This is a genomic window from Cellulomonas sp. H30R-01, from assembly GCF_010119915.1.
Lineage (GTDB): Bacteria > Actinomycetota > Actinomycetes > Actinomycetales > Cellulomonadaceae > Cellulomonas > Cellulomonas algicola.
In genome coordinates, this window is the sequence record NZ_CP048210.1 from 3,501,793 (window position 1) to 4,424,538 (window position 922,746).

807 protein-coding genes, 6 tRNA genes, 2 pseudogenes and 4 riboswitches (2 of these 819 cut by a window edge) are annotated in these 922,746 nt (G+C 74.5%); of the genes and pseudogenes, 443 read left to right on the forward strand and 372 right to left on the reverse strand.

From position 1 onward, the window contains the following. Together GXP71_RS15665 and GXP71_RS15670 are read left to right on the forward strand one after the other, a co-directional pair. Positions 1 to 306 carry the 3' portion of a winged helix-turn-helix transcriptional regulator gene (locus GXP71_RS15665; RefSeq protein WP_370520944.1) on the forward strand. The gene continues 78 nt to the left of window position 1, outside the view, so 306 of the gene's 384 nt are visible here — the last part of the coding sequence; its start codon lies beyond the left edge, outside the window; the stop codon is at positions 304 to 306. Between the two features lie 181 nt (positions 307 to 487). Continuing rightward, positions 488 to 1,171: a Pr6Pr family membrane protein gene (locus GXP71_RS15670; RefSeq protein WP_162353402.1), complete on the forward strand. Its 684-nt coding sequence runs from the start codon at positions 488 to 490 to the stop codon at positions 1,169 to 1,171. Positions 1,172 to 1,256: 85 nt separating this feature from the next. Here the strand turns inward: GXP71_RS15670 and GXP71_RS15675 are convergent, their stop codons facing one another. Continuing rightward, positions 1,257 to 1,682, reverse strand: coding sequence for a VOC family protein (locus GXP71_RS15675; protein ID WP_162353403.1), 426 nt, complete (start codon positions 1,680 to 1,682; stop codon positions 1,257 to 1,259). Positions 1,683 to 1,913: 231 nt separating this feature from the next. Between GXP71_RS15675 and GXP71_RS15680 the strand changes: the two genes are divergently transcribed. The 5 genes from GXP71_RS15680 (at position 1,914) to GXP71_RS15700 (ending at position 8,837) form a co-directional block, all read left to right on the forward strand. Then, on the forward strand, positions 1,914 to 2,417 hold the full coding sequence (locus GXP71_RS15680) for a septum formation family protein (RefSeq protein ID WP_124344515.1): 504 nt from the start codon (positions 1,914 to 1,916) through the stop codon (positions 2,415 to 2,417). A 100-nt stretch (positions 2,418 to 2,517) separates the two neighbouring features. Next, the gene (locus GXP71_RS15685; protein ID WP_162353404.1) at positions 2,518 to 4,749 is read left to right on the forward strand and encodes a thioredoxin domain-containing protein; all 2,232 of its coding nucleotides are present in this window, start codon (positions 2,518 to 2,520) and stop codon (positions 4,747 to 4,749) included. A 173-nt stretch (positions 4,750 to 4,922) separates the two neighbouring features. After that, positions 4,923 to 5,894 carry an FKBP-type peptidyl-prolyl cis-trans isomerase gene (locus tag GXP71_RS15690; RefSeq protein WP_162353405.1) on the forward strand — a complete coding sequence of 324 codons (972 nt, stop codon included), beginning with the start codon at positions 4,923 to 4,925 and terminating at the stop codon, positions 5,892 to 5,894. Positions 5,895 to 6,110: 216 nt separating this feature from the next. Then, complete coding sequence (locus GXP71_RS15695) at positions 6,111 to 8,165, forward strand: elongation factor G (RefSeq protein ID WP_162353406.1); 2,055 nt, start codon at positions 6,111 to 6,113, stop codon at positions 8,163 to 8,165. Between the two features lie 51 nt (positions 8,166 to 8,216). Further along, complete coding sequence (locus tag GXP71_RS15700; RefSeq protein ID WP_162353407.1) at positions 8,217 to 8,837, forward strand: L-threonylcarbamoyladenylate synthase; 621 nt, start codon at positions 8,217 to 8,219, stop codon at positions 8,835 to 8,837. A gap of 88 nt (positions 8,838 to 8,925) precedes the next feature. Here the strand turns inward: GXP71_RS15700 and GXP71_RS15705 are convergent, their stop codons facing one another. Further along, positions 8,926 to 9,144, reverse strand: coding sequence for a hypothetical protein (locus GXP71_RS15705; RefSeq protein ID WP_162353408.1), 219 nt, complete (start codon positions 9,142 to 9,144; stop codon positions 8,926 to 8,928). Between the two features lie 134 nt (positions 9,145 to 9,278). Here GXP71_RS15705 and GXP71_RS15710 point away from each other — a divergent pair, with 134 nt between their 5' ends. The 5 genes from GXP71_RS15710 to GXP71_RS15730 all read left to right on the forward strand — a co-directional run bounded on the left by GXP71_RS15710 (position 9,279) and on the right by GXP71_RS15730 (position 12,985). Continuing rightward, the gene (locus tag GXP71_RS15710) at positions 9,279 to 9,818 is read left to right on the forward strand and encodes a TIGR00725 family protein (protein WP_162353409.1); all 540 of its coding nucleotides are present in this window, start codon (positions 9,279 to 9,281) and stop codon (positions 9,816 to 9,818) included. Further along, complete coding sequence (locus GXP71_RS15715; protein WP_202924266.1) at positions 9,815 to 10,588, forward strand: uracil-DNA glycosylase; 774 nt, start codon at positions 9,815 to 9,817, stop codon at positions 10,586 to 10,588. Before GXP71_RS15710 ends, GXP71_RS15715 begins: the two co-directional genes overlap by 4 nt. 140 nt (positions 10,589 to 10,728) lie before the next feature. Continuing rightward, the gene (locus GXP71_RS15720) at positions 10,729 to 11,655 is read left to right on the forward strand and encodes a 1,4-beta-xylanase (protein ID WP_162354399.1); all 927 of its coding nucleotides are present in this window, start codon (positions 10,729 to 10,731) and stop codon (positions 11,653 to 11,655) included. A 69-nt stretch (positions 11,656 to 11,724) separates the two neighbouring features. Continuing rightward, positions 11,725 to 11,955 carry a hypothetical protein gene (locus GXP71_RS15725; RefSeq protein ID WP_162353410.1) on the forward strand — a complete coding sequence of 77 codons (231 nt, stop codon included), beginning with the start codon at positions 11,725 to 11,727 and terminating at the stop codon, positions 11,953 to 11,955. A gap of 70 nt (positions 11,956 to 12,025) precedes the next feature. Further along, on the forward strand, positions 12,026 to 12,985 hold the full coding sequence (locus tag GXP71_RS15730; protein ID WP_162353411.1) for an LLM class flavin-dependent oxidoreductase: 960 nt from the start codon (positions 12,026 to 12,028) through the stop codon (positions 12,983 to 12,985). A 77-nt stretch (positions 12,986 to 13,062) separates the two neighbouring features. Here GXP71_RS15730 and GXP71_RS15735 read toward each other — a convergent pair whose 3' ends face one another. Next, positions 13,063 to 14,397, reverse strand: coding sequence for an alpha/beta fold hydrolase (locus GXP71_RS15735; RefSeq protein ID WP_238402452.1), 1,335 nt, complete (start codon positions 14,395 to 14,397; stop codon positions 13,063 to 13,065). A 75-nt stretch (positions 14,398 to 14,472) separates the two neighbouring features. After that, entirely contained in the window at positions 14,473 to 14,652 is a 180-nt protein-coding gene (locus GXP71_RS15740) for a DUF1918 domain-containing protein (RefSeq protein ID WP_162353412.1), read from the reverse strand. 139 nt (positions 14,653 to 14,791) lie between these two features. Between GXP71_RS15740 and GXP71_RS15745 the strand changes: the two genes are divergently transcribed. Further along, positions 14,792 to 14,977 carry an antitoxin gene (locus tag GXP71_RS15745; protein WP_162353413.1) on the forward strand — a complete coding sequence of 62 codons (186 nt, stop codon included), beginning with the start codon at positions 14,792 to 14,794 and terminating at the stop codon, positions 14,975 to 14,977. Positions 14,978 to 15,205: 228 nt separating this feature from the next. Next, complete coding sequence (locus GXP71_RS15750) at positions 15,206 to 15,646, forward strand: nitroreductase family deazaflavin-dependent oxidoreductase (protein WP_162353414.1); 441 nt, start codon at positions 15,206 to 15,208, stop codon at positions 15,644 to 15,646. 155 nt (positions 15,647 to 15,801) lie between these two features. Here the strand turns inward: GXP71_RS15750 and GXP71_RS15755 are convergent, their stop codons facing one another. From GXP71_RS15755 to GXP71_RS15770, 4 genes are all read right to left on the reverse strand, one after another. Continuing rightward, a complete protein-coding gene (locus GXP71_RS15755; protein ID WP_162353415.1) occupies positions 15,802 to 16,539 on the reverse strand; it encodes an MIP/aquaporin family protein in 738 nt (245 codons plus the stop codon). Between the two features lie 74 nt (positions 16,540 to 16,613). Beyond that, positions 16,614 to 18,119, reverse strand: a complete 1,506-nt coding sequence (locus tag GXP71_RS15760; RefSeq protein WP_162353416.1) for an amino acid permease — start codon at positions 18,117 to 18,119, stop codon at positions 16,614 to 16,616. A gap of 127 nt (positions 18,120 to 18,246) precedes the next feature. After that, entirely contained in the window at positions 18,247 to 18,651 is a 405-nt protein-coding gene (locus tag GXP71_RS15765; RefSeq protein WP_202924267.1) for a DUF2809 domain-containing protein, read from the reverse strand. Positions 18,652 to 18,848: 197 nt separating this feature from the next. Next, positions 18,849 to 19,247 carry a MerR family transcriptional regulator gene (locus GXP71_RS15770; protein WP_162353417.1) on the reverse strand — a complete coding sequence of 133 codons (399 nt, stop codon included), beginning with the start codon at positions 19,245 to 19,247 and terminating at the stop codon, positions 18,849 to 18,851. 446 nt (positions 19,248 to 19,693) lie between these two features. Between GXP71_RS15770 and GXP71_RS15775 the strand changes: the two genes are divergently transcribed. Continuing rightward, complete coding sequence (locus GXP71_RS15775) at positions 19,694 to 20,344, forward strand: HNH endonuclease family protein (protein WP_238402453.1); 651 nt, start codon at positions 19,694 to 19,696, stop codon at positions 20,342 to 20,344. A gap of 29 nt (positions 20,345 to 20,373) precedes the next feature. Here the strand turns inward: GXP71_RS15775 and GXP71_RS15780 are convergent, their stop codons facing one another. The 8 genes from GXP71_RS15780 to GXP71_RS15815 form a co-directional block, all read right to left on the reverse strand. Beyond that, positions 20,374 to 21,102 carry a M50 family metallopeptidase gene (locus GXP71_RS15780; RefSeq protein ID WP_162353419.1) on the reverse strand — a complete coding sequence of 243 codons (729 nt, stop codon included), beginning with the start codon at positions 21,100 to 21,102 and terminating at the stop codon, positions 20,374 to 20,376. Between the two features lie 62 nt (positions 21,103 to 21,164). Further along, positions 21,165 to 21,857, reverse strand: a complete 693-nt coding sequence (locus GXP71_RS15785) for a DUF2993 domain-containing protein (protein ID WP_162353420.1) — start codon at positions 21,855 to 21,857, stop codon at positions 21,165 to 21,167. A gap of 161 nt (positions 21,858 to 22,018) precedes the next feature. Further along, positions 22,019 to 22,435, reverse strand: a complete 417-nt coding sequence (locus GXP71_RS15790; protein WP_162353421.1) for a hypothetical protein — start codon at positions 22,433 to 22,435, stop codon at positions 22,019 to 22,021. 279 nt (positions 22,436 to 22,714) lie between these two features. Beyond that, positions 22,715 to 25,882: an AAA family ATPase gene (locus GXP71_RS15795; protein WP_162353422.1), complete on the reverse strand. Its 3,168-nt coding sequence runs from the start codon at positions 25,880 to 25,882 to the stop codon at positions 22,715 to 22,717. Beyond that, positions 25,882 to 27,069, reverse strand: a complete 1,188-nt coding sequence (locus tag GXP71_RS15800; RefSeq protein WP_162353423.1) for an exonuclease SbcCD subunit D — start codon at positions 27,067 to 27,069, stop codon at positions 25,882 to 25,884. Before GXP71_RS15800 ends, GXP71_RS15795 begins: the two co-directional genes overlap by 1 nt. Positions 27,070 to 27,185: 116 nt before the next feature. Further along, positions 27,186 to 27,542 carry an STAS domain-containing protein gene (locus GXP71_RS15805; protein WP_162353424.1) on the reverse strand — a complete coding sequence of 119 codons (357 nt, stop codon included), beginning with the start codon at positions 27,540 to 27,542 and terminating at the stop codon, positions 27,186 to 27,188. Positions 27,543 to 27,790: 248 nt separating this feature from the next. After that, positions 27,791 to 28,342, reverse strand: coding sequence for an aminoacyl-tRNA deacylase (locus GXP71_RS15810; RefSeq protein ID WP_162353425.1), 552 nt, complete (start codon positions 28,340 to 28,342; stop codon positions 27,791 to 27,793). After that, positions 28,339 to 29,970: an ABC-F family ATP-binding cassette domain-containing protein gene (locus GXP71_RS15815; RefSeq protein ID WP_162353426.1), complete on the reverse strand. Its 1,632-nt coding sequence runs from the start codon at positions 29,968 to 29,970 to the stop codon at positions 28,339 to 28,341. The genes GXP71_RS15810 and GXP71_RS15815 overlap by 4 nt, the downstream gene beginning before the upstream one ends. A gap of 261 nt (positions 29,971 to 30,231) precedes the next feature. Between GXP71_RS15815 and GXP71_RS15820 the strand changes: the two genes are divergently transcribed. Together GXP71_RS15820 and hrpA are read left to right on the forward strand one after the other, a co-directional pair. After that, positions 30,232 to 30,936 (forward strand): DUF1361 domain-containing protein, encoded by a 705-nt coding sequence (locus GXP71_RS15820; protein ID WP_162353427.1) that lies wholly within the window; start codon positions 30,232 to 30,234, stop codon positions 30,934 to 30,936. Between the two features lie 40 nt (positions 30,937 to 30,976). Beyond that, positions 30,977 to 35,563, forward strand: coding sequence for an ATP-dependent RNA helicase HrpA (gene hrpA, locus GXP71_RS15825; protein WP_162353428.1), 4,587 nt, complete (start codon positions 30,977 to 30,979; stop codon positions 35,561 to 35,563). Between the two features lie 64 nt (positions 35,564 to 35,627). Here the strand turns inward: hrpA and GXP71_RS15830 are convergent, their stop codons facing one another. Both GXP71_RS15830 and GXP71_RS15835 read right to left on the reverse strand, forming a co-directional pair. Beyond that, positions 35,628 to 36,428, reverse strand: coding sequence for an ABC transporter permease (locus GXP71_RS15830; RefSeq protein WP_162353429.1), 801 nt, complete (start codon positions 36,426 to 36,428; stop codon positions 35,628 to 35,630). Further along, positions 36,425 to 37,402, reverse strand: a complete 978-nt coding sequence (locus GXP71_RS15835; protein WP_162353430.1) for an ATP-binding cassette domain-containing protein — start codon at positions 37,400 to 37,402, stop codon at positions 36,425 to 36,427. Before GXP71_RS15835 ends, GXP71_RS15830 begins: the two co-directional genes overlap by 4 nt. An 83-nt stretch (positions 37,403 to 37,485) precedes the next feature. On the opposite strand from GXP71_RS15835, the gene GXP71_RS15840 reads away from it, so the two are divergent. The 6 genes from GXP71_RS15840 (at position 37,486) to GXP71_RS15865 (ending at position 45,245) form a co-directional block, all read left to right on the forward strand. Beyond that, entirely contained in the window at positions 37,486 to 38,790 is a 1,305-nt protein-coding gene (locus GXP71_RS15840) for a TetR family transcriptional regulator (RefSeq protein ID WP_162353431.1), read from the forward strand. Between the two features lie 175 nt (positions 38,791 to 38,965). After that, a complete protein-coding gene (locus GXP71_RS15845) occupies positions 38,966 to 39,523 on the forward strand; it encodes a DNA-3-methyladenine glycosylase I (RefSeq protein ID WP_162354402.1) in 558 nt (185 codons plus the stop codon). Between the two features lie 247 nt (positions 39,524 to 39,770). After that, positions 39,771 to 39,986 (forward strand): hypothetical protein, encoded by a 216-nt coding sequence (locus tag GXP71_RS15850; protein WP_162353432.1) that lies wholly within the window; start codon positions 39,771 to 39,773, stop codon positions 39,984 to 39,986. 245 nt (positions 39,987 to 40,231) lie between these two features. Beyond that, a riboswitch (SAM riboswitch) is annotated at positions 40,232 to 40,327 on the forward strand. 67 nt (positions 40,328 to 40,394) lie between these two features. Further along, the gene (locus GXP71_RS15855; protein WP_370520945.1) at positions 40,395 to 41,528 is read left to right on the forward strand and encodes a methylenetetrahydrofolate reductase; all 1,134 of its coding nucleotides are present in this window, start codon (positions 40,395 to 40,397) and stop codon (positions 41,526 to 41,528) included. Next, complete coding sequence (gene metE / locus GXP71_RS15860) at positions 41,525 to 43,846, forward strand: 5-methyltetrahydropteroyltriglutamate--homocysteine S-methyltransferase (protein WP_162353433.1); 2,322 nt, start codon at positions 41,525 to 41,527, stop codon at positions 43,844 to 43,846. Before GXP71_RS15855 ends, metE begins: the two co-directional genes overlap by 4 nt. A 139-nt stretch (positions 43,847 to 43,985) precedes the next feature. Further along, positions 43,986 to 45,245, forward strand: coding sequence for a MalY/PatB family protein (locus tag GXP71_RS15865; protein ID WP_238402454.1), 1,260 nt, complete (start codon positions 43,986 to 43,988; stop codon positions 45,243 to 45,245). A gap of 692 nt (positions 45,246 to 45,937) precedes the next feature. Here GXP71_RS15865 and GXP71_RS15870 read toward each other — a convergent pair. The 7 genes from GXP71_RS15870 to GXP71_RS15900 form a co-directional block, all read right to left on the reverse strand. After that, entirely contained in the window at positions 45,938 to 46,363 is a 426-nt protein-coding gene (locus tag GXP71_RS15870) for a (deoxy)nucleoside triphosphate pyrophosphohydrolase (RefSeq protein ID WP_162353434.1), read from the reverse strand. A 99-nt stretch (positions 46,364 to 46,462) separates the two neighbouring features. Continuing rightward, on the reverse strand, positions 46,463 to 46,696 hold the full coding sequence (locus GXP71_RS15875; RefSeq protein WP_124342576.1) for a LuxR C-terminal-related transcriptional regulator: 234 nt from the start codon (positions 46,694 to 46,696) through the stop codon (positions 46,463 to 46,465). A 289-nt stretch (positions 46,697 to 46,985) separates the two neighbouring features. After that, positions 46,986 to 47,357 carry a glycine cleavage system protein GcvH gene (gene gcvH / locus GXP71_RS15880; RefSeq protein WP_162353435.1) on the reverse strand — a complete coding sequence of 124 codons (372 nt, stop codon included), beginning with the start codon at positions 47,355 to 47,357 and terminating at the stop codon, positions 46,986 to 46,988. Between the two features lie 88 nt (positions 47,358 to 47,445). Then, positions 47,446 to 48,597 carry a glycine cleavage system aminomethyltransferase GcvT gene (gene gcvT, locus GXP71_RS15885; RefSeq protein ID WP_202924268.1) on the reverse strand — a complete coding sequence of 384 codons (1,152 nt, stop codon included), beginning with the start codon at positions 48,595 to 48,597 and terminating at the stop codon, positions 47,446 to 47,448. A 77-nt stretch (positions 48,598 to 48,674) separates the two neighbouring features. Continuing rightward, positions 48,675 to 51,731: an aminomethyl-transferring glycine dehydrogenase gene (gcvP, locus tag GXP71_RS15890; RefSeq protein ID WP_370520946.1), complete on the reverse strand. Its 3,057-nt coding sequence runs from the start codon at positions 51,729 to 51,731 to the stop codon at positions 48,675 to 48,677. 192 nt (positions 51,732 to 51,923) lie between these two features. Continuing rightward, a riboswitch (glycine riboswitch) is annotated at positions 51,924 to 52,019 on the reverse strand. A 10-nt stretch (positions 52,020 to 52,029) separates the two neighbouring features. Further along, complete coding sequence (locus tag GXP71_RS15895) at positions 52,030 to 52,608, reverse strand: GNAT family N-acetyltransferase (protein WP_238402455.1); 579 nt, start codon at positions 52,606 to 52,608, stop codon at positions 52,030 to 52,032. Between the two features lie 120 nt (positions 52,609 to 52,728). Continuing rightward, positions 52,729 to 52,965 carry a hypothetical protein gene (locus GXP71_RS15900; RefSeq protein ID WP_162353437.1) on the reverse strand — a complete coding sequence of 79 codons (237 nt, stop codon included), beginning with the start codon at positions 52,963 to 52,965 and terminating at the stop codon, positions 52,729 to 52,731. Between the two features lie 124 nt (positions 52,966 to 53,089). On the opposite strand from GXP71_RS15900, the gene GXP71_RS15905 reads away from it, so the two are divergent. From GXP71_RS15905 to GXP71_RS15925, 5 genes are all read left to right on the forward strand, one after another. Beyond that, positions 53,090 to 53,590, forward strand: coding sequence for a molybdenum cofactor biosynthesis protein B (locus GXP71_RS15905; protein WP_162353438.1), 501 nt, complete (start codon positions 53,090 to 53,092; stop codon positions 53,588 to 53,590). Continuing rightward, entirely contained in the window at positions 53,587 to 54,009 is a 423-nt protein-coding gene (locus GXP71_RS15910; RefSeq protein ID WP_162353439.1) for a molybdenum cofactor biosynthesis protein MoaE, read from the forward strand. The genes GXP71_RS15905 and GXP71_RS15910 overlap by 4 nt, the downstream gene beginning before the upstream one ends. Before the next feature lie 11 nt (positions 54,010 to 54,020). Beyond that, a complete protein-coding gene (gene moaA, locus GXP71_RS15915) occupies positions 54,021 to 55,133 on the forward strand; it encodes a GTP 3',8-cyclase MoaA (RefSeq protein ID WP_238402456.1) in 1,113 nt (370 codons plus the stop codon). An 82-nt stretch (positions 55,134 to 55,215) separates the two neighbouring features. Continuing rightward, positions 55,216 to 55,458 (forward strand): CopG family transcriptional regulator, encoded by a 243-nt coding sequence (locus GXP71_RS15920; protein WP_162353441.1) that lies wholly within the window; start codon positions 55,216 to 55,218, stop codon positions 55,456 to 55,458. Next, on the forward strand, positions 55,455 to 55,838 hold the full coding sequence (locus tag GXP71_RS15925; RefSeq protein WP_162353442.1) for a type II toxin-antitoxin system death-on-curing family toxin: 384 nt from the start codon (positions 55,455 to 55,457) through the stop codon (positions 55,836 to 55,838). The genes GXP71_RS15920 and GXP71_RS15925 overlap by 4 nt, the downstream gene beginning before the upstream one ends. A gap of 107 nt (positions 55,839 to 55,945) precedes the next feature. On the opposite strand, the gene GXP71_RS15930 is transcribed toward GXP71_RS15925, so the two are convergent. Next, entirely contained in the window at positions 55,946 to 56,392 is a 447-nt protein-coding gene (locus GXP71_RS15930) for an SRPBCC family protein (protein WP_162353443.1), read from the reverse strand. 182 nt (positions 56,393 to 56,574) lie between these two features. Continuing rightward, positions 56,575 to 57,456: a helix-turn-helix transcriptional regulator gene (locus tag GXP71_RS15935; RefSeq protein WP_162353444.1), complete on the reverse strand. Its 882-nt coding sequence runs from the start codon at positions 57,454 to 57,456 to the stop codon at positions 56,575 to 56,577. A 112-nt stretch (positions 57,457 to 57,568) separates the two neighbouring features. On the opposite strand from GXP71_RS15935, the gene GXP71_RS15940 reads away from it, so the two are divergent. Further along, entirely contained in the window at positions 57,569 to 58,276 is a 708-nt protein-coding gene (locus GXP71_RS15940) for an SDR family NAD(P)-dependent oxidoreductase (protein WP_124344670.1), read from the forward strand. 37 nt (positions 58,277 to 58,313) lie between these two features. Here the strand turns inward: GXP71_RS15940 and GXP71_RS15945 are convergent, their stop codons facing one another. From GXP71_RS15945 to GXP71_RS15990, 10 genes are all read right to left on the reverse strand, one after another. Further along, the gene (locus tag GXP71_RS15945; protein WP_370520947.1) at positions 58,314 to 58,661 is read right to left on the reverse strand and encodes a MoaD/ThiS family protein; all 348 of its coding nucleotides are present in this window, start codon (positions 58,659 to 58,661) and stop codon (positions 58,314 to 58,316) included. Then, on the reverse strand, positions 58,658 to 58,933 hold the full coding sequence (locus GXP71_RS15950) for a DUF6457 domain-containing protein (RefSeq protein WP_162353445.1): 276 nt from the start codon (positions 58,931 to 58,933) through the stop codon (positions 58,658 to 58,660). The genes GXP71_RS15945 and GXP71_RS15950 overlap by 4 nt, the downstream gene beginning before the upstream one ends. Continuing rightward, positions 58,930 to 59,652, reverse strand: a complete 723-nt coding sequence (locus GXP71_RS15955; protein WP_162353446.1) for a molybdenum cofactor guanylyltransferase — start codon at positions 59,650 to 59,652, stop codon at positions 58,930 to 58,932. Before GXP71_RS15955 ends, GXP71_RS15950 begins: the two co-directional genes overlap by 4 nt. Then, complete coding sequence (moaC, locus tag GXP71_RS15960; protein ID WP_162353447.1) at positions 59,649 to 60,125, reverse strand: cyclic pyranopterin monophosphate synthase MoaC; 477 nt, start codon at positions 60,123 to 60,125, stop codon at positions 59,649 to 59,651. The genes GXP71_RS15955 and moaC overlap by 4 nt, the downstream gene beginning before the upstream one ends. Beyond that, positions 60,122 to 61,441, reverse strand: coding sequence for a gephyrin-like molybdotransferase Glp (gene glp / locus GXP71_RS15965; protein ID WP_162353448.1), 1,320 nt, complete (start codon positions 61,439 to 61,441; stop codon positions 60,122 to 60,124). The genes moaC and glp overlap by 4 nt, the downstream gene beginning before the upstream one ends. Positions 61,442 to 61,535: 94 nt before the next feature. After that, complete coding sequence (locus GXP71_RS15970; protein WP_162353449.1) at positions 61,536 to 61,964, reverse strand: hypothetical protein; 429 nt, start codon at positions 61,962 to 61,964, stop codon at positions 61,536 to 61,538. Further along, positions 61,961 to 63,154 (reverse strand): ThiF family adenylyltransferase, encoded by a 1,194-nt coding sequence (locus GXP71_RS15975; RefSeq protein WP_162353450.1) that lies wholly within the window; start codon positions 63,152 to 63,154, stop codon positions 61,961 to 61,963. The genes GXP71_RS15970 and GXP71_RS15975 overlap by 4 nt, the downstream gene beginning before the upstream one ends. A gap of 178 nt (positions 63,155 to 63,332) precedes the next feature. Further along, the gene (locus tag GXP71_RS15980; RefSeq protein WP_162353451.1) at positions 63,333 to 64,715 is read right to left on the reverse strand and encodes a family 43 glycosylhydrolase; all 1,383 of its coding nucleotides are present in this window, start codon (positions 64,713 to 64,715) and stop codon (positions 63,333 to 63,335) included. Between the two features lie 205 nt (positions 64,716 to 64,920). Continuing rightward, entirely contained in the window at positions 64,921 to 65,295 is a 375-nt protein-coding gene (locus GXP71_RS15985; protein ID WP_162353452.1) for a zf-TFIIB domain-containing protein, read from the reverse strand. A 70-nt stretch (positions 65,296 to 65,365) separates the two neighbouring features. Continuing rightward, positions 65,366 to 66,532: a pyridoxal phosphate-dependent aminotransferase gene (locus tag GXP71_RS15990; RefSeq protein ID WP_162353453.1), complete on the reverse strand. Its 1,167-nt coding sequence runs from the start codon at positions 66,530 to 66,532 to the stop codon at positions 65,366 to 65,368. Positions 66,533 to 66,646: 114 nt separating this feature from the next. On the opposite strand from GXP71_RS15990, the gene GXP71_RS15995 reads away from it, so the two are divergent. Further along, the gene (locus GXP71_RS15995; protein WP_162353454.1) at positions 66,647 to 67,642 is read left to right on the forward strand and encodes a magnesium and cobalt transport protein CorA; all 996 of its coding nucleotides are present in this window, start codon (positions 66,647 to 66,649) and stop codon (positions 67,640 to 67,642) included. Between the two features lie 64 nt (positions 67,643 to 67,706). On the opposite strand, the gene GXP71_RS16000 is transcribed toward GXP71_RS15995, so the two are convergent. From GXP71_RS16000 to GXP71_RS16010, 3 genes are all read right to left on the reverse strand, one after another. Beyond that, the gene (locus GXP71_RS16000; protein WP_162354407.1) at positions 67,707 to 68,225 is read right to left on the reverse strand and encodes a low molecular weight protein-tyrosine-phosphatase; all 519 of its coding nucleotides are present in this window, start codon (positions 68,223 to 68,225) and stop codon (positions 67,707 to 67,709) included. A gap of 61 nt (positions 68,226 to 68,286) precedes the next feature. Further along, positions 68,287 to 69,309: a PQQ-binding-like beta-propeller repeat protein gene (locus GXP71_RS16005; RefSeq protein WP_162353455.1), complete on the reverse strand. Its 1,023-nt coding sequence runs from the start codon at positions 69,307 to 69,309 to the stop codon at positions 68,287 to 68,289. Between the two features lie 11 nt (positions 69,310 to 69,320). Then, positions 69,321 to 72,317 carry a hypothetical protein gene (locus GXP71_RS16010; protein ID WP_162350972.1) on the reverse strand — a complete coding sequence of 999 codons (2,997 nt, stop codon included), beginning with the start codon at positions 72,315 to 72,317 and terminating at the stop codon, positions 69,321 to 69,323. A 201-nt stretch (positions 72,318 to 72,518) separates the two neighbouring features. On the opposite strand from GXP71_RS16010, the gene GXP71_RS20430 reads away from it, so the two are divergent. Next, positions 72,519 to 72,701 carry a DUF418 domain-containing protein gene (locus GXP71_RS20430; RefSeq protein WP_238402458.1) on the forward strand — a complete coding sequence of 61 codons (183 nt, stop codon included), beginning with the start codon at positions 72,519 to 72,521 and terminating at the stop codon, positions 72,699 to 72,701. A 154-nt stretch (positions 72,702 to 72,855) separates the two neighbouring features. Here the strand turns inward: GXP71_RS20430 and GXP71_RS16020 are convergent, their stop codons facing one another. After that, a complete protein-coding gene (locus GXP71_RS16020; RefSeq protein ID WP_162353456.1) occupies positions 72,856 to 73,161 on the reverse strand; it encodes a DUF1905 domain-containing protein in 306 nt (101 codons plus the stop codon). 531 nt (positions 73,162 to 73,692) lie between these two features. Between GXP71_RS16020 and GXP71_RS16025 the strand changes: the two genes are divergently transcribed. The 3 genes from GXP71_RS16025 to GXP71_RS16035 all read left to right on the forward strand — a co-directional run bounded on the left by GXP71_RS16025 (position 73,693) and on the right by GXP71_RS16035 (position 76,565). Beyond that, positions 73,693 to 74,385, forward strand: a complete 693-nt coding sequence (locus GXP71_RS16025) for a PadR family transcriptional regulator (protein ID WP_124342734.1) — start codon at positions 73,693 to 73,695, stop codon at positions 74,383 to 74,385. Positions 74,386 to 74,589: 204 nt separating this feature from the next. Continuing rightward, the gene (locus GXP71_RS16030; protein WP_162353457.1) at positions 74,590 to 75,744 is read left to right on the forward strand and encodes an ABC transporter ATP-binding protein; all 1,155 of its coding nucleotides are present in this window, start codon (positions 74,590 to 74,592) and stop codon (positions 75,742 to 75,744) included. Next, the gene (locus tag GXP71_RS16035; protein WP_162353458.1) at positions 75,741 to 76,565 is read left to right on the forward strand and encodes an ABC transporter permease; all 825 of its coding nucleotides are present in this window, start codon (positions 75,741 to 75,743) and stop codon (positions 76,563 to 76,565) included. The genes GXP71_RS16030 and GXP71_RS16035 overlap by 4 nt, the downstream gene beginning before the upstream one ends. Positions 76,566 to 76,938: 373 nt before the next feature. Here GXP71_RS16035 and GXP71_RS16040 read toward each other — a convergent pair whose 3' ends face one another. The 18 genes from GXP71_RS16040 to GXP71_RS16125 form a co-directional block, all read right to left on the reverse strand. Beyond that, positions 76,939 to 77,598, reverse strand: coding sequence for a hypothetical protein (locus GXP71_RS16040; protein ID WP_162353459.1), 660 nt, complete (start codon positions 77,596 to 77,598; stop codon positions 76,939 to 76,941). A gap of 3 nt (positions 77,599 to 77,601) precedes the next feature. After that, positions 77,602 to 77,988, reverse strand: a complete 387-nt coding sequence (locus tag GXP71_RS16045) for a hypothetical protein (RefSeq protein WP_124342731.1) — start codon at positions 77,986 to 77,988, stop codon at positions 77,602 to 77,604. Continuing rightward, a complete protein-coding gene (eccCa, locus tag GXP71_RS16050; protein WP_162353460.1) occupies positions 77,978 to 81,928 on the reverse strand; it encodes a type VII secretion protein EccCa in 3,951 nt (1,316 codons plus the stop codon). The genes GXP71_RS16045 and eccCa overlap by 11 nt, the downstream gene beginning before the upstream one ends. After that, positions 81,925 to 82,908, reverse strand: a complete 984-nt coding sequence (locus GXP71_RS16055) for a hypothetical protein (RefSeq protein WP_162353461.1) — start codon at positions 82,906 to 82,908, stop codon at positions 81,925 to 81,927. Before GXP71_RS16055 ends, eccCa begins: the two co-directional genes overlap by 4 nt. Further along, positions 82,908 to 84,224 carry an EsaB/YukD family protein gene (locus GXP71_RS16060; RefSeq protein WP_162353462.1) on the reverse strand — a complete coding sequence of 439 codons (1,317 nt, stop codon included), beginning with the start codon at positions 84,222 to 84,224 and terminating at the stop codon, positions 82,908 to 82,910. Before GXP71_RS16060 ends, GXP71_RS16055 begins: the two co-directional genes overlap by 1 nt. Then, entirely contained in the window at positions 84,221 to 84,454 is a 234-nt protein-coding gene (locus GXP71_RS16065) for a hypothetical protein (RefSeq protein ID WP_202924270.1), read from the reverse strand. The genes GXP71_RS16060 and GXP71_RS16065 overlap by 4 nt, the downstream gene beginning before the upstream one ends. 4 nt (positions 84,455 to 84,458) lie before the next feature. Further along, a complete protein-coding gene (locus tag GXP71_RS16070; protein WP_162353463.1) occupies positions 84,459 to 85,529 on the reverse strand; it encodes a DUF6177 family protein in 1,071 nt (356 codons plus the stop codon). After that, complete coding sequence (locus tag GXP71_RS16075) at positions 85,526 to 86,998, reverse strand: FHA domain-containing protein (protein ID WP_162353464.1); 1,473 nt, start codon at positions 86,996 to 86,998, stop codon at positions 85,526 to 85,528. The genes GXP71_RS16070 and GXP71_RS16075 overlap by 4 nt, the downstream gene beginning before the upstream one ends. A gap of 313 nt (positions 86,999 to 87,311) precedes the next feature. Further along, positions 87,312 to 88,220 (reverse strand): hypothetical protein, encoded by a 909-nt coding sequence (locus GXP71_RS16080; protein WP_162353465.1) that lies wholly within the window; start codon positions 88,218 to 88,220, stop codon positions 87,312 to 87,314. 229 nt (positions 88,221 to 88,449) lie between these two features. Then, a complete protein-coding gene (locus tag GXP71_RS16085) occupies positions 88,450 to 89,898 on the reverse strand; it encodes a hypothetical protein (RefSeq protein WP_162353466.1) in 1,449 nt (482 codons plus the stop codon). 35 nt (positions 89,899 to 89,933) lie between these two features. Next, positions 89,934 to 90,365 (reverse strand): hypothetical protein, encoded by a 432-nt coding sequence (locus GXP71_RS16090; protein WP_162353467.1) that lies wholly within the window; start codon positions 90,363 to 90,365, stop codon positions 89,934 to 89,936. Next, the gene (locus GXP71_RS16095; RefSeq protein ID WP_162353468.1) at positions 90,362 to 90,814 is read right to left on the reverse strand and encodes a hypothetical protein; all 453 of its coding nucleotides are present in this window, start codon (positions 90,812 to 90,814) and stop codon (positions 90,362 to 90,364) included. Before GXP71_RS16095 ends, GXP71_RS16090 begins: the two co-directional genes overlap by 4 nt. Continuing rightward, positions 90,811 to 93,555 carry a hypothetical protein gene (locus GXP71_RS16100; protein WP_162353469.1) on the reverse strand — a complete coding sequence of 915 codons (2,745 nt, stop codon included), beginning with the start codon at positions 93,553 to 93,555 and terminating at the stop codon, positions 90,811 to 90,813. The genes GXP71_RS16095 and GXP71_RS16100 overlap by 4 nt, the downstream gene beginning before the upstream one ends. Continuing rightward, positions 93,552 to 93,899 carry a DUF6507 family protein gene (locus tag GXP71_RS16105; protein WP_124343917.1) on the reverse strand — a complete coding sequence of 116 codons (348 nt, stop codon included), beginning with the start codon at positions 93,897 to 93,899 and terminating at the stop codon, positions 93,552 to 93,554. Before GXP71_RS16105 ends, GXP71_RS16100 begins: the two co-directional genes overlap by 4 nt. A gap of 4 nt (positions 93,900 to 93,903) precedes the next feature. Then, entirely contained in the window at positions 93,904 to 94,218 is a 315-nt protein-coding gene (locus tag GXP71_RS16110; protein WP_162353470.1) for a pore-forming ESAT-6 family protein, read from the reverse strand. An 11-nt stretch (positions 94,219 to 94,229) separates the two neighbouring features. Next, positions 94,230 to 94,556 (reverse strand): hypothetical protein, encoded by a 327-nt coding sequence (locus GXP71_RS16115; RefSeq protein ID WP_202924271.1) that lies wholly within the window; start codon positions 94,554 to 94,556, stop codon positions 94,230 to 94,232. A 293-nt stretch (positions 94,557 to 94,849) separates the two neighbouring features. After that, positions 94,850 to 95,614, reverse strand: a complete 765-nt coding sequence (gene map / locus GXP71_RS16120) for a type I methionyl aminopeptidase (RefSeq protein WP_162353472.1) — start codon at positions 95,612 to 95,614, stop codon at positions 94,850 to 94,852. A gap of 448 nt (positions 95,615 to 96,062) precedes the next feature. Then, positions 96,063 to 100,202, reverse strand: a complete 4,140-nt coding sequence (locus GXP71_RS16125) for a CHAT domain-containing protein (RefSeq protein ID WP_162353473.1) — start codon at positions 100,200 to 100,202, stop codon at positions 96,063 to 96,065. A 290-nt stretch (positions 100,203 to 100,492) separates the two neighbouring features. Between GXP71_RS16125 and GXP71_RS16130 the strand changes: the two genes are divergently transcribed. After that, the gene (locus GXP71_RS16130; RefSeq protein ID WP_162353474.1) at positions 100,493 to 100,660 is read left to right on the forward strand and encodes a hypothetical protein; all 168 of its coding nucleotides are present in this window, start codon (positions 100,493 to 100,495) and stop codon (positions 100,658 to 100,660) included. 91 nt (positions 100,661 to 100,751) lie between these two features. Here GXP71_RS16130 and GXP71_RS16135 read toward each other — a convergent pair whose 3' ends face one another. After that, positions 100,752 to 101,210, reverse strand: a complete 459-nt coding sequence (locus tag GXP71_RS16135) for a GatB/YqeY domain-containing protein (protein WP_162353475.1) — start codon at positions 101,208 to 101,210, stop codon at positions 100,752 to 100,754. 165 nt (positions 101,211 to 101,375) lie between these two features. Here GXP71_RS16135 and GXP71_RS16140 point away from each other — a divergent pair, with 165 nt between their 5' ends. Then, the gene (locus GXP71_RS16140; RefSeq protein ID WP_162353476.1) at positions 101,376 to 101,900 is read left to right on the forward strand and encodes a hypothetical protein; all 525 of its coding nucleotides are present in this window, start codon (positions 101,376 to 101,378) and stop codon (positions 101,898 to 101,900) included. A 234-nt stretch (positions 101,901 to 102,134) separates the two neighbouring features. Then, positions 102,135 to 102,851, forward strand: a complete 717-nt coding sequence (locus GXP71_RS16145; RefSeq protein WP_162354408.1) for a GTP pyrophosphokinase family protein — start codon at positions 102,135 to 102,137, stop codon at positions 102,849 to 102,851. Positions 102,852 to 102,853: 2 nt separating this feature from the next. Here GXP71_RS16145 and GXP71_RS16150 read toward each other — a convergent pair whose 3' ends face one another. Together GXP71_RS16150 and GXP71_RS16155 are read right to left on the reverse strand one after the other, a co-directional pair. Then, on the reverse strand, positions 102,854 to 104,011 hold the full coding sequence (locus GXP71_RS16150; RefSeq protein ID WP_162353477.1) for a thermonuclease family protein: 1,158 nt from the start codon (positions 104,009 to 104,011) through the stop codon (positions 102,854 to 102,856). Positions 104,012 to 104,074: 63 nt separating this feature from the next. Then, positions 104,075 to 104,743 (reverse strand): class II aldolase/adducin family protein, encoded by a 669-nt coding sequence (locus GXP71_RS16155; protein ID WP_162353478.1) that lies wholly within the window; start codon positions 104,741 to 104,743, stop codon positions 104,075 to 104,077. Positions 104,744 to 104,870: 127 nt separating this feature from the next. Here GXP71_RS16155 and GXP71_RS16160 point away from each other — a divergent pair, with 127 nt between their 5' ends. The 4 genes from GXP71_RS16160 to nirD all read left to right on the forward strand — a co-directional run bounded on the left by GXP71_RS16160 (position 104,871) and on the right by nirD (position 108,733). Next, positions 104,871 to 105,119, forward strand: a complete 249-nt coding sequence (locus tag GXP71_RS16160; RefSeq protein WP_162353479.1) for a hypothetical protein — start codon at positions 104,871 to 104,873, stop codon at positions 105,117 to 105,119. A 50-nt stretch (positions 105,120 to 105,169) separates the two neighbouring features. Continuing rightward, a complete protein-coding gene (locus tag GXP71_RS16165) occupies positions 105,170 to 105,595 on the forward strand; it encodes a hypothetical protein (RefSeq protein WP_162353480.1) in 426 nt (141 codons plus the stop codon). 193 nt (positions 105,596 to 105,788) lie between these two features. After that, entirely contained in the window at positions 105,789 to 108,380 is a 2,592-nt protein-coding gene (gene nirB, locus GXP71_RS16170) for a nitrite reductase large subunit NirB (protein ID WP_162353481.1), read from the forward strand. After that, entirely contained in the window at positions 108,377 to 108,733 is a 357-nt protein-coding gene (nirD, locus tag GXP71_RS16175) for a nitrite reductase small subunit NirD (protein ID WP_162353482.1), read from the forward strand. Before nirB ends, nirD begins: the two co-directional genes overlap by 4 nt. Before the next feature lie 22 nt (positions 108,734 to 108,755). Here the strand turns inward: nirD and GXP71_RS16180 are convergent, their stop codons facing one another. The 4 genes from GXP71_RS16180 to fdhD all read right to left on the reverse strand — a co-directional run bounded on the left by GXP71_RS16180 (position 108,756) and on the right by fdhD (position 113,103). Continuing rightward, positions 108,756 to 109,313, reverse strand: coding sequence for a DUF6036 family nucleotidyltransferase (locus tag GXP71_RS16180; RefSeq protein ID WP_162353483.1), 558 nt, complete (start codon positions 109,311 to 109,313; stop codon positions 108,756 to 108,758). Further along, positions 109,310 to 109,810 carry a helix-turn-helix domain-containing protein gene (locus GXP71_RS16185; RefSeq protein WP_124342234.1) on the reverse strand — a complete coding sequence of 167 codons (501 nt, stop codon included), beginning with the start codon at positions 109,808 to 109,810 and terminating at the stop codon, positions 109,310 to 109,312. Before GXP71_RS16185 ends, GXP71_RS16180 begins: the two co-directional genes overlap by 4 nt. Positions 109,811 to 109,891: 81 nt before the next feature. After that, on the reverse strand, positions 109,892 to 112,195 hold the full coding sequence (locus GXP71_RS16190) for an FdhF/YdeP family oxidoreductase (protein WP_162353484.1): 2,304 nt from the start codon (positions 112,193 to 112,195) through the stop codon (positions 109,892 to 109,894). Next, positions 112,192 to 113,103: a formate dehydrogenase accessory sulfurtransferase FdhD gene (gene fdhD / locus GXP71_RS16195; protein WP_162353485.1), complete on the reverse strand. Its 912-nt coding sequence runs from the start codon at positions 113,101 to 113,103 to the stop codon at positions 112,192 to 112,194. Before fdhD ends, GXP71_RS16190 begins: the two co-directional genes overlap by 4 nt. A gap of 85 nt (positions 113,104 to 113,188) precedes the next feature. Between fdhD and GXP71_RS16200 the strand changes: the two genes are divergently transcribed. Further along, positions 113,189 to 113,389 (forward strand): hypothetical protein, encoded by a 201-nt coding sequence (locus GXP71_RS16200; protein ID WP_124342231.1) that lies wholly within the window; start codon positions 113,189 to 113,191, stop codon positions 113,387 to 113,389. After that, positions 113,386 to 113,706, forward strand: coding sequence for a type II toxin-antitoxin system PemK/MazF family toxin (locus tag GXP71_RS16205; protein ID WP_162353486.1), 321 nt, complete (start codon positions 113,386 to 113,388; stop codon positions 113,704 to 113,706). The genes GXP71_RS16200 and GXP71_RS16205 overlap by 4 nt, the downstream gene beginning before the upstream one ends. A gap of 62 nt (positions 113,707 to 113,768) precedes the next feature. Here the strand turns inward: GXP71_RS16205 and GXP71_RS16210 are convergent, their stop codons facing one another. Genes GXP71_RS16210 through GXP71_RS16220 form a run of 3 tightly spaced genes read right to left on the reverse strand, consistent with a single transcriptional unit; the run spans position 113,769 to position 119,064 of the window. Continuing rightward, positions 113,769 to 116,675, reverse strand: coding sequence for a hypothetical protein (locus GXP71_RS16210; protein WP_162353487.1), 2,907 nt, complete (start codon positions 116,673 to 116,675; stop codon positions 113,769 to 113,771). Continuing rightward, a complete protein-coding gene (locus GXP71_RS16215) occupies positions 116,672 to 118,570 on the reverse strand; it encodes an HSP90 family protein (protein ID WP_202924272.1) in 1,899 nt (632 codons plus the stop codon). Before GXP71_RS16215 ends, GXP71_RS16210 begins: the two co-directional genes overlap by 4 nt. Before the next feature lie 59 nt (positions 118,571 to 118,629). Continuing rightward, entirely contained in the window at positions 118,630 to 119,064 is a 435-nt protein-coding gene (locus GXP71_RS16220; RefSeq protein ID WP_238402460.1) for a hypothetical protein, read from the reverse strand. 66 nt (positions 119,065 to 119,130) lie between these two features. Here GXP71_RS16220 and GXP71_RS16225 point away from each other — a divergent pair, with 66 nt between their 5' ends. The 4 genes from GXP71_RS16225 (at position 119,131) to GXP71_RS16240 (ending at position 122,296) form a co-directional block, all read left to right on the forward strand. Next, positions 119,131 to 119,748 carry an AIM24 family protein gene (locus GXP71_RS16225; protein ID WP_124342867.1) on the forward strand — a complete coding sequence of 206 codons (618 nt, stop codon included), beginning with the start codon at positions 119,131 to 119,133 and terminating at the stop codon, positions 119,746 to 119,748. Positions 119,749 to 119,761: 13 nt separating this feature from the next. Then, on the forward strand, positions 119,762 to 120,403 hold the full coding sequence (locus GXP71_RS16230; RefSeq protein WP_124342866.1) for an AIM24 family protein: 642 nt from the start codon (positions 119,762 to 119,764) through the stop codon (positions 120,401 to 120,403). Next, positions 120,403 to 121,158 (forward strand): AIM24 family protein, encoded by a 756-nt coding sequence (locus tag GXP71_RS16235; protein ID WP_162353488.1) that lies wholly within the window; start codon positions 120,403 to 120,405, stop codon positions 121,156 to 121,158. Before GXP71_RS16230 ends, GXP71_RS16235 begins: the two co-directional genes overlap by 1 nt. A 160-nt stretch (positions 121,159 to 121,318) precedes the next feature. Further along, entirely contained in the window at positions 121,319 to 122,296 is a 978-nt protein-coding gene (locus tag GXP71_RS16240) for a LacI family DNA-binding transcriptional regulator (RefSeq protein ID WP_238402461.1), read from the forward strand. Between the two features lie 137 nt (positions 122,297 to 122,433). On the opposite strand, the gene GXP71_RS16245 is transcribed toward GXP71_RS16240, so the two are convergent. The 4 genes from GXP71_RS16245 to GXP71_RS16260 all read right to left on the reverse strand — a co-directional run bounded on the left by GXP71_RS16245 (position 122,434) and on the right by GXP71_RS16260 (position 129,934). Then, entirely contained in the window at positions 122,434 to 125,793 is a 3,360-nt protein-coding gene (locus tag GXP71_RS16245; protein ID WP_162353490.1) for a glycosyl hydrolase, read from the reverse strand. A gap of 469 nt (positions 125,794 to 126,262) precedes the next feature. Continuing rightward, complete coding sequence (locus GXP71_RS16250; RefSeq protein ID WP_162353491.1) at positions 126,263 to 127,498, reverse strand: alpha-amylase family protein; 1,236 nt, start codon at positions 127,496 to 127,498, stop codon at positions 126,263 to 126,265. Next, positions 127,495 to 128,172, reverse strand: a complete 678-nt coding sequence (locus GXP71_RS16255; protein WP_162353492.1) for a hypothetical protein — start codon at positions 128,170 to 128,172, stop codon at positions 127,495 to 127,497. The genes GXP71_RS16250 and GXP71_RS16255 overlap by 4 nt, the downstream gene beginning before the upstream one ends. Before the next feature lie 211 nt (positions 128,173 to 128,383). Continuing rightward, a complete protein-coding gene (locus tag GXP71_RS16260; protein ID WP_238402462.1) occupies positions 128,384 to 129,934 on the reverse strand; it encodes a pectate lyase in 1,551 nt (516 codons plus the stop codon). Positions 129,935 to 130,268: 334 nt separating this feature from the next. Between GXP71_RS16260 and GXP71_RS16265 the strand changes: the two genes are divergently transcribed. Then, positions 130,269 to 131,333, forward strand: coding sequence for an LLM class flavin-dependent oxidoreductase (locus GXP71_RS16265; RefSeq protein WP_162353494.1), 1,065 nt, complete (start codon positions 130,269 to 130,271; stop codon positions 131,331 to 131,333). 70 nt (positions 131,334 to 131,403) lie between these two features. Here GXP71_RS16265 and GXP71_RS16270 read toward each other — a convergent pair whose 3' ends face one another. Then, positions 131,404 to 132,642: a hypothetical protein gene (locus GXP71_RS16270; protein WP_162353495.1), complete on the reverse strand. Its 1,239-nt coding sequence runs from the start codon at positions 132,640 to 132,642 to the stop codon at positions 131,404 to 131,406. A gap of 365 nt (positions 132,643 to 133,007) precedes the next feature. Between GXP71_RS16270 and GXP71_RS16275 the strand changes: the two genes are divergently transcribed. Both GXP71_RS16275 and GXP71_RS16280 read left to right on the forward strand, forming a co-directional pair. Beyond that, the gene (locus tag GXP71_RS16275; RefSeq protein WP_162353496.1) at positions 133,008 to 133,682 is read left to right on the forward strand and encodes a hypothetical protein; all 675 of its coding nucleotides are present in this window, start codon (positions 133,008 to 133,010) and stop codon (positions 133,680 to 133,682) included. Position 133,683: 1 nt separating this feature from the next. Next, positions 133,684 to 135,888 carry a hypothetical protein gene (locus tag GXP71_RS16280; RefSeq protein WP_162353497.1) on the forward strand — a complete coding sequence of 735 codons (2,205 nt, stop codon included), beginning with the start codon at positions 133,684 to 133,686 and terminating at the stop codon, positions 135,886 to 135,888. A gap of 157 nt (positions 135,889 to 136,045) precedes the next feature. On the opposite strand, the gene map (GXP71_RS16285) is transcribed toward GXP71_RS16280, so the two are convergent. Further along, positions 136,046 to 136,816 carry a type I methionyl aminopeptidase gene (gene map / locus GXP71_RS16285; protein ID WP_162353498.1) on the reverse strand — a complete coding sequence of 257 codons (771 nt, stop codon included), beginning with the start codon at positions 136,814 to 136,816 and terminating at the stop codon, positions 136,046 to 136,048. A gap of 67 nt (positions 136,817 to 136,883) precedes the next feature. Between map (GXP71_RS16285) and GXP71_RS16290 the strand changes: the two genes are divergently transcribed. The 3 genes from GXP71_RS16290 to GXP71_RS16300 all read left to right on the forward strand — a co-directional run bounded on the left by GXP71_RS16290 (position 136,884) and on the right by GXP71_RS16300 (position 140,726). Continuing rightward, positions 136,884 to 137,180 carry a helix-turn-helix domain-containing protein gene (locus GXP71_RS16290; protein WP_162353499.1) on the forward strand — a complete coding sequence of 99 codons (297 nt, stop codon included), beginning with the start codon at positions 136,884 to 136,886 and terminating at the stop codon, positions 137,178 to 137,180. Between the two features lie 66 nt (positions 137,181 to 137,246). After that, on the forward strand, positions 137,247 to 137,774 hold the full coding sequence (locus tag GXP71_RS16295; RefSeq protein ID WP_162353500.1) for a VanZ family protein: 528 nt from the start codon (positions 137,247 to 137,249) through the stop codon (positions 137,772 to 137,774). Between the two features lie 90 nt (positions 137,775 to 137,864). Further along, positions 137,865 to 140,726: a helix-turn-helix transcriptional regulator gene (locus GXP71_RS16300; protein WP_162353501.1), complete on the forward strand. Its 2,862-nt coding sequence runs from the start codon at positions 137,865 to 137,867 to the stop codon at positions 140,724 to 140,726. Between the two features lie 2 nt (positions 140,727 to 140,728). Here GXP71_RS16300 and GXP71_RS16305 read toward each other — a convergent pair whose 3' ends face one another. Beyond that, positions 140,729 to 141,613: an alpha/beta hydrolase gene (locus GXP71_RS16305; RefSeq protein ID WP_162353502.1), complete on the reverse strand. Its 885-nt coding sequence runs from the start codon at positions 141,611 to 141,613 to the stop codon at positions 140,729 to 140,731. A 65-nt stretch (positions 141,614 to 141,678) separates the two neighbouring features. Further along, positions 141,679 to 142,080, reverse strand: a complete 402-nt coding sequence (locus GXP71_RS16310) for a hypothetical protein (RefSeq protein ID WP_162353503.1) — start codon at positions 142,078 to 142,080, stop codon at positions 141,679 to 141,681. Between the two features lie 283 nt (positions 142,081 to 142,363). On the opposite strand from GXP71_RS16310, the gene GXP71_RS16315 reads away from it, so the two are divergent. Both GXP71_RS16315 and GXP71_RS16320 read left to right on the forward strand, forming a co-directional pair. Beyond that, complete coding sequence (locus tag GXP71_RS16315; RefSeq protein ID WP_162353504.1) at positions 142,364 to 145,105, forward strand: glycoside hydrolase family 9 protein; 2,742 nt, start codon at positions 142,364 to 142,366, stop codon at positions 145,103 to 145,105. A gap of 194 nt (positions 145,106 to 145,299) precedes the next feature. After that, a complete protein-coding gene (locus tag GXP71_RS16320) occupies positions 145,300 to 145,653 on the forward strand; it encodes a hypothetical protein (protein WP_162353505.1) in 354 nt (117 codons plus the stop codon). Positions 145,654 to 145,730: 77 nt separating this feature from the next. Here GXP71_RS16320 and GXP71_RS16325 read toward each other — a convergent pair whose 3' ends face one another. Continuing rightward, positions 145,731 to 145,931 carry a hypothetical protein gene (locus GXP71_RS16325; RefSeq protein WP_202924273.1) on the reverse strand — a complete coding sequence of 67 codons (201 nt, stop codon included), beginning with the start codon at positions 145,929 to 145,931 and terminating at the stop codon, positions 145,731 to 145,733. 76 nt (positions 145,932 to 146,007) lie between these two features. On the opposite strand from GXP71_RS16325, the gene GXP71_RS16330 reads away from it, so the two are divergent. After that, positions 146,008 to 146,514 (forward strand): SRPBCC domain-containing protein, encoded by a 507-nt coding sequence (locus GXP71_RS16330; protein WP_162353506.1) that lies wholly within the window; start codon positions 146,008 to 146,010, stop codon positions 146,512 to 146,514. Positions 146,515 to 146,588: 74 nt separating this feature from the next. Here the strand turns inward: GXP71_RS16330 and GXP71_RS16335 are convergent, their stop codons facing one another. The 3 genes from GXP71_RS16335 to GXP71_RS16345 are packed head-to-tail and all read right to left on the reverse strand — an operon-like array spanning position 146,589 to position 148,671. Continuing rightward, the gene (locus tag GXP71_RS16335; RefSeq protein ID WP_162353507.1) at positions 146,589 to 146,951 is read right to left on the reverse strand and encodes a hypothetical protein; all 363 of its coding nucleotides are present in this window, start codon (positions 146,949 to 146,951) and stop codon (positions 146,589 to 146,591) included. Positions 146,952 to 146,962: 11 nt separating this feature from the next. Beyond that, the gene (locus tag GXP71_RS16340; protein WP_162353508.1) at positions 146,963 to 148,378 is read right to left on the reverse strand and encodes a hypothetical protein; all 1,416 of its coding nucleotides are present in this window, start codon (positions 148,376 to 148,378) and stop codon (positions 146,963 to 146,965) included. Next, the gene (locus GXP71_RS16345; protein WP_162353509.1) at positions 148,375 to 148,671 is read right to left on the reverse strand and encodes a hypothetical protein; all 297 of its coding nucleotides are present in this window, start codon (positions 148,669 to 148,671) and stop codon (positions 148,375 to 148,377) included. Before GXP71_RS16345 ends, GXP71_RS16340 begins: the two co-directional genes overlap by 4 nt. A gap of 176 nt (positions 148,672 to 148,847) precedes the next feature. On the opposite strand from GXP71_RS16345, the gene GXP71_RS16350 reads away from it, so the two are divergent. From GXP71_RS16350 to GXP71_RS16360, 3 genes are all read left to right on the forward strand, one after another. Further along, complete coding sequence (locus tag GXP71_RS16350; RefSeq protein WP_162353510.1) at positions 148,848 to 149,378, forward strand: hypothetical protein; 531 nt, start codon at positions 148,848 to 148,850, stop codon at positions 149,376 to 149,378. Positions 149,379 to 149,480: 102 nt separating this feature from the next. Further along, the gene (locus GXP71_RS16355) at positions 149,481 to 150,773 is read left to right on the forward strand and encodes a hypothetical protein (protein WP_162353511.1); all 1,293 of its coding nucleotides are present in this window, start codon (positions 149,481 to 149,483) and stop codon (positions 150,771 to 150,773) included. After that, entirely contained in the window at positions 150,774 to 151,838 is a 1,065-nt protein-coding gene (locus GXP71_RS16360) for an LPXTG cell wall anchor domain-containing protein (protein ID WP_162353512.1), read from the forward strand. A 207-nt stretch (positions 151,839 to 152,045) separates the two neighbouring features. Here the strand turns inward: GXP71_RS16360 and GXP71_RS16365 are convergent. Continuing rightward, positions 152,046 to 152,128 (reverse strand) — tRNA-Leu (locus GXP71_RS16365). Between the two features lie 256 nt (positions 152,129 to 152,384). Here GXP71_RS16365 and GXP71_RS16370 point away from each other — a divergent pair. Genes GXP71_RS16370 through pknB form a run of 7 tightly spaced genes read left to right on the forward strand, consistent with a single transcriptional unit; the run spans position 152,385 to position 161,305 of the window. Next, positions 152,385 to 153,092 (forward strand): DUF3662 and FHA domain-containing protein, encoded by a 708-nt coding sequence (locus tag GXP71_RS16370; RefSeq protein ID WP_162353513.1) that lies wholly within the window; start codon positions 152,385 to 152,387, stop codon positions 153,090 to 153,092. Positions 153,093 to 153,101: 9 nt separating this feature from the next. Beyond that, the gene (locus tag GXP71_RS16375; protein ID WP_162353514.1) at positions 153,102 to 153,656 is read left to right on the forward strand and encodes an FHA domain-containing protein; all 555 of its coding nucleotides are present in this window, start codon (positions 153,102 to 153,104) and stop codon (positions 153,654 to 153,656) included. A 4-nt stretch (positions 153,657 to 153,660) separates the two neighbouring features. Continuing rightward, entirely contained in the window at positions 153,661 to 155,070 is a 1,410-nt protein-coding gene (locus GXP71_RS16380; protein ID WP_162353515.1) for a PP2C family serine/threonine-protein phosphatase, read from the forward strand. 10 nt (positions 155,071 to 155,080) lie between these two features. Beyond that, positions 155,081 to 156,565 carry an FtsW/RodA/SpoVE family cell cycle protein gene (locus GXP71_RS16385; RefSeq protein ID WP_238402463.1) on the forward strand — a complete coding sequence of 495 codons (1,485 nt, stop codon included), beginning with the start codon at positions 155,081 to 155,083 and terminating at the stop codon, positions 156,563 to 156,565. Then, positions 156,562 to 158,010, forward strand: coding sequence for a penicillin-binding protein 2 (locus GXP71_RS16390; RefSeq protein WP_162353516.1), 1,449 nt, complete (start codon positions 156,562 to 156,564; stop codon positions 158,008 to 158,010). Before GXP71_RS16385 ends, GXP71_RS16390 begins: the two co-directional genes overlap by 4 nt. Further along, positions 158,007 to 159,296, forward strand: a complete 1,290-nt coding sequence (locus GXP71_RS16395) for a serine/threonine-protein kinase (RefSeq protein ID WP_162353517.1) — start codon at positions 158,007 to 158,009, stop codon at positions 159,294 to 159,296. The genes GXP71_RS16390 and GXP71_RS16395 overlap by 4 nt, the downstream gene beginning before the upstream one ends. Next, positions 159,296 to 161,305 (forward strand): Stk1 family PASTA domain-containing Ser/Thr kinase, encoded by a 2,010-nt coding sequence (gene pknB / locus GXP71_RS16400; RefSeq protein WP_162353518.1) that lies wholly within the window; start codon positions 159,296 to 159,298, stop codon positions 161,303 to 161,305. The genes GXP71_RS16395 and pknB overlap by 1 nt, the downstream gene beginning before the upstream one ends. 130 nt (positions 161,306 to 161,435) lie before the next feature. On the opposite strand, the gene GXP71_RS16405 is transcribed toward pknB, so the two are convergent. From GXP71_RS16405 to GXP71_RS16415, 4 genes are all read right to left on the reverse strand, one after another. Further along, the gene (locus GXP71_RS16405) at positions 161,436 to 162,059 is read right to left on the reverse strand and encodes an aminodeoxychorismate/anthranilate synthase component II (protein WP_124342781.1); all 624 of its coding nucleotides are present in this window, start codon (positions 162,057 to 162,059) and stop codon (positions 161,436 to 161,438) included. Between the two features lies 1 nt (position 162,060). Further along, positions 162,061 to 162,219 (reverse strand): hypothetical protein, encoded by a 159-nt coding sequence (locus GXP71_RS20185; protein ID WP_168676678.1) that lies wholly within the window; start codon positions 162,217 to 162,219, stop codon positions 162,061 to 162,063. Between the two features lie 37 nt (positions 162,220 to 162,256). Further along, positions 162,257 to 162,991 carry a class E sortase gene (locus GXP71_RS16410; protein ID WP_238402464.1) on the reverse strand — a complete coding sequence of 245 codons (735 nt, stop codon included), beginning with the start codon at positions 162,989 to 162,991 and terminating at the stop codon, positions 162,257 to 162,259. Between the two features lie 91 nt (positions 162,992 to 163,082). After that, positions 163,083 to 163,925 (reverse strand): DUF881 domain-containing protein, encoded by an 843-nt coding sequence (locus GXP71_RS16415; protein ID WP_162353520.1) that lies wholly within the window; start codon positions 163,923 to 163,925, stop codon positions 163,083 to 163,085. 179 nt (positions 163,926 to 164,104) lie between these two features. On the opposite strand from GXP71_RS16415, the gene GXP71_RS16420 reads away from it, so the two are divergent. Beyond that, entirely contained in the window at positions 164,105 to 164,353 is a 249-nt protein-coding gene (locus tag GXP71_RS16420) for a cell division protein CrgA (RefSeq protein WP_124342778.1), read from the forward strand. Positions 164,354 to 164,746: 393 nt separating this feature from the next. Here the strand turns inward: GXP71_RS16420 and GXP71_RS16425 are convergent, their stop codons facing one another. Next, positions 164,747 to 165,568, reverse strand: coding sequence for a rhomboid family intramembrane serine protease (locus GXP71_RS16425; protein WP_238402465.1), 822 nt, complete (start codon positions 165,566 to 165,568; stop codon positions 164,747 to 164,749). A gap of 72 nt (positions 165,569 to 165,640) precedes the next feature. Further along, complete coding sequence (locus GXP71_RS16430; RefSeq protein WP_162353521.1) at positions 165,641 to 166,180, reverse strand: peptidylprolyl isomerase; 540 nt, start codon at positions 166,178 to 166,180, stop codon at positions 165,641 to 165,643. 85 nt (positions 166,181 to 166,265) lie between these two features. Between GXP71_RS16430 and GXP71_RS16435 the strand changes: the two genes are divergently transcribed. Further along, positions 166,266 to 167,315: a hypothetical protein gene (locus tag GXP71_RS16435; protein ID WP_238402466.1), complete on the forward strand. Its 1,050-nt coding sequence runs from the start codon at positions 166,266 to 166,268 to the stop codon at positions 167,313 to 167,315. A gap of 238 nt (positions 167,316 to 167,553) precedes the next feature. After that, on the forward strand, positions 167,554 to 170,718 hold the full coding sequence (locus GXP71_RS16440; RefSeq protein WP_162353522.1) for a glycoside hydrolase family 9 protein: 3,165 nt from the start codon (positions 167,554 to 167,556) through the stop codon (positions 170,716 to 170,718). A gap of 203 nt (positions 170,719 to 170,921) precedes the next feature. Here GXP71_RS16440 and GXP71_RS16445 read toward each other — a convergent pair whose 3' ends face one another. Genes GXP71_RS16445 through GXP71_RS16455 form a run of 3 tightly spaced genes read right to left on the reverse strand, consistent with a single transcriptional unit; the run spans position 170,922 to position 173,526 of the window. Then, positions 170,922 to 171,755: an ABC transporter permease gene (locus GXP71_RS16445; protein ID WP_162353523.1), complete on the reverse strand. Its 834-nt coding sequence runs from the start codon at positions 171,753 to 171,755 to the stop codon at positions 170,922 to 170,924. Then, a complete protein-coding gene (locus tag GXP71_RS16450; protein ID WP_162353524.1) occupies positions 171,752 to 172,606 on the reverse strand; it encodes an ABC transporter permease in 855 nt (284 codons plus the stop codon). The genes GXP71_RS16445 and GXP71_RS16450 overlap by 4 nt, the downstream gene beginning before the upstream one ends. Beyond that, positions 172,603 to 173,526: an ABC transporter ATP-binding protein gene (locus GXP71_RS16455; protein ID WP_124342772.1), complete on the reverse strand. Its 924-nt coding sequence runs from the start codon at positions 173,524 to 173,526 to the stop codon at positions 172,603 to 172,605. Before GXP71_RS16455 ends, GXP71_RS16450 begins: the two co-directional genes overlap by 4 nt. A 164-nt stretch (positions 173,527 to 173,690) precedes the next feature. Here GXP71_RS16455 and GXP71_RS16460 point away from each other — a divergent pair, with 164 nt between their 5' ends. The 5 genes from GXP71_RS16460 (at position 173,691) to GXP71_RS16480 (ending at position 177,778) form a co-directional block, all read left to right on the forward strand. Beyond that, on the forward strand, positions 173,691 to 174,254 hold the full coding sequence (locus GXP71_RS16460; protein ID WP_162353525.1) for a hypothetical protein: 564 nt from the start codon (positions 173,691 to 173,693) through the stop codon (positions 174,252 to 174,254). Between the two features lie 50 nt (positions 174,255 to 174,304). Further along, positions 174,305 to 174,985, forward strand: coding sequence for a GNAT family N-acetyltransferase (locus GXP71_RS16465; RefSeq protein ID WP_162353526.1), 681 nt, complete (start codon positions 174,305 to 174,307; stop codon positions 174,983 to 174,985). 130 nt (positions 174,986 to 175,115) lie between these two features. Then, positions 175,116 to 176,336 (forward strand): hypothetical protein, encoded by a 1,221-nt coding sequence (locus GXP71_RS16470; protein ID WP_162353527.1) that lies wholly within the window; start codon positions 175,116 to 175,118, stop codon positions 176,334 to 176,336. A 25-nt stretch (positions 176,337 to 176,361) separates the two neighbouring features. Then, on the forward strand, positions 176,362 to 177,243 hold the full coding sequence (locus GXP71_RS16475) for a hypothetical protein (RefSeq protein WP_162353528.1): 882 nt from the start codon (positions 176,362 to 176,364) through the stop codon (positions 177,241 to 177,243). A gap of 133 nt (positions 177,244 to 177,376) precedes the next feature. Then, the gene (locus tag GXP71_RS16480; RefSeq protein WP_162353529.1) at positions 177,377 to 177,778 is read left to right on the forward strand and encodes an SRPBCC family protein; all 402 of its coding nucleotides are present in this window, start codon (positions 177,377 to 177,379) and stop codon (positions 177,776 to 177,778) included. A gap of 74 nt (positions 177,779 to 177,852) precedes the next feature. Here GXP71_RS16480 and GXP71_RS16485 read toward each other — a convergent pair whose 3' ends face one another. Then, positions 177,853 to 178,254 carry a very short patch repair endonuclease gene (locus GXP71_RS16485; RefSeq protein ID WP_162353530.1) on the reverse strand — a complete coding sequence of 134 codons (402 nt, stop codon included), beginning with the start codon at positions 178,252 to 178,254 and terminating at the stop codon, positions 177,853 to 177,855. 90 nt (positions 178,255 to 178,344) lie between these two features. Next, positions 178,345 to 179,808, reverse strand: coding sequence for a DNA cytosine methyltransferase (locus GXP71_RS16490; protein WP_162353531.1), 1,464 nt, complete (start codon positions 179,806 to 179,808; stop codon positions 178,345 to 178,347). A 235-nt stretch (positions 179,809 to 180,043) separates the two neighbouring features. On the opposite strand from GXP71_RS16490, the gene GXP71_RS16495 reads away from it, so the two are divergent. Then, positions 180,044 to 181,246: a hypothetical protein gene (locus GXP71_RS16495; RefSeq protein ID WP_238402467.1), complete on the forward strand. Its 1,203-nt coding sequence runs from the start codon at positions 180,044 to 180,046 to the stop codon at positions 181,244 to 181,246. 48 nt (positions 181,247 to 181,294) lie between these two features. Here GXP71_RS16495 and GXP71_RS16500 read toward each other — a convergent pair. The 11 genes from GXP71_RS16500 to dnaA all read right to left on the reverse strand — a co-directional run bounded on the left by GXP71_RS16500 (position 181,295) and on the right by dnaA (position 194,373). After that, a tRNA-Ala gene (locus tag GXP71_RS16500) sits at positions 181,295 to 181,367 on the reverse strand. Positions 181,368 to 181,407: 40 nt separating this feature from the next. Continuing rightward, positions 181,408 to 181,527 carry a DLW-39 family protein gene (locus GXP71_RS20440; RefSeq protein WP_210728157.1) on the reverse strand — a complete coding sequence of 40 codons (120 nt, stop codon included), beginning with the start codon at positions 181,525 to 181,527 and terminating at the stop codon, positions 181,408 to 181,410. Positions 181,528 to 181,549: 22 nt separating this feature from the next. Next, positions 181,550 to 181,623: transfer RNA gene (locus GXP71_RS16505), tRNA-Ile, on the reverse strand. Between the two features lie 111 nt (positions 181,624 to 181,734). Beyond that, complete coding sequence (locus tag GXP71_RS16510; RefSeq protein ID WP_162353533.1) at positions 181,735 to 182,658, reverse strand: DUF3566 domain-containing protein; 924 nt, start codon at positions 182,656 to 182,658, stop codon at positions 181,735 to 181,737. Then, positions 182,655 to 185,267 carry a DNA gyrase subunit A gene (gyrA, locus tag GXP71_RS16515; protein WP_162353534.1) on the reverse strand — a complete coding sequence of 871 codons (2,613 nt, stop codon included), beginning with the start codon at positions 185,265 to 185,267 and terminating at the stop codon, positions 182,655 to 182,657. The genes GXP71_RS16510 and gyrA overlap by 4 nt, the downstream gene beginning before the upstream one ends. An 80-nt stretch (positions 185,268 to 185,347) precedes the next feature. Then, positions 185,348 to 187,396 (reverse strand): DNA topoisomerase (ATP-hydrolyzing) subunit B, encoded by a 2,049-nt coding sequence (gene gyrB, locus GXP71_RS16520; protein ID WP_162353535.1) that lies wholly within the window; start codon positions 187,394 to 187,396, stop codon positions 185,348 to 185,350. Positions 187,397 to 187,641: 245 nt separating this feature from the next. Further along, positions 187,642 to 188,235, reverse strand: coding sequence for a DUF721 domain-containing protein (locus tag GXP71_RS16525; RefSeq protein WP_162353536.1), 594 nt, complete (start codon positions 188,233 to 188,235; stop codon positions 187,642 to 187,644). Then, the gene (recF, locus tag GXP71_RS16530) at positions 188,225 to 189,694 is read right to left on the reverse strand and encodes a DNA replication/repair protein RecF (protein WP_162353537.1); all 1,470 of its coding nucleotides are present in this window, start codon (positions 189,692 to 189,694) and stop codon (positions 188,225 to 188,227) included. Before recF ends, GXP71_RS16525 begins: the two co-directional genes overlap by 11 nt. Before the next feature lie 157 nt (positions 189,695 to 189,851). Continuing rightward, positions 189,852 to 190,799 (reverse strand): phosphogluconate dehydrogenase (NAD(+)-dependent, decarboxylating), encoded by a 948-nt coding sequence (gene gnd, locus GXP71_RS16535; RefSeq protein ID WP_162353538.1) that lies wholly within the window; start codon positions 190,797 to 190,799, stop codon positions 189,852 to 189,854. 110 nt (positions 190,800 to 190,909) lie between these two features. Beyond that, positions 190,910 to 192,040: a DNA polymerase III subunit beta gene (gene dnaN, locus GXP71_RS16540; RefSeq protein ID WP_162353539.1), complete on the reverse strand. Its 1,131-nt coding sequence runs from the start codon at positions 192,038 to 192,040 to the stop codon at positions 190,910 to 190,912. Between the two features lie 803 nt (positions 192,041 to 192,843). Beyond that, complete coding sequence (gene dnaA, locus GXP71_RS16545; RefSeq protein WP_162353540.1) at positions 192,844 to 194,373, reverse strand: chromosomal replication initiator protein DnaA; 1,530 nt, start codon at positions 194,371 to 194,373, stop codon at positions 192,844 to 192,846. A 478-nt stretch (positions 194,374 to 194,851) separates the two neighbouring features. Between dnaA and rpmH the strand changes: the two genes are divergently transcribed. The 8 genes from rpmH (at position 194,852) to GXP71_RS16585 (ending at position 207,415) form a co-directional block, all read left to right on the forward strand. Continuing rightward, on the forward strand, positions 194,852 to 194,989 hold the full coding sequence (gene rpmH / locus GXP71_RS16550; RefSeq protein ID WP_013885212.1) for a 50S ribosomal protein L34: 138 nt from the start codon (positions 194,852 to 194,854) through the stop codon (positions 194,987 to 194,989). A gap of 11 nt (positions 194,990 to 195,000) precedes the next feature. Next, positions 195,001 to 195,369, forward strand: a complete 369-nt coding sequence (rnpA, locus tag GXP71_RS16555; RefSeq protein WP_162353541.1) for a ribonuclease P protein component — start codon at positions 195,001 to 195,003, stop codon at positions 195,367 to 195,369. 7 nt (positions 195,370 to 195,376) lie between these two features. Further along, a complete protein-coding gene (gene yidD, locus GXP71_RS16560; RefSeq protein WP_162353542.1) occupies positions 195,377 to 195,688 on the forward strand; it encodes a membrane protein insertion efficiency factor YidD in 312 nt (103 codons plus the stop codon). 21 nt (positions 195,689 to 195,709) lie between these two features. After that, on the forward strand, positions 195,710 to 197,002 hold the full coding sequence (gene yidC, locus GXP71_RS16565) for a membrane protein insertase YidC (RefSeq protein WP_202924274.1): 1,293 nt from the start codon (positions 195,710 to 195,712) through the stop codon (positions 197,000 to 197,002). Between the two features lie 52 nt (positions 197,003 to 197,054). Continuing rightward, positions 197,055 to 197,567, forward strand: coding sequence for a R3H domain-containing nucleic acid-binding protein (locus GXP71_RS16570; protein ID WP_162353543.1), 513 nt, complete (start codon positions 197,055 to 197,057; stop codon positions 197,565 to 197,567). Between the two features lie 5,684 nt (positions 197,568 to 203,251). Beyond that, positions 203,252 to 204,004 (forward strand): 16S rRNA (guanine(527)-N(7))-methyltransferase RsmG, encoded by a 753-nt coding sequence (rsmG, locus tag GXP71_RS16575; RefSeq protein WP_370520948.1) that lies wholly within the window; start codon positions 203,252 to 203,254, stop codon positions 204,002 to 204,004. After that, on the forward strand, positions 203,994 to 206,141 hold the full coding sequence (locus GXP71_RS20570) for an AAA family ATPase (protein WP_304515693.1): 2,148 nt from the start codon (positions 203,994 to 203,996) through the stop codon (positions 206,139 to 206,141). The genes rsmG and GXP71_RS20570 overlap by 11 nt, the downstream gene beginning before the upstream one ends. Then, positions 206,138 to 207,415, forward strand: a complete 1,278-nt coding sequence (locus GXP71_RS16585) for a ParB/RepB/Spo0J family partition protein (RefSeq protein ID WP_162353544.1) — start codon at positions 206,138 to 206,140, stop codon at positions 207,413 to 207,415. Before GXP71_RS20570 ends, GXP71_RS16585 begins: the two co-directional genes overlap by 4 nt. Positions 207,416 to 207,478: 63 nt before the next feature. Here GXP71_RS16585 and GXP71_RS16590 read toward each other — a convergent pair whose 3' ends face one another. The 8 genes from GXP71_RS16590 to GXP71_RS16625 all read right to left on the reverse strand — a co-directional run bounded on the left by GXP71_RS16590 (position 207,479) and on the right by GXP71_RS16625 (position 218,923). Then, on the reverse strand, positions 207,479 to 208,426 hold the full coding sequence (locus GXP71_RS16590; protein WP_162353545.1) for a D-alanine--D-alanine ligase: 948 nt from the start codon (positions 208,424 to 208,426) through the stop codon (positions 207,479 to 207,481). A 610-nt stretch (positions 208,427 to 209,036) separates the two neighbouring features. Further along, positions 209,037 to 210,389 (reverse strand): PLP-dependent aminotransferase family protein, encoded by a 1,353-nt coding sequence (locus GXP71_RS16595; RefSeq protein WP_162353546.1) that lies wholly within the window; start codon positions 210,387 to 210,389, stop codon positions 209,037 to 209,039. 157 nt (positions 210,390 to 210,546) lie between these two features. Next, on the reverse strand, positions 210,547 to 210,879 hold the full coding sequence (trxA, locus tag GXP71_RS16600; RefSeq protein WP_162353547.1) for a thioredoxin: 333 nt from the start codon (positions 210,877 to 210,879) through the stop codon (positions 210,547 to 210,549). Beyond that, positions 210,879 to 211,889 carry a thioredoxin-disulfide reductase gene (trxB, locus tag GXP71_RS16605; protein WP_162353548.1) on the reverse strand — a complete coding sequence of 337 codons (1,011 nt, stop codon included), beginning with the start codon at positions 211,887 to 211,889 and terminating at the stop codon, positions 210,879 to 210,881. Before trxB ends, trxA begins: the two co-directional genes overlap by 1 nt. A 140-nt stretch (positions 211,890 to 212,029) precedes the next feature. Continuing rightward, on the reverse strand, positions 212,030 to 214,153 hold the full coding sequence (locus tag GXP71_RS16610) for a protein kinase family protein (protein ID WP_162353549.1): 2,124 nt from the start codon (positions 214,151 to 214,153) through the stop codon (positions 212,030 to 212,032). 248 nt (positions 214,154 to 214,401) lie between these two features. Then, a complete protein-coding gene (gene murJ / locus GXP71_RS16615; protein WP_162353550.1) occupies positions 214,402 to 216,033 on the reverse strand; it encodes a murein biosynthesis integral membrane protein MurJ in 1,632 nt (543 codons plus the stop codon). Then, positions 216,030 to 218,372: a DUF6049 family protein gene (locus tag GXP71_RS16620; protein ID WP_162353551.1), complete on the reverse strand. Its 2,343-nt coding sequence runs from the start codon at positions 218,370 to 218,372 to the stop codon at positions 216,030 to 216,032. Before GXP71_RS16620 ends, murJ begins: the two co-directional genes overlap by 4 nt. After that, positions 218,369 to 218,923: an NUDIX hydrolase gene (locus GXP71_RS16625; RefSeq protein WP_124344210.1), complete on the reverse strand. Its 555-nt coding sequence runs from the start codon at positions 218,921 to 218,923 to the stop codon at positions 218,369 to 218,371. The genes GXP71_RS16620 and GXP71_RS16625 overlap by 4 nt, the downstream gene beginning before the upstream one ends. Positions 218,924 to 219,020: 97 nt before the next feature. Between GXP71_RS16625 and GXP71_RS16630 the strand changes: the two genes are divergently transcribed. Next, positions 219,021 to 220,544 carry a CCA tRNA nucleotidyltransferase gene (locus GXP71_RS16630; RefSeq protein ID WP_162353552.1) on the forward strand — a complete coding sequence of 508 codons (1,524 nt, stop codon included), beginning with the start codon at positions 219,021 to 219,023 and terminating at the stop codon, positions 220,542 to 220,544. A gap of 87 nt (positions 220,545 to 220,631) precedes the next feature. Here GXP71_RS16630 and GXP71_RS16635 read toward each other — a convergent pair whose 3' ends face one another. Continuing rightward, positions 220,632 to 222,293: a SpoIIE family protein phosphatase gene (locus tag GXP71_RS16635; protein ID WP_162353553.1), complete on the reverse strand. Its 1,662-nt coding sequence runs from the start codon at positions 222,291 to 222,293 to the stop codon at positions 220,632 to 220,634. Next, complete coding sequence (locus GXP71_RS16640; RefSeq protein ID WP_162353554.1) at positions 222,290 to 223,651, reverse strand: MFS transporter; 1,362 nt, start codon at positions 223,649 to 223,651, stop codon at positions 222,290 to 222,292. The genes GXP71_RS16635 and GXP71_RS16640 overlap by 4 nt, the downstream gene beginning before the upstream one ends. 229 nt (positions 223,652 to 223,880) lie before the next feature. On the opposite strand from GXP71_RS16640, the gene GXP71_RS16645 reads away from it, so the two are divergent. Together GXP71_RS16645 and GXP71_RS16650 are read left to right on the forward strand one after the other, a co-directional pair. Then, positions 223,881 to 225,113, forward strand: coding sequence for an inorganic phosphate transporter (locus GXP71_RS16645; protein WP_162353555.1), 1,233 nt, complete (start codon positions 223,881 to 223,883; stop codon positions 225,111 to 225,113). Positions 225,114 to 225,130: 17 nt separating this feature from the next. Further along, entirely contained in the window at positions 225,131 to 225,370 is a 240-nt protein-coding gene (locus GXP71_RS16650; protein WP_162353556.1) for a hypothetical protein, read from the forward strand. 142 nt (positions 225,371 to 225,512) lie between these two features. On the opposite strand, the gene GXP71_RS16655 is transcribed toward GXP71_RS16650, so the two are convergent. The 3 genes from GXP71_RS16655 to GXP71_RS16665 form a co-directional block, all read right to left on the reverse strand. After that, complete coding sequence (locus tag GXP71_RS16655; RefSeq protein ID WP_162353557.1) at positions 225,513 to 226,022, reverse strand: hypothetical protein; 510 nt, start codon at positions 226,020 to 226,022, stop codon at positions 225,513 to 225,515. 787 nt (positions 226,023 to 226,809) lie between these two features. Then, entirely contained in the window at positions 226,810 to 227,901 is a 1,092-nt protein-coding gene (locus GXP71_RS16660) for an inositol-3-phosphate synthase (protein WP_162353558.1), read from the reverse strand. After that, positions 227,898 to 228,554, reverse strand: a complete 657-nt coding sequence (locus GXP71_RS16665; RefSeq protein WP_162353559.1) for a PadR family transcriptional regulator — start codon at positions 228,552 to 228,554, stop codon at positions 227,898 to 227,900. Before GXP71_RS16665 ends, GXP71_RS16660 begins: the two co-directional genes overlap by 4 nt. A 549-nt stretch (positions 228,555 to 229,103) precedes the next feature. Here GXP71_RS16665 and GXP71_RS16670 point away from each other — a divergent pair. The 5 genes from GXP71_RS16670 (at position 229,104) to rplI (ending at position 233,341) form a co-directional block, all read left to right on the forward strand. Then, a complete protein-coding gene (locus GXP71_RS16670) occupies positions 229,104 to 231,458 on the forward strand; it encodes a transglycosylase domain-containing protein (RefSeq protein ID WP_238402468.1) in 2,355 nt (784 codons plus the stop codon). Between the two features lie 195 nt (positions 231,459 to 231,653). After that, positions 231,654 to 231,947, forward strand: a complete 294-nt coding sequence (rpsF, locus tag GXP71_RS16675) for a 30S ribosomal protein S6 (RefSeq protein ID WP_013772912.1) — start codon at positions 231,654 to 231,656, stop codon at positions 231,945 to 231,947. Positions 231,948 to 232,031: 84 nt separating this feature from the next. Next, positions 232,032 to 232,562, forward strand: a complete 531-nt coding sequence (locus tag GXP71_RS16680; RefSeq protein WP_162353561.1) for a single-stranded DNA-binding protein — start codon at positions 232,032 to 232,034, stop codon at positions 232,560 to 232,562. A 77-nt stretch (positions 232,563 to 232,639) separates the two neighbouring features. Beyond that, positions 232,640 to 232,876: a 30S ribosomal protein S18 gene (gene rpsR / locus GXP71_RS16685; protein ID WP_124343319.1), complete on the forward strand. Its 237-nt coding sequence runs from the start codon at positions 232,640 to 232,642 to the stop codon at positions 232,874 to 232,876. A gap of 15 nt (positions 232,877 to 232,891) precedes the next feature. After that, complete coding sequence (gene rplI / locus GXP71_RS16690) at positions 232,892 to 233,341, forward strand: 50S ribosomal protein L9 (protein ID WP_124343318.1); 450 nt, start codon at positions 232,892 to 232,894, stop codon at positions 233,339 to 233,341. Positions 233,342 to 233,403: 62 nt separating this feature from the next. Here rplI and GXP71_RS16695 read toward each other — a convergent pair whose 3' ends face one another. After that, positions 233,404 to 233,880 (reverse strand): peptidoglycan-binding domain-containing protein, encoded by a 477-nt coding sequence (locus GXP71_RS16695; RefSeq protein ID WP_162353562.1) that lies wholly within the window; start codon positions 233,878 to 233,880, stop codon positions 233,404 to 233,406. A 59-nt stretch (positions 233,881 to 233,939) separates the two neighbouring features. Then, complete coding sequence (locus tag GXP71_RS16700) at positions 233,940 to 234,428, reverse strand: peptidoglycan-binding protein (protein ID WP_162353563.1); 489 nt, start codon at positions 234,426 to 234,428, stop codon at positions 233,940 to 233,942. Positions 234,429 to 234,940: 512 nt separating this feature from the next. On the opposite strand from GXP71_RS16700, the gene GXP71_RS16705 reads away from it, so the two are divergent. Then, positions 234,941 to 235,573, forward strand: coding sequence for a ClpP family protease (locus tag GXP71_RS16705; protein ID WP_162353564.1), 633 nt, complete (start codon positions 234,941 to 234,943; stop codon positions 235,571 to 235,573). Next, positions 235,573 to 236,193: a ClpP family protease gene (locus GXP71_RS16710; RefSeq protein WP_162353565.1), complete on the forward strand. Its 621-nt coding sequence runs from the start codon at positions 235,573 to 235,575 to the stop codon at positions 236,191 to 236,193. The genes GXP71_RS16705 and GXP71_RS16710 overlap by 1 nt, the downstream gene beginning before the upstream one ends. A gap of 178 nt (positions 236,194 to 236,371) precedes the next feature. On the opposite strand, the gene GXP71_RS16715 is transcribed toward GXP71_RS16710, so the two are convergent. Both GXP71_RS16715 and GXP71_RS16720 read right to left on the reverse strand, forming a co-directional pair. Further along, positions 236,372 to 236,854, reverse strand: coding sequence for a helix-turn-helix domain-containing protein (locus GXP71_RS16715; RefSeq protein ID WP_162353566.1), 483 nt, complete (start codon positions 236,852 to 236,854; stop codon positions 236,372 to 236,374). Between the two features lie 140 nt (positions 236,855 to 236,994). Next, positions 236,995 to 237,558: a TIGR03086 family metal-binding protein gene (locus tag GXP71_RS16720; protein WP_162353567.1), complete on the reverse strand. Its 564-nt coding sequence runs from the start codon at positions 237,556 to 237,558 to the stop codon at positions 236,995 to 236,997. A gap of 37 nt (positions 237,559 to 237,595) precedes the next feature. Between GXP71_RS16720 and GXP71_RS16725 the strand changes: the two genes are divergently transcribed. Beyond that, positions 237,596 to 238,501 (forward strand): AraC family transcriptional regulator, encoded by a 906-nt coding sequence (locus GXP71_RS16725; protein WP_162353568.1) that lies wholly within the window; start codon positions 237,596 to 237,598, stop codon positions 238,499 to 238,501. Positions 238,502 to 238,520: 19 nt separating this feature from the next. On the opposite strand, the gene GXP71_RS16730 is transcribed toward GXP71_RS16725, so the two are convergent. After that, entirely contained in the window at positions 238,521 to 239,882 is a 1,362-nt protein-coding gene (locus GXP71_RS16730; protein WP_162353569.1) for an MATE family efflux transporter, read from the reverse strand. Between the two features lie 277 nt (positions 239,883 to 240,159). On the opposite strand from GXP71_RS16730, the gene GXP71_RS16735 reads away from it, so the two are divergent. The 6 genes from GXP71_RS16735 (at position 240,160) to GXP71_RS16760 (ending at position 249,945) form a co-directional block, all read left to right on the forward strand. After that, positions 240,160 to 242,817 carry a replicative DNA helicase gene (locus GXP71_RS16735; RefSeq protein WP_162353570.1) on the forward strand — a complete coding sequence of 886 codons (2,658 nt, stop codon included), beginning with the start codon at positions 240,160 to 240,162 and terminating at the stop codon, positions 242,815 to 242,817. A gap of 110 nt (positions 242,818 to 242,927) precedes the next feature. Then, positions 242,928 to 243,125, forward strand: coding sequence for a DUF2945 domain-containing protein (locus GXP71_RS16740; RefSeq protein ID WP_162353571.1), 198 nt, complete (start codon positions 242,928 to 242,930; stop codon positions 243,123 to 243,125). A 172-nt stretch (positions 243,126 to 243,297) separates the two neighbouring features. Further along, on the forward strand, positions 243,298 to 244,017 hold the full coding sequence (locus tag GXP71_RS16745) for a DinB family protein (protein WP_162353572.1): 720 nt from the start codon (positions 243,298 to 243,300) through the stop codon (positions 244,015 to 244,017). Between the two features lie 347 nt (positions 244,018 to 244,364). Continuing rightward, a complete protein-coding gene (locus tag GXP71_RS16750) occupies positions 244,365 to 246,911 on the forward strand; it encodes a beta-L-arabinofuranosidase domain-containing protein (protein ID WP_202924275.1) in 2,547 nt (848 codons plus the stop codon). A gap of 34 nt (positions 246,912 to 246,945) precedes the next feature. After that, entirely contained in the window at positions 246,946 to 249,357 is a 2,412-nt protein-coding gene (locus GXP71_RS16755; RefSeq protein WP_162353574.1) for a ricin-type beta-trefoil lectin domain protein, read from the forward strand. A 48-nt stretch (positions 249,358 to 249,405) separates the two neighbouring features. Further along, positions 249,406 to 249,945 (forward strand): hypothetical protein, encoded by a 540-nt coding sequence (locus tag GXP71_RS16760; RefSeq protein ID WP_162353575.1) that lies wholly within the window; start codon positions 249,406 to 249,408, stop codon positions 249,943 to 249,945. A gap of 135 nt (positions 249,946 to 250,080) precedes the next feature. Here GXP71_RS16760 and GXP71_RS16765 read toward each other — a convergent pair whose 3' ends face one another. After that, positions 250,081 to 252,510: a non-reducing end alpha-L-arabinofuranosidase family hydrolase gene (locus GXP71_RS16765; RefSeq protein WP_162353576.1), complete on the reverse strand. Its 2,430-nt coding sequence runs from the start codon at positions 252,508 to 252,510 to the stop codon at positions 250,081 to 250,083. 497 nt (positions 252,511 to 253,007) lie between these two features. On the opposite strand from GXP71_RS16765, the gene GXP71_RS16770 reads away from it, so the two are divergent. After that, a complete protein-coding gene (locus GXP71_RS16770) occupies positions 253,008 to 253,796 on the forward strand; it encodes a glycoside hydrolase family 16 protein (RefSeq protein ID WP_162353577.1) in 789 nt (262 codons plus the stop codon). Between the two features lie 36 nt (positions 253,797 to 253,832). On the opposite strand, the gene GXP71_RS16775 is transcribed toward GXP71_RS16770, so the two are convergent. After that, complete coding sequence (locus tag GXP71_RS16775) at positions 253,833 to 254,915, reverse strand: LacI family DNA-binding transcriptional regulator (protein ID WP_162353578.1); 1,083 nt, start codon at positions 254,913 to 254,915, stop codon at positions 253,833 to 253,835. Between the two features lie 200 nt (positions 254,916 to 255,115). Between GXP71_RS16775 and GXP71_RS16780 the strand changes: the two genes are divergently transcribed. After that, positions 255,116 to 256,777 carry a glycoside hydrolase family 6 protein gene (locus tag GXP71_RS16780; protein ID WP_162353579.1) on the forward strand — a complete coding sequence of 554 codons (1,662 nt, stop codon included), beginning with the start codon at positions 255,116 to 255,118 and terminating at the stop codon, positions 256,775 to 256,777. A gap of 163 nt (positions 256,778 to 256,940) precedes the next feature. Next, positions 256,941 to 257,558 carry a LysE family transporter gene (locus tag GXP71_RS16785; protein WP_162353580.1) on the forward strand — a complete coding sequence of 206 codons (618 nt, stop codon included), beginning with the start codon at positions 256,941 to 256,943 and terminating at the stop codon, positions 257,556 to 257,558. Positions 257,559 to 257,612: 54 nt separating this feature from the next. On the opposite strand, the gene GXP71_RS16790 is transcribed toward GXP71_RS16785, so the two are convergent. From GXP71_RS16790 to GXP71_RS16800, 3 genes are all read right to left on the reverse strand, one after another. Further along, positions 257,613 to 258,395 carry a DinB family protein gene (locus GXP71_RS16790; RefSeq protein WP_162353581.1) on the reverse strand — a complete coding sequence of 261 codons (783 nt, stop codon included), beginning with the start codon at positions 258,393 to 258,395 and terminating at the stop codon, positions 257,613 to 257,615. 58 nt (positions 258,396 to 258,453) lie between these two features. Beyond that, positions 258,454 to 259,740 carry an enolase C-terminal domain-like protein gene (locus GXP71_RS16795; protein WP_162353582.1) on the reverse strand — a complete coding sequence of 429 codons (1,287 nt, stop codon included), beginning with the start codon at positions 259,738 to 259,740 and terminating at the stop codon, positions 258,454 to 258,456. Between the two features lie 142 nt (positions 259,741 to 259,882). Beyond that, complete coding sequence (locus GXP71_RS16800) at positions 259,883 to 260,980, reverse strand: ornithine cyclodeaminase (RefSeq protein WP_162353583.1); 1,098 nt, start codon at positions 260,978 to 260,980, stop codon at positions 259,883 to 259,885. A 220-nt stretch (positions 260,981 to 261,200) separates the two neighbouring features. Here GXP71_RS16800 and GXP71_RS16805 point away from each other — a divergent pair, with 220 nt between their 5' ends. The 6 genes from GXP71_RS16805 (at position 261,201) to aroA (ending at position 268,818) form a co-directional block, all read left to right on the forward strand. Further along, positions 261,201 to 262,559: a glycerate kinase gene (locus GXP71_RS16805; RefSeq protein ID WP_162353584.1), complete on the forward strand. Its 1,359-nt coding sequence runs from the start codon at positions 261,201 to 261,203 to the stop codon at positions 262,557 to 262,559. Beyond that, positions 262,556 to 263,737 carry an acetyl-CoA carboxylase biotin carboxylase subunit family protein gene (locus tag GXP71_RS16810; protein ID WP_162353585.1) on the forward strand — a complete coding sequence of 394 codons (1,182 nt, stop codon included), beginning with the start codon at positions 262,556 to 262,558 and terminating at the stop codon, positions 263,735 to 263,737. The genes GXP71_RS16805 and GXP71_RS16810 overlap by 4 nt, the downstream gene beginning before the upstream one ends. Beyond that, positions 263,734 to 264,978, forward strand: coding sequence for an ATP-grasp domain-containing protein (locus GXP71_RS16815; protein ID WP_162353586.1), 1,245 nt, complete (start codon positions 263,734 to 263,736; stop codon positions 264,976 to 264,978). Before GXP71_RS16810 ends, GXP71_RS16815 begins: the two co-directional genes overlap by 4 nt. Further along, the gene (locus tag GXP71_RS16820; protein WP_162353587.1) at positions 264,975 to 266,246 is read left to right on the forward strand and encodes an MFS transporter; all 1,272 of its coding nucleotides are present in this window, start codon (positions 264,975 to 264,977) and stop codon (positions 266,244 to 266,246) included. The genes GXP71_RS16815 and GXP71_RS16820 overlap by 4 nt, the downstream gene beginning before the upstream one ends. Next, entirely contained in the window at positions 266,234 to 267,478 is a 1,245-nt protein-coding gene (locus tag GXP71_RS16825) for an ATP-grasp domain-containing protein (RefSeq protein WP_162353588.1), read from the forward strand. The genes GXP71_RS16820 and GXP71_RS16825 overlap by 13 nt, the downstream gene beginning before the upstream one ends. A 98-nt stretch (positions 267,479 to 267,576) precedes the next feature. Continuing rightward, positions 267,577 to 268,818, forward strand: a complete 1,242-nt coding sequence (gene aroA, locus GXP71_RS16830) for a 3-phosphoshikimate 1-carboxyvinyltransferase (protein WP_162353589.1) — start codon at positions 267,577 to 267,579, stop codon at positions 268,816 to 268,818. Between the two features lie 19 nt (positions 268,819 to 268,837). On the opposite strand, the gene GXP71_RS16835 is transcribed toward aroA, so the two are convergent. Both GXP71_RS16835 and GXP71_RS16840 read right to left on the reverse strand, forming a co-directional pair. Then, the gene (locus tag GXP71_RS16835) at positions 268,838 to 269,407 is read right to left on the reverse strand and encodes a histidine phosphatase family protein (RefSeq protein WP_162353590.1); all 570 of its coding nucleotides are present in this window, start codon (positions 269,405 to 269,407) and stop codon (positions 268,838 to 268,840) included. 107 nt (positions 269,408 to 269,514) lie between these two features. Next, positions 269,515 to 270,018: a pyridoxamine 5'-phosphate oxidase family protein gene (locus GXP71_RS16840; RefSeq protein ID WP_162353591.1), complete on the reverse strand. Its 504-nt coding sequence runs from the start codon at positions 270,016 to 270,018 to the stop codon at positions 269,515 to 269,517. A 208-nt stretch (positions 270,019 to 270,226) separates the two neighbouring features. Here GXP71_RS16840 and GXP71_RS16845 point away from each other — a divergent pair, with 208 nt between their 5' ends. Together GXP71_RS16845 and GXP71_RS20190 are read left to right on the forward strand one after the other, a co-directional pair. Then, a complete protein-coding gene (locus GXP71_RS16845) occupies positions 270,227 to 271,123 on the forward strand; it encodes an SDR family oxidoreductase (RefSeq protein ID WP_162353592.1) in 897 nt (298 codons plus the stop codon). Between the two features lie 261 nt (positions 271,124 to 271,384). Further along, complete coding sequence (locus GXP71_RS20190; protein ID WP_238402469.1) at positions 271,385 to 272,035, forward strand: transglycosylase SLT domain-containing protein; 651 nt, start codon at positions 271,385 to 271,387, stop codon at positions 272,033 to 272,035. Positions 272,036 to 272,184: 149 nt separating this feature from the next. On the opposite strand, the gene hutI is transcribed toward GXP71_RS20190, so the two are convergent. Genes hutI through hutH form a run of 5 tightly spaced genes read right to left on the reverse strand, consistent with a single transcriptional unit; the run spans position 272,185 to position 279,335 of the window. Then, on the reverse strand, positions 272,185 to 273,351 hold the full coding sequence (hutI, locus tag GXP71_RS16855; protein WP_162353593.1) for an imidazolonepropionase: 1,167 nt from the start codon (positions 273,349 to 273,351) through the stop codon (positions 272,185 to 272,187). Further along, on the reverse strand, positions 273,348 to 274,691 hold the full coding sequence (locus GXP71_RS16860) for a formimidoylglutamate deiminase (protein WP_162353594.1): 1,344 nt from the start codon (positions 274,689 to 274,691) through the stop codon (positions 273,348 to 273,350). The genes hutI and GXP71_RS16860 overlap by 4 nt, the downstream gene beginning before the upstream one ends. Beyond that, a complete protein-coding gene (locus GXP71_RS16865) occupies positions 274,688 to 275,935 on the reverse strand; it encodes an allantoate amidohydrolase (protein WP_162353595.1) in 1,248 nt (415 codons plus the stop codon). Before GXP71_RS16865 ends, GXP71_RS16860 begins: the two co-directional genes overlap by 4 nt. After that, positions 275,932 to 277,596 carry a urocanate hydratase gene (gene hutU / locus GXP71_RS16870; protein WP_162353596.1) on the reverse strand — a complete coding sequence of 555 codons (1,665 nt, stop codon included), beginning with the start codon at positions 277,594 to 277,596 and terminating at the stop codon, positions 275,932 to 275,934. The genes GXP71_RS16865 and hutU overlap by 4 nt, the downstream gene beginning before the upstream one ends. After that, positions 277,593 to 279,335, reverse strand: coding sequence for a histidine ammonia-lyase (hutH, locus tag GXP71_RS16875; protein WP_162353597.1), 1,743 nt, complete (start codon positions 279,333 to 279,335; stop codon positions 277,593 to 277,595). The genes hutU and hutH overlap by 4 nt, the downstream gene beginning before the upstream one ends. Positions 279,336 to 279,431: 96 nt before the next feature. On the opposite strand from hutH, the gene GXP71_RS16880 reads away from it, so the two are divergent. The 6 genes from GXP71_RS16880 to GXP71_RS16905 all read left to right on the forward strand — a co-directional run bounded on the left by GXP71_RS16880 (position 279,432) and on the right by GXP71_RS16905 (position 286,146). After that, positions 279,432 to 280,196 (forward strand): IclR family transcriptional regulator, encoded by a 765-nt coding sequence (locus GXP71_RS16880; protein WP_162353598.1) that lies wholly within the window; start codon positions 279,432 to 279,434, stop codon positions 280,194 to 280,196. Positions 280,197 to 280,258: 62 nt separating this feature from the next. Beyond that, entirely contained in the window at positions 280,259 to 281,323 is a 1,065-nt protein-coding gene (locus GXP71_RS16885) for a serine hydrolase (RefSeq protein ID WP_162353599.1), read from the forward strand. Between the two features lie 182 nt (positions 281,324 to 281,505). Then, positions 281,506 to 282,840, forward strand: a complete 1,335-nt coding sequence (locus GXP71_RS16890; protein WP_162353600.1) for a glycoside hydrolase family 3 protein — start codon at positions 281,506 to 281,508, stop codon at positions 282,838 to 282,840. A 99-nt stretch (positions 282,841 to 282,939) separates the two neighbouring features. Then, complete coding sequence (locus GXP71_RS16895; protein WP_162353601.1) at positions 282,940 to 283,305, forward strand: RidA family protein; 366 nt, start codon at positions 282,940 to 282,942, stop codon at positions 283,303 to 283,305. A 108-nt stretch (positions 283,306 to 283,413) separates the two neighbouring features. Next, positions 283,414 to 284,436 (forward strand): LacI family DNA-binding transcriptional regulator, encoded by a 1,023-nt coding sequence (locus GXP71_RS16900; protein ID WP_238402470.1) that lies wholly within the window; start codon positions 283,414 to 283,416, stop codon positions 284,434 to 284,436. Positions 284,437 to 284,733: 297 nt separating this feature from the next. Then, a complete protein-coding gene (locus GXP71_RS16905) occupies positions 284,734 to 286,146 on the forward strand; it encodes an endo-1,4-beta-xylanase (RefSeq protein ID WP_162353602.1) in 1,413 nt (470 codons plus the stop codon). A 157-nt stretch (positions 286,147 to 286,303) separates the two neighbouring features. Here the strand turns inward: GXP71_RS16905 and GXP71_RS16910 are convergent, their stop codons facing one another. After that, positions 286,304 to 286,570 carry a hypothetical protein gene (locus GXP71_RS16910; RefSeq protein WP_162353603.1) on the reverse strand — a complete coding sequence of 89 codons (267 nt, stop codon included), beginning with the start codon at positions 286,568 to 286,570 and terminating at the stop codon, positions 286,304 to 286,306. A gap of 213 nt (positions 286,571 to 286,783) precedes the next feature. On the opposite strand from GXP71_RS16910, the gene GXP71_RS16915 reads away from it, so the two are divergent. The 4 genes from GXP71_RS16915 (at position 286,784) to GXP71_RS16930 (ending at position 289,214) form a co-directional block, all read left to right on the forward strand. After that, a complete protein-coding gene (locus GXP71_RS16915; RefSeq protein WP_162353604.1) occupies positions 286,784 to 287,545 on the forward strand; it encodes a family 16 glycosylhydrolase in 762 nt (253 codons plus the stop codon). 46 nt (positions 287,546 to 287,591) lie between these two features. After that, on the forward strand, positions 287,592 to 287,903 hold the full coding sequence (locus GXP71_RS16920; protein WP_162353605.1) for a DUF5808 domain-containing protein: 312 nt from the start codon (positions 287,592 to 287,594) through the stop codon (positions 287,901 to 287,903). Between the two features lie 95 nt (positions 287,904 to 287,998). Beyond that, positions 287,999 to 288,961 (forward strand): SPFH domain-containing protein, encoded by a 963-nt coding sequence (locus tag GXP71_RS16925; RefSeq protein WP_162353606.1) that lies wholly within the window; start codon positions 287,999 to 288,001, stop codon positions 288,959 to 288,961. Positions 288,962 to 288,968: 7 nt separating this feature from the next. After that, positions 288,969 to 289,214 (forward strand): hypothetical protein, encoded by a 246-nt coding sequence (locus GXP71_RS16930; protein ID WP_162353607.1) that lies wholly within the window; start codon positions 288,969 to 288,971, stop codon positions 289,212 to 289,214. A 34-nt stretch (positions 289,215 to 289,248) separates the two neighbouring features. On the opposite strand, the gene GXP71_RS16935 is transcribed toward GXP71_RS16930, so the two are convergent. Both GXP71_RS16935 and GXP71_RS16940 read right to left on the reverse strand, forming a co-directional pair. After that, positions 289,249 to 289,758 carry a GNAT family N-acetyltransferase gene (locus tag GXP71_RS16935; protein WP_162353608.1) on the reverse strand — a complete coding sequence of 170 codons (510 nt, stop codon included), beginning with the start codon at positions 289,756 to 289,758 and terminating at the stop codon, positions 289,249 to 289,251. After that, positions 289,755 to 290,018, reverse strand: coding sequence for a DUF1778 domain-containing protein (locus GXP71_RS16940; protein WP_162353609.1), 264 nt, complete (start codon positions 290,016 to 290,018; stop codon positions 289,755 to 289,757). Before GXP71_RS16940 ends, GXP71_RS16935 begins: the two co-directional genes overlap by 4 nt. Positions 290,019 to 290,129: 111 nt before the next feature. Here GXP71_RS16940 and GXP71_RS16945 point away from each other — a divergent pair, with 111 nt between their 5' ends. From GXP71_RS16945 to GXP71_RS16960, 4 genes are all read left to right on the forward strand, one after another. Continuing rightward, complete coding sequence (locus GXP71_RS16945; RefSeq protein WP_162353610.1) at positions 290,130 to 290,930, forward strand: phosphatase PAP2 family protein; 801 nt, start codon at positions 290,130 to 290,132, stop codon at positions 290,928 to 290,930. Positions 290,931 to 290,982: 52 nt separating this feature from the next. After that, complete coding sequence (gene helR / locus GXP71_RS16950) at positions 290,983 to 293,121, forward strand: RNA polymerase recycling motor ATPase HelR (protein WP_162353611.1); 2,139 nt, start codon at positions 290,983 to 290,985, stop codon at positions 293,119 to 293,121. Positions 293,122 to 293,301: 180 nt separating this feature from the next. Further along, complete coding sequence (locus GXP71_RS16955; RefSeq protein WP_162353612.1) at positions 293,302 to 300,684, forward strand: DNRLRE domain-containing protein; 7,383 nt, start codon at positions 293,302 to 293,304, stop codon at positions 300,682 to 300,684. Continuing rightward, on the forward strand, positions 300,684 to 301,130 hold the full coding sequence (locus GXP71_RS16960; RefSeq protein WP_162353613.1) for a hypothetical protein: 447 nt from the start codon (positions 300,684 to 300,686) through the stop codon (positions 301,128 to 301,130). Before GXP71_RS16955 ends, GXP71_RS16960 begins: the two co-directional genes overlap by 1 nt. A gap of 153 nt (positions 301,131 to 301,283) precedes the next feature. Here the strand turns inward: GXP71_RS16960 and GXP71_RS16965 are convergent, their stop codons facing one another. Together GXP71_RS16965 and GXP71_RS20685 are read right to left on the reverse strand one after the other, a co-directional pair. Beyond that, positions 301,284 to 301,736 (reverse strand): DUF4913 domain-containing protein, encoded by a 453-nt coding sequence (locus GXP71_RS16965; protein WP_162353614.1) that lies wholly within the window; start codon positions 301,734 to 301,736, stop codon positions 301,284 to 301,286. Beyond that, positions 301,733 to 302,882, reverse strand: a pseudogene (locus GXP71_RS20685) (type IV secretory system conjugative DNA transfer family protein); the annotation flags it as partial. The pseudogene GXP71_RS20685 and the gene GXP71_RS16965, both read right to left, overlap by 4 nt. Before the next feature lie 179 nt (positions 302,883 to 303,061). On the opposite strand from GXP71_RS20685, the gene GXP71_RS16975 reads away from it, so the two are divergent. Next, positions 303,062 to 303,343 (forward strand): isoamylase early set domain-containing protein, encoded by a 282-nt coding sequence (locus tag GXP71_RS16975; protein WP_162353615.1) that lies wholly within the window; start codon positions 303,062 to 303,064, stop codon positions 303,341 to 303,343. 168 nt (positions 303,344 to 303,511) lie between these two features. Further along, positions 303,512 to 303,991: a nitroreductase/quinone reductase family protein gene (locus GXP71_RS16980; RefSeq protein ID WP_124341464.1), complete on the forward strand. Its 480-nt coding sequence runs from the start codon at positions 303,512 to 303,514 to the stop codon at positions 303,989 to 303,991. An 86-nt stretch (positions 303,992 to 304,077) separates the two neighbouring features. Here GXP71_RS16980 and GXP71_RS16985 read toward each other — a convergent pair whose 3' ends face one another. Beyond that, positions 304,078 to 304,533, reverse strand: coding sequence for a hypothetical protein (locus GXP71_RS16985; RefSeq protein WP_162353616.1), 456 nt, complete (start codon positions 304,531 to 304,533; stop codon positions 304,078 to 304,080). Between the two features lie 529 nt (positions 304,534 to 305,062). On the opposite strand from GXP71_RS16985, the gene GXP71_RS16990 reads away from it, so the two are divergent. Then, on the forward strand, positions 305,063 to 308,917 hold the full coding sequence (locus GXP71_RS16990; RefSeq protein ID WP_162353617.1) for a tetratricopeptide repeat protein: 3,855 nt from the start codon (positions 305,063 to 305,065) through the stop codon (positions 308,915 to 308,917). A 27-nt stretch (positions 308,918 to 308,944) separates the two neighbouring features. Here the strand turns inward: GXP71_RS16990 and GXP71_RS16995 are convergent, their stop codons facing one another. Continuing rightward, the gene (locus tag GXP71_RS16995) at positions 308,945 to 309,661 is read right to left on the reverse strand and encodes a TetR/AcrR family transcriptional regulator C-terminal domain-containing protein (RefSeq protein WP_162353618.1); all 717 of its coding nucleotides are present in this window, start codon (positions 309,659 to 309,661) and stop codon (positions 308,945 to 308,947) included. A 101-nt stretch (positions 309,662 to 309,762) separates the two neighbouring features. On the opposite strand from GXP71_RS16995, the gene GXP71_RS17000 reads away from it, so the two are divergent. Further along, positions 309,763 to 310,206, forward strand: coding sequence for a DUF6326 family protein (locus tag GXP71_RS17000; protein ID WP_162353619.1), 444 nt, complete (start codon positions 309,763 to 309,765; stop codon positions 310,204 to 310,206). A gap of 11 nt (positions 310,207 to 310,217) precedes the next feature. Here the strand turns inward: GXP71_RS17000 and GXP71_RS17005 are convergent, their stop codons facing one another. After that, on the reverse strand, positions 310,218 to 310,571 hold the full coding sequence (locus GXP71_RS17005; RefSeq protein ID WP_162353620.1) for a hypothetical protein: 354 nt from the start codon (positions 310,569 to 310,571) through the stop codon (positions 310,218 to 310,220). 136 nt (positions 310,572 to 310,707) lie between these two features. On the opposite strand from GXP71_RS17005, the gene GXP71_RS17010 reads away from it, so the two are divergent. Beyond that, positions 310,708 to 311,169, forward strand: a complete 462-nt coding sequence (locus GXP71_RS17010; RefSeq protein ID WP_162353621.1) for a GyrI-like domain-containing protein — start codon at positions 310,708 to 310,710, stop codon at positions 311,167 to 311,169. A 92-nt stretch (positions 311,170 to 311,261) separates the two neighbouring features. On the opposite strand, the gene GXP71_RS17015 is transcribed toward GXP71_RS17010, so the two are convergent. Next, on the reverse strand, positions 311,262 to 312,098 hold the full coding sequence (locus tag GXP71_RS17015; protein ID WP_162353622.1) for an aldo/keto reductase: 837 nt from the start codon (positions 312,096 to 312,098) through the stop codon (positions 311,262 to 311,264). Positions 312,099 to 312,311: 213 nt separating this feature from the next. Here GXP71_RS17015 and GXP71_RS17020 point away from each other — a divergent pair, with 213 nt between their 5' ends. From GXP71_RS17020 to GXP71_RS17030, 3 genes are all read left to right on the forward strand, one after another. Beyond that, the gene (locus GXP71_RS17020) at positions 312,312 to 312,890 is read left to right on the forward strand and encodes a dienelactone hydrolase family protein (RefSeq protein ID WP_162353623.1); all 579 of its coding nucleotides are present in this window, start codon (positions 312,312 to 312,314) and stop codon (positions 312,888 to 312,890) included. A 145-nt stretch (positions 312,891 to 313,035) separates the two neighbouring features. After that, positions 313,036 to 313,500: a hypothetical protein gene (locus GXP71_RS17025; protein ID WP_162353624.1), complete on the forward strand. Its 465-nt coding sequence runs from the start codon at positions 313,036 to 313,038 to the stop codon at positions 313,498 to 313,500. A gap of 74 nt (positions 313,501 to 313,574) precedes the next feature. After that, positions 313,575 to 314,150 (forward strand): type 1 glutamine amidotransferase domain-containing protein, encoded by a 576-nt coding sequence (locus GXP71_RS17030; protein ID WP_162353625.1) that lies wholly within the window; start codon positions 313,575 to 313,577, stop codon positions 314,148 to 314,150. Between the two features lie 183 nt (positions 314,151 to 314,333). Here the strand turns inward: GXP71_RS17030 and GXP71_RS17035 are convergent, their stop codons facing one another. The 3 genes from GXP71_RS17035 to GXP71_RS17045 all read right to left on the reverse strand — a co-directional run bounded on the left by GXP71_RS17035 (position 314,334) and on the right by GXP71_RS17045 (position 317,370). After that, positions 314,334 to 315,170, reverse strand: a complete 837-nt coding sequence (locus GXP71_RS17035) for a tryptophan-rich sensory protein (protein ID WP_162353626.1) — start codon at positions 315,168 to 315,170, stop codon at positions 314,334 to 314,336. A 114-nt stretch (positions 315,171 to 315,284) separates the two neighbouring features. Further along, a complete protein-coding gene (locus GXP71_RS17040; protein ID WP_162353627.1) occupies positions 315,285 to 316,268 on the reverse strand; it encodes a hypothetical protein in 984 nt (327 codons plus the stop codon). A gap of 154 nt (positions 316,269 to 316,422) precedes the next feature. Further along, positions 316,423 to 317,370: a YafY family protein gene (locus tag GXP71_RS17045; protein ID WP_162353628.1), complete on the reverse strand. Its 948-nt coding sequence runs from the start codon at positions 317,368 to 317,370 to the stop codon at positions 316,423 to 316,425. A gap of 53 nt (positions 317,371 to 317,423) precedes the next feature. Here GXP71_RS17045 and GXP71_RS17050 point away from each other — a divergent pair, with 53 nt between their 5' ends. The 3 genes from GXP71_RS17050 to GXP71_RS20450 all read left to right on the forward strand — a co-directional run bounded on the left by GXP71_RS17050 (position 317,424) and on the right by GXP71_RS20450 (position 319,530). Further along, positions 317,424 to 317,984 carry a DUF664 domain-containing protein gene (locus GXP71_RS17050; protein WP_162353629.1) on the forward strand — a complete coding sequence of 187 codons (561 nt, stop codon included), beginning with the start codon at positions 317,424 to 317,426 and terminating at the stop codon, positions 317,982 to 317,984. 82 nt (positions 317,985 to 318,066) lie between these two features. Further along, on the forward strand, positions 318,067 to 318,606 hold the full coding sequence (locus GXP71_RS17055) for a DinB family protein (protein ID WP_162353630.1): 540 nt from the start codon (positions 318,067 to 318,069) through the stop codon (positions 318,604 to 318,606). Positions 318,607 to 318,663: 57 nt separating this feature from the next. Then, entirely contained in the window at positions 318,664 to 319,530 is an 867-nt protein-coding gene (locus tag GXP71_RS20450; protein WP_238402472.1) for a GNAT family N-acetyltransferase, read from the forward strand. 303 nt (positions 319,531 to 319,833) lie between these two features. On the opposite strand, the gene GXP71_RS17065 is transcribed toward GXP71_RS20450, so the two are convergent. After that, the gene (locus tag GXP71_RS17065; RefSeq protein WP_162353631.1) at positions 319,834 to 321,684 is read right to left on the reverse strand and encodes a phosphoenolpyruvate carboxykinase (GTP); all 1,851 of its coding nucleotides are present in this window, start codon (positions 321,682 to 321,684) and stop codon (positions 319,834 to 319,836) included. Between the two features lie 123 nt (positions 321,685 to 321,807). Between GXP71_RS17065 and GXP71_RS17070 the strand changes: the two genes are divergently transcribed. Further along, positions 321,808 to 323,268, forward strand: coding sequence for an XRE family transcriptional regulator (locus tag GXP71_RS17070; RefSeq protein ID WP_162353632.1), 1,461 nt, complete (start codon positions 321,808 to 321,810; stop codon positions 323,266 to 323,268). Positions 323,269 to 323,310: 42 nt separating this feature from the next. On the opposite strand, the gene GXP71_RS17075 is transcribed toward GXP71_RS17070, so the two are convergent. Then, a complete protein-coding gene (locus tag GXP71_RS17075; protein ID WP_238402473.1) occupies positions 323,311 to 324,561 on the reverse strand; it encodes an LCP family protein in 1,251 nt (416 codons plus the stop codon). Positions 324,562 to 324,695: 134 nt separating this feature from the next. Next, positions 324,696 to 325,613, reverse strand: a complete 918-nt coding sequence (locus tag GXP71_RS17080; protein WP_162353633.1) for a cation diffusion facilitator family transporter — start codon at positions 325,611 to 325,613, stop codon at positions 324,696 to 324,698. Positions 325,614 to 325,770: 157 nt separating this feature from the next. Here GXP71_RS17080 and GXP71_RS17085 point away from each other — a divergent pair, with 157 nt between their 5' ends. Next, positions 325,771 to 326,058: a DUF4287 domain-containing protein gene (locus GXP71_RS17085; RefSeq protein WP_124344002.1), complete on the forward strand. Its 288-nt coding sequence runs from the start codon at positions 325,771 to 325,773 to the stop codon at positions 326,056 to 326,058. 222 nt (positions 326,059 to 326,280) lie between these two features. Here the strand turns inward: GXP71_RS17085 and GXP71_RS17090 are convergent, their stop codons facing one another. Beyond that, on the reverse strand, positions 326,281 to 327,846 hold the full coding sequence (locus tag GXP71_RS17090; RefSeq protein WP_162353634.1) for a M20/M25/M40 family metallo-hydrolase: 1,566 nt from the start codon (positions 327,844 to 327,846) through the stop codon (positions 326,281 to 326,283). 159 nt (positions 327,847 to 328,005) lie between these two features. Here GXP71_RS17090 and GXP71_RS17095 point away from each other — a divergent pair, with 159 nt between their 5' ends. Beyond that, a complete protein-coding gene (locus GXP71_RS17095; RefSeq protein WP_162353635.1) occupies positions 328,006 to 328,638 on the forward strand; it encodes a trimeric intracellular cation channel family protein in 633 nt (210 codons plus the stop codon). Positions 328,639 to 328,647: 9 nt separating this feature from the next. After that, positions 328,648 to 329,889 (forward strand): amidohydrolase, encoded by a 1,242-nt coding sequence (locus tag GXP71_RS17100; RefSeq protein ID WP_202924277.1) that lies wholly within the window; start codon positions 328,648 to 328,650, stop codon positions 329,887 to 329,889. A gap of 16 nt (positions 329,890 to 329,905) precedes the next feature. Here the strand turns inward: GXP71_RS17100 and GXP71_RS17105 are convergent, their stop codons facing one another. Next, positions 329,906 to 330,385: a MerR family transcriptional regulator gene (locus tag GXP71_RS17105; RefSeq protein ID WP_370520949.1), complete on the reverse strand. Its 480-nt coding sequence runs from the start codon at positions 330,383 to 330,385 to the stop codon at positions 329,906 to 329,908. Between GXP71_RS17105 and GXP71_RS17110 the strand changes: the two genes are divergently transcribed. From GXP71_RS17110 to GXP71_RS17120, 3 genes are all read left to right on the forward strand, one after another. Further along, positions 330,384 to 331,664 carry an MFS transporter gene (locus GXP71_RS17110; protein WP_238402474.1) on the forward strand — a complete coding sequence of 427 codons (1,281 nt, stop codon included), beginning with the start codon at positions 330,384 to 330,386 and terminating at the stop codon, positions 331,662 to 331,664. The two genes, GXP71_RS17105 and GXP71_RS17110, sit on opposite strands and share 2 nt — an antisense overlap. A 41-nt stretch (positions 331,665 to 331,705) precedes the next feature. Beyond that, the gene (locus tag GXP71_RS17115; protein WP_162353637.1) at positions 331,706 to 332,152 is read left to right on the forward strand and encodes a YciI family protein; all 447 of its coding nucleotides are present in this window, start codon (positions 331,706 to 331,708) and stop codon (positions 332,150 to 332,152) included. A gap of 65 nt (positions 332,153 to 332,217) precedes the next feature. Next, complete coding sequence (locus tag GXP71_RS17120; RefSeq protein WP_238402475.1) at positions 332,218 to 333,372, forward strand: RNA polymerase sigma factor; 1,155 nt, start codon at positions 332,218 to 332,220, stop codon at positions 333,370 to 333,372. A gap of 139 nt (positions 333,373 to 333,511) precedes the next feature. Here the strand turns inward: GXP71_RS17120 and GXP71_RS17125 are convergent, their stop codons facing one another. Then, entirely contained in the window at positions 333,512 to 334,363 is an 852-nt protein-coding gene (locus GXP71_RS17125) for an alpha/beta fold hydrolase (protein ID WP_162353638.1), read from the reverse strand. 188 nt (positions 334,364 to 334,551) lie between these two features. Here GXP71_RS17125 and GXP71_RS17130 point away from each other — a divergent pair, with 188 nt between their 5' ends. Next, complete coding sequence (locus tag GXP71_RS17130; protein WP_162353639.1) at positions 334,552 to 334,734, forward strand: antitoxin; 183 nt, start codon at positions 334,552 to 334,554, stop codon at positions 334,732 to 334,734. A gap of 121 nt (positions 334,735 to 334,855) precedes the next feature. On the opposite strand, the gene GXP71_RS17135 is transcribed toward GXP71_RS17130, so the two are convergent. Then, entirely contained in the window at positions 334,856 to 335,638 is a 783-nt protein-coding gene (locus tag GXP71_RS17135; RefSeq protein ID WP_162353640.1) for a metallophosphoesterase, read from the reverse strand. An 82-nt stretch (positions 335,639 to 335,720) separates the two neighbouring features. Between GXP71_RS17135 and GXP71_RS17140 the strand changes: the two genes are divergently transcribed. Further along, entirely contained in the window at positions 335,721 to 336,971 is a 1,251-nt protein-coding gene (locus GXP71_RS17140; RefSeq protein WP_162353641.1) for a cytochrome P450, read from the forward strand. A gap of 123 nt (positions 336,972 to 337,094) precedes the next feature. Further along, positions 337,095 to 337,853, forward strand: coding sequence for an FAD-dependent thymidylate synthase (gene thyX, locus GXP71_RS17145; RefSeq protein WP_162354421.1), 759 nt, complete (start codon positions 337,095 to 337,097; stop codon positions 337,851 to 337,853). Positions 337,854 to 337,918: 65 nt separating this feature from the next. Here the strand turns inward: thyX and GXP71_RS17150 are convergent, their stop codons facing one another. Both GXP71_RS17150 and GXP71_RS17155 read right to left on the reverse strand, forming a co-directional pair. Further along, positions 337,919 to 338,164, reverse strand: coding sequence for a PspC domain-containing protein (locus GXP71_RS17150; protein WP_235843524.1), 246 nt, complete (start codon positions 338,162 to 338,164; stop codon positions 337,919 to 337,921). Positions 338,165 to 338,497: 333 nt separating this feature from the next. Beyond that, positions 338,498 to 340,777: a glycoside hydrolase family 3 N-terminal domain-containing protein gene (locus GXP71_RS17155; RefSeq protein ID WP_162353642.1), complete on the reverse strand. Its 2,280-nt coding sequence runs from the start codon at positions 340,775 to 340,777 to the stop codon at positions 338,498 to 338,500. 233 nt (positions 340,778 to 341,010) lie between these two features. Between GXP71_RS17155 and GXP71_RS17160 the strand changes: the two genes are divergently transcribed. Both GXP71_RS17160 and GXP71_RS17165 read left to right on the forward strand, forming a co-directional pair. Next, complete coding sequence (locus tag GXP71_RS17160; protein ID WP_162353643.1) at positions 341,011 to 341,430, forward strand: VOC family protein; 420 nt, start codon at positions 341,011 to 341,013, stop codon at positions 341,428 to 341,430. A 28-nt stretch (positions 341,431 to 341,458) separates the two neighbouring features. After that, positions 341,459 to 342,658 (forward strand): winged helix DNA-binding domain-containing protein, encoded by a 1,200-nt coding sequence (locus tag GXP71_RS17165; RefSeq protein ID WP_162353644.1) that lies wholly within the window; start codon positions 341,459 to 341,461, stop codon positions 342,656 to 342,658. A gap of 38 nt (positions 342,659 to 342,696) precedes the next feature. On the opposite strand, the gene GXP71_RS17170 is transcribed toward GXP71_RS17165, so the two are convergent. The 4 genes from GXP71_RS17170 to GXP71_RS17185 form a co-directional block, all read right to left on the reverse strand. Beyond that, positions 342,697 to 344,136, reverse strand: a complete 1,440-nt coding sequence (locus GXP71_RS17170) for a PQQ-binding-like beta-propeller repeat protein (protein ID WP_162353645.1) — start codon at positions 344,134 to 344,136, stop codon at positions 342,697 to 342,699. A 49-nt stretch (positions 344,137 to 344,185) separates the two neighbouring features. Continuing rightward, positions 344,186 to 345,670 carry a PQQ-binding-like beta-propeller repeat protein gene (locus tag GXP71_RS17175; protein WP_162353646.1) on the reverse strand — a complete coding sequence of 495 codons (1,485 nt, stop codon included), beginning with the start codon at positions 345,668 to 345,670 and terminating at the stop codon, positions 344,186 to 344,188. A gap of 41 nt (positions 345,671 to 345,711) precedes the next feature. Then, on the reverse strand, positions 345,712 to 346,527 hold the full coding sequence (locus tag GXP71_RS17180; protein ID WP_162353647.1) for an alpha/beta hydrolase: 816 nt from the start codon (positions 346,525 to 346,527) through the stop codon (positions 345,712 to 345,714). Positions 346,528 to 346,758: 231 nt separating this feature from the next. Next, complete coding sequence (locus GXP71_RS17185; RefSeq protein ID WP_162353648.1) at positions 346,759 to 348,378, reverse strand: RecQ family ATP-dependent DNA helicase; 1,620 nt, start codon at positions 348,376 to 348,378, stop codon at positions 346,759 to 346,761. A gap of 212 nt (positions 348,379 to 348,590) precedes the next feature. On the opposite strand from GXP71_RS17185, the gene GXP71_RS17190 reads away from it, so the two are divergent. Continuing rightward, complete coding sequence (locus tag GXP71_RS17190; RefSeq protein ID WP_162353649.1) at positions 348,591 to 349,229, forward strand: GyrI-like domain-containing protein; 639 nt, start codon at positions 348,591 to 348,593, stop codon at positions 349,227 to 349,229. A 51-nt stretch (positions 349,230 to 349,280) separates the two neighbouring features. On the opposite strand, the gene GXP71_RS17195 is transcribed toward GXP71_RS17190, so the two are convergent. After that, entirely contained in the window at positions 349,281 to 350,645 is a 1,365-nt protein-coding gene (locus tag GXP71_RS17195; protein WP_162353650.1) for an MFS transporter, read from the reverse strand. 122 nt (positions 350,646 to 350,767) lie between these two features. On the opposite strand from GXP71_RS17195, the gene GXP71_RS17200 reads away from it, so the two are divergent. The 6 genes from GXP71_RS17200 to GXP71_RS17225 all read left to right on the forward strand — a co-directional run bounded on the left by GXP71_RS17200 (position 350,768) and on the right by GXP71_RS17225 (position 356,767). Beyond that, entirely contained in the window at positions 350,768 to 351,607 is an 840-nt protein-coding gene (locus GXP71_RS17200) for an LLM class flavin-dependent oxidoreductase (protein ID WP_162353651.1), read from the forward strand. Next, entirely contained in the window at positions 351,604 to 352,401 is a 798-nt protein-coding gene (locus GXP71_RS17205; protein ID WP_162353652.1) for a rhomboid family intramembrane serine protease, read from the forward strand. The genes GXP71_RS17200 and GXP71_RS17205 overlap by 4 nt, the downstream gene beginning before the upstream one ends. A 52-nt stretch (positions 352,402 to 352,453) precedes the next feature. After that, the gene (locus GXP71_RS17210; protein ID WP_162353653.1) at positions 352,454 to 352,885 is read left to right on the forward strand and encodes a YciI family protein; all 432 of its coding nucleotides are present in this window, start codon (positions 352,454 to 352,456) and stop codon (positions 352,883 to 352,885) included. 39 nt (positions 352,886 to 352,924) lie between these two features. After that, positions 352,925 to 354,241, forward strand: a complete 1,317-nt coding sequence (locus GXP71_RS17215; RefSeq protein ID WP_162353654.1) for an RNA polymerase sigma factor — start codon at positions 352,925 to 352,927, stop codon at positions 354,239 to 354,241. Positions 354,242 to 354,692: 451 nt separating this feature from the next. Continuing rightward, positions 354,693 to 355,286, forward strand: coding sequence for a VanZ family protein (locus tag GXP71_RS17220; protein ID WP_162353655.1), 594 nt, complete (start codon positions 354,693 to 354,695; stop codon positions 355,284 to 355,286). A 524-nt stretch (positions 355,287 to 355,810) separates the two neighbouring features. Further along, positions 355,811 to 356,767 carry a hypothetical protein gene (locus tag GXP71_RS17225; protein ID WP_162353656.1) on the forward strand — a complete coding sequence of 319 codons (957 nt, stop codon included), beginning with the start codon at positions 355,811 to 355,813 and terminating at the stop codon, positions 356,765 to 356,767. Positions 356,768 to 357,312: 545 nt separating this feature from the next. Here the strand turns inward: GXP71_RS17225 and GXP71_RS17230 are convergent. The 3 genes from GXP71_RS17230 to GXP71_RS17240 all read right to left on the reverse strand — a co-directional run bounded on the left by GXP71_RS17230 (position 357,313) and on the right by GXP71_RS17240 (position 361,110). Beyond that, a complete protein-coding gene (locus GXP71_RS17230; RefSeq protein WP_238402476.1) occupies positions 357,313 to 358,506 on the reverse strand; it encodes an FAD/NAD(P)-binding oxidoreductase in 1,194 nt (397 codons plus the stop codon). 195 nt (positions 358,507 to 358,701) lie between these two features. Beyond that, positions 358,702 to 359,976, reverse strand: a complete 1,275-nt coding sequence (locus GXP71_RS17235; protein ID WP_162353658.1) for a hypothetical protein — start codon at positions 359,974 to 359,976, stop codon at positions 358,702 to 358,704. 135 nt (positions 359,977 to 360,111) lie between these two features. Next, a complete protein-coding gene (locus GXP71_RS17240; RefSeq protein WP_162353659.1) occupies positions 360,112 to 361,110 on the reverse strand; it encodes a hypothetical protein in 999 nt (332 codons plus the stop codon). Positions 361,111 to 361,499: 389 nt separating this feature from the next. Between GXP71_RS17240 and GXP71_RS17245 the strand changes: the two genes are divergently transcribed. After that, positions 361,500 to 364,250, forward strand: coding sequence for a BTAD domain-containing putative transcriptional regulator (locus GXP71_RS17245; protein WP_238402477.1), 2,751 nt, complete (start codon positions 361,500 to 361,502; stop codon positions 364,248 to 364,250). On the opposite strand, the gene GXP71_RS17250 is transcribed toward GXP71_RS17245, so the two are convergent. The 17 genes from GXP71_RS17250 to GXP71_RS17325 form a co-directional block, all read right to left on the reverse strand. Next, positions 364,177 to 365,907: a zinc ribbon domain-containing protein gene (locus tag GXP71_RS17250; RefSeq protein ID WP_162353661.1), complete on the reverse strand. Its 1,731-nt coding sequence runs from the start codon at positions 365,905 to 365,907 to the stop codon at positions 364,177 to 364,179. The two genes, GXP71_RS17245 and GXP71_RS17250, sit on opposite strands and share 74 nt — an antisense overlap. After that, positions 365,904 to 366,461 (reverse strand): phage tail protein, encoded by a 558-nt coding sequence (locus GXP71_RS17255; RefSeq protein ID WP_162353662.1) that lies wholly within the window; start codon positions 366,459 to 366,461, stop codon positions 365,904 to 365,906. The genes GXP71_RS17250 and GXP71_RS17255 overlap by 4 nt, the downstream gene beginning before the upstream one ends. Beyond that, positions 366,461 to 368,404 (reverse strand): putative baseplate assembly protein, encoded by a 1,944-nt coding sequence (locus tag GXP71_RS17260; RefSeq protein ID WP_162353663.1) that lies wholly within the window; start codon positions 368,402 to 368,404, stop codon positions 366,461 to 366,463. The genes GXP71_RS17255 and GXP71_RS17260 overlap by 1 nt, the downstream gene beginning before the upstream one ends. 1 nt (position 368,405) lies before the next feature. Further along, positions 368,406 to 368,855: a GPW/gp25 family protein gene (locus GXP71_RS17265; protein ID WP_162353664.1), complete on the reverse strand. Its 450-nt coding sequence runs from the start codon at positions 368,853 to 368,855 to the stop codon at positions 368,406 to 368,408. Between the two features lie 11 nt (positions 368,856 to 368,866). Then, entirely contained in the window at positions 368,867 to 370,735 is a 1,869-nt protein-coding gene (locus GXP71_RS17270) for a VgrG-related protein (RefSeq protein ID WP_162353665.1), read from the reverse strand. Further along, complete coding sequence (locus tag GXP71_RS17275) at positions 370,722 to 371,588, reverse strand: LysM peptidoglycan-binding domain-containing protein (protein ID WP_162353666.1); 867 nt, start codon at positions 371,586 to 371,588, stop codon at positions 370,722 to 370,724. The genes GXP71_RS17270 and GXP71_RS17275 overlap by 14 nt, the downstream gene beginning before the upstream one ends. 1 nt (position 371,589) lies before the next feature. After that, the gene (locus GXP71_RS17280) at positions 371,590 to 372,021 is read right to left on the reverse strand and encodes a phage tail protein (RefSeq protein WP_124342847.1); all 432 of its coding nucleotides are present in this window, start codon (positions 372,019 to 372,021) and stop codon (positions 371,590 to 371,592) included. Between the two features lie 49 nt (positions 372,022 to 372,070). Next, the gene (locus GXP71_RS17285) at positions 372,071 to 375,526 is read right to left on the reverse strand and encodes a hypothetical protein (protein WP_162353667.1); all 3,456 of its coding nucleotides are present in this window, start codon (positions 375,524 to 375,526) and stop codon (positions 372,071 to 372,073) included. Between the two features lies 1 nt (position 375,527). Next, positions 375,528 to 375,686 (reverse strand): DUF6760 family protein, encoded by a 159-nt coding sequence (locus tag GXP71_RS20195; RefSeq protein WP_202924278.1) that lies wholly within the window; start codon positions 375,684 to 375,686, stop codon positions 375,528 to 375,530. After that, the gene (locus GXP71_RS17290) at positions 375,683 to 376,144 is read right to left on the reverse strand and encodes a hypothetical protein (protein WP_162353668.1); all 462 of its coding nucleotides are present in this window, start codon (positions 376,142 to 376,144) and stop codon (positions 375,683 to 375,685) included. Before GXP71_RS17290 ends, GXP71_RS20195 begins: the two co-directional genes overlap by 4 nt. Next, positions 376,144 to 376,593, reverse strand: a complete 450-nt coding sequence (locus tag GXP71_RS17295; protein WP_162353669.1) for a phage tail protein — start codon at positions 376,591 to 376,593, stop codon at positions 376,144 to 376,146. The genes GXP71_RS17290 and GXP71_RS17295 overlap by 1 nt, the downstream gene beginning before the upstream one ends. A gap of 31 nt (positions 376,594 to 376,624) precedes the next feature. Continuing rightward, positions 376,625 to 378,199 (reverse strand): phage tail sheath subtilisin-like domain-containing protein, encoded by a 1,575-nt coding sequence (locus GXP71_RS17300; RefSeq protein ID WP_162353670.1) that lies wholly within the window; start codon positions 378,197 to 378,199, stop codon positions 376,625 to 376,627. A 140-nt stretch (positions 378,200 to 378,339) separates the two neighbouring features. Continuing rightward, complete coding sequence (locus GXP71_RS17305) at positions 378,340 to 379,074, reverse strand: DUF4157 domain-containing protein (RefSeq protein ID WP_162353671.1); 735 nt, start codon at positions 379,072 to 379,074, stop codon at positions 378,340 to 378,342. Positions 379,075 to 379,207: 133 nt separating this feature from the next. Further along, positions 379,208 to 381,367, reverse strand: coding sequence for an ATP-binding protein (locus GXP71_RS17310; RefSeq protein ID WP_238402478.1), 2,160 nt, complete (start codon positions 381,365 to 381,367; stop codon positions 379,208 to 379,210). After that, positions 381,364 to 382,080, reverse strand: coding sequence for a DUF4255 domain-containing protein (locus GXP71_RS17315; protein WP_162353672.1), 717 nt, complete (start codon positions 382,078 to 382,080; stop codon positions 381,364 to 381,366). Before GXP71_RS17315 ends, GXP71_RS17310 begins: the two co-directional genes overlap by 4 nt. Positions 382,081 to 382,084: 4 nt before the next feature. Then, a complete protein-coding gene (locus GXP71_RS17320) occupies positions 382,085 to 385,492 on the reverse strand; it encodes a DUF11 domain-containing protein (RefSeq protein WP_162353673.1) in 3,408 nt (1,135 codons plus the stop codon). Positions 385,493 to 385,609: 117 nt separating this feature from the next. After that, on the reverse strand, positions 385,610 to 386,233 hold the full coding sequence (locus GXP71_RS17325) for a response regulator transcription factor (RefSeq protein WP_124341081.1): 624 nt from the start codon (positions 386,231 to 386,233) through the stop codon (positions 385,610 to 385,612). 166 nt (positions 386,234 to 386,399) lie between these two features. Here GXP71_RS17325 and GXP71_RS17330 point away from each other — a divergent pair, with 166 nt between their 5' ends. The 4 genes from GXP71_RS17330 to GXP71_RS17345 all read left to right on the forward strand — a co-directional run bounded on the left by GXP71_RS17330 (position 386,400) and on the right by GXP71_RS17345 (position 391,643). Continuing rightward, the gene (locus tag GXP71_RS17330; protein WP_162353674.1) at positions 386,400 to 387,728 is read left to right on the forward strand and encodes a hypothetical protein; all 1,329 of its coding nucleotides are present in this window, start codon (positions 386,400 to 386,402) and stop codon (positions 387,726 to 387,728) included. A 109-nt stretch (positions 387,729 to 387,837) separates the two neighbouring features. Then, positions 387,838 to 388,155 carry a PAAR domain-containing protein gene (locus GXP71_RS17335; RefSeq protein WP_202924279.1) on the forward strand — a complete coding sequence of 106 codons (318 nt, stop codon included), beginning with the start codon at positions 387,838 to 387,840 and terminating at the stop codon, positions 388,153 to 388,155. Between the two features lie 266 nt (positions 388,156 to 388,421). Next, a complete protein-coding gene (locus GXP71_RS17340; RefSeq protein ID WP_162353675.1) occupies positions 388,422 to 390,932 on the forward strand; it encodes a PQQ-dependent sugar dehydrogenase in 2,511 nt (836 codons plus the stop codon). Positions 390,933 to 391,049: 117 nt separating this feature from the next. Next, the gene (locus GXP71_RS17345) at positions 391,050 to 391,643 is read left to right on the forward strand and encodes a hypothetical protein (protein ID WP_162353676.1); all 594 of its coding nucleotides are present in this window, start codon (positions 391,050 to 391,052) and stop codon (positions 391,641 to 391,643) included. A 62-nt stretch (positions 391,644 to 391,705) separates the two neighbouring features. On the opposite strand, the gene GXP71_RS17350 is transcribed toward GXP71_RS17345, so the two are convergent. Further along, entirely contained in the window at positions 391,706 to 392,272 is a 567-nt protein-coding gene (locus tag GXP71_RS17350; RefSeq protein ID WP_162353677.1) for a manganese efflux pump MntP family protein, read from the reverse strand. 205 nt (positions 392,273 to 392,477) lie between these two features. Here GXP71_RS17350 and GXP71_RS17355 point away from each other — a divergent pair, with 205 nt between their 5' ends. From GXP71_RS17355 to GXP71_RS17390, 8 genes are all read left to right on the forward strand, one after another. Continuing rightward, a complete protein-coding gene (locus GXP71_RS17355; RefSeq protein ID WP_162353678.1) occupies positions 392,478 to 392,837 on the forward strand; it encodes a metalloregulator ArsR/SmtB family transcription factor in 360 nt (119 codons plus the stop codon). Beyond that, positions 392,834 to 394,069, forward strand: a complete 1,236-nt coding sequence (locus tag GXP71_RS17360; protein ID WP_162353679.1) for an MFS transporter — start codon at positions 392,834 to 392,836, stop codon at positions 394,067 to 394,069. Before GXP71_RS17355 ends, GXP71_RS17360 begins: the two co-directional genes overlap by 4 nt. 183 nt (positions 394,070 to 394,252) lie before the next feature. Continuing rightward, positions 394,253 to 395,167 carry an SDR family NAD(P)-dependent oxidoreductase gene (locus tag GXP71_RS17365; RefSeq protein WP_162353680.1) on the forward strand — a complete coding sequence of 305 codons (915 nt, stop codon included), beginning with the start codon at positions 394,253 to 394,255 and terminating at the stop codon, positions 395,165 to 395,167. 362 nt (positions 395,168 to 395,529) lie between these two features. Next, positions 395,530 to 397,569: a penicillin-binding transpeptidase domain-containing protein gene (locus tag GXP71_RS17370; protein ID WP_162353681.1), complete on the forward strand. Its 2,040-nt coding sequence runs from the start codon at positions 395,530 to 395,532 to the stop codon at positions 397,567 to 397,569. Between the two features lie 55 nt (positions 397,570 to 397,624). Further along, positions 397,625 to 398,575: an LLM class flavin-dependent oxidoreductase gene (locus GXP71_RS17375; protein WP_162353682.1), complete on the forward strand. Its 951-nt coding sequence runs from the start codon at positions 397,625 to 397,627 to the stop codon at positions 398,573 to 398,575. 204 nt (positions 398,576 to 398,779) lie between these two features. Further along, entirely contained in the window at positions 398,780 to 399,745 is a 966-nt protein-coding gene (locus GXP71_RS17380; protein ID WP_162353683.1) for an aldo/keto reductase, read from the forward strand. Beyond that, entirely contained in the window at positions 399,742 to 400,398 is a 657-nt protein-coding gene (locus GXP71_RS17385; protein ID WP_124343004.1) for a hypothetical protein, read from the forward strand. Before GXP71_RS17380 ends, GXP71_RS17385 begins: the two co-directional genes overlap by 4 nt. A gap of 79 nt (positions 400,399 to 400,477) precedes the next feature. Next, positions 400,478 to 401,344 carry an NAD(P)-dependent oxidoreductase gene (locus tag GXP71_RS17390; protein WP_162353684.1) on the forward strand — a complete coding sequence of 289 codons (867 nt, stop codon included), beginning with the start codon at positions 400,478 to 400,480 and terminating at the stop codon, positions 401,342 to 401,344. Positions 401,345 to 401,348: 4 nt separating this feature from the next. Here the strand turns inward: GXP71_RS17390 and GXP71_RS17395 are convergent, their stop codons facing one another. Beyond that, positions 401,349 to 402,581 carry a DUF418 domain-containing protein gene (locus GXP71_RS17395; RefSeq protein ID WP_162353685.1) on the reverse strand — a complete coding sequence of 411 codons (1,233 nt, stop codon included), beginning with the start codon at positions 402,579 to 402,581 and terminating at the stop codon, positions 401,349 to 401,351. Between the two features lie 342 nt (positions 402,582 to 402,923). Between GXP71_RS17395 and GXP71_RS17400 the strand changes: the two genes are divergently transcribed. After that, positions 402,924 to 404,168: a semialdehyde dehydrogenase gene (locus tag GXP71_RS17400; RefSeq protein WP_238402479.1), complete on the forward strand. Its 1,245-nt coding sequence runs from the start codon at positions 402,924 to 402,926 to the stop codon at positions 404,166 to 404,168. Further along, positions 404,165 to 405,424, forward strand: coding sequence for an NAD(P)/FAD-dependent oxidoreductase (locus GXP71_RS17405; protein WP_162353686.1), 1,260 nt, complete (start codon positions 404,165 to 404,167; stop codon positions 405,422 to 405,424). Before GXP71_RS17400 ends, GXP71_RS17405 begins: the two co-directional genes overlap by 4 nt. Before the next feature lie 357 nt (positions 405,425 to 405,781). On the opposite strand, the gene GXP71_RS17410 is transcribed toward GXP71_RS17405, so the two are convergent. The 4 genes from GXP71_RS17410 to GXP71_RS17425 form a co-directional block, all read right to left on the reverse strand. Then, a complete protein-coding gene (locus tag GXP71_RS17410) occupies positions 405,782 to 406,360 on the reverse strand; it encodes a TerD family protein (protein WP_162353687.1) in 579 nt (192 codons plus the stop codon). Positions 406,361 to 406,395: 35 nt separating this feature from the next. Continuing rightward, on the reverse strand, positions 406,396 to 407,550 hold the full coding sequence (locus GXP71_RS17415; protein ID WP_162353688.1) for a DUF475 domain-containing protein: 1,155 nt from the start codon (positions 407,548 to 407,550) through the stop codon (positions 406,396 to 406,398). Positions 407,551 to 407,636: 86 nt separating this feature from the next. Further along, positions 407,637 to 408,218 (reverse strand): TerD family protein, encoded by a 582-nt coding sequence (locus tag GXP71_RS17420; protein ID WP_370521019.1) that lies wholly within the window; start codon positions 408,216 to 408,218, stop codon positions 407,637 to 407,639. Further along, positions 408,215 to 408,790, reverse strand: coding sequence for a TerD family protein (locus GXP71_RS17425; protein WP_124344309.1), 576 nt, complete (start codon positions 408,788 to 408,790; stop codon positions 408,215 to 408,217). Before GXP71_RS17425 ends, GXP71_RS17420 begins: the two co-directional genes overlap by 4 nt. Positions 408,791 to 409,027: 237 nt before the next feature. On the opposite strand from GXP71_RS17425, the gene GXP71_RS17430 reads away from it, so the two are divergent. The 11 genes from GXP71_RS17430 to GXP71_RS17480 all read left to right on the forward strand — a co-directional run bounded on the left by GXP71_RS17430 (position 409,028) and on the right by GXP71_RS17480 (position 420,677). Then, entirely contained in the window at positions 409,028 to 410,242 is a 1,215-nt protein-coding gene (locus GXP71_RS17430) for a toxic anion resistance protein (protein ID WP_124344310.1), read from the forward strand. Then, positions 410,226 to 410,753, forward strand: a complete 528-nt coding sequence (locus GXP71_RS17435; protein WP_162353689.1) for a hypothetical protein — start codon at positions 410,226 to 410,228, stop codon at positions 410,751 to 410,753. Before GXP71_RS17430 ends, GXP71_RS17435 begins: the two co-directional genes overlap by 17 nt. Before the next feature lie 11 nt (positions 410,754 to 410,764). After that, on the forward strand, positions 410,765 to 411,334 hold the full coding sequence (locus GXP71_RS17440; protein ID WP_162353690.1) for a TerD family protein: 570 nt from the start codon (positions 410,765 to 410,767) through the stop codon (positions 411,332 to 411,334). A 215-nt stretch (positions 411,335 to 411,549) separates the two neighbouring features. Then, on the forward strand, positions 411,550 to 412,452 hold the full coding sequence (locus GXP71_RS17445) for a hypothetical protein (RefSeq protein ID WP_162353691.1): 903 nt from the start codon (positions 411,550 to 411,552) through the stop codon (positions 412,450 to 412,452). Positions 412,453 to 412,837: 385 nt separating this feature from the next. Further along, positions 412,838 to 414,007: an HpcH/HpaI aldolase/citrate lyase family protein gene (locus GXP71_RS17450; protein WP_162353692.1), complete on the forward strand. Its 1,170-nt coding sequence runs from the start codon at positions 412,838 to 412,840 to the stop codon at positions 414,005 to 414,007. Then, positions 414,004 to 416,928 carry a phosphoribosyltransferase gene (locus GXP71_RS17455; RefSeq protein WP_162353693.1) on the forward strand — a complete coding sequence of 975 codons (2,925 nt, stop codon included), beginning with the start codon at positions 414,004 to 414,006 and terminating at the stop codon, positions 416,926 to 416,928. Before GXP71_RS17450 ends, GXP71_RS17455 begins: the two co-directional genes overlap by 4 nt. Continuing rightward, on the forward strand, positions 416,925 to 417,812 hold the full coding sequence (locus tag GXP71_RS17460; protein WP_238402480.1) for an HAD family hydrolase: 888 nt from the start codon (positions 416,925 to 416,927) through the stop codon (positions 417,810 to 417,812). The genes GXP71_RS17455 and GXP71_RS17460 overlap by 4 nt, the downstream gene beginning before the upstream one ends. After that, the gene (locus GXP71_RS17465) at positions 417,809 to 418,405 is read left to right on the forward strand and encodes a 1-acyl-sn-glycerol-3-phosphate acyltransferase (protein WP_162353694.1); all 597 of its coding nucleotides are present in this window, start codon (positions 417,809 to 417,811) and stop codon (positions 418,403 to 418,405) included. The genes GXP71_RS17460 and GXP71_RS17465 overlap by 4 nt, the downstream gene beginning before the upstream one ends. A gap of 229 nt (positions 418,406 to 418,634) precedes the next feature. Next, positions 418,635 to 419,690, forward strand: a complete 1,056-nt coding sequence (locus GXP71_RS17470; RefSeq protein ID WP_162353695.1) for an RDD family protein — start codon at positions 418,635 to 418,637, stop codon at positions 419,688 to 419,690. Positions 419,691 to 419,785: 95 nt separating this feature from the next. Then, positions 419,786 to 420,304, forward strand: coding sequence for a GyrI-like domain-containing protein (locus tag GXP71_RS17475; protein WP_162353696.1), 519 nt, complete (start codon positions 419,786 to 419,788; stop codon positions 420,302 to 420,304). A gap of 132 nt (positions 420,305 to 420,436) precedes the next feature. Continuing rightward, a riboswitch (cyclic di-GMP riboswitch) is annotated at positions 420,437 to 420,511 on the forward strand. Positions 420,512 to 420,527: 16 nt separating this feature from the next. Beyond that, complete coding sequence (locus GXP71_RS17480) at positions 420,528 to 420,677, forward strand: hypothetical protein (protein WP_160142783.1); 150 nt, start codon at positions 420,528 to 420,530, stop codon at positions 420,675 to 420,677. A gap of 180 nt (positions 420,678 to 420,857) precedes the next feature. On the opposite strand, the gene GXP71_RS17485 is transcribed toward GXP71_RS17480, so the two are convergent. Continuing rightward, positions 420,858 to 423,431 carry a lysylphosphatidylglycerol synthase transmembrane domain-containing protein gene (locus GXP71_RS17485; protein WP_162353697.1) on the reverse strand — a complete coding sequence of 858 codons (2,574 nt, stop codon included), beginning with the start codon at positions 423,429 to 423,431 and terminating at the stop codon, positions 420,858 to 420,860. A gap of 196 nt (positions 423,432 to 423,627) precedes the next feature. On the opposite strand from GXP71_RS17485, the gene GXP71_RS17490 reads away from it, so the two are divergent. After that, complete coding sequence (locus GXP71_RS17490; RefSeq protein ID WP_162353698.1) at positions 423,628 to 424,215, forward strand: HdeD family acid-resistance protein; 588 nt, start codon at positions 423,628 to 423,630, stop codon at positions 424,213 to 424,215. A 33-nt stretch (positions 424,216 to 424,248) separates the two neighbouring features. On the opposite strand, the gene GXP71_RS17495 is transcribed toward GXP71_RS17490, so the two are convergent. Beyond that, positions 424,249 to 425,136, reverse strand: coding sequence for a CPBP family intramembrane glutamic endopeptidase (locus GXP71_RS17495; RefSeq protein ID WP_162353699.1), 888 nt, complete (start codon positions 425,134 to 425,136; stop codon positions 424,249 to 424,251). 157 nt (positions 425,137 to 425,293) lie between these two features. Further along, positions 425,294 to 425,647 carry a hypothetical protein gene (locus GXP71_RS17500; protein ID WP_162353700.1) on the reverse strand — a complete coding sequence of 118 codons (354 nt, stop codon included), beginning with the start codon at positions 425,645 to 425,647 and terminating at the stop codon, positions 425,294 to 425,296. 254 nt (positions 425,648 to 425,901) lie between these two features. On the opposite strand from GXP71_RS17500, the gene GXP71_RS17505 reads away from it, so the two are divergent. From GXP71_RS17505 to GXP71_RS17520, 4 genes are read left to right on the forward strand one after another with little or no spacing between them, the layout of a single operon-like run. Continuing rightward, positions 425,902 to 426,588: a hypothetical protein gene (locus GXP71_RS17505; protein ID WP_202924280.1), complete on the forward strand. Its 687-nt coding sequence runs from the start codon at positions 425,902 to 425,904 to the stop codon at positions 426,586 to 426,588. Then, the gene (locus GXP71_RS17510) at positions 426,581 to 426,883 is read left to right on the forward strand and encodes a transcriptional regulator (RefSeq protein WP_162353701.1); all 303 of its coding nucleotides are present in this window, start codon (positions 426,581 to 426,583) and stop codon (positions 426,881 to 426,883) included. Before GXP71_RS17505 ends, GXP71_RS17510 begins: the two co-directional genes overlap by 8 nt. Beyond that, the gene (locus GXP71_RS17515) at positions 426,880 to 427,845 is read left to right on the forward strand and encodes an ABC transporter ATP-binding protein (protein ID WP_162353702.1); all 966 of its coding nucleotides are present in this window, start codon (positions 426,880 to 426,882) and stop codon (positions 427,843 to 427,845) included. The genes GXP71_RS17510 and GXP71_RS17515 overlap by 4 nt, the downstream gene beginning before the upstream one ends. Further along, complete coding sequence (locus GXP71_RS17520; RefSeq protein WP_162353703.1) at positions 427,842 to 428,633, forward strand: ABC transporter permease; 792 nt, start codon at positions 427,842 to 427,844, stop codon at positions 428,631 to 428,633. Before GXP71_RS17515 ends, GXP71_RS17520 begins: the two co-directional genes overlap by 4 nt. Positions 428,634 to 428,689: 56 nt before the next feature. Here the strand turns inward: GXP71_RS17520 and GXP71_RS17525 are convergent, their stop codons facing one another. The 3 genes from GXP71_RS17525 to GXP71_RS17535 are packed head-to-tail and all read right to left on the reverse strand — an operon-like array spanning position 428,690 to position 431,939. Further along, positions 428,690 to 431,371 (reverse strand): cation-translocating P-type ATPase, encoded by a 2,682-nt coding sequence (locus GXP71_RS17525; RefSeq protein ID WP_162353704.1) that lies wholly within the window; start codon positions 431,369 to 431,371, stop codon positions 428,690 to 428,692. Further along, entirely contained in the window at positions 431,368 to 431,601 is a 234-nt protein-coding gene (locus GXP71_RS17530; protein WP_162353705.1) for a heavy-metal-associated domain-containing protein, read from the reverse strand. The genes GXP71_RS17525 and GXP71_RS17530 overlap by 4 nt, the downstream gene beginning before the upstream one ends. A 32-nt stretch (positions 431,602 to 431,633) precedes the next feature. Beyond that, a complete protein-coding gene (locus GXP71_RS17535) occupies positions 431,634 to 431,939 on the reverse strand; it encodes a metal-sensitive transcriptional regulator (RefSeq protein WP_210728618.1) in 306 nt (101 codons plus the stop codon). A gap of 157 nt (positions 431,940 to 432,096) precedes the next feature. Between GXP71_RS17535 and GXP71_RS17540 the strand changes: the two genes are divergently transcribed. From GXP71_RS17540 to GXP71_RS17580, 9 genes are all read left to right on the forward strand, one after another. After that, positions 432,097 to 433,149, forward strand: coding sequence for a sulfate ABC transporter substrate-binding protein (locus GXP71_RS17540; protein WP_162353706.1), 1,053 nt, complete (start codon positions 432,097 to 432,099; stop codon positions 433,147 to 433,149). A gap of 5 nt (positions 433,150 to 433,154) precedes the next feature. Beyond that, positions 433,155 to 434,018, forward strand: coding sequence for a sulfate ABC transporter permease subunit CysT (gene cysT / locus GXP71_RS17545; RefSeq protein WP_162353707.1), 864 nt, complete (start codon positions 433,155 to 433,157; stop codon positions 434,016 to 434,018). Continuing rightward, on the forward strand, positions 434,011 to 434,925 hold the full coding sequence (locus GXP71_RS17550; protein WP_238402481.1) for a sulfate ABC transporter permease subunit: 915 nt from the start codon (positions 434,011 to 434,013) through the stop codon (positions 434,923 to 434,925). Before cysT ends, GXP71_RS17550 begins: the two co-directional genes overlap by 8 nt. Next, positions 434,922 to 435,923: a sulfate/molybdate ABC transporter ATP-binding protein gene (locus GXP71_RS17555; RefSeq protein ID WP_162353708.1), complete on the forward strand. Its 1,002-nt coding sequence runs from the start codon at positions 434,922 to 434,924 to the stop codon at positions 435,921 to 435,923. Before GXP71_RS17550 ends, GXP71_RS17555 begins: the two co-directional genes overlap by 4 nt. A gap of 59 nt (positions 435,924 to 435,982) precedes the next feature. Then, on the forward strand, positions 435,983 to 436,393 hold the full coding sequence (locus tag GXP71_RS17560; protein WP_162353709.1) for an Rrf2 family transcriptional regulator: 411 nt from the start codon (positions 435,983 to 435,985) through the stop codon (positions 436,391 to 436,393). A gap of 76 nt (positions 436,394 to 436,469) precedes the next feature. After that, positions 436,470 to 436,928, forward strand: coding sequence for an Rrf2 family transcriptional regulator (locus GXP71_RS17565; RefSeq protein ID WP_162353710.1), 459 nt, complete (start codon positions 436,470 to 436,472; stop codon positions 436,926 to 436,928). Positions 436,929 to 437,026: 98 nt separating this feature from the next. Next, positions 437,027 to 437,968 (forward strand): sulfite exporter TauE/SafE family protein, encoded by a 942-nt coding sequence (locus GXP71_RS17570; protein ID WP_162353711.1) that lies wholly within the window; start codon positions 437,027 to 437,029, stop codon positions 437,966 to 437,968. 216 nt (positions 437,969 to 438,184) lie between these two features. After that, on the forward strand, positions 438,185 to 438,583 hold the full coding sequence (locus GXP71_RS17575) for a hypothetical protein (RefSeq protein ID WP_162353712.1): 399 nt from the start codon (positions 438,185 to 438,187) through the stop codon (positions 438,581 to 438,583). A gap of 313 nt (positions 438,584 to 438,896) precedes the next feature. Then, complete coding sequence (locus tag GXP71_RS17580) at positions 438,897 to 440,510, forward strand: methyl-accepting chemotaxis protein (protein WP_162353713.1); 1,614 nt, start codon at positions 438,897 to 438,899, stop codon at positions 440,508 to 440,510. 217 nt (positions 440,511 to 440,727) lie between these two features. Here the strand turns inward: GXP71_RS17580 and hemL are convergent, their stop codons facing one another. The 6 genes from hemL to hemE form a co-directional block, all read right to left on the reverse strand. Then, the gene (gene hemL / locus GXP71_RS17585) at positions 440,728 to 442,083 is read right to left on the reverse strand and encodes a glutamate-1-semialdehyde 2,1-aminomutase (RefSeq protein ID WP_162353714.1); all 1,356 of its coding nucleotides are present in this window, start codon (positions 442,081 to 442,083) and stop codon (positions 440,728 to 440,730) included. Further along, positions 442,080 to 443,018: a porphobilinogen synthase gene (gene hemB, locus GXP71_RS17590; protein ID WP_370521020.1), complete on the reverse strand. Its 939-nt coding sequence runs from the start codon at positions 443,016 to 443,018 to the stop codon at positions 442,080 to 442,082. The genes hemL and hemB overlap by 4 nt, the downstream gene beginning before the upstream one ends. Before the next feature lie 59 nt (positions 443,019 to 443,077). Continuing rightward, positions 443,078 to 444,127 carry a uroporphyrinogen-III synthase gene (locus GXP71_RS17595; RefSeq protein ID WP_162353716.1) on the reverse strand — a complete coding sequence of 350 codons (1,050 nt, stop codon included), beginning with the start codon at positions 444,125 to 444,127 and terminating at the stop codon, positions 443,078 to 443,080. Then, positions 444,124 to 445,101, reverse strand: a complete 978-nt coding sequence (gene hemC / locus GXP71_RS17600; RefSeq protein WP_162353717.1) for a hydroxymethylbilane synthase — start codon at positions 445,099 to 445,101, stop codon at positions 444,124 to 444,126. Before hemC ends, GXP71_RS17595 begins: the two co-directional genes overlap by 4 nt. Positions 445,102 to 445,426: 325 nt before the next feature. Next, positions 445,427 to 446,962, reverse strand: a complete 1,536-nt coding sequence (locus GXP71_RS17605) for an NAD(P)/FAD-dependent oxidoreductase (RefSeq protein WP_162353718.1) — start codon at positions 446,960 to 446,962, stop codon at positions 445,427 to 445,429. Then, entirely contained in the window at positions 446,959 to 448,023 is a 1,065-nt protein-coding gene (gene hemE / locus GXP71_RS17610) for a uroporphyrinogen decarboxylase (RefSeq protein WP_162353719.1), read from the reverse strand. The genes GXP71_RS17605 and hemE overlap by 4 nt, the downstream gene beginning before the upstream one ends. A 45-nt stretch (positions 448,024 to 448,068) precedes the next feature. On the opposite strand from hemE, the gene GXP71_RS17615 reads away from it, so the two are divergent. Then, complete coding sequence (locus tag GXP71_RS17615) at positions 448,069 to 449,370, forward strand: glutamyl-tRNA reductase (protein WP_202924281.1); 1,302 nt, start codon at positions 448,069 to 448,071, stop codon at positions 449,368 to 449,370. Positions 449,371 to 449,680: 310 nt separating this feature from the next. Here the strand turns inward: GXP71_RS17615 and GXP71_RS17620 are convergent, their stop codons facing one another. Both GXP71_RS17620 and purB read right to left on the reverse strand, forming a co-directional pair. Continuing rightward, positions 449,681 to 450,532 carry a hypothetical protein gene (locus GXP71_RS17620; RefSeq protein WP_238402763.1) on the reverse strand — a complete coding sequence of 284 codons (852 nt, stop codon included), beginning with the start codon at positions 450,530 to 450,532 and terminating at the stop codon, positions 449,681 to 449,683. Positions 450,533 to 450,975: 443 nt separating this feature from the next. Next, positions 450,976 to 452,433: an adenylosuccinate lyase gene (gene purB, locus GXP71_RS17625; protein WP_162353721.1), complete on the reverse strand. Its 1,458-nt coding sequence runs from the start codon at positions 452,431 to 452,433 to the stop codon at positions 450,976 to 450,978. A 242-nt stretch (positions 452,434 to 452,675) separates the two neighbouring features. Between purB and GXP71_RS17630 the strand changes: the two genes are divergently transcribed. Further along, positions 452,676 to 453,512, forward strand: coding sequence for a hypothetical protein (locus GXP71_RS17630; protein WP_162353722.1), 837 nt, complete (start codon positions 452,676 to 452,678; stop codon positions 453,510 to 453,512). A 102-nt stretch (positions 453,513 to 453,614) separates the two neighbouring features. On the opposite strand, the gene GXP71_RS17635 is transcribed toward GXP71_RS17630, so the two are convergent. Then, the gene (locus GXP71_RS17635) at positions 453,615 to 454,580 is read right to left on the reverse strand and encodes a DMT family transporter (RefSeq protein ID WP_202924282.1); all 966 of its coding nucleotides are present in this window, start codon (positions 454,578 to 454,580) and stop codon (positions 453,615 to 453,617) included. A gap of 271 nt (positions 454,581 to 454,851) precedes the next feature. Between GXP71_RS17635 and GXP71_RS17640 the strand changes: the two genes are divergently transcribed. Together GXP71_RS17640 and GXP71_RS17645 are read left to right on the forward strand one after the other, a co-directional pair. Beyond that, positions 454,852 to 455,106: a hypothetical protein gene (locus GXP71_RS17640; RefSeq protein ID WP_162353723.1), complete on the forward strand. Its 255-nt coding sequence runs from the start codon at positions 454,852 to 454,854 to the stop codon at positions 455,104 to 455,106. Beyond that, positions 455,103 to 456,650 carry a hypothetical protein gene (locus tag GXP71_RS17645; protein WP_162353724.1) on the forward strand — a complete coding sequence of 516 codons (1,548 nt, stop codon included), beginning with the start codon at positions 455,103 to 455,105 and terminating at the stop codon, positions 456,648 to 456,650. The genes GXP71_RS17640 and GXP71_RS17645 overlap by 4 nt, the downstream gene beginning before the upstream one ends. 37 nt (positions 456,651 to 456,687) lie before the next feature. Here the strand turns inward: GXP71_RS17645 and GXP71_RS17650 are convergent, their stop codons facing one another. Next, positions 456,688 to 457,068 (reverse strand): phage holin family protein, encoded by a 381-nt coding sequence (locus GXP71_RS17650; protein WP_124342429.1) that lies wholly within the window; start codon positions 457,066 to 457,068, stop codon positions 456,688 to 456,690. Between the two features lie 313 nt (positions 457,069 to 457,381). Here GXP71_RS17650 and GXP71_RS17655 point away from each other — a divergent pair, with 313 nt between their 5' ends. Then, complete coding sequence (locus GXP71_RS17655) at positions 457,382 to 457,789, forward strand: DUF6318 family protein (RefSeq protein WP_162353725.1); 408 nt, start codon at positions 457,382 to 457,384, stop codon at positions 457,787 to 457,789. A gap of 331 nt (positions 457,790 to 458,120) precedes the next feature. Here GXP71_RS17655 and hisC read toward each other — a convergent pair whose 3' ends face one another. Both hisC and GXP71_RS17665 read right to left on the reverse strand, forming a co-directional pair. Continuing rightward, the gene (hisC, locus tag GXP71_RS17660) at positions 458,121 to 459,188 is read right to left on the reverse strand and encodes a histidinol-phosphate transaminase (protein WP_162353726.1); all 1,068 of its coding nucleotides are present in this window, start codon (positions 459,186 to 459,188) and stop codon (positions 458,121 to 458,123) included. A 187-nt stretch (positions 459,189 to 459,375) separates the two neighbouring features. Beyond that, complete coding sequence (locus GXP71_RS17665; protein WP_162353727.1) at positions 459,376 to 459,927, reverse strand: hypothetical protein; 552 nt, start codon at positions 459,925 to 459,927, stop codon at positions 459,376 to 459,378. A gap of 240 nt (positions 459,928 to 460,167) precedes the next feature. On the opposite strand from GXP71_RS17665, the gene pdhA reads away from it, so the two are divergent. The 3 genes from pdhA to GXP71_RS17680 all read left to right on the forward strand — a co-directional run bounded on the left by pdhA (position 460,168) and on the right by GXP71_RS17680 (position 464,217). Next, positions 460,168 to 461,328 carry a pyruvate dehydrogenase (acetyl-transferring) E1 component subunit alpha gene (gene pdhA / locus GXP71_RS17670; protein ID WP_162353728.1) on the forward strand — a complete coding sequence of 387 codons (1,161 nt, stop codon included), beginning with the start codon at positions 460,168 to 460,170 and terminating at the stop codon, positions 461,326 to 461,328. Continuing rightward, positions 461,325 to 462,356, forward strand: a complete 1,032-nt coding sequence (locus GXP71_RS17675; protein ID WP_162353729.1) for an alpha-ketoacid dehydrogenase subunit beta — start codon at positions 461,325 to 461,327, stop codon at positions 462,354 to 462,356. The genes pdhA and GXP71_RS17675 overlap by 4 nt, the downstream gene beginning before the upstream one ends. Positions 462,357 to 462,453: 97 nt before the next feature. After that, entirely contained in the window at positions 462,454 to 464,217 is a 1,764-nt protein-coding gene (locus GXP71_RS17680) for a dihydrolipoamide acetyltransferase family protein (RefSeq protein ID WP_162353730.1), read from the forward strand. 104 nt (positions 464,218 to 464,321) lie between these two features. On the opposite strand, the gene GXP71_RS17685 is transcribed toward GXP71_RS17680, so the two are convergent. From GXP71_RS17685 to GXP71_RS17695, 3 genes are all read right to left on the reverse strand, one after another. Next, a complete protein-coding gene (locus GXP71_RS17685) occupies positions 464,322 to 464,765 on the reverse strand; it encodes a hypothetical protein (RefSeq protein WP_162353731.1) in 444 nt (147 codons plus the stop codon). A 5-nt stretch (positions 464,766 to 464,770) separates the two neighbouring features. After that, positions 464,771 to 465,286 (reverse strand): ubiquinol-cytochrome c reductase iron-sulfur subunit, encoded by a 516-nt coding sequence (locus tag GXP71_RS17690; protein WP_162353732.1) that lies wholly within the window; start codon positions 465,284 to 465,286, stop codon positions 464,771 to 464,773. 62 nt (positions 465,287 to 465,348) lie between these two features. Continuing rightward, positions 465,349 to 467,175, reverse strand: coding sequence for an MDR family MFS transporter (locus tag GXP71_RS17695; protein WP_162353733.1), 1,827 nt, complete (start codon positions 467,173 to 467,175; stop codon positions 465,349 to 465,351). Between the two features lie 391 nt (positions 467,176 to 467,566). Between GXP71_RS17695 and GXP71_RS17700 the strand changes: the two genes are divergently transcribed. The 8 genes from GXP71_RS17700 (at position 467,567) to GXP71_RS20455 (ending at position 479,162) form a co-directional block, all read left to right on the forward strand. Next, entirely contained in the window at positions 467,567 to 468,295 is a 729-nt protein-coding gene (locus GXP71_RS17700; protein ID WP_162353734.1) for a hypothetical protein, read from the forward strand. Between the two features lie 165 nt (positions 468,296 to 468,460). Beyond that, positions 468,461 to 469,378, forward strand: coding sequence for a YcnI family protein (locus GXP71_RS17705; RefSeq protein ID WP_162353735.1), 918 nt, complete (start codon positions 468,461 to 468,463; stop codon positions 469,376 to 469,378). 8 nt (positions 469,379 to 469,386) lie between these two features. Next, positions 469,387 to 470,181 carry a copper resistance CopC family protein gene (locus tag GXP71_RS17710; RefSeq protein ID WP_162353736.1) on the forward strand — a complete coding sequence of 265 codons (795 nt, stop codon included), beginning with the start codon at positions 469,387 to 469,389 and terminating at the stop codon, positions 470,179 to 470,181. 23 nt (positions 470,182 to 470,204) lie between these two features. After that, on the forward strand, positions 470,205 to 472,640 hold the full coding sequence (locus GXP71_RS17715; RefSeq protein ID WP_238402483.1) for a cytochrome c oxidase assembly protein: 2,436 nt from the start codon (positions 470,205 to 470,207) through the stop codon (positions 472,638 to 472,640). A 255-nt stretch (positions 472,641 to 472,895) separates the two neighbouring features. Further along, positions 472,896 to 474,986 carry a PhoX family phosphatase gene (locus tag GXP71_RS17720; RefSeq protein WP_162353737.1) on the forward strand — a complete coding sequence of 697 codons (2,091 nt, stop codon included), beginning with the start codon at positions 472,896 to 472,898 and terminating at the stop codon, positions 474,984 to 474,986. Positions 474,987 to 475,257: 271 nt separating this feature from the next. Next, a complete protein-coding gene (locus GXP71_RS17725) occupies positions 475,258 to 476,373 on the forward strand; it encodes a type IV toxin-antitoxin system AbiEi family antitoxin domain-containing protein (RefSeq protein WP_162353738.1) in 1,116 nt (371 codons plus the stop codon). An 87-nt stretch (positions 476,374 to 476,460) separates the two neighbouring features. Then, positions 476,461 to 478,665, forward strand: coding sequence for a S9 family peptidase (locus GXP71_RS17730; protein ID WP_162353739.1), 2,205 nt, complete (start codon positions 476,461 to 476,463; stop codon positions 478,663 to 478,665). A gap of 164 nt (positions 478,666 to 478,829) precedes the next feature. Next, positions 478,830 to 479,162: a DUF6458 family protein gene (locus GXP71_RS20455; protein ID WP_238402484.1), complete on the forward strand. Its 333-nt coding sequence runs from the start codon at positions 478,830 to 478,832 to the stop codon at positions 479,160 to 479,162. 218 nt (positions 479,163 to 479,380) lie between these two features. Here GXP71_RS20455 and GXP71_RS17740 read toward each other — a convergent pair whose 3' ends face one another. After that, the gene (locus tag GXP71_RS17740) at positions 479,381 to 480,094 is read right to left on the reverse strand and encodes an alpha/beta fold hydrolase (protein WP_162353740.1); all 714 of its coding nucleotides are present in this window, start codon (positions 480,092 to 480,094) and stop codon (positions 479,381 to 479,383) included. 91 nt (positions 480,095 to 480,185) lie between these two features. Between GXP71_RS17740 and GXP71_RS17745 the strand changes: the two genes are divergently transcribed. Beyond that, positions 480,186 to 481,163: a YafY family protein gene (locus GXP71_RS17745; protein WP_238402485.1), complete on the forward strand. Its 978-nt coding sequence runs from the start codon at positions 480,186 to 480,188 to the stop codon at positions 481,161 to 481,163. 72 nt (positions 481,164 to 481,235) lie between these two features. On the opposite strand, the gene GXP71_RS17750 is transcribed toward GXP71_RS17745, so the two are convergent. Further along, positions 481,236 to 485,390 carry an immunoglobulin domain-containing protein gene (locus GXP71_RS17750; protein WP_162353741.1) on the reverse strand — a complete coding sequence of 1,385 codons (4,155 nt, stop codon included), beginning with the start codon at positions 485,388 to 485,390 and terminating at the stop codon, positions 481,236 to 481,238. Between the two features lie 235 nt (positions 485,391 to 485,625). Between GXP71_RS17750 and GXP71_RS17755 the strand changes: the two genes are divergently transcribed. From GXP71_RS17755 to GXP71_RS17790, 8 genes are all read left to right on the forward strand, one after another. Further along, complete coding sequence (locus tag GXP71_RS17755) at positions 485,626 to 486,018, forward strand: hypothetical protein (protein WP_162353742.1); 393 nt, start codon at positions 485,626 to 485,628, stop codon at positions 486,016 to 486,018. A 23-nt stretch (positions 486,019 to 486,041) separates the two neighbouring features. Further along, positions 486,042 to 486,530 (forward strand): GNAT family N-acetyltransferase, encoded by a 489-nt coding sequence (locus GXP71_RS17760; RefSeq protein WP_162353743.1) that lies wholly within the window; start codon positions 486,042 to 486,044, stop codon positions 486,528 to 486,530. After that, positions 486,527 to 486,937, forward strand: a complete 411-nt coding sequence (locus GXP71_RS17765) for a hypothetical protein (protein ID WP_162353744.1) — start codon at positions 486,527 to 486,529, stop codon at positions 486,935 to 486,937. The genes GXP71_RS17760 and GXP71_RS17765 overlap by 4 nt, the downstream gene beginning before the upstream one ends. Continuing rightward, on the forward strand, positions 486,937 to 487,461 hold the full coding sequence (locus tag GXP71_RS17770) for a phage tail protein (protein WP_162353745.1): 525 nt from the start codon (positions 486,937 to 486,939) through the stop codon (positions 487,459 to 487,461). Before GXP71_RS17765 ends, GXP71_RS17770 begins: the two co-directional genes overlap by 1 nt. A gap of 9 nt (positions 487,462 to 487,470) precedes the next feature. Then, a complete protein-coding gene (locus GXP71_RS17775) occupies positions 487,471 to 487,965 on the forward strand; it encodes a phage tail protein (RefSeq protein ID WP_162353746.1) in 495 nt (164 codons plus the stop codon). 3 nt (positions 487,966 to 487,968) lie between these two features. Then, positions 487,969 to 488,505: a phage tail protein gene (locus tag GXP71_RS17780; RefSeq protein WP_162353747.1), complete on the forward strand. Its 537-nt coding sequence runs from the start codon at positions 487,969 to 487,971 to the stop codon at positions 488,503 to 488,505. A 162-nt stretch (positions 488,506 to 488,667) separates the two neighbouring features. Then, positions 488,668 to 489,678 (forward strand): hypothetical protein, encoded by a 1,011-nt coding sequence (locus tag GXP71_RS17785; protein WP_162353748.1) that lies wholly within the window; start codon positions 488,668 to 488,670, stop codon positions 489,676 to 489,678. A 54-nt stretch (positions 489,679 to 489,732) separates the two neighbouring features. Beyond that, the gene (locus GXP71_RS17790) at positions 489,733 to 489,951 is read left to right on the forward strand and encodes a hypothetical protein (RefSeq protein WP_124343756.1); all 219 of its coding nucleotides are present in this window, start codon (positions 489,733 to 489,735) and stop codon (positions 489,949 to 489,951) included. A 169-nt stretch (positions 489,952 to 490,120) separates the two neighbouring features. Here GXP71_RS17790 and GXP71_RS17795 read toward each other — a convergent pair whose 3' ends face one another. After that, positions 490,121 to 491,467 (reverse strand): lytic polysaccharide monooxygenase, encoded by a 1,347-nt coding sequence (locus tag GXP71_RS17795; protein ID WP_162353749.1) that lies wholly within the window; start codon positions 491,465 to 491,467, stop codon positions 490,121 to 490,123. 329 nt (positions 491,468 to 491,796) lie between these two features. Here GXP71_RS17795 and GXP71_RS17800 point away from each other — a divergent pair, with 329 nt between their 5' ends. Beyond that, the gene (locus tag GXP71_RS17800) at positions 491,797 to 493,233 is read left to right on the forward strand and encodes a diguanylate cyclase (RefSeq protein ID WP_162353750.1); all 1,437 of its coding nucleotides are present in this window, start codon (positions 491,797 to 491,799) and stop codon (positions 493,231 to 493,233) included. Between the two features lie 19 nt (positions 493,234 to 493,252). Here GXP71_RS17800 and GXP71_RS17805 read toward each other — a convergent pair whose 3' ends face one another. From GXP71_RS17805 to GXP71_RS17815, 3 genes are all read right to left on the reverse strand, one after another. Next, positions 493,253 to 495,166, reverse strand: coding sequence for an NHL domain-containing thioredoxin family protein (locus tag GXP71_RS17805; RefSeq protein ID WP_162353751.1), 1,914 nt, complete (start codon positions 495,164 to 495,166; stop codon positions 493,253 to 493,255). 68 nt (positions 495,167 to 495,234) lie between these two features. Next, complete coding sequence (locus GXP71_RS17810; protein WP_162353752.1) at positions 495,235 to 495,399, reverse strand: hypothetical protein; 165 nt, start codon at positions 495,397 to 495,399, stop codon at positions 495,235 to 495,237. A gap of 262 nt (positions 495,400 to 495,661) precedes the next feature. Continuing rightward, entirely contained in the window at positions 495,662 to 496,738 is a 1,077-nt protein-coding gene (locus tag GXP71_RS17815) for a lytic polysaccharide monooxygenase (protein WP_162353753.1), read from the reverse strand. Between the two features lie 242 nt (positions 496,739 to 496,980). Here GXP71_RS17815 and GXP71_RS17820 point away from each other — a divergent pair, with 242 nt between their 5' ends. Both GXP71_RS17820 and GXP71_RS17825 read left to right on the forward strand, forming a co-directional pair. Beyond that, complete coding sequence (locus tag GXP71_RS17820) at positions 496,981 to 497,802, forward strand: patatin-like phospholipase family protein (RefSeq protein ID WP_162353754.1); 822 nt, start codon at positions 496,981 to 496,983, stop codon at positions 497,800 to 497,802. Further along, the gene (locus GXP71_RS17825) at positions 497,799 to 498,941 is read left to right on the forward strand and encodes a 1-acyl-sn-glycerol-3-phosphate acyltransferase (RefSeq protein ID WP_238402486.1); all 1,143 of its coding nucleotides are present in this window, start codon (positions 497,799 to 497,801) and stop codon (positions 498,939 to 498,941) included. The genes GXP71_RS17820 and GXP71_RS17825 overlap by 4 nt, the downstream gene beginning before the upstream one ends. A 25-nt stretch (positions 498,942 to 498,966) precedes the next feature. On the opposite strand, the gene GXP71_RS17830 is transcribed toward GXP71_RS17825, so the two are convergent. The 3 genes from GXP71_RS17830 to GXP71_RS17840 form a co-directional block, all read right to left on the reverse strand. Further along, positions 498,967 to 500,064: a methyltransferase gene (locus GXP71_RS17830; protein WP_238402487.1), complete on the reverse strand. Its 1,098-nt coding sequence runs from the start codon at positions 500,062 to 500,064 to the stop codon at positions 498,967 to 498,969. Positions 500,065 to 500,452: 388 nt separating this feature from the next. Then, complete coding sequence (locus GXP71_RS17835; RefSeq protein ID WP_124342853.1) at positions 500,453 to 501,058, reverse strand: TetR/AcrR family transcriptional regulator; 606 nt, start codon at positions 501,056 to 501,058, stop codon at positions 500,453 to 500,455. 53 nt (positions 501,059 to 501,111) lie between these two features. Then, entirely contained in the window at positions 501,112 to 503,160 is a 2,049-nt protein-coding gene (locus GXP71_RS17840; protein WP_162353755.1) for a hypothetical protein, read from the reverse strand. 294 nt (positions 503,161 to 503,454) lie between these two features. Between GXP71_RS17840 and GXP71_RS17845 the strand changes: the two genes are divergently transcribed. The 5 genes from GXP71_RS17845 (at position 503,455) to GXP71_RS17865 (ending at position 509,030) form a co-directional block, all read left to right on the forward strand. Next, a complete protein-coding gene (locus tag GXP71_RS17845) occupies positions 503,455 to 504,738 on the forward strand; it encodes a transcriptional regulator (RefSeq protein WP_162353756.1) in 1,284 nt (427 codons plus the stop codon). 313 nt (positions 504,739 to 505,051) lie between these two features. Then, positions 505,052 to 506,575 carry an aldehyde dehydrogenase family protein gene (locus GXP71_RS17850; RefSeq protein WP_162353757.1) on the forward strand — a complete coding sequence of 508 codons (1,524 nt, stop codon included), beginning with the start codon at positions 505,052 to 505,054 and terminating at the stop codon, positions 506,573 to 506,575. A gap of 141 nt (positions 506,576 to 506,716) precedes the next feature. Next, positions 506,717 to 507,106: a DUF779 domain-containing protein gene (locus GXP71_RS17855; RefSeq protein WP_162353758.1), complete on the forward strand. Its 390-nt coding sequence runs from the start codon at positions 506,717 to 506,719 to the stop codon at positions 507,104 to 507,106. Positions 507,107 to 507,250: 144 nt separating this feature from the next. Then, complete coding sequence (locus tag GXP71_RS17860; RefSeq protein ID WP_162353759.1) at positions 507,251 to 507,814, forward strand: DinB family protein; 564 nt, start codon at positions 507,251 to 507,253, stop codon at positions 507,812 to 507,814. Positions 507,815 to 508,058: 244 nt separating this feature from the next. Then, entirely contained in the window at positions 508,059 to 509,030 is a 972-nt protein-coding gene (locus GXP71_RS17865; RefSeq protein ID WP_162353760.1) for a hypothetical protein, read from the forward strand. Between the two features lie 178 nt (positions 509,031 to 509,208). On the opposite strand, the gene GXP71_RS17870 is transcribed toward GXP71_RS17865, so the two are convergent. From GXP71_RS17870 to GXP71_RS17890, 5 genes are all read right to left on the reverse strand, one after another. Then, the gene (locus tag GXP71_RS17870) at positions 509,209 to 510,126 is read right to left on the reverse strand and encodes a transglutaminase family protein (protein WP_162353761.1); all 918 of its coding nucleotides are present in this window, start codon (positions 510,124 to 510,126) and stop codon (positions 509,209 to 509,211) included. Continuing rightward, positions 510,123 to 512,930 carry a circularly permuted type 2 ATP-grasp protein gene (locus tag GXP71_RS17875; RefSeq protein ID WP_162353762.1) on the reverse strand — a complete coding sequence of 936 codons (2,808 nt, stop codon included), beginning with the start codon at positions 512,928 to 512,930 and terminating at the stop codon, positions 510,123 to 510,125. The genes GXP71_RS17870 and GXP71_RS17875 overlap by 4 nt, the downstream gene beginning before the upstream one ends. A 305-nt stretch (positions 512,931 to 513,235) precedes the next feature. Further along, on the reverse strand, positions 513,236 to 515,206 hold the full coding sequence (locus tag GXP71_RS17880) for a glycoside hydrolase family 15 protein (RefSeq protein WP_162353763.1): 1,971 nt from the start codon (positions 515,204 to 515,206) through the stop codon (positions 513,236 to 513,238). Between the two features lie 124 nt (positions 515,207 to 515,330). After that, positions 515,331 to 516,713: an aminotransferase class V-fold PLP-dependent enzyme gene (locus tag GXP71_RS17885; RefSeq protein ID WP_162354429.1), complete on the reverse strand. Its 1,383-nt coding sequence runs from the start codon at positions 516,711 to 516,713 to the stop codon at positions 515,331 to 515,333. A 205-nt stretch (positions 516,714 to 516,918) separates the two neighbouring features. Beyond that, on the reverse strand, positions 516,919 to 518,712 hold the full coding sequence (locus GXP71_RS17890) for an alpha/beta hydrolase (protein ID WP_162353764.1): 1,794 nt from the start codon (positions 518,710 to 518,712) through the stop codon (positions 516,919 to 516,921). 276 nt (positions 518,713 to 518,988) lie between these two features. Between GXP71_RS17890 and GXP71_RS17895 the strand changes: the two genes are divergently transcribed. After that, positions 518,989 to 519,354, forward strand: coding sequence for a nuclear transport factor 2 family protein (locus GXP71_RS17895; protein ID WP_162353765.1), 366 nt, complete (start codon positions 518,989 to 518,991; stop codon positions 519,352 to 519,354). 71 nt (positions 519,355 to 519,425) lie between these two features. On the opposite strand, the gene GXP71_RS17900 is transcribed toward GXP71_RS17895, so the two are convergent. Further along, positions 519,426 to 519,499: transfer RNA gene (locus tag GXP71_RS17900), tRNA-Gly, on the reverse strand. A 179-nt stretch (positions 519,500 to 519,678) separates the two neighbouring features. Here GXP71_RS17900 and GXP71_RS17905 point away from each other — a divergent pair. Then, positions 519,679 to 520,281: an N-acetyltransferase gene (locus tag GXP71_RS17905; protein ID WP_162353766.1), complete on the forward strand. Its 603-nt coding sequence runs from the start codon at positions 519,679 to 519,681 to the stop codon at positions 520,279 to 520,281. Positions 520,282 to 520,297: 16 nt separating this feature from the next. On the opposite strand, the gene GXP71_RS17910 is transcribed toward GXP71_RS17905, so the two are convergent. The 5 genes from GXP71_RS17910 to GXP71_RS17930 form a co-directional block, all read right to left on the reverse strand. Beyond that, positions 520,298 to 524,455: a S8 family serine peptidase gene (locus GXP71_RS17910; RefSeq protein WP_162353767.1), complete on the reverse strand. Its 4,158-nt coding sequence runs from the start codon at positions 524,453 to 524,455 to the stop codon at positions 520,298 to 520,300. Positions 524,456 to 524,639: 184 nt separating this feature from the next. Continuing rightward, entirely contained in the window at positions 524,640 to 528,839 is a 4,200-nt protein-coding gene (locus GXP71_RS17915; RefSeq protein ID WP_162353768.1) for a S8 family serine peptidase, read from the reverse strand. Positions 528,840 to 529,000: 161 nt separating this feature from the next. Further along, positions 529,001 to 532,228, reverse strand: coding sequence for a S8 family serine peptidase (locus GXP71_RS17920; protein WP_162353769.1), 3,228 nt, complete (start codon positions 532,226 to 532,228; stop codon positions 529,001 to 529,003). Between the two features lie 444 nt (positions 532,229 to 532,672). Then, positions 532,673 to 533,650: an aldose epimerase gene (locus GXP71_RS17925; RefSeq protein ID WP_162353770.1), complete on the reverse strand. Its 978-nt coding sequence runs from the start codon at positions 533,648 to 533,650 to the stop codon at positions 532,673 to 532,675. Between the two features lie 28 nt (positions 533,651 to 533,678). Next, entirely contained in the window at positions 533,679 to 536,147 is a 2,469-nt protein-coding gene (locus GXP71_RS17930) for a GH36-type glycosyl hydrolase domain-containing protein (RefSeq protein ID WP_162353771.1), read from the reverse strand. A gap of 261 nt (positions 536,148 to 536,408) precedes the next feature. Between GXP71_RS17930 and dcd the strand changes: the two genes are divergently transcribed. The 4 genes from dcd to GXP71_RS17950 all read left to right on the forward strand — a co-directional run bounded on the left by dcd (position 536,409) and on the right by GXP71_RS17950 (position 539,229). After that, the gene (gene dcd / locus GXP71_RS17935; protein WP_162353772.1) at positions 536,409 to 536,984 is read left to right on the forward strand and encodes a dCTP deaminase; all 576 of its coding nucleotides are present in this window, start codon (positions 536,409 to 536,411) and stop codon (positions 536,982 to 536,984) included. Positions 536,985 to 536,988: 4 nt separating this feature from the next. Continuing rightward, positions 536,989 to 538,131, forward strand: a complete 1,143-nt coding sequence (locus GXP71_RS17940) for a hypothetical protein (protein ID WP_162353773.1) — start codon at positions 536,989 to 536,991, stop codon at positions 538,129 to 538,131. Beyond that, positions 538,128 to 538,688 (forward strand): NUDIX hydrolase, encoded by a 561-nt coding sequence (locus GXP71_RS17945; protein ID WP_162353774.1) that lies wholly within the window; start codon positions 538,128 to 538,130, stop codon positions 538,686 to 538,688. Before GXP71_RS17940 ends, GXP71_RS17945 begins: the two co-directional genes overlap by 4 nt. A 73-nt stretch (positions 538,689 to 538,761) precedes the next feature. Then, positions 538,762 to 539,229 carry a hypothetical protein gene (locus GXP71_RS17950; RefSeq protein ID WP_124341906.1) on the forward strand — a complete coding sequence of 156 codons (468 nt, stop codon included), beginning with the start codon at positions 538,762 to 538,764 and terminating at the stop codon, positions 539,227 to 539,229. Between the two features lie 4 nt (positions 539,230 to 539,233). On the opposite strand, the gene GXP71_RS17955 is transcribed toward GXP71_RS17950, so the two are convergent. After that, entirely contained in the window at positions 539,234 to 541,162 is a 1,929-nt protein-coding gene (locus GXP71_RS17955; RefSeq protein WP_162353775.1) for an ABC transporter ATP-binding protein, read from the reverse strand. A gap of 110 nt (positions 541,163 to 541,272) precedes the next feature. Between GXP71_RS17955 and GXP71_RS17960 the strand changes: the two genes are divergently transcribed. Next, positions 541,273 to 541,749: a MarR family winged helix-turn-helix transcriptional regulator gene (locus tag GXP71_RS17960; protein WP_162353776.1), complete on the forward strand. Its 477-nt coding sequence runs from the start codon at positions 541,273 to 541,275 to the stop codon at positions 541,747 to 541,749. A 147-nt stretch (positions 541,750 to 541,896) separates the two neighbouring features. Here GXP71_RS17960 and GXP71_RS17965 read toward each other — a convergent pair whose 3' ends face one another. Continuing rightward, complete coding sequence (locus GXP71_RS17965) at positions 541,897 to 543,213, reverse strand: serine hydrolase (RefSeq protein ID WP_162353777.1); 1,317 nt, start codon at positions 543,211 to 543,213, stop codon at positions 541,897 to 541,899. A 466-nt stretch (positions 543,214 to 543,679) separates the two neighbouring features. On the opposite strand from GXP71_RS17965, the gene GXP71_RS17970 reads away from it, so the two are divergent. Continuing rightward, positions 543,680 to 544,480: an SDR family oxidoreductase gene (locus GXP71_RS17970; protein ID WP_238402488.1), complete on the forward strand. Its 801-nt coding sequence runs from the start codon at positions 543,680 to 543,682 to the stop codon at positions 544,478 to 544,480. A gap of 195 nt (positions 544,481 to 544,675) precedes the next feature. Here the strand turns inward: GXP71_RS17970 and GXP71_RS17975 are convergent, their stop codons facing one another. Continuing rightward, positions 544,676 to 547,051 (reverse strand): (Fe-S)-binding protein, encoded by a 2,376-nt coding sequence (locus tag GXP71_RS17975; protein ID WP_162353779.1) that lies wholly within the window; start codon positions 547,049 to 547,051, stop codon positions 544,676 to 544,678. Positions 547,052 to 547,226: 175 nt separating this feature from the next. Here GXP71_RS17975 and GXP71_RS17980 point away from each other — a divergent pair, with 175 nt between their 5' ends. From GXP71_RS17980 to GXP71_RS18010, 7 genes are read left to right on the forward strand one after another with little or no spacing between them, the layout of a single operon-like run. Continuing rightward, positions 547,227 to 550,277 carry a Na+/H+ antiporter subunit A gene (locus GXP71_RS17980; RefSeq protein ID WP_162353780.1) on the forward strand — a complete coding sequence of 1,017 codons (3,051 nt, stop codon included), beginning with the start codon at positions 547,227 to 547,229 and terminating at the stop codon, positions 550,275 to 550,277. Positions 550,278 to 550,282: 5 nt separating this feature from the next. After that, positions 550,283 to 550,792, forward strand: coding sequence for a Na(+)/H(+) antiporter subunit C (locus GXP71_RS17985; protein ID WP_162353781.1), 510 nt, complete (start codon positions 550,283 to 550,285; stop codon positions 550,790 to 550,792). After that, on the forward strand, positions 550,789 to 552,462 hold the full coding sequence (locus tag GXP71_RS17990) for a Na+/H+ antiporter subunit D (RefSeq protein ID WP_238402489.1): 1,674 nt from the start codon (positions 550,789 to 550,791) through the stop codon (positions 552,460 to 552,462). The genes GXP71_RS17985 and GXP71_RS17990 overlap by 4 nt, the downstream gene beginning before the upstream one ends. Beyond that, positions 552,459 to 553,004, forward strand: a complete 546-nt coding sequence (locus GXP71_RS17995; protein ID WP_162353782.1) for a Na+/H+ antiporter subunit E — start codon at positions 552,459 to 552,461, stop codon at positions 553,002 to 553,004. Before GXP71_RS17990 ends, GXP71_RS17995 begins: the two co-directional genes overlap by 4 nt. After that, a complete protein-coding gene (locus GXP71_RS18000; protein WP_238402490.1) occupies positions 553,001 to 553,408 on the forward strand; it encodes a monovalent cation/H+ antiporter complex subunit F in 408 nt (135 codons plus the stop codon). Before GXP71_RS17995 ends, GXP71_RS18000 begins: the two co-directional genes overlap by 4 nt. Further along, on the forward strand, positions 553,405 to 553,827 hold the full coding sequence (gene mnhG, locus GXP71_RS18005) for a monovalent cation/H(+) antiporter subunit G (protein ID WP_162353783.1): 423 nt from the start codon (positions 553,405 to 553,407) through the stop codon (positions 553,825 to 553,827). The genes GXP71_RS18000 and mnhG overlap by 4 nt, the downstream gene beginning before the upstream one ends. 55 nt (positions 553,828 to 553,882) lie before the next feature. After that, positions 553,883 to 555,388: an NAD(P)/FAD-dependent oxidoreductase gene (locus tag GXP71_RS18010; protein WP_162353784.1), complete on the forward strand. Its 1,506-nt coding sequence runs from the start codon at positions 553,883 to 553,885 to the stop codon at positions 555,386 to 555,388. A 91-nt stretch (positions 555,389 to 555,479) separates the two neighbouring features. On the opposite strand, the gene GXP71_RS18015 is transcribed toward GXP71_RS18010, so the two are convergent. Beyond that, positions 555,480 to 555,752, reverse strand: coding sequence for a DUF4235 domain-containing protein (locus tag GXP71_RS18015; protein ID WP_124342899.1), 273 nt, complete (start codon positions 555,750 to 555,752; stop codon positions 555,480 to 555,482). Between the two features lie 91 nt (positions 555,753 to 555,843). Next, positions 555,844 to 555,973, forward strand: a riboswitch (TPP riboswitch). A 90-nt stretch (positions 555,974 to 556,063) separates the two neighbouring features. Between GXP71_RS18015 and GXP71_RS18020 the strand changes: the two genes are divergently transcribed. The 4 genes from GXP71_RS18020 (at position 556,064) to GXP71_RS18035 (ending at position 560,971) form a co-directional block, all read left to right on the forward strand. Next, a complete protein-coding gene (locus tag GXP71_RS18020; protein ID WP_162353785.1) occupies positions 556,064 to 557,155 on the forward strand; it encodes a thiamine ABC transporter substrate binding subunit in 1,092 nt (363 codons plus the stop codon). 5 nt (positions 557,156 to 557,160) lie between these two features. Then, positions 557,161 to 558,909: an iron ABC transporter permease gene (locus tag GXP71_RS18025; protein ID WP_162353786.1), complete on the forward strand. Its 1,749-nt coding sequence runs from the start codon at positions 557,161 to 557,163 to the stop codon at positions 558,907 to 558,909. After that, entirely contained in the window at positions 558,906 to 560,072 is a 1,167-nt protein-coding gene (locus GXP71_RS18030) for an ABC transporter ATP-binding protein (RefSeq protein ID WP_162353787.1), read from the forward strand. The genes GXP71_RS18025 and GXP71_RS18030 overlap by 4 nt, the downstream gene beginning before the upstream one ends. 131 nt (positions 560,073 to 560,203) lie before the next feature. After that, entirely contained in the window at positions 560,204 to 560,971 is a 768-nt protein-coding gene (locus GXP71_RS18035) for a hypothetical protein (RefSeq protein ID WP_162353788.1), read from the forward strand. Positions 560,972 to 561,011: 40 nt separating this feature from the next. Here GXP71_RS18035 and GXP71_RS18040 read toward each other — a convergent pair whose 3' ends face one another. Continuing rightward, complete coding sequence (locus tag GXP71_RS18040) at positions 561,012 to 562,100, reverse strand: GNAT family N-acetyltransferase (protein ID WP_162353789.1); 1,089 nt, start codon at positions 562,098 to 562,100, stop codon at positions 561,012 to 561,014. Between the two features lie 148 nt (positions 562,101 to 562,248). Between GXP71_RS18040 and GXP71_RS18045 the strand changes: the two genes are divergently transcribed. After that, entirely contained in the window at positions 562,249 to 562,866 is a 618-nt protein-coding gene (locus tag GXP71_RS18045; RefSeq protein ID WP_162353790.1) for a YgjV family protein, read from the forward strand. A gap of 74 nt (positions 562,867 to 562,940) precedes the next feature. Beyond that, positions 562,941 to 564,206, forward strand: coding sequence for an Nramp family divalent metal transporter (locus GXP71_RS18050; protein WP_162353791.1), 1,266 nt, complete (start codon positions 562,941 to 562,943; stop codon positions 564,204 to 564,206). A gap of 305 nt (positions 564,207 to 564,511) precedes the next feature. Here the strand turns inward: GXP71_RS18050 and GXP71_RS18055 are convergent, their stop codons facing one another. From GXP71_RS18055 to GXP71_RS18065, 3 genes are all read right to left on the reverse strand, one after another. Continuing rightward, entirely contained in the window at positions 564,512 to 565,942 is a 1,431-nt protein-coding gene (locus GXP71_RS18055) for an RNA polymerase sigma factor (RefSeq protein WP_162353792.1), read from the reverse strand. Next, positions 565,939 to 566,496, reverse strand: a complete 558-nt coding sequence (locus tag GXP71_RS18060; RefSeq protein WP_162353793.1) for a hypothetical protein — start codon at positions 566,494 to 566,496, stop codon at positions 565,939 to 565,941. Before GXP71_RS18060 ends, GXP71_RS18055 begins: the two co-directional genes overlap by 4 nt. 144 nt (positions 566,497 to 566,640) lie before the next feature. After that, positions 566,641 to 567,003 carry a YciI family protein gene (locus GXP71_RS18065; protein WP_162353794.1) on the reverse strand — a complete coding sequence of 121 codons (363 nt, stop codon included), beginning with the start codon at positions 567,001 to 567,003 and terminating at the stop codon, positions 566,641 to 566,643. Between the two features lie 167 nt (positions 567,004 to 567,170). On the opposite strand from GXP71_RS18065, the gene GXP71_RS18070 reads away from it, so the two are divergent. From GXP71_RS18070 to GXP71_RS18095, 6 genes are all read left to right on the forward strand, one after another. Next, a complete protein-coding gene (locus tag GXP71_RS18070) occupies positions 567,171 to 567,506 on the forward strand; it encodes a helix-turn-helix transcriptional regulator (protein WP_124341560.1) in 336 nt (111 codons plus the stop codon). After that, entirely contained in the window at positions 567,503 to 567,886 is a 384-nt protein-coding gene (locus GXP71_RS18075; protein ID WP_225916119.1) for a VOC family protein, read from the forward strand. Before GXP71_RS18070 ends, GXP71_RS18075 begins: the two co-directional genes overlap by 4 nt. A gap of 293 nt (positions 567,887 to 568,179) precedes the next feature. Next, positions 568,180 to 570,414 carry a cellulose binding domain-containing protein gene (locus GXP71_RS18080; protein WP_162353795.1) on the forward strand — a complete coding sequence of 745 codons (2,235 nt, stop codon included), beginning with the start codon at positions 568,180 to 568,182 and terminating at the stop codon, positions 570,412 to 570,414. 134 nt (positions 570,415 to 570,548) lie between these two features. Further along, positions 570,549 to 571,181, forward strand: a complete 633-nt coding sequence (locus tag GXP71_RS18085) for a TetR/AcrR family transcriptional regulator (RefSeq protein ID WP_162353796.1) — start codon at positions 570,549 to 570,551, stop codon at positions 571,179 to 571,181. A 141-nt stretch (positions 571,182 to 571,322) separates the two neighbouring features. Next, positions 571,323 to 572,159 (forward strand): alpha/beta fold hydrolase, encoded by an 837-nt coding sequence (locus GXP71_RS18090; protein WP_162353797.1) that lies wholly within the window; start codon positions 571,323 to 571,325, stop codon positions 572,157 to 572,159. A 328-nt stretch (positions 572,160 to 572,487) separates the two neighbouring features. Then, a complete protein-coding gene (locus tag GXP71_RS18095) occupies positions 572,488 to 572,946 on the forward strand; it encodes a pyridoxamine 5'-phosphate oxidase family protein (protein ID WP_162353798.1) in 459 nt (152 codons plus the stop codon). Between the two features lie 29 nt (positions 572,947 to 572,975). On the opposite strand, the gene GXP71_RS18100 is transcribed toward GXP71_RS18095, so the two are convergent. Further along, the gene (locus GXP71_RS18100) at positions 572,976 to 574,472 is read right to left on the reverse strand and encodes an NAD(P)/FAD-dependent oxidoreductase (protein WP_162353799.1); all 1,497 of its coding nucleotides are present in this window, start codon (positions 574,470 to 574,472) and stop codon (positions 572,976 to 572,978) included. A 507-nt stretch (positions 574,473 to 574,979) separates the two neighbouring features. Here GXP71_RS18100 and GXP71_RS18105 point away from each other — a divergent pair. Both GXP71_RS18105 and GXP71_RS18110 read left to right on the forward strand, forming a co-directional pair. Continuing rightward, on the forward strand, positions 574,980 to 576,098 hold the full coding sequence (locus GXP71_RS18105) for a ThiF family adenylyltransferase (protein WP_162353800.1): 1,119 nt from the start codon (positions 574,980 to 574,982) through the stop codon (positions 576,096 to 576,098). A gap of 8 nt (positions 576,099 to 576,106) precedes the next feature. Then, entirely contained in the window at positions 576,107 to 577,408 is a 1,302-nt protein-coding gene (locus GXP71_RS18110; protein WP_162353801.1) for a hypothetical protein, read from the forward strand. Here GXP71_RS18110 and GXP71_RS18115 read toward each other — a convergent pair. Together GXP71_RS18115 and GXP71_RS18120 are read right to left on the reverse strand one after the other, a co-directional pair. Further along, positions 577,344 to 578,591 (reverse strand): MFS transporter, encoded by a 1,248-nt coding sequence (locus GXP71_RS18115; protein WP_370520950.1) that lies wholly within the window; start codon positions 578,589 to 578,591, stop codon positions 577,344 to 577,346. The genes GXP71_RS18110 and GXP71_RS18115 overlap by 65 nt on opposite strands. A 151-nt stretch (positions 578,592 to 578,742) precedes the next feature. After that, positions 578,743 to 579,108, reverse strand: coding sequence for a hypothetical protein (locus tag GXP71_RS18120; RefSeq protein ID WP_124341569.1), 366 nt, complete (start codon positions 579,106 to 579,108; stop codon positions 578,743 to 578,745). Between the two features lie 263 nt (positions 579,109 to 579,371). Between GXP71_RS18120 and GXP71_RS18125 the strand changes: the two genes are divergently transcribed. Then, a complete protein-coding gene (locus GXP71_RS18125) occupies positions 579,372 to 579,602 on the forward strand; it encodes a chemotaxis protein CheW (protein WP_162353802.1) in 231 nt (76 codons plus the stop codon). Positions 579,603 to 579,677: 75 nt separating this feature from the next. Continuing rightward, the gene (locus GXP71_RS18130; RefSeq protein ID WP_162353803.1) at positions 579,678 to 580,382 is read left to right on the forward strand and encodes a hypothetical protein; all 705 of its coding nucleotides are present in this window, start codon (positions 579,678 to 579,680) and stop codon (positions 580,380 to 580,382) included. 117 nt (positions 580,383 to 580,499) lie between these two features. On the opposite strand, the gene GXP71_RS18135 is transcribed toward GXP71_RS18130, so the two are convergent. The 8 genes from GXP71_RS18135 to GXP71_RS18170 form a co-directional block, all read right to left on the reverse strand. Then, a complete protein-coding gene (locus GXP71_RS18135) occupies positions 580,500 to 582,416 on the reverse strand; it encodes a M3 family metallopeptidase (protein ID WP_162353804.1) in 1,917 nt (638 codons plus the stop codon). Between the two features lie 63 nt (positions 582,417 to 582,479). Then, complete coding sequence (locus GXP71_RS18140) at positions 582,480 to 583,235, reverse strand: VOC family protein (RefSeq protein WP_162353805.1); 756 nt, start codon at positions 583,233 to 583,235, stop codon at positions 582,480 to 582,482. A 58-nt stretch (positions 583,236 to 583,293) separates the two neighbouring features. Beyond that, entirely contained in the window at positions 583,294 to 584,748 is a 1,455-nt protein-coding gene (locus GXP71_RS18145; RefSeq protein WP_162353806.1) for a lipase maturation factor family protein, read from the reverse strand. 122 nt (positions 584,749 to 584,870) lie between these two features. Next, positions 584,871 to 585,386 (reverse strand): DUF4870 domain-containing protein, encoded by a 516-nt coding sequence (locus tag GXP71_RS18150; protein ID WP_162353807.1) that lies wholly within the window; start codon positions 585,384 to 585,386, stop codon positions 584,871 to 584,873. Positions 585,387 to 585,637: 251 nt separating this feature from the next. Then, entirely contained in the window at positions 585,638 to 588,223 is a 2,586-nt protein-coding gene (locus GXP71_RS18155) for an MMPL family transporter (RefSeq protein WP_162353808.1), read from the reverse strand. A gap of 105 nt (positions 588,224 to 588,328) precedes the next feature. Beyond that, the gene (locus tag GXP71_RS18160) at positions 588,329 to 588,973 is read right to left on the reverse strand and encodes a TetR/AcrR family transcriptional regulator (RefSeq protein WP_238402491.1); all 645 of its coding nucleotides are present in this window, start codon (positions 588,971 to 588,973) and stop codon (positions 588,329 to 588,331) included. Positions 588,974 to 589,027: 54 nt separating this feature from the next. Next, the gene (locus GXP71_RS18165) at positions 589,028 to 589,717 is read right to left on the reverse strand and encodes a GNAT family N-acetyltransferase (RefSeq protein ID WP_162353809.1); all 690 of its coding nucleotides are present in this window, start codon (positions 589,715 to 589,717) and stop codon (positions 589,028 to 589,030) included. Further along, entirely contained in the window at positions 589,714 to 590,397 is a 684-nt protein-coding gene (locus GXP71_RS18170; protein ID WP_162353810.1) for an HAD-IA family hydrolase, read from the reverse strand. The genes GXP71_RS18165 and GXP71_RS18170 overlap by 4 nt, the downstream gene beginning before the upstream one ends. A gap of 134 nt (positions 590,398 to 590,531) precedes the next feature. On the opposite strand from GXP71_RS18170, the gene GXP71_RS18175 reads away from it, so the two are divergent. Continuing rightward, positions 590,532 to 591,722, forward strand: a complete 1,191-nt coding sequence (locus GXP71_RS18175; RefSeq protein ID WP_162353811.1) for an amidohydrolase — start codon at positions 590,532 to 590,534, stop codon at positions 591,720 to 591,722. A gap of 68 nt (positions 591,723 to 591,790) precedes the next feature. On the opposite strand, the gene GXP71_RS18180 is transcribed toward GXP71_RS18175, so the two are convergent. The 3 genes from GXP71_RS18180 to GXP71_RS18190 all read right to left on the reverse strand — a co-directional run bounded on the left by GXP71_RS18180 (position 591,791) and on the right by GXP71_RS18190 (position 593,045). Next, entirely contained in the window at positions 591,791 to 592,195 is a 405-nt protein-coding gene (locus tag GXP71_RS18180) for a pyridoxamine 5'-phosphate oxidase family protein (protein WP_162353812.1), read from the reverse strand. 86 nt (positions 592,196 to 592,281) lie between these two features. Continuing rightward, positions 592,282 to 592,656, reverse strand: a complete 375-nt coding sequence (locus GXP71_RS18185; RefSeq protein ID WP_162353813.1) for a DUF2255 family protein — start codon at positions 592,654 to 592,656, stop codon at positions 592,282 to 592,284. Next, positions 592,653 to 593,045, reverse strand: coding sequence for a cupin domain-containing protein (locus GXP71_RS18190; RefSeq protein WP_124342879.1), 393 nt, complete (start codon positions 593,043 to 593,045; stop codon positions 592,653 to 592,655). Before GXP71_RS18190 ends, GXP71_RS18185 begins: the two co-directional genes overlap by 4 nt. Positions 593,046 to 593,186: 141 nt before the next feature. On the opposite strand from GXP71_RS18190, the gene GXP71_RS18195 reads away from it, so the two are divergent. Beyond that, complete coding sequence (locus GXP71_RS18195) at positions 593,187 to 594,173, forward strand: aldo/keto reductase (RefSeq protein ID WP_162353814.1); 987 nt, start codon at positions 593,187 to 593,189, stop codon at positions 594,171 to 594,173. A gap of 90 nt (positions 594,174 to 594,263) precedes the next feature. Here GXP71_RS18195 and GXP71_RS18200 read toward each other — a convergent pair whose 3' ends face one another. From GXP71_RS18200 to GXP71_RS18215, 4 genes are all read right to left on the reverse strand, one after another. Then, complete coding sequence (locus tag GXP71_RS18200) at positions 594,264 to 595,067, reverse strand: methyltransferase domain-containing protein (protein ID WP_162353815.1); 804 nt, start codon at positions 595,065 to 595,067, stop codon at positions 594,264 to 594,266. Between the two features lie 86 nt (positions 595,068 to 595,153). Then, entirely contained in the window at positions 595,154 to 595,384 is a 231-nt protein-coding gene (locus tag GXP71_RS18205; protein WP_162353816.1) for a hypothetical protein, read from the reverse strand. Between the two features lie 203 nt (positions 595,385 to 595,587). Further along, a complete protein-coding gene (locus tag GXP71_RS18210) occupies positions 595,588 to 595,764 on the reverse strand; it encodes a heme biosynthesis protein HemY (protein ID WP_162353817.1) in 177 nt (58 codons plus the stop codon). 62 nt (positions 595,765 to 595,826) lie between these two features. Next, on the reverse strand, positions 595,827 to 596,702 hold the full coding sequence (locus tag GXP71_RS18215) for a serine aminopeptidase domain-containing protein (protein WP_162353818.1): 876 nt from the start codon (positions 596,700 to 596,702) through the stop codon (positions 595,827 to 595,829). Between the two features lie 244 nt (positions 596,703 to 596,946). Here GXP71_RS18215 and GXP71_RS18220 point away from each other — a divergent pair, with 244 nt between their 5' ends. Next, positions 596,947 to 598,545 (forward strand): AbgT family transporter, encoded by a 1,599-nt coding sequence (locus GXP71_RS18220; protein ID WP_238402492.1) that lies wholly within the window; start codon positions 596,947 to 596,949, stop codon positions 598,543 to 598,545. Positions 598,546 to 598,564: 19 nt separating this feature from the next. Here GXP71_RS18220 and GXP71_RS18225 read toward each other — a convergent pair whose 3' ends face one another. The 3 genes from GXP71_RS18225 to GXP71_RS18235 are packed head-to-tail and all read right to left on the reverse strand — an operon-like array spanning position 598,565 to position 602,942. Further along, a complete protein-coding gene (locus GXP71_RS18225) occupies positions 598,565 to 599,590 on the reverse strand; it encodes a cation transporter (protein ID WP_162353819.1) in 1,026 nt (341 codons plus the stop codon). Continuing rightward, positions 599,587 to 601,089 (reverse strand): leucyl aminopeptidase, encoded by a 1,503-nt coding sequence (locus GXP71_RS18230; RefSeq protein ID WP_162353820.1) that lies wholly within the window; start codon positions 601,087 to 601,089, stop codon positions 599,587 to 599,589. The genes GXP71_RS18225 and GXP71_RS18230 overlap by 4 nt, the downstream gene beginning before the upstream one ends. Before the next feature lie 53 nt (positions 601,090 to 601,142). Beyond that, on the reverse strand, positions 601,143 to 602,942 hold the full coding sequence (locus GXP71_RS18235) for an SLC13 family permease (protein WP_162353821.1): 1,800 nt from the start codon (positions 602,940 to 602,942) through the stop codon (positions 601,143 to 601,145). Between the two features lie 76 nt (positions 602,943 to 603,018). On the opposite strand from GXP71_RS18235, the gene GXP71_RS18240 reads away from it, so the two are divergent. Further along, positions 603,019 to 603,405, forward strand: coding sequence for an META domain-containing protein (locus GXP71_RS18240; RefSeq protein WP_162353822.1), 387 nt, complete (start codon positions 603,019 to 603,021; stop codon positions 603,403 to 603,405). Between the two features lie 111 nt (positions 603,406 to 603,516). Here the strand turns inward: GXP71_RS18240 and GXP71_RS18245 are convergent, their stop codons facing one another. Continuing rightward, positions 603,517 to 604,839: an MFS transporter gene (locus GXP71_RS18245; protein ID WP_162353823.1), complete on the reverse strand. Its 1,323-nt coding sequence runs from the start codon at positions 604,837 to 604,839 to the stop codon at positions 603,517 to 603,519. Between the two features lie 103 nt (positions 604,840 to 604,942). Between GXP71_RS18245 and GXP71_RS18250 the strand changes: the two genes are divergently transcribed. Together GXP71_RS18250 and GXP71_RS18255 are read left to right on the forward strand one after the other, a co-directional pair. Further along, positions 604,943 to 605,698, forward strand: coding sequence for a class I SAM-dependent methyltransferase (locus tag GXP71_RS18250; protein WP_162353824.1), 756 nt, complete (start codon positions 604,943 to 604,945; stop codon positions 605,696 to 605,698). A 211-nt stretch (positions 605,699 to 605,909) separates the two neighbouring features. Beyond that, complete coding sequence (locus GXP71_RS18255; protein ID WP_162353825.1) at positions 605,910 to 606,473, forward strand: YqgE/AlgH family protein; 564 nt, start codon at positions 605,910 to 605,912, stop codon at positions 606,471 to 606,473. Positions 606,474 to 606,515: 42 nt separating this feature from the next. Here GXP71_RS18255 and GXP71_RS18260 read toward each other — a convergent pair whose 3' ends face one another. Then, positions 606,516 to 606,896: a VOC family protein gene (locus GXP71_RS18260; protein ID WP_162353826.1), complete on the reverse strand. Its 381-nt coding sequence runs from the start codon at positions 606,894 to 606,896 to the stop codon at positions 606,516 to 606,518. Positions 606,897 to 607,279: 383 nt separating this feature from the next. On the opposite strand from GXP71_RS18260, the gene GXP71_RS18265 reads away from it, so the two are divergent. Then, positions 607,280 to 607,957 carry an SPFH domain-containing protein gene (locus GXP71_RS18265; protein ID WP_162353827.1) on the forward strand — a complete coding sequence of 226 codons (678 nt, stop codon included), beginning with the start codon at positions 607,280 to 607,282 and terminating at the stop codon, positions 607,955 to 607,957. Between the two features lie 76 nt (positions 607,958 to 608,033). Here GXP71_RS18265 and GXP71_RS18270 read toward each other — a convergent pair whose 3' ends face one another. The 3 genes from GXP71_RS18270 to GXP71_RS20575 form a co-directional block, all read right to left on the reverse strand. Continuing rightward, entirely contained in the window at positions 608,034 to 608,279 is a 246-nt protein-coding gene (locus GXP71_RS18270) for a helix-turn-helix transcriptional regulator (RefSeq protein WP_162353828.1), read from the reverse strand. Then, positions 608,279 to 608,776 (reverse strand): DUF2975 domain-containing protein, encoded by a 498-nt coding sequence (locus GXP71_RS18275; RefSeq protein WP_162353829.1) that lies wholly within the window; start codon positions 608,774 to 608,776, stop codon positions 608,279 to 608,281. The genes GXP71_RS18270 and GXP71_RS18275 overlap by 1 nt, the downstream gene beginning before the upstream one ends. A 214-nt stretch (positions 608,777 to 608,990) precedes the next feature. Beyond that, complete coding sequence (locus GXP71_RS20575; RefSeq protein WP_162353830.1) at positions 608,991 to 610,976, reverse strand: glycoside hydrolase family 11 protein; 1,986 nt, start codon at positions 610,974 to 610,976, stop codon at positions 608,991 to 608,993. Between the two features lie 433 nt (positions 610,977 to 611,409). On the opposite strand from GXP71_RS20575, the gene GXP71_RS18285 reads away from it, so the two are divergent. After that, a complete protein-coding gene (locus GXP71_RS18285; protein WP_162353831.1) occupies positions 611,410 to 612,252 on the forward strand; it encodes a class II glutamine amidotransferase in 843 nt (280 codons plus the stop codon). 121 nt (positions 612,253 to 612,373) lie between these two features. On the opposite strand, the gene GXP71_RS18290 is transcribed toward GXP71_RS18285, so the two are convergent. From GXP71_RS18290 to GXP71_RS18320, 7 genes are all read right to left on the reverse strand, one after another. After that, positions 612,374 to 613,012, reverse strand: coding sequence for a hypothetical protein (locus tag GXP71_RS18290; RefSeq protein WP_162353832.1), 639 nt, complete (start codon positions 613,010 to 613,012; stop codon positions 612,374 to 612,376). A gap of 131 nt (positions 613,013 to 613,143) precedes the next feature. Further along, the gene (locus tag GXP71_RS18295) at positions 613,144 to 614,217 is read right to left on the reverse strand and encodes a zinc-dependent alcohol dehydrogenase family protein (RefSeq protein ID WP_162353833.1); all 1,074 of its coding nucleotides are present in this window, start codon (positions 614,215 to 614,217) and stop codon (positions 613,144 to 613,146) included. A 148-nt stretch (positions 614,218 to 614,365) separates the two neighbouring features. After that, positions 614,366 to 615,619 carry an MFS transporter gene (locus GXP71_RS18300; protein WP_162353834.1) on the reverse strand — a complete coding sequence of 418 codons (1,254 nt, stop codon included), beginning with the start codon at positions 615,617 to 615,619 and terminating at the stop codon, positions 614,366 to 614,368. Positions 615,620 to 615,788: 169 nt separating this feature from the next. Next, a complete protein-coding gene (locus GXP71_RS18305) occupies positions 615,789 to 616,244 on the reverse strand; it encodes a hypothetical protein (RefSeq protein WP_124341157.1) in 456 nt (151 codons plus the stop codon). Between the two features lie 274 nt (positions 616,245 to 616,518). Then, a complete protein-coding gene (locus tag GXP71_RS18310) occupies positions 616,519 to 617,148 on the reverse strand; it encodes a DinB family protein (RefSeq protein WP_124341156.1) in 630 nt (209 codons plus the stop codon). Positions 617,149 to 617,287: 139 nt separating this feature from the next. Next, positions 617,288 to 617,518, reverse strand: coding sequence for a YbdD/YjiX family protein (locus GXP71_RS18315; RefSeq protein ID WP_162353835.1), 231 nt, complete (start codon positions 617,516 to 617,518; stop codon positions 617,288 to 617,290). Further along, positions 617,515 to 619,767: a carbon starvation CstA family protein gene (locus GXP71_RS18320; RefSeq protein ID WP_162353836.1), complete on the reverse strand. Its 2,253-nt coding sequence runs from the start codon at positions 619,765 to 619,767 to the stop codon at positions 617,515 to 617,517. Before GXP71_RS18320 ends, GXP71_RS18315 begins: the two co-directional genes overlap by 4 nt. 127 nt (positions 619,768 to 619,894) lie before the next feature. Here GXP71_RS18320 and GXP71_RS18325 point away from each other — a divergent pair, with 127 nt between their 5' ends. Next, a complete protein-coding gene (locus GXP71_RS18325) occupies positions 619,895 to 620,323 on the forward strand; it encodes a DUF6314 family protein (protein ID WP_162353837.1) in 429 nt (142 codons plus the stop codon). A gap of 86 nt (positions 620,324 to 620,409) precedes the next feature. After that, positions 620,410 to 620,697, forward strand: coding sequence for a membrane protein insertion efficiency factor YidD (gene yidD / locus GXP71_RS18330; RefSeq protein WP_162353838.1), 288 nt, complete (start codon positions 620,410 to 620,412; stop codon positions 620,695 to 620,697). Positions 620,698 to 620,768: 71 nt separating this feature from the next. On the opposite strand, the gene GXP71_RS18335 is transcribed toward yidD (GXP71_RS18330), so the two are convergent. From GXP71_RS18335 to GXP71_RS18350, 4 genes are all read right to left on the reverse strand, one after another. Further along, the gene (locus GXP71_RS18335; protein WP_162353839.1) at positions 620,769 to 624,116 is read right to left on the reverse strand and encodes a discoidin domain-containing protein; all 3,348 of its coding nucleotides are present in this window, start codon (positions 624,114 to 624,116) and stop codon (positions 620,769 to 620,771) included. A gap of 408 nt (positions 624,117 to 624,524) precedes the next feature. Then, positions 624,525 to 625,766, reverse strand: a complete 1,242-nt coding sequence (locus GXP71_RS18340; protein WP_162353840.1) for an MFS transporter — start codon at positions 625,764 to 625,766, stop codon at positions 624,525 to 624,527. Between the two features lie 111 nt (positions 625,767 to 625,877). Beyond that, positions 625,878 to 627,314 (reverse strand): cellulase family glycosylhydrolase, encoded by a 1,437-nt coding sequence (locus tag GXP71_RS18345; RefSeq protein ID WP_162353841.1) that lies wholly within the window; start codon positions 627,312 to 627,314, stop codon positions 625,878 to 625,880. Between the two features lie 132 nt (positions 627,315 to 627,446). After that, positions 627,447 to 628,922 carry a calcium-binding protein gene (locus tag GXP71_RS18350; protein ID WP_162353842.1) on the reverse strand — a complete coding sequence of 492 codons (1,476 nt, stop codon included), beginning with the start codon at positions 628,920 to 628,922 and terminating at the stop codon, positions 627,447 to 627,449. 131 nt (positions 628,923 to 629,053) lie between these two features. On the opposite strand from GXP71_RS18350, the gene GXP71_RS18355 reads away from it, so the two are divergent. Next, entirely contained in the window at positions 629,054 to 629,473 is a 420-nt protein-coding gene (locus GXP71_RS18355) for a PPOX class F420-dependent oxidoreductase (RefSeq protein ID WP_162353843.1), read from the forward strand. A gap of 18 nt (positions 629,474 to 629,491) precedes the next feature. Here GXP71_RS18355 and GXP71_RS18360 read toward each other — a convergent pair whose 3' ends face one another. The 5 genes from GXP71_RS18360 to GXP71_RS18380 form a co-directional block, all read right to left on the reverse strand. Then, positions 629,492 to 629,935, reverse strand: coding sequence for an SRPBCC domain-containing protein (locus tag GXP71_RS18360; protein WP_124341731.1), 444 nt, complete (start codon positions 629,933 to 629,935; stop codon positions 629,492 to 629,494). Between the two features lie 29 nt (positions 629,936 to 629,964). Next, positions 629,965 to 630,303, reverse strand: coding sequence for a metalloregulator ArsR/SmtB family transcription factor (locus tag GXP71_RS18365; protein WP_162353844.1), 339 nt, complete (start codon positions 630,301 to 630,303; stop codon positions 629,965 to 629,967). Next, positions 630,300 to 630,761, reverse strand: a complete 462-nt coding sequence (locus GXP71_RS18370) for an SRPBCC domain-containing protein (protein WP_162353845.1) — start codon at positions 630,759 to 630,761, stop codon at positions 630,300 to 630,302. The genes GXP71_RS18365 and GXP71_RS18370 overlap by 4 nt, the downstream gene beginning before the upstream one ends. A 150-nt stretch (positions 630,762 to 630,911) precedes the next feature. Beyond that, a complete protein-coding gene (locus GXP71_RS18375) occupies positions 630,912 to 631,529 on the reverse strand; it encodes a sugar O-acetyltransferase (RefSeq protein ID WP_238402493.1) in 618 nt (205 codons plus the stop codon). Continuing rightward, positions 631,526 to 632,404, reverse strand: coding sequence for a helix-turn-helix transcriptional regulator (locus GXP71_RS18380; protein WP_124341724.1), 879 nt, complete (start codon positions 632,402 to 632,404; stop codon positions 631,526 to 631,528). Before GXP71_RS18380 ends, GXP71_RS18375 begins: the two co-directional genes overlap by 4 nt. Before the next feature lie 142 nt (positions 632,405 to 632,546). Between GXP71_RS18380 and GXP71_RS18385 the strand changes: the two genes are divergently transcribed. Further along, complete coding sequence (locus GXP71_RS18385) at positions 632,547 to 633,566, forward strand: zinc-dependent alcohol dehydrogenase family protein (protein ID WP_162353846.1); 1,020 nt, start codon at positions 632,547 to 632,549, stop codon at positions 633,564 to 633,566. Between the two features lie 189 nt (positions 633,567 to 633,755). Here the strand turns inward: GXP71_RS18385 and GXP71_RS18390 are convergent, their stop codons facing one another. From GXP71_RS18390 to GXP71_RS18400, 3 genes are read right to left on the reverse strand one after another with little or no spacing between them, the layout of a single operon-like run. Then, positions 633,756 to 634,247: a GXWXG domain-containing protein gene (locus tag GXP71_RS18390; RefSeq protein WP_162353847.1), complete on the reverse strand. Its 492-nt coding sequence runs from the start codon at positions 634,245 to 634,247 to the stop codon at positions 633,756 to 633,758. Continuing rightward, the gene (locus GXP71_RS18395; RefSeq protein WP_162353848.1) at positions 634,244 to 634,867 is read right to left on the reverse strand and encodes a GNAT family N-acetyltransferase; all 624 of its coding nucleotides are present in this window, start codon (positions 634,865 to 634,867) and stop codon (positions 634,244 to 634,246) included. Before GXP71_RS18395 ends, GXP71_RS18390 begins: the two co-directional genes overlap by 4 nt. A 13-nt stretch (positions 634,868 to 634,880) precedes the next feature. Then, the gene (locus GXP71_RS18400) at positions 634,881 to 635,465 is read right to left on the reverse strand and encodes a TetR/AcrR family transcriptional regulator (RefSeq protein WP_162353849.1); all 585 of its coding nucleotides are present in this window, start codon (positions 635,463 to 635,465) and stop codon (positions 634,881 to 634,883) included. Positions 635,466 to 635,597: 132 nt separating this feature from the next. On the opposite strand from GXP71_RS18400, the gene GXP71_RS18405 reads away from it, so the two are divergent. Beyond that, the gene (locus GXP71_RS18405; protein ID WP_162353850.1) at positions 635,598 to 636,434 is read left to right on the forward strand and encodes an alpha/beta fold hydrolase; all 837 of its coding nucleotides are present in this window, start codon (positions 635,598 to 635,600) and stop codon (positions 636,432 to 636,434) included. A gap of 114 nt (positions 636,435 to 636,548) precedes the next feature. Here GXP71_RS18405 and GXP71_RS18410 read toward each other — a convergent pair whose 3' ends face one another. Further along, positions 636,549 to 637,790: a cellulose binding domain-containing protein gene (locus GXP71_RS18410; protein WP_162353851.1), complete on the reverse strand. Its 1,242-nt coding sequence runs from the start codon at positions 637,788 to 637,790 to the stop codon at positions 636,549 to 636,551. Positions 637,791 to 638,210: 420 nt separating this feature from the next. Then, entirely contained in the window at positions 638,211 to 638,900 is a 690-nt protein-coding gene (locus GXP71_RS18415; RefSeq protein WP_162353852.1) for an NAD(P)H-dependent oxidoreductase, read from the reverse strand. Between the two features lie 112 nt (positions 638,901 to 639,012). On the opposite strand from GXP71_RS18415, the gene GXP71_RS18420 reads away from it, so the two are divergent. Together GXP71_RS18420 and GXP71_RS18425 are read left to right on the forward strand one after the other, a co-directional pair. Beyond that, a complete protein-coding gene (locus GXP71_RS18420) occupies positions 639,013 to 639,615 on the forward strand; it encodes a sugar O-acetyltransferase (protein ID WP_162353853.1) in 603 nt (200 codons plus the stop codon). Beyond that, entirely contained in the window at positions 639,612 to 640,178 is a 567-nt protein-coding gene (locus GXP71_RS18425; RefSeq protein ID WP_162353854.1) for a TetR/AcrR family transcriptional regulator, read from the forward strand. The genes GXP71_RS18420 and GXP71_RS18425 overlap by 4 nt, the downstream gene beginning before the upstream one ends. 84 nt (positions 640,179 to 640,262) lie before the next feature. Here GXP71_RS18425 and GXP71_RS18430 read toward each other — a convergent pair whose 3' ends face one another. The 5 genes from GXP71_RS18430 to GXP71_RS18450 all read right to left on the reverse strand — a co-directional run bounded on the left by GXP71_RS18430 (position 640,263) and on the right by GXP71_RS18450 (position 644,099). Then, the gene (locus tag GXP71_RS18430) at positions 640,263 to 641,336 is read right to left on the reverse strand and encodes an epoxide hydrolase family protein (protein WP_162353855.1); all 1,074 of its coding nucleotides are present in this window, start codon (positions 641,334 to 641,336) and stop codon (positions 640,263 to 640,265) included. Between the two features lie 70 nt (positions 641,337 to 641,406). Further along, a complete protein-coding gene (locus GXP71_RS18435; RefSeq protein ID WP_162353856.1) occupies positions 641,407 to 642,048 on the reverse strand; it encodes a helix-turn-helix domain-containing protein in 642 nt (213 codons plus the stop codon). Between the two features lie 5 nt (positions 642,049 to 642,053). Next, complete coding sequence (locus GXP71_RS18440; protein ID WP_162353857.1) at positions 642,054 to 642,488, reverse strand: VOC family protein; 435 nt, start codon at positions 642,486 to 642,488, stop codon at positions 642,054 to 642,056. A gap of 271 nt (positions 642,489 to 642,759) precedes the next feature. Further along, a complete protein-coding gene (locus GXP71_RS18445) occupies positions 642,760 to 643,275 on the reverse strand; it encodes a GNAT family N-acetyltransferase (RefSeq protein ID WP_162353858.1) in 516 nt (171 codons plus the stop codon). Further along, positions 643,272 to 644,099: a nucleotidyltransferase family protein gene (locus GXP71_RS18450; protein ID WP_162353859.1), complete on the reverse strand. Its 828-nt coding sequence runs from the start codon at positions 644,097 to 644,099 to the stop codon at positions 643,272 to 643,274. The genes GXP71_RS18445 and GXP71_RS18450 overlap by 4 nt, the downstream gene beginning before the upstream one ends. Before the next feature lie 77 nt (positions 644,100 to 644,176). Between GXP71_RS18450 and GXP71_RS18455 the strand changes: the two genes are divergently transcribed. Then, complete coding sequence (locus GXP71_RS18455) at positions 644,177 to 644,848, forward strand: helix-turn-helix domain-containing protein (protein WP_162353860.1); 672 nt, start codon at positions 644,177 to 644,179, stop codon at positions 644,846 to 644,848. Continuing rightward, entirely contained in the window at positions 644,845 to 645,399 is a 555-nt protein-coding gene (locus GXP71_RS18460) for a DUF6036 family nucleotidyltransferase (RefSeq protein ID WP_162353861.1), read from the forward strand. The genes GXP71_RS18455 and GXP71_RS18460 overlap by 4 nt, the downstream gene beginning before the upstream one ends. 36 nt (positions 645,400 to 645,435) lie before the next feature. On the opposite strand, the gene GXP71_RS18465 is transcribed toward GXP71_RS18460, so the two are convergent. After that, entirely contained in the window at positions 645,436 to 645,954 is a 519-nt protein-coding gene (locus GXP71_RS18465) for a hypothetical protein (RefSeq protein WP_162353862.1), read from the reverse strand. A 209-nt stretch (positions 645,955 to 646,163) separates the two neighbouring features. On the opposite strand from GXP71_RS18465, the gene GXP71_RS18470 reads away from it, so the two are divergent. The 3 genes from GXP71_RS18470 (at position 646,164) to GXP71_RS18480 (ending at position 648,403) form a co-directional block, all read left to right on the forward strand. Further along, positions 646,164 to 646,886: an alpha/beta hydrolase gene (locus GXP71_RS18470; protein WP_162353863.1), complete on the forward strand. Its 723-nt coding sequence runs from the start codon at positions 646,164 to 646,166 to the stop codon at positions 646,884 to 646,886. Positions 646,887 to 647,036: 150 nt separating this feature from the next. Next, positions 647,037 to 647,906 (forward strand): AraC family transcriptional regulator, encoded by an 870-nt coding sequence (locus tag GXP71_RS18475; RefSeq protein WP_162353864.1) that lies wholly within the window; start codon positions 647,037 to 647,039, stop codon positions 647,904 to 647,906. A gap of 89 nt (positions 647,907 to 647,995) precedes the next feature. Beyond that, positions 647,996 to 648,403, forward strand: a complete 408-nt coding sequence (locus GXP71_RS18480; protein ID WP_162353865.1) for a nitroreductase family deazaflavin-dependent oxidoreductase — start codon at positions 647,996 to 647,998, stop codon at positions 648,401 to 648,403. A 22-nt stretch (positions 648,404 to 648,425) separates the two neighbouring features. On the opposite strand, the gene GXP71_RS18485 is transcribed toward GXP71_RS18480, so the two are convergent. Then, entirely contained in the window at positions 648,426 to 649,736 is a 1,311-nt protein-coding gene (locus GXP71_RS18485; RefSeq protein WP_162353866.1) for a cellulose binding domain-containing protein, read from the reverse strand. A 232-nt stretch (positions 649,737 to 649,968) separates the two neighbouring features. On the opposite strand from GXP71_RS18485, the gene GXP71_RS18490 reads away from it, so the two are divergent. Both GXP71_RS18490 and GXP71_RS18495 read left to right on the forward strand, forming a co-directional pair. Continuing rightward, positions 649,969 to 650,889 carry a S1C family serine protease gene (locus GXP71_RS18490; RefSeq protein ID WP_162353867.1) on the forward strand — a complete coding sequence of 307 codons (921 nt, stop codon included), beginning with the start codon at positions 649,969 to 649,971 and terminating at the stop codon, positions 650,887 to 650,889. 65 nt (positions 650,890 to 650,954) lie between these two features. Continuing rightward, positions 650,955 to 651,548, forward strand: coding sequence for a DinB family protein (locus tag GXP71_RS18495; protein WP_162353868.1), 594 nt, complete (start codon positions 650,955 to 650,957; stop codon positions 651,546 to 651,548). Here the strand turns inward: GXP71_RS18495 and GXP71_RS18500 are convergent, their stop codons facing one another. Together GXP71_RS18500 and GXP71_RS18505 are read right to left on the reverse strand one after the other, a co-directional pair. Then, complete coding sequence (locus GXP71_RS18500) at positions 651,549 to 652,346, reverse strand: SRPBCC domain-containing protein (protein ID WP_162353869.1); 798 nt, start codon at positions 652,344 to 652,346, stop codon at positions 651,549 to 651,551. Then, a complete protein-coding gene (locus GXP71_RS18505) occupies positions 652,343 to 652,942 on the reverse strand; it encodes a helix-turn-helix domain-containing protein (RefSeq protein WP_162353870.1) in 600 nt (199 codons plus the stop codon). Before GXP71_RS18505 ends, GXP71_RS18500 begins: the two co-directional genes overlap by 4 nt. A 64-nt stretch (positions 652,943 to 653,006) precedes the next feature. Here GXP71_RS18505 and GXP71_RS18510 point away from each other — a divergent pair, with 64 nt between their 5' ends. Further along, positions 653,007 to 653,573, forward strand: a complete 567-nt coding sequence (locus GXP71_RS18510) for a dihydrofolate reductase family protein (protein WP_162353871.1) — start codon at positions 653,007 to 653,009, stop codon at positions 653,571 to 653,573. Between the two features lie 52 nt (positions 653,574 to 653,625). Beyond that, positions 653,626 to 654,435 carry an SGNH/GDSL hydrolase family protein gene (locus GXP71_RS18515; RefSeq protein ID WP_162353872.1) on the forward strand — a complete coding sequence of 270 codons (810 nt, stop codon included), beginning with the start codon at positions 653,626 to 653,628 and terminating at the stop codon, positions 654,433 to 654,435. 102 nt (positions 654,436 to 654,537) lie between these two features. Here GXP71_RS18515 and GXP71_RS18520 read toward each other — a convergent pair whose 3' ends face one another. The 4 genes from GXP71_RS18520 to GXP71_RS18535 form a co-directional block, all read right to left on the reverse strand. Further along, on the reverse strand, positions 654,538 to 655,485 hold the full coding sequence (locus tag GXP71_RS18520; protein WP_162353873.1) for a hypothetical protein: 948 nt from the start codon (positions 655,483 to 655,485) through the stop codon (positions 654,538 to 654,540). A 54-nt stretch (positions 655,486 to 655,539) separates the two neighbouring features. Then, positions 655,540 to 657,288: a TerD family protein gene (locus GXP71_RS18525; protein WP_162353874.1), complete on the reverse strand. Its 1,749-nt coding sequence runs from the start codon at positions 657,286 to 657,288 to the stop codon at positions 655,540 to 655,542. Beyond that, the gene (locus tag GXP71_RS18530) at positions 657,285 to 658,556 is read right to left on the reverse strand and encodes a TerD family protein (protein ID WP_162353875.1); all 1,272 of its coding nucleotides are present in this window, start codon (positions 658,554 to 658,556) and stop codon (positions 657,285 to 657,287) included. Before GXP71_RS18530 ends, GXP71_RS18525 begins: the two co-directional genes overlap by 4 nt. A 168-nt stretch (positions 658,557 to 658,724) precedes the next feature. After that, positions 658,725 to 659,909: a VOC family protein gene (locus GXP71_RS18535; RefSeq protein WP_162353876.1), complete on the reverse strand. Its 1,185-nt coding sequence runs from the start codon at positions 659,907 to 659,909 to the stop codon at positions 658,725 to 658,727. A gap of 146 nt (positions 659,910 to 660,055) precedes the next feature. Here GXP71_RS18535 and GXP71_RS18540 point away from each other — a divergent pair, with 146 nt between their 5' ends. The 8 genes from GXP71_RS18540 to GXP71_RS18575 all read left to right on the forward strand — a co-directional run bounded on the left by GXP71_RS18540 (position 660,056) and on the right by GXP71_RS18575 (position 667,405). Next, positions 660,056 to 661,243: an NAD(P)/FAD-dependent oxidoreductase gene (locus GXP71_RS18540; protein WP_162353877.1), complete on the forward strand. Its 1,188-nt coding sequence runs from the start codon at positions 660,056 to 660,058 to the stop codon at positions 661,241 to 661,243. Beyond that, entirely contained in the window at positions 661,240 to 662,163 is a 924-nt protein-coding gene (locus GXP71_RS18545; RefSeq protein WP_162353878.1) for an RNA polymerase sigma-70 factor, read from the forward strand. Before GXP71_RS18540 ends, GXP71_RS18545 begins: the two co-directional genes overlap by 4 nt. A 110-nt stretch (positions 662,164 to 662,273) precedes the next feature. Next, complete coding sequence (locus GXP71_RS18550) at positions 662,274 to 662,579, forward strand: DUF427 domain-containing protein (protein WP_162353879.1); 306 nt, start codon at positions 662,274 to 662,276, stop codon at positions 662,577 to 662,579. Positions 662,580 to 662,748: 169 nt separating this feature from the next. Then, positions 662,749 to 663,492: an ABC transporter ATP-binding protein gene (locus GXP71_RS18555; protein WP_162353880.1), complete on the forward strand. Its 744-nt coding sequence runs from the start codon at positions 662,749 to 662,751 to the stop codon at positions 663,490 to 663,492. Beyond that, the gene (locus tag GXP71_RS18560; protein WP_162353881.1) at positions 663,489 to 664,370 is read left to right on the forward strand and encodes a hypothetical protein; all 882 of its coding nucleotides are present in this window, start codon (positions 663,489 to 663,491) and stop codon (positions 664,368 to 664,370) included. Before GXP71_RS18555 ends, GXP71_RS18560 begins: the two co-directional genes overlap by 4 nt. Then, a complete protein-coding gene (locus GXP71_RS18565) occupies positions 664,367 to 665,203 on the forward strand; it encodes a hypothetical protein (RefSeq protein ID WP_162353882.1) in 837 nt (278 codons plus the stop codon). Before GXP71_RS18560 ends, GXP71_RS18565 begins: the two co-directional genes overlap by 4 nt. A 136-nt stretch (positions 665,204 to 665,339) precedes the next feature. Then, positions 665,340 to 666,722: a histidine kinase gene (locus GXP71_RS18570; protein WP_238402494.1), complete on the forward strand. Its 1,383-nt coding sequence runs from the start codon at positions 665,340 to 665,342 to the stop codon at positions 666,720 to 666,722. Then, on the forward strand, positions 666,719 to 667,405 hold the full coding sequence (locus GXP71_RS18575) for a response regulator transcription factor (protein ID WP_162353884.1): 687 nt from the start codon (positions 666,719 to 666,721) through the stop codon (positions 667,403 to 667,405). The genes GXP71_RS18570 and GXP71_RS18575 overlap by 4 nt, the downstream gene beginning before the upstream one ends. A gap of 144 nt (positions 667,406 to 667,549) precedes the next feature. Here the strand turns inward: GXP71_RS18575 and GXP71_RS18580 are convergent, their stop codons facing one another. Next, a complete protein-coding gene (locus GXP71_RS18580; RefSeq protein WP_162353885.1) occupies positions 667,550 to 668,497 on the reverse strand; it encodes a YafY family protein in 948 nt (315 codons plus the stop codon). Positions 668,498 to 668,559: 62 nt separating this feature from the next. Here GXP71_RS18580 and GXP71_RS18585 point away from each other — a divergent pair, with 62 nt between their 5' ends. From GXP71_RS18585 to GXP71_RS18595, 3 genes are all read left to right on the forward strand, one after another. Then, the gene (locus GXP71_RS18585) at positions 668,560 to 669,525 is read left to right on the forward strand and encodes an alpha/beta fold hydrolase (protein WP_162353886.1); all 966 of its coding nucleotides are present in this window, start codon (positions 668,560 to 668,562) and stop codon (positions 669,523 to 669,525) included. Positions 669,526 to 669,604: 79 nt separating this feature from the next. Beyond that, positions 669,605 to 670,378 carry a phosphotransferase family protein gene (locus tag GXP71_RS18590; RefSeq protein WP_162353887.1) on the forward strand — a complete coding sequence of 258 codons (774 nt, stop codon included), beginning with the start codon at positions 669,605 to 669,607 and terminating at the stop codon, positions 670,376 to 670,378. Positions 670,379 to 670,449: 71 nt separating this feature from the next. Next, positions 670,450 to 671,079: an ATP-binding protein gene (locus GXP71_RS18595; protein ID WP_162353888.1), complete on the forward strand. Its 630-nt coding sequence runs from the start codon at positions 670,450 to 670,452 to the stop codon at positions 671,077 to 671,079. Here the strand turns inward: GXP71_RS18595 and GXP71_RS18600 are convergent. The 6 genes from GXP71_RS18600 to GXP71_RS18625 all read right to left on the reverse strand — a co-directional run bounded on the left by GXP71_RS18600 (position 671,076) and on the right by GXP71_RS18625 (position 676,200). Next, positions 671,076 to 671,648: a hypothetical protein gene (locus GXP71_RS18600; protein ID WP_162353889.1), complete on the reverse strand. Its 573-nt coding sequence runs from the start codon at positions 671,646 to 671,648 to the stop codon at positions 671,076 to 671,078. The genes GXP71_RS18595 and GXP71_RS18600 overlap by 4 nt on opposite strands. 103 nt (positions 671,649 to 671,751) lie before the next feature. Continuing rightward, positions 671,752 to 672,660, reverse strand: coding sequence for a methyltransferase domain-containing protein (locus tag GXP71_RS18605; RefSeq protein WP_162353890.1), 909 nt, complete (start codon positions 672,658 to 672,660; stop codon positions 671,752 to 671,754). A gap of 85 nt (positions 672,661 to 672,745) precedes the next feature. Further along, positions 672,746 to 674,347 carry a cellulase family glycosylhydrolase gene (locus GXP71_RS18610; RefSeq protein WP_162353891.1) on the reverse strand — a complete coding sequence of 534 codons (1,602 nt, stop codon included), beginning with the start codon at positions 674,345 to 674,347 and terminating at the stop codon, positions 672,746 to 672,748. A gap of 135 nt (positions 674,348 to 674,482) precedes the next feature. After that, a complete protein-coding gene (locus GXP71_RS18615) occupies positions 674,483 to 675,244 on the reverse strand; it encodes a class I SAM-dependent methyltransferase (RefSeq protein WP_162353892.1) in 762 nt (253 codons plus the stop codon). A gap of 44 nt (positions 675,245 to 675,288) precedes the next feature. Beyond that, positions 675,289 to 675,648 carry a VOC family protein gene (locus tag GXP71_RS18620; RefSeq protein ID WP_162353893.1) on the reverse strand — a complete coding sequence of 120 codons (360 nt, stop codon included), beginning with the start codon at positions 675,646 to 675,648 and terminating at the stop codon, positions 675,289 to 675,291. A 75-nt stretch (positions 675,649 to 675,723) separates the two neighbouring features. Then, a complete protein-coding gene (locus GXP71_RS18625) occupies positions 675,724 to 676,200 on the reverse strand; it encodes an SRPBCC family protein (protein WP_162353894.1) in 477 nt (158 codons plus the stop codon). Positions 676,201 to 676,216: 16 nt separating this feature from the next. On the opposite strand from GXP71_RS18625, the gene GXP71_RS18630 reads away from it, so the two are divergent. Next, positions 676,217 to 676,555 carry a helix-turn-helix transcriptional regulator gene (locus GXP71_RS18630; protein ID WP_202924286.1) on the forward strand — a complete coding sequence of 113 codons (339 nt, stop codon included), beginning with the start codon at positions 676,217 to 676,219 and terminating at the stop codon, positions 676,553 to 676,555. 54 nt (positions 676,556 to 676,609) lie between these two features. On the opposite strand, the gene GXP71_RS18635 is transcribed toward GXP71_RS18630, so the two are convergent. Further along, complete coding sequence (locus tag GXP71_RS18635; RefSeq protein WP_162353896.1) at positions 676,610 to 677,401, reverse strand: SDR family NAD(P)-dependent oxidoreductase; 792 nt, start codon at positions 677,399 to 677,401, stop codon at positions 676,610 to 676,612. 117 nt (positions 677,402 to 677,518) lie between these two features. Here GXP71_RS18635 and GXP71_RS18640 point away from each other — a divergent pair, with 117 nt between their 5' ends. From GXP71_RS18640 to GXP71_RS18650, 3 genes are all read left to right on the forward strand, one after another. Then, entirely contained in the window at positions 677,519 to 678,046 is a 528-nt protein-coding gene (locus GXP71_RS18640; protein WP_162353897.1) for a MarR family winged helix-turn-helix transcriptional regulator, read from the forward strand. Positions 678,047 to 678,135: 89 nt separating this feature from the next. Then, positions 678,136 to 679,095 (forward strand): cold-shock protein, encoded by a 960-nt coding sequence (locus GXP71_RS18645; protein WP_162353898.1) that lies wholly within the window; start codon positions 678,136 to 678,138, stop codon positions 679,093 to 679,095. 132 nt (positions 679,096 to 679,227) lie between these two features. Beyond that, entirely contained in the window at positions 679,228 to 679,590 is a 363-nt protein-coding gene (locus tag GXP71_RS18650; protein ID WP_124341300.1) for a DUF2568 domain-containing protein, read from the forward strand. Between the two features lie 32 nt (positions 679,591 to 679,622). Here the strand turns inward: GXP71_RS18650 and GXP71_RS18655 are convergent, their stop codons facing one another. The 3 genes from GXP71_RS18655 to GXP71_RS18665 all read right to left on the reverse strand — a co-directional run bounded on the left by GXP71_RS18655 (position 679,623) and on the right by GXP71_RS18665 (position 682,479). Further along, positions 679,623 to 680,507 (reverse strand): hypothetical protein, encoded by an 885-nt coding sequence (locus GXP71_RS18655; protein ID WP_160142798.1) that lies wholly within the window; start codon positions 680,505 to 680,507, stop codon positions 679,623 to 679,625. 128 nt (positions 680,508 to 680,635) lie between these two features. Beyond that, on the reverse strand, positions 680,636 to 681,256 hold the full coding sequence (locus GXP71_RS18660) for a histidine phosphatase family protein (protein WP_238402495.1): 621 nt from the start codon (positions 681,254 to 681,256) through the stop codon (positions 680,636 to 680,638). Beyond that, complete coding sequence (locus GXP71_RS18665; protein ID WP_162353899.1) at positions 681,253 to 682,479, reverse strand: PEP/pyruvate-binding domain-containing protein; 1,227 nt, start codon at positions 682,477 to 682,479, stop codon at positions 681,253 to 681,255. Before GXP71_RS18665 ends, GXP71_RS18660 begins: the two co-directional genes overlap by 4 nt. A 68-nt stretch (positions 682,480 to 682,547) precedes the next feature. On the opposite strand from GXP71_RS18665, the gene GXP71_RS18670 reads away from it, so the two are divergent. From GXP71_RS18670 to GXP71_RS18680, 3 genes are read left to right on the forward strand one after another with little or no spacing between them, the layout of a single operon-like run. Continuing rightward, positions 682,548 to 682,937, forward strand: a complete 390-nt coding sequence (locus GXP71_RS18670) for a DNA-binding protein (RefSeq protein ID WP_162353900.1) — start codon at positions 682,548 to 682,550, stop codon at positions 682,935 to 682,937. Beyond that, a complete protein-coding gene (locus GXP71_RS18675; RefSeq protein WP_162353901.1) occupies positions 682,934 to 683,569 on the forward strand; it encodes a transcriptional regulator in 636 nt (211 codons plus the stop codon). The genes GXP71_RS18670 and GXP71_RS18675 overlap by 4 nt, the downstream gene beginning before the upstream one ends. A 35-nt stretch (positions 683,570 to 683,604) precedes the next feature. Next, on the forward strand, positions 683,605 to 684,183 hold the full coding sequence (locus GXP71_RS18680; RefSeq protein WP_162353902.1) for a GNAT family N-acetyltransferase: 579 nt from the start codon (positions 683,605 to 683,607) through the stop codon (positions 684,181 to 684,183). Positions 684,184 to 684,283: 100 nt separating this feature from the next. On the opposite strand, the gene GXP71_RS18685 is transcribed toward GXP71_RS18680, so the two are convergent. Continuing rightward, the gene (locus GXP71_RS18685) at positions 684,284 to 685,900 is read right to left on the reverse strand and encodes a glycoside hydrolase family 27 protein (protein ID WP_238402496.1); all 1,617 of its coding nucleotides are present in this window, start codon (positions 685,898 to 685,900) and stop codon (positions 684,284 to 684,286) included. Between the two features lie 359 nt (positions 685,901 to 686,259). Between GXP71_RS18685 and GXP71_RS18690 the strand changes: the two genes are divergently transcribed. Then, entirely contained in the window at positions 686,260 to 686,817 is a 558-nt protein-coding gene (locus GXP71_RS18690; RefSeq protein WP_162353904.1) for a hypothetical protein, read from the forward strand. Between the two features lie 163 nt (positions 686,818 to 686,980). Here GXP71_RS18690 and GXP71_RS18695 read toward each other — a convergent pair whose 3' ends face one another. From GXP71_RS18695 to GXP71_RS18710, 4 genes are all read right to left on the reverse strand, one after another. Then, positions 686,981 to 687,364: a hypothetical protein gene (locus GXP71_RS18695; protein WP_162353905.1), complete on the reverse strand. Its 384-nt coding sequence runs from the start codon at positions 687,362 to 687,364 to the stop codon at positions 686,981 to 686,983. Between the two features lie 112 nt (positions 687,365 to 687,476). Then, positions 687,477 to 688,280, reverse strand: a complete 804-nt coding sequence (locus GXP71_RS18700; RefSeq protein WP_162353906.1) for a hypothetical protein — start codon at positions 688,278 to 688,280, stop codon at positions 687,477 to 687,479. Beyond that, on the reverse strand, positions 688,252 to 688,686 hold the full coding sequence (locus GXP71_RS18705) for a hypothetical protein (RefSeq protein ID WP_162353907.1): 435 nt from the start codon (positions 688,684 to 688,686) through the stop codon (positions 688,252 to 688,254). Before GXP71_RS18705 ends, GXP71_RS18700 begins: the two co-directional genes overlap by 29 nt. 96 nt (positions 688,687 to 688,782) lie before the next feature. After that, positions 688,783 to 689,958, reverse strand: coding sequence for an RICIN domain-containing protein (locus GXP71_RS18710; protein ID WP_162353908.1), 1,176 nt, complete (start codon positions 689,956 to 689,958; stop codon positions 688,783 to 688,785). Positions 689,959 to 690,282: 324 nt separating this feature from the next. Between GXP71_RS18710 and GXP71_RS18715 the strand changes: the two genes are divergently transcribed. Beyond that, positions 690,283 to 691,956: a cellulose binding domain-containing protein gene (locus tag GXP71_RS18715; protein WP_238402497.1), complete on the forward strand. Its 1,674-nt coding sequence runs from the start codon at positions 690,283 to 690,285 to the stop codon at positions 691,954 to 691,956. A 337-nt stretch (positions 691,957 to 692,293) separates the two neighbouring features. Here GXP71_RS18715 and GXP71_RS18720 read toward each other — a convergent pair whose 3' ends face one another. Together GXP71_RS18720 and GXP71_RS18725 are read right to left on the reverse strand one after the other, a co-directional pair. After that, positions 692,294 to 693,184, reverse strand: a complete 891-nt coding sequence (locus GXP71_RS18720) for a hypothetical protein (protein WP_162353910.1) — start codon at positions 693,182 to 693,184, stop codon at positions 692,294 to 692,296. A 93-nt stretch (positions 693,185 to 693,277) separates the two neighbouring features. Beyond that, positions 693,278 to 694,159: an alpha/beta fold hydrolase gene (locus GXP71_RS18725; RefSeq protein ID WP_162353911.1), complete on the reverse strand. Its 882-nt coding sequence runs from the start codon at positions 694,157 to 694,159 to the stop codon at positions 693,278 to 693,280. 89 nt (positions 694,160 to 694,248) lie between these two features. Between GXP71_RS18725 and GXP71_RS18730 the strand changes: the two genes are divergently transcribed. From GXP71_RS18730 to GXP71_RS18765, 8 genes are all read left to right on the forward strand, one after another. Next, on the forward strand, positions 694,249 to 694,731 hold the full coding sequence (locus GXP71_RS18730) for a MarR family winged helix-turn-helix transcriptional regulator (protein ID WP_162353912.1): 483 nt from the start codon (positions 694,249 to 694,251) through the stop codon (positions 694,729 to 694,731). A gap of 132 nt (positions 694,732 to 694,863) precedes the next feature. Then, positions 694,864 to 695,223, forward strand: coding sequence for a nuclear transport factor 2 family protein (locus tag GXP71_RS18735; RefSeq protein WP_162353913.1), 360 nt, complete (start codon positions 694,864 to 694,866; stop codon positions 695,221 to 695,223). A 52-nt stretch (positions 695,224 to 695,275) separates the two neighbouring features. Beyond that, complete coding sequence (locus GXP71_RS18740; RefSeq protein WP_162353914.1) at positions 695,276 to 695,791, forward strand: GNAT family N-acetyltransferase; 516 nt, start codon at positions 695,276 to 695,278, stop codon at positions 695,789 to 695,791. A 225-nt stretch (positions 695,792 to 696,016) separates the two neighbouring features. After that, complete coding sequence (gene dnaK / locus GXP71_RS18745) at positions 696,017 to 697,882, forward strand: molecular chaperone DnaK (RefSeq protein WP_162353915.1); 1,866 nt, start codon at positions 696,017 to 696,019, stop codon at positions 697,880 to 697,882. Beyond that, a complete protein-coding gene (locus GXP71_RS18750; protein ID WP_162353916.1) occupies positions 697,879 to 698,523 on the forward strand; it encodes a nucleotide exchange factor GrpE in 645 nt (214 codons plus the stop codon). The genes dnaK and GXP71_RS18750 overlap by 4 nt, the downstream gene beginning before the upstream one ends. Positions 698,524 to 698,551: 28 nt before the next feature. Beyond that, on the forward strand, positions 698,552 to 699,544 hold the full coding sequence (locus GXP71_RS18755) for a DnaJ C-terminal domain-containing protein (RefSeq protein WP_124343178.1): 993 nt from the start codon (positions 698,552 to 698,554) through the stop codon (positions 699,542 to 699,544). Positions 699,545 to 699,640: 96 nt separating this feature from the next. Continuing rightward, positions 699,641 to 700,054 carry a heat shock protein transcriptional repressor HspR gene (locus GXP71_RS18760; RefSeq protein ID WP_202924287.1) on the forward strand — a complete coding sequence of 138 codons (414 nt, stop codon included), beginning with the start codon at positions 699,641 to 699,643 and terminating at the stop codon, positions 700,052 to 700,054. Positions 700,055 to 700,169: 115 nt separating this feature from the next. Further along, complete coding sequence (locus tag GXP71_RS18765; protein WP_162353918.1) at positions 700,170 to 701,627, forward strand: L-fuculokinase; 1,458 nt, start codon at positions 700,170 to 700,172, stop codon at positions 701,625 to 701,627. 86 nt (positions 701,628 to 701,713) lie between these two features. On the opposite strand, the gene GXP71_RS18770 is transcribed toward GXP71_RS18765, so the two are convergent. The 4 genes from GXP71_RS18770 to GXP71_RS18785 all read right to left on the reverse strand — a co-directional run bounded on the left by GXP71_RS18770 (position 701,714) and on the right by GXP71_RS18785 (position 705,799). Continuing rightward, positions 701,714 to 702,520, reverse strand: a complete 807-nt coding sequence (locus GXP71_RS18770; protein ID WP_162353919.1) for a hypothetical protein — start codon at positions 702,518 to 702,520, stop codon at positions 701,714 to 701,716. Between the two features lie 106 nt (positions 702,521 to 702,626). Further along, positions 702,627 to 704,306 (reverse strand): cell wall metabolism sensor histidine kinase WalK, encoded by a 1,680-nt coding sequence (locus GXP71_RS18775; protein WP_304515695.1) that lies wholly within the window; start codon positions 704,304 to 704,306, stop codon positions 702,627 to 702,629. Then, positions 704,303 to 705,037, reverse strand: coding sequence for a response regulator transcription factor (locus GXP71_RS18780; protein ID WP_162353920.1), 735 nt, complete (start codon positions 705,035 to 705,037; stop codon positions 704,303 to 704,305). The genes GXP71_RS18775 and GXP71_RS18780 overlap by 4 nt, the downstream gene beginning before the upstream one ends. A gap of 87 nt (positions 705,038 to 705,124) precedes the next feature. Beyond that, a complete protein-coding gene (locus GXP71_RS18785) occupies positions 705,125 to 705,799 on the reverse strand; it encodes a TetR/AcrR family transcriptional regulator (RefSeq protein WP_162353921.1) in 675 nt (224 codons plus the stop codon). Between the two features lie 90 nt (positions 705,800 to 705,889). Between GXP71_RS18785 and GXP71_RS18790 the strand changes: the two genes are divergently transcribed. From GXP71_RS18790 to GXP71_RS18825, 8 genes are all read left to right on the forward strand, one after another. Further along, the gene (locus GXP71_RS18790; protein ID WP_162353922.1) at positions 705,890 to 708,415 is read left to right on the forward strand and encodes a beta-glucosidase; all 2,526 of its coding nucleotides are present in this window, start codon (positions 705,890 to 705,892) and stop codon (positions 708,413 to 708,415) included. 84 nt (positions 708,416 to 708,499) lie between these two features. After that, positions 708,500 to 710,152 carry an ABC transporter substrate-binding protein gene (locus tag GXP71_RS18795; protein ID WP_238402499.1) on the forward strand — a complete coding sequence of 551 codons (1,653 nt, stop codon included), beginning with the start codon at positions 708,500 to 708,502 and terminating at the stop codon, positions 710,150 to 710,152. A gap of 92 nt (positions 710,153 to 710,244) precedes the next feature. Next, positions 710,245 to 711,402 (forward strand): ABC transporter ATP-binding protein, encoded by a 1,158-nt coding sequence (locus GXP71_RS18800; protein ID WP_162353924.1) that lies wholly within the window; start codon positions 710,245 to 710,247, stop codon positions 711,400 to 711,402. Further along, positions 711,399 to 712,379 (forward strand): ABC transporter permease, encoded by a 981-nt coding sequence (locus GXP71_RS18805; RefSeq protein ID WP_124343170.1) that lies wholly within the window; start codon positions 711,399 to 711,401, stop codon positions 712,377 to 712,379. The genes GXP71_RS18800 and GXP71_RS18805 overlap by 4 nt, the downstream gene beginning before the upstream one ends. A 1-nt stretch (position 712,380) precedes the next feature. Further along, positions 712,381 to 713,376, forward strand: a complete 996-nt coding sequence (locus GXP71_RS18810; RefSeq protein ID WP_162353925.1) for an ABC transporter permease — start codon at positions 712,381 to 712,383, stop codon at positions 713,374 to 713,376. Further along, a complete protein-coding gene (locus GXP71_RS18815) occupies positions 713,373 to 714,461 on the forward strand; it encodes an ABC transporter ATP-binding protein (RefSeq protein WP_162353926.1) in 1,089 nt (362 codons plus the stop codon). The genes GXP71_RS18810 and GXP71_RS18815 overlap by 4 nt, the downstream gene beginning before the upstream one ends. 313 nt (positions 714,462 to 714,774) lie before the next feature. Next, positions 714,775 to 715,026: an Arc family DNA-binding protein gene (locus tag GXP71_RS18820; RefSeq protein WP_162353927.1), complete on the forward strand. Its 252-nt coding sequence runs from the start codon at positions 714,775 to 714,777 to the stop codon at positions 715,024 to 715,026. A gap of 110 nt (positions 715,027 to 715,136) precedes the next feature. Further along, a complete protein-coding gene (locus GXP71_RS18825) occupies positions 715,137 to 715,904 on the forward strand; it encodes a hypothetical protein (RefSeq protein WP_162353928.1) in 768 nt (255 codons plus the stop codon). A gap of 61 nt (positions 715,905 to 715,965) precedes the next feature. Here GXP71_RS18825 and GXP71_RS18830 read toward each other — a convergent pair whose 3' ends face one another. After that, complete coding sequence (locus GXP71_RS18830; protein WP_162353929.1) at positions 715,966 to 717,177, reverse strand: RNA polymerase sigma factor; 1,212 nt, start codon at positions 717,175 to 717,177, stop codon at positions 715,966 to 715,968. 107 nt (positions 717,178 to 717,284) lie between these two features. Then, positions 717,285 to 717,650, reverse strand: coding sequence for a YciI family protein (locus GXP71_RS18835; protein WP_162353930.1), 366 nt, complete (start codon positions 717,648 to 717,650; stop codon positions 717,285 to 717,287). Between the two features lie 152 nt (positions 717,651 to 717,802). Here GXP71_RS18835 and GXP71_RS18840 point away from each other — a divergent pair, with 152 nt between their 5' ends. The 11 genes from GXP71_RS18840 to GXP71_RS18890 all read left to right on the forward strand — a co-directional run bounded on the left by GXP71_RS18840 (position 717,803) and on the right by GXP71_RS18890 (position 729,023). Further along, positions 717,803 to 718,468, forward strand: a complete 666-nt coding sequence (locus tag GXP71_RS18840) for a dihydrofolate reductase family protein (RefSeq protein WP_162353931.1) — start codon at positions 717,803 to 717,805, stop codon at positions 718,466 to 718,468. A gap of 63 nt (positions 718,469 to 718,531) precedes the next feature. Further along, positions 718,532 to 719,314 carry a hypothetical protein gene (locus GXP71_RS18845; RefSeq protein WP_162353932.1) on the forward strand — a complete coding sequence of 261 codons (783 nt, stop codon included), beginning with the start codon at positions 718,532 to 718,534 and terminating at the stop codon, positions 719,312 to 719,314. A gap of 155 nt (positions 719,315 to 719,469) precedes the next feature. Next, positions 719,470 to 719,850 (forward strand): hypothetical protein, encoded by a 381-nt coding sequence (locus tag GXP71_RS18850; RefSeq protein ID WP_162353933.1) that lies wholly within the window; start codon positions 719,470 to 719,472, stop codon positions 719,848 to 719,850. 87 nt (positions 719,851 to 719,937) lie between these two features. After that, a complete protein-coding gene (locus GXP71_RS18855) occupies positions 719,938 to 720,888 on the forward strand; it encodes a phosphatase PAP2 family protein (RefSeq protein ID WP_238402500.1) in 951 nt (316 codons plus the stop codon). A gap of 79 nt (positions 720,889 to 720,967) precedes the next feature. Then, positions 720,968 to 723,718 carry a type I DNA topoisomerase gene (gene topA, locus GXP71_RS18860; RefSeq protein WP_162353935.1) on the forward strand — a complete coding sequence of 917 codons (2,751 nt, stop codon included), beginning with the start codon at positions 720,968 to 720,970 and terminating at the stop codon, positions 723,716 to 723,718. Between the two features lie 65 nt (positions 723,719 to 723,783). Next, on the forward strand, positions 723,784 to 724,788 hold the full coding sequence (locus GXP71_RS18865; RefSeq protein ID WP_162353936.1) for a Gfo/Idh/MocA family protein: 1,005 nt from the start codon (positions 723,784 to 723,786) through the stop codon (positions 724,786 to 724,788). 35 nt (positions 724,789 to 724,823) lie between these two features. Further along, entirely contained in the window at positions 724,824 to 725,522 is a 699-nt protein-coding gene (gene tmk, locus GXP71_RS18870; RefSeq protein WP_162353937.1) for a dTMP kinase, read from the forward strand. Beyond that, positions 725,519 to 726,655, forward strand: coding sequence for a DNA polymerase III subunit delta' (locus GXP71_RS18875; RefSeq protein WP_162353938.1), 1,137 nt, complete (start codon positions 725,519 to 725,521; stop codon positions 726,653 to 726,655). Before tmk ends, GXP71_RS18875 begins: the two co-directional genes overlap by 4 nt. Before the next feature lie 41 nt (positions 726,656 to 726,696). Beyond that, the gene (locus GXP71_RS18880) at positions 726,697 to 727,254 is read left to right on the forward strand and encodes a dihydrofolate reductase family protein (RefSeq protein ID WP_238402501.1); all 558 of its coding nucleotides are present in this window, start codon (positions 726,697 to 726,699) and stop codon (positions 727,252 to 727,254) included. A gap of 36 nt (positions 727,255 to 727,290) precedes the next feature. Continuing rightward, entirely contained in the window at positions 727,291 to 728,868 is a 1,578-nt protein-coding gene (locus GXP71_RS18885) for an alpha/beta hydrolase (RefSeq protein ID WP_238402502.1), read from the forward strand. Positions 728,869 to 728,947: 79 nt separating this feature from the next. Continuing rightward, positions 728,948 to 729,023: transfer RNA gene (locus GXP71_RS18890), tRNA-Thr, on the forward strand. A 69-nt stretch (positions 729,024 to 729,092) separates the two neighbouring features. Here the strand turns inward: GXP71_RS18890 and GXP71_RS18895 are convergent. The 7 genes from GXP71_RS18895 to GXP71_RS18925 form a co-directional block, all read right to left on the reverse strand. Continuing rightward, on the reverse strand, positions 729,093 to 730,334 hold the full coding sequence (locus tag GXP71_RS18895; protein ID WP_162353939.1) for a YibE/F family protein: 1,242 nt from the start codon (positions 730,332 to 730,334) through the stop codon (positions 729,093 to 729,095). Beyond that, positions 730,331 to 731,683 carry a YibE/F family protein gene (locus GXP71_RS18900; RefSeq protein WP_162353940.1) on the reverse strand — a complete coding sequence of 451 codons (1,353 nt, stop codon included), beginning with the start codon at positions 731,681 to 731,683 and terminating at the stop codon, positions 730,331 to 730,333. Before GXP71_RS18900 ends, GXP71_RS18895 begins: the two co-directional genes overlap by 4 nt. A gap of 520 nt (positions 731,684 to 732,203) precedes the next feature. Continuing rightward, complete coding sequence (locus tag GXP71_RS18905) at positions 732,204 to 732,641, reverse strand: hypothetical protein (protein ID WP_162353941.1); 438 nt, start codon at positions 732,639 to 732,641, stop codon at positions 732,204 to 732,206. Positions 732,642 to 732,681: 40 nt separating this feature from the next. Continuing rightward, positions 732,682 to 733,320 (reverse strand): hypothetical protein, encoded by a 639-nt coding sequence (locus GXP71_RS18910; protein ID WP_162353942.1) that lies wholly within the window; start codon positions 733,318 to 733,320, stop codon positions 732,682 to 732,684. Next, a complete protein-coding gene (locus GXP71_RS18915; RefSeq protein WP_162353943.1) occupies positions 733,317 to 733,601 on the reverse strand; it encodes a hypothetical protein in 285 nt (94 codons plus the stop codon). Before GXP71_RS18915 ends, GXP71_RS18910 begins: the two co-directional genes overlap by 4 nt. 9 nt (positions 733,602 to 733,610) lie before the next feature. Beyond that, on the reverse strand, positions 733,611 to 735,056 hold the full coding sequence (locus GXP71_RS18920; RefSeq protein WP_162353944.1) for a hypothetical protein: 1,446 nt from the start codon (positions 735,054 to 735,056) through the stop codon (positions 733,611 to 733,613). Next, complete coding sequence (locus GXP71_RS18925) at positions 735,053 to 735,880, reverse strand: hypothetical protein (protein WP_162353945.1); 828 nt, start codon at positions 735,878 to 735,880, stop codon at positions 735,053 to 735,055. Before GXP71_RS18925 ends, GXP71_RS18920 begins: the two co-directional genes overlap by 4 nt. A gap of 198 nt (positions 735,881 to 736,078) precedes the next feature. Between GXP71_RS18925 and GXP71_RS18930 the strand changes: the two genes are divergently transcribed. Both GXP71_RS18930 and GXP71_RS18935 read left to right on the forward strand, forming a co-directional pair. Then, positions 736,079 to 736,678 (forward strand): hypothetical protein, encoded by a 600-nt coding sequence (locus GXP71_RS18930; RefSeq protein ID WP_162353946.1) that lies wholly within the window; start codon positions 736,079 to 736,081, stop codon positions 736,676 to 736,678. Then, positions 736,672 to 737,694 (forward strand): hypothetical protein, encoded by a 1,023-nt coding sequence (locus GXP71_RS18935; RefSeq protein ID WP_162353947.1) that lies wholly within the window; start codon positions 736,672 to 736,674, stop codon positions 737,692 to 737,694. The genes GXP71_RS18930 and GXP71_RS18935 overlap by 7 nt, the downstream gene beginning before the upstream one ends. 174 nt (positions 737,695 to 737,868) lie before the next feature. On the opposite strand, the gene GXP71_RS18940 is transcribed toward GXP71_RS18935, so the two are convergent. Next, positions 737,869 to 738,843, reverse strand: a complete 975-nt coding sequence (locus tag GXP71_RS18940) for an FHA domain-containing protein (RefSeq protein ID WP_162353948.1) — start codon at positions 738,841 to 738,843, stop codon at positions 737,869 to 737,871. 336 nt (positions 738,844 to 739,179) lie between these two features. On the opposite strand from GXP71_RS18940, the gene GXP71_RS18945 reads away from it, so the two are divergent. The 13 genes from GXP71_RS18945 (at position 739,180) to GXP71_RS19005 (ending at position 753,774) form a co-directional block, all read left to right on the forward strand. Further along, positions 739,180 to 739,830, forward strand: a complete 651-nt coding sequence (locus tag GXP71_RS18945; RefSeq protein WP_162353949.1) for an SAF domain-containing protein — start codon at positions 739,180 to 739,182, stop codon at positions 739,828 to 739,830. A gap of 2 nt (positions 739,831 to 739,832) precedes the next feature. Then, a complete protein-coding gene (locus GXP71_RS18950) occupies positions 739,833 to 740,615 on the forward strand; it encodes a hypothetical protein (RefSeq protein ID WP_162353950.1) in 783 nt (260 codons plus the stop codon). A 10-nt stretch (positions 740,616 to 740,625) separates the two neighbouring features. Further along, positions 740,626 to 741,936, forward strand: a complete 1,311-nt coding sequence (locus GXP71_RS18955; protein WP_162353951.1) for a CpaF family protein — start codon at positions 740,626 to 740,628, stop codon at positions 741,934 to 741,936. Continuing rightward, positions 741,936 to 742,832, forward strand: coding sequence for a type II secretion system F family protein (locus tag GXP71_RS18960; RefSeq protein ID WP_202924288.1), 897 nt, complete (start codon positions 741,936 to 741,938; stop codon positions 742,830 to 742,832). The genes GXP71_RS18955 and GXP71_RS18960 overlap by 1 nt, the downstream gene beginning before the upstream one ends. After that, entirely contained in the window at positions 742,829 to 743,749 is a 921-nt protein-coding gene (locus GXP71_RS18965) for a type II secretion system F family protein (protein WP_162353952.1), read from the forward strand. The genes GXP71_RS18960 and GXP71_RS18965 overlap by 4 nt, the downstream gene beginning before the upstream one ends. A gap of 70 nt (positions 743,750 to 743,819) precedes the next feature. After that, positions 743,820 to 744,044, forward strand: coding sequence for a hypothetical protein (locus tag GXP71_RS18970; RefSeq protein ID WP_225916109.1), 225 nt, complete (start codon positions 743,820 to 743,822; stop codon positions 744,042 to 744,044). Then, positions 744,041 to 744,481 carry a TadE/TadG family type IV pilus assembly protein gene (locus GXP71_RS18975; protein WP_238402503.1) on the forward strand — a complete coding sequence of 147 codons (441 nt, stop codon included), beginning with the start codon at positions 744,041 to 744,043 and terminating at the stop codon, positions 744,479 to 744,481. The genes GXP71_RS18970 and GXP71_RS18975 overlap by 4 nt, the downstream gene beginning before the upstream one ends. Before the next feature lie 32 nt (positions 744,482 to 744,513). Continuing rightward, complete coding sequence (locus GXP71_RS18980) at positions 744,514 to 744,924, forward strand: TadE/TadG family type IV pilus assembly protein (RefSeq protein WP_202924289.1); 411 nt, start codon at positions 744,514 to 744,516, stop codon at positions 744,922 to 744,924. Then, positions 744,921 to 745,379: a pilus assembly protein TadG-related protein gene (locus GXP71_RS18985; protein WP_162353953.1), complete on the forward strand. Its 459-nt coding sequence runs from the start codon at positions 744,921 to 744,923 to the stop codon at positions 745,377 to 745,379. The genes GXP71_RS18980 and GXP71_RS18985 overlap by 4 nt, the downstream gene beginning before the upstream one ends. Next, the gene (locus tag GXP71_RS18990) at positions 745,376 to 748,189 is read left to right on the forward strand and encodes a hypothetical protein (RefSeq protein ID WP_162353954.1); all 2,814 of its coding nucleotides are present in this window, start codon (positions 745,376 to 745,378) and stop codon (positions 748,187 to 748,189) included. The genes GXP71_RS18985 and GXP71_RS18990 overlap by 4 nt, the downstream gene beginning before the upstream one ends. 95 nt (positions 748,190 to 748,284) lie before the next feature. Then, positions 748,285 to 748,557, forward strand: a complete 273-nt coding sequence (locus GXP71_RS18995) for a WXG100 family type VII secretion target (RefSeq protein ID WP_160142877.1) — start codon at positions 748,285 to 748,287, stop codon at positions 748,555 to 748,557. A 79-nt stretch (positions 748,558 to 748,636) separates the two neighbouring features. Continuing rightward, the gene (locus tag GXP71_RS19000) at positions 748,637 to 753,250 is read left to right on the forward strand and encodes an FtsK/SpoIIIE domain-containing protein (protein WP_162353955.1); all 4,614 of its coding nucleotides are present in this window, start codon (positions 748,637 to 748,639) and stop codon (positions 753,248 to 753,250) included. Between the two features lie 236 nt (positions 753,251 to 753,486). Beyond that, entirely contained in the window at positions 753,487 to 753,774 is a 288-nt protein-coding gene (locus tag GXP71_RS19005; RefSeq protein ID WP_124342891.1) for a hypothetical protein, read from the forward strand. Positions 753,775 to 753,867: 93 nt separating this feature from the next. Here the strand turns inward: GXP71_RS19005 and GXP71_RS19010 are convergent, their stop codons facing one another. Together GXP71_RS19010 and GXP71_RS19015 are read right to left on the reverse strand one after the other, a co-directional pair. Continuing rightward, positions 753,868 to 755,046, reverse strand: coding sequence for an RtcB family protein (locus GXP71_RS19010; protein ID WP_162353956.1), 1,179 nt, complete (start codon positions 755,044 to 755,046; stop codon positions 753,868 to 753,870). Positions 755,047 to 755,194: 148 nt separating this feature from the next. Then, the gene (locus GXP71_RS19015; protein ID WP_162353957.1) at positions 755,195 to 756,202 is read right to left on the reverse strand and encodes a DUF3806 domain-containing protein; all 1,008 of its coding nucleotides are present in this window, start codon (positions 756,200 to 756,202) and stop codon (positions 755,195 to 755,197) included. A 213-nt stretch (positions 756,203 to 756,415) separates the two neighbouring features. On the opposite strand from GXP71_RS19015, the gene GXP71_RS19020 reads away from it, so the two are divergent. Continuing rightward, the gene (locus tag GXP71_RS19020) at positions 756,416 to 757,411 is read left to right on the forward strand and encodes a D-alanyl-D-alanine carboxypeptidase family protein (RefSeq protein ID WP_238402505.1); all 996 of its coding nucleotides are present in this window, start codon (positions 756,416 to 756,418) and stop codon (positions 757,409 to 757,411) included. Positions 757,412 to 757,519: 108 nt separating this feature from the next. Here GXP71_RS19020 and GXP71_RS19025 read toward each other — a convergent pair whose 3' ends face one another. From GXP71_RS19025 to GXP71_RS19045, 5 genes are all read right to left on the reverse strand, one after another. After that, positions 757,520 to 759,019, reverse strand: coding sequence for an MFS transporter (locus GXP71_RS19025; RefSeq protein ID WP_238402506.1), 1,500 nt, complete (start codon positions 759,017 to 759,019; stop codon positions 757,520 to 757,522). Next, positions 759,003 to 760,073 carry a non-homologous end-joining DNA ligase gene (gene ligD, locus GXP71_RS19030; protein WP_162353958.1) on the reverse strand — a complete coding sequence of 357 codons (1,071 nt, stop codon included), beginning with the start codon at positions 760,071 to 760,073 and terminating at the stop codon, positions 759,003 to 759,005. Before ligD ends, GXP71_RS19025 begins: the two co-directional genes overlap by 17 nt. A gap of 84 nt (positions 760,074 to 760,157) precedes the next feature. Further along, complete coding sequence (locus GXP71_RS19035) at positions 760,158 to 760,715, reverse strand: AAA family ATPase (RefSeq protein ID WP_162353959.1); 558 nt, start codon at positions 760,713 to 760,715, stop codon at positions 760,158 to 760,160. 31 nt (positions 760,716 to 760,746) lie between these two features. Further along, positions 760,747 to 763,647, reverse strand: coding sequence for a helix-turn-helix transcriptional regulator (locus tag GXP71_RS20580; protein ID WP_162353960.1), 2,901 nt, complete (start codon positions 763,645 to 763,647; stop codon positions 760,747 to 760,749). Then, positions 763,644 to 763,853 carry a hypothetical protein gene (locus GXP71_RS19045; protein ID WP_162353961.1) on the reverse strand — a complete coding sequence of 70 codons (210 nt, stop codon included), beginning with the start codon at positions 763,851 to 763,853 and terminating at the stop codon, positions 763,644 to 763,646. Before GXP71_RS19045 ends, GXP71_RS20580 begins: the two co-directional genes overlap by 4 nt. Positions 763,854 to 764,098: 245 nt before the next feature. Between GXP71_RS19045 and GXP71_RS19050 the strand changes: the two genes are divergently transcribed. The 7 genes from GXP71_RS19050 (at position 764,099) to GXP71_RS19080 (ending at position 770,548) form a co-directional block, all read left to right on the forward strand. Further along, positions 764,099 to 764,653, forward strand: a complete 555-nt coding sequence (locus GXP71_RS19050) for an RNA 2'-phosphotransferase (RefSeq protein WP_162353962.1) — start codon at positions 764,099 to 764,101, stop codon at positions 764,651 to 764,653. 53 nt (positions 764,654 to 764,706) lie between these two features. After that, the gene (locus GXP71_RS19055; protein WP_162353963.1) at positions 764,707 to 765,072 is read left to right on the forward strand and encodes a VOC family protein; all 366 of its coding nucleotides are present in this window, start codon (positions 764,707 to 764,709) and stop codon (positions 765,070 to 765,072) included. A gap of 194 nt (positions 765,073 to 765,266) precedes the next feature. Continuing rightward, positions 765,267 to 765,710 carry an ATP-binding protein gene (locus tag GXP71_RS19060; protein ID WP_162353964.1) on the forward strand — a complete coding sequence of 148 codons (444 nt, stop codon included), beginning with the start codon at positions 765,267 to 765,269 and terminating at the stop codon, positions 765,708 to 765,710. Positions 765,711 to 765,818: 108 nt separating this feature from the next. Next, positions 765,819 to 767,309: a chromosome partitioning protein gene (locus tag GXP71_RS19065; protein WP_238402508.1), complete on the forward strand. Its 1,491-nt coding sequence runs from the start codon at positions 765,819 to 765,821 to the stop codon at positions 767,307 to 767,309. An 86-nt stretch (positions 767,310 to 767,395) separates the two neighbouring features. Then, a complete protein-coding gene (locus GXP71_RS19070) occupies positions 767,396 to 767,962 on the forward strand; it encodes a hypothetical protein (RefSeq protein ID WP_162353965.1) in 567 nt (188 codons plus the stop codon). A gap of 92 nt (positions 767,963 to 768,054) precedes the next feature. Further along, positions 768,055 to 768,681 (forward strand): RNA polymerase sigma factor, encoded by a 627-nt coding sequence (locus tag GXP71_RS19075; protein WP_202924290.1) that lies wholly within the window; start codon positions 768,055 to 768,057, stop codon positions 768,679 to 768,681. Positions 768,682 to 769,039: 358 nt separating this feature from the next. Then, complete coding sequence (locus tag GXP71_RS19080) at positions 769,040 to 770,548, forward strand: hypothetical protein (protein WP_162353966.1); 1,509 nt, start codon at positions 769,040 to 769,042, stop codon at positions 770,546 to 770,548. Between the two features lie 204 nt (positions 770,549 to 770,752). On the opposite strand, the gene GXP71_RS19085 is transcribed toward GXP71_RS19080, so the two are convergent. After that, positions 770,753 to 772,798 carry a beta-galactosidase gene (locus GXP71_RS19085; protein ID WP_162353967.1) on the reverse strand — a complete coding sequence of 682 codons (2,046 nt, stop codon included), beginning with the start codon at positions 772,796 to 772,798 and terminating at the stop codon, positions 770,753 to 770,755. Between the two features lie 228 nt (positions 772,799 to 773,026). Between GXP71_RS19085 and GXP71_RS19090 the strand changes: the two genes are divergently transcribed. The 7 genes from GXP71_RS19090 (at position 773,027) to GXP71_RS19120 (ending at position 780,115) form a co-directional block, all read left to right on the forward strand. Next, positions 773,027 to 774,352: an ABC transporter substrate-binding protein gene (locus GXP71_RS19090; protein WP_162353968.1), complete on the forward strand. Its 1,326-nt coding sequence runs from the start codon at positions 773,027 to 773,029 to the stop codon at positions 774,350 to 774,352. Between the two features lie 121 nt (positions 774,353 to 774,473). Beyond that, positions 774,474 to 775,439: a carbohydrate ABC transporter permease gene (locus tag GXP71_RS19095; RefSeq protein WP_162353969.1), complete on the forward strand. Its 966-nt coding sequence runs from the start codon at positions 774,474 to 774,476 to the stop codon at positions 775,437 to 775,439. Next, positions 775,436 to 776,335, forward strand: coding sequence for a carbohydrate ABC transporter permease (locus GXP71_RS19100; protein WP_370520952.1), 900 nt, complete (start codon positions 775,436 to 775,438; stop codon positions 776,333 to 776,335). Before GXP71_RS19095 ends, GXP71_RS19100 begins: the two co-directional genes overlap by 4 nt. A 31-nt stretch (positions 776,336 to 776,366) precedes the next feature. After that, positions 776,367 to 777,398 carry a LacI family DNA-binding transcriptional regulator gene (locus GXP71_RS19105; protein ID WP_162353970.1) on the forward strand — a complete coding sequence of 344 codons (1,032 nt, stop codon included), beginning with the start codon at positions 776,367 to 776,369 and terminating at the stop codon, positions 777,396 to 777,398. Between the two features lie 130 nt (positions 777,399 to 777,528). Next, entirely contained in the window at positions 777,529 to 778,116 is a 588-nt protein-coding gene (locus GXP71_RS19110) for a DUF4203 domain-containing protein (protein WP_162353971.1), read from the forward strand. A 96-nt stretch (positions 778,117 to 778,212) separates the two neighbouring features. Then, positions 778,213 to 779,166, forward strand: a complete 954-nt coding sequence (locus GXP71_RS19115; protein WP_162353972.1) for a 5'-3' exonuclease — start codon at positions 778,213 to 778,215, stop codon at positions 779,164 to 779,166. Positions 779,167 to 779,473: 307 nt separating this feature from the next. Beyond that, positions 779,474 to 780,115 (forward strand): DoxX family membrane protein, encoded by a 642-nt coding sequence (locus GXP71_RS19120; protein ID WP_202924291.1) that lies wholly within the window; start codon positions 779,474 to 779,476, stop codon positions 780,113 to 780,115. 88 nt (positions 780,116 to 780,203) lie between these two features. Here GXP71_RS19120 and GXP71_RS19125 read toward each other — a convergent pair whose 3' ends face one another. Beyond that, on the reverse strand, positions 780,204 to 780,725 hold the full coding sequence (locus tag GXP71_RS19125) for a hypothetical protein (RefSeq protein ID WP_162353973.1): 522 nt from the start codon (positions 780,723 to 780,725) through the stop codon (positions 780,204 to 780,206). 80 nt (positions 780,726 to 780,805) lie between these two features. On the opposite strand from GXP71_RS19125, the gene GXP71_RS19130 reads away from it, so the two are divergent. Next, positions 780,806 to 781,432 carry a ribonuclease H gene (locus GXP71_RS19130; RefSeq protein WP_162353974.1) on the forward strand — a complete coding sequence of 209 codons (627 nt, stop codon included), beginning with the start codon at positions 780,806 to 780,808 and terminating at the stop codon, positions 781,430 to 781,432. A gap of 118 nt (positions 781,433 to 781,550) precedes the next feature. Here GXP71_RS19130 and GXP71_RS19135 read toward each other — a convergent pair whose 3' ends face one another. The 4 genes from GXP71_RS19135 to GXP71_RS19150 form a co-directional block, all read right to left on the reverse strand. Then, complete coding sequence (locus GXP71_RS19135; RefSeq protein WP_162353975.1) at positions 781,551 to 782,057, reverse strand: DUF3806 domain-containing protein; 507 nt, start codon at positions 782,055 to 782,057, stop codon at positions 781,551 to 781,553. A 200-nt stretch (positions 782,058 to 782,257) separates the two neighbouring features. Further along, a complete protein-coding gene (locus GXP71_RS20585; protein WP_162353976.1) occupies positions 782,258 to 786,409 on the reverse strand; it encodes a S8 family serine peptidase in 4,152 nt (1,383 codons plus the stop codon). A 201-nt stretch (positions 786,410 to 786,610) separates the two neighbouring features. Further along, positions 786,611 to 787,201, reverse strand: coding sequence for a protein-L-isoaspartate O-methyltransferase (locus GXP71_RS19145; RefSeq protein WP_162353977.1), 591 nt, complete (start codon positions 787,199 to 787,201; stop codon positions 786,611 to 786,613). Between the two features lie 76 nt (positions 787,202 to 787,277). Beyond that, the gene (locus tag GXP71_RS19150) at positions 787,278 to 787,883 is read right to left on the reverse strand and encodes a hypothetical protein (protein ID WP_162353978.1); all 606 of its coding nucleotides are present in this window, start codon (positions 787,881 to 787,883) and stop codon (positions 787,278 to 787,280) included. Between the two features lie 460 nt (positions 787,884 to 788,343). Here GXP71_RS19150 and GXP71_RS19155 point away from each other — a divergent pair, with 460 nt between their 5' ends. From GXP71_RS19155 to GXP71_RS19170, 4 genes are all read left to right on the forward strand, one after another. Next, positions 788,344 to 789,573 (forward strand): D-alanyl-D-alanine carboxypeptidase family protein, encoded by a 1,230-nt coding sequence (locus GXP71_RS19155; RefSeq protein WP_162353979.1) that lies wholly within the window; start codon positions 788,344 to 788,346, stop codon positions 789,571 to 789,573. Between the two features lie 112 nt (positions 789,574 to 789,685). After that, positions 789,686 to 790,867 carry an AAA family ATPase gene (locus tag GXP71_RS19160; RefSeq protein ID WP_162353980.1) on the forward strand — a complete coding sequence of 394 codons (1,182 nt, stop codon included), beginning with the start codon at positions 789,686 to 789,688 and terminating at the stop codon, positions 790,865 to 790,867. Positions 790,868 to 790,979: 112 nt separating this feature from the next. Further along, positions 790,980 to 791,417: an OsmC family protein gene (locus GXP71_RS19165; RefSeq protein WP_162353981.1), complete on the forward strand. Its 438-nt coding sequence runs from the start codon at positions 790,980 to 790,982 to the stop codon at positions 791,415 to 791,417. A gap of 75 nt (positions 791,418 to 791,492) precedes the next feature. Beyond that, a complete protein-coding gene (locus GXP71_RS19170) occupies positions 791,493 to 794,453 on the forward strand; it encodes an FAD-binding and (Fe-S)-binding domain-containing protein (RefSeq protein WP_162353982.1) in 2,961 nt (986 codons plus the stop codon). A gap of 18 nt (positions 794,454 to 794,471) precedes the next feature. Here GXP71_RS19170 and GXP71_RS19175 read toward each other — a convergent pair whose 3' ends face one another. Further along, complete coding sequence (locus GXP71_RS19175; protein ID WP_162353983.1) at positions 794,472 to 794,936, reverse strand: DUF6174 domain-containing protein; 465 nt, start codon at positions 794,934 to 794,936, stop codon at positions 794,472 to 794,474. A gap of 84 nt (positions 794,937 to 795,020) precedes the next feature. Between GXP71_RS19175 and GXP71_RS19180 the strand changes: the two genes are divergently transcribed. Beyond that, positions 795,021 to 795,317 (forward strand): MTH1187 family thiamine-binding protein, encoded by a 297-nt coding sequence (locus GXP71_RS19180; protein WP_162353984.1) that lies wholly within the window; start codon positions 795,021 to 795,023, stop codon positions 795,315 to 795,317. A gap of 266 nt (positions 795,318 to 795,583) precedes the next feature. Further along, a complete protein-coding gene (locus GXP71_RS19185; RefSeq protein WP_162353985.1) occupies positions 795,584 to 797,230 on the forward strand; it encodes a hypothetical protein in 1,647 nt (548 codons plus the stop codon). Positions 797,231 to 797,316: 86 nt separating this feature from the next. Here the strand turns inward: GXP71_RS19185 and GXP71_RS19190 are convergent, their stop codons facing one another. Both GXP71_RS19190 and GXP71_RS19195 read right to left on the reverse strand, forming a co-directional pair. Continuing rightward, a complete protein-coding gene (locus GXP71_RS19190; RefSeq protein WP_162353986.1) occupies positions 797,317 to 798,282 on the reverse strand; it encodes an alpha/beta hydrolase in 966 nt (321 codons plus the stop codon). 15 nt (positions 798,283 to 798,297) lie between these two features. After that, complete coding sequence (locus tag GXP71_RS19195) at positions 798,298 to 799,245, reverse strand: zinc-binding dehydrogenase (RefSeq protein ID WP_162353987.1); 948 nt, start codon at positions 799,243 to 799,245, stop codon at positions 798,298 to 798,300. A gap of 196 nt (positions 799,246 to 799,441) precedes the next feature. On the opposite strand from GXP71_RS19195, the gene GXP71_RS19200 reads away from it, so the two are divergent. Further along, on the forward strand, positions 799,442 to 800,146 hold the full coding sequence (locus tag GXP71_RS19200) for a DUF5995 family protein (protein WP_162353988.1): 705 nt from the start codon (positions 799,442 to 799,444) through the stop codon (positions 800,144 to 800,146). Positions 800,147 to 800,260: 114 nt separating this feature from the next. On the opposite strand, the gene GXP71_RS19205 is transcribed toward GXP71_RS19200, so the two are convergent. The 3 genes from GXP71_RS19205 to GXP71_RS19215 form a co-directional block, all read right to left on the reverse strand. Then, positions 800,261 to 800,986: a maleylpyruvate isomerase N-terminal domain-containing protein gene (locus GXP71_RS19205; RefSeq protein WP_162353989.1), complete on the reverse strand. Its 726-nt coding sequence runs from the start codon at positions 800,984 to 800,986 to the stop codon at positions 800,261 to 800,263. A gap of 191 nt (positions 800,987 to 801,177) precedes the next feature. Next, positions 801,178 to 802,395 carry a homoserine O-acetyltransferase gene (locus GXP71_RS19210; protein WP_162353990.1) on the reverse strand — a complete coding sequence of 406 codons (1,218 nt, stop codon included), beginning with the start codon at positions 802,393 to 802,395 and terminating at the stop codon, positions 801,178 to 801,180. Between the two features lie 137 nt (positions 802,396 to 802,532). Then, the gene (locus GXP71_RS19215; protein WP_162353991.1) at positions 802,533 to 803,852 is read right to left on the reverse strand and encodes a bifunctional o-acetylhomoserine/o-acetylserine sulfhydrylase; all 1,320 of its coding nucleotides are present in this window, start codon (positions 803,850 to 803,852) and stop codon (positions 802,533 to 802,535) included. 452 nt (positions 803,853 to 804,304) lie between these two features. Here GXP71_RS19215 and GXP71_RS19220 point away from each other — a divergent pair, with 452 nt between their 5' ends. Beyond that, positions 804,305 to 805,834, forward strand: coding sequence for an NlpC/P60 family protein (locus GXP71_RS19220; RefSeq protein ID WP_238402510.1), 1,530 nt, complete (start codon positions 804,305 to 804,307; stop codon positions 805,832 to 805,834). A gap of 148 nt (positions 805,835 to 805,982) precedes the next feature. Here GXP71_RS19220 and GXP71_RS19225 read toward each other — a convergent pair whose 3' ends face one another. Then, complete coding sequence (locus GXP71_RS19225) at positions 805,983 to 806,480, reverse strand: inorganic diphosphatase (protein WP_162353993.1); 498 nt, start codon at positions 806,478 to 806,480, stop codon at positions 805,983 to 805,985. Positions 806,481 to 806,654: 174 nt separating this feature from the next. Between GXP71_RS19225 and dacB the strand changes: the two genes are divergently transcribed. The 21 genes from dacB (at position 806,655) to GXP71_RS19330 (ending at position 836,433) form a co-directional block, all read left to right on the forward strand. Continuing rightward, a complete protein-coding gene (gene dacB, locus GXP71_RS19230; RefSeq protein ID WP_162353994.1) occupies positions 806,655 to 808,064 on the forward strand; it encodes a D-alanyl-D-alanine carboxypeptidase/D-alanyl-D-alanine-endopeptidase in 1,410 nt (469 codons plus the stop codon). Positions 808,065 to 808,146: 82 nt separating this feature from the next. After that, entirely contained in the window at positions 808,147 to 809,223 is a 1,077-nt protein-coding gene (locus GXP71_RS19235) for a zinc-dependent metalloprotease (protein ID WP_162353995.1), read from the forward strand. Positions 809,224 to 809,416: 193 nt separating this feature from the next. Continuing rightward, on the forward strand, positions 809,417 to 810,568 hold the full coding sequence (tilS, locus tag GXP71_RS19240) for a tRNA lysidine(34) synthetase TilS (protein ID WP_162353996.1): 1,152 nt from the start codon (positions 809,417 to 809,419) through the stop codon (positions 810,566 to 810,568). 2 nt (positions 810,569 to 810,570) lie between these two features. Beyond that, the gene (hpt, locus tag GXP71_RS19245; protein WP_124344580.1) at positions 810,571 to 811,122 is read left to right on the forward strand and encodes a hypoxanthine phosphoribosyltransferase; all 552 of its coding nucleotides are present in this window, start codon (positions 810,571 to 810,573) and stop codon (positions 811,120 to 811,122) included. 131 nt (positions 811,123 to 811,253) lie between these two features. Next, on the forward strand, positions 811,254 to 813,308 hold the full coding sequence (ftsH, locus tag GXP71_RS19250; RefSeq protein ID WP_124344579.1) for an ATP-dependent zinc metalloprotease FtsH: 2,055 nt from the start codon (positions 811,254 to 811,256) through the stop codon (positions 813,306 to 813,308). A 25-nt stretch (positions 813,309 to 813,333) separates the two neighbouring features. Beyond that, complete coding sequence (gene folE / locus GXP71_RS19255; protein ID WP_162354448.1) at positions 813,334 to 813,933, forward strand: GTP cyclohydrolase I FolE; 600 nt, start codon at positions 813,334 to 813,336, stop codon at positions 813,931 to 813,933. Between the two features lie 33 nt (positions 813,934 to 813,966). Further along, on the forward strand, positions 813,967 to 814,998 hold the full coding sequence (gene folP / locus GXP71_RS19260; RefSeq protein WP_370520954.1) for a dihydropteroate synthase: 1,032 nt from the start codon (positions 813,967 to 813,969) through the stop codon (positions 814,996 to 814,998). After that, positions 814,995 to 816,656 carry a 2-amino-4-hydroxy-6-hydroxymethyldihydropteridine diphosphokinase gene (folK, locus tag GXP71_RS19265; protein WP_162353997.1) on the forward strand — a complete coding sequence of 554 codons (1,662 nt, stop codon included), beginning with the start codon at positions 814,995 to 814,997 and terminating at the stop codon, positions 816,654 to 816,656. Before folP ends, folK begins: the two co-directional genes overlap by 4 nt. Further along, positions 816,656 to 817,141 carry a DUF3180 domain-containing protein gene (locus GXP71_RS19270; protein WP_162354450.1) on the forward strand — a complete coding sequence of 162 codons (486 nt, stop codon included), beginning with the start codon at positions 816,656 to 816,658 and terminating at the stop codon, positions 817,139 to 817,141. The genes folK and GXP71_RS19270 overlap by 1 nt, the downstream gene beginning before the upstream one ends. A 49-nt stretch (positions 817,142 to 817,190) precedes the next feature. Continuing rightward, positions 817,191 to 817,703, forward strand: coding sequence for a PH domain-containing protein (locus tag GXP71_RS19275; RefSeq protein ID WP_162353998.1), 513 nt, complete (start codon positions 817,191 to 817,193; stop codon positions 817,701 to 817,703). A gap of 38 nt (positions 817,704 to 817,741) precedes the next feature. Then, positions 817,742 to 819,349, forward strand: coding sequence for a PH domain-containing protein (locus tag GXP71_RS19280; protein WP_238402511.1), 1,608 nt, complete (start codon positions 817,742 to 817,744; stop codon positions 819,347 to 819,349). Beyond that, positions 819,346 to 820,431, forward strand: coding sequence for a Rossmann-like and DUF2520 domain-containing protein (locus GXP71_RS19285; protein ID WP_162354000.1), 1,086 nt, complete (start codon positions 819,346 to 819,348; stop codon positions 820,429 to 820,431). The genes GXP71_RS19280 and GXP71_RS19285 overlap by 4 nt, the downstream gene beginning before the upstream one ends. Next, entirely contained in the window at positions 820,428 to 821,390 is a 963-nt protein-coding gene (gene panC, locus GXP71_RS19290; protein ID WP_162354001.1) for a pantoate--beta-alanine ligase, read from the forward strand. Before GXP71_RS19285 ends, panC begins: the two co-directional genes overlap by 4 nt. Beyond that, the gene (panD, locus tag GXP71_RS19295) at positions 821,387 to 821,881 is read left to right on the forward strand and encodes an aspartate 1-decarboxylase (RefSeq protein ID WP_162354002.1); all 495 of its coding nucleotides are present in this window, start codon (positions 821,387 to 821,389) and stop codon (positions 821,879 to 821,881) included. Before panC ends, panD begins: the two co-directional genes overlap by 4 nt. Next, complete coding sequence (locus tag GXP71_RS19300; protein ID WP_238402513.1) at positions 821,878 to 823,650, forward strand: L-aspartate oxidase; 1,773 nt, start codon at positions 821,878 to 821,880, stop codon at positions 823,648 to 823,650. Before panD ends, GXP71_RS19300 begins: the two co-directional genes overlap by 4 nt. A 345-nt stretch (positions 823,651 to 823,995) precedes the next feature. Continuing rightward, positions 823,996 to 828,039 carry an endo-1,4-beta-xylanase gene (locus tag GXP71_RS19305; protein ID WP_162354003.1) on the forward strand — a complete coding sequence of 1,348 codons (4,044 nt, stop codon included), beginning with the start codon at positions 823,996 to 823,998 and terminating at the stop codon, positions 828,037 to 828,039. Between the two features lie 171 nt (positions 828,040 to 828,210). Beyond that, positions 828,211 to 829,098: a carboxylating nicotinate-nucleotide diphosphorylase gene (gene nadC, locus GXP71_RS19310; RefSeq protein WP_162354004.1), complete on the forward strand. Its 888-nt coding sequence runs from the start codon at positions 828,211 to 828,213 to the stop codon at positions 829,096 to 829,098. A 157-nt stretch (positions 829,099 to 829,255) separates the two neighbouring features. Beyond that, positions 829,256 to 830,794 carry a lysine--tRNA ligase gene (gene lysS / locus GXP71_RS19315; protein ID WP_162354005.1) on the forward strand — a complete coding sequence of 513 codons (1,539 nt, stop codon included), beginning with the start codon at positions 829,256 to 829,258 and terminating at the stop codon, positions 830,792 to 830,794. Positions 830,795 to 830,797: 3 nt separating this feature from the next. Beyond that, positions 830,798 to 831,007 carry a hypothetical protein gene (locus tag GXP71_RS19320; RefSeq protein ID WP_162354006.1) on the forward strand — a complete coding sequence of 70 codons (210 nt, stop codon included), beginning with the start codon at positions 830,798 to 830,800 and terminating at the stop codon, positions 831,005 to 831,007. Between the two features lie 66 nt (positions 831,008 to 831,073). Further along, positions 831,074 to 831,418, forward strand: a complete 345-nt coding sequence (locus tag GXP71_RS19325) for an Lsr2 family protein (RefSeq protein WP_124343194.1) — start codon at positions 831,074 to 831,076, stop codon at positions 831,416 to 831,418. A gap of 230 nt (positions 831,419 to 831,648) precedes the next feature. Beyond that, positions 831,649 to 836,433, forward strand: a complete 4,785-nt coding sequence (locus GXP71_RS19330; protein ID WP_162354007.1) for an endo-1,4-beta-xylanase — start codon at positions 831,649 to 831,651, stop codon at positions 836,431 to 836,433. 135 nt (positions 836,434 to 836,568) lie between these two features. On the opposite strand, the gene xylB is transcribed toward GXP71_RS19330, so the two are convergent. Further along, positions 836,569 to 838,017, reverse strand: coding sequence for a xylulokinase (gene xylB / locus GXP71_RS19335; RefSeq protein ID WP_162354008.1), 1,449 nt, complete (start codon positions 838,015 to 838,017; stop codon positions 836,569 to 836,571). 180 nt (positions 838,018 to 838,197) lie between these two features. Continuing rightward, a complete protein-coding gene (xylA, locus tag GXP71_RS19340; RefSeq protein ID WP_124342035.1) occupies positions 838,198 to 839,385 on the reverse strand; it encodes a xylose isomerase in 1,188 nt (395 codons plus the stop codon). Between the two features lie 101 nt (positions 839,386 to 839,486). Here xylA and GXP71_RS19345 point away from each other — a divergent pair, with 101 nt between their 5' ends. The 5 genes from GXP71_RS19345 (at position 839,487) to GXP71_RS19365 (ending at position 849,843) form a co-directional block, all read left to right on the forward strand. Beyond that, positions 839,487 to 840,719 carry an ROK family protein gene (locus GXP71_RS19345; RefSeq protein WP_202924292.1) on the forward strand — a complete coding sequence of 411 codons (1,233 nt, stop codon included), beginning with the start codon at positions 839,487 to 839,489 and terminating at the stop codon, positions 840,717 to 840,719. A 152-nt stretch (positions 840,720 to 840,871) separates the two neighbouring features. After that, the gene (locus GXP71_RS19350; RefSeq protein ID WP_162354010.1) at positions 840,872 to 841,927 is read left to right on the forward strand and encodes a beta-propeller fold lactonase family protein; all 1,056 of its coding nucleotides are present in this window, start codon (positions 840,872 to 840,874) and stop codon (positions 841,925 to 841,927) included. Between the two features lie 338 nt (positions 841,928 to 842,265). After that, positions 842,266 to 847,449 (forward strand): glycoside hydrolase family 3 N-terminal domain-containing protein, encoded by a 5,184-nt coding sequence (locus GXP71_RS19355; RefSeq protein WP_162354011.1) that lies wholly within the window; start codon positions 842,266 to 842,268, stop codon positions 847,447 to 847,449. Between the two features lie 227 nt (positions 847,450 to 847,676). Next, positions 847,677 to 849,017, forward strand: coding sequence for a glycosyltransferase (locus GXP71_RS19360; RefSeq protein WP_370520955.1), 1,341 nt, complete (start codon positions 847,677 to 847,679; stop codon positions 849,015 to 849,017). 85 nt (positions 849,018 to 849,102) lie between these two features. After that, positions 849,103 to 849,843, forward strand: coding sequence for a phosphoglyceromutase (locus tag GXP71_RS19365; RefSeq protein WP_162354013.1), 741 nt, complete (start codon positions 849,103 to 849,105; stop codon positions 849,841 to 849,843). A gap of 119 nt (positions 849,844 to 849,962) precedes the next feature. Here the strand turns inward: GXP71_RS19365 and phoU are convergent, their stop codons facing one another. Next, entirely contained in the window at positions 849,963 to 850,628 is a 666-nt protein-coding gene (phoU, locus tag GXP71_RS19370) for a phosphate signaling complex protein PhoU (RefSeq protein WP_162354014.1), read from the reverse strand. A gap of 160 nt (positions 850,629 to 850,788) precedes the next feature. Here phoU and GXP71_RS19375 point away from each other — a divergent pair, with 160 nt between their 5' ends. Further along, positions 850,789 to 853,272 carry a LuxR C-terminal-related transcriptional regulator gene (locus GXP71_RS19375; protein WP_162354015.1) on the forward strand — a complete coding sequence of 828 codons (2,484 nt, stop codon included), beginning with the start codon at positions 850,789 to 850,791 and terminating at the stop codon, positions 853,270 to 853,272. Between the two features lie 101 nt (positions 853,273 to 853,373). Here the strand turns inward: GXP71_RS19375 and GXP71_RS19380 are convergent, their stop codons facing one another. Next, positions 853,374 to 853,595: a hypothetical protein gene (locus tag GXP71_RS19380; protein WP_162354016.1), complete on the reverse strand. Its 222-nt coding sequence runs from the start codon at positions 853,593 to 853,595 to the stop codon at positions 853,374 to 853,376. A gap of 200 nt (positions 853,596 to 853,795) precedes the next feature. Between GXP71_RS19380 and GXP71_RS19385 the strand changes: the two genes are divergently transcribed. From GXP71_RS19385 to pstB, 8 genes are all read left to right on the forward strand, one after another. After that, entirely contained in the window at positions 853,796 to 854,197 is a 402-nt protein-coding gene (locus GXP71_RS19385; protein WP_162354017.1) for a hypothetical protein, read from the forward strand. A gap of 30 nt (positions 854,198 to 854,227) precedes the next feature. After that, positions 854,228 to 854,710: a DUF1269 domain-containing protein gene (locus tag GXP71_RS19390; RefSeq protein ID WP_162354018.1), complete on the forward strand. Its 483-nt coding sequence runs from the start codon at positions 854,228 to 854,230 to the stop codon at positions 854,708 to 854,710. A gap of 139 nt (positions 854,711 to 854,849) precedes the next feature. Further along, positions 854,850 to 856,052 carry a cell wall metabolism sensor histidine kinase WalK gene (locus GXP71_RS19395; RefSeq protein WP_162354019.1) on the forward strand — a complete coding sequence of 401 codons (1,203 nt, stop codon included), beginning with the start codon at positions 854,850 to 854,852 and terminating at the stop codon, positions 856,050 to 856,052. Beyond that, complete coding sequence (locus GXP71_RS19400) at positions 856,049 to 856,765, forward strand: response regulator transcription factor (RefSeq protein ID WP_124341662.1); 717 nt, start codon at positions 856,049 to 856,051, stop codon at positions 856,763 to 856,765. The genes GXP71_RS19395 and GXP71_RS19400 overlap by 4 nt, the downstream gene beginning before the upstream one ends. A 261-nt stretch (positions 856,766 to 857,026) precedes the next feature. After that, positions 857,027 to 858,139, forward strand: a complete 1,113-nt coding sequence (locus tag GXP71_RS19405; RefSeq protein ID WP_162354020.1) for a phosphate ABC transporter substrate-binding protein PstS — start codon at positions 857,027 to 857,029, stop codon at positions 858,137 to 858,139. A 99-nt stretch (positions 858,140 to 858,238) separates the two neighbouring features. Next, complete coding sequence (gene pstC / locus GXP71_RS19410) at positions 858,239 to 859,258, forward strand: phosphate ABC transporter permease subunit PstC (protein WP_162354021.1); 1,020 nt, start codon at positions 858,239 to 858,241, stop codon at positions 859,256 to 859,258. Then, a complete protein-coding gene (pstA, locus tag GXP71_RS19415) occupies positions 859,258 to 860,217 on the forward strand; it encodes a phosphate ABC transporter permease PstA (protein WP_162354022.1) in 960 nt (319 codons plus the stop codon). The genes pstC and pstA overlap by 1 nt, the downstream gene beginning before the upstream one ends. A gap of 9 nt (positions 860,218 to 860,226) precedes the next feature. Continuing rightward, a complete protein-coding gene (gene pstB, locus GXP71_RS19420) occupies positions 860,227 to 861,006 on the forward strand; it encodes a phosphate ABC transporter ATP-binding protein PstB (protein WP_162354023.1) in 780 nt (259 codons plus the stop codon). A 197-nt stretch (positions 861,007 to 861,203) separates the two neighbouring features. On the opposite strand, the gene GXP71_RS19425 is transcribed toward pstB, so the two are convergent. Then, positions 861,204 to 861,785 (reverse strand): hypothetical protein, encoded by a 582-nt coding sequence (locus GXP71_RS19425; protein ID WP_162354024.1) that lies wholly within the window; start codon positions 861,783 to 861,785, stop codon positions 861,204 to 861,206. A 346-nt stretch (positions 861,786 to 862,131) separates the two neighbouring features. Between GXP71_RS19425 and GXP71_RS19430 the strand changes: the two genes are divergently transcribed. From GXP71_RS19430 to ispF, 3 genes are read left to right on the forward strand one after another with little or no spacing between them, the layout of a single operon-like run. Continuing rightward, positions 862,132 to 862,614 (forward strand): CarD family transcriptional regulator, encoded by a 483-nt coding sequence (locus GXP71_RS19430; protein ID WP_013769765.1) that lies wholly within the window; start codon positions 862,132 to 862,134, stop codon positions 862,612 to 862,614. A gap of 46 nt (positions 862,615 to 862,660) precedes the next feature. After that, a complete protein-coding gene (locus GXP71_RS19435) occupies positions 862,661 to 863,563 on the forward strand; it encodes a 2-C-methyl-D-erythritol 4-phosphate cytidylyltransferase (RefSeq protein WP_162354025.1) in 903 nt (300 codons plus the stop codon). Further along, on the forward strand, positions 863,560 to 864,057 hold the full coding sequence (gene ispF, locus GXP71_RS19440; RefSeq protein WP_162354026.1) for a 2-C-methyl-D-erythritol 2,4-cyclodiphosphate synthase: 498 nt from the start codon (positions 863,560 to 863,562) through the stop codon (positions 864,055 to 864,057). Before GXP71_RS19435 ends, ispF begins: the two co-directional genes overlap by 4 nt. 209 nt (positions 864,058 to 864,266) lie before the next feature. Here the strand turns inward: ispF and GXP71_RS19445 are convergent. Then, positions 864,267 to 865,082, reverse strand: a pseudogene (locus tag GXP71_RS19445) (EamA family transporter); the annotation flags it as partial. Between the two features lie 85 nt (positions 865,083 to 865,167). On the opposite strand from GXP71_RS19445, the gene GXP71_RS19450 reads away from it, so the two are divergent. Together GXP71_RS19450 and GXP71_RS19455 are read left to right on the forward strand one after the other, a co-directional pair. Further along, positions 865,168 to 866,079, forward strand: a complete 912-nt coding sequence (locus GXP71_RS19450; RefSeq protein WP_162354027.1) for a LysR family transcriptional regulator — start codon at positions 865,168 to 865,170, stop codon at positions 866,077 to 866,079. Positions 866,080 to 866,191: 112 nt separating this feature from the next. Next, positions 866,192 to 866,380, forward strand: coding sequence for a hypothetical protein (locus tag GXP71_RS19455; protein WP_162354028.1), 189 nt, complete (start codon positions 866,192 to 866,194; stop codon positions 866,378 to 866,380). Between the two features lie 76 nt (positions 866,381 to 866,456). Here the strand turns inward: GXP71_RS19455 and GXP71_RS19460 are convergent, their stop codons facing one another. Both GXP71_RS19460 and GXP71_RS19465 read right to left on the reverse strand, forming a co-directional pair. Beyond that, positions 866,457 to 867,407: an NADP-dependent oxidoreductase gene (locus tag GXP71_RS19460; RefSeq protein WP_162354029.1), complete on the reverse strand. Its 951-nt coding sequence runs from the start codon at positions 867,405 to 867,407 to the stop codon at positions 866,457 to 866,459. 121 nt (positions 867,408 to 867,528) lie between these two features. Then, positions 867,529 to 868,896 (reverse strand): D-arabinono-1,4-lactone oxidase, encoded by a 1,368-nt coding sequence (locus tag GXP71_RS19465; protein ID WP_162354030.1) that lies wholly within the window; start codon positions 868,894 to 868,896, stop codon positions 867,529 to 867,531. A 164-nt stretch (positions 868,897 to 869,060) separates the two neighbouring features. Here GXP71_RS19465 and GXP71_RS19470 point away from each other — a divergent pair, with 164 nt between their 5' ends. From GXP71_RS19470 to GXP71_RS19495, 6 genes are all read left to right on the forward strand, one after another. After that, positions 869,061 to 869,732 (forward strand): TetR/AcrR family transcriptional regulator, encoded by a 672-nt coding sequence (locus GXP71_RS19470; RefSeq protein ID WP_162354031.1) that lies wholly within the window; start codon positions 869,061 to 869,063, stop codon positions 869,730 to 869,732. Further along, positions 869,729 to 871,027: an MFS transporter gene (locus GXP71_RS19475; protein ID WP_162354032.1), complete on the forward strand. Its 1,299-nt coding sequence runs from the start codon at positions 869,729 to 869,731 to the stop codon at positions 871,025 to 871,027. The genes GXP71_RS19470 and GXP71_RS19475 overlap by 4 nt, the downstream gene beginning before the upstream one ends. 59 nt (positions 871,028 to 871,086) lie before the next feature. Then, on the forward strand, positions 871,087 to 872,280 hold the full coding sequence (locus GXP71_RS19480; RefSeq protein WP_162354451.1) for an alanine racemase: 1,194 nt from the start codon (positions 871,087 to 871,089) through the stop codon (positions 872,278 to 872,280). Positions 872,281 to 872,436: 156 nt separating this feature from the next. Further along, a complete protein-coding gene (gene cysS / locus GXP71_RS19485; protein WP_162354033.1) occupies positions 872,437 to 873,861 on the forward strand; it encodes a cysteine--tRNA ligase in 1,425 nt (474 codons plus the stop codon). A 95-nt stretch (positions 873,862 to 873,956) separates the two neighbouring features. Further along, complete coding sequence (rlmB, locus tag GXP71_RS19490; RefSeq protein WP_162354034.1) at positions 873,957 to 874,961, forward strand: 23S rRNA (guanosine(2251)-2'-O)-methyltransferase RlmB; 1,005 nt, start codon at positions 873,957 to 873,959, stop codon at positions 874,959 to 874,961. Between the two features lie 125 nt (positions 874,962 to 875,086). Further along, positions 875,087 to 876,436 carry an ATP-binding protein gene (locus GXP71_RS19495; protein ID WP_162354035.1) on the forward strand — a complete coding sequence of 450 codons (1,350 nt, stop codon included), beginning with the start codon at positions 875,087 to 875,089 and terminating at the stop codon, positions 876,434 to 876,436. Positions 876,437 to 876,511: 75 nt separating this feature from the next. On the opposite strand, the gene GXP71_RS19500 is transcribed toward GXP71_RS19495, so the two are convergent. The 5 genes from GXP71_RS19500 to GXP71_RS19520 all read right to left on the reverse strand — a co-directional run bounded on the left by GXP71_RS19500 (position 876,512) and on the right by GXP71_RS19520 (position 883,350). Further along, entirely contained in the window at positions 876,512 to 877,798 is a 1,287-nt protein-coding gene (locus GXP71_RS19500; RefSeq protein WP_162354036.1) for a DUF4032 domain-containing protein, read from the reverse strand. 194 nt (positions 877,799 to 877,992) lie between these two features. Further along, positions 877,993 to 879,120: an ABC transporter ATP-binding protein gene (locus tag GXP71_RS19505; protein ID WP_162354037.1), complete on the reverse strand. Its 1,128-nt coding sequence runs from the start codon at positions 879,118 to 879,120 to the stop codon at positions 877,993 to 877,995. A 220-nt stretch (positions 879,121 to 879,340) separates the two neighbouring features. Beyond that, positions 879,341 to 880,999 (reverse strand): PQQ-binding-like beta-propeller repeat protein, encoded by a 1,659-nt coding sequence (locus GXP71_RS19510; RefSeq protein ID WP_162354038.1) that lies wholly within the window; start codon positions 880,997 to 880,999, stop codon positions 879,341 to 879,343. A 133-nt stretch (positions 881,000 to 881,132) separates the two neighbouring features. Further along, positions 881,133 to 881,930: a trehalose-phosphatase gene (gene otsB / locus GXP71_RS19515; protein ID WP_162354039.1), complete on the reverse strand. Its 798-nt coding sequence runs from the start codon at positions 881,928 to 881,930 to the stop codon at positions 881,133 to 881,135. Further along, positions 881,923 to 883,350 (reverse strand): trehalose-6-phosphate synthase, encoded by a 1,428-nt coding sequence (locus GXP71_RS19520; RefSeq protein WP_124341642.1) that lies wholly within the window; start codon positions 883,348 to 883,350, stop codon positions 881,923 to 881,925. Before GXP71_RS19520 ends, otsB begins: the two co-directional genes overlap by 8 nt. Before the next feature lie 153 nt (positions 883,351 to 883,503). On the opposite strand from GXP71_RS19520, the gene GXP71_RS19525 reads away from it, so the two are divergent. The 5 genes from GXP71_RS19525 (at position 883,504) to GXP71_RS19545 (ending at position 887,756) form a co-directional block, all read left to right on the forward strand. After that, positions 883,504 to 885,309: a serine/threonine-protein kinase gene (locus tag GXP71_RS19525; RefSeq protein WP_162354040.1), complete on the forward strand. Its 1,806-nt coding sequence runs from the start codon at positions 883,504 to 883,506 to the stop codon at positions 885,307 to 885,309. A gap of 74 nt (positions 885,310 to 885,383) precedes the next feature. Further along, positions 885,384 to 885,878, forward strand: a complete 495-nt coding sequence (locus tag GXP71_RS19530) for a hypothetical protein (protein ID WP_162354041.1) — start codon at positions 885,384 to 885,386, stop codon at positions 885,876 to 885,878. 42 nt (positions 885,879 to 885,920) lie between these two features. After that, a complete protein-coding gene (locus GXP71_RS19535) occupies positions 885,921 to 886,844 on the forward strand; it encodes a DsbA family protein (protein WP_162354042.1) in 924 nt (307 codons plus the stop codon). 138 nt (positions 886,845 to 886,982) lie between these two features. After that, positions 886,983 to 887,059, forward strand: a tRNA-Thr gene (locus tag GXP71_RS19540). A 109-nt stretch (positions 887,060 to 887,168) separates the two neighbouring features. After that, positions 887,169 to 887,756, forward strand: a complete 588-nt coding sequence (locus tag GXP71_RS19545; RefSeq protein WP_162354043.1) for an NADPH-dependent FMN reductase — start codon at positions 887,169 to 887,171, stop codon at positions 887,754 to 887,756. Positions 887,757 to 887,807: 51 nt separating this feature from the next. On the opposite strand, the gene GXP71_RS19550 is transcribed toward GXP71_RS19545, so the two are convergent. From GXP71_RS19550 to GXP71_RS19560, 3 genes are all read right to left on the reverse strand, one after another. Continuing rightward, positions 887,808 to 888,854, reverse strand: coding sequence for a LacI family DNA-binding transcriptional regulator (locus GXP71_RS19550; protein ID WP_238402515.1), 1,047 nt, complete (start codon positions 888,852 to 888,854; stop codon positions 887,808 to 887,810). A gap of 125 nt (positions 888,855 to 888,979) precedes the next feature. Further along, positions 888,980 to 889,207: a hypothetical protein gene (locus tag GXP71_RS19555; protein WP_162354045.1), complete on the reverse strand. Its 228-nt coding sequence runs from the start codon at positions 889,205 to 889,207 to the stop codon at positions 888,980 to 888,982. A gap of 126 nt (positions 889,208 to 889,333) precedes the next feature. Continuing rightward, on the reverse strand, positions 889,334 to 890,002 hold the full coding sequence (locus GXP71_RS19560) for a response regulator transcription factor (RefSeq protein WP_124341635.1): 669 nt from the start codon (positions 890,000 to 890,002) through the stop codon (positions 889,334 to 889,336). A 117-nt stretch (positions 890,003 to 890,119) separates the two neighbouring features. Here GXP71_RS19560 and GXP71_RS19565 point away from each other — a divergent pair, with 117 nt between their 5' ends. The 4 genes from GXP71_RS19565 to GXP71_RS19580 all read left to right on the forward strand — a co-directional run bounded on the left by GXP71_RS19565 (position 890,120) and on the right by GXP71_RS19580 (position 893,747). After that, positions 890,120 to 891,328, forward strand: a complete 1,209-nt coding sequence (locus GXP71_RS19565) for a sensor histidine kinase (protein ID WP_162354046.1) — start codon at positions 890,120 to 890,122, stop codon at positions 891,326 to 891,328. Positions 891,329 to 891,554: 226 nt separating this feature from the next. Continuing rightward, a complete protein-coding gene (locus GXP71_RS19570) occupies positions 891,555 to 891,980 on the forward strand; it encodes a hypothetical protein (RefSeq protein WP_162354047.1) in 426 nt (141 codons plus the stop codon). A 5-nt stretch (positions 891,981 to 891,985) separates the two neighbouring features. After that, positions 891,986 to 892,624 (forward strand): signal peptidase I, encoded by a 639-nt coding sequence (locus GXP71_RS19575; protein ID WP_162354048.1) that lies wholly within the window; start codon positions 891,986 to 891,988, stop codon positions 892,622 to 892,624. Positions 892,625 to 892,628: 4 nt separating this feature from the next. Further along, positions 892,629 to 893,747 (forward strand): hypothetical protein, encoded by a 1,119-nt coding sequence (locus tag GXP71_RS19580; protein ID WP_162354049.1) that lies wholly within the window; start codon positions 892,629 to 892,631, stop codon positions 893,745 to 893,747. 21 nt (positions 893,748 to 893,768) lie between these two features. On the opposite strand, the gene GXP71_RS19585 is transcribed toward GXP71_RS19580, so the two are convergent. Then, positions 893,769 to 894,581, reverse strand: a complete 813-nt coding sequence (locus tag GXP71_RS19585) for an SGNH/GDSL hydrolase family protein (RefSeq protein ID WP_162354452.1) — start codon at positions 894,579 to 894,581, stop codon at positions 893,769 to 893,771. 187 nt (positions 894,582 to 894,768) lie between these two features. On the opposite strand from GXP71_RS19585, the gene GXP71_RS19590 reads away from it, so the two are divergent. From GXP71_RS19590 to GXP71_RS19605, 4 genes are read left to right on the forward strand one after another with little or no spacing between them, the layout of a single operon-like run. Beyond that, positions 894,769 to 895,200 (forward strand): hypothetical protein, encoded by a 432-nt coding sequence (locus GXP71_RS19590; RefSeq protein ID WP_162354050.1) that lies wholly within the window; start codon positions 894,769 to 894,771, stop codon positions 895,198 to 895,200. A 25-nt stretch (positions 895,201 to 895,225) separates the two neighbouring features. Continuing rightward, positions 895,226 to 895,780, forward strand: a complete 555-nt coding sequence (locus GXP71_RS19595; RefSeq protein WP_162354051.1) for a signal peptidase I — start codon at positions 895,226 to 895,228, stop codon at positions 895,778 to 895,780. Continuing rightward, positions 895,764 to 896,186, forward strand: a complete 423-nt coding sequence (locus tag GXP71_RS19600) for a hypothetical protein (RefSeq protein WP_162354052.1) — start codon at positions 895,764 to 895,766, stop codon at positions 896,184 to 896,186. The genes GXP71_RS19595 and GXP71_RS19600 overlap by 17 nt, the downstream gene beginning before the upstream one ends. Further along, positions 896,183 to 896,992 (forward strand): hypothetical protein, encoded by an 810-nt coding sequence (locus GXP71_RS19605; protein WP_162354053.1) that lies wholly within the window; start codon positions 896,183 to 896,185, stop codon positions 896,990 to 896,992. The genes GXP71_RS19600 and GXP71_RS19605 overlap by 4 nt, the downstream gene beginning before the upstream one ends. Before the next feature lie 68 nt (positions 896,993 to 897,060). Here GXP71_RS19605 and GXP71_RS19610 read toward each other — a convergent pair whose 3' ends face one another. Then, complete coding sequence (locus GXP71_RS19610; protein ID WP_162354054.1) at positions 897,061 to 897,738, reverse strand: uracil-DNA glycosylase; 678 nt, start codon at positions 897,736 to 897,738, stop codon at positions 897,061 to 897,063. Between the two features lie 123 nt (positions 897,739 to 897,861). Here GXP71_RS19610 and GXP71_RS19615 point away from each other — a divergent pair, with 123 nt between their 5' ends. The 3 genes from GXP71_RS19615 to GXP71_RS19625 all read left to right on the forward strand — a co-directional run bounded on the left by GXP71_RS19615 (position 897,862) and on the right by GXP71_RS19625 (position 899,133). Continuing rightward, positions 897,862 to 898,173: a DUF3263 domain-containing protein gene (locus GXP71_RS19615; RefSeq protein WP_124343644.1), complete on the forward strand. Its 312-nt coding sequence runs from the start codon at positions 897,862 to 897,864 to the stop codon at positions 898,171 to 898,173. Between the two features lie 29 nt (positions 898,174 to 898,202). Next, on the forward strand, positions 898,203 to 898,808 hold the full coding sequence (locus tag GXP71_RS19620; protein WP_162354055.1) for a LytR C-terminal domain-containing protein: 606 nt from the start codon (positions 898,203 to 898,205) through the stop codon (positions 898,806 to 898,808). Between the two features lie 121 nt (positions 898,809 to 898,929). After that, complete coding sequence (locus GXP71_RS19625) at positions 898,930 to 899,133, forward strand: cold-shock protein (RefSeq protein WP_013769803.1); 204 nt, start codon at positions 898,930 to 898,932, stop codon at positions 899,131 to 899,133. Between the two features lie 179 nt (positions 899,134 to 899,312). Here GXP71_RS19625 and GXP71_RS19630 read toward each other — a convergent pair whose 3' ends face one another. Beyond that, positions 899,313 to 900,743: a glycoside hydrolase family 15 gene (locus GXP71_RS19630; protein WP_202924293.1), complete on the reverse strand. Its 1,431-nt coding sequence runs from the start codon at positions 900,741 to 900,743 to the stop codon at positions 899,313 to 899,315. A 560-nt stretch (positions 900,744 to 901,303) separates the two neighbouring features. Here GXP71_RS19630 and groL point away from each other — a divergent pair. The 3 genes from groL (at position 901,304) to GXP71_RS19645 (ending at position 904,526) form a co-directional block, all read left to right on the forward strand. Further along, a complete protein-coding gene (gene groL, locus GXP71_RS19635; RefSeq protein WP_162354056.1) occupies positions 901,304 to 902,929 on the forward strand; it encodes a chaperonin GroEL in 1,626 nt (541 codons plus the stop codon). Between the two features lie 196 nt (positions 902,930 to 903,125). Continuing rightward, on the forward strand, positions 903,126 to 903,839 hold the full coding sequence (locus GXP71_RS19640; protein ID WP_202924294.1) for a hypothetical protein: 714 nt from the start codon (positions 903,126 to 903,128) through the stop codon (positions 903,837 to 903,839). 15 nt (positions 903,840 to 903,854) lie between these two features. Further along, on the forward strand, positions 903,855 to 904,526 hold the full coding sequence (locus GXP71_RS19645) for an SIMPL domain-containing protein (RefSeq protein ID WP_162354057.1): 672 nt from the start codon (positions 903,855 to 903,857) through the stop codon (positions 904,524 to 904,526). Between the two features lie 40 nt (positions 904,527 to 904,566). Here GXP71_RS19645 and GXP71_RS19650 read toward each other — a convergent pair whose 3' ends face one another. Then, entirely contained in the window at positions 904,567 to 905,589 is a 1,023-nt protein-coding gene (locus GXP71_RS19650) for a S66 peptidase family protein (RefSeq protein ID WP_162354058.1), read from the reverse strand. A gap of 152 nt (positions 905,590 to 905,741) precedes the next feature. Between GXP71_RS19650 and GXP71_RS19655 the strand changes: the two genes are divergently transcribed. Then, on the forward strand, positions 905,742 to 905,993 hold the full coding sequence (locus GXP71_RS19655; protein ID WP_162354059.1) for a hypothetical protein: 252 nt from the start codon (positions 905,742 to 905,744) through the stop codon (positions 905,991 to 905,993). A 40-nt stretch (positions 905,994 to 906,033) separates the two neighbouring features. On the opposite strand, the gene GXP71_RS19660 is transcribed toward GXP71_RS19655, so the two are convergent. After that, positions 906,034 to 907,260 carry a pyridoxal phosphate-dependent aminotransferase gene (locus tag GXP71_RS19660; RefSeq protein ID WP_162354060.1) on the reverse strand — a complete coding sequence of 409 codons (1,227 nt, stop codon included), beginning with the start codon at positions 907,258 to 907,260 and terminating at the stop codon, positions 906,034 to 906,036. Between the two features lie 239 nt (positions 907,261 to 907,499). Between GXP71_RS19660 and urtA the strand changes: the two genes are divergently transcribed. The 8 genes from urtA (at position 907,500) to atzF (ending at position 919,632) form a co-directional block, all read left to right on the forward strand. Continuing rightward, a complete protein-coding gene (gene urtA / locus GXP71_RS19665; protein ID WP_162354061.1) occupies positions 907,500 to 908,762 on the forward strand; it encodes an urea ABC transporter substrate-binding protein in 1,263 nt (420 codons plus the stop codon). Positions 908,763 to 908,853: 91 nt separating this feature from the next. Beyond that, entirely contained in the window at positions 908,854 to 909,738 is an 885-nt protein-coding gene (urtB, locus tag GXP71_RS19670) for an urea ABC transporter permease subunit UrtB (protein ID WP_162354062.1), read from the forward strand. Beyond that, complete coding sequence (gene urtC / locus GXP71_RS19675; RefSeq protein WP_162354063.1) at positions 909,735 to 910,898, forward strand: urea ABC transporter permease subunit UrtC; 1,164 nt, start codon at positions 909,735 to 909,737, stop codon at positions 910,896 to 910,898. The genes urtB and urtC overlap by 4 nt, the downstream gene beginning before the upstream one ends. Next, entirely contained in the window at positions 910,895 to 911,956 is a 1,062-nt protein-coding gene (gene urtD / locus GXP71_RS19680; protein ID WP_238402516.1) for an urea ABC transporter ATP-binding protein UrtD, read from the forward strand. The genes urtC and urtD overlap by 4 nt, the downstream gene beginning before the upstream one ends. Continuing rightward, the gene (gene urtE / locus GXP71_RS19685) at positions 911,956 to 912,651 is read left to right on the forward strand and encodes an urea ABC transporter ATP-binding subunit UrtE (protein WP_162354064.1); all 696 of its coding nucleotides are present in this window, start codon (positions 911,956 to 911,958) and stop codon (positions 912,649 to 912,651) included. The genes urtD and urtE overlap by 1 nt, the downstream gene beginning before the upstream one ends. Positions 912,652 to 912,817: 166 nt before the next feature. Further along, complete coding sequence (locus tag GXP71_RS19690) at positions 912,818 to 913,588, forward strand: GntR family transcriptional regulator (RefSeq protein ID WP_162354065.1); 771 nt, start codon at positions 912,818 to 912,820, stop codon at positions 913,586 to 913,588. 303 nt (positions 913,589 to 913,891) lie between these two features. Continuing rightward, on the forward strand, positions 913,892 to 917,539 hold the full coding sequence (uca, locus tag GXP71_RS19695; RefSeq protein WP_162354066.1) for an urea carboxylase: 3,648 nt from the start codon (positions 913,892 to 913,894) through the stop codon (positions 917,537 to 917,539). 143 nt (positions 917,540 to 917,682) lie between these two features. After that, positions 917,683 to 919,632 carry an allophanate hydrolase gene (atzF, locus tag GXP71_RS19700; protein ID WP_238402517.1) on the forward strand — a complete coding sequence of 650 codons (1,950 nt, stop codon included), beginning with the start codon at positions 917,683 to 917,685 and terminating at the stop codon, positions 919,630 to 919,632. Positions 919,633 to 919,657: 25 nt separating this feature from the next. Here the strand turns inward: atzF and GXP71_RS19705 are convergent, their stop codons facing one another. The 4 genes from GXP71_RS19705 to GXP71_RS19720 form a co-directional block, all read right to left on the reverse strand. Then, the gene (locus GXP71_RS19705) at positions 919,658 to 919,936 is read right to left on the reverse strand and encodes a DUF4031 domain-containing protein (RefSeq protein WP_162354067.1); all 279 of its coding nucleotides are present in this window, start codon (positions 919,934 to 919,936) and stop codon (positions 919,658 to 919,660) included. Positions 919,937 to 920,044: 108 nt separating this feature from the next. Next, on the reverse strand, positions 920,045 to 920,335 hold the full coding sequence (locus GXP71_RS19710) for a WXG100 family type VII secretion target (RefSeq protein ID WP_124341363.1): 291 nt from the start codon (positions 920,333 to 920,335) through the stop codon (positions 920,045 to 920,047). A 271-nt stretch (positions 920,336 to 920,606) separates the two neighbouring features. Continuing rightward, on the reverse strand, positions 920,607 to 921,398 hold the full coding sequence (locus GXP71_RS19715) for a hypothetical protein (protein WP_162354068.1): 792 nt from the start codon (positions 921,396 to 921,398) through the stop codon (positions 920,607 to 920,609). Positions 921,399 to 921,401: 3 nt separating this feature from the next. Continuing rightward, a protein-coding gene (locus GXP71_RS19720; RefSeq protein ID WP_162354069.1) for a cell wall metabolism sensor histidine kinase WalK crosses the window boundary here: on the reverse strand, positions 921,402 to 922,746 show its 3' portion. 224 nt of this gene lie beyond the right edge of the window; the window shows 1,345 of its 1,569 coding nt (coding positions 225-1,569); its start codon lies off the right edge, out of view; its stop codon occupies positions 921,402 to 921,404.

The following is a 922,746-nucleotide window of genomic DNA, read 5'->3' on the forward strand; positions in this document are numbered from 1 at the left end:
GTCCTGCTCGACCACGTGACGAGCAAGTGGGGCGTCCTGCTGCTGGTCGCGCTGTCGGAGCGGTCGATGCGGTGGGGCGAGCTGCGTCGGGTCGTCGAGGGGATCAGCGAGAAGATGCTCGCCCAGACGCTGCGGACCCTCGAGGCCGACGGGCTCGTGCACCGCGAGGTCACGGGCACCGTCCCGCCGCGCGTCGACTACTCCCTCACCCCGCTCGGCGACGAGCTCGTCGCGCGCCTGCTGCCGCTCATGGCGTGGGTCGCCGACCACGCCGACGCGATCGTCGGGGATGCCGCGACGCGCTGACGCCCTCGCTGCACGACCGCCCCGCACGACGGCCCCGCACGACCGCCCGACGGCTGCGCAGCGAGCCCGCGCCGCACGACCCGCGTCGTCACGTCACCGGCGCGGTGGGTGCGGCGCTCCCGGTCGAGGTGCGAAGGTTCCGTCCACAGCAACGCCGCTGTCGTCGAAAGGGCCCCGCACCATGTCCGTCTCCGCCGTCAACGTCCCGGTCGCGCTCGTGCGGTTCGCGATCGCCACGCTGGCGCTCGTCGGGACCCACGAGATCTGGCTCGACGGCGACCTCGACGGGCTCGTCTACTTCACCAACCAGTCGGGCCTGATGCTCGCGGTCGTGATGGTCTGGGCGGGTCTCGCGTCGCTGCTCGGTCGCCCGCAGCCGCCCGCGTGGCTCAAGGGCGGCGTCACGCTGTTCCTCGCGATCACGGGCCTGATCTCGTACTTCGTGCTGGCACCGGAGGCCGCCGACGCCCCGGCGGTCGCGTTCGGGCTGACGTCGGGCACCATCGAGCACGAGATCACGCCGATCGCGGCGTTCCTCGACTTCGTGCTGCTCGACGCGCACCGCCGGCTGCGGCTCCGGCACGCCGCGTACTGGCTCGGCTGGTTGCTCGCGTACTGCGCGTTCGCGACGGTCCGCGGGCTGGTCTGGGACCTCGGCTACCCGTACGGCTTCATCGACCTCGACGAGCTCGGCTGGGGCGGGCTCGCGCTCAACGTCGCGATCTACGGCGTGGGGTTCTCCGTGCTCGGTCTCGCGCTGGTCGGGATCGACCGCGTGCTGCCGCCGCGCGCGCTCCTGGGCCGGCCGGCCCCCGACCGGCCCCGCGCCACGTCCGACGCCGCCGACGCGCCGGTCCACGCCTGACGGGACGACGCGCCGCCCGCCCGGCATCCCGGGCAGGCGGCGACGAGCGTGGACGGGCCTCGACGGGCGTCGGACGAGGGACGCGTCAGGCCTCCGCCCCCGCACCCGACCCGGAGATGTTGACGAGCCATGTCGTGCCGAACCTGTCGACGACCATGCCGAAGGCGTCGCCCCACGGTGCGACGGTGAGCGGCTCGAGGACGGTCCCGCCGTCGGCGAGCGCGTCGTACCAGCCGCGCAGCTTCGCGTCGTCGTCGCCGCTCAGCGACACGGAGATCGTGGAGCCCGACGCGAGGTCCATGCGGGGCGGCACGTCGGCGGCCATGAGCGTGAGGTCGGGCGTCGTGAGCTGGCTGTGCATGACGAGGTCCGCCTCGGCCGGGTCCTGCGCAGCACCGAGGTCGGCGAACGTGCTGACGTTGAGCTCGCCCCCGAAGACGGACTGGTAGAACTCCATCACCTCGCGGGTACCCGTGCGGAAGTTGAGGTACGGGTTCAGGATCACGGCCATGGGGGCCTCCTCGTCGATCCGGTGCGGACGCGCCCATCGTGGACCCGACCACCGACACGTCGGTAGGCCCGGCGAGCGACGTCGCGGTGAACGGCGGACCTGCGGTTCCGTCGAGTGGTTGTGAAGCGGGTCACACAGCCCACGCACAGGTTCGCGCCCGTGGTTGGATGCCGCGTCGCCAGTCCGGGCCCCTGCCCCTGGCTCCCGTCTGCCCCCCGGAATCGAGTACCCGTGTCCCCCACCCGGCGCGTCGCGACGTCCGTCGCCGCCCCCGCCCTCCTGCTCCTCGCGCTGTCCGGCTGCGCGCTCCTCGGCCCCGAGGACGCACCGCGCGAGTCCCCCGGCGGCCAGATCACCGAGTCGGCCGACGCCGACGTGTTCTCCGTGCAGGTCGGCGACTGCATCAACGCGAGCGCGATGGAGGACGACACCGAGATGGAGTCGCTCCCGGTGGTCCCCTGCGCCGACCCGCACGACGGCGAGATCATCGCCCAGACCGAGCTGCCCGAGGGCGACTTCCCCGGCGACGACGCGCTCGTGGCGCAGGGCGAGGAGTTCTGCGCCGCCGAGTTCGAGACGTTCGTCGGCATCCCCTACGACGACTCGGCGCTGTACGTCTGGCCGCTGACGCCGTCGCAGGGCGGCTGGGAGACGGTCGACGACCGCGTCATCCAGTGCGTCCTCGACACGGACGGCGAGCTCGTCACCGGCACCCTCAAGGGCGCCGCGCGCTGATCGCCCGACGCCGCGCGGGTCCCACCGCCCGCGCGGCGTCGCCGCTCCGCGCGTAGCGTCGGACGCTCCCGGGGAGCCGGACGCCCCGGAGGGGAGCGTCATGACGAACCGCCTGACCGCCAGCACGAGCCCGTACCTGAGGCAGCACGCGGACAACCCCGTCGACTGGTGGGAGTGGGGCGACGACGCCTTCGCGGAGGCCCGTCGTCGCGACGTCCCGCTGCTCGTGTCCGTCGGGTACGCCGCGTGCCACTGGTGCCACGTGATGGCGCACGAGTCCTTCGAGGACGACGCGACCGCCGCGTTCATGAACGCGCACTTCGTCAACGTGAAGGTGGACCGCGAGGAGCGGCCCGACGTCGACGCGGTCTACATGGCCGCGACGCAGGCGCTCACCGGTCAGGGCGGCTGGCCGATGACGGTGTTCACGACGCCCGAGGGCACCCCGTTCTTCTGCGGCACGTACTTCCCGCCGCGGCCCGTGCACGGCGTCCCGTCGTTCCCCGAGGTGCTCGCCGGGATCGCGGCCGCCTGGCAGACGCGTCGCGACGAGGTCGACGCGACCGCCACGACGATCCGCGACGCGTTCGCCGCCCCCCGGTCGGGCCCGGCACCCGACGCGACGGCTCCGCACGTGAACGGCGACCCGCGGGCGACCGTCGACCACGGCGCGCCACTCGTCGCCGCCCCCGCGACGGTTGTCGACGACGCGCTCCTCGACCGGGCGCTCGGCCGCCTCCTCGTGTCCCAGGACCGCGTGCACGGCGGGTTCGGCGGCGCGCCCAAGTTCCCGCCCTCGACGGTCCTCGAGTGGCTGCTGCGCCGGCACGCGCGCACCGGCGACGCCCGCACGCTGGAGGTGGCGGAGCACACGCTCGAGGCGATGGCCCGCGGCGGGATCCACGACCAGCTCGGCGGCGGGTTCGCGCGGTACGCGGTCGACGCCACGTGGACGGTCCCGCACTTCGAGAAGATGCTCTACGACAACGCGCTGCTGCTGCGCGTCTACGCGCACTGGTGGCGCAGCACGGGCTCACCGCTCGCGCACCGCGTCGTCACCGGGACGGCGGACTGGCTGCTCCGCGACCTGCGGACCGCCGAGGGCGGCTTCGCGTCGTCGCTCGACGCCGACACCGAGGGCACCGAGGGCGCCACGTACGTGTGGACGCCCGCCGAGCTGCGCGCGGTGCTCGGCGACGACGACGCCGCGTGGGCGGCCGCGCTCCTGGACGTCACGGACGCCGGCACGTTCGAGCACGGCACGTCCGTCCCGACGCTGCGCACGGACCCCGACGACGAGGACCGCGCCGCCTCGGTCCGCGCCCGCCTGCTCGCGCACCGGGCGACCCGCGCGCAGCCCGGCCGTGACGACAAGGTCGTGTCCGCCTGGAACGGTCTGGCGGTCGCCGCGCTCGCCGAGGCGGGCGCGCTCCTCGACCGTCCCGACTGGGTCGACGCCGCGGTCGCCGCCGCGACGCTGCTCGTCGACCGGCACGTCCGCCCCGACCGCAGCGCGTCCGACGCGACGACGTCCGGGAGCGTGCCGACCGACCACGAGCCGGCGGACGTCCCCCTCCGGCTGGTCCGCGCCTCGCGGGACGGCATCGCCGGTGCGGCGGCGGGCGTGCTCGAGGACTACGCGGACGTCGCCGAGGGCCTGCTCGCGCTCGCGGCGGTCACGGGCGACGGGCGCTGGGTGCGGCACGCGGGCGGCCTGCTCCGTACGGTGCTCGACCGCTTCCCCGACGGGGACGGCGGCTTCTACGACACCGCGGACGACGAGACCGACCCGGTGCTGGCCCGCCTGCGCCGCCCGCACGACCCGGCGGACGGCCCCACGCCGTCGGGCCAGGCGGCCGCCGCGGGGGCGCTGCTCACGTATGCGGCGCTCACGGGGTCGACGCGCCACCGGGAGGCCGCGGAGCGCGCACTCGCCGAGCCGCTGCGCATCGCCGTCCAGCACCCGCGGGCGGCGGGGTGGGCGCTCGCGGTCGCGGAGGCGCTGCTCGACGGCCCGCGCGAGGTCGCGGTCGTCGGCCGGGCCGACGACGACGGGACACGCGCGCTGCACCGCGTCGCGCTGCGCTCCCCGGCACCGGGTCTGGTCGTCGCGGTCGGGCCACCCGCCGCGCCGCCCGACGCACGGCCGGCCGACGGCGGCACGAGCGCCCCCGCGGGTGCCGGTGCGCCGGACCTGGACCTCGTCGTCCCGCTGCTGCGCGACCGCCCGCTCGTCGACGGCCGCCCCGCCGCGTACGTCTGCCGCGGCTTCGTCTGCGACCGGCCGACGACCTCACCCGAGGACCTGGCCGCCGTGCTCGGCACGCGCTGACCCGTGCAGGTGACGACCGGCGCGGCACGTCCGCGCGGCGGACCCGAGCCACGACGACGCCGTGGGTGAAGGGTTTCGGACGGTCGCCCTCAGCGGACGTCCAGGAAAGTCGCGTACCGTGCCGGGGTCCGCCGCCTGACCCCGGGCGGGACCCGAAACGACGGAGGACCCTCGTGCGTCGCACGACCACCGCTCGCGCCGTCGTCGCCACGGCGACCGCGCTCGTCCTGTCCCTCTCGCTGGCCGCGTGCAGCGGCGACGGCGGTTCCGACGACTCGCCGTCGGCCGACGCGTCGGCGTCCGCGAACGCCGCGGTCGCCGCCGACAAGGCCGCGCTCGCCAAGGTGAAGATCGAGGGCGAGGCGGGCAAGGAGCCGACCGTGACGCTCCCGAGCACGCCGTTCAACGTGACGACGTTCGTCGCGCACCTCGTCGAGGACGGCGACGGCGACGAGCTGACGGACGGGCAGATCATGTCCATCCAGATGCTCATGCTCAACGGCACGGACGGCTCGACGATGGGCTCGACGTACGACACGGACACCCCGCAGCGCATCAAGGTCGGCCAGACCAGCATCGCGGAGCTCGACACCGAGCTGGAGGGCGCGCACGTCGGCGCCCGCGTGCTCGTCGCGCTGTCGTCGGGCGAGAACAACACGCAGGTGTACGCGATGGAGGTCGTCGACGCGGTCGACGGTGCCGACCCCGCGAGCCTGCCGACGCGTGCCGAGGGTGCGGCCGTCGCACCGGCCGCCGGCCTGCCGGCCGTGACGCTGGGCGAGGACGGCGCACCGTCGATCGCCCCCGTCGCCGGCGCGGCCCCGACGACCCTCGTCACGCAGCCGCTCATCACGGGCACGGGCAAGGTCGTCGAGGAGGGCGACTTCGTCACCGTCAAGTACACGGGCTGGCTGTGGGACGGCACGCAGTTCGACTCGGCGTGGGAGAAGGGCGAGCCCTTCGAGTTCCAGGCCGGCGCCGGCGCGGTCATCCAGGGCTGGGACACGGGCGTGCAGGGGCAGCCGGTCGGCAGCCAGGTCCTGCTCGTCGTCCCGCCGGACCAGGGCTACGGCGCCCAGGAGCAGGGCTCGATCCCGGCGAACTCGACGCTCGTCTTCGTGGTCGACATCCTCGACGCGCGCTGACGCACGCCGGACCCGACGGCCCGGGACGCCCCTCCTCGCGAGGGTGCGTCCCGGGCCGTCGCCGTCCCCGCCAGGCCTGCGCCGGAGCCGCGTCCGCACGGGGCACGCGGCCGTCGCGGGCACCAGGGCCTCTCGTCCTGCCGCGCCCGCGCCGGTCTGGCTAGTGTGGTCGCACGTGCCCCCGGGGAACCGCCGGGAGGCGGCCGGGAGACGACGATGGACCAGGCAACGACGCCGAGGATCCGCACGGTGGCCCTGCTGGGCGCCGCCGGCGCGGGCAAGACGACGCTCGTCGAGGAGCTCCTCCACCAGGCCGGGGTGCTGACCCGGCCCGGGCGCGTGGAGGACGGCTCGACGGTGAGCGACCACGAGCCCGAGGAGGTCGCCCGCGGCATCTCCCTGGGGCTGGGCGTGGCGCCGTTCCGATGGCGCGCCCCCGACGGCGACTACGACGTGACGCTGCTCGACACCCCCGGGTCGCCGGACTTCGTGGGCGCGTGCGACGCCGCGGTGTCGGCCGCGGACCTCGCGCTCGTCGTGGTCAGCGCGGTCGACGGCGTGCAGGCGGGCACCCACGCGGCGTGGCGCACGGCGTCGGACGCGGGCCTCCCCGTGATCGTCGTCGTGACGAAGGAGGACAAGGCGCGCGCGGACTTCCGGCACGTCGTCGCCGACCTGCGCGCGGCGTTCGGTGACGGGTTCGTGCCGCTCGAGCTGCCGCTGGGCGAGGAGTCCGCGTTCACGGGCGTCGCCGACGTGCTCACCGAGGAGGGCCTCGCGTACGACGCCGACGGCCACCACCACAGCGAGCCGCTGCCGGCCGACGTCGTGGACGAGGAGCACCGCCTGCACGACGAGGTGACGGAGGAGATCGTCGCGCACGACGACGAGCAGCTGGAGCGCTACCTGTCGGGCGACGTACCGAGCGCCGCCGAGCTGGAGCGGACGCTCGCGCACGAGGTCAGGGACCGGGAGGCATTCCCGGTCCTCGTCGTCTCGGGGGTCACCGGGGTCGGCGTGGACCGGCTCGCGGACCTGCTGTGCGAGCTCGCTCCGTCCCCCGCGGACCGCACGTCGCGCGTGCTCGCGGGCGACACGGTCGTCGAGGTCGCGGCCGACCCCGACGGCCCCCTGCTGGTGCACGCCTTCCGCACGCTCGCCGACCCGTTCGTCGGGCAGGTGACGCTGCTGCGCGTGCTGTCCGGGACGCTGCGCCCCGGCGACAGGCTCGTCAACACGACGACCCGGACCGAGGAGCGCATCCCCGGGCTCTTCCGGCTGCGCGGCAAGGAGCACGTGCCGGTCGACACCGTCCCGGCGGGGCACGTCGCGGCCGTCGCGAAGCTCACGGGCACGCCGTCGGGGTCGCTCCTCGCGGACCGCACCGGCCCGGGCGCCTCCATGACGGCCGTCCCGCCCCGCACCCGCCCGCCGGTGTACGCGCTCGCACTCGAGCCGCTCACGCAGTCCGACGACGACCGGCTGTCCGCCGCGCTGACCCGGCTCGTCGCCGAGGACACCACGCTGACGGTCGACCGCAGCACCGACCGGACGATCCTGCGCGGCCTCGGCGACACCCACCTCGCCGTCGCCCTGGAGCGCCTGGCCCGCGTCTTCGGCGTGCACGTGCGCACGTCGCCCGTGCCCGTCGGCTACCGCGAGACGATCCGCAAGCCCGTCGAGGCCGAGGGCAAGGTCAAGAAGCAGTCCGGCGGCCACGGGCAGTACGCCGTCGTGCAGCTGCGCGTCTCGCCCGCGCCGCACGGGTCGGGGTTCGAGTTCGTCGACAAGGTCGTCGGCGGGGCGATCCCGCGCGGCTACCTGCCCGCGGTGCAGAAGGGCGTCGTCGAGGCCATGGAGCACGGCGGCCCGCACGGCTATCCCGTCGTGGACCTGCGCGTCGAGGTGTACGACGGCAAGTCGCACTCGGTCGACTCGTCCGACATGGCGTTCCGCACCGCCGCCGCGACCGGTGTGCGCGAGGCGCTCGCCGCCGCCGGGACCGTGGTGCTCGAGCCGATCTGCCACGTGTCGGTCGTCGTCCCCACGGCCGCGCAGGGCGACGTCATGAGCGACCTGTCGTCGCGGCGCGGCAGGATCACCGCGACGGCGTCGCTCGACGACGGGACGGTCCGGATCGAGGCGTCCGTGCCCGAGGCCGAGCTCTCCCGGTACGCGCTCGACCTGCGCTCGCTCACGGGCGGCCGCGCCGAGCTGACCGTGACCCCCGACCGTTTCGAGGTCTGCCCCGACCACCTCGTGCCCGCCTGACGCACCCGTCCGACCGGCGACGTCGCGGCCGCCGGGCCTACGCTCGGGCGCATGGCCCGCTACTTCGACGTCCACCCGCAGGACCCCCAGCCCCGGGCGATCGCGCAGGTCGTCGACCTGCTCCGGGGCGGCGGCCTCGTCGTCTACCCCACCGACTCCTGCTACGCGCTGGGCTGCCGGGTCGGCGACCAGGAGGGCGCCGAGCGGATCCGCCGCATCCGCCACCTCGACGACCGGCACCACTTCACGCTCGTCTGCGCGGAGTTCGCGCAGCTCGGGCAGCTCGTGCACCTCGACAACGCGGCCTTCCGTGCGATCAAGGCGGCCACGCCCGGGCCGTACACGTTCATCCTCAAGGCCACGCCCGAGGTGCCGCGTCGGCTCGCGCACCCGAAGAAGCGGTCCGTCGGCGTGCGCATCCCCGACAACCGCGTCGCGCAGGCCATCGTCCGCGAGCTCGGCGAGCCGCTGCTGTCGTCGACACTGCTGCTCCCCGGCCAGGACGAGCCGCTCACCGACGGCTGGCAGATCAAGGAGGAGCTCGACCACGTCGTCGACGCCGTCGTGGACGCGGGCGACTGCGGCACCGTCCCGACGACCGTCGTCGACTGGACCGAGGACGCGCCCGAGGTCGTCCGCGTCGGTGCGGGCGACGCGTCGCGCTTCGCCTGAGCGCCGCCGGTCGCCCTTCGCCGACCGGCGGCGGTCTGCGGCGGGCGGTCTTCTGTCGGCGGTCGGCGGAGGGCTGACGCCCCTCGGCTCAGTCGGTGACGTCGACCGTCGAGCGCCCCGACCAGACCGCGCCGAACGGCAGCAGCACCCACGGCTGCGACGTCGACGGCGGCAGCACGCTGTGCAGCCACTCCGCGTCGGACGCGTCCGCCGGGGCACTGCCCGTCCCGGGACACGTGGGGCAGCCGCAGTAGCAGCCGACCCGGCCCGCCGGCTCGTCGGACGAACCCGTGACGGCTCGCTCCATGTCTCGCCTCCTTCGACGTGCCGGAAGGATGCGGGGTGGTCGCGCTGCCAGGAAAGCCTCCCAGGTCACGAACTGGTCCCGATCCGGTCGCGGTGTGGTCCGATGGGGGGACGGGCGGACGTGCGGGAGGTGCGATGGGCGGCGGGCACGTCGGCGTCGTGGGGCCGGGCGAGGCGTCGGGGGTCGACCTGGACGTCGCCGAGGAGGTCGGCCGCGGTCTGGCCGCACGCGGCCACGTCGTGCTGTGCGGCGGGCTCGGCGGCGTCATGGGGGCGGTCTCGCGGGGCGCGCACGACGCGGGCGGCACGGTCGTCGGGCTGCTGCCGGGCGCCGACCGCGGCGCCGGGAACCGGTGGCTCACCGTCGCGCTCCCGACCGGGCTGGGCGAGGTCCGCAACGCGCTGCTCGTGCGCGCGAGCGACGTCGTCGTGAGCGTCGGCGGGTCCTGGGGCACGCTGAGCGAGGTCGCGCTCGCCGTCCGGACGGGCGTGCCGGTCGTCGCCGTCGGCGGCTGGGTCGTCCGCGCGGCCGACGGCCACGAGCCGGCACCACCGCCGGGCGTCACCGCGGAGCGTCTGACCGGCGGGACGTCGGCCCGGCCCGCGGTGCACCACGTCCCCGACGCGCGCGCCGCGCTCGAGGCCGTCGACGCCCTGCTCGGCGGTCACCGGTGACCGGCGCGACCGACGCCGTGCCGGACGACGCACGCCGCCCGCTCGTCGCGCGGGACGCCGCGACCCTCGACGACCTCGACGCGCTGGTCGTCGGGTGCCGCGCGTGCCCGCGGCTCGTCGCGTGGCGCGAGGAGGTCGCGGAGGTCAAGCGCGCGGCCTTCCGCGACGAGACCTACTGGGCACGGCCGGTGCCGGGTTTCGGCGACCCGCGGGCGAGCGTGCTCGTCGTGGGCCTGGCGCCTGCCGCGCACGGCGCGAACCGCACGGGCCGGATGTTCACGGGCGACCGCTCGGGGGACTTCCTGTTCGCGTCGATGCACCGGACGGGGTTCGCGTCGCAGGCGCTGTCGGTCCGTGCGGACGACGGCCTGACGCTCACCGGGGTCCGGGTGACGGCGCCCGTGCGGTGCGCACCTCCCGCGAACGCACCGACGCCTGCCGAGCGCCGGACGTGCGGGCCGTACCTGGCGCGCGAGATCGAGCTCGTCGACGCGGCCGTCATGGTCGTCCTCGGCGGGTTCGGCTGGCAGGCGGTGCTCACGACCCTCGCGGAGCAGGGCTGGGACGTGCCCCGTCCGCGGCCGGCCTTCGGGCACGGCGTCGAGGTGCGGCTGCGACGGACGGGCACCGGACGCGGGCGGACCGCGCTGACGCTCCTCGGCTGCTTCCACGTCAGCCAGCAGAACACCTTCACGGGCCGGCTCACGCCCGCGATGCTCGACGCGGTGCTCGAGCGGGCACGCACCCTCGCCGCCCGCCACGACGCGTGAGGCGGCGTGCCTCGGGCACCGCTCGGTACTAAGTTCGGTGGACTGAATAAGTCGTCTACGCTGTCCGCGACGCCGCGACGGAGCGGGGTCGGACAGGAGGCGACGTGAGCGAGCAGATCCCCGGCGGGTACGTCGCCGGCATGACCTGGGGCTGGACCGGCGTCCGTGGCACCTGGGACGGCCCGGCGGCCGAACGGTCCATGGACCTCATGGTCGAGCGCCTCGGCGTCACCTGGACCGCGATCACGTTCGCCGCCTACCAGGACACGGCGCAGTCCGTCGACGTCCGGTGGACCGCGGAGCCCACCGTCAGCGACGACGAGGTCCGGTGGGCGATCCGCGCCGCCAAGGCGCGCGGGCTGCGCGTCGTCCTCAAGCCCGTCGTCAACGTCGCGGACGGCACCTGGCGCGCGCACGTCAACTTCTTCGACCACGACGTGCCGTGCGAGCCGACGTGGTCGCAGTGGTTCGCGTCCTACACGGCCTACGTCGTCCACCACGCGCGGATCGCCGCCGAGGAGGGCGCCGAGATGCTCTGCATCGGCTGCGAGATGGTCCAGACCGACCGCCGGGCCGACGAGTGGCGCGCGCTGATCGCCGCCGTCCGCGAGGTGTACCCGGGCCTCGTCACGTACAACTGCGACAAGTACCAGGAGGACCGCGTCACCTGGTGGGACGCCGTCGACGTCATCTCCTCGTCCGGCTACTACCCCGTCGACGACTGGGAGAACCAGCTCGACCGCATCGAGCCCGTCGTCGAGAGGTCCGGCAAGCCGTTCTTCTTCATGGAGGCCGGCTGCCCCAGCCGCGAGGGGTCGCCCGCGCTGCCGAACGACTGGTCCCTGCCCGGGGCACCGTCGCAGGAGGCGCAGGTCGCCTGGTACGAGGCCGCCTTCACGGCGAGCGCCCGCCGCCCCTGGGTCCAGGGCTTCATGCTGTGGGACTGGCCCGCGTCCCTGTACGACGAGGCGGACGCTGCCGCCGACGACGACTACTGCGTGTACGGCAAGGCCGCCGAGGCCACCGTCCGCGAGGCGTACGCGGAGCGCACGACGGCGCGCCTCTGACGACGCCGGGCGGGTGGTGGGCGACGATTCCGCTGGCCACCGGCCCGGATCCCCTCCACGCTGGCCGACATGGAGACGGCACCGGCGCAGGGCGAGGAAGCACGCGAGCGCGGGACGCGACCTGCGGGCGCCGACCACGCCCGCGACACCCCGCACCCCGCGGCCGACCCGTCGAGCCCGTCGAGCCTGTCGAGCCCGTCGGCGACCGCCCACGACGGCACCGCACCCGCGTCCACGGGGTCCCGGCCGCGACCGGAGGGCATCCCCGCCGGACCCCGCTGGTGGCGCTGGTGGGGCTGACGCCGCCCGCCTCGCGGGACGCGCCCGCCGGCGGACGACGGCACGGAGCACCTCGTCGTACCGTGCGCACGTGACGCCGCGCCTCGAGCTCTCGTTCCTCACCTTCGTCCCCTACGACGACCCCGCCGACGCCGGCCGGTCGCTGCGCGACGCGGTCGACCTGTTCCGGTTCGCCGAGGAGCTCGGCTACGACGTCGGCTGGGTGCGCGTCCGGCACCTCGAACGGTTCCTGTCGTCGCCGTTCCCCCTGTTCTCGGCGATCGCCGAGCGCACCACCCGGCTGCGGTTCGGCACGGCCGTCCTGCCGATGCGGTACGCGGACCCGGTGTCCGTCGCGGAGGACGCCGCGACGGTCGACCTGCTGTCGGGCGGGCGGCTCGAGCTCGGCGTCGCGGGCGGGATCAAGCCGGCGGCCACGATCCTCGACGGCGTGTACGGCGCCGGCGAGCGCTCGTTCGACGACGAGTCGCAGGACCGGATCGCCCGTCTGCGCGCGGCGCTGCGCGGCGAGCCCGTGGCCGTCGCGCCGTCGTCGGGCTTCCGGATCGCCGAGCCCGGCACGCCCCTGACCGTCACGCCGCACAGCCCGGGCCTCGCCGACCGCGTCTGGTACGGCCCCGGCTCACGTGCGACGGCCGTGCGGACCGCGGAGCAGGGCATGGACCTGCTCGTCTCGACGCTCAACACCGAGGACGACGGGCGCTCCTTCGAGGAGGGCCAGCGCGACCAGATCCTCGCCTACAAGGACGCGTTCGACGTGCCGGGCCGGACGCCACGCGTCGTCGCAGGCCGCATCGTGCTGCCGAGCGTCACGCCCGCCGACGACGACCTCGTCGCGGAGTACGTCGCCTGGTACGCGGGTCGCTTCGACTCGCGCGGGCGCCCGCACCCCGGGACCGGCTTCGGCGTGTTCTCGCCGACGCACACGGCCCGGCCGACGCGGTCGTCGAGAGCCTGCGGGCCGACGTCGCGCTGCGTGAGGCCACCGGCCTCGACGTGGTCCTGCCCGCGAACGCGTCGCACGCGATGAGCCGCCGCATCCTCGAGAACGTCGCGACCTCCGTCGCCCCCCACCTCGGCTGGACGCCCGTGCGCTGACCGCGTCGCTCAGCGGCCCGTGACCGACCAGACGCCGTCCACGAGGTCGACGAGGCGCGGCAGGATCGCGTCACCCGCGACGCGCAGCCCGTCGTGCAGGTGCTCGTTCGTGATCCACACCTGCACGTTCCCGACGACGTCCGCGGTGCGCAGCGCCAGGTCCAGGTCGACGTACGGGTCGTCGTAGTACTGCACCGCCGCGACGGGCACGTCGTTCGACGCGAGCCGGTCGAGGTCGTACAGCTCGGGCCAGTCCGTCCGCTCGGCGAGCAGGTGCGCGGCCGCCTCGAACGGGCGCAGCGCCGCCTGCTGCGCGTACATCCACGGGTACATCGCCTCGCCCGTGAGCAGCAGCGGGCGCGCCGACGACGCGAACGAGGACCGCCGGTCGTGCTCGGCGGCCGCCGCCCACCCGCCCGTGCGCTCGCCCTGGTGGTAGATGACCTCCTGCAGCACCGCGTACAGCGGGTTCGTCTCGAAGCCCGTGCGCGCCGCGACCTCGGCGAGGAACGGCACCGACGGCTCGCCGGTCGCGTCGTCGAGCGCCGTGTCGAGGAGCCAGTGCAGGCCGCTGATCCCTGTGCTCATCCCGAGCGACATCCCGAGGGTCTGCAGCCGCTCGGGCGTGAGGACGTCGCCGCCGGGCAGCACCACGTCCCCGGCGGCGGTCCGGTCCGCGAGCGCGCCGAGCAGGGCCACGTCGTCGGGGTGCTGACGTGCGAGCTCGCGGTTGCGCGCCTCCTGCCGGTCGAACGTGTGCCGGTAGACCGTCTCGGCGTCCACCGTCAGCGGCGGAAGGCCACCCGTCACGTAGCACCTGGTCAGCGCCTCGGGGTGCCGCGACAGGTACGTCATGGTGAGGAACCCGCCGTAGGACTGCCCGAGCGTCGCCCACCGCCTCCCGCCGAAGACGGTCGCACGCAGGTGCTCGGCGTCCGCGACGATCGCGTCGCCGCGGAAGCACGCGAGGTAGTCGGCGACGGTCGCCGCGTCCGCGCCCGACGCGGTCATCCGCTGGACCGTGCGGGCGTCGACCCGCGACGACCGGCCCGTCCCACGCTGGTCCAGCAGCACGACGCGGTGCTTCTCGAGCGCCTTCGCGAGCCAGCCGCCCTGCGCCGGCCGCGGCCCCATCCCGCCCGGGCCGCCCTGCAGGAAGAGCAGCAGCGGCAGGTCCTCCGCAGCACGACGCGGGTCGACGACCTCGCGCGCGAACACCTCGATCTCCCCGAACCGCGCCGGGTCCGCACGGTCGACCGGGACGCGCACCCGGTGGTCGCGCACGACGAACCCCGTCATGCGGTACCCGTCGTCCTGCCCGTCGCCGCCCGGCCGCTCACCCATGCGCGTCAGCGTAGGGGCCCGCGCTCGCCGCCGGTCGACCGCCCACCACCGTCGGCGCCCGGCGCCCGGCGCGGCTCAGGCCCGTGCCTCGACGGACACGTCCGGACCCGGGAAGACCAGGCTCTCGTGCCCGTCGTCGAACTTCACCAGGTACGGCCCGTCGGAGCCGCGCGCCTCCATGACCGTCCCGCGGCGATCCGTCGTCCCGACCGTCCGGCCGTGGACGACCACCGTGTCACCCACCTCAGCGTGCATCGTCGCTCACCTCGACACCCAGGCTAGACACCGGCGCCCCCGCTCACCACGTCTCCCGACAGGCGGGCCCGTCGCGGGCCACGCAGACTGACGGGTGCCGGGGCGATCCGGCGACCCCCACGAGCCGGCAGGAGACGACATGGGCATCGACGACCTGGTCAGCAAGGCGAAGGGCGCCCTCCAGGGCCACGAGGAGCAGGCGAAGGACGCGCTCGACCGCGCCGCCGGCGTCGTGAAGTCGCGCACGGACGACGGCACCGACGCGAAGGTCGACGAGGTCGTCGAGAAGGCCAAGGACTTCCTCGACGAGCAGAAGAAGCACTGACGGGCACCCGCCTGCGGTCGGGCGGACGACGCCTGGGCGCACCACGACAGCGCCGTCGGTACGGACGTCTCGGCCGCCCCGCCACGGTCGACCGTGCGCAGCGGGAATGACACCACAAGACCGATGGCGCACCACGACAGCGCCATCGGTACGGACGTCTCGGCCGCCCCGCCACGGTCGACCGCCCGCAGCGGGAATGGCACCACGAGACCGAAGGTTGCGAACGACATGCCTCTGACCGGTGAGTACGCACCCAGCACGTCCGAGTGGGCCCGCAAGCAGGCCGAGCTCTTCGAGGCCACCGACGGCCGCGAGGGCAACACGCTGCAGGGCAAGCCCGTCATCGTCCTGACCTCGGTCGGGGCGACGAGCGGCAAGCTCCGCAAGAACGCGCTCATGCGCGTCGAGCACGAGGGTCGGTACGCGGTCGTCGCGTCGAAGGGCGGCACCCCCGAGAACCCCGCGTGGTACCACAACCTCGTCGCGCACCCCCACGTCGAGCTGCAGGACGGTGCCGTGAAGCGCGACTACGAGGCGCACGAGGCGACGGGGGCCGAGCGCGACGAGTGGTGGGCGCGGGCGACCGCCGTGTGGCCGGCGTACGACGACTACCAGAAGAAGACGGACCGCCAGATCCCGCTCTTCGTCCTCACGCCGATCGAGCCCTGACCCGCCGCCGACCGGCACCCGGGCCGGCTACGAACGCACCCCGCGTCTCAGCCGGCCCGATGCTGGTCTGCTGCCGGGCGCGCGCGTGGTCCCGGTCCCGGTCCCGTGCTTGGCTGCGGCCGGCGCGGGTCGCCGTGACGTGCGGGCCGTGCGCGTCAGCCGAGGAGGAGCTTCCAGCCGCCGACGCCGAGCAGCCCGCCGACGATCGGCGCAGCGACGGGCACCCAGGAGTACCGCCAGTCCGAGCCGCCCTTGTGCCGCAGCGGCAGCAGCGCGTGCACGATGCGCGGTCCGAGGTCACGCGCCGGGTTGAGCGCGGGTCCGGTCGGACCGCCGAGCCCGGCGACGAGGCCCCAGACGAGGAAGCCGATGACGACGTGCGCGAGCCCCGGCTCGGTCGTCGTGAGCGGCGAGTGGACGATCCCGAGCGCGCACGAGAACAGGATCACGGACCCGAGCAGCTCGTTGGCGAACCCGTTGAGCCGGGACCGTGCGGCGTTGACCGTCGAGAACGTCGCGAGGATGTCGTCGGGGTCGGTCGTCGCGTCGTAGTACGGCTTGTGCGTGACGACGATGGCCAGCTGGCCGGCCATGGCGCCGAGCATCTGCGCGGCGATGTAGTACGGCACGTTGGACCACGGGAACAGGCCCCACGCGGCGAGCCCCAGCGTGAACGCCGGGTTGATGTGGTTGCCGCTGATCCCGCCGAACATGACGGCGGGGATCATCACGCCGAACCCGTACCCCATCGCGATGAGCGACCACCCGCCGCGGTAGCCCTTCGACCCCTTGAGGTGGACGTTCGCGACGGTGCCGTTGCCCAGGATGATGAGGATGGCGGTGCCGATGAACTCGCACGTCACGCGGATCCAGAGCGCGTAGGACGGGTCCATCGTGTGCGTCTCCTCTGCGGGCTCGCTCGTCGCACGCACCGGGCTGCGGCGCGGTCGTCATGTCGTCGGGTGGGTCAGGGCGTCCGGACGGTCGCGGGCTCGTCGCTCTGCTCGCGCCCGGCCACGGAGTGCCGGTAGGAGTACACCGCATAGATGACGATCCCGACGACCAGCCACACCGCGAACCGCACCCAGGTCAGCGCGGTCAGGTTGAGCATGAGCCAGATGCAGGCGACGCCCGCGAAGATCGGCAGCGCCGGGGACCACGGCACCGTGAAACCGCGAGCCAGGTCGGGGCGACGCCTGCGCAGGATCGGGACGCCGAAGCTGACGAGCACGAACGCCGACAGCGTCCCGATGTTGATCATCTCCTCGAGGAGCTCGACGTCGGACAGGCCCGCGATGAGCGCGACGACGATGCCGGCGCCGATCTGCAGGCGGGCGGGCGTCCGGAACCGCGGGGACGTGCGGGACATGCCGCGGGGCAGCAGCCCGTCGCGGCTCATCGCGAACACGACGCGCGTCAGGCCGAGCAGCAGCACCATGAGCACCGACGTGAGCCCGACGAGGATGCCGACGCTGATGATCCGGCCCGCCCAGTCCGCACCGACGAGCACGAACGCCGTCGTGAGGGACGGCGAGTCCGACTCGGCGAGGTCGGTGTAGGAGACCATCCCGGTGACCACGATCGTCACGAGGATGTAGAGGACGGTCACGACCGCGAGGCCGCCGAGGATGCCCCGCGGGATCGTGCGCTGCGGCTCGTGCGCCTCCTCCGCTGTCGTCGCGACGACGTCGAAGCCGATGAACGCGAAGAACACGAGAGCGGCGCCGGACAGGATGCCCATCACGCCGTACATCGAGGGGTCCATGCCGAGCAGGAACGCGGTGAGCGGCTGCTCCAGGGACGTCGCGCCCTCCGCCGGCTGCGACGGCGGGACGAACGGGGTGTAGTTGGCGGCGTCGACGTAGAAGAAGCCCGCGACGATGACGAACACCGTGATGCCGACCTTGATGATCGTGAACACGCTGTTCACGCGGGCGCTGAGCTTCGTGCCGATCGCGAGCAGCGTCGTGAAGATCGCCACGATGACGACGGGACCCCACTCGACGTCGACGGGTCCCACCTGCAGCGTCGTCGGCACGTCGATGCCGAACAGCCCGAACGCGTCGGACAGGTAGACGCCCCAGAACTTCGCGATCACCGCCGCGGCCAGCAGCATCTCGAGGATCAGGTCCCAGCCGATGATCCACGCGACGAACTCACCCATCGACGCGTACGAGAACGTGTACGCCGACCCCGCGACGGGGAGGGTCGACGCGAACTCGGCGTAGCACATGATGGCGAGCGCGCAGACGATCGAGGCGATGACGAACGACAGGATGACCGCGGGGCCTGCGTAGTTCGCGGCCGCCGTCGCCCCGACGGAGAAGATGCCCGCACCCACTGCGACGGCCACGCCCATGACCGCGAGGTCCCACGCGGAGAGGCTCCGCTTGAGATGGCGGTCCGGGTCCTCCGCGGAGGCGAGCGAGTCCTCTACGGACTTGCGTCGGAAGATGCTCGTCGACGTCGCCATCTCAGCCCCTTCGCCGGCGTGCCCTGACGTGGGACAGCATGCCGGGGATGCGTGTGCTCGGCACCCCGGGCACAGCCGGCCGGTGGACACCGACACGTGCGTCCAGGGCTGTGGACGGCTCAGTGTGTCAGCGTGCCGGACGCCCCTCCCGGGACCTGCGCACCATGCGGAGCGTCGACGCGTCGACCAGCGTCGCGAAGCCCGCACCCAGCGCGTACGCGAGCAGGTCGACCGGCACGAACGTCGTCCCCACGACGAACCGGCTCACCGGCACGGCCTGCACCAGCGCGGCGGGCCCACCCGTCAGCTGCGCGAGCTCGACCACCGCGCAGACGGCCGTCGCGACCGCACCCGCCTGCCACGGCGCGAGCCGGGGTGCCACGAGCAGCACGAGCAGGTAGACGAGCGCCGCGTACAGAGCGTCGCCCGCCGGGTCGGCGACCGGGCCGGTCGCCCGCGTCGCGACGAGGAGCCCGGCGACGACGACCACGGCAGCGACGAGGAGCAGGGCGCGGCGCGGTCGGGCAGGCACGCGCACACCCTAGGCAGGACCGGCCGGGGCGCGACCGCCGAACGCGTGGAGGCGCCGTGCAGGTCGGACGGGCGATCGGCGGACGCGCGAGCGGCCTGTCCCACCGGCCGAGGACAGCCGGTCCCGGACCCAGGCCGACGCGAGCGGGCCCCGTCGCCGCTCGCACCGGGTGAGGTGTGCCCTGGACGGCGCGGAGGTCACGCGGACGTGCAGGTGTCCGACGTCCCCTCGTAGACGGCGATCTTGCCCTCGATCGCGAGCAGGTGCGTCGCGACCTCGTCGAGCTGAGCACGAACCCGGTCCCGGTGCGCCCGCAGGAGCGCGAGCCGCTCGTCCTCGTTGCCCTCGCCTGCCCGCACCAGGTCGGCGTACAGCCGGATCTCGCGCACCGGCATGCCCGTGGCCCGCAGCTTCGTGACGAGCCGGATCCACCCGAGGTCCTGCTCGGTGTACCGGCGGTGGCCCGACGCGGCCCGGTCGACGCTGTCGAGCAGCAGCCCGTCGCGCTCGTAGTAGCGCAGCGTGTGGGCCGTGAGGCCCGTGGCCTCCGCGGCCTCGGCGATGCTCAGGCTCACGCGCTCCGCGACGACGCTCATGGGTCCGATGGTGGCGCTTCGAGCGCACTCGAAGTCAAGACCACCACCCGTCTCGGTGCTGAACCGTCCACACGCGCTGCGCCGACCCGCCCTCGACCCGACCGGCCACAGCCCGCACAGTCGACGCGCCGTCCGCCCGCTCAGCCGACCCGCCCTCGACTGAACTGCCGCCAGCCCGCGCAGCCGACCTGACCACAGCCCTCTCACGAGGTGTCGCGTCCACGGCTGGCGACGGCGACCGACCCTGCGGGCCGGGTGCGGGCGAGGCTGCCGCCATGACCACGCGCGCCCACGGGCACCTCACCTGCCCTCCGGCGGGACGGCACCACCCGGCCCCGGGTCCTCGCGCTCGGACCAGTGCGGATGCGCGGGCGGTGGGCGGCCTCGTCGGGCCGCACGTCCGGGCGGTGCGTCGACACCTGCGCGCGCGTCGGACGTCGGTCTGCGTGCTGGTCCTGTGCGTCACGCTCGGGACGAGCATCCCGGCGTGGACGCAGGCGCGCTCGTCGGCGCGCTACCCCGTGCACCCCGACGACCTCACGGTCGCGCGTGCCGCGCTCGCGATGCTCGACGTGCGTGGACCGCCGCCGGCCGACCCGTACGACCGTGACGCGTTCGGGCAGGCGTGGGCCGACGTCGACCGCAACGGCTGCGACACCCGCAACGACGTCCTGCGCCGCGATCTCGCCGACGTCGTGACCAAGCCCGGCACGCGGGACTGCGTCGTGCTCAGCGGGGCCCTCGACGACCCGTACACCGGACGTCGGGTCGCGTTCGTGCGCGGTGCAGCGTCCGGCGACGTGCAGATCGACCACGTCGTCGCGCTCGGCGACGCGTGGGCCGCCGGTGCGGCCGGCTGGTCGGACATCGCACGGACCGCGTTCGCGAACGACCCGGCCAACCTGCTCGCCGTCGACGGCGAGACCAACCAGGACAAGGGCGCCGCCGACGCGTCGCAGTGGCTGCCGCCGAACACGGGGTACCGCTGCGCGTACGCCGTGCGGCAGGTGCTCGTGAAGTCCGCGTACCGCCTGTCCGTCACCCGCGACGAGCGACGAGCCCTCGCCCACGCTCTCGACGGGTGCGCGACGACGTGACCAGACCACGTCAGGCGCTGGCCGGGGCCTCAGGCGAGCTGGAGGCCGATCAGCCACGCACCGCCGAGCGCGAGGCACGCGAGGCAGACGAGGAGGAGGACGCCGACCCAGAAGAGTCCCGGCAGGTGCGTCAGGCGGCCCAGCATCCCGGCGTCGGAGACGTCGGAGCCACCGCGACGCCGGACGCGCCGCCGCCCGGACTGCATCTCGAGCACGGCACGCGGCGCACCGAGGAGGAAGAACCAGGTGACGAGGTAGGCGAACGTCGACTGCACGGCGGCCGAGCCGCACACCGTCACGCCGACGAGCACCGCCGCGCTGACGAGCACGGACCACAGGCCGTACCAGTTGCGGATCTGGACGAGCACGAGCGCGACGACGACCACGAGCAGCCAGAGCAGCGCGACGGCGTAGCCCTCCGACAGCAACCACGCCGCACCGAGCCCGAGCAGCGCCGGTGCGGGGTAGCCGGCCGCCGCTGTGGCCACCATGCCGGGACCGCGGGGCTTGCCGACCGACACCGTCAGGCCGGACGTGTCGGAGTGCACCCGGATCCCGGACAGGCGCCGTCCGACGAGGACGGCGACGGCCGCGTGACCGGCCTCGTGGACGATCGTGAGCGCGTGCCGCGTGAGGTGCCAGAGCCGCGGCACGACGAGGGCCAGCAGCACGACGGCGGCGGTGACGACCACGACGGCCGTGTCCGGCACGGGCAGCGGTGTGGTGACCGACTGCCACGTCTCGTTCCACCAGTCCACGGCTCTCCTCGGCGTCCCGCCCGCAGCGTGTCCGCAGGCAGGGGGACCCTACCGGCGCCGCCTCAGGGCTGGGCGGTGAGCGTGACGTCCTCACCCGTGGCGGTGACGCGTGCGCCGTCGGGGACGACCTGCACGCTCGACAGCACGAGCCCCTCGGGCAGGCCGGTCACCGGGACCTCGAGCCCGCGGAGCCGGGACGCGACGCGCTCCGGCAAGTCGTCGACCGTGATCGTCAGCCCGCCGAGCGACATCTGCCCGACGTCGACGAGCAGGCGGCCGCTCTCGACGCGCGGTTCGAGCGCCGCGGACAGCGCGACGCCGAGCACCTCGCCCGACGCGACCAGGGAGTCGCCGTCGACGGCGACCGTGACGTCGAGCTCCGTCTGCTCGGCGACGACCTGCTCGATGGTCGCGGTCGGCAGTGTCGCGGTGATCGAGCCCGTCGCGACCGTGTAGGGCTCGGACGTGCTCACTCCTTGCGCGTCGAACGTCACGTCGGTCGCGGTGAGACCGCCGTCGAGCGTCACGCCGTCGACGCTGCCGGTCACGTGGTCGAGCGAGCCGGCGAGCACCTGGGTGAGGAACGGGAACCCGTCGATCGCGACGGTCGGGGTCCCGCTGACGTCGAGGTTCGCCTGGACCGACTCGGCGGCACGGCGCTCGGCCGTCGACGCCGCGACCCGGTCCGCGACGACGACCCCGGCGGCGAGCACGACGACCGTCGACACGACGACGGCGACCGCGCGCCCGCTCATCGGCCCGCCCCGGCCATGAGGACCGGCGCGGCCCCGTCAGACGCCGCGTGCGCGACGGGCGCAGGCGCAGGGCTCGGGTCGGGGGCGGATGCGGGCTCGGTCCGGGTGCGCACGCGCCCACCGTAGGGGCCCTGACCTCGGTGCACATCCGCAGCGCGTGCTCACCACGTCCAGCCGCGTGCGGCGAGCTCGACCTCCTCGCGGAACCGTTCGGCCGGGTCGCCCTTGGGTCGGGGGATCACCTCCACGCCCGCGAGCCTGCACGCCTCGGCGAGCAGCTGGTCGTACGCGAGCTGGGACGCGATGATCCGCTCCGCGCGCGCGAACGTGTGCGGGTCGAGCTCGAGCTCGCGCACGTGGTCCGCGACGGCGCCGAGCCGCTCCTGGACGCGCAGCGCGTCGAACGGGTCGGGCGGGACGGGGCGTGGCGGGCGCAGCCGGTGGGCCCAGCCTTCGAGGCGGTCGGCGAGCACGACGCGCCAGCGCGGCGGCTCGTCGGCGCCGGGGAGGAGCGACCACAGGGCGCTGAAGACGAGCGCCGGCACGAAGAGCACTGCGGCCAGCAATACCCACGACATCGTGAGGTCCTTCGTCGACTGCTTTCCCCCAGGCTAGGTCGCGCATGTGACGCACGCCACAGGTTCAGGCGAACCGCCGGACACGCGTCGCGGCGACCTGCCGGACACGCCACGTGGCGACCTGCCGGCCCCCTGCGAGCCGCGAACCGGGCCGTGTCGTCCTGAGGCACGTGCGGTCGGCCTCCGCGCCGTGCACGTCCGGCCGTCACGGAAGCGGGCCGACGGAGCCGCCCGCCCGCCCGCCCGCCACTCTCGGCAGGCCGTCCCGCGCGGCGCAGGTCAGCCGGCGCGGACCGTGAGGGTGCTCGGGCCGTGAGGGGTCGGCCGGACCTCGATGCGGTCGGGGATCGCCTGCTTGAGCGTCTCGACGTGCGACACCACGCCGACGACCCGCCCGCCGGCACGCAGCCGGCCGAGCTCGGCGAGCACCTGGTCGAGCGTGTGCGGGTCGAGCGTGCCGAACCCCTCGTCGACGAACAGGGTGCCGAGGTCGATCCCGCCCGCCTCGGCGCTCACCACGTCGGCGAGACCGAGCGCGAGGCACAGCGACACGTAGAAGGTCTCGCCGCCCGACAGGGTGCGCGGGTCGCGCGGGTGGCCGGTCCGGTGGTCGACGACGCGCATCGACAGGCCGGTGCGGCGCGTGCTGACGTCCTCCTTGACGTCGCTGCGCACGAGCTCGTACCGCCCGTCGGACATGCCGAGCAGACGGTCGTTCGCGGCCGCGACGACGTCCTCGAACCGGCGGGCCAGGACGTAGGTCGCGAGCGACAGGGCCTGCGCGTTGTCGCCGCCGGTGCCGCCGGCGACCGCGGCGAGCCGGGCGATCGGCGCGTGCTCGGCGGTCCGCTCGACGAGCACGCGCGCGGCGGCGGCGACCGCGGCGGTGGCCGCCTCGACGGCGTCCGCCCGGTCCCGTGCGCTGCGCGCCTCGCCGGCGGCGGCCTCGTGGTCGAGCCGGGCCGCCCGCTCGACCTCGCGGGCGGCCGCGAGGTCGACCACGAGGTCGTCGGGCAGGTCCGCGAGCGCCTCCTCCGACAGGCCCGCATGCACGCGTGCCACCGCGGCGAGGTACGCCTCGACGGTCGACGTCAGCTCGTCGAGCACCGCGGGCTCCAGGAGGGCGTCCCGGGCCTCGTCGGCGTCCGCGAACCCGTGCTCGGCGAGCGCGTCGGCGAGCTCGGTGCGGCGCACCGCGTCGTCGGTGTGCGCGCGCTCGACGGCGACGAGTGCGTCGGCGAGCGAGCCTGCGGCCGCGGCCCGGCCCCGGAGCGCGGCGTGCCGGGCGGCGACCGTCGGGTGATCGGCGCGCCCTTCGACCACGTCGGCCTCGGCGGCGTCGAGCTGCTGCACGAGCGCCTCGACGCGCACCTCGGCGCCGGCGAGCGCGGTGACCGCCTGCTGCCGCTGCTCGGTCCGGCGGGTGGTCGCGGCGTCGTGCGCCTCGACCTCGCGCACGAGGCGTTCGGCCGTCGTGACCGCTGCACGGGCGGCGGCGAGCGACTCGTGGGCTGCCGCGAGCCGCGTCGCGACGTCCTCGGCTGTGGCGCCGTCGACCTGCCGGACCAGGGCCGCGACCTGCTCGGCGCACCGGGCGACCTCCGCCTCGGCGGTCCGCACGTCCCGCTCGGCGGCGACGCGTGCGTCCTCGGCCCGCTGCACCGTGTCGGCCGTGACGTGGTCGACCCCGAGCGGGGCCTTGCTGGGGTGCTCGACGGCGCCGCACACGGGGCACGCGTGCCCGTCGGTGAGCGCCGACGCGAGCTCACCGGCCAGGCCGGCGATCCGTGCGGTCCGCAGCGTGGCCTCGTCCTGGACGGCCGCCGCGGCCGTGCGCGCCGTGACGGCCAGGTGCCGTTCGGCCGCCGCATGCCGGTCGGTGGCGTCGTCGAGGGCGACGAGCGCGGCGGCGACCTGCGCGAGCGCCTCGACCGCAGCGGTCCGCTCGGGCACGCACGCAGCCAGGTCCGCAGCGGTGCGGTGCGCGTCGACGAGCACGGTCCGCTCGTCCGGACGCGCGGCCAGCCAGCCATCGTGCACGGCGATCTCGGCGCGCAGGTCGTCGACCGTCGCGCGCGCCGCGCGCACCTCCTGCCGCCGGCCCTCGAGCCCGGCCTCGACGGCCACCAGCCGCTCGACGGCCGCCGCCTGCCCGACGGACTCCTCGCGCTCCGCGTCGAGCAGCCGACGCCGGTCGACCGTCGGCGGCACGGGCTCGACCGTGAGGTCGTCGAAGAGCGTCGGCTGCGCCACGCCCGGCAGCGGCGACCCGTCGAGATCCGCGCCGTCGAGATCCGTCCCGTCGGGTGCGGACCGCCGCGCGAGCTCGGCGAGGTCGGACGGTGCCGCGTCGACGGCGGCGTCGAGCGCCTTCTCGGCCGACTCCAGGGCCACGCGCGCGTCGTCGGACCGGCGGAGCAGCGGCCGCACGGCCTGCGCGGCGCGCGCGGTCGTCAGACGGGCCTGGGCGTCGCGGTGCACGGGTGCGGCCTCGTCGAGGGCGGCCCGCTCGGCGCGGAGCGTGTCGCGGCGGCGCAGGAGGTGGTCGGTGCGGGTCGCCTCGTCGAGCGCCGTGCGCGCGTCGGCACGCCGCTGCCCGGCGGACGACGCCCTGGCCTCGGCGACGACCGCCGCCTCGGTCACGGTGGCCGTGAGGGCCCCGACGACGCCGCCCACCGCGTCGACCGTGCCCGTGGCGACGGCCTGGTCGAGCTCGAGCCGCAGCGCGTCGGCCGCGTCGCTGTCGAGCCGCGCCGCGCCCACGAGGTGCGCTGCGGCGGTCGTGAGGGCGGCGCGCGCGGTCGTCACGGCCTCGGCCGACTCGCGCCGCAGCTCGACGAGCCGCCTGCCGATCCGGTCGTACACCTCGGTGCCGAAGATCTTCTGCAGGAGGCCGCGGCGCTGCTCGGGGTCGGCGCGCAGGAACCGCGCGAACTCGCCCTGCGGCAGCACGATGGTCTGCACGAACTGCGTGCGGTCGAGCCCGACCACGCGCTGCAGCTCGGCACCGGCCTCGTCGAGCCGTGTCGACAGCACCTCGCCGGTCGGGACGTCGTCGAGGTCGCCGCTGCCGTCGTCGTCGGGCGCGAGCCGCCACAGGGTGATGGACGGCTGCTGCCGCACGGTCCCGGTGCCGCGCTTCTTGGCACGGTCGTAGCCGGGGCTGCGCCGCACCCGGTAGACGCCCGACGCGACCTCGAAGGTCAGGTCGACGACCGTCGGGACGTCGTCGGCGGCGTAGGCGGAGCGGAGCCGGTCGTCGCTCGCGTCGGCGGACGCGACCTTGCCGTACAGCGCGAACACCACGGCGTCGATCAGGGTCGACTTGCCCGACCCGGTCGGGCCGTCGAGCAGGAACAGCCCCGACGCGGCGAGTGCGGCGAAGTCGACGGTGTGCCGGCCCGCGAACGGCCCGAGGGCCTGCACGGTGAGCGTGCGCAGCTGCATCAGGCGCTCCGCTCCGCGGCCAGCACGTCCTCGTAGGCCCGGCGCAGCACGTCGATCTCGACGTCCGTGGCGTCGGCGCCCGTGACGTGCCGGACGAACTGCGCGGCGACGTCGACCGGGTCGTGCGCCGCGGTCACGAGCGTCGCGCCCGTCGTCCGGGCCTGCTCGGGGGCGCGGTGCTGGACGACCAGCGCGTGCGGGAACCGCTGCGTGACGCGCCGGTAGAGGTCCGCCGGGCGCTGCGCGTCGGTCACCGTGACGCGGACCCAGTCGTCGACGTGCGGCTCGCCTGCGACGCCGAGCAGGTCGTCGAGCGTGCCCGTGACCTCGGCGAGCCGGCGCGCGACGGGCGCGGGCACGAGCTCGACGGACGGCTGCTCGCCGGAGAGGTCGACCAGCGCGGTCGACTTGGTGTGCCGCAGCTCGGAGAACGAGTACGCGAGCGGCGACCCGGAGTACCGCAGCGTGGTGCCGTCGGGACCCGCGACCCGCTGCGGGCCGTGCAGGTGGCCGAGCGCCACGTAGTCCACGCCGGCGAAGGCACCCGCCGGGACGTGCTCGACGCCGCCGACCGCGAGGTCACGCTCGGACTCGCTGGCCACGCCCCCCACGACGAACGCGTGCGCCGCGACGACGCTGCGCACCCGCCGCCCGCGTCCGGCCGACCGGCGGGCGTCGACGTCGGCCCGCACCCGGCGCATCGCGGCGCCCACCACGGCCTCGTGCGACCGCGCCGGCACGCGTCGCTCACCGTCAGGGCCGTCCTCGGCGAGAGCACCGCGCACGGTGTCCGGGTCGAGGTAGGGCAGGCCGTAGACGAGCAGGTCGCCGTCGTCGGAGCCGAGCGCGACGGGCTCGTGCAGACCGGCGACGCGGGTGCGCAGCCGGACGCGCTCGCGCATGAGCGCCGACCCGAAGCCGAGGCGGGTCGCGGAGTCGTGGTTGCCGGACGTGACGACGACGGTCGTGTGCTCCGACAGCCGGGCGAGCGTGTCGGACAGCAGGCTCACGGCCTCCACGGGCGGGATCGCGCGGTCGTACACGTCGCCCGCGACGACGACGGCCGCGACGGGCTCGGTGCGCACGACCTCGACCAGGTGGTCGAGGTACGCCGCCTGGTGGTCGAGGAGGTCGACCCCGTGCAGCGTCCGACCGAGGTGCCAGTCGGAGGTGTGCAGGATCCGCATGCCGAGGACGCTAACCGCCGCGTCCGACACGACGGCCCAGGCGGTCCGGAGCGTCGTGGACGTCCGCGTGTGATCCCGGGCTGTGGACGGCTCGCGCCCGCCGCGAGACCGACGGGTCAGGCGGGCTCGGGCACCACGAGGGACGGCTCGGCCGCGAACTCGTCGCCCATGCCGATCATCTCGAGCACGTCGCGCAGCACGCGGTGCGGGTCCTGCAGCGTCACGGGGATCCCGGCCTCGCGGGCCGCGAGGTGCAGCTGGAGGACGAACGCGATGCCGGACGAGTCGATGAACGTGGCGTGCGTGGTGTCGACCACGACGGGGTCACCGCTGATGAGGGCGCGGGCCATGGTCGCGCTCGCCTCGTCGCGCAGCGCGGCGTCGACCTCACCGACGAGGACGACGACCGTGCGGCCGTCCTGCTCGTCGACCCGGATCGTCCCGGCGGCGGCGGTGTGGTCGATCAGCTCCATGGCTCCTCACTCCTGCACGTCCGGACCAGGGGGCCCGGCGGCCTGACGACGGTATCGGCCATCGCCGACGCCGCCACTCGAGAGCCCCAACGGCCGCCGGTCGAGATGCGTTCCCCGCGCGCCGCGTCCGTCCCGCGGTGTTCGTCAAGGATCGACCGCTCGACACGTCAGGTCAAGGGAGAGTCGGACGCCTGTACAGAAACAGTCAAAGATCGACACAAGACGATCCCGAGCCGGTCAACGCGCGGTCAGCCCTCCGGCTCGGTGACGTCCGCCACGGTCGCGTCGAGCGCGCGCACCAGGTCCGCCCCGTCGACCGTCGCGGCGACGCCGTGCGCACCCGCCCCGATCGACACCGCCCGGTCCGGGACGCGCGAGTCGGCGACCACGGGCCAGGCCGTCAGCGAGCCGAAGGGCGTGATCGTGCCGCGCTCGTACCCGGTCACGTCGCGTGCCGTCGCCGCGTCGGGCATCGAGAGCCGGCTGACGCCCAGCAGGGCGCGCAGCCTGGGCCACGAGATGGTCCGGTCGCCGGGCACGAGGACGAAGAGGAAGTCGTCGTCCCCGCGCCGCACGACGATCGTCTTGACGATGTCGGCGGGCTCGACGCCGCGGGCCGCGGCAGCCTCGGCGAGCGACCGCACGGGACCGTGCCGGGTGATCGCGTACCCGATGCCGGACGCCTCGAGCGCCGCCGCCGAGCGCCGCTCCCCGTCGGACACCTCGCGCGCCTCGGGCACCTCGGGCGTCGCACCCGCGGCCGCGCCGTGGACGTCCCCGGACCCGGCCGTCTCGTTCATCCGGCCACTGTAGGGGCGTCGGCCCCGTGCACACGTCCGTCCTGCACGACGAGGTGCGTCCCCGTCCAGCGCCGCCGCAGCCACCGGTCGTGCGTCGCGACGACGACCGCCCCGGGCGACACCTCGAGCGCGTCGACGAGCTCGTCGGCGAGCCGGACCGACACGTGGTTGGTCGGCTCGTCGAGCAGCAGCACCCCGGGCGTCCGGGCCACGAGCAGCGCCAGCACGACGCGTCGACGCTGCCCGACCGACAGCTCCCGCAGCGGGCGGTCGACGTCGCGCGGCGCGACGAGCCCCAGGTCGACGAGCCGCACCGGCGAGGGCAGGTCGGCCGTCACGGCGTCGAACAGGGCCCGGGGCGTGCGCGCGTCGTCGGCGAGACCCACGTCCTGCTCGAGCAGCGCGACCTCGACCCCACGGGCCCGCTGCACCGACCCGCGAGACGGAGCGAGGTCACCGGCGAGCAGGTGCAGGAGCGTCGACTTCCCGGCGCCGTTGGGGCCGCTCACCAGCACCTTGGCCCCCGCCGCGAGGTCCAGCGACGGGACGACGAGGCGCCCCGGCACCTCGGCGTCGCGCACCTGCAGCACGAGCCCGCCCGCCGCACCGGACCAGGACGCCGGCACCGCGAACCGCAGCGGCGGCGGAGGCTTGCGGACGTGGTCGCGCGTGAGCTCGTCGAGCCGCCGCTGCGCGTCGCGGACCCGCCGTGACACCTGCTGCTCGACGCGCGCGCCCTGCGCGTCGTAGTCCATCTTGAAGTTGTTGCCGAGCTCGCGGCCGTACCCGACCTGCCGGGCGGTGACCCGCACCGAGTGCCGCAGCCGCACCAGCTCCTCGCGCTCGTTCTTCCACCGCTCCTCCCAGCGTGCGCGCTCGACGCGCTTGGCCGCGAGGTAGTCCGTGAACGTGCCGCCGTACCGCGTCGGGCCGTCGAGCGACGGGTCGAGGTCGAGGATCTCGGTGCACGTCTCGTCGAGGAACACGCGGTCGTGGCTCGTCAGCACCACCGCGCCGGGCAGCGCGCGCAGCGCACCCGCGAGGTACTCGGCGGCCGCGTCGTCGAGGTGGTTGGTCGGCTCGTCGAGGAGCACGGCCGCGGGGCTGCGGACCAGCAGCGCCGCGAGCGCCAGCCGCGACCGCTGCCCACCGGACATCCGCGCGGTCGGCCGGTCCGGGTCGACGTCCGCCAGACCGAGCCCGACGAGGGCCAGCTCGGCCCGCCGGTCGGCGTCCCACACCCCCGCGAGCTCGGCGGCGAGGAGCGCCGCGGCGTACGTGTCGTCGGCACCGGGGACGTCGTCCGCGAGCGCCGACGACGTTCGTTCGAGCGTCTGCTCGACGGCACGCACGTCGGCGAGCGCGGCGGCCATGACGTCGGCGACGGTGTCCGTCGCGGCGAACGTCGGCTCCTGCGTGAGCAGCTCGAGCGCGGCGGGGCGTGTCACGTCGCCGCTGTCGGGCGGCTCGACGCCTGCGAGCAGGCGCAGCAGCGTGGACTTGCCGATGCCGTTCTCCCCGACGACGCCGAGGCGGTGGCCGGGGTCGACGTCGAGGTCGACGCCGGACAGCACGGGGCGCCCGTCGTAGGAACGGGTCAGGGCACGGGCACGGAGGACTGGGTTCATGCGATCACCACCGGGGTGCGCCGACGTCGTGGCAGCACGACGGGCGCGGGAGTCGGGAGAGGGACTCGGCGCGGTGGTCAGATCAGCACCCGGGAACGGTAGGCAGGGTCGCCGCGGTCGCGCCACCGCATTTCCGCTCGCGCGTCCGGGAGGCGACGGCGACGCGGCCAGCGCACGCGACGCACCGCGCGTCCGTCCGGTGGCCTCACCAGGCGTGACGCACGACCATGGCGCCATGCCGACCACGTCCGGACGTCGCCCGTGATCGCGAGCCTGCTGCTGGGCGTGCTCCTCATGAACACGCTCGCGCTCGGGCTCGTCGTGGCCCGCGGCCCGGTGTTCGGCACGCGCGTGTACCGGCCGATGCTGCTCAACCTCGGGCTGTCCGCGGCGCCGCTGCTGGTCCTCCTGCTGTCGTACGCGCTGATCTTCCTGCTCGCGGTGGGGGTGCCGCGCACGGTCGTCCTCTCGATGGTCGGGCTGCTGCTGGTCGTCTGGCTGCTGCTGCTGCCCAACGCGGGCTACCTCGTCACCGAGCTCAACCTCAGCCACCGGCGCGACGACGACGGGGTGCCGATGTGGTTCGACGTCGTCCTCGTCATCTCGCTCGCGATGGCCGGCGTGCTCAACACGGTGCTCAACGTGCTGCTGGTGCAGCTGGAGTTCGCGATCACGCGGCACGGCGACACCGCGGCGTCCCTGCTCGCGGGCGACACGCTCGTGCTCGTCCCCGTGGTCCTGCTGCTCGTGTCGTTCGGCATGTACCTGGGCCGGCACCTGCGCCTCAACAGCTGGGACGTCGCCCGGCCGTGGCGGGTCGTGAGCAAGACGGTCACGCACCTGCGCGAGCCGCGTGCGGCGGGTCAGGCGACCGCGTTCACGCTGCTGTACGCCCTGTTCTTCGCCGTCATGTACGTCGCCGTCGCGGGTCCCGTCATCCAGGCGCTGGTGCTGCTCGAGCAATGAGCGCGCGGTCCGCGCGGAGCACCTGGGAGAATCGTGCGTCGTGACCACCAGCGAGCCGTCGACCGGGCGCCCTTCCGGCCCGCGCCGGCGCAGGGGTCGCAGCGGTGGGCGCGGTCGGCGCCCTGACGAGGCGCGGCGTCCCGACGAGGCCCGGCAGCCGGGCCAGCGTGCGCGGGGTGGTGGGCACCAGCAGGACCGGCGACGTGACGACGAGCGCGCGCAGGCGCGTCGGGCACGTGCCGCGGCGGTCCGCGAGCAGGTCGTCGTCCCGCCGATCGTCTACCCCGAGGCCCTGCCGGTCAGCGCGCGCCGCGACGAGATCGCCGCCGCGATCCGTGACCACCAGGTCGTCGTCGTCGCGGGCGAGACGGGGTCCGGCAAGACGACCCAGCTGCCGAAGATCGCGCTCGACCTGGGCCGGGGGCGCGCGGGGCAGATCGGGCACACGCAGCCCCGTCGGATCGCGGCCCGGTCGGTCGCGGAGCGCATCGCCGAGGAGGTCGGCACGCCGCTCGGCGAGCTCGTCGGCTACCAGGTGCGGTTCACGGACACGTCGTCCGAGGAGACGCTCGTCAAGGTCATGACGGACGGCATCCTGCTCGCGCAGATCCAGCGCGACCCGATGCTGTGGGCGTACGACACGCTCATCATCGACGAGGCGCACGAGCGCTCGCTCAACATCGACTTCATCCTCGGCTACCTCACGCGGCTGCTGCCGCAGCGGCCGGACCTCAAGGTCGTCATCACGTCGGCGACGATCGACTCGGCCCGCTTCGCGCAGCACTTCGCCGGCCCGCCGACGGCCGAGCACCCGGCCGGTGTGCCCGCGCCCGTCGTGGAGGTCAGCGGCCGCACGTACCCCGTGGAGATCCGGTACCGGCCCCTGTCGCCGGACGTCGAGGCACCCGCGGAGGACGCCGGACGCCGCGCGCGGGCCAGGGCCACCGAGGACCGCGACCTCATGACCGCGATCACCGAGGCGGTCGACGAGCTGTCCGCCGAGGGGCCCGGCGACATCCTCGTGTTCCTGTCGGGCGAGCGGGAGATCCGGGACGCGGAGGACGCGCTGCGCACGTCGCTCGGCGCCCGCGTCACCGATCCGCGCCACCCGCAGGCGGTCGAGCTCCTGCCGCTCTACAGCCGCCTGTCGGCCGCCGAGCAGCACCGCGTCTTCGAGCAGCACGCGTCCCGCCGCGTCGTGCTCTCCACGAACGTCGCCGAGACGTCGCTGACCGTCCCGGGCGTCCGGTACGTCGTCGACCCGGGCACCGCGCGCATCTCGCGCTGGTCGAAGGCGACCAAGGTGCAGCGGCTGCCGATCGAGCCCGTCTCGCAGGCGTCGGCCAACCAGCGGTCCGGGCGGTGCGGGCGTGTGGCCGACGGCATCGCGATCCGGTTGTACTCCGAGGACGACTTCGCGTCGCGGCCGATGTACACCGAGCCCGAGATCCTGCGCACGTCGCTCGCCTCGGTGATCCTGCAGATGATCGCGGTGGGCGTCGCCGCGTCGCCCGACGACGTGACCGACTTCCCGTTCGTGGACCCGCCGGACGTGCGCGCCGTGCGCGACGGCGTGCAGCTGCTGACGGAGCTCGGGGCGCTGGAGACGGTCGCGGTCGCCGCCGCCGACGGGTCCGGGCGGACCACGAACGTCACGCGGCTCACCGACACCGGCCGGGCCCTCGCGCAGCTGCCGATGGACCCGCGGCTCGCGCGCATGATCGTCGAGGGCGGCCGTCGGGGCGTCGCGCGCGAGGTCATGGTGATCGCCGCGGCCCTGTCGATCCAGGACCCGCGCGAGCGTCCCGCCGAGGAGCGCGACCGCGCCGACCAGCTGCACGGCCGATTCGCCGACCCGACGTCCGACCTGCTGGCCTACCTCAACCTCTGGCAGTACCTCCGCGAGCAGCAGCGCGAGCTGTCGGGCAACGCGTTCCGGCGGCTGTGCCGGTCCGAGCACCTCAACTACCTGCGCATCCGCGAGTGGCAGGACGTCGTGACGCAGCTGCGCGAGCTCGCGAAGCCGCTGGGGATCCACGTGTCACCGCTGCGACCGGGCTCGTCGTCATCCCGTCCGACCGCGGCCCCCGCCGTCGAGGGCGCGACCTCCGCTCGGGACGGCGACAGCGATGTGTCCGGGCCCGGCGGAAGTCGCGGTCCCGACGACACGGCCCGCGGGGCGCTGCGGCTCGAGTGGGACGCCGACCGCATCCACGTGAGCATCCTGTCCGGGCTGCTCTCGCACATCGGCATGCAGGAGGCGACCGAGGTCGCCGCCCCGGCGCGCGGGGCCGGCACGGGCGGACGCGGACGGCGGCCCGACCGGCGGGCGCGCAACGAGTACCTCGGCGCGCGCGGGGCACGGTTCGCGCTCTTCCCCGGGTCGGGGCTCGCGAAGCGGCCGCCGTCGTGGGTCATGGCCGCCGAGCTCGTCGAGACGTCCCGCCTGTGGGGGCGCGACGCGGCGCGCATCCAGCCCGAGTGGGCCGAGGAGGTCGGCGCGCACCTGGTGAAGCGCACCTACTCGGAGCCCGCGTGGTCGTCGAAGCAGGGTGCGGCGACCGCGTCGGAGAAGGTCCTGCTGTACGGCGTGCCGATCGTCGCGCAGCGCCGCGTCCTGTACGCCAAGGTCGACCCCGAGCACGCGCGCGAGCTGTTCGTGCGGCACGCGCTCGTGCAGGGCGAGTGGACGACGCACCACCAGTTCTTCCACGAGAACCGCCGCCTGCTCGCGGAGGCCGAGGGTCTGGAGGCGCGGGCCCGGCGCCGCGACCTGGTCGTCGACGACGACGTCCTGTTCGCCTTCTACGACGAGCGCGTCCCGTCCGACGTCGTCTCCGCGCGGCACTTCGACCAGTGGTGGAAGGGCGCCCGACGACGCGACCCCGACCTGCTGACGTTCACGCGCGAGCTGCTCGTCGCCGACGACGCCGACGCCATCGACGAGTCCGCGTTCCCGTCCCGCTGGCCGCAGGGCGACCTGCGCCTGCCGCTGACCTACCAGTTCCAGCCCGGCACCGAGGCCGACGGCGTCACGGTGCACATCCCGATCACCGCCCTGGCGCGCCTGACGCCCGACGGGTTCGACTGGATGGTGCCCGGGCTGCGCGAGGAGCTCGTCACCGCGACCATCCGCTCCCTGCCCAAGCCCGTCCGCGTGCAGCTCGTCCCCGCACCCGACGTCGCACGGTCCGTCGAGGCGTGGCTGCGCGAGCACACCGCGTCGTGGGAGGACACCGTCCGGGCCGGCGACGCGGCACCGTCGTTCCGCGAGCTGTTCCGGCAGGCCGTCCGGGCGGTGCGCGACGTCGACGTGCCCGACGACGCGTTCGACGACGAGAAGCTGCCGCCGCACCTGCGCATGACGTTCCGCGTCGTCGGGGACCGCGGGGGCGTCGTCGACGAGGGCAAGGACCTGCTGGTCCTGCAGCGGCGGCTCGCGTCGCGTACGCAGGAGGCGGTCGACGCGGCCGTCCGGACCGCCGTGCGGGCGGCGATGGAGGAGGCGCGAGCTGCTGCCGTCGGGCCGGGTGGCGGTGGGTCGGCTCCCGGAGGGCAGGTCGGGTCGGGTGGCGCGGCCGATGGCCGCGGGAAGACCGGCGATGACGGACGCACCGGGGCGGTCGGCGCTGCGGCCGCGCCGGGTGCCGGTGCCGGTCCCGGTCGGGGCGCGGTGCCGACGCCCGGCGCACCCGGCTCGTCGGCGCCCGCTGCCGCACCCGTCTCGCTCGAGCGCTCCGGACTGCGCACGTGGCCCGACGACCTGCCGGGGGGGCGGCTCCCCGAGGTCCTGGAGGCGTCCGCGGCGGGAGTCACCGTGCGGGCGTTCCCCGTGCTCGTCGACGAGACGACGTCGGTCGCCGTGCGGACGCTCGCCGACGCGGCGGCCGTCCCGTCGACGGCCCGACGCGGCCTGCGCCGCCTGCTGCTGCTCGACGTCGGGCTGGCGAGCGGCCGGATCACGTCCCGGTGGACCGGGACGCAGGCGCTCACGCTCGCCGCGAGCCCGTACCCGAGCACGGACGCGCTGGTCACCGACGTGCAGCTCGCGGCGATCGACCGGCTCATGACCGCGCACCTGGGCGACCGCACGCCCGCCGACGTGCGCGACGCCGACGCCTACGCCGCGCTGCGGACCGCCGTCCGCGACCGTCTGGAGGACGCCGTTCACGCGGTCGTCACCGACCTGGTCGCGGTGCTCGGCGCGTGGCGCGAGCTCGAGGGCGACCTGCGCGCGTCGGCGAGCCTCGCGCTGCTGGCCACCGTGCAGGACGTGCGCGAGCAGTCCGCCGACCTGGTGCACGCCGGGTTCGTCGCCGAGGTCGGCGCGGTCCGGCTGCCGCAGCTGACCCGCTACCTGCGCGCCGCGAGGCACCGGCTCGCGAAGGCCGGCGACAACCCGCAGCGCGACGGCGACCTCGCGTGGCAGGTCCACGACCTCGAGGACCTCTACGACGCGGCGGTGACGAGGGCGCGCGCGGGTTCTCCGGACGCGGCCCGGGACGCCGCGCTCGACGAGGTCCGCTGGTTGCTGCAGGAGCTCCGCGTCAGCCTGTTCGCGCAGCAGCTCGGCACGCCGGTCCCGGTCTCCCCGACCCGCATCCGCAAGGCCCTCGCGGCCCTCTGACGTCGGGTCCCTCCTCTGCGCGACGCGCCGGGGCCCGGGTCGCGGGCTCGTGGACGGGAGGACGTCAGCGGCGGCGGGCGAAGAGCAGGCCCGCAGCCGTCCGGGCGACCAGGAAGATGCCGACGCACCACGCGGCCGCCGACACCCACGTCGACGTCGCCAGCGGCAGGCCGAGGAGCAGGCCGCGCATCGTGTCCGTCACCGGCGTCACCGGGTTCCACGCGGCGATCGCCTCGAGCACCGACGGCATCGACTCCGGCGGGACGAACGCGCTCGACACGTACGGCAGGAACAGGATGAAGAACGTGAAGCCGCTGGCCGCCTCCGGCCCGGACGACATGATGCCCACCGCGACGCCGACCCACGTCAGCGCGAGGACGAACAGCGCGACCATCCCGAGCGCACCGAGCCAGTCGAGCAGCGTCGCGTCCGGCGTGAAGCCGACGAGGAACGCGGCACCGACGACGAGCGCGGTCGACACGGCGTTGCGGACCATGCTCGCGACGACGTGGCCGGTCACGACGCCCGTCGCGCGGATCGGCATCGAGCGGAAGCGGTCGATGATGCCGTTCGTCATGTCGGACGCCATGTCGACCGCGGTGTTCGCGGCCCCGTACCCCGCGGTCAGCAGGACGATGCCCGGCACGACGAAGTCGACGTAGCGGCCGGTCGGGTCGATCGCCCCGCCGAACACGTACGTGAACATCAGCAGGAGCATCACGGGCAGCATCACCGAGATCAGCAGCGTGTCGAGCTGCCGGGTCGTGCGGCGCAGCGTCCGGCCGATCAGCGCGGTCGTGTCCCGGACGGTCTGGCCCGCACCCGGGCGGACCGTCGTGGGTGCGGGGGCGAGCAGGGCGGTCATCGGGTCTCCCGGGGGTGCGGGCCGGCAGCGGCGAGCGCGTCGGCGGACGGGCGGGTGCGGTCCTCGGTGCTGCCCGCGCCGGTGGTGCAGCGGGCGTCGGCGGTGTCCGCGGGCTTGCCGGTCAGGCTGAGGAACACGTCGTCGAGCGTGGGCTCGCGGACCTGCCACGCGGCGACGTCGAGCGGGCGGGCGGACACGTCGCCGAGGATCCGGTGCACGTCGGCGACCGACCCGTCGGTGGGCACGCGCTGGACCGTGCCGTCGCGCAGCACGAGCTCGACGTGCGCCGACCCGACCGTGCGCTTGAGCTCGGTGGCGGTGCCCTGCGCGATGACGCGGCCGTGGTCGACGACGACGATCCGGTCGGCGAGGCGGTCGGCCTCCTCGAGGTACTGCGTGGTGAGCAGGAGCGTCGCGCCCGCGTCGACGACGTCACGGATGACGTCCCACAGGTCGCCGCGGCTGCGCGGGTCGAGGCCGGTGGTCGGCTCGTCGAGGAACACGACCTGGGGACGGCTCAGCAGGCTGACGGCGAGGTCGAGCCGCCGCCGCATGCCGCCCGAGTACGTCTTGACCAGGCGTCCCGCGGCGTCGGTGAGGTCGAACAGCTCGAGCATGTCGCGCGAGCGCGTGCGCGCCTCGCGGCCGCTGAGGTGCGCCAGCCGGGCCATCAGGTGCAGGTTCTCCGCGCCTGTCAGCAGCTCGTCGACCGCGGCGTACTGGCCGGTGAGGCTGATGGCGGCGCGGACGGCCGCGGGGTCGCGGACGACGTCGGCGCCGGCCACCGTCGCGGTGCCGCCGTCGGGTCGCAGGAGCGTCGACAGGATGCGGACGGTCGTCGTCTTGCCCGCGCCGTTGGGCCCGAGCAGGGCGAGGACCTCGCCGCGGTGGACGTCGAGGTCGACGCCGTCGAGGACGGTGAGGTCGCCGTAGGACTTGCGCAGTCCGCGGGCGACGACGATCGGTGCGGTCATCGCGTGGCCTCCTTCTGTGTACGTCGTAAACTGTGTGTGTATGTCATACACACTTATAGGATCGGGCGTCAAGGAGGTACGACGTGGACGAGGAAGCGAACCCGCACCCGGACGGCACCGAGGCGGGCGACGACCGGGCCGCCGAGGTCGCACGGCGCGAGGCGGACGACGCGCGCAAGGAGGCCGAGGCGCTGCGCCGCGACCGCGAGAAGGCGGGGCGCGCTGCCGCCAAGGAGGCCGACCGCGCACGTCGGGACCGCGAGAAGGCCGACCGTGAGGCCGCCAAGGACGCCGAGCGCGCCCGCAAGGAGGCCGACCGTCGCCGCCGCGACGACGAGAAGGCCGAGCGCGACCGCGTCAAGGCGCTCGAGCAGTCCGAGGCCGCCCGCGCCCGAGCCCTGCAGGACGTCGAGCGCGAGCGGGCCCGCCGCGAGACCGAGGCCCGCCGCGAGGCCGAGCGCGCTCAGGCCGAGCGCGAGCGCGCCGCCCGTGACGCCGCACGCGAGGCCGGCCGGGCGCTCCGTGAGGCCGAGAAGGCTGCGCGCGACGCCGCCCTCGCGCAGCAGCGCGCCGCTCGCGAGGCCGAGAAGGCGCGCCGCGAGGCCGCCCGGGCCGGGACCGCGCCCGCCACCACGACGGTCGACGCGTCCGCGCTCCCGCCCGACCTGGCCGTCCTGTGGCGCTCCCCCGAGCCACCCCGGCGCGGCCCCCGGCCGAGCCTCACGCTCGACCAGATCGCCGACGCCGCCATCGCGCTGGCGGACGCGGAGGGCATCGGGGCGGTGTCGATGGCGCGGCTCGCGGAGTCGCTCGGGTTCACGACCATGTCGCTCTACCGCTACGTGGCGTCGAAGGACGAGGTCGTCAGCCTCATGTCCGACCGCGCGAGCGGCCGGCCACCCGCCGTGGGGCGCGAGGTCGGCGACTGGCGCGCGCGCATCGAGCTGCTCGTGTCGATCCAGCAGCCGGTCCTGTTCTCGCACCCGTGGCTCGCGCAGACGGGCACCGTCCTGCACGCGGTCGGGCCCAACCGGCTCGCCTGGATGGAGGCGATGGTCGCGGCCCTCGAGGACACGCCGCTCGACGAGGCGACCAAGGTCACGGCCGTCGGCACGATCGCGAGCCACCAGCTGGACGAGCTGCGGCTGTTCGCCTCGTGGACCGACCGGGAGCGGGCCGTGCAGGAGGCGACGTCGCGGTCCTACGACATGGACGGGATGCTGCTGGCCGTCGCGACGCCCGACGAGCACCCCGCGCTCGTCCGGGCCGCGAGCGCGGGAGCCTTCGGTGCCGCGATGGAGGACGGCCCGGTCTCGTTCGGCACGACCCTGCTGCTCGACGGCATCGCGGCGCTCATCGCACGGGCGGAGGGTCGCACGGGATCGTGACTCTCACGCCCGCCGCGAGCCGTCCACAGCCCGCGTCGGCGCACCGGCACCGCCAGCCGTCGACGCCCGCCCGCGCGGTGTCGGCGTCCCGCGCCAGACTGGCGCCGTGCCCACGCAGACCCCCGACGCCGCCGCGACGCCCGACGTCCCCGCCGCCACCCCGGCACGCCCGCTCGTGACGGGCCGGTGCTTCGGCGACGGCGACCCCCTCTACGAGCAGTACCACGACGAGGAGTGGGGGCACCCGGTCCACGGGGAGCACGCGCTCTTCGAGCGGCTGGCCCTCGAGGGGTTCCAGTCGGGGCTCGCCTGGATCACGATCCTGCGCAAGCGTCCCGCCTTCCGCGCGGCCTTCGCCGACTTCGACCCCGAGGTCGTGGCCGGGTTCGGCGACGGCGACGTCGCACGCCTCATGGCCGACGCCGGCATCGTGCGGAACCGCGCGAAGATCGAGGCGACGATCGCCAACGCCCGTGCGCTGCGGGACCTGCACGCGCAGGGACGCACGCTCGACGAGGTCCTGTGGTCCCATGCACCCGACCGCGCCGACCACGTCCGGCCCGCGACCTGGACGGACGTGCCGGCCGTGACCCCGGAGTCACGCGCGCTCGCGCGCGAGCTCAAGTCGCTCGGCTTCCGGTTCGTCGGACCCACGACCGCCTATGCCGCGATGCAGGCGTGCGGGCTGGTCGACGACCACCTCGCGACGTGCCCGTCGGTGACGGTGCCCTGACGCGCGCCTGCTCCGCCGCCCACGGTGCCGCCGCGCGGAGCACGACGGCCGACGTCCGACGAACCCGGGCGGCCGCGGACCACCGCGTCCGACGAACCCGGGCGGCCGCGGACCACCGCAGCCGACGCACCCTGGTGGCGGTCGACGACCGCTCCGCGCGGCGCCCACGGGAGGCTGCTGCTCCCGTCGAGTGACGCCTCGGCGCGCACCTCCGACCCTCTTTCGGGTGGAGGTTAGGATGCCCGGCATGACGGACACGACGGACCCCGACGGGCGGCTCGACGCCGTGCGCGGGGCCGCCGCCGCGATGTCCACCCCCTCGGACGTCGACGCCGAGGTGCTGGCCGCCGTCCAGGACGGCCTGCTCGGTGTCGTGGCCGGGTCGCCGACCTCGTGGTTCGACGTCCCGACGCAGCGCAGCCGGCTCCGGCCCGGCCACCTGACCCCGCGCCGCCGCCGCTGATCCGAGGGGTGGACCGGACGCCCTCCGGTTCTGCCGTCGTCATCCCGCGTCGCCGGGCACGGTCCGCCACCGCGCGTGATCGACCGTCGGTGCGTCGACGCCGCGACGCCAGGGAGGAGGCCAGCGAGTCCGACGGCTCTCGACCGCGACGTTCCCACCTCGACGGACCGCTTGCCGCGCGGACGCTGGCGTCTCACCGGTCGAGCAACGTTGCCCACCATGTGGTCGGCGGTCTAGCATCTCGACAACCATCCAGAGCGGCCGAGAGACCTGGCTCGACGACGCCGCAGCAACCCCCCTCCTGGCGAGGGTGTGGGTGCTTCCGCCAGGGTCGATGGAGTGAACGATGCCGCAGCACCCCGCGTGCCCCCGCGACCCCCGCGCGGGCCGACCGACGCCGGTCGTCCGGTGAGCGTCCCCGTCGTGGACGCGCTGCCGGGCACGGTCGACCAGACCGGCACCGTCGCCGACACCACCCCGCGTCGGACGACCGGCCCGCACGTGGCGCCCGACCGCCCGCTCGCCGCGATCGACCGGCCGACGGTGTCGTTCGAGCTCTTCCCGCCGCGCAACCCCGACGCCGCACCGCGGCTCTGGGAGACGATCCAGCGGCTCGGCGAGGCGCACCCCGACTTCGTGTCGGTCACGTACGGCGCCTCGGGCCGCACCCGCGTCACGACCCGCGCGCTCGTCAGCCGGCTCCTGCGCGAGACGTCGCTCAACCCCATCGCGCACCTCACCTGCGTCGGCACGTCGCGCGACGAGATCACGGCCATCGTCGAGGAGTTCCTCGACGAGGGTGCGCGTTCGTTCCTCGCGCTCCGCGGCGACCCGCCCGCGGGGCAGGACGACTGGCAGCCGCACCCGGACGGCGTGAACACCGCGAGCGAGCTCGTCGCGCTGCTGCGCGAGATCGAGTCGCGCCGGTGCGCGGGCAGCCCGTCGCAGGCCGTGCGCGCCCGGGTCCGGCCCCTGTCGGTCGCCGTCGCGGCGTTCCCCCGCGGCAACGCGGCGACGGGCGGCACGCGCGCCCAGGACGTCGCGTCGCTGCTCGCGAAGCAGGAGGCCGGCGCGGACTTCGCGATCACGCAGGTGTTCTTCGACGCCGAGTCGTACCTCGGGCTCGTCGCCGAGGCGCGCGACGCGGGCGTCACCATCCCGATCATCCCGGGCATCATCCCCAGCACGGACCCCGCACGGCTGCTGCGCGTGCAGGACCTCACGGGTGTGCCCGTCCCGCGCGACCTGCTCGACCTGCTCGGGTCCGCGGACGACGACCTCGAGCGGCACCGTCGCGGCATCCGCGCCGGCGTCGACCTCGTCCAGGGCGTGCTGGACGGCGGCGCCCCGGGCGTCCACCTCTACACGTTCAACCAGCACCACGCCGCGCTCGACCTGCTCGAAGGAGCGGGTCTGGACGGCGGGGCCCGCACCGGCCGCAGCGCCGTACCCGTCACGGCCCCCACCGCGACGACCCCCGGCACACCCGGACCGACCACGACGGCACCCGACCCGACCCACGAGGGACAGACACCGCGATGACCACCACCCCCACGTTCCCCGCCGGCTCCGTCCTGGGCTACCCCCGGATCGGTCCCCGTCGCGAGCTCAAGAAGGCGATCGAGGCGTTCTGGGCCGGCCGCTCCTCCGCCGACGAGGTCGAGGCCGTCGCCGCCGACCTGCGCCGCCGCACCCGCACCCGCCTGGCCGAGCTCGGCCTGCGCACCGACGTGCCCGCGATCCCCAGCGCGTTCTCGTTCTACGACCACGTGCTCGACGCCGCGACCGTGCTCGGCGCGATCCCGCCGCGCTTCGCCGACCTGGTCGACGCCGACGGCCGTCTGGACCTCGCGGGCTACTCGACGGTCGCGCGCGGCCGCGGCGACGACCTGCCGCTCGAGATGACCAAGTGGTTCGACTCGAACTACCACTACCTGGTCCCCGAGATCGGCCCGGACACCGAGTTCCGCTACGCGAGCGACCGCCCGGTCCGCGAGTTCGCCGAGGCGCTGGCCGAGGGCGTGCTCACCCGCCCGGTCATCGTCGGCCCGGTGACGTTCCTCGCGCTCGCCAAGGCCGCCGAGGGTTCGCCGGACGACTTCGCGCCGATCGACCGCCTCGCCGACGTGCTGCCGGTCTACGCCGCGCTGCTGCGCGACCTCGCCGCCGCCGGCGCGACGTGGGTCCAGCTCGACGAGCCCGCGCTCGTGTCCGACTCGATCGACGTGCCCGTCGAGCGCCTGCTCGCGTCGGTCACCGAGGCGTACGGCGCGCTCACCGCGGTCGAGGGCCGCCCGGCGCTGTTCGTCGCCGCGCCGTACGGCGACCTGCGCGACGCGCTCGGCGTGCTCGCGGCGACCGACGTCGAGGCCATCGGCGTCGACCTGGTCCGCGGCCCCGCCCCGACGCAGGCCGTTCCCGGCCTCGAGTCGAAGACGCTCGTCGCGGGCGTGATCGACGGCCACAACATCTGGCGCGCGGACCTCGACGCCAAGCTCCAGGTGCTCGAGCAGCTCGAGAACCTCGGCGCGGGCGCCGTCACGGTCGGCACGTCGACGTCGCTGTTCCACGTGCCCCACGACGTGCAGGACGAGCCCACGCTCGACCCGACGCTGAAGTCGTGGCTCGCGTTCGCCGACCAGAAGGTCGTCGAGGTCGTCACGCTCGCCGAGGGCCTGACCGAGGGCCGCGAGGCGATCCACGAGCAGCTGCTCGCCGCGTCCGACGCCGTCGCGTCGCGCAAGACCGCCCCCGGCGTGGTCCGCCCCGAGGTGCGCGAACGTGTCGCCGCCCTCGGCGAGGACGCGTTCAACCGCGGCGACTTCGAGAGCCGCAAGGCCGCGCAGGCCGCGCGCTTCGACCTGCCGCCGCTGCCCACGACCACGATCGGCTCGTTCCCGCAGACGCCGGAGATCCGCAAGGCGCGCGCCGCGTTCGGCAAGGGCGAGCTCACCGCCGAGCAGTACGAGGACGAGATGAAGGCGGAGATCCGCCGCGTCGTCGAGCTGCAGGAGAAGATCGGCCTCGACGTCCTCGTGCACGGCGAGCCCGAGCGCAACGACATGGTCCAGTACTTCGCGGAGAACCTCGACGGGTTCGCCGTGACGCAGAACGGCTGGGTCCAGTCCTACGGCTCGCGCTGCACGCGTCCGTCGATCCTCTGGGGCGACGTGTCCCGCCCGGCGCCCATCACGGTCGCGTGGACGTCGTACACGCAGTCGCTCACGGAGAAGCCCGTCAAGGGCATGCTCACCGGGCCGGTGACGATCCTCGCGTGGTCGTTCGTCCGCGACGACCAGCCGCTCGGCGACACCGCCAACCAGGTCGGCCTCGCGCTGCGCGACGAGATCGCCGACCTCGAGGCCGCCGGGATCGGCATCATCCAGGTCGACGAGCCCGCGCTGCGCGAGCTCCTGCCGCTGCGCGCGGAGGACCACGCGGCGTACCTCGACTGGTCGGTCCGCTCGTTCCGCCTCTCGACGGCGGGCGTGCGCGAGGACACGCAGATCCACACGCACCTCTGCTACAGCGAGTTCGGCCAGATCATGGGCGCGATCGACGGCCTCGACGCCGACGTCACGTCCATCGAGGCGGCCCGCTCGAAGATGGAGATCCTCGGCGACATCGCCGCGGCGGGCTACCCGCGCGCCGTCGGCCCGGGCGTCTACGACATCCACTCGCCGCGCGTGCCGAGCGAGGGCGAGGTCGAGGAGCTCCTCACCGAGGCGGTCAAGGCGATCGCGCTCGACCAGCTCTGGGTGAACCCCGACTGCGGCCTCAAGACCCGCCGCTACGAGGAGGTCACCCCGTCGCTCGAGCACATCCTGCAGGCGACGCGGGCGGTCCGCGCGACGCTCTGACGCCGCACACGCCCTGACGGGCGCACCGCACCACCGGAGGGCCGGGTCCACCACGGACCCGGCCCTCCGCCGTCCCCAGCCGATCGCCCCAGCACCGGCTCGTCGGCCCGTTCCGGGTGACCCGACGTAAGGTCGGCGCGTGGACGCGGACGTGGCCGACGGGACGACGATCTTCGACTCCGTGCCGCTCGACGCGCTGCGGCGCCGGACGAGCCAGAAGTGGCGCCGCTACCCGGCCGACGTGCTGCCGATGTACGTCGCGGAGATGGACGTCCCGCAGCCCGAGGCCGTCGTGCGCGCCGTGTCGGACGCGATGCGCGCCGGCGACACCGGGTACGTGCACGGGCCCGACTACGCCGAGGCCCTCGCCGGCTTCGCCGCCGCCCGGTACGGCTGGGACGTGCCTGTCGCGGACTGCCGGCTCGTGCCGGACGTCATGCTGGGCATCGTCGAGATGCTGCGGCTCGTCACCGACCCCGGCGACGCCGTCGTGATCAACCCGCCGGTGTACCCGCCGTTCGTGCAGTTCGTCGAGCACGCCGACCGACGCCCGCTGCCGGCCCCCCTCGGCCCGGACGGTCGCCTCGACCTCGACGCGCTCGACGCCGCGTTCGCCGTTGCCACGTCGGGCGGCCGTCGCGCCGCGTACCTGCTGTGCCACCCGCACAACCCGACGGGCACCCTGCACACGGCCGCCGAGCTCGCGGCCGTCGGCGAGCTCGCCGGGCGGTACGGCGTCCGGGTCGTCGCGGACGAGATCCACGCGCCGCTCGTCATGGGCCGCAGCACGCAGACGACCGACCGTGCCGGCGCCCGGGACGCCGCGACCGGCAACCCCGACGGCGGCGACACCGGCCAGGAGGGCGCGTCGTCGCGGTTCGTCCCGACGACGACGGTGATCCCGTCGGCGATCGCGCTGCACTCGGCGTCGAAGGCGTTCAACCTCGCCGCGCTCAAGGCCGCGGTCGCCGTCCCGGGACCGGACGCGAGCGCCGACCTCGCGAGCCTGCCGGAGATCGTGCTGCACGGCGTCAGCCACCTGGGCGCGGTCGCCCACACGACGGCGCTCCGCGACTGCGGAGACTGGCTGGACCGGGTCCTCGACGGTCTGCGCCACAACCAGCGGCTGCTGTCCGCGCTGCTGGCGACGCACCTGCCCGCGGCCCGCTGGACACCGCCCGACGCGACGTACTTCGCGTGGCTCGACCTGCGCGACGTCCCCGCGGTCCGCGACGGCGCCGACCCTGCACGTCTCGCGCTCGAGCGCGGTCGCCTCGCGCTCAACCCCGGGCCCACGTTCGGCGCGCCCGAGGGCGTCGGCTTCGCGCGTCTCAACCTGGCGGCGTCGACGGCGACGCTCAGCGAGGGTGTACGGCGCCTGGCAGCGGCCCTGGGCTGACGTCCCGCCGACGCGGTCGGACGAGCCCGCCGGGCGGTCCAGCCGAGTCGTCGACGAGCCGCCCTGAGGCGTCGACGAGCCGGTCGAACCGGTCCGGTCGGGGTGTCGACGAGCCCGTCGAACCGGCCGGCCGGGGAGTCGACGAGCCCGTCGAATCCGGTCCGCGCGGCGAAGCCCCGACGGGCGGCCCGGTCGGGGCAGCGACGCGCCGACGACCCTTGCGCCGAACGGGCGAATCTGCCGCGGGACGCACGGACACAGCGCGCGAATCGCGACATAGGTCCTGGCCAGGACGCCCTGCGGGCAGGTGTCCAGGTCACGGTCGGGTTGCGCCGCTCAAGTGGACGCCCGTCCTGCCGATGCTGACGACTGAAGACCCCGTGCCGGTCCAGACGGCGACGAGGTCCGGGCACGACGACGAGCCTGGCGAGGAGGCCGACATGAAGAGGTGCGACGAGTGCACGTCCCCGGTGGCGGAGTGCAGCCACTGCGAGGGTCAGGGTCGCAAGCGGTGGAAGGGCGAGTGCACGTTCTGCCGGGGCACCGGAATGATCTGCTCGGGCAACAGCAACCACCGCTGGTGAGCTGACGGCCCGCGGAGCGGGCCGGCGCACGGTCCCGCCGCCGTCGATGCCGGCCCTCCGCGGGCCGTCTCATGCCCGGGTGCGGCAGCGATCGCCGGGGTGGACACGTCAGACGCGGTCGCGGACCAGTGCGACGAGGGCGTCGACGATGGGGACGTCCGCGTCGAGCCACGGGACGTCGTGCCACTGACCGGCGGGCAGCCAGCGGAGCTCGTCGTGCTCGACGAGCGGCTCGGGGACGCCGTCGACGACCTCCGCGAGCCAGAGGCGCATCACGTACCGGTCGGTGAGGGGCCAGACGCCGTCGTCCGGACCCACGACCTCGTCGCCGAGAGCGACACGGACGCCGAGCTCTTCCCGGAGCTCACGGTGGAGCGCGGTCTCGGGGGTCTCCCCGGCGTCGACCTTGCCGCCGGGGAACTCCCATCGACCTGCGAGGCTCGCCGGCGTCGCGCGACGTGCGGAGAGCAGGACCCGCGGCTCGTCCAGGTCGTCGACCACGGCGGCCGCGACGACGAGCACGGGTGACGTCATGCGAGGAGTCTGCCAGTCCCGGTGGCGACTCGGACGTGGCGACCGGCTGCCGTGCGGCGGCCCGGGTGACCGGGCCGCCGGGAAGTCGGCTTCGTCAGATCAGCGGATGCCGTGCGCGACGGCCCACGCGACCGCCTCGGCGCGCGTGGAGACGCCGATCTTGCGGTAGACGCTGCGGACCTGGGACTTGACGGTGTTGCGCGTCACGAACAGACGGGTGGCGATCTCCTCGAGCGTCACGTCCTCGCCGAGCTCGCCGAGGACCACCCGCTCGCGACGCGTCAGCGCCTCGGTGACGGTCCCGACCGTCTCGCTCGTCTCCAACATGCTCATCGTGTCCTCCGGTTGTGCTGCATGGATGCCGACTTCTCCGGCTCCGCCTGAGGCGGCGTACCGGATGAGAGGCGACAACCAGGGCGTCATGACGCCACTTTCACCAACTCGTTTTCGCGAAGCGCTGCGTACCGGTCTCGCTGCCACCCACAATGAACGCCGGGGGGCGATGCTGATACACCCGGGTTGCAGGAGACCGCGCGGTTCACCCGTTCGGCCGATGGTGTCGGGTCCGTAACGTCCGATATACGGATCAGCGCAGCAGTTGGTTCACTCCCGGAGGCGACCGTCAGCCGGCGGCGTGCGCCTCGTACTCCTCGGCGGTGAGCAGCGGGCCCGTCTCGGTGACGTCGACCTTGAGCAGCCAGCCCCGGCCGAAGGGGTCGGAGTTGACGAGCGACGGGTCGTCGACCGCGTCCTGGTTGACCTCGGCGACGGTGCCGGAGACCGGCGAGAAGAGCTCGGACACGGACTTCGTCGACTCGATCTCGCCGACGACCGCGCCGGCGGTGATCGTCTCACCCACGGCCGGGAGCTCGAGGTAGACGATGTCGCCGAGCGCCTCGGCTGCGGTGGACGTGATGCCGACGGTCGCGGGGGCGCCGTCCTGGAGCCACTCGTGCTCGAGCGTGTAGTGCAGGTGCGTGGGCAGGTCGGTCATGGCGTCTCCAGGTGGGTCCGGGCCGGGCTCGTCGAGGACGGGTGTCGTCGGGTCGGGTCTCGCCGGGACGGGCCCCGACGAGACGGCGTCATCGAGGACGACGGTAGAAGGGCAGGGCCACCACGCGCACGGGTTCGGCGCGTCCGCGCACGTCGACGGCGAGCTCCGTGCCGGGTGCGCTGACCTCCGGGGTCACGTAGGCCATCGCGACGGGGTGCCCCAGGGTGGGCGACGGGGCGCCCGACGTGACGGTCCCGACGTGCGGGGCGTCCGGCGCCGACGACGCGAGCACCGGGTACCCGTGCCGGGCGGCGCGACGGCCGAGCCCTTGCAGCCCGACGAGCACGCGCGCGGGCTCGGAGTCGTGGCGAGCGGCGAGCGCGGCACGTCCCACGAAGTCGAGCGGCTTGCCGTCGGCGCCGGTCTTGTCGAGCCGGACGACGCGGCCGAGGCCGGCGTCGTAGGGCGTCGTCGTGCGGTCGAGCTCGTTGCCGTAGAGCGGCATCCCGGCCTCGAGGCGGAGGCTGTCGCGCGCGGAGAGGCCCGCGGGGACGAGCCCGAGCGGCTCGCCGGCGGCGAGGAGTGCGCGCCACACGGCGGGGGCGTCGGCAGCGTCGACGAACAGCTCGAAGCCGTCCTCGCCGGTGTAACCGGTGCGGGCGACGAGCGCGGACAGGCCCGCGACGGTCGCGGGGACCGCGGCGTAGTACTTGAGCGCGCGCACCGCGTCGACGTCGGACGCCTCGGTCACCGACGCGACGATCTCCTCCGCGCGCGGGCCCTGGACCGCGACGAGCGCGGTGCGCAGGGAGGCGTCGTCGAGGGTCGCGTCGAAGCCGGCGAGCCGCTCGACCAGCGCCGCGCGGACGACGTCGACGTTCGACGCGTTCGCGACGACGACGAACCTCTCGGGCGCCAGCCGGTAGACGACGAGGTCGTCCAGGACCGCGCCGTGCTCGTCGACGATCATCGTGTAGCGCGCGCGACCGTCGGCGAGCGCCGACAGGTGGCCGACGAGGGCCGTGTCGAGCGCGGCGCCCGCCTGCGGGCCGGTGATCTCGAGCTCGCCCATGTGCGACAGGTCGAACAGCCCCGCGGCGGTGCGGACCGCGGTGTGCTCGGCGATGTCGGACGAGTACCGCAGCGGCATCTGCCACCCGGCGAAGGACGTGAGCGCGGCGCCGAGGGCGACGTGCTCGTCGTGCAGCGGGGACAGGGTGTCCGCCGTCGGGTCGCTCACGGTCGCTCCGTTCGTCGGGTCCGGCTCGGTCGCGGCCGTCGCGGCCGTCGGCGTCGTCGGGGTGGGCTCGGGCGTGCTCACTCGGCGAACGCCTCGACCGGCGGGCACGAGCAGATCAGGTTGCGGTCGCCGTGCGCGCCGTCGATGCGGCGGACCGGCGGCCAGTACTTGTTCTCGCCGAGCGACGCGACCGGGTAGGCCGCGAGCCGGCGCGGGTACGGCTTGTCCCAGTCGTCGGACGTCACGGCTGCCGCGGTGTGCGGGGCGCCCCGCAGGGGCGACTCCTCGACGGCCCAGCGACCGTCGGCGACGGCGTCGATCTCCGCACGGATCGCGACGAGCGCCTCGACGAACCGGTCGAGCTCGGCGAGGTCCTCGCTCTCGGTCGGCTCGACCATGAGCGTGCCCGCCACGGGGAACGACAGCGTCGGCGCGTGGAACCCGTAGTCCATGAGCCGCTTCGCGACGTCCTCCGCGGTCACGCCCGTCTGCTTCGTGATGTCGCGCAGGTCGAGGATGCACTCGTGCGCGACGAGCCCGTTCGGGCCCGTGTAGAGCACGGGGAAGTGCGGCGCGAGACGCGTGGCCAGGTAGTTCGCGGCCAGCACCGCGGTCTCCGTCGCGGCGCGCAGGCCGTCGGGGCCCATGAGCGCGACGTACGCCCACGAGATCGGCAGGATGCCCGCCGAGCCCCACGGGGCTGCGGACACCGGGGCGACGCTGCTCGCGACGCCTGTGGTCTCGCCGCCGCGGGGCGGGGTCGGGTCGCCCGGCAGGAACGGTGCGAGGTGCGCCGCGACCGCGACCGGCCCGACACCGGGACCGCCGCCGCCGTGCGGGATGCAGAACGTCTTGTGCAGGTTGAGGTGGCTCACGTCGCCGCCGATCTCGCCCGGCCGCGCGAGCCCGACGAGCGCGTTGAGGTTCGCGCCGTCGATGTACACCTGGCCACCCGCGTCGTGCACGAGGTCGCACACCGTCCGGACGCCCTCCTCGTAGACGCCGTGCGTCGAGGGGTACGTGATCATGATCGCCGCGACCTGGGGGCCGTGCTGGTCGAGCTTCGCGCGCAGGTCGTCGAGGTCGATCGACCCGTCGGGCGCGGTCGCGACGACCACGACGCGCAGGCCCGCGAGCGCCGCCGAGGCCGCGTTCGTGCCGTGCGCGGAGGCCGGGATGAGGCAGATGTCGCGCTCCTCGCCGCGGCTGCGGTGGTAGGCGTGGATCGCGAGCAGGCCTGCGAACTCGCCCTGCGAGCCGCCGTTGGGCTGGACGGACACCGCCGCGTAGCCGGTGATCTCGGCGAGCCAGTCCTGCAGCTCGGTGACGAGCTCGGCGTAGCCCTGCGTCTGGTCGGCGGGGGCGAAGGGGTGGATCGACGCGAACTCGGGCCAGGAGATCGCCTCCATCTCGACCGTCGCGTTGAGCTTCATGGTGCAGGAGCCCAGCGGGATCATCGTCCGGTCGAGCGCGAGGTCCTTGTCGGACAGGCGTCGCAGGTAGCGCAGCATCGCGGTCTCGGAGCGGTGCAGGTGGAAGACGGGGTGCTGCAGGTACGGCGTCGTGCGGCGCAGCGTGTCCGGCAGGGCGTCGGACGGGCCGTCGAGGTCGCCCGCGCCGACGAAGCCGAACGCGAACGTGCCGTCGTCGTCCGCCTCGAGACGCGTCGTGCCGGCCTGCGCGAACGCGAGGACGACCGCGAGGACGTGCTCGGGGCGTGTCCGCTCGTCGCAGGTGACCTGCACGTGGTCCGCGTCGGGCGCCCACAGGTTGACGCCGAGGTCCGCCGCGGCCGCGACGACGTCCGCCGCGCGACCCGGCACGACCGCGCGCACGGTGTCGAAGTACGTCGCGTGCTCGACGGTCACGCCGACCTCGGTGAGGACCGTCGCGACCGACCGGGCGTGCCCGTGCACGCGCAGCGCGATCGCCCGCAGGCCGTCGGGGCCGTGGTAGACCGCGTACATCGACGCGACGATCGCGAGCAGCGCCTGCGCGGTGCAGATGTTGCTCGTCGCCTTCTCGCGGCGGATGTGCTGCTCACGCGTCTGCAGCGCGAGGCGGTAGGCGCGCGCGCCGTCCGCGTCGATGCTGACCCCGACGAGGCGTCCGGGCAGCGAGCGCTCCAGGCCGGTGCGGACCGCCATGAACGCGGCGTGCGGACCGCCGCCGAACAGCGGGACGCCGAACCGCTGCGCCGACCCGACCGCGATGTCCGCCCCGAGCTCGCCGGGCGTCGTCACGAGCGTGAGGGCCAGCAGGTCGGACGCGACCGTCACGAGCGCGCCGCGCTCCTTCGCCTGCGCGATCACCGGCCGCAGGTCGCGCACCGCACCCGACGCGCCGACCTGCTGCACGACGACCCCGAGCAGCGTCCCCTCGACCTCGGGCAGCCCCTCGGACAGGTCGGCGACGACGACCGGCAGGCCGATCGCCTCGGCGCGCCCGACCGTCACGGCCAGCGACTGGCCGAACAGGTCCGCGTCGAGCACGACCGTGCCCGGCTTGTTGCGCTGCCCGCGCCACATGAGCGCGACGGCCTCGGCCACGGCGGTCGCCTCGTCGAGCAGCGACGCGTTCGCGATGTCCAGGCCCGTGAGGTCCGTGACCATCGTCTGGAAGTTGAGCAGCGTCTCCAGGCGGCCCTGCGAGATCTCCGGCTGGTACGGCGTGTACGCGGTGTACCAGGCGGGCGACTCCAGCACGTTCCGGCGGATCACCGGCGGCGTCACGGTGTCGTAGTAGCCCTGGCCGATCATCGACGTGAGCACGCGGTTGCGGCCGGCGATGCTCCGCAGCGCGTCGAGGACGTCCTCCTCGCTGCGCGCCGCCGGCAGGTCCAGCTCACGGCCCGTCCGGATCGAGGCAGGCACCGCGGCGTCGATCAGCGCGTCGACCGTCGGGTAGCCGACCGTCGACAGCATGCGCAGCGTCTCCTCGCCGCGCGGGCCGATGTGCCGGTCGGCGAAGCCCTCGGCGGCGGGCGTGTGCTCGACGGCCGTCAGGTTGACCGCGGCGGTGTGGCTCTCGGCCGCGGGGCCGGCGTGGGGGACGTCGGCGTCGGGCTGCACGGGCGGGACGGCGAGGGTGCCGGCACGGGCGACGACGTCGTGCAACGAGCTGAGGTCGGTCACGGGCTGCTCCGGGGGTCGTCCGGCGGGCGCGCCGGGACGGGCGTGTGGGCTCCCCGCTCTGTCATCCGCGCGCCGGGGCGTGCGACCTGAGAGTTTTGCCGGTCCGCCATGGCCGCTACGGGCCCGGGGCGCGCCGACTTGCACCGTCGGTGGGTCGGTCCCCGCGAGAGGTCGACCACTTTCCAGAGTTGCCTCGCCGTCGCGGTACAGGGGCCTGAGAGATTCCCGGGGAGGGTTGCTCCTTCGGCGTCCGGCTCGTGGTGTCCGGAGCTCTCCCGCGTCGGTTCGAGCAGCGTGTTCAGTTGTCGCGTTGCCGGGCCAGCCTACCCGCGGTCGCCTGCCCGCCGCTGACCGCCGGTCGGGCGATGCGGTACAGCACGTGCCGCTCGAGCCGGTGCCCGTGCGGGACCGACGGGTGGTCGAAGTCGTCGGCGGGGTCGCGTGTCATGCCGATGCGCCGCATCACGGCCTGCGAGCGGACGTTCAGCACGGCCGTGAACGAGACGATCTCGTCCAGACCCGCCTCGTCGAAGCCGACACGGAGCGCCTCGCGGGCGGCCTCCGACGCGTACCCGTGCCCCCACGCCCAGCGCGGCAGCCGCCAGCCGACCTCGACCAGGTCCCGGTTCCACGACGGGCGGCTCAGCCCCGTGAAGCCCGCGAACGTGCCGTCGACCTCCAGCGCCCACAGGCCCCAGCCGTTCTGCTCCAGGCCCGCCTGCGCGCGCGTCGCGAGCGCGTCGCTCTGCTCGCGGGTCAGCGGCGCCGGGAAGTGCTCCATGACCTCCGGGTCCGCGTTCATCCGCGCGAACGGCTCGAGGTCCGCCTCGGTCCACTGCCGCATGACGAGTCGCCCGGTCCGCCGCTCGAGTCCCACCCGGGCACCGTAGGACGCGCCCCGCCCGTCGGGCGACCAGACGCCGGCGCCCGGGTCGCGCGCACCGTCGTGCGTGCCTCGCAGCTCTCGGCGCGCGCCGCGGTGCATGCGTCGCAGCCCTCAGTGCGCCCGGTCGGCGCGTCGGCGGTCGAGCGGCGCGAGGGCACGCCGGCGTCGGCGGCGCACGGAGTCGACCACCAGCCACACCGTGCCCACGACCGCGAGCACCGCCGCCACGGCGATCACCGTCGACCCCCGCGTCGCGGCGCGCAGCAGCGCGAGCCCGACCACGACCACGACAGCCGCGTTCAGCAGGAGCCGCCGTTTCCGTCGCCACGTCGGGGCCTGTGTGCGCATCGGGGCTCTTCCGGGGGTCGCTCGTCGGGGTCGCGCCCATGCTGGCACGGCTGTCGCGGTCCGCACGGTTTTCCACGGTGCGGGCACCGGAGGCAGATCCAGGGGGCGTCGTTAGGCTGACGCGGTGACCACGGGACACCCGGACGAGCGGCGTGCGGTGGTCGTCGTCGTGTCCGACCGGTCGGCCGCCGGGACGCGCGAGGACCGGTCGGGGCCGGTGGCGCACGAGCTTCTGGTCGAGGCCGGCTTCGCGGTCGGTGAGGTCGTCGTCGTGCCGGACGGCGCACTCCCGGTGCAGCACGCGATCGAGGCGGCTGTGCGCAACGGTGCGCGGCTCGTCGTGACCTCCGGCGGGACCGGCGTCGGGCCGCGCGACCGGACGCCCGAGGGGACGCGCGCGGTGCTCGACCGCGAGCTCCCCGGGATCGCCGAGCTGCTGCGGCGGGAGTCGGCGCGGACCGTGCCGACGGCTGTCCTGTCCCGCGGGCTCGCGGGCGTGACCGCCGACGGCGTCGTCGTCGTCAACCTGCCCGGCTCCCCTGGAGGCGTCCGGGACAACCTCGCGACGCTGCTGCCGCTGCTCGACCACCTGCTCGACCAGGTCGCGGGGGGTGACCACGCATGACCGTGCTGGCGCGCATCGACGACCGTCCGCTTGACCTGCTGTTTCACGTGGAACATGTGAGCAGCGCGCGGGCGGGGGCGGTCGCGACGTTCGTCGGGCTGGTGCGCGACCACGACCCGTCGGTGGACGGGAAGGTCGTGGCACTGGAGTACAGCGCGCACCCCGACGCGGCGGCGGTGCTGACGCGGCTCGCCGAGCGGGCGGCGGCGCACGACGACGTGCTCGGGCTCGCGGTGAGCCACCGCGTCGGGCGGCTCGAGGTCGGGGAGGCGGCGATCGTGTGCGCCGTCGCGACCGCGCACCGCGCCGAGGCGTTCGCGGTGTGCCGGGCGCTCGTCGAGACGGTCAAGGCCGAGCTGCCGGTCTGGAAGCGCGAGGTCCTCGCGGACGGGTCGCACGTGTGGGTGGGGATGACATGACGGACCTGCCGATGCCGACAGTGCGGTCCTCGGTGCCCGACGGTGACGTTCACGCGCCGTCGCAGGACGACGTTCCTCACGAGCGCGCGCCCCTGGAGCACGCGCCCCAGGCCGACAGCCGTGTCGAGGGCCCGCTGGTCGACCGGTTCGGGCGCCCGCACCACGACCTGCGCATCTCGCTGACCGACCGGTGCTCGCTGCGGTGCACGTACTGCATGCCCGCCGAGGGCGTCCCGTGGCTGGCGCGCTCGACCATGCTCAGCACCGACGAGATCGTGCGGGTCGCGCGCGTCGGTGTCGAGATGGGTATCACCGAGATCCGGCTGACGGGCGGCGAGCCGCTGCTGCGGGTCGACGTCGTCGACGTCGTCCGGCGGCTGACCGCGCTCACCGGCCCGCACGGCAGCCCCGAGGTGTCGCTCACGACCAACGCGCTCCGCCTCCCCGCGCTCGCGTCGCCGCTGCGGGACGCGGGGCTGTCGCGAGTGAACGTCAGCCTCGACACGCTCGACCGCGGCAAGTTCATCGAGCTGACCCGGCGCGACAAGCTGGTCGAGACGCTCGCCGGCCTCGCCGCCGCCGACGCCGCCGGGCTGCACCCCGTGAAGATCAACGCCGTCGCGATGCGCGGGGTCAACGACGACGAGGTCGTCGCGCTCACCCGGTTCGCCGTGGACCGCGGGTACCAGATGCGGTTCATCGAGCAGATGCCGCTCGACGGCGGGCACACGTGGGACCGCACGCAGATGGTCACCCAAAAGGAGATCCTCGACCGGCTGACCTCGGCGTTCACGCTCACCGAGGTACCCGGCCGCGGGGCCGCGCCGGCCGAGCTCTGGTACGTCGACGGCGGCCCGCAGACGGTCGGCGTCATCGCGTCCGTCACCGCGCCCTTCTGCGCGGCGTGCGACCGGCTTCGGCTCACCGCCGACGGGCAGCTGCGCGCGTGCCTCTTCGCGCAGGACGAGGTCGACGTGCGGGCGGTGGTGCGGGACGAGGCGCTCGACGACGAGGCCGTCGCCGACGCGTTCCGGCGCTGCCTCGCGGGCAAGAAGGCGGGGCACGGCATCGGAGAGCCGACGTTCCGGCAGCCCGACCGTCCGATGAGCGCGATCGGCGGCTGATCCGAGACGCCTGGTGTCTCGCGGGTATCACCGCATAAGGTGGTGTCTCACAGATACCTGAGGCGATTCGAGGAGTGCTCCCATGGCCATGACGCTGCGGCTCGACCCGGCTGACGAGGACCTGCTGCGCGCTGTCGCCGAGCGCGAGAAGCGGACCATGACGGACGTCGTCGCCATCGCCGTCCGGGAGCACGCCGCCCGGCTGGACGCGGCCGACGAGGACGCGTCTCTCGCCGCCCGCGCGGCGCGGCGGTCGGCGGCGGCCCGGGCGATCCGCGACTCGATCGCGGAGAACGCCGAGGCGCTCGACCTGCTGTCGCGATGACGACGTTCACGTACGTCGACATGGAGGACGCGCTCGACTTCTGCGAGCTGTTGGGCCTCTACATCCGCGACGAGGGCGCCCTCGCATCCGCCCTGGCGCGGCCGGCGGCCGTCGTGTGGGGCGTCGAGGCCTATGAAGGGCTCCACCTCAAGGGGGCCGCCCTCCTCGACGCCCTCAACCGATCGCACCCTCTCCTCGACGGCAACAAGCGGCTCTCCTGGACGATGACCGACGTGCTGTACCGGCTCGACGGCTCTCGGCTCGTCGCCGACCCACGCGAGGTCGACCGGTTCGTCCGTACCGTCGGCGGCGACGAGCACCTCCCGCTCGAGGACGTCGCCGCGTGGCTCGAGGCGCACGCGCGGCCGCTCGACGACTGACGGCCCACGTGCACGCCGGTCTTCGCGGCTCCGCGACGGCCCAGCCGCCACATGACGACGCCCGGCCACCCCACGCGGAGGACCGGGCGTCGTCGTGCGTCAGGCGGTCAGACGTCGCCGCGCCAGGCGCCCGTCTCGGTGCCGCGGTTCTCGATGAACTCCTTGAACCGCTTGAGGTCGGCCTTGACCTGCAGGTCGTCCGCGCCGACGGCGGCACCGGCCTTCTCGACGAGCGAGTCCGGCTCCCACCGGGTCTCGACGTGCACGCGGGTGGTGCCCGCGTCGACGGCCTCGAACGTCACGACGCCCTCGTGGGTCGGGCCGTCGACGCTGCGCCACGCGACGCGCTGGTCCGGGTGCTGGTCGGTGATCTGCGCGTCGAACTCGCGCTCGACGCCGCCGATCGAGGTCCGCCAGTGGGTGAGCGTGTCCGTCACCTGGCGCACCTCCTCGACGCCACCCATGAAGTGCGGGAACTCCTCGAACTGCGTCCACTGGTCGTAGGCGGTGCTGATCGGGACGGCCACATCGATGGTCTGGTCGATCGTCGGCATGCCGTGCTCCCTTCGCTCGGGACGGGGTTGTCGGGCCACGCTAGGTCGGCTCCGACGGGGTCGCGCGGCGAGCGCGGATCCTGTCGCCCGTTCCGGTGGAGCACCGTCCCTCGGCGTGCGGACCGTGCCGACGCGGCGCACCCTTGGCCCCCCGACGAGCCCGCACGGCCCGTCCCGCGGGCTCAGCCCTGGGTCGTCGCCCGCGTCTCCGCCGGGGTCATCGACTGCGTCCCGATGACGCGGAGCAGGGCCAGCGCGTCGGCGGCGGGGCTCCCGGCCGGCGCCGAGTAGACGATGATCGCCTGGTCGCTGTCGGGCACGTGCAGCGCGTCGCAGTCGAGCGTCACGCGCCCGACCGTCGGGTGGTCCACGGACTTGCGGTGGCTGCGCCACACGCTCGCGCCGCCCTCCTGCCACATCCGCTCGAAGTCGGGGCTCTCCCGCCGGAGCTCGGCGACGAGCTCGTTCAGGCGGGCGTCCTTCGGGTACCGGGCGGCCGCCGTCCGCAGCGCCGCGACGGCCTGGGCCGCGGTCGCCTCGCGCTCGTCGTGCGACATCGCGACGCGGGTCCGCGGGCCGTACGGCGTCGTCCCGAGGAACCGGATCCGGTTCACGTTGCGCTCCCGCTCCGGCACCGACGACCAGTCGCCGAGCAACGCCGACGCCATCGCGTTCCACGCGAGCACGTCGCCGCGCGCGTCGAGCAGGAGCACCGGCAGGTCGACGAGCCGGTCCATCAGGCGCTGCACGCTGGGCCGCACGACGTCGTCGACCGTCCCCGGCAGCGGCGGCGGCGAGCCCGCCAGGTGGAAGAGCTCCGCACGCTCGTCGTCGTCGAGCCGCAGCGCCCGGGCCAGCGCGCGCAGCACCTGCGCCGACGGGCGGGGGCCGCGACCCTGCTCGAGCCGCACGACGTAGTCGACGCTCACGCCCGCGAGCAGCGCGACCTCCTCACGCCGCAGACCCCCGACCCGGCGACGCTCGCCCGCCGGGAGCCCGACGTCCTGCGGCGACAGGCGCCCCCGCGCACGTCGCAGCACCTGGGCCAGCTCCCCGCGATCCATGCGCCCAGGATCCACCCGCACGGCGGCGCGCGGGTGGCGTCAGCATGGGACCGCCGGTCCCAGGGTGCGCACGCCCTGGAGCCCGCGCGTGCCGCGGCGGAGGGTCGACGGCATGGACACCACCATCGCCCTCGTCACGGGGGCCACCCAGGGAATCGGGCGGGAGACCGCCCGCCGACTCGTCGCGCTCGGCTGGACCGTGTGGGTCGGTGCGCGCGACCTCGACGCCGGCGAGCGGGTCGCCGGCGAGCTCGGCGGCGACGCACGGGCCGTGCGGCTCGACGTCACCGACGACGCCTCCGTCGCCGACGCCGTGCGCGTCGTCGACACCACGCACGGGCGCCTCGACGTGCTCGTCAACAACGCCGGCGTCAGCGGGCGCCTCGTCGGGCCGCGGGACACCCCGCCGGCCGACTTCCTGCCCGTCTACGGCGTCAACGTGCTCGGGCCCGTGCGGGTCACGCACGCGTTCCTGCCGCTGCTCGACCGGTCCGCGCAGCCGCGCGTCGTCATGGTGTCGAGCGGGCTCGGCTCGTTCGGCGTGACCACGGACCCGGCACGCTTCGAGTCGACCATCGCCGGGCTCGCGTACCCGTCGTCGAAGGCCGCGCTCAACATGATCACGAGCCAGTACGCGAAGGTGCTCGACGGGTACCAGGTGCTCGCCGTCGACCCCGGCTACACCGCGACCGGCCTCAACGGGCACCAGGGGTTCCAGACGGTCGAGCAGGGCGCCGAGGCCGTCGTCGCGGCCGCGACCGTCGGTCCGGACGCGCCGTCCGGGACGTTCCACGACCGGGCGGGCGCGCTGCCCTGGTGAGGCGTCGACCCGCCCGGTGTGCGACCTGCCGGGCGGGTCAGCCGCCCGCGAAGGGCGGCAGGACGTCGAGCGTCACACCCGCGCGGACCTCGTCGTCGCGCTCGACACGCGTGCCGTCGGCGAGCAGCGCGCAGCGGCTCAGCACCGCCGCGAGGTCGGGGTGGCGACGCGTCAGCTCGGCGACCACCAGGGCCGCGGTACCCGCGGGGACCGTCTCGGTGTCGACGCCGGCCGCCTCCGCCGCGGCGGCGAAGTAGCGCACCGACACCGCCCCGACCGCGGTCGTCACGGGCGCGCCGGCCGTGCCTGCCGTCCCGGGTGCCGTGTCGCTCGCGTCGGTCACGGCTGACGTCGTGGCGGTCGCGCCGCGCGGGGGCGTCGTCACGGGAGCACGTTCTCGTCCGACGCCCACGCGAGCGCGGCGCGACGGGCGGTCGCGAGGACGTCCTCGCCGGACCGGCCGGAGGCGATCGCCAGGCCCGCGACCAGCATCGTCACCGGGACGGCGGGCCGCGCGACCGAGTGCGCGACGTCCGTCGCGACGTCGAGGATGCGCTCGATGTCGACGAGCCCGGGGTCGACGCCGAGCTCGGCGGCGACGTGCTCCACCCAGGCGGGCAGGTCCGCGCCGGGCGCCCTGCGGGGGTCTGTGCTCACGGTGTCCTCCGATCGTCGTCAGGGTCGATGGTGCCACCGGACAGGCGGACGTCGAGGCGCCGCACGTCGTCCCACGTGTCCGCGTCCGCGGCGGCGTCGTCGGGGTCGGGCACGTCGACGAGCCGCAGCCCGGCGACCAGGCTCCGCACCGACGCGTCGCGCGGGCCGTCCGGGAGCGCGTCGAGCGCGGCGTCGAGCGCGGACCGGCGGTAGGCGGCGACGAGGTGCTGCGGCGACCCGTCGGCGCCGACCAGCCGCGCGCCGTCCGCCTCGGGGTCCACGAGCGCCGCGGCGACCAGCGCGGGCACCACGCGGCCGGCGCCGGGGACGTCGCAGGCCAGGACCACGACGAGGGCGTCCTCGTCGACGGGCACGGCGTCATCGGCGACCGGTGGCTGAGTGCTCGGCGGCGCGGCGTGCTCGGAGGGGACGTCGCCGGCGAGCGGGAGTCGCGGGATCGCGGTCGTGGACGCGGGCAGAGCCGCGAGACCCGCGGCGAGACCGGCGACCGGCCCGCCGAACGCGGGCGACTCCTGGACGGTCGGGACGCCCGGGCGCGCGACCGAGGGCGGACCGACGACGACGACCGTCCGGGCGTCCGCGACCGCCGCGAGCGCGTGGTCGACCAGCGCACGACCTGCGACGACGACCGACCCCTTGTCGGCACCGCCGAGCCGCTGCGCGCGACCGCCCGCGAGGACGACCGCGTCGAACGTCACGGCTCGCGCCGCCAGTCGCCGGACTTGCCGCCGGTCTTCGCCTCGAGCCGGACGTCGGCGATCGACACGGACTTGTCGAGGCCCTTGACCATGTCGACGACCGCGAGCGCGGTCACCGAGACGGCTGTGAGCGCCTCCATCTCGACCCCCGTGCGGTCGGCGGTCCGCACGGTCGCCTCGATCGCGACGCCGTCGTCCTCCACGCGCAGGTCGACCACGACGCCGTGCACGCCGATGACGTGCGCGAGCGGCAGCAGCTCGGCCGTGCGCTTGGCGGCGGCGATCCCGGCGACGCGCGCGACCGCGAGCACGTCGCCCTTCGGGACAGTGCCGTCGCGCAGCGCGGCGACGACGTCCGGCCCGCAGACGACGCGACCCGTCGCGGTCGCGGCGCGGACCGTCGGCTGCTTGTGCGTGACGTCGACCATCCGGGCGTGGCCCGCGGCGTCGAGGTGGGTGAACGGCTGCGTCATGGGGCGACTCTCAGGACGGTGACGAGGTCGCCGGCGGCGACCGTGGTGTCGGGCGGGACGATCGCGAGGCCCTCGGCGAGGGCCAGGCGGGCGACGAGGTGCGACCCGGAGCCGCCCGCGGTGGCGCGGACGACGTGCGGGGGCGTCGGGGAGGCAGGAACGGCGTGGGACCCGTCCTGCACCGCGACCGCGACGTCGCGGTCGTCGGACGCGCTCGCGTCGGCGGGCCTCGTGTGCGGGGCGACGAAGCGCACCGGCATGACCTGCGCGCGGCCGGGCGGGGTGCGCCAGCCGTCGTCGACCACGGCGGTCGTCGTCGGGCGCTCCACGTCGGCCAGACCGCGCATCCGCAGCAGCGCGGGTCGCACGAACAGCTCGAACGACACGAACGAGCTCACGGGGTTGCCGGGCAGCGCGAACACGGGCGTCCCGCCCGGCAGACGCCCGAGGCCCTGCGGCTTGCCCGGCTGCACCGCGACGGGCACGAAGACGACGTCGGGCTCGTCGAGCAGCGCCGCCTTGACCACGTCGAACGCGCCCACGCTGACCCCGCCCGACGTGACGATCGCGTCGACGCCGCCGTCGAGCCCGTGCAGCAGGTCACGCAGCGCGTCGGGGTCGTCGCCGACGGGCCCGAGCCGCATCGCCTCGCCGCCCGCCTCGCGGACCGCGGCGGCGAGGAGCCACGAGTTCGAGTCAGGGATCTGCCCGTGGGCGAGCGTCGTGCCGGGCGTGACGAGCTCGTCGCCCGTGCTGATCACCGCGACGCGTGGCCGCCGGTGCACCGCGACCTGCGCGACGCCGACCGACGCGACCGCCGCGACGTGCGCCGGGCCGAGCAGCGTGCCCGCGGCGACGACCAGGTCGCCGGGTACCGCGTCCTCGCCCGTGCGCCGGACGTGCTGGCCGGCGGCCTTCGACGCCCTGACCTCGACGGTCGTCGTGCCCGCGTCCGTGTCCTCGACCGGGACGACCGTGTCCGCACCCGGGGGGACGGGAGCGCCCGTCATGATCCGCGCGGCGGTGCCCGGCTCGACCGACGGCCGCCCCGAGGATCCCGCAGGAAGGTCGGCGACGACCCGCAGCGTCACGGGCGACGTGTCGGACGCGTCGCGCACGTCGTCGGCACGGACCGCGTAGCCGTCCATCGCGGAGTTGTCCCAGCGCGGCAGCGGCTCGTCGGTCCGCACGTCCTGCGCGAGCACGTGCCCGAGCGCGTCGGCGAGCCCGACGACGGCGGTCGGCAGCGGCGTGGCGAGCGTGAGGGCGGCCGCCCGGTGCTCGTCCAGGGTGCGCATCGCGGTGGTCGTCGGCACCCCCCGATCCTGCCACCCGCCGGTCAGGAGGCGCGGGCACGGACCACCGGGAGAAACGCACCTGCCGCCTCACCCGACGCTCTGCGTCCCTGCGTCAGACCTCGAACCAGTGCGAGCCGTCAGCTCCGTGCCGCAGGACGCGCTCCACCACGCGCCAGGCGTCCCGCGGGGCCGTCGCGAAGACGCCCTCGAACTCGGCCGTCGAGTCGAGGACCGGGACGCGGACGACGTCGTCGGACGCACGCGATCGGTCACCGACGAGCAGGAGGCAGGACGAGGGGTCCGGGAAGAGGTGGACGACGGCGACGTGCTCGTCGAACCCGATCGCCACCAGCGGGTGCCCATCCCCGGCCGGACCGACCTCCAGGTACCCGCCCCCGTCGGCGAGCAGCTCGGCGAAGCGCTGCGCGACGACAGACCACACCGACTCACGCGACACGCCGGCGCCGTGCCCGGCTCGTCCGGGGAAGGCCGTCCAGACGACGGCGATCTCCTCGCCGGACGGTCCGTCCGCGACCCTCACGAGCGGGTGGTGAGCCAGGCGAGGACGCCGCCCTCGACATTGACCGCGTCGACGCCGGACGCGCGGAGCGCGCGGGCGGCGACCATCGAACGGGCGCCGACCTGGCAGACGACGAGGACGGGCCGGTCGCGGGGCAGGTCCGTGACGCCGGAGCCGTCGAGGATGCGTCCGAGCGGGACGTGCGTGGCGCCGGGGACGGCGACCACCTCGAGCTCCGCCGCCTCACGCACGTCGACGAGCACGGTCGACGGGTCGGCGGCGAGGCGGGCGACGAGCTCGGCGGCCGTCACGGTCGGGACGTCGTCGTCGCGCCGCCGCGGACCACCGGTCGTCGGCGCGGACGACGCGGTGGGGCTCGACGAGAGAGGCACCCCCGCGGACGGTGCGGGCAGCAGCTCGTCCGCGACGCGGCGCGGGGACGGGACGAGCGGGACCTCCGACCAGCGGCCGCGGAGGGCGTCGACGACGAGGACGCGGCCGAGCATCGGCTCGCCGAGGCCGGTGACGAGCTTGACGGCCTCGGTCGCCATGACGGACCCGACCTGGCCGCACAGCGCCCCGAGCACGCCGGCCTCGGCGCAGGACGGGACGGTGTCCGGCGGCGGCGGGGACGGGAACAGGTCGCGGAGCTGCACGGCGGGGACGCCCGAGCCGGCGGGCGGGCGGCCCCAGAACACGGTCGTCTGGGCGTCGTACCGCAGGACCGACCCCCACACCTCGGGCAGCCCGAGCCGCACGCACGCGTCGTTGACGAGGTAGCGGGTCGGGAAGTTGTCGGTGCCGTCGACGACGAGGTCGTAGCCGCGCAGGACGTCGTCGACGTTCTCCTCGTCGAGCCGCAGGGCGTGGACGACGACCCGCACGTCGGGGTCGAGGTCCGCGATCGCGTCGCGTGCGCTCTCGACCTTGGGGCGGCCCACGTCGGCCGTGCCGTGGACGACCTGGCGCTGGAGGTTGGTGACGTCGACGACGTCGTCGTCGACCACGCCGATCGTGCCGACGCCCGCCGCCGCGAGGTACTGGAGCACGGGTGCCCCGAGCCCGCCCGCGCCGACGACGAGGACGCGCGCGTTCCGCAGCCGACGCTGGCCGTCGACGCCGAGACCGGGCAGCAGCAGATGGCGGGACCCGCGGGCCACCTGGGCGGCGGTCAGGGGCGGGCCGGGCTCGACGAGCGGGGGCACGTGCACGTCGACCAACCTACGTCGGCGTGCGACGTCCGGGCCGTCGCACGACCGTCGATCTCGCGGCGCGGGACGTTCCGGCCCGCAGGCACAGGCGCGGCCGCCGACGAGGTGACCACGACCACGTCGACCGCCGCGTCCGTCGTCCGGGCGTCGCTCCCCGTGGCGCCCGGGGTCGGCGTCCTCAGCGCACGTAGGGCCAGCCCGCGGCGTCCCAGCCGAGCAGGTTGATGCCCAGCCGGGAGTCCCCCGCGTCGGTGTACCAGTGGTAGAAGAGCACGTCACCGTCGCCGTCGCGCAGCGTCGCGCTGTGTCCGGGGCCGTGCACCGACCCGTGCCCGGCGAGGATCTCCGTGCCGCCGCCGCTCGTCATCGCGACGCCCGCGCGGTCGACGTACGGACCGGTGATCGACGTCGAGCGGCCCACCGCGACCCGGTAGGTGCTCTGCGCGCCCCGGCAGCACGCGTCGAACGACACGAACAGGTAGTAGTAGCCGTCGCGGTAGAGGATGTCCGGCGCCTCGATGCCCGCGCTGCGCGTCGCGAGCGAGTGGATCGCGGTGCCGGACCGCAGGCCCGTGGACGGGTCGATCGCGATCAGCTTGATCCCGGACCAGAACGACCCGAGGCTCAGCCACGGCCGCCCCTGGGCGTCGATGACGAGGTCAGGGTCGATCGCGTTGTAGCCGCTGCTGCTCGTCGTGCTGAGGACCAGGCCGCGGTTGGTCCACGTCCCGGCGTCACCGGTGGGGCTCGTCGCGAGGTAGATCCCGGAGTTCTGGCTGCCGAACGTCGACGCCGAGTAGTACAGCCAGTACTGCCCGTTCCGGTACGACAGGTCGGGCGCCCACAGGTCGCCGGTCGTGTGCGCCGCGGTCCACGGGGTGCCGTTCGGGAAGGCGGCACCGGCGTCGGTCCAGGCGGTGCGGTCGCGGGACGTCGTGAGCGGGATGCCGCGGCCCGTCGTGGCGACCAGGTACGAGCCGTCGGGGCGCTTGACGACGGTCGGGTCGTGCGCCCAGCTCGCACCCGTGACGACGCCGGGGTTCGGGTAGGTCGTGCCGCCGCCGGACACGCTCGTCCACCGCTGGTTGTCGCGGCCGTTGCACGTCCACAGCGAGACTGCCGTGCCGTTGGCGGTGCGGTTGCTCGTGACGTCGACGCACAGGCCGGACTGCTGGGCGCGCAGCGAACCGTTCGCGCCCCAGGCGAACTTCTGGTTGGCGCCGCCGGTGCAGGTCCACGAGACGAGGGCGGTGCCGGCGGTCGTGCCCCAGTCGAGGGCGTCGAGGCAGCGCGTGCCGTCGAACGTGCGGAGCTCGCCCGCGGACGTCAGCGTCCAGCCCTGCCCGGGGACACCGTTGCAGTCCCAGATCTGGATCGCCGCGCCGGGGGTCGTGCTGTTGCCGGCGACGTCGAGGCACCGTCCTGATGCGGCCGACCGGAGCGCGGGCGCCGCGGCCTGCGCCGGCAAGGCGGCCACGAGACCGCCACCGAGGAGCGCGACCGAAGCGGCGAGCGACAGGAGGCGGCGTGCGCGCGCACGACGCCGGAGGGAGAAGGGCATGGAGGTCCTTCCGCGGGTGGGAGTCAGCTAGCGATGTGATCGCTAACGTCCCGGCCCACGGCGGGCCTCACAAGCAGGTGAATCGCTTCATCGGCGTCCTGTTCTCCAACGATGCACGCGCCTTCGGCGTGGTCGTCCCCGGACGGGGACCGCCCGCCCCGGCTCGGCGCGCACGCCGGCCGGGACGCAGCAGGGCCGAGTCGCCTCAGAAGTCGAAGAGGTCCTCCAACCAGGAGTCCTTCTTCTTCTTGCGGTAGCGCGGGTCGCCCGAGTACCGGGGATCGCCGCCGGAGCGCGGGTCGTAGCCGCGACGGTCGTCGTACCCCCGACGGTCGTCGTAGCCGCCGCGGTCGTCGTAGCGGCGCTCGTCGTAGGGCGCCCGGGGGTCGGCGGGCGGGCGCGGGTCGGCCGGACGGGCACCCCCGACGCCGAGGCCCGGGTCGGGCGCGGCGGCGCGCTCGAGGATCTTGTCGAGCTCACCGCGGTCCAGCCAGATGCCGCGGCACGTCGGGCAGTAGTCGATCTCCACCCCCTGCCGCTCGGACATCACGAGCTCGGCCTGGTCGACGGGGCAGCGCATGGTCGGTCCTCCCGGGTTCGGCGGTCGACGGGTCAACGTGCGGCCCGTCCCGATCGTGCCCGCGCGTGCGTCAGGCCGCGAGCGTCGCCTGCCACCGCACGATGCGGTCCACGGCCTCGCGCACCACGTCCGGCGACGACGCGAACGACAGCCGCACGAACCGGTGCCCGTCGACGGGGTCGAAGTCGGTGCCGGGCGTCAGCGCCACGCCGGCCTCGTCGAGCAGCCGCGCGCACCACGTGACCGAGTCGAGGCCGGTCGAGGACACGTCGGCGTACAGGTAGAACGCGCCGTCGGCGGGAGCGACGTGCGTCCAGCCGAGCTCGGGCAGGCGCTCGAGCAGCAAGGTCCGCGACGCGGCGTACCGCTCGACGTTGGCCCGCGCGGCCGCGTACCCGTCGGGGCTGAACGCGGCGACACCGGCGTGCTGCGCGAGCGCGGGCGGGCACAGCGCGACGTTCCCCGCGAGCGCGTCGACGGGTGCGACGAGGTCGTCGGGCAGGACCAGCCAGCCGAGCCGCCAGCCCGTCATCGCCCAGTACTTCGAGAACGAGTTCACGACGACCGCGCCCGTGTCGAGGTACTGCGCCGCGGTCGCGACCTGCGCGTCGGCGTCGTAGGTGATGCCGTGGTAGATCTCGTCGCTCACCAGCCGCACGCCGTGCTCCGCGCACCACGCGGCGAGGTCCGCGAGCGCCGACGCCCCGACCATCGTGCCCGTCGGGTTGGCGGGACTCGCGACGACGAGCCCGTCGAGCGGGCCGGCCGCCTCCAGGTGCGCGACCGTCGGCTGGAACCGCGACGCCGGCCCGCACGGCAGCTCGACGACCTCGCAGCCCAGTGCGCGCAGGATGTTCGCGTACGCGGGGTACCCGGGGCGGGCGAGCGCGACGCGGTCGCCGACGTCGAACGCCGCGAGGAACGCGAGCATGAAGCCGCCCGACGAGCCCGTCGTGACCGCGATGCGCGCGGGGTCGACGTCGACGCCGTACCAGGTGCGGTAGTGCGTGGCGATCGCCGCGCGCAGGCCCGGGGCGCCGAGCGCCTCGGTGTAGCCGAGGTCGCCGCTGGTCAGGAGCTCGACGGCGCGCTGCCGCACGACCTCCGACGCACCCGTCGACGGCTCGCCCGCGCACAGGTTGAGCACGTCGACCCCCGCGGCGCGGCGCGCGTTCGCGGCAGCGAGGATCTCCATGACGGCGAACGGCGGCACGTGCGCACGGGATGCGACCTTCACCCGCCCTATCCTGCCGTGCGGCCCACCCGGCCGCGGCGCCACCGACGCCGCCCGGACGCCCGTGGGCGGACGCACCGGGTCGACGGGCCCGGGCGACGAGAGGAGCATCAGAAGGTGATCGTCGACTGCGCGCTCTACACCCGCGGGGTCCGGCAGCACCGGCTCGACGACGTGTTCGCCGCCGCGCAGGAGGCGGAGCACGAGGACGGCTTCGTGTGGATCGGCCTCGTCGACCCGTCGGCGGACGAGTTCGACGCCCTCGCCGAGGGGTTCTCGCTGCCCGAGCTCGCGATCGAGGACGCGATCCGCGCGCACCAGCGGCCCAAGCTCGAGCGGTACGGCGACCTCACGTTCGCCATCGTCAAGCCCGTCCGGTACGTCGACCACGCCGAGGTCGTCGACGTCAGCGAGCTCGCCGTGTTCGTGGGGCACCGGTTCGTCGTCGTCGTCCGGCACGGCGACTCGCGCATCCCGTCGCGCGCGCGCCAGACGCTCGAGGGGGACGCGGAGACGATGGCGCTCGGCCCGTGGGCCGTCCTGCACCGGCTGCTCGACCTCACCGTCGACCAGTACCTGGAGGTCGCGCGGGCCGTCGACGTCGACCTCGACGAGATCGAGGACCAGGTGTTCGGGTCCGTGCCCGGCGAGGACCACGCCGAGCGGATCTACCGGCTGAAGTCCGAGGTGCAGCAGTTCCGGCGGGCCGTGGTGCCGCTCGTCGGGCCCGTGCACCGGCTCGCGTCGGGCCAGGTCCCGGGCATCCCCGGCGACCTCCAGGAGTACTTCCGCGACGTCGAGGACCACACGCTGCGCGTCGCCGACTCGATCGAGGCCGCCGACACCCTGCTGACCGGGGTGCTCCAGGCGGACCTCGCGCAGGTCACCGTCGCGCAGTCACGCGTGAGCGTCCAGCAGAACGCCGACATGCGGAAGATCTCCGCGTGGGCGGCGATCGGGCTCGTGCCGACCGCCATCGCGGGCATCTACGGCATGAACGTGCGGAACCTGCCGATCGCCGACACCGCGTTCGGCTTCTGGGCGGTGCTCGTCGTCATCGCCGGGTCGTGCGTCCTGCTGCACCGCGCGTTCCGCCGCAACCGCTGGCTGTAGCGCCCAGTGCTCCGGACGGCCGCGACGGTCGGGCGAGGGACCGGCGGTCGCGGAGGGCGGCGCGTCAGGCCGTCGGGGCCCCGTCGCGGGCGGCGAGCGCCGCGCGCACGTGCGCGACGACCCCGTCGGCCGCCGCCTCGACCTCGGCGAGGCACGTCTCGAAGTTCTCCGGCCCCCCGTACCAGGGGTCGTCGACGTCGAGCACGTGCTCGGGCTGACCGGGCGCGACGACCGGCGCGGCCGGGTCGAACGCGCGGTACATGACGACGCGGTCCGCGACGTCCCCCGACCCGGCGAGGCGCCGCAGGGCCCGCGCGTGCTGCGCGGTCATCGCGAGCACGAGGTCCCGGGCCGGCAGGTCGGTCGCGCGGACCTGCCGCGCACGGTGCCCCTCCCCGACCGGGTAGCCGTGGGCGGCGAGCACGTCGCGCGCCCGGCGGTCGACCGGGCGGCCGTGCTCCTCGTCGCTGATGCCGCTCGAGTCGACGACGACCTGGTCGCCCAGGCCGGCGGCGTCGAGGCGGTCGCGGAGCACGATCTCCGCCATGGGCGAGCGGCAGATGTTGCCGGTGCAGACGGTCATCACGCGGTACGGCTCGGTCACCGCACCATCCTGCCGCACCCTGCCCCGAGCACCGCGGTGCTCAGGGCACCGCGGCGGCGACCAGGCCGTCGTCCCGCAGCAGGTGGACGGCACCGTCGCCGACGTGCGGCGGCGCGCACGCGCGGGCGCCCGTGTCGAGGACCTGACCGTCCCGCGCGTCGAGCACCACGACCCCGGCGCCGGTCGTCACGACGACGACGCCCGCCGCGCCGCTGACGTCGAACACCGGGCCGTCGCCGACCGGTGCCTCCCAGACGACCTCACCGGTCCGGACCGCGAACGCCACGACCCGCGCCCCTCCGTCGCCAGGTCCCCCACGGCCCGCGACGACCACGTCGCCGGCGAGCGCCGCGCAGTCCGCCGACACCGGCGCCGACCAGCGCGCCTCGAGGCCGACCGGGTCGAGCACACGCAGGACGTGACCGCCACCGGCCGCGGCGCACACCGTCGCGACCGCGTCGCCGGACGCCTCGAGCGGCCACACGTCGTCGTCGGCGCGTGCCGTGCAGCGCCCCGTCGCGACGTCGACCTCGAACAGGCCGGGGGTCGCCGCGCCGAAACGGTGCATCGCGAGCAGCCGGCCCGGGCCGAGCGTGACGAGCCCGAGCGGGAGCCACGGGAGCGGCAGCGTCGCGACGTCCGGCGCACCCGCGGAGGCGCCCGCACCGGCGCCCGCGTCGAGGGCGAGCAGCAGCGCGTGGCCGGTGGGGGTGGCGCCCGTGACGAGCAGCCGCTCACCCTCGACGACCGCGCACGACGTCGCGTCGAGCACCGGCAGGACGCGGTGCCACGCGGCGTACCCGTCCTCGACACCCACGACCTCGGTCAGCCCGTCCTCGACGTGCGCCACGTCCGTGACGAGGCCGCGCGGGGTCGGCAGGAACCAGCGTCCGTCGTCCGACGGGTGGTGCAGGTCGACGGCCCACCGGGCGTCGCCGGTCACGGCGTCGACCGCCGCCACCGTCCCCCCGGCCCGCACCGTGACCGTGCGGTCGCGGAGCAGCGGCCGGTGCCGCGGCAGGTAGAACCCCGCGCCGACCTCCGCGTGCCACAGCGTCCGCACGTGCGCCCTCCTCACGGCACCGGGACGAACGTGCCGTCGGCCGCGAACCGGCCGAGCTGCACGCGCCCGTTGCTGGACAGGATGCCCGCGCCGTAGTCGAACGTCAGCGCGGCCGAGTTCTGGATCGACGACGGCGCGAGCGTGACGCCGTCCCCGATCGGGATGCCCTCGATGAGCGTGTGCAGACGGTCGTGCAGCAGCGGCTCGATGTCGACGAGCCGGCGGTGGTCGCCGCCGAGGTAGAGCGGGATGAGGTGGTGCAGGTCGCCCGACGCCGGGGCGCCCGACGCCGTCTCGAACGCGAGCCTGTAGTTGTACGCGCGCAGCTGGTCGGTGCCGCGCACGACGACGATCTCGTGCGCGAGGAGGGCGTCGACGGACTGCGTCGCCTCGACGAGCGGGTCCGGGTGGGTCCGCAGCGCCTCGGCGAGGATCTGCCGCAGCTCGTACTGCTGCGCCCCGGTGACGACCTCCTGCAGCCGGCGGCGGGTGGTCGCGACACCGCGCAGCGGCACGACGGTCGCGTCGGCGAATCGGCCCACGAGCGCCGCGAACCCGCGCTTGAGGTCGTCGCTCCACGACGCGACGAGCGCCGCACCCTCTTCGCGCCGCGACAGCGCACCCGTCGCGATCTTCCACCCTGACCCCTCGCGCACGAGGGTGAGCGCCGGCTCCTTCGAGTCGGCGAACCGGGTGAGCAGGAACGGCGGGTCCCCCGCCGGGTTGCGCCGGTAGTAGTACGCCGACGGGTCCTTCACGAGCGCGTTGCCCTCGAGCGGCGGGACCGCGCCGGACCGGATCGCGTTGCGCGTCTCCTCGCCCGCGGCGGCGACGAACCCCGAGCCCTTCTCGGCGGCCATGCGCTCGACCGCGGCGGAGTGCTCGACGAGCTCCGACTCGAGGAACCGGACCTCGCGGCGCAGCACGTCCTCCTCGGCGGTGCCGATGGCGCGCCCGAGCGCGGACCGCCGCGCCGCGATGATGTCGGGCAGCTTCATGACCTCGAAGAACGACTCGTACGCCTGCGAGCCCGCGGTGAACGGGTTGACGCCCGGCGCGGGGAAGCCGGCGAGCGAGCGCACCTTGTCGACGAGCTCGCGGATCTTGCCGACGAGCCCGTCGTAGCGGCGCACCATGGTGACGACCTGCCCGTGCGCGAGGATCTCGCCGACCGTCGCCTCCGCGCCGACGACCATCCCCTGCACGGACACGCGTCCCGCGTCGTCGACCAGGATGTCCACCCGGATCTCGCGCGGCGCCAGCGACGCGTTGACCTCGATGGTCGTGCCGACGCGTCGCGACAGCCCGGGCCGCAGCGCCTCCGTGAGCACCTCGCCCGCGTCGGCGATGCCCGCGGCGCGGCGCAGGTCCGCGGCGAGCCGCTGGTCGCCCTTCGCGAGCGCGGTGACGCCCACCTCGAGCGTGCCGTTGGCGGCCTTCACCGCCTTGAGCGCGGTCACGACCTGCGCGGCGTCGGCGACGACACCCACCCACGCGACGACGAGCCAGCCCCAGGACCGCGCCTCCTCGGGCGACAGCAGCGACTGCGCCGGGTCGAGGTCGGTGTTCGACGCCGCGTGCTCGGCGAAGAACGCCTCCGTCTGGGAGATCGCGTCCGCGACCCCGAGGCCGAACGCGCCCGCCGCGAGCGCGACGCCGACCGGCCCGGTCGCGAACGCCGCGCCGATGCCGAACGCGAGCGTGAACAGCGTCAGGACCGTCTCGGCGATCGACGTCTGGTTCGCCGCGACGAGGTTCTCGACCTGCTTGCGCGCCTCGGGGTCGGAGATGCCGAGGCCGGCGATCGTCGAGTCGACGACCGAGCGGATCTTCCACAGGTTGACCGACCCGTCGTGGATGTTGTTGCGGGTCGTGTCGATGTCCTCGAGGACCTGCAGCGCGTCCGCGCCGAGCTGCGCGTTCTGCTCCTCGGGGCTCAGCCTGGCGAACGCCGTGGCGTCGACCCGGGCGAGCGCCGGGTACCGCGCGAGGACCACCCGACGACGGGCCTGCAGCGCCTGGAAGCGCTGGTGGTTCGCCTGGAACTCGGCGTACGACTCCTGCGTGCCGCTCGGGAGCGTCTTCGGGATCGCGGCGATCTCGGCGTCGATGCCCGCGAGGTACTCCGCGGTGCTCCGCATCGTCTGGATCTCCGCCTGCGAGACCGTGCCGGACGCGAACCGACGGTCCACGTCGCGCTGGACCCGCACCCGCGCGGACGCGAGGACCGCGAGCGCGTTGTCGCGCATCGCCGCGCCGAACGCGAGCTCCAGCACCGCGGGCTTCGTGAGGTCGAGGCCCTGCTTGTAGCCCGCGAACGGGTCCGTCGACGCGGTGCCCGCACCCGGCATGAGCGCCTGGTCCGCCATGCGCGTCTTCGCGTCGTCCTTCGTGGTGAACTGCGTCGGCCGCAGCTCGGCGCCGTCCTCCGTGACGATCACCTGCGCGTCCGTGTCGAACCGCACGGCCGTCCACGGCTTCTCCGGGAACCACAGGACGTTCGCGAGCGTGAACGCGCTCAGCAGCGTCTCGCCGCTCGCGTGGTAGGCGACGTACCTGCCGTTCTCCAGGAAGACGGCGCCCGCCGTCCCCGCGGACTTGATCGCCGCCGTCGCCGCGGCCAGCGACTCGTACTGGCCGGGCGTCCAGCCGACGGGCGTGATCGACGCGGGCACGGCGTCGATCGGCGTGACGTGGTGCGCGATCGGCACGGCCCCGACGACGTCGTGCGTCGTGACCGCCGAGTCGGTCCAGCCGGTCCACGTCGCGATGCGCGCGAAGCGGTGCTGCGGCTCCGCTGGGGCCGCGAGCGGGGTCCCTGCACCCGCGGCCGGCGGGGCGGCCGGTGGTGCCGCGGGCGGTGCGGCGGGCACCTGCTGGCGCTGGAGCGTCGGGGCGCCCGCCTCGACGAGGCCGGTCACCGCGTGGTTGCCCGCGAGCGCCTGGAGCGAGAGCAGCGCCTGCGGGGGCGCGCCCGCGGCCGGGGCGACGGTCGGCGTCCGGGGCACGCCGGACGCCCCGTGCGGCGACGTGACGGGCGTCGGCGGCCGTCGGGGTGGCGCGGGGCCGACGTCCGGGGCGGGACGCGCCTGCCTGGCCATGGTCCAGCAGACGCAGAGACCACGCGTACGCGGGACGGCCGTCGGCGCGGGACCGCGGGCAGCGTGCGGTGCCCGATCGGGCGGGGCCTGCCACGTCGCGGGGCCCGGGTGGGCCGACGGGGCCGGCACGGGCTGGTCACCGCCGTCACGGCCGTCGTCGCGCGGTCGCTCACGTGCTGCCTGCTGCAGTCCCTGCTCTTCGCGCCGCTCCTGAGCGACTGGGGGTTCGGCCTCGGCGGCCACCTCTCGACCACCCAGGCGGGCTCCTCGCCGTCGCCGTCTGGCTCGTGACCGTCGGCGTCGCCGTCGCCCTGCAGCGCGCCGGCCGGCAGGGCCCGTTCGAGGTCGCGCTGCGGCGGGTCGCCTGCGGTCGGGCCTGATCAGGGGTGACGCGCGCGACCACCTGCGGGTCGTCGTGCCCGCCGCCGCCCGGCGTCGGTCCGGCTCAGCGGCGACCGGCGCGGTCGACGTCGACCGTCAGGCGGATCGTCACGACGTCGCCGAGCTCGATGCGCTCGGCCGCACGCACCGCGTCGCGCAGCGGCACGAGGTAGCCGCCCTGCCTGGGGAACAGCGACGTCGTCCAGTGCGTCCCGCCGACGTCCACCGCGACCGGGATGACGCCCCAGCCGTAGCTGACCAGCGACGACGCGGCCCGCAGCTCACCCGCCTCCGGCTCCGGCACCGCGACGAAGTGGAAGGGCGCCGGACCCTTCCACCAGAACACCTCGCCGTCGAACTCGAGCTCCACGCGCCCATCCTGCCGAGGTGCGGACCGTCGGCCACCGGAACGGGCGGACGTGCGGTGGAGCGCGGCAGGCCCCGAGCGGGACGCGGTCGGCGGTGCGACGGGCCGGCATCGCGACGGGCTGATGACGCACAGGCCGGTGCCGAGACGACGACGGGTGGCCGTCCAGAGATCCTGGCGGCGCCCCGTGCGGCGTGAGCCCCCGTGCGGCGTGCGCCCCCGTGCGGCGTGCGCCCCGTGCGACGTGCGCCCCGTGCGGCGTGCGCCCCGTGCGGCGTGCGCCCCGTGGGGCGGATCCCGGAGCGTCGACGCCCCGGGCCACCGGCGACCCGGGTCTGGTGACCGGTGGACGGTCCGCTGCGGTCACCAGCGCCGGGTCGCCGGGCGGTCCATGCCCCGGCCTGCGGCCTCGTCGACGGATCAGTGCGGGCGCGATGCCGTCGGGGGTTGAGACGCGATATAGACGCGATATACTCTAGGGCGAGCATTCGGCGGCGAGTAGGTCGCGCGGGCGACCGGCGGGAGGTGGGCGAGATGGCAGGGCGGGGGCGGAGCAACCCGTTGGCGCTGGCCGTGCTCACGCTGCTCTGGGAGCGGCCCATGCACCCGTACGAGATGTCGATGACCCTGCGCGAGCGCCGCAAGGACGAGACCGTGCGTCTCAACTTCGGCTCGCTGTACTCGGTCGTCGAGGGGCTGGAGAAGCGTGGCCTCATCGAGGCCGCGTCGACCGAGCGGGAGGGCAACCGCCCGACGCGCACCGTCTACCGGATCACCGACGCCGGCGCGACGGAGGCCGTCGACTGGCTGAGCGACCTCGTGCGCACGCCCGTCAAGGAGTTCCCGCAGTTCGAGGCCGCGCTGTCGTTCCTCCCGCTGCTCGCGCCCGACGACGTCGCCCGGCTGCTGCGCATGCGTGCCGCGTCGGTGCGCACGACGCTCACGTCGCTCGAGACGACGGTCGACGAGGCCCGTCGGCAAGGGCTCCCCCGGATCTTCGCGCTCGAGGCCGAGTACGAGATCGGGCTGCTGCGTGCCGAGCTCGACTTCGTCGTGGGGCTCGAGGCGTCGATCTCCGACGGCACGCTCGAGCACGTCGACATGTGGCGGTCGCTGCACGCGCGGACCAACGCCGCAGGCCGCATCGACCCGGACGAGCTCGCGGAGGCGGTCGCCGACGCGCTGTCGCCGTTCCTGTCGGGACAGGAGGGCCCACCCGACCGCTGACGGGCGAGGGCGGCCGTCGCGCCGCCGTCGCCACCACGACCCCCGGGGAACCGTCCCCGGGAACGAGGTCGGCCCAGGTGCTGGCACACCCGGGCCGACCGACGACGAACCGACCGAGCCCTGCCGCGAGGCGGGACACCTGTGCGATCCGCTGCACCGACCAGCATAGGTGGCGTCCCGGTCCGACCGAGAAGGAGCACCACCATGCCCATCCGCCCACCGGCGGTGGAGGCGGTCGACCTGGTCAAGACGTACCCCGGCGGCCGTGGCCGCCCGGACGTCCGCGCCCTCGACGGCCTCACGCTCACCGTCCCCGCCGGGACCGTCCACGGGCTGCTCGGCCCGAACGGCGCCGGCAAGTCCACCACCACGAAGATCCTCACGACGCTGTCGCGCGCGACGAGCGGCACGGCCCGCGTCGTCGGGCAGGACGTCGTGGTCGACGCCGACGCGGTCCGCCGCAGCATCGGCTACGTCTCGCAGGGCACGGGCGCCGACCCGCTCCTGACGCCGCGCGAGAACCTCGTCATGGCCGCACGGCTGCGCGGCGCGACGCGGTCCGCCGCGTCCGACCGTGCCACCGCGCTCGTCGACCGGTTCGGCCTCGGAGACGCGGGCGACCGCCGCACGGGTGGCCTGTCAGGCGGGACGCGGCGCAAGCTCGACGTCGCGCTCGGCCTGGTCGACGCTCCGCGCGTGCTGTTCCTCGACGAGCCGACGACGGGCCTCGACCCCGAGGCGCGCGCGTCGATGTGGGACGAGATCCGCCGCCTGGCCGGCGAGGACGCGCTCACCGTCCTCCTCACGACGCACTACCTGGAGGAGGCCGACCGGCTCGCCGACGGGCTCAGCATCGTCGACCGCGGGCGTGTCGTCGTCGCCGGGACGCCCGACGAGCTCAAGGCGACGCTCGTCGGCGACACCCTGACGGTCGACCTCGTCGAGCCCGACGCCGACGCGGTGCGCCACGCGGTCGCCGGCGTGCTCGCGGACGTCGTCGTGCACGTCGAGGGCCCGACGGGCCGGCTCGTCGCCCGCACCCCGGACGGTCCGGCGGTCGTCGGCGCGACCATCGCCGCGCTGCAGGCGGCGGGCATCCGGCACGGCGCCGTCGCGGTCTCCCGGCCGACGCTCGACGACGTCTACCTCCGCTACGCGGGCCGCTCGTGGTCGGACTCGTCGCCGGCCCGCCCGACGGGCTCGTCGACCGACCGCTCGGCGTCGGCTGCGCCGACCCGCACGACCTCCGGCGCGTCGGGCGGTCGCTCGGCGTCCGGCTCGTCAGCCGGCCCGGCCGGGCGCGACACGGACGGGGCCTCCGCCGCCGACGGGCGCGACGCGCGGGAAGTGACCCGATGACCGCCACGCTCACCCCGACGCGCACCGTCGCCACCGTGGCCCGCCGCGCGTCCTGGTTCGCGCAGACCCGCGAGGTGTGCCGACGCTGGGTCGTCGACACCGTCCGGCAGCCGTGGGGCCTGGGCGTCTCGGTGCTGCAGCCGCTCGTGTGGATCGTGCTCTTCGGCAACGTCTTCGAGTCCGTCGCGACCGTGCCCGGGTTCGGCGCCGACGACTACCTGACGTTCCTGGTGCCCGGCATCCTCATGATGACGGTCCTGTACTCGGGCGCCTGGGCGGGCACCGGCTTCATCGACGACATCCGCAGCGGTGTCATGGACCGCCTGCTCACGTCGCCCGTGCACCGGTCCGCGCTCGTCGTCGGGCAGCTCGTGCAGCAGCTGCTGCTCACGGCCGTGCAGGGCGTCATCGTCCTCGCGATCGCGTGGGCGGCCGGCGCCCGGTTCGACGGCGGCGTCGTCGGGCTGGCCGTCGCGCTCGGGGCGTCCCTGCTGCTCGCGGCGTCGTTCTGCTCGCTGTCCGCGGCCGTCGCGCTGCTGGCCCGGGACCAGACGGCGCTCATCGGCATCTCGACGACGATCGTCCTGCCCGCGACGTTCGTCTCGACGGCCCTCATGCCGCCCGCCCTGCTGCCCGCGTGGGTCGAGTCGGCCGCGCGGTTCAACCCGCTCACCTGGGCGACCGAGGTCGCGCGGACCGCGATGTCGACCGACGTCGACTGGACCCTGATCGGCACCCGCTCCGCCCTCCTGGCGGTCCTGGCGGTCGTCGTGGCGGCCTGGTCGGTGGCCGCGATGCGCGCGTACCAGCGCTCGCTCTGACTGACGGCCGGGCTCGGCGCCGCTCGGCCCCGTGAGCCCACGACCCCGTCATGGAGACCCGACACTCCGTCGGAACGGTCCCCGTGACGGGGTCGTGGCGCGCATGCCGCGGCGAGAGCCGGGCCGCGCGCGGACGGAGCGGTCCCCCCGACGGACCCCCGGCCGCGACCCGGTCATGGTGACCGGAAGGCACCGCCGGAGCGGTTCTCATGACCGGGTCGCCCGCGCCGGCGCACGGACGACCGGACGAGTCCGGTGGGCGACCCGCGCCGGCGCACGGACGACCGGACGAGGCCGGTGGGCGACCCGCGTCGTCGCCCGTCCGGCGGTCGCGAGTGCGGCCCGCGCGGGTGCGGCCCTCACGAGCGGGACGTCAGGAGGCGACGGCCGCCAGGACGTGGGCCGAGAGGACTCCCGCGGCGGCGAGCGGACGCGGGTCAGGGCCGGGCAGGGCGCCACCCGCACCGAGGTGCCGGGAGAACGGGACGACGACGAGCGGCACGGCGAGCCCGACGCGGGCGGCGGCGTCGGCGACGGCACGCGTGCCGGGCGCGGCACCGGTGGTCGCGACGGCGGTGACGACGACGCGCGCCAGGTCGTCGGGCCCGCGGGCACCGACGCGCTCGACCGCGCGAGCGGCGTCGACGATCCCGCCCGCATTCGCGCGGCACACGACGACGAGGACGCGCGACGCCCCGGGCTCCGACTCGGCGACGACCGCGGCGTGCGGCCCCCGGTCGTGCACGACGACGGGCGCGGTCGCGGGCACGTCACCGTCGACGCGCGCGACGACCCGCCCGCCCCCGAGCCCTCCGCCGCCGACGACGGCGGCGTGCGACGCGAGCCCGACGGCTCCCGGGTGCGCGAGCGCGAGGACGGACCACACGAGCCCGGCGACGGTCGACGTCCCGACGCCGCCACCGACGCCCGCGACGTGCACGGCACCGGTCGCGGGCAGCGGCCGGCCGAGCGCGGTGAGCACGGTCTCGGGCAGCCCGGCGAGCGCGGCCGGCGGCGGTGCGACGAACGACACGGGCTACTCGCCGTCCTGCACGACGCACACGCCGCCGAGGCGCGCGGCCATCTCCTGCACGACGGCGATCCCGGTCCGGCCCAGGTCGCCCCAGGGCGCGACGGCCTCGACCCACCAGACCGGCTGCCCGGCGCCGAGCCACGACGGCAGCGCCGTGAGGGTCGGCAGGAGGCGACGGACCTCGGCGACGTTGTCGACGCGCAGCGGCTGCATGATGCTCACGACGCCCGCACCCTGCGACGGGTCGGCGGGGTCGACACGCACGACCTGGTGCACGGCGCCGTCGTGCAGCGTGCGCAGCCCGAGGTCGGGGTCGACGGCGGCACCGGCCTCGACGAGGACGCGCGCGTCGGGCGCGGTGGGGCTGAGGACGACGAGCTCACGGGGCACCGGGCACCTCCTGCGACGTGGCGACCTGGACGAGCGTGGGCCGTTCGCCGCGGCGCAGCCACTTGCCGCGTCCGGGCGGGAGCAGCTCCGCGTACTGGCCGGGGAAGACCTGCCCCTCGGACCGTTCGCCGGCCATGAGGAACCCGCTGCCGCCGGTGTCGCGGACGGCCTGCAGGACCGGGTCGTAGAGCGCGCGGGACGCGCCGGCGACGGGCCGGGTGAGGAGCACGTGCAGCCGCAGGTCGCGCGCGGCGGGCAGGTGCTCGAGCAGGGGGCGCAGGGGGTCGGTGCCGCCGGACGCGAGGATGTCGTAGTCGTCGACCACGACGACGATCCGCGGGCCGCCGGACGGGCCGTCGCCGGTGCGCTTCGCGAGCTCGGCGGCGACGGCCGTCGACAGCTGCAGCGCGAGCGGCGCACTCGTCGCGCGACCGCCGAGGTAGTCCTCGGGGCAGACGTCGGCGAGCCCGCCGCGCGGGTCGAACACGGCGACGACGAGCTCGTCGGGCGTGGACCGGTCGACCAGCCCCTCGACGACGGTGCGCAGCAGCGTCGTCTTGCCGCAGCGCGGGTCGCCGAAGACGAGCAGGTGCTGGTCGCGCGAGACGAGGTCGAGCAGCGCGGGCGACATGGTGTCCTGCCGCAGGCCGAACGGGACGAGGTCGGGCTCGTCGAGCGGGTCGGGCAGGGACGAGAGCTCGAGCACCTCGGGAAGCTCGCGGATCTTCGGCGCGGCCGCCGCGCCACCCCAGCGGCGACGGGCTTCGTCGGCCAGCGCGTCGAGCCCGGCACCGACGGTCGCGACGTCGCCGTCGAGCGCCGCGGTGTCGGGCAGCGGCAGGGCGACCTGCGCGAACAGGCCGTCGTCGGTGAGGGCGCGGCCCGGCTGGTCGGCGCGCAGCGTCGCGGCGAGCTTGCGCCCGACCGTCGAGTCGCCGGGGTCGTTGAGCCGGAGCTCGACGCGCGTGCCGACGAGCGGCTGGCTCTGCATGCGCACCTCGTTCCAGCGCGCCATGGTCATGACGACGTGGATGCCGAAGCCGCTGCCGCGCGACAGCAGCGCGGTGAACGTCTCGTCGAGCTCCTCGAAGTCGCCGCGCACCGCACCGACGCCGTCGACGAGCAGGACGACGTCGGCGGTCGCGAGCTCCGGGACCTGCCCGGCGGCGTGCCGGGCGCGCAGCAGCGCGAGCGAGTCGATGCCGTGCTCGGCGAACACCTTCTCGCGGTGCGCGAGCATGCCGTGCAGCTCCTCGAGCAGCCGGCGCAGCCGGTCGCGGCTGGAGCGCGTCGCGACGCCGCCGACGTGCGGGAACGCCTCGAGCCGGCTGAGCCCGCCGCCCGCGAGGTCCATGCCGTAGACGGCGACCTGGCGCGGGTCGTGCGTGAGGGCGAGCCCGGCGGCGATCGTCCAGAGCACGGTCGTCCGCCCGGACTGCGGGGCGCCGATGATCGCCACGTGGCCGCCCGCGCGCGTGAGATCGAGGCGCCACGTCTCCTGCCGCTGCTTCGCGGGGTCGTCGCGCACACCGACCGGCACGGTGAGGTGCGGTGGCCGCTGCTCGCCGACCAGCCCGCCGAGCGCGACGCGTGCGGGTAGCGGCGGCAGCCAGACGGGCGTCGTGGCGTCGGCGGCGGACGCGAGCTGCTCGACGACGACGTCGACCATCGACGCGCCGACGGACGGCCGCACGAGCTCGACCTCACCGGGTGCGCCGTCACCGAGGCCGTTCGCCGCGAGGACGCCGTGGTGCACGGGCACGAGCAGCGGCCGGCGCGTCTCGTCGGTCACCTCGGGCTCGGGCACGTCGTCGGTCGGCAGCGGCCCGGACACATAGCCCGCGCGGAATCGCTGGTAGACCGTCGTGTCGACCTTGAGGTACCCGTACCCGGGCACCGCCGGCAGGTGGAACGCGTCGGGAGTGTCGAGCACGACCGAGCTCTCGGCCTCGGAGAACGTGCGCAGGCCGATCCGGTACGACAGGTACGTCTCGAGCCCGCGCAGGCGGCCCGACTCGATGCGCTGGCTCGACAGCAGCAGGTGCATGCCGATGGACCGTCCGATGCGCCCGATCGTCAGCAGCAGGTCGACGAAGTCGGGGTCGGCCGTGAGCAGCTCGCCGAACTCGTCGATGACGAGCAGCAGGTGCGGCAGCGGCGGCAGGTCCGGCCTGGTCGTCGCGCGCATCTCGCGGTAGTGCGTGATCGACGGCGACGAGCCCGCGTCGCGCAGCACCTGCTGACGACGGACGACCTCCCCGGCGATGCTCGCGCGCGCCCGCTCGGTGAGGCCGGCGTCGTCGGCGAGGTTGTCGATGATGCCCGCGACGTGCGGCAGGTCCGCGAACGGCGCGAACGCGGCACCGCCCTTGTAGTCGACGAGGATCATCGCGAGGTCGTCGGGCGGGTGCGTGATCGCGAGCGCCGCGACCAGGGTCCGCAGCATCTCGGACTTGCCGGACCCGGTCGCGCCGACGCACAGCCCGTGCGGTCCCATGCCGAGCTGCGCCGACTCCTTGAGGTCCAGCAGCAGCGGCGTGCCCGTGTCGTCGACGCCGACGGGGACGCGCAGGAAGTCGCGCGACGAGCGCGGTGCCCACGTGCGGCGCAGGTCGATGCGGCGGACGTCCTCGACGCCCAGCAGCGCGTCGGTGCCGATCGCGGCGGCCTCGCCGGCCTCCGCGCTGTCCTCCCACGACAGGCGCAGCGGCGTGAGCGCGCGCGTCAGGCCCGACGCGAGGGGCACGGGGACGTCGTCGACGGTCGCGCGCACCGGGACGGCGTCGGGGTCACGCAGGTCCTCGACGACGACCGAGCCGTCCGCGTCCACCGTCAGCCGGACCGCGGTGTCCGACGGCTCGTGCCGCCGGTCCTCGACGAGGTGCACGACCGTCACGCCCAGGTCCGCGGGCCGCAGCGCCGCGTCGACCGCGGGGAGCACCTGCGCCACGTCGCCGTGGTCGTCGGACAGCACGAGCAGGCGCGCGGCGAACGCGGCACCGTCGCCCATGCCGCCGCCGCGCCGTGCCCGGGCCGCCGCCTGCGCGCGGTCGACGAGCGTCGGCCCGACGACGCGGACGAGCCCTGCGAGGTCGCCTGCGACCCGGCGCGCCGCGACAGGACCGTCGAAGAGCGTGTCGTCCACGACGTGCGGCACCGCACCGAGCCAGGCCCAGTCGCCGGCCCGTGCCGCCGGGAACGCCGCCGCGACCTGCAGGTCGTCCGGCGCGTGCAGCGCGACGGCCTGCGTGACGAGCGCCCGCACGACGGCCAGCCCCGCGTCGCGCGGACCGACGACCGCGACCTCGCCCGCACGGTCGAGCCGCACCGTCACGGGCATCTGCGGCACGCGCGCGTGACGGGTCGCGACGGTGCGCGCCTCGGCCGCCATCGCGGGGTCGAACGGCTGCGTGGGGTTCGGGTCCTCCGGGACGACGAGCGAGAACCACGGCCGGTCCCCGACGCCGACGCGGAGGTCCAGGAAGTCGGGGTCGGTGCGCCGCCGCTCCCAGCGCCGCTCCGGGTCGCGCACGACGTCGACCAGCGCGACCGGGTCCGGGTGCACCGTGAGGGCCGTGCTGCGCGCGTCGTCCTCGGCGTCCGCCAGATCGGCGCGGAGCTCCTCCAGGTAGTCGAGGTACCGCTCGCGCTGCAGCCGCCGCGTCCGGGCCGCCGTCCCGCGGCTGCTCAGGGCCATGCCCACGCCGCCGACCAGCGCGACGACGAGCACCATGATCCCGACCAGCACGAACAGCGGGTTGCCGCGCAGCACCAGCATCATCGTCATCGAGCCGACCGCACCGACCACGGGCAGCAGCGACTGCAGTCCCGCGCCGCCCGTGGCGTCGTTCGTCTGCGGCGGCGACGCGACGGGCACGTCCGGCGGCTGCTCGAGCGGCCGGACCATGCGCGCGGGGCGGTGGACGAGGAGGCGCGTCATGCGACCTGCCCGTCGGCGAGCGCGGACGACGGGTCGCACGCGCGGGCCAGCAGGTGCGACGCGAGCCCGGACCACGCGGCCTTGACGGCCGTGCCCGCGACGAGGTCGCCGCGACCGAGCATCGTGTCGTGCGGTACCGCGACGACGCTGACGGGCAGGCCGTCGAGCGCGTCCCGCGCGACCGCGTCCGTCCGTCCGGCGGTGCCGCCGACGTCGACGAGCACGAGCACGACGGCCGGAGCACGCCACCCGCCGTCGACGGGCTCGGCATCGCGCGACGCGAGCCCGGCCGCGGATCCACCGACGCCGGACGCGCCACCGTGCGCGGCCGGGCCACCGTCGGCGCCGAGCCGACCCGGTGCGAAGCCGTCGTGCGCCCCGGTGACCAGCCGTGCCGCCAGGACGGCCCCGCGCTCGGCCGGTCCGCGGTCGGCGCGCGCGACGACGGCGACCACGTGGTGGTCGCCGGCCACGACGCCGAGGTCGACCGCCGACCGCACGCCCCAGTCGGTGAGGACGACGTCGAAGAAGCGCCCGACGGGGTCGACGGCCTCCCGCCACGCGCGCGGGCCCGGCGGCCACGGCGAGGACGCCGTCCCGTCCCCGAGCACGCGGAGGCCGCCACGACCGACGGGCAGCGCGGCGCGCGCGTCGGCGCCACGCGCGAGGCCCGCCGTCGCGCCGCGCGCGACCGTCCACGGCAGCGGCTCGGGCGCTCGGGTCGCCGCGACGAGGGCGGCCGCACCCGCGGCGGCGTCGACCGTGAGCACGGCGGCCGGCCGGCGCTGCGCCAGCGCGGTCGCGGCTCCTGCGAGCGTGGTCGTCGCACCCGCGCCGCCGTCGGCCTGCACGACGGCGACGCGTCGACTGGTCGAGACGGCGCGGCGCAGGCCCTGGTCGGCCTCCTCGAGCGTCCGCGCGAGACCGGTCGACCCCCCGAAGGTCAGCCGAGCGACCTCCCGCAGCCGTGCACCGGCCATCAGAACGTCCCGAGCAGGTCGGCGTAGAGGCCGAGCACCCCGAGCAGCGTGGGCAGCATCGCGAGCACGCCGAGCAGCTCGGCGAGGTCGCCGATCCGCCGCCAGCGCGCGCGCTGCTGACCCGACGGGTCGAAGCCCGCGACGGCGGCCGCGACCACGGCGAGCGCGAGCGCCCCACCGGCTGCGGCGGCGGGCTCGCCGCCGCCCCACGGACCGAGCACGCCGACGAGCAGCGGCACGACGACCGCCGCCCACAGCAGCGCGACCTGCGGCCGCAGCGGGAGGCTGCGCGTCCGCAGCGCCAGCACGGCGAGCGCGACGACGGCGAGGACGGTCGCGCCGGTGTCGCGGGAGGCGATGAGCGCCGCGCACGACGTCGCCGCTGCGACGGTCACCGCGACGGTGCTCCAGGTCAGGCCCGCGTACGCGTCCCCCAGCGCCACGCGCACGGCGGGACGGCGCGGGGGTGTGCCGTCGAGCGCGGCGTCGTCGAGGCCCGTCAGCCCTGACGTCGTCATCGCCCACCAGGGCAGCAGGCCGCACGCGATCACGGCGACGACGGCCACGACCGCGTCCGCGCGCACCTCGGGCAGGAGCGCACCGAGCACGAGCTGCAGGGTCGTCAGGACGATGCCCGCGACGGCGCCGACGGCGGCGCCCCGGTCGGACCGGCCGATCCCGGCACCTGCACCGAGCGCGACCCACGCGAGCAGCGACCCCGCCGTCGCGGCCTCCGCGAGCGCCACGTCACCCGTCGCGAGGAGCAGCGCCGCGAAGGGGACCCCCGCACCGACCACCGCCGCGGTGAGGACCAGGCCGGCGTACCGGCGGCCCGCCCGTCCCAGACCGGCCGCGATCACGGCGAGCACGAGCGCGAGGACCGCGACCCCGGCAGCGCCCACGACGGGCTGCTCGACGAGCGGCACCGCGACGATCGTCGTCGCCGTCGCGAGGCCGACGCCGACCGCCGCGAGCACGCGCCGCGACGACGCCGACCACCGGTCGGTCCGTACGCGCAGCTCCTCCGCGGCCGCGTCGGTCACGTCGGCGACCTCTGCGGGCGGCGGGGCCGCTGCGGCGCGGACGACGCGCAGCACCTCGCCGTCCAGCAGTCCCTGCGACGCGGGGTCGAGCGCGAGGTCGACCTGGTCGCCGGTGACCCGGACCAGCGCGACGGCCTGCGGCGCGAGCCGCGGCGACTCGCCGAGCAGCTCGAGCAGCTGCGGGAGCATCGCAGCCACGCCCTCGTCGGACGGCACGACCACCTCGGCGCGACGCTCCGTGCCGACCAGCGTCAGCCGGGTGAAGGTGCTCACGGTGTCGTTCCGATCGTCGACTGCGGGCTCGCCGGGCCACCGCGCAGCGACCCGCTGTTCGCCTGGACGAACGAGTACCCCGCGCAGCCCGCGCACGCGAGGGCCGCCACGACGACGCTCCCGACGAACCGTCGCACGTTGTCGTTGGTGGTCCGCCGGTCGCGCAGGTCGCCGTGCAGGAACGCGGCGCGCAGCCGCGCGCGGTGCACGCGCACGGACTCCAGCAGCACGGCATCAGGGTCGCGGGCCATCGAGCACCCCCTCCCACGGTCCGCGCGGCGCACCGAGCGCCTCCCGGACCCGGTCGTGGCCGATCGCCCGCAGCACCTCGTCGAAGGCCTGCCAGCCGTCGCGCTCGAGCGTGCCCAGCGGGAAGTAGAGGCCGGGGACGCGCGGCCGCCCGACGACGCGTGCGCCGAGGGTCCGCACGAGGTCGTCGACCGGCAGACCGAGGTCGCGGACGCCGGGCGGGCCCACGAGCATCCCGAGGGGCACGGGCGGCGCCTCGAGGACGGACGGGAACGTGAGGTCGCGGCGGCCCTGCCGGCCCATGACGAGGCCGAACAGCGGCATGCTGCGCGTCGCGAGCCGCTCGAACGTGCCCGGGAGCGCGTCGATCGCGGCGCGCGCCTGCGGGCTGCCCGGTGCGCCGACCCCGACGACGAGCTGCGTCGTCTCCTCCAGGCCGTGCTCGGTGCGGGTCGTGCGGATGGTGCCGACCAGCGGCCGCTCGGGCGTCCCCGCCACGACGACCGTCGTCTCCTCCGGCATCCGCTTCCGCGCGAGCTCGGTCAGCCGCGCTCGGTCCCACGCGACGACGGCGGGCTCGTGCGCACCCCAGCCGCTCGGTGCCGCACCCGTCAGGTCCTCGGCGAACAGCTCGGCCGTGCCGCCGAGCTGCGTGTCGACGGTCGCGCGGTGCCGCACGGCCTGCGACACGACGAGCTGCACCGACTGCGGCGCGACGGGGCGCAGGAACCGGACCGCGACGTCCTCCGCCGCGGTGATCGGCCCGCGCGTCGCGATCTCGCCGACCGACGACAGCCGCCGCCCGTCGGACCCGTCGCGCAGCGTGCCGTCGATCCCGCGCACGACCCACGCGCCGCCCGAGTCCCGCAGCGCCTCCCGCATCGGGTACGACAGCCGCGTCACCTCGTCGCTCACGAGCGCGACGCGCCGCCCGTCGGCGCGCGCACGCACCAGCAGGTCGGCGCGCGTCTCGCTGAGGTACGCGACCTCGGCGCGCGTCTCCGTCACCAGGACCTCGCCCGCGCGCGCGTCCAGCGCCGGGTGCGGAACCGTCATGCCGTCGCCTCCACGCGGAACACGCGCTCCCCGAGCCGCAGCTGGGAGCCCACCGGGGCCTCTTCCTCCGTCGCCGTGCCGAGGCGCAGCGGCTGCGCACCCGGGCGCACCAGCGCCGTGCCGTTCGTGGACCCGCGGTCGGCGACCCACAGCGTCGCACCGTCCCAGCGGACCGACGCGTGCGTCTTCGACACCGACCGGGTCATGTCGATCATCGGGACCAGCCCGGCGACGACCTCGCCGGGCCGCGGCTCGGGGTTGCGCCCGATCAGCGTCAGGCCGGTGACGAGCAGCCGCTCGCCGTCGTCCGCGACGAGCACGATCCCGTGCGCCGCGCCCGTCGGCCGACCCGCCGCGCCGCCCGCTCCGACCACCGGCACGGCTGCCGACTGGGGCGCCGTCGACCCGGACGGGCCCGCGGGTCCGCCGGCCCGGCCCGGGGCACCGTGCGTGCCGCCGGACGCAGGCTCGCTCCCGCGCGTCGGGGTCCAGCCCGCCGAGGACCCGGCGTGGCCGGCGTCGTCGAGCGCGCGCACGGGCGGGAGGACGACGCCCGCCGCCGCACCGCCCGCGGTCGGGGCACCGCGACCGGGCGTGCCGGTCGAGACGGTGGGGAACGCGCCCGACGGCGGGTGCGCGACGCGAGGCGTCGGCGACGACGCCTGCGCACCGGGAGCTCCGGACGGGTCCGTGGACGCGGCGGCGAGTCGTGCGGCTCGCCGACCGCCGGCCGCCGGAGCCGCCTGGGCGCCGGCCTCGCCGGTGTCCGCCGACGCGGCTGCCGCCGTCGAGGCCCACGGGTTCGCGGCACCGGACAGGGCCGCCCCGGACGACGTCGCAGGCGCCGCGCCCGGAGCAGCGGGAGCACCGGACCAGCCGTCACCCGTGCGCGGCGCGACGCCGTAGCCCGCGGCGGTGCCGTACCGGGTGTCGTCCGCGGCGGGTGCGACGCCGTATCTCGGGCCGGCCGTGCCGGTCGTGGCGGGCGACGTCGCGGCGCCGGCACCACGGGCACCGGCCGCTGTGGCCGACCCCGCCCCTGCGTCGCCGGCAGCGACGGTGCCGCCCGCAGCAGGTGCCGGGCGCAGCCGACCGATCGCCTCACGCGTCCCGACGGTCGCCCGTCGCGCGGTGTCGACGCCGCCGCGCACGTCGAGCACCACACCGTCGCGGAGCCACGTCGCGAGTCCGGTCCCGCGCCCGGGGGCCATCCCCGAGGCGCCGTCGACGAGCCGCAGCCCGAGCGCGGCGAGCCCCGGCGTCCGCCCGGTCCGCCCGAGCACGACGAGCAGCACCACGACGACGGCGACCGCGAGCACGGCACCGAGGGCGACGAGCGCCCGGCCGGCGGACGACGTGCCGACGGCACCGGCGACGGCCGGTGCGAGCGCGACGAGCACGAGGAGGACGTCGATCACGAGGCCGACGACGACGGAGGCGGTCGGGGCGCGACGCGCGCCCTCCAGCACCGCGAGAGGCTCACGACGCCCGCGCAGGACCGCCGACCCGCACCGCGGGCAGGTCGCCGCACCGGCGGGAAGGGATGCCGCGCAGACGCCGCACCAGGCCACGACGGGGTCGCCCACGGCCCGCGTCACCCCCTCGGTCGGACCTGGGTCACAGCCAGGTGCCGCAACCGCTCTGCGAGCGCCGATCCTGGCACGTTTCGGCCGGTCGGGCGACCAGCGGAGCGCTCCACCGGCCGACCACCACCCCGTCGGCCCAGGTCAGCACGGACGGATGCCTCGTTCATCGATGTTCGACCACGCCGGGCGGCGATCGTCAGGACCAGCCCTGCGGGATGAGCTGCGTGGGGACGACGTCGACGACGTTCTCCGTCGGGACGACGACCTCGTACGCGGCGGCGTCGACCTTCACGAGACGCAGCCCCTCGGCGAGGTCGGCGTCGTGCCCCGTGTAGAACGCCCGCGACACCGTGCCGCCGTTCTCCGCGGGCCACTGGTCGACGAGCCGCACCTCGAGCCCGTTCCACCGGCCGCTGACGTGCAGCTCGAACCGCTCGCCGAGCTCCGTGAGCGGCACCTCGCGGCGCCACCGACCGATCGCCGTGCGGGTGAACCCGAGCTCCGCGCGCGGCTCGACCTCGAGCGCGAGCACCGCGCGGTCGTCCAGCACGTCGGCGGACAGGTGCCCGCCGTTCCACTCGACCAGGTGCCCCACGAACCGCGAGATGCGCGGGTCGCGAGGGGTCCCGACGGTCGCGACGTCCGACGTCCACCCGTGCCCGACGTCCACGTAGCGCCCGATCACCGTCGACGAGCCGTCCCGGCCGATCCGCACGAGCTCCGAGCCCGCGGGGATGCGCGTGTGCTCGAGCCACGACAGCGGCACGACGTGGTCGGCCACGGCGACGAAGCCCAGCCCGGTGAACGGAGGCCGGTCGACGAACGGCCCGCCCGTGAGCTCGCGCGTCCGCTGGTCCGTGCCGCCCGTCGCGTTGACGACCCGCATGGTCGGCCCGGCCGGGAACCGCAGCACGTCGACGTGCTCCATGTCCGGCCTGAACGGAGCCCCCGGGAACGCCAGCCCGTGCGCCTCGAAGATCGCCGCCGGCGTCGTCGCCCACGCGACGTCCCCCGCCCGCACGACGAACCCCGCGACCCGGTCGTACCCGGACTCCAGGTACGCCGCGCTCATCTGCGGGGTGACGGCCTTCTGCATGACGGTCACGAGGAACTGCTCCTTCGACTCGGCTCCAGACGCTCCGGCGAGTATGTCCCACGCGCGCCGACCCGGCCGCCCGCCATCCACAGCCCCACCCGGTCGGCAGCGGCGGGACGCGTCGCGACGCGTCGTCCGCGAGCGCCGGGTCGCGCGTGCGGGCGACGGGCCCCGCGATGGCCGTCGTCCGCCGCGGGGCGCCCCTCGCCCTGGGCCGCGCCACCGTCGCCGCGTCGGCTCACGACCCGGGACGCGAGGCGTCGCGGACGAGGTCGAGGGCCGAACGCCGGAACGCGTCCCCGACGGGGTGGCGCGCGACGTCGAGACCCGGGTCGACGCCACGCCGCGCGACGACCCGCGCCGCGGCGGCGCGCACCTCCGACGCGCGGACGCACACGGCGGCGACCGCCCCGGCGTACCGGCCGTCACCCCGGCCGACGGCGCGCACGAGGCAGACCGTCTTCGAGACGGCGACGAGCGCATCGGCACGGCCACCCTTCCGAGCGGCCCGCCACTCGACGTCCTGCCACTCGTCCGCGGGCCCGTCGCTCGTCTCCACGACACGTTGCTGCAGCGCCGCCAGCGCACGCTTCAACGGGTCCAGCAGCGCGACCGCGGTCTCGTCGTCGATCACCGGCGCGGCGTCCGCGATCGAGGCCGCCGTCTCGTGCAGCCCGGCCGCGGCCACCCATGTCGCGGTCGCGACGCGCAGCGTCCAGTCGAGCCTCCGGTACCCGCAGGCGGCGTCCGCGGCCCGGTCCGCGGCGCGCAGGCGGGGCAGCGCCCGGACCAGCGCGGCGACCCCGTCGGCGTCCGCGCTCCGGTAGACGGCCGCCACGAGGTCGCGGAGCTCGCGGTGCCCGGCGCCTCCGTCGCTCACCCATGCGGCCAACTCGGCGGGCCGGGCGCCCGGAGGCAGCCGCGGCGACGGCCCCGACGACGGAGCCGCCCGGACCGGTGCCGTCGGGACCGGCGCGGGTCGCACCTCCTCCGCGACGAGGCTCAGCTCGTCGAGCGCCACGACCTCGGTGGACCCGTCCGCGAGCGACACCAGCGCCGCGTCGCCCTCGACGACGGCGATCGCGACGCGGTGCCCGCGCCAGGACGCCGTCGTCGTCACCGTCTCCATGCCGCGGACCTCGGACAGCGCCACCAGCCGGTCGCCACTGAGCCCCGTCGCGGGACCGGCTCCGGGGTCGCCCGTCACACCGAACCCGACCGGCAGCAGCCCTTCCCACGGCTCGCCGCACGGCAGCACCTCGTCGCCGACGCGCGCGTACATCCCGACCCGGGTCGCCTCCGGCCGTGCGCCGGCCACCCAGCGCGGCCGGCACCGCAGGACGTCCCGCTGGCGCTCCTCGACGTCGGTCAGCTCGTCCGGGTCGACGACGGCGAGCCACGTCCCGTCGGCGAGCCGCCGCGCACCCTCGGGCCCCACGCCCCGACCGGTGATCACCGCCCCGTCCGGTCGGACCGCCTCGACGTCAGCCGCCGCACCGCGCCACCGTGCGGTGGTGGTGACGTGGAGGACGCGTTCGACGGCGAGCCGCTCGTGCGCCGTGACCACCCTCTGGGTGTCGTCCTCTCCACCGGAGGACACCGAGCGGACACGCGCCGCGAACGGCGCCTCGCACGGGTGCTCCACGCCCCCGACGACCACGTAGTACCCGACCCGCACGTCAGCCATCCTCGCGCGCGTCCACGGTCAGGTCCTGCACCGCCTCACGGGAGCGGGAGCTCAGTCGTCACCGAGACCACGTCGCGCAGCTCGTCGACCGGCACGACCGCCGACCACGAGCCTCGGTCCAGCACCACGCGCGGGTCGTCCGGCTCACGGTACGTCTGGCTCCAGAGCGAGGCCCGCTCACCCCGGACGGCCTCGACCCGCACCTCGTGCCCGAGCCACGTCGCGTACGTCCTCACCTGGAAGAGACGTGACAGGTCGGCGCGGGGCATGACGTGTACCCACGACATGCGGTCCCGCCGCAGCTCGAACCCCGCGGGCGCCTCGGGACCGTGGACGACGAGCTCGACCAGCGGACCTGGGAGCCGGGGTGTGCACGCGTACACGACGCCGTCGAGCTCCGCGTAGCCCCCGCTGCGGACCGGCTCCGGACAGCCGCCGTGCTCGGTCGCAGACGCACGGGTGCTCACGAGCGGGGGGAGTCGGGCCTGCCCTCGGCGTAGGCCGCGAGGTCACGCTCGTGCTCGATCTCCCGTGCGTCGCGGAGCTCGTCCACCGGCAGGGTGCCCTGCCACTCGCGGTCGTACGTGTTGTGGACCAGGTACGCGGGATGCCCGTCCGGCACGTCGTCGTACGGCCCGCCTCCCGGCGGTTGCACGACCTGGACGCGACCGTTCCGAGGCGGCATGTACACCCGCAGCGCATAGCCGACCGCGTCGCGCGCCCACGTCTCGACCTCGTAGATCCGCTCGACGTCGGCCCACCTCACGTCGCGAGTCCACCCGTAGCGCTCGTCCCACTCGAACCCGTCGGGGCGGTCGTCGCGCGACGGGACGACGAGCATGACTCCGTCGCTGCCGCGGCTGAACGACGCCTCGTACGCGGCACCTCCGACGACGGCGTACTTGCCCGCCCTCATACGACGGGGATCCACTTCGCGCCGTTGAAGACGGCGACGGGACGCTGCGTGCCGTCGGGCATGATCTGCCACATCTCCGCCGGCTGGTGCAGGTCGTAGCGGACGCCCGGGGTGTACGACACCTCGGGCGCGTAGTCCCAGCCGGCGCCGGCGAAGCCGTTGCCGCGGTACGGGTTGAGGATGTCGACCGCGCGCTCGACGCTCGTGACGTCCGCGCCCTGGCTCTTCGCGTAGTCCACCCACGCGTCGGCACGCGCGGCCTCGTCCACGTGGGACGTGATGCTGTCGAACACGGAGCGGCCCGAGCCGTCGGGCGCTGCCGTGTACATCGCCTCGCGGACGAGCTCGAGCGGGTCGCGGGCGATGGGCGGTAGGACGGTCGCTCCGGTCGCGTCCGTGATGTCGCCGGCGGTGTAGCGGACCGCGAACATCGACTGGTTCGCACCGAACGTGCTGCCGTCGTAGTCGAGCCCCAGGCGCTGGAAGATCGCCTTCGTGTCCCACCCGGCGACGTCGGCCGCACGCGCGACGAAGCCGGACATGGTGGTCGCCGGGTAGACGGTCTTCCCCGAGGCGGTGACGCCGTCCACGACGTGCTGGACGTCCGGCTCCGCGAACAGCTTGAAGTGCGAGTCGCCGATCGTCGCCGCCGCGACCTCCGGCGGGATGACCTTCTGCATGATGTCGTCGACGACGACAGGGGGCATGGCGTCGCGGATCTGCAGCAGCGTCGTGAGCGACTCGCGCGACAGCATGTGGATGGGCTTCGCGACGAGCCCGTTGAACTCGCCGCGGCTCATGCCGCGGTCGGCCAGCTCGCGCTCGAGGACGTTCTCCCACGAGTCGGCGCCGGCGAGCATGTCGTCGCCGAGGACCAGCGTGTGCTCCACCCCGTTGCCGTCGACTGCCTTCGTGCCGACCGCCACGGGAGTCGAGCCCGCGTCGCCGCCGGGGGTACCGGTGTCACCGTCGGGCTTGCCCGACCCGTCCGGCGAGCCGGCTCCGTCGGGCGTGCCCGACCCGTCGGGCGTGCCGGATCCGTTCGGCGTCCCGTCACCGGCACCGTCGGGCGTGCCCGACCCGTTCGGCGTGCCGTCACCGGCACCGTCGGGCTTGCCCGAACCGTTCGGCGTGCCGTCACCGGCACCGTCGGGCTTGCCCGACCCGTTCGGCGTGCCGTCACCGGCGCCGCCCGACGACCCGTCGCCGCCACCGTGCGCGGGCGGCAGGTCGTCACCGGGACCGCGGGGCGGTCCGCCGGGCCCGCGTCCTCCGCCACCGCCGGCGTCCGTCGCGGGCTCGTGCGAGCCGCCGGTCGGCGCGTCGGTGCCGCCCGTCATGCTGCCCGGAGGACGCGTGGTGCCGCCGTCGAGCAGGTCGTCGCCGCCCGAGCCGGTGCCGCCGGGGGTGTCGTGCACGGGGTTGCCGTCGGTGCCGACGAGCTGGTGCTCGGGGACCTTGACGGGCTCGGGCACGTCGGCGCCCGTGGTGTCGCCCACGTCGACGCGGTCGGGGTCGCGGACGGGGATGTTCGAGCCGAGGTCGTCGCCGAGGTTGGTCGGGACGTCGTCGAGCGTGGTGCCGACGTCGGCGACGTCGACGTCGATCGCCTTGCCCAGGTCGTCGACCATCTTCATGTTGGTCAGCAGGTCGCCGAGCTTGGGCAGCGCGCCGACGCCCTTGAGGCCCAGCGAGATGGGGTCGACGAACTCGAGGACGCGCGCACCCTTGCTGAGCCACGACGAGACGCGTGCGGCCTTCCCCGCGGCGCCGGCCGCCGTGGCCGCGCCCTTCGAGCCGGACACCGCCGCACCGGCGGGGATGAAGATCGTGGCGACGTTGAAGATCGCGCCGCCCGCGGCACGCCCGGGGTCGTCCTCCCAGGTGTCCCACGAGATGAGGCCCTTGCCGAGCCCGAGCCACGCGTTGCCGGCGTTGCCCCAGGACCACTCGCCGTCGGCGTAGCCGATGAGCCCGCCCATGCCGACCCAGGTGGTCTTCATGGTGTCCCACGACCAGGACCAGTCCTTGATGCCGACGAGCTGGCCGAGGCCCACGACGGTGCCCCACAGGCCGTCGACGACGACGCCGTCCCACACGAACCGCTTGACCTGCACGGCCGCGGACTTCGGGCAGTGGTCCTTGCGCTCGACCTCCGACCCCCACGGCATGGCCGCGTCGGTCGGGAGGGAGTCGAGGCCGTAGCCGAGCGGGTCGTCCTCGCCCGTCATCGCGTGCCACGGCTCGGCGCCGTAGAGCGCGCGGATCGCGTTGGCGCAGGTCCGCTCGGCCTCCCAGAGCTTGACCTGCTCCGCGTTGACGCGGGACACGAGCGCGGTGTTCTCGTCGACCAGGTCCTGGTCGTACTCCCACTCGGCGTTGGACGCGATCTTGCTGCGGAACGCGTACGCGTCGCTCTTGATCGTCGCCAGCGACGCCTTGATGGGGCGGATGGCCTCCGCGTACGTCTTGAGCGCCGCCGCGACCTTCTCGACGTCGTCGCCGAACTGGCGCGACTTGGTCTCGACGGGGTCCATGACGACGAACAGCGTGCTCGCCTCGGGCGCCTCGTAGTGCCCGGCCAGCCCGCGCCACTTGTTGAGCGCGTCGGCGCCGTGCTCGCGCACGGAGGCCCCCTGCGCCGACAGCCCGTCCGCGGCGGCGATGACGCCGTCAGGGTCGAGGTCGGCGCCGGGGATGGCGTACGGGTTGATGCCCGAGGCGTAGCACTGGTCGGTCACGGAGTCGGCACCTGGAAGGTCGGGGCGTTCGCACCGGTGCACGACGCCGCGGCGGACTGCTGCTGGGCTGCCATCGTCTCGTCCCCCTCGAGGTACCACCGCGTCGCCGCGGCAGCGCCACCGACGGACGCGTTGATGCGGTTGCCGATCGCCTCGAGCGTCGGCTTGTGGTGCTCGAAGAACCCGGCGATGGCGTCGCCGATGATCGGGGAGTTACCCGCCGTCACCGCGGACTCGGCCTTGCCCGGCATGGCCTGGACGACGCTCGACAGCAGCCCGGCGACGGTCCCCACCTTGGTGAGGACGTCCTGGACCCCTGCCGGTTCGATGTGCCACTTCGTCACGGCGTCAGCCGATCGCGTCGACGGCCGCCTTGGCCTTCTTCAGCGTGTCCTGCGCCGTGGCGTCGTTCTTCTCGAGCGCGCCGCGGAGCGTGCGGATGATGGTGCGGACCTCGCCGGCGACCCGGTTCCAGCGGGCCTCCTTGGCGGCGTACTCCTCCGAGACGCCCGACGCCTGGTAGTCGGCCATGGCCGTCTTGACGTCGCGGTCACGCGCGTCGATGAGCGCCTCGAGGCGCTGCGCGACGGCGTTGAAGTTCTCCTGCGCGGTCGTGGACGCGCCCAGGTCGAAGTCCCGACGGTCGATGCTGTTGCCGCTCATCGCTCTCCCCCTCAGCCCTTCGCCGAACCGAAGCGCGCCGCGTCGAAGGCGGACCCGCCCTGCGCGGCCTGCGTCTCGTCGGCCATCTGCAGGTCGCCCTCGCCGAACGACTTGTCCATGCCGCCGATGCCCTGGAGCACCGAGGCGAGGGCGCCGTTGAGGTCGACCGCGATGCGGTCGGTCTCGCCCTTGAACTTGTCGAACGCCGCACGACCGGCGCCGTTGAACTTGCCCTGCAGCGGCTCGGCGGCCGCCGCCAGCTGACGCACCAGCGCGCCGAGGTCCTCGTTCGACGACGACGTCTTCTTCGTCAGCGTCGAGAGGACGTCGGATCCCATCGCGAACTTCACATCAACCCCCTCGCGGTTCGGCGTCCCAGGGCAGGACGACCCGAGCATCCTGCCAGGAACCGGACGGATCCGCGTTCCCCTCGTCCACAGGACAGGCCGGAACCACACGTACGGGTGCCTCGGGCACGTGTGGCGACGAGTGCCTCACGCACCTGAGTAGCACGGACCACCGACAGGGCGCAGCCGGGGACGCCCCGATTCACCCGCGTCGAGCGTGCAGCGGGCGGCCGGCACGAGCCCTGAGCGGTCGGCGCGCCGGCCCCGCCTGCGGGGGCGTCCGGTCAGTCGCGCGCCGTGAGGACGACCGTGCCCTCGGGGGTCAGGGCCACCGTGTGCTCCGCGTGCGCCGCGAGCGACCCGTCCGCGGTGCGGATCGTCCAGCCGTCGTCGTCGATGACGTAGTCGTCGCCGCCCGCCATGAACCACGGCTCGATCGCCACGACGAGACCGGCCTTGAGCCGCACCCCGGTGCCCTCCCGGCCGAGGTTCGCGACGTGCGGCTCCTCGTGCATCGTCCGCCCGACGCCGTGCCCGCCGAAGTCGGCGTTGATGCCGTAGCCGGCGGCACGCCCGATGCGGCCGATCGCCGCGGAGACGTCGCCCATGCGCGCCCCGACCCGCGCGGCCGCGATGCCCGCGTCGAGCGCCCGCTCGGTCGTCTCGATGAGGCGCTGCGCCTCGGGCGTCTGGGTGCCGAGCTGGAACGTGAGCGCCGAGTCGCACACCCAGCCCTCGACCTGCGCCGCGAAGTCGATGCTCAGGACGTCGCCGTCCTCCAGGACCTGCGCGGACGGCAGGCCGTGCAGCGCGGCGTCGTTGACCGACGTGCACAGCACGCCGGGGTACGGGATGGCGCCGAACGACGGGTGGTAGCCGAGGTAGACGGACTGCGCGCCCGCGTCGTCGATCATGCGGTGCGCGTGCGCGTCGAGGTCGAGGAGCGTCATCCCGGGCCGCGCGACGTCGCGCAGCGACTGCAGGACTCCGGCGACGAACCGGCCGGCCGGCCGCATCGCCTCGATCTGGGCGGGGTTCTTGAGGGCCACGGGACCACCTTGTCATGCCGTCGCCGCAGCGCCGGACCGGGGCCGGACCACGGCCGGACGGTCGCCGCACCACCCGGCGAGGGCGGACGAGCAGCACCGTCGCGAGACGGCCGGGCAGAGCCGACGCCCCACCCGAGGGAGGAAGGTGTCCGGGCAGGGGACAGCCCGTGGGCCGGACCTGGACGGTCCTGCCGCGGCGGACGAGGTCGCGGCTCCCACGGGCTGCGGTGACTGCCGGGTATTCGCTCGCCGCCCCTCGCCGTCCGACGGCGGGAAGCAACGGGCGGACGTGCAGTCCGTCCCGAGCTGTTCGGGCGACTAGCGGACAGTCACCTCACGCGTCCTGGAAGACTTCATGTTCCGGACCACCTCCTTCCCGTGTGCTGTCGACGCTACGTCGCGTCCGCGCGACCGCCAACTCATTTCGCCGCCCGCGAAGCGCGACGGCTCACGACGTCCACGCCGCGAGCTCCCAGTCGTCCTCGCGCAGCGCGCGCACCCCGGCGGAGCCGAAGCGTCGCGACCACTCGCGCCCGGTCCGGCAGTCGAGGAACCCGGCGAACATCTCGGTCACGACCCGGTCGCGCACCCGCGGTGACGTGACGCACCCGTGGACCGCGGCGTTGTACATGCCGAGCAGCTCGAGGTGCTCGCGGCTGTCGGCGGGGTCTGCGGCCCCGAAGACCGCGTCGAGCACGTCGCGACGCCCGGCGCGCAGGAGCCACGTGCGGGTGCGCATCGGGTGCAGGCCGGCCATGAGGGCGAGGGACGGCACGGCCGCGTCGAGCGGCAGCGTGCCGGCGCGGTCGAGGCGCTCGAACGTCCCGAGGACGGCGTCGGGGTGGTAGAGGCCGACGGCGCCGAGCCCGCGCAGGCAGCAGGACCGCCAGCCGGGGTCGGCGTCGGGGCGCAGCCACTCGTCGAGCACGTCGAGCGACGTGCCGGTCCCCGCGCACGCGAGGCCGAGCGGCACGAAGACGAGGTGCCGGCCGCCGAGCGGGCCGGCCGCGGCGTGCTCGTCGTGCGGGCGGGCGGTGACCAGCCGCGTGAGGCGGTCGAGCCGCGGCACCCACGACGCGGGCGTGCGGTCCGGCGCGACGACGGCGTGCGCGACCAGGAGAGCGCGCTGCGTGCGGGCGTCGGCGCCGTCGGCCAGCGCGGTGACGAGCGCGTCGGTCCCGGTGGGGTCCGCGAGGCCGTGCACGGCGACGACCAGCGCGGCGAGCACGCGGAACATGGTCGTGTCGGACGCCAGCAGCGCGCGGAGGTCCGGCGTCAGGGTGCCCACGTCGGCGTGCGGGTCGAGGCCCGCGAGCACGCGTCGTGCGGCCGGCGCCTCGGGACGGTCACCGCCCAGCTCGACCGGTCCGTCGGGCCGGCCCGGCGGGGTGAACAGGAGCAGCACACGACGGGCGATGCGGCGCGCGACGACACCCTCGACGACGAGCCGCTGCACGAGCGGGCCCCACGGGCGCAGCACCCCGATCCGGTCGACCAGGACGTGCCGCCACAGCCGGCTCGTCGCGTCGACGACCGCGGGGTCGGCGCACCCGTTGACGTAGTTGGTCACGGTGACCTGGGAGAAGAAGGTGACGAGCGGCCACGTGCTGCGGCGCGGCGGGAAGACGTGCAGCCGCCCGACGACCCTGTCGAGCACGTCGCCGATGAGCCGCTGCGGGTCCGACGTGCCGTTGGAGTACAGCGCGAACGCGGCGGCCACGGCGTGCGCGTCGGTGCTGTCGGGGTCGGTCACGACGCCCGCGTACACGTCGGCCTGCGCGGCGGCGGGCAGCAGGCACGTCGCGTGCAGGGCGATGCGCTGGAGCTCGGGCGCGTCGTGCACGGCGACCCGGACCAGGAAGGCGGTCGCGGCGGCGGGTGACCGCTCCGCGTAGGTCGAGAGGACGTCGAACACGGCCCCGCGCAGCAGCGGCACGTCGGACGTCCCGAGGAACCGGACGACGCGCTCGACGGCGCCGGTGTCGCCCGCGCGCAGGTGGAGCGCGACGAGGTCGCGGTAGGGCAGACCGAGCAGCAGCGGGTCGTGCACCGAGGCGGTGAGGGCGCCGACCCAGTCGGGTTCCAGCGCACGGTCGCCGAGCGCGCGCCGCGCGTCGAGCCGCACCTCGCGCCGGGGATCCGGCCCCGCGGGTGCCGGAGGCGCGACCCCGTCGTCGTGCGGCAGCTCGAGCAGGTGCCCGGGCGCGTGCACGAGCGGGTACGACGCGCCGACGTCGTCGGGATGCGCGAGGTCCGTCGCCGTCAGCGCCACCGCGCCGCCCACGACCCGACGGTGCGCGGCCGCCTCGTCGACCCGCAGCAGGTTCGGCCCGCCCGACGGCAGCGTGGCCGCGCGGAGCGTCGCGACGAGCGACGAGTGCGCGAGCCGGCAGCCGTCGGCGTCGGTCACGACGAGGCCGCCGAGGCCGTCGACGAGCGCCGCGACCCGCGGGAGCGTCGAGCCGAGCCACCGGACGAGCGCCGGCAGCGGCACGGGCCCGCGGGCGACCGCGAGGTGGGCGAGCAGCGGCTCGAGCGCCGCCGCCCACTGGTCGCGCCACGTCGGCCCGAACGACTGCTCGAGCGTCGCGCGCAGGTGCCGCTCCGACGACGCGTCGACGTCGCGCGGGAGCTCGAGGTCCTCGAGCGCCACGTCGGGACGCGCGAGCAGCTCGTCGGCCGCGTTGCGCGCGACCAGGAAGTTCCCGCCGGCCCGGGCGACGAGCGCGGCGACCTCGTCGTCCCCGCGCCCGCTCCCGTCGAGGCGACGACGCAGGTAGCCCGTGAGGTCCGCGTCGACGAGCGCGCGCCGGTGCGGGCTCGCGAGGTCCAGACGCGCGGCGGAGACCGCGTCGAGCGCGGTCGCGACGGCAGGGTCGGTGCCCGCGACGAGCACGCGCACACCGGGCACGGCGGCCAGGCGCAGGACGGGGTCGAGACCGTCGTGGTCGAGCCCGTCCACGAGCACGCGCACGGTGGTCCCCTGCGGCGCGACCGTCAGCGCAGCGCGCAGCGGCTGCCCGACGAGGACCGCGAACAGCTCCTCGGGCGGCAGGTGCGCGAGCCCGTACGGGCCGGCGGCGTCGGCACGGACCGGCTGCCAGCCCGGCACGGTCGTCGCGAGCTGCTCGGCCAGGGAGCGCACCACGGACCGCGGGTCGACGCCCGCGCCCCCGCCGCCCGGCGGGCTCACGTGCACCGCGCTCCAGCGGCTGCGCACCGACTCCAGCAGGTCGACGGGTGCGTCGGGCTCGGCGGGGGTCGTACCCGCACCGGCGAGCCATCCGGCCAGGACCGACGTGCCCGAGCCGACGTCGCCCGTGACCAGGAGGGCCGTCGACGGGCTGTCCATCCACGCGGCGACCTCGCGCACCGCCCACCAGCGCGGCTGCAGCACGTCCGGGACGACCCCCGTGGGCACGCGGTCCCGGGGCGGCACCGCGGCGACAGGCGTCCCGGGCGACGCGGCGGGCGGGACGAAGACGCGCGGCGACGTGCGCGTGTAGAGGACGGGCGTGACCCACTCCGGCCCGCGCAGCAGCGCACGTCGGGCCGCGGTGACCGCCTGCTCGACGAGCGCACCGGCAGCCAGCCGCTCGTACAGCGCCGCCGCCGCGGCGTGCGCCGACCGGTCCGTCACCGGGTACTGCATCGCGACCGCGACGGGCACGCCCGCACGCACGAGCTGGTGCGCCGACCCGGCCTTCGGCTCCTGCGTGCTGACCTCGCCCGTGCTGCACCCGTTGAGGACGGCCACCCGCAGGTGCGGTGCGGCCAGCAGGTGGTCGGCGAGCGTGCGGGCGTCGAGCACGTCCGCGGTGCCGTCGTCAGCCGTGAGCGCGAGGACCCCGCCGCGCGCGTCCGCACCGCCGTGCCCGACGACGTGCAGCACGTGCCAGCGGTCGTCGAGCGTGCGCCGCAGCGCGTCGAGCGTCGGGGGGGCGAGCCGGTGCAGCTCGACCCGGTCCCCCAGCGGCGCGAGGGCCTCGCGGAGCGCGTCGACCTCGCGGTCCACGTCGAGCGGGGGCAGGTCGCTCGGCGACGCGGCGACGACGAGCACGCGCAGCGTCCCGTCGAGCGGTGCGGGGTCGGCCGGGGTGGACGCGTCGGGGTAGCGGACGACGAAGACGCCGTCGGTGTGCACGAGGTACGTCGATCCGTGCAGCAGCAGCTCCCACGGCAGCGCCGCGACGTCGGGGGCGTCGTCGAGCTGGAGCCGGACCCGGACGGCGCCGCCGTCCCGCCCCGCGCGGTCGCGCGCCGTGACGAGGAGGTCGCGTGCGTCGTCCGCGAACACCGCGTCGAACAGCGCGCGGCCCAGCGTCTCCGTCCGCTCGGTGAGGGCACGGGCGGCGTCGGCGTCGGGACGGGTGCGGCCGCGGGCGTCCGCGAGCGCGTCGGCGAACGCGGTCACGTCGGCCGCGACCGGAGGCGTGAAGGGGCGGGTGGTCGACGTGCCGAACGCGTCGCAGGACACGACTGCGAGGTACGTGTCGCCGTCGGGGACGACGCGGACGTCCACGTCGACGACGGCGCGGTCGGCCCCCGGCGGCGCACCCGCCGGCGGGTCGTCCAGGCTCGTCGTCATCGCGTGCCCCCCAGCCGCCACCCCTGGCGCGGGCGTCGACGACGCCGGCGCGACGTCGCGGACCGCCGCCGGGCGTCCCGACCGCGTCGCGCGACGCAGCGAGCGTACGGCCGGGACCACCGCGGATGGGTGGTTCTGCGGTGATTTCGCCCGGTATCCGGAGCGTTGGACACGTCTCCTTCCCTTCACATCGGCCACGGGGCGGCCGATGGTCCGGGTATGTTGCCGGACGCACGCCGTCACTGGACGGGCGCCCAGAACGTCTCGCAGAGGGCACGCAGGAGGACGACATGAACCCGCACGACAACGTCGCGCCGCGCGCGACCGCGCAGAACCTGACGCACGCGTTCACGGACCCGAACCCGTTCCTGTCCGAGGACCGCACGATCCTCGTCAGCGGCCGCGCGACGGCCATGCAGCGCGGGCTCAACACGGAGCCGGAGCGCACCGAGGACTGAGCCCGGGGGTACCCGAGCACGACGAAGGCCCGGCCAGGAGGGGATCCCTCCACGGCCGGGCCTCGTCGTCTGCGGCGGGCGTCGCCCCCGGTCAGCCCGCGAGCGCCGCGCGGACCAGGGCGGACAGCTTCTTGCCGTCGGCGCTGAGCCCGGCGCGGGCCGTCGCCTCCTTCATCACGGCACCCATGTCGCGGAGGCTGCCGGCCCCGGTGGCGGCGACGACGTCGTGGACGAGCGCGGCGAGCTCGTCGTCCGACAGCTGCTGCGGCAGGTACTCCTCGACGACGTCGGCCTCGGCGGACTCGTTGGCGGCCCGCTCGTCGGCGCCCGCGGTCGTGTAGATCTCGGCGCTCTCCCGACGCTTCTTCACCTCGCGGGCCAGCACGCGCAGCACGTCGTCCTCGGTCAGGTCCTTCTCGACGGGACCGGCCTTGGCCTCGGCGCGCACCGCGGCGACGAGCTGGCGGAGCGTGCCGGTGCGGAACGAGTCCCGCGCCTTCATGGCGGTCGTGAGGTCGGAGGTCAGGCGGTCGAGGGTCGGGGTGCTCATGCGGCCATCCTCCTCTGCGGCGGCCGGGCGCGGCGATCCGAATCACCGCTCCGGGATGCGGGCGCGCGCGCGCCGACCTCACCTCGCGGAGGCTCCGCGCGCGACGACGCACGCCGCGCCCACCGCGCACGGTCGCCGTCGAGCACGTCGACGAGGGGGACCGCCATGACCGTCCGACGCAGCACCCGACGTCTCGCCGCAGGGCTCCTGGCCGCGGCGCTGGTCGTCGCCGCCCCGGCCGCCGCGGTCGCGCACGGCGGCGGTCACGGCGGTGGTCACGGGCCCGGAGGCGGGCACGGGCACGACCGGCCGGCGAGCTATCTGCTCGACCCCGTCGGCCCGGCGTCCGACGACGTCTACCCCGAGGGCGTCGCGGTGCACGGCGACGACTTCTCCGTGGGCAGCACGACCGACGGCACGGTCTACCGCGGCGACCTCGACGACCCGACGGCGACGCCGTTCCTGGCCGGTGGCGCCGACGGCCGCACGTCCGCGGTGGGCATGAAGACGGACGGGCGGACGCTGGTCGTCGCGGGCGGGTCCACCGGTCGCGTGCTCGCGTACGACGTCCGGACGCGCGTGCTCGTCGGCTCGTGGCTGGTCGCGCCGACCGGTGCGCCGACGTTCGTCAACGACGTCGCGATCAGCCCGCGCGGCGACGTCTCGTCGGGCGGTCGCTGCTGGTCGTGAACAGCCAGTTCGGCGAGCGCGCCGCAGGTGAGGCACCGGGCCCGTTCACGGTTTCGCGGGTGCCCGCGCCGTCGCGCCGGACGCGCCGGACGCGGCGGAGATGCCGGTACCCGCACCCCGGACCTCCGGCCCGGAGGGGCCTGCGGGGCCGCGACGTACCGTGGATGGGTGACCGAGACAGCACCCGTCGGCCCCGACCACCCCGTGCCCGACCCCGCCGAGATCCGCGCCCTCATGACGGACCTGCGGCGCCTCGTGCTCACGTACAAGTTCGGGATCGACGAGGTCATGACGAAGCTCTCGATCCTGCGCGAGGACTTCCGGCACATGCGCGACTACAACCCCGTCGAGCACGTCGGGTCCCGGCTGAAGTCGTTCGAGTCGATCCTCGCGAAGTGCCGCCGCAAGGGCATCCCGCTCACGCCCGACGCGATCCGCGAGCAGATGTTCGACGTCGCCGGCGTGCGCGTGACCTGCTCGTTCGTCTCGGACATCTACCGCGTGCGCGACATGCTCGTCGGTCAGGCGGACCTCACGCTGCTCGAGGAGCGCGACTACATCGCGCACCCCAAGCCCAACGGTTACCAGTCGCTGCACCTCATCCTGCAGGTGCCCGTGTTCCTCTCCGACCGCGTCGAGGACGTCGTCGTCGAGGTCCAGCTGCGCACCATCGCGATGGACTTCTGGGCGAGCCTCGAGCACAAGATCTTCTACAAGTACCACCGGCAGGTGCCGCAGCACCTCATGGACTCCCTGCGCCTGGCGGCCGACGTCGCCGCGTCGCTCGACGCGTCGATGGAGCGGATCCACGACGAGGTGAAGGCCATGGCGGCCGACGACGACGCGACTCGCGCGGACTCGGACCCCCTCGGACCCGAGGAGGCGATCCTGCGCGGCTTCTGGCGCACCGCCGAGGCCGCGGAGGCGGACCGCCAGCGCCTCGACGGCTGAGGTCAGCCGATCGGCAGCTTCGTGGTGCAGTCGATCTTCGTGTAGCGGCGACCCTTCGAGTCGATCGACGTCCCCGCCGGTCCGTAGGCGCGGCACCCGGTGTACGTGTCGACCGTGCCGCCGCCGGACCCCCCGGTCCCTCCGCTCGTCGAGCCGCTCGTCGAGCCGCTCGTCGAGCCGCCGGAGGACTGCGACTTCTGCGCCCGGCGGGCCGCCTCGGCCTGACGGGCCGCCTCCGCCTGGCGCGCCGCCTCCGCCAGGCGCGCCGCCTCCGCCAGGCGCGCCTCCTCGGCCAGACGGGCCGCCTCGGCCTCGGCAGCCAGCCTCGCTGCCTCCTCTGCGGCCAGTCGCTCGGCCTCGATCCGCTGCTCCTCGGCGTGGCGGATCGCGTCCACCTCGCGCATCGCCTTCTGCGCCGCGTCGCGTGCCTCCGCGGCGCGGGTCCGCCACGCCGCGCGGTCCTCGTCGTCGTACCCGCGCCACGTCGAGTCACCGCCGGCGTCCAGCGCGTCGACGAGCACGCTCGCCACGCCGACCGCGGCGAGGAGCGCCGTCCGGTGGCGGTCGATCTCCTCCAGCCCCACGCCGACGCCGAGACCGGCGGCCGCTGTGACCGCGTCCTGCTGGGCAAGCTCGGCGGCGGCGACCTCGGCGGGCAGCGTGCACTCGACGTCGGCCGAGTAGAGGCCGCGTCCGGCCTCCCGCGCCTCGTCCTCGGCCGCGCGCACGTCGGGGTAGAACGTGTCGTTCGGCTCGAACACGACGGCGTGACCGAGTCCCTGTCGGGCGATCTCCGCGTTCACGAGGAGGTCGTCGACGAAGACCCCGGCGAGGAGACGCTCGTACCGGTCCGTCGGCTCGACGTCGAGCTCGAGTCGCACCTCCGTGCCCGCGGGCAGCAACGTCCGCAGCAACTCGGCGGACTCCGGCCCGAGGCACTCGACCTCGGAGTCGGGGTCCACGGACTCGGGGGCGTCGACGTTGAGCAGCCGCACCCTGACCTCGTCGTCGCCGCGCCGCACGTCGACGGTGTCACCGTCGACGACCCGGACGACGGTCGCGACGGGCGGTTCCTCGCACGCGACGAGAGCGCCGGCGACGGTCGCCGCGCCGACGACGGCGGCCGCGAGACGGAGGGCCGGGTTCTGCAGTCTGGGCACCCCAGGGCATCGGCGTGCCCGGCGGGCGCCTGGAGTGTCGACCCCGTCACAGCCCGCTGCGGGTCACGGGAGGCGTGCGCCCTCCGGGACCGCGATGGCGTCGTAGGCGAGGACGTGCGGGGTGCCGACGCGGCTCGCGTGGAACAGGACCTCGGCGTTCTCCTCGACCGCGACGGCGACCTTGAAGGCGAGCTTCAGGGAGGCGCCGACCGCGAGCAGCCCGTGGTTCGCCCAGACGACCGCGTCGACGTCGTCGCCCATGAGAGCCGCGCTGCGCTCCCCGAAGGCGGCGCACGTCGAGAACTCGAACGGCATGACCGGCACGGGCCCCTTGGCGTACAGGACCATGTTGAGCAGGACGGGGTCGATCGTCCGGCCGAGCGCGCCGAGGACGTTCACGAACGTCGACTCGGTGTGCACGATCGCCTGGACGTCGGGCCGGCGACGGTAGTGCGCGAGGTGGACCGGGAGCTCGGTCGACGGGAGCAGGTCGCCCTCCACCACCGTGCCGTCGATGTCGACGACGAGCATGTCGTCGGGGCGCATGGCGTCGTAGCGGATGTCGGACGGCGTGATGACGATGCCCTCGAAGCCGTCGTCGCCGTGCACGCGGACGCTGATGTTGCCCTGGGTGTTGAAGTTGAGGCCCGCCTGCACCGACTCGCGGCAGTAGTACAGGATCTCCTCGCGCAGCGCCTGGTCGGCCCTGGACCGCGTTCCCGTGCGGGTCATCGTCGTCTCGCCTTCGCGCCTCGTCTTGAAACCTTTCAAGCCGACTTTCCCAGTCCGGCGTCACCCGTCTGCAGGACGAATGTCCTGAACCCGCGCGCGGCAGGCGCCGGTGCGCTAGAAACACCGCGTGCTCACCATCGCGGCCGCTGCCGCTGCCGCTGCCGCCTCACCCGACCCCGGGTTCCCACCGGGCGCCGTCGCGCTCGTCGTGGTGTTCGTCGTCGTCGCGATCCTGATCTCGCTCATCCCGCGACGCGACGGCGGCACGCGCCGGTCCGGCCAGGACTCGCACCGCTCGTCCGTACATGCCGGGGGCGGCGACGACGGGTGGTCGGGAGGCTTCGACGGAGGCGGCTCGGACGGTGGCGGGGACTAGCCCCGGCCGCATCCCGGGTTCGCCGCCCGTCGGCTCCTAGGCTCGGCAACATGCTCCTGCCCGAGCCCGCCGACATGTACGTCCTCCTGGTGCGGACGGACTACTCCGACGAGTCCGCGTGGCTGGTGGCTCTGAAGGCCGCGACGGCGGCGTACGACGTCGGGGACTTCGAGCGCGGCGGCGCCTGCCTGCAGCCGGTCCAGCGTCCCGAGCTGGCCGGCCTGACCCCGGACGACCTGGTGCTGCTGCCTCGCGACGGCTACATCTCCGTGCTCGCCGTCGCGGACGCCCGCACGATGCATGACCAGACCGTCCTGTTCGTCGACCTGAACGAGTACAACGATCAGATCGGGCGCACCTTCCGAGCGGTGCCCGAGGAGGTCGAGCCGATCACCACGAACCTCGCGCTGGGGAACATGGACTTCTTCGAGTTCGCCGACTCGACCCCACCGGACGGCGTCTTCCGCGGCTTCTAGCGCGGGCCCGTACGTCGACGGACGTCTGAGCACGGGTCCGCGTGGGCGGGGTGGCGACGAGACGCACGAGCTCGTTCTCTCACCGGGGCCGTCGGCGGTGTGAGGTTGCGTGGGTCCAAGGGCCCGTCGCGGGCCTCGGACGTGCACGGATGCTGGTCGCAGCACCGTTCGTCCCCCACAGGAGTCCACTCCGATGCGCACCTCTCCTCCGCCCGCACTCGGCCGGGTCGTCGTCGTCGGCGCCGGCATGGTGGCCCACCGCCTCGTCGCCGGCCTGCTCGACCGGGCGCCCGCCGGCGGCTGGCACGTCACCGTCGTCGGCGACGAGCCGTGGGCCCCGTACGACCGGGTCCACCTGTCCGAGCTGATCACGGCGGACCGCACGCCAGCCGACCTCGCGCTCGAGCCCGGCGTGTGGGAGGACCCGCGCGCGTCGCTCATCACGGGCGACGCCGTCGACAAGCTCGACCGCGACGCGCAGACCGTGACGACCCGCTCCGGCGTGGTGCTGCCCTACGACCAGCTCGTCCTCGCGACCGGGTCGTGGGCGTGGACGCCGCGCACCGAGGGCACGGACCTGCCGGGCGTGTTCCGCTACCGGACGCTGACCGACCTCGACGAGCTCCGTGAGTGGGTCGCGGACCGGTCCGCGGTGCTCGGGCGGCCGCTGCGCGGCGCGGTCGTCGGCGGCGGCGTCCTCGGTCTGGAGGCTGCGGCGGCGCTGCAGCACCTCGGCGCGAGCGCGACCGTCGTCGAGTTCGCGGACCACCTGATGAACGTCCAGCTCGACGCGGGCGGTGGCGAGGCGCTGCGGGTGCTCGTCGACGGGCTCGGCATCGACGTCCGCACCACGACCGGCTGCACGGGTCTCGCGGCGGCGGACGACGGCGCGGTCGCGACCATGCGGCTGTCGACCGACGACGAGATCCCCGCCGACGTCGTCGTCTTCTCGACCGGCGTGCGGCCCCGCGACCGGCTCGCGCGTGAGTCGGGCCTCGCGATCGGCGAGCGCGGCGGCGTCGTCGTCGGCGCGTCGTGCCGCACGTCCGACCCGGCGATCTGGGCGATCGGCGAGTGCGCGTCGTTCGAGGGCGAGTGCACCGGCCTCGTCGCCCCGGGCAACGCGATGGCCGACGTCGTGGTCGACCGGCTGCTCGGCGGCCCGCGCCTCTACACGCCCGCTCCCGAGGGCACGAAGCTCAAGGGCGTCGGGATCGACGCGGCGTCGTTCGGCGACGTGCTGGCCCTGACACCGGGCGCGCTCGAGGTCACGTTCACCGACCCCGTCGCGAAGACCTACCGCAAGCTCGTCGTGTCCGACGACGCGCGCACGCTGCTCGGTGGTGTGTTCGTCGGCGACGCGGCGCTCTACCCCCAGCTGCGGCCGATGCTCGGGCGCCCGCTCGGTGCCGACCCGTCCGCGTTCCTCGCGCCCGAGGGCGGCGCGCCCGACACCGGTGCGGACCTGCCCGACGACGTCGTCGTCTGCTCGTGCACCAACGTCACCGCGGGGACGGTCCGCGAGGCCGTCACCGAGCACGGCTGCACGACGGTCGGCGAGGTCAAGGCGTGCACCAAGGCCGGCACGGTGTGCGGCTCGTGCGTCCCCGTCGTCACCAAGATCGTCAACGCGCAGCTCGAGGCGTCGGGCATCGAGGTCTCGCGGGCCATGTGCGAGCACTTCGCGATGCCCCGCGCAGACCTGTACGCGCTCGTCGCGGCGGGTGCGGCCCGCACGTTCTCCGAGATCGTCGCGGCGCACGGCACCGGCCGCGGCTGCGCCGTCTGCAAGCCGGTCGTCGCGTCGATCCTGTCCTCGCTGCGCGCCGGGCACGTGCTGGAGCGCGAGCACGCCGGGCTCCAGGACACCAACGACCACGTCATGGCGAACCTGCAGAAGGACGGCACCTACTCGGTCATCCCGCGCGTCCCGGGCGGCGAGATCACGCCGGAGAAGCTGGTGGCTCTCGGCGAGGTGGCGGCGGAGTTCGGCCTCTACACGCGCATCACGGGCGCGCAGCGGATCGGCATGTTCGGGGCCCGCATCGACCAGCTCCCGGCGATCTGGCAGCGGCTCATCGACGCCGGGTTCGAGTCCGGGCAGGCGTACGGCAAGTCGCTCCGCGCCGTGAAGTCCTGCGTCGGGTCGGCGTGGTGCCGGTTCGGCGTCCGCGACTCCGTGAGCATGGGCATCCTGCTGGAGAACCGGTACCGCGGGCTCCGGACGCCGCACAAGTTCAAGGTCGGCGTCTCCGGGTGCGCGCGCGAGTGCGCCGAGGCACGCGGCAAGGACGTGGGCGTCATCGCGACTGCGGGCGGCTGGAACGTCTACGTCGGCGGCAACGGCGGGGCCACCCCGCGGCACGCCGACCTGCTCGCGGAGGACCTCACCGACGACGCGCTCGTCGCGGTCATCGACCGGTTCCTCGCGCTCTACGTCCGCCGCGGCGACCGGCTCCAGCGGACCGCGCCGTTCGTCGCCGAGTACCCCGGCGGCATCGAGGCGCTGCGGGCTGTCGTCGTCGACGACAGCGAGGGCATCGCCGCCGACCTCGAGGCCGACGTCGCCGCGCACGTCGACGACTACCGCGACGAGTGGGCCGCCGCCCTGGAGGACCCCGACAAGCTCGACCGGTTCACCGCGTTCGTCAACGCCCCCGACGCGCACGACCCCGACCTCGCGTACACGCCGCTGCGCGGGCAGGTCCGCCCCGCCGAGCCCGGCGAGGTCGCGCACCACGACCCGCGCGTCGCGCGCACGCTCACCCTGGAGGTGACCCGGTGACCGCCATCGCCCTCAGCACCGACGTCTGCGCGCTCGACGCGCTCGTCCCCGAGCGCGGGGCCGCCGCCCTCGTCGACGGCGTGCAGGTCGCGCTGTTCCGTCTCGCCGACGACACCGTCCTCGCCGTGCAGAACCGCGACCCCTTCGCGGCGGCCAACGTCGTCGCGCGCGGCATCGTCGGGTCGGTCGGCGACACCCCGACCGTCACCTCGCCCATGCACAAGCAGGTCTGGGACCTGCGCACCGGCGAGTGCCTGGACACCGGCGGCAAGACGCCGAAGGACGTGACGCCTGACCTGACGACCTGGGCGGTCGACGTCCGCGAGGGCCGGGTGGTCGTCGCGCCGCGATGACCAGGGCTGACAGTTGCGGTGATCACCCGCTCGCCTGAAGTCGCGCGGTGACCGCCTCGACCCACGCCCGGAGCCGACGCGCGTGCGGTCCCGGGACATCGGCGAGGTCCAGGCGTTCCAGCACGACCGGCGGGTCCAGGAGCCCGGCGCGGAGCAGCGCGTGCACGAAGTCCAGGTCCTTCTCGCGGAACGCAGCGAGCTTGGACACGGCCAGGTCGTGCCGTTCGAGGCACAGTGCACGTCCTGGTGCCGACGACAGCGACTCCCATCGCACCAACCGGTCCTGCCACCCGACAGGCAGCACGATGAGGCCGTCGATCTCGACCCCTTGGGCGTAGTACCCGTACATCTGGTGGAAGCCCGAGTCCTCGCCGATGGCACCGTCGACGGCCAGAGCCTTCTTGGCGGCGTCCACGCCGAGGAACGCGACGTCGGCCTCGATCGAGCCGACCGCTTCGTCCGGCAGGTCGTCCTCGTCGAACGACCCCAGGATCGACTGCGACCCGACGATGACGATGTCGGGCGTGCTCGTGATCGTGGACGCGGCTCGGAGGATGTGCGCGAGGTCGGAGCGCTTCATCGGGCTGCGTCCAGAGCGGCGAGGCGTTCGTCCTCGGTCAGGACACCAGCGAACGGCGAGTTCTGCCGGAGCTCGCGCGAGCGCTGCGACGGCGACGTGAGCGCCAGCAGGAGGTCGTCGAAGGGGCCGTCCAGGAGCTGCTGCCACTGCGCCAACCACTGCGCTGGGCGGCCGCGTGTGTGCCTGGTCCGCATGTGCGCGAGGTTCTCCCTGGCGAGCTCGACGAGCTCAGGATGAAGGACGAGCTTCCCGGCGGTCGCGAATGCCAGGTAGAGCGACCGGCGCTGGTCGGCGGACAGTCGCTGGGTCGAGTACCGCAGCCTGTCCACGTCGGACCGGCGCACTCGTCGGTGGGCGCCCGACATCTCGTACGGCAGGTCGCCGCGCTCGGTCAGGTTCACGACGTGCTGCCGCGACGCGCCCAGCAGACGAGCGACCTCTCCGGTCGTGAGGAGCTCATCCACCTCACCCCAGGAGGCATCCGACGCCGTACGCATGGACCAACGCTAGAGCCACAAACACCAGAAACACAACGCATGAACGCGGCGCTTGCGTTTTTGGTGTCTACGCCTGCGCGGTCAGCGGTCGGTCGCCCGGCGCTCCAGGCGGACGACGATCGCCTTCGAGACCGGGGTGTTGCTGTCGAGCGCGGTGCTCGCGAGCGGGACCAGGACGTTCGCCTCGGGGAAGTACGCCGCCGCGCAGCCACGCGATGTCGGGTAGGCGACCACGCGAAGGTTCGGCAGGACGCGGTCGGGCTCGCCGGGCCACTCGCTGTGCACGTCGACACGGTCGCCGTCGGCCAGGCCCAGGTCGTCGAGGTCATCCGGGTTCACCAGCACGACGTCACGCCCCCGACGGATGCCGCGGTAGCGGTCGTCGAGGCCGTACATCGTGGTGTTGAACTGGTCGTGCGCGCGGACGGTCTGGAGGATCAGCCGGCCCGGCGGGCACTCGACGGGCACGAGGTCGTTGACGGTGATGTGCGCCTTGCCGCTCGGCGTCGGGAACGTGCGCGAGTCGCGCGGCCCGTGCGGGAGGACGAACCCGTCCTTGTGGCGGACGCGGGCGTTGAAGTCCTCGAAGCCCGGCACGACGCGCGCGATGGAGTCGCGGATCGTGTCGTAGTCGCGCTCGAAGCCCGCCCAGTCGACGGGACCGTCGTCGCCCAGCACCGCGCGGGCGAGGCGCGTGACGATCGAGATCTCCGAGAGCAGCAGCGGCGACACCGGCGGGAGCGGGCCGTGCGTCGCGTGGACCGCGCACACCGAGTCCTCGACGGACACGAACTGCGGGCCGGTCTCCTGCAGGTCGAGGTCCGTGCGGCCCAGCGTCGGGAGGATGAGCGCCTCGGTGCCCGTGACGACGTGCGAGCGGTTGAGCTTGGTCGACACCTGCACGGTCAGGTCGGTGCCGCGCACCGCCGCCTCGGCCGCGCGGGTGTCGGAGATCGCGCCGACGAAGTTGCCGCCGAGCGAGAACCACACCTTGACGTCGCCGCGCTGCATCGCCTCGACGCACGCGACCGAGTCCAGCCCGTGCCGGCGCGGCGGCTCGAACGCGAACTCGGCGGCCAGCGCGTCGAGGAACGCGTCCGGCGGCCGCTCCCAGATGCCCATCGTCCGGTCGCCCTGCACGTTGCTGTGCCCGCGGATCGGCGACGCACCGGCGCCGGGCTTCCCGATGTTCCCCCGCAGCAGCAGGAGGTTGATGATCTCCTTGATGGTGTCGACGCCCTTGCGGTGCTGCGTGAGCCCCATCGCCCACGTGACGATGACGCGGTTCGCCGCGAGGTAGCGGTCGGCGAGCTCGTCCATCTCCGCGACCGTGAGGCCCGTGGCCGTGAGGACCTCCTGCTCGTCGAGGTCCGCGAGGTGCCGACCGAGGTCGTCGAGGCCCAGCGTGTGCGCGTCGAGGAACGCGTGGTCGAGCACCGTGCCGGGCGCGCGGTCCTCCGCCTCCAGCACGCGCTTCGAGACCCACTGGAGCAGCGCCATGTCGCCGCCGCTGCGGATCTGCAGGAACTGGTCGGCGATGTCGGTGCCGCGGCCGACGGCCCCGCGCAGCGTCTGCGGGTTCCGGAACCGCTTGAGCGACGCCTCGGGCAGCGGGTTGACCGCCACGACCGTCGCGCCGTGCCGCTTGGCGTCCTCGAGCGCGGTGAGCATGCGCGGGTGGTTCGTGCCCGGGTTCTGTCCCATGACGACGATGAGGTCGGCCTGCGCGAAGTCGGCGTACGTGACCGTCGACTTGCCGATCCCGATCGTCGCGCCCAACGCCGAACCCGTGGACTCGTGGCACATGTTCGAGCAGTCGGGCAGGTTGTTCGTGCCGAACGCCCGGACGAAGAGCTGGTAGACGAACGCCGTCTCGTTCGCGGCGCGGCCGCTCGTGTAGAACGCCGCCTGGTCGGGCGAGTCGAGGCCGCGCAGCCGGTCCGCGACGATCCGGAACGCGTCCTCCCACGTCACGGGCACGTAGTGGTCGCTGCCGGCCGGCTTGTGGACAGGCTCGACGAGCCGCCCCTGCGACCCCAGCCAGTACTCCGAGCGGTCGGCCAGGTCCGTCAGCGAGTGCTCCGCCCAGAACGACGTCGGGACGGTCAGCTGCGTCGCCTCCCAGCTCACCGCGCGCGCGCCGTTCTCGCAGAACTCCGCCATGCCGCGGTGGTCCGGGTCCGGCCACGCGCAGCTCATGCAGTCGAAGCCGTCCTTCTGGTTGAGCTTCGTGAGCAGCCGCAGGGCGCGGGCCGCGCCCATCTCCCCGACCGCGTACGACATCGCGTTCGACACCGACGGCAGGCCCACGGCCCACGACGCGGGCGCGTGCACCTCCGTCGAGGGCGCGGCGGCTGCGTCGACGAGGGGCGGTCGACGCGTCATCGGGCGGCCGCCTCGACGGGCTGCGGCCGGACGGGGGCGGGGAGGGCGTCGGCCGACGACGGCGGGGCGGCGGTCGACGGCGCGACCACCCGCTCCGCACCCGCGTAGGCGACCATCGACGGCCCGCGCAGGAACCCGACGAGCGTCATCCCCGCCGACCGCGCGAGGTCCACGGCGAGCGACGACGGCGCCGACACCGCCGCGAGGAACGGGATGCCCGCCATCCACGCCTTCTGCGTGAGCTCGAACGACGCGCGCCCCGACACCATCAGCACCGTCCCGCGCAGCGGCAGCCGGCCCGCGGCCAGCGCCCAGCCGACGACCTTGTCGACCGCGTTGTGCCGCCCGACGTCCTCGCGCAGCACGAGCAGCTCGCCGGTGCGCCCGTCGAACAGTGCCGCCGCGTGCAGGCCGCCCGTCTTCGCGAACACGTCCTGCTGCTCGCGGAGCCGGTCGGGGAACGTCGCGAGCAGCGCGGGCGGGACGACGAGGTCGTCGCCGTCGACGGTCCAGCACGAGTGCGTCCGGACGGCGTCGATGCTCGACTTCCCGCACAGCCCGCACGCCGACGTGCTGACGAACGCACGCTCCAGACCGGCGTCCGGTGCGGGCACGCCATGGCCGAGCGTCACGTCGAGGACGTTGTACGTGTTCTCGCCGTCGACGGTCGCACCCGCGCAGTACCGGGCCGCGGCGACGTGCTCCCGACGCGAGACGACGCCCTCCGACACCAGGAACCCCTGCGCGAGCTCGACGTCGTGGCCGGGCGTGCGCATCGTGACGACGAGCGACCGACCGCCGACGCGGATCTCGAGCGGCTCCTCGGCGGCGAGCAGGTCCTCGACGTGCCGCGGCGGGCCGTCGACGGTGATCCGGGTGACCCGGGTGCGGACCGCGATCCTCGACATCACCCCATCATCGCGCCGCCGAGCGAGCAGCCTCCACGATCTCGTTCCCGCGAACCTCTGTTGCACAGATGTGTAACATCGAAGCATGAGCAAGACGATCGGCTTCCGGCCCGGCCCCGCCGAGCTCGACGTGCTCGCGCGGGCCGCAGAGCACGGCACCTCGACCAGCGACGCGATCAAGCGCGGCCTCGCCCTCCTCGACCGCGAGATGTGGTGGCAGGGTGCCCGTGACGACATGGAGCGCCTGGCCGACGAGGACCTGACGACCGAACCCGACGCCTGGTGATCCGCGGCGCGGTGTACCGCGTCGACCTCGGTGCGGCGCGCGGTCACGAGCAGGGCGGTCGCCGCTACGGCGTCGTGCTCGCGCCCGCCACAGGTGTGGCCTGGTCGGTCGTCGTCGTGGTCCCGACCAGCACTCGGGCGCAGCCAGCTCGCTTCCGTCCGCAGCTCGAGCTCGCCGGTCAGACGACCGTGCTGCTCGTCGACCAGCTGCGGGCGGTCGACGTCGACCACATCCACGGAGACCCCGTCGACTATCTCGGACCCGACGAGCTCGCCGAGCTGGAGCACACCGTCAGCCGCTATCTCGGCCTCGACTGACGTTCGCGCCAACGCCGCGGGCACGGCGCTCCCTGCAGCCCGCGGGCCTCGCCCCGACGTCGTCAGACGTCCGCGACCAGGCGGTCCCACAGCGCCTGCGCCTCGGCCGGACGGCCGGACTCGTCGAGCCAGCTCGCCGCGGTGCCGGCGGCCGAGTGCACGAGCGACGTCTCCCCGGCGGCGCGGGCGCGCAGCGCGGCGGACTCGAGCGCGGCGACGCCGTCGTCCGGGCGGGGAGTGTGCAGCAGCAGCCGGCCGCGCAGAATCTCGGCGTCGATCGCCTCGACGCGCCCGCCGACCTCGTCCCACCGCGCGGGCAGCCCCTCGACGGCCGCGAGCGCGTCGTCGACGAGGCCCGCCGACGCGAGCACCCGGCTGCGCATCCCGGCGAGCACGACGTCCTCCCACGCGAAGTCCCAGCCCTGCCATGCCGCCGCCGCGTCCGGGTCGGCCAGCGTGCGGGCGTGGGCCGCCGCGTTGCACCGGGCGGCGTCGTCGACGTCGCGCAGGGCCGCGTCGACCCCGTCCGCGTCGAACCGCGCCGCGACGCGCTCCCGGCGCACGACCTGCGCGAACGCGTCCTGACCGGCACGCTCCGCGAGGTCGAGCGCATGCGCGTACAGGCGGGTCGCCTCGACGGCGTCGTCGTCCTCCACGAGCCCGGCGAGGCGCGCGACGACGGCCGCGGCGCCCGGGTCGGGCTCGGCGCCGGGCTCGGCGGGGCCGCTCGCGAGGTCGACGGCCTCCCGGGCGAGCGCGACGGCGCGGTCCTGCTCGCCGAGCGCGGCGGACAGGCGTGACGTGAGGTCGAGCAGCTGGGCGCGCAGGTGGCGGCGCAGCGCGCGGTGCTGCCGCGACACGGCGGCGTCGGGGTAGACGAGCCCGAGCGCGGCCTCAGCGACCTCGACCGCCTCGAGCTCGCGGCCGCGCGACGCCATGAGCTGGGCCGCGAGCGTGCTCTGCTCGATCGCGAGGTCCGGACGCTCGACCTCGCGCGCGGCCGCGGCGACGGCGAGCGCGAGCGCCTCCGCGCGGTCGGGCTGACCCGTCCCGGCGAGCACGTGCGCGCGGCGCGCCTCGACCTGGAGCAGCACCTCGGGGGCGCCGGCGACGCGCGCGACCCGGGCGCCCTCGTCGAAGTGCGCGTGCGCCGCGTCGAGGTCGCCCTCCTGCGCGCTCGCGACGGCCCGCTCGGCGGCGACCTGCGCGCGCAGCATCGGCTCGTCGCCGTCGTCGAGCAGGTCGAGCGCGCTCTGCAGCACCGCCGCACGGTCGGGGCCGAACGGTGTGACGTCGAGCAGCACGCGCGCCGCGACCGACCGGTCCTCGGCGGACGCCGGGCGGGCCTCGACGAGGATCGCGTAGGCGTCGGTGTGGAGCTCGCGTGCCTGCTCCTCGAGCGCCTCGGCGGCGACCCGCGACCGGACGCGGGCGCGCTGCACGGGGGTGCCGTGCGCGTCGACGGCCGCGACCACGGCGGCCACGTCGACCGGGCGACCCGCGTGCAGGTCGGCCAGGACCTCGACGAGCACCGCCTCGGCCTCGTCGCCGAGCGTGCGGTAGAGCTCCGCGGCGCTCGTCGCGAGGGACAGGTCGGGGTGCGAGGACGGTGCCCAGAGCGCGAACGCGTCGAGATCGGCCGCGGCGCGGACGGCGACCGGGTCGGTGCGGTCGAGGGCGTCGAGCTCACCGTCTCGGCGGCCCTTCCAGTGCGCCACGAGACGCGTCCACGTCGGCGTCGACGCACGGCGGCGCGCGAGGATCACGAGCTCCGCGAGCGCGGGCAGGTCGAGGCCGCCCGGGTCGACGCCGAACGTCGGGTCGAGCGGGGTGCGGACCACGTCGAGGCGCGCGACCGTCTCGGCCGGTGCCGTGACGGGGCCGAGCGGGAGGTGCGGCAGGTCGGGCGCCTCGACCCAGGCCCGCACGCGGTCGCCGACGGCGGTCGTGCCGTTGCGCTCGTCGAACGCGCGCGCGAGCGACCACGTCTGCTCCTCGACGCGGACCAGCAGGTCGGCGGCGCGCTCGGGCGGCCGACCGCCACCGCGGACCGTCGCGTCGCCGTCACCGGCCGCGACGACCGCGTGCAGCAACCGCGTCGCCGCGGCGGCGAGCTCCATCCCCGCGTAGGGCGACGACGGGTGCTCGAGCGCGTGCCGCTGCTCGCCGAGCACCTCGAGCCCGCGCGTGAGGTTGCCGGTGCGCGCGAGCACGTGCAGGTGCCGCGCGACCGAGGCCGTGTCCGCGGGGTTCGACCGGCTCGCCCGGAACGCGGTGCGGTGCAGCGTCGCCGCGCGGTCGTGGTCCCCGACGACGACGAGCGACGTCAGGGCCTCGCCGATCGCGACCTGCGGCTGCTCGCTGCACCCCACGTCGCCGTCGACCACGGGCGCGAGCTCGGCGAGCACGTCCGCGTGCCGGCCCAGCTCGGCGAGGTGCGCGATGCGCGCCGACGGCTCGCAGCCCTCGCAGTCCGACAGGTGCGTGCGCGGGGCGCGCACCCACGCGTCGAACTCCGCCTCGGCCGCGGCTTCACCGTCGACGTGCGCGCGCAGCACGTAGGCGCAGCCGAGCACGGGGGCGAGCCCCTCGCCGGCCTCCGCGTACCGCCGCCGCATGCCGTCGAGCACCTCCTGGAGCTGCGCGAGCGGCACCTGCGGGTGGTCGACGAGCCACGTGACCATCCACTTGTGCAGCCAGAGGACCTCCCAGCGCTGCTCGTCCGTCATCCAGCCGGGGGCGGCGTCGTACTGCTGCAGCACGTAGACGAACGGCGCGAACATGCGGTGCCGGTCGTTGGCGTGGTGCAGCGACGACACGTACGCCAGGCGCGCGCGGAACCGCAGGTCGGCGTCGCCCTGCGCGTCGGCGACCTGGACGAGCTCCGTCGCGACGTCGGGCTTCGCGTTCGGCGGCGTCTGCGCGAGCCGCTGGAACAGCTCCTCGACCTCGGCGCGCGTCACGGTCATCGGGTCGTCCCCTCGGGGTCGGTGGCGGGGGTCTCGGTGGCGGGAGTCGCCGTCGCGACCGCGCGGTCCAGCAGGGCGTTGAACGAGCGGTCGAGCAGGGCCGAGTCGGCGGGGCGCAGGCGTCGCGGCGCGGCGAGCAGGGCGCGGCCGTACAGCGTCTCGGCGGCGAGGCCGCGCAGCGTCGCGTCGTCGAGCGCGAGGACGCGCCGGACCGTCGGGTTGGCGTCGTTGAGCAGCAGGCGCGGGCGGTCGCTCCCGCCGTCGTCGAACGCCCCCAGCAGCGCACCCCACGCGTCGTCGACCTCGGCGGCCACGGCCCGGACCTCGCGCCGGTCCTGCGCCGCGTCGTCCTCGACGAGCAGCGCCGGGAGCGTCGCGGGTGCGTACGAGCGCAGCTCGACGTCCACCTGGACGGCGTCGAGCACCGCCCGGACCTCGTCGAGCGCCGACGCGACCTCACGCGCGCGCTCCTCCCCGACGAACCGCACGTGCCCCTCGACGTCCGTCGGCGTCACGCGCTCCACGACCGCGTCCGGCCGGACGTCGACCAGCCGGTGCACGAGCGCGAGGTCGAACGTGTACCCGCCGTTGACGACCGCGACACCCTGCGCGGCGAGCACCGCACCGACCTGCCGGAAGTCGTCGATCGACTGCGTGACGCGCACGACGTCCGTCGTGGCCAGCAGCTCGGGCAGCGTCGTGACGCCCTGGTTCGTCTCGAACGGCAGCAGCGGCAGGACGATCCGCAGCAGCTCGTCGTCGTGCAGCGCGAGCGCCTTCACCGCGGTGTCGTGCAGCGACAGGAACTCGCGGAGGCGGTGCGGCTGCGTCGCCGCGAGCCGCACGAGCCACGCGCGGACCTGCTCGCCGATCGACGTGCGGACGTGCTCCAGCAGGTCGTCGTCGACGAGCCCTTCGCGGTCCGCCGTCGGGCGCAGCAGCTCCGCGTCGACCGCGCACCGCACGAAGAACGCCCACTCGGGCACGAGGTCCGGCACCTGGTCCGACAGCAGCATGCCCTTGAGGTGGACGCGGTGGCGCCCGTGCCGCGCGCTCGACGAGCGCTGGCCGGCGATCACGGCGACCCCGTCGAGCCCGGCCTCCGGCACGCGGATCGGCAGCACGTGGAACGGCGTCCCGCCGAGCTCGGACTCCGCGAGCCGCACGCACGCGTCGCGGCGCCGCTCGGGGTCGGACTCGCGCCACGGCGGGGTCCGGTCGCTCACCTCGACGTCGCCGTCGGGCGTGCGGACGACCACGCGGTGCGGCAGGTACGCGCCGTAGTGCCGGGCCAGCTCGACGACGCTCGCGCTGCTCAGCAGGTGCTCCGACCCGCGGCGCGGTGCCAGGGCCACGCACGTGCCCGGTCCGGCGGCGAGCCAGTCGGCACGCTCGTCGTCCGCCTGCTCACGCCCCGCCCACGGCTGCAGCCGGTACGTCCCGTCGGCCTCCCCGACCCACCGCACCGGCGGCTCGTCGCCCCGGTCGCCGCGGCGGGACACGACCTCGATCGCGTCCGTGACCATGAAGCACGACAGCAGCCCGATCCCGAACCGCCCGAGCAGGTCGGACCGCGCCAGCCCGAGCTCGTCGCGCTTGCTCGACCGGCCGATCGTCGCGAGGAACGTCCGCACGTCGTCCTCGTCGAGCCCGACGCCCGAGTCCATCGCGTGCAGGCGGCCGTCGTCGGACACGTCGGCCGGGACCAGGAGCAGCGCCGGACGGTCGTCGCGCGCACCGCGCACCGTCACCGCGTCGACAGCGTTCTGGACGACCTCGCGCACGTACACGCGCGGGCCGGAGTAGAGGTGGTGGCTCAGGAGCTCGACGACGCCGCGCAGGTCGACCTGGAAGGCGCTCTGCATCGTCGTCCCGCTCGTCCCGTCGTCAGGCACCCGTGCACTGTAGGTGCCAACCCCCGCCCCCGGTGCCGGTTCTCCGGGGCAGGACGCCCTCAGGCGAAGTCGAGCGTCTCGACCCGCCGGCCGGTCACCTGCGCGATCAGGTCGAAGTCCGTGTCGACCGCGAGCACCGTGAGGCCCAGCTTCTCCGCCGTCGCCGCCACCAGAAGGTCAGGGACGGAGGCTGATCGGTGCTCGCCGCGCTCGGCGAGAAGGATCTGCACCTCGACCGCCCGCGCCTCGATCCCGGGCGTGAGGTGCCGCGTGACGACGGTGATGCGGAGCAGACCGCGTTCCAGCCGCGACTGCCAGAGATGGCGAGCGACACCGGCGTGGCCGCGACGCATCGATGTCGCGCCGTCGGGGCGTCGTCGCGTCGTCGCGTCGGCAGCGGTTCCCCCGAGTCGGGGAATCACCTGCTCTCCCGGCCCGAACACGGCGCGGGCGTCGCACCGCACGGTTAGGCTCCCCGGAGTCCTGACGCCCACCGCCCCCGGACGTGGCGTCGACCTCCGCCCGCGCGCTCCCGCGCGTGCCCGTCAGACAGGGGAACCGTGGCCGTCCTCACCGCGGACAAGCGCGTCCTGCACGCCGACCTCCAGGGCGACTCCGTCCGGGCCGCGTCCGGCTCGATGGTCGCCTACACCGGCAAGGTCGAGTTCAAGTCGGCCGGCATGGGCGGCGGCGGCGGGTTCCGCGCCGCGCTCAAGCAGCGGGTCGCCGGCGAGTCGATCTCGCTCATGACGTGCAGCGGCGCGGGCCGCGTCTACCTCGCGCAGGACGCGATGGACGTGACCGTCGTGCAGCTGCAGAACGACCGGCTGACCGTCGAGTCCGACCACATCCTCGCGGTCACCGACGGGCTCCAGCTCGACGTGCAGTTCGCCGGCCTCCGGGGCATGACGAGCGGGCAGGGCCTCGCGACGACGACCGTCACCGGCACCGGCCAGGTCGCGATCATGTCCGAGGGCCCGCTGATCGCCCTCGCCGTCACACCCGGCGAGCCGCTCGTCGTCGACCCCGACGTCTACGTCGCGGGCACCGGCCAGACGCAGATGAGCCTCGTGTCGGGCGTCTCGTGGCGATCGGTCATCGGCGAGGACGGGGGCGAGCCGTTCTCCCTGCGGTTCGAGGGCAACGGCACCGTCTACATCCAGCCGGCCGAGCGCTGAGAGGGCGACGACGATGGCGTTCGAGAAGGTCAACAGCAAGGTCGTCCGCATCCCCGTGACGACGCAGAACCCGGTGCTCGCGCGGCGTGGCGCGATGCTCGGGTACGAGGGCAACGTGTCGTTCCGCCCGATCAGCGGCCAGGGGCAGGGCGTCGGCGGGTTCGTCGGGGCCGCGATGTCCGGCGAGTCCAACCCGATGATGGCGACCGAGGGCAACGGCTCCGTCCTGTACGGGTTCCGCGGCCTGCACGTGACGGTCGTCGACCTCACGGGCGACTCGCTCACGGTCGAGGCGGACCGGCTGCTCGCGCACGACGCGAACCTCCAGACGAGCGTCGAGTTCATCGGCCAGGGCGGCATCCGTTCTGCGGTCCGCGGCGCCATGACGGGGCAGGGCCTGTTCACCACGCGCATCTCCGGGCACGGGTCGGTCGCGCTGCTGTCGCACGGCGGCACGTTCCCGCTGCAGCTCACCGGGGACGTCGTCGGCGTCGACCCGCAGGCGTACGTCGGCCACACCGGCGCCCTGAACGTCGACCTCAAGGCCAGCGTCGGCCTGCGCGACCTCGTCGGCCGCGGCTCCGGCGAGGCGTTCCAGCTCCACGTGTCGGGCCACGGCACGGTCTACGTCCAGGCGTCCGAGGAGAAGTTCTGATGATCAGCGGCATCGACACGGCGGTCTACGACGCCCGGACGCTCCCGTCGAACGACAACGTCAACCCGTACGCGTTCGCGATCGACCTCAACGGTGAGTGGTTCACGTCCAAGGGCGCGATGATCGCGTACTACGGCAACATCGACTTCTCCGCCGTCAGCGCGTACGCGTCGCGCGCGGCGTGGGTCGCCGCCCGGTTCTCGTCGCCGCTCTACGCGCAGGAGTGGGTCGTCGCCTCCGGTCACGGCAAGCTCGTCATCGGCGACCGCGGGAACGACATCAACTCGTACGACCTCGCCGACGGCAACCTCACGATCAAGCAGACCAACCTGCTGGCCTTCGAGACGGCCCTGGAGCTCAAGCAGTCGATCGTGCCCGGCTTCGTCACGCTGATCGGCACGGGCAAGTTCCTCGCGTCGTCGAACGGCCCGGTCATCTTCGTCGAGCCGCCGTTCCGCGCCGACCCCGAGGCGCTGCTCGGCTGGGCCGACTGCCCGTCGCCCAGCCACCACTACGACTACAACTGGATGGCGCACTCGCTCGTCGCGGGCGTCCAGATGATGTTCGGCCGCGAGTCCGGCGAGGAGCGGCAGTTCGACTTCACCGGCAAGGGCACGGTGCTGCTCCAGTCGTCGGAGGTCCAGCGGCACGACCCCGCGCTCCTGCGGATCGTCGAGGCGCAGACCCAGATGCTCGACGCCCACTCCGCCGGCCAGCTCGGCCACAAGCTCGTCGCCCGCTCGCAGCAGTCCTGACGCCCGCTGCGGCGGTGCGTGCGCCTGTCCACGCGGCGCCCGGACGGGCGTCGTTGCGCCGCGCGCGCGTTCTTCGACGACGCGCGGTCTCCGCGCGGGTGCGCGGGTCTAGGGTGGGCGGCGCAGTCCGGCCAGGTTGAGGAGGAAGACCGTGCCGCGCGTGACCAGTGCCGACGTGGCCCGGGAGAGCGGCGTCTCGCGCACCACGGTGAGCTACGTGCTCAACGCCAAGGACGGCGTCGTCATCACCGACGCGACCCGGCAGCGCGTCCTCGACGCGGCGGCCCGCCTCGGCTACACGCCGTCGGCGGCTGCCCGGACCCTGCGCTCGGGCCGGTCGGACCTCGTGCTCGTGGTGCTCCCGGACTGGACCGTCGGGCCCGTCATCGACACGCTCATCGACCACCTCACCACGACGCTCGCCGACCACGGCCTGTCCGTCCTCGTGCACAGCGGACGCGGCAAGGGCTCGCTCGCCGACCTGTGGCGCGCGGTGACGCCGTGCGCGGTGCTGGGCCTCGCGCCGTTCGCCGACGAGGACACCTACGCGATGCGTCGGGCCGGCATCCCCGTGGTCGGCACCGCGCTCGACGAGGACCCGCACCCCGAGATCTTCTCCGTGCCGCAGACGAACATCGGCGCGCTCCAGGTCGACCACCTCGTGGAGCGCGGGCACCGGGAGCTCGCCTACGCCGCTCCCGCCGACGACCGGCTGTCCGCGTTCGCCGACCGGCGACTCGCGGGCGTCCAGGCCGCGTGCCAGGACCACGGGCTTCCAGCGCCGCGCGTCGCGGCCGTGGGGCTGGACGTGGAGTCCGCGACAGCGGCCGTGCACGCGTGGCGGTCCGGCGACGAGCCCGTGACCGCGGTCGCCGCGTACAACGACGAGGTCGCGCTGGCGGTGCTCGCCGGGCTGCGCGCCGAAGGGCTGCGCGTGCCCGCCGACGTCGCCGTGATCGGCGTCGACGACATCCCGACCGCCAAGCTCGCGGCACCCCCGCTGACCACGATCTGGCAGGCCATCGACGCGCAGGCGTCCTACCTGGCCGCGTCCGTGCTGGCGGCCCTCGACCCGGCGGTCCGGCCGCCGTCCCAGACGAGCGACGTCTTCCACGTCGTCGCGCGCGAGTCGACCTGAGCCCGGCCGTCAAGGTCGCGGTCGCGTCGTCGCGTCCCGGCCGGACGTCCCCACGGAGCGACTGCGCGCCGTCCTGACACGACGAGGGCGCACCCGCCGGTGTGGAGCCCGGTGGGTGCGCCCTGTCGTCGGTCGGCCTACTGGAACGTGAACCAGTTGACGTTGACGAAGTCGGCCGGCTGACCGGACTCGAACGTCAGGTAGACCGTGTGGGTGCCGGTCACGCCCGCGATGTTCGTCGGGACCGTCTTCCACGTCTGCCAGCCGCCCGTGCTGCCGATCGCGAAGCTGCCGACCGGCTGGGCGGTGGGGCTGTCGAGCCGCACGACGACGAGCCCGCTGACCCCGGCCGCCGCCCCGGACGCGACGCGTGCGCTGAACTGCGTGCGGGCCGTGGTGCCGAAGCGGACGTTGTCGAAGCGCAGGTGGTCGCCGTTGCCGATCCAGGCGACGTTGAGGCCGCCGTCGGTGTCGGACGTCGCCTCGGTGGAGGTGCCCGACTGGCCGTTGAACGCCTCCGCCTGGATGCGGGACGTCGCGTCGACGCCCGTGCCCGTGCCGGCCGACGTCGTGACGGACACCGAGCCGCTGGTCGCGGACCGGTTGCCGGCGGCGTCGTACGCCCGGACCGCGAACGTGTAGGCCGTGGACGCGGACAGGCCGGACGCGGTGTAGGACGTGCCGGACGTCGAGCCGACGACCGTGCCGTTCCGCAGCACCTCGTACCCGGTCACCCCGACGTTGTCGGTCGACGCGGACCACGCCAGGGTCGTCGACGACGAGGTCGTGCCCGACGCGGCGAGACCGCCCGGCGTGGACGGTGCCGTGGTGTCGCTCCCGGTGCCGGACGGCGTGGAGACGCTGACCGACGTGCTGGAGGACGACCGGTTGCCGGCCGCGTCGTACGCCCGGACCGCGAACGAGTACGTCGTGCCGGCGGACAGCCCGGACGCCGTGTACGTCGTGCCGGACGTCGAGCCGACGACGGTCCCGTTGCGCAGCACCTCGTAGCCGGTGACCGCGACGTTGTCGGTCGAGGCCGACCACGAGAGCGAGGTCGAGGACGACGTCGTGCCGGATGCGCTCAGCCCCGACGGGGTCGAGGGCGCCGTGGTGTCGCCGCCCGTCGAGCCACCCGTGGTCGACGCGACGGACCGCGCCGGCACGGACAGCGTGACGCCGTTGGAGAACGTCACGGTGATCGCCGAGCTGCCCATGTTGGCGGCCTGGTAGGTGCGCGTGCCGTTCTTGACGAAGACCGCGTGCAGCGGGGTGTTCGCCGTGACGGACCGGTCGACGGTGCCGAGCACGGACAGGTTCTTCAGCCAGTAGAACGTGTGCGCCCGGGACTCACCCTCCTCGACGGTGTACGAGCCGGCCTGGGACCGGAACTCGGACAGCGCGGTGGGGGCGTCGGCCAGGGCCTGGAACTCCCAGATGATGTCCTGCCACACCGTCGCCTTGCCGCCGTTGTTGCGTTCGAGCTCGGTGAGGTTCCGGCCGATGTACGACGGGTTGTAGCCGAGGTAGAGGTGGCCCGCGGTGCTGGGCAGCAGGTTGATGCCCTGGATCATCTCGGGCTCGGCGGAGAACCACGTCGAGTACGCGCCGCCGTCGCCCCACACCATGCCGACCGTGGAGTGCCCGAAGGAGGCCGGGAACGCCTCGTCGTCGGTGTCGAACCAGTAGTTCTCGATGGCCGACGCCTGCGTCGTGTAGAGGTAGATGCCGAGGTCACGGACGGTCTTGTTGCCCGTCGCCTGGCCCCACTGGATGAGCCCGCTGGCGAAGTTCATGCCCTCGGACGACGACTCCTGGTTGTTGCCCGCACCGAACGCGCCGTGCCCGGAGGCCCAGTCGTGGCCGGCGTAGATGTCGAAGTCGCGCAGGAACGGGAACCGGGTGTCGGTGCGGTCCCAGTTGGCGGCGTCCTTGATGACGGTGTTGACCATGCCGCCGTACGCGGAGTCCGCGGCCCACGACGGGTCGAACTGCGCGACGTTCGCGGCCGCGACCACGTAGTACCCGTAGTGGAAGTGGTGGTCGTTGAGGTCGGTGTCCGAGCCGTACGACGCGGGGTAGCCGATGAGCGTGCCCCACGACGGGTTGTACCAGAACGCCCGCTGCGTCTCGCCGGAGGACGCCGTCATCCAGTCGGTGAGGCGCGTCTTCACCGACGCGAGCAGCTTGTCGCGCGCGGTGGTGTTGCCGGTGAGGTTCGCGATCTGGATGACCTGCGCGGCCCGGCCGAAGGCCTTGCCCGTCCAGTAGGTGTCCTCGCCGAAGCCCGCGAACGGGTCGGTCGCAGCCACCTGGTCGACGTAGCCGTTCAGCTGCGTCGCGTCGGCCGAGCCGGGCGTGAAGCCCGTGGCGGCGAGCTGCGGGAGCACGCCGTTGAACGCGGTGACCGTCTGGAACTGGGACGAGCCGAGGACGACACGCATCGGGCCGCGCGGCGAGACGTACGCGTAGCTGCTGGGCGTGACGCCCGAGAGCTGGTCGCGCTGGTGCGGGTAGAGCGCGTAGACGGTGCCCGTCGCCGACCCCTGCTTGGCGGTCGTGGTGAACGCGTAGGTCGCCGTCATGCGCGCGGTCGACTCGTCGTACGACCACGACACCTTGGTGCCCGTGACGTGGTTGTGCGCGTAGGTCGCGTAGGCGTTGAGCGCGGCGACCTTGTCCGACGTGCTGCTGCCCGACGCCGTCGGGAGGACCGCGACGGAGAAGAAGTCCTTGCCGTTCAGCGACGAGCTGATCGACGTCCCCGAGATGTTCCACGTGGAACCAGAGGGTGCGAACGCCGCGTAGTCGTGACCGTTGACCGTGAAGCCGAGCGCCGCGTTGGTGTTGCTCCACACGGTCGGGGTGCCGGTCGTCGTCAGGGTCGCGTTGCCGCCGGTCTTGGTCGCGTAGACGAACGGCAGGCCGTGCCCGAACGTCGTGCGCAGGCTGCTCGAGCCGTTCGTCCAGAGCTCGCTGACGGTCCAGTCGGAGTAGCCGTCGACCTTGCCGTCCGACGACAGGCCCGCGACGCCGAGGCGGAAGTCCTCGGCGTACGAGTAGTGGTACTCGCTCACGCCCGTCGACGTGCCGGAGACGCTCGGCGTCGTCGCGTAGCTCACGCCCAGACCGTTCGTGAACGCCTTGAACGTCAGCGGGTGGGCCACGAGGTTCTCGGAGATCGCGTTGCAGTCGAACTTGCGCCACAGCAGCGACGTCCACCAGTCGTTCGTCGGGATCGCCCCGGCCGGGAAGCTCGACGTGACGTGCGCACGCGGGTTGGTGACCGGGGTGCCGTTGCACTCCGTGGGCACCGCACCGCCGCTCGGCGTCCCCTCGGCGTAGCTGCCGGAGCCCACCGCGACGGCGGCGGCGCGCGGGACGGGCAGGAACAGCGCCTGGACGAGGTACGCCACCAGGGCGCCGACCACGATCATCGCCACGAGGGCGCGCCGGTCGACGGCTCGCGCCCTCACCGGCAGGGGATGGGATGACATCCGACGGTCTCCGTTCTCGGGTCGGGTGCCGCGCGGCTGTCGTCGTCGACGCGTCGTGCGGCACCGGGGGCGGCGCGGGCGTCGGGGGACGTGCGCGCCGGGACGTGCTGGTCTCACCGGCGTCGCGAGACGCGGCGCCGGTGCGGGGCGGGTGCCGGTCGTCGGCGCGGTGGCGCCGCGACGTCCCTGTCGCAGCGCGGACCGTGCCTCGTGGCCGGCGTGGTGCGGGCGGCTCGTGACCGCCGTGGTGCAGTCCGTCGCCGGCGCAGGGCCTCGTCTCTGAGGCCTGGTCACGGTCGTTGACTCGTGTCACCGGCGTTGAGCGTCAAGGCTGGTGGCGACGCCGGACAAAGTCAAGCGGAAGGAGAAAGTCGTCCCCGGACGAGGGACACCGCCCGCACCCGCCCCGCGCACGCGCGTCACCCGCACGTACGCGTGCGACGGCGTCGGGACCGCCCGGGCAACCCGGTCAGGCGCGGTACTCGAACAGCACCGTCCCGGCGTCGTCACGCACGACCGCCCGGTGACCGTCGGTCACGTCGAGCTCGACGTGCAGCGCCTCGTCGCCCGCGCGCGCCGTGTAGACGTACCGCGTGTTGGTCAGCGACGTCGCCGCCGTCGTCGCCCGGACCAGCCACGGGTGCCGACGACGCAGCCCGATCAGCTCCTGGTGCCGCCGGAACGTGTCGGCGCCCCACGCCGCGAGGTCGCTCGGCGACCCCGGCATCGACGGGCGCACGTCGTCGTCGCCGCCCAGCCGCTCCTCCTTGACGCCCGTGTACCCCTGCTCGTCGCCGTAGTAGACGGACGGCACGCCCCCGACGGTCATGAGGACGACGAGCGCCAGCACGGCACCCTCCGGCCCGACGGTCGACGCGATGCGGCTGACGTCGTGGTTCCCCACGAACGTGCTGGTCAGCACGCTGTCCAGGATCTCCGCGTGCCGCTGCAGCGCCCAGTCGAGCTCGAAGAAGTTGCCGTCGACGAGGCTGCTCCAGATCGCCTTCCACAGCTCGTACTGCGTCACCGAGTCGAACGTCGCCGCCTGGGCGATCGCGGCGTAGTCGCCGTGGATGACCTCGCCGACGAACCACGCGTCGGGGTGCGCCTCGCGCACCCGCGGCAGCACCTGCGCCCAGAACTCCGTCGGCACCGCGTACGCCGCGTCGAGCCGCCAGCCGTCGATCCCGCGGTCGAGCCACGTCGTCATCACCTGGACGACGAGGTCCACGACTTGCGGCGACGCGTGGTTCAGCGCGACGAGCGACCCGTGCCCCTCGAAGTCGCCGAGCCGCGGGTGCGCCGGGTCGGACCAGTCGACACGCAGCACATCGGCGAGCGGGCCGTCAGGACCTCCGTCGAGCACCTCGCGCACCCACGGGTGACCGGCGCCGACGTGGTTGAACACGCCGTCGAGCACGACGCGCAGCCCGCGGTCACGGCACGCCGCGACGAGGTGGTCGAGGTCCGCCTCGTCGCCCAGACGCGGGTCGATCCGGAAGTGGTCGAGCGTGTCGTACCCGTGCGACTCCGACGCGAACACCGGCCCGAGCAGCAGCCCCGACGTGCCGAGCTCGACCGCGTAGTCGAGCCACGCCTCGAGGTGCCGCAGCCGGTGCGCCGCGTCGTGCTCGGTCCGGATCGGCGCCCCCGTGAACCCCAGCGGGTAGACGTGCCACCAGATGCAGTGCTCGACCCAGCTCATGCCCCTCCTCGGCCCACGGCTCCCGACGGTCCGACCGTACGTGCCCGTGCGCGCAGCGCCCACCAGACGACACCGCCCGCCGTCAGGCCCAGCCCGAGCAGGCCGAGGACGATCGTGAGGAACACGCCCCCGATCGTGCCGAACACGCCCAGCAGGAACGACGACGTCCGCTGCCCCTCCGCAACCACCGCGAGCGCACCGTCGCTCGGCGATCCCGGGACGACGACCGTGTGCTGACCCGGCGTCGCGACGGTGAACGCCGCCACGTTGGACGCCCGACGGTCGCCGCGCTGCGCGTTGATGCTGACGCCCGGGGCGTCGTCGACCTCCACCGGCGACCCGTCGGGCCCGACGACCCGCACGTCCGCGTCGAGGCCCGTGTGGGCGTCGACGTCGTCGACCACGAGGAACACGTCGTAGCGCCCGGGCGCGAGGTCCACGTCGACCGCGCCCGGCACGTCGGTCCATGCCACCGCCGAGGGTCCCGCCTCGCCCTGCGCGTCGATCACGCCGAGCGGCAGCAGCGACAGGAACGTGCGCACGACCACGACCGCGGCGACCATCGTGGCGACGAGCAGCAGCGCGCCGGCCGACGTCAGGACGACAGGGCCGACGAGCGAGCGGCGCGGCGTCGTGGAGGTCGGCGGGGCGGGCGGCGGGTACGAGGCGTCCACGGTCGCTGGACGTTACTCCGCCCCGCTCCGCGGCGGAGCGGACGCGCGCGACGGGTCGCACGGTCCGCGAGGCGACCGGGTCACGACGAGGCGGAGCCCCGAGGGTCCTCGTGCAGGACTACTCGGGGCTCCGCCCTGGTCGACCGGGCTGTCGTCCACCCGGTCCGTGGGCCGCTCACGCGGCCGTCGGTGCCGCCGGTCGAGCGGCGGGTCAGCCGGCGAACGTCTGGAGCTCGGCGATGCGCGGCGTGCCCGACGCGCTGACGATCTCCAGGGTCACCTTCTTGAGCGACGTCGACGAGAACGAGACGACGCCGGGTGCGCCGCTGCCGGACGCGAGGGTCGAGCCGTTGTCGCCGTTGAGGACCTTCCACGAGGTGATCGAGCCGCCGCCGGACGCCTGGACGACGTTGATCTTCGAGATCGTCTTCGCCGAGCCCCACTTCACCGAGATCTTCCCGGTGGAGCCGGAGGGCGACCAGTACGTGCTGGTCGAGCCGTCGATGACGTTGCCGTAGCTCGTGCCCGACGCCTTGCTCGACCCGTCGGCGCCTGCGCCGATGCTGAGGTTGGTGCCGCTCGGCGAGGTCGGGTTGGACGTGGGCGTCGGGTTCGACGTCTGCGTCGGCGTCGGGTTCGAGGTCTGCGTCGGCGTCGGGTTCGGGGTCGTCGGCGTGCAGGAGCCGTTCGACGTCTTCAGGCCCTTGTTGGCGCCGGCGGTGGCGACGACGAGGTTCGGGACGCACGACGCGCCGTCGAGGCTGTAGGAGTAGGGCACGGAGACCGTGGTGGTCGAGGCCATGCTGGGGCCGGCCGGGTAGGTGTCGGAGCCGGTCGAGGACCAGGTCACGTTGTCGAGGATGTTGCCGGCGGTCTGCCAGGTTCCCCGCTCGGACGTGTAGAACGTGCCGAGCACGTCCTTCGAGTCCTCGAAGTAGTTGTTCTCGACCTTGGCCTTGGCACCGGCGCGGGAGTTGATCCCGGACTCGTGCAGGTTGACGTAGTAGTTGTTGTAGATGTGGGCCACGCCGCCGCGCAGGAGCGGGGTGCGCGAGTCGATGTTCGAGTACAGGTTGTGGTGGAACGTGATGTTGCCGCTTCCGGTGTCGGTCTCGCTCGACCCGATGAGGCCGCCGCGGCCGGAGTTCCGCAGGATGCTGTAGGACAGCGTCACGTTCTCGACGTCGTTCTTGAGGTCGAAGAGGCCGTCGTAGCCCTCGGACTCGCCGCCCGACGCCTCGAGCGTCACGTGGTCGACCCAGACGTTGCGGACGGTGCTCTCCATGCCGATGGCGTCGCCGCCGTTGGACGTGGGCGAGCCCGACTTCTTGACGTTCTTGACCGTCACGTTCTGGATGATGATGTTGCTCGAGTCCCGGATGTGGATCCCGATCTGGTCGAACGTGGCGCCGCCGCCCACGCCTTCGAGCGTCACGTTGCTGATGCCCTTGAGCTCGATGACTCCCGAGGCGGTGCTGCACCCGCTGCCGGACACCTGCGACGTGTTGCCGACGGTGATCGTGCCCTCGACCTGGATGGTGATCGGGGTCGTCTTGCTGGAGCGGCTGCACAGCGCCTGGTGGATCGCGGTCCCCGTGGTGGCCTTGACGGTCGTGCCGCCCGCGCCACCGGTCGTGCCGCCGTTGGTCGCCGCGAAGCCGTTCGCGGAACCCGTGACCGCGACCGCGCCGGGGGCGGCCAGGGCGGTCAGGCCGATCGTGGCAGCCAGGGCCGTCGTGGCTCCTGCTGCGAGGAGTCGCACTGCGACTGGTCGGTTCATCGTTGCCTCTCACCTCGTCGTCGAAGGGGCAGTGCCGTGGTGCGTCCCGCGCGCCGTCGAGGGCGCTGCGCCGCGTCGTCGCGGGTTCTGCAGACGTCACCCACCGTGTGAGTAACCGGTTTCTCGATCGTAGGACAGCGGTTTCCGCAGACTCAACGGCTAAACGTTTCGCGACGTGAAAAGGCTCTTGACCTGCAGCGATGCGAGCCCGGGCGAGCACCTCCGCACGCTTCTCACCACGCGGGACGTCCCGACGGACCCCTGGACACGCCATCAGACGCGGGGGACAGTGCGCGCTCCCGACAGGAGGTCACCGATGAGCGCCGAGTTCCTCTGGTACATCCCCAACCAGGTCGCACCGGGTCACCGCGGCGAGCCCGTGTCCGCACGCCACAACAGCCTGGACACGCTCACCGAGCAGGCCGTCGCGCTCGAGCAGCACGGCTGGAGGGGCGCACTGCTCGGCACCGGCTGGGGACGGCCCGACACCTTCACGGTCGCCGCCGCGCTCGCCGCCCGCACCACCACGTTCGAGCCGCTGATCGCCATCCGCCCCGGCTACTGGCGCCCCGCACAGCTCGCGTCGGCCGCCGCGACCCTCGACCACCTCACGGGCGGCCGCGTGCGCGTCAACGTCGTCTCCGGCAAGGACGACCTCGCCGCGTACGGCGACGCGGACGGCGACCAGGCCGACCGGTACGCCCGTACGCGCGAGTTCCTCCAGCTCGTCCGACGGCTCTGGACGCAGGAGCACGTCGACTTCCGCGGCGAGCACTTCCAGGTCACCGGGTCGACGGTCCAGCCCCGCATCGAGCCGCGCGGCGACCGGCGGCACCCCACCTTGTACTTCGGCGGTGCGTCCGAGGCCGCCGAGCGGGTCGCCGCCACCGAGGCCGACGTCCAGCTGTTCTGGGGCGAGCCGCTCGCGGGGGTCGAGGAGCGCATCGACCGCCTCCGGACCCTCGAGCAGCGGCTCGGTCGCGCGCACCCGCCGCTGCAGTTCGGGCTGCGCGTCACGACGTTCGTCCGCGACACCACGGAGGAGGCCTGGGCGGACGCCGAGGCGAAGGTCGCCGAGCTCGCCCGCACGCGCGGCACCGCACCCGTCGACCGGCACCGCGGCACCGCCGTCGGCCAGCAGCGCCTGCTGGACCTCGCCGCTCGGGGCGACGTGCTCGACGACCACCTCTACACGGCTCCCGGGCGGTTCGGTGGCGGCGGCGCAGGGACGACGTGGCTCGTCGGGTCCGCCGAGGACGTCGCGAAGTCCTTGCGCCGCTACCAGGACCTGGGCGTCACGCACTTCGTCCTCTCCGACACCCCGTACCTCCGCGAGATCCGCCGCCAGGGCGACCAGCTGCTCCCGCTGCTGCGCGACTGACCGGCGGCGCCGCTGCGGGGCCGACCGGCACGCCGTCGGGGATCCTCCAGCGCACCGGCACGCCGTCGTCCTAGGCCACGGGAAGTCGCCCCACCACGAGTCGGTGAGCGGGGTTCGCGGCGTCGCCGGCGGCCGTCACCAGCAGGCTGAGCCCGGCGACGAGAGGGGCGCTCAGCCGGTGGCGGACGGCGGGGTCGACCGTCGACCTCGGGTCGGCGTCCCACTCGTCACGGGCACGGAGACGCACCGCCTCGGCACCGAGCGTGTACGGCCGGTCGGCGGAGGGGATCCGTCGCCGGTGCAGCTCGTGGGAGTCCACCCGCAGCGCCGCGACGGTGAACAGCTCCGGCTTCCCAGCCTTCTCGAGCCAACGGCCGTAGCCGAGATGCCGCCAGTCGACCACGTCGTCGCGACGGAGCCCGGTCTCCTCCTCCAGCTCGCGAAGCGCACCGTGCGCGGCGATCGTCGCGAGGTCGGACGCCCCGGCCGCACCGGCGTCGGCGGGTTCGAGGGACCCCGAGCCGCTCGGTGCGAGCAACCCGCCGCTCGACTCGTTGTGGGCGGACTGCGAGACGACGACCAGCCGACCGTCGGTCGTGAGCGCGAGCACCGACGTCCCGATCGCGTTCAGCAGCCAGCTCTCGCCGTGGTCGCGCAGGCGCCCTCGTCGGTCGACGAACAGCGAGCGCCCGAATCCGCTCTCGAGCCGGCCGGACACCAGGACGTCCTTGGTCGCGAAGATGTCGCTCCCCAGGTGGTCCCAGTACCGCGCGGGGACGAGGTTCCACGTGGTCGTGGGCAGGGTGGGCCCGGTGCCGACGTCGGTCCCGAGCCCCAGGAGATGGCCGTTGTACGTCGCACCGCGCGAGACGCGGCGCCGACAGAACGCGGCCCCGTAGCCGCGGAGCTCACGCGGCAGGACGTAGCCCGTGGGGCTGAGCCTGGCCACCACGGTGCCGCGGGCGATCGCGGCCGCCGCGACGGAGTCGAGCACCACGTGTCCCGCCCCCGTGTCGACCACCCGGAACCGGTCAGAGCCACGGAGGGAGGCGGCGACGTCCTGGAAGTCGTCGACCCGGTCGACGAACTGCACCGAGGCCAGCCGTGCGGCGTGCGCGCGCACCTCCAGCACCAGCAGGACGAGCGAGACGAGCGCGAGCGACCAGTTGAGCCACGCGGGCGTCGCTCGGTAGAGGCCGATGACACCGGCCGCCGCGAGCACGACGCTCAGGACGATCCACCGGGTCTGGACGAGGAAGGCCCCCAGCCGCCATGCGGTGGTGAGGACCCACCGGCGGACGACGGTCATGAACGACGCCGGAGGCCGCACGCGGGGGTCACGCGGCCCAGCGTAGGGCGCCGGCTGCCCGCTCCGACGACGCCGCTCTCCGCGGACCGCCCGAGTCGTCCGTCCGTGGTCCCGGCCGCTGTGCTTCACGCACCGAAGATCACGGCGACATAACGATGTACCTGGTACCGCGCCGATTTACCTAGTACCGCGTGGCTCAGGTGCTGGCCCGACTGCTAGACAGTCGCTCGGTTGCGCCCGAGGGCCCGCTCGACGACCACCGTCAACGGTGACGGTGCAGGTAGCGGGCCCGTCGGGCCACCGTGTCCCCGCACCACCGCCCCGGGCGCACCCCGGCGGCGGTCACCACGACGAGGTGGTCAAGCATGAGGCGTCACATCCTGGCGGGCCTCGCCCTCGCGGTCCTCGCGGCCGCGATCGTCCTGTTCTCCGGCCCCGACCTCCAGGGCGTCACCCTGCTCGGCGCCGCGCTCGGCGGGGCGCTCGGGCTCGTGCCCGACCGGTCCCCAGGCGCGCGCGCCGGCGCGTTCGCCGTCGGGTTCCTCGCCGCGTGGCTCGGTTACGCGCTGCGCGCCGCCGCGCTGCCCGACTCCGCCGCCGGACGGGCCGTCGCCGTGCTCGTCGTCCTCGCGATCTGCCTGGCCGTCGCCGGGGCGACGCGCGGGCGCCTCCCCCTGTGGGCGGCGCTGCTCGGCACCGCCGCCATGGCCGGCGCGTACGAGGCCACCTACGCCGCGGACCCCTCGGCGTTCGTCGCGTCGTCCGCCGCCACCGCGACGTCGATCCTCCTCGCGGCCGGTGCCGGGTTCGTCGCGACGTCGCTCCTGGGTGTCGTCGTCGAGCAGGACCGCGCGCAGGAGCGCGCCGACGCGCCCGCCGACGGGTCCTCCCCGGCGCCCGCCGTCACCACCGCGGCCGAGCCCGTCGGAGGCTACGAGGCCGCCGGCACCCACGCGCCGGCCCGCCCGTACGCCAGCCCCGACCCCGCCCGCCGCGGCGCGCCCGCCACCCGTCCGTTCGACCCGCAGCCGGAGGCCTGACGTGCGCCGCTCCACCACCACCGCGGCGGCCGCCGCCGTCGTGCTCATCCCGCTCCTCGTCGGCACGGCCGGGTCCCCCGCGCTCGCCGCGGGCTCGGGCTCCGGCTCCGGCTCGGGCTCGGGCTCCGGCGACGTGACCGTCACCAACACCGAGACCGTGCAGGCCCGTCTGTCCGCGACCGGCGCGCTCCAGGAGGCCCGCGTCTACGACCAGCTCGCGTTCACCGGCCACGGCAGCGCGACCGTCGAGAACCCCGTGTCGACCAAGGGCCTGCGGAACCTCGACGGCTTCGGCGGCTATCGCGTCGTCGACGGGCGTCTCGTCGCGACGGTCGACGTCGACGGCGAGCGCCGCGCGCGCACCGTCAGCACCTACGACCGCGACCTGCCCCTCACGGTCGAGGTCGAGTACACGCTCGACGGCGAGCCCGTGCAGCCCGGCGCCGTCGTCGGCCGCTCCGGCACCCTCGGCGTCCACTACACCGTCACCAACACGACCGGGAAGACGCAGGACGTCACCTACGACGACGGCACCGGCACCGAGGCCACCGCCTCCGCCGAGACCGTCGTGCCGATGATCGGCCAGCTCGTCACCGTCCTGCCGTCGACGTTCACGGACGTGCGGTCCGACGAGGCGGGCCTCGCCGGCGACGGCCGTGGCGGCACGCGCCTGCAGTTCCAGATGACGCTCTTCCCGCCCATCGGCTCCGCGACCGCCGAGTTCGGCTACACCGCGCAGGTCCGCGGCGCCGTCGTCCCGCCGGCGACCCTCACGTCGATGCCCGTCTCCCCGCTCGACTACCCGTCGTTCAAGGGCGGCGCGGAGAGCTACCGCTCGGGCGCTCAGAAGGGAGTCGACCTCACCGCGGGCGCGACGCAGATCGACGACTCCGTCCTCCAGCTCCACGACGGCGCCGCGCAGCTCCTCGCAGGCCTCCTCCAGCTCCGCGACGGCGCCGCCGACCTGTCGGCCGGCCTCAACGACTCGGCCGCCCCGGGCGCCGCGCGGCTCGCTGCGGGTGCCGAGCAGCTCGACCAAGGGCTCGCGCAGGCTCGCGCCAAGGCTCCACAGCTCCTCGACGGCCTCGCGCAGGTCGACTCAGGGCTCGCGCTCGTGGACGCCGGACTCGTCAAGATGTACGGCGAGATCGGCGCGCTGGACCAGGACCCGAAGGTGAAGGAGCTCCAGGCAGGGATCACCAAGCTCCGGACGGCGGCGGCGACACTCACCGGCGCGGTCCACCAGGTCCGTACGGGAGTCGCGGGCGCCGCCACGAGCGCGACGAAGCTCTCCTCGGGTGCCGTCGCCCTCGGCGGGCAGCTGCAGGACGCGGTGACAGGGCTCGGAGGACTGCGAGCCGGCATGAACCCAGCGTTGCTCCCGCAGTACGACTACGTCGTCGCCCAGCTCTCCGCGGGCGTCCCCGTCCTCACCGACACGACGAACCCCGCGACCATCGCCGGTGGGGCCTCGGCGCTCGCCAGCGGGCTCGCGACAGCCGCGGGCACGCTCGCCATGATCGAGTGCGGGCTCGACAGCACGTCGATCCCCGGCACCTGCGACACGAGCCGGCCGGACGTCGTCCACGGTCTTGCCGCGGTCGACGCCGGTGTCAGCCAGCTGATCTCGGGCGTCATCACGAAGGTCCGGGCAGGCGTCGGCGACGCCGACGACACCCGAGCCGACAACACCCTGCGGGGCGGCGTCCACTCGCTCCAGGCGGGCATGGACCAGCTCAGCGCCGGCGGGGGGACTCTCGCCTCGGGTCTCGCGCAGCTCGGCGCGGGGGCGAGCCGCCTCGACGACGGTGCCGACGAGCTCTCCGCTGGTATCGCGCGCGCCGCCGAGGGGTCACGCGCGCTGTCAGACGGACTCGGCTCCGCCTCCGAGGGCGCGCCGAAGCTCGTCGACGGGACGCAGCAGCTGTCCGACGAGGGCACGTCGCAGGTCGTCGCGAGCGGCCAGGCCACGGCGGAGGACTTCGGGGTGAAGTACGCGGTGCTCGCCGCGGGTGCGGAGCGCGCCCAGGCCGAGGGCATGGCGTACGGCGCCCCGGACGGGGCGGTCGGCGCGACGGCGTACTCGATCGAGATCGCCGGGGTCGACGGCGCGGGGGCGACGAACCTCGGCCGCCTGGTCGCCGCAATCGCGCTGTTCGCCGCGGGTATCGGCGTGGCCACGCTGGCCCGGCGTCGGATGTCCTGACCCTGCTCAGGGCACGAGAGGCGTGCGGCCCCGCTCGGGGTCGTGCGCCTCTCGGCGTCTCCGGGTCCGTCGCTGCGTCGCGATCGGCACGTCGGCGCGCAGGGTCGAACGAGACCGGGCCGTGAGGGTCCCGGCGGCCACGAGCGACGCGGTCGGGCTAGCGGGGCCGCGTGAGGACCTCCGCGCCGTCGTCGGTGATCGCGACGGTGTGCTCGGAGTGCGCGGTGCGGCACCCCGACGCGCTGCGCAGCGTCCAGCCGTCGGGGTCGGTGACGAGCTCGTCGGTGTCGGCCATGACCCACGGCTCGAGCGCGAGGAGCAGGCCGGGGCGCAGCGTGTACCCGCGGCCGGGCCGGCCGGTGTTCGGGACGTGCGGGTCCTGGTGCATGGTCGTCCCGACGCCGTGCCCGCCGAACTCGGTGTTGACGGGGTAGCCGGCGCCGGTGAGGACGGTGCCGATCGCGTGCGAGACGTCGCCGAGCCGCACGCCGGGCCCGACGGCGGCGATCGCAGTGGCCAGGGCGCGCTCGGTCGCGTCGATGAGCGCGACGTCCTCGGCGCGCACGGCGGAGCCGACGACGAAGCTGAGCGCCGAGTCGGCGACCACTCCCCCGAGCGACACGGCCAGGTCCAGCGTCAGGAGGTCGCCGTCCGCGAGCGCGTAGTCGTGCGGGAGGCCGTGCAGGACGGCGTCGTTGACGGACGTGCAGATGTAGTGGCCGAACGGGCCGCGCCCGAACGACGGCGCGTAGTCGACGTAGCAGGACTCGGCGCCCGCGTCGGCGATCATGCGCTGCGCCCAGCGGTCGATGTCGAGGAGGTTGGTGCCGACGGTCGCGCGTCCGCGGAGCGTCTGGAGGATCTCGGCGACGAGCGCGCCGGTGTCGCGGGCGCGCCGCACCTCGGTGGGCGACAGGATCTCGATCATCGGGCCATGCCTTCCGCGGTACGGATAACTATCCCGGCAACACTATCCCGGTATTAGTATCGGTCGCATGGTCCGCCTGCCGCTGACGCCCGACGAGGTCGCCCGAGGACAGCGCCTCGGCGCGCTGCTGCGCCGTGCGCGGGCCGACAGGTCGATCCTCACCGTCGCGCTCGACGCCGGCATCTCCCCCGAGACGCTGCGCAAGATCGAGTCCGGCCGCGTCGCCACCCCTGCGTTCCCGACGATCGCCGCGATCGCCGAGGTCCTGGGCCTCTCGCTCGACGCCGTGTGGGACGCGGTCAAGGACCCCGCGGACGCGCTCGACCGCACGTCGCCCGGCGGCGGCGCGCGCCTCGCGTCGTAGCCCGTCGCCCGGCCCGCCGGAAACCCCTCCCCAGCCCTGTCGTCCGCCCCCGGAGCCCTTGCCCTCGTGATCTCCACCCTGCTCGTCGCCCACCCGTGGTTCGGCCCGACGGTGCTCGCCGTCCTCGTGGTCGCCGGCCCGCTGCTCGGCTGGTGGCTCCTCGGCCGCCCGCCGCGCCTGTCGTGGATCCTCTGCGGCGTCTCGCTCGTCCCCGTCGCGCTGCTCACGCTCGTCCCGACGCAGCGCGAGGTGTTCGAGCGCTGCGCGGTCGGCTGGGTGCTCCCGACGTTCGGCCGGGTCGAGCTCCTGGCCAACGTCCTGCTGTTCGTCCCGCCGGTGCTGCTCGCGGGGATCGCGAGCCGTCGTCCGTGGCTCGCCCTCGCGGGAGGCGTCCTCGCGTCGGCGACGATCGAGACGGCCCAGGCGCTCCTGCCCGTCCTCGGGCGGTCGTGCGACACGAACGACTGGCTGTCGAACTCGATCGGCGCGCTGGTCGGCGCGGTGCTCGCCGTCGTCGCGACCCGGCTCGTGCGGCGCCCCGACGACGTCGGACCGACGGTCGACGCCGAGGACACCACACCCGTCGCGCCGTAGCCGTCTGCCGGTCGACGTCGTCCAGGCCGCTCGACCGCCCCCGCCGACCGGCCTCGTCGGCCGCGTCCGACCCCGGAGTACGGTGACTTCGTGAGCACCGGGCTGCTCGACCGCGACCGCGAGCTGGCCACGCTGACCCGGCACCTCACCTCGATCCGGGCCGGTGCGGGCCGGGTGGTCGTCGTCGAGGGTCCGGCCGGGATCGGCAAGTCCAGCCTGCTGGCGGCCGTCACCCGCGCCGCTTCCGCGGACGGCTTCGTGACGTGCTCGGCGCGCGGCGGACCGCTCGAGTGCGACGCCGTCTGGGGCATCGCCCGTCAGATCTTCGAGCCGGTCCGCAGGCGCGACGACTGGGCGGACCTGACGACCGGCGCGGCGGCACTGGCCGGTCCTGCGCTCGCGCTGGCCGCACCCGAGCCCGCGCCCGGCGCCGACGCGATGCACGCGGCGGTGCACGGGCTGGTCTGGCTCGCCAGCAACCTCGCCGAGCGCCAGCCGGTGCTCCTCGTGGTCGACGACGCCCACTGGGCGGACGCGTCCTCCCTGCGCTGGCTCGCCACGCTGTCGCGTCGGCTCGTCGACCTCCCGGTCGGGGTGCTGTGCGCGGTCCGCTCCGGCGAGCCGGCCCCGTCGGCCGACCTCCTGGCCGAGCTCCTGGCCGCGGCGCCCGACCCGACCGTGCGGCTGCGTCCCCTGAGCCTCGCCGCCGTGGAGGACATCGTCGTGGGCTCGCTGCCGGACGCGGAGCCGGCGTTCGTCGAGGCCTGCCACGCCGCGTGCGCGGGCAACCCGTTCCTGCTGGGCGTGCTGGTCGCCCAGGTGCAGGCCGAGGGCATCGCCCCGACGCGCGCGTCGGCCGAACGGCTCGACCTGGTCGGGGCCGACCAGGCGGCGCGGAGCGTCGTCCGGCAGCTCGGGCGCCTGCCCGCCGGCGCCGAGCGGCTGGCCGGAGCGCTGACGGTGCTGGGTCGGGACGCCCCCGTGCGGCACGCCGCCGTGCTCGCGGGGTGCTCGCCCGCAGAGGCTGCCGCGCTCGCCGACGCGATGCGCGCCGCCGGGCTCGTGCGCGGCGAGCACGAGCTCACGCTGGCGCACCCGCTGATCGCGTCGTCGCTCGCCGCGCACCTGGGGCACGGGGAGCGCGCACGGCTGCACCGGCAGGCCGCCGACCTGCTGGCCGGTGAGGCGGCCGAGCCCGAGCGGGTGGCGCTGCACCTGCTCCGCACCGACCCCGCGGCCGACGCCGCGGTGGTGCGCACGCTGCGGGCCGCGGCTGCGGGTGCGGGCGCGCGCGGCGCACCGGAGAGCGCGGCGGCGTACCTGCGTCGCGCGCTCGTCGAGCCCCCGGCGGACCGGGAGACCTCCGCCGCGGTGCACCTCGAGCTCGGCCTCGCGCAGGCGGCGCGGTGGCAGCCCGACGCGCCGGCCCTGCTGCGCACGGCGGTCGCGCTCGCCGACTCGTCGGACGCGCGGGTCGCGGCGGCGCTGCGGGGAGCTCGCGCGCTGGGGATCGCGGGGATGTTCGAGGAGGCCGTGGACCTGGCGCGGAGAGGGCTCGCGGGCGCGGGCGCCGCACCGGACCGCGCCGTCCCGGGCGCCGCCGAGGAGCGTGAGCGCCTGGAGCAGGAGCTGGTCATGGACGCCGCGATGCAGGCCGGCACCCACGCCGAGGCCGTCCGACGGCTGCGCGCCGCGCCGTCGGACCCGTTGCTGCCGGGTCTGGCCGCCGTGAACGCGGCGATGGGCGCCACCTGGGCCGGGCTCCCGGCGACGACGGTGAGCCGGCTGCTCGCGCCCGCGCTGGTCCGTGACGTGCTCCGCACCGAGATGGACTCCCTGCTCCCGACCGCCGCGGCCGTCGTCCTCATCGGCATCGACGAGCTCGACGCCTCCGTCGCCTGGTCGACGGCGCTGATCGACGTGGCGCGTCCGCGGGGGTGGCTGCTCGCCCTCACCCAAGGCTGTCTCCGACGGTCGATGGCACTGGTGCGCGCCGGCCGGATCCGCGACGCCGAGCCCGACGCCCGCCTGCTGTTCGGGGTCATCCAGGGCAACACCCCGCCCGCGGCGTTCACGTGGGCGCTGCACACGCTCGTCGACGTCCTCACCGAGGCGGACCGCCTCGACGAAGCCGAGACCGTGCTGCTGGAGACGGGCCACTGCGGGGCGCCGCCGCTCGGGGCCATGGGCTCGCCGTTGCTGCTGCAGAGCCGCGCGCGCCTGCGGCTCGCGCAGGGGCGCTTCGAGGAGGCCTACGCCGACACGGAGGAGGCCCGCACCCGCTGCGAGGAGCTGACGGTGCAGCACCCGGTCCTCGCGTCGTGGCGGGTGACGCAGGTCGAGGCCCTCGTCGCGCTCGGTGACCGGCGGCGGGCCGAGGCGGTCGCCCGCGAGCAGCTCCGGCTGGCCGACGTGCTCGGCACGCCCGCGGCCCGCGCCACCGGCAGGCGGACCCTCGCCCAGACGATCGACGGCCCGGCACGCGTGCCGCTGCTCGCGCAGGCGACGGACCTCGCCGCGTCCTCCCCCGCGCGGCTCGAGCACGTCCGCTGCCTCGTCGACCTCGGGGCAGCGCTCCGCCGGTCGAACCGACGGGGCGACGCGCGGTTCCCGCTGCGCGGGGCTCTCGACCTCGCCGACCAGCACGGGATGACGCTGCTGGCCGGGCGTGCCCGCGACGAGCTGCACGCCAGCGGCGCGCGTCCACGACGACCGGCGACGACCGGACCCGGCTCGCTCACCCCGGCGGAGCACCGCGTCGTGACCCTCGCGAGCCAGGGGGTCACCAACCGTGACATCGCCGGCCAGCTCTACGTCACCCGGCGCACGGTGGAGACGCACCTGACGCACGCCTTCCAGAAGCTCGGCGTCCGCAGCCGCGCCGAGCTCCCCGGCGCCCTCGGTGGGCCGCACCTCGCGCGGCCGGGACGGGCCGGTGCGGCCGCGCGCTGACGTCAGGTGTGGGCCAGGAAGAACGCGACGACCTGCTGCCGGAAGTCGCTCGTGAGGACGTGCGACCCGTACAGCTCGTCGACCTGGCGCTGCGCCTCGGCCTGGAAGTCCGCCGTGAAGGACGGCCCGGGCGACACGACGGCCCAGCTGATCGCGCTCGCAGGCCCGACCGGGACCGAGCACGCGTCGAGCTGTGCGCCCGCCCGGAGGTCCGCGACCGCGTCGGCCGAGTCGGCGGGGCTCACGCTCGAGGTCGGGTCGCTGATGCGCTCGAAGGCCTCGGGCAGCAGTCCGGCCGGCTCGTTGACGTAGAGCTCCCAGTCGACCCCGCTCGCCGCGACGGCGGCCCAGTTCGCGACCAGCCCTGCGTCCGTGGGCGGGATGCGCTGGTCGTTCCGGCCCACGACCCACAGCGTCGGGGGCGGCAGGACGACCGTGCTCGAGAACGTGCTCGCGACGCCCCGGACGTTGAACAGCGCGAGCGCCCGGGCGGGCGTGAACAGGGTCGCGAGGCTCGCGAACGCGCCCCCCGAGGAGAAGCCGAGGTAGTAGACGTCCGACCCGGCGAACCCGAGGAGGGAGATCAGCGCGTCCACGTTGACGAGGTCCTGGTTCGTCACGGGGTCGGCCGTCATGTCGTAGTCGCCGCTCGGGCCGGCGCTGTCCAGCGCCGCGACCGCGTAGCCCGCGTCGACGAGCGCCTCGACCTGCAGCCGGTTCTCCATCAGCCGGAACCAGACGCTCCCGCCGCCTCCGCCGTCGAAGAGCACGACCAGCCCGATCGCACCCGCCGGGACGTGGTGCCGCACGGTCGCCCCGTTGACGTTGGTCACGGCGAGCGTCCAGGTGAAGCTCGGTGGTGCGTTGTCCTCTCTGTGCCAGCACATGGTCGACCTCGTTCGCGTCTGGTGTCGGGCGTGCGGATGGGCGGAGGCGGACGGGAACCGGGCGGTCACCCCGCCGAGGTCAGGACCTCGATGTCGGACAGCTCGTCGTCCGTGAAGATCGGCGGCAGCGGGCTGTGCACGCGGACGTTGACCATGATCTCGTCGGCGTCGCCGACGGGGTCCTCGCCGAGGACCGAGCGGGCGACGGTGTGACGCTCGACGACGTTCCGGAAGACCTGGTCCGTGTCACCCTCGGTGACCTCGAACCGGTGCCGGGGGAACTCGGTGAGCGTCGACCCCTTGATCCCGCCGTCGGAGCCGTGCGCGGTCGTGTGCGCGTGGAAGTTGAGCCCGAGGGCCGCCAGGTGCCGGTCGATGGCCGTGAACGTCGCGTCGTACTCGACGCGCAGCGTGACCTGGCCCTCGGACTCGCTCAGGGTCAGGTTGGGGTTGGTGATGCTGGGCATGATCCGTCTCCCGGTGTGCCTGCCGAGGCGCTGGTCGCCTCCGTCGGCACGAGCCTTCGCCCCCTGGCGGTGCCGCACATCGTGGTGGGCACCACGAAGATCCGTGACGTGGCCCCCGCACGGGAATCGGCCCGTGACGGCCTAATCGATTCCGCTGTCGGAGCGCCCCTGACCGGATCCGGGCGCGCCCTAGCGTGGACGGAGCGTGCCTGCGACGACCGCCTGGCCGGCCGGTTCCTCGCGGGTGACCGCCCACCCGACGTCCGTCCAACGAAGGACCGCCATGTCACGGAACACCCACCCCCGAGGGCCGCGCCGGGCCCGCGTCGCCGCCGTCGCGGTCGCCGCCGCGCTGGCCGTGTGCGGCGTCGTCGCCCCGCAGGCGGCGTTCGCCGCCCCCGACCCGGGTTCGCAGGTCAAGGTCAACCAGGTCGCCTACGTCCCGGGCGTCGCCAAGGTCGCGACGCTCGTCAGCACGTCGACGTCGCCGGTCGCGTGGACGCTCCGCAACGCCGCGGGGACGACCGTCGCATCCGGTCAGTCGACCGTCCGGGGCGCGGACGCGCTCTCCGGTGACTCGACGCACCTCATCGACTTCTCGGCTTTCGACACCCCGGGCGCGGGCTACGTCCTGTCCGCGGGCGGCGCGAGCAGCCTGCCCTTCGACATCTCCGCGGACCCCGTCAAGAAGCTCCGCTACGACGCGCTCGCGTTCTTCTACCACCAGCGCAGCGGCATCGCGATCGAGTCGCAGTACGTCGGCGGCACGTACGCGCGGGCTGCCGGGCACCTGGGCGTCGCGCCGAACCAGGGCGACACGAGCGTGCCGTGCCGGCAGTCGTGCGGGTACAGCCTCGACGTGCGCGGCGGCTGGTACGACGCCGGTGACCAGGGGAAGTACGTCGTGAACGGCGGCATCGCCACGTGGCAGCTGCAGAACGCGTACGAGCGGACGCTCCACGTCGCGGGCGCCGACGCCACGGCGCTCGCCGACGGCACGATGGCGATCCCCGAGCGCGCCAACGGCGCCCCGGACGTGCTGGACGAGGCGCGCTGGGAGGTCGAGTTCCTGCTCCGCATGCAGGTGCCGGCGGGCCGCACGGACGCCGGGATGGTGCACCACAAGATCCACGACGAGAACTGGACCGCGCTGCCGACGATCCCCGCGCGGGACAGCCAGCGCCGGCTCCTGTCCCCGGTGAGCACCGCGGCGACGCTCAACATGGCCGCGGTGGCCGCGCAGGCGTCACGGCTGTGGAAGACGATCGACCCGACGTTCTCCGCGAAGGCCCTCGCGGCGGCGCAGACCGCGTACGCGGCGGCCAAGGCCAACCCGAACCGGCTCGCCTCGAGCACCGACGGGACGGGCGGGGGCGCGTACAGCGACAGCTCGGTGACCGACGAGTTCTACTGGGCCGCCGCCGAGCTCTACGCGACGACCGGCTCCGACACCTACCGCGCCGACGTCACCGGCTCGTCGCTGTACAAGGGCGGCAGCTTCGCGCAGCGCGGGTACGACTGGGGCTGGACCGGCGGGCTCGGCGACACCACGCTCGCGCTGGTCCCGACGGGTCTTCCCGCCGCCGACGTCGCCGCGACCCGCGCCGCGATCGTGTCGTTCGCCGACGCCGCGCTCGCCCGTGCGAACGCCCAGGCGTACCCCGCGCCGAACAACGCCGGGTCCGTCTACTACTGGGGCTCGAACGGCCAGGTCGCCAACAACGCGAACGCGCTCGCGCTGGCCTACGACTTCACCGGCCAGGCGAAGTACCGGACGGGCGTCTACGCGGCCCTCGACTACTTCCAGGGTCGCAACCCCCTGAACCAGTCGTACATCGCGGGCTACGGCGAGCGCGCCGTGCAGAACGTGCACCACCGGTTCTGGGCGCACCAGGCCGACGCGTCGCTGCCGATCGCGCCGCCGGGGTCGTTCTCGGGCGGCCCGAACAGCGAGCTGCAGGACCCGATCGCCGCGGCCCAGCTCGGCGGCTGCGCGGCCCAGAAGTGCTTCGTCGACCACATCGAGGCGTACTCGGTGAACGAGGTCGCGATCAACTGGAACTCGGCGCTGGCCTGGCTCGCGAGCTGGGCGGCCGAGCACGCGGGCAGCACGCCGGCCGTCGACACCACGCCGCCGACTGTGCCCGGCACGCCGACCGCGAACGCCGTCACGGACACGTCGGTGACGCTCACCTGGACCGCGTCGAGCGACCCCGAGAGCGGGATCGCCGGGTACGACGTGATCCGCGTCGCTGGCGACGCGCTGCAGGTCGTGGCGTCGACGACGACGACCTCGGCGACGGTGACGGGCCTGACGCCGAGCACCTCGTACACGTTCGTCGTCCGCGCCCGCAACAACGCCCGGCTGTCCTCCGACTCGTCGCCGGTCACCGTGCGGACCACCGGCTCCACGACCGACCTGCCGCCCAGCACGCCGGGCCTCCCGGTCGCGTCGGCGATCACGCAGACGGGGGCCACGCTCACGTGGCCGGCGTCGACCGACGACAAGGGCGTCACGGGCTACGACGTCCTGCGCGCGCAGGACGGCACCGTCGTGGCGACGTCGAGCACCCCGTCGGTCACGCTCACCGGCCTCGCGCCGGGGACGGACCACGTGCTGACGGTCCGGGCCAAGGACACCGCCGGGCAGCTCTCCGCGCTGTCGCCCAGCGTCACCTTCCGGACGCTCCCCGAGGTCACCACCCCGCCGCCGGGCGCGTGCCGCGTCTCCTACACGGCGAACTCGTGGGGCACCGGCTTCACCGCGTCGATCACGGTCACCAACACCTCGACGTCGCCGTGGTCGTCGTGGCAGCTGGGCTTCACCTTCCCGGGCGACCAGAAGGTCACGCAGGGCTGGAGCGCGACCTACAGCCAGTCGGGGTCGACCGTGTCGGTCACCAACGCGCCGTGGAACGGCTCCGTGCCGGCCGGGGGCTCGACGAGCATCGGCTTCAACGGCTCGTACAGCGGCACGAACACCGCCCCGACGGCGTTCACCGTCAACGGGACGCCCTGCACCTGACGCGCACGGGTCGCGCGCCGTGAACGGCGCGACCTCCCGCGGTGCGACGACGGCCGCCGGTCCACGTGACCGGCGGCCGTCCGCACGTCCAGCCCCCTGGTCGGACCGGGAGGGTTGCTCACGCTGGAGACCGCCTGGTAGGTCACCGACGACGGCTGTCGTCTGACCCCGATCATCCCCGTGGGAGGAAGATGATGGCGTCGCCCCTCACCGCACCGACCGCGCTCGAGCTCGCCGAGCTCGGGCTGGACGCTCAGGTCGGTGACGAGCCGTGGGTCCGCACGGTGACCTTCGACGCCGCGGGCGTCGCGTCCGTCGAGCTGACGTGGGACGAGATCGCCGGATCGGTGCACGTCGTCTGGAGCGACGCCGCGGGCACCGTGATCGTCGAGATCACCCGGGAATCGGTCGACACCGTGTCCGTGTCGTCGCACCACGACGGCTTTCTCGTGGCGATCGCCTGCTCGAGCGAGCAGCTGGGCGGCGCACTCACGGTGTCCGTCACGTCCACCGGCGTCCAGATCAAGGACACCCTGCTCCGACGCTGACGGGCTGCGGTCGCGGGCCGCCCCTGCGTCTGACGCGCGACTGTGCCACGACGGCGTGCTGATCCCGCGGCTGACGGTCAGATCCGGGTGCCGGGGTCGGTCCCGTCCTCGGTCGCGGGCAGGGTCCCGGTGGGCGGCACGTCCGTGACGACGACCTCCACGTCCTCCTCGACGACGGGCGTGACCGCGACGTCCTCGGTGAAGACGGGCGTCACGTCGTCGTACTCGGTGACGACGACGTCGTCGGTCGAGCCGCTCGTCCGCGTCGCAGCGGCCACCGCGGCGCCGGCCGGTGAGTCCTCGCGGCGCTGCGGGTCCGTACTCCACGACCGTCGGACCCAGGAGGAGGACGCCATGCCCGAGACCCAGCAGACCCACGACGTCGTCGCCGCGCGGACGGTCCCGGTGGACCCGCGCGACGCGTGGCGCGTGTGGACCGAGCCCGGCCTGGTCCGCCAGTGGTGGTGCCCGGGCCCGTTCACCTGTCCCGTCGCCGTGCTCGACGTCCGCGAGGGCGGCACGTCGCTGCTCGGGATGCGCGCACCCGCGGAGATCGGCGGCGCGACGACGTACACCGCGTGGACGTACACGCTGGTCGACGAGCCGCACGAGCTGCGCTACGACCTGCGGTTCGTCGACGCCGACGGGCACCACGTCGGCCCGGCCGCCTCCGGCCTCGACGGCGTCCCCGATCCCGTCCCGCACGTCGTGACGTTCGAGACCGCCGACGACGGGACGCGGATCACCGTGACCGAGCGCGGCTACGCGACCGAGGCGTCACGCGACCTGTCGGCCGCCGGCCTCGAGGCGTGCCTCGACAAGGTCGCCGCCCTCACGCGCGTGATGGCCTCGAGCCGCTGACACGCGACAGACGGGCCGCTGACCTCCGACGGACGTTGGTCCCTGCGGCTCGGGCGCCGTTCTGCCTGTCGGGCTCAGAGCGAGATCGTCGTCGGGTCCAGCTGCTCCGCGGCCCAGAGGACCGACTCGTTGTCCAGGACCCACACAGGCCCCGCGGCGGCGGCCGAGATCGCACGGACGACGTCGACGAACAGCACCTCGGACCGGCACTCGACGGGAAGACCGTGCACCTGCGTCATCTGCGGGACGTCCTCGACGCCGTCGGCCGGGGTGAAGGGCTGCTCGCGGAAGTCGTCGCCCGGGTACTCGTCGCGGAAGAGCGTCAGCAGGAAGCCGTCCGGCCCCCGGAGCTGGGCCGTGTCCTCGACCGCGGTCCCGCCCCGACCGACGATCACGTCGCGGGCCACCTCGAACAGGCCCGCGTCCTCGCTCAGCACGAGCGCACCCTTCACCGCATCTCTCCCACCATGGCGACGAGCTCGTCGAGCGACCGCGCGATCGGGATGCCCTGCCTCGCGGCGGCCTGCCACGCCCCGTCGGGCATGTCCGGGGCGAACCCGATCGTCCGGCGGCCTGTCGTCTGCTCGGTCTTGAGGATCTGGCCGGTCAGCCCTCGCGCGTTGCCCTCCTTGACCTGGACGACGATATCGCCCAGGTCGACGTCCACCTCGCGCGAGAGCCCGTTGCTCATCGGCACGAGGTTGTTGATGTCCCGGACCTGTCCCGGGAACGCGGCCTCGATCGCGTTGGCGGCGTCGGCGACGAACGGGTCGGACGACGTGAACGGGGCGCGGGGCCGCGTCGGCGCCGGGCGGGAGAAGAGGTCGTCGAGCGCCGAACGCCACGACGCCGGGAGGTGCCGCAGGGTCTTCTGCAGGATCTTCCCGACGGCGCCGGCACCCAGCAGCGACGTCACGGCGAGGGCGAGCTCGAGGCTGCCCTGCTGGACGAGCTGCTGCCCGTCGATCGTGCCCTCGCCCCAGTCGGCCGCCACGTCGAGGAAGTCACCGACGGACACGAGGGTGAAGCCGACGCCGACGACCTTGAGCCCGAAGGACAGTCCCGCGACGACACCCGCGGCTCCGGCCGGGACGGCGCCGACCCCGAAGCCGAACACGCCGCCGATCGCGGCCCCGCCCATGCCGCCGATGATCGCGAGCGCGATCGTGAGCACCGCCCCGACGGCCACCACGACCCACCCGACGACCCGGCACACCGAGGCGAGGACGCGGAACACCGCGACGTGATCCCCGATGAAGTCGCGCAGCCCGTCCAGGTTCTCGTCGATCCAGCCGCCGAGATCGCCGCTGGTCCGGTCCCACCAGTCAGCGACCTGCCCACCCGCGTCCAGCACGCCGTCCCAGGCGTCGGTGGCGACGTCGGCGAACCGGTCGACACCGTCCGACACCGCCCCCGACAGGTCGTCCCAGCGGTCGCCGAACCAGTCGTCGATCCCGCGGGACCTCTCGGTGTCGCGCTCGTCGGCCTCCTGCTCCTCGACGGGTGCCGCGCTCCACGTCAGGGCCGATCCCCCGCCGGCGAGCGCGGTCTGGGTGAACGGGCTGGCGGGGACGAACGGGTCCGGGTCGTCGACCACCGGCAGGGTCGCGCCGAAGGCGCCGTCGTAGCGCATCGCCGCCAGGTCCCGTGCGCGCGCGACGTACGGGTCGAGCGTGCCCAGCACGTGCGTCCCGAGACGATCCGCCATGGTCTGCGCCTCGTCCATCGCCCCGGTCGGCACACCCAGCGCGACCATCCGGTGCCGCAACGGCCCGACCGTGTCGCGCACCGCGTCGCGGGTCGCCGCCACGTCCGAGCGGACCCCGGACAGCGCCTCCGGGCAGACCTCGACGAGACGCGTCACGCCACGCCCTCCGCGTCCTCGCGTGCCCGCCCCAGGGCGCGCTCGGCGTGCGCGAGCTCGTCCGCCACGGCCTCCTCGATCCGGACCAGCGTCCGCGGGAGCGCGGCGGCGGCCGGCGCGAGCTCGTCGCGGTGCAGCCGGTCGGCCGCCGTCCCCGTCCAGGTGCCGGCCGACCCGACGGCCTCGGCGGCGCGGTGCAGGGACGGGACGCCCTCGCGCGCCTCGCGCACCTGTCGCAGCAGCAGGCGCAGGTCGTCGACGCGGCCCTGCGCCCGGGTCAGCTCGTCGGTCACGTCGTCACCCCCTGCGCGTCGCGGGTCGATTCGTATGGGATCGTCCGGGTGTGCACCCTAGCGTCGAGCGCACCTCCCCGGGACCCGGCCTGCCGGGCGTCCCCTCACGGCCCCCCTTCGGCTTCGGTGTGACCGCGCCCGAGGGCTGGCACGCCCTGCGAGGAGACGCGCCGTCGATGCGCGACGACCTCGTCGGCCTCGTCGCACGGACTCCCCTGTGGGCGGCGCTCGACGAGCGTCGTCGCCGCGGCGCGGCCGCGGTGCTGGTGTCGGTGGCCCGGGCCAGCGCGGGCAGCGGTGCTGTGGTGACGCTGCTGCGTCTGGGCTCGGCGGGGGACGTGACCTCCGAGCCCGAGGTCAGCACGATCTCCCTGACGTGGCTCCGCACCGCCCCGCTGCGGGCGGACCTCACCCTGGCGCGGCTCGTCGTGCAGAGCGACGAGCGCGTGGACACCGGCATCGGGCCCGGCCTGGTCGCGCGCCGCGTCGAGCGCACCGTGACGGGCGCTCTCAGCTCGACGTCGCAGGTCGCCGCCCCCGTGCCCGGCAGCATCTGGCTCGCCGTGGTCACCGGCACGACGTCCGCACCGCAGTACGCGGACGACCTGCACGACGCCGTCGTCGCCTTCGCGGCCGGCCTACGCGTCGACCGGCCCCCGGCCTCCAACGCGGCGGCGCGCACCACGGCCGCCGTCGACGCCCGCTGACGTCGGGTCGAGCGGGAGCGGTCCCAGTAGCTCCTTGACCGTTCTGAGTGGTTTGCGACAGCCTGGCGGGGTTTGCGTCGTCGCTGGTCTCAGGGGGCCCAGATGGACGTGCCACGAAGCAACCTCCCGCGCCCGGACCGGCGCCGTGACCGGCTCCGAGGCCTGCTCGGTCTTGCCGCCGGGCTCGCGCTCGCCGTCACGGTCGTGCTCGTCCCGGTCGGCGAGGTGGAGGCCGCACCCCGCTTCGACATCCAGTGCGACGAGCTGATCGACGGCATCGACGGCATCGCGGGCGACGACGGCCTGCCCGGCGGGAAGAACGTGCCGGCGGGGCACAAGGAGAAGATCCCGGACTACACGTACGAGAACCCCGCCGAGGCGTACCGGAACCGTGCGGCGCCGACCGGTGCGGAGCTCGACGCGCTGCAGGGCGACTACAAGGGCTTCCCCGCCGGGTCCGAGGACCACATGCTCCGGCGCTGGAAGGAGTACACGACCAGCGGCGGCGAGTGGGAGTGGGAGCGCTGGCGCAACACGTACATCCCGAACATGGCGAACGACTCGCGGGGCGACGGGTTCCACCGCAACGTCGGGCGGCGCCTGAAGCTCGGCGGCCCGGACTGGATGTGCGAGGACACGCAGCTCGCGAAGGAGAAGAACCTCGGGTACGACCGCCGGTACGACTCCGTGAACCGCAACCGGCAGGTCGCCTACGAGCTCAAGTCCGGTGGATCGCCGCTCAAGCTCGACCAGCTGCGGGCCGACCAGGCGCTCATGCGCGGGTCGGGCTGGAAGGTGTACTACGTCTTCAGCCAGGAGCCGCTGCCCGGGCAGGTCCGGCTGATGAACCAGCACGGCGTGCGGTACGTCGTGCTGGAGTCCACCGCACGCCTGCAGAACCCGGCGGCGAACCCGGGCAACAGCTCGATGAACCCCGACCCGAACAGGCCGACCGGCGGCGCCGCCAAGGACCTCGCCCAGCGCTCGGGCCGGACCGCCGCCGACGCGCGCGAGGCACGGCGCCTCGCGGACGACTTCGCGAACGACCAGCGCCGCCAGGGCTTCGGTCCGCGGCGTCCGGGCGGCATCGACTGGACGTCGCTCGAGCTGCACTACGTGTCGGACAACCCGCAGACCAAGGACTTCGGGTACGCCTTCTCCGCCGCCGAGCTGCCGGACGACGGCGAGGCCGAGCCCGGGTACGGGGGCGAGGCCGCGCTCGACCTGTCCTCGGACGCGCTGTTCACCTGGCTGTCCCTCGACCAGAGCCAGTTCTGGGTCAACCTCAACCCGGACACGCCGGAGTCGATCATCGACCCGCAGTTCGCGACCACCGACGCCGGGCGCGTGCTGCTGCAGGCGGACCTGCGGTTCAAGGAGACGCAGAACGCCTAAATGGACCCGGCGACGGAGCACGGCAAGGCGTTCTGGGACTCCATGGAGCGCACCTCCGACGGCCTGATCTGCCACGGGTCGTACCGGATGTGGGTCGAGCCCAAGCCCGCGACCGTCCGCGAGGACGGCGACCAGCTGTACATCCTCGACGCGCCCCTGGCGGCCCGGTACGAGCCGATGGACATCGACTGGCGCCCCCCGGGCCAGGTCGAGGACCTCTGCGAGGACGCGCCGCAGGACGTCGTGGACCGCAACACGCAGCGGATCGCCGACACGTTCGCGCCGCTGCTCGAGCAGCGGGTGAACACCGCCCCGGAGTACGCGGACCTGCGTCGCGTGTACACGTCCCGGGTGGCCGCCCAGTGGTTGACGGAGCGCGACGCCGAGCGCCCGGGCGCGTTCCACGACGTGATCGGCTCCGGTGACGTCTCGGCCTGGCCGGCGCGCACGGCGTGGGACCCGCAGGACGTCTTCGACGAGTACCTCGAGCAGCTGAGCACGCCGCTCTTCCGGTACGAGTGGACGTTCGGGGAGATGGAGTACTGGATGGACATCGTCGGCGGTGTCACGCTCCCGGACACGCCGCGTGAGGCGATGCCCGCGGAGCAGTTCCAGCAGGCGCACCCGACCCTGCCGGCGACCGTGCAGTCCTCCCTCTACGACGCGGTGAGCGTGCCTCTCGCCGCCCAGGCCGCCCAGGCCGGCGACGCCGTCGGCACCTTCGCCGAGGGCGCGGAGAGCATGGCGTGGCTGGGCGGTGGTCCGATCGTCCAGATCGCCCCCGAGCCGACCGACCCGCCGGGCCCCGGCCCGGTCGACCCGCCAGGGCCCGTGCCCGCGAACCCGCCGGGTTCCGGCGCCGGCGCACAGGCTCCCGCCGACCCCGCCGGTCCGTCGGGAGGCTCCGGCAGCCGCACGGTCGCCCAGCGCACCGGCGCCGCCTGGGGCGGGAGGCTGCCCGCGACGGGCTTCTCCGAGCCGTGGATGTTCCCGACCGCACTCGGCCTGATCGTGGTCGGCGGGGCGCTCGTCCTGCTGCGGCGCCGGGCGCGCACGTCTCCCTGAGGCAGGACGACGCGGGCCAGGACGCGCCCGGTCACCGTCGATCCCGCAGCCCGGAGCCCCGTCGAGCCGCTCGGCGGGGCTCCTCGCTGCCCGACGACCGGCCCCGACCCGCCGCAAGACCCCACGAACGCGAGAACTCCCGGCCAGGAACCCTGACCGGGAGTCTCGGTACTGCTCGGGCGGTTCCTTCGGGAACCACCACATCTGTGCGCGAGGGGGGATTTGAACCCCCACGCCCTTTCGGACACTGGCACCTGAAGCCAGCGCGTCTGCCGTTCCGCCACTCGCGCGCGCCGGAGAACATTAGCACGGCGCCGGGGTGGTTCCCGACTCGCCCCGATGACGTGCGAGGACGCCCGCGCGGGCGCCCCCGACACGCTCGGACGCACCCCGCGACGCACCACCGCACGGGACCTCCCCCGAGTCCTCCCACGACAACACCCGCCTCACCCGGCCGTGGCGGGCGCGGCACGGATACCATCAACGTCCAGGACGGCCACCGACCATCGGCGCCGCCACGGCACAGCACGGGTAAGGGAGGTGGGCGTGGGCTTCCTCGACAAGTTCGAGAACGGCGTGGAGCGCGTCGTGAACAACGCTTTCGCCAAGGCCTTCCGCAGCGAGCTGAAGCCGGTGGAGCTCGCGAGCGCGCTGCGCCGGGAGCTGGACGACCGTGCGGCGGTCGTGGGACGCGACCGCACGGTGGTGCCGAACGAGTTCACGATCGAGCTCGCGTCTGCCGACTACGACCATGTGGAGGAGTGGGGCGCGGAGGCGATGGCGGACGAGTTCGCCGCGACCGTGACCGAGCACGCCGCGAGCCAGCGGTACGCGTTCGTCGGGCCGGTGACGGTGTCGTTCGGCGAGGACGCGGACCTCGAGACGGGTCGGTTCCGGGTGCACAGCGCGACGGTGCGCGGCGCGGTCGCGCCGGCTGCGGCGACGGCGCCGACGTCGCGCCACCCGCTGCTGATCGTGGACGACCAGCGTTACATCCTCACGGGCCCGGTGACGGTCATCGGCCGCGGCTCGGAGGCGGACATCATCGTGGACGACCCGGGCGTCTCGCGCCGCCACCTGGAGATCCGGGTGACGCCGGACGGCGTGATCGCGTCCGACATGGGCTCGACGAACGGCCTGTACGTGGAGGGGCACCACGTCCCGGCGGCGACGCTGGTCGACGGCAACACCCTCATGATCGGCCGCACCCGGATCCTGTTCTGGACGGGCGGCGAGCCGGACCTGGACGAGTGACGCCGGCGCATGAGTGAGCTGACGATCACCCTGCTGCGGCTGGGGTACCTCGCACTGCTGTGGGTCCTGGTGCTGTCGGCGATCGGCGTGCTGCGCCGCGACCTGTACGGCACGCGCATCACGGACCGTCGCCGGGCCAACCGAGCGGCGTCGGCCGCGCCGGCCCGTCCGCAGCCCGTCGACGCGGCCGCAGTCGCCCCCACCCCCGCGGCGGCCCCCGCCCCGGCCGCGTCCGCCCCCGTCCGCACCCCGCGTGCGGCGCGCAGCGGCTCGGGCCCGCGCAAGCTGGTCGTGACGGAGGGTCCGCTGCGCGGCACGATCGTCCCGCTCGGGTCGGCGCCGGTGCTCATCGGCCGCGCGCCGTCGTGCACGCTGGTCCTGGACGACGACTACTCCTCCTCGCGTCACGCGCGCGTCTTCCCGCAGGACGGCCAGTGGTTCGTGGAGGACCTCGGCTCGACGAACGGGACGTTCCTGGCCGACCAGCGCGTCGACGGACCGATCCCCCTGCCGACCGGTACACCGGTCCGCGTGGGACAGAGCGTGCTCGAGCTGCAGAGGTAACCCGGTGACCGTCGCCCTCAGGTATGCGGCGCGCTCGGACGTCGGGCTCGTGCGCACGAACAACCAGGACTCCGCCTACGCGGGTCCGCACCTCCTCATGGTCGCGGACGGCATGGGCGGGCACGCGGGCGGCGACGTGGCGTCGTCGGTCGCGGTCGCGGCGTTCGCGCCGCTCGACGGGGAGTCGCACGGTCCGGACGACGCGCTGGACCAGCTCGAGGCGGCACTGGAGTCGGCGCGCGACGACCTGCTGGCGCGCGTCGACGCGGACCCGGACCTGGCGGGCATGGGCACGACGGTCATCGCGATCCTGCGCGCGGGCAACAAGCTCGCGATGGTGCACCTGGGTGACTCGCGGGGGTACCTGTTCCGGGACGGCGTGCTGACGCAGGTCACGACGGACCACACGTTCGTGCAGCACCTGGTGGACATCGGCCGGATCACGCCGGAGGAGGCCGAGCACCACCCGCAGCGGTCGGTCGTGATGCGCGTGCTGGGCGACTTCGACGCGGAGGTCACGCCCGACCTGTCGGTCCGGGAGGCGCGTCCGGGCGACCGCTGGCTGCTGTGCTCGGACGGCCTGTCGGGCTTCGTCAGCGCGGACACGATCGAGGAGACGCTGCGCACGATCGCGGACGTCGACGCGTGCGCGGACCGGCTGGTGCAGCTCGCGCTGCGCGCGGGCGGCGGCGACAACGTGACCGTGGTGCTGGCGGACGTCATCGAGCTCGACGACGTCGCGGACGGTGCGGGCCCGACGACGGCCGCGACGGTCGTGGGGGCGGCGGCGACGACCCGCAACAACCCGACGTCGGCGGCGGACGGACCGGCGGCGCGCGCGGCGTCGCTCACGCAGTCGGCGGCGCGGCAGAAGACGTCGCAGGACCCCGCGGACGACGAGGACGACGACCCGGCCGACCTGCCCGCGGTCCCCGTCACGGTGAGCGCGGTGGGCGACGAGGACGAGGACGACGACGAGCCCGTCGGGCGTCGCCGCCTGCGCCCGGGGCTCGTGTGGACCTTCGCGGGTCTCCTGACGGCCGCGGTGCTGGTGCTCGGCTACCTGTGGACGCAGACGCAGTACTACGTCGCGGACCAGGACGGTGAGGTCGTGATCCTCCGCGGCCTGCCGCAGACCCTCGGCCCGGTCGCGCTGTCGACGGTCGTCGAGCGGTCGGGCACGTCGATGGACGACCTCGGCTCCGCCTACCTGCGCGGACGCGTCGAGCAGACGATCCACGCGACGTCCCTGGAGGACGCGCGCGACCTGGTCCGGATGCTCGAGCAGGACGCCGAGGAGCAGGCCGACGAGCCGACCCGGACGCCCACGCCGACGGCGACCCCGCTCCTGCCGGCCCCGCAGCCGACCACGGCTCCTGCGGTCGACCCTGCTGCCGGGGTGACCAGCCCGTGAGGTGGACGTGATGGCGACCGTGCAGCCGCACCAGGTGCGGGCGGGGCGCGGCGTCGAGCTCGGCCTGCTCGTGCTGGCCCTCGCGATCGCCGTGGCCGGCTACGCCCTCGTGGGCCTCGGCATCGACGGCAGCGTGCCCGCGGACGTCATCGGGTACGCGGCGGGCCTGACGGGCCTCGCGGTGGCGCTGCACCTGGTGCTGCGGTGGCGCGCGCCGTACGCGGACCCGGTGATCCTGCCGGTCGCGGTCGCGCTCAACGGCGTCGGCCTGGCGATGATCTACCGGATCGACATCGCGTACGAGGCGCGCGACAAGGCCGCCGGGTTCGCCGAGCGGCAGCTCGGCTGGACCGCGATCTCCGTGGTGCTGGCCGCGCTCGTGCTCGTGCTGCTGCGGGACCACCGGACGCTGCGCCGCTACACGTACACGGCGATGATCGTCGCGCTCGGCCTCGTGGTGCTCCCGCTGGTGCCCGGCATCGGGCAGTCGATCAACGGCGCGCAGATCTGGGTGCGCGTCGGCGGCGTCGGCATGCAGCCCGCGGAGTTCGCCAAGATCGCGCTGGCCGTGTTCTTCGCCGGCTACCTGGTGACGCACCGCGACACGCTCGCGCTGGCGGGTCCGAAGGTGCTGGGCCTGCAGCTCCCGCGGCCCCGCGACCTGGGCCCGATCCTCATCGTGTGGGGCGTCTCGCTCGCGGTCCTCGTCCTGGAGCGTGACCTCGGCACGTCCCTGCTGCTCTTCGGCCTGTTCGTCGCGATGCTCTACATCGCGACCGAGCGGCTCAGCTGGGTCGTCATCGGCCTCCTGCTGTTCGTGGGCGGCGCGCTCGTCGCCGCGACCGCGTTCCCGCACGTCGGGGCCCGTTTCGACGCGTGGCTGCACCCGTTCGACCAGGAGGTCTTCGACCGGTTCCCGGGCGGCTCCGGGCAGCTCGTGCGCGGCTTGTTCGGGCTCGCGAACGGCGGCCTGTTCGGCACGGGCTGGGGTTCGGGCCGGCCTGACCTGGTCCCGTACGCCGAGTCGGACTTCATCGTCGCGTCGCTCGGCGAGGAGCTCGGCCTCACGGGCCTCCTCGCGCTGCTGCTCTGCTACACGATCCTCACCGAGCGCGGCATGCGGACCGCGATCGGCGTGCGCGACGGGTTCGGCAAGCTGCTCGCGGGCGGCCTCGCGTTCGTCGTCGCCTTCCAGACGTTCGTCGTCGTCGGCGGCGTGACGCGCCTGATCCCGCTGACCGGCCTGACGACGCCGTTCCTCGCGTACGGCGGCTCGTCGCTCGTCGCGAACTGGGTCATCGTCGCGCTGCTGCTGCGGATCTCCGACGAGGCCCGCCGGCCCGCACCCGTCGTGCGCGCGGTCCTGACGCCCGAGGTCGGCACCCCGGTCGCGTCCGCGGCGCGGGCGAACGGCGGCAGCGTCGGCAGCGGCGGCGGCACCGCCGGACCGACGGGCGGCGACCAGCCCACCGAGCGGATCGAGGGGCTCTCGTGAACACTCCCCTGCGCCGCCTCGCCACCGTGGTCCTCGTCATGTTCGTCGTGCTCATGGGCGGCACGACGTGGGTGCAGTACGTCCAGGCGGACTCGCTCAACAACGACCCGCGCAACGTCCGCACGCTGTACCGCGAGTTCGGCAACGCGCGCGGCCCGATCGTCGTCGCGGGCGAGGCGGTCGCGTCGTCCGCGCCCGTCGACGACGCGTTCGGCTACCAGCGCTCGTACACGGGCGGCGACCTGTGGTCCGCGGTCACCGGCTTCTACTCGGTGGTGAACGGCCGCACCGAGCTCGAGCTCGCGGCGAACGACGCGCTCACCGGCCGCGGCGACCAGCTGTTCTTCACGCGCGTGCGCGACGTGCTCACCGGCCGCCGGCCCGAGGGCGCGGCGGTCGAGACGACGCTGCTCCCGGCCGCGCAGCAGGCGGCACGCGACGGGCTCGGCGACCAGGAGGGCGCGGTCGTCGCGATCGAGCCGTCGACAGGCAAGATCCTCGCGCTCGTCTCGACGCCCGGCTTCGACCCGAACCTGCTCGCGACGCACGACACGAAGGCCGCAGGCGAGGCGTTCTCCGCGCTGTCGACGGCCGAGGGCAACCCGCTGCGGTCGAACGCGACCAAGGAGGTCTACCCGCCCGGGTCGACGTTCAAGCTGGTCACCGCCGCAGCGGCCCTCGAGAGCGGCTCGTACACGCCCCAGTCGCCGCTGCCCGCGCCGGTCGAGCTCGACCTGCCGCAGACCACCGCGACGGTCGGCAACTTCGGCGGCGGTGGCTGCGGCGCCGACCCCATCACGCTCGCGGACGCGCTGCGCGTCTCGTGCAACACCTCGTTCGCGCAGCTCGGCCTCGACCTCGGCGACGACGCGATCCGCACGCAGGCCGAGCGGTTCGGCTTCAACGAAGGGCTCACCATCCCCACGGTCGTCGTGCCGTCCGTCTTCCCCGACGACCTGGACGCGCCCGTGACGGCGGGCTCGGCGATCGGCCAGCGCGACGTCCGCGCGACGCCCATCCAGATGGCGATGGTGTCGGCCGCGATCGCCAACGAGGGCCGGCTCATGCAGCCGTACCTCGTCCAGACGGTGCGGTCGGCCGACCTGCACACCGTCGACGAGACGGAGCCGAAGCTGCTGTCGACCGCCGTGTCGCCCGGGACCGCCGCCGCGCTGCGCGACATGATGGTCGGTGTGGTCGCCGACGGGTCGGGCACCGCCGCGCAGATCCCGGGGGTGCAGGTCGCCGGGAAGACCGGCACGGCCCAGACCGGCGACGACCAGGCGCCGCACGCGTGGTTCACCGCGTTCGCGCCCGCCGACGCGCCCCGCGTGGCCGTCGCGGTGATCGTCGAGCACGGCGGCAGCGCCGGCAACGAGGCGACCGGCGGCCGCGTCGCCGCGCCCATCGCGAAGGCCGTGATCCAGGCGGTGCTGGGATCGTGAGGACGGCAGCAGGCGTGGCCCTCGACGGCCGGTACCGGCTCATCAAGCCGATCGCGACCGGCGGCATGGGCGAGGTGTGGGAGGCGCACGACGACGCCCTCGCGCGTCCCGTCGCGGTCAAGGTCCTCAAGGAGGAGTTCGCGGGCGACCCCGGCTTCCTCGAGCGGTTCCGCACGGAGGCGCGCAACTCGGCGTCGCTGCACCACCCGTCGATCGCGCAGCTGTTCGACTACGGCGAGCAGGACGGCTCCGCGTTCCTCGTGATGGAGCTGGTCGTCGGCGAGCCGCTGTCCGACCTGCTCGAGCGCGAGCCGGTGCTGACCCCACGGCGGCTGCTGCCGATCCTCGCCCAGACGGCGCGCGCCCTGCACGCGGCCCACACGGCGGGCGTCGTGCACCGCGACGTCAAGCCGGGCAACATCCTGCTGGGCCGCGGCGGCCGCGTGAAGATCACCGACTTCGGCGTCTCGCTGGCGCAGAACCAGATCACGATGACCGCGACCGGCATGGTCATGGGCACCGCGCAGTACCTGTCCCCCGAGCAGGCCGTCGGCAAGGCCGCGACGCCGCTGTCCGACCTGTACTCGCTGGGAGTCGTCGCGTACGAGGCGCTCGTCGGCCACCGCCCGTTCACGGGCCCGACCGCGGTCGACATCGCGGTCGCGCACGTCAACAACGCGGTCCCGCCGCTGCCGTCGAGCGTCGACAAGCCCCTCGCCGCGCTCGTCATGCGTCTGCTGTCCAAGGACCCGGCCCAGCGCCCGCAGTCGGGCGAGGAGCTCGCCGGGCTGTTCGACAAGCTGGTACCGCGCACGCCGCCGAGCGGCATCCCGGTGCTGGTCTCGAAGATCTCGCGCCCGGCCGACACGTTCGCGACCGCGGTGACGACGGCACGCGGCACGTCCGACGCGCCGCCGCCGACGTACCCACCGCGCCGCACCCGCCGCGACGAGCCGCGCGCGCGCGTCTCCGGCACCCCGCGGCACGTGAACGTCGCCGCGCTGCGCACCAGCGGGCCGCGCCTGGGCCGCTTCTCGCGGTTCCGGTGGCCGCTGCTCGCGCTCGTGCTCCTCCTGGTCGCGCTGCTCGGCGCGGCCCTCGCCAACGGCCTGACCAGGGCCGCACCCCTCGACGGACCGCCCGGGGCCGTCGTCGCGCACAGCACGTCCCCACGCGACGACGGCAGTCAGTACCCTCGTCGCGGCAGTCCCGATGGGATGATCTCGGTGGACGGGCGCGGTCACGACTCCGCGCGCCCGCTGACGACGGAAGTGAAGGACGCCTAGTGGTGGACGACGGATCCCGGATCCTCGGCGGACGGTACGAGGTCGGCGAGCTCATCGGGCGCGGTGGCATGGCCGAGGTGCACATCGGCCACGACACCCGTCTCGGCCGCACGGTCGCGATCAAGATCCTGCGCTCCGACCTCGCGCGCGACCCCTCGTTCCAGAACCGGTTCCGGCGCGAGGCGCAGGCCGCCGCGGCCCTGAACCACCCGGCGATCGTCGCGGTCTACGACACCGGCGAGGACGTCTACACGGAGCCGACCGGCGTCGTCGCGCACGTGCCGTTCATCGTCATGGAGTACGTCGAGGGTCACACGGTGCGCGGCATCCTGCGCGACGGGCACGCGGTGCCCATCGAGGAGGCCGTCGAGATCACCGCCGGCGTGCTGTCGGCGCTCGAGTACTCGCACCACGCGGGCATCGTGCACCGCGACATCAAGCCCGCGAACGTCATGCTCACGCCGACCGGCGCGGTCAAGGTCATGGACTTCGGCATCGCCCGCGCCGTGGCCGACTCCGCCGCGACCATGACGCAGACGCAGGCCGTCATCGGCACCGCGCAGTACCTGTCGCCCGAGCAGGCGCGCGGCGAGCAGGTGGACGCGCGCTCCGACCTGTACTCGACGGGCTGCCTGCTGTTCGAGCTGCTCACGGGCCGCCCGCCCTTCACCGGCGACTCCCCCGTCGCGGTCGCCTACCAGCACGTCCGCGAGACGGCGCCCACACCGTCGCAGTTCGCGTCCGACGTCCCCGAGGCCCTCGACCGGATCACCGCGAAGGCGCTCGCGAAGGAGCGCGACGCCCGCTACTCGACGGCCGCGGAGTTCCGCGCCGACCTCGAGGCCGTGCTGCGCGGTGGCGTGGTCAACGCGCCTGCGGTGGGCGTCATCGCCGCGGGGGCCGCCGTGGCCGCCGCCGACGCGACCCAGGTCATGGCGCCCCCCGCGGTCGCGGCGACGCAGGCCATGGCGCCGACCTCGCCGTGGGCGCAGACCGGTCTGCAGCCGACGACGCCCGCCGGCCTCCCCGAGGACGACGAGGACCAGCGCCGCAAGCCGTGGCTCATGTGGGTGCTCATCGGCATCGCCGTGCTCGCCGTCGCCGGGATCATCGCGCTCCTCGTCGCGAACTCGCGGGACAACGCTCCCGAGGAGCTCACCGTCCCGAACGTCGTCGGCATGACGCGCGACGAGGCCAAGGCGGCGATCGAGGACGCGGAGCTGCAGTTCACGCCCGCGGAGGAGCCGTCCGACACGGTGCCCGAGGGCGAGGCCATCAAGTCCGACCCCGCGGCCGACACCCCCGTCGAGAAGCTCGACAACGTGACCGTCACGTTCTCCACCGGCCCCGCGACCACCACCGTCCCGACGGGCCTGGCCGGCATGACGGAGCAGGAGGCCGTCGCCGCGATCGAGGCCGCCGGGCTCACGGTCGACCCGAACCGCACCTCGGAGGACGACCCGAAGCAGCCCAAGGGCCGTGTCACCCGCACCGTGCCCGCCGAGGGCGAGTCGGCGTCGTCCGGGAGCCCGGTGAAGCTGTTCGTCTCGTCCGGCAACGTGCAGGTGCCCGACCTGGCCGGCAAGACGCGGGCCGAGGCCGAGCAGCTGCTCAACGACGCGTCGCTCAACGCGAACTCGCGCGAGCGGGAGACCAACGAGTTCCCGCCGGACACCGTGATCTCCCAGGACAAGCCCGCGAACTCGCTGGTCCCGCAGGACACGACGATCAACATCGAGATCGCCATCGCTCCCGAGAACCCCGTGGTGCCCGACAACCTGGTCGGGATGAGCTACGACCAAGCCGTCCAGGCGCTCGCGCAGGCCGGTCTGACGAACGTGCGGCGCGTCGACGAGCAGTCGGAGTCGCCCGTCAACCAGGTCATCCGCGTCGAGCCCGACGGCGGGTCCGAGGTCGAGCCGGGGCAGCAGATCGACCTGCACGTCTCGAAGGGCCCGGGCGGCGGGGGCAACAACAACGGTCAGCCGACACAGACGCCCAAGCCGTAGCGCCAGACGGGGAAGGCCCCGCTCGTCCCTCCGGGACAGGCGGGGCCTTCGTCGTGCGGGGTGCGGGTTCGGGCGCGGACTGGGAGCGCGAGGTGGGGCGCCCGCCGCGTCGACGGCTGACGAACGGGCGTCAGAGGCGGACGAGCGGGTGCAGCCCCTCCGACCGCGCGACGGCCTCGTCGTCGCCGCAGACGGCCAGCCAGTTGGCCAGCAGCCGGTGGCCGCCCTCGGTGAGCACGGACTCGGGGTGGAACTGCACCCCGTGCAGCGGGAGCGTGCGGTGCTGCAGGCCCATGATGATGCCGTGCGTGGTCGCGGTGACCTCGAGGTCGTCGGACACGGTCCCGTCGACGACCGCGAGCGAGTGGTAGCGGGTCGCGGTGAACGGCGTCGGCAGGCCGACGAGGACGCCCTCGCCGTGGTGCTCGACCTCGCTCGTCTTGCCGTGCATGAGCTCGGGGGCGTGCGTGACGGTCCCCCCGAACACCTCACCGAGCGCCTGGTGGCCGAGGCACACGCCGAGCATGGGCGTGCCCGTCTCGGCGCAGTCGCGGATCACCTGCATGCTCTGGCCGGCCTCGGCAGGCGTGCCGGGCCCGGGGGACACGAGGACACCGTCGAAGTCCTCGCGCTCGGACAGCGGCGGGACGGCGTCGTTGCGCACGACCACGGTCTCCGCACCGAGCTGGTTGAGGTAGCCGACGATCGTGTAGACGAACGAGTCGTAGTTGTCGATCACCAGGATCCGGGTCACGTCACTCCCCCACGGTGGTCTCGTTGAACGGCATGAACGGCGCGACCGCCGGGAACACCCACAGGAAGCACGCGGCGAGCACGAGGAACGCGGCGACCGCCAGGATCAGCGCCCGGACGACGGACGGACCCGGCAGGTGCCGCCAGAGCCACCCGTACATCATCGGCCTCCTGTCACGTGGTTTCGCCGCGCGCCCATCATGCGGCCGGCAGCAGCTCGGCGGGAGTCCCGTCCGTCACGGGCGCCCAGTAGTCGAACGTGCCGTGCACGATGAACCGTTCCCGCGCGGAGAACATCGGGTGGCACGTCGTGAGCGTGATGAACCGCTCGGTGGGCGTGGCACCCGGGTCGCCGGGGACGGGCGCGATGACGTCGACCTGCGACGGCATGACGATCTCCGTCGACGTGACGCGGTAGACGTACCAGGTGTCGGACGTGCGGACGACGATCGGGTCGCCCACCTGCAGCTCCGCGACGCGGTTGAACGGCTTCGCGTAGGTGGTGCGGTGGCCCGCGAGCGCGAAGTTGCCCACGCCGCCCGGCATCGCGGTGCCCTCGTAGTGCCCGACGCCGAGCACGTCGAGCACGGTCGCCCGGTCGGTGCCCTGGCTGACGGGCCGCTCGGGCTCGCCCGCCCACCGCGGGACCTGGATCGTCGCGAAGGTCGTCGCGTGCGGCGGCTCGTCCAGGACGGGCGGCTCGTCGCGTCGCGGCTCGGCGACGAGCGGACCGGTCTCGGTGGCGCTGGGCTCGGGGGTCGGCGCGACCTGCCAGTCGAGGTCGCGGACGATCTCGGCCTGCGCGCGGTTGCCCTCGACGTCGGTCCACCACAACTGCCAGGCGAGGAACGCGAACAGCAGGACGCCGAGCGTGATGAGCACCTCGCCGACGACGCCGACGGCCGTATAGGCGCGCCGCCGGGCGGGGCTCACCCCGCGTCGGGGCCGGGTGCTGCGCCGCGTGCGTGCGGGCTGGTCGGAGGGCGGGGGTCCGTCGGGTGCGGCGGTCGCCGTGGCCGCCGGGTCAGTCATCGTCGCCCCCCGGGCCCGGGGCGGTCGTGCTGCGGGTCTGCGCGGTCGCGCGGGCCTCGTCCTTCGCGGCCTCCTCGGCGGCCTCGAGGCCGGGCAGGATCTCGACGCCGTCGGGGACGCGGGCGTACTCGAGCTCGGTCGCACCCGAGTAGGCGGGCATCTCCATCGCGTCGGACTGGTTCACGGACCAGCCGAGTCCGACGGCCTTGACGTCGCGCAGGTACAGCCCCACGGCGGGGGACGCGGCGAGGCCGTCGCGCAGGTCGGACGGGTCGCCGATGGCCTCGATGACGTAGGGCGGCGAGTACACGCGGCCGTGCAGCTTGAGCACGTTGCCGACGCACCAGAACGCGCTCGTCGAGATCACCCGCTGCCCCTGGAGCGTCATCGCCTCGGCACCGCCCGCCCAGAGGGCGTTCATGACGTTCTGGATGTCCTGCTGGTGCACGAGCAGCAGGTCCTGGTCGACGCCCTCGCGTGCAGGCGCGTCCTCGAGCTGCACCGTGATCCCGGGACCGGTGACGGGTGTGGCGCCGCCCTCGACGACGTAGCCCGCGCCGGGCTCCCCCGGCTGGGTGCTCGCGTCGGCGCTGCCGTCCTCGGCGAGCGCGTTCACCTCGGTCCGCAGGTCGTCGACCTCGCTCGACAGCCGCGCGACGCGGTCGTTCTGCACGCTCGCGAGGCCGGCGAGGTCCTGCGGGTGCCGCTCCCCCTCGTTGGCCTGCGCGAACCGCGCGTTGGCCGCGAACAGCGCGCCCGACAGCGCCAGCACGACGGCGACCGAGAGCGTCCCGCGCGCGAGGAGACGCCGCGCACGGTGGGAGTGCTCGGTCACGGTCGTCCTCTCGAGAGGGTCGGGCGCGGGGCTGGTGCCCACTACGCTAGGTCACGTTGCGTGGCGCCCGTGACGGTGCGTGACGTCCACGCCACATCGTTGTCGCACGGTGACACCCCGTCGCCGTCCGTTCGCGTGACGCCCCGCGTCACGTACCGCCGCTGGACAGGAGCCCGGACGTGCCTGAGTCGAGGTCGCGCAAGAAGGCCGCGTACATCCCGCCGCCCGAGAAGTCGGCCGGCCCCAAGCCGAACCCGCCGTGGTTCGTCCCCGTGATGCTCGGGCTGATGCTCGTCGGTCTCGTGTGGATCGTGATCACGTACCTGACGGGCTCGGACTACCCGATCCCCGGCATCGGCCAGTGGAACCTGGCGGTGGGCTTCACGCTCATCATCGCGGGCTTCGGGATGACGACGCGCTGGCGCTGAGGCGGCGCCGAGGACTGGACGGCGGGGTGGGTCGACGACGACCTGCTCCGCCGTCGTCGTTCCCCCGGACACCGAGGGGCGTCGTGGCGGGCGCACCTCGTCCGCTGGCAGGGATTCCCTGACCGGGCACGGCTCGACGACGCGCCCCCGAGGCGATGTCAGACCCGTCTCGTAGCATCCTCACAGGCCGTCCTGACGAACGATCCAGGGCCGTCGGGGCCGTCCCCAAGGTTGCTCACAGCTGTGGAACTACAGCCGTGTAGTTATGCACAGGGTTGTGCACCGCTGGGGACAGAGGCGGCGTTCGCCCAGGTCAACAGGCTGTGGACAGAGCGGCCGTCGTACACGGGTGACGCGCGCCACCTGGGGACGAGTCGGACGAGCCGACCAGGGTCAGACGAGCCCGACCGCCGCGTACGCGAGCCACGCGGCTCCCACCAGCACGGACGCGACGACGACCGGCGCCACGACCGCGACCTGCCGGCGGCGCGCCACCGGGGCGTAGGCGTAGGCGGCGCCGAGGGCCAGGCCCGTGAACAGGCCGCCCAGGTGCGCGGGCCACGAGATGCCGGACACCACGAAGCCGACGACGACGTTGAGCCCGATGACGACGAGGATGCCGCGCACGTCGCCGCCGAGCCGTCGCATCACGACGAGCACCGCGCCGAACAGGCCGAAGATCGCGCCCGACGCCCCGAGCACGCCGACGTGCCAGGCGTCGAGCGCGTCGGCGAGCAGCACGACGGCCACGGACCCGCCGAGCGCGCTCATCAGGTAGAGGGTGACGAACCGGGCCCGACCGAGCGCCTGCTCGAGGTACGGGCCGATCATCCACAGCGCGAGCATGTTGACGGCGAGGTGCACGACGCCGCCGGGGGAGTGCAGGAACGCCGCGGAGAGGAACCGCCACGGCTCTGCCTCGAGCGTCGCGACCGGCAGCCCGAACGCGTCGGGCAGCACGGGGACGAACAGCCACCGGGCCGTCCACCCGGGGACGACCTGCTGGAGCACGAAGCTCACGACGCACAGGCCGATGATCGTGAACGTGACGACCGGGCGACCCTCGCGCCGCCGGCCACCGAGCGCGGTCCGCACCGGGCGCGCACCGCGCGACGCCTCGGCGACGCAGTCCACGCACTGCACGCCGACCGCGGCCGGGCGCTGGCAGTCCGGGCACACGGGCCGGCCGCACCGCTGGCAGCGTACGTACGACACCCGCTCGGGGTGTCGCGGGCAGACCGGCGGTGCGGCCGCGTCCGGCGTGGGGTTCTCGGAGATGGGGACCGCTCAGTCCTCGATCGAGACCGACTGCAGGACGATGTCCTGGACAGGGCGGTCACCGGGGCGCGTCGGCGCGGTGGCGATCGCGTCGACCACGGCGCGGCTCTCGTCGTCGGCGACCTTGCCGAAGATCGTGTGCTTGCCGTTGAGCCACGTCGTCGGCGCGACGGAGATGAAGAACTGCGAGCCGTTGGTGCCGCCGACCTTGCCCGTCGTGGGGTCCATGCGCTTGCCGGCGTTCGCCATCGCGAGCAGGTAGGGCTCGGAGAACGCGAGCTCGGGGTGGATCTCGTCGTCGAACGTGTAGCCCGGGCCGCCGCGGCCGGTACCGAGCGGGTCGCCGCCCTGGATCATGAAGCCGTCGATCACGCGGTGGAAGACGAGGTTCGAGTAGAGCGCGTCGGTGCGCTGCTCACCGGTCGCGGGGTCGGTCCACGGCTTGGTGCCGTTCGCCAGGCCGACGAAGTTCTCGACGGTGCGCGGCGCGTGGTTCGGGAACAGCTCGATCCGGATGTCACCGGCGGACGTGTGCAGGGTCGCGAACATGGCCACAGTCTCGCACGCAGCACCGACGACGGGAGAGGCGGACGGGTGCTCCGTCGCGCTGCCGGACTGCATCTCAGCAGGTCCGGTGGCAGAGTGGGACTCCAGTGCCGCCGACCAGCGCGGATGGGTCATGCCCCACCCGCCCGCACAGCAGCCGGGAGTGACGATGGGCTTCAGCAAGAGCCGCACGACGATCGACGTCGACACGGAGCAGGTGAAGGAGCAGGCCGCCGAGCTGGCCGCCACGCTCGCCGACAAGGCGGCGCAGGCCAAGATCGCGGCCGCGATCGGCGCCAAGGGGGCCGCCTCGAAGGCGTCCGACGCCGCGGTGCACGCGAAGGAGTGGACGACGCCACGTGTCGAGGCGTTCGTCGAGTGGCTCCTGCCGCGCGTCGAGCACGCGTACAAGGAGAGCCTCATCGCTGCAGCGCCGAAGGTCGAGCAGGCCGCCGCGAAGGCGTCGCCCGCGATCGACACGGCGCACGACAAGCTCGTCGACGACCTGCTGCCGCGCCTCGTCGCCGCGATGAACGAGGCCGCCGTCAAGGCCGGCGCCGCCGTCGAGAAGGCCGCGGACGTCTCCTCGGACACGAGCAAGAAGGCTGCCAAGCGGGCGGCGAAGGCCGCCGCCGCCGCTGCCGCAGCCGCCGCGGCTGCCGAGAGGGAGCGCAAGCACACCGGCGCGAAGGTGTTCTGGGTCGTCGCGGGCGTCGCGGCGGTGGGTGCGGCGGCGGTCGCGTGGAGCCGGTCGCGGTCGCAGGTCGACCCGTGGGCCGAGCCGTGGGAGCCGTCCGACTCGCTCGGCGGCTCGACGCACGACTTCAAGTCGCGCGCGCAGGAGGCTCGCCACGACCTGACGGACAAGGTCGGCGACGCCGCGGACGCCGTGGGGGAGGCCGCCGGGGCGGCGGTCGCCAAGGGCCGTGACGCGACGCGCAAGGCCGCAGAGAAGGTCGCCGAGGCGCGCGAGGACCTGACCGAGAAGGTCACCGAGGCGAAGGACGGCGCGACGGAGGCCGCGAAGCGCGTGCGTCGCACCGCGCCGAAGACGGTCGACGCCGGTTCCGCCGAGCCGACCCCGGACCCGGTCGTCAACCCGACGACGGACGACCAGAAGGACACGCCCCCGGCCTGACCCGGGTCCCCGGCCACGAGCCGGGCTGCAGGTTCCCACGCCCTCCGCCGGCCTCGAGCCCGGGGGGCGTGGTGCTGCCCGGACGCAGGCGTCGTGCCAGGTCGGCGGCACCGAATCGTTTAGGCCGTTGACCGGCGGAGCGCCCGGTTTGGACGATGCGCCCCAGGCGCGTCGTGCCGGAGCGACAGCGGTCAGCACGGGACGCCCTCCACCACTCCCGTGCCCGGAAGAGGACCCCATGCTCGGCCATGCCACGGCGCCACGCGCGCCCCGATCCCGCGGTCGCACCGCGACGGCGGGAGCCTCCGCCCTCGCCGTCGCCGCCGGACTGCTCGTCGCCCCGCTCGCGACCTCCGCGAGCGCCGCCCCCGCGTACAACTACGCCGAGGCGCTCCAGAAGTCGATGTTCTTCTACCAGGCGCAGCGCTCCGGCGACCTGCCCGACAACTTCCCCGTCTCGTGGCGCGGCGACTCCGGCCTCACCGACGGCGCCGACGTCGGCAAGGACCTCACCGGCGGCTGGTACGACGCCGGCGACCACGTGAAGTTCGGGCTGCCGATGGCGTTCAGCGCGACGATGCTCGCGTGGGGCGCGATCGACAGCCCCGGCGGGTACACGAAGTCCGGCCAGCTCGACGAGCTCAAGGACAACCTGCGCTTCGTCAACGACTACTTCGTCAAGGCGCACACCGCCCCGAACGAGCTGTACGTGCAGGTCGGCGACGGCGAGGCGGACCACAAGTGGTGGGGACCCGCCGAGGTCATGACGATGGCCCGCCCGTCGTACAAGGTGTCGGCGTCCTGCCCGGGCTCCGACGTCGCCGCCGAGACCGCGGCCTCGCTCGCGTCCGCGTCGATCCTGTTCAAGGGCGACGACCCGACGTACGCCGCGACGCTGATCTCGCACGCGAAGCAGCTCTATTCCTTCGCTGACCAGTACCGCGGCAGCTACTCCGACTGCGTCACCGCCGCCTCGGCGTACTACAAGTCGTGGTCCGGCTACCAGGACGAGCTCGTCTGGGGCGCCTACTGGCTCTACAAGGCGACGGGTGACGCGTCGTACCTGAGCAAGGCGGAGACGGAGTACGACAAGCTCGGCACCGAGAACCAGAGCACCACGAAGTCCTACAAGTGGACCGTGGCGTGGGACAACAAGCAGTTCGGCATGTACGCGCTGCTCGCGATGGAGACCGGCAAGCAGAAGTACGTCGAGGACGCGAACCGCTGGCTCGACTACTGGACCGTCGGCGTCAACGGCCAGAAGGTGCCGTACTCGCCCGGCGGCATGGCCGTCCTCGACTCGTGGGGTGCGCTGCGGTACGCCGCCAACACGTCGTTCGTCGCGCTCGTCTACTCCGACTGGCTCACCGACGCGACGCGCAAGGCGCGGTACCACGACTTCGGCGTGCGCCAGATCAACTACGCGCTCGGCGACAACCCGCGCAAGTCGTCGTACGTCGTCGGCTTCGGCACCAACCCGCCGACCATGCCGCACCACCGCACCGCGCACGGGTCGTGGCTCGACTCGATCACCACGCCCGCCGCATCACGCCACGTGCTGTACGGCGCGCTCGTCGGCGGGCCCGGCTCGCCCAACGACGCGTACACCGACTCGCGGCAGGACTACGTCGCCAACGAGGTCGCGACCGACTACAACGCGGGCTTCACGAGCGCGCTCGCGCGGCTCGTCGACGAGTACGGCGGCACCGCGCTCGCGTCGTTCCCGACGCGTGAGGCGCCCGACGGCGACGAGATCTTCGTCGAGGCGATGCTCAACCAGCCTCCCGGCACCACGTACACCGAGATCAAGGGCATGATCCGCAACCAGTCGGCGTTCCCGGCCCGCTCGCTCAAGAACGGCAAGATCCGCTACTGGTTCACGACCGACGGCTTCGCCGCGTCGGACGTCACGCTGTCGTCGAACTACTCGGAGTGCGGCGCGCAGTCCGGCAAGGGCGTCAGCGCCGGCGGGAACCTCGGCTACGTCGAGCTGTCCTGCGTCGGCCAGAACATCCACCCCGGCGGCCAGTCGCAGCACCGCCGGGAGATCCAGTTCCGGCTCACCGGCCCGACGGGCTGGAACGCGGCGAACGACCCGTCGTTCGCGGGTCTCGGCTCGACGGCCCTCGCGAAGACGGCCGCGATCACGCTCTACGACGGCTCGACGCTGATCTGGGGCAAGGAGCCGACCGGCACCACGACCGACACGACCGCACCGACCGTGCCGGGCACCCCCGTCGCGTCGGGCATCACGACCGTCGGCGCGTCGCTCACCTGGGCGGCGTCGACCGACGCCGGGTCGGGCGTCGCCGGGTACGAGCTGTACCGGGTCCAGGGGTCGACGCAGACGCTCGTCGGGACCACCACCGCGGCGGCCTACATCCTGCGTGACCTCACGCCGGGCACGTCCTACTCCTACGTCGTGAAGGCGAAGGACGTCGCCGGCAACGTGTCCGCCGCGTCCGCCGCGGTCACGTTCACCACCGAGACGCAGGGCACGACCGAGCCGCCGACCACGCCGGGCACGCCCGTCGCGTCCGCGGTCACCTCGACCGGTGCGACCCTCACGTGGGCCGCGTCGACCGGCACCCCGGCGGTCGCCGGCTACGACGTCCTGCGCGTCCAGGGCACCACCGCGACCGTCGTCGCGCAGACCACCGGGACGACGCACACGCTCACCGGCCTGACGCCCGGCACCGCGTACACCTACGCCGTGCGGGCGAAGAACACCGCGGGCGACGTCTCCGCGGTCTCCGCCTCGGTGACGTTCACGACGACCGCACCGCCGGTCGACACCACCGCGCCGACCGTCCCCGGGACGCCCGTCGCGTCGAACGTCAGCACGACGGGCGCCACGCTCACGTGGACCGCGTCGACCGACACCGGCGGAAGCGGCCTGTCGGGCTACGAGGTGCTGCGCGTCAGCGGGACGACGCAGACGCTCGTCGCGTCGCCGACCACCGCGTCGGTCGCCCTCACCGGTCTGGCGCCCGCCACCGCGTACACCTACGTGGTCCGGGCCAAGGACGGGGCCGGCAACACGTCCGCGGTGTCCGCGGCCGTCACCTTCACGACGCTGCCCACGTCGACGACCGCCTCGTGCAAGGTCGCGTACACGGCGAACTCGTGGAACACCGGCTTCACCGGCGCGGTGAAGCTCACCAACACGGGCACGAAGCCCCTGACCTGGACCCTCGGGTTCACCTTCCCCTCTGGCCAGCAGGTCACGCAGGGCTGGAGCGCCACGTGGTCGCAGACCGGGACGACGGTCACCGCGACGGGCGCGTCGTGGAACGCCACGCTCCAGCCTGGTCAGAGCGTCGACATCGGGTTCAACGGCTCCCACACCGGGACCAACACCGACCCGACGTCGTTCACCGTGAACGGTGAGGTCTGCGGCTGACCCGCTGACCTCAGGGCGACCGCCACGGTCGACGGGCCCCGGCGCACCTCGCGTGCACCGGGGCCCGTTCGTCGTCCCGGACGGGCGCGGCACCGTCGAGCGCGTGCGACTTCGGCGCAAGAGTGCGACATCGATGTCTCCCTCTCGCGCGGGATGTCGCGCTCGCGCCGATGTCGCGGTCTCGTCGTCGCCTCGGGAGGACCTCAGTCGAGGAAGAGGGCGCGCAGGCGGGTCGTCGTGAACGCGACGCCCAGGACGACCATGCCGACGAAGTACGCGACGTGCCCCCACATGGCGGGGGAGAGCTCCCCGGTCGTCAGGCCGCGGACCAGCTCGACGCCGTGCCACAGGGGGAGCGCCTTGATGAACCACTGCACGGCCTCGGGGTACACGGTCAGCGGGTAGAACGTGGCCGAGAACAGGAACATCGGGAGCATCACGAAGTTGATCCAGTCCATCTGCTGGAAGGTCTTCATGTAGCTCGTGACGGCCATCCCGACCGACGCGAAGCCGAACGCGATGAGCAGGAGCGCAGGCAACGACAGGAACGCGGTCCAGGCGAGGTTCAGGCCCATGACCTGCATGACCGTGAGAAACCCGAGCGCGTAGACACCGCCCCGCAGAAGCGCGTAGGAGATCTCGCCGAGGGCGACGTCGAGCGGCCCGATCGACGTCGCGAGCATCGCGTCGTAGATCTTGCCGAAGTGCATCTTGAAGAAGACGTTCCACGTCGAGTCGTACACGGCGCCGTTCATCGCGGACACCGCGAGGAGCGCGGGCGCGACGAATGCGGCGTAGGAGATCGTCTCGCCGGACTCCATCGTGACGTCGCCGACGAACGTGCCGAGCCCGTACCCCATCGCGAGCAGGTAGAACACGGGTTCGAAGAAGCCCGACAGCACGATGACCCAGTTGCCGGACCGGGTCGCCCGCAGCCCGCGCTCGACGACGGCGCCGGCGTTGCCGGAGTACAGCGCGCGGACGCCCCCGCGCGAGCGCCGACGCTCCGCGGGACGGGTGGTCGCGGTCGTCGTCATCCCCGCAGCCTCCGCGTGAAGATCCGGCCCGCGACGACGCCGCCCACACCGGCCATGACCAGCAGGATCGCGAGGTGCACGCCGACGGGCCACGAGCCGGGCGCGGAGCCGTAGCTGAGCGCCCGGCCGATCTCGGACGCGTGCCACACGGGCGAGATCCACCCGATCCACTGGAACGCGAGCGGCACCGAGTCGAGGGGGTAGAACGTGCCGGAGAACAGGAACATCGGCGTGAACACGAAGCGCTGGATGAGCGCGAACTGGCCGCGGTCGTCCTCGATCGACGCCGAGTACGCCATGACCGGCAGGCCGAACGCGAGCCCGCCCAGGATGCCGACCAGCGGGATCAGCAGGCCGGACACCGGGTCGCCCACCGCCCCGAACGCGACCATGAGCGCGTAGTACACCACCACCGTGAACAGCATCCGGCCGGCGCACGCCACGACCACGCCGGTCGCGAGCTGGGGCGGCGACACCGGCGACGCGTTGGGCGCGTAGTACAGCCGCCGCCACTTGAACCCCGACATCACGGCGTAGGTGAACTCGTCCATCGCGACGCCCACCGCGGCGGTGACCAGCAGCGCGGGCGCCACGAACGTCACGTAGTCGATCGGGCCGTCCGGGCCCTCGGCGACGGACACGTCGAGGAACGCGGCGAGGCCGAGCCCGATGCCGAGCAGGTAGAGCAGCGGCTGCCCGACTCCGCTCGCCACGATCGTCCAGCCGTACGCCTTCATGCTGCGCAGCTGCGCCTCGGCGACGTACCACCAGCCGAACCGGCGGGGCAGGACGCCCGCGTCCAGCGCGCGCTGCGCCGCGGGCGTCGGCGTCGGGGCGCTCGTGGTCGTCATTCGATGAGGCTCCGCCCCGTGAGGCGGAGGAACACGTCCTCCAGGCTGGACCGGCGGACCAGGCTCGTCGTCGGCTCGAGCCCCAGGGCGAGCACCTTCTCGACGACCGCCTCGCCGTCGTCGGCGTACAGCAGCACGCGGTCGGGCAGGACCTCGATGCGCTCGGTGACGCCGCCCATGCGCTCGGCGGCCTCGGCGTTGCGGCTCGACCCGAACCGCAGCTCGACGACCTCGCGCGTCGAGTACTCGCGGATCAGGTCGGCCGGGCTGCCCTCCGCCATGATCCGGCCGTGGTCGACGACGACCAGCCGGTCGCAGAGCTGCTCGGCCTCGTCCATGTAGTGCGTCGTGACGACCAGCGTCGTGCCGCGCTCCTTGAGCCGGAACAGCCGGTCCCACAGCACGTGCCGCGCCTGCGGGTCGAGGCCCGTCGTCGGCTCGTCGAGCATGAGGATGCGCGGCTCGTTGATGAGCGCGCGGGCGATCGTCAGGCGCCGCTTCATGCCACCCGACAGGTTGTCGGTCTTGACCTTCGCCTTCTCGGTGAGCTGCGCGAACTCGAGCAGCTCGTCGGCACGCTCGGCGCACACGCGGCGGGGGAGGCCGAAGTAGCGGCCGTAGACGAGCAGGTTGTCGCGGACGGTCAGCTCGGTGTCGAGGTTGTCCTCCTGCGGGACGACGCCGAGCTGCGACCGGATCTCCGGCCCGTGCGTGTCGGGGTCGAGGTCGAGGACGTGCAGGTCGCCGCCGGACCGCGTCGACACCGCGCCGACCATGCGCATCGTCGTCGACTTGCCTGCGCCGTTCGGGCCGAGGAGCCCGAAGGACTCGCCCGACGCGACCTCGAAGTCGATGCCGGCGACGGCGGTGAGGTCGCCGAAGGTCTTGGTGAGGCCACGGGCGGCGATGACAGGTGTCACAGCGGACCAACCTAGACGTCCGGACCCACACAGTCGACGGCAAACCTGACCGGTCGGTAACCGGATCGCGCGGGACGCGCCCGCCCCGCGTCGGCCGAGGCTGCGGCACCGTCGCGGGCCGGTGGTCCCGCAGGACGGCCGCGGCGGGGGAGTACGGTCCGCGCATGCTGCTCGCCGACCTGCAGGCCCGCGTCCGGATCGCGTTGACGAACACGCTCGTCGACCAGTGGACCCTGTTCGCGCCGTCGTCGGGCACCAGCCGGCCGAGCCCGCGCACCATCTCGTTCCACCTCGGCTGGGCGCTGCGCGGAACGATCGAGAGCACGTGGGACGTCGACGCCGAGTACGACCGGTCCGGCATGGTCCTGGAGTCGTCGGTGCGCCTCGACGAGGGCACGGCCCGCGCCCCGCACCTCATCGTGCACCGTCGCGGCCGCCTCGGCCCGGAGCACAACCTGCTGCTCGTCGAGCTCTCCGCCGACGCCGCCGACAGCCCGGGCGCGCTCGACCTGGGCACCGCGCAGGCGATCCAGCGCCGCTTCGGCTACCGGTACGGCGTCCTGCTCGACCTGCGGCTCGCCGAGCACGGCACCACTGCACGCGTCGCGCCGCACTGGCAGTGGACGACGCTCGACGATGGCCCCGTCACCCCGCACGCCGAACCCGTCTACCCCGACGACGTGCTCGCCGCCATCACCGACCGCGCGCGTGGCGGCGACGCGTGGTGACCGGCGGAAACGGGTTGCCGTCCGACCGGCCGGCGGACACCCTGACGGGCATGACGGCCCCCTTCGTCGACCTCTGGCCCCTCGCCGGCGTCCGCGTCACCAGCGGTGACCTCGAGCTCCGCTACCTCGACGACGACCTGCTCGCCGACCTCGCACGCCTCGCCGGCGACGGCGTCCACGGCCCCGACCTCATGCCGTTCTCCGTGCCGTGGACGCAGGGCACGCCTGCCGAGGTCGCGCGCAACGTCCTCACCTACCAGTGGGGCAACCGCGCCTCGTTCGGCGTGGACGACTGGCGCATCGAGCTCGGCGTCGTCCGCGACGGCGAGGTGCTCGGCATCCAGGGCGCCTACGCGAAGCACTACCCGCTGCTGCGGACCGCCGAGACGGGCTCGTGGCTCGGCCTGCGCCACCAGGGCGCAGGTGTCGGCACCCGGATGCGGCTCATGATCCTGCACCTGCTCTTCGACGGCCTCGGCGCGGAGCGCTGCACGACCGGTGCGTTCGCCGACAACGCGCGCTCGCTCGGCGTGACGCGTCGGCTCGGCTATGCCGACAACGGCGAGGACCCGATGGTGCGCGACGGCCAGGCGGCGCTCAACCGGCGCTTCGTCATGACCCGCGCACAGTGGGAGGCGCGACCCGAGTCGATGCGACCTCCCGTCACGCTCGTCGGCGTCGCGGCGCTGCGCGGCGAGCTGCTCCCCGCGCCCCCCGCTGTCGGCGACTGACCGAGCCCTTTCGGGCAGCGACGGGTGCCCGATCGGCGGGCGGCACCCCTGTTGCGAGGGCAGCGAGCCCGTCGGCACGCTGGACGCATCCTCCGCGCGTCGACGCGCGCAGCGACCAAGGAGGCCGGTCATGACGCAGAGCCGCGCCCACCGCCCGCACGGCGGCCCGCTCGACCACGACGTCACCGACACCTCCGTGCGCGGTTCCGCCGCGCGTGCCCCGGGCCCGGGTGCGACGACTCCTGCGGCGCTCGTGTCGCCGGTCGTCACCACCGGCCCCGCCCCCACCCGTCGTGCTGTCACGGCGTTGCAGCGCTCCGCGGGCAACCGCGCCGTCGCAGGACTGCTCGGCAGGTCACGGCCGCCCACCGACCGGCCCGAGGGCCAGCCCGTCGACCACGGGCACGACGACCGCGAACGCACCGGCCAGCAGCACGTCGACCGCCGACGCGACGACCTCCGTCGTGCCGCCCGTCCCGACGACGGCCGCCCCGACCGGCGCGGCCCTGCTCGCGCGACCCCGCCGCAGCGGTTCAGCACCACCGACAGCGCCGTCGCGAACGTCGCGTCCGTCTTCGGCGCGACCGCGCGCGGAGGAGCAGCATCCGTGATGGGCGCCGTCACCTTCGACTCGAGCGCGTTCAGCGCCGCGGTCGCCCGGCCCCTGGCCGTCACCAAGACCGGCACCGACCTCGACCTGTCCTCCGCCACCTACACGGCGAGCGGCACGGTGCGGGCGTCCGGGCCGGCCGCGCGCGTCGGCCAGTACGAGATCGGCTTCCTGCAGACGGTGTACGAGTCGTCGCGGAACTTCTACTACGAACCCACCGGCCACAGCCCGGGTCTGCTGGCGCGCATCGCCCCGACGATCTTCGGCGAGCGGACCAAGGTGTCCGACACCTGCAGCACGCTGCCCGTCCGCGACGGCGACGCGGGCTTCCGCCCTTGGTACGGACCCGAGACGGTGCTCGCCTTCAGCGCGACCGACCCCGCCACGCAGAACACGTCGATGCAGGACACCCCCTCCACCAACCAGCCGTGGACCGTCGGGTCCGGCACGACGACGCAGCACCTCGTGCGGACCGACGGTCGCGACCGGTTCCGCAGCTGGCTCGCGGTCAAGGACACGTCCTCGACGACCGCGATCATGCTCAACTACGCCGACTGGCTCGTGGACTACGGCACGACCGTCGCGTTCAACTCCGCCTCGCCCGCCGCGAGTGTCGTCACGCCGACCGCCACGTCCGGTGCGAGGGTGACCGGGACGGGCGACAGCACCGGCGGCCAGTGGCCGCTGCACAACGACCCCGTCGCCAACGACGTCGCGACCAACGTCCAGTCGAGCTGGTGAGGTCGCGCGACCGGGAGGTGGGCGCATGAGCAGGCGGTCCGCGGGGCCACGACGCACACCCGCCGCGCGTTCCTGGCTCGACGCCGTCGAGTCCGCGTCCGCGGCCTTCGTCGGCACGGCCCACCTGGTCGACGAGCGGCCCGTACCCGCCGACGAGACCCCCTTCCGCGGCGACGGCTTCGCGCTGGACGTCGAGGTCGTCCCCGACCAGCCGGTGTTCGGCGCAGCCCCTGACGCACCTCTCGCGGTCGACCTCGTCACCGCCCGGCCGCCCGACCGCCGCGAACCGCCCGGCGCCCCCCGGTTCCCGCCCGACACCCTGCGCGAGGTCCCGTACGCCGACCAGGCGCTCCCCGGTGCCGACGACCCGGTGCTCGTGGTCGCCACCGACCCGCTCGTCGTGCGCGGGCTGCTGCTCCCCGACGACGGCCTCCCTGCGGCGGTCGCCACGATCCGTCGCTGGATCGACGAGCGTGCCGACGACGCCACCGTCCTCCGGGACGTCGCCACCACCACCTCGCCCGTCACCGTGACGGCCGGGTTCGAGCTGCTCCTGCGCACCACCCGCGACGTCGCGGGCCTCACCGAACGGTTCCTCCGCCTGCCGAACCTCACCGGCGGCGCCGTCCGGGGGATCGTCGCGCTGCTGCACGCCCGCCCGCTCACCGACCCGGAGACCGTCGACGTCGCGACCCGGCTGCTCGGCGCCCTCGCCGACACGCACGACCCCGAGGCGCTCGTCGCCTACCTCGGCTGGTTCGACGCGCACCGCGGGCGCTACGGCGACGACGTGGCCGTCCGCGTCCGGGTCCAGGTGGCGCGCGTGATCGACCGGACGTTCGACAGGCCCGACGGCGACGCCTGGCACCAGGAGGTCGCCCGCTACGCCGAGCAGTTCAGCACCTGACCCGCGCGCCGCCCTCCCTCCGCGAGAGCACCTCGTCCGCCGCGGAGGCCGGCCGTGCGCCTACCCTGCGGCGAGGTCGTCCGCCGTCCGTCGTCCGCCCGCGACTGTCCCCGCCTCGTGCCACGATCTCCGCATGACGACGAGGACGCGCCACCTCAGCGTGCACATCGACCGGCCGATGCCCGAGGTCTACGCGTTCGCGTCCGACCCGGAGAACCTGCCGCGATGGGCGCCCGGACTCGGGTCGGGCGTCGTGCACCAGGACGGGGAGTGGTACGTCGAGACCGGCGAGGGCCGCGCCCGCGTCCGGTTCGCTCCCCGAAACCCCTTCGGCGTGCTCGACCACGAGGTGCTGACCCCGTCGGGCGACACCGTCCACGTGCCGCTGCGCGCGATCCCCGACGGCGACGACGCGTGCGACGTCGTCTTCACCCTCCGCCCGACGCCCGGCATGACCGACGCCGAGCTCGACCGCGACGAGTCCCTGGTCCGCACCGACCTCACCCTGCTCAAGCAGCTCGTCGAGAGCCGATAGCCGGACACCCGCCGCAAGCCCGGCGGGGACGTCGAACACCTCGACCAGGGTCGATCCCACGCCGACCGCGTGCGTCAGACCTCGATCGCTCGACGAAGACGAGCGAGAGCGTGTCGAAGCGCTGCCTCGACGCGATCGGCCGCTGCGTCCGGTGCCTCGTGCTCCCAGACCCGCACAACCGTCCAGCCGTGCTCGTCCAGCAGGCGATCGGTGTCCTTGTCGCGGGCGTGGTTCGCGGCAAGCTTGGTGGTCCACCACTCACTGTTGGCCCGCGGCCTGGTTCCGTGATCAGGGCACCCGTGCCAGAAGCAGCCATCCACGAAGACAGCGACCCTCGCCCGCGTGAACGCGACGTCGATCGTGCGGCGTCGCTGGCCGGGAACGGCGAACGCGACCCGGTACCGCATCCCGCGCCGGTGCAGCTCGTGCCTCAGTGCAAGCTCAGCCGAGGTGTCGCGACGCTTAGCCGTGCTCATCCTCCGTGACACCTCGGCTGAGGACGAGCCCGGGTGTGCGGGCACGCGCTGGGGGACAGGAGGTGAGAACTCCACGACTTGCGCTGCCCGTCAGACGGCGACTGCCCGGAGCATCGAGTCGGCGTAGCGTCGCTGGCCAGCCTCGACGACGCGCTCGAGACGCTCGTCGGGGCTCGACGGTGCTTCCTCGACGATGGCCCTGTAAAGGTCACGGCCCTGACGGGTCGTCTGGAGGATCGCCCTGTCGCGCTCGGCGTGCGCCCGGAGCATGTTCCACACCGCACCGATGTTCACGCCGTTGCCCAGCTGCTTGTACGTCGCCGCGTCGGTCTGGACCCCGAAGTCGAAGTTGTCCGGGAACCCCTGGAGGCGTGCGGCCTCCTTCGTCGACAGCCGTCGGCGATGCTGGCCGATGATCGAGGTCTGCGTGATCGCCACGAGCGCGGGCAGGTGCGTCGGCCGCTTGGCGCGGATACCCGACGGTCGCAGCTGGAGGACGCAGTCCCACAGCGTCTCGGTCTGCTGAGCCTGCCACTCGAGCTTCCTCCGTGACGCGGGGAACGACGCGACGTCGTGGCGCTCGAGCCACCGGTCGAGCTGCGCCTTGTAGCGCGTGTAGAACCAGGCGTTCTTGACGAGGAAGGCCTGCTTCCAGGCGGGGACGTCCTCCCACCGGTCGGGGAGGTCGACCTGGTGTCGGTACGGCATCCGTGCAGCACCGGCAGCCCACGCCTCGAGCTCTTCCGACTTGATCCAGCGGTCGACCCAGATCGGGAAGCCGGGCAGCGTCGCCTCCCGCTGCGTGTCGGTGTGCGCGGCGCGGACGACGGGCCACATGGTCGTCACGAAGTCGTTCCAGGCGTCGATCCACTCCACCTCGTCGGGAGTGAGGGCTGTCCCTGGCACGACGCGGTCGTCGAGCGGGAGGTCGGCGGAGAGATCCCACTCCTCGCCTCCACGGAGAGAGACATGCTCCAGCGGCGGCCTCGCGACCACGCCGTCGAGGACGCCGTCCGGGTCGTAGGTCGCCGTGATGAACACGCGCTCACGAACCTGAGGACGTCCGCCTCGCTCCAACGGCAGCAGGTGCGGCGAGAAGACTGCGGGCTTCTCCGAGACTCGATAGCCCTCAGCACGGAGGGTCTGGATGATCACGTCCCACTCGTGCTTGTGCCGCGGGCCGGCCAGGTTCCGGACGTTCTCCAGCATGACGATCGTCGGGTGGTGCGCCTGGATGATCTTGAGGATGTTCCAGTAGAGCGTGCCCCGCGTCTCTTCCATGCCACGCTGCGCGCCCGACTTCGAGAACGGCTGGCACGGGAAGCCTGCGGCCAGGACGTCGTGCGGAGGGACGTTCATGGTGACGTCGTTCGCGTCCTTCGTGATGTCTCCGAGCGGAGAGTGGCCCCAGTTGCGCTCGTAGACCCTGGACGCGGCGGGGTCGATCTCGACGGAGTAGACGCACTCGCCCCCGAAGGCCTCCAGCGCCGCAGCGAAGCCCCCGATGCCGGCGAACAGGTCGATGTACCTGAACGCCGCACTCGCCGTGCTCATCCGATCTCCATCCTCGAAGCTTGACAGCTCGGACACCCGGCGCGCAACTCGGCGCGCGGCCCAAGCTCGGACAGCTTAGCTTGCCCGTCCGACATCCGGCGCGAGACGAGCTCGGCCAGCCGAGGCTGGCGTCGGCGCGTCGCTTGCTAGCGTCTGTCCGCAGGTCAGGCATCGTCGTGGTGCACGGGCACCGGATGCGTGCCAGGACAGGCTGGGAGGCGTCATGGGGTCCGTCGTGGTCGACCAGATCGGGCGGGACGGAGAGCTGATCCACGACGTCGACACGAGACTCTCGAACGGCCGCAAGGACGATCTCCTCCTGACCGCTCTGCCGGGCGCCGTCGTCGAGACGTTCGCCGGAGAACGCGTCGTCAGGTACCGCGACCAGATCATCCTGAAGAAGCAGATCACTCATCTCGGCAACCCCTGGCCCGCGTTCAAGAAGCGCATCCAGATCCCGAAGCGCTGGCTCACCGTGGAGGCGCGCGCTCGGGCTGAGGGTCTCGTCGTGCGGTTCGTCGGGATCTACAACTACCGCGACGTCACGATCTTCGTCGACTTCGACCCGAGCACCTACGTGCTCCGCAAGGCGAACAACTCGGCCGCGCATGTGGCGACCAACGACCTGCACCAGGCACAGGTCGTCGGTCAGTTCTCCCGCGTCGACCGTAACGGGAACCACCTGACGAGCGTCCGGGACGACGAGCTGAGCCGCTACCTGCTCGGTGGGGTCGCCCCGGAGGACCCGAGGCTCGAGGTCTTCAGGAGGTTCAACGCGGAGCTGCTGGACGGGTGCGAGATCGCGGCGCTCGAGGCGGTGCAGGACATGCACGCCGCGGGATGGCCGGACCGGTTCCAGGCGGAGTGGCCAGGCTTCTATCTCGAGTACCGCTTCGACGCCTTCGTACGGGCAGGCTCGATGCTGCACCTCGTCGAGTTCCAGAAAGACAAGCGGAGAGGACGGTACGACTTCGACCTCGTCTTCCGCAGCCGACTCTCGGTCGACTACTACGGCGACCTGAAGGCGTCCGACATCGTCAAGCATGAGTCGCCCGGGAACGACGCGGACGACATCAGGCGGTGCGTCGAGGAGTACGGGCGGTTCTGGTACGTCATCTACGAGCACACGACCAAGCACTCTCGGGACAACGGCGATGTCGCGACGATCGCCTGGAACGAGTGGCGGCGGTCGGTGGGGCACAAGGGTCGCAAGGAGTTCGACCCGCTCTCCTACGCGCGCAAGTTCAAGGAGTCGGTGAGGTTCCAGCGCATGATGATTTTGGAGGTCAACGCGGCGAACTTCGAGGTGGTCCTCGGAAGCTTCCGGCAGGGGCAGCAGCCCGACGGTGCTGAGCGCGCGCTGAAGGTCATGATCAACAAGAGGTACATCGACAACTTCTTGATCTACACCGAACCGGAGCCAATCCGTCTGGTCTGAGGACGACGAAAGGCCGCCGACACGTGTCGGCGGCCCTTCGTTCGCGTGTGGAGCCAAGGGGACTCGAACCCCTAACCCCCTGCTTGCAAAGCAGGTGCGCTACCAATTGCGCCATGGCCCCCGGTGCCGCCCGGGGGGCGGCGATCACGTGGGGGAGGCGGTCACTCGAAGGTGTCGGTGACCTCGGACCAGAGGTCCCGCTCGTCCTGGTCCTGCTGGTACTTCTGCCAGAGGACGTAACCGACGGCGGCGACCGCCACCACGAGCAGGAGCTTCTTCATCGGATCCCCCACGGGTCGGGAGTGGGCCTAACAGGACTTGAACCTGTGACCTCTTCCTTATCAGGGAAGCGCTCTAACCGTCTGAGCTATAGGCCCGTGTCGCTTCCGCACGTGCGAACACGTGCGCTGCGCGCCGGACGAGACTACCCCAGCCGAGGTGTCCCGCCCAAACCGGCTCCCGCGGCAGCGGTCAGCCGGTGGTGGAGGTCACTCGTCGGTCATGGTGACGTGCACGCCGCCGACGAGCGCCGCCACGATGTTGTAGAGGAACGCGCCGATGGTCGACAGCGCGGTCAGCAGGAAGACGTCGATGACGGCGATGAGGGTCGCACCCGAGACCACCCGCCGGAACTCGACGTACTGGAGGATGTTGATCGAGCTCTCCTCGCCCGTGATCTGCTTCACGAGGTTGTTGGCCTCGGTGAACACGTGCAGACCGTCCAGCGTCAGCCAGATCACGGCCGCCGCGACGACGATCATGATCCCGATCGCGACGGACAGCAGGAACGACAGCTTCATGACCGACCACGGGTCGATCCGGGACACCGCGAGCCGCACGCGGCGCGGGCCGCCGACCGTCGGGATGCGGCCCGTCGCGGGCCGGACCTGCGAGGTCGCGCCGGTCGCGGGAGGGCGGGTCGACGTGCGCGCCGCCGTCGGGGACGTGGCGGCCGCGGGGGCCGGTGCCGGACTGCTCATGGTCGGGTCCTCGGTACGGGGTCGGGTGACCGAGGCGAACGCGGCGCTGGTCGCGCCGGCCGCCTTCTTGAACCACACGGTCGCGGTGTCGACCGCCACCATGAGGGGCGAGGGCTGCTCGCCCTCGTCGGACGCTGAGGCGGCCGTCGACGCGGACGTGCGGGGAGGGACCCCTGCCGACGCACGGTACGGGGGCTCGTCGCGCTTCGGGGTCGACACGCCGTCGGTCTCGCTGCTCGGCTTCTCGTCGGCCGGCGCGGGCCTGACGGCCTTCGGCGCCGACGACGCGGACTCCGTGCGGCTGCGGCCGTTGCGTGCCGCCGTGGGCGACTTCGCGGTCGACTTCGCACCCGACGACGTCCCCGGACGTGCCGTGGTCGGGGTCGTCGGCCGCAGGCGCGGCGGGATCGAGGGCGGAGTGGAGTCGGTCATGCGTCCTCCGAGGACTGGTCGGCGACGGCCTGCTCACCGGTCGCGTCGTCCGCGCCGGGGGCCCCCGAGGCGTCCGGTTCGTCGGATCCCTGGCCGTTCTCGCCGCCCACGGTACCGGCATCCTCACCGAGGTGTCGCTCAGTGTTACGGGCGACGGCGATGATCCGGTCGCCCGCGTCGGGCTTCGCGAAGATCACACCCTGCGTGGTGCGGCCGGTCGCGTTCACCTCGCTCGTCGCGGAGCGCACGATCTTGCCGCGCTCCATGATGACGAGCACCTCGTCGTCGGTGTCGGTCACGAGCGCGCCGACCAGGTCGCCGTTCGCCTCGGGCAGGTTGGCCACCTTGATGCCGAGGCCGCCACGTCCCTGCTGCCGGTAGTTCTCGACCGTGAGGGCGGTGCGCTTCGCGATGCCGCCCTCGGTCACCGTGAAGAGGAAGGCGTCCTCGCGGACGACGTCCATCGCGAGCAGCTCGTCGTCGTCGCGGAACTTCATGCCGGTGACGCCGGACGTCGCACGACCCATGGGGCGCAGCGCCTCGTCGGACGCGGTGAACCGCACCGACTGGCCCTTGCGGGACACGAGGATCAGGTCCTGGTCGGAGTTGACGAGGCGCGCGGCGACGAGCTCGTCGGGCCTGCCCTCGTCGTCCTCGCGGAGGTTGATCGCGATGACGCCGCCCGAACGGTTCGAGTCGTACTCCGTCAGACGTGTCTTCTTCACGAGGCCGCGCTGCGTCGCCAGCACCAGGTGCTCGGCCTGCTCGTAGTTGCGCACGTCGAGGACCTGCGCGATCGTCTCGCCCGGCTGGAACGCCAGCAGGTTCGCGACGTGCTGACCCTTCGCGTCACGGCCGCCCTCGGGCAGCTCGTACGCCTTCGCGCGGTAGACGCGGCCGAGGTTCGTGAAGAACAGCAGCCAGTGGTGCGTCGTCGTGACGAAGAAGTGGTCGACGATGTCGTCCTCGCGCAGCTGCGCGCCACGCACGCCCTTGCCGCCACGACGCTGCGCCCGGTAGTTGTCGCTCCGTGTCCGCTTGGCGTAGCCGCCGCGAGTGATGGTGACGACCATCTCCTCCTCGGCGATGAGGTCCTCGACGGACACCTCGCCGTCGAAGGGGAGGATCGTCGTGCGCCGCTCGTCGCCGTACTTGTCGACGATCGCCTTGAGCTCGGAGCTCACGATGTCGCGCTGGCGCTGCTCGGAGTCGAGGATCGCGTTGAACTCCACGATCTGCGCCTCGAGCTTCGCGTGCTCCTCCATGATCTCCTGGCGCTGCAGCGCCGCGAGCCGACGCAGCTGGAGGTTGAGGATGGCCTGCGCCTGCTGCTCGTCGATGTCGAGCAGCTCGATCAGGCCGGCCCGCGCCTGGTCGGCGTCGGGGGAGCGGCGGATGAGCGCGATGACCTCGTCCAGCGCGTCCAGCGCCTTGAGGTACCCGCGGTAGAGGTGGATGGCCTCCTCGGCCTTGCGCAGCCGGTACCGGGTGCGCCGCTGGATGACCTCGAGCTGGTGCGTCGTCCAGTGCCGCACGAACGCGTCGATACTGAGCGTGCGCGGGACGCCGTCGACGAGCGCGAGCATGTTCGCGCCGAACGTGTCCTGCAGCTGCGTGTGCTTGTAGAGGTTGTTGAGCACGACCTTCGCGACGGCGTCGCGCTTGAGCACGATCACCAGGCGCTGGCCGGTGCGGCCCGACGTCTCGTCGCGGATGTCGGCGATGCCCGAGACCCGGTTCTCCTTGACGAGGTCCGCGATCTTCTTCGCGAGCGTGTCGGGGTTCACCTGGTACGGCAGCTCGGTGACGACCAGGCAGATGCGGCCCTGGATCTCCTCGACGTTCACGACCGCGCGCATCGTGATCGAGCCGCGGCCCGTCCGGTACGCCTCGTCGATGCCGCGGTGACCGAGGATCGTCGCGCCCGTCGGGAAGTCCGGGCCCTTGATCCGCAGCAGCAGCGCCGCGAGGAGCTCCTCCTTCGTCGCCTCGGGGTGCTCGAGGTACCACTGGACGCCGTCGGCGACCTCGCGCAGGTTGTGCGGCGGGATGTTCGTCGCCATGCCGACCGCGATGCCCGCCGAGCCGTTGACCAGCAGGTTCGGGAACCGGCTGGGCAGGACGAGCGGCTCCTGCGTGCGGCCGTCGTAGTTGTCGCCGAAGTCGACCGTGTCCTCGTCGATGTCCCGCACCATCTCCATCGAGAGGGGGGCCATCTTGCACTCGGTGTACCGCGGCGCGGCGGCCGGGTCGTCACCGGGGGAGCCGAAGTTCCCCTGGCCGGCGACCAGCGGGTACCGCAGCGACCAGTCCTGCACCAGACGGACCAGCGCGTCGTAGATCGCCGAGTCGCCGTGCGGGTGGTACTTGCCCATGACGTCGCCGACGACGCGGCTGCACTTCGAGAACTGGCGGTCCGGGCGGTAGCCGCCGTCGTACATCGCGTACAGCACGCGACGGTGCACCGGCTTCAGGCCGTCGCGCACGTCGGGCAGCGCGCGGCCCACGATGACGGACATCGCGTAGTCGAGGTACGACCGCTGCATCTCGAGCTGGAGGTCGACCTGCTCGATGCGGCCGTGCTCGATCTGGTCCGGGGTCTCGGTCACGGGGTTCCTTCTGTCGTGCGGCGGGGGAGGACGTGGGGGCGGGCGCGCTGCCTCGTGGCGGCCGGCGCGGCGCGGCTCCGTCAGATGTCGAGGAAGCGCACGTCCTTCGCGTTCCGCTGGATGAACGAGCGGCGGGACTCGACGTCCTCACCCATGAGGACCGAGAAGATCTCGTCCGCCGCGGCGGCCTCGTCGAGGGAGACCTGCAGCAGCGTGCGGTGCTCGGGCGACATCGTGGTCTCCCAGAGCTCCTGGTAATCCATCTCGCCGAGACCCTTGTAGCGCTGGATCGCGTTCTCCTTGGGCAGCCGCTTGCCGCCCTCCAGGCCGTCCTTCACGTACGCGTCGCGCTCACGGTCGGAGTACACGTAGTCGTGGTCCGCGTTCGACCACTTGATCCGGTACAGCGGGGGCTGCGCCAGGTAGACGTGCCCCTGCGTGATGAGCTCCGGCATGTAGCGGAACAGCAGCGTGAGCAGCAGGGTCCGGATGTGCTGGCCGTCGACGTCCGCGTCGGCCATCAGCACGATCTTGTGGTACCGCAGCTTGGCGAGGTCGAAGTCCTCGCCGATGCCCGTCCCGAACGCCGTGATGAGGGCCTGGACCTCCTGGTTGCCCAGCGCGCGGTCGAGGCGCGCGCGCTCGACGTTGAGGATCTTGCCGCGGATCGGGAGGATCGCCTGCGTCCGCGGGTTGCGACCGCGCACGGCGGAACCGCCGGCGCTGTCGCCCTCGACGATGAAGACCTCGCACTCCTCCGGCCGGTTGCTCTGGCAGTCCTTGAGCTTGCCGGGCATGCCCCCCGACTCCAGCAGGCCCTTGCGGCGCGTCGCCTCACGGGCCTTGCGGGCCGCCATGCGCGCGGCGGCCGCCTGGATCGACTTGCGGATGACGTCGCGCGCCTCGTTCGGGTGCGAGTCCAGCCAGTCGCCCAGCCGCTCGTTCACGACCTTCTGCACGAACGTCTTCGCCTCGGTGTTGCCGAGCTTCGTCTTCGTCTGGCCCTCGAACTGCGGCTCGCCGAGCTTGACGGAGATGACGGCCGTGAGGCCCTCGCGGATGTCGTCACCCGTGAGGTTCTCGTCCTTCTCCTTGATGATGTTCTTGTCGCGGGCGTACCGGTTGATCAGCGACGTCATCGCCGCCCGGAAGCCCTCCTCGTGCGTGCCGCCCTCGGTGGTCGAGATCGTGTTCGCGAACGTGTGCACCGACTCCGAGTACGCGCTCGTCCACTGCAGCGCGATGTCGACCGAGATGCGGCGCTCGGTGTCCTCCGACGTGATCTCGATGACGTCCGGGTGGACGAGCTCGACCTTCTTCGCCGCGTTGAGGTGCGCGACGTAGTCCACGAGGCCGCCGTCGTACTTGTAGGTGACCGTGCGGTGCTGCGGCGCGTCGACGGGCTGGTCCTCGTCCTGCGCCGGCTCGGCGTCCGTGACCTCGTCCTCGGTGCCGGTGTGCTGCGGCCGCTCGTCGGTGAGCGTGATCTTCAGGCCCTTGTTGAGGAACGCCGTCTGCTGGAAGCGCGAGCGCAGCGTCTCGAAGTCGTAGTCGACCGTCTCGAAGATCGTCGAGTCGGCCCAGAACGTCTGGCTCGTGCCCGTGTCGGTCGTCGCCTCGCCCTGGCGGATCGGACCCGTCGGCTTGCCGCCGTCCTCGAAGTCCATCTCCCACGCGTAGCCGTCGCGCTTCACGACGGACTCGACACGGCTGCTCAGCGCGTTGACGACCGAGATGCCCACGCCGTGCAGACCGCCCGAGACCGCGTACCCGCTGCCGCCGAACTTGCCGCCCGCGTGCAGGATCGTCATGACGACCTCGAGCGTCGGCTTGCCCTCGGTGGGGTGCAGCTCGACCGGGATGCCGCGGCCGTTGTCGACGACGCGCACGCCGCCGTCGGCCAGCAGCGTCACCTCGATCGCGTCGCAGTACCCCGCGAGCGCCTCGTCGACCGAGTTGTCGACCACCTCGTAGACCAGGTGGTGCAGTCCGCGGGCACCGGTCGAGCCGATGTACATGCCGGGCCGCTTGCGGACAGCCTCGAGCCCTTCGAGGACCGTGATCGCGCTGGCGTCGTACCCGCCGGCGCCGTTCGGGCTGCTGGGCGGGGTCGTGCTCTCGTCGGCCACGGGCGGATGTACTCCTCAAGCTCTCACACGCGACAGAGCGCCCCGCCAAGGACCTCGGAGGGCGGATCACCCCAGGAGACTGGAGTTCTCGGCTCTGGTACCGGCGCAAGCGCGCCAGAATTGACGTTCACAGTCTACCTGGACCCCGGCCCGTTACCCCTCGTGTCGACGTCGGCGGGGGAGGGAAGTTCTGGCAGGTTCCGTGACGACGCACGTGCGGGCGCTCCGCGACGGTCGTCGGCGCGTCAGCCGTACGTGTCCCGCGGTCCTCTCCCGGCCACGCGTCGCTTGCCCCGGCCGAACCCCGGACCCGACGGCCCGAGCACCGTGATCTCCGACACGACGCCCTCGCCCAGCTCCTCCGCGAACCGGCGCAGCATCGTCGGCACCGCCCACGTCAGGTTCGTCGCCCAGCTCGTCGAGCTCGCCTGCACGGTCAGCACGCCCGCCTCGAGCGACACGTACGTGCAGTGCTCGGCGACCTGCGGCCCGACGAGGTCCGCCCACCGGTGCTGCACCGTGCCCGACACGAGCCCGGACCCCCAGCCGAACTGCCCCACGAGCGCCCCGAGCGTGTCCGCCACCGCCTGCGGGTCGCGCGCCCCCGGCCCCGCCGTTCCCGGGTTCACGTCGAGCAGCGCCCGCCTGCGAGGGGCGTCCCCCGGGCGGATGCCCTTCGCACGGGCCGCCTCCTTCGCCCGGTTCAACGCCGCCACCGCGACCTGCCGCTCCGGGACGAGGTCCACGACCTGCCGCAACGGGGCGCCGTCCGTCGGGGCGCGGCGGACCGGGGGGAGCAGGGCGTCGTCGGCCTGGTCGTCGCCGCGGTCAGAGGACACGGGCCACCTCACCACCCATGACGTCCACACGCGCGCCCGCGAGCGGCTCCGGCACGTCCTCCGCCACGGCCGCCGTCACCAGGACCTGGCGTGCGGGGGCGACCAGCTCGGCCAGCCGCTCCCGACGACGCGCGTCCAGCTCGGCGAACACGTCGTCGAGGATCAGCACCGGCTCGCCGTCGGGCCCCCAGTCCGCGCCGCGACCGAGCCAGTCCGTCGTCGGCTCCTCGACGGCCGTGCCCGGACGCCCGGCCGGCGTCGCCGGTTCACGGTCGCCCGTGGGCGCCGCGCCGGGGACGCCGTCCGGCGTTGCGCCGGGGGTCGACCCCATGGCGACCGCGTCCTGCGTGGCGGCCGCCGTCGACGCCACGGCGGCGGGCGTCGCGACGGCGGCGGGCGTCGCGACGGCGGGCGCTGCCGGCACGCCGTCGGTCAGGAGCGTGTACGACGCGAGCCGCAGCGCCAGCGCGTACGACCACGACTCCCCGTGGCTCGCGTACCCCTTCGCGGGAAGACCGCCGAGCGTCAGGACGAGGTCGTCGCGGTGCGGCCCGACCAGGCACACCCCCCGCTCGACCTCCTTCGTCCGCAGCCGACCCATCGCCTCGAGCAGCTGCGCCTCGACCAGGCTCGTCGTCGCGGGCACGTCCGACGCGACCGGCGTGGCCGCGTCCGGCCCGCCCGACGCTGCCGTGCCGTCGCCCGACCGACCGCGCCCCTCGTCGGCGAGCGCCGCGTCCAGGCTCGCACGGTAGGTGACGACCGCCTCGCCCTGACCGGCGCTGACCTGCGCGTACGACGCCGCGACGTGCGGGGCGAGCGCCGCGACGAGCGCGCGTCGGGCGACCACGAGCTCCGCGCCCGTCTGCGCGAGCTTCGCGTCCCACACGTCGAGCGTCCGCAGGTCCGCCGTGCCGCGTCCCCCCCGCATCGCCGAGCCCGCCGTCTTCAGCAGCGCCGACCGCTGCCGCAGCACCCGCTCGTAGTCCTGCACCGTGCCCGCGAACCGGGGCACGAGCTGCACGAGCAGGTCGTCGAGGAACCGTCGCCGACCGTCCGGGTCGCCCTTCACCAGGGACAGGTCCTCCGGCGCGAACAGCACCGTGCGCAGGATCCCGAGGATGTCGCGTGCCCGGCCCGGGGAACCGCCGTTGACCCGGGCCCGGTTGGCCTTGCCCGGCGTGACCTCGACCTCGACCAGCGTCGCGCGCGGGTGCCCCGGCTCGAGATCGCGCACGACACGGGTCCGCACGACCGCGCGGCTCGCACCCGAGCGGACGAGCGCTGCGTCCGACGGCACCCGGTGGCTGCCGAGCGTCGCGACGTACCCGATCGCCTCGACCAGGTTCGTCTTGCCCTGCCCGTTCGGCCCGACGAGCGCGGTGATGCCCGCGTCGAGGGGGAGCTCGACCTGCGCGTAGGAGCGGAAGTCGGTGAGCGACAGGTGGGCGACGTACATCAGGTCTCTTCGTCGTGGTGAGGCGGGTCAGGCGCCGCCGGGCACCGGCGGCACCGCGGGGCGCCGGAGCCGGGCTGGCTCGCGCGCGGCGAGCGGCGCGGGTCGGAGGGCTGGTCGCGCTCGCTCGCCGAGCACGCCGAGCGGGCGGGGCCCGTCGTCAGGCGTGCGGGGGGACAGCGGCGTCGGGGACCGGGGTGGTGTCGCTGATCGGACCCGTCGTGCCGGCGGGCTTCACGGCGTGCCCGCCGAACTGCTGGCGCAGCGCGGCGACGGCCTTCATCGCGGGCGACTCCTCCTGCCGGGACGCGAACCGCGCGAACAGCGCCGCGGAGATGACCGGAGCCGGCACCGCGAGGTCGATCGCCTCGTCGACCGTCCACCGGCCCTCGCCCGAGTCCTCGACCCAGTCGTCGATCTCGCCGAACGACGGGTCGGCCTCGAGCGCCTCGACCAGCAGGTCCAGCAGCCAGGACCGCACGACCGTGCCCCGGCGCCACGCCTTGACCGTGCCGTGCACGTCCGTGACCAGGTCCTTCGCGGCCAGGAGCTCGTAGCCCTCCGCGTAGGCCTGCATGAGGCCGTACTCGATGCCGTTGTGCACCATCTTCGCGAAGTGGCCGGCGCCGATCGCACCGGCGTGCACGAACCCCTCTTCGCGCGGGCCCTCGGGCCGGAGCGCGTCGAAGACCGGGAGCACGCGCGCGACCAGGTCCGCGTCGCCGCCGACCATGAGGCCGTAGCCGTTCTTGAGTCCCCACACGCCGCCCGAGACGCCGACGTCGAGGAAGCCGACACCGTTCTCGGCGAGCAGGTCCGCGTGCGGCTGGTCGTCCTGGTAGTAGGAGTTGCCGCCGTCGATGACCACGTCGCCGCTGGTCAGCAGGCCGCCGAGGTCGCGGATGACCGCGTCGGTGATCGCACCGGACGGCACCATGACCCAGACCACACGCTCACCCGCGGGCAGCGCGTCGACCAGCGCCTCGAGCGAGGGCACGTCCGTCACGTCAGGGTTGCGGTCGTACCCCGTGACCTCGATGCCCGCGGCGCGGATGCGTTCCCGCATGTTCGCGCCCATCTTGCCCAGACCGACCAGACCGATGTGCATGACCCCTCGCCTCTCCCGGTGTCCCGGACCTCGCCGACCGGCGTCCACCGGTCACTCTGCCGCACCGTCCCGCGGTCCGCTCCTGCGGCCGCCGGGTCGACGGCGACGCGTCAGCTCGCGAACCGGATCGGGACGAGCAGGTAGCGGTACTCCTGCTTGTCGTCGCCGTCCAGCGACTCCTGCCCCGTGAACTCGACCGGCTTGTTCGGGTGCGTGAACGACAGCCGTACGAACGTCGTGTCGAGCGCACCGAGGCCGTCGAGCAGGAACTGCGGGTTGAACGCGACCGTGATGTCGTCCCCGACGAGGGTCGCCTCGAGCGCCTCGGACGCCTGCGCGTCGTCGCCCTGCCCCGCGTCGAGCACGACCTGTCCCTGCGAGAACGCCAGCCGGATCGGGGTGTTGCGCTCCGCGACGAGCGCGACACGCTTCGCGGCCTCGGCGAGCGCGTGCGTCGACACGATCGCGTGGATCGGGGTCTCGTCGGGGAACAGGCGGCGCACGGCGGGGTAGTCGCCGTCGACGAGCAGGCTCGTCGTCTGCCGGCCCCCGGCCTCGAAGCCGATGAGGTCCACGCCGGCGCCCGTCGACAGCGCGACGGTGACAGAGCCGGCGCTGCCCAGCGACTTCGCGGCGTCGGAGAGGGTGCGGGCGCGCACCAGCGCGACCGTCGACATGTCGGGCGACGCCGGCTTCCACGTGAGCTCGCGGAGCGCGAGACGGTAACGGTCCGTCGCGAGGAGCGTGACCTTCTCGCCCTCGATCTCGACGCGCACGCCCGTGAGGAGCGGCAGGGTGTCGTCGCGGCTCGCGGCGACCGAGACCTGCGCGACCGCGTGCGTGAGCTCGTCGCCGTCGACCGTGCCGGCCGTGGCCGGCATCGACGGCAGGTTCGGGTAGTCCTCGACGGGCATCGTGAGGAGCGTGAAGCGGCTCGCGCCGCAGGTGACGACGACCTTGGTGCCGTCGAGGACGACGTCGACGGGCTTGTCGGGCAGCGCGCGCGAGATCTCCGCGAGCAGACGTCCGGAGACCAGGACCGTGCCCGGCTCGGAGACGTCGGCCGGGATCTGCGAACGTGCCGAGACCTCGTAGTCGAAGCTCGACAGCTGGATCGTGCCGGTCGTGTCGGCCTCGATGCGGACACCCGCGAGCACGGGGACCGGCGGGCGGGTGGGCAGGCTGCGAGCCGTCCACGTGACCGCGTCGGCGAGGACGTCACGGTCGACCCGGAACCTCATGTGTCACCTCTTCGTCGTTCGAGTGCTGCCCGGGGCGTCGTCGCACGGTTCCGGCGTGGGGCGCTCGTGCGTCGACGCCGGTGGGCCCTCGTGAGCGCACTGGTCGCACGCACGACACGGCCTGTCCGTGGCATCACGCGAACACTACGCGAGAGGTCCGACGCTCGGTACAGGTCCGAGGAGCGTGTGGACGACAGGTTCTCCAGCAGTGCAGCGCCCGGGCGGCGTCGATCGTGCCGATCGGCGTCCCGGCCCGCCGCCGTCAGCCATCGGCGGTGTGTGGATCATCAGCAGAGAGAAGTCTCGTCGTCGTCATCGGTCGTGTGCATGGTGTGGATCTCGGCCGTCCGTGCAGGTCAGGTCGCCGAGGGCGTGTGGACGTGCTGTGGGCGGCGCGCCGGTGACCCGGTGGACGCTCGTGGACGTCCCGGAGAGGCCCTCGCGGCATCCACGGACGAGTGCCGGGTCCTCCACAGTGCAGAGGCGTGTCGTCCACCGTCGTCCACAGGTGTGTGCACAGGTGTGAACATTCGTCCCATGCATGTTTCATCCGGAACGTGAGGGTTGCGGTCAAGGCTCTCGCATCGATTCGACGATGAGACTTGTCTCATCGCTGATGACGTCGAGCGCGCACCGGGTGGCGCGTCGGCGGCGCGAAGCTGCAGTTCAGAGTGCTTTTCTGCGCGGTGCTCGCGCGCGCTGATCCGAACGGGTGAACAGCGTCACAAACATCCCCAGCCACCTGTGGAAACTGTGGACAACCGTGAGGACGGATCCGCCACGAACCGGACAGGAAGGGCGGATCAGCCCCGGCTCTGCTGCTTGATCCGGTTCGTGAGCTCGGTCACCTGGTTGTAGATCGACCGGCGCTCGGCCATGAGCTCGCGGATCTTGCGGTTCGCGTGCATGACCGTCGTGTGGTCACGACCGCCGAACGCCTGGCCGATCTTCGGCAGGGACAGGTCGGTGAGCTCGCGGCACAGGTACATCGCGATCTGCCGAGCCGTGACGAGCACCCGCGAGCGGCTCGAGCCGCACAGGTCGTCGATCGAGAGCCCGAAGTACGCAGCCGTCTGGCCGATCACCTGCGTCGCCGTGATCTCCGCGGTCTGCTCGTCCGTGATGAGGTCCTTGAGGACGATCTCCGCGAGCGACAGGTCGACCTGCTGACGGTTGAGGTTCGCGAAGGCGGTCACGCGGATCAGCGCACCCTCGAGCTCACGGATGTTGGTCGAGATCTTGCTCGCGATGTACTCGAGGACGTCCGGCGGCGCCTGGAGCCGCTCGCTGCCGGCCTTCTTGCGGAGGATCGCGATGCGCGTCTCGAGGTCCGGCGGCTGGACGTCGGTGATGAGGCCCCACTCGAACCGTGACCGCATGCGGTCCTCGAAGCCGTTCAGCTGCTTCGGCGGCAGGTCGGACGTGATCACGACCTGCTTGTTCGCGTTGTGCAGCGTGTTGAACGTGTGGAAGAACTCCTCCATCGTCTGTTCCTTGCCCTGCAGGAACTGGATGTCGTCGATGAGGAGCACGTCGACCTCGCGGTAGCGGCGCTGGAACGCGCCCGCCTTGCCCTCGGAGATCGAGTTGATGAAGTCGTTCGTGAACTCCTCCGAGTTCACGTACCGCACGCGCACGCTTGGGTACAGGTTGTAGGCGTAGTGCCCGATCGCGTGCAGCAGGTGCGTCTTGCCCAGACCGGAGTCGCCGTAGATGAAGAGCGGGTTGTACGCCTTGGCCGGCGCCTCGGCGACGGCGACCGCCGCCGCGTGAGCGAAGCGGTTCGACGAGCCGATGACGAACGTCTCGAACTGGTACTTGGGGTTGAGGCGCGCGGGTTCCGACGCCTGCTTGCGGCCCGCCGGCAGCGGGCGGTGGTCGATCGCGGACCGGCCGGGACCGGCGCCGTCGTCGTCCTGCCCGCCGTGCACGACGCTCAGGTCCGGGCGGTCGGGCCGGTCGGAGGCCTCGTCCGACCCGTCCTCACGGTGCGGTGACGCGTCGTTGCGGTCGAGCGGAGCCGGGGGAGCGGGAGGGACGACGCGCAGGGACGGGGTGGTGTCGCTCGCGAGCTCCGGGTCGACCGTGATCGCGAAGCGGGCCTCGCGGTCGAGGGCGTCCGACAGGGCGTCCGTGACCTCCGACCGCACGCGCGTCTCGAGGTAGTCCTTCGTCAGGTCGTTGCCGACGGCCAGCAGCAACGTGCCGTCGAGGAGCCCGAGCGGACGCGCGAGCCGGACGAAGGCGATCTGCCGCGGCGTGATGTCGGGGCTCGCCTCGAGGGTCGCGACGACGTGACCCCAGACCCGGGCGAGCTCTTCGTCCTGTGACAACGTCCTACCTCAGCTGATCGATCGTGGAGTGGTCGAGTCTCGCACGGCCCCCGTTGTCCACATACTTGTCCACACCTGTGCGCGGTCGCCTCGCACCCGTCCTGACGGCACGACGCCGGGCCGTGGTGCGCCGACGGCGGCCCGTCGCGGACGACCTCTCCACACGGGATGGTCCACGACGTCCACAGGCACGGCGACGACGAACGATGCTAGCCCCCGACGACGCGCCGGGGGAGGCGTCCTGCCGGGTGACCTCACCAGCTGTCCAGGTAGGCTCCCGGCAGGCGGACGTGGCGCTCCGGCCCATTTGACCGGCCGCGACGACGCGGCGTACCGTTGTCCAGCCTTCCTGATGGCTCCTGCTGGCGCGCCCTGACGCCACACGCCGCGTGCGTGTCCTTGGAGCAGTCGAGCTCGGCAGACAGACCAGGTCACGCGCCCACGCGCGGGGCCCAACCCGGATGTAGTGGAGACTCTCGTGAGCAAGCGCACGTTCCAGCCGAACAACCGGCGCCGCGCCAAGACGCATGGCTTCCGTCTGCGCATGCGCACCCGCGCGGGTCGCGCGATCCTCGCGGCCCGTCGCCGCAAGGGTCGCTCCGAGCTCTCGGCCTGACGCCAGCGCCGGTGCTGCCCGCAGCGCACCGGATGCGCCGCGCTGCCGACTTCGAGCAGGCGGTGCGCCGTGGTGCGCGCAGCGGCCGGGACACCCTCGTGGTGCACCTGACGACCAAGACCGACCCAGGACCCGACGGTCCCGTGGTCGGTCTTGTCGTGTCCAAGGCCGTGGGCACGGCGGTCCGCCGCAACCTCGTCAAGCGACGGCTGCGCGAGCTCGTGCGGGGCCACCTCGACACGCTTCCCGCCGACGCGGGACTCGTCGTCCGGGCGCTCCCGCCCGCAGCGACCGCCGACTACGCGCGGCTGGGGGCCGACCTCGACTCCGCTCTCGCCACCGCGACGCGGCGCCTCACGCGTCGCCCGGCCCAGGCGTAGCCGCCCCATGACCTGGCGATCCGTGGTGCGTGGTGCCGTGCGCCTGCCGGCCCAGCTCGTGCTGCTCCTCCTGCGCGGGTACCAGCGGTTCATCTCGCCGATGACACCGCCCACCTGCCGCTTCTACCCGTCGTGCTCGCAGTACGCCGTCATCGCCGTCACGCGTCACGGGCTGCTCTACGGCTCGTGGCTCGCCGCGCGCCGGCTGCTGCGGTGCCACCCCTGGAACCCCGGGGGCGTCGACGACGTTCCACCGGCGCGTCCTCCGCACCACCACCGTCTTCACCGTCACCCTGACGTGGCTCCGTCCACGCACTGATCCCCTCCGAGGAGCCCCCGGATGTCGTGGTTCGACGGACTGCTCAGTCCCATCATGACCGTCGTGGCCTGGATCATGGTCCAGTTCCACGCCCTGTTCACGACGCTCGGGCTCGACCCCGAGAGCGGCGCTGCATGGGGCCTGTCGATCGTCGGTCTCGTGATCGTGATCCGGATCCTGCTGATCCCGCTGTTCTTCAAGCAGATCAAGGCGTCGCGCGGCATGCAGCTGCTCGCGCCCGAGATGCAGGCGATCCAGAAGAAGTACAAGGGGAAGACCGACCCCGCGTCCCGTGAGGCCATGAGCCGCGAGACGATGGAGCTCTACCGCAAGCACGGCACGAACCCGTTCGCGTCCTGCCTGCCGATCCTGCTCCAGTCGCCGATCTTCTTCGCCCTGTTCCGGGTGCTCATCGAGCTGCCGCGCATCGCCGCCGGCACCTACGACCCCATCGGCCCCATGACGCCCGAGCTCGCCGCTCAGGCCGAGGCCGCCACCATCTTCGGCGCCCCGCTGTCCGGCACGTTCATGACCGCCGGCGACAACTGGCACATCCGCGTCGTGACCGTCGTCCTCATCATCGCGATGTCCGCGACCACGTTCCTCACGCAGCGCCAGCTGACCATGAAGAACATGCCGCCCGCCGCCCTGCAGGGCCCGATGGCGCAGCAGCAGAAGGTGCTCCTGTATGTCCTGCCGCTGATCTTCGCCTTCTCCGGCGTCAACTTCCCCATCGGTGTCCTCATCTACTGGACCACCACCAACCTGTGGTCGATGGGCCAGCAGTTCTACACTATCCGCCGCATGCCGGCACCGGGCTCCGAGGCCGAGCGCCTGATGAAGGAGCGCAAGGCCCGGCGCGCCGCCGCCCGCGGCATCACGCTCGAGGAGCCGACCACCTCGACCGCCGTCATCGAGGAGAAGCCGCGCGGCCAGCGTCAGCAGCCCAAGCGGAAGGACCGGGCCAAGGGAGTCGCCGGCGCCCCGGGCTCTGCCGCAGGATCCGGCACGGAGAGCGGCGACGCGGCAGCGCCGACGTCGAGCTCCGTCACCGCCAGCGGGGCGACCACCCCCGCGGGCGGTCCGAGCGCCAAGGGCGCGGCACCCAAGGGTGGCCAGCCGAAGGGCGGCGCACCCAAGGCCGGTCCCGCCAAGTCCGGCGGTGCGAAGCCCGGCACGGGCAAGACCGGCCCTGCCAAGTCCGGTGGAAGCAAGCCCGGCAGCGGCGGTGCCTCTCGCACCCAGCCCTCTCGCGACGCGCAGGGCGGTGCGGGCGGCGACGGTGCCGGCCCCGACAGCCCGACGCGGTCGTAGAACCCGTCCACCCACGTCAGCCGACAATCCTGTCGACGATCGGAGAGACCTCATGAGCCCGAGCTCGCCCGACGAAGCGGTCGAGTCCACCAGCACCAAGCGCCTCGAGGAAGAGGGCGAGATCGCCGCGGACTACCTCGAGGAGCTCCTCGACATCGCCGACCTCGACGGTGACATCGACATCGACATCGACCACGGTCGCGCCGCTGTCGAGATCGTCTCCGAGGACCCGGAAGACCGTTCGCTGCGTCGCCTCGCCGGCCGCGACGGGGAGGTGCTCGACGCCCTGCAGGAGCTGACACGCCTCGCCGTGCAGACGAAGACGGGGGAGCGCAGCCGCCTCATGCTCGACGTCGCGGGGTTCCGTGCGGCTCGGCGCACCGAGCTCGTGGGCGTCGCGGAGGACGCGATCGCCCGCGTCAAGACGTCGGGGGCGCCCGTCGCACTCACGGCGATGAACCCGTTCGAGCGGAAGGTCGTCCACGACGCCGTCGCCGCTGCAGGGCTGTCGAGCGACTCGGAGGGCGTCGAGCCCGATCGGCACGTGGTGATCCGCCCGGCCTGATCCGGGGAGATCGTCCACAGGGCGGGGTGACTTCGGTCGCCCCGCCTTTGTCGTCTCCGATGTGGTCCCGGGGCGACTTGCCACGACCGAGGGCACTCACGCCAGTGCAGTCCCGCGTGGAAGCGGGGACGATCACGAGGATGACGCGGCTACCCTCGCCGCGGACGCCGGACGCCGGACGCCGGACGCCGGACGCCGGACGCCGGACGCCGGACGCCGGACGCCGGACGCCGGACGCCGGACGCCGGACGCCGGACGCCGGACGCCGGACGCCGGACGCCGGACGCCGGACGCCGGACGGCAACGACGACGGACGACGGATTACCGACCACTGCGCCAGGCCGCCGCCGTCATCCCCTCGGCGACCGGCGCCAACGAGCCGTGAGTGTGCGCGTTTCACGTGAAACACGGGACGAGCCGACTGGAGGTGCGGTCGAAGGTCGCTCTGTCGACGGACTTGCGTCTGCGAAGCGCTTGTTGGCTAGTCGCAACCCGGGTGGCCGGTAGGCGAGTGGGAGGCGGGTCGCTGACTGTGTCGGCGCGTCTCGCGACGAACGTTTCACGCTTCGTAGCTGTTTCACGTGAAACAGGACTGGTTGGGCGTCGCTGACATCTCGCCCGAGGGCTATGCCCATAGCGAGTCGAGGCCTGTTTGGCGGTCACTCTGCCGACGAATGGCTCGCGCGAGGTTGCCGGTCGTTCCGGTGGAGGGGGACACCACTGCGTCCGGTGCCTCGAACTGTGCGCGATGGTGGCGGCAGCGCTCGTCGGCTCACGCTCAACATCCCAGCGGCCCACCCATGTGCCACTGGCCGCTGCAGGCTCGAGATCGCAAGACGTCTGGACCGTGATCAGGGACGTCCTCCGATCCGGTTCCGATACCCGACCGCCGCGTCGCGGACCGCACGCAGGCGTGGGGTGGCATCCCTGACGAACAGGCAGCGCTCTGATGCGGATCTCCGTTCGATCCGGATGTCAGTCGGCTGACTTGTTGTGTGCCGGCCCGGGCGCGCTCAGCTGACCGGTGGAGCGGAGTTGCGCCGGGCCGATTGCGTTGTGCTTACGGGTGAGGGCCGCGACGAGTTCGTAGGTTCGCGGGGGATTCGCTGGCGGGTGGGCTTCGGATGTCAGGTGGGGCCGACGGGCTTGGTCCTGCTGTGAGGCCCTCCTCAACCGCACTCGCTGGAGCCCCGGGGCGGCCCCCGGCTCGATAGACACCTCGACGCGGTGGCTGCGGGTGAGCAGCCTTCGCTTGCCGCCGGCTGCAAACAGATGGACGCAGTGTTCTTCAGGCGGGTCATATGCCATCAAGAGGTCAAATCCCGGACGTGGAGAGGTTGTCGGCGGGCGCGCGCACGCCGCAGGGGTGGGCATTGGGCGAACTGGATCAAGTCTGCAGACTTGTGCTCTCAGCGTCGGCGCAGCTCGGGTACGCGGTGAGGTTCGGCCTTCCCATCGCCGCGTGAGGGCGTGGTGGCGCGGGACCGTCAAGCATCAGCAATCGCGCGGAGCGTCGAGTCGACGCGTTTCACGTGACGGCGGGCGGGTGGCTCGCGCGTTGGTGAGCGGCGAGCGGTAAGGAGCAGGCCCGCGACGAGCCCGCCGAGGCCGCCGCCTGCGGGCGGCTGGCGTCGAGCGGTAAGCAGTGAGCTTCTGTTGCGAAGGGGTCGAACTGACGACGTGTCGTTTCGCAGGAAGCGTTGACACGCGCTGCGAGCCTCGCCGGATGGGAGCCATGTCGGCACCGAGTCGTCTGACAAGCGGAAGTGCGGCGTCGTTCCCATCACGGACGTCGTGGCCACGTCCACTCGGCGCGGGGCAAGAGACAGCGTCTCGGCTACGAACCGGAGACGCTCACCGGACGACAGACGTTCGTTCGCTCAGGCGGTTGATCACCGACACGGAGCGTCGACCCACGTGCGGGCTTGCGCGAAGAGACCCCGCGGGACATCTCTTCACAGCGGAGGCTTCCCGAGCCGCCATCGACGTGACACGTCCGGCTGAGGATGAGCTGCAGGGACTGGAGGAGAACGTCTGAAGGCGAGTAGCACGCGCGCATCACGTCATCAGCAATTCTCGCCCAACAACAGACACTCTGTGCCGGGCCGGCGGAGTAGATGGACTCCGCAGGGGCAGGCGGGGCGTCCGGCAGGGCGGACCAGATCGCCGCAGGACCCCCCGACTGCGTTGCCGGCCCGGGCGGTGCGCCGCCACGATGGGAAAGCCGCTGCACAAGCCGGTGCGCGTCGATCGACGCCGGTCACCGTGCGCGGTGCCCGCAGCTGAACGCCCCATGCGCTGGTGGACGCCTTGCCTCCTGGCGCCTCGCTCCAGCGCGAGTCGAGTGTGAGCAGAGGCCGACGGGCAATGCAGCGCGGGAGGTCCGCGTGTGAGGGCTGCGCGGGTCCGATGTTCCCCGAGGGTGATGCTCCGAGAAGTCGACGGACCACTCACTCGTCATGAGTTCGCCCGGGCGGCGGGCGTCCGCCCACGTCGGGTTGAACACCGGGCGCGTCGGTCGAGAGGGCGAGCATTCCGGGCGTAAGCGTCCCGCCCACCCGGGCTTGCCCGGGACCATGACCGTCTCGCTCCGCAGGCGAACGGCTGTTTCACGTGAAACGGTGCGCGGTGTCGCTGCCAGGCGGACTGATCCGCCGTCAGTTGTGAGACGCACGGTCCGGGCGCCGCTGACGCGGCGGAGCTATGTGGGCGCCGTCCATCCGGCGGGAGCGTCCAACCAGGCTTCGATCTCATGACGATCGGTGTTGAACCGTGCCAGCGGCGCGGCGCAGTGTGGCGCGCGGCAGGCGGGTCACGCCGCGCGCCGCGCGGGAGCGTCGGTCGGGTACGCGAGGCGCGCACACCGGGGGAGCCCAGAGTCGTGCCACAGAGGCCCCTGCACGAGTCGGTCGACAAGGTGCGTGCAGGCCACGCACCGAGCGCAGCAACAGACGTCAAGGCACACTCGCGCGCCGCGCAGCACGTGTCGCCCACGGGGTCGGGCGAGCGATTGCGTTCCGAACGGCTTGAGGTTTGGCGGCGTGTGAGACGCGGCGGGTGAAGAACCCAGCGGAGACGCAGTCGCTCTCAGGCCTCTTATGGTGCGGGCGGCCACGGAGCGCTGATCTCGAGTACGTGGGACCGCTCGAGTTTCACGTGAAACACGCCCCGCCCCGCGGGCCGTTGCACGCGCCACCCGCGGACGTACCGTTGTCGCTCGGCCGCGCGTTGGTTTCACGTGAAACAGACGGCGAGCGGGCGGGCATAAGCTGCACGGGTTGCGGAGGCCGTCTGGAGGCAGGGCATGAGCGCCGAAACGGCGCGAGCCCGCGCCGACCGGATGGCAGGCTCCCGGTACCGCGTGACGCGCTCCGGGGCGAGTCGGCCACGGTCCCGAGCCGGCGTCGTCCCCGCGCGCCAGTGGCAGCCGACCGGCAGTCGCCGGTCAGCTGCAACGAACGCCGCGGTCCTTGAGTCACTGCCGCGAGTACCGAATCTCGTGCCAAGCACCGAGCAGCGAGCCGCTCGGAGCCGGGCACTGCGCACCGGGTTCCAGCGGCCAGCGTGGCACCGAGCGCCGAGCGCCGAGCGCCGAGTGCCGAGTGCCGAGTGCCGAGTGCCGAGTGCTGAGTGCCGGGTGCCGGGTGTCGGGTGTCGAACTGCCGAGCACCAAGCACCGAGCACTGAGCACCGAGCACCGCGCACCGAGCGCCGAGCGCTGAGCACTGAGCACCGAGCACTGAGCACCGAGCACCGCGCACCGAGCGCCGAGCGCTGAGCACTGAGCACTGAGCACCGAGCGCCGAGCACCCCGGGCGCCCGAGCACTGAGCATCGAGCACCCGAGCACCCCCGGCACCCGGGCACCGAGCACCCCGGGCACCCGAGCACCGAGCACCCGGGCACCCGAGCACCCCCGGCACCCGGGCACCGAGCACCCCGGGCACCCGAGCACCCGAGCACCGAGCACCCGAGCACCCGGGCACCGAGCACCCGAGCACCCGAGCACCGAGCACCCGAGCACCCGGGCACCCGGGCACCCGAGCACCCGGGCACCCGAGCACCCGGGCACCCGAGCACCCGGGCACCCGGGCACCCGGGCACCCGAGCACCGAGCACCGAGCACCGAGCACCCGGGCTCCGGGCAGCGAACTCCGCCCGCATGCACGCAGCAGGCCGACATAGGTGCGGAGTCAAGGCTGGGCAACGGAGGACGAGGAGTCGCGCGGCCTTGGGGCGGGCAGAGCGGGGTCCAGGCCGTGGGAAGGAGCAGCGGACCAGGCGCCCAGGCGGAGTCAGAGGCCGGGGGAGGTGGCTTGCGGATCGGACAGCTGGAGCGCGTGACCGGGAGAAGGGGACGGAGACCGGGCCGGGTGGGGAGTCGGGGACCAGACGTGGAGACGAGGAAGAGGAGCGCGGGGGAGCAGCGGACCGGAGGGCGGAGCGAACCGAAGCCGCAGGGAGCGGGGGAGCGGTCGACCAGGAGGCTGATGGCGAACCTGGCCTGGAGGTCGGGCAGGACGGGGAAACAGCGAGTCGGCCGGGCGCACTAGAACCGTGGTCCAGGAATGTCGAGGAGGAGGCGACCGGGAGGCAGCAGTGCGGTGGACCAGGAGCTGGGGCTCCAACGGGAGGCAGGCCACGAGACGACGGGGGAGCAGGCAGCAAGAGGAGGCACGGCCCCGCGCGGTTGGAGCGCTCACGGGCAGTGAGGCCGAAAGCAGCGATCGGAGAACTGGGTGCCGATGGCAGAGAGCAGCTGGCTGGCAGGTTGACCCACCGGGCGTGGGCGGCCCAGGAAGCGCGAAGGTGAAGCGATCGTCCACACAAGCTCGGGGTCCCGCGGAGCGGCAGCCGAGCGCACGAACTGCGGAGCAGCGGTCGAGCTACGACCGCCGACGTCGTGGGGCGAGTTGCGGGGGCCGCACCGCTTCATACGCACGGCGCATGACGCACCGACTGCCGTCCAACGACCACGCGTCGTCGGCGCCGTGCGTCGCGTCCTCAGCGCAGGCGCGCGAGGCCAGGCTTGTGCACTGAAGGTCCGCGCCGAGCGCCGGGGACCGCGCGCCGAGCGCCGAGTGCCGGGGACCGAGCGCCGAGCGCCGAGCGCCGAGCGCCGAGCGCCGAGCGCCGAGCGCCGAGCGCCGAGCGCCAAGCGCCAAGCGCCAAGCCGACCGCCGATGACCGCGCGCAGAGCACCATCGAGCGCCGAGCGCCGAGCGCCGAGCGCCGAGCGCCGGGCATCGGGCATCGGGCATCGGGCCCAGGGCTCGGCGTGCGTTCACTCAGCCTCCGACCCCGGGCGCCGGCACCCGGCGGAGCGGTCCGGACGGCGCGACGGCCGGTGAGAACCCAGGCGGCGTTCGATGCCAGACGTGCGGGTGTCCGGATGCCTGAGCGGTGGGGTAGTGACCGGTCGTGCGGGCCCGCGAGCCACCGGACGCTTGGTCGAGGAACCGGAAAGGTGTCGCCACCTCGTCGATCGATGGATCGCAGGGTCCGTGAGGCTTCACGAGCGTGCGGAGACGACGGCGGCGGCCGGCGTGCGGCACAGGGGCCAGGGTCGACATCGGCGTGTCGGGCGGGATGTCGGCGATGGGTGCGCGACCCGCCTGTGGATGGGCCAGAAGGGCGCCGGACCGCACGGTACGGTGGGTCGTCGCCGCGGCCCACGGGCGGCGCGTGTGGAGGTTCACCACGCACACCGTGCGCACGCGGGGCGCCACACAGAGCGTTGTTTCACGTGAAACGGGGGACGTAGTGACGGGTGAGGCCCCCGACGTGACAGGCGCTGGTGATCCCCTGACGGGCGACCCGGCGGTGACCGAGTTCTTCGGGGCGGCGTGGCCTGCGGTCGCGGGATTCCACTCGATGCTCGTCGACGAGGGTGTGCTCCGCGGCTTGGTCGGACCCCGCGAAGTCACGCGGTTGTGGTCTCGACACCTCCTGAACTCCGCAGCAGTCGTGCCGTTCCTACCGGAGCAGGGGCGGATCATCGATCTCGGCAGCGGCGCCGGCCTGCCGGGGATCGTGGTGGCCGCGATGCGGCCCGAGTGCGAGGTCGTGCTCCTGGAGCCGATGGAGCGTCGTACCGACTGGCTGACCGAGGTCGCCGCGCAGCTGCACCTCGAGAACGTCGTCATCGAGCGGAACAGGGCACAGGACGTCCACGGCCGACTCGTCGGCGATGCGGTCACGGCGCGCGCAGTCGCCTCGCTCGACAAGCTCTACCGCATGGCACTTCCTCTCCTACGCCCAGGCGGAGTCCTCGTCGCGCTCAAGGGCGACAAGGCTGAGCAGGAAGTGCAAGACGCCAAGCACGTCGGGAAGAAGTGGGGTGCGGGCGTTGCCGAGGTGGCCTTGGCGTCGACGATCGCGGGAGTCGAGCCCACTCGAGTCGTCCGAGTCGTACGGGAGGTGGCAGGTGTTCGGTAGGAAGAAGCGCAAGGCGGAGCCGGTGTCGGCGGAGCCGAACCTGATGCCGGCGCCGACACCGTTCGGCGCCGCATCGGGCGGAGGCGACCCTGAGGCGCCCGTCTGGACGCCGGCCGGCGACGCGACGACCGAGCTGAGCGCCCCACCGAGGGGGAGCGGCGCGACGTCTGGTAGCGATGTCGACTCGCCAGTGACTCTCGGAAGCGCGTGGGCGAGCGTGGAGCCCTCCCCGGGTGGAACAGGCGGTCCGGCCGTCGCGCACGGGTTGCCGTCGCCGACCGCGGACAGCGGGTTCGGAGACGTTTCACGTGGAACGACGACGGACGCGCCGACGGCTCCGGATGAGGTCGACCTCGCCCTCCGCCCGAACTGGTCACTGGCACCCGACGGCGAGCGCAGCGGGGATTCGTCGGAGGCGCGCCACGACGTGCTGCAGGCCGATGCGAGGTCGGCATCGTCGGCTCCCGAGTGGCGCGCGACCTCCGACGACGGCGCGCCGCTCATCCCGTCCGAGCCAACGACGGCGCCTCCCGCGGACAGTCAGCCGGTCGGAGCCGCGCGTGCGAGCGAGGAGCCTCAAGACGCCTCACTCGTTTCACGTGAAACGGCGACGTCGAACGTCGAGGGCAGCGTCCGAATCTTCCACGAGACGGTGTCAGCACCGAACGCCTCTCACGCGGGCGCCGACGCGACGACGGAAAGCACCCCTTCGACGGTCACGGGGGTTGACGGTGATGGGGGAGAATCTGTCGACAACCCTGCTGCGCCCGATGCGGCTGGCACCGCCGCTCAGTCGTCCGCCGGTCTCGAGCTCGCCCCGGAACTCGTGGCGCCTGGAGCGGAGAGCGATGCGCGGGCGGACGGGGTTGAGGAGGCCATCACCCCGAGCGGTCTCGACGACCGCGCCGCGGCGCCCGATGAGGACGACGAACTGCACGTGAACCCTGAACACTCGCCGCTGTCTGCCGGCGGCGACCCTGTCCCTCTCCACGTCGACAGCGACGAGCACCGACGCGCCGCTCTCGTGAACAGCCTCCCGCAGGCGGATCACGAGACCCCGCTGATGGCCGAGCTCCAGCTGGACGCCCGCCGTCGGATCGAGCTCCGCGGTCGCCGCTTCCCGCGCCCGTCAGCGACGCGCGTGATCACTGTCGCGAACCAGAAGGGCGGCGTCGGCAAGACGACCACCACGGTCAATCTCGCGGCTGCGCTGGCCCAGGCCGGCCTCAACGTGCTGGTGCTCGACAACGACCCGCAGGGGAACGCGTCTACCGCCCTGGGCATCGACCACCGGGCCGGCACCCCGTCGATCTACGAGGTGCTGGTCGACGGCGCCCCGATCGAGGAGGCCGTGCAGGAGAGCCCTGACGTCCCCCACCTGTGGTGCCTGCCCGCCACGATCGACCTGTCGGGCGCGGAGATCGAGCTGGTCTCGATGGTCGCGAGGGAGACGCGGCTGCGGAACGCCCTGGACCGATACCTGGAGTGGCGCGCAGCGCAGGGACTCGAGCCGATCGACTACGTCTTCGTCGACTGCCCACCGAGCCTGGGGCTGCTGACGGTCAACGCGTTCGTGGTCGCACGTGAGGTCCTCATCCCCATCCAGTGCGAGTACTACGCGCTCGAAGGGCTCAGCCAGCTGCTCAAGTCGATCCAGCTGATCCAGGCCCACCTCAACCCCGACCTCCACGTCTCGACGATCCTGCTCACCATGTATGACGCCCGGACCAATCTCGCGCAGCAGGTCGCGGAGGAGGTGCGAACGCACTTCCCGGATCGCACGCTGCGGACCACGGTCCCGCGGTCGGTCAGGATCTCGGAGGCGCCGAGCTACGGCCAGACGGTGATGACCTACGACGCAGGCTCCTCGGGCGCGTTGGCGTACCTCGAGGCGGCGCGTGAGATCGCCGAGCGGGGCGCTGCCACGGCCGACGGATCCACCGACGGCGCGGACGGTGTGGCGTCGGCGAGCGTGGCCGCCGAGTCCGTCACGCACGGACACGGTGCGAACGCGAACGCCTCAACCGACCAGCACACCGCGGTCGACCCGCACACTGCCGCGCCGACCGCCGTCGCCGCGACCCACGAGCAGCACCACGGCGAGCCTGTCATGGCCGCACATCAGGAGGACCAGTGAGCGAGAAGCGACGCGGGCTCGGCCGGGGCCTCGGGGCACTCATCCCGACAGGACTGGACGGCCAGCGGCCATCGGGTGAGCGTCCGGTCGACGTCTTCTTCCCCGACGCGAGGCGGGACAACGGTGGCGCGACGGACGCGGGCGAGGGCGCACCCGCTCCGTCGACGGAGCAGCACGCCTCCGATGGCGCCGCCGCCGCGAGCGGATCGGACGGCACCGCGGCTCGTGGCGACAGCGTGCCGACCAACGGCACGACGACGGTTGCTGCGGTCGTCCAGGACGCGACCACGACCGAGTCCTCGCGCGACGGCGTCGACGGCTCGGTGAGCGTCGGCGCGGCACCGACGTCGGCGGACGCTGCCGCCGACGCCGGGCCGGGTGCGGGCGACAAGGCCGGCTCGAACGGCACGTCGACGCACGCGGTGCCGGACACGGACCCCGACGGACTCGTGCCGGTCCCCGGCGCCCGCTTCGCCGAGCTGCCGGTCGGCGCGATCCGTCCCAACCCGCGCCAGCCTCGCACCGTCTTCGACGAGGAGGCGCTGGAGGAGCTGGTCGGCTCGATCCGCGAGATCGGCGTGCTCCAGCCCGTCGTCGTCCGCGCCGTCGGCGACAGTTACGAGCTGATCATGGGGGAGCGCCGCTGGCGCGCGACTCAGGCAGCCGGGCTCGACACGATCCCGGCGATCGTGCGGGACACCGAGGACTCTGACCTGCTGCGCGACGCGCTGCTGGAGAACCTGCACCGGGCCCAGCTGAACCCGCTCGAGGAGGCGGCGGCGTACCAGCAGCTGCTGGACGACTTCGGCTGCACGCACGAGGAGCTCGCGACCCGGATCCACCGGTCGCGGCCGCAGATCTCGAACACGCTCCGTCTGCTCAAGCTGCCGCCGCTCGTGCAGCGCCGGGTCGCCGCCGGCGTGCTGTCGGCGGGCCACGCTCGCGCTCTGCTCGGTCTGAGCGACGGCGCGGCGATCGAGCGACTCGCGCAGCGCATCGTCGCCGAAGGACTCTCGGTGCGCGCGGTCGAGGAGATCGTCTCGCTCGGCGTCGACGGCGCGCCCCCGACGCGTCGCGCTGCGCCGCGAGCGGGGGACCGCAACGCGGCGCTCGACGACCTCGCCGCGCGCCTGTCGGACCGTTTCGACACGAGGGTCAAGGTGGCGCTCGGAAAGACGCGCGGTCGGCTCACGGTCGAGTTCGCGTCGGTGCAGGACCTCAACCGCATCCTGGAAAGCCTGGCGCCCGAGGACCCGGGTCTGTTGAAGAGCTGACCCGTCAGTTCGACTGAACCGGGACGAAAGGGGCGCGGACCTGCGGGTTCGCGCCCCTTCGCGCTAGGTCAGAGAGGCAAGCACGAGCGATCGGTACAAGTCTCCTAGATTGTGCCCTGCACCCTCGGCTGCCTGCGGTAGAAGCGAGGTCTCGGTCATCCCGGGGGCCACGTTGACCTCGAGGAACCACGCCCGCCCTTCGACGTCGACGATGAGGTCCGTCCGCGACAGGCGCGTGAGCCCGAGCGCCCGGTGCGCGGTCACCGCCGCCTCGCGGACGGCGGTCGCCGACTCGTCGTCGAGCCGGGCAGGGGTGAAGTACTCGACCCGCCCCGGGTTGTAGCGCGCGTCGTAGTCGTACGCCCCGTCGGTCACGATCTCGACGGGAGGGAGAGCGAAGGGACCGTCACCGGTGTCGACGACGCTGACCGCGACCTCCGTCCCGACGACGGCTCGCTCGATGAGTGCGGTGTCGCTGTAGGAGAAGCAGTCGACCATCGCGCGCGGCAGGTCGTCGGCGGACGTCACGAGATTCACGCCGAGCGCCGACCCGCCGCGCGACGGCTTCACGACGAGCGGCAGCCCCAGCCGCGCCACGACGGTGTCGAGGACGCGCCCCGCCCCGAGCTCACGGAAGAGCGACTGCGGCAGCGTGACGAACTCGGGGGTCGCGAGGCCGGCCCGGGCGACGATGGTCTTCGCGATCGGCTTGCTCCAGGCGACGCGGCTCGCGCGCGGGCCGGTACCGAGAAGCCGCAGACCGAGCAGCTGGACCACGTCCCGCACGGACCCGTCCTCACCGGAGGCACCGTGGAGGAGCGGCCACACGAGGTCGGGCCGGAGCTCGCTGAGCGCGGGGACGAGATCGGAGTCGACGTCGTGGATCGACACCTCGATGCCGGCCGACCGCAGAGCCTCGGCGACGCGCCGCCCTGAGCGCAGGGACACGTCGCGCTCGTGCGAGAGGCCGCCCGCGAGAACGGCGACGCGTGGCGAAGGCGGGATGGTCACGGCGTGGTTCCTCCGAGAGCGCGAGGCGGTACGGGTCGAGGACGACGGTGGCACACGGCGCGGCGGTGAGAGCTCCGACGTGTGCGGTCCGCCGGGGTTCTGGAGGAGACCGGACCTTGCGACCGACGCTCGCGGGGTTCGGCCGACGTCGAGTGCACGCCGGAGACCGCGGACGCCGAACGAAGTCCCGGTGCGGGGAGGCGTCGGGCGGAGGTGCGACGCGCGGTGTCGGGGTCCACCGGCACCGCGGCCGTCGGGACTTGAGAGCCCGCCGCGGCAGGACCGACAGCCGGTGCGAGGAGGTACCGGGTGCAGGCGAGAGACGCGGTACCGGGTTCAACCAGCACCGCGGCCGGCAGGACTCGAGAGGCAGCCGAGGCAGAACCGACAGGCGGTGCGAGGACATACCGGGCGCAGGCGCGACGCGCGGTTCCGGGTTCAACCAGCACGGCGGACGTCGAGGGGAGACGAGAGGCCGCGGACGCCGGACCGACGACCGGCGGGAGGAGTCGTCGGTCGTCGGCGCGACGCGCGACGCGGGGGGCGACGAGCACGACGAACGTCCGGCGAGCGGTCAGCGAGGCACTCACGGCGGTACGGACATGCGAGGTCAGGCGACGTCAGGACCGGGGGACTGCACACTGTCGGATCCGCCGCCGGCGCTGGTGCCGAAGAGCTCGACGAGCTCGCGCTCCCCGGCGACGACGCCCGCGAGCCGCCGCACGCCCTCGCGGATGCGCTCCGGCGTCGGGTAGCAGAACGAGAGCCTCATGTGGTCGGCGCCCGAGCCGTCGAAGTAGAACGCGGTGCCCGGCACGTACGCGACGCGGGCGGTGACGGCCCGGGGGAGCATGTCCTTGGCGTCGAGGCCGTCGGGCAGCCTGACCCAGGTGTAGAAGCCGCCGTCGGGGACGTTCCACGACGCCTCGGGCAGGTGCTCGGCGAGCGCGGACACCATGGCGTCGCGTCGCTCCCGGTACTGCTCGCGGTACACCTTGATCTGGCCGCGCCAGTCCGCCGTGGACAGGTAGGTCGAGATCGCGAGCTGCGACGCGTTCGACGGGCAGAGGATCGCCGACTCGGAGGCGAGGACGAGCTTCTCCCGGACGGCGTGCGGGGCGACGACCCAACCGACGCGGTAGCCGGGCGCGAAGGTCTTGGAGAAGGACCCGAGGTAGACGACGCCGTCGGCGTCCAGCGAGCGGATGGCGGCGCGCGGTTCGCTGTCGAAGCCGAGGAGCCCGTACGGGTTGTCCTCGACGACGAGGACTCCGTATCGCCGCGCGATCTCGAGGACACGCGGTCGGCGCTCGGCGGACAGCGAGACACCCGCGGGGTTGTGGAAGTTCGGCACCGTGTAGAGGAGCTTGACGGTGCGACCGGCGGCGGCGAGCGACGCCAGAGTCGACTCGAGCGCGTCCGGGTCGAGCCCGTCGGCGTCGATCGGGACGTGCACGACGCCCGCCTGGTACGCGCGGAAGACGCCGAGCGCGCCCACGTAGGAGGGGGCCTCGGCGACGACGACGTCGCCCGGGTCGACGAAGATCCTGGTCACGAGGTCGAGCGCCTGCTGGGACCCCGTGGTCACGACGACGTCGTCGGGGTGGGCGTCGATCCCTTCGAGCCGCATGACGTCGAGGATCTGCTCGCGGAGCGTCTCGTCGCCCTGGCCGGAGCCGTACTGCAGCGCCTGGAGGCCGCGCGTCGCGACGACGCGGGCGGCGAGCTCGGCGAGGTCGTCGAGGGGGAGGCCCTCGAGGAACGGCATGCCGCCCGCGAGCGAGACGACCTCGGGCCGGTTCGCGACGGCGAAGAGGGCGCGGATCTCGGAGGCGCGCATGCCGTGCGTGCGCTCGGCGTACGCCGAGAGCCAGGGGTCGAGGCGCGTGCCGGTTCCCGCCGCGGCGGAGGACGTGGGGTGGCCGCCCGACGTCTCGCGCGGGGGCCCAGGCTGCGTGGTCATCCTGGCAGTGTCGCACGTCACGACGCCGTGCCCGCGCAGCATGCGTGCGGCGAGACGTGCGGAGTGGTGCCGATCGGGCGCCGGCCGGTGGTGTGGCAGACGGACGGGCCGCCGTCCCTGGCGGGGGAACGACGGCCCGTGCGCCGTGCGGCGGATGTCAGGCTGCGGTGAGGACGTCCTCGATCTCGCCGGCGTAGAACGCCTTGGGGCGGGCGCCGATGACGGACTTCACGAGCTCGCCGCCGACGTACACGTTGAGCGTGGGGATCGACACGATCCCGTAGTCGCCGGTGACCTGGGGGTTCTCGTCGGCGTTGACCTTGACGATCTTGACGCGCCCGTCGTACTGCGCGGCGAGCTCGTCGAGGACGGGCGCGACCATGCGGCACGGGCCGCACCAGGGCGCCCAGAAGTCGACGATGACCGGGATGGGGGACTCGAGGACCTCGGACTGGAAGGTGTCGTCGGTGACGGCGGTGAGGGTGCTCATCAGGCCTCCTGGACGAGGACGGGCGCGACGGTCGTGGGCACCGGGTCGACGACGTCGTGCGCGGTGTCGCCGAGCGCGGCGAGGTAGTGCTGCGCGTCGAGCGCGGCGGCGCAGCCGGAGCCGGCCGCGGTGATCGCCTGGCGGTAGGTGTGGTCGACGACGTCACCGGCGGCGAAGACGCCGGGGATGTTGGTCAGGGTCGAGCGACCCTGCACCGAGACGTAGCCGTTGTCGTCGAGGTCGACCTGCCCGACGAGCAGGTCGGTGCGCGGCACGTGGCCGATCGCGACGAACACGCCGGTGGCGGGGTGCTCGCGGGTCTCGCCGGTGACCGTGTCGCGCAGGGTCACGCCGGTGACCTTGTCCTCGCCGTGGATGGCGACGACCTCGGAGTTCCACGCGAACTCGATCTTCGGGTCGGCCGCGGCGCGGTCGGCCATGATCTTGGACGCGCGGAGCTGGTCGCGGCGGTGCACGAGGGTGACGCGCTTGCCGAACCGGGTGAGGAAGGTGGCCTCCTCGACAGCGGAGTCACCGCCGCCGACGACGATGATCTCCTGGTCGCGGAAGAAGAACCCGTCGCAGGTCGCGCACCAGGAGACGCCGCGTCCGGAGAGGCGCTTCTCGTCGTCGAGGCCGAGCTCGCGGTACGCCGAGCCGGTGGAGAGGATGACGGCGCGCGCGGCGAACGTCTCTCCGCCGGAGACGGTGACCGTCTTGACGTCGCCCTCGAGCGACAGGGACACGGCGTCGTCCCACAGCACCTCGGCGCCGAACTTCTCGGCCTGCTTCTGCAGGGCGTCCATGAGCTCGGGGCCCTGGATGCCGTCGGGGAAGCCGGGGAAGTTCTCGACCTCGGTGGTGTTCATGAGCGCGCCACCGGCGGTGACGGAGCCGGCGACGACGAGAGGCGCGAGGCCCGCGCGGGCCGCGTAGATCGCGGCGGTGTAGCCGGCGGGGCCCGATCCGACGATGACGAGGTCGCGCACGGTGCTGGGCTGGTCGCTCACGTGAGTCCTTGGGGTACGGCGGGCCGGCGGGGTGCCGGCTGCGGGCTGTTCGCTCAACCGATCGTAGGCCGGATCTGTTCCAGTCCGGACCGCCGGGACACGTGGCGCCGGGCGGCTCCGCGCGTCCCGTGGCCTCAGGGTCAGCCGAGCGACATCTCGTTGAGCTCGAGGCGGAAGCCGCCGTCGGCAGCGGTCGGGAGCTGGGTGATCCACACGACGACGGTCGACGTCTCGACGGGGTCGAACTCGAAGACCGTGTCGGGGCCGACGGGCCCGGACGCGAGGACGGTGCCACCGCCGGGGTCGGCCGCGGTGGTGTTCCGGATCTCGACGTTCCCCCCGGTGCCGTTGACGTGCAGCGTCACCTTCGACAGCGTCGAGGGGGCCTGGAGGTTGACGACGTAGCCGACGGCGTTCTTGAAGCCGGCGAAGTCGTCGCGCTTGTACGTCTGGGTGTACCAGAACGTCGACGGGTCGCCGTCGTAGGCGCGCGCGACGGCCTCCTCGTGCTCCCCGTCGGAGTCGGACGGGTCGAACGACGTGGTCGACGCGATCACGGGGGCGGCAGCGGCGGGCGCCTCACCTGCGGGCGTCTCACCGGGCTGCTCGGCGGGCTGCTCCGGTGCCGCGGACTCGGCGGGCTGCTCCTGCGTCTGGTCGTCGGGCTGCGCCCCGGTGTCCCCGGGGTCCAGCGACGAGAAGAGCGCACGGAAGGCCAGCACGACGCCGATGACCACGGCGACCGCGACGACGGCGAGCACGAGCTTGGTGGGGTCGAAGCGGCGGCGCTCGGGGGCGTCGGGCTCGCCCCAGCCGAGCTCGTCGAAGGACTCGAGGCCGTCGTCGGGGGGAAGCACCGGGGGCAGCCCGGAGGAGCCGTCGGTGCGGTACGCGGACGTCGGTCGACGCACGGGTGCGGCGCCGTACGTTCCGGCCGGGCCGCTCGGGTCGCCGGGGGGCGGCGGGACGTGCGCGACGGGAGCTCGGGGCACCGACGCGGCCGCGGGCGACACGGGTGCGCCGTGGGACGCGAACGCACCGGGTGCTGCGGTGGGCGGTGCGACGGCCGTCGGGGGACCCCCCGCGGGGAGGACGCTCGTCGTCCCGACGGCGTCCGCCCCGGACTGGGCACCGGCACCGGCACCGGCACCGGCAAACGCTGCCGTGGGGGTACCGCCGACGAGATCGGGCGCGATCGGCACGGTGGGGTCGACGTACTCGGGCGGACCACCGGCGGCGGCCCCGGCACCCGGACCCGCCGCGGAGAACGCGCTGGACCGCGACGGCGCCGCGGGCGGCGGCGTGCCGGGTCGGTTGGCGCCCGGCGGCGGCGAGTCGAACGCGCTCCGGACCGACTGACGCTGCACGCGCACGGGCTCGGTGTCCTGCGAGACGATGTCGGCGAGCGTCGGCTCGGTCGCGGCCGCGACGGCACCGCCGAGCACGGCGGTCGCGTCGGGGACGCCCGCGACGGCGCGGATCTCCCCCCACGGCTCGAGCTCGCGCACGAGCTCACCGGGGCTGTGCGGGCCGTCGTCGTGCGGGCCGAGGGTCACGGCGCACAGGGTGTCGAGGTCTGCGGGGATGCCGGCGACGAGGTCGGACGGCGGGACGGGCCGCGCGCCGAGGAGCGGGGCCTCGGGCAGCGGGTCGCCGGCACCGGGACGGTCGCCCGCGGGCCAGAGGCCGGTGAGGGCGGCGTACAGCAGCCGGACGAGCCCCACGGTGTCGGAGCGCGTGGTGGCACGGGCGTCGCCGCCGGCCGTGCCGAGGAGCGCGGCGTCGATCGCGAGCCCGCCGAGCAGCACGCGGCCGTCGGAGTTGACGTGCAGGACGGAGGGGCGCAGCGCGAGGTGGTGCACACCGCGGCGACGGGCGACCTCGAGCGCGGACGCGGCCTCGCCGATGACGGCCCGCGCCTGGTCCGGGGTGAGGGGTGCCCGCGCGACGAGCTGGGCGAGCGACGGGCCGGTGACCTGCTCGGAGACGACGTAGCCGACGCCCTCGTGCGTGCCGACGTCGAGCACGCGGACCAGGCGGGCGTCGGTCACGAGCGCGGCGCGACGGGCGGCGTCGAGGGCGGGTGCGACGGCACCGGCCTCGAGGACCCGGACGCGCACCGGGCGGTCGAGGATCTGGTCCGTGGCCTGCCACGCGGTGGCGCCGTCGAGGTCGGAGGGTGCGGGCGCGACGATGCGGTAGCGGCCCGCCAGCACGGTGCCTCGTCCGACCTCGCTCACCAGCACCTCCTCCGGGTTCGTCACGTCAGTCCACCTCCGCCGACCCTACGGGGCGGGCGACGCGGAGGTCACCTGCATGGTAGACGGCGGCCCTGGACAGCACGGCAGACGGGCATGGTATCCGGACGGACCAGGACAGGTGGGGACGGGTCGGGCGACGTGGGGCGGCCTGGGGACGGCGGTCGAGCGACGCGGGCTGTGGACGGCTCGCTCGCGCACCGACGGATCGCGGCCCGCGCGAACGGACCGTTCGGCGTCGACCCGCGGGTCCGTCAGCCCCGGCCGGGCCGGAGCCGCGCGAGGACGGGCCGCAGCAGCCCGTCGAGCTCCTCGACCCGCAGCAGGCGCAGCGCGCCGACGTACGCGACACCGCCCAGCCCACCGGCGACGACGCACACGACGACGGACCCGAGCAGGCCGTCGGGGAGCCCGAGGGACAGGACGCGCGTCGCGAGCCACGCGACGAGCGCCGCGGGGAGGACGGCGACGAGCGCACGCACGTGCACGCGCACGATCCGCCCGCCGTCGACGCGGCCGAGCCGGCGCCGCAGGTGCCAGATCGCCGCGACGGCGCCGACGGCATAGGACACGCTCATCGCGAGGCCCGCGGACGCGGTCCACCACGACGGCGGCGCGAGGACCATGCCGAGCAGCGTGCCGACGACCACGACCGCGGCCATCGCGACCTGGATGGGCACCATGCCGCGCGCGTCCTCGTACGCGTAGTAGACGCGCTGCGCCATCGACCACGCACCGAACGCGGGCAGGCCGACGACCATCGCCTGCACGACGCGCGTGGTGGCGTCGACGGCGTCAGCGGGCGCGTTGACCGCGATGATGTCGGTGACCGGCCGGGCGAGGACCAGCAGGAGCCCGGCGGCGGCGACCGTGAACAGCCCGACGACGCGGACGCCGTAGGAGAAGGTCGACCGCACGCCGTCGACGTCCTGGTCGTGCGCCTGCCCGGACAGCCGCGTGAACAGGGCGGTCGCGAGCGACACGGTCACGAGCGAGTGCGGCAGCATGAAGATGCTGAACGCGACGTCGTAGGCGTTGTTCGACGCGACGGTCGTGGCCTCGGCCTCGCTGGGGGCACGGGAGACGATGCGCGACACGACGAGGTTCCCGAGCAGGCCGATGCCGAGCCCGGCGAGCGTCCACGTCGCGACCTGGCCGGCACGGCCGAGGCCCGAGCCGCGCAGGCCCCAGCGGAACCGGTAGCGGACACCCGCGCGACGCAGCGAGGGCACGAGCACGACGGCCTGGGTGACGACGCCGAGCGTCGAGATGCCCGCGAGGAGCGCGACCTGACCGGTGGTCCACGACGACGCGGCCGAGACGCCGCTCGTCTCGGGGCTGCCGAACACGACGACGAACGCGACGAAGCCGCCGATCGCGACGAGGTTGTTGACGACGGGCGCCCACATGTAGGGGCCGAACGAGCCGCGCGCGTTGAGCACCTGCCCGAGCAGCGCGTACACGCCGTAGAAGAACAGCTGCGGGATGCACCAGTACGCGAACGTCGTCGCGAGCGCCATCTGGTCGGGTGCCGCGTCGGCGTAGAGGTGCACGAGGAGCGGGGCGGCGAACGTGAGGACGACGGTCGCGACGGCGAGGACGACGAACCCGAGGGTCAGCAGGCGGTCGACGTACTCCTGGCCGGCGTCACGCTTGTAGGCGCGCACGACCTGCGGCACGAGGACGGCGTTGAGGACGCCGCCGGCGAGCAGCATGAACAGGATGTTGGGCAGCTTGTTCGCGACGGAGAACGCGTCGGCGGCCTCGCCGGTGACGCCGATCGCGGCGATCAGCACCATCATCCGCAGCAGCCCGGTGGCCCGGGACACGGCGGTGCCCGACGCCATGAGCGCCGCGCCGCGTCCGATGCTGCCGGGGCCGGTCATGAGGGGTCCTCTCGTCGGGGTGGTGCGGGTGGCGTCCCGACGGGCGGGGCGTCCCGGCCGTCGCGGCCGTGCCCGCCGCCACCGTCGCCGCCGCCGTCGTCCGCGGCACCGCCGGTGTCCGCGACACCGCCGAGCACGCCGAGCGCGGTGGGCGCGTCCGACTCGGTCTCGAGGCGGGCGCCGCGCCGTGCGCTCTGGCCGCGGCGCACCGTGCGCACGATGCCGAGGACGAGGCCGACGAGCAGCAGCACACCGACGACGACCGTGCCGACGTCCTCGATGGTCGGCTGCACGCGGGCGCTGAACTCGACGGGTGCGGACACGGGGGCGCCGTCGACGGTCTCGAGGTGCGCGAGCACGCGGACCTCGCAGTTGGCGTGCGCGACGAACCGGACGACGACGCTGCGCTCGTCGCGCGCGTCGACCTCGACCGGCTCGACGGGCTGCGCCTCGAGGCACGGCTTGCCCGGGGCGACGACGAGCTGCACGGTCACGGGCACCGCGAGCGCGTTGCGGACGGTCATCCGGGCGTCGGTCGACGACCCGAAGATGTTCGCGGTCGGCGGCTGGACGATCGTCAGCCCGCTGGTGCGCGCGTCGAGGTCCGCGACCACGGCGGCGACGAGCGCGTCGCGTCCGGTGCGGTCGGCACGCCACGCGACGGACAGCGGGGCCAGCACCTCCTGGTCGACGCCGGTCAGCAGCGCCTCGGGCTCGGACGTGACCTCGGCGAACGCGAGGGTGCGCTCGCGGGCCGCGGCCAGGACCTGCACCTGCGCGGGCGGCATCTCCGCGGCGTCGGACGCCGAGTCGGACGCCGACGTGCGGGTCTGGGCCATGCCGTCGAGCAGCGACGACACGGGCCGCAGCCGGACCCAGGGTGCGTCCTCGAGGGCGCGCAGGAGCGTGGTCGTGTAGGCGACGTCGGGGATCCACTCGCGGTCGGGGGCGAGGAGCACGTCGGGCGGGTCGGACTCCTGCCGGGTCGCGACCGCGAGCTCGGCGAGGGTGCGCTGCACGGCCGTCGCGGGCGACGCGTCGGGCTCGACGCTGCGCGGGTCGGTGAGCAGGTGCGTGAGCACGGCGTCGGGCGCGAGCGCGGCGACCGTCGTGCCGGCCGTGCGGACCTGCGTGCGGGCCGCGGTGGCGTCCTCGTCGTCGTCGGGGTCGCGGGTGGGCAGGACGAACGCGGCGGCACCCGCGTTCGTGGCGAGGCCGATCGTCGCCTCGTCCGGGGTCCGGGTGCCGGTGCCCCACAGCACGACGGGGACGTCGCCGGTCCCGCTCTGCTCGGCCCAGCTGCGTGCGGCGGCTCCGGCCGCGGCGGCGAGGTCGGGGCGGCCGCCGTGCGCGACGGCGGCGACGTCGGGGTCGGACCAGGGCAGGGACAGCACGTCGCGCTCCGCGAGCACCTGCGTCACCTGGTGCGACCACTGCCGGGCGCGCGGTCCCGCGAGGGCCGACTGCGCGAGGAGCGCCGGGTCGACGACGGCGCTGACCGCGGGGGCCTCGCCGAGGAGGCGCGCGAGCTGGGCGAGGCGCTCGCCGGTCGCGGTCGCCTCCTCGAGCCGCGCGACGGACGACGGGTCGGGCGGGCTGACGGCAGCCGCAGGGCTGCTCGACGGGCTCGGGACGGCGTCGGCGTCGCCCGTGTCGGTCTCCGGGCCGGTGGCACCGTCGGTCGCGGCGCCGCCGGCCGGCTGGTCGGCCCCGGCGTCGGTGCCGGGAAGGGCGGGGGCGAGGGGCGGCCCGACGACGGGGACGGCGACGGAGACGTCGGTCGCGGGGACGTCGTCGGACGGGAGCCACAGCAGGAACGTGCGCTGCTGCCCGACGACGCGGCTGCCGGCGCGGGCGTCGACCGTGAGACCGCGCGGTCCCCACACGTCGGCGCCGTCGGCGAGCCGGATGTCCGCGGCCGGCACGGTGAGCTCGACCTGGACGCTCGCCCCGGGCTCGAGCGGGCCCTCGATCCCGGCGACGGCGTCGGTGCTGCGGGACGACAGCCCGCCGGACACCCACGCCTCGAGGTCGGCGCGGGTGTGCGGACGGACGCGGCTGATCCGCAGGACGGCGGACGGCGAGGCGACGGCCTCGGCGCCGTCGTTGCGGATGGTCGCGGTGACCGTCAGGTCCTCGCCCGGCCGCAGCACCTCGGGTGTCACGCGCGTGACCTGCACGGACACGGGCCAGGTGGCGGTCGGGCTGGGGGAGGGGGTGCTGGTCGCCCCTGCGGGCGGCACGACCGCGAGCGTCCCGAGGCACAGCACGGCGAGCGCGGCGACGAGCAGGACGACGGCCGCGCGGTGGACCTGGCCGCGGCGCAGGGCCGCGCTCATGCCTCGCCGACGAGCACGACGAGGGCCGCCTCGGCGAGACGCCGTTCGTTCGGGTACGCGAGCCGGTCGTGCAGGTCGGTCACGGCGACCCACGCCGCGTCCTCGGCCTCGCCGTCCGGGTCGCCCTCGACCGTGAGGGTGCCGCCGACGGCGCCGAGCAGGAAGTGGTGGACGACCTTGTGCACGCGGCGGTCGTCGCCCGAGAACCAGTAGTCGATGACGCCGAGCCGCCGCAGCACCTGCCCGGTGATGCCCGTCTCCTCGGCGATCTCGCGGACCGCGGCCTGCTCGGGTGTCTCGGTGCCTTCGAGGTGGCCCTTGGGCAGGCACCACTCGAGCCGGCCGGCGCGGTTGCGGCGCGCGATGACCGCGGCCTGGTAGACGCCGTCGCGCTGCTGGACGACGATCCCGCCCGCGGACGTCTCGTCGACGACGGGCAGGGGGGTCGGGGCCGGCCGCACCACGGCGTGCCGGGGGTCGATCCGCAGCGCGTGCCCACCGGGCGGCGCGGGCACACCCCCGGGCACGGAGGGCTGCGCCGGGCTCGACATGCGGCCACTGTAACGACTCGCCGGGAGCGTCCGGTTCCGCGGCGGCCGCCCGGCTGCGTGCCGCACGACCACGACCGCGTCTGGCAGGCTTGGACGAGTGCCCTCCCTGGACCCGACCGGCGCCGCGACCGGCGTGAGCACCACCGACCCCTCCGCCGCCCTCGCGGCGCTGCGCCGCCGTGCGCTCGGCGTGCTCGCCGGGCTGTCGGGCGACGCGATCGAGCTCGGTGAGCTGTTCCGGGCGGCAGGCCACGAGCTCGCGCTGGTCGGCGGCCCGGTCCGGGACGCGTTCCTCGGCCGGCTGAGCGCGGACCTCGACTTCACGACGTCGGCGACGCCGGACGAGACCGAGGCGATCCTCGCGCGGTGGGGTGACGCGCACTGGGACATCGGCCGCGAGTTCGGCACGATCGGCGCGCGCCGCATGCCGGGCGGCCGCCGGGGCAGCACCCGCGACGTGGTCGTCGAGGTCACGACGTACCGCACCGACGCGTACGACCCGTCGTCGCGCAAGCCCGAGGTCGTCTTCGGCGACTCGCTCGAGGGCGACCTGTCGCGCCGCGACTTCACCGTCAACGCGATGGCGGTGCGCCTGCCGGACCTCACGTTCGTCGACCCGTTCGACGGTCTCGCGGACCTCGCGCGCGGAGTGCTGCGCACCCCGGTCGACCCGCGGCAGTCGTTCGACGACGACCCGCTGCGGATGCTCCGCGCCGCGCGGTTCGCGGCCCAGCTCGGGTTCGCGGTCGACCCGGCTGCGCTCGCGGCCGTCACCGACATGGCCGAGCGGCTCACGATCGTGTCGGCCGAGCGGGTCCGCGACGAGCTGTCGAAGCTGCTGCTGTCCGCGCAGCCGCGCGCGGGTCTCGAGGTGCTGGTCGAGACGGGGCTCGCGGACCACGTGCTGCCCGAGCTGTCCGCGCTGCGCCTGGAGATCGACGAGCACCACCGGCACAAGGACGTCTACGAGCACTCCCTCACGGTGCTCGACAAGGCGATCGCGCTCGAGACCGGCCCCGACGGCGCCGTCCCGGGGCCGGACCTGGTGCTGCGGCTCGCGGCGCTCCTGCACGACATCGGCAAGCCGCGCACGCGCCGCTTCGAGCAGGGCGGCGGGGTGAGCTTCCACCACCACGAGGTGGTGGGCGCGAAGATGGTCGCGAAGCGCCTCAAGGAGCTGCGGTTCGACAAGGCGACCGTGCAGGCCGTCGCGCGTCTCACCGAGCTGCACCTGCGCTTCCACGGGTACGGCGAGGGCGGGTGGACCGACTCCGCGGTCCGCCGGTACGTGACCGACGCCGGCCCGCTGCTCGAGCGCCTGCACCGGCTGACCCGGTCCGACTGCACGACGCGCAACCAGCGCAAGGCGGCTCGCTTGTCCGCGGCCTACGACGACCTGGAGCAGCGCATCGCGACGCTGCGCGAGCAGGAGGAGCTCGCGTCGATCCGCCCGGACCTGGACGGCACGCAGATCATGGAGATCCTCGGCATCGGCCCGGGCCGTGACGTCGGCGCCGCGTACAAGCACCTGCTGGAGCTGCGCATGGACCGGGGTCCGCTCGGCGAGGACACGGCACGCGCGGAGCTGCTCGCGTGGTGGGGGGCCCGCACGGCGGGCTGACGCCGACCGCGGCCTGCTGCTCGGTGCGCGGACCGTGCGCCCGTGGCGGCGGCGGACGGCCTCACCGGACCGCGCTGCGGCGTCGCGTCAGGCGCGGCGCACGACGAGGAGGCACACGTCGTCCTCCTGCTGCGCCCCGACGAGCGCGCCGACGAGCGCATCGCGGACCCCGGCCGCGTCGGTGCCGTCGGGGACGGCGGCGAGGGCCGACTCGAGCGCGGCGAGCCCGTCGGCCAGCGCCCGGTCGCGCCGCTCGACGAGGCCGTCGGTGTAGAGGACGAGCGTCGCGCCCTCCGGCACCTCGACGCTCGCGTCGGGCACCGACGGCAGGCCGGGCAGCCCGACGGGCGTGCGCAGCGAGCCGTCGAGCCGCTGCACCCGGCCGCCCGGCAGCCGGAGCATCGGCGGCGGGTGCCCGGCGCGCGCGTAGTCGAGCCGCACGTCGCCCGCGCCGTCGGTCGTCCAGCGCGCGTACACGCACGTCGCGATGTCCGCGAGGTCGAGCCCGCGCACGACGCCGTCGATCCGGTCGAGCACCGCACCCGGTGCGGAGCCCTCCCACGCGTACGACCGCAGCAGCGACCGCAGCTGACCCATCGCCGCGGCGGCGCGCAGGTCGTGCCCGACGACGTCGCCGACCGCGAGGCCGACGGTCCCGCCCGCGAGGGGCAGCACGTCGAACCAGTCGCCGCCGACCTCCGCGAGACGGCTCGACGGCAGGTACGACGCGGCGACGTCGAGCCCGGGCACGCGCGGGATCTCCGGCAGGAGGCTGTGCTGGAGCGTGAGGGCCGCGCTGCGCTGCGCGAGGAAGAGCCGCACGTTCTCGAGCGCGAGACCCGCGCGCCGGCCGAGGTGCGCGGCGGTGAGGACGGTGTCGGGCGTGAAGCCGTCGGTCTTCTCGTGCACCAGGCACAGCACGCCGAGGACGCGCTCGCGGGCGCGCAGCGGCACGACCATCGCGCTGCCGAGCCCGAGGCGCTGCAGGAGCGCGAGCTGGGCGGCGGTCGTCCGGGCGGGGAGCGAGCCGACGTCGACGGGGAACGGCTCCGCCACGTAGCCGGGCGGGCTCGCGAGGGCCTCCAGGGTGCGCGGCGAGCGCTGGAGCCAGCTCACGTCCTGCGCGCCCAGGCTGTCGGCGAGCGCGACGTCCGCCGCGCTGCCCGCGACGACGTGCACGTGCTCGAACCGGCCACGCTCGTCGGTGACCGCGACGAAGCCCCAGGTCGCGAGCGGCGGGATCGCCACGTCGGCCAGCGCGTCGACCGCGTCGTTGTAGTCGAGGTGCAGCGCGAGCTCGTCGCTCACGCGGGCGAGCAGGTCGAGGCGAGCCGCGGACCGGTCGTCGCCGAGTCCCCCCTGCTCGGCCTCGACGCGTGCCGTGACGTCGGTCTGCACGGCGACGCGCCGCACCACGGCACCCGTGCTGTCGTGGACCGGCATGATGACGAGCTGGTTCCAGAACGGGGTGCCGTCGCGCCGGTAGTTGAGGAGCAGCGCCCCGGCCGTCCGGCCCTCGTCGATCGCGGTGCGGAGCTCGCCGAGCGCGGCCGGGTCGGTGCCCGTGCCCTGCAGGAACCGGCAGTTGCGCCCCAGCACCTCGGACGCGGGGTGCCCGGTCAGCTGCTCGAACGCGGGGTTGACCCAGATCAGCGGGTCGTCGGGCTGCGTCGGGTCGCTGATGCACGCCGCGACCTCGCCGTCGATGAGCGCGAGGCGCAGGGCCTCCTCGGGGGTCAGGTCGATCATGAGCCCGTCACCTCCCGGGACGTCGGAGCGGCGGACGGGCGGCCGGGACCCGGTGCGGGGTCGTCCGTCCGGCCGGTGCGGCCGACGACGCGCGTCGTCGCGGCGCCGTAGAGCAGAGCGCCCGCAACGTACCCGACGGCGAGGACGACGAACAGACCGCGCGACCAGCCGGTGTCCGGCAGCGTCACCGCGCCGAGCGCGGCGGCACCCACGAAGGCGGCGTTGTAGAGGACGTCGTAGAGCGCGAACGCCCGTCCGCGGAACGCGTCGTCGGTGTCCCGCTGGACGATCGTGTCGACCGCGATCTTCGCGCCCTGCGCGGCGAGCCCCAGCGCGGCCGCGCCCACGAGCACGGCAGGGCGCGCGACGGTCACCGCGAGCAGGCCCTGGCTCAGCGCCGCGAGCCCGAGGCACAGCACGATCCAGGTGTGCGGGCCGGTGCGCGGCGACAGCACGGGCGTGAGGACGACGGCGAGCGCGAAGCCGACGGCGGAGGCACCCAGCACGGTGGCGAACGTCGTGAGGCCGGCGCCCGCGTCGGCGGGGTCCGACAGCAGGTTCCGCGAGATGAGGATGCTCGCGATGAAGGTGACGCCGTACAGGAACCGGTGCGTCGCCATGATGCCCAGCGCGTAGGCGGGCGTCCGACGTTCGACGAGGTGCCGCGCACCCGCGACGAGCCCGCGCGCGAGCGTGCCGAGCGCGTGGCGCAGCTCCGTGGCGTCGGCCCGCTCGACCGGACCGAGCTGGTCGCGGCCCAGCCGCGTCGCGAGCGCGGCGGCGGTGCCCATGACGGCGGCGGCCAGGGCGAGCGCGGCGGCGTCCTTCACGCGGCCCGCGGGGAGCACCAGCCCGAGCACCAGACCGACGCCCCCGCCGACGCCCGCGGCCGCCGCGCCCAGCGTGGGCGTCAACGAGTTCGCGGTGAGCAGCAGAGGGCCGTCGACGACCCGCGGGAGCGACGCGGACAGCGCGGACAGCAGGAAGCGGTTGATCGACAGGTTCACCAGCGCCAGGACGTACACCGCCGGGGAGACGCCGTCGGTCGCCATGAGCACCGCGATCGTCACCGTGAGGACGACGCGCACCAGGTTGCCGTAGAGCAGCACCTGCCGGCGGCGCCACCGGTCGAGCAGCACGCCCGCCCACGGGCCGACGATCGTGAACGGCAGCAGGAGCACGGCGAAGGCCGCCGCGACGCCCGTCGCCGTGCTCGCGTTCTCGGGGGAGAAGAAGAACAGCGTCGCCAGACCGACCTGGAACATGCCGTCGGCGGTCTGGCTGACGAGGCGCACGGCGAACAGCCTGCGGAAGCCCTCGAGCGGCCACAGCGCCCGGAGGTCGGCGATCACCTGCACGCCGCCATCCTCGCACCCGCGCCGGACAACGGGCCCTGGGCGGCGTCGCGCGTGCGTCCCCTCCGGTCGCCCGGGGCACCGCGCGCCCCCGTCGAGGGCGTGCGCCGAGGTGACATCCACCACAGCCGCCACCGAAACGCATGAACTTCAGGCCGCCGAAGATGAACGCTCGGTGAACTGGGACCATTTCCGCCCCGAGCACCCCTCGCGACCCTGCACGCTCTACACCGTGGACGGGACCCTCATCCTCGCGCTCGTCGTCGCGGCAGCCCTCGCGTTCGACTTCACCAACGGCTTCCACGACACCGGCAACGCGATGGCCGCGTCCATCGCCACCGGGGCGCTCAAGCCCCGCGTCGCCGTGCTCCTGTCGGCCGCGCTCAACATGGTCGGCGCGTTCCTCTCGCTCGCGGTCGCCGCGACCATCGCCAAGGGCATCGTCGACCAGGGCGTCGTGACGCTCCCCCTGGTCGTCGGCGCGCTCGCGGGCGCCATCGTGTGGAACGTCGTCACCTGGTACCTCGGGCTGCCGTCGTCGTCGTCGCACGCGCTCGTCGGCGCGCTCGTCGGCGCCACGCTCGCTGCCGTCGGCACGGGCGGCGTCGTGTGGTCGGGCCTCGTCCAGAAGGTCGTCGTCCCCGCGCTCCTCGCCCCCGTCATCGCGGGCACCGTCGCCGCCCTGTCGACCGCGCTCGTCTACCGCATCACCCGCCGCGTCCCCGTCGACGCGCGTGACAAGCAGCTCCGCTGGGGTCAGATGGCGTCGGCGTCGATGGTGTCGCTCGCGCACGGCACCAACGACGCGCAGAAGAGCATGGGCATCATCCTGCTCGCGCTCGTCGCCGGGGGAGCGGTGCCCGCCGGGTCCGACGTGCCGATGTGGGTCGTCGTGTCGTGCGCCCTCGCGATGGCCGCCGGCACCGCGCTCGGCGGGTGGCGCGTCATCCGCACGCTCGGCAAGGGCCTCACCGACATCCAGGTGCCGCAGGGCATGGCGTCCGACACGTCGTCCGCGTCCGTCATCCTCGTGTCCAGCGCCTTCGGTTTCCCGCTGTCGACCACGCAGGTCGCGACCGGCTCGATCCTCGGCTCCGGCGTCGGGCGCCGCGAGAAGGTCCGCTGGGCCGTCGCCGGGCGCATGGGCGTCGCCTGGCTCGTCACGCTGCCCGCCGCGGCCGCGTTCGGCGCGCTCGCCGTCGGCCTCGAGCACGTCGTCGACGGCGACGCCGGCATCCCCGTCGTCCTCGGCGTCGTCGCGGCCGTCTGCGCGGTCATCTGGTGGCTGTCGCGCCGCGCGGCCGTCGACGCGCACAACGTCACCGCCGACTGGGACGGTGCCGCGACCTCCGGTGCGCCGGTGCCCGCGGGTGCCGGTGCCGGGTCCGGGTCCGCCGCTCCTGCGTCCGCCAGGTCCGCGAGCGACGACGTCGTCCCGCCCGCCCCGACGCCCGTCGTCGTCTGAGCGCCCAGGAGCACCCCGTGATCGTCACCGTCCTCACCGTCCTCGGCCTCAGCCTCGTCTTCGGCGTCGGCATCCCGGCCCTCGTCTCCGTCGCGGCCCGCGTCGCCGCTCCCGCAGTCACCGGTCCCGACGGCGCGGCCGTCCCCGTCGGCGGCAACCGCACCGCACGCCTCGGCGTCGCCGTCGCGGTGCTCGTCCTCGTCGCCGCCGTCGTCGCGTTCGCCGTCTGGCTCGTCGCCACAGGCGGCACGAAGTAGCTCCCGGGCGGATGCGTCGCGTCCACGTCGACCGCGTTGCTCGCGGTCGAGCGCCTGGACGGGGTCGGCTTCGCGTGGAAGGTGCGTCGCGCCAGACGCGACAGACGTTCCACACGAGGGTGCAGCGTGGCCGTCGCGCGGGTCATGGCGCCACTGTGCAGTCGCGTCCGCAGCGGCGGGGGTGCCCCTGCCAGCCGCGCGCCGTGAGCGCGGCCGCGACCTGAGCCGCCGTCCGGCACGGCTGCGCGACGACGTGTCGCCACCGGTACCGGAGCGTCAGCTCCGAGCGTTCGACGGCGACGGCGTTGTCGCGCCACACGTCGTCGTCGGTGCGACCGTGCGGATGCGCGAGCTGCCCGTCGAGCTCGACGCGCACCCCGAGCGCGACGTGCACGCGGTCCGCCCGGATCCACCGGCCACCCACCCGATCCCGCCGCTGCGCCGTCGCGGACGGCAGGCCGTGCGCCCGCTCGACGTCCCGCAGGTATCGGTGCTCGAGCGGCGACTCGACGCCCTGGTCGAGCAGCCCATCCGTCCCGAGCATCCCGACGAGCAGCGCACGGTGCCGCAACGCACGACGCTCCTCCGCGTGCAGCAGCACGACGCCCGGGCGCACGCCGGCGCGGACGACCTCGCAGACCAGACCCACCACGTCGTCGGCGGTCGCGAGGCCCTCGACGAGGTCGAGAACAGTGACCTCGTGACGACGGCCCGCAGCCGGCCCGACGCGAACGGCATGGAGCGCCGCCGGTGCACGACCAGCCCCGGCTGCGACGCCACCCGGCGGCCGGCCGGGATGCTCACGTGGAGCGTCCGGCCGGGCTCCGGCAGGATCTTGTGCACGAAGGCGGCCGACCGGTGGGACAGCGCCGCACCGGGGCCCGCGTACACGAGGGCGGCGCGAGCCTGCTGCCGCCACGTCAGGGGTCCGGGGTGGACGACGAGGACCCCGGGGAACGCGCGGGTCCACTCGCCGGAGGCGACCCGGCGGCTCATCACCGAGCGGCTCACGCCCCAGCGGGCCAGGTCCGCGGCCGTCGCGACGAGGTCGTCGCGTGCGAGAGTCGCGTGCGAGGCCGCGTCGACCTCGCCGGGGAGCCGGACCGGCGTTGCCAGTCGCGCCGACGGCGGCGCCGGGTGTGACGGCCGACCGGCTCGTGCCGGGGTACGCGAGGCGCGGATGACCATGCCGTCAGCATGCCGACGCTCCCGCGACGGCGTGGGCACCCTGTGGACGACGCTCGGCGCTCACCGGCGCGCGCGGCGTCCGCCCACGCCACGCGCCCGTGGCGTGGAAGGTGCGTTGCGTCTGGCGCGACACACCTTCCACACCAGACGGATCGCGCTCGTATCTGCTGTCGCGCTGGCCTTGCGCTCCGCTACGGCCGAGAGGGCCGGTGCTGACGCACCGACCCTCTCGACCTACGCTGCGACTCAGGTCAGCGCTCGACCTCACCGCGGATGAAGGACTCGAGCTGGGCGCGGCCCTGCGTGTCCTCCATCTGCACCGGCGGCGACTTCATGAAGTACGTCGACGCGGACAGGATCGGGCCACCGACGCCGCGGTCCTTGGCGATCTTTGCGGCGCGCAGGGCGTCGATGATGATGCCGGCCGAGTTCGGGGAGTCCCAGACCTCGAGCTTGTACTCGAGGTTCAGGGGCACCTCGCCGAACGCACGACCCTCGAGGCGGACGTACGCCCACTTGCGGTCGTCGAGCCACGCGACGTAGTCCGACGGGCCGATGTGGACGTTGCGGTCCTCCTTCTTGCCACCGAGCGGGCCGGTGAGGTTGGAGGTGACGGCCTGCGTCTTCGAGACCTTCTTGGACTCCAGGCGCTCGCGCTCGAGCATGTTCTTGAAGTCCATGTTGCCGCCGACGTTCAGCTGGTAGGTGCGGTCCAGCACGACGCCGCGGTCCTCGAACAGCTTCGCGAGGACGCGGTGCGTGATGGTCGCGCCGACCTGCGACTTGATGTCGTCGCCGACGATCGGGACGCCGGCGGCCTCGAACTTCGCGGCCCACTCGGGGTCGGACGCGATGAAGACGGGGAGGGCGTTGACGAACGCGACGTTCGCGTCGATCGCGGCCTGCGCGTAGAACTTCGCGGCGGCCTCCGACCCGACGGGCAGGTAGCAGATGAGGACGTCGACGCGGGCCTCGCGCAGGGCGGCGACGATGTCGACCGGCTCCGCGTCGGACTCCTCGATGGTCTGCGAGTAGTACTTGCCCAGGCCGTCGAGCGTGTGACCGCGCTGGACGGTCACACCGAGCGGCGGGACGTCGGCGATCTTGATGGTGTTGTTCTCGGAGGCGACGATCGCCTCGGACAGGTCGAAGCCGACCTTCTTCGCGTCGACGTCGAAGGCCGCGACGAACTCGATGTCACGCACGTGGTAGTCACCGAACTGCACGTGCATGAGACCCGGCACGGTGCCGTTCGGGTCGGCGTCGGCGTAGTAGTGCACGCCCTGGACCAGCGACGCGGCGCAGTTGCCGACGCCGACGATGGCGACGCGGATGGAGGTCATCCTCGCTCCTTCTCGGTGGTGTTCGCCGTGTCGACGGAGTCGGACGGCACAGCGGTGGTGTCGGCTCCGGCCGGGCGGCCGGTGCCTGCGGTACGCGCGCGACGGTGGCCGCGCTCGTTGTCGATGAGCCCGTCGAGCCAGCGGACCTCTCGCTCGACCTGTTCGAGGCCGTGCCGCTGGAGCTCGAGCGTGTACTCGTCCATGCGCTCGCGGGTGCGGGCGAAGGACTGTCGGACCGTCTCGAGCCGTTCGGTCAGGCGGGTGCGCCTGCCCTCGAGGATCCGGAGCCTGGTCTCGGCGTCGGTCTGCGCGAAGAACGCGAACCGGACGTCGAAGTTCTCGTCCTCCCAGGCGGACGGCCCGGACGACGCGAGCACCTGCTGGAGGTGCTCCTTGCCGTCGGCCGTGAGCTGGTAGACGATCCGCGCGCGCTTGCTGCCGACGCCGTGGGCGGCGCCGGGGGCGGACTCGGTGCCGACGATCCAGCCGCGGTCGACGAGCGACTTGAGGCAGGGGTACAGCGAGCCGTAGGACAGCGCGCGGAACGACCCGAGCACGAGGTTGAGCCGCTTGCGCAGCTCGTACCCGTGCATGGGGGACTCGTGGAGGAGCCCGAGGATGGCGGGCTCGAGCACGTCGGAACGACCACGCACGGCGCTACCTCCCCAGGGCTTGGTACGGTCCGGGGCGCGTGAGGCGCACCGGACGAGCAGGACGACGTCCGGACCGCTTCGTCGAGGCGGGTGTCCGTCGATGTATCAACTCGATACATCCGGAGAGTATGTCGACGCGATGCCTCCGGACAAGTCGTGCGCGCCACGGCGCCGCTCGAGGCGCGTCGGGACGCCTTCGGTGGCGCGTCAGGACGCGGCGTCACCTGCGGCGTCGTGACCCAGGCCACACAGGAAGAGCCCGACGCGGGGGAGCGCGGGGCACCCCGTGCCGATCGTGTGAAGGGTCCGCCGGGAGGGCCCTCCCATCCCTGGGCGGACACAGCGCGTGCCCCCATACTGGGCTCCGCGGTAGACGTGCGTCCGGATCCGGCCGACCCCCTGGCCTTCCGGGACGACGTCCCGCGGACCAGTCGTCGTCAGGAAGGCACCGCCTTGGCAGGCACGAACCGGCGCGCCGCGCCCGCACGGTCGCGGCGCGGTACGCGCACCCGTCCGGCGTCCAGCGCCGCCGCCTCGACCACGGGCGCCGTGGGCGTCGAACCCCGCAAGCGGAAGTTCTTCGACTACCCGCGCTCGGGCTACACGGGCCTGCACCGCTGGCTCCCGTCGTGGCGCTTCGTGCTCGGGTCGTTCGTGACCCTCGTGTTCCTCATGCTCGGCGGCGCGGTCGCGGCGTACAGCAGCGTGACGATCCCGGACCCCAACGCCGACAACACGGCCCAGACGACGACCGTCTACTTCGCCCCCGAGAGCGCCGACCAGCCGCACGGCGAGGTCATGGGCACGTTCGCGGTCCAGAAGCGCACGATCGTCGAGCTCGCGACCCTCCCCGAGTACGTCGGCAAGGCGGTCATCGCCGCGGAGGACAAGACGTTCGAGACGAACTCCGGCGTCGACCCCGTCGGCATGGCGCGCGCGTTCGTCAACAACGTCCGCGGCGGCAAGACGCAGGGTGGCTCGACGCTGACGCAGCAGTACGTCGAGCGGTACTACTTCTCGACGACGACCGACTACGTCGGCAAGGCGCGCGAGGCGCTGCTCGCGATCAAGCTCGCGCGGACCGAGGACAAGAGCAAGATCCTCGAGCGCTACCTCAACACCATCTACTTCGGCCGTGACTCGTACGGCATCGAGGCCGCCGCCCAGTCGTACTTCGGCAAGGGCGCGAAGGACCTCAGCGTGTCCGAGGCCGCGGTGCTCGCGGGCATCATCCCGTCGCCCAACAACTGGGACCCGGCGGTCAGCCCCGAGAAGGCGGAGGCCCGCTGGAACTACGTGCTCGACAACATGGTCGACATCGGCGCGCTGCCGGCGGCCGAGCGCGCGGCGCTCGTCTTCCCGTCCGACACGCTGATCCCCGAGCAGCCGTCGCAGTCGAAGATGGGCCCGAACGGCCTGCTCCTGCAGATGGTCAAGAAGGAGCTCGGCGGTGCGCCGCTCAAAATGTCCGAGGACGACATCAACCGCGCCGGCATGAGCGTCGTGACGACGATCCGCAAGCCGCTGCAGGACATGGCGGTCGCGACGGCCGACGGCTTCCGGGCGGGCACGCTCGAGGGGCAGGACGGCGCGGTGCCGGCCGAGCGGACCAAGTACTCGATCACGTCGGTCGACCCGCAGACGGGCGGGATCGTCGCGCTCTACGGCGGCCCGAACAACGAGCTCGACCAGCGCAACCACGCCACCTACGAGAACGTGCAGGGCGCCTCGACGTTCAAGCCGTTCACGCTCGTCGCGGCGCTCGAGAACGGCATCTCGCTGAACACGACCTACAACGGCCGCTCGGGGCAGAAGTTCCCGGAGTGGGAAGGTGGCACGAAGCCGGTCGGCAACTTCGACAACGAGAACTTCGGCAACATCGACCTGGTCACGGCCACGGCGAAGTCTGTCAACACCGTCTTCGCGCAGCTGAACATCCAGGTCGGGCCGGACAAGACCGCGGACGTGGCGACGCGTGCGGGCGTCCCGGGCGTCAACCCGCAGAACCTCTCGAACGTGCTCGGCACGGACGCGATCCACCCCGTCGACCTGGCCGGCGCGTACGCGACGTTCGCGAACCAGGGCGTGAAGTTCCCCGTCCACGTGGTCGCGACGGTCACGAACCCGGACGGGACCACCGCGTACCAGGCGCCCAGCGAGGGTGAGCGCGTCTTCCAGGCCGACGTCATGGCGGACGCGACGTACGCGATGGAGCAGGTCGTGCAGCAGGGCTCCGGCCGCACGTGGATCAAGCCACTGGGACGCCCGATCGCCGGGAAGACCGGCACCACGAACGACAACAAGGCGGCGTGGTTCGTCGGCTTCACCCCCGACCTCGCGACGGCCGTGGCGATCTCGCAGAAGGCCGAGGACCAGTCCGACGAGTCCATCACGGGCTTCGGCGGCGTCAAGCACGTGACCGGAAGCACGTGGCCCGCCTTCGTGTGGCAGTCCTACATGAAGCAGGCGTTCACGCTCCCGCCGTACTCCGAGGTCAAGCAGTTCCCGCCGCGCGCCAACGTCGGCAAGAAGCCGACCGCGACGCCGACGGTGGAGGCCACGCCGACGGAGGCGCCGACGGAGGCGCCGGCGGAGCCGCAGGTCGTCGACGTGCCGAACGTCGAGGGCAAGCTCGAGGCGGACGCGACGGCGACCATCGACGCGCTGGGTCTCGTCGTGGTCGTCCAGAAGGAGTCGTCCGACACCGTCACGACCGGCCGCGTGATCCGCGCCGACCCCCGCGGTGGTCAGGTGCCCGTCGGCAGCACGGTGACGATCGTCGTCTCGACCGGACCGAAGCCGCAGGCGACGCAGCCACCGCCGACCCAGCAGCCCACGCCCCAGCCGACGCAGCCCGCCAACGCGGGCGGCAACAACGGCGGGGGTGGAGGCAACGGCGGCTGACGCCGCTCCCGCACGTCCGGGCCTGCCGGCCCGTCGTCGACCCGCGATTTCGGCGGTCGGCGGCGGGCCGGTAGGCTTGGCCCTTGCTGTGCCTGTGCCCGGCGGCCGCAGATCGGCCCGTCGAGCACGCGCAGCGACGCACAGAACCCTCCTGTCACGGAACGACCGTGACCGCTGAGACCAGAGGAGGTGGGTATGAGCCTGCGTCAGTACGAGATCATGATCATCCTCGACCCCGAGATCGAGGAGCGCACCGTCGCCCCGTCGCTCGACAAGTACCTGTCGGTCGTCAAGACCGACGGTGGCACCGTCGACAAGGTGGACATCTGGGGCCGTCGTCGCCTCGCGTACGACATCAAGAAGAAGTCCGAGGGCATCTACGCCGTCGTCGACTTCACCGCGGAGCCCGCGACCGCCAAGGAGCTCGACCGCCAGCTCGGCCTCAACGAGGTCGTCCTGCGGACCAAGGTGCTGCGCGCCGACGCGTGAGTGTCGGTCGCCGCGCGTACCGTGCGGAACCGACGTGCGGTCCCCAGGGCCGTTTCCGACTGATCGAACGAGCGAGGAGCTGGCATGGCTGGTGAGACCACCATCACGGTGATCGGGAACCTCACGGGGGATCCCGAGCTCCGCTTCACCCCGTCGGGTGCGGCGGTGGCGAACTTCACCGTCGCGTCGACGCCGCGCACGTTCGACCGCCAGAGCAACGAGTGGAAGGACGGCGACACGCTGTTCCTCCGCTGCTCGATCTGGCGGGAGGCGGCCGAGTCGGTCGCCGAGTCGCTCACCAAGGGCACCCGCGTCATCGTCACCGGCCGGCTCGTGCAGCGCTCCTACGAGACCCGTGAGGGCGAGAAGCGCACCGTGTACGAGCTGCAGGTCGACGAGGTCGGCCCCTCGCTCCGCTACGCCACGGCCAAGGTCACCCGGACCCAGCGTTCGGGTGGCGGCGGCTTCAGCGGTGGCGGCGGCGGTGGCGGCGGCTACTCCGGTGGCGGCGGTGGCTACGGCGGCGGTGGCGGCGGCGGCCAGCAGGACGACCCGTGGGCGACGCCCGCGGGTGGTTCCGGTGGCGGCGGCTACTCCGACGAGCCCCCGTTCTGACCGGCGGGTCCCCAACCCCCAGACATCCCATCCCCGGGTCCGGCAAAGCCCGGGGCTCCGAACGAAGGAGCACCACGATGGCCAAGGCCGTTGTTCGCAAGCCCAAGAAGAAGCAGAACCCCCTCAAGGCCGCCAAGATCGAGACGGTCGACTACAAGGACACCGCCCTGCTGCGGAAGTTCATCTCCGACCGCGGGAAGATCCGCGCGCGTCGCGTGACGGGCGTGTCCGTGCAGGAGCAGCGCGCGATCGCGCGTGCCGTCAAGAACGCCCGCGAGATGGCCCTGCTGCCGTACTCGTCGTCGGCCCGCTGAGAAAGGAGACCTGACATGGCGAAGATCATCCTGACCCACGAGGTCACCGGTCTCGGTGCCCCCGGCGACGTCGTCGAGGTGAAGGACGGGTACGCCCGCAACTACCTCATCCCGCGCAACCTGGCCACGCCGTGGACCAAGGGTGCCGAGAAGGACGTCACCGCGATCCGCAAGGCCCGCAAGGCCCGTGAGATCGCGACGCTCGACGACGCGAAGGCCGTCCGCGACTCGCTCGAGTCGAAGGCCGTCGTCATCACCGCCAAGGCGGGCGACTCGGGTCGCCTGTTCGGTGCCGTCACGACCGCCGAGATCGCGGACGCGGTCAAGGCGTCGGGCGCCCCGGCGATCGACAAGCGCAAGGTCGAGATCGGCCAGCCGATCAAGGCGACCGGTGAGTACAAGGTGTCCGTCCGCCTGCACGCGGACGTCGCCGCCAAGGTGACCGTCAAGGTCGTCGCCGGCTGACACCCGCTCCCGCACGACGAAGCCCCCGGACCCGACGGTCCGGGGGCTTCGTCGTGCGTGCCTCAGTAGTGCATCACGTCGTGCTGGGGGAAGTACGGGTCGCCGGCGCAGTAGGCCACGGGGCCGAAGTAGCCCCGGAAGAAGTTGATGTGGTCACGCGTCTCGTTGCCGTACAGGCCGTCGACCTGGATGCCGAGCTGCGCCTGGACGTTCTTCAGGGCGGCTATCGTCTTGTCGCCGTAGTAGCCGTCGGCGCTGATGTTCTGGCCGTAGCAGATGACGAGCGACCGCTGCAGCAGCAGGACGCCCGGGCTGTACCCCATGTTCTTGTACATCCGGCAGTCGGTCATGTGCCCGCCCTCGGGGATGTAGGGGTTGTTCCTCGAGGGCACGCGGTGGTTGTCGAACCCCGCGAGGCCGAACGTCGAGTTGCACGGGTCGTTGGACGTGGCGGAGCTGGGACCCGCGGGGCCGACGACGGCGACCACGGCGAGGGCCGCGACGACGAGCAGGGAGCGCGCGCGAGACAGCTTCGGCATGCGGGAGAACTCCTTCAGGGTCGGGGGTCGGCGGGCGGCGCGTGCCGGGTCGCCGGACGTCAGTTCTGGCCGTCGTTGATGTCGTTGTTCGGGTAGTACGGCTGCTTGGCGCAGTTCGCGACCGGTCCGAAGTAGCCCATGAAGAACCGCAGGCTGTCGCGGGACTGGTTGCCGTACATGCCGTCGGCCGAGATGCCGAGGCTCGCCTGCACGGTGCGCAGCCCGGCGGCGGTCGCCGGGCCGAACGAGCTGTCGATCGCGACCGACGTCTGGCCGTAGCAGATGCGCAGCGACTGCTGCAGCGCCTTGACGCCCTGTCCCGTGATGTTGGCGCCCGCCTTCATGTAGCAGTCGGTGTAGTGGCCGCCGATCGGCACGTAGGGGCCGCCGTTGGCCGGCACCTTGACCTCCGTGCTCGACAGCGTCCCCCAGGCGGTGGTGCAGATCCGACCGCTGGTCGCGGTGGCGGAGCCCGCCGGCACGACGATCGCGGCGACGACGAGCGCGAGGGCTGCGGCGAAGGAGCCGATGCGGGTGGTGTGCGGCATGCGGAGCATCTCCGATCTGTGGCTCCGGCGGGCGCCGTCGGCCACGTGGCAGGCCACAAACTATGACAAGCGCACCTCGTCCGGGGCCGGTTTGGGCCACCGGATCTGCGAGACGAGCGACTGTGCGGTGGTGCGCATTCCGGAGCGAGCGGCTCTGAACTGCGGCGACGGCCCGTCCGGGTGCCCCGACGCGCGTCGGGCTGAGCACACCGTGCGAGTCATAATCACTTGCACGCGGTGGGTACGGACGTGTCACTCGCACGCGTCCGGTCAGCGGTGAGCGAGCGTCGAGCGGGTGGGCGGGTGCGCAGGTGCGGGCACCGGCGCGGGTGGGTCTTCGGTGTCGGCGAGCGTCGTACGAGCGTGGGCAGGGGAGGGCGACGGGGAGCGCGGCGGTCGTCCGCACGAGCGTCTGCCCTGCGCGGATCCGCCCACGGCAGACGTGGGGCCGACGCGGGCGGTCGCGGTGGCAGCGTCGAGCGCATCGTCCCGCCGCCCGAGAGGACCTCACCGTGACCGACACCGTCCCGACCACCGCCCGCACGGCGGCCCCGCCGACCCGCCCGTTCGACGACGACCTCGCGACCCGGCTCCTGCACCAGCGCATCGTCGTGCTGGGGCGGGAGGTCGACGACGCCGTCGCCAACCGGGTCTGCGCGCAGCTGCTCCTGCTGTCCGCGGAGGACCCGCGCCGCGACATCGCGCTCTACATCAACTCGCCCGGCGGCTCGGTCAGCGCGGCGCTCGCGATGTACGACACCATGCGGCTCATCCCGAACGACGTCGCGACCCTCGCGATGGGGCTCGCCGCGTCGGCGGCGCAGTTCCTGCTCAGCGCCGGGACGCCCGGCAAGCGGTTCGCGCTGCGGCACGCCCGCGTGCTCATGCACCAGCCGTCGGGCGGGATCGGCGGGACCGCCGTCGACATCGCGATCCAGGCGCAGAACATGGCGCACGTGAAGCGCACCATGCAGGGCCTCATCGCCGAGCACACCGGCCAGACCGTCGAGACCATCGAGCGTGACTCCGACCGCGACCGGTGGTTCACCGCGGCCGAGGCGCTCGAGTACGGGTTCGTCGACAAGGTCGTCGAGCACCTCGACGACGTGCGCCCCGACGGTGCGCTGCGGAAGGCGGGGCTCTGATGGCCGGCCAGTACACGATCCCGTACGTCGTGGAGCAGCGGCCGACGGGGGAGCGCGCGTCCGACGTGTTCTCGCGGCTGCTGTCCGACCGGATCGTCTTCCTCGGCACCGAGATCGACGACGGTGTCGCGAACGTCGTCATCGCACAGCTGCTGCACCTGCAGTCGGACAGCGCCGAGCTGCCCATCCACGTCTACGTGAACTCGCCGGGCGGGTCCCTCACGGCGCTGCTGGCGGTGTACGACACCATGCAGTACGTCCGGCCGCCCGTCGCGACGTTCTGCCTCGGGCAGGCGGCCTCCGCGGCCGCGGTGCTGCTCGCCGCCGGGACGCCCGGGCAGCGGCACGTCCTCGAGCACGCGCGCGTGCTGCTGCACCAGCCGTCCGGGGGAGCCGAGGGGACCGCCGCCGACCTGGAGATCCAGGCCGCCGAGATCCAGCGGCAACGCGCGCAGGTCGAGCAGATCCTGTCCCGGCACACGGGTCAACCCGTCGAGCGGCTGCGCCGGGACACCGACCGCGACCTCATCCTCACCGCCGAGCAGGCCGTCGAGTACGGGCTCGCGGACCGGGTCGTCACGACCCTCAAGGAGGTGCCGGCCGCGCTGCCCGCCGCGTGACCGCGCGTGCGGTCGGGGCCGTCAGGGGACCCGGCCGCACGCCCGGCTGCCGTCGCGGGCACGCAGGCGAGCGCGATCTGGCGCGGTCGGCGCACGACACCCACCCTCGGCGCGCGGCCCGGTGTGCGGCGGGTGATCGGAGGCGACGGAGCCGGGTGGTGCCGGGCCCGTCGCGGGCTCAGGCCGCCAGGAGGACGGCGTCGGTCGTCGTGGTGCCGCGTCCCGGGCCTGAGGTGCGGGCGTGCAGGTCCACGACGACGGGCCGCGTCGCGTCCGCGGCCTCCGGGTAGCGCGAGGATCGCCGGGGGTCGGCCAGGTCGACGACGACGCGGCCCTCCGCGCGCGCGAGCTCCGCGTGCGCCGCGCCGACGAGGTCCACGAGCCGCATCCCCAGGGCGCGGCACACCGCGACGAGGACCTCGGACGACGCCTCCTTCCGACCGCGCTCGATCTCCGACAGGTAGGCGACCGAGACGCGGGCGTCGACGGCCACGTCGCGCAGCGTGCGGCCCTGGTCCTCGCGACGCTCGCGGAGGATCGCGCCGACGAGCCGCCGGAGCAGGGGCTCGACCCGGTGCTCGACGACGTGGCCGTTCGGCCCGGCACCGCCGGCCGAGGGGTGCGCGACCCGGTGCGGTCGGGCCGTCAGCTCGTGCGTCATGGGGGCTCCCGTCGTCGTCGCGCCTGTCCGCCACGCTAGACCCGGGTCGCCGACCGCAGGGACGGTGCGGTGTCTGCCCTGAGCGGACAGGCACGAGCGGGCTGGAGGGGAGGTCCGTCGGTGACCGTCGGATCAGGAGCTCAGACGGCGACCGTCGCCCGCCGACCGAGCGCCGCGAGAGCCCGCGTCTGCCGGTCCGCGTCGGGGGCGACCTCGACGGCCGGCCCGCACACGCCGCTCGAGTAGAGCATGTCGCCCATCGCCGCGACCATGCCCTCGATCACGTCGAGGTCGGCGTCGTCGAACGCGTAGGCGCGGCCGTCGGCGGCGGTGACGTCCCAGCGGTGGGCGATCATGTCGAACCCGTAGAACATGTCCAGCGTCGCGCCGACCGTCGTCGTGGACCCGAGGCTGTCGTACTCGCGCTCGACGAAGCCCGGTCGGGCGAGCACGGCGCGGACCTCAGCGGCGTGGGTGCGCCACGCGGCGGCCGGGTCGGCCAGGTCGGGGCGCGGTCCGAGGTCGGCGCCGTGCGTCGTGAGGAAGTCGCGCTGGGTGTCGACGAGGTGGGCGACGACGTCGCGTCCCGTCCACCCCGCGCAGGCGGAGGGGGCGTCCCAGGACGACGGGGCGATCGCGTCGAGGGTCGCCTGCATGCCGTCGGCGTGGCGGGCGTACGTCTGCAGGGTCGGGTTGTCGGTCATGGCTGCGACGCTAGGCGGCGAGGGGAGGGGTGGCTTGATGAAACCCGACAGCGCGGCGGGCGGTGCTGAACGGCCTCCGGCTCGTGCGGTCGGCGGCGCGGCCGTCGACGAGGTCGAGCGTGCGCATCTCGTCGACCCGGCGGACCGGTCGTTCCGCATCGGACGGTGGGCGCCCGAGCCCGACCTCGCGGACCTCGTGCGGCGGTACTGGGTGCCGACGTGGGACGTGCCCGGGGGTGGGTCGGCCGTGCAGCAGGTGCTGCAGTACCCCGTCTGCCTGATCGTGGTCGCGGACGCGTACGCGCGTTTCTACGGCGTCGCGCCCGGGCTCTCGACGACGACGCTCACCGGCAGCGGGTGGGCGGTGGGCGTGCTGCTCCAGCCGGCCGCGGGCGCGCTGCTGACCGGTGGGACGGTCGCGACGTGGACCGGTCGGCACGGTGACCTCGCGCCGGCGCTGGCGACGACGACCGCTCCGGCCGACGCGGAGGCGCTGGTCGCGCGCGTGCGCGCGGAGATGACGCCCGACCCGGCGGACGAGTCGCGGCAGCGCGCGGCCACGGATCTGGTCGGGGACTTCCTCCGGCGGTGGCTGCCCGTGGACGACGAGGGTCGGCAGGTCAACGCGATCGTCGACGCCGTCGAGCACGATCCCGAGCTGCTGCGCGTCGCCCAGCTGTGCGACCGGTTCGGCATGACGGAGCGGTCGTTGCAGCGGCTGACGCGGCGACGGCTGGGGCTGTCGCCGAAGTGGCTGGTGCAGCGGCGTCGGCTGCACGAGGCGGCGGGCCTGCTGCGCGCGGGCGGGACGACGGTCGCCGAGGTCGCCGCGCGGCTCGGGTACGCCGACGAGCCGCACCTGTCCCGCGACTTCCGCCGCGTCACGGGCATGACGCCGGGCGCGTTCGCCTCCCGGTACGCGGAGGAGTCGACAGGCGCCTGACGCGCGGCGCGTCGTGGGCCTAGGCGCCCGTCACCATCCACGCGGTGCCGCGGGCGCGCCATCCGGTCGTGAGGGCCCTGGCGAGCATGAACACGCCGGCGAACGCGGCCCACAGCCACGCGAGCCCGGCGACGCCCTCGGGCGCCCACGCGCGCACGGCCAGTGCCACCGGGACGTAGGCGACGAGCGTGAGGACGCCCGCCCAGGCGAGGAACCGCCCGTCGCCCGCGCCGATCAGGACGCCGTCGAGCACGAACACCCACCCGGCCATCGGCATGGTGACGGCCGCGATGACGAGGGCCACGACGGCGGCGCGCTGCACGTCGGGGTCCGTCGTGAAGGCCCGGACGTAGAGCCAGGACGCGCCGCCGAGAACCAGCCCGAGGACGGCGCCCGCGCCGACGCCCCACTGCAGCGTGCGGCGCAGGAGCGCGCGGGTGCGGGGGACGTCGGCGGCGCCGAGGGCGTGACCGACGAGGGCCTGCGCGGCGATCGCGAGGGCGTCGAGGGCGAACGCGGCGAGCCCCCAGACGGCGTTGACGACCTGGTGCGCGGCGAGGGCGGTCGCGCCGAGCGCGGTCGCGACCCAGACGGTCAGCAGGATCGCGGCGCGCAGCGTGACCGTCCGGACCAGCAGCGGTGCGCCGGCGCGGGCGTTCGCCCACAGGCCGGCCGCGTGCGGGTTCAGGCGCGTGCCGGCGGCTCGGGCGCCGCGGACGACGACGCCCCCGAGGACGGCGCCCATGGCGAGCTGGGTGAGCGCGGTGCCGAACCCGGACCCCGCGATCCCGAGGTGCGCGCCGTAGACGAGGACCACGTTGAGGACCGCGTTCACGACGGCGCCGGCGGTGGCGACGACGAGCGGTGTGCGCGTGTCCTGGAGGCCGCGGAGCGCACCCGTCGACGCGAGCACCAGGAGCATGCCCGGCAGGCCGGGGGCGGACCAGCGCAGGTAGACGACGGCCTGGTGCGCGGTGTCGCCGGTCGCGCCGAGCGCGCCGATCACCCAGGGGGCCGTCAGCCACGTGAGCGCGCCGAGCGCGACGCCGAGGCCCAGCGCGAGCCACATGCCGTCGACGCCGACCTGCAGCGCACCGCCGCGGTCGCCCGCACCGAGCCGTCGCGCGACGGCCGCCGTGGTGGCATACGCGAGGAAGACGCACAGGCCGACCACCGTGACGAGCACGGTCGACGCCAGTGCGAGACCGGCGAGGGACGCCGTCCCCAGGTGGCCGACGACCGCGGAGTCGACGAGGACGAAGAGCGGCTCCGCGACGAGCGCACCGAGCGCCGGGACGGCGAGGGACAGAATCTGCCGGTCGACGGCGGACGTGTGATGTCCGTCAGATGAAATCTCGTCCAACCTTTCTCGCATCCACATGCCGTGCACAGCGTCAGGGCCGGTCAGCGGTTCGTGAGGACTCTTTCATCCACCGTATCCACAGGACTGTCCACGGACTGTGCACAAGCGGGTCCGCCGCCGTCCACAGGAGACCTCACAGGGTTGTCCACAGGCCCGTTTGGAACCCCGCTCGGACCGTCCTAACCTCACGGGCGAGGCAGGACCGGACGCGAGTGCGGTGCGAGCGTGCGGGGTTGTCGGTGGCCCCTGCTAGAACAGATGTTCGACGGTAACGGACGACGGGGATGGGCGGCCAGTGACGATCGAGGAGCTCGAGTACGGGGCGCCCCCGGACTCCGGTCGCGGCAACGGCGGCTTCGACCGCACCCCGCCGCAGGACCTCGACGCTGAGCGTTCCGTGCTCGGCGGCATGATGATCTCCAAGGACGCCATCGCCGACGTCATCGAGCAGATCAAGGGCACGGACTTCTACCGCCCCGCGCACGAGGCGATCTACGACGCGATCCTCGACCTCTACGGCCGCGGCGAGCCCGCCGACGCCATCACGGTCTCCGACGAGCTCACCAAGCGCGGCGACATCGGCCGCATCGGCGGCGCGCCCTACCTGCACACGCTCATCGCGTCCGTCCCCACCGCCGCGAACGCCGGCTACTACGCGCGGATCGTGCGCGAGCGCGCCATCCTCCGCAAGCTCGTCGAGGCCGGCACGCGCATCGTCCAGCTCGGCTACGGCACCGACGGTGGCGACGTCGACGAGATCGTCAACAACGCGCAGGCCGAGGTCTACGCCGTCACCGAGCGGCGCGCGTCGGAGGACTACCTGCCGCTGGGCGAGATCATCGGCGGCACGGTCGACGAGATCGAGGCCGCGGGTCATCGCGGCGAGGGCATGATCGGCGTCCCGACGGGATTCTCCGACCTCGACCGCCTGACGAATGGATTGCACCCGGGGCAGATGATCGTTGTTGCAGCGAGGCCTGCAATTGGAAAGTCAACCCTGGGAATCGACATCGTGCGGTCGGCGTCGATCAAGCACGGGATGACGTCCGTCGTGTTCTCGCTCGAGATGAGCCGCAACGAGATCACGATGCGTCTGCTGTCCGCCGAGGCCCGCGTGCACCTGCAGAAGATGCGCACGGGTCAGATGGGCGAGGACGACTGGGCGAAGGTCGCCGCGACCATGGGCAAGATCTCCGAGGCGCCGCTGTTCATCGACGACTCGCCCAACATGTCGCTCATGGAGATCCGTGCGAAGTCGCGGCGGCTCAAGCAGCGGCACGACCTCAAGCTCGTCATCATCGACTACCTCCAGCTGATGACCTCGGGAAAGCGCGTCGAGTCGCGTCAGCAGGAGGTCTCGGAGTTCTCGCGAGCGCTCAAGCTGCTGGCGAAGGAGCTTGAGGTCCCCGTCATCGCCATCTCGCAGCTGAACCGTGGTCCCGAGCAGCGCACGGACAAGAAGCCGCAGATGAGCGACCTCCGCGAGTCCGGCTGTCTGACGGAGGACACGCGGATCCTGCGCGCGGACACCGGTGCGGAGACGACGCTCGGCGAGCTCTACGCGCTCGGCGCCAAGGACGTGCCGGTGTGGGCGCTCGACGAGCGGCTGCAGTACGTCCGTCGTCACATGACGCACGTCTTCCCGACCGGCGTGAAGCCCGTCTACCGGCTGCGGCTCGCCTCCGGCAAGGAGGTCACCGCGACCGCGAACCATCCGTTCCTCACGTACGAGGGCTGGACGCCGCTCGGCGAGCTCGAGGTCGGATCGCGGCTCGGGGTCCCGCGGCACGTGCCCGGCCCGGAGCAGCGGGCGGCGTGGGACGATCGCAAGGTCGTGATGCTCGCGCACCTGCTCGGCGACGGATCGTTCGTGAAGCGGCAGCCGGTCCGGTACGCGTCCGTCGACGAGGCAAACCTGTCGGCGGTCTCCGACGCCGCGACGGCGTTCGGCATCACGCCGATCCGCGACGACTACACGGCTGCCCGCGTCACGACCCTCCGTCTGCCGGCGCCCTCCCGACTGGCCCGCGGCAAGCGGAGCCCCATCGCTGAGTGGCTCGACGACTTCGGTCTGTTCGGCGCGCGCAGCCACGAGAAGTTCGTGCCGAACGCGGTGTTCCACCTGCCGAAGGAGCAGATTGCGCTCTTCCTGCGTCACATCTGGGCGACCGACGGCTCCGTGACGGTCAACGCGAACGGCCAGGGCGGGCGGATCTACTACGCGTCCACGTCGCGTCGGCTCGTCGACGACCTGTCCCGTTTGCTGCTGCGCTTCGGCATCTCGACCCGCATCCGCAGGGCGACGCCGAAGGCCGGATACCGCGACGGGTACACGCTCGACGTCTCCGGCAGCGACGACCAGCGGAGGTTCCTGCAGGAGATCGGCGTCCATGGTGCACGTGGGCTCCAGGCCGAGCGACTGCTCGAGATCGTCCGCGCCAAGACGGGCAACCCGAACGTCGACACCGTCCCGAGGCAGGTGTGGGACGACGTGCGAGAGCTTCTCGTGGAGAACGGCATGACGCACCGCGAGCCCGCGGCTGCCCTGGGCACGCAGTTCTGCGGCTCGACCATGTGGAAGCACGCGCCGTCGCGGCAGCGACTCGGCCGGATCGCCGAAGTCCTCGGGAGCGAGGACCTGGAGATCATGGCCGTCAACGACCTGCTGTGGGACGAGGTCGTCGCCATCGAGCCGATGGGGGAGCAGCCGGTCTTCGACGCGACCGTCCTCGGCACTCACAACTTCGTCGCCAACGGCATCGCCGTCCACAACAGCATCGAGCAGGATGCCGACATGGTGATCCTGCTGCACCGCGAGGACGCCTACGAGAAGGAGTCGCCGCGCGCGGGCGAGGCCGACCTGATCGTCGCCAAGCACCGAAACGGCCCGACCGACACCATCACGGTCGCCTTCCAGGGGCACTACTCGCGGTTCGTCGACATGCAGGCCTGAGCATCGGCGATCGTCGAGATGCTGCCGACTCTGAAAATGCGAGCACCACACGCGAGAGACGGCTCCCGACAAACCGCTTGGTAGAGCCGGTGAACCAGCGAGGAGGCAGGATGCGAGCGGGTCAGAAGGTCCACTGGAACACCTCGCAGGGCCGCACGACGGGGACGACGGTCGAGCGTCGGACATCCGACTTCACGTTCGACGGGCAGCAGTTCCGGGCCTCCGACGACGAGCCGTTCTGGATCGTCGAGTCCGATAAGTCCGGCGCTCGCGCGGCGCACAAGGAATCAAGCCTCACGCCTGCGTGAGAGTTTGGTCTCCACCCCCTGGCGACATTCCCTGGAGTCCAGGAGAACGCTTCCCCTGCCCGGGACGGTGGGTCACCCACCTGGACGTCGTCGCCGGCGCCCTCGTGCTGCTCGTCCTCCCACGGCTCCTGTCGTGGCTGGCATGTCGGTGTGCGGACCTAGTGTGCGGAGCATGACGCGGTACGTCGACGAGGATCTGCGCGGTGCGGAGTTCCGGGAGTGCGATCTGACCGGGGCACGCCTGGTCGGCGTCGTCATGCAGGATGCCGTGATCGACGGGCTCGTCACCAACCTCGTGGTGAACGGTGTCGACGTCACCGAGTACGTCGAGGCGGAGCTCGACCGGCGTCATCCGGTCCGGGTGCTCATCCGCTCCGAGGACCCGGCCGATCTGCGCGAGGCAGCGCGTCAGCTCCGTGCCGGCTGGGCCGCCACGATCGAGCGAATCCGCCGCACGCCCGGCATCGAGCGCCGCAGCGTGAACGACGAGTGGTCGGCGGTGCAGACGCTGCGCCACCTGGTCTTCGTCCACGACTCGTGGTTCCGCCGCTGCTGCCTGGGCTCGACGGAGCAGTTCACGCCGATGGGCATCGGGCCGACCGTCGAGCCCTACCGTGGGGCGCACGGGCTCGACCTCTCGCTCGATCCGTCGCTCGACGAGATCGTGAGCGTGCGTGACGCCCAGGCCGCCGAGCTCGAGGCCTGGCTCGACGAGGTCACCGCTGTGCAGCTCGCAGCGCGAGCGCCGGTGCCCGACGACGACGTCTGGCCGCCGTACGCCCGGGGTGGCTCGGTGCGGCAGTGCCTCGGAACGGTGCTCAACGAGACCTTCGAGCACCACCGCTTCTGCGTCCGCGACCTCGACCTGATCGAGGTGCAGGACGCTGAGTAGCGGCCTGGCGACGACAAGGCAGGGCCTCGCCGATCAGCGCTGAACCGTCGACTGAACCGTTTCGCTCTCCGGACCCGGTGCAATTGTGAGCGTTAACATCGCCGCTCCGCGCCGATTCGATGGAGAATCCGATGACACGTCAGCAGTCTGCGACCCCAGCATCCGCCCAGGTCAGCCGTCGTACGGTCCTGGCTGGTGCCGCACTCGCCGGAGCGGTCACGGCGATCGGTCCGTCCCTGTTCAGCGCGGCCCCAGCGGTCGCCGTCGTGCCGCCCGCCCGGGGGGAGGTCGGTGTCGGCGCCTCGGAGTTCTCGCTCGATCAGGTCCGCCTCACGGCGAGCCGGTGGATGGACAACCAGAACCGCACGCTCGCGTACCTGCGGTTCGTCGACGTCGACCGGCTGCTGTACAACTTCCGCGCCAACCACGGCCTGTCGACCGCGGGCGCGGCCCCGCTCGGCGGGTGGGAGGCACCGAGCTTCCCGTTCCGCTCCCACAGCCAGGGCCACTTCCTCTCGGCGTGGGCGCAGGCGTGGGCGTCGCTCGGCGACACCGTGTGCCGGGACAAGGCCTCGTACATGGTGGCCGAGCTCGCCAAGTGCCAGGCCAACAACGGCGCCAAGGGCTTCGCCGCCGGCTACCTCGCGGGCTTCCCGGAGTCGGACTTCTCGGTCGCCGAGACGGGCACCGGCAACGGGAACGTGCCGTACTACGCGCTGCACAAGACCCTGGCCGGGCTCCTCGACGTCTGGCGCTACCTGGAGAGCACGCAGGCCCGGGACGTGCTGCTGAGGCTCGCCGCCTGGGTCGACACGCGGACGGTCAGGCTCAGCACCGCACAGATGCAGACGACCCTGCGGGTCGAGTTCGGCGGCATGAACGCGGTCCTGACGGACCTGCACTTCATGACGAACGACGCACGCTGGCTGACGGTCGCGCGACGGTTCGACCACGCCGCGGTCTTCGACCCGCTGGCCGCCAGCACCGACCGCCTCGACGGCCTGCACGCCAACACGCAGGTGCCGAAGTGGATCGGCGCGGCCCGCGAGTACAAGGCGACGGGCACGACCAGGTACCGCGACATCGCCCGCAACGCGTGGGCGTTCACCGTGGGCGCGCACACCTACGCGATCGGGGGGAACAGCCAGGCGGAGCACTTCCGGGCGCCGAACGCGATCTCGACCTACCTGCGCAACGACACCTGCGAGCAGTGCAACACGTACAACATGCTCAAGCTGACGCGCGAGCTCTGGATGATGGAGCCGGACAAGGCCTCGTACTTCGACTTCTACGAGCGGGCTCTCCTCAACCACCTGATCGGTGCGCAGGACCCGACCAGCGGGCACGGGCACATCACCTACTTCACGCCGCTGCAGCCCGGCGGCCGTAAGGGCGTCGGACCGGCCTGGGGCGGCGGCACGTGGAGCACCGACTACGCGAGCTTCTGGTGCTGCCAGGGGACCGGCATCGAGACGAACACCAAGCTGGCCGACTCCGTGTACTTCCGGACGGGCACCACGCTGACGGTCAACCTGTTCGTGCCGTCGGTGCTGACGTGGGCGGAGCGGGGGATCACCGTCACGCAGACGACGACGTACCCCGCGAGCGACACCACGACGCTCACGGTCACCGGCTCCGTCTCCGGCTCGTGGACGATGCGCGTGCGCATCCCCTCGTGGGCGACGGGCGCGACGGTCGCCGTGAACGGCGCCGTCCAGGCGATCCCGACGACGCCCGGCACGTACGCGAGCCTCACCCGGTCGTGGGCGTCGGGTGACACGGTGACGGTCCGCCTGCCGATGGCGGTCCGGGTCGAACCCACCAACGACAACCCCGCGGTGGCCGCGATCCTCTACGGGCCCGTCGTCCTCGCCGGGAGCTACGGCAGCGCGTCGCTGTCCGGCCCGCCGGTGCCCGTGACGTCGTCGATCACGCGTACCAGCACGACGGCGCTCGCGTTCTCGGCCCAGGCGAACGGGTCCACCGTGAACCTCGTCCCGTTCTACGAGGCGCACGGCTTCAACTACACCGTGTACTGGTCGACCAACGGCTCCGCCGCGGGCACCACCGGGGCGTTCCGTCTGGCGAACGCGGCGAGCGGGCTCGTCCTCGGCATCCAGAACGCCTCGACGGCCGACGGTGCCACGGCCCTCGTCTGGGACGACAGCGGTACGGCCGACCACGACTGGGGCCTGGTCGTCTCGGGCTCCGCCCTCAAGCTGCGCTGCGCGAACGGCGGGAAGGTCCTCGGCGTCCGGGACATGTCGACGGCCGACGGCGCCCAGGTCGTCCAGTGGGGCGACACGGGAACGGCCGACCACCTGTGGACCGTGCTCGACAACGGCGACGGCACCCACCGCGTCCGCAACAACCACACCGGCAAGCTGCTCGGCACGGCGGGCGGGTCGACGGCGCGTGGCGCGGCGGTCGTGATGGACCCCGACAACGGCTCGGCCGACAACCGGTGGCGGTTCGTCCCGTCGGGGGCTCGCCGGATCCTCAACGTGCACACCGGCCTGGTGCTCGGCGTCCGGGACATGTCCACGGCGGATGGTGCGGCGGTGATCCAGTGGGGCGACACCGGCACCGCGGACCACCTGTGGACCGCCGTCGTGGGGAGCAACGGCTACGTCCGGCTGCGCAACCAGCACACCGGGAAGGTCCTGGCCGTCGAGGGTGGCGGCACGGGCAACGGCACCCGCGCGGTGCAGGCGACCGACACCGGGGCGAGCAGCCAGCAGTGGCGGCTGCGGTACTCCGCGGGCGACACCTTCCGCATCCAGGCAGCCGGCGGGCGCGTCCTGGGCGTCACCGACATGTCGACGACGGTGGGCGCCCAGGCGCTCGTCTGGGACGACAACGGCACGAACGACCACCTCTGGCGCTTCGTCTGAGGTCTGGGCACGGTCGAACCCGAGGGGGAGAGCCATGGTCGGATCCACCACGCACAGCACGGCCGCGAAGGCGCGCCGAGCGGTGCTCGCACTGGTCACGGCGATCGTCGCCGCCAGCGCCGGCGTCCTGGTCGCAGCCCCACCGGCCTCGGCCGACGCGTCGATCACCATCGACGGCTCGTCGGGCGGCCGGGTCTTCGACGGCGTCGGCGCGATCAGCGGGGGAGGGGGCAACAGCCGGCTGCTCATCGACTACCCCGAGCCGCAGCGGAGCCAGATCCTCGACTACCTGTTCAGGCCCGGCTACGGCGCTGCGGTGCAGCTGCTCAAGCTCGAGATCGGCGGCGACACCAACACGACGTCGGGCGCCGAGCCGAGCCACGAGCACACGCGCGGCGTCGTCGACTGCAGACGCGGGTACCAGTGGTGGCTGGCCGAGCAGGCCGAGGCACGCAACCCCGGGATCAAGCTGGTCGGGCTGGCCTGGGGAGCCCCGGGCTGGATCGGCTCGACCTTCTTCACCGACGACGCCATCACCTACCTGACCGACTGGCTCGGATGCGCCCGGTTCCACGGGCTGACCATCGACTACCTCGGCGGATGGAACGAGAAGGGGTTCAACGCCACCTGGTACAAGAACCTGCGTGCGGCCCTCGACGCCCGCGGCTACGGCTCGGTGAAGATCGTCGCGTCCGACGACTTCGGCTGGGCCGCCGCCGACCAGGCGCTGCGCGACCCGTCCATCGCGCAGGCCGTGGCGGTCTTCGGCTCGCACTACGTGTGCGGGTACCGCAGCGCGCAGACCAGCTGCCCGAGCTCCTCCAACGCCGTCGCCACCGGCAAGCCGCTGTGGGCGAGCGAGAACGGGTCCGACGACTTCAACCTGGGTGCCGAGGCGGTGGCGCGCGGCATCAACCGTGGATACATCGACGGCCGGATGACGGCGTACATGAACTGGCCGATCATCGCGGCCCTCACCCCGAACCTGCCGTGGCCGACCATGGGCGTCGCGACCGCGCCGCAGCCGTGGTCCGGGTACTACTCGATCGGCAAGAACGCCTGGGTGATGGCGCAGACCACGCAGTTCGCGGCGCCGGGGTGGCGGTACCTCGACGCGTCCAGCGGGTACATCGGCGGCAACCGCGGCAACGGCAGCTACGTCTCGCTGCGGTCGCCCACGGGGAGCGACTACAGCGCGGTCGTCGAGACGATGGACGCCTCCAGCGCTCAGACCCTCACCTTCACGGTGGCCGGCGGCCTGTCCCAGGGGACCGTCCACGTCTGGTCCACCGACGTGAGGTCCAACAGCCCCACCGACCACTTCGTCCGGCAGGCCGATCTCACGCCGTCCGGCGGCCGCTTCTCGCTGACCGTCCAGCCCGGCCGCGTCTACTCCCTCACCACCACGACCGGTCAGGGCAAGGGCTCCGCCACCAGCCCCGCTCGTGGCAACCTCGCCCTGCCCTACAGCGACACCTACGACGGCTACGCCCTCGCGAGCGAGGCCAGGTACCTCATGGACCAGGAGGGGTCGTTCGAGATCGTCGCCTGCGGGGGCGGCCGGACCGGCCGGTGCGTCCGGCAGATGTCCGAGCAGGCGCCGATCAAGTGGACGTCCCAGGGTGCTGAGCCGTACACGCTCCTGGGCGACACGAGCTGGACGAACTACACGGTCTCGTCCGACGTGCTGCTGGAGAAGAGCGGGTACGCCCAGCTGATCGGCCGCGCGGCGTCGTACCAGTTCCAGGCGCCGGCGAACCTCACCGCGTACTACCTGCGGGTGGACACCGGCGGGGCGTGGTCGATCCGGCGCAACGACACCAGCGGGAACGTGCGGACCCTCGCCAGCGGGAGCGTCGCGGCGCTCGGCACGGGGCGCTGGCACGGTCTGGCGCTGACGTTCAGCGGCGGCACCATCACGGCGGCCGTCGACGGTACGACCGTGGGCACGGTCACCGACTACACGTCGGGCGCCGGTCAGGTCGGGTACGCGACCGGTCAGGGCGTCACCGCGCAGTTCGACAACCTCACCATCACGCCCGGCACCGGGACCGGTGGATCGAGCGGCGTGCTGCGCGGGGTCGGCTCCGGGCGCTGCCTGGACGTCCCGGGCGCCAGCCAGACCGACGGCACCGTCCCCGCGCTGTGGGACTGCAACGGCGGCAGCAACCAGCAGTGGACCGCGACCGCCAACAACCAGCTCGTGGTCTACGGCAACAAGTGCCTGGACGTGCCGGGGCACGCCACGGCGCCAGGCACCCGGGTCACCATCTGGACGTGCAACGGCGGCGCCAACCAGCAGTGGCGGCTCAACCCCGACGGCACCGTCGTCGGCGTGGAGTCGGGGCTGTGCCTCGACGTGACCGGTGCGGCCACCGCCAGCGGGAGCCCGGTCGCCATCTGGACCTGCACCGGCGGCAGCAACCAGCGGTGGAGTCGCAGCTGATCTCGAGCCGAGGGGCCGAGTGTCACCGGCCGGGCCTACGGTCCGATCATGGTCGGGGTCACCAGGACGCGGGCCGCGTTCGACGGCGAGCAGCTCATCCACGCGCTGGACGACGAACGGACCGCGCGCGGGTTGACGTGGACGAGGCTCGCCGTCGAGCTCTGGGAGCAGACCGCCGTGCTCAACGCCCGGCTGGGCGGGGACGCGCTGTGCCCGGGTGCGCTCTACCGCACCTCCCTGCGGGGGACGATGTCGTGCCAGTACGCGCTGCCGCTCCTGCGATGGCTCGGCCGACCGCCCGAGGACTTCCTCGTCGGTGAGAGGGCGGATGTCGGCGATGCCCGGCTCCCCGAGGCCGGGCCCGACCGGCAGCTGCGCTGGGACCTCGCAGAGCTGCACGCCGCGGTCGACGCGCGCCGCCGGAACCGGGAGCTCACCTGGGCAGCCGTGGGCGTCGAGCTCCACTGCACGCCCAACCGGCTCACCAACCTCAAGACGGCGCGGCTCGCGGACATGGGGCTGGTCATGCAGATCACCCAGTGGCTCGGAGAACCCGCAGCCCGCTACATCCACGCCACCGACTGGTAGCGAGTCGCTCACGGGCCACGGAGACGGGGAGGGTGGGCTCGATCGGATCGAGCCCACCCTCGTCGGCTCCCACGGTCGTGGGTGCGCCGTTCCGTGCCCGTCAGTGACTCCGGGCGGGACCCCGCACGCCGGCTGTCACCGCTGGAGGGTCAGGAGGCCCGGGCGGTAGGGGAGGTTGTTGTAGTCGGGGTTCTGGTTGGGGTCACGACCCTGGTAGAGCAGCTGCAGGTTGCACGGGTCGATCGTCTTGGTCTGGTCGGGGTTGGACCGGACCAGGTCACCGTGGCTGATGTCGTTGGTCCACGTCGCGCCGCTGTTGGCCTTGCCCGCAAACGGGTTGCTCTCGGTGGCCGCCTGCGGTGTCCACGTGCCCGACAGGCTGGAGGACGTGAACGAGCGGAAGTACCGCCCGCGCGAGCCCATCGCCTCGACGAGCATCAGGTACTGGTTCTGACCGGCGACCTTGTAGACCTCCACGCCCTCGAACAGGTTGGCCTGGGTGTCGCTCATGATCGTCGTGTAGTTCGAGCCGAAGCTGCCCGGGAAGTTCCCGATCGGCATGCTCGCCCGGTAGATGTTCCCGTTGTCGCCGGCGAAGAACAGGTACATGTTCTGCCCGTCGGCGATGAGCGTCTGGTCGATCGGACCGGTCCCGGAGTTGGAGATGCTGCCCGTGAACAGCGGCTGCGGCGACGACCACGAGTTCACGTTCGTCGGGTCGGTCGAGGTCCGGTAGATGAACGGCCACTGGCCCCACTGGTACGCCAGCACCCAGATGTTCTTGGGCGCGAAGTAGAACAGGGTGGGGGCGACCGTGCCCGACGGGAGCGCGTTCTGGCTCGCGGAGGCCATGTCCGACCAGTTCGTGAACGGGCTGAACGCCATCGAGCCGTAGCTGCCGTTCTCGACCTTCGTCGCGTAGACGAGGTGCTTGCCGTTGTGGACGACGTTCGTGAAGTCCTTGAGCGACGTCCAGCCGGACCGCGGCTGGGCGAGGGGGCCCGAGGAGGTCCACCGGTAGGTCGACGGCAGCGAGCACGTCGGGGTGCTGGTCGGCGTGGGGGTCGGGGTCGGCGTCGGGCTGGTGGTCGGCGTGGGGCTGGTGGTCGGCGTGGGGGTCGGCGTCGGGGTGGGTGCGACGCCCCCGTCGCACACGGTCCCGTTCAGGCTGAAGCTCGTCGGCGACGGGTTGCTGCCGCTGTACGCGCCGTTGAACCCGAACTCGACCGTGCCGCCTGCGGGGATCTGCGGGTTGTAGCCGACGTTCTTGGCCGTGACCTGGTTGCCGCTCTGCGTGGCGGTCGTGCTCCACGCCTGAGTGATCGTCTGGTTGCCGGGGAACGCCCAGGTGAGCGTCCAGCCGTTGATCGCCGAGCCGAGGTTGGTGATCTTGACGCTGGCGGTGAAGCCGGTGCTCCACGAGTTCGCGGTGTAGCTGACCGAGCATCCGGTGCCGGGGTTCGACGTCGGGGTGGGTGTCGGCGTCTGCGTCGGTGTCTGCGTGGGTGTCGGCGTCTGCGTCTGCGTCGGCGTCGGGCTCGGCGTGGCCGAGTTCAGCGTGTCGAGCACGGAGGTGTACGCGGCCTTCTTGTTGCCCGAGCCGTCGAACAGCAGCGGCGTGCCGCCCGAGCGCCAGGAGTCGGTGTCGCGCACGCCCCACACGGTGATGCCGGTGCACCGGGCGACGTTCAGGCAGGCCTGCACGACCCGCTGGTAGTTCTGCGCCTGCGAGGAGCCCGAGCCCTCGATGTCGAGCTCGGTGATCTGCACGTCGACACCCAGGTTGGCGAAGTTCTGCAGCGTGGTCTGGTAGTTGCTCGGCACCGGGCTCTGGGCGTTGAAGTGCGACTGGAACCCGACGCAGTCGATCGGCACCCCACGCGACTTGAAGTCGCGGACCATGTTGTAGACGCCCTGGGTCTTGGCGTGCGACCAGTCGTCGGTGTTGTAGTCGTTGTAGCAGAGCTTCGCGTTCGGGTCGGCGGCCCGGGCGGCACGGAACGCCGCCTCGATCCAGTCGTTGCCGGTGCGCTGCAGGTTGGAGTCACGACGCGCACCCGAGGAGCCGTCGGCGTAGGCCTCGTTGACGACGTCCCAGGCGTAGATCTTGCCCTTGTAGTAGGACGCGACCTGGGTGACGTGGTTGAGCATCGCGTTGCGCAGGTCGGTGCCGGACATGTTCTGCATCCAGCCCGGCTGCTGGGAGTGCCACGCCAGGGCGTGCCCGCGGACCCGCTTGCCGTTGCTCTGCGCCCAGTTCAGGATCCGGTCGCCGTTGGTGTAGTTGAACTGGCCACGGTTGGGCTCCGTGGCGTCCATCTTCATCTCGTTCTCGGCCGTGATCATGTCGAACTCACGGTTCGCGATCGTCTGGTAGGTGCTGTCGTTCAGCCGGCCGGCGGCGATCGCGGTGCCGAAGTAGCGGCCGCTCTGCGCGGCTGCCGCACCGAGCGTGCTCGCCGCGGCCTGTGCGGGCATGGCCGCGGCGAGGCCCGCGGCGGCCACCGCCAGGGTCAAGGACGCGGCGACGACTGCGCGTCGCCCTCGTCGTGGTGTGGTCGTCATGGAACACCTCTCTCGGAGCACCCACGGGACAGGCCGGGGGCTGTCGGCGCTGAGCCGGTGGACGGACGACGCCGTCTGCCCACCGGGCCGCGGTCGCCCGGCGTGGTCACCCGGCGACTGACGATGTGAGCGGTCACATTCGCACCACGGCACGTGGACGAACCAGAGGCGAATCGTTTTGGGACTGGATCGACCTTCTCCATGACGCCCGGGTCCCGAGCCCGCCTGTGCCCGGGGCCGCAGCCCGTCCCGCACCCAGGAGCTTCCACTCCTCGGCGACACGGGTGGCCGCCGGTGCTGTCACTCCGACGGCACCTTGACGCGGCTTCCGGGGACGGCCAGCATGAGCGACTGGAACCGGTTCCACTGATTTCCAGTCTGCCCAGGTCGGCCCCGCTGCGCACCGCCGCGCTGCGGACCACTGCCTGCACCGCTGAGCGACCGAGCCCGGCCTGACGCCGGGACGACACGAACGACGAGTACCGATGGAGGTACACATGCGATCAACGACGACGCATCGACACCGTCCCGCGCTGCGCCGACGGCTCATGGTCACGGCGTTCCTGGTGGCCCTCGTGGCCGCCCCGGCGCTCGCGACGCCCGCGCAGGCCGCGATCGGCGGCAGCTTCGTCGACAACCTCGACGGATTCGCCACCTCGCGGTGGCACAAGGCCAACGGCTACAGCAACGGCGGGATGTTCAACAGCGGCTGGCGTGCGGACCACGTCTGGCACAGCGGCGGCGTCATGGGGATCAACCTCGACAACTACGGCTGCCCGAGCGGCTGTTCCGGCAAGCCGTACGCCTCCGGCGAGTACCGCTCGAACGACATGTACTCGTACGGGCGCTACGAGGTCCGCATGAAGGCCGCGAGGGGCGGTTCGGGGACCGTCACCTCGTTCTTCACCTACACCGGTCCGAGCGACGGCCAGCCGTGGGACGAGATCGACATCGAGATTCTCGGCAAGAACACCTGGCAGATGCAGACCAACTACTACACGAACGGTGTGGGCGGGCACGAGAAGCTGATCGACCTCGGCTTCGACGCCGCCGCCGGCTATCACACCTACGCGTTCGAGTGGTGGAACGGGGGCACCATCAACTGGTTCGTCGACGGCCGCCTCGTCCACCAGGAGAACGGTTCGCGCGGGAAGCTCCCCACCCACCCGGGTCGCATCATGATGAACCTGTGGCCGGGCACCGGGGTCGACAGCTGGCTCGGCCCCTTCTCCTACAACGGGCAGCGCCAGGCGACGTACGACTGGGTCAAGTACACCCGGTACTGACCAGCACCGATGCGCTCGAGGTGCCCGGCGTGACGATCAGGTCGCGCCGGGCGCCGAGCCGCGGACGACGAGGTGCGTGGGCAGGAGGATCGGGGTCGGCGAGTCACCGTCGATCAGACGGACGAGCATGGTGGCCATCTCCTGGCCGAGCCCGCGGATCGGCTGGCTGACGGTCGTGAGCGCCGGATCGGTGTGCCGGGCGATCTCCAGGTCGTCGAAGCCGACCACCGCGACGTCCTCCGGCACCCGTCGGCCCGCGTCCTTGAGCGCACGCAGCGCCCCCGACGCCATGTTGTCCGACGCGGCGAACACGCCGTCGACGTCCGGGTGCGCGGCCAGGAGCCGCGTCATCGCCTCCGCGCCGCCCTCGTAGGTGAAGTCGGCGTGCTCGACCCAGTCCGTGGGCAGCCGCTCCGCCGCCATGACGTCGGCGAAACCCTGCCGGCGGGCGACCGACGCGTGCAGGTCCATGGGCCCGGCGATGGTGGCGACGCGCCGACGTCCCGACCTCAGCAGGTGCTCGGCGGCGAGGCGCCCGCCCCCGCGGTTGTCGACGTCGACGTACCACCGGGCGTCCGCGTCGAGCGGACGGCCCCCGAGCACCACCGGCAGGTCGGTCGCGGCCGCGACCCGGCCCAGCGGGTCGTCCCGCCGCAGGCCCATGAGCATCACCCCGTCGGACTGGCGCGACCGCAGCAGCCGCTCGAGTCGCGCCCGCCCCCGGGACGAGGACGTGAGCATGAGGGTGAGGTCGAGCTCCGACCTCTCGAGCGCTGCCGCCACACCGACGAGCACCTGGGAGAAGAACGGGTCCCCGAACAGCGTCGGGTCGTCGTCGGAGACCGCGAGCACCACCGACCCGACCGTCCTCGTCGCGAGGGCGCGCGCCGTCGGGTTGGGGACGTAGCCGAGCTCGCTGGCCGCACGCGCGACCGCCTCGCGCTTCACCGCGCTCACGTTGCGGGTGTTGTTCATCGCCCGTGACGCCACCGATCGCGAGACCCCGGCCCGGAGGGCGACCTCGTCGAGGGTCGGGATCTTGCGGGTCCGCACCGCGTCGGCCCGAGGCGACCCCTCGCCCTGGCCGTTCCCGGCACCGGCCGCGGTGGGGTCTGCCATGCGACGAACCCTACCGGCGAGGTTCCCCGCGCCGGACGGTCCGTGCCGAGCCGGCCGGGCCGCTGCGCGGGACGCGGCGTGCAGGTCGCGGTCGGCCGCCGTTGACGTTTCGTCCCGCGATGGGAACAATGACTGGAAATTTGTGGAAGCGGTCCCACTCTGGGTCCCACCAGCACGGTCGACGACGACTGAGGAGAGCTATGCCTCGCACCCGCGCCCCGATGTGGCGCACCGCCCTGACGGCGTCCGCGACGCTCGCGGTCACGCTGACGACGCTCGCGCCCGTCCACGCAGCCGGGCCCGCCCGCCCGGGCCCGACGGGCGCCGCGCCTGCGCCCACCGCGACGGCGACGTCCGCGCCCCCGTCGGGTGCGGAGTTCTACACCAACCCGCACAGCACGACCCTGGAGGCCGCCCAGAAGCTCACCGGGCAGGCGCGTGCGGACGCGCAGCTGCTCGGCAGCGTCCCGTCGGCGGACTGGTTCACCGGCGGGACGCCGCAGGAGGTCGAGGCCGAGGTCGACCGTCTGGTCACCGCCGCCGCGGCCGCCCACCAGGAGCCCGTGCTCGCGGCGTACAACCTCCCGTTCCGGGACTGCGCGCAGTACTCGTCGGGCGGCGCCGCCGACACGGCCGCGTACAACGCCTGGATCGACGGCTTCGCCGCCGGCATCGGCGACCGGTCCGCGACCGTGATCCTCGAGCCCGACGGCCTCGGGATCATCCCGCACTACACGAGCCTCGACGGCACGGCCGACTGGTGCCAGCCGGCCGAGGCCGACCCGGCGACCGCCGCGGCCAACCGCTACGAGCAGCTCAACCACGCGGTCGACGCCCTCGCGGCGCTGCCGGACGTCAAGGTGTACCTCGACGGCACGTCGTCGGCCTGGTTGACCGTCGGCGAGATCAGCGACCGCCTCGTCAAGGCCGGCGTGCAGCGGGCCACCGGGTTCTTCCTCAACGCGTCGAACTACCAGTTCACCGAGAACGGCACGGCCTACGGGACCTGGGTCTCGTCGTGCATCGCCTACGCCACCGAGGTCGTCGTCGGCGACTACGCGAGCTGCGGCAACCAGTGGTGGAACGGCGGGCCGGCCAACGACTGGCAGGGCGTGGCGATGTCGCAGTACGGCCGCTGGTCGTCGACCGCGACCGACCCGGCGCTGAACACCGCGGGGATCGAGTCGCGCTACGCGTCGATCCTCGGTGACGTCGAACCGACCACGACCTTCGTGATCGACACGAGCCGCAACGCGCTGGGGCCGTGGCAGTACCCGCCGGACGTCTACCCGGCGCACGAGGACTGGTGCAACCCGCCCGACCGCGGCCTCGGCGTCCGTCCGACGACGCAGACCGGCAACCCGCTGGTCGACGCCTACCTGTGGATCAAGGTGCCCGGCGAGTCCGACGGCCAGTGCTTCCGTGGCACGCCCGGCCCGCTCGACCCGGCGCGTGGCATGGCGGACCCGGCCGCCGGTCAGTGGTTCACGCAGCAGGCGCGCGAGCTCATCTCCCTCGCCGTCCCCGAGCTGGAGCCGCTCACCTGCCACGTCAAGGTCCACGGCACCGCGGTCGGCGGTCCGAAGCACCGCGGCTTCGTCGCTGCGCTCACGGTCGAGAACCGCGGGACCGAGCGACTCAACCCCTGGCGGCTGTCCTGGGAGTTCGAGGGCGACCAGCGGGTGAAGACGGTCACGGGCGGCACGTTCGTACAGCGGGGCAGCGCCGTCACCGTGACGGCACCGCGAGGGCGGGCAGCGGTCCTGGCGCCGGGGAAGAAGGCGACCGTGGTGGTCAGCGGTACCGGCGACGCCCAGGCGCCGCTGCAGTTCCGGCTCAACGGCCAGGCCTGCACCTCCTAGCGGTCTCCCGCACGCGAGAGGGGCCGGGTTCCCTGCACCCGGCCCCTCTCGTGCCGTCCGCGTCGCGCACGTCGCGGCGCGGGACGGACGTCCGCAGCGTGCGTGCCCGGCCGGGACCGGTGGCAGGAGATGATCTGCAAATGGTCGTCCGGGTGCTCGCGTCATGAGCCTGTCGCTGTGGTTCGCGCTCGTGGGCGCGTGCCTCGTCATCTCGCTCACGCCCGGCGCCGGTGCGATCAACACGATGGCGAACTCGCTGGGCTCGGGCTGGGCGCGCTCGATCTGGGGGATCCTCGGCCAGCAGGCCGCCCTGGTGCTGCACGTCGCGATCGTCGCCGCGGGCGTCGGGGCCCTCGTCAGCCGCTCGCACACGGCGTTCGAGATCATCCGGTACGTCGGGGCCGCGTACCTCGTGTACCTCGGCGTGCGGCAGCTCCGCGCACGGCCGACAGCGGACGACGCCGGGACCGAGCGCGTCGTCGAGGGCGTCTGGCCGATGTTCCGCCGCGGATTGCTCGTGAACCTCACCAACCCGAAGGCGATCGTCTTCTTCCTCGCGTTCGTCCCGCAGTTCGTGCGCCCCGACCGGCCGCTCGTGCCGCAGTACGGCGTGCTGGTCGCGACGGTCGTCGTGGTGGACGTGCTGGTCATGTGGTGCGTCTTCGCACCGGCAGCGCGGGGGCTGGCGCGGGTCGTCGCGCGCGAGGACGGCCGGCGTGTCATCAACCGGGTCTTCGGCGGGCTGTTCGTCGGCGTCGGGGTGCTGCTCGCCACGGTGTGACGGGCCGCGCGTCGCCCGCAGGTTCTCGGCGAGTGTCAGTGCGGGTCAGGCCCGTCAGGCGCGGGTCGCGATCGTCGCGAGGTCGCGCGTGGCGTACCGGTGGTGCTGCCACTCCTCCTCGAAGATCACGCCGAGGCACTGCCGCACGGTGACCGTGGGCTCGTCCGCGCCGCCGTCGCCCCACGGGTCGTGACCGGCGTCCCGCTCGAGCTCGTCGTCCGTGAGACCCGCGAGGTACGCGCGGACCTGCGCGACCCGGTCGGCTCGTGCGCCGACGGCCTCGTCGAGCGTCACGGGCGTGCCGAGCGGGACGAGCCCGTACCGGTCCTCGAGCCCCTGCGCCTGCCAGAAGAGCAGGCCGAGCGGGTGGAACGGCTGCTCGCGGCGCAGGATCGCGAGGTTGAGCCACGCGTCGGTCGCGAGCACGAGGTGCCGGACCGTCTCGGTGAAGGACCACTCCCCGTCGACCGAGACGTCGACCGTGCCGGGCGGCAACGTGCGGGCGCGGGCGATCGTCGTGTCCCACACGGCGACGAGCGCCTCGTAGCCCGCGCGGAGCTCGTCGGGCGTGCGGGCTCGGAGCGCCGCACGTTCCGGGTGCCGGCGGTCGAGCTCGGCGACCAGCAGGGGGGCGACCTCGACGCCCCAGATGGTCAGGCCGTCGATCTCCCCGTCGATCTCGGCGTCCGTCAGCTCGACGCCGCGCATGCGGACGCCTTGGAGACCGACGTCGCGGAACTCGGCGCCGCCCATGCGGTCGCGGACGAACTGCGCGCCCCGCAGGTCCTGGTGCTGGAACCGGCTGCCCCGCCGGTCCTCGAACTCGATGTCGACCATGACGCCGAACGTACGCCGCAGGTCGGACATCCCGGCGGGGCGCCCGGGGCCGGGGCCGTCAGCGCAGCGCGGCGCGGGAGCGCCGGAGCGCGCCCAGGTCGGCGAGGCGCGCGGACGGCACCGCGTCAGCGGCCCGCAGCAGGAAGTTCAGCTTCTCGATCCGCTCGCCCGACCGCGGGGCGCCGTTCTTCTGGAAGGGCACCTGCAGCCCGAGGGAGAGGTCCATGACGATGTCGTCGACGACACCGCCCGAGCGGCCGGACGGCACGGTGACGAGCCCGTGCCGGGAGGCCAGGTCGAACGTGTCGAGCGCCTCGGTGATCGTGCCGACCTGGTTGGGCTTGAGCAGGAAGCCGTCCACCGCGTCGAGCGCGACCGCGCGCTCGAGCCGGGCGACGTCGGTGACGACGAGGTCGTCGCCGAGCACGAGCGTGGCGCCGAGCGTCCGCTTCGCCTCGACGAAGCCGTCCCAGTCGTTCTCGTCGAGCAGGTCCTCGACGAACAGCAGCCCGAAGTCGTCGACCAGGTCACGCGTCGTCTCGATGAGCTCGTCCCGCCGGACGCGGCGGCCGTCGAGCTCGTAGGTGTCGTCCACCGGGTCGTACATCTCACTGGACGCGCAGTCGAGCGCGAACGTCACGAGGTCCGCCATGCCGCACTCGTCGGCGGCCTCGCGCATCAGCTCGAGGACGACGCGCGGGTCCGACGACGGTGCGCGGTACCCGTAGGACGGAGCGACCCCGGCGGGTGCGTCGGTCCAGCGCTCGATCACGGCCGCGAGCCGCTCGAAGACGACGACGCCGATCTCGACCGCCTCCGCCACGGTCGTGGCGCCCGACGGGACGAGGATGAACTCGTTGAACGCCTGCACCAGACGTCCGGAGCGACCGCCGTTGACGATGTTGAAGGTGGGGACGGGCAGCGTGGTCAGCGGGCCGCGCGCGAGGTGCTCGTACACGGGCCGGCCGGCGGCCGCGGCAGCCGCGCGCAGGCACGCGATCGAGGTCGAGTAGAGGGCGTTGCCGCCCAGGCGCGCCTTGCGCTCGCTGCCGTCGAGCTCGAGCATCACCGTGTCGATCGCGCGTTGCTCGGCGACGTCCCGGCCGACGAGCGCGGGTCCGATGACCCGGGTCACGTTCTCGGCGGCACGGTGCACGCCCCGTCCCCCGTAGTGCTCCGGGTCCCCGTCGCGTAGGACGACCGCCTCGTGCATGCCCACGGACTGGCCCGTGGGTGCCGCCCCCCGACCGCGGTGGCCGGTGTCGGTGACGACGTCGACCTCGAGGATCGGTCGACCCAGGCAGTCGAGGACCTGGCGGGCGGAGACGGACGCGATCGCGGGCACGGAGTTCCTCCAGAGGTGGTGACGGACGGCACGGGCCCACGCAGGGCGGTGCCAGGGCAGCGCGTGGTCGCGACGGTCGCGGGCGCGGGTGGTGCCGGGACGACGGCGGCGTGCGCGCGGCCCCGGGCGGGTCGTCAGGCCGTCAGCCCCACAGGTCGAGCGGCGTGCCGGTGCCGGACGCGCGGGCGCGGGTCCACGCCTCGTGACCGACCGCGACGTCGAGGACGGCCATCCCGCTGGCGACCACGACGCGGCGCCCGCGGTCGTCGGGCATGGGCACGGACCCGCTCACCAGGCCGGGGAGGTCGGTGAGGTCCGCGAGCGGCGCGACCTCGCCGCGTGCCGCGAGGCGGTAGAGCGGGCCGCCGATCTGGCCCGAGAGGCGGCGCTCCGGGTCGGGTGCGACCGACGCCTCCCGGACGTACTCCTCGTGCAGCCCGACGTGGTCGAGCACGACGGTGCTCGTGCGCCACAGGTCGTCGTCCCCGGTCAGCGGCCCGGACAGCAGGATCGTCGCGGTTGGGGAGAACGCCGCGGCCGGGAGGTGCAGCGGGTGGCTGCGCGACGCGGCCACCGACACCACGTCGGCGCCGTCGACGCACTGCGCGGCGCTCGTGCAGACCACCACGGTCGTCCCGGTGAGCGCGGGGTCGTGCGCGAGGTTGCGTGCCTGCGCCTCGACGACGTCGAAGAACCGCACCTCACGCACGAGGGGCAGCCGGTGCAGGAGCGCGACGAGCGCCGCGCGGCCGATCACCCCGCAGCCGACGACCGCGAGCGTGCGGGCCTCGGGGGCGAGGTGCTGCGCCGCGACGGCCGGCACGGCCCCCGTACGTGCCGCGCTGATCGCGTTGGCCGACATGAGGCACAGGGGCTCGCCGGTGCTCTTGTCGTTGAGCATCAGCGTGAGGACGGAGCGGGGGAGGCCTGCCGCGGCGTTCGCGTGGTTCGACCCGTACCACTTGTTGCCGCACACGTCGAAGCGTCCGCCGAGGTACGCGGGCATCGTGACGAAGCGCCGGTCCGGTCCGGCCAGCGGCATCCCGGGGAACGGCGAGGACTCGGGGAAGTCGAGCCCGAGCCCGTGGCTGTCGCCGTGCGGCCCGCCCATCAGGTAGTCGCCCCGTGCGAGGAGGTGGAAGACCTCCTCACACAGGGCGGTGACCTGAGCGGGCGCCGTGACGCCGGTCGACACGACCTCGCGCTCGGACAGGTGCAGGTACGCCGTGGTGGCGGTCATCGGTCCCCCTCGTGGCAGGGTGGCGGCCCCCTCGGCACTCCACCGGTGTCGCCGCGGGACAGCCCCGACCAAGGGTTGCCGCGGGCGACGGCGGAGGAACGTAGCACGGCCATCAGGCGAACTTTTCGGTGGTCCACACCGGTCTGGACGCCTTTGGACGGCCTTGTCGGGCTCGGCTATGGTCCTCAGCCGGCCGACCGGACAGGGGGTGGAGGCCACCATGACGACGACCCTCGAGGGTGCCGTCGGACGGGTGCTGGACTCGCGCACGGCGGTCCGCTCGCTCGTCGCGGCAGGGCTCGACGCGGCCGACCCGCGCGCGGCGACGGCCCGCCACCTGCGGCTCGACGGCCACGTGCTCACCGTCGGCGGACGCCGGCTGGACCTGGCCCGGTGCGACCGGGTGCTCGTCGTGGGCGCCGGCAAGGCGACCGCGCGGCTGGTCGCGGGCATCGAGGACGTCCTCGGCGACGCCGTGACCGACGGGCTCGTCGTCCTGCGCCCCGCCGACGCGCACGTCGGGCTGCGCCGCGTGCGCACCGTGGTCGCCGACCACCCGGTGCCGTCGGGCGCGAGCGAGACCGCGGCGCGCGCCCTGCTGGCGCTCGCGGCGACCGTCGGCCGCCGGGACCTGGTGCTCGGAGCGTTCACCGGCGGGAGCTCCGCGCTCGTCAGCGCCCCGCCGCCGGGCGTGACCGCCGCCGCGAAGCAGCACCTGCACCGGCTCCTGCTCGCGTCGGGGGCGCGCATCCAGGACGTGAACGCGGTGCGCAAGTCGGTGTCCGCGATCAAGGGCGGGCGCCTGCTCGCGGCGGGTGCCGCGGCGACCTGGGTCAACCTCACGGTGTCGGACGTCGTCGGGGACGACCCGGCCTACCTCACGGACCCGACCTACCCGGATCCTGACGGGCCCGCCGTCGCACGGCACGTGCTGGACCGCCTGGGGCTGTGGGACGCGGTCGACCCGTCCGTGCGCCGGCACCTCGCGGCGGCGCCCGAGCCGCCCGACCTGTCCGCCACCGACCTCACGACGGTCACCGTCACGTCGGGCGAGGACGCGCTGCGCGCGATGGTCCGCCGAGCGCACGAGCTCGGCCTCGAGCCCGTCACGCTCGACCCGCTCGAGGGCGAGGCGACGCAGGTCGGGGCACGGCTCGCGACGGCCGCCGCGGACCACGCGCGCGCCGCCGCGGCGAGCGGGCGGCCCGTGGTGCTGCTGGCTGCCGGGGGCGAGACGACCGTCTCGCTCGGCGGGGTCACGATGACCGCGGGCACCGGTGGTCCCAACCAGGAGGCCGCGCTCGCGTTCGCGCGGGCGTTGCCGGTGGGCGCCGACGTCGTCGCCGCTTTCGTGGACTCCGACGGTTTCGACGGCCCGACCGAGCACGCAGGCGCGCTCGTCGACGCGGGCACGGTGGACCGCGCGTCCCAGGGCGGGCACGACGTCGACGCCGCGCTCGCGGACCACGCGTCGACGGCCGTCCTGCGCACAGCGGGAGACCTGCTGACGACCGGCGCGACCGGGACGAACGTGAACGACCTCGTCGTCGTCGTGTGCGGCGCCGGGAGCCTCGCATGAGCGCGCGCGTCCTGCTCCTGGGCTGGAAGGAGCCCGTGCTGCGCGAGCTCGTGGCGCGCGGCGCCGACGTCACCTGCGTCGTCGAGCCCGCGCGGGACGTGGCGCTGCCCGGCGTGAGGGTCGTCCGGTGCGGCGCGCCCGCCGACGCCGCCGCGGTCGTGTCGGCGCTGGTGCGGGACGGCGTGGCGTGGGACGACCGCACGCACGTGCTCTCCGCCAAGGAGTTCCCGCTCGTCACCGCCGCGGTCCTCGCCCGTGCGGCCGGTGCGTCCGGGATGCCCGTCGAGACGGCCGTCCGCCTGCGCGACAAGGTGGCGCAGAAGCGCGCCGTGTCGGCGGCCGGGGTGCCCACGGCCGACACCCGGCTGCTGCACGACGCGGACGACCTGCGGTCGCTCGACCTCTCCGCACCCGTCGTGGTCAAGCCGGTGTCGGGGGGCGGCTCGCACGACACGTTCGTGCTCCGGGCGGACGACGAGGCGGCGCTCGAGCGCGCGGCGGCGCTCACCCGTGCGGCTCCGCCCGTGCTGGTGGAGTCGTACGTCGACGGGCGCGAGCTGCACGTCGACGGCGTGGTCCGGGACGGCGCCGTCACGCTGCTGACGGTGTCGCGCTACCTCGACAACCTCATCCGCGTCGGCGACGGGGGTGCGGTCGGCAGCGTCATCCAGCCGCCGCACCGCGCACCCGGCCTCTACCGCGACGCCGAGCAGCTGACGACGGCGGTGCTCCGCGCGATCGGGCACGCCGACGGCATCTTCCACCTCGAGGCGTTCGAGACGCCCGACGGGCTGGTCTTCGGCGAGTGCGCCGGGCGGGCGGGCGGGGGCGGGATCGCGCGCGCCTTCCGCGAGTCGACGGGGGTGGACCTGCACGTCGCGTGGGTCGACGCGGCGCTGGGTGCCCCGGCTGCGACAGGCGTCGCACCGGCGGACGAGGCCGTCGGCCAGCTGCGGCTCGTCCCGGGACCGGACGCACGCGAGCTGTTCTCGACGCAGGACGCCCTGGCCCTCGGGGGGGTGGTGTGGGCGGACGTCGCGGGCGCGCCGAGCCGGGACCCGCGCAGCGGCTCCGACGTGGCCGCCGGCTGGCTGGTCGCGCGGGAGGCCGACCCGGGTGCGCTCGGGGACCGCCTCCGGGACCTCGCGTCCTGGTTCGCCGCCGGGAGGGCGTCGTGACGGGCGAGGTCCTCGTCCTCGGCTGGAAGCCCGGGCTCGGACAGGTGCTCGCACGGGCAGGCGTCCCCGCACTCGTCGTCGTCGGCCCGGACGACGCGGGCCGTGCCTGCGGTCCCGGTGAGCATCCCGCCGACCTGCTCGTCGTCGACGCGCCCGGCGACCCGGCGGCCGTGCTCGCCGCTCTGAGGCGACGGCGGCCCCGCCGGAGCCTCGCGGGCGTGGCAGCGCTCAGCGAGCGCGCCGTGCTCCCGGCCGCCTTCCTGCGCGCGGCGCTCGACCTGCCCGGCCTGCGGCCGGCGGAGGCGGTGGCGTGCCGGGACAAGGCGGTCCAGAAGCAGGTGGTCCGCGCCGCCGGCCTGCCCGTCGCGCGCGCGGTCGCGGTCGAGGCGGCGGAGCTCGCGGACCCGTCCGGGGTGGAACGGGCCGCGGAGGCCTGCGGCGGGCTGCCCGTCGTGGTCAAGCCCGTGGACGGCGTCGGCGCCGGCAGCACGACGGTCGCGCGGACCGTCGCGGAGCTGCACGCCGCCGTGCGCGACGTGCACCGCGCAGCCGGCGGCCCTGCGCTGGTCGAGGAGCTCGTCGTGGGCCGCGAGCACCACGTCGACGGGTGGACCGAGGACGGCGAGCTTCGTCTGGCGTCCGTGTCCCGCTACGGCACGAACGTGCTCGCGGTCCGTGACGGTGCGGTGCTGCGCTCGACGCTCGTCGACGACACCGACCCCGCGCACGCCGCGGCCCGCGACCTCGCGGCGCGCGCGGTCGCCGCGCTCGCGCTCACCCGGTCGGTGTTCCACCTCGAGCTGTTCGTCCGGCCCGACGGCGGCGCGGTGTTCTCCGAGTGCGGCGCGCGGCCGGGCGGCGGGTTCATCCCGCACACGGTGGCGGCACGCTGGGGCACGGACCTGCGGGAGGTCGCCGTTCGGCTCGCCTCGGGCCGGCCGGTCGACCGTCCCGCACCGGTCTCGACCGACGCGTACGGGTTCACCTTCCTGTCGGCGGCGCCCGGGCGGATCGTCGCGCGGCCCGCGGACGACGACGTCGCGGCGCTCCCCGGCGTCCGCGCGGTGCACCTGCCGTACGGCGTCGGCGACACCGTCCCCGACGGGGCGCTGTCCTCGGGCCGTCGCCTCGGCCTCGCCCTCGTCGGCGGGCGCGACGACGCGGAGCTCGAGCGCAGGCTCGACGCGACGGTGGCGTTCGTGCACGCCCGCACCCGGGTCACGACCGAGGTCGGCCGGTGACCGCCCTCGCGGCCGCCGACGCCGACCGCGCGTCTGCCGCGGACCGCCGGGTCCGGCCGCTCGTCCTCGCCGCCGGACTGGACTCGGTGGGCACGGGAGTCTTCGCGGCGTCGGCCACCGTGTTCTTCGTCTCGACGGGTGTCGTGACCGCGGCCCAGGCGGCGACGGCGGCGACGGTCGCGGGTGTGGTCGCGCTGCTCGTGCAGGCGGCGTCGACGCGCGCCGTCGCCCGCGTCGACGTGCCGCTCGCATACGCGGTCGTGAGCGTCGTGCGCTGCCTGGCGTACCTCGGGTTCGTCCTCGTGGACGACCCGCCGGCCTACGTCGCCCTGCTGCTCGTCGGGGTGTGCAGCGACCGGGCGGCGTCGCCGCTGTTCCAGCTGCTCGTGGCGCAGGCCGTTCCGGACGACCGCCGGGTCACGGCGATGGCCCGCGTGCGCAGCGTGCGCAACGTCGGTCTGGCGGTGGGCTTCGGTCTGGCGGCCGCGACCCTCGCGCTCGGCCCGACGGCCGTCCGGGCGTCGTTCGTCCTCAACGCCGTGTCGTTCCTGGGGCTGGCCGGCGTCGCGCTGCGGCTGCGGCGGGCCGCGACCGTCACCGGGGCGCCCGTCGCGGAACCCGCGTCGTCGGTACCCCCGCACGCGAGCCCTGGCGTGCGCAGCCCGTGGCGCGACCGCCGCTACGTGGCGCTGACCGTCGGCAACGCGGTGCTGTCCCTGCACGACGCGCTGCTGTTCATCGGCATCCCGCTGTGGCTCGTCGAACGCACCGACCTCGAGCTGAGCCTCGTGCCCCTGACGCTCGTCCTCAACGCCGTCCTGACGGTCGCGGCGCAGGCGGTGATCGCGCGGGCGCTGGCGCGCGGCCGTCCCGTCGCGTCGCTCGTCCTGCCCGCGGCGGTGCTGCTCGTGGGCGCGTGCGCCGCGATGGCGTTCGTCACCACCGGTACACCGGAGGCGCTCGCCGTCGGGCTGCTCGCGGTGGCCGTCGTCGCCCTCAGCATCGCGGAGAACCTGCAGGCCGTCGCCGGGTGGGAGCTGTCCTTCGTGCTCGTCCCGGAGGGGGGCCGCGCGCGCTACGTCGCCGCGTTCAACGTCGGCGTCAGCGCACAGAAGGCGCTCGGGCCCGGCGCGGTGACCTCCGCGCTCCTCATCGCCGGCACGGCGGGGTGGGCGGCGCTCGCCGTCGCGTTCGCCGGTGCCGCCCTCGTCCTGCGTGCGGCCGCCCGGCCCCGCCCCGACGTCCAGGAGACGACGTGCACGTCCTGATCCTCGGCCACGGCCGGCACATGCCCGCGACGCTGCGCGCGCTCGACCCGTCGACGACCGTGTCCGTGCTCTGCGAGATCGCGGCGGTGCCGCGTGTGCGCGACCTCGCCCAGGTCAGCCGGCTCGTGGGCGTCACGGCCGGGGCCCCGGTCGACGAGTGGGTGGAGCTGGCGCGCGGGGTGCACAACGCCGCGCCCGTCGACGTGGTCGCGGCGTTCGGGGAGTGGCTCCAGGACGTCGCGGCGGCCGTGGGGGAGGCGCTCGGCGCCCGGTCGCACGCGCCGTCGACGGTGCGGGACGTGCACGACAAGACCCGCACGCGCGCGGTGCTCGCCGCCGCGGGCCTCGACGACGTCCGGAGGGGGGCGGTCACGCGCGTCGATCAGGCCCAGGACGTGGTGGCCTCGGTCGGGACGCCGTGCATCGTCAAGCCGGGGGACGGCGTGGGCAGCCGCGGTGTCACGCTCGTCGAGCGGCCCGCCGACGCCGCGCGCGCGTTCCTCGCGGCGACGGGCGGTCGACCTGACGCGGTCGACGCCCCCGTGGTCGTCGAGGAGTACCTGGTCGGGCCGCAGTTCTCGGTGGACATGGTGGGCCACGGCGGTGAGCACCGGGTGCTCGGCGTGGTCCGCAAGTACTCGGACCCCGCGTCGTTCGTCGAGCTCGGCCACGTCGCGCCCGCGCCGGTCGCGCCGGACGACCGGGACGCGCTCGCCCGGGCGGCCGTCGCGGCGGTGACCGCGCTCGGGGTGACGGAGGGCGCCACGCACACCGAGCTGGTGCTGACGGCACGGGGCGCGCGGATCATCGAGACGCACCTGCGGCTCGGCGGCGACGACATCCCGCGTCTGGTCGAGGACACGACGGGCGTCGTCCCCGAGCGCGAGGCGGCGCGGTCCGTCCTGCGGCTCGGGCCTGAGTCCGCCCCGGTCACAGACCCGCGCGGCGCGGCGTCCGCGATCTGGTTCGTCCCGGCCCGGGTCGCCGGCCGGCTCGTCGAGCTCCGCGGCCTCGACGCGGCACGGGCGGCCGACGGGGTGGTCGCGGTCGACGTGCTCCGGGCCACGGGAGCCGACGTCCGGCCGCTCGCGGAGTCGAGCGACCGTGTCGCGTCGGTGCGCGCCGTCGGGCCGGACCCGCGCACGGCCCTCGAGCGCGCGCGGGTCGCGGCGGCGCTCGTCCGTGTCGTCGTGGAGCAGGACGCCCCGGCGGCGCTCGACGCCCTGGTCTGACAGCCGGCCGGCCGGCCGGTGGCCGCGTCGTCGGACGTCCGGTCCGCACTCCGGTCGACGGCCGCCGCCGCTGTGCCCGGTGGCTACAGTCGCGGCCCATGGCCGTCGTCACCGTCCCCGGTTCGAAGTCCGTGACCGCGCGCGCGCTCCTGCTCGCCGCGGCGGCGGACGGCCGCACCACGCTCGTCGACCCGTTGCGGTCCGACGACACCGAGGCGTTCGTCCTCGGCCTGCGCGCGCTGGGCTATACGGTCGCCGACGCGGGGCGCGAGTGGACGGTCGACGGGCGGCCCGCGGGTCCCGCCGTGCCGACCGCCGAGGTGTTCTGCCGTGACGGTGCGACGACCGCGCGGTTCCTGCCGGCGCTCGCGGCGACGGGGCACGGCACGTTCGCGTTCGACGCGTCGGACCAGATGCGACGCCGGCCGATGGCGCCGCTGACGCACGCGCTGCGTTCGCTCGGCGTCGGTCTGACCTTCCGCGGGGAGCCGGACCACCACCCGTTCGACGTCGTGGCGGACGGGGTCGACGGCGGCCGGATCCGGCTGGACGCCGGGACGTCGTCGCAGTTCCTCACCGCGCTGCTGCTCGTCGCGCCCCTGTTCCGCGACGGCCTGACGATCGAGGTCGAGGACCTCGTGTCGGTCCCCTACGTGGGGATCACGCTCGCGATGATGCGGGCGTTCGGGGTCGACGTCGCCGTCGACGGCGCGTCGTACGCGGTCCCGCCGGCGACGTACCGCGCGCACACGTACGCGGTGGAGCCGGACGCGTCCTCGGCGAGCTACTTCTTCGCGGCCGCGGCGGTGCTGGGCCGCACCGTGACCGTCCCCGGGCTGGGGCCGGACGCGCTGCAGGGGGACCTGGGCTTCGTCCGGGTGCTCGAGCAGATGGGTGCCGAGGTGCGCCAGACGGCGTCGTCGACGACCGTCGTGGGCGGCCGCCTGCGCGGCGTGACCGTCAACATGCGCGACATCTCCGACACGATGCCCACGCTCGCGGCGATCGCGCCGTTCGCGGACGGCCCGACGACCATCGTCGACGTGGCGAACACGCGCGTGAAGGAGTGCGACCGGCTCGAGGCGTGCGCGCAGAACCTCGCGCGGCTCGGGATCGAGGTGGAGACCGGCCCCGACTGGATCCGAGTCCACCCGGGCACGCCGACGGCGGGTCAGGTCGAGACGTTCCGCGACCACCGCATCGCGATGGCCTTCAGCATCACCGGCCTGCGGACGCCCGGGATCACGCTCGACGACCCGGCCTGCGTGAAGAAGACCTTCCCCACGTTCCACGACGTCCTCGCCGAGACCGTGGCCGGGCTGGCGCGCGAGGCGGGCTGACGGTCGGACCGTCAGACCGTCAGACCGTCACGAGGCCGAACTCGACGAGCCCGCGCAGGTCCGTGCGGGCGTCCCAGTCGAAGACGTGGACCGACCCGTTGTGGATCGGCACGTCGAGCGTGTCCGCGACGCCCGGGGCGACCCCGGTGACGACCGCGCGGATGACGGCACCGTGCGTGGTCACGGCGACCGACGCGTCGGCCGGGACCTGATGGCTGAGGTCGTCGAGCGCGGCGAGGGCCCGAGCCCGCAAGTCCTCGACGGGCTCGAGACCGGGCACGGGCTGACCCGGGGGGAAGGTGCGTGCGACCTCGGCGGGCGTCAGGCCCTCCTTGGCGCCGTAGCACCGCTCGACGAGGCGCTCGTCGAGGGCGGGAGCGGGCAGGTGCAGCACGCGGGCGACGATCTCACCGGTCCGGCGGGCGCGCGCGAGCGGGGACGAGACGACGGCGTCGACCCCCGTCAGGAGGCGCGCGGCGGCCTCTGCCTGCGCGAGACCGGTCGCGTTGAGCGGGATGTCGGTGCGGCCCTGGAGGCGCCGCTCGCGGTTCCAGTCCGTCTCGCCGTGGCGCACGAGGAAGACCCGCACCGCCCCCCCTCTCGCCCCGGCCCGTCGTCGACGCGCCGGGGCGAGTGTGGTCGATCCGCCGGCACCGCACCCGGACCGCCACGATCCGGACACGCCCCTCGGTCGGCTCAGAGGTGGACGGTCTCGTTCTCGCCGCCGTCGTAGCGCTCGCCGGTGAGCTTCGACTTCACGAGGCTGAGGGCGGTCGTCAGCTTGTTGCCGGGCGCGTCCCAGTACTCGGCCGTCTCGCCGTGCACGACCAGCAGCACGAGCCCGGGGGTCTCGGGACCGTCGGGGAACCACGCCTCGGCGACGGGGTTCCACAGCTCACGGGCCTTCGCGACGTCACGGACTACCTCCGCGGTCCCGGACACCGAGACCCACGACGTGCCGCCGACGAACGCGGCGTTCACCGGGCTGCCGTGCGCGATCTCGTCGACCTTGTGGCTGTCCGCGTCGGCGAAGAACCACAGGTCGCCGCTGAACTCGGCCTCCTGGATCCCCATCGGGCGGCTCACCAGGCGGCCGTCCGCGGCGACCGTCGTGAGCATCGAGACCTTGGAGTCGCGGATGAGCTCCGTGACCTTGGCGATGTCGTCGTCGACCCGGGCGGTGTCGTCGTCGTGCGTCATGCCGTGCTCCTCCGTCGTGGGAAGCGTCGCGCGTGCGCCGCCCGGCCACGGTAGGTCCGGTCGGGTGCAGTCGCACGACGGGGGTGCCGCGGGCCCGAGCCGCGGCCGGACGGCCCGGTCCGATAACGATGTCGAAGCCGTTAGGGTCGAACGCCAGGACCACCGCCGCCCCCGCCGCCGGGGTCCCGCACCCGTGAAGGAGAAGACGATGTCGTCCGACCAGCTCACGTTCGACAACCCCGTCGAGCGCCACGCGCACATCAAGCCGCACGCGTCGTGGCAGCCGCTCCCCGGCCTCGACGCCGAGCTCGACCCCCAGGCCGACCACGGCGAGACGACGTACCGCGGCACGGGCCGTCTGCCGGGACGCAAGGCGCTCATCACGGGCGGCGACTCGGGCATCGGCGCGGCCGTCGCGATCGCGTTCGCCCGCGAGGGCGCCGACGTCGCGCTGAGCTACCTGCCCGAGGAGCAGGTCGACGCCGAGGCGATCGCGGAGGTCGTGCGGGCGGAGGGACGGACGTGCGTGCTGCTGCCGGGCGACATCCGCGACCGCGAGTTCTGCCGCACGATGGTCGCCGACGCGGTGGCCGGGCTCGGCGGGCTCGACATCCTCGTGAACAACGCGGCCCACCAGGTCTACCACCCGTCGTTCGACGAGCTCGACGAGGCGGACCTGGACCGCACGATCCAGACCAACCTGTACGCGATGTTCTGGATCACGCGCGACGCGCTGCCGCACCTGCCGCCGGGCGCCACGATCATCAACAGCACGTCGGTGCAGGGCTACAACCCGTCGCCGATGATCATCAACTACGCGTCGACGAAGTTCGCGATCATCGGCTTCACCAAGGCGCTCGCGGCCGACCTGGCGCCGCGCGGCATCCGCGTCAACGCCGTCGCGCCCGGTCCCGTCTGGACGCCGTTGCAGGTCAGCGACGGGCAGCCGGCCGAGAAGCTGGACGGGTTCGGCGAGTCGTCGTGGCTGGGCCGGACCAGCCAGCCCGTCGAGCAGGCACCCGCCTACGTCTTCCTCGCGTCGCCGGAGTCGAGCTTCGTCGTGGGCGAGGTCATCAACGTCAACGGCGGGGCGAACGTCCCCTGACGGCGGCGCACACCCCCGGGGTCCCCGGGGCGCCGAGGTCGCGTCAACCTCACGGCGGGTGCTCATGTGCGGCGCGCGACGTGCCGATCTGGTGAGTGCGTCCGACGACCACGGACCGGGCACCCGCTGCCCGACGTGAGGAGCCCGCCCGCCATGACCGCGTCACCGAAGCGCCATCGGCACCGCGCCGAGCCCGCGCCGCGCCGCCTACCCGCGTGGTGCCGGTCGCGCGCCGTCGCACCGCTCGTGAGCGTCGGCATCGTGACAGTCGCGGTCCTCACCAGCGCGAGCGCGAGCTCACGCGGGCCCGCGGTGGGCGCCGAGCCGCCGCACGACGTGCTGTCCGCCGCGCGGCTCGCGCCCGTCGCCGACGCCGTGACCGCCCCCGCCGACGCGTCGTGGACGGCTCCCGACGCCGAGGCGTCATGGCTCGCACCCGCCATCCGCGCGGAGGTCGACCGCATCGCCGCCGAGAAGGCCGAGGCCGAGCGGCTCGCCGCGGAGGCCGCCGCCGCGGCCGCCGCGCAGGCGGAGCACGAGGCCGCCGTCGCGAAGGCGGCGCGCGACAAGGCGGCCCGTCGGGGTTCGGCCGGGTCGACGCCGGTCCTCCCGTCGCGCACGCCCGTCGGCGAGGTCAAGCAGTACGCGGCGTCGCTGGTCGGGGCGGACCAGTTCGGCTGTCTCGAGGCGCTCTGGCAGCGCGAGTCCGGCTGGAACCCGGCGGCGACGAACCGGTCGTCGGGCGCGTTCGGGATCCCGCAGGCGCTGCCCGCCACCAAGATGGCGTCGGCCGGCGCGGACTGGCAGACGAACCCGATGACGCAGGTCCGGTGGGGCGTCTCCTACATCCACGGGCGGTACGGCTCGCCGTGCGGGGCGTGGGCGCACTCGGAGTCGCACGGCTGGTACTGAGGGGTACGGCTGGCGCCGAGCCGGATCAGAACCGAGCAGGACGCGTGCTGAGCGGCACGGGTGCTGAGCAGGACGGGTGCTGAGCGGGACGGTCCGAGGCGCGGCGTCCGGCGACCGTGCGGTGCCGGTCGCGACTCGCGCGGTGCGCGTCAGTCGAGCGTGAGCGCGCGGGCGAGCGGCACACCCGGGCGGTAGGCCAGGTGCGCGACCGACGGCGCGTCGACGACGCACAGGTCGGCGCGCGCCCCCACGCGCAGGTGGCCCACGTCGTCGCGACGCAGCGCGCGGGCACCCCCGAGCGTCGCCGCACGGACCGCCTGCTCGACGGTCATCCGCAGGTGCGCCACGCCGAGCGCGACCATGAGCGGCATCGACGTCGAGAAGCAGGTCCCGGGGTTGCAGTCGGTCGCGAGCGCGACCTCGACGCCCGCGTCGAGCAGCCGCCGGGCGTCCGGGTAGGGCGAGCGGGTCGACAGCTCGACACCCGGCAGCAGGGTGACGACGGGCCCGCCGTGCCGGGCGGCGTCGGCCAGCGCCGTGACGTCGGCGTCGTCGAGGTACGTGGCGTGGTCGACGCTCGCGGCACCGACCTCGACGGCCAGACGCGCACCCGGTCCGGGGCGCAGCTGGTTGCCGTGCACGCGCAGTCCGAGACCGGCGCCCGCGGCCGCGGTGAGGACGGCGTGCGCCTCGTCGCGGTCGAACGCGAGCGGCGTGCCGGGTTCGCAGAAGACGTCGGCCCACCGGGCGTGCGGCGCGCAGGCGGTGAGCATCGGACCGGTCACGAGCGCGAGGTACTCGCCCCGGTCGACGCCGGGCGGCACGACGTGGGCGCCGAGGAACGTCGCCTCTGTCGTGACCTCGCGCGCGAGCCGGAGCAGGCGCTCCTCGTGCGCGACGTCGAGGCCGTAGCCGCTCTTGACCTCGAGCGTCGTGGTGCCCTGCGCGCGGGCCTCGGCGACGAGACCGGCGAGGCGGGTGCGGAGCTCGTCGTCCGTGGCGGCCCGGGTCGCGGCGACGGTGCGGGCGATCCCGCCGCCGGTGTAGCGGGCGCCGGCCATGCGGTGCGCGAACTCGTCGGCGCGGTCGCCCGCGAAGACCAGGTGCGTGTGGGAGTCGACGAAGCCGGGGAGCACGGCGCGGCCGTCGACGTCCGTGCGACGGTCCGCGTCGGGTGCGGACGACGCCGGGCCGACCCAGGCGACGCGCCCGTCGTCGACGACGAGCGCCGCGTCGGGCAGGACGCCCAGCGGGCCGGTGAACCGCTCGTCGTGGGTCACGAGCTGCGCGATGCCGGTGACGAGGTGTGACGTCATCGGGCCTCCTCCGCCTCGCGCCAGGCGGCCGCGACCGCCCGGGTGAGCAGCGCGCCGACGTCGCCGAGGACGTGCCGCCCGCCATCGACGCGGACCGCGCCCCCGACCACCACCGTGTCGACGTCCGCGCTCCCGGCGACGAGGACGAGCTGCGTCGGGTCGGCACCCGCCGTCCGCGGGGTGTCGGTGCGGACGGCGACGAGGTCCGCGGGTGCACCGACGGCGAGGCGGCCGCCCGTGGGGTCGCCGAGCGCGGCGTGACCGCCGGACGTGAGCAGGTCGACGAGTGACGACGGGTCGAGCACGCCGCGCGACTCCCGGGCGACGCGCTCGTGCAGCTCGACGTCCCGGGCCTCGGCGAGCAGGTCGGTGCGGACGTGCTGGTCGGAGCCGACGGACAGGCGGCACCCGGCCGCGCGGAGGGCTGCGCCGGGGGCCAGGCCGTCGCCGAGGTCCCGCTCGGTCGACGGGCACAGGCAGGCGCCGACGGCCGCTGCACCGAGGAGCGCGACATCGGCCGGGGAGACGTGGACCGCGTGGACGACGGTCGTCGACGGGCCCAGCGCACCCGCGTCGGCGAGCGTCCGCGCGGGTGTGGTGCCGTACGCGGCGAGGCACTCGTCGTTCTCCGCGCGCTGCTCGGACAGGTGGACGTGCAGCGGTCGGCCGCTCCTGCGCGCGTGCGCGGCGACGGCGGCGATCGCGTCGCGGGGGACCGCGCGGACCGAGTGGACGGCCGCGCCCACCGTGAGCGTGTCGTCGGGACGGAGCGCGTCGACGCGGGCCGCCCAGGCGTCGACGTCGGCGTCGCCGAACCGCAGCTGCGGGCCGTCGAGCGGACGGCCGAACCCGCCCGTGAGGTAGGCGGTGTCGAGCAGCGTGACGCGCAGTCCCGCCTCGCGCGCTGCCGTGCGCAGCGCCTCGGCCATGACGTTGGGGTCGTCGTACGGCGTCCCGCCGGGCGCGTGGTGGAGGTAGTGGAGCTCGCCGACCGCCGTGACGCCGGCCAGCACCATCTCCGCGTAGGCGGCGCGCGCGAGGTCGAGGTAGGTGTCCGGGGTCAGGGTCGCCGCCAGCGCGTACATGCGGTCGCGCCACGTCCAGAAGGTGCCGCCGTCGCCATGAGTCCGACCGCGCAGCGCGCGGTGGAACGCGTGCGAGTGCGCGTTCGCGAACCCCGGCAGGACGATGCCGGGGAGCTGGTGGTCGCCGGCCGCTGCCGGGACGCCGACGTCGACGACCGCGATCCGGCCGGACCGCGTCGTGATCCGGACGTCCTGCGCGAGTCCGTCGGGGAGCCACGCCCGCGCGGCCCAGAACGTCGGCGGCGACGTGCTCACGGGCGGTCCTGCGCGAGCAGGTGCTCGAGCGTCGTGGCGAGCGCGTCGACCCCCGCGAGGCAGTCGGCCTCGTCGGCGTCCTCCGCCGGCGCGTGCGAGACGCCCGTCGGGTTGCGGACGAACAGCATCGTGGTCGGGACGCCCGCCGCGGCGAGGATCCCGGCGTCGTGGCCCGCGCCCGTCCCGAGCACCGGCGCACGCGCGTCGGACCGGGCACCGCCGGTCGAGCCGGACGGCCCGGTGCCCCTCGCGCCCACCACGGTCGCGACCTCGTCGGCCAGGTCGGCGTCGAACCACGTGACGGGCGTCCACGACTCCTCCGCCGGCGCCCAGGACGTGAGCGCCGCGAGCACCGCCCGGACGCGTGCCTCGTCCTCGGCGCGGACGTCGAGCCACGCGGTGACCTGCGACGGGATCGCGTTGACGCCGTTCGGCTCGACCCGGACCTTCCCGACGGTCGCGAGAGCGCCGGCCTCGACGGCCGCCGTCCGCACGTGCTGGACGAAGGCTGCCAGGCCGAGCATCGGGTCCCGACGGTCTGCGAGCGGGGTGGTCCCCGCGTGGTTCGCCTCGCCGCGGAGCTCGACCCGCCAACGGCCGTGCGGCCAGATCATGCGCCCGACGCCGACGGCCGCCCCGCTGTGGACGAGCCCGCGCCCCTGCTCGACGTGCAGCTCGACGAACGCGCCGACGCGCGCGAGCGCCTCGGGGTCAGGCCCGACAGTCGACGGGTCCCGCCCGGCCGCGCGCAGGGCGTCGGCCATCGTCGTGCCGTCGGCGTCGCGCAGCGTGCGGGCACGGTCCGCGTCGAGGACCCCGGTGATCAGCCGGGACCCGGCGCACGCGACGCCGAACCGGGCGCCCTCCTCGTCGACGAAGCACGCGATCCCGAGCGGGCGCGCGGGTGGGGCGCCGCGCGACCGCAGCACGTCCAGCGCCGCGAACGCGCTGACGACCCCGAGCGGCCCGTCGAACGCGCCGCCGCCGGGCACGGAGTCGAGGTGGCTGCCCGTGACGACGCCGGGTGTCGCGTCGGGGTCGCCCCACCACGCCCACTGGTTGCCGGCGCGGTCGACGACGAGGTCGAGCCCGCGCGCAGCGGCCTCCCCGGCGAACCACTCGCGCAGGGTGTGGTCGTCGCGCGTCCACGCGAACCGGTGGTAGCCGCGCCCGTCGCCTGCCCGACCGACCGGCGCGAGATCCGCCCACGCTCGCCGGAAGGTGGCCGCCCCGACGTCGCTCATGCGTCGTGCTCCCGCATCGGGACGCGGATGCCGTGCGCGTCCGCGACCTCGTCGGCGCGCGCGTACCCGGCGTCGACATGCCGGATGACGCCCATGGCGGGGTCGTTGGACAGGACCCGCGCGAGCTTGCGGGCGGCGAGGTCGGTCCCGTCGGCGACCGACACCTGCCCCGCGTGGATCGACCGGCCCATCCCGACGCCGCCACCGTGGTGCAGCGACACCCACGTCGCCCCGGATGACGCGGCGACGAGCGCGTTGAGCAGCGGCCAGTCGGCGATCGCGTCGGACCCGTCGGCCATGGCCTCGGTCTCGCGGTACGGCGACGCGACCGAACCGGCGTCGAGGTGGTCGCGCCCGATGACGACCGGCGCGGCGACGCCGCCCGACGCGACGAGCTCGTTGAACCGCAGCCCCGCCCGGTCGCGCTCGCCGTGCCCCAGCCAGCAGATCCGCGCGGGCAGCCCCTGGAATGCCACGCGCTCCTGCGCGGCGCGGATCCAGCGGTGCAGGTGGTCGTCGTCCGGGAACAGGTCGAGGACGGCCGCGTCGGTGGTCGCGATGTCGCGCGGGTCGCCGGACAGCGCCGCCCAGCGGAACGGGCCCTTGCCCTCGGCGAACAGCGGCCGGATGTACGCGGGCACGAACCCGGGGACGTCGAACGCGCGGTCGTAGCCGCCGCGACGAGCCTCGTCCCGGATCGAGTTGCCGTAGTCGAACACCTCGGCGCCCGCGTCGAGGAAGCCGACCATCGCCTCGACGTGCCGGGCCATGGACTCGCGCGCGCGGTCGGTGAGCTCGTCGGGCTTGGCGGCGGCGTAGTCGGCCCACTCGTCCAGCGCGACCCCGACGGGCAGGTAGGCGAGCGGGTCGTGCGCCGACGTCTGGTCCGTCACGACGTCCACCTCGACGCCGCGTCGCAGCAGCGCGGGCAGCACCTCCGCGCAGTTCCCGACGACGCCCACCGAGAGCGCCGTCCGGGACCGCTTCGCGGCCAGGACCAGCGACAACGCCTCGTCGAGCGAGCCGGCGACGCGGTCGAGGTAGCGGTCGTGCACCCGCCGCGCCAGGCGTGACCCGTCCACGTCGACGATGAGGCACGCACCCCCGTTGAGCGTCACCGCGAGCGGCTGCGCGCCGCCCATCCCGCCGCACCCGCCCGTCACGGTGAGCGTCCCCGCGAGCGTCCCGCCGAAACGCTGCGCGGCGACCGCGGCCAGCGTCTCGTACGTGCCCTGGAGGATCCCCTGCGTGCCGATGTAGATCCACGACCCGGCCGTCATCTGCCCGTACATCGTGAGGCCGAGGTGCTCGAGCCGGCGGAACTCCGGCCACGTCGCCCAGTCCCCGACGAGGTTCGAGTTCGCGATGAGCACGCGCGGCGCCCACTCGTGCGTCGTCAGCACGCCGACGGGCTTGCCGGACTGGACGAGCAGCGTCTCGTCGTCGCCCAGCGTCGTGAGCGTGCGGACGATCGCGTCGTACGCGTCCCACGACCGCGCGGCCCGCCCGGTGCCGCCGTAGACGACGAGGTCGTCGGGACGCTCGGCGACCTCCGGGTCGAGGTTGTTCATGAGCATCCGCAGCGGCGCCTCGGTCTGCCACGAGCGGGCCGTGAGCGTCGTGCCGCGCGGGGCGCGGACGGGTCGGGGTCCGGCGGTCATGCGCGCTCCTCGGGAGTCGTGAGGCGTGGGGTGGGCGCCGACGACGCCCCGTCGGCCGCGGCCAGGACCTCGCCGGACGCGACGAGGGTCGCGACCGTCTCGAGGTCGGGCGCGAGGTACGCGTCGGGCCCCGGACCGGCGACACCGCGCGCACGCAGCAGGTCGCGGACGGCGCCGGTCGCGGCGGCGGGTGCGAGCGGCGCGCGCAGGTCGAGGGCCCGGGTCGCGGTGAGCACCTCGATCGCGAGCACCCGCCCGAGCGCGTCGACGGCCCGCCGGAGCTTGCGCGCCGCGTGCCAGCCCATCGACACGTGGTCCTCCTGCATCGCCGACGACGGGATCGAGTCGACGCTGGCCGGCACCGCGAGGCGCTTGAGCTCGCTGACCAGCCCCGCCGCGGTGTACTGCGCGATCATGAGGCCCGAGTCGACGCCCGGGTCGTGCGCGAGGAACGCGGGCAGGCCGTGGTTGCGGGCGACGTCGAGGAACCGGTCGGTGCGCCGCTCGGACATGCTCGCGACGTCGGCGACGGCGATCGCGAGGAAGTCGAGCACGTACGCGATCGGTGCGCCGTGGAAGTTGCCGTTGGACTCGACGCGTCCGTCGACGGTGACGACGGGGTTGTCGACGGCGGCGGCGAGCTCGCGCTCCGCGACCGTCCGGGCGTGCGCGACGGTGTCCCGCGCGGCGCCGTGCACCTGCGGCGCGCACCGCAGCGAGTACGCGTCCTGCACGCGCGTGCAGCCCGGCCCGCGGTGGCTGGCCATGATCCCCGACCCGCGCAGGAGCGCCCGCAGGTGGGCCGCCGACGCCGCCTGACCGGGGTGCGGGCGGAGCGCCTGGAGGTCGTCGGCGAAGACGGCGTCGGTCCCGAGCAGGCTCTCGACGCTGAGCGCGGCGGCGACGTCGGCCGTCGCGAGCAGCCGGTCGAGGTCGTGCAGCGCGAGCACGAGCTGCCCGAGCATCCCGTCGGTCCCGTTGACGAGCGCGAGGCCCTCCTTCTCGGCGAGGACGACGGGTGCCAGGCCGGCCTGCGCGAGCGCGTCGGTCGCGGGCACGAGCGTCCCCGACGCGTCCCGGACGTCGCCCTCGCCCAGGAGCGCGAGCGCGCAGTGCGCGAGCGGCGCGAGGTCGCCCGAGCAGCCGAGCGAGCCGAACTCCCGCACGACGGGTGTGATCCCGGCGTCGAGCATCGCCGCGTACGCCTGCGCGGTCGACGGGCGGACCCCCGTGCGACCCGTCGCGAGCGTCGACAGCCGCAGCAGCATCAGCGCACGGACCACCTCGCGCTCGACCTCCGGCCCGGTGCCGGCCGCGTGCGACCGGATGAGGCTGCGCTGCAGGTCGGCGCGCCGGTCGGCAGGGATCCACCGCGTCGCCAGCGCCCCGAACCCCGTGGAGACGCCGTAGTGCGGCTGCGTGTCGTCGGCGAGCGCGTCGACCACCGCCCGGCCGGCGGCGATGGCGTCGAGCGCCTCGGCCGCGAGGGTGACCCCGGCCCTGCCCCGGGCGACGGCGACGACGTCCTCGGCGGACACCGGCCCGACGCCGACGACGACCGTGCGTCGACCGGGCCCGGCCGCCGGCACGCTGCGGCGCTCGTCGGCCCGGCCGGTGGCCGACGTCGACGCTGCGGACGGCCCTGGCGGCGCGGTCGGCCTGGACGGAGCGGCCGGCCCCGCCGGTCCCGCGCTCACGGCCGACGCCGGGTCCGGCGACGGCTCGACGGTCGTGCTCATGCGCCCATGACACCGCCGCGCCCGCCCCCGGGTCGCCGGTCCGGCAGGCGATACCGTCTGGGATACCAGACGACGTGCGAGCGGAGGTGGGCGGCCGTGCCGAGCTCCGACGTCCCCGCCGCCGACGCGACGCTGCGCATCCTGCGGCACCTGGCGCGCACCGGCCCGATGCCCGCCGCGGCCCTCGCGCACGCGGTCGGGCTGCCGCGCTCGACGACGTACCACCTGCTCACGGTGCTGCGCGAGCACGGGTTCGTCGCGCACCTGCCGGAGGAGCGCCGGTACGGGCTCGGCCTCGGCGCGTTCGAGCTGGGCTCGGCGTACTCGCGGCAGGCGCCCCTCGCGCGCGCGGCCCGCCCGGTGCTCGCGCGTCTCGTCGACCAGGTGGGGGAGAGCGCGCACCTCGCGGTCCTGCACGGGCGTGAGGTGCTGTACGTCGTCGAGGAGCGCGCGGCCCGCCGACCCGCGCTCGTGACCGACGTCGGCGTCCGGCTCCCCGCGCACCTCACCGCGAGCGGCCGCGCGATGCTCGCGGACCTGCCCCGCCCGCAGGTGCGCGCGCTCTTCCCGGACCGCACCGCGTTCGTCGACCGCACGGGCCTCGGGCCGAGCCGTCCGGCCGAGCTGCGCGACGTCCTCGTCGCGGTCCGCCGCCGCGGCTGGGCCTCGGAGGACGGCGACGTCACGCCCGGCTTCGCGTCCGTCGGCGTCGCGGTCCACGACCACACCGGACACCCCATCGCGGGCCTCGCGGTGACCTTCGCGCGCACCGACGCCGACGACGCGACCGCCGAGCAGCTCGCCCGCGCCGCGCAGCGCGCCGCCGCCGACCTGAGCCGTCGCGTGGGCGGCACGGCGTGACCACGGACGAGGGTTCGCACCGTCGAACGGCTGACCTGCGGACCGGTCCGTAGGCTCCTGGGATGGGTGACGTGCACGCGGTGTCGACGACGGAGCTGGACGCGCTGGTCGACGAGGCGCTCGATCAGGACGGTCCGCGCGAGGCGGCGGGCGTCGTCCGGGTCCGCGTCGACGGCGAGGTGCTCCTCGAACGCGTGTGGGGCGTCGTCGACCGGCGCTGGGCGCGACCGCTCACGCCCGACGACCGGATGCCGATGGCGTCGGGCAGCAAGGGGTTCACGGCGCTCGCGGTCCTGACCCTGGTCGCCGACGGGAAGCTGAGCCTCACGACGACCGCGCGCGACCTGCTCGGCGACGACCTGCCGGCGATCCCCGACGACGTCACGCTCGAGCACCTGCTGTCGCACACGTCGGGCCTCTCGGACGTGATCGACGACGACGCCGACGAGGACGCGTACCTGCTGGACGTGCCGGTGCACACGCTCGTCTCGCCCGAGGACTACCTGCCGGTCCTGGCACGGGTCGTCCCGGAGCACCCCCCGGGCGGTCCGCTCGAGTACCGCAACGCCGCGTTCGTGCTGCTGTCGCTGCTGGCGCAGCGCGCGTCGGGCGTCCCGTTCCACGACCTCGTCCGGCAGCGCGTGCTGCGCCCGGCCGGCATGTCGCGCACCGACTTCCTGCGCTCCGACGAGCTCCCCGCCGACGCGGCGATCGGGTACGTGCGCGTGGGCGACGCGTGGCGCTCGCACGTGCTGCACCTGCCGGTGGTCGCGGGCGGTGACGGCGGCGCGTACACGACCGCCGCGGACATGGAGCGGTTCTGGGACGCGCTGCTCGGCGGCCGGATCCTGCCGCCGGACCTGCTCGCGCAGGCGACCACGCCGCACGCCACGACGCACGGCGGCGAGTACGCCTACGGGCTCGGTCTGTGGCTCCCGCCCGAGGCGCCCGGCGTCGTGCAGCTCGAGGGGGAGGACGCGGGCGTCTCGTTCTGGTCGGCGCACCGCCCGGCCCGTGCGGGTGCCGGACCGGAGGCGACCGTCACGGTCGCCGGGACGACGGCGCGCGCGGCGTGGCCGGTCGCCCGTGCCGTGGGGGACCGCCTGCGCCTGACGACCGCCGGCTGAGGGACGACGGCCGGGCCTCGCGGCCCGCTCGCTCCGGGAGGGGATGAGGGACGGCGCCCCGACCGCAGCCCGCTCGGTCCAGGAGGGGACGCGCTCGGCGGCGCGCCTCGTCGTCACCCGGTCGGCGCACCGGCGACCGTGCCAGGGTGCCGAGAGCGGCGGGCCGACCTAACCTGCCGCGCGTGAGTCAGCCAGCGCCCCCCGACGTCCCCGCGCAGCCGGAGCGGTCCGCGCCGCGGCACGGGCGGCCCGCGCGCCGGTTCGGCCGGGCCCGCAGCGCGGTGCTCGTCGTCGCCGCTCTGCTCACCGTCGGTGCGGGCACGGTCGCGGCGAGCACCGACGACGGGGCCCAGGACGCGGCGACGCTGCGCGCGGCCGACTCCGGCACCGCGGAGCCGCAGCCGACGACCCCGCGACCGTCGGCCTCGCCGACCCCGACGTGCACCCCCGCGCCCGTCGCGCAGCAGGCGGCCGCGGTGCTCGTGGTCGGCCTCCCGGGTGTGACACGGCCGGACGACCCGCTGGCGGCCGAGGTCGCGGGTCTGAGCGTCGGCGGGTTCTTCCTCTCGGAGAGCAACGTCGTCTCGACGCGTCAGGTGACCGCGCTGACGCAAGGGCTCCGTGCGCAGGCGGGCCGGCCGGTCGTCGTCGCGACCGACGAGGAGTCGGGCCGCGTCGCGCTCATGCGCGAGCTCGTCGGCGCAGGTCCGTCCCCGCGGCGGATGGCCGCGCGCGAGACCCCCGAGGAGGTCCGGGCGCGCGCCGCCGAGACGGGGACCGTGCTCGCGCAGGTGGGGGTCGACGTCGACCTGGCCCCGGTGCTCGACCTCGACGACGGCCCGGCGGGCGGCGTGATCGGCGACCGGTCGTTCAGCGCCGACCCGACGACCGCGGCCGACTACGGGCTCGCGTACGCGACGGGCCTGGCCGACGCCGGTGTGACGCCGACCGTCAAGCACTTCCCGGGGCACGGCCGCTCGACGGTCGACTCGCACACCGCGTCGTCGCTCGTCGAGGCGACGCTCGACGACCTGACCGCGACGGACCTGGTGCCGTTCCAGCGCGCGATCGACGCGGGTGCGCCCGTCGTGATGATGAACCACCTCGAGTACGCCGTGCTCGACCCGGACCTGCCCGCGTCGTTGAGCCCGCGCGCGTACGCGCTGCTGCGCGACCTGGGGTTCCGCGGCGTCGCGATCACCGACTCGGTCGGGATGGGTGCGGTGAACACGCGCTGGGACTTCCCCGAGGCGGCGGTCATGGCCGTCGCGGCGGGTGCCGACGCGGTGCTCGCGACCGACGGCGCGCAGGCGGTGCGGATGCGCGACGCCCTGGTCGACGCGGTCGCGTCGGGACGCCTCCCGGAGGACCGTCTCGCGGAGGCCGCCGCCCGGGTGACGGCGCTCGCGGGCGGCGACCCTCGCCTGATGTCGTGCCGCGACGTGACGATGCCGACGCTCGAGCCGGCGACGGTCGCCGGGTCGCCGTCGGCAGCCCCCGCGACGCCCCCGGGCTGAGGCGTCGACGGCGCTGCGTCGCGTCGCAGGCGGCGGGTCGTCGGGCGGCGTGTGTGACCAGCGCGGACGCTGTCGGTGGTCGGTCGTACGGTCGGCGTCGTGATCACCCGCTTCCCGACGCACGTCGGCGACCCCACCTGCGCGAGCGCGGTCCGCGCCGGCGGCTTCCTGTTCCTCGCGCACCACGCGGGCGGCTTCGACCGTCGGGAGTACGCGGCGCAGACCCGGGCGACGCTGCACAGCCTCGGCGAGACGCTCGCGACGGCGGGTGCGGGCTTCGAGGACGTCGTCCAGGTGACCCTGTGGCTGCGCGAGCTCACCGACGAGACGCGCGAGGCATGGGACGTGTTCGCCGAGTTCTTCGGCGACCAGCCGCCCGCGCGCATGACGGCGACGACCGACTTCTTCGACCCGGCGTGCCTCGTCATGGTCGACGCGGTCGCGTACGTGGGGGATCGCGGGTAGCGAGAGGTCGCGGCCGCCGAGGGGGCGGGGAGCTGCTCGGGTAGATTGCGGCTGCCCGCGCCCGCGCCGTCCCGGTCCGCGCCGCGGCCGGGTCCCGGACGGGAGGGGATGGCTGTGCCGACGATGGCGGACGTCGCGCGCCGCGCCGGCGTGTCCGCGAAGACCGTCTCGAACGTGCTGAGCGGCTACCCCTACATCCGCGAGTCGACGCGTGAGCGTGTGATGGCCGCGGTCGACGAGCTCGGGTACGAGATCAACGTGACGGCGCGGATCTTCCGCTCGGGCCGCACGGGCGTCGTGGGGCTGGCCGTCCCGGAGCTGGGCCAGCCGTACTTCGGCGAGCTCGCCGACGAGATCCTCGAGGCCGCCCGCCGCCGCGGCCTGCACGTGCTGATCCAGCCGACGGGCTTCACGCGTGAGGGCGAGCTCGCGGCGCTGCGCGAGCCGCGGCGCAAGCTGGTCGACGGCCTGCTGTTCAGCCCGGCGGCGCTCGAGCAGGCCGACGCGCACCTGCTCGACGACCTCGGCTACCCGCTGGTCCTGCTCGGCGAGCAGATGTTCTCGACCAAGGTCGACCACGTGACGATGCAGAACGTCGAGGGTGCGCGCGCGGCGACCGACCTGCTGCTCGACGCCGGGCGCCGGCAGATCGCGGTGATCGGCATGCTGCACTCGCCGACCGCGGGGTCCTCGAACCTGCGCTTCACCGGCTACCGGGAGGCGCTCGCGGCGCGAGGGATCACGGTCGACCCGCGGCTGCTCGGCTGGGCGGACGACGGCTGGCACCGGGGGAACGGTGCGCGCGCGATGGCGGACGTGCTCGACTCGGGAGTCGAGGTCGACGGTGTCGTGGCGTTCAACGACGCGCTCGCGCTGGGGGCGATGTACGCGCTGCAGGTGCGCGGCCGGTCGATCCCGGACGACGTGGCCGTCGTGGGGTTCGACGACATCGAGGACGCGCAGTATTCGATGCCCGCGCTGACGACGGTCGACCCGGGTCGACGGGACATCGCCGACGTCGCCGTCGCGCTGCTGCACGAGCGTCTGACCGGCGCGGCCCCTGCGGAGCCCGTGCTGCGCGTCGCGGACATGCGGATCATCGAGCGCGGGAGCACCCCGACCCGCCGCTGACGCGCGGAACCGTCGGCCCATGTTGCGGGCCGTCCCGCCGAAAGCCGACGGGCGGCGAGCCGATAGTTGCGGTCGCGATGCGTGGAATCGATCCCATTGGCCTGGCCGGATCGCAACCAATCACGCGTTCAGGTGCCCATCTACACCGGTGAAGTCACCCGATGGTGTGCTGAAACGCTTCGTTCCGGGTTTCGCAACTTTCCGTACCGGTCAAGCGCGTTGACCGCCAGTTTCGACGCGACGAAGGTGACGTGCCGGCTCCCGTTGGAGCCACCGACCACCACCAAGGAGGGTTCGATGACGACCCCACGCCCGACGCACCGGCGAGGCCGTCTCGCCGCCGCCGCCGGCTGTCTGGCCGCCGCTGCGCTGGCCGTGACGATCGCCGTCCCGGCCGCCGCCGCCGGCAGCACGCTGCAGGCCGCCGCCGGCGAGACCAATCGCTACTTCGGCACCGCCATCGCCGCGAACAAGCTGAGCGACGGCACGTACACGAACATCGCGAACCGCGAGTTCAACATGATCACGGCCGAGAACGAGATGAAGATGGACGCCACGGAGCCCAACCGTGGCCAGTTCAGCTACTCCAACGGCGACCGCATCGTGAACTGGGCCCGCCAGAACGGCAAGCAGGTCCGCGGCCACGCGCTGGCCTGGCACTCGCAGCAGCCCGGCTGGATGCAGAACCTGTCCGGCACCGACCTGCGCAACGCGATGCTCAACCACGTCACCCAGGTCGCGTCCTACTACAAGGGCAAGATCTACGCCTGGGACGTCGTCAACGAGGCCTACGCGGACGGCTCGTCCGGCGGCCGCCGCGACTCGAACCTGCAGCGCACCGGCAACGACTGGATCGAGGCCGCGTTCCGCGCCGCCCGCGCCGCCGACCCGAACGCGAAGCTCTGCTACAACGACTACAACACCGACAACTGGTCGCACGCCAAGACGCAGGGCGTCTACAACATGGTCCGCGACTTCAAGTCGCGCGGCGTCCCGATCGACTGCGTCGGCTTCCAGGCGCACTTCAACTCGGGCAACCCGGTGCCGTCCAACTACGACGTGACCCTGCGCAACTTCGCCGCCCTCGGCGTCGACGTGCAGATCACCGAGCTCGACATCGAGGGCTCGGGCTCCTCGCAGGCGCAGCAGTACCAGGGCGTCGTGCAGGCCTGCCTCTCGGTCGCGCGCTGCACCGGCATCACCGTCTGGGGCGTCCGTGACTCCGACTCGTGGCGCGCCTCGGGCACGCCGCTGCTCTTCGACGGCTCCGGCAACAAGAAGGCCGCCTACACGAGCGTCCTCAACCAGCTGAACGCGGGCGGGACGACCAACCCCAACCCCAACCCGACGACGCCCACGCCGACGGACCCGAACCCGACGCCCACGCCGACGAACCCGGGCGGCAGCACCCCGAGCTGCACGGCGACGTACTCCGAGGGCCAGAAGTGGAACGACCGCTTCAACGGCACGGTGACCATCCGCGCCAACACCAACATCAGCAGCTGGCAGTCCACGGTGACCGTGCGCTCGCCGCAGAAGATCATCGCGACCTGGAACGGCTCCCCGACGTGGGACTCGTCCGGCAACGTCATGACGATGCGTCCGAGCGGCAGCGGTGCGCTGTCGGCCGGCCAGACGACCTCGTTCGGCTTCACCGTCCAGCACGGTGGCAACTGGACGTGGCCCAGCATCACCTGCTCGGCGTCCTGACCCTCTGAGGTCTTCCCCCCGCGACGGGCGCGGCACCGCGAGGTGTCGCGCCCGTCGCGTCGTCCCGACGAACCCGACGCGAGCGGCGCACTGCCGAACCGAGCAGGGTTCGACGGCCTGGCAGCGTGTGACCGGCGAAGGCCGGCGTGGCTGCCCGTCAGGGCCCGATCGGGACGTCCATGACGGCGCCGCCGGTGACCGCCTGGGCGGCGAGAGCGTCGGCGACGGCGATCGCAAGGACGGTGGTCAGGGACGCTCGTGGTTGGGCGGTGACGGCATGGCCGGCGAGTCTGCTGGCGGAGAAGACGGAGTGAATCGGTAGGCCGCTGGGGCCGAAAGTCGAGAGGTCGTGGTTGAGCAGGTCGTGGTGGACCGGGAAGTGCGGCACCCAGTAGGCATGCGCGCTGCCGTCCGGATGGGCCACTGCTCCGGGAAGCCACTTGATCTCGTCGGCGGGGCCGATCAGGGCGTCATAGATCTCTCGGACCCGCGGACCGACGAGCCGAACGCCGTCCGCCGTGCAGCACGGTCGACGTCCTCCCTCGCCTCCGACCGCGAGCAGGCGTCTCGGCCCGGTTGCGGTGGCGTGTCGCGGCGTCGACGATCGGCGCGCACGACCGGCGAGCGAGGAGGCGGGATGGCGCGCGTCGACGACGGACGGGTCGTGTGGGCCGACGAGTTCGCCGGGCCGGCGGGGGCGCCGCCCGACCCGCGGGTGTGGCGGCACGAGACGGGTGCGGGCGGATGGGGCGACGAGCAGCTGCAGCGGTACACCGCGTCGACGCGGAACGCGCGCCTGACCGGGGACGGCAGGCTCGCGATCACCGCACGGCGCGAGGCGGACGGTGGCGTCACGTCGGCGCGGCTCACGACGCTCGGGCGGCTGACCGTGCGGCGGGGTCGCGTCGAGGCGCGGATCCGGCAGCCGCGGGGCGCGGGGACGTGGTCGGCGTTCTGGATGCTCGGCGACGACCTCGAGGACGTGGGCTGGCCGGCGTGCGGGGAGATCGACGTCATGGAGCACGTCGGTGCCGAGCCGCGCACGGTGCACGGGACGGTCCACGGCCCGGGCTACGCAGGCATCGGCGGGGGAGTGGGCGGGTCGCGCGAGGCGTCCGCGCCGCTGGCCGACGGCTTCCACGTCTACGCGGTGACGTGGACCGACGACGCGGTCGTCTGGGACCTCGACGGCACCGAGTACCACCGGGTGACGCCCGACGACGTGCCCGGGTCGTGGCCGTTCCGGCACGGGTTCCACCTGCTGCTCAACCTGGCGGTCGGGGGCCGGTGGCCGGGGAACGACGTCGACGAGCCGGACCTGCCCGCGACGATGCTCGTGGACCACGTCCGCGTGCTCGACCTCGCGTCGGGCGGCGCCGAGGTGACCCTTCACCGCTGACGACGGCGGGTGGATCATGGGCTCACCACGACTCAGGAGGCGCAGCGTGTCCCACGACGAAGCCGCCCGGCGGCGGCCCGACCTGCAAGGCATCCTCCGGCTGATCTCGTTGGCCCTCGCGGTCACGGCGGTCGTCAAGGAGCTCCGCACCCCGGCCGACCAGCGCGAGTGGAACGGCAAGGTCATCGGGTTCGTGCCGTACGAGTTCCGCATGCCGACGGTCGAGCGGTTCAAGGAGCGCGTCTGGGACCCGGACGCGGAGCACCTGATCGGTCCGAAGGTGTTCGGCGTGGGGTGGACGGTCAACATGGGCAAGGTGTTCGGGCTGCTGCGCAGCAGGCTCTCGTCCGACGACTGACGCGGCCACGGTCGGCATTCCCCGCTCCTCGCTAATGTGATATCACATTAGGTGTCGCGCGCCGACGGTGCGCCGGACCCGAGGAGCTGAGCACCATGCCCGACCCGACCACGCCCCCGCAGGACTCCGTCGGCGGCGACCCCAGCGGCCGTCCTGTCGGCCACGCCGGGGCGCGCGTCGAGGTGGTGGAACGCCCCGCACCGTCCGGCGGCACCGCCGTCGCGCTGCTGGTCCTGCTCGCGTTCTTCGGGCTCATCGCGCTCGGCATCGTCCTGATCGCGCTCGCCGACGCCGACGACGCCCCCGGCCTGGGCGCCCTCGGCGTGCTCCTGCTCGTCGTGTCGCTGTTCGTCCCGTCGGGCGTCACCGTCATCAGCCCGGGGCAGACCAAGGTCGTGCAGCTGTTCGGCCGCTACCTCGGCACGATCCGCCGCACGGGCCTCGTCGCGACCGTGCCGCTGACCACCAAGAAGAAGGTCTCCGTCCGGGTCCGGAACTTCGAGACGAGCGAGCTCAAGGTCAACGACGCCGACGGCAACCCCGTCAACATCGCGTGCATCGTCGTCTGGCAGGTCACCGACACCGCGCGCGCGACGTTCGCCGTCGAGGACTACGAGGGCTTCGTCAAGGTCCAGTCGGAGTCCGCGCTGCGGCACGTCGCAATGTCGCACCCCTACGACGACGCCGACGCGGGCGAGCGGTCGCTGCGCGGCGCGACCGACCTCGTGTCGGGTGAGATCGCCTCCGAGGTCGCGGCGCGCGTCGTCATCGCCGGTGTCGAGGTCATCGAGGCGCGCATCTCCAACCTCGCGTACGCGCCCGAGATCGCGCAGGCGATGCTCCAGCGTCAGCAGGCCGGCGCGATCATCGCCGCCCGCGAGCGCATCGTCGAGGGTGCCGTCTCCATGGTCGAGGACGCGCTCGGACGCCTCGAGCGCGACGGGATCGTGTCCCTCGACGACGAGCGCCGCGCCGCCATGGTGTCGAACCTGCTCGTCGTCCTGTGCGGCGAGAGCCGCGCGACGCCCGTCGTCAACGCGGGCACGCTCTACTCGTGAGCCTCCGGTGACCCCCGGCGAGAGCAGCACCGAGCCCGCCGGCGCCACGCCCCCGCGGCGTGAGCGCCGGCAGGTGCTGCTCCGCCTGGACCCGGCGACGCACGACGCGCTCGCGCGGTGGGCCGCCGACGACCTGCGCAGCCTCAACGCCCAGGTCGACCTGATCCTGCGCCGTGCGCTGGCCGACGCGGGCCGCCTGCCGCGCGACGCGACACCGGTCCGCCGCCCCGGCCGTCCCGCCCGCGACGACTAGGACGCGTCCCCCGTGGGGCGGGCAGCACGGTGCTCTACTCGTCGAAGCCGATCGCGGCGCGGACGGCCGCGATCTTGGCGTACATGCGCGTCGATCCCTGGACTCGCTGAAAGTCGTGCCGTGCGTAGAACGCTGCGGCGACCTCATCGATCGGGTCCACAACCACGAGACGTCCGCCGCTGTACTGCGAGGCGCCGCAGACCTTCCACAAGGCGTCGATGAGCAGCTGCGAGCCCAGGCCCTGCCCGTGCAGAGACTTGTCCAGGGCGAGCCGGCCGATCAGGTAGGCCGGGATCACGGCGTTCCCGCCGGCCAGGCCCGAGGTGACGTCGGTTCGGGCGACCTGGGTCGGCGACATCGAGTGGTAGGCCACCACACGCGGGTTGTGGAACTCCGTCCACACGAACGTGCGGGTCACGTCCTGCGCCTGTGCTCGCAGCGCGTGCTGCTTCAGCCAGCGGTTCAGAGTCTCGACACCGCAGTCGAACGCGCCAAGGTCGTCGTCGGTCGTGAGCCAGTGCGAGTAGTACGCGTCCTCGCTCAACCCCTGAACCTCCGCGGCGCGGCCGCGGCACGGGCGAGGTTCGGCATCGGGTTCGCTCGGTCGATCGCCTCGATCATCGCGTCGAACTGAACCGCCGGCATGAGCGTCACGTCCGCGCGGGCCACGACAGCCTCCGCGCGATCGACTGCCGCCGCGATGATGAACTGCGACGTCGAGGCGCGCGACAGCTCGGCAGCACGACGGATCAGCTCACCGGTGGTCTCGTCGGTGCGCACCTCGATGCGGTCAGTCTTCGGCACGGGTCGCTCCTCACGGGTTGGTCCTCCAGCGTACGCCGTACATGTGCCGTACAACAGCCGGGTCCATTGGACGTCTGTCGCGGACGTCCCCACCGCTGGCAGGATCGCCGCGTGGCCGGCGGACCTGCGCAGCCAGGACGGTCGACGGGACGCCCGAGGGTCTTCGTCGAGCTCGTCGTCGTGCTCGGTGCATTCACGGTGTTCACGTGGGTGCACGCGCACGTCGCGCGGGACGTCGCCGCCGCCACGGCGCACGCGCTCGCGCTGCAGGACGTCGAGCGGACGCTGGGGATCGACGTCGCGCTCGCGACGAACCGGTGGCTGGTCGCGCAGCCGACGTGGGTCGAGGTCGCCGCCGTCTACGTCTACCGGTCGTACTACCTCGTGCTGCTCGGCGTCCTGGTGTGGGTGTTCGTGCGCCACCCCGAGGTGTACCTGCGGGCGCGGCGGACCCTGCTGGCGATGATGCTGCTGGTGCTGCCCGTGTACTGGGCGGTCCCGATGTCGCCGCCGCGGTTCGCGCTCGCGGGCGTCGTCGACGTCGTGCGGCGGTACGACCCGCTCGGCGACCGCAGCGCACCGACCGCCGGCTCCTCGTACACGGCGATGCCGAGCATGCACGTCGGGTTCTCGGCGTGGTGCGCGTACGCGGTGTGGCTCGCGCTGCGGACCTCGCACCCGCGCGTCGCGTGGGCGGCGTGGCTGTTCCCGCTGGCGATGACGGGTGTCGTGCTCACGACGGGCAACCACTACGTGCTCGACGTCGTCGGGACCGCGGTGCTGCTCGCGGCGTCGATCGGCGCCGCGACGCTCTGGGGGCGAGCCGTCGAGCGGCGCCCGCGCCCGCGCGAGCGCGTGGACGCCCCCGGACACGACGACGGCGGGGACATCCCCGCCACTCTCAACGTATAGAGCACCGGGGGTCTTGCGGCAAGACCCCCCTCGCGGCGAAGAATCGCCGACCGTGACCTCGCAGACGACCAGCGCGTTCCACCTCGCCGACTCCCTCGCGGCCAAGGCCGACCCGGCCCTCGTCGCCGCCGACGAGGAGTTCTTCGCCGCGCTCGCGGCCACCCTCGAGCACCAGCGCGCCGACGTGGCGGCCCGCCTGGACGAGGCGCGTCGCGCACCGGGCGGGCACGGCACGGCGGCCCTCGAGCGTGACCAGGAGATCCACCGCCTGTCGGGTCGGCTGCGAGTGCTCCAGCGGTTCGGCCTCGACCTGTGCCTGGGCCGCGTCGTCCCGGCCGACGGCGGCGAGCCGGCCTACGTCGGGCGGCTGGGTGTGACCGACGCGGACGGCCGCCGCCTGCTGGTCGACTGGCGGTCCCCGGTCGCGGAGCCGTTCTTCGGCGCGACGCACGGCAACCCGATGGGCGTCGTCAGCCGGCGGCGGTACCGATGGACGGCCGGGCGCGTCACCGACTTCTGGGACGAGGTGTTCACGACCGACGGGCTTTCGGCGAACGCGGCGCTCGACGACCAGTCGGCGTTCGTCGCGAGCCTCGGCGCGGACCGGTCGGCGCGCATGCGGGACGTGCTCGGCACGATCGCGGCGGACCAGGACGCGATCGTGCGCGCGGGCTCGCAGGGGACGCTCGTCGTCGACGGCGGACCGGGGACGGGCAAGACCGTCGTCGCGCTGCACCGCACCGCGTACCTGCTCTACCACGACCCGCGGCTCGGGCACCGGCGCGGCGGCGTGCTGTTCGTCGGGCCGCACCAGCCGTACCTGGACTACGTGTCCGACGTGCTGCCGAGCCTGGGCGAGGAGGGCGTGCGGACGTGCACGCTCGCGGACCTGGTGCCGGAGGGGGCGACGGCCGTCGACGAGGGCGACCCGGAGGTCGCACGGCTCAAGGCGTCGGCCGCGATGGTGCGAGCGATCGAGCCGGCCGTCCGGTTCTCCGAGCGGCCGCCGACCGCGCCCATGACCGTCGAGACGCCGTGGGCCGACGTCCGGCTCAGCGCGACCGACTGGGCCGAGGCGTTCGACGCCCCCGAGCCCGGCACCCCGCACAACGAGGCGCGCGCGCAGGTGTGGGACGCGCTGCTCGAGATCCTCGTCGACAAGCACGACGACGACGTGCCCACCGACCAGCTGCGCCGCGCGCTGCTGCGCGACCGCGACCTGGCACGCGCCGTGAACCGCGCGTGGCCGCTGCTCGACGCGCCCGACCTCGTCGCCGACCTGTGGTCGGTGCCCGCCTACCTGCGGCTGTGCGCACCCTGGCTCACGCCCGACGAGGTGCGCCTGCTCCAGCGTGACGACCCGCGCGCGTGGACGACGTCCGACCTGCCGCTGCTCGACGCCGCCCGCGCGCGACTCGGCGACCCCGACGCACCCGCGCGGCGACGCCGCCGGGAGGCCGACCTCGCCGTCGAGCAGCAGCAGCGGCAGCGCGTCGTCGACGAGCTCATCGCCGCCGACGACAGCGAGCTGCTGCTCATGTCGATGCTCAAGGGCCAGGACCTGCGCGACGCGCTCGTCGACCCCGCCGGTGACGACGGGCCCACCGACCCGCTCGCCGGGCCGTTCGCGCACGTCGTCGTCGACGAGGCGCAGGAGCTCACCGACGCGCAGTGGCAGATGCTGCTCGCGCGCTGCCCGTCGCGCAGCCTCACCGTCGTCGGCGACCGCGCGCAGGCCCGGCACGGCTTCGCGGAGTCGTGGCAGGAGCGGCTCGCCCGCGTCGGCCTGACCCGCGTCGAGACGGCGTCGCTCACGCTCAACTACCGCACGCCCGAGGAGGTCATGACCGAGGCCGAGCCCGTGATCCGTGCCGCGCTGCCCGACGCCAACGTGCCGACGTCGGTGCGACGGACCGGTGTGCCCGTGCAGCACGGGCGCCGGGCCGACCTCGCGAGCGTCGTCGAGGAGTGGCTCGCGTCGCACGGCGGCGTCGCGTGCGTCGTCGGCGACCCGACCTTCCCCGAGGGCGACCGGGTGCGGTCGCTCGCACCCGTCCTCACGAAGGGCCTCGAGTTCGACCTCGTCGTGCTCGTCGAGCCCGAGTCGTTGGGCGACGGGGTCGAGGGAGCGGTCGACCGCTACGTCGCGATGACCCGCGCGACCCAGCGCCTCGTGGTGCTCACGTCCTAGCGGTGCCGGTCCAAACCTACGCGTCGTCGTCGCGCGTCGCCTGTCCCTGGCGCCAGCCGGTGCCGCCGAGTCGGATGTGAGGCGCGGCTGTCAATTCCGCCATCAGGGCGACAAGTGACTGAAGTCAGTGTGGTGAGCACGGACAGTCGCTAGGTTCCCCCTGCCTCGTCGCACGATCGGGTGACGGTCGACGGCGACCGTGCGGGTCGGCCGGGTACCGGCCGCTGGCGGGGCGAGGTCTCGTTGGGCGTTCTGCATCGTTCGTTCGGGGTCCCTTCCCGGTGGCGGCTGTTCGTGCCGGTGTCAGCGATGCTGTGCGCGGTCGGAGTGGCAGCATCCGGCGTCCCGGCTGCTGCTGAGCCGCGGGCGGACGTGTCAGCGGTCGGCCAAGCGTCGACCGACGTCGCCGCAGAGGCATCGACCGAGCCGTTGACGGCGCCGGATGTGGCCTCGGCTCGGACGATTGCGCGGCTGGAAGGCCGTCCGGTCGAGGTGCTGGGCGAGCGCACGGAGTTCGGGTCGGTCTTCGTCCTGCCGGACGGGACGATGGCGACCGGTCAGGGTTCGGGGCCGGTGTGGGTGCGTCAGGGCGGCGACGGCACGGCCGCCGAGGACTGGGCTCCGGTCGACCTGTCCCTGTCGGTCGGCGAGGACGGCCTGGTGCGACCGGCCGCGCACACCGGTGATCTGACCTTCGCTGGTGCGTCGGCCGCGGTGGACGGAACGGTCGACTTGGTGTCGGCGACCGATCCGCAGACCGGCATCACCACGCGCGTGGGCTGGGATGGCGCCCTTCCCGAACCCACGATCGAGGGTCGTCGCGCCGTCTACGCCGATGTGCGTCCGGGCGTCGATCTGGTGCTTGAGGCGACGGCGACGGGCTTCGAGCAGTTCTTCGTGCTGGACGAGCGCCCGCCGGCGGGCGAGGCGCCCGACTTCCCGATGACCGTCACGACCGACGGTGCGGAGCTCGCGACGCAGCCCGACGGTGGACTCGCGATCGTGGACGCCGGGACGGTGCTCGCGAATGCGCCGGCGCCGCTGATGTGGGATGCGGAGTCCGATCAGGGGCGCGCCTATCCGGTGACGGAGACCCGCCCAGCGGAGGACGTGGACGCGCCGCGTCTGTCGCCGATGCCGGCGTGGGTGCTCAGCGACGACCACGGGGAGTCGGCCACGGACGCCGAGGCGCTCGAGCGGGCGGAGCCCACGGCCGAGTCTCGAGCTGCTGATGCCGTGGTGGGTGACGGTGCCGTGGACCTGTCGGCGGGCAGCGTCGAGGTGGCACGCGAGGTCGAGCACACCGCACCGAACGTGGCCGAGGTCAGCCTGACGCCTCAGGAGGAGTTCCTGCAGGACCCGTCGACGACGTATCCCGTCGTCGTCGACCCGGACATCAACTTCGCGTGGGGCTTCGACACCTACGTCCTGTCCGGTTATTCCGACCCTCGGTCGGGGCGCACCGATCTGCAGATCGGCACCTATGACGGCGGCGCGCACGTGGCGCGCTCCTATCTGCACTTCCCGGTCGCCCCGCTGGCGGGCAAAAGCATCATCTCGGCGCGCCTGGAGCTGGCGAACTGGCACTCGTGGTCGTGCCAGGCCCGCAATTGGCAGGTGTGGAACGTCTATCCCGCCAACACCGCAACGACCTGGGCGAACCAGCCGGGCTGGGCGACCCACTACGCGACGAGCGCGGACACGCACGGGAACTCCGCCGCTTGTCCGGCGGACTGGTCGAACGCCAGCATCACGAGCTTCGCGCAGCTGTGGGCCAGCACGAACGAGACCGAGGGACACGTCGGCCTGCGCGCCGAGAACGAGTCCGACAACTACGGGTGGAAGAAGTTCTACTCCGCCGACAACGGCGCCTACGTCCCGACGATCTGGGTCACGTACGCCAACTCCGCACCGACCGCGCCCGACAGCCTGCGGATCTCCGGGTCGCCGGACGCCACCTTCAACGGTTCGTGGACCTCGACGAAGACCCCGCGCCTGTCGGCGGTCCTGCGCGACCCCGACGGTGAACTGGTCGACGGCAACTTCTACATCTACGACGCGGATCACGGCAACGCTCTGGTCCTGGCCAAGGCGTCGGGTTTCGTCCCCAGCGGTAGCGCCGCGACGTACGACGTCCCGGCCGGGTACCTGAAGGAAGCCACGACCTACTTCTTCCAGGTCCGCGGCAGCGACTGGAAGATCGAAGGCCCCCCGTCTGCCGGCTTCTGGTTCCATGTCGACACGATCGCGCCGGGCACCCCGACGGTCACCTCGACCGCGTTCCCCAACTCCACCGAGTGGAAGGGCAAGCCGGGCGACGCGGCGGAGTTCACCATCGCGATGCCTGCGGTGGACTACTCGCTGGTCGGATACCGGTGGGGGCTGGACAAGGCACCTGACCCGGCCCAGCAGGTCGCCGCCACTCCCGGCACCGCTCCGACGTTGACGGTTACGCCGAAGGACGCCGGACGTCACGTCCTGCAGGTCCAGACCGTCGACCGGGCCGGCAACGTCTCCGGCGTCGTGAAGTACGTCTTCCGGGTCGGCGAAGCCGGCATCGTCTCGCCGGACGACGCCACCCGCGTCGTGCGTCAGGTCCGCCTCGCCGTGGAGGGCAAGCCCGAGCTGCAGTACGTCAGCTTCCAGTGGCGCAACGGCCCCGACGCCACGGCGATCAAGGACATTCCGAAGGAGAACCTGCGCACGGCGTCCGGTGTGGAGTGGCCTTCGCCTTGGCAGCCCTTGCCGACCGGCGCGACACCGACCACGACATGGGACGTCGCCGCCGAACTCGGCTATCGCGGCGGGCCGGCGCAGGTGCGCGCCATGCTCTCGACCTCTGCCAACGGGTCGAACCCCACGCCGACGCAGTGGATCACCGTGATCGTGGATCCCGACGCCGACGGCGCCGCCAGCACGACCATCGGCCCCGGGTCGGTGAACCTGCTCACCGGTGACCACACACTGTCGGTGACGGACGCAGAGGAGTTCGGCCTGTCACTGGTACGCACCAACTCCTCGCGTGACATCGACAGCGGCTACCAGCTCCAGGCCAACGGGCTGACCAAGGAGCAGCAGGAAGCCAGCACCCTGACCGGGAACTCCGGCACCGCGATCCTCACCATCGACACCGGCCGGTTCCACTCCGGCACGACCTCCTACAAGGTCACCCCGCCCGGCGGTAACACCGACTCCTACACCGGCGTCGGCGGGAACTTGGGCACTGGTCTGCGTGCCGGTCTGCGCCCAGGACGCACCTACCGGATCAGCGCGTGGATCTACGTCCCCGAGAGCACCGGGCTCAGCCCCAACCACCCCGACCGCGGCCTGAAGATCGTCGCGTTCAGCAAGACCGCCACCAGCGGGTACACCGAGCAGCGCAGCGCGGCCGCGACCGTGGCCGGCGCATGGCAGCAGCTCACGATGGACTACACCGTCCCTGACGGTGCGGTCGAAGCGTTCGTCCGGCTCTACAACGGGTTCTCCGACCAGAGCAAGGTCGTCTACTACGACGACGTGTTCGTCCAGGAGCTGTGGTCCCCGTTCGGTCCCGAGTGGTCGATGGGCACCGTCGACGGCGCCTCGGGATCGGCGTACACGCGGATCTCCAAGCCGTACGACGACGTCGCGGCCGTCGAGGTCACCGGCGGGGGCGACATCTGGTTCACCGAAGGCGCGACCGGCACCTGGTGGCCGCAGCCCGGCGCTGAAGCCCTCTCGCTCACCCAAACCTCCGCCACGTCCTGGAAGCTGACCGAGCTCGACGGGACCGTCACGCTGTTCTCCCGGCCCGGCACCACGGGCGACTTCCTCGTGCAGTCCTCCACGCCCCCCGGTGCACCGGGTGCGGCACGGCCGGTCTATGACGTTGGCTCGGTGCCAGGTGTGTCCCGACTGTCCCGCCTCATCGCGCCGATCGAGCCTGGCGTCGACGGGTGGTTCGACGGTAAGGAAGGCAACCTCCAAGCGTGCACCTCGCCCACTCCCGTCCGCGGCTGCGAGGTCATGGAGCTGGACTACGCCACCACCACCACCGCCGTCGGTTCCGCCGTCGGCAGCTACACCGGTCGTGTGTCGACCGTGTCGGTGTGGACGTGGAACGGCACCGCGATGGTCAAGGTCCCCGTGGCGTCCTACGCCTACAACGCCAAGGGACAGCTGCTCCAGGTGCACGACCCGCGCATCGTTGCTGCCGGCGGCCAGGCGCAGGTCACCGTCTACGAGTACGACAGCGACGGCCGCCTGTGGAAGGTCCGAGCGGGCGGCGAGCAGCACCCCTACATCTACGGCTACGGGCCGGGCGGGAAGACCAAGACCGGCAACGGCGACTGGATCGACCCCGCCCCGGGCCGCCTGCTCACCGTCACCCACGCCTACCTGGAGCCCGGCACCCAGAACACCGTCGGGCCCGACAGCAGCACCACCACCGTCAAGTACGCAGTGCCTCTCACGGTGACCGCAGGCGGCCCCTACAACCTGGACCCGACGGCGATCGCAGCCTGGGCGCAGTACGACGGTCCGACCGACGCCACCGCGGTCTTCGACCCGCTGACGACGTTCGCGCCAGGTCAGACCCCGACGTCCGCGGAGTACCGCAAGGCGACGGTGTCCTACCTCAACGCCTCGGGCCTCGAGGTGAACAGCGCAGCTCCCGCCGCGAAGGACGGCCCCGCGGAAGGGTTCATCGACACCGCCGAGTACGACGCCCGCGGCAACGTCGTGCGCACCCTGGACGCCACCAACCGGCTGCTCGCCCTGCGCAAGCTCCCCGGAGCCAACGAGGCGCTGATGGCATGGGGCCTGGACTACATGACTGATTCGAGGGATCTCGCCCAGGCGCTCGACTCGCGCACCACCTACAGCGAAGACGGCCTCGACGTCATCTCCACCCTCGGGCCCGTGCAGCGCCTGGCCGTCGCCAACGACCTGGGTGACGTGCGGCCGCTGCGTGCACGTACCCGCAATGCCTACGACCAGGGCAGCCCGGGCGGTGTCTTCCACCTCCTGACCACCACCACGACCGACGGGGTCGACCTGACGACCGGGCAGGCGTTCGACCCGATCGTCACCACCAACGCCTACACCCCCATCGACGGGGCGCCCGCTACCGGTCCCACCTCGGGGTGGGTGCACAAGCAGCCCAGCGCGGTCACTGTCGACGCAGGGCAGCCGACCGCGTTGACGTCCACCGTCGTCTACGACGCCCGTGGACGCGCGATCCGCTCATCCAAGCCGGGCTCGAACGGGTCCGACGCCGGCACCACGGTGGCCGTCTTCTACACCGCCGGTGCCAACCCCGACGACGTCGACTGCGGAAACCGTCCGGAGTGGGCAGGCCAGCCGTGCGTGACCCGCGCCGGCGGCCCCGTCACCGGACACGACCCCGCCCGCATGTCGACCGAGCTGCCGGTCAAGCGGGTTACCGGGTACAACCAGTTCGGCTCGCCGACCACCGTGAGCGAGACAGTCGGGAGCGGCGCCGCCAAGGTCGAGCGCACCTCGACCACGGCCTACGACCCCGCCGACCGTGTCAAGAGCGTCACCCTCACCGCGACCGGGCCGGGTGCCGGGCAGGCGCTGCCGACCACGTCCACCGACTACGACCCGGTCACCGGGGACGTCACCGCGAACTGGTACACGGACGCCGGCGGCAACAGGGTCTCCGTCACCAAGCAGTACGACGCCCTAGGCCGGCTCACGAAGTACACCGACGCCACCGGCGCATGGACCACCACCACCTACGACCGGCTCGGGCAGCCGTACACCGTCACGGACTACGCCCAGGACGGATCGACCGTCGGCTCACGCACCTACCGCTACGACCGGTCCATCGAACCGCGCGGGTTCGTCACGCTCATTGACGACTCCGTCGCTGGCCAGATCGTCCCGACCTGGGGACCGGACGGCCAGCTCGAGTCCCAGACCATGCCCGGCGGTGTCAAGCTCACCATCGGGTACGACACCGCCCGGGTACCCACGTCGCGCACGTACACCCGCGCCTCGGACGGCGTGGTGATCGCTGCGGACTCGGTGGTGGAGAACCACCGCGGGCAGTGGATCAGCCACACCACGACCGACGTCGGTGTGCAGACCTATGCCTACGACCGGCTCGGGCGCCTGACCGACACGACCCAGACCAGCGGCGGCATGTGCACGGCCCGCAAGTACGGGTTCGACAACCACACCAACCGCACCTCGCTCACCACCGCCACCGGCACCACCGGCGCGCCGTGCCCCACCACCAGCGGCATCCCGGCGACCGTCACCTCGACCTACGACAGCGCCGACCGCCTCGTGTCCACCACCGGCACCACCGGCGACAAGTGGACCTACGACCGGCTCGGGCGGATCACCGCGATGCCCACCGCGGACGGCTCGAAGGTCGCCAGCACCGGGTACTTCGTCAACGACCTGGTCGCCAGCCAGGAGGTGCCCGGCGTCGAACGCACGACGTGGACGCTGGACCCCCTGCAGCGGTTCAGCGGCCAGAACACCTTCGCGTGGGTGAACAACGCCTGGGCGAACTCGACCGAGTCCGTTAACCACTACGACGGCGACGGCGACGAGCCCTCCTGGATCGCCGAGGACATCACTCAGCCCGACAAGATCTCCCGGTACATCGAAGGGGCCGACGGCAACGTCGCAGTCCAGACAGGCAAAACCGGCGACAAGGTCCTACAGCTGGTCGACCTGCACGGCGACATCACCGCCACCCTCGACATCCCCGACGGGCAAACCGCGGCAAGCACCACCACGCTGCGGCGCACGGTCTTCGACGAGTTCGGCGTGCCCCAGCCCATGACGTCGGGGTCGACCTCGAACGCTCCCCCGGCCCGGTACGGGTGGCTCGGCGCCGCGCAGCGCTCCGCCGACACGCCTACCGGGGTGATCTTGATGGGCGTGCGGCTGTACGCACCCGCCCTCGGCCGCTTCCTGCAGGTCGACCCCGTCGCCGGCGGATCAGTCAACGCCTACGACTACTGCAACGCCGACCCCGTCAACTGCACCGACCTCGGAGGCACGTTCGCCTGGAAGGGCCTCCTCAAGGCTGTCGCGGTCGTCGCAGACATCTCTTCGAGCTTTATCCCGGGTCCCGTCGGGGCCGCTGTAGGGGGCCTCGCGGCTGGTGCCTACCTCCTGACCGGTGACCGCGAGGCTGCCAAGATGGCCGCAATCGGCGCCGCTGCGACTCTCGTCGGCCTCGGGGTCGTGGCCGGAGGAGTGAAGGCTGCACGACTGGTGCGCCAGGGGCAGGTTGTAGCGCGCGCTCTTCCAAAGATTCAACGGGCGGCCGCCGTGGTATCCACGCGCGTCAAAACCGCCGCACAGGAGGTGGCCCACTCTGCGCGCTCCGTCGCATCGATCCATGCGCCGTTCAAGAGTCCTGCCACCATCGGCGTGCGATACGTTAGTTCAAAATTTGGAAGCCTTCGCTATCTCAAACTCGATAAGGCTGACGACATTCGGCCATATGTTCATTGGGTCCGAGGAAAGATCCAGCAAAAGAGTGGGCGCCATATAGCGCTTCAGCATTATCGATGGTGGGGGAAGAAGGTTCACTGATGGGGGCGTACATTGTCCACCCTTCACTGCCGGCGTTTGCGGCCCTGATGGGGCCCAATGGTCTCGTGGCACCACTGAGCGAATCCACTTTGGATACACGCTGGGTGAGCCTAGACGAGGAAGCGCAGGTTGAGCGGTTACGCGCAGTATGGGCCTCGCTGCTGCGGTGGGCGGTAGGCCAGGGCGCCGATCGCGCCATTCTTCGCGTTACCTTAGGCGATGCACGCGCGCGTGAGTGGTTGAATTCAATCGGCGTCAAGTCAGATGGGAGACTTGGCCCATTAGAGCCGGCGCTTCTGGCCGACACGCTGCTCGACGCTTTTCCGCTTTCGCTCGAAAGTGAACTCTTCAACGGCACAACAAAAGTTGCCGAAGTGTACGGTTCGTGGGACGGCATGATTGCGTACACGCGGCCTGGAGAGGGCCCACCGAAGCTCGGCGACTGATCGCCCCCAACAGCCCGAATCGATCGCAGTTCGTGCGCTGCCCTTGCGCTCGACCGGCGGGCTCGTCAATCCCAGCATGCGGGCCGACGCCAGCCGGGGCGAAGCCCGGCGCAACAGTCAACGCATGCTCCGCAGCTAAGCCTGCCAAGAGGGTCACCGGTCGTCAGTGAAGAGGCCTTGCGGCGGGGGGATGTACGGCAGTGGCTCGCCTCGCTTGCAGGTGTTCATGGCGCCGTCGATGGCGTCGGCGAACGGGCCGTCGGGGTCCATGAGGATGGTCATGTGGTGGTCGGCATGGTCGCGCCACCACACGCTCATGCCCAGGCTCGCATCGAGGCGCAGGTGCTCCCACGCCCGCCACAGGGCCTCGAGGCGGATGAGCGCTTCGTCGTAGCGCCACCACTCCCCTGCCCAGACCCGGTGGCGGCCGTCGATGCGGCGGCGGTAGACGTGGCGGAGGTACTCGCGCACGAACTCGTCCACCGAGCCGTAGTACAGGCTGGCCCTGGTCGGCGAGGCGCTGTCGACGCGCGCGACTACGTCGTCGACGTCGATCGGTTCGGCCTCGATGCCGTCTTGCTCGTCGTCGGTGCCCCAGTCCGTCATGGTGCTTCCCTGGTCTCACCTGCCGCGACGGTCTCGAGCTCGGCCTGTGCCTCGTCGATGGTGAGCGCGGCCTGCGGGTCGTGCGCGGCGATCGACGCGCGCACGGCGGCTGCGTGCGGGCCGGTCATCCAGGGCTGCGTGCGGATCAGGGTCGGGCGTGAGCCGGACGCGAGGACGACGGCGCGGCCTTTGGGTATGGCGGCGAGGTCAGCGACGTCGAGGATGCGTTCGCGGTGCAGCTGTTGGGAAACGGTGCGATGTCCGCGACCGCTCGAGGTCGAGGAGGCCAGGCGGTCGTAGTCGCCGATCATGCGTGAGAGGTCGTCGAGGAAGTGTGCGTCGCTGACGCCACCGCCGTAGACCTTGACGTTCGCGGCGGACCACAGCTTCTTCATGCCGTGCTCGCCCCATACCTCGACGCCCTGCGACCAGGACTGCAGGATCGTCATGAGGACGATGCCCCGCGAGCCGTAGTGGCTGTAGAGGTTGGGCAGCTCGCGCCAGCGGCAGACGTTGGCGGCCTCGTCGAGGACGCCGAGCAGCGGCGTGGTGAGCCGCCCGCCGGGTGAGCGTGCGGCGAGCTCCTCGGCGGCCTCGACGACGGCCACGGTGAGCGCGGTGACGAGGGGCTCGGCGGTGCCGCGGCCTTCCTTGGACAGCGAGTGGAGGGCGGCGCCGTGGCCGCGCACGAACTCGTGTGGGTCGGACCGCGGGCGCCGGTCGGCCTGCCCTTGCGGGGTGACCCAGGCGGCGACCTGCTGGTTCGTCCGCCACGTGTAGACGATGGTGATCGGGCGCCGTCGAGCGCGGCCGCGAGCAGCAGGGCGGCGAGCAGGTCCTGGCCGGCTGCGTCGAAGTGGGCGGCGGTGCGCGCGCGGGGGTCGCGCGAGCTCGCGGCGAAGTGTTCAGCCAGGCGGGCGGCGCCGACCTCGTCAGTGACGTAGATCAGCGGGTGCACCAGCAGGTGGGTTCCTCGAGCGAGAGCGCCTGCGGTTCGAAAACCTACGCACCGGTCCGTGCTGCGCCCGCACGTCACGGATGGCCTCGACGACGTCACGCTTGTTCGGGATCACCAGTACCGAGCCGGTCGCGTGAGGATCGCCGGCACGGCGCGGCTGTGGCCTTGCCGGTGCGAGGTCCCCAGATGTCGAGGTGAAGCCCTGAAGGCCTCGCCGCAGCGCCGGCGACCGGGTGAAGCCGGCCTCGCGGACGCTTGTCGTCGCGACGTCACCTGGTGCTAACCCGGCAGCGGTGCTCCGCGAAACATGGGCGCGCCACGATGCGCGCGTCAGGGTCGCCCGTCCGAGGGAAAGAGTGGTCCGCCCGTGCTCAAGAAGTCCCGTTCCGCCGCGTCCGCCACCTGCACGCTCACGTTCGCGCTCCCGACGGCGACGCTCGACGGTCCGGTCAGCGTCGTCGGCTCGTTCAACGGCTGGACACCGGGGCTGCACCCGCTGAAGAAGCGGTCGAACGGCACGTCGAGCGCGTCCGTCAAGGTCCCGGTCGGCTCGACGGTGACGTTCCGGTACCTCGGCGAGCACGGTCGGTGGTTCGACGACGCGGACGTCGACCAGGTCACGTCCGAGGGCGGCGTCGTCCTCACCTGACCGCCCGGGCGGCCGAGCCGCCTGCCTGCCCACGCGCGCGCGTCCGCCTGGTGCGGGACCGCGCTACCGATCCGGACGCAACGGGTGTTCCCGGGCACCGGGCCGCGTCGGTAGCGTGCGACCTGCGGGCCGGCGCCGGACCGCGGACGCCCGGACCGGGGAGCGGCCATGGACGAGACGGCAGGTCAGGTCGACGAGGCGCGCAGCCCCCGGCTGCCGCCGCGGTGGTTCGTCCGCACCGCCTGGGTGGTGCACCGCGCGATGTACCGGGTGACCGGCGGTCGGCGCGGGCTCTGGCGTCCGCGCCCAGACCGGTGGGGGACGCTCGTGCTGCGCACGACGGGTCGGCGGACCGGGCAGGAGCGCGAGGCCATCGTCGCGTACATGGAGGACGGGCCGAACCTGGTCACGCTCGCGATGAACGGCTGGGCCGCGCCCGAGCCGGCGTGGTGGCTCAACCTGCAGGCGCACCCCGAGGCGACGGTCGTCCTGAAGGACGGGCCGCGGGCGGTGCGGGCGCGGGCGGCCGCGGGTGCCGAGCGCGAGCGGCTGTGGTCGGAGTACCGCAAGCTCGGCAAGGACCTCGACGGCTTCGCGACGCGCCGCCCGACCGAGACCGCGGTCGTGGTCCTGGAGCCGCGCGGCTGAGCGCCCCGGCGAGGGCGCCGTCGGCGCCGTCGGCTGTCAGCGGCTGCCGGGCGCGGTGGGTCGGTGCGCGCAGGCCGTCGCGGCCGTCAGCCGCAGTAGTCGCAGACGCCCGTGGCCGGGAGGGTCATCGAGCACGTCGGGCAGATCGGTGCGACCCGCTCGGGCGCAGCGCTGCTGGCCCGCGTCGTCGTGCGGGGCGTCGACGTGCGCGTCGTGGACCGGGGCGCGCGCGCCGGCCGGGCGGCGGCCACGGGGGCACGGGTCGCGACGGCGGGCTCGGTGACGTCGAACCCGCGCTTGCGCAGGACGGCGGTCGCGGCGTCGACGGCGACCTCGTCGGCGATCCCGAGGCGGCCCGTCGCGTACCGGTGGGCGACGCCGACGATCGCGCGCGGCTCGTAGACGCGCCCCTCGTGCAGCAGGGCGTAGCCGTCGTCGGGCGTGAACCCGTAGACGCCGAGGAAGTCGTCGCGACCGCGGGAGTCGTGCTCCCCGATCGCCTGGAGGATGTGCTGACGCGTCACGGCGGAGAACGTGGCCACGGTCCGAGCCTACGTCGCCCGGCGGGGTCCCCCGATCGCCGTAGCAGTCCCGGCCGGGGCGCGGGTGAAATCACGGGCGGACGATCCGGGACGGACCGGTCCCGACGCGCCGCTCCGTGCGCGTCGGGACGTCGGGTGCCCGCGGTCCGGATGTCCCGTCCTGTCGGAGTCGTCCTCCGGGGGCTTGACGCGCGCCGGGCCGCCATGGCGGGGTGCGGGCGGCGGGACCGCGTCGACGGCCGGGGTCCGCACCTGCGGCGATGTCCTCGCGGCAGCGCGCCGCCCACCCGCACACCGGGGCGTGACACGCGTGCGCAACGCTGTGACCAGCGACGACGCGCGCCACGGCCGTCTCCGGCACGACGTGTCGGGCGCCCGTCCAGAAGCGCGCGCCCTGGGCAACCGTCGCGCGGCTGTGGCGTGGCACACTCGGCCGACGCGGCGACGGGGCGATGGCCGCACCACCACCCCGACCGCCGTGACACGCGCACGTTGCCGCCTGCCACGGGTGGCGCGAAGGAGTCCGGGGATGGTCGACGTCGAGGTCGCCGCACAGCGTGACGAGCCGGTCACGCCGTCGGCCGAGCCTGCCCTCGACCAGGTCGCCACCGACGCGCCGGACGCCCCGCACGTCCCCCTCGCACGCGTCGTGCGGATCGAGTCCGACGACGGCAACGCGGTCGCCGCGGGCTACCTGATCACGCCGCGCCTCGTGCTCACCGCGCGCCGCGTGCTGGGCCGGAACCTGCCCGTCGCGCGCCTGCGCCCGCCGTCGGGCGGCGTGACACCCGAGTGGCTGAGCAAGCAGAACCTGCCGGTCCGGCTGCGCGTCCGCGCGCTCGGCGACGCGGGCGGCACGCGGCTGCGCTCGGCCGCGCTGATCTGGACGCACCCGCAGGCCGAGATCGCGCTGCTGCTGTGCACCGACGACGAGCCGCTCGTGCCGTCGTCGGACGGGTTCACGACCGCGTGGTCGGAGCCCGACGAGGCGACCGAGTGCCTCGTGGTCGGCTTCGCCGCGGGCCGCGCGGTGGCACCCGTCGCACCTGTCGCCCCGGACGCCGACGGCACCGACGGCACCGACGTCAACGGCGGCACCGGTGGTGCCGGCACCGCCGACGGCAGCTCGCTCGCGAGCGAGCTCGGCATCGTCGTCCGGCCCGGGGCCCGCGCCCGTGCGCGCGGCTGGTCGGTCGAGCTCGCGACCGCACCCCCCGGAGGCCCGCCGGGAGGCTCCTGGGCGGGGCACGCGGGCGGCGCGCTCGTGGCCGAGGACCTCCTGGTCGGGGTCCTGCTGAGCGACCCACGGCCCGACCAGCCCAACGCGCCCGCGCTCCAGGTCGTCCCGGCCCGCAAGTTCGCCGACCATGCCGACATCGCGGGCTGGGTCGCCGCCGACGCCGGCCCGGGCCGCTGGACGCAGTCGACCGCGACACCCGGACAGCTGCGCCGCCGCCGCGAGCAGGACGCGCGCGCCGACGTCAGCTGGCCCGTCTGCGTCGGGCACCCCCCGGCGCACGCGCCGGACCACCCCGTGCGCACCGAGCTCCCGGCCGCCCTGACCGACGAGGACGGCGGCCTCGCCGTCGGCACGACGACCCTGCTCGCCGGCCCGCCCGGGTACGGCGCGACGGCCGCCGCGGGCGCGCACGCGCACGCCATGTGGGACGCGGGCGCGGTCGACCTGCTGGTCTGGGTCCCCGGGTCGACGCGCGACGGGATCCTCACGACGTTCGCGGCGGCGGACCGCGTCGTGCACCCGACGACGTCGAGCGGTGCCGACGAGTCGGCGGCCGCGGCGTTCCTGGCGTGGCTGGTGTCGACGCGGCGGCGGTGGCTGGTGGTGCTCGACGGCGTCCCCGACCCGAGCCTGCTGACGGACCTGTGGCCGCGCGGCACGACCGGTCAGGTCGTCCTGACGAGCGAGAGCAACAACGTGCTGCCGCGCTCGGGCGGACGGGCCGTGGCGGTCGACCGGCTGTCGAGCGACGAGGCGGGCGCACTCGTCGCGACGGTCGCGCCCGACGCGTCCGCGGAGCACGTCGAGCGCCTCGTCGACGACCTGGGCCGCGTGCCGCTCGCGCTCACGCACGCCGTCGGCGACCTGCGCGTCGCGGGCGGCACGGTCGAGGACTACGTCGAGCGTCTCGCCGAGCGCCGCCGCGCGTTGCAGCTGCCCGACGACGGCGGCGCCGACGTCCCGGCGTCCGTGCTCGCCACGGGCACGCTCGCGGTCGACGACGCCGACGCGCTCGAGCCGTTCGGCGTCGCGCAGCTCGTCCTCGTGCTCGTGAGCGTCCTCGGCCCGACCTTCCCCGTCGAGCTGCTCGCGACGTCGTCGGCGGTCGCGGGCATCGACGACCTGGTCCGCCCGCGCACCTGGCGGCGGCGGTGGACGTCGTCGGCCGCGGCCGTGACCCCCGAGGAGCTGCACCAGGGCCTGCTGAACCTGTGCGCGGTCGGGCTCGCTGCGCTCGTCGACGGGTCGGCGGACGACGCGACGCTCGCGCACGTGCACCCGCTCGTCCAGCAGGTCGCGCGCGACCACCTCGACGAGGGCACGGTCGACACCGTGCTGCGGGCGGTCGCCGACGCGCTGCTCGAGGCGTGGCCCGCGGACGACGGCCTCGGTCACGCCGCGCTGACCGCGCACGTGTTCCGCCGGTGCGCGGCGACGGTCGCCGCGCTCGACGTCCGCGGCGTGCTGTGGGAGCCCGACGGGCACCCGGTGCTGTGGGAGGCGGGCACGAGCCTGACGCGCGCGGGCCTGACGCACGAGGCCGTCGCGTACTGGGAGCGGCTGGTCGACACCGCGGCGCGTCTGCTGCCCGAGGACCACGTCGACGTGCTCACCGCGCGGAACAACCTGGCGCTCGCGCACCGCGAGGTCGGCCGGCTCGACCGGACCATCCCGCTGCTCGTCGCGACGCTCGAGGACGCCGAGCGCGTCCTGGGGCCTGTGCACCGCGCGACGCTCACGAGCCGCAACAACCTCGCGATGGCGTACCGCGACGCGGGCATGACCGAGCGTGCGCTCGAGATGCTGCAGCGCAACCTGTCGGCGTCGCGCCGCGCGCTCGGAGGCGAGCACCCGGACACGCTCGCGAGCCGCACCAACCTCGCGCTCGCGTACCGCGACGCGGGCCTGCTCGACGAGGCGCTCCCGCTGCTGGCCCGCGGGCTCGAGGACGCCGAGCGGATCCTGGGCCCCGACCACCCCGACACGATCGCCGCGCGCCGCGACCTGGGCCTCACGCACCGGCTCGCGCACCGCTCGGACCGGGCGTACCCGCTGCTGGAGCGGGTGCTCGCGGACCGCCAGCGCCTGCTCGGCCGCGACCACCCGGACACGCTGACGAGCCGCAACGACATGGCGCCGTTCCACCGCGACGCGCGCCGCCTGGACCGGACCCTCCCTCTGCTGGAGGCGACGCTGCGGGACGCCGAGCGCGCGCTCGGCCCGGACCACCCCGTGACGCTGACCAGCCGCGGCAACCTCGCGCTCGCGTACCGCGACGCCCGACGTCCCGACCTCGCGCTGCCGCTGCTCGAGCGGATGCTCGCCGACGCGGAGCGCACGCACGGCTACCAGCACGCCGACACCCTCACGAGCCGCAGCGTCCTCGCGCTGGCGTACCACGACGCCGGCCGGCTGGACCGGGCGATCCCGCTGCTGGAGAGCACGCTCGCGGACCGTGAGCGCGTCCTGGGCCCGGACCACCCCGAGGCGCTGACGAGCGCGAACAACCTGGGCCTCGCCTACCGGGACGCGGGCCGGCTGCGTGACGCGGTGCGCGTGCTCGAACGCGTCATGGCGGACCGGCAGCGCGTGCTCGGCGCCGAGCACCCGGAGACGCTCGCGACGCGCGGCGACCTGGCGCTCGTGCACCACGACGCGGGACGCACCGACCACGCGCTCTCGCTGCTCGAGGCGACGCTCGCCGACCGCGCGCGCGTCCTCGGCCCGTTGCACCCCGCGACGCTCACCAGCCGCAACAACCTCGCCGTCGCCTACCGCGAGGCCGGCCGCGCCGAGGAGGCCGTCCCCCTCCTGGAGAAGACGTTCCGGGACCGGCAGCGCATGCTCGGCCCGGACCACGTCGACACCGCCGCGAGCCGGTTGCTGCTCATCGAGGTGTACCGCGAGGAGGACCGCCTCGACGACATCGTCGAGCTGCTCGAGCGCGCGTGCGTCGACGACGAGCGGATCCTCGGCCCCGACGACGCGCAGACGATCGCGAGCCGCGCGGCCCTGGCGGAGGCGTACCGGGAGGCGGGTCGCGTCGAGGACGCGCAGGCCGTCGAGTCCGGCAGGCCGGTCGGGGTGTGGATGCCGGGCCGCAAGCGCGCGGTGCGGCGGATCCCGCGCCGCCAGACCGGCTGACCCGGTCGCCGTGCTCGGTCCCCCGGCTCAGGCGCCGCTGCGGGCCAGGCGGTGCCGGTCGAGCCCGGCGAGGACGAGGTCGAGCGTGAACTCGAACTCGGCGCGGGTGTCGCACACCGACAGGGCGCCGTCGGTCTCGTGCACGACGGAGGCGGCCATGCGCGCGAGGTTCGGCAGGTCCTCGCCGACCGGGGTCTCGCCGGGGTCCGGTGCGAGCGTGTCGCCGTCGGGCTCGAACAGCTCGCGGGAGAAGCCGAGCAGCATGCTCCCGAGCGCGTGGATGGCGCGGTGCGCGAGGTCGTCGTCGAAGCCGGCCTCGGCGAGAGTCCCGACGAGCTGCTCGTAGACGGGCCACACGGACGGCGGTGACGTCGTCTGCGCCGCGACGAGGCCGGGTGCCCACGGGTGGCGGAGCATGACGTCGCGCGCGGCGAGGCAGCGGCTGCGGACCGCGACGTCCCACGCCGACGCGGTCACCGCGGCGGTGGCCTGCGCGACCTGCCGGAGCACCTCGTCGGCGAGCGCCGCGAGGAGCGCGTCCTTGCTCGGCACGTGGTGGTAGAGCGACATCGCCTCGCAGTGCAGGTCGGCGGCGACCCGCCGCATGGTGACGGCACCGAGGCCGTCGGCGTCGGCGATCGCGACGGCGGCGGCGACGACGCGCTCGCGGCTGAGGGCCTCGCGGCCCGCTGCGGCGGACGAGGTCGACGGTGGCGGCGGCGACGGGCGCGGCGACGACGGCATGGCAGAGCTCCCTTGTGACGCGTCGACCTTACGCTGTACGGTCGCCCTTACAACGTAAGTCTTACGCCGTAAGGCACTGTTGCCGACCGAGGAGGACTCCCGTGACCACGCTCTCCAGCCCAGCACCGACCACGTCCACCGTCACCGACCGGCGCGTTCCGCGCCGCACGGTGGTCGCGTCGCTGTGGCTCTTCGTCCTGCTCTGCTACCTGTACTGCGACGTGCTCACGCTCTTCCGGGCGGAGGACCTGCGGGCTGTGCTCTCGGGCGAGATCGGCGGCGTCGTCATGAGCGACGGGTTCCTTCTGGGGGCGTCGGTCCTCATGACGATCCCCATCGGGATGGTGCTCGTCTCGCGCGTCGCGCCCCATCGCGTCGCGCGCTGGGGGACCGTCGTCGCGGCGTCCGTCATGACGGTCGTGCAGGTGGGCTCGCTGTTCGTCGGCGAGACCGCGCTGCACTACGCCTACTTCTCCGCGATCGAGATCACGACGACCGTGGTGCTCGCCTGGTACGCCGCAGCCCGCTGGCGCGCCGACGACTGACGCGCGTCGCGTCAGGCCAGGACGTCGGCCACCGTGCGGGCGAGCAGGATCGTCACCGCGAGAGCCGGAGCCGGCGCCGCCATCGCGACGGTCGCGACGGACCGCCAGCGGGGACCGACACCGCGGTGCGCCTGCAGCAGGCCCACGGGCAGCGCCACGAGCGCGGGGACGCACGACCAGGTGAGCAGGATCGCGCCCGCCAGGTCCCCCCACGACGTCGGGTGCAGCCACCCGTCCACGAGGTACGCGACGGCCCCGATCACACCGACTGCGGCGACGGCCGCGAGCAGCAGCGCGGTCCAGCCGAGGACGCGCGCCCACGGGTAGGCGGCGCTCGGCGGGGCGACGACGACGGGCTCGGCCATGGGACTCCTCGCAGCGGCGGACGCCCGACGGGCGGGCGGGACCTCGAGCGCTCCGGAGGCTACCGTGCTCGCGACGCCCGGGTGCCCGGTTCGTGCGGGATGCTGGGGCGGGACCGCGAGCCTTCGAGGAGGACCCATGGACGTCGACGTCCGCCACCAGCCGACCCGGACCGTCGCCGTCGTGCGCCGCCACGTGCGCATGGACGAGCTCGCCGCGTTCTACGACACCGCGTACGGCGAGGTCGCGCGCACGGTCGGCGAGGCCGGTGCCCGCATCTCCGGGCCGGCGCTCGGCTGGTACCACGGCATGCCGACCGACACGGTCGACGTCGCCGCCGGATTCCCGGTCGAGGGGCTCGAGAACGGTCCGCTCGCCGGTCGGGTCGAGGTCGTCGAGCTCGCCGGCGGGCCCGCGCTCGTCGGGCTGCACGTCGGCTCGTACGACGACCTCGGTGCCGCGTGGGCGGAGGTCGAGGCGGCGCGTGCCGAGCACGGCCGCCCGGGTCGCGGCGACTTCTGGGAGGAGTACGTGACCGACCCGTCGCCGGACGGGGACCCCTCGCGCAACGAGACGCTCCTGGTGCTGCCGCTCGCCTGACCGACCGCGCGACGGTCGACGGGCGGGACCCGGCCGGCCCCGCCCGTCGTCGTCACGTCGTCGTGCTCAGGTCGTCCAGTCAGGACGTCCCGTCAGGTCGCCGGGACGTAGTCGAAGACGTCGGGGTCCGGACCGGTGCGCTCGTGGCGGTCGAGCGCGTCGATGTCGGCCATGTCGGTCGCCGACAGCTCGAAGTCGAACAGCGCGAAGTTCTCCTCCATCCGGCTGCGCGTCACCGACTTCGGGAAGACCACGTCACCGCGCTGCACGTGCCACCGCAGCGTCACCTGCGCGGGGGTGCGGCCCACCGACTCCGCGATCCGCAGCAGCACCGGGTCGTCGAGGACCTTGCCCTGCGCGATCGGCGACCATGCCTCGGTCACGATCCCGAGCTCCTGCCCTGCGGCGCGCGCCTCGTCGTTGCGCAGGTAGGGGTGGACCTCGATCTGGTTGACCGCGGGCGTCACCGTCGTCTCGTCGCGCAGCCGGTGCAGGTGAGCGGGCTGGAAGTTCGACACCCCGATCGCGCGGGCGCCGCCGTCGGCGTAGACCTGCTCGAGCGTGCGCCAGCGCGCGACGTAGTCCGCGACCGTCGGCAGCGGCCAGTGGATGAGGAGCAGGTCGACGTGGTCGGTGCCGAGCGCGTCGAGCGAGCGCTTGACCGCGTCGAGCGCGGCGTCGTGCTCGAGGAAGCCGTTGTTGAGCTTCGTCGTGACGAACACGTCGTCGCGCGACAGGCCGGACTCCGCGAGCGCCGCGCCGACGCCCGCCTCGTTGCCGTACATCTGCGCGGTGTCGATGTGCCGGTAGCCGACCTCGAACGCCTCGAGCACGACGCCCTTGGTGTCCTGCGGCGGGACCTGGAAGACGCCGAAGCCGAGCTGCGGGATCTCGACGCCGTTGTTGAGCGTGAGAGTGGGCACGGTCATGGGTGCTGCTCCTGTCGTGGGTGAGGGCCTGCGTCCATCACAACCCGTCGGGCCGCGCCGCGCACCCCGGCGCCGCGCCGTCGCGCCCGACCTGCGGCGCCAGGTCCGCACGGCGCTCGGCGCGCGCGGTGTCGGAGGGTGCTGACAGGCTCGAGCCCGGTCGCGTGCCGCGGCCGACGGTGGCCCGCGGGCCGATCACGGAGGGAGCACGACGTGGCCGAGGTGGTGCTGTTCCATCACGCGCAGGGGCTGACGCCGGGCGTGCAGACGCTCGCGGAGACGCTGCGCGCGGCCGGGCACACGGTGCACGTGCCCGACCTGTACGACGGGCGGACCTTCGACGACCTGGAGTCCGGCATCGGGTACGCCGAGCAGACGGGATTCCAGACGGTCGTCGACCGCGGCGTCGCGGCCGTGCGTGGGCTGCCCGACCGGCTCGTGGTCGTGGGGATCTCGCTCGGCGTCATGTCGGCGCAGACCGTCGCGCAGCAGCGGCCCGGGGTCGTCGGCGCGGTGCTCGTCGGGTCGTGCGTGCCGCCCGAGGCGCTCGGGTCGGCGTGGCCGGACCACGTGCCCGTGCAGGTGCACGGCATGGACGCGGACCCCGTCTTCGTCGGCGAGGGCGACGTCGAGGCGGCGCGCGAGCTCGTCGACGCGGTCCCCGACGGCGAGCTGTTCCTCTACCCGGGCGACCAGCACCTGTTCGTCGACGCGAGCCTGCCCGCGTACGACGAGGACGCCGCTGCGCTGCTCCGGGAGCGGGTCCTGGCGTTCCTCGACCGGGTCGGCTGACGCGGCACGGCCGCGCGGCTGGGCCGTCCGGGTGACGTCGCGCCCCCGACGGGTGAGGCGCCCGCGCCGACGGTCAACCGCAGCGTCAGGCCGTCGATCGGACGGGCAGGAGGTGCGGCGAGCGCCCGCACCGTGAGGGAGCGTCATGCTGACCGCCGTCGACTGCACGGGCGGCACCTGCACGCCGTCCCCGGCCTACATGGCGGGCTACGTCGGTGCGTACCTGCTGATGTACGGCGTCGTCACCGCGGTGTCGGTCTGGATCTGCGTGCGCATCGCGCGCAAGGCGGGGTACAGCCCCTGGCTCGGGGTCCTCGGGGTCCTTCCCGTCGTGAGCCTCGTCGCGCTCCTCGTCTTCGCCTTCAGGGAGTGGCCGGTCGAGGCGGAGGTGCGCGCCCTGCGCGGACGCCTGCTCACCGCGCAGGCGGCTGCCGGCTCGAGCGACCCCCGCGGCCGCCTCGTCGCCCCGCCCCTGGGGGGTGGGTTCGGTGACCCGAGGTTCTCCTCCGCGCCGACCGTCCCGCTCTACACCGGGCCGTCGACACCCGCCCCCGCGCCGCCCGCCGATGCGTGGCAGCCGCCGCAGCCCCCGCCGCCCCAGCGGTGGTGACGCGCGCCGGGCGTGCCTACGGTGACCGGGCGCGCTGAAGACGACGGCGCCCCCGCCACCGCGAGGAGGCAGACGTGTCCGAGAGCACCCTCACCGGTCGCCGGGTCCTGGCGATCGTCACGAACTACGGCGTCGAGCAGGACGAGCTCGTCGTGCCCGTCGACCACCTGAGCGACCAGGGCGTCGACGTCACCGTCGCCGCGCAGTCGAGCGACCCCGTGCAGACGCTGGTCGGCGACAAGGACCCGGGCCGCACCGTGACCCCCGACACGACGTTCGCGGACGTCGACGCCGGTGACTACGACCTGCTGCTCGTGCCCGGCGGCACGATCAACGCCGACACCCTGCGGCTCGACGAGCAGGCCGTGGGCCTGGTGCGGGCGTTCGCCGCGTCGGGCCGGCCGATCGCCGCGATCTGCCACGGTCCGTGGGCGCTCGTCGAGGCGGGCGTGCTGGGCGGCGTGACGCTCACGTCGTACCCGTCGCTGCGCACGGACGTCCGCAACGCGGGCGGCGAGTGGCGCGACCAGGAGGTCGTGACGGACGACGCGGGCGGTTTCCCGCTCGTCACGTCGCGCAACCCCGACGACCTGCCCGCGTTCCTGCCGGCGGTCGACAAGGTCCTGGCGGCGCAGGTCGCGCGCAGCTGACCGCGACGCGGGGTCGGCGCGATGCCGGCCCCGCGTCGGCGTGCGGTGCGTCGGGCGTCGCCGTCGGGTGCGTCACGCGTCCGCGCGGGGTGTGCCCCGGGAGTCAGCGGGTCGGGCGCCAGCGACCGAGCATCGCGCGTCGGCTGACCGAGCGCCGGGCGGTAGCGGGTGGAGCGTCGGGTGTCAGCGGGCGGAACGGCGGGCGAGGAGCGTCGTGACGACGGGTGCGGCGATCGCGACGACGGACGCGACCGCGGCGGCGGCCGCGACGACCGCGTCCCGCGGTGCGCCGGAGGTGCGGCCGACCGCGATCCACGCGAGCCCCCACGCCATCGCGAGCCCGATGGCGACGGCGAGCACCGGCCGGGTGCGGGCGAAGACGGCGTACGCGACCGCGAGCGCGGCGGCGAGGGTCAGGACGACGACGGACCACGCCGTGGCACCCAGACCGAGGCCGCCGACGTCGAGCACGACGAGCGTCGCCGCGATGTTCGCGAGCGTCGCGACGCTGACCCAGCCGAGGTAGAGCCCGATCGTGCCGTCGGTGACGACGGCCTGCGCCGCGCTGTCGGGGGCGGTGCGGACCAGGCGGACGAGCAGGACCGCGAGGACCGCGAGCAGCGTCGCGATGACCACGACGGACCCCACGACCCAGCCCTGCTGGACGACGCCGATCCACAGGGCGTTGAGCACCATCGACGCGAGCACCCACCAGCCGGTCGCCCGCAGGCGTGGGGTCGCCGCGTGGCGCGGGAAGGCCTGGTAGACGGCGTACGCGAGCAGCCCGAGGTAGATGACGGACCAGATCCGGAACGCCGGGGTGTCGGGCGCGAGGGGTGTGGCGTCGGCGGACAGCGCGCCGCCCGCCGCGTCCTCGACCTGCTGCCCCCCGAACGCACCGGACCCGAGGGCTGCGCCGGCCATCGCGAGGAGCGCGCCGACGACGACCACGACCTGGCGGACGCGGTCGGACGACGTCGGGGCGAGCGGTGCGGACCGGGGCACGGTGACGGAGGACATGCCCCCACCCTGCCGACCCGGGGACGGTCCGGCATCCGCTGGCCGTGCGCACCGGCCGGGGGCCGGCGTCCCGGGGCGCCGTGGACGGCGGGTTCCCGGGACGCCGGCAGCGGGTCAGCTCCGGTCGATCAGGTCGCGCCAGGCCTCGTAGTGCTGCACGGCGATCCCGCGGAACCAGGTCTGGCCGGCCAGGGCGACCGCGACCTCGTGCGCCTCGCGCTCGAGCGCCTGCGCGCCGTCGTCGTAGAACGTGAACTCGGCGCCACCGGCGACGGCCGGGGTGTCGGTCTCGAGGCCGATCGTGTACGGGATCGCGGCGGCCTCGGCCGCGGCGACCGCGGGAGCCGACTTCGCGAGGATGCCCGTCTCGCCCTCGGCGTGGTCGATGAACGTCACGATGCCGACGCGGTCGACGCGCTCGAGCACGTCGTCGAAGAGCGTCCCGGTGCCGTCGGGGCTCGCGACCGTCGTGAGCCACCAGGGCGCGTCGACGGCGAGGTCGACGCCCGCGGGCATCGCGGCGCGCACGACGTCGAGCATGTGCAGCCACTGCGCGCTCGCGGCCTGCGTGTCGGCCTGCCACGCGGGCAGGGTCCACGGCTCGACGTCGAGCTGCACGTGCGTGACCGGGCGGTCGTGGGTCGCGGCGGTCATCCACTGCACGGCGAGCGCGGGGTTGTCGAGCCAGGGCGCGTCGCCGCCGAGCACGCCCGCGTCGATGCCCGCGGCGTCGAGCGCGACGAGCGTGTCGGTCATCCAGGCGGCGACGGGACCCTCGTCGGACGCCCACGGCGCGGAGACGTGGATCGTCTCGAGCCCGTGCTCCTGCGCGAACGCGACGACGCCGCCCGGCGTGGCGAACGCGTAGCCGGTGCCGCGACCGTCCTGCGCGGGGTCGACGGAGTTGTCCCAGAGCCACATCGCGGTGATCGCGGACACGGACGTCACCTCCTCGACGTCAGCCTGCCCGGTCGTGGTCGTGGGTGCCTCGCCGGTGCTGTCGGCGGCGGACGCGACGGCGGGGGCGAGGACGCCGAGGATCGCGGAGGTCGCGACGACGGCGCCGGCGGTCAGGGTGCGGCGGGTGAGGGCTCTCATGGTGGTCCCATCGGTTTCGGGCGCGCGGATGTGCGCGGAAGAAAGGGGTGTCTGACTAGTGTCACTCATCCGGGTGACATGCGGCAGTCCTTGGGCCCTGGTCATGGACGTACGTCCAGTTCACCGCGCCGCCAGATCGCCGGACCGGCGACGCTCAGCCGGCCGCGTCGAGCAGGCGTCGCCCCAGCGCGCGCGTCGTCTCCCGCAGCTCGGGGCAGCCGATCACCCGATAGGGCGCGGGCGTCCGGACGAGCTGCTCGGCGTACCACCAGGGGTTGCTCGTGCTCCCCACCAGACGCGTCGTCCGCTCGTCGACCGCCGTGAGCCGGCCGAGCGCGGGGGACACCCAGTGTGCGACGTCGTCGAGCGGTGCGTCGATCTCGACCTCCGTCGCGTACTCCCACCCCGTCGCGAGGTTCTCCTCGAGCAGCGCGACCGGGTCCAGGTCCGCGGGCGGCGTGAACACCTCGTCCAGCACGGTCGCGGCGCGCACGCGGTCGACGCGGTACGCGCGCACCTCGTCGCGGGCCGTCCGGCACAGCAGGTACCAGCGGCTGTGCCGCACGACGACGGACCACGGCTCGACGTCGGCGTCCCACTCGGTGCCGTTGCCCGACCGGTACGTGAGGCGGATCCGTCGGTGCTCGGCGCAGCCCTGCACGAGGACCGCGGTCGTCGTCGGGTCGGGGCGCGCGGCAGACCTGTCCGGCGCAGGAGCGGTGGTCCGGCGCACGACCTCCGCCTGCGCGGCGACGCCCGCCGGCAGCGCGCGCACGAGCTTGCCGAGCGCCGCGCCGACGGGGCCCGCCGGGTCGCCCGCCTCGTGGTGGCCGTCGAGCGCCGCCATGACGAGTGCGAGGGCCTCCGCCGCGCTGAACGTCACGGGCGGGAGGCGGACCCCGCGCCCGAGGCGGTAGCCCCCGTACCGGCCGCGCGTCGACTCGACCGGGATCTCCGCCTCGCGCAGCACGCCGACGTACCGGCGGGCGGCACGCTCGGTCACGCCGAGCTCACCGGCGAGCCCCTCCGCCGTGATGCCGGGGCGGCCCTGGATGAGCTCGAGGGTGCGCAGCGCGCGTGCCGTCGGGCTCGCGTCAGGCATCGGATTCTCCAACCGGAAGCAGAACGTCCGGTATCGACCCTAGCGTCGCCGCCATGACCCAGAACACGCTCGACACCCGGATCACCGAACCCTCCGCGACTGCCGACGAGACCGAGATGCTGCTCTTCTCCCTCGAGCGCGCCCGCGCCCAGTTCGCCTGGAAGGTCGGCGGCCTCGACGCCGACGCCCTGCGCCGCCCCTTCCCGCCGTCCGCCATGACCCTCGGTGGCCTCGTCAAGCACCTCGCGCTCGTCGAGGAGATGAAGATGGCCGAGTTCGTCGACGGCGAGCACCTCACCGAACCGTGGCGGCAGGAGAACTTCCAGGCCGACCCCGAGTGGGACTGGCACTCCGCCGCGTCCGACACCCCGGAGGAGCTCTACGCGCTCTGGCAGCGGGCCGTCGCACGCTCGCAAGCCGGGTGGGCCGCGGCCCTGGCGCGCGGCGGGCTCGACCAGCCGTCGCTGTTCACGACCGACTCCGGCTGGTCGCCGAACCTGCGGCGCGTCCTCGTCGACCTGATCGACGAGTACTGCCGCCACACCGGCCACGCCGACCTGTTCCGCGAGGCCGTCGACGGGCTCGTCGGGGAGGACCCGCCGCAGGCGTCGTAGCCGTCGTGGCCCGTCGTCGCAGCCGCAGCCGCGATGCGGTCGGCCCGCCCGCGGCGTCCGGGGAGTCCGCCAGGATGGGCGCATGAGCGTCATCGACGAGCAGGGCCGCCCGGAGCCGCCGGTCGCGGCCGACGAGGTCTCCACCCTGCTGGGGTTCCTCGACTTCCACCGCGCGACGCTGCGCTGGAAGACCGCCGACCTCGACACCGCCGGCCTGACCGCCCGGCTCGCCCCGACCGACATGACGCTCGGCGGGCTGCTCAAGCACGTCGCGTGGGTCGAGGACGAGTGGTTCGGCGCGCGGCTGCACGACGAGCCCACCGACGAGCCGTGGGAGGTCGCCGACTGGGACGCCGACCGCGACTGGGAGTGGACGTCGGCCGGCGCCGACTCCCCGCAGGAGCTGCGCGCGCTCTGGGAGGGCGCCGTCGAGCGGTCGCGCGTGCGCACCGAGCGGGCGCTCGCCGACGGCGGGCTCGACACGCTCGCCCGACGACCGTCGTCCGACGGCACCACGCCGTCGCTGCGCTGGATCCTCGTCCACATGATCGAGGAGTACGCGCGGCACAACGGCCACGCCGACCTGCTGCGCCAGTCCGTCGACGGGCTCGTGGGGGAGTAGGGCCCGCACCCGCGTGGCGTCGTGCCTCACGGGTCCTCGAACCGGGATGATTCCGCCGTGCCGCTGCTCGCCGCGCCCTACGTCCTGTCCGGTCGCTGGGGCGTGCGCGCCCAGCCGACGCTCGTCGCCGACGGCCTCCTGCTGCGGCCCTGGGCGCCTGGCGACGTCGCGACCGTCCGCACCGCCTACGAGGACCCCGCGATCCGCTGGTGGCACGCGCGGTCCATGTCGGACGACGACGAGGCGCTGGCCTGGATCGACGCCAAGAACGCGGCGTGGCGCGACGAGCGCGCCGCCGAGTGGGCGGTCGTCGTCGCCCCGTCGCCTGCCGCAGCGTCCGACGAGCCGCCGGCACCGGCGCGCGTCCCGGAGCCCGCACCCGCACCCGCGCCCGTCCCGTCAGCCGCACCGGCGCTCGCGCTCGCGGGAGTCGGCGCGCACGTCCGGCCGTCGTCGGTTGCCGCCGACGCGTCGGCCGAGGCGCCCGTCGCGCTCGATCCGGGACCCGTGCCCCGCACCGCGCCGACGTCGGGACCCGTGCCGCGCGCCGTGCCTCCCCGCCACCTCGCGGCGCCGCCCCTGCGCAGGCTCGACGCACCCCCGGCCGGCACGGTGGTGGGTCGGGTCGCACTGAACCACCTCAACCTCTACGAAGGCTTCGGCACGCTCGCGTACTGGGTGGTGCCGTCCGCGCGCGGTCACCGCGTCGCCGTCCGCGCGGGTGCCGAGGCCCTGCGCTGGGCGTTCGAGGAGCTCGGCCTGCACCGCGTCGAGGTCGAGCACTCGACGCGCAACGACGCGTCGTGCCGGGTCGCGGAGCTGCTGGGCTGTCGGGCGGAGGGCGTCCGACGCGGCCACGCGCTGCACGCCGACGGCCACCACGACATGCACCTGCACGCCCGCCTCCGCACCGACCACCCCTGACCGACTCCCCGGTCCGACCGCCCCCGGTCCGGCCACCGCACTCCGGCCGCCCCGTTCCGACCGCCGCAGTCCGAGCGCCCTGACCGATCGCCGATGACCGGCCACCCTGAGCGGCCGTCGAGGACCGGGCCACGTGGCGCGCCGCCCGGTCCCGGCCACCCTGCGCCACGCCCGCCCCCAGGCCGCCGCTCGCCCGCGCCGCCGAGCACAACAGCGCGGCGGGTGCGATCCCCGTAGCGCGCGTGATGTCGTGCTCGGCGAGAGCGAGGGCCAGGGGCGGCGATCCTCGGGCGGTGAGCGGGGTCAGGAGGACGTCAGGCGGGTGCGGAGGGCCGCGAGCTGGGCGTGGATGGCCTCGGGGACGCGGCCGCCGAAGCCGGCGAGGAAGTCCTCCGTGAGGTCCGCCTCGACCGACCACGTCGCGGGGTCGACGTCGAGCAGCGCCGCCAGGTCGTCGTCGGGCAGGTCGAGGCCGGTCAGGTCGAGCGCGCCCGCCGCGGGCAGCAGTCCGACGGGGCTGGGCACGGCGCCGACGTCGGTCCGCACCCCGCGCGCGCGGTCCACCTGGGCCACGATCCACGCGAGCACGCGGATGTTCTCCCCGAACCCGGGCCACAGGTAGCGGCCCGACGCGTCCTTCCGGAACCAGTTGACCTGGAACATGAGGGGGCGGGTCGCCGGGTCGAGCGAGGCCCCGACGCGCAGCCAGTGCGCCCAGTGGTCGGCCATGTCGTACCCGCAGAACGGCAGCATCGCGAACGGGTCGCGGCGCAGCTCGCCGACCGTCCCCTCGGCGGCGGCGGTCTGCTCGGAGGAGATCGTCGCGCCGAGGAAGACGCCGTGCTCCCAGTCGTGCGCCTGCACGACGAGCGGCACGTTGGTGGCGCGGCGGCCGCCGAACACGATCGCGTCGAGCGGGACGCCGTCGGGGTCCTCCCACGTGTCGGCGATCGTCGGGCACTGCGCCGCGGCGACGGTGAACCGTGAGTTGGGGTGCGCGGCGGGTCGGCCGGAGTCGGGCGTCCACGGCTGACCCGTCCAGTCGACCAGCCCCGCGGGCGGCTCGGGCGTCAGGCCCTCCCACCACACGTCGCCGTCGGGCGTGAGCGCGACGTTGGTGAAGATCGTGTCCCGGTCGAGCGTCGCGATCGCGGCCGGGTTGGTCGCGACCGACGTGCCGGGTGCGACGCCGAAGAACCCGGCCTCGGGGTTGATCGCCCGCAGCGTCCCGTCGGGCCCGGGGCGCAGCCACGCGATGTCGTCGCCGAGCGTCTCGACGCGCCAGCCGGGCAGCGTGGGCGTGAGCATCGCGAGGTTCGTCTTGCCGCACGCCGACGGGAACGCGGCGGCCACGTGGTACCGGCGGCCCTGCGGCGAGGTGACGCGGACGAGCAGCATGTGCTCGGCGAGCCAGCCCTCGTCGCGGCCCATGACGGACGCGATGCGCAGCGCGAAGCACTTCTTGCCGAGCAGCGCGTTGCCGCCGTACCCGGAGCCGTACGACCAGATCTCGCGGGTCTCGGGGAAGTGGGCGATGTACTTGGTGTCGTCGCAGGGCCACGGCACGTCCGGGCGCTCGGTCCCGTCGGCGGTCCGCAGCGGCATCCCGACCGAGTGCACCGCGGGGACGAACGGCGCCCCGCCGTCGATGAGGTCGACGACCGCCCGGCTCACGCGCGTCATGGTGCCCATGCCGACGACGACGTACGGCGAGTCCGTGAGCTGCACCCCGACCTGCGAGATCGGGCCGCCGACGGGACCCATCGAGAACGGGACGACGTACATCGTCCGGCCGCGCATCGACCCGGCGAAGACCCCCGCGAGCTCGGCGCGCATCGCGTCGGGGTCGCGCCAGTTGTTCGTCGGGCCGGCGTCGGCCTCCGAGCGCGAGCAGATGAACGTGCGCGACTCGACGCGGGCCACGTCGGACGGGTCCGACCGCGCGAGGTAGCTGCCGGGCCGCAGGACCGGGTCGAGCGGCAGGAGCGTCCCGGTCTCGACCATGCCCGCGATCAGGGCGTCGCGCTCCGCGTCGGACCCGTCGCACCAGACGACCGCGTCGGGCTCGGTGAGGTCGGCGACGTCGGCGACCCACGCGCGCAGGTCGCGCACGGGCGCGTCGGTGCGGGCGGGCGGCAGCGTGGTCACGGTCATCAGGTGCTCCAGACGGGGGCGAGGGTCGAAGGAACGTCTCCCTTCGATCCTCACGTCAACCACCGCGGGTCTGCCGACCGCAGCGGCCGTCAAGTATCGACGTTCTTGACATATCGTGAAGGGATGAGCAACGTCCCCGCCGCGGACGCCCTGACGCTCGGACGCCGCCTGCGGCACGCCCGGACCGCGCGCGGGCTGACGCTCGACCAGCTCGGCAAGGCCGTCGGCGTGACCCCGAGCCTGCTGTCGCTGGTCGAGAACGGCCGCCGCGAGCCCCGCCTCGCACTCCTGCGCGACCTCGCCGACGCGCTCGGCGTGACCGTCCCCGACCTGCTGGACGACGAGCCGCCCACGCGGCGCGCCGCCCTGGAGATCGCCCTCGACCGCGCCCAGCAGACCCCCGAGTTCGCCCAGCTCGGCCTGCCGACGGTCCGCCCCAACCGCAGCCTGCCGAACCCCGTCCTCGAGCAGCTCGTCGGCCTGCACACCGAGCTCACCCGCCGCGCGACCGAGGCCGTCGCGACCCCCGAGGAGGCCCGCCGCGTCAACACGCAGCTCCGCCTCGAGCGGCAGGCCCGCGACAACTACCTGCCCGACCTGGAGGCGCTCGCGGAGGACATGGCCCGCCGCGCCGGGTACACGTCGGGCGCCCTCACGCACCGCACGGTGTCCCGCATGGCCGAGCAGCTCGGCCTGACCATCCGGCACGTCGACGACCTGCCCCACTCGACCCGCACCGTCACCGACCTCGCGAACGGCCGCATCTACCTGCCGCCCGCGTCGACCCCCGGCGGGCACGGCCTGCGCTCGCTCGCGCTCCAGGCGATCGCGCACCGCGTCCTCGGCCACGAGCGCCCCACGTCGTACGAGGCATTCCTGCGCCAACGCCTCGAGATCACCTACTTCGCGTCGTGCTGCCTCATGCCGCAGTCGGCGGCCGTCGGCTTCCTCGAGGAGCGCAAGCGCGCCAAGGACCTCGCGATCGAGGACTTCCGCGACGCGTTCGGCGTGACGCACGAGGCCGCCGCGCAGCGGTTCACGAGCCTCGCGACGCACCACCTCGGCATCCGCCTGCACTTCCTGCGCGTCGCCGAGGACGGCGCGATCTTCCGTGCCTACGCCAACGACGGCCTCGTCCTGCCGACCGACGTGACCGGCGCGATCGAGGGCCAGATGGTGTGCCGCCGCTGGGGTGTGCGCCGCGCGCTCGCCCGCCGCGACCAGGCCACCGAGTCGTACCAGCTCACCGACACCCCGGCCGGCACGTTCTGGTGCTCGACGCAGACCGGCTGGGCGACCACCGGCAAGGTCGCGCTCGCCGTCGGCGTCCCCTTCGCGTCGGCGACGTGGTTCCGCGGCCGCGACACGACCGTCCGGCACCGCTCGACCTGCCCCGACGAGGCGTGCTGCCGCCGCCCGCCCGCCGACGCCACCGCCCGCTGGGCGGACGCCTCGTGGCCCAGCGCGCGCATCCACCAGCAGGTGTTCTCGGCGCTCCCGACAGGCGCCTTTCCGGGCGTCGACGCGACCGAGGTCTACGCGTTCCTCGACCGCCACGCCCAGCAGGACCCGGACGCCGGCTGACGCGACCCGCCACCGCGTGACGCCCACCCTGGTGTTCTCCGGTCAGGTGCACACCGCCGTCGTGTCGTTCACGGTGAACGGCTCGCGGCCCGCCTTCTTCGTCTCGACCGGGGCCGGGGTCTGCGGCGGTGCCGACGTCGCGGGAGGCGTGGCAGCACCCCCGGTGCCGCCGCCGTCGGTCGTGCCGGGCGGGGGAGCGGGGGCCGGCGTGAGGGGCGCGTCGGCGAGGACGTTCGCCCACAGGGTGTCGGCCTCCGCGGTCCAGTCGACCTTGTAGCGCTTCTCCGTGCTGTCGACGAAGGGCACGGTCAGGAACGTGATGTTCTCGGCGCGCACGGACCGCAGGCTGAACGCGAGCCCGATCATCGAGTCCTTGAGCGCCGGGTCGACGGTGAGGGACTGCGTGGCGGCGCCCAGGAAGTTGACGAGCTGCGGCACGTCGGTGAGCACGTTCTTCGCGAACACCTCGTCGACCATGGCCGCGACGAGCCGCTGCTGGTTGCCGATGCGGTTCGTGTCGGACCCGTCGCCCAGGCCCTTGCCCTTGCGGGCGCGCGCGAAGTTGAGCGCTGTCGGCCCGTCGAGGTGGTGCTCCCCGGCGGTGAGCGTGAGGTCGACGTAGTCCGCGTCGATGTCGGCCGGCACGCAGATCGACACCCCGCCGATCGCCTCGACCATGCCCTGGAAGCCGCTGAAGTCCACGATCACGGTGTGCTCGGCGAGGATCCCGGTGTTCTCGTAGACCGTCATGACGGTGCAGGCGACCGCCGACGCGATGTCCCCGCCGTGGTCCCACCCGAGCGCGAACGCGTCGTTGAAGTTGCCACGCCGGGGATCGATCGACCCGCCGCCCGTGAGGTTGCACGCGGGGATGTCGACGCGCGAGTCGCGGGGGATGGAGACGACGTCGACCCGCTGCCGGTCGGCGGACAGGTGCACGAGGAGCGTCGTGTCGGACCGCTGCCCCTCGACGAACCCGCCGATCTGGCCGTTCTCGCCGCTGCGGTCGTCCGAGCCGATCACGAGCAGGTTGACGGCCCGCCCGGCGTTCGGGTCGTCCGGGTCGGGCGGCTCGGTGTCCGTCGGGTGCGGGACGTCGATCAGGCCGCTCGTGTCGACCGTCTCGACGTTGGCCCGCAGACGCAGGTAGAGCGCCCCGGCGGTGGTCCCCGCGAAGGCCACGACGGCGACCGCGGTCACGGCCGTGACGCGCAGCCAGGGCCGGCCACGCAGGCGTCGGGCGTGCCGGGCGGCACGCGGTCGAGGGGCGGCGGTGTGGCGCGTCGTGGGCACGGTTCGACGGTAGGAAGCCGGGCGCCCGCGCGGACCCGGTCGCGCGACGGCCCGGTGGAGGACCTGTGCAGATCAGCGCACGGATCCGGCCGCGCGCCCGGTTCGTCCGGGACGGCGGAGCGCCGAACCGACCGTCAGGCGTGGCTGGGGTGCTCGTGCCGGCGGTGCGACGCGGTCTCGACCTGGAACGTCGAGTGCTCGACGGACAGGTCGAAGTGCCGGGCGACGCACTCCTGGAGCTCGTCGAGGATCCGGCCCGCGTGCCCGTCGGAGAAGCACCCGTCGTCGACGACGACGTGCGCGCTGATGACCGGCAGCCCGGTCGCGATGAGCGACGCGTGCAGGTCGTGCACCTCGCGCACGTGCTCGACGCGCAGCAGGTGCGCGCGCACCTCGTCGAGGTCGAGGCCCGGCGGCGTGGACTCCAGCAGCACGCGCGTCGCGTCGCGGAGCAGGCGCAGCGCGCGCGGCAGGATGAGCGCGCCGATGACGAGCGCGGCGACGGCGTCGGCCCGCAGCCAGCCCGTGGTCGCGATGACGACGGCCGCGATCACGACGGCGAGCGACCCGAGCGCGTCGTTGGCGACCTCGAGGAAGGCAGCGCGGAGGTTGAGGTTGGCGGACCGGCTCGACGCGAGCACCGCGAGGGCCGCGAGGTTGCCGGCCAAGCCGACCAGGCCGAACACGACGAGGGCCGTCGACGGGATCTCGGGCGGGTCCATGAGCCGCTGCACGGCCTCCACCAGGACGTACACGCCGACCACGAGCAGCACGGCCGACTGCGCGAGCGCCGCGAGCACCTCCGCCCGCCGGTAGCCCCACGTGCGCGTCGGCGACGGCGGTCGGAGCGACAGGTGCGCGGCGACGAGCGCGAGCGCGAGCCCGCCGGTGTCGGTCAGCACGTGCGCGGTGTCGACGAGCAGCGCGAGGCTGCCCGTGACGACCGCCCCGACGGCCTGCGCGAGCAGGATCGCCACCGAGATGCCGAACGCGACCGCCAGCCGTCCGCGGTGGTCCGCGATCCCGTGCGTGTGGTCGTGCCCGTGCCCCATGCCCCTCCGTCCGGTCGCCGACGGGTGTCCCGTCGAGACGTCGAGCCTTCCCCCTGTCGGTGGTCGCCGCAAGGATCGTCCACGAGCGGCGAGCGTGGCGCGGGCACCGACCTGCGGTGCGACCCGTCGGACCCACCCAGCGCCACCGGAGGATCCCATGTCGTTCCAGGCCTACCTCGACGCCGTCGAGGACAAGACCGGCCTCACGCCGCGCCAGCTGCTCGAGCAGGCGACGGCCCGCGGCTACGGCCCGGGGACCAAGGCGGGGGAGATCCTCGCGTGGCTCGCCGACGACTACGGGCTCGGCCGCGGGCACGGCATGGCGATGGTCCACGTCATCACGAAGGGCCCGTCGATCAGCCAGAAGCACGTCGGCACGTCGGGCACGCACCGCGACGACTCCGACACGCTGTGGCTCGACGGCAAGGCGACGCGCCCGTCCTGACGCGGCGCTCCGCGATCGCCGTCACGGTGCGGTGGTGCGGCCGTCACGTCGTGGCGCGCGCCGGAGTGACGTCACGTCGCCGCGACGGCCTCGGAGGTCGCGATCACCCCGCACGCCGGCGCGCGCGGGGTGATCGGCGCCGCGCACGCACCCCGTCGTGCCGCGCGGTCCGCACCCGCGCCGACCGGTCCCTCCTCCGACCGGCGCGGGTGCGTGCCCCTGTCAGGACGCCCGGTCCCACCCCTCCTGGTGGCCGTACGTCCCGACGCCGCTGCGACCCTTGCCGGGCCCGTGCCCGTGGCCGGGTCGCGGCTTGGTCGGGCTCTCCACGCCGTTCACGGCGGACGTGTCGAGCGCGAGGCTGTACGTCGCGTAGGCGATGGCACCCGTCATGATCCGCAGCGCCTCGCGGTTCACGTTCGAGAGGTCGTCGCCCGGCGAGTGGTAGTTCGGGTCCATCGTGATCCCGGCGGTGCCGCCGAACAGCGCGACCTCCTCCTCGGTCTTCACGTCGTCGGCGCCGGTGAACAGGCCCGAGGCGGGGATGCCGTTGAGGATGAACGCCTGGTAGTCGGACCGGCCCGAGAAGGGCGTGTCGACCCAGGGCTGGCCGATGGAGTCGAAGTAGTCGGTGAAGACGTCCTCGGTCTCGGGCGAGCCCGGCGGGACCGGCACGGGGGCCGGGTAGGTCGACTGGTCGGCGTCGTACACGCCGATCACGTAGTTCGGCGAGCCGACCATGTCGAAGTTCAGGTAGGTCGCGATCTTGTCGAGCTCGCCCGGCTGCGCCGCCAGGTCCTCGACGTACGCGGTCGACCCGATGAGCCCGAGCTCCTCGGCACCCCACCACGCGAACCGCACGGCGTTGGGGATCTTCTTGTCGTGGCCGAGCTGGACGGCGGTCTCGAGCAGCGTCGCCGAGCCCGTGCCGTTGTCGTTGATGCCCGGGCCGTCCTCGACGCCGTCGAGGTGCGCGCCGAGGAAGACGACGTTGTCCTGCCGGCCCGCCTTGGTCTGCGCGATGACGTTGAAGCTCTCGCGGGTCTCGGTGTGCGCGCGGGTCTCGAGCGTCACGGTGACGCCGGGGGTCGCGGCGATCGCCTGGCCGTCCTCGAGCGTGGCGCCGGCGGCGGGGATCGTCACGCCGCTGTCCTCGCCGAGCGTGCCGATGAGCAGCGTGTCCGGGAGGTTGTTGTAGACGACGACGCCGACCGCGCCGGCGGCCTGCGCGAGCTGCGCCTTGACCGAGAAGTTGCAGCCGCCGCGGCTGATCACGGCGATCTTGCCGGTCAGCGCGACGCCGGCCCACTGCTCCGCCGTGCAGCCGAACGTGTCGAGCGGCGAGGCGGTCGGCGCGGTGACGCCGCCGACGGGCGTGTTCACGGCGAACGTCATCTGGTCGACCGTGTACGTCGCGCCACCCGCGACGGTGAGGGTGGCGGCGTCGACGACCTCGAGGTCGAACGTGAACGGGTCCCGCGTGGTGGTGTAGCCGGCCTTGCGGAGCGTCTTCTCGACGTAGCGCGCGCTGGCCTCGTAGCCGGAGGTGAGTGCGGCGCGGTTGCCGTCGTTGCGGTCGGCGATGCGCTGGAGCTCCTGCAGGTGCCGGAAGACGGCGCGCTCGGTGACCTTCTTGGAGAACTTCTGGGCGGCGCTCGGCGGGTAGCCGTGGCCTCCGCCGTGACCGGGGCCGCCGAGGGTGTCGGCGGCGGCGGCGGGTGTCGCGACGGCCGCGCCGGCGAGGGCGAGGGCCGAGACGAGGACGGTGAGCTTGTGGCGTTGCTGCACAGCGGACCTCCGTCGTGGTGCGAACCGGACGGTGCATGCTAGCCGTGACACCAGTCACAAAGGAATAGGACGACCGTCCGATCCGTCGCGCAGGCGTGTCAGGTGCGTGCGCCCGCCCGTCTCCGGGCGGACCGCCTCCCCGGTCGGGAGACTGGCCGGATGGACACCGCGTCGCCCGTGTACCTGGTGCTCGACCTGACAGGCGTCTTCGCGTTCGCCCTCAACGGGGCCCTCACGGCCATCAAGCTCGTCCGCCTCGACATCGTCGGAGTCGTCACGCTCGGCATGATCACCGCGCTCGGCGGCGGGATGCTCCGCGACATCGTGCTCGACGCCCTGCCGCCCGCGACCTTCAGCGACTGGCGCTATCTCGCGGTCGCCGCGTCCGGCAGCCTGGTCGCGTTCGTGCTCGGACGCCGGCTGGACCGCTGGGCGACGCCGATCGTCGTCCTGGACGCCATCGGTCTCAGCCTGTTCGCGGTCAGCGGCGCGCTCAAGGGCCTCGACTTCGGGGTCGGTGCCGCGCAGGCGGTCATCCTGGGTGCGCTCACCGCGGTGGGCGGAGGCACGCTGCGCGACGTGCTGGTCCGCGAGATCCCCTCGGTGCTGAGCAGCGGTCTGTACGCGGTCCCGGCGCTGGCGGGCGCGCTCGTCGTCGTCGTCGCCACCGAGGCCGGGCTGGCCGAGCTGCCCGCCGCGCTCGCGGGTGCGGTGCTCTGCTTCGTCGTCCGCATGCTCGGGGTGCGCTACGACATCCACGTGCCGGGCCCGCCGGGCCAGCGCGGCGCATGATGGCGGGACATGGGCGACGACGAGGTGCTCGCGGGCCCGGACGGTGTCCGAGCGTGGCAGGAACCGCTCTACCGGGACCTGCACGCCCACCCGGAGCTCTCCCACCAGGAGCACCGGACGGCGACCGTCGTGGCGGAGCGGCTGCGCGCGACCGGGTGCGAGGTGCACGACGGGATCGGCGGCACGGGTGTCGTCGGCCTGCTGCGCAACGGCGACGGCCCGACGGTGCTGCTGCGCGCCGACATGGACGCCCTCCCCGTCCGGGAGGCGACCGGCCTGCCGTACGCCAGCACCGACACGTCCGCTGACGGCGAGCCGCTCATGCACGCCTGCGGGCACGACGTCCACGTCGCGTGCCTGCTGGGCGCGGTGGCGCTGCTGGCCGAGGGCGCGCCGACGTGGTCCGGGACGCTCGTCGCGGTGTTCCAGCCCGCGGAGGAGACGGCCGACGGGGCGCGCGGGATGCTCGACGACGGGCTCGCCGACCTGGTCGGGCACGTCGACGTCGCGATGGCCCAGCACGTGCTCCCGCTCCCCGCGGGCACCGTGGGGACGCGCTCGGGACCGACGCTCTCGGCCGCCGACAGCCTGCGGATCACGGTGCACGGCCGCGGCGCGCACGGGTCGATGCCGCAGGCCGCCGTGGACCCGGTCGTGCTCGCCGCGATGATCGTCGTCCGCCTGCAGACCGTCGTGGCCCGCGAGGTCGCGCCGGGCGACACGGCGGTCCTCACCGTGGGCAGCGTCCAGGCGGGCACCGCGAGCAACGTGATCCCCGACCACGCCGAGCTCCAGCTCAACGTCCGCACCTACGACGACGGGGTGCGCTCCCGCGTGCTCGCGGCCGTGGACCGGATCGTGCGCGCCGAGTGCGCGGCCTCGGGCTCGCCCCGGGAGCCCGAGATCGAGCTGTTCGACCGGTACCCGCTGACGGACAACGACGCCGCCGTCACCGCCCGCGTCGCCGCGGCCTTCGCGCAGCACTTCGGCGACGACGCGGGCGTCCTGCCGCAGCAGAGCGCGAGCGAGGACTTCGGCCACCTGCCCGTGGCGCTCGGTGCTCCGTCCACCTACTGGGGGATCGGCGGGACGGACGCCGACGCCTACCGCACGGCCGAGGAGGCCGGTCGGGTCGCGCAGGACGTCCCGGTCAACCACTCGGCGACCTTCGCGCCCGTGCTCCAGCCGACGCTCGACACCGGGACCCGCGCGCTCGTCGTCGCCGCGCTCGCCTGGCTCACGCCCGCCTGACCGCCGGCAGCCGCGGTCACGACGTGCGCGCGGCCTCCAGGACGTCGGCCGCGTGCGCCGTGCGGACCAGGAAGTCGTGGATGGTCCGGCGGCTCGCGGTGAGGCACGCGATGCGGTCGTCGAGGCCCTCGAGCTCCTCGGCCAGCATCTCCGCGACCGTCCGGGGGCACGACGCCGCGAGGTCCTCGTCCTGCGTCCGCTCGAGGTCGAGGACGACCTTGGCCAGCCGCGTCGGGAGGCCCGACCGCACCAGCCCGACCGCGCGCTCGACGTGGGCGACGTCGGCCTCGTCGTACTCGCGGTAGGTGTTGGCGGAGCGTGCGGGGGAGATGAGGCCCTGCTCCTCGTAGTAGCGCAGCAGGCGCGTCGAGACGCCCGTGCGGCGGGACAGCTCACCGATCTTCACGACGACCACCGCTCCCTCGACGCGGCCGACGTCCGGGTGCGTCGACCCCTTGACCTTCACACTGATGTCAAACTCTAGCGTCGCACTCATGGACATCACCGGGCGTCTTCCCTGGCACAGCCTCCTCGTCCTCGGCGGCGCGACCTTCGTCATGGTCACCGGCGAGATGCTCCCCACCGCCGTGCTCCCCGCGATGAGCGCCGACCTCGACGTCCCGCAGGCCCGCACCGGGCTGCTCGTGTCGGTGTGGGCGCTCACCGTCGTCGTCGCGACGTTCCCGCTGGTCCGGCTCACCGCACGGTACGACCGGCGGACCGTCGTCGCGGCCGCCCTGGTCGTGTTCGCCGCCAGCGCCGCGCTCACGGCGCTCGCCCCGACGTACGCCGTCGCGGTCGGCGCGCGCGTGGCCGGCGCCGCCGCGACCGGGCTGCTGTGGGCCGCCGTCAACACGCACACCGCCGACCTGGTCCACCCGTCCCACCTCGCGCGGGCGGTCGCGGTCGTCCTCGGCGGGGCGACGCTCGGGACCGTCCTCGGGACGCCGCTCGCGAGCGTCGTCGCGCAGGCGTGGGACTGGCGCCGGGCGTTGGTCGCGCTCGCGGTGCTCGCGGTGGTGGCCGCGGTGCTGGTGCGCGTCGTGGTGAGGCCGGTCGCCGGGCCCGCAGGCGGCGGCGCAGATCCCGCGACGGGTGCGAGCGCCGCGGTGGGTGCGAGCGCCGCGGTGGGTGCCGGCGCCGCGACGGGTGCGGCGGCACGGCCCTCGCTGCTGCCCGTCCTGGTCGTCGCCGGGCTCGTCGGGCTCGTGCTCGTCGGGCACTTCGCGGCGTTCACGTTCGTCACGCGGCTCGTCGAGCGGCCCGCCGCGGACCTGCCCGGCGGCGTCAGCGGGCTGCTGCTCCTGTTCGGCGTCGCGTCCGCGGTGGGCGTGGCCGTCGTCGGCAAGGTCGGGGACCGGCGGCCCGCGGCGACGCTGGTGGTGACGACGGTGCTGGTCGCGGGCTCGCTCGTCGCGCTGCTCGCCGTCGGCGTGCACCCGGTCGTCGCGCTCGCCGTCGTCGCCGCCTGGGGCCTGACGACCGGCGCCCTGCCGCCGCTCGCGCAGACCGCGATCCTGCGGGCCGCTGGGCCCGAGCACCGCGCCACCGCGGGCACCGTGATCCCGGTCGTCTTCAACCTCGGGATCGCGGTCGGCGCCGCGCTCGGCGCCGCCGTCGTCGACCGGTCGGGCCCGGCCGCGCTGCCCCTGCCCGCCGCGGCCGTCGTGCTCGTGGCCGCCGTGGCACTCGCCGCCACCGGCCGCGCACGACGCGTCGCGACGACGACGGCAGCCGATGTCGAGAACCGCGCACCGGCTCCGTTCCCCGGGTGAGAGTGCCAGTCTGGGCACGACGAGCACGAGGAGTGACGACAATGCCGCGCTACCTGATCGGTGTCGACTTCCAGCCCGGCGCCGACCCCACGCCGATGGAGGAGTGGGCGCCCGAGGAGATCGCCGCCCACCTCGACTACTACGCCGCGCTCAACCGCGAGCTCGAGGCGAACGGCGAGCTCGTCGCGACGACGATCCTCACCGGACCCGACCTCGCGAAGATCGTGCGCGTCGACGCGGCCGGTGCGCCCGTCGTGACCGACGGCCCGTTCCCCGAGTTCAAGGAGTGGCTCGCGGGGTACCAGATCGTCGACGTGGACACCGAGGAGCGGGCGGTCGAGATCGCCGCGCGGGTGTCGGCGGTCCCGGGGCGCGGCGGGGTGCCGACGGGCCAGCCCATCCACGTGCGGCGCGTCATGGACGACGGCGGCGCGTCGGACGTCGAGGGCATGCGCGAGTACCTGCGCACCGCGGACGGCGTCGCCTGACCACGCCGGACGCCACCGCTCTGCCCGAGGACCTGCTGCGCACGCTCGCGCCGCAGGTCCTCGGCGTGCTCGGGCGCCGGACCGGCGACTTCGCCGCTGCGGAGGACGCCGTGCAGGAGGCGCTCGTCGTCGCGGTGACGCACTGGCCCCGCGACGGCGTGCCGGAGAAGCCGTTCGGCTGGCTGCTCCAGACGGCGACCCGGCGGCTGCTCGACGCGGTCCGCTCCGACCGGTCGCGGCGGGGACGCGAGGAGCGGTGGGCGGCGGAGAGGGCCGTCACGCCGGGGGCCGCGGGCGACGACGACTCGCTCACCGTGCTGTTCCTCTGCTGCCACCCCGCGCTGACACCGTCGTCGGCGATCCCGCTCACCCTGCGCGCGGTCGGGGGCCTCACGACCGCCGAGATCGCGCGGGCGTTCCTGGTCCCCGAGGCGACCATGGCGCAGCGCATCAGCCGCGCGAAGCGGCGCGTCGCCGACGCCGGGTCGACGTTCGCCATGCCCGCGCCCGACGAGCGCGCTGCGCGCCTGCGCAGCGTCCTGCACGTGCTCTACGTGATGTTCACGGAGGGGTCGACGAGCACGTCCGGCGGTGGTCTGCACCGGGTCGACGTGTCCGACGAGGCCGTCCGCCTGACCCGGTGGCTGCACGCGCTCGAACCCGCCGACCCGGAGGTCACGGGCCTGCTGGCGCTCATGCTGCTCACCGACGCGCGCCGACCCGCCCGCACGGACGCGTCGGGCGACCTGGTGCCGCTGCCTGAGCAGGACCGCACGCGGTGGGACCGCGCGCTCGTCGCCGAAGGGCTGGCGCTGCTCGACGAGGCGATCGCGGCGCGGTCGGTCGGGGAGTACCAGCTCCAGGCCGCCGTCGCCGCCGTGCACGATCGCGCCGCGACCGCGGCGGACACCGACTGGCCGCAGGTCGTCGCCCTGTACGGGCTGCTGGAGCGGATGACGGGCAGCCCGGTCGTCGCGGTGAACCGGGCGGTCGCCGTGGCGATGGTCGACGGGCCCGAGGCGGGGCTGCGGCTGCTCGACGACGTCGACCTCCCCGGCCACCGGCTCGACGCGGTCCGCGCGCACCTGCTCGAGTCGGCGGGCGACACCGCCGCCGCGCGCGCCGCGTACCAGCGGGCCGCCGCCGCGGCGACGTCCGTCCCGGAGCGCCGCTACCTCACCCTCCGCGCCGCCCGCCTGACCGCGGACCCGCCTGCCTGACAGCGGACCCGCCTGCCTGACCGCGGGTCCGGCCGCCAGACCGCCGTCGACCCGGTGATCGTGACCGCTGAGGCCCGGTCTCCGGTCACCAGCACCGGGTCGACGCGGTCGGCAGGCGGTGGCCGGTGGCCGGTGGCGCTCAGGCCGCCGTCGGCGGGGCCGGCAACAGGACCTCGCGGAGGCGCGCGGCGAACGCCGGCGGGTCCTCGACGAAGCCGATGTGGTCGCTCGGGAACAGGACCGGCTCGACGCCGAGCAGAGCGGCAAGAGCCCGCGACGACCGGTCGCACAGCTGCCCGGCGGACTCCTCGCCGATCCCCACGACGACCCGCGTCGGCGAGGCGCGCAGCGCGTCCACGTCCGGCCGGTAGCGGACCGTCGGCCAGAGCATGTGCGCGAACTGCATGTGGTCGTCGGCGACGTCCTGCGGTGACCGGTCGCCGCCGAACATCTGCGCGACCAGCTCGGGCGGCATCGGGATGTCGGCGATCTCCATGAACTGCTGCCACGCCCCCACGACGTCGCCCGACAGGTGCGTGTCGACCATGCGCCGCGTCCGCTCCGCGAGCTCGGCGTCGTCGGGCAGGACCGCGTGCAGGGGCGGCTCGTGCGCGAGCACGACGCGGGCGGCGTCGGGGTGCCGGGTCGCCAGGTCGAGCACCGTCACGGCGCCCCCGCTCGACCCGAGCACGAGCTCCGCCGGTCCGAGACCGACGTGCGCGACGAGCGCCGCCACGTCGTCGGCGCGGAGCTCGACGGTCGCGTCGGCGTCCGGGTCGCCGACGGTCGAGCGGCGGATGCCGCGCGGGTCGGTCGTCAGGACCGTCCGGTCCGTCGCGAGCAGGTCCGCGAGCGGCGCGAACGCGTCGGCGTCCATCGGCGCCGCGACGAGCACGACCAGCGGGCCGGACCCGCGCAGCTCGTAGTGCAGCCGGGCGTCGCCCACGTCGAGCAGTCCGGTGGTGGGGGCGGTCACGGGCGTCGTGGTCATCGGGTCCTCCGTCGTCGGTGCGGTGCGGCGCCGTCTCCCGCGGCGCCGCTGCCCTACCGACCCGGTGCGCCCCGGGAACTCATCGGGCGCAGCGGCCCGTCTCGGGTGCGGGTGCCGCCGGACGGGCGCAGCATGGAACGGCGCTCCAGCAGTGCGGCGTGACGGCTGGACCGAGCAGGGAGCACCCCATGGGCATCGACGACCTGGGCGACAAGGCGTCCGACGCGCTGAAGAGCGACAAGGGCGAGCAGGCCAGCGACTCCGCGCTGGACAAGGGCGCCGACGCGGCGTCGTCCGTCACGGGCGGGAAGCACGACGAGCAGATCGACACGGCGCAGGACGCGGCCGACCAGAAGGTCGGCGACCAGTAGGACGCGCGCGCGGGCTCCGCGCCCCGGGCAGGTGCCGACGCGCTGACGTCGGCGTGCAGGTGCGACGCCAGCCGACGTGCCACGGCAGCGCGCCGGGGGCGCCGCCGGTCGACGCGCGACGTCAGCGCGTCGGTGCGACGTCCGGGGCGCGCAGCCCGCGCTCCGCGTGGAACCCGCGGTACACCGCGGTCCGCAGCTCGACCGCGTACGCCTCGACGGTCGGCATGCCGACGGCGACGGCCACGGCGATCTCCGCCTCGACGTCGTACGGCACCCGCACGACCCCGAGCGCGAACGGGTCGTCGCGCGTGCCGCCCACGACGCCCTCGAGCACGAGGTAGGACGCGGTCGGCTCGTCGAGCGGGTTGCCGACGCTGCCCGCGTTCGCGAGCGTGCGGGCCTCGCGCGTCTCCACGTAGACGTCGTGCACGTCGCCGTAGACGACCAGGTCGGGCGTCGGGCCGTCCCCCGTCAGGGGTGTCGTCGCGAACATCCCGTCGAACTCGTCGTCGGTGTGCTTGAAGAACACGCGCGTGTAGACGCTCGTCGCGGACGCGTGGAACAGCCGCACGTGCCGCCCCGACACCACCAGGTCGTGGGACAACGGCAGCGACCGCAGCCACTCCCGGTCGTCGGCGGTGAGCTCGTCACGCCACCACGTCACGGCCGGGTCCTCGAACGGCCCGGGCCCCGGCATGAAGTCGTCCCAGTTGCCGCGGACGGTGACCGCGCAGCGCTCGCGGGTGCGGGCGACGGCGGCCGAGCCGCGCGGACCCTTGCCCGCGACGTCGCCGAGGTTGAGGACGGTCCCGATCCCGCGGGCGTCGACGTCGGCGAGCACCGCGTCGTACGCCGTCATGTTGCCGTGCACGTCGGACACCAGCGCGATGCGCTCGACCGGCACGACGACCACCCCCAGGTCTGGACGAGCGTCAGGCTAACCGCTCGCGATGGCCGCCGCGGGCGGTCCGACCTACGCTCCCCGCATGACGGCTCCCGTGGAGGCCGGTGGCTGCCCGGCCCGCAAGCTCACGCAGCCCGGGGACGGGACCGTGCCCGACCTCGAGCAGGTCGGCGAGGGACGCTGGCGCATCCGCTCGTTCGAGCTCGCGCGGACGGTGCTGCGGCACCCGGAGCACACGCGGCAGGGCGGGTTCAACGCGGAGAGCTTCCACCGCACGGGCGGCGCGGGGGGCACGACGGGTCCGCGCATCCGGCCGCCGATCCTCTACCTCGAGGGAGAGCAGCACCACGCGCAGCGCCGCGCGGCGGCCCGGTTCTTCGCGCCCCGCACGGTCGAGTCGTACCGCCCGTGGCTCGAGGGGACGGCCCGACGGCTGGTGGCGACGGTCGGCCGCGACGCGTGGTCCGACGTCGCACGGCTCGCGATGGGCATGGCGGTGCAGGTCGCGGCGTCGGTCATCGGCATCGACCGGGCCGCGTCGGCGGGGCTGCACCGGCGGCTCGACACGTTCTTCGCGCCCGACCCGCCGGGAGCGGGCCCGTGGCGCAGGCGCTGGCTGGCGGCGCGGCGCAGCACCGCGATGCTGCGGTTCTACGTGTTCGACGTCCGCCCGGCGATCCGCGCGCGCCGGCGTCGCCGTCGCGACGACCTCGTCAGCCAGCTCCTCGACGACGGCTTCAGCGACCTCGACGTCCTCACCGAGTGCGTGACCTACGCGGCGGCGGGCATGGCGACGACGCGCGAGCTCATCACCGCGGCCGTCTGGCACCTGCTCGACGACGACGTGCTGCGCGCCCGGTACCGCGCCGCGCCGCGTGCGGAGCGGCTCGCGATCCTCGACGAGGTGCTGCGGCTCGAGCCGGTCGTCGCGCACGTGCTCCGTGAGACGACGGCACCGCTGACCCTCGACGGTCCCGACGGCCCGGTGCACGTGCCGGCCGGGTCCGTGCTCGACGTCGACGTGCGGGCCGCGAACGCCGACGCACGCGTCGCGGGTGCGGACGGCGACCGCCTGTGCCCGGGCCGCGACGTCCCGCGCACGGTCCCGCCGACGCTGCTGAGCTTCGGCGACGGGCACCACAAGTGCCCTGGCGCGCCGCTCGCGATGGCCGAGACGGAGGCGTTCGTCACGACGCTCCTGGCCGTCGACCTGGAGGTCGCGGGGCCGCCCGTGGTCCGGTGGAACGAGGTCGCGCAGGGGTACGACCTGGTCGACCTGCGGGTGCGGCGGGCGGCGCGCCCGGCGGCTCCGACGACGTCCGCGCGGGCCTGACGGCGGGCGCCCGCGGGACGTCGACCACCGTCCGGTGGGCCGTCGCCGGGCGGGGCACCGGGGAGCCGTAGGGTGTGCGGAGCGTCGCGCCGCGGCGCCCGACGAAGGGATCCCGACGTGTCGTTGCAGCCCGACACCCAGCCCGCGACGCAGGCCCCCGCGCACGAGCCCGTGCAGGTGCGCGACGACGTCACCGTCGAGCTCGTCCGGCACTCCGCGCACGACGCCGACGTGCTGTTCGCGGCCCGGGTGTCGACCGCGGGCGAGGCGTCGCTCGAGGAGCTCGACAAGGACGCGAGCCGCTCGCAGGGCCTCATCAACTACCTGATGCGGGACCGTCACGGCACGCCGTTCGAGCACAACTCGATGACCTTCTTCGTCTCGGCGCCGATCTTCGTGTTCCGCGAGTTCCACCGGCACCGCGCGGGCTTCTCCTACAACGAGGAGTCGGGCCGCTACCGCGAGCTGCAGCCGGTGTTCTACGTGCCGTCGCCCGAGCGCAAGCTCGTGCAGCAGGGCAAGCCGGGCCGGTACGAGTTCGTCGACGGCACCCCCGAGCAGCACGACGTCGTGACCCGCTCGATGCTCGCGTCGTACCAGGGCGCGTACGACGCCTACCAGGACATGCTCGCCGCCGGGGTGGCGCGTGAGGTCGCGCGCGCGGTGCTGCCCGTGGGCCTGTTCTCGTCGATGTACGCGACGTGCAACGCGCGCTCGCTCATGCACTTCCTGTCGTTGCGGACCAAGGACGAGCGCGCGACCGTGCCGTCGTTCCCGCAGCGCGAGATCGAGATGGTCGCGGAGCGGATGGAGTCCCTCTGGGCGGACCTGATGCCCCTGACGCACGCCGCGTTCAACGCCCACGGCCGCGTCGCCCCCTGACGCCTGACGACACGACTCGGCGGCCGGACCCCCTCCAAGGTCGCGGCCGCCGGTCGTGGGTCGGGTCAGGCGCGCGGCGGCCCGTAGGCGTAGGCCGGCTGCGGGGACTCCGACGGCATGAGGATCCAGAGGATCGGGTAGACGAGGATCTGGCTGCCGGGGATGACCATGAGCAGCAGGACGAACAGCAGCCGGGCCGCCCACGGCGAGATGCCGAACCGCTGACCCAGGCCGGCGCACACGCCGGCGAGGACGCGGCCCTGGACGGGTCGGACCAGTCCCTGGCGGCTCATCTGGTCGTGGATGTTCACGGTGGTTCCCTTCGAGGCCGCCGGACGCGTCGGTCGCGTCTCGGCGGTGACCCCAGCCTCGCGCGCCGCCCACCCCCGGCACATCGGGGACCGTCCCGGAGCGGACCCTGGGACCGAGGCCGCAGGCCTCAGGGTCCGCCCGTCCACCCCCGGTCGTACGCGCGGCCGCCCACCGCCCCCGGCACGCCCGGCCGCCCAGCCCTCTCCGCCCGCTCCCACCTCGTCGACCTCGTCGAGTTCGTCGGTCCGCGCCGAGCTCGTGAGGTGCAGCTGACGAGCTCGGCGCGAGCGAGCGCCTCGGCGGCCCCGGGACGAGATGACAGCCGGAGGGGGTCAGGCGACCGTGAAGCGGGCCGACAGGAGGGCCTCGTCGCGCGACGACGGGCCGACGAGCAGGTCGAACGCGCCCGGCTCGACGACGCGGCGCTCGCGGCGGTCGACGATCGTGCAGTCGGCGACGGGGAGCGTCAGGTCGACGACGACGGACTCGCCGGGGGCGAGGTCGACCTGCCGGTAGGCCTTGAGCTCCTTGTCGGCCCAGGTCACGGACGTGACGACGTCGCGCACGTACACCTGGACGGTCTCCCGCGTCGGGCGCGCGCCGGTGTTCGCGACCGTGACCGTCGCCCGCACGGTGTCGTCGGCACCGACCTCGGGCGTGGCGATCCGCAGGTCGGAGTACGCGACGGTCGTGTACGACAGCCCCTCGCCGAACGCGAACGGCTGGCGCTGCGTGAGGTCGGCGTACCGGTCGCCGTGCTGGCCGGGGATCTGGTTGTAGTACGTGGGCTGCTGGCCGACGTGCGCGGCGAACGAGATCGGCAGGCGGCCGGTCGGCTCGACGAGGCCGAGCAGCACCTCGCCGACGGCCTGACCGCCGCGCATGCCGGGGTTCGCGGCCCAGAGGATCGCGGCGGCGCGGTGCGCGGACGGCGGCAGGACGAGCGGCTTCGACGCGACGACGACCACGACCATCGGCGTGCCGGTGGCCTCGAGCGCGTCGAGCAGCGCGACCTGCCCGCCGACGAGGTCGAGCGTCGCGGTGGACCGGCCCTCGCCGACGAGCTCGATGCGGTCGCCGACGACGGCGACGACGTAGTCGGCGTCCCGCGCGGCGGCGACGGCCTCGGCGATCAGGGTGTCGTCCACGACCGCGGGCACGACCACGGGCGGGCGCGGCTGGCCGTCGGGGAAGAAGGCCCCGGCCGGGTCGGGCTCGAGCGTGAGGATGTCGGCGCCGCGCGCGTGCGTGACGGTCCAGTCGGCGGGGACGTGGTCGCGCAGGCCGTCGAGGACGGTCGAGATCATGTGGCGCGGGTGGCCGTCGGGCAGCCAGTCGGCCTGGCCGGAGCGGCCGGCCCAGTCGCCGAGGGTGGTGTCGGGGTCGTCGGCGTTGGGTCCGACGACGGCGACGCGACGCGGACGGTCCGCCGGCAGCGCGCGCCCCGACCCGGCGTCGGCGGTCAGCCCGCCCGCGAGCGGGAGCGTGCCGTCGTTGGTCAGCAGCACGAGCGAGCGCCGGGCGACCTCGACGTTGAGCGCGGTGTGCTCGTCGGACGCGATCACCTCGGCCTGACGGGCCGGGTCGGGGCGACGCGGGTCCTCGAACAGCCCGAGCTCGAACTTGAGCGTGAGGATGCGCGAGACGGCGGCGTCGATCGCGGCCTCGTCGAGCATCCCGGCGGCGACGGCCTCCTGCGCGCCCGCGAAGAACTGCGGGGTCGTCATCACCATGTCGTTGCCGGCGTTCACGGCGGCGGCGGCGGCGTGCGCGTGGTCGGGCTGGATGTGCTGCTCCCAGACCATCCGGCCGACGTTGTCCCAGTCCGTGATGAGCGTGCCGGTGTACCCCCACTCGCCGCGCAGGACGTCCGACAGGAGCCAGTCGTTGATGGTGACGGGCACGCCGTCGGTCGACTGGTAGCCGAGCATGAACGTGCGGCAGCCCTCGCGGGCGACGCGCTCGAACGGCGGCAGGAACCAGGACCGGAGCTTGCGGTGGCTGATGTCGGCCTCGGACGCGTCCCGTCCGCCCTGCGTCTCGGAGTACCCCGCGAAGTGCTTGGCGGTCGCGAGGATCGCGGTCGGGTCGTGCAGCCCGTCGCCCTGGTAGCCCGCGACCATCGCGGACGCGAGCTCGCCGATGAGGAACGGGTCCTCGCCGAACGTCTCGTCGACGCGGCCCCAGCGCAGGTCGCGCGTGATGCACAGGACGGGCGAGAAGGTCCAGTGGATGCCGGTCGCGGCGACCTCGACCGCGGTGGCGCGCGCGACGCGCTGGGCGAGGGAGCGATCCCACGACGCGGCCATGCCGAGCTGGGTCGGGTAGATCGTGGCGCCCTCGAAGAAGGAGTGGCCGTGGATGCAGTCCTCGCCGACCAGCAGCGGGATCTGGAGCCGCGTCTGCGCGGTGAGCTCGACGGCCTCGTGCAGGTGCTCGGGGGACGCGTGCAGGATCGAGCCGACGTGCATGTCCTCGACGAGGCTGCGGACGTCCTCGCGCGCGTCGAGCTGCATCATCTGGCCGACCTTCTCGGGGAGGGTCATCCGCCCGACGAGGTCGGCGACGCGCTCGGCGACGGGGAGCGCAGGGTCCTGGTACGGGTGCGGCACGGACGGGTCCTCTCACGGCGGCGGTGCAGGGCGGACGAGCGGGTGCGGGCTGGTGCGGGTGGTGCGGGTGCGGTGCGTACCGACGGGCGAATCGATTCGAGCGCGGCAGGAGTCTAACGAGCGATTACCAACTGGTCAGTAAGTAAATCGGACGCCGGGGACGCGCGCTGAGCGTTCACCGACTGGCGGGGCCTGGCGCGCAGGACCAGTGTGGCCCGCGGAGGTGGTCCCCGATGCCCGACGTCCGTCCCGTCATCCGCCAGGTCGTCCTCGACACCACCGACCCGCGCGGGCTCGCCGAGTTCTACCGCGAGCTCTTCGGGCTCCGCTACCGCGAGGGCGACGAGCCGCCCGCCCCCGGCGAGCCCGACCCGAACGGTGACGACTGGCTCGTGCTCCGCAACGACGACGGGGTGCCGCTCGCGTTCCAGAAGGTCGAGCACCTGCCGCCGTCGACGTGGCCCGACCACACGATCCCGCAGCAGCTCCACCTCGACACGAGCGTGCCCGACGTCGCCGCGCTCGACTCCGCCCACGAGCGCGCGACCGCCCTCGGCGCCCGGCTGCTCTTCGACCGCACCGACGACCCCGTCGAGCCGCTGCGCGTCTACGCCGACCCGTCCGGCCATCCCTTCTGCGTCTTCGTCGGCTGACGTCGGGCCCACCTGCGACGATCGGCGCGTGCAGCACCTCGACACCGCCGAGCGGCGCGCCCGCCTCGCCCGGCGCCACGCCGTCGCCGCCCCGTACCGGCGGGCCACCGTCGAGGACGCCGCCGCGAGCGTCGTGTGCCTGCACGCGACCGACCCCGCGGGCCTGTACCTGTCGGCGTGGGCGCGCACCGACGGGTTCACCGTCGACGACCTCGACCGCGCGTTCTACGTCGACCGCACGCTCGTCAAGCACCTCGCGATGCGTCGCACGCTGTTCGCCGTCCCGCGCGACACGCTCCCGGTCGTGCAGGCTGCGTGCAGCGCGAAGGTCGCCGCGACCGAGCGTCGTCGGCTGGTCAAGGACGTCGTGGCGGCGGGGCTCGCGACGGACGGCGAGCGCTGGTTCGACGAGGCGGTCGCCGCGACGGTCGCCGAGCTCGCCGGCGGGGAGCCGCTCACGTCCACGCAGCTCCGGCAGCGGCTCGCCATGATCGACGCGCAGGTCGCCTACGGCGGCGACAAGCCCTGGGCGGGCACGTTCTCGATCGCGTCCCGCGTGCTCACGTGCCTCCAGGCGGCGGGGACGGTCGTGCGCGCGGGCAACCTGGGGCGGTGGACGGCGTCGCGGCCGACGTGGGTGCTCGCGCGCGACTGGCTCGGCGGCGACATCGAGCCGCTCGACGAGCACGAGGCGCGCGCGACGCTCGTGCGCGCGTGGCTCGGCCGGTTCGGACCCGCCACCGAGGCGGACGTGAGGTGGTGGCTCGGGTCGACGCTGCGCGACGTGCGGCGCGCGCTCGCGGACGTCCGGGCCGTCGAGGTCGCGCTCGACGGCGGCGCGACCGGGTGGGTGCTGCCCGACGACGTCGACCCCGTCGGGCCCGTCGAGCCGTGGGTCGCGCTGCTGCCGTGGCTCGACCCGACGACGATGGGCTGGACCGACCGGGACTGGTACGTCGGCCCCCACCGCGCGCAGGTGTACGACTCGGTCGGCAACGGCGGCGCCGCGATCTGGGTGGACGGGCGGATCGTCGGCGCGTGGACGGTCACCGCGGACGGTCGGGTCGAGCTCTACCCGCTGGAGGACGTCGGGCGGGAGGCGACCGCCGCGGTCGAGGCGGAGGCGCACCGGCTGAGCGGGTGGCTCGCGGGGACCTCCGTCGTGCCGCGGTTCCCCGCACCGCTCGTCGGCGGGCGCGGCGCGGCGCGTCTCCTCGACGGCACCTGACGTCCCGCCCGCACCGCCCCGTCGTCGGGCCCGGCGGCTCAGCCCAGGACGACCGGCTCGGACGCGAACGCGAGGAGCCGGTGCCCGAACGGGACGACGCCCTGCACGCCGGTCGGCATGCTCAGGTCGCGCACGTGCACCCCGGTGCGCCGGTCCAGCACGACGAGCACCGACCCGTCGACGCCCCGCGGGTCGACCTGCTCGACCAGCACGTGCGGCCCGTCGGTGAGCACCTGCGACGGTGTGCTGCCCGGTGCCAGCTCGTAGGTCCACAGCACCTCGCCCGTGCGCCCCGAGAGCGCCGCGACGCCCGTGCGTGTCGCCAGGTGGACGCGCCCGTCGACGACGAGGGCCGACCAGATCGGGCCCGTGTCGAGCACGACCTCCCACCGCTGCCCGCCGGTCTCCGCGTCCCAGCCGTAGACGTGGCCGCCGCTCGAGGAGAGCTCGAGCCCGGGCAGGCTGCCGTCGTCGAGCTGGCGGACCGCGAAGTCGCCGAGGACCTCGAGGTCGGGCCGCCCCGCCCGGACCACGAGGGTGCGGCCGTCGCGGGGAGCCTGCAGGAACGGCCCCGCCCATGTCTCGGCACCGCGCAGGTCCTCCCGCAGCCGGCCCGTCGGGTCGAGCACGAGCACCTGCAGCGGGGTCTGCACGACCACGTGCCCGGCCGACTCGGTGACGTACGACCAGCGGTCGTCGCGCGCGCCCGGGAGCACGGTGGGGTGGCGGTAGCGCCATGCCTCGTCACCCGACACGGGGTCGACAGCGGTGACCTCGACGTGCCCCGCGGCGTCGACACGCAGGAGCGCGACGACCTCCCGCAGGACGGCCGCGTGCAGCGCGGGCTCGTCCAGGTCGTGCGCGGCGACCACCGTGCCGTCGCGCAGGTCCACGACCGTCACGCGGGACCACGTGCCGGGTCGCGGCGCCGCGTCGGGGTCGATCGAGCCGGTGGAGTCCAGCGCGTCGGTCACGAAGCACACCATCGTCGTCGGCTCGGGCGCGCCCTCCCCCTCCGGCGGGGCGCACCGTGCGTCGGTCGGCTGCGCGCCCGCGACCTCGGGACTCACGGCAGTCGACCAGCGTTCCTCGCCGGTCTCGACGTCGCGTGCGACGAGAGCCGCGGTCCCGTCCCGGGCGATCGTCATCCCGAACGCGGCACCGCCGGACGTCGCCGTCGGCCACCACGCGTCGTCGGGCGACCACAGCGGTTCGAGGGTGTCGCCGACGTCCGCGAGCGCGCCGGGCAGCGCCGCGATCCGCGCGTCGACGCCGCGCGCCCGCGCGTCCACGACGCTCTGCACCGCGACGAGGGCCAGCACGACGACGGCGACCACCGCGCCGACGACCGTCGCGGGCCGTCGCCACCGGCGCGCGCGGACGACCTCGGCGGTCGGTGCCCCGGGGGTGGGCGCGGCGACGTCGTGGTCGTCGTCCTCGACGAGCTCGACGAAGGAGAGACGCTCACCGCGGGCCATGCGCGGAGGGTACCTCCGCGGGGCGGGGCGACCTTCGGTCGCGGACCGCTCAGCCGAGGACGGTCGCCCGGTCGCCGCTCGCCGCGAGGACGTACGGCCCGAGCGGGTAGGCCCACTCGACGTGCCCGGGCAGCGGGATCGTCCGGACGAGCTCGCCGGTGCGGCGGTCGAGCACGACCAGCGCGAGCTCGTCCTCCGTGCTGCTGACGACGGAGACGTGCGGGCCGTCGCACATGACGCCGGTGCGCACGACGCCCGCCGGGAGGTCGTACGACCACAGCAGCGCCCCGGTGCGCGCGTCCAGCGTCCTGACGCCGGACGTGGCCGTCGTGTGGACCCGGCCCTCCGCGACGACGACCGTCTGCTCCGACGGGGACGAGGCGTCCACCTCGCTCTCCCAGCGCTGCTCGCCGGTCTTCGCGTCCCAGCCCCACGTGCGTGACCCGGTCGTCGACACCTCCAGACCGGGGGCGCTGCCGTCGTCGAGCGTGCGCCGCGCGAGGGCGCCCTGCACCACCAGGTCGGGCTCGCCCGGACGCAGCACACGCCGGGTGCCGTCGTCAGCGGGGACGGCCAGCCACCCCGCGTCGATCCAGCCGAGGTCCGCTCGGAAGCCGTCGATGCGCGTGCCGTCGCCGGCGAGCGCGTAGGACTCGCCCGAGGCACCGAAGACGAGGACGTGGTCACCGGCCCCGCCCAACGAGACCGACGACGAGTCGTCCGCGTACGCGGGCAGGGGCTGGGGGTCGCGGTAGCGCCACCGCTCGGCGCCCGTCGCCGTGTCGACCGCCACGACCTCGACGTGCCGTCCGCCGTCGAGGCGACCGAGGGCGACGACGTCACCCAGCACCGCCGCGGCGGGTGCGCGCGCGACGTCGACGGACGACCGGACGGTGTGCGTGCGCAGGTCCACCGCGACGACCCGGGACCACGACTCGGCCCCGGGCGCCGTCCCGGGGGCGTCGGGCCGCACGTCCGTCGTGTGGCACACCAGGACGTCGGGCACGTGGTTCGGGTCCGCGAGGCGCGCCGGCGGCGGCGCGCAGGTGAGCGAGCCCGTCCAGCCGTCGACCTGCGTCTCGACCGGCGGACCGATCGGCACGGACCACGCCACGCGGCCGGTGCGCAGATCACGTGCGGCGACCCCGTGCGCGCCGTCGTCCAGCACGGCCGGGCCGATCGCGACCGTGCCCCGAGTCAGCATCGGGTACCAGAGCACGTCGGGCGGCACCTCCCACAGCGCGGTGAGCGCGGTGCCGACGTCCACGCTCGCGCCCGGCAGCGCGGCGATCCGGGCGTCGACGGCGGCCGCGCGCCGGTCCAGCACGACCTGCACGCCGCCGAGGACGAGGAGCGCCGCCACGACGGCGGCACCGACCAGGACGGCCGAGCGCCGAGCGCCGCGGCGCGTGCCAGGCCTCCCGGTCCGGCCCTCCGGCGGGTCGTCGCCGTCGTGCGGAGGCGTCGAAGGCGGGCCGGGGTCTCCGTCGTGCTCCTCGAGCTCGACGGGCCGGAGCCCTCCGTCGCGCGCCATGCCCGGACGCTACCGCCGGGCAGCGTCCGGGCGGTGGCGGTTCAGGCGTCGGCGCGTGCGCGGGCGTGCTCGACCGCCCAGTCGAGCGCCTTGTCGGCGACGGCCTCCCAGCCGGGCGCCGCGCACGTCCAGTGGTCGCGGTCGGGGAACTCGAACAGCTCCGTCACCGCGGGGGACTTCGCGTAGTGCTTGGCGTTCGAGCGGTTCACCGACGCGGGCATGATGTGGTCCTTGCCGCCCGCGATGAACAGCAGCGGCGCGCGGTCCTTGCCGTAGTCGACCCACGTCTCCTGGTGACCCGGCTTGTAGTTCGCGATGAGCCCGTACGCCCAGATCCACGCGCCCGGCGCCGCGATCGCGTACCGCGCGTGCGCCGCGTCGGAGTCCTCCCGGCTGAGGGTGTTCGCGAACGCGTAGTGGAACTGCTCGGGGGTGAACGCGACGGCCTCGTGCCGCCTGTGCAGGCTCGTGAACGCCGGACTGAGCGACTTGAGCTGCGACGGCGGCGTCACGCGCACGCCCTCGGTCGGCGCCGAGTCGATCACGACGCCCGCGGCGCCGAGGCCGCGCGCGAGCAGGAGCTGCGTGAGCGTCCCGCCGAAGGAGTGGCCGATGATGATCGGGGGCGCGTCCAGACCTTCGATCACGGCGGCCAGGTGGTCCACGACCTCCGGCACGGTCTGCCGGGCGATGATCTCGGGGTTCTCGCGGAGCGCCTCGACCTCGATCTCGAAGCCCGGGTACCCCGGCGTGAGCACCCGGTAGCCCTTCGCCTCGTAGTACGGGACCCAGTGCTCCCAGGAGCGCGGGGTCATCCACAAGCCGTGCACGAGCACGATCGTGTCGGGTGTCGTCATGGTCCGTCCTCTTCTCGGGCGTCCGGTGCGGGAGCGTGGAGCGTCGTGCGGTGTGACGGGACGTGCCGCGGGCCGCACCGGACGAACCGGGCACCCGTGCCGATCATGACCCGGGGTGCGGGCGTCGCGGAAGAGGGGTCGCGACGCAGGTCAGACGACCGACACCGAGGTCGCTGCCGGACGCGGGGCCAGCGGGCCGTCGACCGAGCGCGAGGCGGGCGGTCGACGGCGTCAGCGGACGGTCAGCAGCTCCGAGTCGAGCGCCACCGCGGCGTCGAGCGTCACGTACCCGTGCTCCTCGAACAGGACCGTGAGCCGGTCCGCCTCGACGACCGAGACGGTGCCGTCGCCGAACCGCTCGTGCCGCACCGCCTGCCCCGGACGGACGCCCGTCGAGCGGGCCGGTGCGCTCGTCCCGCGGTCGCACGAGTCGCACGCGCCGCACGGGTCGGGGCGCACCTCGCCCAGCAGCTCGAGCAGCAGGCGCCGGCGGCAGTCGGTCGTGTCCGTGTACGTCCGGACGAGCTCGACGCGCGACGCGTCGAGGGTCGCGCGGCGCTCGCGGGCCTCGGTGACGGCGGCCACGGCCTCGCCCGCGGACGTGCCCGTCGCGGTCCAGAGCCCGTCCTCGTCACGTACCGCACCGGCCGCGGCGAGCTCGGCGAGCGCACGCGACACCGTCCGGGCGCCCAGACCCGAGCGCTCGGCGACGGTCGCCCGGTCCGCCGGGCCGTCCGACGTGGCCGCGAGCACCGCACGCAGCGTGCCGGGCTTGGCACCGCCGCCGCTGCGCAGGAACCGGTTGAGCGCGGTGTCGTCGGGCCGGTGCACGACGACCGCCCGCGCGGGCTCCTCGTCGCGTCCCGCCCGGCCCACCTCCTGGTAGTACGCGTCGAGCGACGGCGGCGGACCCGCGTGCACGACGGCCCGCACGTCGGCCCGGTCGACGCCCATGCCGAACGCGCTCGTCGCGACGACCGTGTCGTGCCGCCCGTCGAGGAACGTGTCCTGCACGCGCGCCCGCTCCTTCGCCGGGAGGCCCGCGTGGTAGACGAGCGCGGGCCGTCCGGCGCGGTCCAGGAGCTCGGCGAGCTCCTCGGTGTGCGACCGGGTGCGCGCGTACACGACGACCGCACCGTCCGTGGCGAGGACCTCGTCGACGACGCGTGCGTCGCGGTCGGCCGGTGTCGACGCGGGGACCGCACCGAGCCAGATGTTCGGGCGGTCGGCGTCGTGCACGAGCACGCGCGGGTCGTGCAGGCCCAGCCGCTCGACGATCTCGTCGCGCGCGTGCGCCGACGCGGTCGCCGTCATCGCGAGCACGCGCGGTCCGCCCAGCGCGCGCACCGCCGACGCGACGTGCAGGTAGTCGGGCCGGAAGTCGTGACCCCACTCGCTCACGCAGTGCGCCTCGTCGACGACCACCAGTCCGACGTCGGCGTCCCGCAGCGCCTCGACCACGGGCCCGCGGTGCAGCTGCTCGGGTGCGAGGAGCAGCACGTCGAGCCGCCCGTGCGCCGCGTCGTCGAGCGCCTGCGCCTGACGGGCGCGCGACACCGCCGAGCTCACCGTCGCCGCCCGCAGGCCGACCTCCCGCAGCGACTGCGCCTGGTCGCGCTGCAGCGCGACGAGGGGTGAGACGACGAGGGTGAGCCGCGCGGCGACCAGCGTCGTGATCGCGTACACCGCGGACTTGCCCGCACCGGTCCGGGCGACGAGCAGCGTGTCCCGCTCGGCGAGCCCCCGCAGCGCGTCGGCCTGCGCGTCGCGCAGCGTCGCGTCCGGTCCGAGCACCTGCGTGACGGCGTCGTCGAGGGCGACTCCGCGGACGGGCGGCAGGGCAGTCGGCACGGGACCTCCGGGAGGGGAGCAGCGGGCGGGGCCTCAGCCTGCGGCAGCGGGACCGGTCCCGCATCCCGATCGTCGCGGCGTGCACGCCCGACCGCTCGACCGGTCCGCCGGCGTCGGGCGCCCGCTGCGTCGTCCCGCGCAGCGCCCGGCCGCCGACGCGTCGCGACCTGGCACGATGCTGGACGGACGGTGATCGAGGCGACGGAGGACGGATGGGCGACGGGCCGGCGGCCGGGAAGGTCGACCTCAAGAAGGAGATCCCGACGTACACGGCCCGGCGCGGCCGGTTCGACGTCGTCGAGGTCCCCCCGCTCACGTACCTCGCGATCGACGGCCACGGCGACCCGAACACCGCACCCGCGTACACCGCGGCCGTGTCGTCGCTGTACCCGCTCGCGTACGCGCTGAAGTTCCTCAGCAAGACGCAGCTCGGCCGCGACTACACCGTCATGCCGCTCGAGGGGCTGTGGTGGTCGGCCGACATGGAGTCGTTCACGAGCGCGCGCGACAAGTCGCGCTGGGACTGGACGCTGCTGGTCCTCACGCCCGACTGGCTGACCGCCGAGCACGTCGAGACCGCGCGGGGGACCGTCGCGCGCAAGGGCGGTGCGCCGCGGCTCGACGAGGTCCGGCTCGAACGGCTCGACGAGGGGCTGTGCGTCCAGACGCTGCACGTCGGCCCGTACGACGCCGAGGGGCCCGTGCTCGACGCGCTGCACCACGAGTTCGTGCCCGCGCAGGGCTTGCGTCTGACGGGCAAGCACCACGAGATCTACCTCGGCGACGCGCGCCGCACCGCGCCGGAGAGGCTGCGCACGATCCTGCGCCAGCCGGTCGCGCGGACCTCCTGAGACCCGCCGGCGAGCGGCGTCCCTCTCACGCGGCGGTCACGCCGGCGGCAGTCACGCGTCCGTCGTCACCGCGTCCTTCTCGGTGGCCGCCGACTGACGTCGGGCGTCCTCGACCGCGCGTCGGCCCGACGGCATCGCGAGCGCGACGCCCACGACGACGAACAGCGCGACGCCCGCGAGGACCAGCAGCAGCTCGACGCTGACGACGTCGGCGAGCGGCCCGAACACCGCCATGCCCAGCGGCATCGCGACGGCCATGACGATCCCGACGAACCCGAACACGCGGCCCTGCATCTCCGGCTCGACGGTCTCCTGCAGGACGGTCGTCGACGGCGTCGAGAAGAACGGCACAGCGAGCCCGAGCAGGAACATGAACCCGAGGAACACCCACAGGTTCGTCGAGACGCCGAGGCCGATCGAGATGCCGCCGAACGCGAGCGTCGACCCGATGATGAGCCCGACCCGGCTCCGCTTCGCCGCCCACACGGCGACCACCGCGCCGCCGACGAGCATCCCGATGCTGAACGCGAGCTCGTTCGCGGTCAGCTTCCAGACCTCGGGCCCGAAGGTGCGCGCCACCATGAGCGGCGTCATGTACGACGGGGCGACGATGAGCACGAACACGACCGCGAACAGCACGAGCACCCAGCGGACGAACGCGTGCCCCGCGATGTACCGCAGCCCGCCGACGAGGTCCCCGAAGTAGCTCGTCGGGCCGTCGTCGCCCTGCGTCCGCACGATCGTCGCGACCGGGACCAGGAGCAGCATCCCGATGCCGATCACCGCGGTGACCACGTCGACGAGGAACACCGCGACGATGTCCGCGCTCGCGTAGACCGCGGCCGCCGCGGCCGGGGCGACGAGCATCATCGCCGACTGGATCGTCGCGTTGATGCCGTTGACGCGCATGAGGTGGCGCGTCGGGACGATCTGGGGGACCAGCGAGGCGACCGCCGGGGTCTGCACGCCGGCACCCGCCGAGCGGATCGCGAGCGCCGCGTAGATGAGCCACAGGTCGTCGTGGCCGGACAGCATGAGCAGCGCGAGGGCGAGCGTCGTGACCGCGATCGTCGCGTCGGCGCCGACGACGAGCAGCTTGCGGTTGTGCCGGTCCGCCCAGACACCGCCGAAGATCGAGACGACGGCCTGCGGCAGGAAGCCGAACACCGACGACAGCGCGAGGACCGCACCCGAGCGGGTCTCGAGCGTCAGGTGCCAGAGCACGGCGTACTGCACGAGCATCGAGCCGAAGAGCGAGACCGTCTGGCCGGACAGGAAGACGACGGTGTCGCGCACCCAGCCGGGACGGTCGGGCGGGGTGGTGTCGTCCGCGGACGCGTCGACGTCGGGGGGCGTCTGCGGAGCACGGGGATCGGGCTGGGCCGGGCTCGCCGGTGCGTGGGCGTCGTCGGTCACGCGGCCATCCTCCGACGGACCACCCACACGCCCAAGGCCTTTGGCCCGTCCCGCGACGGGCCGGGGGATGTCGGTGGTCGTCGGTAGCGTCGCCGGCATCGGCTGCGACGACAGGGGGAACGATGAAGTTCGGCATCGTCGGCACGTTCGGCACGACGGAGCAGGTGCTCGGCATGGCGGTCGACGCCGAGGAGTCGGGCTGGGACGGCTTCTTCACGTGGGACGCGATCGACCTCGGCCTCGACGGCGACGTGTGGGACCCGTGGGCGGTGCTCGCCGCGGCCGCCGTCCGCACGCAGCGCATCACGCTCGGCGCGCTCGTCTTCGCGCTCCCGCGCCGCCGGCCGTGGGTCGTCGCGCGCCAGGCGGTGACCGTCGACCACCTGTCGAACGGCCGCCTCGTGATCCCCGCGGGGCTGGGCGTGCCGATCGACCGCGGCTTCGTTGGCGTGTCCGGGGAGCTCACGAGCACGCGCGAGCGCGCCGAGCTGCTCGACGACCACCTCGCGATCCTGGACCTGGCCTTCCGCGGCGAGACGTTCTCCTACGACGGCCACCACCACAAGGTCGAGGACCTGCGCATCAGCACCCGGCCCGTCCAGCGACCGCGCGTGCCGATCTGGGTCGTCGGGGCGTTCCCGAGCGACCGGTCGATGGGACGCGCGCTGCGCTACGACGGCGTCGTCCCGCAGCTGCGCGGCGACCGCGCGATGGAGAACCTCGGCCCGGAGCACGTCGCCGAGATCGCCGCCTGGGTGCGCGAGCACCGGGCACCCGACGCCGGACCGTTCGACATCGTCCTGCAGGGCGTGCTGCCCGAGGACCCGGCCGAGGCCCAGGACCACGCGGACGCGCTCGCCGAGGCCGGCGCGACGTGGTTCGTCGAGTCGCGCTGGGAGGGTCCGGGATCGACCTACGAGGCGCTCACCGACCGCATCCGCCGCGGCGTCCCCCGGCGGTGACCCTGCCGCCGTCGGACCCGCCCGCGCCGCCCGACCCACGACCGCCCGCCGAGCGCGACTGGGGGGCACGGCGACCGTGGGCGACCCTCGTCGCGGCGGTCCTGGTCGCGGTGCTCGGCGTCGTCGGGCTGTTGTTCCCGGACGTGCACGACGCGCTGACCCGCGACCCCGCGCTCGTCGCGGACGGCGAGTGGTGGCGGCTCGTTTCGTCGATGCTCGTGCAGACGTGGTGGGGGCAGTACGCGTTCAACCTCGCCGGTCTGGTGCTCGTCGGGTGGGCCGTCGAGCGGCGGTGGGGGACCGCGTGGTGGCTGGCCGCGGCGCTCGGCGGCGGGCTCGTCGCGGCGGTCGTCCTCACGGTCGCCGACCCGACCCTCGTCGAGGCGGGCACCTCCGACGCCGTGGGCGGGCTCGTCGGGCTGCTGCTGGTCCGCGCGTGGCGCGAGCGCGCGAGACCACCCCTGCTGCCGTTCGTCTACGCGACGTTCTGGGTCCCGTACGTCCTGCTCACGGGCATCGGCCCCGGCTACCTCGTGGCGGGCCCGGTCGCGAGCGTCGTCGTCGCGCTGCTCGTCGCCGACCTGCGCCACCGCGGCGGCCGCGTCGCGCTCCCGGCCGCCGCGGCGCTCGCGGGCGTCGTCGCCGTCGCGCTCACCGTCGTGCTCGACGGCCACGGGCTGGGCCTCGCCGTCGGCGCCCTCATCGGGGTCGTGCGGTGGCCTCGGCAGACCCGTCCGGAAACTCGTCGGGAGGGCGTGTCGAAGAACGTCCGGGCCGTTCGACGAGGGGAGTGAGAGCCGCTCCGGCACTAGCGTCGGGCGGACCACCACGAGGAGGAGGACGGTCATGAAGGTCCTGGTGATGATCGAGGGTGCGGGCGCCGACGAGGCGAAGATCGAGCCGACCACCGAGATGTTCGAGCAGATGGGCCGCTACAACGAGGAGCTGGTCCAGGCGGGGATCATGCTCGGCGGCGAGGGGCTGCTGCCGAGCGCGCGCGGCGCGCGCGTCGTGTTCGAGGGCGGGACGACGTCGGTCGTCGACGGCCCGTTCGTCGAGGCGAAGGAGCTCATCGCGGGGTACTGGATCTGGGAGGTGTCCTCGCTCGAGGAGGCCGTCGAGTGGGCCAAGCGCTGCCCCGCGAACCAGTCCGGCCCGCGCGCGGTCCTGGAGATCCGTCCGATCGCGTCGATCGAGGACTTCGGCGACGCGTACACGCCGGAGGTCGCGGCGGCGGAGGAGAAGCTCGCCGAGCAGATCAAGGCGCAGCACGGCTGACGCCGGGAGACGAGGCGACGAGGGCGACGGGATGCGACGATGACCGACTCGCGGCGCACGGTCGAGGCCGTCTGGCGCATCGAGTCGCCGCGGCTCGTCGCCTCGCTGACCCGTCTGGTCCGGGACGTCGGGCTCGCGGAGGAGCTCGCGCAGGACGCGTTCGTCCAGGCGCTCGAGCAGTGGCCGCGCGACGGCGTCCCGGACCGGCCGGGCGCATGGCTCATGACGGCGGCGCGGCGGCGCGCGGTCGACGTGATCCGGCGCGAGCAGACGCGGGACGCGAAGTACGCGCTCGCGGCCGTGGACGGGCGGTACGAGCCCGGCGCCGACGCGGTCGTGGACCGGCCGGTCGACGACGACCTGCTCGCGCTCGTGCTCCTCACGTGCCACCCGGTCCTGCCGCGCGAGTCGCGGGTCGCGCTCACGCTGCGGTTGTTCTGCGGGCTCACGACCGACGAGGTCGCGCGTGCGTTCCTGGTGCCGTCGCCGACGATCGGGCAGCGGATCTCCCGCGCGAAGCGCACGCTCGCCGAGGCGCACGTGCCGTTCGAGGTGCCGCAGGCCGACGAGCTGCCGTCGCGGCTCGCGTCGGTGCTGGAGGTCGTCTACCTCGTCTTCACGGAGGGGCACTCCGCGACCAGCGGCGACACGTGGGTGCGGCGCGACCTCGCGGCGGAGGCGATGCGGCTGGGCCGGGCGCTCACCGGCCTGCTGCCGCGCGAGCCCGAGGTGCACGGGCTCGTCGCCCTGATGGAGCTCCAGGCGTCGCGGTTCGACGCGCGCACGGACGCGTCGGGCGAGCCGGTGCTGCTCGCCGATCAGGACCGCACGCGCTGGGACCGCACGCTCGTCATGCACGGGCTCGCGGCGCTCGACCGCGCGACGACGCTCGGCCGGCCGCTCGGCCCGTACACGCTGCAGGCCGCGATCGCCGCGTGCCACAGCCGCGCCGCGCGGTTCGAGGACACCGACTGGGAGGCGGTCGTCGCGCTGTACGACGCGCTGGCCCAGCTCGCGCCGTCGCCCGTCGTCGACCTCAACCGCGCCGTCGCCGTGCTGCACGCCGACGGGCCCGAGGCCGCGCTCGCGGCCGTCGACGCGATCCGCGACGACCCGCGCCTCGCGCGCTACCACCTGCTCGGCGCCGTGCGCGCCGACGTGCTCACGCGGCTCGGCCGGCACGACGAGGCCGCCGACGAGCTCGAGCACGCCGCCACGATCGCGCCCACCCCCCGCGAGCGTCGGCTGCTGACCGAGCGCGCGGCCGCGGCCGCGGCCGCGTCGCGGGCGACGTCGGGGACGCCGGCACCGACCGCGCCCGACGCCGCACCGAGTGAGCCGGGCCGACCGTCCTGACACGGCCTGACCGCGCCGACCGGGTCCGACCGCGCCGACCGGGTCCGACCGCCGACCGAGCCTCACCGCCCCGACGGCCCGGACAGGCCTCTCGGCACGGCGGACGTCGGGGAGGGTCGCTGCACCCCTGGGCAGGAGATGTCCGGATCGCTACATTCGCAGACGGACCCGACGGCGAGTCCGCCGGGTCCGGGCGGGTGGGCCGACGGTCGCGTCAACCGCGGACCGCCCGAGCGCCGGTGGCGTGCCACCCCCCTCTCGGCACGCCACCGGCACCCCGCCCCTCTCCCCGACGCGCTCGCGGCGGGCTCACGACCGACCCGCACCCGACACGCACCCGACCCAGGTCCGACCACGGGCGGATGACCTGCGACGCGCCGGCTGGCACTGTGGCGGGGTGCCGTCGACTCCCTCGACGTGCCGGAGCGTCGTCGTACAGAACAGGTCACGCGTGTTTTGTCAGGTCCCCGTCCTCGCGGTCGTCGTCCCCCTCGCCGCGGCAGTCCTCGCGGTGCTGCTGCGGTCGCTGGTCCGCCGCGGACGGCTCTCGGTCCCGCGTGCCGCCGTCGCGGTCGTGCTGTGCATCTACGCCGCCGGGGTCGTCGCGAACACGGTCTTCCCGATCTACCTCGACAAGCCGGTGAGCAGCGCGCCCTGGACCAGCAGCGTCGTCGTCGTGCCGTGGACGCCGTACGAGGTCGCCGACGCGGTCATGAACATCCTCGTGTTCGTGCCGCTCGGGTTCCTCATGCCGCTGGTCGTGGCTCGGGTGACGTGGTGGCGCGCGGCGGCGGCGGCGGCCGTCGTGAGCCTGGGGATCGAGGTCACGCAGGTCGTCACGGCGCACCTGCTGGGCGGGGGGCACGTCGCCGACGTGCACGACCTGCTCTTCAACGTCGTCGGCGGGGCGCTCGGCTACGTGGCGTTCGTCGCGCTGTCACGCGTGCGCGCCGCCCGGGCGCTCGTCATCCGCTTCCGGTGGTACGACGACGCCCCGGAGCGGGCCGATGCCGCCCGGCCGGAGCCGGTGCGCGGCTACATGTAGCACCACTACGGACTCCACCCTTCGGGCTCCGTCCTCCGTTCCGCTGGTTTGGGCGGAGCGACTTTCGTGACGGGGTTCTGTCGTGGCGGGACTGCTTCGCGGCTCGCCGCTTGTCGGGGTTCGCAGTTCGCGTAGGCGGCGGAGCGCGCCGGAGCGCGCACAGCGCGACGTGAGACTTCTCGACTGACATCACGTCTACGACCTGCGCATCGGCCAGCCGGGGAGACCAAGCCTCGCGCAACGAACCACCCGTGATGGGCGCGCCGCGACAACGTGAGGTGCTGCGGGTAGTTGGGGCGACTCAGTCGTCCTGCGTTGCGTCGAGCTCGCGGCCGGCATCCGCGTCAGCTCCGGCAGGCAGCGCGGATCGAGCACTCTCCACACGACCGTCTCAGCATGGAGGACGAAACTGGACATCGTCCTCACCTGGGCCAATAGGGTTCCGCCGACGCCCACGGGCGTGTTGCTGTCTCGGCGGTGTGGCCGCGACGACGACGTATCTGTCGACTTCAAGGGGGATCTCAATGGATGCACGCGCCCGGGCAACCACAGTCGTGCCGATCTTCGCCGGAACGACTCTGCTGCTGCTGTCGATCATCTTCAACGACCTCGCGGTCGTCATGATCCTCGCCGCGATTGTGCTGTTCGGACTGGCGGCCGGATCGGCGATCTACCAGAACAAGTCCAGCCGTTCACGCAAGGGGTTCCTGGTCGCGACAGCGTTCGTCGTCGCGTTCGCTGTCGGTGTCGGCATCACGCTCCAGGCCGCCAACGCCGTGTCGACCGCCGGTGTGCCGACCGCGCTGAATCTCACGGAGAGCAAGAAGCCCACGATCACCACGGCTGTGTCCAAGACCGAGGTGACGGTCGGTTCTCCCGAGCAGATCGCTGCCTCCAAGCGCGCAGCGACGACCATCGAGCAAGTCCAGGACGACCAGGTGGTGGTGACCGGCGCCCGCGAGGCCAAGTTCATCAAGGCGGCCCAGACGTCGGGGTACGTCCCGAAGTCCGGCCTCGCCCAGAACTTCGACGAGGCAACCGTCACGACTGTCGGTAACCAGACCTACATCATCGTGCCGCTGGCCGGAACGAACCTGGCAGAGCTGACGAAGGTCGGCTACGTGTGGGACGCGAAGACGAAGACAGCCACGACGACGGAGCTGGTCGCTCAGGTCAACGACCAGTCCCACGCCAGCCTGCGCGTCTGGCAGGACGGTGTGCTGGTGAGCGACGTGCAGGTCCACGACCCGTCGCTCGACCCCCCGACCAGTGGCGTCCAGCAGGCCGGGTTCTCGCTCAACAAGCTGAAGCAGTGTCTCTCGGATGCAGGCATCCCGGCGTGGGTCGGGGTCCTCATCGGCTCCGCGTGCGGTGTCGTGTGCGCGTTCACCGCTGGCGCGGGCTGCATCGCGTGCGCCGTAGCGGCCCTCGGCTTCAACAGCGGGATCGTGTCCGCCTGTATCTACCTCGCGTTCAAGTAGCAGCGACTCGTCCCGCCTGAACGGCCACGGACACCTCGGGTAACGCCTGGGGGGCCGTGGCCGTCTGGCTTCGCCCCGCCGAGGCATGGGTTCGCCGTCCAGATGATCTCGGGGCTACGGCACGGTTACGGCGCGGTTGCGTCAGGGCGCAACGCGCCATCCGCCCTCCGTCGTCGCGGCGGCGGCTTCGCCATCGGGCCACGCTCGATGCCCATGCTGCGCTGTGCGGCGCCGAACCAGTTGCGCAGCTCGTTGACGCTGGTGGTGCGGGCGACGGGAAGCGACTCGTCGACGACGACATCGGGATGCTGGTGCGCCAAGACGATGGCCGCACCTCTGCCCGGGTATCCGCCGGAAGGATGTACCGCGCTCGGTGGTCGATTTCCAGTTCGCGACGGAGCGCCTCCAAGATCGGTGCGTCGTCGTCGGGGAGGGCAGGCATGTGGACCTCGCAGCTTGGGGGCCGGGCATGGCGTCGAGCTAGCCTCAGCCGCCCCGACGGGCGCCTGCAGTGGGTTGGTCACCAGAGCCGGCGCCGGCGTCGCTCAGGACACCTTGCCGCGCAAGAGCCGTCGCCAGTAGATCGGCGGCTCGAGGTACCGGTCGAAGAGCAGGAGGCTGCGGCGCGGTCGCGCCAGGTCCGGCACCCGGACGGTCGGCTCGGGTCGGCCTCGACGGTCGAACTCCGCGAGCAGCAGCCGGCTGCGGGACGTCGTCACGGGGGCGACCGAATACCCGTCGTAGTGCCGCATCGTCGTGCCCGTCCGCCGCGCGGCGATGTTGTGCGCGACGACGGGGACCTGCTTGCGCAGCGCACCGCCCGAGGGGAGGGCGTCGACCTCGGCCGCGTCGCCCAGACCCCACACGGTCGGGTGGTCGGGGTGCTGCAGCGTCCGCGGGTCGACCGCGAGGAACCCGTCGCTGCTCGACGAGGTCAGCCCGCTCGACGCCAGCCACTGCGGCGCGCGGTGCGGTGGCGCGAGGAACAGGGCGTCGTACGCGAGGTCGTCGGTGCCGCCGGGGGTCCGGAGCCGGAGGCGCCGGGCGGTCCCGTCGACGTGCTCGACCGCGATCGACGTCCGGACGTGCACGCCGTACTCGGCCGCCGCCGCTCGCAGCTCACGGTCGGACTTCGGGAGGTCGACCAGCCGGTCGCCCTCGAGCAGCAGCTCGACCCGGATCTCGTCGAGGACCCCCGCCCGGCGCCAGTTGTCGGCGGCCAGGAAGAGCGGCTTGAGGCCGACCGGGGCGCACGGGACGTGACGGTCGGAGATCGCGAACACGGCCGTCCCCGACGTGAGCGACGACAGCAGCTCCCAGGCCGCCGGTGCGTGCTCCGGCAGGTAGCTCGTCGACGCGGACCCGGCGCGCACCGCGTCCAGCGCGCCTGGGATCGCGTCCCAGTCCACCTGCGAACCGGGGCACACCGCGAGGTCGGTGTACGTGAGCTCGCCGCCGCTCGCGAGGCGGACCGCCGACCGTGCGGGGTCGATCGCCGTGACCGCGTCCTGGTACCACCGCACCCCGGGCGGCATCGCGTCGGCCTGCGGTCGTCGCAGGTCGTCGAGGGTCGCCATGCCGCCGGCGACGTAGGACAGCAGCGGGCGGTACTCGTGGACGTCCTTCGGCTCGACGACCGCGACGTCGCGGCAGCCGTCGCGGCGGAGCTTCGCCGCGAGCGAGATGCCGGCGTTGCCGCCGCCGATCACGAGGACGTCGTGGTGATGGGGACCGGTCACGATCGGGACCACGCTCCGTGTGCGTCGGGGACGCGCCACGCTACGTCGGGTCACGCGGACCCGCGCGTCGGAGCGAGGCCGTGCACCGTCGGGAGCGTCGACGCACCGAGGGCGGGCGGTCAGGTCGTGGCCGTGACCGCCCGCCCCCTGGCGGGCTCCGGTGGCGCCGGTCAGGCCGGCGTCACCGGGACCGGATCAGTCCTGGGAGGAGGACTGCCCGGTGAGGTGCCCCCACGCCCACGCGAGGACGTCCGCGTCGACCGGGCCCGTGGTGAACGACGGGGCGAAGGCGTCCGCGTCACGGCTCCACGTCGTGGAGCGTGCGGTGCCGTCGTCCGTGCTGGTCCACCGGTCGGTCGCCTCGGCGCTCGTGCGCTGGCTCCACGCGTCGGCCCAGGGGCCGTCGGCGTGGACCGGGGCGGCCAGGTCGGCACCCCCGCGGAGCAGACCGGCGTTCTCCGACCGCTCGGTCGTGCCGGTCCAGGTGGTGCGCTGGCCGGACAGGACCCCGGTCAGGGTGGCCGTCGGGTCGGCGGTCACCGCGCCCGTGCCCAGGTCGGCTCCGGTGCGGCTCGTGTCGGCCGAGCGGTGGGCCCGACCGGTCGTGTCGCCGTCCTCGTCCGTCCGCTCGGCCCAGGTGGAGCGCTCCGTGCTGCGGGCGTCGTCGATCCAGCCGGTCAGGCCGCCGACCGTGACCGGCGCCGATGCGTCGACGCCGCCCGTCGCCGCACCGTCCGTGGACGTGCCGTCGGTGCGGCCCTGGTCGGACGACAGGGTGCCGCCCGTGAGCAGGCCGCCGACGGTCGCGGCCGGGTCGGCCGTGACGCCCTCGAGCTCGAGACCGCCCGTGGTGGTGGACTGCTGCTCGGAGGCCGAGCCGGTCGTGCTGGACGCGCCGTCGTCGGTGGTCACGGTGCGCTCCTCCTCCTGCGTGCTCGCCTGCTGGTGGGTGCCGGTGATCGACAGCCCGTCGAGGTCGATCGGCGCGGCCGCCGTGACCTGACCCGCGAGCGACCCGTCCGAGGCCGTCGACCCCGACGCGGCGCCGTCCGTGCTGGTCGCGCCGCCGGAGGTCGAGCCCGACAGCAGGGCGGCGGGGTCGATGCTCACCGACCCCAGGTCGACGCCGAGGTTGGACGCGTCGGCCGACGACTGTTCGCGCGACTGCGAGACCGAGCCGCCGTCGCCGTCGGTGACCGTCGTCGTCGAGCCGGAGGACCGCGTCGACGACGTCGACAGGCCCAGCTCGGCACCGCCGAGGGTGATCGGCGCCTGCACGGCGGCCTCACCCGCCGCGTCGCCCTCGGACGACGTGGCGTCCTGGCTGGTGGACGAGCCACCGCCCAGGAGGCCGTCGGTCAGACCGCTCAGGGGGCCGTCGGACGCCTGTGAGGCGGCGGCGGACAGCAGCACCAGGCCGCCGGTGACACCCGCGACGCCGAGCGCCCGCGTCCAGATCTTCGTGCTCATGACAGGTGTTCCTTCCACGTTCCGGGAGTCGCGCACCCACCGCGGGGTGGGTCCGCGTCGCCGGCCCGCACCGGTGGTGGGGCGGCGCCGCACGCCCGCGGGTGCGGGCGGCGTCGTGCGCGGAGCGGGGAGGGGTCAGTCGGGCCGGGCGCCGGGGCGCGACGCGAGGCCGGCCGGGACGACGTCGTCGCCGGCCGTGCGCGTGCCGAGCGCCGTCAGCGTCGGCACGGGGGCGGCGCCCGTGGGCGCCGCGACCTCGGCCTGGCCGGCCGAGGAGCTCGTGGATCCGCCGGCGGCCGTCGACGGCGCGGCGGGCAGCGGGGCGACGGGCGCGGACGGCGGCGTCTGCCCCGGGGTGCCCGACGGCAGAGCGACGGCCGACAGCGACGCCGGGGCGTCCGGCGCCGGGGCGGACGAGCGGGGCCCGTCCGTGCGGGTTCCGGCGGAGATCGGACCCGCCGTGCGACCGGCCTCGGAGGGCAGGGCCGTGTCAGGCCCCGCGGCCGGTGCCTCGGTCGCGGGCGTCGACGGGACGGCCACGTCGCGACCCGGCAGCGTGCTCGGGGCGACGGCGCCGACGACCGGCGTCAGCGGCCCGCCGACGACGGACGCCAGGCCGGCCGTGACCGGAGCCAGCGGCGCGGTCACGGCGGCGAGGGAGTCACGGACCGGCGCGAGCGCGGGCACGACGGCCTCGACGACCGGGGTCGTCACGGGTGCCAGCGTGTCGAGGACGGGCGCGGTCACGGGCGCCACCGCGTCCAGCACGGGCGTGGTCACCGGCGTGACGGCCTGCGCGACCGGTGCCGTCACGGGCGCCGAGAGGGCGCCGACGGCGGTCGTCACGGGCGCGACGACGGAGGCGACCGGCTCGAGCACGGCGGGAGCAGGTCCCGTCACCGGAGCCACCGCCTCGACGGCCGGCGCGACCGGGACGAGCGCGTCGACCGCGTCGACCACGCCGCCCAGCGACCCGCCGACCAGGTCCACGACCTGCGTCACCGGGAGCACCTCATTTGCGGGCGGCTCGTCGGCGGCCTGGGCCGGCGCGGCCAGCGCCGCGGCACCCGCCCAGAGGCCGGCCCCGGCCGCAGCGGTCAGCAGAGCACGGCGCCAGTCGTCGCGTCGTCGCACGTGCCCCTCCTCCCGCTCTCCGCACCCGAGCAGGTGCGTCGTCGATGGGTTCGGAGCCCACCGTCCGGCGGATGGGTCGTCCCCGGCACCTGCTCCGGCTCGCGCCCCGACCCTAGGCAGACATCCGCCCGGACCGCGAGGTCACGCCGCCCGCCGCACGGACCGCACCGGCCGTCGCCCATCCCGTATCGCAGTATTTCGCCCGGTATCGCCCTGTCGTGGCGCCCATGACTTTGCGAGGATCGCCGGAGAGGTGCCGGCGACGGGGGCTGCCCGGCACCCAGGGGGGTCCGGGGGGCTCGATGTCGCGAGGGCGCGATGCCGTCGCCGACCCGGTGGTGGGCGCGAGCGTCCCGACCGCCGGGCGAGGCGTGGTCCGGCGTGCGCTGATGCACCGGCTGGACGACGTCCTGACGACGCGCTGCGGCCTGGTGGTGGGCCCGCGCGGGTCCGGCAAGACGACCGTCATGCGGCAGTGGGCGCGCACGAGCCGGCTGCCCGTCGTCTGGGGGCGCTGCACGCCCGCGGGCATCGCGGTGCGGTCGGGGACGCGCACCGAGCTGCTGGCGCCCGACGAGGTCGGGCGGTCGGTCCTGGCGCGACGTGCCCCGACGCTGCTGGTCCTCGACGACGCGCACGAGCTGCTCGTCGGGCGCGTCGAGGACGACCTCGAGCGGCTGCTGCTGCCGTCGACCCCCGACGTCCACGTGCTGCTCGGCACGGTGCGACGGCCCACGTTCAGCCTCGCGCGGTCCGAGTTCCCGCCGCCGACCGTGCTCGACGCCGACGACCTGCGGCTGCGCGTCTGGGAGGTCGACCGGCTGTTCCGCGACGTGTACGGGCACCCGCTGGCGCCCGACGACGTGGAGCTCCTGACCGACGAGACCGAGGGCTGGGCGGCGGCCGTGCACCTGTTCCACCGGTCGACGTCGGGGCTGCTGCCCGCGGACCGGCGACGCGCGGTGCGCAGCCTCGACACCGACACCGGCTACGTGCGGGACTACCTGGTCGACGAGGTGCTCGCACCCCTCGACCGCGCGCAGCTCGACGTCCTGCACTGGGGTTCGGCCTTCGACGACCTCACCGCGCGCCGGGTCACCGACCTCGTCGGGGAGCCGGACCCGGCCGCCGACGGCGCCGCGGACGCGCTGCGCACCCTGGACCGGCGCTGGTCGCTCGCGCGGACCGACGACGGTGTCCGCTACCGCCTGCCGCGCGTCCTGCACCGCCACCTGCGGACCGCGCACGCCGCGCACCTCGGCCCCGCCGCGACGCTCGCATGGCAGGAGCGGGCGGAGCTCGTCGCGCGCAGCGACGCACCACCGACGCCACCGCCGGTGCACGCGCACGACACCGACTGGACGTCCACGGCCGCGGGCTCGTGGGCGTCCGTCGTCCGGGTGGCGACCCGGCGGGACCCGGCGACGGCCGCGCGGGACGCCGCGCGGCTCACCGGCGTGGACAGGGCGCTCGCGGAAGGGCTGTGCCTCGTGCTCGCAGGCGCGCACCGAGCCGGTCGGGACGCGCTGCGCCGCGCGGCCGCCGACCCCGACGCGCCGCCGGCCCTCGCCCTGGGGGCCGCGCTCGCCGACGCGGTCCTCACGCCCGGAGCCCCCGGGCGGACGCTCACGACGCTCGACCGCGTGCACACCGCGGCGCGGGCGCACGACCTGCCGTGGCTCGCCCGGCTCGCGCACGGCCTGGTGGTCGGCGCGGACGGCACGCGCACGGCGAGGGCGGAGGCGGCGGCGACCGCCGCCCGGTCGGAACGGTCCGGGGACCCGTGGGGTGCCGCGCTCGTGCGGACGTGGGCCGCGCTCGCCGCGCTGACTGCCGGGACGGCCGAGCCCGACGTCTGGGACGACCTGGACCGGTGCTGGCGCGATCTCGGCGCGGCCGTGCCGGCGGCGTGGACGACGGCGTGCCGGGCGCTCGCGTCCGCCGCGCAGCAGCTCCCCGAGGCGCGCGAGGACGCCAGGACCGCGGAGGCGGTCGCGCGCCGGGCGGGCGCGCCGGGCGCGCTCGCGTACGCGTACGCCGCGCTCGCGGCGACCGACCCCGACGGCGGTGCCGAGCTGCGGGCGCTCGCGACCGCGACCGCCGAGGAGCACGGCGTGGACGTGCGGCCCTGGGCGGTGCTCGACGCCGCGACGCCCGGCTCACCGGTACGGCGGCCCCACGCGGTCGACGACCCCGTGTGGGGCGGGGTGCCGCTCGTCGACGTCCGCTGCCTGGGGGAGTTCCGGCTCCGCGTGGACGGGGTCGACGCCGACCTGTCGGGTGTCCGCCCGCGGGCCCGCGCCGCGCTGCGGGTGCTCGCGCTGCACGCGGGGCGGCCGGTGCACCGTGAGCAGCTCGCCGAGGCGCTGTGGGGCGACCTCGACCCGCGCGCGGCGCTGCACAACCTGCACGTGAGCCTGTCCGCGGTGCGGCGCGCGCTCGAGCCGGGCGTCCCGACCCGCAGCAGCCGGCTGGTCGTGCGCGACGGCGAGACGTACACGCTCGTGCTGCGCCCGGGGTCGACGAGCGACGTCGCGCAGCTCGACCGTGCGGTGCGCGAGGCCAGGCGGTTGCGGGCCGCGGACGACGACGCGGGCGCCCGCGCCGAGCTCGCCCGCGCCGTCGACCTGTACGCCGGCGACCTGCTGCCCGAGGACGGTCCGGCCGACTGGGTGGTCGCGGAGCGGGAGCGGCTGCGGCTGACGGTCGCCGACGCCGCCGTCGAGCTCGCCGAGCTGGAGATGGGGCGCGGCCGCTTCGACCGTGCCGTCGCCGCCGCGACCCGGGCCATCCGGCTCGACGAGTGCCGGGACCACGCGTGGCGCGTGCTCGTGACGGCGTTCACCGCCGCCGGGGACGCCGCCGCGGCGCACCGGGCCTCGCAGGGCTACCGCGCGATGCTCGACACGCTCGGGGTCGCCGTCGGTGACGAACCGTCTCCGGTGGTGCCGGTCGCCGACCGCGGGACCGGCGCGGCACCGCTGCGCAGCCGTCCCGTGCCGAGGCTCACGCCCGTCGCGCCCGTCGTCGCGCCCGCCTCGTCGCCCGTCGCCGCCGGTCCGGCCGTCACGACCGGCCGCGGAGCTCCACCTCCGCGATCGCCACGTGGGTCTCGGGCGTCGCGCGGTACGTGGAGCTGATGGTCAGGCGGATCGCCACGACGTCGTCGATCGCGGTCGCGACGCTCTGCAGGCCGACGCGGTCGGCGAGCGGCAGGTCCACGGTCTGCTGCGTGCCCGCCGACGTGGTGGCCGTGAGGGTGAGCACGCGCGGGCTCGACCCCTCGAGGTAGTCCTTCTCGACGTCCGACGCACCGGGGATGACGAGCACGCGCGTGAGCCGGAACGGCTGCGCGAACGCCATGTCGACGAACTGCCCGACGCCGTCGCCGGGCGCCGCGGGAGACCACGCGAGGTTGGTCGCGCCGTCGCGGATCTGCCCGGCGGGCCGGTCGGGGAGCTCGCTCGACGCGGCGATCTGCGTCGGGTTGACGGCGGTGTTGCCCTGGATGCGGTCGAGCAGCGAGATGCGGGCCCGCTCGATCTCCGGCCGGAACGCGAGGACGGCGGCGACGATCGCCCCGATGACGACGATCGCGACGACGGGCCGCGTCGGGAAGCGTCGCCGGCGCGCCGGTCGGTAGCCGGCGGCGCGCGCGGCCTTCGGGTCGGGGCGCCACAGCCGGCTCCACCACGACCGGCGCTGCGCGACGGGCGCGTCGGCGAGGCTCGTCCCACACCGGCGGCAGAACTTGCGCGTGGGCGCGTTGCCCGCCCCGCAGTGCCCGCAGACGAGGTCACCCGGCGCGGGCGGGGTGTCGTCGGCCTTCGGGACGGGGCGCGGCTTGCGCGGCGCCTGCGGCGTCCCCGGCTTGACCGCCGCCGGCTGCTGCGGAGCGACGGGGGCAGCTGGACGGGCCGGGGGTGGCGGGGCGACGAGGGCCGCCGCCGCGGCGGTCCGCGCGGCGCGCTCCTGCGCGGCCTTCTCCTCGGCGGCCCTGGCCTCGGCCTCGCGCTCGGCCGCCGCCTTCTCGGCCGCGGCCTGCTCCGCGGCGGCGCGCGCCTCGGCGGCCCGCTGCGCCGCGGCGGCGTCGGCGGCGGCCTGGCGGGCGGCCTCCTCGTCGCGGGCGGCCTTGTCCGCGGCGGCCTTCTCGGCGGCCGCACGGTCGGCGGCCTCGCGCTCCGCCGCGCGGCGTTCGGCGGTCGCGCGCTCGGCGGCCGCCTGGTCCGCGGCGGCGCGCTCGGCCGCTGCGCGGCTCTCGGCGTCGCGGGCGGCGGCCTGCGCGTCCGCCGTCGACGCCCCGGCCGCGGCGGCGGCGACGCCCGGACCGGGAGCGCCGTCGTCCGCGGCCCGTCCGGGAATCTCGCTGCTCGTCGACGGTGCCGCTGCGTCGGTCGTGCCCTGGTGGCGCGCCGAGGTGCGAGGCGACGGGACGTCGCGCGTCGGGACGTCGGCACCGATCGAGGACCCGGCGGCGAGCGGTCCGGCGGCGGGTGCCGCGGCCGGTGCGGGCCCGGCGGCGTGTGCGCGCTCCGCGACGGTCGCGGGTGGCGCCGGCTCGGTGGGGACGGCGCGGGCGGGGTCGGTCGACTGCCCCGGCTGAGCGGCGGGTGCGTGCTCGGCGGCGGGTGCGGGGGCTGCGGTGGCCGACGCCGCGGCGGGCGCGGGCGCGGGTGCGGCGACGGCGGCGGGCTCCTCGACGACCTGGACCTCGTCCCAGTCGAGGTAGTTGCCGCACTCGCCGCAGAACTGCTCGTCGTCCTCGTTCCGGCTGCCGCACGACGGGCACACGATCATGAGGTCTCCTCCTCCAGGTCGAGCGTGACGGGCACGTGTGCGGCGGTCACGGCGGCGACGACGCGCTCGACGCGGCGCCGGTCGACGGGACCGCCCGCACGGACGCGGACGAGCAGGCCGGGCACGGGTTCGCCGGGGACCGGGCCGCCGGGGGTCGCGGACCAGTCCGCGGCACCGGTGTCGGTGACCTCGACGTCGCCGTCGACGACGAGCCGGACGGCCTCGGCGACGCCCCGCGTGGTGCCGCGCCACCGGTGCACGGCGGACGCGTGCGCGACGACCTCGCGGCGCCGCTCGACGCTCCACGTCTGGTCGGGCTCGATGCCGACCCACGCGCACAGCCACTCGAGGAAGTCGGCGGGTGCGAGGTGCGGGTCGACGTACGCGGCGAGCGCGTCGAGCGTGAGGTGGACGGGCGCGAACGTGTCGTCGATCGCGGCGACGAACCGCAGCAGGAAGTCGTCCTCCTGCAGGACGGCAGGCAGGCGCGTGCCGATCGGGACGGGCGTCGTGAGCCCGTCGACCATGCCGCGCCTGCTGCGCACGTCGGGCATCAGCGCTTCGCCACCCTCACCTGGTGCCGGAAGGAGAAGACGAGCGCGTGCTTGTCGAGGTCGATGCGCTGGACCGCCTCGCCGCGGCGGCCCGTGATGGGGTCGGCCGCGAACAGCTTGACGTCCTCGACGAGCTCGGTGCCCGACAGCCGTTGGAGGACGGCGTAGACCTCGCCCGCCTGGACAGGCCGGCCGAAGGGCCAGCCGTCGCCGTCGGGCCCGCCGGTGAGCGGGTCGAAGTAGCGGTAGAGGGCCCGCTCGGCCTCGGTCGCGAGCAGCGCGACGTCAGCCCGGGGGCGGGGGGACAGGCGCGCGACGACGGTGACGCCCTGGTAGAACGGCGGCTCGACGAGCACGCGCGCGCCGACCGGGCGGCGGTCGTCGAGGTGGTCGGCGATCGCGGCGAGCGTCTCGGCGGGTGGCACGAGGTCCTCGAACCGCAGCATCCCGGCCGCGTCGGGCACGGCGGTCGGGACGACGAGCACCCGCACCGCACCCGCGTCGGCGCCGTCCCCGGCGGCCACGGCCCGGACGCGTGCGACACCGGTCGTCGCACCGCGCGCGATCTCCTCGTAGTCCTCGGTCGTGACGGCCCGGTCGCGGACGCGGAGCGCGAGCGGGCCGCGCTCCTTCGCCTCGTCGACGGTCTCGGCCGCGACCCCGCCGACCGCCGCGCGCCGGTTGGAGACCCGGTCGACGAACGGCACCGCACCGCGCAGCACCCGGATGGTCCCGGGGGCGACGTTGCCGTCGGGCCCGCCGCCGGTGCGGTAGCGGGGCAGGCGCATCGGGGCACCCTTGGGCGGGACCGCGCCGTACGCGCGCAGCGTCCCGTCGGGCTCGCGGACGGCGGGCGCGAGGTGCAGCTCACCGGCCGCACGGTCGACGCGGAACACCTGGTCGTCGGGCCCGTGCCCGGCGAACGAGTCGACCTCGGCCCACGTGTCCCAGCCGGGCCCCGCGGCGACCTCGAGGACGAGCGGCGGACCCGCGACGACGGGCCCGTGCTCGAGCGGGAAGACCTGCGCGTACGTGCCCTCGGACAGCCCGACGACCTCGTCCTCGACGGTCGCCGCGTGGATCGCCGCGACGGTCCCGCCGATGGTGAACGCGCTCGCCTCGCGGACCCTCGGCGACGCCGAGTAGCCGGTGTAGTCGGTGTCGGGCGGGACGACGCGGCAGCGCAGCCAGCCCGCGCGCCGGTCGGCGAGCACGTGCGCGGTGTGCGTCGGGGGGACGTGCAGCACCACGTCGCCGGGGCGGTTGAGGCCGCCGGTGCCGTCGCTGTCGACGTCGCACGACACCCACGCCCGCCCGTCCCACGCCTCCCAGACGATCGGCGGGTGGCGCGGGTCGACGCCGACGCCCTGCACGTCCGAGTCGAAGCGCAGGACGACGACACAGGACGGTGCCGCGTCGTCGAGGCCGAGCAGCAGCACGTCGTCGAGCTGCGGGACGTCGGCGAACACGGGGAACTGCTCGCGGAAGGAGAGCTGCTCGTCGTGCGGGACGGGCTCGCCGCCGGGCCGCTGCGTGAGCACGTGCCGCAGCTCGCGCGGGGGGATGCGCAGCTCCGCGGTCGTCGCGAACACGACGGGCTCCTCGCCCTCGCCGCGCTGCGTCGCGGACTCCGTGCCCTCGGGCACGACCACCGTCTCCGGCTGCGGCGCGGACAGCCACATCGTCACGTCGACCGTCGCCGCGCCGGCCGGGTGCAGCGTGACGCCCAGCAGGTCGAGGAACGCGACGTACAGGCGGTCGGGCACGCGGTTGAGCCGGTAGAACAGCTCGTCCGCCATGAACGCGACGGTCTCGATGAGCGTGACGCCCGGGTCGGACACGTTGTGGTCGGTCCACTCCGGGCAGCGCCGCTGCACCATGCGCTTCGCGTCGTCGACGAGGTCCTGGAACCGCCGGTCGTCGAGGTTCGGGGTGGGCAGCACGTCAGGCACCTCCGCCCATCGGCCCGGCGGCGCCCGTGCCCGCGGGGGTGCCGGGGCGCTCGTCGGGGATCGTGTAGAAGGGGAAGACGAGGTTGCGAGGGTCGTTCGTGCCGCGCAGCGCGTACTGCACGTCGATGTACAGCAGGCCGCGGTCGACCTCGTCGTAGCGGACCAGCACGTCCTGCAGGTCGATGCGCGGCTCCCACCGGTCCAGCGCGACGCGCACCGCGTCGGCGATCGCGCCCGCGGTCGACGCGTCGGCGGGCGCGAACACGTGGTCGTGCGCCGCGCAGCCGAACTCGGGCCGCATGGGTCGTTCGCCAGGGGCCGTCGCGAGGATCAGGCGGATGCTCTCCTCGATCTCGCGGCCTTCGCGGGACAGCGCGATGCGGCCCGTCGCGTCGGTGCGCACGGGGAACGCCCACCCGGCGCCGATGAACTCCTGACCCACGTCGCGCCCCCTCAGTTGATCTTCACGAGCGAGCCGCGGACGGTGGTGATGCCGGACGCCGACAGCTCGGCGGTGCCCTGCGCGGCGACCTTGACGACGGCGCCCTTCACGTCGGTCGTCGCGGTGCCCTCGATGGTCACCTTGGGCCCCTTGACCGTGACCGACTTCGAGCCCTCGAGCGTCACGTCGAGCCCCTTGACGGTGACCGCGCCGGCCTTGCTCGTCACCGACACGTCGTTCTGCGCGGTGACCGTCGCCTCCTTCTTCGCGGTCACGGTGACGGGACCCTCGGAGATGATCTCGATCGCCGCGTTCGGCTTCTGGACGAGCCGCACCTTCTGCGCGCCCGCGTTCGTGGAGATCGTCAGCTCCTCGGCGTCGGGCTTCTCCAGGTGCTCGACGCGCATGCCCGTCCGGGACACGAAGACGCGCTTCTGGATCTTGCCGTCGGTCCCACCGACCTGCTCCTTGTCGGGCGCGTCCTTGCCGTTGTAGAGGCCGCCCAGCACGTACGGCTGCGCGAGGTCGCCCTCGCCGAACGCGACGAGCACCTCGTCGCCGACCTCGGGCAGCATCCCGGTGCCGCGGCCCGCGCCCGCGCCCGGCTGCACGACGCGCGCCCACCCCGACTCGTACGTGTCCGAGTGCACGGGCAGCTTGACGCGCACGCGGTTCATCGAGTCCGGGTCCTTCGCGTCCGTGACGATCGCCGGCATCACGCCGAGCGTCGGCGTGCGACCCGTGGGCCCGCCCGCCGCCCCGACACCCCCACCGGTCGATCCGAGCACCGTCCCCAGCAGCGACCGCTCGGAGGCACCCGCGACCGTGAACGACGTGACGTAACCGCCCTCGGCGTCGAAGTCGTGCCGCACGGCCGTCAGCACGTACTGCCCGTCGAACGGCGAGCCGATCCCGCGCACCGCGACCGACCCGCCCGCGAGCAGCGCCGGGTTGCCGTGCACCGCACCCTCGAGCTCCGCGAACCCGCCCGCGATCCGGTCCGCGAGCGCCTTCGCCCGCGCGGTCACGGCCGCCTGGGTGTCCAGCCGGGGCGCCGGCTCGACGAGGGTCGGGCTGCCGAACGTCTTCGCGAGCTTCGCCGGGTCGGCGTCGGCGAGCTGTGCGCTCACCGTCGTCGCGGTGGCGGTGCCGACCAGTGCCTTCTTCTGCTTCACGTCCCAGCTGCGGACCTCGACGTCGGGCACCTGACCGGCGGCGGTCACGGTCGCGCGCAGCCACTGCAGGTTGACGCCCTTCTCGAGCACGAGCGGGTCCTTGCGGGCCTCGCCGCTCGTCGCGGGTGCCGCGGTCGCCTCCGCGGGCGGGCCGGCCTGGACCTTGCCCTGGACGACGCGCACGACCCACCCCACCTGCTCGGCGAGCGTGGACACGAACGTCCAGTCGTCGACGTCGTCCTGCACGGCGTGCTCGATGACGGAACCCTCCGACGACACGGTGCCGACCGTGAGACCCGCCCGCTGCGCCACCTTGCGGATGATCTCGCCCGGCTTCATGAGCCGGTACGCCTCCATCCGGCGCCCGCGGAACAGGCGGTGCGCCACGTCGTAGCCGCGCACGACCGTGTGCAGGCCCTCCGCGTCGAGCTCCGCCTCGACCGCCGTGACCTCGCCCTTGAGCAGCGGCTTCGGGCCGCCCGGGCCGCTCGACTGCACCTGCAGCTCGACCTGGGCGCCGATCGTGAAGCCGCCCTTCTTCAGGACCGTCCCGTGCTCGTCGGAGAACCGGAGCACGAACAGGTCCGGCACGCTGCGCGCGCTGTCGACGTACCCGGACACGAGCAGCGGCGCGACGTCGGCCGGCAACGGTGCCCCGTCCACGGACACCAGCAGCGTCGCGCTGTGCTCCTCACCGAACGGCACCGGCCACCTCCCTGCGCAGCGCGGGGGTCACCGCGGGCGAGCCCGCGCGCGGCGTCGTCACCGGCGTGCGCGGCGCCGTCGGCGGGGCCTGGCGCAGCAGCTCGTCGGCGGTCGGCAGGAGCAGGCGCCGACCGGGACGCAACCGCGCCGGGTCGTCGATCCCGTTGACGTCCGCGACCGCCCGCCACAGCGCCGCGTCGCCGTACTCCTGGTACGCGACGCCCGGCAGCGTGTCGCCCTGCACGACCACGTGCTCGCGGTGCGGCACCCGGCCGCCCGACGTCGGGTTCGTGCCCGGCGGCTCGCCCGCGAGCTCCTGCAGCGTCACCGTGCACACCGCCCGCACCGGCAGTCCGGCAGGCGTGAACAGCGTGTACTTCACCTGCACCTGCTCGATGTACGCGAGGAACCCCGTCAGGCCGCCCCACGAGAACTTGACCCAGGGCGGGGAGTCCTTCTTCTGGCCGTGCGACGCGTCCGTCGGCACGCAGCACCTGAACAGCTGCTCGACGGTCTTCACGACCGACCCGTCCTGCTTCTTCGCCGGGTCGAAGAACACCGACTCGTCGAGGAACATCTCCAGCGTCAGCTTCGACGGCTGCGGCCCCTGGTACTGCGGCGGGCTCGAGCGCTTGCTGCCCTTCGTCGTCGGGCGCGTCCACTTCGCCGACTTCTGGAGCGTGAGCTCCTTCGGGTTGAACTGGAAGTCCACCGACCCGATGAGCGGCCCCGGCTTGTCGAGCGCACCGTCCTTCGACGGCTCGTGCAGGTCGAGCTTCGCGTGCGTCAGCGTCGACGCACCCGCCGGTGCCGCCGACGCCGCGCTCGCGTTGAACCCCGTCGCCGATCCCACGTCACGCCCCCTTGCCGAAGCCGTGGTGCGCGAGCTCGAGCGTCTCCGTCACGACCTTCGTCGTGTCCGGGGTGAGCGACGGGCCCGTCCAGCGGATCGGCACGACGCCCTGCAGCGTCCACCGCACGACCGTCGTGCCGTCCGTCGTGCGCGCCTCGATGCTCGCCGTCGTCGCGACCAGCCCCTGGCTCACCGTCGACAGCCACGCCATGACGTCCGCCGTCTCCTTGCCCAGCGGACGCGTGAGCTTGACGTTCGGGTACTTCACGCGCGTCGGCAGCTGCCACACGCCGGTGTTGAAGCCGCCCTCCTCGCGGCTCTCCACGACGACCTCCAGCCCGAGGCCCTCGCACGACGCGAACGTGCCGAGCTTGTGCCCGTCGACCGTCACGACGTACTGCAGCCCGACGGCTGTCGCGGTGTCCTCCAGCATCGGTCCCTCCTCCCGCTCGTCGTGGCGCTCGCGCTGCTCCTGCTGCTCGTCATCGGTCGATCCGCGTGCCGCGGCGCTCGCGGTCCACCAGCAGCTGTCCGCGGACGCGGCGCATCAGCGGTGTCATGAGCCGCCGGGCCAGCTCGTCGAGGTCCGCCGGGGTCGCCGTCGCGAACGGTGACGCGCCCGACCCCTCCGGTGCCGCACCCGCCGCGTCGGCGGCGACGACCGGCGTCGCGACCGGCGGTGGGGGAGCGGCGTCGTCGCTGCGCTGGACCGCGGGCGGTGCGGCCGGCGGCTCCGGCGGGGTCGTCGTCGGCGTCTGCTCGGTGCGGCGCTGGACCAGCGGCAGCGGGCTCGACGCCCCCGACGTCCCGGTCGCTGCGCCGTCGGTCGACGTGGTGAGCGTCGCCGTGGCGTCGGCGGGGACCGGTGTCGTCGAGCGGGACGCCGTCGGGCCGACCGGCGCCCCGGGGCCACCGGGGGAGAGGGGCGGCACGGGCCGGCCGGTGGTCGCGGACGTGCCGGGCGCACGGGTGCGCTGGAGGGTCGCGAGGGCTCCGTCGCCCGACGAGGCGGTGGCGGAGGGCAGGGGGAGCGCGCCGAGCGTGTCCGTGGGCGGTGCGACGGCGGCGTCGGGGTGCGTGGTGGTGCGTGCGGGCGACGTGTCGGCCGGGGCGTCGGTCACGTCGGCCCGAGGGCCCGGCCTCGAGCCCGTCGGCCCGTCCGCGCGGCGGGACGCGCCGCCACCCACCTCCGGCGCGGCACCCCCCGGGGCGCGGTCGAGGACGAGGGCGGCCGGCGTCGCTCCACCCGGCAGCGGGCCCGAGGGTGCGGGGGCACCGACGACGACGCGCTGGACCGGCACCGCGCGACGTGCGCCGGTGCGGCCGGCCAGCAGGGTCGGGGAGCGGCGGTCCACGAGCTGCACCGGCGCCGGGCGGCCCGTGAGCAGGGGACCGACGCTGAGTGCGGGGCCGGGACCGGGGACGGTGGTCGCGCCCGGTCCCGACGAGGCCGTCGCGTCCGGCGCGGCGGTCGAGCGCGCGACGAGCGGGAGGTCCGACGCGGCCGCGGCTCGGGGGGCGTCGAGGGGCACGGCCGCACCGCCGTCCCGGGGTGCCGCGGGCGACATGTCGGTCCACGCGGGGCCGCCGCCGGTGCCGTCGGTGTCGGCGATGTCGGCCGGTGCGGCCGGTGCGGCCGGTGCGGCCGGGTGGTCGGCGCCGGGAACCGCGCGCTGGACGACCGGGGCGCTCGCTGCCGCCGTCGATGTCGATGCCGGGGCCGCTGCCGCCGTCGACGTCGATGCCGGGCCCACGGTCGGCGGCGCAGCCGGTGCCGTCGTCGGGGGCCCGGAGGACGTGCCGCTCGCGGAGGTCGGCGCGGTCCCGCCCGGGTCTCGCGGCGCCGTCGCGTCGCGCAGAGGCAGCGCGCCGCCGGCGGGCGAGCCGCGGTCGGGGCTGCGCGTCACCCCGGCGCGGAGGGCCGACCCGGTCGACCGCTGGACGCGCGCCGGGGGCGTCGCGAGCGTGAGGTCCGCGGCAGGTCCGGCACCGCGCCCCGCCGGTCCGGCGCCCGACGCGCTCGGCGGTCGGTCGCCGTCGCCCGGGCCGGTCGTCAGGGGCGTCGCCCCGCCGAGCGTGGGGACCGACGCCGGCGCGGACGCGCCGGAGGCGGGCGCGTCGAGCGGGCTCGCCGACGCGCCTGCGCCGGCCGGCGGTGGGACATCAGCCGCCGCGGCTCCCGTGCCCGTGGCGTCGGTGGGGTCCGTCCGACGTGCGCCGGACCCGCCCGCGCTCCCGCCCGGACCGTCGGGCGTCGGCCCGGTCTCCGCCGCCTCGGCAGAGTCGTGCGCGGCCCGGACGCCGGTCGCGTCCGCGGTGCCCCGTGTGGAGGTGGCGTCGCCGACGGGCGGCGGCCCCGACGGCACCGCGGCGTCGTCCGTCGGGCGCGCCGTGCCCTCCCCGGTCGACGCACCTGCGTCGGCGCGTCGCTGCACCGCGGCGAGCGCGTCCGCCGACGAGGGTGCCGGACGCGGTGCGGCGGGCCGGACGGCCGGGGCCGACGACCCGTCGGTGGTGTCCGTCCGGCGCGATGCCGAGGCCGTGGTCGGGGCCGTCCGCTCACCCGGTCCGCCTGGCGTCGCCGGGTCGCCGACGGCGCGCTGGACGTGCGGCGCGGCACCGACCCTGCCGTGGGCTGCGACGATGCTCGCCGCGGGCGGCGGCGGCGGCGAGCTCGCGTCGCCCGGCCCGGCGGAGGCGTCGGCGACGGCACCTCGCACGGACGGCCCGTCCGGGGACGGCCGGACGACGTCCAGCACGGGCGCGCCGGCCGGCGTCGGCTCCTCGGCGCGCACGGCCGGGACACCGCCCGAGCGGTCGGTCGACCGCTGCGCGACGGTCTCAGCGCCGGACGTCGCGGCGGGCTCGGCGCGGCCACCGCCGGGGGTGTCGGTCGTGCGCGGCACGGCCGCCGTCGCCGACCCGGTAGCAGCGGGCGGCTGCGCCTCGCCGTCACCGCCCGACCCGTCGACAGGTGCCGGGCGGTCCGCGGGTGCGGCAGCCGACGCCGCGTCACGGGTCGACCGCTGGACCGTCGGCGAGGCGGCACCGCCACCGGCGCCCGGGGTCGTCGCCGACCCGCGCCCCGCACGCGCCGACGTGGTCGCGTCGCGCGGCACGAGCGGCAGGTCCGGCGGGGTGCTCGCGAGCGGTGACCGGCTGATCGGTGCCCCGAGACCCACGCGTCGCTGCACGGTGGTGCCGTCGGCCCGGGCGGGCGTTGCGGGTGCGGCGGCCGGCGCCGCCGACCCGATCGGCACCGTCGTCGCGTCGCCGTCGCGCCAGGACCCGTCGGCGGCGGGGGCGTCGGTCACGCCGGGCGCGGTCCACCCGTCGGCGGTCCAGCCGTCCCCGCTCGGCAGGGCGTCGGCGGGCTCGCCCGCGGGGGCGACGGTCGGGACGTCCGGCGCCGGCGGGTCCACGGGCACGGCCCGCAGTCGTGGCGTTCCCGCCGGCGCCGAGTCGAGAGCCACCAGGCCGCCGGTGCGGCGCTGCACGGGGGCGGCGGCACGCGGGGCGGGTGGCAGGAGCGTGAGGTCCACGTCGGCGGACCGCTGGACGGGCGGCGCGGAGCGGTCGCCGTCGCCGTCGACGACGCCCGACGGGGCGCGCTGGTCGACGACGTGCGTCATCGACCCGGTGAACGGCAGCGACGCGCGCGTGGGCAGGTCGGCGAGGAACGCGACCGGGCGGCTGGTCAGCTCGACGGGCCGGACGGTCCGCTGCAGCGGCGGGAGGAACGCCCACCCGGAGGTCGACTCCCGCGCACCGGGCGCGTCCGTCGTCTGGGCGGGCGAGGGTGAATCCGTCGACGCACCCGTCGACGGCTCCGTCGCGCCGGAGACGCGGCCCGCGACGCCCGCACCCGGGTGCGACGCGCGCGTCCCGGGGTCGGCGACGGGCGGGACTCCACGGTCCCGCTGCCACGGCCAGCGCACGTCAGCGCTCCTCGCTCATGCGACGGTTGATCGCCGCGATCTCCTGGACGTAGGCGATCCGCTGCGGGTGCTCGAGGTCGAGGATCTCGTCGTGGGACCAGTGGAAGTGGTAGGCGACGTACGCGACCTCCTCCCGGATGCGGGCCGGCGCGTACGTCACGATTCCCCCAGGCGCCCACCGGAGATGTCGACGTCGAAGCGGTGCTGGCACGACGGGCAGGTGACGGCGGCGCGCGTGTGCCCCTCGGCGTTGATGCGGCGGTACAGGTCCTGCAGGAACGCCACGTCCGACGCGAACATGTTCTCGACGACGCTCTGCGTGACCGCGCCGAGGGTGCCGAGCGACGTGATGACGCGGCTCAGCAGCACGACCGTCGTGTAGGCGGGGTTCTCCTGCACACGTGCGTCGTACAGGGGCAGCAGCTCGTCGCGCGCCGTCGCGAGCCGCATGGTGCCGTGCCGGTGCAGCACGCCGTCGCCGTCCAGGTACCCGCGCGGGAGCTGGAAGTCGAACTCGGTGCGCAGCGCGTCCCGCCGGACGGCCGAGGCCGACGACGTGCCGGCGGGCACCTCGTCGACCTCGGGCGCGTCCAGCTGGACGGGCAGGGAGCGTCGCATCAGGCGAACTCCATCTCGTCCCAGCAGACCGTGAACGTCTCGGACAGCGGCTCGGTGGACCCGGCCTTGAGGGTGCCGCCGAGCTCGACGTCCTTGACCCAGACGTTGCGGAAGTTCATCCGCTTGAGCAGCTGGTTGTCGGACGTGTAGATCGCGACCTCCGCCGTCTTGCGCGCGTCGGCGAGCTTGCCCTCGAAGACCGCCTTCAACCAGTCCGTGACGGTCGTCGAGTCGGTGAGGCCGCGCTTGACCTTGAACTCGCCGGCCTTCTGCCGGCCCATCATCTGCCGGGTGACGAACTTCCCGTCGGCGGCCTGCTGCTGGTAGGTCACCTTGTCGACCTCGGCCTTGAGCCCGCTGACCTCCATGACGTGCGGGATCTGGATGCCGTCGATCTTCACGCTGAACGAGTACGCGGTGGCGAGGTCGAAGGTGTCGGGGAGTGCCATGTTTCACCGTTCCTGTGGTCGTCGGGACCGGTCACTCGCCGACGAGGCTCGTGCCGCCGGAGAACTGCGAGAGCTGGAAGATCACGAACTCGGCGGGCTTCACCGGCGCGACCCCGATGCGGCAGACGACCTGGCCCGCGTCGATCCCCTCGGCGGGGTTCGTCTCCCGGTCGCACTGCACGAAGAACGCCTCCTCGGGACTGAGCCCGAACAGGGCGCCCTTGCGCCACTCGTTGACGAGGAACGCGGAGATGGTCCGGCGGATGCGGGCCCACAGCGCGTCGTCGTTCGGCTCGAACACCACCCACTGGGTGCCGATGAGGATCGACTCCTCGAGGTAGTTGAAGAGCCGTCGCACGTTGACGTACCGCCAGGCCGGGTCGGACGACAGGGTCCGGGCGCCCCAGACGCGCACCCCACGGCCGGGGAACGTGCGGATCGCGTTGATCCCCACCGGGTTGAGCAGGTTGTGCTCGGCGCGCGTGATCTGCGTCTGCAGCGTGATCGCCCCGCGGACGACCTCGTTCGCGGGCGCCTTGTGCACGCCGCGGGTGTCGTCGTTGCGCGCCCAGATGCCGGCCATGTGGCCCGACGGCGGCACGAACTTGTTCGAGCCGGACGCGGGGTCGAACACCTTGATGTACGGCCAGTAGAGCGTCGCGTACTTGGAGTCGTAGCCCGCGGTGTCGACGCGCCAGTCCTTGATCGCCTGCGGGCCGAGCCCGGGCGGCGGGTCGAGGATCGCCATGCGGTCGCCCATGAGCTCGCAGTGCGCGATGACGGCGAGCTGCACGGCCTGGAACGTCTCGAGGTCGATCGCCCCCTGCTCGAGCGCGGCCACGAGGTCCGGGACGGCGACGATCGTGATCTCGTCGATCGCCTCCAGACCCGAGAACCCGGTGCGGTCGGCCGCGTCGCCGATGTAGTCGTCGGCGCCGAGGTCGCCCGTGGCGGGCGGCTCGGGCTCCGGCTCGGGCTCGATCAGGTCCGCGATGCCCTTGTCCGGCTTCGCGAGCGCGCTGCCGCTGGCGAGCTCCTCGATCGTGACGAGCTTCGACTGCGCGTTCACCTTGGTCGCGACGTTGTCGTCGCCGCGCTTGGTGGTGACGTGGTCGTACGTCTCGGTCGCCTTGCCGTCGACGTGGATGACGAGCTTGAAGTGGTCGTCCGGCGGGTTGTCGCCGCTCGGCTCGGCCACCTCGACGCTCAGCCGCTTCGTCTTCGGCGCCTTGTCCGACGCCGACACCTTGTACGCGCCCAGAACAGCCTGCGGGACCGCCGGCAGCGCCTTCGGCGAGGTGCGGGTGCGCGGCTGCGCCTCGGGGTCGTCGGCGGTGGCACCGTCGGCGCCGATCCGCACGACGTACGCGTTCGAGCCGCCGTTGAGGAAGTACCCGTACACGGAGTGCGCGAGGTACGAGTTCGGCAGGAAGTCGCCGAACGTCTCGGCGTACTGCGTCCAGTTCGAGACGAGCGTCGGCGTGTTGAACGGTCCCTTCGCCGCCAGGCCGACGAACGCGGCGACGGACGTCCCGACCCCCTCGATGGGCCGGGTGCCCGCCTCCACCTCCTCGACGTAGACGCCGGGTGACAGGTAGGTCGGCATGTCCCCTCCTTCGGGCACAGGGAGTCGTACTGGTCAGCGTGCTGCGGGCGGTCGGGAGCGCGGTGGTCCGCCCGGACGCCCCTGAGGGACGGTGTCGTTGCCCGATCGGGCGTCGGCGCGAGCCGGACGTCCGCGCGGGCTCAGCCCTCCTCCATCTCCTCCTCGGCGGCCTCCTCGCGCTGGACGAAGGAGCCCTGGACCTGCTCCTCCTCCACCGGCTCCTCGTCCTGACGCTGCGCCACGACGGTGGCGTCGGCGGCGCGGGCGGTGTCGGGGGAGGCGGTCGCGGCGGCGGGCGCGGGTTCGGCGATGACGCGCTCCGCGTTCGCGGCGGCGGCCGTCTCGTACCGGTCGCCCGGGTCGGAGACGCTGATGCCGCTCCCCGTCGGCGTGCCGTCGACGGGCCCGCTGCGCTGCTGGACGACGTGCGTCAGCTCGTGCGCGAGGGTCGTGCGGCCGGCCGTGGACGTCGGGTCGTACGCGTCGCGCTGGAAGACGATGTCCGAGCCGACGGTGTACGCGTGCGCCCCGACCGAACGGGCCGAGTCGGACGCCGCCCCGTCGGTGTGGACGCGGACGTCCCCGAAGTCGGCGCCGAGCCTGCCTTCCATGTCCGCGCGCGTGTCCGCGTCGAGCGGGCGGCCGCCGCCGGACCCGACGACGTCGAGCACGGGCGAGCGCTCCTCCTCGACCAGGCCCGCCGTCGACGCGTTCCCCGCGGTCCGCTGCAGGTACGTGAGCCCGCTCGCGTCGAGCCGGTCCGGGCGTCCCTCCGCGAGCGCCCGCGCGACGACCGGGGCGGTGTCGCGCTCGTCGGCGCGGGCGGCCTTGGGCCGCAGCGTCTCGGTGCCCTCCAGGTGGTCGTGGCTGTGCATCGTCGGCCCCTCTCGACGCAGGTCCTCCTCGACCCGCTCGACGCTGCCACCGCACGCCGCCGCCCGGCAGGAGCGCCCGGTCCACCCCGTCGGGCACTCCGCTCGGCCCGATCGGGCAGGGCGGCCCCGGAGGTCAGGCGAGGAGGCTCCAGTAGTGGCCGAACTCGCTGGGGAGCGTGAGGCGGCCGAGCTTGCGGTACTCGCGGTACACGGCCGCCACGACGTGCCGCATCGCGACGGTCCCGCCGTCCTGCGCGGCGAGGTACGCGGCGGTGACGGCGGCGGACCGGATCGCGCCGCCGGCGAGCTCGAACGCGTCCGCGCAGAACGTCAGGTCGACGTCGGGGTCGCGCGGCACCCGGACCCCCAGGCTGCGGTCCCACAGGGCGACGCGCTGCCCGGCGTCGGGCACGGGGAAGTCGACGACGACGTCGAGGCGGCGGATGAACGCGTCGTCGATGTTCGCGCGCAGGTTCGTCGCGAGGATCGCGAGCCCGTCGAACGTCTCCATGCGCTGCAGCAGGTACGCGGACTCGATGTTGGCGTACCGGTCGTGCGCGTCCTTGACCTCGCTGCGCCGCCCGAACACGGCGTCGGCCTCGTCGAACAGCAGCACCGCGTTGACCCCGGCGGCGCCCGCGAAGATGCGTTCGAGGTTCTTCTCGGTCTCGCCGATGTACTTGTCGACGACGGTCGCGAGGTCGACGACGTACAGGTCGAGGCCGAGCTCGTGCGCGACGACCTCGGCGGACATCGTCTTGCCCGTGCCGGAGTCGCCCGCGAACAGCGCCGCGACGCCGTGCCCGCGCCCGCCGCCGGGACGCATCCGCCAGTCGCCGAGCACCTGCTCGCGGAACCGCGCGCGGGTCGCGACCTCCTGCAGCGAGCCGAGCACGTCGGGCGGCAGGACGAGGTCGTCCCAGCCGACCGCGGGCTCGATGCGCCGGGCGAGCCGCTCGAGCGCGGTCCCGTTCTCGGCGCGTGCGCCGACCCGCACGTGCTCGGCGGTGAGCCCGCCGTCGAGCGTGGCCTGCTGCCGCGCCGCGCGCGCCGCGCGCGTCACCTGCTCGGGACGCAGCAGGTAGGGCGCGGTCGTGCGGGCGGTGTCGATCGGGTCGCCGTCGGACGACCCGTCGGTCGCCCGGCCGAGCGACTGCTGCCAGAGCGTCGTGCGCTCGGCGACGGTCGACGGCGGCACGTCGAGCAGCAGCGGCGGCCACTCGCTCCACGCCGGGTCCCACGTCGTGCGCCCGACGACGAGCACGGGCGACGCGGCGAGCAGCGCCCGGGACGCGCGCGGCTGGTCCGTGAGCGGCTCGGTGCCGATCACGACGAGGCCCGCGCCCGTGAGCAGGGCCTCGCGCGCCGCGGTGCGGGCGATGGTCTCCGGGTCGGGCACGGCCGCGACCGCGGCGCCGTCGACGACCAGCGCACCGCGTCCCGCGGCCTGCAGCGCCCGGACGGCGAGCACGCGGCCGGACCCCGTCGGCGGCTCGCGCAGGTAGACGAGCGGCGCCCCGGCGGACAGCGCCGCGACGAGCCGCCCGGGGTCGCCCCACGGCACGTCCTCGTCGTCGACCAGCACCGCGGCGAGGGCGGGGTCGGGCGCGTCGTCGCCGAGCAGGTGCCCGACGACCCGGTCGGGCACGCGCAACGGGCGGCCCGGCAGCGGACGGTCGGGGTCCTCCACCTCGAGCAGCCCGCCGCGCACGAGCGGGCCGTGCTGGAGGCGGTGCCGGCCGGACGCCGACGCGAGGGGCACGCCGCACAGCGCGAGCGCGACGGCCGCGGACGGCCGCCGTCGCGTCACGTCGTCGTTGAGGTAGCCGAACAGCTGCTCGAACCGCACGTCGACCTCGCACGCGAGCGCCACCAGCAGCAGCTCCACGTCGAGGTCGTCGAGCGCGAACGCGCGGGTCAGCGTGCGCAGCCGCAGCACGTGGCCCGCGGCCTCGGCGGCGTCGGCGGCCTGCTCGGCCGCGCGCGTCCGGTCGTCGACCTCGGCGGACAGGACCTCGGTGCCGTGGCCCGCGAGCAGCCGGTCGACGGTCTCGTCGTTGAGGTACAGCCCGCGGAACGGGTCGTCGGGCTGGGGGTCCCCGACGCGACGCCGGTCGACGAGCGCCCGCACGCGCTCCTCGACGGCCGCGAGCCGGGCCAGGACGTGCGCGGTGCTCGCGTCCCCGGGTCGCACGGCGCGGGATGCGGCACCGGCCGCGACCGCGGGCGCGGCACCCGTGTCGAACCCGAACGCGGCACCGGCCGGGGTCCGACCGGCGGGCTCCGCGCTCACCGTCGCCTCCGGGCGCGTGCGACGGGCCGGGCACCGCCGCGCGCGTCGCCGCTGGGCGACGACCCGGACGTCGACCCCGGAGAGCCGTCGGGCGCGGGCGGCGGCGGCACGTGCCGGTGCACTCCGGTGTCGGTGCCCCCGCCGTCGGTGTCACGCAGGTCGACCTGCAGCGGCTGCTGCACGGGCGGTCCGACGACGTCGCCGGGCACGGGCGTGAGGACGGGCACGTCGACGACGACGTCGATCGACGGCTTGAGCTCGCCGCCGAGCGCAGACCAGACGTCCGCGAACCCGCGGTCCTCGGGCGGCGGCAGGCCGACGAACAGCGGGACGCGCGCCCCCGCCGCGACGAGCCGCTCCTCGAGCACGCGTGCGGGGAGCGCGTCGAACCGCAGGAGGTGCACGAGCACCGCGTCGAGCAGCCGGTGCTCGTCCTCCGGGCGTTGTGTCCAGGCCGTGACCAGGTAGGACAGCCGGAAGTGCCGCGGTGGCTGGAACCGGGTCTGCACCGCGCCCTCGACCCGGTTCTCGAGGAACCCGCGCGACCGTCGCCGCAGGTCCTCGCGCAGGTCGTACAGGTACATGTCGACCGTGGGCGCGTTGCGTCGCGCGGCCCAGTCCTTCGTCGGGGCGTCGAGCACGACCTCGACGGACGTGCTGTCCACCGCCTCGCGCACCAGCGCGCGCAGCGCCTCGTCGACCGAGCCGATCACGACGTCACCTCCGGAACAGGAAGTCGGGGGCGGCGACCGAGTTCGGGTTCACCAGCAGGTCGGTGTCGACCTCCCCGAACAGCGGTCCGGGTGACGTGCCGGTCCCGACCATGCGGCGCGGGCCGAGGATCGTGTCGGCGACGACGGGCACGGACGCCTGGAAGGACCCGTCGGCCAGCGGGACGTACGGGCCGGGTGCGCTCATGATCCCGGTGGACCACGAGAGCCGGACGGGCTCGCCGGGCGGGAACCAGCGGCCGTTGACGAACGCGACGCCGCCGGGCCGCAGGACGGTCGGCACGACGAGCAGCTCGGGCGCCCGCACCTCGACGGGTGCGCTCGCGGTGTCGTCGGCGGCGACGGGGTCGGACGACGACGTGCCGACGACACCCGTGACGAGCCCGCTCTGCGGGGGACCGGTCACGGCCGCGGCGCGCAGGGTCGCCTCGACGACGCGTGGTGTGCCCGGCGCGACCGTCCCGAGCGCGCAGACGCCGGGACCGGACGTGCACGGATCGCCGCCCGTCGTCGTCACGAGCCCGGGGAACGTCGTCGTGAGCGTGACGTCCTCGGCCGGCTGGGACCCGAGGTTCGTCACCGTGAACGTCGCGGTGCCCGGCAGCCCGCCGACCCACAGCGTGGGCGTGACCGCCACCGTCACGGACACGCCGGGCGCGGCCGGCGTGAGCGTCGCGGTGTTGTCGGTGACGTCCCGCTCGGGGCTCGTGCTCGTGACGACCGCGGTGATCGGGCCGGCCGTGGTCGCCGCGCCCTGGACCGGGACGGCGAGCGCGACGGGTGCCCCGCCCGGCGGCAGGGGCGTCGTGACGGGGCACGTCAGCTGCTGACCGGCGACGGTGCAGCCCGGCAGACCGGTCGTCGTCAGCCCGGGCGGCAGCTCGACGTCGACCTGCGCCGCGCGCACCAGGCCGGGACCGGCGTTGCTCACGGTCACGGTGAGCGTCGTCGAGCCGTCGGGCGCCGGCGCCGCCGCGAGCGTCACCGCGAGGTCGGCGTACGGCCGGTACGCGGGCTCGTCCTGGTTCCCCTGGGTGTCGGTGACGACCCGCAGGCCCGATCCGTCGGCGGCCGACACCGCCCAGATGCCGCGCTGCTTCGGCTGTCCCGCGCGGTGCGCGGAGAACGCGATCTCGGTGCCGTCGGGCGACCACGCCGGGTTGTCGGTGCCGTCGACGACCGGGCGGGAGGGCGTCGCGCTGCCGTCGTCGCGGATGCCGGTGAGGGCGACGGCGCTCTGCACGGGGGATCCGGTCCCGGTCGTGTCGAGGGTGAGGATCCCGATCCCGCCGAGCGCGACGGCGCCGGTGAGCGGCAGTCCTCCCAGGCCGAGGTTGCGGGTGCCCAGGTCGACGACCGCGAGGCGCGTTCCGTCGGGCGACAGGGCGGGGGAACGCCCCGCGACCACCTGCGGGCACGAGGCGGCGGGGAAGCAGGGGTCCCCCACGACGAACGGCTGCGCGGGCGCCGTGCCTGCCGCGTCGACCGACCAGATGGTCGTGGCCGTGACGGCGTACCGCTCGGGGGGCGGCACGTCCTCGCCACGGTCGTCGAGGAACCAGCGGCTGAAGAACAGGCGTGACCCGTCGGGCGTCCACGTCGGGTCGTGGTCCTCGAAGAGCAGCCCCTCGGCCCCCTCGGTGACCTGCGTGACCGTCGCGGGGCTCGTGGAGAGGTCGGCGACGTAGAGCAGGGTCGGCGCGTTGCCCGTCGGGTCGGGCGAGCGGGCGAACGCCACGCGCGTGCCGTCGGGCGACCACGCCGGCTCGGCGTCGAACGGACCCGCCGGGTAGTCGAGGACGGTCCCCGCGTTCTGGTCGGCCGGCGTGCTCCGGAGCACCTGCGAGAGGGACCACCCGAAGGGCAGGGGCGCCGCGTTCTCCGAGGCGTACGCGAGCTCGTCCCCGGCCGGGTGGTACGCGGGCGACAGCTCGTGCAGCGGCTCGGGCGGCGGCGCGCTCGGCTCGTCGGGCGGCGGCTGCTCGGTGCGGTTCGCCAGGATCCGCAGGTCCCCGCTGCCGTCGGCGCGCACGTCGTGGATGTCGATGAGCCGCGGTGCGTCGGTGAAGGTCAGGTACGCCGCGGGCGTCTCGCCCTCGCCGCTCTCGAACACGGACCCCCAGGACGGGTGCGACTCGCTGCGCCCCAGCGTCGCGATCACGGGCTCCTGGAACTCGACGGTGATGCCGGCCTCGCTGTCGTCGAGGAACCCGACCCACACGTCGCCCGCGGGGTCCACCTCCCGGCTCGTCCAGGCCAGCCACGCGACGTCGTCGACCTGGCCGAACGTCGGCTCGGACGCCTGGACGCGGCCCGGGTACTCCTCGGTGCCGGCGCCGGGCGGGTAGAGGTCGACGACCGCGCCGTCGTTGCCCTCGAACAGGCTCGCGGGCTGCCCGTCCCTGCCGATGCCGACCAGCCCGAGGGAGCCGTCGGGGCGGAACTGCGAGGTGGTGAACGCCACGGTCGCGGCGGTGTCGCCCCACGGGGAGACCGTCGGCTGCGTCTCGGCGGCCGGTCCGCGGGTGAGCTGGACCGGCACGAGGGTGTCGGTCGACACCGACCACAGGTCGCCCAGCGGGTCGGACTCGGTGCTGCTGTAGACGATCCGGTCGCTGTCCGACGTCCACGCGGGCCACGTCTCGTCGGCCCCGCCCGTCGTCACCGCCTCGGCCTGGTCGCCGACCTCCTCGCACCAGTCGAGGTCGTCCGGGAAGGCGAGGTCGTCGATCGAGGCCCGGACGATCGACCACGTCCCGTCGCGCGTCGTGGCCCACGCGATCCACGTGCCGTCGGGCGAGATCACGGGGTGCGACTCGACGGCCGCGTCGCACGTGACGCGCACGACCTGCGTCGGGAGGTCCTCGGTGGCCTCGTAGCGCACGTACACGTCGCCCTCGGGCAGGTGCCGCGCGCTGACGAACGCCGTCGGCGGCTGCGTCTCGAACCGGCCGCCGGGCCGACCTCCCGGCTGCTGCACCGAGCCCTCGGCGTCGTAGCGGTGGTCCTGCTCGACGACGTCGTCGAACCCGACGTCCTCGACGTCGAGGTCGCCGAAGGCAGGCAGCACGGTCCGGCCGGCGACGGGAGGGGCGGCCGCGCCGAGCAGCCCACCGGCACCGCCGGGGCCGGCGGCGATCCCGCCGGGATCCTCGGGCTCGGGCTCGGGCTCGGGCTCGGGCTCGGGCTCGGGCTCAGGTTCGGGCTCGGGCTCGGGCGGGTCGCTGACGAGGACCGACATCAGGCGCTGCTCGGAGTCCGCGTACGCGAGCCGCGGCTCGGTGACGAGCGGTGTCGGCAGCGCCGCGGGCCGCGGCCCGACCCCCGACGCCGCGAGGACCGCCGAGGGCAGCACGACGGCGGCGACCAGCCCGGCCGTGAGTGCTCGGCGCACGACGCCTCCTCCTGCCCTCCGCGGTGCGGACCCCTCACGGTGCCGCCCGCCGCACGGCCCGAGCACCCGCGCCCGGTCAGCCGTCGGGGCAGCCGGCGGGTGCCGAAGGGGCAGCGGTCAGATGAGACCTTCGCGCAGCGCGTACGCCACGGCGTGCGACCGGTTGCGCAGCTGCAGGCGGGTCGTGACGTCGTGCAGCACGTTCTTCACGGTCCGCTCCGAGTACGCGAGGTGCTGCGCGATCTCGGAGGTGTCGTACCCGTCGGCGACGAGCCGCAGCACCTCGATCTCGCGCGACGCGAGCCCGGTGAACGTGAGCCCGCGCGGCCGCAGCACCTGCCGCTGGAGCGTGCCGACCTGGTCGAGCAGGCGTCCCAGCAGGTCGGGGGGCACGCTGCCCTCACCGGTCGCGGCGCCGCAGATCACGCGGACGAGCCGGTCGGGCGTGGCCTCGGCGCGGCGCACGAGCCCGAGCACGCCGGCCTCGACCGCGGTGACCACGTCGCCGTCCTCGAGGCGGCCCGCGACGAGCACGGCCTGCGCGGCGCTCTGCCGCCGCACCATCCGGACCAGGCGCAGCGCGTCGTCGTCCACCGAGTCCGCGATCACGACCGCGACCTGCGCGTTCGGCGCCTCCTCCGCGGGCACCACGCGCACCTCGGGCCGCGGCCGCAGCGCGCTCACCACCCCGGCCTCCGAGATCGGGTCCCTCGCGCTGACCCACACGGCCACCCTGTCCATCGTCGCCCCCTGCGCCGTGGCACCCGCTGCTCGGGTGCACTGACGGACAGCGTGCCGGGGCGCACTGATCGTGCAGTCAACAACGACTCAACGGGCAGCCGCGGTGCCCCTCCGGCCGGGCCGCAGGCCGTTCCGCGCGCGCGACCCCGCTCCTAGCGTCGCGAGCATGACGACGACGGCGAAGCTGGACTCGGCGCGCGTGGAGCTCAGCCCCGGCACCGAGGCGGTCGTCCCGCTGCAGATCCGGAACACGGGCGACGTGGTGGAGGGCTACCGCATCGAGGTGCTGGGCGCGCCGGCCGCGTGGACCACGGTCGAGCCGGCCGTCATCGAGGGTCTGTACCCGGGCACCAGCACGACCGCGACCGTGCGGTTCGCGCCGCCGCGGTCCGCCGCCGTGCCCGCGGGGACGCTCGACTTCGGCATCCGCGTCGTCCCGTTCGAGCACGTCGACGAGACGGTGATCCCCGAGGGTGTCGTCGAGGTGCTGCCATTCCTCGACACGACCGCCGAGCTGCTGCCGCGCACGTCGCACGGCCGCAGCGGGGCGCGGCACCGCGTCGCGCTCGACAACCGCGGCAACGTCCCCGTGACGGTGTCGCTCACGGCCGCCGACGACAACGGCGCGCTCGGTTTCCGCGTGCGCCCGCAGATCCTCGCCGTGAACCCCGGCACCGTCGAGTTCGCCGACGTGCGCGTGAAGCCGGAGACGCGGCTGTGGCGCGGCCCGGACGTCACGATGCCGTTCACCGTGACCGCCGCCGCGGAGAACACCACGCCCGTCCTGCTCGACGGCGCGCACGTGCAGGTCGCGACCATCCCGAAGTGGTTCTTCAAGGCGCTGCTCGCGCTGCTGCTCCTGCTGGCCCTGCTCGCGCTGCTGTGGTTCACGCTGCTCAAGCCGGTCATCGAGTCGGCCGCGAAGTCGTCGGTCGAGGACGAGGTCGCGCAGGCGCAGGAGGCCGCCGCCGCCGCGCAGCAGGCCGCGACCGCCGCGCAGCAGTCGTCGACCGGCGCCGGGCAGGCCGCCGCCGCGGCGCAGGAGCAGGTCGCGCAGATGGAGGACCTCACGCAGAACTTCCTGCCGCCCACCGAGATCCTCACGCCCACGACGCAGCGCATGACGGTGCAGACGCCGCCGTCGCCGACCGCGGTCGACGCCGACCCGTTCGTCGTGCCCGACGGCGGCACGTTCCGGCTCACCGACCTGGTCCTCAACAACCCGCAGGGCGACTTCGGCCGGCTGCTGCTCACCCAGACCCCCGCCGGCGGCGACCCCGCGGTGCTGTTCGACGTCGCGCTCGAGAACTTCCGCGACAACGACTTCCACTTCCAGACGCCGATCGTCCTGCCGTCCGGCACGGCCCTCACGATGTCCGTGATCTGCCGAGCCCCCGGGCAGCCGCAGAACGAGACGTCACCGCCCACGCAGTGCGACGACGCGCTCGTCTTCAGCGGCCAGCTCGCCGTCCCCGCCCCACCGCCCGCACCCTGACCGTCCGCCCGCCGACCGCAGGCACACCGACCGCAGGCGTCCCGACCGCGGGCGCCCCGACCGCAGGCACAGCGACCGCCCCGGCGGTCCGCCCGACGGGAGACCGCAGATGCACATGGGACCCGCGCTGCGCGTCGGCGACACCGCCCTGTGCCCGCTGTTCGACGGCCCGAAGCCGCACGTCGGCGGCCCGATCACACCCGCGGCCGGCGTCATGACCGTCCTCATCGGCAACCAGCCGGCCGCCGTCGCCAACGCGATGCCCGGCGGCATCCCGTGCGTGTCGCCCGCGCCCAACGGCATCGCGATGGGCTCGCTGACGGTGCTGATCGGGAACTTCCCGGCGGCGCGCCTCGCCGACACGAGCATGCACGGCACCCCCGTCGTCCCGGGCCCGGGCTGCCCGACGGTGATCATCGGCGGCTGACCCGGCACCACCAGCCCCACCCGCCACCCTCACCCGCCCGCCACCCTCACCCGCCCGCCACCCTCGCCCACCCTGACCTCGGCGACCCGGGGCTGGGTACCGCAACCGGTCGATCTCCGGTACTCAGCGCCGGGTCGACGACAGCGAGGGCCCAGACCCGGCGTGGCGCGGCTCCGACCGTCGCTGAATCGGTCCGGGGCGTTGCGGTCCGGCGCGTGCGGGGGGATGGTGGCGGCCTGACGCGTCGACGAGGACGGGGGCCCTCGATGAACGGCATGCGCGCGCTCGTGGCCGTGGTGACGGGGGCGCTCGTCGCCGCGGGGCTGGTCGTGGCCGGTCCACCACCCGCGACGGCTGCGGTCCCGGCGGGGTTCACGGAGCAGCTCGTCGCGACCGTGCCGAACCCGTCCGCGATCGCGTTCACGGCCGACGGCCGCATGCTCGTCACGCAGCAGTCGGGGAGCCTGCGGGTGCGCACGGCCGCGGGCACGCTGCTCGCGACGCCCGCGCTGAACCTGTCGAGCCGTCTGTGCACCAACTCGGAGCGCGGCCTGCTGGGCGTCGCGACGGACCCCGACCCGGCGACGCGCGCGATCTACCTCTTCTACACGGCGCGCACCGGCACGACGTGCCCGACGAGCCAGGGCGGCACCCCGGCCGGTGCACCGGTGAACCGGGTGTCGCGCTTCGTCCTCGGCGACGACAACGTGGTGGACCAGGCGAGCGAGACGGTCCTGCTCGACGGCATCGCGAGCCCGGCGGGCAACCACAACGCGGGCGACGTGCACGTCGGCAAGGACGGGTACCTCTACGTCTCGACGGGCGACGGGGGCTGCGACTACAAGGGCGACAGCGGCTGCGGCGGCAACAACGACGCGTCGCGCGACCGCAACGTGCTGAACGGCAAGATCCTGCGCGTCGACCGGACCACCGGCGCACCGGCACCGGGCAACCCGTTCCTCGGCACCGGGACCGCGAGCTGCCGCCTGGCCCCGGCGGCGCCCGGGACGATCTGCCGCGAGACCTTCGCGTGGGGCCTGCGCAACCCGTTCCGGTTCGCGTTCGACCCGGACGCGAGCGGCACGGTGTTCCACGTCAACGATGTCGGGCAGAACGTGTGGGAGGAGATCGACCTCGGGACGTCGGGCGCGGACTACGGCTGGCCGGTGCGCGAGGGGCACTGCGCCCAGACGGGATCGGCGACGAGCTGTGGCGGCGCGCTCCCGGCCGGGATGACGAACCCGATCCACGACTACGGCCGGAGCACGGGCTGCGGCTCGATCACGGGCGGTGCGTTCGTCCCCGACGGCATCTGGCCCGCGGCCTACGAGGACGGGTACCTGTTCAGCGACTACAACTGCGGCAAGCTCATGATGCTCGAGGGCGGGGTGCGCACGGACGTCTCGACGGGCCTGGGCGCGGCCGTGCACCTGGAGTTCGGGCCGTGGTCGGGCAGCCAGGCGCTCTACTACACGACGTACGCGAACGGCGGAGAGATCCGCCGGCTCGCGTACACGGGCACGGCCAACCGCTCGCCGACAGCAGCGCTCACCGTGTCCCCGACGAGCGGCGCGGCACCGCTGACCACGACGCTCGACGGCCGCGGCAGCAGCGACCCGGACGGTGGCGCGCTCACCTACCTCTGGCAGTTCGGCGACGGCACGCCCGACGCGACGACGACGAGCCCGACGGTCCAGCACACGTACGCGGCGGGCACGTGGACCGCGACGCTGCGCGTGCGCGACCCGCAGGGCGCGACGTCGGCCGCGGTGACGATCCGGATCAGCTCGGGCAACACCGCGCCGACCGCGCAGATCACCTCGCCCGCCGCGGGGGCGACGTTCGTCGTCGGCCAGTCGTACACGCTGAGCGGCTCGGCGACCGACGCGCAGGACGGCACGGTGCCCGGGTCGCGGCTCTCGTGGACGGTCGTGCGCGTGCACGACCAGCACACGCACCCGTTCCTGGGCCCGGTGACGGGCACGTCGGTGTCGTTCGAGGCCCCCGGCCCGGAGGACCTCGCGGCCGCCGCGAACAGCCACCTGCGGATCGCGCTGACCGCGACGGACTCGCAGGGTGCGACGACGACCGTGACGCGCGACTTCCTGCCGCGCAAGGTCGACGTGACGCTCGCCACCTCACCCGTGGGACGCACGCTCACCGTCAACGGCCAGACGGTCACGGGCCCGACGACGCTCACGTCGTGGGCGGGCTTCGACCTGCGGCTCGCGGTCCCGTCGCAGCAGGACGCGCAGGGGCGGACCTACGAGCTCGACCGGTGGTCGGACGGGTCGACCGCCGCGAGCCGCACGTGGCGGACACCGTCTGCGGCGGCGACCCTGACCGCGACGCTCGGGCTGCGCGGGCTCCGGGCCGTCTACTACGACGACGTCGACCTCACCGGCACGACCGTGACGCGCACCGACCCGAGCATCGCGTTCGACTGGGGGCTCGCCGCGCCCGTGAGCGGCATCGGCGCGGACACGTTCTCGGTCCGCTGGAGCGGCTCGGTCGTGCCGCGGTACTCGCAGACGTACACGTTCGCGACGACGTCCGACGACGGCGTGCGGCTGTGGGTCGACGGGAAGCTCGTCATCGACCAGTGGACGAACCACTCCCGCCGCGTCGACACCGGGACGGTCACGCTGACGGCGGGGCAGTCGGTGCCGATCGTCCTCGAGTACTTCGACAACCTGCGGAACGCGGTCGCCGAGCTCCGGTGGTCGAGCACGTCGCAGACGTCGGAGATCGTCCCGACGACCCGCCTGCGCCCGTAGCGTCGTCCGCGTCGCCGGGGTGGCGTCGGCTGCCCCGTCACCCGGCCGGACACGCACCTCCGGGAAGGTGCGCCCCGGAGCGCCCTCGGCACGGCCGACGTCGGGCACCATGCCGACATGACAGCCACGGCCGGCGAGGACCCGGAGCTTCTCGCGGGGGGCCGTCGAGGGACCTCGGTCGGACAACGCGTCTTCGGCGTGGCCATGAGCGCCGTCTTCCTCGTCCTCGGCCTGGGGTTCGACCTGTGGGCTGTGGGGGAGTCTCCTGCTGCGCTCGTGGCCAGTGCCCTGACCGCCGTGCTCGGGTACGCGACGCTCCAGGGCGGGTTCCACACGTGCGTCGAGTGGTCGCCGCGCGGCCTCGTGCTCCGCCGCGTGTGGATGACCCGCACGCTGCCGTGGGAAGCCGTCACCCGCATCGACGCGAGCGCCGCGGGAGCCGGGGTCCTCGCCTCCCGCCCCGAGCCGGGATCATGGCCCGTCTGCAGCCCTGACCTGCAGATCATCCGTACCGACGTCCTCGGCGGCCGCCCGTCCCACGCGACCCGGACCGCCGCGGTGCTCGGCGAGTACCGCCGGCACATGCCGCCCGCGGTGCCGGGAGCCCGGATCACCACGACGGCGACGCGACCAGGCGCCGTCGCGGCCGCGTGGCTCGTCGTCCAGGGCCTGCTGCTGTCCGGGAGTGCGCTGCTGATCGTCCTCACCTGACGTCGCCCCAGGAGCGCGCGAGGGCACCCGGGTCGTCGGCGCCGAGCCGTGGCGCGGCGCGGCTACCAGACGCCCAGGTGGTCCAGCAGGATCCGGACGCCGATGAGGATGAGGATCACGCCGCCGACGACCTCGGCGGGCCCGCGGAAGCGGACGCCGACGCGGTGGCCGATCAGCACCCCGGCGAGCGAGACGACGAGCGTCACGACGCCGATGAGGACGGCCGCGCCGACGATCGGCACGTCGAGGAACGCGAACCCGATCCCGACGGCGAGCGCGTCGATGCTCGTGGCGACCGACAGCACGAGGAGCTCGCGCAGGCCGATGTGGTCCTCGTCGGGCGCGTCGTCGTCGCCCTGCGTGAACGCCTCGTGGAGCATCTTCCCGCCGATCACGGCGAGCAGCCCGAAGGCGACCCAGTGGTCGACCTCGGTGATGGAGTCGGCGAGCCGCACGCCGAGCAGCCAGCCGAGCAGCGGCATGAGCCCTTGGAACGCGCCGAACGCGACGGCGATCGCGGCGGTGTCGCGGAACGACAGGCGGCGGATGTGCAGGCCCTTGCCGAGCGCGACGGCGAACGCGTCGGCGGACAGGCTGAGGGCGATCAGGAGCAGCGCCCAGGTCGACATCGTGGGACTTCCGGTCGAGGGCGGCGGGGGGCCGGGGGGCGCGGCGGCGACCCCGGCGACCGACCGTACGGGCCGCTCCGGCCCTGGGGGTAACCGGGGGCCTGTGAGAACGGTCTCGGAACTTCGAGGTGCGTGACCTGCGAAGACGCAGATCCGGACGCCCGAACTCGCACCGGCGCACCGCCTGGTGGCTTACTATCTGCGCATGCACGCAGATATGCAGGAAGGCGATCTCGGCGTCGACTCCCCGTACGTCGACCTCGTCGTCGAGGTGTTCTCGCTGCTCGCCGACCCCACGCGCGTGCGCATCGTCCTGGCCCTGCGCGAGGGCGAGCTGTCGGTCAACCACCTCGCCGACATCGTCGAGAAGTCGCCCACCTCCGTCTCCCAGCACCTCGCCAGACTGCGCTGGGGACGCATCGTCAAGGCCCGCCAGGACGGCACTCGCGTCTTCTACTCGCTCGTCGACGAGCACGCCCGCACGCTCGTCACGCAGGCCGTCTACCAGGCGCAGCACGCGATCGAGGACGTCCCCGCCCACCACCGGAGCCACCCGACCTCGTGACCGCGCTCGCCCACCCCACGTTCCGCCGGCTCTTCACCGCCCAGGTCGTCTCCCTCGCCGGCACCGGCCTCGCGACCGTCGCGCTCGGGCTGCTCGCCTACGACGTCGCGGGCGACCGCGCGGGCCAGGTCCTCGGCACGGTCTTCGCGTTCAAGATGGTCGCGTACGTCGTCGTCGCCCCCCTCGCCGCGGCCCTCGTCGTGCGGCTGCCGCGCCGGGCCGTCCTCGTGACGGCCGACGTCGTCCGCGCCGCCGCCGCGCTGTGCCTGCCGTTCGTCGACGTGACCTGGCAGGTCTACCTCCTGGTCCTCGTCCTGCAGGCCGCGTCCGCGACGCACACCCCCACGTGGCAGGCGCTCGTCCCCGACGTCCTGCCCGACGAGCGCGACTACACGCAGGCGCTGTCGCTCGCCCGGCTCGCCGACGACCTCGAGATGGTCCTGTCGCCCGTGCTCGCGGCGGCGCTCCTGCTGCTGATCCCGTCGCACGCGCTGTTCGTCGGGACCGCGGTCGGGTTCGCGGCATCGGCGGTCCTGGTCGCGACGGTCGCGATCGGGCGACCGCGGGCGTCGACGGGCAGCGACGACCCGGGGTTCGCCGAGCTGCCGCTCGGGGCGCGCGTGCGGCACGGCGCCGTGCTCCTGGTCCGGACGCACGCGCTGCGGCCCGTCCTCGTGCTCAACCTCGCGGTCGCCGCCGCGGGCGCGTTCGTCCTGGTCCAGACGGTCGTGATCGCGCGCTCGACGTTCGGGCAGGGCGACACCGCCGTCGCGCTCCTGCTCGCCGCGAACGGCGCCGGGTCGATGGCCGCGGCGCTCCTGCTGCCGCGCGTGCTGGGCCGGCTGCCCGACCGCACCGTGATGCTGGGCGGCGCGGTCGCGCTCACCGCCGCGACCGCGCTGGTCCCGGTCGCGCTGCGCGTGCCGTCGTCCGCCGGGCTCGTGCTCGTGGGTGTGCTCTGGCTGGTCGTCGGGGCGGGGTGGGCCTGCGCGGAGGTCCCCGTCGGGCGGCTCGTCGTGCGCGACCTGCCCGAGGCCGACCGTCCCGCCGCCTTCGCCGCGCAGTTCTCGCTGTCCCACGCGTGCTGGCTCATCACCTATCCCGTCGCCGGGTGGCTGGGCGCCGCCGGTCTCACCGGTGCCGCCGTCGTGCTCGCCGTCGTGTGCGCGGGCGCGACCGTCGCCGCCGCGGCGCTCTGGCCACGTCGGGCGTCGGTCGTCGTCGACGCGTAGCCCCGCGTCGCGCCGGTCCTCGACGACGCGTAGCCCGGCGTCGCGGGTCCTCGACGACCCGTAGCCCCGCGTCGCGCCGGGGCCGGGTGCGCGTGCGAGAGTGGGCGACGCCGCGTCCTCGGCCCGTCGTCCGGCCCGTCGTCCAGCCCGTCGTCCCCCCGTCGTCCAGCCCCGGAGTGCACCGTGCAGCCCGTCCCCGACCAGACCGGCCGCACGTTCGTCGTGACCGGCGCGAACAGCGGCCTGGGCCGGGAGGCCGCGCAGCGCCTCGCCGCCGCGGGCGCGCACGTCGTCCTCACCGCGCGCGACGAGGCCAAGGGCACGACCGCCGTCGACGAGATCCGCGCCGCCGTCCCCGACGCGGACGTCGAGCTGCGGCTCCTCGACCTCGCCGACCTGTCGTCCGTCGCCGCCTTCGCCGACGCGCTCGCACGCGACCTGCCGCACCTCGACGCGCTCCTCAACAACGCCGGCGTCATGGCGGTCCCGGACCGGCACGAGACCGTCGACGGGTTCGAGCTCCAGCTCGCGACCAACGCGCTCGGCCCGCTCGCGCTCACCAACCGGCTGCTGCCGCTGCTGCTCGACGCCCCGACGCCGCGGGTCGTGTGGACCGGCAGCGGCGTCGCGCACGTCGGGCGCATCCGGTTCGACGACCTCCAGGGCCGTCGCCGCTACGGCGCGTGGCGCGCGTACGCGCAGTCCAAGCTCGCGGACGTCCTGCTCGCGCGGCACCTCGCGCACGTCGCCGACCGACGTGGCTGGCCGCTGCTCTCGACCGCCACCCACCCGGGGTTCACGCGCACCAACCTGCAGACGGCGGGCGCGTCGCTCGGTCGCGACACCGCACCGCGCTCGCCGTTCGGCGAGCGGTCGCTCCTGCCGTCCATGTCGCCCGCCGAGGGCGTCGGGTCGCTGCTGCTCGCGGCGACGGGCGACGTCGCGCAGGGCGCGTACCTCGGACCGTCGGGCACCTTCGGCATCGTCGGCCCGCCCGGACCGGCGCGCCTCTCGCGGCGGATGCGCGACGACGCGACAGCGGCGCGGCTGTGGCACGTCGCCGAGGACCTCACGGGGTCGTCGCTGCCGGACCGCTGAGCCGTCCCGTCGCGCGCCGGCGCCGAGCCCCGACGGCCCGTCGGGACCGCGCGCCGCGACCGGTCCGTGCCGGCGGCCGCACCCGCCCCGCCACCAGCTCGCGCTCACGCCCGCGCCGTCGTCCCGCCCGCCGACCCGGGACCCACGTCCCGGTCGCCGCCCAACGGACGGCCGGGCGGTGAGGAGGAAGGGTGAAGGGTTCCGTGTTCCCACCCGCTCCCGCCGCGGGTGGTGCCACGCTGCCCGGACACGTCCCGCCTCGCGAACTCGCTGGCCCCCGGCCTGCGTGACGGGCCAGGATGACCGATCGGACGGAACGCAGACGGGCCGGCGCCGCCGCCGGTCCGACGACAGGAGACCTGATGACGCTCGACCGCGCGCGCGACGACGCGCCCGCCCTCCGACCGCGACCGCGTCACCGCCGCGGACCTGCGGCGCTCGGGCTGGTCGGCGCGGCGACGCTCCTCGTCGTCGGGACGCTCACGGCGTGCTCGCCCAAGCCCCCGGGCCCCGACGAGGCGATCGACACGCTCACGAAGGCCATCGAGACCGGCGACTTCGCCGCCGTGGAGTTCGCCGCCGGCTCGGGCGACGCGGCCGCCGCGGCGGAGCTGCGCACGGCGACGTTCGCGGGCGTCGAGCCGTGGGTGCCGGACGTCGAGCGCGGCGAGGTGACGGTCCCGGAGGACGACCCGGACTCCGCGACGGCCGAGCTCACGTACACCTGGGACGTCGACGACAGCGACACGGACTGGACCTACGCGACGCAGGTGTCCCTCGCGCGCGACGCCGAGGACGCCGAGGTGTGGCGCGTCGCGTGGACGCCCGGGGTCCTCGTCCCCGACCTGCAGCCCACCGAGACGCTGCGCGTCACGCGCGTGCAGGCGCAGCGCGGCCGGGTGCTCGGCGCGGGCGACCAGGTCATCGTCGAGCCGCGCGGCGTCCGACGCGTCGGCGTGGACAAGACGCTCGTCGACGCGGCCGGGCAGGAGGCGGCGGCCCGTGCGCTCGGCGCGGCGCTCGCGCTCGACGTCGAGGCCTACGTGCAGCGCGTCGCGGCGGCCGGCCCGAAGGCGTTCGTCGAGGCCATCGTGGTGCGCGACGGCGACCCGCAGTACGACGTCGACGCGCTGGTCGCGACGCCCGGGGTGCGCGCGGTCGCCGACACGATCCCGCTGGCCCCGACCCGGCGGTTCGCCCGGCCGATCCTGGGCACGGTCGGCTCGGCGACGGCGGAGATCGTCGAGAAGTCGGAGGGCGCGATCGCCGCGGGTGACCTCACCGGCCTGTCGGGCCTGCAGCGCCAGTACGACGCGCTGCTGCGCGGGCGCCCCGGCCTGACGGTCGAGGCGGTCCCGGCCGACGGTGTCGCGGTGCGGCAGCTGTTCGCCACCGAGCCGACGCCCGGGACGGACCTGCGCACGACGATCGACCCGGCCACGCAGACCGAGGCCGAGACGATCCTCGAGGACGTCGGCCCGGCGAGCGCGATCGTCGCGATCCGCCCGTCGACGGGTGACGTCGTCGCCGCTGCGAGCGGTCCCGGCGGCGAGGGCATGTCGACCGCGACGCTCGGCCAGTACGCGCCCGGCTCGACGTTCAAGGTCGCGAGCGCCCTCGCGCTGCTGCGGTCGGGCCTGACCGCGGACTCCCCGGTGTCGTGCCCGCCCACGACGAGCGTCGACGGCCGCCAGTTCTCGAACTTCCCGGACTACCCGTCGAGCGCGCTGGGCGAGGTCCCGCTGCGCACGGCGTTCGCGCAGTCGTGCAACACGGCCTTCATCTCGGCGCGCGACAAGGCGCAGCAGTCGGCGCTGGTCGACGCCGCGGGCTCGCTCGGCCTGGTGCCGGACGCGGACCTCGGGTTCGCGGCGTTCCTCGGTGCCGTCCCGTCGGACTCCGACGGCACGGACCACGCCGCGTCGATGATCGGGCAGGGGCGTGTGCTGGCGTCGCCGCTCGGCATGGCGACGGTCGCCGCGTCGGTCGCGGCGGGGGCGACGGTCACGCCGCGGCTCGTCGTCGACGCCGACGCTGCCACCGCCACGACCGAGGACGACGCGACCACGGGTGCGTCGGACGGGCCCACCCCGGCGCCCGCAGCGGCGACGTCGCGGCCGCACGTCCCGCTGACCAGCGGCGAGGCGGACGCGCTCCGGACCCTCATGCGCGCGGTCGTCACCGAGGGGGGCGGGTCGTTCCTGCAGGACACGCCCGGTGGCGAGGTCATGGCGAAGTCCGGCACGGCGCAGTTCGGCGACGCGGCCAACCTCCAGAACCACGTGTGGATGATCGCGATCCAGGGCGACCTGGCGGTCGCCGTCTTCGTGGATGTCGGAGACTACGGTTCGACGACCGCGGGCCCGCTGCTCGAGCGCTTCCTCGAGGCCGCCGCCGGCTGACGCCGCGGTCGTCGTCCGCCCGGACCTGGGCGGGTGCGCCACGAGGAGGACGACGATGACCGACCGCGCGACCAGCGTGCTGCTGCCCCGAGACCTGCCCGTCGGACGGGTACGGGAGTTCGCCCTCCGTGCCGAGGAGCTCGGCTTCGACGAGATCTGGGTCGTCGAGGACTGCTTCTTCCGCGGCGGTGTCGCGCAGGCCGCGGCGGTGCTCGCCTGGACCGAGCGGATCCGGGTCGGCATCGGGATCCTGCCCGCCGCGGTGCGGGACGCCGCGTTCACGGCGATGGAGGCCGCGACGCTCGCCGAGCTCTTCCCGGGTCGTCTCGACGTCGGCATCGGGCACGGCATGCCCGCGTGGATGCGGCAGGTCGGCGCGTGGCCCGCGAGCCCGCTCACGATGCTCGAGGAGCACCTGCGGGCGGTCCGCGCGATCGTGCACGGCGAGCGCGTCGACGCCGACGGCCGGTACGTGCACCTGGACGGCGTGCAGCTCGAGTCGCCGCCCGCCCAGCCGCCGCGCATCCTCGCCGGTGTGCGCGGGCCGAGGTCGCTGGCCGTGGCGGGCCGGTACGCCGACGGGACCGTCCTCGCGGAGCCCGTGACGCCCGAGTACGTCGCTGCGGCCCTCGCGCACATCGCCCCGACGCGCGAGCACCGGATCGTCGCGTACTGCGTCGCGGCGGTCGACGACGACGCCGACGCGGCCCGTCGTCTGGCGCGGCCCGCGCTCGCGTGGGTGGGGGAGCCGGACTGGGCGCCGCACCTCGCGCCGCTGCCGTACGCCGACGAGATCGCCGCGCTGCGGGCGTCGGTCGGGTCGCCCGAGGAGTTCGGTGCCGCGCTGCCCGACGCGTGGGTCGACGACCTCGGGATCGTCGGGACGCCCGCCGCGGCGCGTGCCCGGCTCGACGCGCTGTTCGACGCGGGCGTGTCGTCGGCGGTCCTGTTCCCGCTCGGACCCGATCCCGTCGCCGCGCTGGACTCGCTCGCCCGCCTGCGCTGACCGCGGCACGGTCGGGTTCGGCCCGTCGCACCGCGGGGCAGCTCGGGGGGTGGCGGGCGCGCCGCGCCACGTGGGCGGACGTCGACCTCGTCGTCGCCCCGGCCGCGGGACGTGCGCGGCCGGGTGCGTCGTCCCGTGATGGAATGCGACGAGCCCGCCGCCGTCGGATCGCCGCCGATCCGTGATCGCCCACTGGAGCCCGTCATGACCTCGTTCGCCCCCGGCACGCCCGGCTGGATCCGCCCGCTCGGACGCACGGGTCTGGAGGTGTCGGCGGTCTGCCTGGGCGGTGGTCCGCTGGGCAGCATGCCGAACCTGTTCGGCCGTGACGTCCCCGCCGACGAGGGTGTCGCGACCGTGCTCGCCGCGCTCGACAGCCCGATCCGCTTCGTCGACACGTCGAACGGCTACAGCGACGGCGAGAGCGAGCGGCGGATCGGTGCGGCGCTGCGCCAGGTCGGCGGGCTGCCCGCGGGCGTGACGGTGGCGACGAAGGTCGACCCGAAGGACGGCGACTACTCGGGCGACCGCGTGCGTGCGTCGGTCGCGGAGAGCCGCGAGCGCCTCGGCCTCGACCACCTGCCGCTCGTGCACCTGCACGACCCGGAGACGTGGCCGTTCGACGAGCTCGCGGGCCCGGGCGGCGCGGTCGAGGCGCTGGTCGCGCTGCGAGAGTCCGGCGAGGTCGGGGCCATCGGGCTGGCGGGTGGCCGCGTGCAGGAGATCGCGCGCTACCTCGCGCTCGGGGTGTTCGACGTGCTGCTCGTGCACAACCGCTGGACGCTGCTCGACCGCTCCGCGGGCCCGCTGCTCGACGAGGCCGAGCGGCAGGGCATGGGCATCCTCAACGCGGCGGTGCACGGCGGCGGCATCCTCGCGAAGCAGGAGGGCGGTCCGACGACGTACGGCTACCGCGAGGCGCCGCCCGAGGTGCTCGACGCGGCGGAGGCCATGCGACGCGTGTGCGCCGAGCACGGCACCGACATCGCGACCGCGGCGCTGCAGTTCTCGCTCCGCGACCCGCGGGTCGCCGCGACGATCGTCGGCATGAGCCGTCCGGAGCGCGTCGCGCAGACCGTCGCGGCCGCGTCGGCGCAGCTCCCCGACGCGCTGTGGCCCGAGCTCGAGGCGCTGCTCCCGCCCGCCCGGACCTGGCTCGACGCCGAGTGAGTGCCGAGACGGCCGCCGGTGCGGCGTTCGACCTGCCCGGCGCGCTCGAGCCGCTCCTCGCGGAGCGCGGCTTCACGCGCGGTGGACCGGTGTTCCGGGGGCGGTCCGGGGACGTCGCCATGGTCGTGCGGTGCGAGCCGCAGGCCCGCGTCGACCGGGTCCGCACGATCACCGTCGAGTGCACGCCCGCCTCCGGTGAGCGGACGGCCGGGGAGCGGTTCGTGCACCAGTTCAACCAGGCCGCGACGGCGTTCGGGTGGCGCGGCGAGTACACCGCGCAGACGCCGGGGTTCCCGCAGGTGATCGTCGACGACTTCACGCGTCTGACCCTGCCGTTCGTCGACCGGGCGACGAGCGTCCGGGCGATCGCGGAGCTCGTGCTCGACGGCGAGGTCCCGCCGTCGGACGGCCGCGACCCGCTGCTCGCACGCGTCACGGACCCGTACGAGGCGGCCCGACGGTTCGGCTGGCCGGACCTCGCGGCGCGCGCGGTCGAGGTCGCCGAGGGCCTGGACCTCGACTGGCGCGGCTACGAGGCGTTCCGGAAGTGGGCCGACTACTACTCCGTCGACGTGCGGCTGCGGAAGCCGCGGTTCAGCCTGCGGCACTCCGTCGACCGCTTCCTGCCCCTGCAGCACCGCCGGTACGCGTAGCCCCGTCGGCGGGCGCCGGTCCCGCCGGGACGGCCCGACCGGTCGGCGTCGGACGGGCCCCGCGGGTTACCGTCGAGGCATGACGCGCGTCGTGGTGACAGGTGGCAGCGGGAAGCTCGGGCGGGCGGTCGTCGAGGACCTCGCCGCCCACGGGTACGAGGTCGTGAACGTCGACGTCGCCGCCCCGCCGCCGGGCCAGCCGGCGCTGTTCACACGCGTCGACCTCACCGACCTGGGCCAGGTCACCGAGGCGTTGACCGGCATCGACGACCGCTACCAGGGCGTCGACGCGGTGGTGCACCTCGCGGCGATCCCCGCACCTGGGCTCATCCCGAGCGGCGCGACGTTCGCGAACAACGTCGTCTCGACCCACCACGTCTTCGCCGCCGCCCGCCGGGCCGGCATCCGCGACGTCGTCTGGGCGTCGAGCGAGACGGTCCTCGGCCTGCCGTTCGACACCCCGCCGCCGTACGCGCCGGTCGACGAGGAGTACCCGGTCCGCCCGGAGAGCACGTACTCGCTCGGCAAGGCCGTCGAGGAGGAGATGGCGCGCCACTTCACGCGCTGGGACCCGTCGGCGAAGCTGATCGGGCTGCGGTTCTCGAACGTCATGGTCGACGAGGACTACCCGGCGTTCCGCGACTTCACGGCGCAGTCGCGCCGCTGGAACCTGTGGGGCTACATCGACGCCCGCGACGGTGCGCAGGCCGTGCGCCTGGCCCTGGAGAGCGACCTCACGGGCTTCGAGGCGTTCATCATCGCCGCACCCGACACCGTCCTCGACACCCCGTCCGCCGACCTGCTGGCCGCGGAGTTCCCGGACGTCGAGCTCCGCCGTCCCGTCGAGGGCCGCGAGACGCTCCTGTCGATCGACAAGGCCCGCCGCCTGCTCGGCTACGAGCCGACCCACACCTGGCGCTCGCGCCTGCCCGGCGCCCAGGCCTGAGGCGTCACGCGGCCGACCGTGCCCGGCGGCCGTACGTGAGGCGGCGGAGGAGGACCTCGGCAGGCCCGCGGCGTCCCGTGCGGTCGAGCGCGACGGCGACGGCGACCGTGACGAGCCAGACGGTGACGGCGAGCGCGGCAGCCGTCGCCGTGCCGATCCGGCCGCCCAGACCGAGGCCCCACGCGCTCAGCAGCGGCGCGAGCATCACGGACTGCAGCAGGTACGACGTGAGCGACCGCTCGCCGACCGCGGTCACGGCCCGCACCACGGGCAGGTCGCGGCGGTCGTGCCAGACGGCCGCGAGCCAGCCGAACAGGCACACGTAGCCCAGGCCCATGACGACGCCCGACGCGATGTGGACGATCTCGAGCACCCCGCCCACCGTGGCCGACGGCTCCCACACGTGCCCGACGACGAGCGCCCACGGCAGGTTGCCGACGACGTTGACGGCGAGCGCCACGACGACGACCTGGCCGAGGCGGCGGCGGTGCTCCCACGGGCGTGTCAGCCAGCCGGCACGGGACAGCAGGATGCCGAGAACGACCTGCGGCACGAAGAACAGCAGCACGACCGCGAGCCCGATCGAGGCGCCCGACGACACCAGCCGCTCGCCGGCCGACGCCACGTAGCTCGTCGTCGGGGTGCCGTCGCCACCGAAGCCCTCCTCGAAGAACACCAGCACGACGACGCCCGCCGCGGTCGACAGCAGCGTGCCCGCGGCGAACCAGATCCACAGCGTCACGCGCGACCGGTGCAGGAACGCCAGCGCGACCAGGCCCGTCACGCCGTAGGCCGCGAGGATGTCGCCGCCGAACAGCAACGCCGAGTGCACGAGGCCCAGCACGACGAGCCACGCGCCGCGCCGCGCCAGCACCCGACGCGCGCCCCTGCGGTCGGCGCCGCGTGCCGCGAGCCGGCTCGCCATCGTGGCGAGGCCGAACCCGTAGAGGATCGCGAACATCGGCCGTGACCGGTCGTCGACGAAGAACGCGGTCAGCGCGTCGACGAGGTGGTCCACGTCCGACCCGCCCGCGGGTCGCCCGCCGGGCCCAGACTCACCGGTCGACCACAGGTAGCCCCACACGTTCGCGAGCGCGATGAACAGCAGCAGCATGCCGCGCGCGAGGTCGGGGGCCAGCGAGCGGCGGTCCAGCGCGGCCGGCGGCGGGGCGGCGACGGCGGGAGCGGCGGCCGTGGGCGGGGCGGTCAGCGTCGCGCTGGGCTGGTCGGAGGTCATGGCCCGAACCTAGGGAGCCCGGCCGGTGCGTCGACATCCGGTATCCCCCCCGGATGTCCCCTCAGGGTTGCCCCCACGTCGGGGGGCCCGACGGAGTGCCGAAGTCCGTCGCCCGGTGGATGCGCGAGCGCAGGACCAGACCGTCGGGGGACGCCGCGCCGTCGACGACGCGACCGACGGCGGACGCCCCGGCGTGCGGCGCGCGGCGAGCATGGGCGTGCACGGGCGGCCGGGTGACCCACGTATCTGGCCGCCGCCGCCGGACCTCTTCACCTCCGTCGCGGCCCCCGGGCTGCACCCACGACCGGCCCAGCGCGGCCGCGACCCCCTGGAGAACCGCCGATGAGTGCCGTCCCGTTCGCGTTCCTGGTCCACCCGCGGGCCCGGGTGTCCGACGACCTCGCGCGCGTCTGGTCGCCGCTCGGTCGCGTCCCCGAGGGCCTCGCCGACCGGGCGGTCCGCAGGCTCCCGCTGCGGCCGTTCACGATGGCCCGGGTGCACCTGCCCGACGTCACGCCCGACCCCGTCGGCCGCGTGGTGCTCGTCCCGTTCGGCGCCCGGCACATGCTCGACGCCCCGCACGCCGCGCGCGACCGCGTCGGTGCCGCGGTGGACCTCGCGGCACGGCGGGGCGCCGGGATCGTGGGTCTCGGGGCGCTGACGGCGACGGTCACGTCGGGCGGGTCGACGCTCGCGCGTCGCACCGACGTCGGGATCACCAACGGCAACGCGTACACCGCGGCGATCGTCGAGGACCAGCTGCGGACCGTGCTCGCCGCCCGGCCGGACCGCGCGCGCCGCGTCGCCGTCGTCGGCGCCACCGGCAGCGTCGGGACGACGCTCGTCCGCCTGCTGGCCCGCGACCGTGCCGTCGAGCACCTCACCCTCGTCGCCCGTGCGGGCGGCCGGCTCGGCACGCTGGCCGGCGAGGTCTGCCGGCGCGTCCCGACGACCCTCTCCACCGACCTGCACGACGTGCGCGCGTGCGACGTGGTCGTGCTCCTCACCGCCGCCGCCGACGCCGTCCTGCGGTCCGAGCACCTCGCACCCGGTGCGGTCGTGCTCGACGCGACGCAACCCCGCAACACGTCCCCGGACCTGCTCGTCGAGCGGCCCGACGTGACCGTGCTCGACGGCGGCGTCGTCGCGGTCCCGGGCCTGCGGCTGCGCGGCGGCGACATCGGCCAGCCGCCGGGGTTCACGTACGGCTGCTTCGCCGAGACCGCGCTGCTGGCCCTGTCCGGTCACACCGGCCACTTCTCGCTGGGCGTCCCGACGCTCGACCAGGTCGACCACGTCCGCGCGATCGCCCGCCGCTTCGCGAGCCTCGGGTTCCGCGCCGCCCCGCCGACGACCTTCGGCCGCCCGCTCGCCGTCCCCGCCGCCGACCCGCACCCGACGGTCCTCGCCACGACGAGCCCCGCGACCCGGGCGTCGTCACCGCACACACCGCGAGAGCCGGCAACAACCGCCGGGTCGCCGGCCGTGGTCGGCGGTCCCGGCGGCGCGAGCACGTCGGCGACCGGTGTCGAGGCGGTGGACGGCGTCACCGGGGGCGCGCTCGTCGCGGCAGGAGCGGCGCGGTGACGCGGCGGGTCGTCCTGCTGGGCGGCGGGTACGTGACGCTGCACGCCTACGGCGCCCTCGTGCGCCGCGTCCGGGGGATGCTCCGCGACGGGTCCGTCGAGATCGTCGTGGTGTCCGACAACCTCGTGCACAACTTCCACGGCTTCACCGGCGAGGTCGTGTCGGGCCTGCTGCCCGCACACCTCACGCAGACACCGCTCGCCGAGGCCATGCCGCTCGCGACCGTCGTGCACGCCCGCGTCGAGCACGTCGACCTGTCCGCCCGCACGGTCACGTACCGGCCCGCCGACGGGAGCGCTCGGGGGACCACGTCGTACGACGCGCTCGTCCTCGGCACGGGTGCGGGCGAGCCGGTCGACGAGGTCGACGGCCTGATCGGCCGCGGCCTCACGCTGCGGCACCCGGGCGGTCTGGAGGCGCTTGCGGCCCGCGCTCAGGCGGCCGACGACGACGCCGACCCGGTCGTCGTGGTCGGCGGCGGCCTCGCCGGGGCCGAGCTCGCCGCCGCGCTCGCGGACCGCTGCGGCGGTCGGCCCGGGCGCGTCGTCCTGGTCCACCGCGGCGACCGCGTCGTCCCCGCCCTGCACGCGCGCCGCCCACGCCTCGCCCGGCGGGTCGAGCACGAGCTCGCTCGCCTGGGCGTCGACGTCCGCACCGGCGTCGCCGTGACGTCCGCCGACGACGACGGCGTCACGCTCTCCGACGGCACCCGCGTCCGCACCCGCACGGTTCTCGCGACCACGGGACAGCGGGCGGTCCGCCTGCCCGGCACCGAGCCCCTGGCCCGCGACGACGACGGCCGCCTCCGCACGCTGCCCGACCTCACGGTCCGCGACGGGGTCTGGGCCGCGGGCGACGCGGCACGCGTGCTGCACCCGCGCACGCACGAACCGGTCCCCGCGAACGCGTTGTGGGCGATCAAGGCCGGCGACCAGGTGGGCCGCAACGTCGCCCGCGCGCTGCAGAGCCGCCCCGGGCTGCCGTTCCGCTACCTGGGGCTCGGCCAGGGTGCCGCGTTCGGCGTCGGCCACGGCGTCGCCGACATCTGGGGCCTGAGCATCACCGGCCCGCTCGCCTGGACCCTGCGCCTCGTCTTCTTCCTGCGCTTCCTGCCGTCCCGCCGCCGCGCCCACGCGATCCCCGCGGAGCTCCGCCGCCGTCACCGGCGACGTCGCGGGCAGACCGTCCTCTCCGATCGGAGCCTCGACCTCGGGGTCCGTCGCGAGCCGAGAGCGCTCACGACCGTCGAGGGCTGACGGCGGCCGACCAGTGATGGAGTGCCGGGAGGAAGGTCGCCGAGGCAGACTGCCGACGTGGTGACGCTGCGGATCGATGACGTTCCCGAGGACGTGCGGGACGTGCTGGCGGCGCGGGCACGGAGCGACGGCCTCAGCCTGGAGGCGTACCTGCTCGCGGTGGTGCTGCGCGAGGCGTCGTCCGCCCGCAACCGGGTCCTCGTCAGCGGCCTCAGCGAGTGGACGACGGGTACCGGCGTGACGGGTGAGGACGTCCTCTCCGTCCGCTCGACGAAGGCTGCCGCCAGTGGCTGGGACGACGCCCGAGGGCGGGTCACCCCGGAAGGTGACCCGCCCTCGGGCGCTGTGGGTGGTCGGTCAGAGGACCTGGGAGACCGCGGGCAGCATGTCCTTGATCGTGCGGCCGCTGGTGCGGACGCCGAGCGCCGTCATGCTCCAGCCGGCGCCGGCGCGCGTCACCTTCGCCATGATCTGCGCGGTGTGCGGGCCCGAGCCCGACAGGTCGTAGCGGGCGACCTCCTGGCCGGTCGTCTCGTCGATCAGGCGGCAGAACGCGTTCTCGATCTGCGCGAACGTCTCGCCGGTGTAGCTGTTCACGACGAACACGAGCGTCGTGACCGCCGGGTTCACGCCGGTGAGCGCGACGCGGATCGACTCGTCGTCGCCGTCGCCCGCACCCGTCCGGTTGTCGCCGGTGTGCTGCACCGCGCCGTCCTTGCTCGACAGCTGGCTGAACCACACCTGGTCGACGAGCGCACCGTTCGCGTCGAACAGCAGCGCCGAGGCGTCGAGGTCGACCGACTTCTCCTTCGCGCGCCCGAACAGGCCCTTGACCTTGATGGCGTCCCAGCCGAGGCCCATGCGGACCTGCGTCAGGGTGCCGCCGTCGGACTTGGTGAGCGAGACGGTCTGGCCCTTGGTGAGGTTGACGGACACGTGCGGCCTTTCGACGGGGCGGGTGGGTCAGGAGGTCAGGGGGTCGACGTCAGCTGCGGCTCACGGTCGCCCTCCGAGCTGTCCGGGCGCGCGGCGCGCTCCCGGCGGTTGCGGCGGACCGACGCGGCGAACGCGGCACCGATGAACGCGACGCCCACGAGGCCCGTGATGATCTCGTCGACGTGGAAGCCGATGCTGACCAGCAGGATCCCGGCGAGGGCACCGATCGCCCAGTGCGCGCCGTGCTCGAGGTAGACGTACTCGGACAGCGTGCCCTTGCGGACGAGGAACACGGTGATCGACCGGACGAACATCGCGCCGATGAAGCCGAGGCCCAGGGCGATGATGATCGGGTCGGGCGTGATCGCGAAGGCGCCGATGACGCCGTCGAACGAGAACGACGCGTCGAGGACCTCGAGGTAGAGGAACAGGAAGAAGCCGGCCTTGCCGGTGGCCTTCGCGAGCTCGGTCGGGCCGGAGCGGCCGGACTTCTCGGCGACGGCCTTGTCCGCGACGGCCTCGGCCTCGGCGGGCGCCTCGTCGTCGGCCGCGTCGGGCACGTTGAAGAGCGAGCCCAGACCGTTGACCGCGATGTACGTGATCATGCCGAGCACGCCGGAGACCATGACGATCGCCGGGTCGTCCGCGAGCAGCTCGGCCGCGAGGACGAGCGCGATGCCACCGACGACGACGGACAGCTGGTCGAGCTTGCCGATCTTCGCGAGGGGCTTCTCGAGCCAGGACAGCCAGGTGATCTCGCGGTCCTCGAAGATGAAGTCGAGGAAGAGCATGAGCAGGAACATCCCGCCGAACGCCGCGATCTGCGGGTGTGCCTCGTTGAGCAGGTACCCGTAGGTGCCGGGCTCGTGCGGGTCGCCCTTCTCCATCGCGAGCGAGATCGCCTCGACCGGGTTGAGGTTCGCGGTGATGCCCACGATGAGCAGCGGGAAGACGAGCCGCATGCCGAAGACGGCGATCGCGATGCCGACGGTGAGGAAGATCCGCTGCCAGAACGGGCTCATCCGCTCCAGGATCTTCGCGTTGACGACCGCGTTGTCGAAGGACAGCGACACCTCGAGGACGCCGAGGATGAGGCACAGCACGAAGGCGTTCCAGCCGCCGTAGAAGAACGCGACGACGAGCGACACGATCGTGACGGCGAGCGACCAGCCGAAGATGCGGAAGAACACGGGACTCTCGATCTCGTGAAGGGGTGGGGTGACCGCTGCAGGGCCGACCGCAGTCTAGGAGCGACCGCGGCCGGCCGTGCGACGGTTCAGCCGATCTGGACGCCGAAGTCGGTCGCGATGCCCGCCAGGCCCGTGTCGTAGCCCTGGCCGACCGCGCGGAACTTCCACTCGGCACCGTTGCGGTAGATCTCGCCGAAGATCATCGCCGTCTCGGTGGAGGCGTCCTCGGAGAGGTCGTACCGCGCGAGCTCGTTGCCGTCGGACTGGTCGACGACGCGGATGAACGCGTTGCGCACCTGCCCGAAGCTCTGCTGCCGCGCGGGCGCGTCGTAGATCGAGACGGGGAAGACGATCCGCTGCACGTCGGCCGGCACCGCGGCCAGGTCGAGCACGATCGCCTCGTCGTCCCCGTCACCCTCGCCCGTGCGGTTGTCGCCCGTGTGCGTCACGGACCCGTCCGGGCTGGTGAGGTTGTTGTAGAAGACGAAGTGCGCGTCCGACAGGACCTTGCCGTTCGCGCCCACGAGCAGCGCGCTGGCGTCGAGGTCGAACCCGGCACCCGTCGTCGTGCGGACGTCCCAGCCGAGCCCGACGAGCGCCTTCGTGAGGTTCGGCGCCTCCTTCGTCAGGGAGACGTTGCCGCCCTTGGCGAGGACGACGCCCATCAGACGCCGACGCCGAAGTCGCGGGCGATGCCCGCCAGGCCGGACGCGTAGCCCTGACCGACCGCGCGGAACTTCCACTCCTCGCCGTTGCGGTACAGCTCGCCGAAGACCATCGCGGTCTCGGTCGAGGCGTCCTCCGACAGGTCGTAGCGCGCGAGCTCGCTGTTGTCCGCCTGGTTCACGACGCGGATGAACGCGTTGCGCACCTGGCCGAACGTCTGACGGCGGTTGTCGGCGTCGTAGATCGAGACGGGGAAGACGATCTTGTCGGCCTCGGCCGGCACACCGGCGAGGTTGACCTTGAGCTGCTCGTCGTCGCCCTCGCCCTCACCCGTGAGGTTGTCGCCGAGGTGCTGCACGGAGCCGTCGGCGCTCGTGAGGTTGTTGAAGAAGACGAAGTGCTTGTCCGAGAGGACCTTGCCGTCGGCGCCGACCACGATCGCCGAGGCGTCGAGGTCGAAGTCGTCGCCGGTCGTCGTGCGCAGGTCCCAGCCGAGACCGACGACGACCGCGGTCAGCCCGGGCGCCGCCTTCGTCAGGCTGACGTTCCCGCCCTTGGTGAGGCTGAGAGACACGTGCTCCTCCTTCGCGGACCGGGGGGAGCGGCTCTCCCGCCCGTCGGACGATCCCAACGACCGTTCCGGCGCCGGGGTTCCGAGCGATGCTATCCACGCGGACCGGGCCACGACGTCGGTCCGCAGGAGGATCCGCCCGGCCGGACGAGCACACGCACCCCCGCCGCGTCCTAGAGTCGTTCCCGTGCCCGGCGGCGCCGGGCCACCCGCCCGAACGCCCTGCCTGGAGGTCTCCCCATGTCCGAGCTCGACCTCGGGTCGACGCCCACCGCCCCCGCCCCTGCGGCGCCGGCGCCCGGTGCGCTCGTCCTCACGCCGCCCGCCGCGGTCGTCGTGGTCAAGGAGGAGCAGGCCGTCGGGGCGGTTCCCCTCGAGGACGCGAAGCAGGTCGAGCTGCGGACGAAGGCGAACGCGTTCGTCGCCGAGCTCACCGCGATCGACGCCAAGTCGCCCGCGTTCAGCCAGAAGGTCGCGTCGATCACCTCGATGGGCGAGCAGGACATGCGCGCCGCCGCGACGGTGTCGAGCCGCATGCTCGACCGCCCGGCCGCGATCGTGAAGGGCAAGAACACCGGCGACGCCCAGACGCGCGTGGCGAACACGCTCGTCGACCTGCGCAACACCGTGACGGACCTCGACCCGAACCGGGCCGACCTCACGGGCGCCAAGAAGGTCCTCAAGTGGATCCCGGGCGGCTCGAAGATCGACCAGTACTTCGCCAAGTACCAGTCGGCGCAGCAGCACCTCGACGCGATCATCAAGGCGCTCGCGTCCGGCCAGGACGAGCTCCGCAAGGACAACGCGGCCATCGAGACCGAGAAGGCGAACCTCTGGGCCGCGATGGGCCGCCTCGCCGAGTACAACTCGCTCGCGTCCGCGCTCGACGACGCGCTCGTCGAGAAGATCGCGCAGCTCGAGGCCGCGGGTCGCCAGGAGGACGCCGACGCCGTGCGTGCCGACGCGCTGTTCCCCGTCCGCCAGCGCCGCCAGGACTTCATGACGCAGATGGCCGTGTCCGTGCAGGGCTACATGGCGCTCGACCTGGTCCGCCGCAACAACCTCGAGCTCATCAAGGGCGTCGACCGCGCGCAGACCACGACCGTCGCCGCGCTGCGGACCGCCGTCATCGTCGCGCAGGCGCTCTCGCGCCAGAAGCTCGTGCTCGACCAGATCACGGCGCTCAACACCGTCACCTCGAACCTCATCGAGTCGACGTCCGAGCAGCTCAAGATCCAGGGCGCGGCGATCAACCAGCAGGCGTCCGAGGCGACGCTCGACGTCGCGAAGCTGCAGGCCGCGTTCGACAACGTCTTCCAGACGATGGACGCGCTCGACACCTTCCGCGCGCAGGCCGTCGACTCCATGGCGCAGACCGTCACCGCCCTCGAGGGCCAGATCCAGCGCGCCCAGCCGTACCTGGAGCGCACCCGCCGGCGTGAGCTCGAGTCCTGAGAGCGGCGGTCGCCGCCGGGGGTTCTGGCAGCGGCTGCGCGACCGCGACGAGCCCGTCGCCGTCGTGCAGCCGCCGGTCGCGTCCGGCGACAGCCCCGCCGAGCTGCGCCGTGCCGTCGCCGAGGTCGTCCGCCTGGTCAACTCCCGGTCGGGCGACCTGCCCGTCGCAGCCGTCGTCAACGCGCGCCGCCTGACCGACCTGCTGCGCGAGGTCGTCGACACCTCCGAGGTGCGCCCGCTCGACGTGTACGCCGTGATGTCCGTGCAGGGCACCGCGACGGACTACCTGCCGACGACGCTGCGCTCGTACCTCGCCGTCGACGAGTCGCTGCGCGACGTCCCGCGGGGGAGCGGCGTGACGCCGACGCAGGCGCTGATGATCCAGATCGACACCCTCACGACGTCCGTCGCGGCCACCCTCGACGCCGTGCAGCACCAGGACGCCGACGCCCTCATGACGCAGGGCTCGTTCCTCCGTACGAAGTTCGCCCGCTCCGACCTGGACCTGTGAGCAGACCTCTGATGGCAGCCCGACCCATGCCCCGCGGCGGCAACGCCAACCTCACGCGCGAGATCCCGCACCTCACGGGCGTCGTCGTCGGCGTCGCGCTCGCGTCGCCCGAGACGGTGCTCGTCGACAACCTCGTCGTCGCGACCCTGCTGTGCGACGACGCGACCCAGCTCCTGTCGCGCGAGCACGTCGTGTTCTTCAACCAGCTCACGTCGCCCGACCTGTCCGTCGCGCAGCTCGAGAAGGCGCGCTCCTCCGGCGACCTCGAGCAGATCGAGGTCGACCTGCGCGACGTGCCGCCCGAGGTGTCGCGCATCGTCGTCGTCGCCTACATCAACGAGGGCCTGGGCCACCGGCGCTCGCTCGGCCAGCTGCGCGAGGCGCGCGTCCGCGTGCTCGACCTCGCCGGGGACGACGAGCTCGTCGTGTCCGAGAACCTCGCGCCCGCGCTGTCGACCGAGACCGGCCTGGTGCTCGCCGAGCTCTACCGCAACGGCCCGCACTGGAAGTTCAAGGTCGTCGGGCAGGGGTACGCCGACGGGATCGCGGGCATCCTGCGCGACCACGGCCTGCGGTCGTGAGCGGCGTCGGCGTCGGTCCGGCGGGCGCACCGCCGCGGCACGACCTGCCCTGGCTGCGGCGCCGGCGCCTGCACCCGGACGCCCCGGCTCGTCCCGCCCCGGGTGGGACGTCGTCGGGTGCCCGACCCGCCCGTGGGACGTCCGCGCCCGAGACGTCGCTCGACCTCTCGCGTCCGTCCGCGACGCCCGCGCGGCCTGCCGCTCCTGCGCCGGCCGTGCCGGCGTCTCCCGCTCCGCGACCGTCCGCGTCGCAGGGCACGTCGCTCGACCTGTCCGCACCCTCCTCCGCGCCGGCGGGTGGGACGTCGCTCGACCTGTCGCCGTCGTCGTCGTCCGGGACGTCGCTGGACCTGCCGTCGTCCGCGCGCCCGTCGGCGCCGGCGTCCGCGTCCGGGACGTCGCTGGACCTGTCGTCGCCCGCGCGTGGGTCGTCGGCGCCGGCAGGCGCGTCGCTCGACCTGTCCGGCGCGACGACCCCCACGGCGGCGTCGCGACCGGTGCGCCCGCGTCCGTCCGCGGCGGCCGGCGACCTCGTGCTCGGCTACGCGCCCGACCGGCTGGCACCGGGTGGGCGCGCGTCGCTCACCGACGACCGCCCGACGCTCACGCTCGACCGCCTCCAGTCCGGGATCGGTGTGCTGACCGTCCGGGCGGCGGTGTCGGAGCACATCGGCGACCTGCGGCTCGCGGCGGCGTACCGGCTCGCGACGGGGGAGTCGTCGGTGCTCGACGAGGCGCGCGGGCTGTCCGTCGCGCCGGTCGGCACCTCGCGCTACGTCGTCGTCGCCGCGCGGGACCACGGTGACGTCCTGCGCCTCGACCTGCGGCAGGTCCGGCGGCTCGAGCGGCTCGTCGTGCTCGCCTTCTCGCCGTCCGGGGGGACGCTCCGGTGGGGCGGGGCGCTGCTCGTCGAGACGGCGGACGGCGGGCGCGTCGACGTCGCGCTCGACCGTGAGCCCGCGTCGGGCGTGCTCGTCGCGCTGTCGATCACGCAGGTCGCGGGCGAGCTCGTGCTGCGCGCGGAGGACGAGCTGGTCCACGGCACCTTCCGCGACGCGTGCCTGGCGTACGGCTTCACGTCGATCACGTGGGTCGACCCCTGGACCCCCCTCACCTGACCGCGGCGTCCACGACGGACCGACGCCCCGCGCCACCGCACGACCCATGCTCGACCGGCGCCCCGCGCCACCGCACGACCCACGCTCGACCGGCGCGACCCGGGGCTGGGTACCGCTCAGGGCACCGCACCGGTCACCAGGCCCGGGTCGACGGCGTCGGGGCCGCGATGGTGACACCCGGCGCGAGGACGGGCCGGTCGGGTGGGCGGCGCGACCGCTGTCGGCGGCGGCGGAACCCACGGCGTGCACCGGACGTTCACCTGGACGCGCGGTGCGCGCAGCACCGCTGGGCTACCGTGTGCGCGCGCCCCGCACCACCCCACGGCGGGCCGCAGACGGACGGAGTCGACATGCAGGTCACCACACCCCCGGGACCGGGCGCCGCGTGAGCGCGCGCCACTTCTCGCACCTGCCCGACGAGGACGTCGAGCGCCTGTTCTCCCGGCCGCCCGAGGCGCTGGGCCGCTCGTGCCCGCCGGCGTTGCTCGCGGTGGCCCTGGGCGCGACGCTCTACATGCCCGGCACGCGGCCGCAGCTGGCCCGTGACCTGGTGCGACGCGCCGCAGCCGGTGCGGTGAGCTCGGTCGTGTGCCTCGAGGACGCGGTCGCCGACGCGGACGTCCCGGAGGCCGAGCGCAACGTCGTCGCGCAGCTCCGCGAGCTCGCCCGCGACGAGGCCGCCGCGCCGTTCGTGTTCGTGCGCGTGCGCAACCCCGAGCAGATCCCGGCGATCGTCACGGCCCTCGGCGACGACGCGCGCATCCTGTCGGGCTTCGTGCTGCCGAAGTTCACCGAGACGCACGGCGCCGCGTTCCTCGACGCGGTCGACGACACCTCCGCGAGCGCGGGCGTCCGGCTGCTCGCGATGCCCGTCATCGAGTCGCCCGAGATCATCCACCGCGAGACGCGCGAGGACGCGCTGCTCGGCGTGCAGCGGCTGCTCGACAAGCACCGCTCGTCGGTCCTCGCGGTCCGTACCGGCGCGACCGACCTGTGCAGCGTGTACGGCATCCGGCGCGGGCGGGACCTGACGATCTGGGACGTGCGGCTCGTCGCGGGCGTGCTCACCGACGTGATCAACGTCCTGGGCCGCACGGACGGCACCGGGTTCGTGGTCACCGGGCCCGTGTGGGAGTACTTCAGCAGCGACGAGCGGCTGTTCAAGCCGCAGCTGCGGCACACGCCGTTCGACCAGCACGACGCGAACCGGCTGCGCGCCGACCTCATCACGCGCGACCTCGACGGGCTCATCCGCGAGGTCGTGCTCGACAAGGTCAACGGCCTCACCGGCAAGACCGTCATCCACCCGAGCCACGTGCCCGTGGTCCACGCCCTGTCCGTCGTCACGCACGAGGAGTACGCCGACGCGACCGACGTCCTGGAGGCGGCCGGCCGGTCCGGTGTCTCCGCGTCGCGCTACGGCAACAAGATGAACGAGTCGAAGCCGCACCTGTCCTGGGCCGAGCGGACGATCCTGCGCGCGCGGGCCTTCGGCGTCGCCGCGGAGGACGTCGGACTCGTCGACCTGCTGGCCGCGACGGCGGGACGCGCGTGACGGCGCCCGTCGACGCGCTCCGGACCGGCGCGTCCACCGGTGCCTCGGCCGGGACGTGGACCGGCGCGTGGGTGTCGGACCGGCTCGACCTCACCCTGCGCACGACCGGTTCGGCAGTCGGCCTCGACCTGACGGACCTCGTCGGGCTGGCGGTGCGCCGCAACCCGCGCCGTGCGCACCTGCTCGTGTCGCGCGTGCTCGGCAAGCACGTCCCGACGGACCCGCGCGTGGTCCGCGGCGCGGGCCTGCTGCTGGGTGCGCTCGCGGCGCGGTCGCTCGTCGAGCCGCCGCCGGTCGAGGCGACCGACGCGGGCGCGGACCTCGACGAGCGGCTCCTGAGCGCGGGCGCCGTCCTGCGGGACGCCCTCGACGGCGACCCCGTCGCGCCCACGCTCCTCACCGGCGTCGTCGCCGACCTGGTCGCGGACGTGCCCGCGTCGGCCGTGGTGCTCGGGTACGCGGAGACGGCGACGGCCCTGGGCCACGCGGTCGCCGACGCGCTCGGCGGTGCGCCGTACCTGCACTCGACGCGGCGACCCGTCGCGGGCGTGCCGTCGGTCGGCGCGTTCGAGGAGGACCACTCGCACGCGACGACGCACCTGCTGCTCCCGGCCGACCCCGCGCTGCTCGCGTCGGCCGCCCCCCTCGTGCTCGTCGACGACGAGCTGTCCACGGGCACGACCGCGCTGCACACGATCGAGGCCGTGCACCGGCTCGCCGCGCGGGACCGGTACGTCGTCGCGACGCTCGTCGACCTGCGCACCGACGACGACCGCGCCCGTGCCGCGGCGCTCGCGGACCGGCTGGGCGTGCGCATCGACGTCGTCGCGCTGGTCGCGGGCCGGGTCGATGCCCCGGACGACGTGGTGACCCGCGGCGCCGCGCTCGTCGCGGAGGTCGATGCCGCCGTCGCCGTCCCGCGCGCCGCCGCAGCAACGCCCTCCGACGCTCACGCGGACGCGGCGCGCCAGGACGACGCGAGCGGCACCGAGGCGCGCGGCGACGACGACGGCGCACCTGCCGCGACCGCCGGGCGACCGGGCCACGCGCCGGTCCGCCGCGTCGACGTCGGGTGGCCCGCCGCGCTGCCCGAGACGGCGCGGCACGGCGTCGACGCCGACGACCGTCGCGCGCTCGACGTCGCGCTCCCGGCGTGCACGGCGGCGCTGCGTGACGCGCTCGCGGGTGGCTCGTCACCGGCGCTCGACGCGGGCGGCCGGGTCCTGGTCCTGGGGACCGAGGAGCTCATGGACGCGCCGCTGCGGCTCGCGGAGTCGCTGGCGGTCGCTCTCGACGGCACGACCGAGGTGCGCTTCTCGACGACGACGCGCTCGCCGGTCCTGGCCGTCGACGACGCCGCGTACGCGATCCGGTCGTCGCTGACCTTCCCCGCGCACGACGACCCCGCCGACGCGGCGCCCGGTGCTCCGGGCCACCGCCGCTTCGCGTACAACGTCGCGCCGACCACGCCCGGCGACCGGTTCGACGCCGTCGTGGTGGTGACCGACGCCCCGGGCGACACCCCGGCGCTGACCGCACCGGCCGGGCTGCTGGACGAGCTCGCCGCGCACACCGGCGACGTCCTGCTCGTGGTGCTCCCGGGCTCCGCGGCCCGGCGCGCGACCGCCGTCCGGGCGGGCGCGACCACGAGCGCCGGCCCGGGAGGCGACGCGCGCCCCGCCGCGGGCGTCGGGTCCGTCGTCGGGACACGTCCCGACGACGACGCACGGCCCGGTCCGGCCGGTCCGGACGCGGCTGCGCTGCCCGCCCCGCTCCGCGGCCCCGCGTTCGGGTCGTACGCGCCCGACGAGGTGACGTGGCTGCTCACGGACCTGTCGGGCGTCGCGCTCGAGGCGCCGGTCGAGGAGCGCGAGGAGGCCGTGCAGTCGGGCGGCGCGCACTACGCGGAGTCGCTCCCGGTCGAGTACCAGCCGAGCGCGGCGTACGTGCGGCTGTTCGACGAGGCGCTCGAGGCGGGCGCGGAGCGGCTCGCGCACGCCGTCGGCGTCGTCGCGGAGCAGATCCTGGCGGCGCGCGGCGACGGCGCGACGCTCGTGTCGCTGGCCCGCGCGGGCACCCCGGTCGGCATCCTGGTCCGCCGCTGGGCACGCCTGGTGCACGGCCTCGACCTGCCGCACCACGCGGTGTCGATCGTGCGCGGCCGCGGGATCGACGACGTCGCGCTGCGGTTCCTCGCGGTGCACCACGACCCGGCGTCGGTGGTGTTCGTCGACGGCTGGACGGGCAAGGGTGCGATCGCGCGCGAGCTCGGTGCGGCGCTGGCCGACCACGGGCGACGCACGGGCGTCGCGTTCCCCCGGGACCTCGCGGTGCTCGCGGACCCCGGCCGCTGCGTGCGGCTCGCGGGGACGCGGGACGACTTCCTGGTCCCGTCGGCGTGCCTGAACTCCACGGTGTCGGGTCTGGTGTCGCGCACGGTGCTCAACCGCGACCTCATCGGCCCCGACCAGTTCCACGGCGCGAAGTTCTACGCGGACCTCGCGCCCGCGGACGTGTCGGGTCGCTTCCTCGACGCTGTCGAGGCGCGGTTCGGCGACGTCCGCGACGCCGTCGAGCGGGACTGGCGCGACCTGGCTGCCGCGCACCAGGACGTCGACTGGGCGGGCTGGGCTGCCGTCGAGCGGATCGTCGAGGCGTACGGCATCGGGGACGTGAACCTCGTGAAGCCGGGCGTGGGCGAGACGACGCGCGTGCTGCTGCGGCGCGTACCGTGGCGTGTCCTCGTCCGACCCGACGTCGACCCCGCCGACGTCGCGCACGTCCGGCACCTGGCCGCCGAACGAGGAGTACCCGTGGAGACCGTCGCCGACCTGCCCTACTCGTGCGTGGGTCTGATCCACCCGCGGTTCACCGCCGGCGCGACGGGCGCCGACGGCCTGACCGTGCGGGCCGACGCGTGAGCGCCGTGGTGGTCGCGTGCGACCTGGACCGGACGCTCATCTACTCGGCGGCGGCGCTGCGGCTCGGCGGCGACGACGAGCAGGCACCCGCGATGACGGTCGCGGAGGTGTTCGAGGGTGAGCCTGTGTCGTTCTGGACGCGTGACGCGGAGGAGATGATCGGCGACCTCGTCGAGGCGGCGTGGTTCGTCCCGACGACGACGCGCACCCGCAAGCAGTACGCGCGTGTCCGCTTCCCCGAGCCGGGTCCGCGGTACGCGGTGACGTCGAACGGCGGGCACATCCTCGTCGACGGCGAGCCGTGCGCCGACTGGTCGGCGACCGTGCACGCGCGGCTGGGGGAGTGCGCGCCGCTCGCGGAGGTCGTCGAGCACCTGCGCGTCGTCGCGGAGCAGCCGTGGGTCCGCAAGCACCGCGTCGCCGAGGACCTGTTCACGTACCTCGTCGTCCACCGTGAGCAGCTGCCGCCGACGTTCGTCGACGAGCTCACCGCGTGGTGCGCGGAGCGTGGGTGGACGGTGTCGTTGCAGGGGCGCAAGGTGTACTGCGTGCCCGCCCCGCTCACGAAGTCCGCCGCGGTCGCCGAGGTCGCGCAGCGCGTCGGCGCCGACCTCACGTTCGCGGCCGGCGACTCGCTGCTCGACGCCGACCTGCTCGTGGCCGCCGACCGGGCGTTCCGCCCGGCCCACGGCGAGCTGCACGAGGCCGGCTGGCAGACCCCGCACCTCACGGTGACGCGCCGTGCGGGCGTCGCGGGCGGCGAGGAGATCGTCGCGCGCCTGCTCGCGGCGGTGCGCGCGCAGGCGGGTGCGACCGGTGTGGTCGACGTGCCCGACGTGCCCGACGTGCCCGGCGCGACCGCCGACGCGGTGGCGGGTTCGTGAGCGTCCGCCGCTCGCTCGCGCGCGCGTACTGGCGGGTCAGCCGCTGGACGCTGCGCACCGAGCGCGTCCCGGCGGACGGTGCCGGCCTGCTCATCGGCGCGCCGCACACGTCGAACTGGGACTTCGTCCTCATGCTGGCCATCGCGGGCGAGGCGGACCTGACGTTCCGCTGGCTCGGCAAGCACACGCTGTTCCGCGGCGTCGCCGGCCCGCTCATGCGCGCGCTCGGCGGCATCCCCGTGGACCGGCGCGACCCGGCCGGCCTCGTCGACGAGATCGTCGCCCGGCTGGGCGGCGGCGAGCGGTTCTACCTGGTCGTCACGCCCGAGGGCACGCGCCGCGGCGACGGGTGGAAGTCGGGCTTCTACCGCATCGCCCGCGCGACCGACCTGCCCGTGACGCTCGGCTACGTCGACCGCACGACGCGCACGACCGGACTGGGCCCGACGCTCACGCTGACCGGCGACGTGCGCGCCGACATGGACGAGATCCGCGCGTTCTACGCCGACAAGGCCGGCCACACGCCGTCCCGCCGCACCGAGCCCCGCCTCCGCGACGAGTCCCCGACCCCGCCGCCGCCCCCGCCCGCCTGACGCGTCCGGCGCGCGCACGACGTCGCGCACCTGACGCGCCCGTCCGCGCGCACGCCGTCGCGCACCTGACGCGCCCGTCCGCGCGCACGCCGTCCCCCGGGCTGCGCACGACGGCGCTCCGGGCAGATGCGCAGGGGCCCGCCGCAGCCGTCTGACCGCCGACGTCGCCGTCCACAGGATCCGGCATTTCACCCGATCGTGACCGCACCGTCCTGCCAGGATGCTCGGCGTGACAGCCGCCGTGGACGTGCCCGACGACGTCCACGAGGACGTCGACCCGCGGTCGTTCGCGCCCTGGTGGCGGCGCGCGGTGGCGCTCGCGCTCGACGCGTCCGTGGTCGGCGCGGTGACGTTCCTCGTCGTCGGACCGGGCGGGTGGCCGTGGGAGTGGTCGGTCGTGCTGGGCGGCACGAACCCCGTCCCGGGCGTCGGCGTCCTGGTGTCGGTCGGCGTGACGTGGCTGGTGCTGCTCGCGCTGCAGGCGTGGACCGGTGCGACTCCGGGCAAGCGGGTCGTGGGCGTCGTCGTGGTCGGGCGCGCGGACGGCCGGCCGCTGGGCCCCGTGCGGACGCTGGTCCGGGCGGCCGCGCACGTGCTCGACGTGCTGCTGCTCGTCGGCTTCGTGCGACCGCTGTGGGACTCGGAGCGCCGGACGTTCGCGGACTCCCTGTGCGGCACCGACGTGCGAGCGGGCCGCGACGTCGCCCGACGGGACGGGTCTCGGGGTCGTCGCCGGGGCTCCGCCGTGGACGGCCCGCGGGCGCGTGCCGCACGCCGTGGTGCGGTCGCGACGACGGCCGGTGCCGCCGCGCTCTGCGTCGCGGCGGTCGCGCTCGCGGCCGTGCAGTCGACAGCGGTGACACCGGCGTCGGACCGCACGTGCGGGTTCGCGGACCGGGCGATGGGGGAGGACCCGCCGATCGCCTCGGTCGAGCTGCGCGTCCCGGAGGTCGCACGGCAGACCCGGCTCGGGGTGACGCGGCAGGTCGGTGGTCCCGCCGACGCGACCGTGACGTGGGTCGTCGCCGACCAGGAGGAGGCGCCCGACGGGACGCGGCTGAGCGTGCGGGTCAGCGACGCGTCGGGGGACGTCGTGGCCGAGCTGGGCGGCACGGTGCGCGGCGGGACGCTCGTCCCGGACGACGGCCAGGTGCTCGGCGGTCTGGTCCTCCCGGTACCGCGGCACGTGCTGGGTGCGGCCGGGGCCGGCGGGTCGTGGGAGGCGGGGGTCGGCACGGCGTCCGTGCGCGCGGCGCTCTGCGGGGACGCGCTCGACCCGTCGTGAGCCGCACGGGGACGCACTGAGCAGGGCGTCACGCGTGAACGCACCGACCCCGCGGTCGTGCGGCGCGGTGACGGGCGTCGCCCTACGCTCGGCGCATGGAGCGTCGACGCGCGGAGCCCGTGGTCGTCGAGCGGCCCGAGGTGCCGTACGTGGGGATCGCCGCGCGCGTGACGACCGCGTCGCTCGCGTCGCTGGCCGGTCGTTTCGACGACCTGTTCGCGTGGGCGGAGGCGCACTCGCTGACGCCCACCGGTCCGCCGTTCTTCCGGTACCGGGTGATCGACATGGAGCGTGAGCTCCTGGTCGAGGCGGGGCTGCCGCTCGACGAGCCCGTCGCGCAGGCGGACGGGGACGTGACGCCCGACGTGCTGCCCGCGGGCCGCTACGTGGTCACGACGCACGTGGGTCATCCGGACGAGCTGGTCCAGGTGACCGCGGACGTGCTGGCGTGGGCGGAGGCGCACGGCGAGGCGTGGGACAGGTGGCCGGTGGAGGGCGGCGAGGCGTGGGGCTGTCGACTTGAGCTGATGTTGACGGACCCGCGCGTCGAGCCCGACATGAGCCGCTGGGAGACGCAGCTGGCCTTCCGGATCGTGGACGACGGGCCGCGGTGACACGTGCCGAGCCGCGTCTTCATGCGGAAGAGGCCTTTGGTGTGCGCCGACCGGGTGAATTGGACGGCCGTACGAAACTGGTGACTGGTAGCGCTTCCCTTCTCGTCTCATGTTGCTCTAATGTCGGACTTGTCAGCGAAACGGCAAACCCTCCGCAAGGGGGGGACGCAAAGCCACGGGACCCACGAGGTCAGCCGGGCTACCGAACAGACAGGAAGATGACATGGACCAGCGCGGGTTCTCCGTCGACCCCTCCGAGGCAGCCACCCCCTTCGTCCTCCCGGCCTCGCGCCTGCAGGCATGGGCGGCACTCGCGGAGCGGCAGCACACTCTGGAGCTCGTCCCGGCGCAGCGCGACTACCTCGCCGCCTGACGACGACCCCACCGCACGAACGGCCGGTCCCGGCTCAGCCCGGGGCCGGCCGTTCGCGTGCTCGGGCGGACGGCGGGCGGGTGCGCGAGGTCGTCGGGAAGTCGCCGGCCGCGCACGTCACGGAGGCCCAGGCCCCGCTCGACCAGGGCGCCGGCACGCCCGAGGAGCTCACGCAGCCCGTCAGAGCTCGCCGCTGCGTTGCAGGAACCGCATCGCGGCCCACCCGAACGGGATGCGCAGCCAGTAGGTGAGGGCCCGGAACAGGACCGCGATCGACGTCGCGACACCGAGGTTCATCCCGGTGACGCCCGCGAGGGTCGTCGCGAGGGCGAACTCGACGGCTCCCATGCCGCCCGGCGTCGGCACGAGCGCACCCGCGGTGTTGCCCGCGAGGTAGACGAGCGCGACCTGGATGAGGCTCGCGTCCTGGTTGAGGGCCTGGAGGCACGCGTCGAACGCGAGGATGTAGCCGAGGGTCATCGCGAGGTTGCCGCCGACCGCGAGCGCAAGCCGCCAGGGCTGGCCGAGGACCTCGATGAGGCGGGGCCAGGTGCGCTGCAGGGTCGGCAGCGACTTCGCGAGCACCCACTGCCGCACGGGCGGCACCAGCAGGGACGCGCCCACGAGCGCGGCCACGATGCCGATGGCGACGAGCATCGCGCCCGAGATCGGCAGCTGCGACTCGCTCCGGCCGGAGATGATCGTGAGCCCGAGGAGCAGGACGAGCGTCACGATGAACTGACTGACCTGCACGAGGGCGACGGTCGCGGCGGACAGCGTGGTCGACACGCCGCGCTTGGTGAGCATCCGGAGGTTGAGCGCCGCGGGGCCGATGCCTGCCGGCGCGGCGAGGGCGACGAAGGTCGCGGCCGTCTGGACGAGCGTCGCGCGCCAGACGGGCAGCCGCACCGGGGAGAACGCGACGAACGCGAGCGCGGCGGTGACCAGGGTGCTCATGCCGAGCGCGAACGCGAGGACGGACCAGCGCCAGTCGCTCTTGGCGAGGGCGTCGCCGATCTCCTCGACGTTGATCGTCGCGAGGATCGCGAAGATCGCGACGACGGTCAGCAGGATCGTCACGACGGTGCGCGCACCGAACCGGACGAGCTGCTCGGGCTCGACCGACGCCTCGGGCAGACGCGCGACGAGGGCGGTGCGCAGGTCGGCGAGCACCTGCTTGTGCGCGCGCATCTCCTCGCGGGTCTCGCGCGGCAGCGTGATGGTCTGGAGCAGCGGGCCGACGGCGGCGAGGTCGGACTCGGGGAGGACGGCGGCGGCCGACTCGAGCGCGCGGTTCGCACCCACGCGCAGCGCGAGCAGCGCGACGAGCTGGGTGACGTCCATGCGGCGTGCGAGGTCCGACGACGCGACGTCGCCCTGCTCCCACCCGACCACCCACACGACGGGCTGGCCGACGAGGTCGTCGACGAGGACGACGTCGCTGGTCAGCGCGCGGTGCGCGACGCCGGCAGCGTGCGCGAGCTGGAGCTGCGCCCAGATCTCCCGCAGCAGGTCGTCGGTGAGCCGCTCGGGCGGCAGGTCGGCGAGCGGCACGGCCCGGCCGGGTCGCTCCTGCACGAGGAGCATCGAGTCCTCGGCCTCGGCGATCGACAGCAGCTGCGGGGTCCGGACGCCGGCGGCGCGTGCGGCGTAGGCCTGGAGGGCGGCCCGGCTCGTCGCCTGCCGCAGCGACACGACGGAACGGCCCTCGATGCCGCGCATGCGGATCGACCGCCACAGCCGTTCGAGACCACCGACGACCTGCCGGTCGCCGTCGATGACGAGCACGTCGAGCGCGTCGCCGGAGGTCGTCGTGAGCTCGTACACGCGGTGGCCCGTCGAGCGGGTGAGGGCCCGCGACGCGGGAGAGCCGTCGAGCTCGACCGGGTCCGTGCCCTCACGCTCGGCGAGGCGGGCCGCGTCGGCGTCGGTCGTGTCGTCGGCGACGCGAGCCAGGCGTGCGGGCTCGAACCCGGCACGCCGGATGCCGTCGAGCAGGCTCGTGCCGTACGCCCGCTCGGACTGCACCCCGGAGACGTACCGGACGACCATGCCGGCGACGCGCCCGATCAGCAGCGACACGACGAGGCCGGGCAGCGACACGCGCCCGATGATGAGCAGCACGGCGCCGCTGATCCAGACGACGTTCCACGACCAGTCGACGCTGCGGCGCCGCCCTCGCGGACCGGCGACGGTCAGCAGCGCGACGACCATCGCGAACACGGGCGGCAGCGAGACGACCAGGTCACCGCTGACCCGGATCGACAGGCCGGTCGCGAGGTCCTCGGACCCCCACTCGACGATGACGAAGCGCAGCGCCTCGTTGAGCGCGACGGCGACGACGGCCGCGGTCACGCCCTCGAGGAGCTGGCGGCCCAGCCGGCGGATCGCGAGCTCCGCGAGCACGGCCAGCGGGATCACGAGCGCGACGAGGACCTCGAGCAGCTGCACGGGGATGAACAGGATCCGCCGCAGCAGGCTCGCGAACCCCTGCACGTCCTCCGCGACGCCGCTCGTCGTGTTCGGCGCGTAGAGCGCGAGCGCCAGGACCAGCACCACGCCCACCGCGGCCAGCACGGCGTTCAGCAGGTCGGTCGGGTGGTGCACCCGGACGGTCGGGACGTCCTCGACGACGACGCGCGCGTCCGCCGGGTCGCCGCCGTGGTCGTCGACCGTCGGTCCGGCGGGCGCGCCGCCGCGCGTGCGGTCCGCGTCGACCGCGGCCGCACGACCCGAGGGCGGCGTCGACGACATACCGGCGAGTCTAGGCAGCGGGGGCCCGTCTGCCCGGGAGCTTGCACGTGACGTGGGACGGGACCGGGTGTCCGGTGCGGGCGTGTTCGGCGCGCTTCGTCCCGATGCCCGGGTCTAGCGTGGCCGACGAGGGACACCGTTGGCGTGCGGGTGCGGTCCCGCGAGGTGCCCCGGGGCGTGTGCCCGAGGAGGTCACGTGGTCGACGAGGTGGGCGCAGAGGTCGAGACGACGCTGCGCAAGATCTGGTGGCTCCCCGTCCTGCGAGGAGCCGTGCTGCTGGTCCTGGGTCTGCTGATGCTCGTCCGACCGATCGACACGGCGACGCTGCTCATGTGGATCTGGGGCGTGTTCGCCGTCATCGACGGCGTGCTGTCGCTGGGGATGTGGCTCGGCAACCGCAGGGAGCCGGGTGCGGGCTGGTGGGCGGTCGCCGGCCTGGTCGGGATCGCGTTCGGCGTGATCGCGATGGTGTGGCCGGACAAGTCCGTGACCGTCGTATTCTACCTGATCTCGCTGTGGATCCTGGTGCTGGGCGTCCTCGCGATCATCGCGTCGGTGACCCTGTACCGGGCGCGGGACATCGGCTGGTACTGGGTGCTCACGTTCGGGCTCGTGTCGTTCCTGTTCGGGCTGCTCGTGCTCATCAACCCGCAGGAGACGATCGCGGTCGTCATGGTCCTGCTGGGCCTGTTCGCGTTCGTGGGCGGTGTCGTGCTCATCGTCAGCGGCTTCGCCACGAAGTCGTTCGTGCGCGCGGTCGGCCGCGGTTCGGCGGTCGTCTAGCGGGCGGCCGGGGCCCGCGAGCGGCGGGGCGCGTCAGGACAGGAGCAGCGCGTCCCGCCACTCGTCGGGCACGAGCGCGTACCCGACGAACACGACCACGTCCATGAGCGTGTGCGCGACGACGAGCGGCATGACCCGCCGTCGTCGGCGGTAGTACTCCGCGAACACGAGCCCCATGACGACGTTGCCCGCGAACGCGCCCCACCCCTGGTACAGGTGGTACGACCCGCGGAGCAGCGCGCTGGCGACGACGATCGCGGGGCCGCTCCACCGCAGGTCGCGCAGCCTCTCCATGAGGTACCCGACGGCGATGACCTCCTCGAGCAGCGCGTTCTGCAGTGCCGACAGCACGAGGACGGGGACGGTCCACCAGGCGGCGTTCAGGGCCGCGGCCTGCACCTCGACCGTGATGCCGAGCAGGCGTCCGACCGCGTAGAGGCCGAGTCCGGGGACCCCGATGAGCGCCGCGAGCCCGGCGCCGACGCCGAGGTCGCGCCACGGCCGGGTGCCGTCGAGCCCGATGCGGCGCACCGCCGAGCGGCCGTTGGCGGACAGCAGGTACAGCGCGAGCGCGACGGGGACGAGCGCGAACCCGATCGACAGCAGCTGGTAGGTGAGGTCGAGCCACGGGCGGGGGGAGCGGCTCGGGTTGAGCGTCGCCGTCTGGCTGCCGAGCGACTCCTCGCGCGTGAGGCGGTCGAGGATCGCGACCACGGCGTAGACGCCGGACCGGCCGAGCGACAGGCCGAGGACGATCCAGATCTCCGCGGTCAGACGACGGCGGACCGCGCGCGGACCGGGCGGCGGGGCGAACGGGGGGCGGGCGTCGTCGTCGGGGGGCGACGTCACGGTGGAGCCTGCGGCGCCGTCGGTGCGCCCCGGGTCGGCGGGCGTCGCGTCGCCGGGCGCCGTCGTCGTCATGCGTCCGAGCCTAGGTCGCGCACCTGGACGTGCGCTGACAGCAGCCTGTGCCGGGACGCGCGGCCGCGCCGGGGCGTGCGGCGGTGCTCGAGGGTCCGGGTGCGCGCCGGCCGGCCCGTCGCAGGACGAGCCGGCCGGGGCGGTGCCGCGAGCGCGGTCAGGACGTGATCGTGACGCTCTGGCAGAACCAGCGGTTGCGGTTGGAGGACATGTAGATCCAGTCGCACACGTCGACGGTCATCCGCACGTTGTCGGGCACGTTCTGAATCCACGTGCAGCCGTTGTAGACCCACGTCCAGTGGCCGAGCGAGGTGCTGATGTGGGCGCCGTCGCCATCGCGGTCGACGACGTCGCACAGCCGCAGCGTGTTGTTGGCGTCGTTGTAGTAGACGCTCGACTTGTACGTCGTGGAGTAGACGGTGAAGTCCGCGGCCTGCGCCGGCGCGGCGACCCCGACCATGACCAGCGCGACGGCGGCGGCCGCGACGGCCGACCTCTTCCTGACCTTCACGACGTACCTCCGGAACGGTGCGAATGCGCCCAGGTCGGGCGCGTGGCAGACAGTAGCGCGGGGCAACCGGCCCGTGCGCGCCGGGCACCCGAACGGGGGAATGCCCGGATCGACCACCCTGCAGCCCTGACCGCGGTGCAGCCCAGACCGCGGCGGCGGCCGGCACGTCGATGCCGACTCTTGCGTTCGGCCGGGCTCACAAACTACTTTGTGAGACAAAGTCGGACGAAGCGGCGTGGACCGAGGGGGCGGCGATGACTGGCGACACGGACGGCACCGTCGGCGACCGGGCGGGCGACGAGCCGCGCGACGCCGAGCGCGGCCGGGGCGACGAGCCGTTCGACCCCGCACAGGCGCTCGCGGTCATCGCCGCCGGGCGACGCTCCGCGGTCGCCGCCTACCCGTCGGGGACGTTCCTCTTCTCGCTCTGGGGCACGGTGTGGCTCGTCGGGTACGGGCTCATGTGGCTCTCCGCGAACGACGACGGCACGCCGTCGGGGCTCGCCGCGGGTGTCGCGATCACGCTCGGCGTCCTCGGCACGGTCGGGACGCTGTGGCACGTCCTGCACCGCAGCCGCGGGCTCGTCGGCACGAGCGCCCGGACCGGGGCGCTGTACGGGTGGTCGTGGGGGATCGGGTTCGTCACCCAGGCGCTGATCGTCACCGCGCTCGCCGACGCCGGCGCACCCCCCGAGGTGTCCGCGCTCGCGGGCAACGCGCTCGCGGCCCTCGTCGTCGGCCTCCTCTACCTCGCCGGCGGAGCGCTCTGGGACGACCTGCCGATGTACCTGCTCGGTGCCTGGATCGCCGTCGTCGGCGGCGCGAGCGCGCACGTCGGCCTGCCCGGCACCTACCTCACGATGTCGCTCGCCGGCGGGGGCGGGATGCTCGTCGCCGGCACGTACGTGGCGGTCCGGGGTCGCCGGAGGCGCCGTGCCTGACGCCCCGCTCGACCCCGTCATCCACACCGAGGCGCGCCTGCGCGTCGTGTCCGCGCTCTCCGCGCTCGCGCGCGGCGACCGCATCAGCTTCCCGCGGCTGCAGCAGCTGCTCGACATGACCGCGGGCAACCTCTCGACCCATCTGCGCCGACTCGAGGAGGCGGAGTACGTGACCATCACCAAGACCCACGAGGGCCGGACACCGGTGACCTACGTGGAGCTCAGCGACACCGGGCGCGCCGCGCTCGCCCGGTACACGCGCGCGCTGCGCGACCTGCTCGGGGGGCGGCTGTGAACGCCGTCCTCGACCTCCAGCACGTGACGCGCCGGTTCGGTGCGGTGACCGCGCTCGACGACGTGAGCCTCGGGGTCGAGCACGGCGAGCTCGTCGGCCTGCTCGGCCCGAACGGCGCGGGCAAGACGACGCTGCTCAGCCTGGTCAGCGGCCTGCGCAAGCCCGACAGCGGCACGGTCCGGCTGTTCGGCGGCGACCCGCGGAACGCGGCCTCCCGCATCGGCCTCGGCACGACGCCGCAGGAGACGGGCCTGCCCTCGACGCTCACGGTCGGCGAGGTCGTCGACCTGGTCGGCGGCCACTACCCCGACCCGATGTCGCGCGCGGAGGTGCTGGGCCGCTTCGGCATGACGGACCTCGTGAAGCGCCAGACGGGCGGCCTGTCGGGCGGTCAGAAGCGCCGGCTCGCGGTCGCGCTCGCGCTCGTCGGACGCCCGCGGCTCGTCCTGCTCGACGAGCCGACCACCGGCCTCGACGTCGAGGCGCGGCACATCCTGTGGCAGGCGCTGCGCGACTACCACGCCGACGGCGCGACGGTCGTCCTCACGAGCCACTACCTCGAGGAGGTCGAGGCGCTCGCCGAGCGGGTCGTCGTGGTCGGCGGCGGGCGCATCCTCGCCGACGACACCTTGCAGGCCGTGATCGGGCTCGTCGGGCTGCGACGCGTGCTGCTCACGCTCCCGCCCGCGTCGACGCTCGACCCGGGCGCCCTGCCGGGCGCGCACACCGCCCAGGCCGACGACCACGCCGGCGGCCGCCGCTGGACCGTGCTCGCCGAGGACGCCGACGCGTTCGTCCGCGCGCTCGTCGGCACGGGCGCGCCGTTCACCGACCTGGAGGTCCGCGGCGCGTCGCTCGAGGAGGCGTTCCTCGCGCTCACCGAGCGGGGCGGCGCGGCGGGTGCCGACCCGGGCGCGGCCGACCGGTCCCGCCGTGACGACGTCGAGGGGGCCCTCCGATGACCACGACCGCCACGTCTCGACCGGTCGCGCGGGTGCGACCGTTCTGGCCGCTCGCCCTGCTGCACGCCCGGCTCAACTTCATCGAGACCGTCCGCATCCCCATCGCGGTGCTCGGCAACCTGCTGTTCCCCGCGCTCGCGCTGCTGTTCTTCGTCGTGCCGCAGCGGGCCGTCGCGGAGGACCCGCTGGTCGCGACGGCCGCCGTCACGCAGCTCGGCACGTTCGCCGTGATGTCGACGTGCCTGTTCACGTTCGGCGTCGGCGTCGCCGAGGACCGCGCGCTCCCGTTCGACCCGTACCTGCGGACCCTGCCCGCCGGTGCGGGTCCGCGGCTCGCGGGCCGCGTGCTCAACGGCGTGCTGTGGGCGTACCTCGCGCTCGTGCCGCTCGTGCTCATCGGCGCGCTGCTCACCGAGGCCGTCCTGCCCGTCGGCCGGGCGCTCGCCGCGGTCGTGGTGGTGCCGCTCGTCGCGGTGCCGTTCCTGCTGCTGGGCGTCGCGATCGGCTACCGCATGTCGTCGAAGGCCGCCATCGCCGTCGTCCAGGCGACGCTGTTCCCGCTGGCGTTCGCGGGCGGGCTGTTCCTGCCGCCCGAGGCGTTCCCGACGTGGCTCGACGCGATCTCGAAGGCGCTCCCGTCGCGCGCGGCCCGCGACCTCGCCGTCCAGGCGACCACGGGCTACGACGCGTACGCGTGGGCCGTCCCGGTGCTGGTCGGCTGGACCGTGCTGTTCGCCGTCCTCGCGGCCCTGGCGTACCGCAGCGACGAGGGCCGCCGCTTCCGCTGACCCGCACGACACGACGACGGCCCGGCCCCCACGCGGGGAGCCGGGCCGTCGTGTGCTCAGGCGAAGGTGCGCAGGCGCAGGCTGTTGCCGACGACGAGGACCGACGAGAACGCCATCGCCGCGCCCGCGATCATCGGGTTGAGCAGCCCGAGCGCCGCGAGCGGGATCGCCGCGACGTTGTACGCGAACGCCCAGAAGAGGTTCTGCCGGATCACCGACAGGGTCTTCCGCGACAGCCGCACCGCCTGACCGGCCGTGCGCAGGTCGCCACGGACCAGCGTGAGGTCGGCCGCCTCGATCGCGACGTCCGTGCCCGTGCCCATCGCGAGGCCCAGGTCCGCCGTCGCGAGCGCTGCCGCGTCGTTCACGCCGTCGCCGACCATCGCGACGCGCCGCCCCTCGGCCTGGAGCCGCTGGACCTGCGCGACCTTGTCGGCGGGCAGCACCTGTGCGACGACGTCGTCCTCCGCGATCCCGACGGTCCGGGCCGCGGCGCGCGCGGCGCCGAGGTTGTCGCCGGTCAGGAGCACGGGCCGCAGTCCCAGGGCCCGCAGCTCGGCGACCGCCTGCGCGGACGTCGGCTTCACGGGGTCGCGCAGGACCAGCACGCCGCGCGCGGCCCCGTCCCACGCGACGACGACCGCGGTCGCGCCGTCGTCCTCCGCGCGGCGCACGGCGTCGTCGACGGGGGTCGTGTCGACGCCCTCGTCGCGCAGCCAGCCGGTCCGGCCGACGAGCACGCGACGCGCCAGCCCGACGCCCGAGTGCGCCGTGCGGACGACGCCCGAGACGCCGTGACCCGCGTGCGCGCGGAAGTCGTGGACCTGGTCGGACCCGATGACGACGCCGTCGGCGCCGACACCCGGAGCGGCGTCCCCGCCGGTGGTGGCGTCGGGCGTCGCGCGGACGGCGGACGCGCCACCCGCGGGGGCGAGCACCGCGTCGCCGGACGGTCCCTGCGCGGCCGAGGCGATCGCGCGGGCGACCGGGTGCTCGGCGAGCTGCTCGACGGCGGCGGCGTAGCGCAGGGCGTCGTCGCGCGTCGTGCCTGCGACGGGCAGCACGTCGACGAGCGCCATGCGGCCCTCGGTGACGGTGCCGGTCTTGTCGAGCACGACGGTGTCGACGGTCCGCGTGTTCTCGAGGATCTCGGGACCCTTGATGAGGATGCCGAGCTGCGCGCCGCGGCCGGTCCCGACCAGGAGCGCGGTCGGCGTCGCGAGCCCGAGCGCGCACGGGCACGCGATGATGAGGACCGCGACGGCGGCCGTGAAGGCAGCCTGCACCGAGCCGCCCGCGAGCAGCCACGCGGCGAGCGTGCCGACCGCGAGCACGAGCACGACCGGCACGAACACCGCCGAGATGCGGTCCGCGAGCCGCTGCACGGGCGCCTTGCCCGTCTGCGCCGCGGCGACGAGCCGGCCGATCTGGGCCAGCCGCGTCTCCTCACCGACGCGGGTCGCGCGCACGACGAGCGCACCCGACGTGTTGACGGTCGCGCCGGTGACCTCGTCGCCGGGTCCGACGTCCACGGGGACGGGCTCGCCGGTGAGCAGCGACGTGTCGAGCGCGCTGGTGCCCGACACCACGACGCCGTCGGTCGCGACCTTCTCGCCGGGCCGCACGGTGAACTCGTCGCCCACGGTCAGACGAGCGACCGGGACACGCTGCTCGACGCGACGCCCGTCCGGGCCGGTGACCAGCAGCGCGACGTCCTTCGCGCCGAGGTCGAGCAGCGCGCGCAGCGCGTCGCCCGCGCGGCGGCGGGACCGGTGCTCGGCGTAGCGGCCGGCCAGCAGGAACGTCGTGACGACGGCCGCGACCTCGAAGTACAGCTCCGGCATCGCCTCGCCCATGCCGTCGTCGGCCGCCGGGAAGAGCGTCGGCGTCATCGTCACGCCGAGCTCGCCCGTGCCGCCGAGCAGCAGCGCCCACAGCGACCAGCCGGTCGCCGCGACGATGCCGATCGACACGAGCGTGTCCATGGTCGACGCGCGGTGCCGGGCCGCGCGCGCGGCCGCCTTGTGGAACGGCCACGCCGCCCAGGTCGCGACCGGCAGCGCCAGCGCGGCGACGACCCACTGCCACCCCGTGAACTGCAGCGCGGGGATCATCGACAGGAGCAGGACGGGGACCGTGAGGACGGTCGCGACCCGCAGCCGGCGGCGCAGGTCGGTGCCGCGCGCGTCGGTCGGGGCGGACGTGTCCTCGTCGGCGTCCATCTCGTGCCCGGGCGCCATCGAGTGGCCCGAGAGCGCGTGCTCGTACGGGTCCATGCCGTGCGTGTGCGCGCCGTCGTGGCCGGCCGGGACCGTGGCGACGCCGTGACCGGCGTGGTCGACCGTCGCGTGCGGGTCGACGACGCGGGTGCCGGAGCCCTGCCCGGCCGCGTGGTGCGCCGCGTCGTGAGCGCCGTGGGTGTCGTGGCCCTCGTGCGCCTCGTGCGCCTCGGTCGACGCCGGTGCGTCCCCGCGACGAGCCGTGACGCGCCCGTCGTACCCGGCGCGCCGCACGGCCGCGAGCAGCGCGGAGTCGTCCGCGACGCTCCCGTCGTCGGACGGCCGCAGCTCGACGTGCGCCGTCTCGAGCGCGAGGTTCACGGTCGCCGACGCGCCCGGCACCTGGTTGAGGCGCCGCTCGACGCGCGCGACGCACGACGCGCACGTCATGCCCTCGACGTCGAGGTCGACGAGGGCGACGGGTGCGCCCGCAGTGGGGCGCTCGTCCGGTGTGCTCACAGCAGGGACCTCCGGGGGGTGACGGCGTAGCCGGCCTCGACGACGGCCTCGGAGACCGCGTCGTCGGCGAGCGGGGCGTCGGACGTGACGCGGACGGTGGACGACCCGCCGACCACGAGGTCGACGGCGACGTCGGTGACGCCGGGGAGGGCGGACAGCTCGGTGGTGACCGCGTGCACGCAGTGGCCGCAGGTCATGCCGTCGACGCCGAACGTGGTGGTCTGGGACATGGGTCTCTCCTTGATCGGGTGGGGGAGCGGGGTCAGCTGCGGACGAGGCGGGCGATCGCGTCGGAGGCCTCGCGGACCTTGGCGGCGCCCTCCTCGGGGGACTTGCGGGCCGCGTCGACGACGCAGTGGCCGAGGTGGTCCTCGACGAGGCCGATGCTCACGGCCTGGAGCGCCTTGGTGACGGCGGAGATCTGGGTGAGGACGTCGATGCAGTAGACGTCCTCGTCGACCATGCGGGCGATCCCGCGGACCTGCCCCTCGATGCGGCGCAGCCGCTTGAGGTAGTCGTCCTTCGCGTCGGTGTACCCGTGCACGGTGGCCTCCCCGGTCGTCGTCATGTCCGTCCCAACACGGTACCCCCCGGGGGTATTCCCGATCAGCACGTGAGACGGACTGGCCACAGGGTGGACGCTGTTCCCTACAATTGCGACCGACCTACTCAGGTTTATCGACCCGTCGTCGTGCCCCCGCACGACCCGCTCCTCGAGGAGTCCCATGAACGCCCAGACCACGCGTCGAGCACGGATCGGAACGGCGCTCGCGATCGCGGCTGTCTCCCTGCTGACGGCCGCGGGCTGCGCGTCCTCCGAGGCCGCGGACAGCGGCACGGACAGCACGGCCGACTCCGGGGCGGCCGCCGAGCCGACCACGATCGACCTCGTCGGCTTCGCGGTCATCAAGTCGGCCTACGACGCCCTCGGCGAGGCGTTCGCCGAGACGCCCGAGGGGGAGAACGTCACGATCGCCGCGTCGTACGGCGCGAGCGGCGCGCAGAGCCGTGCGGTCATCGCCGGCCAGCCCGCCGACGTCGTCGCGCTCTCGCTCACGCCCGACGTGCAGGCCATCGCCGACGAGGGCCTCGTCGCCGAGGACTGGGCGTCCGACGAGGACAAGGGCATCGTGTCCCACTCGGTCGTCGTCCTCGCCGTGCGCGAGGGCAACCCGCTCGGCATCGAGGGCTGGGACGACATCGTGAAGCCGGGCGTCGGCATCGTCACCGCCGACCCGGGCACGTCCGGCTCGGCGAAGTGGAACCTGCTCGGCGCGTACTCGCAGGCGCTCGGTGAGAACGACGACAAGGCCGCCGCGGAGGCGTACCTCGGCGCGTTCGTCGACAACGTCGTGAGCTGGAACGACAGCGGCCGCACCGCGACCGAGGCGTTCGTCAACGGCACGGGCGACGTGCTCATCTCCTACGAGAACGAGGCGATCGCGGCGCGCGCGTCGGGCATCGCGCTCGACTACGTCGTGCCGGACACCACCTTCCTCATCGAGAACGCCGCGGCCGTGACCGTCGACGCCCCGCAGCAGGCGAAGGACTTCCTCGACTTCGTGCGGTCCGACGAGGGCCAGCTCATCCTCGGCAGCAAGGGCTTCCGCCCCGTCGGCGACGCGAAGGCCGCGACGGACGTCGAGGGCGCGAACGACCCGTCGAAGCCGTTCCCGGACGTGAAGATCCTCACGGTCGAGGACCTCGGTGGCTGGAAGACGGTCAACACCGAGCTCTTCGACAAGGAGAACGGTCTCGTCGCGCAGCTGCGCAAGTAACGGCCATGACGCTCCTGACCAGGACCGAGGAGGTGACGCCCGCGCCGGTCGCGCGCGGGCGTCGCCCCGCCCCCGACGGCCGCTCCCGCCTCGGGCGCGGGTCGGCCGTCGGGCTCGGCGTCGGCGTGCTGTGGCTGAGCCTGCTCGTGCTGCTGCCGATCGCCGCGCTCGCGTCGACGGCCTTCGAGGACGGGTTCGGCGCGTTCTGGGACGCGGTCACCACGCCCGAGGCGGTCGCGACCATCCGCTTCACGGTCGGCGCCGCCCTGCTGGTGACCGCGGTCAACGCCGTGATCGGCACGCTCGTCGCGTGGGTGCTCGTGCGCGACGACTTCTGGGGCAAGCGCGCCGTCGAGGTCGTCATCGACATCCCGTTCGCGCTCCCGACGATCGTCGCCGGCCTGGTCCTCATCTCGCTGTACGGCCCGCAGGGGCCGTTCGGCGTCAACCTCGTCGGCACGCAGGCCGGCGTCGTGCTGGCGCTGCTGTTCGTCACGCTGCCGTTCGTCGTCCGGTCGGTGCAGCCCGTGCTCATCGACATGGAGCGCGACGTCGAGGAGGCGGCCGCGTCCCTCGGCGCGAGCGGCGCGACGACGTTCCGCCGCATCGTGCTCCCGACGATCGCGCCGTCGATCGTCTCCGGTGCCGCGCTGAGCTTCGCGCGGGCGCTCGGCGAGTTCGGGTCGGTCATCCTCATCTCGGCCAACCTCATCGGCAAGACGCAGGTGTCGTCCGCGTACGTCCTCAAGCTCATCGAGTCGCAGGACCCGGTCGGCGCCGCGAGCGTCGCGGTCCTGCTGCTGGTCGTGGCCGTCGTGGTCCTCGTCCTGCTGGACGCCCTGCAGCGAAGGACGGCACGCCGTGGCTGAGCCGACGACCCTGACCGACCGCGACGGCACGGGCACCGCCCCTGCGCTCGCCCCGGCACCCGCGCCCACCGCGGCCCGACCCCCCGCCCGCCGACGGCGCCGGCCGTCCGCGATCCGCCTCGTGCTGCGCGTGATCGCCGTGACCTACGTGCTCGCGCTGGTCGCGCTGCCCGTCGCGACGGTCGTCCGGTACACGTTCGCCGACGGCCTCGTGCCGGTCCTCGACGTGCTGACCTCGCCCGACTTCGTCGCCGCAGCCCGCCTGACGCTCGTCGTCGCGGGTCTCGCGGTGGTGGTCAACACGATCTTCGGGGTCGGCATCGGCATCCTGCTGGCCCGTTACGAGTTCCCCGGCCGGCGGCTGCTCAACGCGGTCATCGACCTGCCCGTGTCGATCTCGCCGATCGTCGTCGGCGTCGCGCTGATCCTCGTCTACGGCACGAACGGCTGGTTCGGGCCGGCGCTCGAGCAGGCCGGGTTCCAGGTGATCTTCGCGGTCCCGGGCATGGTCCTCGCGACCGTCATCGTGTCGCTCCCGCTGGTCGTCCGCGAGGTCGTCCCGACGCTCGAGGAGGCGGGCGTCGAGCAGGAGCAGGCCGCGCAGTCGCTCGGTGCGGGCGGGTGGGCTCGGCTGCGCCGCATCACGCTCCCGACGATCAAGTGGGCGCTCGCGTACGGCGTCGTGCTCAGCCTGGCGCGGTCGCTCGGCGAGTTCGGGGCCGTGCGCGTCGTCAGCGGCAGCGTCGCCGGGCAGTCCCAGACCCTCACCCTGTTCGTCAACGACGCCTACCAGGAGTTCGGGCCCGAGGCGCAGCGCGCCGCGTTCGCCGCGGCCTTCGTCCTCATGCTCGTCGCCGTGCTGTTCATCGTCGTGATCACCGCGCTGCGGCCGAAGGAGAAGAGATGAGCATCGTCGTCCGCGGGGTCAACCGCTGGTTCGGCACGTTCCCCGCCCTCACGGACATCGACCTCGACGTCCCCGCGGGCGGCCTGACCGCGCTGCTCGGACCGAGCGGCGGCGGCAAGTCGACGCTCCTGCGCATCATCGCGGGCCTCGACCACCCCGACACCGGGACGATCGAGATCGCGGGGCGCGACGCGACGGCACTGCCGCCGCAGCGGCGCAGCGTCGGGTTCGTGTTCCAGCACTACGCCGCGTTCAAGCACCTCAGCACGCGCCGCAACGTCGCGTTCGGGCTCGAGATCCGCCGCCGCCCGAAGGACGAGGTCCGCAAGCGCGTCGACGAGCTGCTCGAGCTCGTGCACCTCGAGCAGCTCGCGGACCGCCTGCCGTCGGAGCTCTCGGGCGGGCAGCGCCAGCGCATGGCGCTCGCGCGCGCGCTCGCCGTGCAGCCCGAGGTGCTGCTGCTCGACGAGCCGTTCGGCGCGCTCGACGCGCAGGTGCGCAAGGAGCTGCGCGACTGGCTGCGCCGCCTGCACGACGAGGTGCACGTGACGACGCTCTTCGTCACGCACGACCAGGAGGAGGCCCTCGAGGTCGCCGACACGATCGTCGTCATCAACCAGGGCCGGATCGAGCAGGTCGGCTCGCCGGCCGAGCTCTACGACCGGCCGGCGAACGAGTTCGTCATGCAGTTCCTCGGCCCGACGACGCGTCTGGGCGGCCGGCTCGTGCGGCCGCACGACATCGAGATCGTCGAGGACGACCGCCCCGAGGCGCTGCCGGTGACCGTCACGCGCCTGCTGCGCGTCGGGTACGAGGTGCGCGCCGAGACGCGCGCCGAGGACGGGTCGACGCCGTGGGTGCAGCTGACCCGCGGTCAGGCCGACGGGCTCGGTCTCGTCGAGGGGCAGCGGGTGTGGCTGCGGCCGCACGCGTCCGCGGCCGCCGTCTCCGTGCCGCCGCCCGCGCGCGTGCCGTCGTCCGTCAGCGGTCCCGCGTGAGCCGTCCGCGACCCGACCGACGCCCTCGGTCGTCCCAGCAGGTGCGGGGGTGACCGGCCGTGCACGTCTCCGCCAAGGCTGACTACGCGGTCCGGGCGCTCCTGCTGCTCGCGCAGCACGCGCCCGAGGTCGTCAAGGTCGAGCAGCTCGCCGTCGAGCAGGACCTGCCGCAGCAGTACGCGGAAGGCATCCTCAACGACCTGCGCAAGCTCGGCTTCGTGACGTCGCGACGCGGCGCGCACGGCGGCTACTCGCTCGCGCGCGAGGCGGGGGAGATCGCGGTCGGCGACGTCGTGCGGGGCCTCGACGGGCCGCTCGTGACGGTGCGGGCCGTGCCGCCGGGCCGTCTCACGTACGACGGCGTCGCGCGGCACCTGCCCGCGTTGTGGGAGCTCACCGACCAGCGGCTGCGCGAGGTGCTCGACGGCGTCACGCTCGACGACCTGCTGCGGGGCGCGGTCGGCGCCTGACCTCGGGCGCCTGCGGGACGACTCGGGCACCCGGCAGGTGCCGAGGTCCCACGTCCGGCGAGGGCACAATGCCGGTATGCGTGTCTCGGCGAAGGCGGACTATGCGGTGCGGGCGTGCGCCGAGCTGGCGAGCAGCCCGCACGGCGACCCGGTCGCGTCGGAGGACCTCGCGACCGGTCAGGGCCTCCCGTCGAGCTTCCTCGAGCGCATCCTCGGCGACCTGCGCCGCGGTGGGCTGGTCGCGAGCGTGCGCGGCCGGTCGGGCGGGTTCCGGCTGGCCCGGCCTGCGGAGGAGATCACGCTCGCCGAGATCATCCGGGCGGTCGACGGCCCGCTCGTGACCGTCCGGGACGAGCGCCCGCCGAGCCTCGAGTACGAGGGGTCGGCCGCGTCGCTGCTCGACGTGTGGATCGCCCTGCGGGCGAGCGTGCGCAGCGTGCTCGACGAGGTCACGCTCGCGGCGCTCGTCGCGGGGGAGCTCCCCGCGCACGTGCGGGAGATGGCCGCGCACGAGGACGCCTGGACCAATCCCTGAGCACCGGGTCTCAACATCCGGTCGACGGTTGAAATGCAAGTAAGTCACTCGGGATTATCGGGAAAGCCGTCCTCCGTCGTCGTCCCCCGAGGTCTCCCGTGCCGCAGCTCCTGCTCCTCGCCCTCGCGGGCCTCGCCGCGCAGCTCGTCGACGGCAGCCTCGGCATGGCGTACGGCGTGACGTCCTCGACGCTCCTGCTCGCCATCGGCACCAACCCCGCGGCCGCGTCCGCGACGGTCCACCTCGCCGAGATCGGCACGACCCTCGCGTCGGGTGTGTCGCACTGGCGGTTCGGCAACGTCGACTGGAAGGTCGTCCTCCGCGTCGGCGTCCCGGGGGCGATCGGCGCGTTCGTCGGGGCGCAGTTCCTGTCGCGGCTCTCGACGGAGGCCGGTGCGCCCGCCATGTCGCTCATCCTGCTCGGCCTCGGCGTCTACCTGCTCGTGCGGTTCACGCTGTTCGGCCTGCGCACCGACCGCCGCCATCTCCCGCTGCGCAAGCGGTTCCTCGCCCCGCTGGGCCTCGTCGCCGGCTTCGTCGACGCGAGCGGCGGCGGCGGGTGGGGCCCGATCGGCACCCCGGCCCTGCTCGCGAGCGGCCGGCTCGAGCCGCGCAAGGTCATCGGCTCGATCGACACCTCGGAGTTCCTCGTCGCGCTCGCCGCGAGCGTCGGCTTCCTCGTGGCGATCGGGTCCCAGGGCGTCGACCTCACGTGGGCGCTCGCGCTGCTGCTCGGCGGGCTCGTCGCCGCGCCCATCGCCGCGTGGCTCGTGCGGCACGTCCCGCCGCGCATCCTCGGCTCGGCCGTCGGCGGCGTCATCGTCCTCACCAACACCCGCACGCTCGTCCGCAGCGACTGGGTCGGCTGGAAGGGCGCGCCGCAGGAGGGCGTCGTCCTCGGCGTCCTCGCGGTCGTCTGGGTCGTGGCGATCGTCTGGTCCGTGCGGGCCTACCGCGCCGACCAGGCCGCCGCCCGTGCCGAGGCCGTCGAGACCGCCGGTGCCGTCGAGGACGAGAAGGTCGTCGCGACCGCCGTCTGACGCGCGCTTCACGACCCGCGCCCGGGCTGGTCGCCCGGCCTGGTCGCCCGTCCCCGCAGGCCTCGCTCGCTCGCCCGTCACCCGATCCGGTGAGGCGCCCTCTGCGGTCGCCCGACCCCTCACCCGATGCGGTGCACGGCGTCCGATATGTCGCATGAGCCCCGTTTCTCGGGGATACTCGTCCCGCCAGCGACGAGAGGCGACACCGACGTGACGATGCACGACGAGCCCGGCCACCGCGACGACGCGGCACCGGGGACGGCCGGCCGGACCTACCGGCCGCACGCCGGCACGTGGAACACCCGGGTGCAGCCCGTCACCGCCGTCCCGGTCGTGCGGCACGACCCGTTCGCCGCGCTCGGCCACGACGCCAGCAGGCACGGGCAGGTCGCCGGACCGGCCCACGCGCTGCACGACAAGCCCGACGCGCACGTCGCGGAGCGCGCGCCGGGCCATCCCACGCACTCGCTGTGGCCGCACGCCGACGAGCCGTCGGACGGCCCCGACGACCGGCCGACGGTGTGGCAGCCGCACGTGGCCTGGCGCCCGACGCCGAGCGTCCCGTTCCCCCGTCCGGCTCCGTCGAGCGAGCTGGACCCGCCCACCTGGGGCTGACTCCGGGCGCACACCCGCTCCCGTCGTCGCCGTCGTCCGGCGCGGTCCGGGTCACCCCCCCGACGACGCGTGCGCAGGTCACGGTCGCACGGGGCGTGACGAGCGTCTCCAGTCGGACGAACGTCCAGGACGCTCCGGGTCGAACCCGACGGATCGACCTCACAGAAAACGCTCAGCAGGACGCCGGACCGACCGAACGGAAGGACGGCGACGCCACGCGTCACGGCGCCGTCGCAGGGGGCGTCGAGGACCCGGCAAGCCCGCCGGTCGTCCGCACGTCCGCCCCCTTCGCCGTCCGAAGCGAGAGGCCCGCATGCCCCAGTCCACGTCGTCCCGCCGCCGCCTGTCGTGGTTCGCGGACCGCGGCATCCAGACGAAGATCCTCGCGACGCTCGGCGTCGCCGGCACGATCGTGCTGCTCTCGTCCGGGTACGCGGTGCTCGTCCTGCAGCAGACGCGTGCGGACATGAAGACCATGGCCGACGGGCAGAGCCAGATCAGCGACGTCCGCGACCTCGTGCACCAGAACCAGCTCAAGGCGCGGATGATCGTCGCCCAGATCGCCGCCTCCGACGAGCCCACCGCGAAGAGCGACTGGCGCCGCGCGCTCGAGTCGAACGACGCCGAGCTCGAGCCGCAGATCGCGGCCTACACCGCGAGCGCCGCCGGCGGCGAGCAGTCCTGGCAGGACTTCCTCACGAAGTACGACGCCTGGCTCCAGATCCGCGACGAGCAGCTCGTCCCCGCCGCCCTGGAGGAGGACCTGCACGAGTACGCCCGCATCCGCGACGAGCTCGGCCAGCCCGCCATCGAGGCGTACGTCGCGGAGCTCGACCAGACGGCGGCCGAGAACACCGCCTTCATCACGAACCTGGCCCGCCAGTCCCAGGACCGTGCGAGCAACGCGATGATCGTGCTCCTCACCAACCTCGTCACGGCGTTCGTGCTCGCCGCGGTGCTGACCTGGCTCGTGGTGCGGGGCATCCGCCGCTCGGTCGACGACGTCCGTCGCAGCCTGCAGGCGATGGCCCGCGGCGACTTCACCGTCGAGGCGCCCGTGCGCTCGCGCGACGAGGTCGGGCAGACCGCCGAGGCGCTCGGCGTCGCGCAGCGGTCCGTGCGGTCGACCCTCGCCGGCGTGGTCGAGGCGGCCGAGACCGTCGCCGCCGCGGCGGAGGAGCTGTCGGCCGCCGCGCAGCAGGTCGGAGCCGCGCAGGAGGAGACGAGCGCGCAGGCGGGCGTCGTCGCGTCCACCGCGGACCAGGTCTCGCGCTACGTGCAGTCCGTCGCGGCCGGGTCGGCGCAGATGGGGTCGTCGATCCGCGAGATCGCGCAGAGCGCGTCCGAGGCCGCGAAGGTCGCGCACCAGGCGACGCAGATGGCCGAGCTCACCAACGAGCGCGTCGCGAAGCTCGGCGAGTCCAGCCTGGAGATCGGCAACGTCGTCAAGGTCATCACGTCGATCGCCGAGCAGACGAACCTGCTCGCGCTCAACGCGACCATCGAGGCCGCGCGCGCCGGGGAGGCGGGCAAGGGCTTCGCGGTCGTCGCGGGCGAGGTCAAGGAGCTCGCGTCCGAGACCGCCAAGGCGACCGAGGACATCGCGCGCCGCGTCGAGGCGATCCAGACCGACACCACCGGCGCGGTGTCCGCGATCGGAGAGATCTCGTCGATCATCGAGGCGATCAACGACCACCAGCTCACCATCGCGTCCGCGATCGAGGAGCAGACGGCGACCACGACCGAGATGTCGCGCGGCGTCGCCGACGCCGCAGCCGGCACCGGGGACATCGCCACGAACATCACCGGCGTCGCCACGTCGGCCGCGACGAGCTCCGACGTGCTCGCCCAGATGGGCACGAACGTCGAGGAGCTCGCGCGCATGTCCGCGGACCTGCGGTCGCGCGTCGCCGCGTTCACCTACTGAGGACCTGCGTCCGGCGGTCGGCCGTCCCCGGCCGCCGGGCGCCGTCCGGACGCCGCCCTCTCCTCGTCGGGCGGCACGGACGAGAAGGCCCGCCACCGTGCTGGACGGTGGCGGGCCTTCGTGCTCGTGGCGGCGCGGCGAGCGGCCGTCGTCGGCAGTCGGCAGTCGTCGGTCGGCGGCGCGGCGAGCGGCCGCCGTCGGGCAGCGGCGCCGGGCGTCAGGCCGGGGGCGTCGCTGCTGCCGCGGCGCGCGCGGCCGCCGGGAGCGCCGACAGGACGCGGTCCACCGCGGCGTCGTCGTGCGCGGCCGAGACGAACCACGCCTCGAACGGCGACGGCGGCGCGTAGACGCCCGCCTCGAGCAGCGCGCGGTGGAACGGCGCGTACCGCCACGCCTCGCTCGCCTGCACCGCCGCGTAGTCGCGCACGCCGTGGGTCGCCGCCTCGGGGCCGAACATCGTGCTGAAGAGGCTGCCCGCCCACTGCACGCTGTGCGGGACGGACTCGTCGGCCAGGACGCGCGACAGCTCGGTGCGCAGCGTCGCCGCCGTCTGGTCGATCCGCGCGTAGACCGACGCGTCCGCGAGACGCAGCGTCGTCAGGCCCGCCGCGGTCGCGACCGGGTTCCCCGACAGCGTGCCCGCCTGGTAGACCGGGCCGACCGGCGCGAGGTTGCCCATGACGTCCCGGCGCCCGCCGACGGCCGCGACGGGGAGCCCGCCGCCGATGACCTTGCCGAACGTGAACAGGTCCGCGGCCCATCCCTCGCGCAGGCCCTCGAGGCCCCACCAGCCGGAGAAGCCGACCCGGAAGCCCGTGAGGACCTCGTCCTGGATGAGCAGCGCGCCGTGCTCGGCCGTCAGGCGGCGCAGCTCGGCGTTGAAGCCCGGCCCGGGCGGGACGACGCCCATGTTCGCGGGCGCGGCCTCGGTGATGACCGCGGCGATCCGGTCGCCGTGCGTCGCGAAGGCCTCCGCGACGGCGTCGACGTCGTTGTACGGGAGCACGATCGTCTCGGCTGCGACGGCCGTCGAGACGCCCGCCGAGTCGGGCAGTGCGAGCGTCGCGACGCCCGAGCCCGCGGACGCCAGCAGCGCGTCGACGTGACCGTGGTAGCAGCCGGCGAACTTCACGACGAGGTCGCGGCCGGTGTGGGCGCGCGCGAGGCGCAGCGCCGTCATCGTCGCCTCGGTGCCGGTCGACACGAGTCGCACCATCTCCGCCGCGGGGACGCGCGAGCGGATCTCGTCGACCAGGTCGACCTCGGTGACCGTCGGGGCGCCGAACCCGAGTCCGCGCGCCGCGGCGGCCTGGACGGCTTCGACGACGTCCGGGTGCGCGTGGCCCAGCAGCGCCGGACCCCACGAGCCGACCAGGTCGACGTACTCGTGCCCGTCGACGTCCGTGACGTACGGGCCGCTGCCCGACGCGATGAACGGCGGGGTGCCGCCGACGGCGCCGAACGCGCGCACGGGGGAGTTCACACCGCCGGGGATCACGGCCTGGGCGTGCGCGAACGTCTCCGCGCTCGTGCGGCCGGCGACCGCCGCCTCGCTGCTGCCGTACCGGCTCATGACTTCTCCTCCGCCAGCCACGCGGCCAGCTCCGTCGCGAAGTAGGTGAGCACGTGATCGGCACCCGCACGACGGATGCTGAGCACGGACTCCAGGATCGCCCGTTCGCGCTCGATCCAGCCGTGCGCGGCGGCGGCCTCGATCATGGCGTATTCGCCCGATACCTGGTAGGCGCTGACCGGAACGGTGGACACGGCCGCGACGTCCGCGAGCACGTCCAGGTAGGACATCGCCGGCTTCACCATGACCACGTCGGCACCCTCGGCGATGTCGATCGCGACCTCGCGCGCCGCCTCCCGACGGTTCGCGGGGTCCATCTGGTAGGTCCGGCGGTCGCCCTCGAGCTGCGACTCGACGGCGTCCCGGAACGGGCCGTAGAAGGCGGACGCGTACTTCGCCGCGTAGGCGAGCACCGCGACCTGCTCGTGGCCGGCGTCGTCGAGCGCGTCGCGCACCACGCCGACCTGGCCGTCCATCATCCCGCTGAGCCCCACGAGGTGCGCGCCCGCGGCGGCCTGCGCGAGCGCCATCTCCGCGTAACGCACGAGCGTCGCGTCGTTGTCGACCGCGCCCGCGGGCGTCAGGACGCCGCAGTGGCCGTGGTCGGTGAACTCGTCGAGGCACAGGTCCGCCTGCACGACGAGCGCGTCACCGGCCTCGGCGACGGCGTCCGCGATGGCGAGGTTGAGGATGCCGTCGGGTGCGGTGGCCTGCGAGCCGACCGCGTCCCGGACCTCGGGGATCGCGAACAGCATGACGCCGCCGAGCCCGGCTGCGGCGGCGTCCGACACCGCGCCCTTGAGCGAGTCGCGCGTGTGCTGCAGGACGCCGGGCATCGACGCGATCGGGCGCGCCTCGGTCAGCCCTTCGCGGACGAAGAGGGGGAGCACGAGCTCTGCGGGGTGCAGGCGGGTCTCGGCGGTGAGGCGGCGCATCGCCGTCGTGGAGCGCAGGCGGCGCGGGCGGACCCGGCCGGGGCGGGGGAGGGAGGTGGTCACGCGTGCTCCTCGGAGCGGGGGGTGGGGGGTGTCGGTGCGGCGGCCTCGGTGGGCGTCGCGGATTCACCGTCAGGGGTGGCGGACGAACGGGTGACGTCGTCGGTCGCGGGCGGGTGCGCGTTCGCCGCGGGTGCCGTGGTCGACCCGCCGACCGCCGACGCGAGCGCGGCGACGAGGCTCGTCATCGTCTGCTCCTGCGCGACGCCGGCCAGCGGCAGGCCGAGGCGCTCGACCTCCGCCGCGGTCGTCGGGCCGATCGCGACGAGCGCGGTCCCGGCGGGCGGAGCACCCAGCTGCGCGACGAGCTCCCGGACCGTGCTGGCCGACGTCAGCAGCGCTGCCCCGATCGACCCGTCGGCCCACGCGGCGCGGACCTCGGCCAACGGCGGGGCCGCGGGCACCGTCCGGTAGGCGACGACGTCGTCGACCTGCCAGCCGCGCGCCCGCAGGCCGTCGGCGAGCGTCGGGGCGGCGAGGTCGCCGCGGGGGAACAGGACGCGCTGCGCCGGTCCCGTCCCGCCGTCGGCGGTCGACGGGAGCGCGGGCCAGGTCGCGACGAGCGCGCGGGCCGTCGACTCGCCGCTGGGGACGAGCGACGGCGTCACGCCCGCCTCGCGCAGCGCTCGCGCGGTGCCGGGCCCGACGGCCGCGACGCGCACGCCCGCGTCACCGACGATCGCGGCCAGCGTCCGGCCCGCGCGCGCCGCGCGCAGCTCGAGGACGGGGACCGCGGCCTGGCTGGTGACGACGAGCCATCCGTACCAGCCCGCGCCGAGTGCGAGCAGGGCGTCGTCGACGGGCGTCGGGTCCTCGGGCGGGACCGTCTCGACGAGAGGGACGACCACGGCGTCCGCGCCGGCGGCGGCGAGCGCGACGGCGGCCGGGCTCACGCCTGCGGCGGGCCGCGGGACCAGGACGCGCCATCCGGCGAGCGGTCCGGGGCCGGCGGAGGTGCTCGTGCCGCCGAGACCGCGCTCGCGGCTCGCGGTGCCGGCCGGAGTGCGCTCCGCGCGCGCGTCGCCGGCGGGCGGCTGCGGGGCCGTCATCGGGCGTGCCCCAGGTCGGCGAGGTCGGCGGCGCCTGTCGCGAGCAGGTCGTCCGCGAGCCTCGCGCCGAGGGCACGAGCCGCGACGGCGTCCTCGGCGGGTGTGCCGCCGAGCGTCGTGCTGCCCCGCCGCCGCAGGGCGTCGCTGCCGTCGGTGCGGACGACGACGGCCTCGAGCGTGAGCACGTCGCCGTCGAGCGTCGCGAGCGCGCCGACCGGGGCCGCGCACCCCGCCTCCAGCCGGGCGAGCAGCGCACGCTCGGCGAGCACCGCGACACGCGTCGGACGGTGGTCGAGGGCGGCGAGCGCGCCGGCCAACGGGGTCGCGAGCTCCGTCGTGAGGCCGGACGCGCGGGTCTCGACGGCGAGCGCGCCCTGTCCGGGGGCGGGGAGCATCACGTCGGCGTCGAACAGCTCGGTGACGGCCTCCAGCCGTCCGATGCGGGCCAGCCCTGCCCGGGCGAGGACGACCGCGTCGAGGTCGCCCGGCCCGGTGGCCGACCCCGCGACGCGGCCGAGCCGCGTGTCGACGTTGCCGCGGATGTCCACGACGTCGAGGTCGGGACGGGCGCGCAGCAGCTGGGCCGCACGGCGCGGGGAGCCGGTGCCGACGCGCGCGCCGTCCGGCAGCCCGGCGAGCGTGAGGCCGTCGCGCGCGCAAAGGGCGTCGCGGGGGTCCTCCCGCAGCGGGACCGCGGCGATGACGAGTCCGTCGGCGTCGCCCGTCGGCAGGTCCTTGAGGGAGTGCACCGCGACGTCGCAGCGCCCGTCGAGCAGCGCGTCGCGCAGTGCGGTGACGAACACGCCGGTGCCGCCGAGCGTGGCGAGCGAGCCGGTGAGGCGGTCACCGTCGGTGCGGACGCGCACGGTCTCGACGTCGAGGTCGCCGTGCGCGGCGAGGGCGTCGGCCACGTGGCCCGTCTGGGTCAGCGCGAGCGTGCTCGCGCGCGTGCCGATGCGGACGTGCTGGGGCATGCCGCCCAGTGTCCCTCGCGTCGGCGGCCCGTGTCGAAGCGTGGCGGGGCTTCGTGGTAATGCTCACGCGAACCGTGTGACATCGAACTGACAAGCTGTCAGAAAATGTCGCCGGCGGGAGTTTCTGCGAGCCCCGTGAATGTCGTGCGTCACGATTTCCGAAGGGTCACGACAGGCTGTCAGAAAAGCGCCGACGGAAATGTGAGGCAATCCTCACGGCGGCCACCGGCGTGGTCGGCGGGCGGTCGGGGCCGCGTGCGCCGGGCGGCCGCCCGTCGTCCGATGCGGCGTCGGGACGGTGCGCCGGCCGGGGCGGAGCGGCGGGTCAGGCGACGAGCGCCGTCGCGGCGGCCCGGGCGTCGGGGACGACCGACGCCAGACCGTTGCCCGCCGTCCACGCCCCGCACACGGCCACCCCGGGCAGGGCCGCGGCCGCCGCCCGGACCTGCGCGACCGCCTCCCGGTGCGCCGCGCTCGGCCGGGGCAACGCCTGCGTCCAGCGCACGACCGCGCTGCCGGCCAGCACCGACCGGTCCAGGCCGACCCCGAGCAGCACCGAGGCGTCCCGCAGGGCCAGGTCGACGAGCGCGTCCTCGTCGTCAGGGACGCGGTCGGCGTCGCCCGCCCGCCCGAAGGACAGCCGCACCACGTGCCGCCCCGTCGGGACGGTGCGCGCGAGCCACGGCCACTTCGCGGTCGCGTGCGTGAGCGCCTTGGCGGTGACGTCGGACGCCGCGCGCGCCACCAGCACCCCCGTGCCGCGCGGCGCTCCGTCGAGCGTCGGGGCGTCCACCACGAGCGTGACCAGCGTGACCACGGCGCCCGCGTCGAGCGACGGCAGCGTCCGGCCCGGTGCGTGCTCGGCGAGCAGGTCGGCGGCCACCGGTGAGGCGAGCACCACGCGGCGGCTGCGCAGCGTCGTGCCGTCGTCGAGCTCGACGTCGTACGTCTGCCCGTCGCGCCCGCCCGCGGCGATCCGGGCGTGCTCCGTCCCGCCCGCGTAAGCGTCGGCCGGTGCGGTCCGCGTCGCGTCGTCGTCGTGCGCGGCGAGTGCCTCGCGCGCCGGCACCGACGCGGGCTGCGTCGGCGCGGCACCCGCTGCCGACGGCCGCAGACGACGCACGCGCGCGCCGGTCCGGACCTCGACGCCATGCGCCCGGAGGTCGGCGACGAGCGTGTCGACGAGCACGTGCAGCCCGCCCTCGAGGCCCTGCACCGCGGACCCTGCGGGCGCCGACGCGCGCAGCGTCCGCACGGCCCGGGTCAGGGAGCGGGACTCGCGCAGGGCCGCTGGCAGCCCGGGCGACACCGCGCCGACGTCGAGGTCGTCCGGGTCGGACGCGTGCACGCCCGCGACGACGGGCCGCACGAGCCGGTCCAGGACGCGCGCCCCGAGCCGGGCCCGGACGAGAGCGCCGAGCGACGTCGCCGACGCCCCGACGCGGGCGGGCAGGACGCGGTCGAGCGACGCCCGCAGCGCCCCGACCAGGCCGATCGTGCGGCGCACGTCCGCCGCGAACGGCTCCGACGGGATCCCCAGCAGCCCCGTCCGCGGCAGCGGGCCGTCGCCCGACGGCAGGTGCACCCACGACCCGTGCGAGGCGGGCAGGCACACGCGGTCGGCCAGCCCGAGGTCCTCGAGGTAGGCCGCGACCGTCCCGCCGCGCGTCGCGAACGACTCCGCACCCGCGTCGAGCCGCAGGCCCGCGACGGTGTGCCCGCGGACGGCCCCGCCGGGCTCGGAGTCGGCGTCGAGGACGACCGTCCGCAGCCCGCCCGCGGCCAGCTCGCGTGCGGCGACCAGCCCCGCGACGCCGCCCCCGACGACGACCGCGTCCCAGGTCGGGTCGCCGGTGGTCACAGCGAGTGGACGAGCCCGACCAGGCGGGTCAGGACCTCGGGGTCGGTGTCCGGGGGGACGCCGTGGCCCAGGTTCACGACGTGCCCGGGCGCCTGCTCGCCGCGGGCCACGACGTCGCGCACGTGCGCCTCGAGCACGGGCCACGGCGCCCCGAGGAGCGCGGGGTCGATGTTGCCCTGCAGCGGCGTGCGGCCGCCCAGGCGGCGGTTGGCCTCGTCGAGCGGCAGCCGGTAGTCGACGCCGACGACGTCCGCGCCGACGTCGCGCATCGCGACCAGCAGCTCGCTCGTGCCGGTGCCGAAGTGCACACGACGCACGTCGAGGTCGGCGATCGCGGCGAGCGCGTGCGCCGACGCGGGTGCGACGTGCGCGGTGTAGTCGGCGAGGCCCAGCGAGCCCGCCCACGAGTCGAAGAGCTGTGCCGCGCTGGCGCCCGCGAGCACCTGCGCGCGCAGGAAGGCGCCGGTGACCTCGGCCGCCCAGGTCGTCAGGGCCGTCCACGTCCTCGGGTCCGCGTGCATGAGCGTGCGGGCGGCCAGGTGGTCGCGCGACGGGCCACCCTCGACGAGGTACGCGGCCAGCGTGAACGGCGCACCCGCGAAGCCGATCAGCGGCGTGCTCCCCAGGGCCGCGACCGTGCGTGCGACGCCCTCGCTCACCGGCGCCAGGCGCTCGGCGGTGAGCGGGCCGAGGTCGCGCAGCGCCGCGACGTCCGCCGCCGTGCGCACCGGTGCGCCCATGACCGGACCGACGCCCGGCTTGATCTCCACGTCGACGCCCGCGAGCCGCAGCGGCACGACGATGTCCGAGAAGAAGATCGCCGCGTCCACGTCGTGCCGACGCACGGGCTGCAGCGTGATCTCGCTCGCCATCTCCGGGTCGAGGCACGCGTCGAGCATGGCCGTCCCGGCCCGCAGCGCGCGGTACTCGGGCAGCGACCGGCCGGCCTGCCGCATGAACCAGACGGGGCGCCGCGAGGGCCGCTCGCCGGAATACGCGCGCACCAGCGGAGAATGCGCGGTGCGACCGTCGGCGAGGGGATGTGTGACGGGAAGAGGCACCCCTCGATTGTGCCCGACAAATGTCGGGATGATTGAATCGGGGACGTGGTGCTGCTGTCCCTGGTCGCCAGTCACCACGACCTCGACCTCGCCGTGCTGGAGCGTCTCTCGTCGGACGTGCACGCCGTGGGTCGCGAGCTCGTGCGCGCGTCCACCCCCGTCACCGGTGCCGTCGTTCTCGCGACGTGCAACCGGTTCGAGCTGTACCTGGAGGTCGACGACGTCGACCAGACGCCCGCCGCCCTGGCCGCCGCGTCGCAGGCCGTCGCCACCCGGTCCGGGTACGCCCCCGACGAGGTCCTCACGCACCTGCGCCCTCTCACCGGGAACGCAGCCGGCGAGCACCTGTTCGCCGTCGCGAGCGGGCTCGAGTCGATGGTCGTCGGCGAGCGGGAGATCGCCGGCCAGGTGCGCCGCGCCCTGACGACCGCACGCCGCGACGGGACCACGACCTCCGCCCTCGAGTCGCTCTTCCAGGCCGCGTCCCGGGTGTCGCGCGCCGTCGAGTCGGAGACCGGGCTCGGCGCCGCCGGCCGCTCCGTGGTGGGCGTCGCCCTCGACATCGCCGAGCGCGGGCTCGTGCCGTGGTCGGAGGTCTCGTGCGTGCTCGTCGGGACCGGCTCCTACGCCGGCGCGACGCTCGCCGCGCTCAAGGCGCGGGGGTGCACCGACGTCCGCGTCTACTCGCCGAGCGGTCGTGCGAGCCAGTTCGCGTCCGCCCGCGGCGTCCGGGCCCTGCCCGCGGGAGCCGACCTGGCCGCCGAGCTCGGCGGTGTCGACCTCGTCGTCGCGTGCAGCGGTGCCGCGGGTGCCGTCCTGCAGGTGGACGCGCTCGCCGCCGCGCGCGCGCGGGTCGACGCCCGCCCCCTCACCGTCGTCGACCTCGCCCTGCGGCACGACGTCGACCCGGGCGTGCGGCACCTGCCCGGTGTCCGGCTCGTCACGCTGCACACCGTCGCCGAGCACGCCCCTGCCGAGCACGCAGCCGTCGAGTCCGCGCGGCGGATCGTCGTGTCCGCGGCCGACGCCTACGAGGCCGACCAGCGCGTGCGCGAGTGGAACCCGGCGGTCGTCGCGCAGCGCACGCGCGTGCTCGGCGGGCTCGAGGCCGCGCTGGCCGCCCTGCCGCAGGACGCCCGCGACGAGCGGGCCGAGCGGTCGCTGCGCCGGCGGACCCGGTCGACGCTGCACGGCCCCACCGTCCGGGCTCGGGAGGCGGCGCGGGCCGGCGACGCGGTCGCGTACGCGGCGGCGCTCGCGGAGCTGGCCGCGATCGAGGTCCCGAACGTCGCGACTGCGGTCGCAGGTCCGGCGCCGGCGACCGTGGGTGCGTCGGCGGCCCGCTGACCCTCCGGCTGGTGGCGTTCGGCGGGTGAGCGCGTCGGCCGGTCGACGAGGGTCGGCGATCGGCCGACCCTCCGGCAGGTGAGCGCGTCGGCCGGTCGACGAGGGTCGGCGATCGGCCGACCCTCCGGCAGGTGAGCGCGTCGGGGCCCCGATCCTCCGGCTCTCCGCGGGCGTGGGCTGCACGTGTCAGCGAGGGGCGCACCCCGGACATGGTGCGTGCCGGGCCTGGACGGGGGGGAGGGCCAGGCCCGGCACGCGTTCGAGAGGGATCACAGCGGGGGGATCGCCGCTCCCTCGGTCCGTGCGGTCGTCAGTACGCCACCTGGTGCCGCTGCGCGGCGGGCCCGGGGGCCCAGGTGTGCGGGACGACCTGGTTGGTCTGGATGTCGGTGAGCTCGGCCGCGTAGACGATGCCCTCGTACACGCCGGCCTCGACGCGCTCGAGGTGCAGGCGCTCGGCCCGCTCGATGTCGTCACCGAGGTGCGAGATGCGCGCGACGACGTAGCGCTGCGCGTCCTGCCACTGGTCCACGACGCGGACGGACAGGCCGTTCCAGCGAGCCGTGAGGTCGAGCTCGAACAGCTCGGTGACGTCCTCGCGGGCGACCCGGCGGTACCAGCGGCCCGACGGCGCCTGGTGGAAGCCGGTCTCGGCGAGGGGCGGGTTGGCGAGCGCGAGGACGACCGTGTGGCCTCCGTCGACGACGTCCGCCTCCAGGTACGCGCCGTGCCACTTGGCGACGGGGCCGACGCAGCGTGAGAGCGATGCCAGCGCCGGACGTCGGGCCCCGAGCTGCGTCACGGTCCAGCCGGTGCCGACGTCGCCGTAGCGCGCGAGCAGCGTGGCGGTGCCGTCCTCGTAGACCCGGATGAGCTCGGCGCCCGGGGGGATGCGGGAGTGCCGGAGCCACCACAGCGGGAGGATGTAGCCGGGGACGTCGCGGTACTGGAGCTGCGGTGAGGACTCGAACCGCAGGATGTCGATTGACCGGTCCCAGGGGCTGAAGGGCGAGCCCTCGTACCCGAGGCCGTGGACCTCGAAGAGCTGCGCCGGGGTGGTCGCGAAGCCGACGTCCTCGGCACGTACCACGTAGCCGGCCACACGGTCGTGCCCGGCGGTGAGGATCGCGCGGGAGAGCGCTGGTGTGATCGCCTTCTGCATGAGGGTCACGGTGGGCATCCTTGCCGGGAAGAGGGAGGAACCGGAGGAACAGGACGGATCGGTGCACGATTGTGCAGCCCTTCACGGGCACCTGTCCAGATCGCGTCACCCGTCCGTGTCCCACGGGTGTGCTTCCGCAGGTCACACGTGGTGAGAGCGTTCCCGGTCGAAGCGGTTCGATCCGCTGGGAGCGCGGTGGGCGCATGTCGAAACGTTACGAACGCATGGACCTGCAGCTTTGCTGGAAGCGCTCTCTCCGACGTCGTGTCGAACAGTAGCGCGAACGGCCCGGCGAGAACGATCTGTCCGAACTGTCCGATTCACTCGTTCGGCTCGTCGCGACGTCGACGCGGTTCCGACGACGGTCCTGCCCGCGGCGGTCCGTCGCCCGGGACCTTCGTCCCGACCCGACGAGCGGACCGCACGCGCGCGACGCGAACCGCTCAGTGGTCGAGGTACGCGACAAGCTCCGACGCGAGCCCCGTGTACGACGCCGGCGAGAGCGCCTGCAAGCGTGCCGCGACGTCCTCGGGCAGCCCCAGGCCGCCGATGAACTCGCGCATGTCGTCCGCCGTCAGCCGGCGCCCCCGCGTGAGCTCCTTGAGCCGCTCGTACGGGTTCTCCATGCCGGTCACGCCCGCGACGGACGCGGCGCGCATCGCCGACTGCACCGGCTCGCCGAGCACCTCCCAGTTCTCGTCGAGCTCACGCGCCAGCAGGGCCGCGTCGACGTCGAGCGCCCGCAGACCACGGCGCACGTTGTCGATCGCGAGCAGCGAGTGCCCGAACGCCGGCCCGATGTTGCGCTGCGTCGTCGAGTCGGTGAGGTCGCGCTGCAGGCGGCTCGTGACCAGCGTCGACGCGAGCGTGTCCAGCAGCGCCGAGGAGAGCTCCAGGTTCGCCTCGGCGTTCTCGAACCGGATCGGGTTCACCTTGTGCGGCATCGTCGACGAGCCCGTCGCGCCCGCCACGGGGATCTGGATGAAGACCCCGCGCGAGATGTACGTCCAGACGTCCGTCGCCAGGTTGTGCAGCACGCGGTTGAACCGCGCGACGTCGGCGTACAGCTCCGCCTGCCAGTCGTGCGACTCGATCTGCGTCGTCAGCGGGTTCCACGTCAGGCCCAGGTGCTCGACGAACGTCCGGCTGACGATCGGCCAGTTCGCGCCCGGCACCGCGACGACGTGCGCACCGAACGTCCCCGTCGCGCCGTTGATCTTGCCGAGGAACTCGTCCGACGCGATCCGCCGCAGCTGCCGCCGCAGCCGGTGCGCCAGCACAGCGAGCTCCTTGCCCAGCGTCGTCGGCGTCGCCGGCTGGCCGTGCGTGAGCGCCAGCAGCGGCTGGTCCTTGTGCTCGTGCGCGAGGGCCGCGACCTCGTCCGTCAGCGCCGTCGCCGCCGGCAGCCACACGTCCCGCACCGCACCCCGCACCATCAGCGCGTACGACAGGTTGTTGACGTCCTCGCTGGTGCAGGCGAAGTGCACGAGCTCGCTCACGCTCGGCAGGACCGTGTCGTCGCCGAGCGCGGCCGGGGCGTCGGCGAGGCGCTTCTTGAGGAAGTACTCGACCGCCTTCACGTCGTGCACCGTCACGCGCTCGATCTCCGCGAGCTCCGCGACCTCCGCGGCGCCGAACGTCGTCACGACGTCGCGCAGGTACTGCTCCTCCGCCGCGGACAGCGTCGGCGCGCCCGGCACCACGCCGTGCCGCGTCAGGTGGATCAGCCACTCGACCTCGACGTGCACCCGCTCGCGGTTGAGCGCCGCCTCCGACAGGTGGTCCACCAGCGGGGCGACCGCCGCGCGGTACCGGCCGTCCAGCGGGCCGAGCGCGATCGCGGGGGACGCGTCGGCCAGACGGACGCGCGCGGACGGGGCGGTGACGTCGGGGGAGGACATGCCGCCATCATCCCAGAGCCCCCGACCGAGCTGCCGGTGCGTCCGCGCCCCGTGACCTGACCGACGCAGCGGCGATCGCCGTCCGTGGCTCACGGCGCGGTTGACGCGCTCGGTGCCGGACCGGCGTCGCGGCGGTCAGGTGCATGGGGCGCGCGGGGCAGTCGGCGATAGCGTGGCGCACGCGCGGCGGCGCTCCGCTCGCCGGGCTCCACGGGACGGAGCGACAGAGACGAGGAGGCGTCGTGACGACCGCGACCACGACCGGGCTCGACCTCGACCTCGTCGCCGAGATCGAGGACGCCGGGACGCCCGACGCGCAGATCCCCTACTCGATGATGGAGCTGACGCGCGGCGCGGAGGACCAGGCGACGCTCGAGTCGTACCTCCTCGACATCGCGGCCCGCTCGCCCCGCACGCTCGTCCGGTCCATGGCCGTCGAGTGCATGGGCCACCTCGTGCGGGAGCGTCGGCGCCTCACGACGGACCGCGTGCCGCTCTTCGTCTGCGAGGCGCACGACGACTCCGATCTGATCACCCGCGACAACGCGCGCATCGCCCTCGACGAGATCCGGTACTGGCTCGCGCCACGACGCCGCGGGCAGGTCCCGCTGCCCACCGACTCCGTGCGCGCGCGCGTGACCCAGGTCCGTCTGGTGGTGGCAGGGTCGGCGTCCGAAGGCCTGGTCGTCGGCGAGCCGGACGATCCTTCTGTGCGCCGCATCCTCGCCGTCGTCGGTCCGGGTGTGGTCGCGTCGCGGGGCGTCCGGCAAGAGATCCTCGCCGCCCTCAACCTGCCGCGGGCACGACGCGGAGCCGTGTTCCAGCACGTCGACGACCCCCGCCACGTCCCGTGGTACGCCTGGGCGTTCGGACCCGGTGAGGCACCCGGAGCGGCGTACGTGCCCCCACGGTTGCTGCGGATCGAAGGACCTCGCGTCTCCGCGCGCGGCGTCCGGAGTCTGCTCGAGACAGCGTCCGGCGCCCGCGTCGAGCTCATGACGACCGCCGTCGGTGTCACGGCCGTCGACGAGCGCGCCGCCGCGCAGGGCCGGCGGGCCGGCGCCACGAGGCGACCGTGACGACCTTCTCCAACGTGTAGACGAGGTCGACCAGCTCCGCGTGGACCGTCCGCCGGCCACGTGCGGTGCTTGCACCGACCGGCTCGGTCGCGCGTCGCCTCGTCATGGCGCGACGGTGTCCGGGAGAACGCCCGCGGGCGCGTCGGCCGGGCGGCGCTGGCGGGCGGTCTCCGCGAGGACGACGCCACCGAGGACCACCGCGCCGCCGACGAGCTGCACCGCCGTCATCGCCTCGCCGAGGAAGACCCACGCGGAGGCGGACGCGGCAACGGGCTCGACCATCCCCAGCAGGCCCGCGCGCGCGGGACCGAGCGACCGGATGCCCACGAGGAACAGCAGGTACGGCACGACGGTGCCGAGGACGACGATCCAGACGACGAGCAGCCACAGGGGCGGGGTGACGGTGCCGGGGACGTCGACCCCGTCGTCGAGCATCCCGTACGGGTAGGTCCACACCGGCTGCAGGACGACCCAGAACAGTGCCGCGAACGCCATGGTCCACGCGTGCGTCGAGAGGGGGCCGCGCGTCGTGAGGAGCTTGTCGCCGAGCAGGTAGTAGGCCGCGAGCGACACGGCCGCGCCGGCCGCGGCGAGCAGACCCAGCGCGTCGAGCACGACGCCCTCGCCGACCTGCGCGACGAGCGCCAGCCCGCCCAGGCACGCCACGAGCGCCCACCACACGCGACGGTGCACGGCCTCCTTGAGCACGAACCGCGCCCACAGGGCGACGAGCAGGGGAGCGGTGTACTCGATGAGGAGCGCGATGCCGACGGGGAGCCGGGAGATCGCCGTGAGGTAGAGCCACTGGACCAGCGCGACCCCGACGACGCCGAGGACCGCGAGGGACACGAGCTCGCGCCGGTCACGCAGCCGCAGCCGCCGTGCGCCGACCACGAGGACCGCGGCGACGAGCACGACGGCCGACCCGACGCAGCGGATCTCGACGAGCCGGGTGGGGCTGAGGCCGGCCTGCATCGCGAGCTTGGCGACCGTGCCGTTGACCGCGAACAGGAGCGACCCGACGACGACGGCGAGCACGCCGAGCGGCGCGGGGAGGCGGTGGGGCACGTGCGCACGCTAACCCGGCGGTCCGACGGGGACGCGCCGCGCCTCGCGGGTGGGTGCGGGGTGCGCGGGCGGGCGGACGGTGCTCCTGTGGGTCGTGGGTCGGCCTCCGAACGGCGCGATCACCGTCTGCCGGGGGCGCTGTCGCGGACGCGCCTGCGCCCGCCGCGCGCCGTGACGTCCAGCCGTCCACAGCCCGGACCAGCGGGGCCTCGTCCACTGGTGCAGAGGGGTGCCCGACGACGCCCAGGGCCCCGCTCCTAGCGTCCCCGCCATGACCAGCGCGATCGCTCCCCACGTCCGCACGGCGCGCCTCCACGTCGACGAGGCGCGCCGGCTCGTGCTGGCCGCGCGTCGCGTCGAGTGGCGGTCGCCGACGGTCGGGCGCTACCTGCACGCGCTGGAGGACCTCCACGCCCGGCTGGCACGGACGGTCGACGCGATCGAGGTCGCCGAACGGGCTGCGAGCACCGCCGACGCGGCCGCTGTCGTCCGGCCCACGAGCGGTCTCCTCGGCGGCACCTGGTGAGCGACGGCGGCCTGACGGTCGTCGGGGGCGGCCGCCCGGACCTCGTCGACACCGCGGAGATGCAGCGGGCCGAGGCGATGCTCGGCCGCGTCGCCGACCACCTCGACCTCGCGGACCGCGCGCTCGCGGTCGCGGTCGACGCCGCTCGTCCCGCGCTGCTGACCGACGAGGGCAGGGCTGCGTCTGCCGCGCTGCACTCCGCGCGGGAAGGGACGGCGTCGCCGGGGCGCTGCGCGCACGAGGCGCGCGCGCTGGGGCGTCGCGTCCGTGCCGCGATCGTCACCTACGACTCGGCCGAGTCCGGCGTGCACCGGCTGATGCGCTTCGTCGTCGGCGGCGAGCCGATGCTCGACGCGCTGCTCCCGACCTTGCCGATCGTCCGTCCGCTGCTCGGCGTCGCCGCCGCCGGCGCGGCGTCCGTGGCGCTGCGTGCGGTCGCGCTCGACACGGTCCTTCGCGCCGCGTGGGCGTTGCCGTCGGGCCGAGCCGACGACGTCGTGCGTGAGCGCGTCCAGTCCCTCCAGCGGCTCGCCGCCGTGCTCGTGGCCGACGGGCGGGCCGAGCTGCTGACCCTCGGGCTCGCGACCACGCTCCTCGGGCCGACGGCCTCGCGCGTGCCACCGGACCTGCGCGTGCCGATGCTCGTCCGTCAGCTCGCCCGGCTCCTACCGGAACCGGGCCCCACGGTCGTCGTCCCGCGCGTGGGCGGCGCGCAGCTCCCGACGCCACGTGACGTCGCGGGGGTGATCGCGAACACGGCGCGCACCTACGACGACGGCTCGGTGGCGGCGGTGCCGGGGACCCCGCCGGGCACGATCTCGATCCAGCGGTTCGAGAAGCCCGACGGGTCGATGTCGTGGGCCGTCGAGATCCCGGGGACCCAGTCGCCCTCGTTGAACGGGACCAACCCGATGGACGTCGGCACCGACCTCGGCCTGGCGGGAGCGATGACCGAGTCCATGACCCCGGCGGTCATCGAGGCGATGCGGCTCGCCGGCATCCGCGAGGAAGACCCCGTGCTCCTCGCAGGCCACAGCCAGGGCGGCATGGTCGCGACCAGCGTGGCCACGGCGCTCGCGGGCACGTACACGATCGCGGCCGTCGTGACAGCGGGATCGCCCGACATCCCGCGCGGACCGATGCCGCCCGGCGTCCAGGTCCTGCACCTGCGCGACGGCGGGGACATCGCGCCGCAGAGCGACGGCCGACCCGACCGCGGGGGGCCGAACGTCCGCATCGTCACAGGTCAGGCAGCCGATGCGGGGGCACCGCCGGTCAGGAACCTCGTCGAGGCGCACAGCGCGGCCCGGTACGTGCGTCTCGCGGAGGCGGTGGAGCTCGAGCTCGACGACCCGCAGCTCCGCGATTTCGCGCGCGCCGTCGAGTCCGTGCTCGGCCCGGAGGGGACGACGTCGACCACGCAGCAGTTCATCGCGACGCGCGATCCGCACGTCGTCGCGACCGACCCGCTCACCGGGCTGCAGCGCCCCGACCGGCTGGCGCCCGGCGGCCCGCTGACCGCGCCGCCCGGGAGGACCCGGTGACGGCGCTCGACATCGCAGGGTCCGTGGCGCCGGGTGCTCAGTCCCTGTCGCCCGGGACGATGACCGAGAGGACGAAGCTCACGATGGAGATGATCAGCGCCCCCAGCACGGCGGTGCCGAAGTTGTCGATGCGCAGGCCCCAGCTCGTCTGCTCCGTGATCCACGCGGTGAGCATGAGCATCAGGGCGTTCACCACCAGCGTGAACAGGCCGAGCGTCAGGATGTACAGCGGGATCGACAGGAACGCGACGATCGGCTTGACCACCGCGTTGACGATCCCGAAGACGAGCGCGATGAGCAGGATGATCGCCACCTGCTCGAGGTTGGAGTCGGCACCGACGATCGTCAGGCCCGACAGGACGAGGGTCGCGAGCCAGATCGCGACGCCGTTGATCAGCACCCTCACCACGAACGACATGCGTCGATCCTGCCATCGGCGCCCGCCCGCGTGCGGCCCGTCCGGGCGACTCGGCGGGTCGGGGCGTCTCGGCGGACGGCGCCGCCGCACCTGGCTCGCTGTGGTGGTGGCGGCGACGGCCGTGCTGACGGCGTGCACAGGACCCGCGTCGACCCCGAGCACCGATGCGCCGGCGGTGGCTGTCGCGACTGCCGCGCCGACCCGCGACGCGTCGCGGCGACCTGCGCGGCCTGAGCGGCCGACGTCCGGTGAGACGTCGACGGAGCGTGTCCTGCCCGACCGGGCGGCTCCGGCGCCGGAGCAGCCCGCTGCGATGGCCGTCGGCGACGGCGCCGGAGCTGTCGCGGCCCTCGACCACGTCCTCGACCTGTGGACGTACGCGCGCACGACGGGCTCCGCCACGGCGCTGGAGGGGACGTACGCGGACACGTGCGGCGTCTGCGCCGAGGTCGCCGAACGGGTCGTCACGCTCGCCGCGAGCGGGATCACCGAGGTGGGGGGTGGGCTCACGCTCGTCGCCCCGTCACCGACCGAGGCCACCCCCGGATCCTGGTACGCGGTCACGGGAGTGCTCGTCGAGGACGATGCGCAGCTCGTCGACGCCGATGGGGTGGTCGTCGGCGTCACGGAAGGGGGTCGGTACGACGTCCTCGCGACCCTCACGTGGTACGCGGGGGTGTGGCGCGTCGAGTCCATGAATCTGTACGTGGCGTCGACGTGACGGTCACCGACCAGCGGGACCGAGGGCCGACTCGGGGGCCTGGCCGCTCGACCCGACCTCCCCGCGACGAGTACCCGGCGGTCGGCCCCGACGACGGCGACCGGACCTCCCCGGCGACGAGTACCCGGCGGTCGGCTCGACGACGTCGACCCGACCTCCCCGCGACGAGTACCCGGCGGTCGGCCCGACGACGTCGACCCGACCTCCCCGGCGACGAGTACCCGGCGGTCGGCCCGACGACGTCGACCCGACCCCCCCGGCGACGACGACGCGGCGGCCGGCCCGACGACGGCGACGCGCGACACGACGCCGCCTCGTCTCCGAGCGGCGCTCAGCGGCGGTGGGCGTCCGCCGCGACCTCGAGGAACAGGTCGGTCGCCTCCGGCTCGCCGACGCTCACGCGGACGCCGTCGCCCGCGAACGGGCGGACCAGCACGCCGGCGCGGGTGCAGCGCTCCGCGAACGACGACGCGTGGTCGCCGAGCGGCAGCCAGACGAAGTTCGCCTGCGAGTCGGGGACCGACCAGCCCTGGGCGCGCAGCCCGGCGAGCATGCGGGCGCGCTCGACGACGATCGCGTCGACGCGGTGCAGCAGCTCGTCGCGGGCCCGCAGCGACGCCAACGCGGCCAGCTGCGCGACGTGCGAGACGCCGAACGGCGTCGACGCCGCGCGGATCCCCGCCGCGAGTCGAGGACGGGCCACCGCGAAGCCGACCCGCAGGCCGGCCAGGCCGTAGGCCTTCGAGAACGTGCGCAGCAGGACGACGTTGGGGTGCTCGGCGAACACCGCGAGCCCGTCGGCGGCACGGTCGTCGCGGACGAACTCGACGTACGCCTCGTCGACGACCACGAGCACGTGCGACGGGACCGCGGCGAGGAAGCCCGCGAGCTCGTCGGCGTGCACCGCGGGGCCGGTCGGGTTGTTCGGCGTGCACACCAGCACGGCCTTGGTCCGGGGGGTCACGGCCTTGGCCATCGCCTCGAGGTCGAGTCGCCCGTCGGCACCGACGGGGACGCGCACGCCGTCCGCCCCGGCGAGCGAGACCGCGATCGGGTACGCCTCGAACGACCGCCAGGGGAAGACGACCTCGTCGCCCGCCTCGCACACGGCGGTGAGCACGTGACCGAGGGCCGCGACCGAGCCGCAGCCCGTGACGACGTTCTCCGGGGCGACGCCGAGCGACGTCGCGATCGCCTCGACCAGCTCGGTCGCGTACATGTCCGGGTACCGGTTGACGTCGACGGCCGCGTCCGCGATCGCCGCGACGACCGAGGGCAGCGGCGGGTACGGGTTCTCGTTCGACGACAGCTTGTACGCGGCCGCGCCGACGGGGGCGCGAGCTCCGGGGACGTACGGCGGGAGGTCGGCGAGGGCCTTGCGCAGCGGGACTCGGCTCACGGCTCCAGCATGCCACCGGGTCGCGGGCCTCCCGGTGGCGACGGGCCGGTCAGCGAGACGAGCACGCGGGACGGGACGAGAACGCGGGACACCGGCTGCGCGGCAGTGGGCAGCCGCGACGGCTGCGTGAGGGAGTGAACAGGGCGGCACCCGGGTGGGTGGGCGAGCAGGCGGGAGGGGGATCGCGTCAGGCGATCGAGCGGCGGCGGACCGAGGCGCGGACGGTCGGACGCGCGGGCTGCGCGTGCGGCAGGGCGACGCGGGGGCGGCTGCGGAGCTCCTCGGGCGTCGGCGTGGGCAGGCGGTCCTGGAGGTGCGAGAGCACCTCCAGGAGGTTCGCGATGTCGCCCTCGACGGAGTCGTCGTCGCTCTCGCCGGCGGGGATCCGCACCGTCACGCGGGAGACGGGACCCGACGCGCGCTCGGAGCGGGCGAGGTTCCCGTCCCCGAGGTCCACCGCAGGACCGTGCGCCTCGGCGGGTGTCGTGGTGGCGGGTGTCGTGGCGGCAGGGTCGGCCGACCACGGTGTCGCCGGGAGCGGCGCGTGCGTGACGGTGACGCCGAGCGCCGTGAGGAAGGCCGTCGCCCGGTGGACGGTGAGGGCGCGGTCCTCCAGCTCGAGGGCGGTCAGGGCGAGCCGCACGTCGTGCTCGGACACGACGTGCGCGGCCGCGACCGCGGGGGAGGAGTCCGGTGGCGTGGTGGTGCCGCCGGTCGTGCCGGTCTCGTCGTCGCGCATCGTCGGGCCCCTTCCCGCGGTGGCGCTCACCGCCTTACCACTGTCATCGGCTGGTCGCGGCGGGTTCTGGGGGACGTGAGCGGCTGAAAACTGCGGCGGGGTCTGTAGGGGTTCCACAACGCGTCCGGACGAGCCTTGTTCGTCGGGTTCGCGGGCAACCTACGCATGCGTAGCCTACGCTGACGTAGGTTCGAGCCAACGACCCGGACTGCCCGACCACGAGCGGCCACCGCCGCCGGCGTGAAGGAGAACCGCGTGAGCCAGACCAGCCCGCCGACCGACGACGGTCTCGTCCAGCTGCTGACTCCCACGGGTGAGCGTGTCCCGCACCCCGACCTCGACGCCCGCGTCGCGCACCTCGACGCCGACGGCCTGCGCGCGCTCTACCGCGACATGGTGCTCGTGCGCCGCTTCGACACCGAGGCGACGTCCCTGCAGCGTCAGGGGGAGCTCGCCCTCTTCGCGCAGGGCCTCGGTCAGGAGGCCGCGCAGATCGGCTCGGCGCACGCGATGAGCCCGCGCGACCACGTCTTCCCGAGCTACCGCGAGCACGGCGTCGCGCACGTCCGCGGTGTCGACCTCGCGCAGGTGCTGCGGCTGTTCCGCGGCATCGACCACGGCGGCTGGGACCCGGTCGCCCACGGCTTCCACCTGTACACGCTGGTGATCGGCTCGCACACGCTGCACGCGACGGGCTACGCGATGGGCCTGCAGCGCGACGGCCTGGTCGGCACGGGCGACCCGGACCGGGACGCGGCGGTCGTCGTCTACTTCGGCGACGGCGCGACGTCGCAGGGCGACGTCAACGAGGCGCTCGTCTTCGCCGCCGTGAACAACGCGCCCGTCGTGTTCTTCTGCCAGAACAACCAGTGGGCCATCTCCGAGCCGACGACCAAGCAGGCGCGCGTGCCGCTCGCCGACCGCGGACCCGGGTTCGGCGTCCCGTCGGTGCGCGTCGACGGCAACGACGTCCTCGCGACCTACGCCGTCACGCAGCAGGCGCTCGAGCGCGCGCGCACCGGCGGCGGCCCGACGTTCGTCGAGGCGTTCACCTACCGCATGGGCGCGCACACCACGTCGGACGACCCGACGCGCTACCGGTCCAGCGCGGAGGAGGAGTACTGGCGCCGCCGCGACCCGATCGACCGGCTCCGGCTGCACCTCGAGCAGCTCGGCGAGCTGTCGGCCGAGTTCGTCGAGCAGGTCGCCGACGAGGCCGACGCGCTCGGCGAGCGCATCCGCACCGAGGTGCGCGCGATGGGACGCCCGTCGTCGGCGTCGATGTTCGAGCACGTCTACGCCACGCCGCACTCCGTCGTCGAGGGCGAGCGGGCGTGGTTCGAGCGGTACGAGGCGTCGTTCACGGACGCCGACCAGTCGCGGGAAGGGAGCCACCGGTGAGCACGACCACGACCGAGGCGCGCGCGGCGGACGCGGGCACCCGCGGCACGCAGCGCCTGACGTTCGCGAAGGCCATCAACCTCGGCCTGCGGCGCGCGCTCGAGAACGACCCGCGCGTGCTGCTCATGGGCGAGGACATCGGCAAGCTCGGCGGCGTCTTCCGCGTGACGGACGGCCTGCAGAAGGACTTCGGCGAGGACCGCGTCGTCGACACGCCGCTCGCGGAGTCCGGCATCGTCGGCACCGCGATCGGCCTGGCGCTGCGCGGTTACCGCCCGGTGTGCGAGATCCAGTTCGACGGTTTCGTCTTTCCGGCGTTCGACCAGATCACGACGCAGCTGTCGAAGATGCACTACCGCTCGCAGGGCCGCCTGACGCTCCCCGTCGTCATCCGCATCCCGTACGGCGGCGGCATCGGCGCGGTCGAGCACCACTCGGAGTCGCCCGAGGTGCTGTTCGCGCACACCGCGGGCCTGCGCGTCGTCAGCCCGTCCAGCCCGGTCGAGGCGTACCGGATGATCCAGCAGTCGATCACGTCGCCCGACCCCGTGATCTTCTTCGAGCCCAAGGGCCGCTACTGGGAGAAGGGCGACGTCGACCTCGACGCCCCCGCCGACGGCCCGCTGCTCGACAAGGCGCGGATCGTGCGCGCGGGCACCGACGTCACCGTCGTGGCCTACGGGCCGACCGTGCAGACCGCCCTCAAGGCCGCCGAGGCCGCCGCCGCGGAGGGCACGAGCATCGAGGTCGTCGACCTGCGCGCGCTGTCGCCGCTCGACACCGCGACCGTCGCCGAGTCGGTCCGCCGCACCGGCCGCTGCGTCGTCGTGCACGAGGCCCCCGTGCTGTACGGGACGGGCGGCGAGGTCGCGGCCCGCATCACCGAGGAGTGCTTCTACCACCTGCAGGCGCCGGTGCTGCGCGTCGGCGGGTACCACGCGCCCTACCCGGTCGCGAAGGTCGAGCACGACTACCTGCCCGGTCTCGACCGGGTCCTGGACGCCGTCGAGCGCGCACTCGCGTTCTGACGGCTCTGCCCGCGCCGCTGCGTCGCCACCCCTGACGCGGCGGCGCGGGCTCACCCGACCCGCTCGCCGACAGACCCCGTCCGAGGAGGACCCGCCCGTGCCGACCTACCAGCAGTTCCCGCTGCCCGACGCGGGCGAGGGCCTGACCGAGGCCGAGATCGTCGCGTGGCACGTGGCGGTCGGGGACGCCGTCGAGGTCAACCAGACGATCGTCGAGATCGAGACGGCGAAGTCGCTCGTCGACCTGCCCAGCCCGTGGACGGGCGTCGTCTCGGCGATCCTCGTGGAGCCCGGGCAGACGGTCGACGTCGGCACCCCGATCATCGAGATCGACACCGACCCGACGGGCGAGGCCCCCGCACCCGGGACGGGGCACGGCGGCGCGATCGAGCACGGGCACCGCGGCGGCGGCGACCGGCACGCGGGCGTCGAGCCCGGTGGTGCCGACGAGGTCGCGGCCGTGCGCGAGCAGGCCGAGGCGGCGCGACGTGCGGCGGAGCAGCAGGCGCGCGAGGAGCACGCCGCAGGTCTCGACGGTGGCACGAGCGCGACGGGCACCCGGACGGCGGCCGGGGTCGGCGCCGACGGGACCGCGGCGCGCGCGGCGGCAGGTCTCGGCGGCACACCCGCCGAGCGGGCGTCGGCCGGGCTGACCACCGCCACGTCCGGCGGAGCCGGTGCGACCGGCGCCTCCGCGGGCGGCGCGGCGACGTCGTCGGCCGCAGGCGGGACGTCGCCCGCGGGTGACGGCGGCGCGGCCGGCGAGGGCCGTCAGGCCGTGCTCGTGGGGTATGGGCTCGCGGACCCGGGTGCGACGCGTCGTCCCCGCGGCGGCACGTCGACGGCTACGGCGACCGCGACCGGCACCTCGCCCGGTGGTGCGGGTACGACGACGGCGGAGGCGGCTGCCGCCGGTGCGGGCTCTCCGACCGCGGCTGGCACCGCCCGGGCGTCGGCCCACGCGCTCGCGAAGCCGCCCGTGCGCAAGCTCGCACGCGAGCTCGGCCTCGACCTCGACTCCGTCACGCCGACCGGGCCGGGCGGGATCGTCACGCGCGAGGACGTGCTCGCCCGTGCCGCGCAGGCCGAGGCGCGGACGCTCGCGACGTACCCCGGCGACGACAAGCCGTGGCTCGCGAGCGGCACCGTCTCGTCCGACGGCCGCCAGACGCGCGTTCCCGTGAAGTCCGTCCGGAAGCGCACCGCCGAGGCGATGGTGACCAGCGCGTTCACCGCCCCGCACGTCACGGTCTTCCACACGGTCGACGTCACGCGCACGATGCGGCTCGTCGAGCGGCTCCGCGGCGAGAAGGAGTTCGCCGACGTGCGCGTCACCCCGCTGCTGATCGCCGCGAAGGCGCTCATGCTCGCGGTGCGGCGCCACCCGGAGATCAACGCGTCGTGGGACGACGTCGCGCAGGAGATCGTCTACAAGCACTACATCAACCTGGGCATCGCGGCCGCGACCCCCCGCGGGCTCGTCGTCCCGAACGTCAAGGACGCGCACCGCCTGAGCCTGCTCGAGCTCGCGCGCGGGCTCGGCGAGCTCACGGCCACCGCGCGCGCGGGCCGCACGTCGCCGACGGACATGGCCGACGGGACCATCACGATCACCAACGTCGGCGTCTTCGGCATCGACACGGGCACGCCGATCCTCAACCCCGGCGAGGCCGCGATCCTCGCGTTCGGCGCGATCCGGCTCCAGCCGTGGGTGCACAAGGGCAAGGTCAAGCCGCGGCACGTCACGCAGCTCGCGCTGTCGTTCGACCACCGCCTCGTCGACGGCGAGCTCGGCGCGCGGGTGCTCGCCGACGTCGCGTCGGTGCTCGCCGACCCCGCGCAGGGACTCGTCTGGGGCTGACCCCCTGCGTGCGCCCGGCCGGGCGTCGCGTCGGCCCGGTCCCGGTGCGGACACGCCGAGCGGCGTGTCAGCCGCTCCCGGGTGCGGGCCGGCCGGGCGTCGCGTCAGACGGCGGTCGCCGTCGTGGGCGCGGCGGCCACCAGGCGTCGCTCGACGACGATCGCGACGATCCCGAGGACGATCGCCAGCGCCTCGGTGATCGCCGAGATCCACTCGTTCGTGCCCTCCCAGCGGGAGTGCACCCCGAACAGCCCGACGGTCGTCGCGACCACGAACGCCCCGAGCGTCGCGGCACCGAACGCGATCGCGCCGAGCAGCGGCCACACCGACCGCCAGACGAGCAGCAGCACGCCGAGGACGAGGCCGGCGACGCCGTTGAGCAGGAACGCCTGGCCGACGACGTCGACGTTCTTCATGCCGTCGTCCCACAGGATCAGGTGGACGACGGCGGACGCGATCACGCACACGGCCAGCACGACGCGCAGGCCGAGCGCGATGGGTCGACGACCCGCGGCGGTGCGCGGGGTGCCGGTGGTGGAGGCGGTCATGGCGGTCATGCCTTCCCGGGCAGCACGGCGCCGTCGGCGACGTGCACCTCGACAGGGGGCAGCGGCTCGGGTGCCGGACCGGACACGTTCTTGCCGGTCAGGTCGAACACCGAGCCGTGGCACGGGCAGCTGAGCTCGTCGCCGTCGACGACGACCGTGCAGCCCTGGTGGGTGCAGATCGCGGACAGGGCCACGACGGTCCCCGCCTCGGGCTGCACGAGGAGGATCGGCTTGCCGTCGGCGCCGGTCGCGGAGATCGCGCCGCCCACGGGGATGTCGGAGACCTGCGCGAGCGCGCTGTCGGCCGCGGGCGTCGAGCCACCCCCGCCACCGCCGCCCCCGGACCCGCCGTCGCCGGACCCGCCCGACGAGCACGCGGCGAGCACGCCCGCGGCGGCGACACCCATCGTGACGAGACCGGCACGCTGCAGCACCTGCCGGCGGTCCAGGCACCCGCCGCACGCGTGCGCGGCGTCGGGGGCGTCGGTGGGAAGGGCGGGGGACTCCTGGATCTGCGGCATCGCGGCCTCCGGTGCTGGGCTCCGTCGTGTCACCGGTTCAACGGTGGCACGGGCCCGGAGGTTCAGCGTTCCGGCAGGTCGGTGTGCGCGCCGGGCGCGGCGGCGGCCTCACGTCGGGCCGCGTCGGCGTCGGCGACGGTCGCGGTGACGCCGCCGATCGCCGTCACGGGACCGCCCGCGGTGCGCGGCGTCTCGACGTCCGGGTCGGCGGCGGGCGGCGTGGTGCCGTCGCCCTCGGCCAGGCGTCCCTCGATGCCGGAGACGGTCCGCAGCGGCAGCTCGGGCAGCAGGATCGTGAGGACCACGCCGACGACCATGATGCAGGCGGCGATCAGCAGCACGAGGTCGACGGACTGCGCGAAGCCCTCGAGGAACGGCTGCGCGAGCCGCGGGTCGAGAGAGCCGATGAAGGACGAGTCGTCGAGCGACGGCAGCGACCCGCTGCCCTGGATCGCGTCGGCCACGGCGGCGTTCGCGGGGTCGCTCAGCACGGCGCGGTCGGTGAGTGCGGCCTGGAAGTCCGGCGTCGGCAGCAGCCGTGCGAACGCGTCGCGGATGTTGCCGCCGACCGTCGAGAAGAGGATCGACAGGAAGACAGCCGTCCCGAGCGTGCCGCCCATCTGCCGGAAGAACAGCGACGACGACGTCGCGACACCCATGTCGCGGATCGCGACCGCGTTCTGCACCGCGAGCACGAGCGGCTGCATCGTCAGGCCGAGGCCCAGCCCGAACACGACCGACGCCGCGAAGATCTGCCAGAACGGCGTCTCGACCGCGAGCCGCGAGAACAGCAGCGCCCCGACGACCATGAGCATCGTCCCGATGACGGGGAACACCTTGTACCGGCCGGTGCGCGCGGTCGTCTGGCCGGCGATGACCGACCCCGACATGATCCCGACCGTGAACGGGATGAGCGTGAGGCCGGCCTCTGTCGGCGTCTGGCCGCGGACGATCTGCAGGTACAGCGGCAGCGTCGCGAGGCCGCCGAACATGCCGAGCCCGATGACGATGTTCGCCGCTGCCCCGACGCCGAACGTGCGGTTCCGGAACAGGTAGAGCGGCAGGATCGCGTCCTGCTTGGCCCGCCGCTCGGCGAGCCAGAACAGCAGCAGCCCGACGGCGCCCGTCACGTAGCAGCCGAGGGAGCGCGTCGACGACCAGCCCCACTCCCGGCCCTGCTCCGCGACCAGCAGCAGCGGCACCAGCGCCACGACGAGCGCGACCGCGCCCGGCCAGTCGATGCGGTGCTCGACGCGGCGCAGCGGCGGCAGGTGCAGCACGCGCAGGATCACCACGAACGCGAGGATGCCGATCGGCACGTTCACCAGGAACACCCAGCGCCACCCGGTGATCCCGAGGATCTCGTCGGCCCCCGCGAAGAACCCGCCGATGACCGGCCCGAGCACGGACGACGTGCCGAACACCGCGAGGAAGTACCCCTGGTACCGCGCGCGCTCCCGTGGCGCGACCAGGTCGCCGAGGATCGTGATCGCGAGCGCCATGAGACCGCCCGCGCCCAGCCCCTGCAAGCCGCGGAACATCGCGAGCTCGTACATCGACCCCGCGGTGCCGGACAGCAGCGAACCCGTGACGAACAACGCGATCGCGAGCAGGTAGGACGGCTTGCGCCCGTAGATGTCGGAGAGCTTGCCGTACAGCGGCGTCGAGATCGTCGCCGTCAGCAGGTACGCCGTCGTCACCCACGCCTGCAGCGACAGGCCGTGCAGGTCGTCGCCGATCGTGCGGATCGACGTCGCGACGATCGTCTGGTCGAGCGCCGCCAGGAACATGCCCAGCATGAGCCCGCCGAGGATCGTCCGGATCTCCCGGTGGGTCGGGGCGTGGAACGTGGTCGGCGGGGCGGTGGCCGTGGCGGCGTCTGCGGACATCGGTCCTTCTCGGCGGCGAGGTGCGAGGTGCGGGGGACGGTGGAGCGGGCGATGCGGCGGAACGGTGGTGCGGGCGGTACGGGCGGCGCCGGCGGCGCGGGCCGAGCGGTCGGGCGGTCGGGCGGTCGAGCGTCGTGCGGGCGGTGCGGCGTCCGTGTCGCGGGCGAGGCGGTGCGACGCCGCGGGGGTCGGGCGGGGTCGGGGCCGGGGCTCGACCTGACAGCGTGGCGGAGAGCGGCGGCGCGTGCGGCCGTTCGTCCCCAACACCGAGCATGCACCCGCGTGTTCCCCGTCACACCCGCGGGTGACGGCGCGCGTCCCTCCTGGTCGCGGCCGCACGAAACTTTTCACGGGCTCGGGGCGGTTCCGCCCCCGCGGCTACCGTGACCGGATGCCCTCCGCGACGTCGGGACCCTGGCGCCTGGTGCGCGCGGGCGTCGTCGCGTCCGTCGTCGTCGCGCTCGCCGGGCTCGCGCACGTCCTCGGCGGTGGCGCGCTGCCCGCCGGTGTCGTCCTCGTCGCCCTGACGTCGCTGGTCCTCGCAGCCTGCGTCGCGCTCGCGGGGCGGCGGCTCGGCGGCGTCGCCGTGACCGCTGTCCTGGGCGTCGGGCAGCTCGTGCTGCACCACGCGTTCACGGTCCTCTCCGCGACCGGCTGCGCGACGTCCGCCGGACCGGCCACCGCCGCGGTCGACCCGCACGCCGCGCACACCGCCGCGCAGCACGCCGGGCACGTCGCCGGCCAGGCGACGGAGCATGCCGCGCACCTCGCCGGCCCGGCCACGGACCACCTGGCGCACGCCGGTCAGGCCGTCGGCACCCTCGCCTGCGCCGACCCGCACGGCGTCGCGACCCCGCTGCTCGGTGCGTCCGCGATGCTCGTGCTGCACGTCGTCGCGACGGTGCTCACCGCGCTCGTCGTCGCGGGCGGTGACCGCGCCCTGCACTGGCTGCTCGCCTGGCTGCGGCCCCGCGTCGCCGTGCCGGGCCCCGTCGTCGTGCCGGTCGGCGGGACGCTCGTCGGCCCCGTCGTCGCCGTCGCGCCCCACCGCGCACCGTGGTCCCGCGCGCACCCGCGTCGAGGGCCACCTGCGCCCCCGCCCGCACCGCCCGCGCGCTGACGCGACCGCACCGAGCTCCGCCTGACGACGGAGCGGGCTGGTCGTCGCGCGGGCCTCGCGGTACCCGCGTCACGGTCCCGGCATGCGTCGGGTCGTGCGCACGGTCGACCGCGCCCTCCACGACCACCCCGCGGACACGACGTCCGCGACGCCCGAAGGATCCTCATGTCTCAGCACGTCCCCACGCCCACCCACCTCGCCGCGACCGGCCGCCCGCGAGTGCTCGCGCAGGTGCCCGGCACGGTCCGCGACTCCGGCACCGCTCGCGACGAGCACGCCGCGCTCGCGTACGCCGCAGGCTCCTCGCGACCCCGCGGCTCGCTGTCCGCCGGCGCCGCGCGGGGTGCGGGACGGGTCGTCCGGCGGGCTGCGGCCGTCGCGGCGCTCGGGCTCGGCGTCGCCGTGCTGCCCAGCGCCGCCGACGCGCACGTCCGCGTCATCCCCGAGAGCACCGTCGCGGGCGGCTGGAGCGCGCTGACGTTCCGGGTGCCCAACGAGTCGGCGACGGCGGTCACGACGCAGGTCGTCGTCGACCTCCCGACCGACACGCCCTTCCTCTACGTCTCGACGCGGCCCGTCCCCGGCTGGACGGCGACGGTCGAGAAGGCGCCGCTCGACACTCCCGTCGACAGCCACGGCACGACGCTGACCGAGGCTCCCGCACGGGTCACCTGGACCGCGACGCCCGGCGCGGAGATCGGCGACGGGCAGTTCCAGGAGTTCGCGATCTCCGCCGGGCCCCTGCCCGAGGAGGTCGGGCTCGACCTCGTCCTGCCCGCGCACCAGTCGTACAGCGACGGCACCGTCGTCGACTGGGACGAGGTCGCCACCGACGGCAGCGAGCCCGAGCACCCCGCGCCCGTCTTCACCACCACGGCCGCCCCCGGCGACGACGCGGAAGCAGCCGACGACGCGACCGCCGCACCCGCGGCCGACGTGGACGCGTCCGGCGCGGCGACCGGCACCGCAGACGAGCAACCCGACACCGTCGCGCGCGTCCTCGGGGGCGTCGGCCTGATCCTCGGGCTCGCCGCGCTCGTCGTGGCGGTCGTCACGACCCGGCGGCGCGGGGCGACGGCATGAGGTGGGCGATGCTGGACGACATGCTCCGCACCGCCGCCCGTCGGGCCGCTCCGCCGTCGCTGCACGCCCGCACCGAGGGCCGCGGGTCGCGGGGGGTGCGAGGCGCCACGGCGGCGGCGATCGGCCGTGTCGTCGCCGCCGCGGGTGTCGTCGGGGCGCTCGCGCTGCTCGGGGCGCCCGCCGCGCAGGCGCACAACACCCTGCGGGCCAGCGACCCTGCCGACGGGGCGACGGTGGCCTTCGCGCCGGACCGGGTGACCCTCACGTTCGACATGCCCGCCACGGCGATCGGGACGGAGGTCGTCGTGACCGCCGCCGACGGGCGCGTGGTCAGCGCGGGTCCGGCCGAGCTCGTCGACGCGACCGTCGCCCAGCCGCTCGCGGGCGAGCTGCCCGCGGGCGCCTACGCCGTGGCGTGGCGCGTCACGTCCGCCGACGGGCACCCCATCGAGGGGTCGCTCGGCTTCACCGCGACCGCGGCCACCGTCGCCGGCACCGGCGGCGCACCCGTCCCGGCACCCGAGCCGACGGCGGACGCCGCGTCGCCGTCGCCGGCGACGACCTCGAGCGCGTCCTCGGCACCCACCGCGGACCCCACCCCGTCCGCGGTCCCCGACGCCGGCGACAGCGCCGCCGACGAGCCCGCCGTCGCCGGACCGGTGCTCATCGGCGTCGGCGCAGTCCTGGTGATCGCGGGCGGCGTCGCGGCCTGGTACCTGCTGCGACGCCGGCCCGACGAGGCCGGCGGCCCGGGGGCCGGGACGAGGGCGCCCGGCGGCGACCCGGCCGGGCCGACGGCCTGAGCAGCGCGACCTAGGCTGGAGAGATGACCACCCCGGTGCGCGGCGACGCACGGACCCCCGGCCCGACCGGTGGGTCCGTCGCGTCGTCGCGCGCCGGCGGGGGAGCGTCGCCGCGTCCTGAGAGAGGTGCCCGCTGGGCTGCGCTGCCGGGGGCCGCGCGGGTCGTCGTGCTCGTCGCGTCGGCGGTCGTGGCCGTCGTCGCGGGCGTCGCGTTCTCCGGCGCCGTCGCGCCGCGCGTCCTCGCCGACCCCGGCGCCGCCGTCCGGTGGGGGTTGCCCGTCGCGGAGACGCTCACCGAGCTGGCCGGGGCCGTCGCCCTCGGGGCGCTGGTCCTCGCGATCGGCGTCCTGCCGCGTCGGCAGCCCGTGCTCGCCGCCGACGTGCGCGTCGCACCCGGTCGCGCCGACGGCCGGGCGTACCCGCGCAGCCTCGTCGTCGCCGCATGGGCCGGCGGTGTGTGGACCGTCGCGTCGCTCGTGCACCTCGTCCTCACGTACGCGAACGTCGCCGGGCGGCCCGTCGACTCCGCGCAGTTCGGGCAGGAGCTCGGCGTCTTCGTCACGCAGATCGACCTCGGCCGCACGCTCCTGCTCGTCACCACCGCGGCCGCCGTCGTCACCGCGCTGTCGCTCGTCGTCGCGACGCCCACCGGCGCCGCGTGGACCGCCGTCGTCGTCCTCGTCGCGCTCTACCAGCAGGCGCAGACGGGCCACGCCGCGGGGGCGTCCGGGCACGACCTCGCGACGTCGTCGATGGTCGTGCACCTCGTCGGCGCCGCCGTCTGGATCGGGGCGCTCGCCGCGCTCGCCGTCGTCGTCCGGTGGGTCGGCACCGACCTGTCCGCGTCCGTCGCGCGGTACTCCGTCATCGCCGGGTGGTGCTTCGTCGCCGTCGCCGTCTCGGGCCTGGTCAACGGCCTGCTGCGGACCGACGGCTGGTCCGACCTCACGACGACCTACGGGGTGCTGCTGCTCGCGAAGGTCGCGCTGTTCGGGGTGCTCGGGCTCCTGGGCCTCGCGCACCGGCGTGCCGTCATCCCGCGCCTGACGGGCGGTGCGGCGGTCGCGCCGCGCGTCGACGCGCTCTCGGGCGGTCCGGCGACGACGGGGTCGTCGGCCGCCGGTGCGTCGTCCGACGGATCGTCGTCGACCGCGTCGCCCGCCGCGAGCTCGACGTCCGGCGCCGCGCGCGTCACCTCCTCGACCGCCTCCTCCGCCCGCGCCCCGTCGGCCGGCGGGTCGTCCAGCGCACGCGGCACGACAGGAACCGCTGCTGCCTCCGTCGACGCCGCGCGACGTGCGAGCAGTGCGCTCTTCTGGCGGCTCGTGCTCGTCGAGCTCGCCGTCATGGGTGCCGTGTCGGGCGTCGCCGTCGCCCTCGGCTCGACCGCGCCGCCCGTGCCCGAGGAGCCGCCCGTCGACCCGTCACCCGCGTACCGCCTCACGGGCCACCCCCTCCCGCCCGAGCCGGCCGGCCTGCGCTGGCTCACCGAGTGGCGCTGGGACCTGCTGCTCGCGTCGGCCGCCGTCGCCGGTCTCGTCGTCTACTGGCGGTGGGTGCTGCGGCTGCGTCGGCGCGGCGACACGTGGTCGTGGGCGCGCACCGCGTCGTGGACCGCGGGGATGCTGCTGTTCGGCTGGACGACGTCGGGCGGGCCTGCGCTCTACGGCCACGTGCTGTTCAGCGCGCACATGGTGCAGCACATGGTGCTCGCGATGGTCGTGCCGATCTTCCTCGCGCTGTCCGCGCCCGTGACGCTCGCGCTGCGCGCCCTGCCCGTCCGCTCGACGCGGCTGCGCGACGACGTCTCCCGCGGCCCACGCGAGTGGATCCTCGTGCTGGTGCACAGCCGCGTCGGGTCGTTCCTCGCGCACCCCGTGGTCGCGGCCGTGAACTTCGTCGGCTCGATGATCGCGTTCTACTACACCGGTCTGTTCGAGTGGTCGCTGCGGTCCCCGGTCGGGCACCTCGCGATGGTCGTGCACTTCACGCTCGCCGGGTACCTGTTCGTCAATGCGCTCGTCGGGATCGACCCCGGCCCGCGCCGGCTCCCGTACCCGCAGCGGCTCCTGCTGCTCTTCGCGACCATGGCGTTCCACGCGTTCTTCGGCGTCGCGCTGGTCTCGGGGGAGACGCTGCTGGTCGCCGACTGGTTCGGGCTCATGGGCCGCCCGTGGGGGCCGAGCGCGCTCGCCGACCAGCAGATCGGCGGCGCGATCACCTGGGGCATCGGCGAGATCCCGACGCTCGCGCTCGCGATCGGCGTCGGGTTCGCATGGGCGCGCGACGACGAACGGACCGCGCGTCGCCGGGACCGGAAGGTCGACCGCGAGGGCGACGTCGAGCTCGACGAGTACAACGCCATGCTCGCGGGCCTCGCCGAGCGCGACGCCCACCAGGTCGACGCGCGCGCCGCCCGCCGCGCGGACGAGCGCGACGCGGGCACGCCCACCACCTGACCCTCGACCCGAGCGCCGGGCTGTCAGCACGCTCACCGCCACCACCGCACGTCCGGTCGGCGACCCGGGCGTCGTGACCGGTCGACGTCCAGTTCCGGTACCGAGACCCGGGTCGCGGTGGTCGGGAGCCCAGCGGGTGAGGGCGGGAACGTTCGCCGGGTGTTCACCGGTCGCTCACCGGGCGGCGGTTCGTCGGGATCCTCCGGGTTGTTGGCTGTCGTCGCCCCCGCCCGACGCCCTCCGAGAGGCCCGCGCATGACGACCACCGACGACCGTCCCGGACCCACCCCCTCCCGCCGCGCGCTCCTGCCGTTCCTGCCGATGGCGGGCCACACGTCGGGCAAGCGCTCGCCCGTGACGTGCCACCTCAAGTGCGGGGACGCGTGCGCGCAGCCCGTCCCGAACACCACCGACAACCCGTACTTCCGCGACGTCGTCGACGCCGCGCTGAGCCGACGCGCCGTCCTCGCGGGCGCCGTCGTGGCCGGTGCGGCCGTTGCGATCGCGCCCGTCCTCGGCGACGCGACGCCGGCCGCCGCGCACGGACCGGGGGGCGGGCCACGCGGACGCCTGGGCTTCACCCCGATCGCCCCCGTCCCCGCCGCGACCGACGCGTTCACCGTCCCGTCGGGGTACCAGTGGCGTCCCCTCGTGCGGTGGGGCGACCCGCTGCTGTCGTCGCGCGACCGGTTCGACCCCGCGACGGTCACGCCCGAGGTCGCGGAGCGGCTGTTCGGCTACAACTGCGACTACGTCGACGTCCTCGAGGACCGCGACGGCCGCTCGGGTGTGCTCGTGGTGAACCACGAGTACACGAACGAGAGCATCATGTTCCCGCCCGCGACGACGCCCGAGGAGCTGGACCGGCAGCGCCGCGTCGCGATGGCGTCGCACGGCCTGTCCGTCGTCGGCCTGTACCGCGAGCGCAAGGGCAAGCCGTGGACGTACCAGGTCGGCGCGCGCGCCAACCGGCGGATCACCGCGTCGACGCCGTTCACGTTCTCCGGCCCGGCGGCGGGCTCCGCGCTGCTGCGGACCGTCGCCGACCCGGCCGGCACCACGCCGCGCGGCACGCTCAACAACTGCGCGGGCGGCACGACCCCGTGGGGCACGGTCCTGTCGGGCGAGGAGAACGTCAACCAGTACTTCCGCACCGCGGGGACGTCGGCGGCCGACAAGCGGTACGGGTTCGCGGACAAGGCGACGACGCGCGGCTGGGAGGACGTGGACCCGCGCTTCGACGCGCGCAACCCCGGCTACGAGAACGAGCCGCACCGCTTCGGCTGGATCGTCGAGGTCGACCCCGAGGACCCGACCGCGCCACCCGTCAAGCACACCGCGCTCGGCCGGTTCAAGCACGAGGGTGCGAACGTCATCGTCGGGCGGTCCGGCCACGTCGCCGCGTACATGGGCGACGACGAGCGGTTCGACTACCTGTACAAGTTCGTCTCGAAGGACCGCTACCGGGAGGGCCGGCGGCACCGCGACGCGAACAAGCGCCTCCTCACCGCGGGCAACCTGTACGTCGCGCGGTTCCTCGGCGACTCGCCCGTCTCCGAGATCACCGGGACCGGCGCGCTGCCGTCCGACGGGGCGTTCGACGGGACGGGCCAGTGGATCCCGCTCGTGCTCGACGGGGTGTCGCAGGTGCCGGGCTTCACGACGGAGGAGGTCCTGGTCTTCACGCGGCTCGCCGCCGACGCCGTCGGCGCGACCAAGATGGACCGCCCCGAGGACGTCGAGCCCAACCCCGTGACCGGGCGCGTGTACGTCGCGTGCACCAACAACACCGACCGCGGCGCCGCCGGCAAGGAGGGCGCGACCGAGCCGAACCCGCGCGTCACGAACCGGCACGGGCACGTCGTCGAGCTCACCGAGGCCGGGAACGACCCGCGGTCGCTCACGTTCGGCTGGAGCATCCTGCTGCTCTGCGGCGACCCCGCGACGACGACCGGGACGTACTTCGCGGGCTTCCCGCCCGAGAAGGTGTCGCCGATCTCCTGCCCCGACAACGTCGCGTTCGACTCGTCGGGCAACCTGTGGATCTCGACCGACGGGCAGCCCGGCACCATCGGGTACTGCGACGGCCTGTTCAAGGTGCCGCTCGAGGGCCGTGAGCGCGGCCGCGTCCAGCAGTTCCTGGCCGTGCCGCGCGGCGCCGAGACCTGCGGCCCGGTCGTCCGTGACCGCGACGAGATGGTCTACGTCGCCGTCCAGCACCCGGGCGAGGACGGGACGTGGGCGGCCCAGCAGTCCTACTTCCCCGACTACGTGTCTCCGGGCTCCCTGTCCGGCGGCCGCTGGGGCGGCCCCCGCCCGTCGGTCGTCCAGGTCTACCGCTCCTGAGGCGCCGCCCGCCCGCCCGGCCGGCGCCTGACAACCCCCGCCGGCCGGCCGGGCGGCCCTCCGGCCGCCGGCGTCCTCGCTCTCGGCAGCAGTCCGACCCGGGTCTGGGTACCGCAAAGGTGCACCTAGCGGTAACGAGACCCGGGTCCGCGGGGTAGCGGCCGGTGGATCGCGGCATCGAGACGTGCACAGGCGTCAGGTGAGTCGTGCGCGTCCACAGGTCCGGTCGCAAAGCGAGACCCGCAGTGATCGGACGCGGTGAGGTCGGCGCATGCCAGCCAGGTCCGACGTCCCGCTGTCGCTGCTCACGCTCGCTCGGCGTCAGGGCGGGCTCGTCTCGGCCGCGCAGGCGTCGCTCGCAGGGATCGGCGGAAGCCGACGCTCGCGGCTCGTCTCATCGGGTCGATGGTCGCGCCGCACGTGGTCGGTGTACGACGTCGAGCCCGGGCGCAGGCGTTCGATCGACGAGCGACGTCAGGAGAGCGCGTGGCTCGGGCTCCTCGCCTTCGGTCCTGAGGCGATCGCGGTGGGTGGCGCGGCGCTCGTGCTGCATGGCGTCGCCGGACTGCCGGCGGTCGTCCGACCGGAGGTGGCGCTCCCGGGCGGACGTCATCTCCGCGATCGTGACGGCATCACCGTCCGATGCTTCGGTGACCCCCTTCCCTTCCCTGTCAGCAGGTACGGGGCGGGGAATGTCGCCCGGCTGCCATGGGCGCTCGCGCAGGCGGTCCCTCAGCTGGGCGCACGTCACGCCGTCGCCGTCCTCGACGACGTCCTGCGACGAGGGCTGCTGCCGGCGCACGGGTTGTCCGACGTGCGCCGACTGGTCGAGCGCCGACGAGGCGCAGCATCCGTGCGAGACGTCTGGGACCTCGTCGACCCGCGTGCCGAGTCACCGCTGGAGACCTTCGCTCGCTTGGACTGCATCGCTGCGGGACTGCCGCCGGACGACCTCCAGGTCGTCGTCCGCTCCGCGGACGGGACGTTCCTCGGCCGCGCGGATCTCGGCTGGCGTCTGCGGGACGGCGGGTGGCTTCTGGCCGAGATCGACGGCCGCGACGTGCACGAAGCGCCCGAGGCGCTCCTGCGCGACCGTCGTCGGCAGAACGCGCTGCTGGCGACGGGGCGGGTGCGCCTGCTGCGGTTCACGGCCGCCGACCTCGGCGCGTCCCGGGCTCTGGTCAGGACGGTGGCCGCATCGCTCGCATGCGACCGGCGACCCGGTCCTGGGTACCGCGTCGTCAGCATTTCCGGTCACGAGCCCCGGGTCGACGACCACGTCGGGTCTGGGCGGACCGGCGACCCGGCGATGAGCACCGCTTCCGCGTCCGGTCCGGTCACCAGGACCGGGTCGACGACCACGTCGGTCTCGGCGACCCGGCGATGAGCACCGCTTCCGCGGCCGGTCCGGTCACCAGGACCGGGTCGATGGGAGAGCCTGGTCAGGTGGGCGTGATAGGACGGGGCGGTGACGATGACGACTGACAGCGGCGCCGGCGGCGGTGCGGACGAGACCCTCGACCAGCAGACGACCGGCGGCGGCGGTGGCGGACCGGCGGCCGGAGGCGCGGGGAGTGGTGACGCCGGGGACGGTGCGTCGGCGGCGACGCCGTTCCACGATCTCGACGCGTACGTCGGGATCCCGCGGGTGTCCGGGTTGGTGCTCTCGCCGGACGGCACGCGGCTGGTGACGGCCGTGGCCACGCTCGACACCAAGCGGACCAAGTACGTGACGGCGCTGTGGGAGGTCGACCCGTCGGGCGAGAAGCCCGCCCGGCGCCTGACCCGCAGCGCGAAGGGCGAGGCCAGCGCCGCGTTCACGGCGTCGGGCGACCTGCTCTTCACGAGCGCGCGCCCGGACCCCGACGCGAAGGACGGGGACGACGACCCCGTCCCGGCGCTGTGGCTGCTGCCCGCGGACTACGCGGAGGCCCGCGTGGTCGCGGACCGGGCGGCGGGTGTCGGCGGGGTGCGGACGGCGAAGGACGCGTCGGTGGTGCTGGTGAGCAGCGACGTGCTGCCGTCGGCGCCGGACGCGGAGACCGACGAGAAGCTGCGCAAGGCCCGCAAGGACAAGAAGATCGCGGCGATCCTGCACGACGCGTACCCGATCCGGTACTGGGACCACGACCTGGGCCCGGACGCGCCGCACCTGTTCACGGCGGACCTGTCGGCGGACGTCGTGACGCCGCTCGCCGGCGACCGCGACCCGCGGCTCACGCTGCGCGACGCCACGCCCGACGCGCGTGCGGCGCTCGTCGAGCAGTCGGCCGCGATCACGCCGGACGGCCGCACGGTCGTGACGGGGTGGACCCGGTACCTCGCGCGCGGCGACCAGCGCAGCGAGGTCGTCGCGATCGACGTGGCGAGCGGCGAGCGGCGCACGCTCGTGGCCGACGACGGCGCGGACGTGTACGGGCCGGTCGTGTCGCCCGACGGCCGGTGGGTCGTGTTCACGCGCGAGACGGTGTCGACGCCGCACCAGGCGCCGCACGTCTCGCTGCAGGTCGTCCCGCTGGCCGGCGGCGACCCGCGCCCGCTCACGGAGGGCTGGGACCGCTGGCCGCACGACCCGGTGTGGCTGCCGGGCTCGGACGCGCTGCTCGTGCTCGCGGACGACGACGGCCGCGGGCCGGTGTTCCGCGTGGACCTCGCGTCGGGTGCGGTGACGCGGGTGACGGCGGACGACGCGGTGTTCACCGACGTGCAGGTCAGCCCGGACGGGCGGACGGCGTACGCGCTGCGCTCGTCGTACGAGGCGCCCGCGCACCCGGTCCGCATCGACCTGGCGGCGGCGGTCGAGACGGGTGCGCCGGTCCCGGCGACGCCGCTCGTCGGGCCCGTCGCGACGCCGAGCGTCCCGGGCACCCTGACCGAGGTCGAGACGACCGTCGGGGACGGGCGACGTGTGCGCGCGTGGCTCGCGCTGCCCGACGGCGCGAGCGCCGAGACCCCGGCACCCCTGCTGCTGTGGATCCACGGCGGCCCGTTGGGGTCGTGGAACACGTGGTCGTGGCGGTGGAACCCGTGGTTGCTCGTCGCGCAGGGGTACGCGGTGCTGCTGCCGGACCCGGCGCTGTCGACGGGCTACGGGCAGGACTTCATCCAGGCCGGGTGGGGGTCGTGGGGCGAGGCGCCGTTCACGGACCTGATGGCGATCACCGACGTGGCGGAGGCGCGCGACGACGTCGACGCGTCCCGCACGGCGGCGATGGGTGGCTCGTTCGGCGGCTACATGGCGAACTGGGTCGCGGGGCACACGGACCGGTTCCAGGCGATTGTCACGCACGCGAGCCTGTGGGCGCTGGACCAGTTCGGCCCGACGACGGACGCGGCGTACTACTGGGAGCGCGAGATGACCGCCGAGATGGCGCTCGACAACTCCCCGCACCGGTTCGTCGACAAGATCGTGACGCCCATGCTGGTGGTGCACGGCGACAAGGACTACCGGGTACCGATCGGCGAGGGTCTGCGGCTCTGGTACGAGCTGGTGTCGCGGTCCGGTCTGCCGGCGGACGACGAGGGCCGCACACCGCACCGGTTCCTCTACTTCCCCGACGAGAACCACTGGATCCTGAGCCCGCAGCACGCGGTCGTCTGGTACCAGGTGGTCGAGGCGTTCCTCGCGCAGCACGTGCTGGGCCGGGCCGACGTGGTGTACCCGGAGGTCCTGGGCTGACGGACGAGGTGACCGGGTGACCTGACCGGGTGACGATGCCGCCTCCGGATGCGGTGTTCCACTACCCGCGCCAAACTCCTCTGTCAAGAGTCGAGCGCCGCCCAGATCGACGAGATTCGGCGGGCGTCCCACACGGGAGTTCGACGGGACGGAAGGAGCCACGCATGGGTATCGGAGGCGGCATCGCCCTGATCGTCATCGGCGCGATCCTCGCGTTCGGCGTCCGGGACAGCATCGACGCCATCGACCTGACGATGATCGGCTACATCTGCATCGGCGCGGGCGTGCTCGCGCTGATCCTGTCGCTCATCATCAACGCGCAGCGCAGCAACACGTCGCACCGTGAGGTCGTCGACCACCGCACGGTCGGGACGGCCCAGCCCGTCGCGCAGCCCGTGGTCCAGCAGCCGGTCCAGCCGGTGCAGCAGACCCCGGTGCAGCCCGTCCAGCAGCAGCAGCCCCCGCAGGCGCCTCCGGCGCCCCCCGCGGGCGCCTGACCCCGGCGGCACTCCCGCCCGGACAGCCACGACGCCCCGGTGACCCGACGGTCGCCGGGGCGTCGCGCTGCGCGGACATGGGCAGGGGGCTCCGGCCGCCTGACCTTCGGACTGGTGTCGGGCTCGCGCTGACAGGCGGGCCGAGCGGAGCGGGGCGCTCCCGAGGTGCAGGTGGTGCAGCGTCCGACCGGGCGCGCGTCCCAGACCCGGACCGAGGGTCAGGCTCGCGCGGCGTCGACCAGGGCGGCGGCGAGGTCGTCGGGACGGCTGAACATCGGCCAGTGCCCGGTCGGCAGGTCGACGTACGTGACGTCGTACCGGCCCATCTCGGTGTGCAGGGGCGGGCCGCCGTCGACCATCGTCAGCAGCACCTCCGACGGCAGGCTCGTGCAGATCGCGGTCACGGGGACGGCGAACCGGCGTTCGTCGCTCACGTGCACGGCGGCGCGTGCGACGCCGGCGGGGTGCGGGAGCGCCCGCTCCCGGAGCCGCTCGAGCGCGGCGTCGTCGAGGCCCTCGAGGCTCGACCCGCCGTCCGCGAGCTCCTCCCACGACGGGAACGCCTGGCCCGCCGAGTCGGCGGGCAGGTCCGGGACGAGCGCGTTGCCGTCCTCGAGCGGACCGCTGTCGACGTAGACGGCACGGCGGACGCGGTCGGGCCGCCGGTCGACGACCTCCCCGACGACGGCGCCGCCGCCCGAGTGGCCGACGAGCACGACGTCGTCGTCGTCGGCGATCCGGTCGACGAGCTCGACGACGGCCTGGACATGATCGGCGCGCGTCACGGTCGACGCGTCGTCGGACGGGTCGAGGCCCGGGAGCGTGACGGGGTGCGGGACGAGCCCGGCGTCGCGCAGCCCGGGCAGGACGTCGTCCCAGGCCCATCCGCCGAGCCAGGAACCGGGGACGAGGATCAGGTGCGTGGTGGTCATGGCACCAGCGTCCCGCGACGTCGGTGACACCGGCATGTCACCTTCGTGTCACCATCATGGGAGGTCCGACGACGACCCCGGGAGCCCGCTCGTGAACCGCACCGACCGCCTGTACGCGATGGCCGAGGAGCTGCGCCGCGTCGGCCCGCGCGGCACCACGAGCGCGCGTCTGGCGCGGCTGTTCGAGGTCACGACGCGCACCGTCAAGCGCGACGTCAGCGCGCTCCAGCAGGCCGGCCTGCCGGTCGTCGCGCAGGCCGGAGCGGGCGGCGGCTACGTGCTCGTCGGCGCGACGCTGCCGCCCGTCGCCCTCACGCCCGCGCAGGCGGTGGCGCTCGCGCTCGCGGTCGACGCGCTGCCGCCCGGCAGCCCGTTCGGCGTCGACGCCCGGACGGCGCGCGACAAGGTGCTCGACGCGATGCCCGCGGCCGACCGGGCCCGCGCGCAGGCGCTCTCGCAGCGGGTGTGGACGCGACCCGACGCGGCGTCGGCCGACGCCGCTGCGCGCGTGGGATGGTCGCGACGCGCGGGCACGCAGAGCGGGGCGTCCGGGCCCTCCGACGGCGGGGCGCAGGGCATGTCGGGCGGGTCGTCCGACGGCGGTGCGCAGGGTTCGCCGGCCGGGCCGTCCGACGGCGGTGTGCGGGGCATGCCGACCGGGTCGTCCGACGGCAGGGCGCCGGACGCGCCGGGCGGGTCGTCCGACGGCGGCGCGCAGGGCTCGCCGGCCCGGTCGTCCGCGCCTCGCGTCGCGGCTGTTGCCTCGCCCGGCGTGCTCCGGGCCGTCGAGGACGCGCTGTCCCGCGAGCGGGTCCTCGCGATCGAGTACGCGACGGTCGCCGGTGACGCGTCGCACCGTCGCGTCGAGCCGATCGTCCTCACGCGCACGCACGGCCGCTGGTACCTCGCGGCATGGTGCCGCACGCGCGACGACGTGCGCTGGTTCCGCCTCGACCGCGTCCGACGCGCCGACGTGACGGCCGAGCCCTACGACGCGAGGCCGGTCGCGGTCGTGGGCGCGCCGCCTGACGACGCCCGGCCGGTCGGGCGTCGCGCGGACGACGACTGACGCGACACGTCAGGCAGTGCGCCCCGCGAGGAACGGCGACGGTGGGCGCGACGCGGCAGACCCGACGGCCCGTCAGGCGCGGCGACGCCTGCCGAGCAGCGCACCTGCCGCGCCCAGCAGAACCAGCAGCCCCGCAGCCGCCGCGATCGGGGCGACGGTGCTGCCGGTGCTCGAGAGCCGCCCGCCGGCGACCGTTCCACCGGTGCCGGTCCCACGCGAGCCACCCGCGGACGCGCCAGTGCCGGGGCCCGTCCCGGTCCCCCCGGGCGTGGCGCCCGGCGACGGGGTCGGGGCCGCAGCGACGGAGACGGTCACGGGCCGCAGGACGGTCTCGCCCGCGGCGTCGACGACGACGAGCCGCAGCTGCATCCCGTCGTCGGCGCGAGTGGGCGTGAACGTCGCGGTGAACGCGGTGCGCGTGGCGGGTGCGGCGGCGGATCGCAGCGACCGGACGGCGGCGACGCCCGTGATCGTTCTGGTCACGACGGACGGTCCGACGGGCGCCCACGTGGCGCCGCCGTCGCGCGACTCCTCCCACCGGCCCTGCAGGCCCGACCCGAGGACGACGAACGTGACGGTCGTGGGGGTCCCGGCGACGGACGCGACGGTCGCGCCGACGCTCGGCCCGGCGACCTCGACGGGGTCGGGCACGACGGTGAGCGTCGCGGGGGCGCTGCGCACGGTCGCCGGACCGCTGCCGAGGGTCGACGTCGCGACCGCACGGGCGAGCAGCCCGTCGTCGGCGGCGTCGGCCGTGACCGTGAGCGTGGTGCCGACGGCACCCGCGACGGGCGTCCAGGCGGTGCCGTCGGTCGAGGTCTCCCAGGTGACGTCCGGCGCGGGACGGCCCGAGACGGTCACCGTGAACGTGGCGTCCTCGCCGGGGCGCGTGACGACGTCGGCCGGGGAGCTCACGGCCGGCGGCGTGCGGACGCCCAGCGTCGCGGCGGCGGACGTCGCGGTGCCGCGCACGTTGGCCGCGACGGCGCGGTACGACGACCCGTGGAGGGCGTCGGTCGCCGTGACGGTGTACGTCGTGCCGGTCGCGCCCGCGACGTCGGTCCACGTGCTGCCGTCGGCCGACGTCTGCCACTGCACCGTCGGTGCGGGCAGGCCGGAGACGACGACCGTGAACGTGGCGGTCCCGCCGGCGTCGACGGTCGTCGCGGCGGGGTCGGTGACGGTCGGCGCGTCCTGGACGGTGAGCGTGGCCGGGTGCGTGTCGGTGACGCCGTGACCGGTGAAGCGGGCGCGCACCTGCAGGCCGTCGTCGGACGGGGACAGCAGGCGCGTCCAGAAGACGTCGGTCGCGCCGGGCGCGTCGGTCCACGTGGTGCCGTCGGTCGACGTCTGCCACTGGACGGTGGGCGTCGGGTTGCCGTGCGCGGCCGCGGTGAACAGCGCGCTGCCGCCGACGACCCCGGTCACGGCGACGGGGTGGACGTCGACGACGGGCCCGTGCAGCACGTGCAGGACGGCCTCGGTGCTGGTCGCGGTGGACGTGCCGTCGACCAGCACGGACGTCGCGACGGCCCGGTAGCGGGCGCCGTCGAGGGACGGGTCGGCGACGACGGACAGCGTCGCTCCGGCGGCGCCGGGCACGTCGGTCCACGTGCCGTCGACGAGCCGCTGCCAGCGGACCGCCGGTGCGGGCGACCCGCCGACGACGGTGGTGAGCTGCGCGGTGGCACCGTCGGCGACGGTCACGTCGGCCACGGGCGCCAGCGTCGGTCGCGTCTGGACGGTCAGCGTCGCGGCGGCGGTCTCCACCGCGCCGTGGCCGGTGAACCGCGCGCGCACCTGGAGGCCGTCGTCGGACGCGGTCAGGAGACGCGAGTAGAACACGCCGGTCGCACCGGGCACGTCGGTCCACGTCGTGCCGTCGGCGGACGTCTGCCACTGCACGCTCGGGGCGGGGTTGCCGTGCGCTGCGGCGGTGAGCAGCGCGGTCCCGCCGGCGAGAGCGGTGACGGGCAGCGGGTGGACGTCGACGACCGGCCCGTACCGCACGTCGAGGACGGCCTCGCTGCTCGTGACCGACACGGTCCCGGTGACGAGGACGGACGTCGCGACGGCCCGGTACCGGGCCCCGTCGAAGGTGGGGTCGACGGCCACGGACAGCGTCGCGCCGACGCCGCCGGGCACGTCGGTCCACGTCCCGTCGACGAGCCGCTGCCAGCGGACCGCCGGCGCGGGCGACCCGCCGACGACGGTCGTGAGCTGCGCGGTGCCGCCGTCGGCGACGGTCACGCCGGCGACGGGGGAGAGGGTCGGCGGGGTCTGCACGGTGAGGCGTGCGGCGGTGGACCGGGCGACGGTCTCGCCGGTGTGCACCGCCCGCACGCGCAGGCCGTCGTCGGTCGCGGCGACCGTGGGCAGCGTGAGGGTCGTGCCCGTCGCGGACGGGACGGGCGCCCACGTCGTGCCGTCGGTCGACCGCTCCCAGGTGGTCGCCGGCTGCGGCTTGCCGGCGGCCTCGCTCGTGAAGACCGCGTCCTGGCCTGCGACGACCGTGACGTCGGCGGGGTCGGCCGTCGTCTCGGCACCCCACCGCACGTCGAGGGTCGCGGCGAGGGACGTGACAGGTGCGCCGTAGCCGTTCTGCACGACGGCGACGTACCGGGTGCCGTCCATGGCGCGCGTCGTGCCGGGGACGGCGAGCGTCGTGCCGGTCGCGCCGGGGACGTCGGCCCAGGTCGAGGAACCGGGGGCCGCGGTGCGCCACTGCACGGTGGGTCCGGGCGTGCCGGACGCGGCGACGCCGAACGTCGCGGTCGCGCCCTCGACGACGCTCGCGCCGGTCGGGCTCGCGGTGATGCTCGCCGGCACGGCGGTCGTGACGGTCGTCCCCGCCGTGGATCCGTCGACGGTGAGCGACACGCGCGGGTCGCCCGCGGCGATCGTCAGGGTCGTGCCCGCGGCCGAGTCGGACCCCAGCGTCGCGTCGGACCCGGCGAGCGAGCCCGCGCTCGTGGACCAGCCGAGCGGCACGTCGGCGAGCACCGCGGCCAGTGCGGCGGGCACCGCCGATCCGTCGGACATCGTCACGGCGGCGCTGATCGCCGACGTGCGGCCGGGCAGGTCGATCGTCGGGGACGCGGCGAGCGCGAGGCGCGCGAACGGCGCCAGAGTCGCTGCGTCGGGCGCCGTGTCGCACCCCGTCCCGGCGGCCGGGTCGACGCACCCCCACCAGTTGCCCGGCACGGTCGCGCCGCCCCGCACGGCGTCGCGCGTGGAGCTGCCGCCGACGGTGGTGCCGTTGCCCGCGAGGCGGGACGCGGTGACCTGCCCGCGCGCCAGGACGAGCGCGCCGAACGACGACGGCGTCCCGGCGGCGGCGGTCACGACGTTGCCGTAGACGGTCGAGCCGGTGATGGTCGCGGTGCCGGACTCGACGAGGACCGCGGAGCCCTGCGCCGACGCACCCGACGTGGTCGTCACCCGGTTGCCCAGGAACGTCGAGCCGGTGACGGTCACGTCGACGTCGCCCGCGACGAACAGCCCACCGCCGCCCGTGACGCCCGCGCCGAGCGCGCCCACGGAGGTGTTGAGCTCGAACCGCGACCGCTCGACGACGACCGTGTCGTCCGGGTCGACGCCGACGAAGCCGATCGCGCCGCCGGCCGCGTCGGTCGCGGTGCTGCCGTCGAGCAGGCAGTCGCGGACCGTGAGCGACCCGCCGCTCATCTGCACCCCGCCGCCGACCGCGCCCTGGTCGGAGACGCCGGCGGGCACGTTCGTGCTGCCGGTGACGCGGCACGAGCTCAGCGTGAGGGAGTCGGGCGCACCGGGGACCGCCGAGCCGGCGACGATCGCACCGCCGCCCCACCACGGGTCCGCGAGCGTCGGGCGGCCGCCCGTGAGCGTGAGCCCGCTGACGGTGACGTCGACGCGCCCCACGCCGAGCGGGTCGAGGTCGAGCACGCGCGACGCGCCGTGCGCGTCGATCCGCGTGGCGTCCCGACCCGCGCCCGTGACGGTCAGCGTCCGTCCGCCCGACGTGGGCGCGTAGACGAGCGCACCGGCGGTGAGGGTGACGACGCCGCCCGGGAGGGTCACCGAGGCGTCCGTCAGCGACTGCGCCTGGCACAGCGCCTCGCGCAGCGACAGGGTCGCCGGGGTCGCGTCGGAGCACGTCCCGTCGACGGACGCGTCGGCGGTCGTCGTGACGACGAGCGGCGTCGGCGCGGCGACGGCGGCAGGGGCGGCCAGGACCGACCCCGACAAACCACCCGCCAGGACCGCCGCAATGGCGACGAATCGGTGAAATCGCAGGTCAGCGCGGTGCGGCACCGGGTCAGCGTAGAAGGATTCACCCGCTGCGAGGGCCCGGCGGCGGGGGTGAAACCTCGTAGGCTCACGACGCCGCGCGACCTTCCGCACCCCCGTCGCGCACACCCCTGACCACCGTGCCGACCTGCCCTCGAGGCCCCCGGCACGTCCCGCCCGACAGGAGGACGCCGTGCTCCAGCGCCGCACCGTCTCGCGCCGCGCCGTCCTCGCCGGTGGCGCCGGGGCCGTGGCGGTGGGGGCCGTCGCCGTCGCGGTCGGCGTCCCGCTGTCGCGCCGCACCCTCCCGCTCGAGCTCGCCGCGATGCGGGCGCTCGTGGGCAGCCGGTTCCGCACCGACGCCGACGGCACGACCCACGTCCTCACGCTGGCCGCGGTGACGGGACCCGCGGGTGCCGCGCCGACGGCCGACGCGTTCGCCCTGACGTTCCGCGCGGCGTCGACGCAGGACCTGCCCGGCGCGATCCGCACGCTCTCGCACGACGACGGCGACCTCGTCCTGTTCGTCGGACCGGTCGGCCCCGACGGCACGGACCTCGAGGCCGTCGTCGACCGGACCGTCTAGTGGGTCTCCGGGGAGGACCGGCCGTGCTCACCCTGCGCCGCACGTCGCCCGCCGACACCGCGTTCGTGGCCGACCTCTACGCCGCGACGCGCGCCGACGAGGTCGCCGGGTTCGGCTGGGACGACGCGACGACGGCAGCGTTCCTGCGGGGGCAGCACGCCGCACGTGAGGCCGCGTTCGCGGCGACGGCGACCGGCGACGCGGTCGTCGAGGTCGACGGCGTCCCCGTCGGCCGCCTGGTCACCGCGCGGCGCGAGGCCGGCGTCGTGCACGTCCTCGACGTCGCCGTGCACCCGGACCACCAGGGCCGGGGGACCGGCACCGCGGTGCTCCGCGGCGTGCTCGCCGACGCCCACGCGGCCGGTGCGACCGTGCGGCTGCACGTCCGGGCGACGAACGTGCGCGCGGCCGCCCTCTACGCGAGGCTCGGGTTCGTCCCGGTCGACGACGCCGAGGCCCCCTCGCCGACCGCCGGGACCGTGCTCGACGTGCAGCTGGAGGCCCGCCCGTGACCGTCGCCACCTGGTCCGACTGGCGTGCCGCCGTGGGCGCCGTCGTCCCCGTCGGTCCGCACGGCACGTGGACCGTGCGGTCCTGCTCGGACCGCCGGACCTCGGCAGGCTGGGCGTCGTGGGACGTCACGTTCCTGGCCCCGGCCGGCACCGGTCAGGAGACGGTCGTGCTCGACCTGCCTCTCGCGGGCCCTCAGACGCTGCTCGCCGTCCCGAGCGCCGCGCACCCCGACGGCGCGCTGCTCGTCGCGACGTTCGTCGTCCCCGACGACGACCCTGCCGGAGCCCAACCCGCCGGCGCCGACCCTGCCGGAGCCGACCCCGCCGACGCCGACCCCACCGACCTGACCCACCCGACGACCGACGGCACGCGCGGCCCCGCCGCCGACGCCGGGACGGAGACCTGATGTCCACGCCGTACATCGGCGAGATCCGCATGTTCGCCGGGAACTTCGCCCCTGCGGGCTGGGCGTTCTGCGACGGCAGCCTCGTGCCGATCTCCGAGAACGACACGCTCTTCACCCTGCTCGGCACGACGTACGGCGGCGACGGCGAGAACACGTTCGCGCTGCCCGACCTGCGTGGGCGCTCGCCGCTGCACGTCGGGCGCGGGACGCGCTCGACGACGACGTACGTGCTCGGCGAGACGGGCGGCGTCGAGACCGTGACGCTGTCGACGCAGCAGATCCCGCAGCACACGCACCGCCCGCAGGCGTCGGTCGCCGCCGCGACGGGTACGTCACCCGCCGGCGCCGTGTGGGCGGCGTCGACGGCACCCGCGTTCGTCCCGCCGTCGGTCGCGCCGAGCACCGCGCTCGCGGCCGACGCGGTCGGTCCGGCGGGCGGCTCGCAGCCGCACGAGAACCGGCACCCCGTGCTCGCGGTGTCGTTCATCATCTCGCTCTTCGGCCTCTACCCCCAGCAGGACTGAGGACACGCCATGTCGGAACCCTTCCTCGCCGAGATCCGCCTCACGGCGTTCGGCTACCCGCCCCGCGGCTGGGCGCAGTGCAACGGCCAGCTCCTGCCGATCAACCAGAACCAGGCGCTGTTCTCGCTGCTCGGCACCCAGTACGGCGGCGACGGGCGCGTGAACTTCGCGCTGCCGGACCTGCGCGGACGCGTCCCGATGCACGTCGGCCCGGGGTTCACCCTCGGCCAGGTGGGCGGCGCCGAGACGCACACGCTGACCGTGGGCGAGCTCCCCCCGCACACGCACGCGGTGCGTGCCGCGTCCGCCGGCGACCGGGCGCTCCCGGGCGGTGCCCGCTGGGCCGCCACCGACGCCCCGCACTACGGACCGACGCCCCAGGCCGTCATGGCGGACGGGCTGGTCGCGAACGCCGGCGGCTCGCAGCCGCACCCCAACATGCCCCCGTACGCCGCCCTCCAGGCCGTCATCGCGCTGGTCGGCATCTTCCCCAGCAGGGACTGACCCATGGCTGATCCGTTCGTCGCCGAGATCCGGATGTTCGCCGGGAACTTCGCCCCCAAGGGGTGGGCCCTGTGCAACGGGCAGATCCTGCCCATCTCCCAGAACACCGCCCTGTTCTCGCTGCTCGGCACCACCTACGGCGGCGACGGCAGGAGCACGTTCGGGCTGCCCGACCTGCAGGGGCGCAGCCCGGTGCACCACGGTCAGGGGCCGGGCCTGCAGCCCGTCGCGCTGGGTGAGGAGCTCGGGTCGTCGACGGTCACGCTGCTCGAGTCCGAGATGCCCCTGCACGGCCACACCGTCGCGACCCTGCCCGACGGCACGCGCGGCACGACCGGCAACCCGTCGGGTGCGGCGTGGGCGACGAGCCGCATCGGCCGGGTCACCGAGGAGCTCTACGGGAGCGGCCCCGGCGCGCTGACGATGAGCCCCGGCGCGCTGGCCGTCACCGGCGGCGGCCAGCCGCACGACAACCTGCCGCCCTACCTGGTGCTCACCTTCATCATCGCGCTGCAGGGCATCTTCCCCCCGCGCGGCTGACCCGTCAGGCCCGTCCCCTGGCAGCTGCGGTCCCGGTGCCGCAGGCCGGTCGGCGCGTGACTCGTCACGACCGCGGACGTCGCCCGGCGGGTGTCGGTACGACGCGGCAGACTGGCCGCCAAGCACCCGGACGTCACCGGGCGGTGATCGGCAGGGGGGTCGATGGGATCGATGGACGAGCGCGAGGCGCGCGAGGTCAAGGCGCAGGTCAGCGACTACGTGCGGGAGCTCGCGCAGCGACGCGTGCAGGTCCAGGACGTGCCCGCCGGGGCCTTGGTCGGGCTGGGGCTCGCCCCGCTGGCCGACGGCGGGTACGGCGTCGCCGTGCGCTACCGGCTGGGCCTCCCGGCGGTGCGGAGCATCGCGCGCAAGGTCGCGGAGCAGGTCGGGCCGGCCGCCGACGTGCGGCGCACGGGTCGGATCCGCACGCTCGCGGGACCTGGCGGCGGTCCGTCGATCACCCTGCGTCCGCCCGTCGTGACGGCCCGCTCGCTCGGCGAGACCGGTCGCGTGCGGCCGCTGCGGCCGGGGGTCTCGATCGCGCACGCGAAGGTGTCGGCGGGGACCCTCGGCGCGTTCGTCGTCGTCGACGGGCGCATGCACGCGCTGTCCAACTACCACGTGCTGTCGGGCACGCCGTCGGCCCGGATGGGCGACCCGGTCCTCCAGCCCGGACCGGCCGACGGCGGCCGCACCTCGCGCGACAAGGTCGGCGAGCTCGCGGGCCGCGTCGAGCTCGAACCGCACGGCCGGGCCACTGTCGACTGCGCGGTCGCGCTGCTCGACGACCCCGAGGTCGACCTGCGCTACCCGGTGGGGCTCGTCACGACGACCGCACCGGCCGTCGGCAACGAGCAGGTCGCGAAGATCGGCCGGACCACGTCCGTCACGCACGGCAAGGTCACCGCGATCGAGCTCGACGACGTCGTCGTGGGCTACGGCGAGGAGCTCGGCGAGATCGCGTTCGACGGGCAGATCGAGGTCGAGTCGACGGGTGCGTCGGCGTTCTCGCGCGGCGGCGACTCGGGGTCGCTCGTGTACCGGGAGGACGGTGTCGCCCTGGGCTTGCTCTTTGCGGGTTCGGAGACGGGAGGCGAGAATGGGTCCGGGCTGACCTATCTCAACCCGATCGATGCTGTGCTCGACGCCCTCGGTGCGACGCTCGCCACCTGACCCTGCCCGGCGAGCAGCCCGACGTCGGCGTGGGCCGGCGGGAAGCGGTGCAGCATGGCGGATCTCGAGCAGGCGCGTGCAGCGAAAGAACGGTTGCGCGCCGACCTCGCCGGGCGACCAGACGTGCGGGGGATCGGGATCACACCAGACGGCGACGGGTACCTGCTGCAGGTCAACGTGTCCGCGCGCGGGCGGTCCACCCCGCTGCCCCCGGCCGTCGACGGCGTCGCCGTGAAGGTCCGCGTCGTCGGCGCGATCACCGCGAGCGCCTGACCCCGGCTCCCGCCCGCGAGGCGCACCGCCAGCACGGCCGAGGTCCGGGCCGCGGTGGCGACCGGACCAGCACCGCCGAGGGCCCGGCCGCTGCGGCGACCGGACCAGCACGGCCGAGGGCCCGGCCGCCGCGGCGACCGGACCCTCGTGACCCGCGGCGAGGCGCTCGTCAGGCGAGCGCGCAGGGCAGCCCGTTGAGCGCCACCCCGGTCGGCTGACCCGGTGCGCCGCTGCTCGACCCCATGAACCCGAACGTCACCGCGCCGTGGTGCGCGATCGTCCCGTTCCACGCGGCGCTGCGCGCGGTGACGACGGCCCCGGACTGCGTGGCCGTGCCGTTCCAGGCCTGCGTGACCTTCTCGCCCTTCGTGAAGGTCCAGGTCAGCTGCCAGCCGTTCACGGGCGTCATCGACTCGTTGGAGATGGTGACGTTGCCGACGAAGCCGCCGGACCAGGCGTTGGACACGTCGAACTTCACCGAGCACGACCCGACGGGGACCGTCCCGGAGCTGAACGTGAGCGTCGTGGACCGTGCGGACACGTTGCCCGCGGCGTCGGTCGCGGTCACGTACACCGAGTACGAGGAGCCGGGGGTGAGGCCCGACAGGGTCGTCGCGGGGGACGTCGGCCGCGCGAGCACGGCACCCGTCGCGGCGTCGTGCACGGTGTAGCCCGTGACGCCCACCGCGTCGGTCGAGGCCGCCCAGGTCAGCGACGCGGTGGTCCCGTCCACGGCTGCGGCGGTCGGGGTGCCGGGTGCGGTCGGCGCCGTCGTGTCGGCCGGGTCACCGGGGTCGCCCGGGTCGCCGGGGTCGGTCGTGCCGCCGCCGTCGAAGACCACGTCGGAGCAGTTGTAGAACGACTCGGGGCTGTCGGTGCGCTCCCAGATCGACAGGATCACGTGCCGGCCGGTCTTCTGCGGCAGCTGCGCGGTCCAGTAGTACTCGGGGCCCGTCGGGCCGCCCGAGCGGGTCGGCGGGTTGAGCACGCGGTCGAACGGCGCAGGCTCGAGGTCGTCCCAGCCGATCGGCTGGCTCGGGTCCCAGCCGTCCTTGGTGATCCACTGCGTCCACCAGCCGGGGTGCGGCACCGTCGCCGCGTACTGGAAGGTGATCCGCCCGCCCGACTGCAGCTTCGTCGTGGGCCACTGGGTGCTCGGCGTGTTGAACGCCGCGAACTTCGGGTCCGGTGCGCAGAGCGTGCCGTCGGCGATCGTCTGGTGCTGCCCCGCGATCGTGCCCAGCAGGTTGCCGTACCAGTTGTAGAACGGGTAGCTGCTCGCCGCGAGCGCCTGCTGGCAGATCGGGTTGGTCGGCAGCATGTTGCCCGCCTGGCCGGCGGCCTGCCCACCCGCGAGCCCGTCGAGGTAGCACGCGTACGTGCGCGTCTGCGGGTAGGTGAGGCCGCCGTGGGCCTCGGCGCGCGACGCCGGCAGCGCGACGAGCGTCGCGGCGGCGAGCCCGGCGATCGCGGCGCCCACGAGGGCTCTGCGTCGCAGGGCGGTGACGGTGGACATGGCGGGACTCCTTCCGACGTGCGGCGTCGTCGCCGCGGGGCGCCTCCTGCCGGCGGCTCGCCGGGTCGCGCAGCCGCCAGGGGGCAGGGTGGGGTCAGGGTCGTCGCGCCGGCCGGGCGTCGACAACCCGGCGAATGGTTTCGGCGCCGGGACGGCGGTGCGCCGACGCGCGTCGCGTCCGCCTCACCCGTTCGGCTCAGCACGATCGGGGCAATTGGTGCCGCACCGGACCCGCCGGCGGGCCGATCCGACGCGGGGGCGGGGTGATCTCATGGACCTCTCATGCCCTCAACTGTTCGGACAGGTGTCCGAGGGACGATGATGGGCGCGTGACGCGCCGGGGGACCGCCGAGGGGACCCGCAGGGACCATCGGTCTGCTGCGGCGCTCGTCGGCGTCCGAGGTCTGGCGACCGCCGCGCACCGGCTGGACCGGTGCCGCACCCTCGACGAGGTCGTCGAGGTCGCCGCGTCCGCGGGCGTCGACATGCTGGGCGCGAGCTCCTTCGCCGTGCTGCGCATCGAGCAGGACACCGCGCGCGTGGTCCGCGTCGTGCCGGAGCCGGCGGACCCGCGCATCGTCTGGCGCGTGCGCGCGTCGTACCGCGCCGACGACCGCCCCGCGCTGCGCCGGCTCATCCGTGACCGGGTCAGCTGGGTCGCGCACGCCGTGGACGTCGCCGGCCGGCCCGTGACGGGCTCCGACGACGGTGCCGGTGACGCGATCGAGGTGCAGACGCTGCGTGAGATCGACGGTGCGTCGGCGCTCGCGTCGCCCGTCGTCGTCATGGGTGCGGTCTGGGGCCAGCTGTACGCGATGCGCGAGCTCGGGTCGCCGCTGTTCGGCGTCGACGACCTCGCCCGTGCCGAGGTGCTCGGGGCGCTGCTGGGCGGAGCGATCGCGCGCGTCGACCTCGAGGGCCAGGTGCGGCACCTCGTCGCCGACGACCCGCTGACAGGCCTGGCGAACCGCCGCGTCGCGGACTCCGCCGCGGAGGCCGCCCTCGAGTCGGGTCTGGAGACGTGCATCGTCATGTGCGACGTCGACGGCCTCAAGCGCGTGAACGACGAGCTCGGCCACGACACCGGCGACGACCTGCTGCGCTCGGTCGCGGACGTCCTGCGGCGGGCGTCCGACGCGCTGCCCGGCACGACCGCCGCGCGCATCGGTGGTGACGAGTTCTGCCTCGTGACGGTCGGGCGGCGTCGTGTCGAGGTCGCCGAGGTCCTCGCGGCGACCGTCGCCGAGTTCCCGCTGCCGCACGGCGCGGCGATCTCCTACGGCATCGCGACGACGGCCGTGACCGGTGCGACGTCCGCGCGGCACCTGTTCCGGCAGGCCGACATGGCGCAGTACCGGGCCAAGCGGGCCCGGGCGCGCGCGCTGCGGGCTGCGGCACCGACGACCGCCGACCCGGCCGTGACCGCCGAGCGTGTCGTCGTGGCCGGCACGGCCGCGATCGTCGCCGCGCAGTCGGGGATCGTCCCGCGGCTCTGTGCGCTGGCGGCCGCCGCCACCGAGACGCTCGGCGGTGCCGGGTGGGCCGTCCTCATGCGCCGTCCCGGTGACCCGTCCGACGGGCCGGCCTCCGCGGTCGCGCGCGGTGGGGCGCCTGTCGACGTGACGCAGGCCGAGTCGTCGACGACCGTGGTCGAGCACGGCCCGTGGGTGGTCGAGATCGGCGTGTCCGCGACGGCCGCGACGGGCGAGGTCGTCGACACCTCCCTCGACGCGCTGGTCGCCGTCGCGGTCCTGGGCGCCTCCTGACCCGTGCCTCGGTGCGGCGTCAGCCGTGCAGGGGGAGCGTGAGCGTCGTCGGCGCGCCCTCGACGACGCGCACCGGCACACCCCAGTCCTGCGCGTTGAGGTGGCAGGCGGGGTACTCGACGGCGGGGTCGGCGTCGCACGACGCCGCGTGCGCGGTCACGTGCAGCACGCCCGCGCCGACGGCGGGGTCGAGCCGTAGCGCGCGCGTGAGCGGGACGTCGTCGCCCGCGCCGTCGAGCAGCAGGCCGGGCGGCGTCGAGGACACCTGCAGACGCGTCGACGGGCCGTACCGGTCGTCGTACTTCTGCCCGGCGGCGGGCGTGAAGACGACGTCGAGCAGCACGTCGCCGGGCGCGAGCTCGGTCACGGGCCGCTGCGTGCGGTGCGCTCCGCCGTCGACGACCTGGCCGGCACCCGCGGGCAGTGCGACGCGCGTGACGCGGTGCGCCGCGGACTCGACGACGAGCACGTCGAGCCCTCCGTCGCCCGCCGCAGCCCCGGTCAGCACGACGAGCCCGCTCGGCTCCGCGAGGTCGCGCGCGACCGTCGTCACCTCGCCGGCACCGGCGCTCTCGCCGTCGGCAGGCGGGACGTAGCGGCGCACGGCGCCGTTGTAGGTGTCCGCGACGAGGACGGACCCGTCGGGCAGCGCGGCGACGCCGAGCGGGTGCTGCATGCGGGCCTGGTCGGCGCGCCCGTCGCGGTGGCCGAAGTCGAACAGCCCCTCGCCGACGGCGGTGTGCAGGGTCCCGTCGGCGGGGTCGAGCCAGCGCAGCGCGGACGTCTCGGAGTCGGCGACCCAGACGCGCCCGTCGGGTCCGACCGACAGCCCCGACGGCTGGGCGAGCCACGCGTCCGTGCCGGGTCCGTCGAGCAGGCCCTCGTTCATGGTCCCGGCGACGTGCCGCAGCCGCGTCCCGTCGAAGGTCCAGAGCGTGTGGTTGCCGGCCATCGCGACGAGGAACGCGCCGAGCGCGTCGGACCACACCACGTCCCACGGCGACGACAGGCGCACGTCGAGCGCCGGCCCGTCGTACCCGGCGCCCGTGCCGCCGCCGCGCACGTTGTCGGCCGCGCCGACCATGAGCTGCTCGCCCGTGCCCGCGACCGTCGTGACGTGCCCGTCGGCGAGCCGCACGCCGCGCAGCGCGTGGTTGACGGTGTCGGCGACGAGGACGTCGTACCCGAGCGCGTCCCGCAGGTGGTCCGGCACGAGGGCCAGGCCGTTCGGCTCGCTGAACCGGGCGTCGTCCGGACCGCCGTCGACGAGCCCGCGCTCGCCGGACCCGAGCCGCCGCAGCAGCGTCGCCCCGTCGGCCGCGACCTCGGTCAGCGCGTGGTGCCCCGCGTCCGCGACGAGCAGCGAGCCGCCGGGCAGCGTGACGGCCTTCGCGGGGAAGCGCAGCGTCCCGGCGGTCGGCGCAGGCGGCACGTACGGGCCGTCGCCGCGGTGCAGCGTGCCCTTCGCGTCGTGCGCGGCGACGAGCTCGTCGAGCAGCACCTCGAGGTTGTGCCGGTGCCCCTCGCCGGCCATCTGCGCGACGACGTACCCCTCGGGGTCGATCACGACGAGCGTCGGCCAGGCGCGTGCCGTGTACGCCGACCACGTGACGAGCTCCGGGTCGTCCAGCACCGGGTGGTGCACCTCGTACCGCTCGACGGCCGCTGCCAGCGCGACCGGGTCGGCCTCGTGGACGAACTTCGGCGAGTGCACCCCGACCACGACGAGCACGTCGCGGAACCGCTCCTCGACCTCGCGCAGCTCGTCGAGCAGGTGCAGGCAGTTGATGCAGCAGAAGGTCCAGAAGTCCAGCACGACGACCTTGCCGCGCAGGTCGGCGAGCGTCACGTCCTTCCCGCCGGTGTTGAGCCACCCCCGCCCGACGAGCTCGGAGGCGCGGACACGGGGGAGGCGGGTGCTGCTCGCGGTCACGCCCCTAGTGGATCACGCGCGCGGCGCCGGCCAGGCCCGTGCCGCCCGTCGTCGGGGACGGTGCGGCGTCACTGGAGGCGGGAGACGAACGTGAGGCCCAGCGCGACGACGGCCGCGACGGCCAGCAGGAGCCAGTAGCCGCGGCGGCGCCAGAACTGGGCGGGCGGCTCGGGGTCGTGCGTGCCCGACGGGTCCTGCGGGCGGGGCTCGTGGTCGGGGGTGTCGCTCGGCACGGGACGCTCCGTCGGTGGTCGGCTGGGCGGTCGGTCGGCCTCATCCTGCCGCGCGCCGCGACGACGACCAAGGAGCGACGTGCCCCGCGCCTCGTCCGGGACGACGGGCGGCGGGTCGGGGACGCGCGCCGCCAGACCCGTGCGACTCACGACGACGCACGCGCGCCGCCCCACCTCCGCGCGTCACGACGACGGACGCCCGCCGCCCGACCCGTGCGGGTCAGGACGACGGGCGTCCGGGTGGTGCGGTGGAACGGGTCGGTCAGTGCGTGCCGCAGGAGACCGCGGACACGCCCTGGCCGTTGCCGCTGCCGATGAACCCGGCGGTGGCGGTGCCGCCCGCGGGCAGCTTGCTGTTGTAGTCGACGCTGGTCAGCGTGTTCGCCGCGGACAGGGTGGCGCTCCACGCCTGCTGGACGGTCGTGCCACCGATCGCGGTGTGCCAGCCGGTGATCGCGCTGGAGCCGGCCTTGACGGTGACCTCACCCACGAAGCCGGTGCTCCACGAGTTCACGACCTTCACCGTCGCGGTGCAGGTGCCCGGGCCCGAGGTCTGCGTGGGCGTCGGGGTCGGCGTCGGCGTGACGGTCGGCGTCGGGGTGACCGTCGGCGTCGGCGTGACGGTCGGGGTCGGCGTGACCGTCGGCGTCGGGGTCACGGTCGGCGTCGGCGTGCTCGTGCCGCCGATGTTGATGTCCGAGCACAGGTAGTACGGCTGGTCGAGGTGGCTGGCCTGCCAGATCGTGAACAGCACGGCACGGCCGCTGTAGCCCGTGAGGTCGACGTCGGTCTGGTACAGGCCCGTCGTCGGGTAGCGCCCGGTCTCCTTGACCAGGGTGATGTCGTCCCAGCCGAGCGCCTCGGTGGTCGGGTCGTAGCCCGGCTTCGAGACGTAGATGCGCAGGTAGTCGGCGCCGTGCTTCGCACCGTCGGTCAGCGTGAGCTGGAACTTCGTCGGGACGTTCTTCGCGACCCACGGGCCGGGCGTGTCGAGGTAGTCGTACCGCGGCGAGAAGGTGCGGCCGCCGGAGCAGAGCTGCCCGTTCGGGATGACGGCCTCGTGCCGGCCGCCGACGTTCTCGCGGTACAGGCCGTTCCAGTTCCACATCGCGTTCGGGTCGTGCTGGTACGCGCCCCAGCACATGGGGTCGACGTTCTTCATGTTCTGGTTGAGGTGGTCCGAGCCCCAGACCTCCCAGCACCGGTAGTTCCGGGTGGGCGGGTCCGTGACGGATCCGTGGGCGGAGGCGGGTGCGGACGTGACGACGGCGGCGCCGATGGCCACCGCGACCGCCGCCAGGGCGGCGAAGAGCGTGCGTGGGCGTGCACGGACGGTCATGTGTGCGGGTCTCCTCTCGATGCGGGACGGCCCCGTGAGCGCGTCCCGGCACCGGCCTCGCTGCCGTCCGCCGAGGTCGCGTCCCCCTAGGGCCTCCACCCTGCGGACGACCTGCCCTTTCGGGCCACCGTCTGAAGCGATTCGCGCCTCACTTTCGACACCGGGCGGCCCGGCCGTGACCAGCGGCGGCGGCCTGGGGACGTCGCCGGGCCCTGCGTCGTCGGCTGTGCCACGATCCGGTCATGACGGTGGGGTTCGTGCTGGGCGGCGGCGGTGTGCGCGGCGCCGTGCAGGTCGGCATGCTCCAGGCGCTGTTCGAGGCGGGCATCCGGCCCGACACGGTCGTCGGCACGTCGATCGGCGCGATCAACGGCGCGGCCGTCGCGGCGGACCCGACGCCGTCGGTCGTCGAGACGCTGCTGCAGGCGTGGGCGTCGCCGGCCGCCGCGGCCGTCTACGGCGACTCGTGGCCCAAGCAGCTGCGCCGGCTCGCACGCTCGAAGACGCACCTCAACGACCCCGCACCGCTGCGCGGCCTGCTCGAGGAGATGCTCGGCGCCGACCGGACGTTCGAGCAGCTCGACGTCCCGCTGGCCGTCGCGGCGGCGTGCATCGAGCGGACGGCGGAGCGCTGGTTCGACAGCGGGCCGCTCATCCCCGCGGTGCTCGCGTCGTCGTCGGTGCCGGGCGTCCTGCCGCCGACGAAGATCGGCGACGAGCACTTCGTCGACGGCGGCATCGTGAACTCCATCCCGCTCGGCGAGGCCGTGGACCGCGGCGCGACGACGGTGTACGTGCTCCAGGTCGGACGGATCGAGGAGGCGGTCGTGGCACCGCAGAAGCCGAGCGACGTGGCGCGGGTGAGCTTCGAGATCGCGCGCCGGCACCGGTTCACGCGCGAGATCGAGCGGGTCCCGGAGGGGGTCGCGGTGCACGTCCTGCCGAGCGGCGGTCCGGCACCCGGCGACGAGAAGCTCGGGTCGTACCGGCGGATGGACGCGACCCGACGACGCATCGACGCCGCCCGCGAGGCGACGCGCGCGTACCTCGAGGCCCGGTCATGACGTGGCGCCTGCCGCCGCGGTGGGTGCGGCGGGTCGTGCTCGCGCCCGCGATCGTCGCGCTCGCGGTCCTGCTGGTGCCGACGAGCCTCATGCTGGTCCTGCTGGTGCTGGGCGCGGTGACGTGGGCCTTGCCGGGGCGGCTGCGGATCCCGCGCGCGCTGTGGATGGCGAGCTTCTACGTCCTGTGGGACGCCGCGTGCCTGGTCGCGCTGCTCGGTCTGTGGATCGGGTCCGGGTTCGGGTGGGCGATCCACCGACCGGCGTTCGAGCGGGCCCACTACCGGCTGGCCCGCCGCATGCTGCAGGTGCTGTTCTGGCAGGTCCGCTGGACGCTGCGCCTGAGGATCGACATCGTCGACGCCGACCTCGGCACCGTCCTCACCGGGCAGCCGATCGTCGTCGCGAGCCGGCACGCCGGACCCGGCGACTCGTTCATCCTGGTCCACGCGCTGCTCAACTGGTTCGACCGCGAGCCGCGGATCGTCCTCAAGGACACCCTGCAGTGGGACCCGGCGATCGACGTGCTCCTCAACCGGCTGCCCACGCAGTTCATCACCCCCCGCAAGGCCCGCCGCGACGGCTCTCCCGGTCTCGCGGCGGCCGTCGGGGACCTCGCGGACGGGCTCGGGCCGCGCGGAGCGCTGCTGATCTTCCCCGAGGGCGGCAACTTCACGCCCCGACGGCGGCGCGCCCGCATCGACGCGCTGCGGCGCGAGGGTCGCGACGAGCTCGTCGTGCAGGCCGAGCAGATGACCAACGTGATGGCGCCGCACGCGGGCGGCGTGCTGTCCGCGCTCGACGAGGCGCCCGACGCCGGCGTCGTGTTCGTCGGGCACACCGGGCTCGACCGGCTGGTCACGGTGCACGACATCTGGCGCGAGCTGCCCATGGACAAGCGCATCGTCATGAAGGGGTGGAGCGTCGCCCCGGCGGACGTGCCGCGCGACCGCGACGCGGCCGAGGAGTGGCTGTTCGCGTCGTGGCTGCGCATCGACGAGTGGATCGAGCAGAACGAGCCGCCGGTGGCCGGGACCGCGTCCGAGAGCCGGCCTGCGGCGGTGGCGGCGGGTGCGGGGCCGGACGTCGCGTCGGCCGACCTCGGTGCTCCCGGTGACGGGCGAGCGCCGACCGACGGGTAGTCGAGGAGGGTCGGCGCCGGAGCCGTCAGACCGCGTCGAGCACGTAGACGCGGGGGTGATGGCCCTTCGCGAAGACCCGCAGCGTGTCCCGCACGGACCACAGCGCCGACGCCTCGCGCAGGCACCGCTCCATGACCTTGACCTCGTGCGTCACGACGACGCTCCGTGCTCCCGGTGCCGCCGCGGCCCGTGCGGACCGCAGCACCCCGGCGTGCACGTCGACGGCCGACGCGTGGTCGCCGTGCAGCCCGCTCCACGGCGGGTCGACGAGCACGAGGTCGAACGCCCCGGCCTCCCAGGGTCCGTCGGCGCCGGGGGTGCTCGTGAGCACGTCGGCCGCGACGAGCGTCGCGCGGACGTGCGCGGCGGCGAGGTTGGCGCGGGCCGCGTCGAGCGCCTCGGCGGAGACGTCGACACCGACGGCGGTCGCGGCCGGGCCCGCCAGCAGGCGCTCGGCGAGCAGCGTGCCGGAGCCGCACATGAGGTTGAGCACGCGGTCGTCGTCACGCACGCCGCCGAGGCGGACCATCGCCGCCGCGATCGTCGCGTTGAGCGCGCCGGGGTAGTCGGTGACGCGCCACGTGCGGGCGGACAGCGGGCGCGGACCGACGCGCACGAGCACGTCCCAGCCCGGGTCGACGTCGGCTCCCTCGCGACGCCCGTCCTTGCCGGACGCCCCCGCACCGCCCGCCGCCGAGCGAGCACCGCCCACCGTGGAGCGTGCGCCGCCGCCCGGGGTGCGCGCGCCGCGACGCACGCGGAGGACCAGCTGGCCGTCGGCGGGGTCGTGCTTCAGGCCGGTCGCGTCGTGCAGCAGGTCCGCCAGGCGGGCGAAGACCGCGGAGTCCGAACCGGCCGCCTCGAACCGGAACGACGACGAGCCCGCGACGCGCAGCGACGCGTAGACGGCGTCGACGATCCGCGCGAGGTGGTCGCCGCTCGTCAGCGACCTGGGCCGCGGCACGTCGAAGTGCAGCGACACGTACGCGGCGACGGCGGTGCGCAGCCGCAGCACGTCGGCGAGGGGGCCGTCGAGCCGGACCGCGAGAGCGTCGTCCCGGCCCGCGACGTCGACGGGTGCGCGCCGTGGCGCGAGCACCTCGACGACCTCGTCGTGCAGCACGTCGCGCAGCCCGTCGAGGTAGGTGAGCTCGACGAGCGTCCCCGTCGGGCGCGCTGCGGTCTGCGACGTCCCCCGCTCGCGCGCGGACCGTGCCGCAGGCGGCGTGCCGCGCCGCTCCCGCCGCTGGTCGCGCCGCTCGTCGGTGCTGGACCGCGGTCGCCGGTCGTCGACGCCGCCGGGCCGTGCGCGTCGCTCGTCGTTCGTCGGGCGTGCGCGTCGGTCGTCACCGCTCGGGCGGGTGCGTCGGTCGTCACCGCCGGGGCGGGCGCGCCGGTCGTCGGACGTGGGCTGTCGGCGCTGGTCGTCGGGACGCTTCCCCCCGCCGCCCGGACGGCCCTGGCCGCCCGGCCCTGGGCGTCGGCCGGGTCGGCTGTCGCGGTGCGGCACGTCAGGCGGGGACGGGCGTGAGGGCGCCGACGGCGCGGAGCACGAACGTCTCGGTCTGCTCGATCGCGCGCTCGCGCTCGGCGCCGCCCTGGGGCACGCCACGGCCGGACAGGCACGCGTTGACGAGCGGGACGATCGTGTCGACGTCCTGGTCGGGGAAGACGCCCGACTCGATCCCGGCGGCGAGGATGCGGCGCAGGATCTGCTCGACGACGACGACGTGCTCGCGCACCCGCTGCTGGGCGCCGCGGGACAGGACGGAGCGCAGCTCGGGCCCGGGGGCGACGTGGTAGACGCGCGTCAGCGACGCCTGCTGACGGACGTAGGTGCGGAGCTGCTCGACGGGGTCGTCGATGTCGTCGAGCGAGCGCTGCAGGGTGGCGGTGTACTGCTCGGTCTCGTGGGTGATGAAGCCGAGGAGCAGCGCCTCCTTGTCGGGGAAGTGGTTGTAGACGGCGGTGCGTCCGACGCCGGCGGCCTGGGCGATCTCGGCGAGCGTGATGGCGTCGAAGCCGCGCTCGGCCATGAGGGCGGACAGCGCGGCGAAGAGCTTGCTGCGCGTCTGCTCGCGGTGCTCGTGCAGCGACCCGCCGATGATCTTGGGCATGGTGACATCGTCTCACGTTCTGTCAGAAACACGTCCCCGTGCCCGCCCGCTGGTCAGGAGCGCGCTCGCGGCCGCGCGAACACCCCGCCGACGAACCCGAGCACCGCCCCGACGAGGATCAGCGGCACACCGTTGGTCACGACGAACGCGTCGTCGACGGGGAACTGCAGCTGTGCGACGAGCGCCCCGACCCCGAGCAGCGCGGCGAGGATCGCCGACCGCCGGATCTGCTTCCCGGTCCCGGTCAGCCCGAGCAGCATGATCAGCGCGAGCAGCGCGACCAGCAGCGTCGCGGCGACGGCCGCCGCGATGCTGATCGCGACCTCGTTGCCCGTCGACGCCTCCGTCACGACGAGCTCGAGGTCGACGACCTGACCGTCGAGCCAGGGCAGCAGCGCCCCCGCGATCATCGCGAGCGCGCCGAGCCAGACGAGCCACCGCTTCGCGACGGGCCGCCAGTCGCGCGCCGTCTGCGTGAGCGTCGCCGCGCCCTCGACCGACCCTGCGGCGTCGCTCGCCACGACGGTCACCGCACGGGACCGCTGCGTCCCGCCGTCGGGCAGGGGGGCGTCGAACGAGAGCTGCACGCGCGCGACCTGACCGGGAGCGACCGCGAGCTGGTCCTGCGAGAACGTGAACCGCGCCTGCCCGAGCTCGTCACGGGCCGCGAGCCGCACCGTCAGCGGCGACGTGCCGGCACGGTTGTCGACGTCGACCGCGAACGCCCCGCGTCGCGCCTCGGTGGACAACGTCGCCGGCGACACCTGCAGCCGTGCGGTCGTGATCGGGTCGGCCGGTGCGCTCACGTCGAGCACCCCCGTCGCCTCGACCTCGCGCCGCCCGTCCGACACGACGACCGAGAACGGCCGCGCCGCCGACGTGCCCGGCGGCGGGGCGCTGGTCCGCAGCAGCGCGTGCACGCGCGTCGCCCGGCCGCCCGGCACGACGAACCGGTCGTGCCCGAACGAGAACGCGACGAGGCGCTGGGGGTCGCGGCCGGTCACGTCGACCGCGAGCCCGTCGTCCTCGGCCCGGTTGTCGACGATGACGTCGAACGCGCCCGTGTCCGTCCCGACGACGTGCAGGTGGCTCGGCTCGAGGCGCACCGTGAACGGCTCGGGCTCCTCCTCCGCGGCAGTCCGCTGCACGACGGTGACCGACGTGGACACGGGGCCGTCGTCGTCGGACGCCGACAACGTGAGCCGCCGCGTCGCCTCGCGGCCCGGGTCGGGTGCGGGCGCGCTGAACCGCACGCGCACGTCCGCGGTGCCGAGCGCCGGGACGTCGACGGCGGGCGGCACGACGTCGGCACGCACGACGTCCTCGTCGTCCTGCACGGTCAGCGCGTAGTGCCGCGGGTGGTTCGACGCGCGGTTGTCGACCGTCACGGTGAACGCGCCGTCGGTCGCGTCGTCGAGCTGCAGCAGGTGCGGGCGTGTCGTGAGCGTCGGCGGCGGGCCGTAGGGCGGCACGGTGACCCGCACGGCGACGGGCGCGGCCTTGGTGGGGTCGAGCGACGACCGCACGAGCATCGGCAGGTCGAGGTTCTGCGCCACGACGGGCTCCCCGGCGCGGGCCGCGAGCGTCACGGTGACGGTGCGCGCCTCGCCCGGCATGAGGTTCGCGTCGTCGTGCGTCACGACGAGCCACGACGGGGGCGCGAGCGCGTGCACGACCATCCCGTCGACGACCGGCGACACGTTCTTCAGCGACAGCGTGAACGTGCCCGGCGCGTCCTTCGTGACGACGACCGCCGCCTGCTCGGGCGACACGACGGGGACCTCGGCGCGCTCCTCGGGCCGCAGCTCCGCGGCGGGCGTGGCCCCGGCGGCGACCCCGACCGGCCCGGTCCCGGCCGCCGGCGTCGCGGGTGCGGGCGTCGTGGGGGAGGGTGCGGTCGTCGCGGGGCTCGTCGTCGGTGCGGGCGCGGTCGCCGTCGTCGCGGGCGCGGGGCCCGTCACCGGCGCGGTCGTCGTGGGCGCGCTCGTCGGGCCGGTCGGCGGTTGCCCGCCGTCCCAGCCGAAGTACGTGTCGCACACCCGGCAGAACTCGGCCGTCGCCGGGTTCACGGCGCCGCACACGTCGCAGATGCGCTCGGCCATACCGTCTCCCTCGACCTTCGTCAGGCTAGTCGCGCGGCCCCGGGCCGCGGCAGACCGTGCACGAAAGGGCAGCCGACGCTGCCCGGGCACGCCGGTGGACGTCCGCCGCGCCACGAAGAAGGAGCGCGCGACGGCACGGGAAGTACGCCCGACGGCCGCCGGTCCGAGCGGAGGCCCCCGGGGCCCGGCGAGACCGCGACGACACGTTCCCGGACACCCGCGCGGAAATAGCGGACGATTCGTACACTCGGAGGTCACGGGGGCAGTGCTCGGCGGTGGGTCGAGGGGAGAGTCATGTCGCAGCACGACTCCGTGCGGGTCGCCCACGAGTACTTCGTCACCACCGGGCGGCTCGCCGGGCAGCACGTCCGACGCCTCGTCGCCGACTCGTGGCGACGCAGCGCGCGCAGCGGCGTCGACCCCGAGGTCCCCGCGCCACCCGTCGACATGGCCGGCCGCGCCCTCACCTCCTACCGCCGCGGGCACGCGCTCTCGGCCGCGATGCCCGTCGTGCGCGACCTCCTGGTCCGGCCGGGCGCGGGCGCGGGGTGGATCACCGCGCTGACCGACGACGCGGGTCGCCTGCTGTGGGTCGAGGGCGACCGCGACGTGCGCCGCAAGGTCGAGGGCGTCGGGTTCGTCGAGGGTGCCGTGTGGAGCGAGGACCGCGCCGGGACGAACGCGCCCGGTGTCGTGCTCGTCACCGAGCGGCCCGCGCAGGTCGTCGGGACCGAGCACTACGCGCGCACCGTCCACCCGTGGAACTGCACCGCCGCGCCCGTCCGCGCACCGTCCGGGCAGGTGCTCGGCGTGCTCGACGTGACGGGCGGCCCGGTGGTCGCGACCGCCGTGATGATGTCGCTGGTGCGCGCGACCGTCGCCGCCGTCGAGGCCGAGCTCGCGCGCGTCGCCGCCGGACCCGTGCTGCAGATGCCGTCCGACCGGGTCGTCACGGCGATCACCGGCGGGCAGCGGACGGCCGTCGGTGCGCGGCTCCGCGTGCTCGGTCCCGCGGTGCCGACGCTGCACCTCGACGGCCGCGACGTGCGCCTCACGCTGCGGCACGCCGAGATCCTGCTGCTCCTCGCGCAGCACCCCGCCGGGCTCACCGCCGACGAGCTCGCCGTGCAGCTCAGCGACGACGTGCTGTCCGACGTGACCGTGCGCGCCGAGGTGTCGCGCCTGCGCCGCGTCGTCGGGCCCCTGCTGTCGCCGTCCCGCCCGTACCGCCTCACGGCGCCGATCCGGTCCGACGCGGACACCGTGCGCGGTCTGCTGGAGGTCGGCGACGTGGTCGCCGCGCTCGCCAACCACCCCGGCGTCGTCCTGCCGCGGTCCGTCGCGCCCGGCGTCGAGCGGATCCGCGAGGACCTGCGGGCCGACCTGCGCGCCGCCGTCCTGGCCAGCCCCGAGGAGGGCGCGGTGTCACGGTGGGTGTCGTCCGACGACGGCGCCGACGACTGGCAGGCGTGGCAGCGCCTCGCGGTCCTCGCCCCGCGCGGGACCCCCGCGCACGTCCAGGCCCGCGGCCGCCTCGACCTCCTGGCCCGCCGCCTGACGACCCACCGCGCCGGCTGACGTCACCGCGCACCGCCCTGCAGGCGGCCCCGCCACGGCCCCGGCCGTCGAGCGCCCGGGCGAACGCGCCCTCGAACCAGACCCGATGGCGCGCTCGACGACACGGCGACCGGTCGACCCGGGTCTCGTGACCGCCCACGGCCGCGGCGCGGTACCCAGCACCGGGTGGACGGTCCGCCCGCGCCGCCCACGCAGCAGCCGGTGCAACGGTCGTGCAACGGCGCGTGCCTAGCGTGGACGTGTCGCGGCAACGACGCCGTGACCCCGGGTTGCGCCACAAGCCTTCGCCCGGGGACCTCGCCAGGGAGGCGTGATGACCGTCTACGCGCCGCCGGGACAGCCCGGCAGCCTCATCTCCTACCGCGACCGCTACGACCACTGGATCGGCGGGGAGTTCGTCGCGCCCGCGTCCGGCCGCTACTTCGAGAACCCGAGCCCCGTGACGGGCCGGACGTTCACCGAGGTCGGCCGGGGCGACGCCGACGACGTCGAGCGTGCGCTCGACGCGGCGCACGGTGCGTCGCGCGCGTGGGGGAGGACGACCGCGACGGAGCGGGCCGTGATCCTCAACAAGATCGCGGACCGCATGGAGCAGAACCTCGAGATGCTCGCGGCGGCGGAGGCGTGGGAGAACGGCAAGCCGGTGCGGGAGACGCTCGCGTTCGACATCCCGCTCGCGATCGACCACTTCCGCTACTTCGCGGGCGCGATCCGGGCGCAGGAGGGGTCGATCTCGGAGATCGACGGCGACACGATCGCCTACCACTTCCACGAGCCGCTGGGCGTGGTCGCGCAGATCATCCCGTGGAACTTCCCGATCCTCATGGCGACGTGGAAGCTCGCGCCGGCACTGGCGGCGGGCAACGCGGTCGTCCTGAAGCCGGCCGAGCAGACGCCCGCGTCGATCCTGCTGCTCATGGAGCTGATCGGGGACCTGCTGCCCGCGGGCGTCGTCAACGTCGTCAACGGGTTCGGGGTCGAGGCGGGCAAGCCGCTCGCGTCGTCGCCGCGCGTGCGGAAGGTCGCGTTCACGGGCGAGACGACGACGGGCCGGCTGATCATGCAGTACGCCAGCCAGAACATCATCCCGGTGACCCTCGAGCTCGGCGGCAAGAGCCCCAACATCTTCTTCGAGGACGTCGTCCGCGAGAAGGACGGGTTCTACGACAAGGCGCTCGAGGGCTTCGCGATGTTCGCCCTCAACCAGGGCGAGGTGTGCACGTGCCCGTCGCGCGCGCTCATCCAGGAGTCGATCTACGACGAGTTCCTGGAGGCCGTGAAGCTGCGCACGGAGAGCATGCGCCAGGGCGACCCGCTCGACACGGAGACCCAGGTCGGCGCGCAGGCGTCGAACGACCAGCTCGAGAAGATCCTGTCCTACCTGGACATCGGCCGCGCGGAGGGGGCGCGGGTGGTGACGGGCGGGCACCGGGCAGAGCTGTCGGGCGACCTGGCGGGCGGGTACTACGTGACGCCGACGATCTTCGAGGGGAAGAACTCCATGCGGGTCTTCCAGGAGGAGATCTTCGGTCCCGTCGTGGCGGTGACGTCGTTCTCGGACTACGAGGACGCGATCTCGATCGCCAACGACACGCTGTACGGCCTCGGTGCCGGCGTCTGGTCCCGCGAGGCGGCGATCCAGTACCGCGCGGGCCGCGACATCGAGGCGGGCCGTGTGTGGACGAACTGCTACCACGCGTACCCCGCGGCGGCGGCGTTCGGCGGCTACAAGGGCTCGGGCGTCGGCCGCGAGAACCACAAGATGATGCTGGACCACTACCAGCAGACGAAGAACCTCCTCGTGTCGTACACGCAGGAGTCGCTCGGGCTGTTCTGACGGGCGGGCACGCGGTCGCGGCGGAGGTTCGGAGGGGAGCTTCCGCCGCGATCGTGGGGCACCAGGTCAGGACGACGGGCGACGCCGCCCGACGGCGGCCGGCCGGGGCACCGGTCGTCGCCGGGCGGGGGAGGAGGCGGGATGGGACTTCCGGAGCGGGTCGCGGCGACGGACGCCGCGCTCGACATGCTGCGGACGCTGCGCGCGCAGCACGGCGAGCTGATGATCCACCAGTCGGGCGGGTGCTGCGACGGGTCGTCGCCCATGTGCTACCCGGCGGGTGACCTGATCACGGGCGACGTCGACGTGCACCTCGGCGACCTCGACCTGGGCGACGGGGCTGCCGTGCCCGTGTGGATGACGCGCGCGCAGTACGAGTACTGGAAGCACACGCACCTGACGATCGACCTCGTCCCCGGCCGCGGTGCGGGGTTCTCGCTCGAGGCGCCCGAGGGCGTGCGGTTCCTGCTCAGGTCGCGCGTGCTCACGGACGAGGAGTACGGCGCGCTGCACGCGGCGGGGGTCGTCTGACGGGTGTCGCGGTCGACGTCGGCACGGGTGCGGTCGACGGTCCCGCGACGTCGTCGGCGTGCCCCGACGGACACGCGTCGTCGAGCAGCCGACAGGTGTGGACGAGGCGGCGACACGGCGGCGCGGAGCGTCTAGCGTGCGGGCATGACGAGCGAGCCGACGACCGACGCCCCCGCCGCCCAGCCCGCACCGGCGATCGAGCCCGACACCAAGGACTGGACCTGGGTGCTGCGCGAGCCGTGCCCGGAGTGCGGGTTCCAGGCCGCCGACGTCGACGTGCACGCGATCGGTGGCACGGTCCGCGACCTCACGCCACGGTGGATCTCCGCGCTCAACCGCGAGGACGCGCGCGTGCGCCCCGAGCCGCAGGTGTGGAGCGTGCTCGAGTACGGCGCGCACGTGCGGGACGTGCTCCGGGTGTTCGACCGCCGGCTCGCGCTGATGCTCGAGCAGGACGACCCGCTCTTCGAGAACTGGGACCAGGACGCGACGGCGCTCGCGGACCGCTACGACCTGCAGGACCCGGTCGTGGTCGCGGACGAGCTCGCGGACGCGGCCGACGTGATCGCGGACCGGTTCGACGCGGTGCGCGAGGACCAGGTGGAGCGCCCGGGCCGCCGGTCGAACGGGTCGGTGTTCACGGTCCGCACGCTCGGCCAGTACTTCGTGCACGACCTGGTGCACCACCTGCACGACGTGCGCGCCTGACGTCGTCGTCGCCCGGCGCCCGCGGCGCCCTCGGACCGGTCCCGTCCCGCTGAGGGGCTCCGGTGCGGGCGCGCCGCAACTTTTGTCCACAGGGTCTGTCCACAGCGGTGTGCAAAGTGTTGCGTCGATGTGGACACCTGAAGCGATTAGGCCCTGACCTGCGGTTCCGGCGTGTCCGAGGGACTCGCCGCGCCCGACACCACGCCGAAACCTGCCCGCAGCAATCCGGGGGTACGGTCCGCGCATGATCCTGGCCGAGGTCATCCCCGCGCCGCTCGTCGGCCGGCACGTCCTGGTGCTGCCCGCCGGCACCGACGTGCGCCCGCTCGCCGCCGCGTGGTTCCCGGGCGCCGTGTGGGAACGCCAGCCGCTCGACCCCGGCGAGCGACCCGCCGCCGCCCGGCCCACGGGCGCGCGGTTCCGCGGCATCGTCGTCGAGGCGCCGCGCCCCACCACCGGCCTCCTCCGGCTCGACGCGTCCGCCGCGCTCGACGGTCCCGTCCGGCTCGGCGAGCCCGTCGCGCGAGCGCTCGGGCTCGGCGCGCGCGAGCTCGACGCCTGGAGCCTCGTCGTGGGTGCCGGAGACGACGGGTCAGGGTCGGAGCCCGCGCGGACCGACGGCGCGCCCGGGGACCCCGCGTCACGGCACGAGCTCGCGGAGGGATGGACCGTCGCCGCCGCGCGGCGCGTGCGCGGGGCGGTCCTGCCCGCCGACGGGTCGCGCGTCGTCGCCCCCGACCCCGCCGCGGCCGTCGACCTCACCCTCTGGTCGCCGCTCCCGCTCGCTCCGCAGGACGTCGTCCCGCTCGTCCGGCCTGCCCTCGCGGGCGCCCGCATCGGCCCGGCCGACGCGCCGACGCCCGAGCCCGCCGACCCGACCGCGCAGCCGTTCTCGGTCGCCGCCGCCTTCGAGTACGACGGCGTCGTGACGATCCGCGCCGCCCGCGCGCGCGAGGTCCCGCTCGTGCTCTCCACCGTCGACCAGCGGCAGTACGGGACGTGGGCCTACCACGTCGCGTGGCAGCCGCCGGACTCGACCGAGCTGCTCCAGGAGCAGCCGTCGCAGCTGCACCTCATCGCGCGGTCGCGCGTGACCCCGTCCGTCGCGCGGGTCGCCGCGACGTTGTGGCGGGTCGCGGGCGGGACCGTCGTGGACAGCGGCGGGTTCGTCGTGACGCCCGACGAGCTCACCGACCGGGCGCGCGACCTGCGCTGACGACGGGATCGGCCGTCTGCCCGTCCGCCGCTGCGCCCGTCCGCCCGTCCGCCGGTCCGCCGGCGTGCGCCGGTCTGCCGTGCGGTCGTCCGCCGGTGCGCCGGTGCGTCCGTCCGCCGGTGCGCCCGTCTGCACGGCCGCCCGTCCGCTGGTCCGTCGGCCTGCCGCCCGCGCGACGTCAGAGGAACGGGTCGCTGCCCGACGGGACCAGGTCGACCTGGACCGACGGGTGCGCGCCGCGACCCTCGGTGAAGATGACGCCGCGCAGCGGCGGGACGTCGTGGTAGTCGCGCCCCCAGCCGAGCAGCACGTACCGGTCGTCGACGAGCTGGTCGTTCGTCGGGTCGATCTCGACCCACCCGGCCCCGGGCGCCCACGCCGACACCCACGCGTGCGACGCGTCGGCACCGCGCAGCTTCTCCCGGCCCGCGGGCGGGCGGGTCTCGATGTACCCCGACGAGTAGCGGGCGGGCAGGCCGTGCAGCCGCAGGGCCGCGATCATGAGGTGCGCGAAGTCCTGGCACACACCCGCGCGCTGCGCGAGGAGCTGGTCCTGCGTGGTGTGCACGGTCGTCGAGCCCGAGCGGTACGCGAGCTCGGTGCGGATGCGGTGCGCGAGGTCGACGAGCACCTCGCCGACCGGGCGGCCCGGGGTCAGCGTGGGCGCCGCGAAGTCCCGGACCGCCCGCGTGCGGCTGACGTGCGGCGACGGGAGCAGCGCCTCCCGCAGCCGGACGAGCGCGTGCTCGTCGACGGTCGCGACCCCGTCGCGGACCGACTCGGCGACCTCCTCCCACGGCATCGTGGGCAGCCGGTCGGGCTCCGGCTCGGCCGCGCGGGAGACCTCGATCGTCGACCGGGACGTCACGACGAGGCGCGTGTGCGGCTCGGTCACGCCGAAGTACGTCGTGCGGTTGCCGAAGTAGTCGACGTGCGCGGCGGTGTCGGCGGGCGCCGGGTCGATGTCGAGCGTCGTCGCGAGGCACGCCTGGCCGGGCACGTCGCGCGGCGTGAGCGTCGTGCGGCCGTAGGAGTCCGTGACGGGCTGCGCGTAGGTGTACGTCGTGCGGTGCACGAGGTCGTAGGTGCGGGTCATGCGGGCGCGTCCCAGAGGTCCTCGAGCGCCTGGCCGGGCGCGGGGCGGACGAAGTGCACCTTCTCGATCTCGTCCGCGGCGGAGCGCAGCCGCCAGCGCATCGACTCGAGCGTCTCGGCGAGCCGCGTCCGCCGGCCGTCCGTGCCGACGACCGAGGCCGCGGCGGGGTCGAGCTCCTCGACGAGCGCCACGACGTCACCGAGCAGGTGGTCGCGCTGGTCGGTCGACGCGCCCGCGACGGGCACGGCCGCGAGGTCCTCCTGGAGGCGGTCGAGCTGGTAGGCCAGCGACCGCGGGTTCGTGCGGTCGACCACGAGGAGGTCCAGCACCTGCGGCACGCGCGCGCCACCCTGGTACCGGCGACGCGCGGTGATGACGGACTCGTGCGTCGTGAGGACCGACTCCAGGACCAGGCGGTCGACGGTCACCGGGCGCTGGTCGGCGAGCGTGGCCTGCAGCGTCTCGACGAGGTGCTGCGCGCGCTCGATGCGACGGCCCGCGTCGAGGAGCCGCCACCCGACGTCACGGACGAGCCCCTCGGCGGCGATGCCCGCGACGGCCAGCAGCCCTTCGAGGACGCCGTCGAGCGCGGGCCGCAGCCCTGCGGTGACGGCTCGCAGGTCCGCCGCCGACGACGCCGACCGCGGGGTGCGGCTGCGGGCGCGCTCGTCGCGCAACGCGCGCTCGATGCGCGCGATGGGGCCGAACGTGTCGGTCGAGAGCTGGTCGCGCACGGCCGCCGCGCACGCGCCGAGACGACGCACCGACCGCGCCACCGTGCCGTCGCGTCGGGGGTCCAGCGCGAGCGCGCGCAGCGCGGGGGGAGCCGGGACGACCGGCCGGGCCGGGGCCTGCCCGGGGGCGGCGGACTCGGCCGCGACGGCCCCGGGCGCGACGGACCCCGGCGCGGCGGACCCGGGCGCGACGGACCCCGGCGCGACGGCCCCAGGCGCGACGGACCCTGGCGCGGTGGACCCGGGCGCGGTGGACCCGGGCGCGGTGGACCCGTGGGCGACGGACCCGGCTGCCGACCCGGACGAGACCGGGACGGCGGCGTCGTCGTGCTCGCCGGGCAGGGCGTCGGGCGTCAGGCTCGCGAGCAGCACCGCGAGCGCGCGCCCGCCCGCCGACGCCGGACGCGTGTGGAAGTCGTCCCAGCGGTCGGCGACGACGCGCAGCACGCGCGTGCGGTCCTCGGCCCGTTCCGCGTAGCGGCCCATCCAGTACAGGTTCTCCGCGGTGCGGGGCGAGATGCCGGTCGCGGGGATGCGTGCGACGACCGTGTCCGCGGGTGCCTCGTCGGCGGCCTCCGCGACGGGCTCCGCCGACGACGCGAGCACCCACACGTCCTTCGCCGTCGCCCCCGTCGCCGACGACACCACTGCCTGGGGCGCGACCCGCGCGAGCCCGCCCGCCATCACCGCGTACGTGGACCGGTGCGCGACCGCGAACGTGCGCAGCACCGCGGCGCGCGGGCCGAGGTCGGCGGGACCGACGCCGTCGGCGGTGGCCAGCTCGGACCCGACGCCCACGGGTGCGCCGTCGACGACCGGTCCGGCGGGGCCGACGGGCTCCTGGCCGACCCACGCCCACGGCTCGGCGGCGATGCGGTCCGCGAGGTCGGCGCGCTCGCGGTGGCCGAGGGTCCAGCCGAGGATCGCGCCGCCGTCGGCGCCGCGCGCGGTCGGCAGCAGCACGAGGCTCGCGAGGTTCGTCAGCACGTGCTGCCGGGACGCGTCGTCGCCGCACCACCACGTCGCGGCCGACGGCAGCAGCAGGTCCTGGTCGAGGACCGTGCGCGCCAGGCGGGGCAGGTACGCGAGCAGCGCCGGGTTCTCGAGCACCGAGCTGCCCAGCGGGTTGACCAGGCTGACCGTGCCCGCGCGCACCGCCCGGACCAGGCCGGGGACGCCGAGCCGTGAGCCGGCGCGCAGGTCGAGCGGGTCGCACCACTCGGCGTCGACGCGGCGCAGCAGCACGTCGACGCGCTCGAGCCCGTCGAGCCCGCGCATCCACACGCGCCCCTCGCGGACCAGCAGGTCGCCGCCCTCGACGAGCGGCAGGCCCAGCATCGACGCGAGGTACGCCTGGTCGAACGCGGTCTCGCTCGCCGGCCCCGACGACAGCAGCGCGACGCGCGGCTCGTCGGACTCGCGCGGCGCCGCGTCGCGCAGGGCCTGGCGCAGCGCGTGGAAGAACGGGCCGAGCCGCTGGATCGACGCCTGCCGGTAGGTGCCCGCCATGACCTGGGCGACGACGCGGCGGTCCTCCATCGCGTACGCCGCACCGGACGGCGCCTGCGTGCGGTCGGCGACCGCGCACCACTGGCCGGACCCGTCCCGGACGAGGTCCGTCGCGGTGAGCACGAGCTCGCGCCCGCCCGGCATCCGCAGCCCGTCGACCTGCCGCAGGAACCCGGGGTGCGCGAGCACCGTGGTCGGCGGCAGGAGCTGGTCGGTCAGCAGGCGGCGTGCGCCGTAGACGTCCTGCAGGACCGCGTCGAGCAGCTCGGCCCGCTGCACGAGCGCGGCGTCGAGGGCCGTCCACTCGGGCTCGTCGACGACGACCGGGACCGGGTCGAGCCGCCACGGGTGCGCGCCGCCCTCCGGTGCGTCGGCGCCGTACGTGACGCCGTGGTCCGCGAGCAGCCGCTCGGCCTCCGCGTGCGCGCGGGCCAGGTCGGCGGGCGTCGGCTCGTCGCCGGGGTCGACGACGCGCGACCAGTCGGGGCGGAAGTCGTCGAGCGTGACGCCCGCGTCCGACCCGTCGGCCGGTCGCACCGGCGTCGAGAGCAGGTCCGTCACGGGGACGAGTCTGTCCCATCGCCCCGCCGCACGACCGTCACGACCTGCCGCTGGACCCCACTTCCCACACCCGCCCACGCCCGTCCTGCCTCTCTGCACCACGCCGTCCGGCGCCGAGTTCGTCAGCTCGCGCCGAGCTCGCTGGTTCCCGCTGACGAACTCGGCAGGAAGGCGCGAAGTCAGCGACGGGAGCGGGCGGGAGGGGTGGGCGGGGGGGCGAGGTGGGGGCAGCAGGTGGGGAGGGCGCGGGTGGGGAGCGGGCTGGGGGAGGTGGGGTGCGGGCGGGAGGAGGGCGTCGTGAGGGGTCAGCCGCCGCGGTTCGGGGGTTCGAAGTGGATGCCGTCGTGGCCCGCGCGCTCCTCGGCGCGGATCACGTGCATGACCGCGTTGATGAGCGCGAGGTGCGTGAACGCCTGCGGGAAGTTGCCCAGGTGGCGGCCGGTGCGGGTGTCGATCTCCTCGGCGTACAGGTTGAGCGTCGACGCGAACGACAGCAGCCGCTCGCACAGCGCCCGGCCGCGCTCGAGCTCGCCGATCTCCACCAGCGCGCTGACCAGCCAGAACGAGCAGATCGTGAACGCACCCTCCTCCCCCTCGAGCCCGTCGTCGGTCTCCTCGACGCGGTACCGCAGGACCAGGCCGTCGACGGTGAGCTCGTCGGCGATCGCGAGCACGGTCGCGCGGACGCGCGGGTCGTCGGGCGGCAGGAACCGCAGCAGCGGCACGAGCAGCAGGGACGCGTCGAGCGCGTCGGAGCCGTACCGCTGCACGAACACGCCCCGGGAGTCGACGCCGTTGCGGCAGATGTCGGCGTGGATCTCGGCCGCGAGCTTGGCCCACTGCTCGGCGAAGTCGTGCTCGTCGTGCATCCGCGCGAGCCGTGCACCGCGGTCGAGCGCCACCCAGCACATGAGCTTCGACGACGTGAAGTGCTGCGGGTCGCCGCGCACCTCCCAGATGCCGCGGTCGGGCTCGTGCCAGTGCTTGATCGCGGCCTCGACCTGGAGCCTGAGGACGGGCCACAGCGACTCGGGCAGCTGCTCGCGCGACTTGGCGTGCAGGTACACCGAGTCGAGCACGGCACCCCACACGTCGTGCTGCTGCTGGTCGTACGCCGCGTTCCCGACGCGCACGGGCTGCGCGCCCTCGTAGCCGGACAGGTGCCCGAGCTCGGACTCGTCGAGCCGGTCCTCACCGCCGACCCCGTACATGATCTGGAGGTCCTTGTTCCCGCGGCAGACGTCGTGGATGAACGCGAAGAAGTCGTTCGCCTCACGGTCGAGGCCGAGCGTGTACAGGCCCCACAGGGCGAACGTCGAGTCGCGGATCCACGCGTACCGGTAGTCCCAGTTCCGCTCGCCGCCGGGGGTCTCGGGCAGCGACGTCGTGGCCGCCGCGAGCAGCGCGCCCGTCGGCGCGTACGTCAGACCCTTGAGCGTCAGGGCCGACCGCTGGAGGTACGTGCGCCACGGGTGGTCCGGGAAGACGCCGAGCGTGATCCACTCCCGCCAGTACTCCTGCGTGCGCCACGACATGTCCGCCGCCTGCTCCCACGTGCGCGGCGCGGGCAGCGGCGACCACGAGAGCGCGACGAACGCCTTGTCGCCGTTCGACATGCGCGTCCGCGCCGACGCGGCCCGCCCGTCGACCCCGAGCCGCAGGCTCGACGTGAGCGTCAGGCTGAGGTCGCCCTCCTCCTGCGGCACGGTCCGCACCGCGTGGTAGTCGGCGCCCGTGTACTCCCACTCGGTGTGCCCACGGCCGTAGTCGAGCGCCGGCTCGCACTCCACCTGCAGGTCGACGGTCCCGCTCACGCACGTGATCGTGCGCAGCAGGATGTGCTCGGCGTCGTCGTCCGTGGGCGTCCGGCGGTGCGTCGCCGAGCGCTCGGTCGTGTTGTGCCACGGCCCCATGACCATCGCGTCGCGCACCACGAGCCAGCCCGTCGGCGTCTGCCAGGTCGTCTCGAGCACGAGCGTGCCCGGGAGGTAGCGGCGGGCGGTCGGCACCTGGATCCCGTGCGGACCGACCCGGAACGAGCCCGCGGCACGGTCCAGGATCGACGCGAACACGCTCGGCGAGTCCGGTCGCGGCACGCACATCCACTCGACCGCGCCCGTCGGCGAGATCAGGCAGTTCGACTCGCAGTCCGACAGGAACGCGTAGCTCGCGATCGCGGGGAACGCCGAGCGGTGCTGCGAGTCGGAGCCGTGGTGCGGGCGCGTGAGGGCGACGTCGGCCCGGGAGGGGGCCTCGGGCGGGGGCACGGGCGTCATGTCCCCAGCGTCGACCCGCGCGGTGTCGCTGTCGCCACGAGCGTGTTGCGGTCGTGTGACGTGCGCGGACGCCGCCGCCGGTCCGTGCGGCGCTCGCAGGCTCCGGCCCTCGCGCGCCACCTGCTCAGCCTCCGTCGACCGCCGCGACCGCCCGCCGCACCGCCTCGACCGTCGCCGCGACCTCGGCGTCGTCCGTCGCCCAGTTGCTGACCGAGAACCGGACGACGTCCCGGCCCTGCCAGTGCGACGTGTACGCGTACGCGACCCCCTCCTCACGCAGCGCCGCCGCGACGGCCTGCGTGCGCGCGTCGTCCGCCAGCGCGACGCACACCTGCGTGTAGACGACGTCGTTGACGACCTCGACACCGTCGATGCGCGCGAGCGCGTCGGCCAGCGCGGTCGCGCCGTCGGCGAGCCGCTCGACCAGCGCCGCGACGCCCTGCCGCCCGAGCCAGGCGAGCGTCGCCCACACGGGCACCCCGCGCGAGCGGCGCGACATCTCGGGGACGGTCTCGTGCGGGTCGCTCGTCTCGGCCGCGACGAGGTAGCTCGCGCGGATGCCGAGCGCGGACCGCGCCGCCTCCCGGTCGGCGACGATCGCGATGCCGCTGTCGTAGGGCACGTTGAGCGTCTTGTGCGCGTCCGTCGCCCACGAGTCCGCCGTCTCGTACCCGTGCGTGAGGTGCGCGAGCCGTGGCGACGCCGCCGCCCACAGCCCGAACGCGCCGTCGACGTGCACCCACGCACCGGCCTCGTGCGCGACCGCGACCGCCGCGCCCACGTCGTCGAACGCGCCCGAGTGCACGTTGCCCGCCTGCAGGCAGACGATCGCGGGCCCGTCGCCGTCGGCGAGTGCGTCCGCGAGCGCGTCGACCGCGATGCGTCCCTGGTCGTCGGACGGCACGAGCCGTGCCGCCCCGAGCCCGAGGTAGCGCGCCGCGAGGTCGACGGACCCGTGCCGCTCCGCGCCCGCGATGAGCCGCACGCGCGGCGCGCCCGTCAGGCCCTCGGTGCTGACGTCCCAGCCGGTCTTGCGCAGCACGTGCTCGCGCCCGGCGGCGAGCCCGACGAGGTTCGCGGTCGTCGCGCCCGTCACGAACCCGACCGCCGACGCCGCGGGCAGCCCCAGCAGGTCGAGCAGCCACTCGCCCGCGAGGTCCTCGACGGCCGTCGTGCTCGGTGACGAGTGCCGCATGCCGCCGTTCTGGTCCCACGTGCTGACGAGCCAGTCCGCGGCCAGCGCCACCGGGTACGTGCCGCCGATGACCCAGCCGTAGAACCGCGGCGACTGGCTGGCCAGCAGCCCTGGCTCGACCGCGTCGGCGAGCCGGTCGAGGACCGCGCGCGGGTCCTGCGTCGACTCGGGAAGCGTCCGCCCGAGGGCGTCCTTGACCTCGCCGACGTCCGCCGCGGGCGGGATGGGTCGCTCCGGCACCTGGTCCAGCCACTCGACCGCCCGGTGCCGGGCGGCGTCGAGCAGGTCGCGGTAGTCGTCGACCGGGGACATGGGCACCTCGTCCGTGGTGCGCCGGCCGCCGGGCCGCGCACCCGCCGCGCCGCGGGCGCCGTCGCCCGCGGGGGTCCGCATGCTTCGGAGTGTTCTCCCGCGTCTGTACGCCGTCAACGCGCGGGATCTCGCGCGACGGCACGAGGGCCGGGCACCGTCGGACGGCACCCGGCCCTCGTTCCCCGCGTCGCGCGGCGTGGCGACGTCAGCCGCGCGGTGCGGCCCCCGGCAGCGGCGGCACGACCGGCGGCAGCGTGCGCTGCGGTGCGGCCTTGCGCGCCTGGTCCGGCACGACGAACGGCTGCGCGTCACCCACGCACACCGTGCCCTCGGCGGGCAGCGTCCCCGCGAGCAGGTAGCTGTCGACGGCGTCGGTCACGCACGCCGACGTGCCGTACGCCGTGTGGCCCCAGCTGTCGCTCGACAGCAGGCGGCTGCTGCCGAGGACGGCGTCGGCCCCGACCGCGCCGTCGTAGTTCGTCGCCGGGTCCCAGTAGTTGCCGACGACGAGCACGGGGTGCGCCGACGAGCGCGAGAACGGGCCGCGGTAGGCGTCCTCGTCCTTGACGGTCCACGTCGACGTCGCGCACGGCGCCGACGCCCACGTCCACAGCGGGCCGAAGCCCGGGGCGTCCGCGTCGGCGCGCTTGGCCGCGGCGGGCCACTGCGACGCCTTCGACGGGTTCAGCCCGTCCGTGCACAGCACCGACTGGAACGCGTCGAGCCCGTTCGGGTACGGGAAGCCGAGGCCGAGCGCGGCGCGCTGCGCGGCCTCCTGCGCCGCGGCCGCGTCCTGCTCCGCCTGGAGCGTGCGGAACCGCTCGACGAGCGCGGCGTTCGCCTGGGCGCCCTCCGGCGTGCCCGTGCCGCCGGCCTGGAGCGACGCGACGAACGAGAGGTCGGAGTCGACCCACTGCCAGCCGTCGGGCGCGTACAGGTCGGACAGCAGGAACGAGACGAACGTCGCGTAGGTGAGCGTGAACACGACCTCGCCGGTGTCGGGGTCGACGATGTCCACCGGCTGCTGCTTGAGGCCGTCGATCACCTCGTCGTAGACCGCGTGCGGCTCACCGAGCGCGGCCGTCTGGCACACGTCCGCGGCGTCGGCGCACCGGTCGAGGATCTCCTGCAGCGCCTTCCACGCGCCCTCGCCGGAGCGCAGCCGCTGCGTCTGCGGCACCGACGCGGTCGCGGGCGTCCCCGCCCACGCGGTCGGGTCGAGCACGCCGTCGATCACGAGCGCGCGGACGCGGTCGGGGAACAGGTTCGCGTACACGCTGCCCAGGTAGGTCCCGTACGAGAAGCCCAGGTACGTGAGCTGTGCGTCGCCGAACGTGCGGCGCAGCACGTCCATGTCACGCGCGACCTCGGCCGTCGACATCGACCCGGAGAGCGGCTTGCCCGTCGTCGAGCACGCGCGCCCGAACTTCTCCGACGACGCGACCGCGGCCTTCGTCTCCGCGTAGTCGACCGGGAACGCGACGTCCGTCAGCCCCGAGACCGCTGCCGCCTGCTGTCCGACGTCCTTGAAGCACTGCACGTTGCTGCTGTAGTTGGTGCCGCGCGGGTCGATCCCGACGATGTCGAAGCGCGCGAGCAGCTCGGGGGCCAGGAACTGCGGCGCCGCGGCCGCGATCTCGACGCCCGACCCGCCGGGCCCGCCGGGGTTGAGGAACAGCGTGCCGATCTTCCGCGCCGGGTCGCTCGCCGGGATCCGCAGCACCGCGACGTCGGTCGTCGCCCCGCGCGGCTCGTCGTAGTCGAGGGGGAGCGCTGCCACCCCGCACTGGGCGGTGGACCCGAAGAGCGGGCTGCAGTCGAACCAGCCGAGGTCGGGGACCTTCACGCGGTCGACGCGTGCGGCCTCGGTGCGGGACGTCCTGTCACCTCCGCCGGTGGGTGCCGCGGACGCGGCGGTCGCGGTCGGGACGACCGCGGCGGCGACGGTGAGTGCGGCGAGCGCCGCGACGAGCGTGCGTGCTGATCTGCGCAACTGCATGCTTCCCCCTGCCGGCGTGCCGTCGGCCGCCCCTGTGCGGCCTGCTGGCCGGCACGCGCCGCCCCCACCCTCTCGACGCCCTCGCGCGCGCCACAAGGGCCTCACCGGGCCCTTCACCGGACGTGCGCAACTGGACGTCCGCCCTGGTCGCGGGCCGGCTCGTGCCGTCGGCGACCGCCTCCGGCGGCGCGCGGTCCGGACGGGCGCCCGCTGCCCCTCCGGCCCCGTCCGGGCCTGCCGGTGCGGAGCCGCGTGCCGGGCGCGACACTCGACCCCATGGACGTCATGACGTGGGTCGACGGGTACGAGCGGGCGTGGCGTGGCAACGACGTCGCGGGCCTCGACCAGCTCTTCACCGCCGACGTGCGCTACCTGCGGTCCGCCTACGACGACGGGCTCGACGGCCTCGAGGCCGTCCGGGAGTTCTGGACGGACGACACCCCCTTCACGATGCGCGCCGAACCCGTCGCGGTGCAGGGCGACACCGCGGTCGTCCGGGTCGAGGTGCACTACGGGGGCGACGAGCCCCACGAGTACCGGGACCTGTGGATCCTGCGGTTCGCGGGCGACGGTCGCGTCCGGCACTTCGAGGAGTGGGCGCACTGGCCGGGCATGCCGGGCTGGAACCCGGCCGCCGAGTAGCGCGCCCGCGCACACGCGACCCGGGAACGACGACGGCCGGCACCCGAGGGGTACCGGCCGAGGCGATCGCGTGGAGCGGGTGACGGGAATCGAACCCGCGCCATCAGCTTGGGAAGCTGAAGTTCTACCATTGAACTACACCCGCGTGACCGTCCGGTCGGTGACCTCTGCGCTCGTCAGGGGCTCGCGGAGCCCCGGAGACGTCGGTCGCCGTCGTCGGCCCCGACAGCATACCCGGCACGGCGTGCCCCGCGAAGTCGCGTCCGCACGGCCGCGCACCCGAACCCGCCCGGCCCCCGCGGCGCCCGTGAGAGGGTCGGGCGCATGGCAGCCGTGCTCCGCCCGTACCACCCGTCCGACCTGGCCGCGATGTACCGCATCTGCCTGCTCACGGGAGCCGCGGGCGGCGACGCGACGCACCTCTACCGCAACCCCGACCTGCTCGCGCACGTCTACGCCGGCCCGTACCCCGTCGCCGACCCGGGCCTCGCGTTCGTCGTGGTCGACGACGAGGGCGTCGTGGGCTACGTCGTCGGCACGGCCGACACCCCGGCGTTCGACGCGTGGCTCGAGACGCACTGGTGGCCGACGCTGCGCGCCCAGCACCCCGTCCGGGATGACCCGGGCGACGGCACCGAGGACCACGTGCTGGTCCGCCGCATCCACGAGTGGACCGGCAGCCCCGACGAGCTGTACGACCGGTACCCCGCCCACCTGCACATCGACCTGCTGCCGCGCGCCCAGGGGCACGGCTGGGGGCGCCGGCTCATCGAGGCGCTGGCCGACGCGCTGAGGGCCCGCGGCGTGACCGGCCTGCACCTGGGCGTCGACGCACGCAACACCGGGGCGATCGCGTTCTACGAGCGCGTCGGGTTCCGGCGCGAGCGCACGCACGACTGGGGGGCGACGCTCGTCCTCGACCTCTGACGACCACCGCCGCTCCTCAGTCGAACGTCGCGAAGTAGCCGAAGGCGTCGACCACCAGGTCTGTCCGCGACGAGTGGGAGTAGAACGTCACCTTCCGGTCGACCCCCAGGCGGAGCACCGCGAGGTTGGACTCGTCGCGCCCTGGCACCAGGTTGATCGTCGCGACGTCCGGCAGCGAGGCGGGCGACGTCGTCGGGAACGCCCGGACGTGGGTCACGTGGTCCGGGTGGACCCCGGCCACGTTCGCGACGAACGCCACCGCCCGAGGCGGGACGTCGCTCCCGGCCAGCGTGATGTCCACCGGCGTCCCGGCGGCCAGCCGGCCCGGGAAGGCCACCGCGTTCCGGGTGTCGCCGATCCGGGTCGGTGCGAGCGGCTCGAACCCGTTCGGCGCCGTCTCCGAGTAGTAGCCGGCCAGGTCCGCGACCAGGTGGGTCGACGCCTGGTCCACCCAGAACCGCACGCGGCCGCCCTCGCCGATCTTGACCGTCACGAGGTTGGCCTGGTCGCGCCCCGGGTACAGGTTGAGGTTCGACGTCGTCGGCCGGTCGACGCCGGAGCCGAGGTCGGGCGTCGGGTAGACGCTGACGAACGTCCGGCCGGTCACCGCGGTGCCCGCGACGTTCAGCACGACGGCCGACGCGTCGTCGGGCACGCCGTTCGCCCCGGCCACGTCGAGGTCGACCCAGTGGCCGCCCGTGACGGCACCGGGCCTGACACCCGTGCCGTCGCGCGTGTCGAGGACGCGTGTCGGCGTGGCGGGCGCGAACGCGGCCGCACCGCCCGGCGCGTAGTAGCCGAACAGGTCGACGACGAGGTGCGTCCTCATGCCCTCGCCCAGCAGCACCACCGACTGCTCGACTCCGAGCTGCACCGTGACGAGGTTCGGCTGGTCCACCCCGGGCACCACGTTGAGGTTGGCGACCACAGGCGGTGGCTTGTACCCGGACGGACGCGGGAAGACGCGCACGTTGCCGAGAGAGTCCTGCCGGGTGGCGGCGACGGACAGGACGACGGCTGTCGCGTCGGCGGGCACATGGGCGCTGAGGTTCAGACGCTCCCAGTTGCCCGGCCAGACGGGGCCCCCGTACTCGGGGCGGCGGGTGTCGAGGACCCGGACCGGCTCGACCGGTGTGAACCGGTCCCCGGACGCGCCCTCGGTGAACCACCGGCGGATCGGTCGGGGCAGGACCGCACCGCCAGGGTCGCGAACGCCGTCGATGACGACCTGGTACGTCCGCCCCGGCGTGAGCGCGACCGTCGGCCGCACCTGGATCGTCCCGACGCGTGGGCTGCCCGTGGTGTCGTACACGCGCGTCGCCGGGACGTCGGCACCCGTGGTCATGTCCACGAGGCGGACCGTGCCCGGTGTGACCGACGTGGCGTCGAGGGCCCGCCGGAAGAACACGAACTCCGTCCCGAACGGCTTCGCGGGGTGGTACTCGCCCGAGCTGTGCGAGACCCTGCCGCCGAAGCTGCCGAACCAGCCCGCCTCGGTCGGAGGCGCGTCGAGGTTCGACTGCGTCCGCACGGCGACGCCCGTCCACGTGAGCTCGACGACGTCGAGCAGGCCGTCGCGGTCGGCGTCGACGGTCGCGAGCGTGCACGGCTCGTGCGACGCGTCGTCGCGCGACGGGCTCACGAGCGGAGCGGCCAGAGTCCCGTCCGCCCGCTGCAGGAAGGTCAGGAGGCCGCCCGAGCTCGAGGTCAGCACGTCGGTGCGGCCGTCCCCGTCGACGTCGGCGGTGGCGATCGCCTTGGGACCTGGCCCGCCCACGGCCGGCACCTCGCGGGTCTGGACGGCACCGCCGGTGACCGAGCTGACGAGGACGGCCGGCGGGTCCGACCGCGTCCGGAGGATCTCCACGCGTCCGTCGCCGGTGACGTCGGCGACCTCGACGCCGTGCAGCCAGAGCGTCCCGGGCTCCGCCAGGGTCAGCGGAGCCGCGAACGTCCCGTCGGGGCGCTGGAGGCTCACGGCATGCGTGCCGACGGCGTCGAGCCGGCCGTCGCCGTCGACGTCCCCGAGCGCCAGCCGCACACCCAGGGACCCGGTGACGCCCGCACCCGCGGTGAAGCGCGCGGCGCCGTCGTTGACGAGGACCCGTGCGGACGTGTCGTCGCCGGCCACCAGGTCGACGTCTCCGTCGCCGTCCACGTCCCCGCCGACGAGCCGCGGCGCGGTCGTCGTGAGGACCGCGCCGAGCGTGAGACCGTCCGGACCGCCGAGCGCGAGCTGCACGCCTTCCGAGGTCGGCACCGCGACGTCGTCGTCACCGTCCGCGTCGAGGTCCGCGACGACCGGCCGCTCGACACGCGCACCGCTGCCCGGCACCGAGAGCGTCTCGGCAGCGCCGAAGCCGCCCGCGGCCGCACCGCGGAAGACGTGGACGGGCAACGTCCCCGCCACGATGTCGGCCACGTCGTCGCCGTCGACGTCACCCACCGCGACGCCGGTGGAGCCGTCGGTGCCTGCGAGCACGTCCCCCTGCGTGAACAGCGGCTGGTCCGCGGCCTCGACGTCCACCGTGTAGGGCGACGCGCTCGCCGCGCCGTTGCGCTGCGAGACGCCGACGAGCACGGGTCCGGCGTCCCGGACACGGATGCGGACGGTGGCCTCGTCGCTGTCGCCGAAGTCGTCGACGCGGCCCAGCAGGTCACCGTCGGCGTCCTGGACCTCGACGCGCGGGTCGAGGTCCCCGCCGGCGCGGACCCGGACGTCGTACCAGCCGCGCTGCACGTCGAGCTGCGTCCAGTCGAGGTCGTTCTCGGGCGACAGCGTCCGCACGTGCTGGGCGGCCAGCGAGAGCGGCGCCGGGTCGATCGTGTCGTCGTCCGAGCGCCACCGGTCGACCGCGTCACCCGGCGCACGGTCGATCGGGACGGCGAGCGCGGCGGGCCGCGCGTCCGTCGCGGTGACCGCGGACGCCGCGTCGAGCACCCCTGCCCCGTAGAACGGGTCGATGCCCTTGGGGCCGGCATCGCGGGCGGTACCGACCAGGCGGGCCTCGACCTGCGCGGGGCCGAGCCCCGTCTCGTGCGAGAGGACGAGCGCGGCGGCGCCCGCGACGGAGGGCGCCGCGAACGACGTGCCCGTCCCCGCGAGGTACGCCTGGCCCGGGCCGGGGCCGATGATCCGGTCACCGGGAGCGGCCAGCGTGACCCAGTCACCGGTGTTCGAGAACGTCGTGAGCGCGCCCGCGTCGTCCGTCGCAGTGACCGCGAGCAGACCGTCGATCTGGGGCGCGTACGCGGCCGGGTACATGGGCGACTGGTCACCGTCGTTGCCCGCGGCTGCGACGACGACCACGCCCGCGTCGACGGCGCCGCGGATCGCCGCGGCGAGGACGGGGGACGGTGCATCGCCGCCGAGCGACAGGTTCACGACGTCGGCACCGTGGCTGGTCGCCCAGGCGATGCCGGCGGCCACGGTCGAGTCGGTGGCGAACCCGTCGGCGTCGAGCACCCGCACGGGCAGGATCGAGGCGCGGTGGGCGGTCCCGACGGAGCCGATCCCGTTGTCGCCGCGCGCCGCGGCGATGCCCGCGACCATCGTGCCGTGACCCTGCGGGTCCGACGGGTCGGCGTCATGGTCGACGAGGTCCGTGCCCGGCAGCACCGCGCCCGCGAGGTCCTCGTGCGTGGCGTCCACACCGGTGTCCAGCACAGCGATCGTCACGTCCGCACCCGCCGCCGCCTCCCAGGCGCGGGGAGCGCGCACCAGATCGAGGTACGGCCACGCGAGACCGAGAGCGGGGTCGTCGGTCCAGGCGAAGGCGGTGCGCACGTGGTCGACCTGGACCTCGGCGACCCGCGGGTCGGCGGCCAGCGCGTCGGCGACCGCCTGCGGGTCCGCACCCGCGACGTCCACCGCGACGAACCCGGTGCCCGGCACGGTGGCGTCGGTCGCGGCGCCGACCTCGCCCAGCACCGACCGCTGCTGCGCGCCCGAGGTGCGAGGGGCGAAGCGGACGAGCACCTGCTCCGGGACGCGGGCGCCACCCGTCGGCGGGGCGTACGCGGTCATCCCGCTGCGGTCCGGGTCGGCCGGCAGATCGGCGCGGGGCGACCGTCCGGCGTCCTCCGGCGCGGCCACCGCGGGCAGCGGGACGGCCAGCGCGAGCAGGGTGACGCCGGCGAGCGTGGCGCGGGTCGCGAGACGGGGCGGGGCCATCGGTGGTCCGTTTCGTCGGCTGGGCGAGCCCCAGGGCCGCACCGCGACGGGTGCGGCGGTGCGGCGCACACCTTAGCGGCGCTTCGGCCACCCTGAGGAGATCCGACCGGGTGGTCGGCCGGCCGGCCGACGGGACGTCGGTCCCGGTCGTCGGGTCCGAAGCGGGACGAGGCGTTCCCCGTGGTCAGCGGTAGGTGCGGAACCAGCCGAAGACGTCCACGACCATGTCCACGTCCGCCGACCGCGCGTAGAACGTGACCCGGCCGGAGTCGCCGAGCGTCAGGATGGCCATGTTCGACTCGTCGCGGCCCGGCACCAGGTTGATGCTCGCGACGTCGGGCAGCGTGGCGGGGACGGTCGTCGGGAACGCGCGGACGTGCGTCACCGACGCGGGGTGCACACCGGCGAGGTTGGCGACGACCGCGGTCGCGTCGATCGGCACCGAGGTCGTGCCGCCGATCTTCACGTTCTGAGGCGTCGCTGCGCGCAGCTGGCCGGAGAAGCCGAGTGCCGAGCGCGAGTCGGCGACGCGCACCGGCTCGACGGGGACGAGCCCGTCGGTGCCGGTCGCGGTGTAGTAGCCGGCGAGGTCGGCGACGAGGTTGGTCGCGGACCGGTTGACCCAGAAGCGCACGCGCCCGTTCTCGCCGACCTTCACGGTGACGAGGTTCGCCTGGTCGCGGCCCGGGTAGAGGTTGAGGTTGGACGTGCTGGGACCCGACCACGGCTCCCCGAGGTCCGGCGTGGGGACCACGCTGACGAACGTCCCGCCCTGCACGCCCGTGCCGGCGACGTTGAGGACGACGGCGGTGGCGTCGTCCGGCACGCCGTGCACGCCCGCGATCTTCAGGTCGACCCAGCGGCCACCGATCACGGGTCCGGCGGGGACGCCGGTGCCGTCGCGCGTGTCGAGCACGCGGACGGGCGTCACGGGCTCGTACCCCGCCGCGCCACCGGGGCTGTAGTAGCCGAACACGTCGAGGATGAGGTCGGTCGTCGGGCCCTCCGGCATGACGGCGACGGTCTGACCGGGGCCGAGCTGCACGGTGACCAGGTTGGGCTGGTCGACGCCGGGCACGACGTTGAGGTTGGCGACCCGCGGTGCGGGGCCCGAGCCGTCGACCTGCGTCGGGAACGCCCGGACGTTGCCGAACGAGCTGTGCCGCGTCGAGGCGACGGACATGACCACGGCGGTCGCGTCGGCGGGCAGCAGCCCGGCGAACGAGACCACGAGCCGCTCGCCGGACGCGAGCTGGCCGAACGTCTCGGGCACGCCCGCGTCGCGGGTGTCGACGACGCGGAACGGGTCGACGGGGGTGTAGCGGTCGCCGCCCGCGGCGACGGTGAACGGCACCCGGACGGGGGCCGGGAGCGTGGCGCCGGCGGCGTCGTGGACGCCCGAGACGAGCAGCGAGTAGTGCTGGCCCGGCTCCAGGTCGCTCTTCGCGAGCACCGTCACGGTGCGCGTCGTCGGGTTCCAGCCGACGGTCGCGGGGACGCGCGAGCCGGTCGCGTCGAGCAGCCGGAAGTACCCGGCCTCCTCGGTCAGGTCGGCCGTGCGGAGGTCGCGCGCGAAGGTGACCTGCACGGGCGGGCGGGGCAGCATGCCCGACGTGTGCGGTGCCGGGCTGGTCGCGAGCACCCAGCCGCGGGTCGTCGTCGCCGACGGGACGGTCTGCTGCAGCGCGATGACGCCCTGCTCGGCGAGGACCGCGTCGACGCGTCCGTCCGCGTCGAGGTGCGCGAGCGCGAGCTGGCCGGGCCGGTCGTAGACGGTCTGCTCGATCGGGGACGGCAGGGGTGCGGACAGCGTGCCGTCGGTGAGCCCGCGGAGCAGGCTGACGCGCATGTCGAAGGCGTTCGACACGAGCACGTCGTCGCGCGCGTCGCCGTCGATCCTCCCGATGACGAGGTCGCCGCCCGACTCGCCGCCGGCCGGGTACTCCTTGGTCGGGGCGAAGCCGCCGCCCGCGAGCGCGGCGTCGACGCGCACCGCGCTGCCGTTGAGCCGGACGACGTCGAGCCGCCCGTCGCCCGTGACGTCGCCGACCGCCACGGCGGTGACCAGCGGGCCGCCCGCCGACGGCAGGGTGATCGGTGCGGCGAGCGTGCCGTCCACCGCCTGCGGGTGCACGGCGTGGGTCGTCACCACGTCGGGCTTGCCGTCGCCGGTCACGTCGCCCACCGCGAGGTACTGCTGCGACTGCGCCTCGGCGATCGCCGTGAACTGCCCGGTCCCGTCGTTGCGGAAGACCTGGATGCTCGGCCGGGCGGTCGACACGACGACGTCCTGGTCGCCGTCGCCGTCCCAGTCGATGGTGGCGATGTCGAAACCGCCCCATGCGGTGCCGCCGAAGGAGACGGCCGTCTGGCCGGCGACGCTGAGCGCGCCCGCCGCCTGCTTCAGCAGGACGAAGCCCGTCGTCGTCGTCGCGACCGCGTCCTTGTCGCCGTCGCGGTCGAGGTCGGCGACGGCGACGCCGTGGCCGTCGATCGCGATGCCGGGCACGGGCACGTTGACGGGCGTCGCGAGGGTGCCGGCGCCCGTCCCCGGGTAGACGTAGACGCCGCCGCGGAGCTCGACCGTGAGGGCGTCGTCCTTGCCGTCGCCGGTGAGGTCGCCCGCGGCGAGCACGCCGACGTCCCACCGCGTCGGGTCCGCCGGCGGCGTGAAGGTCGGCGTGAACGGCGCGGTCGGGCCCTGCTCGACGCGCACCTCGTAGGTGCTGTCCGTGGGTGCGGAGCCGTTCGCGTTCCACACGCCGACGCGGAGCGTGGTGCCCGCCGCGGCGACCCGTACGAACACGTCCTCCGGCTCGCCGACCTCGCCGTCGTCCGCCTGGCCGAGCACGGCCCCCGACGCGTCCTGGACCTGCACCACCGGGTCGAGGAGCGGCCCGGTGGACGGGTCGCCGGCGGACGTCTGCCCGACGTGTGCCCGGTACGTGCCCGCGGCCGGGGCGGTGACGGTGTACCAGTCGACGTCGCCCTCGGGCGACAGCGTCGCCGTGGCGGCGCCGCCCGTGAGGGTGCGTGCGGTGGCGGGGGTGTCGTCGCTCGGCCCGGGGTCGCCGGCCGCGCGGTCGAGCGCGACGCCCGTCGCGGCGCGGGGTGTCGACGCGGCGGTCACGGCGGACGCGACGTCGAGGAGTCCGGCGCCGTAGTAGGGGTCGTACCCGCGCGGGCCGGCGTCCCGGGTGGTCGACACCAGACGCTGCTCGACGTCGGCGGGCGAGAGCGCGGGCGTCCGTGCCAGCACGAGCGCGGCGGCGCCGCTGACGATCGGGGCCGAGAAGGACGTGCCGGAGCCGATGACGTACCCGCCGCCGGAGCCGGGGCCGACGACGTCGTTCCCGGGCGCCGCGATCGAGACGGTGTCACCCCAGGTCGACCAGCCGGCGAGCGCGCCCCAGTAGTCGGTCGCCGACACCGACAGCAGTCCCGCGATCTGGGGCGCGTAGGCGGCGGGGTACTGCCGCACCTCGTCGCCCTCGTTGCCTGCGGCCGCGACGACGACCACGCCGGCGCTCACCGCGGACTGGACCGCGTCGCGGAGCGCGGTGGACGCGCCCGGCCCGCCGAGGGACAGGTTGATGACGTCCGCGCCGTTCGCCACGGCCCAGGCGATCCCGGCCGCGACGCGCGAGTCGGTGCTGTTGCCCGCGGCGTCGAGGACGCGGACCGGCAGGATCGAGGCGTCGTACGCGACCCCGACGGCGCCCTTGGCGTTGTTGCCGCTGGCCGCGGCGGTGCCGGCGACGAGCGTACCGTGCCCGTTCGGGTCGGTCGGCGTCGCGTCGTTGTCGACGAAGTCCCAGCCGGGGAGCATGCGCGCGGCGAGGTCCTCGTGCGTGGAGTCCACGCCCGAGTCGAGGACCGCGACGACGACGCCCTGCCCGGTCGACGCCTCCCACGCACGGGGCTGACGCGTCAGGTCCAGGTACGGCCACGTGTAGGAGAGCAGCGGGTCGTTCGTCCAGCCGAAGCCGCGCCGTACCTGGTCGACCTGCACGTCTGCGACGTCCGGGTCCGCGGCGAGGCGCTCCACGACGGCGGCGGGGTCCTCGTCCCCGACGGGGACCGCGACGAACTTCGTCCCGGGCACGGGCTTGCCGGCACCGGTCGCGCCCGCGGCGGACAGCGTCGCGCTCTGGTCCGACCGTGACGCGCCCGGGGCGAACCGCACGAGCACCTGGTCCGGCTCGGCCTCGACGGGTGCGGGCGGCTCGTACGCCGGGAGGTCGTCCCGACCGTGCAGGACGGGGCCGGTGCTCGGGTCCGCGGCGGCCGCGGGCGCCGGAGCGCTCCAGGCGACGGCGGGCACGAGGGCGACGGCGGCGACCGCGAGCGTCAGCGCGGCGGCGGCGGGGCGTGACTTCAGCATCGTCGGTCCTGAGGTGGTCGGACGACCTCAGGCCCGCGTGCCCGCAGCGACGGCGCGCGTGACCGGACGGTCCGGATCGGCGCCAGCGTAGGCCCAGGCCAGCGACGCGACGCCACCTGATCGGGTGAAGTGTCGGGTGATCCGATCGTGCGTCCGGCGTGTCAGCGGTACGTGCGGAACCAGCCGAAGACGTCGACGACCACGTGCACGTCCGCCGACCGCGCGTAGAACGTCGACCTCCCCTCGGCACCGAGGGTCAGGACGGCCATGTTCGACTCGTCGCGGCCGGGCACGAGGTTGATGCTCGCGACGTCGGGCAGCGTCGCGGGGACGGTCGTGGGGAACGCCCGGACGTGGGTGCCGGAGGCCGGCTGGACCCCGGCCAGGTTGACGACGGCGGCGGTCGCCTGCGCGGGCACGGCGGACGTCCCGCCGATGCGGACGTCCGCGGGGACGCCCGCGCGCAGGATCCCGGCGAAGCCGAGCGCGGAGCGCGTGTCGGCGACGCGGGTGGGCGCGACGGGGACCAGGCCGTCCCGGCCCGACGGGCTGTAGTAGCCGGCGAGGTCCGCCACGAGGTGCGTCGCGGACCGGTCGACCCAGAACCGGACGCGGCCGTCCTCGCCGACCTTGACGGTGACGAGGTTGGCCTGGTCGCGGCCCGGGTACAGGTTGAGGTTGGACGTCGTCGGTCCGGTCCACGCGACGCCGAGGTCGGGGGTGGGCAGCACGGACACGAAGGTGCCCCCGCGGACGCCCGTGCCCGCGACGTTGAGCACGACGGCCGTCGCGTCGGCGGGGACGCCGTGCGCTCCCGCCGCCGCGAGGTCGACCCAGTGCCCGCCGGTGACCGGTCCGACCGGGGCGCCGGTGCCGTCCCGGGTGTCCAGCACGCGCACCGGGGTGACCGGGACGTAGCCCGACGCGCCACCCGGGCTGTAGTAGCCGAACACGTCGAGCACGAGGTCGGTGAGCGGCCCCTCCGGCATCGCGGCGATGGTCTGCCCCGGGCCGAGCTGCACGGTCGCGAGGTTCGGCTGGTCGACCCCCGGGACGACGTTGAGGTTCGCGACGCGCGGTGCGGGACCGGAGCCGTCGGCGGCGACGGGGAACACGCGCACGTTGCCGACCGCGTCGTGCCTCGTCGACGCGAGGGACACCACCACGGCGGTCGCGTCGGGCGGCAGGAGGCCGGCGAGGGACACGACCAGACGCCTGCCCGAGACGACCGGTCCGAACGTGTCGTCGGGGGCGGGCTGACGGGTGTCGACGAGGCGGAAGGGCTCCACAGCGGTGTACCGGTCGCCGCCCGCGCCCACGGTGAAGGGCACCCGCACAGGGGTGGGCAGCGTCTCGCCCGCGGTGTCGCGCACGCCCGCCACGACCAGCGAGTAGTGGTGCCCGGGCGACAGGTCGGACGTCGGCGTGACCGTCACGGTGCGGCCCGGTGCGTCCCAGCCCACGGTCGCGGAGACCGCGGCGCCGGCCTCGTCGCGCAGCCTGACGTGCGCGGCGGTGAGGTCCGACGTCCGCAGGTCACGTGCGAAGCCGACGCGCACCGTCGGCCGCGCCTCGACGCCCGAGGTGTGCGGCGCCGGGGTGGCCGACGTCCACCAGCTGCGCGTCGGGGGCGTCGTCGCCGCGTCCGAGGAGGCCCGCTCGACCGTGAGGCGGTAGCGGTAGACCGGGAGCGGTGCGGAGCCGTTCACGTTCGAGACGCCGACGCGGATGGTGCCCGCTGCGGCGACCTGGACCTGCACGCGCTCGGGCGAGCCGCCCGACTCGGCGTTCGCGGTCGCGAGGACGAGCCCGGCGGCGTCCCGCACCTCGAGCCTCGGGTCCAGGATCTGCTCGATGCCCGAGCTCGCGGGCACCGTGTACCCCGCCTCGACCTGGTAGGTGCCCGCCTGGACGTCCACCGCGTACCAGTCGACGTCGCCCTCGGGGGAGAGCGTCGCGGTCGTCGTGCCGCCCACCAGCGGCTGTGCCGTCGCCGCGGTGTCGTCGGACGGGCCGGGGTCGGCGGGGGCGCGGTCGAGCGGCACGCCCGCGGCCGCGTGCACCGTCGACGTGGCCGTCGCCGCAGCGGCGACGTCGAGCAGCCCGGCGCCGTAGTACGGGTCGTACCCGCGCGGTCCGGCGTCGCGCGCAGTCGACACGAGCCGCTGCTCGACGGCGGCGGGTGCCAGTCCCGGGGTGCCGGCGAGGACCAGGGCCGCCGCTCCGCTCACGAGCGGCGCCGCGAACGAGCTGCCCCAGCCCCACTGGTACCCACCGCCGGGACGAGGCCCGACGACGAGCGTGCCGGGGGCGGCGACGGACACGGTGTCGCCCCACGACGCCCAGCCGGTGAGCGCACCCGCGTCGTTCGTGGCGGACACCGACAGGAGCCCGTCGACGTCCGGCGCGTAGGCGGCCGGGTACTGCGGCACCTGGTCGCCCGTGTTGCCCGCGGCCGCGACGACGACCACGCCCGCGGCCACCGCGGACCGGATCGCGTCGAGCAGCACGCCGGACGGCTCGGGCGCGCCGAACGACAGGTTGACGACGTCGGCACCGTGCGCGACCGCCCAGGCGATGCCCGCCGCGGCGCGGGAGTCGGTCGTGGTGAGCAGGGTGTCGAGCACCCGGACCGGCAGGACCGACGCGTCGTAGGCGACGCCGACGCCGCCCGTGCCGTTGTCGCCCGTCGCGGCGATGCTCCCGGCGACGAGCGTGCCGTGGCCCTTCGGATCGGCCGGGTCGTCGTCGCCGTCGACGAGGTCCGTGCCGGGGAGCATCCGCGCGACGAGGTCCTCGTGCGTCGTGTCGACACCCGAGTCGAGGACGGCCACGACGACGCCCTCGCCGGTGCTCGCCTCCCAGGCGCGGGGCAGGCGGATCGCCTCCAGCGCGCCGCTCAGGTCGCGCAGCAGCGGGTCGTCGGTCCCGCCGGACGCGTGCCGGACGTGGTCGACCTCGACCGCAGCGACGCGGGGGTCGGCGGCGAGGCGTGCGGCGACGGCCTCGGTGTCCTCGTCACCGACCGGGACCGCCACGTACCGCGTGCCCGGGACGGGCACCCCCGTGCCGGTCGCACCTGCCGCAGACAGCGACGAGCCCTGGGCCGATCGCGACGCGGACGGCGCGAACCGGACGAGCACCTGGTCGGGCTCGACGGGGGCGGGGGCCGGGTGCTCGTAGGCGGGCAGGTCGGCGTGAGCACCGGGGTCCGCGGACGGGCCGGCCGGTGCTGTACCGGTCGGTGCCGTGCCGGCTGGTGCCGTGCCGGCTGGTGCCGTGCCGGCGAGGGCTGTGCCGGTCGGGGCGCTCCATGCGGCGAGCGGCGTGAGGACGACGGCGACGAGCGCGGCCGCGAGCGCGGCGGCCACGGGGCGGGGGTTCGGCAACGGTCGGTCCTGGCGCTGGTCGGGGTGGCCTCGGGGCGACGCGTCCGTTGCGACGACGTGGCCGGACGACCGTGGTCGGCGTCAGCGTAGGGGCACGTCAGGGGCGCGATCGCCGCCCGTCCGGGTGATTTGTCCGGGTCGACGCCCGACGGCGCCCCGGGGGTCGGAGGGTGGCGGTCAGACGTCCGCGGGTGGTCGGTCGGCGCGCCAGCCCTCCTGACGGTCGGCGACGTCCGCGAGGACTCGCACGAACAGCGTGTAGACCCGTTCCCCGACGGCCTCGCGGTGCCGGTCGGCGATGGCGGTGCTCGCGTCGGCCAGCGCGCGTCGTGCGTCGACGCCGCGGGGTGTGGTCCGCGAACGTCCGTGAGAGTCGGGCACCCGGGCCGGGACACGACGACGCCCGGGCGCACGATGGTGCGGCCCGGGCGTCGGAGCGTGAGGTCAGAGCGTGACGGCGATCGCGAACGTCCCCGTGCGCTCCTCACCGGGCTCGAGCACGAAGACGCCGGTACCGGGGACGCCGGCCTCGAACAGCGCGACGCCGTCGTTGACGTTCGTTGCGGGCTCGATCGCGAAGTACGCGCGACCGCGCGGCGCGTAGAACACGAGGTGCTCGTACACGGGGTCCGCGGTCAGGCTCACGGTCACGTCCGGCTGCTCGTACCGGATGGTGATCGGCTTGTCGGTGTCACGCGCGTTGTAGACGTCGTCGATGAACGCGCCGTCGAGCACGCGCGGGGCCAGGAAGTCCGCACGCGGCGTGAGCGGGCCCGACGGGCCGGTCGGCATCGGGACGCCCGGGTAGCACGCGTGCGCCGGCACCTGCACGACCGGGTGGCCGAGCGGGCGCGGAGCGACCGCGCCGACGGGTGCGAGCGACCGCTGGAAGTACGGGTGGTGGCCGAAGCCGCCCGGGAACGCCTCGGCGTCGACGTTCCGCAGCGTCGTCGTCACCTCGAACGCCCCGCCGCGCACCGCGTACGTGATCGTCGACGTGAAGTGCCACGGGAAGTTGATCCCGACGTGCTCGCGCGTGTCGATGCCGACCGTGACCGACGCCGGCGTGCGGTCGAGCACGTCCCACCGCGCGTACCGGACGGCGCCGTGGATCGCGGTGCCGTCGGCGCAGTCGCGCTGCAGCCGGTGGGTCCGGCCGCGGAACGTCAGCGCGCCGTCACGCACGCGGTTCGACCAGGGGATCATCGGGAAGCTCGCGCACTTCTCGACGACCCCGCGGCCGCCACGGCTGGTGGGACGGAGCAGGTCGCGCCAGACGCCGTCCGACGTGCGGATGCGGCCCGCACCGAGCGACGCACCGGTGCCCGGGAGGACGTCGACCTCCCAGGTGCCGTCCGCGATCGTGACGACCCGCGGGTCGTCCGTCTGCACCTCGGTGGGCGCCGCGTCGAGCAACGTCATGTCCCTGCCCCGTCCCTCGTGGCCGTGCTCAGACCGTGACCGCGACGCGGACCGTCGCCCCCGCGGGAGCGTAGGGCACGGTGTTGCCCTCGACCGGGGCACCGTCCACGGTGAGCGAACCGCGCGCACCCGGCGCCCCGGAGTTGGTGACCGTGATCTCGTACGTCGCGCCGCGGGCCACGCGGGTGACCGTGTACGAGGGGACGTCGGGGCCGATCTGCGGGTCGACGACCAGGCCGTCGTAGTCCGGCCGGACACCCAGCAGGTACTGCGACACCGCGACGAAGTTCCACGCCGCCGTGCCGGTCAGCCACGAGTTCTTCGCCTCGCCGGCGCGCGACGCCTCCTTGCCCGCGATCATCTGCGCGTACACGTACGGCTCGAGCTTGTGCGTGTCGGAGATCTCCTCGCGGTACGCCGGGGTGATCCGCTTGTAGTAGTCGAACGCCTGCGCCCCGCGTCCCACGACCGTCTCGGCGATGATCACCCAGGGGTTGTTGTGGCAGAAGATGCCGCCGTTCTCCTTGTAGCCGGGCGGGTACGTCGAGACCTCGCCGAGCTCGATCTGGTACGTCGTGTACGCCGGGAACTGGAGCACCAGGCCGTGCGGCGTGCCGAGCATGTCGTTGACCGCGTCCAGCGCCTGGATCGCCGGGGCGTCCGCGTCGTCCGGGCCGCTGCCGACGCCGATGCCCGCCATGACGGCGAAGCCCTGCGGCTCGATCCAGATCTTGCCCTCGGGCTTCGCGTCGGTGCCGACCGGGTTGCCGTAGTAGTCGTACGCCCGGAGGAACCACTGGCCGTCCCAGCCGTGCTCGAGCACCGCGGCGCGGACCTCGTCGACGTACTTGCGCGCCTCGGTCGCGACGTCGGCCAGGCCGCGACGCTCCGCGAGGTTCGCGTACTCGGCGCCGTACAGCACGAACTGCGCGGCGATGAAGACCGACTCCGCGACACCGCCCGCCTGGTTCTCGGTCGTCTGGAACGACTCGCCGGGCGTCGTCGAGAAGCAGTTGAGGTTGAGGCAGTCGTTCCAGTCGGCGCGGCCGATGAGCGGCAGGCCGTGCGGGCCGCGGTTCTGGACCGTGAACTGGAACGAGCGCGTGAGGTGCTCGAACAGCGGGACCTCGGAGCCCGGCTCGTTGTCGAACGGCACGGGCTCGTCGAGGATGCTCCAGTCGCCCGACTCCTTGATGTAGGCGGCGACGCCCGCGATGAGCCACAGCGGGTCGTCGTTGAAGCCCGAGCCGATGTCGTTGTTCCCGCGCTTCGTCAGCGGCTGGTACTGGTGGTACGCCGAGCCGTCCGCGAACTGCGTCGACGCGATGTCGATGATCCGCTCGCGCGCGCGCTCCGGGATCAGGTGGACGAAGCCCAGCAGGTCCTGGTTGGAGTCGCGGAAGCCCATGCCACGGCCGATGCCCGTCTCGAAGAACGACGCCGAGCGCGACATGTTGAACGTGACCATGCACTGGTACTGGTTCCAGATGTTGACCATCCGGTCGAGCTTCTCGTCCGTGCTCGACACCGAGTACGTCGAGAGCAGGTTCGTCCAGTAGGCGTTGAGCGCCTCGAGCGCCGCGTCGACCTGCTCGCTCGTCGCGAACCGGCCCAGCAGCGCGTGCGCGCCCGTCTTGTTGACGACCTGGTGGGCGTCGTCGGCCCACTTCTCCTCGACCGGGTTCTCCAGGTAGCCGAGGACGTAGACGAGCTCGCGGGACTCGCCCGGCGCCAGCTCGACCACGACCGAGTGCGAGCCGATCGGGTACCAGCCCGACGCGACCGAGTCCGCGGACTTCCCGGCGCGCGGGACCGCCGCCTCGCCGAGCGAGTTGTACGCGCCGACGAACGTGTCGCGGTCCGTGTCGAAGCCGTCCGCGCGGGTGTTCACGCCGAACACGGCGTAGTGGTCGCGGCGCTCGCGGTACTCCGTCTTGTGGTAGATCGCCGACCCGTGCGGGCCGTCCTGCTCGACCTCGACCTCGCCGATCGACAGGTTGCGCTGGTAGTTCGTCTGGTCGTCCTGCGCGTTCCACAGGCAGAACTCGACGAACGAGAACAGCGTCGCCGACTTCGGGGCGTCGGACGTGTTCGTGACGGTGACCTTCTGCACCTCGGCGTTCTCGCCGAGCGGGACGAAGAACAGCGTCTCGACCTCGAGGCCGTTCCGCTCGCCCGTGATCGTCGAGTACCCCAGGCCGTGCCGCGCCTCGAAGCGGTCGAGGTCCGCCTTCACCGGCAGCCACGACGGGGTCCACACGTCGCCGCCGTCGTTGACGTACAGGTAGCGGCCGCCCGCGTCGGCGGGGATGTTGTTGTAGCGGTAGCGCGTGAGTCGGCGCATCTTGGCGTCGCGGTAGAACGAGTAGCCGCCCGCCTGGTGCGAGAGCAGCGAGAAGAACTGCTCCGACCCGAGGTAGTTGATCCACGGGTAGGGGGTGTGGGGCGTCGTGATGACGTACTCGCGCGCCGCGTCGTCGAAGTGGCCGAACCGCATTGGACTTCCTCGGGTGCTCGGAGACGTCCGTGCCCGCCTCCCCGTGGATCCGCGTCGGCGCGGTCCGTCGTCGGGATGTCTGACGCGGCGTCTGATCGGTGCGAGAGCGCTCCCACGCGCCTCACGGAAGGATGATAGCCGTCACACGCGAGATCGAGAACGTCGCCCCTCCGCACGTCCGTGCAGCGCCCGCGGGCGACGCGTGTCCACCGACCCGGACGGGGTGAACCGGACGGGCGTCCGGACGACTACCGTGGGCCCGTGCTGCTCTCCGACCGTGACATCAGAGCCGAGCTCGAGTCGGGCCGCGTCGGCCTCGACCCGTACGAGCCGGCGATGCTCCAGCCGTCCAGCATCGACGTGCGGCTCGACCGGTACTTCCGGCTGTTCGACAACCACAAGTACCCCGTGATCGACCCGTCGGTCGACCAGCCGGACCTCACGCGCCTCGTCGAGGTCGAGGACGGCGAGCCGTTCGTGCTGCACCCGGGCGAGTTCGTCCTCGGCTCCACGTTCGAGCAGGTCACGCTCCCCGACGACGTCGCCGCGCGGCTCGAGGGCAAGTCGTCGCTCGGCCGCCTCGGGCTGCTCACGCACTCGACCGCAGGCTTCATCGACCCCGGCTTCTCCGGGCACGTCACGCTCGAGCTGTCGAACGTCGCGACCCTGCCGATCCTGCTGTGGCCCGGCATGAAGATCGGCCAGCTCTGCTTCTTCCGCCTGACGTCCGCCGCCGAGCAGCCTTACGGCTCCGCCGCGTACGGCTCGCGCTACCAGGGCCAGCGCGGGCCCACCGCGTCGCGGTCCTTCCAGTCGTTCCACCGGACGCAGGTCTGAGCAGATGGCCGACGCACTCCCGCGGCTGAACGTCAAGGACGCCGCGATCCGCGACCGGCACCTGCTCGGGCTGCCCGAGGGGATCGAGGTCGACGAGATCGAGGTCCTCGCGATCTCCCGGTTCGCGCAGGCGCACTGGGAGGAGTCGACGCAGGAGGTGCCGCAGCAGCGCGGCTTCGTGCGACCCGTGACCGCCGCGCTCGGCATCCGCGCGGTCTCCGCCGCACCCGCCGTGCGCGCGCTGCGCCTCGCGCGGCTGTCCGCGCTCAGCGGACCGTTCAGCGTCTCGCCCGAGGACGCCGTGGGCCTCGGGCTGCCCGCGTCGACCGCCGTCGTGTACGACCTCGACTGCCCGCGTGAGCGCGGTGAGCGGCCCTTCCCGGGCGGTGACCGCGACGGGCTCAAGCGCGCGTTCCCCGACGGGCTGCCCGTCCGCGAGGAGGAGCGCGTCGTCCAGTGGCTCGTCGCGTGCGCCCGCCGGCTCGGCGGCGCCGTGCGGGTCGGCGGGTCCGGCGTCGTGCTCACCCCCGACGTGGACGGCGCGATCGACCTCACGCTGCTGACCGACCGCTGGCTCGAGCCCGCCGAGGCCCTGGGCGTCGTGCAGACCGTCGTGCCGCGTGCGCGGCTGTCCGAGCCGACCTCCCGCTGGGACGGGCCCATGGCCGGCGTCGGGCGCGGGTCGACCAGCGGCGCCGGGGGCATCACCGAGGCGGGTGGGTCCGGTCTCCGTGCCGCGCTCGAGCAGTTCGGCGTCGACGACGAGGTCGAGCGCGCCCGCCTCATGGCGGAGGCTGCCGCGTTCGACGAGCTCATGGTCGCGTCGCCGCCGCCCGCCGAGTCCTACGGCATCCTCGTCGACCTCGGCGTCGACGGGACCATCGCGGTCGAGGCCGCCGCCGAGACCGAGCTGCCGCCGCTCCTGCGCGACCTGCCGTGGACCGCCGGCGGGGTCGTCGCGTACCGCGTGCACTGGGAGCCGCTCCTCGTCGAGGAGCTCGAGATGGAGAAGCCGTCGTTCCCGCACAAGGTCGCGCGCGGGCGCGCCGCACCGCAGGTCCAGGCCGTGACGCGCGCCCTCCACGCCGTGCTCGGGGGCGAGATCGCCGACGAGGCCGACTTCCTCGTCGACCCCGCCGACCTGTGAGCGAGCACGCCGGCTGGACCACCACCGGGAGCCGGGTCGTCTACGAGAACCCGTGGATCCGCGTGCGTGAGGACCAGGTGCTGCGCCCCGACGGCGGACCCGGCGTCTACGGGGTCGTCGAGGTGCGCAACCACTCGGTGTTCGTCGTCGCGCTCACCGACGACGACGAGGTCGTGCTCGTGTCGCAGCGCCGCTACACGACCGGCGCCGTCTCCGTCGAGGTCCCCGCGGGCGGCACCGACGGCGAGGACCCGCTGGTCGCCGCGCAGCGCGAGCTCGCGGAGGAGACCGGCCTGGCCGCACGCGAGTGGACCGCCGTCGGGCGGATGGACGCGCTCAACGGCATCGCCGACGCCCCCGAGCACGTGTTCCTCGCGCGCGGGCTGTCGCGGCTCGCCGACGACGACGGAGCCGGCCGGGTCGAGGAGGGCATCGACACCGTGCGGACCGTGCCGTTCGCCGACGTGCTGGCGCTCGTCGGCGACGGGACGATCCGCGACGGCGAGACGATCGCCGCCCTCGCGTTCGCCGGCATCCACCTGGGCCGCTTCCGCTGACCTGACGGCCGCCTCCGCCCGAGGAGGACGCGGTCGAGATGCCGGAGCGGCGTCGGGCGCGTAGACACGGCGCATGGGTGTGGTGATCCGGTCCGCCGTCCTCGGGCTCGCCGTCGGCGGGCGAGCCTCCGCAGCGATCCGTGTGCCCGTCGGCGCGGGGACGCGCGGGCGGCACGGGCCGGGACCGGCGCTGCTGCGCGGGCTCGCCGCTCTCGCGGTGCTGGGTGAGACGGCCGGGGACAAGCTGCCGTCGGCGCCGCCGCGGACCGCGTTCCCCGCCTTCACCGGCCGGCTCGTCGGGGGAGCACTGGGTGCCGTCGCCCTGTCGGTCGTCGAGCGGCGGAGTCCCGGGTCGCACGTCGTCGCCGCGCTCGTCGGGCTCGGTGCGGCGTACGCCGGGTCGTACGCGGGGACGGCCTGGCGACGGTGGGCCGCGACGGACGGTCCCGACGCGCTGCGCCCCGACTGGCGCGCGGCGGCGATCGAGGACGCGCTCGTCCAGACGGTCGCGGGCGGCCTGGTCCGCACGTCCCACCGCTGACGGGTCAGGCGGCGTCGACCGTGTCCGCGGCGAACTGGGTGCGGTAGAGGTCGGCGTACAGGCCGCCGCGGGCGACGAGCTCGGCGTGCGTGCCGTGCTCGACGACGCGACCGCGGTCGACGACGACGATCGAGTCGGCGCGGCGGACCGTCGACAGGCGGTGCGCGATGACGAGCGACGTGCGGCCCACCAGGGCCTCGTCGAGCGCGGCCTGCACGGCGGCCTCGGACTCGGAGTCGAGGTGCGCCGTGGCCTCGTCGAGCACGACGACGTCGGGCGCCTTGAGCAGCAGCCGCGCGATCGCGAGCCGCTGGCGCTCGCCCCCGGACAGGCGGTAGCCGCGGTCGCCGACGACGGTCTCGAGGCCGTCGGGCAGGCGCATGACGAGTTCCCAGACGTGCGCCTGGCGCAGGGCGCGCTCGAGCTCGGCGTCGGTCGCGTCGGGCCGGGCGAACCGCAGGTTGCCCGCGATGGTGTCGTGGAAGAGGTGGGCCTCCTGGCTCACGACCCCGACGGTCGCGCGCAGGGAGTCGAGCGTGACGTCGCGCAGGTCCGTACCGGCGATGCGGACCGAGCCGCGCGTCGGGTCGTACATGCGCGTGACGAGCTGGGAGATCGTCGTCTTGCCCGCGCCCGACGGACCGACGAGCGCGACGAGGTGCCCGGCAGGCACCGTGAACGAGACGTCGCCGAGCGTGTCCTCGGCGGTGTCGGCGCGGAGCGTCGCGACGGACTCGAGCGACGCCAGCGACACCTCGTCGGCGGTCGGGTAGCGGAAGCCGACCGCGTCGAGCTCGACGCTCGCGCCGTGCCGCGCGACGTCGCCGCGCAGGTCGCGCGCGTCCGGCGCGTCGGTGACGGTCGGCTCGAGGTCGAGGACCTCGAGGACGCGTTCGAAGCTGACGAGCGCGGTCATGACGTCGACCTGCACGTTCGACATCGCGGTGAGCGGGCCGTAGAGGCGGCCGAGGTACGACGCGAGCGCGACGACGACGCCGACGGTGAGCTCGCCCTGGATCGCCGCGAGGCCGCCGAGGCCGTAGACGATGGCGGTCGCGATCGCGGCGAGCGTCGTGAGACCGACGCGGAACCAGGTCCCGTACAGGGCGCGCTTGACGCCGATGTCGCGGACGCGGGAGGCCTGCTCGGCGTAGGCGGCGGACTCGCACTCCGGGTCGCCGAACACCTTGACGAGGTGTGCGCCGGCGACGTTGAACCGCTCCTGCATGGTCTGCGCGGCCTGCGCGTTGAGCTCGTACGACTCGTGCGTGACGGCGGCGATCCGCGGCCCGAACCAGCGGGCGGGCAGCACGAACAGCGGCAGCAGCACGAGCGACAGCAGCGTGAGCCGCCACGACATGGAGAGCATCGCGGCGAGGACGAACACGACGGTGAGCGCGTTGCTCACGACGTTCTGGAGCGTCGAGGTGAACGCCTGCTGCGCGCCGAGCACGTCACCGTTGAGCCGCTGCACGAGCGCGCCCGTGCGGGTGCGGGAGAAGAACGCGAGCGGCATGCGCTGCACGTGGTCGAACACCGCGGTGCGCAGGTCGAGGATGAGCCCTTCGCCGATGCGGGACGAGACCCAGCGGTCGGCGACGGCGAGGCCCGCCGACAGGAGCGCGAGCGCGGCGACGGCGGCGGCGATGAGGACGACGAGGCGCGTGTCGCCCTGCGTGATGCCGTCGTCGATGAGGTGCTTGAACAGCAGCGGCGGCAGCGCGCCGGCGCCGGCCTCGAGCGTGATGAGGACGAGGAAGACGGCGAGGGCGCGGCGGTGCGGCCGGGCGAAGGTGAGGATCCGGCGCAGGGTGGCGCGCGAGAGGCGTCGGCGGCTGACGGACCGGTCGCGGGCGAAGCCGCGCATCTGCGGGTTGCCGCCGCCACGGCCCATGCCGGTGGGCGCGGGGCCGGGGTGATGGGGGAGAGACATGAGGCGTCTCCCTTCGTGCGGGGGGACGTGCCGGGTGCGCACGCGATGCTGAGGTTAACTCACTATGTCGTTGGTTCACAACTGTTCGCGAGGCGGGTACCGTCACGGCCGTGAGCCCGCACGACGACGCTGCCACCGACCCGGCCCCCGCGCCCGCGGCCGGTGACGAGTCCGCCGAGCTGCTCGACCTCCTGCACCGGCTGCTGCGCGACATCCGGCGGTCCGCGACCTCGTCGCTCGGGCCCGCCGGCCAGGCGCCCGGGCAGGTCCGGATGCTGCGCGTCCTCCAGCACTGCGACGGGCCGCTGCGGCTCGGCCACGTCGCGTCCGCCCTCGACGTCGCGCCCCGGTCCGTCACGTCCAAGGTCGACGCCGCCGAGGCCGACGGGCTCGTCCGCCGCATCGCCGACCCGACCGACCGGCGCGCCACGCTCATCGAGCTCACCGACGCCGGCCGCGCGCTCCTCGCCGACGTCTCCGCCCGACGCCACGAGGGCGTCGCCGGCCGCCTCGACCGGCTCGACCCCGACGAGCGCACGGAGCTCCTCACGCTGCTGCGCCGCCTGGCCGACGACCCCACCCCCTGACGCCGCCGACCGCCCGCGCCCAGAACGACATCAGCGCCGCGGAGGGGGTCCCTACCGGCGCTGATGTCGTTCTCGTGGGTGCTGGGGTGCTGGGTGCTGGGTGCTGGGTGCGAGGGACGGGTCAGACGGGGCGGGGCCCCGGGTGGATCACGCGCAGAGGGCCGTGTCGATCACCGCGTCGACGTGCTGCATCGCCTCCGGGTCGGACACCGACGACGGGAGCGCCGTGACCGCCACGGACGCGGCGCGGCCGTCGGTCGTCACGCCCTCGCGCGTCGAGTAGCCGAAGATGTCGCCACCGTGACCCCACGCGACCCCGCCGCAGCTCAGGGCCGTCTCGGCGATCCCGAGGCCGTAGCGCATCGGGCCCCACTCGGCGGGCACGGGCACGGTCTTCTGCATCTCCGCGAGCTCCGCGGCGCCGACCAGGCGGCCGTCGAGGATCGCGGTGTAGAGGCGGATCAGGTCGCTCGGCGTGCCGACGACGTCGCCCGCGGCCCACGCCGCGCCCGGGTCGAGCTCCGTGACGTCGCGCAGCGTCCCGCCCGGGGTGTCCGCGTGGTAGCCGTGCGGGTGGCGGCCGCGGATCTCGCGCTCGCCGACGGCCGGGACGTAGGTGTCACGCAGGCCCGCCTTCTCGATCACACGCTGCGTGAGGACCTCGTGCAGCGGGCGACCGGTCACCTTCTCGACCAGCAGGCCCGCGACGACGTAGTTCGTGTTGCTGTACGACCACGACGCGCCCGGCGCGAAGGTGGCAGGTCGCGTCATGGCCGCGTCGAGCAGCGCGCGGGGCTGGACGTACGTGTCGATCATCGCGTCGACGCCCGACAGACCGTCGGAGAGCAGCACGTCGAGGTACTCCGGGATGCCGCTCGTGTGCTGCAGGACCTGGCGGACGGTGATGGCGGCGCCGTCGACGCGCTCGGCGCCCTCGCGCCGGTTGTCGACGAGGCCCGGCAGGTAGGTGCCGATCGGCGCGTCGAGGTCGATCTTCCCCTCGCCGACGAGCTGCATGACGGCGACCGCGACGAACGTCTTGCTGTTGCTCGCGAACCGGACCTGGCCGTCCGTGGGGACCCGCGCGCCCGTGCTGAGGTCGCCGACCCCGGCGACGAGGTGGCGCGTGCGCCCGCGCTCGTCGCGGACCGACGCGAGCGCGGCGGGGAACCCGTCGTCGCGGACGAGCGCGTCGACCGCGCGCCGGACGGAGTCGCGGCCGTGCCCGCCGCGCGCCGGGTCGGCCCGCTCGGGCGCGGGTGCGGGTGCGCCGGTCGCGCCGGTGGGTACCCCGGCCGTCGCCGGCGCGACGAGCGTGCCGCCGACGAGTGCGCCCGCCGCGAGCAGCGCGGCCGCACCGCGGAGCGCGCGCCGACGGCGCAGGTGGCGCGCGCCGGAGGTCGCGGTCCCGTCGGGGACGGGCTGGTCGGGGGTCGCGGGGTGGGTCGGTGCGGTGCTGCGCATGGGACTTCCTTCCGCGGGCGGTCGCCCGGTGTCGGGGGCACGTCCGGTCGGTACGGACCGGACGATGCGGACACGTCCACCGTCGCCCGCGCGGCGCCGCCCGATCCATCGGGTGGCCCGACGAGGTCGAGGTGGGGGAAACCCCCGCACACGCCGCAGGTCGTCGAGTGCGTCACTCCGCGTCGAGCTCGTCAGCTCCAGCTCACGAGCTCGACGCGAGCTGACGAACTCGACGCGCCGCGGGTCGGCGGGGGTGGGCGGGAGGCGTGGCAGGGGCAACTGCAGGGGCAGGGGCAGGGGCAGGGGCAGGGGCCGGGCCGGGGGCGGGCCGAGCCGGCGTGTGAGGTGGCCGAGGGGCAGGGCGGGCGGGGGAGGGGAGCCGAGGTGCGGGGGAGGCGGGGCGCGCCTAGCGTCGAAGGCCTGCGTGAGGAACCGGCGTGGGCCCGCGATGCGCGAGGAGTCCGCCGTGACCGACCGACCGATCGACCAGCCCCGCCCGCTCGCCGTCGTGACCGGCGCGTCCAGCGGCATCGGGCTCGAGCTCGCCCAGTGCTTCGCCGACGGCGGGTTCGACCTGCTCCTCACGGCCCTGGAGGCGGACGTCTCCCTGGTGGCCGACCGGCTCGGTGGCGAGGTCGCCGCGCGTGCGGTCCAGGCCGACCTGTCGACCGTCGCGGGCGTCGAGACGCTGCTCGACGCGATCCGCGCGCTCGGCCGGCCCGTCGACGCGCTCGCGCTGAACGCCGGCACCGCGCAGGGCGGACGGTTCGTCGAGACGCCGCTGGAGGGCGACCTCGAGACGATCCGCCTCAACGTCGAGTCGACCGTGCGGCTGTCGAAGGCGCTCCTGCCCGCGATGGTCGAGCGCGGCGCCGGACGCGTCCTCGTGACGTCCTCGACCGCCGCGACGCAGCCCGGCCCGTACTACGCGACGTACGCGGCGTCGAAGTCGTTCCTCACGTCGTTCGCGGAGGCCGTGCGCCACGAGCTCAAGGACACGGGCGTCACCATCACTGTGCTCGCGCCCGGGCCGACCGACACGAGCTTCTTCGAGCAGGCGGACATGGAGGACACCGTGGTGGCGGACAGCCCGAAGGACGACCCGGCCGACGTCGCGCGGCAGGGGTACGAGGCGCTGATGAAGGGCAAGGACAAGATCGAGGTGCACTCGCTCAAGGCCCGCATGCAGACGGCCGCCGCCGCGGTGCTGCCCGACAAGGCGAAGGCCGCGATGCACGCGGCGTACACCAAGCCGAAGGACGGCTGACGACGCACGCGCCCGGCCTCGGGCGCCACCGAGCTCCGGCCGCGGACCTCGCGACGACGCCCCGGGACTGCGACGTCGAGGGCGCGCTCGCGGGGCGTCGTCGCGCTCGCGAGCCCCGGGTCACGTCGACGTCGACGCGCGGAGCGCCCCGAGCCGCGCGCCGTCGCCGGCGAGCGGCAGGCCGCTGGGGCGGCGTCAGGGGGTGGGCGCGCGGAGGGAGTCGCGGAGCAGGACGGCGATGTCGGCGACCTCCGGCACGCCGACCGTCGCGCGCGCGGGGGCACCCGCAGGGACCGGGGCACCCGGGCCGTGCGCGCGGGAGGTCGGGCCGGCGGGCGACGCGGTGCCGACGGGCTCGGCCCCCGCGGTCGCGGTGGCGGGAGTGCCCGCGTCCGGGGTGCCTCCGGTCGCACCGGCGGAGGCGGCGGACGCGGCGACGGCCGCGACCCCGTCGGACAGCATGACCGTGCAGTACGGGCAGGCCGTGGCGACGACGTCGGCTCCGGTGCTCATGGCCTCGGCGGCGCGCGTCGCGTTGATGCGGGTGCCGACGGACTCCTCCATCCACATGCGCGCGCCGCCCGCGCCGCAGCAGAAGGACGTCTCGCGGTTGCGCGGCATCTCGGCGAGCTCGGCGCCGGGGATCGCGGCCAGCAGCTCGCGCGGGGGCGTGTAGACCTGGTTGTGCCGGCCCAGGTAGCAGGGGTCGTGGTAGGTGATCCGCTGGCCGACCGTGCCCCCACCCGCGTCGGCGCCCGGCTCCACCGGCACCAGCCGCCCGTCGGCGACGAGCGTGTTGAGCAGCTCGGTGTGGTGCAGGACCGTGAAGCGGCCGCCGAGCTGCGGGTACTCGCGGCTGATCGTGTTGAAGCAGTGCGCGCAGGTCACGACGATGCGCTGCGCGCCGACCTCGTTCAGCACCTCGACGTTCTGCGACGCGAGCATCTGGTACAGCAGCTCGTTGCCCGCGCGGCGTGCGGGGTCGCCGGTGCAGGTCTCGCCGTCGCCGAGGACGGCGAACGACACCCCGGCGGCGTGCAGCAGCTCGGCGACGGCACGCGTCGTCTTCTTGGCGCGGTCCTCGTAGGCGCCCGCGCAGCCGACCCAGAACAGGTAGTCGACGTCGGCGGCGGACTCGACGTCGGCGCCGACGACGGGGACCTCGAAGTCGAGGCCCTTGGCCCAGTCGAGCCGGGCGCGCGCGGGCAGGCCCCACGGGTTGCCCTGCCGTTCGAGCTTGGTGAACGTGCCGCCCAGCTCCTTCGGGAACGCGGACTCCATGAGCACCTGGTAGCGGCGGACGTCGACGATCGTGTCGACGTGCTCGATGTCGACGGGGCACTGCTGGACGCACGCACCGCAGGTCGTGCACGCCCAGAGCACGTCGGGGTCGATGACGCCCGCGGCGACGAGGTCCACGCCGGCGTGCGGGTCGTCCTCGACCGCTGCGCGGCGGTCGACCGGGGCCGCCGTGCCCTCCGTCACCGCGCCTGCTGCGGCTGTCGCGCGCAGGTAGGGGGCTGTGGCGGCGGCGTGGTCGCGCAGCGAGAGCATGACGAGCTTGGGGGACAGGGGCTTGCCGGTCGCCCAGGCCGGGCACTGGTCCTGGCAGCGGCCGCACTCGGTGCAGGTCGCGGTGTCGAGGAGCTGCTTCCACGACAGGTCCTCGATCGCGCCCGCGCCGAGACGGGCGTCGTCGGGCAGGTCCTCGAGCGCGGCCAGGTCGACGGCGGTGCCGTCGGAGAGCGTGAGCGGGGCGAGCGGCCCGAGCGCAGGGCCGCCGGCCGGCTCGCGACGCGCGTAGACGTTGACGACCGCGAGGAACCGGTGCCACGCGACGCCCATCGTGGGCTGCAGGCCGACGACGACGAACCACGACATCGACACCACGATCTTCACGGTCGCGACGACGACGACCGCCGTCTCCAGCGCGGTGGTCGACGCGCCCGCCCACAGGCCGCCGAACCACGCGGTCAGCGGGAAGTGCAGGCCGAGGCCGGTCTCGCCCGCCTGCGACAGCAGCGCGTACTCGAGCCCGCGGAGCGCCAGCACGGCCGCGACGACGGCGAACACGGTCGCCTCCACGAAGTACGCCTGCGCCTGGTTCGACCCGAAGAAGCGCGACCGGCGACGCTCGACCTCGGGCGCGGCGGCGCGCGGCGAGATGCGCAGCCGCAGGACGAACAGCGCGACGATCCCGAGCAGCGCGGCCCACGCGAACGCCTCGACCACCCACTCGACCGGCCACAGGTGCCCGATCAGCGGCAGCGCCCACGTCGGCGACACGACCTGCCCGTACCCGGCGACGAGCGTGAGCACGAGCAGCGGGAACGACACCATGACCACCCAGTGCGCGACGCGCACCACGGGTCGATGCTGGAACCGCCCGTGCCCGACGACCTCACGCAGCAGCGTCGCGAGGCGGGTGCTGACGGGTCCGGACCGGCCGGGGGCGGCACGCCCCACGCGGACGGTGCGGACGATCGCGACGACGCCTCGGGAGAAGAGGGCGACGCCGACCACGGTCGCGGCGACGACGACCGCCAGGCACACCCACTGCAGCACGCTCACGCGCACACGGTAACCGCGTCCCCACGGTCGCTCACGGGACGTCCGGAGCCGCTGCGGCGCACGGGTGGCGGCGGCCGCCGTGGGAGGACCACGGGAAAGCGGTTGATAGGATCTTGACCAACTCCTTGAAGCCTCCCGACCGACCACCCGCCCCCGACAGGACGGAGCCGGACGCGTGCTGCTGCTGCTCACCGTGCACCTCGCAGCAGCCGTCGTCGCGCCCACCCTGGTCCGTCTGCTGGGGCGTCGCGCGTTCTGGGTGCTGGCCCTCGCACCGGCCTCCGCAGCGGTCTGGGCGCTCACCTGGACGCAGCAGGTGCAGGCCGGGAACGGCCCGGTCGAGGTCGTCGAGTGGATCCCTGCGCTGGGCCTCGAGCTGACGTTCCGGCTCGACACCCTCTCGTGGTTCATGACGCTCGTCGTGGGCGGCGTCGGCGCGCTCGTGCTCGTCTACTGCGCGGGGTACTTCTCCGTGACGGCGCACGGGCTGGGCCGGTTCGGCGGCGTGTTCGTCGCGTTCGCCGGGGCGATGCTCGGGCTGGTCACGGCCGACGACATGCTGCTGCTGTTCGTGTTCTGGGAGCTCACGACCGTCACGTCGTACCTGCTCATCGGGCACTACTCGGAGCGCAAGCCGAGCCGTCGCGCCGCCATGCAGGCCATCGTCATCACGACCGCGGGCGGCCTCGCGATGCTCGTCGGCCTCGTGCTGCTGGGCGAGGCCGCGGGCACGTACCGGATGTCCGCCGTCATCGCCGACCCGCCGGGCGGGACGATCGCCACCGTCGCGATCGTCTGCCTGCTGCTGGGCGCCGCGACCAAGTCCGCGCTGCTGCCCTTCCACTTCTGGCTGCCCGCCGCGATGGCCGCGCCGACCCCCGTGAGCGCGTACCTGCACGCCGCCGCGATGGTGAAGGCCGGTGTCTACCTCGTCGCGCGGTTCGCGCCCGCGTTCGCGACCGCACCCGTGTGGCGCTGGATGATCGTCGTGCTCGGCGGCGGGACGCTGCTGCTCGGCGGCTACCGCGCGCTGCGGCAGCACGACCTCAAGCTCGTGCTCGCGTTCGGCACGGTCAGCCAGCTCGGCCTCATCGTGCTGCTCGTGGGGCTCGGCACGCAGGCGACCGCGCTCGCCGGCCTCGCGATGATCGGCGCGCACGCGATGTTCAAGGCGTCGCTGTTCCTGGTGGTCGGCGTCGTCGACGCCGCGACCGGGACCCGTGACCTGCGGCGGCTGTCCGGCGTCGGCAAGGAGCTGCCGCTGACGGCGCTCGCGGGCGGGCTCGCGACGGCGTCGATGATCGGCCTGCCGCCGTTCGCCGGGTACGTCGCGAAGGAGGCGGGGCTCGAGGGCGTCGCGCACCTCGAGGAGGGCGTGATCGGCCCGATCGTGCTCGTCGTGGTCGCGGTCGGGTCCGTGCTGACCGTCGCGTACGGGCTGCGGCTGTGGTGGGGCGCGTTCGCGACGAAGAACGCCGTCATCCCGGAGGCGGCGGCACCCGACGCGAGCGGCGGACCGGCACTGCACGAGGGCGCCGAGCCCGACGCGACCCCCGCACCGATCACGCACCCGACGCTCCTGCTGGTCTGGCCGGCGATGATCCTGGCCGTGCTCGGCCTGGCCGTCGCGCTGCTGCCGCAGCTCGGCGAGCACCTGCTCGCGCCCTACGCCGACACGTACCCGCTCGGCGAGCCGGGCCACCTCACGCTGTGGGCGGGCTTCGGGCCGGTGCTGTGGCTCACGCTCGGGATCCTCGGCGTCGGGACGCTCATGTTCCTCGCCCGCGCGCGCGTCGAGCAGTGGCAGTCCGGGCTGTACCGCGGGCCCGAGGCCGACAGCGTCTACCGCAGGTTCATGCGCCGGCTCGACGACTTCGCCGCCGACGTCACCGCCGTCACGCAGCGTGGTTCGCTGCCGCTCTACCTCGGCATCATCCTCATCGTGTTCGTGGGGTCGGTCGCGACGGTCCTCATCACGCAGACGAGCGTGCCCGAGTCGATGCGGCGCTGGGACAACCCCGCGCAGATCGTGTTCGCGGCCGTCGCCGTCACGTCGGCGATCCTCGCCGCCCGCGCGCGCCGCCGCCTCAAGGCCGTGATCCTGCTCGGGATCGGCGGGTACGCCGTCGCGGGCCTGTTCCTGCTGCACGGCGCACCCGACCTCGCGCTCACCCAGGTGCTCGTCGAGACGGTCACGCTCGTGGTGTTCGTGCTGGTCCTGCGCCGGCTCCCCCCGTACTTCTCCGACCGGCCGCTCGCCGCGAGCCGGTGGGTGCGGCTCGGCGTCGGTCTCGCGGTCGGGCTGACCGTCGCCGGGATCGCGCTCGTCGTCCCGAACGCGCGCATCCACGTGCCGGTGTCCGAGCACTTCGCGGAGGAGGCCGTCGAGTTCGGCGGCGGCAAGAACATCGTCAACGTGACGCTCGTCGACATCCGCGCGTGGGACACCATGGGCGAGATCTCGGTGCTGCTGGTCGCGGCGACCGGCGTCGCGTCGCTCGTCTTCCTCTCGCGGCGCGGCGGGGCGATCTACCGCGCAGGCGACGCACCCGCGGACCGCGCGGTGTGGGGCGGCAACGAGGACCCGATGGCGGTCCTGCGCCGCCGCCGGGACGACCTGCCCGCCGAGGGCGGCTCCTCGTCGTCGCGGGACCGGCTGTGGCTCAGCGCGGGCAAGACGCTCGCGCCGCAGCGGCGGTCCGTCATCTTCGAGGTCGTCGTGCGGCTGCTGTTCCACACGATGCTCGTGTACTCGATCTACCTGCTGTTCTCCGGCCACAACGCGCCCGGCGGCGGCTTCGCCGCGGGGCTCGTCACGGGCATCGCGCTCATCGTGCGGTACCTCGCCGGTGGCCGGTACGAGCTCGGTGAGGCGGCACCCGTGCAGCCCGGTCTGCTGCTGGGCCTCGGGCTGTTCCTGTCCGCGGGCGTCGGGCTCGTCGCGCAGCTCGCGGGCGGGTCGGTCCTGCAGTCGTGGATCCTCGACATCCACCTGCCGGTCATCGGCGACATCCACCTCGTGACCAGCCTGTTCTTCGACATCGGGGTCTACCTGGTCGTCGTCGGGCTCGTGCTGGACATCCTGCGCAGCCTCGGCGCGGAGATCGACCGGCGTGCCGAGACGGGCGAGGACGACACGAGCGTCGGCTCCTCGCCCGACGAGCAGGCCACCGTGAGCGAGGCGGACCGGATCGTGGCGGCGCGGGCGGCGGGTGAGCAGCCGTGATCGACATGAGCCCGAACATCGTCCTGGTCGTCGCGATCGCCGCGCTGTTCACCGTCGGCGTCTACCTGCTGCTCGAGCGCTCGCTGAGCCGCGTCCTCATCGGCGTGATCCTGCTGGGCAACGGCGCGAACCTGCTGTTCCTCGTCGCGGGCGGTGCCGCGGGACGGCCGCCGATCGTCGGCGCGACGCCCGAGGGCCAGATGACCGACCCCCTGCCGCAGGCGATGGTCCTCACGGCGATCGTCATCACGCTCGGCCTGTCGGCGTTCCTGCTGGCCATGGCGTACCGGTCGTGGCAGCTGCACCGGCACGACGAGGTGCAGGACGACGTCGAGGACCGCCGCATCGCGCGCCTCGCCGCGATCGACGAACGCGCGACGACCGACGACGACACCGAGGGCACCGGCAGCTCGATCGACGAGGAAGCCGCGTCCATCCGCGACGAGACCGACGAGGGTGCGCCCGCCCGCCCGACCGGGGACCCGGCCCGCACCGCAGGAGAGGGGGAGCGATGACCGACTGGACCTGGCTCGTGCCGCTCCCCGTCGTCGTCCCGCTGTCCGCCGCCGGCCTCGCGCTCGCGCTGTACCGGCGCCCGACGCTCCAGCGCATCGTGAGCGTCGTCGCGCTCGTCATCGTCGTGATCGTCTCGGCCGCGCTCCTCGTGCTCGCGGACGACGGCCCGCTCGTCGTCGACGTCGGCGGCTGGGCCGCACCCGTCGGGATCGACCTCGTCGCCGACCGCCTGTCGGCGCTCATGCTCACGGTCTCCGCGACCGTCACCCTCTGCGTCCTGCTGTACTCGCTCGCCCAGGGTCAGGAGGACGACGAGGAGTCCGCGCCGATCTCGATCTTCCACCCGACGTACCTGGTGCTGACGGCGGGCGTCGCGAACGCGTTCCTCTCGGGCGACCTGTTCAACATCTACGTCGGCTTCGAGATCCTGCTCGCCGCGTCGTTCGTGCTGCTGACCCTCGGCGGCACGCGCGAGCGGATCCGCGCGGGCACGATCTACGTCGTCGTCGCGCTGCTCTCGTCGATCCTCTTCCTCGTCGCGCTCGCCTCGATCTACGCCGCGACGGGCACCGTGAACCTGGCCCAGCTCGCGATCCGGCTCCCGGAGATCGACCCCGGGGTGCGGCTCGTCCTGCAGGTGCTGCTGATCCTGGCGTTCGCCATCAAAGCGGCGGTCTTCCCGCTGTCCGCCTGGCTGCCGGACTCCTACCCGACCGCGCCCGCACCCGTCACCGCCGTGTTCGCCGGCCTGCTCACCAAGGTGGGCGTCTACGCGATCATCCGCACCCAGACGCTGCTGTTCCCCGAGGGTCGGCTCGACGACGCCCTCATGTGGGCCGCGCTCGCGACGATGGTCGTGGGCATCCTCGGCGCCGTCGCGCAGGACGACATCAAACGTCTGCTGTCGTTCACGCTGGTCAGCCACATCGGGTACATGGTGTTCGGCATCGCCCTGTCCACCGACGCCGGGTGGACCGCCGCGATCTACTACGTGGTGCACCACATCACCGTCCAGACCGCGCTGTTCCTCGTCGTGGGGCTCGTCGAACGTGCGGGCGGCTCGACGTCGCTGACCAAGCTGGGCGGTCTCGCCAAGCTCGCGCCCCTGCTGGCGATCCTGTTCTTCGTGCCCGCGATGAACCTGTCGGGCATCCCGCCGCTGTCCGGGTTCCTCGGCAAGCTCGGGCTGCTCGAGGCGGGCGTGCAGGTCGGCACACCGCTCGCGTACGTGCTCGTCGTCGGGTCCGTCGTGACGTCCCTGCTCACGCTGTACGCCCTGGTCAAGGCGTGGAACAAGGCGTTCTGGCAGGTGCCCGAGGAGGAGCGGCCGCCCGTCCGGCTGCCCTTCGGCATGGTCGGCCCCGCCGCCGCGCTCATCCTCTTCGGGCTCGGCCTGACGGTCGCCGCCGGCCCGCTCTACGCGTACACCCAGCGGGCCGCCGACGCGCTCACCACGCGCACGCCGTACGTCGAGGCCGTGCTGCCCGACGGGGAGCGCGGCAAAGGCGTCTCCGTCGAGGTGACCGAGGAGGCCGCGCACGGCGGCGAGGGCGGCGAGGTGGGCACGGATGCCGCCGACACGACCGGCAGCGCCGCCGACGTGCCCGGGACGACCGACCCCGCCGCCGACGCGGCCGTGCGCACCGACGTCGCGGAGGTGGGCGGATGAGCCTGCACCCGCGCCGGTCCCGGTGGCGCACCCAGTGGGCGACGGTCGTCTGGCTGACCGTCGTGTGGGTGCTGCTCTGGGGCGACCTGTCCGTCGGCAACGTCATCGCCGGTGCCGCCCTCGCGCTGCTCGTCACGACGGGCCTGCGCATGGCGCCGATCCAGTTCCAGGGCCGCGTGCGGCCGCGCGGGCTCGCCGTGCTCGTGGGCCGGTTCGTGCTCGACGTGGTCCGCGCGTCCGCCGAGGTCAGCGCGATCGCGCTGCGGCCCCGGTACACGCCGCGCGGCGCCGTCATCGGCGTGCAGCTGCGCAGCCACTCCGACCTGTACCTCACCCTCACGGCCGAGCTCTGCTCGCTCGTGCCGGGGTCGCTCGTCGTCGAGGCGCACCGCCTCACCGGGATGCTCTACCTGCATGTGCTCGACGTGCACGCGAGCGGCGGGATCGAGGCCGCGCGCCGCACCGTGCTCGAGCAGGAGGAGCGCGTGCTGCGTGCGTTCGCGTCCGACGAGGAGCTGCGCGCCGCGGGGGTGACCGCATGACCGCCATGACCGTCGTCGTCGTCGTCTGCAGCGTGCTGCTCGTGCTGGGCGCCGCGTTCGCGATCGTCCGGGCCGAGAAGGGCCCGTCGATGCTCGACCGGACCGTCGCGCTCGACGTGGTCGTCGCGACGATGATCGTCGGGGTCGCGCTCTACGCCGCCGCCAACCGTCGGGCCGACGTCGTGCCGATCCTGGTCGTGCTGTCCCTCGTGGGGTTCGTCGGCTCGGTGACGATCGCGCGGTTCGCCGCCGTCGAGCCCGAGGGCGAGGGTCGGGTCCGCACGCGTGAGGAGATCGCCGCCGAGGAGGCCGCCCGTGCCGCGGCCGAGCAGGAGGCGCTGGGCGAGCAGCCCGAGGACAAGGAGGAGCTGCACGGCGGCCAGGCGGAGGGGGAGGTCCGATGAACAGCTGGTGGGACACCGTCGCCGACGTCGCCTCGGTGATCTTCCTGCTCGGCGGCGCGCTGCTCGCGTTCGCGGCGGGCGTCGGCGCGCTGCGCTTCCCCGACCTGCTGGCGCGCATGCACGCCGCGACGAAGCCGCAGGTGCTCGGCCTGGTGCTGTGCCTCATCGGCCTCGCGCTGCGGCTGCGGTCCGGCGGTGCCGTGTGGGCGCTCGTCCTCGTCGCGCTGTTCCAGATGCTCACCGCGCCCGTCGCCGCGCACATGGTCGGCCGCGCCGGCTACCGCACCGGCAAGGTGCGCGGGGACCTGCTCGTGGTCGACGAGCTCACGGCCGACCTCGAGCGAGCGCGGTCGAGCAGCGACGCCGCCGAGGCGGACCGCGAGCGCCGGGCCGACAGCGACGACATCGGGCCGCTCTGAGGCACGCGCCCAGGTTCGCCCGCCGCGAGGACGCGCCGAGGAGTTGAATCGAGGCATGACGCACCACCGGGACGTCGTCGTCGTCGGGTCCGGCCCGAACGGGCTCGCCGCTGCCGTCACGCTCGCCCGCGCGGGCCTCGGCGTCCTGGTCCTCGAGGGCCGGCCCACCGTGGGCGGCGGTGCGCGCACGCTCGACCTCGGGCTGGCCGACGGGATGGTGCACGACCTGTGCTCGGCCGTGCACCCCATGGCGTGGGCGTCGCCCTTCTTCCGCTCGTTCGACCTGCGCGCGCGCGGCGTCGAGCTGCTGACGCCCGAGATCTCGTTCGCGCAGCCCCTGCCCGGCGGGCGAGCCGGCATCGCGTACCACGACCTCGACCGCACGGTGGAGCGCCTCGGCGTCGACGGGCCCGCGTGGCGGTCTCTCGTCGGGCCCCTCGCCGCGCACCCCGGGCACGTCGTGCGCGTCGCGCTCGGCGACAAGCGCAGCATCCCGCGCGGCCTCCTGCCGCACGGCGCCCCCGCCGCGGTGCACTTCGGCCTGCGCGTGCTGGAGCAGGGCACCCGCCTGTGGGACCGCCCCTTCATCGACGACGTCGCTCCCGCGCTGCTCACCGGCGTCGCCGCCCACACCATCACGGCTCTGCCGTCGCTCGCGGGGTCCGGGACGGCCCTGCTGCTCGCGGCGCTCGGCCACGCCGGTGCCGGCTGGGCGATCCCGCGCGGCGGCTCGGGCGCGATCGTGGCGGCGCTCGTCGACGACCTCGTCGAGCACGGCGGGGAGATCGTCACCGACCACCCCGTCCGCTCGTGCGACGACCTGCCGCCCGCGCACGCCTACCTGTTCGACACCTCACCTCGCACGCTCCTCGACGTCATGGGCGACCGCCTGCCGCCGCGCGCCCGCCGGCCGCTCGAACGGTTCCGGTACGGCAACGGCGCCGCGAAGGTCGACTTCGTGCTGTCCGAGCCCGTGCCGTGGACCGTGCCCGAGGTCGGCCGGGCCGGCACCGTGCACCTCGGCGGGACGCGCGCCGAGATGGTCGAGTCCGAGGGGGCTGTGCAGGCGGGCCGGCACGCGCGCCGGCCGATGACGCTGCTGAGCGACCCGACCGTCGTCGACGAGTCCCGCCGCGTCGGCGGCCTGCGGCCGCTGTGGACGTACGCGCACGTGCCCGCCGGGTCCGACGTCGACGTCACCGAGGCCGTGACCGCGCACGTCGAGCGGTACGCGCCCGGGTTCCGCGACGTCGTCGTCGCGTCGCGCTGCATCCCGGCCGCGCAGATGCACCACCACAACCAGAACTACGTCGGCGGCGACATCTCCGCGGGCGCCGCGACCATCACGCAGATGTTCGCCCGCCCCAGCGCGCGCCGGGACCCCTACGCCTCCGGGCGGGACGGGGTGTACCTGTGCTCGGCGTCGACCCCGCCCGGTCCGGGCGTGCACGGGCTGTCCGGCTGGTTCGCGGCGCGACGCGTCCTGCGCGAGGTCTTCAACACCGACCAGGTGCCGACCCTCGCCCCCGACCGCGCGACGGAGGCGTGGCCGGTCATCTAGGACGACGACCGCGTCGTCGACGACGTGGACGGCGAGGGACACGCACCGATCAGACGGCCACCGCCTCCAACACGTCGGCGCCGGACTCGGCTCAGTCGACCAGCTCGCGGCCCGTCTCCGTGCGGGCGGTGAACGCGGCGGTGCCGCGGGTCGCGAGCGCGCGGGCGACGCCGACGAGCGCGCCCGTGATCGCCGCGGCGGCGATGACCTCGCCGAGCCGGTAGTCGCCCTCGTCCTCGGGCTTCGGCGGCTTGTGACCGCGCGTCGCCTTCCACCCCTGGGCCACCACCTGCTGCGCGAGCCACGCGGCGACCAGCGCGCCGCCGATCCCGACGAGCTTCGCGACGGTCGACTGCTTGTCCATGCGGGGAGACCTCCGGGCGTCGGGGACGGGACCGGCGTCCACGCTAGCCGGGGACGGGTCGGACCGCTGGTCGGACGGGCGTAGGATCGCAGGCGAACGACAGGGGAGCGTCACGTCGCCGGCAGCCCCGCCGACGGCCAGGACGCTGAGAGTGCGGACCACCGCAGACCCTCGAACCTGATCCGGTTCACACCGGCGTAGGGAGTCGGGCTTCTCAGTCTCCGCAGTCGTCGTCGGCGCGCCCCTGCGAGGGTGCCGCCGTGCGACGGGTGCGGGGACCCCCTCCTGCTGACGAGGGAGGAGCACCACCGATGGCGAGCACGCCCCGCCGCACGTCCGTCCCCGTCCTGGCGCTGACCGCCGGGACCGTCCTCGCGCTCGCGCTCGCGGGCTGCTCCGCGATCGGCGGCGGCGACCCCGCGCCGTCCGCGTCCGGGGGGTCCGGCGGCACCGTCACCCTGGTCACGCACGACTCGTTCGGCCTGTCCGACGGCCTGCTGGAGTCCTTCGAGGAGGAGAGCGGCCTGACGGTCGAGGTCGTGCAGCCCGGCGACGCGGGCGCCCTGGTCAACCAGCTCGTCCTCACGAAGGACGCGCCGCTCGGCGACCTGGTGTTCGGCGTGGACAACACGTTCGCGTCGCGCGCGATCGACGAGGGAGTCGTCGAGCCGTACACGTCGTCCGCGCCCGCGGCGGAGGACGCCGCGCAGTACGCGGTCGACGGGTCCGAGGCGCTGACCGCGGTCGACTTCGGCGACGTGTGCCTCAACGTCGACCACGCGTGGTTCACCGAGCACGGCGTCGCGGAGCCCGCGTCGCTCGACGACCTGACGAAGCCCGAGTACAAGGATCTCCTCGTCGTCCCGAGCGCCGTCACGTCGTCGCCGGGGCTCGCCTTCCTGCTCGCGACCGTCGGCGCGAAGGGTGCGGACGGCTGGCAGGACTACTGGACGGCGCTCGTCGCGAACGGCCTCCAGGTGTCCGAGGGCTGGTCGGACGCCTACTACACGGACTTCAGCGGCGGCGGCGGCGACGGGCCGCGCCCGGTCGTGCTGTCGTACGCGTCGTCCCCGCCGTTCACGGTGCCGGACGGCGCCGACGAGCCGACGACGGGCGCGCTGCTCGACACGTGCTTCCGGCAGGTCGAGTACGCGGGCGTCCTCACGAACGCGGAGAACCCCGAGGGCGCGCGGCAGCTGCTCGACTTCCTGCTCTCCGACGAGGTCCAGGCCGACATCCCGGGGTCGATGTACATGTACCCGGTGAGCACGGCCGTCGACCTGCCCGAGGAGTGGGCCCGCTGGGCCCCGCTCGCCGACGCGCCCTTCGAGGTCGCACCCGCCGACGTCGACGCGCACCGCGAGGAGTGGCTCGCGGCGTGGTCGGAGATCGTCGCGGGCTGACCCCGATGACGACGACGCTCGCCCGACCCGACGCCCCCGCGGCGCCGGGCGGGCGGGCGCGCGCGTCGGCGGGGACGGTCGCGTTCTGGACCGCGGCCGTCGTGGTCCCGCTGCTGTTCCTCGGGCTGTTCTTCGCGTGGCCCGTCGTCGTGATGGTCGCGCGCGGGTTCGTCGTCGACGGCGCGCTCGACCTCTCAGGCTTCGCGGACGTGTTCTCCCGCCCGCGCACCTGGCGGATCGTCGGGCTGACGCTCGCCCAGGCGTCGGTCGCGACCATCGTGTCGGTGCTGCTCGGGGTGCCCGGCGCGTTCGTGCTGTACCGGCGGACGTTCCGCGGGCGGGCAGCCGTGCGCGCGCTGGTCACGGTGCCGTTCGTGCTGCCGACGGTCGTCGTCGGCGTGGCGTTCCGGTCGCTGCTGGTCGACGGCGGGCCGCTCGGGTTCCTGCGGCTCGACGGGACCTTCGCGGCCGTCGTCGCCGCGCTCGTGTTCTTCAACTACGCCGTCGTCGTGCGGGCCGTCGGCGGGCTGTGGGAACGGCTCGACCCGCGCGCCGAGCAGGCCGCGCGTGCGCTCGGCGCGTCGCCGTGGCGCGCGTTCCGGACCGTCACGCTGCCCGCCCTCACGCCCGCGGTCGCGTCGGCTGCGTCGCTCGTCTTCCTGTTCTCCGCGACGGCGTTCGGCACCGTGCTCGTCCTGGGCGGCCTGCGGTTCGGGACCATCGAGACCGAGATCTGGATCCAGACGACGCAGTTCCTCGACCTGCGCGCCGCCGCCGTGCTGTCGGTCGTGCAGCTCGTGGTCGTCGCCGGGGCGCTGCTCGTCGCCGGGCGCACGCGGGCCCGGCGGGAGCGTGCGCTCGACCTCGGCGCCCCGACCGCGACCGTCCGCGCCCTGACGCTCCGGCGGCCCCCCGGGGTCCCGCGCGGCGACGGGCACGCGCTCGACCTCGCCGCCGCCGCGCTGACGGGCGTCGTCGTCGTGCTGCTCGCGCTCCCGCTCGTCAACCTCGTCCTGCGCTCGTTGCGCACCGCCGACGGGTGGGGCGTCGACCACTACGTCGCGCTGGCCGCGCCCGCCGACACGCTCGGGGTGAGCCCGCTGCACGCCGCGGTGACGTCGCTGCGCGTCGCGCTCGACGCGACCACGATCGCGCTGGTCGTGGGCGGTCTCGTCGCGCTGGTCGTGTCGCGGCGCCCGCGTCGCGCGGTCGGCCGCCGGGCCGTCGCCGGGCTCGACGCGGTGTTCATGCTGCCGCTCGGCGTCTCGGCCGTGACCGTCGGCTTCGGCTTCCTGCTGTCGATGCACCAGCCGTTCGGGCTCGACGTCGACCTGCGGACCTCGCCCGTGCTCGTGCCGATCGCGCAGGCCGTCGTCGCCGTGCCGCTCGTCGTGCGGACCGTCCTGCCCGTGCTGCGCGCGATCGACCCGCGTCTGCGGGAGGCCGCCGCGACGCTCGGCGCCGCACCCGGCCGCGTCCTCGCGAGCGTCGACCTGCCCGTCGCCGCGCGCGCCCTCGGCCTGGCCGTCGGCTTCGCGTTCGCCGCGTCGCTCGGCGAGTTCGGCGCGACCTCGTTCCTCGCCCGCCCCGACCGGCCCACGCTGCCCGTCGTGATCTTCCGGCTCATCGGCCGGCCGGGTGCGGACTCCTACGGCACGGCGCTCGCCGCGTCCGTCGTGCTCGCGGTGCTCACCGCGGGCATCGTCGCCGCCTGCGAACGGCTGCGGGCCGGCAACCCCGGAGGTGACTGGTGAGCGGACTGCGCGTGCAGGACGTCGTCGTGCGGTACCCCGCCGGGCGGCGCGGCTGGACGACCGCCGTCGACGGCGTCTCCCTCGACGTCGGCGCCGGCGAGGTCGTCGCGCTGCTCGGACCGTCGGGCTGCGGCAAGTCGTCGCTGCTGCGCGCCGTCGCCGGGCTCGAGCCGCTCGCGGGCGGGTCCGTCGCGTTCGACGGGAAGCCGGTCGACGGCCTGCCCGTGCACCGACGCGGCTTCGGCCTGATGTTCCAGGACGGCCAGCTCTTCGCGCACCGCGACGTCGCGGGGAACGTGGCGTACGGGCTCGCGGGGCGGCGCCCGGAAGGGCGTGGGGCCGGCCCCGGCAGCGATGACGGACGGACGTGGGCGGCCGGGGGACGCGCCGCGCTGGTCGACGAGCTGCTCGACCTCGTCGGCCTCGCCGGGTACGGACCGCGACCCGTCGCGACCCTGTCCGGCGGTGAGCGCCAGCGTGTCGCGCTCGCCCGCGCGCTCGCTCCCCGCCCCCGGCTCCTGCTGCTCGACGAGCCGCTGTCGGCGCTCGACCGGTCGCTGCGCGAGCGCCTCGCCGTCGACCTGCGCGCCGCGCTCGTCGCGACGCGCACCACCGCCGTCCTCGTCACGCACGACCAGGACGAGGCGTTCGCCGTCGCCGACCGTGTCGCCGTCATGGATCGCGGCCGGGTCCTGCAGGTCGGCACGCCCGCCGACCTGTGGCAGCGGCCCGCCGACCGTCGCGTCGCCGAGTTCCTCGGGTACGAGGCGTTCGTGCCGGTCACGGCCGCGGTGGCCGCGCCGCTGGTCCGTGCGCTCGCGCACCGGGGCGAGGTCGGCGCCGTCCCGCGCGCCGCCGACGGTGGCGGTGCCACGCCGGCTCCCCGTGACCGGGACGTCGTCGCGCTCGCGGAGGGCGCCTTCGTCGTGGAGCGCGTCCCGTCGCCGGGCGTCGTCGGGGCGATCGGGGAGGACGGGGTCAAGGGCGTGGTGCTCGCGGTGACCTCGCGGCGCGGCCGGTCGGAGGTGCGCGTCGACGTGGACGGGATCGGGCCGGTCACCGCGCTCGCGCCCGTCGGGGTGCAGCTCGACCCGGGCAGCGTCGTCCCGCTCGCCGTCGACCCGGACGCCCTGGCCGTCCTGCCGCTCGACGCCCCGGGATGACGGCTCCCCGGGCGACGTCGCCCGTCTCAGGGACGGCGTGGTGAGGCGGCGGCGCGCCGGTCGCACTACCGTCGGAAGGGTCCGGCACCGGGCGGTGACGGACCCGCCGACGACGCCGAGGTGATGTCCGAATGACGCTCGACCGCCGCGAGATCGTGTCGCTCGACCTGCACGCCGACCTGCACACCGCCTGGGCGCACCTGCGCCAGCCGGAGCTCGTCCGGCAGTGGTTCGGCTGGGACTACGACGGGCTCGACGCCGAGATCCGCGACTACTTCATCGCCCAGCCGGTCGTCGGGCAGTCCTACGAGGGCGACAACCTCTCGCACACGCTCACGACGCCGAGCCACGACGTCATCGCCGTGACCGCCGCGTCGCACGACCCCGGGCACACGCACCTGACGATCACGCGCCGCAGCCACGACGGGCTCGCGACGTACGACGGCGTGTACGACCCGATCGACGAGGGCTGGATCCAGTTCGCGCACCAGCTGCAGTTCCTGCTGCGCACCCACCCGGGCCAGGAGCGCCGCACCCTGTCGGTGTTCGGGCTCGACGCGGGCGACCGGAGCGACCGCCTGCTCGACCGTGCGGGGCTGCACGGCGTGCGCGGCATCCCGGTGGGCGGCCACGTGCAGGCACGACGCCCCGACGGCACGCTGCTGGGCGGGACGCTCGTCTACAAGGCGGAGCACCAGTTCGGGATCCAGCTGCACGGCATCACGGAGTCGTTCCTGGTCATCACCGAGGTGCCCGTCGCGAGCCACCCGCCGCACGGCACGGTCGGCGCGGTGCTCTCGACGTACGGCATCGACGACGCGACGTTCGCCGAGGTCGAGGAGCGCTGGTCCGGCTGGTGGGCGCGCTCGCAGCCGCACGGCACGGCCGTCGGCGCGTGACCTCCAGCTCACCAGGGGTGCGCCGGGCCTGACGCCCCCGTCACTCCAGACGGAGCTGCCACTCCCCGGAGCCGCCGCTCGGTGCGAACCCCAGGTCGATGTTGATGCGGAGCATGTAGGAGTTCTCCTCGGCGTTCCACGTCGCGACCCGTCGCGCGCCCGGCCGGACCTCCGCGAGCCGCTGGAGGTTCGCCGCCTTGACGAGCATCCCCAGCCGTCGACCCCGGTGCTCCTTGAGCACGAGCGTGTCCTCCTGGTGCACGAACTCCTCGTTCTCCGGCGGCAGCATGAGCACGGTGTACGCGGCGAGCGTGTGCGTCGGCACGTGCTCCGCGGCCGCGACGACCAGCTCGATGCCGCGGTCGACGAACTGCGCCTCGGTCGTGCGGATGCGCTTCGCGTCCCAGACGTCCTCCTCGAAGTCGAGGCCGCCCAGCGGGACGTCGGTGCTCATGCGCGTGTTGAGCGTCGCGTACTCGTCGACCCACTCGTCGGGGGCGGCGGACCCCCAGTGCACGATCCGGTACTCGTCGCCCGCGAACGCCTGCGCCTGCGCGCGGTGCGCGGCGAGGACGTCCGGGTCGACCGGCACCGGGAGGACGGATCGGCGCGCGACCTGCTCGAGCTGCCAGCCGCGCGACGCGACGAACCGGACGGCGGGGGCGTCGGCGGCGACGCGTCCCGTGCCCGTGCTCGGGACGAGGGTGCCGTCGCCCGCGGGCGGCTCCTGGCGGTGGTCGGTGCTCCCGGTGAGCGAGCGGCGGCCTGCGGCGCGCGCGACGTCGAGCGCGTGGTCGTGCAGCGCGGACCCGATGCCCTGGCCGCGGTGCTCGGGCAGGACGCCGATCTCGACGTACGCGGTGTGCGTGTTCTCCTGCAGCGGCAGCAGCATCGCGAGGTAGCCGAGCGGCGTCCCGTCGTCGTCGGTGACGAGGAAGCGCGGCTTGCGCACGTACGCCTGGTCGCGGAGCGCGCCGAGGACCTCCTGCGGCGTGCGGTCGTAGTCGTGGTTGCCCCACTCGTGCGCGATGACACGGTTGGCCACGTCGGTGAGCGCGAGGAGCGGTCCGGCCCCGGGCGCGTCGACGGACTCGGGCACGGGCACCTCGTGGATCGACCATGACGCCATGCCGTCCAGGGTCGACCCGTCCGCCGGGCCGGGTCGAGACCTTTAACGACGCGGATCCCTCGCTCCCGACCCGCCGCAGCCACCCGTCCGGCGCAGCGGTGCACGCCCGGGCCGGGCAGCTCCCGCGGAGGCGGGGATACTGGCGGGCATGCTCTGGCTCGAGGTCGTCGGGTGGCTCGGATCGGTCCTGGTCGTCGTGTCGCTCATGCAGGCACGCGTCCTGCGGTTCCGGGTGCTCAACCTGGTCGGGGCCGTGCTTGCGACCGGCTACAACGCGATCGTCGGGATCTGGGCGTTCGCCGTGATGAACGGGGCGATCGCGATCATCGACGTCTACTGGCTGTGGCGCCTGCTGCGCGAGCGGCACGACGAGCGCGCCTACACGGTCGTCGACGTGGGGACCGGCGACGCGTGGGTGCGGCACTTCCTCGACGTGCACGCCGAGGAGATCCGCCGCTTCCAGCCGGGCTTCGCGCTCGCCGACGACGCGTCGGCGTTCCTCGTCGCGCGCGGGGACGAGGTCGTCGGGGTGGTCGTCGTCCGGGACGTCGGGGACGGGGTCGGCGTCGTCGACCTCGACTGGGTGACCACCCGGTTCCGCGACTTCACGCCGGGTGAGTTCGTGTACCGGCGTTCCGGTGTCTTCGCCGAGCACGGCCTGCGTGAGCTGCACGTCGAGCCCGCGCCGGCGATGCGCGAGTACTTCGGCAAGGTCGGCTTCCACCAGACGGCCACCGCGTGGGTGCGCGAGGTCGAGGCGGCCTGACCTCGGCCTGTCGTCCTGAGGATGCGGGTGACCGGGTATAGAGTTTCGGGCACCCGAACTTTCCAGGAGGAGCGGTGACCCGAGTCGACGTCGACGTCGAGCGCGCGGAGGCCCTCGGCCCCGGTGGACGCCGGAAGGCGCGTCGCACGCCGCTGCTGCTCGGGCCCGCGTTCGTCGCCGCGATCGCCTACGTCGACCCCGGCAACGTCGCCGCCAACCTGACCGCCGGCGCGCGGTACGGGTACCTGCTGCTGTGGGTGCTCGTCGCCGCCAACGTCATGGCCGTGCTCGTGCAGTACCAGTCCGCCAAGCTCGGGCTCGTCACCGGCGACTCCCTGCCGGGCGTCCTCGGCAAGCGCATGCGACGCGGTCCGCGGCTCGCGTTCTGGGGCCAGGCCGAGCTCGTCGCCGCCGCCACCGACATCGCCGAGGTCGTCGGCGGCGCCATCGCCCTGCAGTTGCTGTTCGGGGTGCCGCTGCCGCTCGGCGGGCTCATCGTCGGCGTCGTCTCGATGGTCCTGCTCGCCACCCAGAACGTGTACGGGCAGCGTCGCTTCGAGGCCGTCGTCGTCGCGCTCCTCGCCGTCATCACCGTCGGCTTCCTCGTCGGGCTGCTGGTCAGCCCGCCCGACGCGCGCGGCGTGCTGTCCGGGCTCGTCCCGCGGTTCGACGGCACCGACTCCGTCCTGCTCGCCGCGTCCATGCTCGGCGCGACCGTCATGCCGCATGCGATCTACGTGCACTCCGCGCTCGTGCGCGACCGGCACGGGCACGCGCCCGCGGGCGAGGGGCGTGTCCGGCTGCTGCGCGCCACCCGCTGGGACGTCGGCGGTGCGCTCGTCATCGCCGGGCTGGTGAACATCGGTCTGCTGCTGCTGGCCGCGTCCGCGCTGCGCGGCGTCGACGGCACCGACACCATCGAGGGCGCGCACGCCGCGATCGTCTCCGCGCTCGGACCCGCCGTCGGGATCGCGTTCGCCGTCGGGCTGCTCGCCTCCGGGCTCGCGTCGACGTCCGTCGGGGCCTACGCCGGCGCGACGATCATGGAGGGCCTGATCCACCGCCGGATCCCGCTGCTGGTCCGCCGCGTCGTGACGCTCGTGCCCGCGATCGTGCTGCTCGCCGTCGGGGCAGACCCCACGTGGACCCTCGTCCTCAGCCAGGTCGTGCTGAGCTTCGGCATCCCGTTCGCGGTGATCCCGCTGGTCCGCCTGACCCGCGACCGCGCCCTCATGGGCGCCGACCGCAACGGCCCGTGGCTGCACGCGGCCCTCGTCGTCGTGGTCGCCCTGGTCGTGGCCCTCAACCTCACCCTCCTCACCCTCCTCCTCGCCACCTGAGCCTCGACCGGCGTGCTGCCGCTGCCCTCCCGCGCCCGCCGGTGAGCGTCGGTGAGCCGCACACAGGGTCGGTGGTGCGCCGTGGCGTCCGCAGGTCGCCGGGAGCCGTCGGCTCGAAGGGGTCGACACGGTCACCGTCTCGCCATGACGCGACGACCTGGGAGTCCCGACGTCGGTCCCGGGGTGCTCCCCACCGTGCACCTCGCGGCCGCTCACGCCCTGGTGCCGACGTCGTCAGCTCCGGATGACGAACTCGGCGCGGGCTGACGAAGTCGGCGCCGTCAGAGTCGCGCCAGTGGTCGTGGTCAGGCCGAGGTGACCTCTGCCAGGCGGGACTCCAGGTGGGTGCGTTCCGTCGGGTTGGTGACCAGGGTGAGGGCGTGGCGGTAGGAGGCCGCGGCCGCCGCTCGGCGGCCCGCGCGGGCCAGGAGCTCGGCCCGGACGGCCGGGACGCGGTGGAGCCGCGGGAGCGCCTCGTCGAGGCCGTCGAGCAGGCGCAGGCCGGCGTCCGGGCCGTCGGCCTCCGCGACGGCGACCGCCCGGGCGAGGCGCACGACGGGCGAGCCGGTGAGTCGTTCGAGCTCCGCGTAGCGCGCGGCGACGACGTGCCAACGGGTCGCCTCCGACGTCGGTGCGGTGGCGTGCTCGGCAGCGATCAGCGCCTGCAGCAGGTACTCGCGGGCGAGCCGCGACATCGGCGGACGCGTGGTGGGCGCGGGCGGCCGGTCGGCCGGTGTGGGCGCGGGGCGGTCGGCGGGCGCGACCTCGGGGGTGAGGGTGGACAGGAGGGTGAGGGCCTCGTCGATGTCGTCGTGGCGCCAGCGGGTGCGGTCCTGGTCGGGGAGCAGGACCAGCCCGCCGTCGGCGTCGAGGCGGGTGTCGCGGCGCGAGTGCTGGAGCAGCAGGAGCGCGAGCAGCGCACGGACGACCGCGCGGTCGGGGAGCAGCCCGTCGAGCACGCGGAGCTGGCGGATCGCCTCGTCGCCCAGGTCGACGCGCAGCGGGACGTCCCCCGCACCCGGCTGGTAGCCCGACGTGAAGGTCAGGTAGACGACGGTCGCGACCACGTCGAGGCGTTCGTCGAGCCGGTCGGCCGGCGGTGTCGCGAAGGGGATGCCGGAGGCGGCGAGGCGCTTCTTCGCACGGGTCAGACGTGCCGCCATCGCGGACTCCTGCACGAGCAGCAGCCGGGCGATCTCCGCTGTCGACAGCCCGACGACGAACCGTAGCGTGAGGGCGACGCGGTCGTCGGGGGCGATCGCCGGGTGGCAGCACGCGAAGACGAGCCGGAGCTGCTCGTCGGCGACGTGCGCACCGGGGTCGACGGCGGCGGACGCGGCCGCGCGCATCTCGTCGTCGACCACCATGAGCGGCGCCTTGCGCCGCTGCACCGACTCGGTGCGCAGGCGGTCGAGCACACGTCGACGCGCCGCCGTCAGCAGCCAGGCCCCCGTGTTGGCGGGGACGCCGTCGAGGGGCCAGCGTCGGGCGGCGGACTCGAACGCGTCGGACACCGCGTCCTCCGCGAGGTCCGGCCGCGCGTACTGCCCGATGACCAGGGCGATCAGGCGTGACCAGTGCTGCTGCCACGCGGCGGCGACCGCGTCGGCCGCCTGCTGCTCGGTGCTCGCACCGGGCGCCGAGGTCGGGGCGCCCGCGAGCGCGCTCGCCCGGGTGGACGCGTCCGCTCCCGTCGGTGGCGTACGCGGGCCGTCGGCCGGGTCGGGGGCGGTCATGCGGCCACCACCGGGTGCACCTCGAACGTGCCCGCGGGGAGCAGGGTGAGGACGTCGACGAGCGCGTCGAGGTCGGGGGCGTCGAGGACGTGCAGCCCGACGAGCGGTCCGTCCGGTGCGGCGGCCGTCCCGTCCGTGAGGGTCAGCCCTTCCGCGCGGGAACGGACGGTGGTCGCGACGTCGGGGGATCCGAGGGTCTCGTCGAGCACGGTCGTGACGCCGAGCACCGCGGCGAGCGCGGCGAGGTCGTCGCGCGGTGCGCGTGGCGGAGCGAGGATCGCGGCGAGGGCGGCGGCGACCTCGTCGTCGCCGGGACCGGGTCCGTGCCCGGCGGGTGCGGGGCTCGAGCCTGCGGAGGCGGAGCCCCGACCGTCCGGATCGGAGCCACGATTGGCGGACGCGGGTGCCGGGTCGGCGGAGGCCGGCGCCGGACCGGCGGGCTGCGGGCCCGGGCGCGTGCCGCGCAGCCCGCCGGTCGTGAGCTCGTCGAGGAGGTCCGTCCCGCGTGCGGGCCGGGTCGACGTGCCGCCGTAGCGGAGGACGACGAACCTCATGCGGACGCCCCCCGGTCCGTCGCCGTGGTGCAGGGCGTCGCGAGACTCGGGCGGCGACGGCGGGGCTGCGTGGGCATCGGGGCCTCCTGGCGGTGCGGGGTGTCGGCGGGATGACGGGGGAGCCGTGTCCCGATCGACATCGCCTCAGAAGTCGAGGACCGCGACGGGCCGGACCTCGATCGTGTACGACGGCGGGAGCCGGCGGGCGTGGTCGACGACGGCGTCCTGCGACGCGGCCTCGACGAGGTAGAAGCCGCCGAGCTGCTCGGTGGTCTCGGCGAACGGCCCGTCGGTGGTCAGCCGGTCCTCGCCGGGTCGCAGCGTGGTGGCGGTCGCGGTCGGCCGGAGCGCGTCGCTCGAGAGGATCACGACGTCGTGCTCCGCGGCGTTCTGCTCGTAGTCGCGGTGCCGGACGAGGTAGACCTCCTGCTGCTCGGGGGTGGCGTTCGCCCACAGGTTCTCGTCCTCGTACAGCAGGACCATCCAGCGGTCGCGGTCGTCGGTCATGTCAGCTCCTCGTCGGGCGGGCGGGCCGGCGGCGTGCCGGGTGGGTGAGGTGGGTCGGCCCGGCGTCCAGGGACACCGTGCACCGGGATGACGCGCGGCGGTAGCCGGAATCGACAAAGAACCCGTCCCCATTGACAGGCAAGTAGCGACTTGCCTATAACGGTCCCATGCCCGACGAGGTGTACAAGGCGCTCGCGGACCCGACGCGCCGCGTGATCCTCGACGAGCTGCAGGAACGCGACGGGCAGTCGCTGTTCGAGATCTGCTCGCGCCTCGCGATGAAGCACGGCCTGTCGTCGACCCGGCAGGCGATCTCCCAGCACCTCGACGTGCTCGAGGCCGCAGGGCTGGTCGTCGTCCGGCGCGAGGGCCGGTACAAGCTCCACCACCTCGACACGTCCCCGCTCGCCGAGATCACGCGCCGCTGGCCGGTCCGTGACGTCGGTGGCACAGGCGGGAGCGCCCCCAGCGAGACCCACACCCCCGGAGGGACCGACCGATGATCCGCCTCACCGTGACCAGCGTCTTCGTGGACGACCAGGCCAAGGCGCTCGACTTCTACACCCGCGTCCTCGGCTTCGTGCCGAAGAACGACATCCCGCTCGGCGAGGACCGGTGGCTCACCGTCGTCTCGCCCGCCGACCCCGACGGTGTCGAGCTCCTGCTGGAGCCGGACAAGCACCCCGTCGTCGGCCCGTACAAGGCCGGTCTGGTCGAGGACGGCATCCCCGCGGCGTCGTTCGGGGTCGACGACGTGCACGCCGAGTACGAGCGGCTGACCGCCGCGGGCGTGCGGTTCGTGCAGCCGCCGACGGCGATGGGGCCGGTGACGACGGCCGTGCTCGACGACACGTGCGGCAATCTCGTCCAGCTCGCGAGCTGAGCCGCCGTCGGCCAGCCCTGGCGTGCACCGGTGGAGCGGTGGCACGGCGGCCCCCGATGTCGTACCCCCCGGACGCGTCGGTCACGCCACCCGAGGATGTGAGCGCGCACATCGCCCTGCGGTCTTGAATCGTTCAAACCCGAAACGCTTCACCGGGGGTCCAGGCCTCCCGCACGGGCGAGCGCTTCCCTAACGTCAGGCGACGACCCACCCCCGCCCGAGGACTGCCGGCCGCGGCGCGGGGTCCGCAGCGCGCGAGCGACGCCGCCCGCGCGCGAACCGAAGGGGAAGCCATGACAGCACGACGGGCGGCCGCGGGACTCCTCGCCGCCGCGACGATGGCGACGGGCGGTCTCGTCGCCGCCGCGGGCGCCGAGGCAGCCGTGGGCTGCCGCGTGACGTACACCGTGACGAACCAGTGGAGCACCGGCTTCGGTGCCGACGTGAAGATCGACAACCTCGGCGACGCCGTGGACGGCTGGACCCTGACGTGGGCGTTCGGCGCGGGCCAGACGGTCACGCAGGCGTGGAACGGGACGGCGTCGCAGTCGGGCGCGACCGTGACCGTCCGCGACGCCGGGTACAACGCCAGGATCGGGACCGGCGGCACCGTGTCGTTCGGCTTCAACGGCGGGTGGAACGGCTCGTCGAACCCCGCGCCGACGTCGTTCGCGCTCAACGGCACGACCTGCACGGGTGGCACCACGCCGACGACGACGCCGACGAGCACCCCCACGTCGACGCCCACGAGCACCCCGACCAGCACGCCGACCCCGACACCGACGACGACGACCCCGCCGCCGTCGGGCGCGTGGCAGGCCGAGGACCTGGACCGCGGGCTCATCAGCGTCCGCAGCGGGTCGGGGAACCTCGTGCAGTGGCGGCTGCTCGGGACCGAGCCGGCGAGCACCGGCTTCAACCTCTACCGCGGCGCGACGAAGGTGAACGCGTCGCCGCTCACGGGCGCGACGAGCTACCTCGACGCGGGTGCCGCGGCGAGCGCGACCTACACGGTCCGGGCCGTCGTGGACGGCGCCGAGCAGGCCGCCTCCGAGACGTCCCTGACGTTCGCGAACGGCTACCTCGACGTCCCCATCAGCAAGCCGGGGTCCGACTACGTCGCGAACGACGGCTCGGTCGGCGACCTCGACGGTGACGGCCGGCTCGAGGTCGTCCTCAAGTGGGACCCGACCAACGCCAAGGACAACTCGCAGTCCGGCGTGACGGGCAACGTGTTCCTCGACGCGTACGAGCTCGACGGACGGCGTCTGTGGCGCATCGACCTGGGCCGCAACATCCGGGCGGGCGCGCACTACACGCAGTTCCAGGTCTACGACTACGACGGCGACGGCAAGGCCGAGGTCGCGGTCAAGACGGCCGACGGCACCCGGTCGGGCACGGGGCAGGTGATCGGCAGCGCGAGCGCCGACCACCGCAACTCGTCGGGCTACGTCCTGTCCGGCCCCGAGTACTTCACGGTGTTCCAGGGCCAGACGGGCGCGATCGCCGCCACGACCGACTACGTGCCGCCGCGCGGGACGGTGTCGAGCTGGGGCGACTCGTACGGCAACCGCGTCGACCGGTTCCTCGCCGGCACCGCGTACCTCGACGGCGTCCGGCCGTCGATCATCATGGCGCGCGGCTACTACACGCGGGCCGTCGTCGTCGCCTGGGACTACCGCGACGGCAAGCTCACGCGGCGGTGGACGTTCGACTCGAACGCGTCGGGCAACAGCGCGTACGCCGGGCAGGGCAACCACTCGCTGTCCGTCGCCGACGTCGACGGGGACGGCCGGCAGGAGGTCCTGTACGGCGCGGCGGCCATCGACGACAACTGCACGGGCCTGTGGACCAACCGCACGGGTCACGGCGACGCCGGGCACGTCGGCGACCTCATCCCGAGCCGGCCCGGACTCGAGTACTACAAGGTCACCGAGTCGACGAACCAGCCCGACTCCTGGATGGCGGACGCCCGCACGGGCCAGATCCTCTGGAGCACGCCGTCGGGCTCGGACAACGGGCGCGGGGTCTCGGGCGACATCTGGTCCGGCTCGGCGGGTGCCGAGTCCTGGTCGTCGTCGGACTCGCAGCTGCGCAACACGTCCGGCACCGGCGTCGCGCGCAAGCCGTCGTCGGCGAACTTCCTGGCCTGGTGGGACGGCGACACGACGCGTGAGCTGCTCGACCAGACGCGCATCGACAAGTACGGCACGGGCGGCGACACGCGTCTGCTGACCGGGTCCGGCGTGCACAGCAACAACGGCACGAAGGCGACGCCGACGCTGTCCGGCGACATCCTCGGGGACTGGCGCGAGGAGGTGATCTGGCCGACGTCCGACGACAGCGCGCTGCGGATCTACGCGACGCCCGTCCCGACGGACACGCGGCTGTGGACCCTGCTGCACGACCAGCAGTACCGCGTCGCGATCGCGTGGCAGAACACGGCGTACAACCAGCCGCCCCACCCCGGCTTCTTCCTGGGCTCGCCGTTCACGCTCCCCGCGAAGCCGAACGTGTACCTCCGCTGACGCCGGCACGACGCCGCGCGCTCGGGACCTGCGGCGCGTGACGGCACGACGACGACCCGTCCGGGACCTCACCGGGCGGGTCGTCGTCGCGCACGCCCTTCCGCACCTCAGCACGATCGTGCTACAACTGCCGCATGGGGAAGGGTGAGGCGACGCGGCAGGCGGTGGTCGACCGCGCGGTCGAGATCGCCGGGCGCCTCGGCATCGCCGGTCTGACGATCGGCTCGCTCGCGACGGCCACCGAGATGTCGAAGAGCGGGCTGTTCGCGCACTTCCGCTCCAAGGAGGCGCTGCAGCTCGCGGTCCTGGCCCGGGCGCGGGAGAGCTTCGTCGACGAGGTGGTCCGCCCGGCGCTCGCGACGACGCGCGGCGAGCCGCGGGTGCGCGCGCTGTTCGAGCACTGGCTGGCGACGTCGCAGGCCAGCGCCGCGGGATGCCTGTTCGTGTCGGCGGCCACCGAGTTCGACGACGACCCCGGGGCGGTGCGCGACCAGCTCGTGCGCGACCATCGCGACCTCGTCGACTCGATCACCCAGATGTACCGCGCGGGTGTCCAGGAGGGGCAGTTCCGCGACGACCTGTCGCCCGAGCAGTTCGCGCACGACCTCTACGGCGTGATGCTCGGGCACTTCCACGCGTACCGGCTGCTGCGGGACCCCGCGGCCGAGCGCCGGTCGCGCGACGCCTTCGAGCGCCTGCTCGCGGGCATCCGCACGCCGGCCGAGGACCTCGCGGTCGTCGGCCGCTCCGGGGCACCCGGCCGCTGACCGCGGCCCGCACCGTCCAGCCCTCCCCTGTCCCGCCCGGACCGACCCGTCCGATCCCGTCCGACTCCGCCCCACTCCCGATGTCAGGAGCTCACCGTGACCACGACAGGTGTTCAAAAAAGCACGACCGTTCGTTCACACGTGCGGCCACCGCGTGGACTGCGCACCGCGTTCAGGCTCACGGACCGCGTCGCCCCGGCGCTCGTCGCCCGCGCCGCGTTCTTCCTCTGGTGCCGACCGACCGGCACGCGTCGTACGGCGACGGTCCCCGGCGGTACCCGCTGGACGCTGCCGGTCGGCCAGGGGCACGTCGCCGGGCAGACGTGGGGGCGCGGGCCGCGCGTCTACCTCGTGCACGGCTGGGGCGGGCACCGCGGCCAGCTCGCCGCGTTCGTCGAGCCGCTCGTCGCCGCCGGTCACGAGGTCGTCGCCTTCGACGCGCTCAGCCACGGCGAGTCCGGACCCGGCGAGTTCGGACCCCGCCAGGCGACGATGCCCGAGATGGCCGACACCCTCGCCGCCGTCGTCGCCGCCCGGGGCCCTGCGCACGCGATCGTCACGCACTCCTTCGGCGGCAGCACCACGACGCTCGCGCTCCTCGACGGGCTGACCGCCGACCGCGTCGCGCTCGTCGCGCCCATGGCCGACCCCCTGCCGTACACACGCGACTTCGCCGAGGTCCTCGGGTTCAGCGAGTCGACCCGGCAGCGGTTCCTCGCGCTCATGGAGCGACGGGCCGGGCGCCCGCTCACCGACTTCGACGTCGCGCGCGGCGTCGAGTCCTTCGACGGGCCGCTGCCCGCGGCGCTCGTCGTGCACGACACGCAGGACAAGGAGGCGCACCACGCCGACGGCGAGCGCCTCGCGCGGTCGTGGCCCGGCGCGCGCCTCGTCACGACCACGGGCCTCGGGCACCGCCGCATCCTCCGCGACCCGGACGTCGTCGCCGAGGTCGTCGCGCACGTCACCGCCGGCTGAGCCGCCCGACGGCGTCAGGTCGCCACCGTCAGAGGCCCGAGCGCCGCTGCACGACGCCGTCGTCGCCGGCCGAGCGCTGCCGCGACCTCACGTCGTCGGGTTCGTCAGCTCGGGCCGGGTGCGTCAGCTCCACCTGACGAGCTCGGCACCCGCTGACGAGCTCGCGGGAGGAAGCCGCGGGAGGCGAGGGGCTGGCGGGCGGGTGGGACCGTCGGCCAGGTGTGGCGGGTGGGCGCGTGGGACCGTCGGGCGGGTGGGGCGGTGACGTCTGCCAGACTCGGGCCGTCGGGCGGGCTGCTCGGGCCGTCCCACGTCGACGAGGAGTGCGATGACCGAGACGCCCGCCGCCCGGACCGCTGAGCAGCGCGTCGCCGACACGCTCGACCGGCTCCGCACCGACGTCGACCTGTGGGTCGCGACCGCTGACGCCGACGCCCAGCCGTACCTCGTGCCGCTGTCGTTCCTCTGGGACGGCGAGTCGATCCTCGTCTCGACGACCGCCGCGTCCCCGACCGCGCGCAACCTCGTCGCGACCCGCCGCGCTCGCCTCGCACTCGGGCAGACGCGTGACGTCGTGCTCGTCGACGCGGACGTCGAGGCGTCGGACTCCGTGCCGGACGACGTCGCGGACGCGTTCGCCGCGGCCACCGGGTTCGACCCCCGTGCGGAGCCGCAGGAGTACACGTGGTTCCACGCCCGCCCGCGGAGCGTCCAGGCGTGGCGCGAGGCGAACGAGCTCGCGGGCCGCACGATCCTCCGGGACCGCGCGTGGGTCACCCGTCCCTGACCGACGGTCAGGGAGCGGGCGACGCGTCGTCAGGCCGGGTCGGGCGCGGTGGCCGGGGCGGGCACGAGGATCTGCGGGCGGGGCACCGGGGGGCCGTAGCCGCGCGCGCGGGCGCGCACGACGCCCGCCACGACCGCGGGGTGCAGCAGCGCGAGGGGTGACCCGACGAGGTGGTAGAGCCGCCCGAGCGCGAGCTGGGCTCGGGTGTGGCCGTGCGCGCCGACGAGGTTGACCTCGCCGATCCACCAGCCCATGGCCCGGTCGACGGGTGAGGGGCGCCGAGCCGACGGCACGAAGGCGCGGTCGACGCCGGTCGCGATGCCCCAGGGGAGGTCGGCGAGGCGCCGGAACCGGCGCACGAGCGCGTGCGCGCCGCCGGGACGGCCGAGCGCCCCGCGTCGGTCCGCGGCGCGCAGCGCGAGCGCCTCGAGCGCGGCGACGGTCACCCCCTGGCCGTAGATCGGGTTGAAGGCGCACAGCGCGTCACCGATCGGGAGCAGCCCGTCGGGCCAGTCGGGCAGCAGGTCGTAGCGGTGCCGCTGGTTGCCGGTCTGCCGGTGGACGGCGACCTCGCTCGCCGTGCGGCCCGCGTCGACGAGCTCGGCGAGCGCGGGGTCGGGCAGCTCGTCGAGGAACGCGCGCAGCGCGTCGGCGTCGCGCGGGGGGCGCTGGTCGCCCGCGCCGACGGCCCCGACGATCCAGCGGCCGTCCTCGACGGGCAGCGCGATGCCGCCGGGTGAGCCCGGTTGCGCCTGCACGACGATCCCCGGCACCGCGACGCGGTCGTGCGGCAGGTCGACGAGCCACGAGGCGTACCCGACCCGGGCGTCGATCGTGTCCGTGCGGGCGGGGCTTACCCCGAGGTGCTCGAGCCAGCCGGGCAGGCGCGACGACCGGCCGGTCGCGTCGACCACGAGGTCCGCCGGGACCGAGTCGCCGTCGGCGACCTCGACGGCCCACGGGTGGGAGTCCGGGCCGCCGACCGGCGCGTGGGCGACGCCGTCGACGCGCACGCCCGTCCGCAGCTCGACCCCGGGCAGGGCGAGGACGCGTCGCCGCACGACGTGCTCGAACACGGGGCGGCTCACGGACAGGATCACGAGCTGACGCACCCGGGGGGTCCAGCCGGTCGCCGCGAGCCACGCGAGGTCGCCGGTGTCGAAGGGCACCGCCCCGGCGGCGAGGAGGTCCGCGCGGGCGCCGGGCAGCAGCTCCTCGACGGCCTCGAGCCCGCGGTGCAGGTAGACGTGCGGCTGCGGGCTCTGGGGGACGCCACGACGGGGCCGGGGCGTGCCGGGCAGGTCGTCGCGCTCGAGCAGGAGGACGGTCCGCCCGGGGCGCGCGAGCGCAGCGGCGGCGAGGAGGCCTGCGACGCCTGCGCCGAGGACGACGACGTGGCGCGCCCGTCGGGAGGCCGCGGGCGGCGGCCTGCGGTCCGCCGGCGGGGCCGCAGGGCGGGCTGCCGGTGGGGACGTCGGGCGGTCCGGTCCGGCCGCCTGCCTGGCCGCGGGTGGGCGTCGTCGCACCCGGTCATGGTCCCGCGCGCCGGCGGGTGTCGGCCAGGGCCGTCCCGGAGCGTGGTCCGACGGCGGCCGGGTGAGAAAACTACTCCGGAGTATCAAAGTCGCCGGGGCCCTCTCCTGGTCGGGTGTTGCTGCCCGGTACGGCAGCGCACCGGACGACGACAGCAGGGGGGTGAACAGCAGATGACCATCGAGATCATGGAGGTCGAGGAGATCACCGCGACGCGGATCCACCTCGACCCGGACGCCTACGTCTACGGCGCCGCCTGACGACGCACTGAGGCCGGCCCGGCCCACCGCCGGGCCGGCCTCCACGCGTCGCGGCCCTCGCGCCCGACGCGCCTCCGCCGCGCTGCCCGCCCGACGCGCGGCGCGACGCCCCCGGTCGAGGGCACCGGCGGACCCGCACGGTCCCGGCGCCCCGACCACCGGGTCGGGCGGTCACGAGCCGCGACCCGGACGCGCACCGGCGGCCCACGCCGCCGTCCCCCCGACCCCGACGAGGACGTCATGGTTCCCCGACTCAAGTCGCTCACGTGCCTCGCCCACGACGGCGAGCTCATCGTCAGCCTCGACCCGACGTCCCGCGTGCGGGTCGCCGACCCGGACGGCCGCGTCCTCGCGCTCCTGCGGCTGCTGCTCGACGGGACGCGCGACGCCCCGGCCCTCGCCGCGGCGCTCCGGTCGCAGGGCTTCGCCGCCTCCGACGACGACGTCGCGACCGTCGTCCGCCAGCTCGACGGCCTCGGCTGGCTCGAGGACGCCGCAGCCCCGGAGACGTTCGACGCGCACGACCGCGAGCGCTACGCGAGCAACCTGTTCTGGTTCGACGCGTTCACGACGCTCGACGTCCCGCGTGAGGAGCCGCAGCGCCGCCTGCGTGCCGCGCACGTGCTGGTCCTGGGTGCGGGCGGCCTCGGGTCGGCCGCGCTGATGAGCCTCGCGGGGCTCGGCGTCGGCACGCTGACGGTCGTCGACCAGGACCTGGTCGAGCTCCGCAACTTCGCGCGCCAGTTCACCTACACGGAGGCGGAGGTCGGGCAGCCGAAGGCCGAGCGGGTGGCCGACTGGCTGCGCGCGTTCGACCCGTCGCTGCGCGTCACGGCCGAGCGCCGACGCGTCGACTCCGAGGAGGACGTCGCGGACCTGCTGCGACGGTTCCGTCCCGACCTGGTGGTGCACGCGATCGACGACCCCGCGGAGGTCGACCGTTGGGTCAACGGCGCGTGCGTCGCCGCTGGGGTGCCGCTCGTGCGCGGCGGGCTCGCGTACACGCAAGGGCTCTACTGGTCGGTCGACCCGGGTGTCAGCGCCTGCCAGGAGTGCCTCGTGCGGCACCGCGAGCGGCTCGCGGAGGGCGTCGACCGGGTCGCGATGGAGTGGCCGCTCGTGCTGCGCCAGGAGCACCGCAACCGTGGGATCGGGCCGGTCGCGCAGGTGCTCGGCGGGCTCGTCGCGATGGAGGCGTTGCGGTACCTCACCGGCCTGACGTCGCCTGCAGCGGCCGGGCGCTACCAGCTGGTCGACCTCGGCGGCGACTGCACCACGCGCACCGACCCGTGGCCGGCCGACCCCGACTGCCCGGTCTGCGCGACGGCTCCCGCCCGCACCGCCCGCCGCGCGGCCTGAGGCACGCCATGACGACGCCTGCTGTCACGGCCCCGGCTCTCGACGCGGACCTCGTCAGCCCGTCGTCGGTCCTGCGGCTCCACGACCTCACGACGACCGCGCAGGGCGACCGCGTCGTCGTCGGTCACCCCGCGACGGGCCGCTTCGTGGCGCTGCCCGCCGTCGGCGCGCAGGCGCTGGCCCTCCTCGCCGAGGGGCGGACCGTCGCCGACGTCGAGCGCGCGGTGACACCGCCCGACGCGCCCGAGCCCGTCGACGTCGTGTCGTTCGCACGCTCGCTGGTCCGGCTCGGCTTCGTCGCGGCGGTCGACGAGTCCGCCGTGGCCGCACCGCCACCGGGGGACGTCGGTCCGGCAGGCACGGGCTGGGCCGTCGCCCCGCGGATCCGGCTGCCGTGGCTGTTCGGGCGAACCGCCGGGGTGCTCGCCGCGCTCGCGACCCTCGCGTCGGTCGTGCTCGTCACCGCCGTCCCGCGCGTGCGTCCCCACGCGCTCGACCTGTTCTTCCTGGCGAGTCCCGCGCAGAGCATCGCCGCGGTCGTGGTCGTGACGTACGTGCTCGCGGGCGTGCACGAGCTCGCGCACGTCCTCGCGGCGGCCGCGCTCGGTGTCCCGGCGCGACTGCGCGTGACCCGCCGGACGTACTTCCTCACGTTCGAGACGAACCTGACGGGCCTGTGGGCGCTGCCGCCGCGCCGCCGCGTCGGGCCGCTGCTGGCCGGGATGGGGTTCGACGCGTCGGTGCTGTGTGCGGCGCTGGCCCTGCGGACGGCGGGCGTGGGACCGGACGCGTTCCTCGCGGCAGTCGTGATGATCGAGCTCACGGCGATCGTCGTGCAGCTCTTCGTCTTCCTCCGCTCCGACGTGTACGCGGTGATGACGGCCCTGCTCGGCTGCACCTCGCTCGACCGGACGACGCGTCTGATGCTGCGGCGCACGGTCCGCCGGCTCAGCCCGGAGCAGGCGGCGGCGCTCGCGGCAGCGCCCGCGCGGGACCTGGCGGTCGCGCGCTGGTACCGGTGGGTGCACGTGTCGGGGTACGCGCTCGCGGCGGCGTTCTTCGTCGCGGTGTTCCTGCCGTCGACGTGGTTCATGCTGCGCTGGGTCGTCGAGTCGGTCGTGGTGCACGGACCGTCGACGTGGGCGTTCTGGGAGGCGCTGCTGCTGGGGATCGTCGTCCTGTCGCCGCGTGCCGTCACGGGCGTGGTCGCGCTGCGCGACCTGCGGGCCCGTCGTGCGCGGGCCGTCACTCCGGCTCGGGGGCGTCCTGCTCGTCGGCGTGCGCGACGTGCCGCAGCTGCGACCAGATGAGCACGACGAACACGGCCGACCCGACGAACGCGAACCAGAACGGCGCCGTCACGCCGTTGTGCTGCGCGAGCGCCCCGCCCACCCCGGCGCCGACGACGAGCCCGCCGAAGACGCCGACCAGGTTGACGCTCGCGACGCGTCCCTGGAGCGCGGTCGGCACGGCCCGCTGCCGGATCGTCACGGACGTCGTGCCCCAGACGAAGGCGTGCGCGCCGAACACGAAGAACACGACCATCGCGAACCAGGCGGTCGTCGTGAGCGCGAGCGCGAGGTGCGTGAGCGTCTCGATGATCAGGCCGATGCGCATGAGGTTCGCGAGGCTGATCCGCGCGGTCAGCCACCCGTAGGAGAACGTCCCGACGAGCCCGCCCACGGCCTGCACCGTCGTGACGAGCCCGAACCCGATCGCGCCGAGGCCGAGCCGCTGCTGTGCGTAGAGGACGAGGACCGCCCACGCGGCGCCGAACGTCACGTTGAAGATGAGGATCGTCAGGACGAGCGTGCGCACGGCCGCGTGGTGCAGGACCCACCGGACGCCCTCGGCGATGTCGTGCCGGATGTGCGTCGCCTTGCGCTCGGTGTGCACGGGCGCGACGCGCAGCCGGGACACCATGACCGCTCCGGCGGCGACGAGCAGCGCGTCCGCGAAGAACGGCACGGCCTGCCCCCCGGCGAACAGCGCGGCACCGACGGGCGGGCCGACGAGCTGGTTGACGGTGACGAACCCGGCCTGGATGCGGGAGTTCGCGACGGCCAGGTCGTCACGGCGGACGAGCATCGGCACGAGCGTCGACGAGGCGTTGTCGGCGAACGTCTCGGCGGTGCCGAGCAGGAACATCGCGACCAGGACGAGCACGATCGGGGCGGCGTCGACGGCGACGGCCGTGGCGAGCAGCGCGAGGGCGACGGCCCGGACGGAGTCGACGGCGACGACGAGGCGTCGGCGGTCGAGCCGGTCGGTGAGCGCGCCGGCCCACAGGCCGAACAGGAGCGGCGGCAGCCACTGGAGGAGCGCGGCCAGGGCGACGAGGAAGGCGTCGTCCGTCCGTGACGCGACCAGCAGGGGACCGGCGGCGAGGACGATGCCGTCGCCGAGGTTCGTCGTCCACGACGAGGCGAGCAGCCACCGGAACCCGGTGCCGAGCCTGTGCGGGACGACGGACTCGACGATCCGCGACGACACGTCGAGCACGGTAGCCCGGCGTGCCGTCACGCTCCCAACGGATAGGCCGGCCGCAGACGCGCACGAGCAGCACCTCCACGGCCTCCGGCAGGTCGGGCCACACCGGGCCACACCGGGCCGCGCCTGCCGCAGCTGCCCGCGGGCCGGGCCGTCAGCGCAGCGCCGCGAGCAGCTCCGGGTCGTCCATGCCCGGGACCGCGTACCCCGTGGCGTCGTCCCAGGGGACCTGCTCGCGGTCGAGGCGCACCGACCACCACGCGTCGGGCACCGCGCGGCGCAGCTCGGTCAGCGTCGCGCACCAGTGGAGCAGGGACGTGAGGGCGTGCAGCGGGTGCACGGGGAGCTCCGTCCGGCCGCGCAGCACGACGGCCTCCGGCAGGTCGGTGTCGGGCACGAGACGCGGAGCGCCGTCCGGGGCGCCGGCGTTCCCCTGCTCGACGAGGCGGGCGACCCGTGACAGCTCCTCGGGGTCGAGAGGCGTCGGGCGCTCGGCGATGTACTGGAGGGTGACGGCCACGGCCGCACAACCTACTGCCTGGTACCGCCCGGTTGTGACGGTTCGCCCCCAATCCTCCGGTTCGTCGCCGGACCGTGACCCGGGACCGGCGCGGGCGGGGCGACGACCTGCCTGGACAGGCGTCCGGGTGTGACCAAGATGGCCCTTTCGGCCCAGGCCACGAGCGTCCACATGATGGGACGATGGAGGGGCCGGTGACCCCGGCGACCCCGCATCCCCGGGCGTCCGTGCGACGCCCCCGCGCACTCACGAGGAGCGTCCCGATGGCCACCGACACCCTTCCCGGACCCGTCACCGCCCGCCACGACGAGCCGATCGGCCAGCGCGTCGCCGCGCTCGTCGACACCGTCCGCTGGGCCCCCGCCCCGCGCTTCGAGGGGACCCCGGCGAACCGGTGGCGCTTCGTCGCGTACCTCGGCGGCAGCATGCTCGCGTGGACCGTCGTCGGCCTCGCCGTCACCGCGGGCCTCGGGCGCGTGCTCGGTCTCTCCTGACCCCGTTGCTCCGGTCGGGCGAATCGGACGTCGAACCCTCAAGTCGGGCATATCGGCGCCGATAGCGTGCGCGCCGTGCCCGTCGCCGTCGCCACAGTCCCGCTCACCGTCGTCACCGACGCGCGCGTCCTCGTCCCCGCCGCCCCGCCGGCGCCGGTCGCGGCTCCGCGCGGGGTGCGCCACCAGCGACGTCGGCTGCACGCCGCGCTCGGCCCGCGGGTCATGCGCGCCGTGGTCGTGACCGCGACGACGCTCGCGCTGGTGCCCGCGCTGTCCCTGGTCGCCGGCGCGATCGGTGCGCCGAGCGGTGTCCGGACGACGGCCGCCCTGGGTGTCGTCGCGCAGGGTGGACTCCTGGTCGCCGCGCTCGTCGCGGTCGCCGTGTGGCTGTCGGGCAGCGCCGTCGGCGTCCCGGTCGGCACGGTCGCCGCGTGGCTCGCGCTGCGGCCGCTCGCGGCGCGCGACCTGCGGCGGCTCGAGGCGGCGCTCGCCGGGGCCACCGTGGTGCAGGGCGTGGGCATCCGCCCCGGGTACGGGCGCAGCCGCGCGGTCGAGCTCGCCGACGGGTCGGTCGTCACGATCACGCGACTCGTCGACCGCGACGACCGCGGCCGTCAGGTCGGCTTCACGCGGTCCGGCGGTGTCGACCGGGTCAGCCGTGCCGCCGCCGCGATGGCGCTGACCGCGCACCAGCAGGCCGTGGGCGAGACGCCCTGGTTCCCCTCGCTCGTCGACGGTCGTCGGCCGCAGCGGTGGGGGACGTTCGGCACCACGCCCTGAGGGCGACGCTCCGGGACGGCACATCGTGCCGACGCCCGAGCAGCGCGCCGCGGACCGCCGGGGCCGCCGCCGTCCTGACCGGCGCGGCGGCGACCCCGGCGCCCGTGCGGGCGGGCGTCAGGGGCGCGTCGCGAGCCAGGTCTCGAACGCGTCGAAGGACGTCGCCCGGCCGAGGAACCGCTCGACGAGGTCCGCGGCGTCGGCCGTGCCGCCGGGCGCGAGGATCGCGTCGCGGTAGCGGCGGCCCACCTCGGGGTTCATCAGGTCGTCCCCGAACGCCGTCCGCAGGTCCTTCGCGATGACGAGGCTCCAGAGGTACGTGTAGTACGCCGGGCCGTACCCCTCGAGGTGCCCGAACCCTGTGACCTGGTGCGTCTCCGGCAGCGCCGCGTAGGGGCCGAACCGCGCGTCGATCTCCGCGGTGTACGCGTCGAGGTCCTCGGGCGGTGCCGCGTGCAGCCCGTACGAGAGGGCGGTGAAGTTGAGCTGCCGACGCGTCCACGCCCCGCGCCCGAACGCGTCCGCCCGACGCATCCGCTCGACGAGGTCCGTCGGGATCGGCTCGCCCGCGTCGTCCGTCGCGAACGTGCGCAGCACGCCCGGGTCCCACGCCCACTCCTCGAGCAGCTGGCTCGGCGCCTCGACGAAGTCCCACTCCGTCGCGACGCCCGTGAACGCGGCCCAGCGCTGCGCGCCGCCGACGATCTCGTGCACCAGGTGCCCGAACTCGTGGAAGAACGTCACGACGTCGTCGTGCTCCATCGTGCCCGTGGGGAAGTTGCAGACCAGCACGCCCTCCGGCAGGTGCTCGCCGACGACGCCGGGCACGAGCGGGAACTGCGCGGCGTGGTTGAACTTGCCCGGGCGCGGGTGCATGTCGAGGTAGACGCGGCCGATGCGCTCGCCGTCCGACTCGACGTCGAGGACGTCCACGTCGGGGTGCCACGTCGGCGCCTCGACCGGCACGAACGTCAGGCCGAGCAGCCGGCTGACCGTGCCGACGACACCGTCGCGGACCTGCGGGTAGCGGAAGTACCGGCGGACCTCCTGCGCATCCACGTCGTACTGCTCGCGGCGCACGACCTGGTCGTAGTACAGGCTGTCGGCGGGCGTGACGGCCGCGGCCGCCGGGTCGTCGGCGCGGAACCGGGCGAGCAGCACCTCGACGTCGTCGCGGGCGCGGTCCGCCGTCAGGTCGTCGAGCCGGTCGACGAACTGTCGGATCGCCGCGCCCGAGCCGATCATCTTGACCTCGGCGTCGTAGCTCGGCCAGTCCGCGTACCCGAGCAGGTGGGCGCGCTCGTCGCGCAGCCGCAGCAGCTCCGCGAGCACCGGGCCGTTCTCGGGCCACGCGGTGCGCAGGTACTCCGAGGTCAGGGCCGCGCGCACCGACGCGTCGCGCGCGTACGTCCGGACCGGGATGAGGTCGGGGTAGTCCGTCGTCAGCGTGACGAGGCCGTCGTCGCCCGCCGGGTGCTCGGCGCGGAAGTCGTCGGGCAGGCCGTCGAGCTGCTCGGGGCGGACCTGGATGCTGCGCGTGCCCTCGCGGATGTTGCGCGCGAACTCGAGCCCCAGCTCGGTGCAGCGCTCGGCGAGCGCCTTGAGCCGCGCGCGCTGCTCGTCGGACTGGTCGACGCCCGCCCGGCGGAAGTCGCGCAGCACGTGCTCGCGCAGGCGGCGGGCGTCGTCGTCGAGCCCGTCCTCCGTGGTCGCCGCCAGCACCTCCCACAGGTCGCGGTCGAGGCCGCGCGACGTCGCGAGGTCCTCCGCGGCCTGCGCGCGCTCCTCCGCGGCGGATCGAAGGTCGGCGTCGGGGTGGACCTCGGCCAGCAGGTGGGCCGCGGCCGACGCACGGCCCAGCGCCAGGTCGCTGCGGTCCCACAGCTCCAGCACCTGCGCGGTCGTGCGCGGGGTGCCGTCCTTGAGGGTCGCGAGGTGCGCGCGGGCCGTGTCGAGGGACGCGTCGACGGTCTCGGTGAGGAACGCCGGCCAGGCGTCGGCGTCGGTGGGGAAGCGCGTGGGAGCGGCAGTCATGCGCCGACGCTACACACGCCGCCCGTGCCGTCGGGCGGAGAGATCGGGTGACGCCGGGGTTGCTCAGACCGGTCGGACGCCCGTGTCGGGGGAGCGGCCGGTCAGGCAGTAGGTCAGACCCGCCGGGTCGCGCATGACGGTCCACTGCGCGAAGCGCGCGACGACCTGCGCGCCGAGGTCGACGTGCTCCGCGACGACGTCGTCCCGGTCGGGGCCTGCGGCCGCGACGTCCACGTGCGCCGTGACGGCGGTCCGCCCGTCGTCCTCGCCGAGCCGCTGGAGGAGCAGCCGCACCGGCATCCCGTCCGGGCGCGCGAGGGGCACGAGCTCGAGCGACGCGTCGCCCGCGACCGCCCAGCCGGTGAGTGCCGACCAGAACGCGCGCTCGCGGTCGACCAGCGGCGCCGGGATGTCCAGGCAGAGCTGGTCGACGCGCGCCCGGCCGCCCCGCGGGCCGTCGACAGGCGCGGGCCGTCGTCGCTCGCCCTCGTCGTGCACGACGCAGAACACGAACCCGCCGGGCGACGCGAGCACCACGTGCTCCTCGCGATACTGCTCGGTGGCACCCAGATCGACCGCTCGCGCCGCCGCCCCTGCCACGTCGTCGACGTGCAGGTCGAGGTGCACGCGCGGCCCGTCGTCGAACCGCTGCACCCGCAGGAACGCGTCGCCGTCGGGCGGGAGCAGCGTCGCGAACTCCCCACCCGGCCCGCGCGGCGCCGACAGGTGCGTCGCGGTCACCGCCTGCCAGAACGCGACCCCGTCGGGGAACCGGTCCTCGGGCAGGTCGAGGAAGATCGTCGCCCACACCACTCGCACGTCGCCGAGCCTCCCGTCCGTCCACCCCGAGCCGTCGGCCCATCCTGCCGCGACGTGGTCAGCGGCGGCGGGCGATGGTCGCCAGGTCCAGCGCGTCGATCATCACGCCCGTGTCGTCGCGCACCCAGCGCGCGCCCGTCGCCCGGTGCTCGTCGGTGCGCGCGAACCGGTAGCGGTACGTGCGCGCGCGCACCCAGCGGGGCGGCTCGCCGTCGAACGGGTCGTGCCGCAGCAGGCGGAGCGTCGCACGGTCGGCCTCGAGGAGCTTGACGAGGAACGGCACGAACCAGCGGAGCTGTGCGGACGACCCGAGCGCGAGGAACCACATGCCCCAGTCGAGCCGCAGGTGGTACGGCGCGAACTGGCGCGGCAGCCGGCGCACGTCACCGGGCTTGCCGTGGAACCCGTACTCCTCCCAGCGGGCGTCCGGCCCGGGGACGGCGTCGCGCGTGCCCTCGACGGCGACCTCGGTGCGCTGCCGGGTGATCGTCCCGAACGCGCCGTACGCGTTGACGAGGTGCCACACGTTGAACGACGCGTTCATGCGCTGGTGCCGCGAGACGAGGTTCCGCAGCGGCCACCACGACAGCACGACGCACAGCGCGGAGACGGCGAGGGCGACGACGACGTAGCCGACCGGCTCGTCGCGCGGCGGGGCGCCGTCGCCGACGGCGATGCCGAGCGGGCGCAGGACCGCCGCCCAGGACGCGTCGTCGATCGCCGACAGGGCCAGCACGATCGTCAGCCAGTTGAGCCACGCGAAGTTGCCGGAGAGCACGAGCCAGAGCTGCGTGACGACGACGACCGCCGCCGCGACCGCCGCGACGCGTCCGGGGACCAGCAGGAACCACGGCACCACGAGCTGCGCGACGTGGTTGGCGGCGACCTCGACGCGGTGCAGCGGGCGGGGGAGCAGGTGGAACAGCCGGCTGAGCGGGCCGGGCATCGGCTGCGTCTCGTGGTGGTAGTAGAGCGCCGTGAGGTCGCGCCACGCGGGGTCGCCGCGCCACTTGATGAGGCCCGCCCCGAGCTCGAGCCGGAACACCAGCCACCACAGCAGGACCAGGACCGTGATCGGCGGCGCGACGTCGTCGGACCCGAGGAACGCGACGAGGAAACCCGCCTCGAGCAGCAGCGACTCCCACCCGAACCCGTAGAACACCTGCCCGACGTTGACGACTGACAGGTAGAGCACCCACAGGACGAGGAACGCCAGCATCGGCACCCACCACGGACCCGCCTGCGGCAGCCCGACCACGAGCGTCAGCGCGACGAGCAGCCCGACCCAGCCGACGACCACGAGCCGCTGGTCCGAGTACCGGCGCATCAGGCTGGGCGACGACCGCCACGGGACCCGCGCCACGAACGACGGCACCGGCAGCAGCCCGTGCTCGCCGAGCAGCGGCCGGAACTGGCGCAGCACCGCGACGAACGCGACGACGTACACGGCGGCGACCCCGCGCTGCACGGCTTCGCGCGCCACCGCGTAGCCCTCGGCGTCGAACCACTCCACGCGCACCACTCCCGTCGTCCAGCGTGCGCGTGGGGTGACGGGTGCGCGACCGGGTCGTCACGGGGCCGGCGAACCTGCCGCCCGGGAGTCCGGCGGGCACGGACGGGACCGGGCGCCGACCGTCAGGCGCGGACGAACGGGATCGCGCCGGCCGTCCGGGTCAGGTCGCCGCGCGACGCGCGGTTGGCGGAGACGATCGACAGCACCAGGCCGTAGACCACGAGCAGCACCAGCAGACCCATCGCGGTGCTCACCGGGCTGGCGAGCGGCACGGGCTCGTCGCTCGCGAACGTCATGAGCAGCACGACGTGCACCGCCAGCAGGACGGCCGTGTACAGCAGCTGGCTCAGGTGCCAGTTCACCGCCCGACGCACGACCTCCTCACCGGTGGGCGTCAGCGTCTTCCGCACGGCGGCCCGGTACCCGAGCGCGCCCGCGACGACCAGCAGGTTGCTCAGCAGCGGCACGCACAGCAGCAGCCCGAGCCCCCACCACCACGCACCCGCCCCGGTCGTCGGCGGTCCGCTGACGGGAGCCTCCTGCCCGGGCGGGAGCGGCGGCGGCACACGGTCGTACGGGGTGTTGGGCCGACGCGGGTCGTCGGGGCCTGAGGGCTGGGGCACGGTCCACTCGGTCACGCGCCCCATCTCATCAAACGACCGCCGGTCGTCGCCTGCGGGCGACGCGCGCGCCGGCCACGACATCAGCGGCGTCCGCAGCCCACGAACCGCACGCGATGTCGTGGTCGGCGCTGTCGAGGAGGGAAGACCGGGGTCGGGAGGCGCGGCAAGGGTGCGGACACGGGCGGAAGGGGGTCCGGGCGAGGGCAGACGGCGGCGCCCGGGTCCGTCGGGGGTGCCGACGGCCCGGGCGCGGACCGGTGGGGTCGTCAGGCGGTCGCCGACGGCTCCGGGTCGAGGTGCGTCTCGTGCTCGTGCGGGTGGCGGCGCTCCAGGGCGGCGCCCTCCACGTCGACGTCGGGAAGGATGCGGTCGAGCCACCGCGGGATCCACCACGCCCTGTCACCGGCGAGGTGCATGAGGGCCGGGATGAGCACCATGCGGACGACGAACGCGTCGACCAGGACGCCGAACGCGAGGGCGAACCCGATGGGCCGGATCATCGCCGAGTGCGAGAACACGAACCCGCCGAACACGGAGATCATGATGATCGCCGCGGCGGTGACGACGGCCCGCCCGGCCCGCAGGCCCTGCACGACGGCGATGCGCGCGGGGGCGCCGTGCGCGTACGCCTCGCGCATGCCGGACCCGAGGAACAGCTGGTAGTCCATCGCGAGGCCGAACAGGATGCCGACGAGGATCGTCGGGAGGAAGTTCAGCACCGGGCCGGGCGTCTCGACGCCGAAGACGCCGGACAGCCAGCCCCACTGGTAGATCGCGACGACCCCGCCGATCGCGGCGAAGAAGGACAGGATGAACCCGAGGGTCGCGACGACCGGCACGAAGATCGACCGGAACACGACGATGAGGATGAGCAGCGACAGCCCGACGACGACCGCGAGGTACGTCGGCAGGGAGTCGGCGAGCGTGTCGGACACGTCGATGTTGCCGCTGGCCTGGCCCGCGACGCCGATCGAGTCCACGCCGTCGACGGACAGGTCGCGCAGCGTGTGCACGAGCTCCTCGGTCGACTCGCTGGTCGGGCCCTCGGCGGGCACGACCTGGAACGCGATCGTCGTGCCGTCCTCGGACGAGCCGATGGGCGCGACGGCGACGACGTCGTCCTGCGCGAAGATCGCCGAGCCGATGCGGGCCTGCTCGACGGTCTCCTGGCCCTCGGCGGGCGCCTCGGGGAGCGTCGCGACGACGACGAGGGTGCCGTTCTGGCCCTCGCCGAACCGCTCGTCGATCGTCGAGTAGGCGCGGTACTGCGTGGAGTCGTGCGGCTCGGACGACCCGTCGGGCAGGCCGAGCCGCAGCTCGGTCGCAGGCAGCGCGACGACGACGAGCGCCCCGACGCTGAGGAGGGCGGCCAGGACGGCCTTCCACGTGGTCATGGGTCGCAGCGGCTTGGTGGGTGCGGCCACGACGACGTCGCCCGTCCCGGCACCGGCGGCCGTGAACGCGGCGCGCTCCTTCTTGTTGAGGACGCGCGTGCCGAGCATCGTGAGCAGCGCGGGCGTCATGGTGATCGCGATGAGGACGGCGACGAGCACGGAGAACGCGCCGACGGTGCCCATGAGGCCGAGGAACGGGATGCCGGTGATGTTGAGCGCGAGCAGCGCGATGAGCACCGTGGCGCCGGCGAAGACGACGGCGTTGCCCGACGTGCCGTTCGCGAGCCCGATCGACTCCTGCACGTCGTAGCCCTGCTTGAGCTGGCGGCGGTGCCGGTTGACGATGAACAGCGCGTAGTCGATGCCGACGGCCAGGCCGAGCATGACGCCGAGGATCGGGGTCACGGACACCATGTCGACGACGCCCGACAGGGACATCGCGCCGAGCGCGCCGATGCCGACGCCGAGCAGCGCCTGCAGGATCGGCAGGCCCGCGGCGAGGAACGTGCCGAGCATGACGACGAGCACCACGCCCGCCACGACGACACCGATGACCTCGCCGACACCGAGCAGCTCGGGCACGCCGCCCGAGATCTCCGACGAGTAGTCGACCTGCACGCCGTCGATCGGCTCGTCGAACGCCGCGAGCAGGCCCTCCTTGGTCGAGTCGGCCAGGTTCATGGACGCCTCGGTGAACGACACCGGGACCACGACGGCGCTGCCGTCGGACGAGACCAGGCGGATCTCGGAGGCCATGTCGAGCAGCGTCGACCCCGCCTCGAGCTGGGGCTCCGACGCCTCGAGCTCGTCGCGGCCCGCGTCGATCGTCGCCTGCTGCTCGGCCACGACCGCGAGCTGGGCGTCGAGCTGTGCCTGCTGCGCGTCGAGCTGCGCCTGCTGGGCTGCGAGCTGCGCCTGCGCGACCGGACCGGCGCCCGCGGCCTGCTGCGCGGCGGCCTCGAGCTGGGCGCGACCCGCGTCGAGCTGCTGCTGCCCCGCGTCGAGCTGCGCCTTGCCCGCGTCGAGCTGCTCCTGACCCGCGTCGAGCTGCGCGCGGCCCTGCTCGAGCTGGGTGCGGCCGTCGTCGAGCTGCTGGCGCCGCTCCTCGAGGTCGGCCTGCGTGGCGAACGGGTCGACGACGTCGCGGACGCCGTCGACGTCGCGCGCTGCGTCGATGTGGTCGGTGATCGCGGCCTTCTGCTCGTCCGTGAACGCCGACCCGTCCTCGGTCGAGAGCACGACCGTGCCCGTGCCGCCTGCGGCCGACGGGAGCTCGCGCTGGAGCTGGTCGGTGACCTCGGCCGTGGGGGTGTCGGGGATCGTGAACGCGCTGGCCAGCGTGCCGCCGAAGGCGACGAACGTGATGCCGACGACGACGAGGACGGCGAACCAGCCGGCGACGACGGCGCGCGCGTGGCGGGCTGAGGCGCGCCCGAGGCGGTACAGGAGCTCTGCCATGGTGGGTCTCTCCGGTCAGGACGGGTGCGGTGCGGGCTGGTCGTGCGGTGCCGGCCGTGGCGTGGCCGGTGGTGGCTCGGGGGCGGGTGTGCCGCTCCGGGCGCGTCAGTGCGGCGTGGGCGGTGGCGCGCCCGTCGCGCCGTAACCCGTGCGGGCGGCGGCGAGGAGGCGTTCGACGAGGTCGGCCCAGACCTGGCGGGAGCGGTCGTCGTCCCCACCGCCCGTGGCCTGGTGCCAGTAGCCGTGCAGGACGAGCGCACCGCTCATGAGCGAGCCGACGAGCAGGCGGACGTCGAGCTCGTCGGCGTCGGGGTGGCGTCGCATCATCTCGGCCGACATGCGCCCGCTGACCTCGGTGAACGCACGACCGATGAGCGCGGCGTGGCGCGGTGTGAGCGCGTCGTCGGAGTCCTTGCCGAGCACGCGCGTGAGGTAGGCGATGGGCGTGACGAGGTCGGTGGCGCGCAGCGCGTGCGCGAGCTCGTCGAACATCGTCGCGTCGGCGTCGGGCGCCGTGTGCGACTCGAAGCTGTCGACGACGGTGCCGAGGATGTCGCCGCACACCGTGATGACGATCTCGTCGAGCGACTCGAAGTGGTTGAACACCGTGCGGCGGGACACGTCGGCGCGGTGCGCGAGCTCGTCGACGCTGAACGACGTGCCGCCGGTCTCACGCATGAGGGCCGCGGCGGCGTCGACGATCGCGCGGTGGTGCTTCTCCCGCAGCGCGGCGCGTCGTCCGATGGTCACTCTTGCGACACTAAGTGCACCGTTGCACTCAGTGCAATCGGAGGCGGCGCCTGTTCACCCCGCGTTCAGCGTGAGGAGCGCCACACCCGGGTCGGCGTCGGACGCCAGCCGCGCGTGCGTCTCCACGTCGAAGCGCTCGTCGCCGTACCGCAGCTTCGCGCGCTCGACGCCCTCGGCCGCGAACCCCGCACCCACCGCGACACGGCACGACGCCGGGTTGTTCACACGGTGCCCGAGCTCGAGCCGGAACAGCCCCAGGTCGTCGAACGCGAACCGCGCGACCGACGCGACCGCGCGCGTCGCCAGCCCTCGTCCCCGCTCGCTCGCCGTCAGCCAGTACGACACCCACGCCGTCGCGTGCCGGTGCTCGACGTGCGCGAGCGCGACGTGCCCGACCGCCCTCCCGTCGACGCGCACCGCGAACGCCCACGTCGGGTCCGCGGACTGCACGAGCTGGCTCTCGATGAGCTCGCGCGCGGCGTCGACGCTCGGCACCGCACCGCCGCCGAGCTGGAGGACGAGGTCCGGGCTCTCCGCGACGGCGGCGACCAGCGCCTCGGCGTCCGACGGCTGCCACGGCGCGAGCGTCGCGACGCGCCGCGCGGTCGGCACACCGCTCGACGACGTCACCGGACCGCGCGAGAGGCGGCCGGGCGCAGGGGGCGTGCGCCGCGCCGTCGGTCCGCCGGCCGGGAGCGTGCGACGGGCCGTCGAGCCGGCACCGGGCAGCGTGCGGCGGGTCATCGGGCGGCCACCCGGAGCACGCCGTCGGCGCTGCCGACGGACACGCGACGCAGGTCGTGCGCGAGCGCGGTCGCTCCGGCGTCGAGCAGCGCGTCGGGCGCGAACGTGCCGACCACGGCGATGACGGGCATGCCCGCCGCGCGCGCCGACGCGACACCGTCCGTCGTGTCCTCGAACGCGAGGCAGTCGGCGGGGTCGAGGCCCAGCACCTGGGCGCCCCGCAGGTACGGCTCGGGGTCGGGCTTGCCGCGCGACACGTCCTCCGACGTCACGAACACCTCGGGGATCGGCAGGCCCGCCGCTCGCAACCGGGTCGTGACGATCTGCTCGCGGCCCGACGTCACGCACCCCCACGCCGTCGACGGGAGCGCGTCGAGCAGTGCGGCTGCCCCGGGCAGCGCGACGACCGACGCCGCGGCGGCGAGGCCCGCCTCCCGGGAGAGGTCGAGCGCCCGCGCCTGCAGGTCCGGCGGCACGAACCGGTCGACCAGGTCCTGCGCCCGCGCGGCGACCGACGCCGCGACGATCGGCTCGGGGTCGATCCCGATCGTCTCCGCGAGCCAGCGCCACGCCGAGCGGATCGCGTCCGCCGAGTCGACGAGCGTGCCGTCCACGTCGAACAGCACGCCGCGGCACTCGACGGTCCAGGCGTCGGACGGGGCGGTGAGCGGGGGAGCCATCCCGGTAGCGAACCAGGCGTCGGCCGGTCTTGCCCGGTCGTCCGCCTCCCGAGCCGTCCGGGCCCGGTCCCCGGCGGCCGGCCGAACACGTCGCCCGGCCGGACCCTCCGACCGGCCGGGTTACCGTCGGTCGCATGCACCTCGTCGTGAGCAACGTCCGTCCGTGGGGAACCGAGCCGTCCGACGTGGTGGTGACCGACGGCGTCGTGAGCGCCGTCGTCCCGGCGGGCACCGCCGTCGCACCGGAGGGCGCCGAGGTCGTCGACGGGCGCGGCCTGCTCGCGCTGCCCGGGTTCGTCAACGCGCACGCGCACGTCGACAAGTCCTGGTGGGGGCAGCCGTGGGTGTCCTACGGCGGCGAGGCGACGACGCAGGGCCGGATCGCGCACGAGCGCGCCGAGCGCGACCGGTACGGCATCCCGTCGGTCGCGTCGACCACCGCGGTGCTGCGCGAGTTCCTCCGGCACGGCACGACCGCCACGCGCACCCACGTCGACGTCGACCTGGGCGTCGGGCTGCGCGGCATCGAGCACGTCCGGACGGCGGCCGAGGATCTCGGCGGGGTCCTCGACGTCGAGGTCGTCGCGTTCCCGCAGGACGGCGTCGTCCGGCGTCCCGGCGTGCTCCGGCTGCTCGACGAGGCCGCCGCCGCGGGCGCCACGCACGTCGGCGGGCTCGACCCCGCGGGCATCGACCGCGACCCCGTCGCGCAGCTCGACGGGCTGTTCGAGATCGCCGAGCGGCGCGGCGTCGGCGTGGACGTGCACCTGCACGACCGCGGCGACCTCGGCGCGTTCCAGGTCGAGCTCGTCGTCGAGCGCACGCGCCGCGCCGGGCTGCACGGCAAGGTCACGGTGTCGCACGGCTTCGCGCTCGGCGAGCTCCCCGCCGGGCGGCAGGAGGACCTGCTCGACGAGCTGCGCGACGCCGGCATCGGGTGGGCGACCGTCGCGCCCGTCGGCACCGCACCGCTCCCGTGGCGCGGGATGCGCGAGCGCGGCATCCCCGTCGGGCTCGGCACCGACGGCATCCGCGACCTGTGGTCCCCGTTCGGCGACGGCGACCTGCTGCGCATCGCCCTCGGCTTCGCGCGTCTGCACGGGCTGCGCACCGACGACGACCTCACCGGTGCCGTCCGGCTCGCGACGTCGTCCGCCGCCGCGTTCGTCGGGCGGGACGTGCACGACCTCGTCGTCGGCGCGCCCGGCGACCTCGTGCTGGTCGACGCCGAGAACGTCCCCGACGCCCTCGTCCGCGTCCCGCCGCGCGCCGTCGTGGTGTCGCGCGGCCGCGTCGTCGCCCGCGACGGCGTCGTGCTCGTCTGAACCGACCCGCTCGACAGCACCGACACCCGGCGCGCGGCCGTGAGCCGGCGCGCGCGGTCGTCAGCCGGTCAGCGGAGGTCGCGCGACGCCATCACGCGGTCGACGGCCAGACGAAGGACGACGCGCTCGACGCCCGGCCGCGGCGGCCGGTAGCGCTCGGCGTACCGGCGCAGGGCGTCCTCGATCTCGGGACGATCGTCGACGACGGTCATCTCGCCTTCGAGCGTGAGCCAGCGCCGCCCGTCGACCTGGCACAGCGCGGCGCGGGCGACGCGACCGCCCTCGACGGCGCGACGCACGTTGGCCGCCTTGACGCTGCCCGGCCCGGTCGTCGTGCGCGTCACGCCGGCGACCTCGTCCCACGTGAACCCGACCGGCACGACGTGCGGCGTCCCGTCGGCGCGCAGCGTCGTCAGCGTCGCGAGGTGGCGCTCGGTGACGAACGCGAGCTGGGCGTCGGTGAGGCGGAGCACCGGTCGAGCCTAGGGCCGGCCGCTGTGCACCCGCTCCGTGGAGCTCGGGGCGTGGCCTCGCTGCCCCCGACGGCGGAGACGCGCGGTCAGCGGGGGTCGAGACGCAGGGTCACGTCGACGACGGACGGGCCGACGACGGTGTTCACGATCCGTGCGCCGTAGCGGTCGTACTTCGCGTGGTACGCGGCGTCGAGCGCGGCATGCACGTCGGGCGGGGGCGCGACGAACGCGACCTCCTTCTCCAGTCCGCCGACCTGGACGCGGCCGGCCCCGGACGCCTGCGCGTGCCGGAACCAGCCGTTCGACGGCCCGTACGCGGACCGGATGTAGACGTCGTCGCCGACGCGGACGACCCAGATCGTCACGCCCGGTCGCAGGGTCCCGTCGGGCCGGTACGACGCCACCCGCAGCTCGTCGGCCGACTCGACCACCGCCAGCTCTTCAGCGGTCCAGGTGCTCATCGCCCGTACTCCTCGTCGGTCACGTGCTCGGCCCACGTCGCGCCGCCGTCGGGGGTGTCCGTCTCCCACATGGCGAGGTGCTCCATGAACGCGTCGGGGCCCGCGCCGTGCCAGTGCCACTCGTCGGGCGGGCACCACACGGACTCGCCGGGACGCAGCGTCAGGACGCGCCCGTCGCGCGTGCCGACCCGGGCGACGCCCTGCGTGACGTGCAGCGCCTGACCGGCGGCGTGCCGGTGCCAGGCCGTGCGGGCTCCGGGCGCGAACCGGACGCGGTTGACACGCAGGCGGGACGGCGCGGGCGGTGCGGCGAGGACGTCGAACCAGACGTCGCCCGTGAACCAGGCGGCGGGGCCCTTGGTGGTCGGCGGGGTGTCGAGCTGTTCCATGCGGCTGTCCTTCCGTGCCGACGGTCGCCGTCGCGGCCGTCACGACCATCCGACCACCAAGCGGCGGCCGCGGGGAGTCCTCGTCGAGACGTGTACCGGCAGGGCATCCCACCGACGCGCGCCCGGACGTACGGTCGAACCATGCACACCCGCTCGCTCGGACCCGACCTGCACGTCTCCGCCGTCGGCCTCGGCGCCATGGGCATGTCGATGAGCTACGGCCCCAACCCCGGCGACCGCGACGCGATGATCGGCGTCCTGCGCGGCGCCGTCGACCTGGGCGTCACGTTCGTCGACACCGCCGAGGTGTACGGCCCGTACGTCAACGAGGAGCTCGTCGGCGAGGCGCTCGCTCCGGTCCGCGACCAGGTCGTGGTCGCGACGAAGTTCGGCTGGCACATCGAGGACGGGCAGATGGTCGGGCTCGACTCCCGGCCCGAGCAGATCCGCCGCGTCGCCGACGCGTCGCTCCGTCGCCTGCGCACCGACGTGATCGACCTCTTCTACCAGCACCGCGTCGACCCGGACGTGCCGATCGAGGACGTCGCCGGGACGGTCGGCGAGCTCGTCGCCGCCGGGAAGGTCCGCGCGTTCGGGCTCTCCGAGGCGAGCGCCGCGACGATCCGTGCCGCGCACGCGGTCCACCCGGTCGCGGCCGTGCAGAGCGAGTACTCGCTGTGGACCCGCGACCCCGAGGCCGAGGTGCTGCCGACGTGCGCCGAGCTCGGCATCGGCTTCGTGCCGTTCAGCCCGCTCGGCAAGGGTTTCCTGACGGGCACGGTCGACGCGTCCACGACGTTCGCCGACGACGACATCCGTCAGCGCGTCCCGCGCTTCACCGCCGAGAACCGCACCGCGAACCAGGCGCTCGTCGACCACGTGCGCGCGCTCGCGGAGTCCAAGGACGCGACGCCGGGCCAGGTCGCGCTCGCATGGCTGCTCGCGCAGCAGCCGTGGGTCGTGCCGATCCCGGGCACGCGCCGCATCGAGCGGGTCGCCGAGAACGCGGGGTCGACCGCGCTCGCGTTGTCCGCCGACGAGGTCGCCGACCTCGACGGGCTGGCCGCGCGCGTCGGCGTCGCGGGCAACCGCTACAACGCCGCCGGCATGTCGATGGTCAACCGCTGACGCCGTGCCCTCCCGCGTGCGCGCCTGCTGACGCCGTCCACCCGTCGGGCGCGCGTCAGCGGACGCTGTGCAGCCGAACCGATCGGGCCGTCACGCGCGCGGCGGCCGGTGCCCGACGGCGAACGTGCGCGTGAATCCGAGCACGACCCCCCACGGCTGCCGCGGGTACGCCGCGTCGAGCGCGGCGGTGTAGTCGTCGAGGAACGCGGCCCGCTCGGCGTCGTCGACGAGCACGTCGAGCACCGGCCGCAGCCCGGTGCCGCGCACCCACTCGAGCACGGGCGAGCGCTGAGCGCCCTCGGGGTCGAGCACGTGCTCGTACGTCGTCTGCCAGACGTCGGCGTCGAGCCCGAGCGACGCGAGCGCCCCCAGGTACTTGGCCGGGGAGGCGACGGCAGCGGCCCGGTGCAGGACCGGGAGCAGGTCGCCGGCGCGCGGGTGCCGGGCGGCGACCTCGCGCATGAGCGCGTGCGACGGGGCGTCGAAGTTCGACGGCACCTGCATCGCGAACCAGCCGTCGTCGGCGAGCGCGTCGACCCAGCGCGGCAGCAGGTCCAGGTGTCCCGGCACCCACTGGAGCGCCGCGTTCGTGACGAGGACGTCGACCGGTGCGTCGAGCGTCGTCGGGTCCCACTCCTCGGCCCGGACCTGCACCCACTCGACGCGGCCGTCGGTGTCGAGCGCGCGGGCGGCGTCGAGCATCTGCGGCGAGGAGTCGAGCCCCACGACGCGTGCCCCCAGCCAGCGCCGCGTCAGGCTCAGCGTGAGCGGCCCGTCACCGCACCCCAGGTCGACGACCAGCCGCGGCTGCTGGGCGCTCACGCGCGCGAGGAGGTCGGCGAACGGCCTCCCGCGGTGCGAGGCGAACAGGGCGTACTGCTCCGGGTCCCACACGACCGACCTCCGACACCGTCACCAGATATCTCGACATCAAGATATCGCGGGTGGAGGCAGCCGTCACGACCGGCTGAGGTGGCCTGTCAGCGGGCGGGCCGGGTGCGGCGCAGCAGCCGGGCCGCGGCCACGAGCCCGGCGGCGACGACGAGCAGCACGACCCCCGTGACGAGCGCCTCGTTGCCCGACCCGAGCAGGCGCGCGATGTCCGAGTAGGTGGGGTCTCCGGGGTCCGAGGGATCGAGGTGGACGGCGTAGAAGCGCTCGGCGACGTACCAGTGGTTGGCCCACTCGGCGACGAGCCAGGCGCCTCTCACCGCCGCCAGCACCGCGCCGACCACCGCCCAGCCCGCCAGGACGCGGCGCCACCCCGCCGGAGCGAGGCGGGGAGGGGCGTCGAGGTCGTCGACCGGAGCATGCCGCTGGTGGCCTTTCCAGGGAGCCGTGGCGTGCTGGTGGACGTGAACGTAGCGCTTCCCTCGCACCCCGCGCGGGCGTTCCGGCGACCGACGGCGTCCCGTCAGCCGGCGTTGCGGAGCATGAACTCCGTCTCGGTGTCGCGGCCCATCACCGGGTCGGGCGCGTCGCTGCTGGCCTGCGACGTGATGGTGTCGCCGATGCGCACGGGTTCGGGCAGCGTCGCCCAGCGCGCGCGAGGGTCGCGCGGGTCGGGCTGCGGTGCCTGTGCGTCGTCCATGCGTCCTCCGTCGTCGGCGGTGCGTCTCCCCGCAGGCTAGCCCTGCGGGGAGACGGCGACCGTCAGAACGGGCAGCTGCTGCGGACCTCGGAGTAGGCGAGGCCCGACGGCGGCGGGCAGAGGAACTGCGTGTACCGGGTGTCCTGGTCGACGAACCGCTTGAGCCACGCGATCGCGTTGCGGGCGATGGGCGTGTTCGACGTGTTCGGCGCGAAGTGGCTCGCGCCGCGCAGCTCGACGTAGGTCCGCGGCGTCGTCGCGGGGAGCGACGCGTAGAACGGCTCGGCGTGGGTGGTGACCGACGCGATCGAGTCGTTCTGGGCGCCGACGATCAGCGTGGGCGTGCTGACCTCGGGCCAGGTCTTGTCGAGGTTCCACGGCGTGAGTGCGATCGCCGCGCGCAGGGACGGGTCGTCCTTCGCGGCCTCGAGCGTGCCCCCACCGCCCATGGAGTGCCCGGCGACGGCGAGCCGGGTGGCGTCGACGCGGTCGCGGACGGCGCTGCTGGTCGTGAGGTAGCGGAGCGCTGCGCGGAGCTGGTCGCCGCGCGAGGACGGCTGGTCGGACGTCGTCGTCGTGTCGATGGTGAAGACGACGAAACCTTGGGACGCGATCCGGTCGCCGAGCCAGGCGATGCTCGACTGCCGCGCGGTGTACCCGGGCGAGATGGCGACCGCGCCGAACGTGCCCTGCGAGCGGTCGGTGGGGTAGTAGATCGTCCCGCCGCCGAACCCGCTGACCAACCACCGGGAGACGGACGTGGACGACGTGGCGAACGGGCCGCGGACCGCCTCGACGGAGGCGGTGGTGGGTGCGGGGCCGCGCTCGTACGGGTTGTCGGCGGCGAGCGCGGGGGAGGCGCCGGCCGGGGCGATCCCGGCCAGGGCGGCGGCGAGCAGGACGGTGGCGAGACGGCCTCCGGAGGGTCGGATCTTCATCGATGTGCCTTCCCAGGAGTCGGACGAGTCGACGACTCGTGTCATCGGCGACGTTACGCGCGACGAGCGGCCGACGGAAGAGCCAACCGACTAGTTGGTATGCGTGGCGCCTCGATCCGCGGCGGATGGCTGGACGACCAGGCCTGTGCACGTCGTCCGCCGGATCTGTCCGGGATGCTCTAGCGTCGCGAGCGGGGGAGCCCGGCCGACGGGCCGGCCCGTGCCAGCCGTCCGGAGGTGTGCGGTGAGCGACGTCGTGCAGGAACCAGTGGTGCAGCGGGGTGCGCTGCAGAGGGTGCTCGACGCGGTCGAGCGGGCGGGCAACAAGGTCCCGCACCCGGTGATCATCTTCCTCGCGCTGATCGCGCTGATCATGGTGCTGTCGGCGGTGTTCCAGGCCACGGGCAGCAGCGTGACGTTCGAGCAGGCGCAGCTCGGGTCCGACGAGGTCGAGACCGTCACGGTCAGCGCGCAGAGCCTGCTCGACGCCGACGGCATCCGGTTCGTGTTCACCTCGGCCGTCGCCAACTTCAACGGCTTCGGCGTGGTCGGCGTCATCGTCGTCGCGATGATCGGCGTCGGGCTCGCGGAGGAGGTCGGGCTCATCGGGGCGTTCATCAAGCGCCTCGTCAAGGTCACGCCGCCTCGCTTCGTGACGTTCTCGATCGTGCTGCTCGGCGTCATCTCGTCGATCGCGACCGACGCCGGGTACCTCGTCCTCATCCCGCTCGCCGCCGCGGTGTTCGCCTCGCTCGGCCGGCACCCGCTCGCCGGGCTCGCGGCCGCGTTCGCGGGCGTCGGCGGCGGGTTCGGCGTGAACCTGCTGATCACGCCCGTCGACGGGATGCTCACCGAGATCACCAACGAGGCGATCACCGACCCCGCGCAGCACGTGTCGATCACCGGCAACCTGTTCTTCGGGATCGCCTCGACGTTCCTCGTCGCGGTCGTCGCGACCCTCCTGACGGAGAAGTTCGTCGAGCCGCGCCTCGGCACCTACCGCCGCGAGGAGGAGGCGCCCGCGTCCGACGACCCCGAGGTCGGCCCGGCACCCGCCGCGGCGAGCGGGGAGCTCAGCCCGCAGGAGCGCAACGGCCTGCGCTGGGCGTTCTGGGGCTTCGTCGGGGTCCTGCTGCTGGTCCTGGCGCTGTCGCTGCCGCCGGGCGCGCCGCTGCGGAACCCCGAGACGGGCAGCCTCGTCGAGGACTCCCCGCTGCTGAACAGCATCATCTTCCTCATCCTGCTGTTCTTCTTCGGCATGGGGCTCTGCTACGGCAAGGGCGCCGGGACGGTGAAGGGCAGCATGGACGTCATCAACCCGATGACGAAGACCATCGCGAACCTGTCGGGCCTGATCTTCCTGCTGCTCGTCATCAGCCAGTTCATCGCGTACTTCAACTACTCGAACCTCGGCACGATCGCGGCGGTCGGCATGGCGGACGCGCTCGAGGCCGCGAACCTGTCGACCGTCTGGCTGATCCTCGGGCTCATCGCGATGACCGCCGTGATCGACATCTTCATCGGCGGCGTCGTGCCGAAGTGGGCGATCTTCGCGCCCGTCTTCGTGCCGCTGTTCATCCAGCTCGGCGTCTCGCCGGACCTCGCGATGGCCGCCTACCGCGTCGGTGACTCGCCGATCAACGTCGCGACGCCGCTCATGCCGTACTTCGCGCTCATCGTCATCTTCGCCGAGCGGTACCGGCGCAAGGTCGGCGTCGGCTCGGTCATCTCGCTCATGCTCCCGTACACGGTCGCGCTGCTGGTCACGTGGAGCGCGCTGCTCGTCGTCTGGTACCTGCTCGGCATCCCGCTCGGCCCGGGCGCGTCGATCTACCTGGAGTGACCGGCGCGGGCCGGGCCGGTCAGGCGGCGAGGTCCGGGTCGGCGGTGACCTCGACCGTCGCCCACACGTCCCCGTCGAGCGCCCGGAGCGTGTCGACGACCGCACGCCGCACCCGGTCCTCCGCGTCGACGTCCCACGTGCCCGGCTCGACGACGAAGTCGACCTCGACGTACAGCCGGCGGCCGAGCTTCGTCGCGCGCACGACGGGCTCGGGCAGCCCGAACCGGTCGCGCACGTCCGCGACGGCCGCAGCGAGCGCCGCGGCCACCGGGCCCGACGGCGCGGCCTCCAGGAGCTCGCGCGACGCGGCGCGCAGCAGCCCGACCGGGACGGGCAGGATCACGGCGCACGCGACGATCAGCAGCACCGGGTCCGCGTAGCGTGTCGCCGCCGTCGCTCCCGCCGCGTCGAGGGCGAGCGCCGCCGCCCCGCCGGCCCCGACGACCGCGCTCAGCACGGCACCGGCCCGCCACTGCGCGACCTCCGCATCGACGAGGTCCGAGCCGCGCGTCCGGCGCAGCCATGCGACAACTCCCAGCGACACGACCGCGCTCGCGATCCCGTAGAGGAGCATCGTCGCGGGGCTCGCGTCGGAGCCGCCCGACAGCAGGGTCGTCACGGCGTCCGCCGCCGCGTACGCGATCGTGCCGAGCAGCGCCGCGCCCTGCAGAGCGACGGCGAGCGGCGTCACGGCGTGCCGGCCGAACGGGTACTCGACGCTCGGCGGGGAGGCGGCCGCCCGGGCCGCGGCCAGCGAGACGCCGGACAGCAGGATGCCCGCGAGCAGGAACACGCCGTCGAACACGAGGACACCCGAGTCCGCGAGCACGCCCCAGACGACCGCACCGCCGCCGACGACCGCCGACGCGGCGATCGACACCACGAGCGCTCTCCGCTCGTCGGCGTCGCGCGCGCCGTCGCGCACCGGAGCCGTGGGACCGGTGCGCGGGGCGCCGTGCGGCGTGTCCGCTCCGCCGGTGCCCGGGACGCCCTCCGGCGGGTCCGTGCCACCGGGCGTCGGGACGCCGTGCGGCGGGTCGGTCATGCTGGGGCTCGGTACGCCGCAGCGACCTCCGCGAGCAGCCGCGCCCCGAACCCGGTGGCCCCCTTCGTCCGCCAGGCGTCGTCCTTCTCCGACCGCATGGGCCCGGCGATGTCGAGGTGCGCCCACGGGGTGTCGCCGACCCACTCCGCGAGGAACAGCGCCGCGGTGATCGCGCCCGCGTACTCCCCGCCGAGGTTCTTGAGGTCGGCGACCTCGGAGTCCATCCAGGACCGGTAGCGGCGGTCGAGCGGCAGACGCCAGACGCGCTCGTCCGTGGCGTCCGCTGCGTCCTCGACGAGCCCCTGCACGCGGTCGTCGTTGCCGAGCAGCCCCGCGGTGAGCGGCCCGAGAGCCGCGAGGCACGCGCCGGTCAGCGTCGCGATGTCCACGATCGCGTCGACCCCGTCCTCCTGCGCGAGCGTGATCGCGTCGGACATGACGAGCCTCCCCTCCGCGTCGGTGTTGACGACCTCGATCGTCCGGCCCGCGCGCGTGACGAGCACGTCGCCCAGCTTGGTCGCCGTCGCGGACGGCATGTTGTCGGTGAGCGCGAGGTACGCCGACACCCGCACGGGTACGCGCAGCTCGCGCAGCACCGTCATCGCGGCGAGCACGGCGCCCGCACCCGTCATGTCCATCTTCATCGCGGCGTGCATCGCGTTGGTCGGCTTGAGGCTGATGCCGCCCGAGTCGTAGGTGATGCCCTTCCCGACGAACCCCAGGTGCCCGGGCGCCGCGTCGCCGTCGGGCACGTAGTGCAGCACGACCATGCGCGGCTCGACGGCCGACCCGGCGTTGACCCCGAGCAGCCCGCCGCACCCGAGCGCGACGAGCGCGGCCTTGTCGTGGACCGTGATCTCGAGCCCGGCCTCGGCGGCCAGGCGACGCGCGACGTCGGCCACGTCGGGTGCCGTGAGGTGGCCCGCGGGGGTGTTGGCGAGGTCGCGGGAGAGCGCGGCGGCACGGGCGAGGACGAGGCCGCGGGCGGCACCGTCGCGTGCGGTGGACGCGGCGGCGTCGGGGATCCGCAGGTCGAGCCGCTCGACGGCGACCGTGTCCGGCGCGGAGCGCAACGGGTCGTACCGGTAGCGGCCGAGGACGACGCCTTCGACCACGGCCTGCGCGGCGGCGTCGGCACCGCGCCCGCCCGCGAGCGGGACCGCGGCCAGGTCGGTCACGAGGTGCGCGGCCCGCCCGTCGGCCCGCGCGAACGCCGCGGCCGCGTCGCGGAGCACCGCGGGCGTGACGTCCGCGGCAGGACCGAGCCCGACGAGCACGAGCGACGGCTCGTCGCCGGGCCGGGGGAGCGCGAGCGTCGCGCCGGGCGTCGCGCGGAACCCCCACGCGGCGAGCGCGTCGCGGTCGAGCCCGACTCCGGGCGGGAGGTCGCCGTCGCTGGTCACGCCGACGCCGACGGTCCGCGCCGCGGCGTCGGGCGGCACGACCTCGACGCGCAGCGCGCGCACGAGCGGGAGGGACGGGACCGGGTCGAACGCCATGGTGGTCTCCTTCGCGTGCCGGGTGGTGCTCCTGCGGTGCCCCTGCGAGCCCGTCAGCCGGTCGGCCAGACGAGCGGGATCAGGCCCACGGCGACGACGAACCACGCCGCCGTCGTCGCGAGCCCGAGCTTCCAGTAGTCGCCGAACCGGTACCCCGCCGGGTTCATCACGATCATGTTGGCGGGCGTCGCGATCGGCGTGAGGAACGACGCCGCCCCCGCGACGGCGACGAGCATGAGCACGGGCGCGAGCGCGACCCCGGACTCCTGCGCGGCGGCGACCGCGATGGGCGTGACGATGAGGACGGTCGCGGTGTTGCTGACGACCTGCCCGAGCACGAGCGTGAGGACGAACAGCGCGGCGAGCAGCAGCCGCGCGTCCCCGCCCGCGACGAGGTCGACGAGGTACCCCGCGACGAGGTCGGCCGCCCCGCTCGTGCTGATCGCGGTGGACAGCGGGATGAGCCCGCCGACCAGCACGACCGTCTGCCACGACACCGCCCGGTACGCCTGGGCGGGCCGCACGACGCGCAGCAGCACCATCCCGACGGCGCCCACCAGACCGGCGATCGCGGGCGGCACCAGACCGCTCGCCAGCAGCCCGACCGTCACGGCGAGCACCGCGACCGCCCGCCACGCCGTCGCGCCGAGCGGGACCGAGCGGCGCACGAGGTCGGGGTCGTCGACGACGAGCACGTCGTCCGACCCGGACAGCGCCTCGACCGCCGGCCACGTCCCGTGGACCAGCAGCATGTCGCCCTCGGCGAGCTCGGTCGTGCGCGCGCCGCGGGGCAGCCCGAGCCGCCGGACGGACAGCACCGTGACGTCCGCGTGCCGCAGCCCCGGGAAGACGGGCCGCCCGACGAGCGCGGACCGCGGCGGCACGACGAGCTCCACGACGCCGACCTCGCGTCCCAGCAGCGCCTCGCGCGTGTGCCGGGTCAGCGGGGTCGCGACGACGTCGAGGTCGTGCGCGGCGACCAGGGGCGCGACCGCGTCGCTCGGCCCGCTCACCACGAGCACGTCGTCGGCGGTGATCGCCTCGTCGACACCGCCCGGTCGCCCGTCCGCGTGCTGCACGCCGAGCACCACGACGTCGTCGGGCGCGCGCACGTCCGTCAGGGCGGCGCCGACCAGGTCCGATGACGCCCGCACGCGCGCCCGGAAGAAGCCCCGCTCGAGCCGGTAGTGCTCGACGAGCGTGCCGAGGTGGTCGGAGAAGTCGGCGGGCACGACGTCGGGCTGCCGCTCGGGGAGCAGGCGCGGCCCCAGCGCGACGGCGACCGCGATCGTGACGGCGACCAGCGGGGCCCCGACCAGCGCGAACTCGAAGAAGCCGAACCGCTCGCCCGTGACGTCGGCCAGCGCGTCGGACACGATGACGTTGACCGTGCTGCCCGACAGCACGAGCAGCGCACCCGCGCTCGCGGCGAACGCGAGCGGCATGAGCATCTGCGCGGGCGCCTGCCGCGATCGCCGTGCGGCCAGCACCACCACGGGGAGCAGCGCCGCCGCCGCACCGTTCGGCGTGACGAACGCGGCCATCAGCGCCGACAGCAGCATGACCGCGACGAGCAGCGGCCCGCGCCGCGTCCCCGCCCGGTTGACCAGCAGCTGTCCCGCCCAGGCGGTGACCCCCGACGACTCGAGCCCCTCGCTCAGCACGAACAGCGTCGCGATGAAGACGACGACCGGGTCGCCGAACCCCGACACGGCCGCAGTGGCGTCGACGAGGCCCGTCGCCCAGAGCGCCAGCGCCGTGAGGATCGCGACGACCCCGACGGACAGCCGGTTCCACACGAACAGGCCGACGACGCCGACGAGCACGAGCAGGCTCATCGCCGCGTCCGACACGCCGCCTCCTGACGGTCCGGCTCCGCACCACAGGGCGTTCCACAGACTAGGACGAACCCGGCGCTAGCATCACGTCATGCGCCCGCTGCGCGTGCTCCTGGGGGTCCTGGCCGGTCTCGCCGTGCTCGGTGGGTGCGCGACGGGCTCCGCCGAGCCCACGTCGAGCGACGACGACGTGACCGGGTCGTGGGGCGCGTCAACCGTCGTGGGCGAGGCCTCCCTGGACCTCGCCGAGGACGGGTCGGCCACCGCGTCCGACGGCTGCAACCGGATGGTCGGCGAGTGGACCCGCAGCACGGAGGGCGTCTCCTTCTCCGCCTGGTCGACGACCCGCATGTCCTGCCCCGCGGTCGACCCCTGGCTGTCGCTCGCCGTGGCCGGCCGGCTGGAGGGCGGCCAGCTGGTCCTCGTCGACAAGGACGCCGTCCAGCTCGGCACCCTCGACCGCACCGAGCCGTCGTGACCATCCGCCCCTGATCCACGGCGGAGCCGCCGCGCCGCCGGACAGCGAGAGGCGTCGAGCGGGTCCGTCGCACGGACGTGGCGCGGCCGCCCACCACGCTGCGGCGGGGCGTCAGGGGCTCGTCGTCGGGCGCGGACCGTCGGGGTCGGCAGTCGTCCGGTCGTGGGCGACGAGCGCGCGGGCACCCGCCGCCGCAGCGGCGAGGAACGACCCCGCGAGCGCCACGTACGCCCACCGGACGCCCCACGTGTCGGTCACGGCCCCGAGGGCGAGCGCGGTGACCAGGGCGCTGCCGGGGAGCGCCGCCGTCCACACCCCCATGACGCGACCGCGCAGGTGCGGCGCGGAGACGAGCTGGACGAGCGTGTTCGCCGCAGCCACCCACCAGATCGAGACGAACCCGAGCACGGCGGCGGCGACGACGGCCACGGCGAAGCCGGGAGCGAGCCCGACGGGCAGGATCGCAACCCCCGTGGCGAACGCGAGCACGGCGACCCGCCGCCCCGTCGGAGCCCCACCGCCCGCCGCTGCGACGGCACCGGGCAGCGCACCCAGCCCGAACGCGGCCATCAGCGCACCGAAACCCTGCGGCGGCAGGCCGAGCGCGTCGGTCGCCAGCACGGGCACCATGACGCCCTGGTTGAAGATCATCGTGCTGGCCGCGGCGAGCAGCACGCACGCGCGGATCACCGGCTGGCCGAAGGCGTACGCGACGCCGGCACGGAACCCGGCGGCGGCCCGCTCACCGGTGTGCGTCGCGGTCCGGGCGCGCAGCCCGCGCAGCGCGACCAGGACGCCGAGCGGCAGCAGGTACGTCGCCGCGTTGAACGCGAAGCAGGCGGCGGGGCCGACCAGCGCCAGCAGGACGCCGCCGACGGACGGTCCGATGACGCGCGCCGCGTTCATGACGACCTCGTAGAGGCTCACGGCGCTCGCCAGGCGCTCGCGACCGACGAGGTCCAGCACGAACACCTGACGCGCCGGACCGTCCACGGCCGCGACCACCCCGGAGGCGAAGGCGATGGCGAGGACGACCGTCACCGTGACGAGGCCCGTCGCGGTGAGCACGGCGAGCAGCGCCCCGACGGACAGGAGCAGCACCTGCGTGACGAGCAGCAGCCGGCGACGGTCGAACCGGTCGACCAGCGTCCCCGCGGGTGCGGCGCCCACCAGGATCGGCAGCATCGCCGCCGTCGTGACGAGCCCGAGGTCGACCGCCCGGCCGGACAGGTCGAGCACCAGCCACGCCAGGCCCGCGGCCTGCGTGACGTGCCCCGACGACGACAGCACCTGACCGGAGAACCACCACCGGTAGCGCCGGTCCTGCAGCGACGAGAAGGCGGCGCGCGTCCGGTCGAGGCCTGCCCGCACGGACGACGTCGCGGCGGGGGCCGGTGCGGGCGCGGTGTCCGGGCTGCTCTCCGTGTCGGTCACCCGGCGGATCCTTCCACCGCGGTGCGACGCGGTCCGCTCGAATACCTGGCGGCAGCGGTAAAGCACTGCCCGTCGCGACGTCCGACGTGCGAGGTTGGCCGGCATGGAGCGCTCGATCTTCGACCTCACCCAGGACGAGCTGTGGGACGCCGACGCCGCCGCGCGGTACGACACCCCCGGCGAGGGGATGTTCGCGCCCGAGGTGCTCGGGCCGACCGTCGACCGTCTCGCCGCGCTCGCGGGTGACGGGCGGGCCCTGGAGCTCGCCGTCGGCACGGGCCGCGTCGCGATCCCGCTGGCCGAGCGCGGGGTGCCCGTCACAGGGCTCGAGCTGTCGCGCGCGATGATCGGGAAGCTGCGGGAGAAGGTCGACGAACGGGCGCTGCCCGTCGTGCACGGCGACATGGCGACGGCGCGCGTCGACGGCGAGTTCCGGCTCGTCTACCTCGTGTTCAACACGATCTCGAACCTGCTGAGCCAGGACGCGCAGGTCGAGTGCGTCCGCAACGCCGCGGCGCACCTGGAGCCGGGCGGCCGGTTCGTCGTCGAGCTGTGGGTCCCGCAGCTGCGGATCCTCCCCCCGGGCCAGCACGCGACGGTGTTCGCCGTCGAGCCGGGGTACGTGGGCGTCGACACGGTGGACGTCGTCCGACAGCTCGTCGTCTCGCACCACGTGCGGTTCGGCGGCGACGAGGGCGTCCGCCTGGGCCGCAGCCCGCACCGGTACGTCTGGCCCGCGGAGCTCGACCTCATGGCGCGCATCGCCGGCCTGGAGCTCGAGTCGCGGTGGGCGGACTGGTCCGGCGCACCGTTCGACGAGGACGCCACCTCGCACGTCTCCGTCTACCGCCGGCCGTGAGCCGGCGTCCGGCGACCGTGAACAGGTCCCCGGGCTGGCAGTCGAGAGCGTCGCAGACCGCGGTCGGCGTGCTCATCGCTGCTCCCTCTCGATCATCGATGTGGCGTGCGGCCTGACATGTCGACGGTCGAGCGGTCTCTCGTGAGCACGGTCACCCGGTCGGGTGCCGCCGGCCGCTGCGTGCGGGGCGCTGCTCGCCGATGATGGGACGGTGACGGAGGACCCGGCGCTCAGCGGCCGGCTGCTGGTGGCGAAGAACCGGCTGGTCGACCCGAACTTCCACCGTGCCGTCGTGCTGGTCCTGGACCACGGCGACGAGGGCGCGTTCGGCGTCGTGCTGAACCGGCCGGTCCCGGTCGACGTCGACGTGGTGCTGCCCGCGTGGCAGGACCACGTGAGCCTCCCCGCGACCCTCTTCCAGGGCGGTCCCGTCGGGCTGGACGGCGCGATCGGCGTGGTCACCGCGCCGGTCGGGGCGCCGTTGCCCGCGACGGTCGACCGGCTGGTCGGGCCGTTCAGCCTGGTCGACCTCGACTCCGACCCGGCGGCACTCGACGGTCTGGTGACGGGCGTGCGGGTGTTCGCGGGGCACTCGGGCTGGGGGGCCGGTCAGCTCGAGGGCGAGCTCGAGGACGGCTCGTGGTACGTGCTGCCGGCGGAGCCCGACGACGTGGTCACCGCCGACCCCTCGACGCTGTGGCGTCGCGTGCTGCGCCGGCAGGGTGGCGACCTGGCGATCGTGTCGACGTTCGCGGAGGACGCCTCGCTGAACTGAGGGCGGCACCCGGCAGCGACGTCGACCACCCCCGTCCGGCCCTCACTCCCACGTGCGCGCCTGGGCGGCGAACTCCTCAGGGTCGCTGTGCAGCGGGATGACGCACACGAGCTGCCCGCCCGGCACGCGCAGCGTGCGGCACTCGAGCCAGCGGCCGACCTCGACGGCGCCGAGCCCGAGCAGCCGGTCCGTCTCGGCGGCGACGTCGTCGGTCTCGATGTCGAGGTGGTACCGCGGTGCGTCGTCGACGGCCTGCACGGCCGTGACCAGCCCGTGCACGCCGCCGGGGAGGCTGATGAACTGCTCCTCGCCCGGGACGGGACGGGCCTCCACACCGAGAGCTGCCGACCAGAACGCGGCGGCGCGCGGGGCCTCGTCGGTCGGGACGTCGACGAGCAGGGTCGAGACGCGGCTGCGGTGCACGGCTCCTCCTCCAGGCGGGCTCCCGACGCTAGCGCGCGTCCCGGTGGAACGCTGTGGATAACGCGGTGCGACGGTCGCCCACCTGCGCCTACGCTCGCCCACGCTCCGGGAGCAGCCGGACGGCGTCGCCGTCGCGGGTCCTGCGTGTCGTCCGGAGCACCTGCGTCAGGTGCAGGCGCCCTTGGAGGCGTTGTGGGTTCGACTCCCAGTCTGCCGACCGGCGCGTGGTCGTGCGGGCCTGACGCGGTCTGCGACGCCCGTCGACGACGGGACGTCCCCCGCGTCCGGCCCGACCACGCGCCGGCCGGTGCGCCCCGCGCAGGACGCAGGATTCCCGGGCCGACGGTCGGCGCCGGGTCGTCGGACGGGAGGAGGTCGAGCAGATGAGGCTGGTCGTGCAGGAGTGGGAGCGGGTCCTGGTGTACAAGGACGGGCGGTTCGAGCGCGTGCTCGGCCCCGGTCGGCACCGGCTCCCGGCGTGGCGGCGTCGGACGGTCCGCGTGGTGGTGCGACCGCGCGTGGTCCTGGTACCGCTGCAGGAGGTCCTCACCGGTGACGGGCTCGCGGTCAGGGTGAGCCTGACGTCGGCCGTGCGGGTCGCCGAGCCGCGCACGTGGTTCGAGGCCGTCGACGGGCCGGACGCGTTCCTCCACGCCGCGATGCAGGTCGCGCTGCGGGAGGCGGTCGCCCGCCGGACCCTCGACGAGCTGCTCGCGGACCGGACCGTCGTCCCGGACGAGCTGGTCGCGGAAGTCGCGCCGGCTGCCGCCGAGGTCGGGCTCGCGGTCGAGCGGCTCGCGCTGCGCGACGTGATCGTGCCGGCCGAGCTGCGGCGGGCGGCGGCCGAGGTCGTCACGGCGCGGGCGCAGGGGCTCGCGGCTCTGGAGCGGGCGCGGTCCGAGGTCGCGGCGACGCGCGCCCTGGCCAACGCGGCGCGGCTGCTCGACGGGCAGCCGGGACTGCTCCAGCTGCGGACGCTGCAGGCCGTCGAGGCGGGTGGCGCGACGGTGGTCCTGTCGACCGATCCCGCCAGGACGGCGGCGGCGCGCGCGACGTCCTGACGTCGGCGCGCAGCGCGCACGGGCCCGGCCCCGTCGGGGAGCTGGGCCCGTGGTGCGCGTGCGGCCGGCCGACGTGTCAGCCGGCCGCGCGGAGGTCGTCGTCGGGGTCGCCCTCGGCGGCGGCCTCCCAGCGCAGGAGGTCGCCGGGCTGGCAGTCGAGCACGGCGCACAGGGCCTCGAGCGTGGTGAAGCGGACGGCCTTGGCGCGGCCGTTCTTGAGGACCGCGAGGTTCGCGGGCGTGATGCCGACGCGGTCCGCGAGCTCGCCGACGGACATCTTGCGGCGGGCGAGCATGACGTCGATGTCGACGACGATGGGCATCAGATCACCTCGTCGAGCTCGGCGCGCAGGGTCGTCGCGGTGGTGTCGAGCGCCACGGCCTTCGCGAGCAGCATGCGCAGCACGAACACGACGAGCGCGATGAGCGCGGTGCCGACGCCGCCGATCACGACGAGCATGACCATGCCGGGCGGCACCTCCTCACCGGGGGCGAGCAGGAACGACAGCACGACGGCGATGAGGGTCGCGGCGACGGCGCACCCGATGACGACGTCGACCCAGCGGAACGCGCGCGTCGAGAAGACGGTGTCGCGCTTGACCATCGTCACGAGCTTCCAGATGGCGACGAGCGCGACCTCGGCGGCGAGCGCGAACAGGAAGCCGACGACCGGCAGACCCCAGCGCAGGTGTGCGACGTCGGGGCCGGCGTCCTGGAGGTCCAGGTAGACGACCGGCATGAGGAACAGCTGGACGAACAGCAGCCCGGTGAACGCGAGGACGATCACCACGCGCAGGGCGAGGATGGCCAACCGGCCCATGGGCACCTCACTGTGAAGAGATCTATCGAGAAACGATAGAAGGCTATCGTTTCGCGTGAGGTGTGGCAACGTCCGTGCTTGCGGTGTGGCGGTCCGGGTTCCCGACGACGACGCGGTCTCGCCGCGTCCGGACGCGACCGAGGCCGCCCGCGGTGACGTGCGCGGACGGCCTCGGTCCGGGAGGGGCCGGTCAGTCCTCCCGTTCAGGTGACGTCTACCCGGTCGCGCACGTCGCACCCGGAGTCGTGCTGCTCCCGTTCTTGTAGAACGTCACGCCGAAGGAGTTGCCCGACCCGTTGGGGCGGGCCTGACGCGTGCTGCCGCTGCCGCTCAGCGTCGCGTTCCAGCTGCTCTGCACGGACTGGCTGCCGTTGAGCGTCAGGGTCACGACCCAGCTGCTCGAGCCGCTCACGGTGTAGGTGACGTTGAAGCGGTCCGACCAGTCCTCGGCCCGCGTCGCGGTGACCGTGCACGAACCCGTGCCGCCGCCACCGGTGTTCCCGCCACCGGTGTTCCCGCCACCGGCGCCGGACGGTGCGACCGCCCGCCCGGTCGACGACGAGATGTGCCCGGCGCACAGGTTGCGCGAGCGCAGGTCCTGCAGGATGCCGGGCAGGGCCTGGACCGTCGCTGCCGGCCAGTCGTGCATGAGGATGATCTGGCCGTTCGTCAGGCGGGACGCCGCCTGCCGGATCTGGTCGGCGCTCGCGTTGTTCCAGTCGTTCGAGTCGACGTCCCAGATGATCTCCCGCAGGCCGAGCGACTGCTCGACCGACTTGAGCGTCGCGTTCGTCTCGCCGTACGGCGGGCGGAACAGCGTCGGGGTGACGCCGGCGGTCTGCTGGATCGTCTGCTGGGTACGCGAGAGCTGCGACTGGATGTCGCTCTGGCTCATGTTCACCAGGTGCGGGTGGTCCCAGCTGTGGTTGCCGATCTGCAGGCCGGCGTTCTTGTAGGCCTGCATGAGCGACGCGTTGTTCTGCGCGTTCTGCCCGGTCGGGAAGACGGTCGCGGTCGCGCCGTACTGGTTGAGCGTCGAGATGATCTGGTTCGACGTCCCGCTGTTCGGGCCGTCGTCGAACGTCAGGCCGACGTAGCCCGCCGAGCAGGACTGCGGCTGCGTCGTCGGCGTGGGCGTCGGTGTCGTCGTCCCGCCACCGCCGCCGGTGCTGCCGCCGTTGCACGTCGCCGACGGCGTCGTGCTGCTGCCGTTCTTCATGACGGTGACGCCGAACGAGTTGCCGGAGCCGTTCGGGGTGACGGTGCGGGTGGACCCGCTGCCCGTGACGTTGGCGTTCCACGAGTTCTGGATCGACTGGCCGCCGTTGAGCGCGAGGTTGACGGTCCACGAGCTCGAGCCGCTGACCGTGTAGTTCACGTTGAACCGGTCGGACCAGTCCTCGGCGCGCGTCGCGGTCACGGTGCAGCCGGAGCTGCCGCCGCCGGTGTTGCCACCGCCCGTGTTGCCGCCGCCGGTGCTGCCGCCCCCGCCCGAGCCCTCGGAGACCGTGATGTTCGACGACCCGCTGCTCTGGTACCCCTCGGTGGCCATGATCATGTAGTTGTGGTTGCCGAGGTTCATGCCCTTGCTGGCCCACGCGTCGAAGTGGTTGCCGGACGTGATGGTGCCGCCGACCCGCTTCTGCTGACGCACGCTCCAGTACTGGTAGAACGTCGAGCTGTCGCCCTCGATGGACGGCTTGTTGACGCGCTGCGTGCGGTAGATGTCGTACGTGCCGCCGTCGCTCGTGACGGTGCCCATGAACGTGCCGGTGGGCCGGTACGTGCCCCAGCTGTCGACGATGTAGTACTCGATCAGCGGGTTCTGGGTCCAGCCGTAGAGCGTGAGGTAGGCGTTGCCCGACGGGTTGAACTGGCCGGAGTAGCTGACGGTCTTGCGGCCGCCGGTCTGCCACCCCTTGCCGGCGACGAAGTTGCCGGTGTTGCTCCACTGCGTCGAGTACTGCCCGCCCGACCCCATGTCCATCGACACGGAGCCCGGGCTGTCGGTCCAGAACGAGTACCACCAGCCGTTGTTGGTGCCGGTGGAGTTCGACGTCACCGCGGCGGACGCCGGGCTGGCGATCGCGAGGCCGGCGGCCACGAGCGCGCCGGCGGCCAGCAGGGCCGTCAGCGCCGCGAGCGGGCGGCGTCGCCGGTGGCGGGGGCCGCCGCGGCTTCGAACGAAAGTATCGGTCATCGTGCACTCCTTCGTGCCGATCGTCGGGACGGGCGGAGGTCGTCCGGAGGTGTTCCGCGGCGCGGTGCGGTGCGGTCGCCGGCCGGACGTGCCGAGGGGCGTGAGGAGCGCCCGACAGCGTCGATATCGTTATCGACGCCGAGTGTGGCCCAACTCGTGGGCGATTCCGAGGGGTTGCCGGAGTCCCGAACCGATTAAGTGTCGACCGCCCGGCTCCGCGTCGTTGCGGCAGTGCACGAGCGAGGCTCAGGACCGTGACTTTCGATACTCGTGGTGCCCGCTGCCGGCGTCGACCCGCCGCGCGGCGGTCCCGCATGCCGTCGCCCGGTCACTGCGGCGCTCGTGACCGACCCCGGGGCTGGGCAACGCCGACGAACCGGCGCAGAGTGAGCACGACGGGCCCGACCCGCGGGCGCCGGCAAGGAGGCCGACCATGTGCCGCTGGCTCGCCTACACGGGGTCCCCGGTCACGCTCGACGAGCTGCTCTACAAGCCCGCGAACTCCCTCGTCGTGCAGAGCCTGCACAGCCGGCTCGGCGCCGAGCCGACCAACGGCGACGGGTTCGGCGTCGGCTGGTACGACGAGCACTCCCCGACGCCCGGCCTGTTCCGCAGCATCGAGCCCGCGTGGAGCGACCGGAACCTGCGCGAGCTCGCGGCGCACGTGCGGTCCGGCACCGTCTTCGCGCACGTCCGCGCGACCAGCGGCTCGGCCGTCCAGCAGACCAACTGCCACCCCTTCCGGCACGACGGCTGGCTCTTCATGCACAACGGCTTCGTCGACGGCTTCGCGACGTTCAAGCGCGACCTGCAGCTCGCCGTCGACCCGTCGCTCTTCCCGCTCATCGAGGGCACGACCGACTCCGAGACGCTGTTCCACCTCGCGCTGACCCTCGGGCTCCAGGACGACCCGCCGTCCGCCGTCGCCGCCGCGCTCGGCCTCGTCGAGGACACCGGGCAGCGCCACGGCGTCGCCTACCCCGTGCAGGGCACCGTCGCGGTGACCGACGGCCGCCGGCTGTGGGCGTTCCGCTACTCGTCGGAAGGGCGCTCGCGCTCGCTGTTCCGGAACCGTGACGTCGCGGTGCTGCGGCACCAGTACCCCGACAACCCCGTGCTGCACGACCTGTCCGACGAGACGCGGATCGTCGTCTCCGAGCCGCTCGGCGACCTGCGCGGGGCGTGGCTCGAGGTGCCGGAGAGCAGCTGCCTGGTCGTCGACGGGGGCGAGGAGGAGATCCTGCCGTTCGCGCCCACCGTGCCGGTGGCGGCCTGACGTCGGCGGTCGGCCTGAGCGGCCGGTCAGCGCGGTCGGGCTGCCCGGTCGGCCTGCGCGGTCGGCCTGCGCGGTCGGCCCCGCGGTCCGGTCAGCGCGGCCCGGTCAGCGCGGGCGGCGTTCAGGCGCGGCCGAGCTGCTCCATGAGGTCGTCGGCGACCTGCTGCGCGGTGTACGCGTCGAACGCGTCCTCGTCGAGCGACGAGACCTCGAGCTGCACGAGCGCGTCCGCGTCCTCGTCGTGGAACAGCGCCGTCGCCTCGCCGTACCCGGGACCGGGGTACCAGCGGTGGTTGACGTGCACGTCGACGCCGGCCACCTGCACGGTCGACGCCTCGTTCTCCTGGTCGGAGGTCGTGCGCTGGTCGAGGAAGAGGTCGACGGTCGCCAGCGCGTCGGCGGGGGAGCCCGCCTGGACGAGCTGCAGCTGTGCGCTCACGTCGTCGCCGCGGAACTCGCACACGTAGCGGAAGGCGTCGTCGGCGGACGCGTCGTCGCCGTACGGCCCCCAGCCGCTGAGGTCGGTGCGCGCCGTCGCGCCACGCGCGACGACCTCGTCGGTCAGGACGCAGTCGTCGCCGGACAGGACGGGTGCGGAGCTGCCGTGGCCGGCCGAACCCGGCCAGCCCGTGGCGGCGGCGTCGAGCCAACCGGCCGGGACCGCCGTCGCGGGCTCGGCCTCCTCCGGTGTGCTGGAGCACCCTGCGAGCAGCAGGGCGGGGAGGCAGAGGGCGGCGGCGTACGGCAGCAGTCGGGTCACGCCCGAACCGTAGGGGCTGCGGTGCGGGCGACGTCGGCGCGTCCGCGCACGTCGCCGGTCCGCCGCGCCCGGTCGCACGCACGGTCGTCCGGCGGCGCCCGCGCGGCTCGGGCGTGGCCGTGCGGGACGTGTCAGGGGCGCAGCAGCACCTTCGTCGCGCGGCGCTCGTCCATCGCGGCGTACGCCTCGGCGACCTCCTCGAGCGGGAGCTCGAGGTCGAACACGACGCCCGGCTGGAGGCGCCCGTCGAGCACCTCGGGCAGCAGCTCCTCGATGTAGCCGCGCACGGGTGCGACGCCACCGCGCACCCCGACGTTGGTGTCGAACATCGTCCGCACCGGAAGCTCCGGACCGCCCGCCGGGACCCCGACGAAGCCGACCTGGCCGCCGGGCCGCGCGGACCGCAGGGCCTGGTCCATCGACTCGGCCGTCCCGACGCACTCGAGCACGACGTCCGGGCCGACGCCGTCGAAGAGCTCCTTGAGCCGCGCGACGCCGTCGTCACCGCGCTCGGGCACCACGTCCGTCGCCCCGAGGCGACGCGCGAGCTCCTGCCGCTGCGGGTGCCGGGACATCGCGACGACCCGTGACGCCCCGAGCCGGCGGGCGGCGGCGACCGCGCAGAGACCGACCGCGCCGTCCCCGACGACCGCGACCGTCGAGCCGGCGCGGACACCGCCGGAGACGGCCGCGTGGTGGCCGGTCCCCATGACGTCGGACAGCGTGAGCAGGTGCGGGACGAGCGCGCGGCCCGACTCGCTCTCCAGGTCCACGTCCGGCACGACGACGAGCGTCCCGTCGGCCAGCGGCACCCGGACGCGCTCGCCCTGGCCGCCGTCGGCGAACCCGCCCTCGCGGTCGTCGGAGCCCCACCAGCCGCCGTGCAGGCATGACGTGCTCACGCCGTTGCGGCAGTTCACGCACGTGCCGTCGCACACGTAGAACGGCGCGATCACGGTGTCGCCGACCGCGACGTGCTCGACCGCGTCGCCGATCTGCTCGACGACCCCGATGAACTCGTGCCCGATCCGCTTCGGGGACCGCACAGGCTGCACACCGCGGTACGTCCACAGGTCCGACCCGCACACGCACGCCGCGACGACCCGCACGACCGCGTCGCGCCCGCTGCCGTCCTCGCGCAGGACCGGGTCCGGGACGTCCTCGACGCGGACGTCCCGCTCGCCGTGGATGACGGTCGCGCGCATGGCTGCTCCTCAGAGGTTCAGGGGGAGTCCGCGGGCCACCGGCCGACGGCGCGGCCAGTGTAGGCACCGCTCCCCGCCGGACGCGTGCGCTCGGGCCGGGGGAGGCCAGGGCCGGGCAGGGGCGCGACGCCGTGCGCGCACGGCCGTGTCAGACGCGTGCGGGCACGGGGCGCCGGGTCCACAGCAGCACGGGCAGGAGCAGGAGCGACAGCACGCCCCCGATGAGCGAGAGCGTCGCGTAGCTCGTGGCGGCCATGACGACGCCCGACATCGCGCCGCCGCCCGCGCCGCCGAGCGCGACGAGGACGTCGAGCGAGCCCTGCGTCCGGGCGCGGTTCGCGGGGACCGTCGCGTCGACGACCAGCGCCGTGCCGGCGATGAGCCCGAAGTTCCAGCCCAGCCCGAGCAGTGCGAGCGCGACGATCAGCAGCGGCATGGAGTCGGCCGGCGCGAGGGCGGCGGTGACGCCCGCCAGCAGCAGCGTCACGGCGGACGCGATCGCCATCGGGATGCGGCCGACGCGGTCGACGAGCGGGCCGGTCACGAGCGACGGCAGGAACATCGCGCCGACGTGGATGCCGATGACCAGCCCGACGGCCGTCAGGTCGTGGTGGTGCGCGCGCATGTGCACGGGCGTCATCGTCATGATCGCGACCATGGCGACCTGGGTGAGCACCATGACGGTCGCCCCGACCGCCACACCGCGGCCGGGGGCGACGACGGGTCCCGGGACGTGGTCGGTCGACGGCGCGGTCGCCGCGTCGAGGCGCTGCGCGACCAGGTACGGGTCGGGGCGCAGCAGCACGAGCAGCACGGCGCCCGCCGCGAGGAACGCCGCTCCGGCGAGGAGGAACGGGCCGGCGAGCGCGGGCAGGCCCAGGCGGGTCGCGAGTTCGCCGAGCGGAGCCACGAGGTTCGGACCCGCGACCGCGCCGAGCGTGGTCGACACCATCGCGACCGAGACGGCCGTCCCGCGTCGGTCGGGGAGCGCGAGGTCGGTCCCCGCGTACCGGGCCTGGAGGTTCGTCGCCGTCCCGGCGCCGTAGAGGAGGAACGCGCCGAGGAGCAGCGGCACGCTGCCGAAGGCCGCCGCGGTGACGACCCCGAGCCCGCCGAGCCCGCCCGCGGCGAACCCGGAGACGAGGCCGACCCGTCGTCCGCGGCGCTGCGTGAGCCGCCCGACGAGGAACGCGCTGACCGCCGCGCCCGTCGTCATGAGCGCGGCCGGGACGCCCGCGAGCTGCTGCGAGCCGAGCATCTGCTCCGCGAGCAGCGCCCCCACGGTGATGCCCGCTGCGAGCCCTGCCCCGCCGAGCACCTGGCTCGCGACGACGACCCGCAGCGTCCGTCGCTGGATCGCCGCGACCGCCTCAGGCTTCGAGATGTCGGTCTCAGGCGCCATCGGGACCCCCGGGCGTGTACGTCACGCGCCGCAGTCAAGCACGCACGGGCGCGTCGGGGCGTCGGTCACGACGAGCGGAGCGCCTGCCCGTCGTCGAGGACGGCAGTCGACCGTCGACCGCGCGGCACGGTGGGTGCCGGCGCCGGCCTGCGTCGCGGAGGGTCGACGGTCAGGCCGGCGCCGGTGTCGTGAGGCCGTCCGTCAGGTGGCGGACGAGCAGCCAGCCGGTGCGCTCGGACGGCGCGGTGACGGCGGCGGGGGAGTGCGCGACGCGGCGGATGACCCGGCGTCCCATCTCCTGGCGGCGCGTGAGCCAGCGCACGACGAGCAGGTGCCCGACGCGTGCGACGGCGCCGTCGGGCAGCGGCGCGCTCACCACGGCGCGCGAGCGCCCGGCGGCGCGGGCTCGTCGCGCGTGCTCGTCGACCAGGTGCTCCAGCAGCGCGGCGACGTTGCGCGGGGTCGTGGGAACCTCGTCGAGCAGCGCGTCGACCTGGCCGGGCGAGGGTGCGCCCGACGCGGCGACGGCGAGGCGGCGGTGGAAGACGCTCAGCCGGTCCGCGGACCAGTCGTCTCCGTGCGCCGGGAGCGGCTGGTCGTCGTGGGTCCTGCGGATGCCGAGCACGGGTCCTCCTGGCGTCGATGACCGACGCCGTCCTGCGTCGCTCCCCCGAGTGTGCACGCGCTCCCACGGTACGCGATGTCCGTTTCGCACTTTTCCCCTGATCGGTCGACCGTCGCAGCCGGTCCCGTGCGTCGTGCGGGTGAACGGGCTGCAGGGCGTCCTCCGACCGGTCGACCGAAAGGGCCGCAGGGCGTCCTCCGACCGGTCGACCCAAAGGGCCGCAGGGCGTCGTCCGACCGGTCGACGCACCGGCGGTCGCAGGACGGTCGGACGGTCAGCCCGTGTGCAGCGCGCCGTGCAGGTCGCGGAGCAGGGCGATCTCGGCGCCGTGGTGCAGGACCTCCTGGTTGACCCACCACACGATCTCGAGGAACGGCTGCTCGGCGTCGTCGCCGTCGGGGTAGGTGCAGCGGCCTACCTGGTCGAGGGCGGCGTCGTCGGCGGTGACCAGCGCCTCGCGCCACGCGCGCACCCCGCGGGCGAGGAGGTCGACGGCGGCGTCGGCCGTGCCGGGGTACACGAGGTCCGCCTCGGAGCCCTGCCGGCTGCCGACGGTGTACTCGGCGCGGAGCAGGAGCATCTCGGCGACGTGCGCCATGCGCCAGGCGATCGTCGTCAGGGGCGGCGGCCACGGGTGCGGCCTGCCACCGTCGCGACCCCACTCGCCCGCGCCGACCAGCACGGTCGCGCCGCGTCCGGGCCCGTCGACCTTCCGCCGGACCGACCAGGCTCCCGGTGCCGGCTCCCACAGGTACTCGACGTCCGTGAGCGGCGGGACCGCGACGCGTTCGCCGTCGCCGCTGTCCGCGTCGGGTCCGGTGAGGCGCGCGAGGAGCCGCTCGCACGCCCAGTCGTACTGCGACAGGAGCGGTGCGAGGCGGCCGGGGACGCCGGTGTCGGCCATGTCCCGAGGCTAGGCCCCGAGACGGCGGCTGTCGTCGGCCCGAGACGGTCGTCCGACGCTCGGCGGACCGGACCGGACCGGACCGGGCCTGGCCGGACTGGACGGACCGGCCCCGACCGGACCGGACCGGAGCGGCGCGTCAGCAGCAGCGCGCGCCGGGGTGCGTGTCGGCCTCCGCGTGGCGGGTGCGCCAGTACTGCGCGGCCGACGGCGGCACGACGTCGGGGTGCACGCGCGCGAGGTGCGCGACGTAGCGGTCGTAGTCGCGGTCCCCGAGGAGCGACGTCGTGTACCAGTGCACCCCCCGGGCGACGCGCGTGACGGCGCGCGCGACCGCGCGGACCCCGACGGTGGCGCCCCGCCCGGTCACGACCGCGTCCCCGTCCCGGACGCCGCGCGGGCGTGCGCGTCCCACAGCTCCTCGACCTCGCGCTCGGCTGCGGTCGGCACCATCCCGCGGGGCGCGAAGATGCGGGACGGCTCGTCGGGCTCCTCGGTCGTGGGCAGGCCTCCGGCGCGCACGGACCGGACGACGACCACGGCACCCACCAGCACGACGACGATCACGAGCACCGCGAAGACGATCGACAGCGTGCCCTGCACGGCGGTGTTGCGGATGACCGCGTCGATCTCGCCCGGCGACGTCGCGACGCCGAACGTCGTCTCGCCCGCGGCGCGCGCGTCCTGGAAGGCCCGGTGCTGGGCCCAGTAGCCGATCCGCGGCTCGTCGGAGAACACCTTCTGGTACGACGCCGTCATCGTCACGGCGAGGTCCCACAGCAGCGGGACCGCGGGGATCCACACCCACCGGTACAGCCGCTTCTTGACGACCACGACGGTGACCACGGTCAGCGCGATCGCGGCGAGGAGCTGGTTCGCGATGCCGAACAGCGGGAAGAGCGTGTTGATGCCGCCGAGGGGGTCGGTGACGCCCATGAGGAGGATCGCCCCCCAGGCGCCGACGACCACGACCGAGCAGACCCACGCCCCGACGCGCCACGAGGGGTCCCGGAAGCGTCGCAGCGGTCCGCCGACGTTGCCGAGGCTGTCGGACAGCATGAAGCGCGCGACGCGCGTGCCCGCGTCGACCGTGGTGAGGATGAACAGCGCCTCGAACATGATCGCGAAGTGGTACCAGAAGGCCGCGAGGCCGGACCCGCCGAGGACCGTGCTGAGCACCTGCGACATGCCGAACGCGAGCGTCGGCGCGCCGCCCGTGCGCGAGACGATCGACTCCTCCCCGACGGACTGCGCGGCGCTCTCGATCTCCCCCGCAGTGATGGGCGTGCCGCCCAGTCCGAGCCCGTTGACGTACGCGGCCGCGGTCTCGGGCGTCCCACCGGTCGCACCCGCCGGCGCGTTCATCACGAAGTACAGGTGCTGGTCGATGACCACGGCGGTGACGAGGGCCATGATCGCGACGAACGACTCGGTGAGCATCCCGCCGTAGCCGATGGGCTTCGCCTGGCTCTCCTTCTCGAGCAGCTTCGGCGTCGTGCCCGACGCGATGAGCGAGTGGAACCCGGAGAGCGCCCCGCACGCGATCGTGATGAACAGGAACGGGAACAGCGCACCGGCGAAGACGGGTCCGTCGCCGCGCAGCGCGAACGAGGACACCGCGGGCGCCTGCACCTCGGGCCGCGCGACCAGGATGCCCACGGCGAGCAGGACGATCGTGCCGACCTTCATGAACGTGGAGAGGTAGTCGCGCGGTGCGAGCAGCAGCCAGACGGGCAGGACCGACGCGGCGAACCCGTAGGCGGCGAGCCACCACGCGAGCGCGACCGGGCTCAGGGAGAACCAGTCCTGGCCCCAGTCCGTCTCGGCGACCCAGCCGCCCGCGACGATCGCGAGCAGCAGCAGCGCGACGCCGATGATCGTCACCTCGGACACCCGACCGGGCCGCAGGAACCGCAGGTACGCGCCCATGAACAGCGCGATGGGGATCGTCATCGCGATCGAGAAGACACCCCACGGGCTCGCGGCGAGCGCGTTCACGACGACGAGGGCGAGCACGGCGATGAGGATGATCATGATGACGAAGACGGCGACCATGGCCGCGACGCCGCCGAACCTGCCGAGCTCGTCGCGCGCCATCTGACCGAGGCTCCGGCCACGCCGCCGGACGGACAGCGTGAGGACCAGGTAGTCCTGCACGGCGCCACCCAGCACGCAGCCCACGATGATCCACACGGTGCCCGGCAGGTAGCCCATCTGCGCGGCCAGCACCGGACCGACCAGCGGCCCCGCCCCGGCGATCGCCGCGAAGTGGTGCCCGAACAGGACGCGCCGGTCCGTCGGCATGAAGTCCTTGGCGTTGTCGTACCGCTCGGCAGGAGTCGCCCGGTCGTCGCGCGGCCGCACGACCTTCGACTCGACGAGCCGCGCGTAGAAGCGGTACGCGATGACGTAGGTGCAGACGGCCGCGAAGACGAACCACACGGCGTTGACGTGCTCGCCGCGGACCAGCGCGAGGATCGACCAGGCGACGGCGCCGACGACGGCGACCACCGTGAGGACGGCGCGACGCGAGGCCGGGAGCGGGCCGCGCTCGACCACCGCGACCGGCGGGAGGTCAGGGTCCGTCCGGACGTGCTCGACCTCGGTGCGCGCGACCATGCTGGCCCCCTCAGGCGTCGTCGTCGTCGACCAGCACGCACGCTACGCGCGGCGCTGCGGGTCGCAACCGGGCGGGCCGGCTCTCCGAGCTTCCGGCGGACCGGCCCGTCGTGAGAGCGTCACGACCGTGGACGTGCTCGCGAGGTTCGCCGGTGCGTGGTCGGTCGACCGCGCCGTCGCCGACGCGCGCGCCGGGCTGGACGGGACGTTCCGCGGGACGGCGGCGTTCGCGCCGACGGACGACGGCGGGCTCGCGTGCGTCGAGGAGGGCGTGCTCGCGTTCGGTGGGGACGAGCGGCCCGCGGCGCGACGGCTGCTGCTGCGCGGCGCCGGTGACGGGTCCGTCGAGGTGCTGTTCGGCGACGGGCGGCCGTTCTACGGGTTCGACCTGCGCGACGACCGGTGGTCCGGTGTGCACGACTGCGGCGACGACACGTACACGGTGGCCGGCCGGTTCGTCGGCGACGACGCGTACGAGGAGGTCTGGCACGCCGTCGGGCCGCGCAAGGACTACCGGCTGACGACGACGTACCGGCGGCTGCGCGACGACGCCTGACGGCGGCCGCGACGGCGTCAGGGGCGGCCCGGGCGTCGTCGACCGCTCGCCGCGCGAGCCTGCGGAGCGCCACCTACCGTGACCCGATGGGCCCCCTCGCCAGCGCCGCCGACCGCCTCATCGCCGCGTACCAGCGTCGGCTCTCGCCCCGGAAGGGTTGGAGCTGTGCGCACCGCGTCGCGCACGGCGGCGACTCCTGCTCGGTCGCGGTCCGCGGGTTCGTCGCCCGGCGTGGCGTCGTGCGGTCGGTCGTCCCGACGGCGCTGCAGCTCCTCGCCTGCTACCGAGCCGCGGCGTTGCTCGCGCAGTCCGACGTGAGCGGCGTCTGCTGCTGCGGCGGCATCCCGATCCCGTTCCGCTTCCCGCTCCGGTAGGCCCGCGCGGCCCGGTCGGACTACCGCCCGGGCCGGGGAGCGACCCGGCCCGGGCGGTCAGCGCGTCGGCGTCAGTTGCGGTTGATGGTGAACGTCGACGTCGTGTTCCGGATGTCCTGCGCGTTCCCGCTCAGGCGCAGGTTGGTGAACGTCGCCGACCCGACCGCGGGACCCTGACCGGCCTCGGGCATCTCGTTGACCCAGATGCCGAACCCGGACTTCGCGTCCCAGGCGTCGCCGCTCTTGCGGGCCCCGGTGATCGACACGTTCGTGAACGTCGTGTCGGTGATCGGGTTCTGCGGCTGGTTCCCGACGTAGTTCGTCTGGAACATGATCCCCGAGTAGGTCGGGTCGACGATGTCGACGTCGCTCACGCGGATCCCCTGGAACTTCTTCGACGCGGAGAAGACCCAGATCGCGGGGAACGTCTGGTTGCCCCAGAAGTGGCCGCCGGCCCGCACGATCGAGATGTTCTGGAAGCTCGTCGGCGCGGCGGAACCGAACTCGTCCATCGGGTAGCCGAAGTCGAGCGAGCTGATCGTGATGCCGGAGTACACGAGCGTGTCCGCGATGTAGATGTTGCGGAACGTGTTCCCGTACCCGCCGTAGACGGCGAGGCCCGCGGCCCGCCACGTGACCAGCGACGTCAGGTTCTCGTACACGTTGCCCGTCTGGCCGGTGCCGCCCGCGTCGGTCGCCGCGAACAGCGCGAACGAGTCGTCGCCCGTGCCGCGTGCCTCGATGTTCGCGACCCGGTTGTTCGCCGACCCGTTGGTCATGTTGATGCCGTCGGCGAACGTGTTCCGGATGCGCGAGCTCGTGATCGTCGAGGAGTCCATGTTGGACGCCCAGAACATGCAGATCATGTGCTCGACCCACAGGTCGTCGACCGTCATGTTCGCGACGTTCGTGAAGTCGAGGACCTTGCCCGGCCCGTCGATCCGCGACGTGTAGTTGCCGAAGTACGCGAAGCCGCGCCACTTCGAGCCGTTCGCCGACGCCTCGGCCCGGAAGCCGACGTCGGTGTTCTCCTGCCCGCTCGGCGCGAAGAACCGTGTGAACCAGGGTCCGGCGCCGACGATGTCGACGGGCTTGCCGTACACCTGGAACTTGCTGCTCGTGCTGTAGTCGCCGGTCGGCAGGTAGACGCCCTTGAGCGCGCCGGTCGTGTCCATGCGCACCTTGTCGAGCGCGTCCTGCACCGCCTGGTGCGTGAAGCCCGTGGGCTGCACGTACTGCGCGGGGTTCGGGTTCGGGTTCGCCGTCGCGACCTCGGTGTTGACGAAGTCGACCGTGACCGGGAGCGGGTTGCTCGCGGTGCGCTGGAGGCGGATGGTCGCGCCGGCCGGCACGGTCGTGCCGAGCAGGGTGTTCGCCTCGTCGTAGATGTGCCGCGGCCCGCCGGACCCCGGCTGGTTGTTCGGGTTGGTCTCGTTGCCGTACAGCCACGCGAACCGCGACGTGAGGTCGAGGCGCTTGAGGAACGTCCCGTCGACCAGGATGTCGATGCTGCCGTTCTGGCCGGTCCCCGCGGCGTTGTCCGGGATCGAGAAGCGCGTGACCAGCGTGTTCGTCGGGTTCTTGAGCGTCCACTCGACGTAGGCGCCCGTGGCGGACAGCGTCGCCGCCCGGCGCCCCGACGCCTCGCCCGCGAGGTCGCCGACCGTGCGGTTGGGCCCGACGAGCACCGCGCCGCCGCCCGTGCGGCCGTCCTCCGCCTCGTACATGTCGAACGGCAGGTGCGCGCCGCGGCCGACGTAGATCCCGCCGGTCACGACGTTGTTGGCCTGCTTGCCGGGCACCTCGGTGCTGTCGGCGGCGACGGCGCTCGACACCGTGTACGTGCCGTTCGCTGCGGTCCAGGTGCCGAGGTTGACCGTGGCGCTCGTCGCGCCCGCCGCGATCGCGCCGCTGGGCGAGCCGGTGAGGGTCTTCACGACGGCACCCGTGGTCGAGTCCTTGATCGTCACGGTGAGCGCGTGCGCGCCCGACGACGTCGCGACGTTGCCGTTGTTCGCGACCGCCCCGGTGAACGTGACGACTGCGCCGGCCGCCGGGTTGCCCGGGCTCCAGCTCACGACGGGGACGAGGTCGGACGTCGGGACGGGCGCGACGACGAGCCTCGTCGGGCTGCTGTACGCGTTGTTCGACTCGTCCTGCTCGACGACCGTGTTCGCCGGGTCGGCGGTCGCGCCCACCGTGTACGAGCCCGCGGCGCGTGCGCCGATCGACGCGGTGACGGTGGCCGTCGCGCCCGCGGCGATCGCGCCGACCGACGCGGTGGCGGCCGTCTGCCCGTCGACCTGGAACGCGACCGAGGTCGCGGCCGACGCGGCCGTGCCGGCGTTGCGGACGGTCGCGCTCAGCGTGACGGCCGTCGACTCCGTCGGGTTCACGGGCGACGTCGTCACGCCCGTGACCGTGAGGTCCGGGTTCGGCGCGGGCGTGCCGAGCACCTGCAGCTCGGCGACCTGCCCGTTGCCCGCCCCCGTGTTGCCCGTGAACACGAGCCGCACGTCGGACGCGGTGCCGGTCACCGGGACGGTGACGATGTTGCCCGACGACGGGCTGAACGCGCGGGCCGCCGAGGGTGCGAGCGTCGTGAACGCGCCCGTCCCGGTACGACCCTGCACCTCGAACGTCTGCGTCCGGTTGCCCCACGCCGCGTCGGGGTTGAGCTTCACGACGACGCCCGAGAGCTGGCTCGCCGACGCGAGGCTCACGGTGAGGGTCGACGGGTACTGCCCGCCCGCGCCCTCCCAGTAGGTGCTCAGCGACCCGTCGACCGTGTTCCCGGCGACGTACGTCCACTCGGTCGACGACGCGACGACCGGCCGTCCGGCGGCGAGGTCCTTGCCGGTCGGCGGGGTGGTCGTGGGCGTCGTCGGGGTGGACGTCGGGTCCGCCGTGCCGAACACCTCGAGCTCCGCGAGCTGCCCGGCGGGCCAGCCGGTGTTCGCCGAGATGCTGAGCCGCACGAACCGCACCGACGTGTCGGTGACGTCCACCGCGACGGTGTTCCCGGACGCCGGGGCGAACGTGTACGCGGCCTGCGCCTTGAGCGTCGTGAAGGTCGAGCCGGTGGTCGAACCCTGCACGGTGATCGTCTGGGTCCTCGCTCCCCACCCGGAGGTGGGCAGCTTCAGCGCGAGGTCCGTGACCGTGGCGGCGGCGCCCAGGTCGACCTGCACCCACTGCGGGAGCTGGTTGTTGGTCGACTCCCAGTACGTGGCCTGGTTGCCGTCGGTGACGTTGCCGGCGCCGTAGACGTCGGTCGTGCTGCTGGCCGTCGCGGGCTTGCCCGCGGCGAGGTTGACGGGTGCCGCGGCGGCGCCCTGCGCGACGAGCGCGAGGCCGAGCGGTGCGACGAGCGCCGCCGTGGCGAGCGCCACGACCGCGTGCCTGACGTTCCTTCTCATGGGTCGTCCTCGTTCTCCCGCCTCAGCGGCGGGTCCGGGCCGGGCACGTGGGCGCAGCCGGGCGCGTCGCGGTCGTCGTCGGCCGCGTGCTCCCCGGACGCGTCACGGGGTCGCTGACCCCGCCGGCACGTGCACGGCGTTCAGTGGTGGACCAGGAGCGACCGCTGAGTGCGCAGGCAGCGGCCCGACGCCGTCGTGCTGGTGTTCCGAGCGACACACAACTTTGTGCGTCACAACTGTCGAGTTCTTGCAGCGTCGTGGAGAGGACGATACGAACGGCCGCCGCCGCCAGTCAAGGGCCTGTCGCCGGACGCGACAGCCGTCGTTGACTCGACGTGGTGCGGCGCCGCAGCCGGACAGCCACCCACGCCATGTGGGTCACGCGGACGCGGCCAGGGCGTCCGGGGCTCAGGACGGCGCGCGACCGGCGGTCGTCGCGGCGGGGTGGGCACGCGACGTGTCCGAGCCGGGGAGCACGAGCGCCGAGGCGGCCAGGAGCGGTGCGACCAGGGCGACGGCGGCGGTCAGTCCTGCGCCCGCCGCGACCAGCCCGATCGCCGCTGGACCGGCCAGCACACCGGCGTAGACGAAGACCGAGAGACGCGCGGCCGAGCGCCCGCTCGGGTCGAGACGGCCCGTCTCGGCGTACGCGATGGGCACGAGCGTCGCGCCGCCGAGCCCCAGCAGCGCGAACCCGGCGACGGCCGCCACGGGGTCCGGTGCGAGCGCGCCCAGCGCGAGCCCGCACGCGCCGACGACCGCGCCGCGGCGGAAGAGCCGCGCGTCGCCCCACGCCGCCCGCAGCCGGTCGCCGACGAGGCGGCCCAGGGTCTGGGCGGCGGTGAAGGCAGTCGTCGCAGCGGCGGCGACCGCGAGCGTCGCCCCCCGCTGCTCGTGCAGCAGGACCGCACCCCACGCGAGCGCTGCGCCCTCGGCGACCATGAGGACCACGCCGACGACGGCCACGCGCGCGAACGCCGGCGACCAGGCGGACCGCGAGCCGACCGGTCCAGCCGGGCGCCCGTGCGTGGACCCGGACGGCGGAGCGTCGTCCTTCGGCGAGGTGATGGCCTGCGGCCCCTCCCCGTCGACCGCCCGCGGCAGCCGCGTCCCGGCCGCGAGCGCGACGGGCACGGCGACGCACGCCGCGGCGGCGAGGTGCGCGGCGGTGGGGACGCTCGCGGCGAGGCTCGCGGTCCCGGCGAGCGTCGCGACGGTGATGCCGATGCTCCACGCGGCGTGGCACCCGCTGAGGATCGGGCGCCCGATCCGCTGCTCGGCGCGGACGGCCGTCGCGTTCATCGCGACGTCGAGCGCGCCGTTGGCGGCGGCGACCACCGCGATCGCGGCGACGTAGCCGGCGGTGCCGGGCACCGCGCCCAGCAGCGCGACGGCGAGGGGGAGCGCGACGACCGCGACGCGGGCGACGGCCTCCGGGCCGACGCGGCGCAGCAGCGGGCCGAGCGCCTGCATCGTGGCGATCGCGACGGCGCCGAACAGCACGCTCGTGAGCCCGTAGGCGCGGTCGTCGAGGCCGTGCTCGACCTTGAGCGCGGCGGAGCGGACGACGAAGCCGCCGAACGACAGGCCGCTGACGAGGAACAGGGCGGTCGTGGCGCGGTGCGCGGTGGGCGTGACGGTGGGAGTCATGCCCGGGTGACGGGCGAGGACCTCCGTTCACGACATCCGTCGCCGCCCGACGTGCCGCCGCCCCCGGAGGCGGACCTCCGAGGGCGGCGGGTGGTGCGGGTCGTGCGGGCGTCAGCCGGTCGGGAAGCTGTCCGCCGTCACGATGCGGCTGCGGACGAACTGGCCGGACTGCGACAGCTGCGACGTGCCGTAGCTCGAGCCCGAGCACGTGCCGGCGCGGAAGGCCGCGCTGCTCTCGTTCGCGTCGGAGTACGTCCAGTTGACGTGGCTGATCTTGAGCGAGTCGAGCAGGTCGAGCCACGTCGTCGACGAGGCGAGATCGACCGTCCCGCCGCCGGTCGCGCTGGTGGTGCCCCACTCGGACACGAACAGCGGGAGCTTCGTCGCCGCGTTGCGCACCTCGTTGCGGTAGTTGTCCAGGTGGGACGCCGCGTAGAAGTGGAAGGTGTACATGATGTTCGTGAACGCGAGCGGGTTCGCGACGATCTCCGCCGACGTCGAGCCGTTGGACACGCCGAGCGACGACCAGCCGCGGGTGCCGACCAGGATCACGGCGTCGGGGTCCGCGGCGCGGATGATCGGGATGACCTGGTTGGCGTAGGTGCGGATCTGCTCCCACGACACGCCGTTGGGCTCGTTCGCGATCTCGTAGATGACGTTCTTCTTGGCGGCGTTCCGGCTCGCCACGTTGCGGAAGAACGTCTTCGCGTTCTCGAGGTTCACGTTCGGGTCGCCGGGCGTGAGCGTGTGGAAGTCGATGATCGAGTACATCCCGCGCTGCTCGGCCTGGTCGACGAGGGAGTTGACGCGCGACGTGAAGCCGGCCGGGTCGGTGACGTAGCCGTCCTCGTTCACGTACATCGCGATCCGCAGGACGTCGGCCTTCCAGTCGTTCACCAGCGTGTCGAGCGACGCGGTGTTGTAGCACTTCGCGAACCACTGCAGCCCGTGCGTGCTGACGCCGCGGAGCTGGATCGGCTTGCCGTACTGGTTGCAGAGGTTGACGCCGCAGACGCGCAGCTGGCCGTTGATCGCGACGGGCGTCGTCCCCGTCGGCGGCGGGGGAGTCGTGGTCTGCGTGGGGGTCGGCGTCGGGCTCTGGGTGGGCGACGTCGTGGGCGTCGGGGTCCCGGTCGTGGAGCCGGTGCAGGCGACGCCGTTGAGCGTGAACTGCGTCGGGACGGCGTTCGACCCGCTCCACGTGCCGTTGAAGCCGAAGCTCGCGGTGCCGCCCGTGCGGACCGCGCCGTTCCACGCGACGTTGCGCGCCGTGACGGCGCTGCCCGACTGCGTGACCTCGGCGTTCCAGGCCTGCGTGACCTGCTGGCCCGACGGGAACGTCCAGCCGACCGTCCACGACGACACCGGGTCGCCGAGGTTGGTGACGGTGACGTTGGCCCCGAAGCCGGGGTTCCACTGGTTCGTGATGGCGTAGTCGACCTTGCAGCCGGCCGCGGCCTGTGCCGACATGGCGGTGATCGCGCTGATCCCCGACATGGCGAGCACCGCCGCGGACAGCAGCGCGGCGACTCTCGTGCGCTGGGACATGGAGCTCCTCGTGCGTGGTGGGTGCGACACGGCCACGTCCACCGGCGAGGTGCGCGACCGCTCGTGAGGAGGGTGCGCCCGTCAGCGCTTGACCGCTACAGCGGCGGCCCGTCCGGACGTGAGGTAAACGTTTCAGCCACGGTCGGGTGACAGCGGTGCGACGGTCGGCAGGACGCGCGCGGGCCCGATGCGCGACACGCCGCCGGACGGTCCGGGCGCCGCGCCGCCGGACGTCGTCGCGGTCGGGGCCGGGGTCGGTGTGCCGGACGGCGTGGGCACCGGCGTCGGTGTCGGGTACGGCGGGTAGCGGTCGTTGCACGACGTCAGCACGTCGAGCGGATCGGCCGTGCACGCGTCGGTGCCGTCGCCGCCGTCGAGCCGGTCGTTGCCCTCGACGCCGTCGGCGCCGCGCAGCGTGTCCGCGTCACCCAGTCCGCGCAGCACGTCGGCACCGAGGCCGCCGACGAGCGCGTCCCGCCACGGCGAGCCCGTCAGCACGTCGTCGCCCGCACCGCCGCGCACCTCCTCGACGTCGGGCGACGCGTTCCACGGCGGCGGCGCACCCACGGCGTCACCCTCGCCGGCCGACCCGTCGCCGCCGAAGCCGTCGAGCGTCACGGTGACCGGCGCCGAGCGCGCGCCGTAGTCCGCGACGTCGTGCCCGGGACCGCCGACGACCTGGTGGGCGCCGTCGGGGGCCGCGCCCAGGGCGAAGCGGTCGCCGCCCTGACCGCCCTCCGACCGGCCGCTGTCCGCGCCCGCGTCGAGCACGTCGGCACCCCAGCCGCCCTGCAGCAGGTCGTGGCCGTCGCCGCCGAGCAGCACGTCGTCGCCGTCGCCCCCGATCAGCACGTCGTCGCCGCCGAGCCCCGAGACGCGGTCGTCGCCCGCGCCGGCGCAGATGACGTCCGCGTCCGGCGTGCCCGTCAGGGCGTCCGGCCCGTCGGTGCCGCGGATCGTGCACGGGTGGCCGGGGGCGGTGTCGTACCGGACGTAGTCCCACGTGGACGAGCCCCGGTACGTCTCGAACCCCAGCCCGACCGTCCCCGCGCCGCGTCCCGTGAACGTCCGGTCCAGCACCGTCCGGCCGTCGACGGTCAGCCGGACCTGCTGGCCGCGCGCCTCGAGGCGGTACCGGTGCCACCGGTGCGTGTCGAGCGGGATCACCTGGCGGTCCTCGTACGGGTAGAGGACGCAGAGCTCGCCGGGAGCGAAGCCGACCTGGAGCAGGTCCATGGTGTCGCCGACCCACAGCAGCGTCGGCGGCGGTGTGCCCGACTCCTCGTCGAGGCACGCGCCCGTCGCGTCGCGGCCGAGCCGCATCCGGACGTCGACGTCCCACCCGGTGAGCCGCCCCGACGCGCCGGTCCACTCCGACGTCCCCGCGGTCTCGAGCAGCATCACGAGCGTCTCGCGGCCGATCGTGATCGCGCCGCCGCGCGTGCTCGTGACCGGGCCCCCGCCGAACCCGATCACCTGCCACGGGTCGGCGGGCGGGCGCGTGAACTCCTCACGCTGCACGTCGCCGGCCCACGCAGGCGCGGGCAGCAGCATCGTGAGCACCGCGACCGCCCCGACGGTCAGTCCGAACCGCGTCCGTCTCGTCATCGAGCCCTCCCGGGTGTCGGCGTGGTGCGCACACTAGGGGCGTGGGACCTGGCCGAGAGCGCCCGTCGGCCGACCGAAAGGCTTCACCGCGACGACGCTGCCCTTCGGGCACCGACACCCCGGGAGGGTCGATGGACGGCACCGCCTTCACCCCGCAGGAGGCCGCCTACCTGCGCGAGCACCCGGTCGCACGCGTCGCGACCGTCGGCGAGCAGGACCAGCCGGACGTCGTGCCGGTCGCGTGCGAGTTCGACGGGGAGGCGTTCTGGTTCGGGGGCGGTGAGGCGGTCCTGCGGACGCGCAAGGTCCGCCACGTGCTCGCGGGCCGGCGCCGGGTGGCGATCGTCTTCGACGACGTGCCGTCCTTGGACCCGTTCGTCGCGCGCGGCGTGCGCGTCTACGGCATCGCCGACGACCCTGTCGAGCGCGCAGGGATGATCGGCCCCGGATGGTACGTGCGGGTGCGACCGACCGAGTCGTGGAGCTGGAACCTCGACGGCGAGCCCGCCGGCGACGAGTGGTACCCCGTGACGCACACGGTCCACCCGTAGCCGGCGGGCCCTCCCGGGTCAGTGCCAGTCGGAGATCGCGAGGTCGTCGGGTGCCGGGGCGCCTGCTCCGGTCTCGACGAGCTGCTTGAGGCTCACCAGGAACGTGGCCCACTTGGTGCTGCAGTGCGACATGAACTCGACGGGCTCGCGCCAGCCCTCGTGCGCGAACAGCACGATGACGTACTCGCCGTCCTGCCGGAGCTCCCAGCGCACGGTCGTGCCGATCCACTCCTCGGGACCGTCGACGACCTCCCAGACGACCTTCCGACCCGGCTCGGACTCGAGCACGACCATGTCGAAGCCGCCCTGCGGGAAGCGGAACGCCAGCAGCCCGCCGACGTCCGGGTCGCCGGTCGTGTCGGTCGTCCACCAGCCCGACAGACCGTCGATCGTGGTGAGCGCCGCGTACACGTCGTCCAGGGCTGCCGACCGCATGCCGACCCTGTGGATGATGTCCACCATCTCGAACCCTTCTCTCTCCTCGGTTCCGGTCACTTCTCCTGGCTGCGCGCGATCGCCTCGGCGATGCGCTTGATGCGCTGCAGGCGGGCGTCCCAGGCCTGGCCGACGCCGGCGAGCTGGGCGACCGCGCGGGCGAGCTGGGCCTCGTCGACCTCGTAGCGCCGCTCGCGGCCGGCGGGCGTGACGTGCACGAGGCCGACGCGGTCGAGCACGACGAGGTGCTTGGCGACGGCCTGACGCGTCACGGGCAGGCGCTCGCTGAGCGAGGTCGCGGTGCCCGGTCCGTCGGTGAGCAGGAGGTCGATCATGCGGCGACGCGTCGGGTCCCCGACCGCCGACCAGAGGTCGTCGTCGACGGCCGTGCTCATCGCGTCGCGACCAGCCGTTCGGCGTGCGCCGCGATGGCGGGGACGAACACGTCCCAGCCGTTGACGTGGTCGGCGTAGGCGGCCTCCATGACGGCGGCCTCCCAGCCCTTCTCGCGGAAGCCGGTCTCGGTGAGCCGGAGAAGCGTCCCGGACCCGGCGGGCACGAGCTCGAAGGTCACGAGCAGCGCGGCGGCGACGGGGTCGTCGGCGTCGTCGGGGACCCAGCGGAACGAGAAGAGCCGCGGCGGGTCGGCCGCGACGACGGTGAGCCGCTCGACGTGCTCGTCGTCCGTGCCGCGTCCCCACGCGACCTCGGTGCCGGTCCCGGGTTCGGCCGACAGGTCCGTCTCCGCGCCGTTCCACCAGTCCCGGATGTGCTCCGGGCTGCTGAGGACCTCGAAGACGACCTCCGGCGCCGCGTCGACGTGGATCTCGCGCTCGATGCTGCCGAACTCCATGGCTGCTCCCGTTGTTCGCAACGATTGGTTGCGTATGACGGTAGACCCGGGCGGCGCCCCGACGCAACCAGCGGTTGCGAATTGGTCGGCGCAGCCGTCCCCGACGCACCGGGCGTCGGGCCTCGCGTGCCGGGGGTCCGACGTGAGGCGTCAGCCGTCGGTGGAGCGGAAGCCCGTCGGCCGCAGGACGCGCGCCGGCACGCCCGCGACGACCGTGTCGGGCGGCACGTCCCTCGTGACGACCGCACCCGCGCCGACGATCGCGCCGTCGCCGATCGTCACGCCCGGCACGACGGTGACCGCGGCGCCGAGCCACACCTTGCGCCCGATCACCACGGGTGCGGGGAGCATGTCGCCCCGACGGGCCGGGTCGGAAGCGTGGTTCAACGTGACCACGGTGCAGCCGTGACCGATCAGGGAGCCGTCCCCGATGGCGATGCCGCCCGCGTCCTGGAAGCGGCAGCCCATGTTGACGAAGACGTCCCGCCCGAGCGTCAGGTTCTTGCCGAACTCGCAGTGGAACGGCGGGAAGAGCGTCACGGACTCGTGCACCGGGCGGCCGGTGAGGCGGGACAGAAGCGCGCGCACCTCGTCGGGCGTCCGGTACCCGGTGTTGAGCTCGGCACCGACGCGCATCGCCTCCTGGGCGGCGTCGTGCAGGAAGGCGTGCGCGGGCGAGCCGGCCTCGAGCAGCCGGCGTGCCCCGACGTGGTCGAGGAAGTCCTGCAGGTCCACGGGCGTCTCCTCGTCGGCGGGCGGGCGCGTCATGCGGGCGGCGTCGCCGCGTGGACCGGGTCGGCCGCCCACGACGCGAGCAGGCGCAGCCGCTCGGCCGACGGCGACCCCGGCTCCGCGGTGTAGACCATGAGCACCTGGCCCGGCTCGGCGGTGATCGCGAGCTCCTCGTACGCGAGCACGAGCTCGCCGACGACCGGGTGGTGGAACCGCTTGGTGCCCGCGCCGTGCGTCCGCACGTCGTGCGCGCCCCACAGCCGGCGGAACGTCTCGCTCCGGGTCGACAGCTCGCCGACCAGGTCCTGGAGGCCCTTGTCGTGCGGGTCGCGCCCGGCCTCCGCGCGCATGATCGCGACGCACATCTCCGCGAACAGGTCCCAGTCCGGGTAGAAGTCGCGCGCCGCCGGGTCGAGGAACTGGAACCGGGCGAGGTTGGGCGTGCGGCCGCCGTCGCCGATCACGGGGGAGTAGAACGCGCGGCCGAGCGCGTTGGTCGCCAGCAGGTCCTGCCGCTGGTCGCGGACGAACGCGACGCCGTCGGTGATCGCGGCGAGCGCCCACTGCAGGCTCGGCCGGGGCGTCGTCGAGCGCGTCGTCCGTCGGCGCACGCGTCCGGACGACGGGATGCCGTCGGCGGCCCGGGCCAGGTCGAACAGGTGCGCCCGCTCGGCGTCGTCGAGCATGAGCGCCCGCGCGACCGCGTCGAGGACCGACGCCGACGCACCGCCGATCGCCCCGCGCTCGAGCTTCGCGTAGTACTCGACGCTGACCCCGGCCAGGGCCGCGACCTCGCTGCGCCGCAGGCCGGGCACGCGGCGGTTCGCGCCGCCCACGACGCCGGCCGCCTCGGGGCTGACCTTCGCGCGCCGCGACATGAGGAACTCACGCACGTCCGACCGGTTGTCCATGCCGTCGACGGTAGGCCGGTGCGCGTCGCGGAGACAGGCCACGACGTGGGGTGCACCGCGGGTACACCCTTCGTCAGGGACTCCTCGCGTCGGTGGGGGTCGGGTTCGCTGGAGGCATCCCCGACCGAGAGGCACCACCACCATGCGAGCAGTCGTCATGCACTCCCCGGGCGACGTCCGGGTCGACGAGACCGAGCGGCCGACGATCGTCGAGCCCACCGACGCGATCCTGCGGCTCGCCGCCACCTGCATCTGCGGCTCCGACCTGTGGCCGTACCGCGGGGCCGACGACGTCGACCGCCAGCCCATGGGTCACGAGTACGTGGGCGTCGTCGAGGAGGTCGGCTCCGCCGTGACGCACGTGAAGGTCGGCGACTTCGTCGTCGGCACGTTCTTCGCGTCTGACAACACGTGCGAGATCTGCCGGGCGGGCTACCAGACGCACTGCGTGCACCGGCAGCCCGGCGCCCTCCCCGGCGCGCAGGCCGAGTACGTGCGCGTCCCGCTGGCCGACGGCACCCTCGTCGCCACCCCCGGCATGCCGGACCCCGACCTGATCCCGTCGCTGCTCGCGGCGTCCGACGTGCTGGGCACCGGCTGGTTCGCAGCCGTCGCCGCCGAGGTGGGCCCGGGCAAGACCGTGGCCGTCGTCGGTGACGGGGCCGTCGGCCTGCTCGGCGTGCTCGCCGCGAAGCAGCTCGGCGCGGAGCGGATCATCGCGATGTCCCGGCACGAGGACCGGCAGGAGCTCGCGCGCCGGTTCGGCGCCACGGACGTCGTCGAGGAGCGCGGCGACGCGGGCGTCGCACGGATCGAGGAGCTCACCGACGGGCTCGGCGCGCACAGCACGATCGAGGCGGTCGGCACGCAGGAGTCGATGATGCAGGCGATCCGCGCGACCCGGGCCGGTGGTCACGTCGGGTACGTCGGCGTCTCGCACGACGTCGCGCTGCCCGGCGGGGAGCTGTTCTTCTCGGGCGTGCACCTGCACGGCGGTCCTGCACCCGTGCGCCGGTTCCTGCCCGAGCTGATCCGGCTCATCTGGGACCGGGAGATCGACCCCGGCCTGGTCTTCGACCTCACCCTGCCGATCGAGAAGGCGGCCGAGGGCTACCGGGCGATGGACGAGCGCCGCGCGACGAAGGTGCTGCTCACGTTCTGACCGCGCTCGGGTGCCGCCTGACTGCGGACCGGTGCCGCCTGACCGCGGACCGGTGCCGCCTGACCGCGGTCCGGTCTCCTGACCGCGCGGTCACGTCGACCGCGGCACCGCGACCCCCGCGTCGCCCTCGACGACCGCCCGCCCGGCGCATCTCCGGGGTCGGCACCGGTCGCTGCTCGTCGTCGCGCGTCAGCGGATCCGGCGCAGCCGGAACAGGTAGGGCTCGGCCATGCCTCGCGTGTCCATCGCACCGACCACCGACCCGTCGTCGTCGGCCCTGAAGGCGTCGACGATCGGCAGGTCGTCGTAGACCATCGCGGCCGAGACGACCCCGCGGTAGCGCACCTCGCGCAGCCGGGCGCGCGGGCGACGCGTCGTGACGAACGGCCGCACGAGCGCGAACGCCGCGGCGGCGGGCGGTGTCCGCAGGAGCGGGGCGGTGCGCAGCACGAGCCCGAACGGGACCAGGCCCGGGTGGACGCGCACGACGCCGTGGCCCGACCGGAACAGCAGCGGGTGCGCGGTGTCGTCGTCGTCGAACCTCTTGCCGAACCAGCCGAGGTGCTCGAGCACGCCGTCGAGCGGATGACCGGTGGGGATCCCCGCACCGCGCCACGTGCCGCGCAGGTCGGTCGTGGCGACGGGCGGGAGGGTGTCGTACCGCTCCAGCGCGGACGTCACGAGGCCTCCCCGGTGCCGCTGCCGGCGTCGGTCGTGCGGGCACGGGTGTCGGCGTCGTGCCCGTCGAGCGACCGGCGCAGCACCCACGTCGCCGCGGTCCCCGACGCGGTCACCTGGCGGGTCCGCGGGTCGACGCTGGTCCAGCGGTGCTCGTGCGGGCGGACGCGCCGGTAGCCGCGACGTTCGTACCAGCCGACGACGGGGTCGTCGCGGTCGGCGTCGAGGCTCAACGCGGCGGCGCCGCGGTCGCGTGCCGCGTCCTCGGCGGCGTGCACGAGCCGCTCGCCCGCCCCGCGGCCGCGGTGTCCGGCGTCGACGTGCAGCCCGTAGAGCCAGGGGTGCGGCGGGTCGCAGTCGTTGTCCCAGCGGACGCTGACGGTGCCGACGGGACCGCTGGCGTCCTCGGCGACGAGCAGCGTCTCGCGGCCGTCGCGCGCCTCGTCGACGCGCCACCGTGCGCGGTCCGGCGAGCCGGCGAACCGCGCGAGGGCGGAGAGGTCGTCGGCGCGACCCGGCCGGACGCGCACGCCGGTCGCGCGGTCGTCGGTCGTGCCGCGGCCGCTCGTGCCGAGGGCCGTCGTGTCGCGTCGCGTCTCGTCGTGTCCGTCGTGGTCGGTCATGCGGGCCGCGACCTCAGCGCGCGCCGAGCGCGGCGTCGATCAGCACCTCCGCCGCGGCGCGTGCCTGGCGGGCGGCGTCCGCGCGGCCGGCGATGGCGGCGGTCGTCTGGGCCCCTTCGGCGAGCAGGGCGAGCTGCGCGGCGAGGGCCTGGTCGCCCCCGGCGTCGGCGGTGAGCCGGGCGACGTGGTCCTGGAACGACTGCTTGTGCACGCGGACCGCGTCGGCGACGGCGGGCGACGTCGCGCCGAGCTCGCCGAACGCGTTGATGAACCCGCAGCCGCGGAACGTGTCGTCGGTGAACCACTCGGCGAGGAAGTCGAAGATCGCGAGCAACCGCCGCCGCGGGTCGTCGACGCCGCTCAGCGCACCGCTCAGGCCTGCCTCCCAGATCCCGTGCCGCGCGTCGAGCACCGCGAGCACGAGGGCTTCCTTGCCGGGGAACTCGGCGTAGAGGCGCTTGAGGGACACGTTGGCCGCGGTGCGGACCTCGTCCATCCCGACGGCCTGGATGCCGCGCGCGTAGAAGAGCGCGTCAGCGGCGGCGACGACGCGGTCGCGCGCGTCGGTCGTCGCGGTCTGCTCGGTCGCCCGCGTCACGGTCCACCGCCCTTCACCGGGCCGTCACCCGGCGTTCTGCTCCCGGCCCTTGCGCTGAGAACGCTCGTTCTCTAGTGTAGGCGACATCGGCGGAGAACGATCGTTCTCCCACGGACGAGAAGGAGCCAGGCCATGGGACGCATCACCGTCGGCACGGAGAACTCGGTCGACATCGAGCTGCACTACGAGGACAAGGGCACCGGCCAGCCGGTCGTCCTCATCCACGGCTTCCCGCTCGACGGCAACTCGTGGGAGGGCCAGACGGCCGCGCTCCTCGACGCCGGCTACCGCGTCATCACGTACGACCGCCGCGGCTTCGGCCAGTCCAGCCAGCCGTCCGTCGGGTACGACTACGACACGTTCGCGGCCGACCTCAACGTCGTGCTGGAGACGCTCGACCTGCGCGACGTCGTCCTCGTCGGCTTCTCGATGGGCACCGGCGAGGTCGCGCGCTACCTCGGCACGTACGGCTCGACGCGCGTCGCGAAGGCCGCGTTCCTCGCGTCGCTCGAGCCGTTCCTCACCAAGACCGAGGACAACCCCGAGGGTGGCGCCCCGGCGTCGTTCTTCGAGGACATCGCGGCGACCGTCCGCAAGGACCGGTACGCCTACTTCACCGCGTTCTACCAGGACTTCTTCAACCTCGACGAGAACCTGGGCACGCGCATCTCCGAGGAGCAGGTGCGCCACGCGTGGGACGTCGCCGCGGGCTCCGGGTCGGTCGCGTCGGCCGCCGCGCCGCTCACGTGGGGCACGGACTTCCGCGACGACATCCCGAAGATCGACGTGCCCGCGCTGATCCTGCACGGCACGGGCGACCGCATCCTCGACGTCGACGTGACCGCACGCCGGTTCGTCAAGGCGCTGCCGTCGGCCGAGTACGTCGAGATCGAGGGTGCGCCGCACGGGCTGCTCACGACGCACACGGCCGAGGTCAACGAGGCGCTGCTCGCGTTCCTCGCCCGCTGACGCGGCGCCGGTCGGCGGCGCGCGGCCCGTCGCCCTCCCGGTGCAGCGGCTCCGGGCCGCACAGGACGAGGTGCCCGCCCCTCCCCGGGGCGGGCACCTCGCCGTACGACGTGGTCAGGCAGCCTGGCAGGAGACGGTGGCACCCGCGCCCGTCCCCGTGCCCTGGAACCCGAAGCCGGTGCCCTGGCCGGCTCGGAGGGCGCCGTTCCACGCCGCGTTCGTGACGGTCATCGGCTGACCGGTACCCGCCCGCACGCCGTTCCACACCTGCGTCGCCGAGGCCCCCGACGGGAGCGTCACCTGCACCCGCCAGCCGTCGAGAGCGCGCTGCGCCGTGACGTCGACGTTCGCGACGAAGCCGCCCGGCCACTGGTTGACGACCGTGTACGTCGCGGAGCACGCGGCGGTCGGGTCCGGCGTCGTGGTGGGCGTGGGTGTCGGCGTCGGGGTGGGCGTGGTGGTCGGGGTGGGTGTCGGAGTGGGGGTCGGGGTCGGGGTGGGCGTCGGGTCGGGTGCGAGGACGAGGTTCCTCTGCTGCACGGTCCACTGCCCGCCGCTGCACAGCCCGCAGCCCGACGTGACGAACGTCCGCCCGGCCTGCGTGTCGCCCTTGAGCTGCCACTTCGCCCACAGCACCGCGGCGCGCCCGAACTCGCCGCCGTTGGGCTGGTCGTACGTCCCGCCGTGGCCGACGGGCAGGTTGCCCATGAACGCCGGCAGGCCCGCCGGCAGCTTGCCCCAGTCGTCCATCGCGTTCGGGTACGCGATGTCGCCCGGGCCGCCGATGATGTACGCGATCGGGTGGTCGAGGCGGCGGAGCCGGTAGTCGTCGGCGTCGTTCAGCAGGCCGCTGCTGAAGATCATCGTCGTGGTGACCCGCGGGTCGCCCGACACCGCGTACGCCTCGAGACCGCCGCACGAGAACCCGGCGACCGCGATCTTCGACGTGTCGATGCGGTCGCGCAGCGGGCTGCCGGAGCGGGACGCCTCCGCGACGGCCCAGTCGATGGACTGCGTCAGCCACGACGACGTCGACGAGCCACCGCCGTTCGGGCTGCCGTTGGAGATGACGAGGAACCCGTGCGACGCGATCTCGCGCAGGAACGGCAGCGCGGAGGTGCCGTTGGCCGAGCAGGCGCCGTTGCTCCAGACGAACACGGGGAGCCTGCTCGACGGCAGGTTCACGGGCCGGTAGATCGTGTGGTTCGGCAGGCTCGACGAGGTCTCGTGGTCGGCCGGGTAGGGGCCGGACCCGCCGGCGGCGGCCGAGGCGGGCGGCAGGACGGTGCTGCCGATCAGTGCGCCGGTCAGCAGCGTGACCGCGAGGGCTGCCCACCTGTGTCGTCGTTGTGCCATCCCACATCCCTCCTCGGGCCCCGGTGCGTCCGCGCGGGCGGTGCTCCTGCGCGCAGCGAGGCGATGACGTGCTGCTCCACCTTCGCGAAGCGCTTCGTACGCTGTCGAGGCGAGCGGGGGTGGAGCGTCGGTCCGAATCGTTTTTCACCGGTGTAGAGACAAGCGCCGGGTGTGCGCGGAGGCGCCGTCGGAGCGCTTCTCCACCCATCGGTCGCGACCAGATCGTCGCGAGCGGCATGGGGCACCGTGTCCGGGAGGTCCACGAGCGGCTCGACGCGTCCCTCGCGGACGGCTCGGCCGCGTGACCGGGACCGGGACCGAGCCGACTGCCGTCGCCGTCGACCGGCGCCGCGGCGTCCGTTCCCGGACCGCGACCGTCCTCACGTGGGTCGCGCGCGCCGCGCTCGCGCCGCACCAGGGTCAGGCCAGGGCGTGGACCAGCCGGGCGCCCATGGTCTCCATCTCGTCGAGCCAACGGGTGCGCTGGGCGTCGTCGGCCTCGTTGACCGACGCGAGGACCGTCCGCTCGACGACCGTGGGCGACGTCGGGGAGCCGAGGTACGTGCCGACGCACCGCTCCCAGATCGCGGCGAGCGGGTCGCCGAAGACGGTCGCCTCCCGCTCGGCCGGGGTGTCGGTGGTGTTGACGACGACCAGACGGCGGACCGCGAGCAGCGGCTCGGGCAGGCCGCCCGCGTCGGGCAGGAGGTACGCGACGCCGGGCACGAGGACCCGGTCGAGCCAGCCGGCGAGGATCGCGGGCGGCTTCCCCCACCAGGAGGGGTGGACGACGACGAGGGCGTCGGCGGTCGCGAGGTCCGCGCGGTGCCGGTCGAGCAACGGGTCGCCGGACGGACCGCCGAGGTCCAGGTCGGGCCCGACGACGTACGACTCCTCGGCGCGCAGGACCGGGTCGAACCCCTCGGCGTAGAGGTCGTGGGCGACGAGGTGCGCGCCGGCGCGCGTCACGGCGTCACCGAGCCTCCGGGCGAGCGCGTGGTTGAGGCTGTCCGGTCGGGGGTGCGCGAGCACGAGCACGACGACGGGCGCGGACCCGTCACCGCGTGCATGGACCTGCGCGTCCCCGACGGGCGCCGCTCCTGCCGTCATCCGGTCCTCCCCGTCGCGCTCCGGGCCGCGTTCGTCGTGACGGTACCGGAGGACGGTCGCGCGCCGCGGGTCGATATGTTCACTCGTACACATACTGTGTACGATCGTCCGCATGACGACCGACTACTTCGCCGGTGACCCCCGCACGAACCGCGAGCGCATGCTCGCCGGTGACCTCTACATCGCCGACGACCCGGACAGCGGGCGCATCGCCCGCGAGGCGTTCCGGCTCTCCGACGCCTACTACCGCGCCGAGTCCGCGGGCGAGCCCGACGCGCGCGAGCACCTGGTCGCGCTGCTCGGCACCCTCGGCGAGGGTGCCTACGTCAAGCCGCCGCTGTTCGTCGACTACGGCGAGAACATCCACGTCGGCGCGCGCACGTTCGTCAACTACAACCTCACGGCGCTCGACGTCGCGACCATCACGATCGGCGAGGACTGCCAGATCGGCCCGAACGTCCAGCTGCTCACCCCGACCCACCCGGTCGACCCGCAGCCGCGGCGCGACAAGCTCGAGGCCGCCCAGCCGATCACGCTCGGCGACAACGTCTGGCTCGGCGGTGGCGTCATCGTCTGCCCGGGCGTGACCATCGGTGACAACACCGTCGTCGGTGCCGGGTCCGTCGTGGTGCGCGACCTGCCCGCCAACGTCGTCGCAGTGGGCAACCCCGCCCGTGTCGTGCGGCAGATCGGCCCCCAGGGCGAGGCGCGGTGACCGAGCGGCGGCGGCGCCGTCACGACCCCGAGCGGCGCGACCGCATCGTCGACGCGTGCCTCGAGGTCGTCGGGGAGGTCGGCGTGGCGGGTGCGTCGAGCCGCCGCGTCGCCGCCGCCGCCGACGTGCCGCTCGGGTCGATCACGTACCACTTCGACAGCGTGGACGCGCTGCTGTTCGAGGCGTTCGAGCGGTTCACGCGGCGCATGAGCGACCGCTTCGAGGCGTCGATGGCGGCGGTCGACGGCGTCGAGGAGGCCCGGCAGGCCGTCGTCGACCTCGTCGCGGTCGACGTGCTCACCGACCCGCACGAGCTCGTCCTGACCCACGAGCTCTACACGCTCGCCGCCCGCGACCCGCGCTACCGCCGGCTGACGCACGCGTGGATGGCCCGCAGCCGGCACGCGCTCGAACGGCACTTCGACCCGCCGACGGCCCGCCTGCTCGACGCGATGATCGAGGGCCTGACGATCCACCGCGCCCTCGACACCGAGCCGCGCGACTGCGACGAGATCGAGCTGGCCGTCGACCGCCTGACGCGCGCGTCGACGCGTCGGGACTGACCGGCCGGTCGGCGGGTGGACGTCGGGGCCTGCCTGACGGCTCGACCGGGTCGTCGGTCGCCGAGGCCCAGCGCGAGGGCCCCCTCAGGTCGCCGGACCGCACCGAGCGAAGAACGCACGGAGGTCGGTGGCGAGCGCGTCGGGGGCGTCGACGGCGGCGAAGTGGGACCCGACGGCGTGCTCCGTCCACCGGACGAGGTGGTGCTGCTGCGCGGCGACGTGCCGGATCGTCGGGTCCGTCGGGAAGAGGGCCACGGCCGTCGGCACGTCGCTCGGCGGGTGGGGTGGCTCGGCGCGCGTGTCGCGGTACAGGTGCGCGGACGTCGCGCCCGTGCCCGTGCACCAGTACAGCGTGGCGGTGGCGAGCAGGTGGTCGACGTCGGGCGGCCAGGTGCCCCAGTCGTGCACCTTGTCGACGATCCACGCGAGCTGCGCGACGGGCGAGTCGGTCAGCCCGTAGCCGACGGTGTGCGGACGGGTGCCCTGCAGCACCGCGTACCCGGTGTCCTCCGCCGTGCGCCGGTGCGCGGCTGCCAGGCGGTCGACCTCGGCCGGGCTGAGCCGGGTCTCGTCGACGTCCGGCACGTCCAGCGAGCCATGGACGTGCACCCCGACGACGTGCTCGGGGTCCACGCGCGCCAGCCACGGCGACACGATCGAGCCCGAGTCACCGCCCGCGGCGCCGTACCGCGCGTAGCCGAGGTCCGCCATGAGCCGGGCCCAGAGCTCAGCGATCCGGCGGTGGTCGCCGCCCGCGCCGGCGAGGGGCGCCGAGAAGCCGAAGCCGGGCAGGCTCGGGACGACGAGGTGGAAGGCGTCGCGCAGCCGGTCGACCACCGGCAGCCAGTCGAGGAGCGAGCCTGGCCAGCCGTGCGTGAGCACCAGCGCGAGTGCGTCGGGGTCGTCGCTGCGCACGTGGAGGGCGTGCACGCGCTGACCGTCGAACTGCGCGACGACCTGCGGGATCGCGTCGAGCCGGGCCTGCCAGGGTGCCCAGTCGTGGTCGCGCCATGCGGCGACCAGGTCGCGCAGGACGTCGGCCGGCACGCCGCGCTCCCACCCGGTCTCGGGCAGCGTCTGCGGCCAGCGCGTCCGGGCGAGGCGGTCGTGCAGGTCGCGGAGCGTGCCCTCGGGTAGGCGCGCCGTCGCAGGTTCCATCGCGCGACGGTAGCGACGCGGTCCGACAGCGCGCCGTGCTCGGCCCCGGCGCGGCGGTCGCGGTCGACCGTCAGGCGGCGAGGTGGAACGTCGTGGCGAAGCGGGCGAGCAGGTCGCCGGGGCCGCGCAGCACCTCGACCGCGCCCGTGGTGAGGGCGCGATCGGGGGAGAGGTCGCCGGAGATGAGCCGGTGCAGGTCGGGGCCGGCGGTGAACGCCAGGTCGACGGGCCCGTCACCGCGCGTCACGTCGAGCGACGGGCCGTCCACCCGGATCAGCAGGCCGGCGTCGTCGAGGTGGGCGGCGTAGGCCGTCGCCGGCAGCGTCGCCGCGACCTCGGGTCGGAAGGCGGTGCGCAGCGTCATCGTCAGGGCGTCGGGCGTGACGACCTGCTCCTCGCGGGGATCGCCCATCGCCTTGAACCCCCACGCCCCGAGCGCGAGGACGACGGGTTCGAGCTCGCGGCCGTACGGCGTGAGCTCGTAGACGATGACGCGCGACCGGGGTGCGCGACGGATGATGCCGGCCGCCTGCAGCTCCTTGAGCCGCGCCGCGAGGACGTTGCTCGGGATGCGGGGGAGCCCTGCGGCGAGCTCGCCATAGCGGCGGGGCCCGACGAGCAGGTCGCGGACGAGGAGCAGCGCCCACCGTTCACCGACGAGCTCGAGGGCGCGCGTGATCCCGCAGTACTGCCCGTAGTCGCGTGCGGCCATCGGCCTCAGGCCTGCTGGCTCGCGACCGCGTCGGGGCCCTGTGCGGCGGCCGCAGGGTCCATCCAGCCGAACTCGAGGACGTTGCCGTCGGGGTCGGTGAGCCCGCGCTGGTACATGAAGCCGTAGTCGGACGCGGGTCGCGGCTCGGTGCCCCCCGCGGCCAGTCCGGCGGCGGCGGTCGCGTCGACCGCGTCGCGGCTGTCGAGGAAGATCGCGGTCGACACTGACGGGCTCACCGCCGGGTCGCCGAGCGGCAGGTCCGTGAACGTCTGGAAGTACTCGCGCGTGAGGAGCATGAACGCGCTGTGGTCCTCCTCGACGACGACGCAGGCGGCGTTGTGGTCGGTGAACATCGGGTTGATGGTGAAGCCGAGCGCCGTGTAGAAGCCCTTCGCACGCTCCAGGTCAGTCACCGGCAGGTTGACGAACATCGCGGTCATGGCGCTCTCCTCAGCGGGGGTGCGAGCGGTGCGGACGCCACCACACTTGCAAAAAACAAGTGAAGGGTCAAGGGGTTCGGCTGACCGCCGGCCCCGCCGCGCTCAGCGGCATGCGGCCGCGCACCGACCCGTCGTCGCCCGGCCGGCGCACGGAGCGCACCGGGGCCTCGGGGGAGGCCGCCGCACCACCACCCGGCCGGGCGCACCGACTCCCGACGCGACCTTCGGCCCGCTCCGTGGCCCCGCTGCGCGGGCCGGTCGCCGGGCGACGTCAGGCCGTCGGCACCCAGTACCGGCGCTTGGCCGGCCGCCCGTCGACCGGGACGAGGTCCTGGAGCACCCCGCCGCACCGCTCGATGGTCTGCGCGGACGCGACGTTGTCGTCGTCGCACGTCACGAGCGCCCGCTCGACACCGACGGACCGGGCGACGACCAGCGACTGCCGCAGCATCTGGGTCGCGTAGCCCCGTCGGCGGTGCGCGGGCCGCACGGCGTACCCGATGTGCCCGCCGACGCGGGCGAGGGCCTCGTTCAGCGTGTGCCGCACCGACACCCGCCCGACGAGCACACCGTCCACGTCTGCGACCAGGAACGTCGCGGGCACGCGGCCGGGCAGCAGACGGACGCCGGCGCGCTCGTCGGCCAGGTGCGCGAGGTACCCGGGCCAGTCGTCGCGGCGGCCGTCGAGCAGGAAGTCGAACCCCTCACGTGCCAGCTCGTCGTGCGCGGCCCACGCCTCCGCCTCGTCGGCCGCCGTGAGCGGCCGCAGCACCAGCGACGCCGTCACGACCCCTCCGTGCAAACGGTCGCGGTCTCGTCGACGAGGTCGCGAGCGGCGCTGAGCGTCGCACGCAGCGCGTCAGGGTCCGCGCCGACGGCGGCGCACAGCGCCTGCGCCCGCACGCCGAAGTCCCGTGGAGCGTCGGGCAGTCGTCCGGCCGCGGCGACGGCACCCTTCTCGTTGGTGACCCAGCGACCCGCGTGCGAGTGCAGGGCGTGCGCGCACAGCAGGACCGCGCGGAACAGGCACCCGGCGACGTACGCGCTGTCGCCCCGCCCGGCCGCCTTGGCCGCGACGTCGAGGGTGAACGCTGCCTCCCAGAGGCGGGCGACGACCGCGTCGCGCAGTGCCCGGGGGTAAGCCGACGCCGCGTCGTGCAGCGCCGCGACCTCGCCCGACGGGTCCGCGAGCACCACCGCGACTGCCACCTCGCCCGCGTAGGCGAACGACGGCACGCCGAGCGGATGACCGGCCTGCGCGTGCCACGCGAACCGGCCGTCCTGCGCCTCCTGCCAGCTGCGCCGCACGCGGTCCAGGTCGCGGTAGAGGACGTCGACGGCGGTGCCGTCGACCTGCAGCCACCCGCCGCCGTCGACCCACGGCCCCCACTCGCCGGGTGCGGTCACGCGAGCGTCGGGACCGGCGATCTCACGGACCACCGCGCCGAGCGCGTCCACGTCGAGGGGTGGCCGGTAGTACAGGCCCAGGTCGACGTCGGACTCGGCGGTGTGGTCGCCGCGCGCCCGGCTCCCGCCCAGCACGACGGCCCGCACCCCGGGCACCTCGACCAGGCGTTCCGCCACGTCCCGCAGTCGCGCGTCGCTCAGCACCGCCCCAGCATGCCGGTGCCTGGCGGGTGGTCCGTAGCCGGATGTATCTGCCGCATTGTCGGAGATAGGCTCGGGCCATGGCCAACGCCACGGCGATCTTCCGCAGCGACACCCAGGCACGTGTGCTGCGGGCACTGGCGCGCGCGGCGGACGCCATCACGGCCAGCGACCTCGCGCGGGAGCTGGACGAGCCGCTGTCGACCGTCGCGCGCGAGGTCTCCCGCCTCGTGGAGACGGGGATGGTCCTCACGACGTCACGTGGTCGTCGGACGCTGCTGCGACCGAACTGGTCCAACGGGTACATGCGCGCCGCGCGCGACGCGTTCGACTACGAGGACGGCCTGCGCACGCAGGAGCCGTCTCCGCGCTGGTGGCGCACCGTGCCCGAGATCGTCGAGGACGTCCGCCCCGAGCTGCGGGACGGCAACGAGCCTGCTGCCCTCCGGATGCTTCTCGACGGCCTCAACTCCCTGCCCCGTGCGGCGGCGGCTGGACGCGTCGACGAGATGCTGGCCGAGCCACCGTCGACCGGTGACGAGCGCTGGGACGCGCTGATCGCCGGGAGCGTGCGGTACGTCGCCCGGCGGGCCGGCGTCGGGGCGCCCGACTGGACCCGTCGGCGCCCGCTCGCTGCCTGGTGGTGGCCCACGGGACGCGGTGCCCGCGCCGCCGTCGCGATGCAGCGCACCCCGGTCGAGCTCGCGCGGCTGGGCATCTGGTTCGACGAGCGGAACTTCACGACCGCATGAGCGAGCACGGTCCGACGCTGTCCCGTGCCGAGGTCATCGGCCTGCTCACCGAGCTCGGTGCCGTGCTCCACCGCGACGGCCTGCACGCGACGATCTACGTCGTCGGGGGCGCCGCCATGTCGATCACCCTGGACTCCCGCCGGGTCACGCGGGACGTCGACGCGGTGTTCCGCACGGAGACGGACGGTCTGCGCACCGCTGCCCGCGAGGTCGCGGCCCGGCACGGGCTCGACCCCGAGTGGCTCAACGACCGGGTCACGTCCGCCGTCGTCGGCCTGGTGAGCGACGAGGGCCAGACCGAGCTCGACGTCCCCGGGTTGTCCGCCGCCGTCGCCTCGCCCGAGCACCTGCTCGCGATGAAGATGCTCGCCGGACGCGAGCGCGACCTCGACGACCTCGTCGTCCTGTTCCGTCACCTCGGCATCACCGCGCCACGCCAGGCCGTCGAGACCACCGAACGTGTCTTCGGGGGTGGCTACCCCGACTCCGCCCCGCCGCTGGAGTACCTGGAGCTGCTCGCCGAGGACGTGCTCGACCGGCTGGGCATCTGAGCGACGCGGGACCCTGTCCCGCGGTCCGCCGGGCGGTCAGGACTCCTCGGGCCGGGCGAGGAACCGAGCGACAGCCTGGTCCGTCTCGCGCCGGAGGTCCGCCTCGAGCTCCGCCTCCAGAATCGCGCGACCGGCTCCGACGACTCCCAGGTCGTCCGGGTCGTAGGCGCCGTCGAGGAGCGCGAGCTCGGCGCTGACCGGGTCTTCCCCGTGCCCCACGACGCCGTGCGCCCACCGGCACAGGTCGCGTGCGCTGATCTCGTGGCGCACGTACCGGCCGACCATGGCGGCTGTCGCGCCGCGGAGCGGATCCTCGGTGACCGCGTCGGGCAGGCCGAGCTCGACGAGGGTGCGGTCGACCATCGGCCACACGTCGGGCCGCAGGGCGGACGACGGTTCCCCCGCGAGCTGACGCAGCGTCGGGGTGTCGAGACCTCCGAGCAGGCACCCGACGGCCGCGTCGACGACGTCGCGCGTCGTCGCCTCGTCGAGGCGCCAGAGCCGCACCGTGTCGGCGAACGTCGCCTGCGCCTCGTTCCGCGTCGTGTCTCGCACCGGACCATGGTCGCGGTGCGATGGGACGACGCCACGACATTTCCCGTGACGCGTGTCGTGGCGCTGCCTATCCTGCGAGAGCCGTGCGACAGGACGAGGAGGTGGTACCCGTGAACGCTGGATCGATCAGGGTGCTCCCCTCCGGGGTCACGGTCGGGCGATAGGTCGCCCGGGAGCGCCGCCCACGCGCACTCCCGAGAGGCACGACCATGGACTTCACCTCCGAGCACCGCCACGACGACGGGGTCCTCGAGCGCGACTTCGCGCTCGGCGACATCCCCGGCACCCTCTGGACCACCGGCTCCGCACCGGCCCCGCTGGTCCTCATGGCCCACAACAACGGCCTTCCCCGACGTGACGCGCGGCTCGTCGCGCGCGCCCGGTTCCACGCCGCGACGTACGGCTACGCCGTCGCGACCATCGACGCCGCCGGCTGCGGCGACCGGCCCCGGACCGCCGAAGCCGACCAGCTGCGCGTCGACCTGCGTCGCGCGCTGCAGGCGGGCGAACCGGTCGACGAGATCTTCGAGGCGATGGTCGGCCCGATGGTCGACGACGCCGCCCCGGAGTGGCGCACCACGCTCGACGCCCTGCTCGACCTGCCCGACGTCGCCGGGCCGGTGGGGTACTCCGGCTGGATGGCGCTCGGGATCCGGCTCGCGGTGACCGAGCCTCGGATCGCGGCGGCGGGCTTCTTCGCGGGCGGGTTCGTGCCGCGGGCCGTGCGGGCGGAGGCACCGCGCGTCACGATCCCGGTGCTCGTCCTGCTGCAGTGGGACGACGAGGGGAACCCGCGGCAGCGGGCGCTTGACCTGTTCGACGCGTTCGGCAGCGTCGAGAAGACGCTGCACGCCAACCCGGGCGGTCACCTCGGCACCCCACGGTTCGAGCTCGAGGACGGGGCGCGGTTCTTCGACCGGCACCTGCGGTGAGGTGGGGTGTTGGCCGGGCACGACGACGCCCGGCCGACGGCCCTGGCGGTGCACCTCCCCGACGGCGACGTCCCACTGATCGCACCGGGCACCGATGATCGGGCGGACGGGCGGCCACGGCCGCGAGGCTGAGGAGCGGAAGGGAGCACCGTGATCGCCTGGCTCAACCGGCTCGTCGACGCCGTCGAGGACAGCCTCACCGAGGACCTCGACGTCGTCCGCCTCGCCACCATGCTCGGCACGAGCGAGTACCACCTGCGGCGCATGTTCTCGTCGCTGGCCGGGATGCCGCTGTCGGAGTACGTGCGGCGCCGGCGGATGACGCGCGCCGCGGCCGACCTCGTCGGCGGTGCGGACGACCTGCTGACCGTCGCCGTGCGCTACGGGTACGGCTCGGCGGAGGCGTTCGGCCGGGCGTTCCAGTCGGTGCACGGCGTCGGCCCGGGCCAGGCCCGGCGGGACGGCGGTCCCTTCCGTTCGCAACCCCGCCTCAGGTTCCGCCTGACCGTCGAAGGAGCAAGTCCCATGGACGTCCGACTCGTCACCCGCCCCGCGTTCCGTCTCGTCGGGCACGCCGCGCGCGTCCCGCTGGTGCACGAGGGGGTCAACCCGGCGATCCAGCAGCACGTCGTGTCGATCGCGCCCACCGAGCACCAGCGGCTCAAGGCGCTCGCCGACACCGAGCCGTCGGGCCTGCTCGCGGTGAGCGCCGACCTCGACCCGGACCGCCGCGAGGGCTCGGAGCTCACCTACCTGCACGGCGTCGCGGTCTCGGACGTCGCCGAGGTCCCCGGCGACCTGGACGTGATCTCCGTCGACGCCGGGGCGTGGGCCGTCTTCCGGGCGTCCGGCCCCTACCCGCAGACGCTGCAGACCCTCTGGGCCGCCACCGCGACCGAGTGGTTCCCGTCGAACCCGTGGCGTCTGCGCCCCGGGCCGGAGGTCGTCGCGGTGCTCGACCGTGCCGACGACTTCTCCACCGCGACCGTGGAGCTGTGGCTGCCCGTCGAGGGCGGCTGACCGGCGTGGTGCGGTCGCCGACGCGCGACCGGCGTCGTTCACTGGGGCGACCGCACCGAACGTCGAGACGCCACCGGGAGCAGCACCGCATGAACGACTGGAACACGCACGTCATCGAGGAGTTCCGCGCGAACGCCGGGCAGGTCGGCGGCCACTTCGCGGGCGAGCCGCTGCTGCTCCTGCACACCACGGGAGCCCGCACCGGTGAGCCGAGGGTCAGCCCGATGATGTACCAGGACCTCGGCGACGGGCGCCTCGCGGTGTTCGGGTCGTTCGCGGGGCGCGACGTCCACCCCGCCTGGTTCCACAACCTCGTCGCCCACCCCGGGGTGAGCGCCGAGGTCGGGTCGGCGACGCGCACGTTCACCGCGCGCGTCGCCGACCCCGAGGAGCGTCGTGCGATCTGGGAGCGCCAGAAGCAGGCGTACCCGAGGTTCGCCGAGTACGAGCAGAAGACGGACCGCGAGATCCCCGTCGTGGTGCTCGAGCCCCGCTAGCCGACGCCCACCCCTGGCCGGGTCAGGCGCTCGTGCACGTCAGCGCCGGTGTCGGGGGAGTGCCGCTGCCGCTGCCCAGCAGCCCGAAGGTGGCGGTGCCACCGGCGGGGAGCGAGCCGTTCCACGACACGTTGCGCACGGTGAGCTGGTCACCCTGCGTCGTCAGCGAGCCGTTCCAGACCTGGTCGACCCGCTCGCCCGACGTGCGCCACGCGACGCTCCACGACGAGGTGGGCGACCCCGCCCGGACCGTCACCTCCGCCTGGAATCCGCCGGGCCACGAGTTCATGACCTTGAACGTCGCCGTGCACGCGCCCGCGGGCGGCGGCGTGGTGACCGTCGGAGTCGGCGTCGGCGTCGTGGTGGGGGTCGGCGTGGGCGTCGGGGTCGGCGTCACGGTGGGGGTGGGCGTCGGCGTGGGGTTCGTCGTCGTGGACGGGAGCGACGTGAAGAACCGCCAGATCTCGCCGGGCACCCACGACTGCTGCTGGCCGCGGTCGCGCGCGTCCCACTGGTGCCCGCTGTCCGACGCGAGCCACACGACGGGGTAGCCGTCGCGGCAGGTGTACGCGGTCCGCGTGTGGGTGCCGCTGCCCGCGGCGGGCTCCTGCGCCTGCTGCGCCTGGCAGCCGTTGTTCCGCAGCGCGCGGTCCCGCAGCGCGCGGCCCTGCGAGATGTTGAGGACGTCGTCGACGACGCCGTGCGAGCCGAGGTACGCGATCGGCTGGGTGCCGCCGTCGCACCCGGACAGCTGGGCGCCGTTGAGCACCGCGACGGCCCGGAACACGTCGGCGCGGGCGCACGCGAGCGCGTTGCTCATGCCGCCGCCGTAGGAGAACCCGGTCGCGAACCGCTGCGTCGTGTCGATGCACAGCGCGGCCTCGAGGGTGCGCAGCACGTCGTCGACGAACTGCACGTCGCGGCCGCCGCTGTTGGGCCACGCGTTGTCGATGCCCTGCGGCGCGACGAAGACGGTGCTGGTGCCGGCGAGCGGCTTGAGCCCGTAGAAGTTCTGGTTGACGACGTCGGACGCGGTGCCGTGCCACCAGTGCAGCCCGACGACCAGCCGGTACGCGCGGTTTGGGTCGTACCCGGACGGCACGTCGAGGCGGAACGTGCGGGACTGACCGCTGCTCGTGATGGTGTGCGTGCCCGTCGCGAGCCCAGCGGGGCGCCCGCAGCCAGCGGTGGTCGCGGCGCGGACCGAGCCCGCGGTGCGGACGGTGTCCGGGAGGGCCGCGACCGCGGGCGCGGTGAGCCCGACGAGCGCGAGGACGGCGACGGCGGCCGTCAGCAGGGTCCCGCGCAGGCGGGTCGGGGTGGGTTGGCGCACGGTCGGCTCCTCCGGCTCGTCTGGTCCGCCCCCGCGTGGTCAGACGCGTGCCGACGGTCGCCGACACGTGCGGGTGACGATCTACACCGATGAAGGTAGGGACGACGCTGCCCGGGCGCAGGGGTCCGAAACGGTTCACGCCCGACTGCGCAGCGGCGGTGGCGTGCCGCGGTCCGCTCGCCCTCGGCGAACGCGGGTATCGCTGCGGCGGTCGGGCGCGCTGGACTACGGCATGGACGACGACGTGCTGGACGCCTACTCGCGGACCGTCTCGGGCGTCGCGGAGCGCGTGCTCCCGAGCGTCGCGAGCCTCACGGTCGTGACGCCCCGCGGCACGGGTGCGGGCTCGGCGAGCGTCATCACGCGCGACCGGCACCTGCTGACGAGCGCGCACGTCGTCGCGGGAGCCCGCCGGGTCGAGGCGGCGTTCCTCGACGGCACGACGGTCGACGCGGACGTCGTCGGGCGTGACCCGCTGTCGGACCTCGCGGTGCTGCGCGCCCACGACGACCTGCCCGACCCGGTCGAGCTCGGCGACGCCGCGCGGCTGCGCGTCGGGCAGCTCGTCATCGCCCTCGGCAACCCGCTCGGCCTCGCGGGCAGCGTCACGGCGGGCATCGTGTCGGCGCTCGGTCGGTCGCTGCCGACCGCGTCGGGGCGCGTCGTCGACGAGGTCGTGCAGACCGACGCGGCGCTCAACCCCGGCAACAGCGGCGGCGTGCTCGCCGACGGCGCCGGGCGGATGGTGGGCGTGAACACGGCGCTCGCGGGCATCGGCGTCGGGCTGGCCGTGCCGGTCAACTCGACGACGCGGCGGATCGTCGACGCGCTCATGACGCGGGGGCGGGTGCGGCGCGCATGGCTCGGCATCGCGGGGATCCAGGTCGCGCTGTCGCCCGAGCTGGCCGCGCGCATGGGCTCGCGCACCGGGCTGCAGGTGGCCGACGTGTCCCCGGGCAGCCCGGCGGAGGAGGCCGGGTTGCGGCGCGGGGACGTCGTCGTCGAGCTCGACGGGAACCGGGTCGTCACCGCGACGGCCGTGCAGCGGTTGATGGTCGAGGACGCGATCGACCGGCGCATCGAGGTGACCGTCTGGCGCAACGGCGCGCTGGTCGACGTGCTCGCCTACCCGCGCGAGCTCGCCACGCCGTGACGGGGTCCGCGACGGCGACGTCGGCGAGCCCTGCGTCGTCCGCCGTCGGCTGGGACGCTGGGCGCATGATCGACGACGTCGCGAAGGCGCACCTGCTCGACGACCTGCGGTGGACGCGCGCGTCGCTGCTGGGCAAGCTCGACGGCCTGTCCGAGTACGACGTGCGTCGCCCGCTGACCGACACGGGCACGAACCTGCTGGGTCTCGTGAAGCACCTCGCGGTCGCGGAGGCCCGCTACCTCGGCGAGGTCTTCGGCCGGCCGTTCCCCGATCCGATCCCGCGCTGGGACGACGCCGCGGGGAACCGCGCGCACCTGTGGGTCACGGAGGACGAGTCGCGGGACGACGTCGTCGAGCGGTACCGGCGGGCGTGCGCGCACGCCGACGCGACGGTCGCCGCGCTGCCGGTCGACGCGCCCGGCCGCGTGCCGTGGTGGCCGCAGCCGGACGTCACGCTCTTCGACGTGATGGTGCACGTGCTGACCGAGACGGCCCGCCACGCGGGCCACGCGGACATCCTGCGGGAGGGCCTCGACGGTGCGGTGGGGATGGCGGACGGGCCGGTCGCGCCCGTCGACGACGCGGCGCGTGCCGCGCGGGAGGAGCACCGGGCCCGCGTCGAGTCCGCCGCCCGCGCCGCCGCGGCACGCGCGCGCTGATCAGGCCGGGATGGCGAGCTCGTCGAGCCAGGCCTGCCAGCGCGGCTCCTCGCGCCGCAGGTAGTCGGGGGCGTCGGGGGAGAACAGGAACGCGCGCACGCCGGCGGTGGCCTTCCCGTCGCCCTCGCCGTACGCGTAGACGTTGAGCACGCCCGGCACGGGTGCGGTCAGCCGCACCAGCGCCTGCTTCTCGCCGACCCGCTCGACGACGCCGGTGGAGCCGCGCACGTCGATCGTCTCGCCCTCCGCGCCGAGCCCGAGCCCGTCGCGCAGGGCGGTCCAGACCGCGGGCACGTCGCCGGCGTGCGACGCGGTGACGTCGAGGTGCGTCGCCTGCTGGCCGGGGAAGTGCGCGAGGTACGTGCGCAGGTTGTCGAAGAACGGCCGCCACTCGGGGCCGAGGTCGTCCCACCACTCCGACTCCCAGTCGGCGCCGATGCCGAAGCCGCTGCTGGTGACGTGCACGACGCAGGTGCCGCCGGACCGGGCCTCGACGACGAACTCGGAGGTGAGCGGGCTCAGCGCGTCGGGGTCCTTGCCCATCAGCCGGGCCCAGTCCTCCTCGTAGACGAGGCGGTGCGGCGGGTCCCAGCGGACGACGCGGCCGACGGAGTCCATCTCAGGGCCCATGACGAAGCGCAGGGCGCCGCCCTCGCGCTCCTCGAGCTCGGTCTGGGTGAACCAGCCGCTCATCCCCGTCGCGGTGGCGATCGCCTGCCACACCTGCTCGGGCGTGCCGGGGACCTCGACGCTGAACTCCAGGCGGTAGGGGACGTCCGGCGTGGTGGTGGTGGTCATGAGCTCGTCTCCTCGGGGAGGGGGTGGGTGTCGGGCAGGGGGTGGGCGGCGACGACGAGCCGGTGCGGGCGCCCGTCGTCGTGGTGGTAGCGCGCGGCCAGCTCGAGCACCGCGGCGGTGAGGTCGTCGGCGAAGGCGGCGCGGTCGGCGGCCGACCGGAAGCCGATCGTGGTGTCGATCGCGAGCGTGGGCAGCCGCCTGCCGGACGTGCCGGCCCGGCGCGCGAGCGTGCCGACCTCGCGGACCAGGCGGCCGGCGAGCGCGACGAGGTACGCGGCCGAGAGGTGGTCGGCCTTCTTGTCGGGGTCGGCGGCGGACACGGTCACGGCCGCGGGGGAGACGACGTACGCCGCCGCGGACGCCTGCAGCACGCGCTCGGTGATCCCGCCGTGCCGCCGCTCCTCGGCGAGCTCGACCAGCCCGTGCGCCTCGAGCGCCTTGAGGTGGTAGTTGACCTTCTGGCGGGTGATGCCGACGCGGGCGGCGAGCCCGGCGGCGGAGGCCGGGACGGCGAGCTCGCGGAGCAGCCGTGCCCGGACCGGGTCCAGCGCGGCGGCCGCAGCCTCCGCGTCCTCGATGACCTCGACGTCCTGCATGGCTCCACCGTGGCCCTTGACAACAAATCTTGTCAAGACCAAGCGAGCGTCCTACGTTCGACGTATGGGAAAGCTCATCTGCTCGATGTTCACCTCGCTCGACGGGTACGCGGCCGACACCGACGGCAGCAGCGACTGGGGCGGAGCGCTCGACCCCGTGCTGCACGACTTCGTGTCCGACCAGTCGCGGTCCGTCGGCACGTACCTCTACGGCCGCCGCATGTACGAGACGATGTCGTTCTGGGAGACCGCGCTCGACACCCCCGACCCGCCGGACTTCGTCCGGCACTACGCCGAGGTCTGGCAGGCCGCCGACAAGGTCGTCTACTCGACGACCCTCGACGCCCCCACGACCCGGCGGACCACCGTCGAGCGCGCCTTCGACCCCGTCGCCGTGCGCGTGCAGGTCGACGCGCTCGACCACGACGTCACCATCGACGGCCCGACGCTCGCCGCGCACGCGCTGCGCGCCGGCATCGTCGACGAGGTCCAGCCCTACGTCGCGCCCGTGTCCGTCGGCGGCGGGCTGCGCTTCTGGCCCGACGCCGTGCGCCTCGACCTCGACCTCGTCGAGCAGCGCGCCTTCGGCAACGGCACCGTCTGGACCCGGTTCGCCGTGCGCCGCGGCTGACCGTCTGTGCCGCGGCGCGCAGGGCGGCGTGGATGTGACTACCGTCACACACATGACGCGTCCTCGGCGGACGACGACGTCCGCGTTCCTGGCGGTGATCGCCGCGCTCTTCCTCGTCGGCTCGGTCGCGACGACCGCGTCCGCGGGGCCACGGCACCGCGTCGTCTACGACGCGCTCGGCGACTCCTACGCCTCCGGCTACGGGGTCCCGCCCTACACCGCGTGCGGACGGTCGCAGTCCGCCTACCCGGTGCAGCTCGACGGGCGACACCGCGTGCAGCTCGACGACTTCGTCGCCTGCGCGGGCGCCACGACCGTCTCGCTCGTCGCGGGCGGACAGCTCACCGCGCTCGACGCCGACACCGACCTCGTGACCCTGAGCATCGGCGGCAACGACGTCGGCTGGTCGACCGCGGTCGTCGCGTGCCTCGGCGGCACCGACGCGCAGTGCGCGGGCGCGACGGCCCTCGTCGACGCGCGCATCCGGGGCGAGCTCCCCGCCCTCCTCGACACCGTCTACGCGCAGGTCGCGGCCGCCGCGCCCGACGCCCGCGTCGTCGTCACCGGGTACCCGCGGCTCTTCTCGCCCGAGCACGGGGCCTACCTCGCGGCCTCGGTGGCCGAGCTCACCGCGCTCAACACCGCGGCGGACACCCTCGCCGCCGTGATCTCGGCCGCGGCCGACCGCGCCGGGTTCCAGTACGTCGACGTCCGCAAGCGGTTCACGGACCACGGTGCGAACGCACCGGACCCGTGGATCCTCGGACCCACCGACCCCGCGGCGTTCCACCCGACGGCCGACGGGTACGAGGCCTACACCGCCGCGGTGAACTCGGCGCTGGGACGGGTCCGACTCTGCTGAGCCGCGCGACGCGCCTCCACGGCGGTGGACCTTCGCCCTCTGCCGCGCTCGGACGCGCTCAGTCGCTCGGGCCGCCTTTCGCGGCAGCGAGACGACACGGGCTCAGTGCCGGGGGCCGTCGAGCAGGTCGTCGAGCGAGACCTGGCGCAGCAGCCGGTGCTCCCCGACCACGTTCAGCTCGCCACCACGCGCCGTCAGCCTCCTGCGCCGGAGCTCCCGCCCGTCCGGCATGACGAGACGGCCCAGCGGCTCGCCGACCTCGATCCCGTCGTGGCACAGCCGGAACGGCGTCACGACGTCGAAGTCGGCGCCGTAGCCACCGACGAACGCGCCGCGATCGCCGTCGACCAGGACGGCCGCCGCGCCCGTCACGCCCGTCGCGCCGAGATCCGTCGCCGCGTCGCCCTCGGCGCGCACCAGGTGGAACTCCGTATACGCGTAGCACACGGCGGCCTCCCCGCTCACGTTCAGCGCATACACGTCGAACAGGCCCGGCAGGCCGCGCTCCGAACCTGGGTACGACCAGCGGATGTGCAGGTCCTCGTCGAAGCGGACGAGCCTGCGTGTGCTGATGTCGTCGGAGGCCTCGTCGAAGTACGCGATCCACACTGCCCCGGCGGGTGTCGTGAGGACGTGCTCGATCGCGTCACCGACGAAGCCGGCGGTCACGAGCCGCCCGTCCGTGTCCCACACCTGCGCGTTGGTCTCGCGTCTACGGGCACGCGCCGCGACCAGCAGGACCCTTCCGCCGGGGAGCGGTTGCACGAACGTCGCGTCCACCGCGCCGTCGAGCACGACGGGAGGTGCGGCCGCGTCGGTCCGGTCCAGCAGGAGGCGGTCCCCGCGCTCGCGGTCGCGGACGAGTGACAGCACCCGCCCGTCCGGTCCGACGCCGACCGCCACCGGGTCGTACACCCACCGCCGCATGTCCGGCCAGCCCTCCGGCTGCAGCCAGCGGCGTGCGTCGCGACGCAGCGGGATCATCGGCAGCGACAGCAGCGAGCGGCGGCGTGCCAGGTCAGCGCTGTCGCGCTCGTCCCACGAGGTCACGGCCGCATGATGCCAGGCCCGGTCGACCGACCGGTGGCGCCCCGGGTGGAACGGTCAGCGCAGGTCCGTGGCCGCGGCGCGCAGGACGCCGTCGACCACCGACGCGTCGTCCGGGCCGAGGTCGGGCGTGTACCGCCACTGCGTGTGCGTCCAGGCGTCCGCGAGGTGGTCGTCGGGCTCGACGGGCAGGCGCACGGACTCGCGGAACAGCGTCGTGACGAGCGGGCTGCCCTCGTGCACGGGGCTCTGCGCGCCCGTGAGCAGCACCTGGACGCCCGCTGACGGGCCCTCGTCGACGAGGTAGCGCACGCGGCCCACGGCCGCGTCGTCGAACGCGGTCGGGAAGTCGTGCACCACGAGGAGGCGGTGCGCGTCGTCCCCGCCGAGCGCGTCCATCGCCCCTGCGGACCGCGCCATCTGCACGAGGTCGACGCGGCGGACCAGGCCGTCGAGGACCGCGCCGGCGGCCGCGACGGACGTCGCCGCGGGGGTCGACATGGCCCGGCTGCCCGGCTGGGCGAGCGCGGTGAGCGACGGCGCGAGCCCGCCGGTGAGGTCGACGACGAGCACGTCGAGGCCGCCGACCGGGTAGGCCGCCAGCAGCCGTGCGACCAGCGCGCGGACCGCACTGACGGTCGCGGCATCGGTTCCGCTCGCGCTGTCGACCCACAACGGCTGCGACAGCGGCAGTCCCAGCAGCATCGGGAAGCGCAGCGTGGGCACCTCCTCGACGTGCAGGTCGCCGACGCGCACGCCGGGTGCCGGCACGGGCGACGGGCGCCAGCCGCGCCATGCGGCGGCCGTCCACGGTGCCATCGCGGCCGGGAGGCGACGCTCGTGGTCCGCGAGCTCGGCGGCGAGCTGGCGCAGGTCGGCGTCGTGGCGCTCGCGTGCACGCGCGACGAGGTCGGCGTGCTCCCGCTCGGCCTGCGCGGCGGCGCTCTGCTGCCCCGGACCGCCCCGGGTGCTGGGGTCGGCGACGAGGGCGGCGAGCGCGTCGTCGCGGCGACGGTCGGCGTACGCGACCGCGGACCGGAGCGCGGCGGTGGAGCGCGCGGCGTCCTCGAGGATCGCCGACGACTGCCGCAGCAGGCGCTCGCCGGCGCTCGTGCCGGGCGGCGGGGGAGGAGTGGGGCCGGTGGGCGCTGCGGCGTGCACCGGTCGCGGCGCGGCGGCCGACGTCGGGGGAGCGGCACGGGGCGTGGCGGGCGCGGGGGTCGCGGCGGTGTGCGGGGTGGTCGGTGACGCCGTGGCGGCAGCGGGCGCCGACGACACGGGGGTCGCGTGGTCGTCGGCGTCGTCGACCTCGACGCCGTGCGCGGTCACCGCCTGCGCGAGGCCCCCGTCGTACCCCTGCCCGACGGCCCGGACCTTCCACCCGGCACCGCGGCGGTACACCTCGACCGTGACGACCGCGCGCTCGGACGTGAGGTCCACGAGCGGGAACCGCGCCCGTACGGACCCGTCGCCGCCGCGCAGCACCGCGGTGAGGGGCGGGAGGGCGCCGAGCGTCGGACGGTCCGGGTCGACGCTCACGAGGCACAGCACGGCGTGCACGCGTGCGGGCAGCGCGTCGAGGTCGAGCCGGACGCGGGCGGGCGTGCCCGCCTCGAGCGTCGCGCCCGGGGCCGACGGCTGGTTGTAGAAGACGAGGTCGTCGGACGACGCCGCCCGCTGCGCCTGGTCGACGAGGAGGACCGACACGTCGCACTCGGCGGCTGCCGTCCCGACCACCTCGACGAGCACGCCCGCGTCGGGCCAGGGCGCGTTCTGCCCTCGTCCGAGCACCAGCGGTGAGGTCACCCGACGTACCGCGCGAGCGACGGCACCGTCTCCATCGGCGTGCGGGCCTGCATGCCCTCGCCGACCGCCTGCAGCTTCCACGTCGGGCCCTGCCGGTACACGCGCGCCATGAGCATCGCGGTGAACGGCATGCCGCCGGCGAGCGTGTAGCGGGCGAGCTCGGCTCCCGTGGTGTGGTCGACGAGCCGGCAGAACGCGTTCTGCACCTGCTCGAACGTGTGGCCCTCGTACGAGGTGACGACGAGCATCACGTCCGTGACGTGCACCGGGACGCGGGTCAGGTCGATGAGGATCGTCTCGTCGTCGCCCTCGCCGTCGCCCGTGCGGTTGTCGCCCGTGTGCTGCACGGACCCGTCGCGCGTGCGCAGGTTGTTGTAGAACGCGACGTCGACGGGGTCCTTGCCGGCGAACAGGATCGCGGAGGCGTCGAGGTCGATCTCGACCTCGCGGCTGCCGAACATGCCGCGCTTGCGGACCGGGTCCCAGCCCAGGCCCATGCGGATCATCGTGAGCGCGACGCCGCCGTCCTTGACGAGCGAGACCCGCTGGCCCTTCGACAGGTTCACGGGGCGGGCCTTGGTCAGCCGCACCTCGCCGGCTCCGGCGGCGTCCGCCGTGGGCGGCTGGGGCGCGGGCGCGACCGGAGCGGGCGGCGGCGCGGCGGCGGGCATCGGTGCCGGGGGTGCGGGCGGCGCCGCGGCGGTGGGCGTCGCGACCGGTGCGGCGACGGGCACGGCGACCGGTGCGGCGACGGCGGGCGGGGGCGTGTCCTCGACGGACACCCCGTGGTCGGTGACCAGGTCGGCGAGCCCGCCCGCGTACCCCTGACCGACGGCGCGCACCTTCCACGCACCGGCCCGCCGGTACAGCTCGAGCGCGACGACGATGCTCTCGGTCGCCAGGTCGGTCATCGTGAACGCGGCCAGCGGGGTCCCGGCGTCGTCGGTCACGCGTGCGACCGGCTGCCCGACGCGCCCGAACGTCGAGGACGCGTCGTCGAGGCTCGTCACGAGCCGCACCGCGTGGATCTCGGCGGGCACCGCCGCGAGGTCGACCTCGACGCGCCAGGGCTGCCCGGCCGACGGCTGGACGCACCGCACGCCCGGGCCGGTCGGCTGGTTGTAGAAGACGAAGTCGGCGTCGGAGCGGACCCGGCCGCTCTCGGTGACGAGCAGCGCCGAGAGGTCCGCGGGGGCGGGGACGTCGACCGTGAGCGTGACGCGCGACGCCGTCAGCGGCGCGTTCGCGCCCTTCGTGAGCTGGTCCACCGGGTTCCTTCCGTGGGGCCGACCGGGGCGGCGGCACCGGCCGCACGGAATCTACCGGCCACCGGGTGTGCCGGGGGCGGCCTTCACGAACGGGTGCACGCACGTCGTGCCGAGGCCACGTCCCCGGTCCGGCGACGTCCGCCCGACCGCAGGCGGCCTCGCGCGCGCCTAGCCCGCGACGACGACCAGCTCGTTGCCCTCCGGGTCGGCCACACGCCACCGCCCGGACGACTCGTCGAGCAGCCGGCCGCCGGCGTCGAGGGCCGTCGCGACGTGCGCGGCGGCACGGTCCGTCGGGACAGCGAGCTCGACGTGCACGCGGTTGCGCTGCCGCCGCCGCGCGGTGTCGGCGGCGTCGATCTCCTGGAACGCGAGCACGGGGTTCAGCCAGCGCGGGTCGACGACGTCGTCGAGCGCGCTGCGCCCGTCGGGGACGTACCCGAGCGTCGCACGCCAGAACGCGCGGACCGCACTGACGTCGGCGGCGTCGAGGAAGAGCTGGACGAACCGCGGCAGGGCGTCGTCGGCCGTCGCCCCGAGGTCGCGGGCCGCGGCCTGGACGCGTGCCGCGAGCGCGGGGAAGTCCACGTCGAGGCCGTGCGCGTCGGCGTCCCACCGGTCCTTGCCGGTGTCGAGCACGACGAGGCCGGGCCGCACGTCGAGCAGCAGCGGGAACCCGGCTGCGTCGGCGAGGGTCGCCGCCGCCGTGACCAGGTCCCGCTGCGGCGACGACGACGCGACGCGGTAGCAGGCCACGGCACCGAACACCGCGTGCCAGTCGGCCGTCCCCGGAGCGTCGTCGAGCCCGCCGGCGGGCACCAGGTCGACCTCGTTGCCGTCCGCGTCGGCGTGGCAGACGCCGAAGGCGCCGTAGGGCTCGCCCGGACGCACCTGCTCGGCCACGGCTCCCGGGCGCACCACGTCGAGGTGCAGGCGGTTGCGCAGCGGGCGCGGCTCGCCCGACCTCCGGACGCGCAGCGCGGGGTCGCGGCGCAGCGGGTCGACGAGGTCTCCGTCGCCGCCGCTCGCGTAGCCGAGCACGCCCTGCCAGAACGGGCGCACCGCGGCCGGGTCCGGCGACTCCACGACGACGCTCAGCCGCTGCGGCACCGACGGGTCGGCGGCCAGGCCGAGGTCGCGTGCCGCGGCCGACGCCGCACCCGCGTGCTCGTCCGACCCGACGCGCACGCGCACGCCGGTCGCGCGCACGTCCACCAGGACGTCGCCCGGCAGGTCGACCAGGCGTCCCGCGAGCGCGGCCCCCGCGGTCAGCGACGGCGCGTCGAACCACGCCGTCGCGACGCCGTCGACCGCCCGCCAGTCCGCCCGCCAGTCCGCCGACACCTCCGTCATGGGGGAACGGTAGGCGCGCGCACCGCGTGGCGAACAGGGGGGCGGCGGGACGCCTGCCCGGCGCCGACATGTCACACGCGCAGGCGCTGTCTCGTCATGTGCACGAGAGCGCCGCACGGGTGCTCGGTGACGACAGGAGGCACCTCATGAGCACGCAGGTCCTGGTCCTCGGCGGTGGGTACGCCGGCGTGATGGCCGCGAACCGCCTGTCCGGCCGCGACGACGCCGCGGTCACGCTGGTCAACCCGCGCCCGCGGTTCGTCGAGCGCGTGCGGCTGCACCAGGTCGCGGCCGGCACGCACGGCGCGCTGCACGACTACGCGGAGGTGCTGGGCGAGCGCGTGCGCGTGGTCGTCGACGAGGCGACGCGCATCGACACGGCGCACCGGAAGGTCGTGCTGGCCGGAGGCACCGACCTGCTCTACGACCACCTCGTGTACGCGGTCGGCAGCCACGCGAGCGACGCCGGCGTGCCGGGGGCCGCCGAGCACGCGCTCGCGGTGAGCACGTTCGAGGCCGCGACCCGGCTGCGGACGGCGCTCGACGCCACGCCGAGGGTCCCCGTGGTCGTCGTGGGCGGCGGGCCCACCGGCATCGAGACCGCCGCCGAGCTCGCCGAGACGGGCCGGACCGTCACGCTCGTGTGCGGCGGCGTGCTCGCGCCGTACGTCCGCCCGCACGCGCAGCGTGCGATCGCGCGTCGGCTCGCACGGCTGGGCGTCACCGTGCTCGAGCGGCCGCGCGCGGCCGAGGTGCGGGCGCGGTCCCTGCTGCTGGACGACGGCCGCACGCTCGACGGGTTCACCGTGTGGGCGACCGGGTTCGCGGTCTCCGACCTGGCGCGGCGCAGCGGCCTCACGACGGACGCCGCCGGGCGGCTCCTCACGGACGAGACGCTGACCAGCGTCGACGACGACCGCGTCGTGGGCGCCGGCGACGCGGTCGCCCCCTCGGGCGTGCCGCAGCGCGCGAGCTGCCAGGCCGCGGTCCCGCTGGGCGCCCGCGCGGCCGACACGGTGCTGGCGCACCTCGACGGCCGGGTCCCGGAGCCCGTCGACAACGTGTTCTTCGGCCAGTGCATCGCGCTCGGCCGCCGGGCGGCGACGTTCCAGGCGTCCCGCCCGGACGACACGGCCGTCGCGCTGCAGGTCTCCGGGCGCGCGGGTGGCCTGCTCAAGGAGGGCGTCACGCGCCAGATCGTCGAGGGCCTCACGCGCGAGGCGCGCCGGCCGGGCTCGACGCGTCTGCCGTCGTCGGCGTCCGCCCGCGCCCGGACGCTCGCGCGGGCGGACCGCGTGACGCCGCCGCTGCCGCAGGCCAGGGTGGACGCGTGAGCCGCGCCGAGGAGTTCGAGCAGCTGCGCCCCCTGCTGTTCTCGATCGCGTACCGCCTGCTCGGCAGCGTCGGGGAGGCGGAGGACGCGGTGCAGGAGACGTGGCTGCGATGGGACGCGTCCGGCGTCGAGCCGGCGTCGCTCAAGTCCTACCTGTCCGCGATCGTCACGCGCGTCGCGATCGACGTGCTGCGGTCCGCGCGCGTGCGCCGCGAGGCGTACCCGGGCCCGTGGTTCCCCGAGCCGCTGCTCGAGGACCCCTACCAGGAGCCCGAGCGTGCGGCCGAGCTCGCCGACTCGCTGTCGACCGCGGCGCTCGTGCTCATGGAGCGGCTGAGCCCGCTCGAGCGCGCCGTGTTCGTGCTGCGGGACGTCTTCGGCTTCGACGTCGCGGAGGTCGCGAGCGCCGTCGGTCGGAGCGAGGTGGCCTGCCGTCAGCTCGCCTCACGCGCGCGGCGGCACATGGACGCGGGCCGGCCACGGTTCGAGGTCGACCGTCGCGAGCGCGAGGAGCTCGCGAGCCGGTTCGTCGACGCGGTCCGGGAGGGCGACGTCGACGCGCTGCGGGAGCTGCTCGCGGCCGACGTCCAGATGGTCGCCGACGCCGGGGGGAAGGGTCCGCTGTGGGGGCGGGGGATGTTCTTCGGGGTCGACCACGTGTCCCGCCTGGTCGCCGCGACCGCTCCGTCGCTCGCGGCCGTCGGCGCGGTGCTCGACGAGCGGGAGATCAACGGCCAGCCCGGCGTGGTCGTCCGCGACGGCGACGGCAACGTCGTGGTGACCATGACGCTCGACATCGCCGACGGCCGGGTCCAGGCGATCCGGAGCGTCACGAACCCCGACAAGCTCGCGCACCTCGGCCCGCTCGCCGACGCGCACGCGTTGCTGCGGCGCGCGACCCACGAGCGGCATCGCGGCTGAAGGCGTGCGCCGCCGACCGGCGCGAGGTCCGCGCGCGCGCCGGTCGCCGCGCGCCTAGCGTCGAACCCGTGCGTGCGTCCGCCGCACGCGTCCCCTGCCTGGAGGCACCCATGCCCACCGCCACGCTGCACGGCACCGTGCTCGCCGAGGCCCCCGAGAGCGACGTCGTGCGCATCGAGGGCAACGTGTACTTCCCGCCGTCCGCGGTGCGCCGCGAGCTGCTCGAGGAGTCGCCGACGCCGTACACCTGCCCGTGGAAGGGCGCGTGCCAGTACTACTCCGTCCGCGACGGCGGCGACGCGGCGCTGCAGGACCGTGCGTGGAGCTACCCCGAGCCGTACCCGTCCGCGATCGAGCGGGTCGGGACGGACTTCAGCGGCTACGTCGCGTTCTGGAAGGAGGTCGACGTGGTCTGAGCCCCGGGCGGTGCGGGGGTCGTCCGCCCGGCCGTCGGCGGACGCCCTCATCCCGTGGGCGGAGCCGCGCGCCCCGACGATCTCCTCCACCGGTCGGTGCTGGCCGGTCCACCCCGATTCGTAGCGTCGTCGACGGATGCCCGCAGGGGCCCGGCGACGAGGAGACGCGATGATCGAGGTGGAGGCGCTGACCAAGCGCTACGGCAGCACGACGGCGGTGGACGGCCTGACGTTCACCGCCCGGCCCGGGACGGTCACGGGGTTCCTCGGGCCCAACGGCGCGGGCAAGTCGACGACGATGCGCGTCGTGGTCGGGCTCGAGCGCGCCACGTCGGGCCGGGCGACGGTCGACGGTCGACGGTTCGCCGACCTGCCGGCTCCGCTGCACGCGGTCGGCGTGATGCTCGACGCGCGGTCGGTGCACCCGGGCCGCACCGCGTACGCGCACCTGCTCGCGATGGCGCAGACGCACGGCATCGGCAAGGCCCGCGTGCGGGAGGTGCTCGCGCAGACGGGCCTGGAGTCGGCGGCCCGCCGGCGGGCGGGCACGTTCTCCCTCGGGATGGGGCAGCGGCTCGGCATCGCGGGGGCGCTGCTCGGCGACCCGGCGACGCTGATCCTCGACGAGCCGGTCAACGGCCTCGACCCCGACGGCGTGCTGTGGGTGCGACGCCTGGTGCGCGAGCTGGCGGCCGAGGGGCGCACCGTCCTGCTGTCGTCGCACCTCATGCACGAGCTCGCGCTGTGCGCGGACCGCGTCGTCATCATCGGGCGCGGCCGCCTGCTGGCCGACGCGCCCGTGCAGGAGATCGTCGACCGCACCGGGTCGGGGTCGCTCGAGGAGGCGTACCTGCAGCTCACGAGCGACGCCGTCGAGTACCGCACGGACGCGACCGCGGGCGGTGCGCGATGAGCGCCGCGACCACGGCGCCGCGTGCCGTCGGGGCGTCGTCGACCGCGCGCCGACCGACGCCCGCCCGGGTCCTCGCGTCGGAGTGGACCAAGGTCGTCTCGCTGCGCTCGCCGTGGTGGACCGCCGCGGTGACCGTCGTCGTCGGCGGCGTCATCACCTACCTGAGCGCGCAGGCGTCGTCGGGTGACCCGGGGTTCCAGCCGATCGACTCGATGTCGTCCGGCCTGATGCTCGCGCAGCTCGGCCCGCTCGTGCTGGGCGTCCTGGTGGGTGCCGGGGAGTTCCGCACAGGCGCGTTCCGCTCGACGTACACGACGGTGCCGCGCCGGTGGCCGGTGCTGGTCGCGCAGAGCCTCGCCGTGGCCGGTTCCGCGCTCGGGACCGCGGTGCTGACGACGGTCGCGTGCGTCGCCGGCATCCTGCCCGCCGCCGCGTCGCGCGACCTGCCGGTCGACCTGACCGCCGGTGACGCGCCCGCGCTCCTGCTCGGCATGGTGCTGTTCCTCGTCGGGCTCGCGCTGCTCGGGCACGCGCTCGGCGCGCTGCTCCGCCGGACCGTCCCCGCGCTGGTCACGGCGCTGTTCCTCGTGATGGTCCTGCCCATCGCGCTCATGATGGCGAGCGACCCGCTCGTGGCCGGCGGTGACCCGGCGTCGCTCGCGGCGCCCGAGCAGGCCGCGGCGCCGACCGTCGTCGGCACGCTGAACGTGCTCCTGCCCGGCACCGCGGGCGGTCTCCTGACGACCTCGGCGTCGTCGGGCCCGATGGACGGCTCTCCCGACCTCGGACCCGTGGGCGGCGGGCTCGTCCTCGCGGCGTGGATCGCCGCACTGCTGGTCGCCGCCGCCGTGCGGCTCCGGACCCGGGACGTCCGGTGACGACCGCCCCGCCGACGACGCGGGAGCGCACCGTGCGCGGCGCCCCCGCGCGTCGGGGCGTGACCGCGGCCCGCGTGCTGCGGGCCGAGTCGACCAAGCTCACCAGCGTCCCGGCGCACGTCTGGCTCGCGCTCGGCACGGTCGTCGCCGCCGCGGTCACCGCGTACGGGCTCGGCCTGTTCGTGCGGCCGGGCGACGCGCGGTCCGGGTCCTGGGTCGTCACCTCCGGCTTCGTGCTCGCGCAGGTCGGCTTCCTCGTGCTCGGCGCGCTCGTCGGGTCCGGCGAGCACACGACGGGCACGTCGCGGGCGACGTTCACCGCGGTGCCGCGGCGCCTGCCCGTCCTGGGTGCGCAGGCCGCGGTCACCGCCGCGGCCGCACTCGTCACCGCGACGCTCGCGCTGGGGGCGTCGTGGCTCGCCACCACGGGCGTGCGGGCGGCCGGCGGTCCCGCCGTCGACCTGGCGGTCCCGGGCACGGCCCGCGCGCTCGCCGGGTTCGTGCTCGCGTCCGTCGCGGTCGCGCTGCTCGGCCTCGGCCTCGGCGCCCTCCTGCGTCGCCCCGCCGACGCGATCGTCGGCGGGATCGTCCTCGCGGTGATCGGCGACCACCTCCTGGCCGCGAACCCCGGCCCGGTCACCGACACCGTCCGTGCCCTCCTGCCGTCGGCGGGGGCCCGGCTGCTGCAGGACGACGCCGCGCTCGCGGCGCTCGACGACGCGACGCGCGGACCGCAGCTCGGCGTCTGGGGCGGCGGGGTCGTCGCCGCGGCGTGGGCCGTGGTCGTGCTCGCGGGGGCGGCGTACCGGTTGCGGCGCCATGACGTCCGCTGACGGGCCCGCTCCGCGCGTGCCGTCGGACGCACCGCGGACCCGGCCGGACGCGCCGGAGGAACGGCCGGACGCGCCTGCGGACCGGGCCGCCGCACCCGCGCTCGGGCCCGACGCCGACCGGTGGGAGAGTGGGCCCGTGGTGATCCGACGCGCGCTCGCGGCCCCTGAGGTCCGCGGGGACGACGAGCCGCTCACCGAGGAGCAGGTGCGCGGCGCGAGCCCGGTCGCCCGGCTCGTGACCGCCCGGCCGTGGGTCATGGACGCCGCGGTCGCGGCCGTGGTGGTCCTCGTCGGCCTGGTCGGCGCGGGGTTCGCCTGGGAGACCGTCGGCGGTGCCGTCGCGCTCGGCCTCTACCCGCTCGACTCGGGCGTCGAGGAGTCCGTCGTCACCACCTGGCTGCTGGGGACGGCCGTCGGGGCGACGCTGCTGCTGATGCGGCGCGCCCGACCGCTCACCGTGACCGCGCTGCTGACGGTCGCCGCGCTCGCGTCGCTCCTGGCGGACGGCGTGCTCGGCGTGCTCGGCGCCTGCCTGGCGTGCGCGCTCTACAGCGTCGCCGCCGAGCGGTCGGCGACGGTCGCGTGGACGACGTGCGGCGTCGTGCTCACGATCGTGACCGTCGCGCTGTGGCAGTGGCAGGACATCGGGCTCGTCGAGATCCTCGCGTGGTCCGGCACGCCCGTCATGGCGCCGGGGGAGTGGTCGCCGAACCTGCCCGAGCCGTCGTTCTCGCCGGGCCGTCGCTCGGGCTCGGTGCTGCTGCTGCTCGCGCTGCTCGTGCTCGGCGTCGCGGTCGGGTCCGCGGCCCGCGCGCGCCGGCTGCACGCCGCCGACCTCGTCGAGCGGTACCGCGCGCTGGCCCGCGAGCGCGACCAGAGCGCGGCCCTCGCCCGGGCGGCCGAGCGCCAGCACATCGCGCGCGAGATGCACGACGTCGTCGCGCACAACCTCACCGTGATGGTCGCGCTCGCCGACGGCGCCGACGCCGCGTTCGAGCGCGCACCGGACCGGTCGCGCGAGGCCCTGCGCCAGGTGGGGCGCACGGGCCGGTCCGCGCTCGCCGACATGCAGCGGGTCCTGGGCGCGCTGTCGCCGGTCGGGGGCGACGGGACAGAGCCGACCGAGGTGGACCTGTCGACGGTCGTCGAGCGCTTCGCGGTCACCGGGGTCCCCGTCACGGCGACGGGCCTCGACACGACGCTCCCGCAGGACACCGCGGTGCGCCTCGCCGTCCTGCGCATCCTCGGCGAGGCGCTCACGAACGTCCTGCGGCACGCGCCGGGCGCCACGTCCGTCGAGGTCGCGGTGCGCCGCACCCCGACGACCGTCGAGGTCGACGTGCTCGACGGGGGCGGCACGCGCGCCGGGAGCGGCGGCGGCACGGGGCGTGGCATCGTCGGCATGCGCGAGCGCGCCGCGCTGCTCGGCGGGCACGTCGAGGCCGGTCCCCGGCCGGACGGCGGCTGGCGCGTGCACGCGGTGCTGCCGTGGTCCGACGACGAGGGAGACGCCCGATGACGACGGTCCTGCTCGTCGACGACCAGGCGCTGCTGCGCAGCGGCTTCCGGCTGGTCATCGAGTCCGAGCCCGACCTCGAGGTCGTCGGCGAGGCCGCCGACGGACGCGTCGCGCTCGACCAGGTGGCCGCGCTCGCGCCCGACGTCGTGCTCATGGACATCCGCATGCCCGGCATGGACGGCATCGAGGCGACCCGACGGGTCGTCGCCGAGCACCCGTCGTCGCGCGTGCTGGTGCTCACGACGTTCGACGTCGACGACCTCGCGTTCGCCGCGCTGCGCGCCGGGGCGTCGGGGTTCCTGCTCAAGACCGCCCGCCCCGACGAGCTCGTCGACGCGATCCGCACGGTCGCGAGCGGCACGTCCGTCGTCGCGCCGCGTGTGCTGCGCCGGATGCTCGACCTGTTCGCCCCCCACCTGCCGGCCGGGCAGGTGCCGGACCCGGGCGGCGCGGCGCTCGACCCGCGCCTGAGCGCGCTGACCCCGCGCGAGCTCGACGTCCTGCGGCTCATCGCCGAGGGCGCGTCGAACGTCGAGATCGCGGCCGAGCTGTTCGTCTCGGAGGCGACGGTCAAGACGCACGTCGGGAACGTGTTCGCGAAGCTCGGTGCGCGCGACCGCGTGCAGGCGGTGATCCTCGCGTACGAGTGCGGGCTCGCGGGGACCGGCGCGGGGCGTCGCTGACCGGTCGAGCGGGCGTCGCCGTCCGGTCGAGCAGGCGTCGCCGTCCGGTCGAGCGAGGGTCGCTGACTGGTCGAGCGGGGGTCGCTGAGGCCGCGACCGCCTCGCCGAGCGGGCGGACGCCGGCGAGCGCGCGGAGCGGTCGCGTCAGCGGTACCGGGCGACGAGCGCCGCGCCGGTCGCGGCCAGGTGCTCGCGCACGCCCGGCGGGTCGACGACCTCGACCCACTCGACCAGCCCCGCGAGCTCGCCCGCGACCGTGCGCTCGTCGCGCCCCCGGATCACGACCTCGACGCGCCCGTCGGCCGTGGCACCGCCCACGTCGAGCCGACCGCCGAACCCGATCCGCAGCACGTCGAGGCCGTCCGGCGTGCACAGCGCGCGCACCGCGAGCGGCCAGCGCCGACGATCCACCTCTTCGGCGATCGCACGCCACGCGGCCGCCAGGTCGAAGTCGTCCGGCCGGTGCGCGGGGTCCTCGATCGGCTCGACGGCCGACACGCGGTCCACCCGGAACGTGCGCCGCCCGGCCGCGGTGTCGGCGACGAGGTACCAGGACGTGCCCTGCGCGACGAGGCCGAGCGGGTGGACTGTCCGCTCGCTCGCGGCCCCGGCGGCGTCCACGTAGCCGAGACGCACCTGCACGCCCCGGACCACCGCGTCCTGCACCGTGTCGAGGTGGTGGGGCGCCCGGTGCTCGACGCGTCTGGACCCCCATCCCCGCGGGTCGACGGCCACCGACGACGACGCAGCCTCGGCCTGCGCGCGGAACGGCTCCGGCAGGGCGCGGACGAGCTTGCGCAGCGCGCTCCGCACGGCGGGTGTCGCCGCCGAGGCCCGCCCGGCCACGAGGAACAGCGCCCGGACCTCGGCCGCGGTCAACCCGGTCAGGTCGGTCCGTGCCCCGCCGACCAGCCGCCAGCCGCCGCCGCGGCCCTGCACCGAGTACACGGGGACGCCGGCCGTGCCGAGCGCGTCGAGGTCGCGGCGCGCCGTGCGCTCGGACACCTCGAGCTCGCGCGCGACCTCGGCCGCAGTGACGTGCTCGCGGCGCTGCATCAGCAGGAGGAGGGCCATGAGCCGGTCGGCGCGCACGTGCCGAGACTGGCAGGGAAACCGGTCATGAGATGGCCGGTTCTGCCGGTCAGCATGACGCCATGACCACACAGGCAGGTGCACCGACCGTCCCGACCGACCTCCCCGAGCCCACGCTCGTCGCCGTGAACGGCGTCGAGCTCGAGGTGGTCGAGGCCGGCCCACGGGGAGGGCGTGCCGTCGTCCTCTGCCACGGCTGGCCCGAGCACGCCTACTCCTGGCGTCATCAGGTCCCCGCGCTCGCGGCGGCCGGCTACCACGTGATCGTGCCCAACCAGCGCGGCTACGGCGCCTCGTCGTGCCCCACCGAGGTCACCGAGTACGACCTCGTGCACCTGACGGGCGACCTCGTCGCGCTCCTCGACCACTACGGCCACGAGGACGCGACGTTCGTCGGCCACGACTGGGGTGCGTTCGTCGTGTGGGGCCTGGCGCTGCTGCACCCGCGCCGCGTGAACGGCGTGGTCGCCCTGAGCCTTCCGTACCAGGAGCGCGGCGAGCGGCCGTGGGTCGAGGTCATGGAGGAGGTGCTCGGCGAGGACTCCTACGTCGTCCACTTCAACCGTCGCCCGGGCGTCGCGGCCGCCGTCTTCGACGAGGACCCTGCGCGGTTCCTCCGCAACCTCTACCGGGTCGACGTGCCGCCCGCGCCGCCCGGGGCGGGCATGACGCTCGTCGACCTGGCCCGTGCGGAGAACCCGCCCGGAGCGCCGCTCCTGGACGACGACGACCTCGCTGTCTTCGCGTCCGCTTTCGCGCGCACGGGGTTCACGGGCAGCATCAGCTGGTACCGCAACCTCGACCGCAGCTGGCACCTGCTCGCCGGCGTCGACCCCGTCGTCCGGCAGCCTGCGCTCATGGTCTACGGCGCCCGGGACACGATCCCGCCGGCACCGCACCTGACGACGTACGTGCCGCACGTCGAGGTCGTCACGCTCGACACCGGCCACTGGATCCAGCAGGAGCGGCCGGACGAGACGACCGGGCTGCTCCTCGCGTGGCTCGCGCAGCAGGACCGCACCGCGTAGCGCGCGTCGGGCGGGCGTCGCGCGGCGCCTCCGGTTTTCGCGCGACGCCCGCGACGGCCGGTCGTCAGGATGGCGGGTGATGGACGAGATCGAGATCGTGGTCGCCCACCGGCAGCGCACGACGCTGCGCGTCGGCGACCTGTTCCTCAAGGTCGACGCGCACCCGACGCGCACCGCCGTCGAGGTGCGGGCCATGGCGCTCGCACCCGTCCCGACCCCCACGGTCGTCTGGCACCAGCCGCCCGTGCTCGCGATCGCCGCCGTGCCCGGCCGCGCGCTCGGCGTGCTCGGCGAGCCGTCGCCGGCGTCGTCGGCCGCGTGGGCGGCGACCGGTGCGGCCGTCCGCCGGCTGCACGACGCCCCGCTGCCTCCGTGGCCGGGTGTCGCGCTCGACGACGTGCGGGCGGAGCTCGACCGCGAGTGCGCGTGGCTGCTCGAGCATGCGGTCCTGCCCGCCGACGTCATCGGCCTCAACCGGGACATCGCCGAGGCGGCGCTCCGGCCACGCCCGCCCACGTTCGTGCACGGCGACCTGCAGCTCACGCACGTGTTCGTCGAGGACGACGAGGTCGTCGGCGTCATCGACTGGTCCGAGGCCGGACCGGGCGACCCGATGGCCGACCTCGCCACCCTGACCCTCGGGCACGAGGAGCGGCTCGACGACCTGCTCGACGGCTACGGCCCCGGCGCCGACCGCGACGTGATCCGCGCCTGGTGGTCGCTGCGCAGCCTCGTCGCGTCGCGGTGGCTGATCGAGCACGGCTTCGACCCGGACGCCCCGGGCTGCGAGCTCGACGTCCTCCGGGCGCGGGCGCGCGAGGCGTCGGACGGGCGCCAGGGCGGGACGCGGTGAGCACCGGGGCCGGCGGCGCGAGAAGGCCGTTCGTCCTGGTCACCGGGGCCTTCGGGTTCCAGGATGGACCCGTGGGTGACCGGGAGACATGGGCGAGCACGACGCACGACTGGGCGGCCTCCGTCGACGAGGCGCACCTCGCGGACGTCCGTGAGCGAGCAGCCGACCTCGCGCCCGGCGGCGTGCTGCACCTGGTCCTGGAGGTCCTCGCCTACGCGTCCGAGGAGGCCACCGAGCGCGGCGGCGGCCGGTGCCGCGTGACGTTCCGGCACGACGGCTCGGTGAGCGTCGCCGACGACGGCCGCGGCACGGACACGCGCCTCGACGAGCACGGCCGCGCGGTGCGCAAGCCGGTGATGTCGACGCGCGACCTGCGGGTGTTCGACGCGGTCGACGGGCCCGTCCTGCCCGACGGGCACCCGCGCCGCGGCGTCTCGGTCGTGTCGGCGCTGAGCGACTGGCTCGTGCACCGCAACCGGCGCAGCGACGGGTCGTGGGAGCAGCGTTACGAGCGTGGGATCCCGGTCACGGACCTGGTGCCGGTCGAGCCCGACGGCACGACGGGCACCACCGTCACGTTCCTCCCGGGTCCGCTCGTCCAGCCGTCGCCGCAGGTCCTGACCCTCGACGCGCTGGCGTCGCTCCAGCACTGGCCGCACCTGACCGTCGAGGTCGTCGACGAGCGGGCGGTCGCGCCCTAGGAGAGCGGCGACCCGGTGTCGTCGACGCCGCGGCTGGCGGGCCCGACGAGCGCGAGCTCGGGGGCGCGGCGGCGCCACCGCCGGTCGAGGGACGGTTCGACGACCAGCACCGCGACGACCGCGGCGGCGGCGAGCACCGCGACGCGCGCGTCGGCGGCGGCCCGCACGGCGAGCACCCCGCCGGCGACGGCGACGGCCGGCCGCAGGAACGTCCCGGGCCCGAGCACCACGGCGGTCGCGAGGAAGCGGAGCCGCCAGTCGAGGAGCGCGTACGCGCCGACGGCCAGGAGCACCACGACCGCGTACGGCACGTCGACCGTGAGCATCGCGGCCCCGGCGCGCACGTAGGCGTCGAGGGCCGCCGGCCGGGTGGCGACGTCGACGGACGCGCCGATCACGACCGGCGCCAGCACGACCGACGTGGCCGCTGCGCCGTGCACCTGCGACCGCAGGCGCGCGCCGGGCAGGTGCACGCGCCCGTCGCGCCCGTGCGCGGAGCGGAACCCGCAGAACGCGCCGTCCAGGAGCGCGAGGGCGAGCAGGGCACCGGCCACGACCGCCGCGCTCACGGCTCGCACCGCGCTCGCGGCCCCGCCGCGCTCACGGCTCGCACCGCGCTCGCGCCCCCGCCGCCCTCGCGGCGCCCGCCGCGCTCGCGCCCCCCGCCGCCCCTCACGGCTCCCGCCGCACACCGGTCACGGGCCGCAGCGCCGCGTGCACGCGGGGGCGCAGCCGTCGCCCGTCGGTGACCGTGATGTCGTACCCCGGCGCGCCCTGCCGGGCGCCGTCGAGCAGGACCGGTCCCGGGTGGGCGCGCCGGACCGACAGCACACCGTCGTGACGCGACACCGGCTCGCGCATGCGGGCGCGGTGGAACATCCACGCGGCCGCGGTCGACCACGGGTCGGGGTCGGGGTCGACGTGCGCGAAGACGGCCACGCCGAGCGCCGCCTGGGCGGCGAAGAACGCGGGCAGCTGGTCGGGGGAGAGGTGGTGCAGCAGCCCCACGGACATGACGATCGTGCGGTCCGGGTCGTCGACGACGCCGCCGGGCGCGAACGCGTCGCCCGCGACGAACCGGCACGTCGCGTCGTCGGCGCCGTCGGCGCGCGCGAGCCGGCGCGCGGCCTCGACGAGCACCGGGTTGAGGTCCGCCCCGACCAGCTCGACGCCGGGCCCGAGGGCGCCGCTGTGCGCGAGCCACCGGACGACGTAGCCGATCCCGCACCCGACGTCGACGACCCGCACGGGCCGGTCCGGGTCCTGCGCGCGCCAGCGTTCGACCCACGGCCGCAGGAGCTCGGCGCAGCGTCGCGGCTGCTGCAGCTCCTCCTCGAGACGCTGGAGCTCGCAGTGGATCCGCACGAGCAGCGCGTCGACGGCCCGCTCGTCGAGCACGTCGCCCGCACGCACGGGGAGCCGCGCCGCGAGCCGTGCCGCCCGCGCCTGCCCGCGGCCGCGGAGCTCGTCCACGACGTCGGTCCGCCGGACCGGCACGCGGCGGCCGTCCTCGACGCGCACCAGGAGGTCGGTCACCTCGAGCGGCCGGGGCCGCACGGCTGTGGTGGTCGGGGCGCGCACGCCGCTCAGCATGGCGCAGGCCGGGCGTCTCGACCGCGATCCCGCGGGTGGTGAGACGCCCGGCCCGGAGCCGGTCAGGTCGCGGTCAGCGGCCCATGATCGCGTCGATGATGCCCTGCTGGGTCACCGTCGCGGACGCCCGGTCGAACAGCGCGAACCCGTACTGGCCGTTGTGCCCGTTGTCCCAGTAGGCGGTCGCGGCGCCGTACTTCGCGGCGGTCGCGACCAGGGCGCGCGCGTAGTCGGCGCGGTACCGGTTGTTCGCGGCGTCGAACGCCGTCTTGTCGATCGAGCCGTACTCGCCGACGAAGACCGGGTAGCCCTTCGACGTGAACGCGTCGTACGTCTTCTTGAGCTGCGCGTCCATGAAGTCCTGCTGGCCCCACGAGGTCTTCTTCGACGGGTCGGTCGCGTTCGGGCCCCACTGCGTGTAGGTGCCGTTCTCCGCGCCGGTGAAGTCCCACGGGTCGTAGTAGTGGACCGAGATCATGAGCCGCTTCTCGGTGCTGGGGATCGCCGACGAGCGGTACTGGTCGGTCGGGATGACGAACCCGTAGCCGCCGGTCGTGTAGTCGATGTTGGTGTTCCAGCCCGGCACGAGCAGCCAGCGCGACGCGTTGTTGCCGCCGGTCTTGCGGACGGTGTCGACGAAGATCTGGTTGTACGCGTTGATGTTCGAGTAGCAGGGCTGCGTGGGGTTGCCGTACTGCCCGTCGAAGTTCTCGTTCATCGACTCGAGGATCAGACGGCCGCCGTACGTCGTGAACTCGGACGCGACCTGCTGCCAGACCTTCTGGTACTTCTCCTTGATCGCGGTCTGGGAGGCCGCGTCGCAGATGAGCCACGAGCCGCTCACGCTCTTGTACCCGTCGCCGTGCATGTTGATGACGACGTGCAGCCCGCGGTCGTAGGCGAGGTCGACGACCTGCTGGATCCGGTCGAGCCACGCGGCGTCGACGGTGTAGCTCGGCGCGGGACCGATCTTGCTCAGGTACGAGACCGGGATGCGGATCGTCGAGAAGCCCGCGGCCTTGACGCGGTCGAGCAGCGCGCCGGTGATGACGGGGTTGCCCCACGCGGTCTCGCTGGGCACGCCGTCGATGTTCGCCTCGAGCTGGTTGCCGAGGTTCCAGCCCTTGCCCATCGCGGTGACGAGCTGCGCGGCGGTGCCGCCGACCGGCCCGGTCGTCGTCGTGGGCGTCGGGGTCGGCCGCGGCGTCTGCGTGGCCGTCGGGGTCGGCGTGGGCGACGTGGTCGGCGTGCTGGTGGGGGTGACCGGGCTGCCGGTGCACGCGACGCCGTTGAGCGTGAAGGCCGTCGGCGCGGGGTTGGACCCGGACCACGTCCCGTTGAAGCCGAACGACGTGGTGCCGCCCGTGCCGATCGACCCGTTCCAGGCCGCGTTCCGGACGGAGACGGCGGCGCCGGACTGCGTGACCGACCCGTTCCACAGCGCGGAGACCGTCTGGCCCGCACCGAACGAGAAGCGGACGTCCCACGAGGAGACGGGGTCACCGAGGTTGGTGACGCGGACGTCGGCGCCGAAGCCGCTCTGCCACTGGTTCGTGACGGTGTAGTCGACGCGGCAGCCGGCGGCCGCGCTCGCCTGGTCGGCGACGACCAGCGAACCGGCGACGGCGACCGCGGCGGCCGCGGCGACGGACAGCACCTGGCGAAGCGAGCGCACGGGACTTCCTCTCGGACAGGGCGGCCGAGGGCAGGGCGGCCCCGGCGACGGACTCGCAGCCCACCAGACCGCGCCGTCGCGCGCAGCCGTCGAAACGCTTCACCTCGCAAGCGGTTCGACGAAGGTCCGCGGGCGTCAGGCCGCGGTGCCCAGCACGACGACGGCCGTCGCGGTGACCTCGAACGGCGGCGGGCCGAACCGCTCCGCCGCCCGCTGTCGAACCGCCTCACGCACGTCGTCGTCGAGCGTCGCGAGGTACGCACCGGCCGGCCCGACGGCCAGCAGGAACGGGTCCCACCACTGCGCGAACGACGTGAACGTGAGCGTGACCGGCACCTCCTGCGCGCGCAGGTCGACGATCCCGGCCGAGGCGCACAGCTCCGCGACGTGCTCCTCGACCCACAGCAGGTGGCTGCTCTCGCTCACCCGGCCGGTGTCGACGTCGCGCGCCGCCTGCCAGAACGTCGACGCGGCACCCCGGTCGTGCACGTGGTCCCACACGCTCACCGCCACGCGCCCACCCGGCTTCGTGACGCGCCGCATCTCGCTCAGCCCGGCGACGGGGTCCGCCATGAACGTCACGACCAGGCTCGCCACGGCGACGTCGAACGCGTCGTCGTCGAACGGCAGGTCCTCAGCGCCTCCGAGTCGCACGTCGACGCCCGGGAGCCGCTCGCGCACGGCCGCGACGAACGGCTCGGTGGGGTCGACCGCGCTGACCGCGTCCGCACCGAGCGTCTCGACGAGCACCTCCGTCACGACGCCGGGACCGCAACCCACGTCGACCGCCCGCTGGCCCGGCCGTACGTCGAGCAGCTCGACGACGCGACGCGCGAGCGGCCGGGAGAACCGCCCCATGAACCGGTCGTACGCATCGGCGCCCGCCTCGAACCCCACGGGACGACGGTAGGACCGTCAGCCCGCGACGGGTAGGGGCCGGCTCACCGGGAGGGCTCCTGGTACAGCCCGACGACGCTCCCGCCCGGGTCGCGGAACCGCGCGGTCAGCTCGCCCGGGTCGCCGCCGGGCGGCTGGACGATCGCGCACCCCTCGGCCGTCACGCGCTCGACCGCCTCGGCGAGGTCGTCGACCCAGACGTACACGAGCACCCCGGGCGGGGTCGGCTCGCGGTGCGGCACCCAGTGCCCGCTGACCTCGTCCGTCGAGTCCTCGAAGAACCAGGTCCCGTGCGCCTCGCGGACCTTCCAGCCGAAGACGCGTGCGTAGAACTCCGCCGACGTCCGCGGGTCGACCGCGGGCAGCTCGACGTGGCAGATCTTGCCGTGGCCCAGGGTCGTCATGGCGATCGCCTCCGGTTCATGGTCCCGACGCCGCCCCCCGCGCGTCCAGGGGGTCGACGTCGCGACCGCCTGGCGTCAGGCGTAGAAGCCGTCGCGCATGTTGATGCCGTGCTCGAGCCAGGCCTTGAGCGCCGCGAGCATGCCGGTCCAGCCGGCGCAGTTGCCGAAGGCGCTCTTCGCGCCGTCCGGCGTGGGCAGCCACGACGACTCGGTGATGGTGACGAGCGTGCGGGTGTCGCCGTCGAGCGGCTCGAGCTCGAACGTCGTCCGTGTCGTGCCGTTCGCGCCGGTCGTCGCCTCGCCGCCCCACTCGACGACGATCCGGCGGGGCGGGTCGGCCTCGACGACCGTGACGGGGAAGCCGCCGGGGAAGTCGTGGAACTCCCAGGTGACGACGGCCCCGGTCTCCAGGCGGCCTCGCGCGCCGCCGGTCGTGAAGTAGCGCGAGAGCTGCTCCGGGTCGGCGATCGCCTCGTAGACCTCGGCGCAGGGGCGGCTCACGCGGCCGGAGACGGTGAAGGACAGCGCGTCGAGACGCCCGGTGTCATTCATGTTGTACTTTTACCACATGTCAGCACCGGCCGACCAGGCCTCCGACGACGACCGGGTGTTCAAGGCCCTCGCGTCGCCCGTGCGGCGCCGGATGCTCGACGCGCTCAAGGAGTCGCCGCACACGACGGGGTCGCTGTGCGCGCTGCTGCCGGACCTGGACCGGACCACGGTGCTCCAGCACCTGCGCGTCCTCGAGGGCGCCGACCTCGTCACCGGCCGCAAGGTCGGGCGCGAGCGGCACCTGTCGCTCGCGCCGCTGCCCATCAAGCGCATCCACGACCGCTGGATCAGCGGGTACGCGCGCGCCGCCGTCGAGCTCCTCGACCGCCTCGACCGCCGCCCCGACGACGCGTAGGCACGCCCGGTCGTGCGGTCGAGCGCCGCCGGTCGCCCGCGACGACGGCACGCGTCACGTCAGCGTCGTCAGCACCCCGCCGTCGGCCCGCAGCGCCGCGCCGTTGGTCGCGGACGACAGCGGGCTCGCTAGGTAGGCCGCGAGGTGCGCGATCTCGCGCGGCTCGATGAACCGCTGCAGGAGCGACGTCCGGTTGCCGGTGGCGAGCGCGGCCTTCAGGTCGTCGGGCGCCATGCCCTGCGCGGCCGCGATCTCGGCGACCGTGGCCGCGACGCCGTCCGAGTACGTCGGTCCGCCGAGGATCGTGTTCACGGTGACGTCGGTGCCGCGCGTGAGCTTCGCGAGGCCGTTGCCGAGCGCGATCATCCCCGCCTTGGTGAACCCGTAGTGCAGCATGTCGGCCGGCACGTCCACGCCCGACTCGCTGCTGACGAAGACCACGCGACCCCACCCGCGCGCGAGCATGCCGGGCAGCAGGTGGCGCGAGAGCCGCACCCCGCTCATGACGTTGACCTCGAAGTAGCGCTGCCAGTCGGCGTCGGTGAGCTGCTCGAACGGGGCGAGCTCGAACACGCCGACGTTGTTCACGAGGACGTCGACGTCGCCCAGGTCGTCCAGGAGCCGACCGACCTGCGACGCGTCGGCGAAGTCCGCGACGATCGCCGAGACCTGCGCCCCCGGGACCTGGGCCCGGAGCCGGCGCACGGCCGCGTCCGCCCGCTCCGCGCTGCGGCCGTTGATCACGACCGACGCGCCCTCGTCGAGCAGGGCGCGCGCGACGGCGAACCCGATGCCCTGCGTCGAGCCGCTCACGAAGGCCCGCTTGCCCGTCAGCTCCAGATCCATGCTGTCCCCACCTCCGTGCGAATCACTTTCCTGATCAAGCGAACCGTACGGGTGATGACTTTCTTGATCAAGTCATCATCCGCGTCCGGACGGCTCGCGTTCCCGTACGCTGCACGCATGCCGGACCCCGTCGACGCGCCGACCCTCACCGGTGAGGACCTCGAGACCTGGTCCGCCCTGGCCACCGTGCTGGAGTGGCTGCCGGCCGCGCTCGACGCGCAGCTGCAGCGCGACGCCGGCCTGTCGCACTTCGAGTACGGCATCCTCTACGCGCTCGCCGACGCCCCGGACCGCACGCTCCGGATGAGCGTCCTGGCCGGCTACGCGAACAGCTCGCTGTCGCGCCTCTCGCGCGCGGTGGCACGGCTCGAGTCGCGCGCCTGGGTGCGTCGCGCTCCCGACCCCGTCGACGGGCGCTACACCCTCGCGACGCTGACCGACCCCGGTGCCGAGAAGGTCCACGAGGCCACCCCCGGCCACGTGCGCACGGTGCACCGCCTGGTCCTCGACCCCCTGACGCAGGCGCAGGCCCGGCAGCTGCGCGAGATCAGCCGGCGGATCATGCGCGCGACGCGCGGCGACGAGGGATGGACGCCCTCGTCAGCGCACGGCCGCGCGGAGAAGCAGGCGCCTGCGACCGGCTGACGCGCCGGCACGCAGACGCGCCGGGCGGACGTCGGCCCCCGGTGGGGGGAGACTGGAGTGCAGCAACGTCCGTGAACGAGGAGTGAGCCGTGCCCCAGGGAACTGTCCGTTGGTTCGACGCCGAGCGAGGCTTCGGCTTCCTCGACCTCGGGGACGGAGCCGACGACCTGTTCGTCCACGCGTCCGAGATCGTCGGCGACGACGGGCCGCGGGTGCTCCGCGAGGGGCAGCAGGTCGAGTTCGAGGCCGGTGAGGGCGACCGCGGTCCCGTCGCACGACGCGTCCGCGTCATCGGCGGCGTGGCCGCCGACGCCGCGCTCGGCGTGCTCGGCACCGTCAGCTGGTACGAGCCCGCCAAGGGCTACGGGTTCGTCGCCCCCGACGGCGGCGGCGCCGAGATCTTCCTGCACAGCTCGGCCATCGTCGGCGGCGGCGTGGTCGCGGAGGGGCAGCGCGTCGCGTTCCTCGTCGTGCCGGGGGAAAAGGGCCCGCAGGCAGACCACCTGCTCCCGCTCGGTGCCGAGGCCGCCGGGGCGGCCGCTGCCGACGACGGGGCCGACGGCACGGTCACCTGGTACGACCCCGACAAGGGCTTCGGGTTCGTCGCCCAGGACGCCGGCGGCGACGACGTGTTCGTCCACGCGCGCTCGCTGACCGGTGGGCTGAGCGAGCTCGTCGAGGGCGACCGCGTGACCTACGACGTCGAGCCCGGCGAGCGCGGACCGCAGGCCCGCGACGTCCGGCTCGTCGGCGGACGCCCGCGTCGGAGCGCACCCGCGGCGCCGGCCCGCGGGCGGTCGGGCCCGCACTCGGGCGGCGGTGCACCCGCGCGCGGCGGTGCACCCGCGCGCGGCGGCGAGGGCGTGGTCGCGCGCTACGACGCGGACCGCGGCTTCGGCTTCATCACGCCCGACTCCGGCGGCCCGGACCTGTTCGTCCACGTCTCCGTCGTGCGCAACACCGAGTTCCTGGAGGAGGGCGACCGCGTCCGGTTCCGGGTGCGGCAGAGCGACCGTGGCCCGCAGGCCGACGGCGTCGAGCTGATCTGAGCCGAGCCGGCCCGCCGCGACTTCGCGTCGTCCTGCGCGCCCGCACGACGACCACGCCCGCCTGACCTCGCGCGCCTGACCTCGCCCGCACCGGAGGACGTGAGCCGCCACCGCCCGTGGCACGCTGCGGGCATGGACGAGCCGACCGGTGCGGAGTGGCGCACCGCGACGCACCCGGCCGCGGTCGCGGCGTTCGTGGCGGAGCTCGCGCTCGTGGTGCTCGCGGCGGTGACCGGCTGGCGGCTCGGCGAGCCGCCGTGGACGGCGCTGGTGCTCGCGGTCGTCCTGCCGCTCGCGGTGGTGCTCGTGTGGGGCCGTTGGTTCGCCCCGCGCTCTGCGCACCGGGTCGAGCGACGCTGGCCTCGCTTCATGGGTCAGGTCGCCGTCTTCGTCGTCGTCGCGGTCCTCGCGGCGTCCGCCGGGCTGCTCTGGTGGGGTGTGGCCGTCGCCCTCGTGGGGGCGGTCGCCTTCGCCGCCGCGCCGCGCGCGCTGTAGAGCGGGACGCGTGCGGCTGCGAGCGCGACGGGTCACCGCACGCACTGCCCCGTGCGGTCGCCGTGCACCTCGGTCCAGCTCGTCCCGGTGACCCCGCGCGGACCGGTGTTGCCGGTGCAGACGAGGTCGTGCGCGACCGCGACGTACCCGAGGTCGACGCTGTGCGGGTTGTCGACGAGCACGAGCGACCCGGTCACGAGGACGTAGCAGTCGCGCTGGTCGCGCCGCGGCTCGGCACCGATGCTCGCGAAGTCCGTCAGGCCGGTCACCCGCAGGTCCCCGGCGACCGTCGCGCCGCAGACGAGCACGTCGCCGGATCCGGTGCTCGTGAGGCCGCCGTAGAACGTCGCGCCGTGGACCAGCAGCCGCCCGCCCGTGACCGCCGCGGGCCCCATGAGCTCCGAGCGGCCGCGGACGCGCGTCGCGTCGCGCACCTCGACGTCGTAGGTGCCCCACAGGCGGGCCGCCTCGAGGGAGACGTCGACCGCCTCGCCGGTCACGTCGCCGTCGACCGAGCCGCCGGCACCGTCGCCCACCCAGATCTTGAGCGACGCGGTGTCCCTGCTGGTCAGGGTCACGTCGCCGCGCACCCGCGAGTCACCCAGCTCGAGCCGCCCGGCCACCTCGGCGTCGCCGTCGACGGACGCCCGACCGACCGAGAACGTCGCCCCCGCGAGCACCGTGACGTCGCCGTGGACCGTCCCGCGGAAGATCCAGCAGTCGACGTCGACGACGAGGTCGCCCTCGACGCTCTGCTCCACGAGCGACGAGCCCGGGATGTCGGAGCACAGCGTCGGCGGAGGTTCCGCGGCTGCCGCCGACGGCGACGCCCCTGCGACGACCAGCACCGCGCCGACCAGCACCGCCCCGACCGCCGCGCCCGTGAGCGCACGACGACGTCCCCCCCGACCAGCCATGGTCCCCCCTCGACCCGACGCGTCCGGCCATCGTGCGCCCGCCCACCGCGCGCCACAAGCCGCGGGCGCGCCGGCGCCGACCGTCCGGGAGTGCGGGGGTGCGCGCTGCACCCGCCGACGGTGCGGGATCAGGGCCGAGGGCCGTCGGGGAAGCCCGTCCAGCGCAGCTCCGCCGGCAGATGCGCCATGTCGTTGAACGCGACGAGCCGGGGCGGGAGGCCCGCGCGGTACTCGAGGACCGTGAGCCCGGTGTTGCCGCTGTCGAGCCCGAGCCACCGGGACGCGGGCGCGTCGAGCGCGTGCCGCACGAGCCAGGCGACCTGGAACGAGTGCGTGACGAGCACCTCGTGCGTGTCGCGGGTCACCGTGGGGTCCGGCGCGGTCGCGAACCGGTCGACCAGCGCCGTGGCCAGGCTGCTGCCGGCAGTTGCCTCCGCGTGGTCGACGCCGTCGAAGAACCCCGCCCAGGCGGGGTTCAGGTCGGCCCGGTCGGGGACGTGCGGGACGTGGTCGACGAGCTCCGCGGCCTCGGCCGGCGCGACGCCGGGGAGGTGCCGGGCGAGCGCGTGCGCGGTGGAGACCGCGCGTGGGAGGGGCGAGTGCCAGACCGCGTCGACGGGCACGCCCGCGAGGCGTTCACCCAGCAGGCTCGCCTGCACGCGACCGACGTCGGTGAGGGCGCCGAACGCGTCGGCCTCGCCGTGCCGCGCGACGTACAGGTGCCGCACCACGCTGCGCGTCGTCGTCACCCCACCGCCCTCGTGACGGTGCCCGCGCTCCCGTCGACCGTGACGAGCGACGCGTCCCCGAGCAGCAGGGTCGCGTCGGGCACGCCGAGCACCGCAGGGATCCCGAGCTCGCGCGCGACGATCGCAGCGTGGGACAGCACCCCGCCGGTCTCGGTGACGACCCCGCCGACGACCCGCAGCAGGGGCGTCCAGCCGGGGTCGGTCCACGGGCAGACCAGGACGTCCCCGCGCCGGACGTGGACGAAGTCGCCGGGGTCCCGGACGACCCGCGCGGGACCCGTCGCCGTGCCGCGGCTGCCGGGTGCCCCGGTGAGGACGGTCGCGCCCGCGGCCGGGCGCACGGTGGGCGACGGGGGCGTCGCGGGCGGGAGGTCGGCGGTGACCGGCCGGGCCTGCAGGATCCAGACCTGACCGTCCGCGATCGCCCACTCGACGTCCTGCGCACCGCCGAGCGCGGCACCGACGACGCGTCCGAGGTCGGCGAGCCGCCGGGCGTCGGTGTCGTCGAGCACGCGTCGGTGACGGCCGGGGGCGGGCACGTCCCGCGTCACGAGCCGGTCTCCGCGACGGTCCAGGCGGGTCCGCTTCTCCGCCGTGACCGCATCCACCGAGCCGTCCGCGCCGACGGTGTACGCGTCGGGGTTCACGGCGCCCTCGACGACGCTGGGGCCGAGCCCCCACGACGCATCGATCCGCGTCGGGCCGTCGGGACGGGCGGGTGTGAACATGACGCCCGAGACGTCCGCGTCCACGTGCCGCTGCACGACGACGCCCATCGCCGGGTCGGCGTCGCGCCGGCGTGCCGCGCGGTAGGCCACCGCCGGGTCGGCGTGGAGCGACACCCAGCAGGCGCGGACCGACGCGACCACCGCGTCGACGCCTCGCACGGCCAGCGTGCTCGTGTACAGGCCCGCCGCCGCGCCGTCGTGGGCGTCCTCGTCCGACGCGGACGACCGCACGACCACCGGGGCGCCGCCGAGCGTCGCTACCGCGTCGGCGAGCGCTGCCCGGACGTCCGCGGGCACCGGGCGGTCGGCGATCGCCGCCGGCCCGTTCCGGCGCGTCTCCGACGCGCTGCTCGCGTCGCGGACGGCCGACCGGTAGACGTCGAGCGGGACGGCCCACCCGTCCGGCACCGCGAGGCCCGCGCGCAGCAGGTCGCCGAGGGCGCCCGCCTTGCCTCCGCAGGTGCGGGCGCTGGCATCCGTCAGCGGCACGAGCATCGGTCGGCCTCCCTCCTGGTCATCAACGTTGTGTTGACGGCGTCCCGTCGAGTGTGCAAGGTCGGAGCATGACGCGCAAGGACCCCGACCCACACGGAGCCACCGTCGACCAGGACAGGGCGCGACGCGAGGACCAGGCGCGCGACCGGCTCCTGCGGGAGGGCGCCGACAGCCTCGTCGCCCGCCCGTGGCGGCCCGCACCGGTGCCGCCGTCGGCGACCGACCTCGCGCAGTTCGCGCTCTGGCGCTCGCCGGATCTCGACGGCCCTGGGCTGCTCGCGGCGCTGGCACTGCTGCCCGCGGCGCGAGCCGAGGTGGACGGGCTCGAGGCCGGCCTGCTGTTCGTCGCGCGGAGCGCCGGGCTGACCTGGGCGCAGATCGCCGACGCGATGGGCTTCAACTCGCCGCAGGCGTGCCAGCAGCACTACGCGCGGCTGACGAACCGGGCCGGCGCATGACTCGGCCGTCGCCACCCGAGCTGCTCACGCTGCACGCGGTCCGCATCCTCGGCTTCGCCGACACCACGGCCGTCGCGGGCCGCTTCGGCCTCGACGTCGCCGAGGTCGGCGAGACGCTGGGCGACGCCGAGGCGTGGGGCTGGGTCACGCGCTCGACCTTCGCCGACCTGAGCGGGTGGTCGCTGACCGACCGCGGCCGAGCCGAGAACGAGCGGCAGCTCGCCGCCGAGCTCGCCGCCGCAGGTGCGGGCGCGGAGGTCGACGCGGTCCACCGGGAGTTCCTCCCGCTCAACGCGCGGCTGCTCGCGGCCTGCACCCGCTGGCAGATGCGCCCCACACCCTCCGACGCGCTCGCCGTCAACGACCACGCCGACGGGGCGTGGGACGCCGACGTCCTCGCCGAGCTCGGCGCCATCGCCCGCGGCCTGGCGCCGCTGGTCCGACGGCTCCGTGACGTCCTCACCCGGTTCGCGGACTACGACTCGCGCATCGACGCGGCGCTCCGGCGTGCCCGGACGGGTGAGCACGGCTGGGTCGACCGTTCCGACCTCGACTCCTGCCACCGGGCCTGGTTCGAGCTGCACGAGGACCTGCTCGCGACGCTCGGCCTCGACCGCCACGCGCAGCCCTGACCCGTCGCCGGTCGCGGTCGTGCATGCTGACGCCCGTGGACACCTACCTCCGGACCAGTCGTGTGACGCTGCGCCCCTTCCGCGCCGACGACGCGGACCTGCTGGTCGAGCTCGACAGCGACCCCGCCGTCATGCGCTTCCTGTCCGGCGGCGAGCCGACGGCGCCGGAGCTGATCCGCGAGCGCGACCTGCCGAGCATCCTCGCCGGCTACGACCGGTGGGCGGGCGCGTTCGGCCTCTTCGCGGCCTACGCGACCGAGGACGACGCGTTCCTCGGCTGGTTCTGCCTGCGCCCTGAGCGCGACGGTCCGCTGGACGAGGTCGAGCTCGGCTACCGCCTGCGGCAGGCGGCGTGGGGCCGGGGCTACGCGACCGAGGTGTCGGCGGCCCTCGTCGAGAAGGCGTTCACCGAGCTCGACGTGCGCGTCGTGTGGGGCGCGACGATGGCGCTGAACACGGCCTCGCAGCACGTCATGGAGAAGGTCGGGATGACGGTCGCGGAGGCGCTCGAGACGCCGGACGACATGCTGGCCGTCGAGGGCGCCGACCTGGGCGGCTACCGCTACGAGATCACGCGTGACCGGTGGGAGCAGACCCGCGCTCTGCGCGCCTGACCCGACGTCGGCGCCGGCGACCGTGGGGCCACGCCGGTGCGCGACCCCACGGTGCCGCCGCGGGCGCCGCTCCCCACGACGCCCGCGCCGGTGCCTGCTCCTACCGCCGCGACCAGCGCTGGTTGGCCGCGCCCGTGCACGTCCACAGCAGCACGGCGGTGTTGTTGGCCGTGAGGTTCCGGTCGACGTCGAGGCACAGCCCCGACCGCACGCCACGGATGGTGCCGTCGGCCTGCGTCGTCCACTGCTGGTTGGTGCCGCCGTTGCAGTCCCACAGCTGCACGCGCGTGCCCGCGGTGGCCGTCAGGGGTGCGTCGAGGCACTTGCCCAGCGACCGGAGCGTGCCGTCCGTGCCTGCGGTCCACGTCTGGTTGGGCGCGGTGTGGCAGTCCCAGATCACGAGGCCGGTGCCGTTCGCGGTGGCGCTCCCCGGCACGTCGAGGCAGCGCCCCGACGACGCGCTGACGAGCGTGCTGCCGGTCGGCGGGGGCGTGGTGCCGCCGGGGGTGACCCGGAACAGCGCGACGCCGTGCTGCGCGACCTGCGCGGAGATCTGGCCCGTCGTCGTGCCCGTCGCGCCGGTCCAGACCTCCCGGTACTGGTGCGTCCCCGAGCCCAGCCCGACCTGCCCGAGCGTCGTCGAGATCTGCCGCGTGCCGGAGCCGCGGTTGAGCAGCGCGACGGCGACGGAGCCGTCCGCGAGCGGCTTCGCCCAGACCTCGGCGTCGCCTTCGTCGCGCACGCGGTCGGCCTGCCGCACGAGCGGGTCCTGGTCGATCGCCAGGACGTCGCGGTTGGTGAGGACCGCGCGCACGTCGGCGGACATGTTCCGCAGGTCGTTGCCCGCGATCAGCGGTGCGCTGAGCATGGCCCACATGCTCATGTGCGCCCGGTTCTCGGTGGCCGTCAGCGCGTTCCGGACGCCGACCATCAGCATGTCCGGGTCGTTGTACTGGCCGGGCCGGGTCCACTCGCGCATGGGCTCGACGATGTCGAGGGCCTCGGTGATCCCGACGAAGCAGTCGGCGGACGGCGAGCAGCCCGTCGACCAGGACGCGGACAGGTCCTCGGACGTCCGCCACATGTCGGAGAAGGCGCCCCAGCCGGAGTACGTCGGGGCGGTGTTCGAGTGCGCGCTGTTCGGGTTGATCGAGTAGACGATCGGGCGGCCGGTGGCCTTGAGCGCGTCACCGAACCGCTTGAACACGGTCGCCTGCTCGCTGGCGCTGCCGCGCGGGTCGCACCAGTCGTGCTTGACGTAGTCGACACCCCACGACGCGAAGAGGTTCGCGTCCTGCGTCTCCCGCCCGTACGACGACGTCCCCGGCAGGTTGGCGAAGTACTGGTTGCAGGTCTTCTCGCGCGGCGCGTGGTAGATCCCGAACTTCAGGCCCTTGCCGTGGATGTAGTCGCCCAGCGCCTTCATGCCCGACGGGAACCGGTCGGTCCGGGCGCGCAGGTTGCCGCTCGCGTCGCGGGTGTCCTGCATCCAGCAGTCGTCGACGACGACGTACTGGTACCCGGCGGCCGCCATCCCCGAGCTCACCATCGCGTCCGCCGTCTGGCGGATCATCTGCTCGTCGATGTTGCAGTAGAACGTGTTCCAGCTGTTCCAGCCGAGCGGCGGCAGCGGTGCCGGCTCCTCGACCGTGGGGGCGGCCGCCGTCGCGACCGGGGCGGCCGCCTGCGCGGGCACGCCGAGGGCGATCGCGGACACCGTCAGAGCGGTCGTGGCCAGCGCGCTGCACCAGCGACGACGACGAGAACTTCTCACGAGAGCACTCCCTTGTGCGGTGGTCGTGGTGGTGGTCGACGGGCGTTCAGCCGGGGTCGGCTGCCGGTCGCCGAGCCCATGTGAGCGCTCACATCGCCGCCATCGTGCCAGCGCTCGGCGGGCCCGGGACCCCCGTGACGACGTCCGAAACGGTTCGGACGCACGACGTGGCTCCTCCGTCAGGCGGAGCGCGGAGGCCGGCGGTGCCGTCGCCGGGTCAGGGTCCGGTCGCGAGCGGGCCAGGGCGCGGTCCGGGGTCATGCCCGATGCGCCGCGCGAGCCCGCGAGGGCAGCGTCGTGCCATGACATCAGGAGCCGCACGACCGTCGCTCGTCACCGCGGACCATCGGGCCCCGCGCTGGCCGGCCGCACTCGCAGCCGCATGGGTCGGCACCTTCTGCCTCGTCGCCGGTGGCGCCCTGGTCTGGTCCCGCCTCCGGGGGAGCAGCGCGCAGGACCAGGAGGTCGTCGTGCTGGCGATCGGCCTGCGCCTCGTGACGGTCGCCGTGGCCCTGGCGTCCATCCAGTCCTGGGGGAGGCGACTGCCCGGCTGGGTCGTGCTCGGCGGGCTCTGGGGAGCCGGCGCCGTGCAGCTCGCGTACCCGCTCGCCGAGGCCGTCGTGAAGCTGGCGACCCTCGCGGGGCTCATGGAGCCGCTCGACAAGGGCATCAGCGACATGAGTGCTCAGGGGTGGTTCAACTTCGGCGCCACGTGGCTCGTCTGGGGCGTGCCCGGCGTGCTCTTCGTCCTCGCGGCGGTCGTGTTCGGCCGCCAGGTCCCGCACGCGCGCCGGTGGGCGCTGCTCGCAGTCCTCGCGGGGATCGGGTTCCTCGCGGCGCTCGGGCTCCTCATCGGCTGACTGACCCGGGTGAGTCGTCGCCCTGGCATGCCACCACGAGACCCGACTCGTCGGCCACGACGACGAGCTGGACCCGGTGTGCGCGTGCGGCAGGCCGCGGTGCGAGACCGGGGACGCCGCCGCCCGGCCGTCGACGTGCGCGACGACCGGGCGGCCTCGTGGATCAGCGGGGGAAGAAGAAGTTGTCGTACGCGCGCAGGGTGCTCCCGGTCTCCGGGTAGAAGAGGAGCTCGAGACCGGCCCAGTAGCCGGGGTCGGTGCGCGTGTACCCGCACGTCGGCTCCGAGTCGCCGCCCGGGTCGGACACGCGCCCGAGCAGCTGGCCCTCGTACCAGACGTTCGCGACCGCGACGGCCCCCGGCGTCGAGTGGTACGCGCGGACGCACAGCCGCCCGGTGGACCCGTTGACCGAGGCGTAGCCCTTCCACACGCCGTTCTTCTGGACGACGAGGTCGAGGGTCGGGGCGGCCGAGGCGGGGGCGGCTCCGGCGAGGGCGGCACCTGCGGTCAGCAGGGCGGCGGCAGCGGCGGCGAGGGTGCGGCGCACAGCGGGTCTCCGTCATCGTCGGGACCGGGGTCGGTCCGGGCGGCCCACCATCTCAGCGCGAGGACGCACCTCGCATCTCGGGGGAACCGGACGCGTCCCGCGGCTGCGTGCGTCACCGCGCGGCCAGCGACCGCACCACGGAGAGCACCTCGGCGAGGCAGGCGTCAAGGTCGAGCGCGCCGGACCCAAGACCGTCGACCGCTCCTGCCGCCGCCGTGCCTGGGTGCGGGTCCGCGGCCGCGAGCACGGCGTCGATCGCCGCGGCCTCCGGCGCGAGCGGCGCCCGCGCCGCGATCGCCGGACCCACCGAGATCGTCGCGACGATCGTGGACACCCGTCCCGATGCCCCCGCGTCGTCCCCGTCGGGCTCCTCCGGGAACAGGGCGTCCCACGCCTCGTCGAAGCTCGTCCACGGCGCGGCCGGCGTCGCACCGCGTGCGATGGCGGCGAGTGCCGCGGCGACTCCGGGCCTGTCGAGGATCGCGGCCCGTTCGCACGCCCGCGTCGCGGCCCAGGTCGCGACGACGCGCTGCTGCTCGGGCTCGAGCCCGGCGATCGCGTCGACGAGACGGCGGTCCTGCCCCGCCAGCTGACGCGCGCGCCACCCCCAGGCGCGGAGCTCGTCGCTCGGTGGCCGACCGCCCCAGGCGGCGGTCTCCGCGCGCTCCTCCCACGCGCGGCGCGCAGCCTCGTCGCGGGCCCGGTCCGACGCCTCCTCGGCGAGCCGCGCACGCGCGCGCTCCTCGGGCGTCGGCGGCGGGGGTGTCCGCTCGGCGACGCCGTGCCAGTACCGGGCGATCCCGCTGCCGCACCGCACCACCTCGTCCGGGGCGGTGGGAGCGGGCCAGAGCTGAAGGAGGTACCGGTCGAGCGGCGGCTCTCCCTCCTCAGGTCCGCCCTGGTGCGCGTCGTCCATCCCGTGCGCGCTCCAGCGGGCGCGCAAGGACCTGGCGGTCGGCAGGTCCGTGCGCGCTCCAGCGGGCGCGCAAGGACCTGGCGGTCGGCAGGTCGAGCGGCTCCGCGGCATCGAAGGAGGTCAGCGCGTACGGCTCGCCCTCGACGGGTGTCAACGAGGCCTCGACGACGTCCTCCCAGTCCGGGGCGAGCGGCGGGGCGTCGTCGTGGAGCTCGATGCGCACCGGGACGGACCCGGTGTGCAGACCGACGACGAACGACAGCGCTCCGGGGGACGCCGCCCCGCACAGCCCGTTCCGCTGGCCGCCGCGTCCTTCGATCAGCTCGGCGGTGACGCCGGCGTCGAACGGCTCCACCGCCATGAACCCGTAGTGGACGCTGACCAGCTCGTCCAACAGCACTCGCACCGTCTCGACCTCCGCGCGTGTTGACCTCGACGGCGATCCTGCCGGACGGGTCAGGCACCGCGCGGACGAACGCGCGACCCTGGTGACGCGGCGGGCTCAGCCCACCCGGACCAGCTGCCACTGCTGGTTGGTGCCGTTCCAGTCGGAGTACTGGACGATGTTGCCGCCGTCGGCGGTGGAGGCGCCCTGCACCTCGACCGCCTTGCCGCTGTTGCGGGCGATGAGCTGGACGTACCCGTCGATGGTCTGGATGCTGAACTGCTGGTTGGTGCCGCCGTTGTCGCTCCACTGCTGGATCGCCGCCCCGTCCGCGGTCGATCTCGCGGCCACGTCGAGGACCTTGCCCGACAGCCGCGACCTCAGCTGGTAGAAGCCGTTGCCGGTGCTGACGAACTGCCACTGCTGCTGGGTGCCGCTGTTGCGCGACCACTGGGTGATGCGGGCGCCGTCGGCGGTGGACAGGTTGTAGACGTCGATGGCCTTGCCGCTGTTGCGGTTGACGAGCGTGTACCAGGCCGCGGTGTCCACCGGGCCGGAGGGGTTCTGGGGGTTCCCGGCCGGGCTGCCGATGCTGCCCGGGACGGACCGCAGCGCGGCGAACCAGACGGCCGCCATCTTGTCGTAGCCGGCCGCGTTGGGGTGCACGCCGTCGGGGAGGTCGGCGAGGCTCACCGCGCTGTACATGTCGACCAGGTGCACGCGCTTCCCGCTGGCGGCCCTGCTCGACACGATGCCGGGGATGGCGGCGTTGTAGGCCCGGACCTTGGCGTCGGCGTACGACACCGGGATCAGGGTCGAGACGAAGACGTCGGTCTGCGGGGAGGTGCTCGTGATCTTGTCGACCAGGGCCGCGAGGCGGGCCGGGGCGTTCGCCAGGTCGCGGTTCTGGCTGATGTCGTTGGTGCCGATGTGCAGCAGCACGCTGCGCGGCTGGTACGTGCGCAGCCAGCCGACGACGTTGGCGTCGATCTGGTCGATCCGCCAGCCGGAGTGCCCCTCGTGGTCGTGGTCCCAGAGGCTGGCCGGCCCGTTGTAGCCCGACCCCACGAAGTCCGTGGTGTAGCCGTTCTGCGCGAGGCGCTGCCACAGCCCGACGCGGTAGCCGCCGCCTCCGGTCATGCCGACGCCGTCCGTGATCGAGTCGCCCAGGGGCATCACGCGAGTGCCGCCGTTGCTCTCGGCGGTGGCGGGCGCGGACTGCGTGACGACACCCCCGGCCAGTGCGACGCAGAGCGTGACGGCGACCAGCAGCCGTCGGACGGTTCGGTGCATGTCGTGTGCCTCCTGGAGATGGCCGCGCCGTTGCGGGGTGATCCCGATGTGAACGCTCACATGGCGGAACCGGCCCACTCTGGCACGGGGCTCGCGGGGCCCGCGATCGGCCCAAACGATTAGGTCCGGGGGCGCTGGACAGGTCCGATCCGGCCCGACATAGTCACGCCGACCGGTGCGTCCTGGTCCCTGTCCGCCGGCTGCCAGCGGGGACCGTCGGGCGCACGTGACGACCAACGACGATCGGACGAAATCATGCGTAGAGCCCAACGATGGCGCCGGCCCTGGACGGTGGCTCTGGCGGCGGCGACGCTGCTCACCGGGGTGACGGTCGCCCAGGCACCCGTGGCGTCCGCCGCGACCGGCTGCCGGGTCGACTACGTCGTCTCCTCGCAGTGGAGCGGCGGGTTCACGGCCGCCGTCAAGGTCACCAACCTCGGTGACGCGGTGAGCAGCTGGGTCCTCACCTGGACCTTCCCCGCGGGGCAGACCGTGACCCAGGCCTGGAGCGCCACGGTCACCCAGAGCGGCGCGGCCGTGTCCGCGAGGAACGCGTCGTACAACGGCTCGCTGGGCACCGGGGCGTCGACGGAGCTCGGCTTCAACGGCAGCCACAGCGGCGCCAACCCCGCGCCCACCTCCTTCGCGCTCAACGGCACCACCTGCACGGGGTCCCCCAGCGGCACCCCGACGCCGACACCCACGGGGACGGCGACGCCGACCCCCACACCCTCGGCCACCCGGACGCCGACGCCGAACCCGACCAGCGCGCCCGCGGACCTCACGGTGAACACGGGCACCAGGTACCAGACGATCGACGGCTTCGGCGCGGCCGTGTCGATCTGGGGCGGCGCGTGGTCGACCGCCGACACGCAGACGCTCGTCGGCATGGGCGACAACCAGCTCGGCCTGTCGATCGTCCGCACCGGGATCTCGCCGGTGTCGAGCGAGTGGGGCACCCAGGTCAGCGCGTTGAAGACGGCGAAGGCGTACGGCTCCGACGTCAAGATCCTCGCCTCGCCCTGGACCGCGCCGGCCGCGTGGAAGTCGAACAACAGCCGGATCAACGGCGGCACCCTGCTGACCTCGCGCTACGGGGACTACGCCAACCACTTGAACAGCTACGTGCAGTACATGAAGAGCCAGGGCGTGACGATCGACGTCACGTCGATCCAGAACGAGCCCGACTGGCACCCCGACTACGACTCGATGGCGTGGACCGGCGACACGCTCCGCACCTTCGTGCGCGACCACGGCGCGAAGATCACGGGCACCAAGCTCATGGTCGCCGAGTCGCTCGGCTCGAACCGGGCCTACACCGACCCCACGCTCAACGACGCGACCGCCCGCAGCAACATCGGCTACATCGGCGGCCACGTCTACGGCCAGGACACCGGTCCGAACCTCTCCCGGTACCCGCTCGCCGCGCAGTACGGGAAGAACCAGTGGATGACCGAGTGGAACTTCCACGAGGCCGACGGCAGCGGGTCGCGCATCTGGGGCGACCCGTCGAACGCCGCCGCGTGGAACGAGACGCTCGACAGGATCATGCCCTCCGTCAACCGCACCATGGAGGCGAACTGGAGCGCGTACGTCTGGTGGTACGGGCGGCGCTACTACTCGTTCATCGGTGACGGGGAGTCGGCGTACGGGACGACCGGCGGGGCGGTCCTCAAGCGCGGCTGGGCCTTCTCGCAGTACTCCAAGTACGTCCGCCCCGGCTACCAGCGCGTCGGCGTGACCGAGAGCGCGAAGGCGTCGCCGCTCGACGTCACGGCGTACCAGGGCGACGGCAAGGTCACCCTCGTCATCCTCAACCGCTCGACCAGCGCGGTGAACGGCGCCGTCATCCAGGCGCCGCAGGACGTCAGGTCTGCGCTCCACACGATGACCTCGCAGTACTCCAGCCGCGCGGCCCGGACCACGAGCGTCAACGGCAGCCAGGTGACGGTCGACGTGCCCGCACGGAGCATCTCCACCGTCGTGATCACGCTCTGAGCGCCTGAGCACGCCCGGAGCGCGCGACTGACCGGAGGCGGTGCTCCACGTCGAGCTGACGTGGAGCACCGTCGACGGCGTCGCGACGCCCCGACGTCGAGCCGAGCAGCCGGGTGACGGCTCGCGAGGCGCTCACCGTCGCTGCCTGGCTACCGGCGTCTCCGCGCGAGCAGGAGGCCGGCGACGACGAGGAGCAGCAGGACGGCAGCGCCGACCGGGCTGAGCACGTCGCCGAAGAGGGAGGGGAAGACGCGCATGGCCCTGCATCGGCGGAATCACCGCTCGGGATGAGCGCGGCGACGGGCGAGTCCGACGAGCCCCCGCAGGCGGCCTGCGTTCAGCGCGGCCCTGCGCTCGCGTGCGGACCGTCGGGTCCTGGTGCGGGATCCACGAGCCGTCGCACCTTCAGCGGGTGGTGCTCACGGCCCGGCGCTCCCCTCCCGAACAGGTCCCCCAGTGCGGCCAACGAGTCGCCGTCGAGCAACGACGGGTTCTTCTCGAGCATGAGTCGTACGGTCTCGCCGATCTGCTGCGGGGTGGGCGTCTCGAGCAGGTCTCCGAGCGCCACCTCGCCGTCGTCGTCCTCGATCGTCACGCTGCGCAGAAGCCGCATCTGCTCCTCGCTGAACGCCTTCGCCAGGAGGGCTGCGACGAACCGCTCCCGCGCCTCGGCACTGCTCATGCGGGCGCGGTAGTCCTGGAAGGCCACCTCCAGCGCGGTGGAGGACGCGGCCTGGGGTCGAGCTTCGTCGGTCGACACCACCTCGTACGCGCGGGGCCCGTCGGGCCTCCCCGTCCGGGCGACCTTCCCCCAGGTCGACCGGAGGGCGTTGACCGCCTGCTCCGTGGACGACTTCGCGACCGAACGCCCCCGCGCGCCTGCCGCTCTCGCCGCACCGGCAGCGCCCGTCCACCATCGCCTGACGTGCGGCGCGGCAGCCGACGCGAGCGACGCGACCACCAGCACGAGGGCCGCCAGCGCCTCGAGCGCCTGCGCGATCTCCTCCGGAGTGAGCTCGCGAGCCTCCGGCCTCGTCGAGCTCGACCCGGACCCGTAGGCGCCCGACCACTCCGACTCGTCCTCGTCCGGCTCCCTCAGCTCGGCGTGCCCGACGAGGCGGTTCGTGTCGTCGTCGAAGAGGTGCGCGCGGTATGCGCCGTCGGTGTCCCGTGAGAAGCCGAGGTGCTGCCCGTCCGGGACCTCGACGTCGAACCGTCTGGTGACCATGGGAAGTTCATCGGCTCGTGGTCGCCGCTGCACAAGGGTGGAGGCGATGCATGTGATGGCCCGAAGCAGTGGCCACCGCGCCGGCGTCCCTGGTCACGTCGCATCGACGGAGCCGGTGAAGTCGAGGATCGCCGCCGCGAGCGCCTCGGGAGCCTCCAGGGCGGCGTAGTGACCGACGCCCTCGAGCTGGACAGCGGCGACGTCACCTGCCGTGACCTGGCCGAGCGTCGCGGAGGTGAACGGTCCACCGCCGGCGCCGACGGCGAGCACGGGGACGGTCAGCGGGCTCGACCCGGCCAAGGCCCGGAGGTCGTCGCCCTCGGTGAGCATCGAGCGGTAGAGGCCGACGGCCCCGCGCCAGCCGTCGGGGCGGGCGTAGGTGCGCGCGAACTCGTCCACGTCGGCGTCGGTGACCGAGCCGGCGACGCCGGTCATGCTCGGGAAGGCCCACTGGGCGAGCAGGTCGCGCTCTCGGCCCGCGAACAGCAGCTCCGGGATGCCGGTCGCCGTCAGGGCGCCGATGTGCCAGGAACCGCCGCGCGTGACGTCGGCCAGACCTTCGAGGCCGAACCCGGCCAGGCCCGTCTCGATCGCCGTGAGGCTGAGGACGTCCTGCGGGTGCGCGGCCACGAGCCGGAAGACGGTTCCTCCGCTGATGTCCTGCGCGGTCACGTGCACAGGTCCCCAGCCGAGGTGCTCGATGAGCCCGTGCAGGTCCTCCGCCGCGGTCGTGCTGTCGTGGCCGTCGTCGGCGGTGCTGGAGTCGCCGAAGCCGCGCAGGTCCACGGCGACGACCCGGTGGGCGAGCGAGAGCAGCGGGATGACCTTGTGGAACGCCCACCACGTCTCCGGGAACCCGTGCACGAGCAGGATGGGCGACCCGGCGACGCCCGCGGTCACGTAGTGGATCTGCGCACCGTTGATCCGTGCGGTGTGGTGGACGACCGCGGGGATGGTCGCGCTCGTGGTAGGCATCGCGGACTCCTCGAATAGACAACCCGGTTGTCTACCAACAATAGACAGCCTGGTTGTCGATGTCCATCGGAGTGCCTAGGCTCCTCGTCATGTCGCGATCCGGCGCCGACCTCGCCCTCCTGCTGCTGGGCGGCTTCCGCACGCTGGTGGACGGTGCGATGGCCGAGCTGGCCGCGCGCGGCTACGACGACTTCCGCCCGACGCACGAGTTCGCGATGCGCGCGATCATCGCCGGTGCCGACAGCGCGTCCGACGTCGGACGACGCCTGTCCGTGTCCAAGCAGGCGGCCGCGAAGACCATCGCGGTCCTCGTCGCGCGCGGCTACGTGGCGAGCGACCCGGACCCGTCCGACGCCCGCCGCAACCGGCTCCGGGTCACCGCCCGGGGGCTGGACCTCCTGAGGGAGGGCGAAGCCGTCTTCGAGGACCTTCGCGCCCGGTGGGAGGCGAAGCTGGGCGCCGCGGAGCTCGCGAACCTCGAGGCGAGCCTGCGGACGCTCGTCGGTGGCTCCACGGTGGACCCGGAGGCGCCCGGTTGGGTCGGCCAGGACGCGGTCGGGATCGAGCAGTAGTCCGTCGACCTCGGCCTGTTGACCCGGAGGGGCGTGCGGGTGCGACGATGCCCGGACGACCGGCGCGGGGCTGTGGACCTCCTCGACGAGCACCCGCGCCCCGGTATCGCGCACCCGCTCGATGGAGGTCCCATGGCTGACGTTCGTGAGCTCCTCGGTACCAACCTGCACCGCGTCTTCAACAACCGGGACGCGGACGCTCGCCGCCGGGTGATCGCCGACACCTACACCGACGACGTCACGTTCACGGAGCCTGAGGGGACCGTCACGGGCCGCGCCGCCCTCGACGAGCGGGCCGGGGCGCTGCTCGGAAGGGTCCCCGCCACCTTCGAGTTCGCCGAGGACGGCCCCCGATACGTCGGCACCAGCACGGGTGCGCTCGCCTGGAGGTTCGGACCGCCCGGCGCGCCGGTCGTCCGCGGGATCGACGTCATCACGGTCCGTGACGGACGGATCAGCGAGCTCCGCACGATGCTCACCGGCGAGGACTGACACCGCGAGCACCCACGGCTGCTCGGTCACCTCGTCGTGACACCATCGCCGCATGGCGCCGATCCGCGTGCCGCGCGCTCTCGAGACCGATCGCCTCGTGCTGCGCCCGCGCAGCGTCGACGAGGCTGCGACGTACCGCCGGCTGTGGACGGAGAGGGACCTGCGGGTGCCGGCGCATCGGCGGATCGACGCCGACGGCCGGCCGACTGTGGCGGACGTCGCCGGGCAGCTCGCGGACGAGCCCGGGCTTCTCGCCGTGCGACGCAGGGACACGGCCGAGGTGATCGGGTACTGCGGCCTGATGGACCACGCGGACGCGCCGCCCGACGAGCCCGAGCTGGCCTTCGAGCTGCTGCGGTCGGCGCACGGCCGCGGCTACGCCACCGAGGCCGGCCAGGCGGTGGTCGGCTGGGCGCGCGAGTCGAGCTGCCCCCGGCTGTGGGCGACCGTGTGGGACTGGAACGTGGCGTCGCGCCGGGTGCTGGAGAAGCTCGGGTTCCACGAGACGGGCACGGTGGTGGCCCGGTCCGTCGACGGCCGGAGCCTGCTGACCGTCCGGGAGCTCTGAGCGAGCCGGTAGCTCCGGCCTCCTCGTGTCTCGGTCGTCAGGCGCGCCGTGGGAACAACGGGTGGCCGCCCGGAGTTGAGCCAAGCAGACTCAAGTTCGACGGTCCGAGGTTGCGCAGCGGGACACCGCGACGCAGACTTGAGCCCGGCGGACTCAAGAGTGGCCCGCTCGCAGCACCGCGACCAGGGCCCCGCAGACCCGGACAGCAGAAGGAAGGCACCACACATGGCACGAGCAGTCGGCATCGACCTCGGCACGACGAACTCCGTCGTCTCGGTCCTCGAGGGTGGCGAGCCCACGGTCATCGCCAACGCGGAGGGGTCGCGCACGACGCCGTCCGTCGTCGCGTTCTCCAAGACGGGTGAGGTGCTGGTCGGCGAGATCGCCAAGCGGCAGGCCGTCACGAACGTCGACCGCACCATCACGTCGGTCAAGCGCCACATGGGCACGGACTGGTCCGTCGCGATCGACGACAAGAAGTACACGGCGCAGGAGATCTCGGCGCGCGTGCTCTCCAAGCTCAAGCGTGACGCCGAGGCGTACCTGGGCGAGCCCGTCACCGACGCGGTCATCACGGTCCCGGCGTACTTCAACGACGCCGAGCGTCAGGCGACGAAGGACGCGGGCACCATCGCGGGCCTCAACGTCCTGCGCATCATCAACGAGCCCACCGCGGCGGCCCTGGCCTACGGCCTCGAGAAGGGCAAGGAGGACGAGCTCATCCTCGTCTTCGACCTCGGTGGCGGCACGTTCGACGTGTCCCTCCTCGAGGTGGGCAAGGACGACGACGGCTTCTCGACGATCGAGGTCCGCGCGACGTCCGGCGACAACCGCCTCGGCGGTGACGACTGGGACCAGCGCATCGTCGACCACCTCGTCTCCGAGGTGAAGAACACGACGGGCGTCGACCTGTCGAAGGACAAGATCGCCCTGCAGCGTCTGCGCGAGGCGGCGGAGCAGGCCAAGAAGGAGCTGTCGTCCGCGACGGCGACCAACATCAGCCTGCAGTACCTGAGCATGAGCGAGAACGGCCCGGTCCACCTGGACACCAAGCTCACGCGTGCGCAGTTCCAGCAGATGACGCAGGACCTGATCGACCGCACCAAGGCCCCGTTCCACGCGGTCATCCGCGACGCGGGCATCAAGCTCGACCAGATCGACCACGTCGTGCTCGTCGGCGGCTCGACCCGCATGCCTGCGGTGACCGAGGTCGTCAAGGAGCTCACGGGCGGGCAGGAGCCCAACAAGGGCGTCAACCCGGACGAGGTCGTCGCGGTCGGTGCCGCGCTGCAGGCCGGCGTCATGAAGGGCGACCGCAAGGACGTCCTGCTCATCGACGTCACGCCGCTGTCGCTCGGCATCGAGACCAAGGGCGGCGTCATGACGAAGCTCATCGAGCGCAACACGGCCATCCCGACCAAGCGCTCGGAGATCTTCTCGACGGCCGAGGACAACCAGCCGTCCGTCCTCATCCAGGTGTTCCAGGGCGAGCGCGAGTTCGCGCGGGACAACAAGCCGCTCGGCACGTTCGAGCTCACCGGCATCGCGCCGGCGCCGCGCGGCGTGCCGCAGATCGAGGTCACCTTCGACATCGACGCGAACGGCATCGTGCACGTCTCCGCCAAGGACCGCGGCACGGGCAAGGAGCAGTCGATGACGATCACCGGCGGGTCCGCGCTCCCCAAGGAGGACATCGACCGCATGGTGAAGGAGGCCGAGGAGCACGCGGCCGAGGACAAGAAGCGTCGCGAGGACGCCGAGGCGCGCAACTCCGCCGAGCAGCTCGTCTACTCGACCGAGAAGCTCCTCGTCGACAACGCCGACAAGCTGCCCGACGACGTCAAGACCGACGTCCAGGCCGCGGTCGGCGAGCTCAAGACGGCCCTCGAGGGCACCGACGTGGAGGCCGTCAAGGCCAAGACGCAGCACCTCGCGACCGTCAGCCAGCGCATCGGCGAGGCGATCTACTCGCAGCAGCAGTCGGCCCCGGCCGACGCGCCCGGCGCGACGGACAACCCGGGTGAGTCGACGACCTCCGACGAGGACGTCGTCGACGCCGAGATCGTCGACGACGAGGACGACAAGAAGTGACGAGCGAGAACGACCGTCCGGAGGCGGGGTCGGGCCAGCCCGACCCCGCCGAGGGGACGCCCCGGTTCACCGACAAGCGGCGCATCGACCCGGAGACGGGCGAGGTGCGCCAGCCCACGCCGGAGGAGCAGGTGCTCGCCGACGCGGAGTCGATCGCGCAGGGAGCGGAGGAGGAGGTCGTCCTGGAGGGACTGATCGAGTCGCAGAAGCTCGCGGCCGAGCGGCTCGAGGAGCTGCAGCGCGCGCAGGCGGCGCACTACAACCTCGAGCAGCAGTACTCGGCGTACGTGAAGCGGTCCAAGGCCGAGGTCCTGGCCGCGCACGACCGCGGCGTCGCGTCGCTCGCGGAGGCGCTCATCCCGGTGCTCGACGACATCGAGCTGGCCCGCCAGCACGGCGACCTGACCGGCCCGTTCGCGTCGATCGCCGAGAAGCTGACGACCACGCTCCAGCGCGCGGGCGTCGAGCAGTACGGTCAGGCCGGCGAGGCCTTCGACCCCGCGGTGCACGAGGCGCTCATGCACTCGCACTCCGCGGAGGTCACGGAGCCCACCGTCCAGATGGTGCTCCAGCACGGCTACCGCACGGCCGACCGCATCCTGCGTGCCGCCCGCGTGGCGGTCGTGGACCCGGAGGGCTGACGATCATCACCACCAGGAGGGAGGCGCCGTGACCGGGCAGGACTGGCTCGAGAAGGACTTCTACGCGGTTCTCGGCGTCCCCAAGGACGCCGACGCCGCGACCATCAAGAAGGCGTACCGCAAGCTCGCGCGCAGCATGCACCCGGACCACAACCCGGGTGACGCGGTCGCGGAGGCGAAGTTCAAGGAGATCGGCGAGGCCTACGCGGTCCTGTCCGACACCGAGCAGCGCCAGCAGTACGACCAGCTGCGCGCCATGGCGGGCGGCGCCCGCTTCACGGCGGGCGGTCGCGGCGGCGGCAACGCCGGCTTCGAGGACCTGTTCGGCGGCATGTTCGGCGGGGCCAACGGTCCCGGCGGGCGCGTCCGCTACTCGACGTCCCCGGGTGCGGGCGGCGCCGGCGGGGCCGGGTTCGAGGACCTCCTGGGCGGGCTGTTCAACCAGGGCGGCTTCGGCGGCGCTCGCGGACCGCAGCAGGGGGCCGACCTGGCCGCCGAGGTGACGCTGCCGTTCCGGCAGGCCACCGAGGGGTCGACCGTCGGCCTGACCGTCGAGGGTCGCTCGTTCACCGCCCGCATCCCCGCCGGCGTGCGCGACGGCCAGAAGATCCGGCTGCCCCGCAAGGGGCGCCCCGGTGACGCGGGCGGCCCGCCCGGCGACCTCGTCGTCACCGTGCACGTCACGCCGCACCCCGTCTTCTCGTCGGACGGCCCGAACCTGCGGGTCACCGTGCCCGTCGCGTTCGACGAGGCCGCGCTCGGCGCGACCATCGAGGTGCCGACGCTCGACGGCGGGACCGTCAAGGTCCGCGTGCCCGAGGGCACGCCGTCGGGCCGCGTGCTGCGGGTCAAGGGCAAGGGCATCACCACGCCGAAGGGCGTGGGCGACCTGCTCGTCACCGTGCAGGTCGTCGTGCCGCAGCGGCTGTCCGCCGCGGCACGCGAGGCGGTGCAGGCGTTCGGCATCGCGACGTCCGGCGAGGACGTGCGCGCCGACCTGCTGGACGCCGCCAGGAAGTGAGCCGACGTGAGGTGCCGGTGCGACGACCGCCCGGCACCTCACGTCGACCCGGCAGACGCCAGGACCGGTCGACGCGAGAGGTGGTGAGGTGACGTGGTGTCGGACGACGCGAAGGTCTACGTGATCTCGGTCGCCGCCGAGCTCGCGGGCATGCACCCGCAGACGCTCCGCCAGTACGACCGGCTCGGCCTGGTGTCGCCGGGGCGGACCAGCGGGCGCGGACGGCGGTACTCGCTGCGCGACATCGCGACGCTCCGCGAGGTGCAGCGGCTCTCGCAGGACGAGGGCGTCAACCTCGCCGGGATCAAGCGCATCCTCGAGCTCGAGGCCGAGGTCGACGGGCTGCGCCGCCAGGTCGAGTACCTGCGCGCGTTCGTCGAGCCCGGCCGTCGCGTCTTCACCGCCGACCCGCGCGGCGACGTCGTCGCCGTCCAGCGCACGGTCCGCGAGACCCGCCGCCGCCCGCGCCAGGACACCGGCGCCCTGGTCCTCTGGCGCCCCCGCTCCTGACCCGGGGCTGCCCCGCCCCCGGCTCGCGACTCGTCAGCGCGGTCGCCGAGCCCGCCACCAGGTGCCGGGTTCGCGAACTCGGCGCGGTCGGTCGGGGATGCCCGAGGATGGGGCGGTGCTGACCGCGCTCGGGGTGGACGTCGGGACCACCAACACCAAGGTCGCGCTCGTCGACGTGCTCACGCCGCGCGTGCTCGCCGTGTCGGCCGCGCCGACACCGTCGCCCGGCGAGGCCGCCGTCGTCCTCGCCGGTCTCGTCGCGCGCGTGCTCCCGGCCGGCCCCGCCCCCGTCGCCGTCGGCATCGCGTCGATGGCGGAGACGGGCGTGCCGCTCGCCCCCGACGGCACCCCGCGCGGCGACTGGCTGCGCTGGGACGGCCACCGCGCGGGTGCCGAGGCCGACGCGCTCGCGGCCCGGATCGGCCGCGCCGACCTGTTCGCCGCCACCGGGGTCCGCGCCAGCGCGAAGGTCCCGCTCGCGACGTGGCAGTGGCTGCGCACGCACGACCCCGACGCCCTGCACGCCGGTGGCACCGCCGGCCGGTGGGCGGGCGCGGCCGACCTCGTCGGGCTGCTGCTCGCCGGTCGGCTCGCGACGGACCACACGCTCGCCGGACGCACCGGCGCCTACCGGCTCGGGCGACCAGGTGACCTCCCGACCGCCTTCGACGCCGACCTGCTGGCCGAGGTCGGTCTGCGGCCGTCGCAGGTGCCCGAGGTGCTGGCCCCAGGAGAGCTGCTCGGACGGGTCGTCGACGGCCCGTTCACCGACGCCGGGCTGGCGGCCGGGACGCCGGTGACGATCGCGGGCCACGACCACCCGGTCGGCACCTGGGCCGCGGGCGTGCGGCGCCCGGGAGAGGCCGCCGACTCGGTCGGCACCGCGGAGGCGGTCTGCACGATCCTCACGTCGGACCCCGTGCCCGCTCCTGTCGCCGCGGCCGGGATGAGCCTGGTCCGGACGGTCACCGGCGAGCACCCTGCCCTGCTCGCGGGCTCGTCGAGCGCGGGGGCGGCTGTCGGCTGGTGGCTGCGGACGCGCGCGTCCGGTGTCGACGTCGACACGCTCATGGCCGAGGTCGCGGACCTCGGCGACGCCCCGCTCGACCTGCTCGTCCTGCCGTACGTCTCCGGCCGCCAGACCCCCGACCCGGACCCGACCGCCGCACCGCGCGTCCTCGGTGCCGTCGACGGCCGGTCGACCGCGCAGGCGACGTTCGGCCTGCTCGCCGGCCTGGCGCTGCAGGCGCGATGGATGCTCGACGAGCAGAGCCGTCTCGCCGGGACCGGAGCGCCGACGTCGGTCGCGGTGCTCGGCGGGCCGATGACGGCCAACCCGGCGTGGCTGCGCCTCAAGGCGCGCATCAGCCCCACGCCGCTGCGGCTGGTCGCGGAGGCCGAGCCTGTCGCCGCCGGGGCCGCGCTGCTCGCGGCTGACCGCCTCGGCGCGACGGGACGGCCGGCGCTCGCGATCCGGTCGTCACCGGTGCCCGGGCACGAGCCCGGTGCCGGGCCGGACGTCGCCGCCGCGCTCGACCGCTTCGTCGCCGCCGCGCGGCAGCCCACCCGGTAGCGGCCCGCCGCGCGACAGCCAGCGCGGCAGCCCAGCCGGTCGCGGCCCGCCGCGCGACAACCGGCGACGCGGCGGCGGGGCGTGCGTCAGCCGCAGGACCAGTCGAAGGCGTCCGACTCGAGGTCGACCTGGGCGTTGCCGCCGCCGAAGTTGAGACCGGGCAGCTCGTCGAGCTCGAGGTACCAGGGCGTGAACCCGTCCTGCTGTGACTGCACGGGGAACGCGGTCCCGCCGAGGTGGCTCCACGCGAGCGCGGCCGCCCACGGCAGCCGCTGGAAGCCGGCGTCGTACGGGGAGACGTAGCCGGGCGTGTCGCCGGCGTGCATCGCGTCGACGGGCGCGTGCCCCGCGTTGGGGTCGGGCCGGTCCACGAGCCAGACGAGTCGTGTCGGCTCGTGCGAGTCCCACGCGTTGGGACCCTCGTCGTCGGCGACGTGCTCACCGGGTCGTCGCGGGTCGGCGGGCGGGGCGGTCGGGCCGCGGTCGTACTCGTCCCGGGTGAGCCAGAGGAGCGCGAACTCGCCGTCGATGAGGTCGACGCGTCGGCCCAGGTTCGGGTGGTCCACGGCCTGAGCGCAGTCGACGACGAAGGGGTCGTCCTCGTCGGTGGCCGTCCGCGGTCGCGCGAACTGTCCCTCGCCCTGGAAGAAGGCGATCGCGGGCAGGTCGGCTCCGCGACGGCGGAACGCGGGCGGCAGGAGCAGCGTGATCGCGTGGAACATCGGCAGGCCGGTCTGCGTGCCGCGCGGCCACGTCGCGGGGTCGATGCCCGGCCCGGCGCTCCCGATCCACCCCGCCGGCGCCGACGCGGGCCGGGGCCACGTCGCCGGGCGTGCGGGGTGGTCGGCCGCACCGTCGGCCGTCTCGAACCAGAGGTCGTAGGCGGCGGTCACCGGGCTGCCTCGCCGTCGCGCGTGCGCAGGTCGCGTGCGGGAGCCTGCGTCGTCTCGTGGGTCACGGAGCCGACCGTAGTCATCGCGCCGGTCCGGCGGAGCCGGTTCAGGCGTCGACGAGGGCGGGTGCGGGGGAGGTGGGGATGGTGGCGTCGTCGGGTGGGGCTGCCGGGAGGCGGACGGTGAACGTCGTGCCGCCGCCTGCGGTCTCGCCGACGGTGAGGGTGCCGCCGTGGGCGGTGACCACGGCGTGCGCGATGGACAGGCCGAGGCCGGTCGAGCCTGCGGCGCGGTTGCGGGAGGCGTCGCCGCGGACGAACCGCTCGAAGAGCCGGTCGCGCAGGTCGGCGGGGATGCCGGGACCGTGGTCGACGACGTCGAGCACCACCTCGGAGCCGCGACGGGCCACGCGCACGGTGACCGACGTGCCCGCGGGCGTGTGCAGGCGCGCGTTCGACAGCAGGTTGGCCAGCACCTGGCGGAGGCGGTGGTCGTCGCCGACGACGACGGCGCCCGGCTCGTCGGCGCTCTCGTCGTCCGGCAGGCCGGACAGGTCGAGCGACCACGTGTGGTCGGGGCCGGCGGCGTGCGCGTCGGTGACGGCGTCGACGGCGAGCATCGCGAGGTCGACGGGCTCGGTGTCCAGGGGGCGGCCGGCGTCGAGGCGGGCGAGCAGCAGCATGTCCTCGACGAGCGCGGTCATGCGCTGCGACTCGGACTCGACGCGCGCCATGGCGACGAGGGCCTCGGGCGGCAGGTCGTCGGGCAGGCGGCGGACCAGCTCGGCGTAGCCGCGGATCGACGCGAGCGGCGTGCGCAGCTCGTGCGACGCGTCGGCGACGAACTGCCGGACCTGCGACTCGGACGCGTACCGGGCGGAGAGCGCACCCTCGACGTGCCCGAGCAGGCGGTTGAGCGCGGCGCCGACGGACCCGACCTCGGTCGCGGTGTCGGTGTCGGCGGCGGGGACGCGGTCGGCGAGGACGACCTCGCCGCGGTCGAGGGGGAGGCGCGAGACGCGCGCGGCGGTCGCGGCGACACGCGTGAGGGGGCGCAGCTCGCGGCGGACGAGGACGAGGCCGGCTGCGGCGGCGGCGAGCACGGCGAGCAGCGCGACGACGCCGACCATGAGCACGTAGGCACCCAGGGTGCGGGTGACGGTCGCGGTGGGCATCGCGGTCACGGCTGCGTCGCCGCCACGCGTCGTGCTGACCAGCGCGCGGTACTCGCCGACCCCGGCGAGGCCGACCTCACGGATCTGGCCGTCGTGCGGCAGGGCGAGCAGCGTCTCGACGGCCTCGGTCGGGACGACGCGCTGCTCGCCGGACCGGAGCAGGTAGGCGGCGGTGACGTCGGCGGCGGTCTGGCCGGGCTCGGCGGCGAACGTCACGGTGCCGACCTCCTGGCCGGGCAGGCCGACGGGCGGCGCTTCCGCCGGGAAGCGGTGGAGGACGACGTCACCGCCGCCGGACGCCGCGCCGGTCCCGACGGGCCCGTCGTCGGACCACATCATGAAGCGGTTGTGCGCGCCTGTGAGGTCGTCGTCGAGCTGCGCGACGAGCGACCCGCGCAGCGCGAGCGTGGTCAGCCCGCCGACGGCGACCGCGACGACCGCGACGAGCGCGACGACGAGCGCGACGAGCCGTCGGCGCAGCGTCCAGCGTGGGCGGGGGAGCGCACCGGTCGCGCGGTCGCGCAGCGCTGTCGTCCGGTCGCGCAGCCGCGCGACGGGCCCGGCCGTCGCGGTGGCCGACGGGCGGCGCGCGGCTGGGCCGGCGCTGGTCACGCGGGCTTGAGCACGTACCCGACGCCGCGCAGCGTGTGCAGCATCGGGGTGCGGCCCTTGTCGATCTTGCGGCGCAGGTAGGAGACGTAGAGCTCGACGATGTTCGCCTGCCCGCCGAAGTCGTACTGCCAGACGCGGTCGAGGATCTGCGCCTTGGAGAGCACGCGCCTGGGGTTGCGCATGAAGTAGCGCAGCAGCTCGAACTCGGTCGCGGTGAGGCGGATGTCGTCGCCGCCGCGCGTGACCTCGTGCGAGTCCTCGTCGAGGGTCAGGTCACCGACCCGCAGCACGGCCTCCTCGCGCGCGGACACGGCACCGGCGCGGCGCAGGAGCGAGCGGAGCCGCGCCACGACCTCCTCGAGGCTGAACGGCTTGGTGACGTAGTCGTCGCCGCCCGCGGTGAGGCCGGTGATGCGGTCCTCGACGGCGTCCTTGGCGGTGAGGAACAGGACGGGCACGTTCGGGTGGCCGGCGCGGATGCGGCGCAGCACCTCGAGGCCGGTGAGGTCGGGGAGCATGACGTCGAGGACGATGACGTCGGGGGTCGACGCCTTGGCCTGGCGGACGGCGGCGTGGCCGGTGAGCGCGTGCTCGACGGTCCAGCCCTCGTAGCGCAGGGCGGTGGACAGGAGCTCGGCGAGGGTGGGCTCGTCGTCGACGACGAGCGCCCGGACGGGGGAGCCGTCGGCGCGGGTGAGGGTGTCGGGCCGGCGCAGGGTCGAGGTCGTCATGACCCGATCGTCGGTGCGCGACCTTGGCCGGCCCTGAACCGTTCCTGTGAATCTGCTGAGCGCGACGGGTCCCGGCGGCGCCGCAGGTCAGCGCAGCGGGTGCGGCCTTCCGGTGCCGGCGAGCGCAGCGGTGAGGATCGCCTCGATCGCGAACGCGGTGGACTCGGACAGGTCGACGGCGTCGTCGAGCAGCCACTGCACCTGGAGGCCGTCCATGACGCCGATGATCGCGCTCGCGGCGCGCTCGGCGGTCTCGCGGTCGACGCCGGGACCGCCGACCTCGCCGATCGCGTCGGCGATCTCGCCGCGCAGGATGCTGAAGCGGTTGGTCACCCAGCCGCGGGCGGGGTGGTTCTCGGTGACGGACTCGCCGGTGAGGACGGTGTAGCCCTGGACGATGCCGCGGCGCTCGGCGTTCATGCGGGCGGTCCGCACGAGGTGCCGGAACAGCTCGATGCCGCCGGGGATGTGCTGGCCCTCGAGGTCGCGGACGTCCTCCTTGTCGCGGTACTCGAGGACCTCGACGAGCAGCTGCTCCTTGGACCCGAAGTGGTGCAGGACGCCCGCGTGCGTGATCCCGACCTGCTCGGCGACCTCGGCGAGGGACCCCGTCTTGTAGCCCTTGGAGCCGAAGGTGTGCGCGGCGGCGCGCAGGATCTCCGCGCGGCGCTCGGCGGTGGCCTGCCGGGGTCGGCGGGTGCGCTTGGCGGGCGCGGGGGTGCCCGTCCCGGGGGTGACGGCGTCGTCCATGGCCGAAACCATACTGTGACCTACCGACTTACTAACAAGTCAGTAAGTTGTGCTTGACTGCGCTTCGACGGCAACGACGACGTCCGGACGGAGAGACATCCCGTGTCGACCGACACCACCGCGGCCACCCGGCCCGACGCCCACCTCGACGGGCTGCTCCGGCAGCTCACGACCGAGGAGAAGGTGCGTCTGGTCGTCGGGGCGGGCCTGTGGTCCACGACCGCGATCCCGCGGATCGGCCTGCGCGCCATGCATGTCTCCGACGGCCCCGCGGGCGTCCGCGGCGTGAGCGACGACCCCACCGAGACGGCGGCGTCGTTCCCCGCCCCCAGCGCGCTCGCCGCGACGTGGGACGTCGACCTCGCCGACGAGGTCGGCACGCTGTTCGCCGCCGAGGCCCGCCGGCACGGCGTCGACCTCGTCCTCGCGCCGCAGGTCAACCTCCAGCGCACACCCGTCGGCGGCCGGCACTTCGAGTGCTACTCCGAGGACCCCGCGCTCACCGGCGAGATCGCCGTGCACGTCGTGCGCAGCGCGCAGGACCGCGGCGTCGGCATGTGCGTCAAGCACTTCGTCGCCAACGACTCCGAGACCGAGCGCACCACGTACCTGTCCCGCGTCGACGAGCGGACGCTCCGCGAGGTCTACCTCGCACCCTTCGAGCGGCTGGTCCGCGAGGCGCGCGCGTGGTCCGTCATGGGCGCGTACTCGGGCGTCGACGACGGCACCACGGCCGCGCCCGTCCTCGAGCACCGGCCGCTCCTCACCGGCGTGCTCAAGGACGAGTGGGGCTTCGACGGGGTCGTCGTGTCCGACTGGGTCGCGACGAACACCGTCGAGAAGGCCGCGTACGGCGGGCTCGACCTGCAGATGCCCGGCCCCGACGGGCCGTGGGGCGACGGCCTGCTCGACGCGGTCCGGGCCCGCCGGGTCAGCGAGTCCGTGCTCGACGACAAGGTGCTGCGGATCCTGCGCCTCGCGCAGCGGGTGGGGGCGCTCGACGGTGTCGAGGCGTCCGGAGAGCACCGGGACGAGGTGGCCGACGTCGACGTGCGCGGCACGCTGCGCCGGCTCGTCGGCCGGTCGATGGTCGTGCTGCGCGACGAGGAGCGCGCGCTCCCGCTCGCCGCCGACGACGTCCGCCGCATCGCCCTGCTCGGCCCCAACGCGGTGAGCCCGTTCGTCCAGGGCGGCGGCTCCGCGTACGTCCGGCCCGAGCGCTCGTCGACGCCGGCCGAGGCGCTGACCGGCGCCTTCGCCGGTGCGCAGGTCGACGTCCATGCCGGTGCGGTCTCCCGCCTGCTGCCCCCGCAGCTCGACCTCGCCGGCCGCTGCACGACGCCCGACGGCGACGCGGGCGTGCTCGTCGAGCTGCTCGACGCCGACGGCACGGTCCTCGACGCGCACACCACCACGACCTGGGGCGGCTGGCTGCGGGACGTCCGCGACGACGCCGTCACCGTCCGCCTGCGCACCACGGTCCGGCTCGACGAGCCGGGCCGGCACGAGGTCGGCGTCGGCACCGTCGGACGGCACCTGATCGCGATCGGCGGCCAGGTCGTCTCGACCGGCGACCAGGTCGTCGGCGCCGAGGTCATCCTCGACTCGTCCGTCAACCAGCCCGTCCCCGCGACGCTCGTGCTCGACGTGACCGAGCCGACGAGCGTCGGCGTGGACGCGCACGTCCAGGCCGTGCACCCCGTCGGGTACGCGTCGTTCGCGCGCGCCGAGCTCGTGCACCGCGTGCCCGGCACGTCGCCCGACGAGCTGCTCGCCGACGCCGTCGCGGCCGCCGAGCAGGCCGACCTCGCGGTCGTCGTCGTGGGCACCAACGAGGAGATCGAGTCCGAGGGCTACGACCGCACGAGCCTCGCGCTGCCCGGCACGCAGGACCAGCTCGTCAAGGCGGTGCTCGCGGCCAACCCTCGGACGGTCGTCGTCGTCAACGCCGGTGCGCCCGTGCTGCTGCCGTGGCTCGACGAGGTGCCGTGCGTCGTCTGGGCGTGGCTCGGCGGGCAGGAGTGGCCCGAGGCGCTCGCGGACGTGCTGACCGGAGTGACCGAGCCGTCGGGCCGGCTGCCGTGGACGCTCCCCGCGCACGAGGACGACGTGCCCGTGCCCGACGCGGTGCCCGTCGACGGCGTCGTCGAGTACCACGAGGGCGTCCACGTCGGGTACCGGTCGTGGCTGCGGCTGGGCCGCACGCCCGCCGCGCCGTTCGGGCACGGGCTCGGGTGGACGACGTGGGAGCACGAGTCGGCCGAGGTCGCGGCCGCGGGCGCCGCCGCGACGGGCGACGGGATCGACCTCGACGTGACCGTCGTCAACACCGGACCCCGCGCCGGGCGCGAGGTCGTCCAGGTCTACGTCGAGCCCCCCGCCGGCTCCGGCACCCCCGCCGCCGCGGACCGCCCGGTCCGCTGGCTCGGCGGCTTCACCGTCGTGCACGCCGCCCCCGGCGAGCGCACGACCGCCCGGGTGCACGTGCCCGCCGACACGCTGCGCACCTGGGACACCGCAGGCCACGGCTGGGTCACCCCCGCCGGGACGTACACGCTCCGCGTCGGTCGCTCCTCGGGCGACCTGCGCCTCACGGTCGACGTCGAGATCCCGTCGACCGCCCCCTGATCCCACAGCGCAGCACCGCAGGACCCCACAACCAGCAGTCAGTGCAAGGAGGCACTCGTGAGAACGCGCAAGCTCGCAACGATAGTGGCCGGTGTCGCGACCGTCGCGCTGCTCGCCACCGCCTGCTCGGGTGGCGGCGGCACGTCCGACGACAGCACCGGCGGTGACGGTGCCGTCCTGACGGTCGGCATGCCGAACGGCCCGCAGAACGAGAACCAGAGCCCGCTGATCCCGACGGGCTCGGCGGCGAAGTCGCTCGGCTACGCGTGGGTGATCTACGAGTCGCTCATGCAGGTCAACGACGTGAACCCGCTCGAGGACCCGGAGCCGTGGCTCGCGGAGTCGGTCGAGTGGACCGACGACTACACGGCCGCGACGATCACCCCGCGCGACGGCGTGAAGTGGTCCGACGGCGAGGACTTCACGGCGGACGACGTCGCGTTCACGCTGCAGCTGCTCATCGACTACCCGGCGATCAACAACAACTTCCCCGACCAGATCGACAAGGTCGAGAACGCCGACGGCAAGGTGACGATCACGTTCACCGAGTCGCAGTACGTCAACCAGGTCAAGCTGCTCCAGCAGGTCATCGTCCCGGAGCACATCTGGAAGGACGAGGACCCGACGACGTTCACGGACACCGAGCCGGTCGGCACGGGCCCGTACCTGCTCGACACCTGGACTCCGCAGGCCGCGACGCTGGTCCCGAACCCCGACTACTGGGGCGGCGAGCCGAAGGTCGCGAAGCTGCAGTACTCGTCGTACAACGACAACAACGCGCTGACGACGGCCCTCACGACGGGTGAGGCGCAGTGGGGCTGGACGTTCATCGCGGACTACGAGGACGTCTTCATCGCGAAGGACCCCGACCACCACCACCAGGTCGCGGGCGGTGGCTTCGGCTCCGACATCCTCTACCTCAACAACGAGACGAAGCCGTTCGACGACGTCGCGTTCCGCAAGGCGCTCAACCTCGTCGTCGACCGCGCGCAGATCTCCGAGCTCGCCGGCTCGGGCGTGTGGCCCGTCATCGACTCGGTGACCGGCATGCCGATGCCGTCGGGCGAGCAGTACCTCGCGCCCGAGTTCAAGGGCGACGAGCTGAAGGTCGACGTCGACGAGGCGAAGCAGATCCTCACGGACGCCGGCTACACGTGGAACGGGTCCGACAAGCTCGTCGACCCGGACGGCGAGGTCGTGACGTTCGAGCTCGTGAACCCCGCGGGCTGGAACGACTACCTGACCGCGCTCGACCTCATCAAGACGGGTGCCGCGCAGCTCGGCGTCGACGCCACGGTCAACGCCGCGAACCAGGACGCCTGGTTCAACGACATCATCCCGTTCGGCAACTTCCAGGCGACGCTGCACTGGACCGACGGCGGCGCGACCCCGTGGAACATGTACGCCAACCTCATGGACGGCAACTCGTACGTGCCGCTCGGCGAGACGGCGACGTGGAACTTCGGCCGGTACAAGAACGACGCCGTCACGCAGGCCCTGGCCGACTTCAAGGGCGCGTCCGACGACGCCGCGCGGCAGACCGCGATCGAGACGATCCAGAAGGCGTACGTCGAGGACGTGCCCGGCCTGGTCATCTGGTCGCGCCCGGCCGTCGCGCAGTACTCGACGAAGAACTACACCGGCTTCCCGACGGCCGACGACCTGTACGCGAACCCGCAGCCGACGGGTCCGCAGGCGGCGCGGATCGTCATGAAGCTCGAGCCGACGCAGGACTGACCGACCCGGTCCCCGGGTGCGCGCGGCCGACTCCCCGTCGCGCACCCGGGGCCACCCCTCGTCGACCCTCCACCAGCCGACAGGTGAGCTCCATGACCCTCCCCGCCACGCCGGACACCCGCCCGGCGGATCCCGGCGCCCCCGACACCCCCGTCCTGCAGGCCGTCGACCTGCGCAAGCACTTCGTCACCGGCTCCTTCCGGCGTCGTGCGCTCGTGCACGCGGTCGACGACGTGAACCTCGCGCTGCACCGCGGCCGCGTCGTCGCGCTCGTCGGCGAGTCCGGCTCGGGCAAGTCGACGATCGCGCGCCTGCTGTCGCAGCTCACGCCCGCCACGAGCGGGCAGATCCTGCTGCACGGCGCGGACGCGACGGCGCGCAGCCGTCGCGCGTTCCGCCGCTACGTGCGGCGCGTCCAGATGATCTTCCAGGACCCGTTCGGGTCGCTGAACCCCGTGCACACCGTGCGTTACACGCTGACCCGCAGCGTCCGGATCCACCAGGGCAGGCTGCGCGGCGCGGACCTCGAGGACGCCCTGACGACGCTGCTCGAGCGCGTGCAGCTCACGCCCGTCGAGCGGTACGTCGACAAGTTCCCGCACGAGCTGTCCGGCGGGCAGCGGCAGCGCGTCGCGATCGCGCGTGCGCTGGCCGCGGACCCCGAGGTCCTGCTGGCCGACGAGCCGATCTCGATGCTCGACGTGTCGATCCGCCTCGGCATCCTCAACCTGCTGCGCGACCTGCGCGACCGCCTGCAGATCGCGATCCTCTACATCACGCACGACATCGCGTCGGCCCGGTACTTCGCCGACCGGACGATGGTCATGTACGCCGGGCGCATCGTCGAGACCGGCGACTCCGAGTCGGTGACGCAGGACCCGAAGCACCCGTACACGCAGCTCCTCGTGCGGTCCGCGCCCGACCCGGACGACCTCGACGCGCGCGCCCGGGGTGCCCGCGGGGAGGCGCCGTCGCTCGTGCGCCCGCCGACCGGGTGCCGGTTCAACCCGCGCTGCCCGTTCGCCGTCGACCTGTGCCGCACCGAGGTGCCGCCGCTGCTCGCCGTCGGCGAGGGCCGCGAGGCCGCGTGCTGGGGCTACTCCGACCGGCCCGACCGGCCGCGGCTGGGCGACGTGCTCGACGCGTACGGCGAGCGGCCCGCGATCGACGTCGACCTGCTGCACGCGTCCGACGACGAGGCGCCGACCGAGACCGTCGCCGTCGAGACCCTGAAGGAGGGCGACCGGTGAGGTTCTTCGTCCGCCGCGGCATCTTCTACGTCGTCACCGCCTGGGCCGCGGTGACCATCAACTTCATCATCCCGAGGCTCATGCCCGGCGACCCCGTCAAGGCGATCATGGCGAAGAGCCAGGGCCGTCTGGACTCGTCCGCCGAGGCCGCGATCCGCACGCTCTTCGGCCTCGACGAGCAGAGGTCGGTCTGGCAGCAGTACCTCGACTACTGGAACCTGCTGCTGCACGGGAACCTCGGCGTCTCGTTCACGTACTACCCGACGCCCGTCGCGGAGATGATCCAGCAGACGCTGCCGTGGACGGTCGGCCTGGTCGGCGTCGCGACGATCATCGCGTTCGTCGTCGGGACCCTGCTCGGCACGGGCATCGGGTGGCGGCGCGGCACGTGGGCCGACTCGCTGCTGCCGATCTCGACGTTCTTCTCCGCGGTCCCGTACTTCTGGCTCGGGCTCGTCGTCATCGCGATCTTCTCGGTGAACCTCGGCTGGTTCCCGTCGTCGGGCGCCTACGACCGGTCGATGGTGCCCGCGTTCACCCCCGAGTTCATCGGGTCCGTCCTCTACTACGGGACGCTGCCCGCGCTCACGATCGTCGTCTCGTCGATCGCCGGCTGGATCCTCGGGATGCGCAACATGATGGTGACCGTCTCGTCGGAGGACTACGTGACGGTCGCGCAGGCGAAGGGCCTGTCGGAGCGGGCCGTGATCTTCGGCTACGCCGCCCGCAACGCGGTGCTCCCGCAGATCTCGTCGTTCGCCCTGTCCCTCGGCTTCATCGTCGGCGGGACGCTCATCATGGAGATGGTCTTCTCCTACCCGGGCATCGGCTTCCTGCTCTACAACGCGACGACCAACCACGACTACACGCTCATGCAGGGCTGCTTCCTCGTGATCACCCTGTCCGTGCTGGTCGCGAACATCGTCGCGGACTTCGTCTACGCCGCGCTCGACCCGCGCACCCGGCAGGAGGGCTGACATGGCCGTCGAGACATCCGTCCTCACCGACACCGAGGACGTCGCGACCGACGCGACCGCACCCGTCGCCGGCAAGCGCAAGCTGCTGTTCCTGCGCAACGGCAAGGCCCTCACCGGCCTCGCGATCCTCGGGTTCTTCGCGGTGCTCGCCGTCATCGGCGAGTGGATCGCGCCCTACGACCCGAGCGCCGTGAGCCCCGACATCCTGCAGCCACCGTCGGGCGCGCACTGGTTCGGCACGACGCATCTGGGCCAGGACATCCTGTCGCAGGTGCTCGTCGGGACCCGGGGCGTGCTCGTGGTCGGGCTCGTCGCGGGCGTGCTGGCGACCGTGATCGGCGTCCTCATCGGCGTCACCGCGGGGTTCGTCGGGGGAGCGGGCGACGAGACGCTGTCCGCGCTGTCGAACATCTTCCTGGTGATCCCGCAGCTGCCGCTCATCATCCTCATCGCGGGCCAGCTCCCGTCGGCGGGCGGGCTCACGGTCGCCGCCGTCATCGCGGTCACCGGCTGGGCGTGGGGCGCGCGCGTCCTGCGCGCCCAGACGCTGTCCCTGCGCAAGCGCGACTTCGTCGAGGCCGCACGCGCCAACGGCGAGCGGACCTGGCGCATCGTGCTCGCGGAGATCCTGCCGAACCTCACCGCGATCATCGCCGCCGGGTTCGTCGGCACCGTGACGTTCGCGGTCCTGTCCCAGATCACGCTCGCGTTCATCGGCGTCACGTCGGTGTCCGAGTGGAACTGGGGGACCATCCTGTTCTGGGCGCAGGGCAACCTCGCGCTCCAGCGCGGCGCGTGGTGGTGGTTCGTCCCCGCGGGCCTGTGCATCGCCCTGCTCGGCATGGCCCTCACGCTCATCAACTTCGGCATCGACGAGTTCGTCAACCCGCGTCTGCGCTCGACGGGCCTGCACGCCCGCACGCTGCGCAAGCGCGGCATCCGCCCGCGCATCGGCTTCACGCCGGTCGTGCACGAGGCCAAGGAGGACCGGTCGTGAGCGCCGTCCCCGTCGCACCTGGTCGGCGCACCGCGGACCCGGTGCTCGAGATCCGCAACCTGTCCGTCGACTACGGCTACGACGAGAACCCGGTGCACGTGCTGCGCCAGGCGTCGCTCACCCTGAACCGCGGCGAGGTCCTCGGCCTGGCCGGGGAGTCCGGCTGCGGCAAGTCGACGCTCGCGTACGCCGCGACGCGGCTGCTCCCGCCGCCCGGGCTCATCACCGGCGGGCAGGTGCTGTTCCACGGCCGCGACGGCTCGACCGCCGACATCCTGTCGATGTCCGACGCCGAGCTCCGCGCGTCGCGCTGGCAGGACCTCGCGATCGTCTTCCAGGGCGCGATGAACTCGCTCAACCCCGTGTTCCGGGTCGGGCGGCAGATCGCCGACGCGATCCGCGCGCACCGGCCGTCGGTGTCGCAGAAGGAGGCCCTGGAGCGCGCCGCCGACCTGCTCGACATGGTCGGCATCTCGCCCGACCGGCTGCGCGCCTACCCGCACCAGCTGTCCGGCGGCATGCGGCAGCGCGTGATGATCGCCATGGCGCTGGCCCTGGACCCGCAGGTCCTCATCATGGACGAGCCCACCACGGCGTTGGACGTCGTCATGCAGCGGCAGATCGTCGAGCAGATCGCCGAGCTCCGCGACCGCCTCGGGTTCTCCGTCATCTTCATCACGCACGACGTCTCGCTCCTGATCGAGATCGCCGACCGCATCGCGATCATGTACGCCGGCGAGATCGTCGAGGACGCCACCGCGCAGGACGTCTACCGCCGCCCCCGCCACCCCTACTCGAACGGGCTGCTGCACTCCTTCCCGCCCCTGCGCGGTCCTCGTCGCGAGCTCGGCGGCATCCCCGGCTCCCCGCCGGACCTCGCCCGGCTGCCCTCCGGCTGCCCGTTCCGCGCGCGCTGCCCGTTCGTCTTCGACGCGTGCGCGCACGTCCAGCCCGAGCTCGTCGCCCCCGACGTCCCCGGCGACGACCCCCGTCGGACGGTCGCGTGCCTCCGCCACGACCCGGGCCGCGTCGAGGCCGCGGGCTTCACCCCCGTCCCCGTCCCCCGGGAGCTCGCCCTGCGCTGAGCCCCGCCCGCTCGAACCCGCCCGCCCGACGCCGTCGGGCCTGACCCGCGACCGCCCGCCCTCGCGCCGGTCGCCCCCGATCCACCGCTCCGTCCCGGGAGCACTGTGGGCGGTCGCGTCCCTCCGGTCGCGACACCCCGGGACGGAGCGGTGCTCCGCGTCGCGCCGCGGTTCGCCCCGGGACCGTCGCCCGTCGCGGTGGACTCGACACCGACATGGCTGCCGTTGATCGGCTCCGAACGAGATCCACGTCGGTATCGCCGACGCGCCCTCGGCCGAGATCATCGGTGACGTCGACGAGAGGGGCTCCGTGGTGGCGCAGATCGTGGTGAGGAACCTGCCCTATGAGGTCATGGACGGCCTGCGTCGACGCGCGGTGCAGCACGACCGCTCCCTCGAGGCGGAAGTCCGGGCCATCCTCTCGGACGCCGTGACGAGCGTGGATCCGGTGGTGTCGTGGCTCGACGACAGCGCTGCCCTGGGCGAGGCCGTCGGCGGCGTCGACCTCCCTGAGGCCGCGCGGTCGGCCGGGTCGGTCCACCCTGACGGGTGGACCGACCCGTAATCCCGGGCCCGGTCGGGCGGAGCCGCCGTAGCCTTCCCCCCGGGTCCCGGCCGGTTCGGCGCAGCCCACGGGCGGGCACGGGAGGCGACGAGGTCGCGGGAGGAGGGGCGATGCCGAGCGCGATCCTCCCCGAAGGGGGCACGTACCGGGTCGTGATGGTCGACCAGCCGCGGATCTGGTGGGAGGTCGTGCCCGAGTCGTCCGTCGTGGCGCAGGTGGCGGACCGCGCCGTCGCGGAGCGCGTCGCCCGCCTCATGGAGAGCGTCGAGGACGCCGTCGTGGGGCTCGTGGTCAACGGGCCGGCCCGCCTCGAGCTGCTGGGCGACGTCGCCCGCGGGAGCGCGCCGCTCGCCGTGCTCGACGTCGCCCGCGAGCTCGACCTGCTGCACGTGCCGCGGGACGTCGACGAGGACGACGCCTACCCCTTCCTCGTCGACGACCTGCCCCTCGGCCCCGACGACCAGGAGGAGCTGCGCACCGCCGCCCGCCGGATGGTCGCGCGCATCTGCGACCAGGCGCGCCAGCCGGGTGCGCGGCTCGCGCTGCTCCGCGTGGCCGGTGACGTCCTGCACCGCCGCGCTGCCGACGACCCGGTCGACACCGAGGACCCCGTCGTCTTCCGGCCCGACCTGCTCGAGTGGCGGCTGGAGTGCCGGCGGTGCCTGTGCGACTTCGTCGTCGTGCCGGTGGAGCAGCCCGGAGCGGGACCGGAGCCGTTCGCGCCGCCCGTGGCGTTCACCGTCGAGTGGCACGACGCGGGCGTCGCGGTCTCCGAGTACCTGGACGAGGTCGACGACTGCGCGTGCCACGGCGAGGACGTGATGCTGCCGTGGGACGCGCCCGCGGCGGACGTGTCCCAGGGAGGCGCTCAGGCCTGACGCCGCCCGGCTCCGGTGCACCCGGGGTTCGCGCGGCGGCGCCCGAGGCCGACGGCGCCGGTCACCTGGACGGGTCGAGTCGGGCCGCGCGGGAGTCGAGGTAGCGGCGTTCCCGGAGGCTCGTCGTGAGTCGGGCGGCGCGGTGGTAGGCGTCGAGCGCCCCGGCCAGGTCGCCGGCCTGCTCCAGGAGGTGCGCGCGGACCGCCCAGAGGCGGTGGTGGCCGGCGGTGCGCGGGTCGTCGTCGAGCGGGCGGAGCAGGTCGAGGCCCGCACGCGGCCCGGACACCATCGCGACCGCGACGGCCCGGTTGAGCGTGACCATCGGGCCGGGTGCGACGTGGTCGAGCAGGCGGTAGAGAGCGGCGACCTGCGGCCAGTCGGTCTCGGCGGCGGTCGGGGCCTCGGCGTGCACGGCGGCGATCGCGGCCTGCAGCAGGTACGGGCCGGCGGGGTGCACGGCGAGCGCGGCCGACACGAGCGCGACGCCCTCGTCGATCTGCCGCCGGTCCCAGCGGGCGCGGTCCTGCTCCGCGAGCGGCACGAGCATCCCGTCCGGCCCCGTCCGGGCGGCGCGGTGCGCGTCGGTGAGCAGCATGAGCGCGAGCAGACCGGTCGTCTCGCCGTCGTCGGGCAGCAGCGCGTGCAGCAGGCGCGCCAGGCGGATCGCCTCGGTGGTGAGGTCGACGCGCACGAGGTCCGACCCGCCCGACGCGGTGTACCCCTCGGTGAAGACGAGGTAGAGCACCTCGCGGACGGCAGCCACGCGCGCGGGCCGCTCGGCCGCCGAGGGGAGCGTGAACGGCTCCCCGCGCACGGTCCGCTTGGCGCGGCTGATCCGCTGCGCCATGGTCGCCTCGGGGACGAGGTGCGTGGCGGCGACCTCGGCCGTCGTGAGCCCGCCGACGGCGCGCAGCGTCAACGCGACCTGCGACGCGGACGTGAGCGCCGGATGGCAGCACAGGAACAGCAGCGTGAGCGTGTCGTCGTGCGACGGCGGCTCCTCGTCGGCGCCGGGAGCCGCGCGCCGCACGGCCGGGTCCCGGGCGGCCGTCGCCTCCCGGACCCGGCGTGCGGAGTCGGACCGCCACGCGTCGGTGAGCCGCCGTCGGGCGACCGTCGTGAGCCACGCCCGCGGGTCGGCGGGCACCCCCTCGACGGGCCACTGCGTGGCGGCGGCGAGCAGGGCCTCCTGCACGGCGTCCTCGCACGCGTCGAACTGCCCGTGCCGCCGGACGAGAGCGGCGAGCACCTGCGGACCCGCCGCGCGCAGCACGTCCTCGACCGAGGCCGACGAGGCCGACGAGGCCGTCGAGCGCGGCGCGCCGGACGAGCTCGACGACGCAGATCCGGCCGCCCCGGACGCCGGTGCAGGAGGCACCGTCACATCTCCTCGCCCGACCCGACCATGACGGCCCGCAGCTCGATGGCCCCGCCGAACCGGGTGTCGGGCCAGCGTGCGGCGATCTCCTCGGCACGCTCGTGCGTCTCGACGTCGATCGCGACGTAGCCCGCGAACTGCTCCTTGCTCTCGACGAACGGCCCGTCGGTGAGCGTCGTCCGGCCGTCGACGAACCGCGTGGTGCGCGCGGCGGACGGGTCGGCGAGCGCCTCGCCGCCGACGAGCTCCCCGCGCTCGGTGAGCTCGTCCATGATCTCGCCGACCTCGGCGAAGAGCGCCGTCCGCTCCTGCTCGGTGAGCTCGTCCGTGAAGCCGGGCCGGTTCCAGATGAGCAGCATGTACTTCATGGGTCTGTCCTTCCGTCGGTCGACCGCCCGGGCGGGTGGTCCGTGCTCTGGTCGGAGCCGACCGGCGGTTCTCGACACGGTCGCCGTGTCGAGATCGGGGCGCCGGCTCCGACCACCCGACGACAGCATCCCGACACGACCAGGAGGACGCCATGACCCGGACCGGCAGGCTGCGCGTGCACACGATGTCGATGAGCCTCGACGGCTTCGTCGCAGGCCCCGACCAGTCCCTCGACGAGCCGCTCGGCGTGGGCGCGATGCACCTGCTGCACGGCTGGATGTTCGGCACGCAGCGGTTCCGCGACCTCGACGAGGCCGAGGGTCGCGAGCCCGCCGACGCGCTCGACGAGGAGGCGGTCGACGCGGGCTTCGAGGGGATCGGCGCGTGGATCCTGGGCCGCAACATGTTCGGTCCGGTCCGCGGCGACTGGGGCGACGGGTCGTGGCAGGGCTGGTGGGGCGAGGACCCGCCGTACCACTGCGACGTGTTCGTCCTCACGCACCACCCGCGCCCGCCGCTGGAGATGGCAGGCGGCACGACGTTCCACTTCGTGACGGACGGGATCCACGCGGCCCTCGACCGGGCGCGCGAGGCCGCGGGCGGTCTGGACGTGCGGCTCGGCGGGGGAGCGGCGACCGTGCGGCAGTACCTCGCCGCGCACCTCGTCGACGACCTGCGGTACGCCGTGGTGCCGGTGCTGCTGGGCCGCGGCGAGCGGCTGTTCGAGAGCCTCGACGACCTGCCGGCGGCCTACCGCGTCGCGTCCGTGCGGCAGTCGTCGTCCGTCGTGCACGTGCACGTCGAGCGGGCCGTCTGACGTCGTCCCGGGGCGCACGGCCGTCCGCTCAAGTCGGCCGACGCGCCGGCCGATGCCGCTGACGTGCCCACCACCGCCCTGACCGTCGCTCGCGCGGCCGGCACGCTCGCCGACGACCCGACGGGCGCCGTCGTGGACCTCGCGGTCGTCCTCGTGGTGATCGTCGGCGTCGGCGTGCTCGGGTACGTCGCGCGGGTCGTGTGGTGGCGCGAGCGCACCCTGCGACGACTCGTCCACCAGTTCCCCGAGCAGGCGGACGCGCTGCGCCGGGCGTTCCGGTCCGCACCGCTGCGGGGCCCGTCGACGCCGGTCCCGGTCGACCCGTACGCGCGGACGCACGACGTCGAGGTGGCCCCGCTGGGCGACGGCCGCCCGGGCTGGTCGCTGCGGGCGCCGGGCCCCGACGTCGGCGGCGGCGAGCCGGGTCCGGACGGCTCCCGCCAGGACGCGCGCGTCGCGCTCGCGGACGGCGTGCACCTGCTCGTCGTCTGCCTGGGACGCGTCGGCGCGCGCTGGCGTGAGCACGAGGTGCTGCCGGCGACCGCCCGCGCCGAGCGGTTCGTGACGCAGCCGCCCGACGGCTGGCGCGCGTTCGGACCCGTCGACCGCGTCGACTCGCCGCTCGGCACGGGATGGCGCGTCACGGCGAGCGCGGGCGGCCCGTCGGTGCTCACGGACACGCACGTCGACCGGGACGGCTGGGCGTTCGTCGTCGGTGTGCTCTCGTCGTCGTGGCACGCACGCGCGGTCGAGGCGCTCGACGGGATCCTCGGCACGTGGGTGTGGCACGACGACGCACCGCGCCTGCGGCCGACGGCACCGACGGCACCGACCGGCGCCGACTGACCCGCACCGCCGCGCGGGCAGGCCGTCGGGACGCGGACCGCACGCTGAGGGACGCCGGGAGGCTCTCAGCGAGCCGGGGGCCCGCACCCAGGGACGTCACAGCCGGCGGCGGTCGGATGGTCGTCGACGCAGTCCCCGCGGCACCGGAGGGCACGATGACCAGCACCGACGAGCAGACGACCGACCCGACGACCCGCCGCACGACCAGCCGCTCGGCCGGGCCGACGACGTGGGAGACGACCTGGCTGACCGCGAACGTCCGACCCGCGGGGTCGTTCGGGCGCGAGGACGTGGGGCGCCTGCGGGCGCTGCTGGACGCGCTGTCGGCGTCCGCGTCGCTCGTCGTGCTGGACCTCCAGGCGGCGTCGTTGCGCAGCGGCCGGGCGGCGGAGGTGATCGACGTCGCGGCGGCGGAGCTCGAGCGGCGGGGCGGGTGCCTGCTGTGCGTCAACGCGGACGACGAGGCGCGGCGGCGCCTGGGCGGGTGCCGGCACGCCGTGGTGGTGGCCGCGGGGGAGCCGCTCCCGGTGGGCTGACGCGCGTCGTGTGCAGGTCGTGTGACGAGCGTCGCCGGGACGTCCGGCGGAGGAACGAGGCGCTGCGGCGTGACCTACCGTGTGGTGGTGAGCAGCGCCCCCGTGACCCGACCCACGCCGGTGGTCCCGTCGCGCCCGCGCCAGGGCCGTGCCGGTGTCGTCGTGCTGTGCCTCGCCGTCGCGGTGGCGAGCGTCGTCGGGGTCTGGGCGCTGTGGAAGGTCTTCGTGACGACCACGTCGGGCCAGGTCGTCGAGCTCGCGGCCCTGCGGGGCGCCGAGTACGGCCAGACGCAGCTGTGGCGGCTGGCGGAACGGGTGCTCGACGTCGTGTCGGTCGGCTTCATCGCGGCGGTCATCCTCGGGGCCATGGCGATCGCGGTGATCCGCCGCCGCTGGGAGCTGGCCGTGCAGGTCGCGGTCCTGATGATCGGCGCGAACGTCACGACCCGCCTGCTCAAGTTCGCCGTCTTCTACCGTCCGGACCTCGGGGTCGCGGAGAGCTACGGCAACACGCTGCCGAGCGGGCACACGACCGCGGCCGCGTCGGTGTCGGTCGCGCTGCTGCTCGTCGTCCCGCCGCGCGTGCGGCCGTGGGCGGCGGTCGCGGGCGCCGGGTACACGACGGTCACGGGCGTCTCGACGCTCATCGGGCAGTGGCACCGCCCGTCGGACGTCGTCGCCGGGGTGCTCGTGGTGCTCGCGTGGGGTGCCGTCGCGTGCGCGATGGTGGCGCTGACCCCGGCCCGGGCCGTGACGTCGACGGGCGCGCTGCGCCAGGTCGGCGGCGGGGCTGCCGCGGGGCGCGGGTCGCTGCGCGTGGTCGTCAGCAGCCTGCTCGTGGGTGGTGCGGTCGCGGGCGTCGTGGCCGTCTGGTCGTTGTCGCACACGTGGCGCGACGTCGACGCGGTACCCTCGCGCGCCGACGAGGTCCTGGCCTACGCCGGCGGTGCGACGGGGGCGCTCGCCGCCGCGTGCGTGGCGTTCGCGCTGCTGCTCGTGCTGCGAGAGGCTGCGGCCTCCCGTGTGCCGGAGAGTTGACGGCACGACGTAGAGTCCCCAGCGGTGAGGTGCACGCGGGCCGGAGTGGCTCGCGGACTCGGTAGGAAGGCCTGACGGAATGGGTGCAGGGCGCAAGCTCGTGATCGTGGAGTCGCCGGCGAAGGCGCGCACGATCGCCGGGTACCTCGGCGAGGGGTACGACGTCGAGGCGAGCGTCGGGCACATCCGCGACCTCCCGCAGCCGTCGGAGCTGCCCGCCGACATGAAGAAGGGCCCGTTCGGCAAGTTCGCGGTCGACGTCGACAACGGCTTCGTCCCGTACTACGTGGTCGACCCGGACAAGCGGAAGAAGGTCAGCGAGCTCAAGAAGCTGCTGAAGGACTCCGACGAGCTGTACCTCGCGACCGACGAGGACCGCGAGGGCGAGGCCATCGCGTGGCACCTGCTGCAGGAGCTCAAGCCCAAGGTCCCCGTGAAGCGGATGGTCTTCCACGAGATCACGCGCGAGGCGATCCAGCGCGCCCTGCAGAGCACCCGTGACCTCGACGACCGGCTCGTCGACGCGCAGGAGACCCGCCGCATCCTCGACCGCCTCTACGGCTACGAGGTCAGCCCGGTGCTGTGGCGCAAGGTCCGTCAGGGCCTGTCCGCGGGCCGTGTGCAGTCCGTCGCGACGCGGCTCGTGGTCGAGCGCGAGCGCGAGCGCATGGCGTTCGTCGCCGCCGACTACTGGGACGTGACGGGCACGTTCGCCGTCGAGGACGCGACGCAGCCCGCGTTCTCCGCGCGACTCACGGGTGTCGGTGGCCGTCGTGTCGCGTCCGGCCGTGACTTCGACGACCGCGGGCGCCTGCGCGGCGGGGACGTCGTGCACCTCGACGAGGCCGCGGCCCACGCGCTCGTCGCCGGTCTGGACGAGGCCGCCTGGTCCGTCGCGAGCCTCGAGACGAAGCCGTACACGCGGCGCCCGGCGGCTCCGTTCACGACGTCGACGCTCCAGCAGGAGGCGTCCCGCAAGCTCCGCATGTCGTCCCGGCAGACGATGCGCACCGCGCAGACGCTGTACGAGAACGGCTACATCACCTACATGCGGACCGACTCGCCCGCGCTGTCGTCGCAGGCGATCGACGCGGCCCGCCGCCAGGCCTCCGAGCTGTACGGGCCCGAGTACATCCCGGACGCGGCGCGCGTGTACACGTCGAAGGCGAAGGGTGCGCAGGAGGCGCACGAGGCGATCCGCCCCGCGGGCGACCACTTCCGCACGCCGGCCCAGGTCGCACGCGAGATCACCGGCGACCAGTTCCGCCTGTACGAGCTCATCTGGAAGCGGACCGTCGCCTCCCAGATGGCCGACGCGCGCGGGCAGACGGCGTCGGTCCGGATCGCGGCGACCGCGACCCCGACCGCGGGCACGTCGGTCGGCGACGCGCCGGTCGAGACCGTGTTCTCGGCGTCGGGCACCGTCATCACGTTCCGCGGCTTCCTCGCCGCGTACGAGGAGGGTCGCGACGTCTCGCGGTACGAGGACGACGCCGCCGAGGGAGCGTCGGGCGAGAAGGGCGAGTCCCGCCTGCCGACGATGGCCGAGGGCGACACGCTGACCGCGCGCGACCTCGCCGCCGACGGGCACCGCACGTCCCCGCCGCCGCGCTACACCGAGGCGTCGCTGGTCAAGGCCCTGGAGGAGCGGGGGATCGGACGCCCGTCGACGTACGCCGCGACGATCTCCGTGATCCTCGACCGCGGCTACGTGACGTCCCGCGGGCAGGCGCTCGTGCCGTCGTGGCTCGCGTTCGCCGTGACACGCCTGCTCGAGGAGAACTTCGACCGGCTCGTCGACTACGACTTCACCGCGTCGATGGAGGAGGACCTCGACCTCATCGCGTCCGGGGAGAAGGAGCGCAGCGACTGGCTCGCGCAGTTCTACTTCGGCGACCCGGCGCTGCCCGGCGAGGGCGAAGGGCTGCGCGACCTGGTCGCGAACCTCGGCGAGATCGACGCGCGCGAGGTCAACTCGATCGAGATCGGCGACGGCCTCACGCTGCGCGTCGGGCGGTACGGCCCGTACCTCGAGGACGCGAACGTGCTGGGCGAGGACGGCAACCCGCGCCGCGCGTCGGTGCCCGACGACCTGGCACCCGACGAGCTCACGGTCGAGAAGGCGCGCGAGCTCATGGAGACGCAGCCCGAGGGCGACCTGGTGCTCGGCGAGGACCCGTCGACGGGGACGACGATCGTCGCGAAGAACGGCCGGTACGGCCCTTACGTGACCGAGCTGCTGCCCGAGCCCGAGCTGGACCCGTCGCTGTCGGCGGCCGCGCGCAAGAAGGCCCTGGCGGCCGCGCCGAAGCCGCGCACCGCGTCGCTGTTCAAGTCGATGTCGCTCCAGACGGTCACGCTCGACGACGCGCTGAAGCTCCTGTCGCTGCCGCGCGTCGTGGGCGTCGACCCCGAGTCGGGCACCGAGATCACCGCGCAGAACGGCCGGTACGGCCCGTACCTCAAGAAGGGCACGGACTCGCGGACGCTCGCGTCGGAGGAGGCGCTGTTCACGACCACGCTCGAGGAGGCGCTCGCGATCTACGCGCAGCCCAAGCGGGGGCGTGGCGCGACCGCGGCGCCGCCGCTGCGCGAGCTCGGCGACGACCCCACGTCGGGCAAGCCGATCGTGGTGAAGGAAGGCCGGTTCGGCGCGTACGTCACGGACGGTGAGACGAACCGCACGCTCCCGCGCGACGTCACGCCCGAGTCGATCACGCGCGAGCAGGCCGTCGAGCTGCTCGCGGAGAAGCGCGCGCAGGGCCCGGCGAAGAAGAAGACGCCGGCCCGCCGCACGACGACCCGCACCAAGGCCGCGACCAAGAAGTAGCCGTGCGCGCGGTGGACGGGCCCCCGACCAGGACCCGTCCACCTCGTCGCGCTAGGTTGTCGGCCATGGCTCGCACCGAGGACCCCCGTACCGCACCGCCGATCCGCTGGGGCATCCTCGGCGCCGGTGGCATCGCCGCCGCCTTCGCCGACGCCGTCCGGGAGCACACGCGCGCGCAGCTCGTCGCCGTCGGGTCGCGCAACCGCGACCGCGCCGAGCGGTTCGCGACGGCGCACGGCATCCCGACGACGCACGTCGGCTACCGGCAGCTCGTCGAGGACCCGCAGGTCGACGCGATCTACGTCGCGACGCCGCACTCCGAGCACCGCGAGCACGCGCTCCTCGCGATCCGCGCCGGCAAGCACGTGCTCGTCGAGAAGTCGTTCACGCGCAACGTGGCCGAGGCGCAGGAGATCTTCGCGGCCGCGCGCGAGGCCGGCGTCTTCGTCATGGAGGCGATGTGGACGCGGTTCCTGCCGCACGTCGCCGCGCTGCACCAGGTCATCGACGCCGGTGAGATCGGCGACATCGTCAACCTGTCCGCCGACCACGGGCAGGCGTTCACGTTCGACCCCGCCAGCCGCCTGTTCGCGCCCGAGCTCGCGGGCGGTGCGCTGCTGGACCTCGGCGTCTACCCGGTGTCGTTCGCGCACGACTTCCTCGGCGTCCCCGACGCGGTGCACGCCGTGGGCGCGCTGACCGAGACGGGCGTCGACGGGCAGGTCTCGATCGTCCTGTCGTACGGCGAGCGCGCGCAGGCGACGCTCTCGACCACGCTGTGGTCGCGCACGCCCACGGTCGCGCTGATCAGCGGCACCGAGGGCAGCATCCAGGTCGCGGGCAGCTTCTACCGGCCGACGTCGTTCCGGGTGCAGCGCGACGACGGGCGCGTGTGGACCTTCGACCAGCCCGGCAGCAAGGGTCTGCAGTTCGAGGCGGCCGAGGTCGCGCGGCGTGTCGCGGCGGGCGAGGTCGAGAGCCCGCGCCTGACGTGGGACGACACGCTCGCCGTCATGACGACGATGGACGAGGTCCGCCGGCAGGTCGGGGTCACGTACCCCGGCGAGTGACGAGGCCGTGGGTGGCCGCGGCTACCCTGACGGTCGTGACTTCTGCTGCGGGGCTGTTCGTGTCGTTCGAGGGCGGCGACGGCGCCGGCAAGTCGACCCAGGCCCGGCTGCTCGCCGAGCGGCTGCGGGCGCTGGGCCGTGAGGTCGTGCTGACCCGCGAGCCCGGCGGCACGGCGCTCGGCCAGACGCTCCGCGACGCGGTCCTGCACGGCGAGCACGTCGACGCGCGCACCGAGGCGCTGCTGTACGCGACGGACCGCGCGCACCACGTGGCGTCGCTCGTGCGACCCGCCCTGGAGCGTGGCGCGGTCGTCGTCACGGACCGCTACCTCGACTCGTCGGTCGCCTACCAGGGCACGGGCCGTGACCTCGGCGCCGACGAGGTCGAGAACCTGTCGCTGTGGGCGACGCGCGGCCTGCTGCCTGCGCTGACCGTGCTGCTCGACCTCGACCCCGACGTGGGCCGCGCCCGCCTGACGAGCGCCCCCGACCGGCTCGAGAGCGAGGGCGACGACTTCCACCGCCGCACCCGGCTCGCGTTCCTCGACCGCGCGACGGCCGACCCCGACCGCTGGCTCGTGCTCGACGCGACCCGCCCGGCCGACGAGCTCGCCGCGGTGATCGGCGACCGCGTCGAGGCGCTGCTCGCGGCGGCGGGCGGGTCGTCCGCGGGCGACGTCGCCGCGCACGGCACGGCGCTCCCGGCCGCCGACGAGAGCGCGGTGTCGTCGTGAGCGTCTGGGACGACGTCGTCGGGCAGGAGCCCGCCGTCGAGGTGCTGCGCACGGCGGTCCACGACCCGTCGGCCATGACGCACGCGTGGCTGCTGACGGGCCCGCCCGGGTCCGGACGCTCGAACGCGGCGCGCGCGTTCGCGGCCGCGCTGCAGTGCGTCGACGGCGGCTGCGGCCGCTGCCACGACTGCACGACGACGCTCGGCGGCACGCACCCCGACGTCACGTACGTCGCGACCGAGGGCGTCGTCATCCGGGCCGACACGGTCCGCCCGCTGGTGGAGCTCGCGCAGCGCTCGCCGTCGCGGGGCCGCTGGCGCGTCATCGTCGTCGAGGACGCCGACCGTCTGAACGACACGAGCGGCAACGCGCTGCTCAAGGCCATCGAGGAGCCCGCGGCCCGCACCGTCTGGGTGCTGTGCGCGCCGAGCCCCCAGGACGTGCTCGTGACGATCCGCTCGCGCAGCCGGTCGGTCGCGCTGCGCGTGCCGCCGGTCGACGCGGTCGCCGCGCTGCTCGTGTCCCGCGACGGCATCGACCCGGAGGTCGCGGGCGTCGCCGCGCGCGCCGCGCAGAGCCACGTCGGGATCGCCCGACGGCTCGCCCGTGACCCGGAGGCGCGCGCCCGGCGCTCGGCGGTGCTCGCCGTCGCGGCGCGGATCCGCGGGGTGGGCGACGCGGTGCTCGCGGCCGGTGACCTCGTCGAGACCGCGCAGGCCGACGCCAAGGCCGCGACCGAGCACCGGGACGCCGCCGAGAAGGCCGAGCTGCTGCGGTCGCTGGGTGCGGAGGGCGCGACGACGCTCCCGCCCGCGCTGCGCTCGCAGGTCCGGCAGCTCGAGGAGGAGCAGAAGCGGCGGGCGACGCGCGCGCAGCGCGACGTGCTGGACCGCGCGATGGTCGACCTGCTGTCGCTGTACCGCGACGTGCTGGTCGTGCAGCTCGGCGCGGGCGTCGAGCTCGTCAACGTCGAGCACGCGGAGGGCGTCCGCACGCTCGCCGCGCAGAGCACGCCCGAGCAGACGCTGCGGCGCATGGACGCCGTCGGGCAGGCACGCACGCGCCTCGCGGGCAACGTCGCGCCGCTGCTCGCGGTCGAGGCGATGGCGATCGCCCTGCGACCGCAGGGCTGAGCGGACGTCCGCCCCGGGGCGGGCCGAGGGGAGGGGGCGTCGTGGCGCTGCTCTACGCGGGGATCACGTCGCTCGACGGGTACACCGCCGACGCGACCGGGGCGTTCGACTGGGCGCGGCCGCCCGACGACGTGCACGCGTACGTCAACGACCTCGAACGGCCGGTCGGCACCTACCTGTACGGCCGGCGCATGTACGACGTCATGCAGTTCTGGGAGACCGCGCACACGCTGCCCGACGCACCCGACGTGATCCTCGACTACGCGGCCGTCTGGCAGGACACGGACAAGGTCGTCTACTCCTCGACGCTCGACGCGGTGACCACGGCGCGCACGCGCCTCGCGCGGACGTTCGACCCGGTCGACGTGCGCGCCCTGGTCGAGGACTCCCCGGCCGACGTGTCGATCGGCGGGCCGACGCTCGCCGCGCACGCGCTGCGCGCGGGCCTCGTCGACGAGGTGCTGCTGTTCGTCGTGCCCGTCGTGGTCGGGGGCGGCACGCGGTTCCTGCCCGACGGCCTGCGCCTGGACCTGCGCCTCGTCGAGGAGCGCACCTTCTCCGAGGGTGTGGTCCATCTGCGGTACGCCCGGCGGGCATGAGCCGGACCGCACAGGCGTGCCCACTACCGTAGGCGCGTGCCCGTGACGACCGCCTCGCCCCGACCGTCCGCCGCCACCGCCCGACCGGGTGCGGGGCGGCGTGCCGCCGTCGTCGTCGCCGCGCTGAGCGCGGTCGTCGTCCTCGTGGCCGGCGGCTGCGTCCCGGCGAAGAACCAGGCGCAGGTGCCGACGTCCGCAGCGACGTCGGGCGCCCCGGACGAGGCGCTCGCGCCGTTCTACGACCAGCAGCTCGAGTGGACGACGTGCGCGCAGGGCGAGTGCGCGACCGCGACCGTCCCGCTCGACTACGCGGACCCGTCCGGCGCGACCATCGGCATCGCGCTGGCACGTCGCCCCGCGACCGGCGGCTCGGCGGTCGCGTCGCTGCTCGTGAACCCGGGCGGCCCCGGCGTCTCGGGCGTGGACTTCCTCGACCAGGCCGCCTCGATGATCAGCGAGGACGTGCTGCGCCAGCTCGACCTCGTCGCGTTCGACCCGCGCGGCGTGCAGCGCTCCAGCCCGATCACCTGCCTGGACGGCGAGGATCTCGACAAGGTCGTCGCCTACGACGCGGACTACTCGACGGACGCGGGCATCCAGGAGGCGATCGACGTCTTCCGCGGTGTCGGCGAGGCGTGCCAGGAGCGGTCCGGCCAGACGCTCGCGCACGTCGACACCGTGAGCGCCGCACGCGACCTCGACGTGCTGCGCGCGGCGCTCGGCGACGACGCCCTCACGTATCTCGGCTACTCGTACGGCACGCAGCTCGGCGCGACGTACGCCGCCCTCTTCCCGCTGCGCGTCGGCCGGCTCGTCCTCGACGGCGCCCTCGACCCGACGCTCACGGCCGACGAGCTCGCCGAGGGGCAGGCGCAGGGCTTCGAGAACGCGCTGCGCGCCTACGTCACCGACTGCCTGGCCGGCGCGAGCTGCCCGCTGACCGGCGACGTCGACCAGGCGATGGGCCAGATCCGCGCCCTGCTCGACCACGCGGTCGCCGACCCGCTGCCGACCGGCGGCGACCGGCGTCTCACCGGCTCGCTCGCGTTCTACGGCATCGCGCTGCCGCTCTACTCGCAGCCGTCGTGGCCGTACCTCACGCAGGCGCTCGACGCGGCGATCCACGAGAACGACGGCTCGATCCTGCTGCAGCTCGCCGACGCGTACTTCGACCGCGAGGCCGACGGCACCTACTCGACGAACGCGACCGAGGCGTTCTGGGCGATCGGCTGCCTCGACGACCGGCAGAGCGCCGACCCCGCCGATATGCGCGCGCAGGCCGACCGCATCGAGGCCGTCGCACCCACCATGGGCTCGTTCTTCTCCTACGGCGGCACGATCTGCGCCGACTGGCCCGTGCCCGTCGTCGGGGGCCTCGACGACTACTCGGCGAAGGACGCGACCGCGCCGATCCTCGTCGTCGGCACCACGAACGACCCCGCGACGCCGTACGCGTGGGCCGAGAAGCTCGCGACGACCCTGTCCACCGCGACGCTCCTCACCTACGAGGGCGAGGGGCACACCGCCTACGGCTCGTCGAACGACTGCGTCGCCGACGCCGTCGACGAGTACATCCTCACCGGCACCGTCCCGCCCGAGGGCACCCGCTGCTAGCCGCTTTGGAGCCAGGGCCCTGCGCCGGGTACAGTGGGCGCGCTCGTCGATCCGGGGGTCCGCCCACGGTGACGGCGACGCCGCCTTAGCTCAGTCGGCAGAGCGTCTCACTCGTAATGAGAAGGTCTGGGGTTCGATTCCCCAAGGCGGCTCCAGCACGAAGGCCCGGCACCTCACGGTGACCGGGCCTTCGTCGTCCCTGCGGCGCCGACGGGCTGCCCGGGTCAGTGCCGGTGGCCGCCGCCGGACACGTGCGTCGGGGCCAGGCGGGTGGCGACGACCGCGGCGACGGCTGTCGTCAGGGGGATCGCGAGGACCAGGCCGATCGAGCCCGCGAGCGTGCTGACGATCTGCTCGGCGAACGCGCCCGACGTCAGCGTCATGCCGAGCGGCTGGTCGTAGAGCTCCAGGAGCAGCAGGACGGGCAGCGACGCGCCCGCGTACGCGAAGGCGATCGTGTAGACGGTCGACGCGATGTGGTCGCGGCCGATCCGCATGCCGCGCGCGAACAGCCCGCGCCACGACGCCGTCGGGTCGGACGCCCGCAGCTCGAACACCGCCGACGCCTGCGTGATCGTCACGTCGTTCAGCACGCCGATGCCCGCGAGCACGACGCCGCTGAGGAACACGCCCTGCAGGATCCGCACGCCGTCGTCGCCGAGCAGGCGTGCGAGCTGGTAGGTGTCCTCGGTCGAGCCGGGGTGCAGGTGCGCCATGCGCGCCCCGACGACGCCGAGCACGGTCACCATGAGCAGGCCGCCGAGGGTGCCGAGCAGCGCGGTCGTGGTCCGCAGCGAGAACCCGTGCGCGAGGTAGAGGACGGCGACGACCACCAGCGTCGCGGCCGACAGCGTCGCGACGAGCGCGGGCTGACCCTGGACCAGCGCGGGCACGAGGTGCACGGCGAGCACGACGAACGCGATCGCGAGCCCGACGAGCGCGCGGAACCCGCGCATCCCGGCCACGAGCACGGTGACCAGCGCGAACGCGAGCGCGAACGTCGCGAGCGGCACGCCACGGCGGAAGTCGCCCCACGCCCAGACCTCGTCGCCGTTCTCGTCGGACGGGTAGTGCTCGAGGACGACAGCGGTGCCGGGCGGGACGTCGGCGCGCGTGAGTCCCGACGTCGCGATGACCTCGACCGTCGTGCCCGCCTCGCTGCCGCCGTCGACCTCCGCCGTCACGTGCAGGCAGCGGACCGTCGACGGGACCGACCCGTCGGGGGCCATGTCCTCGACCGTGCCGTCGCACGTGTCCCAGCGCGAACCCGTGACGGTCGCGGACACGCGTTCGACGTCGACGTCGACGAAGCCCGTCTCCGGACGGCTCTCGTCGGTGGGCCACGTCGCGAGCGTCCCGACGAGCGCGCCGAGCGTGGCGAGCACCACGAGGACGACGAGGACGACGGCGGTGCGCGGCGTCCCCGAGCGGCGGGTCCGCGTCGCGGGAGGGGCGTCGAGCGTCACGACGACACCTGCGCGCGGTCGGCGTCCGCCGCGCCCTCACCGGACCGCGGGTGGTGCGCGCGGTCGGTGTCACGGGTCCCGGGCGTGGGGCCGTCCGGGTCGTCGCCGTGCGCGTCGCCGTGCCCGTCGTCGGGACGCGCCGTCGTGCCTGTCGCGCTGCGCCGGACCAGGACGGCCGCGAGGACCGTCGTCACCGGGATCGCGAGCACCAGCCCGATCGACCCGACGAGCGTGCGCACGACCTCCTCGGCGATGTCCCCGCTGCTCAGCACGCCCAGCAGCCCTCGGTCGGTGAGGCTGACGAGCAGCACGAGCGGCAGCGCCGCACCGACGTAGGCGAACACGATCGTGTAGACGGTCGACGCGATGTGGTCGCGCCCGATCCGCATCCCCCGCCCGACGAGCTCGCGCCACGTGCTGCCCGGTCGTGCCGCGTGCAGCTCCCACACCGCCGACGCCTGCGTGATCGTCACGTCGTTGAGCACGCCCAGCCCGGCCAGGACCATGCCGCACAGCAGCACCGACCGCAGCCGCACCTCGGGCGCCGCCGACATGAGGTCGAGCGCGTACTCGCCCGACAGGCCGGTGAGGTGCGCGGACCCGCTCGCCCACGACGCGATCGCGGCCGTCGCGACGAGCCCGACGAGCGTGCCCGCGAGCGCGGTCGACGTCCGCACCGAGACGCCGTGGGCCAGGTAGAGCACGGCGTACATGATGACGACGCTCGTCACGAGCGCGACCGGCACCGCCGGCCGGCCCTGCAGCAGCGCCGGGAGCGTGAAGACCCCGACGACGAGCAGGCCCGCGCCCATCCCGACGAGCGCCGCGAGCCCGCGCCAGCGCGCCACCAGCACGACGAGCCCGGCGAACACTGCGGCCAGCAGCAGCATCGGCGGCCCGCGCTCGAAGTCGACGAACAGGTACGTCGTGGTGAGCGTCGGCTGCACGGTGACGTCCGTGAGGTCCCCGACGTCGGCCGTGGACATCGCCGCGACCCGTACCCGGTCGCCGACCACCACCTCGGGCACGTACTCGGGCGGCACGTGCAGGTCCACGACCTCCCCGTCGGCCAGGCGCGCGGCCGCCTGGTCCATCCCGGTCGCGTCGGGCCGGACCTGCGTGATCTCGCCCGTCGTGTACGTGACGCCCGGCCCCGTCGTGTCGAGCACGGGCGGTCGTGCGCCCGCCGACGGCCACAGCCACCACGCGCCGACGAGCGTCAGCAGCAGCACGGGCCCGAGCACGGCCGCGAGCCAGACGCGTGCGCGCGCGGCCGTGACGCGGAGGGCGGCGGGGTCCGTCGGGGCCTCGTCCGGCGCGGGCACGGTCGGCAGGTGGCTGTGGGGCACGACCCAGCATCATGCACGGTCGCGCGCACCCGGGACCCGACGCGCCGCGTGGCGGTCCACCCCGCCCGGGGGCGCGTCGACGGCGGCCGGAAGCGTGCGGGGCGGAGGGGATGGCGCGGGTGTCGCGTGCTCGCACTCGCCGGCCGTGTGCGGTGACCTCGAGGGCGGGCGGGTCGTCCGACGGGGGTGGGCGGCCCCGAGGGGGAGGGGCCGCCCACCGGAGGCTCACGGGTCGCGGTCGCCACAGCCACGTCGCCCGACCTCCGTCGGACCCCACGTTGCCTGGCCGCCGGAGGACGGCGTGCGCCGTCGTGGGGCACTCCCGGCAGCATCGCCGCTCCCAGGCGCACGGATGCCGGACCTAGGTCCCACCAGCGCCGTCACGGGCGGTCGACCAGGCGGGGGTGTCAGCGCCCCACGGCGGTCAGCGAGGAGGGGGGTGGCCGATCCGGCTCCGGGCCCGCGCGGGTCGGGTGCGCTCGGGTGCTGGGCGTGCTCGGGTGAGGGGCGTGCTCGGGTGCTAGGCGCGCTCGGCGAACACGGCGCCGAGCGCCGCGCGGAAGGCGTCGGGGTCCTGCGTCGAGACGATGATGCGCTGCCCGTCACGCCGGGTCAGGGCGACGATCCGCGGGTGCGCCGTCGACGCGGTCGTGCCCCACTGACCGCCGGCGAGCTTGCCCTCGACGATCTCGCCGGGCTGCGAGACGCCCGGGTACAGGTCGGCGAGGCGGACCTTGAGGCGGCCCACGCGCAGCTCGGAGTCGGTGACGCGGATGTTGGTGTAGCGGCCGACGCTCCAGACGAGGACCGCGCCCAGCACGGCGGCGATGCTCGCGAGGATCGTCGCGAGGACCCAGCCGCCGTCGGTCAGCGCGAGGCCGACCCACAGGACGACGCAGACGACGACCAGGGCCAGGGTCGAACGGCGTCGCGACGCGCGCTCCTCGTACCGGATCACCGGGACATCCTAGGGTCCGGCCCGTCGCCGCCCGCGGCGGTCACAGGAACTCCCCGCGCAGGACGCGCTGGGTCTTCGGCAGCAGGCACGTGTGCGCCCGGTCGAGCACCCACAGGAGCGGCAGCAGCACCTCCGCGAGGCTCGCGGACGCCTCCCAGCCGACCTCCGGCGGCCCGGACGCCGTTCCCGGGCGGCCCGGGACGGGGCGCAGCACGTGCGTGACGACGGGTGCGGCGTCGTCCCACCGGGTCAGCTCCATCCGGTCGGCGAAGATCCGGCCCGCGGGCCGCCACTGCCACGAGCGTCCGGCCGGCCCCGAGACGCGCAGCTGCCACCGGTCGCGCCCGCTGCGCTCGCGGTCGACCGCGACGGTCTCGCCGAGCACGTCGACGGGCATGAGGACGAAGTTCCACAGGATGCTGTCCGGGCCGCCGGTGGCGGGCTGGCGGAAGCCGCTCGCGATCTCCCGCGCGCCGCCCGGGGCCGACTCGTCGGCGAGCGACGCGACGAGCACGCGGTGCCGCCACACGACCGTGACCTGGTGCCCGGCGACGTCGACCTGCGTGCGGGCCGCGAACGGGACGTCCTTCGGCATGTGGTGGAAGTCGGGGATGCTCAGCTCGTCGACGACCGGCACGACGCCCGCGACGCCCAGCGGTGCCCAGACGTCGACGGTCACTGGGGCTGCCTCTCGCGGCGCGCGTCGCGCTCCTCCTGCTCCTCACGCTCCTCGGCCCGCCGGGCCTCGCCGCGCACGCGGGACGCCTCGTCGCGCAGGTTGCGCGCGGCCGACTGCGCGGCCGACCGCCAGCCGTTGAGCGCGTTGCGCACGTCGCTCGCGTTCGCGCACTCCCAGTCGGGGGAGTCGGCGATGGACTTCGCGGGGTCGATCGCGGTCTCGACGTCGCCCGCGAGGGCGTCGAGGGCCTGCGCCTTGGCGAAGAGCTCGGTCGATGTCATCGCGCCCTCTCAGAACCAGTTCATGGGGTTGAGGTCGGACTCCTTGACGTCGTCGAGGCGGTCACCCACCCATTCCCCGGCTTCCTCGGCCCGGTCGCCGGCCCAGTCGGCGGCCGTGTCGACCGCCGCGGTGATGTCGTCCCAGTGCTCGACGACCTCCGCGCCGGCCCAGACGACCCCCGTGACGGCGACGAGACCCAGCGTCACCGGGTTCGGCGCGATGAGGGCCGCCGTCATCGACGCGTTGAACGCGGTCTCGGCGTACTCGCCGATGACGTGCGCCTTGCCCTCCGTGCCGCCCTCGGACCAGAGCCTGTTGTTCTCGTCGAAGTTGTTGACGAGCCCGACGACGCCGTCGACCGTCGCGAACGCGCTGCCCGCGACGCCGAGGACCCGCAGCGCGCCCGCCGACCTGAGCATCGTCGTGACGCCCGACTGGCTGGCCATCGTCAGGAGGTTGCCCGCGCCGCGCGCGACGACCGCACCCGTGGCCGGGTTGATCCACGGCTTGCCGACGATCGCGTTGCCCCACGTGGCGAGCCGGGTCGCGAGCTGCCCGGTGCGCGTCGTCCCGAGGACCCGCGAGACCCAGGTCGTCGCCTGGACGCCCTTCTCGCTCTGCAGGAGCTTGGCCAGCAGCGTGGGCTGCATCTCGCCGTTGACCGCGTACGTCTGCGTCGCGGAGGACATGCGGGTCACCCACGCGTCGAAGTCCTCGACCGTCGGTGCGAGCTTCAGCAGGTAGTTGCCGACGGTGTTGGGGACGAACGAGCCGGGGTACTTGAAGGGCACCTTGCCGGCGAGCCCCCGGCGGTCCGCCGCCGTGAGGGCTGCGGAGAGCCTGTTCGCCCAGGCGGCGTCCGACTCGGCGAGCGCCGCGAGGCCCGGCTGGATGATCTTGCGGTCGGCGAGCCAGCGCGCGAGGGCGGGACCCCCCTGGAAGATCAGGGTCCCCGCGGCGGCGACCGCAGCGCCGCCGCCGACGACGAAGTTCTGGACGTCGTGGTAGGCGTCGACGAGGGCCGTGGCCTGCTCGCTGTCGGTCATGCCGGCGAGCTTCTCGAGCGCCTCGGCCTGGAGCTGCTCGAACCACTCGGCGAGGTTGGCCGGGTCCGTGTCGTTCCAGGCGTTCGGGGCCGTGCTCGTCGCGTGCACCGCGATCAGCGCGTCCTCGACCGACATCGACTGGCCGGCGATCGCGGCCGCCTGGTCGGCGGTCATGCTCACGCCGCCGAACGTCGGGTTCGCCTGCGCCATGTGCTCGAGCACGCCGATCCGCTGGCGCAGGTCCTTCGAGACGTCGCGCGCCCACTGCTCGGCACCGTTGAGGCCCGCGAGGTCGACCCGCGCGTCGAGCGCCGACGCGCGGTCGAACAGCGCCGGCAGGTCCTCGGCGAGGTCCTCGAGCGCGACGACCGTCGCAGCGAGGACCTCCTTGTCGACCTTGACCGTCACGACGCGCCGACCCGTGCGAGGACCGCGCGCAGGTCCGCCGACGACGGCAGGAGGTCCCGGAGGAGCTCCCACACCTCGCCCCCGGACACCGGGCGGAACGTGGCGAGCGCGTCCGGGGTGACGTCCTCGGGGCGCAGCGGCTCGGCGGGCTGCTCCCGCACCCAGTACCCGCCCGGCCCGCAGTCCCACAGCGCGAGGCCGCGGGCGTCGGTCGCGGCGTCCGGGCCCCACACGAGGCTCACGCGCGCGGTCGACTCCAGGAAGGACAGCGTCGCCAGGAGCATCGACCGGTCCGCCTCGGCGACCTCGCCGAAGAACCGCTCGAGCTGCGCCGTCGCGACGACCCGGGCCGGCTCCCACGTGTCGTCGGTCAGGCTCATCGTCTGTACGACCGCGTCGACCGCGCGCAGCGGGACCGTGAACGGCGTCGCGATCTTCGGGACCTCCCGGCGGCGCAGCCCGGCGAGCCGCGCGAGGATCCACAGGATCTGCGGCAGCTCGTCCTGGCAGTACACCGTCCCGTCGTCGCCCTGGGGCCAGGGGTCGGTGTACCAGACCGTCTCCTCGCGCACGGCGAGCACGGCGAGCGTCGGACCCTGCGGCCCCGCGGTCTCGACGGACGCCTGGATCATCGGGTCCGTCACCGTCCGGACCAGGTCGACCACGAGCGGGCTCACCGCGCCGTCCTCGTCGACGACGCCGGCCTGCACGAGCGCGGCGCGCGCCTTGTCGGGTGCGGGCTCCCCGTTGTGCAGGAGGCGGAGCGTCTCGAGCTCGTCCTCGCTCAGGGCGACCCTGCGCCGCACGACGTCCAGACGAGCCATGCTCACGTCCACCCTTCGAATCCGGCGATTTCGGACAGCACCCTAGTGGTGACCGCCGGGGTGGTGTGACCGCTCGTCCACCGTCACCCGGACGGCCCCGCACCGACGAGGCCCTCCCGGGCGCCGCGCGCGGACGGGGCATTCGGTACGGTATCGGTCGGTTCGGTCCACCGGGCCGTGGTCGCGGGAAGGGCGCAGATGAGCCGGTTCGTGGTGGTCGTGGTGTCGACGCTGGTCGTGGGCCTGCTCGCGGGGTGCGGCGGGGCGGAGGAGCCCGCGGGCCTCACCGCGGCGCCGACCACGACGCCGACGCCGAGCGCCACGCCGACCCCCGACCCGGAGGTGGACGACCTGTCCGACCCGGAGCTCGGGATCGTGTTCACGGACGTGCCGGCGCTCACGGGCGACGAGGCCGACGTCTACAACTGGCTCGCCACGTACGAGAAGGAGTACTGGCGGACCATGCGCACCAACACGGTGAGCCCCGCCTTCGCCCTCCTCGCCTCGCCCGAGCTGCAGGGCGCCATGCAGAAGGTCGTCGACAAGAACACCGCGATCCAGGCGTCCATCGGCGGCGTCCTCGAGACCCGCGTGAGCGACGTCGTCGTCACGGGCGACCAGGCGACCGGCGAGATCTGCGAGGACTTCTCGCAGGCCACCTTCGCGGACGCGACCCGCACCTACACGCCCGCGGAGGCGGGGTTCGGCGAGAAGAAGCACAAGGCCTACACGCTGACCCGCGTGCCCGGCGAGGACCGGTGGCTGGTCGCGACCAACGAGGTGTCGGGCACGTGCTGAGGCGGTCCGCCGTCGTCCTCGGCCTCTCCGCCGCGCTGGTCCTGGCGCAGGTGACGGCCGCCGCCGCGGAGGACCCTCCCTTCGGGCAGGAGGAGACCGCCGGACCCGGCGGCTCGAGCGGCCCCGGCACGGGGACGAGCGGAGGCTCGTCAGGCGGGTCGATCCAGGTGACGGTCTCGCAGTCCGGGTCGACGTCGGGCGGGCGGTCGTTCAGCAGCACCACGACACGCACGGTCGCGCCGCTGTGCTGGATGGGCCGGGGCCCGACGGGGTACGAGTACTACGAGTACTGGAAGCTCGGCGGCCCGGCCCGCGAGTCCGACACCCTCGACGACTACGCCAACCAGGGCCTCCTGCACCAGGGCTGGGAGGAGCACGCGACCGACACCGAGGGGCACTGGTACGAGTCCTCGTGCAGCGCCGGCGCCCCCGGTGACGTCGCGGTCGCGTACCACCTCTCCCACCCGGCGATCTGGGTCGGCCCGACCGACCCGGTGCCGCCGCAGGACGCGAGCGTCGACCCCGAGGTGCTCGCGCAGATCGCGTCGGAGTCGATGGACCTGCCCCGCGGGACGATCCGCTGGAACCCGAGCATGACGGGGACCGGGGCGACGGTCGTCGGCGCCGACACCTGGGTGTGGGTCGAGGACGCCGCCACCACGGTCTCGGTGACCGCCCAGATCCCGTCGGGCACGTGGGCGCGCGTCGACGCCGCGCTGTCCGCGCTGCAGGTCAGCGCCCCGGGCGCCGACTCCGTGACGTGTCCCGACACCGGCACCCCGTGGGGCGGCGGTGCGGCGTCCACGACGTGCGCGCTGCGGTTCTTCCGGTCCAGCGCGAACCAGGCCGTGAAGGCCGGGCAGTCACAGCCGACCGCGACGCTGACGGCGCAGGCCACCTGGACCGCGTCGTGGGTGTCCTCGGAGGACCCGAACCCGACGGCGCTGCCCGCGCAGACGATCTCCGCGACCGCCGAGATCCCGGTCGCCGAGATCCAGGGCGTCGTCTCGCGCTAGCGTCACCGGCCCGCGCGGCGAACCGCGTCCGCGGGTCGCGTGTCGCCCGGGCGTCAGCCGTGCGTGCGCTCGGCCGGCCGGCCGCTCTCGCAGCGCTCAGCCGCGCCGGTGCTCGCCCTCAGGCGCTGAGGCGCTCAGGCGCTGAGGCGCTCAGGCGCTCAGGCGCTCAGACGCTCAGACGCTCAGGCCGAGCGTGCAGCGCACCTCGCCGAGCAGGACCACCGTCCCGGCAGGCACGGCGACCGGGGTGTGCGGGACGAGCCGCACGGGCGCGTCGAGCAGCACGTGCGTCCCGTTCGTCGAGCTGAAGTCGGTGACGAGGATGGTCCCGTCGGGCTCGACGTCGACGAGCGCGTGGGTCTTGGACACCGTCGCCCCGACGACACGCACGGGGGTCCGCCCGGTGGGGGCCACCGGGTCGCGGCCGAGCGAGGCGCCGCCGGGGACGCGCACCGGCGCGCCACCGTCGACGGTCAGGACGAGCACGTGCCCGCGTGACGTGGTGGCGGCCTCGTCGCGCACCGCCCCGACCGCTGCGGGCTCGGGCGGCAGGACCGGGACCGACACGGGCGAGAGACCGTCAGGCAGCCCGTCAGGCAGCCCGTCCGGCAGCCCGTCCGGGAGGGCCCCCGGCAGCCCGCCCGGGAGGGCGTCCGGCAGCGCGTCCGGGACGGTCGGGACCGCAGGGACGGGACGCGGCGCCGGGAGCGACGCGAGCAGCCCCTCGTCGGGTCGGCTGAGCGTGGCCGCGTCGAGCAGCGCGACGGGGTCGGTCTCGACGCGCAGCGGTTCGAGCGTCCCGCACGCACCGCACGCCAGCGCGGCGACGGGCTGGTCCGCCCCGCACCGCCGGCAGGGCGCAGGCGGGACGTCCACGGGCGTGCCGGCGCCCTCGGCGGGCAGGGTACGCAGCGTGCCGTCGGGGTGCGCGGCCAGCAGCGACGCGCCGGACGCGTCGGCGAGCACCATGCGGACCGGTCGTCCCACGGTGCGGGCCACCGCGACCGCCCGCGCGAACGCACCCGCCCGCAGGCGGGCGGTGGACGCGGCGGCGCACGCGGAGGCGTGCTCGTTGACGTGCACGGTGCCGGTGCCGTCCGGTCGCAGCTGTGCCCGGACGAGCGGCCACGTCGCCGGGACGGTCGCCACCCGATCGGGTGAAGTGTGCGGGCGTGCGGTCACCGGGTGCCCCCTGCGCGCTGACGGGCGGTCCCTCGTCGCGCGAGAGCTGTCGCCGCAGGCAAGTGCGCGCTCGTCGCCATGGAAGGCCTCCCTCGGGCTGTGGTCGGCCGCCATGGTAGACGCGCCGGGACCGGGCGCGACCCCGACCGGGCGCGACCGCCACCGTCCGATTTGCCCCTATAGTCATGCAGTCCTTGCACGACCCCCCGCAGCGAGGTTGGACCCCCATCGATGACGGTGAACACGAGCACGCCCGGGGGCGTGGCCGCGCAGGACCGCCGCCGCGCCCGTGACGAGCGAGGGATGTCCCCGGCCGGCGCGGCCCGCGCCGAACGGCTCCCGCACGCACCGCGCGAGCGGCGACCGCTGCTCGCGGCGTTCGCGGTGCTGCTCATCGTGGGCGGTGCGGCTGCGGCCGGCCTGCTCGCCCTGCGTGCCGACGACCGCGTCCCCGTGCTGGTCGCCGCGCGCGACATCGCGGTCGGCGAGGAGATCACCGCCGACGCGCTCGCCACCACGCCCGTCGCGTCCGAGGGCACCCTCCTGGTGCCCGCGTCGCAGCAGGAGCTCGTCGTCGGCCAGTTCGCGCGGATCGCCGTCACGAAGGGCCAGCTCGTCGACACGTCGATGCTCACCGCGACCCGGACGCTGCAGGACGGCAAGGTCGCGGTCGGCGCGTCGTTCGAGGAGGGGCGTGCGCCCGCGTCCGGTCTGGTGGCGGGGGACGTCGTCCAGCTCGTCCAGGTCGTGGACGGCAAGGGCACCGTCCTCGTGGCCGACGCGCTCGTGAGCTCGGCGACCACCCCGGCGGAGGGCGCCAACGGCGGTCGGGTGACCGCCACGCTCATCGTCGACGAGTCCGACGGCGCCGAGCTGGCCGCAGCGGCCGCCGAGGCGTCGCTCTCGGCCGTGCTCGTGAGCCGCGGGACGCCGGTCGTCGGTCAGGGGGGCTGAGCGTGCTGGTCGCGATCGGCTCCGCGAAGGGCTCGCCCGGTGTCAGCACGACCGCACGCGTCCTCGCGGGCGTGTGGCCGTCGGACGTGGTCCTCGTCGACGCGGACCCCGCCGGGGGCGACGTGTCGCTGCTGGGCCGGACGGCCTCGCGAGGGCCGCTCGACCCCGAGCGCGGGATCCTGTCGCTCGCGGCCGACGCCCGTCGCGGGCTCGCGAACGACAGCCTCGACGACCACCTGCAGCAGCTCGAGGGCGGTCTCGACGTGCTGTGCGGCGTGACGAGCCCCGAGCAGATGACGGGGATCGCGCCCGCCGTGCCAGCGCTCGCGTCGGCGCTCGCGCACCACCCGACGCGGGACGTCGTCGTCGACTGCGGGCGGGTCCAGGCCGGCAGCCCGGTGATGCCCGTCGTCGCGGCGGCCGACGTGCTCGTGCTGCTCGCGCGCCCTCGCCTGGAGTCGTACGCGCACCTGCGCGAGCGCCTGCGCTGGCTCGCCCAGATGCGCGCGACGTCGACCCGCCGGATGCCCGCCCTCGGCGTCGCGCTCCTCGCGGACGGCAGGGACCGCCGCTCGCTCACGGAGCTCGCGCAGCTCCTCGCGCACGAGGGCCTGCCCGTGACGGTCGTGGGGCAGGTCGCCGAGGACCAGCGTGCCGCCGACGTCGTCTCCGGGCGCCTCGACCGCGGGGTCGAGCGCTCGCTGCTCGTGCGGTCCGTGCGTCAGCTCGTCGCACCCGTCGCCGAGCTCGCCGCGTCGCAGGGCGCCGTGCGGGCCGGGATCTGAGGGGGCGCGGGTGGCGGTCGACCAGGCGCTCGTGCGCCGGCTCCGCGAGGAGGTCGCGGACATCCTCGCGCGGCAGCGTCGCGACGACGCCGCGGCGGGCGTGGCCCAGATGTCCGGTCAGGACGAGCGCCAGTTCGCGCGCGCCGTCGTCAACCGGGTGCTCGACGCCTACGCGCGCGCGGAGATCGCCGCCGGTCGCACGCCACCGTCGCCGGTCGAGGAGAGCGAGCTCGCGTCCGGGATCCACGCCGCGCTCTACGGTGTCGGCCGGCTCCAGCCGCTCCTCGACGACCGGGACGTCGAGAACGTCGACATCAACGGCTGCGACAACGTCTTCGTGCAGTACGCGGACGGCCGTGAGGCGCGGATGCCGCCCGTCGCGGACTCCGACGACGAGCTCGTCGAGCTCATCCAGATCCTCGGCGCGTACTCGGGCCTGTCGAGCCGACCGTTCGACTCGGCGAACCCGCAGCTCGACATCCGCCTGCCCGACGGCAGCCGCATGTCGGCCGTGATGGACGTCTGCGCACGCCCCTCGATCTCGATCCGGCGGGCGCGCCTGTCCCGCGTGCACCTCGACGACCTCGTGCGGCTCGGGTCGGTGACCAACGAGATCGCGGCCTTCCTGTCGGCGGCCGTCGCGGCGCGCAAGAACATCATGATCGCGGGCGCGACGAACGCCGGGAAGACGACCATGCTCCGGGCGCTGGCCAACGAGATCCGCCCGCACGAGCGCCTCATCACCGTCGAGCGCGCGCTCGAGCTGGGCCTCGGCGAGTTCCCCGACCTGCACCCGAACGTCGTCGCGTTCGAGGAGCGGCTCCCGAACTCCGAGGGCAACGGCGCGATCAGCATGGCGGAGCTGGTGCGCCGCAGCCTGCGCATGAACCCCAGCCGGGTCATCGTGGGCGAGGTGCTCGGCGACGAGATCGTCACGATGCTCAACGCGATGAGCCAGGGCAACGACGGGTCGCTGTCCACGATCCACGCGAACTCGTCGATCGAGGTGTTCAACCGCATCTCGACCTACGCGATCCAGTCGCAGGAGCGCCTGCCCGTCGAGGCGACGATGATGCTCATCGCCGGCGCGATCGACTTCGTGGTGTTCGTGCAGAAGCAGAACCACTACCTGCACGGCGGGCGGCTGCGCCGCTTCGTCGCGAGCATCCGGGAGGTCAACGGCATCGACGGCCGCGTGCTGTCGAGCGAGGTGTTCGCCCCCGGGCCGGACGGCGTCGCGGTCGCGTCCGCGCCCATCGCCTGCCTCGACGAGCTCGTCGCCGTGGGCTACTCGCCCGGCTACGCGATGCGGGGCCTGTGATGGCGCCGTCCACCGTCTTCATCGTCCTCGCGGGTGCCGTCGTCGGCCTCGGGATCGCGCTGCTCGTCGAGTCGCTGCGCCCCCGGACGCGGGGCGCGGGCGTCGTGCACGGCGGGCCGTCGCTCGTGGACCGGCTCGGACGCCGCGCGCTCCTCGCCGCCGTCGCCGCCGTGGTGGTCCTCGTCGTGACGCGATGGCCGGTCGCGGCCGTCGCCGCCGCGGCGCTCGTCCTGTCGTGGACGTCGCTCTTCGGCGGGGCGAAGGCGGAGCGGCAGGCGATGGCCCGGCTCGAGGGCCTCGCGTCGTGGGCCGAGTCGCTGCGCGACACGATCGCCGGCGCGGTCGGCCTCGAGCAGGCGATCCCCGCGACCGTCTACGCGGCGTCGCCGACCATCCAGCCGCAGCTCCGCATGCTCGTCGACCGGCTGCGGGTCCGGGTGCCGCTCAGCACCGCGCTCCAGCGGTTCGCCGACGACCTGGACGACCCGAGCGCCGACCTCGTCGTCGCGGCGCTGATCCTCAACTCGCGCCTGCGCGGCCCGGGTCTGCGCCAGGTCCTCACGTCGGTCTCGGAGTCCGCGCGCGCCGAGCTCGACATGCGCCAGCGCGTGGCGGCGGGCCGCTCCTCGACCCGCAGGTCCGCGCAGATCGTCATGGGCTTCTCGATGCTCATGATCTTCGGCCTGGCGATCCTGAACCCCACGTACGTCGCGCCGTACGGCACGCCGACCGGGCAGGCGGTGCTGGTCGTCGTCATCGCGCTCTTCGCCGCCGGGTTCTGGTGGATGAAGCGGCTCTCGGGCGTCGACGTCCCGGCCCGCTTCCTCGTCGCGACGCCCGACCGGCACGGTCAGCCGCAGGTCGACGCCAAGGCAGCGGTGGGGGGGACGTCATGACGCTCGTGCTCCTCGCGGGGGCGGTCGTCGGCCTCGGTGTGCTCCTGCTCGTCGTCGTGCTGGCACCCCCGCCGACGCACGCCGGCAGCGCCCTCGCCCGGCTCGACGAGGAACGCCGCCAGAGCCGCGCCTACGCGCGCGCGGTCGGCGTCGACCCGCGCGCCGGGGAGGGGGCGCGGTGGCGGCTCGCCCTCGGGCGCGAGGCCGCACGGCGCGTGACCGCGACCGGTCTGCCGCTCGACACCCTCCGGGCGGACCTCGCGATGACCGGGCTCACGCTCGACGCGTTCCTCGCGCGCACGGTGCTCGCGTTCGTCGGGGGCTTCCTCGCCCCGCTCGTCACGGCCGCGGTGCTCGTGGCCGTGGGCGTCGGGGTGAACATGTCCGTGCCGCTGCTCGTCTCGGTCCTCGTCGGCGTCGGCGCCGCGGCGGTCCCGTGGCTCGCCGTGAGGTCGCAGGCCGCCGCGCGCCGCCGGGACTTCCGGCACGTCGTGGGCTCGTTCCTCGACCTCGTCTCGATGAGCCTCGCAGCCGGCCGCGGTGTCCCCGAGGCGCTGCAGGGCGCGTCCGAGCTCAGCGACGGGTGGGCCATGGTGCGGATCCGGGACGCGCTCGGCGGCGCGCGGCTGCGCGGCGAGACGCCGTGGTCCGCGCTGGGCGGGCTCGGCACGGAGCTGCGCGTCGACGAGCTGCGCGACCTCGCGGCCGCCCTCGCGCTCGTCGCCGAGGACGGCGCGAAGGTCCGCGACTCGCTCGCGGCGCGCGCGGGCTCGATGCGCCGACGAGAGCTCGCGGAGGCCGAGGGCAAGGCGGGCGAGAGCTCCGAGTCGATGCTCGTCGCGCAGCTCCTGCTCGCCGTCGGCTTCCTCGTCTTCCTCCTCTACCCGGCGCTGCAGAGCGTGCTGGGCCAGACATGACCCGCGCACGGCGCGACCGGACGGGCCACGACCGCACGACACGGACACTCGACAGAAGGACGGTGCTGACATGAGCTTTCCCCACCGGGGAGTCGTCGACTACCTCGTCATGGAGCTGCGACGCCGCTACCAGCGCGCCCGCCTCGCGGAGGACGCCGGTGCGTCGGTCATCGAGTGGGTCATCATCACGGGCGTCCTCGTGCTGCTCGCGGGCGTGGTCGGCACGGTGATCTACAACCTCGCGAACGACGCCGCGGAGTCGATCGAGATGCCCGACGCCCCGGGCGGACCGTGACCCTTCGGCTCCTCACCCCGGTCCGCCGACGGCTGCGCACGTCCGCGGGCGGCGGGGGCGACCGTGGCGCGAGCTCGATCGAGCTCGCGCTCTACACCCCCCTGCTCATGCTCGTGATCCTCGTGACGGTGCAGTTCGCGCTCACGTGGCACGGCAACCAGCTCGTGGGTGCCGTCGCGCGGGAGACCGCCCGCGTCGTGCGGACCGGCGGCGGCACGCCCCAGTCGGAGACGGCCGCCCGCGCCCGGGCGGTCGAGTTCGCCGAGCTGATCGGCGGCCAGAACCTCCAGGACCTCGACGTCGACATCAGCCGGCCGACGCCCGACACGGTGCGGGTCGAGGTCTCGGCCCGCTCGAAGGAGATCGTGCAGGGCATGGCGCCGCGGGTGAGCGCGCTCGTGCAAGGCCCCGTCGAGCGGTTCCGGGCGGACCAGTGACGCGCGCGGCGGACGGACGCAGGAGGGCCCCCGTGGGACGGACCGTGCGCGACGATCGCGGCTCGATGGCCGTCGAGGTCGTCGTGCTGATCCCGGTGCTCCTGCTCGTGGCCCTGCTCGTGGTCGCCGCCGGGCGGTACGTGTCCGCCGAGGGCGAGGCGGAGGCGATCGCGCGGGACGCGGTCCGCGCCGCGACGCTCGAGCGCGACAGCGCGAGCGCGCTGGCCGCCGCGAGGGCGACGGCGCTCGCCGGCACCCCGGCGTCGCTCACGTGCGACCCCGTCGACCTCGGGGGAACGTTCGCGGCCGGCGAGGTCGTCCGCGTCGACGTCGCCTGCACGGTGTCCTGGTCGGACCTCGGGATGCTCGGGCTCCCCGGGACGGTCGAGGTCGAGGCGTCGTCCGCTGCGCCCGTGGACCGCTACCGCAGGACAGGAGCATGACCGTGCACGACCGCCGCCCGCACCGCCCCCGGTCCGACGAAGGGTCGGCCTCCGTCTTCGTGATCGGGATCGTGCTCGTCCTGTTCGCCGTCGTCGGCCTCGTCGCGGACGGCGGGCGGGCGGTCAACGCGCGCGTCGCGATCGTCGACGACGCGGAGCAGGCGGCGCGCGCCGCGGCCAACCAGCTCGACGTCGCCCACCTGCGCGCGACGGGCGAGGCGCGCATCGACCCCGGCGCCGCTCGCGACGCGGCCGTCGACTTCCTGTCCGTGCGCGGGTACGCACCCGGGCGCATGACGGTGACCGCCGCCGACGACCAGGTCACCGTCGAGGTCGAGGACGTCGTGCCGACGGTCCTGCTGCAGCTGGTGGGCGTCGACAGGTTCACCGTCGAGGGCAGCGCGACCGCGCGCGCGGCGGTCGGGATCGTCACCGAGATCGGGGGAGCACCGTGAACGAGACCGAGCTGCGGGCGGACCGCGAGACCGGGCCGGCCAGGTTCTTGCAGGACGACGTCGAGCAGCGGCCGCGCCGTGTCGCCTCGTCGGTCCTGTCCGCCGTGCTCCTGCTCCTGCTGGTGGTCGGGGTGCCCGCGGGGCTGCTCGCGCTCGACGCCGCCCCGGCGATCCCGCGCTCGCTGCCGTCGCCGGACGCGCTCACCGGCACGATCGGCGTCGAGCAGCTGCTCGCGGTGCTCGTGTGGATCGTCTGGCTCGCCTGGCTCCAGTTCACGATCTGCACCGTGGTCGAGCTGCGCTCCGCGCTGTCCGGGGTCGGGCTGCCCGCACGCGTCCCGCTCGCCGGGCCGAGCCAGCGGCTGGCCCGCACGCTCGTCGTGTCCGTCCTGCTCCTGGCGAGCGCGGCCGGTCAGGCGTCCGCCGCGGTGGCGCCGTCGGCGCCCGTGCACAGCGAGGTCGGTGTCGCGATCTCCGCGCCCGCCGTCGCGGGCGAGGTCGCGGCGACCGTGGCGGCACCCGCCGAGGCGCAGGCCGCGCAGGGCGAGACGACGTACTGGCTCGGCGACGTGCAGCTCAGCCCCGAGGAGGGAGCCGAGCTCCTCGGCAAGCGCGTGTACGTGGTCAAGGTGCCCGACGGGCGCTACCACGACAACCTCTGGGACATCGCCGAGCGGACCCTCGGCGACGGCCGCCGGTACAGCGAGGTGTTCGAGCTCAACAAGGGGCGCGACCAGCCGGACGGGCACGAGCTCACGCTCGAGCGGCTCATCTACCCGAACTGGCTGCTCGTCATGCCGGAGGACGCGGCCGGTGTCGAGCGCGTCACCGCCGTCGTCACCCCCGTCGCGCCCGCGCCGGAGGCGCCCGCTCCCGTCACGCCCGCGCCGCTGCCCGAGCACGCCCCCGTGCTCGACGGCACGCAGCCCCTTCCCGCCGCAGACGTGCACGAGTCCTCGTCGAGCACCGCGCTCCTCGTGGGCGGCGGCCTGCTCGCCGTCGGGCTGCTCGCCGCGCTGGACCGCCTCCGCCGCCGCAACCGGACGGGAGAGCCGTCGGACGACGCCGTCGAGCTCGAGGTCGCGCTGCGGGTCGGCGCCGACCCCCGCCGCGCGCTGCTGCTCGACCGCGGGCTGCGCCAGCTCGCGGCCGCCCACCGCGCGACCGGCCGGCCCCTGCCGGGTGTCGTCGCCGCCGTCGTCTCCGACGACGCGCTCGAGCTGCGGCTGTCGCCGTCGAGGCCCGACGCACCGGCGCCGTGGCAGGCGGCCGCCGACGGCACGACGTGGCGGCTCGCCGCCGACGACGTCGACGGCGCGCAGGCGGGCGGTCCGGCCCCGTTCCCCGGTCTCGTGTCGCTGGGCCGGGACGCGCTGGGCCGGGACGTGCTGCTCGACCTCGAGAGCGCGCAGGGGCCCGTCTCCGTCGTCGGCGACCCGCAGGTCGCGCGCGAGGTCGCGACCGCGCTCGCCGCCGAGCTCGCGACGAACCGCTGGTCCGACGGGCTCCGGGTCACCGGTGTCGACCTGCCCGACGGCCTCGACGCACTGCCCGGCGGTCGGTACGCGCGCGCCGCGTCCGCGTCCGACGTGCTGGACCGGCTCGGTGGACGTCGCGTCGGCGCGCACGACGGCGACGTGCTGTCCGGGCGGGTGCGGCCGGACGGTGCGACGACGTGGGTGCCCGAGTACCTCGTGCTCGGTGCGGCACCGACCGGTGCGCTCGCCGAGCAGGTCGTCGCGATCGCCACGACGGACCGGCGGTCGCCGCTCGGCGTCGTGTGCGTCGGCGACCTGCCCGGCGCCCGGTGGCAGCTCGTCGCGCAGCCCGACGGTCGGCTCGTCGCCCGCCTGCTGGGCCTCGACGTGCAGTCCAACCGCCTCACGCCGCGGCAGGTGGGGGCTCTCGGGGAGCTGTTCACCGAGGCGCCCGAGCCTGCCCCGGCTCTCGACGCGCGGCACGACGCCGTCGCGCACGAGGGGGCCGTGGAGCGGCCCGACGTCGCGGCGCCCGTGCGGCCGCGGACCCCGGACGACCTCACGGCGGCTCCGGTGCGCGTCCTCGTGCTCGGCGAGCCTCGCGTCGAGAGCCTCGGCGTCCTCGACGAGGACCGGCGCGCGCTGCTGACCGAGCTGGTCGTCTTCCTCGCGCTCCACCCGGAGGGCGTCCACGCGAACGTGCTCGCGGCCGCGCTGTGGCCCGGCGGGGTGACCGCGGAGGTGCGCGAGGCCACGCTCGAGCGGGCGGCCCGCTGGCTCGGCACCGACGCGTCGGGACGCCCCCGGCTGGTCCGCCGCGCGGACGGCCGCGTCGCGCTCGGACCCGAGGCGGTCGTCGACTGGGACGTCGTCACGACCCTGCTCGCACGGTCCCGCAGCGCCACGAGCCCGCAGGCCGAGCGCGCGGACCTCGCCGCCGCCCTCGAGCTCGCGCACGGCACGGTGCTGTCGGTGCGGCCCTCGGGGCGCTACGCGTGGCTCGCGCGTGTGCGGCTCGAGCGGGCGTCGCGGGCGCTCCTGGTCGACGCGGTGCACCGGCTCGTCGTGCTGTGCCACCACGACGACGACCCCGGCGCCGCGCAGGCCGCCGCGTGGGCCGGGCTGCGCCTCGCGCCCACCGAGGAGCTGCTGTGGCGCGACCTGATGCGTGCGGCGGCGCTCGTCGGCGGGCCCGACGCGGTCCGGCAGGCGGCGGGCGACCTCGCGGCGACCCTGCGCACGGCCGGTGTCCACGCCATGAGCCCGGCGACCCGCGCGGTCGTCGAGGACCTCGCGCCCCAGCCGTCCGAGGCCGGGGGGTCGGGGGCCTGACCGGGTGACACCCGCCCGTGGCGGTGGGGTTTGCCGGTAATGTCCGCATGTCGCGTCGCCTGACCGGGCGGCGCTCGTACCGAGGAGGAACCACCGTGGCAGTTGGTGCCGAGCTCAGCACTCTCCAGGCGCTGTTCAAGACGTTCCAGCAGAACGCCCAGCAGGCCGCAGACATCAAGTCGCACGTCGACCAGGGGCTGAACGCCACGGAGTGGACCGGCAAGTACGCCGACGACTTCCGTTCGCTGTGGCAGGACTACCGCGCCAACCTCGACCGTCTCCAGGAGGCGCTCGACGGCGCAGCGAGCGACGTGCGGACCAACCACAACAACATCGCGGCGGCCACCGGCGAGGGCGACCGCATCTGAGCGACGACACGTCCGGCCCGCCCGTCGCGGCGGGCCGGACGTGTCTGCGGCGAGGTCCGCCGGCAAGAAGGGCAAGGGAGTGCGACTGATCCTCAGTGCGGCGCTCGACGCGGCGTCCGAGCCGGTCGACGTCGTGCTCGACTGCGCGCCCGGCGCGCGCGTCCGCGACGTCGCCCGTGCCGTCGCCGGGCACACGTCCGGGGTCCAGGCGCGTGTCGTGCCGCGAGGCTCGGGCCACCTCGGGGTCGTCGAGGTGCAGCCGTGGGGCCAGGACGCGCCCCCGCTGTGGTGGCGGGGACGCGAGCTCGACCCCGACGAGCCGGTCGAGACCTGCCCGCTGCGCCACGGGTCGGTGGTCGGCGTCGGTGCGGATCCCGGTGACCCCTGGGACGAGCCGCTGGGCGCCTGCGAGGTACGGGTCGTGTCCGGCCCCGGCGCCGGTCGCGTGCACCGGCTCGGCGTGGGGCGGCACGTGATCGGCAGCGGGGCGTCCGCGTCGGTGCCCGTCGACGGTGACGTCCCGCCGTCCGCGGTCGTGCTCGAGGTCGGGCTCGACGGGTCGCGGACGCTGCACCCCGAGCCGTCGGTCCTCGGCGTCACCCGGCCCGCCCCGGCACGACGGCGTCCGCTCGAGGGGCCGATCGTCGTGCGCCGTCCCGACGCGGACGCCGCCCCGCGCACGGCGTCGAAGCGGTACGCGCGACGGCTCGCCGACGCCCGCCGTGGGCTCGACGGCGTCGTCGAGGTCGACCCGGAGCTCGACCGCCCCCTCGTGCACGTCGACCGCACGGTGCTCGACGGCCCGCGACCCTGGCGACCCGGTGAGTCGCTCGTCGTGGGCGACGTCGTCCTCGAGACCGCCGACGTGCTGCCCGCCGACGCGTCGCTGTCACCGTCACCCGCGGGTGCCACGCTCGACTACAACCGGCCGCCGCGGCTCCTGCCGCCGCTGCGTCCCACCGACTTCCGTCTGCCGGCCGAGCCGAAGAGCCCCGACAAGCTGCGGTTCCCGCTGGCGATGATGGTCCTGCCGCTGGTCATGGGCGTCGCGATGTACCTGTTCACGAAGTCGCCCTACGGCCTCGTGATCATGGTGCTGTCGCCGATGATGGCCGTGTCGAACTACGTCTCCTCCCGCGGTACCCGGCGCACGCAGCACGTCGAGGCCGTCCGCACCTACGCGGAGCGCACGGCTCGCATCGAGCGGCAGGCCTACGACGCCCTCGGCGAGGAGAGCGCCGCGCGCCGCCGCGAGCTGCCCGACCCGGCCTCGGTCCTGCTGTTCGCGACGGGCCCGCGCGCCCGGCTGTGGGAGCGGCGACGGACCGACCCGGACTGGATGCTTGCGCGGATCGGCACCGCGGACGTGCAGAGCGAGGTGTCGCTGCACGACCCGGCTCGCGAGGACCACGAGCGCGAGCGGCACTGGAGCGCCGCCGACGTGCCCGTCGCGGTCCCGCTCGCCGCTGCCGGTGTCACGGGCGTCGCCGGACCGCCCGACGAGCGTCGCGCGGTCGCCGCGTGGATGCTCGCGCAGGTCGTGACCGCGCACTCGCCCGCGGACGTCTCGGTCGTCGTGCTGACCGACGGGCAGGGCGACGACGCGTGGAGCTGGGTGCGCTGGCTGCCGCACGCGCGCCGCGACACGGGCCCGGTCGCCGCGGTCGGCAACGACGAGGAGACGACCGCCCGCCGGGTCGCCGAGCTGCTCGACCTCGTCGAGCGCCGCCGGTCGGCCGCACGGGGGAACGGGATGCGGAGCGAGCCGGCGGGGGCACCGGTCCTCGTCGTCCTCGACGGAGCCCGGCGGATCCGGCTGCTCCCGGGGCTCGTGACCCTGCTGCGCGAGGGGCCGTCGGTCGGCGTGATGTTCGTCTGCGTCGACGAGCAGGAGCGACAGCTCCCCGAGGAGTGCCAGGCGGTCGTCGTCGTCGACGGTCCGCGGACGACGGTGTCGGTCGCCGGCCGGCAGCCCGTCGACGGCGTGCGCGCCGACGTCGTCCCGCTCGCCTGGTTCGAGCGGCTCGGCCGGTCGCTGGCCCCGATCCGCGACATCGGCTCGGAGGACCTGGCCGCGACGCTCGTGTCGTCGTCCCGCCTGCTCGACGTGCTCGACCTGGACCCGCCGCGGGCCGAGGCGGTCGCGCAGGTGTGGGCACGCGGCGGCCGCACGACGCGTGCGGTGATCGGCGAGACGACCGACGGGCCGTTCACCGTCGACGTGCGTGCGGACGGCCCGCACGGGCTCGTCGCGGGCACCACGGGCTCGGGCAAGTCGGAGCTGCTGCAGACGCTCATCGCGTCCCTCGCGGTCGCGAACCGCCCCGACGAGATGACGTTCGTCCTCGTCGACTACAAGGGTGGCGCGGCGTTCAAGGACTGCAACCACCTGCCGCACACCGTCGGCATGGTCACGGACCTCGACGAGCACCTGACGCGGCGCGCGCTCGACAGCCTCGCCGCGGAGCTGCGCCGCCGCGAGCACCAGCTCGCCGGTGCGGGCGCGAAGGACATCGAGGACTACCTCGCGGGCCGCGGGCCCGACGACGCGCCGATGCCGCGCCTCATGATCGTCATCGACGAGTTCGCCGCGCTCGTCGGGGAGCTGCCGGACTTCGTGAGCGGCCTCGTCGACATCGCGCGCCGGGGCCGGTCGCTCGGCGTGCACCTGCTGCTCGCGACGCAGCGACCCGCGGGTGTCGTCAGCGCCGAGATCAAGTCGAACACCAACCTGCGGATCGCGCTGCGGGTCACCGACAAGAACGACAGCCAGGACGTCATCGAGTCGGGCGACGCCGCCGAGATCCCGCCGAGCCTGCCCGGTCGGGCGTACGCGCGGCTGGGTCACACGAGCCTCGTGGCGTTCCAGTCGTCGCGGGTGGGGGGCCGTCCGCCGGGTGCGTCCGGTCCGGCGGACAGCGTCACGCTCGCGCCGCTGACGTGGGGCGACGTGGGCCGCCCGCCCGCCGTCGCGCCGCGCGCGGAGCAGGACGACGACGACGCGCCCACGGACCTGGCGGCGCTCGTCGAGGCGGTGCGCGCCGCCGCCGACCTCGCCCGTGTCGCCGCGCCTCCTCCGCCGTGGCTGCCGGCCCTGCCCACGACGGTGACGACCACCGACCTGGTCGCGCAGGGCGGCGCGACGCTCGCCGCGCGACCGCTGCACCTGCCGTACGGCCTGGTCGACCTGCCCGCCGAGCAGCGCCGCGACGTCGCCGGCTACGACCTGGAGAGCGCCGGCAACCTGGCGGTCGTCGGTGCCCCGCGCACGGGCCGGTCGAGCGTGCTGCGCGCCTTCGCGGCCGCCGTCGCCGAGCGGGTGTCGCCGCGCGACGTCCACCTGTACGGCCTCGACTTCGGGAACAACGCGCTGCTCCCGCTCGTCGCCCTGCCGCACACCGGCGCGGTCGTGCCCCGCGACCAGCCCGACCGGGTCGCCCGGCTGACCCGGCGGCTGCGCGCCGAGATCTCGCGTCGGCAGCAGGTCCTCGCCGAGCAGTCGTTCGCCGACGTCGCCGAGCAGCGCGCGGGCGTCGCGCCCGACGACCGCCTGCCCTACCTGCTGGTGCTGCTCGACCGGTGGGAGGGGTTCATCCAGGCGTTCGAGGACTACGACGGTGGGGCCCTCGTCGACCTCTGGACGCAGATCCTGCAGGAGGGCCCGGGTGCGGGCGTCAAGGTCGTCGTGAGCGGTGACCGGTCGCTGCTCGCGGGCCGCGTCTCGACGCTCACCGAGGACCGCGTCATGCTGCCGATGTCCGACGTGGGGGACTACGGCGCCGTCGGACTGGCCCCGCGCGAGGTCCCGACGAACCTGCCCGACGGGCGCGCGTTCCGGTCGCAGGGCAGCCAGGAGCTGCAGGTGGCCCTGCTGGTCGAGGACACGTCGGGGCCGGCACAGGTCGCCGAGCTGCAGCGGCTCGCCCGTGAGGCCACGGCCCGGCACGCCGCCGACCCGCGCACCCCGTCGGCACCCGCTGGGCAGGTCCCGTTCCGGGTCGACCCGCTCCCCGCGCGCCTGACGCTCGCCGAGGCGCACGCGCTCGGCGGCGGCCCGCTCGGCCGCACGGCGCTGCCGGCCGGTGTCGGAGGGGACTCGCTCACGCTGTTCGGGCTCGACACCGAGGAGCACGGGCCGGGGGTGCTCGTCGTCGGGCCACGCCGTTCCGGGCGCAGCACCACGCTGCTCACGATGGGGACGTCCGCGCTGGAGCGCGGCTGGACCGTCGGGATCGTCACGCCGCGCCGCAGCCCGCTGCGCGACCTCGCCGACCACCCGGGCGTCCTGGGGTCGCTCGACCTGGACGCGTCCCGGGACGACATCACCGCGCTGCTCGCCGGCCTCGTGCCCGCCGGGGACACCCCGACCGTGCTGCTCGTGGACGACCTCGAGCTGGTCGGCACCGACGGGCCCCTCGCGGACGCGATCGTCGCCCACCTGGGCGCGCTCCGGGACCGGCCGGGTCTGGTGGTCGCGGCCGGCTCGGCCGACGAGCTGTCGAGCGGCTACCGCGGGCCGGCCGCCACGATGAAGAAGTCGCGCAACGGCCTGCTGCTCGCCCCGTCGTCGCCCAACGACGGCGACCTGTTCGGGCTGCGTCTGCCGCGGTCCGCGCTGGGTGCGGGCGTCCCCGGACGCGGCCTCCTCGTGGCTGCGGGGTCGTGGCAGCTCGTCCAGGTGCCGACGCCGTGACCGTCCCGGCGCCCTGACCGTCCCGGCGCCCTGACCGTCCCGACGGCGTGTCCGTCCCGACGGCCTGTCCGTCGCTACGGCCTGTCCGTCCCCGACGGCCTGTCGGTCGCGACGGCCTGACCGTGTCGACGCCGTGACCGTCTCGGCGCCGGGCGCGTGCCCCGCGGCGTGCGACCCTGGGGCGCGTGCGCCGGACCTCACGGCGGACCTCGCCATGACCTGCCGAGAGGGGTGCCGTGCCGTCCTACCGCGTCCGCGCCGCCGTCGGCACGTTGCGTCCCGGCGTCGCGGCCCCCGACGTGCTGCCCGAGGCCGTCGCCGTCGCGCGGGCCCGCACCGCGGTCGAGGCGCACGACGTGGAGGTCGTCCGAGGCGAGGCTCGCGTCACCGTGCGGTACGAGGCGGACGACGACCAGGCCGCGCGTCAGATCGGGTGGGCCGTCCTCGCACGGCTGGACGAGCTCGCCGAGATCAGCGGCCGCTCGGTGACGCGCCGCTTCGGCGCGCGCTGGTACCGCGTCTGACGGCGCCCGCCGGGGGACGTGGCGGGCCCGGCGGCGACGGCGTGGTGCCGTGCCGCCGGGCCCGGACGGTGACGTCGAGGGCGACGGTCGGGTTCAGTCGCCCTTGACGTTGACGAGCTGACGCAGGACGTGCCGGACCTCGACGAGGTCGGCGGCGTCGGCCATGACCCGGTCGATGTCCTTGTACGCGGCGGGGATCTCGTCGAGGAACGCGTCGGTGTCGCGGTACTCGATCCCCGCCATGGCCTCGCGGAGCTGGTCGCGCGTGAAGAGCTTCCGTGCCGCTGTGCGGGAGTGCTCACGCCCGGCGCCGTGCGGCGAGGAGCACAGCGACAGCGGGTCGCCCTTGCCGACGACGACGTACGACGCGGTGCCCATCGATCCCGGGATGAGGCCGGGGTCGCCGGCGCGGGCCCGGATGGCGCCCTTGCGGGACACCCACACGGACTTGCCGAAGTGCGTCTCCTGCTCCGTGAAGTTGTGGTGGCAGTTGACGCGCTCGGCCTCGACGACGTCCTCGCCCATGTGCTCGGCGATCGCGGCGACGACCCGGTCCATCATCTCCTCGCGGTTGAGCCGGGCGAACTCCTGCGCCCACCGCAGCTCGCGCACGTAGGCCCAGAACTCGGGGGTCCCCTCGACGAGGTACGCGAGGTCGCGGTCGGGCAGGGAGATCCACCACTTCTGGCACAGCTCGGCGGCGACGCGGATGTGGTGCTGCGCGATCTTGTTGCCGACGCCGCGGGACCCGGAGTGCAGGAACAGCCAGACGGTGCCGCTCTCGTCGGCGGTCACCTCGATGAAGTGGTTGCCGGACCCGAGCGACCCGAGCTGGAGCGCCCACCGGCCCGCGTAGGCGCCGGGGTCGAAGCCCGCCTTCTCCGCGGCGGCCTCCAGCGTCGCGACGCGGGCCTCCGCGCTGGGTGTCAGGCGCTGGTTCGCGGCGCCGGCCGACAGCGGGACGGTCCGCTCGATCCGCTGCCGCAGCGGTGCGAGCGGCCCGGCGGCGCGGACCTGCTCGACCGTCCACTGCGTGCGGACGGCGATCATGCCGCAGCCGATGTCGACGCCGACGGCCGCGGGGATCAGCGCGCCGAGGGTCGGGATCACCGAGCCGACGGTGGCGCCCTTGCCGAGGTGCGCGTCGGGCATGAGCGCGACGTGCGGGTAGACGAAGGGCAGGGTGGACGTGGCGACGGCCTGGTCGCGGGCCTTGTCGTCGAGGATCGAGGCCCAGGAGACCAGCGTCTTCGTGAGGTGCTGGCGTGTCATGGTCGGCGATCCTGGCAGCGGCGTCGGGGGGTGTCGTCCTCATTGTCCGGCGGTCACCCGCCCGGTCGCGCGCGGGACGTCGGGTCAGGTCCGGCGGTCGGCCGGACGGACCGTCACGCCGGGGGAGGACCGCCGGGAGGCACGTCGGTCAGAGGAGCGGGTCGCCCTGGCCCACGATCATCGGCTCGCCGACCGGGCGCGGCGCACGCGCACGCCCTTCACCGCTCGTCTTCGCGGGCGCGTACCGGTGACCCACCACCATGCTCGGCCGGCCCGGGCCGGACGCCTCGACGACGACGGCGTGCGTGCCCGGCTCGTCGCCGGGCAGCTCGCCCTCCCACGCGACGACCGCGGCCGCGGCGCCCGACGCCCGCACCCAGGCGCGCGCGCGGTCCGCGGACTCGCGCGAGTCGCCGGGGAACGTCTGGACGACGCGGTGCACGCCGTCGTGGGTCATCGCGAAGGTCACGAGCGGGCACTCGCCGCCGAGCACGGCGTCGAGCGCGTGCTCGAGGGCGCGCAGGCCGAGGTCCTGGGTCGCGGGTGACGGCGGCTCGGGCAGGTCGCCGGGTGTGCGGTACCCCGTCGACGGTGCCGGCGTGTCGTCGGGGGCCGGTGCCGCGGTGCGACGGGGGAGCGACCCCGCGGGCGCGGGCGTGCGCTGCTGGGGGACCTCGAACGCGGGCGTCCGATCGGCGTCCTCCGTGGGGAGGCCGGACACCGCGAGGTGGGCGGCGGCCGCCGCGACGTAGCCGGACGCCCAGTCGGGCGTGACGCCGATGTCCCAGCGCGCGCGGATGTCGTCGAGGGGCAGGACGGCCGCCTCGCCGTCGGGCGACACGACGCACGGCGTGGGGGTGGGGCCCGCGGTCCGCAGGACCCAGTGCGCACCGGGCGCGCGCGCGACGACGAGGTCGCCGACGACGACGCCGAGCGCCGCCACGACGCCCTCGGGCACCGCGGCCCCCGCGTCGCCGGCCCAGCCGGTGAACGTCTCGTGCACGAGCCGGGCGACGTCGGCGACGTCCGTGACGTCGGTGCGGCTGCGGCGGACGTGGGCGCGGAGGCTGTCGAGGTGGCCCTGCTCGCCGACCGTGAGAGGGCGCAGGCCGGGCATGGTCGCGGCCTGCGCGGGGGACGTCCGGTCCTCGCTCATACCGGTGGATCGTCGGTCACGCGGACGCTCTTGAGACGCCGCCCGGCGGTTCCTCCGTATGGCGGGCGTGACCTGCGGTCATGCCCGCGGTGACGCGCGGCCGGTGGGCGCGGTCACCGCGGCCTGGTTAGCCTGGCCGCCGAACGACGGCACGCGCACGGCCGTCCACGTCCCCGGGAGTCCCGTATCCAGCTCCGTCTCGTCGTCGCCGCCGTGGCCGTCGTCGCCGTCGTCGGCGGCGGTGCCGGGGCATGGGCGCACGTCGACCACCAGGAGCGTGAGCGTGCCGAGCAGGCGGCGCTGGTGCGGGTCGACGACGCCGTCGGGTCGCGCGACGCGGACGTCGCCCTGTGGGGCGCGTCGGACGCGACCGTGGGCAGGGCAGTGACCGCGACGACCCGCGCGGAGGCGGGTGCGGCGCTCGCGGCGCTCGCGGAGCAGGCGCGCGCCACGCTCGCGGCGAGCGAGGGGAAGGTCGCAGACGACGCGACCCGGCAGGCGCTCGCGGCGGTGCTCGCGGAGGCGGACGCGGCCGCGGCGACGCCCGGGCCGTCGGCCGCGACGGCACGACGGGTCGCCGCGACCCTCGGGGCCGCGCACGCGACGGTCGCGCAGGCGCAGGTCGAGTGGCAGCAGGCGCAGGACGCTGCGGCGGCACGCGCGGCCCGCCCGACCACGCCGAGCGGCGGCGGCACCGGGAGCAGCGGCGGCACGGCGACGGGGACGCCGCCGTCGTGCCGGACGACGTACGACGGGCCGCCGTTCTACACGTCGCCCGCGACCGACGGCGGCGACGGGTCCAACGGGAAGCTGCCGCCGTCGGCGCTCACGGCCGTGTCGTGGGACGTCGACCCGCGGGGCACGCCGTACTACCTGCGCAACGACGCGGCGGCCGCGCTCGAGCGCCTCAACGGGGCGTTCCGGGCGCGGTTCGGGCACGACCTGGACCTCGATCTCACCTACCGCGACTACGCGACGCAGGTCGCGATGCGCGAGGCGCTCGGGACGATCGCCGCGGTACCGGGCACGTCCTCGCACGGGACCGGGCTCGCGATGGACGTGCCGGAGCTGCCCTGCGAGTACGGGTGGGGCACGCCGCAGCGCGACTGGCTGGTCGCGAACGGGCCGTCGTACGGGTGGGTCGTGCCGTCGTGGGCGCGGCAGAACGGCTCGAACCCCGAGTACTGGCACTTCGAGTACCGCGGCTGAGCCGCGGGCACGGCGTCCGGGGCGCTGCCCCGACCGAGCTCGTCGCGGCGTGCGGGCGGGCGGAGGTGCGGACCCCGTGCCCGACGCTCGGTCGTCCCGACGCGTCGGTCAGTCCGCGTGACGGTCGGCGGGCGGGCGGACCGCGTCGGCGGACGACGGCACCGTGAACCACGAGACCGCGCCGCCCACCGCGAGCAGCCCGGCGCACACGAGCATCGCGACGCGGTGCGCGTCGGCGAGCGTGCCGGGGTCGGTGAGCCCCGCGCTCCCGACGCCCGCGACGAGCGGCAGGACGGCGATCCCGAGGAGCCCGGCGACGCGCGCGACCGCGTTGTTGACGCCGGACGCCACGCCCGCGAGGTGGTCCGGCGCGGACGCCAGCGCGGTCGTGGTGAGCGGGGCGACGACCGCCGCGAGCCCGAGCCCGAACAGCAGGACGCCCGGGAGGACGTCCGTCAGGTACGCGGCGGACGGGCCGATCCCGGCGAGCAGCACGGTCGCGCCGGCGCACACGATCGGACCGACGGTCATGGGCAGGCGCGGACCGAGCCGCACGCCGAGCGCACCGGACGTCGACGACAGCAGCAGGAGAAGCAGCGTGACGGGGACCGGTGCGAGGCCCGCGGCGAGCGGCGAGTAGCCCGACACCACCTGGAGCGTGACGACGAGGAAGAAGAAGACGCCCGACAGCGCCGCGTACACGACGAGCGTCGCCGCGTTGGTGCCGGCGAAGGGTCGCCAGCGGAACAGCCGAGGCGGCACGAGCGGGGCGGCCGCGCGCGACTCGACGACGACGAACGCGACGAGCGCGAGCACGCCCGCGGCGAGCACCGCGGCGACCGCGGGCCGCAGGGCACCGTCCTCGGTCCACGCCGTGAAGGCCCAGGTCAGCGCAGCGAGGCCGAGCGCGGCGAGCGCGGTCCCGGCGACGTCGAGCCGGCGCACGGCCCCCGGGTCGAGCGTCTCGGGGACGGCCTTCAGCGCGACGACCACCACGACGGCCGCGATCGGCAGGTTGATGCCGAACACCCACCGCCACGACGTGACCTCGACGATCCAGCCGCCCAGGAACGGCGCGACCGCGCCCGCGATCCCGCCGAGCCCCGACCACGCGCCGATGGCCCGGCCGCGGTCCTCGCCCGCGAACGTGGACTGGATGATCGCGAGCGAGCCGGGGGTGAGCAGCGCGCCGCCGACGCCCTGCAGGGCGCGCGCCGCGACGAGGAGCCCGACGGTCGGCGCGAGCGCGCACGCGAGCGACGCGACCGCGAACCAGACGACGCCGACGAGGAACACGCGCCGTCGCCCGAACCGGTCGCCCAGCGACCCGCCGAGCAGGAGGAACGCGGCGAGCGTCAGCGCGTAGCCGTTGACGGTCCACTGCAGGTCGGCGGTCGTCGCGTCGAGCTCGTCGGCGATGCGCGGCAGCGCGATCGTGACGACGGTCGCGTCGATGAACGCGATCGCGGACCCCAGCACGGTCGCGACGAGCACCCACCGCCCGCGCGCGGACCGGTACTCGACCACGGTCGACGCGCTCGGGTCGCCGCGAGGTGCCGCGCCCGGGTCGGGCCGGGTGGGCCCGGAGTCGTCAGCGCGGCCTGTCACGGTCGCGGCTCGGCTGGACCCGCTTCGGCTCGCCGGGCATCTTCGGGTACTCGGGCGGGTAGGGCAGGTCGCCGTGGCCGTCGTCGCGCTCCTGCTTGTCGGCGAGCTCGAGCAGCGACTCGATCGAGTAGCGCGGCGAGGCGTGCGCGACGAGCGGTGCGAACAGGTCGCCGACCTCGGCGAACCGCGCCGGCATGGTCGTGACGTCGAAGTCGTCGGGGTGCACGTCGCCGACCTCGTCCCAGCGCAGCGGCGCGGACACGGTCGCGTGCGGGTTGGTGCGGATCGAGTAGGCGGAGGCGATGGTGCGGTCGCGGGCCATCTGGTTGTAGTCGACGAAGATCTTCTGGCCGCGCTCCTCCTTCCACCACTTCATCGTGACCTGCTCGGGCATGCGCCTCTCGAGCTCGCGGCCGAACGCGATGGTCGCCCGGCGGGCGTCGGTGAAGGACCACCGCGGCTCGATCGGGACGAAGACGTGGATGCCGCGCCCGCCCGACGTCTTGGGCGTGCCCTCCATCCCGTGCTCGGCGAGCAGCTCGCGCACGTGCGGGGCGACGCGTGCGGCGTCGGAGAAGTCGGTGCCGGGCTGCGGGTCGAGGTCGATGCGGATCTGGTCGGGCGAGTCGACGTCGTCGCCCAGCACGGGCCAGGGGTGGAACGTCAGGGTTCCGAGGTTGGCGGCCCACGCGACCACCGCGAGCTCGCTCGGCGCGACCTCGTCGGCGGTCCGGCCGCTGGGGAACGCGATGCGGGCGGTGCGCACGTAGTCGGGGGCGCCCTGCGGCACGCGCTTCTGGTAGAACGCGTCGCCCGTCGAGTCCATGCGGGTCGCGAGCTTCGCGCCCTCGAACACACCCTTGGGCCAGCGTTCGAGCGTGGTCGGGCGGTCGAGCAGCGCCCCGAGGATCCCGTCGCCCACGGCGACGAAGTACTGGACGACGTCGAGCTTCGTGAGCCCGCGCTCGGGGAAGTACACCTTGTCGGGGCTGCTGACGCGGACCGTGCGGCCGCGCACGTCGAGCTCGACCGCGGGCGTCTTCGACGGTGACATGCGCCCCACGGTAGGGCCGGCCCCCGACACGCGCCCGTGCAGGTCGGCGCGTCGGGCCCGGTCCGCGCGACGACGTCCCGGCGGTCAGGCGGTCGTCGACGGCGTCGACACCCCGGGCGCCGCGCCGGCGCCGACGACGTCGGCCACGCGCCGCGCCACCTCGTCCGGGGCGAGGTGGGTCGTGTCCACGACCTCCGCCGCGGCGTGCAGCCAGGTGCGCGCGGCCTCGGCGTACGCGTCGACGTACTGGAGGCGGAACGGCGACGGGACGGCGTGCTCACCCGCGATGCGGGCCAGCAGCGTCGCGCGGTCGGCGTGCAGCACGACGTGCCGGACGGGGATGCCGTGCTCCGCGAGCCCCGTCCGGATCTCCCGCCAGTAGGCCTCGACCAGCACGGTCATCGGCATCACGAGCGTCCCGCCCGTGAACTCGAGCACCCGCCGGGCGGTGTCGACCACGAGCGGCCGCCAGGGCGCCCAGTGCTGGAAGTTGTCGGTCGCCGGCAGGCCGGGCGAGACGTCCATCAGCGTCTCACCCACCTTCTCCGCGTCGAGCACCCGGGAGTCCGGGAGAAGTCGCTGCACGAGCGCGGCGGTCGTCGTCTTGCCGACGCCGTGCGTGCCGTTGAGCCAGACGATCACGCCCCGACAGTAACGGGACGAGATCCGCAGGTCAGACGTCCGTGCCGATGAGCCCGCGCTGGTGCGCGACCGACACGGCCTCCGCGCGCCCCGACACCCCGAGCTTCGCGAGCAGGTTCGAGATGTGCACCGACACCGTCTTGCCGGAGATGAAGAGCTTCTCGCCGATCTGCCGGTTCGACAGGCCCTGCGCGACGAGCCCGAGCACCTCGACCTCGCGCGCGGTCAGCACGTCCGCACCCGCGACGCGCACGCCGGGCAGGTCGAGCCGTCCGCGCCGCGCGAGCCCGCGCACGGCTGTCGCGAGCGGCACCGCACCCATCGCGTCGGCCTCGGCGAGCGCCGTCACCGCCTCGTCGCGCGCCGCGTCCCGCTCGCCGTGCTCCAGCAGCGCCTCCGCGAGCCGCCAGCGTGTCCGCGCCTGCTCGTAGCGGTGCCCGTAGCCGAACTCGGCGAGCGTCGCGCGCCACGTCTCGGGGTCGTTCGCGCCGACCAGCCGACCGTGCTCGGCCTGCGCGCGCAGCAGCCACGCGCGTCCCTCGGGTCCCAGCACGCCGCCGCGGGGCCGGCCGCGGTCGGCGGTCGTCCGGGCGCGCTCGAGCAGGCGGTCGCCCAGCGCGACACGTGCGCTCACGTCGCGACCGAGGAGGCGCTCCTGCGCGGCGGCGTCGGCGAGCGCGGACAGCCCCAGCGCGGACAGCCAGATGCCGCCGAGGAAGTAGTCGCTCCACTCCCGCCCGAGGTGCTCGATGACACGCAGGGCGAGGTCGACCGCCTCGTCGAGCTCGCCGCGCCACGTGAGCGCGTCGACCGTGCAGCCGCCGCCCACCAGGGCGAGGATCCCGTCGCGCGACCAGTGCGCCTCGAGCGTCCTGCCCCGCTCGACCGCGTCGTCGTCGCCGCGTGCGACCGCCGCGTACAGGGTCATGAGGCGCTCGGTCGGTGCCAGCGGCTCGGGGATGTCGGTGCGGACGGGCCCGGGGGACAGGTCGCCCTGCACGAACCGGAACAGGTGCCCGAGCATGAGCATCTCGATCGCGTAGGTGCTCCACAGCATCCCCGACGTCCGCGCGCGCTCGACGGCCTCGTCGCCGATCCGGGTGGCCCGCGCGACGTCGCCCGCGTAGTACCGGTTGTTCGCGAGGTTGTACATGGTGCGCAGCTCGGTCGACAGGTCCCCCGACCGTCGGGCGAGCACGAGCGCGTCGGCGAGCAGCCCCGCGGCGCGGTCCTGGTCGTCGACGACGAGCACCGCCAGCGTCGTCAGCGCGTCGGCCTCCGCGTCCACCGCCCCGACCTCGCGGGCGACCTCGACGGCCTCGCCCGCGGCGCGCTCGGCCTCGTCGTCCTCGTCGGTGTTGAGCGCCGCGCGCGCGTACGTCGCGAGCGCCCACGCCCGCTCCGGCGACGGGTCCGGCAGCCCCTCGACGGCCTGGCGCGCGAAGCCCATCGCCTCCCGCCCGCGCTCGGCGCTCGTGAGGTGCCGTGCGAGGCACGTGCGCAGCGCGGCCTGGCGGGTCGGGTCGTCGGCGGCCTCGTCGACCGCGGCGCGCGTGAGCTGGACCGCGCGGTCGAGCTGGCCCGCCTTGCCCGCGGCGGTCGCGGCGGCGTCGAGCACCGCGACGTGGTCGTCGTCGAGCGTCGCCGTCGTCTCCGGGACGGCCTGCCACAGCCGCAGCACGACCTCGAGGTGCCGCAGCTCCTCGACCGGGGCCAGCAGGTCGTGCGCCTGCCGGGCGGCCTCGCGCGACGCGGTCACGGCGGTCGGCAGGTCCGGGGCGCGCAGCGCGTGCCACGCGAGCTGCGACGCGGTCCCGAGCGACGGGTCGTCGTGCAGCGCCTGCAGGTACGCACGGTGCAGCGCCGACTGCTCACCCGGCAGGAGGTCGGTGTACACGGCCTCGGCCAGCAGCGCGTGCCGGAACGCGATGTGCGACCCGTCCCCGACCAGCACGTGGTGCGCGACGGCCTCCCGCAGGGCCGCGTCGAGCGCGCCGGGCGGCGCCAGGTCGGGGTGGCCGTTCGCCGCGACCGCGGCGCGCAGCAGCGGCTCCGTCACGCGGCGCCCCGCCGCCGCCGCGACGCGGGCCAGGTGCTGCACGGCCGGGTCGAGCACCTCCAGGCGCGTGCGCAGGACGTCCGCGAGCGACCACGGCAGCGCGTCGCCGTCCGCACCGGCCTCGACGAGCTCCTCCGCGAAGTACGCGTTGCCCTCCGACCGGTCGAGCACGCGCCGGAGCGTCGTCTCCGGCAGCGGACCGCCCGCGACGGCCGCCGCGAACTCGCGCAGCTCGTCCTCGTCGAACGGGGGCAGGTCCAGCCGGGACACGCGCGGGTGCCGGACGAGCTCCGCCGCGACCGGGCGCCACGGGTGCCGGCGGTGCAGGTCGTCCGTGCGGTACGACCCGACGAGCAGGACGTGCTGGTCGCGCAGCCGCGACACGACGAACCGCAGGACGTCGCGCGACGACGCGTCCGCCCAGTGCAGGTCCTCGAGGACCAGGAGCAGCGGGTGCTCGTCCGACCCGACGGCCGCGAGCACCTCCACGACGCCGTCGAACAGCTGCAGCCGGCCGGCCGCGTCGTCCGCCGGCCCGTCGACCACCTCCGCGCCGGGCAGCAGCCGCCGCAGCGCGGGCCGTCGTGCGACGACCGCGTCGACGGCCGCGGGGTCGAGGTCGCGCAGCTGCACGAGCGCCTCGGTGAACGGCAGGTACGGCAGGCCGATCTCGCCGAGGTCCACGCAGTGCGCGAGCACGACGCGGGCACCGTCCGCGGCGGCCTGGTCGGCGACGTGCCGCAGCAGCCGCGACTTGCCGACGCCGGCGTCGGCCGCCAGCAGCACGGCCGCGGGGTCGCCCGCAGCCGCGCGGCGCAGGCCGTCCGACAGCTCGGAGACCTGCGCCGCGCGGGCGACGAACGGTGTGCTCATCGGGCCACGTGCCACGCACCCGATCCTCGCAGCAGCCACCCACGCACCGCTTCCCCCCGGCGGTGACCGGGACGGGCGGTGCGTCGGTCCGCGACCACGGGACGGGTCGTGCCGCGCGCCGTCCCCCGCGGCTGCGCGGCCTGCACGAGCTGCTCGCGACGGAACGCGAGCTCGGCGTCGAGCGCCGGTCCCCAGAGCTCGGTCATGGTGTCCTCCTCCTCGCGATGCCTTCTTCGTCGACCCTGACGTTGCTCGTGAGGCCCCCCGCCGCGGATCGGTCGGTCGACGGGTCCTGACGCACCTGTGCGGGTGAGGCGCCTCTGAGGTACCTCAGACGGCGGGGCGGGTCGGGTCCTGCGGACGCCAGACGGCGGGCGGGTCGGGTCCTGCGGGCGCCGTGGACGCGGCACGATGGTCGCCGGCACCTGCGACAGGACCGGGAGGGACCTCGATGAGCACGACCGACGACGTGCGGACCTCGAAGCGGCTCTCGTACGTCCTGCGGCACGCCCCCGGCTCCGTGGGCGTCACCCTCGACGGTTCCGGCTGGGTCGCGGTCCCGGACCTGCTGGCGGCGCTCGCGGCGGCAGGCGACGTGGTGTCCCGTGCCGACCTCGAGCGAGTGGTCGCGACCAGCGACAAGCAGCGGTTCGAGCTCGACGCGGCGAGGGACCGGGTGCGCGCACGGCAGGGGCACAGCGTCCCCGTCGACCTCGACCTCCCGGTGACGACACCGCCGCCCGTCCTGTTCCACGGCACGCACGCCGGGGTGGTCGACGCGATCCTCGCCGACGGGCTCGTCCGGGGGCAGCGGCACGCCGTCCACCTGTCCGCCGACGTCCGGACGGCGACCGCCGTCGGGGCCCGTCGCGGCCGACCGGTCGTCCTGCGCGTCGACGCGGCCGCGATGCACGCCGACGGCCACGCCTTCGCGGTCACCGGGAACGGCGTGTGGCTCACCACCGCGGTCCCGCCCCGCTACCTCGCCGTGCTGCCGTCGCCCTGACGGTCGCGTCGCCGGGGTGTCGGGACGGCGGGCCCGCGCGGGAGCATGGGCCGATGAGCCTCGTGCAGGTGGCCCAGCGCGCCACCGACCTCGACCGTGCCGCGGCGTTCTACACCGACCTCCTGGGCCGCGGGCCGACCGCGCGCTTCGACCCGCCCGGCCTGCTCTTCTTCGACCTCGACGGCGTCCGCCTGCTGCTCGACACGGGTGCGCCCTCCGCGCTGCTGTACCTCCGGGTCGACGACGTGGCCGCGACCGTCGAGCGGCTCCGCGCCGCGGGCGTGCCCGTCGAGGGCGAGCCGCACGTGATCTTCCGGCACGACGACGACGCCCTCGGGCCGGCCGGCACCGACGAGTGGCAGGCGTTCGTGCGCGACCCCGACGGCAACCTCGTGGGGCTCGTCGAGCACCGCGCCTGACCGGCGTCGTGGGGCGCGTCGTTCACCGCCCCTGACCGGCGTCGTCGGGCGCGTCGTGCACCCCCCACGACCGGCGTCGTCGGGCTCGTCGAGCACGGCACCCGACCGGCGTCGGTGTGCAGGTCATGTGCACGTCACCCGGACGCGTCGGCGTCCGCCCGGCGCGACGGCGGACGTTCGGGCACCCTTGACGGGTGGGTGACGTGCGAGACCTGAGGAGTGCCGCGAGCCTCCGGCGCGAGTGGCGGGTGGACGACGAGGTCGTCGTGCGCGCCGAGCGCTCCGCGCCGCGAGCCGCGCGGCACTGGGTCATGCGGACCGTGGCCGAGTCGGGCGTGACCGGCGCGGTCAACCAGGTGGTCGAGCTGCTGACGGGCGAGCTCGTGTCGAACGCGGTGCTGCACGGGCCGTCCGACGGCCTCGTGCACGTGCACGTGAGCGTCGGCGAGCGCACCGTGCGGGTCGGCGTGACCGACGACGGCGGCGGCCACCCGACCGTGTCGCACCCCGAGCCGACGGCCCCGAGCGGCCGCGGTCTCGCGCTCGTCGAGGCGCTCGCGGAGTCGTGGGGGACCACCGCGCGGGCCGACGGGCACCCCGGCAAGACGGTCTGGTTCGAGCTCGACATCGCCGACTGACCGCCCCTCGCGACGTCGGGACGGGGCCTGGCCTGCGGCTCGGCGATGCGGCGTACGCCCGGTGCGCGTAGTTTCTGGGACGTGCGACCAGCCAGCGAAGGGCCACTGATGACCGACACCGAGGGACAGGCACCGGCCGCCACGCGCCTGCCGGAGATCCGCGCCGAGGTGCGCGAGGACGGCACGGGCGAGATCTCCGTCGACGGCGTGGTCGAGCAGGTGCAGACCGCGAACCTCCAGGAGGCGGGCGCGGCCATCACGCAGCGCATCGCGACGCTGGCGGGTTCCGTCGGGTCTCCGCTGCCCGTGCAGGTGCGCGACCCCGACGGCGTCTGGTCGCTCCTGATCCACCCTGACGGCCTGGTCGACGAGGCGGGCGCCCCGACGCCGCCCGAGGGGATCGCCGCCGCTGACCTCGCGTCGACCGCGATCACCCCGCCCGTCGGCCCGCCGCCGACGCCCGTCGACGGCGCCGCGGACGTCGACGTGCCGCCCGCGCCGACCGCCCCGGCCGAGGCGCCCGCGACCGCCGACGTGGTCGCCGAGCCTGCGCCGTCCGACCCGACGACGGCCGGGTCGACGACGTCGTCCGCCGCCACGAGCCGGTCCGCGGCCTCGCGCAGCGGTGCGTCGACCAGCCGTGAGGCGGCGTCGGACGCGACGTCGCTGCCCACGCTCGACGACCTGCTCGCGGCCCGGCACCCGGCCTCCGACGGCCCCGCGGAGCACGGCTGGCGCAGCGGCATCCGACGCGTCACGTTCGGCGCGATCTCGCCGGGACCCGGCCGCGCCGAGCGCAACCGCCGGTCGCAGTCGGCGTCGGTGCGCCGCACGTTCGACGGCCCCAAGACGATCGTCGTCGTCAACCCGAAGGGCGGCGCGCACAAGACGACCGCCACGATGCTGCTGGCCGCGACGTTCGGCATCCAGCGCGGCGGGTACACGCTCGCGTGGGACAACAACGAGACGCGCGGCACGCTCGGCTGGCGGTCCGCGCACACCGAGCACCAGCGCACCGCGGTCGACCTGCTCAACGCCCTGCCACGGCTCGGAGGTCGCGCGACCGTGCGGATCGGCGACCTCGACGGGTTCGTCCGGACGCAGGCCGCCGAGCAGTTCGACGTGCTCGCGTCCGACGAGAGCTCGGCGTCGCTGTCGTCCGTCGACGCGGCGTCGTTCGTCGCGCTGCACCAGGTGCTCTCGCGGTTCTACCGCGTGCTCGTCATCGACACGGGCAACAACATGCGCGCGTCCAACTGGCAGGCGTCCGTCGACGCGGCCGACCAGATCGTCGTCGTCTCGACGATCCGCGAGGACACCGCGCAGTCCGCCGCGTGGGCGCTCGACGCGTTGCGCGCCAAGGGTCACGAGGAGGCCGTCCGCAAGGCGGTGACGATCCTGTCCGCGCCCTCGCCCAAGGTCGACAAGGACCTGCGCACACGGCTGCGCGGCCACTTCGGCGCCCTGACGCGCGCGGTCGTCGAGGTGCCGCACGACAAGGCGCTCGTGTCCGGCGGCCCCATCGACTACGAGGCCCTGAACCCGTCGACGCGCGACGCGTGGCTGCGGGCGACGGCCATCGTGGCCGACGGGCTCTGACGGCTCGCCCGGCGGCGCGGCGCGGATCCGCGCCGCGCCGCCGGTCGTCCGCGCGGATGTCGGTGGTCGGAGGCACCCTGGTGCGCATGGTGACGATCTCCTGCTCGTGCGGGTCGGTGTGCGACTCGCGTCGCAACCCGCTGCGCGGCCTCGACGTCGCAGCGCGCCTCGAGGCGGTCCGCTCGGCGTTCGCGGTCCACGACGGCTTCCTCACCCTCGAGCTCGACGCCGCCTGGCACCCCGGCGCGGACGAGGCGGGCCCGGCGTGCGTCGTGCTGGTCGACCTCGACGAGCTCGACGCGTGCGACGGCCTCGACGCCGACGACGCCGCCACGGTCCGCGCCGCGCTGCGCGGGATCCGCGTCGCGGGCCGCACGATGCCCGCACCGGTCGAGGTCGACGGCACGTGGTTCCGCGTCGCGCCCGCACAGGGCTTCGTCCCGCACGTCACGTACGTCGTGCACGACGCCGACGGCACGGTCCTCGAGGTCGACGAGCCGCTCGTCGAGCGCGACCTGCTCGCGGAGCTCGTCGACGAGTTCGGCCGGTCGGGCCGTCCCGGGCTGGTGCGCCTCGACGCCGTCGCCGCGCGGCGGTCGCTCGCGGGTGCGCTCGACGAGGCGCGGCGCGCGGTCGCGGTCGCCGTCGCGTAACCCGTCCCGACGGAGTCGTCGGTGGTGTGCAAGATCGCGGGGTCCCGGCACAGAGAGCAGGTGAGGACCCTCCGACGACCCCCGGGAGCACCGTGCCGACGCCGACACCGAGCACACCGGTCGACGACGTGACCGCCGACGAGCCGCCGCTGGGCGTCTCCGGGCCGCGCGACGACGACCCCACGCGCGACGGTGGCGACGGAGCGGACGGGGCCTCGGGGCCCGTGGACCCGGCGGACCGGACGTGGTTCGACGGGATCGTGCGCACGCACGCGACGGCCGTGCACCGGTTCCTGGTGCGACGCGTCGGCCGCCAGGACGCGGAGGACCTCACCGCCGACGTGCTCACGGTGGCGTGGCGGCGACGGGACGACGTGCCGCGCGGCGCCGAGCTGCCGTGGCTGTACCGGACCGCGGGCTTCGTCCTGGCGAACCACGTCCGCAAGGCCCGGCCCGTGCCGGTGGCGGACGTGCCCGAGACCCTCGACCTCACCGACCCGGCCGTGGTCGCGGTGCGCGACGAGCAGGTCCGCACGGTCCTGGGTGCGCTCGCGCCGCGCGACCGGCAGATCCTGCTGCTGAACGCGTGGGAGGGACTGGCCGGCCAGGCGCTCGCCGACGTGCTCGGCATCTCCCGCGGCGGTGCGGACGCGGCGCTCAGCCGGGCGCGCGCCCGGCTCCGGGAGGCGTGGGACGCGCTCGACGCGGCCGACGCCTGAGCCCGACGCACGCCTGCGCCCCCGACGCACGCCTGCGCCCCCGACGCACGCCTGAGCCCGGCGCACGCCTGCGCCCCCGACGCACGCCTGAGCCCGGCGCACGCCTGCGCCCCCGACGCACGCCTGAGCCCGGCGCACGCCTGCGCCCCCGACGCACGCCTGAGCCCGGCGCACGCCTGCGCCCCCCGACGCACGCCTGAGCCCGCGGACACCTGAGCCCCGCGCACGCCTGAGCCGGCGGACACTGAGCCCGGCGGGACGCCTGCACCGGGTGAGGCTCACGCCGTCGGTGCAAGGGGTGGGCCGGTCGCCACACAAGCAGGGCAGAGCAGGTTCCCGACGCGCCCCAGGAGAGACCGTGTCCGACGAGAAGCAGCCGAGCAGCCCGGCCGACGAGCCGTCCACCCCGCCGACCGAGGCGCCCCTGTCCGCAGCAGGGGACCGGTCCGACGTCGCGACGGGCGACGCGGGCGGCGACGACGTCGCGTTCGCGCGGCTCCGCGCGGCCGACCCGGCCGCGGGCGTCGAGCCCGACGCGGCCCGCATCCGTGCGGCGCTCGCGGCGTCGGTCGGCGGCGCGACGGGTCACGTCGCGGAGGAGACGGTCGACGTCGTGTCCGTCCCGGACGAGCTCGCGGCGGCCCGGGCCCGACGGTCGCGGACGCGCTGGCTGACGGTCGCCGCCGCGGTCGCGGGTGTCGCGGTCGTCGGCGGCGGCGGCTTCGCGGCCGGTGTGGCGGCGCAGGGTGACGGCGGTGCGGCGTCGGACCTGGCGGCGGCGCCCGCGATGTCGCTCGAGCAGCCGATGGCCGGCCGCGAGATGTCGTCGGCGGGTGCGGCGGCCGACACGGCGGCGACGTCCAAGCTCGCCTGGTACGGGGGGCGCACCGTCTTCACGGCCGGCAGCGGGCTGTCGGACGAGGCGGGGACGGGGACGGCGTGGGCGTTCGACGCGGCGTCGGTGTTCTCGCAGGAGTCGCTCGCGCGGGTCGCGGCCGCGCTCGGCGTGGCGGGCGAGCCGCGGCAGGAGTACGGCGCGTGGACTGTCGGCTCGACCGACGGGACCGGTCCGACCGTGTCGCTCTCGCCCGACGGCACCGGCAGCATCTCGTACTACGACCCGTCGAAGGACCCGTGGTCCTGCGTCGCGTCGGCCCCGGAGACGCTCGACGGCGCGACGGAGGGCGGCGGCACGTCGTCGTCGGTCGACAAGGCACAGGTGGACCCGGGCCTCGGCGCGGGCTGCGACCCCCAGGACCTGCCCGCCGCCCCGACGGGCGACGCGGCGAGGGCGAAGGCCACCGACCTGCTGCGCGCGCTGGGCGTCGACCCGGCGTCGTACGAGCTCGAGGTCATGGCGGACACGGGCTCGCCCGCGCTCGCGCAGGTCACGGCCCACCTGGTGGTCGACGGGCAGCGGTCGGGCGTCGCGTGGAACGTGTCGCTCGTGGGCGACGGCGTGCAGTCGGTGTGGGGCTCGCTCGCGCCGCTCGTCGAGCTCGGTGACTACGACGTCGTGAGCCCGCGCGCCGCGGTCGAGCGCCTGGGCGACCCGCGGTTCGGGGCGTCGGGCGGCATCATGCCGTTCGCCGCCGACGACATGATGCGGGCGGAGTCCGGTGTCGCCGACGCGCCGGCTCCCGACGACGTGCCGACGGTCCCCGCGACCCCCGACTTCGGGCCGCTCGCGTGGCCGGTCGAGGACGTGACGATCGAGTCGGCACGCCTGGGCCTCGCGCTCACGACGCTGCCGGACGGTGCCGCGGTGCTGGTGCCGACCTACGAGCTGTCGTCGTCGGACGGCCGGACGTGGACGGTGGTCGCGGTCGCGGACGCCGACCTGGACTTCACCGCGGCGGCGCGCTGAGACGTCCGCCGCGCGAGCGGCGGGGCAGGGGGCAGCGGGGGGCGACGAAGGCCGGTCGGCGTGGAGGGACGCCGACCGGCCTTTCTCGCGCCCCGGCGCGGGTGCGTGCCGCATCCGCCGGCACGAGCGGACCCGACGTCGTGCCGCAGGCGCCGACCGACCGGGCACGGACGCGCCGTGCCCGGACGGGTCCGACGGCGGTGGTCAGGCCGGGCGCGCCTCGCGGACGACCGCGACACCGCCGGCCGGGACCTTGAGAGTCCCGCTCACGGCGGTTCCGGTGAGCAGGTCGGTGCCGTCGGCGGGGACGGCCACGGGTGCGTCGGCGTGGTTGATCGCGACGACGTAGTCGGCGTCGGTGCCGTGCCGGCGGACCACCTCGACGTCCTCGGGCAGACCGGTGAGCGTGAGGCCGGCGTCGGCGTAGGCGGCGTCGAGCACGACGGCGAGCTGGTCGACGTCGAGCCGCGTCGAGACGTACCAGCCCGTGCCCCGCCCGTGCGCGTGCCGGGTGATCGCGGGCCGCCCGGCGACGGGTCCGTCGGTGTAGGCGGCGACGACGTCGGCGCCCTCGAGCGCGATGTCGTCGGCCCACACGTCGCCCACGAGCTCGGTGGTGGCCCCGTCGTGCGACCAGCCCACACGCACCGAGCGACCCGCGCGCAGCGGCTGGAACTCCTCGACGGTCAGGCCGAGCGCGGTCCGCAGCGGTGCGCCGTACCCGCCGGGGTGCACGGCGTCGTGCTCGTCGACGATCCCCGAGAAGCACGAGACGACGAGCGTCCCGCCGTCCGCGACGTACTGCGTGAGGTTCTCGCCGTCGGCGGCCGTGAGCAGGTAGGACGCGGGCGCGACGACGAGCCGGTAGCCCGACAGGTCGGCGGACGGGTGCACGAGGTCGACGGTGATCCCGTCGCGCCACAGCCGGTCGTAGTAGGCGAGCACGCGCTCGCGGTGGTCGAGGTCGACGGTCGGGCGCCACTCGAGGTCCTGCGCCCAGAACGACTGCCAGTCCCAGACGATCGCGACGTCGGCGCGCACGGTGGAGCCGCGCACCTCGTCGAGCCGCGCGAGCTCGCCGCCGAGCGCGGTGACCTCGCGCCACACGCGGGACGACGTGCCGGCGTGCGGCAGCATCGCGGAGTGGAACTTCTCGGCACCGGACCGGGAGGCGCGCCACTGGAAGAACAGGATCGCGTCCGCGCCGCGCCCGAGGTGGCTGTACGCGTTGCGGGCGAGCTCGCCGGGTCGCTTGGCGACGTTGCGCGGCTGCCAGTTCACGGCGGACGTCGAGTGCTCCATGAGGATCCAAGGCTTGCCGCGCGCGAGCGAGCGCGTGAGGTCGGCGGCGAGGGCGAGGCCGACGTGGGTGCGCTCGTCGGCGGCGTCGAGGTAGTGGTCGTTGGCGACGACGTCGACCTCGTCGGCCCAGGCCCACAGGTCGACGGGCAGGCAGTTGGTCGTCATGAAGTTCGTCGTGACGGGGACGTCGGAGTGCGCGCGGATCGCGTCGCGCTCGGCGACGTAGCACTCCCGCAGCGCCTGGTCGGAGAACCGGGCGAAGTCGAGGCGCTGTGCCGGGTTGACGACGGACGGTGCGACGGAGGGGACGTCGACGTGCGCCCACTCGCCGTACCGCTGGCCCCAGAACGCGGTGCCCCATGCGGCGTTGAGCGCCTCCAGCGTGCCGTACCGGTCCTGCAGCCAGGCGCGGAACGCGGTCGCCGCGGCGGGGGAGTAGTCCTCGGCGACGGGTGCGCCGTACTCGTTGTGCACGTGCCAGAGCGCGACGGCGGGGTGGCGGCCGTACCGGCGGGCGAGCGCGTCGGCGATGCTCACTGCCGCGGCGCGGTAGGCGGGGTGCGTGGGTGCGGCCATCCCGCGCGAGCCGAAGCCGAGGACGGTGCCGTCACGCGTGACGACGCGCGCGTCGGGGTGCGCGGCGAAGAACCACGCGGGCGGTGACGCGGTCGGGGTGCCGAGGTCGACGCGGACGCCGTTCGCGTGCAGCAGGTCGAGCAGCCGGTCGAGCCAGCCGAAGTCGTGCTCGCCGGGCCGCGGCTCGAGCAGCGCCCAGGAGAAGATCCCGACGCTGACGAGGGTGACGCCGGCCTCGCGCATGAGGGCGACGTCCTCGTGCCAGACCTCCTCGGGCCACTGCTCGGGGTTGTAGTCGCCGCCGTAGGCGATGCGGTCGAGCCCGAGCGGCCAGCTGCGGCGCGCGGCTCCGAGGGTGGTCTGGTGAGGCATGACGCTCCGTCGAGTCTGGGTCATCCGTTGTGATCGGTCACAGCAGCGGCACAGCCGCGGAAGCGCCATCCCCGGCACTGGGACCGTTCACAACGGGTAGGTAACACCAGGGTGACGGCAGTTGACAAGTCTCCGGAGCGTCGTTCACTGTGAACGCGCACAGGCTCGGCGTCACCGACGACGCCCGTCCGTCGCGAGGCAGCGGCGGACCCTTGACGAGGAGGTCACATGCGCCTGCACACAGGTATCCGGGTCGCTGCCGCCGTGGCCGCGACCGCGCTGCTCGCGACCGCCTGCTCCAGCGGCAGCGGCGACGGCGGCGACGACACGGCGGACGGCTCGGGCGGGAAGGTCGAGCTGACCTTCTGGACCTGGGCGCCCGGCATGGAGGAGGCGGTGGCCGTCTGGAACGAGGCCAACCCCGACATCCAGGTCACCGTCAACAAGCAGGACGGCGGTGACCCCGCCGTCACCAAGCTGCTCACCGCGATCCAGGCCGGCTCGGGCGCGCCCGACCTGTTCCAGACCGAGTACCAGAAGATCCCGACGCTGGTCTCGGAGGACGCGCTCGCCGACATCGCCGACGTGCTGCCCGACGGCACCGCGGAGCGCTTCGCCGAGGGCACGTGGCAGTCCGTCACGCTCGGCAGCGACGCGGTCTACGGCGTCCCGCAGGACTCCGGGCCGATGCAGTTCTACTACCGCGAGGACGTCTTCCAGCAGTACGGGCTCTCCGTCCCGACGACGTGGGAGCAGTACGCGCAGGTCGCCGAGCAGCTGCACACCGCCGACCCGTCGAAGTACCTCGGCACGTTCTCCGCGAACGACGCCGGCTGGTTCACGGGCCTCACGCAGCAGGCCGGCGCGTCGTGGTGGGGCATCGACGGCGACGCCTGGAGCGTCGACATCGAGTCCGCGCCCGTCCAGAAGGTCGCCGAGTACTGGGGCGGCCTCGTCGAGAAGGGCGTCATCGACAACAAGCCGATGTACACCCCCGAGTGGAACGCCGCGCTCAACGACGGGTCGCAGGTCGGCTGGCTCTCCGCGATCTGGGCGCCCGGCGTCCTGCAGGGCAACGCCCCCGACACCGCGGGCAAGTGGAAGATGGCGCCCATGCCGCAGTGGGAGGAGGGCGACGACGCCACGGGCAACTGGGGCGGGTCCGCCACCTCCGTGACGTCGCAGTCGACGCACAAGGCCGAGGCCGCGAAGTTCATCGCGTGGCTCAACGCGAGCCAGGAGGGCGTGAACCTCCTCGTCTCCGAGGGCGGCCTGTACCCGGCCGACATCCCGAGCCAGGCCGAGGCGCTCTCGAGCCCGCCGGAGTTCTTCTCCAACCAGGCCGACTTCTACACGCTGGCCGCCGAGACGGCGAAGGGCGTGCAGCCGTTCACCTACGGCCCCAACGTCAACGTCGCGTACTCCGCGTACAACGACGAGTTCGGCAAGGCCGCCGAGGCCAAGCAGGCGTCGCTGTTCCTCGACGCCGTCACGGCCATGCAGGCCACCACGGTCGACGACCTGGAGAACCAGGGCTTCACCGTCGCGGAGTGACGCGCGCGGCCGCCCGGCACCCCTCCCGCCGGGCGGCCGCCCGTGGCCCTCACCGGCGCCCGTGCGCCACCGCCACCCCGCGACGACCGTCGCGCCCGCGCGTCCCGGAAGGACACCCCACGTGACCACCCTCGCCCCGCCCCGCGCGGCCGCGACGAGCGGACCGACCCGGCGCCGCGGGTCCCGCCGCCGCGGCGCGGCGCCGTACGCCTTCCTCGCGCCGGCGCTCACGCTCTTCACGCTGTTCCTCGCGCTGCCGATCGGCTACGCCGTCTACCTCAGCTTCCGCACCGAGATCGTCCAGGGCCTCGGCCTCGGCTCGGGCGCGCGCCAGGAGGTGTGGGCCGGCTTCGCCAACTACACGCGCGCGCTCCAGGACCCCGAGTTCGTCGCCTCGGTGGGCCGCGTCGCCGTCTACGGCCTGCTGCTCGTGCCGACGATGCTCGGCCTCGCGCTCCTGTTCGCGCTGCTGCTCGACTCGCGCCGCACGCGCGCCACGGGCTTCTCGCGCATCTCGATCTTCCTGCCCTACGCGGTGCCTGCCGTCATCGCGTCGCTGCTGTGGGGCTTCCTCTACCTGCCGCGCGTCAGCCCCTTCTACTACGTGTTCGACCAGCTCGGCTGGGACGTCCCCGAGGTCATGTCGTCCGGGCTCGTCGTGTTCGCGATCGCGAACATCGGCCTGTGGGGCGGCGTCGGCTTCAACATGATCATCATCTACACCGCGCTCAAGTCGATCCCGACCGAGCTCTACGAGGCCGCCCGCCTCGACGGCGCGTCCGAGCTCATGGTCGCGCTGCGGATCAAGATCCCGATCGTCATGCCGTCGCTCGTCCTGACGTTCCTGTTCTCGATGATCGCGACGCTCCAGGTGTTCGCCGAGCCCATGACGCTGCGGCCGCTGAGCAACACCATCTCCACGACGTGGAGCCCGCTGATGAAGGTCTACCGCGACGCGTTCACCCGCGGCGACATCTACGCGGCGTCGGCCACGTCGGTCGTGATCGCGCTCGCGACGTTCGCGTTCTCCTACCTGTTCCTGCGCCTCGTCCAGGACGGCCGCGCCTTCTCCCAGGAGTCGAAGTGACGACGACGACCACCTTGCACCGCGCGACGGCCGCGGCATCGGTGCCCGCCCTGCGGCCCGAGCGGACGGCCCGCCCGTCCGTCTTCGGCACGGTCGTGCTGCTGGTCGGCGCGCTCTACTGCCTCATGCCCGTCGCGTGGGTGCTCGTCGCGTCGTCGAAGTCGGCCGGCGAGCTCTTCTCGACGTTCACGTTCCTGCCGTCGACCCACCTGCTCGACAACATCGGCGAGCTCTCCGCGTACCGCGGCGGCCTGTACTGGCGCTGGATGGCGAACACCGCGCTCTACGCGGGCGTCGGCGCCGCCGTGTCCGTGCTCGTCTCGTCGATGGCCGGCTACGCGCTCGCGAAGTACCGGTTCGCGGGCAAGACGCTCGTCTTCAACCTCATCCTCGCCGGCGTCCTCGTCCCGGGCGTCGTGCTCGCGGTGCCGCAGTACCTGCTGCTCGCCGAGGTCGGCCTCACCAACACCTACTGGTCGGTGCTGCTGCCGAGCCTCATCAGCCCGTACGGCATCTACCTGTGCCGCATCTACGCCGGGGCGTCCGTGCCCGACGAGCTGCTCGAGGCCGCGCGCACCGACGGCGCGAGCGAGTGGCGCACGTTCTCGCGCATCGCCGTGCCGCTCATGGGGCCCGGGCTGGTGACGGTGTTCCTGTTCCAGTTCGTCGGCATCTGGAACAACTTCATGCTGCCGTACATCATGCTCGGCAACGACCGGCTCTACCCGATCACCGTCGGCCTCAACGGTCTGCTCAACCAGGGTGCGTCGCAGCCCGCGATGTACACGTCCGTCATCACCGGCGCGCTGCTGTCGATCGTCCCGCTCGCCCTGCTGTTCCTCACGCTGCAGCGGTACTGGAAGGTCGACCTCGCCGCCGGCTCGGTCAAGGCCTGACGACGTGGCCCGACGCATAGAGTTCCGTCCGATGGACACGACGACCGACGCCGCCGCGCCCGCCCCGCGCCGACGCCCCACGATCCGCGACGTCGCGGCGGCCGCCGGCGTGTCCCGCGGGACCGTGTCCCGCGTCATCAACGGCGGGCACTGGGTCTCGCCCGAGGCGCTCGCCGCCGTCGAGGAGGCCATCCGCACGACCGGCTACTCGATGAACCAGCACGCGCGGTCGCTCGTCACCGGGCGCTCCAACTCCGTGGCGTTCCTGCTCACCGAGCCGCAGCACCTGCTGTTCGAGGACCCGACCTTCTCGATCCTGCTGCGCGGCGCCGCGCAGGCGCTCGCGGGCCGGTCGATGCCGCTGCTGCTCATGGTGGCCGGCACGCCCGAGGAGCAGAGCCAGGTGCTGTCCTACGTCGGCGCCGGGCACGTCGACGGCGTGCTGCTCATCTCGTCGCACGCGGGCAGCCCGGTCCTCGCCGAGCTCGTCCGCCAGGGCATCCCCACCATCGCGTGCGGCATCCCGCTCGGGTTCGAGGGTCAGCTCGGGTACGTCGCGGCCGACGACCTCGGCGGTGGCCGGCGCATGACGCGGCACCTGCTCGACCAGGGCCGGTCCCGCGTCGCGACCATCACGGGCCCGCTCGACACCCCCGGCGGGAAGATGCGGCTCGAGGGGTACCGCGCCGAGCTCGGCGACGCGTTCGACGAGAGCCTCGTCGCGCACGGCGACTACTCGCGCGAGAGCGGCGCCGCGGCGATGCGCGAGCTGCTGTCGCGGCGTCCGGACCTCGACGCCGTGTTCGTCGCGTCCGACCTCATGGCCGCCGGGGCGATCCAGGTGCTGCGCGAGTCCGGCCGGTCCGTCCCCGGCGACGTGGCCGTCGGCGGGTTCGACGACTCCGGCCTCGCCACGACCCTGGACCCGCCGCTCACGACCATGCGCCAGCCGTTCGAGCGCATCGCGACCGAGATGGTGCGGCTGCTCCTCGAGGTCGTCGAGGGTGAGGCGCCCGCCGCGATCACCCTGCCGACGTCGCTCGTCGTCCGCGCGAGCGCCTGACCCGCCGCGACCGCGACCTCCGCCGACCTCGGTGGCGGGCAGCGCACGAGCGTCCCCTCGTCTCACCCGCGCAGGAGGGTGCGCCGCCGGCGTCGCTCGCTAGCCTGGGCTCGACGCGAGGGGGTGCGCGATGGGCACAGGACTGGTCGTCCTGGCGGTCGGGGTGCTGCTCTGCTTCTTCGGGATCCGGTCCGTGAACCTGGCGCTGCTCGCGTCCGGGTTCGGGCTCGGCTACTTCGTGGCCGACGCGACCGGTGCGTCGACGGGCACCGCCCTGCTCGTCGCGGCCAGCGTCGCAGTCGTGCTGTGGCTCGTCGTGTCGCTCGTCTTCCGGTTCGCGACGTTCGTCGTCGGCCTGGCCGCGGGGGCCGTCATCGGCGCCAAGCTGTGGTCCGCGCTCGGGTCGTCCGGAACCAGCGTCGTGCTCGGCGGCGTCCTGGTCCTGTCCGTCGCGATCGCGTCCGCGACGCTCGCCGAGAAGTACCACCGCCGCGCGCTCCTGTGGCTCACGGTGCTCGCGGGCGCGAGCCTCACGCTGAGCGGTCTCGCGTTGCTGTGGCCGTCCGTCCTCGGGCTGCTGCGCCACCCCGACGAGGGGGCCGAGCAGGTGCTCATGGTCGTGGCGTGGGTCGCGCTCGCTGCCGCCGGCTGGGTCGTCCAGCGTCGCCTCTTCCGCAAGCAGCTGGGCCTGCCGCCCCGCACCCCGGTCCCGGCCTGACGACCGTCCCGTCGCCGCGCCCGGTGTGGAGGGTCTGTCGCGCCCGACGCGACGCACCTTCCACACCGCGTCGGTGACCGCCGGTAGCGTCCGAGCATGACGAACGGACGGCTGCTGCTGCTCGACTCCGCCTCGCTGTACTTCCGCGCGTTCTTCGGCGTGCCCGACTCGGTGAAGGCGCCCGACGGCACGCCCGTGAACGCGGTGCGCGGGCTGCTCGACATGATCGCCCGCTTGGTCCACGACCGGCGGCCGACGCGGCTCGTCGCGTGCTGGGACGACGACTGGCGGCCGGCGTTCCGCGTCGAGGCGATCCCGTCCTACAAGGCGCACCGCGTGGCGCAGCCCGTGCCCGGCGGCGCGGACGTCGAGGAGGTGCCGGACCTGCTCACGCCGCAGGTCCCGGTCATCGTCGAGGTGCTCGAGGCGTTCGGCATCGCGCGCGTCGGCGCACCAGGCTTCGAGGCCGACGACGTCATCGGCACGCTCGTCGCGCGCGAGAAGGCGCGACCCGCCGCCGAGCGGTCCGCGGTCGACGTCGTCACGGGGGACCGCGACCTTTTCCAGCTCGTCGACGACGACGCGCACGTGCGCGTCCTCTACACCGTGCGCGGGATCAAGGACCTCGAGGTCGTCGACGCGGCCCGGCTCGCCGAGCGGTACTCCGTGGCGTCCGGCCAGGCGTACGCCGACATGGCGGTCCTGCGCGGCGACCCGAGCGACGGCCTGCCGGGCGTCCCTGGGATCGGGGAGAAGACGGCTGCCGCGCTCGTGCACCGGTACGGCTCGCTCGAGGGGATCCTCGCGGCGCGCGACGCGGGCGACGCCGGGCTCACCGCGACGCAGCGGCGGCGGCTCACCGAGGCCGCGGACTACCTGGCCGTCGCGCCGCGGGTCGTGCAGGTCGCGCCCGACGCGCCCGTCGGCGACGTGCCCGACGCGCTCCCGAGGGTCGCGGCGGACCCCGAGCGCCTCGTCGCGCTCGCCGAGCGGTGGGGGCTCGCGTCGAGCGTCAAGCGGGTGGTCGACGCGCTGGCGTCGGCGGACTGAGCCCGGCCGCAAGGACGGGGCGGGGCCCCGCGGGCGCGTGCACTGCGGGCGGGACGCGACTTCGCGGGCGGGTGCCGTCGGGGGAACGGGGTTCCGCGGGCGCGTGCCCGCAGGGGCCCGGTCGTGCCGCGGTCGGCTGGTCCGGCGTCCTGGTCGCTCGTCCGGGTGATTGGTGAAACCGGGCGTATCAGACATCGGGAGGGAGCCCTCCTGCTGGGTCGTGAGCTACCGACCGGTAGCGACAGGACCCCGCCGGAGACCGCCGGCACCCCACGGCCCGACGCGGCCCGCCCGGAAAGGCACCACCATGACCTCGACCACCACCAGCCGCACCGCGCGGCCGACGACGACGTCGATCCCCGACAACACGCTCGCCGGCACGCCCGGCACGCCCGGCACGCCCGGCACGCCCGGCACGCCCGGCACGTCCGGCACGGCGCTGCCGACCACGACCCGACCGCGCGCCGCCGGCCGCCCCGCACGCACGCGTGCGCTCGTCGACGACGCGGTCGCCGCCCTGGCCCGGGGGCTCGCGCGGCACTCGGTCACCGCGCTGCGGATCGCGCTCGGCCTCGTCTTCCTCGGCTTCGGCGTGCTCAAGTTCTTCCCCGGCGTCAGCCCTGCCGCCGACCTCGCGCAGCGCACGATCGGCGAGCTCACGCTCGGGCTCGTCGGGCCGACCGCGGCGCTGCTGCTGACCGCCGTCCTCGAGACCCTCATCGGCCTCACGCTCGTCACCGGGCGCTTCCTGCGGACCGGGCTCGTCCTGCTCGCGGGCGCGCTCGTCGGCATCATGTCGCCGCTCGTCCTGTTCTTCGACGAGCTGTTCCCCGCCGGCGGCCCGACGATCGTCGCGCAGTACGTCCTCAAGGACGTCGTGCTCGCCGCAGCGGGCGCCGTGATCGCCGCGGTCGCGCTCGGCGCACGGCTCCGGCTCCCCGGCGAGTGACCGCTCGGCGCCGAGCGACCCTCGGCGCCGCCACACCCTCCGGCGTGGGGTGACCCCCCGGCACCGGAGGATCAGCGGGGCGCGACCCTCAGCCCCGCACCCACAGGTTCGGACCCGCCTCGTGCCAGCCGTCGTCGGCCGCCGGGGCGGGTCCGCCCTCCGCGGCGAGCCACACGTCGCCCGACGCGAGCTGCGCACCCACGACCGACCGGACGCAGCCGAGCGTCGCCAGATCGCCCGACGGCACGGTCAGCACGCACAGGTCGCCCGACGCGCTGATCGCCGCGAAGTGCCGCCCGCTGTCGGTCTCCGCGAGGAACCGGGTCGACGCGGGCTCGACGGCCAGCGAGCCGATCTCGGCGCGGTCGACGACGTCGTCGGCACCCTGCGCGGTCGCGAGGACCGGGAGCAGCGTGCGGGCGTCGACGTGCTCGACCACCGGGCCGCGGGCGTTGTCGCGCGCCCACACGAAGCCCGCACCGACGACGCCCGCAGCCGCGAGCAGCGCCAGCACGGTCAGGACCGCCGGGTGACGTCGCCGCGCGACGCCCACCGACCGAAAACCACCGAACGCCTCACCGAAGAGGTCGACGTCGTCGATCGTCGTCATGCCAGTTCATCGGCGCGCCGCGCGCCCGACCTGAGCGACGTGCACCGTTCGGCCCTGCGGGCACGGCAGAATCGACGCTCGTGATCACGGTCAGCACGGACGGCTCCTGCCTGCGCAACCCCGGCGGCGCGATCGGCTGGGCGTGGGCGAACCACGACGGCACGCACGCGAGCGGTGGCGCCGCGTCCGGCACCAACCAGATCGCCGAGCTCACCGCGGTCCTCGAGGCCATCCACGCGCACCCCGGCGACGAGCCGCTGCGGATCGAGGCGGACTCGCAGTACGCGATCAAGTGCTCGTCGGAGTGGGTGCACGGCTGGAAGCGCAAGGGCTGGCGGACGGCCGGCGGCGGTCCGGTGCAGAACCTCGCGCTGATCCAGGCCATCGACCGCGCCATCGCCGAGCGCCCCGGGCCCGTCGCGTTCGCGTGGGTCCGCGGGCACCGCGGTGACCGGTTCAACGAGCGTGCCGACGAGCTCGCGGGGATCGCGGCGCGGGAGGCGCGCGAGGGGCGTGCCTCGTCCGCCCAGTCGTCGGTCCCGGCGAACGCGGTCGGGGGTGCCGGCCGCGCGCAGGAGCCGACGCTCGCGTCGGCGGCTCTGCCGGAGCCTGCTCGGACGACGTCGCCCACCGCCGCGCGCACCGCGCCCGCGACGCCCGCCCCTGAGCGGTCGGACCCTGCGGTCGTGGTCGACACGCTGTTCTGACGGCTGACGGCTGACGGCTGACGGCTGACGGCTGACGGCTGACTCACGCCTGCGGACGCCGGCGCGGTGACTCGCGGAGAGCGAGGGCAGACGCAGGGCGCGCGCCGGACGGCGACCGTCAGGCCGGCGGAGCGTCCGTCCCGGCCGGGGTCCCGGCCTCGGGCTGACCCGCCGCGAGCGTGGCGAGCGCGGTGCCGGCGGAGCGGTGCACGGTCGCGACGAACCATCGTTCGGGCGCGGCGCCCCACTCGTCGCCGACGGCCGCGATCGGGAACAGCAGCAGCCCGCCCGTCGGGTGCGTGAGGACGAGCTGCGTGCCCGACCCGTCGCTGTGCGACGCCCACGCGAGCCCCGGGACGCGCTGGAGCAGCAGGTCGCCGAGCGCGACGCCGAACGCGTTGACGAGCGGCTCCGGGTCAGGACGGTCGCCGGTCGCGCGCCACGTCGCCTGGACGCGGTCGAACAGGTCGCCCACGGCCTGCGCGTCGAACGTGCCGTCGCACAGCTCCTCGACGAGGGCGCGCTGCTGCGCGGTCCACACGAGCTCGGCGGCGTTGAGAGGCGCGAGGACCGGCTCGGCGTCCACGTGCTCGGCCCCGGCGGGTCCGTGCGGCGTGGGCACCACGGAGCCGTCCGTGGGCCTGGGCGTGCGACGGAACAGCGGCATACGGTCCTGATCGACGCGTCCGGGGCAGGACTTGACGGACGACGAGGGCGGGTCCCCCGACCGGACGACGTGCGTCGTGCCGGTCGGAGGACCCGCCCTCGTGAGGAGAAGCCCAGGTCAGGGCCTCGGTCGGGACCGCGCGGGCGGTCCCGACCGGGTCAGGACCGCGTCACCGTGATGGCGTGCGTGGTGACGGTGGGGAGGTACCCCTTGTCGCCCGCGTACAGGGCGGTGACGTAGCCGCCGACCTTCACGGCGGGCAGCGTCACCGTCGCGGCGCCGTCCTTCAGCTGGGCGACGGCCACGGTGCGCAGGTTGTACAGCACGGTGACCTTGCCGGTCGGGGCCGGGGCGCCCGCAGCGCCCGAGACCGTCACGGTGACGGCCGGCTTCGCGCCCGCCGGGACGGTCCACGAGCCGGTCGAGAGCGTCGCCTTCGCGAGCGCCGGGGTCACGCGGTAGGACCGCTGCGACTTCGACGACGAGACGTCCGCGCTGCCCGTGTAGACCGCGGTCAGCTGGTGCGTGCCCACGGTCAGGTCCTGCGGCAGGGCGATCGTCGCCGTCCCGACGAGGTTCGTGACGGCCAGCGTGCCCGCCCCCAGGACCTTGGTGCCCTCGCGGATCTCGACGGTGCCCGCGGGCGCCGCCGTCTGACCCGTCACGGTGACCGTCGCGGTGACCGCGGCGCCGTACGGGCCGGAGTTGCGCGACAGCGTGACCGCCGTGGACGACCCGGACTTCTTGAGGTCGACCGTGACGACCGCGGACGTCGACGACGCGTACAGCGCGCTGTCCGGCGTGAACACCGCCGTGAGCGCGTGCGAGCCGGCACCGAGACGGACCTTCGCGGTGGCCGTGCCGCCGCTCACGGCCGCCGAGGCGACCTCCGTCTCACCGTCGAGGAACCGCACCGTGCCCGTGGCCTCGGCCGGGGCGACGGTCGCCGTGAGCGTGAGCTCCTGGCCGGCCTTCGACGCACCGCTCGCCTTGAGCGTCGTGGTCGTGGCCGTCGGCTCCGGCACCGTGACGTCGACGACCTGCGCGCGAGCGGCCGGGTCGGCGTTGAGGTGGTGCAGGACGAGCAGCCGGCCGGACGTGGTGTCGGCGGACCGGTGCACCGGGATCTGCGTGCCGTCGTCACCGAGCGACGAGAACGAGCCCGCGATGTCCGGCTCGAACCAGAACGGCGGGTCGAACGGGTCGATCGTGAACGGGTCAGCCTCGTCGATGACCGGCGGCGCGACCGCGTAGTCCGGCGAGTACGTCCACGCCCGGACGCTCGGCGTCGCGCCGGGCGCGAGGCCGAGCCCGGCGATGTCCACCGGGGCGACGAGGACGTTGCTGTCGAAGACGCCGGCCTCGACGTCGCCGAAGAACCCGTTGACCGGCCACTGCGAGACGAGCTCGTCCGTGGCGAAGTCGTAGGTGTTGGCGAGCGTGATGTCGGTGTCCGGCAGCTTCTGCACGGCCGTCTGGAAGTCGACCTGGCCGTCGCCGTCCACGTCGATGTCGAAGATCGGCAGCCACGCGAGGCCCAGCGAGGACCACTCGCCGTCGGTCGCGAGGCCGAGTCCGATCACACCCTCCACGGCGGGGTCGCCGCCGGCCGCGGCCACCTGCGGCGCGTTCGACGCCCAGCCGACGTACCGGATGTCACCGGCGGCCAGCGTCGACTCCGAGGTGACGAAGCCGTCGGGCGTGGCCTCGCGACGTGCGTCGGTGGCACCGAGCACGAGCGGCGTCGTGAGCGAGTACCAACCGCCCTCCGCGACGCCGCGGCCCGCGAGCGTGAGCGGTGCGGTGGTGGCGGCGGGGTCGGCGAACGCGACCGGGGCCGCGGTCAGCTCGCTGACGAGGCGCGGCGCGGCCTGGACGGGCACGCGCAGCTCCTGCGCGCCCGACGTGAGCACGAGCCGGCCCGAGACCTCGGAGACGTACTCGCGCGGGACGCCGGCGGTGACGGCCTCGGACGTCGGGTCGAGGTCGCGGCTGAGCGTCGACGGGTCGGCCGTGAGCGTCAGGGTGACGATCGCGGAGCCGCCGGCCGGCAGCGTGAACGACGCGGGCGACGCGGTGATGGACGCGTCCCCGGTGGTCGTCGACGTGGTCACCGACGTGCTGTAGCGGGCGCTCGCCGTGCCGAGGTTCTTCACGGTGACCGTCTTCTTCTGGACGACGGGCTGCGCACCGACCTCGACGACACCGAAGGACACCGAGGTCTGCTTCGGGTCCTGCGTGTTGTACGCGACCACGTTCGTGTTGACGGCCTGCAGCGCGTCGACGCGGCCCGAGCCCACGCGGCGCGGCCCGTAGGCGTCGCCCGTGCGGTTCTGACCGGTCCACACGTCGTGCGTCGCGGTGTTGACGACGGCGGCCTTGACCTGCGTCGCGTCCCAGCTCGGGTGCGCGCTGCGGACCAGGGCGGCGATGCCGGCGACGTGCGGCGACGCCATCGACGTGCCGGACAGCGACTGCGGCTCGTTGCCCGTGCCGGACGCCGCCGAGAAGATCAGCGTGCCGGGCGCGGCGACGTCGGGCTTGGCGTGCCCGAGCGAGCCGTGCTCGCCGCGCGACGAGCCCGGGTTGAGCGCGTCGCCCGCGAGGTCGGCGACGACCGCGCCGGCGAGCGACGGGCCGATGTGGACCGTGAGCGTGCCGGCCTGGATCTCCGGCAGCAGCGCGTCGGTCGTGGAAGCCGTCATCTGCGCGCCGGGGATCGTGGCGGTGCCGGAGATCCCGGCGGAGAAGACGGTCTGCTCGGTGGGCAGCAGGACGCCCACGGCGCCGGCGGCGGCCGCGTTGGTGAACCGCGCGACGGAGCCGCAGCGGCGGGTCGCGTCGTCGTCGTCCCACCAGAGGTAGGCGATCTTGCCGGCGACGGTCGCGGCCTGGGCGGCGGTGAACGCCGTGCAGCCGTCGAACGTCGCGCCGACGTAGGCGACCGGGGCGGTCACGTCGGGGCCGGCGTACGCGATCGAGTTCTGGCCGGAGTGCAGGCCCACGAGCGCGGGGTTCGCGGCCGCCGTGACGTCGATGCCGTCGTACGTCTGCGGGGCGCCGACGGAGTTGGCGACGGTCAGCGCGCCCGCGGCGTTGCCGGGCGAGCCGCCGATGTCGGTGATGTCGCCCGAGTTGCCCGCGGAGTTGACGACGACCGTGCCGAGCGCGACGAGCGCGTCGACGAGCATCGTGTCGGGGTCGTCGGCGGGGGCGCCGTCGGCGCCGAGCGACAGGTTGACGACGTCGAGCCGGTCGCCGAAGTCGCCGTCGGCGTTCGGGTCGGCCGCGCGGTCGAGCGCGAGACCGGTGAGCTCGGTCGAGCCGCCGATGTCGCCGAAGACCTTGAACGCGTACAGCCCGGCCTCGGGCGCGGTGCCCGGGCCGACCTGCCAGTCGGCGACCGACGTCAGCGACGTGTAGTCGCCCTCGAACGTGGTGCCGTCGGGCAGGACGCCGTAGCCGGCGGCGGTGCCGGCGACGTGCGTGCCGTGACCGACGTTGTCCGACAGGTAGGTCGCGTCGATCGGGTTGTCGTCCGGCGAGGGGACGGGCGTCGAGCCGGGGAGCGGGTCGGTGCTGGGGTCGTACAGCGGCCCGGCGAAGTCGTACCCGCCGAGGAACTTCTCGGGGTCGAACAGGCCGGCGGGCACCGGCTGCGTGCCGTCCTCGCCGTACGCCTCCTCGTACGCCGCGACCGTGCCGGGGCCGCCGAAGTCGGCGTGCGTGTAGTCGAGGCCCGTGTCGATGACGCCCACGCGGACGCCCTCGCCGGTCTGGCCGGTGCTCTGCCACGTCGCGAGCGCACGCGTGAACTCGACCTGGTGGCTGTTGTCGGCGGTCTTGCGGGCGACGCGGTAGACCGCCACGACGTCGGGGCTCTCCGCGAGCGCGCGGACCTCGGCGGCGTCACCGGTGACGAGCGTCCCCGCGACGAGGTTGGTCAGGGTGGCGATGCGCTGCGGCTCGGCGGCCTTGGCGGAGCGGGCGGTCTGCTCCTGCGGGACGACGTCCTCGGCGAGGTCCTCGGTGACCTCGGCCTGGGCGCGGACCTGCGCGGGCGTGCCGCCGTCGGCGACGACGTCGGCGCCGGACTTCGCGTCGAGCTGGACGAACGCGGTGACGCGGCCGGTCGCGTCCTGGAGGTCCCGCGAGACGCGGGCGGCGGCGCGGGGGTCGAGCCTGCCGGGGTCGGCGGCGCTGGGGGTGTCCGGGGGCGGTGCCGCGGTGGCGGGCTGCGCGCCGAGGACGGCGGTTCCGAGGGTGACGGACAGGGCGGTGAGCCCGGCGAGCAACGGACGACGTGACATGTGCACATCCCTGACTGGTGAGGACCGGCGTGCACCCGGACGAGGAGCCGCTTCCTGGCTCGCGCACCCGGGTGCCTCGTGCACGTTACTGACGAGTCACGACATTCGTCACCCCCGTGCACGGTCGTCTTTTTCGTCGGGGTCCCGTCGGAGTCGGACGCGCGTCCCGACGCCGGTGGGCGACCGTCGCCGCGACCTGCGTCAGCGCAGCGGCACGAACGTGTAGGAGCCGTGCGTCGTGACCAGCACGCGCTCGTCGACGCGCCGCACGAGGTGCATGGTCGAGCGGACGGGGATGACCATGCGGCCGCCCTCGGCGACCTGGTCGACGAGCGCCTCGGGGAGCGCGCGGGGAGCCGCGGACACGAGCACGCGGTCCCAGCCGCCGTCGACGGGGCGTCCGAGGACGTGCGGGTCGGCGCGCTCGACGGTGACCCACGGCATCCCGCAGGCGTCGACGTTGCCACGGCCCCAGTCGGCGAGCTGCGGGTCGAGCTCGAGGCCGAGCACCGTGCCGCCGGGGCCGACGAGTCGGCCCAGCAGCGCGGTCGTCCAGCCGGACCCGCTGCCGACGTCGAGCACGCGCGCGCCGACCGGGACCTGGAGGAGCCGCAGCATCGCGGCGACCGTCGACGGCTGCGAGCTCGTCTGGCCGTGCCAGAGGGGGAGCGGGTGGTCCTCACCGGCCCTGTGCCGCTGCTCGTCGGGGAGGAAGTGCTCGCGCGCGAGGGCGCGCATCGCGTCCGCGACGTCGGCCGCGCGCTCGGGGTCGGGGCCGGTGGTGGCGCCCATCGTCCGAGCCTACGGCGGCGGGCGCTCGCGCGTCGGGGCCGTCAGCAGGGCGCCGGTGCGTCGCGCGCGGGTGTCGCTAGCAGGACGAGGCGGCGGCTGCGGCCGTGCGTGCGGGGGCCTCGACGAGCGACGGGAGCGCGGGCGGCGCGGCCTCGGCGGCGGCTGCCGCGGCGAGGGCGTCGACGGCGGGCGCGACGACGGGCAGCGCGCCGGTCACGAGCAGCGGCAGGGCGCCGGTGGTCGTGGCGACGACGGGCAGCGGCCCGGTGGTCGTGGCGACGACGGCGGTGGCGCCGGTCGCGACGAGCGGGAGGGCGCCGGTCGTGGTGGCGACGACGGGCAGCGCGTCGGTGCTCGTGACGACGGGCAGCGCGCCGGTCGTGGTGGGGACGGACGGGCTCGTGCGGGCGACGTCGGCGGCGGCGCGCGACGGGACGAAGCCGGGCTTGCGGCCGGGGCGGCCGGGGGTGCGGCGCTCCTCGATGCCCTCGAGGGTGGTCGCACGCCAGACCGCGCCGCCGTTGAGGCGGCCGTCGGGGGCGGGCAGCCACGGCACCTTGCGGGACAGCCAGACGCGGATCGTGGAGTGCTCGACGCCGAGCCGTGCGGCCAGCCGGCTGATGTCGTAGAGGTCGTCGAGCCCGCGCGGGGCGGGGGTCGTCGAGAGGTCGTCGGCTGGCACGCTCCGCAGCGTAGCGGTCGCTCCCCGGAGGACTTGTGTCGCGCTTGCGTGACGAATCGCACAGCGGCCGAACGGGTGTGTCCGGAGTGTCCGAAGCGACGTTCGGCGAGCCCCTGACCAGCGGGAACGCGCTTGCTGCAGGACTTCCTGTGAATTCTGTGACGGAGACGTGACGGGATCACCACATGATCTACGTCTCAAGTGTCCGGGGCGACCGTCCGACTCACTTAACGTGAAGCGCGTGAGTGACAGATTGCCGATCCCGGCGCGTCGGTCGCGGGGAGGCAGACATGTCGCCCCGCGCACTGCCGCGACCCCCGTCGTCCCCTCCGGTCCCCGGGACGACCGCACCGCTGCCCGGACCGACCACACCCCCGTCGTCACCGGCCCGACACCGCGCACGTCCGCCGACGCCGGCGCGACCGTGCGCCCGTCCGTCGACACCGGCACGGCTGTCGGCGTGCCCGCCGGCACCGGCACGACCGTGCGCGTGTCGGCCGACACCGGCGCGACCCGCGCGGTCCTGCACCGCGCCCCGCGCGCACGGGCGCACATCCTGCCCCGCGGCGGCAGCATGTCCGCGCGCGTCGCGCAGGGTGCCGTCGTCGCGGTGCTCGCGATCGGGCTCGGCGGCACGGTGACCGCCGCCGCGTCCGCCAAGGGCGAGGAGCAGCAGGCCGCCCTGACGGCGGAGGCGGACCAGGCGGTCGGCCAGGCGCACGCCGCCGCCCACGCCCGCGCCGTCGACCAGGCCGTCGGCCTCGCGGACGACGCGATCGAGGCGAGCACCGCCGCGCAGACCGAGGGGCAGCAGGCCGCCGTCGACACCGCGCGGCTCGCCGAGCTGCAGGCCGCGACCGCCCGTCTCGAAGCCCTCGTGGACGCGCTCCCGGAGGACGTCCGGCCCGAGCGCGAGCGCACGTCGCGCACGGCCGACCGCACGGACACCGAGGCGCCCGCCACGACCGACGAGGCCGCGGAGCCGACGCCCACCGCGAGCGACCCGGCCGCGCAGGCCACCCCGGACACCACCGCGAGCCCGACGCCCGCGGCGACCACCGAGGCGCCCGTCGAGCGGGCCGACGCGGACGACGCCAGCCCGGCGACCATCCGGGACGCCGCCGCCGAGGTGTCGGCGCTCACGGACGAGATCCGCACGACCGCCGAGGCGAACCGCACCGCGGCCGCCGCCGCGCAGGCCCAGGCCGACGCCGAGGCCGCCGCCCAGGCCGAGGCCGCACGCGTCGCCGCCGAGCAGGCCGCCCAGCGCGCCGCGTGGAAGCAGTCGCTCCTCGGCTACGCCAACGGCAAGATCCCCGCCGCCGCGCTCTGCGGCGTCTCGTGGGACTCCGCGGTGCAGCTGCGCTGCGACGCCGCCGAGGCGCTCGAGCAGCTCAACGCCGCCTACGTCGCGGCGTTCGGCACCAACATGAGCATCTCCGACTCGTACCGCTCGTATGCGGGCCAGGTCGCGTGCCGCCGGACCAAGGGCTGGCTCTGCGCGACGCCCGGCACGTCCAACCACGGCACGGGCGTCGCGATCGACTTCGGCGGCGGCATCGAGTCCTTCGGGACCAAGCAGTACGCCTGGATGAAGTCGAACGCCGACCAGTTCTCCTGGACGCACCCGTCCTGGGCCGAGCGGGGCAGCAGCAAGCCCGAGGCGTGGCACTGGGAGTACGTCGGCTGACGTCACCTCGCACGAGCACGGCACGACGGACGGCCCGGGCGCCTGGCGCACCCGGGCCGTCGTCGTGCCACCGTCCCGCCGCGGCGGCCCAGGTCGCCCTACGATCGGGCGCATGAGCACCTCGGCCGAACCTGGCCGCACGTGGCCGCTGGTCGGGCGGGCCGCGGAGCTCGACGACCTCGACGACCTGCTGGCCTCCGCCGCGGGCGGGCACGGTGCGACGGTGCTCGTCGAGGGCGAGGCCGGCATCGGCCGGACCGGTCTGGTCGACGCCCTCGGGTCGAGCGCACGGCTGCTCAGCCTCGGTCTGCGCACCGCGCGCGCGACCCCCGAGCGGCCCCAGCCGTACGCGCTGCTCTCCGACGCGCTCCTCGCGCACCCGCCCGGCGTCGCGCGCGGGCCGGTCGAGTCCGAGCTCGCCGACCTCATCGACGCGCTGCGGGCCGACGTGCGCCGCGCGACCGTCCGCGGGGTCGCGCTCGCGGAGGAGCGCCGTGCGCGGGCGGTCGAGCTCTTCGCGGCACTGCTGCGCCGCCGCGGTGACGGCGGGCCGTGGGTGCTCGTGCTGGAGGACGTGCACGACGCCGACGCCGCGTCGCTCGACGTGCTGCGCGCGCTCGCGCACGAGGGGGACGTCCCGGGTGCGCTCGTCGTCATGACGTTCCGCCCGGTGCCGGTGCGCACCGACCTCTCGCACGTCGTCGACGCGTGGGTCCGGGCCGGCGCCCGCCCGGTCGAGCTGCGCCCGCTCGGGCCCGCCGCGACCGTCGAGCTCGCGCAACGCCTCGTCGGCTGCTCCGTCGGGCCCGCGCTGCGCGGTGCGCTCGCGACGACGGGCGGCAACCCGCGGTTCGTCACCGACGTCGTGCGGACCGCCCGGTCCGCGGGCGCGCTCGAGGCACGCGACGGCGTCGTCGACGTGCACGGTGCAGCGTGGCTCGCCGCGCTGGACACGCTCGTCCGCACGCGGCTCGACTACCTCGACGACGACGTGCTCGACCTGCTCGCGCACGCGTCGGTGCTCGGCACGTCGTTCGTCGTGACGGACCTTGCGACGCTCGTGAGCCGCCCCGTCCCCGACTGCTGGCGGACCCTGCGCGTCGCGCTCGCCGCCGGGCTCGTGCACGCGCGCGCCGACCGGCTCGTCTTCCGGCACGACGTCGTGCGCGGTGCGCTGTACGCGGGCCTCGACGAGCCGCGCCGGCGCGCGGTCCACGCCCGGGCCGCGTGGGCGCTGCGCGAGGCGGGCGCGCCGACGCAGATCGTCGCCGGGCACCTCGAGCGCGCCCGCTGACCAGCGGCTCCGTCCCGCGCGTCGGGTGCGCGCGCGGTCCGTGGCCGGGGCTCCTAGCGTGGGACGCGGTGCGCCGGACCGGTGCACCGAGCCACGACACCGAGGAGACCGCATGCCCACGCGCACCGCACGCACCGCCTGGAACGGCACGCTCATGGAGGGCGGCGGCCAGGTCGAGCTGACGAGCTCGGGCGTCGGCACGTACGACGTCTCGTTCCCCAAGCGCGCCGCGGAGGACGCGGGCGGCACGACGAGCCCCGAGGAGCTCATCGCCGCCGCCCACTCGTCGTGCTTCGCGATGCAGCTGTCCGCGGTCATCGCCGAGGCCGGCGGCACACCCGTCGCGCTGCACGTGACGGCCGACGTGACGCTGCGGCCCGACCCGGCCGGCGGCTTCCGCATCAGCGGCATCCACCTGACGGTCCGCGGCGAGGTCGAGGGCCTCGACGCCGACGGCTTCGTGCGCGCCGCCGAGGCCGCCAAGACGGGCTGCCCGGTGAGCAAGGCGCTGACGGGCACCGAGATCACCCTGGACGCGGCGCTCGACTGACCGTCGGCCCCCGGCCCCGTCCCAGCCTGCGGGGCGGGGCGCGGGGTCCCGCGCACGCGGTGCGACACTGCACCCGTGACCGCCACGACCGACTCCGCCGTGCGTACCGACCACGTCGTGCACGCCCTGCGGTCCGCCCTGCGCGGCGACGTCGACGACTCGTCGCGCCGACGCGCGGAGTACTCGACCGACGCGTCGAACTACCGGGTGGTGCCGCAGGTCGTCGCGTTCCCGCGGGACGTGGACGACGTGCTCGCGGCCGCCGAGGTGTCCCGCACGCTGGGCGTCCCGCTGACGTCGCGCGGCGGCGGCACGTCGGTCGCGGGCAACTCGGTCGGCACGGGCATCGTGCTCGACTTCTCGCGGCACGTGAACCGGGTGCTCGAGATCGATCCCGAGGCGCGCACGGCCCGCGTCGAGCCGGGCGTGATCATGGCGACCGTGCAGAAGGCGGCGGCGCCGCACGGGCTGCGCTTCGGGCCGGACCCGTCGACGTGGACCCGCGCGACCCTCGGCGGGATGATCGGCAACAACGCGTGCGGCCCCCGCGCGGTCGCCTACGGACGGACCGCGGACAACGTGCTCGCGCTCGACGCGATCGACGGCGCCGGCCGCCGGTTCGAGGCGCGCAGCGGCGCCGGTGCCCTCGACGCGGTGCCCGGTCTCGACGCGCTCGTCCGGAGCAACCTCGACGTCATCCGCACCGAGCTCGGCCGGTTCGGCCGCCAGGTGTCGGGCTACTCGCTCGAGCACCTGCTCCCGGAGCGCGGGACGGACCTGGCGAAGGCCCTGGTCGGCACCGAGGGCACCGTGACGACGCTGCTCGGCGCGACCGTCCGCCTGGTCCCCGTCGCCGCGGCCCCCGTGCTCGTCGTGCTCGGCTACCCCGACATGCCGACCGCCGCCGACGCCGTCCCCGCGCTCCTCGCGCACGGACCGCTCGCGATCGAGGGCATGGACTCCCGGCTGGTCGACGTCGTGCGGCGCGTCAAGGGCGCGGCCGCCGTGCCGGACCTGCCCCCGGGCGGCGGCTGGCTCATGGTCGAGGTCGGCGGCGACACCCTCGACGAGGCCCTGGACCGGGCCCGCGCGCTCGCGGCCGACGCCGCCACCACCGCCGTGGGCCTGTTCCCGCCTGGACCCGAGGCCGTCGCGATGTGGCGGATCCGCGAGGACGGCGCGGGCCTCGGTGGCCGCACCCCGTCGGGCGAGCAGGCGTGGCCGGGCTTCGAGGACTCCGCGGTCCCGCCCGAGCGGCTCGGCGCGTACCTGCGCGAGCTCGAGGCGCTCATGGCGACGCACCAGGTCGACGGCCTCGCGTACGGGCACTTCGGCGACGGCTGCGTGCACCTGCGCCTCGACGTCCCGATGGAGCGCTCGGGCGACCCGTTGCGCGCGTTCATGACCGACGCCGCGCACCTCGTCGCGTCGCACGGCGGCTCGCTGTCGGGCGAGCACGGCGACGGCCGCGCGCGCTCGGAGCTGCTGCCCGTCATGTACTCGGAGCGCGCGATCGACCTGTTCGCCGCGTTCAAGGACCTGCTCGACCCGCGCGACCTGCTCAACCCCGGTGTGCTGGTCCGCCCGCGCCCGCTCGACGCGGACCTGCGCCGTCCCGCCGCGCGCTCGCTGCTCGCCGGTTCCGGCTTCTCGTTCGCGCACGACGCGGGCGACTTCACGACGGCCGTGCACCGCTGCGTCGGCGTGGGCAAGTGCCGGGCCGACGGCCGGGAGACGGGCTCGTTCATGTGCCCGTCGTACCTCGCGACGAAGGACGAGAAGGACTCCACCCGTGGCCGCGCGCGCGTGCTGCAGGAGATGGCGAACGGCGGCCTCGTCGACCGCGGCTGGACGTCGCCCGAGGTGCACGACGTCCTCGACCTCTGCCTGTCCTGCAAGGCGTGCTCGTCGGACTGCCCCGCGGGCGTCGACATGGCGCAGTACAAGTCCGAGGTGCTGCACCGCACGTACTCCGGTCGGCTGCGGCCCGTGCACCACTACGCGCTCGGCTGGCTACCCCGCTGGGCGCGGCTGATCACGGCCGTCCCCGGGGTGTCGGCGCTGGTCAACGCGGTCCTCGGCGTCCGTCCGGTGGCGAAGGCGGTGCTCGCCGCGGGCGGCATGGACACCCGCCGGAAGATGGTCACGTTCGCACGCACGCCCTTCCGGGCGTGGGCCCGGCACGGCGCGGGCGGTGCGGTCACGGTCACCTCGGGTGCGGGGTGGAAGGAGCGGTCCACGACGGACGGACAGCGCTCCGGTGCCGCGCCGCGCGACGACGGGTCCACGGCGGGGTCGGTCGCGGCGCAGACGCGCCCGCCGGTGCTGCTGTGGGTCGACTCGTTCAGCGACACGCTCTCGCCGTCCGTCGCGCACGCCGCCGTCAAGGTCCTGCGTGCCGCCGGCTACGAGGTGCTCGTGCCCGAGCACGACGCGTGCTGCGGCCTGACCTGGATCAGCACGGGCCAGCTCGACGGCGCCCGCAAGCAGCTCACGCACCTGCTCGAGGTCCTCGGCCCGTTCGCCGTCAACGGCGTGCCCATCGTCGGCCTCGAGCCGTCCTGCACCGCCGTCCTGCGCAGCGACCTGCGCGACCTGCTGCCCGACGACCCGCGCGCCGTGGCCGTCGCCCGCGAGACGCGCACCCTCGCCGAGCTCCTCACGGCCCCCGCACCGATCGGCCCCGGCGACCGGTGGACCGTGCCCGACCTGTCCGACGTCACCGCCGTCGTCCAGCCGCACTGCCACCACCACTCGGTCATGACGTGGACGCCCGACCGCCGGCTGCTCACCGACGCGGGCGCGCAGTTCTCGGCGCTCGCGGGCTGCTGCGGCCTCGCCGGGAACTTCGGCATGGAGAAGGGCCACTACGACGTGTCGGTGGCGGTCGCCGAGAACTCCCTGCTGCCGGCGCTGCGCGACGCCGCCCCCGGCGACGTCTACCTGGCCGACGGCTACTCGTGCCGCACCCAGGCCGACCAGCTCGCGGGCGTCCAGGGCCTCCACCTCGCGGAGCTGCTCGCGTCGCGCCTCTGACAGCGCGCGGTCCGGGGATCAGGCCGCCGGATCGACGTCGGCGACCGTGTAGCACTCCTCGTCGTCGATCCCCGGCGAGGGGTCGAACGTGACGGCCGTCGGCACGCCCGCGTCGTCGAACGTCGCCTCCGGGACGGTGCTCGCGTCGGCGTCGACGACGCGGTCGAGCAGGGTGTCGATCGTCGGGACCTGGGCCGCGAGGTCCTGCGCCTCGCCGGCGATGCGCCGCCCGACCTCGTCGAGCCCTTCGACGGCCGTGACCGCGCCGTCCGTCACCGTCACGCGGTACGAGCCGACGAGCAGCCGCTCGCCGCACGACGACGTGAGCGAGAACGCGTAGGAGTCGACGCCGCCGCCGGTCCACCGCTCGGCCGCCTCGGCCGCCCCGGGGACCGGCCCGGGCTGCTCGGTGCCGCTGCACCCGCCCAGGGTGGCGACGAGCACGACCGCGCCCACGGCCCACCGCTTCGTCGCCCTCCGCACGTGCCGAGCGTACGGGCGCCGACGTCGCGCGTGGCGGCGTTCGCGGGGTGGACATCGGGCACGCCCGGCGACCAGGGTGGGCGCATGCTCGTCGCCTTCTCCGTCGCCCCGCTCGGTGCGGGTGAGTCCGTCACGCAGGCCGTCGCCGACGCCGTCCGCACCGTCCGCGAGTCCGGGCTGCCGAACCGCACCGACGCCATGTTCACCACGATCGAGGGGGAGTGGGACGAGGTGATGGACGTCGTGAAGCGCGCGACCGAGGCCGTCGGCCGGCACGGCCACCGCGTGAGCCTCGTGCTCAAGGCCGACATCCGGCCGGGCCGCTCGGGCGAGCTCACGGGCAAGGTCGAGCGCGTCGAGGCGGCGCTCGCGCAGGACTGACCGGCCGACGCCGAGGGCTCGGAGCGATCCCGGACGAACCGGGTCGTCGAACCCGGACGGATGCCCACCACTCGGACGAGTGACCAAGAACGCACCGGGAGAAACCGGTCGGGTGGGCCGAAACACGCCGCACCACCCGTTCGACGGGCTGACGGGGCCGCCCGGCTGTGGGAAAGTGTGGACGCACGCACATCCGGTCGGGGGTGTGCGCGCGATCTACGGGGCAGGCGGTCGGCCGCTGCGTGCCCAGGAAGGCCGGGACCGCGATGCCCATCTTCGAGCTCGACGAGGGGCGGCCGCGCCTCGTCCAGCCGATGCAGCCCCTCGCGGGGTCGTTCGCGCAGGAGTGCTCCGCGGTCCTCACCCACCATCTCAGCGCCGTCGCGGGCGAGTCCCTGTTCGCCGTGCGCTGGCGGGCCAGCGCCCCCGACCACGCCGACCTCCCCGAGCTCCTCGCGCTCGACGCCACGGGCCGTCCCGTCGTCGTCGAGGTCGTGCAGGTCGTCGACGACGACGCCGTCGTCGCGTCCCTGCGCCACGCGGGCGCCGCGGGCCGCATGACCACCACCGACCTGGCCCGCGCCTACCACGCCGACCCCAGCCGTTTCGGCGTCGACTTCGCCGCGTTCCGCGAGCAGGTCGCGGGCGGCACCGTCGCGAGCCGCCGCGAGGGTGTCCGGCTCGTGATCCTGTGCTCCGAGGTCGCCGCCGAGGCCACCGACACGCTCGGCTTCCTGCGGGGTCCCGGCCGGCAGGTCGACGTGCTGCAGGTCGGGGTCGTACGCGGCGTCGACGACTCGCGCCTGCTCGACGTGTCCCCGCTCGCGATCCACGAGGGCGCGCGCCGACCCGTCGAGCCGACCGCGCTGCGGCTCGTGCGCTCGTCCGAGGCGTTCGCGACCGCGATGGCGTACGAGGCCGAGCGCACCAACCGCGGCACGCGTCCGATGACCGGCGAGCTCCGGTCGGTGACCCCGCCGCCGCGCCCGGCGCCGCCCCCGCCGACCCCGATCGCGCGCCGCACGACCGTCACCGAGCCGACCCCCCTGCCGTTCGGCCCGGCGCGCGAGCCGAAGAACCAGGGCCGCCCGGGCACGCCGTCGAACGTGAACCCGCCGACCCGCGCCACCCCGGCGACCACCACGACGGGTCCGGCGCCGATGACGCTCACGCCGATCTACGGCCTGCGCACGGCGTCCGAGCAGCAGATCCGGCCGCGCACCGCCGCGGAGCCGCCGCAGGTCGACGGCCCGCGCCCCTTCCTCCCGGGCGATGCGCCGCTGCGTCCCGCCGAGGCGCCGCCGCGCGACGGGTCGACCGCACCCACGGCCGTGACCGCACCCCCGACCGCGCCTCCGACACCTGCCGCGCTGCCGACGACGGGCACGCCCGACCTGGACGACCCGACGACGCCCGACGCCGGCGCGCCGAGGGCCCTCGCCCCCGCGTCCAACCCGCTGAGCCCGACGAACCTCGTGCCTCCCATGACGGCCGTGCCCCCGACCGCGCCCCTCACCCCCGAGCAGCCGCCCGTCGCGTACCGGCTCGACGTCGCACGCGAGAAGGACGCCGTCACGGCCCCCACCGCGGCGCTCGAGCCCGCGGACGTCGACGAGCCGACTGCAGCGCCGGCGTTCGACGAGCCGCTGCCCGAGCTCGCGATCCTCGCGAAGCGTCGCCGGGTCATCACGACCCTCGTGTGGGTGCGGGAGCGTCGCGGGCAGCGGTTCGAGGCGATGCTGCGACCCGACGGTTTCGTCGAGCTCGAGGACGGCGAGGTGTTCGCCGACCCCGACGAGGCGGCGGCCGCGGTCATCGGCGTCGACTACGCGGTCGACGGCTGGCGCGCGTGGCGGCTCGGCGACGGCGGTCCGACCCTCGCGGAGGCCGCGGGCGTCGAGCGCCCGTACTGACCGCACGCGTCACTGACCGCACGCGTCACCGACCGCACGCGTCGCCGCCTCGAGCGGCGCCGCCTCGAGCGGCGCCGCCGTCGCGCTCAGCCCCAGCCGTAGGCGGCCGTCCAGCGGTCGAGCTCGGCGTAGAACCGGGTGCGGACGGGCTGCGGCGACAGCGTGAGGTCGTGCAGGCCGCCGGCGATGCGCACGACCGTGACGAGCGGCCCCAGCTGCACCGCGCGGCGCGCGACGAGCTCGACGTCCAGCACGACGTCCGCGGAGCGCATGTCCTCGCTCCAGCGCGGGCTGATGACGGTGCGCGACGACGCGAGCGTGAGGATCGGCGCGGTCACGTGCAGCCCGCGGGCGACGGTCGCGTGCCCGGCGATGACGGCGCGCAGCCAGCCCGCGCGGACCGGGAACGACGGCACGGGCCGCCAGCGCAGGTCGTACGTCCACTCGCCGCCGCTGCTGGCCGACAGCGTCCGCGCGTAGTAGCCGGGGTCGATGTTCGGCAGCGGCGCCTTCGGCTGGAAGCGGGCGAGCTGCGCGATGGCCGGCCCGCTCACGTGCCGCACGACCGACGACCCCTGCAGCTCGAGCCACGGGGAGTTGAGGACGAGGCCGTCGAGCTCGCCGGGATGCCGGTCGGCCCACAGCGCGGCGACCAGCCCGCCCGTCGAGTGCCCCATGACCATGACGCGCCCGTACGCGCCGACGTCGCGGCGCACCACGTCGAGCGCGGCCTCGATCTCCTCGTCGTACGTCGCGAGGTCGTCGACGTAGCCGGGCGTCTGCCACGGCCGCAGCGACCGGCCGTACTTGCGCAGGTCCAGCGCGTAGAAGGCGGCGCCGCGCGAGTGCCAGTGCTCCGCGAGGCCCGTCTGGAAGAAGTAGTCCGACCAGCCGTGCACGTAGAGGACCGCGCGCGACGCGCGGACGGGCTCGTCGGTCGGCGGCGAGTACCGCACGAGGCTCGCGACGACCGCGCCCTCGTCGTCGGGTCGCAGGTCGAGCGTGCGGACGCGGTAGTCGTCACCGAGGACGTCGGGCGCCCACCTGCTCACGTGCGCCTCCCGTCGTCAGGGCTCGAGGACGATCTTGCCGAACTGGTCCCCGGCCGCAAGGCGGCCCAGCGCCTCCGCGGCCCGGACCAGCGGGAACGTCGAGTCGACGAGGGGCCGCACGCCGGTCCGGGCGAGGAACGCGAGCAGGTGCTGCAGGTCGTCGCGGGTGCCCATGGTCGTGCCGAGCACGGAGATCTCCTGGAAGAAGATGCGTTGCAGCTCGGCCTGCTCGGCGTCGCCGCTCGTGGCGCCCGCGACGACGATCGTGCCGCCCGGGCGCACCGACCGCACCGAGTGGGACCACGTCGCACGGCCGACCGACTCCAGCACCAGGTCGACGCGAGGGACACGCGCACCGGTCTCGACGGCCGCCGTCGCCCCCAGCGCGAGCGCCCGCTCGCGACGCTCGGCCGACCGCGACGTGACGACCACGTCGAGCCCCGCCGCCGCGCCGAGCACCACCGCGGCCGTCGCGAGCCCGCCACCCGCACCCTGCACCAGCACACGCTGGCCCGGCGTCGCGCGGCCCGTCGTGAACAGCATCCGGTACGCCGTGAGCCACGCGGTCGGGAGGCACGCAGCCTCGACGAACGACAGCTCGGCGGGCTTGTCGACGAGGTTCCACGTGGGCACCGCGACCTGCTCGGCGAGCGTGCCCGGGTGCTTCTCCGACAGCAGCGACCGCGGCTCGTCCTGCCCGGGCACACCCCCGACCACCCCGTGCACGACGACCTCGCGCCCGTCCGCCGTCACGCCCGCCGCGTCGGTGCCGAGGATCATCGGCAGCTGCTGCTCGCGCAGCCCGACGCCGCGCAGCGACCACAGGTCGTGGTGGTTGAGCGCGGCGGCGCGCACGTCGACGACCGTCCAGCCGTCCCGCGCCTCCGGTGCCGGCCGGTCGCCGACCTCCAGCGCGGCCAGCGGGTCGTCGGGGGAGAAGCGGGCGGCGTAGGCGGCGATCACCCGGCCACCGTAGCGACCACCACCGGCCGTCCGCGCACCTCAGGGGGGCGCACCACCCCACTCCCGGCCCGCGTCCGTCCTCGTCGCCTGCCGTCGCCCCACCCCCCGACCGCCCGAGGCAGCGGGGATCGCGGGAGGGGCGTCAGCGCGCGAGCGGGTGATGACGGACCGGGTGCGGCTTCGGGATGCTGCCGTCATGGGGGCAGTCGTGGTGCCGGGCGGCGGATCGGTCGCGATCGGGCGGGTCGTCGCCGAGATGGACGCGCTGCGCGCCGGGTGGGCGCCCGACGACGGGCTCGGGGTGTTCCTCGACGTCTACCGACGGGTCACCGCGCTGGTCGCGCTGCGCGTCGTCGACGGCACGTTCCGTGACCCGTCGTTCGTCGAGGACCTGGACGTCCGGTTCGCGCGCCTGTTCCTCGACGTCCCCGCCGACGTCGCCGCCCAGCGGCCCGTGTCCCGCGCCTGGGCACCGCTCGTCGAGCGTCGGGCTCTGCGCGGCATCGAACCCGTCCAGTTCGCGCTCGCGGGGATGAACGCGCACATCAACCTCGACCTCGCGCTCGCGGTCGTCGCGACCTGCCGGGCGCGGGGCTGCGACCCCGACGACGGCGACGTGCACGCCGACTTCGAGCGAGTCAACCGGGTGCTCGCCGAGGTGGTCCGTCCGATCCGCCAGTCGTTCCTCGACGCGTGCCTCGTGCAGCACGCGGGCGCGCTGTCGCCGCTCGCCGACCTCGTCACGAACTTCTCGATCGACAAGGCGCGCGACGCCGCCTGGGTGTCCGCGCAGGTGCTGTGGGAGGTCCGGGGCGCCACGGCGCTCGCGGCCGCGGTCCGCGACACGCTCGCGCGGACGGTCGGGCTCGTCGGACGTCAGCTCCTCACACGCTTCCCCTGACGCCGCGTCGCCGCGCCGGGAGCAGCGGCCCGGCCGCCACCACGCCCGCGACGAGCCGGCCCACGGTCGCGACCTCGACGAGCCGCGCCGAGCGTGGCCGGCCGGGCGCGGTCGTCAGAGCAGCGGGAGCATCCGGCCGAGGTCGGGGACGGCCTCCGAGGTGTGCTGGGGCTGCAGGGCGCGGGCCAGCTCGTCGACGTCGTAGGGCGTGCGGCCCGCCGCGAGGCGCACCCAGCGGCGCGCGTCGGCGACCTCGAGGCTCCACCCGCCGCGTGCGACGACGATGTCGAGCAGCGCGTCCGCCACGAGGGCGAGGGCCGCGGGGTCGATCGGGTCCGGGCCCGCCCCGGTGCCACGCGCGCGGCGCACCGAGCGGGCGAGGTCGTCGGCGTGCACCACGAGCTCGAGCACGCGCGACACCGTCATCGTCGAGAGCATCACCGGGCCGCGGCGCGCCTGCACCACGCGGTCGGACGGGCCCAGCGCGTCGAGGTTGGCGAAGGCCGCCGCCGCCATCGCGTCGACGGCCTTGAGCGGGTTCGGCGCGATCTGCTCCGCGAGGCCGCGCGTCGTGTCCGCGATGTCCTGCGCCCGGGCGACGTACGTCCCGACGTACTCGGCGAGCGTGTACGGGACGGTCCCGTCGGGCAGCGGGGTGCAGACGGCGAGCGCGTCCATCGCCCGGCCGAGGTGGGCGACGAGCTCCGCGACCGACCAGCCCTCGAGCACCGACGGCGCGTCGACGACGTCGTCGTCGACCACCTCCGCGACCCAGGACCGCAGGCGGTCCCACTGACCGTGCAGGGCGGCGGACGCGGCGGCGAGGTCGGTGGAGGACATCCGTCCATCGTGCCGCAGTCCCGTCGCCCGGACCTGTCATTCCGCGGCCGCGGACCGCGGGCGGTGGTCGTGACACGTCGACGCGTCCGCGTGACCAGGACGTCGACGCCGCGTGGCCACGAGCAGGTGCCCGTCGGTCGGGGACGGCGGAGGGGCGGACGCGGAGACGGCGACGGCACCCGCCTCGCGGCTCAGCGGGTGCGGACCTCGTCGGTCAGGAACTCCGAGACGATCGCGCCGACCTGGTCCTCCTCGATGAGGAACCCGTCGTGGCCGTAGGGCGAGCGCACCGTGCGCACGGGTCCCGCGCCGGGGATGCCCGCGGCGATGCGCTCGGACTGCGCGGGCGGGAACAACCGGTCGGAGTCGACCGCGATCACCAGGGCGCGCGCGGTGATCTGTGCGAGCGCCGCGGCGACGCCCCCACGGTCGCGGCCGAGGTCGTGCGTGATCATCGTGCGCGTCAGCGCGACGTAGGTGTTGGCGTCGAACCGGCGGGCGAGCTTGTCGCCGTGGTGGTCCAGGTAGGACTGCACGGCGAACCGGCCGCCCTCGAGCGGGTCCTCGGCCCCCTGCGGGATGCGCCCGAACCGCTCGTCGAGCTCGGCGGCGCTGCGGTAGGTCTGGTGCGCGATCTGCCGCGCGATGCCGAGCCCGACGTGCGGGCCGTCACCGTCGGCGGCGTCGTAGTAGTCGCCGTCGCGGTAGCGCGGGTCGGCGTGGATCGCGGCGAGCTGCGTGTGGAACCCGGCGATCTGGTCGCCGGACGTCTGCGCGGCCGTGGCGATCGCGGCGATCGAGCGGACGCGCTCGGGCGCGGTGACGGCCCACTCGAGCACGCGGAGGCCGCCCATGGACGCGCCGATGACGAGGGCCCACGAGTCGATGCCGAGCAGGTCGGCGAGGCGGACCTCGGCGGCGACCTGGTCGCGGACGGTCAGCAGCGGGAAGCGGCCGCCCCAGGGCCGCCCGTCGGGTGCGGTCGACGCGGGGCCCGTCGAGCCCTGGCAGCCGCCGAGGACGTTGGGCGCGACGACGAACCACTCGTCGGTGTCGATCGGGGCGCCGGGGCCGACCATCGACTGCCACCAGCCGGCGGTCGGGTGCCCGTCGCCCGCGGGGCCGGTGACGTGCGAGTCCCCGGTGAGCGCGTGCAGGACGAGCACCGCGTTGCTGCCGTCCTCGTTCAGCGTGCCCCACGTCTCGTACGCGAGCCGCACGGCGGGCAGCCGCCCGCCCGACTCGAGCGCGAACGGGCCGAGGTCGGCGAACTGCCGTCGCCCGACGGGGTCGCCCTCGCGCCAGGCCGACGACGCGCGCACGGGCGGCCGCTCGGGGAGCGGCGCACGGCTCGCGAGCGTGCGCGCGTGCGCCCTCGACGGGGCGAACGTGAACGTGTCGTCGGGCACGGGATCCCAATCTACGGGCGGGTCGGAGGGGTGCCCCGGCGTGGTCTCGACGCTCGGGACCGGGTCGTCCCCGCCGCGCGCCGCGGGCGAGCCGTGGGCGGGCTCGCCGGGACGCGACGGCGGGGACGGCGGCACGGTCAGGCGCCCTTGGCGGCCCGGAAGCCCGCGTCGAGGTCCGCGAGGATGTCGTCGACGTGCTCGATGCCGACGGCGAGGCGGACGAGGCCCGGGGTGACGCCGGAGCGCAGCTGCTCCTCGGGCGTGAGCTGGCTGTGCGTCGTCGACGCGGGGTGGATGACGAGCGAGCGGACGTCGCCGATGTTCGCGACGTTCGAGTGCAGCTCGAGCGCCGACACGAACGCCTGACCGGCCTCGGTGCCCCCCTCGATCTCGAACGCCAGCACAGCACCCGCGCCGCGCGGCGCGTACTTGAGCTGGTTGGCGTGCCAGGGCGACGACTCGAGGCCCGCGTAGTGGACCGTGACGACGTCCTCGCGCGCCTCGAGCCACTCGGCGACCTTCTGCGCGTTCGCGACGTGCCGCTCGACGCGCAGCGACAGCGTCTCGATGCCCTGCGCGATGAGGAACGCGTTGAACGGCGACGCCGCCGCGCCGAGGTCGCGCAGGAGCTGGATGCGCGCCTTGAGGATGTAGGAGAGGTTGACGCCGAAGACGCCGTCCTTGCCGAGCGCCTCGCCGATGACCAGGCCGTGGTACGACGGGTCGGGCTTGCTGAAGCCGGGGAACTTCTCCGGGTCGGCGGTGTAGTCGAAGCGGCCCGCGTCGACGATGACGCCGGCGATCGCGGAGCCGTGCCCGCCGAGGTACTTGGTGGCCGAGTGCACGACGACGTCGGCGCCCCACTGCAGCGGGTTGATGAGGTACGGCGTCGCGACGGTGTTGTCGACGACCAGCGGCACGCCGTTCTCGTGCGCGACGTCCGCGACGAGCTCGATGTCGAGGACGTCGGACTTCGGGTTCGGGATCGTCTCCGCGAAGAACAGCTTGGTGTTCGGGCGGACGGCCGCGCGCCACGACTCGGCGTCGTGCGGGTCCTCGACGAACGTCGTCTCGATGCCGAGCTTGGGCAGCGTGTAGTGCAGCAGGTTGTACGTGCCGCCGTAGAGCGAGGGGCTCGCGACGACGTGGTCGCCCGCCTCCGCGATGTTGAGGATCGCGAACGTCTCCGCCGCCTGGCCCGACGCGACGAGGAGCGCGCCGACGCCGCCCTCGAGGTTCGCGATGCGGTTCTCGACGACCTCGGTCGTGGGGTTGCCGATGCGCGTGTAGATCGGGCCGAGCTCCTTGAGCGCGAACCGGTCCGCGGCCTGCTGCGCGGAGTCGAAGACGTAGGACGTCGTCTGGTAGATCGGCAGGGCGCGCGCGCCCGTGCTCGCGTCGGGGGCCTGGCCCGCGTGGATCTGGCGGGTCTCGAAGCTCCAGCTCTCGTTGCTCATCGGTCTGCTCTCTCTCGGGGATCCGTGGTGCTCGGTCCGCGGGGAGCTCGGGCAGCCGACGTCCGTCCCGCGGAAGGGGTGGGAGGGGCGCACGTGTCGAGCGTCTGGCTCGTCGCGGGTGTGGCCGGGGCTGGTCACCTGTCCGCGGGCATGCCGAACGTGCGCTGGTCAGCGACACATTCGACGGGTCATGCGACCGAGAGTACGAGCGACCATCCGCTGGATGACACAGTCGTCCCGTGATGTGAGACGGATCGACGGGGTGACGCGACGCCGCGTCGGGGCGATCTCGGCCGAACGGGTGAGCGTACGTCCGATACGTCCCTAACCACAACGGTGTGACTCGTGTTGCTCGTGTGACTTGTGTTCACTTCTGTGACTCACGTGGGTAGCGTCGAACCGCGAACAGGCCCGGGGAGGGGCCTGTGCGAGCGTCCGGAGGAAGTGCAGTGGTGCGGTTCGACAGCGTGCTCGGTGCCGACGAGGGCCGACGCCGGGTGCCCCGGCGGACCCTCCGGCTGGTGACCGCCGCGGTCGTCGTCGCCACCTCCGGGATCATCGGTGCCGACGTCGCGGCCGCCGACCCGACGCCCCCGTCCGCGCAGGACGTCCGCGACGCGCGCCGCGCCGTCGACGCGGCGTCCCGCTCCGTCGCCGAGATGGAGCTGCGCCTCGCGCAGCTCTCCGCGCAGTCCGACGCCGCGCAGCTCGCCGTCCAGAAGGCCGGCGAGGACTACACCGTCGCGCTGGCCGCGGCGGAGGCCGCCAAGGTCGCCGCCGCCGACGCCGTGCAGCGCTCCGCCGACGCCGACGCGCGCGCCGAGGACGCCCGGCGCACCCTCGTCGCGATGGCCCGCGAGGCCGCCCGCTCCGGCGGCAACGTCGAGGCCCTCCAGGCCGTGCTGTCCGCCGACGGCTTCCGCGACGTCGCGCGCCGCTCCACCGCGCTCGAGCAGATGACCGGCAAGGCCGACGAGGCCGTGCAGGAGTTCCGGGCCGCCCAGCTCGTCGCGAGCGTCCTCGCCGACCGCGCGAGGACGGCCGAGGACGACGCGAAGGCTGCCGAGCAGGACGCCTCCGCCGCGCTCGCCACCGCGCAGAAGACGCAGCAGGACAGCGACGCCGCACTCGTCGCGGGCGCCGCCGAGCGCGACCAGCTCATCTCCGCCCTCGCGGCGGCCCGGCAGACCAGCGCCGAGCTCGAGCGGGCTCGGCAGGACGCTCTCGAGGCCGACCGGCGTGCGCGCGCCGACGAGGCCGCACGCCAGGCGGCGCTGCGTCCGCCCGTGGCCGCCCCGCCCGCGTCGTCGGGCGGGTCGACGGGATCGACCGGAGGCTCGACGGGTTCCGCCGGCGGGTCGACCGGCGGCTCCACGGGCGGCTCGAACAGCGGGTCGACGGGAGGCTCGAACGGCGGGTCGACCGGCGGCGGCTCGACCGGCGGCTCCACGGGGGGCGGGTCGACCGGTGGCGGCTCGACCGGTGGCGGCTCGACCGGTGGCGGCTCGACCGGTGGTGGCTCGACGGGCGGCGGCTCGACCGCGCAGCCCACGACACCGCCGTCGACGGGCGGTCAGTACGGGCTCGGCACGGGACGCTCGCGCGGCTCGGCCGGCGGGGGAGCGGCCGCCGTGGAGTGGGCGAGGACCCAGCTCGGCAAGCCGTACATCTGGGGCGGCGTCGGACCGGAGGGCTACGACTGCTCGGGCCTGACCGGCACGTCCTGGCGCAGCGCGGGCGGCGTCAGCCTCAACCGCACGTCGCGCGACCAGTACAAGCAGGTCCTCAAGATCTCGTACGACCAGCTGCGCCCGGGCGACCTCGTCTTCTGGTCGACCGACCCGAGCAACCCCGACGCGATCCACCACGTCGCGATCTGGGCGGGCAACGGCCAGATCATCGAGGCGCCGACGTTCAACAAGCCCGTGCGCCTCGTCGCGATGCGCTGGGCGGGCACCATGCCGTACGCGGGTCGCCCCTGACGACCTCGCCGGTCGACGCCGGTCGGGCGACCGCCCGGTCCCGGCAGCACGACGGCCCGCCCCCTCGCGTCGAGGGTGGCGGGCCGTCGTCGTCCGTCCCGGCCGCCGCGGTGGCGCGGCCGGCTCACGGCTGAGTGCGGGTCGTCGCTCAGTGGTGGTCGTACCCGGCGTCGATCGCGCGCTGACGCGACCGCTCGATCTCGGCCTCGGCCTCGGCGCGACCGGTCCAGTGCGCACCCTCGACGGACTTGCCGGGCTCGAGGTCCTTGTAGACCTCGAAGAAGTGCTGGATCTCGAGACGGTGGAAGTCGGACACGTCGTCGATGTCCTGACGCCACGCGGCGCGCTGGTCGCCCGTCGGGACGCACAGGACCTTGTCGTCGCCGCCCGCCTCGTCGCGCATGCGGAACATGCCCAGCGCACGGCAGCGGATCAGGCAGCCAGGGAAGGTCGGCTCCTCGAGCAGGACGAGCGCGTCCAGCGGGTCGCCGTCCTCACCGAGGGTGCCCTCGATGAAGCCGTAGTCGTCGGGGTACCGGGTCGAGGTGAAGAGCATGCGGTCGAGCCGGATGCGGCCCGTCGCGTGGTCCACCTCGTACTTGTTGCGCTGCCCCTTGGGGATCTCGATCGTGACGTCGAACTCCACAGCACTCCTTAGCACCACGTCCGCGCCCAGCCTCGATGGGGCCGGCGGACCCGGCGACTCGTCGGTCGTCGTGAACGGCGCGCCGGGGTGTCGGGGGCGCCCTTGTCTCGGACAGTAGTCTGACGCACCGGCGCGTGGGGGTCCCGCCCCGCCCCCGGTAGAGACAGGGTGATCATGGCCACAGCAGGACGGGTCGTCGGCACCGCCGTGCTCGTCGTCGTGCTCGCGGGCGCGGCGTACGGGACCGCGGACGCCTACGACGTCGCGCCCGGCCTGGTCACGCTCGAGCCCTCGCCCGCGCCCGCCGCACCCTTCCCGACCGCCCCCGGCGCGGTCGACCCCGGCGACCCCGCCGCCGTGCTCGGGCCGCTCGACGACCAGGCGCCCGTCCCCGGCGCGACCAGCGTGCAGGGCCTCGTCGACGGGCTCGTCGCCGACCCGAGGCTGGGCCCGTCCGTCGGCGTGGTCGTCGCCGACCAGCTCACCGGCGAGGTCCTCGCGTCGCACCTGCCCGACCAGGGGCGCACGCCCGCGTCGACCGCGAAGCTCGTCACCGCCGTCGCCGCGCTCGACGCGCTCGGCCCCGACGTCACCCTCCCGACGACCGTCGTGCAGAGCGGCGAGCAGCTCGTCCTCGTCGGCGGCGGCGACATGATGCTCGCCGCCGGAGCGGGCGACCCCGACGCGACCGTCGGGCACGCCGGCCTCGCCGACCTCGCCGCTCAGGTGGCCCGCGAGCTCACGCTCCAGGGCCGCACGAGCGTCCGGCTCGGGTTCGACGACTCGCTGTTCAGCGGCCCGACGCTCAGCCCGACGTGGAACCCCGCCGACGTCGCCGCGGGGTTCGTCGCGCCCGTCACCGCGCTCGGCGTCGACATCGCGAAGATGCGCGAGGGCGAGTACCCGCCGCGCTACCCCGACCCGTCGCTGCACGCCGCGCGCACCTTCGTGCAGCGCCTCGCCGAGGTCGGCATCACCGTCACCGGCACCCCGGCACGCATGTCCGCACCCGACGGGGCGCCCGTCGTCGGCGAGGTGCGGTCCGCGCCGCTGGGCGACGTCGTGCACTACTTCCTCGACACGTCCGACAACACGATCACCGAGGTCGTGTCCCGGCTCGTCGCGATCGACGCCGGACTGCCCGCGAGCTTCGACGGCGGCGCGCAGGCCGTCCTGCACGCCGTCGCCGCGGGCGGTGTCGACACGACCGGCGCGCACCTGTCCGACGCGTCGGGCCTCGGCTCCGGCTCGGTCCTGTCGCCCGACCTGCTGCTCGCGCTGCTGCGCCGCTCGACCGACCCCGCGCACCCCGGGCTCCGCGAGGTCGCCACCGGCATGCCGATCGCCGGCCTCACCGGGACGCTGTCCGACCGCTACACGTCGTCGCCCGCGCGCGGGCTCGCGCGGGCCAAGACCGGCAGCCTCCCGGGCGTGACCGCGCTCGCCGGCACGGTGCTCGACGCCGACCGCCGCCAGCTCGTCTTCGTCGTCCTCGCCGACCAGACGCCCGCCGGCGGGCAGTGGGGGCCGCGCGCGACGATCGACGGCTTCGTGACGAGCCTGTCGGGCTGCGGCTGCGCCTGACGCCGGCATGCGCACCGGCGGGCGGCGCGGCCGATCGGTGCGATCGGCGACGGGCAGGACGTGCGACGTCTACGGTGGCCCGATGGACGAGACCGCGCCCGTCGACTGGACCGCGGCCGCCCGCATCGCCGGCCGCCTCTCCCGCCCGGGGCCCACGGCGACCCGCGACGAGCTGCACGACCTCGTCGACGGCCTGCGCGACGCGGCGCACCGCGCGGGCGGGTACGCCTCCGACATCACCGGCCTGACCGCGGTCGACGGCACCGCACCGGACGCGGTCTCGCGCGTGCTGGTCGTCGACCGCCCGACGTGGGCCCGTGCGAACGTCGAGATGTTCGCCACGCTCGCCGCGCCGCTCGCGCACCGCCCCGACGGGAGCCCGCTCGTCCCGCCCCCGGGCGCCCGCACGGTCGCGGCGGCGCAGGTCGGCGGCGTTCTCGCGCTGCTGTCGGGCAAGGTCCTCGGCCAGTTCGACCCGTTCACCGCGGCGCCCGGCGAGCCGGGCCGTCTGCTGCTCGTCGCCCCCAACGTGCTGCACCTGGAGCGGACGCTCGGCGTCGACGGCCCCGACTTCCGCCTCTGGGTCGCGCTGCACGAGCAGACGCACGCCCTGCAGTTCGCCGCCGCACCCTGGCTCGCGGACCTCGTGCGCAGCCGGTCCGCCGAGCTGCTCGCCGACCTCGCCGCGTCCGCGCCCGGCGGCGAGGACGACGGCCCCGGCGCCGCCGACCTCATCGCCCGGGTGTCCCGCGCGGTCCTCGGTCCCGACGGCGGCAGCGTCCTCGACGTCCTCAGCGACCGGCAGCGGACCGTGTTCGAGGAGGTGGGGGCCGTGATGGCCCTGCTCGAGGGCCACGCCGACGTCGCGATGGACCAGGTCGGGCCCAAGGTCGTCCGGACCGTGCGGACGATCCGCCGCAAGTTCGAGGCCAAGCGCGACGAGGGTGCACGGGCCCGGGGGTTCGAGCGCGTCCTGCGCCGGCTGCTCGGGCTCGACGAGAAGCTCGCGCAGTACCGCGACGGCGCCGCGTTCGTCCGCGCCGTGCAGGGACACGTCGGGCGTGACGGCTTCAACGCCGTCTGGTCCGGACCCGACACGCTGCCCCGGCCCGGCGAGATCGCCGACCCGGCGTCGTGGGTCCGCCGGGTGCACGGGTGACGACGGCCGCCGTCCGCCCTCGGCCCGTCGGGTCGGAGGATCCGCTCGCTGCCGGCGGAGGCCCGACGCGGCGGTTCCCGCACCGGCGAGCGACCGGTGCGCGCTCCGCACGTGCGGACGTCGGCAGCCCGTGCGGGCGGGCGACGAGGAGCTCCGTGACGGCCGCGCGTGCCGGATCGGTCGCGCCGGGCCGATGACCGGTCCCGACCGCCGCGTCGCGGACGTCCGGCGTGCCGTGACGGGCGCCGTCGCCGATCTGCCGGACGGTGCGCTCGTGCTCGTCGCGTGCTCGGGCGGCCCGGACTCGCTCGCGCTCGCGGCGGCGACCGCGTTCGTCGCCGACCGGTCGGTGCGGCGCGGGCCGCGGGTGCTGCGGGCCGGGGCGGTCGTCGTCGACCACGCGCTGCAGCCGGGCTCCGCCGACGTGGCGGCCGGGACGGCCGCGGTCTGCCGCACGCTCGGGCTCGACCCGGTCGTCGTGGAGCGCGTGGTCGTCGACGCTCCCGGCGGGCCCGAGGCCGCGGCGCGGCACGCGCGGTACGCGGCGCTCGACGCCGTCGCCGGTCGCACCGGGGCGGCGGCGGTCCTGCTCGGGCACACGCTCGACGACCAGGCGGAGACGGTCCTGCTCGGGCTCGCGCGCGGGTCCGGCGCGCGGTCGCTCGCGGGGATGCCGCCCGCCCGGGGCGTCCTGCGCCGGCCGCTGCTGGGGCTGCGCCGGACCGACACCGTCGGTGCGTGCGCGGCCCTCGGGCTCGAGCCCTGGCACGACCCGACCAACGCGGGCACCGCCGACGACGCGCCGCTGCGCAGCCGTGTCCGCGACCGTGTCCTGCCGCTCCTGGAGCGCGAGCTCGGGCCCGGTGTCGCGCAGGCGCTCGCGCGCACGGCCGACCAGCTCCGCGAGGACGCGGACACGCTCGACGGCCTGGCCGCCACCCTCCTCACCGCCGCCGCCACCCCCACCCCCGCCGGCGTCGACGGGGAGGCATCCGCCGGAGACGGAGGCATCGCTGCCTCCCCGCCGGGCGGAGGTCGCATGCTCGAGGGAGTCGCCAGGGAGCGGACCGCCGACCCGGGGACAGCCGTCGCGCTCGACGTGGGGGTGCTCCTGGGGGCCGACGTCGCGGTGCGGCGACGCGCGCTGCGGGCCGCAGCCGTGCAGGCCGGGTGCCCCGGGGGGACGCTCAACCGGGGGCACGTGCTGGCCCTCGACGCGCTCCTCACGGACTGGCACGGGCAGGGTCCGGTGCCGCTGCCGGGCGGGGTCGCCGCCTCACGCGCGTGTGGCAGGCTTCTCCTCGGGCCGGCCCAGCCGGTGCACGACGAGCGACAGGAGCGGTGACGGTGGAGCCAGTCGACATGGGCGCGGACCTCGAGCGGGTCCTCCTCACCGAGGAGCAGCTGCACGCGCGGCTCGACGAGATCGCGGCGCAGGTCGACGCGGACTACGCGGGCAAGGACCTGCTGCTGGTCGGCGTCCTCAAGGGCGCGGTCATGGTCATGGCCGACCTGGCCCGTCGGCTGCACTCGCCCGCGCAGATGGACTGGATGGCGGTGTCGTCGTACGGCTCGGGCACCAAGTCGTCGGGCGTCGTGCGGATCCTCAAGGACCTGGACACCGACCTGCACGGGCGCCACGTCCTGATCGTCGAGGACATCATCGACTCGGGTCTGACGCTGTCGTGGCTGCTGTCGAACCTGCGCTCGCGCGGCCCGGCGTCGGTCGAGATCGCGACGATGCTGCGCAAGCCCGACGCCGCCAAGGTCGAGGTCGACGTGCGCTACGTCGGCTTCGACATCCCGAACGAGTTCGTCGTCGGGTACGGCCTGGACTACGCCGAGAAGTACCGCAACCTGCCGTTCGTCGGGACGCTCGCGCCGCACGTCTACGCCTGACCTGCACGCGGGTCGGCCACGGTTCGGATGTGCCCTGGGCGAACAGCGCGGGGTCGCCACAGGATCGCCGTGTAAGTTCGAAGGCCACCAGCCCTGCGAGCGGAGGATGAGGGGCCTGGCCCCGATCGCCCATGAACCTCAAGCGTCTTGCCCGCGGCCCGATCCTGTGGATCGTGCTCGCCGTCGTGCTCCTCTGGATCGGCGCGACCGCGCTCGCCACCCCGAAGGTCAGCCGGATCGACACCTCCGACGGCCTCGAGCTCCTGGCCGACGGCAAGGCGGAGTCGGCGAAGATCACCGAGGGCCAGCAGAGGGTCGACCTCACGCTGTCCGAGGACTTCGTGAAGGACGACGAGAACTTCGGCGAGCGGGTGCAGTTCTACTACGTGGTGCCGCAGGGGCCCGCGATCGCGGACGCCGTGGCGTCGGCCGACCTGCCGGACGGCTACACGTCCGAGGTGCCGCAGACGTCGTGGTGGTCGAGCCTGCTCGGCATCGTCCTGCCGTTCGTCATCATCCTGGCGATCTTCTGGTTCCTCATGTCGAACATGCAGGGCGGCGGCTCGCGCGTGATGAGCTTCGGCAAGTCGCGCGCCAAGCTCGTGAGCAAGGAGTCGCCGCAGGTCACGTTCGCGGACGTCGCGGGCGTCGACGAGGCGCTCGAGGAGCTCCAGGAGATCAAGGAGTTCCTCTCCGAGCCCGCGAAGTTCCAGGCCGTGGGCGCCAAGATCCCGAAGGGCGTGCTGCTGTACGGCCCGCCGGGAACCGGCAAGACGCTCCTGGCCCGCGCCGTCGCGGGCGAGGCGGGCGTGCCGTTCTACTCGATCTCCGGCTCGGACTTCGTCGAGATGTTCGTCGGCGTGGGCGCGAGCCGTGTGCGCGACCTGTTCCAGCAGGCCAAGGAGAACTCGCCGGCGATCATCTTCGTCGACGAGATCGACGCGGTCGGCCGGCACCGTGGCGCGGGCCTCGGCGGCGGGCACGACGAGCGCGAGCAGACGCTCAACCAGATGCTCGTCGAGATGGACGGGTTCGACGTCAAGACGAACGTCATCCTCATCGCCGCGACCAACCGGCCCGACATCCTCGACCCGGCGCTGCTGCGCCCCGGCCGGTTCGACCGGCAGGTCGCCGTCGAGCCGCCGGACCTCAAGGGCCGCGAGAAGATCCTCACGGTGCACGCGCAGGGCAAGCCGATGGCCCCGCACGTCGACCTCGTCGCCGTCGCGCGCCGCACGCCCGGGTTCACCGGTGCGGACCTGGCGAACGTGCTCAACGAGGCCGCGCTGCTCACCGCGCGCAAGAACGCGCAGATCATCGACGACCACGCGCTCGACGAGGCGATCGACCGCGTCATCGCGGGTCCGCAGAAGCGCACGCGCGTCATGAACATCAAGGAGCAGAAGATCACCGCGTACCACGAGGGCGGCCACGCCCTCGTCGCGGCGGCGCTGCGCTACACCGACCCGGTCACGAAGGTGACGATCCTGCCGCGCGGCCGGGCCCTCGGCTACACGATGGTCATGCCGACCGAGGACAAGTACTCGACGACGCGCAACGAGCTGCTCGACCAGCTCGCGTACGCCATGGGCGGCCGCGTCGCCGAGGAGCTCGTCTTCCACGACCCGACGACGGGCGCGAGCAACGACATCGAGAAGGCCACGGCCACGGCGCGCCGGATGGTGACGCAGTTCGGCATGAGCGCCCGGCTCGGCGCGATCCGGCTGGGCCAGGAGTCGAACGAGGTCTTCCTGGGCCGCGACGTGGGCCACCAGCGCGACTACTCGGAGGACGTCGCCGGGTCGATCGACCTCGAGGTGCGGGCGCTCATCGAGCGCGCGCACGACGAGGCGTGGGAGATCCTCGTGGAGTACCGCGAGGTCCTCGACGACCTGGTGCTCGAGCTCCTCGAGAAGGAGACGCTGAACGCCGAGCAGCTCGCCGAGATCTTCAAGCCCATCGTGAAGCGCCCGCCGCGTCGCGTGTGGCTGTCGAGCGAGCAGCGGGCCGTCTCGACGCAGGGCCCCGTGCTGACCCCGGCCGAGAAGGCCGCGCAGAACGGCCACCCGGTGATCCCCGAGGACGAGGCCGCGGTCGTCGGCGACGAGAACCCGGCGCGCAAGGTCGTCGAGCTCCCGCCCGAGCAGACGCCGGACACGCGGGGCTGGAGCCGGGACGGTGAGTGACGTGGTCGACGGCGTGCCGTCGGCGATCAGCCGCGTGACGGGCGCCGGCCGCGCGGTCGGCGAGTACGACGAGAAGCGTGCCGAGGCCGCGGTCCGAGAGCTGCTGCTCGCCGTCGGCGAGGACCCGGACCGCGAGGGTCTGCTCGAGACGCCGGCCCGCGTCGCGCGCGCCTACCGCGAGATCTTCGCGGGCCTCTACCAGGAGCCCGCCGACGTCCTCACCACGACCTTCGACCTCGGCCACGAGGAGATGGTCATGGTCAAGGACATCGAGGTGTACTCGACGTGCGAGCACCACCTCGTGCCGTTCCACGGCGTCGCGCACGTCGGGTACATCCCCGGTGCCGACGGCCGGATCACGGGCTTGAGCAAGCTCGCGCGGCTCGTCGACGTGTACGCGCGCCGCCCGCAGGTGCAGGAGCGCCTCACGTCGCAGGTCGCCGATGCGCTCGTCGAGCTCCTGCAGCCGCGCGGCGTGCTCGTCGTCGTCGAGTGCGAGCACCTGTGCATGTCCATGCGCGGCGTCCGCAAGCCCGGGTCGCGCACCGTGACCTCGGCCGTGCGCGGGCAGATGCGCGACGTCGCGACCCGTGCCGAGGCGATGAGCCTGGTCCTCGGCCGCTGACGCCCCTCGCGCAGCGCCCCTAGGCTCGGCACCGTGACCCGCCCCGACGCCATCGCGACGACGGTCGCGCGCCCTCGCCCGGCGCCCCTGCCGGCGCACCTGCACGACGCAGGCCGCACGCTCGTCATGGGCGTCGTCAACGTCACGCCCGACTCGTTCTCCGACGGTGGCCGCTGGTTCACCCCGAACGCGGCCGTCGCGCACGGGCTCGAGCTGCTCGACCAGGGCGCGGACCTGCTCGACGTGGGCGGCGAGTCCACGCGTCCGGGTGCCCGACGTGTCCCCGTCGAGGACGAGCTCGCGCGCGTGCTGCCGGTGGTCGAGGCGCTCGCGTCGCGCGGCGCCGCGGTGAGCGTCGACACGACGCGCGCGGTCGTCGCGCGCGCCGCCGTGGAGCGTGGGGCGGTGCTGGTCAACGACGTCTCCGGCGGGCTCGCCGACGACGACATGCCGGCCACCGTCGCGGGGACGGGCGTCGCGTACGTCGCGATGCACTGGCGCGGGCACGCCGACGTCATGGACGACCTCGACGAGTACGGCGACGTCGTCAGCGACGTGCGCGCGGAGCTGGCGCAGCGCGTCGCGACGCTGCGCGCGGCCGGCGTCGCCGACGACCAGGTCGTGCTCGACCCGGGTCTGGGCTTCGCGAAGCCCGGCGCGAGCAACTGGCCGCTGCTCGCGCGCCTGCCCGAGCTCGTCGCCGACGGCTTCCCCGTGCTCGTGGGCGCGAGCCGCAAGCGGTTCCTCGGCCACCTGCTGGCGCGTCCCGACGGCACGCCCGCTCCGCCGCTGGCCCGCGACCGCGCCACGGCCGCGATCACCGCGCTCGCCGCTGCGGCGGGTGCGTGGTGCGTGCGCGTGCACGAGGTGGCAGGCTCGGCCGACGCGGTGCGGGTGGCGGCCGCGTGGCACGCGGCGGGCGGAGGCCCGGCGGGGGATCGAGCGACGCGCGGTGCCGGCCCCGCGGCGGGCGCCGGCACGACGGGACCGCCCGGTGCGGCGCCGCCCGAGGCGGACGACGAGCTACCGGTCGACGAGGACGCGAGCATGAGGAGCAGCACGTGACGACGCACGAGGAGAACGGCGCGGCGTACGACGCGAGCGGGCGGCGGCTCGACCAGATCCGCCTGTCGGGGATCACGGCGACCGGGTACCACGGCGTGTTCGACCACGAGCGGCGCGAGGGGCAGACGTTCGTCGCGGACGTCGTCGTGCACCTCGACACGCGTCGGGCGGCCGCGGGCGACGACCTCGCGCACACGCTGGACTACGGCGGCCTCGCGCAGCAGGTCGCGGCGGTGCTCGCGGGCGAGCCGGTCGACCTCATCGAGACGGTCGCGGAGCGGATCGCTGCGACGGTTCTCGCCGCAGGCACGGTGGCGGCGGTCGACGTGGCCGTGCACAAGCCGCAGGCGCCCATCCCGGTGCCGTTCGGCGACGTCGTCGTCGCGATCCGGCGCGACCGCACCAAGCTGCCGGCCGCCGAGCCGTACACCGGTCCGCTGCGCGAGTCCGCGCTGCCGCGCACGGGTGCCGCGGCGCTCGTCGCGCCGCTGCCGGGGGACACGCACGGACCGTCGGCGGCGTACGAGGAGCCGCGTGCAGCGGACGTGGGCGGTGCCGACGCGCGGACGCCCGCGCTCGGGACGCCGAGCCCTGCCGCGGGCCTGCCGGTGTCGGGCATGGCGGGCGGGGGTCTCGCGGCGCCCGCGTCGACGTCGGGTGGCGCGCTGCCGTCGGCGCCGGCCGGGCTGCCCGCGGGAGCCCCGTCGACCGGTGTCCCGTCGGGAGCGCCCGTCGCGCCGGGCTACCCGGCCCCGGGCTCCGGCGCACCCGTCCCTGCGGACGACGCACCGACGACGGTCTTCGGTGCGCCGCCCCCGCCGCCCGGGCCGATCACGGGCGAGCCGGTCGAGGTCGGCGCCGGGCCTGACGCCGCCGGACCGACGGGCTCCGCGGTCGAGGCGTGGGACCCGGGTGCGACCCAGGTCATGCCCGGGCCGGTGCCCGCGTACGACGACGAGCCCGACGCGTACGGCCGCCCGGACGAGGTCGTCACGGGCGAGATCGTCACGGACACCCTGGACGACGCACCGGCCGAGCCGGTCGACGTCGTGCTCGCGCTCGGCGCGAACCTCGGGTCGGCCCAGGAGACGCTGCGCGACGCGGTGTCGGACCTCGCGGGCACGCGGGGGATCGAGGTCACCGACGTGTCGCCGCTCGCGCGCACGGCCGCCGTGGGCCCGGAGCAGCCGGACTACCTCAACGCGGTGGTGCTGGCGCGCACGACGTTGTCGCCGCGCGACCTGCTGCGTGCGACGCAGGCCGTCGAGCACGCGCACGGGCGTGAGCGAGCCGAGCGGTGGGGCCCGCGGACGCTCGACGTCGACATCGTCGTGTACGGCTCGGTGCTCGCGGTGACGGACGACCTCGAGCTGCCGCACCCGCGCGCGCACGAGCGTGCGTTCGTCCTCGAGCCGTGGTCGCAGGTCGACCCGGAGGCGGTCCTGCCCGGCCTGGGCGGCGGCCCGGTCGCGCAGCTCGCGGCGACCGCGCCAGACCGCGGCGGGGTCCGGTGGCTCGCGCTCGACTGGCTCACCGCGCCCGTGCCGGGCACCAGCGGCGTCCCGGTCGTGGAGGCCGACGCCCCGTCCGGTCCGGTGCCGACGCGCGAGACCGTGTTCGGCACGCCGCACGACGGCCCGCGGACGCCGTCGTCGTGATGCAGGCGACCCGCTGGACCACGCTCCTCGCTCTGGCGGCCGGCGTCGCCGCCGTCACCTGGATCGCCCTCGACGCGCTCTCGGACCGCGGGACGTCCACACCGTCGGTGCCGTGGCTCGTCGCGGCCGTCGAGGTCGTGATCGCCGGCGTAGTGCTCAGCATGGGCTGGGCGGTCCGGCAGTTCCTGCGCGGCAAGCGCCCGGGTCTCGACCCGATCCGCGCGGCGCGCACCGCGGTGCTCGCGAAGGCGTCCTGCTACACGGGCGCGCTGCTCGCGGGCTGGTACGGGGGGCAGGCGCTGTCGCTCGTGACCGACCCCGGCGTGCCGGGCAACGGGTCGCGTGCCGCGGCGGCGGCGGTCGCGACGGGCGGTGCGGTCGTGCTGGCCGTCGTGGGCCTGGTCGTCGAGCGGTTCTGCCGCGTGCCGCCGCCCGACGAGGGCGCGGTGCGGCGCGAGGAGGCGGCGCCTGACCCGTCGGTCTGAGGGGCGCCCGCCGCACCCTGACCAGGGCGCTCGGTGGGAGGATGGGCGCATGACCGACGTCACGCAGCCGGACGCCCCGGCCGACCTCTTCGACCCGCTCGGCGTCGACTGGACGCCGGTGTCGCCGCGGCTCGCGTCGGCGCGGCTCATCGTGACCGCGATCTGGATGGGTCCGCTGCTGCTGGCCGGGGTCGCGCTCGCGGCCCTCACGCAGGTCGCGTGGCTCTGGTCGTTCCCCGTGCTGGTCCTCGCGCTGGTGGTGTGGATCGCGGTCCTCGTGCCGCGCCAGGTGCGCGCGATGCGGTACGCCGAGCGCGCGGACGACCTGCTGGTGCGCCGCGGGATCATGTTCCGGCAGCTCGTCGTCGTGCCCTACGGCCGCATGCAGTACGTCGACGTGACGGCGGGGCCGCTCGCGCGGAAGCTCGGCATCGCGTCCGTGCAGCTGCACACCGCGTCGCCTGCGACGACGGCGACCATCGACGGCCTGCCTCCGCAGGAGGCCGCGCGGCTGCGCGACCGGCTCGCGTCCCGCGGCGAGGCGCGGCTGGCGGGGCTGTGAGCGGCACGACCGCACCGCCGGCGGTCGACTGGCGGCGCATGCACCCCGTCACCCCGGCCCTCAAGGGCTGGAAGATCGTGGTCGCGGTGCTGGTCGTCGTGGGGTACCAGGCGGCGGACGACGTGCGACGACTGCTCGAGCTCGTCGACGGGTACCGCTGGCTCGTCGTCCTCGGCGGGCTCGCGGCGGTCGCTGTCGTGGGCTTCGCGTACTCGGCGCTCGCGTGGCGCATGACGCGGTTCGCGGTGACGGACGACGCCGTGCACCTCAACACGGGCATCCTGTTCCGCCAGCAGCGGCAGGCGCGGCTCGACCGGCTGCAGGCCGTGGACGTCGTGCAGCCGCTGCTCGCGCGGCTCGTGGGGCTCGCGGAGCTCAAGCTCGAGGTCGCGGGCGGGTCGGGGTCGGGGGTGAGCCTGGCGTTCCTGCGCGAGTCGGACGCGCTCGCGCTGCGTGCCGAGCTGCTCGCGCTCGCCGCCGGGCTGCAGCGTCCCGGCACGGCCCCCACGGCGGGCCGCGGAGCGCCCGACGCGCTCGACGGCCGGGTCGACGGCACAGCGGGTGACGGGGCGGACGGTACCGCGGCGGGCGCCGGCGCGCCCCGGCCGGTCGTCGCGTTCGAGGCCGCACCCGAGCACCAGGTGTACGAGGTGCCGATGAGCCGGCTGGTCCTCGCGACGCTGCGCTCCGGCGCGACGGTCGGCCTCGTCCTCGCGGTGGTCGTGGCCGTCTCCGCGGGCATCCTGAGCCGCACGTTCGCGACCGTGTTCCTCCTGCTGCCGATGCTCTTCGGCCTCGTCTCGTACGTCTGGTCCCGCATCAACCAGGGCGCGAGCTTCCGCGCGGCGACGTCGCCCGACGGCATCCGCCTGCGCCACGGCCTGACCGAGTCGCGGGCGCAGACCGTCCCGCCGGGCCGCGTGCAGGCGATCCGGATCAGCCAGGGGCTGTGGTGGCGGCGGCCCGACTGGTGGCGCGTCGAGATGAACGTCGCGGGGTACTCGCCGTCGGGCGAGCAGCAGCGGGACACCGTCCTGCACCCGGTCGCCACGCGCGAGGAGGTCCGCACCGCGCTGTGGCTCGTCCTGCACGACCTGGGCGTGGACGACCCGGTGGGCGTCGTCGACGCGGCCCTGACCGGCACCGACGAGGCGCACGGGTTCGCCGTCGCGCCGCGTCGCGCGCGCTGGGTGGACCCGCTGGGCTGGCGGCGGCACGGTGTGCTCGTCACGCAGCGCGCGCTGGTGATCCGGCGCGGGCGCTGGTGGCGGCAGGTCGACGTCGTGCCGCACGAGCGGACGCAGTCGCTGGGACTTCAGCAGGGGCCGCTGCAGCGACGTCTCGGGCTCGCGTCGTTCGTCGTGCACTCGACGCCGGGCCCGGTCAGCCCGGACATCGCGCACCTCGACGCGGGCGTCGTCGTCGCGCTGCTCGACGAGCAGTCCGAGCGCGCCCGCACCGCCCGCGCGAGCGAGGGACCGGAGCAGTGGATGCGGAAGGCCGCCGCGCCCGTCGTGGTGGCGGGCCAGGTGGGCGCCGCGGAGCCGGCACCGTCCGGCCCTGCCGTGGCGCCGGAGCTGTCGCCCGACCCCGTCGCGGGGCCGGGGGCGAGCTCTGTGCGGACCGAGCCCGGGGCGGGCGCGTGACGCGTCCGGGTCGCCTGGGCGTGGGCGTGGTCGGCACGGGCCGCGTCGGGGCGGTCCTGGGCAACGCGCTGCGCGGAGCGGGTCACCCGGTCGTCGCCGCGGCGGGCATCTCGGAGGGGTCGCGCGAGCGCGCGGAGACGCTGCTGCCGGGTGTGCCGCTGGTCGAGGTCCCGGAGGTCGTGCGCCGGGCGGAGCTCGTGCTGCTCACGGTGCCGGACGACGCGCTGACCGACCTGGTGACCGGGCTCGGTGACCTGGGTGCGTGGCAGCCGGGCCAGATCGTCGTGCACACCTCGGGGCGGTTCGGCACCGACGTGCTCGCCGCGGCGCGGGGGGTCGGCGCGATCCCGCTCGCGATCCACCCCGCCATGACGTTCACAGGCACGTCGCTCGACCTGTCGCGGCTCGCCGGATGCCCGTTCGCCGTCACCGGCCCGAACGCCGTCCTGCCCATCGGCCAGGCGCTCGTCGTGGAGATCGGCGGCGAGCCCGTCGTCGTCGACGAGTCCGCCCGTGGGCTCTACCACGCGGCGCTCGCCCACGGCGCGAACCACCTGGTCGTGCTGGTCGCGCAGGCGGCGCAGGCGCTCGCGGCGGCGGGCGTCGCCGACCCGGGCCGGATGCTCGGGCCGTTGCTCGAGGCCGCGCTCGACGGTGCGCTGCGCGCCGAGTCGCCGTCGGACCCGTCGGGGGACCGTGGGCCGGGCGCGATCAGCGCCCTCACCGGCCCGGTCCGGCGCGGTGACGACGGCACGGTGCGCGAGCACGTCGCGGTGCTCGGCGCGCTCGGCGCGAGCACCGGGGCGGTCGACGTCCTGGCGGGCTACCGTGCGCTCGCCCGGGCCGCGACGCAGCGGTCGCTCGCCGCGGGCCTCGTCCCCGACGCGGCCGCGACCCGCCTGCTCGACGCGCTCGCCGGGGGCGACGTCCCGGACGTGACGTCCGCCACCCCGGCGGCGGCACCGGGCATGACCGGGGATGCTGGATGGTTGGAGCAGGAGGGACGGCCCGCCGACGACCCGTCGGCCGGGTCCGACGACGGGCCGACCGGCCCCGACCGCCCGCAGGAGGACGAGCGATGACGATGACGAGGCCGGTGCTCGCGCGTACGCGTGACGAGCTCGCGTCGGCCCTCGCGGACCAGGACGCGCACGCACGCGGGACGAAGCCGTACCGCCGTGCCGTCGTCATGACGATGGGCGCGCTGCACGCGGGCCACCTGTCGCTCGTCGCGCACGCGCGCGAGCTCGCGGACGTCGTCGTCACGACGATCTTCGTCAACCCGCTCCAGTTCGGCCCGACCGAGGACCTGTCGCGCTACCCGCGGGACCTCGACGGCGACCTCGCGCTGCTCACGGGCCCCGGCCTGCTGGGTGCGGGCGACGTGGTGTTCGCGCCCGACGTCGCGGTCATGTACCCGGACGGGGACCCGACGGTGCGCGTGAGCGCGGGCCCGATCGGCGACGTGCTCGAGGGTGCGGCGCGGCCGGGTCACCTGGACGGCGTGCTGACCGTGGTGCTCAAGCTCCTGCACCTGACGCGTCCCGACGTCGCGCTGTTCGGCGAGAAGGACGCGCAGCAGCTGGCCGCGGTCCGGGCGATGGTCCGCAGCCTCGACGTGCCGACCGAGGTCGTGGGCGCGCCGCTGGTGCGGGACGTCGACGGCCTGGCCCTGTCGAGCCGCAACGCCTACCTGTCGCCCGACGAGCGGCAGCGCGCGCTCGGCCTGTCGCGTGCGCTGCGCGCGGGTGCCGAGTGGGCGCGCGCGGGTGCGGGTGCGCAGGACGTGCTCGACGCCGCCCGCACGGCCCTCGCGGCGGCGGGGGTCGCGGACGACGACGTCGACTACGTCGCGCTCGTCGACCCGGACGACTTCACCCCGGTCGCGGAGACCACCGCCGGCGTCGCGCTGCTGCTGCTCGCGGTGCGCGTGGGGACGACGCGGCTCATCGACAACACGGCGGTGACGCTCGGGGCGTCCCGCCGGCCCGACGGCGTGCTCGCGCCCGGGGCGGACGCGCAGGAAGGAGCCCGCGCATGACGACGCTGCAGCGGACCATGATGACCGGCAAGATCCACCGGGCGACAGTGACGCAGGCGGACCTGCACTACGTCGGCTCGATCACGGTGGACGCGGACCTGCTCGCGGCGGCGGACCTGCTGCCGGGGCAGCAGGTCGACGTGGTGGACGTGACCAACGGGTCACGCCTCACGACGTACGCGATCGCGGGCGAGGCGGGCTCGGGCCAGGTGTGCATCAACGGTGCCGCGGCGCACCTGGTGCACCCGGGTGACATCGTCATCCTCATCGCGTACGGCCTGATGTCGGACGCCGAGGCGCGGACGTACCAGCCGCACGTCGTGCTGGTCGACGCCGAGAACAAGATCGTCGAGCTCGGCGAGGACCCCGGGCGGGTCCCCGACGAGTGGACCGAGCACGCGGGCCTGGTGTCGAGCGGCGTGCCGTTCGCGGTGGGCCGCGACCTGGTCGAGCACCCGCACCCCTTCCCGCAGGTCGGCACCGACCGGTGACGACGGTCGCGGACCGGGCCGCGGACGGCCCGGCGACGCCGCCCGCGCCCGCGGCGGGCCGGCGTCCCGGCACGGGCACCCGCCTCGCGACGCGGCTCGCCGCACCCGCGGCGGGCTGGACGGTCGAGGCGGACGCGGTCGTCGTCGGCTCGGGCATCGCGGGCCTGACGGCCGCCCTGGAGCTGCGCACGCGCGTGCCGCGCGTCCTGCTCGTCACGAAGGACGCGCTCGTGTCCGGCTCGACGGTGTGGGCGCAGGGCGGCATCGCGGCCGCGCTCGACCCGTCGGACTCCCCGGAGGCGCACCTGCAGGACACGCTCGTCGCGGGCGTCGGCCTGTGCGACCCGCGCGCGGTCGAGGTGCTGGTCACCGAGGGCCCGGCGCGCGTGCGCGAGCTCGTGGCGCGCGGTGCGGTGTTCGACACGCAGCCCGACGGGCAGATCTCGCTGACCCGCGAGGGCGGGCACCACGCGGACCGCATCGCGCACGCGGGCGGCGACGCGACGGGTGCGGAGATCTCGCGCGCGCTGGTCGCGCAGATCGAGGCGGTGCGCGACGACCCGGGCATCGAGGTCATCGAGCACGCGCTCGTGCTGGACGTGCTCACCGGCCCGCCCGGACCCGACGGCACCCCCGGTGCCGCGTGCGGCGTGACGTTGCACGTCATCGGCGAGGGGCAGCGTGACGGCGTGGGCGCGGCGCTCGGACGGGCCGTGGTGCTCGCGACGGGCGGCATCGGGCAGGTGTTCCGCTCGTCGACGAACCCGGCGTCGGCGACGGGCGACGGCATCGCCGCGGCGCTGCGGGCCGGTGCCGTGCTGGGCGACGTCGAGTTCGTGCAGTTCCACCCGACGGTGCTGTGGCTCGGCGCGGGGGTGAAGGGGCAGCTCACGCTCGTGTCGGAGGCGGTGCGCGGCGAGGGCGCGCTGCTGCTGGACACCGACGGCGTGCGGTTCATGCCCGACGTGCACCCGATGGCCGAGCTCGCCCCACGCGACGTGGTCGCGCACGCGATCGTGCGACGCATGGCCGACACCGGCGCGGACCACGTGTGGCTCGACGCGCGCCACCTCGGCGCGGAGTTCCTGCGGCGCCGGTTCCCGACGATCCACGAGCGGCTGCAGGAGCACGGGATCGACCTGGCGAACGACCTGGTCCCGGTCGCACCGGCGCAGCACTACCACTCGGGCGGCGTCGTCACGGACCTCGTCGGGCGGACGTCGGTGCCGGGCCTCTACGCGGCGGGAGAGGTCGCGTGCACCGGCGTGCACGGAGCGAACCGGCTGGCGTCGAACTCGCTCCTCGAGGGTCTGGTGTTCTCGACGCGGGCCGCCCGGCACATCGCGGAGAAGGTCCAGGCGGGTGCGCTGCCGCGTCGGACGCCGCAGGAGCGGGCCGGTGACGCCGCGCTGGTCGCCGCGGCCGCACGGTCGCGCGTGCAGCGGATCGCGACGGACGGACCTGGCGTCCTCCGGTCGGGGGACGGGCTGACGCGGGCCGTGTCCGCGCTCGCGGCTGTGCCGACCGACGCGCACGAGCGCCGCGACGACGGCCGGGCGCTCGCGGCGCCGCAGGTCGCCGAGTGGGAGACGACGAACGTGCACCAGGTCGCGACCGTCCTGACGGCGGCGGCGCTGGAGCGGACGGAGAGCCGCGGCGGGCACGCCCGCACGGACTTCCCCGACCGTGACGAGGCCTGGCGGCTGCGCCTCGAGCTCGCCCTGGCTCCCGACGGCACCCTGACGACGACGCGCGTCCCGCTGGACTGACCGCCGCCGCCACGGGCCCGCTGACGGCCCGGCGGAACAGCACGCCGCGTGCGCCCGCGAGCTCGCGGGCGACCAGGCCTGCGATCCGAGCCCGCCCCGCCGCGCCGGGCGCCGAACGCGCCCTCACGTGCGTCCGACCGGCCCCACGCGCGCGTGAGGGCGCGTCCGTCGGCGTGCCGCGGGTGAAGACGGCGCACGTCGCGACGCCCCGACCTGCGACGCGATAGTTTCGATACTTGCACCGCGCGGTTTCTGGACGCGAGCCCTGGTCGGATCGTCGGGTGTGACCGTAAGGTCGGATCCCGAACCCCGGAGTACGGGACCCGTCCGCGCAAGGGAGCGTCGATGAGTCGGTCAGGTCTGTTCGAAACTATCGGAGTCGGGGTGCTGGCGTTGGGCCTGGTGGCCGCGCCGGCGCTCGGCTCCGCACCCACCTCCACCGCCCGAGCGGCGGACAGCGAGATCCTCCGCAGCGACTTCGAGGGCGGCACGTACGCCCCGTGGACGCCCAGCGGCAACCCCACCCTGACGCTCGTGCCCGACCCGGACGGCGCGGGCACGAGCCTCAAGATCGCGGGCCGCACGGCCGGCTGGCAGGGCATCGCGCTGGACCTCGTCCCGCTGCTCGAGCCGGGCGAGACGTACACCGTCAGCATGCGCGCCCGCCTTGCGGACGCCGCGCAGCCCGCCTCGGGCGTGCACTTCACGGTCGACGCCCCGGCGGCGTCGAACCCGTACACCTGGGTCAGTGGTCCGAGCACGCTCGGCGCCGACGCGTGGACCACGATCAGCGGCTCGTACACGTTCGAGGAGGGCCTCGATGCCGCGCGCATGTACCTCGACGGCGGCGACGCGGCGCCGTTCCCGGACGTCCTGCTCGACGACGTGGTGATCACGGGCCAGGAGCCGACCGACCCGGGCGGCGTCGTCCCCGGCGGCGCGGTGAGCCCCACCACCACGCCGGTCGCGACCGCGCGCGGCGCGGGTGACGTCTCGGCGCTGACGTTCGACGACGGACCCAACGGCGCGACCACGACGGCGCTGCTCGACTTCCTGGCCGAGCGCGACATCACGGCGACCTTCTGCGTCATCGGCCAGAACATCCAGGCGCCGGGTGGCGCGGACGTGCTGCGGCGGATCGTGGCGGACGGGCACACGCTGTGCAACCACACGACGTCGTACGCCGACATGGGCGCGTGGACCGCGGAGCAGGTCCGCGCGGACCTCGTCGAGAACCTCGGCATCATCCGCGACGCGCTGGGCGACCCGGACGCGAAGGTCCCGTACTTCCGCGCCCCGAACGGCAGCTGGGGTGTCACGCCCGGTGTGGCCGTCGCGCTCGGCATGCAGCCGCTCGCGGTGACGAACACGATCGACGACTGGGCGACGCAGGACGTCCCGACGCTCACGTCGAACCTGCGGGCCGCGATGAAGCCCGGCGAGGTCGTGCTCGCGCACGACGGCGGCGGCGACCGGTCCGGCACGCTCGCGGCGGTGCAGACCGTCGTGGACGAGCGGCTGGCCGCGGGCTGGCAGTTCACGCTGCCGACCGGGGGCCTCCAGGGCGACGGCGGCTCGGTGCCGACCGGCCTGAGCAACGACTTCGAGCAGGGCCTCGGCGTCTGGGGACCGCGCGGCGACAACACCGTCACCCTGACCGACGACGCGCACGGCGGGGCCCAGGCTGCCCTCGTCGCGGACCGCACGCAGGCGTGGAACGGCATCGGTGCCACGGTCACGGACGTCTTCCAGACGGGCCGGACGTACTCGATCGACCTGTGGCTCAAGCTCGCCGCCGGTGCGACCGAGCCGGCCGACCTGCGCGTGTCCGTCCAGCGCGACAACGCGGGCGAGTCGACCTACGACACGGTGACGACCGCGACCGGCGTCACGGCCGACGCGTGGACCCACGTGCAGGCGTCGTACACGATGGCGGCCGCCGACTCGGCGCTGCTGTACGTCGAGTCGGCGTCGTCGCTCGCGTCGTTCGTGGTCGACGACGTCGTCGTGAGCGGCTCGACCGCCCCGCCGGTGCAGACGGACATCCCGTCCCTGCAGGACGAGCTGCCGTGGCCGGTCGGCGTCGCGATCGACGAGCGCGAGACGGTCGGCACGGGTGAGCAGCTCGTGGTCAAGCACTACGACCAGATCACCGCCGAGAACGCGATGAAGCCCGAGAGCATCCAGCCGACCGAGGGCACGTTCACGTTCGAGGCGGCGGACGCCCTCGTCGACAGCGCGATCGAGCACGGTCAGCGGGTCTACGGGCACACGCTCGTGTGGCACTCGCAGACGCCGGACTGGTTCTTCAACCACACCGACGGCACGCCGCTGACGAACAGCGCCGCGGACCAGCAGATCCTGCGCGACCGCATGCGCACGCACATCGAGACGGTCGCCGACCACTACCGCGACAAGTACGGCGAGTACGGCACCGACGGCAACCCGATCGTCGCGTTCGACGTCGTCAACGAGGCGATCGCGGAGAGCGAGAGCGACGGCCTGCGCAAGAGCCGCTGGTTCGAGGTCCTCGGTGAGCAGTTCCTCGACCTCGCGTTCGGCTACGCCAGCGAGGCGTTCAACGGCGGCGACACCGACGGCCCGGTCGAGCTCTTCCTCAACGACTACAACACCGAGCTGCCCGCCAAGCGGCAGGCGATGCTCACGGTCGTGAACCGCCTGCTCGACCGGGACGTCCCGCTCGACGGTCTGGGCCACCAGTTCCACGTCAACCTGCTCCAGCCGGTGTCGCAGATGAAGGCGAGCATCGACGCCTTCGCCCAGACCGGCCTGCTGCAGGCGGTCACGGAGCTCGACGCGCCGATCGACGGCGCGGTCACGCAGGAGAAGCTCGTCGCGCAGGGCTACTACTACGCCGACGTGTTCGACATGCTCCGGGAGTACCCGGACCTGTTCTCGGTGACCCTGTGGGGCCCGTACGACAGCCGGTCGTGGCGTGAGGGTGCGCCGCTGCCGTTCGACGACGACCTGCAGGCCAAGCCGGCCTACTGGGGCATCGTCGACCGGTCGGAGCTGCCCACGCTCACGCGTCAGGCCGACGCGCACCAGGGCACGCCCACGGGTGTCGACGACCCGACGTGGGCGCTCCTGCCCGAGACGTCGATCGGTGACGGTACGGGCTTCCAGCTGCGCTGGTCGGCCGACGGCCTCACCGCGTACGTCGAGGTCGCGGACGCGAGCGACGACGGCACCGAGGACGTCGTGGACGTCTTCGCCGGCGAGTCGCACGTCACGGTGAACCGCACGCAGGCCCAGGCCACGGCCACGGGCTACCGCCTCGCGGTCGCCGTCCCCGTCGCGGGTCTCACGGAGGGCGGCACGGTGCCGTTCGACGTGCGCGTGACCGACGGCGTCACGGGCGACCAGCGGTCGTGGAACGACCTGTCGCACGGCCAGGAGGACGGCGAGCGCCTCGGTGTCGTCACCCTCATCGAGCCGATCGGCTTCGTCTCCGCGCCGCAGGCCACCACCGCCCCGACGATCGACGGCACCGTCGACGACGTCTGGGCGACCGCTCCGGTCGTCACGACGGACACGCAGGTCGAGGGCACCCCGGGTGCCACGGCCGAGGTGCGGGTGCTGTGGCACGACGACGCGGTCGACGTGCTGGTGAAGGTCGCCGACCCGGTGGTCGACGAGTCCGCCACCAATGCGTGGGAGCAGGACTCGGTCGAGATCTTCGTCGACCCGGTCAACGCCAAGAACGGCGCGTACACCCCGCAGGACGGGCAGTACCGGATCAGCGCGAGCAACGCGCAGTCGGTCAGCGGCGACCTGTCGGTCATCGGCGAGCGGCTGACCAGCGCCACGGCGCTGATCGACGGCGGGTACGTCGTCGAGGCGTCGATCGCGCTGGGCCGCGACGCGGTCGCCGGCGACCTGGTCGGCCTGGACTTCCAGGTGAACGACGCCACCGACGGTGTGCGCGGCTCCGTCCGCACGTGGACCGACCCGACGGGCCGCTCGTACCAGAGCACCGCCCGCTGGGGCGTCCTCGAGCTCGCGGCACCGGTCGTCGAGCCGGGGCCGGTCCTGACCCTCGGGTCGGACAAGGTCGCGCCGGGCAAGAAGCTCGCCGTCGCGCTCGCCGACTTCCCGGCCAAGACCAAGGTGACCCTCGTGCTCGACCGCGTGGGCGACCGGCCGGCGACCCCGTCGTACGGCGGGCTGTTCGGCAAGCTCGTCGAGGGCGTGCACGACTGGTACTGGAAGGACGCCGAGCTCGGCACGGTGAAGACCGACGCCTCGGGTGCCGCGAGCACCAAGGTCAAGGTGCCCGTCTGGGTGCTGCCCGGCCAGTTCGAGGTCAAGGCCTACGTCGGCAAGGAGGCCGTGGCGAGCGCCCCGGTGCGCGTGACGTACTCCTGACCGACACCGCCCCGCCGCCCTGCCCGGCGGGGCGGTGCCCACCACGACGGCCCCGGACCCCTCCGTCCGGGGCCGTCGTCGTCGGAACCCGGCGCTCGTGCGGAAGGTCCGTCGCACCCGGTGGGACGGACCTTCCGCACGACGGGGCCGAGGGGTCCGTAGGGTGGCGGCGTGCAGCAGCAGCTCGACCCCGCGTGGGTCGCCCGGGTGGTCCAGGTCGCGCTCGACGAGGACCTCGGCCCCGCACCGGGCCGGGACGTCACGTCGCAGGCGACGATCCCTCCGGACACCGTCGGCACCGCGCACCTCGTGGCGCGCGCGGACGGCGTCGTCGCCGGGCTCGTCGTGGTCCAGGAGGTCGTCGACCAGGTCGCGCAGCGGCTCGGCACGGACACCGTGACCGCGACGCTCACGGTGGAGGACGGCGCCCGCGTGTGGCGTGACGAGGTGCTCGCGGTGCTCGTCGGGCCCGTGCAGACGCTGCTCGTCGCGGAGCGGACGATGCTCAACCTCGCGTCGCGTGCGTCGGGCGTCGCGACGCACACGCGCCGCTGGGCGGACGCGCTCGACGGCACGGGCGCGCAGGTGCTCGACACGCGCAAGACGACCCCGGGCCTGCGGGCGCTCGAGAAGTACGCGGTCCGCTGCGGCGGCGGGACGAACAAGCGCATGGGGCTGTACGACGTCGCGATGGTCAAGGACAACCACGTCGTCGCCGCGGGTTCGGTCGCGGCCGCGGTCCGCGCGGTGCAGGAGCGGTTCCCCGACGTCGACATCCAGGTCGAGGCCGACACGCTCGACCAGGCGCTCGAGGCCGTCGTCGCCGGTGCACGGTTCCTGCTGCTCGACAACATGCCCACGCCGCTCCTGGCCGAGGTGGTCGCCGCGATCCGGGCCGGCGAGCCGACGACCGGCCGCGTCGAGCTCGAGGCGACCGGCAACCTGACCCTCGACCGCGCGGCCGAGGTCGCCGGCACGGGCGTCGACTACCTGTCGGTCGGCGGGCTCACGCACTCGTCTCCGATCCTCGACCTCGCGCTGGACCTGCAGGCGTCCTGACGACGGACGGCCGGCGGCGCGGCGCGGCGCGGACGTGCACCGCGCGCCTCTCGCGCCGCGCGCGCCTCGCCGCGTCCGGCACGTCGTGGCCGTGGGGCGTCGTGCATCTCACGGCCGTCGCGCCGGGCGGGTCGGGCCGCGCCGGTAGAATCGCCCGGTGACCGCTGCGCCCGAGAACCCGGCCGAGAACGCCGCCGCCGACGCCACCGTCGACGACACCCCCGAGCAGATCCAGGTCCGCCGCGCGAAGCGTGAGCGCCTGCTCGCCGAGGGGACCGAGGCCTACCCGGTCGTGGTGCCGCGCACGCACACGATCGCCGAGGTCCGCGCCGCGTACCCGGACCTGGAGCCGGGCACCGAGACGCAGGACGAGGTCGGGATCGCCGGCCGCGTCGTGTTCCTGCGCAACACCGGCAAGCTGTGCTTCGCGACGCTCCAGGACGGCGAGGGCAACCGCCTCCAGGCGATGCTGTCGCTCGCCGAGGTGGGCGACGAGCGGCTGTCCGCGTTCAAGTCGGACGTCGACCTGGGCGACCACGTGTTCGTGCACGGCCGTGTCATCTCGTCGCGCCGCGGCGAGCTGTCCGTGTTCGCCGACGCGTGGTCGATCGCGGCGAAGGCGCTGCGCCCGCTGCCCAACCTGTACGAGGGCACCGAGCTCTCGGAGGAGGCGCGCGTCCGCCAGCGGTACGTCGACCTCATCGTCAACCAGCGCTCGCGGGACATGGTCCGCACGCGCGCCGCGGTGCTCCGCTCGGTCCGCGACAACCTGCACCGCCGCGGGTTCATCGAGGTCGAGACGCCGATGCTGCAGGTCCGCCCGGAGGGTGCGGCCGCGCGGCAGTTCGAGACGCACATGAACGCCTTCGACATCCCGCTGTTCCTGCGCATCGCGCCGGAGCTGTTCCTCAAGCGCGCCGCGGTCGGCGGCGTCGAGCGGGTGTTCGAGATCAACCGGAACTTCCGCAACGAGGGCGTCGACGCCACGCACTCTCCCGAGTTCGCGATGCTCGAGGCGTACGAGGCCTACGGCACGTACGACACGATCGCGGACCTCACGCAGGACCTGGTCCAGACGGCGGCGCGTGACGCGTTCGGCACGACGACGGTCACGCTGGCCGACGGCACCGAGTACGACGTGGGCGGCGAGTGGGCGCGGCTGCCGATGTACGACTCGCTGTCCGGGGCGCTGGGCGTCGAGATCACGCACGACACGACCGACGACGTCCTGCTCGAGCTGCTCGAGAAGGCCGAGATCGAGCTCGCTCCCGGGCAGCGCAACCACGGGAAGATGGTCGAGGAGCTCTGGGAGCACCACGTCGGTCACGCATTGACGGCACCCACGTTCGTGCGCGATTTCCCGGTCGAGACGTCGCCCTTGGTGCGCGACCACCGCAGCAAGCACGGGCTCGTCGAGAAGTGGGACCTCTACGTGCGCGGCATGGAGCTCGCGACCGGCTACTCGGAACTCGTTGACCCGGTCATCCAGAGGCAGCGGTTCGAGGCGCAGGCCGCGCTCGCCGCGCGGGGTGACGACGAGGCCATGCGAATCGATGAGGACTTTCTCACCGCGATGGAGTTCGCGATGCCGCCGTCGGGAGGGATGGGCATGGGGATCGACCGCCTGCTCATCGCGCTCACGGGCCTCGGCATCCGCGAGACGATCCTGTTCCCGCTCGTGAAGCCGCAGGGCTGACGCGTGGACGGGCTCACCACGGCGCTGGCCGCGATCCTCCCCTCGATCGGCGTCGGGCTGATCTTCTGGTTCGCGATCCGTGCGCTCGTGAATGCGGACCGCACCGAACGGCAGGCATTGGCCAGAATGGACGCCGAGGAACGCCTCGCCGCACAGCGGGAAGCCGCCAGCACAAATGAGGAATCGAAGCGCGACCGTTTGACGTCCGAATAGTACGGGTGTCATGCTTCGGCGGGTAAGCGAGAAAATCCCCTCCACGCACTTACCCCGGAGCAAACAATGGCTCAGAAGGTCCAGGTCCTGCTGGTCGACGACATCGACGGCGGAACGGCGGACGAGACGGTGACGTTCGCGCTCGACGGCGTCACCTACGAGATCGACCTCACGGCGGCGCACGCCTCGGAGCTGCGTGACGGTTTCGCGCAGTGGGTCGGGCACGCCCGCAAGGTCGGTGGCCGTTCGTCGTCGGCGCGCCCCGCCGGCCGCGGCGGCAGCAGCAACGCACGTCGCTCCTCGGGCGACGCCCAGGCGATCCGCGAGTGGGCGAAGGCCAACGGGCACCACGTCTCCGAGCGGGGTCGTATCTCCGCCGAGGTGAAGTCCGCCTACGACGCCGCGCACTGACGCGACGACTCCCGAAGCCCCCGGTGCCGCCGAGCACCGGGGGCTTCGTCGTGCCTGGGCCGGGACCTGCTGGACGCCCATCGCGGGCCGCGCAGCCGGTCACGGACCCGTCACAGTTTCGATAGTTGCGCGCGGAAGCCCGATAATTCGCTCCTCCGGCTGATACCGGATCGGCAGGCTGCTGCCTAGGTTGGCCAGGTCACCTGTCAACATTGCGCAAAGGAGCGTCGATGAGACGGCCGAGAGGCTTCGAAACTATCGGGATCGGTGTGGTGGCGCTCGGCGTCATCACCGCCCCGATCGCGGGCATCCTGCCCACCGCGACCACCGCCGCCGCGGCGTCGCCGACCGTCGTCTCGTCGACCACCTTCGAGGACGGCACCACCGGGATCTGGCAGCAGAGCGGCAACCCCACCCTGAGCGTCGTCGACGTCGACGGCGGCAAGGTCCTCCAGGTCGCGCACCGCGCGGCGGACTACGAGGGCGTCCAGACGGCACCCGGCGCGCTGGCCGACCTCGTGCCTGGCACCGAGTACACGATCTCGATGCGCGCGCGCCTCGCCGGCGGGACCACCGGCGGCCCTGCCGGCGTGCGGTTCGTCATGAAGCCCGCGTACACGTGGATCGGGAACACGACCATGACGGCGGACGCGTGGACCACCGTGAGCGGGACGTACACCGTGCCCGCGACGGGGACCGCGCCGTCGGACCTCCAGCTCTACCTCGGCACCGGGGACCTGACCGCGCCCTACACCTACCTCGTCGACGACCTCGTCATCACCGGGCCGCCCGCCGTCGGTCCGAGCGCGGTGCTGACCAGCACCTTCGAGTCGGCCGGCCACGGCTGGACCGCGCGCGGATCCGGCAGCACGACCGTCGCGACCACGACCATGCAGGCGCACGGCGGCTCGTCGAGCCTGCTCGTCACCGGGCGCGCCGCCGGCTGGAACGGCGCGCAGCACGACGTCTCGTCGCTGCTGACGACGGGCACCTACGACGTCGAGGCGTGGGTGCGGCTCGCCGACGGGGAGGCCGGCCCGGCCCAGCTCAACCTCGGCATGCAGACGCCCGGCGCGGCCAACGAGTACCCGTGGGTCGGCGGCCGCGTCGCCGTGACGTCGGGGGAGTGGACGAAGCTGTCCGGGACGTACACGGTCGACCCGGCGACGCCGCCGACCAACCTCTACGTCGAGTCCGACAGCGCGACCGCCTCGTTCCTCGTCGACGACGTCGTCGTCACCGGCCAGGCGTCCACGGGCCCCGGCGAGGTGCCGGACGTCCCGCCGGGCGGCGCGCTCAACCCGACGACGACGCCCGTCGCGACCGCCGCGGCCGGGTCCGCTCCCGGCGTGAAGCGGGCCGCGCTCACCTTCGACGACGGCCCGAACGGTGCCGCGACGACCGAGCTGCTCGACTTCCTCGCCGCGAAGGACATCCCCGCGACGTTCTGCGTCATCGGCCAGAACGTCACGACCGGTGACGGCGCGGCCGTGCTCCGGCGGATCGTCGCCGACGGCCACACCCTGTGCAACCACTCCACCGACTACAGCGCGATGGACGGGCTGACGCAGGAGCAGGCCGCGCAGAAGATGGCCCAGAACCTCACGACCATCCGCACGGCGCTCGGCGACCCGAACGCGCAGGTGCCGTTCTTCCGCGCACCGAACGGTGCGTGGGGGCAGACGCCCGCCGCGGCGGTGTCGCTCGGCATGCAGCCGCTCGCGGTCACGAACCTCATCGACGACTGGGACGCGACCACGCAGTCCGACGTCGAGGCGCTCAAGGCCAACCTGCGCGCCGCGATGAAGGACGGCGAGATCGTGCTCGTGCACGACGGCGGCGGCAACCGCGCCAACTCGGTCGCGGCGCTCAAGGCCGTCGTGCAGGAGCGGCTCGACGCCGGCTGGGAGTTCACGCTCCCGTCCGTGACGCTCGCGCCGTCGCAGCCCGTCGGGTCGACGGTGATCGACGCCGACTTCGAGGACGGCATGGACGGCTGGTTCGTCCGCGAGACCGGCAGCGGTTCGCCGACGGCGACCGTCACCACGACGGCGGCGCACGGCGGCGCGCAGTCCGCGCTCGTCGCGAACCGCTCGTCGCAGGGCCACGGCCTCGCGTTCGACGTGGACGGCGTCCTCGTGCCCGGCACGCTCTACGAGCTGTCCGCGTGGGTGCGCTTCGCGGCGGGTCAGCCCGCCGACGACGTGTGGCTCACGGTCCGGCACGACGACGGCGGCACGCAGAAGTTCACGACGCTCGCGCAGGTGTCCGGCCAGTCGAACAGCCAGTGGGTCGAGGTGAAGGCGTCGATCCGGGTGCCCGAGGGCTCCGACCTGCTCTACCTGGAGACCGACTACAACAACGGCAACACGTCCGACTTCCTGGTCGACGACATCACCGTGAAGGTCGCGTCGCCGCTGTCGATCGAGGAGGGGCTGACGCCGATCAAGGACACGCTGGACTTCCCGTTCGGCGCCGCGATCCAGGCGCGTGACACGGCCGACCCGTACGGTCGCCTGCTCACGAAGCACTTCGACCAGATCACGCCCGAGAACTTCATGAAGCCCGAGGCGTGGTACGACGCGAACGACCCGACGCACACGTTCGTCACGACCAACTCCGAGGCCGACGCGCTCATGACGTACGCGGCGGAGCACGACCTCAAGGTCTACGGGCACGTGCTCGTGTGGCACAGCCAGACGCCCGACTGGTTCTTCCAGGACGGCTCGGGCCGCTGGCTCACCGACAGCCCCGCCGACCAGGCGGTGCTCAAGGCCCGGCTGCGCACGCACATCGACAACGTCGCGAAGTACCTCAGCGACAAGTACGGGAAGTTCGGCAGCGCCACCAACCCGCTGTACGCGTTCGACGTGGTCAACGAGGTCGTCTCCGACGGCAGCGGCACGCCCGGCGGCATGCGCACGAGCCGGTGGTTCCAGGTGCTCGGCGAGGAGTTCGTCGACCTGTCCTTCGCGTACGCGAACGACGCCTTCAACGGCACGTACGCGGCTCCCGGGCAGGCGCACCCGGTCACGCTGTTCATCAACGACTACAACACCGAGCAGGCCGGCAAGCAGCAGCGTTACCACGACCTGATCGCGCGCATGATCGACCGCGGCGTCGAGTTCGACGGCATCGGCCACCAGTTCCACGTGAGCCTCGCGACCCCCGTGAGCACGCTCGCGGGAGCGCTGGACCGCATGGCCGACCTCGGCAAGGTCCAGGCGATCACCGAGTTCGACGTCACGACGGGCACCCCCGTGACCGAGGCCAAGCTGGTCGACCAGGGCTACTACTACCAGGACGCCTTCGACGCGTTCCGCGCGTTCCACGCGGAGACCGACCAGGTCTTCTCGGCGACCGTGTGGGGCCTCGTCGACGGCCGCTCGTGGCGCAACGACTCCGGCGCGCCGCTCGTCTTCGACGACCAGGTCAAGGCCAAGCCGGCGTACCACGGCATCGTCGACGCCTCGACGCTGCCCGCCCCCATGCGGGCCGCGAACGTCTTCCAGGGCACGGTGCCGCTGGACGACGACGCGACCTCCGCGCCGGACTGGGACCGGCTCCCGCTGCTCCCGATGGACGAGTCGGCGGCGTTCCAGCTCCGCTGGGAGGCCGACCACCTGACGGCGTTCGTCGTCGTGCAGGACGCGACCCCGGCCGTGTCGGACGGCCTCACGCTCACGCTCGACGGTGAGACGTACGCGTTCGGGCGCGACGGCGAGGGCGACGTCGACGGGGTCGCGACGGAGCTGGGCGACGGCTGGGCCGCGGTGGTCCACCTGTCGCTCGACGCCGCTGCGGCCGGCGACCAGCTCGCGTTCGACGTGACCGCGACGGACGGCGGCACCACGGTCGGCTGGAACAAGCTCGGCGCGACCGGCACGCTCACGCTCGTCGAGCCGCTGTCGTACCTCGAGGTCGCCCCGGCGTCGGCCGTGCCGACGATCGACGGCGACGAGGACGCGGTGTGGGCGGACGCGGGCTCGGTCACGACGACGAAGGTCGTCGGCGCCGGCTCCGACCCGGCAGGTGCCGTCGCGGACGTCAGGACGCTGTGGAAGGACGACACGCTCTACGTCCTCGCCACCGTCACGGACGCGGTCGTCAACACCGCGGGCTCGGACCCGTGGACGCAGGACTCGATCGAGATCTTCGTCGACCCGGGCAACGCGAAGAACGGCTCCTACCGCTACGACGACACCCAGCTCCGCATCAGCGCCGACAACGTGGTGTCGGTCGGCACCGGTGACGAGGCCTACCAGAAGGCCAACCTCACCAGCGCGACGCGTCGCACGGCCTCGGGCTACGTCGTCGAGGCCGCCATCGGCCTGCACGACCAGGGCGGCGCCGGCACGTTCCACGGGCTCGACGTCCAGGTCAACGACGCCACCGCCGACGGTGCGCGGACGTCGATCCACACCTGGGCCGAGCCCACCGGCACCGGCTACCAGACGACCGAGCGCTGGGGCGTCGGCCGGCTGGTCGAGGCCGCGGGCGAGGAGCCGGAGCCGTCGGCGCCGACCGTCGTCCTCGGGGCCGGCAAGGTGGCGCGCGGCGGCACCGTGCCCGTGGCGCTGTCCGGGTTCACGCCCGGGACGGTCGTCGACGTGGTGCTCGGGGCGGAGTCGCTCGTCGGCCAGGTCCAGGGCGACGCACGGCTCCTGAAGGCCCGTGCCGTCGGCAGCACCGGCCCGCTCGGGCTCGCCGTCGGGTCGTTCACCGTCGACGCGTCCGGCGGGGCCTCCGGGTCCGTGAGGATCCCGGCCACCACGGCCGTCGGCCGCTACGGCATCGCCGCCGCGGTCGACGACCAGGTCCTCGCGGCCACGGTCGTCGAGGTCGTCGCCGCGGCTCCCGGCGGCGGCGCCTCGGCCGGCACCGGCGGGTCCGGTGGCGGCAGCCTCGCCACCACGGGCGCGCAGGTCGCGGGCCTGGTGCTCCTGGCCCTCGCGCTGCTGGGCGCGGGGACGGCGATGGTGCGCTCGCGCCGCCGCGGGACGCACGTGGCCTGACGCGCCGCAGGACGACGAGGGCCCGGCCACCGCAGAGGCCGGGCCCTCGTCGTGCTTCCGGCGCCCGCCCACCCCACGACGAGAGCCCGGTCCCTCGGAGGGGCCGGGCTCTCGTGCGTCGGTGCGGGCGGGGCGTCAGAGGGGGCGGGTGCCCGTCAGCTCGCGGACGGCGGCGTACTGCTCGCGGACGCGCGCGACGGGGTCGGCGCTGTGCAGGGCCGCCTCCGCGGCGGCGGTCCAGGACGGGGCGGTCGCGGAGCCCGAGAGGACCCACGCGGCCTGGCGCGCGGCACCGTCGGCGACGTACTCGCCGGGCGTCGGGACGTGCACGTCGAGCCCGAAGACCGTCGGCGCGATCTCCCGCACGGCCCGCGACTGCGCGCCACCGCCGATGAGGAAGAGCCGCTCGACGGCGACACCCTGGGCGCGGAGCGCGTCGATCCCGTCGGCGAGCGCGCAGAGCATGCCCTCGACGGCTGCGCGCGCGAGGTGCGCGGGCGTCGTGTTCGCGAGCCGCAGGCCGTGCAGCGCGCCGGTCGCGTCGGGCTTGTTGGGGGTGCGCTCGCCCTCGAGGTAGGGCACGAGGACGAGGCCGTCGGCACCCGCAGGGGCGGACAGCGCGAGCTCGGACAGGCCGGCGTGGTCGACGCCGAGCATCCGGGCGGCGGCGTCGAGCACGCGCGACGCGTTGAGCGTGCACGCGAGCGGCAGGAACGCGCCCGTCGCGTCGGCGAATCCCGTGACGAGGCCGGAGCCGTCGGCGGTGGGGGAGGACGCGATCGCGGAGACGACGCCCGACGTGCCGATCGAGACGGCGACGTCGCCCGGGCCGAGGCCGAGCGCCAGTGCCGCGGCGGCGTTGTCGCCCGCACCGGGGCCGAGGACGGGCTCGCGCGCGCCGACGACGGCACGCGGACCGGCCTGGGACGCGCCGAGGACGCGGGGGAGGTGCACCTGGTGGCCCAGGGCGCGCTCCAGCAGGTCGAGGCGGTAGTCGTCGGTCACGGGCGACCAGTAGCCGGTGCCGGACGCGTCGGACCGGTCGGTGACGAGCTGGTCGAGCCCCGCGGCGCCCGTGCTGGCACCGTTCCCGGCGAGCCGCCACGTCAGCCAGTCGTGGGGGAGCGCGACGGCGGCGACGCGGTCCGCGTTCTGCGGCTCGGCGTCGCGCAGCCAGCGCAGCTTGGTGACGGTGAGCGACGCGACCGGCACCGAGCCGACGGCGTCGGCCCACGCCTGCGCGCCCTTCTCGGCGTCGCCGTCGCCGAGCTCGGCGATCAGGTCGGTCGCGGCCTGCGCGGAACGGGTGTCGTTCCACAGCAGCGCGTCGCGGACCACCTCGCCCGAGGAGTCGAGCGCGACCATGCCGTGCTGCTGCCCGCCGACGGAGATCGCGTCGACGTCGTCGAGGCCGCCGGCGTCCGCGATCGCGGTCTGCAGCGCGTCCCACCAGTGGCGCGGGTCGACGGACGTGCCGTCGGGGTGCGAGGCGCGGCCCTGGCGGACCAGCTCCCCGGTGTCGGCGTCGCGGACGACGACCTTGCAGGACTGCGTGGAGGAGTCCACGCCGGCGACGAGCGTCATGAGGCTTCCTTCGGCGGGCGGACCGGCGACGTCGCGCGGTCCGGGAGCGGGGCCGGGTGAGGGGTGGAGCGAGGGGCCGGTGCCGCGACGACCCGACCCCGGGGGACGGGGCCGGGTCGTCCGGACGGCCGACGACGCCGCCCGCCCGGTGCGGAGCCGGGGCGGGCGGCGTCGCGCGGGTCAGCGAGCGCCGAGCGCGTGCTCGAGCGCGAGCTGGTTGAGGCGGACGAAGCCGAAGCCGCGCTCGGCGACCGCGTCGACGTCGAGGTCCTCGTAGGACGAGGTGTCGGCGAGCAGGTCGTCGAGGGTCTCGCCCTCGGCGAGCGTGGGCTGCGACAGCTCGAGCACGCCGGCGGCCTCGAGCGCCTCCTGCACCTCGGGGTCGGCGCGGAACGCCTGCGCGCGCTCCTTCAGCAGGATGTACGTCGCCATGTTGGCCGACGCCGAGTCCCACACGCCCTGGAAGTCCTCCGTGCGCGACGGCTTGTAGTCGAAGTGGACCGGGCCGTCGTAGCGGGGGCCGCCACCCGGGAAGCCGTTCTCGAGCAGGTCGACCGTCGCGAACGCGGAGAACAGGTCGCCGTGGCCGAAGACGAGGTCCTGGTCGTACTTGATGGACTTCTGGCCGTTGAGGTCGATGTGGAAGAGCTTGCCCGCCCACAGCGCCTGGGCGATGCCCTGCGTGTAGTTGAGGCCGGCCATCTGCTCGTGGCCCACCTCGGGGTTGAGGCCGACGATGTCGGCGTTCTCGAGGCGGTCGATCAGGGCGATCGCGTGGCCGATCGTCGGCAGGAGGATGTCGCCGCGGGGCTCGTTCGGCTTGGGCTCGATCGCGATCTTGAGGTCGTAGCCCTTGCTCTTGATGTAGGCGGCGACCGTGTCGATGCCCTCGGCGTAGCGGTCGTGCGCGGCCTTGAGGTCCTTGGCCGAGTCGTACTCGGCGCCCTCGCGGCCACCCCACATGACGAACGTCGACGCGCCGAGCTCGGCGGCGAGGTCGACGTTGCGGACGACCTTGCGCAGGCCGTAGCGCCGCACGCGGCGGTCGTTCGACGTGAACGCGCCGTCCTTGAAGATCGGGTGGCTGAAGGTGTTGGTCGTGACCATCTCGACCGTGATGCCGGTGTCCGACAGCGCCTGCTTGAAGCGGTCGAGGATGCGGTCGCGCTCGGCCGCGTCGGAGCCGAAGGGCACGACGTCGTCGTCGTGGAACGTCACGTGCGCCGCGCCGAGCTCGGCCAGCTTGTGGACCGACTCGACCGGGTCCAGCCACGGCCGCGAGGCGCTGCCGAACTGGTCCTGGGCGTTCCATCCGACGGTCCACAGGCCGAAGGAGAACTTGTCGTCGCGGGTGGGCTTGCGGACCATCACGGACCTCTCGTCGTCGAGTGCCCTCGCGCGGCGGGGTCTGCCGCACGAGATTTGTTGTATGGATGAACTTATGGCGGATCCCGGCTAGGGTCAACCCCGTGAAGGCGACGGCGGCGCGGCAGGGGAGCCTGCGCGAGCACAACCTCGGGCTCGTGCTGCGCCAGGTGCTCGACGCGGCGGCGACCGGTGCCACCCCACCGTCGCGCGCCGACGTCGCCGCCGCGACCGGACTGACCCGGGCCACCGTCTCGTCGCTCGTCGACCGTCTCGTCGCCGGGGGGCTCGTCGCCGAGCTCGAGCCCGTCCCGACGCAGCGCGCGGGGCGGCCCGCCGTCCCGCTCACCGCCGCTGCCGGCACGCTCGCCGCCCTTGGGGCCGAGGTGAACGTCGACTACCTGGGCGTCCGCGTCCTCGACCTGTCGCGCGGCGTCCTCGTCGAGCACGTCGAGCACGGCGACTTCCGGGGGAGCCACCCGACCGACGTCCTTCCCCGCCTCGGTGCCCTCGTCGATGCCGCGGTCGACGAGCTCGCCGCACGCGCCGTGGCACGCGAGGCCGACCAGCCGCGTGGTCCGCTCCGGCTCGCGGGCGTCGGCCTCGCGCTGCCGGGTCTGGTCGACGCGCGCGGGGGTGCCCTGCGCTACGCCCCCAACCTCGGCTGGCGCGACGTCGACGTCGCCACGCTCGCCGCCCGCGCCTCGCGGACCTTCGCCGCCCACCCGCCCAGGCTCGCCAACGAGGCCGACCTCGCCGCGCGCGCCGAGGCCGACGTCCGCCGCGCGCCGGGCCGGCGCCCGTCGTTCGTCTACGTCTCCGGGGAGATCGGCGTCGGTGGCGCGCTCGTCCTCGACGGCGACCTCTTCAGCGGACGCCACGGCTGGGCGGGCGAGCTCGGCCACACGCTCGTGGGCGACGGTCGCACGCTCGAGCAGGTCGCCGGGCAGGACGCGCTCCTGCGCGCCGCGGGCCTCGACCCGCACGACGGCCTCGACGCGCTCGTCGCCGCGGCCGCCGCGGACGCCCCGGGGGTGCGTGACGCCCTCACCGCCGCGGGCGCGGTCCTGGGCGCGGCGCTCGCCAACGTCGTCAACCTCGTCGACGTCGGTCACGTCGTCCTCGGCGGCACGTACGCGTCGCTCGCCGACCACGTCCGCGAGCCCGTCCTCGCCGCGCTGCACCGGCACGTCATCGGCGCCCCCTGGGCCGAGCCCACGGTCGACGTCGCGCGTGCGGGCGACCACGCCGCGATGACGGGCGCCGCCCTCACGGTCCTGCGCGCCGTCGTCTCCGACCCGTCGGCCTGGCTCGTCGACGGTACCGACCCCGCCTGACCGCGACGCCCCGCGGGCGCCGCCTCCGCCGGACGGCGACCGCTGCCTCCGTCCTCGCCTGACGAGGCCGCCGACCGGCCGTCGGCGTCGCCGCCGCTCGGGCGCGGACGTCGTCGGGTGCGGGGCTGCGGCCAGGTCTAGGCTCGACGGCCGTGACTCAGCTCTGGATCGGCACGTACCCCGAGGCGGGCGCCGGCACCCCCGTGGGGCTCGGCGAGGGCATCTGGCGGGTGACGCTCGACGACGCGACCGGGGCGCTCGGCGACGCGTCGCTCGTGGTCACGCTGCCGTCGCCGTCGTTCGTCGCGGCCTCGCCCGACGGGCGCACGCTGCACGCCGCGCTCGAGGTCGAGGACGGCGAGGTCGTGACGCTCGCGGTCGACGAGGACGGCGGGCTGACCGAGCGGTCCCGCCGCGGGTCGGGCGGGGCGTACCCGTGCCACGTGTCGACCGACGTCGACGGTCTCGTCGCCGTCGCCAACTACGCGTCTGGCCATCTGGGGCTGCTCGCCGCCGAGCCGTCCGCCGGCGACACCGCGCCGGCCACCTACGGCCATGAGGGCAGCGGACCCGTGACCGACCGGCAGGAGGGGACGCACGCGCACTTCGCGATCCTCGCGCCGGGCGGGCGGCACCTGCTGGTCGCCGACCTCGGGACCGACGAGCTGCGCCGCTACCGCGTCGTCGACGGGGGAGTCGAGCCCGACGGGATCGCCGCGACCCTGCCGCCCGGGACCGGGCCGCGGCACGTGGGGTTCGCCGCCGACGGCCGCACCGCGTACGTCGCCGGGGAGCTCGACGTGCAGGTCCACGTCCTGACGTGGGACCCCGAGACCGCGACCGGATCCGCGAAGCAGACGGTTCCCGCGGTCGTCGGCGCGGCGACCGGCGACGACACCGGCCGGACGGACCCGGTGCGCCACCCCGCGGGTGCTCTGCCGTCCCACCTGGCCGTCGACGGCGACGAGCTGCTCGTGACGGTCCGCGGCGCCGACGTCCTCACGCGGTACGCGATCGGGCCGGACGGGAAGCTGTCCGACGGCCGCTCGCACCCGCTCGGCGGGCACTGGCCGCGCCACTTCGCGGTCGTCGGCCCGTGGGTCGTCGTCGCCCTGGAACGCGCGCACCGCCTGGTGGTGCTGGCCGGTTCGGGCGAGGTCGTCTCGACCCTCGACCTTCCGTCGCCCACCTGCGTCCTCCCCGCCTGACCACTCGTCCTGCCTGACCACTCGTCCTGCCTGCTCCCTCCTGCTGCCTGACCACTCTTCCTGCCTGCCCCTCCTCCTGCTCGACCACCCTTCCTGCCTGCCGGCGGGGTGGCGGGGGAGCGTGAGGTGGTCCTGCTGTGGCCGCTGCGGGCGCGCGGGGCGGCGCGGCGTCGTGACCGAATCGTGACCTTCTGCACTTACTGCCCTGTAAGTCTTTGTGGTCGACTGAGGCCAGCCGCGGGCGTACGCGATGCCGGGCGGGCGAGGGAGCCCGTCGACGGCAGGCCGCGGTCTCCGGCCGGTCAGGGGCCCGGCCGTGATGTCACGAAGGAGTGACCGTGCTGCGTGCCCGTCCGACCCTGCGCACCCGCAGGGCCCCCGCCCACCCGCTCGGTGCCACGCGGACCGGCGTCCGCTCCGGCCCGCAGCGGTCCCCGCTGACAGCCGCCCTCGCGGCGCTGGCCCTGGCCGCCCCGCTCACGCTCGTCGCGACGGTCACCGCCACCGCGGTCGCGCCGCCGGCCGCAGCAGCGGCGACGCCGGGCGACCTCGCGCACACCGGCACGGCGACGGCGTCGCAGTCCCAGGCGGACGCGGACGGCACGTTCCCGGCGTCCGCGGCGGTCGACGGCGACCCGGCGACGCGCTGGGCGAGCGGCAACGGCCCGGACGAGGACGTCGAGTTCACGGCGTGGCTGCAGGTCGACCTGGGCACGACGGCCGAGGTCGACCGCGTGGTGCTCGCGTGGGAGGCGGCGTACGCGACGGCCTACGACGTGCAGGTCGCGGCGACCGCGCCCGACGACCCGGCGTCGTGGACGACCGTGCACACCGAGCCGGCGGGCGACGGCGGCACCGACGAGGTCGCGCTCGCCACGCCGACGGACGCCCGGTACGTGCGCGTGCAGATGAACGAGCGCACGAGCTTCGACTGGGAGGCGCCGGTCCTGCACTGGTACGGCTACTCGCTGTTCTCGGTCGAGGTCTTCGGCACACCCGAGGCGGTCCCGGTGGCGTTCGGCGCGTCGACGGCCACGGTCCCTGCGGGCGGCACGGCGCAGGTCCCGGTCGTCCTGGCGACCGCGGCGGACGCCGAGCGCAGCGTCCGCGTGACCAGCACGGGCGGCTCCGCGAACGCTGGCGGCGACTACACCGCCGTCGACCAGCTCGTCACCTTCGCGCCCGGCAGCACGAGCGCGACGGTCGACGTCGCCACGGTCGACCACGGCCCGCTCGCCCCCGCGCGCACGGTCGTCCTCATGCTGAGCGACCCGTCGGACGGCCTGGTGCTGGGCGGTCGCACGACGACGACGCTCACCATCACCCCGCACGGCTCCCTGCCCGACGTCGGCGCCGTCACGGTGCTCGACGACTACGAGGACGGCGTGCCGCAGGGCTACACGACGTGGGGGATCAGCGCGCCCGTCACGCCCGTGCTCACGACGGCTCCGGGCGACCGGCCGGACGGCGGCGACGTGCTGGTCGCGACGGTCGGTGGCACGCCCGCGCCGGGCGACTGGTTCGGCTTCACGCACGACCTCGCGCCGACGGACTGGTCGGACCACGACGGGTTCACGTTCTGGTTCCGCGGCACGGGCGACGGCGGGCTGCTGCGCTACGAGCTCAAGAGCGGCGGGCAGCTGTTCGAGGAGCGCGTGGTCGACGACACCGCGGGCTGGCGGCAGGTGAGCGTCGCGTTCGCGAACCTGCGCCTGAAGAACGACCCGGCGAGCGACGCGCGCTTCGACCCGACGGCGTCGACGGGCTTCGCGGTCACCCTCACGGACCTGGGCGCGGGCGCGTGGCAGCTCGACGACGTGGCCCTCTACGACCGGGTGACGACGATCGAGGACGCCGAGGGCGACGTCCCGATCGCGGAGCCCGGCACGACCGTCGGCCTGTTCACGTGGGGCTCGGCGGGCGCGGAGGTCTCGCTCGACGTCACGCAGCAGGACCGCGAGGGCGGCCCCGCGGACAACCACGTCCTGTCGGGCGAGTACCTGATCCCGTCGGGCGGCTGGGGCGGCTTCAGCCAGAACCTCGCGGCGGCGCAGGACTGGTCGTCGTTCCGCGGCATCCGGCTGCTCTGGTACGCGTCGCAGGACACGCGTCCCGCGTCGCCGACGGCCGGTGACGACATCAAGGTCGAGCTCAAGGACGGCGGCCCGGACGGCGAGCACTCCGAGCTGTGGGCGACGACGTTCAAGGACAACTGGTCGCCCGACGGCAGCCGCTGGAAGCTCGTCGAGCTGCCGTTCGACCAGTTCACGCTGGGCGGCTACCAGCCGGGTGACGAGGCGACCCGCAACGGCACGCTCGACCTGACGTCGGCGTGGGGCTACGCGCTGACGTTCGTGCCGAACACGGCGAACGCGGTGCGCTGGGCCGTCGACGACGTGCAGCTCTACGGCTCGGCCGTCCCGGCCCCCACGGCGGAGGTGACGCCCGCGCAGGACGTCGTCCTCGTCGACCCGGGGGAGACCGCGCAGGTGCCGCTCACCCTGACCACCACCGACGGCGCACCGTTGCCGGAGGACGTCACCCTCACCTACGCCACGACGAACGGGACCGCGACGGCGGGCGAGCACTACGACGCCGCCGACGGCACCCTCACGTTCGCCGCCGGCACCCCGTCCGGCACGACGCAGACCGTCGACGTCACGACGCACGCCACGGCCGCGCAGGACGACGCCCGCACGCTCGAGCTCGCGCTCACGGCGACGGGCGCCGCGGTCGACCGGAACCCGCGGATCGTGCTCAACGCCGTCGGCGCGCCGTACCTCGACCGCGACCGGCCCACCGCCGAGCGCGTCGAGGACCTGCTCGGCCGCATGACGCTCGCGGAGAAGGTCGGTCAGATGACGCAGGCCGAGCGCCTGGGCCTTCGGTCGTCGACGCAGATCGGCGAGCTGGGCCTCGGCTCGGTGCTCTCGGGCGGCGGCTCGGTGCCGCAGGACAACACGCCGGCGGGCTGGGCGGACATGGTCGACGGCTTCCAGCGCGAGGCGCTCGCGAGCCGGCTCCAGATCCCGATCGTGTACGGCGTGGACGCCGTGCACGGCCACAACAACGTGGTCGGGGCGACGATCTTCCCGCACAACAACGGTCTCGGGGCGGCGCGCGACGCGGACCTCGTCGAGCGCGTCCAGCAGGTCACCGCGCAGGAGGTGCGCGGCACGGGTGTCCCGTGGACGTTCGCACCGTGCCTGTGCGTGACGCGCGACGAGCGGTGGGGCCGTAGCTACGAGTCGTTCGGCGAGGACCCGGCGCTGGTCACCGCGATGGCCGAGGCGGCCGTGACGGGTCTCCAGGGCCACGACCCGTCCGACCTCTCGGGCCCGGACAAGGTGCTCGCGACCGCGAAGCACTGGGTCGGCGACGGCGGCACGACGTACGTGCCCGAGCAGGCGGGCAACGGCTACCCGATCGACCAGGGCGTCACGCACGTCGCGTCGCTCGACGAGCTGCGGCGCCTGCACGTCGACCCCTACGTGCCCGCGATCGAGGCGGGCGTCGGGACGATCATGCCGTCGTACTCGGCGGTGTCGGTGGGCGGCGGCGACCCGGTCCGCATGCACGAGAACCGCGCGCTCAACACCGACCTGCTCAAGGGTGAGCTCGGCTTCGACGGCTTCCTGATCTCCGACTGGGAGGGCATCGACAAGCTGCCGGGCGGCTCGTACGCGCAGAAGGCGGCGCGGGCCGTGAACGCGGGGCTCGACATGGCGATGGCGCCGTACAACTTCGGTGCGTTCATCACGTCGACGGTCGCGAACGTCGAGGGCGGCGTCGTGAGCGAGGAGCGCGTGGACGACGCGGTCCGCCGGATCCTCACGCAGAAGTTCGCGCTCGGGCTCTTCGAGCAGCCGTTCGCCGACCGCACGCACACCGCGGACCTCGGCTCGGCGGAGCACCGCGCGGTGGCCCGCGAGGCCGCGGCGCGCAGCCAGGTGCTGCTCAAGAACACGGGCGCGCTGCCGCTCGCGAAGGACGCGCACGTCTACGTCGCGGGCTCGAACGCCGACGACCTGGGGAACCAGATGGGCGGCTGGACGGTCTCGTGGCAGGGCGGCTCGGGCGACACGACGGCGGGCACGTCGATCGTCGAGGCGATCCGGGCCGTGAACCCGTCGGTGACGTACTCGGAGGACGCGTCCGCGCCCGTCGGCGACGCGACCGTCGGCGTGGTCGTCGTCGGCGAGACGCCCTACGCGGAGGGTGTCGGGGACGTCGGCAACAACGGCAAGAGCCTGTCGCTCTCGACCGCGGACCGGACGGCGATCGACACCGTGTGCGCCGCGGTCGACTGCGTCGTGCTCGTCGTCTCCGGACGTCCGCAGCTCGTCACCGACAAGCTCGACGCGATCGACGCGCTGGTCGCGTCGTGGCTGCCGGGCTCGGAGGGCGCGGGCGTCGCGGACGTGCTGTTCGGCGACCAGCCGTTCACCGGTCGCCTGCCGGTCACGTGGCCCGCGTCGGCGGACCAGGTGCCGGTCAACGTGGGCGACGACGCCGACGACGCGCTGTACGCGTACGGCTGGGGCCTGCGCACGGACGCGCAGCGCCACCGCCTGACGACGGCCGCCGAGTCTCTGCCCGCCGGCGACGCGCGCGACGCCGTGCAAGGCGTGCTCGACGCCGACGTCTGGGACGGGAGCACGCTCGACCCGGCCGCCTACGGCACCGCGGTCCCCCTGCTCGCCGACGCCGCGGCGGCGCTCGACGGCACGGACCGGACGACCGCGGCGGCGGCCGGGCTCGTCGTGTCGCTGCTCCGCGACCTGGCCCAGGCAGCTGTCGTCGCGGGCGGTGCACCGGCCGACGCGGCCTCGGCGACCGCCGACGCCGAGCACGTCCTCATGGCGGGCTCGGCGGGCGAGGCGGCGGACCTGCTCGCGCAGGTCGCGGGCGTCCCGACGACGGCCCCGGTCGCGTCGACGACGTCGCTGCAGCTGCCGTCGTCGACGCCGTTCGGCAAGGCGGTCACCGCGAAGGTCACGGTCCGGGCCGACGGCGTCACTCCGACCGGCACGGTCGAGATCCGGGTGGACGGCGCGGCGGTGGCCACCGGCCCCCTCACGGCCAAGGGCCGCGACCAGGCGGTCGCCGAGGTCCGGCTCCCCGCCGACCTGGCCGTGGGCCGGCACACCGTGGTCGCCGTCTACGGCGGCACGACGTCGACCGACCCGCCCGTCGCCGGGTCGTCGTCGGACGAGCGCCGCCTCACGGTCGGCAAGGTCCGGCCCGAGGTCCGCACGGCCGGCACCGACTGGACCGTCGGCCGCGACGACCCCAAGCAGGTGCACGTCCAGGTCGACGGCGTCGCGGACCACGAGCCCACGGGCACCGTGACCGTGTGGCTGAACGGCCGTCAGGCCGCGACGGGCACGCTCGACGCCGACGGGCACGCCGTCGTCGACCTCCCGCGGTCCACGCGCACGTCGCTCGTCGTGGTCACGTACGGCGGCGACGGGACCTACCTGGCGGCGCTCGCGCTGCCGCGGATCCTCGTCGTGCGCTGACGCCGTGTCCGGCGGTGGGCGGCCGGCCGACCCCGGCCGACCCGCCGCCGGACGAGGCCCGCGGGGGGGCGGCGGGGCCGCTGCCCGACGCATCGCGTCCGTGGGCGGCCGGCGCGTCCGACCACGCGCCGGCCGCCACGTGACGGGCATCTCCCGCCCCGCGCGGCGCTCACCCCGCTCCGGGGGCGACAATGGGCGCAGACAGCCGCCCGTCCTCAGGAGCCCACGTGACCTCGGAGCATGCCCCGCGCGTCGCCATGCTCTCGGTCCACACGTCGCCGCTCGACCAGCCGGGCACGGGCGACGCGGGCGGCATGAACGTCTACGTCCTCGAGCTGTCGAAGGCCCTCGCCGCCCGTGGCGCGCGCGTCGAGATCTTCACGCGCGCCACGTCGTCGGACCTGCCGGAGACGGTCGTCGTCCCCGGCGCGGACGCGCACGGCCGCACCCTGACCCGCGACGAGTCCCGCGCGGTCCTCCTGGCCGACGAGGTCGACGCGGGCGTCGTCCCGCCGGTCCTGGTGCACCACGTGCCCGCGGGCCCGTTCGAGCGGCTCGACAAGAACGACCTCCCCGGGGTGCTGTGCGGCATGGCCGCGGGTGTGCTGCGCTCCGAGGCCGCACGCCGGCCCGGCTGGTACGACGTCGTGCACTCGCACTACTGGCTGTCGGGGCAGGTCGGGCAGATCGCGGCGGACCGCTGGGAGGTCCCGCTCGTCCACACGTCGCACACGCTCGCGCGCGTGAAGAACGCGTCGCTCGCCCCCGGCGACGAGCCCGAGCCCGGCGGGCGCGTGCTCGGCGAGGAGGAGGTCGTCGCGGCCGCCGACGCCCTGGTCGCGAGCACGCCCGTCGAGGCCCGCGAGCTCGTCGACCTCTACGGCGCCGACCCGTCGCGCGTGCACGTCGTCGAGCCCGGCGTCGACCTCGACCGCTTCGCCCCCGTACCGGACGCCGAGCGTCGTGAGGCCCGCGCCGCCCTCGGCCTGCCCGCCGACCGCGGCGTCGTCCTGTTCGCGGGCCGCGTCCAGGCGCTCAAGGCCCCCGACGTGCTCGTCCGGGCCCTCGGCGTGCTGCGCGCGTCGGGCCGTCCGGTGCCGCTGCTCGTCGTCCTCGGCGGCCCGAGCGGCCGGTCCACGGCCGTCCGGGAGCTCCAGGCGCTGGCGGCCGTCACGGGTGTCGCCGACGACGTCGTCGTCCGCCCGCCCGCCGACCGCGACAGCCTCGTGCGCTGGTACCACGCGGCCGACGTCGTCGCGATGCCGTCGCGCAGCGAGTCGTTCGGCCTCGTCGCGGCGGAGGCCCAGGCGAGCGGCGTCCCCGTGGTCGCCGCGGCCGTCGGGGGGCTGCGGACGATCGTCGACGACGGCGTGTCCGGTCGGCTCGTGCGCGGGCACGACCCGGCGGTCTGGGCCGACGTGCTCGCGGACGTCCTGGCCGACGAGGCCGTGCGCGCCGCGTACGGGGAGGCCGCGCGCCGCAGCGCCGAGCGGTTCGGCTGGTCCGCGGCCGCCGACCAGGTGCTGAAGGTCTACGGCGTCGCCGCCGAGGTCCGCCGCTCCCGCTGAGCCCGCCCGCACCGCACGCCCGGACGACCGTCCCAGGGACGGACGTCCCGACGACGCTCCGCGCACCCTGCGGCAGGATGGGCGCATGACCTACACCCTCGTGCTGCTCCGCCACGGCGAGAGCGAGTGGAACGCCAAGAACCTGTTCACCGGCTGGGTGGACGTCCCCCTCTCGGAGAAGGGCGTCGAGGAGGCGAAGCGCGGCGGCAAGCTGCTCACGGACGCGGGCGTCCTGCCCGACGTGGTGCACACGTCGCTCCTGCGCCGCGCGATCACGACCGCGAACTACGCGCTCGACGCCGCGGACCGCCTCTGGATCCCGGTGAAGCGCAGCTGGCGCCTCAACGAGCGCCACTACGGCGCGCTGCAGGGCAAGGACAAGAAGCAGACGCTGAGCGAGTACGGCGAGGAGCAGTTCATGCTCTGGCGCCGCTCGTACGACGTGCCGCCGCCGGACATCGAGCTCGGCTCGGAGTTCTCGCAGGACACGGACCCGCGCTACGCCGGCGAGCCGATCCCGCGCGCCGAGGCGCTCGCGCAGGTGCTCGAGCGGGCGCTGCCGTACTGGGAGTCGGACGTCGTGCCGGACCTGAAGGCCCGCAAGACGGTCCTCGTCGCCGCGCACGGCAACTCGATCCGCGCGATCGTCAAGCACCTCGACGACGTCGACGCCGGCACCATCGCGGGCATCAACATCCCGACGGGCATCCCGCTGCTCTACGAGCTGGACGAGGAGACCCTCGAGCCCGTGACGAAGGGCGGCACGTACCTCGACCCCGAGGCCGCCGCCGAGGCCATCAAGGCCGTCGCGAACCAGGGCCGCTGACCGCACGGCCCGCAGGAACCACGAAGGCGCCGCCACCCGAGCAGGGGTGGCGGCGCCTTCGTCCGCCGGGCGCGAGACCGCGGTGCTGCAGTCCTGGCGTGCCCGACGTCAGCGTGGCGTCAGCTGGCCGAGCGGTCGAGCTCCTGGCTCAGCACGCCCGTGACCAGGTAGGTCACACGGCGCGCGATCGACACGCCGTGGTCGCCGAAGCGCTCGTAGTAGCGGCCGAGCAGCGTGACGTCGACGGCCTCCTGGATGGACCCGTCCCAGCCGCCCGACAGCAGCGCGGCGAACGTGTCCTCGTGCAGCTCGTCGAGCAGGTCGTCGTCCTGCTCGATGCTCTCGGCCAGCGGCAGCTCGTGGTTGGTGAGCAGCGTCGTCGTGCGGCGCGCCACGCGGACGGCCGCGTCGTGCATCTCGGTGAACGTGCCCGACAGCCCGTGCGGGATCGCCTGCCGCGGGTAGCGGCCGCGCGCGACCTGCGCGATGTGGCGGGCGAGGTCACCCATCCGCTCGAGCGTCGCGCTCATGCGCAGCGCCGACACGACGATGCGCAGGTCGGTCGCGACGGGCTGCTGCTGGGCGAGCAGGAGCACGCAGCGCTCGTCGAGGTCGCGCTCGATCGCGTCGATCTCGACGTCCGCCGCGATGACCGACTCCGCGAGCGTCACGTCCGCCGTGAGGAGCGCGACACCCGCGTCGGTGATCGCGCGTTCGACCCGGCCGCTCATCGCGACGAGGTCGTGGCCGAGCTGCGCCAGCTCGGCGTCGAAGATGTCCCGCATGTAGTCCTCTCCTGCTGCGGCCCGCTGCCGCGCGGTCGACAGGCTCGCACCGCCAGATGAACGGCTGGACGCGTCGAGGTGAACGTGCGACGGCGGTCCTCGGCAGGAACGTCACCCGGATGCTCTCGCTTCCGCACCGTTTGCCCGATACGTTCGCCTCGTGAGCGTCCGGCACGTGGCGCAGGTCGGGGCACCGGGGGTCAAGGTCACGACACCTCCCCTGGGGCTCCACGTCGTGCCGCGACCGGGTCCGACGGCCGAGCTCGAGGCCGCCGTCGCGGGCCACCGGGTCGCCGCGGTGGTCGCCCCCGCGGGCTTCGGCAAGACGACGCTCGTCGCCGCGTGGGCCGCCCAGACCGGGCACCCCGTCGCGTGGCTCACGCTCGACGAGGCCGACGACGACCCCGTGAGGCTCGTGCGGGGGCTCGAGGCCGCCGTCGCGGTGGCCCTCCCCGACGCCGAGCGCAGCGACCTGCGCCGCGCCGCGGGCGCCGCCGACCGAGGTGCACGCGGGCGTCTCGACGCGCTGCTCGTGGGCCTGGGCGCCCGCACGGAACCGCTGGTCCTCGTCGTCGACGACGTCCACGAGGTGCACGGCCCGACCGCCCGCGACGTGCTCGGCCGGCTGGTCCGCTACGCGCCCCCGTCGCTGCGCCTCGTGCTCGTCGCGCGCGCCGACCCGGGCGTCCCGCTGCACCGGCTGCGCGTCGAGGGCGACCTCGGCGAGGTGCGCGCCGTGTCGCTCGCGCTCGGCGCCGACGAGGTCGTGCGGGTGGCCGCGGCGGCGGGCGTGACGCTCGACCGTGCGGGCGGTGAGCAGCTGCGCGCGCTGACCGACGGCTGGGCGGTCGCGGTCCGCATGATCCTCCTGGGCGTCGCGGCAGGCCCGGACGTGGCGCGGCGCCTCGGTGCGGTCCCGTCGAGCGCGGTCCCGGTCGCGGACTACGTCGTCGACGAGGTCCTCGCGGGTCTGCCCGCGCCGCTCGGCGCGTTCGTGCTGCTCGCGACGGTCGACGACGTGATCGACCCAGGGCTGGCCGAGGCGCTCGTGCCCGGCGGTGCCGCGCTGCTCGACGACTGCGTCGCACGCGGTCTGTTCCTCACGCCCGCGACGACCCCGGACGCGACCGCGTACCGCTGGCACGGGCTGTTCGCCGCGCAGTGCCGCGTCCTGCTGTCCCGCCGCGACCCGGCCGCGCTGACCGCCGCGCACCGCACGGTCGCGCACCACCGTCGCGACACCGACTGGCCCGCCGCGGTCCGGCACGCGTGCGCCGCGGGCGACGGTGCGCTCGCGGTCGACGTCCTGCAGGCGCACTGGCCCGAGGTGCTCGTGGCGGGCGACACGACGCTGCTGCGCCGCCTGTGCGCCCTGGTCGTCGCGCAAGGGCGGCGCGACGCGTGGCTGCTGCTCGCGCAGGCGGCCGCCGACCTGCTCGACGGGCGCGGCGACCCGACGGTGTTCCCGCAGATCCAGCGCGTCGTCGCGGCGTGGGGGCCCGACGACGAGCTGCTCGCGCAGGTGCTCGCGAGCGCGCTCGGCTCGTCGGTCGGCCCGGACGGCGTCCCGCACGACGCGCACGCCACGCCCACCGTGGACCTCGACGCCGTGGGGGTCGCGCCGCCGACGCGGGCGCTCGCGCTCTACCTGCTGGGTCGCACGGAGGCGCACGAGGGCCTCGACCCGGCGACCGCCGCGGCGCACCTCGCGCACGGTGCGGCGGCGGCCGACGCGGTGGGACTCCCGACGGTCGCGAGCGCGTGCCGGGCGGAGCGCGCGCTGCTGCTGGCCGACGCGGGCGAGCTCGCGGTCGCCGACGCCCTCGCGGTCGACCTGCTGGCGGCGGACGGGGTCCGCACGGGAGCCCTGGCCCCCGCGCACCTGGTCCGCGGGCTCGTCGCGTACTGGCAGGACCGCCTCGGTGACGCGCGCGCCGACCTGGAGGACGCCCTCGCGCTCGCCGGTCCCGCGCAGCTCGCGGTCGCGGTCCGGGCCGCGGCGACGCTCGCGCTGGTCTGCCACGCGCAGGACGACCGTGCGGCGTTCGAGCGCGCGCGGCGCCGCGTCGAGGACGCGCTGCAGACGGCCGACACCGGGGGAGCGCGGCACGCGGTGCCCGCCGACGACCCGGGCGCCGAGCAGCACGTGAGCCTCGACGTGCTCGGGCGGATCGCGACGTCGCACTGCCGCACGTCGGTCGACGTGGTCGCGGTGCTCCAGCGCGCGCTCGCACTCGCCGAGGACGACGAGCACGCCGCGCACCGGCTGCTCGAGCGTGCCCTCGACGTCGCCGAGCCCGCCGGCGTCCGACGGCCGTTCGTCGAGCTCGAGCCGCTCCTGCACGACCTCCTGCTCGAGCACCTGAGGTGGGGGAGCGCGCACGAGGCGCTCGTCGCCAGCCTCGTCGCCGGGGACGCGCCGCGACGTGCGCAGCGCGGCGGGTGGGGCAACCTCGACCTCACCGAGCGCGAGCACCAGGTGCTCGTGCGGCTGCGGTCGACGATGACGACGACCGAGATCGCCGCGGTCCTGTTCGTCTCGACGAACACCGTCAAGACGCACCAGCGCTCGATCTACCGCAAGCTGGGCGTCGCCGGCCGCCGCGACGCGATCCGGGTGGCCGCGGAGCGCGGACTCCTCTAGCCGCCGGCTCGGTCGGCCGCGGGCTCGGTGGGACGCCGACGCTCCCCGACGTCGCCGCGCCGGCGCACGGCGGGCCCGACGTCGGTGCAGCGACCGACCCGTCAGTCCTCGGCGGGGTCGGGGACGGCGTGCGCCTCGACCAGCACGAGCCCCAGGTCGTGCAGCAGCGCGACGACCCCGGTGAGCGCCGCGGTGTCGGGCAGGCGGCACGACAGCACCGTCCCGTCGGGGGTGGGCGTGGCCACCACGTCGGCGTGCTCGCGCAGCAGCTGCTCCAGGTCGGCGCCCCCCGGCGACCCGTCCACGCGGATGTGGTAGAGCACGGCAGCTCCCTCGTCGGACCGACCGGACCAGGGTCCCGACGAGCGCGGTACCGCTGCCTCACGCCCGTCGGGTGATATGCGCGGCGGGGTGTCCCCGGCAGTCACCCGACGCGGGTGAGGCACCCGTGCCGCGCGCCGCGCGACAGTGTCGGCGAGCGGCCCGGACCAGGGCCGACGGTGGGCGACGAGAGGGGCACGCCATGGCACGCACGGTCACGGGCTGGGTCGGCTGGGTCTGGTTCGGCGCGTTCTGCCTCCTCACCGTGGGGCTGTTCAACGTCGTGTCCGGGCTGATCGCCGTCTTCTCGGAGGAGAAGGTGCTCGCGTGGTCCGGGCAGGGCGTGACGATCGTCGACGTCTCCACGTGGGGCTGGGTGCACCTGATCCTCGGCGCCCTGATGGTCGCGCTCGGGCTCGTCCTGTTCACCGGCGCGGCGTGGGCCCGCTGGACCGCGAGCGTGCTCGTCGTGCTCAACCTGGTCGCGCAGTTCGTGTCCCTGCCGATCACGCCGTGGTGGTCGCTCGCGGTGATCGTGCTGGACGTCGTGGTGCTGTGGGCGCTGATCGTCCACGGCGAGGAGGTCGAGCGGGCCGTCTCCTGACGGTCCGGACGGACGAAGGGAAGGCGCACGATGACGACGTTCACCGCGTGGAAGTTCGACAGCCCCGACGGCGCCCGGAAGGCGCAGGAGGCGCTCAAGGGAGCCGCGAAGGACGGCCTGGTCACGATCGTCGACCACGCGCTCGTGGAGTGGCCCGCCGACGCGGCCCGCCCGGACGTGCACCACAGCAACGACGACAAGAAGCGCGGCGCCGGCTGGGGTGCGTTCTGGGGGCTGCTGTTCGGCGGCATCTTCTTCGTCCCGCTCCTCGGTGCGGCCGCGGGCGCCGCGATCGGCTCGATCTCCAAGGCGGTCGCCGCGGTCGGGATCGACGAGGCGCAGCTCCAGACCATCCGCGAGCAGGTCACGCCCGGCACGTCGCTGCTGTGCGCGGTGACGACCGACGGCGACCTCGACCGGCTCGGCGAGCGGTTCCACGGGCTGCACTCGACGCTCGTCGCGACGAACCTCACCGAGGGCGAGCGCTCGACGCTGCTCGAGACGTTCGGCTGACGGGCTGGGGCGACACGGGGCGCACGCCGTCCGCGGCGTGGTGAACGGTCGCGGACGGCTCGGTGAACGCTGGGCGACGGTCCCTGCGCAGACGTGCGGCGTCGTCGGTGCGCTCCCGTCCGCGGCCTACGCTGGAGGCGTGGACGGGTTCGACGGCCTTGCGCTGCTCCTCGCCGGCGGCCTCGGACTGCTGACCGGCATCGGGGCGACCCTGGCGTTCCGCGTGAGCGAGCGCGCCCAGAAGGTCCCGGTGGCGCTGCCGGAGCCCGAGCTCGACGACGGGCTGGTCCGAGCGCTGGCGGTGCTGCGCTCGGCGGCGATCGTGCTCGACGAGGAGGACACGGTCGTGCGGGCCAGCGCGCCCGCGCACGCGCTCGGGCTGGTCCGCGACGGCCGGATCGTGCCCGTGTCCATCCGGGAGATGATCGCCGCGGTGCGGCGGGACGGTGTCATCCTCGACGAGGAGCTCGAGGTCCCGCGCGGCCCGGTCGGCTCCGGCATCCTCATGGTCCAGGTGCGCGTCGCGCAGGTGACGCCCCGCCACGTGCTCGTCCTCGCGGAGGACCTCACGCAGGCCCGCCGGATCGAGGCGATGCGCCGCGACTTCGTCGTCAACGTCTCGCACGAGCTCAAGACGCCGGTCGGTGCGCTGCAGCTCCTCGCGGAGACCGTGCACGACGCGGCCGACGACCCGGACGCGGTGCGCCGCTTCACCGACCGCATGCAGGCGGAGGCGGCGCGGCTGTCCGCGCTCGTGCACGAGATCATCGAGCTCTCCCGCCTGCAGGTCGCCGGCGCCGTCGGCCATGTCGCGGTCGTCGACGTCGACGCGGTCCTCACCGAGGCCGTCGACCGTGCCCGCACGCGCGCCGACGCGAAGAAGGTGCGGCTCGACATCGGCGGCGTGCACGGCACGCGCGTGCTCGGCCAGCACGACCTGCTCGTCACCGCGGTCCGCAACCTCGTGGACAACGCGGTCGCGTACTCGGGCGAGGCCGCGCACGTCGGCGTCGGCGTGCGCGAGGTCGACGGCCTGGTCGAGATCGCCGTCGTCGACGAGGGCATCGGCATCCCGGCGGCCGAGCAGGAGCGGGTCTTCGAGCGGTTCTACCGCGTCGACCCCGCGCGCTCGCGCGACACCGGCGGCACGGGCCTCGGCCTCTCGATCGTCAAGCACGTCGCCGCGGACCACGGCGGTGACGTGGCCGTCTGGTCGCAGCCGGGGCGGGGGTCGACGTTCACGATCCGCCTGCCGCGCGCCGACCTCGCCAGCTCGGACGTCGTCGACCTGACGTCCACGACCATCCCCCAGGGAGACACCGTGCGGCGGACCGCCTCATGACCCGCATCCTGCTCGTCGAGGACGAGGAGTCGTACCGCGAGCCGTTGACGTACCAGCTCGAGCGCGAGGGCTACGACGTGGTCACCGCCGCGACCGGCCCCGAGGCGCTCGAGCGGTTCGAGGAGCACGGCGCCGACCTCGTGCTGCTCGACCTCATGCTGCCCGGGCTGCCCGGCACCGAGGTGTGCCGCCGTCTGCGGCTCACGAGCGACGTGCCCGTCATCATGCTCACCGCGAAGGACGACGAGATCGACAAGGTCGTCGGCCTGGAGCTCGGCGCCGACGACTACGTCACCAAGCCGTACTCGTCGCGGGAGCTGCTCGCCCGCATGCGCGCCGTGCTGCGCCGCCGCGAGGCGGCCGTCACCGCGGGCGCGACCGCGGCACCCGCGGGTCCGGTCGTCGAGGAGGAGCTGCTCGTGAGCGGCCCCGTCGAGCTCGACGTCGACCGGCACACCGTGAAAGTGCGCGGTGAGGTCGTGCCGTTCCCGCTCAAGGAGTTCGAGCTGCTCGAGATGCTGCTGCGCAACGCCGGCCGCGTCCTGACGCGCGGGCAGCTCATCGACCGCATCTGGGGCTCGGACTACGTCGGCGACACCAAGACGCTCGACGTCCACGTCAAGCGCGTGCGCGCCAAGATCGAGGAGGACCCGGCCAACCCGACCCTCCTGCTCACCGTCCGCGGCCTCGGGTACAAGCTCGAAGAGGCCTGATCCGACAGCGACCGTCGCGAGGACGCGACATCCGCCCGAGACCGCGACATCGGTGTCGCGGTCTCGGGCGTTTCTCTCGCCCCGGGTGCAGCAGCCCGGGCGTCCGATACGTCCGGGACGCCTGACGAGCAAGGTCGCCGCGCACTTCGTCGGCCACCGTTCACCCCGGGTTCACCCACCGCCGTCCGGCGCGTCACGTGGGCTTCCTACCGTCGGCCACGCCGCGCACACCCCGGTGCGCGCACGAAAGGACGGACCACAGTGAAGCTCTCCCTCCACCGCCGCGCCGGGGCGGTCGCCCTCACCGGCGCTCTCGCCCTCGCGCTCGCGGCGTGCGGATCGGACGACCCGACCGGCTCCGGTGACCCGACCTCCGGGTCCGACGAGAGCGTCAGCACCCTCAGCGGTGAGCTCAACGGTGCAGGCGCCTCGTCGCAGGAGAAGGCCATGGACGCGTGGCGCGCCGGCTTCCAGAGCGGCAACCCCGACGTGACCGTCAACTACGACCCGGTCGGTTCCGGCGGCGGTCGTACCCAGTTCCTCGAGGGCGCCGTCCAGTTCGCCGGCACGGACTCGGCCCTGGACGAGGAGGAGCTCGCGACCGCGCAGGAGACCTGCTCGGCCGACGCGATCGACATCCCCGTGTACGTGAGCCCCATCGCCGTCGTCTTCAACCTCGAGGGCATCACCGAGCTCAACCTCTCGGCGACGACCATCGCGGGCATCTTCGAGGGCACGATCACGAGCTGGGACGCGGCCGAGATCAAGGCCGAGAACCCGGACGCGACGCTCCCCGCGGTCGCGATCACGCCCGTGCACCGCCTCGACGAGTCGGGCACGACGAAGAACTTCACCGACTGGCTCGGCAAGGCGTCGGGCGGCGCGTGGGCGCACGAGGCCGACGGCAACTGGCCGATCGAGGGCGGCGAGTCCGCGCAGGGCACGTCCGGCGTGATCCAGACGGTCCAGGGCGGCAACGGCACGATCACCTACGCGGACGAGTCCGCTGCCGGCTCGCTCGGCAAGGCGTCGATCAAGGTCGGCGAGGAGTGGGTGGCCCCGTCGGCGGACGCCGTCGCGGTCGCGCTCGACGCGTCGCCGCGGGCCGAGGGTCGCACGGAGCACGACATCGTCATCGACATCGACCGTGAGACCACGGAGTCGGGTGCCTACCCGCTGTTCCTCGTCTCGTACGCGGTCGCGTGCCTCCAGTACGAGGACGCCGAGACGGCCGACCTGGTCAAGGGCTTCCTCGACTACGTCGTGAGCACCGAGGGCCAGGAGGCGGCCGCCCAGGCCGCGGGCTCCGCGCCCCTGTCGGACGCGCTCGCGTCCGACGCGCAGGCTGCCGTCGAGGCGATCGCCGCCGCGTGACGGCACGCCGGTGACCGGCCCGCACCGGGGGGATGCGGGTCGGTCACCGGCTCCTCGCACGTGGGGCGCCTGCGCCCCCTCCCTCAGATCAGGAGAACCGTGACCAGTACGACGAGCCCTCCGACGGCGGGCCGACGCAGCGACGGGCCGCCGTCGCGCACCGCCCCGGCCCTGCGCCGCTCCGGCCGCGTGCGGGACCGGGGCGCGAGCCGTGTGTTCCGCTGGGCCGCGACCGGTGCGGGCGCCCTGATCCTGGTCGTCCTCGCCGCGGTCGCGGTCTTCCTCGTGCTCCGCGCGTGGCCCGCGCTCACGACGCCCGCCGCCGAGCTGACCGAGAAGATCACGTGGCTGCGCGGCGCCGACTCGCTGGCCGCGTTCGTCGGCCCGCTGGTGTTCGGCACGGTCCTGGCCGCGGCGCTCGCGCTGCTCGTCGCGACGCCGGTCGCGCTCGGGATCGCGCTGTTCATCTCGCACTACGCGCCGCGCCGGCTCGCGTCGGGCCTCGGCTACCTGGTCGACCTGCTGGCCGCGATCCCGTCGGTCGTCTACGGCCTGTGGGGCGCGCTGGTGCTCGCGCCGCTGGTCCAGCCGGTCTGGGCGTGGCTCAACCGGTACCTCGGCTGGATCCCGCTGTTCGGCGGCGACGTGTCGCCCACCGCGCGCGTCATCCTCACGGTCGGCCTGGTGCTGGCCGTCATGCTGCTGCCGATCATCACCGCCGTGAGCCGCGAGGTGTTCCTGCAGACGCCGCGCCTGCACGAGGAGGCCGCGCTCGCGCTCGGCGCGACCCGCTGGGAGATGATCCGCACCGCGGTGCTGCCGTTCGCGCGGTCCGGCATCATCTCCGCCGCGATGCTCGGCCTCGGCCGCGCGCTGGGCGAGACGATGGCCGTGCTGATGATCCTGTCGCCCGGGTTCCTGTACTCGTTCAAGCTGCTCGTCGCCGGCCAGCAGCAGACGATCGCCGCGAACATCGCGGCGCAGTTCCCCGAGGCCAACCCGCTGGGGGTCTCCGCCCTCATCGCGACGGGTCTCGCGCTGTTCGTCATCACGCTGCTCGTCAACATGGCCGCCCGCGCGATCGTCGCGCGCCGCAAGGACTTCTCGGGAGCCAACTGATGACCGCCGCCACCGCTCCCGTCGCCCCTGCGGGCAACGCCGACCTGCGTCGGGTGCTGTCCGCCGTCGACAAGGGCCGCCGCCGCCGCGACCGGATGATGACGGGCCTCGTCGTCGGCGCGTTCGCGATCGCGATGCTGCCGCTGGTCTCGGTCACGTGGACCGTGATCGCGCACGGCATCGAGCGGTTCGACGCGTACTTCCTCACGCACTCGATGCGCGGCGTCTTCGGCGGCATGGACGCCGGCGGCATCTACCACGCGATCGTCGGCACGGTCGAGATCACGCTGTTCGCGACGCTCATCTCGGTGCCGATCGGCCTGCTCACCGCGATCTACCTCGTCGAGTACGGCCGCGGCACGCTCGCGCGCTCGGTGACGTTCTTCGTCGACGTCATGACGGGCATCCCGTCGATCGTCGCGGGCCTCTTCGCGTACGCGCTGTTCGCGGTGATCCTCGGGCCCGGCATCCGGATGGGCATCGTCGGCTCCGTCGCGCTGTCCGTGCTGATGATCCCGGTCGTCGTGCGGTCGTGCGAGGAGATGCTGCGGCTCGTCCCGAACGAGCTGCGCGAGGCCGCGCTCGCGCTCGGCGTGCCGCGCTGGCTCACCATCGTGAAGGTCGTGCTGCGCACCGCCGTCGCGGGCATCGGCACGGGCGTGATGATCGCGATCGCGCGCGTCATCGGCGAGACCGCCCCGCTGCTCGTCACGGTCGGCGTCATCGACTCGATCAACTTCAACCTGTTCGAGGGCCGCATGATGACGCTGCCCGTCTACGTGTACCGGCAGTACCAGCAGGGCCTCGTGCCGTGCGCGCCGGACGCCGTCGACTGCGTCGCGACCATCAACTACGACCGGGCCTGGGCCGCCGCGCTGACGCTGATCCTCATCGTCATGCTGCTCAACCTGCTCGCGCGCCTCATCACCCGTTTCTTCGCTCCCAAGAACCTCGGCTAAGGACCCCGCATGTCTCAGCGCATCGACGTCAAGGACCTCAACATCTTCTACGGCGACTTCCGCGCCGTCGCCGACATCGAGATGGCCGTCGAGCCCCGCTCGGTGACGGCCTTCATCGGCCCGTCGGGCTGCGGCAAGTCGACGTTCCTGCGGACGCTCAACCGCATGCACGAGGTCATCCCGGGCGCACGCGTCGAGGGCACGGTCGCGATGGACGGCGTCGACCTCTACGGCAGCGACATCGACCCCGTCGCGGTCCGCCGCCAGGTCGGCATGGTGTTCCAGCGCCCCAACCCGTTCCCGACGATGTCCATCGCCGAGAACGTGCTCGCGGGCGTGCGGCTCAACAACCGCCGCATCTCGAAGGGCGACGCGCAGGACCTCGTCGAGGCGTCCCTGCGCGGCGCGAACCTCTGGAACGAGGTCAAGGACCGCCTCGACCGCCCAGGCTCGGGCCTGTCCGGCGGCCAGCAGCAGCGCCTGTGCATCGCGCGCGCGATCGCCGTGAAGCCGCAGGTGCTGCTCATGGACGAGCCGTGCTCCGCGCTCGACCCGATCTCGACGCTCGCGATCGAGGACCTCATCGCCGAGCTCAAGGCGAGCTACACGATCGTCATCGTCACGCACAACATGCAGCAGGCCGCGCGCGTGTCCGACCGCACCGCGTTCTTCAACCTCGCCGGCACCGGCCAGCCCGGCCGCCTGGTCGAGATCGACGAGACCTCGACGATCTTCTCCTCGCCGCGCGAGCAGTCGACCGAGGACTACATCTCGGGCCGCTTCGGCTGACCCGTCCCGGCCGGGCACGACCCGGGACGCGCGAAGGCCCGACCGGGTGATCCGGTCGGGCCTTCGTCGTGCGTGGTGCACAGGCGGTGCGTGGTGCACAGGCGGTGCGTGGTGCACAGGCGGTGCGTGGTGCACGGGCGGTGCGTGGTGCGGGTGCCGAGCGCGCCGCCCGCGGGCGGGCGGGTCCGGCCGCTGCGTCAGCCCTCGGCGGTCGCCGTCGGGGACGGCGTCGGCTCCGCGGACGCGGTCTCGGTGGCCGTCGGCGTGGGCGTCGGGGTGGCCGTGGGGGTCGGCGTCGGGACGAGACCCGCGTACTCCGGCAGCGTGCCGTCGAGGACCGGGACGTCGAACGTCGACGCGCCCCACGTGTCCGTGCCCAGCGTCAGCGAGACGAGCCCGCCCGGGATCGTCTCGACCGCGGCGAGGCGCACGTCGGCGCGGTCGTCCCCGTCCGTGCCGTCGAGCAGCACCGTGGCGCCTGCGGGCACGTCGACCGTCGTGGGCTCGGAGCCCTCGAACGTGAACGTCACGCGCTCGTCCTCGGACCCGTCGTTGACGAGCCCGCCGTGCAGGACGCCCGGGGCGCCGTCGCCGTCCGAGAGCACCATGAGGTTGTCGCCACGGATCTCGCCGACGGTCACGCGGACGCCGTCGGACGCGGCGTACTCGTCCTGCGTCGTGATCGGGTTGGTGGCCGAGCAGCCCGCGAGCGCGAGCGCGGCGGCGGTGGCGCCGGCGATCGCGAGGAGCCGGGGGGTGCGGAGGCGGGGCGAGGTCACGATGACTCCTCGGGGCGTCGGGTGCCCCAGTGCGGGGATCCGGTCAGGTCGACGGCCGTCGCACGGCTGCGCCGGCGGGCTGCCGGCGAGCGTCGAGGACGACCGCACGGTCAGCCTAGCCGCCCGCGGGCCGCGACCGGGCGCGGCGCACGCGCGCGACCTGCCCGGGAGGAACCTACCCGGGCGTTCGCCCAGGTCGTGGGTCCGACGTCCCGCGCGTCGAGGGTGCCGGTGTGCGGTGCTGCCGACGAGCACCGCGCTGACCTGCAGTGATGCAGGTCTCACGCCGTCGGGGAGTCAAATCGGGCGTGATAAGATACACGTCTGCGAAAGGGGACGCCTGCAGATGACTTTCACTGTTGGGGAGACCGTTGTCTACCCGCACCACGGTGCAGCGTTGATCGAAGAGATCAAGACCAGGACCATCCGCGGAGAGGACAAGATCTACCTCAAGCTCAAGGTCGCCCAGGGGGACCTGACCATCGAGGTGCCGGCGGAGAACGTCGACCTCGTGGGTGTACGTGACGTCGTGGGCCAGGAGGGCCTCGACCGCGTGTTCGAGGTGCTCCGTGCCCCGTACACGGAGGAGCCGACCAACTGGTCGCGCCGCTACAAGGCCAACCTCGAGAAGCTCGCCTCGGGCGACGTCATCAAGGTGGCCGAGGTCGTCCGTGACCTGTCGCGTCGTGACGCCGACCGCGGCCTGTCCGCGGGCGAGAAGCGCATGCTCGCCAAGGCCCGTCAGATCCTCGTCTCGGAGCTCGCGCTCGCCGAGCACACCGAGGAGGAGAAGGCCGAGGCCATCCTCGACGAGGTCCTCGCGTCCTGACCCCCGTCCAGCACGTCGGCCTCGCTCACCCCGCCCCCGCGTCCCGGTGAGCGTCGCCGCCGTCCTCACGGCCGCCGGCAGCGGTTCGCGCCTCGGCCACGCGCTGCCGAAGGCTCTCGTGCCGCTCGGTGGTGAACCGCTCGTCGTGCACGCCGCACGACGGCTGCTGGCGGCCCGCACGGCCGCCGGTGAGCACGTCGTGACCCTCGTGGTCACCGCACCCGCCGACCACGTCGACACCGTCCGCTCCCTCCTCGAGGGACTCGGTGGCGACGTGGTCGTCGTGCGTGGGGGGCCGACGCGGCAGTCGTCGGTCGCCGCCGCGCTCGACGTCCTCGCGTCCCGTGACGGCGTCGACGTCGTGCTCGTCCACGACGCCGCCCGCCCGCTCGTGCCGCCCGCCCTCGTCGCGCGCGTCGTCGAGGCCGTGCGCGCCGGGCACGACGCGGTGGTCCCCGGCGTGCCCGTGACCGACACCGTCAAGCAGGTGGGGCAGGCCGCGCCCGGTCGCGGTGCCCCCGGTGCCCCGGTCGCGGACGGGTCGCCGGCGGCGCCAGGCGCCGTGCCCGTGGCCCTGCCCGTCGTGCGGACCGTCCCCCGAGGTGACCTGCGCGCCGTCCAGACGCCGCAGGGGTTCCGGTTCGACGTGCTCGTCGCCGCGCACGCGCACGGGTCGCACGTCGCGCACGACGAGGCGCTCGCCGCGTCCGACGACGCGGGCCTCGTCGAGCTCGCAGGCGGGCCCGTCTGGGTCGTCGAGGGCCACGAGGACGCCGCCAAGGTGACCACCGCGCGCGACCTCGCGGTCGCCGAGCTGGTGCTGGCCGCTGCGGCGCCTGACGCGACCGCCTCGACCGGCACGACCGGCTCGCCGGGCGACGCGCGGCCGCGCGTGGACGCCGCCGTGGTCACGATCTCCGCCACGTCCGCCGCCGAGGAGGCCCCGTGACCCTGCCGCTGCCCCGGACCGGGATCGGCGTCGACGTGCACGCCTACGACCTCGACCCCGCACCCGACGCGGTCCTGCACCTCGCAGGGCTCGCGTGGCCGGGGGAGCGGCCGCTCGCGGGCCACTCCGACGCCGACGTCGCCGCGCACGCCGCCGCGGACGCGCTGCTCTCGGCCTCGGGCCTGGGCGACCTGGGGTCGAACTTCGGCACGTCGGAGCCGCAGTGGAAGGGTGCCGCGGGCACGACGCTCCTCGCGGAGGCCGCCCGCCGCGTGCGGGCCGCCGGCTTCGAGGTCGGCAACGTCGCCGTGCAGGTGATCGGCAACCGCCCGCGGCTCGGTCAGCGGCGCGCGGAGGCGGAGGCGGCGCTGTCGTCGGCCGCGGGAGCGCCCGTGACCGTCTCGGCCACGACGACCGACGGGCTGGGGCTCACGGGTCGCGGCGAGGGCGTCGCGGCGGTCGCGACCGCGCTCGTCGTCCCCGTCGCGGGCTGACCCGGCACGCGCGCACCCGTCTCCGGCTGACGTGCCACCAGCGCACCGGTCGCCGGCTGCCCCGCGACGGGCTCGTCCGTCGCCGGCTGACCCGCCCGCGGCTGACGGGACACGCCGGGCCACCACGACGGGACGGCGCGGGTGCTGCCGAGCAGCACGCCGCCGACCACGACGGCACCCCACGCGATCTCGACGAGCGGCGTCGGCTCGCGCAGCAGCAGCCAGGACGCCGCGATGCCGACGACCGGCACGAGCATCGAGAACGGTGCGACGGTGCTCGACGGGTGCCGCCCCATGAGCGCGGTCCACAGGCCCGACCCGAGCAGCGTGCCGATCAGCACGGTGTAGAGCAGGCCGCCGATGGCGAGCAGCCCTTGCGTCGTGGCCAGGCCCTCGAACGACGCGGCGATCCGCTCCGGGCCCTCGACGACGAGCGACGCGGCGAGCATCGGCAGCGGCGGGACGACGGACATCCAGAGCAGCAGCCGCAGCGGCTCGCCGGGAGCGGCACGCATCGCGAGCCGGTTGCCGAGGTTGCCGACGGCCCAGCCGAGCCCGCCGCACAGCGTGAGCACGACGGGCAGGAGGGTCGCACCGCCGTCGAGCCCGGCGCGGTGCAGCGCGATCCCGCCGAGGCCGACGACCGCGACCGCGACGCCGAGGCCCTGGCGGGCGCTGATCCGCTCGCGCAGCAGCGCGGCCGCGAGCACGACGGTGAACGGCGCCGACGACTGGAGCACGAGCGACGCGAGACCCGTCGGCATGCCCGAGTCCATCGCGAGGTAGAGGAACAGGAACTGCAGCACCCCGAACCCGAGGCCGTACAGCAGCACCCAGCGCCAGGGGGCGGCCGGGCGGCGGACGAGCAGGACGGTCGGGACCGCGATGAGCGCGAACCGGAGCGCGACGAGCAGGAACGGCGGGAACTGCTCGAGCTGGAGGTGGATGGCCGTGAAGTTCAGGCCCCACAGCACGGCGACGAGGACGGCGAGGGCGCGGTCGCGGGCGGGCATGCCACGCAGCATGACCCGGGCTGACCCTTCAGCACCATCGAGTTGTCGCGACGCGATGATGCAGCCGGACTGAACGGTTGGGCGTAAGGTCGGCGGCGTGGACGCCCGCTCGCTCGAGATCCTCCGCGCCGTGCACGTCCAGGGCGGCGTGACCGCGGCCGCCGCGACGCTGCACCTGACGCCGTCGGCGGTCTCCCAGCACGTGGCCGGCCTGCAGCGCGAGGTCGGCGTCCCGCTGACCGAGCGCGTCGGCCGGGGACTGCGCCTCACGGCTGCCGGTGTCGCGCTCGCCGACGCGGCCGTGGACGTCGCCGTGGCCCTCGAACGCGCCCGTGGCGCCGTCGACGCCTACCTCGCGCGTCCGGCGGGCGTCGTGCGCGTGAGCGCGTTCCAGAGCGGCGCGCAGCTGCTCCTGCCGGCCCTGCTGAGCCGGGTCGCGGACCTCGAGGGCGTCGTCGTCGAGTGCTCGGACGAGGACGTGGCGCAGGACGACTTCGTCGCGCTCACCGACCAGGTCGACGTCGTGGTCGCGCACCGCCCCGACGACGGCCGCTCGTGGTCCGCACCCGGCGTCGAGGTCGTCCCGCTGCTGCGCGAGCCGCTCGACGTCGCGGTCCCGCCCGACCACCCGTTCGCGCGGCGACGGTCCGTGCCGCCCGGGGAGCTCGCGGGTGTCGACTGGGTCGCCGTCCGGGAGGGCTTTCCGGTCGCGACGGTGCTCGCGGCCGTCGCCCGGCGCTCCGGTGACGCGCCGCGCGTCGTCCACCGCATCAACGACTTCCACGTGGCCGCGTCGTTCGTCGCCGCAGGTCACGGTGTCGCGCTGCTGCCGCGGTACACCTTCGTCGACGACCCGCGCGTGCGCCTGGTGCCTCTCGCGGACGTCCGGGCGGGCCGGCGCATCGACGCGCTGCTCCGTGCGGACCGCGCCGAGCGGGTCGTCGTGCGGCGCGTTCTGGACGAGCTGCGTGCGCTCGCGGACCGCATCGGCGGCCCCACCGCGTCGTGAGCGGCGGCGCCACGAACCACACGCACGGGGGCTCGCGTGGCCGCCCTGTCGTGGGATAGCGTCCCGGTTCGTGACGGAGTGGTCCGAGGAGCAGGGGTCTGCGCCAGAAGGCGTGGGAGCGCTCTCGGCTGCCCGCTCCGGGTCGTCGTCCCTCCCGCTGCGTCAACCGGGCAACCGCGTCCGGCTGCGCGTGCGCGTGCCCGCCGAGGTGCTCGAGGCGACCGAGCAGGGCCTGGCTGGCCTGGACGACGAGCACCGTCGCACGCTCGGTCAGGACGCCCCGCCGCCCGTGACGTTCTAGCGGCACCGCCGACGTCCCCCGGGGACCGACGTCGCCTCAGGCGGCACCCGGGCGCGGGCTCGCCGTGCACGCCCGGTCAGGGGATGAGGACCAGCTTCCCGCGGGCGTGACCGTCACGGCTCTCGCGGTGCGCCTCGGCGGCGTCGTCGAGCGGGAAGGTGCGCGCGACCCGCACGTCGAGCGACCCGTCGGCGGCGAGCTCCGCGAGCTGCGCGCGCGCCGCCTCCCGGACCGCCGTGCCGGGGTCGGCGCCCGGACCGCCGCCGAGCGCGGTGATGCCCAGCTCCGCCGCGCGGCCGAAGCCGGCGATGGTCGCGACGCGGTGCCGGTCGGCCACGACGGCGACCGACACGTCGAGCGCCTCGTCGGAGCCGACGGTGTCGATCGCGACGGTCACGGGACCCGTCGTCCGCTCGGCCTCGCGGACGCGGTCCAGCAGCCCGGGACCGTGCGCGACGGGGATCGCGCCGAGCGCCCGCAGGTCGTCGTGCGTCGCGGGCGACCCGGTCGCGACGACCTGCGCGCCGCGCAGGCCCGCGAGCTGCACCGCCATACGGCCGACGCCGCCCGAGCCGCCGTGGACGAGCACCACGTCTCCGTCGTGCGTGCCGGTCGCGGAGAGGGTGTGCACGGCGGTCGTCCCGGCGAGCAGCAGCCCGGACGCGGCGGGCCAGTCGAGCGTCCGGGGCCGCCGGCACGTCACCTGCTCGGACACCTCGAGGTGCGACGCGTACCCGCCGGTGACGCGCCACGCGATCACCTCGTCCCCCGGGGCGAGCCAGCGCACGGACGGGCCGACGGCGGTCACGACGCCCGCGACCTCGAGGCCGAGCCGGATCGGCAGCCGTGCGGGGTCGTTCCCAGGCCCGGCGGCGTACATCTTCCAGTCGATCGGGTTGACCGCGGCGGCTCTCACCTCGAGGAGCACGTTGCCCGGTCCGGGGTCCGTCGGCGCGGTCTCGACGGTGCGGAGCACCTCCGGCCCACCGAACGCGGTCGCGACGACAGCCCTGCTCGTGACACTCACCCGGCACAGCCTGCACCGGACACCCGTTCGCCGCCAGGGTTGATGCGTCCGCATGCACGCGATCACTCGCCCGGGTGACCCGACCGGTCCCGACCTGGTCGGACGTCCAGCGATCCGCCCCTCAGGCCGCGCGCGGGGCCTTCTCGTCGTGCGGCACCGGACCGAGCACCTGGTCGAGGTAGGCGTTGCTGAACGTGCCCCCGGGGTCCGCCTGGGCGCGCACCCGCTGCGCGTCGCAGAGCCGCGGGTAGACGCGTGCGAGCGCGTCGGAGTCGAGCCAGTGCAGCTTGCCCCAGTGCGGGCGACCGCCCACCTGCGCGGCGATCCGCTCGACCGCGGTGAAGTAGCGCGTGTAGGGCAGGTGGGCGTTCTGGTGCACCGCGACATAGGCCGTCGGGCGGCCGTGAGCCGTGGACAGCCACAGGTCGTCGGCGGCGGCGAACCGCACCTCGACCGGGAACGGCAGGCGCTCGCCCGACGCCTCGATCCACGCGTCGACCTCGGCGAGCACGTCGGCGACGCTCTCGCGCGGGACGGCGTACTCCATCTCGCGGAACCGCACGCGTCGCGGCGAGACGAACACCTCGGCCGACGGGGCGGTGTAGCGGCGGGCGGACAGCGCGCGGCTGCTCAGCTGGTTGATGCCGACGGTCGCGGGCGGCACGAGCGTCGCGATGCGGTTGGTCAGCGCGAACATCGCGTTGGAGAGCAGCTCGTCGTCGATCCACGAGCGCACGGGGCTCAGCGGCCGGACGACGTCGTCGGGCACCCGGTTGTTGCGCTTGGTGAGGGCACGGCGCGTGTGGGGGAACCAGTAGAACTCGAAGTGGTCGTTGCCGTCGACGAGGCCCTGGGGACCCTCGAGCTCCTCGAGCACGCGGTCGAGCGGCCACGGCTCCTCGCGCGCCTCGAGCCGGAACGCGGGCACGACCTCGAGCGTCAGGGCGGCGAGCACGCCGACGCTGCCGAGGCCCAGGCGCGCGAGCTCGAAGAGCTCGGGGTGCCGGGTGGGGGAGACCTCGACGACGTCGCCGTCGGCGAGGACGAGGCGGGCGCCGACCACCTGCGTCGCGAGGCCGCCGAGGCGCGAGCCGGTGCCGTGCGTGCCGGTCGAGACGGCGCCGGCGATCGACTGCTTGTCGATGTCGCCGAGGTTGCGCATCGCGAGGCCGTGCTGCGCGAGCAGGGTGTTGAGCGCGCGCAGCCGGATGCCGGCGCCGACCGTGACGTGCGTCGTGCCGTCGGGCTGCGGGACGACACGCTCGAGCGCGTCGATCGCGTCGAGGTGAACCTGCACGCCGTCCGTGACCGCGGCGGGGGTGAAGGAGTGGCCGCCGCCGACCGCGCGCACCCGCAGGCCCGCGTGCGTGGCGGCACGGACCGTCGCGACGAGTTCGCCCAGGTCACGGGGGTGCGCCACGCTGCGCGGCGTCGCGTGCGCGGTGCGTGCCCAGTTCTGCCAGGGCGTGGCGGCCGACGTCTTCCCCATCCTGGACAACGTTCCTCCTGGTCGGTTGTCCAAGTCAAGTGCGTGCACACCTTGACTATCGTCACGACTGACATTGAGATATGGCGTGGGGAGACGCGACGGCACCCTCGACGCAACCGGCGGTCGGGCCGGTGAGGGACGTCGCATCGAGGGAGGGGACCCGGATGAACCGCTTGCCCGTCGCCGAGAGGCGCGAGCAGCTGATCGAGGCTGCGCTGACCGTCGCCAGCCGCGACGGCATCGACGCCGCGACCGTGCGCGCCATCGCCGCCGAGGCAGGAGTCTCGCTCGGCGTCGTGCACTACTGCTTCCAGGACAAGGACGAGCTGCTGCGGTCCATGGCGCACGCCATCACCGCGCAGAACCTCGCCCGCAGCCTCGACGACCTGCCCGAGGGCGCGGACGTCACGGTCATCGTGAGCGCCGTGCTCGACGCGCTGTGGGACACCATCGCGTCCGCACGTGGCCCGCAGCTGCTCTCGTACGAGCTCACGACGTCGTCGCTGCGGCACGCCGAGCTCAACCAGGTCGCGATCGAGCAGTACCGCGGCCAGTGGTCCGCCGCCGAGCAGGTGCTCGAGCTCGTCGAGAAGGCCGCGCACGTCGGCTGGACCGTGCCCCGCGCGCACGTCGCGCGGGCCGTCGTCGCCGTCGTCGACGGGTTCTCGCTCGCGTGGCTCGTCGACGGGGACTCCGAGGCCGCCCGTCGCGGCCTCCAGGGCTTCGGCCAGTACCTCGCGACCATGGCCGTCCCCGTCGAGCTCGCCCCCGAGGCGCTCGACCACGGCCTGCCGCCCGGCACGTCCGCGCGCGCGGACCAGCAGACCACCGCGTGAGCACCGAGGCCAGGGGGAGCAGCAGCACGGTCACGACGGCGGCCCGGCGCGCCCGGGTCGCGACGTCCGGCGGGTTCGCCACCCAGGGGTTCGTCTACGCGCTCCTGCTCACCAGCCTCGAGCAGTTCAAGGACCGGTACGGCGTCGACGACGGGCAGATCACGCTCGTCGTGCTCGGCGTCTGCGCGCTCGCCGCCGTGGGCACCCTCGTCGCGGACCGCGTCGCGCGCGGTCGCGCAGGCAGCCGCGGGGCGCTCGCGGCCGGACTGTGCGTGCTCGTCGCCGCGGTCGCCGTCGTCTCCGCCGCGCCGACGTTCGCGGTGCTCGCGCTCGGGTTCGCCGTCTACGGGCTCGGGCTCGGGCTCGTCGACGCCGGGACCAACATGCAGGCCGTGTCCGTGCAGCGCGTCTACGGGCGGTCGCTGCTCACGGGCTTCTACGCCGCGTGGTCGGTCGGCGGGATCGCCGGTGCCGTGCTCGTGTCCGTGACCGCCGGGCGGACGCCCGTCGAGCCCGTCGCGTACGTGCTGTGGTCGGGCATCCTCGTCGCCTCGCTCGCGGCCGTCCTCGTCGCCGCCGCCGGGTGGCGTCGCGACCTCTCGGGCGGTGCGGCCACGGTCGACGCGTCGGCCGACGTCGCCGGACGCGTCCCCTGGGGTCCGGTCCTCCTCCTCGGCCTCGGCGTCGTCGCGTACTACGTCGCCGACACCGCCGTCTCGACCTGGTCGACCATCTACCTGGGCGACGTGCTCGACGCGACGGCGCGCATAGCCCCGCTCGGGTACGCCGCCTACCTCGCGACGACGCTCGTCTCGCGCGTCGCGGGCGACCCGCTGGTCCGCCGGCACGGGCGCGCCGCCGTGGTCCGCGTCGCCGCCGTCGTCGGTGCGATCGGGCTCGTGCTCGTCGTCGTCGCGCCCGGCACCCCCGTCGCGCTGCTCGGGTTCGCGGTCACCGGCGCCGGCCTCGGCGTGATCGCGCCGCTGTGCTTCTCGGCCGCCGGCGCGCTCGCGCCCGGGCACGCCGACGCCGTCGTCGCGCGGCTCAACATCTTCAACTACGTCGGTGCCGTGCTCGGCGGCGTGCTCGTCGGTGCGATCGGCTCCGGGTCGACGCTGCGCGCCGGGTTCGTCGTCCCCGTGCTGCTCGTCGTCGCCGTCGCGGTGGTCGCGCCGCGGTTCGGGCGGCGCAGCGCAGGCGACGGCGGCGACGACGGGACCGCTGTCGCGGCCACGTCGGCCGGCCCGGTGACCGCCACGGGCGGGGCCGTCCCCACGGACGGAGCCACGCGGTGACCGCCGCCACGCGCGGGACCGTCCCGCCCGGCGGGACGACCGACCGCCCGGGGGACGCGGTGGCACGGTCGACGGAGACGCTCGGCGCGCGGCTCGACGAGGCGACGCGCGGACTGCCGGCCCCGCTCGCCGTGGTCGACCTCGACGCGCTCGACGCCAACGCCACCGACCTGGTCCGCCGCGCCGGCGGGACGCCGGTCCGCGTCGCGTCGAAGTCCGTCCGGGTGCGCCACGTCCTGCACGACGTGCTCGCCCGGCCCGGGTTCGCGGGCGTCATGGCGTACTCGGTGCGCGAGGCCGTCTGGCTGGCGCGCGAGGGCGTCGACGACGTGCTGCTCGGCTACCCGAGCGTCGACACCGGCGCGCTCGACGACCTCGCCACCGACCCGCGGGCTGCGGCGGCCGTCACGCTCATGGTCGACGACGTCGCGCAGGCCGACCTCGCCGCGGCCGCGGCCACCGCGCACGGGACGACCCTGCGTGTGTGCCTCGACGTCGACGCGTCGCTGCGCGTGCGGCTCGGCCCGCTGCGCGCGCACCTCGGCGTCCGCCGCTCCCCGGTGCACTCCGCCGCCGACGCCGCCGTGCTCGCCGCCGCCGTCGAGGCCCGCGGGCCGCTCGTGGTGCGTGGCGTCATGTTCTACGAGGCGCAGGTCGCCGGTCTGCCCGACACCAGCCCCGCCGTGCGGGCCGTGAAGCGGCTGTCCGTCGCCGACCTGGCGGTCCGGCGCGCCGCCGTCGTCGAGGCCGTGCAGGACGCCGTCGGGCACCCGCTCGACCTCGTGAACTCGGGCGGGTCCGGGTCGGTCGAGACGAGCGTCTCCGACGGCACCGTCACCGAGGTCACCGCCGGCTCCGGGCTGTTCGTGCCGACGCTCTTCGACCGCTACCGCGCGTTCGAGCCGCGCCCCGCCGCGTTCTTCGGCCTCGACGTCGTCCGCGTGCCCGCGCCGGGCTGGGCGACCGTCTTCGGCGGCGGGTACGTCGCGTCCGGTCCGGCCGTGAAGACGCGCCTGCCCCGCCCTGTGTGGCCGGGCGGTCTCGCGCTCAGCGGCCGTGAGGGTGCGGGCGAGGTGCAGACGCCGCTGCGGCTGTCGTCGAGCGCCGACCTGCGCGTCGGCGACCGCGTGTGGTTCCGGCACGCCAAGGCGGGCGAGGTCATGGAGCGGTTCGCCGACGTGCACCTCGTGCGCGGCACCGCCGTCGAGGCCACCGTGCCGACGTACCGGGGCGAGGGGCGCACCTTCGGCTGAGCGCGGCAGCGCGGGCGAGCGGCGTCCGGCTGACCCGCGCGGTCCCGTCGAGCGGTGGGGCCGGCGCCCCGCGCGACCGGCTCCCGTCCCGACCCGACCCGGGTGAGCAGCGATGACGGCGGCGACGGCGAGGGGAGGACCCGTACGATGACGGGCGTGACCCTGCGCCTGTTCGACACCGCGACCCGCACGGTGCGCGACTTCGTCCCGCTCACCGCGGGCGAGGTCGGCATCTACCTGTGCGGCGCGACCGTCCAGGCGCCCCCGCACATCGGCCACGTCCGGTCCGGCGTCGCGTTCGACGTGCTGGTGCGCTGGCTGCGCCGCACGGGCCACCGCGTCACGCTGGTCCGCAACGTCACCGACATCGACGACAAGATCCTCGCCAAGGCCGCCGACGCGGGCGAGCCGTGGTGGGCGTGGGCGGCGACGAACGAGCGCGCGTTCACGGCCGCGTACGACGCGCTCGGCGTCCTGCCCCCGACGTACGAGCCGCGCGCGACCGGGCACGTCCCCGCGATGGTCGAGCTCGTCGACCGGCTCGTCGACGCCGGGCACGCGTACACGACCGGCCCGGGCGACGTGTGGTTCGACGTCCGCTCCTACGCGGAGTACGGCGCCCTCACCAACCAGCGGGTCGACGACATGGTCCCCGCCCCCGACGACGCGTCGGGCGCCAGCAAGCGTGACGCGCGGGACTTCGCGCTCTGGAAGTCGCCCAAGCCGGGCGAGCCCACGAGCGCGTCGTGGGACACCCCCTGGGGCCGTGCGCGGCCGGGCTGGCACCTCGAGTGCTCGGCGATGGCGCGGCGGTACCTCGGCGACGCGTTCGACATCCACGGAGGCGGGCTCGACCTGCGGTTCCCGCACCACGAGAACGAGCAGGCCCAGTCGCACGCCGCCGGGTACGGGTTCGCGCAGTACTGGCTGCACAACGGCTGGGTCACGCAGGGCGGCGCGAAGATGAGCAAGTCGCTCGGCAACGGGCTGCTCGTCGACGTCGTGCTCCAGGGCGTCCGTGCTGCCGTGCTCCGGTACGCGCTCACGTCCGTGCAGTACCGGTCGATGCTCGAGTGGACCGACGACTCGCTGCGCGAGGCCGAGGCGACGTGGGACCGGCTCGCCGGTTTCGTCGAGCGCGCGGCCGAGAAGGTCGGCGCCGCGGACCTCGACGAGGTCGCCAAGGCCGACCTGCCCGACGCGTTCGTCGCCGCGATGGACGACGACCTCAACGTGCCCGCCGCGCTCGCGGTAGTGCACGAGCACCTGCGGCTCGGCAATGGCGCGCTCGCGTCGGGTGACCTGGTCGTGGCCCGGACCGAGATGGTCGCGCTGCGCGCGATGCTCGACGTCCTCGGGCTCGACCCGGGCAGCCCGCAGTGGGCCGCGCGCGGCGGCGACGAGCGGTACGCACGTGCCCTCGACGCGGTCGTCGCCGGGCAGCTCGAGGCCCGCGCCCAGGCGCGCGCCGACCGCGACTTCGCGACCGCCGACGCGATCCGCGACCGCCTCGCGGCCGCCGGGGTCGTCGTCGAGGACTCGCCGACGGGGGCCCGCTGGTCCCTGCGACCCGAGGGCTGACCGCCACCCCGCTGCGGCCGCCGCCGCCCGACCGGAACCGCGCGGGCCCGACCCGCACCAGACGTTCGCACCACCAGACGTAGGAGACAGCACCCATGGCCGGCAACTCCCAGCGCCGAGGCGCCACCCGCAAGCCGGGGTCCAAGAAGGGCGCGTCCGTCGGCACCGGCGGGCACGGCCGCAAGTCGCTCGAGGGCAAGGGGCCGACGCCCAAAGCCGAGGACCGCCCGTACCACGCGGCGTACAAGAAGAAGGTCGCCGCGGAGAAGCGCACGGTCGCGGGCCAGGGCCGCTCGGGTCAGCGCTCGGCGTCCGCGTCGCGCAGCGCGGCCGGGGGCCGCGGCGGCCGGACGTCGTCGACGCACGAGATCGTCTCCGGGCGGAACTCCGTCGTCGAGGCGCTGCGGGCCGGCATCCCGGTGTCGACCGTGTACCTCGCGGCACGGCTCGAGGCCGACGACCGCACGCGCGAGATCGTCTCGACCGCCGCCGAGTCCGGCTACCCGCTGCTCGAGGTCAGCCGCACCGAGCTCGACCGGCTCACCGACGGGTCCGTGCACCAGGGCGTCGCGATCCAGGTGCCGCCGTACGCGTACGCCGACGACGAGGACCTGCTCGACGCCGCCGAGGCGTCCGAGCAGCCTGCGCTCGTCGTCGCGCTCGACGGCGTGACCGACCCGCGCAACCTCGGCGCCGTGCTCCGGTCCGCGGGCGCGTTCGGTGCGCACGGCGTGCTCGTGCCCGAGCGTCGCGCCGCGGGTGTCACGGCCTCGGCGTGGAAGGTGTCCGCGGGTGCCGCGGCGCGCGTGCCCGTCGCGCGCGTGAAGAACCTGGTACGGACCCTGCAGGCGTACCGCGAGGCGGGCGTGTTCGTCGTCGGGCTCGACGGCGGCGGCGACGTCGCGATCGGCGACGTCGCGTTCGCCGAGGACCCGCTCGTGCTCGTCGTCGGCTCCGAGGGCAAGGGCCTGTCCCGGCTCGTGCGCGAGCAGTGCGACGCGATCGCGTCCATCCCGATCGCGTCGGCCGTCGAGTCGCTCAACGCGGGGGTCGCCGCGGGGATCGCGCTCTACGAGGTCGCCCGCCGCCGCGCGTCGTAACCCGTACCCACGGGCTTGACGGCAGCCCGTCAGGCGCGCGACGTCGGTTACTGTAAAACTGTTACAGCGCTTTGGTGTACGCCGCAGAGGTAGACGTCGCTCTCTCCCAGACTGTCGATGACGCCATGAGGGCGCTCGCAGACCTGCCCGAAGGGCAGTGGTTCGAGCGGAAGTCTGGTCGGATCGCGCCTCGGGACCTCGCGGTCCCTTTGGTGGCGTTCGCCAACGCCGAGGGTGGGTGCATCGTCGTGGGGATCCACTCCGGCGCGGTCGACGGTGTGGGCGAAGGTCGCCTCAACGACCTGCGCGAGGTCGCCCAGGACTTCACACAACCCGTCGTACGGACACGGGCTGAGGTGTTGACGACCTCCGACGGGGCGCACGTGCTCCTCTTGCGCGTCGATCCCGGTGAGAGAGTGCACGAAACGACGAGCGGTGACTGTTATCTCCGCGTAGGCGACGAGTCTCGGAAGCTTGGCTTCGCTCAGCGTCAGGAACTGGAGTACGACCGCGGCGGAGCGCCCTTCGACGGGACAACGGTCGACCTCGGGGTCGAGGACCTCGACGCGAGTCAGGTCTCGGCCTATCAGCTGGCGATTGGTTCGTCGTCACCAGAGTCGATGCTTCGCGCACGCGGACTCCTCACACGTCAGGGGCGTTTGACGGTTGCTGCTTACCTGTTGTTCGGCGAGCGACCGCAGGACGCATTTCCGAATGCTCATGTCCGCATCCTGCGGTACCGCGACGTGGAGCGCGGGACGGGCGCTGGGCTCACACTCGAGGATGCCGCGGACGTTCGTTGCGAAGGTTCGATCCCGCAGCAGATCACCGAGGCCGCAAACGTCATCGAGTGGTTCCTGCCCGATCGTCGTGCGTTAGGGGCAAGCGGACGGTTCGAACGCATTCCGGTGATCCCTCGAGATGCGTGGCTCGAAGGCCTCGTCAATGCCGTGCTTCATCGCTCCTACAGCATGGCGGGCGATCACGTGCGGGTGGAGATCTTCCCGGATCGGTTGGAGATCGCTAGCCCTGGACGATTCCCTGGACTAGTCGACCCGAGTCGACCGCTCGACATCAGCCGCTACGCGCGCAATCCACGAATTGCGCGCGTCTGCTCGGACCTCGGCATCGCACAGGAACTGGGCGAGGGCATACGACGCATCTTCGATGAGATGCGCGCTCGGGGTCTCACCGATCCGTTGTACACGCAGACGGCCGGAGCCGTGCAACTGACGTTGTTCTTCTCGGATGCGCTCCCGCGTGAGGTGCGTGAGTCGCTCCCTGCGGGCGCTCTGAAGGTGCTTGACGTGCTGCGCCGTGTCGGGCGGCCAATCGGCACAGGGCAGGTGGCCGACGCGGCAGGTGTCACGCGCCCTACGGCGTCCCGCCACCTTCAGCGACTGCAGGACGCTGGCCTGATCACGTGGGAGGGGCAGTCACCCAAAGACCCACGGGCGGCGTGGCGTCTGACCTGAGACTCGCGAACGGCAGCTGCAACGGCTACTGCCACATGCTCTTTGCAGTAGGCGTTGCAGTAGTGACAACATCGGTCAGCCGAGGAGCTGGTCGTCCTCGACCTGCGGGAACATGTCGGTGTCGCGGATGTCGCCCGACTGCACGCCCAGGATCGCGTCCTCGTCGGGGCGCGTCGGCAGGATGTTCTTCACGTAGCTCTTGACGACCTCGGGCATCGGCACGTCGCGGCCGTGCTGCTGCGACAGGTACCACCGGTGGTCGAGGAGCTCGTGGAACACCTGCGCGGGCTCGAGCTTGTGCCGCAGCTCCCGCGGGACGGCGCGCACCGCGGGCTCGAACACCTCGGTGAGCCAGTCGTGCGCGACGAACGCCTCGTCCTCGCGCTGCCGATCGGTCGCGGCCCGGTACTCGTCGAGGTCGTTGAGCAGGCGACGGGCCTGGTTCTCCTGCACGTCGAGGCCGGTCAGGCGCATGAGGCGGCGGGAGTGGTGGCCCGCGTCGACGACCTTCGGCTGGATCTGCACGGTCGTGCCGCCGACGTCGGTCGTGATGTCGAGCTCGCCGACGTCGAACCCGAGGTCGTTGAGGCGGTCGATGCGCGCCTGCACGCGCCACCGCTCGCCGTAGCCGAACGACTCGGTCTCGGTCAGCGCGCGCCACAGCTCGCGGTACCGCTCGGCGAGCGCGTTGCCGATCGCGACGGCGTCGACGTCCTCCTCGAGGAACTCGCCGGCCTGCAGGTCCATGAGCTCGCCGATGATGTTGACCCGCGCGACCTCGAGGTCGTACTCGCGCTGGCCCGTCGTCAGGGTGTCGTGCAGGTCGCCCGTCTCGGCGTCGACGAGGTACGCGGCGAACGTCTCCGCGTCGCGGCGGAACAGGGTGTTCGACAGCGACACGTCGCCCCAGTAGAAGCCGGCGAGGTGCAGGCGGACGAGCAGCACGGCGAGCGCGTCGATGAGCCGCGTCGCGGTGTCGGGGCGCAGCGACTGGCTGAACAGCGCGCGGTACGGGAGCGAGAACTGCAGGTGCTCGGTGATGAGCACGGCCTCGAGCGGCTCGCCGTCGGGGTCGCGCCGACCGGTGATGACACCGACGGGCACGACGCTCGGCACGTCGATGCGGTCGAGCTGGCGCAGCAGCTCGTACTCGCGGTAGGCGACGGTCTCCCCGATCTCCTTGACCGCGATGACCCGGCCCGAGAGCCGCACGAACCGCACGATGTGGCGGGAGATGCCGCGGGGGAGCGCGGCCAGCGTCTCGGCCGGCCAGTCCTCCAGCGGCACCTGCCACGGCAGGTCGAGGAGCGCGGGGTCCGGGTTGGCCGCGGTGATCTGCAGGCGCTGCGGCGTCGGGCTCATGACCCGATCCTCTCAGAGTGGTCCGACGACCGACCCTGCGGGCGGGCACGGAAGTCGGGGAGGACGTGTGGGCGTCCCGCACAACGGGACGCGCGGGCGCGGGCGTGCCGTCGACGGGGCGCACCCTGCCGAACGCCCGACGGGCGGGCCCGGCCGGAGCCGGACCCGCCCGTCGGCGGTGCTGCAGGGAGCGATCAGACCGTGATGCGCTCGCCGGTGCCCGCGTGGAACAGGTGCTGCTGGCCCTCGCGGATGCGGACCCAGACGGTCTCGCCCTTGGCGGGGACGCCGCGCGGGTCGATGCGGACGATGATCTGCGCGTCGCCGGCACCGGAGTGCACGGCCTCGGCGCCGCCGAACTCGTTCGTCAGCGACGCGTAGAGGAACGCGTCCGAGCCGAGCTCCTCGACGATGTTCACGATGACCGGGATCGCGTCGGGGGTGCCCTGCGGGACGACCTCGAGCGCCTCGGGGCGGAAGCCGAGCGTGATGTGGTTGCGGTCGGCCTCGGTGAACTTGGCGATGACGTCGCGCGGCAGCGAGACGCGCGCACGGCCGAGCTGCGCGGCGCCCTCGAGCACCGGGACCGTGGCGATGTTCATGGCCGGCGAGCCGATGAAGCCGGCGACGAAGACGTTGGCCGGGGTGTCGTACATGTCGCGCGGCGTGCCGACCTGCTGCAGGAGGCCGTCCTTGAGGACCGCGATGCGGTCACCCATCGTCAGGGCCTCGGTCTGGTCGTGCGTGACGTACACGGTGGTGACACCGAGACGACGCTGCAGCGACGCGATCTGCGTACGGGTCTGGACGCGGAGCTTGGCGTCGAGGTTCGACAGCGGCTCGTCCATGAGGAACACCTGGGGCTGACGCACGATGGCGCGGCCCATGGCGACACGCTGACGCTGACCACCCGAGAGGGCCTTCGGCTTGCGGTCGAGGTACTGGGAGAGGTCGAGGATCTTGGCGGCCTCCTCGACGCGCTGGCGGATCTCCGCCTTCGGCGTGCCGGCGATCTTGAGCGCGAAGCCCATGTTGTCGGCGACCGTCATGTGCGGGTACAGCGCGTAGTTCTGGAACACCATCGCGATGTCCCGGTCCTTCGGCTGGACGTCCGTGACGTCGCGGTCGCCGATGAGGATGCGACCCGCGTTGACGTCCTCGAGACCCGCGAGCATGCGGAGCGAGGTGGACTTGCCGCAGCCGGAGGGGCCGACGAGGACGAGGAACTCGCCGTCCTCGATGTGCAGGTCGAGCGAGTCGACCGCGGGGCGCTCCGTGCCCGGGTAGACCCGGGTGGCCTTGTCGAACGTGACCGTAGCCATGTCTGATCCGTTCCCTTCACCGGCAGGTACGTGCCGGACGATCCGTTGTGGAGGGTGTCAGAGTGTCTTCGCTGACACGGACCGAGGGGGGCGAAAGGCCCGTCCTCGGTCCGAGGTCATCATGCCACACGCGTGACGCACGTCTCGTCGGCCCGGGCAACCACCTCGCGGGCCTGCGAGGCTGCGCGCGAGGCGCGCGAGGACCCCCACGGAGCACCCGTCAGCCGAGCACCACGACCGACCCGTCCGTGCGCAGCGCGTACATCCGCGGCACCTGCCAGCCCACCCGCAGGTTCGTCCCGGGCTCGAGCGCCTCGCCCGTGAGGTCGGCGCGCCACGCGCGCCCGCCGTCCGCGGTCGCGTACGCCTCGACCACGGGACCGGGCCCGCGCAGCAGCAGCCAGCGGCCGTCCGTCGACAGCTCGTCGACGGTGCGGCCGAGCGGCGTCGTCCACCGGACGGCCCCCGTGGTCGCGTCGATCGCCGCGAGCCCGTCGGCGCCGACGACGTAGAGCCGGTCGTCGAGCAGGACCGCCGACGTCGCCTCGACGCCCGTCACGCGCCAGCGCAGGTCGCCCGTCGACGCGTCGCGCGCCGACACCGACGCGACCACGCCCGACGGCCCGACGTCACGCGTCGCGAACAGCACCGCGCCCGGGACCGAGCCGTCGTCGACCGTGAGCCACAGCGGCGTCGCGTCGACCGTCGTGCGCGACCCGTCGGGGCGCAGCAGGCGCGACTGCGGGCGGCCGTCGCGCGACCACGTCGAGTGCACGACCGCGCCGCCGCGGGCGAGCTCCGGCCACCAGCCGGGTTCGAGGCCGTCGCGGCGCAGCATCGACCCGTCCGTGCCGAGCAGCCACGACGACGAGCCCACCGCGAGCAGCACGTGGTCGCCGCGCGCGTCCAGCGACGCGAACGAGGACGACCACACGTCGGTCGGCTGCTGCGTGACCCGCGGCGCGGGGATCGGCGGCGTCGTCCACGTCCACAGCGCCTCCTGGGTCGCCGGGTCGGTCGCCGTCACGCGCCAGCGGGTCGAGCGGTCGCCGTCGCCGTCGCCGTCCTCCTCGCGGACGGCCGTGAGGAGCCGGCCGTCGAGGACCGTGAACGCCGCGTCGCCCGGGAGGTGCTGCGTCGACAGCAGCGTGCCGTCGCGCGCGTCGAGGAACCACAGCGACACCTCGGGCGGCGGGCCGATGTCCGAGCCGGGCTGCTGCGCGAGGCAGGCGACGACGGGACGCGCGTCGTCCGGGGTGTCCGTCGACGTGCTCGGCGCGCCCGCGGTCGTGCAGACCGTCCACGTCGCGGGCGACGCGGCGTCGGGCGTCATGACGGGTGTCGGCAGGTCCAGCTCGCGGGTCCACCGCAGTGCGCCCGTGAGCTCGTCGAGCGCACGCACCTGCACCTGCGCCGCCGGCAGCGGGGCGGCGCCGACGACGAGCCCGTCGACGAGGACGCCCGACTCGACGACGCGCGCGTCCTCGGCGTCCGACGCCCAGCGGACCCCGAGTCCCGGGTCGACGGGGCGCAGCACGCCGCGGACGTCGGCGAGGGCCGCGACCCGGGCCCGCTCGCGCGCGTCGAGGAGCAGCTGCGCGCCGACCAGCAGAGCGGCGACGGCCAGCACCGCGGGCACGAGGACCCGCAGGTGCGTGCGCACCCACGTGAGCACGGGGGACGCAGCGGCACGTCCGCTGCCGTGGTCGTCCTCCGACGTTGCCGAGGGCGGGTCCGCACCGTCCGGCGCGTCCGCGGGACGCCCCGCGTCGGGGGCGTGGCGATCACGGCGGGTGCGCGTGCGGCCGGAGGGCGCGACCGTCCGGTCGTCGTGCTCGTCGGCCTCGACGAGGTGCACGTCCTGCATCCGGCCGGACATCTCGTCACGGTAACCCGGGGTCCGCGCGGGCGCGGGCGGGGAAGCGGGTGAGGTCGCCGGTGGACGGCCACGCCCGCGAGCAGGCGGGCGCGGCGCGCCCTGCGGCACCACCGTGAGGCGAGAGCCGGACGGGTCAGGCGTGCAGCCGGGCCGCGAGGTCGGCGAGCGCGGCGACCGCCGCGTGCGGGTCGTCCACGCGGAACCGGGCGGACGTGTCGCCCGCCCCGACCTTCACCGTGACGTCGCCCTCGCCGAGCGCGGCGAACGCGTGCTCGTCGGTCACGTCGTCGCCCGCGTAGAGCACGACCTGCGCACCGAGCTCGTCGCGCAGCGCGGTCAGCGCCTCGCCCTTGCTCGCGCGCAGCACGGAGATCTCCACGACGTCCTTGCCGTGCAGGACCCCGGACCCGAGCCGCTCGCCGAGCGCGATCGCCTCGGTCTCGGCGGGCTCGGCCACGTCGGGCTCGGCCAGCCGGGTGTGCACGACGACCGCGGTCGGCTTCGTCTCGACCCAGACGCCGTCGCGTCCGCGCGCGACCTGCGCGGCCTCGGCGCCGAGCGCCGCGAGCCGGTCCGCCTGCTCGTCGGTGAGCTGCACGACGTCGCGGTCGAGCCCGTACCGCGTGACGCGGGCGCGTTCGGCGCCGTGGCTGCCGACCAGGTACGTGCCGGGTGGGACCTCGGCGAGCGCGTGCAGGTCGTTCATCGCCCGGCCGGACACGAGCGCGAGCGCGACGCCCTCGGCGGCGGCCAGCCGCGTGAGCGCCTCGACGCCGTCGGGCAGGATCCGTGACGCCTGCGGGTCGTCCTGCAGGGGTGCGAGGGTGCCGTCGAAGTCGAGCGCGACGAGCAGCGGGCGGGACGCGGGGTCGGCGGCGAGACCCGCGAGCAGGTCGCGCAGGGCCGCGGCGTCCGCGGGGCCGTCAGACATGGTCCGTCCGGGCGGGGATCGCCGTCAGCACCGCGAGGAACTCCTTCGACCAGGCGGTCACGTCGTGGCCGAGCACGCGGCGACGCAGGCGGCGCATGCGCTTGCGCGCCTCCCGCTGGTCCATGTGCACGGCGTACGTGATCGCGTCCTTCATGCCGTCGATGTCGTGCGGGTTCACCAGGACCGCGCCCTGCAGCTCGTCGGCGGCTCCCGTGAACTCCGAGAGGACCAGCGCGCCGCGGTCGTCGGACCGGGCCGCGACGTACTCCTTCGCGACGAGGTTCATGCCGTCGCGCAGCGCGGTCACGAGCATGACGTCGGCCGCGAGGTACAGCGCCGCCATCTCCTCCATCGGGAACGACTGGTGGAGGTACTGCACGGGCGCGTGCCCGACCTGGCCGAAGTCGCCGTTGATGCGCCCGACCAGCAGCTCGACCTCGTCGCGGAGCTGCTGGTACGCGCCCACGTTCTCGCGGCTCGGGCTCGCGACCTGCACGAGCGTCGTCGTGCTCGGTGACAGGCGGCCGTCCTCGAGAAGCTCGCCGTACGCCTTGATGCGGTGCCGGATGCCCTTGGTGTAGTCGAGCCGGTCGACGCCCAGCAGCAGCACCTCGGGGTCGCCGAGCTCGTGCCGGATCTGCTTGGCGCGCATCTGCACGTCGTGGCTGCGCGCGAGGTCGTCGAACGCGTGCGAGTCGATCGAGATCGGGAACGCGGCGGCGCGCACGTGCCGGTCCACGCGGCCGTGCTTCATGAGCGTGACGACCTGGCCGCGCGTCGTGAGGTCCGTGAGGCGGCGCACGATCCGCACGAAGTTCGCGGCGTCGCCCGCGCGCTGGAAGCCGACCAGGTCCGCGCCGAGCAGGCCCTCGACGACCTGCCGCCGCCACGGGAGCTGCGCGAAGATCTCGAGCGGCGGGAACGGGATGTGGTGGAAGTAGCCGATGCGCAGGTCGGGGCGCAGCACGCGCAGCATCTGCGGCACGAGCTGCAGCTGGTAGTCGTGCACCCACACCGTCGCGCCCTTCGACGCGGCCTTCGCGGCGGCCTCGGCGAACCGCTTGTTCACGCGCTGGTAGGCGTCCCACCACTGCCGGTGGAACGCGGGCGGGGCGATGACGTCGTGGTAGAGCGGCCACAGGGTGTCGTTGGCGAACCCCTCGTAGTACCGCTCGACGTCGGTCTGGCTGAGGGTCACGGGGACGAGCTGCGTGCCGTCGACCTCGAAGGGCTCGAGGTCGAGGTCGGGTGAGCCGCCCCACCCGATCCAGGCGCCGTCGGCCCCCGCCATCACGGGAGCCAGGGCGGTCACGAGACCGCCGGGGGAGCGGGTCCAGGTGGGCTCGCCGTCGTCCCCCAGCGCGACGTCCACGGGGAGACGGTTCGCGACGACGAGCAGGTCGTAGCCGGCGTCAGGCACGTCGGAAGGCAACGAGATCAACTCCTCGGGTCTGCGTCGACCCTAGCCGTCGGGCCAGGTGAGCGCCCCTGGTCACGGCGGGACGCGACGCGCGTCACACGTCACCCGCGCGTTGGGGGACGCCCGTCCGCACCGCGGGCTAGGTTGCGGGGCATGGAGCGGATCGGTCTGACGCCGGGGTCGGACATCGGGGGGTACCGCGTCGTCGCGCCGCTCGGTTCGGGCGGCATGGGAACCGTGTACCGGGCGGTCGACGGCGGCGGCACGGCCGTCGCGCTCAAGCTGCTGCACCCGCAGCTCGGCTCCGACGCCGTCGCCCGCGACCGGCTGCGCCGTGAGGTCCGCGCGCTCCAGAAGCTCCGGCACCCGGGCGTCGCCGCGATCCTCGACGCCGAGGCCGACTCCACCGAGGCGTTCCTCGTGACCGAGCTCGTCGACGGCGACACGCTCGAGGAGCACGTGCGCGAGCGCGGGCCGCTCGACGCGCAGGACCTGCTCGACCTCGCCGAGGGCTTGCGGTCCGCGCTCGCGGCCGTGCACGGCGCCGGCGTCGTGCACCGCGACCTCAAGCCCGCGAACGTGCTGGTCACCGACGACGGTCCGGTCCTCATCGACTTCGGCATCGCGCAGGCCGCGGGCGACGCGCCGCTCACGTCGGACGGCCTGGTCATCGGCACGCCCGGGTACCTCGCGCCCGAGCTGCTCGACGGCGACGAGCCCACCGCGGCGAGCGACTACTGGGGCTGGGCCGCCGTCCTCGCGTTCGCCGCGACCGGGCGCGCCCCCTTCGGGACGAGGCCGCTCGAGGTGGTGCTGTCGCGCGCCCGCTCCGGCGCCGCCGACCTCGACGGGCTGGGCCCGCTCACCGCGACCGCGCTGCGCGGTGCGCTCGTCGCCGACCCCGACGCCCGGACCGACCCGGAGGACGTCGTCGCCGCACTGACCGTCGCCGCGACCGACGGCGACGTCGTCACGGAGGACGCCACCGCGACGACCCTCGTGCACGCCGAGGACCTCACCGGCACCACGCACGTCGGCCCGGGCGACGCCACGGACACGACCCGGCTCGACCCGGCCGACGCGACCGGCACCGCGCTGCTCGCGGGCGCGGCCGCCCGGCCGGGCGGGGTCGCTGCCCCCGCGGGCACGGCGACGCTCGTCGCCAACGACGGGACGACGCGGACGTTCGAGCCCGGCACCGACGACGCGGCGGCGGGCGACGACGGCTGGGACGGCTGGTCGCAGGACGAGGACGACTGGTCCGACGAGGAGGACCCCGAGGGCGTCGAGTGGATCCAGGACGACCTCGACGCGTCCGAGGAGCCCGGTCCCGAGGGGTCGGGGTACGTGCGGCCGCCCACGGAGCGGCGATGGGGCACGCTGCTGGCCGCCGGGCTGCTCGTCGCCGCCGCGGGCACCCTGTTCCCGGGAGCCACGCTGGTCGTCGTCGGCGTCCTGATGCTCGTCGTCCGCACGTTCGGCACCGCCGTCGAGTCGATGCACGCCCGCCGCGAGCGGTCCGGCGTGCGCCGCTCCGACGTCCCCGTCACCGTCGCGGCCGGGCCGTGGCACCTGCTGCGCGCGACCGCCGGGCTCGTGCCGTCGCTCGTCGTCGGCGCGAGCGTCGCGGTGGTCGTCGTGGGCGTGCTGTGGTGGCTGCTCGACTCGGGGCGCTGGACGATCGACGGGGCACCGTCCGGGCTGCCCGTGCAAGGGCTCACGGCCTCGCTCGTCGTCGGCGCGCTGGTCCTGCTGGCCGTCCTCGTCGTGTGGTGGGGCCCGCTGTCGAGCATGACGCGCGTCGGCGCACGCCGGACGCTCGCGGTCGTCGCCCCCGGCCGGCTCGGGGCGCTCGTGGCCGTCGTCGTGCTGCTGGCCGCGGCCGCGGTGCTGGTCGCCCTCCTGCTCGACGGTCGTCCGATCACCTGGTCGCCCCTGCCGACGCCGACGATGCCCTGACCGCGACGCGGCCGTCGGTGCGAACCGTTCCGACCCGGCCGGTCCGCACAGGTCGTGGCCCTACGCTGTCCCGCATGCGCGCACGACGAGCCCCGCTCACGGGCTCGCGCGCGCTCGTCGCCGCCGCCGCCCTCGCCGCGCTGCTCGGGCTCGCGATCGCGCTGTCCGGCCGCGTGCTGCTGCACCAGTGCGTGTCCGCCGTCGGCGTCGGCCCGTGGGGCGTGCGACTCCTCCTGCTGAGCGACGCGTCCGACTGCCCCGACGGGGCCTACGCGTTCGGCCCCGCCGCCGGCGGGGCGGTGCTCCTGCTGAGCGTCGCCGTGCCGGTCGTCCTCACGCACGTCGCGCTCGCGGCGAGCGGGCTCGGCGCCTCGGTCGTCGTCGCCCGTGCCGCACGCGGGGTCACGCGCCTCCTGCGGCGCTGGGTCGTCCGCCTCGACGACGCGGCCGTCGTGCTGCCCGTCGCGCCGGCCGCGCCCGTCGACCGCACCGCACCGGTCCTGCGGGACCGCCTGCTCGTCGCCGTCCTCCCGGTCCGCGGACCACCGGTCACCGTCGCCACCGTCTGACCGACCCGCACGAACCCTCTTCTTCCCGGACCAGGAGTACCCATGCCCACGAACGAACCCCGCCCCACCAAGGCGGTCCGACGCGACGAGGCGCGCGCCAAGGCCGCCCAGATGCGCGCGGAGCAGGAGCGCAAGGCCAAGCGGAACCGGATGCTCGCGATCGGCGGCCTCGTGCTCGCCGTCCTCGCGCTCGGCGCCGTCGTCTTCTTCATCGTCAACCAGTCGAAGGAGCGCGCCGAGGCCTACGGCAGCGTCGCGTACGGCGGCGGCGGGGACGACGTCGTCGCGCCCGCGCTCGCGGACGTCGAGGCCCCCGGGCCCGCGAACGACGAGGGTGGGATCCCCGTGAGCTCCGCCGGCGTCGGCGAGCAGGGCGACGACGACACCGTGCTGTCGATCTACTTCGACTTCATGTGCCCCGTCTGCGGCGACTTCGAGCAGACCAACGGCGAGGACGTGAAGGCGCTCACCGAGACCGACGGCGTGACCGTCGCGTTCCACCCGCTCGCGTTCCTCGACTACACGTCGCAGGGCACCTTCTACTCGACGCGCGCCGCCAACGCGTACGCCGTGATCGCGGACGAGTCGCCCGAGCACCTCGTCGACTTCATGTCCGCGATGTACGCGGAGGGCACGCAGCCGGCCGAGGGCACGTCCGGCCTGTCCGACGCCGAGATCGCGGACGTCGCGTCCGGGGTCGGCGTCCCGGACGACGTCATCGCGAAGTTCACCTCGACCGTGACCGGCACGTACGAGGTCGGGACCGGCGACGACACGACCGAGAAGGACGGCGAGTGGCGCACGTTCGCGCCGTGGGTCTCGGCCGCCTACGCGTCCGCGCGCGAGCAGTTCCCCGACCTGGGCACGCCGTACATCCTCATCGACGGTGTGAAGTGGGACGGCAACTGGCAGCAGCCCGGTGCCCTGCGCGCCGCGGTGGAGCAGGCCGCCGCCGCCAAGGGCTGACCCGCACCGCAGCGCAGCACCGCCGACGGGCGGGCCGGACCCCGCGAGGGGCTCCCGGTCCGCCCGTCGGCGCTTCCGGGCCGTGCGCCGCCTTCCCGGGCCAGGGGCGCGAGGGGCACCGGTACGCTGTCCCCGCCCGCCTCCTTAGCTCAGTCGGCCAGAGCACCTGTCTTGTAAACAGGGGGTCGTCGGTTCGAATCCGACAGGGGGCTCCACGCACCCGCCGCGCGCGACGCGGCGTGCCGCACGAGAATCGGACGGGTCCGCAAGCCCCGGTGCCGGTGTGCGCGTCCTGCTCCGCCGGCCCGCGGAGAGGAGACGTTCGTGACCTACCGCATCGGCTACTTCGTCGGCAGCCTGTCGAGCAGCTCGGTCAACCGGCGCCTCGCGCAGGCGCTGATCGGGCTCGCGCCCGACGAGCTCGAGTTCACCGAGATCCCGATCGGCGACCTGCCGCTGTACAGCCCGGACCACGACGCCGACTACCCGGCGCCGGCGCGCGCGCTCAAGGAGGCGATCGAGGCGTCGGACGGGATCCTGTTCGTGTCGCCGGAGTACAACCGCAGCATCCCCGGTGCGCTCAAGAACGCGATCGACTGGGGGTCGCGGCCGTGGGGGACCAACTCGTTCGCGCGCAAGCCGACGGGGATCGTCGGCGCGTCGATCGGGGCGGTCGGCACGGCCGTCATGCAGTCGTCGATGCGCAGCGTCCTGAGCTTCCTCAACGCGCCGCAGCTCAACTCGCCCGAGGTGTACCTCCAGGTCACGGAGCAGACGTTCGGCGCCGACGGGTCGGTCGCGGACTCCTCGCTCGAGCAGTTCCTGCGGCACTACATGGAGGAGTACGGCTCGTTCGTGGAGCGCGTGCTGTCGGTGACGGCCCCCGGGCACATCGGCGACCGGGAGCAGTGACGGGCCGCCGCCGACCGCCCGGCCGGCGGCGGCAGGGGCGCGCGGGCGGAGTCAGCCGGTCGGTGCCGGGCCGGTGCTCTCGCGCACCACGAGCTCGACGGGCAGCTCGGTGCGGACGGCGTCGACGGGCGCACCCGCCCGGGACCGCTCGATCGCGGCGAGCAGGGTGCGCGCGGCGGCGCGGCCCTTGGCGTCGAGGTCCTGGCGCAGCGTGGTGAGCGCGGGCCGGACGCGCGCGGCGAGCGGGCTGTCGTCCCAGCCGACGACGGACAGGTCGTCGGGGACGCGCAGGCCGAGCTCGGCGGCGACGTCGAGGACGGCGGTGGCCATGAGGTCGGAGAAGCAGAGGACGGCGGTCGGGCGGTCGGGGCCGGTGAGGAGCGCGCGGGCGCCCTCGTGCGCGTAGGGGTCGACGTTGTCGACGATCTCGTACGCGGTGGGCACGACGCCGGCGGCGTCGAGCGCCTCGACCGCTCCGGCGACGCGGGCGCGGGAGACGTAGTCGTGGCCCGCGGTGCGTCCGTCGGCGAGGTGGCCGTGGCGCTCGCGGCCGCCCATGGTGAAGAACGCGATGCGCCGGTGGCCGAGCGCGAGGACGTGCTCGGCGGCCTGCCGGCTGCCGGCGTGGTCGTCGAGCACGATCGACGGGTGCCCGGGGATGGGGTCGAGGTCGACGAACACGAGCGGGAGCCTGCGCCGCACGAGCCAGTCGAGCGCGGCGGAGTCGCCCCCGCACGCGTAGACGAGCGCGCCGTCGAGGGGGATGTCGCGCGCGGCCTTCTCGCCGGGGAGCAGCGCGACGGCGTACCCGGTGGGCTGGAGCTCCTCGGCGATCGCGCCGAAGAACGACGCGGCGATGGGGTCGCGCAGCGCCTCGCCGACCCAGGCGGTGAGGAGCAGGCCGATCGCGCCGGTGGTGCCGCGGGCGAGGGCGCGCGCGGACGGGTCGGGGCCGACGTAGCCGAGCTCGGCGGCGGCGTCGAGGATGGTCCGCCGGAGGTCGGCGGAGAGCTGGTCGGGGCGCGAGAACGCGTTGGACACGGTCATGCGGCTGACGCCGACCTTGTCGGCGATGGTCTGGAGGGTCACCCGGGGCACGACGCCACCCTGTTCCGCGGCATGCGGGACAGGGTAGGTCGTGCCGCCGGGCACCGGGGAGCGCCGCCCGAGGGATGTCGCGTCCGGGCTGGTCCCGGCCGGGGCGAGCGGGGCGGGTGTCGTGGTCATCGGGCGGGGTGGCCGGCCTCGAACGTGCAGGCCGGCTGCACGGCGTCGGCGACGCGGTGCAGGCCCCGGGCGAGGGCGCGGCGGGTGCGCGGGACGCGCGGACGGTGCGGCTGCGGCTCGTGGGCGGGGCGCTCCTCGGCCACGGGGGCCCAGGGGCGCGCGCTGTGCGACTCGAGGACGGAGGCGTCACGGGCGAGCAGCAGGCCGATCGACTGGTCGAGCACGGGTCCTTCTCCCTTCCGATCTGTACCGCTACAGATCGCTATACCGGTACAGTAAGACCGCAGGTCTGTACCGGTCAAGCCGAACCGGAGAAATGGCGCGGACCAGTGCCGACGGGCCCAGTGGCGCTAGACGGGACCCGTCTCCGCGAGCAGCCGGAGCGCCGCGCTGACCCGCGGGTTGCGGCTCGGGTCGGTGTCGATGCCGAGCGTCGCGTACAGCGCGTTCACGTGGTTCTGCACGGACTTCTCCGTGATCCCCAGACGCGCGCCGATGCCCGCGTTCGACAGCCCCTCGGCGAGCAGCCGCAGCACCTCGTACTGACGGTCCGTGAGGCGCGACACGGCCGACCCCGCGCGCGGCGCCATCCGGGCCAGCAGCGCCGGGTCGAGCACCGTCTCGCCGACCGCCGCCGCGCGCACCGCCGAGACGAGCACCTCCTCGCTCGTCGAGGACGTCTTCGACAGGTAGCCCCACCCGGCGGCGACGTCGGGCGGCAGGTCGAGCAGCAGGTCCATCGCGTCGTGCGCGGACAGCAGGAGCACCCCGAGCGCGGGCTGCCGACGCCGCAGGGTGACGCCCAGGGCGATCCCGTTCCCGTCCGGCAGGTCCACGTCGAGCACGACGACGTCCACCGCGCCGGGCGGGAGCAGGCGTGTCGCCTCGGTCACCGTGCCCGTCGCCACCACGACCTGCAGGCCGTCGGTGTCGTCGAGCATCCGCTCGAGCATGGAGCGGAAGAGTGGTTGGTCCTCGACCACGGCGACGCGCACCGGGCCGTTCGCGGCAGCGTTCATCGGGGCAAGTATCGTCGTCGCCGCGCCACGCGTCAGTCACCCGGAGCGTCTGACGTGACCGACGCCACGCGCACGAGCACCCGTCCGGTGCACCCGCACGGCCCGCAGGGACGAACGATGCCCACCACCCGCAGCACGTCCGCCGACGACGAGTCGGCCGCCCTTGTCGCCCGCCGCGCCCGCGACCTGCGCAGCGACCGCGTCGGGCTGCTGCGCGCGAGCGGGATCGTCGCGAGCGGCTACGCGATCGGCGCGGCCCTCCAGACCACGTACATCTACAGCCGAGTCGTCGAGGACTGGCAGTCGGTCAGCGTCTGGAGCCGGCTCGGCGCCAACTTCGCCGCTGTCGTCGGCCTCGTCGCGGTGCTCGCCGTCGTCAACGCGCACCGGGCGACGCGCGTCTGGCACATGGCGGTCTCGCTGCTGTTCGCCGCGACCGCGTGCGCGGTCCTGCGCATCGGCGCGCAGCAGCTCTTCGGCGTCTACGACGACCCCACGCGCGAGGTCGTCGAGGCCGAGCTGTTCTCAGGGCTGGTCATCGGGGTCATCTCGGGCGCGATCGGCATGTGGGGGCTCGTCGCGAGGCGCCGCCTGCGCGCGCAGATCCGTGGCGCCGAGCGCGAGGCGGTCCTCGTCGAGAACGCCGTCCGGGCGCTCGAGCAGGAGGAGATCCGGGTCCGCCGCGAGGTCGCGGAGGGCCTGCACGGCACGCTGCAGAACAAGCTCGTGCTGGTCGAGGCACGGCTCGAGCAGATCGCGACGCACGCCGCGCAGGGGCCGCTCGACCCCGGCGACCTCGACGACCTGCACTGGATCCGGGGCGAGCTCGAGCAGGCCCGGGCCGCCGACGTGCGCGAGATGAGCCGGCTGCTGTACCCGGACCGGCTCGAGCTCGGGCTCGTGCCGGCGGTGCGCGCGCTGCTCGGCCGGCTCCCCGCGAGCATCGCGACCCGCCTCGACGTGACCGACGCCGTGCGCGCCTACGACGACCCGGCGCACCCGCGGCTCACGGTGCCCGAGCGGCTGCTCGCGGTGCGGGTCGTCGAGGAGGGCGTGACCAACTCGCTCAAGCACGGGCCGGCGACGTCGATCGTGGCGTCGGTCGACGTCCAGGACGGCGTGCTCGTCGTCGCGGTCGAGAACGACGGTGCGCTGTACGACGAGGAGACCGCGGGTGTCGCCTCGGGGACGGCCCGGATGCGCCAGCGCCTGACGTTCGTCGGTGGCTCGGTCGCGCTCGAACCGGGTGCCGGTCGCGGCGCGCGGCTCGTCGCGCGCATCCCGCTCGGCGCGGCCGGCCACACGGCGTCACCCGTTCGGCCGTAGGCCCAGGTCACACGGGCCCTGTCCGCTTCATGGACGGTCGTCCAGGATCGGCCGGGTCCGCTCCGGGTGAAAGAAAACGACGTTCCCGGCGGCCCGGGTGCTGGCACCCAGGCCGAGCCGACGGCGGCCGATCGGAGGTTCGTAGCGTCTGCGACGGCGCTCCGCAACCGGAGGCCGTGCGGATCGACGACACGCCGACCCGCGTCGTCACGATCCAGGAGTCACCATGGCGAAGTTCTCGACCCGCAAGGGCCTGGCCGTCGGCCTGGCCGTCCTCGGCGTCGCCGGCCTGTCCCTCGCGTCCGCGTCGCAGCTCAACCTGACCTCGAGCGGCACCGCCGCGACGGGCACCGTGAGCGTCGACGCGACCTGCCAGAAGGCCGCGACGGGCGCCGTCACCGCCAAGTACAAGACGCCGACGCTCGGCACCACCGGGTTCGCCCCGTCCGAGGTGCAGTTCAGCAACATCGACGCCGACTGCCAGGGCAAGACGATCCGCGTCGCGTGGAAGACCGCGTCGGGCTCGTACACGGAGCTCACCCCCAAGACGCTCGCCGCGCCGCACACCACGGCCACCCTCGTCGCCTTCGCCCTCCCGGCCGGCGTCGACTACAACACGATCTCCTCGTTCGCGGTCAGCATCGACGGCTGAGACCGATGACCAGCGACGTCACGACGGCACCCGGTGCGCCCCTCGCGCGCCGGGTGCTGCGTGCCGTCGCGTCGGTCCTGCTCTACTCCGCGGCCGCCCTCGCCGCGTGGTTGCTGTGGCCGACGAACCTGGGCGGCTGCACGACGCTGACGATCGTCTCCGGGCACTCGATGGAGCCGACGTACGAGACGGGCGACCTCGTGGTCTCGCGCTGCGGCGAGCCGCAGGTCGGCGACGTCGTGGTCTACCGCCCCGAGCAGCTCGACGGCGGGCGGATCATCCACCGCCTCGTCGGCGGCGACGGCACGAACGGCTGGGTCGTCCAGGGCGACAACAACGACTGGACCGACCCGTTCGCGCCCACGAACGACCAGATCCTCGGTGTCGCGCAGCTCCACGTCGCGAAGGTCGGGCTCGTCGGCCGGCTCGTCGCGTCGCCCTGGGTGTTCGGGTCGTGCCTGCTCATCGCCGGTGCGCTGCTCGTCTGGCCGTCGTCGCGCGACGAGGACGACACCGACGACGCCGACCCGACCCCCGCACCTGCCAGCGGTCCGGACCCGGCCGCCGACGACCTCCCCACCGGGACGCCGGCCGTCGACGACGACGGCACCCGGCGCCCCGCGCTCACCCCCGCCGGCGGCTGACGCCGTGCACCGGACCCTGCTGCGCCCGCGCACCGCCGGCCTGGTCGTCACGGTGCTCGTGCTCGTCGTCGCCCTGCTCGGGCTGAGCGAGGCGAGCGCGGCCCGCCTGCCGATCGCGAAGCCCGCCCTCCCGTACGCCGCGGCCGTGCAGCGCTGCGCGGCGGGTCCCGCGACCGTGACGCCGACCGGTTCGGCGGTCGGCGGGCAGTACACGCAGGTCGCCGTCTCCGGGCTCGGCGGGACGTGCGCCACCGGGCGCGTCGTCCTCGCGACGAGCGCCGGGACCGTGCTGCTCGACGTCACCGGCACGCTCGCGGGCGGCGCGTTCACCGCCACGACGAGCGCCCCGTTCACCGCCCCGACCGCGACGGCCGCGCGCGTCTTCGTCGCGGGCGACGGCTGGCCCGTGGCCGCCACCTGGGTCCCGCCCGCCGCCGCCGGTCCCGTGTACCCGGGACCCGACGGCTCGGCGTTCGACACCACCGTGACGTGGGACCTCACCAACGCGACGAGCGGGCAGCAGGCCTGCTTCACGTTCCGCGTCACGACGCGGTCCACGACGCCGATCGTCTGGTCCGCCTGGATCGACACCGCGCAGGCGCCGTTCAACGGCGCGCGCACGGGGTACTCGCTGCAGGGCGACGAGTCGTGGAAGTACCAGCTCGGCGCGCCCAGCGCGGCGGGGCTGATCAAGATCTCCGGGCGCACCGACGTCTGGCAGCCGTACGACACGGTCGTCGCCGGCCAGGTGCGCACGGTCACCGTCTGCAACTACTCCCTGCCTGGTGCCGTCGTGACCCCGTCCGCCTACACGGTGTCGTCCGCGCAGGGCACCTGGACGGACCGCGAGGCGTGCGTCGTCACGACGGTCACCGGCAACGGCACCTCGCCGTTCTACGTCGCCTGGCAGACGCCGGTCGACATGACCGCCGCCGTGGCGCGCCTGCGGTCCGTGGGCGGCTCGCCCGACGCCTGGCGGTACGGCGGCGAGGAGTGGCGCCTGGACCGGACGGTCGTGCCGTCGCTCAGCGGTCCCTACGTCTTCCAGACCACCTCGCGGACGGCGTCGAACATCGCCGGGACGCAGAGCTTCTCCTTCTCCACCTGCGTCGTCGACCGCTGACGGGGACGCGCGGGTGACGCGCTAGTCGAGCGGGGTCAGCACCGGGCGCTTCGGCACGCGCGTGTCGCCCGACGAGCGTCCGCGGAGGCGACGGGTCGCCCAGGGGTAGACGTGCTCGCGGAGCCACTGCGCGTCGCCGCGGAGCTGCTCGAGCCGGGGCGTGGGCGGCAGCGGCGCGAGGGGGTCGTCCCAGCGCGGCTCGTCGGGCTCGAGCCCGAGGCCGACGAGCGCGGCCTGCGCGACGCGCGCGTGCCCGTCGGACGTGAGGTGGATCCGGTCGTCGGCCCACATCCGCCAGTCGCGCAGGCTGCGCATGCCCCACAGGTCGACGACGTGCGCGCCGTGCCGGCGGGCGATCGACCAGATGTGCGCGTTGTAGATGCCGACGCGCGTGCGGGTCGCCCGCACGAGCGGGCTGTCGGAGGCGTCGACACCCGTGCCGAGCAGCACGTCGACGCCCGCGTCGCGCAGCCGCACGACGGCCTGCTCGAGCAGCCGGGCGAGCCGGTCGACGTCCGCGGCGGGGCGAAGGATGTCGTTCCCGCCACCCACCAGGCTGACCAGGTCGGGCTTCATCGCGAGGGCAGCGGGCACCTGCTCGACGAGGATCGGCCGCAGCAGCCGGCCGCGGATCGCCAGGTTGGCGTACTCGAGCGGGGTCTCGCCCGCGGCGGTGCGACGCTGCGAGAGGCGCGCGGCCAGGACGTCCGCCCAGCCGCGCGTCGGCGAGTCGGGGCCGTCGGGGGAGTCCCAGAGCCCTTCGGTGAACGAGTCGCCGATCGCGACGTAGCGGTTCCAGCGGGGGGTGTCGGCGGGGGTGCTCACGCGGGCCATTGTGGCGCGATCCACACCGTGCGGCGTCATCGCTGGTCGCCGCGGGTTTGTCTGGACGCTTGTCCAATTCGCTGGGACCAGCGTCCTATCGATGCGTTCGCATGGACCCGCACCCTGGATGCGTCAACAAGAACGGTTCGCAACAACGCCTCGGACCGACCGGGGCGCGCGGACCAGGAGGTGCACCATGACCACGCAGACGAACCAGAAGAAGGACAACCGCAAGCGGCTCGCCGCGGTCGCCCTCGTCGGGCTCGGCATCGCCGGCCTGGCCACGGCCTCCGCCTCGCAGCTCGCCGTCGGCGCCGAGGACCGGGTCGCGTCCGGCGTCGCGACCGACGTCGACGGCCTCACGGGCGCCGTCGCGACCCTGAGCACCGAGCGCGACGGCACCGCGCCGCCCGACGCCTCCGGTGCCGTCCCGGTCGTCCTGACGATCGCCCTCTCCGACGTGCCCGCCGGGGTCGACCTCGGCGACTGGACCGGCACCGTCTACGTCGGCGCGTCCGACACCGTCGGCATCGCGTTCGACCCCGCCGCCCCGCAGCCCATCGCGGGCGGGCTCACCAGCCACGACGAGCTCGACACCGTGTCGGTCGTCCTGGTGAAGAACGCCTGACCACCCGTCCCCGAGGAGGAAGCCCATGACCACGACCACGCCGCCCGCGGCCGCCAGGACCGCGACCACGCGGACCCGCGCGCCCTGGCGGCGGGTCGTGGCGTGGGTGCCCGCGGCCCTCGTCGTCGCCGTCGCCGTCCTCCTGTGGCCGACGGCATGGGGCGGCGGGACCACGCTCGTCGTCGTCGCGGGCGAGTCGATGGCGCCCACGTACGCGTCCGGCGACCTCGTCGTCGCACGTGCCGGCACCGCGCACGTCGGCGACGTGGTCGTCTACCGGCCCGACGGCGTCGACGGCTACGTCGTCCACCGCGTCGTCGGCGGCGACGCCACGACCGGCTGGACGACGCGCGGCGACAACAACGGCTGGGACGACGTCTGGCACCCGACGGCCGAGGACGTCGTCGGTGTGGTCCGCTGGCACGTCCCGGGCCTCGGCGCCGTGACCGCTGTGCTCGCGTCGCCGACCACGTGGCTCGCCCTCGCGCTCGTCGTCGCCGGCTGGCTGGTGTGGCCCGGCCGCGCCCGCCCCGAGACCGAGCAGCCCGCGCAGGAGGTGGCCCGTGACCCGCACCCGTGAGCTGCGGGCGCCCGGCCTGCGCACCGCGACCGTCGCCCTCGCCCTCGTCCTCGCCGGCGGCGTCGCCGCCGCGTCGGCGTCGCGCCTGGACGTCGCCGCGCACGACCGCGTCGCCTCCGGGACGGCCGTCGTGACGCCCCCGTGCGACGACGACGTCACGACCCGCCTCGTCTACGAGCAGGCCGGCGGCGTCGACACCGAGCGGGTCGACGCGATCGACGTCCTCGACGTCGACGCGACCGCGTGCGCGGGACGCACCGTCGCCGTGACCGGCCACGACGCCGCGGCGACCGTCGTGCTCTCCGCGAGCGCGCCCCTGCCCGCCGGCGCGTCGTCCGTCCGGCTCGGCGGCTTCGCGCCCGTGACCGCGACCGCAGTCCGCTCCCTGGTGGTGACGCTGTCATGAGCCGTCGTCGCGGCCTCGGCCGCCGCTGGCCCGGCGTCGCCGCGCTCGCCGCCCTCGCCCTCGCCGTCGTCGGCGCCGGGCTCCCCGTCGAACCGGCGAGCGCGTCGCGCCTCGACGTCCGCGCGCAGCCTGCCGCGGTCGTCGCCCGCAACGCGTGCACCGCGACCCCGGTGCAGGTCGTCCCGACGACGACCACCGCACCGACGGCCGTCCGGCTCGACGGTCTCACCGCGGCCGACCAGGCCGCGTGCGCGGGACGTCCCGTCGTCGTGACGCTGTTCGGCGCCTCCGGCGTCCTCGGGACCGCGCAGGGCACGCTCGCGAGCGGCACCCAGACCTACGCACTCACGGGTGCGCCGACGCCGACCGCCGTCACGCGCGTGCGCGTGCTCGTGGGCGGGTTCGCCGTCCCCGCGACGTGGCGCCTCCCGGGTCCGGCGCCGGACTCGTGCCGCGTCGTGAAGGCCGACGGCAGCGCGAGCGCGACGCCGTGCACCGTGACCGGCACGGGTGCGCCGAACTTCTGGACGGGCAACGCGTACTGGACCGTCTACTTCTCCGCGCCCGGCATCCAGCAGGACGAGCACGTCGAGTTCGCGTTCACCGTGCCCGACCGCGCCGTCCCGGCCGGCTGGGTGTGGTCGGCCGCGACGGTGGTGCAGGTCAACAACGCGGCGCAGCTGACGTCGCGGTGCGCCGACCTGCCGACGGTCCGCGGGACGCTCCCGGGCAACATCGGCGCGACGCCCGAGGTGCAGGTCCGGTTGACGACCGAGGGCGGGATGCCGCCGCTGTGCCTGCCCTGAGCGGAGCCGCCGCGACTGTCGCTGCGGCGCCGAGCCGGACGGCCGCGGCCGTCGCGGACCCCGGGAGGTCAGGGCAGGCGCCAGTCGACCGGGTCCGCGCCCTGCTCCTCGAGCAGGCGGTTGACGGTCGAGAACGGGCGCGACCCGAAGAACCCGCGGCTCGCCGACAGCGGCGACGGGTGCACCGACTCGACCCGCGGCACGGACCCGAGGGCCGGGCGCAGCGACTGCGCGTCGCGCCCCCAGAGGACCGCGACGAGCGGGCCGCCGCGCTCGACGAGCGCCGCGATCGCGCGGTCGGTGACCGCCTCCCAGCCGCGACCCCGGTGCGACGCGGGCGCGCCCGGCCGGACCGTCAGGACCCTGTTGAGCAGCATCACGCCCTGGTCGGCCCACGGCGACAGGTCGCCCGTCGTCGGCCGTGGCACGCCGAGGTCGGCGACGAGCTCCTTGAAGATGTTGTCGAGCGAGCGCGGCAGGGGCCGCACGTCCGCCTGCACCGAGAACGACAGACCCATGGGATGGCCCGGCGTGGGGTAGGGGTCCTGGCCGACGACGAGCACGCGGACGTCCGCGAGCGGGCGGCTGAACGCCCTCAGCACGGACTCGCCCGCGGGCAGGTACCCGTGGCCCGCGGCGACCTCGTCGCGCAGGAACTGCCCGGCCGCACGGATCTGCGGCTCGACCGGCGCCAGCGCCTGCGCCCAGTCCGGTGCGACGAGCGACGCGAGGGGAGCCGGGTTCACGCGGGCGAGGCTACCCGGTCGGCCACCCGAGCCGGTGACGGGCGGTGAGGCGGAATGACACCGGTGTGGTTCGCACCTACGATGGCCGCTGACCGACCCGCCCTGCACCACCGAGGAGGCCGTATGGACACCGCGACCGCGCTCCCGATCGGCACCGTCGACGCTGGGCCGGACGGGGGAACCTCCGGCCTGACCGAGCGCGACGAGCAGATCCTCGCGTTCGAGCGCCAGTGGTGGAAGTACGCCGGCGCCAAGGAGCAGGCGGTCCGCGAGCTGTTCGACATGTCCGCCACGCGGTACTACCAGGTGCTCAACGCCCTCATCGACGAGCCCGCGGCCCTGGCCCACGACCCCATGCTGGTCAAGCGTCTGCGGCGCCTGCGGCAGTCCCGGCAGCGGGCCCGTACCGCGCGTCGCCTCGCGACCGACGCCTGAGCCCCAGGTCCAGCGGATAGCCTGCGGCCGTGAGCAAGGCGGACTACCCCTACCCGGACGACGAGTTCGACGCCGCAGCGGACCCCGACGCGCCGCGCGGCGTCCACCGTGCGCCGCGCTCGGCGTGGAGCCGGTGGTGGCCGTTCCTCGCGGTCCTCGTCCTCGCTCCTGTCCTCGCCTACGGCGCCGTGACGGCGTGGGGCATCATCAACGGGGCCGACGACTCGCCCGGCAGCTCGACCGTCGACGACGGCGGGACCGGTGACGAGGGCACGACCGACGGCACGGAGGAGACGCCCGCCGACGGGACCGAGGAGCCGCCCGTCGAGAGCGAGGCGCCGCCCGCGGTCGAGCCCGTGCTGAGCACGCCCGTGCAGGTGCTCAACGCCTCGGGCGTCAGCGGGGTCGCCGCCCGCCAGCAGGCCAAGCTCCAGGAGGCCGGCTTCACCGCCGCGACGACCGGCAACTCCGACGGCGAGGGCGTGACCGACTCGACCGTCTTCTACGCGAGCGAGGACCTGCGGTCGACCGCCGACCTCGTCGCCCAGACGCTCGGGCTCACCGCCGTCACGCTCTCCCCGGACCAGGCGGGCGACGGCATCGCCGTCGTCCTGCGCACCGACCCCGACGCCTGACCGGGGCCGACGCCCTGGTCACCTCCGAGATGACCCTGGTCGTGGCGTGCCCGTGACCACTAGGCTCACGCGCACCGGGGGCCGGCGGAGCCCGCGGCGCACCGATCGTCGAGGAGTTCGCATGGCCCAGGGCACCGTGAAGTGGTTCAACGCGGAGAAGGGGTACGGCTTCATCACCCCGACCGGCGGAGGGCAGGACCTCTTCGTGCATTTCAGCGCCATCCAGGTCGACGGCTACCGGACCCTCGAGGAGGGCCAGCAGGTCGACTTCGAGGTCGGCCAGGGCACGAAGGGCCCGCAGGCCGAGCAGGTTCGCCCCGTCTGACCTGACGCCCCGGCGTCGTCTCCCCGGCACTCCAGCTCCGGACATCCACGTCGGACGCATCGGCGAGGGCCGCGCACCCACCGTGGTGCGCGGCCCTCGCGCGTCCCTGCCCGAGGACGGCAGGGTGCGCGACGGCTGAGCGGCGTCGGCGGGCGGAGAGGCGTCGGGGGGAAGCGGCGTCAGCGGGGGAGCGGAGCCGCGTGCGGCGTCGTCGTCGACGCCGCGGTGTCGAGCGCGTCGAGCGCGAGCAGCACGCACGCGGCGCTCCACGCGAGCGGCGCGACCGCGGCCGGCGACCCGTCGCCGAGCACCTTCTCCGGGATCGACCCGGCGGTCGTGCGGTGCGCGTCGAGGAAGTCGAGCCACCCGCGCGCGAGCCCCGGCTCGCCGTTCTCTGCGGCGACCCACGCGTAGAGCGACGTCTGCGGGGTCCACGAGACGCCGTCGTCCCGCCAGCCCGCGCCCGGCGCGAGCCCGCTCGCGGGGCGGCGCATCGTCGGGACCGACGCGAGCCACGCGTCGTGCGCGCCCGGTGCAGGTGCCCGCAGGAACGGTGTGAGCAGGAACGCGGTCGCGGCGTCCGCGTGGCCGCCCGCCGCGTACCGGGCGTAGCCCGACCCGCCGAACTCGCGGATCGTGGCGACCTGGCTGCGCGTCGCGGCACGGGCGGCGGCGTCCGCGAGCGCCACGTCGCCCGTCATCCGGAGCAGCCGGTCGGCCTGCTGGAGGCCCGCGACGAGCGGGACGACCGTGCCCAGCGTCAGCGAGCGCTCGGGCACCTCCCAGTAGTCGGGCGACGCGGGCGGCAGGCCCGTGCCCGCGACGAGCGCGGTCGCGCGCTGCGTCGACCGGACGACGAGGGGGTGCAGCCGGTGCGCGGCGGCCGCGCGCTCCGCGGGGTCGTCGAGCTCGGCGACGACGAGTCCCGCGGCCCACAGCGCCCAGCCCGTGCCGTCCGTCTGGACGCCGCGGTCGTCGGGCGGACCCGAGCCGTCGGGCAGGTACCGCGCCTGGAACGAGCCGTCGGCGGCCTGGACGCCGTCGAGGAACGCGAGCACGTCGAGCGCGTCCTCGACGTGACCGGTGCGGGCGAGCGCCACCGACACGAACGCCGCGTCGCGCGGCCACACGTACCGCCAACGCTCCGACCATCCCGCGACGGCGGCGCCGCCCGGCAGCAGCAGCGTGCGCAGGTCGAGGAGCGCGGCGCGGGCCATCGGCTCGTACGGGCTGCCCGCTCCCGGGACCGTCCCGGCCTCCAGCCAGTCACGCTGGACCTGCGCGGCCGCGTCCGCCCCCGGCAGCCCGCGTGACGTCGCCGCCGCCGCGGCCGAGGGCGCACCGAAGGCCTGCGCGAGCGTCGCCGCGGCGGGGTCGAGCACGCGCGAGCCGGCGAGGAACGTCGGGTCGGTGCCGCTGCGCACCTCGGCCCGGGTGCCGTCGGGCAGCAGCGTGACGGTCTCCTGGTAGAGGGGGATCTGCGCCCACGTCGTCGGCGGGCCGACGACCGCGACGGGCGGTGCCGTGCGCGGGGTGGTGCTGTCGTCGGGGGGCAGGTGTGCGGCGAGGACGGCCAGGGCGACGGCGCCGCCGAGCGTGGCGGTGGTCACGCGCGCGAGCGGACCCGGCGTGCGGCGCGCGGTGCTCGGTCGCGGGTGCGGCTGCGGGCGGGCTGGTGCGACGGCGGGGCGAGGCAGGGGCGCCGCGCGTCCCCGGGGCGGCGCGAGCGTGCCCGGCGCGGTGCCGCCCGGCGTGGTGCCGCCCGGCACGGTGACGGCGTCGACGACGTCGTCGACCACCCCGGTGTGACCTGGCACACGCGCACGATAGACCGGCGGGCGTGCGCGTCCGGGCGGTTCCGCGGGTGAGACCGCGGTCGGGCCGGTCGGGCGTCCAGGAGACGACGGGCCCGCGAGGTGCGTGCGACGTCCGTCCGGCGAGCGGGGGACCGGTGCGGCGTCGGCTCGACGGCTCGTCCCTGGGCGAACGCGCCTTGCACTCGCAGGGGTCGAGTGCTAACCATTGACTTAGCACTCTCGGGTCGAGAGTGACAGAAGCATCGGCCGCCCGGTGAGGTGCGTCGCGTCGCGGGACATGACCGCGCGGGGCGCGTCGTCCGTCGCGGGCACCCAGCGGCCACCACGCAAACCGAGCGAAGGATCACAGCCCCATGGCCAAGATCATTGCCTTCAACGAGGAGGCCCGCCGCGGCATCGAGCGGGGTCTCAACACCCTCGCCGACACCGTCAAGGTCACCCTGGGCCCCAAGGGCCGCAACGTCGTGCTGGACAAGAAGTGGGGCGCCCCCACGATCACCAACGACGGTGTCTCCATCGCCAAGGAGATCGACCTCGACGACCCGTTCGAGAAGATCGGCGCGGAGCTCGTCAAGGAGGTCGCCAAGAAGACCGACGACGTCGCCGGTGACGGCACGACGACGGCGACCGTCCTGGCCCAGGCGCTCGTCCGCGAGGGCCTGCGCAACGTGGCCGCGGGTGCGAACCCGATCGCGCTGAAGAAGGGCATCGAGAAGGCCGTCGAGGCCGTCACGACGCAGCTCCTCGCGCAGGCCAAGGAGGTCGAGTCCAAGGAGGAGATCGCCGCCACGGCCGCCATCTCCGCCGGTGACACCGCGATCGGCGAGCTCATCGCCGAGGCCCTCGACAAGGTGGGCAAGGAGGGTGTCATCACGGTCGAGGAGTCGTCCGCGCTGGGCCTCGAGCTCGAGCTCACCGAGGGCATGCGCTTCGACAAGGGCTTCCTGTCGGCGTACTTCGTGACCGACCCCGAGCGCCAGGAGGCCGTCCTCGAGGACGCGTTCGTCCTGCTCGTCGAGTCGAAGATCTCGAACGTCAAGGACCTGCTGCCGCTGCTGGAGAAGGTCATCCAGTCCGGCAAGCCGCTGTTCATCGTCGCCGAGGACATCGAGGGCGAGGCCCTGGCCACGCTCGTCGTGAACAAGCTCAAGGGCACGTTCAAGTCCATCGCCGTCAAGGCGCCGGGCTTCGGTGACCGCCGCAAGGCCATGCTCCAGGACATCGCGATCCTCACGGGCGGCCAGGTCGTCTCCGAGACCGTCGGGCTCAAGCTCGACACGGTCGGCCTCGAGGTCCTCGGCACGGCCCGCAAGGTCGTCGTCACCAAGGACGAGACCACGATCGTCGAGGGTGCCGGCGACGCCGCGCAGATCGCCGGTCGCGTCTCGCAGATCCGCGCCGAGATCGAGAACTCCGACTCGGACTACGACCGCGAGAAGCTGCAGGAGCGCCTCGCCAAGCTCGCGGGCGGCGTGGCCGTCATCAAGGCGGGCGCGGCCACGGAGGTCGAGCTCAAGGAGCGCAAGCACCGCATCGAGGACGCCGTCCGCAACGCGAAGGCGGCCGTCGAGGAGGGCATCGTCGCCGGTGGTGGCGTGGCCCTCATCCAGGCCGGCGCGCTCGCGTTCGAGAAGCTCGAGCTCGAGGGTGACGAGGCCACCGGTGCCGCGATCGTCAAGCTCGCGATCGAGGCCCCGCTCAAGCAGATCGCCGTCAACGCCGGTCTCGAGGGTGGCGTCGTGGCCGAGAAGGTCCGCAACCTCCCGACGGGTCACGGCCTCAACGCCGCGACCAACGAGTACGAGGACCTGCTGGCCGCGGGCGTCAACGACCCGGTCAAGGTCACGCGCTCCGCGCTGCAGAACGCCGCGTCCATCGCGGCGCTGTTCCTCACCACCGAGGCCGTCGTGGCCGACAAGCCCGAGAAGGCTCCGGCCCTCCCGGCCGGCGGTGGCGACGACTTCGGCGGCGGTTTCTGATCCGCTGACGTGAGTCGCGCGGCCTGACGGCCGCACGGCACGACCCGCACGGCACGAGGGGCCGGTCACCTGAGGGTGGCCGGCCCTTCGTCGTGCTCCCGTCGACGGTCACCCCCGTCGGGTGACGTGCGCGGGTCGGGCGCCGACCTACGGTGCCCGCAGCCGCTGTGGAACGGGCGGCCGACGGGAGGTCGCCATGGGGGACGAGCACGAGGCCGCGGTCCGGGAGCGCGACACCTCCGCAGCGCACGTGGGTGCGCCGGAGGACGGGCACCGGCCGCACGCGCACGTGCGCCGCGAGGGCCAGGTCCGCGAGATCGTCACCGTGGTCGTCCTGTCGGTGACCGCCGTCCTCACCGCGTGGAGCGTGTTCGAGGCCAGCCAGTGGGGCGGCGAGATGTCGATCGCGTTCTCGAAGGCGTCGTCGTCACGCATCGAGGCGAGCCGCCAGGCGGCGGAGGCCGACGCGGCGCGCGGGTACGACCTGCAGACGTTCGCGGTGTGGGTGCAGGCCGTCGCGCAGAAGGACGAGCCGTTGGCGGAGTTCGTCCGGCAGCGGTTCAGCCCGCACTTCGCGCCCGCGGTCGACGAGTGGCTCGCGCTCAAGCCGCTGCAGGACCCGTCCGCGCCGCGCAGCCCGTTCGCGATGCCGTCGTACGAGCCGCCCGGGACGGCCGAGGCCGCGGCTGCCGACCAGCGCGCCGAGCAGTGGTTCGCCCGCGGTCTCGTCCTCGACGAGCGCAGCGACCGCTACACGTTCCTCACGGTGCTGTTCGCGCTCGTGCTGTTCTTCGCGTCGCTGTCGACCCGCGGCCGCACCGAGCGCCTGCGCTGGGTCGTCCTCGGCGTGGCGCTCGTGCTGCTCGTGGCAGCCACGGCGTTCCTGCTGGCCTTCCCCAAGATCGTCTGACGTACGCTCCGCGGTGTGCACGAGACGACCGTGACCGTCGAAGGACGGTTCGACCACCACCACCCGGCCGAGCGCGGGACCGTCGTGCTGACGGTCGGCTTCGAGGGTCCCGACCGCGAGCGCGTCGTCGAGCGGACGCTGCGCGAGCACGGCCGGCTGGCCGGCGAGGCGAAGCGCCTGGCCGACCCCGCGGCGCCTGCCGTCACGTGGTGGTCGTCCGACCGCATCCGCGTCTGGTCCGACCGGCCGTGGAACAAGGACGGCAAGCAGCTGCCCCTGGTGCACCACGCCGCCGTGCGGCTCGACGTGAAGTTCCGGGACCTTGCGCGCCTGGCCGCGTGGGCCGAGGACGTCGCCGCACGCGACGGCGTGGCCGTGAGCGGCGTCGAGTGGGCGCTCACCGAGGTGACGAGGACGCGACTCACGGCGGACGCCCGCACCCGCGCGGTGCAGGACGCGGTCGCGACGGCCACGACCTACGCGCAGGCGCTCGGGCTGTCGACCGTCCGGCCGCTCGCCGTCGCGGACCCCGGGATGCTGGGCGACCAGTCCCGCCCGACGGGCGACCCGGGCGCGGCGCAGATGTCGCGCGCGGCCGCGGCCGCCGGGGTCGCGGGCGGGCTCGACCTCAAGCCGGAGGACATCACGGTCGCCGCGCGCGTCCACGCCCGCTTCGCCGCGTCCTGACCCGGCGGGCGTCTCGGCGTGCGACGTCTGCGCTGCTGCGTCAGACGAGGTGCTGGGTGATCGAGGACCCCGTCGCCGTGTGCGTCACGTGCGCCAGCGCCCCGTTGACCAGCGACAGGTGCGGCGGCACGTGCCCGCAGTCGACGTCGACCAGGACCGGGACGCCCAGGTCGCCGAGCGCGTGCCGTGCCGCGTCGTGCTGGGTCCACCCCGGCAGGTCGAGGCCGCGCGTGCGACCGACCAGCACCGCCGTCGCGGCGTCGAACCAACCGGCGTACCGCAGGCCGAGCAGGCGGCGCGTCGTGTCGGCGGCGTCGGACTCGGCGGACTCGACGTAGACGATCAGCCCCTCGGGTGCGTGCGTCGCCGCGAACCGCGCCACGTCGCCGTACGGGGTCCCGGCCAGGTGCGACACCGTCTCGAGGCAGCCGCCGACCAGCCGGCCGCGCACGTCGACGTCGCCCTCCGCGTCGATCCGCGTCCAGCCGCCCGGTGTGTCCAGGGTGAACCGGTCGACCTCCGGGTGGGTCGCGTAGTCGTCGAAGCCGCTGCCCCGGTACGCCTCGGCCGCGCCCTGCGTGAGCGTCGCGCCGGCCGGAGCGGTGACCACGTCCGTCCAGGGCAGCAGCGGCGACGGAACCCGGTACGGCGTGTCCATGAGGTTCTGGCCGTGCAGCGTCGCGACACCCGTGCGCAGGGTCAGCGGGAGCAGCAGCGTCGAGATGTCGGAGAAGCCGACGCACCACGTCGCGTCCTCACCGAGCGCGTCCCAGTCGAGCAGGCGCAGCAGGTCCATCGCGATCTCGCCGCCCCACGGCGGGACGACGGCGCGCACGTCAGGGTCGGTCGCGAACCGGGTGAGCTCCGCGGCGCGCGCCGGTGCCGGACCGCTCGCGATCCCCTCGCCGCGGACCAGGTCGCCCACGCGCACCTGCCACCCGCGGGACCGGAGCGTCGCGACGGCCACGTCGAGCCGTGCAGCGTGGCGCGGCTCGACACCGGCGGACGGCGCCGGGACGGCGACGACGTCACCGTCGACCAGGGGGCGGGGGTACCGGATCACCGGGTGAGTCTCGCAGCCCACCGACGCGCCGCGCGGCACCCCGGCCCGGCGAACGGCCCGCTCGCCTCACCGGTCGCGCCGACCGCCGGCCCCCGGGGACTCGGCGCTACGGTGGGGCGCGGCTGGACGCCGACCGGCGGAGGGAGCGCGGCGTGATCTTCTGGGGGCACCTCGACGCTGCCGACGCCGACGCCGCGCGCTACCGGTACACCGAGGAGCGCGACGACGGTGCGCCCGAGCCGGACGCCGGGATCCTCGTCGTGCCGGGGGACGACTGGACGGCGTGCCGCATCGACGGGCGTGACGACGTCCCGCACGGCGCGGTGCGGGTGGCGCGGAAGGTCGCGCGCGAACGCGACGCGACGGGGGAGTGGCCCGAGCGGACGGTGTGGTTCTCCTGCTGAGGTCCGTCCTCGCGCGCCGACCGGCCGTCGCGGCCCGCCGTCACTGCCGGTAGGACGACAGGAAGTTGCCGATGCGCTCGACGGCCTCCGCGAGCACGCGGGCCTCGGGGAGCGTGACGACGCGCAGGTGGTCAGGCGTGGGCCAGTTGAAGCCCGTGCCCTGCACCAGCAGGATGTGCTCGCTCACCAGCAGGTCGTGCACCAGGCGGGCGTCGTCGTGGATCTCGTGCACCTCGGGGTCCAGGCGCGGGAACAGGTAGAGCGCGCCGTCTGGACGCACGCACGTGACGCCGGGGATCGACGTCAGGCCGCGCCACGCGACCTCGCGCTGCTCGTGCAGCCGACCGCCGGGCGCGATGAGCCCCTCGATGGACTGCACGCCGCCGAGCGCGGCCTGCACGGCGTGCTGCGCGGGCACGTTCGGGCACAGGCGCGTCGACGCGAGCAGCTCGATGCCCTCGAGGAAGCCGGCGGCGTGCTCGCGCGGGCCGGTCACGACGAGCCAGCCCGACCGGTAGCCGGCGACGCGGTACGTCTTCGACAGCCCGTTGAACGTGAGCGTCAGCAGGTCGGGCGCGACGGTCGCCATGGGTGTGTGCACCGCACCGTCGAACAGGATCCGGTCGTAGATCTCGTCGGCCAGCACGAGCAGCGAGTGCCGCCGCGCGATGTCGGCGATCGCGGTCAGCGTCTCGCGCGAGTAGACCGCGCCCGTCGGGTTGTTCGGGTTGATGACGACGATCGCCTTGGTGCGCGGCCCGATCAGCGACTCCAGGTGGTCGAGGTCGGGCTGCCAGCCGTTCGACTCGTCGCACCGGTAGTGCACGGGCACGCCGTCCGACAGCGACGTCATCGCGGTCCACAGCGGGTAGTCGGGCGAGGGGATGAGCACCTCGTCGCCCTCGTCGAGCAGCGCCTGCATGACCATCGTGATGAGCTCGGAGACGCCGTTGCCGAGGAACACGTCGTCGACGTCGATCTGCGGGAAGCCGGGCTCGGTCTCGTAGCGCGTGACGATCGCCCGGCGGGCCGACAGGATCCCGCGCGAGTCGGTGTACCCGTGGGCGTTCGGGATCGACGCGATGACGTCGCGCACGATCTGGTGCGGCGCCTCGAAACCGAACGCCGCCGGGTTGCCCGTGTTGAGCCGCAGGATCGTGTGCCCCTCGGCCTCCAGCCGCGCGACCTCGTCGAGCGCCGCGCCGCGGATCTCGTAGAGGACGTTCTTCAGCTTGGAGGACTGGTCGAGCGGACGCAGGTGCGGCATGTCGGGAGCGTACGCCGGACGTGACCGCGCCCGACGGGCCGACCGCCGTGGCCGAACCGGGACCGGGTCGAAACAGACCGTTCACGCGCGCGGGGGGCTGGCGGAAACATCCCGTCCCTAGCGTCTCCGGGCATGGGCACAGGGATGTATACACCTCGGGACACAGCGCGGTGCCTGCGGCTGTCCTCGTGCCTCGTCCGGTTCGTCCGTGAGCTCGTCCCCAGCGAAAGGCACGTCCGTTGACCAGACTCCTCACCACCCGCGCGCTCGCCGTCCCGGCCGCCGTCGCGCTCGTCCTGGCCCTCGGGGCCTGCGGCTCCCGGACCGACGCGGGCTCCTCCGGCGACTCCAGCGCGTCGGGCTCCGCGTCGTGCGTCGACACGTCCGGCGACTCGATCAAGATCGGCTTCCTCAACTCGCTGTCGGGCACGATGGCGATCTCCGAGCAGACCGTCCGCGACGCGCTCGACCTCGCGGCGGAGGAGATCAACGCCGGCGGCGGCGTGCTCGGCAAGCAGCTCGAGATCGTCGGCGAGGACGGCGCGTCCGAGCCCACGGTGTTCGCCGAGAAGGCCGAGAAGCTCATCAAGTCCGACTGCGTCGCGGCCGTCTTCGGCGGCTGGACGTCGTCGTCGCGCAAGGCGATGCTCCCCGTGTTCGAGAGCAACGACGCGCTGCTGTTCTACCCGGTCCAGTACGAGGGCCTGGAGGCGTCGCCGAACATCTTCTACACGGGCGCGACGACGAACCAGCAGATCCTGCCGGGCGTCGAGTACCTCAAGGAGCAGGGGAAGACGAAGCTCTTCCTCGTCGGGTCCGACTACGTGTTCCCGCGCACCGCCAACAAGGAGATCGTCGCCTGGGCCGAGGCGAACGGCGTCGAGATCGTCGGCGAGGAGTACGCGCCGCTCGGCCACACCGACTTCGCGACGATCGTCACCAAGCTCAAGGGCTCGGGCGCCGACGCGGTGTTCAACACCCTCAACGGCGACTCCAACGTCGCGTTCTTCAAGGAGTACAAGAACGTCGGCCTCACCGCCGACGCGCTGCCCGTCGTCTCCGTGTCGATCGCGGAGGAGGAGGTCGGCGGCATCGGCATCGAGAACATCGAGGGCCAGCTCACCGCGTGGAACTACTACCAGACGGTCGAGAGCCCCGAGAACGCCGACTTCGTCGCCGCGTTCAAGGCCAAGTACGGCGACGACCGCGTGACGAGCGACCCGATGGAGGCCGCGTACACGTCGCTCTACCTGTGGAAGGGCATGGTCGAGAAGGCCGAGTCGTTCGACGTCGCGGACATCCAGGAGGCGGCCGACGGTGTCTCGTTCGACGCCCCCGAGGGCACCGTGACGGTGAACGGCGACAACCACCACATCGCCAAGACCGCGCTCATCGGGAAGATCGGCCCCGACGGCCTCATCTACACCGAGTGGTCGTCCGACGGCCCGATCGAGCCGGACCCGTTCCTCGAGGGCTACGACTGGGCCGAGGGCCTGTCCTGACCCGCTGACCGGTGGTGCCCCGGCGCGACGCACGCGCGTCGGGGCGCCACCGCCTCCTCGTCCCCGGACCACAGGAAAGGACGGGCCGCGCATGGACGCCCTCGTCTCCCAGCTCTTCGCCGGGCTCAGCCTCGGGTCGGTGCTGCTGCTCGCGGCGCTCGGGCTCGCGCTGACGTTCGGTCAGATGGGCGTCATCAACATGGCGCACGGCGAGTTCATGATGGCGGGCGCGTACACCGCGTTCGTCGTGCAGGGCGTGATCGCCGACGCGGGCGTCTCGCTGCTCGTGTCCCTCGTGATCGGGTTCCTCGTCGGCGGGCTGCTCGGCCTGCTGCTGGAGGTCGCGCTCATCTCCCGGATGTACACGCGGCCGCTCGACACCCTGCTCGTGACGTTCGGCGTCGCGCTCGTGCTCCAGCAGGCCGCGCGCGACGTCTTCGGGGCGCCGAACGTCGACGTGCGGGCGCCGTCCTGGCTGTCGGGCGCCGTCGAGATCCTCGGCGTCGGTGTGCCCAAGACGCGGTTGTTCATCCTCGCGCTCGCGGTCCTCGCGGTCGTCGCGCTGTCGCTCGCGCTGCGGTTCACGCCGCTCGGCCGACGCATCCGCGCGACGGTCCAGAACCGCGACCTCGCGGAGACGTCGGGCATCTCGACGCGCGCGACCGACCGGCTGACGTTCTTCCTCGGGTCCGGCGTCGCGGGGGTCGCGGGCGTCGCGCTCACGCTGCTCGGGTCGATCGGCCCGACGCTCGGCACCAACTACATCGTCGACGCGTTCCTCGTCGTGGTCGTCGGCGGCATCGGCCAGCTCAAGGGCGCGGTCATCGCGGCCGTCGGGCTCGGGCTGCTGCAGGCCGGCATCGAGTACTCGACGACCGCCTCGATCGCCAAGGTGCTCGTGTTCGTCATCATCGTCGCGTTCCTGCAGGTCAGGCCGCAGGGCCTGGTCTCCGTGCGGACCCGGAGCCTCGCATGAGCGCCCGGCTCGGCCCGCGCGCCCGCGTGTGGGGCGGCTTCCTCCTCGCCGCGGCGCTGCTGCTCGGCGTCGCACCCGCCGTCCTCTCGGACTTCCGGCTCAACCTGCTCGGCAAGTTCCTGTGCCTCGCGATGGTCGCTGTCGGCATCGGCCTCGCGTGGGGCCGCGGCGGGATGCTCACGCTCGGGCAGGGCGTGTTCTTCGGGCTCGGCGGCTACCTCATGGCGATGCACCTCAAGCTCGCCGACGCCGGACCCGGTGGGGTGCCGGACTTCATGCTGCTGTACGGCGACGGGACGGTGCCCGGCTGGTGGGAGCCGTTCCGGTCACCGCTCGTCACGGTGCTCGCGATCCTGCTGCTCCCGGCGGGGCTGGCGGCGCTCCTCGGTCTCGCCGTGTTCAAGCGACGGGTCCGCGGCGCCTACTTCGCGATCCTCTCGCAGGCGCTCGCCGCCGCCTTCGCGATCCTGCTGATCGGCCAGCAGAAGGTCACGGGCGGCACCAACGGGCTCAACGGGTTCCAGGGCTTCTTCGGCTACGACCTGTCCGACCCCGTCAACAAGCGGATGCTCTACTACATCGCCGCGGTCGTGCTGCTGCTCATGGTCGCCGCCGTCCGGCTGCTCATGCGGTCCCGCTACGGCGAGCTCCTCGTCGCGGTCCGCGACCAGGAGAACCGCGTGCGGTTCCTCGGCTACGACCCCGCGCTCGTCAAGGTCGTCGCCTACACCGTCGCCGCCGCGTTCGCCGCGATCGGCGGGGCGCTGTTCACGCCCATCGTCGGGATCATCTCGCCCGCCGACGTCGGCGTCGTGCCGTCCATCGCGTTCCTCGTCGGCGTCGCGATCGGCGGCCGGGCCACCTTGCTGGGACCGGTCCTCGGCGCGATCGGCGTCTCGTGGGCCGAGACCAGCCTGTCCGAGTCGTTCCCGTCGTTCTGGACCTACTTCCAGGGTGCCCTGTTCGTCGTCGTCGTCGCGTTCCTGCCGAACGGCCTGGCCACGCTGGGTCAGGTCTGGCGGCGACGGCGCGGCGGGTCCGTGGCCGGGTCGGGGGACAGCGGCGATGACGCGGGTGACGCGGTGCTGCGGGACGCGCCGCGCAGTGACGACCACGAGTCCGGGGTCCACGACCCCGCCGTCAGCGGGAGGCACGCATGAGCACCGAGCGCCACCACGCCGCGCCCTCGACGCACGGGCCGACCGGCGGCGAGCCGGTCGACGGCGGCACGGTCGACGGCCGCACTGTCGACGGCGGCCCGCTCGACGGGCCAGTCGACGGCACGACCGGCCTGGACACCGAGGCGCTCGAGGCCGTCATCGCGGCTCCCGGCGAGCGCTTCCGCCACGACTACCTCGAGGTGCGCGACCTGCGGGTCGTGTTCGACGGGTTCGTCGCCGTGGACGGCATCGACCTCACGGTCACCCAGGGTGACCTGCGGTTCCTCATCGGCCCCAACGGCGCGGGCAAGACGACCGTCGTCGACGCCATCACGGGCCTCGCACCCGCGACCGGGTCCGCGCGGTTCGGCGGCGTCGAGCTCGTCGGGCGCGCGTCGCACCGCACGGCCCGTGCGGGCGTCGGCCGGACGTTCCAGACGGCGTCCGTGTTCGACGAGCTCACCGTGCTCCAGAACCTCGACATCGCCGCCGGCTCGTCGCGTCGACCGTGGTCGATGCTGCGACGCCGGACCGACGTGCCCGAGCACGTCGAGGCCGCGCTCGACACCGTCGGCCTCGGGCACGTGCGGGACCTGCCCGCCGGGGTGCTCGCGCACGGCCAGAAGCAGTGGCTCGAGATCGGCATGCTGCTCGTCCAGGACGCGCGCCTGCTGCTGCTCGACGAGCCCGTCGCCGGGATGTCGCAGTCCGAGCGCGAGCAGACCGGGCGGCTCCTCCAGCGCATCGGCGAGCAGCGGACGGTCGTCGTCGTCGAGCACGACATGGAGTTCCTGCGGGCGTTCGCGTCGTCCGTCACCGTCCTGCACCAGGGGTCGGTGCTGTCCGAGGGGTCCGTCGCGCAGGTGCAGGCCGACCCGAAGGTCGTCGAGGTGTACCTCGGCCGGGACGCCGGCGCGCGGGCGTCGGCGGCGACCGTCGTGGGCGCCGCGCCGGCGGCGGTCTCGTCGTCCATGCCGGCCGGCTCGTCGTCCACGCCGCCGTCGGCGGGCTCGCCGTCGCCCGCGTCCTCGCCCGCGTCGTCCACGGAGGTGTCGTGATGCTCGAGCTCACCGGGGTGCACGTCGGGTACGGACGGACCTCCGTCATGCACGGGGTCGACGTGTCCGTCGCCGACGGGGGGGTGACCGCCGTGCTCGGCCACAACGGCGCCGGCAAGACGACCCTCCTGCGCGCCGCCGTCGGGCTGCTGCCCGTCCGGTCGGGCCGCGTCACGCTCGACGGCGAGGACGTCACGCGGCTGCGCCCGCACCAGCGGGTCCGCCGTGGGCTCGCGTACGTGCCGCAGGGGCAGCAGTCGTTCGGGCAGCTCACCGCGCGCGAGAACCTGCAGCTCGTCGCCGACGGTGCCGGGTCTGCCGGGGCGTCACGCGTCGACGACGCGCTCGACCTGTTCCCGGCGCTGCGCGGGCTGCTCTCGCGGCGGGCCGGGCTGCTGTCCGGCGGGCAGCGGCAGCAGCTCGCCATCGCGCGGGCGCTCGTCACCGGGCCGCGCGTCCTGGTCCTCGACGAGCCGACCGAGGGCATCCAGCCGTCCGTCGTGCAGGAGATCGAGGACGCCGTCGCGACGCTCACCGCGCAGCGCGGGCTCACCGTCCTGCTCGTCGAGCAGCACGTCGGCTTCGCGCTCGCCGCGTCGCAGCGGTACTACGTGCTCGAGTCCGGCCGCGTCACCAGCACCGGCTCGGGCGGGGTCGACCAGGAGGCCGACGTGCGGGCGGCGATGGCCCTGTGACCGTCGGTGCGGGCACGACGGCGGCGGCGCGTCCGGTGGTCGGTGAGGGCTGGTCGGCGGTGCGTGTCGCGGTCCAGGCCGGGGCCACGTCGGCAGCGAGGACCGTGGCCCGCGAGGGAGCGTCGCGCCACGGGCGCGTCGAGGGGGAGGACTACGCTCCGTGAGCATGAGCACCGGCCTGACCGGCCCGTCCGCCACGGCCGCCGACCCGACCCCCGGCACGGTCGGAGCGACACCCGTGGGGACGACCGACGAGGCCGCCGCCGAGGCGCGGTCGCTGCGCGAGGTCGTCTACCACCGGCTGCGCGACGACATCCTCAACGGCCGCATCTCCCCGCGCGAGCGGCTCACCGAGCCCAAGCTCGGCAAGGCGTTCGAGGTGTCCCGCACGCCCGTGCGCGAGGCGCTGTCCCGGCTGCTGTCCGACGGGCTCGTCGAGCGCACCGACTACGGGTACGCGGTCGTCGTCCCGAGCCTCGAGGACCTGCGCAACCTGTACGAGCTGCGCATCACCCTCGAGCTGCGCGGCATCGCGCGCGCCATCGAGAACCCGTCGGTCCGGCACGACGAGGCGGTCCTGCGCGAGGAGCTCGGCCGCTGGTACGCCCTGCGCGACGCGCCGCCCGAGCCAGACCCGTCGTTCGTGCTGCTCGACGAGCGGTTCCACCAGGCCCTGTCACGCGCGTCGGGCAACGCCCAGCTCACCGACGCGCTCGTCACGGTCAACCAGAAGATCCGTGCCGTGCGCATGCACGACTTCGTCGAGACCGGCCGCATCGCGCTCACCATCGACGAGCACATCGACATCGTCGAGCTCGTCCTGGAGCGCCGCCTCCCCGAGGCGCTGACCGCCCTGCACAAGCACGTCGGCGAGTCGCTCGAGGTCGTCATGGAGCGCGCCACCAGCGCCATGACCCGCATGGCCCTCGCCGGCTGACCTGCTGCGCGGCGTCGCCCTCGCCGCGTTCCTCTCTCGTCGGCGTCGGGCGACCCGGGGCTGGTGACCGGAACGAGCGTCGGAGCGGTACCCAGGCCCGGGTCGACCGGTGCGGGGCGTCCCGCGGCGTCGGCCGGGGACGACGGGAGGGGTCGTAACGCGACGTTTACGCGGGGTGGTGGGGTGGGAAACAACCGGTTCGTAGCGTGCGGGATACCGGGGTGTATACACACCCGCCGATCGTGATCCGCCGCCGTCGAGGCTGCGGGTGCGGCCGGTCCGACGACCGCACCGGGGGACGCCGTGTTCGACACCCTGCTCGTCGCCAACCGTGGCGAGATCGCCGTCCGCATCCTGCGCAGCGCGCGCGAGCTGGGCCTGCGGACGGTGGCGGTCTACTCCGACGCCGACGCGGCCGCCCCGCACGTGCGCCTCGCCGACGAGGCCGTGCGCCTCGGACCCGGCCCCGCCGCCGAGAGCTACCTGCGGACCGAGCTCGTCCTGCACGCCGCTGCCGAGACCGGCGCGGGCGCGATCCACCCCGGCTACGGGTTCCTCTCCGAGAACGCCGCGTTCGCCGCGCAGGTCGAGGCCGCCGGGCTCGCGTTCGTCGGTCCGACGCCCGCGCACCTGTCGGTGTTCGGCGACAAGCACGAGGCTCGCGAGGCCGCGCGCGCCGCGGGCGTGCCCCTGGTTGCCGGCTCAGGTCTCCTCGAGACCGTCGCCGACGCGCTGACCGCCGCCGAGCTCGTCGGGTACCCCGTCATGGTGAAGGCCGTCGGCGGGGGCGGCGGCATCGGCATGCAGGCGTGCGCCGACCCCGGCGAGCTCGTCGCCGCGTTCGACCGCGTGCAGCGCATCGCGGCCGCGTCGTTCGGGTCCGCCGGCGTCTTCCTCGAGCGGTACGTCGCCCGTGCGCGGCACCTCGAGGTCCAGGTCTTCGGCGACGGCGCCGGCCGCGTCGTGAGCCTCGGTGACCGCGACTGCTCGCTCCAGCGGCGCCACCAGAAGGTCGTCGAGGAGGCACCGGCCCCGGCGCTGCCGGCCGACGTCCGCACCGCGCTCCACGAGTCCGCGCGGGCACTCACGGCGTCCGTCGCCTACCGCTCCGCCGGCACCGTCGAGTACGTCTACGACGTCGACCGCGGCGAGGTGTCGTTCCTCGAGGTCAACACCCGCCTGCAGGTCGAGCACCCGGTGACCGAGGCCGTCACGGGCGTGGACCTCGTCGCGTGGATGATCCGGCTCGCGCAGGGAGACGCGTCGTTCCTCGACGACGTGCCCGACGCCGGCCCGGAGATCCGCGGCCACGCGGTCGAGGCGCGCGTCTACGCCGAGGACCCCCGCAAGGACCACCAGCCGAGCGCCGGGCTGCTCACCGAGGTCGTCTACCCCGACCCGTCGACGGGCGTGCGGGTCGACGCGTGGGCCGAGACGGGGCAGGAGGTCACGACGCTCTACGACCCGATGCTGGCCAAGGTGATCGTGCACGCCGACGACCGCGACGCCGCCCTCGCCGCGTCGGCCGCGGCGCTCGCGGGCACGCGCATGTCGGGGCTGCAGACGAACCTGCCGCTGCTGCGTGCCGCCGTCGCCGACCCGTCCGTGCGGGCCGCGACGCACACCACGGGCACGCTCGGCGGGGTCGTCGACGACGAGCCGCACGTCGCGGTCGAGCGCCCTGGCGTCATGACGACCGTGCAGGACTGGCCCGGACGCCTCGGCCACTGGGACGTCGGGATCTCGCCGTCCGGCCCCATGGACGACCTGTCGTTCCGCCTCGGCAACCGCGCGCTCGGCAACCCCGAGGGTGCGCCCGGGCTGGAGTGCACGCTCACCGGCCCGCGGCTGCGGTTCAGCCACGAGGCCGTCGTGTGCGTGACCGGCGCTGACGCACCCGTCACCGTCGACGGCGAACCCGTCCCGCAGTGGGAGCCGGTCGTCGTCCCCGCGGGTGCGGTGCTCGACGTCGGCGCGCCGTCGGGCGCGGGCCTGCGCACCTACGTGCTCGTGCGCGGCGGGCTGGACGTGCCGCTCTACCTGGGGTCGGCGTCGACGTTCTCGCTCGGTGGGTTCGGCGGCTACACCGGGCGGGCGCTCGCGCTCGGCGACACGCTGGTCCCGGCGGTGGTCCCGTCCGACGCGCCGCCCGTCGCCCCGGTGCCCGTCGACGTCCGGCCGCAGCTCGTGCACGCGTGGGAGGTCGCCGTCCAGGAGGGGCCGCAGCCCGCCCCGACGTACTTCACGCCCGACGACATGCAGATGCTCTACGACGCGACCTGGCAGGTGCAGACGCACGCCAACCGCACCGGCATCCGCCTCACCGGGCCCAAGCCGCAGTGGGCGCGACCCGACGGCGGCGAAGCCGGGCTGCACCCGTCGAACCTGCACGACAACCCGTACTCCGTCGGCGCGCTCAACGTCTCGGGCGACACCCCGATCCTGCTCGGACCCGACGGTCCCAGCCTCGGCGGGTTCGCGTGCCCCGTGACCGTCGTCGCCGGGCACCGCTGGAAGATGGGCCAGATCCGGCCCGGCGACACGGTGCGGCTCGTGCCGGTCCCCGAGGCGACCGCCGACGCGCTGCGCGGGTCGGACGAGCTGCGCTCCGCGGCGTCCGTCCCCGGCGGTCTCGGGGTCGGCCCCGACGGCGACGACGGTGTGCTCGCCCGCGTCGCCGGCGACCCCGCCGACCCGCTCGGCACGCCCGAGGTCGTCTACCTGCGGGGCGGCGACGACAACGTGCTCGTCGAGTACGGACCGATGGTGCTCGACCTCGGCCTGCGCATGCGCGTGCACGCGCTCGCCGAGGCGCTGCGCGCGCGCGACCTGCCCGGCGTCGTCGACCTCACGCCTGGCGTGCGCTCGCTGCACGTGCACGTCGACCCCGACGTCCTGCCCGTCCGCGCGCTCGTCGCGGTGCTCGTCGAGCTCGAGGCCGCCCTGCCTGCGACCGCCGACCTCGTCGTCCCGAGCCGCCGCATCCACCTGCCGCTGTCCTTCGACGACCCCGTCATCGCTGACGCCGTGCACCGCTACCAGGCGGGCGTCCGGCCCGAGGCGCCGTGGCTGCCGTCGAACATCGAGTTCGTCCGGCGCATCAACGGGCTCCCGTCGACGGAGGACGTCTTCGCCACCATGACGAGCGCCGAGTACCTGGTCCTCGGGCTCGGCGACGTCTACCTCGGCGCCCCGCTCGCAGTGCCGCTCGACCCGCGGCACCGGCTCATGACGACCAAGTACAACCCGGCCCGCACGTGGACCGCCGCCGACACCGTCGGGCTCGGCGGGCAGTACCTGTGCGTGTACGGCATGGACTCGCCCGGCGGGTACCAGCTCGTCGGGCGGACCGTGCCGATCTGGTCCGGCCACCGCCAGCGTGGGGTCTTCGAGGACGGCAAGCCGTGGCTGCTGCGGTTCTTCGACCGCGTCGTCTGGCACCCCGTCGGCGCCGCCGACCTGCTCGACCAGCGCGCCGCGTTCGCCGCCGGACGGCTCGAGGTGGAGGTCGAGCACGGCACGTTCTCGTACCGCGAGCACCTCGACCTTCTCGCCGAGCACGCCGACGACATCGCCGCGTTCCAGTCGCGCCAGGCCGCCGCGTTCGCGGAGGAGCGCGCCGCCTGGGCCGCCGCCGGGGAGCTCGACGCGCACGACGAGCCCGCACCCGACGCCGGCCCGGCCGGGGCAGACCTCGCCGGGGCCGCGCAGATCGAGCTCGCCGACGGGCACGTGCTCGTCGAGGCGCCCATGGTCGGGAGCGTGTGGCGGGTCGAGGCCGCTTCGGGCAGCCAGGTGCGCGAGGGCGACCTGCTCGTCGCGCTCGAGGCCATGAAGCTCGAGCTGGGTGTCGTGGCCCCCGCCGACGGGCGCGTGCTCGAGGTGCTCGTCTCGCCCGGTCAGCAGGTCGCGCCCGGCGCTCCGCTCGCCATCCTGGCCGTGGGCTCGTGACGGCGCGCGGACGGTGTGCACGGGCCGGCTGGTCGACGGCGCGCGGAGGGTGTGCGTGAGCCGGGGGCCGACGGCACGCGGATGGCTCGCGTGAGGCGGGTGGTCGACCGAGCGTGGACGGTGTGCGTGACGGGGAGGGACGCGTGACGGTGGTGCAGCAGGCCGGGAGCGCGGCGACGACGGAGAAGGTGGACGACGTGGCGGACCTGGTGGGGGTAGGGACGACGACCGGCGGTGTCGCAGGCGTCGACGCGGCGCCGGTGGCGGGCGGTGCCGGTGGCGCGGCCGTGCGGCGCGTGCGGGCGGCGTTCGAGCGGCTCGACGCGGTGGACCGGCCCGAGGTGTGGATCACCCTGGTCGACCGCGCCGACGTGCTGGCCGCGGCGGCCGACGTCGACGCGCGCGTCGCGGCCGGCGAGGACCTGCCGCTCGCCGGGGTGGTGCTCGCGGTCAAGGACAACGTCGACGTCGCGGGCCTGCCGACGACCGCCGCGTGCCCGTCGTACGCGACGTCCCCCGCGGGTCGTCCGGGGACGGCGGTCGTGACGGCGCCCGCCGTGCAGCGGCTCGTCGACGCGGGCGCGGTCGTGCTCGGCAAGACGAACCTCGACCAGTTCGCGACCGGCCTGGTCGGCACGCGCAGCCCGTTCGGCGCCGTCCGGCACGCCACGCTGCCCGACCGGGTGTCGGGCGGTTCCAGCTCGGGTTCCGCCGTCGCGGTCGCCCTCGGGATCGCCGACCTCGGGATCGGCACCGACACCGCGGGGTCCGGTCGCGTGCCCGCCGCGTTCCACGGGATCGTCGGCATCAAGACCACCGTCGGACTCGTCCCGACCGCGGGCGTCGTGCCCGCGTGCCGCACGTACGACGTCGTGACCACGTTCAGCCGCGACCTCGCGCTGGGCGCGCTCGCGAGCCGCCTCATGGTCGGCCTGGACGCGGCCGACCCGTCCGGGCGCGGGTGGCCCGCGGACGTGCGCCTCGCGCTGCGCGCGACACCGGTCGTCGCCGTGCCGCGGCCCGAGGACCTCGCGCCCCTGTCGCCCGGCTGGCGTGCCGCTTTCGACGAGGCCGTCGCCGCCGTCGTCGCGACCGGTGCCCGCGTCCGCACCGTCGACGTCTCGGCGATGCTCGACGCGGCGACGCTGCTGTACGACGGTGCGATCGTCGCGGAGCGCTACGAGGCCGTCGGCGCGTTCCTCGACACCGACCCCGCCGATGCCGACCCGACCGTCGCGGCGATCATCCGCGGCGGTCGCGACGTGCCCGCGCACGCCTACGTCGCCGACCGTGCGCGCCTCGACGCCGCACGGGCGGAGGCGCTCGTGACGCTCGACGGCTGCGACCTCCTCCTGCTGCCCACGACGACCGAGCACCCCACGATCGCCGCGGTCCAGGCGGACCCGGTCGGGCTCAACCGCCGCCTCGGCACCTACACGAACTTCGTCAACCTCCTCGACCTCGCGGCCGTCGCCGTCCCCGCGGGCGAGGCCGACGGTGGCCCGTTCGGCGTGACGGTGCTCGCCCGGGCGTTCGACGACCAGCTCGCCCTCGACCTCGCCGCCCGCCTTCTCACCCCCCTCCCGGCTGCGATCCCGCCGACCGGCACGACGCCGCCCGTCGCGGCGGCGCCGTCGACGGCGGCACCGTCGACGTCCGGCTCACCCCAGGCTCCCGTCCCGGCCGCGCCGCTGGTCGTCGCGGCGGGCGTCGACGTGCTGGTCGTCGGTGCGCACCTGCGCGGTCAGCCGCTCAACGGCGAGCTCGAGGACGTGGGGGCGCGGTTCGTCGCCGCCGTCCGCACCTCCGACGCCTACCGGCTGGTCGCGCTCGACACCACCCCCCGCAAGCCCGGCCTGGTCCGGGTCGGTCCGGGCCACGGTGCGCCGATCGCGGGCGAGGTGTGGCGGGTCGCGCCCGGCGCCCTCGGTCGCCTGCTCGCCGCCTTGCCCGGGCCGATGAACCTCGGCCAGGTCGAGCTCGAGGACGGGTCGTGGGTCGTCGGCTTCGGCTGCACCGCGGAGGCCGGGCTGTCGGGCTCCGACATCACGTGGGCGGGTGGCTGGGTCGCCGCGCTCCGCGCGGGAGCGTGACGGCGACGGCCTGACGACCGCGCGGTCAGTGCCGGGAACCGCCGCGGTCGCGTGCCGGGACACGCAGTCCCGACGCCCGCAGCCGCCGGATCAGGTCTCCCGCGCTGACCTGCTGCGCGCCCAGCGCGACCAGCTCGGTGATCCGCTCGTCGGGGACGTCGTAGTGGTCGAGGTCGAACGCGCGACGGGGAAGGCCGGCCCGGGCGGCGAAGGCGTGCAGCTCGTCGAGCGAGGAGTCGCTGACGAGGTGCGCCCAGGTCGTGCCGTGCCGGGGCCACAGCGGCGGGTCGACGAGCACGGTCACACGACCGAGCCTAGGTGCCCCGTCGTGCCGCCGCGTCGTCGACCGCACCGGTGGGCCGGCCCCCGCGGGTCGCTGTGCGGGCGACCTGCGATCGGCGACCGGTGACCGTCAGGCCGTGAAGAGTCGCGACGCCTGGGCCTCCGCGTCGGCGTACGTCTGCGCGGCGCTGTGCATCGCGGCGCTGATCTGGTCGAGCGCCTGCTCGAGCCGCGCCTCCGTCGAGGACCAGTTCGCGACCACGCCCGCGAACGCCGTCGCGGCGGAACCGCGCCACGTGCCCTGCAGGTCGGCGAGCTGCCGGTGCATCGCGGCGACCTCGCTGCGGATCGACGCGGCCCGTGCCTGCACCCCCGCGGCGGCCTGTGCGACGTGCGCGCTGTCGACCTCGTACCTGCTCATGCGGACCTCCCGACTCCGACGGGTCCGCCCTCGTGGCGGAACCTCGTGGAGCACGACGCTAGGGAGCGGGCACCGGTCGCCGGACGGTCCAGCCGCGACGCGGTGCGCGGAGGTCGGGCGACCCGGGCTGTGGACGGCTCGACGTCGACCGCACGAGCAGGCGGGCCCACAGCGGGCGGGCGAGCGTGCCGAGCGCACGAGGTGGCGAGCCGGCGCTCGCGCAGGCCGGAGGTCGGAGCCCCGCCTGCACGTGTGCTCGCCGGTCGGCGGCCTACCGGTCGCCGCTGGACGCGCGCACGGCTGCCTGAGCGGCGGCGCCGTCGGACGCCTCGAGCGCCGCGGCCTCGGCGTGCTGCGCCGCGAGCGCCTCGGCGTCGATCTTCGCGAGCTCCTTCTCCAGCCGCTGCTTCTCGGCGGAGATGTTCTGCCGAGCCGGCTCCTCCCACGCGGCACCGAGCGGGCTCGAGAACAGCGAGGGGCGTCGCAGCAGCTTGTCGAGGATCTTGAGCCGCGCGCGGACGTACGCCTCGACGGGCAGGTGCGAGTACTCGGCGCGCACGTCGTGCAGGTACGACTTGTACCGCTGCGGCTCGGCGGCGAGCATCGCGAGGTCCGCGTCGCACAGCACGGCGCAGTCGAAGTCGGTCGGGTCGGGGGAGTGCCGGACCAGGGCGACGACGAGGTCGTGCACGCGCCGGGTCGCGCGCTCGGGGACGCCGAGGCGGGTCAGCTCGTCGACGGCGAGCCGGGCGCTCGCGATCTCGTCCTCGCCGCCCCGGTTGGCGTACGCCTTGCGCTCGGCGGAGTCGAAGACCGCCCCGTGGTACCAGGCGGCGAGCCGCACGAGGTCGGGCTCGTGGGTCTCCTCGACGAGCTCGTCGACGCGGACGAGCACGTCGACCAGGTGCTTGAGGTTGTGGAAGTCGCGGCCGGGTGCGGACCACCTGTCGACGAGCGACTGGCCGACGTCGCGGATCTCCTCCGTCGTCGCTGTCGCTCCGGCCCCCTGTGCGCTGCGCTGGAACGCGGACAACAGCCACTGGGGTGCGTCATGGACGCCCATGGATCAAGCCTCACGCCGATGGTCAGGACGCGCCATAGTAGAGCCTCCCGACGGCACCGGGGGGCCCGGTTCGGGATCCTCCGCGGGCGCCGCGGGGAGCACGACACGCACCGTGGTGCCGCCTCCGTCCGTCTCCGCGAGGCCCACGGTGCCGCCGTGCGCGGTCACGATCGCGGCGACGATCGCCATGCCGAGCCCGGCGCCGCCGGAGTCACGGCCACGGGACGCGTCGACCCGGTAGAACCGCTCGAAGACCCGTGCGGCGTGCTCGGGGTCGATGCCGGGCCCGTGGTCCCGCACCTCGAGGACGGCCTGCCCGTCGGGTGCGGTGCCGACGGCCAGCTCGACGGGGGTGCCCGGCGGGGTGTGCTGCACGACGTTCCCGACGAGGTTCGCGACGACCTGCCGCAGCCGCGGCTCCTCGCCGAGGACGAGGTGCGGTCCGGACGGCGCGCCGGCGACGAGCGGGACGAGCCGCGCGGTGCGCGAGGGGTCGAGGGCGTGCAGGTCGCTGACCGCGTCGGCCGCGACCACGGTGAGGTCGACCGGCTCGCGCCGCAGGGGACGGTTCTCGTCGAGGCGCGCGAGCGCGAGGAGGTCGTCGACGAGCCCGCCCATCCGGGTCGCGGAGTCCTCGATGCGCCGCATGGTGTCGTCGACCTGCGCGGGCTCCCGCAGCGCGCCCATCCGGTACAGCTCGCCGTACCCGCGGACCGCGGCGAGCGGGGTGCGCAGCTCGTGCGACGCGTCGGCGACGAACCGGCGCATGCGGGCCTCGGACGCGGTGCGCGCGGCGAACGCCTGCTCGATCTGCGTGAGCATGCCGTTCAGCGCGGCGGAGAGGCGCCCGACCTCGGTCTGCTCGGGGGCGGGCGGGACCCGGCGGGACAGGTCGCCCGCGGCGATCGCGGCGGCGGTCGACTCGATCTCCCGCAGGGGACGCAGCGAGCGCCGCACGGCCCACGCGCCGGCCAGCGCGCCCAGCAGGACGATCCCCGCGCCGCTGACGACCAGCACGAGCACCATCCGCTTCACGGTGCTCTGGACGTCGCCGAGGGGCAGCGCGACGACCACGGACCCGGTCGCGCCCTCGACGGTCAGCGGGTACGCCACCGCGCGCCAGCGTGAGTCGTCCGTGGTCGACCGGACGGTGAACGGCTCGCCGCGGCGCGCGGTGGCCTGCGCGGCGGTGAGGTCGGGCACGACGGGCACGCCGTAGCGCAGCCGCGCGGACCGCGACGGCGGGCTCACGTTCTCGAACCCGCCGACCTGCACGCGCACGTAGTAGTCGCTGGGCGCGAGGGTGCTGCCGAACGGCGTGAGGGAGTCGAGCTGCTGCTGCGCGAGG

Coding starts and splice junctions, on each gene's coding strand:
- GXP71_RS15670 (WP_162353402.1), top strand. CDS start 488: ATGTCCGTCTCCGCCGTCAACGTCCCGGTCGCGCTCGTGCGGTTCGCG.
- GXP71_RS15675 (WP_162353403.1), bottom strand. CDS start 1,682: ATGGCCGTGATCCTGAACCCGTACCTCAACTTCCGCACGGGTACCCGC.
- GXP71_RS15685 (WP_162353404.1), top strand. CDS start 2,518: ATGACGAACCGCCTGACCGCCAGCACGAGCCCGTACCTGAGGCAGCAC.
- GXP71_RS15695 (WP_162353406.1), top strand. CDS start 6,111: ATGGACCAGGCAACGACGCCGAGGATCCGCACGGTGGCCCTGCTGGGC.
- GXP71_RS15700 (WP_162353407.1), top strand. CDS start 8,217: ATGGCCCGCTACTTCGACGTCCACCCGCAGGACCCCCAGCCCCGGGCG.
- GXP71_RS15705 (WP_162353408.1), bottom strand. CDS start 9,144: ATGGAGCGAGCCGTCACGGGTTCGTCCGACGAGCCGGCGGGCCGGGTC.
- GXP71_RS15710 (WP_162353409.1), top strand. CDS start 9,279: ATGGGCGGCGGGCACGTCGGCGTCGTGGGGCCGGGCGAGGCGTCGGGG.
- GXP71_RS15720 (WP_162354399.1), top strand. CDS start 10,729: ATGACCTGGGGCTGGACCGGCGTCCGTGGCACCTGGGACGGCCCGGCG.
- GXP71_RS15725 (WP_162353410.1), top strand. CDS start 11,725: ATGGAGACGGCACCGGCGCAGGGCGAGGAAGCACGCGAGCGCGGGACG.
- GXP71_RS15735 (WP_238402452.1), bottom strand. CDS start 14,397: ATGGGTGAGCGGCCGGGCGGCGACGGGCAGGACGACGGGTACCGCATG.
- GXP71_RS15740 (WP_162353412.1), bottom strand. CDS start 14,652: ATGCACGCTGAGGTGGGTGACACGGTGGTCGTCCACGGCCGGACGGTC.
- GXP71_RS15745 (WP_162353413.1), top strand. CDS start 14,792: ATGGGCATCGACGACCTGGTCAGCAAGGCGAAGGGCGCCCTCCAGGGC.
- GXP71_RS15750 (WP_162353414.1), top strand. CDS start 15,206: ATGCCTCTGACCGGTGAGTACGCACCCAGCACGTCCGAGTGGGCCCGC.
- GXP71_RS15755 (WP_162353415.1), bottom strand. CDS start 16,539: ATGGACCCGTCCTACGCGCTCTGGATCCGCGTGACGTGCGAGTTCATC.
- GXP71_RS15760 (WP_162353416.1), bottom strand. CDS start 18,119: ATGGCGACGTCGACGAGCATCTTCCGACGCAAGTCCGTAGAGGACTCG.
- GXP71_RS15770 (WP_162353417.1), bottom strand. CDS start 19,247: ATGAGCGTCGTCGCGGAGCGCGTGAGCCTGAGCATCGCCGAGGCCGCG.
- GXP71_RS15785 (WP_162353420.1), bottom strand. CDS start 21,857: ATGAGCGGGCGCGCGGTCGCCGTCGTCGTGTCGACGGTCGTCGTGCTC.
- GXP71_RS15790 (WP_162353421.1), bottom strand. CDS start 22,435: ATGTCGTGGGTATTGCTGGCCGCAGTGCTCTTCGTGCCGGCGCTCGTC.
- GXP71_RS15795 (WP_162353422.1), bottom strand. CDS start 25,882: ATGCAGCTGCGCACGCTCACCGTGCAGGCCCTCGGGCCGTTCGCGGGC.
- GXP71_RS15800 (WP_162353423.1), bottom strand. CDS start 27,069: ATGCGGATCCTGCACACCTCCGACTGGCACCTCGGTCGGACGCTGCAC.
- GXP71_RS15805 (WP_162353424.1), bottom strand. CDS start 27,542: ATGGAGCTGATCGACCACACCGCCGCCGCCGGGACGATCCGGGTCGAC.
- GXP71_RS15810 (WP_162353425.1), bottom strand. CDS start 28,342: ATGAACGAGACGGCCGGGTCCGGGGACGTCCACGGCGCGGCCGCGGGT.
- GXP71_RS15815 (WP_162353426.1), bottom strand. CDS start 29,970: ATGAACCCAGTCCTCCGTGCCCGTGCCCTGACCCGTTCCTACGACGGG.
- GXP71_RS15830 (WP_162353429.1), bottom strand. CDS start 36,428: ATGACCGCCCTGCTCGCCCCCGCACCCACGACGGTCCGCCCGGGTGCG.
- GXP71_RS15835 (WP_162353430.1), bottom strand. CDS start 37,402: ATGACCGCACCGATCGTCGTCGCCCGCGGACTGCGCAAGTCCTACGGC.
- GXP71_RS15850 (WP_162353432.1), top strand. CDS start 39,771: ATGACGGACACGACGGACCCCGACGGGCGGCTCGACGCCGTGCGCGGG.
- metE (WP_162353433.1), top strand. CDS start 41,525: ATGACCACCACCCCCACGTTCCCCGCCGGCTCCGTCCTGGGCTACCCC.
- GXP71_RS15870 (WP_162353434.1), bottom strand. CDS start 46,363: ATGACGTCACCCGTGCTCGTCGTCGCGGCCGCCGTGGTCGACGACCTG.
- GXP71_RS15875 (WP_124342576.1), bottom strand. CDS start 46,696: ATGAGCATGTTGGAGACGAGCGAGACGGTCGGGACCGTCACCGAGGCG.
- gcvH (WP_162353435.1), bottom strand. CDS start 47,357: ATGACCGACCTGCCCACGCACCTGCACTACACGCTCGAGCACGAGTGG.
- GXP71_RS15900 (WP_162353437.1), bottom strand. CDS start 52,965: ATGCGCACACAGGCCCCGACGTGGCGACGGAAACGGCGGCTCCTGCTG.
- GXP71_RS15910 (WP_162353439.1), top strand. CDS start 53,587: ATGACCGTGCTGGCGCGCATCGACGACCGTCCGCTTGACCTGCTGTTT.
- moaA (WP_238402456.1), top strand. CDS start 54,021: ATGCCGACAGTGCGGTCCTCGGTGCCCGACGGTGACGTTCACGCGCCG.
- GXP71_RS15920 (WP_162353441.1), top strand. CDS start 55,216: ATGGCCATGACGCTGCGGCTCGACCCGGCTGACGAGGACCTGCTGCGC.
- GXP71_RS15925 (WP_162353442.1), top strand. CDS start 55,455: ATGACGACGTTCACGTACGTCGACATGGAGGACGCGCTCGACTTCTGC.
- GXP71_RS15930 (WP_162353443.1), bottom strand. CDS start 56,392: ATGCCGACGATCGACCAGACCATCGATGTGGCCGTCCCGATCAGCACC.
- GXP71_RS15935 (WP_162353444.1), bottom strand. CDS start 57,456: ATGGATCGCGGGGAGCTGGCCCAGGTGCTGCGACGTGCGCGGGGGCGC.
- GXP71_RS15940 (WP_124344670.1), top strand. CDS start 57,569: ATGGACACCACCATCGCCCTCGTCACGGGGGCCACCCAGGGAATCGGG.
- moaC (WP_162353447.1), bottom strand. CDS start 60,125: ATGACGCAGCCGTTCACCCACCTCGACGCCGCGGGCCACGCCCGGATG.
- GXP71_RS15980 (WP_162353451.1), bottom strand. CDS start 64,715: ATGCCCTTCTCCCTCCGGCGTCGTGCGCGCGCACGCCGCCTCCTGTCG.
- GXP71_RS15985 (WP_162353452.1), bottom strand. CDS start 65,295: ATGCGCTGCCCCGTCGACCAGGCCGAGCTCGTGATGTCCGAGCGGCAG.
- GXP71_RS16000 (WP_162354407.1), bottom strand. CDS start 68,225: ATGACCGTCTGCACCGGCAACATCTGCCGCTCGCCCATGGCGGAGATC.
- GXP71_RS16025 (WP_124342734.1), top strand. CDS start 73,693: ATGGCAGGGCGGGGGCGGAGCAACCCGTTGGCGCTGGCCGTGCTCACG.
- GXP71_RS16030 (WP_162353457.1), top strand. CDS start 74,590: ATGCCCATCCGCCCACCGGCGGTGGAGGCGGTCGACCTGGTCAAGACG.
- GXP71_RS16035 (WP_162353458.1), top strand. CDS start 75,741: ATGACCGCCACGCTCACCCCGACGCGCACCGTCGCCACCGTGGCCCGC.
- eccCa (WP_162353460.1), bottom strand. CDS start 81,928: ATGACGCGCCTCCTCGTCCACCGCCCCGCGCGCATGGTCCGGCCGCTC.
- GXP71_RS16055 (WP_162353461.1), bottom strand. CDS start 82,908: ATGGCCGGTGCACGGCTGCGGGAGGTCGCTCGGCTGACCTTCGGGGGG.
- GXP71_RS16070 (WP_162353463.1), bottom strand. CDS start 85,529: ATGACGGTTCCGCACCCGGCGCTGGACGCGCGCGCGGGCGAGGTCCTG.
- GXP71_RS16085 (WP_162353466.1), bottom strand. CDS start 89,898: ATGGCTGACGTGCGGGTCGGGTACTACGTGGTCGTCGGGGGCGTGGAG.
- GXP71_RS16095 (WP_162353468.1), bottom strand. CDS start 90,814: ATGAGGGCGGGCAAGTACGCCGTCGTCGGAGGTGCCGCGTACGAGGCG.
- GXP71_RS16110 (WP_162353470.1), bottom strand. CDS start 94,218: ATGAGCGGCAACAGCATCGACCGTCGGGACTTCGACCTGGGCGCGTCC.
- GXP71_RS16115 (WP_202924271.1), bottom strand. CDS start 94,556: ATGGGATCCGACGTCCTCTCGACGCTGACGAAGAAGACGTCGTCGTCG.
- GXP71_RS16125 (WP_162353473.1), bottom strand. CDS start 100,202: ATGACGACGAGCCTGGACGACCCGCCGGCGGGTGCGCCGCCGGGGGCC.
- GXP71_RS16130 (WP_162353474.1), top strand. CDS start 100,493: ATGAACCCGCACGACAACGTCGCGCCGCGCGCGACCGCGCAGAACCTG.
- GXP71_RS16135 (WP_162353475.1), bottom strand. CDS start 101,210: ATGAGCACCCCGACCCTCGACCGCCTGACCTCCGACCTCACGACCGCC.
- GXP71_RS16140 (WP_162353476.1), top strand. CDS start 101,376: ATGACCGTCCGACGCAGCACCCGACGTCTCGCCGCAGGGCTCCTGGCC.
- GXP71_RS16145 (WP_162354408.1), top strand. CDS start 102,135: ATGACGGACCTGCGGCGCCTCGTGCTCACGTACAAGTTCGGGATCGAC.
- GXP71_RS16155 (WP_162353478.1), bottom strand. CDS start 104,743: ATGACCCGCACGGGAACGCGGTCCAGGGCCGACCAGGCGCTGCGCGAG.
- GXP71_RS16165 (WP_162353480.1), top strand. CDS start 105,170: ATGCTCCTGCCCGAGCCCGCCGACATGTACGTCCTCCTGGTGCGGACG.
- nirB (WP_162353481.1), top strand. CDS start 105,789: ATGCGCACCTCTCCTCCGCCCGCACTCGGCCGGGTCGTCGTCGTCGGC.
- GXP71_RS16180 (WP_162353483.1), bottom strand. CDS start 109,313: ATGAAGCGCTCCGACCTCGCGCACATCCTCCGAGCCGCGTCCACGATC.
- GXP71_RS16185 (WP_124342234.1), bottom strand. CDS start 109,810: ATGCGTACGGCGTCGGATGCCTCCTGGGGTGAGGTGGATGAGCTCCTC.
- GXP71_RS16190 (WP_162353484.1), bottom strand. CDS start 112,195: ATGACGCGTCGACCGCCCCTCGTCGACGCAGCCGCCGCGCCCTCGACG.
- fdhD (WP_162353485.1), bottom strand. CDS start 113,103: ATGTCGAGGATCGCGGTCCGCACCCGGGTCACCCGGATCACCGTCGAC.
- GXP71_RS16200 (WP_124342231.1), top strand. CDS start 113,189: ATGAGCAAGACGATCGGCTTCCGGCCCGGCCCCGCCGAGCTCGACGTG.
- GXP71_RS16210 (WP_162353487.1), bottom strand. CDS start 116,675: ATGACCGTGACGCGCGCCGAGGTCGAGGAGCTGTTCCAGCGGCTCGCG.
- GXP71_RS16230 (WP_124342866.1), top strand. CDS start 119,762: ATGGCGTTCGAGAAGGTCAACAGCAAGGTCGTCCGCATCCCCGTGACG.
- GXP71_RS16235 (WP_162353488.1), top strand. CDS start 120,403: ATGATCAGCGGCATCGACACGGCGGTCTACGACGCCCGGACGCTCCCG.
- GXP71_RS16245 (WP_162353490.1), bottom strand. CDS start 125,793: ATGTCATCCCATCCCCTGCCGGTGAGGGCGCGAGCCGTCGACCGGCGC.
- GXP71_RS16250 (WP_162353491.1), bottom strand. CDS start 127,498: ATGAGCTGGGTCGAGCACTGCATCTGGTGGCACGTCTACCCGCTGGGG.
- GXP71_RS16265 (WP_162353494.1), top strand. CDS start 130,269: ATGAGCGCCGAGTTCCTCTGGTACATCCCCAACCAGGTCGCACCGGGT.
- GXP71_RS16270 (WP_162353495.1), bottom strand. CDS start 132,642: ATGACCGTCGTCCGCCGGTGGGTCCTCACCACCGCATGGCGGCTGGGG.
- GXP71_RS16275 (WP_162353496.1), top strand. CDS start 133,008: ATGAGGCGTCACATCCTGGCGGGCCTCGCCCTCGCGGTCCTCGCGGCC.
- map (WP_162353498.1), bottom strand. CDS start 136,816: ATGATCGAGATCCTGTCGCCCACCGAGGTGCGGCGCGCCCGCGACACC.
- GXP71_RS16290 (WP_162353499.1), top strand. CDS start 136,884: ATGGTCCGCCTGCCGCTGACGCCCGACGAGGTCGCCCGAGGACAGCGC.
- GXP71_RS16305 (WP_162353502.1), bottom strand. CDS start 141,613: ATGTGCTGGCACAGAGAGGACAACGCACCACCGAGCTTCACCTGGACG.
- GXP71_RS16310 (WP_162353503.1), bottom strand. CDS start 142,080: ATGCCCAGCATCACCAACCCCAACCTGACCCTGAGCGAGTCCGAGGGC.
- GXP71_RS16315 (WP_162353504.1), top strand. CDS start 142,364: ATGTCACGGAACACCCACCCCCGAGGGCCGCGCCGGGCCCGCGTCGCC.
- GXP71_RS16320 (WP_162353505.1), top strand. CDS start 145,300: ATGGCGTCGCCCCTCACCGCACCGACCGCGCTCGAGCTCGCCGAGCTC.
- GXP71_RS16330 (WP_162353506.1), top strand. CDS start 146,008: ATGCCCGAGACCCAGCAGACCCACGACGTCGTCGCCGCGCGGACGGTC.
- GXP71_RS16350 (WP_162353510.1), top strand. CDS start 148,848: ATGCGCGACGACCTCGTCGGCCTCGTCGCACGGACTCCCCTGTGGGCG.
- GXP71_RS16355 (WP_162353511.1), top strand. CDS start 149,481: ATGGACGTGCCACGAAGCAACCTCCCGCGCCCGGACCGGCGCCGTGAC.
- GXP71_RS16360 (WP_162353512.1), top strand. CDS start 150,774: ATGGACCCGGCGACGGAGCACGGCAAGGCGTTCTGGGACTCCATGGAG.
- GXP71_RS16375 (WP_162353514.1), top strand. CDS start 153,102: ATGAGTGAGCTGACGATCACCCTGCTGCGGCTGGGGTACCTCGCACTG.
- GXP71_RS16385 (WP_238402463.1), top strand. CDS start 155,081: ATGGCGACCGTGCAGCCGCACCAGGTGCGGGCGGGGCGCGGCGTCGAG.
- GXP71_RS20185 (WP_168676678.1), bottom strand. CDS start 162,219: ATGTACGGGTGGCTCTGGCGGCACCTGCCGGGTCCGTCCGTCGTCCGG.
- GXP71_RS16430 (WP_162353521.1), bottom strand. CDS start 166,180: ATGTTCGCGACCCTGCACACGTCCGCCGGTGACATCCGGATCGAGCTG.
- GXP71_RS16440 (WP_162353522.1), top strand. CDS start 167,554: ATGCTCGGCCATGCCACGGCGCCACGCGCGCCCCGATCCCGCGGTCGC.
- GXP71_RS16445 (WP_162353523.1), bottom strand. CDS start 171,755: ATGACGACGACCGCGACCACCCGTCCCGCGGAGCGTCGGCGCTCGCGC.
- GXP71_RS16450 (WP_162353524.1), bottom strand. CDS start 172,606: ATGACGACCACGAGCGCCCCGACGCCGACGCCCGCGGCGCAGCGCGCG.
- GXP71_RS16460 (WP_162353525.1), top strand. CDS start 173,691: ATGCTGCTCGCCGACCTGCAGGCCCGCGTCCGGATCGCGTTGACGAAC.
- GXP71_RS16465 (WP_162353526.1), top strand. CDS start 174,305: ATGACGGCCCCCTTCGTCGACCTCTGGCCCCTCGCCGGCGTCCGCGTC.
- GXP71_RS16470 (WP_162353527.1), top strand. CDS start 175,116: ATGACGCAGAGCCGCGCCCACCGCCCGCACGGCGGCCCGCTCGACCAC.
- GXP71_RS16475 (WP_162353528.1), top strand. CDS start 176,362: ATGAGCAGGCGGTCCGCGGGGCCACGACGCACACCCGCCGCGCGTTCC.
- GXP71_RS16480 (WP_162353529.1), top strand. CDS start 177,377: ATGACGACGAGGACGCGCCACCTCAGCGTGCACATCGACCGGCCGATG.
- GXP71_RS16485 (WP_162353530.1), bottom strand. CDS start 178,254: ATGAGCACGGCTAAGCGTCGCGACACCTCGGCTGAGCTTGCACTGAGG.
- GXP71_RS16490 (WP_162353531.1), bottom strand. CDS start 179,808: ATGAGCACGGCGAGTGCGGCGTTCAGGTACATCGACCTGTTCGCCGGC.
- GXP71_RS20440 (WP_210728157.1), bottom strand. CDS start 181,527: ATGAAGAAGCTCCTGCTCGTGGTGGCGGTCGCCGCCGTCGGTTACGTC.
- GXP71_RS16510 (WP_162353533.1), bottom strand. CDS start 182,658: ATGACCGACTCCACTCCGCCCTCGATCCCGCCGCGCCTGCGGCCGACG.
- recF (WP_162353537.1), bottom strand. CDS start 189,694: ATGTACGTCGCCCACCTGTCGCTCACCGACTTCCGCTCCTACGCGCAG.
- gnd (WP_162353538.1), bottom strand. CDS start 190,799: ATGCACATCGGTCTGGTCGGTCTGGGCAAGATGGGCGCGAACATGCGG.
- dnaN (WP_162353539.1), bottom strand. CDS start 192,040: ATGAGGTTCCGGGTCGACCGTGACGTCCTCGCCGACGCGGTCACGTGG.
- yidD (WP_162353542.1), top strand. CDS start 195,377: ATGACCTGGCGATCCGTGGTGCGTGGTGCCGTGCGCCTGCCGGCCCAG.
- yidC (WP_202924274.1), top strand. CDS start 195,710: ATGTCGTGGTTCGACGGACTGCTCAGTCCCATCATGACCGTCGTGGCC.
- GXP71_RS16570 (WP_162353543.1), top strand. CDS start 197,055: ATGAGCCCGAGCTCGCCCGACGAAGCGGTCGAGTCCACCAGCACCAAG.
- GXP71_RS16595 (WP_162353546.1), bottom strand. CDS start 210,389: ATGACCACGCAGCCTGGGCCCCCGCGCGAGACGTCGGGCGGCCACCCC.
- trxA (WP_162353547.1), bottom strand. CDS start 210,879: ATGAGCACCCTCACCGCCGTCACCGACGACACCTTCCAGTCCGAGGTC.
- murJ (WP_162353550.1), bottom strand. CDS start 216,033: ATGACCGGCCCCGGCAGCATCGGACGCGGCGCGGCGCTCATGGCGTCG.
- GXP71_RS16620 (WP_162353551.1), bottom strand. CDS start 218,372: ATGAGCGCGGCCCTGCGCCGCGGCCAGGTCCACCGCGCGGCCGTCGTC.
- GXP71_RS16625 (WP_124344210.1), bottom strand. CDS start 218,923: ATGTCGAGCCCGGCGCAGCCCTCCGTGCCCGGGGGTGTGCCCGCGCCG.
- GXP71_RS16635 (WP_162353553.1), bottom strand. CDS start 222,293: ATGATCGACCTGACCCCCGAGGAGGCCCTGCGCCTCGCGCTCATCGAC.
- GXP71_RS16660 (WP_162353558.1), bottom strand. CDS start 227,901: ATGACCTCCATCCGCGTCGCCATCGTCGGCGTCGGCAACTGCGCCGCG.
- rpsF (WP_013772912.1), top strand. CDS start 231,654: ATGAGCCTGCGTCAGTACGAGATCATGATCATCCTCGACCCCGAGATC.
- GXP71_RS16680 (WP_162353561.1), top strand. CDS start 232,032: ATGGCTGGTGAGACCACCATCACGGTGATCGGGAACCTCACGGGGGAT.
- rpsR (WP_124343319.1), top strand. CDS start 232,640: ATGGCCAAGGCCGTTGTTCGCAAGCCCAAGAAGAAGCAGAACCCCCTC.
- rplI (WP_124343318.1), top strand. CDS start 232,892: ATGGCGAAGATCATCCTGACCCACGAGGTCACCGGTCTCGGTGCCCCC.
- GXP71_RS16695 (WP_162353562.1), bottom strand. CDS start 233,880: ATGCCGAAGCTGTCTCGCGCGCGCTCCCTGCTCGTCGTCGCGGCCCTC.
- GXP71_RS16700 (WP_162353563.1), bottom strand. CDS start 234,428: ATGCCGCACACCACCCGCATCGGCTCCTTCGCCGCAGCCCTCGCGCTC.
- GXP71_RS16710 (WP_162353565.1), top strand. CDS start 235,573: ATGGCCGGCCAGTACACGATCCCGTACGTCGTGGAGCAGCGGCCGACG.
- GXP71_RS16715 (WP_162353566.1), bottom strand. CDS start 236,854: ATGACGCACGAGCTGACGGCCCGACCGCACCGGGTCGCGCACCCCTCG.
- GXP71_RS16720 (WP_162353567.1), bottom strand. CDS start 237,558: ATGACCGACAACCCGACCCTGCAGACGTACGCCCGCCACGCCGACGGC.
- GXP71_RS16725 (WP_162353568.1), top strand. CDS start 237,596: ATGAAACCCGACAGCGCGGCGGGCGGTGCTGAACGGCCTCCGGCTCGT.
- GXP71_RS16730 (WP_162353569.1), bottom strand. CDS start 239,882: ATGTGGATGCGAGAAAGGTTGGACGAGATTTCATCTGACGGACATCAC.
- GXP71_RS16740 (WP_162353571.1), top strand. CDS start 242,928: ATGCGAGCGGGTCAGAAGGTCCACTGGAACACCTCGCAGGGCCGCACG.
- GXP71_RS16745 (WP_162353572.1), top strand. CDS start 243,298: ATGACGCGGTACGTCGACGAGGATCTGCGCGGTGCGGAGTTCCGGGAG.
- GXP71_RS16750 (WP_202924275.1), top strand. CDS start 244,365: ATGGACAACCAGAACCGCACGCTCGCGTACCTGCGGTTCGTCGACGTC.
- GXP71_RS16755 (WP_162353574.1), top strand. CDS start 246,946: ATGGTCGGATCCACCACGCACAGCACGGCCGCGAAGGCGCGCCGAGCG.
- GXP71_RS16760 (WP_162353575.1), top strand. CDS start 249,406: ATGGTCGGGGTCACCAGGACGCGGGCCGCGTTCGACGGCGAGCAGCTC.
- GXP71_RS16765 (WP_162353576.1), bottom strand. CDS start 252,510: ATGACGACCACACCACGACGAGGGCGACGCGCAGTCGTCGCCGCGTCC.
- GXP71_RS16770 (WP_162353577.1), top strand. CDS start 253,008: ATGCGATCAACGACGACGCATCGACACCGTCCCGCGCTGCGCCGACGG.
- GXP71_RS16775 (WP_162353578.1), bottom strand. CDS start 254,915: ATGGCAGACCCCACCGCGGCCGGTGCCGGGAACGGCCAGGGCGAGGGG.
- GXP71_RS16780 (WP_162353579.1), top strand. CDS start 255,116: ATGCCTCGCACCCGCGCCCCGATGTGGCGCACCGCCCTGACGGCGTCC.
- GXP71_RS16785 (WP_162353580.1), top strand. CDS start 256,941: ATGAGCCTGTCGCTGTGGTTCGCGCTCGTGGGCGCGTGCCTCGTCATC.
- GXP71_RS16790 (WP_162353581.1), bottom strand. CDS start 258,395: ATGGTCGACATCGAGTTCGAGGACCGGCGGGGCAGCCGGTTCCAGCAC.
- GXP71_RS16800 (WP_162353583.1), bottom strand. CDS start 260,980: ATGACCGCCACCACGGCGTACCTGCACCTGTCCGAGCGCGAGGTCGTG.
- GXP71_RS16805 (WP_162353584.1), top strand. CDS start 261,201: ATGACGACGACCCTCGAGGGTGCCGTCGGACGGGTGCTGGACTCGCGC.
- GXP71_RS16810 (WP_162353585.1), top strand. CDS start 262,556: ATGAGCGCGCGCGTCCTGCTCCTGGGCTGGAAGGAGCCCGTGCTGCGC.
- aroA (WP_162353589.1), top strand. CDS start 267,577: ATGGCCGTCGTCACCGTCCCCGGTTCGAAGTCCGTGACCGCGCGCGCG.
- GXP71_RS16840 (WP_162353591.1), bottom strand. CDS start 270,018: ATGACGCACGACGACGACACCGCCCGGGTCGACGACGACATCGCCAAG.
- GXP71_RS16845 (WP_162353592.1), top strand. CDS start 270,227: ATGTCGTCCGACCAGCTCACGTTCGACAACCCCGTCGAGCGCCACGCG.
- hutI (WP_162353593.1), bottom strand. CDS start 273,351: ATGACGTCACACCTCGTCACCGGCATCGCGCAGCTCGTGACCCACGAC.
- GXP71_RS16865 (WP_162353595.1), bottom strand. CDS start 275,935: ATGAGCGACGTCGGGGCGGCCACCTTCCGGCGAGCGTGGGCGGATCTC.
- hutU (WP_162353596.1), bottom strand. CDS start 277,596: ATGACCGCCGGACCCCGACCCGTCCGCGCCCCGCGCGGCACGACGCTC.
- hutH (WP_162353597.1), bottom strand. CDS start 279,335: ATGAGCACGACCGTCGAGCCGTCGCCGGACCCGGCGTCGGCCGTGAGC.
- GXP71_RS16885 (WP_162353599.1), top strand. CDS start 280,259: ATGGGTGACGTGCACGCGGTGTCGACGACGGAGCTGGACGCGCTGGTC.
- GXP71_RS16900 (WP_238402470.1), top strand. CDS start 283,414: ATGGCTGTGCCGACGATGGCGGACGTCGCGCGCCGCGCCGGCGTGTCC.
- GXP71_RS16905 (WP_162353602.1), top strand. CDS start 284,734: ATGACGACCCCACGCCCGACGCACCGGCGAGGCCGTCTCGCCGCCGCC.
- GXP71_RS16915 (WP_162353604.1), top strand. CDS start 286,784: ATGGCGCGCGTCGACGACGGACGGGTCGTGTGGGCCGACGAGTTCGCC.
- GXP71_RS16925 (WP_162353606.1), top strand. CDS start 287,999: ATGCCCGACCCGACCACGCCCCCGCAGGACTCCGTCGGCGGCGACCCC.
- GXP71_RS16960 (WP_162353613.1), top strand. CDS start 300,684: ATGGGGGCGTACATTGTCCACCCTTCACTGCCGGCGTTTGCGGCCCTG.
- GXP71_RS16965 (WP_162353614.1), bottom strand. CDS start 301,736: ATGACGGACTGGGGCACCGACGACGAGCAAGACGGCATCGAGGCCGAA.
- GXP71_RS16980 (WP_124341464.1), top strand. CDS start 303,512: ATGGACGAGACGGCAGGTCAGGTCGACGAGGCGCGCAGCCCCCGGCTG.
- GXP71_RS16990 (WP_162353617.1), top strand. CDS start 305,063: ATGGTCGACGTCGAGGTCGCCGCACAGCGTGACGAGCCGGTCACGCCG.
- GXP71_RS16995 (WP_162353618.1), bottom strand. CDS start 309,661: ATGCCGTCGTCGCCGCGCCCGTCGCCGCCGCCACCGTCGACCTCGTCC.
- GXP71_RS17005 (WP_162353620.1), bottom strand. CDS start 310,571: ATGGCCGAGCCCGTCGTCGTCGCCCCGCCGAGCGCCGCCTACCCGTGG.
- GXP71_RS17010 (WP_162353621.1), top strand. CDS start 310,708: ATGGACGTCGACGTCCGCCACCAGCCGACCCGGACCGTCGCCGTCGTG.
- GXP71_RS17015 (WP_162353622.1), bottom strand. CDS start 312,098: ATGACCGTGCCCACTCTCACGCTCAACAACGGCGTCGAGATCCCGCAG.
- GXP71_RS17025 (WP_162353624.1), top strand. CDS start 313,036: ATGCTGACCGCCGTCGACTGCACGGGCGGCACCTGCACGCCGTCCCCG.
- GXP71_RS17035 (WP_162353626.1), bottom strand. CDS start 315,170: ATGTCCTCCGTCACCGTGCCCCGGTCCGCACCGCTCGCCCCGACGTCG.
- GXP71_RS17040 (WP_162353627.1), bottom strand. CDS start 316,268: ATGAGAGCCCTCACCCGCCGCACCCTGACCGCCGGCGCCGTCGTCGCG.
- GXP71_RS17045 (WP_162353628.1), bottom strand. CDS start 317,370: ATGCCTGACGCGAGCCCGACGGCACGCGCGCTGCGCACCCTCGAGCTC.
- GXP71_RS17050 (WP_162353629.1), top strand. CDS start 317,424: ATGACCCAGAACACGCTCGACACCCGGATCACCGAACCCTCCGCGACT.
- GXP71_RS17055 (WP_162353630.1), top strand. CDS start 318,067: ATGAGCGTCATCGACGAGCAGGGCCGCCCGGAGCCGCCGGTCGCGGCC.
- GXP71_RS17065 (WP_162353631.1), bottom strand. CDS start 321,684: ATGACCGTGACCACGCTGCCGCCCGCCCGCACCGACGCGCCCGTGCGC.
- GXP71_RS17070 (WP_162353632.1), top strand. CDS start 321,808: ATGAGCAACGTCCCCGCCGCGGACGCCCTGACGCTCGGACGCCGCCTG.
- GXP71_RS17080 (WP_162353633.1), bottom strand. CDS start 325,613: ATGGGGCACGGGCACGACCACACGCACGGGATCGCGGACCACCGCGGA.
- GXP71_RS17085 (WP_124344002.1), top strand. CDS start 325,771: ATGTCGTTCCAGGCCTACCTCGACGCCGTCGAGGACAAGACCGGCCTC.
- GXP71_RS17095 (WP_162353635.1), top strand. CDS start 328,006: ATGGACACCGCGTCGCCCGTGTACCTGGTGCTCGACCTGACAGGCGTC.
- GXP71_RS17100 (WP_202924277.1), top strand. CDS start 328,648: ATGGGCGACGACGAGGTGCTCGCGGGCCCGGACGGTGTCCGAGCGTGG.
- GXP71_RS17110 (WP_238402474.1), top strand. CDS start 330,384: ATGGACATCACCGGGCGTCTTCCCTGGCACAGCCTCCTCGTCCTCGGC.
- GXP71_RS17105 (WP_370520949.1), bottom strand. CDS start 330,385: ATGAGTGCGACGCTAGAGTTTGACATCAGTGTGAAGGTCAAGGGGTCG.
- GXP71_RS17115 (WP_162353637.1), top strand. CDS start 331,706: ATGCCGCGCTACCTGATCGGTGTCGACTTCCAGCCCGGCGCCGACCCC.
- GXP71_RS17125 (WP_162353638.1), bottom strand. CDS start 334,363: ATGACCACGACGCCCGTGACCGCCCCCACCACCGGACTGCTCGACGTG.
- GXP71_RS17130 (WP_162353639.1), top strand. CDS start 334,552: ATGGGCATCGACGACCTGGGCGACAAGGCGTCCGACGCGCTGAAGAGC.
- GXP71_RS17140 (WP_162353641.1), top strand. CDS start 335,721: ATGACGGCTCCCGTGGAGGCCGGTGGCTGCCCGGCCCGCAAGCTCACG.
- GXP71_RS17160 (WP_162353643.1), top strand. CDS start 341,011: ATGCCCGACGTCCGTCCCGTCATCCGCCAGGTCGTCCTCGACACCACC.
- GXP71_RS17170 (WP_162353645.1), bottom strand. CDS start 344,136: ATGGCCCGCGGTGAGCGTCTCTCCTTCGTCGAGCTCGTCGAGGACGAC.
- GXP71_RS17175 (WP_162353646.1), bottom strand. CDS start 345,670: ATGGCGCGCGACGGAGGGCTCCGGCCCGTCGAGCTCGAGGAGCACGAC.
- GXP71_RS17180 (WP_162353647.1), bottom strand. CDS start 346,527: ATGACGACACCCGACACGATCGTGCTCGTGCACGGCTTGTGGATGACC.
- GXP71_RS17190 (WP_162353649.1), top strand. CDS start 348,591: ATGGGCGACGGGCCGGCGGCCGGGAAGGTCGACCTCAAGAAGGAGATC.
- GXP71_RS17200 (WP_162353651.1), top strand. CDS start 350,768: ATGAAGTTCGGCATCGTCGGCACGTTCGGCACGACGGAGCAGGTGCTC.
- GXP71_RS17210 (WP_162353653.1), top strand. CDS start 352,454: ATGAAGGTCCTGGTGATGATCGAGGGTGCGGGCGCCGACGAGGCGAAG.
- GXP71_RS17215 (WP_162353654.1), top strand. CDS start 352,925: ATGACCGACTCGCGGCGCACGGTCGAGGCCGTCTGGCGCATCGAGTCG.
- GXP71_RS17225 (WP_162353656.1), top strand. CDS start 355,811: ATGGATGCACGCGCCCGGGCAACCACAGTCGTGCCGATCTTCGCCGGA.
- GXP71_RS17235 (WP_162353658.1), bottom strand. CDS start 359,976: ATGAGCACGAAGATCTGGACGCGGGCGCTCGGCGTCGCGGGTGTCACC.
- GXP71_RS17245 (WP_238402477.1), top strand. CDS start 361,500: ATGCACCGGCTGGACGACGTCCTGACGACGCGCTGCGGCCTGGTGGTG.
- GXP71_RS17250 (WP_162353661.1), bottom strand. CDS start 365,907: ATGATCGTGTGCCCGTCGTGCGGCAGCCGGAACGAGGACGACGAGCAG.
- GXP71_RS17255 (WP_162353662.1), bottom strand. CDS start 366,461: ATGCCCGACGTGCGCAGCAGGCGCGGCATGGTCGACGGGCTCACGACG.
- GXP71_RS17280 (WP_124342847.1), bottom strand. CDS start 372,021: ATGCTGGAGGACACCGCGACAGCCGTCGGGCTGCAGTACGTCGTGACG.
- GXP71_RS17290 (WP_162353668.1), bottom strand. CDS start 376,144: ATGCGACGCTCCCTGCCCGTCCAGCTGGACGCGCCCGAGGTCGACGAG.
- GXP71_RS17295 (WP_162353669.1), bottom strand. CDS start 376,593: ATGGCACTCCCCGACACCTTCGACCTCGCCACCGCGTACTCGTTCAGC.
- GXP71_RS17300 (WP_162353670.1), bottom strand. CDS start 378,199: ATGCCGACCTACCTGTCACCCGGCGTCTACGTCGAGGAGGTGGAGGCG.
- GXP71_RS17305 (WP_162353671.1), bottom strand. CDS start 379,074: ATGCACAGCCACGACCACCTGGAGGGCACCGAGACGCTGCGGCCCAAG.
- GXP71_RS17325 (WP_124341081.1), bottom strand. CDS start 386,233: ATGGACAGGGTGGCCGTGTGGGTCAGCGCGAGGGACCCGATCTCGGAG.
- GXP71_RS17330 (WP_162353674.1), top strand. CDS start 386,400: ATGACGACGACGGCGAAGCTGGACTCGGCGCGCGTGGAGCTCAGCCCC.
- GXP71_RS17335 (WP_202924279.1), top strand. CDS start 387,838: ATGCACATGGGACCCGCGCTGCGCGTCGGCGACACCGCCCTGTGCCCG.
- GXP71_RS17340 (WP_162353675.1), top strand. CDS start 388,422: ATGAACGGCATGCGCGCGCTCGTGGCCGTGGTGACGGGGGCGCTCGTC.
- GXP71_RS17345 (WP_162353676.1), top strand. CDS start 391,050: ATGACAGCCACGGCCGGCGAGGACCCGGAGCTTCTCGCGGGGGGCCGT.
- GXP71_RS17350 (WP_162353677.1), bottom strand. CDS start 392,272: ATGTCGACCTGGGCGCTGCTCCTGATCGCCCTCAGCCTGTCCGCCGAC.
- GXP71_RS17355 (WP_162353678.1), top strand. CDS start 392,478: ATGCACGCAGATATGCAGGAAGGCGATCTCGGCGTCGACTCCCCGTAC.
- GXP71_RS17370 (WP_162353681.1), top strand. CDS start 395,530: ATGACGCTCGACCGCGCGCGCGACGACGCGCCCGCCCTCCGACCGCGA.
- GXP71_RS17375 (WP_162353682.1), top strand. CDS start 397,625: ATGACCGACCGCGCGACCAGCGTGCTGCTGCCCCGAGACCTGCCCGTC.
- GXP71_RS17380 (WP_162353683.1), top strand. CDS start 398,780: ATGACCTCGTTCGCCCCCGGCACGCCCGGCTGGATCCGCCCGCTCGGA.
- GXP71_RS17390 (WP_162353684.1), top strand. CDS start 400,478: ATGACGCGCGTCGTGGTGACAGGTGGCAGCGGGAAGCTCGGGCGGGCG.
- GXP71_RS17395 (WP_162353685.1), bottom strand. CDS start 402,581: ATGACCTCCGACCAGCCCAGCGCGACGCTGACCGCCCCGCCCACGGCC.
- GXP71_RS17400 (WP_238402479.1), top strand. CDS start 402,924: ATGAGTGCCGTCCCGTTCGCGTTCCTGGTCCACCCGCGGGCCCGGGTG.
- GXP71_RS17430 (WP_124344310.1), top strand. CDS start 409,028: ATGTCCGAGCTCGACCTCGGGTCGACGCCCACCGCCCCCGCCCCTGCG.
- GXP71_RS17440 (WP_162353690.1), top strand. CDS start 410,765: ATGGCAGCCCGACCCATGCCCCGCGGCGGCAACGCCAACCTCACGCGC.
- GXP71_RS17475 (WP_162353696.1), top strand. CDS start 419,786: ATGGAGCGTCGACGCGCGGAGCCCGTGGTCGTCGAGCGGCCCGAGGTG.
- GXP71_RS17480 (WP_160142783.1), top strand. CDS start 420,528: ATGGACCAGCGCGGGTTCTCCGTCGACCCCTCCGAGGCAGCCACCCCC.
- GXP71_RS17485 (WP_162353697.1), bottom strand. CDS start 423,431: ATGTCGTCGACGCCGCCCTCGGGTCGTGCGGCCGCGGTCGACGCGGAC.
- GXP71_RS17495 (WP_162353699.1), bottom strand. CDS start 425,136: ATGACGACGACGGCGCCCGGCGACGCGACGCCCGCCGACCCGGGGCGC.
- GXP71_RS17505 (WP_202924280.1), top strand. CDS start 425,902: ATGACTGGCGACACGGACGGCACCGTCGGCGACCGGGCGGGCGACGAG.
- GXP71_RS17520 (WP_162353703.1), top strand. CDS start 427,842: ATGACCACGACCGCCACGTCTCGACCGGTCGCGCGGGTGCGACCGTTC.
- GXP71_RS17530 (WP_162353705.1), bottom strand. CDS start 431,601: ATGTCCCAGACCACCACGTTCGGCGTCGACGGCATGACCTGCGGCCAC.
- GXP71_RS17535 (WP_210728618.1), bottom strand. CDS start 431,939: ATGACGACGACCGGGGAGGCCACCGTGCACGGGTACACCGACGCGAAG.
- GXP71_RS17540 (WP_162353706.1), top strand. CDS start 432,097: ATGAACGCCCAGACCACGCGTCGAGCACGGATCGGAACGGCGCTCGCG.
- cysT (WP_162353707.1), top strand. CDS start 433,155: ATGACGCTCCTGACCAGGACCGAGGAGGTGACGCCCGCGCCGGTCGCG.
- GXP71_RS17555 (WP_162353708.1), top strand. CDS start 434,922: ATGAGCATCGTCGTCCGCGGGGTCAACCGCTGGTTCGGCACGTTCCCC.
- GXP71_RS17565 (WP_162353710.1), top strand. CDS start 436,470: ATGCGTGTCTCGGCGAAGGCGGACTATGCGGTGCGGGCGTGCGCCGAG.
- GXP71_RS17575 (WP_162353712.1), top strand. CDS start 438,185: ATGCACGACGAGCCCGGCCACCGCGACGACGCGGCACCGGGGACGGCC.
- GXP71_RS17580 (WP_162353713.1), top strand. CDS start 438,897: ATGCCCCAGTCCACGTCGTCCCGCCGCCGCCTGTCGTGGTTCGCGGAC.
- hemL (WP_162353714.1), bottom strand. CDS start 442,083: ATGAGCCGGTACGGCAGCAGCGAGGCGGCGGTCGCCGGCCGCACGAGC.
- hemB (WP_370521020.1), bottom strand. CDS start 443,018: ATGCGCCGCCTCACCGCCGAGACCCGCCTGCACCCCGCAGAGCTCGTG.
- GXP71_RS17595 (WP_162353716.1), bottom strand. CDS start 444,127: ATGACGGCCCCGCAGCCGCCCGCCGGCGACGCGCGCGCGGAGCGCACT.
- hemC (WP_162353717.1), bottom strand. CDS start 445,101: ATGCCCCAGCACGTCCGCATCGGCACGCGCGCGAGCACGCTCGCGCTG.
- GXP71_RS17620 (WP_238402763.1), bottom strand. CDS start 450,532: ATGCAGAAGGCGATCACACCAGCGCTCTCCCGCGCGATCCTCACCGCC.
- purB (WP_162353721.1), bottom strand. CDS start 452,433: ATGTCCTCCCCCGACGTCACCGCCCCGTCCGCGCGCGTCCGTCTGGCC.
- GXP71_RS17640 (WP_162353723.1), top strand. CDS start 454,852: ATGACCAGCGCGATCGCTCCCCACGTCCGCACGGCGCGCCTCCACGTC.
- GXP71_RS17650 (WP_124342429.1), bottom strand. CDS start 457,068: ATGTCGTTCGTGGTGAGGGTGCTGATCAACGGCGTCGCGATCTGGCTC.
- GXP71_RS17655 (WP_162353725.1), top strand. CDS start 457,382: ATGGCCGTCGGCGACGGCGCCGGAGCTGTCGCGGCCCTCGACCACGTC.
- GXP71_RS17665 (WP_162353727.1), bottom strand. CDS start 459,927: ATGCGCGACGACGAGACCGGCACGACCGGCGGCACCACCACGCCACCG.
- GXP71_RS17685 (WP_162353731.1), bottom strand. CDS start 464,765: ATGACCGCCTCCACCACCGGCACCCCGCGCACCGCCGCGGGTCGTCGA.
- GXP71_RS17690 (WP_162353732.1), bottom strand. CDS start 465,286: ATGCCGCAGATCCAGGAGTCCCCCGCCCTTCCCACCGACGCCCCCGAC.
- GXP71_RS17695 (WP_162353733.1), bottom strand. CDS start 467,175: ATGTCCGCAGACGCCGCCACGGCCACCGCCCCGCCGACCACGTTCCAC.
- GXP71_RS17700 (WP_162353734.1), top strand. CDS start 467,567: ATGCCCTCCGCGACGTCGGGACCCTGGCGCCTGGTGCGCGCGGGCGTC.
- GXP71_RS17705 (WP_162353735.1), top strand. CDS start 468,461: ATGTCTCAGCACGTCCCCACGCCCACCCACCTCGCCGCGACCGGCCGC.
- GXP71_RS17710 (WP_162353736.1), top strand. CDS start 469,387: ATGCTGGACGACATGCTCCGCACCGCCGCCCGTCGGGCCGCTCCGCCG.
- GXP71_RS17715 (WP_238402483.1), top strand. CDS start 470,205: ATGACCACCCCGGTGCGCGGCGACGCACGGACCCCCGGCCCGACCGGT.
- GXP71_RS17720 (WP_162353737.1), top strand. CDS start 472,896: ATGACGACCACCGACGACCGTCCCGGACCCACCCCCTCCCGCCGCGCG.
- GXP71_RS17725 (WP_162353738.1), top strand. CDS start 475,258: ATGCCAGCCAGGTCCGACGTCCCGCTGTCGCTGCTCACGCTCGCTCGG.
- GXP71_RS17730 (WP_162353739.1), top strand. CDS start 476,461: ATGACGACTGACAGCGGCGCCGGCGGCGGTGCGGACGAGACCCTCGAC.
- GXP71_RS20455 (WP_238402484.1), top strand. CDS start 478,830: ATGGGTATCGGAGGCGGCATCGCCCTGATCGTCATCGGCGCGATCCTC.
- GXP71_RS17740 (WP_162353740.1), bottom strand. CDS start 480,094: ATGACCACCACGCACCTGATCCTCGTCCCCGGTTCCTGGCTCGGCGGA.
- GXP71_RS17770 (WP_162353745.1), top strand. CDS start 486,937: ATGTCCACGCCGTACATCGGCGAGATCCGCATGTTCGCCGGGAACTTC.
- GXP71_RS17775 (WP_162353746.1), top strand. CDS start 487,471: ATGTCGGAACCCTTCCTCGCCGAGATCCGCCTCACGGCGTTCGGCTAC.
- GXP71_RS17780 (WP_162353747.1), top strand. CDS start 487,969: ATGGCTGATCCGTTCGTCGCCGAGATCCGGATGTTCGCCGGGAACTTC.
- GXP71_RS17785 (WP_162353748.1), top strand. CDS start 488,668: ATGGGATCGATGGACGAGCGCGAGGCGCGCGAGGTCAAGGCGCAGGTC.
- GXP71_RS17790 (WP_124343756.1), top strand. CDS start 489,733: ATGGCGGATCTCGAGCAGGCGCGTGCAGCGAAAGAACGGTTGCGCGCC.
- GXP71_RS17795 (WP_162353749.1), bottom strand. CDS start 491,467: ATGTCCACCGTCACCGCCCTGCGACGCAGAGCCCTCGTGGGCGCCGCG.
- GXP71_RS17815 (WP_162353753.1), bottom strand. CDS start 496,738: ATGACCGTCCGTGCACGCCCACGCACGCTCTTCGCCGCCCTGGCGGCG.
- GXP71_RS17820 (WP_162353754.1), top strand. CDS start 496,981: ATGACGGTGGGGTTCGTGCTGGGCGGCGGCGGTGTGCGCGGCGCCGTG.
- GXP71_RS17825 (WP_238402486.1), top strand. CDS start 497,799: ATGACGTGGCGCCTGCCGCCGCGGTGGGTGCGGCGGGTCGTGCTCGCG.
- GXP71_RS17835 (WP_124342853.1), bottom strand. CDS start 501,058: ATGCCCAAGATCATCGGCGGGTCGCTGCACGAGCACCGCGAGCAGACG.
- GXP71_RS17840 (WP_162353755.1), bottom strand. CDS start 503,160: ATGGCCGAGCGCATCTGCGACGTGTGCGGCGCCGTGAACCCGGCGACG.
- GXP71_RS17845 (WP_162353756.1), top strand. CDS start 503,455: ATGTCGCAGCACGACTCCGTGCGGGTCGCCCACGAGTACTTCGTCACC.
- GXP71_RS17850 (WP_162353757.1), top strand. CDS start 505,052: ATGACCGTCTACGCGCCGCCGGGACAGCCCGGCAGCCTCATCTCCTAC.
- GXP71_RS17855 (WP_162353758.1), top strand. CDS start 506,717: ATGGGACTTCCGGAGCGGGTCGCGGCGACGGACGCCGCGCTCGACATG.
- GXP71_RS17860 (WP_162353759.1), top strand. CDS start 507,251: ATGACGAGCGAGCCGACGACCGACGCCCCCGCCGCCCAGCCCGCACCG.
- GXP71_RS17865 (WP_162353760.1), top strand. CDS start 508,059: ATGATCCTGGCCGAGGTCATCCCCGCGCCGCTCGTCGGCCGGCACGTC.
- GXP71_RS17870 (WP_162353761.1), bottom strand. CDS start 510,126: ATGACCCGCACCTACGACCTCGTGCACCGCACGACGTACACCTACGCG.
- GXP71_RS17880 (WP_162353763.1), bottom strand. CDS start 515,206: ATGACGCCCGTGCCCCCGCCCGAGGCCCCCTCCCGGGCCGACGTCGCC.
- GXP71_RS17885 (WP_162354429.1), bottom strand. CDS start 516,713: ATGTCCCCGGTCGACGACTACCGCGACCTGCTCGACGCCGCCCGGCAC.
- GXP71_RS17890 (WP_162353764.1), bottom strand. CDS start 518,712: ATGCAGTTGCGCAGATCAGCACGCACGCTCGTCGCGGCGCTCGCCGCA.
- GXP71_RS17895 (WP_162353765.1), top strand. CDS start 518,989: ATGGACGTCATGACGTGGGTCGACGGGTACGAGCGGGCGTGGCGTGGC.
- GXP71_RS17905 (WP_162353766.1), top strand. CDS start 519,679: ATGGCAGCCGTGCTCCGCCCGTACCACCCGTCCGACCTGGCCGCGATG.
- GXP71_RS17910 (WP_162353767.1), bottom strand. CDS start 524,455: ATGGCCCCGCCCCGTCTCGCGACCCGCGCCACGCTCGCCGGCGTCACC.
- GXP71_RS17915 (WP_162353768.1), bottom strand. CDS start 528,839: ATGCTGAAGTCACGCCCCGCCGCCGCCGCGCTGACGCTCGCGGTCGCC.
- GXP71_RS17925 (WP_162353770.1), bottom strand. CDS start 533,650: ATGACGTTGCTCGACGCGGCGCCCACCGAGGTGCAGACGGACGACCCG.
- GXP71_RS17930 (WP_162353771.1), bottom strand. CDS start 536,147: ATGCGGTTCGGCCACTTCGACGACGCGGCGCGCGAGTACGTCATCACG.
- GXP71_RS17940 (WP_162353773.1), top strand. CDS start 536,989: ATGGCCGACGCACTCCCGCGGCTGAACGTCAAGGACGCCGCGATCCGC.
- GXP71_RS17950 (WP_124341906.1), top strand. CDS start 538,762: ATGGGTGTGGTGATCCGGTCCGCCGTCCTCGGGCTCGCCGTCGGCGGG.
- GXP71_RS17955 (WP_162353775.1), bottom strand. CDS start 541,162: ATGTCTCTCCCCCATCACCCCGGCCCCGCGCCCACCGGCATGGGCCGT.
- GXP71_RS17965 (WP_162353777.1), bottom strand. CDS start 543,213: ATGCGCAGCACCGCACCGACCCACCCCGCGACCCCCGACCAGCCCGTC.
- GXP71_RS17985 (WP_162353781.1), top strand. CDS start 550,283: ATGAGCCCGAACATCGTCCTGGTCGTCGCGATCGCCGCGCTGTTCACC.
- GXP71_RS17990 (WP_238402489.1), top strand. CDS start 550,789: ATGACCGACTGGACCTGGCTCGTGCCGCTCCCCGTCGTCGTCCCGCTG.
- GXP71_RS17995 (WP_162353782.1), top strand. CDS start 552,459: ATGAGCCTGCACCCGCGCCGGTCCCGGTGGCGCACCCAGTGGGCGACG.
- GXP71_RS18000 (WP_238402490.1), top strand. CDS start 553,001: ATGACCGCCATGACCGTCGTCGTCGTCGTCTGCAGCGTGCTGCTCGTG.
- mnhG (WP_162353783.1), top strand. CDS start 553,405: ATGAACAGCTGGTGGGACACCGTCGCCGACGTCGCCTCGGTGATCTTC.
- GXP71_RS18010 (WP_162353784.1), top strand. CDS start 553,883: ATGACGCACCACCGGGACGTCGTCGTCGTCGGGTCCGGCCCGAACGGG.
- GXP71_RS18015 (WP_124342899.1), bottom strand. CDS start 555,752: ATGGACAAGCAGTCGACCGTCGCGAAGCTCGTCGGGATCGGCGGCGCG.
- GXP71_RS18020 (WP_162353785.1), top strand. CDS start 556,064: ATGGCGAGCACGCCCCGCCGCACGTCCGTCCCCGTCCTGGCGCTGACC.
- GXP71_RS18025 (WP_162353786.1), top strand. CDS start 557,161: ATGACGACGACGCTCGCCCGACCCGACGCCCCCGCGGCGCCGGGCGGG.
- GXP71_RS18035 (WP_162353788.1), top strand. CDS start 560,204: ATGACGCTCGACCGCCGCGAGATCGTGTCGCTCGACCTGCACGCCGAC.
- GXP71_RS18040 (WP_162353789.1), bottom strand. CDS start 562,100: ATGGCGTCATGGTCGATCCACGAGGTGCCCGTGCCCGAGTCCGTCGAC.
- GXP71_RS18045 (WP_162353790.1), top strand. CDS start 562,249: ATGCTCTGGCTCGAGGTCGTCGGGTGGCTCGGATCGGTCCTGGTCGTC.
- GXP71_RS18055 (WP_162353792.1), bottom strand. CDS start 565,942: ATGACCGCCCCCGACCCGGCCGACGGCCCGCGTACGCCACCGACGGGA.
- GXP71_RS18060 (WP_162353793.1), bottom strand. CDS start 566,496: ATGAGGTTCGTCGTCCTCCGCTACGGCGGCACGTCGACCCGGCCCGCA.
- GXP71_RS18065 (WP_162353794.1), bottom strand. CDS start 567,003: ATGACCGACGACCGCGACCGCTGGATGGTCCTGCTGTACGAGGACGAG.
- GXP71_RS18070 (WP_124341560.1), top strand. CDS start 567,171: ATGCCCGACGAGGTGTACAAGGCGCTCGCGGACCCGACGCGCCGCGTG.
- GXP71_RS18075 (WP_225916119.1), top strand. CDS start 567,503: ATGATCCGCCTCACCGTGACCAGCGTCTTCGTGGACGACCAGGCCAAG.
- GXP71_RS18080 (WP_162353795.1), top strand. CDS start 568,180: ATGACAGCACGACGGGCGGCCGCGGGACTCCTCGCCGCCGCGACGATG.
- GXP71_RS18085 (WP_162353796.1), top strand. CDS start 570,549: ATGGGGAAGGGTGAGGCGACGCGGCAGGCGGTGGTCGACCGCGCGGTC.
- GXP71_RS18095 (WP_162353798.1), top strand. CDS start 572,488: ATGACCGAGACGCCCGCCGCCCGGACCGCTGAGCAGCGCGTCGCCGAC.
- GXP71_RS18105 (WP_162353800.1), top strand. CDS start 574,980: ATGGTTCCCCGACTCAAGTCGCTCACGTGCCTCGCCCACGACGGCGAG.
- GXP71_RS18110 (WP_162353801.1), top strand. CDS start 576,107: ATGACGACGCCTGCTGTCACGGCCCCGGCTCTCGACGCGGACCTCGTC.
- GXP71_RS18125 (WP_162353802.1), top strand. CDS start 579,372: ATGGCCACCGACACCCTTCCCGGACCCGTCACCGCCCGCCACGACGAG.
- GXP71_RS18135 (WP_162353804.1), bottom strand. CDS start 582,416: ATGACTGCCGCTCCCACGCGCTTCCCCACCGACGCCGACGCCTGGCCG.
- GXP71_RS18155 (WP_162353808.1), bottom strand. CDS start 588,223: ATGGCAGAGCTCCTGTACCGCCTCGGGCGCGCCTCAGCCCGCCACGCG.
- GXP71_RS18165 (WP_162353809.1), bottom strand. CDS start 589,717: ATGACCCGCCGCACGCTGCCCGGTGCCGGCTCGACGGCCCGTCGCACG.
- GXP71_RS18170 (WP_162353810.1), bottom strand. CDS start 590,397: ATGGCTCCCCCGCTCACCGCCCCGTCCGACGCCTGGACCGTCGAGTGC.
- GXP71_RS18175 (WP_162353811.1), top strand. CDS start 590,532: ATGCACCTCGTCGTGAGCAACGTCCGTCCGTGGGGAACCGAGCCGTCC.
- GXP71_RS18185 (WP_162353813.1), bottom strand. CDS start 592,656: ATGAGCACCTGGACCGCTGAAGAGCTGGCGGTGGTCGAGTCGGCCGAC.
- GXP71_RS18190 (WP_124342879.1), bottom strand. CDS start 593,045: ATGGAACAGCTCGACACCCCGCCGACCACCAAGGGCCCCGCCGCCTGG.
- GXP71_RS18195 (WP_162353814.1), top strand. CDS start 593,187: ATGCACACCCGCTCGCTCGGACCCGACCTGCACGTCTCCGCCGTCGGC.
- GXP71_RS18210 (WP_162353817.1), bottom strand. CDS start 595,764: ATGGACGACGCACAGGCACCGCAGCCCGACCCGCGCGACCCTCGCGCG.
- GXP71_RS18215 (WP_162353818.1), bottom strand. CDS start 596,702: ATGAAGATCCGACCCTCCGGAGGCCGTCTCGCCACCGTCCTGCTCGCC.
- GXP71_RS18225 (WP_162353819.1), bottom strand. CDS start 599,590: ATGACCGACCCGCCGCACGGCGTCCCGACGCCCGGTGGCACGGACCCG.
- GXP71_RS18230 (WP_162353820.1), bottom strand. CDS start 601,089: ATGGCGTTCGACCCGGTCCCGTCCCTCCCGCTCGTGCGCGCGCTGCGC.
- GXP71_RS18240 (WP_162353822.1), top strand. CDS start 603,019: ATGCGCCCGCTGCGCGTGCTCCTGGGGGTCCTGGCCGGTCTCGCCGTG.
- GXP71_RS18250 (WP_162353824.1), top strand. CDS start 604,943: ATGGAGCGCTCGATCTTCGACCTCACCCAGGACGAGCTGTGGGACGCC.
- GXP71_RS18265 (WP_162353827.1), top strand. CDS start 607,280: ATGAGGCTGGTCGTGCAGGAGTGGGAGCGGGTCCTGGTGTACAAGGAC.
- GXP71_RS18270 (WP_162353828.1), bottom strand. CDS start 608,279: ATGCCCATCGTCGTCGACATCGACGTCATGCTCGCCCGCCGCAAGATG.
- GXP71_RS18275 (WP_162353829.1), bottom strand. CDS start 608,776: ATGGGCCGGTTGGCCATCCTCGCCCTGCGCGTGGTGATCGTCCTCGCG.
- GXP71_RS20575 (WP_162353830.1), bottom strand. CDS start 610,976: ATGACCGATACTTTCGTTCGAAGCCGCGGCGGCCCCCGCCACCGGCGA.
- GXP71_RS18285 (WP_162353831.1), top strand. CDS start 611,410: ATGTGCCGCTGGCTCGCCTACACGGGGTCCCCGGTCACGCTCGACGAG.
- GXP71_RS18295 (WP_162353833.1), bottom strand. CDS start 614,217: ATGCGCGCGACCGTCATCCACGGCGAGCGGGACGTCCGCGTCGAGGAC.
- GXP71_RS18300 (WP_162353834.1), bottom strand. CDS start 615,619: ATGGCGCCTGAGACCGACATCTCGAAGCCTGAGGCGGTCGCGGCGATC.
- GXP71_RS18310 (WP_124341156.1), bottom strand. CDS start 617,148: ATGGCCGACACCGGCGTCCCCGGCCGCCTCGCACCGCTCCTGTCGCAG.
- GXP71_RS18320 (WP_162353836.1), bottom strand. CDS start 619,767: ATGGTCGCGCGCACCGAGGTCGAGCACGTCCGGACGGACCCTGACCTC.
- yidD (WP_162353838.1), top strand. CDS start 620,410: ATGGGCCCCCTCGCCAGCGCCGCCGACCGCCTCATCGCCGCGTACCAG.
- GXP71_RS18335 (WP_162353839.1), bottom strand. CDS start 624,116: ATGAGAAGGAACGTCAGGCACGCGGTCGTGGCGCTCGCCACGGCGGCG.
- GXP71_RS18340 (WP_162353840.1), bottom strand. CDS start 625,766: ATGACTCCCACCGTCACGCCCACCGCGCACCGCGCCACGACCGCCCTG.
- GXP71_RS18345 (WP_162353841.1), bottom strand. CDS start 627,314: ATGTCCCAGCGCACGAGAGTCGCCGCGCTGCTGTCCGCGGCGGTGCTC.
- GXP71_RS18350 (WP_162353842.1), bottom strand. CDS start 628,922: ATGACGAGACGGACGCGGTTCGGACTGACCGTCGGGGCGGTCGCGGTG.
- GXP71_RS18355 (WP_162353843.1), top strand. CDS start 629,054: ATGGACGGCACCGCCTTCACCCCGCAGGAGGCCGCCTACCTGCGCGAG.
- GXP71_RS18360 (WP_124341731.1), bottom strand. CDS start 629,935: ATGGTGGACATCATCCACAGGGTCGGCATGCGGTCGGCAGCCCTGGAC.
- GXP71_RS18365 (WP_162353844.1), bottom strand. CDS start 630,303: ATGAGCACGGCCGTCGACGACGACCTCTGGTCGGCGGTCGGGGACCCG.
- GXP71_RS18370 (WP_162353845.1), bottom strand. CDS start 630,761: ATGGAGTTCGGCAGCATCGAGCGCGAGATCCACGTCGACGCGGCGCCG.
- GXP71_RS18375 (WP_238402493.1), bottom strand. CDS start 631,529: ATGACGCGCCCGCCCGCCGACGAGGAGACGCCCGTGGACCTGCAGGAC.
- GXP71_RS18380 (WP_124341724.1), bottom strand. CDS start 632,404: ATGGACAACCGGTCGGACGTGCGTGAGTTCCTCATGTCGCGGCGCGCG.
- GXP71_RS18385 (WP_162353846.1), top strand. CDS start 632,547: ATGCGAGCAGTCGTCATGCACTCCCCGGGCGACGTCCGGGTCGACGAG.
- GXP71_RS18395 (WP_162353848.1), bottom strand. CDS start 634,867: ATGACCGACCACGACGGACACGACGAGACGCGACGCGACACGACGGCC.
- GXP71_RS18405 (WP_162353850.1), top strand. CDS start 635,598: ATGGGACGCATCACCGTCGGCACGGAGAACTCGGTCGACATCGAGCTG.
- GXP71_RS18410 (WP_162353851.1), bottom strand. CDS start 637,790: ATGGCACAACGACGACACAGGTGGGCAGCCCTCGCGGTCACGCTGCTG.
- GXP71_RS18415 (WP_162353852.1), bottom strand. CDS start 638,900: ATGACGGCAGGAGCGGCGCCCGTCGGGGACGCGCAGGTCCATGCACGC.
- GXP71_RS18420 (WP_162353853.1), top strand. CDS start 639,013: ATGACGACCGACTACTTCGCCGGTGACCCCCGCACGAACCGCGAGCGC.
- GXP71_RS18430 (WP_162353855.1), bottom strand. CDS start 641,336: ATGGAACCTGCGACGGCGCGCCTACCCGAGGGCACGCTCCGCGACCTG.
- GXP71_RS18435 (WP_162353856.1), bottom strand. CDS start 642,048: ATGGCCGCACGCGACTACGGGCAGTACTGCGGGATCACGCGCGCCCTC.
- GXP71_RS18440 (WP_162353857.1), bottom strand. CDS start 642,488: ATGACCGCGATGTTCGTCAACCTGCCGGTGACTGACCTGGAGCGTGCG.
- GXP71_RS18455 (WP_162353860.1), top strand. CDS start 644,177: ATGGCCAACGCCACGGCGATCTTCCGCAGCGACACCCAGGCACGTGTG.
- GXP71_RS18460 (WP_162353861.1), top strand. CDS start 644,845: ATGAGCGAGCACGGTCCGACGCTGTCCCGTGCCGAGGTCATCGGCCTG.
- GXP71_RS18470 (WP_162353863.1), top strand. CDS start 646,164: ATGGACTTCACCTCCGAGCACCGCCACGACGACGGGGTCCTCGAGCGC.
- GXP71_RS18480 (WP_162353865.1), top strand. CDS start 647,996: ATGAACGACTGGAACACGCACGTCATCGAGGAGTTCCGCGCGAACGCC.
- GXP71_RS18490 (WP_162353867.1), top strand. CDS start 649,969: ATGGACGACGACGTGCTGGACGCCTACTCGCGGACCGTCTCGGGCGTC.
- GXP71_RS18495 (WP_162353868.1), top strand. CDS start 650,955: ATGATCGACGACGTCGCGAAGGCGCACCTGCTCGACGACCTGCGGTGG.
- GXP71_RS18500 (WP_162353869.1), bottom strand. CDS start 652,346: ATGACCACCACCACCACGCCGGACGTCCCCTACCGCCTGGAGTTCAGC.
- GXP71_RS18505 (WP_162353870.1), bottom strand. CDS start 652,942: ATGCAGGACGTCGAGGTCATCGAGGACGCGGAGGCTGCGGCCGCCGCG.
- GXP71_RS18510 (WP_162353871.1), top strand. CDS start 653,007: ATGGGAAAGCTCATCTGCTCGATGTTCACCTCGCTCGACGGGTACGCG.
- GXP71_RS18515 (WP_162353872.1), top strand. CDS start 653,626: ATGACGCGTCCTCGGCGGACGACGACGTCCGCGTTCCTGGCGGTGATC.
- GXP71_RS18535 (WP_162353876.1), bottom strand. CDS start 659,909: ATGACGGAGGTGTCGGCGGACTGGCGGGCGGACTGGCGGGCGGTCGAC.
- GXP71_RS18540 (WP_162353877.1), top strand. CDS start 660,056: ATGAGCACGCAGGTCCTGGTCCTCGGCGGTGGGTACGCCGGCGTGATG.
- GXP71_RS18550 (WP_162353879.1), top strand. CDS start 662,274: ATGCCCACCGCCACGCTGCACGGCACCGTGCTCGCCGAGGCCCCCGAG.
- GXP71_RS18555 (WP_162353880.1), top strand. CDS start 662,749: ATGATCGAGGTGGAGGCGCTGACCAAGCGCTACGGCAGCACGACGGCG.
- GXP71_RS18560 (WP_162353881.1), top strand. CDS start 663,489: ATGAGCGCCGCGACCACGGCGCCGCGTGCCGTCGGGGCGTCGTCGACC.
- GXP71_RS18575 (WP_162353884.1), top strand. CDS start 666,719: ATGACGACGGTCCTGCTCGTCGACGACCAGGCGCTGCTGCGCAGCGGC.
- GXP71_RS18585 (WP_162353886.1), top strand. CDS start 668,560: ATGACCACACAGGCAGGTGCACCGACCGTCCCGACCGACCTCCCCGAG.
- GXP71_RS18590 (WP_162353887.1), top strand. CDS start 669,605: ATGGACGAGATCGAGATCGTGGTCGCCCACCGGCAGCGCACGACGCTG.
- GXP71_RS18620 (WP_162353893.1), bottom strand. CDS start 675,648: ATGACGACCCTGGGCCACGGCAAGATCTGCCACGTCGAGCTGCCCGCG.
- GXP71_RS18625 (WP_162353894.1), bottom strand. CDS start 676,200: ATGAATGACACCGGGCGTCTCGACGCGCTGTCCTTCACCGTCTCCGGC.
- GXP71_RS18630 (WP_202924286.1), top strand. CDS start 676,217: ATGTCAGCACCGGCCGACCAGGCCTCCGACGACGACCGGGTGTTCAAG.
- GXP71_RS18635 (WP_162353896.1), bottom strand. CDS start 677,401: ATGGATCTGGAGCTGACGGGCAAGCGGGCCTTCGTGAGCGGCTCGACG.
- GXP71_RS18640 (WP_162353897.1), top strand. CDS start 677,519: ATGCCGGACCCCGTCGACGCGCCGACCCTCACCGGTGAGGACCTCGAG.
- GXP71_RS18650 (WP_124341300.1), top strand. CDS start 679,228: ATGGACGAGCCGACCGGTGCGGAGTGGCGCACCGCGACGCACCCGGCC.
- GXP71_RS18655 (WP_160142798.1), bottom strand. CDS start 680,507: ATGGCTGGTCGGGGGGGACGTCGTCGTGCGCTCACGGGCGCGGCGGTC.
- GXP71_RS18665 (WP_162353899.1), bottom strand. CDS start 682,479: ATGCTCGTGCCGCTGACGGATGCCAGCGCCCGCACCTGCGGAGGCAAG.
- GXP71_RS18670 (WP_162353900.1), top strand. CDS start 682,548: ATGACGCGCAAGGACCCCGACCCACACGGAGCCACCGTCGACCAGGAC.
- GXP71_RS18675 (WP_162353901.1), top strand. CDS start 682,934: ATGACTCGGCCGTCGCCACCCGAGCTGCTCACGCTGCACGCGGTCCGC.
- GXP71_RS18690 (WP_162353904.1), top strand. CDS start 686,260: ATGACATCAGGAGCCGCACGACCGTCGCTCGTCACCGCGGACCATCGG.
- GXP71_RS18700 (WP_162353906.1), bottom strand. CDS start 688,280: ATGGACGACGCGCACCAGGGCGGACCTGAGGAGGGAGAGCCGCCGCTC.
- GXP71_RS18710 (WP_162353908.1), bottom strand. CDS start 689,958: ATGCACCGAACCGTCCGACGGCTGCTGGTCGCCGTCACGCTCTGCGTC.
- GXP71_RS18720 (WP_162353910.1), bottom strand. CDS start 693,184: ATGGTCACCAGACGGTTCGACGTCGAGGTCCCGGACGGGCAGCACCTC.
- GXP71_RS18725 (WP_162353911.1), bottom strand. CDS start 694,159: ATGCCTACCACGAGCGCGACCATCCCCGCGGTCGTCCACCACACCGCA.
- GXP71_RS18730 (WP_162353912.1), top strand. CDS start 694,249: ATGTCGCGATCCGGCGCCGACCTCGCCCTCCTGCTGCTGGGCGGCTTC.
- GXP71_RS18735 (WP_162353913.1), top strand. CDS start 694,864: ATGGCTGACGTTCGTGAGCTCCTCGGTACCAACCTGCACCGCGTCTTC.
- GXP71_RS18740 (WP_162353914.1), top strand. CDS start 695,276: ATGGCGCCGATCCGCGTGCCGCGCGCTCTCGAGACCGATCGCCTCGTG.
- dnaK (WP_162353915.1), top strand. CDS start 696,017: ATGGCACGAGCAGTCGGCATCGACCTCGGCACGACGAACTCCGTCGTC.
- GXP71_RS18780 (WP_162353920.1), bottom strand. CDS start 705,037: ATGACGACCTCGACCCTGCGCCGGCCCGACACCCTCACCCGCGCCGAC.
- GXP71_RS18785 (WP_162353921.1), bottom strand. CDS start 705,799: ATGGTTTCGGCCATGGACGACGCCGTCACCCCCGGGACGGGCACCCCC.
- GXP71_RS18800 (WP_162353924.1), top strand. CDS start 710,245: ATGACCCTCCCCGCCACGCCGGACACCCGCCCGGCGGATCCCGGCGCC.
- GXP71_RS18810 (WP_162353925.1), top strand. CDS start 712,381: ATGGCCGTCGAGACATCCGTCCTCACCGACACCGAGGACGTCGCGACC.
- GXP71_RS18825 (WP_162353928.1), top strand. CDS start 715,137: ATGCCGAGCGCGATCCTCCCCGAAGGGGGCACGTACCGGGTCGTGATG.
- GXP71_RS18835 (WP_162353930.1), bottom strand. CDS start 717,650: ATGAAGTACATGCTGCTCATCTGGAACCGGCCCGGCTTCACGGACGAG.
- GXP71_RS18840 (WP_162353931.1), top strand. CDS start 717,803: ATGACCCGGACCGGCAGGCTGCGCGTGCACACGATGTCGATGAGCCTC.
- GXP71_RS18850 (WP_162353933.1), top strand. CDS start 719,470: ATGACCAGCACCGACGAGCAGACGACCGACCCGACGACCCGCCGCACG.
- topA (WP_162353935.1), top strand. CDS start 720,968: ATGGGTGCAGGGCGCAAGCTCGTGATCGTGGAGTCGCCGGCGAAGGCG.
- GXP71_RS18865 (WP_162353936.1), top strand. CDS start 723,784: ATGGCTCGCACCGAGGACCCCCGTACCGCACCGCCGATCCGCTGGGGC.
- GXP71_RS18915 (WP_162353943.1), bottom strand. CDS start 733,601: ATGACATCGACCGAGCTCTTCGCCAAGGCGCAGGCCCTCGACGCCCTC.
- GXP71_RS18925 (WP_162353945.1), bottom strand. CDS start 735,880: ATGGCTCGTCTGGACGTCGTGCGGCGCAGGGTCGCCCTGAGCGAGGAC.
- GXP71_RS18930 (WP_162353946.1), top strand. CDS start 736,079: ATGAGCCGGTTCGTGGTGGTCGTGGTGTCGACGCTGGTCGTGGGCCTG.
- GXP71_RS18945 (WP_162353949.1), top strand. CDS start 739,180: ATGTCCCCGGCCGGCGCGGCCCGCGCCGAACGGCTCCCGCACGCACCG.
- GXP71_RS18960 (WP_202924288.1), top strand. CDS start 741,936: ATGGCGCCGTCCACCGTCTTCATCGTCCTCGCGGGTGCCGTCGTCGGC.
- GXP71_RS18965 (WP_162353952.1), top strand. CDS start 742,829: ATGACGCTCGTGCTCCTCGCGGGGGCGGTCGTCGGCCTCGGTGTGCTC.
- GXP71_RS18970 (WP_225916109.1), top strand. CDS start 743,820: ATGAGCTTTCCCCACCGGGGAGTCGTCGACTACCTCGTCATGGAGCTG.
- GXP71_RS18985 (WP_162353953.1), top strand. CDS start 744,921: ATGACCGTGCACGACCGCCGCCCGCACCGCCCCCGGTCCGACGAAGGG.
- GXP71_RS19010 (WP_162353956.1), bottom strand. CDS start 755,046: ATGACACGCCAGCACCTCACGAAGACGCTGGTCTCCTGGGCCTCGATC.
- GXP71_RS19015 (WP_162353957.1), bottom strand. CDS start 756,202: ATGAGCGAGGACCGGACGTCCCCCGCGCAGGCCGCGACCATGCCCGGC.
- ligD (WP_162353958.1), bottom strand. CDS start 760,073: ATGTCACCGTCGAAGACGCCCGCGGTCGAGCTCGACGTGCGCGGCCGC.
- GXP71_RS20580 (WP_162353960.1), bottom strand. CDS start 763,647: ATGAGCACACCGTTCGTCGCCCGCGCGGCGCAGGTCTCCGAGCTGTCG.
- GXP71_RS19045 (WP_162353961.1), bottom strand. CDS start 763,853: ATGACCGAGCTCTGGGGACCGGCGCTCGACGCCGAGCTCGCGTTCCGT.
- GXP71_RS19050 (WP_162353962.1), top strand. CDS start 764,099: ATGAGCACGACCGACGACGTGCGGACCTCGAAGCGGCTCTCGTACGTC.
- GXP71_RS19055 (WP_162353963.1), top strand. CDS start 764,707: ATGAGCCTCGTGCAGGTGGCCCAGCGCGCCACCGACCTCGACCGTGCC.
- GXP71_RS19065 (WP_238402508.1), top strand. CDS start 765,819: ATGACCGACACCGAGGGACAGGCACCGGCCGCCACGCGCCTGCCGGAG.
- GXP71_RS19070 (WP_162353965.1), top strand. CDS start 767,396: ATGGTGACGATCTCCTGCTCGTGCGGGTCGGTGTGCGACTCGCGTCGC.
- GXP71_RS19085 (WP_162353967.1), bottom strand. CDS start 772,798: ATGCCTCACCAGACCACCCTCGGAGCCGCGCGCCGCAGCTGGCCGCTC.
- GXP71_RS19090 (WP_162353968.1), top strand. CDS start 773,027: ATGCGCCTGCACACAGGTATCCGGGTCGCTGCCGCCGTGGCCGCGACC.
- GXP71_RS19105 (WP_162353970.1), top strand. CDS start 776,367: ATGGACACGACGACCGACGCCGCCGCGCCCGCCCCGCGCCGACGCCCC.
- GXP71_RS19110 (WP_162353971.1), top strand. CDS start 777,529: ATGGGCACAGGACTGGTCGTCCTGGCGGTCGGGGTGCTGCTCTGCTTC.
- GXP71_RS19115 (WP_162353972.1), top strand. CDS start 778,213: ATGACGAACGGACGGCTGCTGCTGCTCGACTCCGCCTCGCTGTACTTC.
- GXP71_RS19120 (WP_202924291.1), top strand. CDS start 779,474: ATGACCTCGACCACCACCAGCCGCACCGCGCGGCCGACGACGACGTCG.
- GXP71_RS19125 (WP_162353973.1), bottom strand. CDS start 780,725: ATGACGACGATCGACGACGTCGACCTCTTCGGTGAGGCGTTCGGTGGT.
- GXP71_RS20585 (WP_162353976.1), bottom strand. CDS start 786,409: ATGTCACGTCGTCCGTTGCTCGCCGGGCTCACCGCCCTGTCCGTCACC.
- GXP71_RS19145 (WP_162353977.1), bottom strand. CDS start 787,201: ATGGGCGCCACCACCGGCCCCGACCCCGAGCGCGCGGCCGACGTCGCG.
- GXP71_RS19160 (WP_162353980.1), top strand. CDS start 789,686: ATGAGCACCTCGGCCGAACCTGGCCGCACGTGGCCGCTGGTCGGGCGG.
- GXP71_RS19165 (WP_162353981.1), top strand. CDS start 790,980: ATGCCCACGCGCACCGCACGCACCGCCTGGAACGGCACGCTCATGGAG.
- GXP71_RS19180 (WP_162353984.1), top strand. CDS start 795,021: ATGCTCGTCGCCTTCTCCGTCGCCCCGCTCGGTGCGGGTGAGTCCGTC.
- GXP71_RS19185 (WP_162353985.1), top strand. CDS start 795,584: ATGCCCATCTTCGAGCTCGACGAGGGGCGGCCGCGCCTCGTCCAGCCG.
- GXP71_RS19200 (WP_162353988.1), top strand. CDS start 799,442: ATGGGGGCAGTCGTGGTGCCGGGCGGCGGATCGGTCGCGATCGGGCGG.
- GXP71_RS19205 (WP_162353989.1), bottom strand. CDS start 800,986: ATGTCCTCCACCGACCTCGCCGCCGCGTCCGCCGCCCTGCACGGTCAG.
- GXP71_RS19215 (WP_162353991.1), bottom strand. CDS start 803,852: ATGAGCAACGAGAGCTGGAGCTTCGAGACCCGCCAGATCCACGCGGGC.
- dacB (WP_162353994.1), top strand. CDS start 806,655: ATGGCCACAGCAGGACGGGTCGTCGGCACCGCCGTGCTCGTCGTCGTG.
- GXP71_RS19235 (WP_162353995.1), top strand. CDS start 808,147: ATGGACGAGACCGCGCCCGTCGACTGGACCGCGGCCGCCCGCATCGCC.
- tilS (WP_162353996.1), top strand. CDS start 809,417: ATGACCGGTCCCGACCGCCGCGTCGCGGACGTCCGGCGTGCCGTGACG.
- ftsH (WP_124344579.1), top strand. CDS start 811,254: ATGAACCTCAAGCGTCTTGCCCGCGGCCCGATCCTGTGGATCGTGCTC.
- GXP71_RS19270 (WP_162354450.1), top strand. CDS start 816,656: ATGCAGGCGACCCGCTGGACCACGCTCCTCGCTCTGGCGGCCGGCGTC.
- GXP71_RS19275 (WP_162353998.1), top strand. CDS start 817,191: ATGACCGACGTCACGCAGCCGGACGCCCCGGCCGACCTCTTCGACCCG.
- GXP71_RS19280 (WP_238402511.1), top strand. CDS start 817,742: ATGCACCCCGTCACCCCGGCCCTCAAGGGCTGGAAGATCGTGGTCGCG.
- panC (WP_162354001.1), top strand. CDS start 820,428: ATGACGATGACGAGGCCGGTGCTCGCGCGTACGCGTGACGAGCTCGCG.
- panD (WP_162354002.1), top strand. CDS start 821,387: ATGACGACGCTGCAGCGGACCATGATGACCGGCAAGATCCACCGGGCG.
- GXP71_RS19305 (WP_162354003.1), top strand. CDS start 823,996: ATGAGTCGGTCAGGTCTGTTCGAAACTATCGGAGTCGGGGTGCTGGCG.
- GXP71_RS19325 (WP_124343194.1), top strand. CDS start 831,074: ATGGCTCAGAAGGTCCAGGTCCTGCTGGTCGACGACATCGACGGCGGA.
- GXP71_RS19330 (WP_162354007.1), top strand. CDS start 831,649: ATGAGACGGCCGAGAGGCTTCGAAACTATCGGGATCGGTGTGGTGGCG.
- xylB (WP_162354008.1), bottom strand. CDS start 838,017: ATGACGCTCGTCGCCGGCGTGGACTCCTCCACGCAGTCCTGCAAGGTC.
- xylA (WP_124342035.1), bottom strand. CDS start 839,385: ATGGTCCGCAAGCCCACCCGCGACGACAAGTTCTCCTTCGGCCTGTGG.
- GXP71_RS19365 (WP_162354013.1), top strand. CDS start 849,103: ATGACCTACACCCTCGTGCTGCTCCGCCACGGCGAGAGCGAGTGGAAC.
- phoU (WP_162354014.1), bottom strand. CDS start 850,628: ATGCGGGACATCTTCGACGCCGAGCTGGCGCAGCTCGGCCACGACCTC.
- GXP71_RS19385 (WP_162354017.1), top strand. CDS start 853,796: ATGGCACGCACGGTCACGGGCTGGGTCGGCTGGGTCTGGTTCGGCGCG.
- GXP71_RS19390 (WP_162354018.1), top strand. CDS start 854,228: ATGACGACGTTCACCGCGTGGAAGTTCGACAGCCCCGACGGCGCCCGG.
- GXP71_RS19400 (WP_124341662.1), top strand. CDS start 856,049: ATGACCCGCATCCTGCTCGTCGAGGACGAGGAGTCGTACCGCGAGCCG.
- pstA (WP_162354022.1), top strand. CDS start 859,258: ATGACCGCCGCCACCGCTCCCGTCGCCCCTGCGGGCAACGCCGACCTG.
- pstB (WP_162354023.1), top strand. CDS start 860,227: ATGTCTCAGCGCATCGACGTCAAGGACCTCAACATCTTCTACGGCGAC.
- GXP71_RS19430 (WP_013769765.1), top strand. CDS start 862,132: ATGACTTTCACTGTTGGGGAGACCGTTGTCTACCCGCACCACGGTGCA.
- GXP71_RS19465 (WP_162354030.1), bottom strand. CDS start 868,896: ATGGGGAAGACGTCGGCCGCCACGCCCTGGCAGAACTGGGCACGCACC.
- GXP71_RS19470 (WP_162354031.1), top strand. CDS start 869,061: ATGAACCGCTTGCCCGTCGCCGAGAGGCGCGAGCAGCTGATCGAGGCT.
- rlmB (WP_162354034.1), top strand. CDS start 873,957: ATGGCCGGCAACTCCCAGCGCCGAGGCGCCACCCGCAAGCCGGGGTCC.
- GXP71_RS19495 (WP_162354035.1), top strand. CDS start 875,087: ATGAGGGCGCTCGCAGACCTGCCCGAAGGGCAGTGGTTCGAGCGGAAG.
- GXP71_RS19500 (WP_162354036.1), bottom strand. CDS start 877,798: ATGAGCCCGACGCCGCAGCGCCTGCAGATCACCGCGGCCAACCCGGAC.
- GXP71_RS19505 (WP_162354037.1), bottom strand. CDS start 879,120: ATGGCTACGGTCACGTTCGACAAGGCCACCCGGGTCTACCCGGGCACG.
- GXP71_RS19510 (WP_162354038.1), bottom strand. CDS start 880,999: ATGTCCGGCCGGATGCAGGACGTGCACCTCGTCGAGGCCGACGAGCAC.
- otsB (WP_162354039.1), bottom strand. CDS start 881,930: ATGTCTGACGGCCCCGCGGACGCCGCGGCCCTGCGCGACCTGCTCGCG.
- GXP71_RS19525 (WP_162354040.1), top strand. CDS start 883,504: ATGGAGCGGATCGGTCTGACGCCGGGGTCGGACATCGGGGGGTACCGC.
- GXP71_RS19530 (WP_162354041.1), top strand. CDS start 885,384: ATGCGCGCACGACGAGCCCCGCTCACGGGCTCGCGCGCGCTCGTCGCC.
- GXP71_RS19535 (WP_162354042.1), top strand. CDS start 885,921: ATGCCCACGAACGAACCCCGCCCCACCAAGGCGGTCCGACGCGACGAG.
- GXP71_RS19560 (WP_124341635.1), bottom strand. CDS start 890,002: ATGAACGCTGCCGCGAACGGCCCGGTGCGCGTCGCCGTGGTCGAGGAC.
- GXP71_RS19565 (WP_162354046.1), top strand. CDS start 890,120: ATGCCCACCACCCGCAGCACGTCCGCCGACGACGAGTCGGCCGCCCTT.
- GXP71_RS19570 (WP_162354047.1), top strand. CDS start 891,555: ATGGCGAAGTTCTCGACCCGCAAGGGCCTGGCCGTCGGCCTGGCCGTC.
- GXP71_RS19575 (WP_162354048.1), top strand. CDS start 891,986: ATGACCAGCGACGTCACGACGGCACCCGGTGCGCCCCTCGCGCGCCGG.
- GXP71_RS19585 (WP_162354452.1), bottom strand. CDS start 894,581: ATGGCCCGCGTGAGCACCCCCGCCGACACCCCCCGCTGGAACCGCTAC.
- GXP71_RS19590 (WP_162354050.1), top strand. CDS start 894,769: ATGACCACGCAGACGAACCAGAAGAAGGACAACCGCAAGCGGCTCGCC.
- GXP71_RS19595 (WP_162354051.1), top strand. CDS start 895,226: ATGACCACGACCACGCCGCCCGCGGCCGCCAGGACCGCGACCACGCGG.
- GXP71_RS19605 (WP_162354053.1), top strand. CDS start 896,183: ATGAGCCGTCGTCGCGGCCTCGGCCGCCGCTGGCCCGGCGTCGCCGCG.
- GXP71_RS19615 (WP_124343644.1), top strand. CDS start 897,862: ATGGACACCGCGACCGCGCTCCCGATCGGCACCGTCGACGCTGGGCCG.
- GXP71_RS19625 (WP_013769803.1), top strand. CDS start 898,930: ATGGCCCAGGGCACCGTGAAGTGGTTCAACGCGGAGAAGGGGTACGGC.
- groL (WP_162354056.1), top strand. CDS start 901,304: ATGGCCAAGATCATTGCCTTCAACGAGGAGGCCCGCCGCGGCATCGAG.
- GXP71_RS19640 (WP_202924294.1), top strand. CDS start 903,126: ATGGGGGACGAGCACGAGGCCGCGGTCCGGGAGCGCGACACCTCCGCA.
- GXP71_RS19660 (WP_162354060.1), bottom strand. CDS start 907,260: ATGCCGCACCTGCGTCCGCTCGACCAGTCCTCCAAGCTGAAGAACGTC.
- urtB (WP_162354062.1), top strand. CDS start 908,854: ATGGACGCCCTCGTCTCCCAGCTCTTCGCCGGGCTCAGCCTCGGGTCG.
- urtC (WP_162354063.1), top strand. CDS start 909,735: ATGAGCGCCCGGCTCGGCCCGCGCGCCCGCGTGTGGGGCGGCTTCCTC.
- urtD (WP_238402516.1), top strand. CDS start 910,895: ATGAGCACCGAGCGCCACCACGCCGCGCCCTCGACGCACGGGCCGACC.
- urtE (WP_162354064.1), top strand. CDS start 911,956: ATGCTCGAGCTCACCGGGGTGCACGTCGGGTACGGACGGACCTCCGTC.
- GXP71_RS19690 (WP_162354065.1), top strand. CDS start 912,818: ATGAGCACCGGCCTGACCGGCCCGTCCGCCACGGCCGCCGACCCGACC.
- GXP71_RS19710 (WP_124341363.1), bottom strand. CDS start 920,335: ATGAGCAGGTACGAGGTCGACAGCGCGCACGTCGCACAGGCCGCCGCG.
- GXP71_RS19715 (WP_162354068.1), bottom strand. CDS start 921,398: ATGGGCGTCCATGACGCACCCCAGTGGCTGTTGTCCGCGTTCCAGCGC.